Origin of the sequence: Streptomyces sp. NBC_01460 (assembly GCF_036227405.1) — a bacterium.
In the GTDB taxonomy this organism is placed as follows: domain Bacteria; phylum Actinomycetota; class Actinomycetes; order Streptomycetales; family Streptomycetaceae; genus Streptomyces.
This window is the reverse complement of sequence record NZ_CP109473.1, coordinates 3,324,346-4,237,679: the sequence shown is the minus strand read 5'-3', so window position 1 is coordinate 4,237,679 and position 913,334 is coordinate 3,324,346. Positions and strand designations below refer to the sequence as shown.

At 70.9% G+C, this 913,334-nt stretch carries 801 protein-coding genes, 10 tRNA genes, 6 rRNA genes, 6 pseudogenes and 2 riboswitches (1 of these 825 running past the window's edge); of the genes and pseudogenes, 474 read left to right on the top strand and 349 right to left on the bottom strand.

Annotation, left to right across the window (positions count from 1 at the left end; genetic code table 11):
- The first annotated feature begins 227 nt into the window (after positions 1-227).
- The 8 genes from dnaN (OG488_RS18835) (at position 228) to OG488_RS18800 (ending at position 10,157) form a co-directional block, all read left to right on the top strand.
- Complete coding sequence (gene dnaN, locus OG488_RS18835) at positions 228-1,358, top strand: DNA polymerase III subunit beta (RefSeq protein WP_073750679.1); 1,131 nt, start codon at positions 228-230, stop codon at positions 1,356-1,358.
- A 145-nt stretch (positions 1,359-1,503) separates the two neighbouring features.
- Positions 1,504-2,382, top strand: a complete 879-nt coding sequence (gene gnd, locus OG488_RS18830; protein WP_124277886.1) for a phosphogluconate dehydrogenase (NAD(+)-dependent, decarboxylating) — start codon at positions 1,504-1,506, stop codon at positions 2,380-2,382.
- An 82-nt stretch (positions 2,383-2,464) separates the two neighbouring features.
- Positions 2,465-3,595, top strand: coding sequence for a DNA replication/repair protein RecF (gene recF / locus OG488_RS18825; RefSeq protein WP_329230746.1), 1,131 nt, complete (start codon positions 2,465-2,467; stop codon positions 3,593-3,595).
- Positions 3,592-4,152, top strand: coding sequence for a DUF721 domain-containing protein (locus tag OG488_RS18820; RefSeq protein WP_329230744.1), 561 nt, complete (start codon positions 3,592-3,594; stop codon positions 4,150-4,152). Before recF ends, OG488_RS18820 begins: the two co-directional genes overlap by 4 nt.
- 401 nt (positions 4,153-4,553) lie before the next feature.
- Positions 4,554-6,623 carry a DNA topoisomerase (ATP-hydrolyzing) subunit B gene (gyrB, locus tag OG488_RS18815; RefSeq protein WP_329230742.1) on the top strand — a complete coding sequence of 690 codons (2,070 nt, stop codon included), beginning with the start codon at positions 4,554-4,556 and terminating at the stop codon, positions 6,621-6,623.
- 68 nt (positions 6,624-6,691) lie between these two features.
- Positions 6,692-9,319: a DNA gyrase subunit A gene (gene gyrA, locus OG488_RS18810; RefSeq protein WP_329230741.1), complete on the top strand. Its 2,628-nt coding sequence runs from the start codon at positions 6,692-6,694 to the stop codon at positions 9,317-9,319.
- 93 nt (positions 9,320-9,412) lie between these two features.
- Positions 9,413-10,009, top strand: coding sequence for a DUF3566 domain-containing protein (locus OG488_RS18805; protein WP_329230739.1), 597 nt, complete (start codon positions 9,413-9,415; stop codon positions 10,007-10,009).
- Between the two features lie 71 nt (positions 10,010-10,080).
- Positions 10,081-10,157 (top strand) — tRNA-Ile (locus tag OG488_RS18800).
- A gap of 334 nt (positions 10,158-10,491) precedes the next feature.
- Here OG488_RS18800 and OG488_RS18795 read toward each other — a convergent pair.
- Positions 10,492-10,851: a DUF6344 domain-containing protein gene (locus tag OG488_RS18795; RefSeq protein ID WP_329230738.1), complete on the bottom strand. Its 360-nt coding sequence runs from the start codon at positions 10,849-10,851 to the stop codon at positions 10,492-10,494.
- 281 nt (positions 10,852-11,132) lie between these two features.
- Between OG488_RS18795 and OG488_RS18790 the strand changes: the two genes are divergently transcribed.
- The 3 genes from OG488_RS18790 (at position 11,133) to OG488_RS18780 (ending at position 14,734) form a co-directional block, all read left to right on the top strand.
- Complete coding sequence (locus OG488_RS18790) at positions 11,133-11,267, top strand: DLW-39 family protein (protein WP_003958712.1); 135 nt, start codon at positions 11,133-11,135, stop codon at positions 11,265-11,267.
- A 249-nt stretch (positions 11,268-11,516) separates the two neighbouring features.
- Positions 11,517-13,397 (top strand): vWA domain-containing protein, encoded by a 1,881-nt coding sequence (locus OG488_RS18785; protein WP_406466301.1) that lies wholly within the window; start codon positions 11,517-11,519, stop codon positions 13,395-13,397.
- Positions 13,394-14,734 carry a hypothetical protein gene (locus OG488_RS18780; RefSeq protein WP_329230737.1) on the top strand — a complete coding sequence of 447 codons (1,341 nt, stop codon included), beginning with the start codon at positions 13,394-13,396 and terminating at the stop codon, positions 14,732-14,734. The genes OG488_RS18785 and OG488_RS18780 overlap by 4 nt, the downstream gene beginning before the upstream one ends.
- 19 nt (positions 14,735-14,753) lie before the next feature.
- Here the strand turns inward: OG488_RS18780 and OG488_RS18775 are convergent, their stop codons facing one another.
- Together OG488_RS18775 and OG488_RS18770 are read right to left on the bottom strand one after the other, a co-directional pair.
- On the bottom strand, positions 14,754-16,166 hold the full coding sequence (locus OG488_RS18775; protein WP_329230734.1) for a serine/threonine protein kinase: 1,413 nt from the start codon (positions 16,164-16,166) through the stop codon (positions 14,754-14,756).
- Between the two features lie 103 nt (positions 16,167-16,269).
- Positions 16,270-16,818 carry a helix-turn-helix domain-containing protein gene (locus OG488_RS18770; RefSeq protein WP_329230733.1) on the bottom strand — a complete coding sequence of 183 codons (549 nt, stop codon included), beginning with the start codon at positions 16,816-16,818 and terminating at the stop codon, positions 16,270-16,272.
- A 171-nt stretch (positions 16,819-16,989) separates the two neighbouring features.
- On the opposite strand from OG488_RS18770, the gene OG488_RS18765 reads away from it, so the two are divergent.
- Positions 16,990-17,062: transfer RNA gene (locus OG488_RS18765), tRNA-Ala, on the top strand.
- A gap of 103 nt (positions 17,063-17,165) precedes the next feature.
- On the opposite strand, the gene OG488_RS18760 is transcribed toward OG488_RS18765, so the two are convergent.
- The 8 genes from OG488_RS18760 to OG488_RS18725 all read right to left on the bottom strand — a co-directional run bounded on the left by OG488_RS18760 (position 17,166) and on the right by OG488_RS18725 (position 28,718).
- On the bottom strand, positions 17,166-18,491 hold the full coding sequence (locus OG488_RS18760; protein WP_329230731.1) for a metallophosphoesterase: 1,326 nt from the start codon (positions 18,489-18,491) through the stop codon (positions 17,166-17,168).
- Positions 18,491-20,722, bottom strand: a complete 2,232-nt coding sequence (locus OG488_RS18755; protein WP_329230730.1) for an MMPL family transporter — start codon at positions 20,720-20,722, stop codon at positions 18,491-18,493. Before OG488_RS18755 ends, OG488_RS18760 begins: the two co-directional genes overlap by 1 nt.
- A 181-nt stretch (positions 20,723-20,903) precedes the next feature.
- Positions 20,904-22,034 carry an alpha/beta hydrolase gene (locus OG488_RS18750; protein WP_329230728.1) on the bottom strand — a complete coding sequence of 377 codons (1,131 nt, stop codon included), beginning with the start codon at positions 22,032-22,034 and terminating at the stop codon, positions 20,904-20,906.
- A complete protein-coding gene (locus OG488_RS18745) occupies positions 22,031-23,107 on the bottom strand; it encodes an NAD-dependent epimerase/dehydratase family protein (RefSeq protein ID WP_329230726.1) in 1,077 nt (358 codons plus the stop codon). Before OG488_RS18745 ends, OG488_RS18750 begins: the two co-directional genes overlap by 4 nt.
- A complete protein-coding gene (locus tag OG488_RS18740) occupies positions 23,104-25,362 on the bottom strand; it encodes an MMPL family transporter (protein ID WP_443074227.1) in 2,259 nt (752 codons plus the stop codon). Before OG488_RS18740 ends, OG488_RS18745 begins: the two co-directional genes overlap by 4 nt.
- Entirely contained in the window at positions 25,331-26,977 is a 1,647-nt protein-coding gene (locus OG488_RS18735) for an FAD-dependent monooxygenase (RefSeq protein ID WP_329230724.1), read from the bottom strand. The genes OG488_RS18740 and OG488_RS18735 overlap by 32 nt, the downstream gene beginning before the upstream one ends.
- A complete protein-coding gene (locus OG488_RS18730) occupies positions 26,974-27,678 on the bottom strand; it encodes an HAD family hydrolase (RefSeq protein WP_329230722.1) in 705 nt (234 codons plus the stop codon). The genes OG488_RS18735 and OG488_RS18730 overlap by 4 nt, the downstream gene beginning before the upstream one ends.
- The gene (locus tag OG488_RS18725) at positions 27,675-28,718 is read right to left on the bottom strand and encodes a ScbA/BarX family gamma-butyrolactone biosynthesis protein (protein WP_329230721.1); all 1,044 of its coding nucleotides are present in this window, start codon (positions 28,716-28,718) and stop codon (positions 27,675-27,677) included. Before OG488_RS18725 ends, OG488_RS18730 begins: the two co-directional genes overlap by 4 nt.
- Before the next feature lie 246 nt (positions 28,719-28,964).
- On the opposite strand from OG488_RS18725, the gene OG488_RS18720 reads away from it, so the two are divergent.
- On the top strand, positions 28,965-31,832 hold the full coding sequence (locus OG488_RS18720; protein ID WP_329230719.1) for an AfsR/SARP family transcriptional regulator: 2,868 nt from the start codon (positions 28,965-28,967) through the stop codon (positions 31,830-31,832).
- Between the two features lie 90 nt (positions 31,833-31,922).
- Here the strand turns inward: OG488_RS18720 and OG488_RS18715 are convergent, their stop codons facing one another.
- Positions 31,923-32,648, bottom strand: a complete 726-nt coding sequence (locus tag OG488_RS18715) for a DUF5324 family protein (protein WP_329230717.1) — start codon at positions 32,646-32,648, stop codon at positions 31,923-31,925.
- A gap of 347 nt (positions 32,649-32,995) precedes the next feature.
- On the opposite strand from OG488_RS18715, the gene OG488_RS18710 reads away from it, so the two are divergent.
- On the top strand, positions 32,996-33,523 hold the full coding sequence (locus OG488_RS18710) for a peptidylprolyl isomerase (protein ID WP_329230715.1): 528 nt from the start codon (positions 32,996-32,998) through the stop codon (positions 33,521-33,523).
- Between the two features lie 180 nt (positions 33,524-33,703).
- The gene (locus tag OG488_RS18705) at positions 33,704-34,585 is read left to right on the top strand and encodes a rhomboid family intramembrane serine protease (protein ID WP_329230713.1); all 882 of its coding nucleotides are present in this window, start codon (positions 33,704-33,706) and stop codon (positions 34,583-34,585) included.
- Between the two features lie 243 nt (positions 34,586-34,828).
- Here OG488_RS18705 and crgA read toward each other — a convergent pair whose 3' ends face one another.
- Positions 34,829-35,083, bottom strand: a complete 255-nt coding sequence (gene crgA / locus OG488_RS18700; protein WP_031090433.1) for a cell division protein CrgA — start codon at positions 35,081-35,083, stop codon at positions 34,829-34,831.
- Positions 35,084-35,261: 178 nt separating this feature from the next.
- Here crgA and OG488_RS18695 point away from each other — a divergent pair, with 178 nt between their 5' ends.
- The 5 genes from OG488_RS18695 (at position 35,262) to OG488_RS18675 (ending at position 39,109) form a co-directional block, all read left to right on the top strand.
- The gene (locus OG488_RS18695) at positions 35,262-35,987 is read left to right on the top strand and encodes a DUF881 domain-containing protein (protein WP_329230712.1); all 726 of its coding nucleotides are present in this window, start codon (positions 35,262-35,264) and stop codon (positions 35,985-35,987) included.
- Between the two features lie 127 nt (positions 35,988-36,114).
- Entirely contained in the window at positions 36,115-36,303 is a 189-nt protein-coding gene (locus tag OG488_RS18690) for a hypothetical protein (RefSeq protein WP_031090437.1), read from the top strand.
- On the top strand, positions 36,300-36,938 hold the full coding sequence (locus OG488_RS18685) for an aminodeoxychorismate/anthranilate synthase component II (protein ID WP_329230709.1): 639 nt from the start codon (positions 36,300-36,302) through the stop codon (positions 36,936-36,938). The genes OG488_RS18690 and OG488_RS18685 overlap by 4 nt, the downstream gene beginning before the upstream one ends.
- Positions 36,935-38,344 carry a class E sortase gene (locus OG488_RS18680; protein WP_329230707.1) on the top strand — a complete coding sequence of 470 codons (1,410 nt, stop codon included), beginning with the start codon at positions 36,935-36,937 and terminating at the stop codon, positions 38,342-38,344. Before OG488_RS18685 ends, OG488_RS18680 begins: the two co-directional genes overlap by 4 nt.
- Before the next feature lie 36 nt (positions 38,345-38,380).
- Positions 38,381-39,109 (top strand): class E sortase, encoded by a 729-nt coding sequence (locus OG488_RS18675; RefSeq protein WP_329230704.1) that lies wholly within the window; start codon positions 38,381-38,383, stop codon positions 39,107-39,109.
- A gap of 78 nt (positions 39,110-39,187) precedes the next feature.
- Here the strand turns inward: OG488_RS18675 and pknB are convergent, their stop codons facing one another.
- The 6 genes from pknB to OG488_RS18645 form a co-directional block, all read right to left on the bottom strand.
- Positions 39,188-41,173, bottom strand: coding sequence for a Stk1 family PASTA domain-containing Ser/Thr kinase (gene pknB, locus OG488_RS18670; RefSeq protein WP_329230703.1), 1,986 nt, complete (start codon positions 41,171-41,173; stop codon positions 39,188-39,190).
- A gap of 171 nt (positions 41,174-41,344) precedes the next feature.
- Positions 41,345-42,799, bottom strand: a complete 1,455-nt coding sequence (locus tag OG488_RS18665; RefSeq protein WP_329230701.1) for a peptidoglycan D,D-transpeptidase FtsI family protein — start codon at positions 42,797-42,799, stop codon at positions 41,345-41,347.
- Positions 42,796-44,196 (bottom strand): FtsW/RodA/SpoVE family cell cycle protein, encoded by a 1,401-nt coding sequence (locus OG488_RS18660; RefSeq protein ID WP_329230699.1) that lies wholly within the window; start codon positions 44,194-44,196, stop codon positions 42,796-42,798. The genes OG488_RS18665 and OG488_RS18660 overlap by 4 nt, the downstream gene beginning before the upstream one ends.
- A gap of 21 nt (positions 44,197-44,217) precedes the next feature.
- Positions 44,218-45,705, bottom strand: a complete 1,488-nt coding sequence (locus OG488_RS18655; protein WP_329230697.1) for a Stp1/IreP family PP2C-type Ser/Thr phosphatase — start codon at positions 45,703-45,705, stop codon at positions 44,218-44,220.
- A 129-nt stretch (positions 45,706-45,834) separates the two neighbouring features.
- Positions 45,835-46,353 (bottom strand): FHA domain-containing protein FhaB/FipA, encoded by a 519-nt coding sequence (locus OG488_RS18650; RefSeq protein WP_329230695.1) that lies wholly within the window; start codon positions 46,351-46,353, stop codon positions 45,835-45,837.
- A 10-nt stretch (positions 46,354-46,363) separates the two neighbouring features.
- On the bottom strand, positions 46,364-47,221 hold the full coding sequence (locus tag OG488_RS18645; protein ID WP_329230693.1) for a DUF3662 and FHA domain-containing protein: 858 nt from the start codon (positions 47,219-47,221) through the stop codon (positions 46,364-46,366).
- Between the two features lie 314 nt (positions 47,222-47,535).
- Between OG488_RS18645 and OG488_RS18640 the strand changes: the two genes are divergently transcribed.
- A tRNA-Leu gene (locus OG488_RS18640) sits at positions 47,536-47,618 on the top strand.
- A 318-nt stretch (positions 47,619-47,936) separates the two neighbouring features.
- Here OG488_RS18640 and OG488_RS18635 read toward each other — a convergent pair.
- Positions 47,937-48,548 carry an FMN-dependent NADH-azoreductase gene (locus tag OG488_RS18635; RefSeq protein WP_329230690.1) on the bottom strand — a complete coding sequence of 204 codons (612 nt, stop codon included), beginning with the start codon at positions 48,546-48,548 and terminating at the stop codon, positions 47,937-47,939.
- Positions 48,549-48,707: 159 nt separating this feature from the next.
- On the opposite strand from OG488_RS18635, the gene OG488_RS18630 reads away from it, so the two are divergent.
- Entirely contained in the window at positions 48,708-49,052 is a 345-nt protein-coding gene (locus OG488_RS18630) for a winged helix-turn-helix transcriptional regulator (RefSeq protein WP_329230689.1), read from the top strand.
- Positions 49,053-49,124: 72 nt separating this feature from the next.
- Here OG488_RS18630 and OG488_RS18625 read toward each other — a convergent pair whose 3' ends face one another.
- On the bottom strand, positions 49,125-49,577 hold the full coding sequence (locus OG488_RS18625; protein ID WP_329230687.1) for a MarR family winged helix-turn-helix transcriptional regulator: 453 nt from the start codon (positions 49,575-49,577) through the stop codon (positions 49,125-49,127).
- Between the two features lie 82 nt (positions 49,578-49,659).
- Between OG488_RS18625 and OG488_RS18620 the strand changes: the two genes are divergently transcribed.
- The 4 genes from OG488_RS18620 to OG488_RS18605 all read left to right on the top strand — a co-directional run bounded on the left by OG488_RS18620 (position 49,660) and on the right by OG488_RS18605 (position 53,968).
- Positions 49,660-50,736 carry a hypothetical protein gene (locus OG488_RS18620; protein WP_329230686.1) on the top strand — a complete coding sequence of 359 codons (1,077 nt, stop codon included), beginning with the start codon at positions 49,660-49,662 and terminating at the stop codon, positions 50,734-50,736.
- A 320-nt stretch (positions 50,737-51,056) separates the two neighbouring features.
- A complete protein-coding gene (locus tag OG488_RS18615; protein WP_329230684.1) occupies positions 51,057-52,514 on the top strand; it encodes a DUF2252 domain-containing protein in 1,458 nt (485 codons plus the stop codon).
- Between the two features lie 59 nt (positions 52,515-52,573).
- On the top strand, positions 52,574-53,578 hold the full coding sequence (locus OG488_RS18610; RefSeq protein WP_329230683.1) for a J domain-containing protein: 1,005 nt from the start codon (positions 52,574-52,576) through the stop codon (positions 53,576-53,578).
- 45 nt (positions 53,579-53,623) lie between these two features.
- Positions 53,624-53,968, top strand: coding sequence for a rhodanese-like domain-containing protein (locus tag OG488_RS18605; RefSeq protein WP_329230681.1), 345 nt, complete (start codon positions 53,624-53,626; stop codon positions 53,966-53,968).
- A 297-nt stretch (positions 53,969-54,265) separates the two neighbouring features.
- On the opposite strand, the gene OG488_RS18600 is transcribed toward OG488_RS18605, so the two are convergent.
- From OG488_RS18600 to paaA, 5 genes are read right to left on the bottom strand one after another with little or no spacing between them, the layout of a single operon-like run.
- Positions 54,266-55,327, bottom strand: a complete 1,062-nt coding sequence (locus tag OG488_RS18600; RefSeq protein ID WP_329230679.1) for a 2Fe-2S iron-sulfur cluster-binding protein — start codon at positions 55,325-55,327, stop codon at positions 54,266-54,268.
- Positions 55,328-55,828, bottom strand: coding sequence for a 1,2-phenylacetyl-CoA epoxidase subunit PaaD (paaD, locus tag OG488_RS18595; RefSeq protein ID WP_405693443.1), 501 nt, complete (start codon positions 55,826-55,828; stop codon positions 55,328-55,330).
- Positions 55,822-56,523 (bottom strand): 1,2-phenylacetyl-CoA epoxidase subunit PaaC, encoded by a 702-nt coding sequence (paaC, locus tag OG488_RS18590; protein WP_329230678.1) that lies wholly within the window; start codon positions 56,521-56,523, stop codon positions 55,822-55,824. The genes paaD and paaC overlap by 7 nt, the downstream gene beginning before the upstream one ends.
- Positions 56,520-56,810 (bottom strand): 1,2-phenylacetyl-CoA epoxidase subunit PaaB, encoded by a 291-nt coding sequence (gene paaB / locus OG488_RS18585; protein ID WP_329230676.1) that lies wholly within the window; start codon positions 56,808-56,810, stop codon positions 56,520-56,522. The genes paaC and paaB overlap by 4 nt, the downstream gene beginning before the upstream one ends.
- A complete protein-coding gene (gene paaA, locus OG488_RS18580; RefSeq protein WP_329230675.1) occupies positions 56,807-57,835 on the bottom strand; it encodes a 1,2-phenylacetyl-CoA epoxidase subunit PaaA in 1,029 nt (342 codons plus the stop codon). Before paaA ends, paaB begins: the two co-directional genes overlap by 4 nt.
- Positions 57,836-57,950: 115 nt before the next feature.
- On the opposite strand from paaA, the gene OG488_RS18575 reads away from it, so the two are divergent.
- Genes OG488_RS18575 through OG488_RS18565 form a run of 3 tightly spaced genes read left to right on the top strand, consistent with a single transcriptional unit; the run spans position 57,951 to position 60,819 of the window.
- Positions 57,951-58,844 (top strand): DUF5819 family protein, encoded by an 894-nt coding sequence (locus OG488_RS18575; protein ID WP_329238783.1) that lies wholly within the window; start codon positions 57,951-57,953, stop codon positions 58,842-58,844.
- Entirely contained in the window at positions 58,841-60,112 is a 1,272-nt protein-coding gene (locus tag OG488_RS18570) for an HTTM domain-containing protein (protein ID WP_329230673.1), read from the top strand. The genes OG488_RS18575 and OG488_RS18570 overlap by 4 nt, the downstream gene beginning before the upstream one ends.
- Positions 60,109-60,819, top strand: coding sequence for a TrmH family RNA methyltransferase (locus OG488_RS18565; RefSeq protein WP_329230671.1), 711 nt, complete (start codon positions 60,109-60,111; stop codon positions 60,817-60,819). The genes OG488_RS18570 and OG488_RS18565 overlap by 4 nt, the downstream gene beginning before the upstream one ends.
- 133 nt (positions 60,820-60,952) lie before the next feature.
- Here OG488_RS18565 and paaN read toward each other — a convergent pair whose 3' ends face one another.
- On the bottom strand, positions 60,953-62,653 hold the full coding sequence (gene paaN, locus OG488_RS18560; RefSeq protein ID WP_329230670.1) for a phenylacetic acid degradation protein PaaN: 1,701 nt from the start codon (positions 62,651-62,653) through the stop codon (positions 60,953-60,955).
- A 123-nt stretch (positions 62,654-62,776) separates the two neighbouring features.
- Between paaN and OG488_RS18555 the strand changes: the two genes are divergently transcribed.
- Positions 62,777-63,367: a TetR/AcrR family transcriptional regulator gene (locus OG488_RS18555; protein WP_329230669.1), complete on the top strand. Its 591-nt coding sequence runs from the start codon at positions 62,777-62,779 to the stop codon at positions 63,365-63,367.
- 16 nt (positions 63,368-63,383) lie between these two features.
- On the opposite strand, the gene OG488_RS18550 is transcribed toward OG488_RS18555, so the two are convergent.
- Positions 63,384-63,890, bottom strand: a complete 507-nt coding sequence (locus OG488_RS18550) for an Lrp/AsnC family transcriptional regulator (RefSeq protein WP_403920734.1) — start codon at positions 63,888-63,890, stop codon at positions 63,384-63,386.
- A gap of 208 nt (positions 63,891-64,098) precedes the next feature.
- Between OG488_RS18550 and pdhA (OG488_RS18545) the strand changes: the two genes are divergently transcribed.
- The 7 genes from pdhA (OG488_RS18545) to OG488_RS18515 all read left to right on the top strand — a co-directional run bounded on the left by pdhA (OG488_RS18545) (position 64,099) and on the right by OG488_RS18515 (position 72,427).
- Positions 64,099-65,250 carry a pyruvate dehydrogenase (acetyl-transferring) E1 component subunit alpha gene (pdhA, locus tag OG488_RS18545; protein ID WP_329230665.1) on the top strand — a complete coding sequence of 384 codons (1,152 nt, stop codon included), beginning with the start codon at positions 64,099-64,101 and terminating at the stop codon, positions 65,248-65,250.
- Positions 65,247-66,278 (top strand): alpha-ketoacid dehydrogenase subunit beta, encoded by a 1,032-nt coding sequence (locus OG488_RS18540; RefSeq protein WP_329230663.1) that lies wholly within the window; start codon positions 65,247-65,249, stop codon positions 66,276-66,278. Before pdhA (OG488_RS18545) ends, OG488_RS18540 begins: the two co-directional genes overlap by 4 nt.
- On the top strand, positions 66,278-67,666 hold the full coding sequence (locus OG488_RS18535) for a dihydrolipoamide acetyltransferase family protein (RefSeq protein ID WP_329230661.1): 1,389 nt from the start codon (positions 66,278-66,280) through the stop codon (positions 67,664-67,666). The genes OG488_RS18540 and OG488_RS18535 overlap by 1 nt, the downstream gene beginning before the upstream one ends.
- Positions 67,667-67,763: 97 nt before the next feature.
- Positions 67,764-68,633, top strand: a complete 870-nt coding sequence (locus OG488_RS18530) for an NTP transferase domain-containing protein (RefSeq protein WP_329230660.1) — start codon at positions 67,764-67,766, stop codon at positions 68,631-68,633.
- Positions 68,630-70,270 (top strand): molybdopterin molybdotransferase MoeA, encoded by a 1,641-nt coding sequence (locus OG488_RS18525; RefSeq protein ID WP_329230658.1) that lies wholly within the window; start codon positions 68,630-68,632, stop codon positions 70,268-70,270. Before OG488_RS18530 ends, OG488_RS18525 begins: the two co-directional genes overlap by 4 nt.
- The gene (locus OG488_RS18520; protein WP_329230657.1) at positions 70,228-71,370 is read left to right on the top strand and encodes a potassium channel family protein; all 1,143 of its coding nucleotides are present in this window, start codon (positions 70,228-70,230) and stop codon (positions 71,368-71,370) included. Before OG488_RS18525 ends, OG488_RS18520 begins: the two co-directional genes overlap by 43 nt.
- 70 nt (positions 71,371-71,440) lie before the next feature.
- A complete protein-coding gene (locus OG488_RS18515; RefSeq protein WP_329230655.1) occupies positions 71,441-72,427 on the top strand; it encodes an NAD(P)H-quinone oxidoreductase in 987 nt (328 codons plus the stop codon).
- 199 nt (positions 72,428-72,626) lie between these two features.
- On the opposite strand, the gene OG488_RS18510 is transcribed toward OG488_RS18515, so the two are convergent.
- From OG488_RS18510 to OG488_RS18485, 6 genes are all read right to left on the bottom strand, one after another.
- Positions 72,627-73,175: a bacterial proteasome activator family protein gene (locus tag OG488_RS18510; protein ID WP_329230654.1), complete on the bottom strand. Its 549-nt coding sequence runs from the start codon at positions 73,173-73,175 to the stop codon at positions 72,627-72,629.
- Positions 73,176-73,292: 117 nt separating this feature from the next.
- Positions 73,293-76,154: an FtsX-like permease family protein gene (locus OG488_RS18505; RefSeq protein WP_329230652.1), complete on the bottom strand. Its 2,862-nt coding sequence runs from the start codon at positions 76,152-76,154 to the stop codon at positions 73,293-73,295.
- Positions 76,151-76,915: an ABC transporter ATP-binding protein gene (locus tag OG488_RS18500; protein WP_329230651.1), complete on the bottom strand. Its 765-nt coding sequence runs from the start codon at positions 76,913-76,915 to the stop codon at positions 76,151-76,153. Before OG488_RS18500 ends, OG488_RS18505 begins: the two co-directional genes overlap by 4 nt.
- A 70-nt stretch (positions 76,916-76,985) precedes the next feature.
- Positions 76,986-77,597 carry a PadR family transcriptional regulator gene (locus OG488_RS18495; RefSeq protein WP_329230649.1) on the bottom strand — a complete coding sequence of 204 codons (612 nt, stop codon included), beginning with the start codon at positions 77,595-77,597 and terminating at the stop codon, positions 76,986-76,988.
- 71 nt (positions 77,598-77,668) lie between these two features.
- Complete coding sequence (locus tag OG488_RS18490) at positions 77,669-78,226, bottom strand: hypothetical protein (RefSeq protein WP_329230648.1); 558 nt, start codon at positions 78,224-78,226, stop codon at positions 77,669-77,671.
- Between the two features lie 184 nt (positions 78,227-78,410).
- Complete coding sequence (locus OG488_RS18485) at positions 78,411-80,036, bottom strand: protein kinase domain-containing protein (protein ID WP_329230646.1); 1,626 nt, start codon at positions 80,034-80,036, stop codon at positions 78,411-78,413.
- Between the two features lie 294 nt (positions 80,037-80,330).
- Here OG488_RS18485 and OG488_RS18480 point away from each other — a divergent pair, with 294 nt between their 5' ends.
- A complete protein-coding gene (locus OG488_RS18480; RefSeq protein WP_329230645.1) occupies positions 80,331-81,932 on the top strand; it encodes a protein kinase domain-containing protein in 1,602 nt (533 codons plus the stop codon).
- 54 nt (positions 81,933-81,986) lie between these two features.
- Here the strand turns inward: OG488_RS18480 and OG488_RS18475 are convergent, their stop codons facing one another.
- The 3 genes from OG488_RS18475 to OG488_RS18465 all read right to left on the bottom strand — a co-directional run bounded on the left by OG488_RS18475 (position 81,987) and on the right by OG488_RS18465 (position 84,339).
- Positions 81,987-83,048: a phosphotransferase gene (locus OG488_RS18475; RefSeq protein ID WP_329230643.1), complete on the bottom strand. Its 1,062-nt coding sequence runs from the start codon at positions 83,046-83,048 to the stop codon at positions 81,987-81,989.
- Between the two features lies 1 nt (position 83,049).
- Complete coding sequence (locus OG488_RS18470) at positions 83,050-83,544, bottom strand: pyridoxamine 5'-phosphate oxidase family protein (protein WP_329230641.1); 495 nt, start codon at positions 83,542-83,544, stop codon at positions 83,050-83,052.
- 135 nt (positions 83,545-83,679) lie between these two features.
- Complete coding sequence (locus OG488_RS18465; RefSeq protein ID WP_329230640.1) at positions 83,680-84,339, bottom strand: response regulator transcription factor; 660 nt, start codon at positions 84,337-84,339, stop codon at positions 83,680-83,682.
- A 345-nt stretch (positions 84,340-84,684) separates the two neighbouring features.
- Here OG488_RS18465 and pdhA (OG488_RS18460) point away from each other — a divergent pair, with 345 nt between their 5' ends.
- From pdhA (OG488_RS18460) to OG488_RS18450, 3 genes are read left to right on the top strand one after another with little or no spacing between them, the layout of a single operon-like run.
- Positions 84,685-85,845: a pyruvate dehydrogenase (acetyl-transferring) E1 component subunit alpha gene (gene pdhA, locus OG488_RS18460; protein WP_329230638.1), complete on the top strand. Its 1,161-nt coding sequence runs from the start codon at positions 84,685-84,687 to the stop codon at positions 85,843-85,845.
- A 2-nt stretch (positions 85,846-85,847) separates the two neighbouring features.
- Positions 85,848-86,828: an alpha-ketoacid dehydrogenase subunit beta gene (locus tag OG488_RS18455; protein WP_329230637.1), complete on the top strand. Its 981-nt coding sequence runs from the start codon at positions 85,848-85,850 to the stop codon at positions 86,826-86,828.
- A gap of 10 nt (positions 86,829-86,838) precedes the next feature.
- Positions 86,839-88,239, top strand: coding sequence for a dihydrolipoamide acetyltransferase family protein (locus tag OG488_RS18450; protein WP_329230635.1), 1,401 nt, complete (start codon positions 86,839-86,841; stop codon positions 88,237-88,239).
- A gap of 66 nt (positions 88,240-88,305) precedes the next feature.
- Here OG488_RS18450 and OG488_RS18445 read toward each other — a convergent pair whose 3' ends face one another.
- A complete protein-coding gene (locus OG488_RS18445) occupies positions 88,306-89,205 on the bottom strand; it encodes a D-alanyl-D-alanine carboxypeptidase family protein (protein ID WP_329230633.1) in 900 nt (299 codons plus the stop codon).
- A 187-nt stretch (positions 89,206-89,392) separates the two neighbouring features.
- On the opposite strand from OG488_RS18445, the gene OG488_RS18440 reads away from it, so the two are divergent.
- Entirely contained in the window at positions 89,393-90,076 is a 684-nt protein-coding gene (locus OG488_RS18440) for a GntR family transcriptional regulator (protein WP_329230632.1), read from the top strand.
- Entirely contained in the window at positions 90,073-91,380 is a 1,308-nt protein-coding gene (locus OG488_RS18435; RefSeq protein ID WP_329230627.1) for an MFS transporter, read from the top strand. The genes OG488_RS18440 and OG488_RS18435 overlap by 4 nt, the downstream gene beginning before the upstream one ends.
- Positions 91,381-91,432: 52 nt before the next feature.
- On the opposite strand, the gene OG488_RS18430 is transcribed toward OG488_RS18435, so the two are convergent.
- Entirely contained in the window at positions 91,433-92,257 is an 825-nt protein-coding gene (locus OG488_RS18430) for a maleylpyruvate isomerase family mycothiol-dependent enzyme (protein WP_329230625.1), read from the bottom strand.
- A gap of 198 nt (positions 92,258-92,455) precedes the next feature.
- Here OG488_RS18430 and OG488_RS18425 point away from each other — a divergent pair, with 198 nt between their 5' ends.
- Positions 92,456-93,253, top strand: a complete 798-nt coding sequence (locus OG488_RS18425) for a carbon-nitrogen family hydrolase (RefSeq protein ID WP_329230623.1) — start codon at positions 92,456-92,458, stop codon at positions 93,251-93,253.
- 115 nt (positions 93,254-93,368) lie between these two features.
- Here the strand turns inward: OG488_RS18425 and OG488_RS18420 are convergent, their stop codons facing one another.
- On the bottom strand, positions 93,369-93,863 hold the full coding sequence (locus tag OG488_RS18420) for an LURP-one-related/scramblase family protein (RefSeq protein WP_329230622.1): 495 nt from the start codon (positions 93,861-93,863) through the stop codon (positions 93,369-93,371).
- Positions 93,864-93,927: 64 nt separating this feature from the next.
- Between OG488_RS18420 and OG488_RS18415 the strand changes: the two genes are divergently transcribed.
- Positions 93,928-95,739, top strand: coding sequence for an NHL domain-containing thioredoxin family protein (locus tag OG488_RS18415; protein ID WP_329230620.1), 1,812 nt, complete (start codon positions 93,928-93,930; stop codon positions 95,737-95,739).
- A 160-nt stretch (positions 95,740-95,899) separates the two neighbouring features.
- Here the strand turns inward: OG488_RS18415 and OG488_RS18410 are convergent, their stop codons facing one another.
- From OG488_RS18410 to OG488_RS18400, 3 genes are all read right to left on the bottom strand, one after another.
- Positions 95,900-96,121 (bottom strand): DUF6458 family protein, encoded by a 222-nt coding sequence (locus tag OG488_RS18410; RefSeq protein WP_031090542.1) that lies wholly within the window; start codon positions 96,119-96,121, stop codon positions 95,900-95,902.
- Between the two features lie 103 nt (positions 96,122-96,224).
- Entirely contained in the window at positions 96,225-97,523 is a 1,299-nt protein-coding gene (locus OG488_RS18405; protein ID WP_329230618.1) for a M18 family aminopeptidase, read from the bottom strand.
- A 141-nt stretch (positions 97,524-97,664) separates the two neighbouring features.
- On the bottom strand, positions 97,665-99,491 hold the full coding sequence (locus OG488_RS18400; RefSeq protein WP_329230616.1) for an acyl-CoA dehydrogenase: 1,827 nt from the start codon (positions 99,489-99,491) through the stop codon (positions 97,665-97,667).
- 171 nt (positions 99,492-99,662) lie between these two features.
- Here OG488_RS18400 and OG488_RS18395 point away from each other — a divergent pair, with 171 nt between their 5' ends.
- The 3 genes from OG488_RS18395 to OG488_RS18385 all read left to right on the top strand — a co-directional run bounded on the left by OG488_RS18395 (position 99,663) and on the right by OG488_RS18385 (position 102,378).
- Complete coding sequence (locus OG488_RS18395; protein ID WP_103760589.1) at positions 99,663-100,103, top strand: SseB family protein; 441 nt, start codon at positions 99,663-99,665, stop codon at positions 100,101-100,103.
- 152 nt (positions 100,104-100,255) lie between these two features.
- Positions 100,256-101,212, top strand: coding sequence for a pirin family protein (locus OG488_RS18390; RefSeq protein WP_329230614.1), 957 nt, complete (start codon positions 100,256-100,258; stop codon positions 101,210-101,212).
- 89 nt (positions 101,213-101,301) lie between these two features.
- Positions 101,302-102,378: an AI-2E family transporter gene (locus OG488_RS18385; protein ID WP_329230613.1), complete on the top strand. Its 1,077-nt coding sequence runs from the start codon at positions 101,302-101,304 to the stop codon at positions 102,376-102,378.
- Here OG488_RS18385 and OG488_RS18380 read toward each other — a convergent pair.
- Positions 102,373-104,496 carry an ATP-binding SpoIIE family protein phosphatase gene (locus OG488_RS18380; protein ID WP_329230611.1) on the bottom strand — a complete coding sequence of 708 codons (2,124 nt, stop codon included), beginning with the start codon at positions 104,494-104,496 and terminating at the stop codon, positions 102,373-102,375. The genes OG488_RS18385 and OG488_RS18380 overlap by 6 nt on opposite strands.
- A gap of 185 nt (positions 104,497-104,681) precedes the next feature.
- Between OG488_RS18380 and aspS the strand changes: the two genes are divergently transcribed.
- The 3 genes from aspS (at position 104,682) to OG488_RS18365 (ending at position 108,539) form a co-directional block, all read left to right on the top strand.
- Positions 104,682-106,499: an aspartate--tRNA ligase gene (aspS, locus tag OG488_RS18375; protein WP_329230610.1), complete on the top strand. Its 1,818-nt coding sequence runs from the start codon at positions 104,682-104,684 to the stop codon at positions 106,497-106,499.
- A gap of 144 nt (positions 106,500-106,643) precedes the next feature.
- Entirely contained in the window at positions 106,644-107,567 is a 924-nt protein-coding gene (locus OG488_RS18370; protein ID WP_329230608.1) for an intradiol ring-cleavage dioxygenase, read from the top strand.
- 210 nt (positions 107,568-107,777) lie between these two features.
- Complete coding sequence (locus OG488_RS18365; protein WP_329230607.1) at positions 107,778-108,539, top strand: hypothetical protein; 762 nt, start codon at positions 107,778-107,780, stop codon at positions 108,537-108,539.
- Between the two features lie 90 nt (positions 108,540-108,629).
- Here OG488_RS18365 and metG read toward each other — a convergent pair whose 3' ends face one another.
- Complete coding sequence (gene metG / locus OG488_RS18360; protein WP_329230605.1) at positions 108,630-110,234, bottom strand: methionine--tRNA ligase; 1,605 nt, start codon at positions 110,232-110,234, stop codon at positions 108,630-108,632.
- Between the two features lie 125 nt (positions 110,235-110,359).
- Here metG and OG488_RS18355 point away from each other — a divergent pair.
- Positions 110,360-110,551: pseudogene (locus OG488_RS18355) on the top strand (ATP-binding protein); the annotation flags it as partial.
- Here OG488_RS18355 and OG488_RS18350 read toward each other — a convergent pair.
- Positions 110,485-112,188, bottom strand: a complete 1,704-nt coding sequence (locus OG488_RS18350; RefSeq protein WP_329230603.1) for a VWA domain-containing protein — start codon at positions 112,186-112,188, stop codon at positions 110,485-110,487. The pseudogene OG488_RS18355 and the gene OG488_RS18350 overlap by 67 nt on opposite strands.
- Before the next feature lie 279 nt (positions 112,189-112,467).
- Here OG488_RS18350 and OG488_RS18345 point away from each other — a divergent pair, with 279 nt between their 5' ends.
- Positions 112,468-114,525, top strand: a complete 2,058-nt coding sequence (locus tag OG488_RS18345; protein ID WP_329230602.1) for a PhoX family protein — start codon at positions 112,468-112,470, stop codon at positions 114,523-114,525.
- Between the two features lie 138 nt (positions 114,526-114,663).
- Positions 114,664-115,068, top strand: coding sequence for an RNA-binding S4 domain-containing protein (locus tag OG488_RS18340; protein ID WP_329230600.1), 405 nt, complete (start codon positions 114,664-114,666; stop codon positions 115,066-115,068).
- A gap of 43 nt (positions 115,069-115,111) precedes the next feature.
- Here OG488_RS18340 and OG488_RS18335 read toward each other — a convergent pair whose 3' ends face one another.
- The 3 genes from OG488_RS18335 to OG488_RS18325 form a co-directional block, all read right to left on the bottom strand.
- A complete protein-coding gene (locus tag OG488_RS18335; protein ID WP_329230598.1) occupies positions 115,112-115,357 on the bottom strand; it encodes a DUF2630 family protein in 246 nt (81 codons plus the stop codon).
- Positions 115,358-115,390: 33 nt separating this feature from the next.
- Positions 115,391-116,332 (bottom strand): NADP-dependent oxidoreductase, encoded by a 942-nt coding sequence (locus OG488_RS18330; RefSeq protein WP_329230597.1) that lies wholly within the window; start codon positions 116,330-116,332, stop codon positions 115,391-115,393.
- Positions 116,333-116,497: 165 nt separating this feature from the next.
- On the bottom strand, positions 116,498-117,418 hold the full coding sequence (locus OG488_RS18325) for a hypothetical protein (protein ID WP_329230595.1): 921 nt from the start codon (positions 117,416-117,418) through the stop codon (positions 116,498-116,500).
- Between the two features lie 70 nt (positions 117,419-117,488).
- Between OG488_RS18325 and OG488_RS18320 the strand changes: the two genes are divergently transcribed.
- A complete protein-coding gene (locus OG488_RS18320) occupies positions 117,489-117,899 on the top strand; it encodes a hypothetical protein (protein WP_329230593.1) in 411 nt (136 codons plus the stop codon).
- 237 nt (positions 117,900-118,136) lie between these two features.
- The gene (locus tag OG488_RS18315) at positions 118,137-119,273 is read left to right on the top strand and encodes a MerR family transcriptional regulator (RefSeq protein WP_406463324.1); all 1,137 of its coding nucleotides are present in this window, start codon (positions 118,137-118,139) and stop codon (positions 119,271-119,273) included.
- A gap of 60 nt (positions 119,274-119,333) precedes the next feature.
- Here the strand turns inward: OG488_RS18315 and OG488_RS18310 are convergent, their stop codons facing one another.
- From OG488_RS18310 to OG488_RS18300, 3 genes are all read right to left on the bottom strand, one after another.
- A complete protein-coding gene (locus OG488_RS18310; RefSeq protein WP_329230590.1) occupies positions 119,334-119,756 on the bottom strand; it encodes a universal stress protein in 423 nt (140 codons plus the stop codon).
- A 94-nt stretch (positions 119,757-119,850) separates the two neighbouring features.
- Positions 119,851-120,510 (bottom strand): FMN reductase, encoded by a 660-nt coding sequence (locus OG488_RS18305; RefSeq protein WP_329230588.1) that lies wholly within the window; start codon positions 120,508-120,510, stop codon positions 119,851-119,853.
- A 5-nt stretch (positions 120,511-120,515) separates the two neighbouring features.
- On the bottom strand, positions 120,516-121,616 hold the full coding sequence (locus tag OG488_RS18300) for an LLM class flavin-dependent oxidoreductase (RefSeq protein ID WP_329230587.1): 1,101 nt from the start codon (positions 121,614-121,616) through the stop codon (positions 120,516-120,518).
- Positions 121,617-121,776: 160 nt separating this feature from the next.
- Here OG488_RS18300 and OG488_RS18295 point away from each other — a divergent pair, with 160 nt between their 5' ends.
- A complete protein-coding gene (locus OG488_RS18295) occupies positions 121,777-121,905 on the top strand; it encodes a DUF6126 family protein (RefSeq protein ID WP_267074804.1) in 129 nt (42 codons plus the stop codon).
- 264 nt (positions 121,906-122,169) lie between these two features.
- The gene (gene trpS, locus OG488_RS18290; protein WP_329230583.1) at positions 122,170-123,228 is read left to right on the top strand and encodes a tryptophan--tRNA ligase; all 1,059 of its coding nucleotides are present in this window, start codon (positions 122,170-122,172) and stop codon (positions 123,226-123,228) included.
- A gap of 45 nt (positions 123,229-123,273) precedes the next feature.
- Here the strand turns inward: trpS and OG488_RS18285 are convergent, their stop codons facing one another.
- From OG488_RS18285 to OG488_RS18270, 4 genes are all read right to left on the bottom strand, one after another.
- Positions 123,274-125,280, bottom strand: coding sequence for an NAD-binding protein (locus tag OG488_RS18285; protein ID WP_329230582.1), 2,007 nt, complete (start codon positions 125,278-125,280; stop codon positions 123,274-123,276).
- Positions 125,281-125,316: 36 nt separating this feature from the next.
- Positions 125,317-130,185 (bottom strand): DNA repair ATPase, encoded by a 4,869-nt coding sequence (locus OG488_RS18280; protein WP_329230579.1) that lies wholly within the window; start codon positions 130,183-130,185, stop codon positions 125,317-125,319.
- A 65-nt stretch (positions 130,186-130,250) separates the two neighbouring features.
- A complete protein-coding gene (locus tag OG488_RS18275; RefSeq protein ID WP_329230577.1) occupies positions 130,251-132,371 on the bottom strand; it encodes a flotillin family protein in 2,121 nt (706 codons plus the stop codon).
- A 112-nt stretch (positions 132,372-132,483) separates the two neighbouring features.
- Entirely contained in the window at positions 132,484-133,122 is a 639-nt protein-coding gene (locus OG488_RS18270; protein WP_329230575.1) for a hypothetical protein, read from the bottom strand.
- Between the two features lie 302 nt (positions 133,123-133,424).
- Between OG488_RS18270 and OG488_RS18265 the strand changes: the two genes are divergently transcribed.
- Positions 133,425-134,492 (top strand): PucR family transcriptional regulator, encoded by a 1,068-nt coding sequence (locus OG488_RS18265; RefSeq protein WP_329230573.1) that lies wholly within the window; start codon positions 133,425-133,427, stop codon positions 134,490-134,492.
- 69 nt (positions 134,493-134,561) lie between these two features.
- Here the strand turns inward: OG488_RS18265 and OG488_RS18260 are convergent, their stop codons facing one another.
- Positions 134,562-135,017, bottom strand: a complete 456-nt coding sequence (locus tag OG488_RS18260; RefSeq protein WP_329230571.1) for a tellurite resistance TerB family protein — start codon at positions 135,015-135,017, stop codon at positions 134,562-134,564.
- Positions 135,018-135,141: 124 nt separating this feature from the next.
- Between OG488_RS18260 and OG488_RS18255 the strand changes: the two genes are divergently transcribed.
- Together OG488_RS18255 and OG488_RS18250 are read left to right on the top strand one after the other, a co-directional pair.
- Positions 135,142-135,606, top strand: coding sequence for a BlaI/MecI/CopY family transcriptional regulator (locus OG488_RS18255; protein ID WP_329230569.1), 465 nt, complete (start codon positions 135,142-135,144; stop codon positions 135,604-135,606).
- An 11-nt stretch (positions 135,607-135,617) separates the two neighbouring features.
- Positions 135,618-136,571 (top strand): M56 family metallopeptidase, encoded by a 954-nt coding sequence (locus tag OG488_RS18250; RefSeq protein ID WP_329230567.1) that lies wholly within the window; start codon positions 135,618-135,620, stop codon positions 136,569-136,571.
- A 19-nt stretch (positions 136,572-136,590) separates the two neighbouring features.
- Here OG488_RS18250 and OG488_RS18245 read toward each other — a convergent pair whose 3' ends face one another.
- Both OG488_RS18245 and OG488_RS18240 read right to left on the bottom strand, forming a co-directional pair.
- The gene (locus tag OG488_RS18245) at positions 136,591-137,838 is read right to left on the bottom strand and encodes a cation:proton antiporter (protein ID WP_329230565.1); all 1,248 of its coding nucleotides are present in this window, start codon (positions 137,836-137,838) and stop codon (positions 136,591-136,593) included.
- A 2-nt stretch (positions 137,839-137,840) separates the two neighbouring features.
- A complete protein-coding gene (locus tag OG488_RS18240; RefSeq protein WP_327116989.1) occupies positions 137,841-138,311 on the bottom strand; it encodes a cation:proton antiporter regulatory subunit in 471 nt (156 codons plus the stop codon).
- A 206-nt stretch (positions 138,312-138,517) separates the two neighbouring features.
- Between OG488_RS18240 and OG488_RS18235 the strand changes: the two genes are divergently transcribed.
- On the top strand, positions 138,518-139,081 hold the full coding sequence (locus OG488_RS18235; RefSeq protein WP_329230562.1) for a Uma2 family endonuclease: 564 nt from the start codon (positions 138,518-138,520) through the stop codon (positions 139,079-139,081).
- A gap of 41 nt (positions 139,082-139,122) precedes the next feature.
- Here OG488_RS18235 and OG488_RS18230 read toward each other — a convergent pair whose 3' ends face one another.
- Complete coding sequence (locus tag OG488_RS18230; RefSeq protein ID WP_329230560.1) at positions 139,123-139,872, bottom strand: type 1 glutamine amidotransferase; 750 nt, start codon at positions 139,870-139,872, stop codon at positions 139,123-139,125.
- Between the two features lie 219 nt (positions 139,873-140,091).
- On the opposite strand from OG488_RS18230, the gene OG488_RS18225 reads away from it, so the two are divergent.
- The gene (locus OG488_RS18225; RefSeq protein ID WP_329230559.1) at positions 140,092-141,126 is read left to right on the top strand and encodes a hypothetical protein; all 1,035 of its coding nucleotides are present in this window, start codon (positions 140,092-140,094) and stop codon (positions 141,124-141,126) included.
- Positions 141,127-141,159: 33 nt separating this feature from the next.
- Here the strand turns inward: OG488_RS18225 and OG488_RS18220 are convergent, their stop codons facing one another.
- From OG488_RS18220 to OG488_RS18210, 3 genes are all read right to left on the bottom strand, one after another.
- Complete coding sequence (locus OG488_RS18220; protein ID WP_329230557.1) at positions 141,160-142,596, bottom strand: flotillin family protein; 1,437 nt, start codon at positions 142,594-142,596, stop codon at positions 141,160-141,162.
- An 84-nt stretch (positions 142,597-142,680) separates the two neighbouring features.
- A complete protein-coding gene (locus tag OG488_RS18215; RefSeq protein WP_329230555.1) occupies positions 142,681-143,202 on the bottom strand; it encodes a hypothetical protein in 522 nt (173 codons plus the stop codon).
- A 105-nt stretch (positions 143,203-143,307) separates the two neighbouring features.
- Positions 143,308-143,793 (bottom strand): peroxiredoxin family protein, encoded by a 486-nt coding sequence (locus OG488_RS18210; RefSeq protein WP_329230554.1) that lies wholly within the window; start codon positions 143,791-143,793, stop codon positions 143,308-143,310.
- A 160-nt stretch (positions 143,794-143,953) separates the two neighbouring features.
- Here OG488_RS18210 and OG488_RS18205 point away from each other — a divergent pair, with 160 nt between their 5' ends.
- The 3 genes from OG488_RS18205 (at position 143,954) to OG488_RS18195 (ending at position 146,921) form a co-directional block, all read left to right on the top strand.
- Positions 143,954-144,697 (top strand): alpha/beta hydrolase, encoded by a 744-nt coding sequence (locus tag OG488_RS18205; RefSeq protein WP_329230552.1) that lies wholly within the window; start codon positions 143,954-143,956, stop codon positions 144,695-144,697.
- A gap of 75 nt (positions 144,698-144,772) precedes the next feature.
- On the top strand, positions 144,773-146,467 hold the full coding sequence (locus tag OG488_RS18200) for a SpoIIE family protein phosphatase (RefSeq protein WP_329230550.1): 1,695 nt from the start codon (positions 144,773-144,775) through the stop codon (positions 146,465-146,467).
- 52 nt (positions 146,468-146,519) lie between these two features.
- Entirely contained in the window at positions 146,520-146,921 is a 402-nt protein-coding gene (locus OG488_RS18195) for a YunG family protein (protein WP_329230549.1), read from the top strand.
- Positions 146,922-146,961: 40 nt separating this feature from the next.
- Here OG488_RS18195 and OG488_RS18190 read toward each other — a convergent pair whose 3' ends face one another.
- Entirely contained in the window at positions 146,962-147,180 is a 219-nt protein-coding gene (locus OG488_RS18190) for a hypothetical protein (protein ID WP_329230547.1), read from the bottom strand.
- A gap of 98 nt (positions 147,181-147,278) precedes the next feature.
- Complete coding sequence (locus OG488_RS18185; RefSeq protein WP_329230545.1) at positions 147,279-147,863, bottom strand: hypothetical protein; 585 nt, start codon at positions 147,861-147,863, stop codon at positions 147,279-147,281.
- 343 nt (positions 147,864-148,206) lie between these two features.
- On the opposite strand from OG488_RS18185, the gene OG488_RS18180 reads away from it, so the two are divergent.
- The 5 genes from OG488_RS18180 to OG488_RS18160 all read left to right on the top strand — a co-directional run bounded on the left by OG488_RS18180 (position 148,207) and on the right by OG488_RS18160 (position 151,700).
- A complete protein-coding gene (locus OG488_RS18180) occupies positions 148,207-148,551 on the top strand; it encodes a MerR family transcriptional regulator (RefSeq protein ID WP_329230543.1) in 345 nt (114 codons plus the stop codon).
- Between the two features lie 305 nt (positions 148,552-148,856).
- Positions 148,857-149,060, top strand: coding sequence for a cold-shock protein (locus OG488_RS18175; protein WP_031090619.1), 204 nt, complete (start codon positions 148,857-148,859; stop codon positions 149,058-149,060).
- 299 nt (positions 149,061-149,359) lie between these two features.
- A complete protein-coding gene (locus OG488_RS18170; RefSeq protein ID WP_329230541.1) occupies positions 149,360-150,925 on the top strand; it encodes a DEAD/DEAH box helicase in 1,566 nt (521 codons plus the stop codon).
- A gap of 61 nt (positions 150,926-150,986) precedes the next feature.
- A complete protein-coding gene (locus tag OG488_RS18165; RefSeq protein WP_329230539.1) occupies positions 150,987-151,295 on the top strand; it encodes an SCO5918 family protein in 309 nt (102 codons plus the stop codon).
- Positions 151,296-151,499: 204 nt separating this feature from the next.
- On the top strand, positions 151,500-151,700 hold the full coding sequence (locus OG488_RS18160) for a hypothetical protein (RefSeq protein ID WP_329230537.1): 201 nt from the start codon (positions 151,500-151,502) through the stop codon (positions 151,698-151,700).
- A 115-nt stretch (positions 151,701-151,815) separates the two neighbouring features.
- Here OG488_RS18160 and OG488_RS18155 read toward each other — a convergent pair whose 3' ends face one another.
- The gene (locus tag OG488_RS18155) at positions 151,816-152,724 is read right to left on the bottom strand and encodes a quinone oxidoreductase family protein (protein WP_329230536.1); all 909 of its coding nucleotides are present in this window, start codon (positions 152,722-152,724) and stop codon (positions 151,816-151,818) included.
- A gap of 262 nt (positions 152,725-152,986) precedes the next feature.
- On the opposite strand from OG488_RS18155, the gene OG488_RS18150 reads away from it, so the two are divergent.
- On the top strand, positions 152,987-153,751 hold the full coding sequence (locus tag OG488_RS18150; protein WP_329230534.1) for an SDR family oxidoreductase: 765 nt from the start codon (positions 152,987-152,989) through the stop codon (positions 153,749-153,751).
- A gap of 6 nt (positions 153,752-153,757) precedes the next feature.
- Here OG488_RS18150 and OG488_RS18145 read toward each other — a convergent pair whose 3' ends face one another.
- Complete coding sequence (locus tag OG488_RS18145) at positions 153,758-154,684, bottom strand: ScbA/BarX family gamma-butyrolactone biosynthesis protein (RefSeq protein ID WP_329230532.1); 927 nt, start codon at positions 154,682-154,684, stop codon at positions 153,758-153,760.
- Between the two features lie 91 nt (positions 154,685-154,775).
- On the opposite strand from OG488_RS18145, the gene OG488_RS18140 reads away from it, so the two are divergent.
- Together OG488_RS18140 and OG488_RS18135 are read left to right on the top strand one after the other, a co-directional pair.
- Positions 154,776-155,420 (top strand): ScbR family autoregulator-binding transcription factor, encoded by a 645-nt coding sequence (locus OG488_RS18140; protein ID WP_329230530.1) that lies wholly within the window; start codon positions 154,776-154,778, stop codon positions 155,418-155,420.
- A 77-nt stretch (positions 155,421-155,497) separates the two neighbouring features.
- Positions 155,498-156,232 carry a peptidoglycan recognition protein family protein gene (locus OG488_RS18135; RefSeq protein WP_329230528.1) on the top strand — a complete coding sequence of 245 codons (735 nt, stop codon included), beginning with the start codon at positions 155,498-155,500 and terminating at the stop codon, positions 156,230-156,232.
- A gap of 3 nt (positions 156,233-156,235) precedes the next feature.
- On the opposite strand, the gene OG488_RS18130 is transcribed toward OG488_RS18135, so the two are convergent.
- Positions 156,236-156,601 (bottom strand): PH domain-containing protein, encoded by a 366-nt coding sequence (locus tag OG488_RS18130; protein ID WP_329230526.1) that lies wholly within the window; start codon positions 156,599-156,601, stop codon positions 156,236-156,238.
- A 123-nt stretch (positions 156,602-156,724) separates the two neighbouring features.
- On the opposite strand from OG488_RS18130, the gene OG488_RS18125 reads away from it, so the two are divergent.
- Complete coding sequence (locus OG488_RS18125) at positions 156,725-157,579, top strand: transglycosylase family protein (protein ID WP_329230525.1); 855 nt, start codon at positions 156,725-156,727, stop codon at positions 157,577-157,579.
- 690 nt (positions 157,580-158,269) lie between these two features.
- Here the strand turns inward: OG488_RS18125 and OG488_RS18120 are convergent.
- Complete coding sequence (locus tag OG488_RS18120; RefSeq protein WP_329230523.1) at positions 158,270-158,485, bottom strand: hypothetical protein; 216 nt, start codon at positions 158,483-158,485, stop codon at positions 158,270-158,272.
- A gap of 192 nt (positions 158,486-158,677) precedes the next feature.
- Between OG488_RS18120 and OG488_RS18115 the strand changes: the two genes are divergently transcribed.
- Together OG488_RS18115 and OG488_RS18110 are read left to right on the top strand one after the other, a co-directional pair.
- Complete coding sequence (locus OG488_RS18115) at positions 158,678-159,439, top strand: HAD family hydrolase (RefSeq protein ID WP_329230522.1); 762 nt, start codon at positions 158,678-158,680, stop codon at positions 159,437-159,439.
- Positions 159,439-161,868 (top strand): glycoside hydrolase family 65 protein, encoded by a 2,430-nt coding sequence (locus OG488_RS18110; protein WP_329230520.1) that lies wholly within the window; start codon positions 159,439-159,441, stop codon positions 161,866-161,868. The genes OG488_RS18115 and OG488_RS18110 overlap by 1 nt, the downstream gene beginning before the upstream one ends.
- A gap of 23 nt (positions 161,869-161,891) precedes the next feature.
- Here OG488_RS18110 and OG488_RS18105 read toward each other — a convergent pair whose 3' ends face one another.
- Positions 161,892-162,578 (bottom strand): class E sortase, encoded by a 687-nt coding sequence (locus tag OG488_RS18105; RefSeq protein WP_329230519.1) that lies wholly within the window; start codon positions 162,576-162,578, stop codon positions 161,892-161,894.
- Positions 162,579-162,653: 75 nt separating this feature from the next.
- A complete protein-coding gene (locus OG488_RS18100; RefSeq protein ID WP_329230517.1) occupies positions 162,654-164,318 on the bottom strand; it encodes an ABC-F family ATP-binding cassette domain-containing protein in 1,665 nt (554 codons plus the stop codon).
- A 391-nt stretch (positions 164,319-164,709) separates the two neighbouring features.
- Here OG488_RS18100 and OG488_RS18095 point away from each other — a divergent pair, with 391 nt between their 5' ends.
- Both OG488_RS18095 and OG488_RS18090 read left to right on the top strand, forming a co-directional pair.
- Positions 164,710-165,321: a TetR/AcrR family transcriptional regulator gene (locus OG488_RS18095; RefSeq protein ID WP_329230515.1), complete on the top strand. Its 612-nt coding sequence runs from the start codon at positions 164,710-164,712 to the stop codon at positions 165,319-165,321.
- 59 nt (positions 165,322-165,380) lie between these two features.
- On the top strand, positions 165,381-165,971 hold the full coding sequence (locus OG488_RS18090) for an SRPBCC domain-containing protein (RefSeq protein WP_329230514.1): 591 nt from the start codon (positions 165,381-165,383) through the stop codon (positions 165,969-165,971).
- A 101-nt stretch (positions 165,972-166,072) separates the two neighbouring features.
- On the opposite strand, the gene OG488_RS18085 is transcribed toward OG488_RS18090, so the two are convergent.
- Positions 166,073-167,191: an NADH:flavin oxidoreductase gene (locus OG488_RS18085; RefSeq protein WP_329230512.1), complete on the bottom strand. Its 1,119-nt coding sequence runs from the start codon at positions 167,189-167,191 to the stop codon at positions 166,073-166,075.
- A gap of 197 nt (positions 167,192-167,388) precedes the next feature.
- On the opposite strand from OG488_RS18085, the gene OG488_RS18080 reads away from it, so the two are divergent.
- Complete coding sequence (locus OG488_RS18080) at positions 167,389-168,345, top strand: SMP-30/gluconolactonase/LRE family protein (protein ID WP_329230510.1); 957 nt, start codon at positions 167,389-167,391, stop codon at positions 168,343-168,345.
- Positions 168,346-168,616: 271 nt separating this feature from the next.
- Positions 168,617-169,828 (top strand): S8 family peptidase, encoded by a 1,212-nt coding sequence (locus OG488_RS18075; RefSeq protein WP_329230508.1) that lies wholly within the window; start codon positions 168,617-168,619, stop codon positions 169,826-169,828.
- 103 nt (positions 169,829-169,931) lie between these two features.
- On the opposite strand, the gene OG488_RS18070 is transcribed toward OG488_RS18075, so the two are convergent.
- The 3 genes from OG488_RS18070 to OG488_RS18060 form a co-directional block, all read right to left on the bottom strand.
- Positions 169,932-170,651 (bottom strand): Fic family protein, encoded by a 720-nt coding sequence (locus OG488_RS18070; RefSeq protein ID WP_329230506.1) that lies wholly within the window; start codon positions 170,649-170,651, stop codon positions 169,932-169,934.
- On the bottom strand, positions 170,638-171,282 hold the full coding sequence (locus tag OG488_RS18065) for a hypothetical protein (RefSeq protein ID WP_329230505.1): 645 nt from the start codon (positions 171,280-171,282) through the stop codon (positions 170,638-170,640). The genes OG488_RS18070 and OG488_RS18065 overlap by 14 nt, the downstream gene beginning before the upstream one ends.
- A gap of 285 nt (positions 171,283-171,567) precedes the next feature.
- Positions 171,568-172,485, bottom strand: coding sequence for a DUF6891 domain-containing protein (locus tag OG488_RS18060; RefSeq protein WP_329230503.1), 918 nt, complete (start codon positions 172,483-172,485; stop codon positions 171,568-171,570).
- A gap of 788 nt (positions 172,486-173,273) precedes the next feature.
- Here OG488_RS18060 and OG488_RS18055 point away from each other — a divergent pair.
- The 3 genes from OG488_RS18055 (at position 173,274) to OG488_RS18045 (ending at position 175,910) form a co-directional block, all read left to right on the top strand.
- Positions 173,274-173,873 (top strand): hypothetical protein, encoded by a 600-nt coding sequence (locus OG488_RS18055; protein ID WP_329230502.1) that lies wholly within the window; start codon positions 173,274-173,276, stop codon positions 173,871-173,873.
- A 268-nt stretch (positions 173,874-174,141) separates the two neighbouring features.
- A complete protein-coding gene (locus OG488_RS18050) occupies positions 174,142-174,909 on the top strand; it encodes a polysaccharide deacetylase family protein (RefSeq protein ID WP_329230500.1) in 768 nt (255 codons plus the stop codon).
- 119 nt (positions 174,910-175,028) lie between these two features.
- Entirely contained in the window at positions 175,029-175,910 is an 882-nt protein-coding gene (locus OG488_RS18045) for an NAD(P)H-binding protein (RefSeq protein WP_329230499.1), read from the top strand.
- A 107-nt stretch (positions 175,911-176,017) separates the two neighbouring features.
- On the opposite strand, the gene OG488_RS18040 is transcribed toward OG488_RS18045, so the two are convergent.
- A complete protein-coding gene (locus tag OG488_RS18040; RefSeq protein ID WP_329230497.1) occupies positions 176,018-176,959 on the bottom strand; it encodes an AraC family transcriptional regulator in 942 nt (313 codons plus the stop codon).
- A 102-nt stretch (positions 176,960-177,061) separates the two neighbouring features.
- Here OG488_RS18040 and OG488_RS18035 point away from each other — a divergent pair, with 102 nt between their 5' ends.
- Positions 177,062-177,916, top strand: coding sequence for an NAD(P)H-binding protein (locus tag OG488_RS18035; RefSeq protein ID WP_329230496.1), 855 nt, complete (start codon positions 177,062-177,064; stop codon positions 177,914-177,916).
- Between the two features lie 70 nt (positions 177,917-177,986).
- Here OG488_RS18035 and OG488_RS18030 read toward each other — a convergent pair whose 3' ends face one another.
- Positions 177,987-178,298 carry an NIPSNAP family protein gene (locus tag OG488_RS18030; RefSeq protein WP_329230494.1) on the bottom strand — a complete coding sequence of 104 codons (312 nt, stop codon included), beginning with the start codon at positions 178,296-178,298 and terminating at the stop codon, positions 177,987-177,989.
- A gap of 616 nt (positions 178,299-178,914) precedes the next feature.
- On the opposite strand from OG488_RS18030, the gene OG488_RS18025 reads away from it, so the two are divergent.
- Positions 178,915-181,197, top strand: coding sequence for an ATP-binding protein (locus OG488_RS18025; protein ID WP_329230492.1), 2,283 nt, complete (start codon positions 178,915-178,917; stop codon positions 181,195-181,197).
- On the opposite strand, the gene OG488_RS18020 is transcribed toward OG488_RS18025, so the two are convergent.
- From OG488_RS18020 to OG488_RS18010, 3 genes are all read right to left on the bottom strand, one after another.
- Positions 181,182-181,646: a response regulator gene (locus OG488_RS18020; protein WP_329230490.1), complete on the bottom strand. Its 465-nt coding sequence runs from the start codon at positions 181,644-181,646 to the stop codon at positions 181,182-181,184. The two genes, OG488_RS18025 and OG488_RS18020, sit on opposite strands and share 16 nt — an antisense overlap.
- A complete protein-coding gene (locus OG488_RS18015; RefSeq protein ID WP_329230488.1) occupies positions 181,643-183,397 on the bottom strand; it encodes a PP2C family protein-serine/threonine phosphatase in 1,755 nt (584 codons plus the stop codon). Before OG488_RS18015 ends, OG488_RS18020 begins: the two co-directional genes overlap by 4 nt.
- Before the next feature lie 548 nt (positions 183,398-183,945).
- Positions 183,946-184,341, bottom strand: coding sequence for a winged helix-turn-helix transcriptional regulator (locus OG488_RS18010; RefSeq protein WP_329230486.1), 396 nt, complete (start codon positions 184,339-184,341; stop codon positions 183,946-183,948).
- Between the two features lie 157 nt (positions 184,342-184,498).
- Here OG488_RS18010 and OG488_RS18005 point away from each other — a divergent pair, with 157 nt between their 5' ends.
- Positions 184,499-185,230 carry an alpha/beta hydrolase gene (locus OG488_RS18005; protein WP_329230485.1) on the top strand — a complete coding sequence of 244 codons (732 nt, stop codon included), beginning with the start codon at positions 184,499-184,501 and terminating at the stop codon, positions 185,228-185,230.
- Positions 185,231-185,551: 321 nt separating this feature from the next.
- On the opposite strand, the gene OG488_RS18000 is transcribed toward OG488_RS18005, so the two are convergent.
- From OG488_RS18000 to OG488_RS17975, 6 genes and pseudogenes are all read right to left on the bottom strand, one after another.
- Positions 185,552-186,223: a nucleotidyl transferase AbiEii/AbiGii toxin family protein gene (locus OG488_RS18000; protein ID WP_329230483.1), complete on the bottom strand. Its 672-nt coding sequence runs from the start codon at positions 186,221-186,223 to the stop codon at positions 185,552-185,554.
- Positions 186,220-186,567, bottom strand: coding sequence for a transcriptional regulator (locus OG488_RS17995; RefSeq protein ID WP_329230481.1), 348 nt, complete (start codon positions 186,565-186,567; stop codon positions 186,220-186,222). The genes OG488_RS18000 and OG488_RS17995 overlap by 4 nt, the downstream gene beginning before the upstream one ends.
- A 310-nt stretch (positions 186,568-186,877) precedes the next feature.
- A complete protein-coding gene (locus OG488_RS17990) occupies positions 186,878-187,279 on the bottom strand; it encodes a DNA-binding protein (RefSeq protein ID WP_329230479.1) in 402 nt (133 codons plus the stop codon).
- The gene (locus OG488_RS17985) at positions 187,276-187,524 is read right to left on the bottom strand and encodes a type II toxin-antitoxin system CcdA family antitoxin (RefSeq protein ID WP_329230478.1); all 249 of its coding nucleotides are present in this window, start codon (positions 187,522-187,524) and stop codon (positions 187,276-187,278) included. Before OG488_RS17985 ends, OG488_RS17990 begins: the two co-directional genes overlap by 4 nt.
- A 351-nt stretch (positions 187,525-187,875) precedes the next feature.
- The gene (locus OG488_RS17980; RefSeq protein ID WP_329230476.1) at positions 187,876-188,625 is read right to left on the bottom strand and encodes an SDR family NAD(P)-dependent oxidoreductase; all 750 of its coding nucleotides are present in this window, start codon (positions 188,623-188,625) and stop codon (positions 187,876-187,878) included.
- Between the two features lie 194 nt (positions 188,626-188,819).
- Positions 188,820-188,990, bottom strand: a pseudogene (locus OG488_RS17975) (transcriptional regulator); the annotation flags it as partial.
- Between the two features lie 280 nt (positions 188,991-189,270).
- On the opposite strand from OG488_RS17975, the pseudogene OG488_RS39280 reads away from it, so the two are divergent.
- The 3 genes and pseudogenes from OG488_RS39280 to OG488_RS17965 form a co-directional block, all read left to right on the top strand.
- Positions 189,271-189,462, top strand: a pseudogene (locus OG488_RS39280) (hypothetical protein); the annotation flags it as partial.
- A gap of 250 nt (positions 189,463-189,712) precedes the next feature.
- The gene (locus tag OG488_RS17970) at positions 189,713-190,279 is read left to right on the top strand and encodes an RNA polymerase sigma factor (protein ID WP_329230475.1); all 567 of its coding nucleotides are present in this window, start codon (positions 189,713-189,715) and stop codon (positions 190,277-190,279) included.
- Positions 190,272-191,267 carry a hypothetical protein gene (locus tag OG488_RS17965; protein WP_329230473.1) on the top strand — a complete coding sequence of 332 codons (996 nt, stop codon included), beginning with the start codon at positions 190,272-190,274 and terminating at the stop codon, positions 191,265-191,267. The genes OG488_RS17970 and OG488_RS17965 overlap by 8 nt, the downstream gene beginning before the upstream one ends.
- A 65-nt stretch (positions 191,268-191,332) precedes the next feature.
- Here the strand turns inward: OG488_RS17965 and OG488_RS17960 are convergent, their stop codons facing one another.
- From OG488_RS17960 to OG488_RS17935, 6 genes are all read right to left on the bottom strand, one after another.
- Positions 191,333-192,004, bottom strand: coding sequence for a peptidase inhibitor family I36 protein (locus OG488_RS17960; protein ID WP_329230471.1), 672 nt, complete (start codon positions 192,002-192,004; stop codon positions 191,333-191,335).
- Positions 192,005-192,348: 344 nt separating this feature from the next.
- Positions 192,349-192,678, bottom strand: coding sequence for a MazG-like family protein (locus OG488_RS17955; protein ID WP_329230470.1), 330 nt, complete (start codon positions 192,676-192,678; stop codon positions 192,349-192,351).
- Positions 192,679-192,702: 24 nt separating this feature from the next.
- Entirely contained in the window at positions 192,703-194,025 is a 1,323-nt protein-coding gene (locus OG488_RS17950; RefSeq protein WP_329230468.1) for a UDP-glucose dehydrogenase family protein, read from the bottom strand.
- 107 nt (positions 194,026-194,132) lie between these two features.
- Entirely contained in the window at positions 194,133-195,365 is a 1,233-nt protein-coding gene (locus tag OG488_RS17945) for a hypothetical protein (protein ID WP_329230466.1), read from the bottom strand.
- 391 nt (positions 195,366-195,756) lie between these two features.
- Positions 195,757-196,080, bottom strand: a complete 324-nt coding sequence (locus tag OG488_RS17940; protein ID WP_244167327.1) for a hypothetical protein — start codon at positions 196,078-196,080, stop codon at positions 195,757-195,759.
- A 178-nt stretch (positions 196,081-196,258) separates the two neighbouring features.
- Positions 196,259-197,488 (bottom strand): helix-turn-helix domain-containing protein, encoded by a 1,230-nt coding sequence (locus tag OG488_RS17935; RefSeq protein WP_329230462.1) that lies wholly within the window; start codon positions 197,486-197,488, stop codon positions 196,259-196,261.
- 291 nt (positions 197,489-197,779) lie between these two features.
- On the opposite strand from OG488_RS17935, the gene OG488_RS17930 reads away from it, so the two are divergent.
- On the top strand, positions 197,780-198,622 hold the full coding sequence (locus tag OG488_RS17930) for an NAD(P)-dependent oxidoreductase (protein ID WP_329230460.1): 843 nt from the start codon (positions 197,780-197,782) through the stop codon (positions 198,620-198,622).
- Between the two features lie 35 nt (positions 198,623-198,657).
- Here OG488_RS17930 and OG488_RS17925 read toward each other — a convergent pair whose 3' ends face one another.
- From OG488_RS17925 to OG488_RS17910, 4 genes are all read right to left on the bottom strand, one after another.
- Positions 198,658-200,358 (bottom strand): relaxase/mobilization nuclease domain-containing protein, encoded by a 1,701-nt coding sequence (locus tag OG488_RS17925; protein WP_329230458.1) that lies wholly within the window; start codon positions 200,356-200,358, stop codon positions 198,658-198,660.
- On the bottom strand, positions 200,355-200,879 hold the full coding sequence (gene mobC, locus OG488_RS17920; protein ID WP_329230457.1) for a plasmid mobilization relaxosome protein MobC: 525 nt from the start codon (positions 200,877-200,879) through the stop codon (positions 200,355-200,357). Before mobC ends, OG488_RS17925 begins: the two co-directional genes overlap by 4 nt.
- Before the next feature lie 223 nt (positions 200,880-201,102).
- Positions 201,103-201,876, bottom strand: a complete 774-nt coding sequence (locus OG488_RS17915) for a DUF2637 domain-containing protein (RefSeq protein WP_329230455.1) — start codon at positions 201,874-201,876, stop codon at positions 201,103-201,105.
- A gap of 188 nt (positions 201,877-202,064) precedes the next feature.
- Positions 202,065-203,291 (bottom strand): DUF3631 domain-containing protein, encoded by a 1,227-nt coding sequence (locus OG488_RS17910; protein ID WP_329238780.1) that lies wholly within the window; start codon positions 203,289-203,291, stop codon positions 202,065-202,067.
- Positions 203,292-203,600: 309 nt separating this feature from the next.
- Between OG488_RS17910 and OG488_RS17905 the strand changes: the two genes are divergently transcribed.
- The 3 genes from OG488_RS17905 to OG488_RS17895 all read left to right on the top strand — a co-directional run bounded on the left by OG488_RS17905 (position 203,601) and on the right by OG488_RS17895 (position 205,644).
- Entirely contained in the window at positions 203,601-204,086 is a 486-nt protein-coding gene (locus OG488_RS17905; protein WP_030812713.1) for a helix-turn-helix domain-containing protein, read from the top strand.
- Between the two features lie 188 nt (positions 204,087-204,274).
- The gene (locus tag OG488_RS17900) at positions 204,275-204,493 is read left to right on the top strand and encodes a helix-turn-helix domain-containing protein (protein ID WP_014046958.1); all 219 of its coding nucleotides are present in this window, start codon (positions 204,275-204,277) and stop codon (positions 204,491-204,493) included.
- Positions 204,493-205,644, top strand: coding sequence for a tyrosine-type recombinase/integrase (locus OG488_RS17895; protein ID WP_329230452.1), 1,152 nt, complete (start codon positions 204,493-204,495; stop codon positions 205,642-205,644). The genes OG488_RS17900 and OG488_RS17895 overlap by 1 nt, the downstream gene beginning before the upstream one ends.
- Positions 205,645-205,910: 266 nt before the next feature.
- Here OG488_RS17895 and OG488_RS17890 read toward each other — a convergent pair whose 3' ends face one another.
- From OG488_RS17890 to OG488_RS17875, 4 genes are all read right to left on the bottom strand, one after another.
- Positions 205,911-206,669: a hypothetical protein gene (locus OG488_RS17890; protein WP_329230450.1), complete on the bottom strand. Its 759-nt coding sequence runs from the start codon at positions 206,667-206,669 to the stop codon at positions 205,911-205,913.
- Complete coding sequence (locus tag OG488_RS17885; protein ID WP_329230448.1) at positions 206,666-208,795, bottom strand: hypothetical protein; 2,130 nt, start codon at positions 208,793-208,795, stop codon at positions 206,666-206,668. Before OG488_RS17885 ends, OG488_RS17890 begins: the two co-directional genes overlap by 4 nt.
- 347 nt (positions 208,796-209,142) lie before the next feature.
- Positions 209,143-209,700 carry a hypothetical protein gene (locus OG488_RS17880; RefSeq protein ID WP_329230447.1) on the bottom strand — a complete coding sequence of 186 codons (558 nt, stop codon included), beginning with the start codon at positions 209,698-209,700 and terminating at the stop codon, positions 209,143-209,145.
- A gap of 494 nt (positions 209,701-210,194) precedes the next feature.
- Positions 210,195-210,268: transfer RNA gene (locus OG488_RS17875), tRNA-Gly, on the bottom strand.
- A 465-nt stretch (positions 210,269-210,733) separates the two neighbouring features.
- Here OG488_RS17875 and dcd point away from each other — a divergent pair.
- The gene (gene dcd, locus OG488_RS17870; RefSeq protein ID WP_103515797.1) at positions 210,734-211,309 is read left to right on the top strand and encodes a dCTP deaminase; all 576 of its coding nucleotides are present in this window, start codon (positions 210,734-210,736) and stop codon (positions 211,307-211,309) included.
- A gap of 6 nt (positions 211,310-211,315) precedes the next feature.
- The gene (locus OG488_RS17865) at positions 211,316-211,816 is read left to right on the top strand and encodes a phosphoribosyltransferase (RefSeq protein ID WP_329230444.1); all 501 of its coding nucleotides are present in this window, start codon (positions 211,316-211,318) and stop codon (positions 211,814-211,816) included.
- Between the two features lie 69 nt (positions 211,817-211,885).
- Here the strand turns inward: OG488_RS17865 and OG488_RS17860 are convergent, their stop codons facing one another.
- From OG488_RS17860 to OG488_RS17850, 3 genes are all read right to left on the bottom strand, one after another.
- Positions 211,886-212,815: a Yip1 family protein gene (locus tag OG488_RS17860; RefSeq protein ID WP_329230442.1), complete on the bottom strand. Its 930-nt coding sequence runs from the start codon at positions 212,813-212,815 to the stop codon at positions 211,886-211,888.
- A gap of 263 nt (positions 212,816-213,078) precedes the next feature.
- Positions 213,079-215,346 carry a (Fe-S)-binding protein gene (locus tag OG488_RS17855; protein ID WP_329230441.1) on the bottom strand — a complete coding sequence of 756 codons (2,268 nt, stop codon included), beginning with the start codon at positions 215,344-215,346 and terminating at the stop codon, positions 213,079-213,081.
- A gap of 92 nt (positions 215,347-215,438) precedes the next feature.
- Positions 215,439-216,089 carry a sugar transferase gene (locus OG488_RS17850; protein WP_329230439.1) on the bottom strand — a complete coding sequence of 217 codons (651 nt, stop codon included), beginning with the start codon at positions 216,087-216,089 and terminating at the stop codon, positions 215,439-215,441.
- Positions 216,090-216,463: 374 nt separating this feature from the next.
- On the opposite strand from OG488_RS17850, the gene dnaK reads away from it, so the two are divergent.
- The 4 genes from dnaK (at position 216,464) to OG488_RS17830 (ending at position 220,687) form a co-directional block, all read left to right on the top strand.
- Positions 216,464-218,314, top strand: coding sequence for a molecular chaperone DnaK (gene dnaK, locus OG488_RS17845; protein WP_329230438.1), 1,851 nt, complete (start codon positions 216,464-216,466; stop codon positions 218,312-218,314).
- On the top strand, positions 218,311-218,961 hold the full coding sequence (grpE, locus tag OG488_RS17840) for a nucleotide exchange factor GrpE (RefSeq protein ID WP_329230435.1): 651 nt from the start codon (positions 218,311-218,313) through the stop codon (positions 218,959-218,961). Before dnaK ends, grpE begins: the two co-directional genes overlap by 4 nt.
- Before the next feature lie 93 nt (positions 218,962-219,054).
- Complete coding sequence (gene dnaJ, locus OG488_RS17835) at positions 219,055-220,239, top strand: molecular chaperone DnaJ (protein WP_329230434.1); 1,185 nt, start codon at positions 219,055-219,057, stop codon at positions 220,237-220,239.
- A 1-nt stretch (position 220,240) separates the two neighbouring features.
- A complete protein-coding gene (locus OG488_RS17830) occupies positions 220,241-220,687 on the top strand; it encodes a heat shock protein transcriptional repressor HspR (RefSeq protein ID WP_014046944.1) in 447 nt (148 codons plus the stop codon).
- A gap of 28 nt (positions 220,688-220,715) precedes the next feature.
- Here the strand turns inward: OG488_RS17830 and OG488_RS17825 are convergent, their stop codons facing one another.
- Complete coding sequence (locus OG488_RS17825; RefSeq protein ID WP_329238778.1) at positions 220,716-221,720, bottom strand: helix-turn-helix transcriptional regulator; 1,005 nt, start codon at positions 221,718-221,720, stop codon at positions 220,716-220,718.
- 184 nt (positions 221,721-221,904) lie between these two features.
- Positions 221,905-222,915: a helix-turn-helix transcriptional regulator gene (locus OG488_RS17820; protein WP_329230431.1), complete on the bottom strand. Its 1,011-nt coding sequence runs from the start codon at positions 222,913-222,915 to the stop codon at positions 221,905-221,907.
- Positions 222,916-223,040: 125 nt separating this feature from the next.
- Between OG488_RS17820 and OG488_RS17815 the strand changes: the two genes are divergently transcribed.
- Positions 223,041-223,334: a hypothetical protein gene (locus OG488_RS17815; protein ID WP_329230428.1), complete on the top strand. Its 294-nt coding sequence runs from the start codon at positions 223,041-223,043 to the stop codon at positions 223,332-223,334.
- Positions 223,331-223,651: a (2Fe-2S)-binding protein gene (locus OG488_RS17810; protein ID WP_033296620.1), complete on the top strand. Its 321-nt coding sequence runs from the start codon at positions 223,331-223,333 to the stop codon at positions 223,649-223,651. Before OG488_RS17815 ends, OG488_RS17810 begins: the two co-directional genes overlap by 4 nt.
- 109 nt (positions 223,652-223,760) lie before the next feature.
- On the opposite strand, the gene OG488_RS17805 is transcribed toward OG488_RS17810, so the two are convergent.
- Positions 223,761-224,162, bottom strand: coding sequence for a pyridoxamine 5'-phosphate oxidase family protein (locus tag OG488_RS17805; protein WP_329230425.1), 402 nt, complete (start codon positions 224,160-224,162; stop codon positions 223,761-223,763).
- Between the two features lie 137 nt (positions 224,163-224,299).
- On the opposite strand from OG488_RS17805, the gene clpB reads away from it, so the two are divergent.
- The 3 genes from clpB to OG488_RS17790 all read left to right on the top strand — a co-directional run bounded on the left by clpB (position 224,300) and on the right by OG488_RS17790 (position 229,143).
- Positions 224,300-226,900: an ATP-dependent chaperone ClpB gene (gene clpB / locus OG488_RS17800; RefSeq protein WP_329238775.1), complete on the top strand. Its 2,601-nt coding sequence runs from the start codon at positions 224,300-224,302 to the stop codon at positions 226,898-226,900.
- Between the two features lie 346 nt (positions 226,901-227,246).
- A complete protein-coding gene (locus OG488_RS17795) occupies positions 227,247-228,515 on the top strand; it encodes an MFS transporter (RefSeq protein WP_329230423.1) in 1,269 nt (422 codons plus the stop codon).
- A gap of 70 nt (positions 228,516-228,585) precedes the next feature.
- Positions 228,586-229,143, top strand: a complete 558-nt coding sequence (locus OG488_RS17790) for a YbjN domain-containing protein (protein WP_329230421.1) — start codon at positions 228,586-228,588, stop codon at positions 229,141-229,143.
- Positions 229,144-229,227: 84 nt separating this feature from the next.
- On the opposite strand, the gene OG488_RS17785 is transcribed toward OG488_RS17790, so the two are convergent.
- Complete coding sequence (locus tag OG488_RS17785; protein WP_329230419.1) at positions 229,228-230,409, bottom strand: pyridoxal phosphate-dependent aminotransferase; 1,182 nt, start codon at positions 230,407-230,409, stop codon at positions 229,228-229,230.
- 126 nt (positions 230,410-230,535) lie between these two features.
- Here OG488_RS17785 and OG488_RS17780 point away from each other — a divergent pair, with 126 nt between their 5' ends.
- The 16 genes from OG488_RS17780 to OG488_RS17705 all read left to right on the top strand — a co-directional run bounded on the left by OG488_RS17780 (position 230,536) and on the right by OG488_RS17705 (position 246,750).
- Positions 230,536-230,805, top strand: a complete 270-nt coding sequence (locus OG488_RS17780) for a hypothetical protein (protein WP_329230418.1) — start codon at positions 230,536-230,538, stop codon at positions 230,803-230,805.
- 310 nt (positions 230,806-231,115) lie between these two features.
- Positions 231,116-231,637 carry a DUF2617 family protein gene (locus tag OG488_RS17775; RefSeq protein ID WP_329230416.1) on the top strand — a complete coding sequence of 174 codons (522 nt, stop codon included), beginning with the start codon at positions 231,116-231,118 and terminating at the stop codon, positions 231,635-231,637.
- Between the two features lie 119 nt (positions 231,638-231,756).
- Complete coding sequence (locus OG488_RS17770; RefSeq protein WP_329230415.1) at positions 231,757-233,367, top strand: polyamine aminopropyltransferase; 1,611 nt, start codon at positions 231,757-231,759, stop codon at positions 233,365-233,367.
- Positions 233,368-233,451: 84 nt separating this feature from the next.
- Positions 233,452-234,438 carry an SRPBCC domain-containing protein gene (locus OG488_RS17765; protein ID WP_329230414.1) on the top strand — a complete coding sequence of 329 codons (987 nt, stop codon included), beginning with the start codon at positions 233,452-233,454 and terminating at the stop codon, positions 234,436-234,438.
- A 30-nt stretch (positions 234,439-234,468) separates the two neighbouring features.
- On the top strand, positions 234,469-235,263 hold the full coding sequence (locus OG488_RS17760; protein WP_329230412.1) for an aldose epimerase family protein: 795 nt from the start codon (positions 234,469-234,471) through the stop codon (positions 235,261-235,263).
- A 30-nt stretch (positions 235,264-235,293) separates the two neighbouring features.
- Positions 235,294-235,833, top strand: a complete 540-nt coding sequence (pyrE, locus tag OG488_RS17755; protein ID WP_147958720.1) for an orotate phosphoribosyltransferase — start codon at positions 235,294-235,296, stop codon at positions 235,831-235,833.
- Between the two features lie 167 nt (positions 235,834-236,000).
- Positions 236,001-236,963: a class II fructose-bisphosphate aldolase gene (locus OG488_RS17750; RefSeq protein WP_329230409.1), complete on the top strand. Its 963-nt coding sequence runs from the start codon at positions 236,001-236,003 to the stop codon at positions 236,961-236,963.
- Between the two features lie 82 nt (positions 236,964-237,045).
- Positions 237,046-238,209: a MalY/PatB family protein gene (locus OG488_RS17745; RefSeq protein ID WP_329230407.1), complete on the top strand. Its 1,164-nt coding sequence runs from the start codon at positions 237,046-237,048 to the stop codon at positions 238,207-238,209.
- A gap of 187 nt (positions 238,210-238,396) precedes the next feature.
- Entirely contained in the window at positions 238,397-239,896 is a 1,500-nt protein-coding gene (locus OG488_RS17740; protein WP_329230406.1) for a DHA2 family efflux MFS transporter permease subunit, read from the top strand.
- Positions 239,897-239,899: 3 nt separating this feature from the next.
- Complete coding sequence (locus tag OG488_RS17735; RefSeq protein ID WP_329230404.1) at positions 239,900-240,313, top strand: DUF3151 domain-containing protein; 414 nt, start codon at positions 239,900-239,902, stop codon at positions 240,311-240,313.
- Between the two features lie 155 nt (positions 240,314-240,468).
- Positions 240,469-241,317 carry a tryptophan 2,3-dioxygenase family protein gene (locus OG488_RS17730; protein ID WP_329230402.1) on the top strand — a complete coding sequence of 283 codons (849 nt, stop codon included), beginning with the start codon at positions 240,469-240,471 and terminating at the stop codon, positions 241,315-241,317.
- Positions 241,310-242,497 (top strand): kynureninase, encoded by a 1,188-nt coding sequence (kynU, locus tag OG488_RS17725; protein ID WP_329230400.1) that lies wholly within the window; start codon positions 241,310-241,312, stop codon positions 242,495-242,497. Before OG488_RS17730 ends, kynU begins: the two co-directional genes overlap by 8 nt.
- Before the next feature lie 115 nt (positions 242,498-242,612).
- Positions 242,613-243,488, top strand: coding sequence for an alpha/beta hydrolase (locus OG488_RS17720; protein WP_329230399.1), 876 nt, complete (start codon positions 242,613-242,615; stop codon positions 243,486-243,488).
- A gap of 68 nt (positions 243,489-243,556) precedes the next feature.
- Positions 243,557-244,870, top strand: a complete 1,314-nt coding sequence (locus OG488_RS17715) for a sensor histidine kinase (RefSeq protein ID WP_329238772.1) — start codon at positions 243,557-243,559, stop codon at positions 244,868-244,870.
- Entirely contained in the window at positions 244,867-245,535 is a 669-nt protein-coding gene (locus OG488_RS17710) for a response regulator transcription factor (RefSeq protein ID WP_329230397.1), read from the top strand. Before OG488_RS17715 ends, OG488_RS17710 begins: the two co-directional genes overlap by 4 nt.
- Before the next feature lie 9 nt (positions 245,536-245,544).
- Positions 245,545-246,750, top strand: a complete 1,206-nt coding sequence (locus OG488_RS17705) for a cytochrome P450 (protein WP_329230395.1) — start codon at positions 245,545-245,547, stop codon at positions 246,748-246,750.
- Here OG488_RS17705 and OG488_RS17700 read toward each other — a convergent pair.
- Genes OG488_RS17700 through OG488_RS17690 form a run of 3 tightly spaced genes read right to left on the bottom strand, consistent with a single transcriptional unit; the run spans position 246,733 to position 249,745 of the window.
- On the bottom strand, positions 246,733-247,113 hold the full coding sequence (locus OG488_RS17700) for a hypothetical protein (protein ID WP_329230393.1): 381 nt from the start codon (positions 247,111-247,113) through the stop codon (positions 246,733-246,735). The genes OG488_RS17705 and OG488_RS17700 overlap by 18 nt on opposite strands.
- Positions 247,114-247,148: 35 nt before the next feature.
- On the bottom strand, positions 247,149-248,807 hold the full coding sequence (locus OG488_RS17695; protein WP_329230391.1) for an ABC transporter permease: 1,659 nt from the start codon (positions 248,805-248,807) through the stop codon (positions 247,149-247,151).
- Complete coding sequence (locus tag OG488_RS17690; protein ID WP_329230389.1) at positions 248,804-249,745, bottom strand: ABC transporter ATP-binding protein; 942 nt, start codon at positions 249,743-249,745, stop codon at positions 248,804-248,806. Before OG488_RS17690 ends, OG488_RS17695 begins: the two co-directional genes overlap by 4 nt.
- 92 nt (positions 249,746-249,837) lie before the next feature.
- On the opposite strand from OG488_RS17690, the gene OG488_RS17685 reads away from it, so the two are divergent.
- A complete protein-coding gene (locus OG488_RS17685) occupies positions 249,838-250,356 on the top strand; it encodes a GbsR/MarR family transcriptional regulator (RefSeq protein ID WP_329238769.1) in 519 nt (172 codons plus the stop codon).
- A gap of 9 nt (positions 250,357-250,365) precedes the next feature.
- Here OG488_RS17685 and OG488_RS17680 read toward each other — a convergent pair whose 3' ends face one another.
- Positions 250,366-251,205 (bottom strand): diacylglycerol kinase, encoded by an 840-nt coding sequence (locus OG488_RS17680; protein ID WP_329230387.1) that lies wholly within the window; start codon positions 251,203-251,205, stop codon positions 250,366-250,368.
- 186 nt (positions 251,206-251,391) lie between these two features.
- Here OG488_RS17680 and OG488_RS17675 point away from each other — a divergent pair, with 186 nt between their 5' ends.
- Positions 251,392-252,675, top strand: a complete 1,284-nt coding sequence (locus OG488_RS17675) for an adenylosuccinate synthase (RefSeq protein ID WP_329230385.1) — start codon at positions 251,392-251,394, stop codon at positions 252,673-252,675.
- Between the two features lie 134 nt (positions 252,676-252,809).
- Here OG488_RS17675 and OG488_RS17670 read toward each other — a convergent pair whose 3' ends face one another.
- On the bottom strand, positions 252,810-253,373 hold the full coding sequence (locus OG488_RS17670; protein WP_329230383.1) for an NUDIX hydrolase: 564 nt from the start codon (positions 253,371-253,373) through the stop codon (positions 252,810-252,812).
- Positions 253,374-253,436: 63 nt separating this feature from the next.
- Positions 253,437-254,990, bottom strand: coding sequence for a PstS family phosphate ABC transporter substrate-binding protein (locus OG488_RS17665; protein WP_329230381.1), 1,554 nt, complete (start codon positions 254,988-254,990; stop codon positions 253,437-253,439).
- A gap of 265 nt (positions 254,991-255,255) precedes the next feature.
- Between OG488_RS17665 and OG488_RS17660 the strand changes: the two genes are divergently transcribed.
- Together OG488_RS17660 and OG488_RS17655 are read left to right on the top strand one after the other, a co-directional pair.
- Positions 255,256-256,140: a glycoside hydrolase family 19 protein gene (locus tag OG488_RS17660; RefSeq protein WP_329230379.1), complete on the top strand. Its 885-nt coding sequence runs from the start codon at positions 255,256-255,258 to the stop codon at positions 256,138-256,140.
- Between the two features lie 98 nt (positions 256,141-256,238).
- Positions 256,239-256,724 carry a hypothetical protein gene (locus OG488_RS17655; RefSeq protein ID WP_329230377.1) on the top strand — a complete coding sequence of 162 codons (486 nt, stop codon included), beginning with the start codon at positions 256,239-256,241 and terminating at the stop codon, positions 256,722-256,724.
- 24 nt (positions 256,725-256,748) lie between these two features.
- Here OG488_RS17655 and dnaN (OG488_RS17650) read toward each other — a convergent pair whose 3' ends face one another.
- The gene (dnaN, locus tag OG488_RS17650) at positions 256,749-257,867 is read right to left on the bottom strand and encodes a DNA polymerase III subunit beta (RefSeq protein WP_329230375.1); all 1,119 of its coding nucleotides are present in this window, start codon (positions 257,865-257,867) and stop codon (positions 256,749-256,751) included.
- Between the two features lie 374 nt (positions 257,868-258,241).
- Here dnaN (OG488_RS17650) and OG488_RS17645 point away from each other — a divergent pair, with 374 nt between their 5' ends.
- On the top strand, positions 258,242-259,804 hold the full coding sequence (locus tag OG488_RS17645) for a helix-turn-helix domain-containing protein (protein WP_329238766.1): 1,563 nt from the start codon (positions 258,242-258,244) through the stop codon (positions 259,802-259,804).
- 5 nt (positions 259,805-259,809) lie between these two features.
- Here OG488_RS17645 and OG488_RS17640 read toward each other — a convergent pair whose 3' ends face one another.
- The 3 genes from OG488_RS17640 to OG488_RS17630 all read right to left on the bottom strand — a co-directional run bounded on the left by OG488_RS17640 (position 259,810) and on the right by OG488_RS17630 (position 262,866).
- Positions 259,810-261,579 carry a serine/threonine-protein kinase gene (locus OG488_RS17640; protein WP_329230373.1) on the bottom strand — a complete coding sequence of 590 codons (1,770 nt, stop codon included), beginning with the start codon at positions 261,577-261,579 and terminating at the stop codon, positions 259,810-259,812.
- A 73-nt stretch (positions 261,580-261,652) separates the two neighbouring features.
- Positions 261,653-262,258, bottom strand: a complete 606-nt coding sequence (locus tag OG488_RS17635) for a MarR family winged helix-turn-helix transcriptional regulator (protein ID WP_329230371.1) — start codon at positions 262,256-262,258, stop codon at positions 261,653-261,655.
- Positions 262,255-262,866 carry a DJ-1/PfpI family protein gene (locus OG488_RS17630; protein WP_329230369.1) on the bottom strand — a complete coding sequence of 204 codons (612 nt, stop codon included), beginning with the start codon at positions 262,864-262,866 and terminating at the stop codon, positions 262,255-262,257. Before OG488_RS17630 ends, OG488_RS17635 begins: the two co-directional genes overlap by 4 nt.
- A gap of 175 nt (positions 262,867-263,041) precedes the next feature.
- Here OG488_RS17630 and OG488_RS17625 point away from each other — a divergent pair, with 175 nt between their 5' ends.
- The 3 genes from OG488_RS17625 to OG488_RS17615 all read left to right on the top strand — a co-directional run bounded on the left by OG488_RS17625 (position 263,042) and on the right by OG488_RS17615 (position 265,962).
- Positions 263,042-264,415 (top strand): aspartate aminotransferase family protein, encoded by a 1,374-nt coding sequence (locus OG488_RS17625; RefSeq protein ID WP_329230368.1) that lies wholly within the window; start codon positions 263,042-263,044, stop codon positions 264,413-264,415.
- A 90-nt stretch (positions 264,416-264,505) separates the two neighbouring features.
- Positions 264,506-265,222 (top strand): GntR family transcriptional regulator, encoded by a 717-nt coding sequence (locus OG488_RS17620; RefSeq protein ID WP_329230367.1) that lies wholly within the window; start codon positions 264,506-264,508, stop codon positions 265,220-265,222.
- Positions 265,223-265,311: 89 nt separating this feature from the next.
- The gene (locus tag OG488_RS17615) at positions 265,312-265,962 is read left to right on the top strand and encodes a hypothetical protein (protein ID WP_329230363.1); all 651 of its coding nucleotides are present in this window, start codon (positions 265,312-265,314) and stop codon (positions 265,960-265,962) included.
- A 95-nt stretch (positions 265,963-266,057) separates the two neighbouring features.
- Here the strand turns inward: OG488_RS17615 and OG488_RS17610 are convergent, their stop codons facing one another.
- Complete coding sequence (locus OG488_RS17610; RefSeq protein WP_329230361.1) at positions 266,058-266,846, bottom strand: SLATT domain-containing protein; 789 nt, start codon at positions 266,844-266,846, stop codon at positions 266,058-266,060.
- Positions 266,847-267,205: 359 nt separating this feature from the next.
- Here OG488_RS17610 and OG488_RS17605 point away from each other — a divergent pair, with 359 nt between their 5' ends.
- From OG488_RS17605 to OG488_RS17575, 7 genes are all read left to right on the top strand, one after another.
- Positions 267,206-267,541: a YbaB/EbfC family nucleoid-associated protein gene (locus OG488_RS17605; RefSeq protein WP_329238763.1), complete on the top strand. Its 336-nt coding sequence runs from the start codon at positions 267,206-267,208 to the stop codon at positions 267,539-267,541.
- Positions 267,542-267,602: 61 nt separating this feature from the next.
- On the top strand, positions 267,603-268,202 hold the full coding sequence (gene recR, locus OG488_RS17600; protein ID WP_031090791.1) for a recombination mediator RecR: 600 nt from the start codon (positions 267,603-267,605) through the stop codon (positions 268,200-268,202).
- Positions 268,203-268,285: 83 nt separating this feature from the next.
- Positions 268,286-268,945, top strand: a complete 660-nt coding sequence (locus OG488_RS17595; RefSeq protein WP_073750343.1) for a DUF5063 domain-containing protein — start codon at positions 268,286-268,288, stop codon at positions 268,943-268,945.
- A gap of 334 nt (positions 268,946-269,279) precedes the next feature.
- Positions 269,280-270,551: an aspartate kinase gene (locus OG488_RS17590; RefSeq protein WP_329230358.1), complete on the top strand. Its 1,272-nt coding sequence runs from the start codon at positions 269,280-269,282 to the stop codon at positions 270,549-270,551.
- On the top strand, positions 270,548-271,612 hold the full coding sequence (locus OG488_RS17585; protein WP_329230356.1) for an aspartate-semialdehyde dehydrogenase: 1,065 nt from the start codon (positions 270,548-270,550) through the stop codon (positions 271,610-271,612). Before OG488_RS17590 ends, OG488_RS17585 begins: the two co-directional genes overlap by 4 nt.
- 359 nt (positions 271,613-271,971) lie before the next feature.
- Positions 271,972-272,547, top strand: a complete 576-nt coding sequence (locus OG488_RS17580) for a SigE family RNA polymerase sigma factor (protein WP_329230355.1) — start codon at positions 271,972-271,974, stop codon at positions 272,545-272,547.
- Entirely contained in the window at positions 272,544-273,914 is a 1,371-nt protein-coding gene (locus tag OG488_RS17575; RefSeq protein ID WP_329230352.1) for a hypothetical protein, read from the top strand. The genes OG488_RS17580 and OG488_RS17575 overlap by 4 nt, the downstream gene beginning before the upstream one ends.
- 378 nt (positions 273,915-274,292) lie before the next feature.
- Here the strand turns inward: OG488_RS17575 and OG488_RS17570 are convergent, their stop codons facing one another.
- Positions 274,293-275,078: an SURF1 family protein gene (locus OG488_RS17570; protein WP_329230350.1), complete on the bottom strand. Its 786-nt coding sequence runs from the start codon at positions 275,076-275,078 to the stop codon at positions 274,293-274,295.
- 62 nt (positions 275,079-275,140) lie between these two features.
- Positions 275,141-277,009, bottom strand: coding sequence for a S9 family peptidase (locus OG488_RS17565; protein WP_329230348.1), 1,869 nt, complete (start codon positions 277,007-277,009; stop codon positions 275,141-275,143).
- 89 nt (positions 277,010-277,098) lie between these two features.
- Here OG488_RS17565 and OG488_RS17560 point away from each other — a divergent pair, with 89 nt between their 5' ends.
- Together OG488_RS17560 and OG488_RS17555 are read left to right on the top strand one after the other, a co-directional pair.
- Positions 277,099-277,935, top strand: coding sequence for a class I SAM-dependent methyltransferase (locus OG488_RS17560; RefSeq protein ID WP_329230346.1), 837 nt, complete (start codon positions 277,099-277,101; stop codon positions 277,933-277,935).
- 59 nt (positions 277,936-277,994) lie between these two features.
- Positions 277,995-278,405, top strand: a complete 411-nt coding sequence (locus OG488_RS17555; protein WP_329238760.1) for a nuclear transport factor 2 family protein — start codon at positions 277,995-277,997, stop codon at positions 278,403-278,405.
- A gap of 130 nt (positions 278,406-278,535) precedes the next feature.
- Here OG488_RS17555 and OG488_RS17550 read toward each other — a convergent pair whose 3' ends face one another.
- The 4 genes from OG488_RS17550 to htpG all read right to left on the bottom strand — a co-directional run bounded on the left by OG488_RS17550 (position 278,536) and on the right by htpG (position 283,388).
- Positions 278,536-279,330: an SGNH/GDSL hydrolase family protein gene (locus OG488_RS17550; RefSeq protein WP_329230345.1), complete on the bottom strand. Its 795-nt coding sequence runs from the start codon at positions 279,328-279,330 to the stop codon at positions 278,536-278,538.
- Between the two features lie 300 nt (positions 279,331-279,630).
- Positions 279,631-280,890, bottom strand: a complete 1,260-nt coding sequence (locus tag OG488_RS17545; protein WP_329230343.1) for an RNA polymerase sigma factor — start codon at positions 280,888-280,890, stop codon at positions 279,631-279,633.
- Positions 280,887-281,249: a YciI family protein gene (locus tag OG488_RS17540; RefSeq protein ID WP_329230341.1), complete on the bottom strand. Its 363-nt coding sequence runs from the start codon at positions 281,247-281,249 to the stop codon at positions 280,887-280,889. Before OG488_RS17540 ends, OG488_RS17545 begins: the two co-directional genes overlap by 4 nt.
- A gap of 225 nt (positions 281,250-281,474) precedes the next feature.
- On the bottom strand, positions 281,475-283,388 hold the full coding sequence (gene htpG / locus OG488_RS17535) for a molecular chaperone HtpG (protein WP_329230339.1): 1,914 nt from the start codon (positions 283,386-283,388) through the stop codon (positions 281,475-281,477).
- Between the two features lie 176 nt (positions 283,389-283,564).
- On the opposite strand from htpG, the gene OG488_RS17530 reads away from it, so the two are divergent.
- Complete coding sequence (locus OG488_RS17530) at positions 283,565-284,767, top strand: damage-control phosphatase ARMT1 family protein (RefSeq protein ID WP_443074226.1); 1,203 nt, start codon at positions 283,565-283,567, stop codon at positions 284,765-284,767.
- 1 nt (position 284,768) lies between these two features.
- On the opposite strand, the gene OG488_RS17525 is transcribed toward OG488_RS17530, so the two are convergent.
- The gene (locus OG488_RS17525) at positions 284,769-285,422 is read right to left on the bottom strand and encodes a TetR/AcrR family transcriptional regulator (RefSeq protein ID WP_329230337.1); all 654 of its coding nucleotides are present in this window, start codon (positions 285,420-285,422) and stop codon (positions 284,769-284,771) included.
- 141 nt (positions 285,423-285,563) lie between these two features.
- On the opposite strand from OG488_RS17525, the gene OG488_RS17520 reads away from it, so the two are divergent.
- The 6 genes from OG488_RS17520 (at position 285,564) to OG488_RS17495 (ending at position 290,898) form a co-directional block, all read left to right on the top strand.
- Positions 285,564-286,121, top strand: a complete 558-nt coding sequence (locus OG488_RS17520; protein ID WP_329230336.1) for an NAD(P)H-dependent oxidoreductase — start codon at positions 285,564-285,566, stop codon at positions 286,119-286,121.
- 235 nt (positions 286,122-286,356) lie between these two features.
- Complete coding sequence (locus tag OG488_RS17515; protein WP_329230334.1) at positions 286,357-287,007, top strand: GntR family transcriptional regulator; 651 nt, start codon at positions 286,357-286,359, stop codon at positions 287,005-287,007.
- A gap of 120 nt (positions 287,008-287,127) precedes the next feature.
- Positions 287,128-287,250 (top strand): hypothetical protein, encoded by a 123-nt coding sequence (locus OG488_RS17510; protein WP_329230333.1) that lies wholly within the window; start codon positions 287,128-287,130, stop codon positions 287,248-287,250.
- Entirely contained in the window at positions 287,247-288,374 is a 1,128-nt protein-coding gene (locus OG488_RS17505) for a 4-oxalomesaconate tautomerase (RefSeq protein ID WP_329230332.1), read from the top strand. Before OG488_RS17510 ends, OG488_RS17505 begins: the two co-directional genes overlap by 4 nt.
- Positions 288,355-289,305 (top strand): catechol 2,3-dioxygenase, encoded by a 951-nt coding sequence (locus OG488_RS17500; RefSeq protein WP_329230331.1) that lies wholly within the window; start codon positions 288,355-288,357, stop codon positions 289,303-289,305. Before OG488_RS17505 ends, OG488_RS17500 begins: the two co-directional genes overlap by 20 nt.
- A 261-nt stretch (positions 289,306-289,566) precedes the next feature.
- The gene (locus OG488_RS17495; protein WP_329230329.1) at positions 289,567-290,898 is read left to right on the top strand and encodes an MFS transporter; all 1,332 of its coding nucleotides are present in this window, start codon (positions 289,567-289,569) and stop codon (positions 290,896-290,898) included.
- 307 nt (positions 290,899-291,205) lie between these two features.
- Here the strand turns inward: OG488_RS17495 and OG488_RS17490 are convergent, their stop codons facing one another.
- The 3 genes from OG488_RS17490 to OG488_RS17480 form a co-directional block, all read right to left on the bottom strand.
- Positions 291,206-291,361, bottom strand: coding sequence for a hypothetical protein (locus OG488_RS17490; RefSeq protein WP_329230327.1), 156 nt, complete (start codon positions 291,359-291,361; stop codon positions 291,206-291,208).
- A gap of 454 nt (positions 291,362-291,815) precedes the next feature.
- A tRNA-Pro gene (locus tag OG488_RS17485) sits at positions 291,816-291,889 on the bottom strand.
- An 87-nt stretch (positions 291,890-291,976) separates the two neighbouring features.
- Positions 291,977-292,915 carry a metallophosphoesterase gene (locus OG488_RS17480; protein ID WP_329230326.1) on the bottom strand — a complete coding sequence of 313 codons (939 nt, stop codon included), beginning with the start codon at positions 292,913-292,915 and terminating at the stop codon, positions 291,977-291,979.
- A gap of 79 nt (positions 292,916-292,994) precedes the next feature.
- Between OG488_RS17480 and OG488_RS17475 the strand changes: the two genes are divergently transcribed.
- On the top strand, positions 292,995-293,459 hold the full coding sequence (locus OG488_RS17475) for a GatB/YqeY domain-containing protein (protein ID WP_329230324.1): 465 nt from the start codon (positions 292,995-292,997) through the stop codon (positions 293,457-293,459).
- Positions 293,460-293,558: 99 nt separating this feature from the next.
- On the opposite strand, the gene OG488_RS17470 is transcribed toward OG488_RS17475, so the two are convergent.
- The 3 genes from OG488_RS17470 to OG488_RS17460 form a co-directional block, all read right to left on the bottom strand.
- On the bottom strand, positions 293,559-293,948 hold the full coding sequence (locus tag OG488_RS17470; RefSeq protein ID WP_329230322.1) for a hypothetical protein: 390 nt from the start codon (positions 293,946-293,948) through the stop codon (positions 293,559-293,561).
- Between the two features lie 82 nt (positions 293,949-294,030).
- On the bottom strand, positions 294,031-294,609 hold the full coding sequence (locus OG488_RS17465; protein ID WP_329230320.1) for a PASTA domain-containing protein: 579 nt from the start codon (positions 294,607-294,609) through the stop codon (positions 294,031-294,033).
- A gap of 497 nt (positions 294,610-295,106) precedes the next feature.
- Entirely contained in the window at positions 295,107-297,347 is a 2,241-nt protein-coding gene (locus tag OG488_RS17460; RefSeq protein WP_329230319.1) for a transglycosylase domain-containing protein, read from the bottom strand.
- A gap of 399 nt (positions 297,348-297,746) precedes the next feature.
- Here OG488_RS17460 and OG488_RS17455 point away from each other — a divergent pair, with 399 nt between their 5' ends.
- Complete coding sequence (locus tag OG488_RS17455) at positions 297,747-298,124, top strand: WhiB family transcriptional regulator (RefSeq protein WP_329230317.1); 378 nt, start codon at positions 297,747-297,749, stop codon at positions 298,122-298,124.
- Between the two features lie 38 nt (positions 298,125-298,162).
- Here OG488_RS17455 and OG488_RS17450 read toward each other — a convergent pair whose 3' ends face one another.
- Positions 298,163-299,596, bottom strand: coding sequence for an ArsA family ATPase (locus tag OG488_RS17450; protein ID WP_329230316.1), 1,434 nt, complete (start codon positions 299,594-299,596; stop codon positions 298,163-298,165).
- A complete protein-coding gene (locus OG488_RS17445) occupies positions 299,593-300,627 on the bottom strand; it encodes an ArsA family ATPase (RefSeq protein WP_329230314.1) in 1,035 nt (344 codons plus the stop codon). Before OG488_RS17445 ends, OG488_RS17450 begins: the two co-directional genes overlap by 4 nt.
- A 72-nt stretch (positions 300,628-300,699) precedes the next feature.
- On the opposite strand from OG488_RS17445, the gene OG488_RS17440 reads away from it, so the two are divergent.
- The 4 genes from OG488_RS17440 to OG488_RS17425 all read left to right on the top strand — a co-directional run bounded on the left by OG488_RS17440 (position 300,700) and on the right by OG488_RS17425 (position 303,235).
- Positions 300,700-300,858, top strand: a complete 159-nt coding sequence (locus OG488_RS17440; protein WP_019992579.1) for a DUF4177 domain-containing protein — start codon at positions 300,700-300,702, stop codon at positions 300,856-300,858.
- Positions 300,858-301,328 carry a RidA family protein gene (locus tag OG488_RS17435; RefSeq protein ID WP_329230312.1) on the top strand — a complete coding sequence of 157 codons (471 nt, stop codon included), beginning with the start codon at positions 300,858-300,860 and terminating at the stop codon, positions 301,326-301,328. Before OG488_RS17440 ends, OG488_RS17435 begins: the two co-directional genes overlap by 1 nt.
- 153 nt (positions 301,329-301,481) lie before the next feature.
- Positions 301,482-302,408, top strand: coding sequence for an NUDIX hydrolase (locus OG488_RS17430; RefSeq protein WP_329230310.1), 927 nt, complete (start codon positions 301,482-301,484; stop codon positions 302,406-302,408).
- Entirely contained in the window at positions 302,405-303,235 is an 831-nt protein-coding gene (locus tag OG488_RS17425; RefSeq protein WP_329230308.1) for an MBL fold metallo-hydrolase, read from the top strand. The genes OG488_RS17430 and OG488_RS17425 overlap by 4 nt, the downstream gene beginning before the upstream one ends.
- A 109-nt stretch (positions 303,236-303,344) precedes the next feature.
- Here the strand turns inward: OG488_RS17425 and OG488_RS17420 are convergent, their stop codons facing one another.
- Positions 303,345-304,019: a Crp/Fnr family transcriptional regulator gene (locus OG488_RS17420; RefSeq protein ID WP_031090867.1), complete on the bottom strand. Its 675-nt coding sequence runs from the start codon at positions 304,017-304,019 to the stop codon at positions 303,345-303,347.
- Positions 304,020-304,425: 406 nt separating this feature from the next.
- Here OG488_RS17420 and nth point away from each other — a divergent pair, with 406 nt between their 5' ends.
- From nth to OG488_RS17405, 3 genes are all read left to right on the top strand, one after another.
- On the top strand, positions 304,426-305,172 hold the full coding sequence (gene nth, locus OG488_RS17415) for an endonuclease III (protein ID WP_406466296.1): 747 nt from the start codon (positions 304,426-304,428) through the stop codon (positions 305,170-305,172).
- Between the two features lie 253 nt (positions 305,173-305,425).
- A complete protein-coding gene (locus tag OG488_RS17410) occupies positions 305,426-306,163 on the top strand; it encodes an NUDIX hydrolase (protein ID WP_329230305.1) in 738 nt (245 codons plus the stop codon).
- A 91-nt stretch (positions 306,164-306,254) separates the two neighbouring features.
- Positions 306,255-307,460 carry a MarP family serine protease gene (locus OG488_RS17405; RefSeq protein WP_329230303.1) on the top strand — a complete coding sequence of 402 codons (1,206 nt, stop codon included), beginning with the start codon at positions 306,255-306,257 and terminating at the stop codon, positions 307,458-307,460.
- Positions 307,461-307,554: 94 nt separating this feature from the next.
- On the opposite strand, the gene OG488_RS17400 is transcribed toward OG488_RS17405, so the two are convergent.
- The 6 genes and pseudogenes from OG488_RS17400 to OG488_RS17375 all read right to left on the bottom strand — a co-directional run bounded on the left by OG488_RS17400 (position 307,555) and on the right by OG488_RS17375 (position 316,001).
- The gene (locus OG488_RS17400; protein ID WP_329230301.1) at positions 307,555-307,758 is read right to left on the bottom strand and encodes a hypothetical protein; all 204 of its coding nucleotides are present in this window, start codon (positions 307,756-307,758) and stop codon (positions 307,555-307,557) included.
- A gap of 105 nt (positions 307,759-307,863) precedes the next feature.
- Positions 307,864-308,841, bottom strand: coding sequence for an alpha/beta fold hydrolase (locus tag OG488_RS17395; RefSeq protein WP_329230300.1), 978 nt, complete (start codon positions 308,839-308,841; stop codon positions 307,864-307,866).
- Positions 308,838-309,368, bottom strand: coding sequence for a phage holin family protein (locus OG488_RS17390; protein WP_329230298.1), 531 nt, complete (start codon positions 309,366-309,368; stop codon positions 308,838-308,840). Before OG488_RS17390 ends, OG488_RS17395 begins: the two co-directional genes overlap by 4 nt.
- Positions 309,369-309,407: 39 nt before the next feature.
- The gene (nhaA, locus tag OG488_RS17385; protein ID WP_443074225.1) at positions 309,408-310,847 is read right to left on the bottom strand and encodes a Na+/H+ antiporter NhaA; all 1,440 of its coding nucleotides are present in this window, start codon (positions 310,845-310,847) and stop codon (positions 309,408-309,410) included.
- Positions 310,848-311,289: 442 nt separating this feature from the next.
- Positions 311,290-313,307, bottom strand: a pseudogene (gene acs / locus OG488_RS17380) (acetate--CoA ligase).
- A 186-nt stretch (positions 313,308-313,493) separates the two neighbouring features.
- A complete protein-coding gene (locus tag OG488_RS17375) occupies positions 313,494-316,001 on the bottom strand; it encodes a SulP family inorganic anion transporter (RefSeq protein ID WP_329230297.1) in 2,508 nt (835 codons plus the stop codon).
- A gap of 299 nt (positions 316,002-316,300) precedes the next feature.
- Between OG488_RS17375 and OG488_RS17370 the strand changes: the two genes are divergently transcribed.
- Positions 316,301-317,662, top strand: coding sequence for a hypothetical protein (locus OG488_RS17370; RefSeq protein WP_329230295.1), 1,362 nt, complete (start codon positions 316,301-316,303; stop codon positions 317,660-317,662).
- Here OG488_RS17370 and OG488_RS17365 read toward each other — a convergent pair.
- Complete coding sequence (locus OG488_RS17365; RefSeq protein WP_329230293.1) at positions 317,650-318,645, bottom strand: ATP-binding protein; 996 nt, start codon at positions 318,643-318,645, stop codon at positions 317,650-317,652. The two genes, OG488_RS17370 and OG488_RS17365, sit on opposite strands and share 13 nt — an antisense overlap.
- Positions 318,646-318,747: 102 nt before the next feature.
- On the opposite strand from OG488_RS17365, the gene OG488_RS17360 reads away from it, so the two are divergent.
- Entirely contained in the window at positions 318,748-319,572 is an 825-nt protein-coding gene (locus OG488_RS17360; RefSeq protein ID WP_329230292.1) for an oxidoreductase, read from the top strand.
- Between the two features lie 497 nt (positions 319,573-320,069).
- On the opposite strand, the gene OG488_RS17355 is transcribed toward OG488_RS17360, so the two are convergent.
- The gene (locus OG488_RS17355) at positions 320,070-320,909 is read right to left on the bottom strand and encodes an HAD family hydrolase (protein WP_329230290.1); all 840 of its coding nucleotides are present in this window, start codon (positions 320,907-320,909) and stop codon (positions 320,070-320,072) included.
- Between the two features lie 502 nt (positions 320,910-321,411).
- On the opposite strand from OG488_RS17355, the gene ssd reads away from it, so the two are divergent.
- From ssd to OG488_RS17320, 7 genes are all read left to right on the top strand, one after another.
- A complete protein-coding gene (ssd, locus tag OG488_RS17350; RefSeq protein ID WP_329230288.1) occupies positions 321,412-322,551 on the top strand; it encodes a septum site-determining protein Ssd in 1,140 nt (379 codons plus the stop codon).
- A complete protein-coding gene (locus OG488_RS17345) occupies positions 322,548-323,696 on the top strand; it encodes a TadA family conjugal transfer-associated ATPase (protein WP_329230286.1) in 1,149 nt (382 codons plus the stop codon). The genes ssd and OG488_RS17345 overlap by 4 nt, the downstream gene beginning before the upstream one ends.
- 44 nt (positions 323,697-323,740) lie before the next feature.
- On the top strand, positions 323,741-324,559 hold the full coding sequence (locus OG488_RS17340; RefSeq protein ID WP_329238753.1) for a type II secretion system F family protein: 819 nt from the start codon (positions 323,741-323,743) through the stop codon (positions 324,557-324,559).
- Between the two features lie 5 nt (positions 324,560-324,564).
- Entirely contained in the window at positions 324,565-325,359 is a 795-nt protein-coding gene (locus tag OG488_RS17335; RefSeq protein WP_329230285.1) for a type II secretion system F family protein, read from the top strand.
- Positions 325,360-325,497: 138 nt separating this feature from the next.
- Positions 325,498-325,737: a DUF4244 domain-containing protein gene (locus OG488_RS17330; protein ID WP_406466295.1), complete on the top strand. Its 240-nt coding sequence runs from the start codon at positions 325,498-325,500 to the stop codon at positions 325,735-325,737.
- Positions 325,724-326,104 (top strand): TadE family type IV pilus minor pilin, encoded by a 381-nt coding sequence (locus OG488_RS17325; RefSeq protein ID WP_405693663.1) that lies wholly within the window; start codon positions 325,724-325,726, stop codon positions 326,102-326,104. Before OG488_RS17330 ends, OG488_RS17325 begins: the two co-directional genes overlap by 14 nt.
- Positions 326,101-326,502: an Rv3654c family TadE-like protein gene (locus tag OG488_RS17320; protein WP_329230280.1), complete on the top strand. Its 402-nt coding sequence runs from the start codon at positions 326,101-326,103 to the stop codon at positions 326,500-326,502. The genes OG488_RS17325 and OG488_RS17320 overlap by 4 nt, the downstream gene beginning before the upstream one ends.
- Before the next feature lie 10 nt (positions 326,503-326,512).
- On the opposite strand, the gene OG488_RS17315 is transcribed toward OG488_RS17320, so the two are convergent.
- A complete protein-coding gene (locus OG488_RS17315; protein WP_329230278.1) occupies positions 326,513-329,026 on the bottom strand; it encodes a DEAD/DEAH box helicase in 2,514 nt (837 codons plus the stop codon).
- 79 nt (positions 329,027-329,105) lie between these two features.
- Here OG488_RS17315 and bldG point away from each other — a divergent pair, with 79 nt between their 5' ends.
- From bldG to OG488_RS39275, 12 genes are all read left to right on the top strand, one after another.
- A complete protein-coding gene (bldG, locus tag OG488_RS17310; RefSeq protein ID WP_093799810.1) occupies positions 329,106-329,459 on the top strand; it encodes an anti-sigma factor antagonist BldG in 354 nt (117 codons plus the stop codon).
- A gap of 204 nt (positions 329,460-329,663) precedes the next feature.
- Positions 329,664-330,113, top strand: coding sequence for an ATP-binding protein (locus tag OG488_RS17305; protein ID WP_329230274.1), 450 nt, complete (start codon positions 329,664-329,666; stop codon positions 330,111-330,113).
- An 831-nt stretch (positions 330,114-330,944) separates the two neighbouring features.
- Positions 330,945-333,398: a sodium-translocating pyrophosphatase gene (locus OG488_RS17300; protein WP_329230272.1), complete on the top strand. Its 2,454-nt coding sequence runs from the start codon at positions 330,945-330,947 to the stop codon at positions 333,396-333,398.
- 268 nt (positions 333,399-333,666) lie between these two features.
- Positions 333,667-334,293 (top strand): small secreted protein, encoded by a 627-nt coding sequence (locus OG488_RS17295; protein ID WP_329230270.1) that lies wholly within the window; start codon positions 333,667-333,669, stop codon positions 334,291-334,293.
- A 252-nt stretch (positions 334,294-334,545) separates the two neighbouring features.
- Entirely contained in the window at positions 334,546-336,051 is a 1,506-nt protein-coding gene (locus tag OG488_RS17290) for a class I SAM-dependent methyltransferase (protein ID WP_329230268.1), read from the top strand.
- Between the two features lie 492 nt (positions 336,052-336,543).
- Positions 336,544-336,741, top strand: coding sequence for a hypothetical protein (locus OG488_RS17285; RefSeq protein ID WP_329230267.1), 198 nt, complete (start codon positions 336,544-336,546; stop codon positions 336,739-336,741).
- Positions 336,742-337,020: 279 nt separating this feature from the next.
- Positions 337,021-339,888 (top strand): type I DNA topoisomerase, encoded by a 2,868-nt coding sequence (gene topA, locus OG488_RS17280; RefSeq protein ID WP_329230265.1) that lies wholly within the window; start codon positions 337,021-337,023, stop codon positions 339,886-339,888.
- A 391-nt stretch (positions 339,889-340,279) separates the two neighbouring features.
- Positions 340,280-343,399, top strand: coding sequence for a dTMP kinase (tmk, locus tag OG488_RS17275; protein WP_329230263.1), 3,120 nt, complete (start codon positions 340,280-340,282; stop codon positions 343,397-343,399).
- A 119-nt stretch (positions 343,400-343,518) separates the two neighbouring features.
- Positions 343,519-344,724: a DNA polymerase III subunit delta' gene (locus tag OG488_RS17270; RefSeq protein WP_329230261.1), complete on the top strand. Its 1,206-nt coding sequence runs from the start codon at positions 343,519-343,521 to the stop codon at positions 344,722-344,724.
- Positions 344,725-344,892: 168 nt separating this feature from the next.
- Positions 344,893-346,422, top strand: coding sequence for an alpha/beta hydrolase (locus tag OG488_RS17265; protein ID WP_329230260.1), 1,530 nt, complete (start codon positions 344,893-344,895; stop codon positions 346,420-346,422).
- Positions 346,423-346,520: 98 nt separating this feature from the next.
- Positions 346,521-346,594: transfer RNA gene (locus OG488_RS17260), tRNA-Thr, on the top strand.
- Between the two features lie 488 nt (positions 346,595-347,082).
- Positions 347,083-348,057: a DUF6615 family protein gene (locus OG488_RS39275; protein ID WP_443074224.1), complete on the top strand. Its 975-nt coding sequence runs from the start codon at positions 347,083-347,085 to the stop codon at positions 348,055-348,057.
- A 55-nt stretch (positions 348,058-348,112) separates the two neighbouring features.
- Here the strand turns inward: OG488_RS39275 and OG488_RS17255 are convergent, their stop codons facing one another.
- Both OG488_RS17255 and OG488_RS17250 read right to left on the bottom strand, forming a co-directional pair.
- Positions 348,113-349,732 carry a tyrosine-type recombinase/integrase gene (locus OG488_RS17255; RefSeq protein WP_329230258.1) on the bottom strand — a complete coding sequence of 540 codons (1,620 nt, stop codon included), beginning with the start codon at positions 349,730-349,732 and terminating at the stop codon, positions 348,113-348,115.
- Positions 349,729-350,430, bottom strand: a complete 702-nt coding sequence (locus tag OG488_RS17250) for a helix-turn-helix domain-containing protein (protein WP_329230256.1) — start codon at positions 350,428-350,430, stop codon at positions 349,729-349,731. The genes OG488_RS17255 and OG488_RS17250 overlap by 4 nt, the downstream gene beginning before the upstream one ends.
- 94 nt (positions 350,431-350,524) lie before the next feature.
- Between OG488_RS17250 and OG488_RS17245 the strand changes: the two genes are divergently transcribed.
- The 6 genes from OG488_RS17245 to OG488_RS17220 all read left to right on the top strand — a co-directional run bounded on the left by OG488_RS17245 (position 350,525) and on the right by OG488_RS17220 (position 356,899).
- Entirely contained in the window at positions 350,525-350,755 is a 231-nt protein-coding gene (locus tag OG488_RS17245; RefSeq protein ID WP_329230254.1) for a hypothetical protein, read from the top strand.
- Between the two features lie 233 nt (positions 350,756-350,988).
- Positions 350,989-352,296, top strand: coding sequence for a DUF3631 domain-containing protein (locus OG488_RS17240; protein WP_329230252.1), 1,308 nt, complete (start codon positions 350,989-350,991; stop codon positions 352,294-352,296).
- Between the two features lie 419 nt (positions 352,297-352,715).
- Positions 352,716-353,570 (top strand): DUF2637 domain-containing protein, encoded by an 855-nt coding sequence (locus OG488_RS17235; RefSeq protein ID WP_329230250.1) that lies wholly within the window; start codon positions 352,716-352,718, stop codon positions 353,568-353,570.
- 477 nt (positions 353,571-354,047) lie between these two features.
- The gene (locus tag OG488_RS17230) at positions 354,048-354,455 is read left to right on the top strand and encodes a MobC family plasmid mobilization relaxosome protein (protein ID WP_329230248.1); all 408 of its coding nucleotides are present in this window, start codon (positions 354,048-354,050) and stop codon (positions 354,453-354,455) included.
- Positions 354,452-356,170: a relaxase/mobilization nuclease domain-containing protein gene (locus OG488_RS17225; RefSeq protein ID WP_329230247.1), complete on the top strand. Its 1,719-nt coding sequence runs from the start codon at positions 354,452-354,454 to the stop codon at positions 356,168-356,170. Before OG488_RS17230 ends, OG488_RS17225 begins: the two co-directional genes overlap by 4 nt.
- 357 nt (positions 356,171-356,527) lie before the next feature.
- Positions 356,528-356,899 (top strand): hypothetical protein, encoded by a 372-nt coding sequence (locus OG488_RS17220; protein ID WP_329230246.1) that lies wholly within the window; start codon positions 356,528-356,530, stop codon positions 356,897-356,899.
- Positions 356,900-357,961: 1,062 nt separating this feature from the next.
- Here OG488_RS17220 and OG488_RS17215 read toward each other — a convergent pair.
- From OG488_RS17215 to OG488_RS17185, 7 genes are all read right to left on the bottom strand, one after another.
- Entirely contained in the window at positions 357,962-358,375 is a 414-nt protein-coding gene (locus OG488_RS17215) for an NUDIX hydrolase (RefSeq protein ID WP_329230245.1), read from the bottom strand.
- A gap of 163 nt (positions 358,376-358,538) precedes the next feature.
- Positions 358,539-358,913, bottom strand: a complete 375-nt coding sequence (locus tag OG488_RS17210; protein ID WP_329230244.1) for a hypothetical protein — start codon at positions 358,911-358,913, stop codon at positions 358,539-358,541.
- 19 nt (positions 358,914-358,932) lie between these two features.
- Positions 358,933-359,520 (bottom strand): class IV adenylate cyclase, encoded by a 588-nt coding sequence (locus tag OG488_RS17205; RefSeq protein ID WP_329230243.1) that lies wholly within the window; start codon positions 359,518-359,520, stop codon positions 358,933-358,935.
- Positions 359,521-359,531: 11 nt separating this feature from the next.
- Positions 359,532-360,194 carry a class I SAM-dependent methyltransferase gene (locus OG488_RS17200; protein ID WP_329230242.1) on the bottom strand — a complete coding sequence of 221 codons (663 nt, stop codon included), beginning with the start codon at positions 360,192-360,194 and terminating at the stop codon, positions 359,532-359,534.
- Positions 360,112-360,753, bottom strand: a complete 642-nt coding sequence (locus tag OG488_RS17195) for an AAA family ATPase (protein ID WP_329230240.1) — start codon at positions 360,751-360,753, stop codon at positions 360,112-360,114. The genes OG488_RS17200 and OG488_RS17195 overlap by 83 nt, the downstream gene beginning before the upstream one ends.
- A complete protein-coding gene (locus tag OG488_RS17190) occupies positions 360,746-361,648 on the bottom strand; it encodes a radical SAM protein (protein WP_329230239.1) in 903 nt (300 codons plus the stop codon). Before OG488_RS17190 ends, OG488_RS17195 begins: the two co-directional genes overlap by 8 nt.
- 104 nt (positions 361,649-361,752) lie before the next feature.
- On the bottom strand, positions 361,753-362,445 hold the full coding sequence (locus OG488_RS17185; protein WP_329230237.1) for an HAD family hydrolase: 693 nt from the start codon (positions 362,443-362,445) through the stop codon (positions 361,753-361,755).
- Between the two features lie 95 nt (positions 362,446-362,540).
- Here OG488_RS17185 and OG488_RS17180 point away from each other — a divergent pair, with 95 nt between their 5' ends.
- The gene (locus tag OG488_RS17180) at positions 362,541-363,314 is read left to right on the top strand and encodes a helix-turn-helix transcriptional regulator (protein WP_329230235.1); all 774 of its coding nucleotides are present in this window, start codon (positions 362,541-362,543) and stop codon (positions 363,312-363,314) included.
- Entirely contained in the window at positions 363,301-363,768 is a 468-nt protein-coding gene (locus OG488_RS17175) for an NUDIX hydrolase (RefSeq protein ID WP_329230233.1), read from the top strand. The genes OG488_RS17180 and OG488_RS17175 overlap by 14 nt, the downstream gene beginning before the upstream one ends.
- On the opposite strand, the gene OG488_RS17170 is transcribed toward OG488_RS17175, so the two are convergent.
- Positions 363,756-364,319 (bottom strand): HD domain-containing protein, encoded by a 564-nt coding sequence (locus OG488_RS17170; RefSeq protein WP_329230230.1) that lies wholly within the window; start codon positions 364,317-364,319, stop codon positions 363,756-363,758. The genes OG488_RS17175 and OG488_RS17170 overlap by 13 nt on opposite strands.
- 235 nt (positions 364,320-364,554) lie before the next feature.
- Between OG488_RS17170 and OG488_RS17165 the strand changes: the two genes are divergently transcribed.
- From OG488_RS17165 to OG488_RS17145, 5 genes are all read left to right on the top strand, one after another.
- The gene (locus OG488_RS17165; RefSeq protein WP_329230229.1) at positions 364,555-367,725 is read left to right on the top strand and encodes a helicase-related protein; all 3,171 of its coding nucleotides are present in this window, start codon (positions 364,555-364,557) and stop codon (positions 367,723-367,725) included.
- Complete coding sequence (locus OG488_RS17160; protein WP_329230228.1) at positions 367,722-368,492, top strand: DUF4391 domain-containing protein; 771 nt, start codon at positions 367,722-367,724, stop codon at positions 368,490-368,492. Before OG488_RS17165 ends, OG488_RS17160 begins: the two co-directional genes overlap by 4 nt.
- Positions 368,493-368,631: 139 nt before the next feature.
- Positions 368,632-370,491, top strand: coding sequence for a site-specific DNA-methyltransferase (locus OG488_RS17155; protein ID WP_329230226.1), 1,860 nt, complete (start codon positions 368,632-368,634; stop codon positions 370,489-370,491).
- A 17-nt stretch (positions 370,492-370,508) separates the two neighbouring features.
- The gene (locus OG488_RS17150) at positions 370,509-373,490 is read left to right on the top strand and encodes a type III restriction-modification system endonuclease (protein WP_329230225.1); all 2,982 of its coding nucleotides are present in this window, start codon (positions 370,509-370,511) and stop codon (positions 373,488-373,490) included.
- Between the two features lie 419 nt (positions 373,491-373,909).
- Positions 373,910-374,806, top strand: coding sequence for a sulfurtransferase (locus OG488_RS17145; protein WP_329230224.1), 897 nt, complete (start codon positions 373,910-373,912; stop codon positions 374,804-374,806).
- An 88-nt stretch (positions 374,807-374,894) separates the two neighbouring features.
- On the opposite strand, the gene OG488_RS17140 is transcribed toward OG488_RS17145, so the two are convergent.
- Together OG488_RS17140 and OG488_RS17135 are read right to left on the bottom strand one after the other, a co-directional pair.
- Entirely contained in the window at positions 374,895-377,372 is a 2,478-nt protein-coding gene (locus tag OG488_RS17140) for an ABC transporter permease (RefSeq protein ID WP_329230223.1), read from the bottom strand.
- Positions 377,366-378,106, bottom strand: coding sequence for an ABC transporter ATP-binding protein (locus OG488_RS17135; protein ID WP_329230221.1), 741 nt, complete (start codon positions 378,104-378,106; stop codon positions 377,366-377,368). The genes OG488_RS17140 and OG488_RS17135 overlap by 7 nt, the downstream gene beginning before the upstream one ends.
- 134 nt (positions 378,107-378,240) lie before the next feature.
- Here OG488_RS17135 and OG488_RS17130 point away from each other — a divergent pair, with 134 nt between their 5' ends.
- Together OG488_RS17130 and OG488_RS17125 are read left to right on the top strand one after the other, a co-directional pair.
- Complete coding sequence (locus OG488_RS17130) at positions 378,241-379,530, top strand: sensor histidine kinase (RefSeq protein WP_329230219.1); 1,290 nt, start codon at positions 378,241-378,243, stop codon at positions 379,528-379,530.
- Positions 379,531-379,537: 7 nt separating this feature from the next.
- Positions 379,538-380,182, top strand: coding sequence for a response regulator transcription factor (locus OG488_RS17125; RefSeq protein WP_329230218.1), 645 nt, complete (start codon positions 379,538-379,540; stop codon positions 380,180-380,182).
- A gap of 91 nt (positions 380,183-380,273) precedes the next feature.
- Here OG488_RS17125 and OG488_RS17120 read toward each other — a convergent pair whose 3' ends face one another.
- Positions 380,274-380,954, bottom strand: coding sequence for a phosphotransferase (locus tag OG488_RS17120; protein ID WP_329230216.1), 681 nt, complete (start codon positions 380,952-380,954; stop codon positions 380,274-380,276).
- A gap of 38 nt (positions 380,955-380,992) precedes the next feature.
- A complete protein-coding gene (locus OG488_RS17115) occupies positions 380,993-382,048 on the bottom strand; it encodes a DUF2804 domain-containing protein (RefSeq protein WP_329230214.1) in 1,056 nt (351 codons plus the stop codon).
- Between the two features lie 241 nt (positions 382,049-382,289).
- Here OG488_RS17115 and OG488_RS17110 point away from each other — a divergent pair, with 241 nt between their 5' ends.
- Positions 382,290-383,657: a carbohydrate-binding protein gene (locus OG488_RS17110; RefSeq protein ID WP_329230212.1), complete on the top strand. Its 1,368-nt coding sequence runs from the start codon at positions 382,290-382,292 to the stop codon at positions 383,655-383,657.
- Positions 383,658-383,723: 66 nt separating this feature from the next.
- Here OG488_RS17110 and OG488_RS17105 read toward each other — a convergent pair whose 3' ends face one another.
- On the bottom strand, positions 383,724-385,430 hold the full coding sequence (locus tag OG488_RS17105; RefSeq protein ID WP_329230210.1) for a bifunctional 3'-5' exonuclease/DNA polymerase: 1,707 nt from the start codon (positions 385,428-385,430) through the stop codon (positions 383,724-383,726).
- A 121-nt stretch (positions 385,431-385,551) separates the two neighbouring features.
- On the opposite strand from OG488_RS17105, the gene OG488_RS17100 reads away from it, so the two are divergent.
- Genes OG488_RS17100 through OG488_RS17090 form a run of 3 tightly spaced genes read left to right on the top strand, consistent with a single transcriptional unit; the run spans position 385,552 to position 389,828 of the window.
- On the top strand, positions 385,552-386,481 hold the full coding sequence (locus OG488_RS17100) for an NADP-dependent oxidoreductase (protein ID WP_329238749.1): 930 nt from the start codon (positions 385,552-385,554) through the stop codon (positions 386,479-386,481).
- 28 nt (positions 386,482-386,509) lie between these two features.
- Complete coding sequence (locus tag OG488_RS17095) at positions 386,510-387,691, top strand: DUF2786 domain-containing protein (protein ID WP_329230209.1); 1,182 nt, start codon at positions 386,510-386,512, stop codon at positions 387,689-387,691.
- A 55-nt stretch (positions 387,692-387,746) separates the two neighbouring features.
- Positions 387,747-389,828, top strand: a complete 2,082-nt coding sequence (locus OG488_RS17090) for an FUSC family protein (RefSeq protein ID WP_329230207.1) — start codon at positions 387,747-387,749, stop codon at positions 389,826-389,828.
- 9 nt (positions 389,829-389,837) lie between these two features.
- Here OG488_RS17090 and OG488_RS17085 read toward each other — a convergent pair whose 3' ends face one another.
- Complete coding sequence (locus OG488_RS17085) at positions 389,838-390,317, bottom strand: hypothetical protein (RefSeq protein ID WP_329230206.1); 480 nt, start codon at positions 390,315-390,317, stop codon at positions 389,838-389,840.
- Between the two features lie 276 nt (positions 390,318-390,593).
- On the opposite strand from OG488_RS17085, the gene OG488_RS17080 reads away from it, so the two are divergent.
- Positions 390,594-390,836 (top strand): DUF397 domain-containing protein, encoded by a 243-nt coding sequence (locus OG488_RS17080; RefSeq protein WP_099173559.1) that lies wholly within the window; start codon positions 390,594-390,596, stop codon positions 390,834-390,836.
- Between the two features lie 89 nt (positions 390,837-390,925).
- On the opposite strand, the gene OG488_RS17075 is transcribed toward OG488_RS17080, so the two are convergent.
- Positions 390,926-391,462 (bottom strand): ATP-binding protein, encoded by a 537-nt coding sequence (locus OG488_RS17075; RefSeq protein WP_329238746.1) that lies wholly within the window; start codon positions 391,460-391,462, stop codon positions 390,926-390,928.
- A gap of 339 nt (positions 391,463-391,801) precedes the next feature.
- Between OG488_RS17075 and OG488_RS17070 the strand changes: the two genes are divergently transcribed.
- The 5 genes from OG488_RS17070 (at position 391,802) to OG488_RS17050 (ending at position 396,813) form a co-directional block, all read left to right on the top strand.
- Positions 391,802-392,686, top strand: a complete 885-nt coding sequence (locus tag OG488_RS17070; protein ID WP_329230204.1) for a helix-turn-helix domain-containing protein — start codon at positions 391,802-391,804, stop codon at positions 392,684-392,686.
- Between the two features lie 54 nt (positions 392,687-392,740).
- Positions 392,741-394,198, top strand: a complete 1,458-nt coding sequence (locus OG488_RS17065) for an aldehyde dehydrogenase family protein (RefSeq protein WP_329230202.1) — start codon at positions 392,741-392,743, stop codon at positions 394,196-394,198.
- Positions 394,199-394,325: 127 nt separating this feature from the next.
- Positions 394,326-394,967: a PadR family transcriptional regulator gene (locus OG488_RS17060; protein ID WP_329230200.1), complete on the top strand. Its 642-nt coding sequence runs from the start codon at positions 394,326-394,328 to the stop codon at positions 394,965-394,967.
- 86 nt (positions 394,968-395,053) lie between these two features.
- On the top strand, positions 395,054-396,010 hold the full coding sequence (locus OG488_RS17055; protein ID WP_329230198.1) for an ATP-binding cassette domain-containing protein: 957 nt from the start codon (positions 395,054-395,056) through the stop codon (positions 396,008-396,010).
- Positions 396,007-396,813, top strand: coding sequence for an ABC transporter permease (locus tag OG488_RS17050; RefSeq protein ID WP_329230196.1), 807 nt, complete (start codon positions 396,007-396,009; stop codon positions 396,811-396,813). Before OG488_RS17055 ends, OG488_RS17050 begins: the two co-directional genes overlap by 4 nt.
- 18 nt (positions 396,814-396,831) lie before the next feature.
- Here the strand turns inward: OG488_RS17050 and OG488_RS17045 are convergent, their stop codons facing one another.
- From OG488_RS17045 to OG488_RS17035, 3 genes are read right to left on the bottom strand one after another with little or no spacing between them, the layout of a single operon-like run.
- Positions 396,832-398,256, bottom strand: coding sequence for a glutamate decarboxylase (locus OG488_RS17045; protein WP_329230194.1), 1,425 nt, complete (start codon positions 398,254-398,256; stop codon positions 396,832-396,834).
- 15 nt (positions 398,257-398,271) lie between these two features.
- On the bottom strand, positions 398,272-398,895 hold the full coding sequence (wrbA, locus tag OG488_RS17040; RefSeq protein WP_329230192.1) for an NAD(P)H:quinone oxidoreductase: 624 nt from the start codon (positions 398,893-398,895) through the stop codon (positions 398,272-398,274).
- A 37-nt stretch (positions 398,896-398,932) separates the two neighbouring features.
- Positions 398,933-399,298, bottom strand: a complete 366-nt coding sequence (locus tag OG488_RS17035) for a YbjQ family protein (protein WP_329230190.1) — start codon at positions 399,296-399,298, stop codon at positions 398,933-398,935.
- A gap of 150 nt (positions 399,299-399,448) precedes the next feature.
- Between OG488_RS17035 and OG488_RS17030 the strand changes: the two genes are divergently transcribed.
- Positions 399,449-400,891 carry a DedA family protein gene (locus tag OG488_RS17030; RefSeq protein WP_329230188.1) on the top strand — a complete coding sequence of 481 codons (1,443 nt, stop codon included), beginning with the start codon at positions 399,449-399,451 and terminating at the stop codon, positions 400,889-400,891.
- A gap of 59 nt (positions 400,892-400,950) precedes the next feature.
- On the opposite strand, the gene OG488_RS17025 is transcribed toward OG488_RS17030, so the two are convergent.
- Entirely contained in the window at positions 400,951-402,666 is a 1,716-nt protein-coding gene (locus OG488_RS17025) for a threonine/serine ThrE exporter family protein (protein ID WP_329230186.1), read from the bottom strand.
- Between the two features lie 197 nt (positions 402,667-402,863).
- Positions 402,864-403,358, bottom strand: coding sequence for an inorganic diphosphatase (locus OG488_RS17020; RefSeq protein WP_104786950.1), 495 nt, complete (start codon positions 403,356-403,358; stop codon positions 402,864-402,866).
- A gap of 86 nt (positions 403,359-403,444) precedes the next feature.
- Here OG488_RS17020 and dacB point away from each other — a divergent pair, with 86 nt between their 5' ends.
- The 7 genes from dacB to OG488_RS16985 all read left to right on the top strand — a co-directional run bounded on the left by dacB (position 403,445) and on the right by OG488_RS16985 (position 411,535).
- Positions 403,445-404,929, top strand: a complete 1,485-nt coding sequence (gene dacB / locus OG488_RS17015) for a D-alanyl-D-alanine carboxypeptidase/D-alanyl-D-alanine endopeptidase (protein ID WP_329238743.1) — start codon at positions 403,445-403,447, stop codon at positions 404,927-404,929.
- A 48-nt stretch (positions 404,930-404,977) separates the two neighbouring features.
- A complete protein-coding gene (locus OG488_RS17010; protein ID WP_329230183.1) occupies positions 404,978-406,123 on the top strand; it encodes a zinc-dependent metalloprotease in 1,146 nt (381 codons plus the stop codon).
- A gap of 189 nt (positions 406,124-406,312) precedes the next feature.
- On the top strand, positions 406,313-407,386 hold the full coding sequence (gene tilS, locus OG488_RS17005) for a tRNA lysidine(34) synthetase TilS (RefSeq protein WP_329230181.1): 1,074 nt from the start codon (positions 406,313-406,315) through the stop codon (positions 407,384-407,386).
- Positions 407,387-407,484: 98 nt separating this feature from the next.
- Complete coding sequence (gene hpt / locus OG488_RS17000) at positions 407,485-408,024, top strand: hypoxanthine phosphoribosyltransferase (RefSeq protein ID WP_329238740.1); 540 nt, start codon at positions 407,485-407,487, stop codon at positions 408,022-408,024.
- Positions 408,025-408,235: 211 nt separating this feature from the next.
- Positions 408,236-410,287, top strand: coding sequence for an ATP-dependent zinc metalloprotease FtsH (gene ftsH / locus OG488_RS16995; RefSeq protein WP_329230179.1), 2,052 nt, complete (start codon positions 408,236-408,238; stop codon positions 410,285-410,287).
- A gap of 183 nt (positions 410,288-410,470) precedes the next feature.
- Complete coding sequence (gene folE / locus OG488_RS16990) at positions 410,471-411,076, top strand: GTP cyclohydrolase I FolE (protein ID WP_329230177.1); 606 nt, start codon at positions 410,471-410,473, stop codon at positions 411,074-411,076.
- A 108-nt stretch (positions 411,077-411,184) separates the two neighbouring features.
- Positions 411,185-411,535, top strand: a complete 351-nt coding sequence (locus OG488_RS16985) for a VOC family protein (protein WP_329230175.1) — start codon at positions 411,185-411,187, stop codon at positions 411,533-411,535.
- A 25-nt stretch (positions 411,536-411,560) separates the two neighbouring features.
- Here OG488_RS16985 and OG488_RS16980 read toward each other — a convergent pair whose 3' ends face one another.
- The 6 genes from OG488_RS16980 to OG488_RS16955 all read right to left on the bottom strand — a co-directional run bounded on the left by OG488_RS16980 (position 411,561) and on the right by OG488_RS16955 (position 415,978).
- On the bottom strand, positions 411,561-412,046 hold the full coding sequence (locus OG488_RS16980) for a DUF3180 domain-containing protein (RefSeq protein WP_329230173.1): 486 nt from the start codon (positions 412,044-412,046) through the stop codon (positions 411,561-411,563).
- A 69-nt stretch (positions 412,047-412,115) separates the two neighbouring features.
- Entirely contained in the window at positions 412,116-412,727 is a 612-nt protein-coding gene (gene folK / locus OG488_RS16975; protein WP_329230170.1) for a 2-amino-4-hydroxy-6-hydroxymethyldihydropteridine diphosphokinase, read from the bottom strand.
- Complete coding sequence (gene folB / locus OG488_RS16970) at positions 412,724-413,083, bottom strand: dihydroneopterin aldolase (protein ID WP_329230169.1); 360 nt, start codon at positions 413,081-413,083, stop codon at positions 412,724-412,726. The genes folK and folB overlap by 4 nt, the downstream gene beginning before the upstream one ends.
- 192 nt (positions 413,084-413,275) lie before the next feature.
- Positions 413,276-413,758, bottom strand: a complete 483-nt coding sequence (locus OG488_RS16965) for a nuclear transport factor 2 family protein (RefSeq protein WP_329230168.1) — start codon at positions 413,756-413,758, stop codon at positions 413,276-413,278.
- Entirely contained in the window at positions 413,755-414,615 is an 861-nt protein-coding gene (gene folP / locus OG488_RS16960; protein WP_329230166.1) for a dihydropteroate synthase, read from the bottom strand. Before folP ends, OG488_RS16965 begins: the two co-directional genes overlap by 4 nt.
- Positions 414,616-414,802: 187 nt before the next feature.
- On the bottom strand, positions 414,803-415,978 hold the full coding sequence (locus OG488_RS16955) for an ABC transporter ATP-binding protein (protein ID WP_329230164.1): 1,176 nt from the start codon (positions 415,976-415,978) through the stop codon (positions 414,803-414,805).
- Positions 415,979-416,119: 141 nt separating this feature from the next.
- Between OG488_RS16955 and OG488_RS16950 the strand changes: the two genes are divergently transcribed.
- The 4 genes from OG488_RS16950 (at position 416,120) to OG488_RS16935 (ending at position 419,696) form a co-directional block, all read left to right on the top strand.
- Positions 416,120-416,827: an ABC transporter permease gene (locus OG488_RS16950; protein WP_329230162.1), complete on the top strand. Its 708-nt coding sequence runs from the start codon at positions 416,120-416,122 to the stop codon at positions 416,825-416,827.
- Positions 416,828-416,830: 3 nt separating this feature from the next.
- Positions 416,831-417,505 carry an ABC transporter permease gene (locus OG488_RS16945; protein ID WP_329230160.1) on the top strand — a complete coding sequence of 225 codons (675 nt, stop codon included), beginning with the start codon at positions 416,831-416,833 and terminating at the stop codon, positions 417,503-417,505.
- 69 nt (positions 417,506-417,574) lie between these two features.
- Positions 417,575-418,552, top strand: a complete 978-nt coding sequence (locus OG488_RS16940; RefSeq protein WP_329230158.1) for an ABC transporter substrate-binding protein — start codon at positions 417,575-417,577, stop codon at positions 418,550-418,552.
- A 115-nt stretch (positions 418,553-418,667) separates the two neighbouring features.
- Entirely contained in the window at positions 418,668-419,696 is a 1,029-nt protein-coding gene (locus OG488_RS16935) for a hypothetical protein (RefSeq protein ID WP_329230156.1), read from the top strand.
- Between the two features lie 63 nt (positions 419,697-419,759).
- Here the strand turns inward: OG488_RS16935 and OG488_RS16930 are convergent, their stop codons facing one another.
- Both OG488_RS16930 and OG488_RS16925 read right to left on the bottom strand, forming a co-directional pair.
- A complete protein-coding gene (locus OG488_RS16930) occupies positions 419,760-420,902 on the bottom strand; it encodes an NADH-quinone oxidoreductase subunit D (protein WP_329230154.1) in 1,143 nt (380 codons plus the stop codon).
- Positions 420,899-421,900, bottom strand: coding sequence for an SAM-dependent methyltransferase (locus OG488_RS16925; RefSeq protein WP_329230153.1), 1,002 nt, complete (start codon positions 421,898-421,900; stop codon positions 420,899-420,901). Before OG488_RS16925 ends, OG488_RS16930 begins: the two co-directional genes overlap by 4 nt.
- A gap of 96 nt (positions 421,901-421,996) precedes the next feature.
- On the opposite strand from OG488_RS16925, the gene OG488_RS16920 reads away from it, so the two are divergent.
- A complete protein-coding gene (locus OG488_RS16920; protein WP_329230152.1) occupies positions 421,997-423,202 on the top strand; it encodes a sensor histidine kinase in 1,206 nt (401 codons plus the stop codon).
- A gap of 19 nt (positions 423,203-423,221) precedes the next feature.
- Positions 423,222-423,896, top strand: coding sequence for a response regulator transcription factor (locus OG488_RS16915; protein ID WP_329230150.1), 675 nt, complete (start codon positions 423,222-423,224; stop codon positions 423,894-423,896).
- 34 nt (positions 423,897-423,930) lie between these two features.
- Here the strand turns inward: OG488_RS16915 and OG488_RS16910 are convergent, their stop codons facing one another.
- Entirely contained in the window at positions 423,931-425,043 is a 1,113-nt protein-coding gene (locus OG488_RS16910; protein ID WP_329238737.1) for a DUF5937 family protein, read from the bottom strand.
- A 104-nt stretch (positions 425,044-425,147) separates the two neighbouring features.
- Between OG488_RS16910 and OG488_RS16905 the strand changes: the two genes are divergently transcribed.
- Positions 425,148-425,306: a hypothetical protein gene (locus tag OG488_RS16905; RefSeq protein ID WP_329230148.1), complete on the top strand. Its 159-nt coding sequence runs from the start codon at positions 425,148-425,150 to the stop codon at positions 425,304-425,306.
- 15 nt (positions 425,307-425,321) lie between these two features.
- Here the strand turns inward: OG488_RS16905 and OG488_RS16900 are convergent, their stop codons facing one another.
- A complete protein-coding gene (locus tag OG488_RS16900) occupies positions 425,322-426,467 on the bottom strand; it encodes a threonine aldolase family protein (RefSeq protein ID WP_329230146.1) in 1,146 nt (381 codons plus the stop codon).
- Positions 426,468-426,634: 167 nt separating this feature from the next.
- Here OG488_RS16900 and OG488_RS16895 point away from each other — a divergent pair, with 167 nt between their 5' ends.
- The 10 genes from OG488_RS16895 to OG488_RS16850 all read left to right on the top strand — a co-directional run bounded on the left by OG488_RS16895 (position 426,635) and on the right by OG488_RS16850 (position 434,905).
- Complete coding sequence (locus OG488_RS16895) at positions 426,635-427,609, top strand: Rossmann-like and DUF2520 domain-containing protein (protein ID WP_329230144.1); 975 nt, start codon at positions 426,635-426,637, stop codon at positions 427,607-427,609.
- The gene (gene panC / locus OG488_RS16890) at positions 427,606-428,619 is read left to right on the top strand and encodes a pantoate--beta-alanine ligase (protein ID WP_329230143.1); all 1,014 of its coding nucleotides are present in this window, start codon (positions 427,606-427,608) and stop codon (positions 428,617-428,619) included. The genes OG488_RS16895 and panC overlap by 4 nt, the downstream gene beginning before the upstream one ends.
- Complete coding sequence (locus tag OG488_RS16885; RefSeq protein ID WP_329230141.1) at positions 428,616-430,433, top strand: L-aspartate oxidase; 1,818 nt, start codon at positions 428,616-428,618, stop codon at positions 430,431-430,433. The genes panC and OG488_RS16885 overlap by 4 nt, the downstream gene beginning before the upstream one ends.
- A 2-nt stretch (positions 430,434-430,435) precedes the next feature.
- Complete coding sequence (nadC, locus tag OG488_RS16880) at positions 430,436-431,482, top strand: carboxylating nicotinate-nucleotide diphosphorylase (RefSeq protein ID WP_329230140.1); 1,047 nt, start codon at positions 430,436-430,438, stop codon at positions 431,480-431,482.
- Positions 431,482-432,279 carry a type III pantothenate kinase gene (locus OG488_RS16875; protein ID WP_329230139.1) on the top strand — a complete coding sequence of 266 codons (798 nt, stop codon included), beginning with the start codon at positions 431,482-431,484 and terminating at the stop codon, positions 432,277-432,279. The genes nadC and OG488_RS16875 overlap by 1 nt, the downstream gene beginning before the upstream one ends.
- 140 nt (positions 432,280-432,419) lie before the next feature.
- Entirely contained in the window at positions 432,420-433,016 is a 597-nt protein-coding gene (locus OG488_RS16870) for a hypothetical protein (RefSeq protein ID WP_329238735.1), read from the top strand.
- A 66-nt stretch (positions 433,017-433,082) separates the two neighbouring features.
- Positions 433,083-433,262: a hypothetical protein gene (locus tag OG488_RS16865; protein ID WP_329230137.1), complete on the top strand. Its 180-nt coding sequence runs from the start codon at positions 433,083-433,085 to the stop codon at positions 433,260-433,262.
- 100 nt (positions 433,263-433,362) lie between these two features.
- Positions 433,363-433,797, top strand: a complete 435-nt coding sequence (locus tag OG488_RS16860; protein WP_329230136.1) for a BlaI/MecI/CopY family transcriptional regulator — start codon at positions 433,363-433,365, stop codon at positions 433,795-433,797.
- 9 nt (positions 433,798-433,806) lie between these two features.
- Positions 433,807-434,424, top strand: a complete 618-nt coding sequence (locus tag OG488_RS16855; protein ID WP_329230134.1) for an amino-acid N-acetyltransferase — start codon at positions 433,807-433,809, stop codon at positions 434,422-434,424.
- A 145-nt stretch (positions 434,425-434,569) separates the two neighbouring features.
- On the top strand, positions 434,570-434,905 hold the full coding sequence (locus OG488_RS16850; RefSeq protein ID WP_073750230.1) for a histone-like nucleoid-structuring protein Lsr2: 336 nt from the start codon (positions 434,570-434,572) through the stop codon (positions 434,903-434,905).
- Here OG488_RS16850 and OG488_RS16845 read toward each other — a convergent pair.
- Complete coding sequence (locus OG488_RS16845; RefSeq protein ID WP_329230132.1) at positions 434,884-435,468, bottom strand: SCO3374 family protein; 585 nt, start codon at positions 435,466-435,468, stop codon at positions 434,884-434,886. The two genes, OG488_RS16850 and OG488_RS16845, sit on opposite strands and share 22 nt — an antisense overlap.
- A gap of 440 nt (positions 435,469-435,908) precedes the next feature.
- On the opposite strand from OG488_RS16845, the gene OG488_RS16840 reads away from it, so the two are divergent.
- Positions 435,909-438,434, top strand: coding sequence for an ATP-dependent Clp protease ATP-binding subunit (locus tag OG488_RS16840; protein WP_329230130.1), 2,526 nt, complete (start codon positions 435,909-435,911; stop codon positions 438,432-438,434).
- Positions 438,435-439,553: 1,119 nt separating this feature from the next.
- Entirely contained in the window at positions 439,554-440,276 is a 723-nt protein-coding gene (locus tag OG488_RS16835) for a M23 family metallopeptidase (RefSeq protein ID WP_329230128.1), read from the top strand.
- Between the two features lie 19 nt (positions 440,277-440,295).
- Here OG488_RS16835 and OG488_RS16830 read toward each other — a convergent pair whose 3' ends face one another.
- Positions 440,296-440,880, bottom strand: coding sequence for a TetR/AcrR family transcriptional regulator (locus OG488_RS16830; RefSeq protein WP_329230127.1), 585 nt, complete (start codon positions 440,878-440,880; stop codon positions 440,296-440,298).
- A 136-nt stretch (positions 440,881-441,016) separates the two neighbouring features.
- Between OG488_RS16830 and OG488_RS16825 the strand changes: the two genes are divergently transcribed.
- Positions 441,017-442,615, top strand: coding sequence for an MDR family MFS transporter (locus OG488_RS16825; protein ID WP_329230125.1), 1,599 nt, complete (start codon positions 441,017-441,019; stop codon positions 442,613-442,615).
- A 60-nt stretch (positions 442,616-442,675) separates the two neighbouring features.
- Here OG488_RS16825 and cseC read toward each other — a convergent pair whose 3' ends face one another.
- The 5 genes from cseC to OG488_RS16800 form a co-directional block, all read right to left on the bottom strand.
- Positions 442,676-444,001 carry a two-component system sensor histidine kinase CseC gene (gene cseC / locus OG488_RS16820; RefSeq protein ID WP_329230123.1) on the bottom strand — a complete coding sequence of 442 codons (1,326 nt, stop codon included), beginning with the start codon at positions 443,999-444,001 and terminating at the stop codon, positions 442,676-442,678.
- Positions 443,998-444,708, bottom strand: coding sequence for a two-component system response regulator CseB (cseB, locus tag OG488_RS16815; protein WP_329230121.1), 711 nt, complete (start codon positions 444,706-444,708; stop codon positions 443,998-444,000). The genes cseC and cseB overlap by 4 nt, the downstream gene beginning before the upstream one ends.
- 11 nt (positions 444,709-444,719) lie before the next feature.
- The gene (locus OG488_RS16810; RefSeq protein ID WP_405693722.1) at positions 444,720-445,361 is read right to left on the bottom strand and encodes a hypothetical protein; all 642 of its coding nucleotides are present in this window, start codon (positions 445,359-445,361) and stop codon (positions 444,720-444,722) included.
- Between the two features lie 41 nt (positions 445,362-445,402).
- Entirely contained in the window at positions 445,403-445,987 is a 585-nt protein-coding gene (locus OG488_RS16805) for a SigE family RNA polymerase sigma factor (RefSeq protein WP_329230119.1), read from the bottom strand.
- 182 nt (positions 445,988-446,169) lie between these two features.
- Complete coding sequence (locus tag OG488_RS16800) at positions 446,170-447,072, bottom strand: A/G-specific adenine glycosylase (protein ID WP_329230117.1); 903 nt, start codon at positions 447,070-447,072, stop codon at positions 446,170-446,172.
- A 261-nt stretch (positions 447,073-447,333) separates the two neighbouring features.
- Between OG488_RS16800 and OG488_RS16795 the strand changes: the two genes are divergently transcribed.
- Positions 447,334-448,170: a hypothetical protein gene (locus OG488_RS16795; RefSeq protein ID WP_329238731.1), complete on the top strand. Its 837-nt coding sequence runs from the start codon at positions 447,334-447,336 to the stop codon at positions 448,168-448,170.
- A gap of 135 nt (positions 448,171-448,305) precedes the next feature.
- On the opposite strand, the gene disA is transcribed toward OG488_RS16795, so the two are convergent.
- Both disA and radA read right to left on the bottom strand, forming a co-directional pair.
- Positions 448,306-449,430, bottom strand: a complete 1,125-nt coding sequence (disA, locus tag OG488_RS16790) for a DNA integrity scanning diadenylate cyclase DisA (protein ID WP_329230115.1) — start codon at positions 449,428-449,430, stop codon at positions 448,306-448,308.
- Between the two features lie 80 nt (positions 449,431-449,510).
- Positions 449,511-450,923: a DNA repair protein RadA gene (radA, locus tag OG488_RS16785; RefSeq protein WP_329230113.1), complete on the bottom strand. Its 1,413-nt coding sequence runs from the start codon at positions 450,921-450,923 to the stop codon at positions 449,511-449,513.
- A 186-nt stretch (positions 450,924-451,109) separates the two neighbouring features.
- Here radA and OG488_RS16780 point away from each other — a divergent pair, with 186 nt between their 5' ends.
- Positions 451,110-452,891: a BACON domain-containing protein gene (locus tag OG488_RS16780; protein WP_443074223.1), complete on the top strand. Its 1,782-nt coding sequence runs from the start codon at positions 451,110-451,112 to the stop codon at positions 452,889-452,891.
- A gap of 143 nt (positions 452,892-453,034) precedes the next feature.
- Here the strand turns inward: OG488_RS16780 and OG488_RS16775 are convergent, their stop codons facing one another.
- Positions 453,035-453,877 carry a hypothetical protein gene (locus OG488_RS16775; protein ID WP_329230110.1) on the bottom strand — a complete coding sequence of 281 codons (843 nt, stop codon included), beginning with the start codon at positions 453,875-453,877 and terminating at the stop codon, positions 453,035-453,037.
- Between the two features lie 32 nt (positions 453,878-453,909).
- Here OG488_RS16775 and OG488_RS16770 point away from each other — a divergent pair, with 32 nt between their 5' ends.
- From OG488_RS16770 to ilvD, 4 genes are all read left to right on the top strand, one after another.
- Entirely contained in the window at positions 453,910-454,857 is a 948-nt protein-coding gene (locus tag OG488_RS16770; RefSeq protein ID WP_329230108.1) for a Ppx/GppA phosphatase family protein, read from the top strand.
- Positions 454,858-455,065: 208 nt separating this feature from the next.
- Positions 455,066-455,890 carry a sugar phosphate isomerase/epimerase family protein gene (locus tag OG488_RS16765; protein WP_329230107.1) on the top strand — a complete coding sequence of 275 codons (825 nt, stop codon included), beginning with the start codon at positions 455,066-455,068 and terminating at the stop codon, positions 455,888-455,890.
- Complete coding sequence (locus tag OG488_RS16760) at positions 455,887-456,507, top strand: TetR/AcrR family transcriptional regulator (RefSeq protein WP_329230106.1); 621 nt, start codon at positions 455,887-455,889, stop codon at positions 456,505-456,507. Before OG488_RS16765 ends, OG488_RS16760 begins: the two co-directional genes overlap by 4 nt.
- Before the next feature lie 143 nt (positions 456,508-456,650).
- Positions 456,651-458,501 (top strand): dihydroxy-acid dehydratase, encoded by a 1,851-nt coding sequence (ilvD, locus tag OG488_RS16755; protein ID WP_329230104.1) that lies wholly within the window; start codon positions 456,651-456,653, stop codon positions 458,499-458,501.
- A 75-nt stretch (positions 458,502-458,576) separates the two neighbouring features.
- On the opposite strand, the gene OG488_RS16750 is transcribed toward ilvD, so the two are convergent.
- Complete coding sequence (locus tag OG488_RS16750) at positions 458,577-460,718, bottom strand: protein kinase domain-containing protein (RefSeq protein WP_329238728.1); 2,142 nt, start codon at positions 460,716-460,718, stop codon at positions 458,577-458,579.
- Between the two features lie 123 nt (positions 460,719-460,841).
- On the opposite strand from OG488_RS16750, the gene OG488_RS16745 reads away from it, so the two are divergent.
- The 6 genes from OG488_RS16745 (at position 460,842) to proC (ending at position 465,187) form a co-directional block, all read left to right on the top strand.
- Positions 460,842-461,177: an SH3 domain-containing protein gene (locus tag OG488_RS16745; RefSeq protein WP_329230102.1), complete on the top strand. Its 336-nt coding sequence runs from the start codon at positions 460,842-460,844 to the stop codon at positions 461,175-461,177.
- 75 nt (positions 461,178-461,252) lie between these two features.
- Complete coding sequence (locus tag OG488_RS16740) at positions 461,253-461,801, top strand: hypothetical protein (protein ID WP_329230101.1); 549 nt, start codon at positions 461,253-461,255, stop codon at positions 461,799-461,801.
- Between the two features lie 90 nt (positions 461,802-461,891).
- Positions 461,892-462,659 carry a class I SAM-dependent methyltransferase gene (locus OG488_RS16735; protein WP_329230099.1) on the top strand — a complete coding sequence of 256 codons (768 nt, stop codon included), beginning with the start codon at positions 461,892-461,894 and terminating at the stop codon, positions 462,657-462,659.
- Positions 462,660-462,723: 64 nt separating this feature from the next.
- Positions 462,724-463,551 carry an ABC transporter ATP-binding protein gene (locus OG488_RS16730; RefSeq protein WP_329230097.1) on the top strand — a complete coding sequence of 276 codons (828 nt, stop codon included), beginning with the start codon at positions 462,724-462,726 and terminating at the stop codon, positions 463,549-463,551.
- Complete coding sequence (locus OG488_RS16725; protein WP_329230095.1) at positions 463,548-464,306, top strand: ABC transporter permease; 759 nt, start codon at positions 463,548-463,550, stop codon at positions 464,304-464,306. The genes OG488_RS16730 and OG488_RS16725 overlap by 4 nt, the downstream gene beginning before the upstream one ends.
- A 71-nt stretch (positions 464,307-464,377) precedes the next feature.
- Positions 464,378-465,187 carry a pyrroline-5-carboxylate reductase gene (gene proC / locus OG488_RS16720; RefSeq protein ID WP_329230093.1) on the top strand — a complete coding sequence of 270 codons (810 nt, stop codon included), beginning with the start codon at positions 464,378-464,380 and terminating at the stop codon, positions 465,185-465,187.
- 24 nt (positions 465,188-465,211) lie between these two features.
- Here the strand turns inward: proC and OG488_RS16715 are convergent, their stop codons facing one another.
- A complete protein-coding gene (locus tag OG488_RS16715) occupies positions 465,212-465,796 on the bottom strand; it encodes a cysteine hydrolase family protein (RefSeq protein ID WP_329230091.1) in 585 nt (194 codons plus the stop codon).
- A gap of 74 nt (positions 465,797-465,870) precedes the next feature.
- Between OG488_RS16715 and OG488_RS16710 the strand changes: the two genes are divergently transcribed.
- The 12 genes from OG488_RS16710 to OG488_RS16655 all read left to right on the top strand — a co-directional run bounded on the left by OG488_RS16710 (position 465,871) and on the right by OG488_RS16655 (position 479,582).
- A complete protein-coding gene (locus OG488_RS16710; RefSeq protein ID WP_329230089.1) occupies positions 465,871-466,863 on the top strand; it encodes a GlxA family transcriptional regulator in 993 nt (330 codons plus the stop codon).
- A gap of 654 nt (positions 466,864-467,517) precedes the next feature.
- A 16S ribosomal RNA gene (locus tag OG488_RS16705) occupies positions 467,518-469,043 on the top strand.
- 303 nt (positions 469,044-469,346) lie between these two features.
- Positions 469,347-472,471, top strand: a 23S ribosomal RNA gene (locus OG488_RS16700).
- 79 nt (positions 472,472-472,550) lie between these two features.
- Positions 472,551-472,667 (top strand): 5S ribosomal RNA (gene rrf, locus OG488_RS16695).
- The 16S, 23S and 5S rRNA genes sit together here, the layout of an rRNA operon.
- A 72-nt stretch (positions 472,668-472,739) precedes the next feature.
- A complete protein-coding gene (locus OG488_RS16690) occupies positions 472,740-473,387 on the top strand; it encodes an HAD family hydrolase (RefSeq protein ID WP_329230088.1) in 648 nt (215 codons plus the stop codon).
- A 42-nt stretch (positions 473,388-473,429) separates the two neighbouring features.
- Entirely contained in the window at positions 473,430-474,632 is a 1,203-nt protein-coding gene (locus OG488_RS16685; protein ID WP_329230086.1) for an MFS transporter, read from the top strand.
- The gene (locus tag OG488_RS16680; protein ID WP_329230084.1) at positions 474,601-475,773 is read left to right on the top strand and encodes an acetoin utilization protein AcuC; all 1,173 of its coding nucleotides are present in this window, start codon (positions 474,601-474,603) and stop codon (positions 475,771-475,773) included. The genes OG488_RS16685 and OG488_RS16680 overlap by 32 nt, the downstream gene beginning before the upstream one ends.
- 74 nt (positions 475,774-475,847) lie before the next feature.
- Positions 475,848-476,663 (top strand): phosphatase, encoded by an 816-nt coding sequence (locus tag OG488_RS16675; RefSeq protein ID WP_329230082.1) that lies wholly within the window; start codon positions 475,848-475,850, stop codon positions 476,661-476,663.
- Between the two features lie 127 nt (positions 476,664-476,790).
- Positions 476,791-477,003, top strand: a complete 213-nt coding sequence (locus OG488_RS16670; RefSeq protein ID WP_014046653.1) for a helix-turn-helix domain-containing protein — start codon at positions 476,791-476,793, stop codon at positions 477,001-477,003.
- 110 nt (positions 477,004-477,113) lie between these two features.
- Positions 477,114-477,212: a 30S ribosomal protein bS22 gene (locus tag OG488_RS16665; RefSeq protein WP_003948845.1), complete on the top strand. Its 99-nt coding sequence runs from the start codon at positions 477,114-477,116 to the stop codon at positions 477,210-477,212.
- Positions 477,213-477,445: 233 nt separating this feature from the next.
- The gene (locus tag OG488_RS16660) at positions 477,446-478,516 is read left to right on the top strand and encodes an NAD-dependent epimerase/dehydratase family protein (RefSeq protein WP_329238725.1); all 1,071 of its coding nucleotides are present in this window, start codon (positions 477,446-477,448) and stop codon (positions 478,514-478,516) included.
- 16 nt (positions 478,517-478,532) lie between these two features.
- Positions 478,533-479,582, top strand: a complete 1,050-nt coding sequence (locus tag OG488_RS16655) for a lysophospholipid acyltransferase family protein (RefSeq protein ID WP_329230081.1) — start codon at positions 478,533-478,535, stop codon at positions 479,580-479,582.
- A gap of 101 nt (positions 479,583-479,683) precedes the next feature.
- Here the strand turns inward: OG488_RS16655 and OG488_RS16650 are convergent, their stop codons facing one another.
- From OG488_RS16650 to OG488_RS16640, 3 genes are all read right to left on the bottom strand, one after another.
- Positions 479,684-480,880: a DUF5667 domain-containing protein gene (locus tag OG488_RS16650; RefSeq protein WP_329230079.1), complete on the bottom strand. Its 1,197-nt coding sequence runs from the start codon at positions 480,878-480,880 to the stop codon at positions 479,684-479,686.
- A 209-nt stretch (positions 480,881-481,089) separates the two neighbouring features.
- Complete coding sequence (locus OG488_RS16645; RefSeq protein ID WP_329230077.1) at positions 481,090-481,875, bottom strand: ECF subfamily RNA polymerase sigma factor, BldN family; 786 nt, start codon at positions 481,873-481,875, stop codon at positions 481,090-481,092.
- 442 nt (positions 481,876-482,317) lie between these two features.
- A complete protein-coding gene (locus tag OG488_RS16640; RefSeq protein WP_329230075.1) occupies positions 482,318-483,259 on the bottom strand; it encodes an HAD family hydrolase in 942 nt (313 codons plus the stop codon).
- 133 nt (positions 483,260-483,392) lie between these two features.
- Here OG488_RS16640 and OG488_RS16635 point away from each other — a divergent pair, with 133 nt between their 5' ends.
- From OG488_RS16635 to OG488_RS16615, 5 genes are all read left to right on the top strand, one after another.
- Complete coding sequence (locus OG488_RS16635; RefSeq protein ID WP_329230073.1) at positions 483,393-483,668, top strand: glutaredoxin family protein; 276 nt, start codon at positions 483,393-483,395, stop codon at positions 483,666-483,668.
- A 284-nt stretch (positions 483,669-483,952) separates the two neighbouring features.
- On the top strand, positions 483,953-484,738 hold the full coding sequence (locus OG488_RS16630) for a redox-sensing transcriptional repressor Rex (protein ID WP_329230072.1): 786 nt from the start codon (positions 483,953-483,955) through the stop codon (positions 484,736-484,738).
- Positions 484,735-486,225 (top strand): glutamyl-tRNA reductase, encoded by a 1,491-nt coding sequence (locus OG488_RS16625; protein ID WP_329230069.1) that lies wholly within the window; start codon positions 484,735-484,737, stop codon positions 486,223-486,225. The genes OG488_RS16630 and OG488_RS16625 overlap by 4 nt, the downstream gene beginning before the upstream one ends.
- Complete coding sequence (hemC, locus tag OG488_RS16620; protein WP_329230067.1) at positions 486,222-487,211, top strand: hydroxymethylbilane synthase; 990 nt, start codon at positions 486,222-486,224, stop codon at positions 487,209-487,211. Before OG488_RS16625 ends, hemC begins: the two co-directional genes overlap by 4 nt.
- Positions 487,208-488,875, top strand: a complete 1,668-nt coding sequence (locus OG488_RS16615) for a bifunctional uroporphyrinogen-III C-methyltransferase/uroporphyrinogen-III synthase (protein WP_329230065.1) — start codon at positions 487,208-487,210, stop codon at positions 488,873-488,875. Before hemC ends, OG488_RS16615 begins: the two co-directional genes overlap by 4 nt.
- Positions 488,876-488,959: 84 nt before the next feature.
- On the opposite strand, the gene OG488_RS16610 is transcribed toward OG488_RS16615, so the two are convergent.
- Positions 488,960-489,385: a hypothetical protein gene (locus OG488_RS16610; protein WP_329230063.1), complete on the bottom strand. Its 426-nt coding sequence runs from the start codon at positions 489,383-489,385 to the stop codon at positions 488,960-488,962.
- A 239-nt stretch (positions 489,386-489,624) separates the two neighbouring features.
- Between OG488_RS16610 and hemB the strand changes: the two genes are divergently transcribed.
- Positions 489,625-490,620, top strand: a complete 996-nt coding sequence (gene hemB, locus OG488_RS16605; RefSeq protein WP_329230061.1) for a porphobilinogen synthase — start codon at positions 489,625-489,627, stop codon at positions 490,618-490,620.
- A 105-nt stretch (positions 490,621-490,725) separates the two neighbouring features.
- Here hemB and OG488_RS39270 read toward each other — a convergent pair whose 3' ends face one another.
- Positions 490,726-491,118 (bottom strand): hypothetical protein, encoded by a 393-nt coding sequence (locus OG488_RS39270; RefSeq protein WP_443074222.1) that lies wholly within the window; start codon positions 491,116-491,118, stop codon positions 490,726-490,728.
- On the opposite strand from OG488_RS39270, the gene OG488_RS39265 reads away from it, so the two are divergent.
- Positions 491,108-491,281 (top strand): hypothetical protein, encoded by a 174-nt coding sequence (locus OG488_RS39265; protein WP_443074221.1) that lies wholly within the window; start codon positions 491,108-491,110, stop codon positions 491,279-491,281. The genes OG488_RS39270 and OG488_RS39265 overlap by 11 nt on opposite strands.
- 18 nt (positions 491,282-491,299) lie before the next feature.
- Here OG488_RS39265 and OG488_RS16595 read toward each other — a convergent pair whose 3' ends face one another.
- From OG488_RS16595 to OG488_RS16585, 3 genes are all read right to left on the bottom strand, one after another.
- Complete coding sequence (locus OG488_RS16595; protein ID WP_329230059.1) at positions 491,300-492,061, bottom strand: hypothetical protein; 762 nt, start codon at positions 492,059-492,061, stop codon at positions 491,300-491,302.
- Positions 492,062-492,134: 73 nt separating this feature from the next.
- Positions 492,135-492,890, bottom strand: coding sequence for a DUF4253 domain-containing protein (locus OG488_RS16590; protein WP_329230057.1), 756 nt, complete (start codon positions 492,888-492,890; stop codon positions 492,135-492,137).
- Between the two features lie 115 nt (positions 492,891-493,005).
- Complete coding sequence (locus OG488_RS16585) at positions 493,006-493,413, bottom strand: SRPBCC family protein (protein ID WP_329230054.1); 408 nt, start codon at positions 493,411-493,413, stop codon at positions 493,006-493,008.
- Between the two features lie 307 nt (positions 493,414-493,720).
- Between OG488_RS16585 and OG488_RS16580 the strand changes: the two genes are divergently transcribed.
- Positions 493,721-494,938, top strand: coding sequence for a lipase (locus tag OG488_RS16580; protein ID WP_329230052.1), 1,218 nt, complete (start codon positions 493,721-493,723; stop codon positions 494,936-494,938).
- Positions 494,939-494,947: 9 nt separating this feature from the next.
- On the opposite strand, the gene OG488_RS16575 is transcribed toward OG488_RS16580, so the two are convergent.
- Positions 494,948-495,856, bottom strand: coding sequence for an alpha/beta hydrolase (locus OG488_RS16575; protein ID WP_329230051.1), 909 nt, complete (start codon positions 495,854-495,856; stop codon positions 494,948-494,950).
- Between the two features lie 56 nt (positions 495,857-495,912).
- Here OG488_RS16575 and OG488_RS16570 point away from each other — a divergent pair, with 56 nt between their 5' ends.
- Positions 495,913-496,461 carry a helix-turn-helix domain-containing protein gene (locus OG488_RS16570; protein WP_329230050.1) on the top strand — a complete coding sequence of 183 codons (549 nt, stop codon included), beginning with the start codon at positions 495,913-495,915 and terminating at the stop codon, positions 496,459-496,461.
- A gap of 40 nt (positions 496,462-496,501) precedes the next feature.
- Here the strand turns inward: OG488_RS16570 and OG488_RS16565 are convergent, their stop codons facing one another.
- The 5 genes from OG488_RS16565 to OG488_RS16545 form a co-directional block, all read right to left on the bottom strand.
- Positions 496,502-497,137, bottom strand: a complete 636-nt coding sequence (locus OG488_RS16565; RefSeq protein ID WP_329230048.1) for a LysE family translocator — start codon at positions 497,135-497,137, stop codon at positions 496,502-496,504.
- Between the two features lie 59 nt (positions 497,138-497,196).
- Positions 497,197-497,730, bottom strand: a complete 534-nt coding sequence (locus tag OG488_RS16560; protein WP_329230046.1) for a putative immunity protein — start codon at positions 497,728-497,730, stop codon at positions 497,197-497,199.
- Between the two features lie 11 nt (positions 497,731-497,741).
- Positions 497,742-497,984 (bottom strand): DUF397 domain-containing protein, encoded by a 243-nt coding sequence (locus OG488_RS16555; protein WP_329230044.1) that lies wholly within the window; start codon positions 497,982-497,984, stop codon positions 497,742-497,744.
- Between the two features lie 273 nt (positions 497,985-498,257).
- Positions 498,258-499,535, bottom strand: coding sequence for a peptidase (locus tag OG488_RS16550; RefSeq protein WP_329230042.1), 1,278 nt, complete (start codon positions 499,533-499,535; stop codon positions 498,258-498,260).
- Between the two features lie 284 nt (positions 499,536-499,819).
- Positions 499,820-500,563: a DUF4232 domain-containing protein gene (locus OG488_RS16545; protein WP_329230041.1), complete on the bottom strand. Its 744-nt coding sequence runs from the start codon at positions 500,561-500,563 to the stop codon at positions 499,820-499,822.
- Between the two features lie 396 nt (positions 500,564-500,959).
- Between OG488_RS16545 and OG488_RS16540 the strand changes: the two genes are divergently transcribed.
- Positions 500,960-502,387: a transcriptional regulator gene (locus OG488_RS16540; protein WP_329230039.1), complete on the top strand. Its 1,428-nt coding sequence runs from the start codon at positions 500,960-500,962 to the stop codon at positions 502,385-502,387.
- Positions 502,388-502,472: 85 nt separating this feature from the next.
- Here the strand turns inward: OG488_RS16540 and OG488_RS16535 are convergent, their stop codons facing one another.
- The gene (locus OG488_RS16535; protein WP_329238722.1) at positions 502,473-503,399 is read right to left on the bottom strand and encodes an RNA polymerase sigma-70 factor; all 927 of its coding nucleotides are present in this window, start codon (positions 503,397-503,399) and stop codon (positions 502,473-502,475) included.
- 210 nt (positions 503,400-503,609) lie between these two features.
- On the opposite strand from OG488_RS16535, the gene OG488_RS16530 reads away from it, so the two are divergent.
- On the top strand, positions 503,610-504,095 hold the full coding sequence (locus tag OG488_RS16530; protein ID WP_329230037.1) for a carboxymuconolactone decarboxylase family protein: 486 nt from the start codon (positions 503,610-503,612) through the stop codon (positions 504,093-504,095).
- A gap of 95 nt (positions 504,096-504,190) precedes the next feature.
- Here the strand turns inward: OG488_RS16530 and argS are convergent, their stop codons facing one another.
- On the bottom strand, positions 504,191-505,960 hold the full coding sequence (gene argS / locus OG488_RS16525) for an arginine--tRNA ligase (RefSeq protein ID WP_329230035.1): 1,770 nt from the start codon (positions 505,958-505,960) through the stop codon (positions 504,191-504,193).
- Positions 505,961-506,105: 145 nt separating this feature from the next.
- Between argS and lysS the strand changes: the two genes are divergently transcribed.
- Positions 506,106-507,866 carry a lysine--tRNA ligase gene (gene lysS, locus OG488_RS16520; protein WP_329230033.1) on the top strand — a complete coding sequence of 587 codons (1,761 nt, stop codon included), beginning with the start codon at positions 506,106-506,108 and terminating at the stop codon, positions 507,864-507,866.
- 65 nt (positions 507,867-507,931) lie between these two features.
- Here the strand turns inward: lysS and OG488_RS16515 are convergent, their stop codons facing one another.
- The 3 genes from OG488_RS16515 to OG488_RS16505 form a co-directional block, all read right to left on the bottom strand.
- Positions 507,932-509,302, bottom strand: a complete 1,371-nt coding sequence (locus tag OG488_RS16515) for a DUF2637 domain-containing protein (RefSeq protein ID WP_443074220.1) — start codon at positions 509,300-509,302, stop codon at positions 507,932-507,934.
- 191 nt (positions 509,303-509,493) lie between these two features.
- Positions 509,494-510,324, bottom strand: coding sequence for a DUF3558 domain-containing protein (locus OG488_RS16510; RefSeq protein ID WP_329230030.1), 831 nt, complete (start codon positions 510,322-510,324; stop codon positions 509,494-509,496).
- Positions 510,325-510,585: 261 nt separating this feature from the next.
- Positions 510,586-511,398, bottom strand: coding sequence for a DUF3558 domain-containing protein (locus tag OG488_RS16505; protein ID WP_329230028.1), 813 nt, complete (start codon positions 511,396-511,398; stop codon positions 510,586-510,588).
- A gap of 171 nt (positions 511,399-511,569) precedes the next feature.
- Here OG488_RS16505 and OG488_RS16500 point away from each other — a divergent pair, with 171 nt between their 5' ends.
- Positions 511,570-512,763, top strand: coding sequence for an RtcB family protein (locus OG488_RS16500; RefSeq protein ID WP_329230026.1), 1,194 nt, complete (start codon positions 511,570-511,572; stop codon positions 512,761-512,763).
- Between the two features lie 163 nt (positions 512,764-512,926).
- Here the strand turns inward: OG488_RS16500 and OG488_RS16495 are convergent, their stop codons facing one another.
- From OG488_RS16495 to OG488_RS16485, 3 genes are all read right to left on the bottom strand, one after another.
- A complete protein-coding gene (locus OG488_RS16495) occupies positions 512,927-514,549 on the bottom strand; it encodes an alpha/beta hydrolase (protein WP_329230025.1) in 1,623 nt (540 codons plus the stop codon).
- 386 nt (positions 514,550-514,935) lie between these two features.
- Positions 514,936-515,694: an SDR family NAD(P)-dependent oxidoreductase gene (locus OG488_RS16490; protein ID WP_329230023.1), complete on the bottom strand. Its 759-nt coding sequence runs from the start codon at positions 515,692-515,694 to the stop codon at positions 514,936-514,938.
- A 62-nt stretch (positions 515,695-515,756) separates the two neighbouring features.
- The gene (locus tag OG488_RS16485; RefSeq protein ID WP_329230022.1) at positions 515,757-516,092 is read right to left on the bottom strand and encodes a YnfA family protein; all 336 of its coding nucleotides are present in this window, start codon (positions 516,090-516,092) and stop codon (positions 515,757-515,759) included.
- A 176-nt stretch (positions 516,093-516,268) separates the two neighbouring features.
- On the opposite strand from OG488_RS16485, the gene OG488_RS16480 reads away from it, so the two are divergent.
- On the top strand, positions 516,269-516,769 hold the full coding sequence (locus tag OG488_RS16480) for a hypothetical protein (RefSeq protein WP_329230020.1): 501 nt from the start codon (positions 516,269-516,271) through the stop codon (positions 516,767-516,769).
- A gap of 35 nt (positions 516,770-516,804) precedes the next feature.
- Here OG488_RS16480 and OG488_RS16475 read toward each other — a convergent pair whose 3' ends face one another.
- On the bottom strand, positions 516,805-518,271 hold the full coding sequence (locus tag OG488_RS16475; RefSeq protein ID WP_329230019.1) for an FAD-dependent oxidoreductase: 1,467 nt from the start codon (positions 518,269-518,271) through the stop codon (positions 516,805-516,807).
- A gap of 106 nt (positions 518,272-518,377) precedes the next feature.
- On the opposite strand from OG488_RS16475, the gene OG488_RS16470 reads away from it, so the two are divergent.
- Complete coding sequence (locus tag OG488_RS16470) at positions 518,378-518,956, top strand: TetR/AcrR family transcriptional regulator (protein ID WP_329230017.1); 579 nt, start codon at positions 518,378-518,380, stop codon at positions 518,954-518,956.
- Positions 518,957-519,055: 99 nt separating this feature from the next.
- Here the strand turns inward: OG488_RS16470 and OG488_RS16465 are convergent, their stop codons facing one another.
- Positions 519,056-519,805 (bottom strand): Mut7-C RNAse domain-containing protein, encoded by a 750-nt coding sequence (locus OG488_RS16465; RefSeq protein ID WP_329230016.1) that lies wholly within the window; start codon positions 519,803-519,805, stop codon positions 519,056-519,058.
- Between the two features lie 58 nt (positions 519,806-519,863).
- Entirely contained in the window at positions 519,864-520,700 is an 837-nt protein-coding gene (locus OG488_RS16460) for a helix-turn-helix domain-containing protein (protein ID WP_329230014.1), read from the bottom strand.
- A gap of 82 nt (positions 520,701-520,782) precedes the next feature.
- On the opposite strand from OG488_RS16460, the gene OG488_RS16455 reads away from it, so the two are divergent.
- On the top strand, positions 520,783-521,355 hold the full coding sequence (locus OG488_RS16455) for a TIGR03086 family metal-binding protein (protein WP_329230012.1): 573 nt from the start codon (positions 520,783-520,785) through the stop codon (positions 521,353-521,355).
- A 355-nt stretch (positions 521,356-521,710) separates the two neighbouring features.
- On the opposite strand, the gene OG488_RS16450 is transcribed toward OG488_RS16455, so the two are convergent.
- Positions 521,711-522,130 (bottom strand): MerR family transcriptional regulator, encoded by a 420-nt coding sequence (locus OG488_RS16450; RefSeq protein WP_329230010.1) that lies wholly within the window; start codon positions 522,128-522,130, stop codon positions 521,711-521,713.
- 326 nt (positions 522,131-522,456) lie between these two features.
- Between OG488_RS16450 and OG488_RS16445 the strand changes: the two genes are divergently transcribed.
- The 4 genes from OG488_RS16445 (at position 522,457) to OG488_RS16430 (ending at position 527,558) form a co-directional block, all read left to right on the top strand.
- The gene (locus tag OG488_RS16445) at positions 522,457-523,959 is read left to right on the top strand and encodes a SulP family inorganic anion transporter (RefSeq protein WP_329230009.1); all 1,503 of its coding nucleotides are present in this window, start codon (positions 522,457-522,459) and stop codon (positions 523,957-523,959) included.
- A gap of 404 nt (positions 523,960-524,363) precedes the next feature.
- Positions 524,364-526,049 (top strand): PP2C family protein-serine/threonine phosphatase, encoded by a 1,686-nt coding sequence (locus OG488_RS16440; protein ID WP_329230007.1) that lies wholly within the window; start codon positions 524,364-524,366, stop codon positions 526,047-526,049.
- Complete coding sequence (locus OG488_RS16435; RefSeq protein WP_329230005.1) at positions 526,046-527,176, top strand: cobalamin B12-binding domain-containing protein; 1,131 nt, start codon at positions 526,046-526,048, stop codon at positions 527,174-527,176. The genes OG488_RS16440 and OG488_RS16435 overlap by 4 nt, the downstream gene beginning before the upstream one ends.
- Positions 527,136-527,558 carry an STAS domain-containing protein gene (locus OG488_RS16430; protein WP_329230003.1) on the top strand — a complete coding sequence of 141 codons (423 nt, stop codon included), beginning with the start codon at positions 527,136-527,138 and terminating at the stop codon, positions 527,556-527,558. Before OG488_RS16435 ends, OG488_RS16430 begins: the two co-directional genes overlap by 41 nt.
- A 25-nt stretch (positions 527,559-527,583) precedes the next feature.
- Here the strand turns inward: OG488_RS16430 and OG488_RS16425 are convergent, their stop codons facing one another.
- The 4 genes from OG488_RS16425 to OG488_RS16410 all read right to left on the bottom strand — a co-directional run bounded on the left by OG488_RS16425 (position 527,584) and on the right by OG488_RS16410 (position 529,660).
- Positions 527,584-527,955 (bottom strand): STAS domain-containing protein, encoded by a 372-nt coding sequence (locus OG488_RS16425; protein ID WP_329230001.1) that lies wholly within the window; start codon positions 527,953-527,955, stop codon positions 527,584-527,586.
- A 114-nt stretch (positions 527,956-528,069) separates the two neighbouring features.
- Positions 528,070-528,441, bottom strand: a complete 372-nt coding sequence (locus OG488_RS16420) for an ATP-binding protein (RefSeq protein WP_329230000.1) — start codon at positions 528,439-528,441, stop codon at positions 528,070-528,072.
- A gap of 197 nt (positions 528,442-528,638) precedes the next feature.
- A complete protein-coding gene (locus tag OG488_RS16415; protein ID WP_329229999.1) occupies positions 528,639-528,989 on the bottom strand; it encodes an STAS domain-containing protein in 351 nt (116 codons plus the stop codon).
- Between the two features lie 62 nt (positions 528,990-529,051).
- Positions 529,052-529,660 (bottom strand): hypothetical protein, encoded by a 609-nt coding sequence (locus OG488_RS16410; RefSeq protein ID WP_329229997.1) that lies wholly within the window; start codon positions 529,658-529,660, stop codon positions 529,052-529,054.
- A gap of 292 nt (positions 529,661-529,952) precedes the next feature.
- Between OG488_RS16410 and hemL the strand changes: the two genes are divergently transcribed.
- From hemL to ccsB, 7 genes are all read left to right on the top strand, one after another.
- Positions 529,953-531,260: a glutamate-1-semialdehyde 2,1-aminomutase gene (hemL, locus tag OG488_RS16405; RefSeq protein ID WP_329229995.1), complete on the top strand. Its 1,308-nt coding sequence runs from the start codon at positions 529,953-529,955 to the stop codon at positions 531,258-531,260.
- The gene (locus tag OG488_RS16400; RefSeq protein ID WP_329229993.1) at positions 531,257-531,946 is read left to right on the top strand and encodes a histidine phosphatase family protein; all 690 of its coding nucleotides are present in this window, start codon (positions 531,257-531,259) and stop codon (positions 531,944-531,946) included. The genes hemL and OG488_RS16400 overlap by 4 nt, the downstream gene beginning before the upstream one ends.
- A gap of 184 nt (positions 531,947-532,130) precedes the next feature.
- Complete coding sequence (locus OG488_RS16395) at positions 532,131-533,387, top strand: hypothetical protein (RefSeq protein ID WP_329229992.1); 1,257 nt, start codon at positions 532,131-532,133, stop codon at positions 533,385-533,387.
- Positions 533,388-533,454: 67 nt separating this feature from the next.
- Positions 533,455-534,060 carry a TlpA family protein disulfide reductase gene (locus OG488_RS16390; protein WP_329229989.1) on the top strand — a complete coding sequence of 202 codons (606 nt, stop codon included), beginning with the start codon at positions 533,455-533,457 and terminating at the stop codon, positions 534,058-534,060.
- A complete protein-coding gene (locus OG488_RS16385; protein WP_329229987.1) occupies positions 534,057-534,830 on the top strand; it encodes a cytochrome c biogenesis CcdA family protein in 774 nt (257 codons plus the stop codon). The genes OG488_RS16390 and OG488_RS16385 overlap by 4 nt, the downstream gene beginning before the upstream one ends.
- 4 nt (positions 534,831-534,834) lie before the next feature.
- Complete coding sequence (gene resB / locus OG488_RS16380; RefSeq protein ID WP_329229985.1) at positions 534,835-536,583, top strand: cytochrome c biogenesis protein ResB; 1,749 nt, start codon at positions 534,835-534,837, stop codon at positions 536,581-536,583.
- Positions 536,580-537,653 (top strand): c-type cytochrome biogenesis protein CcsB, encoded by a 1,074-nt coding sequence (gene ccsB / locus OG488_RS16375; RefSeq protein WP_329229982.1) that lies wholly within the window; start codon positions 536,580-536,582, stop codon positions 537,651-537,653. The genes resB and ccsB overlap by 4 nt, the downstream gene beginning before the upstream one ends.
- A gap of 69 nt (positions 537,654-537,722) precedes the next feature.
- Here the strand turns inward: ccsB and OG488_RS16370 are convergent, their stop codons facing one another.
- The gene (locus tag OG488_RS16370; RefSeq protein ID WP_329229980.1) at positions 537,723-539,048 is read right to left on the bottom strand and encodes an aldehyde dehydrogenase family protein; all 1,326 of its coding nucleotides are present in this window, start codon (positions 539,046-539,048) and stop codon (positions 537,723-537,725) included.
- A complete protein-coding gene (locus OG488_RS16365) occupies positions 539,045-539,740 on the bottom strand; it encodes a type 1 glutamine amidotransferase domain-containing protein (RefSeq protein WP_329229979.1) in 696 nt (231 codons plus the stop codon). Before OG488_RS16365 ends, OG488_RS16370 begins: the two co-directional genes overlap by 4 nt.
- Positions 539,741-539,916: 176 nt before the next feature.
- On the opposite strand from OG488_RS16365, the gene OG488_RS16360 reads away from it, so the two are divergent.
- Positions 539,917-540,357, top strand: a complete 441-nt coding sequence (locus OG488_RS16360) for a MarR family winged helix-turn-helix transcriptional regulator (RefSeq protein WP_329229977.1) — start codon at positions 539,917-539,919, stop codon at positions 540,355-540,357.
- 22 nt (positions 540,358-540,379) lie between these two features.
- On the opposite strand, the gene OG488_RS16355 is transcribed toward OG488_RS16360, so the two are convergent.
- Positions 540,380-540,787 carry a PLD nuclease N-terminal domain-containing protein gene (locus OG488_RS16355; protein WP_329229975.1) on the bottom strand — a complete coding sequence of 136 codons (408 nt, stop codon included), beginning with the start codon at positions 540,785-540,787 and terminating at the stop codon, positions 540,380-540,382.
- Positions 540,788-540,875: 88 nt separating this feature from the next.
- Between OG488_RS16355 and OG488_RS16350 the strand changes: the two genes are divergently transcribed.
- Positions 540,876-542,333 carry a menaquinone biosynthesis decarboxylase gene (locus OG488_RS16350; protein WP_329229973.1) on the top strand — a complete coding sequence of 486 codons (1,458 nt, stop codon included), beginning with the start codon at positions 540,876-540,878 and terminating at the stop codon, positions 542,331-542,333.
- Positions 542,330-543,241 (top strand): menaquinone biosynthesis prenyltransferase MqnP, encoded by a 912-nt coding sequence (mqnP, locus tag OG488_RS16345; protein WP_329229971.1) that lies wholly within the window; start codon positions 542,330-542,332, stop codon positions 543,239-543,241. The genes OG488_RS16350 and mqnP overlap by 4 nt, the downstream gene beginning before the upstream one ends.
- Here mqnP and OG488_RS16340 read toward each other — a convergent pair.
- On the bottom strand, positions 543,231-543,827 hold the full coding sequence (locus OG488_RS16340; protein ID WP_329229969.1) for a rhomboid family intramembrane serine protease: 597 nt from the start codon (positions 543,825-543,827) through the stop codon (positions 543,231-543,233). The two genes, mqnP and OG488_RS16340, sit on opposite strands and share 11 nt — an antisense overlap.
- Before the next feature lie 113 nt (positions 543,828-543,940).
- Here OG488_RS16340 and OG488_RS16335 point away from each other — a divergent pair, with 113 nt between their 5' ends.
- Positions 543,941-544,606, top strand: coding sequence for a UbiX family flavin prenyltransferase (locus OG488_RS16335; RefSeq protein WP_329238719.1), 666 nt, complete (start codon positions 543,941-543,943; stop codon positions 544,604-544,606).
- A gap of 10 nt (positions 544,607-544,616) precedes the next feature.
- Here the strand turns inward: OG488_RS16335 and OG488_RS16330 are convergent, their stop codons facing one another.
- Positions 544,617-544,766: a hypothetical protein gene (locus OG488_RS16330; RefSeq protein WP_329239328.1), complete on the bottom strand. Its 150-nt coding sequence runs from the start codon at positions 544,764-544,766 to the stop codon at positions 544,617-544,619.
- 121 nt (positions 544,767-544,887) lie between these two features.
- On the opposite strand from OG488_RS16330, the gene OG488_RS16325 reads away from it, so the two are divergent.
- The 5 genes from OG488_RS16325 (at position 544,888) to OG488_RS16305 (ending at position 549,473) form a co-directional block, all read left to right on the top strand.
- Positions 544,888-545,343, top strand: a complete 456-nt coding sequence (locus OG488_RS16325; RefSeq protein ID WP_329229967.1) for an Lrp/AsnC family transcriptional regulator — start codon at positions 544,888-544,890, stop codon at positions 545,341-545,343.
- A 91-nt stretch (positions 545,344-545,434) separates the two neighbouring features.
- Positions 545,435-546,598 carry an aminofutalosine synthase MqnE gene (mqnE, locus tag OG488_RS16320; protein WP_103760160.1) on the top strand — a complete coding sequence of 388 codons (1,164 nt, stop codon included), beginning with the start codon at positions 545,435-545,437 and terminating at the stop codon, positions 546,596-546,598.
- A gap of 149 nt (positions 546,599-546,747) precedes the next feature.
- Positions 546,748-547,275: a GNAT family N-acetyltransferase gene (locus tag OG488_RS16315; RefSeq protein ID WP_329229965.1), complete on the top strand. Its 528-nt coding sequence runs from the start codon at positions 546,748-546,750 to the stop codon at positions 547,273-547,275.
- A gap of 146 nt (positions 547,276-547,421) precedes the next feature.
- Positions 547,422-547,718, top strand: coding sequence for a DUF4229 domain-containing protein (locus tag OG488_RS16310; RefSeq protein ID WP_329229963.1), 297 nt, complete (start codon positions 547,422-547,424; stop codon positions 547,716-547,718).
- A 393-nt stretch (positions 547,719-548,111) separates the two neighbouring features.
- Positions 548,112-549,473 (top strand): dicarboxylate/amino acid:cation symporter, encoded by a 1,362-nt coding sequence (locus OG488_RS16305; RefSeq protein ID WP_329229960.1) that lies wholly within the window; start codon positions 548,112-548,114, stop codon positions 549,471-549,473.
- Positions 549,474-549,547: 74 nt separating this feature from the next.
- On the opposite strand, the gene OG488_RS16300 is transcribed toward OG488_RS16305, so the two are convergent.
- A complete protein-coding gene (locus OG488_RS16300; RefSeq protein WP_329238714.1) occupies positions 549,548-550,744 on the bottom strand; it encodes an alpha/beta hydrolase family protein in 1,197 nt (398 codons plus the stop codon).
- 240 nt (positions 550,745-550,984) lie between these two features.
- Between OG488_RS16300 and OG488_RS16295 the strand changes: the two genes are divergently transcribed.
- Positions 550,985-551,608 (top strand): TetR/AcrR family transcriptional regulator, encoded by a 624-nt coding sequence (locus tag OG488_RS16295; protein ID WP_329238712.1) that lies wholly within the window; start codon positions 550,985-550,987, stop codon positions 551,606-551,608.
- 10 nt (positions 551,609-551,618) lie between these two features.
- On the opposite strand, the gene OG488_RS16290 is transcribed toward OG488_RS16295, so the two are convergent.
- Together OG488_RS16290 and OG488_RS16285 are read right to left on the bottom strand one after the other, a co-directional pair.
- On the bottom strand, positions 551,619-552,449 hold the full coding sequence (locus OG488_RS16290; protein ID WP_329229958.1) for a MaoC/PaaZ C-terminal domain-containing protein: 831 nt from the start codon (positions 552,447-552,449) through the stop codon (positions 551,619-551,621).
- Between the two features lie 3 nt (positions 552,450-552,452).
- Positions 552,453-553,775, bottom strand: a complete 1,323-nt coding sequence (locus OG488_RS16285; protein ID WP_329229956.1) for a 3-oxoacyl-ACP reductase — start codon at positions 553,773-553,775, stop codon at positions 552,453-552,455.
- Positions 553,776-553,849: 74 nt separating this feature from the next.
- Here OG488_RS16285 and OG488_RS16280 point away from each other — a divergent pair, with 74 nt between their 5' ends.
- The 3 genes from OG488_RS16280 (at position 553,850) to OG488_RS16270 (ending at position 559,184) form a co-directional block, all read left to right on the top strand.
- Positions 553,850-555,127: an acetyl-CoA C-acetyltransferase gene (locus OG488_RS16280; protein ID WP_329238710.1), complete on the top strand. Its 1,278-nt coding sequence runs from the start codon at positions 553,850-553,852 to the stop codon at positions 555,125-555,127.
- Positions 555,128-555,437: 310 nt separating this feature from the next.
- Complete coding sequence (locus OG488_RS16275; RefSeq protein WP_329229954.1) at positions 555,438-557,351, top strand: AMP-dependent synthetase/ligase; 1,914 nt, start codon at positions 555,438-555,440, stop codon at positions 557,349-557,351.
- A 264-nt stretch (positions 557,352-557,615) separates the two neighbouring features.
- Entirely contained in the window at positions 557,616-559,184 is a 1,569-nt protein-coding gene (locus OG488_RS16270; RefSeq protein ID WP_329229952.1) for an APC family permease, read from the top strand.
- Between the two features lie 5 nt (positions 559,185-559,189).
- On the opposite strand, the gene OG488_RS16265 is transcribed toward OG488_RS16270, so the two are convergent.
- Complete coding sequence (locus tag OG488_RS16265) at positions 559,190-559,921, bottom strand: siderophore-interacting protein (protein WP_329229950.1); 732 nt, start codon at positions 559,919-559,921, stop codon at positions 559,190-559,192.
- Between the two features lie 181 nt (positions 559,922-560,102).
- Between OG488_RS16265 and OG488_RS16260 the strand changes: the two genes are divergently transcribed.
- A complete protein-coding gene (locus tag OG488_RS16260) occupies positions 560,103-560,948 on the top strand; it encodes an LLM class F420-dependent oxidoreductase (RefSeq protein WP_329229948.1) in 846 nt (281 codons plus the stop codon).
- Between the two features lie 136 nt (positions 560,949-561,084).
- On the top strand, positions 561,085-562,569 hold the full coding sequence (locus OG488_RS16255) for a peptidoglycan D,D-transpeptidase FtsI family protein (RefSeq protein WP_329229946.1): 1,485 nt from the start codon (positions 561,085-561,087) through the stop codon (positions 562,567-562,569).
- Between the two features lie 87 nt (positions 562,570-562,656).
- On the opposite strand, the gene OG488_RS16250 is transcribed toward OG488_RS16255, so the two are convergent.
- Together OG488_RS16250 and OG488_RS16245 are read right to left on the bottom strand one after the other, a co-directional pair.
- On the bottom strand, positions 562,657-563,886 hold the full coding sequence (locus OG488_RS16250) for a hypothetical protein (RefSeq protein ID WP_329229944.1): 1,230 nt from the start codon (positions 563,884-563,886) through the stop codon (positions 562,657-562,659).
- Positions 563,887-563,962: 76 nt separating this feature from the next.
- Complete coding sequence (locus OG488_RS16245) at positions 563,963-564,805, bottom strand: HAD family hydrolase (protein WP_329238707.1); 843 nt, start codon at positions 564,803-564,805, stop codon at positions 563,963-563,965.
- Between the two features lie 120 nt (positions 564,806-564,925).
- Between OG488_RS16245 and OG488_RS16240 the strand changes: the two genes are divergently transcribed.
- Together OG488_RS16240 and OG488_RS16235 are read left to right on the top strand one after the other, a co-directional pair.
- Positions 564,926-567,502: a bifunctional FO biosynthesis protein CofGH gene (locus tag OG488_RS16240; RefSeq protein ID WP_329229943.1), complete on the top strand. Its 2,577-nt coding sequence runs from the start codon at positions 564,926-564,928 to the stop codon at positions 567,500-567,502.
- A gap of 202 nt (positions 567,503-567,704) precedes the next feature.
- The gene (locus OG488_RS16235; RefSeq protein ID WP_329229941.1) at positions 567,705-568,589 is read left to right on the top strand and encodes a hypothetical protein; all 885 of its coding nucleotides are present in this window, start codon (positions 567,705-567,707) and stop codon (positions 568,587-568,589) included.
- Positions 568,590-568,703: 114 nt separating this feature from the next.
- On the opposite strand, the gene OG488_RS16230 is transcribed toward OG488_RS16235, so the two are convergent.
- The 3 genes from OG488_RS16230 to OG488_RS16220 form a co-directional block, all read right to left on the bottom strand.
- Positions 568,704-569,981 carry an MFS transporter gene (locus OG488_RS16230; RefSeq protein WP_329229939.1) on the bottom strand — a complete coding sequence of 426 codons (1,278 nt, stop codon included), beginning with the start codon at positions 569,979-569,981 and terminating at the stop codon, positions 568,704-568,706.
- A 79-nt stretch (positions 569,982-570,060) separates the two neighbouring features.
- Entirely contained in the window at positions 570,061-570,657 is a 597-nt protein-coding gene (locus OG488_RS16225; RefSeq protein WP_329229937.1) for a TetR/AcrR family transcriptional regulator, read from the bottom strand.
- A 54-nt stretch (positions 570,658-570,711) separates the two neighbouring features.
- On the bottom strand, positions 570,712-571,086 hold the full coding sequence (locus tag OG488_RS16220; protein ID WP_329229935.1) for a MerR family transcriptional regulator: 375 nt from the start codon (positions 571,084-571,086) through the stop codon (positions 570,712-570,714).
- 59 nt (positions 571,087-571,145) lie between these two features.
- Between OG488_RS16220 and OG488_RS16215 the strand changes: the two genes are divergently transcribed.
- Positions 571,146-572,252 carry an alkene reductase gene (locus OG488_RS16215; RefSeq protein WP_329229933.1) on the top strand — a complete coding sequence of 369 codons (1,107 nt, stop codon included), beginning with the start codon at positions 571,146-571,148 and terminating at the stop codon, positions 572,250-572,252.
- Here the strand turns inward: OG488_RS16215 and OG488_RS16210 are convergent.
- Positions 572,225-572,443, bottom strand: coding sequence for a DUF397 domain-containing protein (locus OG488_RS16210; RefSeq protein ID WP_329229932.1), 219 nt, complete (start codon positions 572,441-572,443; stop codon positions 572,225-572,227). The two genes, OG488_RS16215 and OG488_RS16210, sit on opposite strands and share 28 nt — an antisense overlap.
- Positions 572,443-573,267, bottom strand: coding sequence for a helix-turn-helix domain-containing protein (locus OG488_RS16205; RefSeq protein WP_329229931.1), 825 nt, complete (start codon positions 573,265-573,267; stop codon positions 572,443-572,445). The genes OG488_RS16210 and OG488_RS16205 overlap by 1 nt, the downstream gene beginning before the upstream one ends.
- Before the next feature lie 131 nt (positions 573,268-573,398).
- Between OG488_RS16205 and OG488_RS16200 the strand changes: the two genes are divergently transcribed.
- Positions 573,399-573,680, top strand: coding sequence for a hypothetical protein (locus OG488_RS16200; protein ID WP_329229930.1), 282 nt, complete (start codon positions 573,399-573,401; stop codon positions 573,678-573,680).
- Between the two features lie 108 nt (positions 573,681-573,788).
- On the opposite strand, the gene OG488_RS16195 is transcribed toward OG488_RS16200, so the two are convergent.
- The 3 genes from OG488_RS16195 to OG488_RS16185 form a co-directional block, all read right to left on the bottom strand.
- On the bottom strand, positions 573,789-575,294 hold the full coding sequence (locus tag OG488_RS16195; RefSeq protein ID WP_329229928.1) for an MFS transporter: 1,506 nt from the start codon (positions 575,292-575,294) through the stop codon (positions 573,789-573,791).
- Positions 575,295-575,578: 284 nt separating this feature from the next.
- Complete coding sequence (locus OG488_RS16190; RefSeq protein ID WP_329229926.1) at positions 575,579-576,466, bottom strand: sigma-70 family RNA polymerase sigma factor; 888 nt, start codon at positions 576,464-576,466, stop codon at positions 575,579-575,581.
- 142 nt (positions 576,467-576,608) lie between these two features.
- Positions 576,609-577,067, bottom strand: a complete 459-nt coding sequence (locus tag OG488_RS16185; protein ID WP_329229924.1) for a carboxymuconolactone decarboxylase family protein — start codon at positions 577,065-577,067, stop codon at positions 576,609-576,611.
- 398 nt (positions 577,068-577,465) lie between these two features.
- On the opposite strand from OG488_RS16185, the gene OG488_RS16180 reads away from it, so the two are divergent.
- Positions 577,466-578,605 carry an ADP-ribosylglycohydrolase family protein gene (locus OG488_RS16180; RefSeq protein ID WP_329229922.1) on the top strand — a complete coding sequence of 380 codons (1,140 nt, stop codon included), beginning with the start codon at positions 577,466-577,468 and terminating at the stop codon, positions 578,603-578,605.
- Positions 578,606-578,705: 100 nt separating this feature from the next.
- Here the strand turns inward: OG488_RS16180 and OG488_RS16175 are convergent, their stop codons facing one another.
- The 4 genes from OG488_RS16175 to OG488_RS16160 all read right to left on the bottom strand — a co-directional run bounded on the left by OG488_RS16175 (position 578,706) and on the right by OG488_RS16160 (position 583,140).
- The gene (locus OG488_RS16175) at positions 578,706-580,286 is read right to left on the bottom strand and encodes a sodium:solute symporter family protein (protein WP_329229920.1); all 1,581 of its coding nucleotides are present in this window, start codon (positions 580,284-580,286) and stop codon (positions 578,706-578,708) included.
- Between the two features lie 546 nt (positions 580,287-580,832).
- On the bottom strand, positions 580,833-581,039 hold the full coding sequence (locus OG488_RS16170) for a DUF397 domain-containing protein (RefSeq protein ID WP_329229919.1): 207 nt from the start codon (positions 581,037-581,039) through the stop codon (positions 580,833-580,835).
- Between the two features lie 291 nt (positions 581,040-581,330).
- Complete coding sequence (locus OG488_RS16165; RefSeq protein WP_329229918.1) at positions 581,331-582,188, bottom strand: helix-turn-helix domain-containing protein; 858 nt, start codon at positions 582,186-582,188, stop codon at positions 581,331-581,333.
- A 238-nt stretch (positions 582,189-582,426) separates the two neighbouring features.
- A complete protein-coding gene (locus OG488_RS16160; RefSeq protein WP_329229917.1) occupies positions 582,427-583,140 on the bottom strand; it encodes a GOLPH3/VPS74 family protein in 714 nt (237 codons plus the stop codon).
- Between the two features lie 195 nt (positions 583,141-583,335).
- On the opposite strand from OG488_RS16160, the gene OG488_RS16155 reads away from it, so the two are divergent.
- From OG488_RS16155 to OG488_RS16145, 3 genes are all read left to right on the top strand, one after another.
- Positions 583,336-586,029, top strand: a complete 2,694-nt coding sequence (locus OG488_RS16155) for a D-alanyl-D-alanine carboxypeptidase (RefSeq protein WP_329229916.1) — start codon at positions 583,336-583,338, stop codon at positions 586,027-586,029.
- Positions 586,030-586,277: 248 nt separating this feature from the next.
- Positions 586,278-588,140 carry an MFS transporter gene (locus OG488_RS16150; RefSeq protein WP_329229914.1) on the top strand — a complete coding sequence of 621 codons (1,863 nt, stop codon included), beginning with the start codon at positions 586,278-586,280 and terminating at the stop codon, positions 588,138-588,140.
- A 48-nt stretch (positions 588,141-588,188) separates the two neighbouring features.
- Entirely contained in the window at positions 588,189-589,109 is a 921-nt protein-coding gene (locus OG488_RS16145; RefSeq protein ID WP_329229912.1) for an adhesin, read from the top strand.
- A 39-nt stretch (positions 589,110-589,148) separates the two neighbouring features.
- On the opposite strand, the gene OG488_RS16140 is transcribed toward OG488_RS16145, so the two are convergent.
- Positions 589,149-589,898 carry an ATP-grasp domain-containing protein gene (locus OG488_RS16140; protein WP_329229910.1) on the bottom strand — a complete coding sequence of 250 codons (750 nt, stop codon included), beginning with the start codon at positions 589,896-589,898 and terminating at the stop codon, positions 589,149-589,151.
- A gap of 85 nt (positions 589,899-589,983) precedes the next feature.
- Here OG488_RS16140 and OG488_RS16135 point away from each other — a divergent pair, with 85 nt between their 5' ends.
- Entirely contained in the window at positions 589,984-590,850 is an 867-nt protein-coding gene (locus tag OG488_RS16135) for an aminoglycoside phosphotransferase family protein (protein ID WP_329229908.1), read from the top strand.
- Between the two features lie 514 nt (positions 590,851-591,364).
- Positions 591,365-591,754, top strand: a complete 390-nt coding sequence (locus OG488_RS16130; RefSeq protein ID WP_329229906.1) for an FKBP-type peptidyl-prolyl cis-trans isomerase — start codon at positions 591,365-591,367, stop codon at positions 591,752-591,754.
- 67 nt (positions 591,755-591,821) lie between these two features.
- Here the strand turns inward: OG488_RS16130 and OG488_RS16125 are convergent, their stop codons facing one another.
- On the bottom strand, positions 591,822-592,082 hold the full coding sequence (locus tag OG488_RS16125; RefSeq protein ID WP_329229904.1) for a cold shock domain-containing protein: 261 nt from the start codon (positions 592,080-592,082) through the stop codon (positions 591,822-591,824).
- A 453-nt stretch (positions 592,083-592,535) separates the two neighbouring features.
- On the bottom strand, positions 592,536-594,008 hold the full coding sequence (locus OG488_RS16120; protein ID WP_329229902.1) for an MFS transporter: 1,473 nt from the start codon (positions 594,006-594,008) through the stop codon (positions 592,536-592,538).
- Between the two features lie 148 nt (positions 594,009-594,156).
- On the opposite strand from OG488_RS16120, the gene OG488_RS16115 reads away from it, so the two are divergent.
- On the top strand, positions 594,157-594,723 hold the full coding sequence (locus OG488_RS16115; protein ID WP_329229900.1) for a TetR/AcrR family transcriptional regulator: 567 nt from the start codon (positions 594,157-594,159) through the stop codon (positions 594,721-594,723).
- Between the two features lie 1,719 nt (positions 594,724-596,442).
- Here the strand turns inward: OG488_RS16115 and OG488_RS16110 are convergent.
- Entirely contained in the window at positions 596,443-597,108 is a 666-nt protein-coding gene (locus OG488_RS16110; protein ID WP_329229898.1) for a YdcF family protein, read from the bottom strand.
- Positions 597,108-597,899 carry a GntR family transcriptional regulator gene (locus tag OG488_RS16105; RefSeq protein ID WP_329229896.1) on the bottom strand — a complete coding sequence of 264 codons (792 nt, stop codon included), beginning with the start codon at positions 597,897-597,899 and terminating at the stop codon, positions 597,108-597,110. Before OG488_RS16105 ends, OG488_RS16110 begins: the two co-directional genes overlap by 1 nt.
- 160 nt (positions 597,900-598,059) lie before the next feature.
- On the opposite strand from OG488_RS16105, the gene OG488_RS16100 reads away from it, so the two are divergent.
- The 10 genes from OG488_RS16100 to OG488_RS16055 all read left to right on the top strand — a co-directional run bounded on the left by OG488_RS16100 (position 598,060) and on the right by OG488_RS16055 (position 604,193).
- The gene (locus OG488_RS16100) at positions 598,060-598,389 is read left to right on the top strand and encodes an SCO3933 family regulatory protein (RefSeq protein ID WP_250287356.1); all 330 of its coding nucleotides are present in this window, start codon (positions 598,060-598,062) and stop codon (positions 598,387-598,389) included.
- A 2-nt stretch (positions 598,390-598,391) separates the two neighbouring features.
- Complete coding sequence (locus tag OG488_RS16095) at positions 598,392-599,738, top strand: FtsK/SpoIIIE domain-containing protein (RefSeq protein ID WP_329229894.1); 1,347 nt, start codon at positions 598,392-598,394, stop codon at positions 599,736-599,738.
- A gap of 34 nt (positions 599,739-599,772) precedes the next feature.
- Positions 599,773-600,441 carry a DUF2637 domain-containing protein gene (locus OG488_RS16090; protein WP_329229893.1) on the top strand — a complete coding sequence of 223 codons (669 nt, stop codon included), beginning with the start codon at positions 599,773-599,775 and terminating at the stop codon, positions 600,439-600,441.
- 20 nt (positions 600,442-600,461) lie between these two features.
- A complete protein-coding gene (locus tag OG488_RS16085) occupies positions 600,462-600,650 on the top strand; it encodes a mobile element transfer protein (protein WP_033249557.1) in 189 nt (62 codons plus the stop codon).
- A gap of 12 nt (positions 600,651-600,662) precedes the next feature.
- Positions 600,663-601,004, top strand: coding sequence for a SpdD protein (locus OG488_RS16080; protein WP_329229891.1), 342 nt, complete (start codon positions 600,663-600,665; stop codon positions 601,002-601,004).
- Positions 601,005-601,095: 91 nt separating this feature from the next.
- On the top strand, positions 601,096-601,278 hold the full coding sequence (locus OG488_RS16075; RefSeq protein WP_329229890.1) for a hypothetical protein: 183 nt from the start codon (positions 601,096-601,098) through the stop codon (positions 601,276-601,278).
- 5 nt (positions 601,279-601,283) lie between these two features.
- Positions 601,284-601,451 (top strand): hypothetical protein, encoded by a 168-nt coding sequence (locus tag OG488_RS16070; RefSeq protein WP_186819177.1) that lies wholly within the window; start codon positions 601,284-601,286, stop codon positions 601,449-601,451.
- Positions 601,448-602,854, top strand: coding sequence for a replication initiator protein RepSA (repSA, locus tag OG488_RS16065; protein WP_329229888.1), 1,407 nt, complete (start codon positions 601,448-601,450; stop codon positions 602,852-602,854). The genes OG488_RS16070 and repSA overlap by 4 nt, the downstream gene beginning before the upstream one ends.
- Positions 602,855-602,856: 2 nt before the next feature.
- Complete coding sequence (locus OG488_RS16060) at positions 602,857-603,066, top strand: excisionase family DNA-binding protein (protein ID WP_329229886.1); 210 nt, start codon at positions 602,857-602,859, stop codon at positions 603,064-603,066.
- Complete coding sequence (locus OG488_RS16055; RefSeq protein ID WP_329229884.1) at positions 603,066-604,193, top strand: tyrosine-type recombinase/integrase; 1,128 nt, start codon at positions 603,066-603,068, stop codon at positions 604,191-604,193. Before OG488_RS16060 ends, OG488_RS16055 begins: the two co-directional genes overlap by 1 nt.
- A gap of 81 nt (positions 604,194-604,274) precedes the next feature.
- Here the strand turns inward: OG488_RS16055 and OG488_RS16050 are convergent.
- Positions 604,275-604,347 (bottom strand) — tRNA-Arg (locus OG488_RS16050).
- Positions 604,348-604,590: 243 nt separating this feature from the next.
- On the opposite strand from OG488_RS16050, the gene OG488_RS16045 reads away from it, so the two are divergent.
- Together OG488_RS16045 and OG488_RS16040 are read left to right on the top strand one after the other, a co-directional pair.
- Positions 604,591-604,791, top strand: coding sequence for a hypothetical protein (locus tag OG488_RS16045; RefSeq protein WP_329229882.1), 201 nt, complete (start codon positions 604,591-604,593; stop codon positions 604,789-604,791).
- Between the two features lie 164 nt (positions 604,792-604,955).
- A complete protein-coding gene (locus OG488_RS16040) occupies positions 604,956-606,680 on the top strand; it encodes a class I adenylate-forming enzyme family protein (RefSeq protein WP_329229880.1) in 1,725 nt (574 codons plus the stop codon).
- Positions 606,681-606,793: 113 nt separating this feature from the next.
- On the opposite strand, the gene OG488_RS16035 is transcribed toward OG488_RS16040, so the two are convergent.
- Entirely contained in the window at positions 606,794-608,071 is a 1,278-nt protein-coding gene (locus OG488_RS16035) for a M6 family metalloprotease domain-containing protein (RefSeq protein ID WP_329229877.1), read from the bottom strand.
- Between the two features lie 263 nt (positions 608,072-608,334).
- Between OG488_RS16035 and OG488_RS16030 the strand changes: the two genes are divergently transcribed.
- On the top strand, positions 608,335-608,997 hold the full coding sequence (locus tag OG488_RS16030) for a TetR/AcrR family transcriptional regulator (protein WP_329238705.1): 663 nt from the start codon (positions 608,335-608,337) through the stop codon (positions 608,995-608,997).
- Positions 608,998-609,189: 192 nt separating this feature from the next.
- Complete coding sequence (locus OG488_RS16025) at positions 609,190-610,710, top strand: MFS transporter (protein WP_329229875.1); 1,521 nt, start codon at positions 609,190-609,192, stop codon at positions 610,708-610,710.
- A gap of 86 nt (positions 610,711-610,796) precedes the next feature.
- Here the strand turns inward: OG488_RS16025 and OG488_RS16020 are convergent, their stop codons facing one another.
- Positions 610,797-611,309, bottom strand: a complete 513-nt coding sequence (locus OG488_RS16020) for a MarR family winged helix-turn-helix transcriptional regulator (protein ID WP_329229873.1) — start codon at positions 611,307-611,309, stop codon at positions 610,797-610,799.
- A 183-nt stretch (positions 611,310-611,492) separates the two neighbouring features.
- On the opposite strand from OG488_RS16020, the gene OG488_RS16015 reads away from it, so the two are divergent.
- Entirely contained in the window at positions 611,493-612,275 is a 783-nt protein-coding gene (locus OG488_RS16015; RefSeq protein WP_329229871.1) for a dioxygenase family protein, read from the top strand.
- On the opposite strand, the gene OG488_RS16010 is transcribed toward OG488_RS16015, so the two are convergent.
- The gene (locus tag OG488_RS16010; protein WP_329229870.1) at positions 612,223-612,804 is read right to left on the bottom strand and encodes a GNAT family N-acetyltransferase; all 582 of its coding nucleotides are present in this window, start codon (positions 612,802-612,804) and stop codon (positions 612,223-612,225) included. The two genes, OG488_RS16015 and OG488_RS16010, sit on opposite strands and share 53 nt — an antisense overlap.
- Before the next feature lie 147 nt (positions 612,805-612,951).
- On the opposite strand from OG488_RS16010, the gene OG488_RS16005 reads away from it, so the two are divergent.
- Positions 612,952-613,953: a sigma-70 family RNA polymerase sigma factor gene (locus OG488_RS16005; RefSeq protein ID WP_329229869.1), complete on the top strand. Its 1,002-nt coding sequence runs from the start codon at positions 612,952-612,954 to the stop codon at positions 613,951-613,953.
- Between the two features lie 110 nt (positions 613,954-614,063).
- Here OG488_RS16005 and OG488_RS16000 read toward each other — a convergent pair whose 3' ends face one another.
- Positions 614,064-615,071 carry a helix-turn-helix transcriptional regulator gene (locus tag OG488_RS16000; RefSeq protein ID WP_329229867.1) on the bottom strand — a complete coding sequence of 336 codons (1,008 nt, stop codon included), beginning with the start codon at positions 615,069-615,071 and terminating at the stop codon, positions 614,064-614,066.
- A gap of 61 nt (positions 615,072-615,132) precedes the next feature.
- Between OG488_RS16000 and OG488_RS15995 the strand changes: the two genes are divergently transcribed.
- Positions 615,133-616,758 carry an MFS transporter gene (locus OG488_RS15995; protein WP_329229865.1) on the top strand — a complete coding sequence of 542 codons (1,626 nt, stop codon included), beginning with the start codon at positions 615,133-615,135 and terminating at the stop codon, positions 616,756-616,758.
- Positions 616,759-616,774: 16 nt separating this feature from the next.
- Here OG488_RS15995 and OG488_RS15990 read toward each other — a convergent pair whose 3' ends face one another.
- Positions 616,775-617,521, bottom strand: a complete 747-nt coding sequence (locus OG488_RS15990) for a DUF6227 family protein (RefSeq protein WP_329229863.1) — start codon at positions 617,519-617,521, stop codon at positions 616,775-616,777.
- A 131-nt stretch (positions 617,522-617,652) separates the two neighbouring features.
- Entirely contained in the window at positions 617,653-617,949 is a 297-nt protein-coding gene (locus OG488_RS39260) for a hypothetical protein (RefSeq protein ID WP_406462919.1), read from the bottom strand.
- A 234-nt stretch (positions 617,950-618,183) separates the two neighbouring features.
- Here OG488_RS39260 and OG488_RS15980 point away from each other — a divergent pair, with 234 nt between their 5' ends.
- From OG488_RS15980 to OG488_RS15955, 6 genes are read left to right on the top strand one after another with little or no spacing between them, the layout of a single operon-like run.
- Entirely contained in the window at positions 618,184-619,224 is a 1,041-nt protein-coding gene (locus tag OG488_RS15980) for an MFS transporter (RefSeq protein WP_329238703.1), read from the top strand.
- Positions 619,221-621,545, top strand: coding sequence for a molybdopterin oxidoreductase family protein (locus OG488_RS15975; protein WP_329229862.1), 2,325 nt, complete (start codon positions 619,221-619,223; stop codon positions 621,543-621,545). Before OG488_RS15980 ends, OG488_RS15975 begins: the two co-directional genes overlap by 4 nt.
- Positions 621,546-621,552: 7 nt before the next feature.
- Positions 621,553-622,155: a 4Fe-4S dicluster domain-containing protein gene (locus tag OG488_RS15970; protein ID WP_329229861.1), complete on the top strand. Its 603-nt coding sequence runs from the start codon at positions 621,553-621,555 to the stop codon at positions 622,153-622,155.
- On the top strand, positions 622,152-622,922 hold the full coding sequence (locus OG488_RS15965; RefSeq protein WP_329229859.1) for a QcrA and Rieske domain-containing protein: 771 nt from the start codon (positions 622,152-622,154) through the stop codon (positions 622,920-622,922). The genes OG488_RS15970 and OG488_RS15965 overlap by 4 nt, the downstream gene beginning before the upstream one ends.
- Positions 622,919-623,323, top strand: a complete 405-nt coding sequence (locus OG488_RS15960) for a hypothetical protein (RefSeq protein ID WP_329229858.1) — start codon at positions 622,919-622,921, stop codon at positions 623,321-623,323. The genes OG488_RS15965 and OG488_RS15960 overlap by 4 nt, the downstream gene beginning before the upstream one ends.
- A 21-nt stretch (positions 623,324-623,344) precedes the next feature.
- Positions 623,345-623,575, top strand: coding sequence for a hypothetical protein (locus OG488_RS15955; RefSeq protein WP_329229856.1), 231 nt, complete (start codon positions 623,345-623,347; stop codon positions 623,573-623,575).
- Positions 623,576-623,607: 32 nt separating this feature from the next.
- Here the strand turns inward: OG488_RS15955 and OG488_RS15950 are convergent, their stop codons facing one another.
- The 6 genes from OG488_RS15950 to OG488_RS15925 form a co-directional block, all read right to left on the bottom strand.
- On the bottom strand, positions 623,608-624,081 hold the full coding sequence (locus OG488_RS15950) for a large conductance mechanosensitive channel protein MscL (RefSeq protein WP_329229855.1): 474 nt from the start codon (positions 624,079-624,081) through the stop codon (positions 623,608-623,610).
- 119 nt (positions 624,082-624,200) lie between these two features.
- The gene (locus OG488_RS15945) at positions 624,201-624,761 is read right to left on the bottom strand and encodes an RcpC/CpaB family pilus assembly protein (RefSeq protein ID WP_329229853.1); all 561 of its coding nucleotides are present in this window, start codon (positions 624,759-624,761) and stop codon (positions 624,201-624,203) included.
- 314 nt (positions 624,762-625,075) lie between these two features.
- Positions 625,076-625,924, bottom strand: a complete 849-nt coding sequence (locus OG488_RS15940) for an S-methyl-5'-thioadenosine phosphorylase (RefSeq protein ID WP_329229851.1) — start codon at positions 625,922-625,924, stop codon at positions 625,076-625,078.
- 88 nt (positions 625,925-626,012) lie between these two features.
- Positions 626,013-626,351, bottom strand: a complete 339-nt coding sequence (locus tag OG488_RS15935) for an FmdB family zinc ribbon protein (RefSeq protein WP_329229850.1) — start codon at positions 626,349-626,351, stop codon at positions 626,013-626,015.
- Between the two features lie 66 nt (positions 626,352-626,417).
- Positions 626,418-627,698: an MFS transporter gene (locus tag OG488_RS15930; protein WP_329229849.1), complete on the bottom strand. Its 1,281-nt coding sequence runs from the start codon at positions 627,696-627,698 to the stop codon at positions 626,418-626,420.
- Positions 627,699-628,067: 369 nt separating this feature from the next.
- Positions 628,068-629,654: a potassium/proton antiporter gene (locus OG488_RS15925; protein ID WP_329238701.1), complete on the bottom strand. Its 1,587-nt coding sequence runs from the start codon at positions 629,652-629,654 to the stop codon at positions 628,068-628,070.
- Between the two features lie 244 nt (positions 629,655-629,898).
- Here OG488_RS15925 and OG488_RS15920 point away from each other — a divergent pair, with 244 nt between their 5' ends.
- Positions 629,899-632,643 (top strand): penicillin acylase family protein, encoded by a 2,745-nt coding sequence (locus tag OG488_RS15920; RefSeq protein WP_329229847.1) that lies wholly within the window; start codon positions 629,899-629,901, stop codon positions 632,641-632,643.
- On the opposite strand, the gene OG488_RS15915 is transcribed toward OG488_RS15920, so the two are convergent.
- Complete coding sequence (locus tag OG488_RS15915; RefSeq protein ID WP_329229846.1) at positions 632,640-633,236, bottom strand: 5-formyltetrahydrofolate cyclo-ligase; 597 nt, start codon at positions 633,234-633,236, stop codon at positions 632,640-632,642. The two genes, OG488_RS15920 and OG488_RS15915, sit on opposite strands and share 4 nt — an antisense overlap.
- A gap of 106 nt (positions 633,237-633,342) precedes the next feature.
- Here OG488_RS15915 and galU point away from each other — a divergent pair, with 106 nt between their 5' ends.
- From galU to OG488_RS15865, 10 genes are all read left to right on the top strand, one after another.
- On the top strand, positions 633,343-634,245 hold the full coding sequence (gene galU / locus OG488_RS15910) for a UTP--glucose-1-phosphate uridylyltransferase GalU (RefSeq protein ID WP_329229844.1): 903 nt from the start codon (positions 633,343-633,345) through the stop codon (positions 634,243-634,245).
- Between the two features lie 4 nt (positions 634,246-634,249).
- Positions 634,250-635,560: a molybdotransferase-like divisome protein Glp gene (glp, locus tag OG488_RS15905; RefSeq protein ID WP_329229842.1), complete on the top strand. Its 1,311-nt coding sequence runs from the start codon at positions 634,250-634,252 to the stop codon at positions 635,558-635,560.
- A 126-nt stretch (positions 635,561-635,686) separates the two neighbouring features.
- Positions 635,687-636,187, top strand: coding sequence for a cyclic pyranopterin monophosphate synthase MoaC (moaC, locus tag OG488_RS15900; RefSeq protein ID WP_329229841.1), 501 nt, complete (start codon positions 635,687-635,689; stop codon positions 636,185-636,187).
- Complete coding sequence (locus OG488_RS15895) at positions 636,184-636,696, top strand: MogA/MoaB family molybdenum cofactor biosynthesis protein (protein ID WP_329229840.1); 513 nt, start codon at positions 636,184-636,186, stop codon at positions 636,694-636,696. Before moaC ends, OG488_RS15895 begins: the two co-directional genes overlap by 4 nt.
- A 17-nt stretch (positions 636,697-636,713) precedes the next feature.
- Complete coding sequence (locus OG488_RS15890) at positions 636,714-637,343, top strand: GNAT family N-acetyltransferase (RefSeq protein WP_329229838.1); 630 nt, start codon at positions 636,714-636,716, stop codon at positions 637,341-637,343.
- Between the two features lie 157 nt (positions 637,344-637,500).
- Complete coding sequence (sepX, locus tag OG488_RS15885; protein WP_443074219.1) at positions 637,501-638,628, top strand: divisome protein SepX/GlpR; 1,128 nt, start codon at positions 637,501-637,503, stop codon at positions 638,626-638,628.
- Positions 638,629-638,715: 87 nt separating this feature from the next.
- Positions 638,716-638,789: transfer RNA gene (locus OG488_RS15880), tRNA-Ala, on the top strand.
- Positions 638,790-638,905: 116 nt separating this feature from the next.
- Positions 638,906-639,754 (top strand): hypothetical protein, encoded by an 849-nt coding sequence (locus OG488_RS15875; RefSeq protein ID WP_329229835.1) that lies wholly within the window; start codon positions 638,906-638,908, stop codon positions 639,752-639,754.
- Positions 639,755-639,810: 56 nt separating this feature from the next.
- Positions 639,811-639,898, top strand: a riboswitch (ZMP/ZTP riboswitch).
- 21 nt (positions 639,899-639,919) lie between these two features.
- A complete protein-coding gene (locus OG488_RS15870; RefSeq protein ID WP_329229833.1) occupies positions 639,920-640,774 on the top strand; it encodes a bifunctional 5,10-methylenetetrahydrofolate dehydrogenase/5,10-methenyltetrahydrofolate cyclohydrolase in 855 nt (284 codons plus the stop codon).
- A 372-nt stretch (positions 640,775-641,146) separates the two neighbouring features.
- Positions 641,147-642,121 carry a MarR family transcriptional regulator gene (locus OG488_RS15865; RefSeq protein WP_329229832.1) on the top strand — a complete coding sequence of 325 codons (975 nt, stop codon included), beginning with the start codon at positions 641,147-641,149 and terminating at the stop codon, positions 642,119-642,121.
- Between the two features lie 360 nt (positions 642,122-642,481).
- Here the strand turns inward: OG488_RS15865 and OG488_RS15860 are convergent, their stop codons facing one another.
- Complete coding sequence (locus OG488_RS15860; protein WP_329229831.1) at positions 642,482-643,423, bottom strand: oxidoreductase; 942 nt, start codon at positions 643,421-643,423, stop codon at positions 642,482-642,484.
- Between the two features lie 323 nt (positions 643,424-643,746).
- On the opposite strand from OG488_RS15860, the gene OG488_RS15855 reads away from it, so the two are divergent.
- On the top strand, positions 643,747-644,304 hold the full coding sequence (locus OG488_RS15855; protein ID WP_329229829.1) for a TetR/AcrR family transcriptional regulator: 558 nt from the start codon (positions 643,747-643,749) through the stop codon (positions 644,302-644,304).
- A 59-nt stretch (positions 644,305-644,363) separates the two neighbouring features.
- On the opposite strand, the gene OG488_RS15850 is transcribed toward OG488_RS15855, so the two are convergent.
- Positions 644,364-644,780: a hypothetical protein gene (locus tag OG488_RS15850; RefSeq protein WP_329229827.1), complete on the bottom strand. Its 417-nt coding sequence runs from the start codon at positions 644,778-644,780 to the stop codon at positions 644,364-644,366.
- A 12-nt stretch (positions 644,781-644,792) separates the two neighbouring features.
- Between OG488_RS15850 and OG488_RS15845 the strand changes: the two genes are divergently transcribed.
- Positions 644,793-645,578 (top strand): SAM-dependent methyltransferase, encoded by a 786-nt coding sequence (locus OG488_RS15845; protein ID WP_329229825.1) that lies wholly within the window; start codon positions 644,793-644,795, stop codon positions 645,576-645,578.
- 35 nt (positions 645,579-645,613) lie between these two features.
- Here the strand turns inward: OG488_RS15845 and OG488_RS15840 are convergent, their stop codons facing one another.
- Positions 645,614-646,102: a GNAT family N-acetyltransferase gene (locus OG488_RS15840; protein ID WP_329229822.1), complete on the bottom strand. Its 489-nt coding sequence runs from the start codon at positions 646,100-646,102 to the stop codon at positions 645,614-645,616.
- Positions 646,103-646,152: 50 nt separating this feature from the next.
- On the opposite strand from OG488_RS15840, the gene OG488_RS15835 reads away from it, so the two are divergent.
- Positions 646,153-646,968 carry an exodeoxyribonuclease III gene (locus OG488_RS15835; RefSeq protein WP_329229820.1) on the top strand — a complete coding sequence of 272 codons (816 nt, stop codon included), beginning with the start codon at positions 646,153-646,155 and terminating at the stop codon, positions 646,966-646,968.
- Here OG488_RS15835 and OG488_RS15830 read toward each other — a convergent pair.
- Complete coding sequence (locus tag OG488_RS15830) at positions 646,965-647,603, bottom strand: MerR family transcriptional regulator (RefSeq protein ID WP_329238698.1); 639 nt, start codon at positions 647,601-647,603, stop codon at positions 646,965-646,967. The genes OG488_RS15835 and OG488_RS15830 overlap by 4 nt on opposite strands.
- 169 nt (positions 647,604-647,772) lie before the next feature.
- Between OG488_RS15830 and OG488_RS15825 the strand changes: the two genes are divergently transcribed.
- The 4 genes from OG488_RS15825 (at position 647,773) to OG488_RS15810 (ending at position 651,465) form a co-directional block, all read left to right on the top strand.
- Positions 647,773-649,293: a flavin-containing monooxygenase gene (locus OG488_RS15825; protein ID WP_329229818.1), complete on the top strand. Its 1,521-nt coding sequence runs from the start codon at positions 647,773-647,775 to the stop codon at positions 649,291-649,293.
- Complete coding sequence (locus OG488_RS15820; RefSeq protein ID WP_329229816.1) at positions 649,290-650,246, top strand: alpha/beta fold hydrolase; 957 nt, start codon at positions 649,290-649,292, stop codon at positions 650,244-650,246. Before OG488_RS15825 ends, OG488_RS15820 begins: the two co-directional genes overlap by 4 nt.
- Entirely contained in the window at positions 650,243-651,127 is an 885-nt protein-coding gene (locus tag OG488_RS15815) for an SDR family oxidoreductase (protein ID WP_329229815.1), read from the top strand. Before OG488_RS15820 ends, OG488_RS15815 begins: the two co-directional genes overlap by 4 nt.
- An 86-nt stretch (positions 651,128-651,213) precedes the next feature.
- On the top strand, positions 651,214-651,465 hold the full coding sequence (locus tag OG488_RS15810) for a hypothetical protein (protein ID WP_329229813.1): 252 nt from the start codon (positions 651,214-651,216) through the stop codon (positions 651,463-651,465).
- Between the two features lie 296 nt (positions 651,466-651,761).
- Here the strand turns inward: OG488_RS15810 and OG488_RS15805 are convergent, their stop codons facing one another.
- Complete coding sequence (locus tag OG488_RS15805; protein ID WP_329229811.1) at positions 651,762-655,247, bottom strand: S41 family peptidase; 3,486 nt, start codon at positions 655,245-655,247, stop codon at positions 651,762-651,764.
- Between the two features lie 177 nt (positions 655,248-655,424).
- On the opposite strand from OG488_RS15805, the gene OG488_RS15800 reads away from it, so the two are divergent.
- Together OG488_RS15800 and OG488_RS15795 are read left to right on the top strand one after the other, a co-directional pair.
- A complete protein-coding gene (locus tag OG488_RS15800; RefSeq protein ID WP_329229810.1) occupies positions 655,425-655,997 on the top strand; it encodes a TetR/AcrR family transcriptional regulator in 573 nt (190 codons plus the stop codon).
- Between the two features lie 125 nt (positions 655,998-656,122).
- On the top strand, positions 656,123-658,336 hold the full coding sequence (locus tag OG488_RS15795; protein ID WP_329229809.1) for an MMPL family transporter: 2,214 nt from the start codon (positions 656,123-656,125) through the stop codon (positions 658,334-658,336).
- Between the two features lie 126 nt (positions 658,337-658,462).
- Here the strand turns inward: OG488_RS15795 and OG488_RS15790 are convergent, their stop codons facing one another.
- Positions 658,463-658,852, bottom strand: a complete 390-nt coding sequence (locus OG488_RS15790; RefSeq protein WP_329229807.1) for an SsgA family sporulation/cell division regulator — start codon at positions 658,850-658,852, stop codon at positions 658,463-658,465.
- A 177-nt stretch (positions 658,853-659,029) separates the two neighbouring features.
- Between OG488_RS15790 and OG488_RS15785 the strand changes: the two genes are divergently transcribed.
- The 5 genes from OG488_RS15785 to OG488_RS15765 all read left to right on the top strand — a co-directional run bounded on the left by OG488_RS15785 (position 659,030) and on the right by OG488_RS15765 (position 663,662).
- The gene (locus tag OG488_RS15785; RefSeq protein WP_329229805.1) at positions 659,030-660,079 is read left to right on the top strand and encodes an energy-coupling factor ABC transporter permease; all 1,050 of its coding nucleotides are present in this window, start codon (positions 659,030-659,032) and stop codon (positions 660,077-660,079) included.
- A 1-nt stretch (position 660,080) separates the two neighbouring features.
- A complete protein-coding gene (cbiQ, locus tag OG488_RS15780) occupies positions 660,081-660,842 on the top strand; it encodes a cobalt ECF transporter T component CbiQ (RefSeq protein ID WP_329229803.1) in 762 nt (253 codons plus the stop codon).
- Complete coding sequence (locus OG488_RS15775; protein ID WP_329229800.1) at positions 660,839-661,609, top strand: energy-coupling factor ABC transporter ATP-binding protein; 771 nt, start codon at positions 660,839-660,841, stop codon at positions 661,607-661,609. The genes cbiQ and OG488_RS15775 overlap by 4 nt, the downstream gene beginning before the upstream one ends.
- A 77-nt stretch (positions 661,610-661,686) precedes the next feature.
- Positions 661,687-662,847 (top strand): serine hydrolase domain-containing protein, encoded by a 1,161-nt coding sequence (locus OG488_RS15770; RefSeq protein ID WP_329238695.1) that lies wholly within the window; start codon positions 661,687-661,689, stop codon positions 662,845-662,847.
- A complete protein-coding gene (locus OG488_RS15765; protein ID WP_329229799.1) occupies positions 662,844-663,662 on the top strand; it encodes an SDR family NAD(P)-dependent oxidoreductase in 819 nt (272 codons plus the stop codon). The genes OG488_RS15770 and OG488_RS15765 overlap by 4 nt, the downstream gene beginning before the upstream one ends.
- Before the next feature lie 51 nt (positions 663,663-663,713).
- On the opposite strand, the gene OG488_RS15760 is transcribed toward OG488_RS15765, so the two are convergent.
- From OG488_RS15760 to map, 3 genes are read right to left on the bottom strand one after another with little or no spacing between them, the layout of a single operon-like run.
- Positions 663,714-664,565 (bottom strand): DMT family transporter, encoded by an 852-nt coding sequence (locus OG488_RS15760; RefSeq protein ID WP_329229797.1) that lies wholly within the window; start codon positions 664,563-664,565, stop codon positions 663,714-663,716.
- On the bottom strand, positions 664,562-665,071 hold the full coding sequence (locus OG488_RS15755; protein WP_329229795.1) for a YbaK/EbsC family protein: 510 nt from the start codon (positions 665,069-665,071) through the stop codon (positions 664,562-664,564). Before OG488_RS15755 ends, OG488_RS15760 begins: the two co-directional genes overlap by 4 nt.
- A 45-nt stretch (positions 665,072-665,116) precedes the next feature.
- Entirely contained in the window at positions 665,117-665,890 is a 774-nt protein-coding gene (gene map / locus OG488_RS15750; RefSeq protein ID WP_329229793.1) for a type I methionyl aminopeptidase, read from the bottom strand.
- A gap of 65 nt (positions 665,891-665,955) precedes the next feature.
- Between map and OG488_RS15745 the strand changes: the two genes are divergently transcribed.
- Complete coding sequence (locus tag OG488_RS15745) at positions 665,956-666,258, top strand: helix-turn-helix transcriptional regulator (protein WP_329229791.1); 303 nt, start codon at positions 665,956-665,958, stop codon at positions 666,256-666,258.
- A 68-nt stretch (positions 666,259-666,326) separates the two neighbouring features.
- Here OG488_RS15745 and OG488_RS15740 read toward each other — a convergent pair whose 3' ends face one another.
- The 5 genes from OG488_RS15740 to OG488_RS15720 form a co-directional block, all read right to left on the bottom strand.
- The gene (locus OG488_RS15740) at positions 666,327-667,322 is read right to left on the bottom strand and encodes an ornithine cyclodeaminase family protein (RefSeq protein ID WP_329229789.1); all 996 of its coding nucleotides are present in this window, start codon (positions 667,320-667,322) and stop codon (positions 666,327-666,329) included.
- 24 nt (positions 667,323-667,346) lie between these two features.
- Positions 667,347-668,270, bottom strand: a complete 924-nt coding sequence (locus OG488_RS15735) for an ABC transporter permease (protein ID WP_329229787.1) — start codon at positions 668,268-668,270, stop codon at positions 667,347-667,349.
- The gene (locus OG488_RS15730) at positions 668,267-669,397 is read right to left on the bottom strand and encodes an ABC transporter permease (RefSeq protein ID WP_329229785.1); all 1,131 of its coding nucleotides are present in this window, start codon (positions 669,395-669,397) and stop codon (positions 668,267-668,269) included. Before OG488_RS15730 ends, OG488_RS15735 begins: the two co-directional genes overlap by 4 nt.
- A gap of 79 nt (positions 669,398-669,476) precedes the next feature.
- Complete coding sequence (locus tag OG488_RS15725; protein ID WP_329229783.1) at positions 669,477-671,087, bottom strand: ABC transporter ATP-binding protein; 1,611 nt, start codon at positions 671,085-671,087, stop codon at positions 669,477-669,479.
- Positions 671,084-672,091, bottom strand: coding sequence for a BMP family ABC transporter substrate-binding protein (locus OG488_RS15720; RefSeq protein ID WP_329229781.1), 1,008 nt, complete (start codon positions 672,089-672,091; stop codon positions 671,084-671,086). The genes OG488_RS15725 and OG488_RS15720 overlap by 4 nt, the downstream gene beginning before the upstream one ends.
- Before the next feature lie 170 nt (positions 672,092-672,261).
- Between OG488_RS15720 and OG488_RS15715 the strand changes: the two genes are divergently transcribed.
- Positions 672,262-673,026: a GntR family transcriptional regulator gene (locus OG488_RS15715; RefSeq protein ID WP_329229780.1), complete on the top strand. Its 765-nt coding sequence runs from the start codon at positions 672,262-672,264 to the stop codon at positions 673,024-673,026.
- A 63-nt stretch (positions 673,027-673,089) separates the two neighbouring features.
- On the opposite strand, the gene OG488_RS15710 is transcribed toward OG488_RS15715, so the two are convergent.
- Entirely contained in the window at positions 673,090-674,724 is a 1,635-nt protein-coding gene (locus OG488_RS15710; RefSeq protein ID WP_329229778.1) for a penicillin-binding transpeptidase domain-containing protein, read from the bottom strand.
- A 278-nt stretch (positions 674,725-675,002) separates the two neighbouring features.
- Here OG488_RS15710 and OG488_RS15705 point away from each other — a divergent pair, with 278 nt between their 5' ends.
- A complete protein-coding gene (locus OG488_RS15705; RefSeq protein ID WP_329229776.1) occupies positions 675,003-675,713 on the top strand; it encodes a hypothetical protein in 711 nt (236 codons plus the stop codon).
- Between the two features lie 68 nt (positions 675,714-675,781).
- On the opposite strand, the gene OG488_RS15700 is transcribed toward OG488_RS15705, so the two are convergent.
- Entirely contained in the window at positions 675,782-677,548 is a 1,767-nt protein-coding gene (locus OG488_RS15700) for a dolichyl-phosphate-mannose--protein mannosyltransferase (RefSeq protein ID WP_329229775.1), read from the bottom strand.
- 53 nt (positions 677,549-677,601) lie between these two features.
- Here OG488_RS15700 and rsmI point away from each other — a divergent pair, with 53 nt between their 5' ends.
- The 7 genes from rsmI (at position 677,602) to OG488_RS15665 (ending at position 683,828) form a co-directional block, all read left to right on the top strand.
- Positions 677,602-678,495 carry a 16S rRNA (cytidine(1402)-2'-O)-methyltransferase gene (gene rsmI, locus OG488_RS15695; protein ID WP_329229773.1) on the top strand — a complete coding sequence of 298 codons (894 nt, stop codon included), beginning with the start codon at positions 677,602-677,604 and terminating at the stop codon, positions 678,493-678,495.
- Between the two features lie 172 nt (positions 678,496-678,667).
- Positions 678,668-679,045 carry a hypothetical protein gene (locus OG488_RS15690; protein ID WP_329229771.1) on the top strand — a complete coding sequence of 126 codons (378 nt, stop codon included), beginning with the start codon at positions 678,668-678,670 and terminating at the stop codon, positions 679,043-679,045.
- 73 nt (positions 679,046-679,118) lie between these two features.
- Positions 679,119-679,985 (top strand): TatD family hydrolase, encoded by an 867-nt coding sequence (locus OG488_RS15685; protein ID WP_329229769.1) that lies wholly within the window; start codon positions 679,119-679,121, stop codon positions 679,983-679,985.
- A 114-nt stretch (positions 679,986-680,099) separates the two neighbouring features.
- Entirely contained in the window at positions 680,100-680,663 is a 564-nt protein-coding gene (locus OG488_RS15680) for a ubiquitin-like domain-containing protein (RefSeq protein ID WP_329229766.1), read from the top strand.
- Between the two features lie 9 nt (positions 680,664-680,672).
- Positions 680,673-681,545: a 16S rRNA (adenine(1518)-N(6)/adenine(1519)-N(6))-dimethyltransferase RsmA gene (gene rsmA / locus OG488_RS15675; RefSeq protein ID WP_329229764.1), complete on the top strand. Its 873-nt coding sequence runs from the start codon at positions 680,673-680,675 to the stop codon at positions 681,543-681,545.
- Positions 681,542-682,441, top strand: coding sequence for a 4-(cytidine 5'-diphospho)-2-C-methyl-D-erythritol kinase (locus tag OG488_RS15670; protein WP_329229761.1), 900 nt, complete (start codon positions 681,542-681,544; stop codon positions 682,439-682,441). Before rsmA ends, OG488_RS15670 begins: the two co-directional genes overlap by 4 nt.
- 73 nt (positions 682,442-682,514) lie before the next feature.
- Complete coding sequence (locus OG488_RS15665; protein WP_329229760.1) at positions 682,515-683,828, top strand: acyltransferase family protein; 1,314 nt, start codon at positions 682,515-682,517, stop codon at positions 683,826-683,828.
- A 92-nt stretch (positions 683,829-683,920) separates the two neighbouring features.
- Here the strand turns inward: OG488_RS15665 and OG488_RS15660 are convergent, their stop codons facing one another.
- Positions 683,921-684,574: a lipoprotein gene (locus tag OG488_RS15660; protein WP_329238692.1), complete on the bottom strand. Its 654-nt coding sequence runs from the start codon at positions 684,572-684,574 to the stop codon at positions 683,921-683,923.
- Between the two features lie 148 nt (positions 684,575-684,722).
- On the opposite strand from OG488_RS15660, the gene OG488_RS15655 reads away from it, so the two are divergent.
- The 5 genes from OG488_RS15655 to OG488_RS15635 all read left to right on the top strand — a co-directional run bounded on the left by OG488_RS15655 (position 684,723) and on the right by OG488_RS15635 (position 693,379).
- Entirely contained in the window at positions 684,723-686,540 is a 1,818-nt protein-coding gene (locus OG488_RS15655) for an ABC-F family ATP-binding cassette domain-containing protein (RefSeq protein WP_329229758.1), read from the top strand.
- A gap of 86 nt (positions 686,541-686,626) precedes the next feature.
- Positions 686,627-688,294, top strand: a complete 1,668-nt coding sequence (locus tag OG488_RS15650) for an outer membrane protein assembly factor BamB family protein (RefSeq protein ID WP_329229756.1) — start codon at positions 686,627-686,629, stop codon at positions 688,292-688,294.
- A 335-nt stretch (positions 688,295-688,629) separates the two neighbouring features.
- Entirely contained in the window at positions 688,630-690,471 is a 1,842-nt protein-coding gene (locus tag OG488_RS15645; protein ID WP_329229754.1) for an outer membrane protein assembly factor BamB family protein, read from the top strand.
- A 61-nt stretch (positions 690,472-690,532) separates the two neighbouring features.
- Entirely contained in the window at positions 690,533-692,443 is a 1,911-nt protein-coding gene (locus tag OG488_RS15640) for an outer membrane protein assembly factor BamB family protein (RefSeq protein ID WP_329229753.1), read from the top strand.
- 246 nt (positions 692,444-692,689) lie between these two features.
- A complete protein-coding gene (locus OG488_RS15635; RefSeq protein ID WP_329238690.1) occupies positions 692,690-693,379 on the top strand; it encodes a helix-turn-helix transcriptional regulator in 690 nt (229 codons plus the stop codon).
- A 32-nt stretch (positions 693,380-693,411) separates the two neighbouring features.
- Here the strand turns inward: OG488_RS15635 and OG488_RS15630 are convergent, their stop codons facing one another.
- Together OG488_RS15630 and OG488_RS15625 are read right to left on the bottom strand one after the other, a co-directional pair.
- The gene (locus OG488_RS15630; protein ID WP_329229751.1) at positions 693,412-693,699 is read right to left on the bottom strand and encodes a hypothetical protein; all 288 of its coding nucleotides are present in this window, start codon (positions 693,697-693,699) and stop codon (positions 693,412-693,414) included.
- A gap of 15 nt (positions 693,700-693,714) precedes the next feature.
- Positions 693,715-695,385, bottom strand: coding sequence for a sodium:solute symporter family protein (locus OG488_RS15625; protein ID WP_329229749.1), 1,671 nt, complete (start codon positions 695,383-695,385; stop codon positions 693,715-693,717).
- Positions 695,386-695,623: 238 nt separating this feature from the next.
- Here OG488_RS15625 and galT point away from each other — a divergent pair, with 238 nt between their 5' ends.
- The 3 genes from galT to galK are packed head-to-tail and all read left to right on the top strand — an operon-like array spanning position 695,624 to position 698,816.
- Positions 695,624-696,667, top strand: coding sequence for a galactose-1-phosphate uridylyltransferase (gene galT, locus OG488_RS15620; protein WP_329229747.1), 1,044 nt, complete (start codon positions 695,624-695,626; stop codon positions 696,665-696,667).
- Positions 696,664-697,644 carry a UDP-glucose 4-epimerase GalE gene (gene galE / locus OG488_RS15615; RefSeq protein ID WP_329229746.1) on the top strand — a complete coding sequence of 327 codons (981 nt, stop codon included), beginning with the start codon at positions 696,664-696,666 and terminating at the stop codon, positions 697,642-697,644. The genes galT and galE overlap by 4 nt, the downstream gene beginning before the upstream one ends.
- Positions 697,641-698,816 carry a galactokinase gene (galK, locus tag OG488_RS15610; protein ID WP_329229745.1) on the top strand — a complete coding sequence of 392 codons (1,176 nt, stop codon included), beginning with the start codon at positions 697,641-697,643 and terminating at the stop codon, positions 698,814-698,816. The genes galE and galK overlap by 4 nt, the downstream gene beginning before the upstream one ends.
- On the opposite strand, the pseudogene OG488_RS15605 reads toward galK, so the two are convergent.
- Positions 698,806-699,243 (bottom strand): annotated as a pseudogene (locus OG488_RS15605) (GNAT family N-acetyltransferase); the annotation flags it as partial. The gene galK and the pseudogene OG488_RS15605 sit on opposite strands and share 11 nt — an antisense overlap.
- 270 nt (positions 699,244-699,513) lie before the next feature.
- On the opposite strand from OG488_RS15605, the gene OG488_RS15600 reads away from it, so the two are divergent.
- The gene (locus tag OG488_RS15600; protein WP_329229743.1) at positions 699,514-700,308 is read left to right on the top strand and encodes a response regulator transcription factor; all 795 of its coding nucleotides are present in this window, start codon (positions 699,514-699,516) and stop codon (positions 700,306-700,308) included.
- On the opposite strand, the gene OG488_RS15595 is transcribed toward OG488_RS15600, so the two are convergent.
- Positions 700,267-700,764 carry a MarR family winged helix-turn-helix transcriptional regulator gene (locus tag OG488_RS15595; RefSeq protein ID WP_329229742.1) on the bottom strand — a complete coding sequence of 166 codons (498 nt, stop codon included), beginning with the start codon at positions 700,762-700,764 and terminating at the stop codon, positions 700,267-700,269. The two genes, OG488_RS15600 and OG488_RS15595, sit on opposite strands and share 42 nt — an antisense overlap.
- 89 nt (positions 700,765-700,853) lie before the next feature.
- On the opposite strand from OG488_RS15595, the gene OG488_RS15590 reads away from it, so the two are divergent.
- The gene (locus OG488_RS15590; protein WP_329229741.1) at positions 700,854-701,651 is read left to right on the top strand and encodes a trans-aconitate 2-methyltransferase; all 798 of its coding nucleotides are present in this window, start codon (positions 700,854-700,856) and stop codon (positions 701,649-701,651) included.
- Between the two features lie 17 nt (positions 701,652-701,668).
- On the opposite strand, the gene OG488_RS15585 is transcribed toward OG488_RS15590, so the two are convergent.
- The 3 genes from OG488_RS15585 to OG488_RS15575 form a co-directional block, all read right to left on the bottom strand.
- Entirely contained in the window at positions 701,669-702,271 is a 603-nt protein-coding gene (locus OG488_RS15585; RefSeq protein WP_329229739.1) for a Uma2 family endonuclease, read from the bottom strand.
- A gap of 103 nt (positions 702,272-702,374) precedes the next feature.
- Positions 702,375-703,061 carry a TetR/AcrR family transcriptional regulator gene (locus tag OG488_RS15580; RefSeq protein ID WP_073753171.1) on the bottom strand — a complete coding sequence of 229 codons (687 nt, stop codon included), beginning with the start codon at positions 703,059-703,061 and terminating at the stop codon, positions 702,375-702,377.
- Positions 703,058-704,044: an acyl-CoA desaturase gene (locus OG488_RS15575; RefSeq protein ID WP_329229737.1), complete on the bottom strand. Its 987-nt coding sequence runs from the start codon at positions 704,042-704,044 to the stop codon at positions 703,058-703,060. Before OG488_RS15575 ends, OG488_RS15580 begins: the two co-directional genes overlap by 4 nt.
- A 327-nt stretch (positions 704,045-704,371) precedes the next feature.
- Between OG488_RS15575 and ppc the strand changes: the two genes are divergently transcribed.
- Positions 704,372-707,101, top strand: a complete 2,730-nt coding sequence (gene ppc / locus OG488_RS15570) for a phosphoenolpyruvate carboxylase (RefSeq protein ID WP_329229735.1) — start codon at positions 704,372-704,374, stop codon at positions 707,099-707,101.
- Between the two features lie 34 nt (positions 707,102-707,135).
- Here the strand turns inward: ppc and OG488_RS15565 are convergent, their stop codons facing one another.
- The 7 genes from OG488_RS15565 to OG488_RS15535 form a co-directional block, all read right to left on the bottom strand.
- Entirely contained in the window at positions 707,136-707,606 is a 471-nt protein-coding gene (locus OG488_RS15565) for a hypothetical protein (RefSeq protein WP_329229733.1), read from the bottom strand.
- Between the two features lie 75 nt (positions 707,607-707,681).
- Positions 707,682-708,275, bottom strand: a complete 594-nt coding sequence (gene pth, locus OG488_RS15560) for an aminoacyl-tRNA hydrolase (RefSeq protein WP_329229731.1) — start codon at positions 708,273-708,275, stop codon at positions 707,682-707,684.
- 123 nt (positions 708,276-708,398) lie between these two features.
- The gene (locus OG488_RS15555) at positions 708,399-708,977 is read right to left on the bottom strand and encodes a 50S ribosomal protein L25/general stress protein Ctc (protein ID WP_329229729.1); all 579 of its coding nucleotides are present in this window, start codon (positions 708,975-708,977) and stop codon (positions 708,399-708,401) included.
- A gap of 188 nt (positions 708,978-709,165) precedes the next feature.
- Positions 709,166-710,143: a ribose-phosphate diphosphokinase gene (locus tag OG488_RS15550; RefSeq protein ID WP_329229727.1), complete on the bottom strand. Its 978-nt coding sequence runs from the start codon at positions 710,141-710,143 to the stop codon at positions 709,166-709,168.
- A 119-nt stretch (positions 710,144-710,262) separates the two neighbouring features.
- The gene (gene glmU, locus OG488_RS15545) at positions 710,263-711,711 is read right to left on the bottom strand and encodes a bifunctional UDP-N-acetylglucosamine diphosphorylase/glucosamine-1-phosphate N-acetyltransferase GlmU (protein WP_329229725.1); all 1,449 of its coding nucleotides are present in this window, start codon (positions 711,709-711,711) and stop codon (positions 710,263-710,265) included.
- A gap of 108 nt (positions 711,712-711,819) precedes the next feature.
- Positions 711,820-711,890, bottom strand: a tRNA-Gln gene (locus tag OG488_RS15540).
- A 12-nt stretch (positions 711,891-711,902) separates the two neighbouring features.
- Positions 711,903-712,775, bottom strand: coding sequence for a hypothetical protein (locus tag OG488_RS15535; protein ID WP_329229723.1), 873 nt, complete (start codon positions 712,773-712,775; stop codon positions 711,903-711,905).
- A 155-nt stretch (positions 712,776-712,930) separates the two neighbouring features.
- Between OG488_RS15535 and OG488_RS15530 the strand changes: the two genes are divergently transcribed.
- Complete coding sequence (locus tag OG488_RS15530) at positions 712,931-714,250, top strand: sensor histidine kinase (RefSeq protein ID WP_329229721.1); 1,320 nt, start codon at positions 712,931-712,933, stop codon at positions 714,248-714,250.
- A 64-nt stretch (positions 714,251-714,314) separates the two neighbouring features.
- Here OG488_RS15530 and OG488_RS15525 read toward each other — a convergent pair whose 3' ends face one another.
- On the bottom strand, positions 714,315-714,833 hold the full coding sequence (locus tag OG488_RS15525; RefSeq protein WP_329229720.1) for an SUKH-3 domain-containing protein: 519 nt from the start codon (positions 714,831-714,833) through the stop codon (positions 714,315-714,317).
- Between the two features lie 10 nt (positions 714,834-714,843).
- Entirely contained in the window at positions 714,844-715,365 is a 522-nt protein-coding gene (locus tag OG488_RS15520) for a YwqJ-related putative deaminase (protein WP_329229719.1), read from the bottom strand.
- Between the two features lie 238 nt (positions 715,366-715,603).
- Here OG488_RS15520 and OG488_RS15515 point away from each other — a divergent pair, with 238 nt between their 5' ends.
- The 3 genes from OG488_RS15515 to OG488_RS15505 all read left to right on the top strand — a co-directional run bounded on the left by OG488_RS15515 (position 715,604) and on the right by OG488_RS15505 (position 720,173).
- Positions 715,604-716,581, top strand: a complete 978-nt coding sequence (locus OG488_RS15515; RefSeq protein WP_329238687.1) for an SMI1/KNR4 family protein — start codon at positions 715,604-715,606, stop codon at positions 716,579-716,581.
- 5 nt (positions 716,582-716,586) lie between these two features.
- Entirely contained in the window at positions 716,587-719,070 is a 2,484-nt protein-coding gene (locus OG488_RS15510; protein WP_443074280.1) for an SUKH-4 family immunity protein, read from the top strand.
- A gap of 206 nt (positions 719,071-719,276) precedes the next feature.
- Positions 719,277-720,173 (top strand): cellulose-binding protein, encoded by an 897-nt coding sequence (locus OG488_RS15505; protein ID WP_329229715.1) that lies wholly within the window; start codon positions 719,277-719,279, stop codon positions 720,171-720,173.
- Between the two features lie 81 nt (positions 720,174-720,254).
- Here the strand turns inward: OG488_RS15505 and OG488_RS15500 are convergent, their stop codons facing one another.
- The 6 genes from OG488_RS15500 to OG488_RS15475 form a co-directional block, all read right to left on the bottom strand.
- Positions 720,255-720,599, bottom strand: a complete 345-nt coding sequence (locus tag OG488_RS15500; protein WP_329229713.1) for an STAS domain-containing protein — start codon at positions 720,597-720,599, stop codon at positions 720,255-720,257.
- The gene (locus OG488_RS15495; RefSeq protein ID WP_329238685.1) at positions 720,596-721,900 is read right to left on the bottom strand and encodes a PP2C family protein-serine/threonine phosphatase; all 1,305 of its coding nucleotides are present in this window, start codon (positions 721,898-721,900) and stop codon (positions 720,596-720,598) included. The genes OG488_RS15500 and OG488_RS15495 overlap by 4 nt, the downstream gene beginning before the upstream one ends.
- Positions 721,900-722,703, bottom strand: a complete 804-nt coding sequence (locus OG488_RS15490; RefSeq protein ID WP_329229711.1) for an alpha/beta fold hydrolase — start codon at positions 722,701-722,703, stop codon at positions 721,900-721,902. The genes OG488_RS15495 and OG488_RS15490 overlap by 1 nt, the downstream gene beginning before the upstream one ends.
- A 41-nt stretch (positions 722,704-722,744) precedes the next feature.
- Entirely contained in the window at positions 722,745-724,322 is a 1,578-nt protein-coding gene (locus OG488_RS15485; RefSeq protein WP_329238682.1) for a sodium/solute symporter, read from the bottom strand.
- A gap of 26 nt (positions 724,323-724,348) precedes the next feature.
- Positions 724,349-724,855 (bottom strand): DUF485 domain-containing protein, encoded by a 507-nt coding sequence (locus tag OG488_RS15480; RefSeq protein ID WP_329229709.1) that lies wholly within the window; start codon positions 724,853-724,855, stop codon positions 724,349-724,351.
- A gap of 166 nt (positions 724,856-725,021) precedes the next feature.
- Positions 725,022-726,617, bottom strand: a complete 1,596-nt coding sequence (locus OG488_RS15475) for an MFS transporter (protein WP_405694134.1) — start codon at positions 726,615-726,617, stop codon at positions 725,022-725,024.
- Positions 726,618-726,979: 362 nt separating this feature from the next.
- Between OG488_RS15475 and OG488_RS15470 the strand changes: the two genes are divergently transcribed.
- Positions 726,980-727,768, top strand: a complete 789-nt coding sequence (locus tag OG488_RS15470) for an ABC transporter ATP-binding protein (protein WP_329229707.1) — start codon at positions 726,980-726,982, stop codon at positions 727,766-727,768.
- Entirely contained in the window at positions 727,765-730,347 is a 2,583-nt protein-coding gene (locus OG488_RS15465; RefSeq protein ID WP_329229705.1) for an ABC transporter permease, read from the top strand. Before OG488_RS15470 ends, OG488_RS15465 begins: the two co-directional genes overlap by 4 nt.
- A gap of 85 nt (positions 730,348-730,432) precedes the next feature.
- Here the strand turns inward: OG488_RS15465 and OG488_RS15460 are convergent, their stop codons facing one another.
- Together OG488_RS15460 and OG488_RS15455 are read right to left on the bottom strand one after the other, a co-directional pair.
- On the bottom strand, positions 730,433-730,807 hold the full coding sequence (locus tag OG488_RS15460) for a type II toxin-antitoxin system VapC family toxin (RefSeq protein ID WP_329238677.1): 375 nt from the start codon (positions 730,805-730,807) through the stop codon (positions 730,433-730,435).
- Entirely contained in the window at positions 730,804-731,049 is a 246-nt protein-coding gene (locus OG488_RS15455; protein ID WP_329229703.1) for a type II toxin-antitoxin system Phd/YefM family antitoxin, read from the bottom strand. Before OG488_RS15455 ends, OG488_RS15460 begins: the two co-directional genes overlap by 4 nt.
- A 184-nt stretch (positions 731,050-731,233) precedes the next feature.
- On the opposite strand from OG488_RS15455, the gene mfd reads away from it, so the two are divergent.
- The gene (gene mfd / locus OG488_RS15450) at positions 731,234-734,764 is read left to right on the top strand and encodes a transcription-repair coupling factor (protein ID WP_329229701.1); all 3,531 of its coding nucleotides are present in this window, start codon (positions 731,234-731,236) and stop codon (positions 734,762-734,764) included.
- On the opposite strand, the gene OG488_RS15445 is transcribed toward mfd, so the two are convergent.
- Positions 734,742-735,326, bottom strand: coding sequence for a TetR/AcrR family transcriptional regulator (locus OG488_RS15445; protein WP_329229700.1), 585 nt, complete (start codon positions 735,324-735,326; stop codon positions 734,742-734,744). The genes mfd and OG488_RS15445 overlap by 23 nt on opposite strands.
- A 103-nt stretch (positions 735,327-735,429) precedes the next feature.
- On the opposite strand from OG488_RS15445, the gene OG488_RS15440 reads away from it, so the two are divergent.
- The 3 genes from OG488_RS15440 (at position 735,430) to OG488_RS15430 (ending at position 737,623) form a co-directional block, all read left to right on the top strand.
- A complete protein-coding gene (locus tag OG488_RS15440; RefSeq protein WP_329229698.1) occupies positions 735,430-736,296 on the top strand; it encodes an SCO6745 family protein in 867 nt (288 codons plus the stop codon).
- 212 nt (positions 736,297-736,508) lie between these two features.
- Positions 736,509-737,246 (top strand): HNH endonuclease family protein, encoded by a 738-nt coding sequence (locus OG488_RS15435; protein ID WP_329229696.1) that lies wholly within the window; start codon positions 736,509-736,511, stop codon positions 737,244-737,246.
- On the top strand, positions 737,243-737,623 hold the full coding sequence (locus tag OG488_RS15430) for a hypothetical protein (protein WP_406462836.1): 381 nt from the start codon (positions 737,243-737,245) through the stop codon (positions 737,621-737,623). Before OG488_RS15435 ends, OG488_RS15430 begins: the two co-directional genes overlap by 4 nt.
- A gap of 148 nt (positions 737,624-737,771) precedes the next feature.
- Here OG488_RS15430 and OG488_RS15425 read toward each other — a convergent pair whose 3' ends face one another.
- Entirely contained in the window at positions 737,772-738,587 is an 816-nt protein-coding gene (locus OG488_RS15425; RefSeq protein ID WP_329229694.1) for a DUF4352 domain-containing protein, read from the bottom strand.
- Positions 738,588-738,788: 201 nt separating this feature from the next.
- Here OG488_RS15425 and OG488_RS15420 point away from each other — a divergent pair, with 201 nt between their 5' ends.
- The 5 genes from OG488_RS15420 to OG488_RS15400 all read left to right on the top strand — a co-directional run bounded on the left by OG488_RS15420 (position 738,789) and on the right by OG488_RS15400 (position 745,044).
- Positions 738,789-740,891 (top strand): N-6 DNA methylase, encoded by a 2,103-nt coding sequence (locus OG488_RS15420; RefSeq protein ID WP_329229692.1) that lies wholly within the window; start codon positions 738,789-738,791, stop codon positions 740,889-740,891.
- A gap of 98 nt (positions 740,892-740,989) precedes the next feature.
- The gene (locus OG488_RS15415) at positions 740,990-741,655 is read left to right on the top strand and encodes a hypothetical protein (protein WP_329229691.1); all 666 of its coding nucleotides are present in this window, start codon (positions 740,990-740,992) and stop codon (positions 741,653-741,655) included.
- Entirely contained in the window at positions 741,652-743,202 is a 1,551-nt protein-coding gene (locus OG488_RS15410) for a serine/threonine-protein kinase (protein WP_329229690.1), read from the top strand. Before OG488_RS15415 ends, OG488_RS15410 begins: the two co-directional genes overlap by 4 nt.
- Positions 743,203-743,371: 169 nt before the next feature.
- Complete coding sequence (locus tag OG488_RS15405) at positions 743,372-744,028, top strand: SurA N-terminal domain-containing protein (RefSeq protein ID WP_329229688.1); 657 nt, start codon at positions 743,372-743,374, stop codon at positions 744,026-744,028.
- A 29-nt stretch (positions 744,029-744,057) separates the two neighbouring features.
- Positions 744,058-745,044, top strand: coding sequence for a nucleoside triphosphate pyrophosphohydrolase (locus tag OG488_RS15400; RefSeq protein ID WP_329229687.1), 987 nt, complete (start codon positions 744,058-744,060; stop codon positions 745,042-745,044).
- A 43-nt stretch (positions 745,045-745,087) separates the two neighbouring features.
- On the opposite strand, the gene OG488_RS15395 is transcribed toward OG488_RS15400, so the two are convergent.
- On the bottom strand, positions 745,088-746,371 hold the full coding sequence (locus OG488_RS15395; protein ID WP_329229685.1) for a cytochrome P450 family protein: 1,284 nt from the start codon (positions 746,369-746,371) through the stop codon (positions 745,088-745,090).
- A gap of 171 nt (positions 746,372-746,542) precedes the next feature.
- On the opposite strand from OG488_RS15395, the pseudogene OG488_RS15390 reads away from it, so the two are divergent.
- The 9 genes and pseudogenes from OG488_RS15390 to OG488_RS15350 form a co-directional block, all read left to right on the top strand.
- Positions 746,543-746,800, top strand: a pseudogene (locus OG488_RS15390) (cytochrome P450); the annotation flags it as partial.
- 105 nt (positions 746,801-746,905) lie between these two features.
- On the top strand, positions 746,906-747,892 hold the full coding sequence (locus tag OG488_RS15385; RefSeq protein ID WP_329229683.1) for a transglycosylase family protein: 987 nt from the start codon (positions 746,906-746,908) through the stop codon (positions 747,890-747,892).
- Between the two features lie 290 nt (positions 747,893-748,182).
- Positions 748,183-748,354: riboswitch (cyclic di-AMP (ydaO/yuaA leader) on the top strand.
- The gene (locus OG488_RS15380) at positions 748,355-749,050 is read left to right on the top strand and encodes a transglycosylase family protein (protein ID WP_329229682.1); all 696 of its coding nucleotides are present in this window, start codon (positions 748,355-748,357) and stop codon (positions 749,048-749,050) included.
- A 317-nt stretch (positions 749,051-749,367) separates the two neighbouring features.
- Complete coding sequence (gene eno, locus OG488_RS15375) at positions 749,368-750,654, top strand: phosphopyruvate hydratase (protein ID WP_329229680.1); 1,287 nt, start codon at positions 749,368-749,370, stop codon at positions 750,652-750,654.
- 94 nt (positions 750,655-750,748) lie between these two features.
- Positions 750,749-751,219 (top strand): FtsB family cell division protein, encoded by a 471-nt coding sequence (locus OG488_RS15370; RefSeq protein WP_329229678.1) that lies wholly within the window; start codon positions 750,749-750,751, stop codon positions 751,217-751,219.
- A 70-nt stretch (positions 751,220-751,289) separates the two neighbouring features.
- Positions 751,290-751,832 (top strand): DUF501 domain-containing protein, encoded by a 543-nt coding sequence (locus tag OG488_RS15365; protein WP_329238671.1) that lies wholly within the window; start codon positions 751,290-751,292, stop codon positions 751,830-751,832.
- Positions 751,833-751,866: 34 nt separating this feature from the next.
- Positions 751,867-752,808 (top strand): Ppx/GppA phosphatase family protein, encoded by a 942-nt coding sequence (locus tag OG488_RS15360; RefSeq protein WP_329229676.1) that lies wholly within the window; start codon positions 751,867-751,869, stop codon positions 752,806-752,808.
- A 448-nt stretch (positions 752,809-753,256) separates the two neighbouring features.
- On the top strand, positions 753,257-754,660 hold the full coding sequence (locus tag OG488_RS15355; RefSeq protein WP_329229674.1) for an NAD(P)/FAD-dependent oxidoreductase: 1,404 nt from the start codon (positions 753,257-753,259) through the stop codon (positions 754,658-754,660).
- A 252-nt stretch (positions 754,661-754,912) separates the two neighbouring features.
- A complete protein-coding gene (locus OG488_RS15350; protein ID WP_329229673.1) occupies positions 754,913-756,217 on the top strand; it encodes a cyclopropane-fatty-acyl-phospholipid synthase family protein in 1,305 nt (434 codons plus the stop codon).
- A 60-nt stretch (positions 756,218-756,277) separates the two neighbouring features.
- Here OG488_RS15350 and OG488_RS15345 read toward each other — a convergent pair whose 3' ends face one another.
- The 3 genes from OG488_RS15345 to OG488_RS15335 form a co-directional block, all read right to left on the bottom strand.
- Positions 756,278-758,806 (bottom strand): ABC transporter permease, encoded by a 2,529-nt coding sequence (locus OG488_RS15345; RefSeq protein ID WP_329229671.1) that lies wholly within the window; start codon positions 758,804-758,806, stop codon positions 756,278-756,280.
- A gap of 57 nt (positions 758,807-758,863) precedes the next feature.
- The gene (locus tag OG488_RS15340; RefSeq protein WP_329229669.1) at positions 758,864-759,673 is read right to left on the bottom strand and encodes an ABC transporter ATP-binding protein; all 810 of its coding nucleotides are present in this window, start codon (positions 759,671-759,673) and stop codon (positions 758,864-758,866) included.
- A 126-nt stretch (positions 759,674-759,799) separates the two neighbouring features.
- Positions 759,800-760,819: a LacI family DNA-binding transcriptional regulator gene (locus tag OG488_RS15335; RefSeq protein ID WP_329229668.1), complete on the bottom strand. Its 1,020-nt coding sequence runs from the start codon at positions 760,817-760,819 to the stop codon at positions 759,800-759,802.
- Positions 760,820-761,042: 223 nt separating this feature from the next.
- Here OG488_RS15335 and OG488_RS15330 point away from each other — a divergent pair, with 223 nt between their 5' ends.
- The 8 genes from OG488_RS15330 to OG488_RS15295 all read left to right on the top strand — a co-directional run bounded on the left by OG488_RS15330 (position 761,043) and on the right by OG488_RS15295 (position 770,542).
- A complete protein-coding gene (locus OG488_RS15330) occupies positions 761,043-762,776 on the top strand; it encodes an ABC transporter substrate-binding protein (RefSeq protein WP_329229666.1) in 1,734 nt (577 codons plus the stop codon).
- Between the two features lie 89 nt (positions 762,777-762,865).
- Positions 762,866-763,861 (top strand): ABC transporter permease, encoded by a 996-nt coding sequence (locus tag OG488_RS15325; protein ID WP_329229664.1) that lies wholly within the window; start codon positions 762,866-762,868, stop codon positions 763,859-763,861.
- Positions 763,858-764,763, top strand: a complete 906-nt coding sequence (locus OG488_RS15320; RefSeq protein WP_329229662.1) for an ABC transporter permease — start codon at positions 763,858-763,860, stop codon at positions 764,761-764,763. Before OG488_RS15325 ends, OG488_RS15320 begins: the two co-directional genes overlap by 4 nt.
- Before the next feature lie 4 nt (positions 764,764-764,767).
- Positions 764,768-765,712 (top strand): ABC transporter ATP-binding protein, encoded by a 945-nt coding sequence (locus tag OG488_RS15315; RefSeq protein WP_329229660.1) that lies wholly within the window; start codon positions 764,768-764,770, stop codon positions 765,710-765,712.
- Positions 765,694-766,605, top strand: a complete 912-nt coding sequence (locus OG488_RS15310) for an ATP-binding cassette domain-containing protein (protein WP_329229658.1) — start codon at positions 765,694-765,696, stop codon at positions 766,603-766,605. Before OG488_RS15315 ends, OG488_RS15310 begins: the two co-directional genes overlap by 19 nt.
- A complete protein-coding gene (locus tag OG488_RS15305; RefSeq protein WP_329229656.1) occupies positions 766,602-769,007 on the top strand; it encodes a glycoside hydrolase family 2 protein in 2,406 nt (801 codons plus the stop codon). Before OG488_RS15310 ends, OG488_RS15305 begins: the two co-directional genes overlap by 4 nt.
- Positions 769,008-769,255: 248 nt before the next feature.
- Positions 769,256-769,339, top strand: a tRNA-Leu gene (locus OG488_RS15300).
- 315 nt (positions 769,340-769,654) lie between these two features.
- Positions 769,655-770,542, top strand: a complete 888-nt coding sequence (locus OG488_RS15295; protein WP_329229654.1) for a Bax inhibitor-1/YccA family protein — start codon at positions 769,655-769,657, stop codon at positions 770,540-770,542.
- Between the two features lie 83 nt (positions 770,543-770,625).
- Here OG488_RS15295 and OG488_RS15290 read toward each other — a convergent pair whose 3' ends face one another.
- Entirely contained in the window at positions 770,626-770,856 is a 231-nt protein-coding gene (locus tag OG488_RS15290) for a DUF4287 domain-containing protein (RefSeq protein ID WP_329229652.1), read from the bottom strand.
- Positions 770,857-770,956: 100 nt separating this feature from the next.
- Here OG488_RS15290 and OG488_RS15285 point away from each other — a divergent pair, with 100 nt between their 5' ends.
- Positions 770,957-771,286, top strand: a complete 330-nt coding sequence (locus tag OG488_RS15285) for a hypothetical protein (protein WP_329229650.1) — start codon at positions 770,957-770,959, stop codon at positions 771,284-771,286.
- Here the strand turns inward: OG488_RS15285 and OG488_RS15280 are convergent.
- The 3 genes from OG488_RS15280 to OG488_RS15270 form a co-directional block, all read right to left on the bottom strand.
- Entirely contained in the window at positions 771,283-772,137 is an 855-nt protein-coding gene (locus OG488_RS15280; protein ID WP_329229648.1) for a hypothetical protein, read from the bottom strand. The genes OG488_RS15285 and OG488_RS15280 overlap by 4 nt on opposite strands.
- A gap of 475 nt (positions 772,138-772,612) precedes the next feature.
- Positions 772,613-773,833, bottom strand: coding sequence for an acetyl-CoA C-acetyltransferase (locus OG488_RS15275; protein WP_329229646.1), 1,221 nt, complete (start codon positions 773,831-773,833; stop codon positions 772,613-772,615).
- A 160-nt stretch (positions 773,834-773,993) separates the two neighbouring features.
- Positions 773,994-775,037, bottom strand: coding sequence for an SGNH/GDSL hydrolase family protein (locus OG488_RS15270; protein ID WP_329238669.1), 1,044 nt, complete (start codon positions 775,035-775,037; stop codon positions 773,994-773,996).
- A 155-nt stretch (positions 775,038-775,192) separates the two neighbouring features.
- Between OG488_RS15270 and OG488_RS15265 the strand changes: the two genes are divergently transcribed.
- Positions 775,193-776,596 carry a cystathionine beta-synthase gene (locus OG488_RS15265; protein WP_329229644.1) on the top strand — a complete coding sequence of 468 codons (1,404 nt, stop codon included), beginning with the start codon at positions 775,193-775,195 and terminating at the stop codon, positions 776,594-776,596.
- 296 nt (positions 776,597-776,892) lie between these two features.
- Here OG488_RS15265 and OG488_RS15260 read toward each other — a convergent pair whose 3' ends face one another.
- Positions 776,893-777,312 (bottom strand): hypothetical protein, encoded by a 420-nt coding sequence (locus OG488_RS15260; RefSeq protein ID WP_329229643.1) that lies wholly within the window; start codon positions 777,310-777,312, stop codon positions 776,893-776,895.
- Positions 777,313-777,440: 128 nt separating this feature from the next.
- Here OG488_RS15260 and OG488_RS15255 point away from each other — a divergent pair, with 128 nt between their 5' ends.
- The gene (locus tag OG488_RS15255) at positions 777,441-778,244 is read left to right on the top strand and encodes a maleylpyruvate isomerase family mycothiol-dependent enzyme (RefSeq protein ID WP_329229641.1); all 804 of its coding nucleotides are present in this window, start codon (positions 777,441-777,443) and stop codon (positions 778,242-778,244) included.
- A 111-nt stretch (positions 778,245-778,355) separates the two neighbouring features.
- On the top strand, positions 778,356-779,153 hold the full coding sequence (locus OG488_RS15250) for an SAM-dependent methyltransferase (protein WP_329229639.1): 798 nt from the start codon (positions 778,356-778,358) through the stop codon (positions 779,151-779,153).
- A gap of 41 nt (positions 779,154-779,194) precedes the next feature.
- Here the strand turns inward: OG488_RS15250 and OG488_RS15245 are convergent, their stop codons facing one another.
- On the bottom strand, positions 779,195-779,776 hold the full coding sequence (locus tag OG488_RS15245; protein ID WP_329229637.1) for a thioredoxin domain-containing protein: 582 nt from the start codon (positions 779,774-779,776) through the stop codon (positions 779,195-779,197).
- Between the two features lie 185 nt (positions 779,777-779,961).
- Here OG488_RS15245 and OG488_RS15240 point away from each other — a divergent pair, with 185 nt between their 5' ends.
- Both OG488_RS15240 and OG488_RS15235 read left to right on the top strand, forming a co-directional pair.
- On the top strand, positions 779,962-780,807 hold the full coding sequence (locus OG488_RS15240; RefSeq protein WP_329229635.1) for a MurR/RpiR family transcriptional regulator: 846 nt from the start codon (positions 779,962-779,964) through the stop codon (positions 780,805-780,807).
- Positions 780,808-780,974: 167 nt separating this feature from the next.
- Positions 780,975-781,514 (top strand): hypothetical protein, encoded by a 540-nt coding sequence (locus OG488_RS15235; RefSeq protein ID WP_329238667.1) that lies wholly within the window; start codon positions 780,975-780,977, stop codon positions 781,512-781,514.
- A gap of 10 nt (positions 781,515-781,524) precedes the next feature.
- On the opposite strand, the gene OG488_RS15230 is transcribed toward OG488_RS15235, so the two are convergent.
- From OG488_RS15230 to OG488_RS15215, 4 genes are all read right to left on the bottom strand, one after another.
- Positions 781,525-781,899 carry a hypothetical protein gene (locus OG488_RS15230; protein WP_329229633.1) on the bottom strand — a complete coding sequence of 125 codons (375 nt, stop codon included), beginning with the start codon at positions 781,897-781,899 and terminating at the stop codon, positions 781,525-781,527.
- Positions 781,900-781,979: 80 nt separating this feature from the next.
- On the bottom strand, positions 781,980-782,447 hold the full coding sequence (locus tag OG488_RS15225; protein WP_329229631.1) for a roadblock/LC7 domain-containing protein: 468 nt from the start codon (positions 782,445-782,447) through the stop codon (positions 781,980-781,982).
- A 38-nt stretch (positions 782,448-782,485) separates the two neighbouring features.
- On the bottom strand, positions 782,486-783,292 hold the full coding sequence (locus OG488_RS15220) for a helix-turn-helix domain-containing protein (RefSeq protein WP_329229629.1): 807 nt from the start codon (positions 783,290-783,292) through the stop codon (positions 782,486-782,488).
- The gene (locus OG488_RS15215; protein WP_329229627.1) at positions 783,289-783,684 is read right to left on the bottom strand and encodes a hypothetical protein; all 396 of its coding nucleotides are present in this window, start codon (positions 783,682-783,684) and stop codon (positions 783,289-783,291) included. Before OG488_RS15215 ends, OG488_RS15220 begins: the two co-directional genes overlap by 4 nt.
- Positions 783,685-784,031: 347 nt before the next feature.
- Between OG488_RS15215 and hutU the strand changes: the two genes are divergently transcribed.
- From hutU to hutI, 4 genes are all read left to right on the top strand, one after another.
- The gene (gene hutU / locus OG488_RS15210; protein WP_329229625.1) at positions 784,032-785,696 is read left to right on the top strand and encodes a urocanate hydratase; all 1,665 of its coding nucleotides are present in this window, start codon (positions 784,032-784,034) and stop codon (positions 785,694-785,696) included.
- A gap of 17 nt (positions 785,697-785,713) precedes the next feature.
- The gene (locus OG488_RS15205; RefSeq protein WP_329238664.1) at positions 785,714-786,937 is read left to right on the top strand and encodes an allantoate amidohydrolase; all 1,224 of its coding nucleotides are present in this window, start codon (positions 785,714-785,716) and stop codon (positions 786,935-786,937) included.
- On the top strand, positions 786,928-788,298 hold the full coding sequence (locus tag OG488_RS15200) for a formimidoylglutamate deiminase (RefSeq protein ID WP_329229623.1): 1,371 nt from the start codon (positions 786,928-786,930) through the stop codon (positions 788,296-788,298). Before OG488_RS15205 ends, OG488_RS15200 begins: the two co-directional genes overlap by 10 nt.
- 83 nt (positions 788,299-788,381) lie before the next feature.
- Positions 788,382-789,554 (top strand): imidazolonepropionase, encoded by a 1,173-nt coding sequence (hutI, locus tag OG488_RS15195; protein ID WP_329229620.1) that lies wholly within the window; start codon positions 788,382-788,384, stop codon positions 789,552-789,554.
- Between the two features lie 93 nt (positions 789,555-789,647).
- Here hutI and OG488_RS15190 read toward each other — a convergent pair whose 3' ends face one another.
- Positions 789,648-790,628 carry an RNA polymerase sigma factor SigF gene (locus OG488_RS15190; protein WP_329229618.1) on the bottom strand — a complete coding sequence of 327 codons (981 nt, stop codon included), beginning with the start codon at positions 790,626-790,628 and terminating at the stop codon, positions 789,648-789,650.
- 292 nt (positions 790,629-790,920) lie between these two features.
- Between OG488_RS15190 and OG488_RS15185 the strand changes: the two genes are divergently transcribed.
- Both OG488_RS15185 and OG488_RS15180 read left to right on the top strand, forming a co-directional pair.
- Positions 790,921-791,289 (top strand): STAS domain-containing protein, encoded by a 369-nt coding sequence (locus tag OG488_RS15185; RefSeq protein ID WP_329229616.1) that lies wholly within the window; start codon positions 790,921-790,923, stop codon positions 791,287-791,289.
- A 201-nt stretch (positions 791,290-791,490) separates the two neighbouring features.
- Positions 791,491-791,982 carry an ATP-binding protein gene (locus OG488_RS15180; RefSeq protein WP_329229614.1) on the top strand — a complete coding sequence of 164 codons (492 nt, stop codon included), beginning with the start codon at positions 791,491-791,493 and terminating at the stop codon, positions 791,980-791,982.
- Positions 791,983-792,086: 104 nt separating this feature from the next.
- Here the strand turns inward: OG488_RS15180 and OG488_RS15175 are convergent, their stop codons facing one another.
- Positions 792,087-793,577: an oligopeptide:H+ symporter gene (locus OG488_RS15175; protein WP_329229612.1), complete on the bottom strand. Its 1,491-nt coding sequence runs from the start codon at positions 793,575-793,577 to the stop codon at positions 792,087-792,089.
- A gap of 487 nt (positions 793,578-794,064) precedes the next feature.
- Between OG488_RS15175 and OG488_RS15170 the strand changes: the two genes are divergently transcribed.
- On the top strand, positions 794,065-794,742 hold the full coding sequence (locus OG488_RS15170) for a response regulator transcription factor (protein WP_031098784.1): 678 nt from the start codon (positions 794,065-794,067) through the stop codon (positions 794,740-794,742).
- A 14-nt stretch (positions 794,743-794,756) separates the two neighbouring features.
- Complete coding sequence (locus tag OG488_RS15165) at positions 794,757-796,025, top strand: ATP-binding protein (protein ID WP_329229611.1); 1,269 nt, start codon at positions 794,757-794,759, stop codon at positions 796,023-796,025.
- Positions 796,026-796,048: 23 nt separating this feature from the next.
- On the opposite strand, the gene OG488_RS15160 is transcribed toward OG488_RS15165, so the two are convergent.
- Positions 796,049-796,567, bottom strand: a complete 519-nt coding sequence (locus OG488_RS15160; RefSeq protein WP_329229610.1) for a GtrA family protein — start codon at positions 796,565-796,567, stop codon at positions 796,049-796,051.
- A gap of 174 nt (positions 796,568-796,741) precedes the next feature.
- Here OG488_RS15160 and OG488_RS15155 point away from each other — a divergent pair, with 174 nt between their 5' ends.
- The 3 genes from OG488_RS15155 to OG488_RS15145 are packed head-to-tail and all read left to right on the top strand — an operon-like array spanning position 796,742 to position 799,636.
- Positions 796,742-797,893, top strand: coding sequence for a 5-(carboxyamino)imidazole ribonucleotide synthase (locus OG488_RS15155; RefSeq protein ID WP_329229607.1), 1,152 nt, complete (start codon positions 796,742-796,744; stop codon positions 797,891-797,893).
- Positions 797,890-798,426: a 5-(carboxyamino)imidazole ribonucleotide mutase gene (gene purE / locus OG488_RS15150; RefSeq protein ID WP_329229606.1), complete on the top strand. Its 537-nt coding sequence runs from the start codon at positions 797,890-797,892 to the stop codon at positions 798,424-798,426. Before OG488_RS15155 ends, purE begins: the two co-directional genes overlap by 4 nt.
- 7 nt (positions 798,427-798,433) lie before the next feature.
- The gene (locus OG488_RS15145) at positions 798,434-799,636 is read left to right on the top strand and encodes a dipeptidase (RefSeq protein WP_329229605.1); all 1,203 of its coding nucleotides are present in this window, start codon (positions 798,434-798,436) and stop codon (positions 799,634-799,636) included.
- Between the two features lie 69 nt (positions 799,637-799,705).
- Here the strand turns inward: OG488_RS15145 and OG488_RS15140 are convergent, their stop codons facing one another.
- Positions 799,706-801,049 (bottom strand): UDP-glucose dehydrogenase family protein, encoded by a 1,344-nt coding sequence (locus tag OG488_RS15140; protein ID WP_329229603.1) that lies wholly within the window; start codon positions 801,047-801,049, stop codon positions 799,706-799,708.
- 184 nt (positions 801,050-801,233) lie between these two features.
- Between OG488_RS15140 and OG488_RS15135 the strand changes: the two genes are divergently transcribed.
- Complete coding sequence (locus tag OG488_RS15135; RefSeq protein WP_329238661.1) at positions 801,234-802,391, top strand: acyl-CoA dehydrogenase; 1,158 nt, start codon at positions 801,234-801,236, stop codon at positions 802,389-802,391.
- Between the two features lie 259 nt (positions 802,392-802,650).
- On the opposite strand, the gene OG488_RS15130 is transcribed toward OG488_RS15135, so the two are convergent.
- Positions 802,651-803,934 carry an LCP family protein gene (locus OG488_RS15130; protein WP_329229600.1) on the bottom strand — a complete coding sequence of 428 codons (1,284 nt, stop codon included), beginning with the start codon at positions 803,932-803,934 and terminating at the stop codon, positions 802,651-802,653.
- Positions 803,935-804,053: 119 nt separating this feature from the next.
- On the opposite strand from OG488_RS15130, the gene OG488_RS15125 reads away from it, so the two are divergent.
- Positions 804,054-804,602, top strand: a complete 549-nt coding sequence (locus OG488_RS15125; RefSeq protein WP_329229598.1) for an acyl-CoA thioesterase — start codon at positions 804,054-804,056, stop codon at positions 804,600-804,602.
- Between the two features lie 20 nt (positions 804,603-804,622).
- On the opposite strand, the gene OG488_RS15120 is transcribed toward OG488_RS15125, so the two are convergent.
- Entirely contained in the window at positions 804,623-805,765 is a 1,143-nt protein-coding gene (locus OG488_RS15120) for an Lrp/AsnC family transcriptional regulator (RefSeq protein WP_329229597.1), read from the bottom strand.
- Between the two features lie 59 nt (positions 805,766-805,824).
- Between OG488_RS15120 and OG488_RS15115 the strand changes: the two genes are divergently transcribed.
- Positions 805,825-807,102 carry a M20 metallopeptidase family protein gene (locus tag OG488_RS15115; RefSeq protein WP_329229595.1) on the top strand — a complete coding sequence of 426 codons (1,278 nt, stop codon included), beginning with the start codon at positions 805,825-805,827 and terminating at the stop codon, positions 807,100-807,102.
- A gap of 4 nt (positions 807,103-807,106) precedes the next feature.
- Positions 807,107-808,531, top strand: coding sequence for an MFS transporter (locus OG488_RS15110; RefSeq protein WP_329229593.1), 1,425 nt, complete (start codon positions 807,107-807,109; stop codon positions 808,529-808,531).
- A 213-nt stretch (positions 808,532-808,744) separates the two neighbouring features.
- On the opposite strand, the gene OG488_RS15105 is transcribed toward OG488_RS15110, so the two are convergent.
- Positions 808,745-810,259 carry an LCP family protein gene (locus OG488_RS15105; protein ID WP_443074218.1) on the bottom strand — a complete coding sequence of 505 codons (1,515 nt, stop codon included), beginning with the start codon at positions 810,257-810,259 and terminating at the stop codon, positions 808,745-808,747.
- 188 nt (positions 810,260-810,447) lie between these two features.
- Here OG488_RS15105 and OG488_RS15100 point away from each other — a divergent pair, with 188 nt between their 5' ends.
- Positions 810,448-811,470: a glycosyltransferase family 2 protein gene (locus OG488_RS15100; protein WP_329229590.1), complete on the top strand. Its 1,023-nt coding sequence runs from the start codon at positions 810,448-810,450 to the stop codon at positions 811,468-811,470.
- A gap of 64 nt (positions 811,471-811,534) precedes the next feature.
- On the opposite strand, the gene OG488_RS15095 is transcribed toward OG488_RS15100, so the two are convergent.
- The 4 genes from OG488_RS15095 to OG488_RS15080 form a co-directional block, all read right to left on the bottom strand.
- Positions 811,535-813,181, bottom strand: coding sequence for an LCP family protein (locus OG488_RS15095; protein WP_329229588.1), 1,647 nt, complete (start codon positions 813,179-813,181; stop codon positions 811,535-811,537).
- A 48-nt stretch (positions 813,182-813,229) separates the two neighbouring features.
- Entirely contained in the window at positions 813,230-814,939 is a 1,710-nt protein-coding gene (locus OG488_RS15090; protein ID WP_329229586.1) for an LCP family protein, read from the bottom strand.
- 223 nt (positions 814,940-815,162) lie between these two features.
- Positions 815,163-816,542 (bottom strand): LCP family protein, encoded by a 1,380-nt coding sequence (locus OG488_RS15085; protein ID WP_329229584.1) that lies wholly within the window; start codon positions 816,540-816,542, stop codon positions 815,163-815,165.
- Between the two features lie 187 nt (positions 816,543-816,729).
- Entirely contained in the window at positions 816,730-817,482 is a 753-nt protein-coding gene (locus tag OG488_RS15080) for a TIGR03089 family protein (protein ID WP_329229582.1), read from the bottom strand.
- Between the two features lie 140 nt (positions 817,483-817,622).
- On the opposite strand from OG488_RS15080, the gene OG488_RS15075 reads away from it, so the two are divergent.
- The 3 genes from OG488_RS15075 to OG488_RS15065 all read left to right on the top strand — a co-directional run bounded on the left by OG488_RS15075 (position 817,623) and on the right by OG488_RS15065 (position 821,333).
- A complete protein-coding gene (locus OG488_RS15075; RefSeq protein WP_329229581.1) occupies positions 817,623-819,101 on the top strand; it encodes a peptidoglycan recognition protein family protein in 1,479 nt (492 codons plus the stop codon).
- A gap of 78 nt (positions 819,102-819,179) precedes the next feature.
- Positions 819,180-820,271 (top strand): NDP-sugar synthase, encoded by a 1,092-nt coding sequence (locus OG488_RS15070; RefSeq protein WP_329229579.1) that lies wholly within the window; start codon positions 819,180-819,182, stop codon positions 820,269-820,271.
- 57 nt (positions 820,272-820,328) lie between these two features.
- Positions 820,329-821,333, top strand: a complete 1,005-nt coding sequence (locus OG488_RS15065) for a DNA-3-methyladenine glycosylase family protein (protein ID WP_405694265.1) — start codon at positions 820,329-820,331, stop codon at positions 821,331-821,333.
- 33 nt (positions 821,334-821,366) lie between these two features.
- On the opposite strand, the gene OG488_RS15060 is transcribed toward OG488_RS15065, so the two are convergent.
- The 3 genes from OG488_RS15060 to OG488_RS15050 all read right to left on the bottom strand — a co-directional run bounded on the left by OG488_RS15060 (position 821,367) and on the right by OG488_RS15050 (position 824,230).
- Complete coding sequence (locus OG488_RS15060) at positions 821,367-822,692, bottom strand: coenzyme F420-0:L-glutamate ligase (protein WP_329229577.1); 1,326 nt, start codon at positions 822,690-822,692, stop codon at positions 821,367-821,369.
- Positions 822,689-823,645 carry a 2-phospho-L-lactate transferase gene (cofD, locus tag OG488_RS15055; protein ID WP_329229575.1) on the bottom strand — a complete coding sequence of 319 codons (957 nt, stop codon included), beginning with the start codon at positions 823,643-823,645 and terminating at the stop codon, positions 822,689-822,691. Before cofD ends, OG488_RS15060 begins: the two co-directional genes overlap by 4 nt.
- An 84-nt stretch (positions 823,646-823,729) precedes the next feature.
- Positions 823,730-824,230, bottom strand: a complete 501-nt coding sequence (locus OG488_RS15050; RefSeq protein ID WP_329229573.1) for a cysteine dioxygenase — start codon at positions 824,228-824,230, stop codon at positions 823,730-823,732.
- Positions 824,231-824,881: 651 nt separating this feature from the next.
- Here OG488_RS15050 and OG488_RS15045 point away from each other — a divergent pair.
- The 3 genes from OG488_RS15045 to OG488_RS15035 all read left to right on the top strand — a co-directional run bounded on the left by OG488_RS15045 (position 824,882) and on the right by OG488_RS15035 (position 830,832).
- Positions 824,882-825,145 (top strand): WhiB family transcriptional regulator, encoded by a 264-nt coding sequence (locus tag OG488_RS15045; protein ID WP_031093859.1) that lies wholly within the window; start codon positions 824,882-824,884, stop codon positions 825,143-825,145.
- 273 nt (positions 825,146-825,418) lie between these two features.
- Positions 825,419-829,294, top strand: a complete 3,876-nt coding sequence (locus OG488_RS15040; RefSeq protein ID WP_329229571.1) for a glycosyltransferase — start codon at positions 825,419-825,421, stop codon at positions 829,292-829,294.
- On the top strand, positions 829,291-830,832 hold the full coding sequence (locus tag OG488_RS15035; RefSeq protein WP_329229569.1) for a DUF5719 family protein: 1,542 nt from the start codon (positions 829,291-829,293) through the stop codon (positions 830,830-830,832). Before OG488_RS15040 ends, OG488_RS15035 begins: the two co-directional genes overlap by 4 nt.
- A 20-nt stretch (positions 830,833-830,852) precedes the next feature.
- On the opposite strand, the gene OG488_RS15030 is transcribed toward OG488_RS15035, so the two are convergent.
- Positions 830,853-831,281 (bottom strand): metallopeptidase family protein, encoded by a 429-nt coding sequence (locus OG488_RS15030; RefSeq protein ID WP_329229567.1) that lies wholly within the window; start codon positions 831,279-831,281, stop codon positions 830,853-830,855.
- A gap of 313 nt (positions 831,282-831,594) precedes the next feature.
- Between OG488_RS15030 and OG488_RS15025 the strand changes: the two genes are divergently transcribed.
- The 9 genes from OG488_RS15025 (at position 831,595) to OG488_RS14985 (ending at position 841,917) form a co-directional block, all read left to right on the top strand.
- Positions 831,595-831,966: a DUF3499 domain-containing protein gene (locus tag OG488_RS15025; protein ID WP_053929176.1), complete on the top strand. Its 372-nt coding sequence runs from the start codon at positions 831,595-831,597 to the stop codon at positions 831,964-831,966.
- A gap of 202 nt (positions 831,967-832,168) precedes the next feature.
- On the top strand, positions 832,169-833,785 hold the full coding sequence (locus OG488_RS15020; protein ID WP_329229566.1) for an L-lactate permease: 1,617 nt from the start codon (positions 832,169-832,171) through the stop codon (positions 833,783-833,785).
- 62 nt (positions 833,786-833,847) lie between these two features.
- Positions 833,848-835,215, top strand: a complete 1,368-nt coding sequence (locus OG488_RS15015; RefSeq protein WP_329229565.1) for a phosphomannomutase/phosphoglucomutase — start codon at positions 833,848-833,850, stop codon at positions 835,213-835,215.
- Between the two features lie 465 nt (positions 835,216-835,680).
- The gene (locus OG488_RS15010) at positions 835,681-835,863 is read left to right on the top strand and encodes a Trm112 family protein (protein ID WP_015577430.1); all 183 of its coding nucleotides are present in this window, start codon (positions 835,681-835,683) and stop codon (positions 835,861-835,863) included.
- Between the two features lie 39 nt (positions 835,864-835,902).
- A complete protein-coding gene (locus tag OG488_RS15005) occupies positions 835,903-837,039 on the top strand; it encodes an SIS domain-containing protein (RefSeq protein ID WP_329229563.1) in 1,137 nt (378 codons plus the stop codon).
- A gap of 55 nt (positions 837,040-837,094) precedes the next feature.
- On the top strand, positions 837,095-838,351 hold the full coding sequence (gene manA / locus OG488_RS15000; RefSeq protein ID WP_329229561.1) for a mannose-6-phosphate isomerase, class I: 1,257 nt from the start codon (positions 837,095-837,097) through the stop codon (positions 838,349-838,351).
- A 99-nt stretch (positions 838,352-838,450) separates the two neighbouring features.
- Positions 838,451-839,446, top strand: coding sequence for a cation diffusion facilitator family transporter (locus tag OG488_RS14995; protein ID WP_329229559.1), 996 nt, complete (start codon positions 838,451-838,453; stop codon positions 839,444-839,446).
- A 259-nt stretch (positions 839,447-839,705) separates the two neighbouring features.
- A complete protein-coding gene (gene ahcY / locus OG488_RS14990; protein WP_329229558.1) occupies positions 839,706-841,163 on the top strand; it encodes an adenosylhomocysteinase in 1,458 nt (485 codons plus the stop codon).
- Positions 841,164-841,284: 121 nt separating this feature from the next.
- A complete protein-coding gene (locus OG488_RS14985; RefSeq protein WP_329229557.1) occupies positions 841,285-841,917 on the top strand; it encodes a hypothetical protein in 633 nt (210 codons plus the stop codon).
- A gap of 52 nt (positions 841,918-841,969) precedes the next feature.
- Here OG488_RS14985 and OG488_RS14980 read toward each other — a convergent pair whose 3' ends face one another.
- Entirely contained in the window at positions 841,970-842,950 is a 981-nt protein-coding gene (locus OG488_RS14980) for an RDD family protein (RefSeq protein WP_329229555.1), read from the bottom strand.
- Positions 842,951-843,069: 119 nt separating this feature from the next.
- Between OG488_RS14980 and OG488_RS14975 the strand changes: the two genes are divergently transcribed.
- The 5 genes from OG488_RS14975 (at position 843,070) to OG488_RS14955 (ending at position 850,459) form a co-directional block, all read left to right on the top strand.
- Positions 843,070-844,077, top strand: a complete 1,008-nt coding sequence (locus OG488_RS14975; protein WP_329229553.1) for a stage II sporulation protein M — start codon at positions 843,070-843,072, stop codon at positions 844,075-844,077.
- A gap of 701 nt (positions 844,078-844,778) precedes the next feature.
- Positions 844,779-846,304: ribosomal RNA gene (locus OG488_RS14970) — 16S ribosomal RNA — on the top strand.
- 303 nt (positions 846,305-846,607) lie between these two features.
- Positions 846,608-849,732, top strand: a 23S ribosomal RNA gene (locus OG488_RS14965).
- A 79-nt stretch (positions 849,733-849,811) separates the two neighbouring features.
- Positions 849,812-849,928 (top strand): 5S ribosomal RNA (gene rrf, locus OG488_RS14960).
- A 99-nt stretch (positions 849,929-850,027) separates the two neighbouring features.
- Positions 850,028-850,459 carry a hypothetical protein gene (locus OG488_RS14955; protein WP_329229551.1) on the top strand — a complete coding sequence of 144 codons (432 nt, stop codon included), beginning with the start codon at positions 850,028-850,030 and terminating at the stop codon, positions 850,457-850,459.
- A gap of 89 nt (positions 850,460-850,548) precedes the next feature.
- Here OG488_RS14955 and OG488_RS14950 read toward each other — a convergent pair whose 3' ends face one another.
- The 5 genes from OG488_RS14950 to OG488_RS14930 are packed head-to-tail and all read right to left on the bottom strand — an operon-like array spanning position 850,549 to position 856,023.
- Complete coding sequence (locus OG488_RS14950; RefSeq protein ID WP_329229549.1) at positions 850,549-851,862, bottom strand: DUF58 domain-containing protein; 1,314 nt, start codon at positions 851,860-851,862, stop codon at positions 850,549-850,551.
- A 10-nt stretch (positions 851,863-851,872) separates the two neighbouring features.
- Positions 851,873-852,889 carry an AAA family ATPase gene (locus tag OG488_RS14945; RefSeq protein ID WP_329229548.1) on the bottom strand — a complete coding sequence of 339 codons (1,017 nt, stop codon included), beginning with the start codon at positions 852,887-852,889 and terminating at the stop codon, positions 851,873-851,875.
- Positions 852,886-854,121 carry a DUF4350 domain-containing protein gene (locus OG488_RS14940; protein WP_329229546.1) on the bottom strand — a complete coding sequence of 412 codons (1,236 nt, stop codon included), beginning with the start codon at positions 854,119-854,121 and terminating at the stop codon, positions 852,886-852,888. The genes OG488_RS14945 and OG488_RS14940 overlap by 4 nt, the downstream gene beginning before the upstream one ends.
- Positions 854,118-854,810, bottom strand: coding sequence for a DUF4129 domain-containing protein (locus OG488_RS14935; RefSeq protein ID WP_329229544.1), 693 nt, complete (start codon positions 854,808-854,810; stop codon positions 854,118-854,120). The genes OG488_RS14940 and OG488_RS14935 overlap by 4 nt, the downstream gene beginning before the upstream one ends.
- 4 nt (positions 854,811-854,814) lie before the next feature.
- Positions 854,815-856,023, bottom strand: a complete 1,209-nt coding sequence (locus OG488_RS14930; RefSeq protein ID WP_329229542.1) for a glycerophosphoryl diester phosphodiesterase membrane domain-containing protein — start codon at positions 856,021-856,023, stop codon at positions 854,815-854,817.
- 140 nt (positions 856,024-856,163) lie between these two features.
- Here OG488_RS14930 and mtnA point away from each other — a divergent pair, with 140 nt between their 5' ends.
- The 8 genes from mtnA (at position 856,164) to OG488_RS14890 (ending at position 865,360) form a co-directional block, all read left to right on the top strand.
- Positions 856,164-857,309, top strand: a complete 1,146-nt coding sequence (gene mtnA / locus OG488_RS14925) for an S-methyl-5-thioribose-1-phosphate isomerase (protein ID WP_329229541.1) — start codon at positions 856,164-856,166, stop codon at positions 857,307-857,309.
- Positions 857,310-857,313: 4 nt separating this feature from the next.
- Complete coding sequence (gene mtrA / locus OG488_RS14920) at positions 857,314-858,003, top strand: two-component system response regulator MtrA (RefSeq protein ID WP_187282414.1); 690 nt, start codon at positions 857,314-857,316, stop codon at positions 858,001-858,003.
- 1 nt (position 858,004) lies between these two features.
- On the top strand, positions 858,005-860,032 hold the full coding sequence (gene mtrB / locus OG488_RS14915) for an MtrAB system histidine kinase MtrB (RefSeq protein ID WP_329229538.1): 2,028 nt from the start codon (positions 858,005-858,007) through the stop codon (positions 860,030-860,032).
- Positions 860,022-861,887: an LpqB family beta-propeller domain-containing protein gene (locus OG488_RS14910; protein ID WP_329229536.1), complete on the top strand. Its 1,866-nt coding sequence runs from the start codon at positions 860,022-860,024 to the stop codon at positions 861,885-861,887. The genes mtrB and OG488_RS14910 overlap by 11 nt, the downstream gene beginning before the upstream one ends.
- Before the next feature lie 114 nt (positions 861,888-862,001).
- Positions 862,002-862,730, top strand: a complete 729-nt coding sequence (locus OG488_RS14905) for a ComF family protein (protein ID WP_329229534.1) — start codon at positions 862,002-862,004, stop codon at positions 862,728-862,730.
- A 329-nt stretch (positions 862,731-863,059) separates the two neighbouring features.
- A complete protein-coding gene (hpf, locus tag OG488_RS14900) occupies positions 863,060-863,749 on the top strand; it encodes a ribosome hibernation-promoting factor, HPF/YfiA family (RefSeq protein ID WP_329229532.1) in 690 nt (229 codons plus the stop codon).
- A gap of 194 nt (positions 863,750-863,943) precedes the next feature.
- Positions 863,944-864,696 carry a response regulator transcription factor gene (locus OG488_RS14895; RefSeq protein ID WP_329229530.1) on the top strand — a complete coding sequence of 251 codons (753 nt, stop codon included), beginning with the start codon at positions 863,944-863,946 and terminating at the stop codon, positions 864,694-864,696.
- Positions 864,697-864,760: 64 nt separating this feature from the next.
- On the top strand, positions 864,761-865,360 hold the full coding sequence (locus OG488_RS14890; protein WP_329229528.1) for a hypothetical protein: 600 nt from the start codon (positions 864,761-864,763) through the stop codon (positions 865,358-865,360).
- A 28-nt stretch (positions 865,361-865,388) separates the two neighbouring features.
- Here OG488_RS14890 and OG488_RS14885 read toward each other — a convergent pair whose 3' ends face one another.
- Complete coding sequence (locus OG488_RS14885) at positions 865,389-866,564, bottom strand: winged helix-turn-helix domain-containing protein (protein ID WP_329229526.1); 1,176 nt, start codon at positions 866,562-866,564, stop codon at positions 865,389-865,391.
- A 10-nt stretch (positions 866,565-866,574) separates the two neighbouring features.
- Positions 866,575-867,165 carry a GNAT family N-acetyltransferase gene (locus OG488_RS14880; protein WP_329229524.1) on the bottom strand — a complete coding sequence of 197 codons (591 nt, stop codon included), beginning with the start codon at positions 867,163-867,165 and terminating at the stop codon, positions 866,575-866,577.
- A 241-nt stretch (positions 867,166-867,406) separates the two neighbouring features.
- Between OG488_RS14880 and secA the strand changes: the two genes are divergently transcribed.
- Positions 867,407-870,220, top strand: coding sequence for a preprotein translocase subunit SecA (gene secA, locus OG488_RS14875; RefSeq protein WP_329229522.1), 2,814 nt, complete (start codon positions 867,407-867,409; stop codon positions 870,218-870,220).
- A gap of 243 nt (positions 870,221-870,463) precedes the next feature.
- Here secA and OG488_RS14870 read toward each other — a convergent pair whose 3' ends face one another.
- Complete coding sequence (locus OG488_RS14870; protein ID WP_329229520.1) at positions 870,464-870,880, bottom strand: Rv3235 family protein; 417 nt, start codon at positions 870,878-870,880, stop codon at positions 870,464-870,466.
- A gap of 279 nt (positions 870,881-871,159) precedes the next feature.
- Between OG488_RS14870 and OG488_RS14865 the strand changes: the two genes are divergently transcribed.
- The 3 genes from OG488_RS14865 to OG488_RS14855 all read left to right on the top strand — a co-directional run bounded on the left by OG488_RS14865 (position 871,160) and on the right by OG488_RS14855 (position 877,817).
- The gene (locus OG488_RS14865; protein WP_329229518.1) at positions 871,160-871,666 is read left to right on the top strand and encodes a DUF6912 family protein; all 507 of its coding nucleotides are present in this window, start codon (positions 871,160-871,162) and stop codon (positions 871,664-871,666) included.
- A 46-nt stretch (positions 871,667-871,712) separates the two neighbouring features.
- Positions 871,713-872,384, top strand: a complete 672-nt coding sequence (locus OG488_RS14860; protein ID WP_329229516.1) for an HAD family hydrolase — start codon at positions 871,713-871,715, stop codon at positions 872,382-872,384.
- 396 nt (positions 872,385-872,780) lie between these two features.
- Positions 872,781-877,817: an NAD-glutamate dehydrogenase gene (locus tag OG488_RS14855; protein WP_329229515.1), complete on the top strand. Its 5,037-nt coding sequence runs from the start codon at positions 872,781-872,783 to the stop codon at positions 877,815-877,817.
- Between the two features lie 121 nt (positions 877,818-877,938).
- On the opposite strand, the gene OG488_RS14850 is transcribed toward OG488_RS14855, so the two are convergent.
- The gene (locus OG488_RS14850; RefSeq protein WP_329229513.1) at positions 877,939-878,748 is read right to left on the bottom strand and encodes an ABC transporter ATP-binding protein; all 810 of its coding nucleotides are present in this window, start codon (positions 878,746-878,748) and stop codon (positions 877,939-877,941) included.
- Positions 878,741-879,682: an ABC transporter permease gene (locus tag OG488_RS14845; protein WP_329229512.1), complete on the bottom strand. Its 942-nt coding sequence runs from the start codon at positions 879,680-879,682 to the stop codon at positions 878,741-878,743. The genes OG488_RS14850 and OG488_RS14845 overlap by 8 nt, the downstream gene beginning before the upstream one ends.
- 141 nt (positions 879,683-879,823) lie before the next feature.
- On the opposite strand from OG488_RS14845, the gene OG488_RS14840 reads away from it, so the two are divergent.
- Positions 879,824-880,429: a TetR/AcrR family transcriptional regulator gene (locus OG488_RS14840; protein ID WP_329229510.1), complete on the top strand. Its 606-nt coding sequence runs from the start codon at positions 879,824-879,826 to the stop codon at positions 880,427-880,429.
- Here the strand turns inward: OG488_RS14840 and OG488_RS14835 are convergent.
- Positions 880,419-883,823, bottom strand: coding sequence for a CDP-glycerol glycerophosphotransferase family protein (locus OG488_RS14835; RefSeq protein WP_329229508.1), 3,405 nt, complete (start codon positions 883,821-883,823; stop codon positions 880,419-880,421). The two genes, OG488_RS14840 and OG488_RS14835, sit on opposite strands and share 11 nt — an antisense overlap.
- A 100-nt stretch (positions 883,824-883,923) precedes the next feature.
- On the opposite strand from OG488_RS14835, the gene OG488_RS14830 reads away from it, so the two are divergent.
- From OG488_RS14830 to OG488_RS14805, 6 genes are all read left to right on the top strand, one after another.
- A complete protein-coding gene (locus tag OG488_RS14830) occupies positions 883,924-886,020 on the top strand; it encodes a bifunctional glycosyltransferase/CDP-glycerol:glycerophosphate glycerophosphotransferase (RefSeq protein ID WP_329229506.1) in 2,097 nt (698 codons plus the stop codon).
- A 159-nt stretch (positions 886,021-886,179) separates the two neighbouring features.
- Entirely contained in the window at positions 886,180-886,914 is a 735-nt protein-coding gene (locus OG488_RS14825; RefSeq protein WP_329229504.1) for a methyltransferase domain-containing protein, read from the top strand.
- Positions 886,915-886,925: 11 nt separating this feature from the next.
- Positions 886,926-887,810, top strand: coding sequence for a TylF/MycF/NovP-related O-methyltransferase (locus tag OG488_RS14820; protein WP_329229502.1), 885 nt, complete (start codon positions 886,926-886,928; stop codon positions 887,808-887,810).
- A 128-nt stretch (positions 887,811-887,938) separates the two neighbouring features.
- Positions 887,939-891,394, top strand: a complete 3,456-nt coding sequence (locus OG488_RS14815) for a CDP-glycerol glycerophosphotransferase family protein (protein WP_329229500.1) — start codon at positions 887,939-887,941, stop codon at positions 891,392-891,394.
- Positions 891,391-894,237, top strand: coding sequence for a bifunctional glycosyltransferase/CDP-glycerol:glycerophosphate glycerophosphotransferase (locus OG488_RS14810; RefSeq protein WP_329229498.1), 2,847 nt, complete (start codon positions 891,391-891,393; stop codon positions 894,235-894,237). Before OG488_RS14815 ends, OG488_RS14810 begins: the two co-directional genes overlap by 4 nt.
- Complete coding sequence (locus OG488_RS14805) at positions 894,234-895,382, top strand: glycosyltransferase (RefSeq protein WP_329229496.1); 1,149 nt, start codon at positions 894,234-894,236, stop codon at positions 895,380-895,382. Before OG488_RS14810 ends, OG488_RS14805 begins: the two co-directional genes overlap by 4 nt.
- Before the next feature lie 78 nt (positions 895,383-895,460).
- On the opposite strand, the gene OG488_RS14800 is transcribed toward OG488_RS14805, so the two are convergent.
- From OG488_RS14800 to OG488_RS14780, 5 genes are all read right to left on the bottom strand, one after another.
- Complete coding sequence (locus OG488_RS14800) at positions 895,461-897,695, bottom strand: bifunctional glycosyltransferase/CDP-glycerol:glycerophosphate glycerophosphotransferase (protein ID WP_329229494.1); 2,235 nt, start codon at positions 897,693-897,695, stop codon at positions 895,461-895,463.
- 180 nt (positions 897,696-897,875) lie between these two features.
- Positions 897,876-898,793, bottom strand: a complete 918-nt coding sequence (locus OG488_RS14795; protein WP_403921539.1) for a carbohydrate ABC transporter permease — start codon at positions 898,791-898,793, stop codon at positions 897,876-897,878.
- Positions 898,790-900,163: a carbohydrate ABC transporter permease gene (locus tag OG488_RS14790; protein WP_329229493.1), complete on the bottom strand. Its 1,374-nt coding sequence runs from the start codon at positions 900,161-900,163 to the stop codon at positions 898,790-898,792. The genes OG488_RS14795 and OG488_RS14790 overlap by 4 nt, the downstream gene beginning before the upstream one ends.
- A gap of 4 nt (positions 900,164-900,167) precedes the next feature.
- Positions 900,168-901,532, bottom strand: a complete 1,365-nt coding sequence (locus tag OG488_RS14785) for an ABC transporter substrate-binding protein (protein ID WP_329229491.1) — start codon at positions 901,530-901,532, stop codon at positions 900,168-900,170.
- Between the two features lie 249 nt (positions 901,533-901,781).
- Positions 901,782-905,120, bottom strand: a complete 3,339-nt coding sequence (locus OG488_RS14780) for an FHA domain-containing protein (RefSeq protein ID WP_329229489.1) — start codon at positions 905,118-905,120, stop codon at positions 901,782-901,784.
- 478 nt (positions 905,121-905,598) lie between these two features.
- On the opposite strand from OG488_RS14780, the gene OG488_RS14775 reads away from it, so the two are divergent.
- From OG488_RS14775 to OG488_RS14760, 4 genes are all read left to right on the top strand, one after another.
- The gene (locus OG488_RS14775; RefSeq protein WP_329229487.1) at positions 905,599-907,224 is read left to right on the top strand and encodes a serine/threonine-protein kinase; all 1,626 of its coding nucleotides are present in this window, start codon (positions 905,599-905,601) and stop codon (positions 907,222-907,224) included.
- 146 nt (positions 907,225-907,370) lie between these two features.
- The gene (locus tag OG488_RS14770) at positions 907,371-908,609 is read left to right on the top strand and encodes a serine/threonine-protein kinase (RefSeq protein WP_329229485.1); all 1,239 of its coding nucleotides are present in this window, start codon (positions 907,371-907,373) and stop codon (positions 908,607-908,609) included.
- 93 nt (positions 908,610-908,702) lie between these two features.
- Entirely contained in the window at positions 908,703-909,809 is a 1,107-nt protein-coding gene (gene prfB / locus OG488_RS14765) for a peptide chain release factor 2 (protein WP_329229483.1), read from the top strand.
- A 358-nt stretch (positions 909,810-910,167) separates the two neighbouring features.
- On the top strand, positions 910,168-911,046 hold the full coding sequence (locus tag OG488_RS14760; RefSeq protein WP_329229481.1) for a hypothetical protein: 879 nt from the start codon (positions 910,168-910,170) through the stop codon (positions 911,044-911,046).
- 131 nt (positions 911,047-911,177) lie between these two features.
- On the opposite strand, the gene OG488_RS14755 is transcribed toward OG488_RS14760, so the two are convergent.
- The gene (locus OG488_RS14755; protein ID WP_329229479.1) at positions 911,178-911,369 is read right to left on the bottom strand and encodes a hypothetical protein; all 192 of its coding nucleotides are present in this window, start codon (positions 911,367-911,369) and stop codon (positions 911,178-911,180) included.
- A 258-nt stretch (positions 911,370-911,627) separates the two neighbouring features.
- Here OG488_RS14755 and ftsE point away from each other — a divergent pair, with 258 nt between their 5' ends.
- The 3 genes from ftsE to OG488_RS14740 form a co-directional block, all read left to right on the top strand.
- On the top strand, positions 911,628-912,317 hold the full coding sequence (gene ftsE / locus OG488_RS14750) for a cell division ATP-binding protein FtsE (RefSeq protein ID WP_014046319.1): 690 nt from the start codon (positions 911,628-911,630) through the stop codon (positions 912,315-912,317).
- Positions 912,318-912,340: 23 nt separating this feature from the next.
- Positions 912,341-913,261 carry a permease-like cell division protein FtsX gene (ftsX, locus tag OG488_RS14745; RefSeq protein ID WP_329229477.1) on the top strand — a complete coding sequence of 307 codons (921 nt, stop codon included), beginning with the start codon at positions 912,341-912,343 and terminating at the stop codon, positions 913,259-913,261.
- A 68-nt stretch (positions 913,262-913,329) separates the two neighbouring features.
- Positions 913,330-913,334, top strand: partial view of a S41 family peptidase gene (locus tag OG488_RS14740; RefSeq protein WP_329229475.1) — the beginning only. Its footprint extends 1,183 nt past the window's final position; only the first 5 of its 1,188 coding nucleotides appear in the window; it begins with the start codon at positions 913,330-913,332; the stop codon falls past the right edge of the window.

The following is a 913,334-nucleotide window of genomic DNA, read 5'->3' as shown; positions in this document are numbered from 1 at the left end:
CTACTACCACTCAGAGTTAGCCAGGAATCCGCTTCGAAGTGGGGCCTGTGCACAACTCGAGCGGCGAGCTCGGCCGACCACTTGGCGCGACTTGACCCCGAGCAGCAACGACTGTCGGCGCCGTACGTCAGACTGGACCCCGGTGGTCCCCCAGCCCCTCGGCGGGGAGCCCCGGTCAGACGACGAAGGCCAGCAGGGCGAGCGAGCAACAGCAGGAGGCGGTTCCGGTGAAGATCCGGGTGGAGCGCGATGTACTCGCGGAGGCGGTGGCCTGGGTGGCCCGCAGCCTCCCGGCCCGTCCGCCGGCGCCCGTTCTCGCGGGCCTTCTGCTGAAGGCTGAGGACGGAGCCCTCAGCTTCTCGAGCTTCGACTACGAGGTCTCGGCCAAGGTCTCGGTGGACGCGGAGATCGAGGAGGACGGCACGGTGCTCGTGTCCGGCCGCCTCCTCGCCGACATCTGCCGTGCCCTGCCGAACAGGCCGGTGGAGATCTCCACAGACGGTGTACGGGCGACGGTGGTCTGCGGCTCCTCGCGGTTCACCCTCCACACCCTGCCTGTGGAGGAGTACCCGGCACTGCCGCAGATGCCGACCGCGACGGGCACCGTCCCCGGTGAGGTCTTCGCCTCCGCCGCGGCCCAGGTCGCCATCGCTGCCGGCCGTGACGACACCCTCCCCGTCCTCACCGGCGTTCGGATCGAGATCGAGGGCGACACGGTCACCCTCGCGTCGACCGACCGCTACCGCTTCGCGGTCCGCGAGTTCCTGTGGAAGCCGGAGAACCCCGACGCCTCCGCCGTGGCCCTGGTGCCCGCCAAGACGCTTCTTGACACCGCCAAGGCGCTGACCAGCGGTGACACGGTGACGCTGGCGCTGTCGGGTTCCGGTGCGGGCGAAGGCCTCATCGGCTTCGAGGGCGCCGGCCGCCGTACGACCACGCGGCTGCTCGAGGGCGACCTCCCGAAGTACCGGACGCTCTTCCCCACCGAGTTCAATTCGGTCGCGGTGATCGAGACGGCCCCGTTCGTCGAGGCCGTCAAGCGCGTGGCGCTCGTCGCCGAGCGCAACACCCCGGTGCGGCTCAGCTTCGAGCAGGGCGTGCTGATCCTGGAGGCCGGTTCCAGCGACGACGCACAGGCTGTGGAGCGCGTCGACGCCGTGCTCGAGGGCGACGACATCTCGATCGCCTTCAACCCGACATTCCTGCTGGACGGGCTCAGCGCGATCGACTCCCCGGTCGCCCAGCTCTCCTTCACGACGTCGACCAAGCCGGCGCTGCTCAGCGGCCGCCCGGCCGTCGACGCCGAGGCGAACGACGCGTACAAGTACCTGATCATGCCGGTCCGCCTCTCCGGCTGATCCGGCGGTCGTTCCTGTCATGGCAGTTTCCGGCGGGCAGGCTCAGCGCAGAGCGGGCCCTCCGTGCTGCACCCCGCCGTGCTGTCCCGGCCGGGCGTAGGCTCGGTCCTGGGTACGAATCGGCACAACGCTTAAGGAATCTCTGATGGAGCTCGGTCTCGTCGGCCTCGGCAAGATGGGCGGCAACATGCGCGAGCGCATCCGCCGCGCAGGGCACACGGTCATCGGCTACGACCGCAACCCGGACGTCGCCGATGTCCACAGCCTCGAAGAGCTTGTGGGCAAGCTCAAGGGCCCGCGCGTCGTGTGGGTGATGGTCCCGGCCGGTGCCGCGACCCAGTCGACCATCGACGAGCTGGCCGATCTGCTGTCCCCGGGCGACGTCGTCGTGGACGGCGGCAACTCGCGCTGGACCGACGACGAGAAGCACGCCGTCGAGCTGGGCATCAAGGACATCGGGTTCGTCGACTGCGGCGTCTCCGGTGGTGTCTGGGGCCTGGAGAACGGCTACGCCCTGATGTACGGCGGTACCGAGGAGAACGTCGCCAAGGTCCAGCCGGTCTTCGACGCGCTGAAGCCCGAGGGCGACTTCGGTTCCGTCCACGCGGGCAAGGTCGGCGCCGGCCACTTCGCCAAGATGGTCCACAACGGCATCGAGTACGCCATGATGCAGGCCTACGCCGAGGGCTGGGAGCTCCTGGAGAAGGTCGACTCCGTCACCGACGTGCGCGAGGTCTTCCGCTCCTGGCAGGAGGGCACGGTCATCCGTTCCTGGCTGCTCGACCTCGCGGTCAACGCCCTGGACGACGACGAGCACCTCGACCAGCTCCGCGGGTTCGCCGCGGACTCCGGCGAGGGCCGGTGGACGGTCGAGGCCGCCATCGACAACGCGGTGCCGCTGCCCGCGATCACCGCATCCCTGTTCGCGCGGTTCGCCTCGCGACAGGACGACTCGCCCCAGATGAAGATGATCGCCGCGCTGCGCAACCAGTTCGGTGGCCACGCGGTCGAGAACAAGAAGTAGTCCGCAGGAGACGGCCGCGGGCAGCAGACGGCCCGCGGCACTCGCGGCACACAGCAGAGCACAGTCGGAAGGGTCGGCGACCATGCACGTCACGCATCTCTCGCTGGCCGACTTCCGCTCGTACGCCCGGGTCGAGGTTCCTCTCGAGCCGGGCGTCACCGCGTTCGTGGGGGCCAACGGCCAGGGCAAGACCAACCTGGTGGAGGCCGTCGGCTACCTCGCCACGCTCGGCAGCCACCGGGTGTCGTCCGATGCCCCCCTGGTACGGATGGGTGCGGAGCGCGCCGTCGTACGGGCCGCGGTCACCCAGGGCGAGCGCTCGCAGCTGATCGAGCTCGAGCTCAATCCGGGCCGCGCCAATCGGGCCCGTATCAACAGGTCGTCGCAGGTCAGGCCACGTGACGTCCTCGGGATCGTGCGGACGGTGCTGTTCGCACCGGAGGACCTGGCTCTGGTGAAGGGCGATCCGGGCGAGCGCCGGCGCTTCCTGGACGAGCTGATCACGGCGCGCTCCCCCCGCATGGCCGGGGTGCGCTCCGACTACGAGCGGGTGCTGAAGCAGCGCAACACCCTGCTGAAGTCCGCGGCGATGGCCCGCAGGCACGGCGGCCGCTCGATGGACCTGTCCACCCTGGACGTGTGGGACCAGCATCTGGGCCGGGTGGGGGCCGAGCTGCTGGCGCAGCGGCTGGATCTCATCGCGACCCTGCAACCACTGGCGGACAAGGCCTACGCGGACGTCGCCCCCGGCGGTGGACCCGTGACGCTGGAGTACCGCAGCTCCGTAGGCACCGACGTGGAGCCCGCGCGGACCCGCGAGGAGCTGTACGAGCAGGTGATGGCGGCACTGGTCGAGGCGCGCAAGCAGGAGATCGAGCGCGGGGTGACGCTGGTCGGTCCGCACCGCGACGACCTGGTGCTGGGCCTGCGCGGAATGCCGGCGAAGGGGTACGCGAGCCACGGTGAGTCCTGGTCGTACGCCCTGGCGCTGCGGCTGGCCTCCTACGATCTGCTCCGCACCGAGGGCAATGAACCGGTGCTGGTGCTCGACGACGTGTTCGCCGAGCTGGACGCACGGCGCCGCGAGCGGCTGGCGGAGCTGGTGGCCCCCGGAGAGCAGGTGCTGGTGACGGCCGCCGTGGACGACGACGTCCCGGGCGTGCTGGCCGGAGCGCGGTACGCGGTGTCCGCCGGGGAGGTGGAGCGGCTGTGAGCGGTTCCGAGGAACAGGACGGATCCACGCCCGGCCCGGCCAAGCAGCCGGAGGTGTCGGGTGTCGATCTGGCGCGTGTGGCCCTGCGCGCGGCCAAGGAGCAGGCCCGGGCCCGGGGCGCGGCGGCGCAGCAGAAGAACCAGGCACGGCGCGGCGGCGGCCTCAGATCGGGTGCCCGTTCCGACGGCAGGGATCCGCTGCCCCTGGGTTCGGCGGTCAGCCGGCTGATCACCGAGCGGGGCTGGGAGACCCCGGCGGCCGTCGGCGGTGTGATGGGCCGCTGGCCGCAGATCGTCGGTGACGATCTGGCCAATCACTGTGTGCCGGTGCGGTACGACGAGGACCCCGCCGAGCGGGTCCTGACCGTTCAGTGCGATTCGACGGCGTGGGCGACGCAGCTGCGCCTGCTGGCCCCGCAGCTGGTGGCCAGGCTGAACACGGATCTGGGCCATGGCACGGTGCGAATGATCAAGGTGCTCGCCCCGGGCGGTCCGCAGCGCAGATTCGGCCCTCTTCGGGCGCCCGGGAGCAAGGGCCCCGGCGACACCTACGGCTGAGCAGGGCTTTTCCTCGGTCGAAGCCCCGGTCCGCCGACCCGTACGGAGAAGGCCGAGGGGCGGCGGATCCGCTTCTGCCCTGGTTTGGCATCGACCCCGCCTTTCCGTTATGTACCGCTATGGGCGACTTCGCGTCATGCGGGGACCGCAGAGCGTCCCTCACCGTAGCCGGAGGTTGACAGGCCGAAGCGCGCAAAGCCCTCGTGAGCCCCTCGGGGGCCCTTCCTGAATATGGGGAGTCGTCAGCCGCCGGTTCAGGGCGGCACATGCGTACTCAGGCACCGGCAAACCCCCATTCATGTCGGCGCTACCGGTAGACTGGTGGACAATCCCGCTTCCTCGCGGGAGTCGTCGATACAAGCCGAACGACGCAGCCGCTCCCGCCTGCCGGAGAACGGCCTGTGCTGTGCCAGAAAGGGCGCTTCGTGGCCGATTCCGGCAACCCCAACGAGAACATTCCGTCCACAGCCGGTGAGCACGGCGAGGTGACCTCCTCGTACGACGCCAGCGCGATCACCGTGCTCGAAGGCCTGGACGCGGTCCGCAAGCGACCCGGCATGTACATCGGGTCCACCGGTGAGCGCGGTCTCCACCACCTCGTGCAAGAGGTTGTCGACAACTCGGTCGACGAGGCGATGGCCGGGCACGCGGACACCATCGACGTCACGATCCTCGCCGACGGTGGGGTGCGCGTGGTCGACAACGGCCGCGGTATCCCGGTCGGCATCGTGCCGTCCGAGGGCAAGCCGGCCGTCGAGGTCGTGCTCACCGTCCTGCACGCGGGCGGAAAGTTCGGCGGTGGCGGCTACGCCGTCTCCGGCGGCCTGCACGGCGTCGGCGTGTCCGTCGTCAACGCCCTGTCCACACGGGTGGGCGTGGAGGTCAAGACCGACGGCTACCGCTGGACCCAGGACTACAAGCTCGGTGTCCCGACGGCCCCGCTGGCCCGTCACGAGGCCACCGACGAGACGGGCACGACCGTCACCTTCTGGGCCGACGGCGACGTCTTCGAGACCACCGACTACTCGTTCGAGACCCTCTCGCGCCGCTTCCAGGAGATGGCGTTCCTCAACAAGGGCCTCACCCTCAAGCTCACCGACGAGCGGGAGTCGGCGAAGGCCACGGCGGGCGCGGACAGCGCCGAGGTGGTCGACGTCCCCGACGAGGAGACGACGCGCACGGTCACGTACCACTACGAGAACGGCATCGTCGACTTCGTCAAGTACCTCAACTCCCGCAAGGGCGAGCTCATTCACCAGTCGGTGATCGACATCGAGGCCGAGGACAAGGACAGGCTCCTCTCGGCCGAGATCGCCATGCAGTGGAACACGCAGTACAGCGAGGGCGTCTACTCCTTCGCCAACGCGATCCACACGCACGAGGGCGGCACGCACGAGGAGGGCTTCCGTGCGGCGCTGACCTCGCTGGTCAACCGCTACGCGCGCGACAAGAAGCTGCTGCGCGAGAAGGACGACAACCTGACCGGTGAGGACGTCCGTGAGGGTCTCACCGCGATCATCTCGGTGAAGCTCGGCGAGCCGCAGTTCGAGGGCCAGACGAAGACCAAGCTGGGCAACACCGAGGCGAAGACCTTCGTCCAGAAGGTCGTCCACGAGCAGTTGACGGACTGGTTCGACCGGAACCCCAACGAAGCCGCCGACATCATCCGCAAGGGCATCGCGGCGTCCACGGCTCGTGTCGCGGCCCGCAAGGCGCGTGACCTCACCCGGCGCAAGGGGCTCCTGGAGAGCGCCTCACTGCCCGGCAAGCTGAGCGACTGCCAGTCCAACGACCCGACGAAGTGCGAGATCTTCATCGTCGAGGGTGACTCCGCCGGTGGTTCGGCGAAGTCCGGCCGCAACCCGATGTACCAGGCCATCCTGCCGATCCGGGGCAAGATCCTGAACGTCGAGAAGGCCCGTATCGACAAGATCCTGCAGAACACCGAGGTCCAGGCGCTGATCTCGGCCTTCGGCACCGGGGTCCACGAGGACTTCGACATCGAGAAGCTCCGCTATCACAAGATCATTCTGATGGCGGACGCCGACGTCGACGGCCAGCACATCAACACCCTGCTGCTGACCTTCCTGTTCCGCTTCATGCGGCCGCTGGTCGAGTCCGGTCACGTCTACCTCTCCCGCCCGCCGCTCTACAAGATCAAGTGGGGCCGCGACGACTTCGAGTACGCGTACTCGGACCGCGAGCGCGACGCCCTGGTTGCGCTGGGCAAGCAGAACGGCAAGCGCATCAAGGAAGACTCGATCCAGCGCTTCAAGGGTCTCGGCGAGATGAACGCCGAGGAGCTGCGCGTCACCACGATGGACATCGACCACCGTGTGCTGGGCCAGGTCACGCTGGACGACGCGGCACAGGCCGACGACCTGTTCTCGGTGCTGATGGGTGAGGACGTCGAGGCACGGCGCTCGTTCATCCAGCGCAACGCCAAGGACGTCCGCTTCCTCGACATCTGAGTCGGCCGTACAAGGAGGAGGGTCCGGCGGACCCTCCAAGCCGCAGCGCGAAAGGACTTTGACCAGCAATGGCCGACGAGAACACCCCTGTGATGCCCGAAGAGGAGCCCGCCGTCCCGGGCGTGGGCATGCGTGTCGAGCCCGTCGGGCTCGAGACGGAGATGCAGCGCTCCTACCTCGACTACGCGATGTCCGTCATCGTGTCGCGTGCCCTGCCCGACGTGAGGGACGGTCTGAAGCCCGTCCACCGCCGCGTGCTCTACGCGATGTACGACGGCGGCTACCGGCCCGAGAAGGGCTTCTACAAGTGCGCCCGCGTCGTCGGTGACGTCATGGGTACGTACCACCCCCACGGCGACTCCTCGATCTACGACGCGCTCGTGCGACTGGCACAGCACTGGTCGATGCGCATGCCGCTGGTGGACTCCAACGGCAACTTCGGTTCCCCGGGCAACGACCCGGCCGCCGCCATGCGGTACACCGAGTGCAAGATGATGCCGCTGTCCATGGAGATGGTCCGGGACATCGACGAGGAGACCGTCGACTTCCAGGACAACTACGACGGCCGCAACCAGGAGCCGACGGTTCTGCCGGCGCGCTTCCCGAACCTCCTGGTGAACGGCTCCGCGGGCATCGCGGTCGGTATGGCGACCAACATCCCGCCGCACAACCTGCGTGAGGTCGCCGCCGGCGCCCAGTGGTACCTGGAGCACCCGGAGGCCTCGCACGAGGAGCTCCTGGACGCCCTCATCGAGCGGATCAAGGGCCCCGACTTCCCGACCGGCGCCCTCGTCGTGGGCCGCAAGGGCATCGAGGAGGCGTACCGCACCGGGCGTGGCTCGATCACGATGCGCGCGGTCGTGGCGGTGGAGGAGATCCAGAACAGGCAGTGCCTGGTCGTCACGGAGCTTCCGTACCAGACCAACCCCGACAACCTCGCGCAGAAGATCGCCGACCTGGTGAAGGACGGCAAGGTCGGCGGTATCGCGGACGTCCGTGACGAGACCTCCTCGCGCACGGGCCAGCGCCTGGTCGTCGTGCTGAAGCGCGACGCGGTCGCCAAGGTCGTGCTGAACAACCTCTACAAGCACACCGATCTGCAGTCGAACTTCGGCGCGAACATGCTGGCGCTCGTCGACGGTGTGCCGCGCACGCTGTCGATCGACGCGTTCATCCGGCACTGGGTGACGCACCAGATCGAGGTCATCGTCCGGCGGACCAAGTTCCGTCTGCGCAAGGCCGAGGAGCGGGCGCACATCCTGCGCGGCCTGCTCAAGGCGCTGAACGCGATCGAGGAGGTCATCGCGCTCATCCGCCGCAGCAACACCGTGGAGATCGCGCGTGAGGGCCTGATGGGCCTGCTGGAGATCGACGAGATCCAGGCCAACGCGATCCTGGAGATGCAGCTGCGTCGCCTGGCCGCTCTGGAGCACCAGAAGATCACCGCCGAGCACGACGAGCTCCAGGCGAAGATCAACGAGTACAACGAGATCCTGGCCTCCCCCGCGAAGCAGCGTCAGATCGTCAGCGAGGAGCTGGCGGCGATCGTCGACAAGTTCGGCGACGACCGGCGCTCGAAGCTGGTGCCCTTCGACGGCGACATGTCGATCGAGGACCTCATCGCCGAGGAAGACATCGTCGTCACGATCTCGCGCGGTGGTTACGTCAAGCGCACCAAGACGGACGACTACCGCTCGCAGAAGCGCGGCGGCAAGGGCGTGCGCGGCACGAAGCTCCGGGAAGACGACATCGTCGACCACTTCTTCGTGTCGACGACGCACCACTGGCTGCTGTTCTTCACGAACAAGGGCCGGGTCTACCGGGCCAAGGCGTACGAACTGCCGGACGCCGGCCGTGACGCCCGTGGCCAGCACGTGGCGAACCTCCTGGCCTTCCAGCCGGACGAGCAGATCGCCCAGATCCTGGCGATCCGTGACTACGAGGCGGCGCCCTACCTGATCCTCGCCACCAAGGGTGGCCTGGTGAAGAAGACGGCGCTCAAGGACTACGACTCCCCCCGCTCCGGCGGCGTCATCGCCATCAACCTGCGGGAGACGCAGGACGGCAGCGACGACGAGCTGATCGGCGCCGAACTGGTGTCGGCCGAGGACGACCTGCTGCTCGTCAGCAGGAAGGCCCAGTCGATCAGGTTCACCGCCACGGACGACGCGCTGCGCCCGATGGGCCGCGCCACCTCCGGCGTGAAGGGCATGAGTTTCCGCGAGGGCGACGAACTGCTCTCGATGAATGTGGTCCGGCCCGGTACGTTCGTGTTCACTGCCACCGACGGTGGGTACGCGAAGCGGACCGCTGTCGACGAGTACCGCGTCCAGGGCCGTGGCGGTCTGGGCATCAAGGCTGCCAAGATCGTCGAGGACCGCGGTTCGCTCGTCGGCGCGCTGGTGGTGGAGGAAGCGGACGAGATCCTCGCCATCACGCTCGGCGGTGGTGTGATTCGTACGCGAGTCAATGAAGTCAGGGAGACGGGCCGTGACACCATGGGCGTCCAACTGATCAATCTGGGCAAGCGCGATGCCGTCGTCGGTATCGCGCGCAACGCCGAGGCCGGTCGTGAGGCCGAAGAGGTCGACGGGACCGATGAAGCCGAAGGCGCCACGGTCGAGGCCCATGCCGAGAACGTGGTCGAGGGCACAGTCGAGGGCACGGCGCCTTCGGCCGGGGAGCACGAGGAGTAGAGCGTGAGTGGAGCCACGGGCGCCGGTTCGGCCGCTTCCGAAGCCGGCGCGAACGGCGCCCGTGGCCCTGCCACGGACTCCCAAGGGGGCACTGTGACGGACACTCGGGGACCTCAGCCGCAGTACGAGGGGTACGCGACCGGGCCGTTGCCCGGCGAGCGGGAGCCCGCGACGGGCCAGGCGGGGCCCTACCACCCGCCCCAGGCGTACCAGTCGCCCGCGGGCGGTACGCAGGGCGGAGGAACACAGGGCGGTGTGCAGGGTGCCGGGGGCGCGCAGGCGACCCGGCTGCCCCGCACGGGGGCGCGGACCACTCCGCGCACCAGGAAGGCGCGTCTGCGGGTGGCGAAGGCCGACCCGTGGTCGGTGATGAAGGTCAGCTTCCTGCTCTCCATCGCGCTCGGCATCTGCACGGTGGTCGCGGCCGCCGTCCTGTGGATGGTGATGGACGCGATGGGCGTCTTCTCCACCGTGGGCGGCACGATCAGCGAGGCCACCGGCTCCAACGAGAGCAACGGCTTCGATCTGCAGTCGTTCCTGTCGCTGCCGCGCGTGCTCATCTTCACGTCGGTCATCGCGGTGATCGACGTGGTGCTGGCCACCGCGCTGGCGACGCTGGGCGCGTTCATCTACAACCTGTCGGCAGGGTTCGTGGGCGGCGTGGAGCTGACTCTCGCCGAGGACGAGTAGGGCTGCGGGTATCGATTTTGGGACTGGCCCCGACGTGCGCTAATCTTCAGAAGTCAGCGCAACAGCGCGGCGGGGCTATAGCTCAGTTGGTTAGAGCGCATCCCTGATAAGGATGAGGCCACAGGTTCAAATCCTGTTAGCCCCACCAGTACGAAAGCCCCCCACCGGAGACTGTGGGGGGCTTTCGCGTTCCCGGTGGCGCCGGGGCACGGGTTGTGTGGCCAGGGCGGGACGTGGCCGAACGCCTTGGCGGGCTTTCGACCGCATCTCGTGTCCCTGCTGAGGCTCGTGTGGCGCGTTCACCGGCCGGTCGGACCGGCTGCTGAGGGTGGCGGGCGTACTCGTGGTGCCGAGTGGGGTCGTGGCCTGCGCCGGGAAGCCGGAGCGTGGTCCCTGGCCGTCGTCCGCGCGCCGTCCGGGCATGAAGAAGGCCCCCGCCGGTGTGAACCGGACCAGGGGCCTGGGGAGCGTGTGCGGCGCGCTCAGGGTGGCAGCGGGGAGGAGTCCCCGGCGGGTGTGGCGCCGTGGGTGGAGCGGGTGCCGTTCGTCGTGTGGACGGCCTCGGTGGTGTCGGCGGACAGGTGACGGGTGGCCGGGGAGGAGCCGTGCGCCTCGGCGCGGATGCGCTGCTTCATCGTGGGTGGCAGCGCCCTGTCACGCGGAAGGGTCCATCGCACCGACGGGGTCGTCGCGGTTGCCGGTGTCACGCCCGTGTGCTCGTGGCTCGTGACCGTCGGCTCTGCGGCCGTGGCCTGGGCGGTGGCGAGGCCCAGCGACGCGAGAAGCGCGAAGAAGGCGGTGACGAAGGCGGTCCAGATGCTCTTGGGCCGGAAGGTGCTCATGGCCCCTCACTTTCAGGTGGTCCGGTTTGCTTACCTTTCCGATGATGTGGATCCGGCCCGCCGAATCCGGGACCGACGCCCCCGGTGCGCCGATCTTCCGATGAACACCACTCTTATGGTTCAACCGGCTCGGAAAAGCTGCTCCGGGGGTGGCGAGGGGTGCCGAAAGGGCTCCGGAGCGGGTGGCGGCCCGGTTCCGGGGAGGTCACCGATCGGTATCGGCCGGTGTGTATAGTCGGGCGGCAGAAGTCCCTTACGTCAAGGAAAGACGAGGTCGCGCGGTGAAGAAGCTTCTCCTGGTCGCACTGGCCGCCATCGGCGGGCTCCTCGTGTACCGCCAGATCCAGGCGGATCGCGCCGAGCAGGATCTGTGGACGGAGGCGACCGACTCCGTGCCCGCAGGTTCAGGTGTGTGAGACGGAACAGTCTGCTACAAGCCCCGGCCGCCGAGCGGCCGGGGCTTCGTGCTGTCCGGGGTCCGCTGTTGCGTGACCGTGACAGCCGGACCCTTGAGTTCACCCAAGCAAATCACTAGATTGCGTGAGCAAAGCAATCGTGGAGTACGGGCGGCCGAGGGGGATTCGGTGAGTGCACGGACGAGGGTGGGGCCACACCGCCGAGGGGCCGGCGCGGGAACGCGCCGCCGTACGGCGAGAGCGGCGGTTCTGGCGGGTGGAGCGCTGTTCGCGCTGGTGGCAGGGGTGCTGCCCGCAGGAGCCCAGGTGCCGGCGGCTCCGAGCGACGCCCCGCAGGACGGGCCCGGTGGCGGCAGCCTCGTCATGGTGCTCGACTCCTCGGGCTCCATGGGTGACGACGACGGCACCGGCCGGACCCGGATGGAGAGCGCCCGCACGGCCGTGGGTGCCGTGGTCGACGCTCTCCCCGACGGACATCCGACCGGGCTGCGGGTGTACGGCGCGGACCGGCCGCACGGCTGCGCCGACACCCGGCTCGTCCGGCCGGTGAGCGCGCTGGACCGGGCGGCCGTGAAGGAGGCGGTCGCGGGCGCACGGCCCCGGGGGGACACTCCGATCGGGCTCTCCCTGCGAAAGGCCGCCGAGGACCTTCCGGCGCCGTCGGACGGGGCCCTCGGGACGCGGACGATCCTTCTGATCTCCGACGGGGAGGACAACTGCGGTACGCCGAGCCCTTGTGAGGTCGCCGAACAGCTCGGCAGGGACGGCGTCGGGCTGAGGATCGACACCGTGGGCTTCCAGGTCGAGGGCGCGGCCCGGCAGCAGCTGAAGTGCATCGCTCAGGCGGGCAACGGGCTTTACTACGACGCGCCGGACTCGGACGCGCTCGCCCGGCAGCTGCAGCGCTCCGCGCAACTCTCCGCCGGCGGCTACCGGTTGAAGGGCGCCGGGATCGAGGGAGGGGCCACCACGGACGGGGCTCCCCCGATGGCTCCCGGTCAGTATCTGGACAGCATCGGCCCCGGGGAGAAGCGGTACTACGCCGTCAGCCTCGACGCCGTCTCCACCGCGGACTTCGCGGCCACGGCGGTGCCGCAGCCCGGTGCGGCCGTCGACGGCCTCGATGCCCTGAGTACCGGTCTCGTCCGGGCCGACGGGGACACCACCTGTGAGTCGGACACCGCGCGCTTCCTCCAGCAGGAGGGCGCGACCCCGCTGACCTCGGCCGTGTCCCGGATCCGTTCGGAGGGCGGCGCCCGCACCTGTGACGAGGCGGGCCGCTACTGGCTGGTGGTCGAGCGGCAGAGCAAGAAGGGCTCCGACAGGGCCCGTTGGCCGCTCGAGCTCGTGTACGGCGTGGAGAAGCCGCTGGCCGCCGGAGTCACTCCGGCGCAGTCGCAACCGGAGTACGGGAAGGGCGGCGAGCAGGCCCTGCTGCCCACCGGGGATCCGCGTGACGTGCGGGGCGGTACCGGGTTCAACGACGCCGCGGAGCTCGGCCGGGGTGTGTGGCGGGACCGGATCCTCCCCTCGCAGACCCTCTGGTACAAGGTCCCGGCCGGCTGGGGCCAACAGGTCCGCTACGACGTCGAGTTCGCCAACGAGCCCACGGTGGACGGCGCGGCAGCCACCTACTCGTACGCCGGGACGCAGCTGTTCAGCCCGGCGCGCTTCCCGGTCGGCAGCGGAGGCGAGTTCCGTTCGACGGCGTCGTACGGGGGCAGGCCCGCGGCGCTGAGGATGGGGTCCGTCCCGGTCGCGTGGACCAACCGCTACGAGTCCGCCGCCGCGGTGCGGCCGGTGCATGCCGGGGGCGGCTTCTACATCGCGGTGACACTGGGGGCGAGGGCTGCCGAGATCGCCGAGAACCCGCGGATCGGAGTGGTGCTGCGGGTCGCGGTCCTCGGCGACGAGCTGACCGGTCCGCAGCACGGGGCTCCGGCACGGGCCGAGTCGGGCGATCACGGCAATACGGCGGGGGCCGCAGACAGCGGTGACGGAGGCGGGGCAGGATGGACCGGCATCGCGACGGTTGCCGGAGCGGGTGCCGTGGTCCTTTCGGCCGCCGGGCTCCTGCTCGTACGCAGCCGGCGCAGGGCAGGCAGGCAGACGACGAGGGGAAGCGCGTGAACAGGCAGCGCAACAGGGGCCGGGTGACGCTCGCGACCGTCGCGGCGGTGTGCGCGGTGGCGGCACTGCCGGGGCAGGCGCACGCGGCCGACGGCCCCCCGGCGTACACCTTCGACCCCGCGGCGACGTCGGTCCAGGGCGCGGAGACGAACGCCGATGCCGCGGAGCTGAAGCCCGGATCGGTCTACAGGAGCTCCATCAAGAGCGGGCAGAAGCTCTATTACCGCTTGGAGCTCGACGCCAAGACCGACGCGTACGTCTCCGCCGTGGCCGTGCCGAAAGCCGGTGGGAAGGTCGCCTACGGCGACGGCTTCACGATCAGCATGAGGGACCTCGACGACAACCGGTGCAGTTCCGAGGACGCCGCCTTCGAGTCGGCGGAGTTCCCGCGCCCGATCGCCGCGTACGCCCACCGGACCGTGGAGAAGGACAGCACCACCTGTGCGGCGCGCGGGACGTACAACGTCCTGATCGAGCGGGAGAGCAAGGCGACCTCGTCCCCGGAGGCATGGGACCTGGAGCTGCGCTACGAGGCCGAGCCGGCGCCGAAGGACGACGGCTCGCTGCCGACCGAGGCCCCGGAGGACTGGCCGTCCGCGTCACCGGTGCCGCCCACCGGCAGGCAGGAGCGGTCCGGCGGCAGCGGCTTCTACGATGCGACCGGCCTGGAGTCCGGCGAGTGGGTGGACAAGATCACGCCTGGCCAGACCCGCTTCTACCGGGTGCCGGTGGACTGGGGCCAGCAGATCTTCGCCACGGCCGCGCTGAGCAACAGCAACAAGTCCACCGAGTACCTCGGCAACGCCCTGGCGCTCGCGCTGGACAACCCGGCGCACGGCCACGTGGACGACGCGACCCTCTCGTACTCCGGGGCGTCCAACTCGGTGGCCCTGGACCCACTGCCTCCGGTGGCCTACGAGAACCGCCACGATTCGGCGGCGGACGTCAATGCCATGCGCTTCGCGGGCTGGTACTACCTGTCGGTGACGCTCTCACCGAAGGTCGCCGAGCACTACGGGGACGATCCCCTCGCGCTGACGCTCAGGGTGAAGGTCGTCAACGACAGCAAGCCGTCGCCCTATCAGGGGGACGCCGGGATCTTCGGGGTCACCGACGACGACAGGGACATGGCCAAGAACGGTCAGAGCGCGCCCGAGGCCGGCGCGAGCGCCACGATGAAGACGGTGGCCGCGGCCGGGATCGGCACGGGCTCCGTGCTGGTGCTCGGGCTCGGTGCGTGGACCCTGCTGGCACGGCGCCGGGCCGTTCCCGCCGCCGCGCCGCCGGGTGCCGCCGGCGGGCAGCCGCCGTTCGGGGGGCCGCCGCAGGCCTGGTAGGCGCATCAGGCCTGGGTGCTCAGGCCTGAGTGAGGGCCCAGATCCCCACAGCGAAGCAGATCAGCGCCACCAGCAGCACCGGGACCGCCACCTTCGGGGGCGGTCCCGGCCGCTGCGAGGCCGACGGCTGCGGTGCGTTGTCCGGGGGTGCCTGGAGGTGCTGGGCGGTGTAGGCACGGGTCTGCGCGGCCCCGTACGGCACGCCGGTCGTGGCGGCCTGGGCGAGGTCCGGGGCGGCACCTGAGGCATAGGGGTTCGCCGCGTGAGGGGTCGCCGCATGAGCGGGGTGCGGGGTGGAAGGCGTCTGCGGCTGGCCCGGAGGCGTCGTGCGCTGCGGCGGTGGTGCGAGATGGAAGCTGCCCGTCTCCGACATGGACGGGGGCGGCGCGTACGGCTGGTGCCCCGTGCCCTGCTGCGGGTTCGCGTCGTGGGGCGCCTGGGGCGCGTGGGGTTGCTGGGACGGCTGAGGCGCCGGAGGGGTGCCTCCGACGGCCTGTGAGGGGGTTCTAGGGCCCGAGCCAAGCGTTCCGGGACCCTCGGGGCCCACTGGGCCTACCGGACCCTCGGGGCCGAAGCCGGCGGGCAGAGGGCCGATCTGGTCGAAGACCTCGACCAGATCCTCGTCCGGGCCGGGGTCCTGCAGCATCTCGACGGCGGCCGTCAGCGCCTTGCGCGCTCCCGTGGCCGTACGGAAGCGGGTGTGCGGGTCCGGTTGCAGGAGCCCGGCGAGGACCTGCCACAACGGTTCCGGCACTCCCTGGGGTGCGCCCGGGGTGCCGTGCTCGGCGAAGTACTCGATCAGCGCCTTGGCGTCCGGCTTACGGCCCTGGAGCAGATAGAGCGCGACGAGACCGACGGCGAACAGGTCCGCCGGGAAGTCGGGTTCCGCTCCCATCATCTGCTCGGGCGCGAAGTAACCGGGCGTTCCCACCACGTAGTTGGTCTCGGTGAGGCGCGGCTCGCCCTTGCGCATGGAGATGCCGAAGTCGGAGAGCCGCAGGTGCGGCCGGCCGGTACCGGTGGCCTCCATCAGGATGTTGGCCGGTTTGATGTCGCGATGCACGACCCCCTCGGAGTGCACCGTGGACAGCCCGGACAGCAGCTGGTCGAGCAGGAGACAGACGAATCGCGGGGGGAGCGGCCCGTAGTCACCGATGACGTGGGCCAGCGAACCACCGCTGACCAGGTCCATCGTGAAGAGGACCTTGTCGTCGTCGGCGGCCCAGCTGGCCGGGGCGAGGACGTGCGGATGCTCGATCCGCAGCGCCTGCTCACGGACGAAGCGCAGCAGCGTGTGCGCGTCGCTCTGTTGCAGGACCTTGGCCGCCACGTACCGACGGCGCCGGTGGTCCCACGCGCGCCAGACCGCCCCGACCCCACCACGTCCGATCGGATCGATCAGCTCGTACCGACCAGCGAAGACCTCACCCATTGCGCTGCGCCCGCTCCCGTTCCCGTTTCGGTTCGTGCCCCGGCTGTCGGGATACTGCCACGGCCCGGGGGCCCCGGGGCCCCCCAGGCCCCGGGTGTCCGTCCTAGCTCTGGTGGCCTTCGTAGTGCGCGACCGCGTCGGCGGTGCGTCCCGCTCCGTACACCCTGAGGAACTCTGCCAGCTCGGGGTGGGCCGGGGCGAGGGAGTTCGCCGCATCGATGATGTCGCCGGCCGCGGCGACCGACCGCAGCAGCGACTGGATCTCGCGGACCACGCGCCGCACGGTGGGGGCACCACCGCTGGTGGAGGTCTGGCCGGTGTTGGTCAGGACCGAGCCGCCCTGCGACTTCTTGATCTCTTCCATCCGGTCGGTGGCCTCTCCCGCGCTGACGCTGCCGTCCGCCACCTGGCTGGCGAGCTCCTGAAGTGCCTGGACCCGCTGGACGACCGCAGGATTGCCGATCTTGGCCCGCTGCCCGCTCATCAGCTGCGAAAGCATGGGTGCGGACAGTCCGAGCACCGCCGCGAGGCGTGCCTGGTTGAGACCGAGATCATCGATCAGCCTGCGGAAGAGCGCCCCCAGCGGCTCTCCGTACCAGCTGCGCTGGAGCTCCCGGGCTCTAGCCGTCGCCTCTTGCTGCGCTGCGTCCATTGCGTCTCCCCTTCGCTGCGGCTTCGCTGCTGCGAACCTTGCCGTGCATCTTACGGAGAGCGGTTGCCGGTCGGGAGTCCCAATCCTTTTGCAGGATTCGGGGGGTCACCCGGTACTCTGTTCTGCGACGGACGGCGCGGCATGGATGTGGTCCACGGTGTCCGCTTTTTCGGGGCCTTAGCTCAGTTGGTAGAGCGCTGCCTTTGCAAGGCAGATGTCAGGAGTTCGAATCTCCTAGGCTCCACAGCAGAACGCCCCTGACCTGTGTTTCACCAGGTCAGGGGCGTTCTTGTGTCAGGGGGCGGACGGGGGCCGGGAGGATTCCCGGCCCAGGACCCTGACCGCTCTCAGGGGCGCAGCTCGATCACGGTGATCTCCGGGTCGGCGCCGACCCGCACCGGCGGGCCGAAGAACCCGGCGCCGCTGGTGACGTACAGCTGGGTGTTGTCGACCTTCCCGAGGCCGGCGACGACGGGGTTGGCCAGCTTGGTCAGCTCCGTGAGGGGAAACATCTGGCCGCCGTGGGTGTGACCCGACAGCTGGAGGTCGACCCCGTGCCGGGCGGCCTCCTCGATCATCACCGGCTGGTGCGCCATCAGGACGACCGGACGGCCGGTGTCCCGCCCGCCGAGCGCGCGCTCGTAATCCGGCCCGCGCCCGTGCTCGGTGGCGGACAGGTCCTCGACACCGGCGAGGTCGAGCACGGCGCCGTGGTGACGGATCTCCGTGCGCTCGTTGAGGAGCGTGGTGACCCCCAGGCCGTGCAGCTCGTCCACCCACGCGTCGGCGCCGTCGAACATGTACTCGTGGTTGCCCGTCACGAAGAAGGCGCCGTGCGTGGATTCCAGATGGCGCAGCGGGCGGGCGGCGGAGGCCAGCTGGGACGGCTTACCGTCCGCGAGGTCCCCGACGACCGTCACCACGTCGGCCTCCAAGCCGTTGATCATCCGGACGATGCGCTCGGTGTGGCCGCGGCCCAGGAGCGGGCCGAGGTGCAGGTCGCTGACGACCGCGATCCGCAGCCCTGAGAGCGGCTGTGCCAGACCGGCGATGCGGACGGGTACCCGCCTGATCACAGGGTCACCGAGCGCGGTCCGCATGCCGATACCGGTGGTGGCGACAGCGATCCCTCCCGCGGCGATGGCGCCGACGCGGCTCAGGAAGAGACGCCGGTCCGGATGGGCGGGCCCGGAGCCCCGCCTGTTTCCGATGGTGTCACCCCCCTCTCGGGGGGCCGGGTCGGCACCCGGAGGAGCTTGCCCTGTTTCACGTGAAACGGTCGTCGTTTCACGTGAAACGGTCGTCGCCGGGACCTTCACGGGCTCCGGGACCGCCACCGGGCGTTCCGTGCTGTTCCGTCGCCGCACGAGAGTCCTGGTCCCCACGAACGCACGCGGGATCTCCAGCACCAGCAGGACCAGGATCAGGTACAGCAGCACGCCCAGCCAGACGTAGCCCGTCCACGCCAGCGGCCGTCCCGTGTCCGGCCCGAGAGCCGGGACGAGGATGCGCGGGGCTGCCGCGAGAGCCGCGGAGGCGACCGTGGCGACGGTTCCCGCCCGGCGTGCCCTGCCGCCGGACCGCGTGGTGTCGCGCACCAGGCGGACCCACAGCCAGCGGTGGAGCAACACGGAGGCCACGACGATGAGCAGGTTCACCAGGGGGGCGAGCATTACGTGGCCTCGATCAGGTCCTGGCGGGGCTTCTCGGCGGCGGGCGCCTCACTGATTCCGTACCGGGCGTGCAGACGGCGCAGCGGGGCCGGTGCCCACCAGTTGGCCTTGCCCGCCAGCCCCATGAAGGCCGGGACGAGGAGGGTACGGATCAGCAGGGCGTCGACCAGGACCGCCAGGGCCATGCCGATGCCCAGCTCCTTCAGGAAGACCACGCCACCGGTGGCGTACGTCGCGAAGGTGAGGGCGAGGATCGCGGCGGCCGAGGTGACGAGTGGGGCGCTGCGCTGGATGCCCTCGGCGACCGCGCTCCTGTTGTCCCCGGTCCGGTCGTAGGCCTCCTTGACCCTGGCCATGATGAACACCTCGTAGTCCATGGACAGCCCGTAGGCGATGCAGAACATGAGGATGGGGATGCTCGGCTCCATACGGCCGCTCGCGGTGAAGCCGAGCAGCCCGGAGAGGTTGCCGTCCTGGAAGACCCAGACCAGGACGCCGAACATCACGCTGAGACTGAGGATGTTGGCGATCGTGGCCTTCGCCGGGATGAGCAGACTGCCCGTCATCAGGAAGAGGATGACGAAGGTGACCAGCAGGATCAACGCGACGACGTACGGCAGGCGGTCGAGGAGCTCACCACGGAAGTCCGTCATCGCGGCGGGGAATCCGCCGACCCGCACCTCGGTGTACGGGGCGTCCACAGCGCGTACCCGCTCCACGAACTGGGCCATGTCGCCGGCCAGCGCTTCCTGGTCGGGGACGACCGTCAGAAGGGTGTGCTCGCCGGCCTGGAAGCGGCCGGGATCAGCCGTGGCGCCCGCCCGGCCGCCGTCGCGGTACGTGCCGCTCCCGGTGTCCACCTGGAAGACGCCGGGCAGCTGGGACAGCCGCTCCGCGTAGTCCGAGCCGTCCTGCTCCGCCTCGCCGGTGGTGACGATCTGGAGCGCGTCGGTCTCCTCGGCCGCGAAGCCGGTGCGGATCTCCTCCTGCACGATGCGGCTGGAGGCGCTCGCGGGAAGCACGCGCTCGTCGGGCAGGCCGAACTGGGCACCGAGGAAGGGTGCGCCGAGGGCGAGCAGGGCGATCAGTACGGGAAGGCCGTACAGGAGCGGCCTGCGCATGATCTTCAGGGTGTTGCGGTACCAGCGGCCGGTCTCCACGGCGGGCTCGGTCCGGCCCGGCCGCAGGGTGCGGCGTCCGACGGCGGCCAGCGCCGCGGGCAGCAGGACGACCGCGCCGAACGCCGCGGACACAACCACCGCGATGCCGGCCCACGCGAAGGACTGGAGGAACGGGAAGGGGAAGAGGAAGAGCGCGGCGAGTGAGGCGGCGACCGTGAACCCGCTGAACAGGACGGTGCGCCCGGCGCTGGCGACGGTGCGCACGACCGCGGCGTGCCGGTCCGCGTCGCTGCCGCCCGGAGTGGCGGCCATCTCCTCACGGAAGCGGGAGATGACGAACAGGCTGTAGTCCAGGCCGAGTCCCAGGCCGAGCACGAGGGCCAGGTTGGCGGCGAAGGTGGAGACCTCGGTGAACGCGGTGACGCCGCGCACCATGGCGAGCGTGGCCAGTACCGAGAAGAAGCCGACGCCGAGCGTCAGGCCGGCCGCGGACCAGCGGCGGTACACCCACAGGAGCAGCAGGAACACGGCGGGGATGACGATGGCCTCCGCGCGGAGGAAGTCCCGCCGGGTCTCCTCGCCGACCTGGCGGAAGACCTCGTCCTGGCCGCCGGGGCGCACGGTGAGGAGCTCGGTGTCCTGGGTGAAGGCAGGGGTGATGTCGGCCAGTTCGGTCCGTACCTCGGTGGCTGTTCCCCGGAGCCAGGCCACCACGAGCGCCTGCGAACGGTCCTCGCTGACCAGGGCGCTGTTCGGGCCGCGTGACCAGTAGGAGCCGGCCGTGTCGACGCCGTCGCGCCCGGCCAGCTCCTCGGTCAGCTTCCTGCCTTCGGCGGCCACCTCCGGGTCGTCGACCGTGCCGCCCTTCTTGGCGGTGACCAGGAGCACGTAGTTGGGGGAGCCGTCCTTGAACTCCTGGTGCAGGATCTGCTCCGCGGTGTCCGACTCGGAGCCCGGTGCCTCGAAGCGCGACAGGGACAGGGCGGCCTGGGCCCCCGCGCCGAACGCCGCGGCGATCAGGAACAGGACCGCACCGGCGATCAGGACGATGCGCCGCCGGGCCGCGGCGAGGGCGCCGAGCCGGTGGAGCGGGGACGGTGTGGCTGACATGGGATGAACTCCCTGGGTTTCGGGGGTGGGAGGAAGGCAGAAGGGCTCCGTACGGTCGACGATGACCGTGTCCGCTGACCAGTCGCTGGAAGATCCGCTGAAGCCCGGCCGGGAGGGAACCTGGCCGGGCGGGTGCGGCCGGGGCGGCGGACGGGGACCGTACGGCGCCTCCCGGGCCGGTTCAGCGGCGGTCGAGCCAGTCGGCGAGGGTGTCGTGCACCAGGGGGGCCTGGCGGGCCATGCCCATGTAGTGGCCGGCGTCCGGGATCTCGACCAGTTGGGTGTTCTTCGCGCCGGTGAAGAGCGCGCGGTGTTCCTCGCCGCCCTCCACGCGGGCGTCCTTCTCCCCGTACATGAAGAGGACGGGCACGGTGATGGTCGGCAGCTCGCGCAGGTCGACGAGGACCGCGCCGAGCTGGGAGACCATGTCGCCGCAGGGGTGGCGGTTCTGGTGCGGCACGGCGAGGTCGAGGACGGCCGGGTCCGTGTCGTGGAAGTTGCCCGAACGGAATTCGGCGGGCCCCAGGTCGTAGTAGACGTATCCCTTCGTCCCGCCCCGGAGGCAGGTCTGGAGGGAGGAGAAGAAGCGGGCGTTGGCCTGGGGGGTGAGTCCGCGGTCCGTCCAGTCCATGAGGACGAGGCCGTCGATGTCGCGGAAGGAGTAGGCCGCGATCTGCGCTATCTGGCCGCCGTTGGACTGGCCGGCGAGGAAGACCTTGTCGAACGCGCCCGAGGTGCCGCCCTTCCCGGTGCCCCCGCTTCGGTACGTTCCTTCGCGCAGCTGTTGGACGATCTGGTGGGTGATGTCGGCCTGACCGCCGATGCAGGTGGCAAGGCCGTCGAGGGTGTCACTGGTGTCGTAACCGATGCGGTCGATGGTGAGCGAGGCGTGGCCCCGCGCGGCCAGTTCCTCCGCGTGGTGGTAGCCGTCGGCCTCGACCCGCCAGTACCACTCGCCCGCTGCGATGCCGTGCTGGTAGAGGGTGATGGCCCTCACCGCGCCCTTGCTCTCCAGGAGCCGGGTGGGAGCGGTGAGGTGCCCGCGGACGGTGTAGGTGAGGCCGTCGACCGGGCAGGAGGCCTTGGTCCGGTTGATGTTGCGGACGGTGAAGCTGACAGGGATGTCGGATATGCCCTTGTCGAGCGTCCATGTCTTCTTCCGCTGCTGGGTGTTCTCATCCGTCGCGCGGCCCGCGCTCGTCCCGGGCGACTCCGTGACGGCGTTCGCCCAGTAGACCGGGGTGACGGCGAGCAGCGCCGCCGCCGCACCGAGCAGGACGGTCCGCAGCCGGCTGATCCTGGCGGAATTCACGCGGCACTCTCCTCTGGGGTCACATGGTCGAGCAGGCCGGCGCGGTGGTACCAGGCGGCGGTGTCCGCGAGGGTCCGGGCCAGTGGGCGGAAGGTGACGCCGAGCTCCCGCTGGGCCCGTGCCGAAGTGATCCGTGTGCGGTTGCCGTCGAGCAGGGCCCGCACCCCCTCACGGGTGACGACGGGCGGAGTGCCGAGCAGCCTGGCCTTGGTCTCCAGGACGGTCGCGAACGCGATGGCCGCCCGGGCGGGGACCTCCTTGGGGGCCGGAGCCCCCGTGGCGCGGGCTATCGCCGCGCAGGTCCCCGAGAGGGACAGCCATCGGCCCGCGACGATGTAACGCCGCAGGTGCTCGCCCTGATCGGCCGCCCGGACCAGGGCGTACGCCACGTCGCGGGCATCCACCACGTGATTTCCCGCACGGGGCACGGCTTTGATGCCCCGCTGCGCGACGGCGAGGAAGAGCCGGCCCGCGGAGGTGGGGCCGGCGTCGGCCGGGCCCCACATCCAGCCGGGGAGGACGATCGGGACCCGGATCCGGCCCGCGTGCCCGGGCTCCCGAGCGAAGGCGCGGATGGCGGCCTCCGCACGGACCTTGCTGGCCCGGTAGGCGTTGCGCTCCCAGTCCGGTGGCGGGTCGGCCGACTCGCTCGCCGGGTCCTCCTCCGTCCCCGCACCGAGGGTGTTGACGGAGCTGGTCTGTACGAGGGCGGGCACACCCGCGGCGACCGCCTCCCGCAGGAGCGCGGTGACGGCGTCGACGTTGGTGGCGAAGAGCCGGGGCAGGTCGGCCTCGGGGAGGTAGTACTCGCGGAAGTAGGCGGCGGTGTGGATCACCGCGGCCGCGCCGGGCAGTGCCCCGCGGTACGTCTCCGGCTTCCGGATGTCCGCCGTGACGACGGTCAGCTTCGGGTGCGCGGGGAACTGGCGGGCGGCTTTGGTGGTGTCGCGTACCAGCGCCGTCACCTCCCTTCCCTCGCCTAGGAGCTGGTTGACGACGGCGGTTCCGAGGAGGCCGGTCGCGCCGGTCACCACCACACGGCCGTGCCGTGGGCCGGGATCGGGGGTGTTCATCTGACTGTCTCCAGTACGGGTTCGGTGGGTGTCCGCTGATCCGGGGCCGGGGTGGCGGAGAGATCCTCACGCAGGCCGAAACGCCGCTGGAAGCGCGCCAGAGGGGCAGGGGCCCACCAGGTGGCGCGCCCGCCGATCCGCATGACGGCAGGGACGAGGAGGCCCCGGACGACGGTGGCGTCCACGAGGACGGCGAGGGCGGCGCCCAGGCCGAGCATCTTGCTGTTGGTGATCTGCGAGGTGCCGATGGCGACGAAGACCACGGCGATGATCAGCGCGGCCGCGGTGATGACACCGCTGGTACGGCGCACGCCGGTGACGATGGCCAGCCGGGGGTCACCGGTGCGGTCGTACTCCTCCTTCATGCGGGACAGGAGGAAGACGCCGTAGTCCATGGAGAGGCCGAACGCGATGCAGAACATCAGCACCGGCAGGGTCGCCTCGATGGTGCCCGTGGGCGTGAATCCGAGCAGTCCGGACAGATGCCCGTCCTGGAACACCCACACCACCAGGCCGAACATGGCGGTGAGGCTGAGCGCCCCCGACGCCACGGAGAGAAGCGGGATCAGCAGACTCCCCGTGAGCAGGAAGACGAGCAGGAGGGAGGTACCGGCGATGAGCAGCCCGGCGGCGGGCAGGCCGTCGGCTATGGCCTGCTTGCTGTCCTCCAGGACCGCTGCCCGTCCGCCGGCGAGGGGTTCGAGTGCCTCGAATCCCGACGAGGCGGCCCGCACGCCCTCCACGAGGCGCCGGCTCTCCGGCGACACGTCCTCCACGCCCTTCTCCGGGACCACGGACAGATGCACCAGTCCGTCGGCCGCACGCGATGCGTCGGCCGGGGTGGCGGCGTCCTTCCTGCGGCCGTCGCGGTAGGTGCCGAGCGGGGTGTCCACCTCGGCGGCGTGCGGGAGCAGGGAGAGCGCCGCCGCGTAGCGGTCGAGTCCCTTCGCGTCCCGGGCGAGGATCTCCACCCCGCCGGTGGTGCTGGAGGTGAAGTCGTCCCGTATCGCCTCCTGGACCAGGCGGGACTCCGAGGCAGCGGGCAGCTGGCGGTCGTCGGCGGTACCGAACTCGACCTGGAGGAAGGGCACTCCGGCGGCGACCAGCAGGGCGGCGACGGTGACGGCGTACCGGTACGGGCGGCGCACCACCCGCTCGACCAGGCCGCCCTCCCGGCGGGTCCGCAGTGTCCTCCGGCGCAGGCGGAGGGCGTCCACCCGGTGTCCCAGCAGGAGCAGCACGGCCGGCAGCACGATGAGGGAAGCGGCTGCGGCGAGCAGGACGACGCTGAGGCCCGCGTAGGCGAAGGAACGCAGGAAGTACAGGGGGAAGACCAGCATCGCGGCCAGCGAGACCGCGACGGTCAGGGCGGAGAAGAGGACCGCGCGCCCCGCTGTGCGCAGCGTCGTGCGGACCGCCGTGCGGGGGTCCGCTCTCTGGTGCAGCTCCTCGCGGAAGCGCCGCACGATGAGCAGGGCGTAGTCGATGGCCAGGCCCAGGCCGAGCGCCGTGGTGAGGTTCTGCGCGAAGACGGAGACCTCGGTGACGGAGGTGAGCAGGCGCAGCACGGCGTTCGTGCCGAGGATGGCCAGCACGCCCACGCCGAGCGGCAGGAGCGCCGCGACGGCACCGCCGAAGACGAGGACCAGGATGATCAGGGTCAGTGGCAGGGCGATGAGTTCGGCGGTGAGCAGATCGGCCTCGATGGTCGTCTGGATCTCCTGCTGCACTGCCACGCCGCCGCCCAGGGAGACGTCCAGCGCGTCCGCGTCGGGCGGGCTGCCCCGGTAGAGCGGTGCCAGCCGGTCGTAGGTCCTGGTGGCCGTGTCGTCGTCGCCTTCGAGGTGCGCGAGGATCAGCGCCTCGGAGCGGTCGGCGGACCGCAGGCGCTCGGAGCCGGTCTGCCAGTACGAGACGACCCCGGAGACCCGCGGCTCGAAGGCGAGGCGCTCGGCCAGCCGGGCTCCCTGTGCGGCCACCTGCTCGCTGTCGACCCCGGCGCCGTCCTCGCCGCGGACCAGCAGCACCAGATCGGGGGCGCTCGACGGGAAATGGGCTTCCAGCAGGGCGCCCGCACGGGACGAGGCGGAGGACGGATCGTCGGTCCCGCCGCCGAGCAGCCGGTCGCCGACGTCCGCGCCGATGACGACGGCGTTTGCCGCGAGGAGCAGAGTGAAGAGGAGGACGAACCAGGGGCCCCGGCGACGGCCCGCGGAGCGGGTCTCACAAGATGTGCGGAACACGGTCCTGCTCACCGCCGACCGGGATTCCGGCGAGGAGCTCGGCGATGCGGCCCGGGCGGTCGAGGGAGACCCGCGCGCCGACGACCCCGTCGGGCCGGACGTACAGGGCCTGGGTGATGGTGCCGTACCGGCCGGCGGCGACATCGTGGGCGGGCAGTGCCGTGGGAACGGAGAAGGCGTCACTGCGGTCGGACGGCCGGATCAGCAGTACGTCGACGTTGCTGCCCGCCGTGCCCGCGTGACGCGCCGCCGCCGTCTCGGCCGCCCGCACCGCGACGGTGTCGGTGCCGGAGACGCCGAGCACGACGACGGTGTGCCGTCCGGCGGCAACGTAGCCGTGGAGGCTGTCGGCCTCCCGCCCGTAGACCATGGACAGCGCGGTGTCGGGGACGCGGCGGCCGGGCCGCACACCGTCCACAGGGGTTCCCGAGACGATCGGGCTGCCCGTCAGGTCCAGGTCGACCTGAGCGAGTTCGGGTACGAGCCGCTTCTCCAGCGCGCCGCTCGCCGAGAGCCTGCGGAGCAGTGTGTCCCGGAGGAAGCGGGAGACCACCGAGCGCAGGAGCCAGAGCTTCGTCTGCCGGTCCGCGTTGCCCACGGCCCGGACGGCGCTGGGCCGCCGCTCGGCCTCGTAGCTGTCGAGCAGGGCGGGGTCCGCGCCCGAGCACACCGCCGCGAGCTTCCAGCCCAGGTCGTAGCCGTCCTGCACCCCGGTGTTGAGGCCCTGGCCTCCGGCCGGGCTGTGGCAGTGCGCGGCGTCCCCGGCGAGGAGGACCGGACCCGACCTGAAGGCCGCGGCGACCTTGGTGTGCACCCGGAACCTGCTGGTCCACGCGGTGCTCGTCAGGGTCCAGCCCCCAGGTCCGCGGGCGTCGAGGAGCTGCTGGAGCTCGGCGTCGTCCGGGGGCCCCTCGCCGCTGCCGGCCGGCAGGTCGAAGAAGACCCGGTGGCCGCCCTCCGGGAGGGCGACGACGACGAGCACCCCGTCGGGGGTGAGGTGGTACTGCGCCTCGGCGGGGGGCAGCGGAGTGGCACCGGTGGCCTCCAGCAGCCCGTCACCGAGGAGGAAGTCACGGGCGTACGTGCTGCCTTCGAAGGGGATGCCCAGGGCCTCGCGGACCTTGCTGTGCGCGCCGTCGGCGGCGATCAGCCAAGGGGCGCGTGCGGTGCTGCGGTCCCCGTCGGGGCCGTTCAGCACGACGGCGGCCTCCTCGGCCTCCACCGTGACCGACTCGGCCTCCGTCGACCATTCGACGGTGCCGCCCAGCTGGATCAGACGCTCGTAGAGCAGCTCCTCCGTCACGGGCTGCGGCACGCACAACGGGCCGGGGAAGCGGGTGCCGCGCAGGGCCCCGAACCCCAGTCCGGCGATCCTCCTCCCGCGCGACCAGTACGAGGCGCCGGTGAGCGGCAGCGACCGCTCGCCGATCGCGACCGCCGTCTCCAGCCGGTCGAGCACCTCCAGGGCACCGCTCCACAGGATCAGGGCCTTGGGGGCGCCGGTGGGCCCGTGGCGGCGGTCCACGACCCTGACCTTCACACCGTGCCGCAGCAGGGTGCAGGCCGCGGTGAGACCGGTCGGCCCCGCGCCGACGATCAGCACCCGGGGGGTGGGCGAACGGGTCATGACGTACCTCCGGAAGGTTCCTTGTCGAAAGCGGGCAGGTCCATCAGGCGGCCCACGTCCCGGACGGCCTGGTCCGTCGTGTCGAAGCGGACCGCGTGCATGCCCTGCGCCCGTGCGGCGGCGCAGTTCTCCTCCAGGTCGTCCAGGAAGAGGACGGTGGCCGGGTCGGCTCCCAGCCGGGCGACGAGCCGGCGGTAGATCTCGGGGTCCGGCTTGCGCACGCCCTCCCGGGAGGAGTCGACGACGGTGTCGAACAGCTCCGCGACGGGGAGTGCCGCACGCCAGCGCGGCTCCCACTCCCGGACGTTGTTGGTGAGCAGCCCGACCCGGTGACCGGCCGCCCGGACGGTGCGGAGGAAGGCGGTCAGGTCCTCGTTGGTGCGCCGGCCGCGGAACCAGACCTCGCCGAACGGGAGGCCCCGGAGAACGTCGCCGGGCTCCCTGTCCAGCTCGGACAGCACGCGCCGTACGAGCTCGTCCTCGGAGATGGCGCCGATCTCCAGCTCCGCCATGGGGCTCACGCCGTACCGCCGGGTGGCCCGGCCGAAGGCCGCCACCAGGTCCTCGACCGGGATGCCGGTGCTGTCGGAGAAGGCCGCGTAGGTCTCGGCCAGGGGGTTCGTCAGGACACCCCCGTAGTCGCAGACCAGTGTCGTGATCGGTGGGGCGCCGGCTGCGGCGGTCCGGGTGCCGGGGGTCACGCCCACTGGGCCACCTCCAGATTGACCTCGCTCACGGAGCTGTCGCCCTGGCCGAGACGTACCTCGACGGGGACGGTCAGGGTTCCCAGGGCCTCCGCGTGCTGGACCCCGTCGACATGGGCGGTCACCGGGGTGCTGAGGCCGAGCTCGGCGAAGTCGGTGAAGCGGGCGCGCACGGACGTCACGACCAGGTCCACGGGGGACAGTCCGTGCAGCCGTGCCACCGAGGCCACCGCGAGCTGCCGGGCGGCTTCCAGCTGGAGGTTCCCCGGCACATGGTCCAGCTGGTGGTCGAACAGGTGCGGATGTGCGGTGTCGACGACCAGGAACGCGGAGGCGTCGCCTCCGACCCCGACGGCAGGCTCGGTCAGCACCACGTTCCGGACGTCCTTGCGTCCGACGGTGGTGGGAGCGGCGGGAGCCGGCCGGTGGGCGCGTGCGGCGGAAGCCGCCCGGGCCTTGCCGAGTCCCTGGGCGCGGAGCATCCCGTACGCCCGGCGGCTGACGAAGGTCAGACCGCCCGACGCCCGGAGCGTGGGTGTTCCGTCGAGATCCACGATGATGTCGAAGTCGAAGCCCAGGATCCGTCCGCCCCGGTTCGTCTCCGGCCGCACGGACAAGTGCAGCACCGTCTGTGCCGGGCGGGCGCCTATGCGCAGGGCTTCCAGGGACAGCACGTCGAAGTTGAGCGCGCTGAAGATGAACGCGCTGTCGATCGCCACGTCGAGATGCCGGTGCGCGACACACACCCCGGACTGCCGCAGGACCTCGACGAGCAGCAGGAAGTCGTATGCGGCCGGGTGCTCGCCGACGAGGTGGCCGCGCGGCAGCTGGGCGGCCACGTCGAAGGTGCGGGTGGTGGCGCCCGGCTCGGGCGAGCCGGTCTCCACCGAGTCCGTCACGAACACCTCGGCCACAGAGGCCCGGTGGACCAGTGAGCGGGGGAGGGTGGAGTCGAAGCTGAGCGGCACGGGTGCCGGTACGACGACGGGGACGGGGGCTGATTCGGATGCTGACGCGCGGCCGACGGGCAGTGTCATTCCGGAAGTCCTCCTGGACCTGTCTGCGGATGTCTCGTTCGGGTCGGTTCCTGGGGAGGACCTTCGCCGGAGGTGCTGACGGGGCGCTGGAAGGGACGCTGAACCGCTCCGGAAGGCACGACGGCCGCCGGAGGCAGGCGCAAAAACAGCGTGTTAATACCAAGAGATTCGACCGGCAGGAGGCTTACGCTCTCTTTACCGTTACCGGGGGGGAAAATGATTGACTCGCACGTACGTTTCGAAGTGATGGGCCCGTTAAGGGCGTTGGCCGGCAACCGGTCACTGCCGCTCGGGCCGCCCCGCCAGCGTGCCGTGCTGGTCGCTCTGCTGCTCGGCGGCCCACGACCCGTGCCCGCCGACCGCATCATCGCGATGGTCTGGGGTGACGACGCGCCGGCCCACGCCCTCAACCTCGTCCAGAAGTACGTATCGGGACTGCGGCGCTGTCTGCCGCCGTCCCTGCCGCTCACCCATTCCGATGCCGGCTACGTGCTCGGCACGCCCGGTGGGTTCGACTGCGATCTCCTGGAGTTCGAGGAACTGTTCGCCGCCTCACGCGCCCTGAGCGATTCGGGCCGGCCCGCGGACGCCGCCGAGACTCTGGCCAGGGCGACCGCCCTGGCCCGCGGCCCGCTCGCCGAGGGAACCGAGAGTCGCGGTATCGAACTGGAGCGCGATCGATTCCAGGAACGCCGGCTCTCCGCCCAGGAGGAGCTGTACGCCCTGGAGGTCTCGCTCGGGCAGGGGGAACGTCGCCTCCCCGAGCTCGTGCGCCTCATCGCCGTGCACCCGCTCCGAGAACGCCTGCACGCCTTCCTCATGCGGACGCTCGCCGACAGCGGCCGACAGGTGGAAGCGCTCGACGCCTACACGCGGATCCGCGAGCGGCTGGTCGAGGAGTACGGCGTGGAGCCGGGCGCCGAGCTCAGGGAGGCACACCAGTTCGTCCTGAGCGCGGTGCGTCCGGAGGAACGGTCTCCGGAAGCCCCTCTCACACCCCACCAGCTGCCCAACGCGGTAAGGGACTTCACCGGGCGGGCGGACGAGATCGCGCTGGTCACGGACCGGCTGCGTTCCGGGAAGATGCCGATCGTCTGTGTGGAGGGCACGGCGGGGGTCGGCAAGACGGCGCTGGCCGTGCACTGTGCCCATCAGGTCGCCGACGGCTTCCCCGACGGTCAGCTCTTCGTCGACCTGCGAGGCTTCGACCGCCTCGGTGCGGCGGATCCGTGCGAGATCCTCGGGTCGTTCCTGCGCGCGATGGGGGTGGCAGCCCAGCACGTTCCGACCGACTGCCTCGAACGAGGCACCCTGTTCCGCTCGGTCATCGCCACCCGTCGCATGCTGATCGTCCTGGACAACGCTGCCGACGCCGACCATGTGCGGTGCCTGCTTCCCAGCGCGCCCGGCTGCGCCGTCCTCGTCACCAGCAGGCGTGCCCTGGTCAGCCTGGCGGTGCACGAGGACGCGCAGCGCGTCGTGCTGCCCGTGCTGGGCCCCGACGAGTCGGCGGAGCTGTTGAGGAGTGCGCTGGGCCGCCCGCGGTCCACGGGGACGCCGGATCCCGCCGTCGCGGAGATCTCGCGGCTCTGCGGTCATCTCCCCCTGGCGCTGCGGGTGGTCGCGGCGGGATCCGTGGTCTCACCGCACTTCGACCTCGGGTCCGTTGCCCGGGAGCTCGCCGCGGCCGGCCCACTGGCCGGAGCCTCCGTCGCGGACGACGAACGGGCGTCCGTGGGTGCCTCGCTGGACCTGTCCTACCAGCGGCTCGACGACCGGGGCCGGCGCGCCCTGCGCATGCTCGGCCTGCTCCCCGGCCACGACCTGACCTACGCGGCGGCGGCGGCCCTCACCGGTACGGACGAGGCCGCCGTACGACCTGCCCTCAACGTGCTCGCCACCGCGAACCTCCTGGTCCAGCACGCTCCCGGCCGTTTCCGCTTCCCGCACGACCTGCTCCGGGAGTACGCCTGGAAGCGGGCCGGCGACGAGGAGCCGACCGAGTCCCGGAACGAGGCGCTCAACCGTCTTCTGGGCTGGTACACGCAGGTCGCGAGCGTCCTCGACGGCCGCGCGGGCCGGATCCACGTGGTGGGACAGGAGCCCCGCGCCACCGAGGGCGCACCGGTCTCCGGGGAGGAAGCCGAGGCCGAACTGCGCAATCTCACCGCCGCCGTGGAGCACACCGCCGAGCACGGCCCGTACGTCGCCGCCTGGACACTCGCGGGCATGCTGCGGGAGACCTGCAAACGCCGGTCACGGGTCCCCGAGTGGCTCGCCGTCGCGCGGGCGGGGCTGCGCGCCGCGCAACGGGGCATGAACCCGCGGGCGGAGACCGAGCTCTCCCTCAGCCTCGTCGACGCCTCCCTCACCGCGGGCCTCGTCGACGCCGCGGAGGAGCACGCCCAGCGCGCCCTGCGGCTGAGTGAGCTCCACGACTGGCCGGACCTGCTGGCCGCCTCCCGCGAGGAGCTGGGGCGTGCCCGCTGGACCACCGGCGCACTGGACGAGGCCCGCGGACACCTGACGGAGTCCATCCGGCTCTACTCGGAGGGAACCGATCATCTGCGGACCGCCCTCGCCTACGGAGCGCTCGCCCGCGTCGAGCTGGACTCCGGTGCGCCGGGCGCCGCGTACCGCCTCTACTCCCGCTGTCTCCGGCTGACCCGCTCGCAGTCACATCGCGGGGCCGAGGCGATGACCCTGGTGGAGCTGGGCCTGGTCCACGAGGCGCTGGGCCACCCGCACACCGCCGCGCTCTCCCTCGAAGCCGGTCTCGCCCTCAGCAGGGATCACCGCGGACTCCAGCGGCCCGAGGCCTTGGCCCAGTCCTATCTCGGTGCTCTGAAGGCGAGGACGGGCGACCGCGACGCCGCTCGTTCCCTGTGTCTGGCCGGAATCGAGGTGGCGGAGGAGCTGGGAGACCTCTGGGCCCAGGCGGAGTGCCGCAACGCGGCGGGACGCGCGATGTCCGCGCTCGGCTGTCCCCGCGAGTCGGCCGAGCACCACCGTGAGGCCCTGCGCATCGCACGCGGCCTCCACTTCCACCGGGCCGAACAGCATGCTCTGGCGGGCCTGGGCAGCACCGTCTTCGAGCCGTGCCGGGTCGGCTGAGGGCTCCCCACCCACGCACGGGAAGAGGGGCGCCGGAAGACCCTGAGGTCTTCCGGCGCCCCTCGCAGGCGTCGTTCCCGGTGGTCCCGGTCAGCGCTTGTCGTCGCGGTCGGTGCCGTCCACGGGGTCCGATCCGGATTCCGCCTCGTCCTGCTTGGCGCGCACCTCCGGGTCGAGCACCGTCCGGCCGCTGCCGTCGACCGAGGTCAGCGGGGTGCGGTCGTCGGCCACATCGGTGGGGGCGGGCGGCTCGACCAGCCAGTCCGGGTTGGCCTGCTTGTCCCACCACTTCCAGGCGGCGAAGGCCCCGCCAGCCAGGATGCCCAGCACGAGGAATCCCTTGGCCGCCCGGCCCGCCTTGGCCCGGCGCTCGTGCTTCCTGACGAGCTTCTGGATCTCCTTGGCCGTCACCTGCCCGCGCAGGGCGGCCAGTGCCGCCGTGCTGCGGGCCGTGGCCTCCTCGGCCATGGGGCGGCTCGCCGCCACCGCGTACTCGACGCGCGGCACGGTGTAGTCGGCCGCCGTGCGGGCGGCGCTGCGCGTCCGGACGGCGGCCTTGTGCGCGGCCTCGTCGACCTTGGGAGGCACATGGGTCAGGGCCTGTTCGATGCGCGGTGCGAGATGGGCGCCGTACTGGACGCGGGCCTGCGCGGCTGCCTTCGACACCTTGGGCGCGAGCCGGGCGCGAGCTTCCTGCGCGTAGTGCGCGGCCTGTTCCTTGGCCGTGTCGGCGTAGGGCGCCACCACTTCCGCGGCGTGCTGCGCGCTGTCCTTCGCCGAGTAGGTTGCGGCGCGCACGCTGTCGATGCGGGTCACGGGATCCTCCTCCTTGGTGGCGGGTAGGTACTCCGCCTATCCACCCAATTCGAAATCATGCCCGCTGGTGCCTTGTGCGCCATGCGGGACGGGCATCCGGGTCATGAGCGTCATTCTCGGTCACTACGGTGCAAGGGCAGCGTGTCGCCGACGATGCCACGGTTCGTGTCGGCGTGCCCCGCGCTGTCGGGCACTTGGACGCACCTGACGCGCGGTACGTGGGGAAAACGTGCGGGAAAGCGGGCAACAAGGTGAGCGGTGCCGAGCCCGGGCCGTGGCCGCGCTGCGGAGGAGTCCCCCCGTGCGAGGATCGGAGGTCATCAGCGAAGACTTACGGAAGGCAGATCGTGGCCGAGCAGCTTTACGCCACTTTGAAGACCAACCAGGGCGACATCGCGATCCGGCTCCTGCCGAACCACGCGCCCAAGACGGTCAGGAACTTCGTCGAGCTGGCCACGGGCGAGCGTGAGTGGACCGACCCGGCGACCGGCAGGAAGTCCACGGACAAGCTGTACGACGGCACTGTCTTCCACCGCGTCATCAGCGGTTTCATGATCCAGGGCGGTGACCCGCTGGGCAACGGTACGGGTGGCCCCGGGTACGAGTTCGGCGACGAGTTCCACCCCGACCTCGCCTTCACCAAGCCGTACCTGCTGGCGATGGCCAACGCCGGGCCGGGAACCAACGGTTCGCAGTTCTTCGTGACGGTCTCGCCCACCGCGTGGCTGACCGGCAAGCACACGATCTTCGGAGAGGTCGCCGACGAGGCGGGGAGGAAGGTCGTGGACGCCATCGCCGCGGCCCCGACCAATCCCCGCACGGACCGTCCGCTGCAGGACGTGGTGATCGAGTCGGTCGTCATCGAGAACCGCTGACCCGAAGCCCCGCGGACTCTCCGGCCCGCTGACCCGGCGGGCGTCCAGAGGCCCTGGTCCGACCGCCGCCACCCCTCCGGGAACCAACCGCCCTGCTCGTCCGTACTGCTACATAACGGGCGAGCGGGGCGGCCGCGTGTGTGCCGCCTCCACGGACGAGGACCGAAGGGGCCGTGACCGATGGACCAGCAGCCGCCGGAAGACCAGGACGGATCCGCGCCCGCGGGCGGTCCCCCCACGTGTTACCGGCATCCTGGCAGGGAGACGGGGATCCGCTGCACACGGTGCGAGCGGCCGATCTGTACGGACTGCATGATCGAGGCCTCGGTCGGGTTCCACTGCCCGGAGTGCGTCCGCGAAGGGGCGGGTACGGGGCGCCGGCCCGCCGCGCGACGGCCGCGGACCCTCGCGGGCGGACGTGTCGCCGCCGACCCGAGGCTCGTCACCAAGATCCTGATCGGCATCAATCTCGCCGTCTTCGTCGCGGTCCTGGCCGGGGGCCGCCCCCTGCTCGAAGACCTGTTGCTGTTCGGCCTCGCCGGCGGTGAGGGGGTGGCCGAAGGGCAGTGGTACCGCCTGGTGACGTCGATGTTCCTGCACCAGGAGGTCTTGCACATCGCGTTCAACATGCTGGGGCTGTGGTGGCTCGGCGGGCCGCTGGAAGCCGCGCTCGGCAGGGTCCGCTATCTGGCTCTCTACATGCTCTCGGGGCTCGCCGGCAGCGCGCTCACCTACTGGATCACCGACCCGGCGCAGGGGACGCTCGGCGCGTCGGGCGCTGTCTTCGGTCTGCTGGGGGCCACGGCTGTCCTGATGCGCCGGATGAACTACGACATGCGCCCGGTGATCGCCCTGCTCGTGGTGAACCTGGTCTTCACCTTCACCTGGGGCGGAATCGCCTGGCAGGCTCACGTCGGCGGCCTCGTCGCCGGAGCCCTGATCGCGATCGCCATGGTGCACACCCCGCGGGAGCGCCGGAACCTCGTGCAGTACGGCGCCTGCGCCCTGGTCCTCGCGGTGGTCGTGATGGCGGTCCTCATCAGGACAGCGGCGCTCACCTGAGCGGAATCGATTGCTCATGTGGTGTGGTTGTCCACAGAGGGTGCCGGATCTTGTGCACGACGTGGGGAACAGGTGTGCCCCTTGTCGCTGAACCGGGTTCTTCCAGTCAGGACAAGGGGCGTACCGTCTCGAGGTGCGTAAGTGTGTAGTCACACCGGCGTCAACTTCGAGGGAAGTTATCCACAGATCGTCTGACCTTTTCCCCCGCCTGTGGATAACTCTGTGGGTAACTTCAGGGCAGAGCTACTTCCACTGCGTGGAGACGCCGAATCCGCCGGCGATGAATCCGAAGCCGACGACGATGTTCCAGTTGCCGAGGGCGTCGATCGGCAGGTCGCCCTCGGTGACGTAGAAGACCACGATCCAGGCCAGGCCGATCAGGAAGAGCGCCAGCATGACCGGCGCCACCCAACTGCGGTTGGTCAGCTTTATGCTCGTCGACTGCTTGGCCGGCGGAGGCGTGAAGTCTGCCTTCTTGCGGATACGTGACTTCGGCACGAGGGACTCTCCTGTCGATGCGCTGCGTGACCGCGCAGGGATCTGTGGCTGGCGCCGGGGCGCGAGGGGGAATGCTGCCTCCCCGGGGCGTCCGTTAGCGTAGTGCTTCCGTGGCGCCTAAGGAGATAAGGGTACGTTGAGCAATTCTGCCGACTCTCCTCGAGGACCGGCCCGGCGCATGTCCCGATGGCCGGTCCAAGGCCTGACCGCTGCCGTTTTCGCCCTGGCAGGACTGATTTTCGTCACCAGCGCGAATGCTGCCAAAGGGACTGATATCCGGACCGACTCCTCCCTGCTGAAGCTCTCCGACCTCATTCAGCAGCGCAGTGAGAAGAACGCCGAGCTGGACGAATCGACCGCCTCCGTGCGGGCCGACATCGACGCCCTCGCCCGCCGCGACGACGGGAGCACCCGCGCCGAGGACGCCAAGCTCGACGCCTTGGAGAAGGCCGCGGGCACGTCGGCGGTCACCGGCGAGGCGCTTTCCGTCACGTTGAACGACGCCCCGCCGAACGCGACCGCCAACCCCGGCTACCCCGAGCCCCAGCCCAACGACCTGGTCATCCACCAGCAGGACCTGCAGGCCGTGGTCAACGCCCTCTGGGAGGGCGGGGCCCGCGGGATCCGGGTGATGGACCAGCGGCTGATTTCCACCAGCGCGGTGCGCTGCGTCGGCAACACGCTGATCCTGCAGGGCAGGGTCTACTCGCCTCCGTACAAGGTGACCGCGGTCGGTGACCGGGGGAAGCTCAGGCAGGCGCTCGACGACTCCACGGCGATCCAGAATTACCAGCTCTACGTCAAGGCGTACGGGCTGGGATGGAAGGTCGAAGAGGATGACAAGCTGACGCTTCCCGGCTATTCGGGCACCGTCGATGTCCATTACGCACAGCCTGTGAAGTAGCCCGCGAGAAGGGGGCCGACGGGCTGACGGCGTCCGTGACAGGCGGCGGACCGGCGGCTTTCCACAGCTGACCCACGCCTGTGCCCCGGCCGTTTAGTCTGGTGCCGTACCGAATGGAGGCAACAGCATGTACGGCTGGATCTGGCGGCATCTGCCGGGCAACGCATGGGTGCGGGGCTTCATCTCGCTCGTGCTGGCCCTGGCCGTTGTCTACGCGCTCTTCCAGTACGTCTTCCCCTGGGCGGAGCCGCTGCTCCCGTTCGGTGATGTGACGGTGGACGGCGAAGGCACCAGCGGAGCGGGAGCGGGTCAGTGAGCGCACGCATTCTCGTCGTCGACAACTACGACAGCTTCGTCTTCAACCTCGTCCAGTACCTCTACCAGCTCGGTGCCGAGTGCGAAGTGGTGCGCAACGACGAGGTGACCACGGCGCACGCGGACGACGGTTTCGACGGGGTCCTGTTGTCGCCCGGCCCCGGCACACCGGAGCACGCCGGCGTCTGCATCGAGATGGTGCACCACTGCGCGCGGAGCGGCGTCCCGGTCTTCGGCGTCTGCCTGGGGATGCAGTCGATGGCCGTCGCGTACGGCGGTGTGGTGGACCGGGCGCCGGAGCTGCTGCACGGCAAGACCTCCCCCGTGCTGCACGAGGGCAAGGGCGTGTTCGCCGGTCTGCCGTCCCCCTTCACCGCGACGCGCTACCACTCGCTCGCCGCCGAACCCACGACGGTTCCGGCCGAGCTGGAAGTCACCGCGCGCACTGCCGACGGCATCATCATGGGGCTGCGTCACCGTGAACACGCCGTGGAGGGCGTGCAGTTCCACCCCGAATCGGTGCTCACGGAACACGGCCACCTGATGCTCGCCAACTGGCTCGAGCAGTGCGGTGACACCGGCGCGGTCGGGAGATCGGCGGGGCTCGCCCCGGTGGTGGGCAAGGCCGCCGCGTGACCTCACTCCGTCCCGGCGCCGGGCAGGAAGGCCCGTACACGCAGGGAGCGTACGAGCCCGACGGCACGTTCGCCGAGGCGGTGGAGCAGCTGGCGGATCCGCTGAACGATCCGCTGCCGGGGCAGCACACCTCACCCTGGTTCCGGACGGAGACCGCACCGGCCGACGACGGTTCGCCGCAGACACCCCAGACACCCCGGGCACCTCAGACGCCCCAGGCGGCGGCTCAGGAGCCTGCGGAGACCCCGGGTGAGTGGTACGACCCGGAGGGGTACCGGCGGGACTGGTACGGGCAGCAGGGGCCTGGGACGGCACCCGCGGCGGGGACGGTCCAGGGGACCGCGGTGATACCCGATCCCATGGCGGGGGTTCCCGGCCCCAGGGCGGAAGAACCCGCCCGGCGGCCTGTGGCGCCCGCCCCGGATCCTGTGCGGCCCGTCGCCGAGGCCCGGGACACCGTGCCGACCGTCTCGGACGCCCCTCCGGTCCTGAGCGACGAGACCGTGGCCCTGCGGACGGCCGATACGCGGAAGGCGGCTCGGCCCGTCGGCCCCGGGGACTCGGAGGCCGAGCCTGACCCGCTGCCGACGGGGGGCAGGGCCGAGCGTCGGCGGGCGGCCAAGGGGCGGGGAAAACGGCGGGGCGAGGCCCGTCCGGCTGTGGAACCCCAGGCCGCGAAGCCCGCGGTTCCGATGTCACGGCTGGAGGCCCGGCGCGCGGCCCGTGCCGCCAAGGACAGCCCGGCGGTCGTGGCCAGCCGGGTCGTCGGCGAGGTGTTCATCACCTTCGGTGTGCTGATGCTCCTGTTCGTCACCTATCAGCTGTGGTGGACCAACATCCGCGCCGACCAGATCGCCGGCCGGGAGACGCACAAGATCCAGGACGACTGGGCGAGCGGCGAGCGCAGCCCGGGCGCCTTCGAGCCCGGCCAGGGCTTCGCGATCATGCACATCCCCAAACTGGACGTGGTCGCGCCGATCGCCGAGGGGATCAGCAAGGAGAAGGTCCTCGACCGCGGCATGGTCGGTCACTACGGCGAGGGCAAGCTGAAGACCGCGATGCCCTCGGCGGAACAGGGGAACTTCGCGGTGGCGGGACACCGCAACACCCACGGTGAGCCCTTCCGGTACATCAACAAGCTGAAGCCGGGCGATCCCATCGTGGTCGAGACGCAGGACGCCTACTACACGTACGAGATGACCAGCATCCTTCCGCAGACGTCTCCGTCGAACGTCGCCGTGATCGACGAAGTGCCCCCGGGCTCCGGATTCACGGGCCCGGGCAGGTACATCACGCTGACGACGTGCACGCCGGAATTCACGAGTACGTACCGAATGATCGTGTGGGGCAAAATGGTCGACGAACGGCCGCGCAGCAAGGGGAAGCCCGACGCGCTCGTCGGCTGACGCGGGCTGGACGACATCACGACAGGGACGGGTGCGGTGGCAGCGAGGACCGAGGACGAAGAGCGCACCGACGAGCCGTCGGCCCCGGTGCGCCGCAGGAGCCGGCATCCGGTCGCGACGGCGGTGAGTGTCTTCGGCGAACTGCTGATCACGGCAGGGCTGGTGCTGGGTCTGTTCGTCGTCTACTCACTGTGGTGGACGAACGTGCTCGCCGACCGCGAGGCCGACAAACAGGGCGACACCGTCCGCGACCGGTGGGCCGGCGGCCCGGGGGAGCTGGACACCAGGGACGGCATCGGCTTCCTCCACGTCCCCGCCATGAAGAACGGCGAGGTGCTGGTCAAGAAGGGCACCGACACCACGACCCTCAACAACGGCATCGCCGGCTACTACACGGACCCCGTGAAGTCGGCGCTCCCGTCGGCGGAGCAGGGCAACTTCGCGCTGGCCGCGCACCGTGACGGTCACGGCGCCAAGTTCCACAACATCGACAAGGTGAAGAAGGGCGACGCGGTCGTCTTCGAGACCAAGGACACCTGGTACGTCTACAAGGTCTTCGCGGAGCTTCCCGAGACGTCGAAGTTCAACGTCGAGGCGATCGCCCCGGTGCCCAAGGGATCGGGTGCGAAGAAGGCCGGCCGCTACATCACGCTGACCACGTGCACGCCGGTCTACACGTCGAAGTACCGCTACATCGTGTGGGGCGAGCTGGTGCGGACCGAGAAGGTGGACAGGGACCGCACGAAGCCGGCGGAGCTGCGGTAGCCGCCACGGACAAAGGACAGGGCCCCGGTCACCGTGGAGGTGACCGGGGCCCTGATTCGTTCGTGGGCGCTACGCGGGTCAGTCGGCCGCCGTGCCGGACGGGCCGCCGAAGATGTTGCCGTCCCCTTCGCCACCGAGGGTGGTGAGGGTGACCGTGGAGCCCTTGGCGACCTGCGAGTTGGCCCCCGGATCGGCCCGCATCACCAGGGCGTTGGGCTTGTCGGGCGAGTTGGGGGCGAGCGCCACCACCAGACCCATGCCTTCGAGCTGGCCCTTGGCGTCCTGGTACCGCTTCCCGACGATGTCACCCGGGATGGTGACCTGCTCGGGCTGCGCCGGTCCCTTGGAGACCTTCAGGACGATCTGGGCGTCCTTGGCCTGCTTGCTCGGGCCTTCCGGCGTCTGGCCGACGACCATGTCCTTCGGCTGCTCCGAGTCGACGTCCTGCCGCTGGATGTTGGTGAATCCGATGGCCCGCAGCTGGGCTTCCGCCTCGGCGTAGGTCCGGGTCAGCGCCGGCAGGTCGAGGAGCTTCTCCTTGGCCACGGTGATCGTGATCTCGGATTCCTTCTCCACCTCGGAGCCGCCCTTGGGGTCCTGCGAGATGACCGTGTCCGGGGTCTTGTCCGACTCCGCCGTCTCCACGTTCACCGTGAAGCCCTTGTCCTCCAGCGCCTTGCGGGCGTTGTCCTCGGACTTCTCCAGGACATCCGGCACCTCGACCTTGGGGGCGCCGGTGGAGACGACGACCGTCACGGTCTCGCCCGTCGCCATCCGTTCGTCGGGGGTCGGGGTCTGGCTGCAGATCTGACCCTTCTCCTGGGCCTCGCAGGGTTCCCTGGAGCCGATCTTCAGCGTGACCTCTGCGTTGTCCGCGAGTCTCTGGGCGTCCTTGACCGTGGAACCGATCATGTTCGGCACGTCGAACTTGTCACCGCCGCCACCGTTGTCGCTGAAGACCACGCGTCCGATGAGGATGGCGCCGATGAGGACGAGAACACCGGCGACGACCAGGAGGATCGTCGAGGTGTTGCTCTTCTTCTGGCGTCGCCGGTCCGGGCGGTCGTCGTAGCCGTAGCCGCCGTCGTCCGGATTGACCGGGGGCAGCATCGACGTCTGGCCGCCCGGGTCGGCCGCGCGAAGGGCGGTGGTGGGCTGGTCGTTGTTGTAGCCGTCGTATCCGCCGTAGCCCGCCGCGCCCATGGCCGCCGTGGCCGCGACCGGCTGGCCGTCGAGACAGGCCTCGATGTCGGCGCGCATCTCGTCGGCCGACTGGTAGCGGTAGTCGGGGTCCTTGGTCAGCGCCTTCAGGACGATGGCGTCCATCTCGGGCGTGATCTCGGGGTCGAAGTTGCTCGGAGGCTGCGGCTCCTCACGCACGTGCTGGTATGCGACCGCGACGGGCGAGTCCCCGACGAAGGGGGGCCGGACCGCGAGCAGCTCGTAGAGCAGGCAGCCCGTGGAGTACAGGTCGGAGCGTGCGTCGACCTGCTCACCCTTCGCCTGCTCCGGGGAGAGGTACTGGGCCGTTCCGATGACCGCCGCGGTCTGGGTCATCGTCATGCCGGAGTCGCCCATGGCGCGGGCGATGCCGAAGTCCATCACCTTGACCTGGCCGGTGCGCGTCAGCATGACGTTCGCCGGCTTGATGTCGCGGTGGACGATCTGGGCGCGGTGGGAGTACTCCAGTGCCTGGAGGATCCCGACCGTCATTTCGAGGGTCCGCTCCGGCAGCAGCTTGCGGCCGGAGTGCAGAAGCTCTCTGAGGGTCGACCCGTCGACGTACTCCATCACGATGTACGGGATGGAGACCCCGTCGACGTAGTCCTCGCCGGTGTCGTAGACGGCGACGATCGCAGGGTGGTTGAGCGAGGCGGCGGACTGGGCTTCACGGCGGAACCGTGCCTGGAAGGACGGGTCGCGGGCGAGATCGGCCCGCAGCGTCTTCACAGCGACGGTGCGGCCGAGCCGGGTGTCGTGGGCGAGGTAGACCTCGGCCATGCCACCACGGCCGAGCACCGAGCCCAGCTCGTACCGGCCGCCGAGGCGACGCGGCTCTTCCATAACTGATCCAGCCCTCTCCGTCAGTCCCGACCGCACCCGTGTGTGGTCCGGCGGTGCGCTGCTCGCGCATACGCTACCGGGCACCCCCGGCGTGATCGGCCCGCACCCGTCAGCTGATATCCGACCGGTATCCCAATGTGCTGGTGTGAACAGAAGTTGTGACGGGTGTCACTACTTTCCGTCGAGTACCGCCTTCATCACGTTCTTGGCGATCGGTGCTGCCAGGCCGCCACCGGAGATGTCGTCCCGGTTGGCGTTGCCGTCCTCGACGACCACGGCCACGGCGACCGGCGAGCCGCTGTCGGTCTTGGCGTACGAGATGAACCAGGCGTACGGCTTCTCGCTGTTGTTGAGGCCGTGCTGAGCGGTACCGGTCTTGCCACCGACGGTGACGCCGTCGATCTGCGCGTTGGTTCCCGTGCCCTCCTTGACCACGGTCTCCATCATCTGCTGCACCTTCTGGGCGTTCTCCGCCGAGAGCGGCTCGCTGAGCTGCTCCTTCTCGTGGGTGTAGATGACGTCCAGGTTCGGGGCCTGGCGCTGGGCGACCATGTACGGCTGCATGAGCTTGCCGTCGTTGGCGATCGCGGAGGCCACCATGGCCATCTGGAGCGGGGTGGCGCGGTTGGACGCCTGGCCGATGCCCGCCATGGCGTTCTGCGGCTTGTTGTCCTCGGGGTAGACACTGGCGTCGGCCCGGACAGGAGTGAAGACTTCCTCGTTGAAGCCGAACTTGCCGGCCTGTTCGATCATCTTCTTGTTGCCGAGGTCGTCGCTCATCTTGCCGAAGACGGTGTTGCAGGAGTAGCGGAGAGCCACCCGCAGCGAGGCGTCCTTGCAGGGGATGTTGCCCTCGTTCTGCAACAGGTTGGTCGACTGCGGGAGCCGCCAGGGCAGCGGGGAGTCGGTCTTCGCGTCGATGTCGGTGTAGAGGCCGTTCTCCAGCGCCGCGGAGGCGGTGACGACCTTGAACGTCGAGCCGGGCGGGTAGGTCTCCCGCAGGGCCCGGTTCAGCATCGGCTTGTCCTTGTCCTCAAGGAGCTTCTGCCGGGCGTCCGAGTCCTTCATCGAGTTGCCAGCGAAGACCGAGGGGTCGTACGAGGGCGTGCTGGCCAGCGCCAGGATGGCGCCGGTCTGCGGGTCGAGCGCGGCGACCGCGCCCTTCTTGTTGCCGAGCCCCTCGAAGGCGGCCTTCTGGGCGGCGCCGTTGAGCGTGGTGACGATGTTGCCGCCGGTCTTCTTCTCACCGGTGAACATCGACAGGGTGCGGTCGAAGAACAGCTGGTCGCTGTTGCCGGTCAGGATGCCGTCCTCGAGGCTCTCCAGCTGTGAGGAGTCGAACGCCTGCGACGAGTAGCCGGTGACGGGGGCCCACATGGGGCCGTTCTTCCAGACGCGCTTGTACCTGAAGTCGCTGTCCGTGGTCTCGACGGAGCCCGTGACGGGCTCGCCGTCCACGATGATGTTGCCGCGCTCGTGGGCGTAGCGCTCGATCTGGACGCGGCGGTTGTGCTCGTTCGCGTTGAGCTCGTCGGCGCGCACGTACTGGATGTAGTTGGTACGGATCAACAGGGCCAGTACGAGGATGCCGCAGAAGATCGCGATCCTGCGGAGCGGCTTGTTCATGGTCGGACCACCTGGGTCATTTCGGCGTCCGGGGACGGTGCGGGAGCAGGGGCTGGACGCCGGGCCGTGTCGCTGATTCTGACCAGGATCCCGATGAGGGCCCAGTTGGCGATGACGGACGAACCACCGGCCGCGAGGAACGGCATGGTCATACCGGTCAGCGGGATGAGCCCCATGACACCGCCGGCGACGACGAAGACCTGGATGGCGAAGGAGCCGGACAGGCCGATGGCCAGGAGCTTGCCGAAGGGATCACGGGCGGCGAGTGCCGTACGGACGCCGCGCTCGACGATCAAGCCGTAGATCAGCAGTACCCCCATCATTCCGGCCAGGCCGAGCTCCTCGCCGACGGTGGCGAGGATGAAGTCGGAGTTGGCGGCGAAGCCGATCAGGTCGGAGTTGCCCTGGCCGAGGCCGGTGCCGAGGGTGCCTCCGGAACCGAAGGCCATCAGGGACTTGGCCATCTGCTCGCTGGCGGCCAGCTTTCCCCACCCGGCGAACGGATCGAGCCAGGCGGTGACACGGTCCTGGACGTGCGGCTCGAAGGTGGCCACACCGACCGCGCCGGCCCCCGACATCAGCAGGCCGAAGACGATCCAGCTGGTGCGCTCGGTGGCGACGTACAGCATGACGACGAACATGCCGAAGAACAGGAGCGAGGATCCGAGGTCGGTCTCGAAGACCAGGATCAGGATCGAGAAGGCCCAGACCATGAGGATGGGGCCCAGGTCACGCCCACGGGGCAGATAGAGCCCCATGAAGCGTCGGCTGGCCAGGGCGAGGGCGTCTCGCTTGACCATCAGATAGCCGGCGAAGAACACCGCGATGATGATCTTCGCGAACTCTCCGGGCTGGATCGTGCCGACGCCGGGAATCTTGATCCAGATCTTGGCGCCGTTCACCGCCGGGAAGAACATGGGAAGGATCAGCAGGACCAGCGCGACCAGCATGGAAATGTAGGTGTAGCGCTGCAGGATGCGGTGGTCCTTGAGGGCGATCAGGACGCCGACCAGCAGGGCCACGCCCACGGCCGAGAACATCAGCTGCTTGGAGGCCGCGGCCACGAAGTTGTCGGTGGCCTGGAACCGCTCCGACTGGTCAAGGCGCCAGATGAAGGCCAGGCCCAGCCCGTTCAGCAGCGTCGCCAGCGGCAGGAGCAGCGGGTCCGCGTACGGGGCGAATCTCCGTACCGCGAGATGTGCCACACCGCCGAGCAGCGCGAGGCCCAGGCCGTAGCCGAGCATGCCTGCGGGCAGTTCGCCGTGTAGGGCGAGGCCCACGTTGGCGTACGCGAACACCGAGATCAGGACGGCGAAGGCGACCAGAACCAGTTCGGTGTTGCGGCGGCTCGGCGCGTCGATCGCGCCGATGGTGGTCGTGTTGGTGACAACGCTCATGTGCTGAAGGCCCCCTACGGCTTACTGCTTACCGCACTGCAGGGCCAGCTTCTTCTCTTCCTCCGAGAGGCTGGGGCCGGGAGTGGGAGTCGCGGTCTTGGTCCCCTTGGCGGGAGACGTGGCGGAAGTGCTGTCGGAGGCGGTGCCGGTCTCGCCCTTGTCCTTGGCGGCGTTGGTGTCGGCCTCGGCCGCCCGGCGCTGCGCGTCCTTCTTGCAGGCGGAGGCCTGTGCTTCGAGCTCGCCGAGCTTCTTGTGGGCGTCGGTGATGCTGCCCTGAGAGATCGTCGCCTCGACCTTCTTGCGCCAGTACGGCGGAAGGTACTTGAGTTCGATCTTGGTGTCCTCCTCGACCTTCGAGAGGGACACCCAGCCGAGGTCCTGGCTGATTCCGCGGTACAGCGCCACGTTGTCGTCCTTCGTACCCACGTAGAACTGCGTCTGGGTCCAGCGGTAGCCGCCGTAGACGCCACCGCCGATCACGGCCAGTGCGAGCACGATGTAGAACGAACGCTTCAGCCACCTGCGGCGGCCTCGGGGCTTGACGAAGTCCTCGTCGGTGTACGCGTCGAAGGCGCCGTCCGGACCGGAGCCGTAGCCCATGTCGTCGCCGCTGCCGGGAGGACCGAAGCCTCCGGTCTGCGGCGGCACGGGACGGCCGAGGCCGGCCGCGCGGCCCGCGGGCGTCTCCATGGCCCGGCCGTCGTTCGCCTGGGCGGCCTGGTTCTCGGCGACCGCCCCGACGATGACCGGGGTGTCGTTGAGCTGCCCGGCCAGGGTGTCGTTGCTGTCGACGTCCAGGACGTCGGCGACGATGCAGGTGATGTTGTCAGGGCCTCCGCCGCGCAGGGCGAGCTGGATGAGGTCCTGGATGGTCTCCTGCGGGCCCTGGTAGCTGGCCAGGGTCTCTTCCATCGTCTGGTGGGAGACGACGCCGGAGAGTCCGTCCGAGCAGATCAGATAGCGGTCACCGGCGCGGACCTCCCGGACGGAGAGGTCGGGCTCCACGTGGTCGCCACTGCCCAGGGCCCGCATCAGCAGGGAGCGCTGCGGGTGGGTGGTGGCTTCCTCCTCGGTGATCCTGCCCTCGTCGACGAGACGCTGCACCCAGGTGTGGTCCTGGGTGATCTGCGTCAGGACGCCGTCGCGCAGGAGGTACGCACGGGAGTCACCGACGTGGACGAGGCCGAGGCGCTGACCGGTCCAGAGCAGGGCGGTGAGCGTGGTGCCCATGCCCTCCAGCTGGGGGTCCTCCTCGACCATGACGCGCAGCTGGTCGTTGGCCCGCTGGACCGCCGTACCGAGCGAGGTGAGGATGTCGGAGCCGGGCACGTCGTCGTCGAGCTGGACGAGCGTGGAGATCACCTCGGAGCTGGCGACCTCTCCGGCCGCCTGGCCGCCCATGCCGTCGGCGATGGCGAGAAGGCGGGGTCCGGCGTAACCGGAGTCCTCGTTGCCTTCACGGATCATGCCCTTGTGCGATCCGGCGGCGAAGCGCAGGGACAAGCTCATGCGCACCTCGCCCGTCGGTTCGGGGTACAGCCGGTCTCGAGCCACACTGCCCACCCTCCGGTCGGGAGCCGGGCAGGGTCCGTGGTCAGGACCGCCGCGGCTCGCTCGCTCCGCTCGCTCATTGTCGTACTACTTCCGCAGCTCGATGACGGTCTTGCCGATGCGGATCGGCGCGCCCAGCGGAACAGGTGTCGGGGTGGTGAGCCGGGTCCGGTCGAGATAGGTGCCGTTGGTGGACCCGAGATCCTCGACGATCCACTGGCCGTCACGGTCCGGGTAGATCCTGGCATGCCTGCTGGACGCGTAGTCGTCGTCCAGCACGATCGTTGAATCGTGCGCCCGGCCCAGGGTGATGGTCTGGCCCTGGAGCGCGACCGTGGTGCCGGTGAGAGTGCCTTCGGAGACGACCAGCTTGGTGGGTGCCCCGCGGCGCTGGCGCCCGGACTGCTGGCGCTGCTGAGGCGGTGCTGCTTGTTGTTGTTGGCGCCCCTGCTGGGGGCGGGTGTCACCGGCAGTGCGGCGTGAGCCGCGCTGTGTGACACGCGTACCGAACAGGTCGCTGCGAATGACCTGTACGGCCACGATTACGAATAGCCACAGAACAGCCAGGAAACCTAGCCGCATGACCGTCAGGGTCAGCTCTGACATTGCCCCCGCTTCACCCTTCGGCTTGCCGGTAAACGATGGTGGTGCTGCCCACGACGATCCGCGAGCCGTCGCGGAGCGTAGCGCGGGTGGTGTGCTGCCCGTCTACCACGATGCCGTTGGTAGACCCGAGATCCTGGATCGTCGAGGGCGTTCCGGTCCGGATCTCACAGTGCCGGCGGGATACGCCGGGGTCGTCGATCCGCACGTCGGCGTCGGTGCTTCGTCCCATCACCAACGTCGGGCGGGAGATCTGATGGCGGGTGCCGTTGATCTCGATCCAGCGCCGTACCTGCGCGTCCGGCGCGGAGCCGGACGCGGCCGGCTGGCGCCAGTCGCTGGAAGGGCCTCCGGAGCGCCCGGCACCCGGCGGGGCCGGGGGCATGGGCGGGGCGGAAGCCGGCGGGTAGCCGTAGCCGCCCTGCCCCTGAGGGGCGGAGGGGCGGTTCGGCTGGGCCTGGGGGGCGGGGCCGCTCTGCTGGCCCTGCTGTGACGAACTCGACGCCAAGGTCCGGCTGCGTACGCGGTAGAGACCCGTGTCCAGGTCGTCGGCCTTCTCCAGGTGGACCTTGATCGGTCCCATGAAGGTGTACCGCTGCTGCTTGGCGTAGTCGCGTACGAGGCCGGCCAACTCGTCGCCGAGCTGTCCGGAGTACGGGCTGAGCCGCTCGTAGTCAGGCGTGCTGAGCTCGACGATGAAGTCGTTGGGCACGACTGTTCGCTCGCGGTTCCAGATCGTCGCGTTGTTGTCGCACTCGCGCTGGAGGGCTCCCGCGATCTCGACCGGCTGCACCTCGGACTTGAAGACCTTGGCGAAGGTGCCATTGACCAGACCTTCGAGACGCTGCTCGAAACGCTTCATGACTCCCATGGGGCACCTCCTCCGGTGTCGTCGTCCCTGTACTGCTTACTGATCGTATCCACGCGTGGGGAAATCGGCTGGTTCCCCTTGTCTGCACAGTGGATGAGTGTCACCTCTCACACGGATCGTAGAGGTGGTCTCCTGACAGTGTCCCGCACTCCGGGTGCACTCAGGAGGAGTGGGGCCGGGCTTCCCGCGTTCCCGGTTCCCCTCGTGGGTCCGGCGAAACAACGGATGTGAATCCACCCTGTCCAGCGTGCTAATCTTCCGTTGTCGCAAGGCGCTCGCACCACACGGTGGGAGAGCCCGAAAACACCACTCATGCGCGAGTGGCGGAACGGCAGACGCGCTGGCTTCAGGTGCCAGTGTCCTTAGGGACGTGGGGGTTCAAATCCCCCCTCGCGCACAACAGGGCAGTCGGTTGAGACTGTCGGGTTGGTTCGACAGAACCCCCGCACCGGAGAGATCCGGTGCGGGGGTTCTTCGTTGTGTGGATCTTTCCCGGCGGCCGGTGCGGGGCGATCCCTCGGGGGCACTCGCGGTACCCGCTGTCGGCCTCGGGGAGTCCTGCCGGACATGGCGGTCGATCGGCGTGGGCGTGGGCGTGGCGTGCTCTGTGATGAAGCACGCACCTCGGGTGGAGCCACTCCGGAGGGTGTTGTTTCACGTGAAACGTCGGATCCGCACCGAAGGGCCGGTTCGTGCGGCCGTTCGTAACGGGTAGTCAGGCTGCGAGGCGCGCCGCGAGGACCTTGGCCTTCTCCGTCGCGTCGGCGAGAGCCTGTGTACGGGACGCGTCGGCGAGAGGGATGAGCTCGGCCATTTCTGGCTTCGTGTGGGCCAGCGTCAGCTCCGGGACGATGAAGTCGACCTCGGCGCCGAGCATGCCCGTGAGCACCTTCTCCAGGTAGTTCTGGACGAACTCGAATTCCTCGCGCGGGGTGCCGGGGGCGTACGAACCGCCGCGACTGGCCACGACGGTGATGGGGGTGCCGGCGACGGGTCCGTCCGGTCCCGCGTTGTGGCCGACGATGATCACGTGGTCCAGCCACGCCTTCAGCGTGGACGGGATGGAGAAGTTGTACATGGGTGCGCCGATGATGACGGCGTCCGCGGTAGCCAGTTCCGCGGCCAGCTTTCCGCGCAGCGAGTCGTCGGCGCCGGCGACCACCGCAGAGGCATCCAGGTGGGGCAGGGGGTCTGCGGCGAGGTCGCGGTACACGACCTCGCCGTCGGGGTGCTGCTCACGCCAGGTCGCGACGAAGGTGGCGGTGACCTCGCGGGACGTGGAGCCCTGCGGGAAGGCGGCGGAGTCGATGTGGAGGAGCGTGGCCATGAGGATCTCCGTGGGAGTCGAGTGGGCGGCGCTGCACGTGCTCACGAGGGCAGGCCGGAGCGACGGGAAAGCAGGGCGTGGTTTTATCGTACGTACCTATTGATAACATAGTCACTTACTTTTAGTAAGTCGCCAACGCTGACGCAGTAGTCTGAGGGCATGGCGGATCACAGCGAGCAGACCTGTCGGCGGGTGGATGTGGGCATCACTCGCGTCTTCGAGCTGTTCGGGAAGCGCTGGACCGGCCCGATCGTCTCCGTGCTGATGCAGCAGCCGGTGCACTTCGCGGATCTGCGCCGGGCGATTCCGGGCATCAGCGAGCGCATGCTGTCGGACCGGCTGTCCGAGCTGGGCGCGGCCGGTCTTGTGGTGCGCGAGGTCGACGAAGGGCCCCCGCTGCGGGTCGCGTACCGGTTGACGGATGCCGGTGCCGCCATGGGGCCCGCGCTCAAGGAGCTCGGGAAGTGGGCGGACACGTATCTGGCGGAGTCGGGAGGCTGCTGACCCCTCCGCCGGGTGTGCCGACGGTGCGGATGGTGCTCTCCGGGTCCTCGGGAGCCGGTGCGGGGCGGTCGTCTAGCGGGGTGGGGCATCCTCGCCGGTCGCGTTGTAGCGCAACAGGTAGTCCGCGAACTGCTCGAGATCGTCCGACGTCCACGCGGCGAGCCGCTCGCGGTAGGCGGCGCGACGGCTGGCCTGGGTCGAGGCGAGGGCCTCGACTCCGGCGGTCGTGGGGTGCAGTACCTGAATGCGCTGGTCGTCCGGGTCCGGGTGCCGTTCGACCAGGCCCAGCTTCTCCAGTGCCGCGACCTGCCGGCTGACCGTCGACTTGTCCAGCATGTAGTGCGTGGCCAGATCGGTCGCACGGCAGCCGTGCCGGTGGTCGATGTGGGCGAGCAGTGTGTACGAGACCAGCGGCAGGTCCGGGTGGAGCCGTGCCGCAGCCGACCGTGCGCGGCGTGCGAACGCGGTCAGCTCGCGCTGGATGACATCCAGCGACTCCTCGCGTCCCCCGGGGTTGTCCGCCACGTGAATCACCTTCTCGAGATTTTAGTTGTATGCTACAACGAGTCTAAGGGTTGTAGAAGCCAACTATTGGAGGAACGGTCCGATGTCCACTGGCCCGAGCTCCGCCTCCGGCTCCACCGCCGGTGCGCTGCGTCATGTGCTCAGTCATCTCGTCACGCCGCTGCTGATGTGTATCGGCATGGGGCTTGCCTATCTGGGCGCCTTCCACGCCCCGGAGCCGCACGACCTGCGGGTGGACGTCGTCGGCTCGGGGGCAAGCGCGCAGGTGCTTGCGCAGACCTTGCAGGACAAGGGTGACGGCGCGTTGAGTGTGCGTACCGTAGCCGACCGCGACATCGCGGTGAACCACCTGAAGACGCAGCAGAGCTACGGCGCCTACGTTCCGGGCGGCAGCCCCGAACTGCTCGTGGCCACCGCGTCGTCGGACACCAGCGCGACGGTGGTGCAGAAGGTCTTCACCGAGGTCGCAGCCGGGCAGGGCTCGCCGTTGCAGGTGACGGACGTGTCACCCACGGCGGGCGGGGATCCGACCGGACAGGGGATCTTCTTCCTGCTGGTGGCGGTCAGTATCGGGTCCTACGCTTCGGTCGCGGTGATCGGTGGTGCGGGTGCGGTGCTGCCCCTGCGGATCAGGGCTGCGCTGGCCATCGGCACCTCGTTCCTGGTCAGTCTGATCGGAGCCGCGTTCGCGGGACCGGTGTTCGGCCTGGTGGACCACGGCCTCGGCGGGCTCTGGGCCATGGCATGGCTCTATTCCGCGGGGATCCTGCTGATCGGGGTCGGGCTGCACACCTTCCTCAAGCGGTGGACCACGCTCGGCGTGATGCTGCTCTTCGTCATGCTCAACTTCACGAGTTCCGGGGGCATCTTCCGGCCGGAGCTCCAGCCCGGCTTCTTCGGATCCCTGCACTCCTTCTGGAACGGTGCAGGCTTCGTCGAGGGAGTCCGCAGCCACGTGTACTTCGGTGGGCACGCGCTGGGCGGTCACCTGCTGGTGCTGGCGCTGTGGTTCGTGGCCGGCGTGGTCGTCATGGGAGTGGCGGGTACGGCCGAGGCGAAGCGGCGCCGCGAGGTCGCGGCGCGTGCGAGTGAGGCAGCCGCCGTTGTGCGGACGTCCGTCGGCGTCGAGGAGGAGATGGAAGAGGCCGTCGGGGTGTGAGGCGGCGAGGTGCCCTGGCTCGCGGTGGTCGTCGGCGGTGCGGTCGGGTTCGCGGTGGGTGCGCGGTGCGGTCCGGGCTCGCGGTGGTGGTCGGCGCTGCTGTGGCCTCCGTGGTCCGTCGCACACACGCAGGGGCCGGACGACGGGACGGCCGAGCATGGACGAGCCGTTCGGGATTCGGGCGTCGAAGTGGTTGTCCACAGTGCCGCTCCCAAGTTGTCCACAGGGGAGGACGGTTGTCGCGGACCGGCTGTACCGTCGTCCGCAGTTGATGTTGACCGGGCAGGACGGCTGAACGAGGGCGGGGGAGGCGGCGCTCCATGGGCGAAGTCGAGGCGACGGTGCCGGCACAGTCGGCGGTGGGGGACGGACGCATTCCCGTCGTTCCCGGTTTCGCGCGCCGCGTGGCCGGAGGGGTGCGCCCGGCGGGAGCCGGAGCGGTGTCCCCGAAGTCGGCCGGCAAGGCGCTGAGGCTCAAGGTGCCCCGCTCCGCCCACAGTTCCCTCGACCTGCCCGCAGGAAGGCCGGACGCGGTGCAGGCCGTCGAGGAATCGAACCGGGGCCGGGTGCCGGGCCTGACGCCCATACGGGTGGGGCGGATGGCGGCAACGCCGTTCGCGTTCCTGCGCGGCTCGGCCGGTCTGATGGCACACGACCTGATGGGCACGCCCGTGACGGGAGTGGGTGCCCAGCTCTGCGGTGACGCGCACGCGGCCAACTTCGGTCTGTACGGCGATGCGCGCGGCAATCTGGTCATCGATCTCAACGACTTCGACGAAACCGTCTTCGGACCGTGGGAGTGGGATCTCAAGCGGCTCGCCACATCGCTGGTGCTCGCGGGCCGGGAGGCAGGGGCGGACGAGGACACCTGCCGCCGTGGCGCGTACGACACGGTCGGCGCGTACCGGCGCACGATGCGGCTGCTGGCCGGGCTGCCCGCACTCGACGCGTGGAACGCCATCGCGGACGAGGAGCTCGTCTCCCACACGGACGCACGGGACCTGCTGGGGACCCTGGAGCGGGTCTCCGCCAAGGCGCGGAACAACACGAGTGCCCGCTTCGCCGCACGCTCCACCGAGGAGTGCGAGGACGGAGGCCGTCGCTTCGTCGACGCGCGGCCCGTCCTGCGCCGGGTGCCGGACGCGGAGGCCGCGGCTGTCGCGTCGGGCCTCGAGGACTATCTCGGGACGCTCTCGGAGGACAGGGTCCCGCTGCTCGCCCGCTATGCGATCCATGATGTGGCGTTCCGGGTGGTCGGCACGGGAAGTGTGGGGACGCGGTCCTACGTGGTGCTGTTGCTCGATCACCGTGGCGAGCCGCTGGTCCTCCAGGTGAAGGAAGCCCGTCCTTCGGCGCTCACGCCCTACCTCCCTCAGGTCGGCTTCGAGGTGCCGGACGTGGTGCACGAGGGACGCCGGGTGGTGCTCGGCCAGAAGCGGATGCAGGTGGTCAGCGACATACTCCTCGGCTGGGCCGAGGTGGACGGCAGGCCGTACCAGGTACGCCAGTTCAGGAATCGCAAGGGCAGCGTGGATCCCGCCGCCCTGGCCGCGGACCTGGTGGACGACTACGGGCGGATGACCGGGGCGTTGCTGGCCCGGGCCCATGCGCACAGCGCCGATCCCCGGCTGCTGTCGGGTTACTGCGGGAAGAACGCCGAGCTGGACACCGCGGTGGCCGACTTCGCCGTGACGTACGCGGACCGTACGGAGGCCGACCACGCGCAGCTCGTCAAGGGTGTCCGATCCGGGCGAATAGCCGCAGAGCTCGGCGTCTGAGCGGTTCGGGCGGTCACCAGGTGTCTTCGCGGCCCGGGCGGTGGCCATACGCTGGACGGGTGACCCACGAAGCCGCCGGGGTGCCGACCACCCGGAATGACGAAGACCGCCAGGACCCGGAGCGGCAGGACGAGCCCCGGCGCACCCAGGACGAGCCGCTGAGCGACGTGCGGCCGGATGCGGACGACGCGCCGCAGGCGGGTGCCGCCGCCGGTGAAGCGGAGCGTGATCCGGCCGCTTCCACGAGCGGTCAGGTGGGCGACGACGCGGCGGCGGGCGGGGCCGGTGCTCCTCGGCCCGAGGAGCGGCTCGCCAAGGCCGTGAGGGTGGCCGAGCAGGCGCTGATCGAGTTCGAGATCGCGGTGGAGACCTTCCGGGTCGAGGTGGAGAACTTCTCCCGGCTGCACCACCAGAAGCTCGGCCCGATGTACGCCCGCCTGGACGAGCTCGATGCGCAGATCGCGGAGGCGCGGGCCGCGAGGACCGGCGACCCGGAGGATCTCCGCAAGGCCCAGGAGGCACGGGCGATCGTCATGCCGATGCCTGGAGTGGACGAGCTCTTCCACGACTGGATGGACTCGGACGGTCTCTCGCCCGAGGCGTCCGCCATGCTCACCGAGCAGCCCGTCAGGCCGCCCAAGCGGGTCAGGCCCGGCGAGGAGGCACGCAAGCTCTACCGCGAGCTGGCCCGTCAGGCCCACCCGGATCTGGCACCCGACGAGACGGAGCGGACACGGCGGGACGAGTTCATCGCCCGTGTCAACGCGGCGTACGGACGAGGCGACGTGGCGTTGCTCAAGGAGCTGGCCGCCGAGTGGGCGGCGGGACCCGTGACGCCGGAGCTGCGTCTCAGCGAGAGCGAGGAGCTCTACGCGCGGCTGGAATGGCTCAGCCGCCGCAAGGAACTGCTGACGGTCCTGGCCCAGGAGCTGGAGGAGAGCGCGATCGGCTCGATGCTGCGGATGGCACCGGACGACCCCGACCGGCTGCTGGACGACATCGGCGAGAAGCTCCTGGCCGATGTGGCCCGGCGCGAGGACGAGCTGGCAGGGCTGGTGCAGTAGCGTTCCGGATGACTCTGGCGCGTACGTACGAGAGAAGGCATACCCATGAATTTCGCTCCGCTGCCCTCGGTGGACGTCGCGGCGGTCCCGTCGGACGGCTTCGTGCTGGACGTCCGGGAGGACGACGAGTGGGCGGCCGGGCATGTCGAGGGTGCGCTGCACATCCCCATGAGTGACTTCGTGGGCCGCTTCGGCGAGCTGACCGAGGCGGCCGACGACGGTCGGCGTGTGCACGTGATGTGCCGGGTCGGGGGCCGGTCCGCCCAGGTCACCCAGTACCTCGTGCAGCAGGGTATCGACGCGGTGAACATCGACGGCGGCATGCTGGCATGGGACGGCGCCGGGCGCCCGATGGTCGCGGACAACGGAAGCTCGGCCTTCGTGCTCTGACGGCTTCCACGGGCCGGTCTCTCCTAGGCGCCCCCGGCATCGCCTCGGGCCGCTCCCGGGAGCAGACCGGATTCCCGCGGGCTGATCCAGCTCCCGCGGGCTGATCCAGCTCCCGCGGGCTGATCCAGCTCCCGCAGGCTGATCCAGCTCCTGCAGGCGGATCCAGCTCCTGCGGGCTGAGGGCAGCGGGCGGACCCGGACCCGGTCGACGCAGGACGAGAGTGGTCGCCCCGGGCGCCCGGGGCGACGAGACCCGGGGCTCCTCGGGTGGGCCCTGAGCGGGCTGTCGGCGTCCCGTCAGCGGTCGAAGTCGACTTCGACTTCCGGGGTGACGGGGTGCGACTGGCAGGCCAGTACGAAGCCGGCCTCGGTCTCCTCCGGTTCCAGGGCGTAATTGCGGTCCATCCGCACCTCGCCCGAGACCAGGAAGGCACGGCAGGTCCCGCACACTCCCCCCTTGCAGGCATACGGGGCGTCCGAGCGGCTCCGCAGCACCGTGTCCAGCAGCGATTCGCCGTTCTGGACCGGCCAACTGCCCGCCCGCCCGTCGAGCGTCGCGGTGAGGGTGCTCTCCGACGGCACGGCCACCCGGGCGGCCGTCGTCGGAGCCGTCCCCTCGTCGGCGACGTGGAAGATCTCCTGATGGATGCGTGACCGGTCGGCGCCGAGCGAGCGCAGCGCGCTCTCCGCTCCTCGGACCAGGCCGAGCGGGCCGCACAGGAACCAGCCGTCCACATCGGGCACCGACAGCAGGGCGGGCAGCAAGGCGGTGAGCCGCTCGCGGTCCAGCCGGCCCGAGGGAAGCCCGGCGGCCTGCTCCTCGCGCGACAGCGCGGTCACCAGCTGGAAGCGGTCCGGGTAGCGGTCCTTGAGCTCCGCCACCTCGTCGAGGAACATCGTCGAGGCGGCGGAACGGTCGCTGCGGATCAGGCAGAAACGCGCCGACGGCTCCCGCGCCAGCAACGTCGCCGCCATCGACAGCACCGGTGTGATGCCGCTGCCGCCGACGATCGCGGCGAAGTGGCCCGGGCGCGGATCGAGGAGGAAGCGGCCCATCGGAGCCATCGCCTCCACCTGGTCCCCCACCGCCAGCTCCTTGAGGGCGTACGTCGAGAACGCGCCGCCGTCGACCATGCGGATGCCCACCCGGAGCACGGTATCGCCCGGCTGCTCGGTGGCAGGCGCGCAGATCGAGTACGACCGCCGGATCTCCTCGCCGTCGGCCCGGTAGCGCACATTCAGGTGCTGCCCGGGAGTGTGGCGGAAGGTCTCGCGCAGTTCCGGCGGCACGGCGAAGGTGACGGCCACGGCATCGTCCGTGATCCGTTCGATCGCGCTGACCCGGAGCGGATGGAACATCTACAACTCCTTGAAGTGATCGAACGGTTCGCGGCACGCCACACAGCGGCGCAGTGCCTTGCACGCCGTGGAGGAGAAGCGGCTCAGCAGTTCCGTGTCCGTGGAACCGCAGTGCGGACAGCGCACGGACAGCGTCAAGGGCACCGGGCCGCCCGGCCCGCTGCCGGGCCGTGGCGGCGCTATGCCGAACTCCTCGAGCTTGCGACGGCCTTCGTCGCTGATGTCGTCCGTCGACCAGGCCGGTGCGAGGACCGTGACCACGGACACCTCCGCCACGCCGTGGGCGTGCAGCACACGCTCGATGTCGTGGGACATGGCTTCGATGGCGGGGCAGCCGGTGTACGTCGGGGTGAGACGCACGGTGACCTTGTCCGGCCCGTCCACCCGCACACCGCGGAGGACGCCGAGCTCGTCCAGCGTCAGGACCGGGAGCTCGGGATCGGGCACGGAGCCCGCCAGCCGGTGGAGCTCCGCCTCCAGGGGGGTCTCGGTGGTCACCATGACGCCCCCGGGTGGCTGCGGTGCAGATGCTGCATCTCGGCGAGCATCCGCCCGAACGGCTCCGTGTGGAGCCCTTGCCGACCGGCGCCGGCCGCCCACGCGCCGGACTGCGGCCCCGAGGGGAGAGCCAGGGTGGCACGCTCCACCACGGAGGCGACGGCGGCCAGCCAGGAGTCGCGCAGGGCGTGGAAGTCGACGTCGACCCCCTCGACGGGCTCGAACAGTTCGCCGGTGAACCGCCACAGCGCGTCCAGGGCGAGCTGCATGCGCTCATGGCTCTCAGCGGTACCGTCGCCGAGGCGCAGGACCCATTGCTCCGCGTGGTCGCGGTGGTAGGCGACCTCCTTGACGGCCTTGGCGGCGAGATCCGTGAACTCTCCTTCTCCAGCGGCCAGCTCCGCGTACAGCAGGTGCTGGTAGACGGAGAAATAGAGCTGCCGGGCGATGGTGTGGGCGAAGTCGCCGTTCGGCTGTTCCACGAGCTGGACGTTGCGGAAGGCCCGCTCCTCACGGAGGTAGGCCAGCTCGTCCTCGTCCCCCACGAAGGAGAGGAGCATCCTGGCCTGTCCCAGCAGATCCAGCGCGATGTTGGCCAGGGCGACCTCCTCCTCCAGGACCGGGGCGTGGCCCGCCCACTCCCCCAGGCGGTGCGAGAGCACCAGCGCGTCGTCGCCGAGAGCGAGGGCGGCCGTCACAGGTGCTTCACCCCTTCCGGGATCTCGTAGAACGTGGGGTGGCGGTAGGGCTTGTCCCCGGCGGGTTCGAAGAAGGAGTCCTTCTCGTCCGGCGATGACGCGGTGATCGCGGTCGAGGGAACGACCCAGAGCGAGACGCCTTCCGATCGGCGTGTGTACAGATCGCGGGCGTTGCGCAGGGCCATCTCGGCGTCCGGTGCGTGCAGGCTGCCCGCGTGGGTGTGGGAAAGCCCGCGCCGGGAGCGCACGAACACCTCCCACAGGGGCCAGTCGGTCGGGCTGCTCATGCGGTCGCCTCCACGGGCTGGGCGGCCGGTCCGGTCGTGCCGGGACGTGCCGCGTGCTTGTCTGCGTAGGCCGCTGCCGCGTCGCGGACCCAGGCACCCTCTTCGTGGGCCGTACGCCGCTGGCTGAGCCGTTGTTCGTTGCAGGGGCCGTTGCCCTTGAGGACCTCCTGGAACTCCGTCCAGTCGATCGCTCCGAAGTCGTGCCGGCCGAGCTCCTCGTTCCACCGGATGTCGGGGTCGGGGAGGCTGAGACCCAGCGCCTGCGCCTGGGGGACGCAGATGTCCACGAACCGGCGGCGCAGCTCGTCGTTGGAGTGCCGTTTGATCTTCCAGGCCATCGACTGCTCCGAGTGCGCCGAGGAGTCGTCGGGCGGACCGAACATCATCAGGGACGGCCACCACCAGCGGTTCACCGCGTCCTGTGCCATTTCGTGCTGGGCGGGGGTGCCCCGGCTGAGGGCGAGCAGCAGCTCGTACCCCTGGCGCTGATGGAAGGACTCCTCCTTGCAGATCCGGACCATCGCCCGGGCGTACGGGCCGTAGGAGCAGCGGCAGAGCGGCACCTGGTTGGTGATCGCGGCGCCGTCCACCAGCCAGCCGATCGCGCCGACGTCGGCCCAGGTCAGGGTGGGGTAGTTGAAGATCGAGGAATAGCGCTGCCGGCCTGCGTGCAGTTTGTCGAGCAGCTCCTCGCGGCTGGTCCCCAGCGTCTCCGCCGCGCTGTACAGGTAGAGGCCGTGACCGGCCTCGTCCTGCACCTTCGCCATCAGGATCGCCTTGCGCCGCAGGGAGGGGGCGCGCGAGATCCAGTTGGCCTCGGGCTGCATGCCGATGATCTCGGAGTGGGCGTGCTGGGCCATCTGGCGGACCAGAGAGGCCCGGTACGCCTCGGGCATCCAGTCGCGCGGCTCGATCCGGTCGTCGGCGGCCACCGTGGCGTCGAACGCCGCCAGGCGCTCCGCGTCCGTCGCGTCCGCCCTGCCAGCCATCCCCTGCGTCGTCTGGTCCGCAGTCACTGCCGCCATCCCGGGCTCCCTACCGACCGATCGTTCGGTTCATTGACTTCAATGGTGGGTCGGAGGCCCGTAGGGTGTCAACCCTGTGGATAACTGAGTGGTGATCGACGGCGATCGGGGCGGGATGGAAGCGGACCACGGTGGGGGCACCGGAAACGAGAAGAAGCTCCCCTGGCCCGGGGTGAAGAGCCCTCCACCGACGGACCGGAACGCGGAGGCCGCATCCGAGGCGCTACCGGGGGGCGGGGCGGACGCCCTTCGGGGGCCGGTCGCCGCGGCGCCTCCCCCGGACGCCGCCTCCACGCCCGTACGCCCACCCGTGCCCGGGGCCGACGGACGCGGTCAGGGCGCAGGTATGGCCGCGTTGTCACTTCCGTACCAGGTCGTCGCGGCGTTGGCGCTGTCCGTCGTGGGAGTGGTGGCCTGCACCCACATCGCCATGATCTTTCTGCACGTCGCGCCCTCCAACACGCTGACGAAGCAGCACGGCGAGGTGGTCGACCGCTGGGTCTACCCCGAGTTCGAGCAGAACTGGAAGCTGTTCGCCCCCAACCCGCTCCAGCAGAACATCTCCGTACACGTACGGGCCGACGTGGCCGACAACGGCGCCGACGGCAGCAGAGTCACACCCTGGATGAACCTTTCGCGGGACGACGGCGAGGCGATACGCGGCAACCTCCTCCCCAGCCACGTCGACCAGAACGAGCTGCGCCGTGCCTGGGACTTCTACAGCGGGTCCCACGACAGCGAGAACCGCCCCAACGGGCTGCGCGGAGAGCTGTCCGAGCGCTACATCCGCCGCATCGTCATGCTGCGCCTCGACGAGCACGGCTACGGCGGAACGGTCGAGCGCATCCAGGTGCGGTCCGTGGTGCGCTCCGTCGGGGCTCCGCCCTGGAGCGACGAGAAGATCAGCACCCAGCCCGAGTACCGGGAGCTCCCGTGGTGGACCGTCAACCCGTCCGACCTCCGTACGGCGGACGATCCGGTGTCGCAGGCCGGGCAGGCGGAGAAATGAGCGCCTCCACCCCGGGCCGTGACGGTGCGGCGGCCCTCGGCCTCTCGCTCGCCCGGGCCGTCCAGCGCGTCACGGCTTCCCCCCTCGGCGCCTACCAGAGCGCCGTCGTCCGGATCGGTGTCTCAGCCACCTACCTGCTGTTCCTGCTGCGCGAGCTGCCCCACCGACACGAGCTGTACGGCCCCGACGGTCCGTGGGGCTGGGACATGGCGCACCGGCTCATCAGCAACAACGGCTCCTTCACCGTCCTGATGTGGTCGGACAGCACGCTCTGGTTCGAGACCGTGTACGCGCTCACGCTGGTGTCGGCCGCGCTGCTGATGATCGGCTGGCGTACCCGGTTCTCGTCCGTGCTGTTCATGGCCGGGGTGCTCTCCCTGCAGAACCGCAGCATCTTCATGGGCGACGGCGGCGACAACGTCATCCACCTGATGGCGATCTATCTGGTGGTGACGCGCTGTGCGCGGGTCTGGTCCCTGGACGCGCGTCGCGCGGCCCGGGACGCCACGCGCTCCGCGGAAGGGCGCGGACCCGCCCGTGACGTCGCGGGACCGGCCCTGTGGGCGGTGCTCGGCTGCGTCCTGCTGCCCGCCACCATCATGGTCGGATTCGGCGGCACCTGGTGGCTGCCGTCGCTCATGTGGCTGCTCTGGGTGGGCAACGGTGCCTGGTGGGCGCTGAACCGTTACGCGCCGGGCCATGAGCTGCGAGCGCTGTGCGACGTCCTGGCCAACCTCGCCCACAATGCCGCGCTCGCCGTGATCATGGCTGAGGTCTGCCTGATCTACGCGACGGCCGGCTGGTACAAGATCCAGGGCTCCCGCTGGCAGGACGGCACCGCGATCTACTACCCGCTCAAGCTGGACTACTTCGCACCGTGGCCCGAGCTCTCCGGGCTCGTCGCGTCCAGTGCCCTGGCCGTCATGGTGGTCACGTACCTCACGGTCATCGCGCAGGTCGCCTTCCCCTTCACGCTGTTCAACCGACGGGTCAAGAACGTCCTGCTGGTCCTCATGATCGGTGAGCACGCGGGGATCTCGGTCCTGTTGGGGCTTCCCTTCTTCTCCATGGCGATGATCTCCGCGGACGCCGTCTTCCTGCCGACGGTCTTCCTCCTGTGGCTGGGGAACAGGGTGACGCGCGGCCGGCAGAGGCTGTTCTCCCGCACGGCGGGCAGGATCCGTCTGCCCGGGCAGCGCCGGGAGGCGCCGGAGGGCGAGGAGGCCGTGCGCGGCGGCGCCGGCGGTGGCCATACGCTCGTCGGGTGACCAGCGAGACCGGCAGTACAGAAGAGCCCCGGGCGGCAGCGGCGCCCGATCCGTCCGCGGAACCGATCCAGTACGACGACGGGTTCGGTGCCGTGATCGGTGTCGGGCCGCACCCGCTGCCCTGGCCCGAGGGGGAGCGCTACGACCCCGAGCTGCTCGCCGACGGGGACCGGCGCAATGTGGGCGACGCCTATCGCTACTGGACGAGGGAGGCGATCGTCGCCGATCTCGACCTGCGGCGGCACGATTTCCATGTGGCGGTGGAGAACTGGGGCCACGACTTCAACATCGGCTCGGTGGTACGCACCGCCAACGCCTTCCTCGCGAAGGAGATCCACATCGTGGGGCGGCGGCGCTGGAACCGGCGGGGCGCGATGGTCACCGACCGCTACCAGCACGTGCGGCACCACCCGGACACGGCGGACCTGACGGCATGGGCGGCGGACGAGGGGCTGCCGATCATCGGGATCGACAATCTGCCCGGGGCCGTGCCGTTGGAGCGGACGGTCCTGCCGCGCCGGTGCGTGCTGCTGTTCGGGCAGGAGGGCCCGGGGCTGACCGAGGAGGCGCGCGAGCACGCCTCCATGGTGTGCTCGATCGCGCAGTTCGGCTCGACGCGGTCGATCAATGCCGGCGCGGCGGCCGCCATCGCCATGCATGCCTGGGTGCAGAGGTACGCGGACATCCCGGAACCGCTCGACGCGTGACATGTGAAGCGGGCGTGACCGACGGAGCGGATGCGACCGGTGGAGCGGGCGTGACCGGTGGGGTGGGCGTGACCGGTGGAGCGGATGCCCGCTCCACCGGTCACGCCCGGGAGGCCGTCGGCCAGGTGCTCGCTCAGGCCTGGCGGCGGACCTCCACGATCCGGAAGCGGTTGGACACGAAGGCTCCGTCGCAGAGCGCCGCGTTGGCCGCCGGGTTGCCCCCCGAGCCGTGGAAGTCGGAGAAGGCCGCCGTCTGGTTGACGTACACGCCGCCGGTGAGATTCAGCGAGAGCTGAGCGGATTCGTCGAAACAGACGTCTTCCACCGCCCGCTCCACCTCGGGATTGGTGGTGTACGCGCCTACGGTCATCGCCCCCTTCTCGCGGATCGTGCGGCGCAGCAGATCCAGGGCGTCCCCGGTGGAGTCGACGGCGACGGCGAACGAGACCGGACCGAAGCACTCCGACAGGTAGGCCGCCCCCTCGTCGGGCTTGGTGCCGTCGAGTTTCACGAGCACCGGGGTGCGGACCACGGCGTCGGGGAAGTCGGGGTTGACGACCGGACGCGAGGCGAGCGCGACGTCGCCCAGGGAGGACGCCCCTTCCAGCCGGGCCCTCACATCACCGTTCACCAGGGCGCCGAGCAGTCCGTTGGCCCGGGCGTCGTCGCCGAGGAGCCCGGTCACCGCTCCGGCGATGTCCGCCACCACCTCCTCGTAGGACTTGGCGCCCGCGTCGGTCCGGATGCCGTCCCGTGGGATGAGCAGGTTCTGCGGGGTGGTGCACATCTGGCCGCTGTAGAGGGAGAGCGAGAAGGCCAGGTTGGAGAGCATGCCCCGGTAGTCGTCGGTGGAGTCGAGGACGATCGTGTTGACGCCGGCCTTCTCCGTGTAGACCTGGGCCTGCCGGGCGTTGGTCTCCAGCCAGTCGCCGAAGGCGGTGGACCCCGTGTAGTCGATGATCTTGATTTCGGGCCGCACCGCCAAGGTCTTGGCGATGCCCTCGCCCGGCCGCTCGGCCGCCAGTGCGACGAGATTCGGGTCGAAGCCCGCCTCGGACAGCGCCTCGCGCGCCAGCTGGACGGTGAGTGCCAGCGGCAGGACCGCCCGCGGGTGCGGCTTGACCAGGACGGGATTGCCGGTGGCCAGGGAGGCGAAGAGGCCCGGGTAGCCGTTCCACGTGGGGAAGGTGTTGCAGCCGATCAGCAGGGAGACGCCGCGCCCGGCCGCCGTGTACGACTTGTGGAGCCGCAACGGGTCGCGCTTGCCCTGCGGCTTCGCCCAGTCGGCGCTGCGCGGCGTGCGTGTCTGTTCCTCGTACGCGTACGCCACGGCCTCCAGGCCGCGGTCCTGGGCGTGCGGGCCGCCGGCCTGGAAGGCCATGACGAAGGCCTGCCCGCTGGTGTGCATCACGGCGTGGGCCAGTTCGTGCGTTCGGGCGCTGATCCGGGCCAGGATCTCCAGACAGACCAGGGCCCTGGTCTCGGGGCCCGCAGCCCGCCAGGAGCCCATGGCGGCGCTCATCGCGGGGAGCAGGACATCCGGATCGGCGTGCGGGTACTCGACGCCGAGCTCCGGCCCGTACGGCGACACCTCTCCGCCGGTCCAGCCGTCGGTGCCGGGCTGGCCGAGATCCAGCCGGGTGTTGAGCACGGCGTCGAACGCGGCCTTGCCCTCGGCCGCGCCGAGGCTGCCGGGGAGACCTTCGTCGCCGTAGGCCTTCGGGTGCTCGGGGTGCGGGGACCAGTAGGCGCGCGTGCGGATCGCGTCGAGGGCCTTGTCGAGCGTCGGGCGGTGGATCTCGGACAGCTTCTCGGGGGAAAGCTCGGCGGCCATGACGGACCAACTCCTCGTCGAGCCGGGCAGGGATGTGCGGACGGAGTTAGAGTAACCGAACGATCGGTCGGGACAAGGGGGCCCGAAGGACCTGTGGACAACTCATGGGGGAGGATCGCGTTCATGACCACGGCCAAGCGGGACACGTACACCCCGGAGACACTCCTGACCGTTGCCGTCCGCGTTTTCAACGAGCGCGGCTACGACGGCACGTCCATGGAGCACCTCTCCAAGGCGGCGGGCATCTCCAAGTCGTCCATCTACCACCATGTGACGGGCAAGGAGGAGCTCCTGCGGCGTGCCGTGAGCCGGGCGCTCGACGGGCTCTTCGGCATCCTCGACGAGCCGGGGGCGATACAGGGGCGGGCGATCGCCCGGGTCGAGTACGTCACGCGCCGCACGGTCGAGGTGCTCCTGGGGGAGTTGCCCTACGTCACGTTGCTTCTGCGCGTACGCGGCAACACGAAGACGGAGCGCTGGGCCCTGGAGCGGCGGCGCGAGTTCGACCAGCGGGTCTCCGAGCTCCTCCAGGCCGCGGTGGCGGAGGGGGATCTGCGGGCCGACGTGGACATACGCCTGGCCACCCGGCTCCTCTTCGGCATGGTGAACTCGCTGGTCGAGTGGTATCGGCCGCAACCGGGAGGCTCCGCCGAGGCGGAGCAGCTCGCCGACACGGTCGTCCAGCTCGCCTTCGAGGGGATGCGGGCCGGCTGACCCCGGACGGGGAGCCCTAGGACAGCTCGGCCGGACGGTCCGGGCGCGGGCCCAGGTCGGTCTCCTCGAACACCAGCAGGGTGCGGGTCGACAGCACCTCCGGTATGGCCTGGATCCTGGTCAGGACCAGTTCGCGCAGTGCCTGGTTGTCCGGTGTGTGCACCAGCAGCAGGACGTCGAAGTCGCCGCTGACGAGCGCGATGTGCGTGGCGCCCGGAAGCGCCTGGAGCTGCTCCCGGACGGTGCGCCAGGAATTCTGGACGATCTTGAGCGTGATGTAGGCGGAGGCGCCCTCCCCGGCGCGCTCGTGGTTCACGCGTGCACTGAAACCCCGGATCACCCCGTCCTCGACGAGCCTGTTGATGCGGGCGTACGCGTTGGCCCGCGAGACGTGGACACGTTCGGCGACGGCCCGTATCGAGGCGCGGCCGTCCGTCTGGAGGATGCGCAGGATGGCTCGGTCCGTGGAGTCCAGGGGCCGCGCGGGCGGCAGGCGGCCCGGGTCCCCGGCTCTGTCGGCCATTCGTTCAGCTGCCATCTGCCCGCGCCTCCCTGTTGTGGACGACCTGCCCCTATCCCAGGCTGTGGAGAACCGTTTGTCCACAGGCTGGAGGTGCCTGTAGCCAAATTGCCCCCGCGACCGAACAATCGGTAGGTGAGGCAGGACACACCCACGCTCTGCTCACACCCCGACATTCCTGCAGATACCCCGATGCCAGGAGGTGCTTGTCATGACGGTCCAGGAGCTGCCCGGCGCTGCCGCCTACCGGCCCACGCCGCCCCCGGCCTGGAAGCCGCTCACCGACCCCGCGCCGCTGCTCCCGGACCCCGAGCCGTTCCGCGTGCTCGGTACGGACGCCGCGGCCGGCGTCGATCCCGAGCTGCTGCTGAGGCTCTACGCCGAGCTGGTGCGCGGGCGCCGGTACAACGCCCAGGCCACCGCACTGACCAAGCAGGGCAGGCTCGCCGTGTACCCGTCGAGCACCGGCCAGGAGGCCTGTGAGATCGCGGCGGCGCTGGTGCTGGAGGACCGTGACTGGCTCTTCCCCAGCTATCGCGACACCCTCGCCGCCGTCGCGCGCGGCCTGGATCCGGTCGAGGCGCTGACCCTGCTGCGCGGGGACCGGCACACCGGATACGACCCGCGTGAACACCGGATCGCGCCGCTCTGCACCCCGCTGGCGACCCAGTTGCCGCACGCGGTCGGATTGGCGCACGCGGCGCGCCTCAAGGGCGACGACGTGGTGGCGCTCGCGATGGTCGGCGACGGAGGGACGAGCGAGGGGGATTTCCACGAGGCGCTGAATTTCGCGGCCGTCTGGCGGGCCCCGGTCGTCTTCCTCGTGCAGAACAACGGCTTCGCGATCTCCGTGCCGCTGGCGAAGCAGACCGCGGCGCCGTCCCTCGCCCACAAGGCCGTGGGCTACGGGATGCCGGGGCGGCTGGTCGACGGCAACGACGCGGCAGCGGTGCACCAGGTGCTGAGCGAGGCGGTGGCACGGGCCAGGCGCGGCGAGGGGCCGACGCTGGTGGAGGCGGTCACGTACCGCATGGAAGCCCATACGAACGCCGACGACGCCACCCGCTACCGCGGCGACGGCGACGTGGAGGCGTGGCGTGCGCACGATCCGATCCGGCTGCTGGAACGGGAGCTGACCGGGCGCGGGCTGCTGGACGAGGACGGCATCGGGACCGTGCGGGAGGCGGCGGAGCGGATGGCCGAGGGCCTGCGCGAGCAGATGAACGCGGATCCGGTGCTCGACCCGATGGATCTCTTCGCCCACGTCTACGAGGAGCAGACCGGCCAGCTGCGGGAGCAGGCTGCACGGCTGCGCGGCGAGCTGGAGGCCGAGCAGGAGAGCGGCGCGGAGGAGGGGCGATGAGCACCGCTGCAGCGACGGCCGGGGTACGAACCGGCAGGGCCAGACCGGCCACCATGGCGCAGGCGCTCGGGCGGGCGCTGCGCGACTCGATGGCGGCCGATCCGACGGTGCACGTCCTCGGGGAGGACGTGGGCACGCTCGGAGGCGTCTTCCGTGTCACCGACGGCTTGGCCAAGGAGTTCGGCGACGACCGCTGCACGGACACCCCGCTGGCAGAGGCGGGAATCCTCGGCGCGGCCGTGGGCATGGCGATGTACGGGCTGCGGCCCGTGGTGGAGATGCAGTTCGACGCCTTCGCGTATCCGGCGTTCGAGCAGTTGATCAGCCATGTGGCCAAGATGCGGAACCGTACGGCGGGCGCCATGCCCCTGCCGATCACGGTGCGGGTGCCGTACGGCGGAGGGATCGGGGGCGTCGAGCACCATAGCGACTCGTCCGAGGCGTACTACATGGCCACCCCCGGCCTGCACGTCGTCATGCCGGCCACGGTCGAGGACGCGTACGGGCTGCTGAGGGAGTCGATCGCCTCCGACGATCCGGTGGTCTTCCTGGAACCGAAGAGGCTCTACTGGTCCAAGGCCGACTGGTCGCCGGACGCGCCGGCACCGGTGGAGCCGATCGGGCGGGCTGTCGTCCGGCGCCCCGGGCGCAGCGCGACCCTGATCACCTACGGGCCGTCCCTCCCCGTGTGTCTGGAGGCGGCCGAGGCGGCCACCGCCGAGGGATGGGACCTCGAGGTGGTCGACCTGCGGTCGCTGGTCCCCTTCGACGACGAGACCGTCGCCGCGTCCGTCCGGCGCACGGGCCGTGCGGTCGTCGTCCACGAGTCGTCCGGCTTCGGCGGCCCTGGCGGGGAGATCGCGGCTCGGGTCACCGAGCGGTGCTTCCACCACCTGGAGGCGCCGGTGCTGCGCGTCGCGGGGTTCGACATCCCTTATCCGCCGCCGATGCAGGAGCGGCACCATCTGCCGGGCGTGGACCGGGTCCTCGACGCGGTCGCCCGTCTTCAGTGGGAGGCCGAGAGCTGATGGCGCAGGTGCTCGAATTCAAGCTGCCCGACCTGGGCGAAGGCCTGACCGAGGCCGAGATCGTGCGCTGGCTGGTGGAGGTCGGCGACGTCGTCGCCATCGACCAGCCGGTCGTCGAGGTCGAGACGGCGAAGGCCATGGTGGAGGTCCCCTGCCCGTACGGGGGTGTGGTCACGGCGCGATTCGGCGAGGAGGGGGCGGAGCTCCCGGTCGGCGCACCGCTGCTGACGGTGGCGGTCGGTTCGGTGGAACCGGCGCCGGGGTCCGGCGTCTCCGGTGAGCCCGGCGGCGGCGGTGCCGAGAGCGGGGCGTCGGGCAATGTGCTGGTCGGTTACGGAACGGCGGCACCGGCGGCGCGGAGGCGCAGGATCAGCCCCGCTCCGGCTCCCGTCGCACCGACGCCCGCAGCTCCCGTCACACCGACGCCCGAGGGCGCGGCCCCTGTCACACCGACGCCCGCGGGCCCGGCGTCGGTTACGGTCCCGCCGGATGAGCACGGTCCTGTCGCCGTCGTCTCCCCCTTGGTCCGCAAGCTGGCGCGGCAGCACGGGCTCGATCTCCGGCAGGTCGCCGGCACGGGCCGCGACGGGCTGATCCTGCGTACGGACGTGGAGTCCGCGATCAGGACGGCGGACGAGGACCGCACCGCCGATGCGGCTCCGATGGCCCGCCCGGGGCCGGAGGCACCGGATGAGCGCGTCGCGCTGCGCGGAGTCCGGGGCGCGGTCGCCGAGAAGCTGTCCCGGAGTCGGCGGGAGATTCCCGACGCCACGTGCTGGGTCGACGCCGATGCCACCGCGCTGATGGCCGCCCGGGCCGCCATGAACGCTGCCGGTGGCTCCGCCGCCGGGCCCAAGGTGTCGGTGCTCGCTCTGCTGGCCCGCATCTGTGTCGCGGCGCTGGCACGCTTCCCCGAGCTCAACTCGACGGTGGACACGGACGCCAGGGAGATCGTGCGGCTGTCCGGGGTCCATCTCGGCTTCGCCGCCCAGACGGAGCGTGGTCTGGTCGTTCCGGTGGTGAGGGACGCGCACACACAGAACGCCGAGTCGATCGGTGCGGAGATCGGCCGGCTGACCGAGGCGGCCCGTGAGGGGAAGCTGACCCCGGCGCAGCTCACCGGAGGGACGTTCACCCTGAACAACTACGGGGTGTTCGGCGTCGATGGTTCGACGCCCATCATCAACCACCCCGAGGCGGCCATGCTCGGCGTCGGCCGTATCGTGCCCAAACCCTGGGTGCACGAGGGCGAGCTGGCTATCCGCCAGGTCGTGCAGCTCTCCCTCACCTTCGATCACCGGGTCTGCGACGGCGGCACAGCGGGCGGTTTCCTGCGCTACGTCGCGGACTGTGTGGAGCAACCGGCGGTGTTGTTGCGCACGCTGTAGTGGTGCCGGTCCGTGCACGGTCCCTCCTGCCCGGGCTTCTTGTGAGTTCGGTCCCTCGGGGGACCGTCGGGGGTGGGCGGCCCGCATACTCGGGGGCATGACCGCCTATGACGCCATCGTTCTTGCCGGCGGGGCCGCGAAGCGCCTCGGGGGAGCCGACAAGCCAGGGCTTCATGTGGGCGGCCGTGCGCTGCTCGACCGGGTTCTGGCCGTCTGCGGCGACGCGGGATCCACCGTGGTGGTGGGCGGGCGCAGGCCGACGGTGCGGCCGGTCACCTGGACGCGTGAAGTGCCCGAAGGGGGCGGACCGTTGGCCGCCCTCGGTGCCGGTGTACGGCACACGGACGCGGAGAGCGTCCTGGTGCTCTCCGCGGACCTTCCGTTTCTGGGGGAGGAGACCGTGCGTTCCCTGCTGGCCGCCGCGCGGACGGGAGCGCACGAAGGGGCCCTGTGCACCGACGGGGACGGCCGGGACCAGCCGTTGGTAGCGGTGTACCGGGGTGAACCGCTCCGTCGTGAGCTCGCCCTTCTGGCCACCGAACACGGCAGCCTCGCCGGTCTTCCACTGCGGCTGCTGACGGCCGAGCTGGATCTGGCCAGGGTCCAGGCCGGACCTCTCGCTTCGTTCGACTGCGACACCTGGGAAGACATTGCCGCCGCCAGGGCGCGGATCAGGGAGCATGGGACCGTGCTGGACGAATGGATCACCACAGTCAAGAACGAACTGGGCATCGAACTCGACGTCGACACCGGCGTCCTGCTCGATCTCGCCCGTGATGCCGCCCACGGTGTCGCCCGCCCCGCCGCCCCGTTGACCACCTTCCTCGTGGGGTACGCGGCGGCGATGGCGAGCAGCGGCAAGAGCCCGGAGGCGGCGGCCGAAGCGGTCGCGGAAGCATCGCGCAAGGCCACCGCCCTCGCGCTCCGGTGGGAGGAGGAGGCGGGCAGCGGGCCCGGAACGCCATGACCGCGCACGGAGGCGAGGCACGGACGTCCGACGAAGAGCGGGCGGCCGAGGAGGAGCGGGCCGTCCAGCAGGCGCTGGCGATCGTCGGCCATCAGCCGCAGACCGTCCACTCCCCGCCGGAGCGGTCCGGAGGAACGGCTCAGCCGGACCGATCCGGAGAGTGGTCACCGGCAGACCGAGCCGACGAGACGGACCGAGCCGACGCGACGGACCGAGCCGACGCGACGGACCGAGCCCCCGCGACGGATCGAGCCGCTGGGATGAATCGCGCCGACAAGACGGGCCGAGCAGGCGGCACGGGCCGAGCCAACGGGACAGGCCCTGCATCCTCGACGACATCCGCGAAGCCCGGCGTGCGCACAGGGCGCCCGGCCCAGGCCGCCCTCGCCCCGGACTCCCCTGCCTCTCCGCAGGCCCACCGGACCAGGGCCGCCGCCTGGGAGGGAGCGCGTTCCCTGGCCGAGCGCCTCGGCCGTTCCACTCCCCCGGCAGCCCACCGCCTCCCCCTCGACAGGGCTCTCGGGCATGTCCTGGCCGAGGCCGTGCTCGCGCTCACCGACCTCCCGCCGTTCGACACCTCGGCCATGGACGGCTGGGTCGTCGCGGGGCCAGGGCCCTGGACCGTAGGGGAGGGGGAAGGGCTGCTCGCCGGACGCGGATCCACGGATCCGCTGCCGGACGGCCACGCTCTGCGGATCGCGACCGGTGCACGCCTTCCTGCGGACGCCACCGCGGTGATCCGCAGCGAGCACGCCCACTGCGACGCGGCCAAAGGGCTGTTGCACCCCTCACGCGAAGTCGTCCCGGGCCAGGACATCCGGCCCCGGGGCCAGGAATGCCGGTCCGGCGACGAGCTCCTCCCCGTCGGAACCGTGGTGACCCCGCCCGTCCTCGGTCTGGCCGCTGCCGCCGGGTACGACGCCCTCGTGGCCGTACCCCGGCCTCGTGTCGAGGTCTTCGTCCTCGGCGATGAACTGCTCTCTGCCGGACTGCCGCGTGAAGGCCTGATCCGGGACGCGCTCGGGCCCATGATGGCCCCCTGGCTACGCGCTCTGGGCGCGGAGGTCGCGGAACCCCGGCGCCTCGGCGACGACGCCGAAGCCCTTCGCAACGCTCTCGTCTCCTCCGACGCCGATCTGATCCTCACCACCGGGGGGACGGCTGCCGGGCCGGTGGACCATGTCCATCCCGTCCTGGCCGAGATCGGTGCCGAGCTGCTGGTCGACGGGGTCGCCGTGCGCCCCGGTCATCCCATGCTGCTGGCGCGGCTTCCCGAGGGTGGCCCCTGTCTGGTGGGCCTGCCCGGCAACCCGCTCGCTGCGGTGTCCGGGCTGCTGACCCTGGCTGAACCCCTTCTGCGAGGGATGGCCGGCAGATACACCCAGGGTCGCTACCGTGCGCCCGTCCACGAAGAGGTACACGGGCATCCGCATGACACCCGGCTGATCCCTGTGGTCCACCGCGACGACAGCGTCATGCCCCTCCACTACAACGGACCGGCCATGCTCCGGGGGATCGCCGCCGCGGACGGGCTGGCCGTGGTGCCACCCGGCGGGGTACGGTCCGGCACCGAGGTGGAGATCCTCGATCTACCGTGGGCCTCGGCGTCGCCGTGGACGGAAGGGTGTTTCACGTGAAACTTCCCGGCCACGATGCGATGGCCAGGCGTGCGGACGAACACGTCGTCCCGACCCGGGTGCTCCTGCCCCGGCGCGTGGTCGACCGACCGCTGCGCCAGGTGGCCAAGCGGCTGGCGATGGCTCTCACCGTGCTGGCCACCACGGTCTTCATCGTCTGGGCCGACCGGGGCGGGTACCACGACAACGCCGACAACAAGGTCGACTTCCTCGACGCCGTCTACTACGCGACGGTGACGCTGTCGACCACCGGTTACGGCGACATCGTCCCGTACAGCGACCCGGCGCGGCTCGTCAACGTGGTGCTGGTGACGCCGTTGCGGGTGCTCTTCCTGATCATCCTGGTCGGCACCACCCTCGAGGTCCTGACGGAACGGACCCGGGAGGACTTCCGGCTGAACCGTTGGAGAACCAACTTGCGTGAACACACCGTCGTCGTCGGCTTCGGCACGAAGGGCCGCTCGGCGATCCAGACGCTCTGCGCCACGGGTCTGAAGAAGGACCAGATCGTCATCGTCGACCCGGCCGGCAAGGTGATCGAGGCAGCCAACGCCGAAGGGTTCGTCGGCGTGCTCGGCGACGCGACGCGCAGCGACGTGCTGCTGCGGGCCGAGGTGCAGAAGGCCCGTCAGATCATTATCGCCACCCAGCGGGACGACACGGCCGTCCTGGTCGCCCTGACCGCACGCCAGCTCAACAGGGGCGCGAAGATCGTGGCCGCCGTGCGTGAGGAGGAGAACGCGCCGTTGCTGCGGCAGTCCGGCGCCGACGCCGTGATCACCAGCGCGAGCGCGGCGGGCCGTCTGCTGGGCCTCTCCGTCCTCAGCCCCAGCGCGGGCACGGTGATGGAGGATCTCATCCAGCAGGGCAGCGGCCTCGATCTCGTCGAACGGCCGGTGATAAAGGCCGAGGTGGGCAAGAACGTCCGGGAGACCGACGATCTGGTGGTCAGCGTCCTGCGTGGCCATCGGCTGATCGGCTACGACGATCCGGCGGCCAGCCCCCTGCAACTGACGGACCGCGTGATCACGATTGTGCGGGCCTCACCGCTCCACACGTCGCCGATGCACCAGCCGCAGCAGCCCAACCAGCGGCCCTAGGAACCGGACCGGGCGCGGCGCGGGCAGGTCCGCCCCCGTCCGGGACTCCGCACGGAGTAGCCTCGCGGCCATGTATGCGATCACGATCCCCGAACCCGGCGGCCCCGAAGCGCTCGTATGGGCCGAGGTCCCCGATCCCGTACCAGGCGAGGGTGAAGTCCTCGTCGAGGTCGTGTCGAGTGCGGTCAACCGGGCTGATGTCCTGCAGAGGCAGGGCTTCTACAACCCGCCGCCCGGTGCCTCCCCCTACCCCGGCCTGGAGTGCTCGGGCCGCATTGCCGCGCTCGGCCCCGGGGTGACCGGATGGTCCGTGGGCGACGAGGTGTGCGGGCTGCTCGCCGGCGGCGGTTATGCGGAGAAGGTCGCCGTCCCGGCCGGACAGCTGCTGCCCGTGCCCGACGGTGTGGACCTCGCGCAGGCCGCCGCGCTGCCCGAGGTGGCGGCGACGGTCTGGTCCAACGTCTTCATGGTGGCCCACCTGCGCCCCGGCGAGACCCTCCTGGTCCATGGTGGGTCCAGCGGCATCGGCACGATGGCGATCCAGCTCGCCAAGGCCGTCGGCGCGCGCGTAGCGGTGACGGCGGGAGGCCCCGAGAAGCTGGCGCGCTGTCAGGAACTCGGCGCCGACATCCTCATCGACTACCGCGAGCAGGACTTCGTCGATGAGCTGCGCAAGGCGACGGACGGTGCCGGAGCCGATGTGATCCTGGACATCGTCGGGGCGAAATACCTGGACCGGAACGTGCGGGCGTTGGCGGTGAACGGCCGCCTCGCCATCATCGGCCTCCAGGGCGGAGCGAAGGGTGAGCTGAATCTGGGCGCCCTGCTGAGCAAGCGGGCCGCCGTCACGGCGACATCGCTGCGCGCCCGGCCGCTCGCGGAGAAGGCCGCGATCATCGCCGCAGTACGTGAGCACGTCTGGCCGCTGCTCGCCGACGGCGTGGTCCGGCCGGTCGTGGACCGCACGCTGCCCATGGCGGAAGCGGCGGAGGCACACCGGCTCATGGAGTCCAGCAGCCACATCGGCAAGATCCTCCTCGCCGCCCCGAAGGCCTGACACCGGCGGACCGAGGGCGTCAGTGGGCGAGGGCGTCGGCGGGCTGAGGTGGCACGCGGGCTGAGGTGCCACGCGGGCCGATGCCCGAGAACGCCGGGGCCCGGCAGAACAGCAGAACAGCAGGCCCGAGAACGCCGGGGCCCGGCACACGTGCTGTGTGCCGGGCCCCGTGCGTACCGCGTTCGGTGGACTCGGGTTTCTACAGGTACGGGCCGGAGCGAGCCGGTCCGTGTGGATCGGCTCCGCCTTCCTCGTCCTCGTGGCCGGCACCCGGCGGAAGGGCGCGACGCATGGACTCCAGCTGCGCACGGGCAGCCATCTGCTGGGCGAACAGCGCTGTCTGAATGCCGTGGAAGAGGCCCTCGAGCCAACCGACCAGCTGGGCCTGCGCGATGCGCAGCTCGGCCTCGGACGGGACGGACTCCTCGGTGAACGGCAGCGAGAGCCGTTCCAGCTCCTCCACGAGCTCCGGCGCCAGACCGTCCTCGAGCTCCTTCACCGAGCTCGCGTGGATCTCCTTCAGCCTGACCCGGCTCGCCTCGTCGAGAGGGGCCGCCCTGACCTCCTCCAGAAGCTGCTTGATCATGCTGCCGATGCGCATGACCTTCGCCGGCTGCTCGACCATCTCCGTCACCGGGATCTCGCGCGACTCGTCGCCACCGCCACCGCCGCCGATAGCCATTCCGTCCTGCCCCACAACGAGGACTTGGGGGTGCTCCTGCGACCGTTCATTCCTCGGCATCTCCATGGCGCCATTGTCTCGCACACGGGCATCGTCACATGGTGGTGCCCCCGGAACGGGTTGATCACTCCCTTCCGGGGACACGACGAGCCCCGAAAACCGCTCAGCGGCAGGTTGTCCGTGTCACCCCGCGCGCCGCGCCAGGGACAGCCGCGACCCGGCGAACGCGGCGGCCAGCAGTCCGGCCAGCACGGGGACGACCAAGGTCAGGAGCCCGATGGTCTCCCACGGCAGCACGACGGGCGTGTACGCGGAGTCCATGGGCTGCTCCCGCATGGCGGCCGTCGCCTCGCGCAGGTCGACGAGCCGCAGTGCCACCGCCGGGACGACCCCTGCCGCCGTGCCGAGCAGGACCCCGGTGAGCGCGACCACCAGGCACTGGAATCCGGAGAGCGAGCGTCGTACGCCGGGCGGGGCTCCCACCGCGCTGAGCGTGGTGAGGTCGGCCTCCGCGTCCGCCTTGGCGAGACCGGTGGTGATGGCGGCGGCGCCCAGGGTGACGACGCCCGCGAACAGCGCGAGGAACAGCAGGATCACGTCCTCGTCATTCCTCTCCATGGGGTTCTCGGTCTGCAGGTAGACCCCGTCACCGGCCCGGGTGAACGCGGCTGACACGGCTTGCGACTCGGCGTCCGTCGGCGTGTGCGCGACGGTGTAGACGGTCCCGTAGTCCGCCGTGTGCAGGCCGAGCCGGTCCGCTGTCCGCTGCGGGAGGATCATGCGGATCCCAGGGGTGGCGGCGTACTTCGCGGGCGCGACGTACACCTTCAGCCGGTCGGTGGTGGCCTCGGCCTTGCCCGGGTGGAGCCTGCGGTTCTCCTTGTCGCGCTCGTTGTACGTGTGGACGGCCTTGAGCGTGACCCGGCCGTCCTGCGCGTACGCCGAGTTGAGCAGCACGGGAGTCCCGGCAGCCAGGGCGTCGGCCGCCGCCGGGTCGTCGAGTCCCACGTACGACCTGAGCAGCGAGGCGTCCCCCACGGCGATGTCGCTGTCACCCGTGGTGAGGGCCTGCGCGGTCGTGTACTCGTCGACGCAGGCGGGGGAGCTCATCAGCTCCTTGTGTTCCTGGGCGGAGAGGCCCTCGGCGAGCTTCCTGGCACCCGCTCCCTGGAGGGGACAGCTGTGGCCCTTGCCGGTCGGCTTGACCAGTTCGAGGGTGCCGCAGCTGTTCTCGTCCTCGTAGTAGACGGTGCAGTCGGATCCGGCCCAGACGCGCCGGATGTCGGCGCGACCGCCGGTGACCGCGAGATTCCGTTCCGCGGCGGACCGGGCGAGGGGAAGCTGGTCGGCGGCGGCAGGCTCGGAGGCCACGAGCGCCACCGTGCCCGGGGTGAGGGAGCGCAGGCGGTCGTAGTCGTGTTCCGCCTGGACGCTGGTGGTGTACGTGGCGATGGCGACGGTGCCCGCCACCGCGGCCATGACGGCCGCGACCGCCGGTGCCGTACGCCCTCGGTTGCGGGCCGCGTCGCGCAGCGCCATGCGGGGGGAGAGGGGCAGCCGGGTGCCGAGCCGCCCGAGGAGGCCGACGATCACGGGGATGCAGGCGAGCACCCCGAGTTCGGCGACCACCGAACCGCCGGCGACGAACCGGGTGTCGCCGGTCGTGCCGCCGTACACGGCGACCGCGACACCGCCCGTCAGTGCCACGCCGCCCACGAGGGGCAGGACGCGTGAGCTCCGGCGTGTCCCGCGGCGTCCGGTGAGCGATTCGAGCACCGACTGCCTGCCGGCGACGACCGCCGGTGCCAGAGCCGCCAGGACGCCGGTGACGAGGCCGATGACGGCGATCCCCAGCAGCTCCCAGGGGCGGATGTCGAGCTCGCCGAAGCGGCTTCCGGTCCAGCCCTCGATCATCGGACGGAACAGCACGGTGAGGCCGATGCCGGCGGCGACACCGGTCACGGCGCCGACCGCGCCGAGTACCAGACCCCCCGCCAGCACGACAGCCCGTACCTGGCTCCGGTCGCCGCCGCAGGTGCCGACGAGGCCGAGCTGCCGCCGTGAGCGCCTCGCACCGACGGCGAACGCGGGGCCGGCCAGCAGGACGATCTCCAGGACCGCCATGGCGACGACGGTCACCACCGCCGCGCTGAGCTCCGCAGAGCTCTCCGTGAAGGACATGGCCTCGTGCGCGAGCAGCGGGACCTCGGAGTCCGGGGGCGGATCGAGAGCTACCTGGCGGGACAGCACCAGGACACCCTTCTCGTTGGCCCTGAGCACGTCCGGCCAGGAGATGCCGGCACCGGCGGGGCTCCTCACGAGCCAGGTCATGTCGCCGGGGTAGGGAGGGACGATCTTCTCGTCACGGCCGGCCGCCACCTTCCACGGGGCGATCACCGCTCCCGGGTCGGCGTACAAGGCGCTCTTGTCGAGGTCCCCGGGCAGTTCGACGCTGCCCGTGATCGTGTACGTCCGCCCGGGGCCGCTCAGTGTCGTGCGGGAGCCGACACCGAGTCCGGCGGACTCCAGGAAGTGCACGGTCGCGACGACCTCCCCCTCGCCGTGCGGATACGCCCCGTCGACCAGGCCGAGCTTGCCCCGGACCGCCGGATCGGAGGTGCGCAGTTCCACGATCTCGGTGTTGACGACCCCGTGCCGGGTGGTGACCACGGCGGGAACGGACTGCTCGGAGAGGTACCGCGCACCCTTCGGGAAGGTGGCCGGCACATCGACGGGTCTGCGCTCGTCCTCGCCCGGGATCTCGGGGGCGCCGTCAGGAGTGCCCCATGTGCCGGCGTCGGGCATCTGCTCCAGGGGGACGGCCCCGATGCCCGCCGAACTGAACACGGCGTCCGCCGACCCCATCCGTGCCGTCAGGTCCTCGGCGACGGTGGGCGAGGAACTGCGGTACGTGACGTCGGCCGCCGTCACACCGAGAACCGGCAGCGCGATCATCGAGAGGACGAGTGCGCTGCGGCCCTTCGCGCGGAGGGCGTCGCGCCGGGCGATCCGAAGGGCGGCGCGCCACCCGGTGAGGACGCTCACTCGGCACCTTCGGCGGCGAGCAGGGATTCGGCGGAGGTGGCCACCGTCTGGTCCACGATCGACCCGTCCCGGAGGAAGACCACCCGGTCCGCCCAGGCCGCGTACCGGGGTTCGTGCGTCACCATCACGCCGGCGGCGCCCTGGTCGCAGCGGTTCCGGAGCAGGGCGAGCACGGCTTCGCCCGTCTCCGAGTCGAGCGCTCCGGTCGGTTCGTCGGCGAGCACGAGGCGGCGGTCGCCCACGAGGGCGCGGGCGATGGCGACGCGCTGCTGCTGGCCACCGGACATCTCGTCCGGGAAGCGGTCGGCGACGTCAGCGAGGTGCATCTCCTCCAGGGAGGCCATGGCCTCCTTGCGGGCCTTGCGTACGGAGACGCCGTCGAGCTCGCGCGGCAGGGCGATGTTCTCCGCCGCGGTGAGGGCGGGGATCAGGTTGTAGTCCTGGAAGACGTAGCCGACGCTGCGCCGGCGCAGACGGGCGAGGCCCTTGCGGCCGAGCGTGGAGATGTCCTGGCCCTCGATGACGACCTGGCCGCCGGTCGCGGTGTCGAGGCCGCCCGCCAGCGTCAGGAGCGTGGACTTGCCCGAGCCGGAGGGGCCCATCACGGCGACGAGCTCACCGGTGTGGACGGACAGGCTGATGCCACGCAGGGCGTGCACCTCGGCGATACCGGAGCCGTGGGTGCGGGTCAGGTCCCTCAGCTCGAGGACGGGGGCGTCCACGGGGAGGCCGTGCGACGGTGCGGGAAAGGACGAGGACATGATGAGCTGTTCCCCCCTGAGAACGGTGGACGGGACGAGCCACGCCCGGAGCGGCGGGGCTCGACATGGGTCAGCGGCGGGTGGACGGACGCGAGGCGGCGGACCGCGTGCCCTCCCGGCCCGTGGAGGCGGCGGGCTCGGTCGCGGCGGCCGCGGCGAGGCGCACGAGGCGGGACTCGCAGTGGTCCAGCCAGCGGGCCTCCGCCTCGGCCTGGAAGATCAGCTGCTCCACCACGAGGAGCCAGGCGACGTCGTCACGGTCGGCCGGTACGTCGGCGAGAGCCTGGGCCTTCAGCCGGGTGTAGTCCTGCATCGCCTTCAACGTGTGGCTCCGCTGGGACTGGATGACGGCGCGGATGTCGACCCCGGGTGCGCCGACCGCCATCGCCAGCTTGATCGCCAGCTCGTCGCGGGGAGGGTTGCTGCGGTCGACGGGAGTCCCGAACCAGCTCCTCAGCTCGCCGCGTCCGTCCTCGGTGATCGCGTAGAGCGCGTGGCCCGCGTCGTCCTCGCCGTCCTGGGTGACCATGCCGTCGCGTTCCAGGCGGCTGAGGGTCGTGTAGACCTGACCGATGTTCAGCGGCCAGGTGGAGCCCGTGCGGGACTCGAATTCGGTGCGGAGCCGGGAGCCGTACCGCGGCCCCCGCTCCAGGAGGGCCAGCAGCCCGTGACGGATCGACATACTGAGTATGTATACCCGGTATGCCGCTGCCCGCAAGTGTCCCCGGCCGGAGCGCTGCGACGGGGTGGGCGTCAGCCGGTGCGGCGCATACGGAACGCCAGGAACGCCAGGCCCAGCCCCACCATGGCGATTCCGGTGCCGAGCGAGACGTCCCGCACCTGCCGCAGAGCCGGCTCGTCCAGTGCCTGTCGCTGCCGCCGCCGTTCGGTCTCCCCGGGCTCCGGGAACGCCCCGGGCGGCGGCGTGAACGCCGGAACCCCGACGGTGTCCGGATCCGGCGGCATCGCGTCCGCCGCGGCCTCGGACTCCGCGGCCTCCAGGGGGGAGAGGGCCCTGCCCGGCCGTGCCCGCCCCTCCGCTGCCTGCCGCCCGGCCAGAGGTGACTCCTGGGCGGAGCCGGGGCTGCTCGAAGGCGACGAGGAAGGCGAGGGTGAGGAAGAGGGCTTCGCGTGCGCCAGGTGCCCCGTACGGGACGAGGCGGCCCCGTGGTCGCCGCCGGCCCAGCCGTGAGCCCGGGCATCGGCCCCTGCGTCGTGGGCCCAGGAGGAGGGCCCGAGCGCCACGCCGACCGCCGTCACCAGGCAGGCGACGCACCGTGACGACCGTGAAGCCGTGAGTCCTCGAGGCATGGGATCAGCGTCACACGCACCGAAATGTCCGGCATCCCGAACGTCACCGGCGGCCGCATGCCGAACGCCACGTGCGGTCGCACGCCGGCCCGCACGCGACCGGCGGTGACACCCGGCGGAAGCCGCAGGACGTCACCGCAGGGCGAAGGACGTCACCGCAGGGCGAACCGGAAGAGGGTGCCGGTCAGGCAGGGTCGCCCGTCGCGATCCGCAGCTCGAAGTGGGCGCCCCGCTCGGGCACGGCCGTGCCCGTCGTCGGGAACTGGTCGATGACCTGGTCCTCGGCGTAGGTGTTGCCCTCCACCTTGATCTCCTTGATCGTCCAGCCTGCGGCCTGGGCGCACGCCTTCGCGGAGCGGATGTCCTTGTAGACGAAGTTCGGCGCCTGGACCTTCGCCGGGTCGTCCGAGTCCTCCATGGGGTCGGTGCAGTCCTCCTCGTCCATCGTCCGGTTCCGCTCCGGGGGCTTGTGCTCCCCGGCCACGGCGGACTCGCTGGAGCTGGGATCGCCACCCTTGCCGGACTCGTCGTCCTGCATGCTCAGGAAGGTGACCAGGCCGCCGATCGCGACCAGCGCGACCACGATCGCCCCGATCACGACGGGCATGTTCGACTTGGAGCCGCTGCCGCCGGACCCCGGCGACGTCTGCGGGGACATGGTGTACGGCGGCGGTGTCCGGTGTCCCAGGGGTCCCGGGGTGCCGTACGGCTGTGCGGCCTGCGGGTAGCCGTAGCCGGGCGTGGGAGCCGGGGTCGGGGCGCCGTAGGGGCCGGGCTGGTGCTGCTGGTGGGGGTGCGGCTGATACGGCGTCTGCACGCTGTGCGGTGCCGGTGTGGCCTGGTCGACGGGCGGGAAGACCGCCGACCCGACGCCCGAGCCGCTGTTCGCCGGGGAGCTCCCGCTGACGATCACGGGGGCGCCCGAGGTGGTGCTCGCGCCGAGAACGCGCGCGATCTCGTCCTGCATCGCGGCGGCGCTCGGGAAGCGCTCGTTCGGGTTCTTTTTCAGCGCGCGGGCGACGAGGGCGTCCATCGCGGGGGTGATCGACCGGTTGATGGTCGAGGGGGCGACCGGCTCCTCCTGCACGTGCGCGTACGCGATGGCCAGGGGCGAGTCCGCGTCGAACGGGATGCGTCCCGTGAGCAGCTGGAAGAGCATGATGCCGACCGAGTACAGGTCGGACCGCGCGTCGACGCCGCGGCCGAGCGCCTGCTCGGGCGAGAGGTACTGCGGTGTGCCGACGACCATGCCGGTCTGCGTCATCGAGGTGACGCCCGACTGCATGGCCCGGGCGATGCCGAAGTCCATGACCTTGACGACGCCGCGCCTGGTCATCATCACGTTGCCGGGCTTGATGTCGCGGTGGACCAGGCCCATCTCGTGGCTGGTCTCCAGGGCGGCGAGCACATCGGCCGTGACCTTGAGCGCCTTCTCGGCCGGCATCGCGCCGTACTGCTGGATGTCCGACTGGAGCACGGAGCCGAGCGGCTGCCCCTCGACGTACTCCATGACGATGTACGGCATCAGCGCGCCGCCGAGCTCGTCCTCGCCCGTGTCGAACACCGAGACGATGTTGGTGTGCTGGAGCTTGGCGACGGCCTGCGCCTCGCGCCGGAAGCGCTCGCGGAAGGACTGCTCGCGCCCCAGCTCGGTGTGCAGCGTCTTGATGGCGACCTGGCGGTCGAGGGCGGAGTCGTACGCGAGGTAGACGGACGCCATGCCGCCCTCGCCGAGCAGGTCGCGCAGCTGGTAGCGGCCGCCGGCCACGGAACCGCCCGCGTAGCGCCCCTGTGCGCCGTCGTGGCTCATGACTTGCATCCCCCTCGGCGCCCGACGGACGCGATCATCCTTATGACGGGCCAAGTCTGCCCGAGGGGTACGACACGTCAAGCCGGGTGCCCGTTCCGTGACCCTACGCACAAGAAGCGTCTCGGAAGCGTTACAGGAAGCGCATGGAATTTGCGCGGACGGCGCGCGAGCCGATTGGATGGCCCGTCACTCTGGAAACCGGTGTGTCGGGCAGAGCCTGTAGCGTGACGTGGCAATGCAGCAAGGCACCGTGAGAACCCGCGGACGCGCGGACAGAAACGACGGCGAGGACTGATGGCACCCGAATCCGAAGCAAACGGCGGCGGAGTTTCGGATGGCACCGACTCCTGGGGTGTCGGCGGTGTGGTCGGAGACGGCCGTTACCGCATGACCCACCGGCTCGGCCGCGGCGGCATGGCCGAGGTCTACGCCGCGGAGGACGTCCGTCTGGGACGCACGGTGGCGGTGAAACTGCTCCGTTCCGACCTTGCCGAGGACCCGGTCTCCAAGGCCCGCTTCACGCGAGAGGCACAGTCGGTCGCGGGGCTGAACCACCACGCGATCGTCGCCGTGTACGACTCCGGTGAGGACGTCGTGGGCGGGTCGACCGTCCCGTACATCGTGATGGAGCTCGTCGAGGGCAACACCATCCGCGACCTGCTGCTCGAGGCGGAGGCGCCGCCCCCCGAGCAGGCGCTGATCATCGTCTCGGGCGTCCTGGAGGCCCTGGCCTACTCCCACCAGCACGGCATCGTGCACCGTGACATCAAGCCGGCGAACGTGATCATCACGCACTCCGGCGCGGTCAAGGTGATGGACTTCGGCATCGCCCGCGCGCTGCACGGCGCCCAGTCGACGATGACCCAGACCGGCATGGTCATGGGCACGCCCCAGTACCTCTCCCCGGAGCAGGCGCTCGGCAAGGCGGTCGACCACCGCTCCGACCTGTACGCCACCGGCTGCCTGCTCTACGAACTGCTCGCCCTGCGGCCCCCGTTCACGGGTGAGACCCCCCTCTCGGTGGTCTACCAGCACGTCCAGGACATGCCGGTCCCGCCCTCCCGGACGGCCGGATCCGTCCCGCCGGAGCTGGACGGGCTCGTCATGCGGTCCCTGGCGAAGGACCCGGACGACCGGTTCCAGAGCGCCGAGGAGATGCGCGGCCTCGTCCAGTACAGCCTGCAGATGCTGCAGGTCCAGGGCGGGCACACGGGCACGTGGAACACCGGCCCGGTCAACGCGCACGACGCCGGCCACACGGCGGCGATGGGCATGGGCGGGGGCACGGCGGCCATGGGGTACCCCACGCACGGGGACACCTCGCAGGGCCCGATCCTGCCGCCCATGAACCCGGACGACGGGGCGTACGCCGGCGGCCATCACAACGGCGGCGGCCGCGGCAAGATGTGGCTGTTCGTCCTGCTCGCGCTGATCGCGATCGGCGCGGGTGTCGCGTTCGCCCTCAACGCGGCGGACGACAGCGGCAAAAAGAAGTCCCCGACGTCGCCCTCCACCTCGGTCTCCCCTTCGTCGACCCCTTCCTCGGCGGAGCCCACGGACGAGGAGACGGAGGAGACCGAGGAGCCGGACAGCTCCTCGGGCGGCCAGACGTGGGAGACGAAGGAGCCGACGTGGACTCCGACGAACGAACCGACGGAGCCGACGGAGAAGCCGACGGTGACGCCCACGTCACCTGACCCGGGTACGAGCGACGGCGGCAGCACGACGACGGACGGCGGCACGGGTGACGACGGTGGTGCCGCGGACGGCGGCACCGATGACGGCGGCACCGGCGACGACGCGGGTACGACGACGGAGGGCACCACGGCAGGGACCCCGGCCGGTACCGCGGCGGGTGCCGCCGCGGGAACGGCGGGCACCACCACCGGGGAGTGACGACGGCGGGCACACGGGACGAGGGCCCCGCTCACCGCGAGGTGGCGAGCGTCCTCACCCCGTGAAGGCCTCGTCCACCGCCTCGTACTCGCGTGTCCACCACACCGCCAGGGCCGACACCGCAGGGAACTGCGGGTCGGCCCTGCGGTCGTGGAGGCGGTAGCGCCAGCGAAGTATCCAGAAGTCGTTGAGGCGTTCCCACCACACCCGGTGCACCGCGGCCGCCAGCTCGGCCGCCCCGGCGCCCGCAGCACGCCGGTACGCGCGGGCGTACGCCCGCACCTTCTCCAGTGCCAGCTCCCCGTCCGGCCGGACGAAGAAGATCGCCGCGGCGCGTACGGCCTCCTCCGCGCGCGGCTGCACGCCGAGCCGGTCCCAGTCCACGATCGCCACCGGGTCGGCACCCCGGTAGAGCAGGTTCAGCGGGTGGAAGTCACCGTGCACCCATCCCCTGGCGGAACCCTCGGGCGTCGGCGGCCGGCGGTCGGCGTGCCGCTCCAGCAGGGCGCGGCGTTCGACGAGGCGGTGGACGGCGAGCTCGTCGAAGGCGTCCCGCGGGCCCGGGCGCCGCGCGGCCGTCAGCAGCTCGTCGATCAGCGTGAACGTGTCGGCGGGGTCGGGGCTCGTGCCCTGGCCCCGTGCCGGAGGCGGCGGGTCCGCCTCCATGACCTGTTCCAGGCCCATGTGTACGGCCCCGAGGAGCGCCCCGAGCCTGCGCGACTGGGCGGTCGTCAGCTGCGCGCCGTCACGGTGGAGGCCGTCCACCCACCGGTGCAGGGCGTAGTGCTCGCCCTCGATCACCGTGACCGTGTCACCGTGTGTGTCCGCGAGGGGAGGGGCCACCGGCACGCCGAGGGAGTGCAGCTGCTGGGTCGCCCGGTGCTGCCGGACGATCGTGGCGTGATCACCGGAGGCGTCGTCGAGGTGGTGCTTGTCGAGGTGGTGTTTGAGGAAGTACGAGCCCCGGGTGGTGGACACGCGGTAGCCGTGGTTGAGCAGGCCCTTGCTGAGAGGTTCGCAGGCCAGGGGCTCACCGGCGTCGGGGTAGCGGCGCAGGACCTCGCCGACCGGAGGGACAGGCGGAAGGGTCACAGATGAGCGCAGCACTCGCCACATGTTAGGTGACGCTGCGTGTCCGGCCTGACGGACTTGCGTCGAAGGTCAGAGTGTGCATATGGGCGAGGTGCGGATCGAGCCTGAGGTAGACCGGATCGAAGTGTTCGCCGTTCACGTCGGAGGGGCCGGTCCCGAAGCGCTCGCGCTGGTCGGAGGCCGGATGCACGCGCTCGACGGGGCCGGTGAACTGCACCGACCAGAGGTCCTCCCCGCCCTCGGGCGCCGGGGCGTTGAAGTTGTCCGCCCCGTAGGCGATGACGCTCCCGTCGCAGGACTCGTGGAAGCCGAGCCCCCGGTGCATCCGCAGGACCACGCTGCCCTCGATCACCAGGTGCCGGGCCACGGCCAGGAAGGGCAGGGCCCGGACACTCATGGCCAGCCGGCCGTAGCGGACGCTGCCGAGCAGTTCGATCGCGCGGAGCTTCTCCGCTGCGGAGGAGGCCGGGGTGCCGGAGCCTGTCACGGTTCCGGTGTCGGAGGGGCGGGAGGAGAGCATGCGTCCCACTCTCCGACACGCGTAGGAGCCGTGTAAGGGTCCGCCGCCCCCGACGGGCCGGGACCAAAGTCCCTGCCGGACCGGGCGGGGCCGCCCCTCGCAGGCCCGCTCAGCGCTTCTCCCCCGCCGGCCGGCTCAGCGCTTCTCGGCCTGGAGCCTCGCCACGTACGCCGCGGCCTGGGAGCGCCGCTCCATGCCCAGCTTGGACAGCAGGCTGGAGACGTAGTTCTTGATGGTCTTCTCGGCGAGGTGCAGACGTTCGCCGATCACCCGGTTCGTCAGCCCCTCGCCGATCAGGTCGAGGATCTTGCGCTCCTGGTCGGTCAGGCCCGCGAGCCGTTCGTCGCCCTTGCCGTCCTTGCCCTCGCGCAGCCGCTCCAGCACGCGTGCCGTGGCCGCGGGGTCCAGGAGGGACTTGCCGGCCGCCACGTCGCGCACGGCGCCGAGCAGCTCGTTGCCCCGGATGGCCTTCAGGACGTACCCCGAGGCGCCCGCCATGATCGCGTCGAAGAGGGCCTCGTCGTCGGCGTACGAGGTGAGCATCAGGCACTTGATGCTCTCGTCCCTCGAGCGGACCTCGCGGCAGACCTCCACCCCGCTGCCGTCCGGCAGCCGCACGTCCAGCACGGCGACGTCGGGCCGGGTCGCCGGGATGCGTGCGAGCGCGTCCGCCGCCGTTCCGGCCTCGCCGACGACCTCGATGTCCTCCTCGGACGACAGCAGCTCGTGGACGCCGCGCCGGACGACTTCGTGATCATCGAGCAGGAATACCGTGATTTTTCCTTCTTCGCGCACATTCGCAGTCTCACACACTCCTTTCCCGTCCGCCCTTCCCTGGGGCTTGCGGCCGGGATAACGTGCCGTTGTTCCGGCCGCCTGCCAGGCCGTTACCGGTGCTGTGACCAGCGGGAGTTCGGGTTTTTCGCGATTTACTTGGAAATCCAAGCAAAATTGCAGGTCACAGGGTGTTTCGCAGTTATGCGGTGCACTGGGTAACGTGCGTATGACAGGACGCTCGCCGGGGCACCTGTCACGCCTGTTCCGGCCGAGTGGCACCCACCCCGTGCACGGGTCCGGACACAGGCGAGCCGCACTGGTTCCCGGCCATCCCGGGGGCCGGACCGACGGAGGAGCACGCACGTGACCGTGGAGAGCACTGCCGCGCGCAAACCGCGACGCAGCAGCAAGCGGACCAGCGCCGCGAAGACGCCCGCGCAGACGCCGGAGGGCTCCGGCCCCCAGCTGGTGCAGCTGCTGACGCCCGAGGGCGAGCGCGTCGAACACCCGGACTACGAGATCGACCTGAGCGCGGACGAGCTCCGGGGCCTCTACCGGGACATGGTCCTGACCCGCCGCTTCGACGCCGAGGCCACCGCGCTGCAGCGGCAGGGCGAGCTGGGCCTGTGGGCGTCCCTGCTGGGCCAGGAGGCCGCGCAGATCGGCTCCGGCCGGGCGCTGCGCGACGACGACTACGTCTTCCCGACCTACCGCGAGCACGGTGTCGCCTGGTGCCGCGGCGTCGACCCGACCAATCTGCTCGGGATGTTCCGCGGTGTGAACCACGGTGGCTGGGACCCCAACACCAACAACTTCCACCTCTACACGATCGTCATCGGCTCGCAGACCCTGCACGCCACGGGCTACGCCATGGGCATCGCCAAGGACGGCGCGGACTCGGCGGTCGTCGCGTACTTCGGTGACGGCGCGTCCAGCCAGGGCGACGTGGCGGAGGCGTTCACCTTCTCCGCCGTCTACAACGCCCCCGTCGTGTTCTTCTGCCAGAACAACCAGTGGGCGATCTCCGAGCCGACCGAGAAGCAGACGCGCGTGCCGCTCTACCAGCGCGCGCAGGGCTTCGGTTTCCCCGGTGTCCGGGTCGACGGCAACGACGTACTGGCGTGCCTGGCCGTCACCAGGTCGGCGCTGGAGCGTGCCCGCCGGGGCGAGGGCCCGACCCTCGTCGAGGCGTTCACCTACCGGATGGGCGCCCACACCACCTCGGACGACCCGACCAAGTACCGGGCGGACGAGGAGCGGGCGGCCTGGGAGGCCAAGGACCCGATCCTGCGGCTGCGCACGTATCTGGAGAAGCAGGAGCTCGCCGACGCCGCGTACTTCACCGCGCTGGACGAGGAGAGCGAGACCCTCGGCAAGCGGGTGCGTGACGTGGTGCGGGCCATGCCCGACCCGGACCGGCTGGCGATCTTCGACCACGCCTACGCCGACGGCAACCCGCTCGTCGACGAGGAGCGCGCCCAGTTCGCCGCCTACCAGGCATCGTTCGCCGAGGAGGGCAACTAGCCATGGCCGCTGAGAAGATGTCCATCGCGAAGGCGCTCAACGAGTCGCTGCGCAAGGCTCTCGATACCGACCCCAAGGTCCTCATCATGGGTGAGGACGTCGGGAAGCTCGGCGGGGTCTTCCGCATCACGGACGGGCTCCAGAAGGACTTCGGCGAGGGCCGGGTCATCGACACCCCGCTCGCGGAGTCCGGCATCGTCGGTACGGCGATCGGCCTGGCCCTGAGGGGCTACCGCCCGGTCGTCGAGATCCAGTTCGACGGCTTCGTCTTCCCCGCGTACGACCAGATCGTCACGCAGCTCGCCAAGATGCACGCCCGGGCCCTCGGCAAGATCAAGATGCCGGTCGTCATCCGCATCCCCTACGGCGGTGGCATCGGCGCCGTCGAGCACCACAGCGAGTCGCCCGAGGCCCTGTTCGCGCACGTGGCGGGCCTGAAGGTCGTCTCGCCGTCCAACGCGAGCGACGCCTACTGGATGATGCAGCAGGCCGTCCAGAGTGACGACCCGATCATCTTCTTCGAGCCCAAGCGCCGCTACTGGGACAAGGGGGAGCTCGACACCGAGTCCATCCCCGGCCCGCTCCACAAGGCGGCCGTGGCCCGTGAGGGGTCCGACCTCACGCTCGTCGCCTACGGCCCGATGGTGAAGGTCTGCCTGGAGGCCGCCGCCGCGGCGCAGGAGGAGGGCAAGTCGATCGAGGTCCTGGACCTGCGGTCGATGTCCCCGATCGACTTCGACGCCGTGCAGACCTCGGTCGAGAAGACCGGCCGGCTCGTGGTGGTCCACGAGGCGCCGGTGTTCTACGGATCCGGGGCGGAGATCGCCGCGCGGATCACCGAGCGCTGCTTCTACCACCTCGAAGCGCCCGTGCTGAGGGTCGGCGGTTACCACGCCCCCTACCCGCCGGCCAGGCTCGAGGACGAGTACCTGCCGGGTCTCGACAGGGTGCTCGACGCCGTCGACCGCTCGCTGGCGTACTGAGGAGAGGGCCGTGACGACGATGACCGAAACGTCTGCTCGTTTCCGCGAGTTCAAGATGCCCGATGTGGGCGAGGGGCTGACCGAGGCGGAGATCCTCAAGTGGTTCGTCCAGCCCGGCGACACCGTCACCGACGGCCAGGTCGTGTGCGAGGTCGAGACGGCCAAGGCCGCGGTCGAGCTGCCGATCCCGTTCGACGGGGTGGTGCACGAGCTGCGCTTCCCCGAGGGCACGACCGTCGACGTCGGCGAGGTGATCATCTCGGTGGACGTGGCGCCCGGCAGCGGTGACGCCCCGGCCGCGCCGGAGGCCGCTGCCGAAACCGTTCAGCAGCCCGTGCCGGAAGCCGAACCGGAGGCGCCCAAGGGGCGGCAGCCGGTGCTGGTCGGCTACGGCGTGGCGGAGAGCTCCACCAAGCGCCGTGCCCGCAAGGGCGTCGAGATCCCCGGTCCGGCCGCCGCCGCGATCCAGGCGGAGATGAACGGCCACGGCACGAAGGTCCCGGAGAGCCGCCCGCTCGCCAAGCCGCCGGTGCGCAAGCTGGCGAAGGACCTGGGCATCGACCTCGCCGCGGTCACTCCGACCGGTGAGGGCGGGGTCATCACCCGCGAGGACGTCCACGCGGCTGCCGCGCCGGCTCCCGCCGAGGCCCCCGCTCCGCCCGTCGCCGCTCCGGCTCCCGCGCCCGTCGCCGTGTCCGCGGACCCGGCCGGGCGGGAGACACGCATCCCGGTCAAGGGTGTGCGCAAGGCCATCGCGCAGGCCATGGTCGGTAGCGCCTTCACCGCGCCGCACGTCACCGAGTTCGTCACCGTCGACGTGACGCGGACGATGAAGCTCGTGGCGGAGCTCAAGGAGGACAAGGACATGGCGGGGGTGCGGGTGAACCCACTCCTCGTGATCGCCAAGGCCCTCCTGGTCGCGATCAGGCGCAACCCGGAGGTCAACGCCGCCTGGGACGAGGCCAGCCAGGAGATCGTGCAGAAGCACTACGTCAACCTGGGCATCGCCGCCGCCACCCCGCGCGGTCTGATCGTGCCGAACATCAAGGACGCGCACGACAAGACGCTGCCCCAGCTGGGCGAGGCGCTGGGCGAGCTGGTCGCCACGGCCCGCGAGGGCAGGACCTCCCCGGCCGCGATGGCCGGCGGCACGGTGACCATCACGAACGTCGGCGTCTTCGGCGTCGACACGGGTACGCCGATCCTGAATCCGGGCGAGTCCGCGATCCTGGCGGTCGGGGCGATCAAGCTCCAGCCCTGGGTCCACAAGGGCAAGGTGAAGCCCCGTCAGGTGACGACGCTGGCGCTCTCCTTCGACCACCGGCTGGTCGACGGCGAGCTGGGCTCCAAGGTGCTCGCGGATGTCGCGGCGATCCTGGAGCAGCCGAAGCGCCTGATCACCTGGGCCTAGCGAGGCACGAGGAAGGGGGCCCACCGCGTGATGCGGTGGGCCCCCTTCCGTACGCGCGGCGCCGGGCTACTTCTTGAAGCCGTAGTCCAGGAGCTTCTTGGCGTCGGCGGTCCGGGTGGTCGCCGACGTCGAGGTGAGGACGGTCCCGATGACCGTCTTCCCGCTGCGCGTCGCGGCGAAGACCAGGCAGTACTTGGCCGTCGGGCCGGAGCCGGTCTTCACGCCGATCATGCCGGTGTAGCTGCCCAGCATGGCGTTGGTGTTGGACCACGACATGTAGCGGTAGCCGCCGGTCTTGGTCGTGACCTTCTGCTTCGTCGACTTCGTCTTCACGACCGTGCGGAACGTGGAGTTCTTCATCGCGCTGCTGGCGATCTTCGTCAGGTCGCGCGGCGTCGAGTAGTTCGAGCCGCTGCCGATGCCGTCGAAGGAGTCGAAGTGCGTGTTCTTCAGGCCCAGGCTCTTCGCGTCGGCGTTCATCTTGCCGATGAACGACTTCACCCGGGCCGCGCGCGTGGAGCCGGAGCCGAACTTGTCGGCGAGGGCGTACGCGGCGTCGCAGCCCGACGGCAGCATAAGGCCGTACAGCAGCTGGCGGACCGTGACCTTGTCGCCCACGATGAGCCGGGCCGACGAGGCGGTCTTCGAGACGATGTAGTCGCTGTACGCCTTCTGGATCGTGACCTTGGCGTCGAGGTTGAGGTTCTTCTGCGCCAGCACGACCTTGGCGGTCATTATCTTCGTTGTCGAGCCGGTGGAGCGGCGCGTGTCCGCCGCCTTGCCGTAGAGCGTCTTCGAGGTGCCGTTGTTCATCACGAAGCCGCCCTTGGCGGTGATCGTGGGAGTCGGCGGTGTCGCTGCCTGGGCCGCGGAGGCGAACGCGCTGCCCGCGAGGACGGCACCTGCTGTGAGAGCCACGGTGGCGGCAACAGATGCGCGGTTTATGCCCTTAAGACCGATTTTCAAGTCAAACGCTCCAAATACGCCTGCGTTGCGGCCACATGAGGGTGCCGCTCGATGGTGAGACGCACGAGATGGCCGGATGGATGTACCCCCTGAAAGGTGATTTCGGAACAGCCGGCCGGATCGCGGCCCGTGTCCCGGATCGCGGACGGCGCTGCGAACGTACGCATCTTGTATCTATGCTGTGCGCATGCCTGCTGCACCGTCCGTCTCCCCTCCTACCCGCAGGGGGGAATCCAAGCCCCCGCCCGCGGCCGAGCGCGTCTACACGCACATCAAGGAAGCCGTCCTCGACCGTCGCTACGAGGGCGGCACGCTCCTCACCGAGGGCGATCTCGCCGAGGCCGTCGGAGTGTCCCGGACGCCGGTCCGGGAGGCGCTGCTCCGCCTGGAGGTCGAAGGGCTCATCAAGCTCTACCCGAAGAAGGGCGCCCTCGTCCTCGCGGTCTCCGCCCAGGAGATCTCCGACGTGGTGGAGACCCGGCTGCTCGTCGAGGAGTTCGCCGCGCGCAAGGCCGTGCCCGCGTCGGCACAGCTGATCGCCCGGCTCGAACAGCTCCTGGAGGAGCAGCGGGAGCTCGCCGAGGCGGGCGATCTGGCCGCCGTGTCCGTCAAGGACCGCTGCTTCCACGCCGAGATCGTGAAGAACGCGGGCAACGAGATCCTCTCGCGCCTCTACGACCAGCTCCGCGACCGGCAGCTCCGGATGGGCGTCGCCGTGATGGAGGCGCATCCCGGCAGGATCGCCGCCAACATCACAGAGCACGGTGAGCTGCTGGACGCCATCAGGGCCGGTGACGCCGAGGAGGCCGCACAGGTCGTCCGCCGTCATGTCAGCCGGGTCAAGGTGCTGGTCCGGGGGGATGACCGATGAGCTCGGCCGCCCCCACCCTGTCGCTGCCCGGAGATCCGCCGGGCGGCCGGCGTGCCGCCTGGATCTGGGGCATCGGCGTCGCCGTCTACTTCGTCGCCATCATCTTCCGCACCAGCCTCGGGGTCGCCGGGCTGGACGCCGCCGACCGGTTCGACGTCAACGCCTCCGCCCTGTCGACGTTCTCCATCCTCCAGTTGCTCGTCTACGCCGGTATGCAGATACCCGTGGGCCTGATGGTCGACCGGCTCGGCACCAAGAAGGTCCTCACCCTCGGGGTCGTGCTCTTCACGCTGGGGCAGCTGGGCTTCGCGCTCTCCCCCTCGTACGGCATGGCGCTCGCCTCCCGCGCGCTCCTCGGCTGCGGCGACGCCATGACGTTCATCAGCGTGCTGCGGCTCGGCGCCAGGTGGTTCCCGGCCCGGCGCGGGCCGCTCATCGGGCAGGTGGCCGCGCTCTTCGGGATGGCGGGCAACCTCGTCTCGACGCTCTTCATCGCCCGCGCGCTGCACGGCTTCGGCTGGACCACGACCTTCGTCGGCAGCTCGCTGGCCGGTGTGGTGGTGCTCGTGCTGCTGCTCCTCTTCCTCAAGGACCACCCCGAGGGCCACGAGCCGCCGCCCGCGGAGCACGCCGGAGCGGCGTACGTGCGGAAGCAGATCGCCGCCTCCTGGAGGGAGCCGGGCACCCGTCTGGGCATGTGGGTGCACTTCACCACGCAGTTCCCCGCCATGGTCTTCCTGCTGCTGTGGGGCATGCCGTTCCTGGTCGAGGCACAGGGGCTGAGCCGGGGCACCGCCGGTGAGCTGCTCACCCTGGTGGTGCTCTCCAACATGGTGGTGGGGCTCGTCTACGGGCAGATCATCGCCCGCCACCACGCGGCCCGCGCCCCGCTGGCCCTCGGCACGGTCGCGATGACCGCGCTGCTCTGGGCGACCACGATCTTCTACCCCGGCGACCACGCGCCGATGTGGCTGCTGATCACCCTGTGCGTGGTGCTGGGGTCCTGCGGCCCGGCGTCCATGATCGGCTTCGACTTCGGCCGGCCCGCCAATCCCCCGGAGCGCCAGGGCACCGCTTCCGGGATCGTCAACATGGGCGGCTTCGTCGCCTCGATGACGACCCTCTTCGCGGTCGGGGTCCTGCTCGACGCGACCGGGGACAACTACCGCGTCGCGTTCGCCTCGGTCTTCGTCCTGGAGGCGCTCGGCGTCGTGCAGATCCTGCGGCTGCACGCCGTCGCCACGCACCGCGAACGCGACCACCACGTCGTCAGCCGGGTCGAAGCCGTGCACGTGCCCGCCTGAACGCGCCCCCGCCGGCGGGCCCGCCCGGGTCCGCCGGCGGCCGGGTGCCGCGCTACGGGGTCACGGCGAAGTGGCGCAGGATCTCGGCGCCCAGGTCCTGGTCGCCCTCGATCTTGACCAGGTCCTCCACGGCCTGGGCCCGGACCCTGCCGCAGGCCAGCCGGTAGTACGTCTCCCAGTCCATGGCGAGGGTCGCCGCGGGCCCCAGTGACGGAGCGCCGTCGACCGAGCCACGGCCCTCGCCGTCGACCCTGACCGTGCGCAGGAATTCCAGGGGGCCGTGCACATCGAAGACCACGGCCGAGTTGGGCGGCGCGCCCGCGTCCTTGGCGACGACCTTCGCCAGGCCGACCAGCAGGGTGTCCCGGACGATCAGGGCGCCGGGGGAGTCCAGGTTGCCGGGCTGCCCCAGCGTCGTACGCAGATCCTGCTCGTGCACCCAGACGTCGAAGGCGCGCATGCGCAGCGCCAGTTCCAGCGTCTGCTCGGCGCCGAGGGGCGCCCGCACCATGGTCTCGGGGTCGCGCGACTCGTTGCGCAGCTGGCGCATGCGCCGGATGAGCGTGTAGTCGAGCTCCGAGGTCATCTCGGGCGCCGTGTGGTGGCGCCGTACGTCGACCTGCATCTCCATGTAGCGCTGGTGGTCGTTCTGCACGTGGTAGAGGTCGCGCGGCAGCGTGTGGATCGGACGGGGGTCGCCGAGCTGCTCGCACTCCATGCCGATGACGTGCGAGACGATGTCGCGTATCGACCAGCCCGGGCAGGGCGTCCGGCGGTTCCACTCCCCCTCGGCAAGTGGCTTGACCAGCTCGGCTATCGACTCGACGGAGTGGGTCCAGGCATCGGCATAGGTCTGGAGGCTGGGATGGACGGTCACGGGACCCCTCGTGCGGTTCTGCGGTGCATGGGCTGGAGAGCAGGAGTGCCGGCGGGACGGCCGGCACCGACGGTGCTGTCGGCGGGCTGCGTGGGAGGTTCGCTCGCTAAGTTACGCTGCGAGCAGGCACCCCGGCAGTGCTTTCGTGTGACGATCGTAGGCCCGCGTTGACGGCTTCCATGCCAGGACGGTGGTAGTGTGCACGCCTCTCTCATCCAGATCGCTGTAAACCAGGATGAATCGGCCCATTCCCGTAGAGAGCGCGCGGCTTCACTGGTCGTGGCCCAGCGGGGTGCGGACCTCGTCGTCCTCCCCGAACTCTGGACGGTGGGCGCCTTCGCCTACACCACCTTCGCCGACGAGGCCGAGCCCCTGCAGGGGCCCACGCACGACATCATGGCGAAGGCCGCGGCCGAGGCCGGGGTCTGGCTGCACGCCGGCTCCTTCGTCGAGCGCGCCGAGGACGGCACTCTCTACAACACCTCGCTGGTGTTCTCTCCCGAGGGCGAGCGGGCCGCCTCGTACCGGAAGATCCACCGGTTCGGCTTCGACAAGGGCGAGGCGGTGATGATGGGCGCCGGTGAGGAGCTCGTCACCGTCGCCCTGCCGGAGACCACCCTCGGCCTCGCCACCTGCTACGACCTGCGCTTCCCCGAGCAGTTCCGGGGGCTCGTCGACGCGGGCGCCGAGACCATGGTCGTCTCCGCCGGCTGGCCGGAGCGCCGTCGCTCGCACTGGACGCTGCTGGCGCAGGCCCGGGCCGTGGAGAACCAGGCGTACGTCCTGGCCGTGGGGTCCTCGGGCACCCATGCGAGGGTCCAGCAGGCGGGGCACAGCATCGTCGTCGACCCCTGGGGCGAGGTGCTGGCCGAGGCCGGAGCGGGCGAGGAGGTGCTCACCGTGGAGTTCGACCCCGCGAAGGCGACCACCACCCGGGAGCAGTTCCCGGCGCTCAAGGACCGCCGCCTGGGCATCGCCCCACGGCGCCTGCCCTGAGCCGTACGCCTGCCCTGTTCCCTGCGCCCGTCCCGGCGTGGCCGTCTCCCGGTGCCGTACGTCAGTCTCCGGGCGGCCCGGTTTCACGTGAAACCGGGCCGTGGCGGGCCGGTCGTCAGTCCTCGTCGTGCTCCTTGTCCGCAAGGGCGATCACGCACACCGCCACCGCCACGAGCAGGGGCACATCGGCGTCCTCCCGCACGATGTCGAGGCCATAGGTGTCGCGGACGCTCAGCCACCGACGGGAGACCTGTGCCAGCAGTTCACCGTCGTAGTCGACGGCGAACTCCCGGTCCAGGATCTTGCCGCTGACGTCCAGCTCGGTGCCGTCCACCAGCGTCACCCGGTAGTGGTTGCGCAGGAGCGAGAGCCGCTTCCGCTTGACCTGGGCGAGCTTCTCGCCGCCCCGCTCGATGAGCATGGTGTCGCGCAGGCTGATCAGCTTCTGGCGGATCTCCACCAGCACCCGGCCGTCCGTGTCCTTCAGCTCGAAGGTGTCGCGGAGCCGCATGGCCTTGCCGTCGACGAGGAAGAGCTTGTGCCCGTCCGCGTCCTCGATCCAGTAGTCGTCGCCGATGCCGAGCAGCCGCTCACGTACGAGAAGTCTCATGGATCACAGGTTCCCCGACGCCCTGCCGGAATGCGCGCAGGCCATGGTGCTGTTGACTGGTGTCATGACAGCACGTGCACGTGTCCGCGCCCCCGAACTGATCGGCAAGGGCGGCTGGCTCAATACAGGCGACCGGCAGTACACCCTCGCTGACCTGCGGGGACGCATTGTCATCCTGGACTTCTGGACATTCTGCTGTGTGAACTGTCTGCATGTGCTCGACGAGCTGCGCGAGCTGGAGGAGAAGCACCGGGACACCGTGGTGATCATCGGCGTCCACTCGCCGAAGTTCGTCCACGAGGCGGAGCACCAGGCCGTGGTCGACGCCGTCGAGCGGTACGAGGTGCACCACCCCGTCCTCGACGATCCCGAGCTCGCCACCTGGAAGCAGTACGCCGTCCGCGCCTGGCCCACGCTCGTCGTGGTGGACCCCGAGGGGTACGTCGTCGCCCAGCACGCCGGTGAGGGGCACGCGCACGCCATCGAGAAGCTGGTCGAGGAGCTGGAGGCCGAGCACGGCGCGAAGGGCACCCTGCGCCGCGGTGACGGCCCGTACGTCGCCCCGGAGCCGGTCGCCACGCACCTGCGCTTCCCCGGCAAGGCGCTCGTCCTGCCCGACGGCGGCTTCCTGGTCTCGGACACCACCCGCCACCGTCTGGTCGAGCTGGACGCCGACGGCGAGACCGTGCGGGGCCACTTCGGCACCGGTGAGCGCGGATTCACGGACGGGGGCCCCGACGAGGCGCGGTTCAGCGAACCGCAGGGCCTCGCCGTCCTGCCCGACGGCCGCATCGCCGTCGCCGACACGGTCAACCACGCGATCAGGGCGCTGGACCCCGCGACGGGCGTCACGACGACACTCGCCGGCACCGGCCGCCAGTGGTGGCAGGGCTCCGCCACCAGCGGCCCGGCCACGGAGGTGGACCTGTCGTCGCCGTGGGACATCGCCTGGTTCGACGACCGGCTGTGGATCGCGATGGCCGGGGTGCACCAGCTGTGGACGTACGACCCCGAGCAGGGCACGGTGCGTGTCGCGGCGGGGACGACCAACGAGGGGCTGGTGGACGGGCCCGGCGACGAGGCGTGGTTCGCGCAGCCGTCCGGTCTGGCCGCGGCCGGCGACCGCCTCTGGGTCGCCGACTCGGAGACGTCCTCGCTGCGCTACGTGGACCTGGAGGGCGCCGTGCACACCGCCGTCGGTACCGGGCTCTTCGACTTCGGCCACCGTGACGGCCAGGCCGGGCAGGCGCTGTTCCAGCACCCGCTCGGTGTCACCGCCCTCCCGGACGGCTCCGTCGCCGTCAGCGACACCTACAACCACGCCCTGCGGCGCTTCGACCCGGAGAGCGGCGAGGTCACGACTCTGGCCACCGATCTGAGGGAGCCGAGCGACGCGGTGCTGGTCGACGGCGACCTGGTCGTCGTCGAGTCCGCACGGCACCGGCTGACCCGGCTGCGGCTCCCCGAGGAGGCCGTGCGCGTCGCGGGCCGGGCGCACCGCACCCGGCGGGCGGCCACCGAGGTCGCGGCCGGGACGCTGCGGCTGGACGTGGTCTTCCAGGCGCCGGCCGGGCAGAAGCTCGACACCCGTTACGGCCCCTCGACCCGGCTGCTGGTCTCCTCGACCCCGCCGGAACTCCTGGCCGAGGGTTCCGGGCCGGGTACGGACCTGAGCCGCGACCTGGTTCTCGCCGACGGGTTCACCGAGGGCGTCCTGCACGTTTCCGCGATGGCGGCGTCCTGCGACGACGACCCGGCGAACGAGTACCCGGCCTGCCACGTCCACCAGCAGGACTGGGGCGTGCCCGTCAGCGTCACCGACTCGGGCACGTCCAGGCTCCCCCTGGTGCTGGCCGGGTTGGACGAGCAGGGCTGACCACGCTGAGCGGGGCGGGCCGGAGGCCTGCCCCGCTCAGCACGCGAGAGGCGCCCCGGCGGATGATCCGCCGGGGCGCCTCGCTGCCACGGGAGACGGTGTGCCGATGGCCGGCCCGGGATCGCACCGGTCGGACGGCGGTGACTGCCTGCCCGTCAGGTCACTGGTAGCGGCGCTCGTCCTCCGTGACGACCGTGGTGGTCGGCGGCACGACCATGCGGCGGCGGCGCGCGATGCTCACGTAGACGAAGACCCCGACGAGGCCGACGAGCATCATGATCCAGCCGACCAGGTCGACATTGACGGTATCCATCTCCCAGTCGGTGGCGAACGCCAGAATCGCTCCGGCACCGATCAGGAGAATGCATCCTCCGAGTCCCATGACTTCCGCCTCCTCGACGGCCCGGTGACTCCGGGCCGGTGTACGGATCGCGTACCCGGCCCGGCAACAACCATGTCCGCGGGAGAGGTTGGGACCGTGAGGGTCAGCCGGCGAGGAACGCCGCGAGCGCGTTGGCCAGGAGGTACGGGTCGTCGGCGCCGCACAGCTCGCGTGCGCTGTGCATCGACAGGATCGCGACACCGATGTCGACGGTGCTGATGCCGTGCCGGGCCGCGGTGATCGGGCCGATCGTCGTGCCGCACGGCATCGAGTTGTTGGAGACGAACGTCTGCCAGGGCACGCCCGCCTTCTCACAGGCCGCCGCGAACACCGCGCGGCCGCCGCCGTCGGTGGCGTAGCGCATGTTGACGTTGACCTTGAGGATCGGCCCGCCGTTGGCCACCGGGTGGTGCGTCGGGTCGTGCCGCTCGGCGTAGTTGGGGTGGACGGCGTGGCCGGTGTCCGAGGAGAGGCAGACGGTCCCCGCGAAGGCCCGGGCGCGGTCCTCGTACGAACCGCCGCGGGCGAAGACGGAGCGCTCCAGGACGGTGCCGAGCAGCGGGCCGTCCGCGCCGGTGTCGGACTGGGAGCCGTTCTCCTCGTGGTCGAAGGCGGCCAGCACGGGGATGTACGGGAGCTCCGCGTCCGGCTGGGAGGCGACGGCGGCCAGCGCCGCCGTCGCGGCGTGCACGGAGAGCAGGTTGTCCATGCGCGGCCCGGCCAGCAGCTCGCGGTCCCGGCCGAGGTAGGCGGGCGCCTCGACGGGGTGCGGCATGAGGTCCCAGCCGGTGATCTCCGCGGCGTCGACGCCCGCCTCCTCGGCGACGAAGCGGATGAGGTCGCCCTCCTCGACGTCGCCGAGCCCCCAGATCGGCTGCATGTGCTTCTGGCGGTCGAGCTTGAGCCCGTCGGGGTTGGCGGACCGGTCCAGGTGCACGGCCAGCTGGGGAACCCGCAGCAGCGGCCGGTCGACGTTCACCAGCCGGTGCGTGCCGTCGCGCAGCGAGATGCGGCCGGCCAGGCCGAGGTCCCGGTCCAGCCAGGTGTTCAGGAGCGTCCCGCCGTAGATCTCGACGGCGACCTGGCGCCAGCCGTACGCGCCCGTGTCGGGCAGCGGCTTGACCCGCAGGTTGGGGGAGTCCGTGTGGGCCCCGACGATCCGGAAGGGGGTGTGGGCGCCGGCGCCCTCCGGCACGTACCAGGCCACGATCGCGCCGCCCCGCAGGACGTACTTCCCGCCCGTGGAGCCGTCCCAGGCGTCCGTCTCCTCGACCTGCCGGAATCCGGCCTTCTCCAGCCGCGCGGCCGCTGCGGCCACGGCGTGGTACGGGGAGGGGGCGGCCATCAGGAACGCCATCAGATCGTCGGTGTGCCCGCGGTCGAAGCGGAGGGGAGAGCTCATGTTCTTCACTGTAACGACGGCGGACCGGGACGCTTCACGGTGTACGCCGGCAGCCCGCGGCCGGTGTCCTGAACGCGACGGCGCCGCCACCCGGAGGATCCGGGTGGCGGCGCCGTGGACGGTCGGGCGGGGCGGCGAGGACTAGAACGCGGCCTCGTCCAGCTCCATCAGCGAGTTGTCGACGGTCTCGGCGAGCGCGCGCTCGGCGCCGACGCCGGGCAGGACGTTCGCGGCGAAGAACTTCGCCGCGGCGATCTTGCCCTGGTAGAAGGCGGCGTCCTTGGCGGAGGCGTTGCGCAGCTTCTCGGAGGCCACGACCGCGCCCTTGAGGAGCAGGTAGCCGACGACGACGTCACCGGAGGCCATCAGGAGGCGGGTGGTGTTGAGGCCCACCTTGTAGATGTTCTTGACGTCCTCGCCGGTTGCGGTGAGGTCGGTGATCATCGTGCCGACGATCGCCTCCAGGTCCACCGCCGCCTTGGCGAGGTGGTCCAGCGCGCCGGCCAGCTCCTCGTTGCCCTGGGCGCCCGCGAGGAACTTCTTGATCTCCTCGGAGAGGGTGTTCAGCGAGGCGCCCTGGTCGCGGACGATCTTCCGGAAGAAGAAGTCCTGTCCCTGGATCGCCGTCGTGCCCTCGTACAGGGTGTCGATCTTGGCGTCACGGATGTACTGCTCGACCGGGTACTCCTGGAGGTATCCGGAGCCGCCGAAGGTCTGGAGCGACTGCGCGAGCTGCTCGTAGGACTTCTCGGATCCGTAGCCCTTCACGATCGGGAGGAGCAGGTCGTTCAGGCCGTTGAGCGCCTTGGCGTCCTCGCCCGCGGCTTCCTTCACCTGGATCGCGTCCTGGACGGAGGCGGTGTACAGGACGAGGGAGCGCATGCCCTCGGCGTACGCCTTCTGCGTCATGAGGGAGCGGCGCACGTCGGGGTGGTGCGTGATGGTGACCTTGGGGGCCGTCTTGTCCATGAACTGCGACAGGTCGGTGCCCTGGACGCGCTCCTTGGCGTACTCCAGCGCGTTGAGGTAGCCCGCCGACAGGGCGGCGATGGCCTTCGTGCCGACCATCATGCGGGCGAACTCGATGATGCGGAACATCTGGCGGATGCCGTCGTGCTTGTCACCGATCAGCCAGCCCTTGGCGGGGTGCTGGTCGCCGAAGGTCATCTCGCAGGTGTTCGACGCCTTGAGGCCCATCTTGTGCTCGACGTTCGTCGCGTACACGCCGTTGCGCTCACCGAGCTCGCCGGTGGTCCAGTCGAAGTGGAACTTCGGGACGAGGAAGAGGGAGAGGCCCTTGGTGCCCGGGCCTGCGCCCTCGGGGCGCGCCAGCACGTAGTGGAGGATGTTCTCGGACATGTCGTGCTCGCCCGAGGTGATGAAGCGCTTCACACCCTCGATGTGCCAGGAGCCGTCCTCCTGCTCGACCGCCTTGGTGCGGCCGGCGCCCACGTCCGAACCGGCGTCCGGCTCGGTCAGCACCATCGTCGAGCCCCACTGCTTCTCGACGGCGATCTCGGCGACCTTCTTCTGCGCCTCGTTGCCCTCGTCGAAGAGGATGCCGGCGAAGGCCGGGCCGGAGGAGTACATCCAGACGGCCGGGTTGGAGCCGAGCAGGAGCTCCGCGTAACCCCAGATCAGGGAGCGCGGGGAGGTCGTGCCGCCGATCTCCTCGGGCAGGCCCAGGCGCCAGTACTCGGAGTCCATGAACGCCTGGTAGGACTTCTTGAAGGAGGCCGGGACGGGCGCGGTGTTCGTCTCGGGGTCGAAGACCGGCGGGTTGCGGTCGGCGTCGGCGTACGAGTCGGCCAGCTCGTTCTCCGCGAGGCGGGTGACCTCGTCCAGGATGCTCTTCGCGGTGTCGACGTCCATCTCCGCGAACGGGCCGGTGCCGTACAGCTTGTCGCGCCCGAGGACCTCGAAGAGGTTGAACTCGATGTCGCGGAGATTCGACTTGTAGTGCCCCATGGGAAGGCTCCGTAATCAATAGCAGTGGCGCGCAGCGCCCCGTGGAGGAGTGAGGATCGGGCGACGGACGGCCGGGCGTGGGTATATCACCTGACCCCTACGATGATGCTACCCGTCAGTAATAAGACGCAACCCCTCAAGGCACAGATGTGTCCGATTACTCTTTGCGGCATGTATGGCTACGACCAGAACCAGGGCGCGCAGCAGCAGATGGGCGGCGGCTACGGCGAGCAGCCGTTGTACCCCGAGCCCTCGCCGCCGTCCCTGGCCGACGCGGTACGGGCCTTCACGACCGGTTCGCTCTCCGCGGAGGACTTCCAGCAGATCTTCGCCACGGCGAAGGTCTACTGCCCGCGCGGCGACAACCCCGGCTTCCTCGCCCTCCACAACACCCAGCAGCCGGTGATCCCCATGTTCACCACGCTCAAGGAGCTGCGGAGCTACGCGGGCAAGGAGTCCAAGTACTTCGTGATCACCGGCGCCGAGGTGATCGACCTGCTGCCGACCGGCTACGGCTTCGTCCTGGACATGGAGGGCGACCACCGCATGGTCTTCGACGCCAAGGCGGTGGAGCAGATGGTCGACTTCGCGATGCGCCGTATGTACGGCTGAGCGGCACCCGCCGCACACCGGCAGCCCGAGGGCCCGCACCGGCACGGTGCGGGCCCTCGGTGCTGTCCGGGGGTGCCGGGAATGAATGCCGCCTTGCAGGATGTTCACCGTTCAACTAAATTGGGATCAGAAGACTCCCGGAGGTGGCTCCCATGCCCGCAGTGACCGTCGAAAACCCGCTGACCCTGCCGAAGGTCGCGGCCCAGGCCGAGGCCGTGGCCCGTCCCGTGCTGACCGTCACGACCGCCCCGAGCGGTTTCGAGGGTGAGGGCTTCCCTGTGCGGCGCGCCTTCGCCGGCATCAACTACCGGCACCTCGACCCGTTCATCATGATGGACCAGATGGGTGAGGTGGAGTACGCGGCGGGCGAGCCGAAGGGGACTCCCTGGCACCCGCACCGCGGCTTCGAGACCGTCACCTACATCATCGACGGCAGCTTCATCCACCAGGACAGCAACGGTGGCGGAGGTTCCATCGAGAACGGCGACACCCAGTGGATGACGGCCGGCTCCGGCCTCCTCCACATCGAGACGCCGCCGGAGTCCCTCGTCATGTCCGGCGGCCTCTTCCACGGCCTCCAGCTCTGGGTGAACCTGCCCAAGTCCGACAAGATGATGGCCCCGCGCTACCAGGACATCCGCGGTGGCCAGGTCCAGCTCCTCGCCTCCCCGGACGGCGGCGCGCTGCTCCGCGTCATCGCGGGTGACCTCGACGGTCACGAGGGTCCGGGCATCACGCACACCCCGATCACGATGGTCCACGCCACGGTCCGGCCGGGCGCCGAGGTCACGCTGCCCTGGCGCGAGGAGTTCAACGGCCTCGCCTACGTCCTCGCCGGCCGCGGGAGCGTCGGCGCGGAGCGCCGGCCCGTCCGCACCGGCCAGACCGCGGTCTTCGGCAAGGGGTCCTCGCTGACCGTCCGCGCCGACGAGACGCAGGACGGCAACACGCCGGACCTGGAGGTCGTGCTGCTCGGCGGGCGCCCGATCCGTGAGCCGATGGCGCACTACGGGCCGTTCGTCATGAACACCCAGGACGAGCTCAAGCAGGCCTTCGAGGACTTCCAGGCCGGCCGCCTCGGCAAGGTCCCGGCCGTCCACGGCATGTGACGGGCCCCGCCGGGCGTACGGGTGACGATCCGTCACCCGTACGCCCCTGAGGAAGGGACACCGCTCCGGGCCCGTGATCGGGTGGGAGGGTGCCTACCCGCAAGCCCCTCCTGCCCGACGTCGCGCGGCGGACGGCCGCCTGGTGCGGCGTCCTGCTCCTCGTCGCCGGTGTCGCGGGTGTGGCCGTCTGGCTGTGCGTGGTGCTCAAGACCGCGGTCACCCCGGTCCTGCTGGCGCTGCTCGGTACGGCACTGCTCGGTCCCGTCCACCGCTGGCTGGCCGCCCACAAGGTGAACAGGTCGGTGGCCGCAGGGCTCACCTGCGCCGCGCTGGTCGCGGTGGGCGGCGGCGCCGGCTACATCGTCGTCACCGTGCTCGTCGACACCGGCGGCCAGATCGTGGACTCGTTGAAGGACGCCGCGCAGTGGGTCATCGACCACTTCGAGATCGAGGGCGTCGCCGATGTCGACGATCTGGCGGACAACGCCAAGAACCTCGTCGAGAAGTTCGGGGCGAGCGCCGCCGGCGGACTGCTCACCGGGATCAGCGTCATCGGGTCACTCGTCACCACCGGCGTTCTGGCGCTGCTGCTGACCTTCTTCTTCCTGCGTGACTCCGACCGTGCCGTGGACCTGGCCCACAGCCTCGCGCCGCGCGGCACGGGCGACCTCGTGGAGGCCATGGGGCGCAGGGCCTTCGAGGCCGTCGAGGGGTTCATGCGCGGCACCACCTTCATCGCCCTGATCGACGCGCTGTGCATCACCGTGGGCCTGCTGATCCTCCGGGTGCCGGGGGCGGCGGGCCTGGGGGCGCTGGTCTTCGTCGGCGCCTACATCCCGTACCTCGGGGCCTTCATCTCCGGAGCGGTGGCGGTGCTGGTGGCGCTCGCCGACCGGGGGATCGTGATCGCGCTCTGGGCGCTGGGCGTGGTCGTGGCCGTCCAGGTGCTGGAGGGCCACGTGCTGCAGCCCGCCATCCAGAGCCGTACGGTCCAGATGCACCCCGCCATGATCATGATCTCGCTGACCGCCGGTGCGAGCGTGGCGGGCCTGCTGGGCATGCTGCTGGCGGTACCGGTGTGCGCCGCGGCGTTCGGGGTGATCGGCGAGCTGCGCAAGGAGTACGGGGCCGAGGACGGGGGAGGCGCGGTCACCGAGGGTTCATGAGCGGGCGGTGCCGCCCAGCTCCACCGGTTCCTCCGACTCGTACAGCTCGAACCAGATCGACTTGCCCTCCCCCCGGGGTTCCACCCCCCACGCGTCGGCGAGCATCTCCATCAGCACCAGGCCCCGGCCGCTGGACGCCATCTCGCCCGGCCTCCGCTTGTGCGGCAGCTCGTCGCTGGCGTCGGCCACCTCGACCCGGAGCCGCCGCTCGCCCCGCTCGCCCGTCACCTCCGCCACGAGCAGCGCGTCCCCGTCGGTGTGGACGAGCACGTTGGTGGACATCTCGGAGACCATCAGCTCCGCCGAGTCGACCTGTTCCGCGTCGGCCCAGTCGTGCAGCAGTTCCCGCAGCTGCTGCCGGGCCACCCCGACCCGTTCGGGCTCCGCCTGGGCGATGGTCATCGCCGAACGCCGCCCCGGGGCCCTGCGCGTCCGCGCCCCCTCGCGGCGCAGCACCAGGACCGCGATGTCGTCCTCGCGGCGGTCCACCAGCGGTCCGGTCGTGTAGTGCGAGCCCGGACCGTGCACCGCCTGCACGAGGGCGTCCGCCAGCTCGTCCAGATCCTCGACGGGCTTCTCCAGGACCGGCCTGAGCCTGGTCCACCCGGTGGCCATGTCGTGTCCGCCGGTCTCGATGAGGCCGTCCGTGCACAGCATGATCGTCTCGCCGGACCCCAGGACGACACGGGTCGTCGGGTAGTCGGCGTCCTTGTCGACCCCCAGGGGCAGCCCTCCCGCGGTCTGCCGGATCACCGCGGTGCCGTCGACGCTGATCACCACCGGGTCGGGATGGCCCGCACGGGCGATGTCGAGGGTGCCGTTCTCGGGGTCGGCCTCCGCGTACAGACAGGTCGCGAAGCGTGTGGCGTCGGACCGGTCCTCGCCGTCGGCGAGGTCGTACGTCTCGGTCAGCCCGGACAGGAAGCGTGAGGCGCGCGAGAGCACGGCGTCGGGGCGGTGGCCCTCGGCGGCGTACGCGCGCAGCGCGATCCGCAGCTGGCCCATCAGGCCCGCCGCCCGCACGTCGTGGCCCTGGACGTCACCGATGACGAGGGCGATGCGGCCGTTGGGGAGCGGGATCATGTCGTACCAGTCCCCGCCGACCTGGAGCCCCCCTCCCGTCGGGATGTAGCGCGCCGCCACCTCCAGGCCGGGCACACCGGGGCCGAGGGAGGGCCTCATGGCCTTCTGGAGGCCCACCGACAGCTCGCGCTCGGTCTCGGCGACCCCGGCGCGCGTCAGCGCCTGTGCCAGCATCCTGGCCACGGTCGACAGCACGGAGCGCTCGTCCGGCGAGAAGGCCACGTTGTGCCGGAAGCCGGCCATCCAGGCGCCCATCGTGTGTCCGGACGAGATCAGCGGCAGGAAGGCCCAGGACTGGCGCCCGAACTCCTCCGCGAGGGGCCAGGTGGCCGGGTAGCGCCGCCGGTACTCCTCGGGCGACTCCAGGTAGATCGCCTGGCCGGTCCGGACGACCTCGGCGGCCGGGTAGTCGGTCTCCAGGAGCATGTCGGTGAAGGGCTTCTCGTCGCCGACGTTGTGCCCGTGGTGTCCGATGACCGTCAGGTGCTCGCCCGACACCCCGAAGACGGCGAGTCCGTCCGGTGAGAAGCCCGGCATGGAGAGCGACCCCGCGACCCGCAGCACCTCCTCGGTGGAGCCGGCCTCGGCCAGGGCACGCCCCGCGTCCAGCAGGAACGCCTCGCGGGACCGCCGCCAGTCGCCCGTCAGCGGGGTGTGCGCCGCCGTGGCCTCCGAGGGCTGGGCGACCTCCTGGAGGATGCCCATCAGCACGTACGTATGACGGCCCGGGGTGTCCAGCGGGACCGGCTTGGACCGGGTGCGCACCGTACGCACGACCGTCCCCTGCTCGTCCACGATCCGAATCCTGGCCTCGGCGACCGTGCCCTCGGTGATCGCGAAGTTCACGATGCCGTCGATCTCGTTCCAGTCCGCCTGGTGGAAGCGGGGGCGCACCTCCTCGCCGGGGCGGACCGTGGCCTCGGCGGGCAGTCCCACCAGGCGTGCCGCCTCGGCGTCGAGCGTGACCGTGCCCGAGGAGCTGTCCCAGCTCCACAGACCGGTCCCGATCGCAGCCAGGATCTCCTCGGTGCGCATTGCCCCACTTTAGGAAGATGTTCCTGGCGGTCGCCACCGAGGGGCGGCCGCCCGGCGGCCCCCGGACCCCCCCGCCGGGCGCGTCTCGGACAGCCGTGCGGCGACAATGCCAATGAAGCGGCGGGTCCACGGGCGGTAGCCTGGGGTGTCAATCCACCCCGACCGCGAAGACTGGATGAACGACGATGCATCGGTACAGGTCCCACACCTGCGGCGAGCTCCGCGCCTCTGACGTCGGCACCGACGTCCGGCTGAGCGGCTGGCTGCACAATCGCCGAGACCTGGGTGGCATCCTCTTCATCGATCTGCGCGACCACTACGGTCTGGTGCAGCTCGTCGCGCGCCCCGGTACCCCCGGCAACGACGCCCTGGCGAAGCTGACCAAGGAGACCGTCGTCCGGATCGACGGCAAGGTCTCCGCGCGCGGCGCCGACAACGTCAACCCCGAGCTCTCGACCGGTGAGATCGAGATCGAGGTCACCGAGGTCGAGGTGCTGGGCGAGGCCGCTCCGCTGCCCTTCACGATCAACGCCGAGGACGGCGTCAACGAGGAGCGGCGCCTGGAGTACCGCTTCCTCGACCTGCGCCGCGAGCGCATGCACCGCAACATCATGCTGCGCTCGTCGGTGATCGCCTCCATCCGCTCCAAGATGGTGACCCTCGGCTTCAACGAGATGGCGACCCCGATCCTCGCCGCGACGTCCCCCGAGGGTGCCCGTGACTTCGTGGTCCCGTCCCGTCTGAACCCGGGCAAGTTCTACGCCCTCCCGCAGGCGCCGCAGCAGTTCAAGCAGCTGCTGATGATCTCCGGCTTCGACCGCTACTTCCAGATCGCGCCCTGTTTCCGCGACGAGGACGCGCGCGCCGACCGCTCGCCCGGCGAGTTCTACCAGCTCGACGTCGAGATGTCGTTCGTCGAGCAGGAGGACGTGTTCCAGCCGATCGAGAAGCTCATGACCGAGCTCTTCGAGGAGTACGGCAACGGCCGCCACGTGACCTCGCCGTTCCCGCGCATCCCGTTCCGCGAGTCGATGCTGAAGTACGGCAACGACAAGCCGGACCTGCGGGCCCAGCTGGAGCTCGCCGACATCTCCGACATCTTCGCGGACTCGGAGTTCAAGGCGTTCGCCGGCAAGCACGTCCGTGCCCTGCCGGTGCCGGACACCGCCGGCCAGTCCCGCAAGTTCTTCGACGGCCTCGGCGCGTACGCGGTCGAGCACGGCGCCAAGGGTCTCGCCTGGGTCCGCGTCGGCGAGGACGGCACGCTGGCGGGCCCGATCGCCAAGTTCCTCACCGAGGCCGACATCAAGAGCCTCACCGAGCGGCTGTCCCTCGTCCCCGGCCACGCGGTCTTCTTCGGCGCGGGCGAGTTCGACGAGGTCTCCAAGATCATGTCCGTCGTCCGCGTCGAGGCCGCCAAGCGCGCCGGTCACTTCGAGGAGGGCGTCTTCCGCTTCTGCTGGATCGTCGACTTCCCGATGTACGAGAAGGACGAGGAGACCGGCAAGATCGACTTCTCGCACAACCCGTTCTCCATGCCCCAGGGCGGCATGAAGGACCTGGAGGAGAAGGACCCGCTCGACATCCTGGCGTGGCAGTACGACATCGTCTGCAACGGCATCGAGCTGTCCTCCGGCGCCATCCGTAACCACGAGCCCGAGGTCATGCTGAAGGCCTTCGCGATCGCCGGTTACGAGGCGGAGACCGTCGAGAGGGAGTTCGCGGGCATGCTGCGCGCGTTCCGCCTCGGCGCCCCGCCGCACGGTGGCATCGCCCCGGGCGTCGACCGCATCGTGATGCTGCTGGCCGACGAGCCCAACATCCGCGAGACGATCGCCTTCCCGCTCAACGGCAACGCCCAGGACCTGATGATGGGCGCCCCGAGCGAGCTGGACGAGACCCGCCTGCGGGAGCTGAACATCCAGCTCCGCAAGCCCGTCGCTCCGGCGAAGGAGAAGGCGGAGGCCAAGGACTCCGTGGCGAGGGACACCGGCGCGAAGTAGGCGTCGGCGGTTCCGCTCCGGTTCCACGTGAAACAGTCCCCGGCCCCCGGCCGGGGACTGTTCCGTCTCTCCGTCCGGACCCGCACAGGTACACACAGCCGCCACCCATGTTCCTGCCAGGCGGGCTGCCTAGTCTCCCCGTTCATGACAGACAATCAGGGACCCGCGCACAAGAAGGACATGACCCGGCGACGGGTGATCCTCGCCGGTGGGGCGGTCTTCGCCGCCGCAGGGGTCGGGGCCGGCGTCGTCGCCACCGCGTCGGCCGACGAGGAGACGAGCGCCGCGGCGAAGGGCGGACAGGGCGATGCCTGCTACCGGCTCACCTCGGAGACCACCGAGGGTCCGTACTACATCGACGCCGACAGGATCCGGAAGGACATCACCGAGGACAAGGAGGGCATCCCGCTGACCCTCCGCCTGAAGGTGATCGACTCCGACACCTGCAAACCGCTGAAGAGGGCGGCCGTCGACATCTGGCACTGCGACGCACTGGGGATCTACTCCGGCTACGAGAGCATGAGCCAGGGCGGCCCCGGTGGTGGCACCCCGCCGAGCGGCGCCCCGACGGACATGCCCACGGACGCCCCGACGGGAACGCCCACAGGGACGCCCCCCTCCGGAGGCCCGGGCGGTGGCGGCGGGCACAGCGAACCCACCGACGACGAGCGCTATCTGCGGGGCACACAGCTCACCGACCAGCACGGCTACGTGGAGTTCACGACCGTCTTCCCGGGCTGGTACCAGGGCCGTGCCGTGCACATCCACACCAAGGTGCACGTCGGCGGGAAGATGACCGACGCCGGGTACGAGGGCGGGCACACCTGCCACACGGGCCAGTTCTTCTTCGCCGAGTCCGCGGTTCTCGACTCCGCGAAGGAGGAGCCGTACGCGAGCAGCACCACCACCCGCACGACCCTGACCGAGGACACCATCTACGACCGGAGCGGTGTGACCGGCGGTCTGCTGAAGCTCTCGTACCGCAAGGGCAGGATGGCGCGGGGCGTGACCGGCTCGATCACGATGGGCGTCGACCCCGACGAGACCCACGACGGCACGGACCTCTAGGAACCTTCGCGGGGATCCTTGCGAGGGGTCCGGAGCCGTCACGGCTCCGGACCCTTTTCCTGCGTACGGGTGAGAGGTGCGGAACTCGCCGTACGCGGGTACGCGGACCGGGTACATCCGGATGGCCCCGGTTCGGGTTCGGCGCCGACCGGCCCGGCAAGGACCGGCACCGGAAGTGCTCGCCCGCCCGCCATCGAGGAGTTCCGCACCGTGTCCGTGCCGCGTCGCCCGTATGTCCTTCTCGTCACCCTGTTCCTGCTGGTCATCGGCTGTTCCGCCGGGGCGGTGCAGACCTCCGACCCCTCGGCGCCCGGGGGTGCGGCCGGCCCCGGGGCCTCGTCGGCGCCGCCCCGCGTGGTGGAGCCCTTCGTCGCTCCCGCGGAGATCCCGGCACTCGGCCCGGAGACCCTGGCACAGATCCCGCCCACCGCACGGCAGGCCGTCGTGGTGACCGGGCAGGGGCCCGACTCCAACCGCTCGGCGGTCGCGCTCTACAGCCGCGACGATCCCGCGCGCGGCTGGAGACCCGGGGCCGGACCCTGGCCCGCCCACAACGGGATGGAGGGCTGGACGGACCACCATCTCGCCGACGACCTCCGGTCCCCGGTCGGGGTCTTCGGGCTCACCGACGCGGGCGGCCGGCTGCCCGACCCGGGCGCGCTGCTCCCGTACGACGAGCAGTCCCGCTTCGCGGTGAGCGGCGAGGGCTTCCTGGGGGAGCCCCTCGAAGGCTCCTTCGACTACGTCGTCGCCATCAACTACAACCGCGTCGCGGGCACCAGCCCGCTGGACCGCACCCGGCCGCTCGGCGGGGAGAGGGGCGGCGGCATCTGGATCCACGTCGACCACGGCGGGCCCACACAGGGCTGCGTCTCGCTGACGGAGGGCCGGATGCGGGAGCTCCTGCTCACCCTGGACCCCGCCAAGAACCCCGTGATCGTGATGGGGGACGCGGCGTCGCTGGCCCGCTGAATCCGGAGGGCGGACCCGCGCCGTACGAAGGAGCCCGGCCCCCGATGTAACGGGGGCCGGGCTCCTTCGCGCGCGTACGGTCCGCGGGTGTTACGCGGGCTTCTCCTCCAGGCGCGGGAACAGCACCGCGCCCTTCGTCACCGTCGCGCCGACGGGCAGCTGCCCCCAGCGGCCCGCGTCCTGCACCTGCTGGTCGGCCAGGGCGCCCAGGGACGCCTCGGCGCCGAGGGACTCCCACAGCTTCTGCGAGGTGTCCGGCATCACCGCGTTGAGCAGGACCGCGACACCACGCAGCGACTCGGCCGCCGTGTACAGGATCGTCGCGAGGCGGGCCTGGCCCTCCGGCGACGTGTCCTTGGCGACCTTCCAGGGCTCCTGCTCCGTGATGTAGCCGTTGACCTGCTTCACGAAGTCGAAGACGGCCAGGATGCCGGCCTGGAAGTCGAGCTCCTCGCCGATCTTCAGATCGGCGGTGGCGACGGCCTGTGCCAGGCCCTCCTGGACCGCGCGCTCGGCGTCACCGGGGGCCGTGGCCTCCGGGAGCGCACCGCCGAAGTACTTGCCGACCATGGCGGCGACGCGCGAGGCGAGGTTGCCGTAGTCGTTGGCGAGCTCGGAGGTGTAGCGGGCGCTGAAGTCCTCCCAGGAGAACGAGCCGTCGCTGCCGTACGCGATGGCCCGCAGGAAGTACCAGCGGTACGCGTCCACGCCGAAGTGCGAGGTCAGGTCCTGGGGCTTGATGCCGGTCAGGTTCGACTTCGACATCTTCTCGCCGCCGACCATCAGCCAGCCGTTGGCGACGACCTTGCCGGGCAGGGGCAGGCCCTGCGCCATCAGCATGGCCGGCCAGATGACCGAGTGGAAGCGCAGGATGTCCTTGCCGATCAGGTGCACGTCCGCCGGGAAGGTGGCGTCGAACTTCTCCTGGTTGGCGCCGTAGCCGACGGCCGTCGCGTAGTTGAGCAGCGCGTCGATCCACACGTAGATGACGTGCTTCGGGTCCCACGGGACCGGGACGCCCCAGTCGAAGGTCGAGCGGGAGATCGACAGGTCCTGCAGGCCCTGCTTGACGAAGTTCACGATCTCGTTGCGGGCGGACTCGGGCTGGATGAAGCCCGGGTTGGCCGCGTAGAACTCCATGAGCTTCGGGCCGTACTCGCTCAGCTTGAAGAAGTAGTTCTCCTCCTTGAGGAGCTCCACCGGCTTCTTGTGGATCGGGCACAGCTTCGTGCCGTCCTCGGCCTCGATCAGGTCACCGGGGAGCTTGTACTCCTCGCAGCCCACGCAGTACGGGCCTTCGTACCCGCCCTTGTAGATCTGATCCTTGTCGTACAGGTCCTGCACGAACTCCTGCACACGGTCCGTGTGCCGCTTCTCCGTCGTACGGATGAAGTCGTCGTTCGCGATGTTCAGGTGCTCCCAGAGGGGCTTCCACGCCTCTTCGACGAGCTTGTCGCACCAGGCCTGGGGCGTGACGTCGTTCGCCTCGGCCGTGCGCATGATCTTCTGACCGTGCTCGTCCGTGCCGGTGAGGTACCACACCTTCTCGCCGCGCTGGCGGTGCCAGCGGGTGAGCACGTCGCCTGCGACGGTCGTGTAGGCGTGGCCCAGGTGAGGAGCGTCGTTGACGTAGTAGATGGGGGTCGAGACGTAGTACGCCTTCGCCCCCTGCTTCTCGGATCCAGTGGCCGCCATGGTCGAAATCCTAACGGTCCGTGGGAGATCCACTCACATCGATAAGGGCGGAGCCGGTGGCGACCGGGCTGCGGCGGGCCGGTGTCGCCGTCGACGCCGTGTACAGCGGCGCGGTGAGGGGCGGGACGGGGCAGGGCTCGGGGCTCGGACTGTCGGTCGTCCGTTCCATCGCCGTCGCCCACAGCGGTACGGTCACGGCGGTACCCGGCCCGGAGGGCGGGCTCGCCGTGACCGTACGGCTTCCGGTGGATCAGTCCTCCGTGACGACTCCGCGGGCTGCGGCCCACGCGGGCAGCCCGGCGAGCACCTCCCGGTAGAAGGCCGCGTCGGGCACCTCGCGCGGGGCGGGGCCCGCGTGGAAGAACCCGGCGTTGCCGGCGCCCAGCCTGCGCAGGAAGTCGAAGCCCTTCGCGTCCTCGTCGCCGAAGGCGACGAACTGGAAGAACAGCGGCAGACGGGCCGCGTCCGACAGGGCCTGCTTGGCCGCGACCTTGGCGTCCGGGGCGCCGTCCGTCTGGAAGATCACCAGAGCGGGTCCGGTGGCCCCGGACTTCTCGTAGTGGGTGACGATCTCCTCGACGGCCCGGTGGTAGTTGGTGCGGCCCAGGCGGCCGAGTCCCGCGTGCAGCTCGTCGATCCGGCCCTCGTGGGACGTGAGGTCGATCGCGCCGGTGCCGTCGATGTCGGTCGAGAAGAAGACGACGGGCACGGTGGCGCTCGGGTCCAGCTGCGCGGCGAGCGCCAGGGTGCGGTCCCCCAGGTGCTGGGCGCTGCCGTCCTTGTAGAACGGCCGCATGGAGCCGGACCGGTCGAGCACCAGGTACACGGTGGCGCGCAGTCCGGTCAGGCCGTGGGCCTTGAGCGCGGCCTGTGCGGCCTTGTACGGGGCGACGAGCCCGGGTGCCGCGGCCTTGACCCGGGCGAGGGTGACGGCGGGCACGGCCTTGGCCACGGGCGCGGCGGCGGCGACGGGCTCGGGTGCGGCGACGGGCTCCGTCACGGGGGCGACCGGCTCGGGTGCGGCTACCGGCTCAGGTGTGGCGACCACCGGCGCGGGCTCGACGACCGGCGCGGGTGCCGCGACGGGTGCGGGCTCGACGGCGGCCTCGGGCGCCGCGACCGGCGCCGGCTCGACGACGGCCTCGGGCGCGGCGACGGGCGCGGGCTCGGTGACGGTCTCGGGCGCGGGCTCGACGACGGGTGCGGGCTCGACGACGGCCTCGGGCTCGACGACGGCCTCGGTGACGGGCTGGGCCGTTGCCTCGGCGACCGGCGCGGCGTGAGGCGCCTCGTCGGACTCGTCCGCGGCGGTCGGCCGGGCGGGCGCCTCGGCCTTCGCCTCGGCGGTGGAAGGCTCCTCGGCGGCGGGTGACGCCACGTCGGCTGCGGCGGGTCCGGCCGGTTCGGCGGCGACCTGGGCCTCAGGAGTGGCCTCGACCACGGCCTCCGGCTCCACCGCAGGTGCGGCGAGGGGCGTCTCGGCAGATACGACCACGGGCGTCGCCACGGCCTCCGGCTCCGGCTCCGGGTCCATGTCGATGGTGATCGGTGTCGCGACGACCGGCTCCGCCTCGGCGGCGGTCTCCGCGGGAGCGTCCGGTACGGCGTCCGGGCTGACCGCGGCCGCCTTCGCCTCCGGGGCCGACCCCTGGGCCGGTACCCGCGGCGCGGGCGCGGAGACCGGCGGGGTCGCCGACGTCGCGGCCGCCTTGTCGAAGGCCGCCGCCACCAGGTCCGACGCCTGTCCGCTGTCGTGCTCGGCACCGGCGGACCGGTCCGAGGAGGAGGCCGGGGCCGGTACCGGGACCGGCGCGGGCTCGGCCGCCGACGTGGCGGTCTCCTGCTCCGGCTCCGTGGGCTGGGTGCGCTCGGCCTGGGGCGGGACGGTGGCCGTGGTCGGCTCGTCCTGCTCCGTCCGGCCGAACACCTTGCGCAGCAAGCTCCGAATGCCCATGGGCGAGGCCTTTCGCATGAGTTGGGTGCGATAAATGTCCGTACTGCGGGAATTGATCCCTGGCCAGGGCGGATACGTAAGGTTAGCGGCCGGATCCGGCCGTTCGGCTGCGCGGCCCGCCCCTGCGTCAACCGAGCTCCAACCGAGTCGTAACCGAGCCCTGGAAGGCCGGGAGGGCAGGGGTGTCCCGGACTTCACCCTCCGTTCACCGGCAGTCCCACGTATGGCGTGGATGCGCACCTACCGTCACGCGTGACACACAGACGGAGGGACGAAAACGTGCGCGAACTGCTGCCGCTCATCGGCTCGCACCCGGGCGGGCGCTCAGCGTTGACCTGCCGCTACCGCTGCGGTGACGCCTGCTTCCAGGAGACGCCGAACACCAGCGACAACGAGTACGCCGGCGACATCATCGCCGGTGCCCTGTCCCGCCGGTCGATGATGCGGGCCGCCGCCGTGGTGACCGTCGCGGCCGCCGGAACCGCCGCGCTCGGTGGTCCGGCAGCCCCGCGCGCCGACGCCGCACCTCTCGCGGGACGCCCCGGGGGCAGGCCGAAGCCCACTCCTTCGGGTGCCCGGGGCCTGCGCTTCGCGGCCGTCGCCCCCAACAAGGACGACAAGGTCACGATCCCCGAGGGGTACGGCCAGAACGTGGTGATCCGCTGGGGCGAACCGATCCTGCGCGGTGCTCCCGCCTTCGACCCGGACAAGCAGTCGGCGAAGGCGCAGGCGAAGCAGTTCGGTTACAACAACGACTTCCTCTCCCTGCTCCCGCTCAAGGGTGAGCGCGGCCGTCAGGTGCTGGTCGCCAACCACGAGTACACGGACGAGATCCTGATGTTCCGCGGCTACGATCCGGCCAATCCGACGCGCGAGCAGGTCGAGATCGCCTGGGCGGCGCACGGACTCTCCGTGGTCGTCGTCCAGGAGGAGAACCGCACCGGCAGGCTGACCCCGGTCAACCGCCACCCGCTGAACCGCCGGCTGACCGCGACCAGCGAGTTCCGGGTGACCGGACCGGCCGCGGGCAGCCCGCTGCTGCGCACCTCCGCCGACCGCACCGGCAGCAGGGTCCTCGGCACCCTCAACAACTGTGCGGGGGGCACCACTCCGTGGGGCACCACGCTGCACGGCGAGGAGAACTTCAACCAGTACTTCGCCAACGGCTCCAGCGACACCGACAAGCGCTACGGCATCGGCACGGCCGGGACGGAGCGCAAGTGGGAGCGGTTCGACAAGCGCTTCGACCTGGCGCAGGAGCCCAACGAGGCGCACCGCTTCGGCTGGGTCGTCGAACTCGACCCTTACGACCCCGACTCCACGCCGCGCAAGCGGACCGCGCTCGGCCGCTTCAAGCACGAGGCGGCGCAGCCCCGGCTGACCGCGGACGGCCGCCCCGTGGTCTACATGGGGGACGACGAGAGGTTCGACTACTTCTACAAGTTCGTCTCCAGCAAGCGGATGAAGAAGGGCGACTCCCGGGCCGCCCGGGAGCACAACCTCACCCTGCTGGACGAGGGCACGCTGTACGTCGCCAAGCTGACGGGCGACTCCCCGGCAGCCGAGTTCGACGGCACGGGCAGGCTTCCCTCGGACGGGGAGTTCGACGGCAGCGGCGTCTGGATCCCGCTGGCCACCGGCGACACCTCGCACGTGCCGGGCATGACCGCCGACGAGGTCTACGTCTTCACCCGTCTGGCCGGTGACAAGGTCGGCGCCACGAAGATGGACCGTCCCGAGGACGTCGAGCCCTCGCCGCGCACCGGCCGCGTCTACATCGCCCTCACCAACAACACCGACCGCGGCAAGGCGGGCAAGGCCGGCGCGGACGAGGCCAACCCCCGCAACGCCAACAAGCACGGCCAGATACTGGAGTTGGCGGAGCACTGGGACGACCCGGCGGGCGACGGCTTCGCCTGGCGTCTCTTCCTCGTCGCGGGTGACCCGGAGGACCCGTCGACGTACTTCTCCGGCTTCCCGAAGGAGAAGGTCAGCCCCATCTCCTGCCCGGACAACGTCGCCTTCGACGACCACGGCAACCTGTGGATCTCCACCGACGGCAATCAGCTCGGTTCGCACGACGGGCTGTTCGGGGTCGCCACGCAGGGCGAGCGCCGCGGAGAGCTCAAGCAGTTCCTGACCGTGCCCACCGGGGCCGAGACCTGCGGACCCGTGATCCAGGACCGCCGCGTGCTGGTCGCCGTGCAGCACCCGGGCGAGGTCGACGGCGCGTCCGTGGAGAAGCCGGCGAGCGCCTGGCCGGACGGGCCGGGCAGGATCGTCCGGCCGTCGGTCGTGGCTGTGTGGCGCAAGGACGGCGGCGACGTCGGGGTCTGAAGCGGAAGCCCTCCTCCGGACGTGGGCAGGGAGCGCGGGTCCTGAAGTCCTCCGTCGGGGGCGGACGACTTCCGAGGTCATCGGCGACTTCGGTTCCTGACCCCGTCCGGGGCGCCTCACCGCATTAGAGTCGGACGCATGGTTTCCGGTGAGGCGCCGCAGGCGGAGGGAAGTGTCCGGGTCGATGCCTGGATCTGGGCGGTCCGGCTGACGAAGACCCGGTCGCAGGCGGCTGCCGCCTGCCGTGCGGGACACGTCCGGGTCAACGGCGAGCGCGCCAAGCCCGCCCAGGCCCTGCGTACGGGCGACGAGGTGCGGCTGCGGCACGCGGGCCGGGACCGGATCGTCGTCGTCTCCAAGATCGTGAAGAAGCGTGTCGGCCCGCCGGTCGCGGCGGAGTGCTTCGTCGACAACAGCCCGCCCCCGCCGCCCCGCGAGGCCGCGATCCAGGTCCCGGTCCGTGACCGGGGCACGGGGCGCCCGACCAAGCGGGACCGCCGCGAGATGGAACGCCTCCAGGGGCGGGGCCCCGACCCCGTCTAGACGGGGGTCGGGCGGGGTCGGGCGGCTCCGGCCGTCCCCGGCCCTAGCTCTGGTAGCCCTCCACCTCGGAGGCCGGGCGCACCCTGGCCTCCGAGGGGTCCTCGCCGTATTCGCCGAGCGCGCGCCGTTGACGCAGCAGGTCCCAGCACTGGTCCAGCCGCACCTCGATCTCGCGCAGCCGTGACTGCTCCTCGGAGGAGAGGCCCAGCTCCGCGGTGGAACGGGCGCGCAGGGTGCGCTCCTCGGCGATCAGCCGGTCGATGTTCTCGAAGATGTCCTGGTCGGCCATGAGCCTCTCCCGGTCCGGTGTCCTTCGCCCCTGTCAGATGACGAAGACGGTCTTGCCGCGCGCCCCGCCCGCACGGTTCTGGGCGAGCGCCTGCGGGGCCTTCTCCAGCGGGAGCTCCATGTCGACGGGGACGTCCAGTTCCCCGCGGGCCACCGCCGAGGCCAGTTCCTCCAGCAGCCCGGCGTTCGGGGCGAGCCGGAAGTCGGTCCAGGCGACCCCGGGGGGCGCGGGGGCGCCCCGGGTGGTGACCGTGACCCCGCCGTCGCGCACGAGCGAGGCGTACGAGGCGAACGACGCCGAGTCCGTGGAGACGAGGTCGACGAGCGCGTCGACGCCGTCCGGGTACAGGCCGCGCACCGCCGCTTCCAGCGCTTCGGCGCCGGCCGTGGTGTCGACGGTGGCGGTGGCGCCGAGCTCCCCCATCCGCCGGCTCTCGTCCCCCCGCACGGCGGCGACGACGCCGGTGCCGCGGGCCGCCGCGAGCTGCGTCAGGAAGCTGCCGACGCCGCCCGTCGCCCCGACGACCAGCAGGCTCAGCCCGCTGCGCACGGCGGTGCTCGACAGGATCTGCGCGGCGGTCGTCCCGGACGACGGGAGCGCCGCCGCGATCCGCAGCGGCATGTCGCGCGGGACCAGGGCGATCGGGGAGTCCTGGGGGACGCACACGTATTCCGCGTACGCCCCGCACCTCCCCAGGGGCGGGGCCGTGACCCGCCCGAAGACCGGGTCGCCGACCCGGAAGCTGTTGTCACCGCTGCCGATCATGTCCACGCGTCCCGCGAAGTCGGTGCCCAGGACGAGGGGGAACACATGCGGGCCGGCGCTGTCGGGCGGGCCGTCGGCGGTCTGCCAGTCGAGCGGGTTCAGCGCCGCGTACTCGACCTTCACCCGCACCTCGCCCGCCTCGGGGCCGGGCTTCGGCACCTCGACGAGACAGGGCTCCGCACGGAACGCGCTGACAGCGATGGCTCGCATACGGCAGACCTCTCAGTCGCCCCCGGCTCTCACGCATCCCACTGTCGCCCGGCCCCCGCACCCGCGCATGTCGGGCCGGGACGCGGGATCAGCCGCTGAGGAGGGCCCGCGGGACGCGCGGGGCGGCCCCGCCGCTTCGCGGGACGAGCGGGCCGGCCACGCCGCTCACACCGGGGCCCTGCCTCGGCGGACCGCCACGACCCGTGCCACGATGCCGCCGACCACCAGGACCGCGCCCACGAGCAGCACGATCCACGCCGTCGTCCGCAGCGAGGAGGTCAGGGCGTCGAAGACCGCGGCGGCCCCGTCCCGGTCGGTGCCCGGCACCTCGTCCAGCACCCGGTCGCGGCCGACGGCGACGGCGATCCGCAGCAGGGCCGCGCCGAGCACGAGACCCCCGCCCACCACGGCCGCGGTCGTCAGGAAGGCCCGCAGCCCGCCGCGTACGAGGGAGAGGCCCAGGACCAGGACGAGCAGCACCACCGTCCCGACGGCCGGCCAGACGCTGCAATACCTCAGCCACTGGAAGGAGGACCGCAGGTCGTCGGCGCGGTCGGCGGGCAGCACGGTGATCGAGGTCTCCCGGACCGGGATCTGATCGGCGAACGGCACCCCGCTGCCGACCAGCTCCTTCTTGACCTCTTCGATCACCGGTGCCAGGTCGATGGTGACGGCCTGCCCGTCGTCCCCGTGCAGCGAGTCGGTCACCGCCTGGTGCGCCGTGCGGTTCGCGCTGTCCCAGGCACGCTGGAAGGCCTCGGTCGTCGTGAACGACAGGGCGGTCTCGTGCAGGAACTTCTCGACGGTCTCCTGGAGCGGCCCGGCATCGATGTTCTTCATGGCCTCGTCGGTGACCAGCGTGGCCACGGTGTCCTGCACGTCCTCGTCGGAGGCCAGCGGGGAGACGGCGGCGAGATACCGGTCGGTGTCGTCGAGCTCCAGGTCGACCCAGGCGGAGAGCGCGCTCAGCGGCACCAGCACGGCCAGCAGGACGAGCAGTACCGCGGACAGGGACACCGAGAGACAGTTCCGCACAGGCACCAGCCAATCCCGTCCGGGGGCGCCGCGCTGCGGACCGTACGCCATTCGAGTTGCCGGGTGGCCCGGCCGGGTGTGCGCTGGAGGAACACGGGGGCGACGGAAGGAGCTGTGCGCCATGGCCACACACGCAACGATGCCGACGCGCCGACCAGCGCGTGCCCCCGCCCCCGCACGCCACGGCCACACCCCGCTCGCCTGGGCGACGCCCCTCGCGCTGGGCGTGATCCTCGGTTTCTGGGCCTTCTTCATCAAGCGGGACGGCGGAGCGACCACCGGCGGGCAGATCTGGCTCGGTGTCATCTCCGGGGTTGCCTTCGCGGTGCTCTGCTACGCCCTCGTGCAGATCCGGTGGGCCCTGCCGCGCGAGCTGCGCGCCGCCGGGTTCGGCGTGCTGGCCGGTGGTGCCGTCGGCTTCCTCTACAGCCTGAACGGCAACAGCGTGCTGGCGTCGGGCCTGCTCGGACTGGTGGTCGGCGCGGGGATGTTCTTCACGATGTTCTACGTCTACTACACGCGGGAGAACTGACCCGGCGGTCCCCGCCGGGGAGAGAGGCGCGGCCGCCGGATCCCGTCCGGCGGCCGCGCCCGGCCGTTCCGCCCCGCTTCGCGCGATTCGCCCCGCGACCGCCGCGCACCGTGCCATCGTGGCCGTGTCGTGTCCGCCCTCGACACCCCCGGCAAGGAAGATGGGCGGTTGACCTTCCCGGCGGGGGAAGCCCCAGCATCGGCGGTGCCGGGCGCATCCGTCCGGTACGAGGAGGCTGTGGTGCGAGACGGGGGCAGGGTGTCCGGGCGGGCGGAGCTGGTGACGATCGGGGAGTTCGCGCGGTTGTCCCGGCTCTCCGCGAAGGCCCTGCGCCGCTACGACGAGCTGGGGCTGCTCCGCCCCGTACTGGTCGACCCGGTGAACGGCTACCGGTACTACGACCGGACGCAGGCGGAGACGGCACGGCTGGTCGCGTGGCTGCGCCGGATCGGGATGCCGCTCGCCCGGATCGCCGAGGTGGTGGTGCTCGACGACGGCGCGGCCGCCGCGGAGGTCCGCGCCTACTGGGCGCGGGTGGAGGCCGAGACGGCCGCCCGCCGGGAGCTCGCGTCCTTCCTCGTCGGCCATCTGACAGCGAAGGAGAACGCCGGAATGTCGAACGGCAACGAGACCGGCCGGGGGCCGGTCACCCTGGGAATCCGTTACGCGGCGCTGGCCCACCCGGGTGCGGTGCGGACCTCCCAGCAGGACACGGCGTACGCCGGGGCGCGGCTGCTCGCCGTGGCCGACGGGTTCGGGGCGAGCGGTGCGGGCGCGAGTGTGGCCGCCGTCGACGCGCTGAAACCGGCCGCGCGCGGTGCGGTGGACGCGGCGGACCTGCTCGGTGTCCTGCACGAAGCGGCGGAGTCCGCCGCGCGGGCGGTGCGGGAGACGGTGGGTGGTGACGGCGCCCCGGCCGAGTCGGGGACCACGCTCACGGCCCTGCTGTGGACCGGGGAGCGGCTGGGTCTGGTGCACATCGGGGACTCCCGGGCCTATGTGCTCCGGGGCGGCGAGCTGTTTCGGATCACGCACGACCACACCCTGGTGCAGTCGATGATCGACGACGGCTCGCTGACCGAGGAGGAGGCGGCGTCGCACCCGCAGCGCGCGATGCTGCTCAGGGCCCTGACCGGCGGCCGGGAGGCGACGCCGGCCGGCCCGGACGTCCGGCTGCACGACACCCTGCCGGGCGATCGCTATCTGCTCTGCTCGGACGGGCTGTCGGCGGTCGTGGGCGCGGCGGACCTGACCCGCGCTGTCGTCGCGGCGGACGGTCCGGACGCGGCCGTACACGCCCTGGTCGCCCTGGCCGGTGAGGCGGGCGGCCCGGACAACGTGTCCTGCGTCGTGGCCGACGTCGTCGCCCTCTGACCTCGCGCCCCGCCCGGGTCCCGCACACGGGCCCCGGGCGGAAGGTTCTCCGTCCGGGGCTCAGTCGCGGACGACGGTGACCGGGCAGGTGGCGTGCTGGGCGACGTGGAGGCTGACCGAGCCGAGCAGTGTCGCCTTGAAGCCGCTGTAGCCGCGGGCGCCGACGACCAGCAGGTTCGCGCCCCGGGAGCGTTCCAGCAGGGTCTGGGCGGGGTTGCCGATCACGACGATCTTCTCGACCGCCGCCGCTCCCTCCCCGCCGAGGGCCTCCTCCAGTGCCTCGTTGAGGGCCACGGTCGCCACCGCCTGCGGGTCGAAGTCCTCCGGCATCCCCGGCATCATGGACGCCCAGCCGGTCGCGGGGTACTCCCAGCTGTTGACCGCCTCGACGGTGTCGCCGGTCAGCTCGGCCTGGCGTACGGCCCAGCGCAGCGCCTTGATCGAGGCGTCCGATCCGTCGACGCCCACGACGATCCTGCCCATGTCTGCCTCCAGTGCGTAGGAACATGTACGGCATACAGGGAGTAACTGTAATCAAGACGGACATCGGGGGCCGGGTCGACCCCCGACGGTGCGGTCAGCTGATCCGCAGATCCGCCAGCTGCTGGGCGAACGGGACGACCGCGTCCTCGCCGTCGTCGAGCGTGAGGGCCCGCGAGGCGCCGGAGACGGTCCGTCCCGTGACGGCGGAGGCGAGCTCGCCTCCCGCGCGCCGGATCCGGGCGGGCAGTCCCTCGGTGTACTCGTCGCCGTGCGAGCCCCAGTCCTCCGACGCCGCGTACACGGAGGTCGGGAGGACGACCGCCCGCAGGTAGGCGAAGAGCGGGCGCATCGCGTGCTCCAGGACCAGCGAGTGCCGGGGGGTCCCGCCGGTCGCCGCGATGACGACGGGCTTGCCGGTCAGCGCGGTGTTGTCGACCAGGTCGAAGAAGGACTTGAACAGCCCGCTGTACGAGGCGGTGAACACGGGCGTCACGGCGATCAGGCCGTCCGCCCCCGTCACCGCGTCCAAGGCCTTCTTCAGACCGGCCGGCGGGAAGCCGGTGACCAGGTGGTTGGCGATGTCGACGGCGAGATCGCGCAGCTCGACGACCTGGACCTCGACCCGGCGGTCCTGGTCGGCCGTGAGCCGCTCGCGGGCGGCCTCGGCGAGACGGTCGGCCAGCAGCCGGGTGGACGAGGGGCTGCTGAGCCCGGCCGCGACGGCGACGATCTTCAGGGGGGCGGTGGTCCGCACGGTGGTCAGAGCTCCTTCGGGTCCGCGGCGGCGGCCGCTCGGGCGGCGGCGACCGCGGGGTGGACGGGGGCGTCCGGCACTCCGGCCGGGCGCAGACGGGCGAACTCCTTGCGCAGGACGGGCACGACCTCTTCGCCCAGGATGTCGAGCTGCTCCAGGACCGTCTTGAGCGGCAGGCCCGCGTGGTCCATCAGGAACAGCTGGCGCTGGTAGTCGCCGACCTCGTCGCGGAAGGAGAGGGTCCGCTCGATGACCTCCTGCGGGGAGCCGACGGTCAGCGGGGTCTGCTGGGTGAAGTCCTCCAGGGAGGGTCCGTGCCCGTAGACCGGCGCGTTGTCGAAGTACGGGCGGAACTCCCGTACCGCGTCCTGCGAGTTCTTCCGCATGAACACCTGGCCGCCGAGGCCCACGATGGCCTGCTCGGCGGTGCCGTGGCCGTAGTGGGCGTAGCGGCGCCGGTAGAGGTCGACCATCTTCTTCGTGTGCTCCATGGGCCAGAAGATGTTGTTGTGGAAGAACCCGTCGCCGTAGTAGGCCGCCTGCTCGGCGATCTCCGGGGAGCGGATGGAGCCGTGCCAGACGAACGGCGGGACGCCGTCCAGCGGGCGCGGGGTCGCGGTGAAGGACTGCAGCGGGGTGCGGAACTTCCCCTCCCAGTCGACGACGTCCTCACGCCACAGCTTGTGCAGCAGCGCGTAGTTCTCGATCGCGAGCGGGATGCCCTGACGGATGTCCTTGCCGAACCACGGGTAGACCGGCCCGGTGTTCCCGCGGCCCATCATCAGGTCGACGCGGCCGTCGGCCAGGTGCTGGAGCGTGGCGTAGTCCTCGGCGATCTTCACCGGGTCGTTGGTGGTGATCAGCGTGGTGGAGGTGGAGAGGATCAGGTTCTCGGTGCGGGCGGCGACGTAGCCGAGCGTGGTCGTCGGGGAGGACGGGACGAACGGCGGGTTGTGGTGCTCGCCGGTCGCGAAGACGTCCAGGCCCACTTCCTCGGCCTTGAGCGCGATCGCGAGGGTCGCCTTGATCCGCTCGTTCTCGCTCGGTGTCGTCCCGGTCGTGGGGTCGGTGGTGACGTCCCCGACGGTGAAGATCCCGAACTGCATGGTGCCCGCCTCCAAAGTTTTGGTTGAACGTTGAACTATGTGAACACACCCTACAACGGAGCACCCCCCTTCCCTATTCCGCCCGCTCCGGACCGGCGCCCGGCAGGGCTGCGTACCCTGAGGAGGGCGCCCGTCGGGCCGCCGGACGAGGGAGTGGCCGATGAGCGAGAGCGAACGGTGGAAGGAGCGCGGCGTCCTGCTGCGCGTCTTCGTCTACGTCTTCGCGACGCACCTCTTCGCCGGCTTCGTCATGCTCCTGTTCTACGTGGGCGGCCACGCCGACCGGTAGCGGATGCGTGACCGGTCCTTGCCCCTGCGCGCACTGCTCCGGCGCACCGGTCCGAGCCGTCGTTCCCGGTCCCCGGGGGCCGGTGCGCGCTAGACTCACCGCATGACCTCCGTACCGTGCCGTGCCTGGTGGCGCTCCTCCTAGGAGCGGCCACCCCACCTGCGCGGAACCAGGGCCGTTCGATCGTCGGACGGCCCTTCCTGTTGCCCCGGTGCCCCACGGCGGGCCGTCCTCCACGCGTACACCACCAGCGAGGAGAGCCCCGTGACCACGACCACCGACCTGCCCGTCACTCCCGCCGCGCGCCGCAGCGCCGAACTGGAGCGGCAGCTCGCCGAGGACCCCGGCCGCTTCCGTGTCCTCACCGGCGACCGGCCCACCGGGGCCCTGCACCTCGGGCACTACTTCGGCACCCTCCACAACCGGGTACGGCTCCAGGACCTCGGCGTGGACGTCTTCGTCCTCGTCGCCGACTACCAGGTCCTCACCGACCGGGACGTCGCCGAGCGGCTCACCGAGCACGTGGAGGGGCTGCTCCTGGACTACCTCGCCATCGGGATCGACCCCGCCCGCAGCACCGTGTTCAACCACAGTGCCGTCCCGGCCCTCAACCAGCTGATGCTGCCGTTCCTCTCGCTGGTCTCCGTCGCGGAGCTCGGACGCAACCCCACCGTGAAGGACGAGATCGCGCACTCCCGGCAGTCCTCCGTCAGCGGTCTCATGTACACCTACCCGGTGCACCAGGCCGCCGACATCCTGTTCTGCAAGGGCAACCTCGTGCCCGTGGGGCAGGACCAGCTGCCGCACCTGGAGATCACCCGCACCGTCGCCCGGCGCTTCAACGAGCGGTACGGGCCCGTCTTCCCCGAACCCGACGCACTGCTCTCCGCCGCGCCCCTGCTGCTCGGCACCGACGCCACCAAGATGAGCAAGAGCCGGAACAACTCCATCGCCCTGGGCGCCGGTGCGGACGAGACCGCCCGGCTGATCAAGGGCGCGACCACCGACGGCGACCGCCGCATCACCTACGACCCCGAGCTGCGGCCCGGGGTGTCGAGCCTGGTCCTGCTCGCCGCGCTCTGCCTCGACCGCGATCCGCACGAGCTCGCCGACGAGATCGGGGACAGCGGCGCGGCCGGTCTCAAGCGGACCGTGACGGAGGCCGTCAACGCCCGCATGGCGCCGATCCGCGCCCGGCGGGCGGAGTACGCCCAGGACATGGGCTACGTGCGGGAGGTGCTGCGCGCCGGGAACGAGCGGGCGAACGCCGTGGCCGAGGCGACCCTCCAGGAGGTGCGGGAGGCGATGGGAACGCTCCGCTAGCCGGGGCCACCGGCCGGGCCCGGGGCGGCGGCCAGGCGCCGCCGCTCAGCGCCGGGTCATCGCCCGCTGCCCGCGCAGCAGTTCGGCCAGTCCGCGCCGGGTCGCGGCGATCACCACCCGGTCCTCGGGCCGCAGCACATAGCCCGGGTGCAGGTCCCACACCAGGCCGGAGGGCCGGTCCGGGGCCCCGGCCGACGTCGGGTCGAGCGGGTCGTACGGCGGTACGGCGGCGAGGTCCGGGCGGCGGTCGGCCGGCGGGGTGGCGTCCAGGGCCAGGACCCGCCAGGCGCCCGCCCGGAACGCCTGCTCGACGGTCCGGCCCTCCAGCTGGGGGTGGCCCGCCACCTCCAGGGCCGCGAAGAGCATCACCTTGCGTTCGACCGGGACGGCCCCCAGGATCTGCCGGCCCATCATGGCGACCGCGAACGCCGGGGCGGCCAGGTGGGACACCGAGCGGGAGCGGGTCAGGGCCTGGGGGTGGGCCGTGCGCAGGGTGCGGTAGACGGCGGTGGCGAACTCGTCGTCGTACAGGCGCAGTGCCACCCGGAGGTCCGGCTTCACCGAGCGGGCGTACAGCGCGGCTTCGAGGTTGGTCGTGTCGACGCTGGTCAGGGCGAGCAGCGCGTGGGCCCGGCGGATCTTGGCGGCCTCCAGGACGCCCTCCTGGGTGACGTCGCCCAGGACGGTCGGGACGTGCAGGCTGCGGGCCAGCGGGATACCGCGCGCCTCCGGGTCCTCCTCGACGACCACCACGGGGATGTCCAGCTCACGGAGGCGCACCAGGACCCTGGTGCCGATCTTGCCGAGTCCCAGCAGGACCACGTGGCCGGACAGGCCGCGCGGCGGGCGGCGCAGCGAGGACGCGGTGCGCAGGGAGCCGAACGCCTCCAGGACGGCGGCGACCAGCAGGGGCAGCAGGAGGAGTCCGGCCATGCCGGAGAGCAGCTGGATGACCTGGCGGGACGAGGAGTCCTTGTCCTCCACTGCGGGGTCGCCCATGGCCAGCAGGTCGAGCAGGGTCAGATAGGCGGCGTGCAGCGGGCTGTCCCCGGTGGTGATCACCGAGGCGACGGCCAGGGCGACCACGGCCGCCGCGACGCCCAGCGCCGACCAGCGCAGCCTCCGCGAGAAGACCTGGCCGAGCGGTGCGCCCCTGCCGCCCATGCGGGTGGGCGCCCGGTCGGGCCCGGCCTGGCTGATGGCCTCCAGGACGACCGTGCCCCGGCCCGTCGCGGCGTTCACCGTCGCCTGGTCGGGCAGCAGCTGGGGGCCCTCCTCGCCGCTGCTGTCGGAGCCCTCGGCGCCGGCCGGGTCCTGGCTGGTGGCCGAGAGCAGGGCCAGGGTGCACAGTCCGGGGTCGGCGAGCTCGCCCGGCCGGGGCGGGGTGCGTTCGACGGCGCGCAGGAGCAGGCCCTCGGCCTGGATGACCTTGCTGCTGCCGGTCAGCGCGGTGGCGGCCAGGGCGGGTGCGGCGGTGTCGGCGTCGGACAGGACGGTGGTGGAGGAGTCCAGCGCCGCCGGGTCGAGTCCGGGCATGGAGACGGCGGCGGCCTGGTCGAGCAGGGTCTCCAGATGCTGGCCGAGCTTGCGGTTGTAGAGCCTGATGACGAGGCGCAGGCGCGGATTGAGCCGCCGGGCCGTCAGGGCGGCGCGTATGTTGAGCTCGTCGTCGTCGTAGACGAGGGCGAGGGCGGCGGCGCGGTCGACGCCGGCCTCCTCCAGCACGTCGTCGGTGGGCTCGTGCGCCTCCATGATGCGGACGGCCTCGACCCCGGCGTTCGTGTCCCCGTTCCCGCCGGCCACCCCGTTGCGGTTCATCGCGGCGGACATCCGCCCGAACAGGGCTCCCGCACGGGCACGTTGGGTCAGCGGAAGCTCCGGGCGGCCGGTGTCACGGCCCGGCGGGACGAGCAGCGTGACCCGCTCCCCGTACACGTAGCGCAGCTCCACGGCGAGCCGGCGGGCGAGGGTGTCGTCGCCGCAGACCACCATGTGGCCGACGTTCGGGGGACGTTGGGGCTGCTGAGGGAATGAGGACACGGCACCCAGCATGCCTGGTGCTCCTTCCGTGCGGATCTTCCGGGGGCGTCAGATCTCCCTGCGCCGGGACGTGGGTGCGGCGAGGAGACGGCGCGGACCGGCCGCGCGCTCGATGGCCGTCTCGACGGCGGCGATGCGGTCGGCGAGCAGCCCCAGCGCCCCGACCGCGCGGGCGGCGGGACCGTCGTCCGGGCCGCCGAGGGCCTGTGTGCGCACGTACGAGGAGGTGACCGACGCCCAGCGGCCGGCCTGTTCCGGTGTGAGTGTGCCCCGCAGGGCCGCCAGTTTCAGCAGGTTCGACTCGGCGCCGGTGGTGAGCGTCTGGGCCTCGGCCGTGTAGTGGTCGGTGACGACGGCGGCGAGCTCGGCGTCGTTCATGACCGGCACGATCCGCTCCACGATCTTGTTCATGTCGCGGTACGAGCCCTGGAGGCGGAACGGCGGTTCGGTGCGCGTGGCGTCGGTCCGTGCCGCCGAGGCGATGTACGCCGCGTTCACCGCGAGGACGGTGTCCCGGGCGGTCAGCAGATGGCGCAGGACGGAGACGATCCGCTCCAGTTCCGCCGGCGAGTAGGGGTGTTCGAGCTGGTCCGCGCGGGCCGAGGGGTCCGTGCCGGATGCCAGGCGCACGAGCAGGTCGAGGTCGCTCCGGGACCGGCCGGCGAGCGGAGCCAGCACCGGGTTGGCGGTCAGCGCGTTCTCGACGAAGCTCAGCGCGAAGACCTCGTCCCGCCCGCTCAGGACCTCGCCCAGATTCCGGACGTCGGCCCGGTTGGCGAGCATGTCCGGGATGCGGAAGCGTGCGCCGGACTCGGTGTACGGATTGCCCGCCATGACCACGGCGAACCGCTTCCCCCGCAGGTCGTGGCTGCGCGGCTGCCCGTCCCGCACCCCCTCGACGCGCCGGGTGGCGTCGCAGAGCGGGATGAACTTCTGGAGCAGCTCGGGGGAGGTGTGCTGGATGTCGTCCAGGTGGAGCAGGGTGTTGTTGCCCGACTCGAAGGCGAAGTTGATCTTCTCGACCTCCCTGCGGGCCGTCGCGCCGGGTGCCAGGGCCGGGTCGAGCGAGGTCACGTCGTGACCGAGGTTCGGGCCGCTGACCTTGACCAGCATCATCCCGAGCCGCTCCGCGACGTACTCCATGAGCGTCGTCTTGCCGTAGCCCGGCGGCGACACGAGCAGCAGCAGGCCCTGGGAGTCGGTGCGCCGGTCCGCGTCGGCGGTGCCCAGCTGCTTGGCCAGGCTGTCGCCGATCAGCGGCAGGTACACCTCGTCCAGCAGCCGGCTGCGGACGAACGCCGGCATGGCACGCGGCCGGTGGTCGTCCAGCCGCAGCCGCGCGCGCTCGGCGGCGACCAGACCGGTGCGCAGCCGCTGGTAGGCGCGGAAACCCGGCACGGCGTGGGTGCGGAAGCCGGCGGTACGGGAGAGGAATTCGTCCAGCCGGACCGGAAGCCGCCCCCGCACCACGCGCGGGTGGTCACCCAGGAGCCCCTCCACGGTCGCGGTCAGCGGCGCGTCGCAGTCGTAGCGCTCCAGCTCCGGGCAGAGCTCCACGGCGACCGCCTCCGCGAGGTCCCCGGCGTCGGTGTCCGAGCCGCTCGCGGCGGCGTACGAGGAGAGCCAGCCCTCCACCAGCCGGCGCCGGGCGGGGAGGTCGTCGGAGAGTGCTGCCAGGTCGTCGTCGTACGCCGATGTGCCCACCGCACGGCGGAACGTGTCGAGGAACGTCACGGCTGCGGCGCTCGTGACGAACGCACCGGACCCGCCGGCCAGCTCCTCGAAGAGGTACTCGGCGACGGTGTCCTCCGCGTCCATCGCCACCGCCCACTCCTTCTGGAGGACGGCGACGGCGGGTGCGAGCCCGAACGTGTCACGCGCACGCGCCAGCGAGCCGGCCTGACGCGCCCAGGAGGCGCGCAGGGCGTCGTCGGCCCCGTGCGCCCAGAAGAGCTGGGCCGCCGCCCGCACCGAGGACGGGAAGCGGAGCAGGCCCGCTCCGGCGCGCAGCCGCAGCAGGACGGTCAGGACGGCTAGGGCGTCCTCGTCGTGGACGCCCCGCTGGTACCCCTCGTCGTACGCCGCCGCCGCGGCCTCCCGCACGAGCGGGGCGAGATCCGCCCCGGCCAGGGCGTCCGCGCCGTGCTCCTCCAGGAGCCGGGCGGCCAGGTGCTCCGCGCGGTAGACGTCCGCGGACTCCGAGGGCAGCGTCCGGTCCCAGTGGGCGCGGGCCGCCTCGAACTCCGGGGCGGTGACCGGCGCGCGGTAGTCGGTGCCGGTGAGCGCGAAGGCGACGCCCTCCCCGGAGGGGACGAGGGTCAGGTCGAAGGGCCTGGTGTTCACCGCGAAGCGGTGGCGGCCCAGCCGGATCACGGCGCCGCCGTCCGTGTACAGCTCGCTCCGGTCGCGCAGGGCGCGGCCCGCCTCCTGCCGGGCCGACTTCAGCCGCCCGTCGAGTTCCCCGGCGCGCACCGGGTCACCGAGGGCGCGGAGCTCGTCGGCGGTGCGGCGGACCTTGGCGACCATGGGGTCGGAAGCGAAGTAGGTGTGGACGGCGTCCAGGTCCTCCAGACCGGCCAGCCGCCGCGACACCGTCTCCAGGACCCGGACCGCCGACCCCGCGAGGCGCTCCGCACGCCGGGCCCGGCCGTCCTGGAGGGTCTGCTTCCGGCCCGAGAACGCCTCGTACACCTCCGTACGGCGCTCGCCGAGCCGTGCGAGGAAGTCGTCGGACTCCGCGAAGCGGGACTCCAGGTTCTCCAGCTGGAGCAGGATCCGGGCCAGCTGCTCGTCGCACGCCTCAGGGGAGTCGGCCGAGCCCAGCGCGCCCGTGACGGCCTGCCCGAGGAGCGCGAACTCGGCGGCGAACCCGGCCCGCCCCTCGTGGGACACCAGCTCCCCGCGCCGGGCGTCGAGGGTGGCGCGGGCGCGGTTCGCGCCGCCCATGACCTCGGCGATCCGCTCCAGGACCGACGTACGGACCGTGGCGTCGCCCATGTCCAGCCCGGCGACGACGTCAGTGACGTTCGCGAGGCCGTCCGTGATCTCCGTCAGCCGGTCCCCGACGGCCGAGGCCTCGGCGACGGTCTCCAGACCGGCGGCGTCGGCGGTGATGCGCGCGAGGTCCTGGTGGTAGCCGGTGAAGGCGTCCTTCCCGGCGAGGAAGGCGACCGCCCGCTGGGCGGCCGACTCCAGATCCCGTGCCGTCTCCTCCTCCAGCACGGCGATGCGGTCGGTGTCGGCGTACCGCGTCCCGGCGAGCGTCGACAGGTGGCCGTGCGCCTGCCGGAGCTCGGTGAGGCACCCCACCCAGGCGGCGGCCGAACGCGGGGCCTCGCCCCGGACGCGGCGGACGAGCGCGGTGAGCGAGGCGGACGCCTCGTCCAGGGCGAGGGAGGCCCGCCCGGTCAGCTCCTGGACCGTCTCGAGCTCGTCCAGGATCTGACGGGCGGTGGCCCGCAGCTCCTCCAGCGGCTCGGCCAACGAGCCCAGTTCGGGATCGGCGAGCCAGTGGTAGCGGTCGCCCGCCCGGGCGCAGTCCTCGACGAGCCTGCGGTGGACGGCGCCGGTCGGCGTCATGTCCCGTACGCCGTGCGCCAGGGCCAGGCAGTCGGAGATCCCGCGCACCAGGTCGGCGTTGCCGGTCCGGGCGAGCGGGCCCGTCCCGGCGGGACGGGAGGCGGCATGGATGTCGGAGACGTACGGGGTCTGCCAGCGCTGCAGCGGGTGCACCCGCCCCGGACCGTCCTCGCCGCCCTTGAGGAGGATCAGCGTCCCGTCGTCGAGCAGGGCGTGGCCCCGGCCGGCCAGCGGGGTCGCGACCTCCTGGCGGATCACGTTGTACGGCAGGAGCAGGGTGCGGCTCCCGTCCCGGGACCGGAAGACGTACAGCACGTCCTCGCCGTTCGGCGAGCGGACGGCGTCCTCGAAGACGGGGTCGGTGAGCTCCTCGGCGGTGTCGAAGGTCCTGGCGGTGCCGGTCGTCAGGTAGAAGCCGCCGGGGAAGATGATCCCCTGGTCCTCGGGGAGGCGGTGGCAGGACGGGCCGATCGCGTCGAGGCGCCGCACGTCGGACAGCAGCGTGTTGAAGACCAGGTGGCGCCAGGCGTCCTCCTTGTACGGGCGCACCCGCAGCAGGATCAGCGGTCCTGCCACGGCGTACTCGACGGCGGCGTCCGCGAGCGACTGCAGCGGCTCGTCGACCGGCTCCTCGTGGATCCCGCCAGGTGACTCGGTGTCGTCGACGGTCCTGACGGTGAGGGTGCCGCCGAGCGTGTCGACGAAGACCGTGTCCAGGACCGCGATGTGGGGGTGCCTGCCGGGCACGTGGGCGTCCCGCCCGGCAGGGATCCAGTCGAAGTCGTGCGAGGGCGGGAACACGTGGTCCCGGTCGCCGCGGGCGTCCAGGAAGCCGCCGGGCGCGCCGTCCGGGCCCAGCGCCCAGCGCAGGACACGGATGTCCTCGGCGGTCTCACCGGTGCGGAAGACTGCCAGCAGGCGGCCGTTGACCCGGCGCAGCCGGAGCAGCCGGGCGTCGCGGTAGTACCGGTGCAGGGAGACGAACTCCCGCACGAACGCCTCGTCGTCCAGGATCCCCTCGTCGGCCTCCTCCAGGCCGGGTCCGCGGAGTGCGAGCACCTCGCCCACCCCGGTGTCCCCGCGCGCACCCGGCCCCCGCTCGAACCCGAACAGCAGCCGCCCGCCCACGGCGACGAGGTCGCGGGCCACCGAGGCGTCCTCCGTGCGCACCTGCTCGGTGGCGAGCAGGCGCAGCCCGGCGGAGCCGAACTCCTCGGTCCGCCGGGTGTTGAGCGCTTCCGCCCGCCGGACGAGCTCGTCGGCCTGGTCCCGGAGCCGTCGCCGGAGCACCTCGTAGGCATCGGCGTCGGCTTCGGTCAGGGTGAGGTCGCGGTCCATGGGTGAGGCTCCCTGTGAGATGTCGTTCCACTGTCCGGGCCGGCTGCGGGCCAGGCACCTGCCGGCTAGACGACGGCCGTTCCGTTGTGCGGGGCCGTCCCGTTCGACGAAGGCGCTCCCGCGCCCGCCAGGGACGACACCGTCGTCCCCGCCAGTCCCAGCTCCTCCGCCGCGGCGAGCAGTTGCTGCAGCGGGCCCGAGGCCGCCCCCGGTGACCGCATCAGCCGGGTCAGCAGCGCCGACACCGTCAGGTTCTGGACGTCCCCGGTCGACAAGGACCCCAGCACCCGGGTCAGGTCGTCCGTGAACGAGGACGTGCCGTCCAGCCACGGACCGGCCAGTGCCCGCGCGGTCTTCGAGTTCTCCACGAACCCGTCCACGCTCCGGCCGAGCGAGATCGAGGACACGAGACGGTCGAAGAAGACGGAGTCGCCTCCCACGATGTCGATGTCCGCGTGCTCCAGTCCCGTCGCCAGGACCTTCGCCTGGGCCTCGGCCACCTGGCGCCGGACGTCGAACTCCGCGAGCCTGATTGCCTTCTCCGCGTCCAGCCGCAGCCGGTACTCCTCGTGTCCGCGTGACGCGTCGTCGAGTGCCGCCATCGCCGCGGCCTTCCGGCTCAGCCCCTCTGCCTCGGCCTTCAGCTTCCCGCCGATCACGGCCGCGTCCGCCGCGGCCTGGGCCTGCGTGCCCTCGGCGACCGCCAGGGCCTTGAGGCGCGCGCCTTCCGCCTCCGCCTTGAGCAGGGCCTCCGTCGCCAGTGCCTCCGCGCGGCCCGCCTTCTCCGTGACCTCGGCCTCGGCCTCCCGGACCCGGACGTCCGCGAGCCCCGCGGCGGCGGTCTCCGCCTGGACGCCTTCCGCGAGCCGCAGCTTCGCCCGTGCGTCGAGGTCGGCGGTCTTCAGCCGGGCGTCCGCGAGTGTCAGCTGCTCGGCGGCCAGGTGCACCGCCGCCGCCTCCGCGGCCTCCGCCGCCTTGATGTCCTTGACCAGCTTCTCCTGGGCCTCCGCCTCCGCCGCGATGATGACCGACCTGCGGGTGCGCTCCGACTCCTCGACGGACCGCAGGGTCAGGATCGACTCCTCCTGCTCGGCGACCGTGCGGTCCACGGCGATCCGCTCCCGGATCACGTCCGCGACCTCACGGCGTTCGGCCTCGACCTCCTTCGTCGCGGCGATCCGGTTCAGCTCGGTCTCGCGCTCCCGCCCGATGACCTCCAGCAGCCGGTCCTTCTCGATGCGCTCGTTCTCCACGGCGATGACCCGCTCGCGGTTCTTCTGGGCGACGGCGACCTCGCGGGCCTGGTTCTCCCGCTGGATGCCGAGCTGCTCCTCGGTGCGGATGAAGGCGCTCTGCGACCCGAGCCGCTCCTCCTCCTGCACCCGGGCGGTGGCCGCCTCCTCGCGGGCCCGCAGCGTCTCGACCTCGCGGCGCTGCTTGATCTCGGCCTCGGACTGCCGGCGCTCCAGCTCCAGGATGGTCTCCCGGGCGTCGACGTCCTGACGGGTGATCTCCTTCTGCTCGGTGCGCTGGAACTCGTTGGTCCGCACGTGCTCGATCGCCGTCAGCTCGGTGATCTTCCGGATGCCCTGCGCGTCCAGGATGTTGGCGCCGTCGAGCTGCGCCATAGGCGTCTGCTCCAGGAAGTCGATCGCGGCGTCGTCGAGGTGGTAGCCGTTCAGGTCGGTCCCGATGACCCGGATGATCCGGTCCCGGAACTCCTCGCGCTTGGTGTAGAGGTCGACGAAGTCGAGCTGCTTGCCGACGGTCTTGAGCGCCTCGGAGAACTTCGCGGCGAAGAATTCCTGGATGGCGGCCTTGTCGCTGGCGCGCTCCGTGCCGATGGCCTGCGCGACCTTGATGACGTCCTCGACGGTCTTGTTGACCCGGACGAAGAAGGTGATGTGGATGTCCGCGCGGATGTTGTCCTGGCAGATCAGGCCCTCGCGGCCGGTACGGCGGATCTCGATTGTCTTCACCGAGATGTCCATGGTCTCGGCCTTGTGCAGCACCGGGAGCACCACAGCGCCGGTGAAGGTGACGTCGACCTTCTTGGTCTTGGAGATGATCAGCGCCTTCCCCTGCTCGACCTTGCGGAAGAGCCGGGTGATGACGAAGCCCAGAGCGATGGTGATGAGCAGGACAACGGCGACGAGCACGCCGATGCCCCAGGAGATGGCATCCATGTCGGTCCTTGACGGCTGGTGGGACGTACGCGGGCGTACGAAGAGGGAGGAGGGCCCCGCTCGGCATGCGGAACCACGGGCCCGAGGGCCCGGAAAGGGGGAAGGAGGAGGGTCAGCCGGCGGTGCGGGGCAGCGGCCTCGGGGCGAGCGCCGCGTCGTACGGCGAGACCCAGAAGAACTCGCCGTCGGCGTCGTAGGCGTAGAGCAGCCCCGTACTGCCGGAGGTGAACACGTCGGCCGGTGCGGACGGCCGCAGCGGCTGGCGCACCTGCACGATGGCCGTCGAACCGTCGGCCGCCGCGACCTCGGCCTGCCCGAAGTCGGTGCTGACGGACCCCGTACGGATCGTGCAGACCTGGCCCAAGAAATCCTCCCGCGACGGAGGAGGTTCCGCGGGGAAGAACCGGCGGAATCGGCGTACGAGCATGCGGACCACCCCCCAGGCGATCAGAAGCGCACCCGCCAGGACGGCGAGGTGGAGTGCGGCCCGCGGGGTGCCGGTCGCTCCGCTGCGGAGGACCAGGACCGAGCCGGTGAGGCCGGTGAACCAGGCGAGGACGACGAACAGCGACACCGAGACGGAGACCGGCACCCCGCCGAAGCCGACCGCCTCGCTGTCGAGGTCGGTGTCGAAGGAGTCCGGCCCGGCGGCCCCGAACAGGACCAGCAGCCAGAAGCCGATGACGACGACCAGGGCGGCGCAGAAGACCACGGCCGGGAACGCGACTGCTGCGGAAAGGAATTCGGTCATCCGGCCCACCCCCTGCGACGCGACACGCTGTACGGTCCCGGGAGGCGGGGCGGCGGCGGGCGGCGCGGGGCACCGGTGCCGCAGCACCGCGAACGGCCCTGCGGCAACCGGTTCCTTCCCCCGTGTTCCCCCGCAACCCCCGTGTTTCCCCCGTGTGTTGCTGAAGTAATCGTGCCAGCCGGGGCCGTCCGGGCGCATTGCCGGAATCCGGCAGCCTTCACGGGCAGGGGCTGCCGGGCACCGGCACCCCTCCTCATGCGTTGACGGGGTGACAGTGCTGATCATGTACGGAGGAGTTCGCCGTGGCGGAGCCGGAGATCCCCGAGAGGTTCCTGGAGGGGTACGCCCGTGTCCTGGCCGAGGTGGCGGAGTCCGGCCGCCGGCTCACCCGGGACGAGCTGGAGGAGCGGCGGGCCCTCGGGCGTGAGGCCGCGGAGGCCGGGCACCAGCTGCGGGCCCTGGTGCACCGCCATCTCTCGGAGACCCGTGCCGCCTGGCCGCGCGCCGTGTCGGGGACCTCCGCCACCGATGCCGTGCTGGGGGCCGTGGAGCAGGCGGTCGACGCCTTCGCGGAGGGTTTCGAGCGCGCCCAGCGCCTCACCGTGCGGCGCGAGGAGGCCGCGCGGCGCGAGTTCATCGACGACCTGCTGTACGGGCGCAGCGACCTGGGCAGGCTCGCGGAGCGGGCCACCCGGTTCGGGCTGCGGCTCTCCCGGGCCCACGCCGTCGCGGTGGCGTCGGGCCCCGACGCGTACACCGAGTCCGATGCGGTGCCGCGCAGCGTGGAGGCGGCCCTGCTCGCCCGCTTCGGGGGCCGGAAGATCCTGCTCACGACGAAGGACGGACGTCTCGTGTGCATCGCCCCGGGCAGCCAGCCGGACGTCCTGCGGTACTTCGCGAAACAGGCCCATGCCGCGACGGACGGCGGCCAGGTCGCCATCGGCCGCCCGCACCGTGGGCCCGGCGGGGTGGTCCACTCGTACGACGAGGCGCTCGACGCCCTGGAGCTCGCGCAGCGGATGGGGCTCGACGACCCCGTGCTGTACGCCGCCGATCTGCTGGTCTATCCCGTGCTGACCAGGGACCGTCAGGCGATGGCCGATCTGGTGCGCAGTGAGCTCGGTCCGCTCAGAGAGGCGCGGGGCGGTGCGGAACCGCTGCTGCGGACGCTGTCCGTCTACTTCGACGCGGGCTGTGTCGCGGCCGAGACGGCCCGCCGGCTCTCGCTGAGCGTTCGCGCGCTGACGTACCGCCTGGAGCGGATACACCAGCTGACCGGCTCCGACCCGTCCGATCCGATGCACCGCTACACCCTGCAGACGGCGGTGATCGGCGCCCGGCTGCTGGACTGGCCGGCGAAGGAGCTCTGACCCCGCGCGGGAGGGAACCCCGGGGCGTACGGGCCGAGGGCCCGGCCCGTACGCCCCGGGCGGCCGGTCCTACAGGTCGAACTCGTGCGGCGGCAGGTCCAGCGTGAAGCAGGCCTCCCGGACGACGGCCTGCTCGGACTTGTCGAAGTCGCCGTCGGCGCCGCCGATGACGATGCCGATCTGGATGACGGCCCGCGCCTCGGTGGGCTTCTTCTTCGCCTTGGCGATCTCCTGGAGCACGCTGACCTTGCCGAAGGCGAAGTCCGCGGTCAGCTTGTCCACGTACGCGTTGAACCGGCGCTGGAGGTCGTCCGCCGGGAAGTTCCGCAGGACGTCGTTGGTGGCGATCAGGGAGGCGACGCGCTGCCGCTCGGACGGGTCGATGGTGCCGTCGGCGGCGGAGACCAGGGCGCACATGGCCATGCTCGCGTCCCGGAACGCCCCGCTTTTGAGGTCGTTCTTCTTCGCCTCCAGCTGCGTCTGCATCGTCGACGCGGATTCCTTGATCCGATCCCAAAGGGCCATGACGTCTCCATACGTTGCGTTGCCTGTGGTGCGGGAACCACTGGAACTCTACAGCGGTGTAGAAGAACGACGGATGGACGGCGGCCGACAGGCAGTTCTACGGCCCCTCAGTAGGATGCGGCGGATGAACAGGCCCACAGGTACGGACGGCGACGGCACCCAGGACGGCCCCCGGCTGCCCCGGCGCGGCCAGGGGCAGCTCGAGTCCCAGGTCCTGACCGTGCTGCGCTCGGCGGGCGGCCCCGCGACGGCCGGCTGGGTCCAGGAGCACCTCGACGGCGACCTCGCCTACACCACGGTGATCACGATCCTCTCCCGCCTCCACGCGAAGAAGGCGGTCACCCGCACCCGGCAGGGCCGCTCCTACGTCTGGACCCCGGCGTCCGACGTGGCGGGTCTCGCCGCCCTGCGGATGCGCCGCGTCCTGGACGGGGAGAGCGACCGGGAGGCCGTGCTGGCGCGCTTCGTCTCCGCGCTCTCCCCGGGCGACGAGGCACGGCTCCGCGCGCTGCTCTCCCGCGCGGCCGAGGACGCCGACGCCGAGGAGGGTCCCGGCGGGCCCGACGACTCCGCCGCGCCGGAAGGCTGAGAGCCACCACGATGGGCGTCTTCGTCTACCTGCCACTCGTCCTGCCCCTGACCGCACTGCCCATGGCGCGTCTCGCCGAACAGCATCTGCACCCCAGGAGCGCCACCCGCCTGCTGGCCGTCGTGGGCTCGACCCTGGCCCTGTGCAGCACGCTGTGCCTGGCCCTGCTCATGGTCGTGGGCACGGCCCAGCTCCCCGGCAACCCGCTGCCCGACGGCTGGTCGGACCCCGAGGTGCGCGCCGCGCTGCCGTACGAGGAGAAGACCGGACCGATCGCCATCGTCGTCCTGGGAGCGGTGCTGGTGGCCTGCGGCTCCACCCTGCTGCGGCACACCAGGACCCGGGCGCGCGCGGCCCGCGCCCTGCCGCCGCCGGCCGGACCGGGGGACGGCGGGGACCTCGCGGTGGTCCCGTCGCCCGACCCGTACGCGTACGCCCTCCCGGGCGGGCGCGGGCGCGGCGGCCGGGTCGTCGTCTCCACGGCGATGCTGGAGTGCCTCGGCGCCCGCGAACGGCGGGCGCTCGTCGCCCACGAGCGCGCGCACCTGACAGGCCGCCACCACCGCTATCTGCTGGTGACGCAGCTGGCGGCACGCGCCAACCCGTTCCTCCTGCCCCTGCGCACGGCCGTGGCGTACAGCACCGAACGCTGGGCGGACGAGGAGGCGGCGCACGCGGTCGGCAGCCGCCGGGCCGTCGCCACGGCGGTCGGCACGGCGGCCCTGGTCTCGCACCGGCCGCCGGGCCCCGCCGTGCTCCCCGCCTTCGCGGCGGCGGGCCCCGTACCCCGCCGGGTGGCTGCGCTGCTCGACCCGGAGCCCCCGGCCGGACTCTGGCCCCCGGCCTCGGCGCATCTGGCCCTCGCGGCGGTGACCGCGACGGCGGGGACGGCTGCCTCGGCGCTGTCGTCGCTCAACGCGACGGTCACGCTCGTCTCCGTCCTCCACGCGGCCACCCCGCTCTGAGCGGGCGCCTCAGGCCGCCTCAGTCGGAGTCGCGCCCCGCGTGCTCCGGTGTGAGGTCGTCGTGCGAGGGCATCGGCTGGTCCCCCGCGGGGGCCGGCTTCTTCCGCTTCCCGGCCAGTGCGGCCTGGAGCTTCGTGGCGACCGGTTCCGTCCACCGGGCGGTGAGCGGCCCGGCGATCACCAGGATCAGCACGTACGCGGTCGCGATGGGCCCGATCCGCGGTTCCGTGGCCACGGCCAGACCGGCGATGACGATCGAGAACTCCCCGCGCGCGACCAGCGTGCCGCCCGCGCGCCAGCGGCCCCGGGGTCCGATCCCGGCGCGCCGGGAGGCGTACCAGCCGGTGCCGATCTTCGTGAAGACGGTGACGATCGCCAGCAGCGCCGCCGGGAGCAGCACGGGCGGGATCTCCGCCGGGTCGGTGGACAGCCCGAAGAAGACGAAGAAGACGGCCGCGAACAGGTCGCGCAGCGGCGTCAGCAGCTTGCGCGCGCCCTCGGCGACCTCGCCGGAGAGGGCGATGCCCACGAGGAACGCGCCGACGGCGGCGGACACCTGGAGCTGCTGGGCCACCCCGGCCACCAGGACGGTGAGCCCGAGGACGACGAGCAGCAGCATCTCCGGGTTGTCGGAGGACACCGCACGGCTGATGAGCCGGCCGTGTCGCAGCGCCAGGTACAGCACGAACCCGACGGTCCCGAGGGCGATCAGCAGCGCGATGCTGCCACCGGCCAGGCCGACACCGGCGAGCATCGCGGTGAGCAGCGGCAGGTAGACGGCCATGGCGAGGTCCTCGATGACGAGGACACCGAGGATCACGGGCGTCTCGCGGTTGCCGAGCCGTCCCATGTCGGTCATCACCTTGGCGATCACGCCGGACGACGAGATCCAGGTGACCCCGGCCAGGGCGACGGCCCCCACGGGCCCCCACCCGAGCACCAGGCCGGCGATCGCACCGGGCGTCGCGTTGAGCACGAAGTCGACGACCCCGGACGGATACTGCGTCTTGAGGCTGGTGACCAGCTCCGAGGCGCTGTACTCCAGGCCGAGCAGGAGCAGCAGCAGGATGACGCCGATCTCCGCCCCGATGGCGGTGAACTCCTCGCTGGCCCCGAGCGGCAGCAGACCGCCCACACCGAACGCGAGTCCGGCGAGCAGGTACAGCGGGATCGGCGAGAGGCCTATTCGGCCGGCGAACCTCCCGATGATGCCGAGCCCCAGGATGACGGAGCCCAGCTCCACGAGCAGCGCGGTCGTGTCGTGCATGGTCACCCCTCCGCAATGATCTCGGAGAGCGTGTCGACGCCCTCACGTGTTCCCACGACGACGAGCGTGTCCCCGATGGCCAGCCGGAAGTCCGGCCCCGGCGACGGGTGCGCGCTGTGCGTGCGCAGCACGGCCACGATCGAGGCGCCCGTCCGCGTCCGCGCCCGGGTGTCGCCGAGCAGCCGCCCGCCGTACGGGGAGCGGGTCCCGAGCGGGATGTGCTCGGTGACCAGGTCTATCCCCTCGGTCCGTACGGCATCGATCGGCGCCGCGTCGATGAGGTGCGCGAGCCCGGTGGCCTCGGCGGTCGTCAGGGGTACGGAGAGCACGCACGAATCCGGGTCGTCCTGCTCGTAGAACCCCAGGAACCGCCGTCCGTCGTGGTGCACGACGACGGAGATGTGCTGCCCCGACTCGGTGGTGTAGTCGTACTGGACGCCGACTCCTGGCAGCGACGTGCGGTGGGTTCCCATGGCTTCCTCCCGAGGAGCGCGCGGCGGCGGGGCGCGCTTTTGATCATCTCTTTAGCTGCTCATTACCCTAACCGGAGGGCGCTTCCGGGCGTCGGGCAGCGCGGGGACACCGGGGCGGGCGCACCGGCGACGGCGTCAGGGGCGGGTGCCGGACGGGCATGATGCCGGGTAGCCACAGTCGTGGACACGGACGGGAGCGGAGCCCCATGACGAGCGCGCCTGACTACAGCCAGGGTGTCGACGCCGAGCGCGCCCTCAAGTTCGCCGTGCAGCACGTGCGGGGCGATCGCGTCCAGATCATCGAGGGGATCATCGAGCCGGTGTCACCGACCTGGGACCACGAGCGTGCCGCCCGACTCGTCCGCCGCCGGATCGAGGGCCGGGTCGATGAGCTGGGGTGTGTCGAAGGGTCGGGGAACCTCGACCTGCCGGGCTCGTCCAACTGGTACGCCCCCGACATCGCCGTGGTGCCCGAGGAGCTCGCGAAGGGCGGGGGCGCGCTGCTCCCGGACCAGACCCTGCTGGTCGTGGAGGTCACCTCGGAGTCCAACGCGGAGACCGACCGTGTGGTCAAGCGCCGCCGGTACGCGGAGTACGGGGCGCCCCTCTATCTCCTCGTCGACCGGATGGAGGGCAGTGCGACGCTGTTCTCCGAGCCGGGCCGGCTGGGATACACCCGTGTGGACGGGCCGCACCCCTTCGGGGCGGTGCTGCGCCTGCCCGCCCCCTTCGAGGTGGACATCGACACGAGCGCCCTGTCGTCCGTCTGACCGCTCGCGCCGGTCCGATGCCTCCCCGTGAGCGCGGTACTTCAGTGGGGCCGGGAGCCCGGGGGCCGGACGGTCGCGGTCACGACGTCGGCGAAGCGGTGGGCGACGGTGCGCCAGGTGTCGGTGGCCGTCGGTTCGTCGCGCAGGGCCAGGGCGTGCAGCGTCTCCGGGGCAGGGGCGCCGTGCCGGTCCAGCCGGTCGCGGTTCCAGCCGCGGATGTGCTCGGCCGAAGCCTCCGGGTGGAACTGCACGCCCCACGCCGCGGGACCGACGCGGAAGCCCTGGTAGGGGCAGTGTTCGCTGCGGACCAGCCAGCGGGCCCCGGCGGGCAGCGCGGTGATGGCGTCGACGTGGTTCTCGATGGCCGCGGGGTGCGCGGGCAGACCCCGGAACACCGGGTCCGTGGCGGCCTCGGGGCGCAGGCTGAGCCGGGTGCTCCCGAATTCGGGCGTCCCGTGGTTCCCGCGTACGTCCCCTCCGGCGACCTGGGCGAGCATCTGGCCGCCGAGACAGATGCCGAACATCGGTGTCTCCTCGGCGAGGGCCTGGCGCACGAGCTCCCGGGTCGCGGGCAGCCAGGGCGCGTCGACGTCGTCGTCGGGCAGGTGGGCGCCGCCGAGGACGATGAGCGCGGGGTGTTCCAGCCGGTCCGGGACGGGTTCGCCCTCGTACGCGTGGACCACGCGCGGAGTCACCCCCCGCTCCGCCAGCCACTCCGTCCACCGGCCCAGCCCTTCCCCGGGCTGGTGCTGGACGACCAGCGCCGTGGCTGTCGCGCCGCTGACGGTCATGGGGTGCTCCTGCCCTCGTCCATGACAGGAATATGCCCCGGTCACCCCCAGGTGTGAACGTCAGGCCGGAGGTCGGGCGCAGGGTTTCGACTGCGGTAGCGTAATCGCGTCATCACGCTGTGTGTGCAGGTGCATACATGGCGCGGTCCCCGGACGTGTGTAGGAGCACAGCCCGAGGACCTTCACCGCCAGTGGAATCGGATGCAGGAGTCCACCAGGATGCTTTGGCATGCTATCTCGCCGTCCCGCGGCTACACGAAGGCCGCGAACGAGCTGATCCGTAGTCAGCGTCTGAGCAGTGACGCGAAAATCCTCCTCCTCTACGTGCAGGGGCTCCCCGCCGACCGGCGTGGCGTGGCCCTCAGCGAGCACGCGCGGACCCTCGGGATCACCGGACGGGCCTACCAGAAGGCCAAACACCTGCTGATCGCACACGGATACCTCCATGAATGGCGCCGACAGGGCGGGCGGGGGTTCTGGGCGACCGAGCAGCTGCTCGCCAACGTCGTCCTGACCCCGGAAGAGGCGAGGGGTGCCCGGGACGGGGGCCCGGTGGCGCCGGTCCCGCTTCCGGGTGCGCGGAAGCCGATGGTCGGTCAACCGGGGGGTCGCTCCGTCGGTGGTCAAGAACCGGTGGAGGAAGAACGGGAGAAGAACTCTTCCCACCCACCCACCGAACCGGCTGAGCCGAGCCAGGAGTCGGCCTGCGACGAACCGGAGGCGGCGGAGGCCGAGCGGGTGCTGCTGTCCCTGCGGCACACGCACCGGTCGCTGCATCTGGGGGTCGCCGAGGCCCGCAAGCTGGTGAAGCTCGCCGTGGTGTGGCTGCGGCGCGGTGTCACGGCCGGTGAGATGCGCCAGGTGCTGACCGGAGACCTGCCCGCCGACGGGGTGCGGTCGGCCGTCGGGTTCCTGCGGCACAGGCTCGTGCAGAAACTGCCCGAGGAACCGCCTCCCGCGCCCCGGCCCGAACCGGCCCCTCCCGTAGCGCCGTTGGTCGTCTGCGCGGGTCCGGGGGAGGAGCACCTCTTCCGGCCGCATCCGGATGACGACGACGGGACGCGGTGCGGGGCGTGCCGCCGGGCGGCGGCGCGGGCCGTGTGGGCCGAGGCCGAGCGAGCCCGGATCGCGGCTGATGAAGCCGGACTGGTGGACGCCGACGGTGATTCCCGCGCCCGTACGCCGTGGCGGGAGAGGTTCGCCGCCGTCCGTGGAGCCGGGGCGGACGCGGACATGGGTGTGCCCGGCCGGTGAACCTCCACCGGCCGGGCACCTCGGGACCTCCGGTCAGTCCTTGATCTCGATCTTCTCGCCGTTGGCCGTGGCGGCGGGCACGGCGGGCGTGGTGCTGCCGCCCGCCTTGCCCTGGAGGTTCCGGAGCAGCGCGCCCAGGTCGACGCCCGTCGTGGAGTTGAGGAGCTCCAGCCCCTGGGCCACGTTGTCGGTGACCGTGCGGGACAGCTGGCTCGCGCCGTCCGTCGAGATGACGGTCAGCTTGTCGATGGCACTGAGCGGCTCGGCCGCCTTGGCGACGACCTGGGGGAGCACCTCGACGAGCATCTGGAGGACGGCCGCGTCGCCGTACTGCGCGAAGGCGTCCGCCTTCTTCTGCATGGCCTCGGCCTCGGCGGCGCCCTTCGCGGCGATGGCGGCGGCCTCGGACTCGCCCTCGATGCGTACGGCGTCGGCGAGGGCCGAGCGGTGGAGCTTCTCGCCCTGACCGGTCAGGCGGGAGCGCTCCGCGTCGGCCTCGGCCTCCTTGACCTGGGCGATGCGGCGGGCCTCGGCCTCCTGCTCGGCCCGGTAGCGGGCGGCGTCGGCGGGCTTGCGGACCTTGGTGTCGAGCTCACGGTCGGTCAGGGCCGCCTGGCGTTGGGCGACCTTCTCCTGCTCGGCGAGGACCTCCTGCTGACGGGCCGCCTCGGCGAGGGGGCCCGCGGCGTTGGCCTTGGCCGCGGCGGCCTCGGTCTCCGCCTTGATCTCGGCCTGCTTGAGGTAGAACGTCCGCTCGGCGATGGCGATCTCCTCGGCCGCCTTCAGCCGGGCCTGCTCGGAGGCACGCCGGGCGATCGCCTCGGCGATGTCGGCCTCCTGCTTGGCGCGCGCCGCCTCGGGCCGTCCGAGGTCCTCGAGGTAGGAGCCCTCGGTGGTGATGTCCTGGATCTGGAAGGCGTCCAGGATGAGGCCCTGGCCGGAGAGGCTGGCCTCCGCCTCCTCGGCCACCTGCCCGGCGAACGCCGCGCGGTCGCGGATGATGTCCTCGACCGACATGCGGCCGACGATGGCGCGGAGCGCCCCGGAGAGCACTTCCTGGGTGAAGCCGACGATGCCGTTCTGCTGCTGGAGGAAGCGCTGGGCCGCGGCGCGGATCGCGTCCTCGCTGCCGCCGACCTTGACGATCGCGACGCCCTCCAGGTTGGACTTCACACCGCGCAGGGTGACGGCGCCGCGTACGGCGACGGGGATGTGCCGGCTGGAGAGGTCCAGGGTGAACTTCTGCTGGACGAACGGCACCACGAAGACGCCGCCGCCGACGACGACCTTCTGGCCGCTGTTGTCGATGCTGGTGCGGCCGGTCACCGGATCGGTGGACTTCTTGCCGCGGCGGCCCGTGATGATGAAGGCCTGGCTGGGCCCCGCGACCTTGTACCGGGTGATCACGGCGAGGCCGAGGAGCACGAGAAGGACGACGATGCCGATGACGGCGATGACTACTGGACTCATGAGTGGTGTCCCCCCTGCCCTCCCGACGGGACGGCAGTGTGTTCGCTGTACGGGTTACGGACAGGCGTGTGGCTCGCTGGTGGGTCAGCGCTCGACGGGGCGGACGGTGACCGAGGTGGTCGAGAGGGTGGCCTCCACCCAGATCTCCGCGCCGCGTTCGACCGGGGCGGCGCTCTTCGCCGCGTACTTCACGGTCTGTCCCGCGAGCCGCAGCAGGACCTCGCCGTAACCGTCGGCCGGGATCGGTGTGACCACGGATCCCGAGGTGCCGACGAGGTCGTCGCCGCGCGGTGTGGCCGTGGTCTGATCCCGCATCAGGGCCTGGCTGAACTTCCAGGTCAGCCAGGCCGCGACGAGGCCCGCGAGGGCGCCCGCCGCGATCGCCACCGGGACGCCGGCCTCGGTGGTGCCGAGGACGATCGCTCCCCCGAAGCCGAGCATGGAGAGGAAGCCGGCGATGACGGGCAGCGAGAGCAGGCCGTCGAAGAAACCGTTCAGCAGCCCGCCCAGCGCGTCTCCGAGGAGTCCTTCGAGGATCCCGTCGAAGATGAGGGAGAGCGTGAGCAGTGCGATCCCCGCCATGCCGAGACCGAGAAGAACGGTCACGTGATCACTCCCCCGGTGTGCGGTGTCCCCCGACACGTTTCCGTCGAACTGACTGAATGGTCCCATGCGGGACCTTGCGGGGGTACTGCCGGAGTCCGGCAGTTTTCAGGGAGTTCCGATGCCGGAAAGCTGCGCGGCGAGCGTGTCGAGCGACTGGAACGTCGCGCCCAGCAGCGCGACGTGCTTCCACCGCAGCACCCCGTCCGGTCCGATCAGGAAGACGGAGCGGCGTACGCCGATGCCGGGCGCGGCGACCCCGTAGGCCCGGGTGGTCTCCCGCCCGGTGTCGGCCAGCAGGGGCATGCGCAGGTCGTGGCCCCGGGCGAAGGACTCGTGGCTGTCCACACCCTGTGGACTGATTCCCCAGACCTCGGCGTCGAGGCCCTCGAAGGTCTCCAGGCCCGAGGAGTAGGAGCAGAGCTGCTTCGTGCAGACGGCCGTGTTGTCACCGGGGTAGAAGGCGAGTACGACCGCCCGGCCGCGCGCGGCGGAGAGCGTGTAGTCACGCCGCTCGAAGGTGTCGTCGGAGAGCACGCCACCGGGGAGGGTGAAATCCGGTGCCAGCTGGCCGATTTGGGGTCCTGACGCCATGTCGGGGGCTCCTTGGGTCGCGTACGGGAACGGTTCGTGCCTCGTACAGTGAACGGCACTTTCCACGCATCGACACGTTCGACCCATCCGTACACCGTCCGGCACCGAATATGGGGTGAGTGCGCGGGCGTCGGCCCCGCACCTCGATCGGGAGGTACGTGTGGCCGGAAGACCGCCGTCGGCAGCGGTACTCATCCTCCACGGCGGCTACGAGACGGGGCTGGCGGCACCGGCGCCGGGCGCGATGAACCTGCCCGGTCTGCGGATGCTGCCGGTCGCCCGGGTCGTGGCCCGCGCGGTGCGCGGTGACTCCGGGGTGCGCGTGCAGCGGATCCGCTACACGCACCGCGGCTGGAACGGGCCCCGCGAGGACCCGCTGCACGACACACTCCGGGCGCTGGACGCCCTGGAGCGCGAGGCGGGCGACATCCCCGTGGTCCTCCTCGGCCACTCCATGGGCGCCCGCGCCGCCCTCCACGCCGCCGGGCACCCCCTGGTCCGCTCGGTGGTGGGCCTCGCCCCGTGGTGTCCGCCCGGCGACCCGGTGACCCAGCTGGCGGGGCGCGACGTCGTCCTGCTGCACAGCACCCGCGACCGGGTGACGAGCCCCCTGGCGTCCCAGTCGCTCACGGCGAGGGCCCGCCGCGCGGGCGCCCGCACCTGCCTGGTGACGATCCCGGGCAGCGACCACGCGATGATCCGCCGGGCCCCGGCCTGGCACCACCTCGCCGGCCTGCTGGTGAGCGGGCTGCTGGGGCTCTCCCCGGTGCCGAAGCGGGTCGAGGCCGCCTTCGGTCTGCCGCCGGGTGCGGCGGCCTCGGAGGGAACCCTGCCGCTGGACGGACTCGACGCCGGGGCCCCGCTCCCGCGGAGATGCGGGGCGGTACGGGGCGGCAGAGGATGAAGGGCCGGGTACTCGCCGGCCCGTGAGGGGCGGCGGCCCGGCATCCGCCGGGACGTATCTCCCCTGGAGGCTCCGTTGCAGGCCGAAGAGCACGCCGACCCGCCGCGCCCGGACGTGGCGGAGCTGGCCGCGCTGATCGGCGGCAGCCCGGCCGGCGTGGCCGTCCTCGACGCGGATCTCCGCTACGTCTACGTCAACCAGGCATTCGAACGGCTCAACGGCATGCCGGCCGCCGCCCACCTGGGCAGGACGGCGGACGACGTCCTGGCGGAGGTCGACGTCCGGACCGACGTGGTGCACCGGGTGCTGGGCGACGGCAGGGCCCGCGCGGTCACCGTCGGCGCGCGGACCCGGACGGATCCCGCCGTGGTGCGGCGCTCCTGGCGCATCTCCTACCACCGTGTCGAGGAGGGCGGGCGGGTGCTCGGCCTGGTCGGCATCGCCCAGGAGATCACGTCCACCCAGGACGACCGGGAGGAGCTCGAACGGGCGAGGAGCTATGTGGCCCTCCTGGACAGCGCGGCCGCCAGCATCGGTACGAGCCTCGACGCGGATGCCACCTGCCAGGAACTGGCGGAGTTCGTGGTGCCCGTCATGGCCGACATCGCCGTCGTCGAGGTGCTTCCCGAGTCCGGGGGGCAGGGCAGACGTGAGCCGGCGCCCGGGGCGCTGCGCGTGCGGCGCGCGGGGCTGGCGGTCGTCCCCGAGCTGGCCGAGGGCATCGCGCGGTTCGGCGGAGCGGGTGCGGACATCGACTATCCGCCGGACGCCGCGGTGGCCCGGTGCATGACGACCGGCGAACCCGTGATCGAGAACCTGGCCGACGACGTCTGGTTCGCCCGCTCGGCCCCTGCCCCCGAACGCGTCGCCGCCTACCGTGCCATCGGCCTGCACTCGGTGGTCGCCGTGCCGCTCACCGCGGCCGGCCGTCCGCTTGGTGTGCTGAGCCTGGTCCGGGCCGGCGACTCGCCGCCCTTCACCGAGGGCCTCGACGTCGTCGTCGCCCGCACGCTCGCGGGCCGGGCCGCCGTCGACGTGGACCACGCCTACCGCTACGCGCACGAGCACCGCGTCGCCCTGGAGCTCCAGCGCTCCCTGCTCTCCGACCCGCGGGTGCCGAACCGGGGCATCGAGATCGCCTCCCTCTACCTCCCCGCGGGGGAGGAGGCGGTGGTCGGCGGTGACTGGTTCGACGCCATCCCGCTCAACGGCGGACGCCACATGAAGGTGATGGGCGACGTGATGGGCCACGGCGTGGAGGCGGCCGTCGCCATGAGCAACTACCGCTCGATGCTCCGCCTCATGGCGGAGGACGACCTCCCGCCGCACCGCGTCCTGGAGCGCCTCGACAAGGCGGTCGAACGGTCCGGCCTCGACCGGGCCGCGACCTGTCTGATCGCGGTCGTCGACCGGCGGGAGGGGGTCTGCGAGGTGGCCAGCGCCGGCCACCCGCCGCCGGTGTTCATCGATCCCGGGGCACCCCGCGCCCGGGTGGCGCGGATCCCCGTGGGGCCGCCGCTGGGGACGGGCTTCGGCGGGTACAGCACGACGGTGCTGCCGTGCGGACCCGGGACGGTGCTGTTCATGTACACCGACGGCCTGGTGGAGCGCAGGGGCGAGGACATCGACGTGTCGATCGAGCGGCTCGGCGGGCTCACGATGCCGACGGGCGGACGGCTGGAGGACCTGCTCGACCGGGTCGTGGACCGGTACGCGGACACGGCCGAGGACGACATCGCCGTGCTCGTCTCCCGCAGCCGGGGCTACTGAACGTCCCCGTGGACAGCCGCCGTTGTCAGTGGTGGCTGAGAGGCTCCGGGGCATGGAACCTCTGCTCCTGACCGACATCGAAGCAGCCGTCCGCAGCAGCTGGGGCGCGGACACCACCACGCCCGCGCACCGGCCGCTGTGGGATCCCGGCAACCCGGCCCGGGACCAGTGCGGCGTCACGGCCCTCGTGGTCAACGACCTGCTGGGCGGCGACCTGATCCGGGGCGAGGTGCGGGTCGACGGCGAGCGCGTCGACTTCCACTGGTGGAACCGGCTGGGCAGGGGCGTGGAGATCGACCTCACGCGGGAGCAGTTCGGCGCGCACGAGATCGTGTCCGGGGGCGTGGTCGTCGAGCGCCCGGCGGAGATCGTCCGCCTCCGTGAGGAGTACGAGGTGCTGAGCGCCAGGGTGCTGGAGAGGCTGCGGGCGCGGACACGGGCGGAGGCGGCCTGAGCGGGGAGCCGGGCCCGTCACCCGGCCCAGCCCCGGCCCGTCACCCGGCGGGCTGCTGCTGGGAGCGTCCTCGCAGCCTGCGGGCCACGAGCAGGGCGGACGTGATCAGGGGCAGCAGCCCGGCCACGGCGTTCGCCGTCTCCAGGCGGTCCTGGTCGCCCCGCGTCCTGCGCATCCGTTTGACCGAGCGGACCACCGCGATCACGCTGCTGCCCAGACTCAGGACCAGACCGACCTTCGAGTTCGCTTTCCTGGCCATCGGCGTGCCTCCAGGTGACATCGCGGCGCGGCCCCCGCTTCCACGTAACCGGCTCGCGGGCAGGTCCGCAATCGGGGCCGGGCGGCGCACCGCATGGCTCAGACGAAGAGGAACCCGGCCGCCGTCGAGGCGCCCGCGGCCGCCCCGGCGGCGGTCTGGGCCACCGAGTGGTAGCCGAGCGCCACCCGTGACCAGCACACGGCCAGGGCCGGCACGGCCGCGCACAGCCACCACGGGGAGTGGGTGACGCAGAGAAGGGCGACCACGGCGGACGCGACCGCCGAGTCCACCGAGATCTTCCAGAGCGTGTTGACCGCCAGGAGCACCGTCGTCATGACCCACAGGGAGACCATCGCGACCAGGATGCCGAGCGGCGCACCGCCCAGGACCATGATCAGCGCACCGGTGCCGAGCGAGGCCAGGATCACCAGGAAGATGGGCGCCCGCTGCGTCCGGTCCACGACGTGCCGGTCCCCCCAGGTCCCGCGCCCGCGCTCCCACTCGATGTAACCGGCGGGGACGAGGCCCGCGCACAGGGCGCCGAGGAGACCCCAGGGGAGGCCGGTCCAGTCACCCGCGGAAGCCGCCCCGACGGCGAGCATGCCGACGAGCAGTACGTTGCGGGGCTGCAGGACGTCCGTGACCGTGCGGGCCACCGCGGTGGCCCTGACCGTGCCGTTCATGGTGTCTGTGCTCCGGGTCGCGCGGGCGCGCCGGCCAGGGAGGAACCGCTGTCCGCGCGTGAACGTAGCCCTTCACGACGGGGGATGCGTGAAGGGCTACGTGAGCAGTATGACCGTTCGCCGGTCTGCCGACAACTGACCGGTCGGTCAGCGCTGTTGGGGTACCCGGGCGGCCGCGGAGGGCTCCGTCCGGACTGCCCGCGGCACACGGCCGCGTGCGGGCGACGCCGGGGACGGAGGAAACCTGCCCCGGCGGCGATAGACATGACCTACCTCTATGCCTAGGGTTTCTTGTGCAGCCAGGCCAAATCGGTTGGTCGGGTGCGCAGCAGAAGAGGTGCAGATGCCCCCGGAATCCCCGTCGCAAGCCACGGGCCGTCTCGACGACGACGACTACCCCGCGTACACGATGGGGCGAGCCGCGGAGATGATCGGCGCGACACCGGGCTTTCTCAGGGCCATCGGTGAGGCCCGTCTCATCGCGCCTCTGCGTTCCGAGGGGGGCCATCGCAGGTACTCGCGGTACCAGCTGCGCATCGCGGCCCGCGCCCGTGAGCTGGTGGACGGCGGCACGCCGATCGATGCCGCCTGCCGCATCGTCATTCTGGAGGACCAGCTCGAGGAGGCCCTGCGCCTCAACGAGGAGCTGCGGCGGCCCGCGCCGGGCCGGAGCGGCGTCGATTCCTGACCGGTGCGCGGGTGTATATCTGTTTCGGTGGGCACAGAAATACGCGCAATGAGCGGTGAGAGTTTATGCCGTGCGCGGTGGAGCGGCGCCACAGTGATATGGCCTACAGCTCGCTTGTGCCCGAATCGTGCTACTGTTGATCTCAGTTGCAGTTGTGGTTCCCAAAACTTCAAGTGCCCTCGCCGTTTTCACTCCGGTGGGTGCGCTTTTGTATTTCCGGTCTTTTCCGGTCGGGGCAATCATTTGCGGCGACGTAGGACTCACACAGTGTGGGTCCACGGGCAACGCCCCGAAGGAGATATGACATGGCTACTGGCACCGTGAAGTGGTTCAACGCGGAAAAGGGTTTCGGCTTCATCGAGCAGGAGGGTGGCGGCGCTGACGTCTTCGCCCACTACTCGAACATCGCCGCCCAGGGCTTCCGCGAGCTGCAGGAAGGCCAGAAGGTGAACTTCGACGTCACGCAGGGCCAGAAGGGCCCGCAGGCGGAGAACATCACCCCCGCCTGATCGCTCAGGCGTACGGCGCAGCTGGGGCCCGCACCTTGGGGTGCGGGCCCCAGCTCGTTGCGTTTTCCCGGCCGCCGCCGCGCCGGTGCACCGACGGAATGATTCCCGGTGCGCGCGTGCCGCGGCACGGCGGTTATATGCAGTCATATGGAGTGCCGAATCCGGCCGGTTCATCCGGCGGACGGGCTTCGTTTTTCGTTAATTCACCGGCTCGTTCTTGCGATTCTTGGCGCCGTACATGGCTGCAGCCGCCCGGAAAGAATCCCTCGATACGTGCCATTCGAGGGAAGGGTTCTCCATTGAACCGCGATCGCACAGCTCGCACGAACGACCGATTTTCCCGGACACGGTCCGGCGGATCCGCAGGCAGTCGTACCGCCAACGGATTCCGCTCGTCGGGGTCCGGCCGACAGGGCGCGCCCGGCTCGCAGGGCCGCTCCGGCGGACCGAAGCGCTCCGGTGGCTACGGCCGCCGCTCCTCCGCCGTCTCGGGTGAATTCGCCCTGCCGGTGACCATCACCCCTGCCCTCCCGGCCGCCGAGGCCTTCGCGGACCTGGACATGCCCGAGCCGCTGCTCGCGGCGCTGGGCGCCGAGGGTGTCACCGTGCCGTTCCCGATCCAGGCGGCCACCCTGCCGAACTCGCTCGCCGGACGTGACGTCCTGGGCCGTGGCCGCACCGGGTCGGGCAAGACGCTCGCCTTCGGCCTGGCCCTGCTCGCCCGCACCGCGGGCAACCGTGCGGACGCGCGCCGTCCGCTGGCCCTGGTCCTCGTCCCCACCCGGGAGCTGGCCCAGCAGGTCACCGACGCGCTCACCCCGTACGCCCGGTCGCTGCGGCTCCGGCTGGCCACGGTCGTCGGCGGTATGTCGATCGGCCGCCAGGCCAGCGCGCTGCGCGGCGGCGCCGAAGTCGTGGTCGCCACGCCGGGCCGGCTCAAGGACCTCATCGAGCGCGGCGACTGCAAGCTCGACCGGGTCGCCATCACCGTCCTCGACGAAGCCGACCAGATGGCCGACATGGGCTTCATGCCCCAGGTCACCGAGCTGCTGGACCAGGTCAACCCCGAGGGCCAGCGCATGCTGTTCTCGGCCACGCTGGACCGCAACGTCGACCTGCTGGTCCGCCGCTACCTGCACGACCCGGTCGTCCACTCCGTGGACCCCGCGGCCGGTGCGGTGACGACGATGGAGCACCACGTGCTCTACGTCCAGGGCGCCGACAAGTACGCGACGACCACCGAGATCGCCGCCCGTGACGGCCGGGTGATCATGTTCCTGGACACGAAGCACGCGGTGGACAAGCTCACCGACCACCTGCTGCACAGCGGTGTCCGGGCCGCCGCGCTGCACGGCGGCAAGTCGCAGCCGCAGCGCACCCGCACCCTGGACCGCTTCAAGACCGGGCACGTCACGGTGCTGGTCGCCACGAACGTCGCGGCCCGCGGCATCCACGTCGACAACCTCGACCTCGTCGTCAACGTCGATCCGCCCAGCGACCACAAGGACTACCTGCACCGCGGCGGCCGTACCGCCCGCGCCGGGGAGTCCGGCAGCGTCGTCACGCTCGTGCTGCCCAACCAGCGCCGCGAGATGACCCGGCTGATGGCCGACGCCGGGATCACGCCCCAGATCGCCCAGGTCCGCTCCGGCGAGGCCGAGCTCAGCCGCATCACCGGGGCCCAGGCTCCGTCGGGTGTGCCCGTCACGATCACCTCCCCGGTGACGGAGCGCAAGGGCGGCGGTTCCGGTCCTCGTGGCCGACGCGGCGCGCGTCCCGGCCAGGGGCGTCGCTCCAACGCCAACACGGCGACGCCGCAGGCGCGTGCCGCGGCGGCGCAGCGCCGGTCCAACAAGGCCGCGTAGCCACCCGGCCGGCCCTCCGGCCGACCCTGTCCGGCATTCTCTTCGACCTTGTTGAGGCACCATGCGCTGTGTCATCGCCCGTTTCCCCTTCGATCTGTTCAAGAACGAGGTGGAGGACTCGATGAAGGGCATCAAGCCCGAGCCCGTCACGGGTGACGCTGTGGTCATCAGCCGCCGCGTCTACCCCGTCAAGCAGGTGGGCGAGATCATCACCCGCCAGGACCGCCGGGACTTCACCGCCGGCGAGGTGACCAGGGCGCTGACGCGTCTCGGCTTCACCTGCCGCCCCGCGGAGGTGCCCGCTCCCGCGGTGCCCCTCACCCCGCTGGAGAACGCGTCCGCGATGCTCGGGACGCCCGGCGACGTCTGAGCCGCGGTCCCGCGCCGCGCATCCGCACCCCCGAGGCCCTTCCGGCCCGGGGGTGCGGTGCGTCGGGGCCTCCCGGCTGTCCGCCGAAGCGGGGACGTCTGTAACAGTCCACGGGCACGCGCCTCGTGTCCGCGCCTCGGTCCCGCCCGGGACGCGAAGATCGTTCCGGGTCGCACGGACGGCCCGGCGAGGGGACGGGACGACATGAAGAGCAAGCTGACGGTGTTCGGGGCGGCCGTGCTGGCGTCTGTGCTTCCGGCCGGAGCGGCCCAGGCCGACGAGACCCACACCGACGCGCACAACGGGCCCCAGGTGGCGCTGATCGCGACGGGGCAGATCGACGATCCGCTGGAGGACGTCCTGGAGCACGCCACGCTCCTCGGCACGACGTACGTCATCGGCTGAGACCGTCCGGGGCGGCACCGCGCGGCCTCGGTTCTCCGGCACCGGTGGCGGCCGGGCCCGGGGGCGCGAGGTCAGGGAGGGCACAATCCGGCCCCCCTGATCCCGCCGGATCCGCTCAGGGAGTCAGGACGACCTTCCCGGTGGTCCGGCGCGCGAGCAGGTCCTCATGGGCGCGCCGTGCCTCGGCGAGCGGGTAGCTGCCGCCGGTCACGGGCCGGAGGCGGCCCTCGGCGACCAGGCCGAAGAGCTCCCTGAGGGGGCCTTCGACCGCACCGGGCGCGGCGAGGGCGGGGCGCAGCCAGAATCCGGTGACGGAGGCGTTGAGGCGGCCGAGCCGGGCCGGGTCGACCGGCGTGAAGCCGCTGCGGGCGGCGTTTCCGTAGGTCACCAGCCGGCCGAAGGAGGCCAGGGAGTCCAGAGCCCGGTCGAAGAGGTCTCCGCCGACGGCGTCCAGGACGACGTCCGCCTTCTCGGCGAGCGGGTAGGTGATCACGGCGTCCGCCCCGAGGTCCAGGACGAGCCGCTCCTTGGCCGGGGTGGAGACCTGGGCGAGGACCCGGCCCGCGCCGAACTCCCGGGCCAGCTGGACGGCGAGGCTGCCGACTCCGCCCGCGGCGGAGTGCACGACGACGCTCTCGCCGGGCCGCACCCGCGCCGCCGAACGCAGCAGGTGCCAGGCGGTCAGCCCCTGCACCATCAGGGCGAGGGCCTGGGCCGCGCCGAGATCCTCGGGGATCCGCACGAGGCCCGACACCTTCGCGGTCACCTGCTCCGCGTAGCCGTGCGAGACCCTGGCCAGCACCCGCCTGCCGTCCGGGGTGCGGCCGACGACCTCGCTGCCCGGGACGTACGGCAGGGCGTCGGCGGCGAGGTAGGAGCCGTCCACCTGGTGGGTGTCCGCGAAGTTCACCCCGGCGGCCTCGACGGTGACGAGCACCTCTCCGGGGCCGGCCACGGGTGCGGCCACTTCCACGGGGCGGAGCACTTCCGGACCACCGAAGCGGTCGAACTGGATGGCGAGCATGCCGCACGGTACCGCGGGTCCCTCGGACGGGCGTAGGGTCTGCGGTCGGCCGTCGGTCTTCGGTGCAAAGAAGGACGTAAAACGGGACATCCGGTCTGTTTTTGTGATGGTCCGGCCCTGCGCATGCCGACGGCCTGGAACGGACAGATGTCCCCGTGACGCCCGCCGCCCCCACGCACCGGAGAGGCCGCGGAGCCGGGCCGGACCGAGTGTTACGCGAACAGCCATGGTCGTGGTGCGAGCGGCCTGCCAGACTGCGGCCATGAGCGATCTTCTCCACGACAGAGTCGTCCTGATCACCGGGGCGAGCAGCGGTATCGGCGCGGCGGCGGCGCGCGTGTTCTCCGAGGAAGGTGCGACGGTCGTCCTGGCTGCACGCAGGGAGGACCGACTGGCCTCGCTGGTGGCCGAGTTGAAGGACAAGGGGGCACAAGCCTCCTACGTCGTCTGTGACGTCACGGTGGCCGAGGACGCCGCGCGCGCCGTCGGCTTCGCCGTCGACACCTACGGCCGCCTGGACTCCGCCTTCAACAACGCGGGGCTCGGCGGCGACCGAACGCCCCTGCACCTCATGGGCGATGACGTCTACGACGCGGTCATGGACACGAACGTGCGCGGCGTCTGGAACTGCCTCCGGCACGAGATCACGGCCATGCTGCAGAACCCGGGCACTTGCTCCATCGTCAACAACAGCAGTGTGGGCGGGCTGGTGGCCATACCGGCCGCCGCGCCCTACATAGCCGCCAAGCATGCGGTCGTCGGCCTCACCAGGGCGGCCGCCGACGAGTACGCCCAACAGGGCATCAGGGTCAACGCGGTCGCGCCCGGCACCACGCGCAGCGAGATCACCGCCGACTGGTTCGGGCGCAATCCCGGGCTGGAGGAGATGGTCAACGGCCTCACCCCACAGGGGCGTACGGCCGAGCCGGAGGAGATCGCCAACGCCGCCGCCTGGCTGCTCAGCGACCGCTGCCCCTTCCTCACGGGCACGGTCATGCCGGTGGACGGCGGTTTCGTCAACCAGTGAGCCGCGTCAGCGGCAGAGGCCGGTCAGCCGGCTCCGGAAGACCGTCTCTCCGTCCTGTGTCGCCGTGACCAGTACCGAGGTCTCTCCGGGGTCGGCGGGCAGGACCTCGGCTGCGATCCAGCAGGGGCGGTCGAACTCGGCGTACCGCTCGAACGTGCTGGTGACGGTGGTCGGTTCGAAGCGCGCGGGGTGAAGGGCGCCGCGTGCGGCCTGGTCGGCCGCCTCCACCAGGGCGAGCCCCGGGACGTGGTCGACGGGGTGGTCGTACAGCACGGTGTTGTCCACGTCGTGGCGCAACTGCCAGTGGCCGGGGCGGGTTCCGGCTGCCAGGACCACGTCGGCCGGGGCGTACCGGCCCACGGTGCGGGGATCGACCGGAGCGGGCAGCGGCCAGGTGTTCCAGTCGACCGTGAAGTGGTCGCCGCGCAGCCGTCGGTAGACAGGAGTGGAGAGCCAGCCGAACTCGGCGTCCGCGCGGACCATCACGCTGCCACCCTGGAGGATGCGGAACTCCATGTCGAGTGAAGTGACCTTTCTGCCCCGCTCCTTGGCACTCTTGACGGTGACCTCGACACCGAGGTCGCAGGGCTCACCGGACGGCACCTCGAACCCGGGAGCGACGATGAAGTCGAAGTAGTGCAGCAAGGTGTGATCGGAGAGGGGCGCGCCGTACGCGGCGTGCGCGATGGTCAGGCCGCTCTGCCGGACGGTCTGCGTGAGCATCCTCGGGTCGTAAGGGAGGCCGGCAGCGGGGGCCGGCCACGTCGCGGACAGCGAGAACTCGCCATCTTCCCTGCGCCGCCAGGAGGTGAGGAGCACCATGTCGGAACGTCCGAGGTGGAGGTACTCCTTGCGGACGCCGTTCCATCCCTCGCCCGCGGGGAGCGGCGGGCACGGAACTGCGGGTATGTCGGGCACGGTCCTCCCGGACATGGCGCAAAATGGTCATAACGGCGCTGATATGATACCGGTTCACCGGTACTTTTTGAAGTAGCGTCCTGCAACGTTCAAAGGGGAGCGCGAGTTGGCACGACAGCAACGGGCGATCCGCACGCGCCGGATCTTCCTGGAGGCGGCCGCCGAGGTCTTCGACGAGCACGGATACGACGCCGCCACCATCGCCGCGATCCTCGACCGGGCAGGGCTCACGCGGGGCGCCCTCTACTTCCACTTCACGTCGAAGGAGGAGCTGGCCCGTGGTGTCCTCCTGGAGGCCGTGACGTCGGACGGCGTCACCCCGCAGACCTTCAAGCTGCAGGAGTGGGTGGACATGGCGCTCCTGCTCGCCTACCGGCTGCCACGGGAACCCCTGCTCAGTGCCTCGATCCGGCTGTCCGTGGACCCGCGTGCGCGCGGGCTCTTCGGCACCCGCTGGCCGGACTGGATCGCCCTCGGGACGGAGATCCTGACCGAGGCCAAGGAGCGCGGTGAGCTCCTTCCGCACGTCGATCCGGAGGTCACGTCCCGGCTGGTCGTCGGGGCGTGGACCGGGGTGCAGCTGGTGACGGAGTCCATGGCCGAGCCGCCGGACCTGGTCGCCGAGATATCCGCACTCTTCGAGCTCATCCTGCCCAACAACGCGGTCCCGGGTGTGCTGGCCCGGCTCGACACCTCCCCGCACCGCGCGGCACGCATCATCGAACAGCATCGGGCGGTCGCCGTCCCCTGACCGTAGGCCGCCGGCACCCGTCACCCGATCGGGTGCGGGTGCCTGCGAAGTGGCTGGTCAGCGCGCATGGTGGCTCTATGTGGCTTCGCCGAACAGCCGTGTGCGCCATGGCCGTGCCGCTGGCTTTCCTGGTCTTCCGGGATGCGCCGGTCCGGCTCGCCGCGCCCGATTCGGCCACCGCGAAGCCGGCGGATCCGGCCGCGGCGCAGCGTCCCGCGATCGTCAGCCGGGCGCAGTGGCACGCGGACGAGAGCCTGGTGCGGGAGGACGCGAAGTACACGGGGACGGTCAGGGCCGTCTTCGTCCACCACACCGGGCACACCAACGGATACGACTGCGCCGACGCGCCCAGGATGCTCCGGGCGATGGAGGAGGCACACGTCCGGGGCGAGGGCTGGGACGACATCGGCTACAACTTCGTCGTCGACCGCTGCGGGACCGTGTACGAGGGCAGGGCGGGCGGTGTCGGGCGCTCCGTCCGCGGGGCCCACACCACCGGGTTCAACGCGCACAGCGTGGGGATCGCGGCCCTCGGCACCTTCGGCCCCGGCGTGCCGGTGCCGAAGGCGCTCCTCGAGGGGATCGCGAAGGTGGGCGCGTGGAAGCTTGACCGGTCCGTCGACCCGCGGGGCATCGTGCGGATGGTCTCGACGAACGACGACAGTCTGTACAGGCGCGGTGAGGTCGTCTACCTCCACGCCGTGGCCGGCCACCGGGACACCTTCTCGACGTACTGCCCGGGCGAGGCCCTCTACGCCCAACTGCCCGCGATACGGGCCGAGATGGCCCGGCTCCGGGCCCGGGACCGATAGGGCCTACGCGGCGACGTACTGGGTGAGGACGGCCTGGACCTCGTAGATGTCGACGCCCTTGGTGAAGGTCTTCTGGATCGGGGTGGCGGAGCCGGATATCCAGATCTTGAGCTCGGCGTCCAGATCGAAGGTTCCCGCCGTCTCCACCGCGAAGTGCGTGATGCTCCGGTACGGGACGGAGTGGTACTCGACCTTCTTGCCGGTGATCCCCTGCTTGTCGACGAGGACGAGCCTGCGGTCGGTGAACAGGATCGTGTCGCGGATCAGCAGGTACGCGGCCTGCACCTGCTCACCCGGCCCGAGGAGCCGGGCGTAGTCGCGCTGCGCGGAAGCCGGATCGACGGTGTGCGCGTTACCGAACAGTGCCATGGGAGACCCTCCACCCGAGTGAATGTGCGGACGTTGAACGCGTCAAAGCCCACTGAAAAGAATATCGGCGGCTTATCTGTTCGTGCCCTCACACCTTCCGGAGCACAGCGGAGGAATACCGTCATGCCGGCATCACCCCTCGCCAAGCGGCCCGTCGAATCGGTGCTCGCCCTTCTGCTCGTCCTTCTGAGCGTGCTGGGCCTCTCCGGCCGCAGCGCCGCGGCCGCCCCGGCCCAGGTTCCCGCTCAGGCCCCCGCCCAGGCGGCACCGGCTCAGGCCCCCGCCCGGGCCGCCGTCGCCCCGACCGTCACCGCCGTCGTGGCCGGTACGGACTGGGACCGCATCGCCCAGTGCGAGAGCAGCGGCCGCTGGAACACCAACACCGGCAACGGCTACCACGGTGGCCTTCAGTTCGCCCCCTCCACCTGGCGGGCCTACGGCGGCGGGAAGTACGCACCCCGCGCCGACCTCGCCAGCCGCTCCGAGCAGATCGCCGTCGGCGAACGTGTCGCCCGCTCCCAGGGAATGGGCGCCTGGCCCACCTGCGGACGCCTCGGTGGAAGCGGCTCGTCGAGTTCCTCCTCCTCGTCCGCCGGTTCCGACCGGAGCGACACGGCACAGTCGGCACCCCAGCGTCAGTCGTCCGGCAGTTCGAACAGCGGATCGTCCCAGAACTCGTGGTCCCCGAGCCCGTCCTCCGGCGGTTCCTCTTCCGGCAGCTCGGCTTCCGGCAGTTCCGCGGGGAACTCGGACGACAGCGGTGACAGCAGCTCGGCCGGCAACGGCGCGACGCGCTACTCCGAGGACCTGGCCGACGAGGAGACGTACGTCGTCGAGCGGGGTGACGTCCTCTCGTCGATCGCCGAGCGGGCGGACGTGTCCGGTGGCTGGCCCGCGCTCTACGAGCTGAACCGCGAGGTCCTGGACCAGGGGCCGCACCTCATCTTCCCCGGTCAGCGTCTGCGCCTGAACGCCTGAACGCCTGAACGCCTGAGTCGTGACGGACGCGGTGATGCGGTGCCCCGGCGGATGGTCGTGACATCGAGGATCTGCCGTGAACGAAGTGCGCGCGTTGCCGAGCGAGTCGTCACAGGGAAGTGCGTCCCCACAGATGTGAACAGCCTTGAACGTGTGGCCCGGTCAGTCGTGCCGCACGCGAGAAACGTCAGGCGAGGCCGGGTCGGAGCGACGAACAGCACACCACCCAGGCCGCTTTCGAAGACTTCCAGGTGAGCCGCGCAGTGTGGCCGGCGTATCCCGCCGGGCCCGCGCGAGCCACCTCGACCGACCGCCCCCACCGGGGCAGTACCCCAGAGAGCACAGGAGCCCCGCACGAGGCGGGCCGGAGCCGGGAGAGAAGTGTGACGGAGTCCGACGCATCACCGGCGGGTCCGGCGGGGAACCGCATCCGCAGGCAGGAACACCGGGAGGGCGGCGAGCACCCCGGCCGACGCCGAAGGAGGCGTGACGGGTCACGGACGTGCAGCGCGCGGCGAGGGCTTCGGGCGCGCGTGGTCCACAGCGGGGGACCGGTCCCCGCGCGGATGCCCGTCAACCGTCACCAGTTTCTCGCCCAGGCGCCCGGCGACCGTCACCAGGTCCCCACGCATGCGCCCGGCGACCGTCACCAGGTCCTCGACCAGGCGGTCCGCCGGTCGGTGGGACCCGTCACCGGTGTGCGGAACGCCCACCCCGGGCGGCGTCCGCCGCCTCCCCTGGCTCCACGGATCTGTGGCACTCGGGGTTGTGACACGGCCCCGGTCCCCAGTGCGGGACGAAGATGCCCAGGGTCTTGTGCCGCGCCAGTTCGGTCGCGACGGGCTGCTTGCAGGCCGGACACGCGTACTCCGCCTGCCGGTCGGTCTGACGCTCGGTTCTGGCCATGCCTTCACGGTAGTCCCGAAGCGGACATCGGGAAACTTTTCCGACTTTTTACCCGGGTGGATCTCCGGGCGGCGCCCAGAGGCGGGCCCCGACGGTGCCCGGCGGCGGGCTCCGGAACCCACGAAGGGCGTCCTCGTCCGGAACCTGGTGCCATGGAACCGGGGGACGCCTCGACGAAGGGACCACCCGGTCATGGCACGCGCACCGTCACCGGCCTCAGTCCTGCTCTCGGTACACGCCGTCGTGTTCGACACGGACGGGGTGATCACCGACTCCGCCCCGGCGCACGCCGCCGCCTGGAAGGAGGCGTTCGACGCCTGCCTGGCCTCCCACGAGGGACAGCGGCCCTTCGACGAGGCGGAGGACTACCGGCGCCACGTCGACGGCAGGTCGCGGATGGACGGTGCCGCCGCCTTCCTCGCGTCCAGGGGCCTCGACCTCCCCGAAGGCAGCCCGGACGACCCCCCGGGCACCGGGACGGTGTGGGCCGTCGCCGCACGCAAGGACGAGGCGTTCACCCGGAGCCTCCGTACCGACCCGATCGCTGTCTGGCCGGGGACGGTCCGTCTCCTGCACGTGCTGCACGACGCGCGTGTGCCCTTCGCCGCCGCGTCCGCGTCCCGGCACGCGACCGAGCTCCTGGCCGGGGCCGGTCTCCTGGAGCTGTTCACGGCGGTGGTCGACGGCAACGAGGCGCGCCGCCTGGAACTGCCCGGCAAACCGGACCCCGCGCTGTTCACCGAGGCGGCACGCCGCCTGGGGGTCCCGCCCGGGGAGACCGCGGTCCTGGAGGACGCCCTGGCCGGAGTGGAAGCCGGGCGGCGGGGCGGCTTCGGGCTGGTCATCGGCGTGGACCGGACGGACAGCCCGGAGGGAGCCGGTGACCTGCGCCGCCACGGCGCGGACCTCGTGGTGGCCGATCCGGGAGACCTGCTGATCACCGGGGAGGACTGATGGCGCGCGGCTGGACCTGGGCCTACGAGGGATACGACCCCGCGAAGGAGCGGCTGCGCGAGGCGCTCTGCACCCTCGGCAACGGGTACTTCGCGACCCGCGGTGCCGCGCCCGAGACGCCGGCGGGCGACGCGCACTACCCGGGTACCTATGTCGCGGGCTGCTACAACCGGCTGACCTCTTCCGTCGACGGCCGGCAGGTCGAGAACGAGGACGTGGTCAACCTCCCCGACTGGCTCCCGCTGCGCTACCGCATCCGCCCCGCCGGGGCCCGCCCGGGCCCGTGGCTGAACCCCGACCACGCCTACCTGGCGGACCACCGGCAGTCGCTCGACCTGCGCGGCGGAATGCTGACGCGCCGCTCGGTGTACGAGGACACGGCAGGCCGCCGGCTGACGGTGGAGCAGGAACGCCTGGTGCACATGGGCGACCCCCATCTCGCCGCGCTGCACACGGTGTTCACCGCCGAGGGGTGGTCGGGCGAGGTCGAGGTGGAGGCCGGGATCGACGGCGACATCCGCAACAGCGGCGTCGCGCGCTACCGCGCACTGGCCGACCGCCACCTCACCGGCTGGGAGACCGGTACGGAGCCGGGCTCCATGGTGTGGCTGCGCTGCCGCACGGTGGAGTCGGACATCGGCGTCGCCCTCGCCGCCCGCACCGTGGCCTCCTGCGGGCCGGAGCGCAACGGCGACCACCGCGCCGAACCGGAGCAGCAGCCCCGCGCCGTCCACCAGCGGCTGCTGCTTCCGCTCACCCCGGAGTCCGGTGCCGTCGTCGACAAGACGGTCGGCCTGTACACGTCCCGGGACCCGGCGATCGGCAGCCCGCTGAAGGCCGCCGTGTCCGCGGTGGGAGACGCTCCGGCGTACGCGCGGCTGCGGTCCTCGCACCGCAGGGCCTGGGCGGATCTGTGGCAACAGGTGAAGCTGGAGGTGCCGGGTGAGCCCGGGCGCATCCTGCGGCTGCACCTCTTCCACGTGCTCCAGACGCTCTCGCCCCACACCGCGGAGCTCGACGTCGGCGTGCCGGCCCGAGGGCTGCACGGCGAGGCGTACCGGGGGCACGTCTTCTGGGACGAGCTGTTCGTCCTGCCCTTCCTGAACATGCATCTCCCGGAGGTCTCCCGGGGGCTGCTCGACTACCGCCACCGTCGCCTTCCCGCGGCCTGCGCGGCGGCGGAGGCGGTGGGCAGACGCGGAGCGATGTATCCGTGGCAGAGCGCCGCCGAGGGGCGCGAGGAGACCCAGGAGCTCCACCTGAACCCGCGCTCGGGGCGCTGGCTCCCCGACCGTTCACGGCTGCAGCACCACGTCGGCTCGGCCGTCGCCTACAACGTGTGGCAGTACTGCCAGGCCACCGGCGACACCGAGTACCTCTACTCCAAGGGCGCCGAGACGATCCTGCAGATCGCCCGCTTCTGGGCGGACAGCTCCGAGTGGGACGACTCCCTCGGGCGGTACCGCATCCGCGGGGTCGTCGGGCCCGACGAGTACCACGACGCCTATCCGGACTCCGACGCCGCGGGGCTCGACGACAACACGTACACCAACATGACGGCGGCCTGGGTGCTCGAACGGGCCGGCGAGCTCTGCCGCACCCTGCCCCCGAGCCGGTGCCGGCAGCTGCTCGACAAGATCAGGATCGATCCCTCCGAGCTCGACCGCTGGGAGGACGTCTCACGACGGCTGCGGGTCCCCTACCACCGGGGTGTGATCAGCCAGTTCGCCGGTTACGGGGAGCTGGCGGAGCTGGACTGGGCGGCCTACCGGCAGCGTTACGGCGACATCAGGCGCCTCGACCGGATCCTGGAGGCGGAGGGCGACACGGTCAACCGGTACCAGGCGTCCAAGCAGGCCGATGTGCTGATGCTCGGTTACCTGTTCTCCCCCAAGGAGCTCGCCGCGCTCTTCCGGCGGCTCGGCCACGAACTAGACGACGAGACCTGGCGGACCACCGTCGACTACTACACGGGGCGCACGAGCCACGGCTCCACCCTCAGCTCCCTCGTCCACGCCTGGGTGCTCGCCCGGGTGCACCGCGACGACGCCTGGGCGTACTGCGAGGAGGCGCTGATCGGCGACGTCGCCGACATCCAGGGCGGGACGACGGAGGAGGGCATCCACCTGGGGGCGATGGCCGGCACCCTCGACTTCGTCCAGCGTGGCATGACCGGCCTGGAGACCCGCGACGACGCCCTGTGGCTCGCGCCCGCCACCCTGCCCCAGCTCTCGAAGTTCCGTGTGCGGCTGCGCTTCCGGCGGCACTGGGACGTGGACCTGCGCCTGCGTGCCGAGCGCCTCAGGATCGCGGTACCGGACTCGGAGCGGCCGGGCGTTCGGGTCAGGCTGGACGGCAGCGCGTACGTCGTCGAACCGGGTACGGCGCGGTGGCTGGAGCTGCCGACCGACATGCCCGGAGGCTCATGAGGGCCGGCTGACGGCGGCCGGGGTCAGGCGGGGCGGGAGGAGACGAGCACGCCGATCCTGTCGATGCGGTGCTCCGGGTTGTGGTGCGCGTCGCGCCAGTGGTTCCCGGCCGCGTCGTCCTCCGGGGTCGCGCAGGTGGAGAGGGTGATCATCGCCCGGGTCGGCTTCTCACCCGGTTCGCCGGGGACCTCGGCCCGCTGCTCGGCCAGGGAGCGTTCGGACCGGAAGGACGTCAGCCGGGTCTCCGTGATCCGGTACTCGTACACGGTGCCGCCCTCCGTGACGAGGACCGTGTCGCCCTTCCCGAGCGCCGGCAGGTCGCGGAGCGGGCCACCGGCGGAGAGCCGGTGGGCCGTCACCAGGTAGTTCCCTACCTCGCCCGGTCCGACGCCGCCGTCCTCGCCGTACGGGCTGGCGGCCACCCCGCGGTCCTGGACGCGCGTCCCCGGGGTGTCGTCCGTCGTCCCCTCGTACGGGACGACGCGCAGGTCCTGCACGCCGATCGACGGGATGGTGAGCTCCGCCGTCGCCGTGCGGGGGTCGGTCCGGTCCGAGGGGGCCGCGGCGGACGGGCCGGCGGTGGCGGGTGCGGCCGCCGGGGCGGCGGGGGGCCCGGGCGCGGCCGCCGCCACCGGGCCCCCGGCCGCCATCAGGACGACGCCGGCGCCGGCGAGGGCCCGGGATACGCCACGGAATCGATGAGGGTGCATGACCAGATCCGGATCGTCGGCCGGTGGTGCCGGTGCGGGCCCCGTAAGCGCCCGCACCTTCCAGTAGACCACCGGTCACCCGAGCGCGTCGGGTGCGCCGAGCAGCGCGCGCACCTCCTCGGCGTCCAGCTCCGTGAGCTCCTCGCCCACGAGCAGCCAGCGGGTGATGCCGACCGACTCCAGGAACGCCAGATCGTGGCCGGCGACGACCAGCGCGCCCTCGTAGGAGTCGAGCGCGCTCGTCAGCTGCCGCACGCTCGCCAGATCCAGGTTGTTGGTCGGCTCGTCCAGCATCAGCAGCTGAGGGGCCGGCGTGGCGAGCATCGTCGCTGCGAGCGCGGCACGGAAGCGTTCACCGCCCGAGAGGGTGCCCGCAGGCTGCTCGGCGCGCGCCCCCTTGAAGAGGAAGCGGGCGAGCTGGGCGCGGATCTCGTTGTCGGTGGTCCCGGGCGCCAGGCGGGCCACGTTCGCCGCGACGCCCAGGGCGTCGTCCAGCACGTCCAGGCGCTGCGGCAGGAAGCGCAGCGGAACGAAGGTCCTGGCCTCGCCGCTCGTGGGCGCGAGCTCCCCGGTGAGGGTGCGCAGCAAGGTCGTCTTGCCGGCACCGTTGCGCCCGATCAGCGCGATGCGTTCGGGCCCCTGGACATGGAGCTCACCGTCGCGCAGGGCGCCGAAGCGGGGGCGCAACCCGTGCAGGCTCAGGACCGTACGGCCCGCGGGTACGGCGGTGTGGGGGAGCCGCACCCGGATCTCGGCGTCCTCACGGATCGCCTCCGACGCCGTGTCGAGCCGCTCCCGCGCCTCCTGGAGCCGGTCCTCGTGGAGGCCGCGGAGCTTGCCCGCCGCCTCCTGGGAGGACCGCTTGTGCGCGCCCGCGACGATCCTCGGCGCGCGCCTCTCGGCGTCCATCTTCTTGTTGTGCCGCTGACGGCGGGCGACCTTGACCCGGGCCTCCTCCAGCTCCCGCTTCTGACGGCGGACGTCGGACTCGGCGGCCCGCACCATGCGTCCGGCCGCCTCCTGCCGGGTGGCCAGCGCCTCCTCGTAGGCCGACCAGCCACCGCCGTACCAGCTCACCTCACCGGCCCGCAGATCGGCGATGCGGTCGACCCGTTCCAGCAGGTCACGGTCGTGGCTGACCACGACGAGCACACCGGAACGCCAGGACTCGACGGCCTCGTACAGCCGGCGGCGCGCGAACACGTCGAGGTTGTTGGTCGGTTCGTCGAGCAGCAGGACGTCGGGGCGCTCCAGCAGCAGCGCGGCCAGCCGCAGCAGCACGGTCTCGCCGCCGGACAACTGCCCGACGGTACGGTCGAGTCCGACGTCGCCGAGGCCGAGCGACCCCAGGGTCGCGAGAGCCCGCTCCTCGACGTCCCAGTCGTCGCCGACCGTCTCGAAGTGGCGCTCGGCGACGTCGCCGGCCTCGATCGCCCGCAGCGCCGTACGCCGCTCGGCGATGCCGAGGGCGTCCTCGACGCGGAGGTCCGTGTCGAGGGTCAGGTTCTGCGGGAGGTGGGCGAGGTGTCCGCCGACGGTGACCGAGCCTGCGGAGGGCTTCAGCCGGCCGGCCAGCAGCCGCAGCAGGGTGGACTTGCCGGAACCGTTGGTCCCGACGAGACCGGTGCGGCCCCGTCCGACGCTGAGGGAGAGCCCGTCGAAGACCTCCGTGCCGTCCGGCCACCGGAAGGAGAGGGAGGAGCAGCTGAGGGACGCGGCGGGCGTAGTGGGATGAGACATGTGGTCCTCGCAGTCGCAAGCATGTGAACAGGGGCTTCGTGTGCGAGCACCACGCGGCGACCGGCCGGGAGAGAGGGGGGTGCGGTCCTCCGGACGTACGGGGGACGGCTCATGCACCGAGGTCGCATCCACGCGGTGGGTCACGGGGCGGCGGAAAGGCCGACAGGGCGTGACGGGCTACGGCAGGGGCCGTACCGCGCGATGATCGCGGACCTCAGATGCGCAACGTCCACCTCTATCGGAGACGACAGGACTCAAAAACTGTACACCGGGCGGGGTCCGGGCGGCTCGGAATGGCCCCCCTCCTCATTTTCGCTACGACCGTTGCGCAAAGGGAGGAGTCTCGCTATCTTTTTTCGCAACGGCCGTAGCGAAAATGAGGAGACCAGCCATGGAACCCGCCCCCCGACGTGGCCGTCCGCGCAGCGAGGACGCGGACGCCCGCATCATCGAAGCCGCCCTGGAGTCGCTGCTCGACCGCGGATACGACCGCTTCTCGGTCGACGAGGTGGCGGTCGCTGCCGGCGTCGCGAAGACCACGCTCTACCGGCGGTGGCCCACCAAGGATCATCTGATCGTCGCCGTGGTGGCGCGCCTGCAGGAACAGGTGCCGGTCGGGTACAGCGGTGACGTCCGGGCGGACCTCACGCAGTACCTCGGCGCGATCGTGGACGGGCTCGACCGCATGCGGCGGGCGGGCCGGCCCGCCACGTCGGGCGACGCGTCCGCCGGCCTGGTGGCGGAGGTCGCCGCCGCGGCGGCCCGCCACGCCGACGTCGGAGCGGCGGTGCAGGAGATGTTCGCCCGGCGTAACTCCCTGGCGCTGGCGCTGCTCGAACAGGCGCGTGAGCAGGGTGAGTTGCGGGCCACCGCCGACCCGGAAGTCATCTTCGACCAGCTTGCCGGAGCGCTCTACTACCGGCTGCTCGTCACGGGGCAGCCCATCGACGCGGCGTACGTCGCCCGCCTCGTCGCCGGGGTGCTGGACGGCTCCTCGGCCTGATCCACGCCCCACAGCACGGCCGCGTCTCCCTCTCCCACTCAGAGCGAAAGAGGCCTCCGATGACCAGCACCTCCCCGACCACCGCACTCACCGCGACGCCTCGCCCACGGCCCGCAGGGCGTCGTCGCCGTCCGCTCGCAGCGCTGCTGGGCCTCGTGGTCCTCCTCGCCGGATACACCGCCTGGACCCAGGCCCGCCCGGTGCGGCTGACGGCCGCCGTGGAGATCGAGGCGACGCCCGAGGAGGTGTGGCAGGTGCTGACGGACTTCGCCGCGTACCCGGAGTGGAATCCGTTCATGACGTCGGCGGAGGTGACCTCGAAGGGCGGCCGGCTCGAGAAGGGCGCACGGATGCGCAACGTCCTGCACTCCGGGACCGGCGACACCACGTTCACCCCGGAGATCCTCGCCGCCGAGCCGGACCGGGAGCTGCGCTGGCTCGGCAGGATGGGGCCGGGCTGGATCGCGGACGGGGAGCACCGCTTCCTCATCGAGCGGACCGGTCCGGGCCGGGTCCGGCTGACCCAGAGCGAGGAGTTCACCGGCGTCGCCGTGCCGTTCTTCGCGGGACAGCTGAAGTCCGACACCCTGCCGCAGTTCCGGGCCATGAACCAGGCACTCGCACAGCGGGCCGGGGAGCTCAGCCGCTGAGACTCCGTCAGACCCGGATGCCGGACCGGTCCCAAGGGTGCGCCGGTGGGACCGGTCGGGCATGCGGGCGGTACCCGATACGTGGACGGGGCGCGGCCGGGTCAGCGCAGGGTCTTGAGCATCTCCGCCCCGAACGGCGTGATGTCCTCGGTACGCCCCAGCAGGGTCTTCGCGGCCCACTCGGGGTCGGCGATGAGCGCCCGGCCCACGGCGACCATGTCGAACTCGTCGCGCTCGATCCGGTCCAGCAACTGGTCGACACCGGTGACCGAGGAGCCGTTGCCCTGGAAGGCGCTGAAGAAGTCACCGTCGAGGCCGACCGAGCCGACGGTGACCGTCGGCCTGCCGCTGATCTTCTTGACCCACCCGGCGAGGTTCAGGTCGGAGTCGTCGAACTCGGGCAGCCAGTAGCGGCGGGTGGACGCGTGGAAGACGTCGACGCCGGCGTCGGCCAGCGGCGTGAGGATGGCCTCCAGCTCCTCGGGCGTCTGCGCGAGCTTCGCCTCGTAGGCGTCCATCTTCCACTGGGACATGCGGAAGAAGAGGGGGAAGGCGTCGGACACGGCCGCGCGGCAGGCGGCCACGATCTCGGCGGCGAAACGGGTCCGGGCGACGAGGTCACCGCCGTACGCGTCGGTGCGCCGGTTGCTGCCCTCCCACAGGAACTGGTCGATCAGGTAGCCGTGCGCGCCGTGCAGTTCGGCCCCGTCGAAGCCGAGGCGCTCGGCCGCCGCAGCCGCGTCGGCGAACGCGCCGATGACGTCGTCGAGGTCCTTCTGCGTCATGGCCCGCCCCTTGGGCTCGCCCGACAGGGACACGCCCGACGGACCGATCGGCTCCGCGTCCACCACGGGCGGGGCGCCCTCGGCCCGGGTGACACCCACGTGCCACAGCTGCGGGATGATCGCGCCGCCCTCCCGGTGCACGGCGTCCGCGACACCCGCCCAGCCGGCGAACGCGTCCTCGCCGTGGAACACCGGGATCCGGTCGCTGGTGCCCGCGGAGTCGTGGTCGACGTAGGTGCCCTCGGTGATGATCAGGCCCACACCTCCGGCTGCCCGGCGGGCGTAGTAGTCCGCCACGTCCTGGCCGGGAACGCCGTTCGGAGAGAACTGCCGGGTCATCGGCGCCATGGCGATCCGGTTGCGGGAGGTCAGTCCGCGGACCGCGAAGGGGCGCGAGAGGGCGTCTGCTGCACGGCGGGCATTCTCGTCAGTCACTGCATGTCCTGTTCATCGGGTGGGGCGGGTCCACCCGTGGGCAACAGCCGAGAGGCGCGCCGGCATCCCCGCGCCGGACCGGTGTGGCCAAGGTCTCCCGTGCGGAGCCGTCCCAGGTCTCTTGATCTCTGTCCGGGGATCCAGCAATCTTCGGCGGACGCCGAGGTGTTCGGCGCCCGCCGATGGGACGGATGGCCATGACCAGCGAGAACCCCGGGCTGTACGAGAGCTTCGACGACCGCTTCCGTACGGGGCGGTGCATGAACGGCGACGACGGTCTCGAGGTCCTGCACACGGGCTGCCGCTGGGCCGAGGGCCCCGTCTACGTGCCCGCCTGGCGGCAGCTGGTCTGGAGCGACATCCCGAACGACCGGCTGCTGCGCTGGGACGAGGAGACCGGCGCGGTAAGCGTCTTCCGGCGCACCGCGGGACACACGAACGGCAACACCCTGGACCGCGAGGGGCGGCTCATCTCCTGCGAACAGGGCAACCGCCGGGTGACGCGGACCGAGCACGACGGCACGGTGACGGTGCTGGCCGACCGCTGGCAGGGCAAGCGCCTGAACAGCCCGAACGACGCGACGGTGAAGTCCGACGGCTCGGTCTGGTTCTCCGACCCGGACTTCGGCATCACCAGCGACTACGAGGGCTACCGCGCCGAGAGCGAGATCGGCTCCAACAACGTCTACCGCGTCGACCCGTCCACGGGTGACGTGCGTCTGGTCGCCGACTGCTTCGGCGCGCCGAACGGGCTGGTCTTCTCGGCGGACGAGCGGCAGCTGTTCGTGTCCGACACCAAGGCGGGCTACGTCCGCGCCTTCGACGTACGGGAGGACGGCACGCTGTCGGACGGCAAGGTCTTCGCCGAGTCCGCGGCCCGCGGGGCGGCCCGGTTCGACAACCTCCGCTTCGACGACGGCGGGCGGCTCTGGGTCGCCGCCATGGGAGACGGGGTGCACTGCTACGACCCGGACGGCACGCTGATCGGCCGGCTCGTCGTCCCGGAGGCGGTGGCCAACATCTCCTGGGGCGGCGCCAAGCGCAACCGTCTCTTCCTCACCGCGGAGACCAGCCTCTACTCGGTGGTCATGGGCGTCACGGGGACCCATCCGACGGGCCCGGGCCGCAGGCCCTGGCTGGACGCGGCGCGGTGAACCACGTGTCCGGGGCCTGACGTCGACCCGGCCCGGCGGTGCCGTCCGCGCACCGCCGGGATCGTGTACCTCGTACGAAGTCCGTGTTGCCTTGTGTGACGCCGGATGGACGCGCGGTCACCACTGTGGCGCGACCATGACACCTTCCCGGGATTCCTTGCTCCGGCCGGACGTGCCCGGCCATCGTCGGATGCGGCGTACGAACCCCCGTACGCCCCACCCGTCGGTGCGTCGAACCCCTGGCGCGCCCTCGTTCGAGGAGGACCTCTCGATGTCAGCAGTGCGCACCACCAGGCGACGGATCGCCGCAGCGATCGCGACCGCGACGACCGTGGCGCTGGCCGTCGGCGCCGGGGCGGCCTTACCCGCCCAGGCGGCGCAGCCCGAGGGCAGAGTCCTGCACGCGGGGGCAGCCGAAGCGGTGCCCGGGAGCTACATCGTCGCGCTCCGGCAGACGGCCGGATTCAAGGCGTCGGCGGCCCGTGGCAAGCAGTTGATATCCGACCACGGCGGCACGGTCCGGCGCACCTTCACCTCGGCGCTCAACGGCTACGCCGCCACGCTGACCAGCACCGAGGCCAAGCGGCTCGCCGCCGACCCGGCGGTCGCCTCGGTCGAGCAGGACCAGAAGGTCCACTCGACCGCGACCCAGAGCAACGCGCCCTGGGGCCTCGACCGGATCGACCAGACCAACCTCCCGCTGAGCGGCACCTACACCTACCCGGACACGGGCGGCAACGGCGCGACCGTGTACGTCCTCGACACCGGCGTACGCATCACCCACCAGGAGATCAGCGGGCGGGCCTCGTACGGCTACGACTTCGTCGACAACGACGCCACCGCCCAGGACGGCGCCGGGCACGGCACCCACGTCGCCACTACCGTCGCGGGCACCACCTACGGCGTGGCGAAGAAGGCGAAGATCGTCGCGGTCCGGGTGCTCGGCAACGACGGCTCCGGCACCACCGCCGGAGTGATCGCCGGCGTCGACTGGATCACCGCCAACCACGTGGCCAACTCCGTCGCCAACGTCTCGCTCGGCGGCGGGGCCAGCACCACGCTGGACAACGCGGTGCGCCGCTCCATCGCGTCCGGGGTGACCTACTCCATCGCCGCGGGCAACTCGGGAGCCCTGGCCTCCGGTTACTCCCCGGCCAGGGTCGACACCGCGATCACCGTCGGCGCCACGACGCGGACCGACGCACGGGCCAGCTACTCCAACTACGGCCCCGTCGTGGACATCTTCGCTCCGGGCTCGGCCATCACCGCGGGCTGGAACACGTCGGACAGCGCGACCTACACCGGCAACGGCACCTCCTTCGCCGCCCCGCACGTCTCCGGTGCCGCGGCGGTCTACCTGACGAGCCACCCCGGCGCCTCCCCGGCGGCCGTGGCCTCGGCCCTCGTGAACGGCGCGACGAACAACGTCCTCACCGGCGTCGGCACGGGCTCCCCGAACAAGCTCCTCAGGCTCGTCCCGTAACCACGAGCCCCGCACCACTCGTCCGGTGACACAGGACAGTCGGTGACACAGGACAGGCCGGGGACACGTACGGGGCGACCCCCGTACGTGTCCCCGGCTCACGTCATGGCGCCCCGGCGTGCCGCACGCGGCGAGCCGACGCCCGTACGAGGATCCCGACCAGGAGCGCGAGGTCCGCGGCCCCCTCGGCGTCGTCCGCGTAGCGCGTGGTCTGCAGGGGTCCCACGTCCCGCAGGACCACCTGCTCCCGGGCGAGTACGAAGGTGAGCGCGAGCAGGGCGGCGCGGCCGTTGCCGTCGTCGAAGGGATGGAAGAACGCCACGTCCAGGTAGGCCCGGGCGGCGCGGGCCTCCAGCGGCACCGACCGGTCACCGCTCTCGCGCAGACAGGCCGCGAAGTCCAGCCGGGTGCGGGCCGTCAGGCCGTACCGCTCGCGCCCCCGCTTCGCGTAGGCGTCCCCCCTGCGGAACGGCGCGTCACGCGTACCGAGCACCACACGCTGCCATCCCGACAGCAGAGCGAAGGTCAGCGGCCGGACGTCGCTGGAGCCATCGGTACGTTCGGCCACGGCATGGGCGGCCTCGGCACGTTCGGCCGTGGCATGGGCGGCATCGGTACGGACGGCCTCGTACGCGGCCAGCAGACGTCGGGCGCGTACGGGATCGCGGCGGCTGACCGGCCCCGCGCACCAGGCGGTGACCCCGTCGGTGTCCGGAAACACCGGCCCGGTGACGCCCCCCGTGCCGAGCCCTTCCCAGCCGACCTCCCGTCTGACCCCGCACCAGTCGGCCAGGGAGTCCGGACCCTCCTCAGCCGCGGTCACGCCGCCCCCGGTCGTGCAGCTCCTCCAGGTGGCCGTACTCCCGGTGGTCGAGGTAGGGCGGCTGCCCGGTCACCCCGACGGCCAGATCCTCGCCGACCGACTCGATGAGCGTCCGCCCCGGCGCGACCCAGCTCTCGAAGCGTCCGCCTATCGCATCGCCGACGGCCGCCCTGGCCTCGGCGCGCCCCATGCCGCAGGACGTGAGGAACCACTCCAGCACCAGGTAACAGGCCCCGTACCAGCCGCTGTCAGCACCGCCCCGGTCCAGCACGCGCGTCACCAGCCGCACCGCGGCGCGCTCCAGGTGCCAGCTGCGCTGCTCGGGCCCCGCGTCCTGCGCCGGAGCCAGCTCGGCGAACACCGAGGCGAGACCCTCCAGCCAGGCGCGCCATTCCACCAGGGCGGCCACAGCCTTGGCCGCGGTCTCCTCCGGCGCCCCCACCGAGTGCCCCGAGCAGCACCAGCTGCCGACCACCCCGCCGTCCTTGTCCCCCTCTCCGATGCTCCAGTTCCAGTCGGCCGCCCAGGGCCCGTACCGCTCGACGAAGAGCGCGGTCACCCGGTCCACGCAGCGGTACTTGGCCCACCGGTCGGCGTCCGGCCCGGACATCCCCGGCGGTACGAGGGCCACGACGAGGGCGGTGACCCGGACCTCCTCGTCGAGGTCCCAGTCGAACGGATGGAGCGCCGGGTCCAGCCGGTCCCAGGTGAGGACGTCCTGGCGGGAGCCGGCTGCGGGCTGATCGGCTGACGTGGTGACCTCCGGAGTCGGGGGAGGGACGGCGGCGACGGGGGAACAACCGCGCCATTGTGCCGAGTTGTCCGCTCCACCGCATCCGATTACGCCGGAGTCCGGGGAGCCCGCATACCGTGCAAGGCCTCGTGGAGGCCGCCCTCACCGCCGTCGGTACCTGCCCTAGCCGACCAGCCGGCGGCGCCAGTCGAGAGGGGTGACGGTGACGGCCCGGCCGGGGTCCTGGTCCCACTCGGTGCGCAGACCGGCCGCTTCGAGGGCGGCCACGACCTCGTGGCCGATGAGTGCGTCGGTCTCGGACGAGCCGTCGAAGCCACCGTAGAGAAGCATCAGCCCGTGGCCGGACGCTGCGGAGTCCGTGCACTGGGAGTGGAAGTAGACGAAGCCGCGTGCGTCGGGGCCGCCTTGGCCGCCGATTTCTGCCTGGCCGCAGGTGCGGCAGCAGCTGAAGTCCTCGCGGGCGGTGATGCCGGCCTCCTGGAGGGCGGCGAACGCGCGGGTGAGCCGCTCGGGGTCTGTCTCGCCCTCCCACCGGGCCTGCTCCGCCACACGTTCCAGCCACATCCGGTCGGCCAGCGCCTCCGCCTGTTGGCGTGAGACCGGGCGCCGGCCCTCCGTGACCAGATACGACTCGGCGAGCTCGGCCAGCTCGGCCCGGGAGGCGTAGCCGCCGACCAGTACCTCGCGTACGCGTCTCTCCAACTCCCCGTGCTCGTCCTCGTCGAGGTCCAGCGGCGGGACCTCACGGGAAGGGCCCATGTCCAGGAGGGACCAGGCCTGACCGGCGTCCCATCCGTCCTCCTGGCGGGCCCAGCCGGTGAGCGCCGCGATCACGGCCTCGGGACCGTCCACCCTCACCTGGAAGTGCCGGTCGGCGGCGCCGTCACGGTGCTCCAGCGTGTAGTCACCACCGGCCTCGTGCCAGACCTGGGCGAAGACGTCCGGCAGATCGGGTATCCGCTGGAGGATGACGAACCGGTCGCGGACCTCGCCCAGCCGCCGGACCAGCCCGGCCAGCTCCCCTGCGGACACACGGACGTGCCGCTCCGAGTTCTCGGTCCTCACCACGATCTCAAGCATGTGCGGACTCTGTCACGCCCCTCTGACAGCGGTCCCGGTAGGACGGGTGACCGCGCCTCCGGGCAGGGGTCGTGCGGCCCTTGCGCCGGGTGGTCACCCGTTTCGTCGGCACGCGGCCCGATCACCACTATTCAGTCGCCGCATATTATTCTTCGGAGGTGATTCTCTGCTGTGGAGGTGCGGAGTGGTCGGGATTCGACGGCGCCGCATCGAGCCGGTCGGGCGTAAGAATGTCTGAATGTTCGGAAGGTCGTCACGTCCGTTTTCCTGCTCGCGCGGGACGCCTCTCTCTCGCCATTTCCCAATGCCCTTCAGTTCGTGGAGTGGAAGGCCGTGCCGGCTGTCGTGAGATACTCATGAGGACGTCAATCCATTGGAGGGAGTGTCGGTCTCTTTCCTCCGGATCTGACCGGTCTGTGCAATGAAGAGATCGACGGGTCCGCCACGGCATCGCTGGTGAAAAGCGGCGGAGTGCCTGATCAGGGAGGGGTTTTGATGTGCTGCGGTGCGCCCGGCGGGGGTGTCGGCGCTCCGGACTTCCGAGGTTTTGGCGGTCGGCCATGGGCTGAATCGTTTAGTGGGCTCGGCGCCGATCGCATCGATTCCGCATTTCATCCGTGGTTCGACCCGGTTGCGAAACGTCTTTCCCTGGCGTCTTGTGGAGGAAATGTCCAGAGAGGGCGTCGTGTTTGCGCATGGGGCGAAGCCGCGCGTAGGTCCTGAGGCTGTTTGTTTTCGTGATATAGTCCTAATGAATTTACAGGACGCCACGAAAAAAGGGGAATGGCGTGAACACCGAGAAGGTTACGGCTCGACGTCTTACGGCCGGAGACGTTGCGGAATTGGGCCCCCAGGACGCCATCTTCGTCTCCGCGGAGACGGATGGCCTTCCTCTCGACTGCTATGCACCGGCATTCCTCACGGAGCCGGGAAAGAACTTCGAGGGAGGATCCTTCGTCGCGAGGACGGTCTTCGGTAACGACATCCATGTCCTCCCGGACAACGCCGAGGAGCCCGGGATCTGGATCGCCGACAATTCCGGTGAAGAGATCGAGGTCCTGAAGAGCGCCGGCGTCCTTCTGAACCTCGCCCTCTTCGTGCCCGGTGGCAACCAGGAATCCCTGGACGCGCTCTACTCCGCCGCACGGGATGCCTTCGGCGCGGGGATCGTCCAGCGCTGGAGCGAGGACACCGTCGAGGTGCCGGACGTCAAGGTCGACCTGTACGAGGAGCCGGCCCGGGCGCGGAAGGGCACGAACAATCAGAACCGCGACCGTCGCGCGCTCGACATCTACCCGACCCGCGTGCGGTTCCTGGAGCCCAGCGACGGCTGGAAGTTCGTCGTCGAGCCGCACAAGGAGATCGTCGACGACACCCCGACGATCTGACCTGATGGCAGGTTAGGCCTTCACCCTTCGCGAGAGCCCGTCAGCATGCTGGCGGGCTCTTCCGTCTGCCCGGGCGTGGTGCAGGAGAGTTGGGCGATGGCGATGGCGATGGCGGCCTTCGGCTCCTCTTTCTGTCGCGGAACCCCCGCGTATGTCGTGGGCCCCCTGCGGGTTCGTCCGCGATCGGTAACAGGGGGTTCTGGCCAGGGCGTTCCTGTGAATTCATGGGGACACGGCATCGGCGCAGGCGACCAAGGGGCGGGCAGACATGGCAAAGCACAAGGGAAAGGGATGGCACGGCCGACTCCTCGCCGCAGGACTCGGGGTGACGGCGCTCGCCGCTGCCACCTCCATGTGGACCGCGCAGGCCGACCCCGCCGGTGGGCGGCAGCCGCAGGATCAGGTCGCGGCCGACGCCCGGCCCGTGGCCGAGGTGGCGGCGGACATCGCGCACGCCTCCGACCGAGGTGCCCAGGGCGTCAACATCACCATCGACGACGGCCCGGACCCCGTCTGGACGCCGCAGGTGCTGCAACTGCTCAAGGACAACGGCGTCAAGGCCACGTTCTGCATGGTGGGTACGCAGGCCAAGGCGTACCCCGACCTGGTCAAGAAGGTCGTGGCGGACGGGCACCGGCTGTGCAACCACACGGTCTCGCACGACACCGCCATGGACAAGAAGTCCGAGGCGTACCAGTCCCAGCAGATCCTGGATGCCGAACGCATGATCACCGAGGCGTCCGGAGGAGTCCGGCCGCAGTACTACCGCGCCCCCGGCGGTGCCTTCACCCCGTTCAGCCGGCAGCTCGCCGCGTCCAGGGGCATGCGGCCGCTGGGCTGGAACGTCGACACCAAGGACTTCGAGCACCCCGGAGCGGAGGCCATGGTCGCCACCGTCAAGAGCGAGATCTCCAACGGGCCGACCGTCCTCTTCCACGACGCGGGAGGCGAGCGCTCCCAGACCGTGGCGGCTCTGGGCGAGGTGCTGCCCTGGCTGAGGGAGCAGGGCTACTCCTTCGGCTTCCCCGTGCGGTAGGCGAGCACCGACCCCTCCCGGACGCCCGGCCGACCGGGCGCCGACAGGACGGACGCGCGGACATCCCTGCCGGACGACGAGCCATGGCCGCGGGCACCCCGCGCCGCCAGGCTTGCGGTATGACACAGACCGACGAAACGCCTACGGACACGACGAGCACCCGGAGGACCGTCCTGGTGACGGGCGGCACCGGCAAGACGGGCCGCAGGGCGGTGGCCCTGCTCCGCGAACGGGGAGTGGAGACCCGAGCGGCCTCACGGTCCGGGGACACCCTCTTCGACTGGACGGACCGGACGACCTGGCAGGCGGCCCTCGACGGGGTCGACGCCGTCTACATCGTCCCGCTGGACACGTCGCCCTCCCCCACACCCGCCTTCGTCGAGCAGGCCGTCGCGAGCGGAGTCCGACGGCTGGTGCTGCTCTCGGCCCGGGGTGTGGACGTGCCCGGCTACTTCGGCTGCTCGTCCGAGGTGGGTGGCCCCCACACGGAGGGCGAGGCGGCCGTCCGATCCTCCGGTGTCACCTGGACGATCCTGCGGCCCGGCTGGTTCGCACAGAACTTCAGCGAGGGCGTCTTCCTCGACGGAGTACGCGCCGGTGAACTGGCCCTGCCCACCGGCGACGGGACCGCCGCGTTCATCGACGCCGACGACATCGCGGCGGTCGCCGTCGCGGCCCTGACCGAGGACGGTCACGACGGCGAGCTGTACGAACTCTCCGGGCCCCGCGCGCTCGGCATCGCCGAGGTGCTCGACGAGATCGCCGAGGTGACAGGCGCGCACGCCGTCTACGTCCCGGTGGAGGAGTCCGCCTACCGGGCCGGGCTGGTGGCCCAGGGGCTGCCCGAGGAGGAGGCCGCGCTCTGGACCGACGCGATGACGCCGATCCGCACGAGCCAGGAGGCTCCGGTCACGGACGGCGTACGGAGAGCGCTCGGCCGCCCTCCGCGCGACATCGGCGACTTCGCCCGTGACGCGGCGGCGGAAGGCGTGTGGAGCTGAGGGACCCGAGTACGGTGCGGGCGGTGCTGGTGGTCCGGGCGGTGCGCCCGCGGTGCGGAGTCCTTGAGGGCTCCGGCGCCCCACGCCCCGCCCGGCGCCGGACTGGATCAGCCCGCCGGCACGGTCCGGTCCGGTACGCGGGTGGTGGCCGCCTCCTGGCGGTACGCGCTCGGGCTCTCGCCCCGGACCCGCTTGAAGGCCGCGCTGAAGCCGAACGCATCGGCGTAGCCGACCCGCCGGGCCACCGCCGCCACCGTCAGCTCCGGGCGGGTCAGCAGATCGGCGGCGAGGGTCATCCGCCACTCCGTCAGATACGCCACCGGCCCGTCCCCGACCAGCTCGGTGAAGCGTTTGGCCAGGGTCGTTCTCGACACTCCCGCCCGCCCCGCCAGCTCCGCCGTCGTCCACGGGTGCGCCGGGTCCTCGTGGATGGCACGCAGGGCGGGCCCCGCCACCTCGTCACCGAGTGCGCCGTACCACCCCGGCGGCTCGGCCTCCGGACGGTCGAACCAATCCCGCAGGGTGCACACCAGCAGCCAGTCGAGAAGCCGGTCGAGCACGGTCTGGTGCCCCGGCCGGCTGCCGACGATCTGGGCCTCCAGGTAGTCGCGCATCGGTGAGCAGTCGTGTTCGTCGGGCACCACCAGGACCGGCGGCAGAGCGCGCAGGAGCCGCTGCGGGACCTGGGTCCGTACGTCGAACGCGGCGGCCAGCAGCACGGTGTGGCCGCCGAATTCGAGATCCCGGGCCACCGGGTCCGACGCGCCGTCGCCCCAGCGCACCTCGCGCACGCCCGACGCCGTCCCCTCCGCCGGGTCGTCGGTGAAGGAGAACGGCGCGGGTCCCCGTACGACCGCGGCCTCGCCGAGCGCCACGTGCCGTGCCTCCCCGGCCTCCGGCACGATCCACCCGGCGCCACGCAGCGGGAGGCACAGAGTGAGGTACGCGCCGTCCGTGAAGCGCAGCGACCAGGGCGGCCGGAGCACCGAACGGCCGAACACCGCGCCCTTGCCCCGCACGCCCCGCAGCAACTCGTCGAAGACGTCCATGGCGTCAACGATAGGCAGGACGAGGGCGCCCCCGGACGATTACCTATGCATCGCAGACGGACGGCCATGTTTCCGGCTCCGTCGGCGCGATGGACTTGGCGCATGACAGCGCAGAGCACACACGGCACCTCGTCCGACATCCTCGTCCTCGGCGCCACCGGCAAGACCGGCCGCCGTCTCACCGCGCGGCTGCGTGACACGGGCACCGCCCGTGTCCGGGCCGCCTCCCGCTCCGGTGAGGTCGTCTTCGACTGGTCCCTGCCCCACACCTGGGGACCCGCGCTCGCCGGAGCGGGCGCGGTCTACCTCGTCGCACCCGATGACCCCTCACCTGTGCGGGAGTTCGTGCGGCAGGCGGAAGCAGCCGGGGTCCATCGCTTCGTGGCCCTCTCCGGCCACGGCATCGAGAAGGCGGGCGACGACTTCGGCCGGGGCATGGCCGCCGGTGAGGAGGCTGTCCGCGAGTCCGCTGCCGAGTGGACCGTCCTGCGGCCCAACAACTTCTTCCAGAACTTCGACGAGGACCTGTGGCTGGCGCCGCTCCGGGCGGGACGCCTCGGCCTGCCGATCGGAGAGATGCCGGAACCGTTCGTCGATGCCGACGACGTGGCGGCTGTCGCGGCGAGGGTGCTCACCGAGGAGGGCCACGCGGGCCGCACGTACGAACTGTCCGGCCCCCGGGCGATCACCTTCGCCGAGGCCACCCGGACGATCGCCGAGGCGGCCGGCCGGCCCATCCGCTTCGAGGAGCTCACCCCCGCCGCCCACCGGGCCGAACTCCTCGCCGAGGGCTGGCCGGAGGCCGCCGCGGACGCGCTCGGCGCCATGTTCGCCCTGCACCGGGCGGGCCACACGGCCGAGGTGACCGACGACGTCCGCCGGGTGCTGGGTCGCGAGCCCGCCGACCTGGAGCCGTGGGCACACCGCGTCGCCGCCCGGGGCACCTGGGCGCCGTAAGAGGCGCGGCCGTCATCGTCGTGTCGGGCTCGGATGCCCGGCGGGCTCCGGCCGCATGCCTCCCGCCGGCCTAGGACAGGTCGTCGAGCGGCCTGAGGAACCGTCGCTCGTAGCGCTTGATGCAGCGGGTCTCACGAGCCAGGTCGAACGCTTGCCGGCACTCCGGGTCGGACATGCTGTCCGAGCGGTACTGCTCGTACACGGCCAGACTGGGGAAGGAGAACAAGGCGTAGGCAATGTCGCTGTCGCCCTCACTCGGCAGGAAGTAGCCGTGGTGCGTCCCGCCGAACCGGTTGACGAGCCGGACCCAGCGGCGACCGTACTCCTCGAAGTCCTCAAGCTTGTCGGCGTCGATCTCGTACTTCAGGTGAATGGTGATCATGCTTGCATGATGCCGTGTCACGGACGGGTGCACCGTCCAGCATCCCGGGAGGCCGCTGGGGGCGGACCGGACGGTGACAAGGTGCTGCGTACAAAGAAGCACCCGGCCGCCGGCCTGGGGCTTTTTCATGGAGCGGGTGACCAAAATCGAACTCGCGCTCCAGGCTTGGGAATATCCCGGCATCTGATCGTCAGTTATGACGCTGAGCAGCTGAAATCCCGCCCCAGCAACGCTTTGCCGATGCCAGCGCACCACTCGAAGTGACCGTTCTTCACCCCTGTGCCTGGCACGTAGTAGCACGGGGCCCCGGCGAGGAATCCGTGCCCTGCCCTCCGCTGTCCCCACCTCCGTCCGCACCTCGGATCCGGACAAGGATGGTTCCTAATCCAGGACTTGTACGTGGCCCCGCAACCGGCCGCTCCGAGGCGCAGGGGCGGGGCACGGGTGCAGGGGGACGCGTGGTCGCGCACGCGCTGATCACCCACGGCAGGCGGCTGCCGCCGGGAGCGACGACACACACCCGCGGCAGCTCCTCCGCCGCAGGGCACCATGGAAGGATCGCGGCAAACCGGACATCGATCAGGCCGGTTCGAGAACTCTGTGCGGGGGAGAAGAGATGTCCCTACCGGAACCGGAACGCGAGGCCGAAGCGGCGGCGGCCATCGGCTTCGACCTGAGCGAATGCGTCCGGGAGCCCATTCACCGGCTGGGCATGATCCAGTCCCACGGCACCCTGCTCGCGGCGGAGGCCGACACCGGCACCGTGGACACGGCAGCACTGAACACGCTTCTCCTGCTGGGGATTGCTGCCGAGGAGTTGGTCGGAGGGCCCATCACGCGGGTCCTGTCCCCCGAGCACTGGGACGAGGCGCTCCAGGTCTGCGCTCAGCACGATGCGGCAAGCCTGGTCCTCCCCGTCTCCGTCGATGTGGCGGGCACCCCCCGGATGTTCGACGTGACCGCGCACCGGCACGGGTCTCTGGTCGTTCTGGAGTACGAGTCGCGCACCGTCGCGGCGCCACACTTCCCGCACTTCTACCAGGGGGTCCGGCGAGCTCTGACGCGTCTGCGGTCCTCGACGGCTGTAGTCGAGTGCTGCCAGGCGGCCGCCCGTGAGATCCGGGCTCTCACAGGCTTCGACCGCGTGGTCGCCTACCGCTTCGACGGGGAGAACGGGCCGGGAGAGGTGGTCGCCGAGGACGTCGCCGAGGGCCGCGAGCCCTGGCTCGGACTCTGGTTCCCCGCCAGCGACATCCCGCCCCAGGCGAGGAGGCTCTACCGCGACAACTGGATCCGGGTCATCGCCGACGTGGACGACACCAGCGTGGGTCTGCACCCTCCGCTCCGAGCGGATTCGGGCCTGCCACTGGACCTGTCGAACTCCGTGCTGCGCACGGTGTCCGGCTTCCACCTGGAGTACCTGCGGAACATCGGTGTGAAGTCGTCGATGTCGGTGAGCGTCCTCCGGGAAGGCGAGCTCTGGGGGCTGATCGCCTGCCACGGCCACGCTGCTGTCACCATCCCCCCGGAAATGCGGGCGGCGTGCGAGTTCTTCGGCGTGGCCTTCTCCCTCCAACTCGGCGTCATCGAGGAACGGGAGCAGGCCAAGGCACTCACCGCATCCCGCGAGCGCCTCGAACGGATCATCTTTCGGGTCACATCGGACTTGGAGGACTCACTCCTGGCAGGTGACGGCGCCCTCAGAGAGCTGCTGCACGCCGACGGCGCGGTGCTCTGCCGCGGTGGCCGGAGCACCATCAGCGGGATGAGCGTTCCTCCCGCACTGCTGGAGGCCCTTCGGGCACGCGCAGCAGGGCCGGCACCCGGCACGGTCTGGAGTACGGACCGCCTGTCGGAGGAGTCGGGTGATCAGGACGACCTGGTGGAAGACGGCCCGGCAGGGGCCCTGATGGTGACGCTGAGCCGCTCGGGCGACTACCTCGCCTGGTTCCGCAAGGCCCGCCCGACCACCCGCCAATGGGCCGCCGACCCCTCCAGGCCCGTCCAGGTCGGGCCACGGGGCGAACGGCTCACCCCTCGCGGCTCAGGTGCCGTATTCCGCGCGGTGGTACATGGACAGTGCCTGCCCTGGACGCCCACCGACCGTGCCACCGCACAGGAGCTCTGGCGCGTGCTGACAGGACTCGTACTGCGGCACGAGGCGGAGCTGGCAGCGTTGAACGAAGAGCTGCGCATCATCAACTCCGACCTCGACTCATTCGCTCACGTGGCAGCTCACGACCTGAAGGAGCCGCTACGAGGCATCTCCAACGCCGCGACCTTCGTCATCGAGGACGCCGCCGCGGAGCTCGATGCGACTACCGTCCGCCGGATGCACACCGTGCGACGACTGGCCGGCCGGATGGACGACCTGCTCGACTCACTGCTGCACTTCGCCCGACTGGGCCGAGGCGGGCTTCACCGCACCACCGTCCCACTGGACCGCGTACTGGATTCCGCGCTCGACGTGGCCGGCGAACGCCTGGCCGAAGCCCACGTGCGGGTCGTCCGACATGACCTGCCCGAGGTGTACGCCGATGAGAGCCGGCTCTACGAAGTGCTGGTCAACCTCCTGGTGAATGCGGCCAAGTACGCCGCTGACCAGGGTGACCGTACGGTCGAGGTCCTGGTCGACACGCTTCGCCCACCGTCCGGCGGGCCTCCACAGCAGACCGTCGTGGTCCGGGACAACGGCATCGGCATCCCGCCCGGCCAGCAGCACCAGGTCTTCGAGCTCTTCCGCAGACTGCACGGGCAGGGCGAGCGCGGGGGCGGCACGGGCGTGGGGCTCGCGATCGTCAGGCGGATCGTCGAGCGCCACGGCGGCGAGCTGTGGCTCGACAGCGAACCAGCCCGTGGGACGACGTTCTTCTTCACCCTGGGTCAGGAGGGAGGCTGAGCGGAAGGGCCCTCCTCCCCACCTCTCGCCTTTCTCTGCCAGTAGTCGACAGCCCTCTTCAGCACCGCGCTGAAGAGTTCGAAGTTGACCGGCTTGTAGATGTAGCTGTCGGCGCCTGCCGCATAGGTCGTGTCCACCTCGTCCGGCCCGGTGGACGAGGTGAAGGCGACGACGGCCACGCCGTCCAGTTCCGGCCGGGACCGGATCGACCGCAGCACTTCGGCCCCGCTGGGACCGGGCAGCTTCAGGTCCAGAAGGACGAGCCCCGGCCGACGAGGAGCTTCCAGCAACCGCTCGACGAATCCCGTCCCCCGGTCGGTGAAGTCCAGTTCCAGATCCGGATGGGTGCGACGGAGCGCCCGTGCGATGGCCTCGGCGTCCTCCGCCGAATCCTCCACCACCCAGACGAGGTCGTGATCGATCCTCTGCTCCCCGGCAGGCCCGCTCATCCGATGGACTCCGCCCGTGCGACGAGTACGGCGATGTCGTCGGCACCCGTCGCCCGGAAGTCCACAACAGCCTCTGCCAGCCGCTCGGCGAACCGCTGAGCCCCACCGGCACCCTGCCGCACGACCTCGTCCCGCAGACGCGATTCGAAGAACATCCCGTCGGCCGCTCTTGCCTCGGTCACTCCGTCGGTGAACATCACCAGCGCGTCCCCCGGCGCCAGGCGCACCGACCCGGATCCGTACTCGATGTCCTCCAGCACGCCCAGCAGATCCCCGTGGGCGAGGAGTTCCTCCACGGTGCCGTCCGCACGTCGCATCAGAGGGGCCGGATGCCCCGCACTCCAGTAGCGCGCACGGAACCCCCACCCGTGCGGTACCAGCACCGCTACGAGCGCCGTCACGAAGCGGGACGTGCCCTCCCTGACCAGGGCCTGGTTCAGCCGTTCCAGCGCGTGCTCGGGCGTACTGCCGTCCTCGAGAAGGGTGCGCAGGGTGTGGCGGGCCAGACCTGTCAGCGCCGCCGCCTCCGCCCCGCGACCGCAGACGTCACCGAGGAGGAGGGTCACACCACCCTGCGGCCTCGGGACGGCGTCGTAGAAGTCACCGCCCACGTCGAGCGAGACGTCACCCACTTCGTACGCGGCACTCAGCGTGATCCCCGGAACGAGCGGCAGCTCTCTCGGGAGCAGATGCCGCTGGAGAGAGACCACGTGGCGGCGCCGCTGTTCGTACAGGGTGCTGCTGTCGATGGCCAACGCCGCCCGGTCGGCCAGACCGGCAAGGAACTGTGAGGCCCCCTCGGCCACGACCGCCCGATGGTAGAGAAACGTCAGGGTACCCAGGACCCGGCCTCGGGCCTTGAGCGGGTTCACACTGATCGCCCGCACGGCGCGGCCCGCCCCGGACGAGGCGGGCCCGAAGGGCCCCCCGCGCAACCCCTCACCCTTCAGCGCCAGTGCCTGCCCGCTGCCGAGTACCTGCCGTAGTGACTCCGTCAGCCAGGCGTCCTCGGCCGCGACCTTGCCGAGCCATTGCTGGTCACCGGCGTCCATGTGCGCGAAGGACACGGATTTCAGTCCTTCGGGAAGAGAAAGATGTAGAACACACCCCTCGGCGATGGCGGGAACGGCCGTCCGAGCCACCCGCTCCAAGGTGCTTTTCACATCAAGGCTCGAATCCATCTGCAACGACGCCTCCGCCAGAAAGGCGTCACTCACCTGACGCACCTCGTCGGCGCGCCGCGCCGTGATGCGCCTGTCCGAGACCATGGCGACCTCGGCCACCTGCTTCAACCGGGTCCGCAGCGTCACATCGATGGCGTCCCTGTCCGCGGTACCGACCATGAACGAGGCCCAGCCGTCCTGCCCCAGGGGCACGGCACACTCGGCCAGGCTCCGCGTGCCGACTGCCGCCAGCACCTGGACGTGCGGCATGGCCCCGTCGAGCTCCGACACTTCGTGAACCGTGACAGCCGGATCACCGGCCGGAGCCCCGGCTGCGCCGGATTCGCCGTAATTCCGTTCGATTTCCACGAGCGATGACGTCGGCTCCGCCACGGTGACACTCCGCAGATAGTGGAGCAGCCCGCCACTCCAGCGGGTACCCACGACGGCCAGTACGCCGGGCATGCGGAGCAGCATGTCGTAGAGAGAGTCGGCCAGCCCCGTCACGTCCTGCGCATTCTCGGCGACGCGCCAGAGCTCATGCAGACGGCCTGACCACCATCCGTCATCCGCCTGACGTGAAGCCATGCCCTCGTGCTGCTCCACCGCTGATCCGCCGTCCCGTATCACCACTGTCGGCCCCGGCCCGTCATGGGAAACGCTATGCCACCCCGCCACTGAGCGCCTCCAGGCGCGGTCTTGGTGGCGCTCGGAGGAAGACGCGAGAGGCCGACCGCCACAGCCGTCACCCCTGCCGTCCTCGCAGGTCACGCTGCCCGTTCCGTCCGCCCGGACCGCGCGTCCGCGGCGGTGACCGACCCGCCCCTGCGCCCGGAGCCGTGCCTACGGCCGCCGGGCGCCTCCGAGCCGTGATCGTTCAGTTCGTCGGCGAGGTCTCCGGGTGCTGTACCTGACCGCTGCTGTCCGCGCCGCTGGGCACGGATGGGGCACGGCCGACCGAGGGGCGGGCAGCCCCTGTCGTGAACTGCATCCTGCCGAGCGGTCGGCATCCGTCAGGCCCTCAGTCCTCTTCGAGGCTGGCCGGGTCGGTCACGATCAGGCGTGCGGACAGCAGGTCTCGGTCCGGGCTGCGTGGCCGATGGTGATCGCCGGGTGGTGTGCAGCCGGGGCCGGGGTCAGGCGGGCGGGGTGTCGGGGCGGGCGTCGTACGCGGCGCGGGCGGCGTCGATGTGCGTCAGGTGGGTGATGCTCCACTCCAACAGGGGCGCAGTGGCTTCGCGGAGGGTCCTGCCCATCGGAGTGAGTTCGTAACTGACGTGCGGTGGCATGACATTGCGGACGGTCCGTGTGAGGATCCCATCGCGTTCCAGGCCGCGAAGGGTGACGGTGAGCATGCGCTGGCTGATCCCGTCGACGGCCCGCTTGAGTTCGGTGAAGCGGCGTGGTCCCTGGCTGAGGTTGCGCACGACCAGCAGCGACCACTTGTCGCCGACGATGCCGAGCACTTGACGGGCCTGGCACGGGTCCTCCGCCCGTGCCGCCCATGACTCGCCGCCCGCTGTGCCGTTCATGGTTACCTCCAGAGAACCAGGGCACGTAAATGTGCCTTATTGATCGGGGTGTGGCAGGTGCAGCACGATGATGGCGGTTCCCGAAGAGTACCGAGGCACAAACAGGAACCATCATGTCCCCGTGCCGTCACGCCCCGAAGCGGAAGAGAACTCCCTCATGGCAACCTTTCTGCTGGTACACGGCGCCTGGCACAGCGGCCGGTGCTGGGAGCGGGTGGTCCCACTGCTGGAGACGGCCGGACACCGCGTGTTCGCGCCCTCGTTGACCGGCTACGGCGACAAGGCACACCTGCTCGGCCCCGAGGTGGGGCTCGACACGCACGTCCAGGACGTCGTAGAGCTGATCCACGAGGAGGACCTGAGCGAGGTGGTGCTCGTGGGGCACAGCTACGCGGGGCTGGTCGTCTCGTCCGTGGCCAACGAGGTGCCGGAACGGATCGCGCATCTGGTGTACCTGGACGCGATGGTCCCGGAGCACGGCGAGACCGCCGTCGACGTGCAGCCCATCACCCAGAACCTGATCGACCTGGCCGCCAAGTCCGACAACGACTGGCGCATCCCGCCGCCGCCCGAGATGCCTCCGCCCCTCGGGCTGTTCGGGGTCACCGACCCGGCGGACATCGCATGGCTGCGTGCGACGCTCTCCGACCAGCCAGTGCGGTGCCTGCGGCAACCGGTCCGGCTGGACAACCCCGCCTTGGACTCGGTTCCGCGTACGCACATCCACTGTGTCGGCGCCGAGCCGGAAGGCATCGTGCGGCGGCCTGTCCCCGCGACACAGCCCAACGGCTCCCCGGCACGGATACGGGAACTGCCGACCGGACACGACTGCATGATCACCATGCCGGGGAACCTGAGCGAACTGCTGCTTGAATCCACTCTTCGTTAGCAGCCTTCTGATGCGGGTCTGGTGCGGGTCCCCTGAACGGTCTGGACAAGAAGGAAGCCCCCGGCCGCTGGCCTGGGGCATTCTCATGGAGCGGGTGCCGAGAATCGAACTCGCGCTCTGAGATTGGGAATCAACGGTTCTTGAACGAGTGTAGCGGCTCTGACCTGCATGTTTGCCTGGATCGGTCGAGGCTTACGTGGTCTATGGGCGCTGTGCTTGACCGCTGTTGTCCGCTCCGAAGGGCACGAGTGGGGCACGGTCGTTGTGGGCTGAGCAGCATGAGGTGCATCCTGCCGAGCACGTCCGGTCTGTCTGCGGCCCTCAGTCTTCGTGCGGAGCCTCCTGCTCCTGGAGTCGTTCGCCGATGTCGCCGGCCCATGTCTGTGCCCACTGCCGAAGCCTGGTGATTGCTTGCTCGTTGAGTCCGTAGGCGGCGAATTCCGTGTCGTCGATCCAGTCGGCCCCGCCCAGTCGAGCTTGCAGCTCGCTCAGGTCGAAGGAGTCGCGGGCATGGCGCCGTCCGAGCTCTTCGAGTCCGATGTGACTCCAGTGGTTCGCTGCGGCCTGAACGTCGATCAGGTCTCTGGCGAGCCCGCGGTCGGACAGCGCGCGGACCTTGGTGCCGACGACATCTTCGAGTGACAGCACCAAGCCGTGCTCGGTGTGCACAGGCGGTCGCCAGAGGGCTTCCTTGAGGATGTCGACTTCGCACTCTTCACGGCTGGTGGGATCGGTGACGATCAGGCGCGCGGACAGCGGGTCTGTTTCCAGAGCGCTGACCTGCCACCCGCGCTGCTCCAAGCCGATGCGCACGGCAGTCGCAATGTCCTCCATGCGCTCGGGGTTCTCGGTCGCGACGTCGAGGTCCTGGCTGAGCCGGTCGACCAGGCCGTGCGCTTGGACCGCGTAGCCACCGGTAAGCGCCAGAGGGTATGCACCGCCTACGGCAAGCACGTCTGCGAGCAAGCGACGGTGCAGGTCGGTGAGGTTCACGCCGAGGCCTGGGCGCCGTGAGCCAACTCGTCGAAGGCGCGTTCCCAGACTTCACGGACATCACGGCTGATCAGTGTGCGCAGTGTGGGCCACAACCTGACGAGGAGGCCGCGATTGAGATACCGGACCAGATCATCGTGCTGGCCCTCGGCCAGCACGATGCGGTAGTAGCTCATCCGCAGCCGGGGCTGATCGAGGTCGAAAGTGGTCAGTCCCGACCACGCCAGGTGGAGTGGCAGGCTCACTGTGCCGTGCTCGGGGCCGGCGAGCTCGGAGAGCGCAGCGGGTGCGCGCCGGGCAAACTTGGCACGGCGGAGATCGGAAAGGCTGGGCTGTGATGCCATACCCCGATTATCCAGGGGGGAGTCGCCGGGGGCCGACCGGACGGTGACAAGGTGCTGCATACAAAGAAGCCCCGGCCGTTGGCCTGGGGCTTTTTCGTGGAGCGGGTGACGAGAATCGAACTCGCGCTCTGAGCTTGGGAATCAACGGTTCTTGGGCTGCCAGAGGGGACCTGAACTGGGGTTTTGCAGCGGGCAGGTGGATGGGCCCCTGTCTCTGAGAGCCGTATCTGACCGCTGTTGTCCGCTCTGCTGGGCACGGATGGGGCTCGAGAACTGGCAGTGCGACGCGTGTTTCGGGCGGGCTGGCTGGTCAGAGGGGGATGACGCGGACCTGGTTGCCGCAGAGCGTGGTCATGTCATCGCTGTCGGACGTCAGCAGGGCGACGGGTTTCGGTTGGCGGAGCGCGACCTCGGCGACAGTGGCGTCGATGGCGTACTTGTGTCCGTGCAGTCCTGCGCCCTTGAGGAGCGCCGCCGCAGTCTTGGCCGTCTGTTCAGTGACCGGTTCTACCTTGACCCGGGACAGGGCCCAGTTCAAGCGAGGGATGTTAATACGGGAGTGGCTGACTTCCACGATGGTGTTCGCCCCGATCACGAGGTCGGTTCCCATGTCGTGGAAGACCTGCAGCATCGCGAGCAGCTTGCGATCCTGCTCGACCCAGGCGGAGAGCCCTTCCGAGTCCAGGACGACGGTTTCGATGCGCTCGCTCACGCGGCGTCCGCGTCCTTGGAAGAGCCGACGGAGCCAAAGATCCTCGCGCGGGCCTCGGCGAGCTCCTCGTCGCTGAAGCCTCCATGCTCTTCCTCGTGGCGGCGGAGGTCGTCGCCGAGCAGCTGGTGCCGGATCTGGCGGGCCACGGCTTCCGCTACATAGCCGGAGACGTTGTCCGTGAGCTTGCGGAGCTCCGCCACCTGGTCGCTGGGGAGCGTGACGGTGATGCGAGTCGTTGAGGACATACGCCAAGCATACTGGAGTATGCGCGCGATGACCTGTGAAATACGGACCATCGCCACTCTCCGTGATGTCGCCCGTGCAATATGGAGGGGACGCCACACGCCTTCGGCCACGTGAAAAGCTGGCGAATCCTCACCAAGCTCCGCCTCGACACCTGCTACGCCACCACGCTGCTGCGGGCACTGCTCGTACTCACGAGCCACGAAGTCCCTCGCTGACAGACGATTCACCATCGGCCCCCCGCCAGCGACTTCCAGGTTAACGATCTTCAATGGCGAGATCCCCATGCCGGCGCAGCGAGTGCGGAGTCGGGCTGGTCGCGCGCGTGGCGGCAGCGTTCCGGTAACGGACCGTCATCGCCCCAGCGCTGCACCCCCGTTCACATGCACGATCTGCGCCGTCATGTACGCCGCTTCAGGTGACGCCACATAGTGCACCGCGGCGGCGATGTCCGAGGGTCGGCCCGCCTGGCCCGTCAGCGACTGCTCGGTCCGGGCGGCGACGAACTCGGGCGTGGCCCGGTCGCCGAAGAACTCGGTGTCGGCGACGAAGCCTGGGGCGACCGCGTTGACGGTGATGCCCTGCGGGCCGAGCTTCTGCGCCAGGTCGACGGTGTAGGTGTTGACGGTGGCCTTGGAGCCGCCGTACGAACCGGGGCCGCGCAGCGCGGCGATGGACGACATCTGGATGATTCGGCCGCCGGGCCGGGTGAGGTGCGGCAGCAGCCCTTCGGTGAGCAGCACGGCGGTGAGGACGTTGGCCTCGAAGTTGCGGCGGAAGCTGTCCGCGACGCCTTCGAGGGTGCCGTCGTGGGCCGGTGCGACGTTGCCGCCGGCGTTGGCGACGACCACGTCGACCTGTGCGCCGCCCGCGCTGCAGAATTCCACGGCTCTGCGGACCTGGCCGGGATCGCTCAGATCGGCGGCGACCCAGGAGGCCGTTCCCGCACCATGCGCGGCGTCGAGCTCTCCGGCGGCCTTCTCCAGGGGCCCCTCGCGCCGCCCGATGAGGACGACGTGGTCGCCGTCCGCCGCAAAGACCTCGGCCACCGCCCGCCCGATCCCCGTACCGCCACCCGACACCACGACCCTGCGCTGCCCCACGACCCCACCCCATGTCCTCGGTTGTGAACGACGGTCACATCTCTGCCCGCCGCACGGTACGACCGCCGATCGTCGGAGTCAACGGGCAGGTGCCGCAGGCTCCTCACCCGGATGGCGGAGCCGCGAACCGATCCAACGTGCCCGACATCCGCCCCTTCGCCTCAGGTCACCCGATCCGGAACGGACCGTATCCACTGGCCCTCGGTCAGCACGATGCGGTAGTAGCTCATCCGCAGCCGGGGCTGATCGAGATCGAACGTAGTCAGTCCCGACCACGCCAGGTGAAGCGGCAAGCTCACTGTGCCGTGCTCGAGGCCGGCAAGCTCGGAGAGCGCTGTGGGCAGGCGCCGGGCGGGCAGCGGCAAGGTGCCGCATACAAAGAAGCCCCCGGCCGTTGGCCTGGGGCTTTTTCATGGAGCGGGTGACGAGAATCGAACTCGCGCTCTGAGCTTGGGAATCACCGGTGCTTGGGCAATTGAAATGCCTCTGACCTGCTTGTTCGGCCCGCTGAGGCGTGGTTGATGTGGTCTCTGGGGACCGTGCTTGACCGCTGTTGACCGGTGTGAAGGGCACGGATGGGGCACGACTGCTCGGAAGTACGCGGACATGGCGGGGTCGACGGTCCCTACGGCGTGCGTGCCGTCTATCGGCAACCTGGCCGCCGCCGACCTTGGCCAGGTCACCCGCGCTGTGAAGCGCAAGCTCAAGATGCTGCAGTACAGGCCGGAGGTAATCGATGGATGTCCGGCCGGCACCGGCCTGACCCTGCCGGCTTGGTCAGGCTGCAACAGTGAGGGGGCGTCCGCACTAGCGGATGCCTTTCCGCCCAGTAGATAGCCCCCGACCTGGGCTACGAGTGGACAGCAACACACTCTTGCTTCCCTCGGGATCCGTGGTGGGCATCGACGGGCTGCCAAGGGAAGGCGGTAGCAACCGCACGCTACCTCTGATACGTGTCCATACTTCTCAGGCAGGGAGACCGCTGGGCGGCCGAGCCGCACCCCATGACGCAGAGCTTTCAGCAGAAAATCTTCAGTAACGCCTGTAAGACCTGGCCGTAGTTGGACATACACAGGGAGGAGGGGATGTGGACACTACAGACGAGCAGCGCTTCACGGATCTGTACCGGCAGCACTACTCGGCACTTGACGCATACGTGCGTCGCCGGATCCACGCCGATCAAGTATCGGATGTGCTGGCGGAGGTCTTTCTCGTTGCATGGCGACGGCTCGACGAACTACCCGAGCCCACGGCTCTGCCTTGGCTGTATGGGGTAGCGAGACACACGCTGTCGAACGCCTACAGGTCCGAGGAACGTCGCTTCCGAATATTTGAGGCATTGGCCTCTCAGCCGATACGGAACTCCTGTGACCATGGCGAAGCGATAGTGCAGACGGCGAGTCTGGCAGTCGCTTTCGGCACACTCAGTGATGCAGATCAGGAGGTTCTGCGCCTGACGCTTTGGGAGGATTTGCCAGCCTCCCAGGCAGCAAAGGTCCTGGGCTGCAATGTGGGGACCTTTCAGGTCCGTTTGCACCGTTCTCGTAAGCGGCTCCGGAAAGCATTGGCATCAACATCAGTAGATGAATCTGACGTGCGGTTTACCACCGCGCCGCAAACAGGTGGGAGGTCGTGGGGTGGTGCAGATGCGTGAGATCGTCGAAAGGTTCCGCTCGTTGAACCCGGCGCAAGACAATGTCAAGCAGCCGGACGAAGCAGCCCTGAATCGGATCTTGGCCACTCCTCGTCGTACAGGAACGGAAAGGCGACACGTGCACTCTTCGACTCGCAGGTGGGTTCTGGCCTCTGCTGTAGCCGTGACTGCTATTGCACTCGGCTTGGTGGCCACTGACATCTTCGGCACTTCCCCGCAGCCAGCGTACGCGGTAACGCCAGCACCTTTGAAATATCAAGACAGTGATAGGTCCGCAACGGAGGTTCTGGAAGACATCGCGCATCGGGTCGAGGAGCTTCCTGATGGTCCTTCTCCCGTCAGCCCGGAGCGATTCACAAGAGAGAGTTGGTCGCTATCGACGCGAATCGACGGGATTCAGGTGACTTCGGCTGTTATTCCGGAGCGCAGGGAAACGTTGAAGTACCAAGACGGGTCCGAGAAATGGACCGTCCGAACTCAGACGCCAGAGTTTCAGTCGCAAAATCAGCGAGATGCTTGGAAGGATTCCGGAGCTATCGGTGAGGAACCGGAGAAGTATTCGGATTCGTCGGGGCCTGTGGACATGTCAGATGAAAGAAATCAGGAGGCGCCCATAACGCCTGAAGGTATGCGCCGTTGGCTCGCGTTGGGATACGAGTCCTCCGGTCCCGGTGAGCTGTTTGACTCGATTTCTGAGCGCTCATTGGACCGATCCTTCACGCCTCGCCAGCGAGCGGCCTTGCTTCGCTCGCTCAAGGGGACGCCCGGAATCCTCTACGAGGGAGTGGGTAGGGATCGAAGCGGGCGAGCTGGGAAAGCGTTTTCTGTGCAGTCGACCTATGGGGGCTTGCCCACAAAACACACGCTGATTTTCGATGAATCTACGGGGGCGCTTTTCGCTTATGAAGAAGAGCTGACCAGTGACGCTGGGGCGCTGAATGTGAAGCCGCCTGCGGTGGTGTTGTATGTAACCTATCTTGAGTCATGAATCGACGGAAGTCGACTGTTCCGGCTCTACTAATCGTGAGCCGGAACGGTCAACTCCATATCGAACTAGGATGTCCAAAAGCAGTCTGCCTTATTGTCATACCCGGAACCTACGTTACTGGATCGACTATGGGCGGCCTCTGTCCACAAGAAGAGACCATTTCCATGTGCGCTGCAACTGGGGTCGCTTCCGGTCACTGAGCGGTTCCTCACTTGAATGGTCTTTCCGCCCTTATTGGACCAGGATGAAGTCTTGTTCTCAAATCCGTAGTCGGAGAAGAAGACCGGATTGAAGAGGTCATGCGTGCCGTTCCACTGCAGGCGTCTGCCGCCGTAATTTGTGTACTGATAGAAGCAGTACCAGTCATTACCGAACGCTTCGGTGGGGCAGGCGTCAGCAGCTGCTACCGAGGCGCTGGGTTCCGGATCGTCACCCGCAGGTTCTTCCGTTGTGGCGAGGTTTCCCAGAGCGGCCACCTCGGCCTGAAGCGTCTGAGCGGCTGGGCTGCTCACCGGCGCCGTGGTCTCGCCAGGCAGAGGGAAGACCAGAATGGCTTCTCCGCCATTCCAGGCGATTTCGTTTCTGCTTATTTGAACGCCCCCTTGAGTGGTGGCGAGCACTTCGTTGATCTCCTGCTGTAGTGAGTCGGATCCGTCTGCTGCCTGCGCCTCACCAAGCGTCGCGAGGCTGAGCAGCGATGCGATGGCAACCCCAGCCATCCGTGTTCGTCGAGACATGAGACCCCTCCCCATTATTTCGCACTGAAGTTCCCCTGTGACAGGTAGATCTTGCCTCAGCGCGGTGCATTGCCGAGGAAGTGTGTACGGCCTTCACCTAGAATCCCCAAATGGAGTTCAATAGTCCGAGTTCGTCGAGGGAGTGCTGCACTGGGGTCATCGGAGGTGAAGTCGACGGGCAGCGTGGAGGCCGGGCGGCTCGATGCCACCCACTCCTTGGGGCGCCAGCCACACCGGCCTTACGCGGGAACGGGTCGAGCCCACCGCGGCGCCTACCCCTGAGGACGACCGTCGACCGTCGGCCGCGCCTCATGGGCGCCGCCGACGGTGGGTTCGGAGGGTCGTCAGGCTGCAGCAGCGGCTTCGCGTCCCCTGCGGGTACGGCGGTGGAGAATCTCGTCGAAGGTGTCGCGGGCCCCTCTTGGGTCGATGTAGTGCATCGCCAGGAGGGCGGCGATGACGGCACCGACCAGGTCGTTCTGGACCTCGGACCAGGCGTGGTCGTCGCCGCAGGTGGTGAGGCCCTTCAGGCCGTGGAGGGCGTGCATGGCCTCGCCGGCTTCCTCTGCGACCTTGCCGACCTGGAGGGCTTTGAGCTCCTCGTCTGGCAGGTGGGCGCCGGCCGTTCGGCAGACGGCGGAAAGCTTCTCAATGTTGTCCCACAGGGTGTCCACGTCGGACCTCCATCGATGGTTCGGCTATTCCTGTGCGGGTCGTCCGAGCTGGCGTACGGTCCATCCGGCCATGCGCCAGGCGTCGGCGTCGATGAGGTTGCGGAGGTCGACGAGGACCTGTTCCACGACCAGTGGGGCGAGGGCCTTGGGGTCGGCCTCTCGGAAGTGGGGCCATTCGGTGGCCAGGACGATCAGTTGGGCGCCCTGGACGGAGTCGTCGAGGGCTTCGGCGTAGTCGAGCTCCGGGTGCCGGCGCAGTGCCGTGGGCACGGCGTGCGGGTCGTGGACGGTGACGGTCGCGCCGCGCTGGTGCATGAGCGCGGCGATCGCCAGGGCCGGGGATTCGCGGACGTCGTCGGTTCCGGCCTTGAAGGAAGCGCCCCAGACGGTGATGCGTACGCCGTCGACGGGGTGGCCGAGGGTCTGCTCAATGAGCTTCAGCGCAGCGGTGGGGCGGGATTCGTTGACCTGCTCTGCCGCCCGCAGGAGGGTTGCTGCCTCGATGGCCCCGAGGGTGCTGGCTGAGGCTGTGAAGGCGCGGACGTCCTTCGGGAGGCAGCCGCCACCGTAACCGGGGCCAGCGTTAAGGCCGCCGCGTCCGATACGGGGGTCCAGGCCGATGGCCTCGGTGAGTTGCTGGACGTCGGCTCCGGCAGCGGTACACATGTCGGCGACGCCGTTGATGAAGGAGATCTTCATGCCGAGGTAGGCGTTGGCGGCGCCCTTGATGAGTTCGGCGGTGGCGGGGTCGGTGACGAACAGCGGGATCCCGTTTGCCAGGAGAGGTGCGTAGACCTGGCGTACGGCGTCCTCTGCGCGGGCCGAGGGGACGCCGACGACGATTCGGTCGGGTCGCAGGGTGTCGTCGATGGCGTGGCCCTCGCGGAGGAACTCCGGGTTCCAGACGACCTCCACGTCCTCACCGGCCGGGGAGAGACGCGCGAGGAGTGCGCCGAGGTCGCGTGAGGTGCCGACGGTGACTGTGGACTTGCCGATGATCACCGTCGGCCGAGACAGGTGCGGGGCGAGGGCGCGGGCGGCGCCGAAGACCTGTCCGGTGTCGTAGCTGCGTCCGTCCGCGTCGATCGGCGTGCCCACGGCGAGGAAGTGGACGTCCGCGAACTCGGCCGCCTCTTCGAGGCTGGTGGTGAACCGCAGTCGTCCGGTGGCGGTGTGGGTGGTGAGGAGTTCGGGCAGGCCGTCCTCGTAGATGGGGCACTCGCCGGCGTTGAGGCGGTCGATCTTCGCCTGGTCCAGGTCTACGCCGATGACCTCGTGGCCGATCTCGGCCATGGCAGCGGCGTGGGGGATGCCCAGGTGACCGCAGCCGATGACGGATACGCGCATGGGGTCGACGCTCCTTTCCTTGCCTCTCGCCCGCCCGGTGAGTCCGGGCCGGCCGGGTGCGTCACGCTAGCGTCACCACCCGGCGCGGCCCTCTTCGTGCAGGTAAATCAACCAGCGTGCTGCTTCAGGAGATTGACCAGTGCGGGCAACGCCCCAGCGGCGGTTGCCCGGCACACCAAGTCACCGTCCTGGGGCCCCTCCAGCGGGTACGGCATGAACTGGCCGTCGTGCCAGAAGCCCTCCGGGTCGAGGTAGACGATCTGCATGCCGCGAGCACGGGCGCGAGCCTGGACCTTGCGTCGGTCGGCGTGCAGGCCGACGACGAGGAGTGCCTTGGCGCCGTCGACCCACTCGACGTCGGGTACGGCTTGGTCGTAGCGGCGCATGAAGCACTCGTCGAGCCCGGCCCGCGCGGCGAGCACGTCGAAGTTGTTGGTGATGACCGGACCGACGAGGTGCCCGGCGTCCTTCAGTTCCTTCAGTGCCCACATGGCTGGGGTCGGCTCGGCCAGGAAGCAGGCACGGAACATCTCCACGAATTCCGCCGTCTTCTCCTCCGGCTCCGTCAGCACCTCATGGAGGAGTGTGTCCGCTGTCGGGGAGAGGGTGAAGCGGTGCTCCCGCGGCTCGTGGCCCTGGCGGTCGGTGACCCGGTAGATCTCGTGGAGCCGGTGCAGGGGCGGGATGCCCGCCTCGACCGACGTACCGCATCCCATCTCCACCTGGAACGGTCGCAGGTTCGCGAGGACAGATAGGTCCGGCACGCGGGTCGGCGTGCCGGGGCGGTCTTTGAACCGGATTCCGGTGGAGAGCACGTTCCACGGCAGTTGCCGGACAGCGGGCGGCGGCGCGTAGGCCACGGAGGCGATCTGCACGTCCAGGCTCCGGTAGCCGGCTGGGAGGGTGCGGCCCGCAGAGGCGTCCTGAGGGTGGACGTCGTACTCGGTGATCCGGCACTTCAGATCCCGTCGGGTCCATAAGAATCCACCAGGAGCCTCCTTCCAGCCGCCAGCGGCGAGCGAATCCCACAGGGCGTCGTGGTGCGCGGCGACCTCGTCGGCCGGGGCGGACGCGGAGTGATAGAGGTACAGGTCGGTCAAGCCGATGGCCGGCGCAGCCGTGGTGGGCACCAGGCCGTACCGGTAGCGGTAGTGGATGATCCGCCGCCGTGCGTCGTCGGAGGCCGCCCAGCCGGACTGGCCGGCGGTGGCCTTCTCCTGGGTGCGGCGCCAGATGCCTTCTTCGATGTAGCGGGGGCGGTCGGCGTCGCCGAAGTACGTCTTCCAGACCTGCTGCTGGTCGGGGACGAGCTGGTCGATGACGATGTACGGGATGTCCATGATCCCTCCCTGGGGAATCACGCGTGGATGTTCCAGATGGCTGACGAGGTGCAGGCCGTCCCGCCCCGGGCAGCCGAAGCCGCGCTGAGCGGGGCGGTTCTTCAGCGCCGCTCGACGAGAGAGCAGCGTGGGAGGCTCCGGCGGTCGAGCGCGGGCAGACGGCGGCGGTGCCGGGAAGGGCCTCAGCGGTCGGAGGGCAGGCTCGCGTCCGGTGCGACGGCGGTGGGGCGATGGCCGGCTCCTTCAAGGAGCGGGGCGGCGTGCTCACGCAGTGCCCAGGCCGGGCCGACCAGGCCGGCGACGGCCAGGAACGTGAGCGCGATTCGACCTCCGTGGTCGGCCCGTGCGGTTGTGGACGCGGCGATTCGGGCATGGCGGCGCCGTGCCCCGGTCACGAGGTGCCGCCGAGGGCGCGTTCGTGTGCATCCAAGAGGCGGCTGGTCTGCGCGTACAACCGCTCCAGCTCCGCCGTGGTGAGGATGAGGGCGCCATTGAGGGTCGAGCCGTCATCGAAGTGGAACTCGACGGGAACTGACCCTTGCCGGGCCCTCGGATCGTAGACCGCGTCCCGGCCTGCCAGCAGCGTGGCGTGGGTGGCCTTCACCGGCACGGGCCTGAGCGTCGTCCCGTCGGCGGGCGCGGACCACTGGGTCCCGCCCCCAGGCGGGCGCAGGTGGTAGGTCGTGGCGGAGCCCTCACCGGGGAGAGCGACCACGACCCCCACACGGTCCTCGCGGGCGCTGTCGGTGGCGAGGTCGCCAAGCTGGGGAACGAAGGGAGCTGCGGTACCTAACCCGGATCCCTGCGAGGGAAGGTGGGGAGAACGTCGTCGCGTCATGCCCTGAAGTTAGGGACAGGGCAACCCTCGAATATGAGCCGGAGGAATACGACCCCTATCCGTCCAGGTGAAAGCGGTCGGACATGCGCCGCAGCTTCTCTCGCGTGGCTGCTCGTTCCGCGTAGACGATGCTGCGAAGCGTCGAACGGGCGATGGGGTGGTTCCGTACGAGCTGGGGCGCGATCCGCTCGGCTGTCTCCAGTTCGGCCAGGGCCTTTCCCCGGTTCCCGTCCCACAACCAGGCTCGCGCGACATCCATGTGGTGGTGTCCCTGACGGGAGTTGGGCAGCGACCCGACCAGGTCTGGGCTGGTACGACGGTTTATCTCCAGCGCCTTGCCCTGCTTGCCCATCTCCAGGGCCACGCTGATCGCGTGGATCTGCACGTTCCCGGCGGAGAACGTCAGCGAATGCCGGTCGTACACCGGTGCCCCGACATACGCGTCCATGCGCTCGGCAGCGGCCCTCGCGTGTCCGATCCGGTCCTCGGCCTCCGAGGCTCGGCCGGCTCGGGCGGCGGAGACCGCAGCCCGTAGCTGCAGCGTGCCCCAGGCCCGCACGGCCAGCGGCTCACCACGGTCGTACTCCTGCTCCACCGAGGTGATCGCCTTGTCCGAGAGCGTCAGAGCGTCGGCCCAGTCAGCCGTTGCCCACATGTCCCAGACCCTCATCCAGTCGGCGACAGCGGGCAGCACCGGATCTCCCGACAACCTGGCTGACCATGCGGCCCGCTCGCAGGCCATGGCGACCAGTTCGGGGTGCCCGAGGGAGTGGGCGGCGGTGTGTGCGAACTTGCAGCACACGGCGTAGATGGCATACGCCTCCTCCCGCTCGTGCCCCTCCGACTCCTCAGCCAGGGCGCGCGCCTCGCGGAACAGGTCCGGGAGAACGCGGAGAATCGCCACGTTGGAAGCGGTGTCCCGCAAGCGGTGTAGCCGGGTCACCTCACGCCACAGCTGTGATGCGGGCCGCGGAGCCCCGTCGAAGACGGGGACGAGGTCGTAGCGGCGCAGCTCGCGCAGGATCGACGAGGCGGCAACCTGCCACTGGTTGTCGTCCGGGGAACTGCTGTACGGCCGCCCGATCAGGTCGTTCGGATGGACATGCAGCTCCGCGGCCACTTGGTTGAGTAGCCCGACCCGGTCGAGCTCGATCAGGCCACGTTCCATCTTCGAGACCCAGCCCTGCGACTTCCCCAGGGCCGTCGCCAGGTCGGCCTGCGGCATACCCAACCGCAGCCTCGCCCTGCGGACGCGCTTGCCGATCTCCTCGGCTTCCTCCAGCATCAGGACACCTCCCGGCCGCCGGACGATCCGGCGCGATCGCCGGTCTGTCCGTACAGAGTTCGTCTCCAGCACGGTACCCATGACGCGGCTTGCGCGTGAGTCCCGCTGTCGGGACAGGGATGCCACAGCCGCGTTCCCTGCTTCGCCATGAAGTGCCGACACGAGGCAAGGGGACTTGTGCCCTATCGGCGGCCGGCCCGTCCGAGCCAGGTGCCCAGTCCTCCGCCGTTCCACGGCAGCGGATCATGTTGATGAGGAACACACCACGTTGCATTTCGCCGGAGGCAGCCAGTGACCGTCGTGACCGTCTTGCACCCGGGATCCATGGGCGCGGCGGTCATCGCTGAGTTAGTCGCCGGCGGCCATGAGGTGCTGTGGGTGCCCAAGGAGCGCAGCGAGAACACGTGGCGCCGAGCGAGGGAGGCCCGCGCCACACCTTGCGACTCGCTCGCGGAAGCGCTGTCCCGTAGCGCGGTGGTTCTCTCGGTCTGCCCACCGCAGGCGGCGGAGGACGTGGCAGCGGCCGTGGCTCCGCACGCCTTCGCGGGGGTGTACGTCGATGTCAATGCCATCAGTCCCCAGCGCGTGCGGCGCATCGCCGACGAGATCCGTCCCGGCTCCGAGGTCGTCGACGGCGCCGTCTTCGGTCCGCCGCCAGGTGAAGGGCGTACGGCACGGCTCTATCTCGCAGGGGCTGGCCCCGCCGTCGACCTGGTGGAGCCGCTGTTCGCGAACTCTTCGCTGGATGTGCGCCGGGCAGGCGAGGCCATGGGTTCCGCTTCCGCCCTGAAGATGGCCTTCGCCAGTTACCAGAAGGCCGCTCGTACTCTCGCAGGCGTCTCCCACGCGCTCGCACACGCCCATGGAGTCGGCGACCAGCTCACGGCTGAAGCCGAGATCATGGTCTCGGCGATCCTCTCCGATCCGGGATTCCTGCCGAGCGTGGCTGCCAGGGCCTGGCGCTGGGCGCCCGAGATGGAAGAGGTCGCCGATACCCTCCGGGCGGCCGACCTGCCCGCCGACATGGCCGAGGCCACGGCTCGGGCCCTTTCGTTCTGGGAGCAGGACAAGGACCAGTACGACTTGCCGGTCGCGCAGGTCCTCTCTCAGCTCCGGTCGGGAAGAACTGCTTGACCTTGCTCCCGCTGAGAGCGCCTGCCCAGGGCTGATCACCTACGCCGAGGCCGAGAGGTAGCGTTGGGTGCGGCCGGTGCCGCAGGCTGCGGGAGAGCTACGGGGCGTAGGACGCTGCTGCGTGCCTGTGCCGCCTGAGCTTGCCGGCTTGGAGCGGGCCTCTGCGAGAGCCGTTGCACGCGCCAGGCCAGTGTGCGTGCTGGGGAGCGGGCGTCGTCGAGGGCGCGTTTGTCTGCCGCCTGCTGCAACAGGCGTCCGGGATCGTGGCCTGCGGTCTCCGCGGCGGCCAAGGCGGTAGTCAGCGCATCGGTGGCGGGGTCGGCGAGGATTTGGTCAGCGTGTGCGGGGGCGGTCTGGCGGATGAGCTGGGCGTACCGGACTGCGACCTTCTGAGGCGGTCGGTGCTGGCCGGCGGCGAGCAGGTGCCCGGATGAGGTTCGTTCGTAGGCGGCCTGGAGGTGGAGCAGAGTCTGGTGGGCGGCTGCGGCCTGCTGGTTGTGCTGTTGTTGGTCGTGCCAGCGGGCGGCGGCGATGACGGCCAGGAGCGCGGCATCGAGGAACATCGCCAGGAGAGCTCCGTCCTTGGGTGATGGCTCGCGGAGCATAGATTTCACTGCCCCGCGCAGGGCACGGGCGTGGTGGTGTTCGGCATGAATACGTGAACGGGTTGCCCGTTCGAAGGCAGAGGCTGCCGCCCGAAGTTCACTACGGATGTCCGGTGGTGCGGTGAGGGCCACGGCGTCGAGTGCTTCGCCGAGGGCGGCCAGGTGGGCCTGGGCGGCTTCGGTGGCCGGTCGGCCGAGGTGGTGAGGGATGCGCTCCGTGGCTGCGGTGGCTTGGTGCCACGGGTGCGGCCGTAGATGCCCGTTGGGATTGCCGGCAGGGATGTCTGCTGCGGTGAGACGGCTCTGGATCTTGGGGAGGGAGAGGTCCGGTGACAGCGTCGAGCCGGAGAACCACACCGGTTTTCCTTCGGTGTTCGTGTCAAGTTCCAGGGCGACTTTGTAGCCGCGGGGTTCTCCGGAGGGGAAGTGCAGGACCTCGACGAGGACGCCGTTGGTGCGGGTGAGTAGAGCGAGGAACTCCTCGGTGTTGGTGGCGGCAGCCGCTGCTGTGCGGACAAGGGTGCGCAGGCGTATGCGGGCGGGCTTGTCGTGGCCGGTGCGGCGGGCCTTCTCCTGCTCGGCGCGGGTGGGCCGTTTCGCGGCGGTGCGGTCTCCGCGTACAACTTGGAAGAGGCCGTATTCCTTCTCGATGGCTGCGAGTTCGCGGTCGGCGGTGAGGTAGTCGTTCCAGTGGCGCGCGGTGCGCAGGTCGCCTCGGATCTTGGTGGCGGCGATGTGGATATGGTCGTCGGCATGCCGGACGGCGACCCATCGGCAGCCGTCCGGATCGTCTGTCGGTGCGATGCCGGTCGCTGTGACGACACGGCGGGCGATGTCCGCCCATTCGGCGTCGTCGAGGATGCGGTCGCCGGGTGCGGCGCGGACGGAGCAGTGCCACACGTGCTGCTTCGGGGCCCGGCCGAGTCGCCTGGCCTGCTGGACGCGTAGGTCGAGGTCGGCCACGAGGAGCTTCTTCGTGGCGGCGGTGTCGTCGGTGCGGCCGGGGTCGGGTGCGAAGCCGTCCCAGGAGGCGACGAGGTGCGGGTCGGTGTGCTCGTTGGCCCGGCCGGGGCCGTAGAGGTAGCGGATGAGGCCGGCTGTGCTCTTGCCGCTGCTGATCTTCGCGATCACCGTGGCCCCTTTGTGGCGGCAACCTGATTGGTGGTTGCTGCGATGTGGCGGACGGCGGTGCCGGCCGTGTCGAGGACGCGTTCCGCATGGTCGAGGAGTGCGGTGTCCCAAGGGTGTGGACGGTCGCCGGAGTTGAGCTTCTTGGCGATCTGGTTGACGTTGTGGCCGATCTTGGCGACTTCACCTCGGAGGGCTGTGAGTTCGTCGATGTAGTCGTCGAGCTGAGTGCGCTGACCAGGCAGCGTGAGGTCTCCCTGGATGTGGGCCATGACGACGGCGCCGACGTAGTGGGCGGCGGCGATGTTCAGCGAACGGGCCACGGTGAGGATGGCTGTTTTCTCGTCGGTGCTGTAGCGGACGTCCACGCGTTCCTTGCGCTGGGTCTCTTTGCGCTGACGGCGGCGGGCGACTCGGTGCAGTGCGGCGGCTTCGGCGGCACGCTGCGGCAGCACGGTGCGGGTGGCGGTGTCGATGGGCTTGTTCTGGTCGCACGCCCCCTGGCGCCCGAGCTCCTCCGCCACCCCCGGGGCGGAGGCATCTGCGTTGGACCGGCCCGTGGACGGTCCAATGCCATACCTTGCTCCGCCTGATGCCGGGGTGGAGGTGGTCTGCTGCTGCGCCGACGAGGGCTCGCGGACGGGCCTGTGCATGAGGGCTCCTGCAAGCGGTGGTGGAGGGAGAGGGCCCGTTCCTCCGGTGCTGATTCATGGGAGGAACGGGCTGGGGTGATGTGGGGTGCGAGGTTCAGTCGGTGCTTGTGGTGACGGCGTCGAGTTCGGCCTGCAGCAGGTCCTTGACCTTGTCCAGGCGGGCGCGTGACATGCCGAATCCGTTGTCCCGGATCGCCTTCTCGACGTTGCGGCGAGAAACGCTGTCGCCTCGTCCGAGGGGAGCCGTGCGGCCGATGGTCACGGCCTGCTCCAGGGAAACGCTCGACTGCTTGCCTCCCGGCTTACTGGGTTGCTGCGGCACATCCGTGTCCGTGTCCGTGATGTGTGGTGGCGCGAGCTCACCGATGGTGTGTTCCGCGCCGGGTTCGTGGCGGTCGCCGCTGTTGTGGCGGTCGGTGGCTGTGGGGCGTCGGGCGACGAGGAGGTAGAAGTGGACGGCTCCGGCCAGGGCGAGCGGGGCGATGGCGGAGATGACTCCGACGGTGATGTCGTCGAGGGCGAGGCTGGTGTGGCGGGTCTGCTGGTTGAGGCGGACGGCGTGCAGGACGTTGGCCCAGATGCTTGTGGCGGTGGCGACGCCGACCAGGGCGGAGACGTAGAGGCGGGCGGACAGGGGTGCGGTCCGCAGGATGAGCAAGGCGCCGATCCCGATGGCGATGAACCCGTCAATGACGAGCGGGAAGGCATAGGTGAGCGCTCGGTGGATGTGGCTGGCGGCGGCCATCTGACGCAGCGCGTCGTAGGACAGTGCGAAGGCGGCCACGGCCAGCAGCGACACGCCCGTGCGGATCGCGGTGGCCAGCGGCAGCGGGGCAGACGGTGCCGCGGTGATGGCGGGGGAGGACAAAGGGAAAGGCTCCAGAGTGCGGGGTGCGGCTGAGGTGGCCCTGAGGGTGGGGGACCCGTCACGACTTGTCGCGTGCCTGGTCAGGGCTGGTACGAGTGCGGCGGTAGTGATGAGTCGACTCGTCACAGGGCCGCGACTCGTCACCGCGCTGACCTGCGCGGAGACGGGTCGTGACGGGTCGTGCCGGGTCAGGCCCCGGTTGCCGTTTCGGGGGTGGGCTCGGGGCAGTAGCGCGCCCAGGAGTCGGCGAACTGCAGGCGGGTGAAGCCCCTGGCCTGGACGTTGCCGTGGAAGCGGCGGGTGACCGAGCTGATGTCGTACTCCTTGAGCAGGAGTTGCAGGCCCCGAGGGGTCAGTCCGTGGGTGGTGTACTCCGCCCAGGGCATTTCGTCGTCCTGGTTGAGGATGTCGAGGAGCCGGCTGGTGCGGAGTGCCGGCGGGTTGCCTTCGGTGGTGAAGGCGCGGCGGATGTCGGCCAGGAGGCGGATGCTCAGGCTGCTGCGGTCCTGGTCGTGCTCGGCTTCGTGCTTGGCCATGATCTGGCAGGCGGTGCGAGCGAGGTTCGGCCATGCTCCGCCGGCGAGATCGGCGACGCTCACCAGCGGCTGCCATGTGTCGGCCGCGCGGTCTTCGACCGGCATGGCCGGTGTCAGCTCCATCGCCTCGGCGTGCAGGGGAGTCAGCCAGGCGACGAGCCGGTCACGTAGCGCGTGGAGGGGCGGGGTGTCACGGAAGGTACGGAACTCCGCCACCTTCTCGCCCGGCCTGCGGCGGCGCATCCGGATGACGATCGACCGGTCCATGATCGTGTCCGGCAGGTCGCCGATGCCGGCGAGGGCCGCCATGGCGAAGGTGGGGAACTTCGAGACCTCATGGTTGGGTCCGGAAACCCGCAGGGTGGGGCGGTTGCGCTGGTGCCCCGCGTTGAGCAGGCCGCGCATCTCCTCGTTCTTCTCCGCGACCTTCGCGGAGCCGAAGAGAGTGTCGGCCTCGTCGACCAGCAGGGTGGGCGGTGTGGCGGTGATCGACCGGAACACCGCAGCGGCCGACGCGTTGACCGTGATCAGCGGATCGTGGACGCTCTCGGTGATCACGTCCAGCAGCCGCGACTTGCCGCACCGCTTCGCCGGCCCCACGACGGCCAGCCGCGGAGCGTGCTGCCACGCCGTCTGCAAGTGCGTAGCCGCAACCCACAGGGTCACGGCCGTGAACGCCTCCCCACTCGGCAGTACGACGTAGCGGCGAATCTGCTCCCGCAGCTCCGCGAGCACCGCCTCGCCCTCGGACGGCGGAGCAGATTCGGGCTCCTCTGCCGGCGGCGGTACGGGCTCGGCGGGGCGGCCGGGTATGGCCACCGGCGGCCATAGGGCGGCGGTGTTCGGAAGGGATGGCGTGCTCTGGGCGGGATCGTCCATACTGGACATGTAGCTCCTCCGCTTGCGGGCCAATGGGACGGCAATCCCGGCCTCGCAGGTCAGTCGTTCAGGGATGGGCGGCATGAGGTTTGCGCTCTGAGCCCCTCGGTGTTGGGTCACCGGGGGGCTTTTTGTATGTCGGGGGCTGGTTGAAGGCATGCCTCAGCGGATCGGTGCGGTCTGCTGGGGTGCTCTACAGTACCACGCGCTATGCGGATCGCATAGCGCTATGCGATCCGCAGAACGGATGCTACTCTTGTTCCATGCCGCACAACCGGCGGTACACGCAGCGAACGGGAGGAGGGGGCGATGCCGGATGACGAGGGAAACCCTGAGGGCGTACTCCTCAGCGGTGAGGAGAACGCCGCTGTGCGGGTCAAACTGGAGCGCGAGAAACGCGGCTGGAGCACCACCACGCTGTCCGACCGCATGAACGACGTCGGCTTCGACATGAACCCGTCTGCGGTCTGGCGCATCGAGAACCGCAAGCGCCGGATCAACCTCGATGAGGCCATCGGCTTCGCCGAGATCTTCGGCGTCCCGCTCAGCAACTTCGTCGGGCCGCCCAGCCTGGCGACCATGGGCCGGGCCATGGAGCTGATCGACAACGTCGTTGCCGCCTACAGAGCCTCCAACCGTGCCAACCACGAGGCAAGGAAGGCCCGCGACCAGCTCGACGCCTATCTTGCCGACCACCCGGACATCCGTAAGGAGGCTGACGTGATGGTCTCCAACGCCATCGCCACCGAACTGATGAAGAGCAACGAAGAGTACGGGCCTGCCTCCGACGCATAGCGGCCCACTCCACCTGGCGCAGCGGGAACGCAAACCCTCGCTGTGGCCGTCCTGCCCATCCCATCCCTGAACGACACGAGGCCAGGCGCGGGGTTGCCGCCCCATCCGCCGGCCGGAACCGGAGTACTCACTTGCGCCCTTCGGCGATACCGCACGCCCCCGTTCAGCCCCCGCGACCGCAGGGGGAGGTGACCACTACCGACACCCTCCTCACCGTGGAGCAGGCAGCCGAGCGCCTCGGCACCGGCGTGCGCTTCATCCGGCGACTCATCCAGGAGCGCCGCATCCGCTATGTCAAGCTCGGCAAGCCCGTACGGATCCCTGAGAGCGCCATCGCCGCGTACATCGAGGAGCGCACCGTTCCGACTCTCGGCGACGCGCGTTCCCGCTTCGGGAAGGCCGCCTGATGGCCGCCCGCAAGCCGCAGCGGCGGCGTGAATTCGGCACCGTTCGTCAGCTTCCGTCGGGGCGGTGGCAGACGCGCTACTGGGCTCCGGACGGCAGCCGTCGCACCGCCCCGGAGACCTTCGAGACGCGTACCGAGGCCCAGACCTGGCTCACGCTCACCCAGGCCGACATCGAGCGCAAGCACTGGGTTGATCCCGACGCCGGCTCGATCAACTTCGAGACGTACGCCATGAAGTGGGTCGAGGAACGCGGGCTCTCCGCCACCACGGAGGAGCTGTACCGAAGGCTCCTGCGCCTGCACCTGCTGCCCGCATTCGCTTCGGTGAATCTGGATGACATCACGCCGCCGGGCGTGCGCACCTGGCGGGTCGAGCGGCTGGGGGCTACCGGTGCGACTACTGTCGCCAAGTCCTACCGCCTTCTCAAGGCCATCATGGAGACGGCGGCCGACGACGAGCTGATCCGCCGCAACCCCTGCCGGATCAGGGGCGCCGGCAGCGAGAAGGCCAAAGAACGCCCGACGGCCACCGTCGAACAGGTCGACGCGCTCGCCGACGCCATGGGGCCGAGGTGGCGGCTGATGGTCTACTTCGGTGCCTACGGGCCCATGCGCCCGGAGGAGCAGGCCGCCCTTCGACGGCCCGACGTCACCCTCGAATCCCTCGCGGTCAAGATCCGCGACGCCGCACCCGAGCTGACTACCGGGCGTCGCGTCGAAGGTGACACCAAGTCGGCCGCGGGAAGGCGAACCGTCTTCCTGCCCGCCTTCCTGTACATCGAGGTGAAGCGTCACCTCGACTGGTACGCCGAGAAGGAACCCGACGGGCTCCTGTTCATCGGGGAGAGGGGCGCCCCCTTCCGCCGGTCCACTTTCGGCCGCAAGTGGCGCAGGGCTCGGACCAAGGTCGGCCTGCCGGAGGGCTTCCGCTTCTACGACCTCCGCCACACCGGCCATACCCTGTCCACCCAGTCGGGCGCAACGCTCAAGGACACGATGGTCCGTGCCGGCCAGTCCTCGGAGAAGGCTGCGCTGATTTACCAGCACTCCGACGACGAACGTCAGCAGGAGGTCGCTGGCGGCATCGACTTGAGGGTTCGTGCAGTCAGGAGGGCAACTAGCCAAGCGTCGTCCGCTGCTTTGGAAGTCTGAAGTCGGATGGCCGGGGCGCCGTCGCTACACGCCCCGGCCATCCGGTGTTCTTCGGCTAGGGCCTTCCGGCTGTTGAAGGGTTTCGGCTCGGTGACCCTGAAGCCGATACGGGGCCTCATCAGGATGTTCGCGCAGCCGTGCGTGCCGCCACGCAGCATCGAAGGTCAGCGGGGCCCGGCTTCGCCGTATCGCCGTGCAAGCGTGCCAGCTGGTACGAGGGGACAGGAGCACGCGGACTATGGTCAGCCGGATCTCTTTCCCCCGGCTCACGCCGGTCGCTCCGAGTTCCGCTGGCCCGGTTCCATTGGGAGTTGTTCGGCGAGTTCCTTTTGTCCGTACTCCAGGAACAGCACGTGCAGGGTGCGTAGAAGGTCGCCTGCGTCCTTGTCGGTCAGTTTGCCTAGGAAGGTGTGCAGGAGCTGGGCGACGGCGACCCACTGCGCTTTTGGGTGCCACTGCTGGACATCCCGCACGATCTGATCGGCATCGACGCCTGGCGGCAGGTAGCCGTGGTGCGCAGTCTGCTCCAGCAACAGGTATAGGCGTGCCGTGGCCGGGGTACGCAGAATCTCGTCCTGCATGAACCGGACGCGTGCTGCGGTTTGGCGGCGTGCGAGTTCTTCCAGTGTCTCTTCACGCTTGAGTTGAGCGATGCGCTGGGCGGTGGCGTGAGTGTGATCGTCGACGTGGAGGGTGACCTGCGCTCTCAGGATCTCAATGCCTTCGGTGCACCATGGCAGGAGGCGTCTGAGGTCGTGGTTGATGTCCTGTTCCGTAGCTTCCCAGCGCAAAACGCTGCGCTGGGAAGCGAGACTCTCCGCGATATGCCGTACCGCCCGTCCGGCATCTTCGTAGGCAGTAGTGCTGCCCGGCCCGCCTTCCTGCCAGCGCCACTCGACTCGGATGGTGGCGTCGAATGTGAGGCCGGGTTCGTTGCTGTCGAGGAGGTCGCGGAATTCTCGCACCCAGTTGGCCTGTGCGGTGCCCGCGCTGCGCGAGGAGTCTTTGCGTATCAGCGGGCTCACGTGGTCTCCGTGGAACGGCCGACGACACGGGGGTGGTACTTGGCGACGGCCCGGCTCCGATCATGGGCGAGGAGGTCGGCCAGTTCGTGTCGCAGTCGTACGCGTGTGGCGTCGGCGTGCGGTGCCGGGTAGGGCTGCCAGGCGTACAACAGGTCGTTCAGGCGGTTGCGGAGCCTGCGGGCAAGGTCCGGGTCTGGTGCGTCCAGGGCCTCTCTGAGGACGCTGAACACGAGGGGGCTCAGGTTCGGACGCTGGTGGGCGGCGTCCATCCAAAGGCGGAGCGCTTCTGCGGGCACCGTGTCGTCGTCAGTGGGTGTCAACAACGTCTGCCAGCCGACGGCCAGGTCTTTCAGCGCGGGCTGGAACTCGTCCTCCTCGCTACCTTCCTGGAGTAGCACCGGCTCGGGGACGGCCTCACCCTCTCGGCCAGCCGTCAGAGTGGCCAAGGCCGCAAAGGAACGGCGGCCTGAGGCAAGACGGTTCGTATCAGAAGCGCACCAGTCGATGATTGAGTTGAACAGGGCTTTGCGAGCAGTCGGGTTAGACCAGATGGCGCGGACTGCGGCATGCAGCGACTTTTGTACCCCGGAGTCCTCCGAGCCTGCTGCGTATCCAAGGCGCAGCAGCGCCTTGGTGGTGTAGAGGCGACCAAACTCGCCAGCGCACACATCGACAGCCAACCTGGGCAGTGCTGCGTCCTCCCTGTTCTTGGACCAGCGCAGCAACAGCTCGTGGATGAACCGCCCCATGGTCGGATGAAGAGAGGCAGCCGAGATCAGCTCGGTGGCTGTTTTCCACAGGACCGGGTCCCCATGCCAGGCTGAGATGATTTTTTCAAGGGGATCCGGCTTCCTGTGACGGGTGGCCCAGCGCACAGCGAAGGTGCCGACCCTGTTCGCCAAGAGGAGCCGGTCGTCCGTCGTGAACGATTCCAGGAACTCGTTGGTCTTCTTCTTCTTGGTCGTCGGCGCCTCGGCCATCCACGCCAGGAAAGTCTTCCGTACCGCTGGTCGGTCGATCCAGAAGTAGCTCAGGACGGCGTCGTCCCATCCTGGTCGGCCGAAATCGAGCGTGTCGTCCGCCGGATCGAGGTCGGCATCGATCTCATCCACCAGCTCAACGACGCCTGGCGAGACCTGTCCTTTTAGCGACAGCGGTGTCTTGAAGTGGCCGCAGAGATCGGCGGCCTTCACGTACACATGCGCGACAGTCGCGCTCCGGAAGAGTGCGGCGACCAGAAGGAAGTTCCGCTGGAAGTCGGTCCTGCCCGGCTTCTTGTGCCACTTGAGCAATTCCTCGCGCCAGTCGGTGCGTGCCTCGACAACACTCAGCACCCTGGCATTGAAGCCGTCCGGGTCTGCTTCGACCTGTTCCTGGGTTGCGGACTCCTTGGCCCAGTGGATTTGCTTGGTCTGCTCGGACTTGAGGATGAGGCCGACGGTGTGGAGAACGTCGGAGGGTGGCTGCCCGAGTAACAGTTCCAGAATGCGTCCGTCGGTGAGCCAGCGCGTGGTGTCAAGTTCGGGAGCCTCGGCCGAGAGCCAGGTGCGGGCCACCTTCACGGGGTCTGGCTTGCCCAGTTGGGGGACGACCCCTTCCGGGGCGCCCCCTCGGATCCGCAGCCACTGCTCCGGTGTGGTCAGCACGATCAGCCGTGAGGAGCGGTTCTTCAACGTCTGCTGGATGTCGTGGAGCAGCGCCCCGAAGTCGCTGCTGACCGCCACGGTCTCGTCCTCGTCGGCCGGGAGATCCAGTAGATAGCCAGCGTTCTGCTCCCGAGGGAGAAGCCGCAGAGGAAACCGTGCGGTGCCTCCGAAGCTCAAGGGTCCTACTCTGGCCCCGGTACGAAGGTGCAGATCAGCCAGGAGGGCGTGGGCGGTGAACGTCCGACCCGCACCAGGCTCCCGGGGCAGGACCAACACCGCGCCCGGCCCCTCAAGTGCTTTATATGCCGTCCGGTAACCGACCGGCTCGGCGAACACCGCGCGGACGGTCTCCAGGTAGCGGCGGGGCAGCTCCGAGTGCTCCAGCAACTGTCCCAGGACCGCCGTGAGTTTCACCGCCGTCATCTCACCGAAGTTGAACAGGGCCTCCTGCCGCAGTTCGGCGACCGCAGCCCGCAGCATCCGCTGAGCCTCACGTACGCCGGGATCATCGTCATGGCTGGCTGGGCCTGTACCGCTAGCAAAGCCGTTCGCTCCAGACCCGACAGCACCGTCCCGACCATCATCGGAGCGGTGGTCCCCACGTCCGTCCCGCAACTGTGGGTCGGTTGGCGTGCCGCCGTCAGCATCGTCCTGCCTGGCCCGCTCAACCCGGGGACCTTCCTTACCGAAGCCGTCGTAGCCATTTCCGCTCCGAAAGGTTCCGCCGAGTGGATTTTCGGGCGCAGGAAATCCCATGCTTGCTCTCCCCGTTGCTGGTCTTGCGGTCTGTGATTTTTGCTTGTGCGGCGAGGCGTTAAGGACGCAACTCACATAAGTTCGTCAATCTCGACGCTGATCATTTCCCCGCCGGGATGGACAACCTCAGCGGTGTGGAGGATGTCGGCGTTCGCGCTGCTGGATACCCGTCGAGCCTTCAATGCACGCGAGACACCGCGGACGTCTCGGGCCCTGTTGACGATGCGCATGCCGCTTGCAGGCCGCTGCGCTTCGCCGGCGAAGGTGATGTGACGTCCGTACACGTCCTCAAGGAGGGCCCGAAGCCGACCCAGGGTGCGGCGCAGTCGTTCATCCTGCCCCTCGGCCAGGTGCCCGTTCTCGGCGTACAGCCCGAGCGCCTCCACCAACGTCTCCAGCCGTTCCGTTCGCTCGTCGGTCACCTCGGCCGGGTCGAAGTCCAGCGCGTGGCCAGGGTCCCCGACCACCACGTCTGGTACTTCCTCCACTTCCTCCGGCGGGAGCGGAGCGCTCGTATCCCTTCGCTGTGCACGGCGGTCGAGGACTACCTCGGCACGGTGGAGGAGGAACCCGATGGCCTGGGGGAGAGCCGAGGCGGCCAGTGCGGGAAACGCCAATGCATCACTCATTGCAACCCCCGTTTTTGCCTGTCGCGCGCGAATGGCGCAATGCGCGAGAATTCAACTGCATGATGCGGTGAGCGTGGGTAGTAAAGTTCGCTATTGATCAGGAAATGGCATCAAGGGAACGTTCAGTTCGTAATTCGGCATTTTCTGTGTCGCAACTTGCGGCTTCGGTCGTTGCGTGTGCGTCTACTGCTTTGCTCTTGGGTGGTTACTCCGGTGCGGGAGAGCTGGGCTGGGGATGCCGCCCGAGCGGACCCGTCCTTGTTGGTGTAGGGGGTGCTGCCGGGACGGGGTGGCGCCAGCCTTTGGCTGGCGACCGTTGCCTCGTGGAGGGGGTGGCGGTTGCCTGGCCCAGCGGACTGGCGCGGATGCCGCGAGGTGTGCCCTGGGCCTTTCCGTGGCGCATTCGCGCGACTTGGGGCACGTGGAGGGCACGCCGCCCCTAAAGAGGTCTAGACAACAAGAGAGGCCCTGGTCTCCGACCAGGGCCTTCATCATGGAGCGGGTGACGAGAATCGAACTCGCGCTCTGAGCTTGGGAAGCTCATGTTCTACCATTAAACTACACCCGCGAGGCACGCTGATGATCGGCTGTGCATCGTCCCACACTGTACCCCATCGCAGACCCCCGGCGTGTTCGCCGTGGGGTCTGCGTGGCGTTCCGGGGTGTGGATGCGGGTGCGGGTGCGGGGAGTTGAGGGCGTAGCGTGGGTGGGCGGAGTGCCGCCTGGAGTGGCGTCCCGTTCATCCCCTAATGTGGCGGTCTCGTCCATGGCTGGTTGGGGAAGGGACTTGATGGAGTCGATGGAGCGCACCGTCGTCCGCTGTGCCGAAGGGCACGTTTTTGCTGCCTCGTCGTTCCCGATGCAGCAGCTCGGGTCCGAGCGGATCGGCCCCGGGCGGCTCATCCGCTGCCCGCGCTGTGCGCGGTTGAGGCAGGCCGTTCCTGTGGCGTTCGAGGAGCGCTAGAGGGGTGAGGCAGGCGCGCGGGACGGTCCGGTTGGGGTCGGCTCGCGCGTTCTGCGTATCCTCGGTGCGTGCTTCTCTCAGATAAGGACCTCCGGGCCGAGATCGATGCCGGGCGGGTTCGCATTGACCCGTTCGACGCCTCGATGGTGCAGCCCTCGAGCATCGATGTGCGGCTGGACCGCTACTTCCGGGTGTTCGAGAACCACCGCTATCCGCATATCGATCCCGCCGTCGAGCAGGTGGACCTGACCCGTCAGGTCGAGCCCGAGGGCGACGAGGCGTTCATCCTCCACCCCGGAGAGTTCGTCCTGGCCTCGACGTACGAGGTCATCTCGCTCCCCGACGACCTCGCGTCGCGGCTGGAGGGCAAGAGCTCGCTCGGGCGGCTCGGGCTGGTGACGCATTCCACGGCAGGTTTCATCGACCCCGGGTTTTCGGGCCACGTGACCCTTGAGCTGTCGAATCTCGCGACCCTCCCGATAAAGCTCTGGCCGGGAATGAAGATCGGCCAGCTGTGCATGTTCCGGCTGACGTCGTCGTCCGAGTTCCCGTACGGATCCGAGCGGTACGGATCGCGTTATCAGGGCCAGCGAGGGCCTACCGCCTCGCGTTCTTACATGAATTTCCATCGGACTCAGGTGTGATACGGCATGGCTGGTGAAGCTCGGGAGAATCTGACGTACGAGGCCTTCGGGCACGCCGTACGTGAGCTGGCGCAGGCGGTGGCCGACGACGGTTACGAGCCGGATGTCGTGCTGAGCATCGCGCGGGGCGGGGTGTTCGTCGCCGGCGGTCTGGCGTACGCCCTGGACTGCAAGAACATTCATCTGGTGAACGTCGAGTTCTACACCGGGGTCGGGACCACGCTGGAGATGCCGGTCATGCTGGCACCCGTCCCGAACGCCATCGACTTCTCGCAGAAGAAGGTCCTCATCGCCGACGACGTCGCCGACACAGGGAAGACGCTGAAGCTGGTCCGTGACTTCTGCATCGACCATGTGGCCGAGGTGCGCAGCGCGGTGATCTACGAGAAGCCGCATTCGCTCGTGAAGTGCGAGTACGTGTGGAAGAAGACCGATCAGTGGATCAACTTCCCGTGGAGCGTGGAGAAGCCCGTCGTGCGCCGTGAGGGTCAGGTTCTCGACTCCTAGGCACGCGCGCGCCGGAGACGACAGGAGGGGCCCCGGTGCCGTGCACCGGGGCCCCTCCTGCGCGTCGGGTCAGATCGTGCCGAGCTTGATGATCGAGAGCAGCGCGATCAGCTGGATGGCCGAGGCGCCCAGGGCCTTCGGCCACGGCAGGTCGTGGGACTTGCTCACCATGGAGGTGAACAGCGCTCCGGCGGCCAGCCAGGTGATCCAGCCGAGGATCTGCACCAGGGAGTTCTCGCCGCCGAGGAACAGGGCGAAGATCAGCCGGGGTGCGTCCGTGATCGACATGATGAGCATCGACAGGCCCACGGTCGGCTGCCAGGAGCCCGTGCCGCCGAGCTGGCGGGCCAGGGTGTGGGTGACCGCGCCGAGGACCAGGCCACCGACGACGAAGCCGAGGCCCGTGAAGATCACGTACGGGGCGGCCGTCGAGACCTCCGCGTGGATCGCCTCGTCGCGTGCCTGGTCGAAGCCGAAGAGCGCGAGCAGGCCGTAGACGAACGTGACGACGATCGCGGGGCCCCAGACGGGGTAGTCGCGCATCTGCCAGAACGTCGGTCCCGGCCGCATCACGATGCCGCTCAGCAGCTGCTTCCAGTGGAGCCGCGGCCCGGAGGGCTGCGCCGGGGCGTTGCCGGCCTGGTAGGTGCTGCCGTCGCCGTACGGGTCCTCGTTGATGCTGAACGCCTGGGTGTGACCCGGGGCGTTGGCGTACGGGTCCTGCTGCGACGGCTGGTGGTGCGGTTCGCCGAAGTACTCCGGTTCGCCGTGCCCGCCTCTGTGTCCCTGCCCACCCCCGTGTCCGTTGCCGCCGTGCCCGCCGCTGTACGGGGCGCCCTGAGGGCCGCCGTACGGTGCGCCGTTGCCTCCTGCCGGGGGCCACGGCTGCCCGCCGTGCGGCGGCGGTGATGCCTGCGCGCCGTACGGCTGTTGCTGCTGCTGCGGGTGTTGTTGCGGTGTGCGGTTGTCCCGGCCGCGTCCGATCCTGAATCCAGCCACACATCGAACGTACCTGGTCCGCGCGGGTGCGGTGTGGGGGCCAGGGGAACACGGGCCCCATTGCGGCCTAGCTGTGACATCCCCTAGGGGTACCCCGGGGGGTCTGCCCCATCCCGGAGCGCCTCCGCGAGCGCCTCCCGAGCGCCTCATGGAGCACGCCCCCGGGGGCCTCCCGGAGCACGTCACGGAGGGGCGGGACAGACCGAAGCGGCCGGTCCTGCCCCCGAGGCAGGTCCGGCCGCTTCCGTGGGTGGAGACGACGGTTACTGGACGGGCTCCGGTTCCGGCTGGTCGGCCGTCTCCGCGTCGTCCGCCGGGTCGGCGGGTGTCTTCACCGACTCCAGGAGCAGCTGCGAGACGTCGACGACCTGTACCGACTCCTTCGCCTGACCGTCGTTCTTCTTGCCGTTGACCGAGTCGGTCAGCATGACGAGGCAGAACGGGCACGCGGTGGAGACGATGTCCGGGTTGAGCGAGAGGGCTTCGTCGACACGCTCGTTGTTGATGCGCTTGCCGATCCGCTCCTCCATCCACATCCGGGCACCACCGGCGCCGCAGCAGAAGCCGCGCTCCTTGTGGCGGTGCATCTCCTCGTTCCGCAGACCCGGGACCTTCGCGATGATCTCGCGCGGGGGCGTGTAGATCTTGTTGTGACGGCCCAGGTAGCAGGGGTCGTGGTACGTGATCAGACCCTCGACCGGCGTCACGGGGATCAGCTTGCCCTCGTCCACCAGGTGCTGGAGCAGCTGCGTGTGGTGGATGACCTCGTACTCGCCGCCGAGCTGCGGGTACTCGTTCGCGATGGTGTTGAAGCAGTGCGGGCAGGTCGCGACGATCTTCTTCGAGGCCTTCGACTTCTTGGTGGAGTCGTCCTCGTCGTCCTCGCCGAACGCCATGTTGAGCATCGCGACGTTCTCCTGGCCGAGCTGCTGGAACAGCGGCTCGTTGCCGAGGCGGCGGGCGGAGTCACCGGTGCACTTCTCGTCGCCGCCCATGATCGCGAACTTGACGCCCGCGATGTGGAGGAGCTCCGCGAAGGCCTTCGTCGTCTTCTTGGCGCGGTCCTCGAGGGCGCCCGCGCAGCCGACCCAGTACAGGTAGTCGATCTCGCTGAGGTCCTCGACGTCCTTGCCGACGATCGGGACCTCGAAGTCGACCTCCTTGGTCCACTCGACGCGCTGCTTCTTGGCGAGCCCCCAGGGGTTGCCCTTCTTCTCCAGGTTCTTGAGCATCGTGCCCGCCTCGGACGGGAACGCGGACTCGATCATCACCTGGTAGCGGCGCATGTCGACGATGTGGTCGATGTGCTCGATGTCGACCGGGCACTGCTCCACGCACGCACCGCAGGTGGTGCAGGACCACAGCACGTCGGGGTCGATGACGCCGTTCTCCTCGGCGGTGCCGATGAGGGGGCGCTCGGCCTCCGCGAGCGCGGCCGCGGGGACGTCCTTGAGCTGCTCCGCGGTGGCCTTCTCGTTGCCCTCCATGTCCTTGCCGCCGCCGGCCAGCAGGTACGGCGCCTTGGCGTGCGCGTGGTCGCGCAGGGACATGATCAGGAGCTTCGGGGAGAGCGGCTTGCCGGTGTTCCAGGCGGGGCACTGCGACTGGCAGCGGCCGCACTCGGTGCAGGTCGAGAAGTCGAGGATGCCCTTCCAGGAGAACTGCTCGACCTGGGAGACACCGAAGGTGTCGTCCTCGCCCGGGTCCTCCCAGTCGATCTCCTTGCCGCCCGAGGTCATCGGCAGCAGGGCGCCGAGCGAGACCGCGCCGTCGGCGTTCCGCTTGAACCAGATGTTCGGGAAGGCGAGGAAGCGGTGCCAGGCGACACCCATGTCGGTCTTCAGGGCGACCGTGATCATCCAGATGAAGGACGTCGCGATCTTCAGGCCGGCGAAGAAGTACGTGAGGTTCTGGAGCGTGGAGAGGTCCATGCCCCTGAACCAGGAGACCACCGGGTACGAGATGAAGAACGACGCCTCGTAGCTGTTCACGTGGTGCTGGGCGCCTTCGAGGGCGTGCAGCATGAAGATGCAGACGCCGACGATGAGGATGACGGCCTCGACGAAGTACGCCTGGCCGAAGTTGGATCCCGCGAAGCGGGACTTGCGGCCCGGCTTGTCCGGCCTGCTGAGCTGGCGGATCACGATCAGGACCGCGATGCCGAGCACCGTCATCGTCCCGATGAACTCGACGAAGACGTTGTACGGCGCCCACTCGCCGACGATCGGCAGCAGCCAGTCGGCCTGGAACAGCTGGCCGATGGCGTTGACGATCGTCAGCAGCAGCGAGAAGAAGCCCACCGCCACGAACCAGTGCGCGACACCGACGATGCCCCAGCGGTTCATCCGGGTGTGGCCGAGGAACTCCTTGGCCACGGTGACGGTGCGCTGCACGGGTTCATCGGTGCGGGTGCCTGCGGGCACGTTCTGGCCGAGCCGCATGAAGGTGTAGATCTGCAGGAGGGCGCGGGCGAAAAGTGCCACGCCGACCACGATCAGAACCAGCGACACGATGATCGCGGCGAGTTGCATTTGGGGGCTCCTCGGGCCTGCGAGGGTGGGATCGAGCGCGTACAAGTGATTACTAAGCAGTAACTTAATCAGTCTGTGCTGACACTATCCACTTATTCCGCCACGCTGTAGCCGGGCAGGCGGTGATCTGTGTCGCTCAGGTGAGCCTTCCCCCGGCTCCGTCGTCGGCGTACGGCCGCACGTAGGGGGATGCGTACGGATTGCGCCAGGATCGCCAGGTCGAGCCCTGTTCCATGATGCTCTGCGTAGTGCGCGTCCAGGAGGGCGGGTTCGTCCCAGGGCATTCCGGAGCGGGCGCGTACCTGGGCCAGACCGGTCAGGCCGGGGCGGAGGTTCTGCCGCCAGTGCCCCGCGGCGGGTCCGAGCAGGGCGGTTTCGTCCGGTGTGAGGGGCGTCGGGCCGACCAGGGACAGCTCCCCCCTCACGACGTGGGGCAGCCGGGACAGGGCGCCGAGCCCGAGCCGCCGGGTGCGCAGTGAGCGCAGTTCGAAGGGGTGGCCGCCCAGGCCGACCCGGGTCTCGCGCGTCAGAACATCTCCCCGGCCGCACGGTGGCCGCAGGGAGAGGGTGAGGGCGGCGAGGGTGAGTGCGGGGGACGCGAGGAGCAGCAGCACCGAGCCGAGCGCGATGTCCAGGCTCCTCTTGAGGGTGACGGCCGCCAGGGCGCCGGTGACGCGCTCCGCCGACGCGATCGCCGCGGCGGCACGGGGGGAGCGGCCGACGGCGCGCACCGCCCTGGTCATGGCGGACCTGGCGGACCTGGCGGACCTGGCGGGACGGCGAGTCCGCCGTGCCGCAGCCTGCTTCGCGTACCGCATGGCACCTGCCCGAAGTCGGTGACGTGTGTGACGGTATGACCGTCTCGCTGCATTTTGTGACAGAACGATCCCATGGTGCGAGGGTGGGACGTGGTGTGTGTGACGTGCCGCGCATCCGGGTGTCGCGGATCGCGTCCGCCCCGACGCGTCCAGATCAGTTCCGGTGGGCGGAAAACACCAGGTCAGTGGGCGTGTGAGCACATAAGTTGAGCGTAAGTGGCTCAGGTCCTTTGACTCCGGGGTGGGTGTCATGCATCCTTGAGTCAGATCCACTCAAGTAGTCAGTTGGAGGAATTGAAATGGCACGTGCGGTCGGCATCGACCTGGGCACGACTAACTCCGTCGTCAGCGTTCTCGAAGGCGGCGAGCCCACCGTCATCACCAACGCCGAAGGCGCCAGGACCACGCCGTCCGTCGTCGCCTTCGCCAAGAACGGCGAGGTGCTCGTCGGCGAGGTCGCCAAGCGCCAGGCGGTCACCAACGTCGACAGGACGATCCGTTCGGTCAAGCGCCACATGGGCACTGACTGGAAGATCGAGATCGACGGCAAGAACTTCAACCCGCAGCAGATGAGCGCCTTCATCCTGCAGAAGCTGAAGCGCGACGCCGAGTCCTACCTGGGCGAGAAGGTCGCCGACGCGGTGATCACCGTCCCGGCGTACTTCAACGACTCCGAGCGTCAGGCGACGAAGGAGGCCGGTGAGATCGCGGGCCTGAACGTCCTGCGCATCGTCAACGAGCCGACCGCCGCCGCCCTGGCGTACGGCCTCGACAAGGACGACCAGACGATCCTCGTCTTCGACCTCGGTGGCGGCACCTTCGACGTGTCCCTCCTGGAGATCGGCGACGGCGTCGTCGAGGTGAAGGCCACCAACGGTGACAACCACCTCGGTGGTGACGACTGGGACCAGCGGGTCGTCGACTACCTGGTGAAGCAGTTCGCCAACGGGCACGGCGTGGACCTCTCCAAGGACAAGATGGCTCTCCAGCGTCTCCGCGAGGCCGCGGAGAAGGCGAAGATCGAGCTCTCGTCCTCGACCGAGACCACCATCAACCTGCCCTACATCACGGCGTCCGCCGAGGGCCCGCTGCACCTGGACGAGAAGCTCACGCGCTCGCAGTTCCAGCAGCTGACCGCGGACCTCCTGGACCGCTGCAAGAGCCCCTTCCACAACGTCATCAAGGACGCGGGCATCCAGCTCTCCGAGATCGACCACGTCGTTCTCGTCGGTGGCTCGACCCGTATGCCGGCCGTCGCCGAGCTCGTCAAGGAGCTCACGGGCGGCCAGGACGCCAACAAGGGTGTGAACCCGGACGAGGTCGTCGCCATCGGCGCCTCGCTCCAGGCCGGCGTCCTCAAGGGTGAGGTCAAGGACGTCCTGCTCCTCGACGTGACCCCGCTGTCCCTCGGCATCGAGACCAAGGGAGGGATCATGACCAAGCTCATCGAGCGCAACACCACGATCCCGACCAAGCGTTCCGAGATCTTCACGACGGCCGAGGACAACCAGCCGTCCGTGCAGATCCAGGTCTACCAGGGCGAGCGCGAGATCGCGGCGTACAACAAGAAGCTCGGGATGTTCGAGCTCACCGGCCTGCCGCCGGCCCCGCGTGGCGTGCCGCAGATCGAGGTCGCCTTCGACATCGACGCCAACGGCATCATGCACGTCGCCGCCAAGGACCTCGGCACCGGCAAGGAGCAGAAGATGACCGTCACCGGTGGCTCCTCGCTGCCGAAGGACGAGGTCAACCGGATGCGCGAAGAGGCCGAGCAGTACGCCGACGAGGACCACCGCCGTCGTGAGGCCGCCGAGTCGCGCAACCAGGGCGAGCAGCTCGTCTACCAGACGGAGAAGTTCCTCAAGGACAACGAGGACAAGGTCCCCGGTGACGTGAAGACGGAGGTGGAGACCGCGCTCACCGAGCTGAAGGAGAAGCTCAAGGGCGAGGACACCGCCGAGATCCGTACCGCCACCGAGAAGGTCGCGGCCGTCTCCCAGAAGCTGGGCCAGGCGATGTACGCCAACGCCCAGTCCGAGGGCGCCGAGCCGGGTGCCGAGGCGCCGGGCGACGGTCAGGCCAAGGACGACGACGTCGTCGACGCCGAGATCGTGGACGACGAGAAGGACCAGAAGGGCGGTGCGGCGTGACCGAGGAGACTCCGGGCTTCGACGAGAAGCCTGACGTCCCCTCCGGCGCCAACTCCGACGACGTCGAGTCGAAGGCCGCCACCCCCTCCGAGGAGGAGGCGGCGGCCCCGGCCGGGGACGTACAGCAGACAGCGGCCCTGACGGCCCAGCTGGACCAGGTCCGTACCGCGCTCAGTGAGCGGACGGCCGACCTCCAGCGGCTCCAGGCCGAGTACCAGAACTACCGTCGCCGCGTCGAGCGCGACCGGGTGACGGTCAAGGAGGTCGCGGCGGCGGGTCTGCTGACCGAGCTCCTGCCCGTCCTCGACGACGTCGGGCGGGCCCGGGAGCACGGCGAGCTCGTGGGCGGCTTCAAGTCGGTGGCCGAATCCCTGGAGACGGTCGTCGCGAAGCTGGGCCTCCAGCAGTTCGGCAAGGAGGGCGAGCCCTTCGACCCGACGATCCACGAGGCCCTGATGCACTCGTACGCGCCGGACGTCACCGAGACGACCTGCGTGGCGATCCTGCAGCCTGGGTACCGCATCGGGGAGCGCACCATCCGCCCCGCGCGGGTGGCCGTGGCCGAGCCGCAGCCGGGCGCCACGCCCGCGGCGGCGAAGGAAGAGAAGGCAGACGACGAGGAGAGCGGTGGCACCGAAGAGGTCTGACATTCCGTCCGACCACTGCGGTGAACACCGACGGGGCGTGCGGCCGGCCACGGGGCCGGCCGCACGGCCGATCGTCCGGAAGGAGGGACGTCGATGAGCACGAAGGACTTCGTCGAGAAGGACTACTACAAGGTTCTCGGCGTCCCCAAGGACGCCACCGACGCCGAGGTCAAGAAGGCGTACCGGAAGCTCGCCCGCGAGTACCACCCGGACGCCAACAAGGGTGACGCCAAGGCCGAGGAGCGCTTCAAGGAGATCTCCGAGGCGAACGACGTCCTCGGCGACCCGAAGAAGCGCAAGGAGTACGACGAGGCGCGCGCCCTCTTCGGCAACGGAGGCTTCCGGGCGGGTCCCGGCGGCGCGGGCGGCAACTTCAACTTCGACCTGGGCGACCTCTTCGGGGGTGCCCCGGGCGGCGGCCAGACCGCCGGCGCCGGAGGGTTCGGCGGTGGCGGCATCGGCGACGTCTTCGGCGGGCTGTTCAACCGGGGCGGCGGCGGCACACGTGTCCAGCCGCGCCGCGGCCAGGACATCGAGTCCGAGGTGACGCTCAGCTTCACCGAGGCGGTCGACGGGGCCACGGTCCCGCTGCGGATGTCCAGCCAGGCCCCGTGCAAGGCGTGTTCGGGCACCGGCGACAAGAACGGCACCCCGAGGGTCTGCCCGACCTGTGTCGGCACCGGACAGGTGTCGCGCGGCACCGGCGGCGGGTTCTCGCTGACCGATCCCTGCGTGGACTGCAAGGGCCGGGGCCTCATCGCCCAGGACCCCTGCGAGGTCTGCAAGGGCAGCGGCCGCGCGAAGTCGGCCCGCACGATGCAGGTCAGGATCCCCGCGGGGGTGCTGGACGGCCAGCGGATCCGGCTGCGCGGCAAGGGCAGCCCGGGCGAGCGCGGCGGCCCGGCCGGCGACCTGTACGTCGTCGTCCACGTCGACGCCCACCCGGTCTTCGGACGCAAGGGCGACAACCTCACCGTCACGGTGCCCGTCACCTTCCCGGAGGCGGCGCTCGGCGGCGAGGTGAAGGTCCCGACGCTCGGAGGGCCTCCGGTCACCCTGAAACTCCCGGCCGGCACGCCCAACGGACGTACCATGCGGGCCCGGGGCAAGGGCGCCGTGCGCAAGGACGGCACCCGGGGCGACCTCCTGGTCACCGTGGAGGTGTCCGTCCCCACGGACCTCGGCGCGGACGCCCAGGACGCGCTGGAGGCCTACCGGAAGGCGACCGCGGGGGAGGACCCGCGGGCGGAGCTGTTCCAGGCTGCGAAGGGAGCTTGAGATGGACGGCCGTCGACGCAATCCGTACCAGCTGACCGACGAATCGCCGGTCTACGTGATCTCGATCGCGGCCCAGCTCTCGGGCCTGCACCCGCAGACACTGCGCCAGTACGACCGTCTCGGCCTGGTCTCGCCGGACCGTACGGCCGGGCGTGGCCGGCGCTACTCGGCCCGTGACATCGAGCTGCTGCGCACCGTGCAGCAGCTGTCGCAGGACGAGGGCATCAACCTCGCCGGCATCAAGCGCATCATCGAGCTGGAGAACCAGGTCGCCGCGCTCCAGCAGCGCGTCGCCGAGCTCTCGGCGGCGGTGGACGGCGCGGCCGTGGCCATGCAGCAGCGTGAGGCCCAGGTGCACGCCTCCTACCGGCGCGACCTGGTGCCGTACCAGGACGTGCAGCAGACCGGCGCCCTGGTGGTCTGGCGGCCGAAGAGGCCGAAGGACTGAGCAGGCCGGACAGGGCCCGCCCGGAGTCTCAGGACTCGGTGGCGGGCCCTTCGCGTGTGCCGGGGGCCTCCACGATGCCGGCGTGCACGATGAGGACCCCGAGATGGGTGCGGCTCGTGGCCCCGAGAGCCTGCATGAGCCGGGCGATGTGGGAGCGGCAGGTGCGGACGCTGATGCCCAGCTTGCGCGCCACGACGTCGTCGACGTGTCCCTCGGCGAGCAGGCGGGCGACGCTCTGCTGGACGGCTGTGACCTGGACGCCCGGGGCGGAGGACGGCAGTTGCTGGGCGAAGGGCGTGGCCCCGGCCCAGAGGACCTCGTAGACCTGGATCAGGTAGTCGACGAGCGAGGGGTGCCGGATGCGGAGGGCGGTCCGGCGGTCGGGCGCCGCGGGGATGAAGGCGACGCTGCGGTCGAAGATGATCAGCCGTTCCACGGTCAGCTCCGTGGTCCGCACCCGCAGGTCCTCGGGGGAGATCTGGGCGAGGTAGTCCCGGACGGTGGTGCTGTAGCGCGCCGGGTGCTGGTAGATGTGCCGGAGCCGGGCTCCGCGCCCGATGGCCGTCCTGGCGTTGTCGATTCCCCCCTGGATCCCCTTCCGGGGCCGGTCGCTGCCGGGCTGGGCCGTGAGGACCTGTTCGCTGACGGCGGCGCTGGCCTCCCGCAGGGCCGCCTCGATCGCCGGGTTCCCTTCCAGGAGCGTGATCGCCAGGTCGGGATCGGCGCTCGCGACCGATGCCAGGGGGGTCAGCGAGCGACTGAGCGCGGCGGCCAGCTGGACGCGTTCGTCCAGTTCGCGGGTGATCGGCTGGAGCAGGTGGGCCAGGGCGGCGGACGGTGGCACGGGGCGCATCCACGCGGCGTCGCCCGGCTGGGACCGGACGAGTCCCATGTCGATCAGGCAGGGAGCGTCCGTGAGCCCGGCGCGGAGGATGCGCCCCGCGGCCAACGCCTCCTCGTACAGGCGCAGGCCGGTGGCACAGAGCTCCGCCGGTCCGTGCGAATGGGCCGGGTTTGCCTCGTCGGTCGTGATGTGACCACCCCTCACTTCCTGCACTGCAACAACATGACCGTGGTGCACGCGCGGCTCAGGGGGGAGTGTGGAGCTGCCGGGAGTGCAGGGGACTCTCCCGGCACATCCGTGCGCCACCGTGCTCTCCCCCGGTGCGCGGTCGCGCCCTCGGTCCGGGGTGGGGATGTTCCGGGTGGGCGCACGGTCAGGATTCCTGGTCCAGAATTCCTGACCGCGCGATCAGGTACCCGAGCTGGGCGCGGCTCGTGCTGCCCAGGGTGGCGGACAGCTTCGCCACGTGGGCCCTGCAGGTGCGTACGTTCATGCCGAGCCGGCGGGCTATGGAATCGTCCACATGCCCTTCGACGAGGAGCTGCGCTATGGAACGCTGGACACCGCTGATCCCCTTGGTCGGCGGGTCGTAGCGGGCTTCCCCGAGCAGCGGGGACGCTCGGCTCCACAGCTGTTCGAAAACCTTCACCAGGTAGTTGACGAGGCCGGGGTGGCGGAGTTCCAGGGCGACCTGGTCGTCGTTCTGGGCGGGTATGAAGGCGACCGTCCGGTCGAAGACGAGGAGACGCTCGATGAGTTCCTCCAGCGTGCGTATCTCCACCTTGTCCTGGGCGAGGCGGGCGGCGTAGGCCAGCGTGCCCTGACTGTGGCGGACGGTGTGCTGGTAGAGCGTGCGCATGCTGACGCCCCGGTTGACCACCGAGAGGGCCCGCTCCAGGCCCTCGCTGAGCCGGTCCTCGCCCCGGTCCCCGCCGGGCTGGACGGTGAGCACCTCCGTGTGGCACTCGGCCGTGGCGAGGTCCAGCGCCGCGTTGATCCTGTTGCCGCCCTCGAGCACCGTGATGGCGTGGGTCGTCGGGGGGTCCTGGGCGCTGATGTCCATGAACATCTCGAAGGACTCCGCCAGTTCGACGGAGCGCCGCCGGCGCTCCTTGATCTCGCGTTCCAAGGGGTGCAGGCGCTGGGCGAGGGCGGCGGACGGCGGAACGGGCCGGAGCCATGTCGTATCGTCCGGGTCCGGGTGCAGGAGTGCGAAGTCCATCAGGCAGGGTGCGGGACTCACCTCCGAGCGGGAGATCCGCCCCGAGCGCAACGCGCTGGCGTAAAGACGCTTTCCCTCTTCGCATAGTTCGGTGACCCCGTGAGGATGTGTCTGTGTTGTGTCACTTGTGGTCATATCTCCACCCCCCAGGTTCCTGAACATGCAGGAACATGATGCATCGTCCCAGTGGCGTTGGGGGGCTCGGGTGAGACATCGTCGTGGAGGCGGGGGAGAAGAATCCACAAGTGAGGACGAAGCCGACTATGTATAAGCGAATGCTTCGCTCGGTGCTTGCCGCCGCTTTCGTCGCGGCCCTGGGCCTCGGCGTGGCGGGCGGGGCGGCCGGAACCGGCGAGATCAGTTGGTCCGAGCAGGCGGCGACGCCTGGCGAGATCAGCTGGTCCGTCCAGGCGGCGTCGGCGCCTGGCGAGATCAGCTGGGGGACGCCCGCGGCTGCTCCCGGTGAGATCAGCTGGTCCGTACAGGCCGCGCCTGCTCCCGGTGAGATCAGCTGGGGCATGCCCGCCGCCGCTCCCGGTGAGATCAGCTGGAGTGCGCCGGCCGGCGCAGCGGCCGCATGACCACCCCACCGGACGACCGCACCTTCCGGCGGGAGATGGCCACGGCGTATCGCTCAGGGTGGCATTTCATCGATCTGCTCACGGCACTTACCCGCCAGGGCGATTCGTTGATGGTCACCCTGTTCGGAGAGCCGATCGTCGTCGTGATGGAAACGGATGACGACATCCGCGCCTATCGCTGTCTTCGCCGGCCCCGCGGCGCGCCGCAACCGGTTCGTTGTGCCGTGAGATACGGCATGATCTTCGTGAATCTCGATCAGCGCGACCACGAGCTGTTCGAACAAGAAGCCATTTCCGCCACCCCCCGCAGTGCCTGAACGATTCCCCCGTCGTTCCAAATCGTTCCGGCACTTCCCCCACACAGCGGCGCCATCGTGACCTGAACACGATGGCGCCGTTGTGCTGCCCGGAATTCCTCCGAATTCCTCAGGCGTTTCCGAGAGCCCTGTCGACGGCGATCTCGATGACGATCCGCTCGGGATTGTGCCGCGGGGTGCGCTCGTAGCGCTCCGCGTAGCGGCGTACCGCGTCCTCGATCTCCCCGGGCTCCGTGCGCACGACCGCCCGGCCCTCCAGAGTGGCCCAGCGGCGCCCCTGCATCTGGCAGACCGCGACCCGCGCGCCCTCGGGGCCCGCCGCCAGGACGTGGGCCGCCTTCCTCGTGTTCCCGCCGGTGATGACGCGGGCGAGCCGTGTCTCCGGGTCGTACGTCACCCCCACGGGCACGACATGGGGTGTGCCGTCCGGGCGGAGCGTGGTCAAGGTGCACACGTGGCGTTCCCGCCAGAAGTCGAGGTACTCGGCGCCGAGGTTGCGTACGTCAGGCATGGGGTCAGCCTAGAGAAGGAGGGAACCGGCGGCCCCGGGAGTACTCCTATCAGCCTTGAGTGGAATAGACTCAACTTTGTACCCGTTGTGCGAGTCATGGTTCCGTGAAGTACCAGCACGAGGAGGAGACAGAGCCCGTGGACGCCGAGCTGACCAACAAGAGCCGGGACGCCCTCAACGCGGCCACCAGCAGGGCCGTCAAGGACGGTCATCCCGATCTGACCCCCGGGCATCTGCTGCTTGCGCTGCTCGCGGGCGAGGACAACGCGAACATCACCGACCTGCTGGCCGCCGTCGACGCCGACCAGGTGGCCGTGCGCGAGGAGACGGAACGGCTCCTCGGCTCGCTGCCCAGCGTCACCGGATCGACCGTCGCCCCGCCGCAGCCGAGCCGCGAGCTGCTCGCCGTCATCGCCGACGCCGACCAGCGGGCCAAGGAGCTCGGCGACGACTACCTCTCCACCGAGCACCTGCTGATCGCCCTCGCGGCGAAGGGCGGCCGCGCCGGTGAGATCCTCGACGGGCAGGGAGCACGTGCGAAGAAGCTGCTGGACGCATTCGAGAAGAGCAGGGGAGGACGCCGGGTGACCACTCCCGACCCCGAGGGCCAGTACAAGGCGCTGGAGAAGTTCGGCACCGACTTCACGGCCGCCGCGCGCGAGGGCAAGCTGGACCCGGTCATCGGCCGCGACCAGGAGATCCGCCGCGTCGTGCAGGTGCTGTCGCGCCGCACGAAGAACAACCCCGTGCTCATCGGTGAGCCCGGCGTCGGCAAGACGGCCGTCGTCGAGGGGCTCGCCCAGCGCATCGTCAAGGGCGACGTCCCGGAGTCCCTGCGCAACAAGCGGCTCGTCTCCCTGGACCTCGGCGCGATGGTCGCGGGCGCCAAGTACCGCGGCGAGTTCGAGGAACGCCTCAAGACCGTCCTCTCCGAGATCAAGGAGAGCGACGGCCAGGTCATCACCTTCATCGACGAGCTGCACACCGTCGTCGGCGCGGGCGCGGGCGGCGACTCCGCGATGGACGCGGGCAACATGCTCAAGCCGATGCTCGCCCGCGGTGAGCTCCGCATGGTCGGTGCCACCACGCTGGACGAGTACCGCGAGCGGATCGAGAAGGACCCCGCCCTGGAGCGCCGCTTCCAGCAGGTCCTGGTCGCCGAGCCGTCCGTCGAGGACACCATCGCCATCCTGCGGGGCCTCAAGGGCCGCTACGAGGCCCACCACAAGGTCCAGATCGCGGACTCCTCGCTGGTGGCCGCCGCGACCCTGTCCGACCGCTACATCACCTCCCGCTTCCTCCCCGACAAGGCCATCGACCTCGTCGACGAGGCGGCCTCGCGGCTCCGCATGGAGATCGACTCCTCGCCGCTGGAGATCGACGAGCTCCAGCGGTCCGTCGACCGCCTGCACATGGAGGAGCTGGCCCTCAAGAACGAGAGCGACGAGGGCTCCAAGCAGCGCCTGGACAAGATCCGCCGGGACCTCGCCGACAAGGAGGAGGAGCTGCGCGGTCTCACCGCCCGCTGGGAGAAGGAGAAGGAGGGCCTGAACCGCGTCGGTGAGCTCAAGGAGCGCCTCGACGAGCTGCGCGGCCAGGCCGAGCGCGCCCAGCGCGACGGCGACTTCGACACCGCGTCCAAGCTGCTGTACGGGGAGATCCCCGGCCTGGAGCGCGAGCTGGCCGAGGCGGACGAGGCGGAGCAGGAGGCCGCCCAGGACACCATGGTCAAGGAGGAGGTGGGCCCGGACGACATCGCCGACGTCGTCGGTGCCTGGACCGGCATCCCGGCCGGACGGCTCCTGGAGGGCGAGACCCAGAAGCTGCTGCGGATGGAGTCCGAACTGGGCAGGCGGCTGATCGGCCAGGCCGAGGCCGTCCGGGCCGTGTCGGACGCCGTGCGCCGTACCCGGGCCGGCATCGCCGACCCCGACCGGCCCACCGGCTCGTTCCTCTTCCTCGGTCCGACCGGGGTCGGCAAGACGGAGCTGGCGAAGGCCCTCGCGGACTTCCTGTTCGACGACGAGCGGGCCATGATCCGCATCGACATGAGCGAGTACAGCGAGAAGCACAGCGTCGCCCGGCTCGTCGGTGCCCCGCCCGGCTACGTCGGCTACGAGGAGGGCGGCCAGCTCACCGAGGCGGTCCGCCGGCGTCCGTACAGCGTCGTGCTGCTGGACGAGGTCGAGAAGGCCCACCCCGAGGTCTTCGACATCCTGCTCCAGGTGCTCGACGACGGCAGGCTCACCGACGGGCAGGGCAGGACGGTGGACTTCCGCAACACCATCCTGATCCTCACGTCGAACCTGGGCAGCCAGTACCTGGTCGATCCGCTCACCGAGCCCGAGGTGAAGAAGGAGCGGGTCCTGGAGGTCGTGCGGGCCTCGTTCAAGCCGGAGTTCCTCAACCGGCTCGACGACCTGGTCGTCTTCTCGGCGCTGTCCGGCGACGAGCTCGCCCACATCGCGGGGCTCCAGGTGGGCCGGCTGGCCGACCGGCTGGCCGACCGCAGGATCCGGCTCGACGTCACGCCGGAGGCCCTGGCCTGGCTCGCCGAGGAGGGCAACGACCCGGCCTACGGCGCCCGGCCGCTGCGCCGGCTCATCCAGACGGCGATCGGCGACCGGCTCGCGAAGGAGATCCTCGCGGGTGAGGTCAGGGACGGCGACACGGTCCGGGTGGACCGGGCCGGTGACGGGCTGATCGTGGGGACCGCGGCGGCGGCCAAGACCCTGTAGACCGCTCCCCCGATGTCCCCGGCCGAGGCTTCGTGCCCCGGCCGGGGACATCGGTGTGAGCGACCCGCGCATTGATGTGTGCATCCGGCACGCATCCTCGGCGGAACCTCCCGCGAACCGCCCGCCAAATTGAGCCGAAAATTTCCATTCCGTGGCCGAATGGCGGGCGCGGCACCGCCCGGACCGTCGTTTTTTGTATCGGGCCGATACATATCCGCACCCTCGACCGAAGTCGTATCGATGTTTGTGCCCGTGATCGCGTACGGCGCAATATCGGCCACTACGGGCGCTTTTCTTTTCCCCGAAGGGCGGCAGTGAGTAATTAGGAAACCGGTAGGGTACGCGCATGACGGAGCGGATACCCGGCGAGGCGAGTGCGGAGCCGAAGGATTGCAGAAGTGAAAGCCTCATTCGCCAGAGAGAATTTCGTACCCTGTGGGCGGCTTACGCGCAGTCGGTCCTGGGCGACCAGCTGGCGCGGGTGGCACTGTCCCTGCTGGTGTTCGAACGCACCGAGTCGGCCGGCTGGACCGCGGCGACCTACGCCCTGACCACCCTGCCCGCCCTCCTCTCCGGCGTGCTCCTGACCGGGCTCGCGGACCGGTTCCCCCGTCGTACGGTCATGATCGGCTGCGACCTGGTGCGCGCCGTCCTCGTCGGGCTGATGGCTCTGCCCGGCACGCCGCTGCCCCTGCTGGCCGGACTGCTCGTGCTGGCGCAGCTCTGTGAGGCCCCGTTCGGTGCCTCACAGGGCGCCCTGATGCCGTCCGTGCTCGGCGACCGCCTGTACGAGCACGGGCAGCGGGCCATCGTGATCACGCACCAGGCCGGCCAGCTGGTCGGCTTCGCCGCCGGCGGTGTGCTGGTCGTGTGGCTGGGCAGCCACCTCTCGCTGGGACTGAACGCGGCGACGTTCCTGATCTCCGCCGTCCTGATCCGGCTGGGTGTGAAGGCCCGGCCCGTGGAGGAGGGCGCCGACGCGATGCCGAAGCGGATGCACGTCCAGGTGAGGAGCGCGGCCGCGCTGATCTGGTCGGACCCCCGGCTGCGGTCGCTCGTCGCGCTCGGCTGGCTGGCCGGCTTCATCGTGCTCCCGGAGGGCCTCGCCGCGCCCTTCGCGGAGGAGGCCGGCGGGAGCGCCGCGTCGGTGGGACTCCTGCTCGCCGCGCACCCCGCGGGCATGGTCCTGGGCGCCGCCCTCCTGGGGAGGCCGGGTGTCGGGGTGGAGCGCCGCCGCAGGCTGCTCGGCCCGCTGGCCGTGGGCGCGAATCTCCCGCTGCTCGTCTACTGGGCGGGCCCGGGTGTGGCGGTGGCCCTCCTGGTACTGCTCGTGTCGGGGATCTGTTCGGCCTACCAGATCACCGCGGGGGCGACCTTCGTCATGCTCACCCCGGCCGGCCAGCGAGGGCAGGCGCTCGGGCTGGCCAGGTCGGGACTGACCGCGATGCAGGGGATCGGCGTCGCCGCGGGAGGCCTGGTGACGGAACTGTCCGGGTCGTCGGCCCGGACCATCGGCGGGGCGGGACTCGTCGGGACGCTCTGCGCGGTCGTGGTCGCGGTTTCCTGGGCGCGCGCCCGTCGGACGGGCGCCGGGACGATTCCCCTGAGCGCGTAGGACTACGGGCCGCGATCGCGGCTAGGGTCGAAGCCAGGAAACCACGTGCGATCCACAGGAGTACCCAGCGATGTCTATCGACCCGTCCTCGATCCCCAACTTCGGGGGCCAGCCCGAACCGCAGGCGTCAGGACCCGAGGGCCCCGTGGTCCCGGACCAGGACCTCGTCAAGCAGCTTCTCGAGCAGATGGAGCTGAAGTTCGTCGTCGACGACGAGGGCGACCTCGCCGCGCCGTGGGAAGACTTCCGGACGTACTTCATGTTCCGCGGCGAGGAGGAGCAGCAGGTCTTCTCGGTCCGGACCTTCTACGACCGTCCCCACGCCCTGGACCAGCGCGCCGTTCTGCTCGACGCGATCGACGACTGGAACCGCCGCACCCTGTGGCCCAAGGTCTACACGCACGCCCATGAGGGCGAGGAGGGCGCCGCGTCCTCCGTGCGCCTGGTCGGTGAGGCCCAGATGCTCATCGGTACCGGCGTCAGCCTGGAGCACTTCGTCTCCTCGACGGTCAGCTGGGTGCGGGCCTCGATCGAGTTCGACAAGTGGCTCGTGGAGCGCCTGGGCCTGGCGCCCGAGGAGAAGGCGGACGAGGGCGACACCGGCACGGAGCAGGCCCCGGAGGCCTGATCCGGCGGATGCGGCACCGGGAGGCCCGGTCCGGAGCAAGGCCGTCGCGGCCGGTGCCCCGGACCGGGCCTCCCGCATGCGCGGTCAGGACACGCGGAGGCTCTTCAGCCGGGTGACCGCCTCGGTGAGCACGTCCGTGCGCTTGCAGAACGCGAAGCGGACGAAGGGCGCGCCCTGCTCCCGGTGGTCGTAGAAGACCGCGTTCGGGACGGCGACGACCCCGCAGCGCTCCGGGAGTGCCCGGCAGAAGGCGAAGCCGTCGCCGCCCTCGCCCAGCGGGCGGATGTCGGTGGTGACGAAATACGTCCCGGCGGGCTTGTAGACGTCGAAACCGGCCTCGGCGAGGCCCGCGCTCAGCAGGTCGCGTTTGGCGCGCAGGTCCGAGCGCAGCTCGTCGAAGTAGCTGTCGGGCAGGCGCAGGGCGTCGGCGACGGCGTACTGGAAGGGGCCGCCGGAGACGTACGTCAGGAACTGCTTGGCGGAGCGGACCGCGGTGACCAGCTCCGGGCTCGCCGTGATCCAGCCGATCTTCCAGCCCGTCAGCGAGAACGTCTTGCCGGCGCTGCTGATGGTGACCGTGCGCTCCCGCATGCCGGGGAAGGACGCGAGGGGGATGTGCTCGCCCTCGAAGACGAGGTGCTCGTAGACCTCGTCGGTCACGACCAGGAGGTCGCGTTCGCACGCGAGCGCGGCGACGGCCGCCAGCTCGTCCCGGGTGAGCACGGTGCCGGTCGGGTTGTGCGGGGTGTTGAGCAGGATCAGCCGGGTGCGGGGCGTCACGGCGGCGCGCAGCTCGTCGAGGTCGAGCCGGTAGGCGCCCTCGTGGGGCCGGAGGGTGACGGGGACGCGGGTGCCGCCCGCCAGGGCGATGCAGGCGGCGTACGAGTCGTAGTACGGCTCCAGGGCGACGACCTCGTCGCCGGGCTCCAGGAGGGCCAGCAGGGAGGCGGCGACCGCCTCCGTGGCGCCGGTGGTGACCAGGACCTCGGCGTCGGGGTCGTACTCCAGTCCGTAGTGCCGCCGCTGGTGGTCCGCGACCGCGGAGCGCAGCTCGGGGACGCCGGGGCCCGGTGGGTACTGGTTGCCGTGGCCGGCGCGCAGGGCCCGGACGGCGGCCTCGCGGATCTCCTCGGGGCCGTCGGTGTCGGGGAACCCCTGGCCGAGATTGATCGATCCGGTCCGCACGGCGAGCGCCGACATCTCCGCGAAGATCGTCGTGCCGAACTCGCTGAGGCGGCGGTTGAGCAACGGTCGTCCCTGTGTCATGGACGCCATCCTGCGCCGAAGCTCTGGAGTTGCTCAAGTCTGCTTTGGCCCGGGCGGGGCGTGGGAATCCACCGGTCAGTCGAGAAGCGGGGATCTCGCTTCGGGGGACAGAAGGATGTGAGGTCGATGGAGTTGTTCGTCTTCATCGTGTTCCTGGTGATCGTGGTGGTGGGGATCGTCTCCCTCGCCTCGGGGTCGGGTGGCCGGAAGAAGCCGATGGCGGGTCGCTCCAGGCGCCAGGGGCGCCGTGGCTCGGACAGTGGCGGGGGAGGTGCCTCCGACGGGGGCAGTTGGTGGTCCGGGAGCGGCGACAGCGGCCACTCCTGCGGGGGAGGGCACTCCGGCGGGCACTCCTGCGGGGGCGGCGGCGGCTGCGGCGGGGGCGGCGGCGACTGAGACGGGTCCGCCGGCCCGTACGGGGGCGGGACGGGCGGGGCCGAGATGTCCGGCGGGAGCGAACTCCCTCCGGGCATCTTTTCGTTGGGGTCGTCGGGAACAGGTGAACCGTACTGCCCCCTGAGGGATGGAAACCACGGCAAGTTGGGTAAAAACGCTGTGAGCGCGACCTACTTCGTGATTGCATCGATGTAGACAACATTCAGCCCCCGGGCCCCAGTTGGGCAGGATCGGGCTCCCCTCCCCCACGGTGCGCCGCACGGGGGTACCTCCTGTTCATGTGTCCCTGTGCGTTTTGCGGAGCCGATCCATGCTCACGACCCTCCAGACCGCCTACTCCGATACCCGAGCCGCCGACCTCGCATGGACGCTCGGGCGGGAGCCGCTACCCGCCCTCGCCGTACTCGACCTCGAACTTGCAGGCGCGAAGGTGCAGTTGAGGCTTCTCGGTGCCTCCCATCAGGTCCTGTTGGAGGAGGGGCGCCGGACGTGCTCCGAGACCGTCGCCTGTCTGCCGGGCAGCAGCACACCGCTGCCGCTGGGGGTCGCCGAGTGCCTGGGTGACTGGGACTACGAATTCGCTGCGCGCGTCGAGACGCTCTCCGAGGGATCGTTCGCGGGGCGCGCGCAGGAGTTGCTCGCGCTGGTGGCCGACCATCCGCACGGCCTGGCGGGGACGTTCCCCGGCAGTCCCCACGCCTTCACGGCGATGCTCGCGCAGCGCACGGAGGGGCAGGTGCGCTGGCGGACCTGGCACGCGTATCCGCAGGAGGGGCAGTTGGTCGTGACCCGGACCAAGGTGGGCGTGCGGGTGCCCGTGGCGGCCGTGTGAGGGGTGCGCGCCCGTCGCCGCCGGGCGGTGCGCGTCCGGTGGGGCGCGCTTCCCGCGTGCCCCACTTACACCCGTGTGGGTGACAAGCCGCGACCTTCCCGTCACGTAGCGTTCGTTTCATGATCGACCAGCAGATGCCGCTGCGAGGGGGCGCGACGCGGCTTCCCGTCCGGCCGGGGACCGGCCGCTTCCTCGTGCTGGCCGCTGTGTTCATCTGTGCCGCGTGCGGTCTGGTGTACGAGCTGGAGCTGGTCGCGCTCGCCTCGTACCTGATCGGTGACTCGGTCACCCAGGCCTCGGTCGTGCTGTCCGTGATGGTGTTCGCGATGGGCATCGGGTCGTTGCTCGCGAAACGTTTACGCACCCGCGCCGCCGTGGGGTTCGGGCTGATCGAGGCCGCCCTGGCGCTGGTCGGCGGCACCTCCGCGCTCATCCTGTACGCCTCGTTCGCCTGGCTCGGGGAGTCCCGGTACGCCCTGGTGGGCTTCTCGCTCGCGATCGGGATCCTGATCGGCGCGGAGATCCCGCTGCTGATGACCCTGATCCAGCGGGTCGACCGGCAGGACGCGGGCGGCGCGGTCGCGGACCTCTTCGCCGCCGACTACGTGGGCGCGCTGGTCGGCGGGCTCGCCTTCCCGTTCCTGCTGCTGCCGATGATGGGCCAGCTGACCGGGGCGCTGTTCACCGGCACGGTCAACGCGGTGGCGGGCGGGGCGCTGGTGCTGTGGGTGTTCCGGCGCGATCTGGGCCCCCGGTCACGCTGCTTGCTGATCGTCGTCAACGTCGCGGTGATCGCCCTGCTGGCCACCGCCTCGGTCCTCGTCGACGACTTCGAGCGGGCGGCGCGGCGCGCGGTGTACGGGGACGAGGTGCGGGTCGCGGTGCAGACCGGAGTGCAGGAGATCGTTCTCACCGGCCCCGGCAGCGGCCCCGGTGGCGGCTCGCTCGACCTGTACCTCGACGGCCGGCTCCGGGTCAGTTCCCGGGACGAGCACCGCTACCACGAGGCCCTCGTGCACCCGGCGATGAACGGGGCCCACCGGCGGGTGCTGGTCCTCGGAGGGGGCGACGGGCTGGCCGCCCGTGAGGTGCTGCGCTATCCGGGCGTGGAGTCCGTCGTGGTGGTCGAGCTCGACCCGGCCGTCACCCGGTTGGCCCGCACGGACCCGGCGCTGTCCGCGCTGAACGGGCACGCGTACGGGGACCCCCGGCTGACCGCGGTCTCCGGAGACGCCTTCACCTGGCTGCGGGCCACCCGCGACCGCTACGACGTGGTGATCTCGGACCTTCCCGATCCGGGGATCACGGCCAGCACGAAGCTCTACGCCGCGGAGTTCTACGGGCTGGTCGCCGGCGCGCTGGAGCCGGGCGGCCGGCTGGTGGTGCACGCGGGGCCGCCGAGCAGCAGACCGGCGACGTTCTGGACGGTGGACGCGTCGATACGGGCGGGCGGCCTGTCGACCCGGCCGTACCGCGTCGACGGGCGCCTCACCGGCTTCGCGGCGGGCCCGGACCGGGCCGCGGGCGGGGCGGGGGCGCCGCGGGACTGGGGATTCGTGCTGGCCGCCCGGCACGCCGTGGGCCGGCCCGGCATCGACCCCGGGGCGCCCGCCCTGCGGACACTGGGGGAGCGGCAGCTGCTGGCAGGCCTGCGTTCGGTGGAGCGGGTCCGGCGGCACGGGCTCGCGCCGTCGACGCTGGTCCACCCCCGGTACCAGGAGGAACGGTGAGTACGGCGGTGCGGTGCGGTCCCCACGGCGTACGGGGTGCCGAAGCGCTGACGGGACGGCCGGGGCTGAGTAGGCTCGGTCGGTATGGAGCATGAGGTGTTCGTTCCGGTTCCGGTCCCGGCCCTGCGGAGGACGCTGGGCGATCCCGCGCGGGTCGCGCGCTGCGTGCCGGGACTCCAGCAGGATGCCGACGCGGCGGCCGGCCCGCTGGCCGGCCGGCTGAGATTCCGGGCCGACGGCCACACGATCACGTACCGAGGGGCGCTCACGCTGCGGCCCTCCGCCGGGGGTGATTCCTTCTCCGTGGCGGGGGAGGGCGTGGAGGCGCGGGGCGCGGGATCGGCGAAGCTGGCCCTGACGATCGCTCTCAGAGGGACCGACGGAGGGACGGCGATCGGATTCACCGGCACGGCGAGCGGTGACGGCCGCATCGTGGAGCTGGACGAGGCGGCGGCGCTCGCCGCGGCGCAGCGGCTGCTGGACCGCTTCACGCAGCAGCTGGTGACGGAGTCCCTGGCATCGGAGCCCCTGGGATCGGAGCCCCCGGCGACCGAGTCCTCCCCCGACGCGACGGCCGGGGCGCCGGAAGCCGAAGGGGCGGACGTCGAGGCGCCGGACGCGGAGGTGCCGGACGCGGAGGTGCCGGACACCGACGAGGTGCCGGACGCCGACGAACCCGCCGCCGAGGTGCCGGACGCCGACGAACCCGCCGCCGAGCCGCAGTCCGGGGCGTCCGCGTCCGCCCCGCAGCCGTCCGCCGAGCCGCCCTCGCCGGACAAGGAGTCGGTGTTCGACGCGCCCGTCCCGCCGCCGGCGCTCGACCCGTCCGCGGAGCTGGAGTTCACCGTGCCGGACGAGCCTCCCGCCGAGGCCGCGCACGCGCGCCGCACCATGATCGGCCGCAGCACGGAGGAGGTCGACCACGCACCCCCGCGCGGCCGGTACGCCCCCGTGCCGTCCCCCGAGGCGGGAGCCGCGGGCATCACGCTGCGCTGGGCCGCCCCGGCGGCCGCCCTGGCGATCGCCTCGGCCGTGGTGGTGGGCCGCGCGCTTCGGCGCAGAAGGCCGTAGCCGGGCGCCCCGCGCCAGTAGTGTCGGGGGGTGAGCAGAGTTGCGAAGAACGTCCGGCTGAGCGCCGGCGACGTCGAATTGACCGTTGACCCCGAGAACGGCTGCCGGATCGGCAGCCTGCGGATCGGGGGCACCGAACTGCTGCGCCAGGGCGAGCGGTACGGCTGCTTCCCGATGGTGCCGTGGTGCGGACGCACCGAGAACGGCCTGTTCCGCAACGGCGGCGAGCCGCATCAGCTGCCGCTGAACTCCCCTCCGCACGCCATCCACGGCACCGGCCGCGACACCTCCTGGCAGCTCGCCCGGCAGAGCGACACGGACGTGGCCTTCTTCTACGACCTGGCCGACCCATGGCCGTACGAGGGCCGGGTCACGCAGTCCTTCGAGCTGACCGAGGAGTCGCTGACGCTGAGCCTCGGCGTCGAGACGTACGGGGACTCCTTCCCGGCGCAGGCCGGGTGGCATCCGTGGTTCCTCCGGAACCTCGGAGGCCAGGACGCGCGGATCGCCTTCGAGGCGGCCTGGCAGGAGGAACGGGGCGACAACCACCTGCCGACCGGCCGCCGGATCGACCCCCTGCCCGGCCCGTGGGACGACTGCTTCGGGATGCCCGAGGGTGTCGACGTGAAGCTCACCTGGCCCGAGCAGCTGGAGCTGACGGTCAGGAGCCGGGACGAGTGGGTGGTGATCTACGACGAGCAGGCCGAGGCCGTCTGCGTGGAGCCCCAGTCCGGGCCGCCGAACGGACTGAACACGGCCCCCCGGCTGGTGACCCCGATCGAGCCCCTGGAGATCGCGACGACCTGGAGCTGGGTCCGGCTCTGACCTCCCGCGTCAGCCCTTACCCTCGTTGACATGACTGACGTACGCGCTGAGCTGCTCCAGCAGATCAAGGACAAGGCCGTGGTACACGGCAAGGTGACCCTCTCCTCGGGTCTGGAAGCCGACTGGTACATCGACCTGCGCCGGATCACGCTGGACGGCAAGGCCGCGCCGCTGGTCGGCCAGGTGATGCTCGACGCCACCGCCGAGCTGGACTACGACTGCGTCGGCGGTCTGACGCTGGGTGCCGACCCGGTGGCCACCTCGATGCTGCACGCCTCGGCGGCGCGCGGGAAGAGCCTGGACGCCTTCGTCGTCCGCAAGGCGCAGAAGGCCCACGGGATGCAGCGCCGCATCGAGGGCACAGACGTCAAGGGGCGCCGCTGCCTCGTCGTCGAGGACACCTCGACGACCGGCGGTTCGCCGCTGACCGCCGTCGAAGCCGTGCGTGAGGCCGGCGGCGAGGTCGTGGCCGTCGCCGTGATCGTGGAGCGCGGCGCCGCTCCGGCGATCGCCGAGGCCGGTCTGCCCTACGTCCACGTCTACTCCGTGGCCGACCTCGACCTGGCCTGACCTGCGGCTTCATCGAGGCGCTCCCCGTTTCACGTGAAACGGGGAGCGTTACTCCCACGGGCAGCGTGGAGCCGGCGCGAGAGTCTGGGAAGATGAGGGCGACGATGACGTCGCCCCCAGGTCAGGGACCAAGCACTGCACACCCGCACATCCCAAGGAGCGGACAGATGCCCATCGCAACCCCCGAGGTCTACGCCGAGATGCTCGACCGGGCGAAGGCAGGCAAGTTCGCCTACCCGGCCATCAATGTGACGTCGACCCAGACCCTGCACGCTGCACTGCGCGGCTTCGCGGAGGCGGAGAGCGACGGCATCGTCCAGATCTCCACCGGTGGTGCCGAATTCCTGGGCGGCCAGTACAACAAGGACATGGTGACGGGCGCCGTCGCCCTGGCCGAGTTCGCGCACATCGTCGCCGCCAAGTACGACATCACCGTCGCGCTGCACACCGACCACTGCCCCAAGGACAAGCTGGACGCCTACGTGCGCCCGCTGCTCGACGTGTCCGCGGAGCGTGTCGCCAAGGGCCTGAACCCGCTGTTCCAGTCGCACATGTGGGACGGCTCGGCCGAGACCCTCGCCGACAACCTGTCCATCGGTCAGGAGCTGCGCGTCACGCACGAGATCAACGACGAGCTGTACACGACCGTCGACGACGCGCTGCGTACGGCCGAGGCGCTCGGCCTGGGCGAGAAGGGCCGCTACCTGCTGGCAGCGTCCTTCGGCAACGTGCACGGCGTCTACAAGCCGGGCAACGTCGTCCTGCGTCCGGAGCTCCTCAAGGACCTCCAGCAGGGCGTCTCGGCGAAGTACGGCAAGCCCGCCGGAAGCCAGCCCTTCGACTTCGTCTTCCACGGCGGCTCGGGCTCCACCGCCGAGGAGATCGCCACCGCGCTGGAGAACGGTGTCGTGAAGATGAACCTCGACACCGACACCCAGTACGCCTTCACCCGCCCGGTCGCGGACCACATGTTCCGCAACTACGACGGTGTCCTGAAGGTCGACGGCGAGGTCGGCAACAAGAAGACCTACGACCCGCGCACGTGGGGCAAGGCCGCCGAGGCGGGCATGGCCGTGCGTGTCACCGAGGCGTGCGCCAACCTGCGCTCCTCGGGCACCAAGCTGAAGTAAGTACGTCACGGACGCAGGTGCGGGCCCGGTCTCCCCTCGGGGGGCCGGGCCCGCTCCGTGTCCGAGGAGTGAGGGATCCGCCGTGAGCACGCCCGCGCGCTACGACTTCGACACCGTCATCGACCGCCGGGGCACCTGGTGCGTCCAGTGGGACGGCGTCGCCGACCGCTTCGGGGTGGACGGCCTGCTGCCCTTCACCATCTCGGACATGGACTTCGAGACCGCTCCCGAGGTGCTGGCCGCGCTGCGGTCCCGTCTGGAGCACGGGGTCCTCGGATACACCACCTGGCAACAGGACGACTTCCTGTCGGCGGTCGCGCACTGGTACGCGACCCGGTACGGGACCCGCATCGACACGGGCCGGCTGGTCTACGGCCCGTCCGTGCTCAACCAGCTCTCGCAACTGCTCCGGATGTGGACCGCCGAGGGCGAGGGCGTCGTCGTCCACACCCCGACGTACGACGGCTTCCGCAAGGCGGTCGTCGGGCTCGGGCGGGAACTGCGGGGTGTGCCGGTGGGGGACGCCGCCGCCCTCGAACGGGAGCTGGCGCGCGCCGACGCGAAGGTCCTGGTGCTGTGCTCGCCGCACAACCCCACGGGGCGGGTGTGGACCGAGGCCGAGCTGCGGGCGACGGCGGCCCTGGCCCGTCGGCACGGGGTCGCGGTGATCAGCGACGAGATCCACGCGGACTTCGTGCACGAGGGGTACACGCATGTCCCGTACGCCCGGGTGGCCGGTGACGAGCGCTGGGCCGTCATCACGTCCGCGTCGAAGTCCTTCAACTTTCCGGCACTGACCGGTTCCTACGGGCTCATCGGGGACCCGGCGGACCACGCGGAGTATCTGCGGCGCATGGAGACCGCCGAGGGACTCGCCTCGCCCGCCGTGCTGTCGCTGACCGCGCACATCGCTGCCTACCGCGAGGGCGTGGCGTGGCTGGACGAGGTCCGTGCGTACACCGCGGGGAACCTGGCGATGGTCGGCGAGCGGCTGGACACGGACTTTCCCGAGCTGGGGTGGGTGCCGCCGCAGGCCGGCTATCTGGCCTGGATCGATCTCCGTCCTCTGGGCGTGGACGACGAGGCGCTGCAGCGGGTGCTGATCGAGCGGGAGAAGGTCGCGATCATGCCGGGGGCGGTGTACGGGGCGCCGGGGTTCGTGCGCCTGAACGTCGGGTGCGCGCGGAGCAAGGCGGAGGCGGGGGTGTCGGCGCTGGTCCGGGGGATCCGGGCGGTGCGGGCATGACGCCTTCCGCCCGAGGCCGGCCGGAACAGACGTGAGGCGCCGGCCGGAGCGGGTGCGGCGCGTCCGAGGCCGGCGGATCAGACGTGAGGCGTACGGCCGGCCGGGCCGGGCGTAAGCCCCCCTCGGTGCCGGCCGGAACAGGCGTTCATGAATGGCCTCCCGGCCGGCCGGCGGCGATGCTGCTTCCATGACTGATGCGGACGCCGCGGACGGCGAAGGGATCCGGGTCGCCTCGCCCGTGGGGCGCTGGGTCGTCCTCACCACCGTGCTGGGCTCCAGCATGGCCCTGCTCGACTCGACGGTCATCAACGTGGCCCTCCCCCGCATCGGCGAGGACCTCGGCACCGATCTGGCCGCGCTGCAGTGGACGGTCAACGCCTACATGCTCACCCTGGCCGGGCTGATCCTGCTGGGCGGGGCGCTCGGGGACCGCTTCGGGCGGCGGCGGGTGTTCGTCCTCGGGGTGATCTGGTTCGCCGTGGCCTCGCTGCTCTGCGGGATCGCGCCGAACGCGGAGGTGCTGATCGCCGCGAGGGCGTTGCAGGGGGTCGGGGGAGCGCTGCTCACCCCCGGGTCGCTGGCGATCATCCAGGCGAGCTTCCACCCCGACGACCGGGCCCGCGCCGTGGGGCTCTGGTCCGGGCTCGGCGGGGTCGGCGCGGCCGTCGGGCCGTTCCTCGGCGGGTGGCTGGTGGACGGGCCGGGCTGGCGGTGGGTGTTCCTGCTCAATCTGCCGCTGGCCGCCGTCTGCGTGCCCGTGGCCCTGCGTCACGTGCCGGAGTCCCGGGACCCGGACGCCCACGGCCGGTTCGACGTGCTCGGGGCCGCTCTCGCCGCGCTGGCGCTCGCCCTGGTCACCTACGCCCTGATCGAGGTGCCGGAGCAGGGTGCCTCCGTCATGGTGATCGGCGCGGCCCTCGGCGGTGTGGTCCTCGGAGCGGCCTTCGTGCAGGTGGAGCGGCGCCGGGCCGACCCCATGGTGCCGCCGTCGATCTTCGCGTCCAGGCAGTTCACGGCCGTCAACGTCGTGACGTTCTGTGTGTACGCGGCGCTCGGAGGGTTCTTCTTCCTGTCCGCGATCCAGCTCCAGGTGGTCGCCGGCTACTCGGCGCTCGGGGCGGGCACCGCGCTCCTGCCCACGACGGTGCTGATGCTGCTCTTCTCTGCGTCCGCCGGTGACCTCGGGCGGCGTATCGGGCCCCGCGTCCCGCTCACCGTCGGCCCGCTGCTGGCGGCCACCGGGATGCTCCTGATGCTGAGGGTCGGCCCCGGCGCCTCCTACCCGAAGGACGTCCTGCCCGCCGTCATGGTGCTGGGCCTCGGCATGGTCACCCTGGTGGCCCCGCTCACCGCGACCGTCCTGGCCGCCGTGGAGACCGGCCGGGCCGGACTCGCCAGCGGCATCAACAACGCCGCCGCGCGGGCCGCCGGGCTGCTCGCGGTGGCCGCCCTCCCGCTGCTGGCGGGGATGGGCCCGGAGGCGTACCGCGACGCGGGGGAGTTCGCCTCGACGTTCCGGCGGGCGATGCCGATGTGCGCCGGTCTGCTGGTGGCGGGTTCCGTGATCGCCTTCTGGTCCCTGCGGACGGTTCCCGCGGCCCGGGCGGAGGCCCGTCCGGTGTGCTCGACGCACTGCGGGGTGTCGGCCCCGCCCTTGGAGCCGGAGCCCCGGCCCAGGCACACTTGACCCATGTCCATCCACGAGAACCTGCTCGGGGGCCCCGCCCCGACCCACCTGCCCGACGACCCGGAGCCGCGTGAGCTGCTCGCCGCCGGCACGGCGCCCGCCGACGTCGCCGCGAAGTACCCCACGTCCTCGCTGGCCTGGGCGCAGCTCGCCGACGAGGCGTACGAGGGCGGCCGGGTCATCGAGTCGTACGCCTACGCGCGCACCGGCTACCACCGCGGCCTCGACGCCCTGCGCCGCGCGGGCTGGAAGGGCCACGGCCCCGTCCCGTTCGAGCACGAGCCGAACCGCGGCTTCCTGCGGGCCCTGCACGCCCTCGCGCGCGCCGCGCAGGCCATCGGCGAGCAGGAGGAGTACGAGCGCTGCTCGTCGTTCCTGCGTGACTCCTCACAGACCGCCGCCGACACCCTGGGCTGAGACGGCCCCCGGCCTCCGGGCCCCGCGGGCCTCGGCCCGCGGGGCCCGACGCGTCTCCGGGAAGGCCGTTAGGATGCCGAGCAGGGGACCGGAGCTCCACCACCTCAGAGGAAGGGGCGGACCGCTACCCGGAAGCTCGTGTCGAGGAGACAGAAATGTCGACGAACCACCCCGACCCCGAAGCCACCGGTGCGGAGACCCCGCACCTGGACTTCGAGGGAACGACGCCGTACGAGGACTATGTCCAGGCGGATGTCCTGACCCACCTCCAGCACCTGCGCTCGGACGACCCCGGCGAGATGGTCTTCCTGGTCACCACCCAGGTCATGGAGCTGTGGTTCACGGTCATCGTCCATGAGTGGGAGACCGCCGCGCACGCCCTGCGCGAGGACCGGATCCCGGTCGCCCGGGACGCCCTGAAGCGCTCGCTGCGGGAGCTGGAGGCGCTGAACGCCTCCTGGAAGCCGCTGGCCGGCCTCACCCCCGCCCAGTTCAACTCCTACCGCGGCTCGCTCGGCGAGGGGTCCGGCTTCCAGTCGGCGATGTACCGCCGGATGGAGTTCCTGCTGGGCGACAAGTCCGCGTCCATGCTCGTGCCGCACCGGGGCGCGCCCCGCGTCCACGCCGAGCTGGAGAAGGCGCTCCACGAGCCCGGTCTGTACGACGAGACGCTCGCGCTGCTGGCCCGCCGCGGTTACCCCGTACCGCAGTCGGTGCTCGGGCGCGACCTGTCGCAGAAGTACGAGCCGTCCCCCGCGGTCGAGGCCGTCTGGGCGGAGATATACGCGGCCCCGGACCAGAACGACGAGCTCGTGCGCCTCGGTGAGGTGCTGACCGACGTCGGTGAGCTGGTGTGGCGCTGGCGCAACGACCACCTGACCGCCACCCGGCGGGCGATGGGGTCGAAGACCGGGACCGGCGGATCGGCCGGGGTCGCCTGGCTGGAGAAGCGGGCCACCAAGAGCGTGTTCCCCGAGCTGTGGACGGCGCGTAGCCATGTCTGACTTCAAGGAGCGCGCCGGGGCGCTCGACACCGCCGACGGACTGGCCGCGCTGCGCGAGCTGTTCACCCTCGACGACACCGTCTACCTCGACGGGAACTCGCTGGGCGCGCTGCCCCGGCACGTGCCCGCGCGCATGCAGGACGTCCTCACCCGTGAGTGGGGCGCGCTGCGCATCCGCTCCTGGGACGAGAGCGGCTGGTGGACCGCGCCCGAGCGGATCGGCGACCGGATCGCCCCGCTGGTCGGGGCGGCCCCCGGGCAGATCGTCGTGGGCGACTCCACCAGCGTGAACGTCTTCAAGGCCGTCGTCGCCGCGACCCGCCTGGCGGGCGACGGGCGCGACGAGATCCTCGTCGACGCGACGACCTTCCCCACGGACGGGTACATCGCCGGGTCGGCGGCCCGCATGACGGGCCACCGTGTCGTCCCGGTCGCCCCGTCCGACGTACCGGCCGCGCTCGGGCCGCGTACGGCGGCGGTCCTGCTGAACCACGTCGACTACCGCACGGGCAGGCTCCACGACCTGCCCGGCCTCACCGCCGCCGCCCACGCGGCGGGCGCGCTCGCCGTCTGGGACCTGTGCCACAGCGCGGGCGCCCTGCCGGTGGGCCTCGACGCGCACGGTGTCGACCTGGCCGTCGGCTGCACGTACAAGTACCTGAACGGCGGCCCCGGTTCGCCGGCCTACCTGTACGTCGCCGAGCGCCACCAGGAGGCCTTCGACTCGCCCCTGCCCGGGTGGACCTCGCACGCCGACCCGTTCGCGATGACCCCCGGGTACGCCCCCGCGGAGGGTTCCGTACGGGGCCGGGTCGGCACTCCGGACATCCTGTCCATGCTGGCCCTGGAGTCGGCGCTGGACGTGTGGGACGGCGTGGCGGTGGAGGCCGTACGGGCCAAGTCCCTGGCGCTGACGGACTTCTTCCTGGAGTGCGTCGCCGCCTACGTCCCCGAGGGCCGGGTCACGTCCGTCACGCCGGGCTCCCACGCGGAGCGCGGCAGCCAGGTCTCGCTGCGGTGCGACGGCGCCGGGGACGTGATGCGTGTGCTGATCGAGCGCGGCGTGGTCGGCGACCTGCGCCGCCCGGACATCCTGCGCTTCGGTTTCACCCCGCTGTACGTCGGTTTCGCCGACGCGGAGCGGGCGGCGCGGATCCTCGGTGAGGTGCTCGCGGCCTGAGCCCCGGCGGCCGTACGGGTCCACACTCCGGGCCCGTACGGCCGCGGCCCGTCGTACTGGTACCGTCCCCGCAGGTCAGTCCAGTTGGGCACAGGCGTAGGACGGTTGGAGCAGCATGTCGGATTCTGCCGCGCGTGATCGCGAAGCCGCCGAGACCGAGTCGGCGCTCGCCCGTCCGGCGGTCGCCCCCGACGGGTCCGCGGCCTATGGAAGCCACCCCGACCAGGTGATCGACTTCTTCGCGCCGCGGGACGGCCGCGCCGGGGCTCCGCTCGTCGTGCTCCTGCACGGCGGGGCCTGGCGGGCGCCGTACGACCGGCAGCACGTCTCGCCGTTCGCGGACTTCCTCGCGCGGCGCGGCTTCGCCGTGGCCAGCGTCGAGTACCGGCGCGGCGGGGAGATCCCGCAGCAGGGCGCGGCGGGCCCGGTCGCCGGGCGCTGGCCCGAGACCTTCGACGACGTGGCGGCCGCGATGGACGCCCTGCCGGCGCTGGCCGCCCGGGAGCTGCCCGGAGCCGATCCGCGCAAGACCGTGGTCACCGGGCACTCGGCCGGCGGGCAGCTCGCCCTGTGGGCCGCCGCGCGGCATGTGCTCCCGGAGGGCTCGCCGTGGCGGCTGCCCGCCGCGCCGCCGCTGCGCGGCGTGGTCGCGCTGGCGCCCATCGGGGACTTCGCGAGCGCGGTGGAGCTGGACGTCTGCTCAGGCGCCCTCCACCAACTCCTGGGCGGGAAGGGCGACTTCGAGGCGCGGAGCGCCCACGTGGATCCGGCCCTGCTGCTGCCGACCGGGATCGCGACGGCCGTCGTCCAGGGGGTGGAGGACCTGACCGTGCCGCAGGCCGTCACCGAGGCGTTCGTGGACGCCGCGGCGAAGGCCGGCGAGATGGTGGGGCTGACCCTGCTGGACGGAGTGGGGCACTTTCCGCTGATCGACCCGTCCGCGGACGCCTGCGCGGTGGTGGCCGAGGAGATCGCCCAGCTGGCCTGGTAGTACTTGCGACGGACGGCCAGGGATCCGCATCACTGGTGACGACCGGGGTACGGCGCGCGGCCTACCGTGTGAGCGTGACCGAGACCAAGACCCGAAGCCCGGAACACCGGGCGGCCGCCGGGGCGATAGCCGGCCTGCGCCAGGACCTGTTCCAGAACGTACTCGACTACCGTCCGTTGAGCCCGCTCGGCCCGGACGGGCCCGTGATCCGGCGACTGCCGGGGACCGTCCGGAAGGGAGCCGTCTGGTTCCCGCACGCGGTGGTGGGTCTGGTCGCGCTGTTCGCGGGGATGGACGGCGTCTTCACCGCGAACACCTACTCCCCGTTCGGCATGGTGACAGGCCTCACCGCGTTCGTGCCGCCCGCCGTGCTGATGATGACGCTGGTCCGCCCCGTACTCGCGTTCTGGGTGTCGATCGGCTCCATTCCCCTGGTGGCCGGCCTGAGCAGCGGGGCCTGGCCGTGGGGCGGGAGTGCCTTCGCCTGTCATCTGGGCGTGCTGATCGTCGTGGCGGCGAGGACCCGGCCGCGCACCGCCGTCTGGATGTGGCTGATCACCCTGCTCGTCGGATCCGTCCTGGGGAACTTCGCCGGGCCCTACTCCTCCAGCACCCAGCCCATGGCCGTGGCCTCGGCGCTCGCCCTGCTCCTCGTCGCCATGGTGCAGGTACGCCGCGAGGCCCAGCGCGAGGTGACCGTGCAGCGCACCGTCACCGCCGTCGAGCGGGACCGGCGCACCCTCCTGGAGGAGCGCACCACCATCGCCCGCGAGCTGCACGACGTCGTCGCCCACCACATGTCGGTGGTCGCCATTCAGGCCGAGGCCGCCCCGTACCGGGTGGAGAACCCGCCGCCCGAGCTGGAACAGGCCTTCGTCACCATCCGGGAGAACGCCGTGGCCGCGCTCACCGAGCTGCGCCGGGTGCTCGGCGTCGTACGGGCGGAGGACTACGAGGCGCCGGACGCCCCGCAGCCCACCCTCGCCGAGCTCGACCGGCTGCTGGACAACGTCCGGGAGACCGGGCTGGAGACGGAGAAGACCGTCACCGGCGCGGTGCGGGAGCTTCCGCAGGGAGTCGAGCTGTCGGCGTACCGGATCGTCCAGGAGGCGCTGAGCAACACGCTCCGGCACGCCCCGGGTGCCGTCGCCACGGTGGAGATCGGCTATGTGCTCGGCGGGCTCGGGGTGCGCGTCGTCAACGGTCCCGCGCGGGGGCTGGTCAAGCCGTCGCCGGGGGCGGGTCACGGGATCACGGGGATGCGGGAGCGGGTCGCGATGCTGAACGGGGAGATGACCGCCGGGGCGACGGAGGACGGCGGCTACGAGGTCGCGGTGTTCCTGCCCGTTCCGGTTCAGCGCGACGGCGGTGAGGGCGCGTGACCGAATCACCGATCCGGGTACTGATCGTCGACGACCAGATGATGGTCCGCGAGGGCTTCTCCGTGCTGCTCAACGCGATGCCCGGCATCGAGGTCGTGGGCGAGGCCGTCGACGGGCGGCAGGCCGTCTCGCAGGTCGCCGCCCTGCGGCCCGACGTGGTGCTGATGGACATCCGGATGCCGGAGCTCAACGGCATCGAGGCGACCCGTGAGATCGTCGCCGCCGACGCGGACGCGAAGGTGCTCGTCCTGACCACCTTCGACCTCGACGAGTACGTGTACCAGGCCCTGCGGGCCGGCGCCTCGGGCTTCCTCCTGAAGGACGCCTCGGCGCGGCAGCTCGCCGAGGGCGTGCGGGTGGTGGCGTCCGGCGAGGCGCTGCTCGCCCCGACGGTGACCCGGCGCCTGATCACCGAGTTCTCGAAGATCGCCGAGGCGCCGAGGCCGCCCGCCATGGCCCGGATCGGCGACCTCACCGAGCGGGAGACGGAGGTGCTGGTGCTGATCGCCCAGGGGCTGTCGAACCTGGAGATCGCCTCCCACCTGGTGGTCGCCGAGTCGACGATCAAGACGCATGTCAGCCGCGTCCTGGTGAAGCTGGGGCTGCGGGACCGGACCCAGGCGGCCGTGTTCGCCTACGAGGCGCGGCTGGTCACGCCCGGATAGCGTCGGCCCATGCACGTGTCCTTCGACCCCTGGTCCCCGGCGTTCGTCGCCGACCCGTACCCCGCCTACGCCGCGCTGCGCGCCACCGGCCGGGCGCACTACTTCGAGCCGACGCGGCAGTGGCTCGTCCCGCACTACTCCGACGTGTCCGGGCTGCTGCGCGACCGGCGGCTGGGGCGGACGTTCCTGCACCGCTTCAGCCACGACGAGTTCGGAGTCGACGCGCCGCCCCCGGCCCACGAGCCCTTCCACACGCTCAACGGGAACGGGATCCTCGATCTGGAGGCACCCGACCACACCCGGATCCGGCGGCTGGTCGCCAAGGCGTTCACGCCCCGCAGGGTCGAGGCGCTCGCCCCGGTGGTGGAGCGGCTGGCCGCCGGGCTCGTCGACGACTTCGTCGAGGCGGGGGGCGGAGATCTGCTGAGCGCGGTCGCGGAGCCGCTCCCGGTGGCCGTCATCGCCGAGATGCTCGGTGTGCCGGAGGCCGACCGGGGGCTGCTGCGGCCGTGGTCGGCGGCGATCTGCGGGATGTTCGAGCTGAACCCGCCGGAGGAGACGGCACGGGCCGCCGTCCTGGCCTCCGTCGAGTTCTCCGCGTATCTGCGCGGACTGATCGAGGTGCGGCGCGCGGATCCGGGGGCGGACCTGATCTCCGGTCTCATCGCCGCCCACGACGACGAGGACCGGCTGACCGAGCAGGAGATCATCTCCACCTGTGTGCTGCTGCTCAACGCCGGTCACGAGGCGACCGTCAACGCCACCGTCAACAGCTGGTGGATGCTCTTCCGGCACCCGGAGCAACTGGCCGCCCTGCGCGCGGACCACGGCATGCTGCCGACCGCGGTGGAGGAGCTGCTGCGCTACGACACCCCCGTGCCCATGTTCGCGCGGTGGGTCCTGGACGACATCGAGATCGACGGCACCGTCATCCCGCGTGGTTCGCAGGTCGCGCTGCTCTTCGCGTCGGCCAACCGGGACCCGGAACGTTTCGCCGACGCGGAGACGCTGGACCTGTCCCGTCAGGACAACCCGCACATCTCCTTCGGTGCGGGCATCCACTACTGCCTGGGTGCGCCGCTGGCACGCCTCGAACTGAACGCTTCCTTCGGTGAGTTGCTGCGCAAGGCGCCGGGGATGCGGTTGGCGGCCGAGCCGGAGTGGAACCCCGGGTACGTGATCCGGGGGCTGCGGGAGCTACGGGTCGAGATCTGAGACGACGGTGCCGGAGAGCCGTACGCGGTCCGGGTCGTGAGGGTTCGACCAGGCGTGCAGGCCCCATGCGGACAGGGCCAGGACTCCCGCCGTGCACACGGCCGCGACGAGGACCCGGCACCGGGGCCGCCCGCCGAGCAGACGCAGGGTCAGCAGCCAGGAGACCGGCGGGACCAGGGTCCCGGCGAGGAGGACGAGGGGCAGCTCCGTCCACAGGACGGAGAGGTCCCTGCCCTGCCCCTCGAAGCCCGTGCCCAGGTGTATGCCGGTGCGGTGGGACGAGCCCCAGACGTACAGGGCGGTGACCGCGCCGAGAGCCGCCGCCGCACATCCTCCGTACCCCGCCGCGTCCCTCTGCTCCATACGCGTCAGGACGTCCGGCTCCCTCGGCCGGTTCCCTACGTGGTCCGCAGGTCCCGCCGCCGGAACCCCGCCAGGCCGAGCAGGACCAGGGCCGCGGCGACCAGGGTGAGGACGGCCAAGGGGGTCCACTCCATGGGGGCCGCGGGCAGCTGTGGCACATGGCCGAAGGGGGACAGGTCGTTCATCCGGTCCGGGAACCGGAGCAGCGGTCCCAGGTAGCCGGTCACGAACGCGTACACCGGCACCGCCCATGCTGCCGGCGCCGCCCGGGGCAGCCAGCCGAACAGGACCGCGGCCACCCCGCCGGTGACCCACAGCGCCGGCGCGTAGGCGAGTGCCGCACCCGTGAGGGAGAGGACCAGTCCGGGGTCGCCGGCGGACGCCGCCCCCAGGACGCCGATCCCGAGGCCCGCCGACCCCAGGAGCGCCGTGCCGCCCGCGAGGGCGACCGCGATGTGGCTCCCCGCCCACCGGGCACGGGACAGGCCGGTCGCCAGGAGGGGTTCGGCGCGGCCCGCGCTCTCCTCGGCCCGGGGGCGCAGCGACGCCATGACGACGTACACGGAGGCCACGACGGCGAGGATCACCATGATCATCGAGGCGAACGACTCGACCGTGCTCGTGCCGCCGATCCTCCGGAGCGCGTCCTGGACCTGGTCGATGTTCTTCAGCATGTCGTCGGCCTCGCCGAGGATCGACCCGTACATCGCGCCCATCACGAAGAGCCCCGCGGCGAACCCGGCGACCACGGAGCGGTGGAGCCGCAGTGCGCATCCCAGCGGGTGGACCAGCGCGCCGGACGCCGTCGGGCTGCCGGGCCGGCCGGCGCGGAGCCCCGCGCCCACGTCGCGGCGCGTCGACAGGACGAATCCGGTGCCGGCGCAGAGCGCGGCGAGGGCCACGCAGAGCAGCAGCGGCCACCAGCGGTTGTCCACGTAGGGGTAGGTGCGCTGGACCCAGCCGATCGGGGAGAGCCAGGAGAGCGTGTCGTCGCCGCCCGCGTCGCCCGCCGCGCGCAGGGCGTAGGCGAGCCCGATGACGGCGAGTGCCATGCCGGACGCGCCCCGGGTGTGGGCGGTGACCTGTGTGGTGATCGCGGCGACGCCCGCGAAGACGAGGCCGACGGCCGCGTGCGCGAGGCCGTAGAGCAGCGCGCCCCCGGCGCCGCCCGGGGCCAGGTCCATGGCCCCGAGTCCTGCGGCCAGCAGAAGGGCGAGTGCGAGGTCGGCGATCACCGCGACCCAGAGGGCGGCGGCCAGGTGCGCGTGGCGTCCGACGACGGTGGAGCGGACCAGCTCGGCGCGGTTGGTCTCCTCCTCGGCGCGGGTGTGACGGGTGATGACCAGGACGCTCATGAGTCCGACCAGCACGGCGACGAAGCCGAGCATCTGATGGCCCAGCATCGAGCCGAAGGTGTAGTCGTCCAGGTAGTGCCGGGGCCCTGTCATGGCGAGTCCGGCGGGGCTGTCCAGTGTGGTGACGACGGAGGCGCGGGCCTCGGGGCCGGCGTAGAGCGTCCTGAACTTGTCCGCCGTGGACAGTGTGCCGACGAGGAGCGCGAGGAGCCACGCCGGAAGCCGGACGCGGTCCCTGCGCAGGTTGAACCGGACCAGGGCGCCGGTGCCCACCAGCGCCTCCGGCCCGGCGAAGGCCCGGACGGTCGCGGGGGTGCGGGTGGCGGTCGCGGCGCTCATCGCGCGCCCTCGCGGGAGGGGCCGTGGCCGTTGGCGGCGAGCTCGTCGCCGTAGTGGTGGAGCATGAGCTCCTCCAGGGTCGGCGGATGGCTGGTCAGACCGCGTACACCGAACGCGGCGAGCGTGCTCACGGCCCGGTCGAGGTGTCCGCCGTCCACGGCGAACCGCACCCGGCTCCCGCCTCCGGCGTCGTCGGTGATCTCCACGGAGTGCACGCCGGGCAGCGCGTCGAGCCCGGCGGCCGGCCGGGCCGTCTCGGCCTCGATCGTCGTGCGCGTCAGATGCCGCATCTCGCTCAGCGACCCGGTCTGCACGGTCCTGCCGAGCCGGACGATGCTGACCCGGTCGGCCAGCCTCTCGACCTGGGCGAGGATGTGGCTGGAGAGCAGCACGGTCCTGCCGGCGGCCTTCGCCTCCAGGATGACGTCCTGGAAGACCACCTCCATGAGGGGGTCGAGTCCGGCCGTCGGCTCGTCCAGGAGCAGCAGCTCCGCGTCGGAGGCCAGAGCGGCCACGATGGCCACCTTCTGACGGTTGCCCTTGGAGTAGGCCCGGCCCTTCTTCGTCGGGTCGAGGTCGAAGCGCTCGATCAGCTCGTCGCGGCGCCGCTCGTCGGCCCCGCCGCGCAGGTGGGAGAGGAGGCCGATGGCCTCGCCACCGGTGAGGCCCGGCCACAGCTCCACGTCGCCGGGCACGTAGGCCAGGCGCCGGTGCAGCTCGACGGCGTCGTGCCACGGATCCTTCCCGAGCAGCTGGGCCGCGCCCGAATCGGGGCGCAGCAGCCCCAGCAGGACCCGGATCGTCGTGGACTTCCCGGCGCCGTTGGGACCGAGGAAGCCATGGACCTCGCCCGTCTCGACCGCGAGGTCGAGGCCGTCCAGCGCGTGCGTCCGGCCGAACGTCTTGTGCAGTCCGGCGACGCTGATTGCCTTCGTCATGTTTTTGAAAGTACGCAGATTTCACAAAGTTGTGAAGTTAAGGAAGCGTATAAAGTTGGGCCGTGATCGAAGCGGAGGAGGCGGCGGAGGCCATGGCCGGCGGGACCGGGGAACCCGGAACGACGGGGGAGAGCGCAGGGGGCGGGCGCGACGAGGACGCGGTGTCACGCTTCGTCGAGCGCTTCGCGGCGGAGATGACCGAGGCAGGGATGCAGCGGATGGCCGCGCGCGTCTTCGCGGCGCTCCTCGCGGACGACGACGCCTCCATGACCTCGGCGGACCTCGGCAGGCAGCTGCAGATCAGTCCGGCCGCCGTGTCGGGTGCGATCAACTACCTCACCCAGGTCAGCATGGTCGGCCGCGAGCGGGATCCCGGCTCACGCCGTGACCGCTACCGCCTGCACGACGAGATCTGGTACGCCACCTTCGCCAGCCGCGACCAGGTGCTGACCCGCTGGGAGCGCACGCTGAAGGACGGCGCACGCTCCCTCGGCGAGGACACCCCGGCCGGTGCACGCCTCCTGGAGACTGCGGAGTTCTTCGCGTTCATGCAGACGGAGCTGATGGGGCTCCTGGACCGGTGGCGCGAGAGCCGCAGGACGTCCGGGTGAGCGGAGGGCCTACGCGATGTCCGCCGCGGGGAGCACCAGGCCCCAGGCGCCCGCCCGCACGGTCCAGGTGCGGGTCCTGACGGGGCCCCCGACCTGTATGTCCGCGCGGTAGCGGAAGTCGGGGCCGGAGACCGTGACCGCCTTGGCCTCGGCCGTGTGCGTCTCGCCGGACGCCGTGCGGATCACCACGTCGGCCAGACCGCCGTCGCCCTGGCAGGTCACCGAGACGGCCTCGACCGGCCGGTCCAGGTCGTTCAGCAGGACACCGTCCGCCTCGACCCGCAGCCGGTGGGTGCGGGCGGGGCCGGAGGGTGAGGGCGGGGCGGGGCGGACCAGGGAGGCCACGAGCGTGCGGCAGGTGTCCCAGACCGTGTGGGGCGGGCCCGGGGAGGGCCGGGCCGCCGGTATGCGCAGCTCACCCAGGACCACGCCGTCGCTGTCGTCGACGAGCAGGTCCAGCCGGCGCGCGGTCCCGTCGAGCGCCGTGCGCGCGGCCGCCACCGCACCCCGGGGCACGCCCAGCGCGTAGCTGAGTTCCAGCGTGTGCACCGCGCCGACCGGGATCAGGGAGAGCGCGCTCTCCGAGAGCTCCCGCTCGCGGTGGAGCTGGGAGACCGCGCGCAGCAGCGCGTGGTCGTCGCCGACGACCACCGGGCGCCTGGAACCCCGTCTCGACAGGGCCCTGGCGAACTCGTCGGGGCCGTCCGGAAGGCAGATCTTGGTGTGCGCGCCCGCGCTCAGCACGTCCTTCGCGATGCGCACGGACTCGCCGTCGTAGCGGCGGGCAAGGGGGTCGATGAGCACGAGTAGCTGGTGGTCGCCGTCGCCGGGGGGCTCTGCAGCCGACACCTCGGTCCTTCCTCGGGTAGCATCTTGGTGCAAGAGCCCCTTGCGCTATTGCGCCAGGGGCTTCGTCTATTCCGGGGCACCCGGTTCGACGGCTCAGGCTTTGCCGTACATCGTCGTGCGGCAGGTACGACCTTTACGTACGCCCCCTGACCTTGGACATGCCCCGCCCGGAAGGGGTGTACGCCTGTGCCCGCACTTGTGCTGCTCGGTGCTCAGTGGGGTGACGAGGGCAAGGGGAAGGCCACCGACCTCCTCGGTGGATCCGTTGACTATGTGGTGCGTTACCAGGGCGGCAACAATGCCGGCCACACGGTCGTCGTAGGCGACCAGAAGTACGCACTGCATCTCCTCCCCTCCGGAATCCTGTCGCCGGGGTGTACCCCGGTCATCGGGAACGGTGTCGTCGTCGACCCGGCGGTCCTGCTCTCCGAGCTGAGCGGTCTGAACGAGCGAGGCGTCGACACGTCCAAGCTCCTGATCAGCGGCAACGCTCATTTGATCACTCCGTACAACGTCACCGTCGACAAGGTGACGGAACGCTTCCTCGGTAAGCGCAAGATCGGCACGACCGGGCGCGGCATCGGCCCGACCTACGCGGACAAGATCAACCGCGTGGGCATCCGCGTCCAGGACCTCTACGACGAGTCGATCCTGGAGCAGAAGGTCGAAGCGGCGCTGGAGCAGAAGAACCAGCTCCTGGCCAAGGTCTTCAACCGGCGCGCGATCGAGTCGGAGAAGATCGTCGAGGAGATGCTCCAGTACGCGGAGCAGATCAAGCCGTACGTCGCCGACACGACGCTGATCCTGAACAACGCCATCGACGAGGGCAAGGTCGTCCTCTTCGAGGGCGGCCAGGGCACTCTGCTGGACGTCGACCACGGCACGTACCCCTTCGTCACCTCGTCGAACCCGACCGCGGGCGGCGCCTGCACCGGAGCCGGCGTGGGCCCGACGAAGATCAGCCGGGTCATCGGCATCCTCAAGGCCTACACCACCCGTGTCGGTGCCGGCCCCTTCCCGACGGAACTTCTCGACGAGGACGGCGAGGCGCTGCGCAGGATCGGCGGCGAGCGCGGTGTCACCACCGGCCGTGACCGGCGCTGCGGCTGGTTCGACGCCCCGATCGCGCGGTACGCGACCCGGGTCAACGGCCTCACCGACTTCTTCCTCACCAAGCTGGACGTGCTGACCGGCTGGGAGCAGATCCCGGTGTGCGTGGCGTACGAGATCGACGGCAAGCGTGTCGAGGAGCTCCCGTACAACCAGACCGACTTCCACCACGCGAAGCCGATCTACGAGAACCTGCCGGGCTGGTCCGAGGACATCACCAAGGCCAAGACCTTCGATGATCTGCCGAAGAACGCGCAGGCGTACGTGAAGGCGCTGGAGGAGATGTCCGGCGCCCCGATCTCCGCGATCGGTGTCGGCCCCGGCCGGACCGAGACGATCGAGATCAACTCCTTCCTCTAGGAGACCGCGCGACGGCGGCCGGACCTTCCACGGGGAGGGTCCGGCCGCCGTCGTTCATCCCGGTCAGGGGCCGGGCGCGGGAGGAGCAGCCGCCAGAGCGTCGCGTCAGGGGAGCTGCTTCAGGGGCGCCCCCGTCAGGGGAGCTGTCGGAGGAACGCGAACACGAACAGGGACCCGGCGGCGCAGCACACCAGCACCGCCGGCGGCACCCAGCGGGCCCTGCGCTCTCCGCGCAGGGGCGCCGTCAGCCGGTGCTGGAGCCCGGCGACGCCCCACAGCGCGGCGATCGCGGCGAGGGAGCTGGGGACGGAGACCGCGAAGTGGGCGAGCCACGCGCCCGCCTTGCCCGGGCCGCCCCAGGAGTGGTCGTAGGGGCCCTGGTCCACGAATCCGTAGAACGGCCCCCGGGCCACCGCCATCAGCAGCAGGCCGGCGAGGACCAGGGAGAGCGCGCCCAGCAGCACGGTCGCCGCGGCGTGGGCGGCCACCCGCACCGCTCCGGGACGCGGGGCCGGCGGGCCCGCCCCCAGGAGAACGCGCGCGGGACCACCACGGCCCGCGACCGCCAGGGCGAGGGCGGCGACGCCGCGGGGCAGCAGGGTGACCGCGTCCCGCACGCGCCGCACGCAGCGGAGTGCGGCGTGGGTGCGCGGGGCGGCGGACCGGGGGCGGGAGGGGAGCGTCCGTGGGGTGTCCATGGGTGCGGAGGCTAGGAGCAGGTGCGGGCCACGGACGAGACGCCAGGGTGCTGTTCCCACCCCCTACTCCGGTAGGGCCTGTTCCTCTCCGCAGAGCCGCATCCCGTTCGGCGTCGCGCAGGGCAGGTGGCCGTTGGTGCGCATGATCTCCTCGCCGTAGTTGTCCAGGTAGTTCAGGAAGCCGGCCACCAGCGAGTTCGCGGGCGGCGACCCGTAGGTGTACGCGTACTCGATCTCGCGGTACGGGTAGCCGCTGGTGCCGATGGTGTCGACGGACGGGGCGACGCCGTCGATGGTGGTCCGGTGCGCCCCGTCGGGCACGGCACCCCCGCGCAGCTCGGAGTAGCCGATCGCTCCGTCGAGTTCGGCCACCTCGGTGAGGACCTGGTCCGTGCCGTCGAGCTCGCACCGCAGGACGGGGGCCTCGTCGTAGTCCTTGGTGGTGCAGTCACGTGAGGACGTGGCGAGCTCGTTGGCGTCCAGGACCCGTCGCTGGAACACCTCGCGCGTACCGGAGTTGGCGTCCCGGCTGACGAGCCTGATCTCCAGGTCGGGGCCGTTCCCCGTGATCTCGTTCCAGTTGCGGATCTCGCCGCGGTAGATCCGCCGGATCTGGTCGGTGGAGAGGTTCTCCACCGGCACCGTGTCGTTGACGACCAGGGAGAACAGCGAGATCGCGACACGTTTCCCGTGCAATTCGGTGAGGGCGGCCGGCCGGGGGCCGTCGGACAGGGCGATCATGGACGGGGAACCGGCTGATCCGGCCTTGCCGCCCGCGGCGTCGAGTTTCCGCACGCCGGCGTTGCTGCCGTGGATGTCCAGGGTGATGACGGCGCCCTCGCACTCGTCCTCGTACGTCCGCTTCAGCTCCTCCATGACCGGCCTGAAGGCGGTGGAGCCGGTGACCGTGAGGGCGCCTCGGGCACAGTCCATCGGGGGCGGGGAATCGTCCCGTACGACGATGATGGCGGCGAGCGTGACGACGCAGGCGGTGAGGGCGACGGTGATGATCCTGGACGCCCGGCCGAACAGCGGGGGCTTCTCGTCGGGGCGGGCCGCCGTGTTCCGCGCCACGACACCGTCCCGGATGCCCCCGGTGACCTTGATCGGGCCGCCCACGTGCGAACCGGTGAGCAGGACCAGGAGCTTGAAGTGCTCGTTGCGGTTGAGCGGGACGCGCGGCAGCCGGATGACCGAGCCGTCGTGCCGCAGGCCTGCGGCCGGGGTGAAGTGATCCATCAGGTGGTCGGCGTCCGGTGAATGGGTCACGGCGATCCCGCGCACCGTCCGCCCGGTGAACTCAGCCGTGAGGCCGTTGAGTTCACCCCGCCCGGTGTAGTCCTCGTCGCCGATCGACTGCGAGCCGTCGTTCTCGATGCGCAGCAGGACGAGCGTGGCGTCAGCCATGTCCGGGGTCTCGCTGAAGAGCCCGAGCCGTACGTTCGCCCGGCCCTGGCTGACTTCGCTGCCTATGGGGGTGTCCATCTGCACGCGGTAGCCGATGCGCTTGCGGCGCGGGACGCGGCGCTCGTACCAGAGCACACCGGCCGAGGTCGCGACGCCCAGGAGGGCGGTGAGCGTGGCGATGACGTTCTCGGGGGTGAACAGCCCGTCCATGGTGGTCGCGGCCCCTCGTGGGTGCGGTGTGCCGGATGGCGTCACCGTACGACCGCGCACCGTGCGGTGGGGGAGGCTCCGGTTTCCTTCCGGGGAAGTTCGTCTCGCGTTCAACGGGCCTATGGGAAGGCGGGGTTGGGCATGGATGCGGAGGGGGCGAGTTCTGGTCTAGACCTTGACAGGTCCAGACCATCGAGGCTTGAGTGGCCGTACCCCCCATGGCGGCGCACGCTCATCGCGAGCGCCGCGCCGAAGGAGTGATCGCGTGTTCAAACGTGTCATGAGCCTGATCGCCGCGCTGGGCGCGGTCGTCGCGACGCTCGTCATTCTTCCCGCCACCACGGCGGCGGCCGCCGCCTGCGCCCCGGCCTGGAGCGCCTCCGCCGTCTACTGGGGCGGCGGCTCCGCCTCGTACAACGGGCACAACTGGTCCGCGAAGTGGTGGACGCAGAACGAGCGCCCCGGCACGGCCGACGTCTGGGCCGACCAGGGCACCTGCGGGTCCGGCGGCACGGAGGAGCCGGACCCCTCCGGATTCGTCGTCAGCGAGTCGCAGTTCAACCAGATGTTCCCGAGCCGGAACTCCTTCTACACCTACAGCGGCCTCACCGCTGCCCTGAGCGCCTACCCCGGCTTCGCCAAGACCGGCAGCGACACGGTGAAGAAGCAGGAAGCGGCGGCGTTCCTCGCCAACGTGAGCCACGAGACCGGCGGTCTGGTGCACATCGTCGAGCAGAACACCGCGAACTACCCGCACTACTGCGACACCAGCCAGTCGTACGGCTGCCCGGCCGGCCAGGCCGCCTACTACGGCCGCGGCCCGATCCAGCTCAGCTGGAACTTCAACTACAAGGCCGCCGGTGACGCGCTCGGCATCGACCTGCTCGGCAACCCCTGGCAGGTGGAGCAGAACGCGGCCGTGGCCTGGAAGACCGGTCTCTGGTACTGGAACACGCAGTCCGGCCCCGGCACCATGACGCCGCACAACGCCATCGTCAACGGCGCCGGCTTCGGTGAGACCATCCGCTCGATCAACGGCAGCATCGAGTGCAACGGCGGCAACCCCGCCCAGGTGCAGAGCCGCGTCGACAAGTACAAGGCGTTCGTCCAGATCCTCGGCACCACCCCCGGCTCGAACCTGAGCTGCTGAGCCCGGCCCCACCCCGGGGAACGGGGGCGCATCCGGCCGTGAGCCGGATGCGCCCCCGATTCGTGTTCCGGGGCGGCCGGTTGGCAGGATCACGCACCATGAGCACGGACAGCGACAGCACACCGCCCGCGACCACCGAGGACCGCCTCGCCCTGATCGACGACGTCCTCGCCCTGCCCTTCCCCGCGGGTGAGGAGAGCGAGGACAGCGGCGGGCGGAGCAGCGGACCCGGCCACCACCTGTTGATCCTGCGGGCGAGCCAGGACTTCTGGGACGACCGGTCCCCCGAGCTCGTCGAACCCGCCGAGCAGGAGATCGAGGCCGAATTCAGCGTCCTGGCGACCGCACTGAGCGAGCGGTGGGGCGAGCCGGAGACCGTGGAGCTCTGGCCGTACCTGGAGCGGGAGGACACGGACACGGCTCCCGAGCCGATGGGCCAGCTCAGCAACCTGGCGGGCAGCATGCAGGTCTGGCGCGTGCCCGGAAGCACGCGGTGGCTCGGCCTGGCCGTCGGGCAGGCCGACCCGGAATTCCCCATCTGGCTGCTCGGCGCCGTCGGGGAGACGGCGACGCTGCCCGGCTGAGCGCGGGCGCCGGGCCCGGAACGGTCAGAGCAGCGCCGGCTTCACGGACATCAGCAGGTGCTGGTGGGAGGGTGTCCCGGCACCCTCCCCGCCGGTGATCATGGCGCGCTGACCCGGGCCCATCAGCTCCATCCGGACCGTCGCGTCCTCGAAGGAGGCCAGGGCCTCCAGCAGGTACGCGGGATTGAACGCCACCGTCATCTCCTCGGTGCCCTCCGAGGCCGCCGGAAGCCGCTGCGCGGCCACGTCGTCCCCGAATCCCGCCTGCAGCAGCACAGAGCCGTCCGGCCCGGGGGCGAAGGCCAGCTGGAGCGGGCTGCCGCCGTCCGCCACGACGGAGACCCGCTTCACGGCCTCCACCAGCCGGGCCCGGTCCAGCACCACGACCGCGGGGTCCTTCAGGGCGAACAGCTTGTCGTGCCGGGGCAGCCGGCCGTCCAGGAGGCGCACCGTCGTACGCGTCCCGGCGTGCTCGAACCCCGCCGACCCTCCGTCCACCGCGACGTCGACCCGACCCGCCCTGCCGAGCGACCGGGCGATCTCCGCCAGCCTGCGGGCCGGCACCAGGACATCGGCCGCCACGTCGGACGCGGTTCCCTCGAACGGCAGGGTGCGCACCGCGAAGCGGTACCGGTCCGTCGCCGCCAGCGTCATCATGGAGCCGTCGAGCCCCAGACGGATGCCGGTGAGCACGGGCAGGCTGTCGTCCCGCCCCGCGGCCACCGCCACCTGACCGACCGCCGCAGCGAACTCCCCGGCGTCCACCGCTCCGCGGAGCTCCGGCAGCGGCGGCGGCGTGGGGTAGTCGTCGAGGGGGAGGAGGGAGAGACCGAAGCGCGAGCCGTCTCCCGTGACCGTGAGGCGGGAGCCCTCCACCGCGCACTCCACGGGCCCCTCGGGCAGCACCTTGCAGATGTCGAGCAACCGGCGCCCCATGACCAGGGCCCTCCCGGTCCGGACGGTGTGCGCCTCCGCGTCGACACGGGCGGACGCCTCGAAGTCCAGCCCGGACACACGGAGCCGGCCGGCGTCGGCCTCGAGGAGGAGACCGCCGAGGACGGGGACGGGCGAACGGGCGGGCAGCACCCGGGCCGCCCGGGACACGGCATCGGTCAGTGCGCCACGCTCCATGCGGAATTCCACTGCGGGGGCCTCTCGTCCGGCGTACGACACGGTCGAGAACCACGCTAGGCGGCGCCACTGACAGCGGCCGCGGGGCGACGACAGCGACCACCCCCGTGAGCCGCTGCCGCCGTGCCGTCGGACGCCCCCCGACGTCTTCGAGCCCCCGGGCCCAGGATGTCCTGACGTCCCCGGCGTCCCCCGACGCCCCCGGAACGTCCCGGAACACGCTGGGGACTCTAGGGGCACGGGGCCGGTGACGGGGAGATTCAATTCGCACTGTGTGGCCCCCGACGGGTATCAAACCGCACAGCCGGACCGGTACTCTGCACTCCGGTTCGGCGGAGATCGGAGGACACGTGCGCGCTCGGGAACGGGCCGACGACGTGCTGCTGATGTACCGGCTGGCGCGGACCGGAGGATCTCCCGAACTGCTCCGCCGACTGGCCCGGCGGGCCGAGGGCTGGGCCGGGATCGTGGACGGGGACGGAACGGTTCTCCAGGCCGTGGCCGGCGGTGTGCGGTGGCCGGCCCACGAGGCGGCGGACCTCGCCTCGGTGGCGGCAAGGGAACTGGCGGCGCGTGGGACCGGCTCGTACTCCCTCGACACCGACGAGCGTGCCGCCCTGCTGCTTCCCCTCGAACGACCCTCCCCCGACAGGGCCTTCCCCGATCCGGCCTCCCACGACCGGTCCCACCTCGACCGCACGTCCCTCGACGGCACGTCCCTCGACCGGGCCCACCTCGACCGCACGTCCGGGAGCCGTGGCCCCGTCCTCGCCGTCGTCGCGCCCAAGCCGCTGCCCGTCGGGCTCGCCACACTGATGGCCGACGCGGTGATGCCCCTGGCGCTGTCCTGGGCGTCGGAGAGCGTCGAACGCAAGCGGCGGCGGGTGGACCTCGCGGAGTCCCGGGGACGCGAGGCCGTCCTGCACCTCCTGATGACGGGCCAGCTCTCCATCGCCCATCAGGTGGCGGGCGCCCTGCGGCCGAGACTCCCCGACCCCGTACGCGTCTGCGTCGTGGAATGCTCCGGCGGACAGCGCGACGAGGTGGCCCGGATCTGCGCGGACGCCTCCGGCGGCCGGACGTGGATCGTGCGCTGCCCCGTCTACGCGCGCCACCTGATCCTGATCGTGCCGGCGGCCGAGGAGGCCCGGGAACAGGAGGCGGGGGACGGCCGCACGCTCGGCCTGGCCGTCGCCGGGCTCGTGGACGACTGCGTCGTGGGAGTCAGCGAGGAAGTGCGGCTGCCCGACACCGCGACGGCCTACCGGCAGGCCTTCCACGCCCTCGCCGTCGCCCGCGGACTCCCCGGGCGCCACGCCCGGTTCGGGGCCGCCCCGGAACCCGCGCTGGTCGTCGGCGCCGCCGGGGCGCGGTGGGCCGATGCCCTGCTCGCGCCCCTCCACGCCCATCTGCCGCGCCGCTCGCAGGACCCGGGCAGCCAGGAGCTCTCGGCGACCGTCGCGTCGTGGCTGGCGTTCTCCTCGCACGCCACCCAGCACCTGAAGATCCACCGCAACACCCTGGCCGCCCGGCTGAGGCTGGTCGGCGAACTCCTCGGCCTGGACCTGAACCGGGTCGCCGACCAGGCGGCCGTCGACCTCGCCCTCAGGATCCGGGCCACCCCGACGCTGCCCCGCTCCCGCTCCGGGGGCGGCGCGGCGAGCGAGGACCTGGACACGGTCCTGCGCGCCCCCGGCGTGCGGGACTGGGCCGCCCAGCAGCTGCGGCTCCTCGCCGGGGCCGGCCCCATGGGCGAGGAGACCCTGCGGACGTGGCTGAGCTGCGAGGCCCAACTGGCCCCGACGGCAGCCGCCCTGGGCGTGTCCGTGCCGGGGGCGCGCAAGCGCCTCACCCGGCTGGAGGCCGTGCTCCGCCGCTCACTGCTCCGGACGCCTAGCGCGCGGTACGACCTGTGGCTCGCGTTCCGTGCGGTGGACCTCGCGGCCTGAGCCGCTCAGCCGGCTCTCGTGTACGTCAGGCTCTTCCCGGTGGCGGGGATCTCGCGGCGCAGGGTGCCGTCGGGCAGCAGCGTCAGGACGGTGGCCTCGCCAGGGCTGCACGACGACATCGGTTCGCCCTCCGTGACCCGGGAGGGACCGATGCGCACGGGCCCGCCCGAGGACGGTTCGTTCTCCAGGTCGGCCCGGAACACACAGCGGTAGGAGCCGCCACCGGCGAGCGGGCCCTCGGCGGTCAAGGACAGCACGGAGTCGCCGACCTCGCCCTGCTGGACGACGAGTTGACGGGTGGAGGCGCCCGCGCCGCCTTCGACGGCGCCGGTCCAGGTGCCCAGGAAGGGGGTGGGGACCGTGCCGTCGGAGCTCTTGTCGTCCGGGCCGGCGTCGTCGGAGTTCGTGCCGTCGGAGTTCGTGCCTCCTCCGGAGGAGCCGCCGCGGGAGGGGGACACGCTTCCTGTCGGGGACGCCGTGGGGTCGCCGTCCCCGCCCCGCACGAAGGCGTACACCCCCCAGGCCGCCCCCACCGCGACGAGCAGCGCGACGGCGGTCAGCAGCAGGGTGGAGCCGGCCCCGCGGCGGCGCTGCGGAGGGGGCGCGACGAAGTGGCCCGGGGGCGGGCCGTACGGGGGAGCGGTCCCGTACCCGTAGGCGGGAGGAGCCTGTCGGGGGTAGCCGTACGCGCGCGGGGGCTGCGGCACGGGAGCGGGTGGGCGGGCCGGCGCGGGGAGCGTGTGCGCGGCGGAGGGACGCCCCGGTGTGGGAGGTACCGGTCGTGCCGGCGCCGGCGGCGGGGGGACGGGCCGCACCCGCCGGGTGACCTCGGCGGGGCCGGGCTCCGGGTCCTCGGAGTCCAGGAGCTCCACGGCGTGCCGGCCCAGCTGCGCGATCAGCGCGCCCGGGAGCCAGGGCTCGGCCGTGTCCGTGTCGCCCAGCCGCTCCAGGACGGTGTCCGTGGAGGGCCGCGCGGCCGGGTCCTTCGCCAGGCAGTCCCGGATCAGTTCGACGAGGTCGACGGGTACGCCGGTGAGGTCCGGGTCCTCCTGGGCGACCCGGAACATCTGCGCGTGGACCCCGCTGTCCGCCGAACCGAACGGCAGCCGGCCGGTCGCCGCGTAGGCCAGCACGGAGCCCAGGCAGAACACGTCGCACGCGGGCGTCACCCGCTCGCCCCGTACCTGCTCCGGCGCCATGAACCCGGGAGAGCCGATCATCGCGCCGGTGCGGGTGAGGCCGCCGTCCGCGACGGTGTCCAGGGCTCGGGCGATACCGAAGTCGATGACGCGGGGGCCGTCGATCGTCATCAGGACGTTGGACGGCTTCAGGTCGCGGTGGATCAGACCGGCGCGGTGGATGTCCTGGAGGGCCCCCGCGAGCCCGGCGCCCAGGATGCGGACGGAGCGCTCGGGGAGGGGGCCGTACGCCCCGGAGTCGGCCACCGGAACGCCGGGACGCCCCGAGACGATGCGGTGGAGCGAGGGGCCGGCGACGTAGCCCGTGGCCACCCACGGCACCACGGCGTCCACTCCGGCGTCCAGCACCGGCGCGGTCCAGGTGCCGCCCACGCGCCGGGCGGCCTGGACCTCCGCCCGGAAGCGGTCGCGGAAATGCTGCTGTTGGGCGAGCTCGGGGCGCACCAGCTTGATGGCGACGGTGCGGCCCCGGTCCGAGCGGGCCAGGAACACCTGCCCCATCCCGCCGGCGCCGAGGCGTCCCAGCAGGCGGTAGCTGCCGATGCGTTGCGGATCGCCGGAGCCCAGTTTCTCCATGGTGCGCTTCCTCCCCCGTACGGCCATGGCGGACCGTGGATCGAGAATAGCGGCGGGCGCCCCGGGGCCGCCCTCATCCCCGTCCTGATCCCCCGGAGGATGCGCGCGGCGGGCCGGCCGCGGACGTCAGGGTGTCCATGGCGGCCGACAGCCGCTCCAGCACCTGGACGGTCAGTGCGAACTGCTCCTCGCCCAGCTCCCCGGCCAGCCGCGCCGCGAACTCCGCGTGGGCGGGGGTGATCCGGTTCACCGCCGTCCGGCCGTCCGCGGTGGGCCGGAGGAGTTTGGCCCGCCGGTGGGCGGGGTTCGCCACGTATTCGCCGAGGCCCTGTTCCACCAGCAGGTCGGCGATCCGCTGCACGCTCTGCCGGGTGATGCCCATCGAGCGGGCGATCCCCGACACGGGGAGCGGCTCGCCCAGGACCGCTCCGAGGACCTGCCAGCGGGCGGCCGTCAGCCCGGCGGGGCCTGCCAGCTCCTCGGCGACGGACAGGAAACGGCCGTTGAGCCGGAACACCCCGATCGCGGTGCGGCTCAACCGGTCACCGTTCTCGGTGGCTTCGGTGGCTTCGGTGGCTTCGGTGGGCTCCGAGGGCCGGGCGGGCGCGGTGGGCCGGACGGACCCGTCGGACCCGGTGGGACCGCCGGGTCCGGTGGGCCGGGCGTTCGTTTCGCTCATCCTTCGAGCACCTCGTAGGCGCTCGCGTCCGAGTCGTGGAAGAGCCGGTACCAGGCGTCCAGCTTCTTCGGCTCGAAGACCCCGAGCAGACGCAAGATCTCGCGGGCGAAGGCGACCGGCTCGGTCGGGCCCGCCGTGACGAGGGCGCCCTTCGGCGACCCGCCCGGGTCCGTCACCGCGTCGGCCTCCACGTAACGCGCGCCGCCCGCGTACCCCGTGGCGGCGAGGTAGAAGGAGACCGCACTCGTGTGGGCGCGGTCGTCGAGCAGGCCTTCGCGGGCCAGCCCCGCGGTCGCCCCGCAGATGGCCGCCACGGGCACACCCGCCTCCAGGAAGGTCCGCGCCGTACGGGCGAACGGGGCGAGGGCGTCGCCGGTGTCCCAGAGGGACGCGCCGGTGAGGATGAGCAGCGTGCTGTCGCCGGGATCCAGCTCGTCGAGCGCCAGATCGGGCCGGATGCTCACCCCGCCCATCGTGGTGACGGGCCCGGTGGTGAGGCCGACGGTGCGCACGGTGTGCCCGTGCTGGGTGAGCTGGGCCGTGGCGAAGCCCGGCTCCCAGTCGGCGAAGGTGTCGTAGACGGCCAGGTGAACGGTCGTGCCGGTCATGGTGACCTCCGGTGGCGAAACACGGGACCTTATGACAGAAGGCTGTCATGATGACAGCTTTCTGTCAATCGATCCCCGGTTTCCGGCCGTGAACCCGACAGCTTGCCGAGCCGGGCGGCCCCTGCCGTACACAGTGGTCATGGAGGACGGCGGCAGCGCCGCATACGCTCGCCGCATGAACTCCGATGCCCCTCGTGCCCCGTACGTCGACTCCGCAGCGGGCGCGGCCGTCAAGGCCGCCGACCGCGCGCACGTGTTCCACTCCTGGTCCGCCCAGGGCCTGATCGACCCGCTCGCCGTCGCGGGGGCCGAGGGGGCGTACTTCTGGGACTACGACGGCAACCGCTACCTGGACTTCACCAGCGGCCTCGTCTTCACCAACATCGGCTACCAGCACCCCGCCGTCGTCGCCGCGATCCAGGAGCAGGCGGGCAGGCTGACGACGTTCGCCCCCGCCTTCGCCGTCGAGGCGCGCTCGGAGGCGGCGCGCCTCATCGCCGAACGCACCCCCGGCGACCTGGACAAGATCTTCTTCACCAACGGCGGTGCCGAGGCCGTCGAGAACGCCGTGCGCATGGCCCGGCTGCACACCGGACGTGCCAAAGTGCTCTCCGCCTACCGCTCGTACCACGGTGCCACCGCGACCGCGATCAACCTCACCGGCGATCCGCGCCGCTGGGCCTCCGACAACGGTTCGGCGGGCGTCGTCCGCTTCTGGGCGCCGTTCCTCTACCGCTCGCCGTTCTACGCGCGGACCGAGGCCGAGGAGTGCGCCCGCGCGCTCCAGCACCTCGAGGACACGCTCGCCTTCGAGGGCCCGTCGACCGTCGCCGCCGTCGTCCTGGAGACGATTCCCGGGACGGCGGGCATCATGACGCCGCCGCCCGGCTATCTCGCCGGTGTCCGCGAGCTCTGCGACAGGTACGGGATCGTCTTCGTGCTGGACGAGGTGATGGCCGGCTTCGGGCGCACCGGGAAGTGGTTCGCCGCCGACCACGACGAGGTCGTGCCGGACCTGATGACCTTCGCCAAGGGCGTCAACTCCGGTTACGTGCCGCTCGGCGGCGTCGCCATCAGCGCCGAGATCGCCGCCACCTTCGAGACCCGCCCCTACCCGGGCGGACTCACCTACTCCGGTCACCCGCTCGCCTGCGCCGCCGCCGTCGCCACGATCAAGGTCATGGAGGAGGAGCGGATCGTCGAAGGCGCCGCGACCCTCGGGGAGCGCGTGCTCGGCCCCGGACTGCGCGAGCTCGCCGAGCGCCACCCCTCCGTCGGCGAGGTGCGGGGGCTCGGCGCGTTCTGGGCGCTGGAGCTGGTCCGTGACAGGGAGACCCGTGAGCCCCTGGTCCCGTACAACGCGACCGGGGAGGCCAACGCGCCGATGGCGGCCTTCGGCGCGGCCTGCAAGCGGAACGGCCTCTGGCCCTTCATCAACATGAACCGCACCCACGTCGTCCCCGCCTGCAACATCACCGAGGCGGAGGCGAAGGAGGGGCTCGCGGCCCTGGACGCGGCTCTCTCCGTCGCCGACGAACACACCGTGTAGACGGCACGGGACATGACGCCCTCCCCCGTGCCCGGAACCGGGCACACCCCTGGCTTAAGGTGACCCAAGCCGAGAACGGGAGGGGGCGTCATGGGTGCGAGCGGAGGTGTGACCCGCAGTACGCTGCGGCAGCAGATCGCCGACGCACTGCGTGACGAGGTGCTCGCCGGGCGTCTGCAGCCGCGGGTGGAGTTCACCGTCAAGCAGATCGCCGAGCAGTACGGCGTGTCCGCGACACCCGTCCGCGAGGCGCTCTTCGATCTTTCCGCGCAGGGGCTGCTCGAATCGGACCAGCACCGCGGCTTCCGGGTGCGTGAGTTCAGCGTCGCCGACTACCGGTCGATGGTGGAGGCGCGCGCCCTGGTCATAGACGGGGTGTTCCGGGGCATCTTCGACGGCACCGGATCCGCGTCCGCCGTGATCGACGCCCACCGGACCGCCCTCGTCTCCGTACGCCGCCGGGCGGAGGAGGCGGCACGGGCGGCGCGCGGCGGCGACCTCGACATCCTGATCGGCTACGACCTCAGGTTCTGGCGGGAGCTCGGCGCCGTCATCGGCAACACCTACATCAACGACTTCCTGCAACGGCTGCGGATGCAGGCCTGGGCCTTCGCCGTCCCCTACCTGCGCGGTGACGGCGACGACGTGCGTGACTGGCTCTGGAACGGCCACCAGGAACTGGTGGAGGCGATCACGGCCGTCGACGGGCCCGCCGTGCGCGCGGTGCTGGACGCCTACTTCGAGCACGGGCTGAACTGGGCGGACCGGCTGGCGGCCGGAGATCCCCCGCGCCCGGACCACGGCTGAGCGCGTACCGGCCCGCACCCTGTGCGCGGGGTGCTGCCCGCATTACGCTGTCCCGACCATCGCACGAACCCGTTGGAGAGCGAGACTTCGTGGCCTGTGACCTGTGGCTGGTCCCCCTCGTCGATGTGCTGTGCCACAGCCCCGACAACCCGTTCGCCGAAGAGATCGCCGTCTACGACAAGGCGCTGACCGAGGCGGGGCTGCCGCCCGTGCCCGTCTACGCCTACATGCCCGGCCTCACCGGGGACGTCGCCCCGGTCGCCGGCTTCGACTACGACGCCCTGCACTTCCTGCGCCGTGCCTACCTGCTCCAGCTGAGCGGGCTCGCCGTCACCCCGGTCGACGAACTGGGCGGGGATTACGAGCAGTTGCTGGAGATGTTCGAGCAGAGCGCGCAGGCGTCGCACCTCGTGTGGCACTACGACCACGCCGGGGCGTACGTCCCCCTGGACTTCCCTCATCCGCTCTCCGACGACCAGCTGCTGGAGGGCGGCGGCCCGCTGGGCTCCTCCCACGGGCTGCTGCGGGAGCTGGAGTTCGTCGCCCCGTCCATCGGCATCGACCCGGCCAACCCGCCGGCCGCCCCGCTTCCCCCCGCCGGTCCGACCTCGCTGGAGGAGCCGGCCGCGCCTGTCCCGTACGACGAGAACCCCTTCGCCCGGGAGAGGCACGTCTGGCTCGGCCTCCACGCGGCGGCGACCCGCAGCCTCGCGCAGGGCTCGATGATCATCTTCAGCTGACGACGCGCGCCACGGCCGGCGCGGCCGCCACGGGCCCCGCGCCCGCCACGGCCCGGGTGTCCGTCACGGCCTCCGTGCCCGGCCCCGCCCCGGTCTCACCGGGGCGGCTCCGGCGGCCGCTGGCGAGGCATGTTCGGCCGGGCCACCGAGGGCATGGTGAGCCGGCCGGGCAGGGCGCCCGGCTCGGGACGCCCGCCGGGCCCGCCCGAGACCAGCGACTGCATGCCCATGGGCGCGGGCCCGGCCCGGAACTCCACCATCCAGTCGGCCGTCTCCATGCGGACCAGCTCGGTGATGTCCTCCGAGAAGCGGCGCAGCACCCCGAGGCAGCGCTCCGCGGCCTCGCTGGCGGTGCCCTCGGTCGGCCCCAGCACCTCCCGGACGGACTCGGACGACCAGTCGAACTGCAGCACCTGCAGACGCCTCTGCACGGCCTGTGCCGTCGCGAGGTTCCTTATCCAGCCCGAGGTCAGTCCGAAGTACCGGTCGCACGCCATGCAGGCGGCGCCCAGCAGGAGCGCGAGGTAGCCCCAGCCCGCCGAGCCGTGCAGCTCACCGGTGAGGTCCAGCAGGGGGAGCGCGGCGCCGGAGACCACCCCCGCCGCCGTGCCGAGGCGGAGCATCCTGGCCGTGCGCCGCTTGCGGACCCGGTCGCGCAGATACCACTCGGCGGTCTCCAGGGCGCCGGCCTCGACCCAGCGGTAGAGCTCGTCGAGCCGCTCGGCGGGTTCGCCCCAGTCGCCGAGGGGGAAGGCGCGGCCGGTCAGGTCCCGGGGGCTCGAACCGTAGCGCGGACCGGACCGATCAGTTCCGGTGCCCGCACCGGATCCCGCGCCGGGCTCCTTGCGGGGCGGCCCTTCGGGCTGCATCTCCGGCTGACTCACCGGGGCACTCCTCTGCACTCTGCGTTCGGCGCGTATCGACGCGGATCGGCACGGCTCTCGGTCACGGGAGGGCTGGACCGGCATATGACCGGGGCCTTCATCCGTGTAACTCTGCGTTACCTTCATTGTGCGTATGGGTACGGATACGCATGCTCTTCCTACCGCCGAATGGTGGGCCGCGGGGTCGAAATCGCGGGATTCCCGGGTGGGCACGGGCTCTGGTCAGGTATAGGAGCACGGCAGACGGTTTTCAGAACTCACTCGAAAGAGTTGGTCCGCAGTGGGTGGGGCGCGGCGTCCGGTGAACACGTAGGCTCGGCATACCGAAACAATCCGTCGTCGAGATGCCAGGAGTGACCGTGATTCCCGGTGGTGGCCAGCCCAACATGCAGCAGCTGCTCCAGCAGGCCCAGAAGATGCAGCAGGATCTTGCCGCGGCCCAGGAGGAGCTGGCCAGGACCGAGGTCGAGGGGCAGGCGGGCGGCGGTCTCGTGAAGGCCACCGTGACCGGGTCCGGCGAGCTCCGCGGTCTGGTCATCGACCCGGGCGCCGTGGACCCGGAGGACACGGAGACGCTGGCCGACCTCGTGGTCGCGGCCGTCCAGGCGGCGAACGAGAACGCCCAGCAGCTCCAGCAGCAGAAGCTCGGCCCGCTGGCGCAGGGCCTGGGCGGCATGCCGGGTCTCCCGTTCTGACCCCTGTGCCCACCCGGGCGTACCGGCTACGGTACGAGCAGGAAACAAGAGAGGCGTTCCGTTGTACGAAGGCGTGGTCCAGGAACTGATCGACGAGCTGGGCAGGCTGCCCGGCGTCGGTCCCAAGAGCGCGCAGCGGATCGCCTTCCACATCCTGCAGGCCGAGCCCACCGACGTACGCCGTCTGGCCCATGCCCTCCTCGAGGTCAAGGACAAGGTCCGCTTCTGCGAGATCTGCGGCAACGTCGCCCAGCAGGAGCAGTGCGGCATCTGCCGGGACGCCCGCCGCGACCGCACGGTCATCTGTGTGGTCGAGGAGCCCAAGGACGTCGTCGCGATCGAGCGGACCCGTGAGTTCCGGGGCCGCTACCACGTGCTCGGCGGCGCGATCAGCCCGATCGAGGGCGTCGGGCCCGACGATCTGCGCATCAGGGAGCTGCTGGCCCGGCTCGCGGACGGCTCCATCACGGAGCTGATCCTCGCGACGGACCCCAACCTGGAGGGCGAGGCCACCGCGACGTACCTCGCCCGGATGGTCAAGCCGATGGGCCTGCGCGTCACCCGGCTGGCCAGCGGGCTTCCGGTGGGCGGCGACCTGGAGTACGCGGACGAGGTCACCCTCGGCCGCGCCTTCGAGGGGAGGCGGCTGCTCGATGTGTGATCCGGCGTCTGACGGCGGCTTTACGTTCGGCGGCGCTATGTTCTACCCACCGTTCGCGACCGTGCCCACGGGAGGTCTCCTCGATGTCTGACGCCACGCTGAACTCCGTCACGCAGGACCCGGACGACTTCGCCGTCCAGATCGCGGACCAGATCAAGACGTTCATCGTCGCGGTCGGCGAGGTGTCCAAGGCCGAGGAGCCCGAGGAGGCCGTTCCGGTCCTGCTCCTCCAGGTCTCCCAGCTCCTCCTGGCCGGCGGCCGGCTGGGGGCGTACGAGGACATCCTCCCGGACGAGCGCTACGAGCCGGACCTGGGTCCCGAGCCGGACGCCGACGGCCTGCGCGAGCGCTTCGCGGAGCTCCTGGAGCCCATCGACGTCTACTCCGAGGTCTTCGACCCGTACGAGCCCCGCAAGCCCCCCGTGCCGCACCGCATCTCCGACGACCTGGCCGACCTGGTCACGGACCTCGGACACGGCCTGGCGCACTACGAGGCGGACCGCACGGCGGAGGCCATGTGGTGGTGGCAGTTCTCGTACTTCTCCAACTGGGGCTCCACCGCGTCGGCCGCCCTGCGCGCCCTCCAGTCCCTGATCGCCCACATCCGGCTGAACCAGCCGCTCCAGGAGCTCGACGGCCTGGACACGGACCAGGACCCGGGTGACGGGGACCTGGCGGAGGAGGCGGGGCGCGTGATGGCCGAGGAGATCGCCGGCCCGCTGGGCCTCCGTCCCGTCCTGTAGGGCCCGTCCTCCCGGTGCCCCTCCTGCCGGTGCCCGTCCTGCCGGGGCGGTCCTGTCAGGGCCGCCCGCGCAGGCGGCGGCCTGAGGCCGCCCACTGGGTTCCCGTGCCCTCTGGGGCCTCCGCACCGCCTGTGACCTGCTGCGTCTGCTGTGGCCTGGGACACAAAGAGGCGTGGGGCGGCGAGGAACCGGGCAGCAGCCCGGTACGAGCAGTTCGGAGCGGCGCGCCGTACCAGGTGGTGGGCGGGACATCTCACCATCCGGTACCGACGGGTCGATTCCGGACTGCTCGTTAAACTGAGCCGACCGCACCATTATTGAGCGAGGAGCGCACGTGGGCCTTGTCGTGCAGAAGTACGGAGGCTCCTCCGTAGCCGATGCCGAAGGCATCAAGCGTGTCGCCAAGCGAGTCGTGGACGCCAAGAAGAACGGCAACCAGGTGGTTGTCGTGGTGTCCGCGATGGGCGACACGACGGACGAGTTGATCGATCTCGCAGAGCAGGTGTCCCCGATGCCTGCCGGTCGGGAGTTCGACATGCTGCTGACCGCCGGAGAGCGGATCTCCATGGCCCTCCTGGCGATGGCGATCAAAAACCTGGGCCACGAGGCCCAGTCGTTCACGGGCAGCCAGGCCGGTGTCATCACCGACTCGGTCCACAACAAAGCGCGCATCATCGACGTCACGCCCGGCCGCATCCGGACCTCGATCGACGAGGGCAACATCGCCATCGTCGCCGGGTTCCAGGGCGTGAGCCAGGAGGGCAAGAACATCACGACCCTCGGCCGCGGCGGGTCGGACACGACCGCTGTCGCGCTGGCCGCCGCGCTGGACGCGGAGGTCTGTGAGATCTACACCGATGTGGACGGTGTCTTCACCGCCGACCCCCGGGTCGTGAAGAAGGCCCGGAAGATCGACTGGATCTCCTTCGAGGACATGCTGGAGCTGGCGGCCTCCGGCTCCAAGGTGCTGCTGCACCGCTGCGTCGAGTACGCACGCCGTTACAACATCCCGATCCACGTCCGCTCGTCCTTCTCCGGACTGCGCGGCACCTGGGTCAGCAACGAGCCGCAAGGGGACCAGCAGGTGGAGCACGCCATCATCTCCGGAGTCGCCCACGACGTCTCCGAGGCCAAGGTCACGGTCGTCGGTGTCCCCGACAAGCCGGGCGAGGCCGCCGCGATCTTCCGCGCCATCGCGGACGCCGAGATCAACATGGACATGGTGGTGCAGAACGTCTCCGCCGCGTCGACCGGGCTGACGGACATCACGTTCACCCTGCCCAAGGCGGAGGGCCGCAAGGCCATCGACGCCCTGGAGCGCGCACGTGCCGGCATAGGGTTCGACTCGCTGCGCTACGACGACCAGATCGCCAAGATCTCGCTCGTCGGCGCGGGCATGAAGACCAACCCCGGCGTCACCGCGGGCTTCTTCGAGGCCCTGTCCAACGTCGGCGTGAACATCGAGCTGATCTCGACGTCGGAGATCCGTATCTCGGTGGTCACCCGTGCCGACGACGTCAACGAGGCCGTGCGCGCCGTGCACACCGCCTTCGGTCTCGACAGCGACTCCGACGAGGCCGTCGTCTACGGAGGCACCGGCCGATGACCGGACGCCGCCCTTCGCTCGCGGTCGTCGGCGCGACCGGGGTGATCGGCGGCGTCATGCTCCAGATCCTCTCGCAGCACGAGGACGTCTGGGGCGAGGTCAGGCTCGTCGCCTCGCCGCGCGCGGCCGGCACCAAGCTGGTCGTGCGCGGTGAGGAGACCGAGGTCCTCGCGCTCACCGAGGACGTGTTCGACGGGGTGGACGTCGCCCTGTTCCTGGTGCCGGACGAGGTGTCCGCGCAGTGGGCGCCGGTGGCCGTCGCCCGGGGTGCCGTGGTCGTGGACGACTCGGGCGCCTTCCGGACGGACGACGACGTGCCCCTGGTCGTCCCGGAGATCAATCCCCATGCCGCGCGGCTCAGGCCTCGCGGCATCGTCGCGTCCCCGGCCTGTACGACGCTCTCGCTGATCGTCGCGGTCGGTGCGCTGCACGCCGAATTCGGGCTGCGGGAGCTGATCGTCTCGTCCTACCAGGCGGTGTCCGGTGCGGGCCGGGACGGGGTCGTCGCGCTCCGGGAGCAGCTCGCCCTGGTCGCGGGCACGGAACTGGGCACACGCCCCGGGGACGTGCGGAGGGCGCTGGGCGACGGTGACAGGAGCCCCTTCGCCGCCCCGGTGGCGCTGAACGTCGTGCCATGGGCCGGTACCGATGCCGGGGACGGCTGGTCGTCCGAGGAACTGGCGATCCGCGCGGAGTGCCGGAAGGTCCTGGGCCTGCCGGCCCTGAAGGTGACGGCGACCTGCGTGTACGTCCCCGTCGTGGCGACGCACTCCATGTCCGTGCACGCGCGCTTCGAGAACGAGGTGCCCGTGGACCGGGCGCACGAGGTCCTGGCGACCGCTCCCGGAGTGGTGCTCTTCGACAGCCCGGCGAACGGTGACTTCCCCACCCCGTCCGATGTCGTGGGAACCGACCCGACCTGGGTGGGCAGGGTGCGGCAGTCGATGGACGATCCCCACGCCGTCGACATGTTCATCTGCGGCGATAATCTGCGAAAAGGTGCGGCCCTCAACGTGGCGCAGATCGCGGAGTCGGTGGCCGGAGAATTTCTTCGCACCTGATCGAATCTGTTTTGTAGGATCTGTGTGCGCCCTGTGGGTAACTCGCTGGTCTGAACCTCTTGAGCTGGGGCGTTGTCATGTCCGACGATGATCTCCTGGCTCCCCGCAACCGCTGAGCGGATGCGATGCGTCTACGTCGTCACTTCTTGCGTGGCTGGATGTGTTTTCGGGGCATTTGGGGAAGAGCGGGTACGAATGAGGGCATGTCGCACAGCATCGAACGCGGTGCCGTTGGCGTACAACCCTGACGGGGGGAAGCGTGTCCAACTGGCGTGGCAGAGGTTCTCGACATCACAGTGGTGGGCCCGTTGCGAGGCGCTTCGGTGCGTCCGCTCCGGAGGCCCCGCGCAGCCGGCGGTATGCCGGTGATTGCGCCCATGCCGGCTGCGCGTCCCACCCGGCTGCCGTCGCAGCGCGAGGGCGCTGAGGAGACGGTGGCGGCGGGAACGACGGTCGACCATCTCACCGAGACCTATCGCGCTCACTACCGCTCGCTGCTGGGTCTCGCCGCGCTCCTGCTGGACGACACCGCGTCCTGCGAGGACGTGGTGCAGGAGGCGTTCATCCGGGTGCACTCGGCTCGGAACCGGGTGCGCGATCCGCAGAAGACCCTCGCGTACCTCCGCCAGACCGTGGTCAACCTGTCCCGCTCCGCGCTGCGACGGCGCATCCTCGGGCTGAAGCTGCTCTCCAAGCCGATGCCCGACATGGCGAGCGCGGAGGAGGGCGCGTACGACCAGCTCGAACGGGACGCGCTGATCAAGGCGATGAAGGGTCTGCAGCGCCGCCAGCGCGAGGTGCTGGTGCTGCGCTACTTCTCGGACATGACGGAGGCCCAGGTCGCGGAGACGCTGGGGATATCGCTCGGTTCGGTGAAGGCGTACGGCTCCCGGGGCATTGCGGCACTGCGCGTGGTGATGGAGGCGCAGGCATGAGCAGGCCCGAGCACAGGCACGACGATGACCGGACTGGAAACGGAATTGTGAACCACGGGCCGGAGAACACCCCGAACACCGATCCCGATCAGGACGGTGAACGGAAGCAGGATCAGGACGCGGCCGACGGCGCGGACTCCGCTTCAGGGCCCGCCGCTCCGTGTGCGGACTCCGACGGCCGCGGCTCGGGCGGTCCCGGCTCGGGCGGGTCTTCCGGCCGGGACGGGTCTTCCGGCCGGGACGGCGGCGGGACGCTGACCGAACTCTTCGCGGGCAGGAGCGGCGGCCTCTTCGGGGCCGGCGCCGGCGGGTCCGGGGGCTCTGCGGGCGCCGGAGGTGACTCCGGCGGCGGGGGCATGGACGAGGTCGCGCTGCGCCGCATGCTGCAAGGCGCGGTCCAGGGTCTCGAGCCCTCCGACGGCACACTCGACCATCTGCACCGCGCGGTGCCCGCCCGGCGTGCCAGGCGCCGTCAGGGCGTGGTGGGCGCGGCGGCGGCGGCGCTGCTGATCGGTACGGCGGTACCCGCCTTCGTCCACGTGGCGAATTCGGAGGGCTCCGCCACCGCCAACCCGGCCATCGCCGGTCACGGCGAGCAGGCACAGGGAGGCAGCGGCGAGGACGCGGGCGCCGATGCCGGCGGCGGAAGGCCGGCGGGTCCTGAGGAACGTCGGAGCGAGGGCGCCGAAAGCGGGGACGGCGGCTCCACGGCCCCGTCCGAGGGATCGGAACCGGGTGCCGAGGGCAGCGGGTCCGAAGGGCTGGGCGACGACGACGCCGCCGGGGCCGCGGCCACCACGGCGTGCGACCCCGACCAGCTCAGGGTGGCCTCCGCCGACGCGGGCGCCGCCGACGCGCAAGGCACGGTGTACGGGACCTTCAGGATCGCCAACGCGTCCGGCGCCGCCTGCTCGGTGACCAGCAACGGCACGGTCGGCTTCCAGGCGGCGGGCGCCGCCGACCCGTTGAAGATCACGGTGGTGCAGCACACCGCCGGTGACCCCGCGGCCGGGCTGCCCGATCCCTCCCTGGAACCGGGGACGGTCCTCCTGAAGCCGACGATGGCGTACGAGGTGCGCTTCGCCTGGGTGCCGTCGGACACCTGCCCGACCACCGGCGGTTCGCCCAGCCCGACGCCCACGGACGGCGACGGGGGCGGCGGCGGAGGCGGCGGAGACGCGGCCGGGACCGCCGCGGGGGCGTCCGACACCACCGCGGTGCAGTTGGGCAGTGCGGACGAGGGTCCGGCGGACGGCAGCATCGCGGTCACGCACACCCCGGAGGTGGGGGCGCCGACGGCGGCGACCACCATCGACAACGCCTGCGCCGGCACGATCTACCGCACGGGCGTACTGGACGCCTCGTAGCCGTACGCCGGCGCCGGTCGGCCGGGCCGACCCGGACCTGATCCGTGAGCCGTCCCGGGCGGCGGGGACGGACCTGATCCATGGCCGTCCCCGGCGGCGGGGACGGACCTGATCCGTGGGCCGTCCCGTGCGGGGACGTGGGCCGCCCCGGTCGGTGCATGGCGCGTCTCGGGCCCGGACGCGGGTTCACCTGGGGGTCGCGGTCCGGTCGTGGACGGCTGGACGCAGTCGTGGATACGGGCAGGGGGCCCGCCGGAACTCACTGGTCCGGCGGGCCCCCTGCCCGTATCGCATGTTCGTGCCGATGCCGATGCCGATGCCGATGCCGATGCCGATGCCGATGCCGATGTCGGCACCGGTGCCGGATGCCGGTTCGTGTCAGTCGGCGTCGGCTGCGAGTCCCAGCCGCACGTCGCGCGCGGCCTCCGCCTCGCGGCGCAGCAGGCGGAACCACATGAAGAGCACGAAGCCGCCGAAGACGAACCACTCGCCGGTGTAGCCGAGGTTCTGGAAGGCCTTCAGGTCCAGCCCGCTGCCCTGCGCCACCGCCGCGGGCACGGGCTTCATCCCGTCCGCGCCCGCGTCCTTCCCTGCCGAGGCCGAGGGCAGAGTCACCCAGGCGTCGTACACGTCGTACGGGACGAGGTTCACCAGGGACGCCGCGCTGATCATGCCCAGCTGGCCTTCGGGAAGCCCGCCGCTGACGTCGACGCCGGTCGTCCCGCTGTTCTCGGAAGCCTGCAGATCGCCGGTCACGGTGACCTCACCCGTCGGCGCAGGGGGAACCTCTGCCCTGCCCGGCGTACCCGCCAGCCAGCCGCGTACGACGGGCAGTGCCTTGCCGCTGTCGGTACGCAGCAGATCCAGCACGTAGAAGCCGTCACGGTCGTCCAGCTTGCGGCCGGGCACCAGGAACTGGTCGGCGTACGTCCCCGTCGCCACGGCCGGACGGCCGGACGTGTCCATGTTCACGGGCAGCAGCGCGTCGAGCGGTTTCGGGGAGCGGGTGCCCGGATCGGGACGCGCCTCGGCCTTCTCGTGGGTCTGCACGCGGTCCTCGAAACGACCGAGCTGCCACGTGCCCATCAACACGCAGAACGGGATGGCCAGCACGACGAAGAGGTTGATCCCCCACCACCGCGGGGTCAGCAGGAACCGGTACACCCCTCCACGGTACGGTTCCCCGCTCCGGGCGCCCGGAGCGGGGTGCACCATTTATCCGGACCTTATGCCGTCGGCCTCCCCGTCTCCGGGCTCCCCTCCGCCACCTCGGCCCGTGCCGGACCGAGGTGGCGGAGCGTGAACTCCAGCTCCAGCCGCACCTGTTTGATCCGCTCCTCCACCACGAGCGAGCCATGGCCCGCGTCGTAGCGGTACACCTCGTGGACCGCGCCGCGGTCGGCGAGGCGCTCCACGTAGTTCTCCACCTGCCGGATGGGGCAGCGCGGGTCGTTGACGCCGGCGGAGATGTAGACCGGGGCACGCACGGCGTCCACGTAGGTCAGCGGGGACGAGGCCTCGAAGCGCTCGGGGACCTCCTCCGGAGTCCCGCCGAGCAGCGTGCGGTCCATCGCCTTCAGGGCTTCCATCTCGTCGTGATAGGCGGTGACGTAGTCGGCGACGGGGACCGCCGCCAACCCGAGGGCCCACGCGTCGGGCTGGGTGCCGAGCCCGAGCAGGGTCAGATAGCCGCCCCACGACCCGCCGGCCAGCACCAGACGCTCCGGGTCCGCCAGACCCGACTTCACCGCCCACTCCCGGACGGCCGCGATGTCCTCCAGCTCGATCAGCCCGACCCGGTGCTTGAGCGCGTCCGTCCAGGCGCGGCCGTACCCGGTCGACCCGCGGTAGTTGACCCGTACGACGGCGAAGCCGTGGTCGATCCATGCGGCGGGACCCGACGCGAAGGCGTCGCTGTCGTGCCAGGTGGGTCCACCGTGTATCTCGAAGACCGTGGGAAACGGGCCGTCGCCGGTGGCCGGCGCCTGCACGAGGGCGTGGATGCGGCCTCCGGGGCCGTCCACCCAGGCGTCCCGCACCGGCACCGAGGCCGGTGCCTTCGCCCCGGGCGGGTCGAGGACGACGGAGCCCGTCGTGGACCGCACGACGGGCGGCTGGGCGGCCGACGACCACAGGTACTCCACCGTGCCGTCCGGACGCGCCGTGGCGCCCGAAACCGTCCCGGCCGGGGTCTCGACCCGAATGGGCTCCGCAGCACCCGGCTCGTACCGCCAGAGCTCGCTGCGGGCCTCGAAGCTGTGCTCGATCAGCAGCGCGGATCCGTCCGGATACCACTCGGCGCCGGCGTCACCGGGCAGATCGACGTGGAGGTCCGTCTGCGTCCCCGCCACCGGGTCCCAGATCATCGGTTCCCACCGACCGCGCCGCTGATGCGCGACCAGCAGCCGGGTGTCACCGGCCAGCGGGGCGAACCCCAGCACCGACAGGCCGAGCTCCTTCGTGCCGCCCTCGGTGTCGTCCAGCTCCGCGACCGTCGACCCGTCGGGGCGGACCACGCGCAGCGCGGAGTGCATCGCGTCGCCGTGCTCCGTGTGTTCCAGGGCGATCAGCGTCCCGTCGTGGGAGAGGTCCCCCACTCCCGCGGACTCCCGGTGCCGGTAGATCTCGACCGGCTCCGCCCCCACGCGCACCAGGTGGACCGTCGTGCCGTCCTCGTCCGTCGAGCGGCCGACCACCGCCGTGCCGTCGCGCCCGATCACGAGCCCGGCCGGGTACGACGCTTCCAGGCCGGGCGCGGCCGGCTCGTCGGCGCCGCCGTCGAAGGGCTGCCGCATCCACACGCCGAACTCGTCACCGTCGGTGTCGGCGAACCACCAGACGGCCCGGCCGTCCGGCGTCAGCACTCCGTCGGTCGTCCCGTTGGGCCGGTCCGTGATCTGGCGCTGCTTCCCGGTCGCCCGGTCCCAGGCGTACAGCTCGTACGTGCCGGTCGCGTTGGAGACGAAGAGCGCGCGGTCGGGGGCCTCCTCCGCCCAGTCGGGCAGGGACACCCGCGGGGCACGGAAGCGCTGCTCCCACTGCGGGGGCTCCTGCTCCCGCTCCGGGACGGACGGGTTGTTCTGTGTGTCGCTCATGACCCCATCCAACCCGATGTGGCCACACAACCGGGCGGCCTGTGGATAACTGTTCGCACGCACCCCCGCCCTGTGGGTAACTTTCCGGCATGTACTCATCGGCCCCCGAGGACTGGCACGCGGTCAATCGCGCGCGCTGGGACGAGCGCGTCGCGATCCACGCCGCCAGTGACTTCTACGACCTGGACGCCTTCCTGGCGGGCAAGGACGCCCTGCGCGGCTTCGAGCTCGCGGAGGTCGGTGACGTGACGGGCCGGACCCTGCTGCACCTTCAGTGCCACATAGGCCTCGACACCCTCTCGTGGGCGCGCCACGGCGCCTCCCAGGTCGTCGGCCTCGACTTCTCCGAGCCCGCCGTCGAGACCGCCCGCGGCCTGGCGCGTTCACTGGATCTCCCGCCGGAGCAGGCCGCGTTCGTCGCCTCCGACGTGTACGACGCCGCCGAGGCGGTGCCGGACACCGCGTACGACATCGTCTACACCGGGCTCGGAGCGCTGAACTGGCTCCCGGACATCCGCCGTTGGGCGGAGACCGCCGCCTCGCTGGTCGCACCGGGCGGGTTCCTCTACCTGGCGGAGTTCCACCCCCTGACCGGCTGCCTGGACGACGAGACCGGATCGACGCTCACCTACGACTACTTCAGCCCCGACCCCTGGGTGGACGAGTCGCCGGGCACGTACGCCGACTTCGGTGCGGCCACGGTCCACAACCGCAGCGTCGAGTGGCAGCACCCCGTGGGCGAGGTCGTCTCGGCGCTGGCGGGGGCCGGGCTGCGGATCGAGTTCCTGCACGAGCACGACGCCTCGCTGTTCGCCCGCTACCCGGCGCTGGTGCGGCATGCGGACGGGTACTTCCGCTTCCCGGCCGGCCGTCCGCGTGTCCCGCTGATGTACTCGGTCAAGGCATCCCGGCCGGCCGACGGCTGACCGGGCCGTCGTCCGGCCGATTGTCAGTGGCGGGCGCCACAATCGGGAGCATGACCGAGATGGCCGGCGGAGCCGGTGCCACAGGGGAGGCGGCCGACGTGCGGGCCGCCTGCGAGGCGTACTGGGCGGCGGTGGACGCCCGTGACTGGGGCGCGTTCGCCGCCACCCTCGCCGACGGCCTGGTGTACGACCTGCCGCAGAGCCGTGAGCGCATCCTGGGCAAGGAGCGCTACGTCCGGTTCAACCAGGAGTGTCCAGGCGATCGGCACATCCGGATCGAGCGCATCGTGGCCGACGGGGAAGGCCTTCAGGCGGCCGTCCGGACGCTCTTCACCGTCGGGGCGGAGGAGGTGCACGGCGTTCACTTCTTCACCTTCGACGCGGACGGACGGATCGTCGGTGTCACGGACTTCTGGCCCGAGTCCTACGAGCCTCCGACGGGCCGTGAGCACCTGGTCGAGCGGTACTGAGCCCGGAGCTCACGGTGCGGGTTGCCGACGGGCGCGCCCCGTCGCCCCGCTCCCGCCCTCGGCAGGGCGGCGGCGCCTCCGACAGGTCCGGTGACGCCGCCGCCTGATCCGGCGGTTTGCTCTGCGCGCGTTACGCCGCAGATCTGAAGGCGGGCAGGTATCCGTTCGACTGCCCGATCGCCTTCGGGTGGTACGAGTTGGTGACGGGGATGGACACGCTGTGGATCCACGCGTCACCCGAGCAGAGCTCGTGCCCGGTGAACTCGTCCGCCACACCGGAGAAGGTGAACCCCGCGTCCGCCGACCGCTTGGCGAGCACCCCGTTGAGCACGTCCGAGGCGTTGTTGATCGCCCCGCGCTCGGTCTCCGTCAGGCCGGCGATGCAGGTCCCCGACAGCTTGTAGAAGCGCGGATACCCCAGGACCACCACGTGGGCCTGCGGCGCACGCGATCGGATGCCCGCGTAGAGGGAGTCGAGCCGGCCCGGCAGCGAGCTCTGGATCTGGGAGACCGCCGTGTTCACCCGGCTCACACACGTGGCCTCGCTCTGCAGGACACATGTCTGCATGACGTCGGCGAACCCGACGTCGTTGCCGCCGGCTGTGAGGCTGACGAGCGTGGTCGACGCACTCAGTGCCCCCAGCTGACCGCTGGAGACTGATGCCGTCGTGGCGCCCGAGCAGGCGACGAACGTGAACGACGACGGGCTGTTCGCGTTCGCCCAGAGGTACGGGTAGGCGTTGGTGCTGCGCTTGCAGTCGCCGCTCTCGGAGGTGTAACTCCCGGCGCCGACACCGGAGGAGTAGGAGTCACCGAGAGCGACGTAGTTGCCGCCGGCGGCGGATGCTGGTTGTGCGACGCCGAGTGCGGCCACGGCGGCGATCGCGAGGGTGAAGACGGACGCCCGGAAGGTTCGTACTGACATGGCTGCCAGCCCTTCGAAGTGTGGGGGACGAGTGGGGAGTTCGTGGGGCGAGCACGTTTTTAGCAGCTCGCGGTACTCGGCGGTAATGGGCGCGGGGAAAGTCGTCTGATATGCCCGAAGGATCGTTCGGTAGACGATGCTCCGCGCGTAGATAAACCCTCGATGGGCCCTCGAAATGGTGAAGTTCTGGGCCCTTCCGCCACCCCTCCCGACTCCGCTGAGTCACATTGAGGGGAGCGTCAGATGTTCGAATGACCTCGGGAGGGTTCGGTGCACCCGTCCTGCCGCCGCCGCGGCGCGTTACGCGTCGGCCTCCAGGCGGTGTGCCATGGCGCCGAGATGGCGGCGTTCGGGGGCGCTGGTCGTGCGGCGGGCGGCTTCGCGGTAGGAGGCGGCTGCGGCCTCGTGTTCACCGAGCAGTTCCAGGAGATGGGCGCGGGTGGCCAGGAGGCGGTGGTGGCGGGCCGTACGGTTGTCGGCCTCCAGGGTGGTGATCAGGTCGAGTCCCGCGGCCGGGCCGTGCACCATCGCGACGGCGACCGCGCGGTTGAGGGAGACCATCGGGTTCGGCCCGAACTGCTCCAGGAGCTCGTACAGGGCGAGGATCTGAGGCCAGTCGGTGGCGCCGATGTCCTCGGCCTCGTCGTGCACGGCCGCGATGGCCGCCTGCAGTTGGTACGGGCCGACCCGGCCGAGTGGCAGGGTCCGGCTGATCAGGTCGACCCCTTCCGCGACGGCACGGTGGTCCCACCGGCCGCGGTCCTGGTCCGCCAGTGGCACCAGTTCCCCGGACGGGCCGGTGCGGGCGGGACGTCGCGCGTCGGTGAGCAGCATCAGCGCGAGGAGGCCCGCCGTCTCGGTGTCGTCGGGGACCGAGCGGTGCAGCATCCGGGTGAGCCGGATCGCCTCCGCGGACAGTTCCGGCACGGTCAGGCCGGTGTCGTCGGAACCGGTGGTGGCGTACCCCTCGTTGAAGATGAGGTAGACCACGTGCCGCACGTCGGCCAGCCGCTCGGTGAGATCGGCACCCTCCGGCACGGCCAGGGGAGTGCCGGACGCCTTGACGGTCTGCTTGGCCCGGCTGATGCGCTGAGCCATGGTCGGCTCGGGCACCAGGAAGGCCGCGGCGATCTGCGCGGTGGTCAGGCCGCCGACCGCGCGCAAGGTCAGCGCGATCCTGCTGGCCGGCGACAGCGACGGATGGCAGCACAGGAACAACAACGCCAGCGAGTCGTCCCGTTCCGCGTCGGACGCGGTGTCGGCGGCAGCGCCGAGCAGTTCGGCCTGCGGAGTGGCCAGGGCGAGGGTGTCCTCACGGCGCCGGCGCGCGCTGTCGCTGCGGATCCGGTCGACCAGCCTTCGGGAGGCGACGGTGACCAGCCAGCCCCGTGGATTGTCCGGTACGCCGGCTCCGGGCCACTGCAGGGCGGCCGCGAGGAGTGCTTCCTGGACCGCGTCCTCGCAGAGGTCGAAGGCGTCGTACCGGCGTACGAGCACGCCGAGGACCTGCGGCGCCAGCTCGCGCAGCAGGTCCTCGGCGGCGTGGCGCCCGTCGGTCACACGTCCGCCGCGGACTCGTGCAGCACCGGCCACAGCTCGACCGGGTCCACGTCGGCGAACGGCATGTCCGCGGCGATCGCCTGGGCCCGCTCCGGACTGTCGCAGTCGAGCAGGTAGAAGCTGGCGATGTACTCCTTGGTCTCCAGGTACGGGCCGTCGGTGACCGCCGGGACGCCGTCCTCGCGGCGCACGAGCTGGGCGTTGGCCGCGTCCGCCAAGCCGTAGGCGCCGAGGAGCTCACCGCTCTCGCGGTACTTCTTGTTGAACGCCTCCTGCTCGGCGATCGCACGGGGCCACTCCTCGGCCGGGAAGGAGTCCCACTTGGCCTGGTTGCCGTAGATCATCGCGATGTACTTCATCTCGGACGTCCTCTGCCTCTCGCGCGCCCCGTCGGCGCGCTGTCACCCTTCGGTCGGAGCGGGAGGCGGGCCCTCGACATCCGACGACGACTTTCCTAGGAATCTTTTTCACCTGGGTGAGGAGTCGGGTTCAGCCGCGGCCCCATCTTCACCCCCGCCCCTTCACCGCAGACGAACGCGGCCGCCGGGAGATCCGGCGGCCGCGGTGCGTGGGAGTGGTCCGCTCTACAGCGTGCGCTCCAGACGGTCCGCCATCAGCCTGCTGAAGCGCGAGGGATCACTCAGCTCGCCACCGTCCGAGAGGAGCGCCAGGCCGTGGACGAGCTCCGCCGTCTCGGCCAGTTCGGTGCCGGCGCCCTCTTCGCCGCTCTGCGCGGCGTGGGCCTTCTTCAGTCCGCTGATCAGTGCGTGCGACGGGTTGAGTTCGAGGATGCGCTTGATCTGCGGCACCTCCTGGCCCATGGCGCGGTACATGTTCTCCAGGGCCGGGGTGACATCGTGCGTGTCCGAGACGATGCAGGCGGGCGAGACGGTGAGGCGGGAGGAGAGACGAACCTCCTTCACCGTGTCACCGAGCTGCTCCGTCATCCAGGTCAGCAGGCCGGCGTAGTCCTGCTGCTGCTTCTCGCGCTCGGCCTCGACCTCCTTCTTCTCCTCGTCGGTGTCCAGGTCGACCTCGCCCTTGGAGATGGACTGGAGCGGCTTGCCGTCGAACTCGGGAACGGACTGGACCCAGACCTCGTCGACGGGGTCGGTCAGCAGGAGGACCTCGAACCCCTTGGCGCGGAAGGCCTCCATGTGGGGGGAGCTCTCCATGGCCGCGCGCGATTCGCCGGTCATGTAGTAGATCTGCTCCTGCCCCTCCTTCATCCGTTCCACGTACGCGCGCAGGGTGGTGAGCCCTTCGTCGTCCTGGGTCGAGGCGAACGAGGAGATCTCCAGGATGGCGTCACGGTTCTCGAAGTCCTGGAACAGCCCTTCCTTGAGGACCCGGCCGAACTCCTTCCAGAGCGTCTCGTACTTCTCGGGGGCCTTGGACCTGAGGTCCTTGACCGTCGAGAGCACCTTCTTGACCAGGCGGCGCCGCATCATCTCGATCTGGCGGTCCTGCTGGAGGATCTCGCGCGACACGTTCAGCGAGAGGTCCTGGGCGTCGACCACGCCCTTCACGAAGCGGAGGTAGGTCGGCATGAGCGCTTCGCAGTCATCCATGATGAACACGCGCTTCACGTAGAGCTGGACCCCACGCTTGTGGTCCTGCATGAACAGGTCCTGCGGCGCGTGGGCCGGGAGGAAGAGCAGGGCCTGGTATTCGAAGGTCCCCTCCGCCTGCATGCGGATGGTCTCCAGCGGGTCCGTCCAGTCGTGACTGATGTGCTTGTAGAGCTCGCTGTACTCCTCGTCGGTCACGGAGTCCTTGGACCGTGCCCACAGGGCCTTCATCGAGTTGACCGTCTCGACCTCGGGCTCGGCGCCCTCCTCGCCCGTGACCGCCTTCATGCGGATGGGCCAGGTGATGAAGTCCGAGTAGCGCTTGACGATTTCCCTGATCTTCCAGGGCGAGGTGTAGTCGAAGAGCTTGTCCTCGGCGTCCTCCGGCTTGAGCCGCAGGACGACCGAGGTGCCCTGCGGGGCGTCGTCGACGGTCTCGACGGTGTAGGTGCCCTCGCCGCTCGACTGCCAGCGGGTCCCCGTGTCCTCGCCCGCACGCCGGGTCAGCAGGGTGACCTCGTCGGCGACCATGAAGCTGGAATAGAAACCGACACCGAACTGTCCGATCAGCTCCTCGGAAGCGGCGGCGTCCTTGGCCTCCTTGAGCTCCTGGAGGAACTTCGCGGTACCGGAATTGGCGATCGTCCCGATGAGCTGCACGACCTCGTCGTGCGACATCCCGATGCCGTTGTCGCGCACCGTAAGGGTGCGCTCCTCCTGGTCGGCCTCGATGGCGATGTGCAGGTCGGACGTGTCCGCCTGGATCTTTTCGTCGCGGAGAGTTTCCAGTCGCAGCTTGTCCAGCGCGTCCGAGGAATTGGAGATGAGCTCACGCAGGAATACATCCTTGTTCGAGTAAATCGAATGGATCATCATCTGCAGGAGCTGGCGCGCTTCTACCTGAAACTCGAACGTCTCGGCCGACATGGGTACGGGATCCCTTTCCTGGGGTGAGCAGCTGAACCGCTGGATATCGTAACCAGGCTCCGTTCGTCCATGTGCCCGTCCGGCCGGGGCCGTTGGCCGGGGGCACCCCCGCGAGCGGTGGACACGCACGGCCCGGGCGGGGATCCGGTCCTCCTCCACCGGGCAGACTGGGGCGCATGGGCGATACGCGAGCGACAGCCGGGGCCGTGCCGGACCCCGGCCTTCCCCCGGTGATCACGTGCCGGGAGCCGGGCAGTTTCGCCCGTGGCGTCATGGCCGAGCGCCATCCGGCGCTGATCGAACAGGTGCGGGAGGCCTTCCCGTACGGCCCCGGGCAGCACCGGGCCCTGGACGCCCTGCTGCGGGAGACCCTCCACGGCGTCGTCGAGCCGCTCGGCCCCGGCAGCGCGGACCGCGCGCTCTGGCTGGAGTGGGGAGAGGAGTACGTCGGCCGCCCCTGGTTCGACGCCCCGTTCCTCTGGGCCGAGAGCTACTTCTACCGCAGGCTCCTGGGTGCGGTCGGCTACTTCGACGAGGGGCCGTGGCAGGGCGTCGACCCCTTCGCCCCCTTCAAGCGCGCCGAGCTCCGCGGCGACACGGTCGAGGAGGAACTCCGCTCCCTGGACGATCTCGCCGCCGTCCCCGCGGACGAACGGGCCACGGCCCTCCTCCAGGCCTCGCTCTGGGGCAACCGGGCCGACCTCGGTTTCCGTGGCCCCTCGGGCGAATCCGTCCCCGGCGAGGCCGACACCCGCCTGGTCGCCGACGACAGCGCGGCGCTGTGGTCCCTCCTGCCGCCCGGGTCCCCGGCCACCGTCGCCTTCGTCGCGGACAACACCGGACGCGAACTGATCCCCGACCTCGTTCTCATCGACCACCTGCTCCAACACGGCCACGCGGACCGGGTGGTGCTCCACGTCAAGCCGTGTCCGTACTACGTCTCCGACGCGATGACGGCCGACGTCGTCGACTGCCTGCGCCGGCTGTGCGGAGCTCCCGGCGAGGCGGGTGCGATCGGCGCACGGGTCTGGGCGGCCATGGGGTCGGGCCGGCTCGACGTGCGTACCCACGCGTTCTTCCGCGCCCCGTTCCCGTACGAGCGGATGCCCGAGGACCTCCGGGCGGAGCTGGCCGCCGCCACGGTGACGATCCTGAAGGGCGACCTCAACTACCGCCGTCTGGTGGGGGACCGGCTCTGGCCGGCGACCACCCCGTTCGCCGGCCCCACGGCGTACTTCCCGGGGCCCGTGGCCGCGCTGCGCACCCTGAAGTCCGACGTGGTCGTGGGGCTGGAAGCGCGCACCCTGGAACGGCTGGAGTCCTCGGGCCGGGCATGGCGCACCAGCGGCACGCACGCCCTGGTCCAGGTGCGCGCCTAGCTCAGCGTGCCACCCCGTACCGGGTGAGCAGGTCGTGCCAGCCCTCATCGAGCCGGTCGACGGCGATGCCCCGTTCGCACGTCAGATGGTGGACGAGGGGGGCGTCGATCGACCCGAGCAGGGTGTGCGCGAGCAGTTCGGGCTCGCCCTCCGCGTGGGCCTGGCGCAGCAGCAGGGCGACATGGCTGAGCCTCAGCCGCTGTGCGGGCACGGTGTAGGTGCGCTGCGGATCGGTGCGGGAGGCCAGGATCAGCTCGTGGTGGTCGCGTTCGTGACGGATCACCGCGGGGCCGAAGGCGTGCAGCCGCTCGGCCGCGGGGGCGTCCGGGCCCATGGGCGGAGGCCCGGACAGGAACGCGGCCTGCAGGAGGGCTTCGCGGTGGTCGAGGAGCGCGATGAGCAGTCCGGTGCGGTCCTTGAAGCGGCGGAAGACGGTCCCCTTGCCGACTCCGGCGGCGGCGGCGACCGACTCCATGGTGAGGTCCGCCGCCCCGCAGCGGGCGAGGAGGCGGGAGGCGGCGTCCAGCAGCAGCGCCCGGTTGCGTGCCGCGTCCGCCCTCAGCGGCTCCGGTCCGCCGACGGCCGCGAGCGCGAGGCCCGTCCGCCCCTCTCCGGGGTCGGGTGGCCCGGGCAGCGGGAGCAGGGGAGCGGTCATGACTTCAGGGTAGCGCCGGAAGACCGTAAGTGGACCGCGGTCCGTTTAGGTGGTACAACTTTAAACGGACCCTGGTCCGCTTACTTCCGCGGGAGCTTGGTCCGCTCACTTCTGCAGTCTCCGTCTTCCGGGAGCTCCCCCATGTCTGTACGCATCCTCGCCCTCGTCGGCAGCCTCCGCGCCGGCTCCCACAACCGTCAGCTCGCCGAGGCGGCCGTCAGGCACGCGCCCGAGGGTGTCGAGGTCGAGCTGTACGAGGGCCTCGTCGACGTCCCCTTCTACAACGAGGACCTCGACGTCGAGGGTGGCGTCCCGGCGGCCGCCGCCGCGCTGCGTGAGGCGGCCGGCCGGGCCGACGCGTTCCTGCTGTTCTCGCCCGAGTACAACGGCACCATGCCGGCCGTGCTGAAGAACGCCATCGACTGGCTGTCCCGCCCTTACGGTGCCGGCGCCCTGACCGCCAAGCCGGTCGCCGTGGTCGGTACCGCCTTCGGCCAGTTCGGCGGCGTGTGGGCCCAGGACGAGGCCCGCAAGGCGGCCGGCCTCGCGGGCGGAGCGGTCCTGGCGGACGTCAAGCTCTCCATCCCCGGCTCCGTGACCCGCTTCGCCGAGCTCCACCCGGCGGACGACGCCGAGGTCGTCACCTCGCTGACCGAGGTGCTCCGCCAGGTCGCCGAGGGCGCCGCGGCGACTGTCTGATCCTCCCGGCGGCACGCCGAGCATCTCTCGCCGCCACCCTCGCGCCACCGGCGCGGCCAAGGGCCTGTCCCCTCTCCCAGGAGAGGGGACAGGCCCTTCTGTCGTGGTGCGGGCGGGCGCCGCACGGATGTCCGGCAGGCCGGTGCCACGGCTACCGCAATATGGCAAACAGAATCGTTGACAATCCTGTTGGCCTAGATTTAGGTTCGACAGGCACTCACTCAGGGGGGCAACGATGCCGAAGGAAGCCGGTCCGACCAGTGGGGAGCAGGCCAGGCAGCTGGCTCTCACCCACCTGCGGCAGGCGATTCTGCGCGGCGAGATGGCACCGGCCCAGCGGCTGGTGGAGAACGAACTCGCCGAGCAGTTCGGTGTGACACGGGCCAGTGTCAGGGCGGCACTGATCGAGCTGGAGTCGGAGGGGCTGGTCGAGCGGATCCGTAACCGCGGATCGCGGGTGCGCGTGGTGAGCGTCGACGAAGCCGTCGCCATCACCGAGTGCCGCATGGCCCTGGAAGGGCTCTGTGCCGCCAAGGCCGCCGTCGCGGCCAGCGACGAGCAGCTTGACCGGCTCACGGTGGTCGGCGAGGCGATGACCAAGGCGGTCGCCGGTGGCGAGCCCATGCTCTATTCCGACCTGAATCATGAACTGCACGCCCTGGTCAGGGAGTTCTCCGGCCAGCAGACAGCCGTATCGCTCCTGGAGCGGCTGAACGGCCAGTTGGTACGCCACAGGTTCCAGCTCGCCCTGCGGCCGGGGCGCCCCCAGCAGTCCCTGAGTGAGCACCTGGCCATGATCGACGCGATCAGGGCCAGGGAACCGCAGGCGGCCGAGGCGGCCGTCCGCTCCCACCTGGCGAGCGTGATCGAGGCACTGCGCGTGTGACGCGCGGCGCCTGATCGACGTACCGCGCGCATGGCGCGCCTCGCTGGTGGGCCGAGCCCTGTCCAGCAAGGAGAGTTCAGCCATGACGACCGAGACGGCGTGGACCGCGGGGGTGCCGGGATGAGCGGCACCCTCGTCACCGGCCCGCCCAGGACGGACGTGCGGGATGCCGACGCGCTCTCACGCGCGGGGCGCCGCGAGGGCCTCGCCCGGGAGCGCCTCGCCCGGGAGGCCGCGGCATGACCGGGGAACCGGCGGAGGTCCGGTGCCTCCTGATGCGGGGAGGCACGTCCAAGGGTGCCTATTTCCTGGCCGACGACCTGCCGCGGGATCCGGCCGCCCGCGACGACCTGCTGCTGCGGATCATGGGCAGCCCCGACCCCCGCCAGATCGACGGTCTGGGCGGGGCACAGCCCCTCACCAGCAAGGTCGCGGTCGTCTCCGTACCGGAGGACCCCGACGTCGACGTGGACTACCTCTTCCTCCAGGTCGCCGTCGACACCGCCGACGTGTCCGACCGCCAGAACTGCGGGAACCTGCTCGCCGGTATCGGGCCCTTCGCGGTGGAGCGCGGCCTGGTCGCCGCGGAGGACGGACGGACGTCCGTACGGATCCGGATGGTCAACACCGGCGACCTGGCCACGGCGACCTTCCCCACCCCCGGCGGCCGCGTGGACTACACGGGGACGGCGCGGATCTCCGGGGTACCCGGCTCCGCCGCTCCGGTGGTGATCGAGTTCGCTCGGGGCGCGAGCCCTCTGCTGCCCACGGGCCGGGCCCGTGAGATCGTCGCGGGCACGCCGGTGACCTGCGTGGACAACGGGATGCCGACGGTGCTCATCGCGGCGGAGTCGCTGGACATCACCGGTTACGAGACCCCTCAGGAGCTCGAGGAGAACGCGGCCCTGCGGGACCGGATCGAGAGGATCCGTCTCGAAGCGGGCCCGCTGATGGGCCTCGGCGACGTCCGCGACACGACGGTGCCCAAGATCGGTCTGCTGGCTCCTCCCGCCCACGACGGAGCGGTGACGACCCGTACCTTCATCCCGCACCGTTGCCACACGTCGATCGGCGTACTCGGCGCCGCCGGTGTCGCCGCCGGCCTGCGCATCGCCGGAGGCGTCGCCGAGCCGGTCGCCCGGCTGCCCTCGGAGGGCGACGTGCTGCGCATCGAGCACCCCACCGGGTTCCTCGACATCGAGGCCGCTGTCGTGACGGAGCCGGACGGCACCCCCGCGGTCGTGCGCACCGCGGTGGTGCGCACGGCACGCAAGATCCTCGACGGCACGGTCTTCCCCGGGCCCGCCCGGACTCCGATATCCCCACTCTCCCCGCAAGGAGCCGCAGATGACTCCCCCTCTCGGTGACATCGCCCATGTCGGTCACGCCGAACTGCTCACCCCGGACCTGGACGCCAGCGTCCGGTTCTTCACGGACTACCTCGGCCTGACGGTCAACGGGCGGTCCGGCGACTCCGTGTACCTGCGCACCTTCGACGACTACGAGCACCACAGCCTGGTGCTGACCGCCGCGGAGAAGCCGGGCCTGCGCCGTACCGCCCTGCGTACCTCCAGCGAGGAGGCCCTGCGGCGCAGGGTCGCCGCACTCGAGGAGACGGGCCACGCGGGGCGCTGGGTGGAGGACGAGCCGGGCATCGGCAAGCTCTACCTGACCACCGATCCCGACGGTCACGAGATCGCGCTCTACTGGGAGACCGAGTACTACGAGGCGCCCCCGGAGCTCCGGCCCGCGCTGAAGAACCAGCCGCAGGCCAAGCCGAACCGCGGTGTGGGGGTGCGCCGCCTGGACCACATCAACTTCCTCGCCGCCGACGTCGCCGCCAACGCCGACTTCCAGCAGCAGGTCCTCGGCGCCAGGCCCACCGAGCAGATCCGGCTCGACACCGGCAGGATCGGCGCCAAGTGGCTGACGTTCAACAACAAGTCGTACGACGTCGTGTACACCGCCGACTGGACGGGTTCCGCCGGACGCCTGCACCACATCGCGTTCGCCACCGACACCCGTGAGGACATCCTGCGCGCGGCCGATCTCGCCATCGACAGCGGTGTGTTCATCGAGACCGGACCGCACAAGCACGCCATCCAGCAGACGTTCTTCCTGTACGTCTACGAGCCCGGCGGCAACCGCATCGAGCTCTGCAACCCGCTCACCCGCCTGGTGCTCGCCCCGGACTGGCCGCTGGTCACCTGGACCGAGGCCGAGCGCGCCAAGGGCCAGGCGTGGGGCCTGCAGACGATCGAGTCCTTCCACACGCACGGCACCCCGCCGCTGGACTGACGGGACCGCGTGACGGGCAGGGGCGAGAGGGCTCACACGCCTGTGGGCCGCCCGCACCTGCCCGTGTGACGGGTCCACGACAGTGACTCGAGGGGGCGCGGCTAGATTGCTCCTGAGATTGTTGACAAAAGCGTTGACGTTAATTGCCGGGGTCCTTAACGTCATCCGCACACTCGGGTCCGCCGCGATCGCGCCGCACCGACCCGCCCCTCCCGAAGCTCCTTCAGGGACAGAGCTGTCCCGGACGAGAGGAATACCCCGATGTCCTCCCCAACCCCCGCCACCGGCGTCCGCAGCAGCCGGCTCGCCCTCCTGGCCGTCGGTCTGTGCTGGCTGGTCGTCCTCTTCGACGGCCTCGACATGTTCATCTACGGCTCCGTCCTGCCGCACATGCTGGAGGCCAAGGCGCTCGGTATCGACCCGGGCAAGGCCGGTGACATCGGCTCGTACGCCACCTTCGGCATGCTGATCGGCGCCCTGTCCTCCGGCACGATCAGCGACTGGGCGGGCCGGAAGAAGACGATCGTCGTCTCCACCGCCGTCTTCTCGCTGGCCTCCGCGGTCTGTGCCGTCGCCGGCAGCCTCGAGGTCTTCGGCCTCGGCCGCTTCCTGGCGGGGCTCGGCCTCGGCGGACTCCTGCCGAGTGCCATCACCCTGGTCAGCGAGTACGCCCCGCGCGGCCGCGGCGCACTGATAGTGGGCTCGCTCATGACCGCCCACCAGGCCGGGGGCATCGTGGCGGGCTTCGTGGCGCTGTGGACCGGGGACTGGCGTGTGTCCTTCTGGATCTGCGTGATCCCGCTCTTCATCGGCGTCCCGCTGGCCATCATGTACCTGCCCGAGTCGCTGACCTTCCTGAGGGCCAAGGGACGCACCGAGGAGGCCATGGCACTCGCCGAGCGCTACGGCGTCGAGCCCCCGGTCGCGGCTCCCGCAGCGAAGCGGCCTGCCGGCACCGAGCGCTGGAGCGCTGTCGCCGCCCTGTTCCGGGGAGGCCTCTGGGTGCAGACCCTGTTCTTCTGGCTGGCGTCCTTCGGCGGACTCCTGCTGGTCTACGGCGTCTCCCAGTGGCTGCCCTCGATGATGCGCGCCGCCGGTTACGACCTCGGCTCCTCGCTCGGCTTCGTCATCGTCATCAACCTCGGCGGCATCGTCGGCATGCTCGTCGGCGGCCGGCTCACCGACCGCTTCGGAGGCGCGCGGATCGGCGCGATCTGGTTCGGGGCCACGGCCGTCGGCGTCTACACGCTCAGCGTCCACATGCCGCTGGCCGTCACCTATGCCGTCGTCTTCCTGACCGGCCTGTTCCTCTTCAGCGCCCAAGCGATGATCTACGCCACGGTGGCCGCCCGCTCGGACGACGGCAATCGCGCCACCGCGGTCGGCTGGACCTCCGGCATGGGCCGCTTCGGCGCGGTCTTCGGCCCCTGGCTCGGCGGCCAGCTCCTCGCCACCGGCTCGACCACCACGGGCTTCACCGTCTTCGCGGCCGCGGGCGTCTTCTCGCTGATCTTCATCGGTCTGACCGGGCTGCCGTCCGTGAAGGGCTCCACCGACGAGGACCTCGCCCGCCCGGTCTCCGCGACGGGTTGACCCCTGCGCACGGCCGCGCGATGACGGAGGGCGGGTACCGGACTCGGTACCCGCCCTCCGTCATCGCCCCTGCGCCGCGCTTCACGGCGTCGGAACGCAGGAAGGGCCTGGTCTCCCAGCTGTCGGGGTGGCGGGATGTGAACCCACGACCTCTTTGTACCGAAGCAACTCGGGAAGCTCGTCGCCCTTGGGTCGACGCGCCGTTCACCTGCGCTGATGGTCCGCGGTCGTTCGCGGTTGTACGTCGTGGCTGTCACGCAGTCAGACACTCAATGCGCCATCCACCGGAGCCGTGGCGCAAGAGCTCCTACAGGCCGCGTAGCGCCTCGTACAGGCTGCCGTAGGGGGTCCAGCAGTCGATGCTGCCGTCGTCGTACAGGCTGCCCATGTACCAGTCGTCGTCATCAACAGGCTTCACCAGGCACAGGCCGCGGAATCCGAGGACGATCTCTGGGCGTGACATCTCGTGGGTTTCACCGACGCTGACCCACTTCACCGGCCGATCGAGATCCAAGGCGACAGCCTCTCGGTCTCCCGATACATCGCGGATCTGCTGAAGGGTCCATCCCTGGGGTAGTCGCGCGTCCGCCATGTGCGGATGCTCTCATGCGCCAGGCGTAGATCACCGCTTCAGGAGCGAGGTGAGGGAATCGGGGCCTGACCTGCGCGATCCCGACGTCGCCATCTGTCTGTCATTGCCCCCGCCGGCGCCCGCAGTTCCCCGCGAGTCCCCGCATCTGGCGCGGTCGTGGCACGGGGAACTTCCGATCCATAGCTCCAGCCGGATCGATCGCCGTTGTCATGGATGGCATCTTCAAGGGCGGTCACGAGCGGTAGTCACGCAGAACTACATGCAGCAACGTCAGAGGGCCCAGTGCAACTTACACACTGGGCCCTCTGACCTGCTACTTCAGCTGTCGGGGTGGCGGGATTTGAACCCACGACCTCTTCGTCCCGAACGAAGCGCGCTGCCAAGCTGCGCTACACCCCGATGTCCACCGGTTGTCCCGGCGACATCGATAACCTTAGCCCACCCGCGCCCGGAGGCGAAATCCGGTTTGTGTGCCAGGGCGGGGGCTCAGTCCCGGGGCGTCAGGGTCAGCAGGGTCGCCTCGGGCGGGCAGGCGAAGCGGATCGGGGTGTAGCGGTTCGTGCCGCAGCCCGCCGAGACGTGGAGGTAGGCACGCCGCTCGCCGACCGTGTGGCCGGAGAGGCCCTTGACCCGGTCCGTGTCCAGGTCGCAGTTGGTGACGAGGGCGCCGTAGAAGGGGATGCAGAGCTGCCCGCCGTGGGTGTGGCCCGCCAGGATCAGGGGGTAGCCGTCCGCCGTGAAGGCGTCCAGGGAGCGCAGGTACGGGGCGTGGACGACGCCGATCGAGAGGTCCGCGCCCGTCTCGGGGCCGCCGGCGACCTCGGCGTAACGGTCCCGCTTGATGTGGGGGTCGTCCAGCCCGGTGAAGGCGATCTCCAGCCCGTCGGCCTTGATCCGGCCCCGCGTGTTCGAGAGGTTCTGCCAGCCGGCCACGTCGAAGGCGTCCCGCATGGGCTCCCACGGGTTGTGGACGACGTTGACCGCCGGTGCGTTTCCGTTGAGCCCGTGCTTGCCCTGCGTCTTCTCCAGGAGGTAGCGCACCGGGTTCCGGAGCTTCGGGCCGTAGTAGTCGTTGGAGCCGAAGACGTAGACCCCGGGGAACTCCATCAGCGGGCCGAGCGCGTCGAGCAGCTCCGGCACGGCCTCCGGGTCCGAGAGGTTGTCCCCGGTGTTCACCACGAAGTCCGGACGCAGGCCCGCCAGTGACTGCAGCCAGGCGCGCTTCTTGCGCTGGCCGCTCACCATGTGGATGTCGGAGACCTGCAGTACGCGCAACGGGCGTGCTCCGTGCGGGAGTACGGGAATCGTGATCCGGCGGAGGCGGAACGAGCGGGCCTCGAACCCGGCCGCGTACGCGAGGCCGGCGGCACCGACCGCTGCGCCGACTGCCGTGACTTTCAGGGGTACTCCGTAGCGTGCGCGCATGGGCCCATCGTCGCAGAAACGGTGCGGTGCGACGAAAACAGGCGGGCGGCAGGTGCCCCGTACCTGTCACAATCGCCGCATGACCACGCTCAAGTCCAAGCTCAAGGAAGACCTCACCACGGCCATGAAGGCGCGTGACGAGCTCACCTCGTCCACCCTCCGGCTCACCCTCACCGCGATCACCAAGGAAGAGGTCAGCGGCAAGACGTCGCGCGAGCTCTCCGACGACGAGGTGCAGAAGGTGATCGCCAAGGAGGCGAAGAAGCGCCGCGAGGCGGCCGAGGCCTTCGCGCAGGGCGGCCGGACGGAGCAGGCCGAGCGGGAGAAGGCGGAGGGCGAACTGCTCGACGCGTACCTGCCCAAGCAGCTCACCGACGACGAGCTGAACGCGATCGTCGCGCAGGCCGTCGCGGAGGCGAAGGCCGCCGGCGCCGAGGGGCCGCGGGCCATGGGCGCCGTCATGAAGATCGTCAACCCCAAGGTCGCGGGGCTGGCCGAGGGCGGCCGGGTCGCCACCACGGTGAAGAAGCTGCTCGCCGGCTGATCACCGGGTCGCGAATCCCGCGGACCGACGCGCTCGAAGCTCGCCGGTCCGCGGGCGACCTGGATCAACCGGGGGTCGTGACCCTGCGGGCGACCTGGATCAGCTGAACGTCGTCACGTGCTCCAGCATGTGGTCGTAGCTGTCCCAGTGGATGCCGCCGGTCGTGGTTCCGTCCCAGACGCCCGTGTACGCCACCAGGGTGATGTGGCGGTCCTCGGGGAGGGACATGTCCACGTGGCGGGTGGAGCCGGCCTTGGTCCGGTTCCAGTAGTAGTACGTGGTGTCGCCCTGCACGATGAGCCGGGCGACGGTCGACTTGCCGTCGGAGACCAGGTCCGTCACGTAGAGGTGCTCGCCGTACGGTTCGAACTTGGCCTGCCCCAGCTTGGACGTGGTGTAGATGCTCACGGCGGGGTCGTCGGCCTGTGCCGAGGACGTCGTGATTCCTCCTGCCAGTGCGATTGCGGAGGCGATGGTTATGGCACGCATGACGTTACGCATGTGGACGTCTTCCCGTTGGGCATCGGAGATGCGGATAAGAGAATGATGAATTCTGCGATGTCCTGCTTCTTCACCGTTCGGATTGAGATTTCTCAGTGGTGCGGCAGTTCGCCGAGATGCGCATCAGGACTTTCTCATCAGCCCTGAAGGGCTTTCCCGCGACAGGGGACTGGGAGCACACCCGCCAATTCCTTGCCGCTTTGGAGTCGAGCGGTTCGGAGGGGGCTCCCTGGTCCAGGGCCGTCATTCGGTCGGGCGCGAAGCCGGTCGACGCCATCAGCGCGGCGGCCTCGGCGGTGGTCCTGCCCGTGACGTCGGGGACCGGAGGTCGCGGCACGACAGCGCCCTTCTTCGTGGGGCAGTCCTCCGCCGAGGGCACCACGAACAGGTCGATCGCACCGTAGTCCGGCTTGTCCTCCGTGAAGCAGACCGCGTACTCCCGAGTCATCTCCGGAGGTATGTATCTGCTCAGGAAGGTGGCGTCACGGAGGGACAGGCCCAGCCCTGCGGCTGTCACCTCGTCCACGACCTCCAAGAGCGGAGTTCCCGGCTTCACGTCCCGGAATTCGACCTCGGCCCCCGTGCGCGAATCCTGGGAGGATCCGCAGCCTGTGGCAAGTAGGGAAGTCGCTATCAGGAGTGAGACCACTCTTGCTCTGTCAATGACTCGCAACCGTCTTTACACCCTTGCTCTGTGCGGTCCCGCAGGTAGGCGAATATCATCCGCACCCTTTGTTCGATCGATCATAGATCTCCTTGATGCGTTTGCGCATGCATTATTCTCGAAGCGACCGGAACGAGATGGTCCAGTACTGCGCTGGGTGAAATGCAGTGGTCGCAAAGTCTTCTGTGAGTGGAATTTTCGGATTCGCGACCGAGGTGAAGTCTCGTTTCTTTCACCATGAGTCACGTGAGGTACGTCACGCTGTGCCCTCGGTGCGGTGCGGTGCGGTGCGGTGCGGGGCCGTGAGTACGGCGCCCGTGGGGAAGGTGGCGGCGAGGGCGCATGCCCCTGCCGACTCGCCCCGTCGCAAGCGCGTACGGCGTGGCGCACGAAGGAGGGCGCCTCCCCGGTGGGGGAGGCGCCCTCCTTCGTGCTGTGGTCGCTGGCCCGGACGGCTGGAGGGCCGTCACACGGGCCGGGGGTCAGGGACCGTTCCCGCCGCGCCCGCCGCCGTCGTTCCCGCCGATGATGCCGGGCGGCAGGGTGATGCCGCCGATGGGATCGGAGGTGCCGGGCTTGCCGTTGTCGTTCCCGCCGCCGTTGCCCTCGCCGCGGCCGTCGCCCTTCTCCTTGTCCTCTTCCTTCTCCTTGGCGCGCGGCACCGAGACCGGGTTGAAGGCCGGGGTCTCCGAGGCGTTCAGGGCGCCGGTCATCGCGGTCTTCCAGATGGGGCCGGGGAGGCAGCCGCCACAGACCTTGTCGTAGTACTGGCCGCCGATGGTGATGTTGTACATCGGCACCTTCTTGCCGACGTCCGCACCCACCCACACCGCCGTGGAGAGGTTCGGCGTGTAACCGACGAACCAGGCGTCCACGCGGTCGTTGGTGGTACCGGTCTTGCCCGCGTTGTCGCGGTCCGTCAGGCCGGCCTGGGTGCCGGTGCCGTCCTCGACGACGCCCTTGAGCATCTGGTTGATGGTGTCGGCCGTCTTCTCGCTCATCGCCCGCGAGCACGAGGACTTGGGCACGTCGAGCTTCTTGCCGTTGGCGTCCGTGATGGCCTCGATGGCGATCGGCGTGCAGTACGTGCCGCGGTTGGCGAACGCCGCGTACGTGGAGGCCATGCCGAGCGGCGTGCTCTCCGTGCCGCCCAGCGTGATCGACGGGTGGCTGTCCGAGACGGGCTTGCCGTCACCCCGCTCGTAGCCGAGCTTCTTCGCCATGGTGACCGTCTCGCACAGTCCGGCCTGCTGCTCCAGTTTGGCGAAGTAGGTGTTGATCGACTTGCCGAGCGCGCTCGTCATGTCGAAGGCGCCCTTCTCGGACTCCAACTCGTTCTGGAGGTCCCAGTTGCCGCTCCCGACCGGCGATCCCGCGCAGTTCCGGTAGGAGTCCATCGGCACCGAGATCTTCCAGTCGGAGCTGTAGCTCTGCGCCGGGTTGATGCCCTTCTCCAGGGCCGCGGCGGCCGTGATCGGCTTGAAGGTGGACCCGACCTGGAAGCCGTAGGTGCTGCCGCCCATGGCGCTGCTGACGGCGAGGTTGAGCATCGTCTGGTGCTTCTTCTGGTCCAGGCCGTACGGCCTGGACTGGCCCATCGAAAGGATCTTTCCGGTGCCGGGCTGGACCTGCACCACCGACGCGGCGACCTTGTCGCCCTTGTTGACCTTCGAGGTCGCGGCCTCGTTGGCGGCCTGCTGCGCGCGCGGCGAGAGAGTCGTCCTGATGGTCAGCCCGCCGAGGTTCCAGAGCTTGGTGCGCTCCTCGTGGGTCTTGCCGAAGGCGGGGTCGTTCAGGACGGTCTTGCGTACGTAGTCGCAGAAGAAGCCGGCGCCGCTGACGGCCGTGATGCATCCGCTGTTCGGCTTGCTGACCTTCAGCTCGACCGGGACGGCGATGGCCTTCGCGGCCTCGTCCTGGGAGATGTCGCCGACGGCGGCCATGCGCAGCAGCACGGTGTTGCGACGCTTGGTCGCCTCCTCCGTGTCGTTGACCGGGTCGTAGCGCGTCGGCGACTGGACGAGGCCGGCCAGCATCGCCGCCTCCTCCAGCTTCAGGTCCTTGGCGTGCTTGGAGAAGTAGCGCTGGGAGGCCGCCTCGATCCCGTAGGCCTGCTGCCCGAAGAACGTGATGTTGAGGTAGTTCTCCAGGATCTTCTTCTTGCCGAGTTCCTCCTCGACCTGGATCGCGTACTTGAGCTCACGCACCTTGCGGCCCAGGGTCTGCTGGGTGGCCTCGGCGACCTTCTCCGGGTCGTCGCCCGCCTCCTCGACGAAGACGTTCTTCACGTACTGCTGGGTGAGGGTCGAGGCGCCCTGCGCGGCGCCGCCCTCCTGCACGTTGCGGTTCATCGCGCGCAGGATGCCCTTGAGGTCCACCGCGCCGTGCTCGTAGAAGCGCGAGTCCTCGATCGCGATGATCGCGTCCTGCATGTACGGGGAGATGTCCTTGAGCGGGACGACGGTGCGGTCACGCGAGTAGTCCGTCGCGATGAGCCCGCCCTCGTTGTCCAGGATCGTGATCCGCTGGCTCAGCGGCGGGGTCTTGAGGTTGGAAGGGATCTCGTCGAATCCCTCGACCGTCCCCTTGGCCGCGAGCCCGAGTGCGCCGGCGGCCGGCAGCGCGATGCCCGCCAGCACAGCTCCGGAGAGCGCGGCGACACCGAGGAACTTGGCGGCCTGCTGGGTCGTCGTCAGACCCCCGCCTGAGCGCTTCTTTGGCATGGGGGCAGCCTACGTTCTCATTCGCCGGACATACGTATAGGCCTTGGCCTAAGCTGCTCCCAACTGTCACAGCAGTCCGGTTTTGTATCAACCCCCCTGCACGGCCCTCACCGGAATTCAGCCACCTGTCGAGGCGTTCCCGAAATCGCCCCATGTGTTGCTGAATGTCCGTAGCGACTTGGGGGTTCCTGTCCCGATTCGGTCGGGATGGTCGCGCATGTCCTCGCATCACTCCCCTGGGTGATCTGCCGCGTACGCATAGTCCGTTCGGGCCATTCAAGATTGGGCCCGAAGGGGGTGTTGTGCTGTCGCCACCTTCCGTAACGTCCTCAACTGGCAGCGGTGAATATGCCGCTACCGCCGTGGGGGAGCCTCGATTCGGGAGAGGACGGCGCCGGCATGGGCTGGGTAACCGACTGGAGTGCGCAGGCAGCCTGCCGCACTACCGATCCGGATGAACTGTTCGTACAAGGGGCAGCGCAGAACAGGGCCAAGGCGGTGTGCACCGGATGCCCGGTGCGGACCGAGTGCCTGGCCGATGCGCTGGACAATCGCGTCGAGTTCGGCGTGTGGGGTGGAATGACGGAGCGGGAGCGCCGCGCACTGCTGAGGCGACGGCCCACCGTGACCTCCTGGCGCCGCCTGCTGGAGACCGCGCGCAGTGAGTACGAGCGGTCCACGGGCATGCTGCCCGCAGCGGTGGGCCTGGACGACGATCTGCATGAAGACGACCTGCACGACGACGAGCTGCACGAGACGTTCGCCGCCGTGGGGTAGTGCCACGGGCTCCCGCGAGGGAGGCCCGGTGGTGGGTCCTACGCAGCTCCGGCCGGGGTGGAACCGGTCGCGAGCCGTTCCCCGATGGCCCTGAGGCCTGAGAGGTCGTGCACGTCACCGGGCAGTGCGGCCACCTCGGTCACCGGGACCTCGGGGTGGAGTGTGGTGAAGCGCTCGCGTGTGTGCTGTTCGCGCGCGACCACCTGCATTCGCTCGGCGTGCAGCCGCAACAGGCCTGCGGTCAGCTGCTCGACGGACGCGACGTCCGCGTCGGCTCCGTCGTGCCCGTCCACCTCCGCGATCGCGGGTGGTCCGGACGGGTCAGTCGACTTTCGGCCACGGCTCTGCGGCTCAGGGGTGCGCGACGTGTGGTCGTGCCGGGGCGGCTCCTGCTGTAGCGGCTCGTGCGGGGAGGACTCGTCGTCGTGCTCGGGGGAGAGTGGCGACTCCGGGGCTTCGGGAGAGGTGGCGGCCGCCGGGTCCGCCGGGTCACCAAGGCCAGCCTTCCCGGCCGCCTGATCCACAATGCCGGCGTCTTCAAGATTTTCCGCGGCGGCCAGTGCCCGCTCCGCGGAGAGCCGGGAGGCCTCGCTGCCGTGCACCCGGTTGAGGACGAGGCCGGCCAGCGGCATCTCCTCCGCGGCCAGCCGTTCCACGAAGTAGGCGGCCTCACGCAGCGCGTCGCGCTCCGGCGTCGCCACCACGAGGAACGCCGTGCCGGGCGCCTGGAGCAGCTTGTACGTCGCGTCGGCCCGGGTACGGAATCCGCCGAACATGGAGTCCATCGCCGCGACGAAGGTCTGTACGTCGCGCAGGAACTGGCCGCCGAGCAGTTTGCCGAGCGTCCCCGTCATCATCGACATGCCGACGTTGAGGAACTTCATCCCGGCCCGCCCGCCGATCTTCGCCGGAGCGATCAGCAGCCGGATGAACTTCCCGTCCAGGAACGAGCCGAGACGTTTCGGCGCGTCCAGGAAGTCCAGCGCGGAACGGGACGGCGGGGTGTCGACGATGATCAGGTCCCACTCGTCGCGCGCCCTCAGCTGCCCCAGCTTCTCCATCGCCATGTACTCCTGCGTGCCCGCGAACCCGGCCGACAGCGACTGGTAGAAGGGGTTCTCCAGGATCGCGCGGGCCCGCTCGGCGTCCGTGTGCGCCTCGACGGTCTCGTCGAAGGTGCGCTTCATGTCGAGCATCATGGCGTGCAGCTCGCCCTTGCCCGCGATGTCCTCGACCCGGCGCGGGACGTTGTCCAGCTGGTCGATGCCCATGGACTGGGCGAGCCGGCGAGCCGGGTCGATGGTGAGGACGACGACCTTGCGTCCGCGCTCGGCCGCCCGTACGCCGAGCGCCGCCGCGGTCGTGGTCTTGCCCACGCCGCCGGATCCGCAGCACACGATGATGCGGATCTCCGGGTCGTCCAGGAGCGCGTCCGTCCTCAGTCCCGGTGCGATGTCCGTCTCCGGCGTCATGACCCCACCCCTCGTCCGGAGCCGCGTCGCTTCCCGCCCGGGGACGTCTGCCCCGCCGCGTCCGCGGTCTCGTCGCCGACACCCTGTTTGCGGAACTCCTCCGCCAGCTCGTGCAACGCCGGCAGGCTCACTCCCTCGCCCATCAGCGGGAGCTCGGCCATGGGCAGCCCGAGCCCGGCCAGCACCGCGCGCTGCTCACGCTCCAGGCCGACCCGCTGTGCATGCTCGGCCGCCTGCTCGACCAGCGGCTTGACCAGCGCCGCGGAACCCGTCACGCCGGCCCGGGTGAGCGTCTTCGCGATCTCCTTGCGGCGGCCCCCCGACGCCGTGCGCAGCGTCTCCTCGTCCAGCAGGTGGGGCCGCACCATGTTCACCACGACCCGGCCCACGGGCAGTTCGGCGGCCCGCAGCTCGGCGATGCCGTCCGCGGTCTCCTGGACCGGCATCTCCTCCAGGAGCGTCACCAGGTGGACGGCGGTCTCGGGGGACTTCAGCACTCTCATCACGGCCTGCGCCTGATTGTGTATCGGGCCGATCCGCGCCAGCCCCGCCACCTCGTCGTTCACGTTGAGGAAGCGGGTGATGCGACCGGTGGGCGGCGCGTCCATGATCACGTAGTCGTAGACGAACCGGCCCTGCTTGTCCTTGCGGCGTACGGCCTCGCAGGCCTTGCCGGTCAGCAGGACGTCCCGGACTCCCGGCGCGATGGTGGTGGCGAAGTCGATCGCCCCGAGCTTCTTCAGCGCCCGGCCCGCGCTGCCGAGCTTGTAGAACATCTGGAGGTAGTCGAGGAGTGCGCGCTCGGCGTCGATCGCCAGGGCGTGGACCTCGCCGCCGCCCGGCGCGACGGCGATCCGGCGTTCCTCGTAGGGGAGGGCCTCGGACTCGAAGAGCTGGGCGATGCCCTGCCTGCCCTCGACCTCGACGAGGAGAGTGCGCCTGCCCTCGGTCGCGAGGGCGAGCGCGAGTGCGGCGGCGACCGTGGTCTTACCGGTCCCGCCCTTGCCGCTGACGACCTGGAACCTGCTCACGTCTTCGAGCCTAACCAGTCGGCAGGCAGGCTACGCACGAGGCCGCGTGTGCCAGGCATTACAGTCGGCTGCATGACCAAGTGGGAATACGCGACCGTGCCCCTTCTCGTGCACGCGACCAAGCAGATTCTGGACACCTGGGGCGAGGACGGCTGGGAGCTGGTCCAGGTCGTTCCCGGCCCGAACAACCCCGAGCAGCTCGTGGCCTACCTGAAGCGGGAGAAGCCGTAGTGGCGGGCGCCGTCGAGGCGAAGCTCACCGAACTCGGCCTGACGCTCCCCGACGTCGTGCCGCCGCTGGCCTCCTACCAGCCGGCCGTGCGGTCCGGGGTGTACGTCTACACCTCCGGCCAGCTCCCGATGGTGGACGGCAAGCTCGCCGTCACCGGCAAGGTCGGCGCCGAGGTGACGGCGGACGAGGCCAAGGAGCTCGCGAAGACCTGCGCGCTGAACGCCCTGGCGGCCGTGAAGTCGGTCGCCGGTGACCTGGACCGGATCGCCCGTGTCGTGAAGGTCGTGGGCTTCGTCGCCTCGGCCTCGGACTTCACCGGGCAGCCGGGCGTGATCAACGGCGCGAGCGAGTTGCTGGGCGCCGTGCTGGGCGACAAGGGTGTACACGCCCGCAGCGCCGTGGGCGTCGCGGTGCTGCCGCTGGACGCGCCGGTGGAGGTCGAGGTCCAGGTCGAGCTCGTCGACGCCTGATCCGTACCGCCCGATCCCGCACTTTCGATCCCGTCCGGTCCCCGACCGGGCGGGATCGCCCGTGTCATGACCTGGCGGAGTCATGTGTGTAAGGGGCATGCATCGATCTGCGGACCCCTCGAACATCGGCGCGGTTCCGGATAGCCTCCGGCCATGTCGAACGGTCAGTGGTACCCACCGGAATGGCCCGCCCGGATCCGGGCCCTCGCCAGCGGCGAGCTGACAGCTGTGCCCCCCAGGCGCGCGGCCACGGTGATGCTGCTCCGGGACGACACCTCGGGACCGGGCACCGCCGGTCCGTCCGTCCACATGCTGCGCCGGCGCACCAGCATGGCCTTCGCCGGGGGCGCGTACGCCTATCCGGGTGGCGGGGTCGATCCGCGGGACGACGACCACCTCGTCGGCTGGGCCGGGCCGTCCCTGGAGACCTGGGCCGTGCGGCTGGGCGTCGGCTCGGCGGCGGAGGCCCAGGCCGTGGTCTGCGCCGCGGTCCGGGAGACGTACGAGGAGGCGGGTGTCCTGCTGGCCGGGCCGACCGCCGGCACCGTCGTCAGTGACACCACGGGCGCCGACTGGGAGGCCGACCGCCAGGCCCTCGTCGACCGTGAGCTGTCCTTCGCCGGCTTCCTGGACCGCCGGGGCCTGGTGCTCCGCTCCGATCTGCTGGCCGCGTGGGCACGCTGGATCACCCCGGCCTTCGAACCGCGGCGCTACGACACCTGGTTCTTCGTGGCCGCGCTCCCGGAGGGCCAGCGCACCCGGAACGCCTCCACCGAGGCCGACCGGACGGTGTGGATCCGCCCTGGGGACGCCGCCGACGGCTACGACAAGGGCGAACTGCTGATGATGCCGCCCACCGTGGCCACCCTGCGGGCGCTGAGGCCGTACGGGACGGCCGCGGAGGCGCTGAAGGCAGCGGATGCCCAGAACCTCGCTCCGGTGCTGGCAGAGGCCCGTATGGAGGGTGACGAGCTGGTGCTGAGCTGGCCGGGGCACGACGAGTTCACCAAACACGTCCCGACAGCGGGCGGGCCCGCCTCGCCTCCCGCGGGCACCGGCACGGACGGAAACCCCTCATGAGCGATGCGGCCGCCCTGCCCGGACAGCCCCGCGGCGGGGTCCTCTCCGGACCCGCCACGACCCGTACGGTCAACGTCCTGGCCCCCAACGCCTCGGCGATGACCCTGGACGGGACCAACACCTGGATCGTCGCGGAGCCGGACTCCGACCTCGCGGTCGTGATCGACCCCGGCCCGCTCGACGACGTACATCTGCGCGCCGTCGTCGCCGCCGCGGAGGGGTCGGGGAAGCGCGTCGGCCTCACCCTGCTCACCCACGGCCACCCCGACCACGCGGAGGGCGCGGCCCGGTTCGCCGAGCTCACACGCACGAAGGTGCGGGCCCTGGACGTGGCGCTGCGCCTGGGCGACGAGGGCCTCACGGCCGGCGACGTGATCACCACGGGAGGGCTCGAACTCCGGGTCGTCCCCACCCCGGGGCACACCGCGGACTCGCTCTCCTTCCATCTGCCCGCCGACCGGGCGGTGCTGACGGGCGACACGATCCTCGGGCGCGGGACCACGGTCGTCGCCCACCCGGACGGCAGGCTCGGCGACTACCTGGACACCCTGCGGCGACTGCGCTCGCTGACGGTCGACGACGGGGTGCACACCGTGCTGCCGGGGCACGGACCGGTGCTGGAGGACGCGCAGGGTGCCGTGGAGTTCTACCTCGCCCACCGGGCGAACCGCCTGGCCCAGGTCGAGACGGCCGTGGAGGCGGGACACCGGACGCCTGCCGAGGTCGTGGCGGCGGTGTACGCGGACGTGGACCGTTCCCTCTGGCCGGCGGCGGAGCTGTCGGTGCGGGCCCAGATGGAGTACCTGACCGAGCACGGTCTGATCTGAACCGGTCCGGGTGCGCACGCGAAAGGCCCCACCGGGTGGTGGGGCCTTTTCGGTGACGGTGCCGTGCCCGGTCCGTCTTCCGGCCACCGCGTGAGGGCGGGCGGAGGCGTCAGCGGGAGCGCTTCGCGAGCCGCTCCACGTCCAGCAGGATCACGGCGCGCGCCTCGAGCCGGAGCCAGCCGCGGCCCGCGAAGTCCGCGAGCGCCTTGTTGACCGTCTCGCGGGAGGCGCCGACCAGCTGGGCCAGCTCCTCCTGCGTCAGGTCGTGCACGACGTGGATGCCCTCCTCCGACTGCACACCGAAGCGGCGCGACAGGTCGAGGAGCGCACGGGCGACGCGCCCCGGTACGTCGGAGAAGACCAGGTCGGACATCTGGTCGTTGGTCTTGCGCAGGCGGCGGGCGACGGCGCGCAGCAGCGCGGTGGCCACCTCGGGGCGGGCGTTCAGCCAGGGCTGGAGGTCTCCGTGGCCCAGGCCGAGGAGCTTGACCTCGGTGAGCGCGGAGGCGGTCGCGGTGCGCGGACCCGGGTCGAAGAGCGACAGCTCACCGATCAGCTCACCGGGGCCGAGGACGGCCAGCATGTTCTCCCGGCCGTCGGGGGAGGTGCGGTGGAGCTTCACCTTGCCCTCGGTGACCACGTACAGGCGGTCGCCCGGGTCGCCCTCGTGGAACAGCGCGTCGCCGCGCGCGAGGGTCACCTCACTCATCGAGGCGCGGAGCTCCGCGGCCTGCTCGTCATCGAGCGCCGCGAAAAGCGGGGCGCGCCGCAGAACGTCGTCCACGAGTTCTCTCCTTGTCGGCCTGTTCAGGGAAGCGTGGTTTCCATGATGCCGGACGGTAAAACAGTGCGATCGATCACAAACCAGTTTGACGCACGGGCGTGCCGGACCCTACGGCAGGGGGCCGATTGGGCGTGGATACGCGGTGACCGGGGCGGATGTCAGCCCCTGGCTCTAGGCTGGCCGGGTGTCCGGAACGCCGGTGAGAGCGCAGGCCAAGGGGGCTGATGGGGTGTCGGGAGACAGGAATTCCGCTGTGGGCGAACAAGGTGGTCGAAGTGGTAAAAGAGCCGCAAATCGCCCAACGGGAGCAACTGCGTCGGCGAAGTCCGCGCAGTCGTCGGGCAAGCCCGTGAAGGCGTCGTCCGCGCCCGCGGCCAAGCCCGCGAAGCCGGAGTCGCACCTCGCCATGGTCCGCCGCGCCCGCCGGATCAACCGCGAGCTCGCCGAGGTCTATCCGTACGCCCATCCCGAGCTGGACTTCCGTAACCCCTTCGAGCTCTTGGTGGCGACGGTCCTCTCCGCGCAGACCACCGACCTGAGGGTCAACCAGACGACTCCCGCGCTCTTCGCCGCGTATCCGACGCCGGAGGACATGGCCGCCGCCGTCCCCGAGAAGCTGGAGGAGATCATCCGGCCGACCGGCTTCTTCCGGGCCAAGGCCCGGTCCCTGATGGGCCTGTCGGCCGCTCTGAGGGACGACTTCGGGGGAGAGGTCCCCGGCAGGCTGGCAGATCTCGTGAAGCTGCCCGGAGTCGGGCGCAAGACGGCCAACGTCGTCCTCGGCAACGCCTTCGGCGTACCCGGCATCACGGTGGACACCCACTTCGGCCGGCTGGTCCGCCGCTGGAAGTGGACCGAGCAGGAGGACCCGGAGAAGGTCGAGGCGGAGGTCGCGGCGATCTTCCCGAAGAGCGAGTGGACGATGCTCTCGCACCGCGTGGTCTTCCACGGCCGCCGCATCTGCCACTCCCGCAAGCCCGCCTGCGGTGCCTGTCCGATCGCTCCCCTCTGCCCCTCCTACGGAGAGGGCGAGACGGATCCCGAGAAGGCGAAGAAGCTCCTGAAGTACGAGATGGGCGGATATCCGGGCCAGCGCCTCAGCCCGCCTCCGGACTACCCGGGCATCCCCGCCCCGCCTCTGGGAGCCGGGTGAGCGGCCGTTCCTCCCGGTCTCCACGGGCGAGGTGCGAGCGGCCTGCGGGCGAGGGCGAACGGTGGCCCGGTGTCCGGCGGACGGGGGAGCGGTGCCCCGTGGTGGGCGGACCGGATCCGTTCGGAACGAGGCGACGCCCCTCCTCCGGGCGGACCGGATCCGTACGGGGCGAGGCGATGCCCCTCCTCCGGGCGGACCGGATCCGTTCGGAACGAATTGGCCGACGACAGGCGTTGCAACGACGGGGGTGCCCATGACGCACACACAGAGCAAACGGGCCGCGGCCGCCGCGGCCCCCACGGGGACGGGCGGGCAGCACGACGGCGCGCTCACCGTCTCCACCGACGGCCTGCCCGCCTGGCTCGAGCCCGTCGCGCGGGCGGCGCGGACCGTGCGGGCCGGGCAGCTCAGCCGCTTCCTGCCGCCGGAGAGCGGTGCGGGGCGCCAGTCGGCCGTGCTGATCCTCTTCGGCGAAGGGGAGCGTGGTCCTGAGCTGCTCCTGATGGAGCGCTCGGGGACCCTCCGCTCCCACGCCGGCCAGCCGTCGTTCCCGGGCGGCTCCCTCGACCCCGAGGACGGCGACCACACGACCACCGGGCCGCTCAGGGCCGCGCTGCGGGAGGCCGAGGAGGAGACGGGCCTCGATCCGAACGGGGTCCAGCTCTTCGGCGTGCTCCCCCGGCTCTACATCCCGGTGAGCAGCTTTGTCGTCACGCCCGTCCTCGGGTGGTGGCGGAAGCCGAGTCCGGTGGGTGCCGTCGACCCCGCCGAGACGGCACGGGTCTTCACCGCTACCGTGGCGGATCTCACGGACCCCGCCAATCGCGTCACCGTCGTCCATCCGAGCGGCCACCCGGGCCCCGCGTTCTTCGTCGAATCCGCACTGGTCTGGGGATTCACGGCCGGTGTGATCGACAGGATTGTCCACTACGCGGGGTGGGAACGCCCCTGGGACAGGACCAGGCAGGTGCCGCTCGACTGGCGCGCATGACAGGCTGACTCCCGTGCTGCGCTGTTCCGGGCCTGGCCCGGACCCCGTCGAACCGGACGGGCCAGGTGACGAATCTGCGAGGCTATAGACGGTGAACGTGCTGGACATCCTGCTGCTGGTCGGCGCCGTGTGGTTCGCGGTCATCGGCTACCGCCAGGGTTTCGTCGTCGGGATCCTGTCCGTGGTCGGCTTCCTGGGCGGCGGTCTCGTGGCCGTCTACCTGCTGCCGGTCATCTGGGACCAGGCGACCGACGGGTCGGAAGTCTCCTCCACCGCCGCCATCGTCGCGGTCGTGATCGTGATCGTGTGCGCCTCGGTGGGCCAGGCGTTCACCACGCACCTCGGCAACAGACTCCGCCGGTACATCACGTGGTCCCCGGCGCGCGCCCTGGACGCCACGGGCGGGTCCCTGGTCAACGTGGTGGCCATGCTCCTGGTCGCCTGGCTGATCGGCTCCGCACTGGCCGGTACGTCCCTGCCGACCCTGGGCAAGGAGGTCCGCAGCTCCTCGGTCCTGCTCGGGGTGTCCCGGGTGATGCCCGATCAGGCCTCGACCTGGTTCACCGACTTCTCCTCCGTCCTGGCGCAGAACGGCTTCCCGCAGGTCTTCAGCCCCTTCGCCAACGAGCCCATCACCGAGGTGGAGCCCCCCGACCCGGCGCTCGTCGGCAGCCCCGTCGCCGCCCGCGCCAAGAAGTCCATCGTCAAGGTCGTCGGCATGGCGCCGGGCTGCGGCAAGGTGCTCGAAGGTACCGGTTTCGTCTTCTCCGACCGCCGCGTGATGACCAACGCCCATGTGGTCGGCGGCGTCGACGAACCGACGGTCCAGATCGGCGGTGAGGGCCGGCTGTACGACGCCAAGGTCGTCCTCTACGACTGGCAGCGGGACATCGCCGTACTGGACGTCCCGGACCTGGACGCCGAGCCGCTGCGCTTCACCGGCACCGACGACGACGCGGGGAGCGGCGACAGCGCCATCGTCGCCGGATTCCCGGAGAACGGCGCCTACGACGTGCGCTCCGCCCGCATCCGGGGCCGTATCGACGCCAACGGCCCGGACATCTACCACCGGGGCACCGTGCGGCGCGATGTCTACTCGCTCTACGCGACGGTGCGCCAGGGCAACTCCGGTGGCCCGCTGCTCACTCCGGACGGCAAGGTGTACGGAGTGGTGTTCGCCAAGTCCCTCGACGACCCGGACACGGGCTACGCCCTCACGGCCGACGAGATCCGTGAGGACATCGAGATCGGCAAGTCGTCGGCCCAGGAGGTCGACAGCCAGGGCTGTGCGCTCTGAGGCCCTGACGTACGGGGGTCACGCACGGGCCCCGGACCTCAAGATCTCCGAGGCCCGGGGCGTGCGTACGGCATGACGTCCTGCGGCCCCTACGTCATCCGCGGGGGTGGCGCAGGCGTGCCGACACCCAGCGTGCCCGGCGGTGGAGAATGCGCGGAATTCCCAGCCGCAGATCATGGAAATCGCTCACATCGTGCACCCGGCTCAGCGAGCCGTCCCCCTCGTGAATGCTCGGACCGGCAAGAGCGGTCGAGCGGTGGTTGCGTGCTGCGTCATCGAAGTCGCGCGTCCAGCCCATACCCCGACGTCTGCCCGTGACCCAAGGTCGGTAATCGTGCGCAAGTCAGCCAATTGGCTTATGCGGCAGGCACGTGGCTGTGCGTCGGACACCTGTGCGTTTCGACTACCGGTCGGGCTCAGGGTCCTTGAGCCAGTTGATGAGTTCGGTCGAGAACCCGGCCGGATCCTCCTCGTGGGGGAAGTGCCCCAGACCGTCGAAAAGCCGCCACCGGTAGGGCGCCTCTACGTACTCGCCGGACCCCGCTGAACTACGGGTCCGGATCGCCGGGTCGAGAGATCCGTGAAGGTGCAGCGTGGGCACGCGCACCGGACGCTTCATCCGCCGGTTGAACTGCACGCCGTCCGGGCGGGCCAGGGAGCGCACCATCCAGCGGTACGGCTCGATCGAGCAGTGCGCCGTCGACGGGATGCACATCGCCCGCCGGTAGACGTCCACCGTCTTGTCGTCGGGGAAGTCCGAGGTGCGGGGTCCCGACCAGTCGCGGATCATCCGGGCGACCAACGCGGCGTCGTCCGCCACGAGCTGACGCTCCGGGACCCAGGGCCGCTGGAAGCCCCAGATGTGCGAGCCGGCCCGGGACTGCGCGAGGTCCGAGAGCATCGACGAACGCCAGCGGCGCGGATGCGGCATCGACGACACCACGAGCCGCCGCACCAGCTTCGGACGCATCACGGCGGCCGTCCAGGCGAGGTAGCCGCCCATGTCGTGGCCCACGAGCGCCGCGTCCGGCTCGCCGAGCGAGCGGATCACGCCGGTGACGTCGAGCGCCAGGTTCGCCGGGTCGTAGCCCCGGGGCGTGCGGTCGCTGCCGCCGACTCCACGCAGGTCCATGGCGACCGCGCGGTACCCGGCGTCGGCCAGGGCCGTCAGCTGATGGCGCCAGGTCCACCAGAACTGCGGGAACCCGTGGAGCAACAGCACCAGCGGGCCGTCACCGAGCTCGGCGATGTGGAAGCGCGCGCCGTTGGCCGCCACGTCACGGTGGGTCCAGGGCCCGTCGATGCGGACGGGGCCGCCGGAACCGGGAGCGGGCCCCAGCGGGCCCACCGGACCGGATGCGCTGAAATCGGGGTCGGTCATGTGGACGAGCGTGTCACAGGGAGAGCCTTGTCCTGGACAGGGCGGCTCTCGATGGCCTTGTCCGCGAGCGTGCTGCCCTGCGCCTGTTCGATCGCGCGTGCGGTGACGACAGGGCGGGGGTGCGGCTTGACGCCCTGCAGGACGGCCGCGGTCTGCTTGGCCGACGCGATGGACTTCTCCGGGGGCTTGACCTTCTTGAACTTGGCGAGTCCGAAGAGGGCGAGCAGGATGCCCAGAAGGATGAAGGCCCCGCCGACGATCAGGAACGACCAGGCGAGACCGAGCCCGAGATTGTGGATCCCGTACGCCGCGGCGAAGCTCAGCACGGGGATCGAGAACAGGATCAGCACACCCGTGACGATGAACGCCACACTGCCGATCACGCCGCGCTTGACGTCCTGACGGACCTCGGCCTTGGCAAGGGCGATCTCGTCGTGCACCAGCGCGGACATCTCAGCGGTGGCCGAAGCGAACAGCTGTCCGAGACTACGGTCGGTGCTGCCCGCGTAGTTGCCGGGGTCGCTCATCCCTGACTCCCTCTTCTCTTTGGTACATCCGATGTCAGATCATGCCGGACTGTCCGGCTTGCTGCTCGCTGCCCCCGCCCGTTCGGCAAGGCGGCGGTGCTCGGCAGCCTTCCTCTCGTGGATCGCGGCCATGCGCAGGTGGTACTCGGGATCGTCCTGCTCGTAGACGTCGGGCACCCCCGATTCGTCCTCGTCGCGCTCCTCCGCCTCGTACAGCGTCCTGTATCTGCGTACCCGCAGTTTCAGCAGTACACCGGAGAGTACGGCGGCGATGAGGGAACCGATGAGGACCGCGGCCTTGACCTCGTTGATCATGTCCTCGTCGCCGGCGAAGGCGAGCTCTCCGATGAGCAGCGAAACGGTGAATCCGATACCGGCCAGCGTGGCAACGGCGAAGACGTCCGCCCAGGCCAGGTCCTTGTTCAGTTCGGCCCGGGTGAAGCGGGTGACGAGCCAGGTGCCACCGAAGATGCCGATGGTCTTGCCGACGACCAGACCGAGGACCACTCCGAGCGTTTCGGGCCGGGTGAAGACGCCGGCCAGGGCATCGCCCTTGAGGGTGACGCCGGCCGAGAACAGGGCGAAGAGCGGGACCGCGACACCGGCCGACACCGGGCGCACGAGATGTTCGATGTGCTCACCCGGGGAGTGCGCCTCCCCCTCGCGGCGGGTGCAGCGCAGCATGAGGCCCATGGCGACGCCGGCGATCGTGGCGTGGACACCGCTGTTGTACATCAGCCCCCAGATGACGAGGGCGAGCGGGAGGTAGATGTACCAGCCCCGTACTTCTGTGCGCAGCAGGACGTAGAACACGAGCAGACCGGCGAAGGCGCCGCCGAGCGCCAGGAAGTTGATGTTCTCGGTGAAGAAGACCGCGATGATGAGGATCGCGAAGAGGTCGTCGACGACGGCGAGCGTCAGCAGGAAGGCACGCAGCGCGGCCGGCAGCGAGGTGCCGATGACCGCGAGCACGGCGAGGGCGAACGCGATGTCGGTGGCGGTGGGGACGGCCCAGCCGGAGAAGGAACCTCCACCCAGGGCTGCGGTCAGCGTATAGACGACGGCGGGGACCGCCATGCCGCAGAGGGCCGCGGCGACCGGTAGGGCCGCCGCCCGTGGGTCTCGCAGTTCACCGGCGACCAGCTCACGCTTGAGCTCCACGCCCGCGACGAAGAAGAAGACGGCGAGGAGCCCGTCGGCCGCCCAGTGGGCGACCGAGAGGTTCAGCCCCAGTGCTCCCGGGCCGAAGTGGAAGTGGCTCGCGGACGCGTAGCCGGAACCGAAGGTGTTCGCCCAGATCAGCGCGGCGACGGCCGCGACCAGCAGGAGGACTCCGCCGACCGTCTCGGTGCGCAGGGCCTCGGCGACGTAATTGCGCTCGGGGAGGGAGAGCCGGCCCAGCAGGGTGCGGCGGCCGGGCGGGGGTACGGGCGGGGCCACGAGGGAGACCTCCGGGTCGGATTGCGGCAGTGGTGGCATGGCGGATTCACATGCCGACCAGACTTCCCGGCGCCCCTGTGGAGATTTTCTTGTGAAGTTGTCGCGGTGCGCTTCTCGCGGCGTACTCGTGTCGGCCTGTCGGCGCGGATGTACAACGCACCTGACGTGCTCGCGTACACGCTAAGCGCACCCGATGTGCTCGGCCGACGCGTTCCGCTGACGAAGAACCACTCTACCTGGGCTGTCGGAAACCTATCCGGATTCGTCGGCCGCCGCCTGACGGCGTGTACCGACACCGACTGCTTCCTGGGCGTTGCGGGCACGGGGCCTGCGCCGGCCTGAACGTGCCTGAGCCGCACCTTGCGCTCCGGGACACAGGATCCAGGGCACGGGAAAGGGCACCCGGACAGCTTCCGGGTGCCCTCGACGGCGTGCGGACGGACCTGCTCCAGAAGGAGGTACGCCTGCCGTCCCCTGTGCCCTAGTCCTCCGAGGAAGCGGAGGGCAGTTGTGTCTGGATGAGGGACATGACGGAGGAGTCGGTGAGGGTGGTGACGTCGCCGAGTTCGCGGTTTTCGGCGACGTCGCGCAGGAGGCGGCGCATGATCTTGCCGGAGCGGGTCTTGGGGAGTTCGGCGACCGGGAGGACCCGCTTGGGCTTCGCGATGGGTCCGAGGGTGGTGCCGACGTGGTTGCGGAGCTCTGCGACGAGTTCCTCGGAGGCGGTGGCGGTGCCGCGCAGGATGACGAAGGCGACGATGGCTTGGCCGGTCGTCTCGTCGTTGGCGCCTACGACGGCGGCCTCGGCGACCGAGGGGTGGGAGACGAGGGCGGACTCGACCTCGGTGGTGGAGATGTTGTGGCCGGAGACGAGCATGACGTCGTCCACCCGGCCCAGCAGCCAGATGTCGCCGTCCTCGTCCTTCTTGGCACCGTCGCCGGCGAAGTACTTGCCTTCGAAGCGTGACCAGTAGGTGTCGATGAACCGCTGGTCGTCGCCCCAGATGGTGCGCAGCATCGAGGGCCAGGGCTGGGTCAGGACGAGGTAGCCGCCTCCGCCGTCGGGTACCTCGCGGGCCTCGTCGTCCACGACGGTGGCGCAGATGCCGGGCAGGGCGCGCTGGGCGGAGCCGGGCTTGGTCTCGGTGACCCCGGGGAGCGGTGAGATCATCATGGCGCCGGTCTCGGTCTGCCACCAGGTGTCCACGATCGGGCAGGTGTCGGCGCCGATGTGCTTGCGGTACCAGATCCACGCCTCGGGGTTGATCGGCTCACCGACCGAGCCGAGGACCCGCAGGGAGGTGAGGTCGTACTTCGCGGGGATGTCGTCGCCCCACTTCATGAACGTGCGGATCGCGGTCGGCGCGGTGTAGAGGATCGTCACGCCGTACTTCTGGACGATCTCCCAGAAGCGCCCCTGGTGCGGGGTGTCGGGAGTCCCCTCGTACATGACCTGGGTCGCGCCGTTGGCCAGCGGGCCGTAGACGATGTAGGAGTGCCCGGTCACCCAGCCGATGTCGGCGGTGCACCAGTACACATCGGACTCGGGCTTGAGGTCGAACACCGCGTGATGCGTGTACGCCGCCTGGGTGAGGTATCCGCCCGAGGTGTGCAGGATGCCCTTCGGCTTGCCTGTCGTCCCCGACGTGTAGAGCACGAACAGCGGCTGCTCGGCGTCGAAGGCCTGCGGGGTGTGCTCGGCCGGCTGCCGTGCGGTGATCTCGTGCCACCACACGTCCCGGCCCTCGACCCAGGCGGTGTCCTGCCCGGTACGCCGGACCACCAGGACGTGCTCGACGCTGTCGATGCGCGAGACGGCGTCGTCCACCGCGGGCTTGAGGGCGGAGGGCTTGCCGCGGCGGTAGCCGCCGTCGGCGGTGATGACGACCTTGGCGTCCGCGTCCTGGATACGGGCGGCGATCGCGTCGGCGGAGAAGCCGCCGAAGACCACCGAGTGCGCCGCGCCGATGCGGGCGCAGGCCAGCATCGCGACGGCGGCCTCGGGGATCATCGGCAGGTAGACGGCGACCCGGTCGCCCCGGGTGACACCGAGCTCGGTCAGCGCGTTCGCGGCGCGGGAGACCTCGTCCTTCAGCTGCGCGTAGGTGATCGCGCGGCTGTCGCCGGGCTCGCCCTCGAAGTGGATGGCGACCCGGTCGCCGTTACCCGCCTCGACGTGCCGGTCCACACAGTTGTACGCGACGTTGAGCTTCCCGTCCGCGAACCACTTCGCGAAGGGCGGATTGCTCCAGTCCAGGGTCTCGGTCGGCTCCGTGGCCCAGGACAGGCGGCGGGCCTGCTCGGCCCAGAAGCCCAGCCTGTCCGCCTCGGCCCGCTCGTACGCCTCCGCCGTCACATTGGCGTTCGCGGCCAGATCGGCAGGCGGCGCGAACCGCCGCTCCTCCTTGAGCAGATTGGAGAGAGAGGAAGGCTCGCTCATGCTGCGGTCTCCTCCTCGAGCAGATTGGCCAGGCTTTCGTTACTCACGACATCTCCCATTCCCAGGGTGTCCGTTGTGTCCCGGAGGACAGCTCATCAGGCCGCGGGCCAGGTGACAAGTGCCTGCCGGGAATTGGTTTAGACCTGTGTCCCGTGTTGAGGAGTCAGAGGTCCCGCTTCCACGAGCAGCGCTCTGCGTCGCGAAAGCGGGACCACAAGGTCTCACGGACCGGGTAGGGGAGTGGTTCAGGCGCCGACGGTGGTGCCGGGGGCGGCGTGCAGCGCTTCGGCGCCGGACTCCGCACTCCATTCCGCGCCCGGGGCGACCCGGACGAAGACCTCATCGGGCCCGGTTCCGGAGCTGGCGCCCTCCGTCAGCAGATAGGCCTGCGCCTCACCGACATGGAAGTACATGCCGTGCAGTTGCAGGGTGCCGGCCGCCAGCCTGCGTGCCACCGACTCGTGCGCACGCAGGTGCTCGAGTTGCTGGACCACGTTGGTCAGACAGAGCTGCTCGATCGCGTCGGTAGGCAGCCGTCCGGCGATGCGCGCCCAGGAGTGATGGCGCGAGCGCATGCGTTCCAGGCTCGGCAGGCCGTGCCGCAGCCAGCGCCACAGCGGTGTCCGGGGAGTGTCCGGCGCCGCGCCCAACAAGGCTTGCATCGCCCCGCATCCGGAGTGGCCGCACACGGTGATGGACTCGACCTCCAGCACGTCCACGGCGTACTCGATGGCGGCAGCCACGGAATCGTCGTTGCTCGACTCGTCACCGGTGCCCGGCGGTGGCACCAGATTGCCGACGTTCCGCACGGTGAAGAGGTCTCCCGGGCCGCTCGCCGTGATCATGCTGGTGACCAGACGGGAGTCGGCACAGGTGAGGAACAGCTGCGAAGGCCGCTGTCCTTCGGCAGCCAGTCTGGCCAGCTCTTCCCGGACCAGCGGGGCCGTGGTCCGCTGGAACGAACTGAGGCCGCTGAGGAGGCGATGGGCGCCGTGCCGATGGCGGGAGGACGCGGCCCGGTCCGTGGGAGGGGTCTCCGGGGCGGTCTGCGTAGCGGCCACGGCGGTGGTCGGCCTGGCGTCCTGCGCACGGTCGTGACAGTGGTGGTTACGCCACGGGGTCCATGGTCGGCAGCAGGAGTGGGCCGCCGATGCGGGCTCGGCGATCCGGCCGCCGGAACGCCCGGTGAACTCGATCCGGCCGCCCATCGCTGTCTGCGCCGCGTACCAGTCCTGGATCGTCTCGTACGCGGCGTGGTCCATGAAGAAGCCGTCCAGCTCGACCACGGCGTCGACCCCGTGCGGGAGTCGTCCGAGCAGGCGGCTGAGGCGGGGTACGGCCAGGAAGGTCAGCTGACCGCGGGCGGACACGAGGTAGCGGCCGTCCTGCTCCGTCACGGTGATCCTCGTCCGGGCAAGCCGGTGCAGGGCGACGGCCACTGCCACGACGATGCCGATCGCCACACCCTCGAGGACCCCGGCGAGGATCACGCCGCTGATCGTCGCGCCGTAGACCAGGAACTCCCGATGTCTGTGGACCTTGCGGATGTGGGCGAAGCTGACCATCTGGATACCCACCACCATGACGAGGGCGGCGAGCGCCGCCAGGGGAATCCACTCGAGCGCGGTGACCAGCAGAACGGCCGCCAGGAGCACCCAGACGCCGTGCATCACGGTGGAGGCGCGGCTCTCCGCGCCCGCCCGCACATTCGCGGAGCTGCGTACAGCGCCCCCGGATACAGCGAGTCCTCCTGCCAGCCCCGAGAGCGCGTTGGCGACACCCTGGGCCCGCAACTCGCGGTCGAGATCGGATCGCTCGACCGGCGGGGGCGGCGTGGATCCGTTCTTCGGCGTGGTGGTCGATCGGTCCGCTGCCAGCTTGTCCACGGAGACCGCGGCGAGCAGGGATTCGAGGCTGGCCACCAGCATGACCGTGAACACCGCTGCCGCCAGACCGGCAACCGGGCCCTGCGGCAGCTCGGGCAGTGCGTGCGAGCGCCATGACGGCAGGTCCACCCTGGCGATCCCGGGGGTTGCCACGGCGGCCACCGCGGTGGCAACGACCACGGCGGCGAGTGCGGCAGGGATTCTGCCGAGCGAGGCTCCGAGTCGTCCGGGCAGACGCGGCCAGACGACGAGGAGGGCGATCGTGAGCGCTCCGATGAGAGGCGCCGCCGGCTCGAACTGCGCCAAGTGGGCCGGTAGCGCGAGCACGTTGTCGAGGGCGGAGCTCTGCGGCGCCTCGCCGAGCACGATGTGCAGCTGAGCGAGAGCGATGGCCACGCCGATACCCGCGAGTGTGCCGTGGACGATGGCGGGGCTGACGGCGAGAGCGCTGCGGGCCGCTCTCAGCGAACCCAGCAGGATCTGCAGGAGCCCCGCCCCGACGGTGATCGCGCAGGTGGTGCGCCAGCCGTAGATCTGGATCAACTCGGCTGTCACCACGGTCAGTCCGGCGGAGGGCCCACTGACTTGGAGAGGGGTGCCGCCCAGAAGCCCGGCGACGATGCCGCCGATCGCGGCCGAGACCAGACCGGCGGCGAGGGGGGCGTCCATGGCTACGGCGAGACCGAGCGACATGGGAACGGCGATCAGGAAGACAGTGATCGATGCGGACAGATCGGCGCCCGAGACGCGGAAGCGTCCGCGACGGGGCGGTGGCGGCGGACTGTGTGGACGCTTGAATCCCGAGGCGCGGGAAGGGCGCGCCTTGCGGGATGAGTGGTCGTCGCGGGTAGGGACGCAGGCAGACATGTTCCCGTCTCCTCCGGGGCAGCGCGGTCGCGGTAAATGAGTGACAGCGGCCGTGGGTCACGGCGTGCAGCGGTGGGGTACAGCGGCGGGATTTCTCAACTCTCCGTAAATGAATCGTAATGGAGAGTAAAGAAGGGTGTCCATGTTTTCGAGCAGATAGCCCAATGAGCCACTCGTTCAAGTGAATAAGCAGCTTTTCATTCGGCTTGTCGTACTGATTCCAGCAGGGCTGCGTGTGAGGTTGGCCGCGCCGCATCGGCACTTGACCGCACGAATCCTGCAAGGAAGAGGGTGGACGGATGATGGCCGCCACGAAGCGGATCGCCCTGGGTGCCGTGGTCACGGCCCTGGTCGCCGGTCTCGCCGGCTGTTCGGGCCCCGGCACGGGGGCTGCCGGCCCCGGAGCCGGGAGGGGAGCGGCTGAGGGGAACTCGCCGGCGGCGGCGCCGAAGGCGGCGGTCGACCTCATCGGTGACGGTTCCACGGCCTTCACGGGAGCCCAGCCGAAACTTCCCGCGGTCAAGCGTCTCGTGCCAGGCCGAAAGCCTCCGCAATTCGTGGTGTTCTCCTGGGACGGTGCGGGCGAGGACAGCCAGAAGCTGTTCTCACATTTCCGGGAGGTCGCGAAGAAGTACGACGCGAGGATGACGTATTTCCTGAGCGGCGTGTACCTCCTGCCGGAGGAGAGGAAGGCTCTCTACGACCCGCCCCAGCACGCGGCGGGCCGCTCCGACATCGGGTTCAACGACACCGAGGGAATTCGGCACACGCTGACGGAGCTGCGTGCCGCGTGGCTGGACGGAAACGAGATCGGTACCCACTTCAACGGGCACTTCTGTGGGCCGGACGGGGGTGTGGGCACCTGGTCGGTGGAGGAGTGGAAGAGCGAGATCAGCCAGGCGAAGGCGTTCGTGAAGGGGTGGAAGACCAACACCCCGGCTCTCAAGGGCGAGGCCCCTTTGCCCTTCGACTACGACAAGGAGCTCATCGGCGCACGCACCCCGTGTCTGGAGGGCCAGAAGAACATGGTCGCCGCCGCACGGACCATGGGATTCCGCTACGACTCCAGCGGCGTCGGCAATCAGGTCTGGCCGGCGAAGAAGGACGGGCTCTGGGACCTCCCGCTGCAGCTCGTCCCCGTACCGGGCCGCGCGTTCGAGACGCTGTCGATGGACTACAACTTCATGTTCAACCAGTCCGGCACGACGACACAGGGCGACCCGGACAAGCACGAGTACTGGGGAAACCAGATGCGGGACGGCCTGCTCCAGGCGTTCGACCGCGCCTACAACGGCAACCGTGCGCCACTGATCATCGGTAACCACTTCGAATCCTGGAACGGCGGCAGCTACATGCGCGCGGTCGAGGAGACGATCAAGACGGTGTGCACTCAGCAGGACGTGCGATGTGTGTCCTTCCGCCAGCTCGCCGACTGGCTGGACGCGCAGGATCCCGCGGTGCTCGCGAAGCTGGGAACACTGAAGGTGGGGCAGGAGCCCGAGCCGGGCTGGACGGCCTTCCTCGCGGGAACGGCTCCGGGGAAGCCTGCGGCCAGCCCCGTGCCTGCCAGGCCGGCGGACGAGCCGGCAGGCAAGGGGGTCGGTGGGAGCGCGGACCAGGAGGTCGGTCCCGGCGCCACTCCGCCCGGTCAGACCGGCTGAGCGGCACCCGTTTCCGCGCAGTGCTCGTGAAGGACGAAGGCGGGGTCGACCTGGGCAGCCAGGTCGGCGCCCGTCTTCTCGTTGCCCCAGCTCTCCGCGTTCTTCAGATGGAAGTGCACCATCTGCCGTGTGTAGCGCTCCCAGTCACGCAGCTCGTACGAATCCTCCGCGGCGTTCTGCAGGGCCTGCAGGGCCATCCGGTTGTCCGCCTCCAGCAGATCGAACGGGGCGGGGCGGCCCTTCTCCATCGTCCGTACCCAGTCGGACTGGCCGATGCCGACCAGCAGGTCGTCGCCGACCTCGTCACGCAGGAAGTCGAGATCGTCCGCGCTCTGCACCTTGTTGCCCACCACCTTCAGCGCGATGCCGAAGTCCCGCGCGTACTCCTTGTACTGGCGGTAGACGGAGACTCCCTTCCGGGTCGGTTCGGCGACGAGGAAGGTCAGGTCGAAACGGGTGAACATTCCCGACGCGAACGAATCCGACCCCGCGGTCATGTCGACCACCACGTACTCGTCCGGGCCGTCGACCAGGTGGTTCAGGCAGAGCTCGACCGCCCCGACCTTGGAGTGGTAGCAGGCGACACCGAGGTCGGACTCGGTGAACGGGCCGGTGGCCATCAGCCGGATGTCCCCGTCGTCGAGACGGACCGTACGGGCGCAGGCGTCGTAGACCGGGTTCTCCTCGCGGACACGGAGGAGCCGGGACCCTTCCCCCGGGGGCGTCGTCTTGATCATCGTCGCCGCGGAGGCGATGCGGGGGTTACTTCCTCGGAGGTAGTCCTTGATGAGGGGCAGCTGTGCGCCCATGGCGGGCAGCGCGGCCGCCTCCGTCTCGTCCAGGCCGAGGGCGGCTCCGAGGTGCTGGTTGATGTCGGCGTCCACCGCGACGACATGGGCTTCATTGGCAGCGAGGTGGCGGATGAAGAGCGAGGACAGCGTGGTCTTGCCGCTGCCGCCCTTCCCCACGAAAGCGATCTTCATGTTCACCTAGGGTAGCGGTGCCATCGCTCAGTGCTGTCACTCTTCGTGAAGAAGGCCACTCCTGGGCGGCATCCGGACGTGGGACGCGTAGCCTCCCTACTTATGAGTACGACTTCCTCGGACCCGCTTGCCGCCCTCGCCGACCTCCCGGGCGTGGCCGACGCGGTGGACTCCGTGCGCAAGGCGGTGGACAGGGTCTACGGGCACCGCGTCATGCGGCGCCGCAGCAACGAGGTCACTGCGGAGGCGGCCCTGCGGGGCTCTCGTGGTTCGGCGGCGCTCTCGGGGGCCGACTGGAATCTCGAGGAGGTCCGTCGGCGTACGGACTTCAGCGGTGAGGCCGAGGCGCGCGTCGTCGGTGCGGCCCTCAGGCTCACGGCGGAGGCCGGGCAACTGCTCTCGATCTGGCGGCAGTCACCCCTGCGTGTTCTGGCCCGGCTGCATCTGGTGGCGGCGGGCGGCGCGACTCCCGATGACACGGTCGGCCGGCCCCGCCTGGCAGGTGAGCCGGTCGACGAGCCATTGATCGAGGCTCCGGTCCCGGACGCGGGCGAGGTGTCCGGGCGGCTCGAAGGGCTGTCCGGGCTGGTCATCGCCGGTAGCTCGGCGCCCGCCCTGGTGACATCGTCGGTGGTGCACGGCGAGTTGCTGGCATTGCGCCCCTTCGGGTCGCACAACGGACTGGTCGCCCGTACGGCCGAGCGGATCGTGCTGATCGGAAGTGGGCTCGACCCCAAGTCGATCTGCCCTGCCGAGGTCGGGCACGCGGAGCAGGGGCGTGCGGCCTATGTGGCGGCGTTCGAGGGCTATCTCTCCGGCAGGCCGGAGGGTATGGCCGCCTGGATCGCCCACTGCGGCCGTTCGGTGGGTCTCGGCGTAAGGGAATCCACGGCGGTGTGTGAGGCGCTGCAGCGCGGCGCGGCCTGAACCGGTCGAGCGCGCGAGTGTGGTGGCTGAGCGGTGGCGCTGGATCCCGGTGCGGCGGGTGATGCGGCGAGTGGCGCCGGCTGCGGGTGCGCGGCGTGATACCCCCGAAAGGGTTGCGGCGGTACCGTCTCCGGTACCGCCGCTGGCACGTCCGCCCAGTTACCAAGCGTCCTCGATATGTGCCCATCAGGTCGGGTTCTTTGCCCGTCCCTGGTGCGGCTGGCCCGTAATCGACGGGTCGACGTCGCGTGGGTACCCGGCTTCCGTACTCGGTCCGTGGGGCCATCTCTGCGTGAAAAGGTGATCCTCTCGGATGTCCTTCGGTCTCGCGGGCCGTTGAATCCTTTGTACTCCTGGACCAGGGTGAGCGGAAGTCCTGGCCACGCTTCTTTACTTTTGCCTTCAAATGCTGTCGAGACAGGCATTCCGGGTGTACGTCGTGGGTGGGCTGTGGCGCGGGGTGCGGGGAAGCGGGGCCCCTTGAGTGCTGTGTCAGGTCAGGTGGCGAGTGCGGCGGCGCGGCGGCGGTTGGCGTACCAGACCACGCCCGCCGTCACGGCTGCCGCGCCCAGTGCGGCGGCGGCCACCAGGGCCGGTCGAGGCGGCATCGAGAACGCGGGCAGGCGCTGCTTGAGCCGGACCGGTCGGTCGAAGACGAGAATCGGCCATTCCCGCAGGGTGGCCTCGCGCCGCAGCGCCCGGTCCGGATTGACGGCGTGCGGATGACCTACCGACTCCAGCATGGGTACGTCGGTGGCGGAGTCGCTGTACGCGTAGCAGCGCGAGAGGTCGTAGCCCTCCGATTCGGCGAGCGCCCTGACCGCCTCCGCCTTGGTGGGGCCGTAGGCGTAGTACTCGATCTCGCCGGTGAAGCAGCCGTCATCCCCCACGACCATCCGGGTGGCGACCACCCGGTCGGCGCCGAGCAGTTCCCCGATCGGTTCCACGACTTCGGCGCCGGAGGTCGAAACGATGACCACGTCGCGGCCGGCGGTGTGGTGCTCCTCGATGAGGGTTGCCGCCTCGTCGTAGATGATCGGGTCGATCAGCTCGTGCAGGGTCTCGGCGACGAGGTCCTTGACCTGCTGGACGTTCCACCCCTTGCAGAGCGCCGAGAGGTAGTCGCGCATCCGCTCCATCTGATCGTGGTCCGCGCCCCCGGCAAGGAAGACGAACTGTGTGTATGCGGTGCGCAGTACGGCGCGGCGGTTGATCAGCCCGCCTTGGTAGAAGGACTTGCTGAAGGTCAGCGTCGATGACTTCGCAATGACCGTCTTGTCCAGGTCAAAGAAGGCTGCTGAGCGCGGTGAGAAGCAGTTTTCCACAAAGCTGAGCATAGGGGCCCGCCATTCGGCGTAAAGCTCCGGCGGGTGGGTTTGCCTGAGAAGGGGCTCGGGTACACCATGGAAGTCACGGATCGTTCGCGACCGTGCTAACCCGGTCCGACTCCTCCCCCCCCGAGTCGGCCGTGGGGACGACCCCCGCTCTCCCCCCCGGCGGGGGTCGTCGCATGTCCGGATGCGTTTTCGGCAGGGGGTCGGGCTCGCCTTCCCGCAGTGCCCTTGACGCTCCCACTCCTCTTCCGGTGATCCACCCGATCATGCACCGTCACTGTGCGTAGTGGAAGAGGTGCGCTCCGAAAGTCCCCTGTTCGAGCTATGGAGTTATTCACAGCGCTGGAGTTCTCCACAGTTCTTGAGCAAGATCCACAAGTTTTTCCGAGCGGCTGCATGGTGATTCCACCCGCGAAGTCCGTGGGTTCCGGAATCGCGCATCTCGGAAGCGTTCGAGATCCCCGCGAAACCGCACTGAAGGGACAGGGAGAAGGGGGCGGAGATCGTGGCTGGATCTATCGCAGGGGAGGACCTGCCGAGCGCCGAAGGGCAGCGGGGCGGGCCGTTGATCGTGACCGAGGACGCGGATCTGCTCGATGATCTGCTCCGGCTGTGTGCTGCGGCCGGAGCGGTACCCGAGGTGCACCACGGGCCTCCGGGGGAGAGGGGTGGCTGGGAGCGGGCTCCGATCGTCCTGGTGGGTGACGACGCGGTGCAGCGGTGCCGGGGAGTGTCCCGCCGGCCCGGCGTCATGCTCGTCGGGAGGGACCAGGACGACCCTGATGTATGGCGCCGCGCGGTCGAGGTCGGGGCCGATTACGTGCTGAGGCTGCCCGATTCCGAGAGCTGGCTCGTCGACCAGATCGCCAACGCGGTGGAAGGTGTGGGCAGGACCGCGCTCACAGTGGGAGTGATCGGGGGGCGTGGCGGCGCCGGCGCGTCCACGCTGGCCTGTGCGCTGGCGGTGTCGGCGGCGCGATCGGGTCGGCGGACGATGCTGGTCGATGGTGACCCCTTGGGCGGTGGCATCGACGTGTTGCTCGGTGGTGAGGAATCCGAAGGCTTGCGCTGGCCGGATTTCGCCCGTTCGAAGGGAAGGGTGGGCGGAGGGGCGCTGGAGGAGTCACTGCCTGCGTTGCACGGGCTGCGTGTGCTCAGTTGGGGTCGGGGCGACGAGGTGGTCGTGCCGCCACAGGCCATGCGGTCGGTACTCGCCGCAGCGCGTCGGCTCGGCGGGGTCGTCGTCGTGGATCTGCCGCGTCGGGTCGACGAAGGCGTGGCCGAGGCTCTCGCGCAGCTGGATGTCGGGCTGCTCGTCGTGCCCGGTGAGCTGAGAGCGGTCGCGGCGGCGCAACGCGTGGCCTCGGCGGTCGGCATGGTCCTGGAAGACCTGCGGGTCGTCACCAGGGGGCCCTACACGACAGGTCTGGACGAGCAGTGGGTGGCGCAGGCACTGGCGCTTCCTCTCGTCGGTGAACTGCCCATGGAGGCGGGGTTGCCCGCGGACCAGGACAACGGCGTGCCCCCCGGCGGCAGTTCCCGTGGCGCACTGGCTCGCTTCTGCGCGGCTTTCTGGGACCTGGCGGATCCACCGGGTCGCTTCGACGCTGCCCCGGCGTGGGCGTCCGGGGGCGGGACATCATGACTGACGCGTTGCTCGACGCCGTACGCCAACGGCTGGCCCGGAGCGGTGCGGCGCCCACTCCGGCCGGGGTGGCCGCAGCCCTGAGGGAACAGGGACGCCTGCTCGGCGACGCGGAAGTCCTCGGTGCGGCCGAGGAGCTGCGGGGCGAACTGGTCGGCACCGGAGTGCTCGAGTGCCTGCTGGCCGATCCGGCGGTGACCGATGTGCTGGTTTCCGCTCCGGACCGCGTGTGGGTGGACCGCGGCGGTGGACTCGAGCTGACGCAGGTCACCTTTCGGGATGCGGCGGCCGTCCGGAGGCTGGCTCAGAGGCTTGCCGCGGTAGCGGGCCGCCGGCTGGACGACGCCAGGCCATGGGTGGACGCCCGCCTGCCGGACGGGACGCGTATGCATGCGGTTATGCCGCCGGTGTCCGTCGGTTCGACGTGCCTGTCGCTGCGGGTGGTGCGGCCCAGGGCCTTCACGCTGGCGGAGCTGGTGGCAGCGGGGACGGTCCCGCCCGGTGGTGACCGGTTCCTGGCCGCGCTGGTCGAGGCCCGGGTCTCCTATCTGATCAGTGGAGGGACGGGGGCGGGGAAGACGACTCTCCTCTCGAGCCTGCTGGGAGCGGTGGGGCGGCGGGAGCGCATCGTGCTGGCCGAGGATTCGGCGGAGTTGCGCCCGGACCACCCGCACGTGGTCCGCCTGGAGTCGCGTCCCGCCAACCAGGAAGGCGCCGGGCAGGTGACGCTGCGGGACCTCGTGCGCCAGGCACTGCGTATGCGGCCCGACCGGCTTGTGGTGGGAGAGGTCCGAGGCGCGGAGGTGACAGAGCTCCTGGCCGCGCTCAACACCGGACACGAAGGTGGGTGCGGCACGGTCCACGCCAACGCGGCCGAGCATGTTCCGGCGCGCCTGGAGGCCTTGGGTACTGCTGCTGGTCTCGATCGGGCGGCCCTGCACAGCCAGGTCGCGGCGGCGCTGTCCGTGGTCCTTCACCTGGTACGGGACAGGGACGGGCAGCGGAGGCTTGCCGAAGTGCATGTGCTCGAGCGGGATTCCGCAGGTCTGGTCGTCACGGTGCCCGCGCTTCGCTGGGGCGCGGAGGGATTCGAGCCCGAGCCGGGCCGGGATCGGCTCGGCGCGCTGCTCGGGGAGCGAGCGTGACGGGGGCGGGCTCCGGCTGCCTGACGCAGATCCCCGGCTGGGTCATGGCGGGTTGCACGGGACTGGCAGGGGGTTTGGCTGTGGCGCGGGACCCGGGGGCACGACGAGCGCGGGCTCTGATGCGACAAGGACGGGATGCGCGGTGGGTCCCTGCGGCCGGGGGGATGCTGCGCACGCTCTTCGAGGGGCGGAAGGAATGGCTGTGTGCCCCTGTGGCGGCCCTTCTCGCTGCGCTGGGCGACTCGGTGCTCCCCCTTCTCGCGGGAGCCGTGGCGATCCCGCTAGTGAGGCGGTGGCGGCGACGGAGAGCACGGCGGCGTGGGCGTGAGCAGGCGACCGACGCGGTGATGTCACTCTGTGGCGCCGTGGTGGGCGAGCTGCGCGCGGGGCGTGAGCCCGGAGAGGCCTTGCTCGCCGCCGCACGGGGCGCCGGAGCGCTGGGAGCGGCCGAGTCCGCTGTACTGGCCGCTGCGCGGTTCGGCGGCGACGTGCCCGGCGCGCTGCGTCAGGCGGCGAGCGGCCCCGGTCTCGACGGTCTGGCGGGGATGGCGGCCTGCTGGCGTGTGGCCGTGGATGGCGGAGCGGGGCTCGCGGCAGGTCTGGCGCGTCTGGAGAGTGCGCTGCGGGGCGAGAGGCGCCGACGGGAGGAGCTGCGGGCGCAATTGGCAGGGGCGTGGTCGACGGTCGCGGTCCTGGCGTTGCTTCCCGTGATGGGGATGGGGCTGGGGGCGGCGCTCGGGGCGGACCCCCTGCGGGTTCTGCTGCACAGCCCGGGCGGACTCGTCTGTTTGGCGGCGGGAGGCCTCCTGGAGGCCGCGGGCCTCGTCTGGGCCGCGCGGATCGTACGGGCGGCGGAGGCGTGAACGGGATGCCTGGTCCGGCGGAGAGCCTGGGAACTGCCGGCACGGTGCTGGGCACAGCCGCGTATCTCGCCCTGCTGATCACCACCCGACGGCGTGAGCGGGCCGTGCGGAGGCGGGGTGCGCTGCTGACCGACTGCCGCCCGAGCGCGAGGAAGCGGGGGTGGCCCGGCCTGACGGCGTCGGGCGGAAGCAGCGCCCGGCGGTGGATGGTCTTCCTGACGGCCTGGGCGACCGGTTGGATCCTCGTCGGCGGACCGGCCGGTTGCGTGGTCGGCCTCGTGGTGGCGTTCGGAGTGCGGTGGTGGCACGACACCAGGAGAGGGCGGCAGGCCGTCGCCCGGGACGCGGAGGCTGCCTCGGTCGCTCGGCAGCTGCCCCTCGCAGCGGATCTGTTGGCGTCCTGCATCTCGGCGGGTGCCGGACCGAGGGACGCGGCGGAGGCGGTCGGTGAATCCATGGCCGGCCCGGTCGGCGAACAGCTGGCCCGTACGGCGGCCGAGCTCCTGCTCGGCGGTGAACCGGCCGAGGCGTGGGGGCGGTTCGGGGAGATACCCGGCGCCGCGCCCTTGGCCCGCTGCCTGGAGCGCGCCGCGACTACGGGAGCGCCTGCGGCGGAGCCCGTGTCCCGGATCGCCGATGAGATGCGTGCCGAGCGGGCGAGTGCGGCCGTGGCACGGGCGCAGCGGGCGGGTGTGCTGATCACCGCGCCGGTGGGGCTCTGCTTTCTGCCCGCCTTTCTGGCGGTGGGTGTGGCACCGGTGGTGATCGGACTTGCGACGGGGCTGCTGCACGGCAACTGAACGGGCGGAAGCTCCCGAAGCTCCCCCCGGACCGTGGCCCGGCCTGTTCGTAGTGCTCGACCTCGACCTCGACCTTGACCGAAGTTCCGAACGAGACGACGCGAGATCTGACCATGAGATCTGACCATGGGGGTTGGAATGAAAGCGGTGTGGCTGTTTCAACGTGGGCTGCGTGGGCTGCGCCGAATCTGGGAGGCGAGGTTCGGCAGGAGTGCCCGGCGCGTCTGCCTCGACCGGGGGATGACGACCTCCGAGTACGCGGTGGGGACCATCGCCGCCTGCGCCTTCGCGGCGGTCCTCTACAAGGTGGTGACCAGCGGAGCGGTGTTGTCGGCGCTCCAGTCGCTGATCAAGGACGCCCTCGATGCGAAGTTCTGAGGTGCGGCGGAGGGGCCGGTGCCGTGACGGCGGCGCGGTGACGGCGGAGGCCGCCATGGCTCTCCCTGTGCTGGTGGCCTTCGTGCTCGCTCTCGTCTGGGCGCTGGCGGCGGCCGCGGATCAGATTCGCTGTGTGGACGCCGCACGGGCAGGAGCGCGGGCTGCGGCCCGGTCTGAGCCGGAACACGCGGTACGGACCGCGGCGCGGGAAGCGGCGCCTGGCAGGGCCCGGGTCGCGGTGGAGCGGGTCGGGGAGTTGTGGCGGGTACGGGTGGAGGCGCCGACGCCGGGGCCCGGCCCACTGGCCCTGACTCTGAGCGCCGAGGCGGTCGCTCTGGCCGAGGAGACGGTGGGAGCCGACCTGTGAGGAGGCCGAGGGGTGGCACGGGGGACCAAGGGCTGGCGACGGTCTGGGCCGCCGTCACGACGGCGACGCTCTGCGCGGTGTTCGCCGTGGTGCTCGCTCTCGGCCAGGCTGTGGCCGTGCGGCACAGAGCCGGTGGTGCGGCGGATCTGGCGGCGCTCGCCGCAGCCGACCAGGCGCTGCGAGGCGCGGGAACGGCGTGCCGGGCGGCGAGAGAGGTCGCTGAGGCCCAGGGAGCGGAGATCGTGCGCTGCGGGGTCCGGGGCGAGATCGCCGACGTGACGGCCCGTGCGCGCTTCGGTCCGTACGCACCGGCGGTCCGGTCGAGGGCGGGGCCGGCGGAGATCCCCGTGCCGGCGCTGCGCGCGGCGGTGGCGTTGTCCGCCGCGGACCGTGGGTAGGCGGATGCCCTCAGCCCTCAGCTCCTTCCGGGCCGGGCTCCTGGGAGGTCTGCGGCCGGGGCCTTTCCCCGAGATCCGGTGGCGCGGTTCTGAGCAGTTCGGTGAGGAGGCGAACAGCGCCTCGTTTGTGCAGGGGCTCGTTGCCGTTCCCGCACTTGGGGGACTGGATGCAGGAAGGGCAGCCCGCCTCGCACTCGCAGGACGCGATGGCCTGACGTGTGGCCGTGAGCCACGTACGGGCGGTGTGGAAGGCGCGCTCCGCGAAGCCGGCACCTCCCGGGTGGCCGTCGTAGACGAACACCGTGGGAAGGAGCGTGTCGGGGTGCAGCGGGACGGAGACACCACCGATGTCCCAGCGGTCACAGGTGGCGAAGAGGGGCAGCATCCCGATGGAGGCGTGTTCGGCGGCGTGGAGGGCACCTCCGAGGATCTCGGGGCCGATCCGGGCCGCATCGAGCTGGTCCTCGGTGATCGTCCACCACACGGCACGGGTGCGCAGGGTGCGGGGCGGCAGGTCGAGCTTGGTCTCGCCCAGGACCTCTCCGGTGATCAGCCGGCGGCGCAGGAAGGAGACGACCTGGTTGGTGACCTCGACGGAGCCGAAGCAGAGCCGCCCGGAGCCCCAGGGGATCTCGGTGTCGGTCTCCAGCACGGCGATCGCGGTCGTGTCGCGGGCGTTGGTCGAATACGGAGGGGCAGCTTCCTCCACCAGCGCCACCGAATCCTCCAGATCCAGCTTTCGGACCAGGTACGTCCGGCCCTGATGGAGGTGGACGGCGCCCTCGTGCACGGCGGTGTGTGCGGCTGCTTCGTCAACGGTTCCGAGCAGACGGCCGGTGCCCTCCTCGACGATCTGGATCGGGCGACCGCCGCCGCCGCGGATGTCGGTGAGGTCGGCGGCGCGCTCGCGACGTGTCCAGTGCCAGCCTGTCGTCCGCCTCCGCAGCAGCTTCGCGGCTTCGAGCTGCGGCAGGAGTTCGGGCACAGCCGGACCGAAGAGCGCGATGTCGTCTTCGGTGAGAGGCATTTCCGCCGCCGCGGCACACAGGTGCGGGGCGAGGACGTACGGGTTGTCCGGATCCAGGACGGTCGACTCCACGGGCTGCTGGAAGAGCGCCTCGGGGTGGTGGACGAGGAAGGTGTCCAGCGGGTCGTCACGGGCGACGAGGACGGCGAGGGCGCCCTGACCCGCGCGCCCGGCACGCCCGGCCTGCTGCCAGAGGGAGGCCCGGGTGCCCGGGTAGCCGGCGATGACGACGGCGTCGAGCCCCGAGACGTCGATGCCGAGCTCCAGGGCGGTTGTCGCGGCCAGTCCGAGCAGTTCCCCGGAGTGCAGGGCTCGTTCCAGGGCCCGGCGCTCCTCGGGCAGGTAACCGCCGCGATAGGCGGCGACACGCCCGGGCAACGAGCGGTCCACCTCTGCCAGCCGTTCCTTGGCGATGACGGAGATGAGTTCGGCGCCGCGCCGCGAGCGCACGAAGGCGACCGACCGCACGCCCTGGAGGGTCAGGTCGGTCAGGAGATCGGCGGTCTCGGCTGTGGCGGTACGGCGTACGGGAGCCCCCTTCTCGCCGTGCAGCTCGGTCAGCGGCGGTTCCCAGAGGGCGAAGACCATCTCGCCCCGGGGCGAGGCGTCGTCGGAGACCTCCTTGACGGGCAGGCCCGTCAGGCGGCCGGCGGCGACCGAGGGCTGCGCCGCGGTGGCCGAGGCGAGCAGGAAGACGGGATCGGAGCCGTAGCGGGCGCATAGGCGGCGGAGACGGCGCAGCACCTGGGCGACGTGGGAGCCGAAGACGCCTCGGTAGGTGTGGCACTCGTCGATGACGACGAAGCGCAGGGAGCGGAGGAAGGAGGCCCAGCGGGGGTGGGACGGGAGGATGCCCCGATGGAGCATGTCGGGGTTGGTCAGGACGTAATTGGCGTACTGACGCACCCATTCGCGTTCTTCGACCGGCGTGTCTCCGTCGTAGACCGCCGGCCGGACGGCGGAGCCGAGGGGCGCCGCCAGCGCCTTCACCGCGCGACGCTGGTCGGCGGCCAGTGCCTTGGTGGGGGCGAGGTACAGGGCGGTCGTGCCTCGGCCGTTCGGGGCATGCGAGCCGTCGAGGAGGGTACTCAGTACCGGAGCGAGGTAGGCGAGCGACTTGCCGGACGCCGTCCCTGTGGCGATGACGACGGACTCGCCGTCAAGTGCGTGTTCGGCGGCGGCGGCCTGGTGGGTCCACGGATGGTCGATTCCGGCCCGGCTGATTGCCGAGATCACTTCTGGCCGGATGCGATCCGGCCAGATGGCATGGGTTCCCGCACGCGGGGGCAAGTGCTCCGTATGAGTGATGCGCGCTGCCCGGCCCGCCGCTGCGGCGAGCCGGTCGAGAACCACCGTGGGAGAGGGGCGCGAGCCCGCGTTCTCGGGTGGTCGACTGGGGCGGTGATTCTTGGCCATCGGCACCGAGTGTGTCACTGGCGTGACGGACAATGGTCCCAAGGCGTCGTGCATGGCTGCTGGTAAGTGATTGAATGCCATCGCGGCTGGCGATCCGTCCCCTGGCCTCCGTCGGGGAGACCGAGGGGCGACCGCTCGATAGCAAGGTGCTGGAGGATCCGTGGACCTGTCCCTGTCGACTCGCAATGTGTCCGGCCCTGGTGGCGACCGTACGGTCGTCGAGGTCGGTGGCGAGATTGATGTGTATACCGCGCCCAAGCTGCGCGAGCAGTTGGTCGAGTTGGTGAATGACGGCAGCTACCACTTGGTTGTCGACATGGAAGGCGTCGACTTCCTCGACTCCACCGGCCTCGGCGTGCTCGTGGGCGGCTTGAAGCGTGTCCGGGCCCATGAGGGCTCGCTGCGCCTGGTCTGCAACCAGGAGCGCATTCTCAAGATCTTCCGGATCACAGGTCTGACCAAGGTGTTTCCCATTCACACCTCGGTCGACGAGGCTGTCGCGGCTACCGACTGACGGTCGGGTGCAGGCCGGCAGCTCCCAGGCCGACAGGCACGCAGTGACGGACCGGCAGGCGGCAGCAGGCGGGCCGCCAGGGGCAGGTGGTCGACCATGTGGTCGGCTGCCGGCTTCGTCGGTTCCTGGAGGAGAATGAGCAGGGGTACCGGGCGCCACGCCCGGGCCCCTGAGACGCACGCCCATACGTTCGAGGGGGATGGCATGCCAACCGTTGAACTCCGCTTCAGCGCTCAGCCTGAACACGTCAGGACGGCCCGCCTCGTGGCAGCCGCCGTGGCGCGCCGGGCCGGCGTCGACGAGGCGGTGCTCGACGAGGTCAGACTTGCGGTCGGCGAGGCGTGCAGCCGTGCCGTCGGGCTGCATCGGAGCCATGACATCGCCGCCCCCGTCACGGTCGTTCTGACCGAGGACGAGAAGGCCTTCTCCATCGAGGTCGGCGACGGGCTCGTCGCTTCGGGAAGCGGCTCCTCCCTCCCGGGAACGCCTGGTGGAGGTGGCCCGGACGATCCGGAGACGGATGCCGACAGCGAGGACGAGATGGGTCTCGCCGTCATCAGCGGCTTGGTCGACGACGTGGAAGTCCTCACGGGGGCAGACGGCGGAGTGATCCGTATGACCTGGCCGACGACTCCCGCCGTGGTGCTTCCCTGACCCACCCCGCCTCGCGCGGTCCTGCTCCGGCTCGAAGCGGTTCACCCCGCCTCGCGTGATCCGGTGCGCCTTTCGCGGCCCCCGCCTGGTGCGGTGCCGTTCGGCCTTTCACGACTCACTTCCGCTTTGTGCCGGCCCTCCAGCCTCATGCTGGCCTCCCGCCTTGTGCCGCCGCCCGCCGCCTCGCGCTGCCGCCCACCCCCGCCTCGTGCCGCCGCCCCCCCCGCCTCGTGTCGGCCACCCCCGCCTCGTGCCGCCGCCCCCCCGCCTCGTGTCGGCCACCCCCGCCTCGTGCCGCCGCCCCCCCCCGCCTCGTGCCGCCCACCCCCGCCTTGCGCCGGCCCTCCCGCCTCGTGCTGCCGCCCACCGCCTTGTGTCGGCATCGGGCCTCGTCGGACCGTCACGGCCGACTGTCCCGTTCTGCCTGGCGCCTCCCCCGGTTCCTGCTCCCGTCGGCCGGGGCATCCGTAGAGCGCGCTCCTGGCACGCGTGGACCCGCGGAGCCGTACGTCCCGCCGTTCGCCCGACTTTTCGTTCCGGCTTCCGGGGGCCGCCTTGTCGGCACAGCCTTCGAGGCGATCGTGTGATCACGTGTGATCACGTTCTGTGGCCCTGCTGAGCAGGGCCCTTTGCCTTGTTGCTGATCAGTGGTATCCGGAAATTCCATGCGGCCATGCTCCTGTCCCATTACTGCATTCGGGTCCGATCGCGTCCGAGATCATTTGTCATTGGGCGGACGAAAGTCGATTTCATTGACCACCCACTGTTTTGATCAGGCTCTGCTCCCTACAATCCGTCCACGTCTTGAGCGCTCAGCGTCAAGGAGGACGTATGGCGGAGTTCTTCAACACCCCACTCGCAGAACTGGCGCATGTTTCCGTACCTTCCGGCCGCTCCACCCCACTCGCGGCCGCAGTGCTGACCGATGGCAACCGGCTGATCGTCGTCGTCATCGCGGTCGTCGCCCTCGCCGCACTGGTCGTCGCCCAGCTGCTGACACGCCAGGTGCTGGCGGCCGGCGAAGGCACCGAACGCATGAAAGAGATCGCGGCAGCGGTCCAGGAAGGCGCGAATGCCTATCTGGCCCGGCAACTGCGTACTGTCGGCGTCTTCGCAGTCGTCGTGTTCTTCCTGCTCCTTCTGCTCCCCGCCGACAACTGGTCGCAGCGCGCCGGACGCTCGCTGTTCTTCCTGGTGGGTGCGCTTTTCTCGGCAGCCACCGGATACATCGGCATGCGGCTCGCCGTGCGCAGTAATGTGCGCGTGGCCGCCGCCGCCCGTGAGGCGACTCCGGGGGAGGGGGAACCGGAAAAGGATCTCACCGCCGTTTCGCACAAAGCGATGAAGATCGCTTTTCGCACAGGTGGAGTGGTCGGAATGATCACGGTGGGTCTCGGCCTGCTGGGAGCCTCCTGCGTGGTGCTCGTCTACGCCGCCGACGCGCCCAAGGTGCTGGAGGGTTTCGGCCTCGGCGCCGCGCTGATCGCCATGTTCATGAGGGTCGGGGGTGGCATCTTCACCAAGGCCGCCGATGTGGGTGCCGACCTGGTGGGCAAGGTGGAGCAGGGCATCCCCGAGGACGATCCGCGCAACGCCGCCACCATCGCCGACAACGTGGGCGACAACGTCGGTGACTGCGCGGGCATGGCCGCCGACCTCTTCGAGTCGTACGCCGTGACGCTGGTGGCCGCGCTCATCCTGGGGAAGGCCGCCTTCGGGGACTCCGGGCTGGCCTTTCCGCTGATCGTCCCGGCGATCGGGGTGGTCACCGCGATGATCGGCATCTTCGCCGTCGCTCCCCGGCGCGCCGACCGCAGCGGGATGAGTGCCATCAACCGTGGATTCTTCGTGTCCGCCGTGGTCTCGCTCGTCCTCGTGGCGGTGGCCGTCTTCGTCTACCTGCCCTCCTCCTACGCCGAACTGGACGGGGTCACCGATGCGGCCATCACGTCGCACGGTGGGGATCCGCGCGTCTTCGCCCTGGTCGCCGTAGCCATCGGCATCGTGCTCGCGGCCCTGATCCAGCAGCTCACCGGCTACTTCACCGAGACCAGCCGGCGCCCCGTCCGGGACATCGGGAAGTCGTCTCTGACCGGCCCGGCGACGGTCGTGCTCGCGGGCATCTCCATCGGCCTGGAGTCCGCCGTCTACACCGCGCTCCTGATCGGTCTCGGCGTCTACGGGGCGTTCCTGCTCGGCGGTACGTCGATCATGCTGGCCCTTTTCGCGGTGGCCCTGGCGGGGACAGGCTTGCTCACCACCGTCGGTGTCATCGTCGCCATGGACACCTTCGGTCCGGTGTCCGACAACGCCCAGGGCATCGCCGAGATGTCCGGGGACGTCACGGGTGCGGGAGCCCAGGTGCTCACGGACCTGGACGCCGTCGGCAACACCACCAAGGCCATCACCAAGGGCATCGCGATCGCCACAGCGGTCCTGGCGGCCGCCGCGCTCTTCGGCTCGTACCGGGACGCCATCGCCACCGCGGTGGACGACGTGGGGGCCCGGGCCGGGGAGCTCGGGCTGAGCCTGGACATCTCGCAACCGAACAACCTGGTCGGCCTGATCCTCGGAGCGGCTGTCGTCTTCCTCTTCTCCGGGCTGGCCATCAGCGCGGTCTCGCGCTCGGCCGGGGCCGTGGTCCACGAGGTGCGCCGGCAGTTCCGGGAGCACCCCGGGATCATGGACCGCACGGAGAAGCCGGAGTACGGACGAGTCGTCGACATCTGCACCAAGGACGCGCTGCGCGAGCTGGCCACCCCGGGGCTGCTCGCCGTCCTGGCGCCCATCGCGGTGGGGTTCACCCTGGGGGTCGGGGCCCTCGGTTCGTATCTCGCGGGTGCGATCGCCACGGGCACCCTGATGGCGGTCTTCCTCGCCAACTCCGGTGGCGCGTGGGACAACGCCAAGAAGCTCGTCGAGGACGGCCACCACGGGGGAAAGGGCAGCGAGGCGCATGCGGCCACGGTCATCGGCGACACCGTGGGCGACCCGTTCAAGGACACGGCGGGCCCGGCCATCAACCCCCTCCTCAAGGTGATGAATCTCGTCGCACTGCTCATCGCGCCCGCGGTGGTGCAGTTCAGTTACGGCGATGACGCGAGCGCAGGGGTGCGGGCCCTGGTGGCCGTCGTCGCGATCGTCGTCATCGTCGGCGCGGTCTACGTGTCCAAGCGGCGGGGAATCGCCGTGGGCGACGGCAGTGAGGGCCCGGGCGACGGTGGGGGTGGAGACGGGGGTGGAGGCGGCCCCGCCAAGTCCACCGGTCCTGCGGCGGTTTCGTGAGGCGGCAGGGCGACAGAGCACGTGACAGCTGATCAGTGACACGGCGGACGGCGCATGCTGATGCGCCGTCCGCCGTTTCCGTGCCCCACGGCTTCTGCCGAAGAGCGGGAGCCGCATGTGTGTCCGAGCGCGCAGGTGAGTTGTATCTCCCTCACTCCCCTTGGTGCAAATGGCTGCAAAAGAATATATATCGGATGCACGGCGCCTGATTGTCGCCCACTTGGCGTGTAAGTTCCGGGGCCGAGAGCCTTGGAAGGGACCCAATCCGGTGAACAAGAAGCTTGCAGCCGCACTGTCCGGCGGTGCGGTACTCGTACTGACGCTGTCGGGCTGTAGCGACGACAGCGACAACAAGGTGAATGACTGGGCGAAGAAGGTCTGCGACCAGGTTCAGCCGCAGTTGCAGAAGATCGCGAACGCCAACGCCGCGATCCAGCAGCAGACGGCCGACAACAGCAAGCCCGCTGACGTCCAGAAGACCGACTCGGCCGCCTTCCAGCAGATCTCGCAGGCCTACAAGGCGCTGGGCACGGCCGTGCAGTCGGCGGGCGCGCCGCCCGTGGACGGCGGGGAGACCACGCAGAAGGAGGCCGTGAAGGAGCTCAACGCCTCCTCGGTGGCCTACGCGGGCCTGAAGACCAAGGTCGACGACCTCGACACGAAGGACCAGGCGAAGTTCGCCGACGGTCTCAAGGGGATTGCCGACGAGCTGAACAAGATCAGCACCAACGGTGACCAGGCGCTGAAGAAGCTGCAGTCCGGCGAGGTCGGCTCCGCGATGGCGAAGCAGAAGGGCTGCCAGAAGCCGACGGCCTCGGCTCCGCCTGCCTCCGCTCCGTCCGCCCCGGCGTCGAAGTCCGCATCGCCCTCGGCCTCGGCGAGCGAGAAGGCGTAAGGGCGGGCCGCCGCGAACCGCGTCGGCGGAGTGCCGGAAGCCGCAACGGCCGGGCGCCGAAAGCCGTGACGGCCGGGCGCGAAACGTCGTGACGGCCGGGTGTGGGCAGCCGGGGCGGCGGGGTGCTCGCACCTGTCGGGAGCCGTGAACGACGCGCAGTCGTAGCGGAGAAGACCCGCAGACAGCGGCCCGGCCCTCCTTCGTGGGCGCCGGGCCGCTGCCGTTGTCGGCGGGAGCGGCCACAATGGGCGGGTGAGTACGACCAGCCTTCCCGCATCCGACCACGCCCCCCGGCTCCGCGAAGCCCTGATCCGTGCGGCATTCACCGCCGACGGCCTCCTCGAACGGCTCGGCGCGCCCGCGTACGCCGCGCTCGCCCGCAGCGAGACCGTCCCCGCGCTCCGGGCCACCCGGGGGGATTCACCGCTCGACACGCTGGTGCGGCTGTTCCTTCTGCAGCGCTCCGTCCCGGCCGCTGCTGCCGCCGCCGCTCTCCCGCTGGAGGAATGCGTGGAGGACGGCTGGGCCGTCATCGAGGGGGACCTGGTCAGGGCCACCGTCGACATCCGGCCCTACGGAGGGCCCGAGGGCCAGGACTGGTTCATCGTGTCCGACCTGGGGTGCGCCGTCGGCGGGGCGGGTGGCATCGGCTCGCACGAGGAGGGCGTCGTCCTGGGGGTCGGCGGGGCCTCCACCACGCTCGCCGGCATCACGGTGCGAAGGCCCGTCACCTCCGCGCTCGACCTCGGTACGGGCTCAGGCATCCAGGCCCTGCACACCGCGCAGCACGCCACCCGGGTCACGGCCACGGACGTCAACCCGCGCGCTCTGGCTTTCACCCGCCTCACCCTCGCGCTGTCCGGAACGACCCCCGCCGAGCTGCTGGAGGGGTCCCTCTTCGAGCCGGTCGGCAGCGAGACGTACGACCTGATCGTGTCCAACCCGCCCTTCGTGATCTCGCCCGGTGCCCGGCTGACGTACCGCGACGGTGGCATGGGCGGCGACGATCTGTGCCGGACGCTCGTGCAGCAGGCCGGGGACCGGCTCAACGAAGGCGGGTACGCGCAGTTCCTCGCCAACTGGCAGCACGTGGAGGGCGAGGAGTGGCAGGACAGGGTGCGCTCCTGGGTGCCCGCCGGCTGTGACGCCTGGATCGTGCAGCGTGAGGTGCAGGACATCACCCAGTACGCCGAGCTGTGGCTGCGCGACAGCGGCGACCACCGCACCGATCCCGCCCTCTACACCGAGCGGTACGAGGCCTGGCTGGACGAGTTCGAGGCGCGGAGCACCAAGGCCGTCGGCTTCGGCTGGATCACGCTTCGCAAATCCGCGGCGGCCGCCGCCGGGAGTCCCTCGCTCGTGGCCGAGGAGTGGCCGCACGCGGTGGAACAGCCCTTGGGGTCCGCCGTCGAGGCCCACTTCGCGCGGCAGGACTATCTGCGGGAGCACGACGACGCGGCCCTGCTCGCCGCCCACTTCACCCTGGCCGAGGAGATCGTCCAGGAGCAGGTCGGGCTGCCGGGCGCCGAGGACCCGGAGCATGTGGTGCTGCGTCAGCACCGCGGGATGCGGCGGGCGACCAAGGTCGACGCGGTCGGCGCCGGATTCGCGGGCGTGTGCGACGGGTCACTCCCCGCGGGCAGGATCCTGGACGCCATCGCCCAGCTGATGGCCGAGGACCCGGTGCTGCTGCGCGACCGCACTCCGCAGGCGATCCGGCTGCTGGTGGAGGAAGGCTTTCTGGACCCCGTGCGCTGACCGGCGGCGCGCCACTCCGAGGCGGGCAGGCCTCCTCCGCGTGGGGCCGGCCTTCCCGGCACACGGACGCGTCCCGCTCCCGAGCACGTCCCCACGCCCCGCTCCCGGTCTCAACCGGTCCGGCGGTTCGTGCCCGGGCATCGTCCCTGTGCTCCGTCCCCTTGCTCACGCACCGCTCCGACGCTCCCCTCCCGTGCATCGTCCCCGCGCTCCGGTCCCGTGGGCCAGGGGGCGTCTTCCGGCGCTCAACACCGTCCTGAGCAGCGACTTCGTGACCGCTCGACGACCCCGTCGGTGCGGTCGACGGGTTCCGCTCATGGTCGTTCCCCGGGCGGCCGCACGGTGTTCATCCGGGATTCGCGCCGAGGACGCCCCGGCGTGGCAGCCTCCCTCTGCCGAGCCGCCCGCCGGGTGCGGGGCTCGGGGGGCCACGGCCGGTACGGCGGCGCACGAGCGCCACGGCAGCCGGGAAAAGAGCAGAGGGGTTCGGACATGGAGAGTGCCGCCGCGGTCTTCGCCGGTGTCGCGTTCGCGCTGTTCGGTGCCGCCCTCCTCGTCTGGACGGGGGCGCGCAGCATCCAGCGCGCGCCGGTGGCGCTCGGTGTGAGCCCCGTCGCCTCCACCGCTCTTGCGACGCTCTTCGGCGTACTCTTCCTCGTCCTCGGCGTGTGGTGCTTCACCCGCATCTGATCCACTTCTCCGGCACGGACGGCGGCCCCCGGGCAGCGGTCGCGGGGGTTCCCGGACAGGGGCGCCAAACCCGCAGGCGACAGGACCGCGAGGAGCGGACCGGTCGGTCCGGGCGGCAGGAATGGCGGAAGTCGGGTTACCGTTCGAGTGGCCGTTGCGGGCTTTTGCCGTTTGACACGGGGGCGGGTTGTACCGTCACACTCCGCAGCGACAGCACCGCGAGCAGCGCCCTACCGCTGCCCGGATGCCCACGAGTGCCGACCGGAGAGAAGAGCGAAGTTGTCCCCGACCAGCGAGACCGCAGGCCGCCGACTCGTCATTGTCGAGTCGCCTGCCAAGGCGAAGACGATCAAGGGCTACCTCGGCCCCGGATACGTCGTCGAGGCGAGCGTCGGGCACATCCGCGACCTGCCGAACGGCGCCGCCGAGGTGCCGGACGAGTACACCGGTGAGGTACGCCGCCTCGGTGTGGACGTCGAAAACGACTTCCAGCCGATCTACGTCGTCAACGCAGACAAGAAAGCCCAGGTCAGGAAGCTCAAGCAGCTTCTTGCCGAATCCGACGAACTCTTCCTCGCCACCGATGAGGACCGCGAGGGCGAAGCCATCGCGTGGCACCTGCAGGAAGTCCTCAGGCCCAAGGTCCCGGTCCACCGGATGGTCTTCCACGAGATCACCAAGGACGCGATCAGGGCCGCCGTCGCCAACCCGCGCGAGCTCAACCAGCGCATGGTCGACGCCCAGGAGACCCGCCGCATCCTCGACCGTCTCTACGGCTACGAGGTCTCGCCGGTCCTGTGGAAGAAGGTCATGCCGCGGCTGTCCGCGGGCCGTGTCCAGTCCGTCGCGACCCGCCTCGTCGTCGAGCGGGAGCGCGAGCGCATCGCCTTCCGCTCCGCCGAGTACTGGGATCTGACGGGCACCTTCGCCACCGGACGCACCGGCGACGCCTCCGACCCCTCGACGCTCACCGCCCGCCTCAGCGCGGTCGACGGGCGCCGCATCGCCCAGGGCCGTGACTTCGGCCCGGACGGACAGCTCAAGCAGGGCTCCGCCCAGACGCTGCACCTCGACGAGACGAACGCCCGCGCCCTGGCGGCGGCGCTCGCCGACTCGACGTTCGCGGTCCGCTCGGTCGAGTCGAAGCCGTACCGCCGCTCGCCGTACGCGCCCTTCCGCACGACGACCCTCCAGCAGGAGGCGAGCCGGAAGCTGGGCTTCGGGGCCAAGGCCACGATGCAGGTGGCGCAGAAGCTGTACGAGAACGGCTTCATCACCTACATGCGTACGGACTCCACGACGCTCTCGGACACCGCGGTCTCCGCGGCCCGGGCGCAGGTCACGCAGCTGTACGGGGCGAACTACCTGCCCGACAAGCCGCGGACGTACGCCGGCAAGGTCAAGAACGCGCAGGAGGCGCACGAGGCGATCCGCCCCTCCGGCGACCGCTTCCGCACTCCGGCGGAGACGGGCCTCACCGGTGACCAGTTCCGGCTCTACGAGCTGATCTGGAAGCGGACCGTCGCCTCTCAGATGAAGGACGCCGTCGGCAACTCCGTCACCGTGAAGATCGGTGGACGGGCGAGCGACGGCCGCGACGCCGAGTTCTCCGCGTCCGGCAAGACGATCACCTTCCACGGCTTCATGAAGGCGTACGTCGAAGGCGCGGACGACCCGAACGCCGAGCTGGACGACCGTGAGCGCCGTCTGCCGCAGGTCGCCGAGGGCGACGCGCTGACCGCCGACCAGGTCACGGTCGACGGCCACGCCACCAAGCCGCCGGCCCGGTACACCGAGGCCTCGCTGGTCAAGGAGCTCGAAGAGCGCGAGATCGGCCGTCCGTCGACCTACGCCTCGATCATCGGGACCATCCTCGACCGCGGATACGTGTTCAAGAAGGGGACGGCGCTCGTCCCGTCGTTCCTCTCCTTCGCCGTGGTCAACCTGCTGGAGAAGCACTTCGGCCGGCTGGTCGACTACGACTTCACCGCCCGCATGGAGGACGACCTCGACCGCATCGCGCGGGGTGAGGCCCAGTCCGTGCCGTGGCTGCGGCGCTTCTACTTCGGCGCGGGCGACGACACGGCCGGTGCCGGCGCGGCCTCCGACGCGGGCAACGGCGACGGGGACCACCTCGGCGGTCTGAAGGAGCTCGTGACCGACCTGGGCGCCATCGACGCCCGGGAGATCTCCTCGTTCCCCGTCGGCAACGACATCAAGCTCCGCGTCGGCCGCTACGGCCCGTACATCGAGCGCGGCGAGAAGGACTCCGAGGGCCACCAGCGCGCCGACGTGCCCGAGGACCTGGCACCCGACGAGCTGGACGTGACCCTGGCGGAGGAGCTGCTGGCCAAGCCGAGCGGTGACTTCGAGCTCGGTGCGGACCCGGTCAGCGGCAACCAGATCATTGCCAAGGACGGGCGCTACGGCCCGTACGTCACCGAGGTGCTGCCCGAGGGCACGCCGAAGACGGGGAAGAACGCGGTGAAGCCGCGGACGGCCTCGCTCTTCAAGTCGATGTCCCTCGACACGGTGACCCTGGCGGACGCGCTCAAGCTGATGTCGCTGCCGCGCGTGGTCGGCGAGGACGCCGAGGGCGTCGAGATCACCGCGCAGAACGGCCGCTACGGCCCGTACCTGAAGAAGGGCACGGACTCGCGGTCGCTCACCTCGGAGGACCAGCTCTTCGACATCACGCTCGACGAGGCCCTCGCGATCTACGCCCAGCCGAAGCAGCGCGGGCGGGCCGCGGCCAAGCCGCCGCTGAAGGAGCTGGGCACGGACCCCGTGAGCGGGGCGCCGGTGGTCGTGAAGGACGGGCGCTTCGGCGCGTACGTCACCGACGGCGAGACGAACGCGACGCTGCGGACCGACGACAGCGTCGAGGACATCACTCCGGAGCGCGGCTACGAGCTGCTCGCCGAGAAGCGGGCCAAGGGGCCGGCGAAGAAGAAGACCGCCAAGAAGGCTCCGGCCAAGAAGGCGCCGGCGAAGAAGGCCACCACGGCCAAGAAGGCGACCGCGAAGAAGACGACCGCCACCAAGACGACAGCCGCCAAGAAGACGACCGCCGCCAAGAAGGCACCTGCGAAGAAGGCGACGGCCGCGGCGAGGAAGACGGCCACGTCCTCCTCCGAGGAGAGCTGAAACCCGATCCGGCTGTAGGGCCGCCCGGAGCGGTGAGCCGATCGCCGTCCGGGCGGGGCGGATCACCCGCGCGGTAGGCGGCGTCGATCCGCCGGTCGGCCCGATGGCTTGTCGGCCCGTCGGCCCGTCGGCCCGTCGGCCCGTCGGCCCGGTGGCGCGGATCACGGATCACCCACCGTCGGATCACCCGCCGTCGTCCGTGCAGGCGTGGGACAACGGCTGTCGGGCACACACGGAACGGTCGGGCACACACGGAACGCCGGAAGGGCTGGGGCCTCGCTGGGCCCTTCAGCCCTTCCGGCGTGTCTCCCGGCGTGCGGTCCGTGTGCCTGTGGGGCATATGTTCGGACGCGGCCCCCGGGCACCGCACCGCTGCCGATAGGCTGGGCGGATGACGCGAGCCGAGCAGCCATTGGTCGTGAGCCCCACCTCCGACCCACTTGCCGCAGACTCACGCGAGCGCGCCGTACGAGCCCTGTTGCGTGTTCCCCCGCTCCGGCGGTTGTGGAGCGCCCAGCTCGTCGGCAGTATCGGCGATTCACTCGCCCTTCTCGTGCTTGTGCTGTTGTCGCTGCAGGCGGCGGTCCTCGAGGGCTCATTCGGGGCCGGATACCGCGGGGCGGCCTTCGCCGTCGCCGCCGTGTTCGGCGCCCGGATCCTTTCCACCGTGCTCTTCGGAGCCGTACTCCTGGGGCCTCTGACCGCGCTCACCGCGCCCGCTGGTCCGGTCGACCGCCGCTGGCTGATGATCGGGGCGGACGGGCTTCGGCTCGCGCTCCTGATCGTCGCGCCCCTGTGGATCGACTGGATGCCGGACAAGGCACTCATGATGATCCTGATCACCGTCTTCGTGGCCGGTGTCGGCGAGCGGCTGTGGGCGGTGGCCAAGGAGAGCGCGGCCCCCGCGCTGCTGCCCGCCCCGCCGCCGGAGGGCGCCGCCGTGCGCCCGCTGCCGGACCACCTCGACGCCCTGCGCAGGCTCTCCCTGCGGACGAACTTCCTCGCCGTTCCCGCGGCCGCGGCCGTACTGGTCGTCGCCGCGCTCGTCGGTGAACTGCTCGGCACCGGTTTCGACTGGTTCTCCGTGCACCAGGCCGCTCTCGGGTCGTACATCGCGGCGGGACTCTTCTCCGCCTCCGTCTCGACCCTGTACTTCCTCGAACTGCCGGCCACCCGGACCCCTCGTCCGCGTTCGCCCCTGGAGGGGCTGCGCAGGCCGGCCACGGGCGCGGGCTCCGACAAGGGCCGCACCGGCAGCATCCCGCTGGTCGTCGCCGCGTGCGCCGCGGTCGCCGGGGCGATCGCCGCCGCCGCGTCCGTCTCCGTGCTGCACGCCTCCGACCTCGATGGCGGTCCCGCCACCTTCGCCCTGCTGATCCTGGTCCTGACCGGCGGCACCGCGCTCGGTATCCGCACGGCGCCCAAGGTGCTGCCCGCCCTGTCGCGGCGCCGTCTGCTGGCGCTGGCGGTCGCCCTCACGGGTGTGTCGCTCCTCGCGCTCGGTCTGGTGCCCGACACCGCGACCGGGCTGCTGATCGCCCTGCTCGCCGGTTACTCGGCGGGCGTCGCGGCCCACATCGGCCACGCGGTCATCGACCAGGAGACCGAAGCGGCTCACCAGGCGCGGGTCACCGAGCACCTCCAGGCCGTCGTCCGGGTGCTCGTCGCGCTCGGCGCGGTGGGTGGCCCGCTGCTCGCGGCCGCCATCGGCCGGCACCGTCTCGGGTCCGGCGACTTCGTCTTCGCGCACGGCGGTGCGGCCTTCGCGCTGATGCTCATCGGCGCGCTGCTGCTGCCGGTCGCGGTCATCGTCCTCGCCAGGACCGACGACCGGGCCGGTGTGCCGCTGCGCCGTGACCTGCGCGAGGCACTGCGGGGCGGAGACCCCGCGGTCGCGCCCGCGGCGAACGGTTTCTTCCTCGCCCTGGAGGGCGGCGACGGAGCCGGCAAGTCCACCCAGGTCGAGGCGCTCGCCGAATGGATCCGTGCCAAGGGCCATGAGGTCGTCGTGACCCGCGAGCCGGGGGCCACCCCGGTCGGCAAGCGGCTGCGTTCGATCCTGCTCGACGTCTCGTCGGCCGGCCTGTCCAACCGGGCCGAGGCCCTGCTGTACGCCGCCGACCGGGCCGAGCACGTGGACTCCGTGGTCCGTCCCGCCCTGGAGCGCGGCGCGATCGTCATCTCGGACCGCTACATCGACTCGTCCGTCGCCTACCAGGGCGCGGGCCGGGACCTCGCCCCGACGGAGATCGCCCGTATCTCGCGCTGGGCGACGAGCGGGCTCGTACCGCATCTGACGGTGCTGTTGGACGTCGACCCGGAGACCGCGCGGGAACGCTTCACCGAGGCACCCGACCGGCTGGAGTCCGAGCCGGCGGAATTCCACACCCGGGTGCGGTCGGGCTTCCTCACCCTCGCGGCGGCCGACCCGGCCCGCTACCTGGTGGTGGACGCCGGGCAGGAACCGGAAGCGATCACCACCGTCGTACGCCACCGGCTCGACCGGGTCCTCCCGCTCTCCGAGGCCGAGATCAAGGCCCGGGAAGAGGCGCGCAAGGCCGCCGAGGAGGAGATCAGGCGCCAGGCCGAGGAAGAGGCCGCCCGCAAGGCGGAGGAGGAGCGGCTGGAGGCCGAGCGGCAGGCCCAGCTCGCCAAGCTCCGTGCCGAGGAGGAGGAGCGCAGGCGCCGCGAGGAGGAAGAGGCGCGGCAGCGCGAGGCCGAACGGCAGGCGGAGGAGGCGCGGCAGCGCGCCGAGGAGGCCCGTCGCCGTGCGGAGGAGGAGCGCGCCCGGCTCGAGGCCGAGGAGCGGGTGCGCGAGGCCGAGCAGGAGCGGCTCCGCCAGCAGGCGCAGGAGGAGGCGCGGCTGCGCAAGGAGGCGGAGGAACTGCGCCTGGAGAAGCAGCGCAGGGCGGAGGAGGCGCTGATCCGTTCCGAGGAGGCGCGCCGCCGCGCCGAGGCCGAGGCGGCCGCCCGGGCCGAGGAAGCAGCGGCAGCCGCCGCAGCCGAGCGTTCCAGGGAATCGGGCCGGCCCGGCTCCGGGGCCTCCGGGCCGTCCGTGCAGGACAACGAGCTCACCGTCCCGACCCCGGTCGTCAATCCGAACGAGATCACGCAGCCCGTGCCGGTCGCCCGGCCGGACCGGCCTGACCGCGACGCGGACGAGACGACCGTGCTGCCGTCCGTGCGCGACGCGGACGAGACGGCCGTCCTGCGGCCCGTGCGCGACGAGGACCCCTCGGACCGGGTGCCGCCGGGTGTGTTCCGCGACGAGCGCCGGGCTCCCGCCGCCGAGAGCGAGAACGAGCGCACGCGTGAGCTGCCCCAGGTCAGCGACGATCCGCAGGCCGGACGGGCGGCCAAGGGGACGTCCGGCCGCCAGAAGCGGCCGCGTTCCGACTGGGCCGAGGAGACTCCGCTCGACGATCTGCCGTCCCTGGCCGACGAACTGCTCGGCGACAAGGACGAGGACCAGGGCGGCTCCGGCCGCGGCGGGCGCCGCCCCCGCCGCTGACGGGCGGTAGGCCGGAGGGACCGCGCACGGAACGCCGGGATTGTCGGACCCTTCCCGCACAATGGGGAAGCGCCGGGAGTCCCGGCGTTCCCGCAGCACACCACGGAAGGGCGGTGACCATGACCGTATGGGACGACCTGGTCGGACAGGACCGGGTGCAGGAGCAGCTCGGTGGCGCCGCCCGGGACGCCGACACGCTGGTCACCGCTCAGTCCGAGGGCAAGCCGGTCCCGCCCGGCTCGAAGATGACCCACGCCTGGCTGTTCACGGGCCCGCCCGGGTCCGGCCGGTCCACCGCCGCCCGCGCCTTCGCTGCGGCGCTCCAGTGCACCAGCCCTGACCGGGCCCTGGGCGGGGCGCCGGGCTGCGGCTTCTGCGACGGCTGCCACACGGCCCTGATCGGCACCCACGCGGACGTCGAGGTGATCCGCACGGATCTGCTCTCGATCGGCGTGAAGGAGACCCGCGAGCTGGTCCGCCGGGCCCAGCTGTCCCCCGCCGTGGGGCGCTGGCAGGTCATCGTCATGGAGGACGCGGACCGTCTCACCGAGGGCGCGGGCAACGTCCTGCTCAAGGCCGTGGAGGAGCCCGCGCCCCGCACGGTGTGGCTGCTCTGCGCCCCGTCCCTCGAGGACGTGCTGCCGACGATCCGCTCCCGCTGCCGCCATCTCACGCTGCGCACCCCGCCCGTGGACGCCGTGGCCGACGTCCTGATCCGGCGCGACGGCATCGACCCCGAGCGAGCCGCGTCCGCCGCCCGTGCCACGCAGGGGCACATCGGCCGGGCGCGCCGCCTGGCCACGGACGAGCGGGCGCGCGCCCGCCGCGCCGCCGTGCTCAAGCTCCCGCTGCGCGTCCACGACGTGGGCGGCTGCCTCAAGGCGGCGCAGGAGCTGATCGACACGGCGACGGACGACGCCAAGCAGGTCGCCGAGGAGGTCGACGTCAAGGAGACGGACGACATGAAGGCGGCGCTCGGCGGCGTGGCGGGGGGCCGGATGCCGCGCGGGACCGCCGGTGCGATGAAGGAGCTCGAGGACCGGCAGAAGCGCCGGAGGACGCGTACGCAGCGCGACAGCCTCGATCTCGCGCTGAGCGAGCTCACCGGCTTCTACCGTGACGTCCTGGCGCTCCAGCTCGGCTCCCGGATCGCCCTCGCCAACACCGACGTACGGGACGCCCTCGACCGGATCGCCGAGGAGTCCACCCCCGAGCGCACCCTGCGCCGGATCGAGGCCGTGATCGCCTGCCGTCGCGCGCTCGACCGGAACGTCGCGCCCCTGCTCGCCGTGGAGGCGATGGCGGTGGCGCTCCGGGCGGGCTGACGCCCCGTCCTCCCCGCTCGACACACGCCGTGCGTCACAGCCCCCACGGCGACGTCTCGCGCGCGTCACCGCCCCGGGGGCAGGGCCCCGTCCGTCGTCGGAGCGTGCGAATTCACCCGTATGAGCAGGGAATCGGTCGAGTCGTCAGGTGGCGGCTACGCTCCGGGGATGGACACCAGGCGCCTGCTCCGAATCTTCGCCACCGGGCTCGGCACTGCCGGCCTCCTCGTCTCCGGCTGCAGCACCGGCGGTTCGGCGCCCAGCGCGTCGGCGACGGGATCGGCCGTCGCCGAGGAGCTGGAGCCGTACTACGGGCAGACGCTGCGCTGGCGGGACTGCGGCGTGGAGGGCTTCCAGTGCACCACGATGAAGGCGCCGCTGGACTACGGGAAGCCCGACGGAGGGGACGCCAGGCTGGCCGTCTCCCGCAAGAAGGCCACGGGACCGGGCAAGCGCATCGGCTCGCTCCTGGTGAATCCCGGCGGTCCCGGCGGTTCCGCCGTCGACTACCTCCAGGGGTACGCGGCCATCGGTTACCCCGCCCCCGTCCGCGCCCGGTACGACATGGTGGCGATCGACCCGCGCGGGGTCGCCCGCAGCGAACCCGTGGAGTGCCTCACCGGCAAGGAGATGGACACCTACACACAGGTGGACCAGACCCCCGACGACCGCGCGGAGGTCGAAGCGCTGAACACGTCCTTCGAGAAGTTCGCGAAGGGCTGCGAGAAGCGCTCCGGGAAGATCCTCCCGCACGTCTCCACGATCGAGACGGCACGCGACATGGACATCCTGCGCTCCCTGCTCGGTGACGAGAAGCTGCACTACGTCGGAGCGTCGTACGGCACGTTCCTCGGCGCGACCTACGCCGACCTCTTCCCCGCCCGGGTGGGCCGGCTCGTCCTGGACGGAGCGATGGACCCCTCGCTCCCCGCGATCGACATCAACCGCGATCAGACCGCCGGATTCGAGGCCGCGTTCCAGTCCTTCGCCGCGGACTGCGTGAAGCAGAAGGACTGCCCGCTCGGCACCACGTCCACCGCCGACGCGGCGACCGCCCTGAAGAAGCTCTTCGACGATCTGGACTCCGCGCCCGTGCCGACCGGCGAGACCCGGAAGCTGACCGAGTCCCTGGCGACCACGGGTGTGATCGCGGCGATGTACGACGAGGCCGCCTGGCCCCAGCTCCGCGAAGCCGTCGCCGGCGCCCGGCGTGGTGACGGTTCCGGCCTGCTGTCCCTGGCCGACAGCTACTACGAGCGCCAGCCCAACGGTGAGTACGCCAATCTGATGTTCGCCAACGCGGCCGTGAACTGCCTGGACCTGCCCCCCGCCTTCTCCGGCCCCGCAGCGGTGGAGAAGGCCCTCCCGGAGTTCGAGGAGGCCTCCCCGGTCTTCGGTAGGGGCTTCGCCTGGGCGGCCCTGAACTGCGACTCCTGGCCCGTCGAGCCCACCGGCACCCCGAACCGCACGGAGGCGGAGGGTGCCGCGCCGATCGTCGTGGTCGGCACCACGCGCGACCCCGCCACCCCGTACAAGTGGGCCGAGTCCCTGGCGGACCAGCTCTCGTCCGGCTCCCTGCTCACCTACGAGGGCGACGGACACACGGCCTACGGCCGGGGCAGCGACTGCATCGACACGGCGATCAACACCTACCTGCTGGACGGCACACCGCCCAAGGACGGCAAGAAGTGCAGCTGACCTGCGGATACGTCTTCGGAGGCGGGCGGTACGGAGCACTCCTCGAAACTGTGTAGACTTGGCGTCGCTGCTGACCGCACCATGGTGCGACAGAGCGTGCCGCCTTAGCTCAGTTGGCCAGAGCAACGCACTCGTAATGCGTAGGTCTCGGGTTCGAATCCCGAAGGCGGCTCGGAATTACCCCAGGACTCACTCGCCGTGACCTGGGGTTTTTTCATGCCCAGGGCATGTCGAACCGCGCGACGGGGATGCCGTGGAAGTGCTTGCGTGAGCGATGCGTGAGCGGAGCGGCCCAGTAGGGGCCGACCAGAGCACGCTGGCGGCGCAAACAATGCGATTCGCTGAGCGATAAAGCATCACTTTCGATCCGTCTGCCGCATCGCTGAGTATCCTCGGGCGCGCGCTTCACGCTTGATGTGTATGCCCGTGGTGAGGAGTCCTGGGACGGCGAGTGCCGCCGAGCGGAAGGGGCGCGATCGGATGCTCGAAGATCCAATCTGCAGTGCTTTGATGGGGCTCACGCAAGGCCGCAGCAGCCTAGAGTGACGAAGCTGGGCAGGTGAAACGTGGAGGGGTGAAGGTGCATTGGCGCGTTGCAATTGCGGGCAGCAGGTTGGTGAGAATGACACATTTTGTCGGGCCTGTGGTGTGCGCACATCTATGGTCGGCTCACTGTGCGGAACTCTGGCTCGGCGGGCCGAACTAACCTTCGCAGCTCTGGCTGCCGAACACCGTAGGGGCTGGCCATCGAGCGAAGTGACGCACACCGAGGAAAATCTCCGGGCCATCGATCGGGCCCATGGAGACCGGGTGGCGATCCGTCCGTTCGCGAGCGACGAGGAGCGCTCGAATGGGGCGGACTGGGAGTGGTGGTTTCATTCTGGGGCCGTGGGGTTCGGCATGCGAGTCCAAGCGAAGCGTGCCAATCGGAATGGCGGATACGACCTGCGGTATCGACCCGACGGCGACAGGTATCAGAATGATCTTCTGATCGAAGACGCCATGAAGGCAGGCTGCATCCCTGCCTACGTCTTCTACAACCACCTCAACTGGCCACAGATTCGACCAGGCAAGCCGTGGGTGGGCTGCGACCATGGCCCCTTCACCGAGGGGCAGCTGGGATGCACCATAGCGTCGGCCCTGGTTGTCAAGCAGACCCTTCGCGGAGAGCGCGTGAGCACGCGATATGTGAAGCATCGCAGTCGTCCGTGGAATCGCATCCTTTGTGATGGGAGTGAATCCCATGCGCCGAGCCTGGAAGTTGCTTACGGGAGGGTGCTGAGTCTGCACCAAACAGCTCTTGCGGAGCTTGAGGAGGAGGCAGAACTTTCGAAAGCTCCTTCAGGAGTGGCTAGGCTTCCGATCAGGTCCTCCAGCTCAAACGAGTTGGGCCGGGTTGATCGTCATCAGCACGACGGCGAGGAGGACCGCTGGTGGTCCGATCACGAGACGACGCGTATTGCAGCGCCGCTTAGTCGTACCGAACGTGCCCTTCGCGTACAGCTACGGGAGATGGCGGACCGTCCAGTGCGCCGGCTTCCTCAGCGGGTGCGAGCCATGATCCGTGGTGCTGAGGGGGAACCGGCCGATAAGCGAGTTGCAGGTGCGGTGCTAGTGAACCTTGGCCCCGCATAGACCTGATAGGTCTGTCCGGCTCCTGAGGCAGGCGGCCGTCCGGAAAAGGCTCTCACTACTGAGAGCCCTCCTTCTTGGGCTTCTTGACCTTGTCTTTCTTCTTGCGCTTGGCCTGGTTCTCCGTCTTGGCCTTCTTGGCGGCCTTCGCGGTCTTGCGCGCGGCCTTCTCGGCCTCGGTCTTGCGCTGGAGGGGGACGAGCTTCGCGGTGGCCTCGGCTGCGCTCTTGCCGACGTGGGGGAGGACGCTCTGGTAGATATCCCGCGTGATTCGGGTGTCGCTGTGCCCGAGCGTGTCCGAGACGATCTTGATGTCGATGCCAGCGGCGAGCATGAGGGTGGCCGCGCCGTGCCGCAGGTCGTGCAGGCGGATCGGCGGGAGGCCGGAGGCGGCGACGAGGCGCTCGAAGAGGTCGGTCACCTTGCCGGGGTGGAGCCAGGAGCCGTCTTCCTGTGTGAAGACGTGGCCGGTCTCGATCCAGGCTGTACCCCACTCTTCGCGGGCCTTGTCCTGCCGTTCTCGGTGGTGCTTCAGGACATCGACGGTGTCGTCGTCAAGGGCGACCACGCGGGAACCGCTGTCGGTCTTAGGATCGGACGCCTCCACTTCCCAACCGTCCTGCACGAGTTGAGAGGAGACGGTGAGGAAGTGGGTGTCGAGATTCGTCTCCGACCACGGCTGCCCGCATGCCTCGCCACGGCGCAGGCCCCGGAAGGCGATCAGGTGCCACATCGCGTACAGCCGGTCCTCGGCGACGAAGTCGAGGAAGGCACCGGTTTGCTGAGGAGTCCAGACCATCACGGGTGACGGCTTCTCGCCCGTCTGCTCCCACTTGGCGACCCGCTCATCGGTCCACACGAGCGCCTTCGGCTTGCGTACAGGGTCGATCTCGACGTGGGCGGCCGGGTTGAACGTAATGATCTGCTGCCCGATCGCGTCATTCAGGGCGGCCCGGAGGGTGGCTTTCACGTGCAGGCGCGTGGCCGGTCCGGTGACACGCCTGAAGGGCGGCATCTCGTCGATCGCGGCCTTCATGGCCTTGCGGCGGGCGCGGTTCCCGACGCCCTTCCACGGCACCGTCGCCAGGTTGTCGAGTGCGGTCCGTCGCTGGGCGTTGTCCTCCAAGATCTGGGCGTTGGCCTCACGGATGTCGGTGAACATCTCGCTGAGGTGGCTGACGCGCAGCCGGTCCAGGCGCCGGTTGCCGATGCGCGGCTTCAGATGGACGCGGATATCGGTCTCGTAGCGGTTGAGGCCGGACTTGCGTATGCGCTTGCCGGCCAGCCACCGGTCGAGCCATTCGGCGACGGTCAGGCTGCCGATGAGGTCCTGGCCGGCGTTGAGGCGCCGCTTGGTCTCCTCGACCTCGGGCAGGGGCGAGCGTTCGCGGCTGACCTCGGCCAGCATCTCGGCGATGAGTTCGGTGCCCTCGGGGTCGTCCGAATCGGCGAGCCCGAGGAGGGCGCGTACGTGGTCGAGGTCGGCCTGGGCGGCTTTGAGGCTGGCGTACCCGCCCCGGGCGAAGGAGCGGCGGCTGCCGTCCTCGCGGGGTGAGAGCTCCTGGCGTACGGAGTAGGTGCAGTGGTTCCTGCTGTTGCGCTTGGGGCAGGAGGAGCCGAGTTCCTTGCCGGTGTTCGAGTCGCGGCAGGAGCAGCGGCGGTAGGTGGAGCCCTTCAAAGATTATTCTCCTCGGTGGTGTCGGGTCCGGTGGCGGTGGATTCGATGGCGCTGATGACGTCGGGCCACAGGTGTGGGGGTGTGACGCCTTCTTCCTCGATGAAGGCGCGGACTCGGTGCAGGCGCCTGTTGGCCTTCTCAGCGGCTACGGCGGCCTGCGCCTGGGCTCTGAGGGCCTCAGCCTTTCGATCCGCGTTGTGGGCGGTTTTGGCCAGGTAGCGGGCGTGCTCCTCGTCTTGCTGCGCGCGGCGCATCTGCTCCTGGGCGGCGTGGTGGGCCCGGAAGTAGCGGAGCATGTCGTCGTCCGCGCCGAGGTCGGTCTCCTCCCCGGTGAACCTGCGCAGCGCGTCCAGCGCCGTGATGGGGTGCTGGAGCGGGAGCCGCTGTACGTCCTCGACGTAGCCGACGGGATAGAGGAGGCAGATGGGCGGGGTGTTCAGCGCCTCGGCCAGCACCATGACGTCGACCAGGGGCAGGTTAGAGCGGCGCCCGGACTCCATGTTGGCGATGACGTTGCGGGGGATCGAATGGCCGATCTCCGCGCATCTGTCGGCCAAGTCTTGTGCGCTCCAACCCAGTTCCCTCCGCCGTCTGCGGACCTCGCCGGCCACGGTGGACATGACCTGGTCCACCCACTCCGGGACGTCGTCCCCCTCGTTGGCCTTCTTCTCTTCAGGATGGGTACGGCGTTGTGTCATGAAGACACATTAGCTCGCTTAGCGTTGATTCCAAGACCTGGAGACGGGCGCGGAGGTCGCGTTCGCCGTGGGCTCAGTCATGGATGGAGTGCGCATGCGCGAGAACGAGGAAGCCGGGCGAGCGAAGGGGATGAGCCGCGGGGAACTTCTGGACCTCCCTGCAGCCATTGACCTGGAGACAGGTAACCGAGCGCTGGGGCTCGGCCGGAGCAAGGGGTACGAGCTGGCCAAGCGCGGTCAGTACCCGTGCAAGGTGCTCCGGCTCGGGAACGCCTACCGGGTGGTGACCGCAGACCTGTTGGCCCTGCTTGGGCTGGCCGCGTGAGGCGCTTGGCGCACCACAGGCCCTTTTGCGCTGAGCTGACACAGAAACGCTGGACTCCGGCACGGCGTGGACGTACTGTCCGTGGTCGCTCGCGGTACCGAAACCCCCGCGAGCAAAGGGAGAGCCTCCGGCGGTGCAACGCCGGAGGCCCCGAAACTCCCCAGCAATCCCGTGAGATCCGACCCGGCGGCAGGGGCGTGCAAGCCCGATACCGCCAGACGAGGAGCCGCCCAGTGCAACCCGAGAACCCCGACTCCTATTCCGCCTCCGCCTCCGCCCGAGCGGCCTGGCCTGCCACAGCCATCCCCGGCCAGCCCGGCGCTCACCTGCGCCCCTCCCAGGCCGACGGTGCCACGGCGGAGGCATACGACGGCCCGGCCGACGGCAGCAGCGAGCCGGACCCTGCGAAGGGCCTGGAGGCCATCCCCGACGGGGAGCCGACGCCGGGCTCGGAACTATTGGATGAACTGCGCTCCCAGATAGCCCAGTTCGTGATCCCGCCTTCTTCCGAAGCGCTGGACGCGATCACTCTGTGGGTGGCGGCGACGCAGCTCCAGCCCGCGTGGCAGCACGCGCCACGGCTGGCAGTGGTGGGTCCTGCGAAGCGGTGCGGGAAGTCGCGGCTCCTGGACGTGCTGACTGAGACGGTCCACGGGCCGATGCTCACCATCAACACCACACCAGCGGCCATCTTCCGCTCGATCAACGAAGAGGAGCCGCCGACGCTGTTGGTGGACGAGGCCGACACCATCTTCGGCCCGAAGGTCGCGGAGAAGAACGAGGAGACACGCGGCCTCCTCAATGCTGGCCATCAGCGCGGCCGGTACGTCACCCGGGTCGTCGGCAACGACCACACCCCGCACAAGTTCGCCACCTTCGCGATGGCGGCCATCGCGGGTATCGGTGATCTGCCGGACACCGTCATGGATCGATCGGTCGTCATCCGTATGCGTCGCAGGGCCGAGGGGGAGAAGGTCAAACCCTTCCGCTCGCGACGCGACATCCCGGCCCTGCACGAACTGCGCGACCGAATCCGTGCCTGGGCCCTCCCGCTACTGGAGGACGCTGCGAGCCTGGAGCCGGAGATGCCGGTCGAGGATCGAGCCGCCGACACCTGGGAGCCTCTTGTGATCGTCGCGGACCTGGCCGACGGCCGCTGGCCACGGCTCGCGCGGATCGCGTGCGCACGGATGGTCGCGGCCGAGGTGGCGGCCGAGGAGGACCACCCGAGCGGGGCGCGAATCCTCGCTGACATCCGACGGGTCTTCTTCGCGCAGCGGGAGGCGGACAGCCTCTCCACCGAAGACCTCCTGCACCACCTGAACGCGGACGCCGAAGCCCCGTGGGGAGAGCGTGGACGCTACGGCCTGACCTCCCGGCAGCTCAGCAGGATGCTGCGCGACTACGACATCCGGCCCGGCAACGTGCGCATGGCCGACCGGACTCAGCGCAAGGGCTACACGCGCAACAAGCTCCTGGACGCCTGGCGGCGCTACTGCCCGACCGTCCACCCGGTCGACGATCCTCGCGGCGAAGGCTGACCCCACATCCCTGGTTGCCGTACTTGCCGTCCCTGCCGTGATCGTGCAGGTCAGGGCACACATCAGCAAGACGGCAGTCGAAGGCAAGACGGCAGCGCACGCGCCTGAGCGCGTGCAGCCAGCATTGGGACGGCGTCCAGATCCGTCTTGCCCCGTCCCAGGCGTCCTCGCCGTATCGCCGCAGGTCACAGCCCTGCTCGCTGGGACGGCTGCCGAAGCACGTTCGTCCCAGCAGGTGCAGGCGTTCGGACACAAGCCGGGGTGGACTACGCCTCACGTCTTGTTCCGAGTCGGAACAAGACGTGAGCGCTCCCTGCCAAGACGGCACATCCGGCGCGCTGCCGTACCGCGCTGACCTGCACGTGCAACGCACAAGACGGCAAAGACGCACCTCACCACTACCCCAAGGAGATTCCCGCTTGACCGCCCCGCACCTCATCACGTCATCGCCGCATACACGAGATGACGTCCCAGCCGCAGAGCAGCGACCGAAGCATGCCGACGCAGAGCAGCTCGCGCTCGGCGCGGCCGGCGTCGTCATCGTGGCCCTGACTGCCGGAGCGTTCTGGCTGTCCTACGCGCACCTCGCCGATGTCGCAGGCCAGCACGGGCTCGGCGCATCCCCCATCCGCCGGTGGGCCTGGCCCGCCACCCTGGACGCGTTCATCGTCGCGGGTGAACTGCTCATGCTGCGCGCCGCGCTTCGGCGTACGACCGACCTCTGGGCGATCGCCGTAACCGCTACCGGATCGGTCGGCTCCATCGCGCTGAACGTCGCCGGGGTCGGCGGCACGGACAACGAACGCAGCGTCCCCCTCCTCGACTACGTGGTCGCTGCCGTCCCTCCGGCCGCCGCGATGGTCGCCTTCGGCGTGCTGATGCGACAGATCCACCAACTCGTCGTCCCGGCCGATGCCTCCTCCGGTATCGGTTCCGTAGCCGGGCGGAACCGGCCGGTCGGTGAACAGGGTGAGGGTCTATGGCAGGACGCTTCCGCCAATGATTCGCAAGTGTCTGGCGACGAGCGGACGGAATCTACGTCCCTGGTGCCAAAGGCCAAACCAGTCGGCGGCCGTCCGCCGAAGGCCACCATCGCGGAACTGGTGGACATCGGCCGAACCACCGGTCATCAGCACGGCAAACTCACGCGTGACCTGCTGCGAGCTGCCGTGAAGGATCGGAACCTGACGATCGGCAGCGCGCGGCAGACCGAAGTCATGGGATCGCTCCGGCCGGAACTCGAAGCCGCTGGCATCAAGGTCTCCGGCGGCTGACGTCTCGGGTGCTCGGGTGACCGGAACCCTTCCGGTCAGCCGAGCACCCGCCGGTCGCGCCGCGGATTTCCACACCTGTGGACAACACGCGGGCCCATGCCAGTGGGGCGCCCAGGTCAATTTCGCCGAGCCGTATCAGGAGCATCTTCCATGCAGCACAGCCAGCACCTACCTGACGACACCCCCGCTGAGCCGCCTGCCTCAGCACAGTCCCCTACGCTGCTGTCCCGCCTGCGTCGGGCATTTGGGAGGACGGCCCCGGGCGGAGCCAGTAGTACTCCGAGTCCGACTCAAGGCCGGTCTTCGGGGATCTCCGCCCCGGGGGTGGCGGAGACGGCCCAGCGCCAAGGGGCGCCTGGCCGGGAGGTCGGGACCGAGGGCAGCCCCGACCAGGAGGAGCTTTACGCCGTTCAGCAGCAGATCCTTCGCCCCGCACATGCCACTGAACCCACCGCCGGCGAACGAGCATCGCAGAGCGTGCAGCCGACGATTCGCCGCTTCACCGGCACCAAGCGGACCGTCCGTGTCGGACCCCTGCTCTTCACCGGCGACGAGCACGCCGCGCTCCAGGAGGCCGCAGCCGAGCACGGCTACAAAGGGGTATCCGGCTTCACCGCAGACGTCACCCTCGCCTTCGTCGCCGGTCGGTTCACGGCGAACCTGCCGCTGTCCGAGGACCGTCGTCGCACCCACATGTTCCGCGCCCAGGTGCTGCGTGAACTCAACCGGATCGGCGTCAACGTCAACCAGATCGCCCGAGCCCTCAACAGCGACTCCACCCCGCCCGACGTACGTCACCGTCTCGACGAGCTCCACCACCTGCTGGACCTGATCGCCCAGGCCCTGCGTGAACCCGCCGAGGCGGAGAAAGAGCAGGCCGCGTGATAGCCGCCATCAAACCGGCCGGAGCCAACACCCGCGGTCTGCTTGCCTACCTCTACGGGCCCGGCCGCCACGACGAGCACCTCGACCCGCACATCGTCGCTGGCTTCGCGATGTTCGGCATGCCCGACCCTGGACGAAACCCGGACGCCTCCCTCACCCAGCTCGCCCACCACCTCGACGAGCCGGTGCACATCCGGAACAGCGAGTTCGGGAAGAAGATCACCGACCACGTCTGGCACTGCCCCGTCCGTGCGGCCCCCGGGGACCGGCACCTCTCCGATGCCGAGTGGGCCGACATCGCCCAGCGCATCGTCGAGGCCGCCGGCATCGCCCCGCCCGGCGACGACCTCGGCTGCCGGTGGATCGCCGTGCGCCACGCGGACGACCACATCCACATTCTTGCCACCACCGTGCGCGAGGACGGGCGCCGCCCGAAGCTCCACGGCAGTGGCGTCCGCGTCGGCGACGCCTGCCGCAAGATCGAGACCGACTACAGCCTGCGCCAACTGAAGAAGGGCGACCGCACCGCCGGAAAGCGCCCCACGCAGGCCGAGATGCACAAGGCCCAGCGCCTCGGCTGGGAACAGACCAGCCGCGACTGGCTCCAGAACCGCATCCGCGCCGCCATCCCCCATGCCAGCAAAACGGAAGAACTCCTCGCCTACCTCGAAGCCGACGGCATCGCGATCAAACCCCGCCGCGGACCGTCCGGAGACCTCCTCGGCTACGCCGCCGGCCGCCCCGGAGACCTCAACAAGAACGGCGAACAGATCTTCCACCCCGGCGGAAAGATCGCCCCCGACCTCACCCTGCCCAAGCTCAAGGCCCGCCTGGAAAACACTGCACCCGAGGAACACCCCACCGCACGCCGACAGCGCCCCACCACTCCCTGGCACCACGCCACCGACGCCCTCGACACCCTTCACCAGGGCATGGCGGACGACACCTACGCCCAGGCCCACATCACGGCGCTCGGCGAACTCATCGAGGCCACCGCCCAGAGGGCGCCTGATCACTTCCGAGCCGAACTTCGAACCGCGGTAGGGACATTCGGCCGCGCCCAGCGCTCCCAGATCCGAGCCGAGGACGAGGCCGCCCACACCCTGCGCCGCGCGGCCCGCGACATCGCCCACACCGCCGTCGGCCCCGACGGCAGCGCCTTCGCCGCCTTCCTCGCCGCCCTCGTCTGGGCCACGATCGTCGCCGCCCGCTGGCACGAGGCGAAGAACCACGCCAACCAGGCCGAAGCCGCCCGTCAGGCACTGCACCATCTACACGCCGCCGCCGACCACGCCCTCGTCCCGGTCATCGACACCCTCGCCGCTCGCCAGCCGAGCGACCAGGCCAGCCGAACTCTGGCCCATGACGTCCGGGCTGCCATCCCCGACCACGCCGACCGCGTGCTCACCGACCCCGTCTGGCCGGCCCTCGCCACCGTCCTGGCTGATGCTGAAGCCGGCGGTCACAAGCCCCACCAGCTCCTCAAGGAAGCCGCTGCTCAGCGCGAACTCACGAGCGCTCGCCAGCCCGCCCGCGTCCTGATCACCCGCATCCAGCACACCAGCCACAGCTCTGCCCCCAACCCCCGCGCTGAAGCCGCCCGCCGCTGCTCGACGCTCTCAGGGATCCAGAGGCATGGCCACGGGGAACACATGGCCATGCCGGTAGGGCCGGCCGTCGTTCCGGGGGAGAGCAACCGTCGTCGGCAGCTGTAGTGGTGCACAGGGCAGAGCAGATCAGTCTTCCCTTCTGAGACATGGTGCCCACGGTGTGTGAGGGGAGGTGTATCTCCATGAGGAGACCTGCCAAGTAGCCGACTCGCGCGTGTCCGAAATAACTCGCCCTCGAATAATGTTCATGAATATTTCTCGGAAATCGCGAGCCTTAATTGTCTCGAAGGGTTTGAGGTCGATTTAATTTGGGCGCTGAGAGGTTGAGCGTGGCCTCTGGCCTGGGCTTATCTGGGTCTGCAGGTTTCTCGGGCGTTCGGGTTGACGGTTAGGTGAGGTGTGCTCTCTAATTAGGTGAGTCTTTCGATCTCGACCCCAGTTCCTAATTTGTTAAGGGGAGTCATGTCTGTTGATGGTCGCATCTCTCGATTTACAGACTTGATCCGTGAACGCCTTTCGGATATCGAATCGATCACCCTGACCCGCCGCGACCTGACGAAGACTTGGCGCGCAGTCGAGATGGCATGCCTCCTCGAGGGGTGGAAGGTCGATCCGCACGACTCGGGGGCAGCTGCACCGCTGAGCGGGGAGGAAATGATGGCGGGACTGATGAAGACGCAGCGCACGCGCCTAAGTAAGGGGAACGCGATGGAGGTCCAACTGTCTCTTGAAGATGCTGGAATCCACTGCGAGCCTGCCCTGGGGCGCCTGGGTTCCGGCGCCTCTATCGTTCGTATCTACCGGAAATGGCGTCCTGTGAATGGCGTGGCGTAAAGCTCCAGCGACCGCTGTACCGACTGGTCAAACTGGCCTAGCCGTCCGGCAAGTACGGTCCCCACAACCCCGGCGGCCGCCGACGTGCTGCCGGACCCCCAGGGCTTCGGCGTAGTCGGCCCCGGTCCGATTTATGACGCTTCGTTGGCTGCTGGACGTCCCGGAGGCAGGGCAGGCACGGATTTCCGAGATCATGGAGCCCTCTACGCCCGTGACCTACCGGGGAGATCGTGCTTGCCGACGTGCCATCGCCGATTCCGCCTGCCTGTGACCAGCTCCGCGAGCAGTCCGGCGACGGGCTCGGGGAGGTGGCGGGCAGGATGCCAAGAACGTGGCCGCCGGACTCCATCGCAATGAACGCAACGTCTGCCGCCCCTCGCGCTCCTCGGCCTCGCATGATCGCAAGCCGGACGTCATCCAGTCTTTGCCGAAGTCTTGGGTCCGACGGCTGAGGTTCATCTACTCTGTCGTCATGGCATGCAGGGTGTGCGGGCTCGATGGGCACAACAATCGCACATGTTCGGGTGAACACCCCACGTGTCCGAACTGCGGTAAGGCGACAGCCAACATGAGCGACTACTCCGAACGACACGACAGTGATTACTGCTCTCCGTTTACCTCCTCCGATTGCTGGGGTGAAGCGAGGTGACAGCGCTTGTCTGTACAGGGTGCGACGATCCCGTCGAGAACGCGACAGACTGGGACGACGAGTCTCAGATGTGCACCTCTTGTTATGAAGTCAGCGGCGGCCCCACGTACTGCTGCGGCGTTATGTACGACGATGGCGAAGATACCTGTATGAGTTGCGGCGACCCGCTTTAAGAGACCGTTGCGCTTCAACGTTGCGTCGCGGGTCTGCACGCAACGCTCGCGATTCCTGATGCCCCCTCGCGCTCCTCGGCCTCGGTTGATCAAAAACGGACGCAACGCGACTACGCCGGGCCCTGGCCGGGCATCTGCTCGGCGATCACGTACACCGGAGCCCCGATCTCGGCGAGAACGATGGCTGTGGTGAGTCCAGCCGCCCCAGCCCCGACACGGTGCTCCCTTGCTCCGGGCCGTTCAGGAAGACAGAGCCAAGTCAAGGTAGGCATGCACCGGCTCGAACAGCCCGTACGGCACGTACTCCGGGAGGTCGCCGTGGGAAACCCACGCCATCTCGGCCAGCTCCTCTGTATCGGCGACGTGAGCTGTGCCGCTCAGGATTCGGCAGGCGGTGTACGACATCAGTCGGCCCGTCTTCGGGTGCACGCGCTCGCCGAGCAGCTGGATCGCCTCCACGGTCAGCCCTGTCTCCTCCTGGGTCTCCCGTACGGCAGCGGCCTCACGTGCCTCGCCGGGCTCGACCTCGCCAGCGGGGAACTGCCAGGAGAGCTGCCCCTCGCTCACCCGGCGGCGGACCATGAGAACGCGGCCCTCGTGAACGACGATGGCGGCGGCGATGCCCGGCCGCTCGTCCGTGGTCTGCTGTGTCATGTCTGCTCCTCCCGGACAGTCAGGATGGGTGGAAGTTGGTGTCGGCGGGTCGAGTGGTGCGGCCCGCCTCGAAAGCGTTTGTTGAAGGCGCGCCAAGACCCGCCCTGGTCACGGGCTCATGCCGCAGGGGACGGCGGACGACCCACGTAACCAGGACGGGAGCTCAGCGGCGGTGCAGGAACCTGCTCGGGCCCCGGTGCTCTCCGGCCCTCCCGGTGGAGGTTGGGGCTGCCACTGCGGTGGCTGTGCCCGACTGGACGGAGTGGACCGGCCGGTCCTCACAGAGAAGGGACTGCCAGACCCGTTCCTGCAGCTCGCGGATGCACGGGCCGCAGGCGTACATCGGCGCCTGAGCGCCGGCGACCGTGGCGGGGCCAACCCACAGGACACGAGTCCACTGCTGCCCGCAGTAGAGCCAGCACATTCCGTCGACCCACTCGTTGCCGTCGTCGGTGTACGCGGGCGTGGGCAGCCCTCCGCGGGCGAATTCGATGATTCCGGGGATCACTCTGTGCTGCCAGGAGGGTTCCGTCAGCATTCGCTCGTCCGCCCCGGACTCACAGGCTCTGGGGCGTCGCGGCAGCGTCCTCGTGCTTTTCGGCGTCAGAGAACAGGAGGGTGGGTTCGGCGAGGATGTCACGGCCGGACTCGCTCTTGTAGATCTCGTCGACGCTGCCGAACCGGGCCTCGGAGTAGTCGAGATCCAGCAGGGCGGCGGCCTGACGGACCGATGTCTCATCGGGCCCTTCGATCTCCAGGAAGGTGGGGAGGTCAGGCCAGGTGTCGAAGTCGAAGGCGACTTCACCCAGGCGCCACTCCTCGCGGTAGTTCTCCTGGTACCGGACTTCCGTGAGGCCGACCTGGCGCAGGATGTCGGCCATGGCGTGCAGGTCGGACACCTCGGTCTCGATCTCCTTGGTGCCGTCGATCGTCGTAGCGTCGGTGACCTGCTTGAGCGTGAGCGTCGAGCGGGTGCCCTCGTCACGCAGCCGGATCCAGGCCCCGCCGTCCAGAGAGTCGTTCTCGAAGATCTTGCGGGTGAGGAGTGTGCGGGGGAGCGCCCGGTCGGCGCCGAGGGCGGCCAGCTTCGCCTGGAGGCCGTCGGCGTCGACGGCCAGGAACTTCGCCTCGTACTCGTGCTTCATGTGTCCTTCTCTCAGAAGTGGTCAGTGAGGGTGGACGTACGGGCTGCCATGAGCAGGCCCATGCGGTGGGTGTGGTCGTTCGGCTGGCCGACGTGGGGCCGTTCCGTGAACTCGTTCGTGCGCAGGGTGAGCAGGACTTCCCAGTCGCTGAGGAAGCGAGGGAGCAGGCGCTCGGGTGAGGTGTAGTGCTCGGTCATGTGGTGGCGTCTTTCGACGGGCATCATGAACTCCGCACCGAACACACCGCCCGGACGGACCAGGCGCTGCATGCGGTCGACGAACTCGGCGAGCGGGCGGTGGTGGTTGGCACTGTAGTGCCAGGAGCAGCTCGTCCAGACCGCCGCGCACTGCCGGCCCAGGGGGGTGTTTTCGAGGAAGTCCCCCTCAACAACCTCTACGCGTTCGTGGAGTTCTTCGAGCTTCAGTCGGTCGATCAGGCCCAGCGCGTGCGCCTGGCTGTCACCCGGGAGATGCACATCGCCCCCGTGGAGGGCGACCGCATCGCGTTCGACTGCGATGACGTGGTATCCGGCGGCGGCGAGGGGCAGGACGAACTTGCCGTCACTCGCGCCGATTACCGCGACCGTGGCGTCAGGGGCGACGCGTTCCCGCAAGGCTGCGAGGAACTGGGGGAAGAAGGTGAGGGTGTGCTCCCACAGGCTCTGTGTCTGCATGGGAGTGCGCTCCTTGTCTATCGGTGTCCATGATCACGCGCAGGACCTCGTCGGGCCCCCGCCCGGTCGTGTCGACGTGATGCATCGGGAATGAGACGTAGGCGTCCATCACTCGGTCCGAAGCGGACTCGACCAGCACGTCCCATCGCGAGGCGGGTTTGTTCCGTCCGGCGAGGCGGCGCTGTCTTTCGGCGTCTTGGCAGACCAGGTGGTACGTGACGGGTGTCGGCAGCAGGTTCGGCAGGGTGACACCGAGCCGGGCACCCAGACCTCGGTGGGTGGCGAGGCACCGGGCGAAGTAGCTCTCGACGACGACCGAGGTGCCGGCGTCGAGATGGTGCTGGATCTCCTCGGCCGCGGTGAACAGCGCGGAGAGGTAGAGGCACATCCGCGCCTCTACGTTGGTCCGTTCATCGACCGCGTGTCTGAGGGGCTGGTAGAGGGATGGGACGGTGGGGACGAGGACGGCCTGTCGGGCAGCGGCGAGCATCGGTGCCAGGGTGGACTTGCCGGTGCCGCGTAATCCCTCCAGGCTCTCGAAGCGCGGGCGCTCAGGCACGGGAGTACACCACGTCCGGTACCGCGAGAGTGAGTTCGTCGGATTCCGAGGGCTTGTGGACTATGCGTCCGGCGGCCTTCTCGTACCAGAAGGCGTGCGAGTCCTTGCCGACCGCCTTGCAGGACATGGTCAGCGCACCCCGTGGGTCGGCCTCGATGCGGTCGATCTCGCGAGGTCCGTCGGACGGCGTGCACACCTGCGGGGCGCCGTGCTCGGAGAGGTCCTCGTCGACGATCACCTCCAGGGGCAGATCGGCAGACGCGAGCTCTTCGCGGAGCCGGCCGTACGCGGAGGAGGCGGTGACCAGCAGCTCGGGGTGGTCAGCGGCGTTGCCGACCGGCCGCAGGTGGTGGAGCTTGAGTTGTCGGACCCCGAGCCGCGCCAGCACGCCGGCGAGAGTGAGGACCTCGTCGATGTTCCGCGAAGTGATGGTCATGGTGGCGCCCGTCGGAACGCCGAGGTCCCGGGCAAGGCTGAGCGAGTTCAAGGCGCTCTGGTAGCTGCCTTGCCTGCGGATGCCGTCGTTGGTCGATCCGACTCCCTCCAGCGAGACCCTGAGCATGTCCAGGTACGGAGCGATCTCGGTCAGGCGCCGCTCGATCCGGTACCCGTTGGTGCAGATCTCGACCCGCTGGCCCAGCTCCACATTGGCGTGGAGGACGACCTGCGCGAGGTGGCGGTGAACGAACGGCTCCCCACCGAGCAGGGTCACTGCCTCCGTGCCGTACTCGTCCCGCATCAGGGTGAGAAGGCTTGTCGCTTCGTCGACGGTGAACACGTCGGCGTACTGGAGCCGCTTGCCGTGGAAACAGTGCAGGCACGTGAAGTTGCAGCGGTAGAGCAGCTGCAGGTACAGCATTCGGATCTTCCTGATCCCGGTGACTTCCCCGATCACATCGGCTCCTTCGGCTGACTGCCTGTTGGGAGCCTGATAGTGGCCTTCTGCCCCGGGACCTCGGCACCGCGTTCAGGGACGGACCGAGGACGTCCTGGGACGTTTCAGCGGCCTGCGAAAGACCCCAGGATGCCGAGGAGACGCTTCGTGTCCGACAGGTCGGGCAGGACTTCGGCTGCGCCGGCAGCGGTCAGCTCCTGCGGAGCATGGATGCCGGAGGCGACCGCGAGGATCCGGGACCCCGTCGTGAGAGCCGCCTCCACATCACGAGGGGTGTCTCCGACGAGGACGGTGGGAACGTCGGCAGAAACGCCACGAAGCCGGAGCACGCGCTCGCGGGCGACAGCGACCAGATCGGGGCGGAGTTCGGCGTCCGCCCCGTATGCCCCCACTGACAGATCCAGCAGGGAATCCAGGCCGAACGCGGCAAGCTTCACTCGGGCGTTGGCGGCGATGTTGCCGGTGAGGACGGAGGAGGTCCACCCGCTCTGGGTGGAAGCGGCCTTCAACGCCTCATGGACACCGGGCAGGGCGGTCCCGCGCCTGCTCAGTTCATCCAGGCGCACTTCCCCCGCCCGGGCGAGTGCGGTCTCGACGAAGTGCCAGTCGGGTACGGGGAGCTCTTCGCGGATGAACATGTCGCTCATGATCAGTCGATCCGTACGCCCCTCAGTTCGCGCCGGCCCCGCTGGCTCGCGGCCCGAAAGGGCGGCGAAGGCGGCGGCGTAGATTTCTTTGCTCACCCCCGCGTTCTCGATGAGGGTGTGGTCGATGTCCCACAGGACGAAGAGCTCCATGCCGCCAGCGTAGACAGACTCAGGGGGCGCGTTTCAGCCGTAGCGTCCCAAAACGTTCTTGCGCGATCACGCTGTGTGGCGATTCGATTGGCTCTGTGAACGACCGACTGCGCACTGTGCTCGGCCAACGTGGCGTATCGCCCGACTCGCTGGCCGAGGTCTGCGAGGTAGACCCCAAAACCGTGAGCCGGTGGCTCGGCGGGCGCATCCCCCACGCCCGGCATCGATTCCGCGTCGCGCGACACCTGCGTGTGGAGGAGACCTTCCTGTGGCCTGAACCATCCAACAGACTCGGTCGGCCACAGGACGGCTCAGGTTCCGAGCTCGTCGGCACCCACCCGAACCGGGCCAGTGTGCCCAGGGACGTCTGGCTCACACTGCTGCGAGAGGCCCGGAAGGAGATCGCCGTCCTGGTCTTCTCCGGCACCTTCTTCGCTCAGTCCAACCCCCATGTCGCCAAGATGCTTTCCGAGCGTGCGGCAGAAGGGGTGCGGGTACGCCTGTGCTTCGGCGACCCGGACGGGCAGGCAGTCGCGCTCCGGGGCCGCGAGGAGGGAATCGGCGACACCCTCGCCGCGAAGATCCGCGCCTCACTGACGTATTACCGCCCGCTGCTCGGCGAGACAGGGTGTGCCGTGCGGCTCCACGACACCACGCTCTACACGTCCATGTTCCGTTACGACGACAACCTGCTCGTCAACCCCCACGTCTGGGGCCAACCGGCCAGCGCCAACCCTCTCTTCCACCTCAAGAGGACTGACGGCACTGGCTGGTTCGACAACTACGCTCAGAGCTTCGACGCCGTCTGGGCCGCAGCGCGGTCGTGGGCACCTGACCAGGAGAGGACTGCCGGCCATGGGCAGGACTGAGTACTACAACGACCCCACCGCCCCGAAGGCGAACACCCTCATCCCGGCGAGCAACCTGCTCGTCGTCGACGAGACCGGCGCCATACTCCTCCAGCGCCGCCGCGATACAGGCCAGTGGGCGCTTCCCGGCGGAGCCCAGGACATCGGCGAGACCGCGGCCGAATGCGCGGTGCGTGAGTGCCTGGAGGAGACCGGCATCATCGCGGAGATCACCGGCTTCCTCGGCGTCTACACCAACCCCAACCACATCGTCGCCTACACCGACGGCGAGATTCGCCAGCAGTACGAGAACAGCTACATCGGCCGCCCGGTCGGCGGAGCACCCACGATCAACGACGAGGCCGACGGCGTCCGCTACGTCCAGCCGGCCGACCTGGACCAGTACGACATCCACCCGAGCATGCGCCAGCAGATCGGGGACTACCTCGCCGGCACCTACCCCTATCTCGGGTGAGCTGCCAGGGCGGCTTCCACTCGCTCCACGGAGGCAAAGATCTCCGGTGCCGCCCGGCGGATGAACCGCCCGACCATGCTGTCGTCCCCGTAGCGGCTGCGGATCTCCGCGACCCGGTCCTGCGCGGTGGTTCGGTCGCCGTCGGGCGTGGTGGTCATGTCGCAGTACACGAGGGCGTCCACCAGCAGCGGCTCATCCAGCAAGGGGAACTCGGCCGCGAGCTCCTCCCGCAGGCCCCGCTCCTCGGCCTCCAACAGTGCGAACGAGTGGTTTGCGACCAGCCGCACCAGCCGCTCGTCGGCGCCATGCTTGTCACGAAGGAACCGGGCTCCGTCCAGCGGATGGAACCCCGTCACCGCCAGGCGAGGCGCATACCCAATGTCATGCAGCGTGGCGGCGGCTACAAGAAGGCCAGCGTCTAGGTTGAGGGCCGGGCCTACTTCGGCGGCGCGGAATGCCACTCCCTGCGTATGCGCCCACCTCCGTGGAAGTGCGTAGCCGAGCTTAGCCCTCGTGATGTGCGTCGCCCAGTCCCCGATGAGATCGCCCATGTATGGCTCCCTGCCCGGGGTGCACTCGGTCCAAGCCACCGCATTCGATGACAGCTGCACAAGGTTTCCGCCAGCGTCCCATACGCAGTGACGGTGTTAGTAGGCTGACTAGACGTGCCTCAGCGAGGCGGTGGTTCGGACCGACGTCATGGGGGATGCGTTGAAGGTCGTAAGTAACAAAGGAAGCGACCGCTTGATTGACGCGGTACGTCCGAGTTTGAGACCAGGCGGGGCTGTGGACCTCGCCTCGTCGACCTTCTCTGTGTACGCATTCGAGGAGCTCCGCGACGAGCTGGCCAAGCTGGAACAGGCTCGACTTCTGCTTCCGGGCGCAGGCGCCGATCTGCACCTGCTGGGCGGCGAACTTGATCGCGCTGCCCGCAACCGCCTGTCGAGCCGCTACCTTGCTGCGTCGTGCGCCGAGTGGCTGGCTCGGCGGGCCGAGATGCGGCATGCGGCGTTCCACGCTCTTCCCCAGGGTGTTCTGGTTGCCCGCGCGGGTTCGGGTGAAGTGATTTCGCTGGCCCAGGGCTCTTTCGGCTTCGATCGTGCCGGCCTCGGCCTGGCCCCTGGTAATCCGTACACGTCGATCCTGCGCTCCGACAACGAGAGCGAGGCGGCCGCTCTCGCTCCTGCACTCTTCGAGGCGATGTGGGAGAGCACGCCCGCTTCTCTTGAAGCGGGCCCGCTGCTGGAGCAGATGCGTGCCCTCGGGCGCTATCGCGACCCGGAGCGCATTTACCACCTCATGCTCCACCATCTGTTTAGCGCTGCTGGCGGGGAGCTGGACGAGGACACGGTCATCGATGCGAAGACCGGCATCCACGACACCGTGGTGTGGGGAAAGCTGTACAAGTTCCAGCGGGACGGCGTCATCGGTGCGATCGACAAGCTGGATCGCTACGGCGGCTGCATCATTGCGGACAGCGTCGGCCTGGGGAAAACCTTCGAGGCGCTCGCCGTGATCAAGTACCACGAGCTGCGCAACGACCGGGTGCTAGTACTCTGCCCGAAGCGGCTGCGAGACAACTGGACGATGTACACGGCGAACGACCGCCGAAACCTCCTCGCTGCAGATCGCTTCAATTACGACGTGCTCAACCACACCGATCTGTCCCGTGAGTCCGGCAGCTCGGGCGACATCGACCTTGCGCACGTCAACTGGGGTAACTACGACCTGGTGGTCATCGATGAGTCGCACAACTTCCGCAACGCCAACTCTCCGAAGCAGAACGGCGAGACTCGCTACGACCGCCTGATGCGCCAGATCATTCAGGAGGGCGTGAAGACCCGCATCCTGATGCTCTCGGCCACCCCGGTCAACAACCGGCTTGCGGACTTGCGCAACCAGATCGCCTTCGCTACCGAGAACGACGACACGGCCTTGGCGCCGTACGGTATCGCCAGCATCGCCGAGACCGTACGCGTCGCGCAGCGCCAGTTCAAGCGGTGGCAGGAACTTGGCCCAGAGGGGCGTACCCCAGCCCTACTCGTGGACATGCTGGGCTTCGACTATTTCACGCTGCTCGACATGCTGACCATCGCCCGCTCGCGCAAGCACATCGAGAAGTACTACGGCACTGCCGAGACTGGATCCTTCCCCGAGCGCCTCGCGCCGCTCAACGTGAAGTCGGATATCGACACACAGGGTGACTTCGGTGCCATCGGGGAACTCAACGACCAGATCCGCAAGCTCAATCTGGCCGCGTACTCGCCCATGCACTACCTGCGACCGGACAAACGGGCCGAGTACGCCGATAAGTACGCGACTCGCCTGAAGAGTGGCAAGGGTAGTTTCCAGCAGGCCGACCGAGAGCAGAGCCTGGTCAACCTGATGAGGGTGAACATCCTCAAGCGGCTGGAGAGTTCCGTCCACTCCTTCCGGTTGACGGTGAGCCGGCAGCTGGAGCGCATCGACGCGCACCTGGGTGCGATCGACCGCCACGAGACCTACTACCGCTCTGACTCTCTCGACGAGGAGGAGCGCGACGACCTGCGCTCGGACGAGCTGGCGATCGGTGGTGGCAAGATCAGGGTTCTCATCGCGGACATGGACTTGATCCGCTGGCGCCAGGACCTCCTGGAGGACCATGAGCGCCTCTCCGCGATGCTGTACCGGGCCGAGCAGGTGATACCAGAGCGTGACGCGAAACTAGGCCACCTTAAGCAGCTGATCGCGGACAAGGTTCGCAACCCCGTCAACCCGGGCAATCGCAAGGCCATCGTGTTCACTGCTTTCGCGGACACCGCCGCCTATCTGTATGAAGAGCTCGCCGAATGGGCGCGGGCCGAACTCGGCGTCGAGGCTGGCTTGGTGACGGGATCCGGGAATAACCGCACCACGCTCAAGCTGCGCCGCGATCTTCCCGGCATCCTCTCTGCGTTCTCCCCGCGCTCGAAGCAACGCCCGGACGACCTGGCTGGAGAAGGCGAGCTCGACCTGCTCATTGCCACGGACTGCATCTCCGAGGGCCAAAATCTGCAGGACTGCGACTGGCTCGCGAACTACGACATCCACTGGAACCCGGTGCGTATCATCCAGCGGTTCGGCCGCATCGACCGCCTCGGTTCGCGCAGCGCTCGGATCCAGCTCGTCAACTTCTGGCCGCAGATGGACCTGGAGGAATACATCGGCCTCGAGCAGCGAGTCACGGGCCGCATGGTGCTCCTCGACATCTCCGCCACCGGCGAAGAGAACGTCATCGAGACCAGTGTCGGCGACCCGATGAACGATCTCGAATACCGGCGCGCACAACTCCTCAAGCTCCAGGACTCCGTCCTCGACCTTGAGGACCTGTCGACCGGTGTGTCCATCGCTGACCTCACCCTCACCGATCTGCGCATCGACCTCGCCGATTACGCTAAGCGACACCCCGGCGAGCTGGATGCGGAGCCACTCGGAGTTCACGCGGTCGCGGACGCCGATGGTGACGTCCCACCCGGACTGATCTTCTGCCTACGTGCCGAAGGCCAGGCTGCCGATCGGGCCGTGCAGGCCGGCGACCCACTTGCCCCTCACTACCTCATCCACGTCGGGGAGGAGGGGGTGGTGCAGCTCAGCCATACCCAGACCAAGCGCATCCTCGACCGGGTGCGCAGGGTCAGTGCCGAGCAGGGCCAGGTTGACCCGGGGCTCACCGCGCTGTTCGACGCCCGGACCCGGCGCGGCGCCGACATGGGGGTAGCCCGGAAGGCCCTTGCTGCCGCTGTACGCTCCATCACTGGCAAGGAGGAAGAGCGCGCGGTTGCCAGCCTGTTCAGCCTGGACGGCACCCAGGCCGCTGCCGCAGGAGGCTTCGCCGGGACCAATGACTTCGAAGTACTCGCCTTTCTCGCCGTTTTGCCCAGTGTCGACGCCGAACTTGTCGGACCCGCCACACACGACGACCAAGAAGCCCAGCGATGACTCCGGACGACGTGGTCGACGCTCTTGGGCTGCCTGCCGACTGCGCTGTGGATGTCCGGGTGCCCAAGACTCAGTTGCAGGCGCACTCCGACTTCAGCGCCGCTGATCGGCGGTTGCTGCAGGATGGCATCGACACCCTGCGCTGGGCCGCCGCGATACGCCCTGATGCCGTGGGAATCCCTGCGTACACGGCCCCGGATGGCAGTCGGCGCATTCCAGAGCTCCACGTCATGACTCTGCGGGCCCGGACCGGAACCAAGCTCACTCGCATGGAAGAACTCCTCCATCGAGCCGTGCCATACCCGATCCTGCTCGTTAGCGAACAGGAGTCCGGACCCCGTGTTTCGGTTGCACTCAAGCGCATGTCACATGGTCGGAACGATGAGGTCACATTGGACAGTCCGCCTGTGACCGCTTCCGTCGGAGACGTCCCCGCGCCGGTGGGCGATGCTTTCCTGAGCGCGCTGCCGCTCGACCGACAACCGCGCAGCGACCTCAGCACGGTCTACGAGGGTTGGCTGGCCTCCACGGTTGCCTTGCGTGTCGCTGCGGCGATCGGAGAGTTTGCGCTCGCGGGCACCTTGGATGCGTCACAGACCCAGCTGACTGCCCTGACGGAGAGCAGCCGACTCGAGGCAGAGATCAACAAGCTGGTCACCCAGATCAAGAAAGAGAAGCAGATCCCTCGCAGGATCGAGCTACAGGATCAGATCAAGGTGAAGAGGATCGCTTTGTCAGCGGCGCACGATAAGTTGCGTCTGGCGTAGTAACGCAGCAGGTACGAAGAGCACGGTCAAGAAGAGGGCACCGGGTGAGCCGGACGGTGCCGTAGTGAAGCAGGGGACGATCAGGGTGACGATGCACACGGTTGAGCCGGGGGACCCGGAGACCCACTCCAAGGACCTCGTGGCGGAGAACCTCGAACAGCTCCGGAAGATCTTCCCGTCTGCCTTCACAGAGGGCAAGGTTGACTTTGAAGCGCTGCGCGAGCTGCTTGGCGACGCCGCCGATGACGGCGACGAGAAGTTCGGGCTGACCTGGTTCGGCAAGCGCAACGCCCGCCGCATTGCCCTCAAGCCGAGCACAGCGACCCTCATGCCGCGCCCGGATGAATCGTTGAGCTGGGACAGCACCCAGAATGTCATGATCGAGGGCGATAATCTTGAGGTCCTGAAGCTCCTGCAAAAGAGCTATGCAAACCAGGTCAAGCTCATCGTCATTGACCCGCCATACAACACCGGAAAGGATTTCATCTACCCGGATAGCTTCCAGGACGGCGTCCAGAACTACCTTGAGCTCACAGGCCAGACTGGCGTAGATGGAACACGGCTGAGCAGCAACTCCGAGACCTCTGGGCGTTACCACAGCGCCTGGCTGGACATGATGTATCCCCGCCTTTTCCTCGCTCGACAGCTCCTAAGCGAAGACGGTGCAATTTTCATCTTTATCGATTCCACCGAGGTGGCCAACCTTCGCCTTATTTGCGATGAGATCTTCGGTGGCGATTGCTTTGTCATCGACCTGATCTGGCGGAAGCGTGATGGGGCCCCCAACGATCGAACTGTCGGCTCCGTGCACGATCATATCCTGGTGTATGGGAAGGGGTTGGCGCCTAATTCAACACGAACACTAGCCGAAGAGCGTTTCAACCTCATGCCGCGCACGGCCAAGGCAGATGCGCAGTATCAGGTTTTTCGTGAGCCGGGTGGCCCGGATCCGCGAGGCGCCTTCCGTAAAATTGACACGACGGCTAATGCCAAAGGGGGACGCGACGTTGCTTCACTCCACTATGGCCTAACTAACCCGCATACGGGAGAGGTGGTCTACCCTCGCGAAGGCACTTGTTGGCGCCATTCGCAGGAAGAAATGGAGCGACTGCAGGCTGATGGGCGACTTTATTGGGGTGTTAATGGCACAGCCACCACCCCTATGCGGAAACTGTACCGCTCTGAGGCTAAAGATGGTATGACAACCCCCTCAATCCTCCCGGACATGCCATTTAATCAGCATGCCGCCCGAGAATTGGAGGTGCTATTTGGGAGAAAGTCCATCTTTGATACACCCAAGCCTGTGGATCTCCTGCGTCTACTGATCCGCATCGGTAGCAATCCGGGAGATATTGTCATGGATTTCTTTGCGGGATCTGGATCGACGGGTGAGGCGGTACTGAAGTCCAACTCTGAGGGTGCTGGAGACCGCCGCTTTATTCTTGCCCAGCTTCCGGAGCCGACGGGGTTCGGTGACTTCGCCACGATTGCGGACATCACGCGTGCTCGTTTGCGGTCGTCCTCTCAAGCGGCCGCCAGCACTTCGAGTACGGCGGACACCGGTTTTCGGTCATTCTCGCTGGGTGCAGGAAATATTGTTCGTTGGGATACCTCCCGGCAAGATTTTGAGCAGCAAGCGTTCGAGCAGATCGATAACATCCGTGAAGACCGTGCGGAATGGGACGTGCTTTTCGAGCTGCTGCTGAGTCAAGGACTCGATCTCGCTTCGTCCGTGGAATCGCGCGTGTTTGCCGGCACCCAGGTATTCGCGACTGGCGGGGGCCTACTCTTCGCCTGCCTTCCCCCCTCCGGTTCAATTAATGCAGGTAATTCGGAGGAGATTGCCAAGGGCATCATTTCTTGGCGTGACGAGCTGCAACCTGAGGCGGACGTGACTGTCTTCCTTAAGGACGCAGCCTTCGGCGACGACATTGCCAAGGCGAACCTCGTGGCGATCCTCGAACAGCACGAGTCCCCCTTCGTCGTGAAGAGCCTGTGAGCCGAGGGGACGTCAAGATGAAAAAGCCCAAGCTTCATTTCGATTCCGAGCTGCCGCATCAGAAGGCGGCCGTGGATGCGGTGTGCGATCTATTCCACGGGCAGGAGAGCGGACACAGCCTGTTCACGGTCAGCGGAGACAACGACGACCTGTTCACGCCCGTGGCCGGCGTCGGGAACCGGCTGCGAATTCTTCCTGATCAGGTGCATGCGAACCTGAACGAGGTCCAGGAGCGTAATGGTCTGCCGCTCTCCCCGTTGTCTGATCTGGCGGACGAGCGCGACCTGAACTTCACGATCGAGATGGAGACTGGCACCGGCAAGACGTATGTCTACCTGCGCACGGTCTACGAGCTGAACAAGCGTTACGGCTTCACGAAGTTCATTGTTGTCGTGCCGTCCGTGGCGATCAGGGAGGGTGTCTACAAGTCGTTGCAGATCATGGAGGACCACTTCAAGGCCCTCTACGACGGCACCCCGCTGCACTACTTCCCCTACGACTCGGCGCAGCTGGGCCAGGTGAGGAACTTCGCCTATAGCTCCAGCATCGAGCTGATGATTGTGACGGCCGCCGCGATCAACAAGCAGGCGACCGCGAAGATCTATCAGCCCAGTGAGCGGACCGGTGGAGAGGCGCCGATCGAACTGATCAAGCAGGTGCGGCCGATCCTCATCGTGGACGAGCCGCAGAGCGTGGACGGCGGTCCCCAGGGCCGGGGTCGGCAGGCGCTGCGCACGATGGCCCCGCTGTTCAGCCTGCGCTATTCGGCGACGCATGTCGACGTGTTCAACATGGTCTACAAGTTGGACGCCATTGACGCCTACCAGGCGGGATTGGTCAAGCAGATCGAGGTGGCCGGCGGTACCGTGGAGCACGCGCACGGCCGACCCTACATCCGCCTTGAGAAGGTCAGCACGCGCAAGAACGACTACACGGCGACCGTGGAAGTCGACGTGATGAGGTCCGGGCGCGTCGTGCGCCAGACGCAGAGAGTCAACCCCGGAAGTGACCTTGGGGCGATCACCGACAACCGTGTTTACGAGGGCCTGTTGGTCGGCGACGTCACGAAGAACCGTGGGAGGAGTGAGCCGGGGTTCATCCAGATCCATGGCGGCGGAATCGACGAGTACCTCAGGGAAGGCGAGGCTTACGGCGACATCCCGGTGCTCGAGCGGGCACGGCATCTGATCAACAAGACCATCCGAGTGCACCTTGATCGGGAACTGGAGCTTCGTTCCAGGGACATCAAGGTGCTGAGCTTGTTCTTCATCGACCGGGTGGACCGCTACCGCGCCGAGGATTCGGATGGCGCTCCGGTCCCGGGCGAGTACGCGAAGATCTTCGAAGAGGAGTATGCGCGGCTCCAGCGCAACCCCCGCTACTCGACCCTCTTCGGCGGGGTGGATCTCGACTCCGAGCCGAGCGCCGTCCACGAGGGCTATTTCGCTCGCGACGCCAAGGGCAGGCCCAAGGACATCAAGGAGGGAGCGGCCCAGGACGGTGCGGACGCCGAGCGCGCGTATGACCTGATCATGCGGGACAAGGAGCGCCTGCTTAGCCTTGACGAGCCGGTGAAGTTCATCTTTTCCCACTCGGCACTTCGAGAGGGCTGGGACAACCCGAACGTCTTCCAGATTTGCAGCCTGCGTGAGATGGGCACCGAGCGGCAGCGTCGGCAGACCATCGGTCGCGGTCTACGTCTCGCTGTGAATCAGGAGGGTCAGCGGCTCCACGGCTTCGACGTAAACACCCTTACGGTCGTTGCGACTGAGAGCCTGGAGCAGTTCGCCACCTCTCTGCAGACCGAGTACGAGCAGGACGCCAAGGTCAGCTTCGGTCGAATCGAGCCGCATCAGTTCTCCAGCCTCCTCCTTCCCGACGGTGACGGAAAGCGCCTGGGCAGCGAGGGCTCGCAGCGGCTCTTCGCTGCTTTGCAGGAGGCCGGTTACATCCAGAGCAACGGCAAGATCGACATGCAGCTGCTCCAACAGGCTCTCGCAGAAGACACGTTCACGCTGCCTGAAGAGTTCGTCGGCCTGGAGACTGCAGTGGTGGAACGGCTCCAGCAGCGCGCCAAGGGTGTCACAATCAACGACCGGGATGAACGACGCACGGTCAAGGTCCGTAAGCAGGTCTTCGAGAACCCGCAGTTCCACGAACTGTGGAACCGCATCAAGCAGAGGACCACCTACCGGGTGGACTTTGACACGGAGAAGCTGATCGCGGACGCAGCGGGGGCTCTAAAGGAGGCCCGTCAGATTCTGCCTGCTCGAATGGTGTGGACATCAACGACGCTGGCCATAAGCGAGCGTGGCATCGAAACCGGCGCTGCAGCGACCTCGGCTCCGCAACTGGTCGACCAGGGAGACATCCCGCTGCCAGATATCCTCGGCGAACTGGCTGAGCAGACCAAGCTGACCCGACGCACCATCCATCGGATCCTTTCTGAGAGTGGCCGCTTCCGGGATTTCCAGCGCAACCCGCAGGAGTTTGTGTCCCTCGCCGTCGAGAAAATCACGGAGGCTCGGCGTGCGGCGCTTGTCGACGGGATCAAGTACGTCAAGCTCGGAGAGAGCGACGTCTACGCCCAGGAGCTCTTCCTTACCGAGGAGCTGCACGGCTATCTCGGCAAGAACCTGACCCCTGCGGCGAAGAGTGTCTACGAGGAAGTTCGCTACGATTCCGAGACCGAGCGGAAGTTCGTCGAGGATCTGGAGTCGGCGAGCGACGTCGAGGTGTACGCCAAGCTCCCGTCCTGGTTCAAAGTCCCCACCCCGCTCGGCACATACAATCCGGACTGGGCTATCGTGCGTCGCCTTCCCGACGGTGAGCAACGCCTCTACCTGGTGATAGAGACCAAGGGCACCCAGCAGGAGAGCCTTCTCCGACCGGAAGAGCTGGGAAAGATCAAGTGTGGGCGCAAACACTTCGAGGCCCTGGGTACCAATGTCACCTTCGAGCAGACGGATGTCTGGGGCCACGTGACGTTCACCGCATGAGAGATGCCCTGTGGTGGGACGGGCGTCCGTCCCGCCACAGGCACCTCAGCTTGCAGCGCGCCACAAGGATTTGCGGGAGCGCTGCGTGAGCGGATGGGGTGGCACAGGATGGATCGGACGGCACGCAGGTCTTGGCCGCACGCTTCTGACCAGCGAAAACGAGAGCGCGTGGCACGGTCCAGCACCACCCGGGACGATCATGCAAGCCCTCGTAATGCGTAGGTCTCGGGTTCGAATCCCGAAGGCGGCTCTGTGGAAGCCTCAGGACTCACTCGCCGTGACCTGGGGCTTTTGCTTTTGGCCGACAGGCGGTGGCAGCGCGTCCGTCGGCCTCGTGGGGAGCGTCGGACGGGGCGTGTGCGGTGAGGCGCCGGCCGGGGCAGGGGCACGTGGAACACATCGACACGGGGGATGCCGGTATGACCACCGAGCACGGGGGACACACCACAGCCGACGCGGGGGGCCTGCCCGGCCCGCTCGTCGGCGCGGACCTGCTCGCCGAGTGGCTCACGAGGCCGGGGACCGTGGTCCTCGACGCCTCGGTGGGCGCGCACCGCGCGGCCGGCCGGCGCATCCCGGGGGCCCGGCGCTTCGACATCGACGGCGCGCTGTCCGACCACTCCGTACCGCTGCCGCACACGATGCCGGGGGCGGCGGAGTTCGAGGAGCGGATGCGGGCCCTGGGCGTGGACGGCACGGACACCGTCGTCGTCTACGACACCGCGGGGATCTACTCCAGCGCCCGCGCCTGGTGGATGCTCCGCGCGATGGGCTTCGACCGCGTCGCGGTGCTCGACGGAGGACTGCCCGCCTGGGAGGCGGGCGGGTACCCGGTGGAGGAGCGTGAGCCGGGAGACGCCGGGCGGGCCGGTGACTTCACGGCCCGCCCGCGCCCCGGGGCTCTGGTCGGCAGCGACGCGGTCGTGGAGGCCCTGGCCGACCCGCGCGCGGCCGTTCTCGACGCGCGCTCCCGTGAACGGTTCGCCGGTACGGCGGCCGAGCCCCGGCCGGGGCTCCGCGGCGGCCACATGCCGGGGGCGGTGAACCTTCCCTTCGGCGCGCTCCAGAGCGACGGCCGGATGCTCCCGGCGGAGCAACTCCGCGCCGTGTTCCAGGCGTCGGCGGGGAGCCGGGAGCGGCTGGTCGTCAGCTGCGGGTCGGGCGTCACGGCGTGCGTCCTGGCGCTGGGGGCCGAACTCGCCGGGTACGGCGAGGTGTCCGTGTACGACGGGTCCTGGAGCGAATGGGGCCTGCCCTCGGAACTCCCGGTCGAGACGGGCCCGCAGCCGGTTCTGGGTCACGAGACGAGCCCGTAGCCCGTAGCCCGTGACCGTTCGGCGTCATGAGTCCGGCCCGTGGAGGGCCGGGGGTCGAGGGCACGAGCCCGGCCCATGACCCGCCGTCTCACTCGCGGGTGCCCGCCAGCTCGACGGGCCGCGTGCGCAGGGCGGCGAGCGCGGGGAGCACCGCGGAGAGCGCTGCCGCCGCGGCACACGCGGCCAGGACCGCGCCGACGCCCGCCCAGGGGACGGACACCGGGGAGCTCACCGCGAGGAGCTCCAGGGCGCCCTTCACCCCCAGCAGGTTCACTCCGGCCACCGCTCCTCCCAGGACCGCTCCCACCGCGACCACCAGCAGCGCCTCGACCGCCACCAGCCGGAGCACCTGGGCCTTCGTTGCACCGGTGAGCCGGAGCACCGCCAGGTCGCGGACCCGGTCCGAGGTGGCCATGACCAGGGTGTTCGCCAGGGCGATCCCCGTGTACAGCAGGGCGATGCCGAGGATGAGCAGCAGGCCCGCCCGGGTGTTGCCGCCGGTGCTCGGGTGGTGCGCCTCGACCCAGGCCTCCCTCGTCATCACCGGGGTGTCCGTGTCGCGTCCCGCCTTCTCCAGGAGGGCGCGGACGGCCGAAGGATCCGCTCCGTCGAGGAGTTTCACGTCGACACGGTCGATCTCGGCGCCGGCCGCGTTCGACGGGGTCACGTAGACCCCGTTGCTCCCGGTGCCGGTCCGCATCACGGCCGCGACGCGGAGCGACACCGTGCGGCCGTCGCCCAGCCAGACGCTCACGCGGCGGCCCACCGCCCGCGTCTCCCACTCCTCGTTGACGATGACGGAATCGTCGTCCAGGTCGCTGATCCGGCCGGCGACGAGGGGCAGACGGGCGGTCGCCGCCAGGGCCGCGGGCTCGGCCGCCCGTGCCTCCGAGGAGATGAGCGCGGTGCCCTCTTCGAGGACGGTGACCCCGGTGGAGCGGGAGGCACTGGTCACCGTTCCGGGAACGCTCCGCACGCGCTCCACGAAGCGGGGGTCCAGCGGGCCGTCCCCGCCGGCCACGTAGTCCACGCCCGAGACGGTGGCCGCCGCCTCGGCGGCCTTGCCCTCGTTGATCGTGGCCACCGTGCCGAGCAGCGAGCCCGCCAGCGCGACGGTGATCAGGACCGGGGCGGCGACCGCGGCGGTACGGCCGGTGCTCGTGGACGCGTTCTGCCGGGCCAGCAGGCCGGTGGCGCCGGGGAGCCGGGCGGGCAGCCAGGTGAGCAGCCGTGTCAGCGGCCGTGCCAGGAGCGGTGCGAGCAGCGCGACGCCGACGATGATCCACATGGGCTGGAGGATGTACGTCTTCCGCTTCAGCACGTCCCCGGGGTCGGTCGCCAGGGACCAGCCCAGCAGCCCCAGCCCGGTCAGCAGGACGGCGGCGCCCGTCAGGAGGCGGCTCAGCGGGATCCCTCCGGTGTCGACGGCGGCGTCACGGAGCGCCTCCACGGGCCGGATCCGGCCCGCCCGGTGGGAGGAGACGGCGACCCCGGCGAGGGCGACGAAGAGCCCGGCCCAGAAGGCGGTGTGCAGCGGCCAGGTCGCGTCGCCGACGGCGAACCAGGCCGGGGCGAACCCCTCGTCGACCAGCCGGCGGGCCAGCAGGGGTGCCGCGGCCCGGCCGAGCAGGCAGCCGGCGGCCGATGCGAGGGCACCGATCACGAGGGCCTCGACGACGACGGTGCGCCGCACCTGGCCCGGTGTGGCGCCCGCCGTGCGGAGCAGCCCGAACTCCCTTCGGCGCTGGGACACCGCGAAGGAGAACGTCGAGGCGACGACGAAGACCGAGACGAAGCCGGTGATGCCGGCCGCCGTGCCGAGCAGGGCGTTGACGGCCGTCAACGCCTCGCTGTCCCGGTCGGGATCGGGGTCGGCCCGGTGCCGGGCGTCGCCGGTGAGCACGCTCATGCCCGGGAACCGCCCGGTCAGCTGCCGCACGGCGTCCGCTCCGGCGTGCACGGCCACCGCGTCGACGGCCGGGTGGAGGCGGGCGGCCTCGGCGTCGTCGAAGAACACCGCCGTCTCCGACCCCGTGCCCGCCACGGTGCCGACGACCGTCCGGGTGCCCGTTCCCCCGGCGGTGCCCGGGGTGGTGATGCGGATGCGGGCACCGGCCCGGAGGCCCGCCGCGGCGTCCTCCGTCACGACGACCTCACCGGCCGCGCCCGGAGCACGGCCCGAGGTGAGGCGGTACGGGGCTTCGCCGGCGACGGACCAGGGATGTCCGACGGCCTCCGTGCCGGCCAGGCCGACGGCGAAGGAGCGGTCCTCGGCCGTGCGTCCCAGCGCGGAGAGCCCGTCGGCCAGGGCTTCCGGGACCGGGCGGGGATCGGTGAGCCGGGCCGTCCGCTCCCCGACGGGGGTGGTGACCCGGAGGGTGTCCGACGGCGCCACCACGACCGGCGCCCCGGCGAAGCGTTCCGGTGCGTGCTCCGGTGCGTCGAAGGTCGCGGCCAGGGCCAGGCCGGTCATGGCGATGAGCCCGACACCCAGGGCGAGGGCGACGAAGGAGCCGATGAAGGTGACCCAGCGGGTCCGCATGGAGCGCAGGGCCGTAGTCAGCACGGGACCACCGCCAGGGCGGTCATGCGCGCGGCGACCTGCTCGGCGACCGGGTCGCACAGCTCGTCCCGTACCGCTCCGTCGGCCAGGAACACCACACGGTCCGCGTACGAGGCGGCCACCGGATCGTGCGTCACCATGATCACGGTCTGGCCGGCGTCGGCCATCGACCGCAGCAGGGCCAGGATCTCCCGCCCCGTACGGGAATCGAGTGCGCCGGTCGGCTCGTCACCGAAGAGCACCTCGGGGCGGGTGACCAAGGCCCGTGCCAGGGCGACGCGTTGCTGCTGGCCGCCCGAGAGCTCGGTGGGCCGGTGCCGGGCCCGGGAGCCCAGGCCGACCCGCTCCAGCACCTCGCGCACCTCGGCGCGCCGGGGTCTGCGGCCCGCGAGCCGGAGGGGGAGCGCCACGTTCTGCTCGGCGGTGAGGGCGGGCAGCAGGTTGAAGGCCTGGAAGACGAATCCGATCCGCTCGCGGCGCAACAGGGTCAGCTTCCGCTCGCTCAGCCCGGTCATCTCCGTGTCCCCGAGGAAGACCCGGCCGGACGTGGGCCGGTCGAGGCCGGCCGTGCACTGGAGGAGGGTCGACTTCCCCGAACCGGACGGCCCCATGATCGCGGTGAAGGAGCCGCGGGGGAGGGAGAGGCTGACTCCGGCCAGCGCGGTGACCGCGTCGGCGGCCTTGCCGAAGGACCTCGTGACGGCGTCGAGCCGGATGGCTGCGGGGTGCTGATTCATGGGTTCCAGCCAACCCTCGGCGTGCGGCGCCCACATCGCAGCGAGGAGGAGTCCTCGGGGTGGAGCCGGCTCCACCTCCGTCCCCCCGCTCGCCGGGTGGTGGCGGACGGCCCTCGCTGTCTACCGTGCGGCCCATGAGCTCACTCACCCTCCGGCAGGCCCTCGTGGGGCGCCGTTACCTCCTCGGCGGCTGGCCGTGGCGCGCGGCCCTGTACCTGCTGAGCGGCGTCCCGGCCGGGATGGTCCTCCTCGTCTCCGTCCTGCTGCTGGCGGCGGTGGGCGGCGCCCTCGCCCTCGTGCTCGTCGGCCTTCCCCTCCTGCTGGTGCTCGCCCTCATCGGCATACCGGTGGCCGCCGTGGAGCGGCGCAGGCTGCGGCTGGTCGACCCCGTGCCGCTCGGTGATCCGCACCGGGCCCCGGCGCGCGCCGGTCTGGGGGCTTGGCTGCGGACCCGGCTGCGGGAGCGGGCCACCTGGCGGGAGCTGGGGTACGCCCTGCTCTTCGCCGGGGTGCTCTGGCCCCTGGAGGCCCTGGTCGTCGGGGGCGTACTGGCGGTCTGCGGGGCCCTGCTGGCGACGCCGGTCGTCATGGCGGCCGTCACCGGCGGCGAGGAGGTGCGGGTGCTCAAGCTGTACCTCGCGGACTCGTATCCGCAGGCCTTCGCCCTGGCCCTGCTCGGACTGGTGCTGCTGCCGGTCCTCGCCCATCCGCTCGGGTGGGCCGCGGTGGCGCGCGGGGCCCTGACACGGGCGATGCTGTCGGGGGGTGCCGACGGACTCGACGCCCGGATCGAGGAGTTGGGACGCTCACGGATGCGGCTGGTGGACGCCTTCGAGGCGGAGCGCCGCCGCATCGAGCGCGATCTGCACGACGGGGCGCAGCAGAGGCTGGTCGCCCTGTCGATGACGCTCGGGCTGGCCAGGCTGGAGAGCCCCGCCGAGCCGCTGGGCGGACTGCTGGCCAAGGCGCACGAGGAGGCGGGGGAGGCGCTGGTGGAGATCAGGGAGCTCATCCGGGGCATCCACCCGCGGGTCCTCACCGACCGCGGTCTGGCCGCGGCGGTCGAGGACGTCGCCGACCGCTCGGCCGTACCCGTCGAGGTGGACCTCGACCTGCCGGAGCGGCTCCCGCGGCCGGTGGAGACCGCCGTGTACTTCGCGCTCTGCGAGGCGCTGGCCAACGTGGCCAGGCACAGCGGGGCGAGCCGGGCGTGGGTGACGGGACGGGACGACGGGGAGCGGCTGACCGTCGAGGTGCGGGACGACGGTGCCGGGGGTGCGGCGACGACCGGGGGCACCGGGCTGCAGGGGGTCGCCGACCGGCTCTCCGTGCTGGACGGCAGGCTGCTACTGTCCAGCCCGGCCGGGGGGCCGACCGTGTTCCGGCTGGATGTTCCCCGGGCCCCCGCTCACCTGGTCGAATGAGGGTTGGATGCTGCGCATCGTGCTGGCCGAGGACAGCGTGCTCCTGAGGGAGGGCCTCGTCGGCCTGCTGGAGAGGTTCGGCCACCAGGTGGTGGCCGGCGTCGGCACCGCCGGTGACCTCACCGCCGCCGTCGCCGAACACGGCCCGGACATCGTCGTGACGGACGTGCGGATGCCGCCCGGCTTCTCCGACGAGGGGCTCAGGGCCGCCGTGGCCCTGCGGGAGACCCGGCCCGGGCTGCCCGTGCTGGTCCTCAGCCAGTACGTCCAGCGCGCGTACGCCGAGGAGCTGCTCGACTCCTGCGACGGGACGGGCGTGGGCTACCTCCTCAAGGAACGCGTCGGAAAGGTGGAGGAGTTCGTCGACGCGCTCCACCGGGTCGCCGAGGGCGGGACCGTCGTCGACCCGGAAGTGGTGCGTCAGCTGCTGAGGCACCGCCGCGACCCTCTGTCGCGGCTGACGGCACGGGAGCAGGAGGTGCTGGCCCTGATGGCGGAGGGCCGGTCGAACGCCTCGGTCGCCAAGGCGCTGACGGTGAGTGAGGGCACGGTCAGCAAGCACTTCGGCTCGATCCTCACCAAGCTCGACCTCTCCCTCACCGACGCGACGAACCGCCGGGTCCTGGCCGTGCTCGCCTACCTGCGGAAGTGAGCCCCGCCCGGCCGGGAGCGCTCCGCGACAAGGGCGCGGAGCGATCTGCCGGCCCGTCGGCGGGCCGACCGGTCCCGCCGGAAGCCGAGGGTCAGCCCGTCAGCGAGGTGACCAGTCCCGCGGCCTCGTCCAGCACCGCCGTCTCGTGTGCGGTGAGCCCAGGGTCCGCGGCCCGCAGGGCGGTCGCGCGGGCGAGCGCCGCCGCGGGGACACCGCCGTCGTCGGCGAAGCGGGAGAGCAGCGTCGCCAGCAGGTCCCGCAGCTGATCACCCGCGGGGAACGAGGGGGCGAGGGCCACCTGGGCCAGGATCAGCGCGGTCATGGCCCGGTCCAGCGCCGGCGGCCCCTCGGAGGCCGTCATCCAGTCGATCACCATGGCGCCCTCCGGAGCCATGATCACGTTCTCCGGGTGCAGGTCCAGGTGCAGGATCCGGTCCGCGGGGTCCTGGGAGAGCCGCGGGGGGATCGCGTGCAGTTCCCGCAGGAGCCGGGCCAGCAGCTCCGCGCCGTCGTCCCCGGTCACCGTGCCCGCCAGCAGCGCCTCGGCCAGCGTCGGGCCGGTCAGCCGCTGCACCACGAGGTCGGTGGGGAGCGCGGCCTCGGCCGGTGGCCCGATGCGCGGGACCGGGAAGCCCGAGGCCGAGAGGTACGACATCACGGCCAGTTCGCCGGTGGTGTCGATGCCGTTGCGGTAGCGGCGCAGGACCCAGGAGTCGTCGAGTGCGTACACGTCGGCGGTGCGTCCCGAGCCCAGGAGTGGGCCTATATGCATGGGGGGAAACCTACCCGTGACCGTCCCGCCCGGGGGAGTCACCAGCGCATGTGGACGTCCTCGGCCCAGCCCAGGAGCTGTTCCACGGCGATCTCGCCACCGTGGTCCGTGCGGATCCGGCCGTTGTAGTGGCCGAAGCGCTGGTCGGTGCGGTTGGCGATCAGACCGACGTCGGTGTGCACGGCCCGGTTGTGGAACGGGGTGAACGTCAGATCGACCTGGCCCGACGAGGGCGTGCGGAGGGTCCACGGAGCCAGCGGCTCCGAGACGGACCACTGCCAGTCGAGCTCCTCACCGATCTTGGTGAGCCGGCCGTCCACACAGAGGCCGTTCTCGGTGGAGCCGGTGCCCTCCGTCCAGCGGCCGCCGAACTGGAGGCCGACGGTGTGCCCGTCCGTACGGCCCGACGCGGCGCCCCAGTTCCAGTCGACGGTGCGTGGCCAGCGGCCGCGGCCGTGGTCCAGGACGGCCCAGGTCTCGTTGCCCTCGCCGCCGAACGTCAGGATCTCCCTGCCGACGCGCACCCGGCCGGAGGCGGGGAGCGCGGTGTGCTTCGAGGTGTACTGGAAGCGCTGCTCGCTCCAGGGCACGACCACCGAGAGCGACTCGTGTCCTTCCGGCCGTGCCACCAGGAGGTCGACCTCCAGCGGCAGCCGTTCCGGGGTCAGGCAGCGGGCCCGTAGCCGCGTCCCGGCGTTCTCGTCGCGGATCTCGACACGGACCTTGCCGCCGGTCGGCCGCGCCGGGCCGACGACCACGTCCTCGGACCCCGGCGCCCCGGCGATGGTGTCCGGGAGACGGACGCCCCGGCCGGCGGGAACGATCGACGAGCACTCGAACTCGCGCCCGCCCGGGCCGAATTCCAGCACGTAGACCGTGTTCAGGGCCAGGAAGTCGAGGTCGCTCACGGTCAGGGCCACCAGGTGGGTGGGCGTGGTCACGCACCAGTGCTCCCACCGCTTCGTCCGGCCCCAGCCCCGCAGGTTGGCCCGGTGCAGCGGAGTCCGGGACCAGCCGACCGCCGCCGGATTCAGGCCCCCGTCGGGCAGGCAGAGGTCGACGGGCTCGGTGATCTCGTGCTCGTGCGTCGCCATGGCCGGAGCCTATAGCGGCACGGTGCGCTGCCCGGGTACGGCTCGGGGCGCGCCGGGTACGTCCACCCGGCCCCGGTGCGGACGGTCCTGGACCCCGTTGCCGGAGCACCCCATAACGCGGCGGTAGGGGGCGGACGGGAGCTCCTGCGGCGGGGAGCGCGCGGCTACGTTCTCGACTGTTCCGCCACCTGCGAGCCCCGCTCCCCCGGAGCTCGACACCCCCGAACGCAAGGAGAGTGACGTGGAGACAACCACGCTCCGCAGACGCGCGTACGCCGCGGGAACCGCCGTCGTGGCGGTGGGCGCGCTCGCCCTCGCCGGTCTGACCGGTGTCGCCTCGGCCGGACAGGCGGGCGGGGCCGCGCCCGCCGCCGACGGGCTCTCGCCCGGACTGATCGAGGCCATGGGGCGCGACCTAGGCCTCGACGCCGGCGAGGCCAGGGCCCGAATAGCGGACGAGTACCGGGCGGCTGCCGTGGCGGCGGCGCTGGAGAAGTCCCTCGGCGCGGACTTCGCCGGAGCCCGGCTGAGCGGTGGGACGGCCGTCCTCACCGTCGCCACCACCGACCGGGCCGACGTCGCCCGGATCACCGCCGCGGGAGCCCGCGCCGAGGTCGTCGGTCACCGCCTGGACCGCCTCGAAGCGGCCAAGGGGGCGCTGGACGCGGTGGCGCTGGAGAAGGCGCCGAAGGACGTGCCCTCCTGGTACGTGGACATCCGCACGAACCGCCTGGTGGTGAACGCCGCCCGTACGGGGGCGGCGGAGGGCTTCCTCGCCGCCGCGGGTGTCCCGCGTGACCTCGTGCGGGTCGTCCGCTCGGCCGAACAGCCCCGCGCCTACGCGGATCTGCGCGGTGGCGACGCGTACTACATGAACGGCTCGGGCCGGTGCTCGAGCGGTTTCCCGGTCAGGCGAGGCACGCAGAACGGCTTCGTCACCGCCGGCCACTGCGGCACGCCCGGCGTCACCACCACCGGCTTCGACCAGCGGGCCCAGGGGTCCTTCCAGGGCTCCACCTTCCCCGGCCGTGACTACGCCTGGGTCGCGACCAACGCGAACTGGACCCCGCGCGCCCTGGTGAACGGCTACGGCAACGGCGACGTGACCGTCACCGGATCGACCCAGGCCGTGGTGGGCTCCTCGGTCTGCCGCTCGGGCTCCACGACCGGATGGCACTGCGGGACGATCCAGCAGCACGGCAGCAGCGTCACCTACCCGGAGGGCACCATCTCCGGCGTGACCCGCACCAGCGTCTGCGCCGAACCCGGCGACTCCGGAGGCTCGTTCCTCTCCGGAAGCCAGGCGCAGGGCGTCACCTCCGGGGGCTCCGGGAACTGCTCCCAGGGCGGTACGACGTACTACCAGCCGGTCAACCCGGCGCTGGCCGCCTACGGACTGACCCTCGTCACCAGCGGTACGCCGACCGACCCGCCGACCGATCCCACCGACCCGCCGACCGAGCCGGGCGGCACCTGGGCGGCGGGCACGACGTACGCGACCGGCGCGGTGGTGACGTACGGCGGCGCGAGCTACCGCTGCCTCCAGGGGCATCAGGCGCAGGCGGGCTGGCAGCCGCCGAACGTGCCCGCGCTCTGGCAGCGGATCTGACACCGCGTCACACGGGGCGCTCACCGGTCCGGGCGCCCCGCTCCCGCACGCGCCCTGTCCCGGGGACTACTTGGCGTCCGAGTAGCGCTCGACGACGGCCGTGCTGAACGGGAAGCGCACCGGCGTCTCCCCGAACGCGACCCGTCCGGCGAGCTCCCCGGCCTCGCGGATCGCCGCCACCACGGCGGGTGCCTCGTCGGCGGGGCAGTGCACGATCACCTCGTCGTGCTGGAAGAACACCAGCTCGGCCCGCATCCCCTCGGCGGCGAGCGTCCGCCGCAGCGCCGCCAGGAGCAGCAGGGCCCAGTCCGCGGCACTCCCCTGGACCACGAAGTTGCGGGTGAAGCGTCCTCGCGCGCGGGCGTTCGACGAGGCGTAGCCCGGGGTGAAGCCGTAGGTCCCCTCGCTCTCCCCGGCCGGCGGTACCTCGCTCTCCTGGGGGATGCCCGCCTCCTCGTCCTCGCCCGCCCCGGCGGCGGGCGGGCTCGTGCGGCCCAGCCAGGTGCGGACGAGGCGGCCCTCCTCGCCGGCCCTCGCCGCGTCGTCGACGTAGGCCACGGCCTGGGGGAAGCGGCGCCGGAGGGCCGCCAGGTTCTTCAGGCCGTCGCCCGAGGTCTGGCCGTAGACCGCGCCCAGCAGCGCGATCTTGGCGTGGTCGCGGTCGCCGTGGAAGGCCCGGTCGGACAGGGCCTTGTAGAGGTCGCCCTCATGACCGGCCACCTCCATCAGCCCCCGGTCGCGGGAGATCGCGGCCAGCACGCGCGGCTCCATCTGGTCGGCGTCGGCCACGACCAGCCGCCAGCCGTCGTCGGCGACGACCGCCTGGCGTATCACCTTGGGGATCTGCAGGGCACCGCCGCCGTTGGTCGTCCAGCGCCCGCTGACCGTGCCGCCCGGCTGGTACTCGGGGCGGAAACGGCCCTCGCGCACCCAGTCCTGGAGCCAGCTCCAGCCGTGCGCCGTCCAGACGCGGTACAGCTTCTTGTAGCGGATCAGCGGCTCCACCGCCGGGTGGTCGATCTCCTCCAGCTCCCAGCGCCGGGTCGATCTCACCTTGATCCCGGCCTGCGCGAACGCCTTCACGACATCGGCCGGCAGGTCGGGGCGGACCCGCCTGCCGAACGCCGCCGAGACCTCGTCGGCGGCCTCGGCCAGCCTGCGGGGCTCGCCGCCGCCCGCGTACCGCTCGCCGAGCAGGCCGTTCAGCACCTCGCGGTGCACGTCGGCGCGCCAGGGGAGCCCGGCCGCGTTCATCTCGGCGGCGACCAGCGTGCCCGCCGACTCCGCCGCCGTGAGCAGCAGCATCCTGCCGGGGTGCTCCGTCCCCTCGTGGCGGCGCAGCTGCTCCGCGTAGACCTCCAGGAGCGCCTCGAAGGGCAGGTCGGTGCCGGAGCGGGGCTCGAAGAGGGAGGACTGGGAGCCGGGCTCCGCCGAGCGGGCCGGCGGATCGGGCGGGACCGGGGCGTCGCGCAGCCGGGCCCAGGCCGCAGCGGCGGAGCGGGGCTCCCCGAGCCGCCCCGCGTGGCCGAGCAGCAGCAGCTCGGCGCACTCGATGTCGTAGCACCGCTCGACCCGCACGCCCGCCGCGAGCAGCCGTGGGTAGATCCCGGCGGTCGACCGCCAGACCCAGCGGTGCACCTCGGGGCGGGAGCGGACGGACTCGACGAGGTCGGGCTCGGCCAGGACGGGGCCTGCGGGCAGACCGTCGCGCGTCAGTGGCACGAGGAGTGCGCCGCCCCCCTCCGCGGTGGCCAGAGCCCAACGTTCGGTCATGAAACGAGTCTTGCACCCGTCACTGACAGCGGCCCGGCTCGCCGGGCGGGAGCGCCCGACTGGCGCGAGGATCGGGGGTGCGGCGCGTGCTGCGCGCGACGAGGACGCGGAGGAGACGCAGGTGGAAGCGATCGTGTACGAGGAGTTCGGCGGTCCCGAGGTGCTGCGCCTGGCCAGGGTCGACGACGTCCACGCCGGTCCCGGGGAGATCCGGGTGGCGGTCAGGGCCGCGGGGGTCAATCCGGTCGACCACAAGATCCGCAACGGCTGGATGGAGGCGGCGTTCCCCACCCCGCTGCCCGCCACACCCGGCAGCGAGTTCGCCGGGGTCGTCGACGGGACGGGGGAGGGCGTCACGGAGTTCGCGGTCGGCGACGAGGTCCTGGGCCGGAGCACCACGGGGGCGTACGCGGAGTACGTGCTGGCCGACGTGGGCGCCGTCGCCCGCAAGCCGGAGGTCCTGGGCTGGGCGGAGGCCGCCGCGCTGCCGGTCGCCACGGCGACCGCCACCCGGGTGCTGGACGAACTCGGGGTGGCCGACGGCGAGACGCTCCTGGTGCACGGGGCGTCCGGCGCGGTCGGCTCCGCCGCGGTCCAGCTGGCCGTGGCCCGGGGCGCCACCGTCGTCGGGACCGCCTCACCGGCCAACCACGACTACCTGAGGGTGCTCGGCGCGATCCCCGTGGCGTACGGGGAGGGGCTGGTGGCCCGGGTCCGGGAGGCCGCGCCCCAGGGTGTGGACGCGGTGTTCGACGTCGCCGGCAAGGGCGCGCTGGCGGACTCGGTGGAGCTGCGCGGCGGGACACCCGACCGGATCTCCACCATCGCCGACCCGGACGCGGCCCGCTTCGGTGTGGCCTTCTCGTCGGGCGGCGGGTACGACCCCGACGAGAGCAGGCGGCTCGGCGCGTACGCGCAGGCGGCGGCGGTCGGCGGCCTGCGGATCCCGGTCGAACGGACCTTCGCGCTCGGTGAGGCGGCACGGGCCCAGGAGCTGAGCGAGGCCGGGCACGCGCGCGGCAAGCTCGTCCTGCTCCCCGGGGGCCACTGAGCGGCGGGCCGCCGCCTACCCTTGCCGCATGGAATCGGTGATCGACCGGGCGTGTGCCGCGGCCCTGTACTCGGACGGTGACGCGGGTCTGGACACCGGCGCCTCCCTCCTCGCCGCGGACCCCTCCGCCGACGACGAGCTGCACCGCCGGGGCGAGGAGTTCGTCCGGCGGGCCTGGGCGCGCGGCTGGCAGCCCGCCGACGTCGTACGGACCGTCCGGCGCGAGCTGGACGACTCCGGTGCCGCGCTCGTCTCCGCCCTGGTCGCGGCGGAGACGGCGGGATACGGGCAGCTCCCCCCGCGCTGGGCGGACCAGCTCGCCGCGATGCCCGCCCCGGCACCGCGCAACCGGCCCGACCGCTTCACCTACGCCTCCGCGCTCCTGGAGCTGTACCGGCTGCTGCTGCGGCTGCCGGTCATCGAGCCGGCCGGACCGCGGCCCGGCACGTCCCCCGCCGACGCTCCGGCGGGTCCGCCCGCGCACGGCGAGCCCCGCATGCTGACGAGGATCCGGGCCCTGCTCGCCAAGGCGGAGGCGACCGGCTTCCCGGAGGAGGCCGAGGCGCTCACCACCAAGGCGCAGGAGCTGATGGCCCGGCACAGCATCGACGAGGCGCTCCTCGCCGCCCGTACGCACAGCGCCGACGCGCCGGGCGCCCTGCGGATCGGGGTCGACGCGCCGTACGAGAGCGCGAAGGCGGTCCTGCTCGACGCGGTCGCGTCGGCGAACCGCTGCCGGGCCGTGTGGAACAGCGATCTCGGCTTCACCACGGTCGTCGGCTTCGAGCCGGACCTGGAGGCCGTGGAGCTGCTCTTCACCTCGCTGCTGGTGCAGGGCAACGCGGCGATGACGAAGGCGGAGGCCGGCCAGCGGGCCGGCGGACGCAAGCGGACCAAGACCTTCCGTCAGTCCTTCCTGATGGCGTACGCCCAGCGGCTGGGGAGCCGCCTGGCGGCGGACACCGCGCGGGTCACCGCCGCGGCCGGCTCCGAGGGCTCCGGCTCCGACGGCTCCGACCGTGGCCCCGGAGCCCTGCTGCCGGTCCTGGCCGCCCGGGACGTCGCCGTCACCGACACCGCGGAGCGGATGTTCCCCCGGACCACCACGACGCGGCTGCGCGGGGCGACGGACGTCGAGGGCTGGACGCACGGCACGGCGGCGGCCGACCGGGCCCGGATGGGCGGAGGAGAGCCGGAAATCCGCCGCTAGGTCAAGAGGAGTGGCATAAGTCGGGGTTGTCGGAGAATCCGGTTAGGCTCGGTCCATGAGCTGGCTCCGGGCGCTGAGGGAGACCGCCCGCTCGGGGCTGACGATCGAGCGGCGGCGTCTCGAACCGCTCATCGCGGTGCGCGGCGCCGCGGGCCTCGCGCTCGTGGTCGGGGTGAGCCTGGAGCTCTTCGGGCCGGCGATCGCCGCCGGGTCCGCCTTCGGGGCCTTCCAGGCGGCCATCGCCACCTTCCAGCGCAGCTGGCGCCCCCGGCCGGTGCTCGCCCTGGTCTCCGGTGCCAGCCTCGCCGTGTCGACGTTCGTCGGCTACCTCACCGTGTCCCACACCCTGCTGTTCCTGGCCCTGCTGGTCGTCTGGACGTTCGCCGCCGGGATGGCCTGGGCGACCGGCCCGACGGGCGGCATCATCGCCGGCTCCAACGTCGCGATCATGCTGGTCACGATCACCCTGCCGACCTCCGTGGCCGACGCCGCCGCGCACGCCGCGATGATGGCGTTGGGCGGGCTCGTCCAGGCGGCGCTGATCGTGCTGTTCCCGGTACGCCGATGGGGCGCCCAGCGCGACGCGCTCGCCGACGCCCTCGCCGGCGAGGCCGACTACGCCCGCAGGCTGCGCCACGACCCGGTCGCGCCCTTCGACCCCGTACCGCTGATGGCCGCGCGCAACGCCGCCGCCGTGACCCCCCGCCAGGCCCGGCGGCGCCCCGCCGACCTGCACGGCGCGCGCGGGGTCGCCGAGCGGCTGCGGCCGGTCCTCGCCTCCCTCGCCGATCCCGCCCTGGGGGTCCCGGCCGAGGGCCCGGAACGCTACTGGGCGCGGGAGATCCTCGGCGCCGCAGGCTCCCTGCTCGACTCCGCGGCCCGCGCCGTGCGCCACGGCGACCCCGTACGCCTGGACGAGACGGCGCTGTCGGTGCTGAAGTCCCCCGACACCGAGGTCATCCTGACCGGCCCGCCCCGCCGGGCCGCCGACCGGCTCGCCTCCCTGCTCGCCGACGTCATCGAGATCGCCGAGGGCACCGGTACGGACGACAGGACACCGGGCGAGCCGCTCGTCCCGCACCGCCGCCGGCCCACCCTGCTGAAACTGGTCCCGGTCATCTACCGCTCCATGCGCCGGGAGATGCGGCGCGGGTCGATGATCCTGCGGCACGCGGAGCGCGTGTCGGCGGTGGCGGCCTCGGGCTATCTCCTGGGGGCGGTGCTGCCGTTCGGGCACGGCTACTGGGCGCCGATGACCGCCGTGATGGTGATGCGCCCGGAGTTCACCCAGACCTATTCGCGCGCCGTGGCCCGCTTCATGGGCACGGTGCTCGGCGTCGCCGTCGCCACCGGGATCGTGCAGGCCGCCCACCCGAACGCGGAGTTCTCCGCCCTGCTCGCCGTGGTGTGCGCCGGCCTGATGTACCTCCTGATGCGGACGGGCTACGCGGTCAGCCAGGTCTGTGTCTCCGCCTACGTCGTCTTCCTGCTCGGCATGGCGGGCGACGACTGGTCGCAGACCGTCCCCGAGCGGGTCGTCCTGACCCTCATCGGCGGACTCCTCGCGATGGTGGCGTACGCCGTCTATCCCGCCTGGGAGACCCCGCGGCTGCGCGACCGGCTCGCCGGCTGGGTGATCACGGACGGGCGGTACGCCGCCACGGTCCTCGACCGGTACGCCGACCCCGCGTCCAGGAGCCTGGAGGAGGTGCGCACTGCCCTGCTCACCACCCGGGAGGCCCGAGTCGCCTGGCAGGAGGCGCTGGAGAGGGCCCGGCACGAGCCGGTCCGCCACCGGGGCATCGCCCGGACCTCCGCCGCGGACGCCCAGGACGCGCTCGCCCAGTTCGGCCGGGTCGCGATGCTGATGGAGGCGCATCTGCCCGCCGCGTCGGCCACGCCCGTGCCCGAGGCGGCCGGCCTGGCCGACGCGCTGCGCCGGGCCACCGAGGAGGGTGCGAAGGCGGTGCGGGAGCGCCGGGTCCCGGACTGGGAGCCGGTGAGACAGGCGCTGGCCCGGCGGGACGCCGACGAGGGGCCGCCGCCCGACTCCTTCGTACGCAACGGGGCCACGCTGCTGCTCCGGGCCCTGGAGGACTTCTCGCGGGCGCTGGAGATCAGCAGCGGGCGGGCCTGAGGAGGCGGGTCAGGCCTCGGGCGCCTCCGGCGGGCCCGTCGGCAGCTCGTCGGCCTCGGTCCTGGTCAGGGTGTCCTCGGGGCCGTCGTCCCAGGAGACGACGAGCTTCTCGCCGCCGTCGGAGTCGACGGCGCCCATGGTCCGCTCGGTGTTCCCGTCGAGGCACTTCAGCACGAGCATCGTCCCGCCCATGTCCTTCACCTCGCCCTGGCACACGTGCTGGCCGGCGACGAGCGCCGCCTTGCCCGAGGCGACCGACAGGACGACGGGCGAGCCGTCGGCCGTGCCCGCCCAGGTGCCCTCCAGTGCCGCGACGTCCGCGTGCTCCGGCGCGGCGTCCTCGCCGCCCGCGGCGGACGGGGTGCTCCGTCCGGGGCCCCGCCCGCCGTCCGGGGCCGCGGCGGGACCGTCACTTCCGCAGGCGGTCAGCGAGAAGGCGGCGGCGAGACCGGCTGCGAGAAGGGCGCCGGAGCGCGGAAGCCTGCCCATGTGGAGTTCCCCCGTGTGGATTCGCGGCCGAAAGTCCGCGCCAAGCTACCAGGAGCGAAGAGAACAACTCCGTGAAGTGGGAGCCAAATTGGCGTTCCGTTCGTCTCTTCCTCATAGAGGTGGGGGAAGGGTGAACGGGCGGGTGGGCGGATCAGGGGAAAACTGTAATCACGTGCGCACCGCCCGTGCACGTGCATCTGCTCATGCATTGGCATATGAACACAGCTATGATCCGAGCTAGTTGACACTTGCACCTTGCAACTCGGGGAGCGTCCTGTGCACCACGTGTACAACGGCATGGCGGCCACAGAGCTTCGCGGGGTCGTCTGGCAGAAGAGCAGACACAGCAACTCCCAGGGATCTTGCGTGGAGTTCGCGAAACTGCCCGGAGGGAATGTGGCCATGCGGAACTCGCGCCACCCCGACGGGCCCGCACTCGTCTATACGCCGGCCGAGATCGAGGCGCTGCTGCTGGGCGTCAAGGACGGGGAGTTCGACCACCTGGCCGCCGGCGCCTGACCGCGCGTCCGTCCGGCGGCCCGGGGCACACGTATGCCCGCAGGGCCCTTCGTGCGCGATGTGCGCCCCCTGTGCCCGGGGGGCGCCGACTACAGGCTGTCGGGAAATGCCTCGGCCGGGACGGGCTCGGGCACCGTGTGGTCGGTCAGCCGGAACAGCGCCCAGACCACCTTGCCGAACCCTCCGTCGGGTGACGGGCTCCCGGCCGGTACGGGCGAGGGGTGCCAGCCCCAGCAGTCGCTGAACGACTCCACCAGGAACAGGCCCCGGCCGGACTCGGCCGAATCGGGCGCCTCGCCCGCGACCGGACCCTTCTCGCTGGGATCGCGCACCGCGCACACCAGGCGCGAGGCCCAGCGCATCAGGTGCAGCCGCACGGTGGTGTCCTGGCGATCCCGCGCGGGATCGGCCGGCAGGGCGTGCCGCAGCGCGTTGGTGACCAGCTCGGACACGACCAGGGCGACGTCGTCGAAGTGGTCGCCCAGGTCCCAGGAGGCCAGTGTCGTACGGGTGAACCTCCGTGCCCCGCCCACCGCTTCGAACCGGGCCGGAAGCGTGCAGGTGGCCGAGCCCGCGACCGCCGAGGGGTCGACGGGTGGAGGCCCCTGCCGTAACGGCTCGAGCATCGTCGATCCATTCGTCCCCATGCGAGGCACTCCCGGGATTCGCGGCTGTAGCGGCACTGCTTCTAGCGGGCACTGCGGGTACAGCGGCACAACACGAACGAGCATGCAGGTGCGCGAGGACCATGGTTCCCAATGCGCAGGGCAGATGCAAGGGCAGATGCACGTGCACGCGGCGCGTTCTGCCCGTAGCGTGCCGGTTCGGACTCATTTCTTCCGCTTCACAGTTTTGGAGCTTTCGGAAAGTCTTGCCATTTCTGTAATCGAATGAGTACGGGCTGAAGCGTTTTGGTGGCAGAATCCGCCTCCGGGGTTCGGGGGAGCCCCGGAGTACGGGAAGCGATGGGGAGGGTCGGTAAGCCGGTGTCGGCAGGCGAGTCGAGTGGTTCTGTGGTGCGGCGCATCCTGCTGGGCTCACAGCTCAGGCGCCTGCGTGAGTCGCGCGGCATCACCCGTGAGGCGGCCGGCTACTCCATCCGCGCCTCCGAATCGAAGATCAGCCGCATGGAGTTGGGACGGGTGAGCTTCAAGGCCAGGGACGTCGAGGACCTGCTCACGCTGTACGGAGTCACGGACGAGGCGGAGCGGGACTCCCTCCTCGGTCTGGCCCGTGAGGCCAACGTGGCGGGCTGGTGGCACAGTTACGGCGATGTGCTGCCCGGCTGGTTCCAGACGTATATCGGTCTGGAGGGGGCGGCATCGCTCATCCGGATCTACGAAGTCCAGTTCGTGCACGGGCTGCTGCAGACCGAGGCGTACGCGCACGCGGTGGTGGCGCGCGGGATGCCGGGTGCGCCGCCGGCCGAGATCGACCGCAGGGTCGCGCTGAGGCTGGCGCGGCAGAAGGCGCTCGTCTCCGAACGCGCACCGCGCTTCCACGCGGTGCTCGACGAGGCCGCGCTGCGCCGTCCGTACGGCGGGCGGGACGTGATGCGCGCGCAGTTGCGGCACCTGATCGACATGTCGGAGCAGCCGAATATCACGCTCCAGGTGATGCCCTTCAGCTTCGGCGGGCACGCCGGTGAAAGCGGGGCGTTCACCATGCTGCGCTTCCCGGAATCCGATCTGTCGGACATCGTCTATCTGGAGCAGCTGACAAGTGCGCTCTATCTGGACAAGGCAGAAGAAGTCGCCCAGTACGAAAAGGCCATGATCCGGCTCCACGAGGACAGTCCGGGCCCCGAGGAGAGCCGGGATCTTCTTCGCGGACTCCTTCAACTGACCTGATTTCCACGTACGATGACTGACCGACAGGAGTCTGCGCCTGCAGTAAGGGATTGCATGTCCTTCCTCAATGAACTGGCCCACCAGTACATCGACGGCGAGTGGCTGACCGGCAACGGTGAGTGGGACATCATTGATTTCAATCCCTACAACGGCGAAAAACTCTGCTCCATCACCGTGGCCACCGCGGCGGAGGTCGACCGGGCCTATCGGGCGGCCGAACGCGCGCAGCGGGAATGGGAGGCCGTCGGCCCCTATGCGCGCAGGGGCGTCCTGGAGAACGCCGCACGGCTCGTCGGGGAACGCGCCGAGGAAATCGCCGAGCTGATCGTCGACGAGCTCGGCGGCACCCGGCCGAGGGCCGCGTACGAGGTGCGTGCCGCGCGGGAATTCCTGCGTGAGGCCGCCGGTCAGGCGACCCGCCCGATGGCCGGACTGCTTCCCTCGGTCACCGACGGCAAGGAGAACCGGGTCTACCGGCTGCCCGTCGGGGTCGTCGGGGTGATCAGTGCCTTCAACTTCCCCTTCCTGGTGACGGTGAAGACCGTCGCACCCGCGCTCGCGCTCGGGAACGCGGTCGTGGTGAAGCCCCATCAGAACGCGCCGATCGCCGGCGGGGGGCTGGTCGCCCGGATCTTCGAGGACGCGGGGCTGCCCGCCGGGCTCCTCAACGTCGTGGTCACCGACAGCGCCGAGATAGGTGACAGCTTCATCGAGCACCCTGTGCCCAAGGTGATCTCGTTCACCGGCTCGGACCGGGTCGGCCGTCATGTGGCCGCCGTCGCCGCCGGACTGTTCAAGCGGACCATCCTCGAACTGAGCGGCAACAGCGCCCTGGTCGTCCTGGAGGACGCCGACCTCGACCACGCCGTCCGGGCCGCGGTCTACAGCCGCTTCGTGTTCCAGGGGCAGGTCAGCATGGCCGCCAACCGCATCCTGGTGGACCGTTCCGTGGAGAGGGAGTTCACCGAGCGGTTCACGGCGGCGGTGTCCGCCCTCACCTCGGGGGATCCGCGGGACCCGGACACCCGCATCGGGCCGGTCATCAGCGCCCTTCAGGCCGAGGCGCTCACCGCGCTGGTCGACGGGGCGATCGAGGCCGGCGCCACCCCGCTCGTCCGGGGCCGCACGCGCGGCAACCTCGTCGAGCCGACCGTGCTGGCCGGACTGCCGGAGGGGTCACCGCTCCTGGAGCAGGAGATCTTCGGCCCCGTGGCGCTCCTGCTGCCGTTCGACGGGGAGGACGACGCCGTGCGCATCGTCAACGACAGCCCGTACGGGCTGAGCGGCGCCGTCCACACGGCGGACGCCGAGCGCGGTGTGCGGTTCGCCCGGCGGATCTCGGGCGGGATGTTCCACGTCAACGGCGCGACCGTGCAGGACGATCCGGCGGTCGCGTTCGGGGGCGAGAAGAGTTCCGGAATGGGACGGCTGAACGGCGAGGCCGCTGTGGAGGCCTTCACCACCCGGAAGTGGATCTCGGTGCAGCACGGGCGGACGGTCTTTCCCTTCTGATTCCGACGCGGTCCCGGAGGCGGCGAGCACCCGGGCCGCTCGGACGTCGGTCGCCGGGGTGGCCCTCGATCCGGGCGCCGAAGAGGCGGGCTACCCTGGTCAAAGTTGACTACAGAGGGTGGGTGCGATGTCGGCGATCCGTCTCCTGGTCCTGGGGGCCGTGCGACAGCACGGCCGTGCGCACGGCTACCAGGTGCGCAACGACCTGGAGTACTGGGGCGCCCACGAGTGGTCCAGCGCCAAGCCCGGGTCGATCTACCACGCGCTGAAGCAGATGGCGAAGCAAGGGCTGCTGCTCGCCCACGAGATCGCCCCGTCCACGGCCGGCGGCCCGCCCCGCACCGAGTACGAGATCACCGACCGGGGTACGGAGGAGTTCTTCGCCCTGCTGCGGTCCTCGCTGACCTCGTACGACCAGAGCGTGGACGTGCTCTCGGCCGGCATCGGCTTCATCGTCGATCTGGAGCGGGCCGAGGCGGTCTCGCTCCTGAGGGAGCGCGTCGCCGCCATCGAGGGGTGGAGGGCGGCGGTCACGGAGCACTACACCCCGTCCGAGGGCCCGGAGGTGCTCGGGCACATCGGCGAGATCATGAACATGTGGGTCCACTCCGCGGATGCCGGTGCCGAGTGGACCCGGGGTCTGATCGCCCGTGTCGAGGCGGGGGCGTACACCTTCGCGGGTGAGGGGGAGCCCTTCGTCGGAGTGCTCTCCGAGGGGCAGGAGAACCCTTACGCGACGGGCGTCCCCGACGCCGGGGATACGCGCTGATCAAGTTTGACTAATGAGGTCGGCGGGTTTACCTTCGGCCTGGTAGTCAAGTTTGACTACGCGAGTGGGAGGGGCTGGTGGGCACCGTGAGCGACGCGATCGTCGTCGAAGGAGTGCACAAGCGGTACGGAGGGAAGCGCGCCCTGAACGGCCTGGACCTCGCCGTCCGCGGCGGTTCGGTCCATGGGGTCCTCGGTCCGAACGGGGCGGGCAAGACCACCGCCGTGCGCGTGCTGACGACCCTGCTGCGGCACGACGAGGGCCGGGTGGAGGTGGCGGGGTTCGACGTGTGGTCCGAGCCCGCCGAGGTCAGGCGGCGGATCGGGCTGCTCGGGCAGCACGCGGCGGTGGACGAGGAGCTCGGCGGCCGGCAGAACCTGGAGATGTTCGGCCGCCTGTACCACCTGGGCGCACGCCGGGCGGGGCGGCGGGCCGACGAACTGCTGGAGCGGTTCGGGCTGGCCGACACCGGCCGCAAGGCGGTCAAGCAGTACAGCGGGGGCATGCGGCGCCGCCTCGACCTGGCCGCGTCGCTGATCACCGACCCGGAGGTGCTCTTCCTCGACGAGCCCACCACGGGGCTCGACCCGCGGGGCAGGGCCGAGGTGTGGGCCGCGGTCCGCTCCCTCGCGGTCGGCGGCACCACCGTGCTGCTGACCACGCAGTACCTGGAGGAGGCGGACCAGCTGGCCGACCGGATCTCGGTGATCGACGACGGCCGGGTCATCGCGGAGGGCACGGCCGACCGGCTCAAGGCGATGGTCGGCGGCGACCGCGTCGACGTGGTCGTCCGCGACGCGGACCGCCTGGGGGAAGCGGCCGGACTGCTGGGCGAAGGGGTCACCGTGGACGCGGACAGACGGCTGCTCCGCGCGCCCGCCCCGGACCGCATGGCGGCCCTGACCCGGACCGTACGGGCGCTGGAGGAGGCGGGCATCGAGGCGGAGGACATCGCGGTGCGCCGCCCGACGCTGGACGAGGTGTTCCTCTCGCTCACCGGGGGCGGGACCCCCGCACCCATCGACACGGAGGTGGCGGCATGAGTACGGCGACGGCGGGCCCGGGGCGCGTCGGCTGGGCGCTGACCGACTCCTGGACGATGACCCGGCGCGAACTGGCGCACTGGGCACGGCAGCCCGTCCAGGTGGTCGTCGGCCTGGTCTTCCCGGTGATGCTGCTCCTGATGTTCAACTACCTGGTGGGCGGCGGTTCCGGGGTCGACGGGGACAACACCGACTTCCTGGTGCCCGGCATGCTCGCGCTGACCATGGCCTTCGGCCTGGAGGGCACGATGCTGGCGGTCACCCAGGACCTGAACAAGGGCGTCATCGACCGGTTCCGTTCCATGCCGATGGCCTCGGGCGCGGTCCTGGCCGGGCGGAGTGCCGCCGACATGCTCCAGTCGGTGGCCGCGCTGGCCGTGATGACCGGAGTGGGGTACGCCCTCGGCTGGCGCTGGCACAAGGGCACGGCCGCGGCCCTGGCGGCGCTGGGGCTGCTCCTCCTGCTGCGGTTCGCGATGCTGTGGATCGGCATCCACCTCGCGATGGTGGCCGGCCGGCCCGAGATGGTGCAGGCCGTGCAGATCCTGGTCTGGCCGGTCGGCTTCCTCTCCAACGTCTTCGCCTCGCCGGAGTCGATGCCTGGATGGCTGGGCGCGGTGGTCGAGTGGAACCCGATGTCGGCCACGGCGACAGCGGTACGCGGCCTGTTCGGCAACCCGGGAGGAGCCTCGGGCTCCTGGGCCGCCGAACACGCCGGACTCCTCGCCGTGGCCTGGCCGGTGGCGCTGCTCGTCCTGTTCCTCCCCCTGGCCGTGAGGAGGTTCGCACGGATCGACCGATGACCACCGCCCCGCGGGGCCTCAGTGGTGGAAGGCCGTCTGGGCCTGCCGGTCCCGGTGCAACGGGTGCGCCTGCCCGCGCAGTTCGGGCAGCAGTCTGCGCAGGTCGTCCAGCAGCAGCTCCGCGAGGTCCGAGGAGAATCCGTTGCGGCACACGACGCGCAGCACCGAGAGGTCCTGGCGGTTGGCGGGGAAGGTGTACGCCGGCACCAGCCAGCCGCGCTCCCGGAGCCGCCTCGACACGTCGAACACGTCGTACGCCTTCACCTCAGGTTTCGTCGTCACGGCGAACACCGGGAGGTCGTCGCCCCGGGTCAGCAGTCTGAAGTCGTCCAGGGCCTCGAACTCTCCGGCGAGCCGCCCCGCGATGTCCCGGGACGTCTGCTGGACGGCCCGGTAGCCCTCCCGGCCCAGCCGCACGAACGTGTAGTACTGCGCCACCACCTGCGCGCCGGGCCGGGAGAAGTTCAGGGCGAAGGTCGGCATGTCACCGCCCAGGTAGTTCACCCGGAAGACCAGTTCCTCCGGCAGCTCGGCCGGCGAGCGCCACAGCGCCCACCCCACCCCCGGGTAGACCAGGCCGTACTTGTGCCCGGAGGTGTTGATCGAGGACACCCGGGGGAGCCGGAAGTCCCACACCAGGTCCGGGTCGAGGAACGGTGCGACCATCGCCCCCGAGGCCCCGTCGACATGGACCGGGATGTCGAGCCCGGTGCGCTCCTGGAGGTCGTCCAGAGCGGCACACAGCTCCGCGATCGGCTCGTAGGAACCGTCGAAGGTGGAGCCGAGGATCCCGACCACGCCGATGGTGTTCTCGTCGCACAGCTCGGCTGCCGCCTGCGGGTCCAGATGGAAGCGCTCCCCCTCCATGGGGACCTGGCGTGCCTCGACCTCCCAGAAGTTGCAGAACTTGTCCCAGCAGACCTGCACGTTGACGCCCATCACCAGATTGGGCCGGGCGGTCCCCGGGTACCGGTCGGCGTTCCTGGCCGCCCAGCGCCGCTTGAGCGCCAGCCCCGCCAGCATGCAGGCCTCGCTCGACCCCGTCGTCGAGCAGCCCACCGCGGTCGACGGGTCGGGGGCGTTCCAGAGGTCGGCGAGCATCGCCACACAGCGCCGTTCCAGCTCGGCGGTGCGCGGGTACTCGTCCTTGTCGATCATGTTCTTGTCCCGGCACTCGGCCATCAGCACACCGGCCTGGGGCTCCATCCAGGTGGTGACGAAGGTCGCGAGGTTGAGCCGGGAGTTCCCGTCGAGCATCAGCTCGTCGTGGACGAGCCGGTACGCGGTCGACGGGGGCAGCGGGCCGTCCGGGAGGACGTGCGTCGGCGGCGCCGCGATCATGGGGGCGGTCGGGTCGGCCTCCCCGAAGAACGGGTTGAGCGCCAGTCTGCGGTGCTCCTCGGACGGAGCGGGCTTGCCGTGAGAACCCTGGTGGAGTGGCATCGGCGGACGGTCCCCTCAGTCCTCGGCCGCGAGTCCGGCCTTGATGGCCCGGGTGAACTTCACGACGCGCTCGGCCTGGACGCGCGCGGCGGTCAGGGTCTGCTCGGCGACCGGGATGTCGCCCTGGCCCGAGACGTGGGAGGTGCCGTACGGATTGCCGTCGACGAACTTCGAGGGGTCCGTGTAGCCCGGAGGGACCAGGATGCCGCCGAAGTGGTGGATCGTGTTGTACAGCGCCAGCAGGGTCGACTCCTGACCCCCGTGGGCGGTGCTGCTCGCGGTGAAACCGCTGTAGACCTTGTCGGCGAGCTTCCCCGCCTGCCAGAGGCCTCCCAGTGTGTCGAGGAACTGCTTGAGCTGGGCCGTGACGTTGCCGTACCGGGTGGGCGTACCGAAGATCACCGCGTCCGCCCAGACCATGTCGTCCGGCGAGACCTCGGGGATGCCGGCGGTCGCCTTGGCGTGCTCGGCCCAGGCCGGATTGGAGTCGATGGCGGCCTGCGGGGCGAGCTCGGCGACCTTGCGCAGCCGCACGTGCGCACCGGCGTGCTCGGCGTCCCCGGCGATGGCCTTGGCGATCGTGGAGACGGTGCCGGTGGAGGAGTAGTAGACGACGGCGATGTTGACGGACGTGGGCATGCGGGAACCTCCGGTGGTGGGGAAAGGGGGTGTGCGGTCAGGACCTGCTGATCACGGCGGCCGTTCCGTAGGCGCACACCTCGGTGCCCACGTCGGCGGCCTCGCTGACGTCGAACCGCATCATCAGCACCGCGTTCGCGCCACGCGCCCTGGCCTGGTCGACGAGCCGCTCCATCGCCTGGTTGCGGGTCTCGACGAGGGTCTTGGTGAGCCCTTTCAGCTCGCCGCCGATCATCGACTTCAGGCCGGCGCCGATCTGGCTACCGAGGTGGCGGGAGCGGACCGTGAGTCCGAACACCTCGCCGATGACCTGCGTCACCTGGTGGCCGGGAACGTCGTTCGTGGTGACGACCAGGACGTCCGCCTGGGGTGTCTGTCCGCCACCGAAGTCCTCAATGCCCATGATGTGGCACCTCCTGCGGACAGCTTTCCCCTGGTCCGGGCCGTGCGCATCCGCGCGTACGCCGGTGGAACCCTGGCGTCCTCCCCGGCGTTGATAGCTTGGGACGGCCACGCAGCCGCCGCACATCGACCCACCCTGGAGCCCGGACCCTTGAATACGCTTGCGCTCGGCCCGAGCTGGCTGGACCCGGATTACCTGCTCAACACCTTCGGGCTCCCCGGCCTCCTGCTCATCGTGTTCGCCGAGTCGGGGCTGCTCATCGGCTTCTTCCTCCCCGGTGACTCCCTGCTGTTCACCACGGGCCTCCTGGTCACGACCGGCGACCTGAAGTACCCCCTGTGGCTCGTCTGCCTCCTGGTCGCGCTGGCGGCGATCATCGGCGACCAGGTCGGCTATCTCTTCGGACGCAAGGTGGGCCCGTCCCTCTTCAAGCGCCCGGACTCCCGGCTCTTCAAGCAGGAGAACGTCGAGAAGGCGCACGAGTTCTTCGAGAAGTACGGCCCGAAGTCGCTGGTGCTGGCCCGCTTCGTGCCCGTCGTCCGGACCTTCACGCCGATCATCGCCGGTGTGAGCCGGATGGACTACCGCTCGTTCATCACGTTCAACATCATCGGCGGCGTGCTCTGGGGCGTCGGGGTGACGCTGCTGGGCGCGGCCCTCGGCAACGTCGCGTTCGTGCACGAGAACATCGAGATGATCCTCATCCTGATCGTGCTGATCTCCGTGGTGCCGATCCTGATCGAGTTCCTGCGGGCGCGCGGCAAGTCGAAGAAGGAAGGCACCGCACAGCGGGGCGACGGCCAGGACCCCTCCGACGGAGGCCCGGGCGAGGGCCCGTACGGCGGAGCGGGCGACGGCGGCCAGGGCCCCGCGGCCCACCGGTACGCCGACGACCAGCCCGCCCCGTACGACGGCGGCGGCCGGTACGAGGGCCAGGCGGGTCAGTACGGCCAGGCGGGTCAGTACGACCAGGGCGCCCAGTACGGCGGCGGCCAGTACGGCAACGGCCAGGGCGGTCAGCAGTACGGCGGCCAGGCGGGCCAGTATGGCGCGCCCCAGGGCGGCGGCCAGTACGGCGCGCCCCAGGGCGGCGGCCAGTACGGCGCGCCCCAGGGCGGCGGCCAGTACGGCAACGGCCAGGGCGGTCAGCAGTACGGCGGCCAGGGGCAGTACGGCGCCGATCAGGGCGGCCAGTACGCCGGTGGCCAGTACGCCGGTGGCCAGTACGGCGACGGTCAGTACGACCAGGGCGGCCAGTACGGCGGCGGCCAGTACGACCAGGGCGGCCAGTACGGCGCGCCCCAGGCCGGTCAGCAGTACAACAGCGGCCCGGCCGGCCAGCAGTACGGACAGGGCGCGCCGTACGGACAGGCCGGTCAGTACGGACAGGCCGGTCAGTACGACCAGGGCGGTCAGTACGGCAGCGGCCAGGGCGCTCCGTACCAGGCCGGACACGACGGCCGGTACGGCGCCGCCCGGCCCGGTCCGTACGCCGACGGTGGCCGCGGCCACCAGGGCGACGGTTCCGCGCCCGGCCACGGTGAGGACCAGGACGGCGAGCCGGGTCAGTACGGGTGGCAGAACAGGCGCTGAGCCTTCCCGCGTACGCACGACGGCGCCCGGTCCCCCGAGGGACCGGGCGCCGTCGTCCGTCAGAAGCCCCTGGTCCGCTTGGCGGCCCGGCGGGCACCGCCCTCGACCGCGCCCGGCACCCGCATGAAGAGCCGGGAGATCTCGCTTCCCAGGTTGACCCCGATGGCGATCGCCAGGGCCGTCGCCACAGCGGTGAAGAGCGACGCCAGTCCGTCGTCCACCTCGTTCTGCGCGACGCCCAGCAGACCGAAGTAGGTCGCCGAGCCGGGCAGCAGCGGGCCGATCGCCGCAGTGATGTAGGGCAGGGACGAGGTGTAGCGGTAGCGCGACAGGAGCTGGCCGAACAGCCCGACCAGACCGGCCGCGACCGCTGTCGCCGCCACCGGCGAGATGCCCCCGGTACGGGCCATCGCCCCGTAGATGATCCAGGCCACGCCCCCGTTGAGGGTCACGGCGAGCACCGTGGAGCGCTCCTGCTGGAGCAGGATGGCGAAGGCCAGGGTGAGGGCCATCGAGGCCAGGATCTGGAGCACCGGCCGGTCGTTGGGCTCGAACCGTGCCTCCGGGTTGAGCGCGGCGCCGAGCTGGACCCCCAGGTAGAGCATCAGCAGCACGCCCCCCACGATGCCGATGAAGAAGTACATGACCTCCAGGAGCCGGGCCCCCGCGGTGATGTAGTAGCCGGTCAGGCCGTCCTGCACCCCGGCCACGAGGGCCCGCCCGGGCAGCAGCGCGAAGAGCCCACCGGTGATGACCGCGGAGGGCCGGATATCCGTCGAATGGGTGAGGGTCAGCGCGATGCCCATCGCGGCCGGAGGCATGGCCGCCACCATGAACTGGTAGAACTCGGGCAGCCCGCGCCCGGCGCAGAGCCAGGCCAGCCGGTCGCCGAGCATCGCGCCCGCCGCCGCCACGAGGAAGACCAGCACACCACCGCCGACCAGCACCGATGCCGAGCCGGCGAGCAGTCCGGCGGCGGACGTCAGCACCCAGCCCGGGTAGGGGTGCCGGTTACGGCGGATCTCGGCGAGGCGCCGGTAGGCCTCCTCCAGCGAGACCTCCACGTGCTCCGCCGTGGTGATGTCGTCGATCAGCTGGAACACGGCGGCCAGCCGGGTGTAGTCGGTGCCCCGGCGGCGTACCGTCCGGCTCGCCGTCACGGGGTCGTCGACGAGGGACGGCTGGTGCGAGATGGACAGCAGGGTGAAGGTGACCGTCGGCTCGCAGCGGTCGAGCCCGTAGGAACGGGACACCGCGAACATGGCCGCCTCGACGTCCTCGGCACCCTCGCCGCCCGCGAGCAGCAGCTCCCCGATACGCAGCGTCAGGTCGAGGACGCGCGGTACCGCCGGCCCCGAGTCGTCGGTCTTCTGCACGCTCTCGGGCGCCGGACGCTCGAACACGGGCATCCGCAGCATCGTGCGCATCCGGTCCTGCCAAGGGGCCTCCTTGGTGAGCCGGACCATCGGGATGCCGTGCGCCGGGGTGAAGGCGGGCGGCGGATGCTGCGCGGTGTACCCGGACGGCGGAACGAAGGCGGACGACAGCGTGTCGGAGCCCGAACCGCCTCCCGTCCCGGAAGCGGAACCCTGCCCGGAGCCGGACGGCGCCGAGGGATCGGTGTGCAGCCCGACCGGAAGGGCGAATTCCGATGTGGGGTGGTCGTCCTCGGACGGAGCCGTCGGCTGCCCCACACCGGCCGGTGGGACGAAGGCGCTGTGCGCCTCGTCGGACTGGGGCTTCTGGTCCTCGGGACCGCCCTGTTCCGCCACCACTCGACCTCGTTCCTCCTCGACCGCCCGTTCCGGGAGCGCTTCTGCCCAGTATGAGCACGGTCATGAGCCGCCACACGCAACGGGCGGCGCACCGGTGAAGGTGCGCCGCCCGTTGTCCGTACGCCTCGCTGGGCCGCTCGGCCCCGTGCGCCGCGATCCACGTCCCCCGCCCGTAAGCGGAAGCCGGAGGGATTACGTCAGTGCTTGCCGCCCTGCGCCTCGAGGCGCTTGTAGGAGGCCTCGATCTCGGCCTCGGCCTCGGTGCGGCCGACCCAGTCGGCGCCCTCGACGGACTTGCCGGGCTCCAGGTCCTTGTAGACCTCGAAGAAGTGCTGGATCTCCAGGCGGTCGAACTCCGACACGTGGTGGATGTCGCGCAGGTGCTCCACCCGGGGGTCGGACGCCGGGACGCACAGCAGCTTGTCGTCGCCGCCGGCCTCGTCGGTCATCCGGAACATGCCGATGGCGCGGCACTTGATGAGGCAGCCCGGGAAGGTCGGCTCCTCCAGGATGACGAGCGCGTCCAGCGGGTCGCCGTCCTCGCCGAGGGTGTTCTCGACGAAACCGTAGTCCGCCGGGTAGCTGGTCGAGGTGAAGAGTCGACGGTCCAGGCGGATCCGGCCGGTCTCGTGATCCACCTCGTACTTGTTCCGCGAACCCTTCGGGATCTCGATAACGACGTCGAACTCCACGGGTGGCTCCTCCATGATCAACACATACGACTGGTGGTTAAGTGTCCCTCACGCAGATGAGTGCTCGCGAAAGGGGCTGGTCGACGGTGGCCGAGCCGGTGCAGAGACCGACGGACGAACCGTTGACCAGGTGGGGCAAGTGGAAAGCCCCGAAGTACCTGAAGCGCGGGAGCGGACCTCACGACCTCCGGCTCGTCGCAGGCTCCGCGGTGCTCGGCCTGGTCGTCGCCGCCGGTGCCGCCCTGGCCGCCGGTCCCTGGGACTCCGGTCAGCGTAAGGCCGAGCGGGACCGGGTGGCCGTCCGGCAGAGCGCAGGTGGCGCACATCACGAAGGGACCGCGCCCGGCGGGCCGAAGCCCGCACCGAGCGCGCCCGCCGTCCTGAAGGCCCTCGACGCCGCCTCCGGGAGCACGTCCCCGGTGGGCGCGAGCGGTCTGGAGGCCGTCCTCACGCCCCTGTTGGACACGCCCGCCCTCGGCTCCGTACGCACCGCCGTGGTCATCGACGCCACCACGGGCAAGCAGCTGTACGCGCGGGGCGCCGCCACCCCGATGACCCCGGCGTCCACGGTGAAGATCGCCACCACCGCCGCCGCGCTCTCCGCGCTCGGCCCCACCCACCGCATCGCGACGACCGTCACGCTGTCCCCGGACTCCCGCACGCTCACCCTCGTCGGCGGCGGCGACCCCACCCTGGACAAGGGAGCGCTGCGCTCCCTCGCGGCCGACGCGGCGCGCTCCCTGCGCGACGGCGGAGCCGGGCCGGTGCGGCTGAGGTACGACACCTCGCGGTACTCGGGTCCGGCCCTCCACCCCATCGGCCCCAACGAGAACATCGCGCCCGTCAGCGCCCTCATGGCCGACGAGGGCCGGCTCGACACGAGCGACAAGGGGCCGGCGCCCCGTGCCTCCGACCCCGCGGGCGACGCCGCGCGCCTCTTCGCCGGCCTCCTCGGCCAGGCCGGTGTGGACACCCGGTCCGTCCCGGCGTCCGGGCGGGCCCCCGCCGGCTCCCGCACGGTGGCGACACACCTCTCGGAGCCGCTCTCCGACCTGGTCGAACGGGCCCTGACCAACAGTGACAACGACATCGCCGAGGCCCTGGCCCGGCAGACCGCGCTGAAGGCGGGCGAGCCCGCATCCTTCGCCGGGAGCCGCCGCGCCGTCACCGCCCGGCTGAAGGCGCTCGGCCTGCCGCTGACCGGTGCCCGGCTCTCCGACGGCAGCGGCCTCGACCGGGCGGACAAGGTGACGGCGGGGCTCCTGGCCCGGCTGCTCGCGCTCGCCGCGGGGCCGGACCACCCCGAGCTGCGCCCCGTCCTCACCGGGCTGCCGATCGCCGGATTCAGCGGCACGCTCGGCGACCGCTACGCCGCCACATCGCCCGCGACCGGCCTGATCAGGGCCAAGACGGGCACCCTCACCGGGGTGAACAGCCTCTCCGGGACCGCTGTCGACGCGCGGGGCCGGCTGCTCGCCTTCGCCTTCCTGGCCTCCGGCACCACCTCACCGGACGAAGCGGAAGCCTCACTGGACGCCCTGGCCACCACCCTCACCAAAGGCACCCGTTGAGCGGCTGACACCCCACCACGGAGCGACCACCTCACGTACGGTTGACGCATGACGAGCATCGGTGGTGCCGAGATGGTCGACTGGAATCTCGCGGTCGCGACCGCGACCCGGTTCGTGCGGCCTGGTCCCGAGATCAGCCGCGAGGAGGCCCGTGCCGTCGTCGCGGAGCTCCGCCGGCATGCCAAGGCCTCCGAGGAGCACGTCCGTTCCTTCACCCGGATGATCCCGGAGGGCCACGAACCCGAGGACACGCCCGTCCTGGTCGTCGACCGGGCGGGCTGGATCAGGGCCAACGTCGCGGGCTTCCGTGAGCTGCTGCGTCCCCTCCTCGGGAAGATGCAGGAACGCCGCGGCAGCGGCCCGGGCAACGCGGTGCTCGGCGCGGTCGGCGGCAAGGTGACCGGGGTCGAGCTGGGCATGCTCCTGTCGTTCCTGGCCTCCCGCGTCCTCGGGCAGTACGAGACCTTCGCCCCCGCCACGCGGGAGTTCCCGGCGTCGTCGAAGGGGGGCGGCAGGCTGCTGCTGGTCGCACCCAACATCGTCCATGTCGAACGCGAACTCGACGTCGATCCCCACGACTTCAGGCTCTGGGTGGCCCTCCACGAGGAGACGCACCGAACCCAGTTCACCGGAGTCCCCTGGCTCCGTGACCATCTCCAGGGCGAAATCCAGTCGTTCCTCGACGAGACCGACGTCGACCCGATGACCGTGCTCGAACGCCTCCGCGAGGCCGCGCAGGCGTTCTCCGGGGGCAGCCGTCCCGAGGGGGAGCAGGGTGAGGAGGGCGACGACGGCGGGCGCAGCCTCGTCGAAATCGTCCAGACGCCCGCCCAGCGCGAGATCCTGGGACGTCTCACCGCCGTGATGTCCCTGCTCGAAGGGCACGCGGACTTCGTGATGGACGGGGTGGGCCCCGATGTGGTGGCCTCCGTCGCCGAGATCCGGGAGAAGTTCCAGCAGCGCAGGGCGCGCGGCGCGAGCCGGCTGGACCTGGCCCTGCGCAAGCTGCTGGGCCTCGACGCGAAGCTGCGGCAGTACCGCGACGGCGAGAAGTTCGTCCGGGCCGTGGTCGACGAGGTCGGGATGGACGGGTTCAACCGGGTGTGGACCTCCCCCAACACCCTTCCCACGAAGGCCGAGATCGCCGCACCGGCGGACTGGGTGGCGCGGGTGCACCGTAAGGCAGATTCGTGATCCTGGCGGCTCCGGCGGCAGAAGATTGCCTCTCCAATCACCCATCCGAGGGACCATAGAGGCATGGGAAGGCGTGCAATGCTCGGTGGGCAGCTTGTCTCTGTCACCATCGACGCACTCTGAGTGACGGGGCTCCGTCCCGCGCACCCCGAGGCACCCCCCAAAACTTCACCCCGAAGGGCACCGGACATGGGTCCCCATCCTGCGGTCGCGGCGATACGCCTGGCGGTCCGCCGCGTACTCCACGACGTCGTCACCGAACACCACCGTCACACCGAACAGGCCGGACGCGCCGAGTTCGCCGAAGCCGGGGCGGGCGGGCGGTGTTCGGCGCTTCCGGAACGGCCTGACACCCCGCTGGTGCTCGTCGCGTGCTCCGGTGGCGCCGACTCCATGGCCCTCGCCTCCGCCCTCGCCTTCGAGGCGCGCAAGCTTCCCGTCCGCGCCGGCGGCATCACCGTCGACCACAATCTCCAGCCCGGCTCCGGGCTCCGCGCCGACGAGGTCGTCGCCCGCCTCGCCGAGATGCGGCTCGACCCGGTCGAGGCCGTCGCCGTGCACGTCGGCCGGGACGGCGGGCCCGAGGCCGCCGCCCGTGACGCCCGCTACGCCGCTCTGGACGCCGCCGCCGAGCGCCACGGCGCCGCCGCCGTCCTCCTCGGCCACACCCGCGACGACCAGGCGGAGACCGTCCTGCTGGGGCTCGCCCGGGGTTCGGGCATCCGCTCCCTCTCCGGAATGGCCGCCGCCTCCGGCCCCGCCGGCCGCTACCGCCGCCCCTTCCTCCAGCTCGACCGGCAGACCGCCCGCAAGGCCTGTCTGGTCCAGTCGATCCCCGTCTGGGACGACCCCCACAACGTCGACCCCGCCTACACCCGCTCCCGGCTCCGCCACGAGGGTCTGCCCGCGCTGGAGAAGGCCCTCGGCAAAGGTGTGGTGGAAGCCCTCGCGCGCACGGCGCAGCTCTCCCGCGACGATGCCGACGCCCTGGACACCTGGGCCGCCGAGGCCGCCCGCTCGGTCCGCGACGACGACGGACGGCTGGAGTGCTCCAAGCTCTCCGTCCTGCCGCCCGCGGTACGCCGCCGGGTGCTGCGCCGGGCCGTGATCGACGCCGGATCCCCCGCGGGTTCGCTCTTCGCCCGGCACATCGAGGAAGTCGACCGGCTCATCACCGGCTGGCGGGGTCAGGGCGCCATCAACCTCCCCGGCCGCGTCGAGGTCCGGCGCCAGGGTGGCAGACTGGTGATTCGGCAGAGCTGAAGCGCAAGCGGCTGAAGTGCAGGCGAAACGCCGGTCCGGCCCGGGAAGCACTCCGGTCCGGCAGGGCAGAGAAAGAGACGCGGGTGAACGAGAAGGACATGGGCACCGACCTTCAGTCGGTGCTCATCACCAAGGAAGAGATCGACGCGAAGCTCGTCGAGCTGGCAGCGAAGATCGACGCGGAGTACGCGGGCAAGGACCTGCTCATCGTCGGCGTGCTCAAGGGCGCGGTGATGGTGATGGCGGACCTGGCCCGCGCGCTGTCCACCCCCGTCACCATGGACTGGATGGCCGTCTCGTCGTACGGCGCCGGCACCCAGTCCTCGGGCGTCGTCCGGATCCTCAAGGACCTCGACACGGACATCAAGGGCAAGCACGTCCTGATCGTCGAGGACATCATCGACTCCGGGCTGACGCTGTCCTGGCTGCTGACCAACCTCGGTTCGCGCGAGCCCGCGAGCCTGGAGGTCTGCACGCTGCTCCGCAAGCCGGACGCCGCGAAGGTCGCGATCGACGTGAAGTGGGTCGGCTTCGACATCCCCAACGAGTTCGTCGTCGGCTACGGGCTGGACTACGCGGAGAAGTACCGCAACCTCCCCTTCGTCGGTACGCTCGCCCCTCACGTCTACGGAGGCTGAGGCAGCCGCCCCGACAGGTACCCGGCCGAACCCGGCCGGACCGCCGGGAACCCTTGTGGCGTTCGGGCCGTTGGAGCCTTCGAAGACGGGTTTGCCGGACCTCCCCTGCGGTCACGGGTGACAATGCTGGGGTACCGTCCGAAGAACAGTCTTTTCTCACAGCAGCATTTACCTACGGGCAGGAGGGACGGGGCGTCTTCGCTCCGTATGGATGGACGTGAAGCGATACTTCCGTGGGCCGGTCATGTGGATCGTGCTGGCCGTCCTCGCCGTGGTCGTGTTGATGCAGGTCGTCGGCTCGTCCGGCGGCTACAAGACGGTGGACACCGGCAAGGTGATCCAGGCGATCAGCAAGAACCAGGTGGAGCAGGCCAAGCTGACCACCGGTGACGAACAGATCCTGAAGATCGAGCTGAAGGACAAGCAGAAGCTCGAGGGCGAGTCCGGCAGCAAGTTCCAGGCGAGTTACATCGGCAACCAGGGTGTCGAGCTCGCCGACACGCTGCAGAAGAAGTTCGAGAGCGGTGACATCGAGAAGGGTTACACCGTCTCGCCGTCGAAGCAGTCCCCGTTCGTCTCGATCCTTCTCTCCCTGCTGCCCTTCGTCCTGATCGTGGTCGTGTTCCTGTTTCTGATGAATCAGATGCAGGGCGGCGGCTCCAAGGTCATGCAGTTCGGCAAGTCCAAGGCCAAGCTCATCACCAAGGACACGCCGAAGACGACGTTCGCCGATGTGGCGGGGTCGGACGAGGCCGTCGAGGAACTGTACGAGATCAAGGAATTCCTCCAGGAGCCGGCGAAGTTCCAGGCCGTCGGCGCCAAGATCCCCAAGGGCGTCCTGCTGTACGGGCCGCCCGGTACGGGCAAGACCCTGCTCGCACGCGCCGTCGCGGGCGAGGCGGGCGTCCCGTTCTACTCGATCTCCGGTTCCGACTTCGTCGAGATGTTCGTCGGTGTCGGTGCCTCCCGTGTCCGTGACCTCTTCGAGCAGGCCAAGGCGAACGCTCCGGCGATCGTCTTCGTCGACGAGATCGACGCCGTGGGCCGGCACCGCGGTGCCGGTATGGGCGGCGGTCACGACGAGCGCGAGCAGACGCTCAACCAGCTGCTCGTCGAGATGGACGGCTTCGACGTGAAGGGCGGCGTCATCCTGATCGCCGCCACGAACCGGCCGGACATCCTGGACCCGGCGCTGCTGCGTCCCGGGCGTTTCGACCGGCAGATCGCCGTCGACCGGCCGGACATGCAGGGCCGCCTCGAGATCCTCAAGGTGCACCAGAAGGGCAAGCCGGTCGCGGAGGACGTCGACCTCAACGCGGTCGCCCGTCGTACGCCCGGCTTCACCGGTGCCGACCTGTCGAACGTGCTGAACGAGGCCGCGCTCCTCACGGCGCGCAGCAACAAGAAGCTGATCGACAACCACATGCTCGACGAGGCCATCGACCGCGTCGTGGCGGGACCGCAGAAGCGGACCCGGATCATGTCCGAGAAGGAAAAGAAGATCACCGCGTACCACGAGGGCGGACACGCCCTGGTCGCGGCGGCCTCACCCCAGTCGGACCCGGTCCACAAGATCACGATTCTCTCCCGCGGCCGTGCCCTCGGTTACACGATGGTGCTCCCGGAAGAGGACAAGTACTCCACGACGCGCAACGAGATGCTCGACCAGTTGGCGTACATGCTGGGCGGGCGCGCGGCCGAGGAGCTGGTCTTCCACGACCCGACGACCGGTGCTGCGAACGACATCGAGAAGGCCACCGCCACGGCCCGCGCGATGGTCACGCAGTACGGCATGACCGAGCGGCTCGGCGCGATCAAGTTCGGTGGAGACAACACCGAGCCGTTCGTGGGCCGGGAGATGGGCCATCAGCGCGACTACTCGGAAGAGGTCGCGGCGCTCGTCGACGAAGAGGTCAAGAAGCTCATCGAGACCGCGCACAACGACGCGTGGGAAATTCTCGTCGAGAACCGCGACATCCTCGACGCCCTGGTCCTCGAGCTCCTCGAGAAGGAGACGCTCGGCAAGGAGCAGATCGCCGAGATCTTCGCCCCGATCGTGAAGCGCCCGGCTCGCCCGGCGTGGACCGGTTCCTCGCGGCGTACCCCGTCGACGCGTCCGCCCGTGCTGTCTCCCAAGGAGCTGGCCCTCACCAACGGCACCGCCAATGGTTCGGGTACTCCGGAGATCGCCCCGACGGACATCACGTCGAAGAACACCGGCACCTCCAGCGAGGCGCTCCCCGAGGATCGCCCCGAGAGCTAGCCCCTGCCCGACCGGTGTGGCCCCTGTCACGGGGCTTCCACCAGGCCCGGAATGGATGCCGCGCCCCCCAGGTTCTAGCCTGTGGGGGCGCGGCTTTTTCGTATGCCGGCGCTGTGCCTGCTGTATTCCGCGAAGTCCTGGCGGGCCCGCGCGTGGTGACTGCACAGAGGAACGAGGCACAGGATGACGGACCCGGTGACGCTGGACGGGCAGGGCTCGATCGGCGTGTTCGACGAGAAGCGGGCCGAGGCCGCCGTACGGGAGCTTCTCATCGCGGTCGGGGAGGACCCGGACCGCGAGGGGCTGCGTGAGACCCCGGGCCGGGTGGCGCGCGCGTACAAGGAGATATTCGCGGGCCTCCACCAGGAGCCGGAGGACGTCCTGACGACGACGTTCGACCTCGGCCACGACGAGATGGTGCTGGTCAAGGACATCGAGGTGTTCAGCACGTGTGAACATCACCTGGTGCCGTTCCGTGGTGTCGCGCACGTCGGGTACATCCCGGCGACCTCGGGCAAGATCACGGGACTGTCGAAGCTGGCCCGGCTGGTCGACGTCTACGCCCGCCGCCCCCAGGTCCAGGAGAGGCTCACGACGCAGATCGCCGAGTCCCTGATGGCGATCCTGGAGCCGCGCGGGGTCATCGTGGTCGTCGAGTGCGAGCACATGTGCATGTCGATGCGAGGAATCCGCAAGCCGGGGGCGAAGACGATCACGTCCGCCGTCCGTGGGCAACTGCGCGACCCGGCCACGCGGGCCGAGGCGATGAGCCTCGTCATGGCGCGCTGAGCACCGGACGGGCGGGGCCGGCGCGGTAGCGCCGCGTGCGTGGGGCGGGGAGAGTCGACCCGGTGGGAGAGGCCGGACGGCCGGATCCATGAGGAGAGGAACTTCCTGATGTCATTCACCCATGTGCTCGCCGTAGCGCCCGTGATGGCCATCGAACCGGCGGTCGAGTGGTACGAACGGCTTCTCGGCCGCCCCGCCGACGTGAGGCCCATGGACGGGCTGGCCGACTGGCACATCTCCCCGTACGCCTGGCTCCAGGTGTTCCAGTCGCCCGAGCAGGCCGGGGGGTCGCTGGTGAATCTGGTGGTCGACGACCTGGACCGGACCCTCTCGGACCTCGCCGGGAGGGGGATCACCGCCGGGGAGACCCAGCCTGGGTCGCGTGGGGTGCGGTTCGCCGCCGTCCACGACCCCGACGGCAACCGGGTCACTCTGATCGAGAACCCGATCGCCGACTGAGAGCGCCGGACGGGCGCCGGACGGTTCAGGCGGCCTGGGCCGTGTTCCTGTCGTCCTCGCCGTCCCCCGGGAGGCGGCACACGCGCTCCAGGAACAGGGCGGCCGCGATGACGCCGATGCCCGCCAGAACCGCCGCACCCGCGTAGATGGCCTGGTCGCGGCGGGGCGGGATGTCGAGGAAGCTGAGCAGGAAGACGCCCGTGCCGCCGTACATCCCGGCGACGAGAGCGGCCACCAGGGCGCTCGCCTGGCCGAAGACCACGGCACGCGCCGCCATCATCGGCTCCACGCCCTTCGCTCCGGGACGCCGCTCCCGCTGGGCGCGCAGCCGTGCCCGGATCGACAGGGCCGTGGCCAGCAGGACGACGGCGATCACGGCGAGGACGACGGAGGCGGCGAGCGGCACGCTCGGCAGTGTCCCCAGGGAGTCCCAGAGGCGGGCCGCGCCCCAGGACAGCACCCCGGCTCCGGCGAAGAGTCCGGCGAGGAGCCCGAGCCGTAGTTGCTTCACCGAGAGTGCCGCCCTTCGTCGCCTTTGACCGTGTCGTTCGCCCGTGGTCGGGGTCCTTGAGCCTAACGACTACTCGGGGAGGCGGAGTTCCAGGTCGGGCCGGGGAAGCACTCCGTCGCGGCCCACACCGGCCAGCAGGTCGGCGACCGGGCCGGCGCCGGGCAGCTGGGCCTCCGGGTCCACGTCGTGCCAGGGGGCGAGCACGAAGGCGCGGTCGCGGGCGCGCGGGTGCGGGAGGGTCAGCAGCGGGTCGTCGGAGACCACGTCGGCGTACGACACGATGTCGACGTCGATGGTGCGCGGACCCCAGCGCTCCTCGCGGACCCGGTCGAACGCCTCCTCGATGGCCTGGCCGCGCTCCAGCAGGGAGGACGGGGGCAGGGTCGTCTTCACGACGATCACCGCGTTGAAGTACGACGGCTGGGTGCCCGGGTCGACGCCCCAGGGCTCCGTCTCGTAGACCGGGGAGACGGCCTTGACCCGGAGGCCGGGGGTGTCCTCCAGGGCGTCGATGGCGCCCTGGAGCGTCTCCAGGCGGTTGCCGAGGTTCGAGCCGAGGGAGATCACGGCGCGTTTGGGGTTGGAGAGGGTGACGTCCGCGGCGTCGACCTGCTCGACCACTGCTGCGGGAACCGGCTGTACGGTCGGGTCGCTCTGCCCCTCGGTGGAAAATGCAGTCATGCTCGGCTCCGGGTGATGGTGATGGTCACGTCGTCGAAGGGGACGGTGATCGGGGCGTCCGGCTTGTGGACGACGACCTCGACCTCCTGGACCCCGTCGTGCTTGAGGCACCGCTGCGCGATGCGTTCCGCGAGGGTCTCGATCAGGTCCACCGGCTCACCCTTGACGACATCGACGACCTCCTCCGCGACCACGCCGTAGTGAACGGTCTGCGACAGGTCGTCGGCGGCTGCCGCGGGGCGGGTGTCGAGGCCGAGCACCAGGTCCACGATGAAGGTCTGGCCCTCTTCCCGTTCCTTGGGGAAGACACCGTGGTGCCCACGGGCCTTGAGGCCGCGCAGCGCGACACGATCCACGCGAATCACTCCTGCTGTTCGTCGTCTCTGGAGGCACCCGGCCGCGTGCGGGCGGCGAAGTGCCGTCTTTCGAATCTACCCGCGAGCACCGACAGCTTCCGCCCGCGGGGGCGCGGACCGACCCGGCGGGGGGTTGGTAGCCGCGTATACCCCGTGATCGGGGGGCCCAATCCCCACGACCGCACGCTCCGCTCAGACAGTCGGTTCCTCGTCCTCTTCCTCACCGGTCTCGGCCAGTACGGGGGAGCCGTGGTGGGACCAGAGCTTCCAGCCCTCCGGTGTGCGCCGGAACACGTTGGTGGCGACGACGAGCTGGCCGACGAGCGGGCCGAGGGCGTTCCCGTCCTCGGCGGGGCCGCCGCTGAGGATGTTCTCGGTACAGGTCACCAGGGCGGTGTCACCGGTCATCGCGACCCCGACGTCGGTCAGGAAGAACTGGATGTACTCGGTGTTGGCCATGATCAGTGCGTAGCTCCGCAGGACCTCGCCACGGCCGGTGAGGACGGGCCAGCCGGGGTGGACGCAGGAGACGGTGAGGTCCTCGCCGGGCAGCCACAGGCCGGAGAGCTCGTCCAGGTCGCCGCGTTCCATCGCCTCGTAGAAGGCGGTGTTGGCCTGCTCGACCGCCGCGATGTCGGCGGCGGCCTCCTCGTGCTCGTCGCGCGGGGCGCTCATGCGGCTCCCTCGACGGCGCGGGCGACGCGCACGGCGTCCGCCGTGGGCCGTACCGCGTGCACCCGGACCGCCCAGGTGCCGGCGGCGGCGGAGAGGGCGGAGATCGCGGCCGTCGCGGCGTCACGTTCACGGGCCGGCGGCGGGGTCGTGTCCCCGCCCGCCAGGACGTGCCCGAGGAACCGCTTGCGGGAGGCGGCGACGAGCAGCGGCCTGCCCAGCTCGCGCAGCCGGTCGAGGTGCGCGACGAGTGCGAGGTCCTGGGCGGCGTTCTTGGCGAAGCCGAGGCCCGGGTCGATCACCAGCCTCTCCGGGTCCACGCCGCCGTCGATCACGGCCTCCATGCGTTCCCGGAGCTCCGTGACGACCTCGCCGACGACGTCCGCGTAGACCGCGCGGCTGTTCATCGACTCGCTGAAACCGCGCCAGTGCATGACGACGAACGGCACCCCCGCATCGGCGACGACAGGGATCATCGCCGGGTCGGCGAGGCCACCGCTCACGTCGTTGACCAGGGCGGCACCTGCGGCGACGGACTGTGCGGCGACCTCGGCGCGCATGGTGTCCACGGAGACGGTGACGCCCTCCGAGGCCAGCCCCCGCACGACGGGGATCACCCGGCGCAGCTCCTCGGCCTCGTCCACCCTGCTCGCGCCCGGGCGGGTCGACTCACCGCCGACGTCGATCAGATCCGCACCTTCGGCCACCAGTTCGAGGCCGTGCTTGATCGCCGCCGTGGTGTCGAACCAGTGGCCCCCGTCGGAGAAGGAGTCGGGCGTCACATTGACGACGCCCATGACCGCACAGCGGTCCCACTCCGGCAGACCCCGCACCGTTCCCCGTCCTCGCAACGTACTCATGCGACCAGCCTAGGCCCGGGAAGGGGGAGGCCGGGCCGCGCCGGCGCGGTGGCCACCGCCGCACCCGGCGCCCGGGAGCGGCCCGCCCCCGAGGGGGCTGCCGTCCGGAGACAGCCGCCGCGGATCCGCCGGGCCCGGATCCGCTCGTGTCGCGTTCAGCCGGACGGACGGTGGGGGCGGCAGCCCCTCACGGGGAGCCGACGCCCGCCACGGTCTCCACAGCCACCTCGGCCCGCGGTACGTCCTGCGCGTCCGCGTCGATCGAGCGGCGCAGTGCCTCGTGGAGCCGGGCCGGGGTGAGCACGCCGAGGAAGCGGCCGGTGCCCTCCTCGTCCGTGACGGCGATCCAGCCCGCGTCGTGCTGGAGCATCGTGGCGAAGGCCTGCTTGAGCGGTGCGCCGAGCGGGAGCCAGGCCTCCATGCGACGGGCGTGTTCACGGACCGTGCCCGTGGCCGCCGGCCTGTCGACCGCCGGGATCCAGCCGTGCAGCTTGTCCTGGCCGTCGAGGACGACCGCCCAGCGCGCGCCGTCGGCCCGCAGCCGCTCGGTCGCCCCCGCCAGCGGATCGTCGAGGTGGACGACCGGCGGCTGGTCGAGGTCGCTCTCCTCGATGGGGGTCACCGAGAGCCGCTTCAGGCCGCGGTCCGCCCCGACGAAGTCGGCGACGTACGGTGTGGCCGGAGCCCCGAGCACCGTGGCGGGGGTGTCGAACTGCTCGATGCGGCCCTGGCCGTACACGGCGATCCGGTCACCGAGCCGGACGGCTTCCTCGATGTCGTGGGTGACGAAGAGCACGGTCTTGCGCACCTGCGCCTGCAGTTTCAGGAATTCGTTCTGCAGCCTTTCCCGTACGACCGGGTCCACCGCGCCGAAAGGCTCGTCCATCAGCAGGACCGGGGGATCGGCGGCCAGGGCGCGGGCCACACCGACCCGTTGGCGCTGACCGCCCGAAAGCTGCTCGGGATAGCGGCCGCCATAAACGGAAGGATCCAGTCCGACGAGGTCGAGCAGTTCGGCCGCCCGCTTCCTGCCCTTTTCCCGTCCCCAGCCGAGGAGATGGGGAACGGTCGCCGTGTTCTCCAGGACCGTTCTGTGGGGGAAGAGGCCGACCTGCTGGATCACATAGCCGATACGGCGCCGGAGCCGGACCGGGTCGATGGCGGATATGTCGTCCCCGTCGAGGAATATCCGGCCGTCGGTCGGTTCGATGAGGCGGTTCACCATTTTCATGGTGGTCGTCTTGCCGCATCCGGAAGGCCCGACGAGCGTGACCAGTTCACCCTCGGCGACCTCGAAGGAAAGGTCGTCGACGGCGGTGGTGCCGTCCGCGTACCGCTTGGTGACGTGCTCGAAACGGATCATGATTCCCCATTGTGACGCGGGTTCTGTGAAGGCCATGTTGCCGGAATACGACAGCCTCGGCGATTGTCGGTGGTCGAGGATAGGGTCACCCAGGACCGGACCCGGGGCGGCGTCGCGAGGGCAAACAGGAGGTGGGGGCGGGTGGCCGAGCAGAACTGCCTGGTGGCGAACGACTGGATCTGCGGAGAGTATCTGCGCTCCCGCAGCCATGAGTTGACCGAAGCGACCGTCCAGCACATCTGGATCACGGCGGTCTCGGTGCTGATAGGGCTCGCGGTGGCGTTTCCGCTCGCGCTGCTCGCGCGCCGCGGCCGGCGTTTCGCGGGGCCGGTGCTGGGCCTGACCACCGTGCTGTACACCGTGCCGTCGCTCGCGATGTTCTCGCTGCTGCTGCCCCTCTTCGGGCTGTCGGCGGCACTCGTCGTGACCGGACTGGTGCTGTACTCGCTGACCATCCTCGTACGCAACATCCTGGCGGGCCTGGAAGCGGTCCCGCAGGAGGCCAGGGAGGCCGCGCGGGGCATGGGCTACGGGCCCGTGCGGCTGCTCTGGGAGGTCGAACTCCCCCTCGCGCTGCCCGCGCTGATGGCCGGGCTGCGCATCGCGACGGTGTCGACGGTCGCGCTGACCACGGTCGGCTCCCTCGTCGGCAAGGGCGGGCTCGGCAACCTCATCGAGGACGCCCTGCCCAGCTTCTTCAAGGCGCAGGTGCTCACCGCGTCCGTGCTCTGCGTGCTCCTCGCGGTGGCCGCGGACCTGCTGCTGCTCGGCGTGCAACGCCTGCTCACGCCCTGGACCCGGATACGGACGCCCGCCGGGGCGGGCATCGCGAAGACGGAGGCCGGCTGATCCATGGGAGTCGTCGAAGAGGCATGGGTCTGGCTCACCACCGGCTCCAACTGGTCGGGGGACGGCGGGGCGGCGCACCGGCTGGCCGAGCACCTGTACGTCAGCGGGATCGCCCTCGCGGTGGCCTGCCTGATCGCCCTGCCGGTCGCGCTGTACCTGGGGCACGTGGGGAAGGGGGGCGGGCTCGCCGTCAACATCTCCAACGTGGGCCGGGCGGTCCCGGTGTTCGCTGTGCTGGCCCTCTTCATGATGACGCCCCTGCGGAACTCCGGCTACCTGCCCACGGTCGTCGCGCTGGTGCTGTTCGCCGTGCCGCCGCTGCTGACCAACGCCTACGTCGGGATGACGGAGGTGGACCGGTCGGTGCTGGAGGCCGCGCGCGGCATGGGGATGTCCGGCGGCCAGCTCTTCGTCCGGGTCGAGCTCCCGCTCGCCTACCCGATGATCATGACCGGCCTCCGGTCCGCCGCCGTCCAGGTGATCGCGACCGCCTCGATCGCGGCCATGGTCGGCCTCGGCGGCCTGGGCCGGATCATCACCGCCGGATTCAACACCTACGACACCGCGCAGGTCTTCGCGGGCGCCGTGCTGGTCGCCCTGCTGGCCCTGGTGGTGGAGGGCGTCCTCGTGGCGCTGGACCGGCTGCTGTCACCCCTGCGCCGCCGCCGGACCGTATGAGCGGGCGTACTCCATGAGCGGGCGGACTTTTCGGACTGTGCACACCATTTTTCGCGGACGGAGAACAACATGAGCAGGACCTCGCGCATAGCGGGTGCGGTCATCGGCGCGGTCGCGCTGGCAGGGTCGCTCGCCGCCTGCGGCGGCGACAGCCTGGAGAAGGAGGGCGGTTCGGACACGGGCGCCGGTGCCGACTCCAAGAAGGGCTCGCTCGTCGTGGGCGCCGCCGGATTCACCGAGTCCAAGGTGCTCGCCGAGCTGTACGCCCAGATCCTGGGGGACGCCGGATACGACACCTCGGTCACCACGGTGAAGAACCGCGAACTGTACGAGCCCTCCCTCGAGAAGGGGGAGATCGACATCGTCCCGGAATACGCGGCGACGCTCGCGGAATTCCTCAACGCCAAGGTCAACGGTGCGGCGGAGGCGGAGAAGAAGCCGGTCGCCTCGGGTGACGTGGCGGCCACCGTCACCGCTCTGGAGAAGCTCGCCGGCCCGCTCGGGCTGAAGGTCCTCCCGGCGGGTGAGGCCGTCGACCAGAACGCCTTCGCGGTGTCGAAGGAATTCGCCGAGAAGAACAGCCTCACGACGCTTTCCGATCTCGGCAGCTCGAAGATCAAGGTGAAGATCGCGGCGGGCGACGAGTGCGAGGTGCGCCCCTTCTGCGCGCCCGGACTGAAGAAGACGTACGGCATCGACGTCACGGGGATCGATCCCAAGGGTGTCGGAACCCCGCAGTCCAAGCAGGCCGTCAAGGACGGCAAGGACCAGCTCGTCCTCACGACCACCACGGACGCGGTGCTCGACACCTACGGGCTGGTGTTCCTGGAGGACGACAAGAAGCTCCAGAACGCGGACAACGTCCTTCCGGTTCTGAATGCCGAGGACGCGGGCGCCCCGGAGATCGCCGAGGCACTCGGGAAGCTCACCGAAGCACTCACCACCGAGGATCTCGCGGAACTGAACCGCAAGGTCGACGCGGAGCGTGCGAAGCCCGCGGACGCGGCCGGGGACTATCTCCGGTCGAAGGGGCTGATCAAGAAGTAAAAAGGCGTCCGGAAGGGGCACTTGAGAGGCTTCCCGGGCCCGGCCAGGTAACCGGCGGGGAACAGATTGCCGGGCGGCCTCCCAAGTGACTCGTGCGCACGGTAAATTTCGGGCCATGCCACGAGGACGCCACCGCCATTCGCCGCCCCTCCACAGAATCCTGCCTCCCGCCGTGGTGGCCGGAGCGCCGGTCGTCTGTGCCGCCGGAGCCTGGCTCCTGGCGGAACCTCTGGCCCTGCGCGCCCTGGTGGCCGTGACGGCGGCCGCCGCCGTCACCGGCGCCTGCATGATGCGGAGCTGGGACCGGGCCGCGGGTCTGCGCGTGGCGGAGCTGACCCGCGCCCGGGCCGGTGACGAGTGGAGGACCGAGGAGCGCATAGCCGAACTCGAGGCGGACCTCGAGGAATCACGGGAACTGCGCACCCGGCTGGAGACCAAGGTGCGTCGCAAGCGCGTGGAGCTCGCCGGTCTGCGGGGCGAACACGCCGCGCTGCTGCGCCGGTACGCCAACGCCGAGACGGAGCGGGCCGGTGCGCTGGAAGGCCGCAGGCAGCTCGCCATCGAGGCGTCCGCGCCGCGCGAGCTCCCGCCCGCCCGGTCCACACCGACCCCGGGCGCCTATCTGCGGGCCGCGCAGGCCCTGAAGGACCTGCCGCGCAACGCCGCACTCCAGGAGGCCCGCCGCACGGCCGAGCTGGCCAGGAAGCGCGACATCGCCGAGCGGTCGGCGGAGCGGGACACGGAGAGCGGCGGCTCCCAGGGGAAGCACGCGGCGGTCGGCGGAGCGGGTGACCTCCAGCACCGTCGCCCCCAGTCAGCCCTCCCCGCACCGCGGCTGTCCCCCGCGTCGGTACGTCCGCCCCGTGCGGTGCCGGCCGCGTCCACGGTCGTCCCGTACGCCGCGGCGCGCCGCCACCTCGTGCCGCAGGGAAGCTTCGACTTCTTCGGCACGCAGAAGGCGGACGCCGCGATCGAGTCCGTGCAGAACGAGGACCTCGCGGACGTCGTGGGCGAGGAGGCGCTGGCGGCGCACCGGACGAGCACGGCCGAGAACCGCGCCGTGGGCAAGGTCATCGACCTCACGGCGCACGACGAGACCGAGCAGCTGGACGTCGTCGAGCTGCGGAGCGCGATCTCCTCGTAGCGGCGGCTCGTGGCGGCGGCTCGTGGCGGGAGGCCGTCCGAGGACTTCCTCGGCCGGGCCCGGCTACTTGTCGATGTCCCCGACGACGAAGAAGAGCGAGCCCAGGATCGCCACCATGTCGGCGACGAGCGTGCCCGGCAGCAGCTCGGTGAGCGCCTGGATGTTGTTGAACGACGCCGAGCGCAGCTTCAGCCGGTACGGGGTCTTCTCGCCCGTGGACACCAGGTAGTAGCCGTTGATGCCCAGCGGGTTCTCGGTCCACGCGTAGGTGTGGCCCTCCGGTGCCTTCAGCACCTTGGGCAGCCGCTGGTTGATGGGACCGGGAGGCAGGTCCGCCATCCGGTCCAGGCACGCGTCGGCCAGGTCCAGCGCGTTGTGCGTCTGCTCCAGGAGGCATTCGAAACGGGCCAGGCAGTCGCCTTCGGTCCGGGTGACGACCTCGAGGGTGTCCCGCAGTTCGCCGTAGGCGAGATACGGCTCGTCGCGCCGCAGGTCGAAGTCGACCCCGGAGGCGCGGGCGATCGGCCCGGACACCCCGTACGCGTGCACCGCCTCGGCCGACAGCACGCCCACGCCGCGGGTGCGGCCCCGGAAGATCTCGTTGCCGAGGACCAGCCGGTCGTACACGTCCATCCGGGAACGCACGGACGCCACGGTGTCCCTGGCCCGGCCGAGCCAGCCCGCGGGCAGGTCCTCCTTGAGGCCGCCGACCCGGTTGAACATGTAGTGCATCCGGCCGCCGGAGACCTCCTCCATCACGGCCTGGAGCTCCTCGCGCTCCCGGAACGCGTGGAACACCGGGGTGATCCCGCCGAGTTCGAGGGGGTAGGAGCCGAGGAACATCAGATGGTTGAGGACCCGGTTCAGCTCCGCCAGCAGCGTCCTCGTCCAGACGGCGCGCTCCGGGACCTCCATGCCGAGCATCCGCTCGACGGCCATGACGACCCCGAGCTCGTTGGAGAACGCCGACAGCCAGTCGTGCCGGTTGGCGAGCATGATGATCTGCCGGTAGTCCCGGGCCTCGAAGAGCTTCTCCGCGCCCCGGTGCATGTAGCCGATGACGGGCTCGGCCTGCTGGATCCGCTCACCGTCCAGGACGAGCCGGAGCCGGAGCACACCGTGGGTGGAGGGGTGTTGCGGACCGATGTTCAGCACCATGTCGGTGCTCTCCGCCGCGCCGCCGATGCCGATCGTCGTCTCCGTCATGCCGGACAGTATCCCTCCTCGCGGTCCGGGACCCGATGCCGCAGCCAGCCGAAGTCGCCCAGCCCGCCGCGCGCCGTGAGCTCCGCCGCCTCACCGGCCGACGCGAGGGCCCGCACATAGCCGGCCGGGTCGGCCGACGCACGTGCCAGGGAGGGGCGTTCGCCACTGATGCCCAGCTTCCGCAGCGCGGTCCGCTGGTCCAGGAGCCGGGCCTCGCCACCCGCCGCGGCCGCGCACGCGTCCAGCGCGACGTGGGAGGTCAGGTCGCAGCTCCCGTCGGGCACGGGCGGCACCTCGCGGCCTTCCCGGAAGCCGGTCAGTGTCCCGAACGGAGGTCTCGCCGCACGGACATGGGCGTAGTCCACCGCCACCGCGGTCCCGCCGGCGAGCGAGGCGACGGCATCGGCCCAGGCCTCGTCGCGCGGCCGGCCGATCTCCGCACGGTCCCCGGGCCGGGACAGCGGCCACCAGCGGCCGAGCCACCGGGCGTCCTCGCCGGTCACCGGTTCCCCGAGCCGCTCCGTGCCGTCGTCCCTCCGCACGAGGACGTAGCGGGGCACCCCGTCCGCGTCGGCCTCGGCGATGTCCGTCGGGACGTTGTCCAGCCACTCGTTGGCGAACAGCAGCCCGCGCACGCCCTGCGGGGGTTCGGAGCACCACTCGACGGCCGGGTCCAGGCCCGGCGGGCGCGGGGCGATCTCCACGGCGTACGCCCGCACGGTGAGGCCGGGAGCCAGGGACCCGGCCCGCAGGGCGGCCAGCACCCCGGTCAGCAGCTCTCCGCGGCCCGCTCCCACATCCACCAGGCCCACGGAGTCCGTCCCCAGCTCCCGTGCCGTCGCGGCCAGCAGCCGGGCGACAGCGGTGGCGAAGAGGGGGGAGGCGTGCACCGACGTGCGGAAATGGCCCGCGGGGCCCTCCGGACGCCGGTAGAACCCCTCTTCCCCGTACAAAGCGGTCTCGGCGGCTTCCCGCCAGCGGCACCAGTCATACGTCACGTAGGCAAGTCTCCACCTTGGGGAGTACGGTCCCAGGACCCGGATCGGCCCTTCGGCTGACCCGGGCACCGATCTGCTGTCCCTACGCTGGGTAACGTGCAGCGCTTCTACGATTTCATCCGCAGACACCCGACGGGCGTCGACACCTTCTGGGCTGTCCTCCTCCTCGGGTTCTCCGGCGTGTCCATCGTGGCCGAGCAGGTCGGTGGCGGCCGGGAGCGCGTCGCCGCCGTGCCGATCGCCCTCGGGCTGTGCGCCGTGGTCGCGCTGCGCCGCCGGGCGCCGGAGAAGATGCTGCTGCTCGCGATCCTGATGGGGCTCGCCCAACTGCTGTTCGGGGTGCGGCCGGGCGTGGCCGACTTCGCCATGCTGGTGATCACGTACACCGTGGCCACGGTGGGGGACCGCTGGGCGTCCCGGCTCGCCCTCGGATGCAGCCTGACCGCGGCCGGCCTGTCGCGGCTGCGCTGGCCCGACGAGGCCCCTGAGGGCGGCTGGGTGCAGACGGCCGGCTACGTCGTCATCATGACCGTGCCGTTCGTCCTGGCCTGGGTGCTCGGCGACTCGATGCGCACCCGGCGGGCCTACTTCAGCCAGCTGGAGGAGCGGGCCGCCCGGCTGGAGCGGGAGCGCGAGGCGCAGTCGAAGGTCGCCGTGGCCGCCGAACGGGCCCGTATCGCCCGCGAACTGCACGACGTCGTCGCGCACAACGTCTCGGTGATGGTGGTCCAGGCCGACGGCGCCGCATATGTCATGGACGCGTCCCCGGATCAGGCCCGGCAGGCGCTGGAGACGATCTCCGCCACCGGCCGCCAGGCGCTCGCGGAGATGCGGCGGCTGCTCGGAGTGCTCAGGACCGGCGATTCCCCGGAGAGCGGGGAGTACGTCCCCCAGCCCGACGTCGAGCAGATCGAGGAGCTCGTCGGCAAGGTCAGGGAGACCGGCCTCGCGGTGGACTTCAAGATCGAGGGCACCCCGCGTCCCCTGCCCAGCGGGGTCGAACTGACCGCGTACCGCATCGTGCAGGAGGCGCTCACCAACACCCGCAAGCACGGCGGCCCGGACGCCGGGGCGAGCGTACGGCTGGTCTACTTCGACGACGGGCTCGGCCTGCTGGTCGAGGACGACGGCCGCGGCGCCCCCCACGAGCTGTACGAGGACGGCGGGGCCGACGGCGCGGGCCAGGGAATGATCGGCATGCGTGAGCGGGTCGGCATGGTCGGCGGCACGCTGGACGCGGGGCCGCGTCAGGGCGGCGGCTTCCGGATCAGCGCCCTGCTTCCGCTCAAGCCGGCTCAGTGACAGAAGGACAGGACACCTCATGGCCATCCGCGTGATGCTCGTCGACGACCAGGTGCTGCTGCGCACCGGTTTCCGGATGGTGCTCGCCGCCCAGCCGGACATGGAGGTCGTCGCGGAGGCGGGCGACGGTGCCGAGGCGATCGAGGTCCTGGGGGCGACCGAGGTCGACGTGGTGCTGATGGACGTGCGCATGCCCCGGCTGGACGGCGTCGAGGCGACCCGGCGCATCTGCGCGCGGACCGATCCGCCCAAGGTGCTGATCCTGACCACGTTCGATCTCGACGAGTACGCGTTCTCCGGCCTGAAGGCGGGGGCCAGCGGCTTCATGCTCAAGGACGTGCCGCCCGGCGAACTGCTCTCGGCCATCCGGTCCGTGCACAGCGGGGACGCCGTCGTGGCCCCGTCCACGACCCGCAGGCTGCTCGACCGGTTCTCGCCGATGCTGCCGAGCGGCAGGAAGGACCCGCACCACAAGCACGTCGAGAAACTGACCGAGCGCGAGCGCGAGGTGATGCTGCTCGTCGCCCAGGGGCTGTCGAACGGCGAGATCGCGGGCCGGCTGGTGCTGTCCGAGGCGACCGTCAAGACCCACGTCGGGCGCATCCTCACCAAGCTGGGCCTGCGCGACCGCGTCCAGGTCGTCGTCCTCGCCTACGAGACGGGGCTGGTCAGGGCGGGTGGCGGAGCGGGCTGAGGCGCTCCTCGGCAGCGTTTCTCTGCCGCTCCGGTCACCGCAGGACCCCCTCCAGGAAGTCGCTGCCCAGGCGGGCCACGACCGTCAGGTCCAGGGAGTGCAGGACGTAACGGCCCCGCCGGCGGGTGGTGACCAGGCCGGCCTTCTTGAGCAGCGCCAGGTGGCGGGAGACCTCGGGGGGCGTGATGCCGTGCGAGTCGGCGAGCTCGCCCGTGGTGTACGGGGAGCGGGCCAGGTTGCGGCAGATCCGCATCCGCATGGGGTGGGCCAGCGCCTCCATCCGGAGCTGGAGCAGCTCGACGGAGGCGGGGGAGGGCAGTTCGGGGCGGTGCACCGGGTAGTGGATCACCGGACGCCAGCCCGGGGCGTGCAGCACCATCAGGTGCGGCCAGCCGAAGCTCGTCGGGATGAGGGTGAGACCGGTGCCCGCGGCCGAGCCCGTGGCCTCGGTCCGGCCCGTGGTCAGCTTGTCGACGCTGATCCTGCCGGTCTCCTCGTCCAGCGACAGGGCGGCGGAGACCGCGCCCAGTGCCGCGCCGACACCCCTGCGCCGCAGTATCTCGGCCTTGTGGCGGGCGTCGGCGGTCAGCTGGACCTGGGCGCGCCGCCAGGTGTCGGCGAAGAAGGCCTGGTCGCAGTCCTCGAAGAGGCGCCGTACCCAGCCGCGCACGGAGCCCGGATCGGCCAGGAGCTGCCGGGTGAAGTCCAGCTGCTTCGGTCCCCTGGCCGACGCCATGTCCAGGGCGCGTGTCCGCATCGTCGCGTCGGTGAGCGGCGAGGGCGCCCCCGTCGCGTAGAGGTTCGTGTAGCTGAACTCCAGTGCGGCCGACACGAACCGCTCGTCGTCGAGCCGGTCCAGGATGTGCAGGTCCTCGGCGAGGGTCGCGCCCGCCCTGCCGTCCCCGCCGCGGACTCCGGCGAACGGCATGAAGATGTCGGAGAAGGTGTTCCGCCACAGGAACTCCGCCTCGTGCAGCCGGTCCGCCAGGTCCGGCTCCAGCCCCGCGGCCGTCGCGGTCGCCCAGCCGTGCAGCCCGGGGTGGTGTCCGGGCTCGGAGAGCGCGTGCAGGGCGAGCCCCAGCTCGGCGAGGGGGGAGGTCTCGAAGACTATGCGCTCGGGGGGCAGGCCCGCGATGTCGATGTGCACGCTCACCCCTCCATGGTGCGGGGTGCGGGTGCGGGCCGCGCCGCCGCTTGACCGCAGTCGTCAATCCACGGGCGGTCCGGACGGGACGGGGCCACGCTGGACGCATGGACACCGTTCAGCAGCACATGCTCGACAGCTACCGCGCCGCGCGGACCGGTGAGGTGCCGCCCCCGCTGCCCGGCACCCACGACCGGGAGGTCCTGCGCGGGATCCGCAGGCGCGTCCGCGCCTGGACGGCCGCCCACCGGCCGCCCCTCGCCTGATCCGCACCGCACCGGCTATGCGAGGCGCGCGACGAACTCAGCCACCGCCTCCTTCACGTCCCGGGCGGTCCACTCGAGCCCCGGCGCCGCGACCGTGACCTCGGTGTACGAGAGTCCGGGCGGGCCCGCGGGAGCCGCGAACCAGCGGCGGAACAGGGTCACGCCCGTCTCCTCGGACTGCCGCACCGACGCCTCGTCCAGCACCTGGGGCGTGTAAGGCAGCCAGACCTGGAACTGGTGGGTGTGCGGCGGCTCGGGGTGCACCCGGAACCAGGGCACCGCGGAGTCGGTGAAGCCCTCCGCCAGCGCCTCCGCGACCACCTTCGCGTGTGCCACGTACGACGGCAGCCTCGGCAGCTCGCGCTCCAGGCCCAGCAGGACGGAGAGGGCCGCCGGGTACTGCTGGAAGACCTGCCCGCCGTACCGGTGGCGCCAGGTCCGCGCCTCCTCGACCAGCGACTCGGAGCCCGCCAGCACCGCCCCGGACAGCCCGTCCAGGGACTTGTAGAACGACACGTACACACTGTCGGCGAGCGCCGCGATCTCCGGCAGTCCGCGCCCGAAGTGCGACGTGCACTCCCACAGCCGCGCCCCGTCCAGATGCACCACCGCGTCCCGCTCCCGGGCGGCGGCCACAGCGGCCTCCAGCTCCTCCCAGAGGGGCAGGACGAAGCCGGCGTCGCGCAGCGGCAGCTCCACCATCAGCGTGCCGAACGGCTCGGGGAAGTCCCGGATCTCGTCCGCCGTCGCCTGCCGGGGCGCGCGCGTGGGGTGCACCGTGCGCAGTCCGCTCACCGAGGTCAGCGCGCCGCCTTCGTGCACCTCGGGGTGGGAGAGCGGGTGCAGCGCCACGGTCGGATTTCCCGTGCGCCCGGCCCAGCACCGCAGGGCGACCTGCTGGGCCATCGTCCCGGTGGGGAAGAACGCGGCGGCCTCCATGCCGAGCAGCTCCGCGGTGCGCCGCTCCACCTCGGCGACGACCCCGTCGCCGTACACGTCCGTCCACTCGCCCAGGTCGTGGACCGTGCCGGCGTCGGCGGCCAGCGCGGCCAGCCGCTCGGCCAGGGTGTGGTCCGCGGAGGCCCGTGCCAGCACCTTTCCGGACCGCTGCCACGCGGTCAGCCTGCGGTGCCGCTGCTTCTGCTCATCGGTGACTCCCATGGGACGATCATCACCCGGACCGCTGACACCACCCACCCGGGGTTCCCCCTGTCGCCGGAAGTTATCCACAGGCTGTGGACAGTTGGGGGGTGGGGCGAAACGCTGGCGTAGCATGCAGAGAAATCGTCCGGTACCCCCCGCGGACTGGAACGGAAGGCCATCGCCGCGTGAACGCATCAGTTTCGAAGGAAACCCTCGACGCGAGGGACCGCCCCGCCCGCCTCACCGTCGGCGTCGTCGGGGCGGGACGGGTCGGCCCCGCCCTCGCCGCCTCGCTGCAGCTCGCCGGGCACCGCCCGGTCGCGGTGTCGGGCGTCTCCGACGCATCCGTGCGCCGGGCCGCCGCACTGCTCCCCGACGTCCCCCTGGTCACCCCCGCCGAGGTCCTCGCACGCGCCGAGCTCGTGCTGCTGACCGTCCCCGACGACGCGCTGCCCGGTCTGGTCGAGGGCCTCGCCGAGACCCGCGCCGTGCGACCGGGCCAGCTCCTCGTCCACACCTCCGGCCGTTACGGGACGAAGGTGCTCGATCCCGCGCTGCGGGCCGGCGCCCTCCCGCTCGCCCTGCACCCGGCGATGACCTTCACCGGCAGCTCGGTCGACGTCCAGAGGCTGGCGGGCTGTTCCTTCGGGGTCACCGCCCCCGAGGAGCTGAGACTCGCGGCGGAGGCGCTCGTCATCGAGATGGGCGGCGAGCCCGAGTGGATCGCCGAGGAGTCCCGCCCGCTCTACCACGCGGCTCTCGCCCTCGGCGCGAACCACCTGGTCACGCTGGTCGCCCAGTCCATGGAGCTGCTCCGCACGGCGGGTGTCGGCGCCCCCGACCGGATGCTCGGGCCCCTGCTCGGGGCCGCGCTCGACAACGCCCTGCGCTCCGGTGACGCGGCCCTGACCGGCCCCGTCGCCCGGGGCGACGCGGGTACGGTGTCCGCGCACATCCGGGAGCTGCGCGCGCACGCTCCGCAGACGGTGGCCGGATACCTCGCCATGGCCCGCGCCACGGCCGACCGGGCGCTGGACCACGGCCTGCTCAAGCCGGAGTCGGCGGAGGCCCTCCTCGGCGTCCTGTCGGGCACCGACGCCGTGAACGGCACCAACGGAACACACGGTCCGGGCGAGTCCGGACCGGGGGAGAAGCGATGACCACCGCACCCGCCACCCTGCTGCGCTCCGCCGCGGAGCTGGACGCCCTCGGCCGGGCGGCCGGGGCACGCCGCGCCGTCGTGATGACGATGGGCGCCCTCCACGACGGCCACGCCACCCTGATCCGCGCGGCGCGGGCCGCCGCGGGGCCCGGGGGCCAGGTCGTGGTCACCGTCTTCGTCAACCCGCTCCAGTTCGGCGAGGCCGCCGACCTCGACCGCTACCCCCGCACCCTGGAGGCCGACCTGGCGGTCGCCTCCGAGGCCGGTGCGGACGCGGTCTTCGCCCCGCCGGTCGAGGAGGTCTACCCCGGCGGCGAGCCCCAGGTCAGGATCACCGCGGGCCCCATGGGCGAGCGGCTGGAGGGCTCCTCCCGCCCCGGACACTTCGACGGCATGCTCACCGTCGTCGCCAAGCTCCTCCACCTCACCCGGCCGGACGCCGCGTTCTTCGGGCAGAAGGACGCCCAGCAGCTGGCCCTGGTCCGCCGCATGGTGCGCGACCTCAACTTCGGCATCGACATCGTCGCGGTGCCGACCGTCCGCGACCCGGACGGGCTCGCGCTCTCCAGCCGCAACCGCTTCCTCTCCGCCGAGGAGCGCCGCACCGCGCTGGCCCTGCCCAGGGCCCTGTTCGCCGCCCGCGACCGGCTGGTCGCCCAGCAGACGCTCCACGCCCGCGCCCGGACGGTCCCGGAGCGCGAGGGCCGGGCCGCCGGGCTCACCCGGCTCGGAGAGGCCCGCGCGGCCGCCGACACCGAAGCCGTCGCGCTGGCCCGGCCGACCGTCGCGCCCTCCGCGGTGCTGGCCGCCGCCCGGGCCGTCCTGGACGAGGCGGCCGGGGAAGAGGTGCCGCTCACCCTGGACTACGTGGCGCTCGTGGACCCGGCGGACTTCACCGCGGTCCCCGACGACCGCGTCAGCGGCGAGGCGGTCCTCGCCGTCGCGGCGCGGGTGGGGGCCACCCGCCTGATCGACAACATCCCGCTGACCCTCGGAGCCACCACGTGACCGGAATACGGCTGACCGCCCCCGCCCCCGGCTGGGCCATCGACGCCGACGTCGTCGTGGTCGGCTCGGGCGTGGCCGGTCTCACCACCGCGCTGCGCTGCGCCGCGGCCGGCCTCGCGACCGTGGTCGTGACGAAGGCCCGCCTCGACGACGGCTCCACCCGCTGGGCGCAGGGCGGCATCGCCGCCGCGCTCGGCGAGGGCGACACCCCCGAACAGCACCTCGACGACACCCTGGTCGCCGGGGCCGGGCTGTGCGACGAGACAGCGGTGCGCGCCCTGGTCACCGAGGGGCCCGACGCCGTACGCCGTCTGATCGACACCGGCGCCCACTTCGACACCACCGAGACAGGCGCCATCGCCCTGACCCGTGAGGGCGGCCACCACCGCCGCCGCATCGCGCACGCCGGGGGCGATGCGACGGGCGCCGAGATCTCCCGCGCCCTGGTCGACGCGGTCCGCTCGGCAGCCCTGCACACCATCGAGAACGCCCTGGTCCTTGACCTGCTCACCGACGCCGAGGGCCGTACCGAGGGCGTCACCCTGCACGTCATGGGCGAGGGCCAGCACGACGGCGTCGGCGCCGTCCACGCCCCCGCGGTGGTGCTCGCCACCGGCGGCATGGGCCAGGTCTTCTCCGCCACCACCAACCCGCCGGTCTCCACGGGCGACGGAGTCGCTCTCGCGCTGCGGGCGGGCGCGGAGGTGTCCGACCTCGAGTTCGTCCAGTTCCACCCGACCGTCCTGTTCCTCGGGGCCGACTCCGAGGGACAGCAGCCGCTGGTCTCCGAAGCGGTCCGGGGTGAGGGCGCGCACCTCGTCGACGCGTCCGGCACCCGCTTCATGCTGGGGCAGCACGAACTGGCCGAGCTGGCGCCCCGGGACATCGTCGCCAAGGCCATCACGCGCCAGATGCAGCTCCAGGGCACCGAGCACATGTATCTCGACGCCCGGCACTTCGGCGCCACGATGTGGGAGCAGCGCTTCCCGACGATCCTCGCGGCCTGCCGGACCCACGGCATCGACCCCGTCACGCAGCCGATCCCGGTGGCCCCCGCCGCGCACTACGCCTCCGGCGGCGTGCGTACGGACCTCCGGGGCCGTACCACGGTGCCCGGCCTGTACGCCTGCGGAGAGGTCGCCTGCACGGGGGTCCACGGCGCGAACCGCCTGGCGTCGAACTCCCTCCTGGAGGGCCTGGTCTTCGCCGAGCGCATCGCGGCCGACATCACCGGCGCGGCCGACCTCACGGACGGTCCCCGGAGCGGTTCAGGGGCCGGATCCGGGGCCGGTTCGGGGGCCGCCCCCCGCCGTACCCCGGTGGCGGCCCCCGCCGGAGCCCGCACCGTCCCGCTGCTCACCGCGGAGTCCCGGACCCCGATCCAGCGGATCATGACCAGGGGCGCCGGAGTCATCCGCTCCGCCGGCAGCCTCGCCACGGCGGCCGACGCGCTGGACGCGCTCCGGCGGGACGCGGCCGCCACGGAGGAGGGCGGTCCCAAGGACGCCGTACCCGGGGTCGAGGCATGGGAGGCCACGAACCTCCTCCTCGTCTCGAGGGTCCTGGTCGCCGCCGCCCGGGAGCGGGAGGAGACCCGGGGCTGCCACTGGCGCGAGGACCGGCCCGACCGCGACGACACCGCCTGGCGCCGCCACCTCGTCGTACGCGTCACCGCGGACGGGCAGCCCGTGGTCCGCGCGACGGACGGTGCCGCCTTCCCGCCCGTATGCCCGGGGGACACCGAGGACCCCACCGGCACAGCACCGCACACCAGCCTTCGCACCGACCCCGCCGACGCCCCCGAGGAGCCGTAACCGTGAGCACGCCCGAAGAGAATCCGCGCCCCACACCCGTGGACGTACCGCTGATCCACATCGGCGCACCCGCCGAGTCCGGGGGCTGCGGCGACGGCTGCGGCTGCGGTGACGGCTACGACCCCGACGGCCTGGAGTGCGGCCTCGACCCCGCGCTGGCCCAGCTCCTGGCCGAGGCCGGACTGGACCCGGTCCAGGTCGAGGACATCGCCCACGTCGCGATCGAGGAGGACCTCGACGGGGGCGAGGACGTCACCACCGTGGCGACCGTCCCGGAGGACTCCGTCGCCACCGGCGACTTCACCGCGCGCGAGGCGGGCGTCGTCGCCGGTCTGCGGGTCGCGGAGGCGGTCCTCTCCATCGTCTGCACCGACGAGTTCGAGGTCGAGCGCCACGTCGAGGACGGCGACCGTGTCGCCGCCGGCCAGAAGCTCCTCACCGTCACCACCCGCACGCGCGACCTGCTCACCGGCGAGCGCAGCGCGCTCAACCTGCTCTGCAGGCTCTCCGGGATCGCGACCGCGACCCGTGCCTGGGCCGATGTGCTGGAAGGCACGAAGGCGTCGGTCCGCGACACCCGCAAGACCACTCCGGGGCTGCGCGCACTGGAGAAGTACGCGGTGCGCTGCGGCGGCGGGGTCAACCACCGGATGTCGCTCGTGGACGCGGCGCTCGTCAAGGACAACCACGTGATCGCGGCAGGTGGCGTGGCCGAGGCGTTCCAGCGGGTCAGGAAGGCCTTCCCGGAGCTCGCGATCGAGGTCGAGGTCGACACCCTGGAGCAGGTCCGCGAGGTGCTCGACGCCGGCGCCGACCTCATCCTCCTGGACAACTTCACCCCGGCGGCGACCGCCGAGGCGGTCGCCCTCGTCGGCGGTCGCGCGGTGCTGGAGTCCTCGGGCCGTCTCACCCTCGACTCCGCCCGCGCCTACGCCGAGGCCGGCGTCGACTACCTGGCCGTCGGCGCGCTCACGCACTCCTCGCCGATCCTCGACATCGGCCTGGACTTCCGCGAAGCGGCGGCGCCGGCCGACGGGGCCGGCGCCTGATGCTGCTCACCATCGACGTCGGCAACTCGCACACCGTCCTCGGTCTCTTCGACGGTGAGGAGATCGTCGAGCACTGGCGGATCTCCACCGACTCCCGCCGCACCGCCGACGAGCTCGCCGTGCTGCTCCAGGGCCTGATGGGCATGCACCCGCTGCTCGGCGTCGAGCTCGGCGACGGCATCGAGGGCATCGCGATCTGCTCGACCGTCCCGGCCGTCCTGCACGAGCTCCGCGAGGTGACCCGCCGCTACTACGGCGACGTGCCCGCGGTCCTGGTGGAGCCGGGCGTCAAGACGGGTGTGCCGGTCCTGATGGACAACCCGAAGGAGGTCGGCGCGGACCGCATCGTCAACGCGGTCGCCGCCGTCGAGCTCTACGGCGGTCCGGCGATCGTCGTCGACCTGGGCACGGCCACCACGTTCGACGCGGTGTCGGCGCGCGGCGAGTACGCGGGCGGCGTGATCGCGCCCGGTATCGAGATCTCGGTGGAGGCCCTCGGCGCGAAGGGGGCCCAGCTCCGCAAGATCGAGCTCGCGAGGCCCCGGAGCGTGATCGGCAAGAACACCGTCGAGGCCATGCAGTCCGGCATCGTGTACGGCTTCGCGGGCCAGATCGACGGCGTGGTCGAGCGCATGAAGAAGGAACTGGCGGCCGACCCCGACGAGGTGACCGTCATCGCGACCGGCGGCCTTGCTCCGATGGTGTTGAAGGACTCCTCCGTCATCGATGAGCACGAGCCCTGGCTGACGCTCATCGGACTGCGCCTCGTCTACGAGCGCAACATCGCGCGGATGTAGGACGCCCCCGCGACCACCTGCGGGAACGGCCCGGCGGCGCGGCGTGGGACGCCGCGCCGCCGAGCGGTTAGTTAAGAGGATTTTGTCCCTTTAGCACGTAATGTCACACCATGCCCACGCCCTACGGATCACGCGGCGGCATGGCGTTCAGCGCGGACGAGCTCCGGGTGCTCCGACGCGCTCTCGCCAACGCCCTCCACCCCACGCCCCTGCCGGAAGAGGATGTCCAGGACTGCCTGCGGCTCGCGGGCGCGGTGGACGAGGTGGTGAGCGAGGCGGGCCGGCTGCGCGCCTTCCTCCTCGCCGACCTCGCCCGCTACCGCGATGCCCTCCCCGGCTCGCTCAGCGGCTATCTGGAACTCCTCCAGGACGCCCTCGCGGCCGGGTACGACCCCCGGCCCGACGACCTCGCCGCCCTGCGCGCCCTCCGGGGCGGGCCGGTCGCGGCGGCCCTCCTGGAGCGCTGCCAGGTGGTCGCCGAGCGCTCGGTGCGGGCACGCCTCGCCGGCCGCGCGGTGCCCGCCGTGGCGCCCGCGCCGCGCAGCCGGCTGCTGGCCCTGCCCGGCGGCCTCGCGGCGGCCAAGGAGCCGGAGCGGCCCCGGACCCCGTCGAAGCCTGCCGTGCCGGCCCGTCCGGCCGCCCCCGGCGAGCGCCCGATGCCCAAACCGTCCGAGGTCTTCCCTCCGCGCCGGCGTCCCGCGCCGACGCCCCCGCAGGAGGAGCGGGCCGTGTCCTGAGGGGGCCGACGCGCCTGCGGGGTGCCCGGGAGTGGGCGGAATGCCGGGCTCGCTACCCTGGACGGCATGGACTACGTATCCGCGCTCGTTCCCCCCGTGGTGATGGCCGTCTTCTTCATCGGCCTCGTCAGGACGATCATCAAGAGCCAGGGTGGCCCGAACAAGGCCAAGGAGGACGCCGCCGTGGACGCGGCGCTCGCCCGGGCCGAGGCGGCCAAGCAGGCTCCGAGGCCCGGGAGCGCCTGACCCGCACCTCAGGACGAAGGGCGCACGGCTCGACGAGCCGTGCGCCCTTTTGCCGTTCCGGAATTATCCCATTCCAGACATCTAGCACTAAGGTGATGCTGTGCCTCGCCAATTGGGAGAGCTGGAAGACACCGTGATGACGCGGGTCTGGCAATGGAACCGCCCGGTCACCGTGCGGGAAGTTCTCGAGGACCTTCAACAGGAACGGTCCATCGCGTACACGACCGTCATGACGGTAATGGACAATCTCCATCAGAAGGGCTGGGTCCGCCGGGAAGTGGACGGCCGGGCATATCGCTATACGGCGGTCTCCACCCGCGCCGCATACGCGGCCGCACTGATGAACGAAGCCTGGTCGCAGAGCGACAACCCGGCGGCCGCGCTGGTCGCCTTCTTCGGCATGATGTCCGTGGAGCAACGCGAAGCTCTCAGGGATGCGATCCGTGTCGTGGCACCCACCTTCCCCGAACCGTCCGAGAGCCGGCCCGATGACGGGGCGGCGGCCGATGAAGCGTCGCCGGAGAGCGGGCGATAGCGTCGGGGGATGTCCTCAGAGCAGTCGAAAGCCGAGCACGGCACCGCGTCGCAAACCCGGGCCCATACCGGGCCGGAAACCGGATCTCGCGCAGATCTTCATACCGGCCCGTCGGTAAATAAGCCGGCCATCACCGTCCGTCGTGCCAGGACCAGTGATGTGGCGTCCGTCCGCGGACTCCTTGACGGCTACGTCTCCCAAGGCATCCTGCTCGACAAAGCGACGGTGACGCTTTACGAGGACATCCAGGAGTTCTGGGTCGCCGAACGCGACGAGGACGGCCGTGTCATCGGCTGCGGAGCGCTCCACGTGATGTGGGAGGACCTCGCCGAAGTCCGTACTCTCGCCGTCGACCTCGCCATCAAGGGAGCGGGAGTCGGGCACCAGGTCCTGGACAAGCTCTTGCAGACGGCGCGCTGGCTGGGCGTACGCCGCGTTTTCTGCCTCACCTTCGAAGTGGACTTCTTCGCGGCGCACGGCTTCACCGAGATCGGAGAGACGCCGGTCGACGGAGATGTGTACAGCGAGCTGCTCCGTTCCTATGACGAGGGCGTGGCTGAGTTCCTGGGTCTCGAACGAGTGAAGCCGAACACCTTGGGCAACAGCCGGATGCTTCTGCACCTGTGAACGGCGGAACGCGCCGGAACCCTATGTCCGAATCGCGCATGTTTCCCGTGTTCTTGCGCTCCTGAACCTCTCCCGGGGGTTTGTGTTTTCCGGGGAAAAGCGGTTTCCTTTCCGCGTACTCCATTTTTCGATGAAAGGAAATCCGGTGGCACAGAAGGTTCAGGTCCTTCTTGTTGATGACCTCGACGGTGGCGAGGCGGACGAGACCGTCACGTTCGCTCTGGATGGCAAGACGTACGAGATCGACCTCACGACGACCAACGCGGACAAGCTTCGTGGTCTTCTCGAGCCGTACACCAAGAGCGGACGTCGCACCGGTGGCCGCGCCGCGACCGGCCGCGGCAAGGGCCGTGCCGTTACCGGTGGCAACAAGGACACGGCCGAGATCCGTCGGTGGGCGCGCGAGAACGGCCACAACGTGAATGACCGCGGCCGCGTTCCCGCCGAGATCCGTGAGGCTTACGAGAAGGCCAACGGCTGACCTGTCGGCCGATGGGCCCACAGGTTTTTCCGGGCACGCACGAGCCTGGCCCGGTGGCATTCCGTCGCCGCCGCGTCCACGAGTCGTACGAGATCGGGAGTATCCCCACCCCTGCTCCCGAGGCCGCCGAGGGCAGGGAGCGAGAGTTCCACCTCCTGGCGCGATCCGGGGGGCCGCAGCCAGCAGGCGGCCCCCGGCGAGCCCGTCGCCCCGCCCGGCGGCGCGGGGGCCGGGATGTGCCCGCCGACGCCGACGGCGGACAGGTCGAGAGCGATCCCGCCCCACTCCAGCCAGTCGAGCAGTCCGGGCAGCTCGTCCGCGGTGCCCGCGGCCACCAGCAGCCACATGCGCTCCGCCGCCACCACCACGGGGCCGGTGCGCCCGACCCTGCGCAGTGCCGCGTGACCTGCCGCCGCCGGCAGCTCCAGGACGTCGAAGCGCGGCCCCGTCAGCAGCCGCACCGGCGAGGTGCCCGTCGTGGCCCACCCCAGTTCGCGGGTGTACCACCGTGCCCATGCGTCGGTTCCCGGCGACGAGCGGGGAGGCGGGACGAGGATTGCCATGTCCGATGAACCCCCGGACGCGTCCCGGAGTTACGCCCCGTTCATGATCGATCGCCCAGTGTGTCCGCGCTGGGGGCGTGCGGGAGCACTCGACGGCACGAAGTTGTTCGCCCGTAGCGGAGGAAACGGGGGTGCGCCGCATGGACTGTCAGTGAGTGCGGGTAAGACATCCCTAGTGGGAAGGGGCGACACGCGGGCAAAAGCGTCTCACGTTCGCCATCGGCGTACTGGCGAAAGGGCTATCTGCCTGGCCTGCGGGAACATCGTCTCGCACCATCGGGTTGGAGCAGTTGTCGGCGTTCGGGGCGGGGGATCCGCCAGGCAGCAGGGCCGGGTGTCGGCAGTTGAAATGAGCGGTCCCCGCTTGCGGGACTAAGCTGCGGAAGGACAGGGAGGGGACCGACCCCTTACTGCCTGACCGCTCTGAGGAGCGATTAACGATGTTCGAGAGGTTCACCGACCGCGCGCGGCGGGTTGTCGTCCTGGCTCAGGAAGAAGCCCGGATGCTCAACCACAACTACATCGGCACCGAGCACATCCTCCTGGGCCTGATCCACGAGGGTGAGGGTGTCGCCGCTAAGGCCCTGGAGAGCCTCGGGATTTCGCTCGAGGCGGTCCGCCAGCAGGTGGAGGAGATCATCGGTCAGGGCCAGCAGGCCCCGTCCGGGCACATCCCCTTCACTCCCCGGGCCAAGAAGGTCCTGGAGCTGTCGCTCCGGGAGGCCCTTCAGCTCGGCCACAACTACATCGGCACCGAGCACATCCTGCTCGGCCTGATCCGCGAGGGCGAGGGCGTCGCAGCCCAGGTCCTCGTGAAGCTGGGCGCCGACCTGAACCGGGTGCGGCAGCAGGTCATCCAGCTGCTCTCCGGGTACTCGGGAGGCAAGGAGTCGGCCACTGCGGGCGGCCCCGCGGAGGGCACGCCCTCCACGTCCCTGGTGCTCGACCAGTTCGGCCGGAATCTCACTCAGGCCGCTCGTGAGTCCAAGCTCGACCCGGTCATCGGGCGCGAGAAGGAGATCGAGCGGGTCATGCAGGTGCTGTCCCGCCGGACCAAGAACAACCCGGTCCTCATCGGCGAGCCCGGCGTCGGCAAGACGGCGGTCGTCGAGGGCCTGGCGCAGGCCATCGTCAAGGGCGAGGTGCCCGAGACCCTCAAGGACAAGCACCTCTACACCCTGGACCTCGGCGCCCTGGTGGCGGGCTCCCGCTACCGAGGTGACTTCGAGGAGCGCCTGAAGAAGGTCCTCAAGGAGATCCGCACCCGCGGCGACATCATCCTGTTCATCGACGAGCTCCACACCCTGGTGGGTGCGGGCGCCGCCGAGGGCGCGATCGACGCGGCCAGCATCCTCAAGCCCATGCTGGCGCGGGGCGAGCTCCAGACCATCGGTGCCACGACGCTCGACGAGTACCGCAAGCACCTGGAGAAGGACGCCGCGCTCGAGCGCCGCTTCCAGCCCATCCAGGTCGCGGAGCCGTCGCTGCCGCACACCATCGAGATCCTCAAGGGTCTGCGCGACCGTTACGAGGCCCACCACAGGGTCTCCATCACGGACGAGGCGCTGGTCCAGGCCGCGACCCTGGCCGACCGGTACATCTCGGACCGCTTCCTGCCGGACAAGGCGATCGACCTGATCGACGAGGCCGGTTCCCGGATGCGCATCCGCCGGATGACCGCGCCGCCGGACCTCCGCGAGTTCGACGAGAAGATCGCCGGTGTCCGCCGCGACAAGGAGTCGGCCATCGACTCCCAGGACTTCGAGAAGGCAGCTTCGCTCCGCGACAAGGAGAAGCAGCTGCTGGCGGCGAAGGCCAAGCGGGAGAAGGAGTGGAAGGCCGGCGACATGGACGTCGTCGCCGAGGTCGACGGCGAGCTCATCGCCGAGGTCCTGGCCACCGCCACCGGTATCCCGGTCTTCAAGCTGACCGAGGAGGAGTCCTCGCGTCTGCTGCGCATGGAGGACGAGCTCCACAAGCGCGTCATCGGCCAGAAGGACGCCATCAAGGCCCTCTCGCAGGCGATCCGCCGTACGCGAGCCGGTCTGAAGGACCCGAAGCGCCCCGGTGGCTCGTTCATCTTCGCCGGCCCGTCCGGTGTCGGTAAGACGGAGCTCTCCAAGACGCTCGCCGAATTCCTCTTCGGCGACGAGGACGCGCTGATCTCCCTCGACATGTCGGAGTTCAGCGAGAAGCACACGGTTTCCCGCCTCTTCGGTTCGCCCCCCGGCTACGTGGGCTACGAAGAGGGCGGCCAGCTCACCGAGAAGGTGCGCCGCAAGCCGTTCTCCGTCGTCCTCTTCGACGAGGTCGAGAAGGCCCACCCCGATATCTTCAATTCCCTGCTCCAGATTCTGGAAGACGGTCGTCTGACCGACTCCCAGGGCCGGGTCGTGGACTTCAAGAACACGGTCATCATCATGACGACCAACCTCGGGACCCGGGACATCTCGAAGGGCTTCAACCTGGGCTTCGCCGCCCAGGGCGACGTCAAGACGAACTACGAGCGGATGAAGGTCAAGGTCAACGAAGAGCTCAAGCAGCACTTCCGGCCCGAGTTCCTCAACCGTGTCGACGACACGGTCGTCTTCCACCAGCTGACCGAGGAAGACATCATCCAGATCGTCGACCTCATGGTCGCCAAGGTGGACGAGCGCCTCAAGGACCGCGACATGGGCATCGAGCTCAGTGCCGAGGCCAAGTCGCTCCTGGCGAAGAAGGGCTACGACCCCGTGATGGGCGCCCGGCCGCTGCGCCGGACGATCCAGCGCGAGATCGAGGACATCCTCTCGGAGAAGATCCTCTTCGGTGAGCTGCGTCCCGGTCACATCGTGGTCGTGGGCACCGAGGGCGAAGGGGACGAGAAGAAGTTCTCGTTCCGTGGCGAGGAGAAGTCGGCCCTGCCCGACGTCCCGCCGATCGAGCAGGCAGCGGGCGGCGGCCCGAACCTGACGAAGGACGCGTAGGGCGCATAGCGCCTGAGCATCGAAGGGGCTGCCCCGGACCGCTAACGGTCCGGGGCAGCCCCTTCTCTCGTCCGCGGGCCCGGTGCGGCACGGCCGTCGCCCGGGGGGAGGTATCGGCGGGAGGTGGGTGAGCGAGGGGCACAGCCTGCGCGGGGAGGTCCGCGTGGCCCAGGCCGGCGAGGGACTTCCGCACGCCACAGCGAGCGAGGTGGTCCTCTCGCGGTCCTCTTCCTCCTCGGCCGTCCGTGCCGCCGGGGCCGGGACGCCACAAAGGACTGGACGTCCTTGTTCCGCATCGGCGGAAGCCGTAGTTCTTCGCATCCCCCGGACCGGAGCCGGTCCGGGGGCGACGGCCGACGGGCGGACCGTGGCGACACAGCGCGTGTCCGGGCGGCACGTCGACGCGCCGGGGACCGACGAGGGGCGTGACGGGGGGCGTGACGGGGGGCGTGACGGGGCTGGGACTGTGCCCCCAGGTCCGGACAGGCCGTGCCCAGACGTCACTCCGCATCCTGCCGCCCCAGCCCGGCCAGGCGGAAGATCTTCGTATGCCGGTACGCCGCTACGCCGCTACGCGGCGCCGATGGAGGTCGCGGAGTCCTCCTCGCGCTCCAGCGCCGGCCGCCGCGCTGCCGCGGAACCTGGCGGGCGTACCGAGCAGCACGCCCCCGGCAGGCGCGGATGGACGCCGGTGCGGCCGGGCCTCAGGGGCGCAGGGTCGAAGGTCCCGAAACGGGCAGGCTTCGGGCCCACCGGCGGTGACAAGGCGCACAGGCCATTTCGGGCCTACTAGGCACGCTAGGAGCGGCTGGGGTGACCGGCGAAGGGACCTTCGGCCCGCTCCGGGTGAGACTTTCGGTTTTTAGGTTGTTATGTCCGCAATGCAAGGCTGTGTGCTGGAAGGATGCGTTTCGAGCTGGTGCTAAACGCGCTTCGCGAAGAATGTTCGGAAGATCGTCCCGGCGACGCCCGGGCGGTTGTCCGCAGGCGATTCCCACTCCCTCACCTACGGCTTTTGGTCGTAGATGGGGTGTTTGAGTGTTGTGGGGGGCGCGGGTTACCAAGGTGGAGCAAGCCCGGTCGAGCACCGGGTCCAGTCACCCCGGAGGTACTCACCGCATGTCGAAGCGCGTTACGTTCCAGCACTCCCGCCGCCCGTCCGTGTCCCGCGTCAGTGGCGCCGTCGTGGCCGCCGGCCTGGGTGCATCGATGGTGTTCGGCGCGGGCGCGGCGTTCGCGTCCGGCACGACGGGCACCGCGGACACCGCGGCCCTCGCCGGCGCGGCCACCGCCAGCTCCGTCTCCCAGCAGGCGACTGCGCAGAGCAAGGCCGCCGCCCAGGCGAAGGCCGACAAGGCCGAGAAGGCCGACGCGAAGAAGGAGGCGGCCGCGAAGAAGAAGGCCGCTGCCAAGAAGAAGGCCGCCTCGTGGGAGGCCCCGGTCAGCCACTACGAGCTGAGCGCCACCTACGGCACCGGCGGCGACCGCTGGGCCCACAAGCACTCCGGCCAGGACTTCGCGGTGCCGATCGGCACCAAGGTCGAGGCCGCGCACACCGGCCGGGTCGTCAAGGCCGGCCCGAATGGTGGCGGCGACGGCCCCGCGTACGGCAACGCCATCGTGATCAAGCACGCCAACGGCAAGTACTCGCAGTACGCGCACCTGTCGAAGATCGAGGTCAACGTCGGCGACCGCGTGAAGACGGGCGACAAGATCGCCCTGTCCGGCAACACCGGTAACTCCAGCGGTCCGCACCTGCACTTCGAGATCCGGACCTCGCCGAACTACGGTTCCGCGCTGGACCCGGTCTCGTACCTGAAGACCGTGCACGTCAAGGTCTGACGCGCACACCCCGTAGCCGCTAGGCGGCGGGCCCCGGGTCATGGGCCTTGGTCACCAGTTCGACGGCGACCTCGAGAGCAGCCTTGCGCTTCTCCTCGGGGTCGCCTTCGGCGTCCTTGAGGGCCATCATCCCGGCGTGCATCGTGAAGAGGGCGCTGAAGCACCGCACCTGGTCGGTGAGCGGGGCGTCGGGATCCTTGATCAGGTCGACCAGGGCGATGATCCGGTGCTTGATGGTGTGGCCGATGCTCAGCTCCCGCACCGTCGCCTGGTTCTCCTGCATGAAGACGAAGAGCGGCTCGGCGGCCTTGAGCGCCTCGCTGTAACGGACGAGGATCTCCACCTTCGTCTCCAGGGTGCGCGGCTGCTGCTCGCCCCACTCCAGAAGGGCCTCCACGGGCCTGTTCAGATCCTCGAAGATGCTGACGAGGATGTCTTCCTTGGTCTTGAAGTGGTAGTACAGCGCCGCCTTGGTGACCTGCAACTGCTCGGCGATCTCGCGGAGCGAGGTCTTCTCGTACCCCTGCTCGGCGAAGAGACCCAGGGCGACGTCCTGAATGCGCTGGCGGGTGTTGCCCCGGCGCGGCTGCGGCGTGCTGCCCATGCGACTCTCCCAAGAACTTACTTGACGCCCGGCTAGTTACGGGTCTACTTTCCTCAGTGTAGCCAACTAGCCGGGCGGCAAGTAAGTGTCTGTCCGGTGGCGGACCGGACATCAGGGGATCAGGGGAGCGGACGGCATGGCAGACCTCAGGAAAGCGACGGCGGGCGGCAAAGCGGAACCACAGCAGCGCAGCGTCCGGGTGGTGGTCCTCGCGCTGATGATCGCGATGCTGCTGGCCATGCTCGACAACCTGATCGTGGGTACCGCGATGCCGACGATCGTCGGCGATCTGGGCGGGATGGAACATCTGTCCTGGGTGGTCACCGCCTACACCCTGGCCACCGCGGCCTCCACGCCCATCTGGGGCAAGCTCGGCGACATGTACGGACGCAAGGGCATCTTCCTCACGTCCATCGTGATCTTCCTGATCGGCTCCGTGCTGAGCGGAATGTCCCAGGACATGAGCCAGCTGATCGGATTCCGGGCCGTCCAGGGCCTCGGAGCGGGCGGCCTCATGGTGGGCGTCATGGCCATCATCGGAGATCTCGTACCGCCCCGGGAGCGCGGCAAGTACCAGGGCATGATGGCCGGCGTCATGGCGATCGCCATGATCGGCGGTCCGCTGGTCGGCGGCACCATCACCGACCACCTGGGCTGGCGCTGGAGCTTCTACATCAATCTGCCGCTCGGCGCCGTCGCGCTGGCCATGGTCACCGCCGTGCTGCACCTGCCCCGCAAGGAGCGCCGGAAGGCGAAGGTCGACTACCTGGGCGCCGCGCTCCTCACCGTCGGCATCACCGCGATCGTGCTGGTCACCACCTGGGGCGGTACGGAGTACGCCTGGGGCTCGGCCGTGATCATGGAGCTCATCGCGCTGGGCGTCGCCTCCCTCGTCGGCTTCCTCTTCGTCGAGACGAAGGCCGCCGAACCGATCATGCCGCTGCACATCTTCCGCAGCCGCAACTTCAGCCTCATGTCCTTGATCGGCTTCATGGCCGGCTTCGTGATGTTCGGAGCGGTGCTCTTCCTCCCGCTGTACCAGCAGTCGGTCCAGGGGGCGTCCGCGACCAACTCCGGACTGCTGCTCCTGCCCATGCTGCTCGCGATGATGATCGTCTCGCTGGTCGCCGGGCGGATCACCACGAGCACCGGCAAGTACAAGATCTTCCCGATCGTGGGCAGTCTCCTGATGGTCGTGGGCCTGTTCCTCCTCTCCACCATGGACACCGGCACCACGCGCCTGACCTCCGGCATCTACATGGCGGTGCTCGGCGCGGGCATGGGCTTCTTGATGCAGATCACGATGCTCGTCGCCCAGAACAGCGTCGAGCTCGAGGACATGGGCGTCGCCTCGTCCACGACCACGCTCTTCCGCACGCTCGGCAGCTCCTTCGGCGTCGCGATCATGGGCGCCCTGTTCACCGGCCGTGTGCAGGACGAGATGACGGCACGCGGCGGCGGGGGAGCCACCGAGAAGTCCGCACAGCTGGACGCGGCGAGCCTGGCGAAGCTGCCGGACGCGATGCGCGAGGCGTACGAGTACGCGGTGGCCTCCGGCACCCACATCGCCTTCCTGGTGGGCGGCTCGGTCGCGGTGGTGGCCCTGCTGGCGGCACTGTTCGTCAAGGAGGTCCCGCTGCGCGGCACGGCCAAGCCGGAGGCCGCCTCCGACGGCTCCGACACGAGCGCGTCCGCCGTCACCCCCGGAGCGGCCAAGGCGTCGCAGACCGTCTGAGCGAGCACCCGACGCGAGTGGGCCCCGGAGACAGGACGTCTCCGGGGCCCACCCCTTTCCTCAGTCCGTTCCCGCCTGCCGCAGCACCGGGAAGCTTCCGGTGCTCGTCGGCGCGTGCTCGGGCAGCCACAGCACCGCGACCGCCCCGCCCGTGCCGTCGGGGCCCCCTGCGGGCCCCGCGTTGCGGAACGTCAGCCGGGCCCCGAGGACCCGCGCCTGTCCCGCAGCGATGGTCAGCCCCAGGCCGTGGCCCCGGCCGGACCTGTCGCTGCTCCCGGTACGGAAACGGCTCGGCCCCTCCCGCAGCAGCGCCTCGGGGAAGCCGGGCCCGTGGTCGCGGACCCGCACCACCCTGCCCTCGACCGTGACCTCGACCGGGCCCGCCCCGTGCTTGGCGGCGTTCCCCAGCAGATTGCCCAGGATGCGCTCCAGCCGTCGCGGATCGGTGGAGACCCAGGACTCGTGCACCACCCGCACCGTGATCTCCGGATCCAGCAGCCGGACCCGACGCCCGACGAATTCGCCCAGCGGCAGCTCCTGCAGCTCGGCCCGCTCCGACGCGCTGTCCAGCCGGGCCACCTCCAGGACGTCCTCGACCAGCGTCCGCATCGCCTGCGCCCGGTCCCGTACGAGCTCCGTGGGGCGCCCCGGGGGCAGCAGCTCGGCCGCGGTGAGCAACCCGGTCACCGGGGTGCGCAGCTCGTGGGCGATGTCCGCGGTGACCCGGCGCTCCGCCTCGATCCGCTCGTTCAGCGCGTCCGTGAGGGCGTCCACGGCCCGGGCGAGCTCGTCGGTCTCGTCCCGTACGACACCGCCGACGGCCTCCCGTACGCGTACGTCCGTGTTGCCCTGGGCGACCTTGCCGGCGGCGGCCGCCGCCTTGCGCAGCCTCCGGGACAGCTGGCCGCCGATCAGCACCCCCAGCGCGCAGCCGCCGAAGACGACCGAGACCGATCCGATGACCAGGGCACGGTCGAGGTCGCCCATGATCGTGGCGCTGCGGTCGGCGAAGCGGGTGTGCAGGGACAGGACGTCGCCGTTGGCCAGCGGCACGGCCGCCCAGACGTCGGGCACCCCGTCGTCGTACTCGTCGACATGGGTGGCCCGCCGGTTGTCCCGTATCTGGTCCCGCAGGCTCTTGGGCAGCGACGGGTCGTTGATCTTGGAGCCGAACTTCGGAGAGGGCTTCTGGGTGTTCGTCGCCTCGTACAGCCGCTGGGCGAACAGCAGCCGCTCCAGCTGCACCTCGCGCGCGTTCTCCAGCATCGAGACGCGGGCGGCGTTGTGGACGACGAGGCTCAGCGCCAGCGCGATGAGCGCGCCGACGGCGGCGATCGCGATGCTGATCTTCCAGCGGACCCCGGTCCGCAGCGCCAGCCGCCTCATGCCCGGAGCTTGTAGCCGAAGCCGCGGACCGTCTCGATCCGGTCCTGCCCGATCTTGGTGCGCAGCCGCTGCACATGGACGTCGACGACCCGGGTGTCCCCGCCCCAGCCGTAGTCCCAGACCCGCTCCAGGAGCCTGTCGCGCGAGAGCACCGTGCCGGGCGCCGCGGAGAACTCCAGCAGCAGCCGCATCTCCGTCGGTGTCAGACCCACGTGCGAGCCCTTCCGGCGCACCTCCATGCCCTCGGTGTCGATCTCCACGTCACCGAAGACCAGCACTCCGCCCGCCTCGTCCGGTGTCCCGTCTGCGCCGGGGGGCGTACCGCCCGCACCGGCGGCGTGCCCGAAGCGCCGCAGCACGGCGCGGATCCGGGCGACGAGGACCGCGCCGTCGAACGGCTTCGTGACGTAGTCGTCGGCCCCGGCCTCCAGGCCGAGCACCACGTCGATCGAGTCGGCCCGCGCCGACAACATGATCACGGGCACGGTCGACTCGTCGCGGATGCGCCGGCACAGACTGACCCCGTCCAGGCCGGGCACCATCACGTCGAGCAGCGCGATGTCCGGGCGGTCCGCCCGGAAGGCCTCCAGGCCCAGCAGGCCGTCGGGTACCGCCGTGACCGTGAAGCCGACCCGCTCCAGTGCGAGCTGGGTGGCCTCACGGATGACGTCGTCGTCCTCGACGAAGAGGACATGGGTATCAGCCATGCGAGCGGCTCTCAGTTCTGCGTCGTCTGCGGTGCGGGGAGGTCGCCCTCCCCGCTGCCGACGGCCCGGTTGAAATCGTTGTGCACCCGGTCGGTCTCGGTGAAACGGCCGGCGGTCCAGTGGTAGGTGACGACGTCCTCGCCGGAGGGGTAGGCGACCGAGTCCCTGGACCCGTACACCTGGGTCGTCACCACCAGATCGCCCCGGTCGATGGTGCCGTAGACCGCGGGCACCTCGGCGGCGAAGACGTTCTCGTACGAGCCGTCGCCGCGCTGCCGGTAGGTGTAGGTGCCGACCCCCACCGAATCGCCGCAGGTCATCACGTTGACCACGACGTCGGCCGCCGCACCGTCGGTGAGCGAGCCGTAGGAGGTGTCGACCGGGTACTCGTCGCCGGTGCAGGGCTTCAGGTCGTCCTTGAGCTGACGGCTCACCTTCGGGTCGCTCTTCACGAGCATCACGGCGTTGACCCGCGGGGAGGGCTTGGCCGACTCCGTGGACGAGGCGCTCGACGGTGCGGCACGGGCGACCTGCTGGGTGGCGGCGGGGCCCTCGTCGCGGGTGCCCGTGCCCCCGGTGGAACACCCCGCGCAGAACAGCCCGAAGGCGGCGAGCCCGGCCGCCGCCGCGCTCCCCGCCACCGGACCGGCCACGGGTCTCCCGCGGCCGGCGGTCGTGCTCCTCCTGCTGCCGGTCAGGCCGCGCACCGCTCCCGCCCCCGCTCGTCGTGACGCCTGTCCGGCTGTGCCGGCACGCGCGCCGGTGCCACCTCGGCCTCACGGCTCCGGGCCGCACGGTCCTCCAGCTCCTGACGCAGGCGTGCCAGGGCGCGGTGCAGCGTGCTCTTCACCGTACCGGCGGACATGCCGAGCGCAGCCGCCGTCTCCTCCGTGCTCATCTGCTCCCAGTGTCGCAGCACGACGACGCTGCGCTGCTTCGGAGCCAGCACTCCGAGGACGTCCATGAGCAGGGCGCGGTCGGCGCGCTGCTCGGTGCCGTCGTCGACGCTCGCGTCGGGGAGCTGCTCGGTGGGGACCTCGTCGAGCTTGCGGGCCCGCCACCACTCCGTACGCGTGTTGATCATGACGCGGCGCAGATAGGCGTCGGCGAGGGACTTGTCGGCGATGCCGTCCCAGCGGCCGAGAGTCCGGACCAGAGCGGTCTGCAGCAGGTCCTGCGCGTCCACCGGATCGGGCACGAGCCGGCGGGCACTGCGCAGCAGCGCGTCCTGCCGGGTCCGTACGTACTCCTCGAATCCGAGCACCTCGCCCTGCGCCATGACAACCGCCTCCGAACCCCGTGAATCCCCGTGTACCGCCGTCGGCGGGATGGTCCCGTTCGCCGACGTCGGTGACGTTACGGAGGCGTTGTCACGAGGATGTGCGGAGCAGCCGTACGCGGACGCACGGCTGTCCATCGGTTGTGTAACAGCCGTGGACAGCCCGGTCCGCCGGTGGGCCGTCAGGTCAGAGGCAGCCGGTACCGGCCGTTCGCCAACGGCTCGACCAGGCCGTCGGAGACGAGCCCGTCCAAGGCGCGCGCCCGCTGCACGGGCTCCTCCCACACCGAGTCCAGCGCGGACTGCGGCACCGGTGTGACGGCGTCGCGCAGCACCGCCAGCAGCCGCCCCCGCACCTGCCGGTCCGTACCGGCATAGGTCTGGCCGCGGCGGGGCGGTCCCTGGTGGGCGGGCTTCCCCGCCAGCCGCCACGCGCACTGTCCGGCGATCGGGCAGCGCGTGCAGTCCTCGTTCTTCGCGGTGCACACGAGTGCGCCGAGTTCCATCGTGGCCGCCGCCCAGCGGGCGGCGCGCTCGTCCTCCTCGGGGAGCAGGGCGCGGGCGAGCTTGCGCTCGGCGGCGGTGGTCGCGTTCGGCGGGTACTGGATGCCGGTGGCGGCCCGGGCGAAGACCCTGCGGACGTTCGTGTCCAGCACGGCATGGCGCTGCCCGTACGCGAACGAGGCCACGGCCGCGGCCGTGTACTCCCCGATCCCGGGCAGTGCGAGCAACTGGCCGTGCTCGCTCGGCACGTCGCCCCCGTGGCGTTCCGTTATCGCCTGCGCGGCCCCGTGCAACCGGAGGGCGCGCCGCGGGTAGCCGAGCCGGCCCCAGGCACGGACGGCTTCGCCCGGCGCGTCGGCGGCCAGGTCCGCGGGACGGGGCCAGCGGGCCATCCACTGTTCGTAGACCGGGAGGACTCGGTTCACCGGGGTCTGCTGCAGCATGAACTCGCTCACCATCACACCCCAGGCACCCGCTTCGGGGCGGCGCCAGGGCAGATCGCGGGCGTGCTGCTCGAACCACCCGATGACGGGGGTATGGAGGGAGGCGGGGGGCGTCTGTGTCGAAGTCGTGGCAGTCATCGCACTTACGATCCTGGCACGGAAGAGGGGGCGTCGCGCACGGTTGCGGGGGTGTCGGCCCCGCCGAGGGCTCTGGGGGTGATAACGCCACCCGTTCTGTCCCTTCGTACGGGGCGGACGATGTCCGATCCGGTGCAAAGCGGCTGGAAGCACCCGTGAACGGCCGCCCCGTGATGATGATCCGGAAAACTTGTGGATCAGAGCGGCGGTTGGGGGCCGGAGTTGGCCTTGATCTCTCGTAGAGTTCGGGCCGTGGGATCTATGCGCAATCCGGTCGGGCCGCTTCCCTCCAGCATCTACTGGCGTCGGAGATCAGTGGCGGTGCTGGTGATCGCGCTGCTCGCGGCCGTGATCGCGTGGGCCGTCACCTCCGGGGGCGGCAGCGGCGGCGGGAAGGACGACGGGAAGCCCGGGGAATCCGCTCCCCCTCCGTCCATCACCCCCGGACCGTCGAGCTCCGGCCCGGTCGTCGGCCAACCCCCCGGCGGACGCGACGAGTCGGACGACTCCGGCACGGACGGCGGCTCCGAGGGGAGCGGCGGCGACACCGGGACGGGCGGCGCCGCGGGATCGGCGGGATCAGCCGGTTCCTCCGGATCGGGCGCCGCGGGATCGGGTGGCTCCGCGGCGGCGGGTACGGGCGCGGGCAGCGGCGGCGGCGGAACGAGCGGCCAGCAGGTGCCGGCCGGCTCCTCGCTCCCCAACTGCACGCCCGCCGTCCTCCAGTTGAGCCTGAAGACGGATCTCAGCTTCGGACTCGACGACAAGCCGGCGTTCCGGCTGAGCGCCAGGAACACCTCGGCGGCCGACTGCAAGGCCGACTTCGGCCCCAAGAGCGCCGTGCTCACGATCACCGAGGCCGGTGAGGAGGACGACCAGGTGTGGTCCTCGAAGGACTGCCCGAAGAACGGCGCCTTCTTCCTGAGGGTCCCGGCGGGAGCGACGATCGTCCACACCGTGAAGTGGGACCGCAAGGGGAGCGCGCCCCGGTGCGCGACACCGCCCACCGGCACCGCCGCCCCGGGCACCTACCTGCTGGAGGCCAAGGTCCCGGGCGAGACCGTCCAGCGGGCCTCGTTCGTCCTGGCCAAGGACTGACCTGTCGGAGCCGGCCACAGGGAGCTGGCCCCCCGGGGTGTCCTCGGAAGCCGGCCCCCGGAGTGTCCTCGGAAGCGCAGGGATGCCCCCGGGAGCGCCCTCACGGGGCCCGGACGGGCATCCCCGGCACCGCTCTCAGACGTACCGCTCGAGGATCGACGACTCCGCCAGCCGCGAGAGCCCCTCGCGCACGCTCCGGGCCCGCGCCTCGCCGACCCCGTCCACGGCCTGGAGGTCGTCCACGCTCGCGGCGAGCAGCTTCTGCAGGCCGCCGAAGTGCTCCACCAGCCGCTCGATGATCGCCCCGGGCAGCCGGGGCACCTTCGCCAGCAGCCGGAAGCCCCGGGGGGAGACCGCGGAGTCCAGCGTCTCGGGTGAGCCGCTGTATCCCAGCGCCCGTGCCACCACGGGAAGTTCGAGCAGCTCGGTGTGGGTGAGCGTGTCCAGCTCGGCCAGCGCCTCGGCCACCGTGCGGGAACGCTTCGCGGTCGGCTCGGGCACGTAGTCGCGTACGACCAGCTCCCGCTCCGGCTCGACACCGGCGATCAGCTCGTCCAGCTGGAGCGACAGGAGCCGGCCGTCGGTACCCAGCTCCACCACGTACTCGGCGATCTCGGTCGCGATCCTGCGCACCATCTCCAGCCGCTGGGAGACCGCCGTCACGTCCCGGACCGTCACCAGGTCCTCGATCTCCAGCGCGGAGAGGGTGCCGGCGACCTCGTCCAGCCTGAGCTTGTACCGCTCCAGGGTGGCGAGCGCCTGATTGGCGCGGGACAGGATCGCGGAGGACTCCTCCAGGACCCGCCGCTCCCCGTGCACGTACAGCGCGATCAGCCGCATCGACTGGGAGACCGAGACCACCGGGAAGCCGCAGGCCTTGGACACCCGGTCCGCCGTGCGGTGACGGGTGCCCGTCTCCTCGGTGGGGATGGAGGCGTCCGGGACCAGCTGCACGCCGGCCCGGAGGATCTTGGTCATGTCCTTGTCGAGGATCATCGCGCCGTCCAGCTTGCACAGTTCGCGCAGGCGCGTCGCGGTGAACTCCACGTCGAGGACGAAACCGCCGGTACACATGGATTCGACGGTCCTGTCCATGCCGAGGACGATCAGGCCGCCGGTGTTGCCGCGGAGGATGCGCTCCAGTCCGTCGCGGAGGGCCGTTCCGGGCGCGACCGCGCTCAACGAGGCGCGCATCAGCGCCTCGTTACCGGTGCCTTGGCCGGACTTTCCGGGCGATGCTGCCCGGTCGTTGGCTGCCACTGCACTCCTCCGGTCACAGGTTTGCGGTGCCCTTGCGTCCCTCATACCGTTCGTACGGGCGGGCGAGACCAGGGCAAAGTCTACCGGCGTGCGCCGTCCTCCTGTGGTCCGTCCGGCCGAGACCGGCGGGGGAGGACTCTCAGGGCGTCGCCCATGTCGGCCACTTCCGTGACCTTCATACCGGCCGGGACCTGTCCCGGGTCCCTCGGGACCAGGGCGTGCTTGAACCCGAGACGGTACGCCTCCGCGAGCCTCCTCTGGACACCCGTCACCCTTCTGACCTCCCCGGCGAGGCCCACTTCGCCGATCGCGACCAGGTTTTTCGGGAGCGGTGTGTCGCTGGCCGCACTGGCCAGGGCCAGGGCGATCGCGAGGTCCGCGGCCGGTTCGGTGAGCTTCACACCGCCCACCGTCGCGCTGTAGATGTCCCGCTTGCCGAGCGCGCTGATCCGGCCGCGCTGCTCGAGAACGGCCAGCATCATCGAGACCCGGGAGGTCTCCAGGCCCGAGGTGGTGCGCCGGGGGGAGGGGATCTGGGAGTCGACCGTCAGCGCCTGGACCTCGGCGACGAGCGGGCGCTTGCCCTCCAGGGTGACCGTCAGGCAGGTGCCGGGGACGGGCTCGTCGCGGCGGGTGAGGAACAGCCCGGAAGGGTCGGCCAGGCCGGTGATGCCCTCGTCGTGCAGCTCGAAGCAGCCGACCTCGTCCGTGGCGCCGTAGCGGTTCTTGACGCCCCGTACGAGCCGGAGGCGGGCGTGCCGGTCGCCCTCGAAGGACAGCACCACGTCGACGAGGTGCTCCAGGAGCCGCGGTCCGGCGATCGCGCCGTCCTTGGTCACGTGGCCCACCAGGAGGGTCGACATGCCGCGCTCCTTCGAAGCGCGGATGAGCGCTCCCGCGACCTCGCGGACCTGCGCCATGCCGCCGGGCGCGCCGTCGATCTCCGGGGAGGCGACGGTCTGCACGGAGTCGAGGACGAGGAGGGACGGCTTGACCGCGTCCAGATGTCCCAGGACGGCGGAGAGGTCCGTCTCGGCGGCCAGGTACAGGTGGTCGTTGATCGCGTTGATCCGGTCGGCGCGCATCCGCACCTGGCTGGCGGATTCCTCCGCCGTGACGTAGAGGGTGCGGTGGTCGTCGCTCGCGGCCTTGGCCGCCACGTCCAGCAGGAGGGTCGACTTGCCGACGCCGGGCTCCCCGGCGAGCAGCACCACGGCGCCGGGTACGAGCCCGCCGCCGAGCACCCGGTCCAGCTCGCCGACCCCGGTCGAGCGCGCGGTGGCCTGCCGGCTGTCGACCTGGCCGATCGGCACCGCGGCGGTGGAGACGCGGCCCGCCGCCGTCGTACGGACCGCGGGGGCGCCGCCGAACTCCTCGACCGTCCCCCAGGCCTGGCACTCCGGGCAGCGGCCGAGCCATTTGGCGGTCGTCCAGCCGCACTCGGTGCAGCGGTAGGACGGCCTGTCCTTCGCGGATTTCGTACGGGCAGCCATGGCGTCACCGTATAGGTGAGGTCTGACAGCACCGGCCGTGGGCACGGGGATCGAACGTGCGGGCGATGCGGTATTTCCGGGGGAATGCGGGATTCCCGTCCCCTTTGGAGGGAGACCGTCACTCGTAAGGATTAAATGGAGGAAAGTACTGTCAGGGTTCCACCCGTATCTGCCTACGGTCGCCACGTGACGAGCAGCAGGATGGGGACCCCTACGCACACCACCGGCGCACACCGGGCGCACCGCCGCGAGGCCCGGCCTTCGGCGCCGCGTTCGCCCGCACGTGACGAGCCGTATCTCGACGGCCTGTTCACCTACTGCCTCTCCGTGCTCTGCGACCACGAGGCGGCCACCGACGCGCTCGGCTCGGTCCTGGCGATCGCCGAACGGCAGGACGGCCGGTGCCCCCAGGCCGAGGAGGAACGTAAATCCTGGCTGTACGCCCTGGCCAGGTGGGCGTGCCTGCGGGCGCTCACCGAGCAGCGGCGCGGCCGCCGGGCGCACCGTCGCCCGTCCGCCCCGCGGGGTGCCACCCCGGTCGGGGGGACCTGGCCGGCCGGCGGCCGGGGGGCCCACGGCACGCCGGAGGAGGCCGCCGGATCCGGCGGTCCACCGGAGTCCCCGGCGGCCGAGGCGCGCCGGCGTGAGCTCGCGCAGTTGGCGTGGCCCGAGGCCGCCGGCACCACCCCCGAGCAGCGCGAGGCGCTGGAGCTCGCCGTACGCCACGGGCTCACGCCGCGTGCCGTCGCCGCCGTCCTCGGCCTCGACCCCGCCGGCGCCCGGGAGCTCCTGGCGGGCGCTGCCTGCGAGGTGGAGCGGACCCGCGCCGCCCTCGCCGTCGTGGAGAAGGGGGACTGCCCCACCGTCGCCCGGCTCACCGGCGCCCCCCAGGTACTGCTCTCGGTGACCCTGCGCCGGGAGCTCGTCCGGCACGTCGACGACTGTCCCCGCTGCCGCCGCGCCGCCGAGCGGGCCGGCGCCTCCGGGCCCTGGCCCGGCGCGACCGTCGCCCCGGCCGCCGCCCTGCCGGTCGTCGAGGCGCCCCGCCCCTCCGTGCGCGTCGCCCTGACCCACGCCAGGCGGTCGCGGTCCGGTGTCCCGCGCTTCGGCCGGAGCGGCTTCCCGCTGGATCCCAAGGACCATGCCGCGCGCCGGGACAGGCTGCGGTCCCGGGTGGTGACGACGACGCTCGTGGCGACGGTCGTGGCGGCCCCGGTGATCGCGCTGTGGGCCGCCTACCGGGGCGCGCCGCTGACCGGCGAAGGCCGGGACACCGCGGTCACCGCCACGGACGTGGACGGCGAGGCCGGCCCCGACGGCGATCCGTACGGCCCCTACGAGAACGCGGGCAACGCACGCCCGGAGGACGACGGCGGTTTCACGGACGGTGTCCGGACCCCGGACGTGTCGGCCGAGGTCGTCAGTGTCGGGCCCGGCCCCGACAGGGGCGCGCTCTCGGTCGCGGTCCGTCCGGGCCCGTCGCACGGCCGTACGACGATCGTCCTGACCGCGACCGGGGACGAAGCCGTCGCCTGGTCGGCCCGGGTGGACGCCCCGTGGCTGCGCCTCAGCCGTTCGTCCGGCACGCTCGCCCCCGGCCGGAGCGCCACCCTCCATGTGTTCGTGAACCCGTCGGCCGAGCCGCGGGGGCCGTGGAGCGCCCGCGTCGTGCTCTCCCCGTCGGGGTCGGCGGTCGCGATCACCGGCTCCGGATCCACGGCTCCGCGCCCCGGGAGCCCTGATCCGTCGTCCGGCCCTCCGCGCCCCACGCCGTCCTCCCCGGCCCCGTCGACGGACCCGACCCCCGAGCCCACGGAGTCCACCGCCCCGCCGGACCCGACCCCCACGCCGACGGATCCGCCGACGGAGCCACCGGGCTCTCCCGGCCCCACACCCTCGCCGACGGACGAGACCACCGAACCCGCCCCGTCGACGGCTCCGGGCGAGCCGCCCGGACCGGCAGGCTGATGCGGAACGGCGGCCCCGGTGTGCTCACGGCACGACGGCGGCCCGGTCCTCACGGCACGACGGCGGCCCGGTGCGCACGCCGGAACGTCCGTCCGCCGCGCGCACCGGGCCGCCGTCGTCGAGTGCGGGGGCCGGACCCCGCCTCAGGCCGGGTCGGCCGGGTGGGGCGCCATCGGGAGCAGCGACGCCAGCCGCTGCTCGCAGAGCTCGGCCAGCCTGTCGTACGCCTCCTTGCCCATCATCTCGGTGAGCTCGGGGCGGTAGGACACGTAGACCGGGTCGCCGGCCCCGTGCGCGGAGGTCGCCGACGTGCACCACCAGTGCAGGTCGTGACCGCCGGGGCCCCAGCCGCGCCGGTCGTACTCCCCGATGGAGATCTGGAGCACGCGCGTGTCGTCGGGCCGTTCGATCCAGTCGTACGTACGGCGGACCGGCAGCTGCCAGCACACGTCGGGCTTGGTCTCCAGCGGCTCCTTGCCCTCCTGGAGGGCGAGGATGTGCAGCGAGCAGCCCATGCCGCCGGCGAACCCGGGCCGGTTCTGGAAGATGCAGGAGCCCTCCCAGCGGCGCGTCTGGCGCTCACCGTCCTCGTCGACACCGACCCAGCCGGTGTCCGTGCCGACGTCGTGGAACTGCCAGATCTCCGGTGTGAGCCGCGCGACGTGCCCGGCCACCCGCTTCTCGTCGTCCTTGTCCGAGAAGTGCGCGCCCAGGGTGCAGCAGCCGTCGTCGGCGCGGCCGGCCTGGATGCCCTGGCAGCCGCTGCCGAAGATGCAGTTCCACCTGGACGTGAGCCAGGTCAGGTCGCAGCGGTAGATCTGCTCGTCGTCGGCCGGGTCGGGGAATTCGACCCAGGCCCGCGCGAAGTCGAGCTCCTGCTCGTCGGGCCCGCCCGGCCCCGTTGCTTCCGGCTGCTGCATCTCCTGCTTCGTCTTCTGCTGCTTCTTCGTGGCTTTGTCCGGCTTCGCCTTTTTCGTCTTTGGCACCTGCCCAGAGTAAGCCGCAGTAGCGTTCCGGTATGAGACTCGGAGTCCTCGACGTGGGGTCGAACACGGTGCATCTGCTGGTCGTCGACGCGCACCCCGGTGCGCGCCCGCTGCCCGCGCACTCGCACAAGGCGGAGCTGCGGCTCGCCGAACTCCTCGACAAGGACGGGGCGATCGGACCCGACGGCGTCGACCGTCTCGTGACGACGATCGCCGACGCCCTCCAGGCCGCCGAGGACAAGGGCTGCGAGGACGTGCTGGCCTTCGCCACCTCGGCCGTGCGCGAGGCGGGCAACGCGGACCAGGTGCTGGCGCGCGTGCGGGACGAGACCGGTGTGGCCCTGGCCGTCCTCAGCGGTGAGGAGGAGGCCCGGCTGACCTTCCTGGCGGCCCGTCGCTGGTTCGGCTGGTCGGCGGGGAAGCTGCTGGTCCTGGACATCGGCGGGGGTTCGCTGGAGGTCGGGTACGGGATGGACGAGGAGCCCGACGCCGCGGTGTCGCTGCCGTTCGGAGCGGGCCGGCTCACCGCCGGCTGGCTCCCGGGCGACCCGCCCGACCCGACGGACGTGCGGGCGCTCCGCCGCCACGTCCGCGCGGGCATCGCCCGTACGGTCGGGGAGTTCACCCGGCTGGGGCCGCCCGACCACGTCGTCGGGACCTCCAAGACGTTCCGGCAGCTCGCCAGGATCTCGGGAGCCGCCCGTTCCGCCGAGGGGCTGTACGTCCAGCGCGTCCTCACCCGCAAGGCGCTGGAGGAATGGGTGCCGAAGCTGACGACGATGACGGTCGAGCAGCGGGGGAACCTGCCGGGGGTGACCGAGGGGCGTGCCGCGCAGCTGCTCGCGGGGGCGCTCGTGGCGGAGGGCGCGATGGACCTGTTCGGGGTGGAGGAGCTGGAGATCTGTCCCTGGGCGCTGCGGGAGGGAGTCATCCTGCGCCGCCTCGACCACCTGCCGACGGAGCAGGCGGCCCTGGCCTGAGGACGGGGCCCGTGAGCACGCGGCCCCGGCCTGATCGCGGTCCCGTGAGCGCGGCCCAGGCCTGATCGCGGCCCCCGCGAGCAGGCGCCCCCGGTCCGGTCGCGGTGCCGGCGGCCCCGGTCCGGTCGCGGCGTCCGCCCCTCATGGTCCTTCTCACTTTCAGCCGGGCTCCCTCGGCCGGGCGCCGCGCTGCCCGTACCCTGTCCACGTGGCAGAACCAGTGGTGCGCATCCCGGATGCGAAGGTCGCCCTGTCGACGGCCTCCGTCTATCCGGAGTCCACGGCGACGGCCTTCGAGATCGCTGCGCGCCTGGGCTACGACGGTGTCGAGGTCATGGTCTGGACCGACCCCGTCAGCCAGGACATCGAGGCGCTGAAGCGGCTGTCGGACTACCACCAGGTGCCGATCCTGGCCGTGCACGCGCCCTGTCTGCTGATCACCCAGCGGGTCTGGTCCACCGACCCGTGGGTGAAGCTCCAGCGGGCCAGGGCCGCCGCGGAGAAACTCGGCGCGTCGGCGGTGGTCGTCCATCCGCCGTTCCGTTGGCAGCGCAACTACGCGCGCGACTTCGTCTCCGGTATCTGGCGCATGGCCGACGAGACCGATGTGCGCTTCGCGGTGGAGAACATGTACCCGTGGCGCTACCGGGACCGCGAGATGCTCGCCTACGCCCCCGCCTGGGACGTCAGCAACGACGACTACCGGCACTTCACCGTGGACCTCTCGCACACCTCGACCGCGCGCACCGACAGCCTCGCCATGGTGGACCGGATGGGCGACCGGCTCGCCCACGTCCACCTCGCGGACGGGAAGGGCTCCGGCAAGGACGAGCACCTGGTGCCCGGCCGGGGCGACCAGCCCTGCGCGGAGCTGCTGGAGCGGCTGGCCCGCACCGGCTTCGACGGCCACGTGGTCATCGAGGTCAACACCCGCCGTGCGATGTCGTCGGCCGAGCGTGAGGCCGATCTCGCGGAGGCGCTCGCCTACACCCGTCTCCACCTGGCGTCCCCGGCGCGGGCGCCCCGCCCGTGACCCCCGGCGCCGACGGCCCCGCCCCCCGGCGCAGGGGCCGGCCCTCCCGTGCGTCCGGTGCCACCGGCCCCGACGCGAGGACCCGCATCCTGGAGGCGGCCCGCACGGAGTTCGCCCGGCGCGGCTACGACAAGACGTCGATCCGGGGCATCGCCAAGGAGGCGGACGTCGACGCCGCCCTGGTCCACCACTACTTCGGTACGAAGGACGACGTCTTCGCCGCCGCGGTCGAGGTCTCCTTCGAGCCGGCCCTGGTCCTCCCCGAGATCCTCGACGGGCCCGTGGACGACATGGGGGAGCGGCTGGCCCGCTACTTCATCGGCGTGTGGGAGAACCCGGTGTCACGGGCGCCCCTGCTGGCGATCGTCCGCTCGGCGCTCACGCACGAGGCGGCGGCGAAGGTACTGCGCGGCTTCGTGCTGCGCCGGCTGCTGGAGCGGATCGCGGCGGAGCTGGACGTGCCCGAACCGACCTTCCGCGCCGAGCTCGCGGCCTCGCACATGATCGGCATCGCGATCCTGCGGTACGTGATCCAGGCGGAGCCGCTGGCGTCCGCGGATCCCGAGAAGATCATCGCGATGGTGGCACCCACACTTCAGCGCTATCTGACGGAGTAGCCGGTTCCGCCCGCGCCCCGGCGCGAGCCGCGGGAACGACCACCCACCGGTCGCTTTGTCCCGCATTCCGGACGGAGTGTCCAGATCGTGGAGCCGGGGCGTACGCTCGGGGAGAGTCTTTTCTGTCGAAGGAGCGAGAGACGATGCCCCAGCTGAGGTCCCGCACTGTCACCCACGGCCGCAACATGGCGGGCGCCCGCGCCCTTATGCGGGCGTCCGGCGTAGCCAGCGAGGACATCGGCAAGCCGATCATCGCGGTGGCCAACTCCTTCACCGAGTTCGTGCCCGGGCACACCCACCTCGCCCCCGTCGGCCGGATCGTCTCCGAGGCGATCAAGGCCGCGGGCGCGGTGCCCCGTGAGTTCAACACCATCGCGGTGGACGACGGCATCGCCATGGGGCACGGCGGCATGCTCTACAGCCTGCCCTCCCGCGACCTCATCGCGGACAGCGTCGAGTACATGGTGGAGGCCCACTGTGCCGACGCCCTGATCTGCATCTCCAACTGCGACAAGATCACCCCGGGCATGCTGATGGCCGCGATGCGCCTCAACATCCCCACGGTGTTCGTGTCCGGCGGTCCCATGGAGGCGGGCAAGACCACCCTGGTCGACGGCACGGTCCGCACCCTCGACCTCGTCGACGCGATCTCGGACGCCGTCAACGACAAGATCTCCGACGCGGACATCCTCCGTATCGAGGAGAACGCCTGCCCGACCTGCGGCAGCTGTTCGGGCATGTTCACCGCCAACTCGATGAACTGCCTCGCCGAGGCGATCGGCCTGGCCCTGCCGGGCAACGGCTCCGTCCTCGCCACCCACACCGCACGCAAGGCGCTGTACGAGAACGCCGGCCGCACGATCGTCGACATCACCAAGCGCCACTACGAGGAGGACGACCACTCCGTCCTGCCCCGCAGCATCGCCACCCGCGAGGCGTTCGAGAACGCCATGGCCCTCGACATCGCGATGGGCGGCTCCACCAACACGATCCTCCACCTGCTGGCCGCGGCCCAGGAGGCCGAGCTCGCCTTCGGCCTCCCGGAGATGGACGAGATCTCCCGGCGGGTCCCCTGCCTCGCGAAGGTCGCCCCCAATGTGGCGCCCGGCGGGACGTACTACATGGAGGACGTGCACAGGGCCGGCGGCATCCCCGCCCTCCTCGGCGAGCTGCACCGCGGCGGGCTGCTCAACGCAGGTGTGCACGCGGTCCACTCCGGCAGCCTCGACGAGTGGCTGAAGAACTGGGACGTCCGCGGCGGCTCCCCGTCCCCCGAGGCCGTGGAGCTCTGGTACGCCGCCCCGGGCTGCGTCCGCAGCGCGACCGCCTTCTCGCAGTCCGAGCGCTGGGACAGCCTCGACACGGACGCTGCCGGAGGCTGCATCCGGGACATGGAGCACGCCTACTCCAAGGACGGCGGCCTGGCGGTCCTCAAGGGGAACCTCGCCGTGGACGGCTGCGTCGTGAAGACGGCGGGCGTCGACGAGTCGATCTGGACCTTCGAGGGACCGGCCGTCGTCTGCGAGTCGCAGGAGGACGCCGTCGACAAGATCCTCCGCAAGGAGATCACGCACGGCGACGTCATCGTCATCCGCTACGAGGGCCCCAAGGGCGGTCCCGGCATGCAGGAGATGCTCTACCCGACGTCGTTCCTCAAGGGCCGCGGCCTCGGCAAGAGCTGCGCGCTCGTCACCGACGGCCGCTTCTCCGGCGGCACGTCGGGCCTGTCCATCGGGCACGCCTCGCCCGAGGCGGCGTCCGGCGGCACGATCGCTCTCGTCGAGGACGGCGACCGGATCCGGATCGACATCCCGAACCGCTCGATCGAGCTCCTCGTCGCCGACGAGGACCTCGCCGCCCGCCGTGAGGCGCTGAACGGCGTCTACGCGCCGAAGAACCGCGAGCGCAAGGTCTCCCAGGCGCTGCGCGCGTACGCGGCCATGGCGACCAGCGCGGACAAGGGTGCCGTCCGCGACGTCTCCAAGCTCGGCTGACCCCCAACGGGCCCCGGCCCGGCTCCGAGGAGCCCGGCCGCCCCGCGTTCGTTCCGTCCGGCCCCGTCCCTGGTCCTACCAGGCGGCGGGGTCGTCCGCGTCCACGGCGAAGACGGATCCGTCCGGGGCGGTGCCGACGACGCTCCGGCCCAGTACGACGGGAGCCGGCAGGGACGAGGCGTGGCTGAGCCTGCCGTCCTTCAGCCGCGGGCGCGTCTGGCCCAGCAGCGTTCCGCGCTCGGTGTCGACGGCGAGCAGCCGCCCGTCGGCGGCCGAGAAGTACAGCCGGCCGCCCGCTCCGAGGACCGGCGCCGAGGTCATCCCCACCGCCGTCTCCAGCCGCCACCGCTCGGCCCGTCCGCCGCCCGGACCGACGTCGACGGCCAGCAGCGTCCCGCCGCGCTCCAGCAGCAGCGCGGTGTCCCCGTCCACGACGGTCTCCGGTCCGTTCATCCGGAAGGGCAGCGCGATGCGGGCCGTGCTCCGCGACGCCGGGTCGTAGCGGACGAGCCCGGTGGTCTGTGCCTTCTCGTTCATGGAGGTCAGCAGGAGAGCCCCGCCCGACGTCCCGGCCGGGGTGAGCATCCCGTCCAGCCTGCGCTGCCAGGCCGTGGCGCCGGTCCTCGCCTCGACGGCGGTGACCAGGGTGCTGGACCCCTGCGCCGAGCTCTCGAAGGCGTACGCGAGCCCGGTCCCGGCGTCGTACAGGCCGTAGCCCGGACGTTCGTGCCCCGGCAGGGCACGCCTCCAACGGGATGCGCCGGTCTCCGCGTCCAGCGCCTGCGACGTCCCGTCCTGGCGGACCGTCAAAAGGACGTCGCCCGCCGGCACGGGGGTGTCGAGATACGCGGAGAGGTCCGTACGCCAGAGCCGCGCGCCCGCGTCGGCGGAGTACGCGCGGAGCTCCTCGCCGGCCACGACGGTCCAGGCCGGGCCCCCGGGAGCCGCGTCCCCGGCGGCCTTCGACGAGGTGTCCCCGTGCGACCAGAGGACCCGGCCGTCCGACGGATCCAGCCGCGCCGCGGAGGAAGCGGCGGAGACGCAGTACAGCGCCGGCTCCGTCCCTGTCCCCGCGGTGCACGACGGAGTGGAGCCGCTCCGCGACGGCAGGGGTTTCTCCCACGGCACGAACGCCGCCGTGTGCTCCTCGCCGGCCTTCCTCCCGGGCGCGCCGGAGCCGCCGCGGGCCGCGGCCGCCCAGAGTGCCCCGGCCACCAGCACCAGCACCACGGCCGGAACCGCGATCCGGAGCAGCGTCCGGCGTCCCTTCGCCGCCCCCGGCCCGGACGGCAGCCCGTCCGCCGCCCGCACGTGTGTGGTCCCCTCGGCCGTCTCCACCGACTCGGCGGCGACCGGTCTCCGCTGCACCGGGATGAAGGCGGCGGCCTCGTACGACGGAGGGTGCAGCGCGTCCATGATCTCGTCCGGGGTGGGACGCTCCCCGGGGTCCTTGGCCAGGCACCGCCCGACCAGAGGCGCCAGGCTCGCGGGCACCCCGGCCAGATCGGCCTCGTCGTGCACCACCTGGTAGGCCACGAGGTACGGGCTGTCCGAGTCGAAGGGCCCCCGGCCCGTCGCCGCGTGGACCAGCACCGCCCCGAGCGCGAACACGTCGGCGGCCGGACCGACCTCGCGGGGACGCTGGAACTGCTCGGGCGCCATGTACGGCGGCGAGCCGATCAGCTTGCCGGTCTCGGTGCGCAGATCGCTGTCGTACGGCCGGGAGATCCCGAAGTCGATGACCTTCGGCCCGGAGTCGGGGAGCAGCACGTTGCTCGGCTTGAGATCCCGGTGGATGACACCGGCCCGGTGGATGTCGCGCAGCGCCTCGGCGAGCCCGGCCGTGAGCCTGCGCAGCTCGGCGGGGCTCATCGGCCCGTTCCGCTTCACCTGCGCGGAGAGCGTGGGGCCGGGGACGTACAGGGTGGCCATCCAGGGCAGGGCGGCCGTCGGATCGGCGTCCACCACCGGCGCGGTGAACGCGCCGCTGACCCTCCGGGCGGCGGCGACCTCCTGCCGGAAACGCGCCCTGAACTCGGGGTCCGCCGCGTGCTGGCGGTGCACCACCTTCACCGCGAGCTGAAGCCCGGAGGCGGAGCGCGCCAGGTGGACGACACCCATCCCGCCCGCTCCGAGACATGCCTCGAGCCGGTACTGCCCGGCGTACTCAGGATGCTCCGCTTCCGGATGTGATCCGGTCCCTCGCAGCGGCGGCATCGCCCACCCCCGTGTGTTCGTGCGCAAGCGCGACGCACGGAGCCTAGTCGATGGTGCGTGCGAGAACCGTGGGGCTTGTTAGCCTGCGCGTCACACGCATCGCTTTCAACGGGGGAGGCCCTCATGGGTGTTGAAGAGAACGCCGTAGGCACGGTCACCGCGGACACCGCCACGGTCGCCGCGGAGGAGGTGACGACGCTCGCCGCGGACACCGTCGTCTACCCGATCGCTCCGGGCTACCGCGTCAACGTCCGGCGGGGACCGGGCACGCAGTACGGGATCGTCCGCACGCTGCCGTACGGGATGAGCGTCCCGGTGTACTGCCAGAAGCCGGGCGAGCGGGTGTCCGGCCCGTACGGCACGACGAATCTCTGGGACAACATCGCCAACGGCCAGTTCGTCTCGGACGCCTACGTCAAGACGGGCAGCGACGGTTACATCGCGCCGCGCTGCGACTGACGGTTCCGCGGCGGCGGCCGGCCCTGCCGTGCCGCCGCCGACGGCACCGGCCCGCGTCCTGGGACAATCGATTCCGTGAGCGAGAACAGCGAAGCCCCAGGAACCTCCTCGGCCGCGCCTTCGGGCGGCACCACCACGCCGGGGCCGCAGCCCGAACCCCTCCGTTTCTTCGGCACGACCTGGGTCGACCACGACGGCGGGTACGGGCTGCGGCGCGCGGCCGTCACCGTCGGCTCGCTGGTCGCCGCCGTCGCCTCCTGCTTCGTCCTGCGCTTCGCCTACCAGGGCCTGGAGATCGCCGAGGTCGGCAGCCTGGTCGGCATGCTCGTCGTGCTGATGTTCGCGGTCTGCAGCGCCATCGCCTTCCGCAAGACCTGGGAGGGCTTCACACGCCGCCCCGCCGACCCGGCCGGTGACGACAGGCTGCGCGGGCTCAAGTCGATCGGCTTCATCGGCTCGCTCCTCGCCTACTTCCTCCGTTCCTTCCGGGAGGCACCGGGCGAGAAGCTGCGGCGTACCGAGTACGAGGCGGCGCTCGCACGCTTCGTGAAGCGACGCTCGTCCCGCACCGGCAACCCCGCGGCCCGCAAGGCCCCCAAGGGCAAGCGCCCCGGGCGCCGATAACACCCTCCGGGCCCGGTCGGCCGCCCCGGGCGGCGGTGAAGCTGTCGCGATCCTCGCCCGCACCGGCCGTTCCGGATGCAGCATGAACCCATGTCTGCCACCACGCCCCGTGCCCTGTCGTTCGACACCGCAGCGGCCCAGTACGCCGCCTACCGTCCCAGCTACCCGCCCGCGCTCCTGGACGCCGTCGAGGAGCTGGCCGCCCGCCCGCTGCACGGCGCCCGCACCGTCGACGTCGGTGCAGGGACGGGCATCGCCACCCGGCTGCTGCTCGCCCGCGGCGCCCGCGTCACAGCCGTCGAGCCGGGGCCCGGCATGGCGGGGGAGCTGCACCGGTCGCTGCCGTCCGTCCTCGTGGTCCGGGGTGACGGCAACCACCTTCCGCTGGCCACCGCCTCGGCCGACCTGATCACCTACGCCCAGTCCTGGCACTGGACCGACCCCGCGCTGTCCCTGCCCGAGGCGCGCCGCGTCCTGCGGCCGGGCGGCTCCCTGGCGCTCTGGTGGAACGTCTCCGACGACTCCGCGGGCTGGATCGCCGATCAGGACCTCCGGCTGCGCCGTCACCTCGGCGCCGGCGACGGGGCCCACGGCACGCCGGGGGGCTCCGGTTCGCGGAACCTCGGGACCCTGCCCGGGGACTTCGCGCGACAGCTGCTCCCCTGGTCCCGGACGGTCCCGGTCGACACACACCTCGCCAACCTCGCCACCCACTCCGCCTTCCTCGTGCGCGGCGGTGCCGACGGCGAGTCCACCCGCCGGTTCCTGGACGAGGAGCGCGGGCACCTCGCCGCCGTGTTCCCCGACGGCACGGTCGAGGAGCGCTACGTGGTCGAACTCGCGGTGCTGAGGGGCTGACCACCCGACGCCGGGCCCACCGCCTCCCTTGACGCGGCCCTGCGACGGGATCAATATTCATCACATGATGAATTTGCCGCGCACCGCGGGCGCGAGCGCCGTCGACGCCCGCGCCCTCACCGTCGTACGGGGAGGCCGCACGGTCCTGCGCGGCCTCGACTTCACCGTCGAGCCGGGCAGGATCACCGGCCTCCTCGGCCCCTCCGGCTGCGGGAAGTCCACGCTCATGCGGGCCGTCGTGGGCACCCAGGCCCAGGTCACCGGAGCGCTCGACGTCCTCGGGCGCCCCGCGGGCCACCCGTCCCTGCGGCCGCGCGTCGGCTACGTCACCCAGGCCCCGTCCGTCTACACCGACCTCACGGTCCGCCAGAACCTCGACTACTTCGCGGCCGTGCTCCGGCCGGGCCGCGCCCACCGCACCGCACGCGAGGAAGCCGTCGTCCGCGCCATCGGCGACGTCGACCTCACCAGCCACGCCGACGCCCTCGCGGGCACCCTCTCAGGCGGCCAGCTCAGCCGGGTCTCCCTCGCCGTCGCGCTGCTCGGCACCCCCGAACTCCTGGTCCTCGACGAGCCCACCGTCGGCCTCGACCCCGTGCTCCGACGTGATCTGTGGAACCTCTTCCACACCCTCGCCACCGACCGGGGCACCACGATCCTCGTCTCCTCGCACGTCATGGACGAGGCCGAGCGCTGCGACCGGCTGCTGCTCATGCGCGAGGGCACCATCCTCGCCGACGACACCCCCGACGCCCTCCGCACCCGTACCGGATCCGCCACCGTCGAAGAGGCCTTCCTCCACCTCGTGGACGAGGCCACGGAGGACGAGGCCACGGAGAACGAGGCCACGGAGAGCGAAGCCGCCGCCACCCGCCAGGAGACCAGCCGATGAGCACCGACGCCCCCGCACTCTCCCCGGCCAGGACCCTGGTCACCTGCGGACGCGTCCTGCGCCAGCTCCGCCACGACCCCCGCACCATCGCGCTGCTGCTGGTCGTCCCGGTCCTGATGATCACGCTGCTGCGCTACGTCTTCGACGGCGACCCGCGCACCTTCGACTCCATCGGCGCCTCGCTGCTCGGCATCTTCCCGCTCATCACGATGTTCCTGGTGACCTCGATCGCCACCCTCCGCGAACGCACCTCCGGCACCCTCGAACGCCTGCTCGCGATGCCCCTGGGCAAGGGCGACCTGATCGCCGGATACGCGCTGGCCTTCGGCACCGTCGCCGCCGTCCAGTCCGTCCTGGCCACCGCGCTGTCCGTCTGGGTCCTCGGCCTGGACGTCGTCGGGTCGCCCTGGCTGCTGCTCCTCGTGGCCCTGCTCGACGCGCTCCTCGGCACGGCGCTCGGCCTGTTCGTCTCGGCCTTCGCCGCCTCCGAGTTCCAGGCGGTCCAGTTCATGCCCGCCGTGATCTTCCCGCAGCTGCTGCTCTGCGGGCTGTTCACCCCGCGCGACCAGATGCACCCGGTCCTGGAGGCCGTCTCCGACGTCCTGCCGATGTCGTACGCCGTCGACGGGATGAACCAGGTCCTCGCGCACACCGACATCACCGCCGACTTCTACCGGGACGTCCTGGTCGTCGCCGGCTGCGCCCTGCTCGTCCTCTGTCTGGGCGCCGCCACCCTCCGCCGCCGCACCACCTGACGACGCGGTGCGAGGATGGCGGCCACGACACGTACCGAGTACCGCGCAGCGCCACCCGGAGGATGAACCGCATGACCCAGACAGTCGCCGTCCTCGGCACCGGAAAGATCGGCGAAGCCCTCCTCAGCGGCATGATCCGGGCGGGCTGGCGGGCCGCCGACCTGCTGGTGACCACACGCCGCCCCGAGCGCGCCGAGGAGCTCCGCACCCGCTACGGCGTCCAGACCGTCACCAACGCGGAGGCGGCCAAGAGCGCCGACATCCTCATCCTCGCGGTCAAGCCCCAGGACATGGGCACGCTCCTCGACGAACTCGCCCCCCACATCGCCGCCGACCGCCTGGTCATCAGCGCCGCCGCGGGCATCACGACCGGCTTCATCGAGGAGCGGCTGGCCGAGGGCACCCCGGTCGTCCGTGTCATGCCGAACACCCCGGTCCTCGTCGACGAGGGCATGTCCGTCATCTCGGCGGGCGGCCACGCCACCGCCGAGCACCTCGACCACGCCGAGGCGATCTTCGGAGGCGTCGGCAAGACCGCCCGCCTCCCCGAGTCCCAGCAGGACGCGGCCACCGCACTCTCCGGCTCGGGACCCGCCTACTTCTACTTCCTCGTCGAGGCCATGACCGACGCGGGCATCCTGCTCGGCCTGCCCCGCGCCAGGGCCCACGACCTCATCGTCCAGGCCGCCATCGGCGCCGCCGTCATGCTCCGCGACAGCGGCGAGCACCCCGTCAAGCTCCGCGAGGCCGTCACCAGCCCGGCCGGCACGACCATCAGCGCCATCCGCGAGCTGGAGAACCACGGCGTGCGGGCCGCGCTCATCGCCGCCCTCGAAGCCGCCCGCGACCGCAGCCGCGAGCTGGCCACCGGCAACGGCTGACCGCCCCCACCCGCCACACCCGGCTCACTTCACCGCGGCCACCAGCTCCTCGCTGCGCACCACCGTCGCGAACCCACCGCCGTGCAACGTCACGGCGGTGGCCCGGGCCAGCTCCTCCGCGCTCAGCTTCCAGCCCCAGGGGCCGACCTGGTCGAAGGTGTACGTCGCGTCGAAGGCGAAGAACACCTCGTAGCCGAGATTGCCGCCCATGCGCGCCGTCGTCTCCGCGCACATGTTGGTCTGGATCCCCGCCACGACGAACTGCCGCACCCCGGACTCCCGCAGCCAGGCATCCAGATCGGGTGACCCGTAGAAGGCGGAGTTCACCGACTTCGTCAGGAACAGCTCCGGCCCCCGGCCCTTCCCTCGCCGTTCCTCGACGTACTCCTTGAACGCGTTCCCCGGGTACCCCTCCCGCAGGGGCGAATCCGGCTTCGGCGAGTCGTGCCGCACGAAGACGACGGGCCTGCCGCTCTCCTGCCAGGCATCGATCAGACCGGCGATGTTCCGATCGGCCTCCGGGTTGTTGCGCGGACCCCAGTACGCCTCCTCCTCGAATCCCTGCTGTACGTCGACGACCACCAGCGCTGCGTTCTCCGCGATCTCCATGCGCACCACTCTCCTCGCGGTGGCCGCCCGTTCCCAGGACCGGGAAAGTCATCGATCGATGCTTTACTGCCACGATGACCGTGCCCCTGCACCGCCCCGGCCGTATCGCCCTGGTCGCGTTCCCCGGCGTCCGCGCCTTCGACGTCTCGGTCATCACGGAGGTCTGGGGGGTGGACCGCACCGACCGCGGCGTACCGGCCTTCGAGCTGCGCCGCGTGGCGAGCGAGCCGGCCGCCGTCCCCCTCCGTGGAGGCCTGTCCCTCACACCCGACCGGACGCTGTCCTGGCTCACCCGCGCGGACCTGATCGTGGTCCCCGGCCTCGACGACCATGTGACACCCGCGCCAGAGCCGGTGCTCGACGCCCTGCGCCGCGCCCACGACCGGGGCACGCCGCTCGCCGCGCTCTGCGGCGGGGCCTTCACCCTCGCCCAGGCCGGGCTCCTGGACGGCAGAAGGGCCGTCACGCACTGGAACCTCACCGAGCTGCTCCGGACCCGGCATCCACGGGTGACCGTGATGCGCGACGCGCTCTTCCTCCATGAGGACAACATCTGGACCTCGGCCGGCACGGCGGCGGGGATCGACCTCTGCCTCCATCTGGTGAGGACGACCCACGGTGCCGAAGCGGCGGCGACGATCGCGCGTTCGATGGTCACGGCTCCGTTCCGTACGGGGACCCAGGCACAGTTCATCGAGCACCCCACGCCTCGCGCCGACCGGGACGCGGACGCACTGGCGGAAGCCCGCGCCTATGCGCTGACCCGTCTGGCCGAACCGCACACGGTGCCGGCGCTGGCCGCCCGGGCCGGGATGTCCGCCCGCACCTTCGCCCGCCGTTTCCAGGCCACCACGGGTACGACGCCGATGCGCTGGCTCATCACCCAGCGCGTCGCCGCAGCCCAGAAGCTCCTGGAGAGAACCGACCTGCCCCTGCCGGAGGTGGCGCGACGCGCAGGGTTCGGCAGCGAGGTCACCATGCGCCAGCACTTCGCGACCCACCTGGCCACGAGCCCGCGCGACTACAGGCTGGCCTTCCACGACAGGGGCGGACCGGAGGGGGGTTGACACGCCCTGCCCCGGTCCGTAGTGTGCTCCGAGTTGTCCGACGTGAGCGCCGACCCCGGTCGGTCCCCGGACAGCCATGCCGCAGGAACCACTCGAATCGACCGACATCTGTCGCGTCCTTTTGCGTGCGCACGTGCGAAATGAGGAATCAGTGTTCGAGGGTGACCCGATTAGCGTCGGGGCCGGGGATTCCGCTAAAGTCTCACTCGTCGGAACGGCCCAAGGGCCGGGAAGACGAACCCCGCTGACTGGGAATCAGGCCCGAAAGGATCTGATAGAGTCGGACTCGCCGGAAAGGGAAACGCGAAAGCGAAGAACTGGAAAGCGAAACAGCAGGAACCCGCTTCGGCCGGGAATCGGACACGAAAGAGTCTGATAGAGTCGGAAACGCAAGAACGAAGGGAAGCGCCCGGAGGGCCCCGGTGAAACGGGACCGAAGGAAGCGTCCGTTCCTTGAGAACTCAACAGCGTGCCAAAAATCAACGCCAAATTTGTTGATACCCCGGCCCACTTCGGTGGGTTGGTGGTTCCTTTGAAGTCCTACCGGCCCATGTGGCGGGTAGGCAACATCAGCGAGGACGCTGTGGACGACCATCCCTATTCCGGATCGGTCGTCCCGCTCTTCTATGGTGCTCTCCCGATTACGGGAAAACATTCATGGAGAGTTTGATCCTGGCTCAGGACGAACGCTGGCGGCGTGCTTAACACATGCAAGTCGAACGATGAAGCCCTTCGGGGTGGATTAGTGGCGAACGGGTGAGTAACACGTGGGCAATCTGCCCTTCACTCTGGGACAAGCCCTGGAAACGGGGTCTAATACCGGATAACACTCTGTCCCTCATGGGGCGGGGTTAAAAGCTCCGGCGGTGAAGGATGAGCCCGCGGCCTATCAGCTTGTTGGTGGGGTAATGGCCTACCAAGGCGACGACGGGTAGCCGGCCTGAGAGGGCGACCGGCCACACTGGGACTGAGACACGGCCCAGACTCCTACGGGAGGCAGCAGTGGGGAATATTGCACAATGGGCGAAAGCCTGATGCAGCGACGCCGCGTGAGGGATGACGGCCTTCGGGTTGTAAACCTCTTTCAGCAGGGAAGAAGCGAAAGTGACGGTACCTGCAGAAGAAGCGCCGGCTAACTACGTGCCAGCAGCCGCGGTAATACGTAGGGCGCAAGCGTTGTCCGGAATTATTGGGCGTAAAGAGCTCGTAGGCGGCTTGTCACGTCGGATGTGAAAGCTCGGGGCTTAACCCCGAGTCTGCATTCGATACGGGCTAGCTAGAGTGTGGTAGGGGAGATCGGAATTCCTGGTGTAGCGGTGAAATGCGCAGATATCAGGAGGAACACCGGTGGCGAAGGCGGATCTCTGGGCCATTACTGACGCTGAGGAGCGAAAGCGTGGGGAGCGAACAGGATTAGATACCCTGGTAGTCCACGCCGTAAACGTTGGGAACTAGGTGTTGGCGACATTCCACGTCGTCGGTGCCGCAGCTAACGCATTAAGTTCCCCGCCTGGGGAGTACGGCCGCAAGGCTAAAACTCAAAGGAATTGACGGGGGCCCGCACAAGCAGCGGAGCATGTGGCTTAATTCGACGCAACGCGAAGAACCTTACCAAGGCTTGACATATACCGGAAAGCATCAGAGATGGTGCCCCCCTTGTGGTCGGTATACAGGTGGTGCATGGCTGTCGTCAGCTCGTGTCGTGAGATGTTGGGTTAAGTCCCGCAACGAGCGCAACCCTTGTTCTGTGTTGCCAGCATGCCCTTCGGGGTGATGGGGACTCACAGGAGACTGCCGGGGTCAACTCGGAGGAAGGTGGGGACGACGTCAAGTCATCATGCCCCTTATGTCTTGGGCTGCACACGTGCTACAATGGCCGGTACAATGAGCTGCGATGCCGCGAGGCGGAGCGAATCTCAAAAAGCCGGTCTCAGTTCGGATTGGGGTCTGCAACTCGACCCCATGAAGTCGGAGTTGCTAGTAATCGCAGATCAGCATTGCTGCGGTGAATACGTTCCCGGGCCTTGTACACACCGCCCGTCACGTCACGAAAGTCGGTAACACCCGAAGCCGGTGGCCCAACCCCTTGTGGGAGGGAGCTGTCGAAGGTGGGACTGGCGATTGGGACGAAGTCGTAACAAGGTAGCCGTACCGGAAGGTGCGGCTGGATCACCTCCTTTCTAAGGAGCATCTAGGTTTCCTTCGGGGAATCCAGAGACCATTACGTCGGCAAATGTTCGACGGTGGTTGCTCATGGGTGGAACGTTGATTATTCGGCACGATGAGCACGGTTCTGTGAGTACTGCTTCGGCGTGGAAAACAGGATCGGGTTGGTCGGGTCGGGCACGCTGTTGGGTATCTGAAGGTACGGGCTCGTTGAGTCTGGATCTTCGGTTGCCGGCCCCAGTGAACTCGCCTGTTTGGGCGGGGTGATGGGTGGCTGGTCGTTGTTTGAGAACTGCACAGTGGACGCGAGCATCTGTGGCCAAGTTTTTAAGGGCGCACGGTGGATGCCTTGGCACCAGGAACCGATGAAGGACGTGGGAGGCCACGATAGTCCCCGGGGAGCTGTCAACCAAGCTTTGATCCGGGGGTTTCCGAATGGGGAAACCCGGCAGTCGTCATGGGCTGTCACCCGCTGCTGAACACATAGGCAGTGTGGAGGGAACGAGGGGAAGTGAAACATCTCAGTACCCTCAGGAAGAGAAAACAACCGTGATTCCGGGAGTAGTGGCGAGCGAAACTGGATGAGGCCAAACCGTATGCGTGTGATACCCGGCAGGGGTTGCGCATGCGGGGTTGTGGGAGTTCTCTTGATCAATCTGCCGATTGGTCGGCAAGTCAGAAACCGTTGGTGTAGGCGAAGGACATGCGAAAGGTCCGGCGTAGAGGGTAAGACCCCCGTAGCTGAAACATCAACGGCTTGCTTGAGAACCACCCAAGTAGCACGGGGCCCGAGAAATCCCGTGTGAATCTGGCGGGACCACCCGCTAAGCCTAAATATTCCCTGGTGACCGATAGCGGATAGTACCGTGAGGGAATGGTGAAAAGTACCGCGGGAGCGGAGTGAAATAGTACCTGAAACCGTGTGCCTACAAGCCGTGGGAGCGTCGCTGGCAGCACTTGTGCTGTCAGTCGTGACTGCGTGCCTTTTGAAGAATGAGCCTGCGAGTTAGCGGTGTGTAGCGAGGTTAACCCGTGTGGGGAAGCCGTAGCGAAAGCGAGTCCGAATAGGGCGATTGAGTTGCACGCTCTAGACCCGAAGCGGAGTGATCTAGCCATGGGCAGGTTGAAGCGGAGGTAAGACTTCGTGGAGGACCGAACCCACCAGGGTTGAAAACCTGGGGGATGACCTGTGGTTAGGGGTGAAAGGCCAATCAAACTCCGTGATAGCTGGTTCTCCCCGAAATGCATTTAGGTGCAGCGTCGTGTGTTTCTTGCCGGAGGTAGAGCACTGGATAGGCGATGGGCCCTACCGGGTTACTGACCTTAGCCAAACTCCGAATGCCGGTAAGTGAGAGCACGGCAGTGAGACTGTGGGGGATAAGCTCCATGGTCGAGAGGGAAACAGCCCAGAGCATCGACTAAGGCCCCTAAGCGTACGCTAAGTGGGAAAGGATGTGGAGTCGCAGAGACAACCAGGAGGTTGGCTTAGAAGCAGCCACCCTTGAAAGAGTGCGTAATAGCTCACTGGTCAAGTGATTCCGCGCCGACAATGTAGCGGGGCTCAAGCGTACCGCCGAAGTCGTGTCATTCACACATATAGGGCCAACGCCTGTGTGGATGGGTAGGGGAGCGTCGTGTGCCGGGTGAAGCAGCCGCGGAAGCGAGTTGTGGACGGTTCACGAGTGAGAATGCAGGCATGAGTAGCGATACACACGTGAGAAACGTGTGCGCCGATTGACTAAGGGTTCCTGGGTCAAGCTGATCTGCCCAGGGTAAGTCGGGACCTAAGGCGAGGCCGACAGGCGTAGTCGATGGACAACCGGTTGATATTCCGGTACCCGCTTTGAAACGCCCAATACTGAATCAGGCGATGCTAAGTCCGTGAAGCCGGCCCGATCTCTTCGGAGTTGAGGGTAGTGGTGGAGCCGACGAACCAGACTTGTACTAGGTAAGCGATGGGGTGACGCAGGAAGGTAGTCCAGCCCGGGCGGTGGTTGTCCCGGGGTAAGGGTGTAGGCCGTGTGGTAGGCAAATCCGTCACACATTAAGGCTGAGACCTGATGCCGAGCCGATTGTGGTGAAGTGGATGATCCTATGCTGTCGAGAAAAGCCTCTAGCGAGTTTCATGGCGGCCCGTACCCTAAACCGACTCAGGTAGTCAGGTAGAGAATACCGAGGCGTTCGGGTGAACTATGGTTAAGGAACTCGGCAAAATGCCCCCGTAACTTCGGGAGAAGGGGGGCCATCACTGGTGATCCGATTTACTCGGTGAGCTGGGGGTGGCCGCAGAGACCAGCGAGAAGCGACTGTTTACTAAAAACACAGGTCCGTGCGAAGCCGTAAGGCGATGTATACGGACTGACGCCTGCCCGGTGCTGGAACGTTAAGGGGACCGGTTAGTGCACTTTCGGGTGTGCGAAGCTGAGAACTTAAGCGCCAGTAAACGGCGGTGGTAACTATAACCATCCTAAGGTAGCGAAATTCCTTGTCGGGTAAGTTCCGACCTGCACGAATGGCGTAACGACTTCTCGACTGTCTCAACCATAGGCCCGGTGAAATTGCACTACGAGTAAAGATGCTCGTTTCGCGCAGCAGGACGGAAAGACCCCGGGACCTTTACTATAGTTTGATATTGGTGTTCGGTTCGGCTTGTGTAGGATAGGTGGGAGACTTTGAAGCAGCCACGCCAGTGGTTGTGGAGTCGCCGTTGAAATACCACTCTGGTCGTGCTGGATGTCTAACCTGGGTCCGTGATCCGGATCAGGGACAGTGTCTGATGGGTAGTTTAACTGGGGCGGTTGCCTCCTAAAGAGTAACGGAGGCGCCCAAAGGTTCCCTCAGCCTGGTTGGCAATCAGGTGTTGAGTGTAAGTGCACAAGGGAGCTTGACTGTGAGACCGACGGGTCGAGCAGGGACGAAAGTCGGGACTAGTGATCCGGCAGTGGCTTGTGGAAGCGCTGTCGCTCAACGGATAAAAGGTACCCCGGGGATAACAGGCTGATCTTCCCCAAGAGTCCATATCGACGGGATGGTTTGGCACCTCGATGTCGGCTCGTCGCATCCTGGGGCTGGAGTCGGTCCCAAGGGTTGGGCTGTTCGCCCATTAAAGCGGTACGCGAGCTGGGTTTAGAACGTCGTGAGACAGTTCGGTCCCTATCCGCTGTGCGCGTAGGAATATTGAGAAGGGCTGTCCCTAGTACGAGAGGACCGGGACGGACGAACCTCTGGTGTGCCAGTTGTCCTGCCAAGGGCATGGCTGGTTGGCTACGTTCGGAAAGGATAACCGCTGAAAGCATCTAAGCGGGAAGCCTGCTTCGAGATGAGTATTCCCACCACCTTGAGTGGTTAAGGCTCCCAGTAGACGACTGGGTTGATAGGCCAGATGTGGAAGCCCGGTAACGGGTGGAGCTGACTGGTACTAATAGGCCGAGGGCTTGTCCTCAGTTGCTCGCGTCCACTGTGTTAGTTCTGAAATAACGAACGGCCGTGTTTTTGCCCGGTGTTGGTTAATTTCATAGTGTTTCGGTGGTCATTGCGTTAGGGAAACGCCCGGTTACATTCCGAACCCGGAAGCTAAGCCTTTCAGCGCCGATGGTACTGCAGGGGGGACCCTGTGGGAGAGTAGGACGCCGCCGAACAATTATTCCGGGAAAGCCCCGTGCCCTTGTGGCACGGGGCTTTTCTGCGTTCTGAGCGTCTAGGGTCGAACCATGCGCTACGAACTGGTCATCTTCGACAACGACGGCGTGCTCGTCGACAGTGAGCCGATCTCCAACACCGTCCTGGCCGGCTACCTCACCGAGCTCGGCCACCCCACCTCGTACGAGGAGTCCCTCCGCGACTACATGGGGGCCGCGATCCACCGGGTCCACGACCTGGTGGAGGAGCGGACCGGCCAGAAGCTCCCCTCGGACTTCGACGAGGAGCTCCACCGTCGTACCCTCTCGGCGTTCCAGCAGGAGCGGCTGGCGGCGGTGGACGGGGTCCACGACCTGCTCGGCGAGCTCGTCGCCGACGGGGTCGCGTACTGCGTCGCCTCGTCCGGAAGCCACCAGAAGATCGCGGCCGGACACCTGAACACCGGGCTCGACCAGTGGTTCGAGGACGAGTGGATCTTCAGCTCCGAGGACGTCGGTCAGGGAAAACCGGCGCCGGACCTGTTCCTCCACGCCGCCGATCGGATGGGCATCGCCCCCGAGCGGTGCGTCGTGATCGAGGACAGCCCGCTCGGCGTCGAGGCGGCCCGGGCCGCGGGGATGGACGTGTACGGCTTCACCTCGATGATGCCGGCGGACCGGCTCGTCGGCGTCACCGGGCACTTCTCCGACATGTCCCAGCTCCCCAAACTTCTCGGCTGATCGATCTACCCAGCGGTAGACCGGGGCTCTACGCTCGCGGCCATGACGGATGCGCGGTTGCGGTACGGCAGAGCCTCGCTGGCCCTGAGCTTTCTGGTGCAGGGAGTGGCCTTCGCGCTGCTCGTGACGCGCATCCCCGCCATTCAGGACCGCTACGGGATATCCGACGGGCTCCTGCCCGCCTTCCTGGCCGCGGTTCCTGTCCTGGCGGGGGTCGCCAGCGTGGCGACCGAGAAGCTGGTCGCCCGGGTGCGGCCCGGGGTCGTGCTGCGGTGGGCGCAGCCCGTCGTGATGCTGGCGCTGCTCGGTGTGGGCGCCGGAGGCGAGATGTGGCACGTGGCCCTCGCCCTGGGCGTGTTCGGGCTGGCCGTGGGTGCCCTGGACGCCTCGATGAACATGATGGGCGTCAGTCTCCAGCGGGCGTACGGGCGCAGCATCATGCTCGGGTTCCACGCCGCTTACAGTCTGGGCGGGATAGCCGGGGCGTCGATGGCGTGGGCGGGGGCCCACTGGGATCTGTCGCTGCTGGTGTCCTATCTGCCTGCGGTGGCCGTCCTGCTGCCCGCGGCCCTGATCGGGAGCCGGTGGTACACGGAGGGCAAGGCCGGCGACGGTGTGACGGCGGTTGGAGGAGGCCAGGGGGCGTCCGTGCCGTTCAGGCTGTTGCTGCCGCTCTGCCTGGTGATGGCGTTCGCGTACATCGGGGACTCGACGGTCTCCAACTGGAGTGCGAAGTACCTGCAGGACGTGCTGGGCAGTTCGGAGCAGCTGGCGACGGTTCCGTACAACGTCTACATGGTGACGACGCTGCTGGGGCGGGCCGTCGGCGACCTGGGGGTGCGGAGGTTCGGTGCGGTGGCGGTCGTGCGGGGCGGCAGTGTGCTGGCCGCGGCGGGGTTCGCGGTGGTGGCGGTGTCGCCCGGTGCCTGGTGGGGGATGCTCGGCTTCACGCTGCTGGGGCTCGGCCTGTGTGTGATCGTGCCGCAGACCTTCGCGGCCGCGGGGAGGATGTTCCCGGGGGCGAGCGATGTGGCGGTCGCCCGGCTGAACGTCTTCAACTACGTGGGCTTCCTCGTCGGGTCGCCGCTCGTGGGGGCGCTCGGGGACGCGTGGAGCTACCGCGGCGCGATGCTCGTGCCCATGGTGCTGGTCCTCGCGACGCTGGTGTACGCCCGGTCGTTCGGTGCGGAACCCGCCCGATACGGTGGCGGGCATGAGCGGGCGCGCGCAGCTGATGTGGGATGAGGCAGTAACGGGATACGACTTCGGGTCCGGTCACCCCATGGATCCGGTGAGACTCGCCCTGACGATGGGGCTGGTGCGGGCGTACGGGCTGGACGGGGCGGTGGACGTCAGGTCGGCCAAGTCCGCCGGGGACTCCACGCTGCGGCTCGTGCACCGTGAGGACTACGTGGCGGCCGTCCGTGCGGCGTCGGCGGATCCGGGGTCCGCCGACCAGGCGTACGGGCTCGGGACCGTCGACGATCCGGCCTTCGGGGGGATGCACGAGGCGTCGGCGCTCATCGCCGGGCTCTCGGTCGGGGCCGCGGAGGCGGTCTGGCGCGGGGAGAGCGGGCACGCGGTGAACTTCACCGGCGGACTGCACCACGCGATGCCCGGGGGTGCTTCGGGCTTCTGCGTGTACAACGACCCGGCGCTCGCCATCGCCCGCCTGCTGGAGCTGGGCGCTCGGCGCGTGGCGTACGTGGATGTGGACGTCCACCACGGGGACGGGGTGCAGGCGGCGTTCTGGGAGGACCCCCGGGTGCTGACCGTGTCCCTGCACGAGCACCCGCGCACGCTGTTCCCGCAGACCGGGTGGCCCGAGGAGACGGGTTCCGGGGCGGGTGAGGGCGGTGCGGTGAATGTGGCGCTGCCGGCCGGTACGGGCGACGCGGGGTGGCTGCGGGCGTTCCACGCGGTGGTGCCGGAGCTGCTGGAGGACTTCCGGCCGCAGGTGCTGGTGACCCAGCACGGTGCCGATACGCATGTCGAGGATCCGCTGGCCCATCTCGCCGTGTCGCTGGACGCGCAGAGGTCCGTCATGGAGGCCTGTCACGAGCTCGCCCACACCTGTGTGGAGGACGGGCGCTGGGTGGCGCTGGGCGGAGGGGGGTACGCGGTGGTGGATGTGGTGCCGCGCTCGTGGACCCATCTCGTGGGGATCGCCGCCCATGCCCCGGTTGACCCGGAGTCGGTGATTCCTGCTTCGTGGCGGGACGAGGTCTACGCCCGTACGCGGCAGTTGGGTCCTGCGCGGATGACGGACGGCCGTACGCCGACGTGGAAGCCGTGGGAGGACGGGTACGACCCGGCCGACCGGCTGGACCAGGCGGTGCTGGCGACCCGGCGGTCGGCGTTCCCGTTGCGGGGGCTGCTGGCCTGAGGCGGTTACGCCAACGGTGGGGCGGTATCCGGGTTCCGGCCCGGGGGTGTCCCCGGTGCGGGAGCATCGGGAGGGTGTTGAGCACCGGAGCGCTGCGCGCTCATCTGCTGGCGGCCCGGCTCGCCGGCCCTGTGGCCACGCCCCGGGAGACCAGCCTGCGGAGTTACCGGCTGTTCGCGGCGCGGGACCCCCGGGTGATGCTCGGGCTCGATCCGGACCGGGTCTGGGGCGAGCGTGACCTGCTGCGGCTGATGGCCGACAAGTGCGGGGTGTCGGCCGATCCTGATCATGTGTCAGGGCTGGACGTGATCGATCCGGAGCGGACCCTGGCCGCGTTGGACGCCTTCGCGGAACGGCTCGCCGGGGTTGCGGAGAGGCGGGCTCCGGTGCTGTTCGGCACCGGGCATCCGCACCGGCTGCTCGGGTTCTACGCCGGTCTGGCAGACGCTTTGTCGGCGGCGGGGTGCGCGGTGCTCACCCCCGCGCAGGGGCGATGTGTCGACATGACGACCCGGTTCGGCGTACGCACGTACAACCTTGATTACGTACGGGGTGTCGCGCTGGTGCGCGAACCGGGCGTGCGGGCTCCGGGGAGTGCCACCGGCGCACACACCCACTCCCCGCTGCCGGTCAGGGCCGTGCTGGAGGCGGCGGTGGACGCGCGGGGGGTGGTGCCCGAGCTGGTGGTCGGGGACCACGGGTGGGTCTGCGGGGCAGGTCAGCTGGGTATCGAGGCCATCGGGCTGGCGGACACGGACGACCCCGCGCTGTTCGTGGGTGAGGCGGAGGGGCGGGTGTCCGTAGCCGTTCCGCTGGATGACGGGGTGCAGGCGGACCACTACCGGCCTCTCGCTCGGTATGTGCTCAATCGGGCGTGTCTGTCACAGTAGGCGGCCGATCGCCTCACCTCTTCCCCACTGCATCACCCGCCCCTAATCTGGGGAGTGAGCGCACAACGACGAAGAGTCACCGGAGGGGAAGCCGGTGCGCGTCTCGTGCGGAAGGTACAGGTGGGTCATGGCTGCTGGCAGCGAGAGGCCTCTCAACGAGGTCAAGTTTCTGACCGTGGCGGAAGTCGCCTCTGTCATGAGGGTGTCGAAGATGACCGTGTACCGCTTGGTGCACAGTGGTCATCTGCCGGCGATCCGGGTGGGAAGGTCCTTCCGGGTCCCGGAGCAAGCGGTTCACGAGTATCTCCGTGAGTCCTTCGTGGGGGTGGAGTCGGCCTGACGTCGCCCTCGGATTACGTCCCTCACCCGGTGGCGGGTAGGCTAGGCCGACGTAGGTCGTGTGGGCCCAGACGCCCCGCACCAGTGAAGAAGAAGTGAGCGAGGGTAGTCGTGGGCTCTGTTATCAAGAAGCGGCGTAAGCGGATGGCCAAGAAGAAGCACCGCAAGCTGCTCAAGCGCACGCGCGTTCAGCGTCGCAACAAGAAGTAAGCGAACGCGGTTCGTGAGACCGAGGCCCTCCCGCCGTCCTGGCGGGAGGGCCTCGGCGCGTTCGGGGACCGGTGGTGGGGGTTCCTGGCTCCGGCTCCGTGCGGCGGTCCGGTGGATTCCCGCCATCGGTTCGGTAAAGCCCGCCTGGGGTCATCACAGGGCAACATCCACCGACTACGGTGACGGCCAGGGGAAGACCCCGCTCGGTGAACGATCGACGGAAGGCGCTGATCTTGGGGAAGATCGTGCTCGTCACAGGCGCGGCCCGGCAGCTGGGAGGCCGTTTCGTGCGGCGTGTCCAGCGCGATCCCGGTGTGGACCGGGTGATCGCCCTGGACGCCGTCGCGCCCGCGCACCAGCTGGGCGACGCCGAGTTCGTCCTGGCGGACATCCGGCAGTCGGCGATCGCCAGGATCCTCGCCGAGTACTCCGTCGACACGGTCGTCCACCTGGACGTGTCCGCGAAGGCGCTCGGCACGGGCGGCCGGACGACGGTCAAGGAGACCAACGTCATCGGCACGATGCAACTGCTCGGCGCCTGCCAGAAGTCCCCGTCCGTCCAGCGGCTGGTGGTCAAGTCCAGCACGAACGTCTACGGCTCCGCCCCGCGTGACCCCGCGGTCTTCACCGAGACGACGCCGCCCAAGTCCCTGCCCAGCGGTGGCTTCGCCAAGGACGCGGTGGAGGTCGAGGGGTACGTCCGCGGGTTCGCGCGCCGCAGGCCGGACGTGGCCGTGTGCGTGCTGAGGTTCGCGAACATCCTGGGCCCCGAGCCCGACTCGCCGCTCGCCGACTACCTGGCCCTGCCGGTCCTGCCGACGGTCCTCGGGTACGACCCCCGTCTGCAGTTCGTGCACGAGGACGACGTCGTCGACGTACTGGAGATCGCCGCGCGTGAACCCCGGCGCGGCACGCTGAACAGCGGCACGTTCAACATCGCCGGTGACGGTGTGCTGCTGCTCTCGCAGTGCTCGCGGAGGCTCGGGCGGCCGACCGTCCCGGTGCTGCTGCCGGCGGTCACCTGGGTGGGGTCGGCGCTCCGTACGATCGGTATGACGGACTTCTCGCCGGAGCAGATCCGGCTGCTCACCCACGGCAGGGTGGTCTCGACGGTGCAGATGCGCGAGACGCTGGGGTTCCGTCCGAAGTTCACCACGGCCGAGACCTTCGCGGAGTTCGCGCGGAGCAGGGGGCCGGGGCTGCTGCCTCCCGAGCGGGTGGGCAGGGCGGTCGGGAGGCTGGCCGAGCTGCCGCTCGGCGGGGGACCGGCCGGCAGGACACATTCGACTCACGGCGCCAGGTAGAGGAGCGCGACCGACGATGGCGGACGCCAAGGTCATTCCCTTCGACGACGACCGCTCGCGCTCCGGCGCGGGACGGCGCAGAGGTCTGGTGCCGGGCGGTGGCCGGGTGCAGACGCCCGCGTCGGCCGTCCCCGCGCCCGTGAGCGCCCTTCCGGGCGGTCAGGTGCCGGAAGGGGCCGCTGAGGCCGCCGGGGCCCCCTCAGGGGACGACAGGGAGGTTCCCGCGAACGGCTGGGACCGGCGGATCGCGGGCGGGCTCGCTTTTCTGCGGCGGAGACTGACGGGCGATTACGAGGTCGACGAGTTCGGTTACGACGAGGAGCTGACCGACCAGGTCCTCATGTCGGTGCTGAGGCCGCTCGCGGACACGTACTTCCGGGTCGAGGTCAAGGGCATCGAGAACATCCCGTCCGACGGCGGGGCTCTCATCGTGGCCAACCACTCCGGGACGCTGCCGCTGGACGGGCTGATGCTCCAGGTCGCGGTGCACGACAACCACCCGGCCGGGCGGCATCTGCGGCTGCTCGCCGCCGACCTGGTGTTCATGCTCCCGGTCGTCAACGAGCTGGCGAGGAAGGCCGGGCACACCCTGGCGTGCGCGGAGGACGCCGAGCGGCTGCTGCAGTCCGGTGAGGTCGTCGGGGTGATGCCGGAGGGCTTCAAGGGGATCGGGAAGCCGTTCGGCGAGCGGTACAAGCTGCAGCGCTTCGGGCGGGGCGGTTTCGTGTCGACGGCGCTGCGGGCCGGGGTGCCGATCGTGCCGTGCTCGATCGTGGGCGCGGAGGAGATCTATCCGATGATCGGCAACTCGAAGACGCTGGCGCGGATCCTGGGAGTCCCGTACTTCCCGATCACGCCGACGTTCCCGTGGCTGGGACCGCTGGGGGCCCTGCCGCTGCCGACGAAGTGGACCATCCAGTTCGGGGAGCCGATCCCCACGGACGGGTATCCGCCGGAGGCGGCGGAGGACCCGATGCTGATGTTCAACCTGACGGACCAGGTGCGCGAACAGATCCAGCACACGCTGTACAAGCTGCTGGTGCAGCGCCGGTCGGTCTTCTTCTGAGGCCGGTCCCTTCCGGCACCACACGGCTGTGCCGCACTCGGGCGTACGGGGAGGGGGCCGTCCGGTCGGGACGGCCCCCTCCCCGTATGCGGTCGTCACCGCTACGGCTCGATGTCCTCGCCGTCGATGCCCAGGCCGGGCAGCAGGCCCGGGAGCAGCGGAGGCAGGGTGACGTCCGGCGCGGGGGAGTCGCCGGAGGTGCCGCCCGGGGACGACGGGGTGGTGCCGTCCGTCGGGAGGTCGTCGAGCAGGCCGTCCGTGCCGCCGTCGAGCAGGTCGCCGGCAGGACCGCTGTCGGAGCCGGAGGGCTTCGGCGGGGCGCTGGTGGACGCGCTGTCGTCCGGGGCGGCGGACGAGGAAGGCGCCTTGCGGTCCGGGGCCGAGGAGCCCTGGTCCTCCTGCGGGGAGCCGGCCGGTGGTGTGTCCCGGCCGGTGCCCGGTGTGCGGGGCAGCAGGGACTTCAGCGGCGCGACTTCCTGGTCCATGGCCTCGAAGACGGAGCTGACCTTGTCGCCGATGTCGGTCAGCTGGACGGGCAGTCGGTCGCGGAGGCTGCTCCAGCTCGCGCGGTGCGAGCGGGTGAAGGAGTCCAGCGTCTGGATGGGGCCGATGGATCCGTCGCGCTGGTAGGCGCTGTGGAGCAGGCGGTGGCCCTCGGTGGCGTCGTGCGTCATACCGTCGAGCGCGCGTCTGACCTCGCCGATCGCTTCGTGGTCCATCCCTCCCCCACGGCCCCGCTCCATGAGCCGGCGCGCTTCGCTGAGGCGGGTCGACGCCTGGTCGAGGTAGGCCTCGCCGCGGTCGGCGTCGCCGTCGGCCATGCCGAGGTTGATGTCCTCCATCCCGCGCTTGAGCGGGTAGAGGGAGTCACCCGGCAGGGCGTCGGAACTGGCAGCGGCCACTCCGCCGAACGCTCCCGCGGCCACACCGACCGTGAGCCCGCCCGCGGTGAGGCCCTTCGCCCAGCGGGAGCGGGGACGCAGCCTCCGGATCGGGGAGGCCCGGTGGGCTCCCTTGCTCCGCTGTTCGGGCACCGTAGGGCCCGTGGACGCACCGCCTTCGGCGAACATGGTCTCCATGGCGGCGACGAGCTGTGCTCGCTGCACCACTTTGACCTCGGGATCGAATTGCGGCGCCGGTAGCTCACCGAGGCCGTTCGCCAGGGCCAACAGCGTTCCGTGGTCGGCCGGTTGGGCCGGGTCCTCGGGCTGTACGGCCGCCGCACCCTGGGGGGACTGGTCCTCCAGGGCCTGGGCGAAGGCGTTCGCCCGCCGGTGTGCCGAAACGTTTGCGATCACTGGCGGCACCTCCTCTCGTCATGACGGTCGACTCCCCTGAGGGTCCGGAAGGTTGCCCACCGGAGTCGTTTCCACACGATCGAGCGAGTGGAAACGGTCTGGCGAGGCGACAGGGGGCCTGCATCCGGCACAACGAGTGGCGCGGCAGTTGGGTTACGGACGAAAGATGATCCGATCGGTGTGTCACGAACACGTCACGGATGGTGATGTCAGCGGGCGTCGTCCGGCAGGAGTCGTGCGAGCGTCCGCACGGCCCGGTACTGCAAGGTTTTGATCGCGCCCTCGTTCTTTCCCATGACCCGGGCGGTCTCGGCGACCGAGAGGCCCTGCAGGAATCTCAGGGTCACGCACTCCTGCTGCTGCGGGTTGAGCCGGCGTACGGCTTGCAGCAGCGCGGCGTTGGAGAGGGACTCCAGGACGGAGTCCTCCGGGCTCCGCGCGACCTCGTTGGCGTCGAGCATTTCGCCGGTGGTCACTTCCAGCCGGAATCGACTGGATTTGAAGTGGTCGGCGACCAGGTTACGAGCGATCGTGACCAGCCAGGCACCGAAATCGCGGCCCTGCCAGGTGAAGGTGGAGATGCGGCGCAGTGCGCGCAGGAACGTCTCGCTCGTCAGGTCCTCCGCTGTCGCCTTCCCTCCCACGCGGTAGTAGATGTACCGGTACACGGTGTCGCTGTACTGGTCGTACAGGCGGCCGAAGGCCTCGGCCTCACCGGCCTGCGCGCGCTCGACGAGATCCATCATGCGCGCGCTGTCGCTGTCGGCCGCCGGCCGACGGGCCGGGGCCGACGACGCGGCGGTCGCGGCGACGCGGTTGCTCCGTCTTCCGACGGCCGCGCTGCGTTCGGCCAGCGCATAGCAAGGGCCGGCAGGTACAGGGGTGGCAAATTGGGGGACGGCGTACGCGGTGGGGACGAAGCCGCGCAAGTGGTCGAGGACCGTTGCGCGCAGCGTAGCCAGGCCCGAGGTGTCAACCCCGACGTGTGGGTACACGGGACTCCCAGAGGCAGAGCTTCCATCACGTGCAGTTCGAAAACCGTCACTCGTGGTAGCGGGTGGCGGGCTCCTTGTGCGTCTGAGGAGAATAACGCTTCGTACAGGCAGTGCTACACCCAGTTGCTCAAATCACCGGTTCCGTCGCTTCCGTGACCTCTAAGTGACGGTTCAAGTGGCACATCGTGACCGGTTATTGATCGAATGGCTTCGTGATCTGCCTGCGGTGGCGACGGGTTGTGGTCGCCCGCACGCAACGCGACTGGCCGGAGCGATGGGTGTCCGTGCCCGGTGTTCCGCTCCCGATTGGCCGTACGTCTCCGGGCGTGCCGCTCTCCGCCCGCCCGGGACGGCGGACGTGCGGCGGGACGGAGGGAGGGGTGACGTCACGACGCCCGGCGGGACGGGGTCCGGCCGGGCGTCGTGGAAGCGGGGTGGAGGATCAGCGGCGGCGGCGGTGGAGCGCCACGGCGGCCGCGGTGCCGCCGGCCAGCGCGCCGACGCCGGCCGCTGCCGGGATGCCGACCTTGGCCGCCTTGCGGCCGGTGCGGTAGTCGCGCAGTCGCCAGTCCAGGGCGCGGGCGTGCTTGCGCAGCTTGGCGTCCGGGTTGATCGCGTACGGATGACCGACCAGGGACAGCATCGGGATGTCGTTGTGCGAGTCGCTGTAGGCGGCGCAGCGCTCGAGGTCCAGCCCCTCGGCCGACGCCAGCGCGCGGACCGCCTCGGCCTTCGCCGGGCCGTGGAGGGGTTCGCCGACGAGCCGGCCGGTGTAGACGCCGTCGACCGATTCGGCGACCGTGCCCAGGGCGCCGGTGAGGCCGAGCCGGCGGGCGATGATCGTGGCGGTCTCCACCGGGGCGGCGGTGACCAGCCAGACCTTCTGGCCCGCGTCGAGGTGGGCCTGCGCCAGGGCGCGGGTGCCGGGCCAGATGCGGTCGGCCATGTACTCGTCGTAGATCTCCTCGCCGATGGACATCAGCTCGGAGACGCGGTGGCCCTTGACGATGGACAGGGCGCTGTCGCGGGCGTCCTGCATGTGCTCGGGGTCCTCGACCCCGGCCAGCCTGAACCACGCCTGCTGCCAGGCGAACCTGGTCAGTTCGCGGCGCTCGAAGAACTTCCGCTTGTACAGGCCGCGGCCGAAGTGGAAGATCGCGGCGCCCTGCATCACGGTGTTGTCGAGATCGAAGAAGGCGGCGGCCCGGGTGTCCCCGGCCACCGGGAAGGGGGGCTCCCCGGCCTCGGCGGAGACGGCCGACAGCTCTTCGGTGCCGGAGGGGAGGGCCGACTTCCGCGCGGCCTCGGCTGCGGCCTCGCCTGCGAGCACGCTGCGTGCCGTGGCGGGGCGCCTGCGGGGGGTGAGCCATCCAAGAGCGGCCATGTCGTGAGCATAGCCATTCTGTTCGGCTCTTCCCGACCCGGCGGGATGCGGCGCTGTGAACTCTCCGGGACCGGGGCGTTAAACGGGTGATTCCGCGCCTCCGGCCGCCCGGCCGGGGGCGCAGAATGAAGGTATGAGTGCACTGCTGCGTCGTACGAAGAGGAAGCCCGCGGACCGGGTGGTGACCCTGGTGGGGAAGCCGGGGTGTCATCTCTGCGACGACGCGCGACGGGTGGTGAGCGCGGTCTGCGAGGAGACCGGCGCGTCCTGGGTGGAGAAGGACATCACGCAGGACGAGGCCCTTTACAAGGAGTACTGGGAGCAGATCCCGGTGGTCCTCATCGACGACGAGCAGCACACCTTCTGGCGCGTGGATCCGGTCAGGCTGCGCACGGCCCTGCGTACGTGAGGGGGCTTCCTTGGCGAAACCCGGTAACATCATGGGCGTTTTGAGTGGTCTCGGGGGCGTGGACATGAGGAGTGTGTACCGTCTTGCCCCCTTCGGGCCCGCAACGGGCTGATGGCGTCCCGGGTTCCGGGATCGCGCAGGGAATACGCGTGACCCCGGTCACTTTGACCAGACAAAACGGACACCATCTTTGTGCACGCGTTCACAAAGACATAGCCTGCTGTCGACGGGGCGGTCATAGGACATACGGCCGCCTGCAGCCCCGCTCATCCCGCAGGAGCACCGTGGCAACTGGCCGAACTCACCGACCGGCGACCCGTAGCCGAGGAATTCCCGAGGCCACCGTCGCCCGGCTTCCGCTGTATCTCCGCGCACTGACGGCGCTCTCCGAGCGCTCGGTTCCCACGGTGTCGTCCGAGGAACTCGCCGCGGCGGCGGGAGTCAATTCCGCGAAGCTGCGCAAGGACTTCAGCTACCTGGGCTCCTACGGCACGCGTGGTGTCGGGTACGACGTCGAGTATCTCGTCTACCAGATCTCCCGTGAGCTCGGGCTCACCCAGGACTGGCCGGTCGCGATCGTCGGCATCGGTAATCTCGGCGCCGCCCTCGCCAACTACGGAGGCTTCGCCTCCCGTGGCTTCCGGGTCGCCGCCCTGATCGACGCCGACCCCGCCATGGCGGGCACGCCCGTGGCCGGGATCGCCGTGCAGCACACCGACGACCTCGACCGGATCATCAGCGACAACGGCGTGTCGATCGGTGTCATCACCACCCCGCCCGGCGCGGCCCAGCAGGTCTGCGACCGGCTCGTCGCCGCCGGGGTGACCTCCATCCTGAACTTCGCGCCGACGGTGCTCTCCGTGCCCGACGGTGTCGACGTGCGCAAGGTCGACCTCTCGATCGAGCTGCAGATCCTCGCCTTCCACGAGCAGCGCAAGGCCGGCGAGGAAGCAGCCGCCGACGGCAGGGCCGTCCTGGACGCCGACGAGGACGAGGCGCCTCCGATGCGCGCCACCCCCACCGGCCGGAAGGGACCTGACGGGGACATGCCCGCCGTGATGCCGGCATGAGTCTCCTGGTCGTCGGACTGAGCCACCGCAGCGCCCCCGTCTCCGTGCTGGAGCGGGCGTCGCTGGCGGCCGAGGCGCAGACGAAGCTGCTTCAGGACACCCTCGCCGCGGAGCCCGCGACCGAGGCCGCCGTCCTGGCCACCTGCAACCGCATCGAGCTGTACGCGGACGTGGACAAGTTCCACGCGGGTGTCGCCGAGCTGTCCACCCTGCTCGCCCAGCACAGCGGGGTCGGGCTGGACGAGCTCACTCCGTATCTCTATGTGCACTACGAGGACCGTGCCGTCCACCACCTCTTCTCGGTGGCGTGCGGGCTGGACTCGATGGTCGTCGGCGAGGGCCAGATCCTCGGCCAGATCAAGGACGCGCTGGCGCTGGGGCAGGAGCTCCACACCGCGGGCCGGCTGTTGAACGACCTCTTCCAGCAGGCCCTGCGGGTCGGCAAGCGCGCCCACAGCGAGACCGGGATCGACCGGGCCGGGCAGTCGCTCGTCACCTTCGGTCTCGAGCAGCTGGCCGACGGCGCCGAGGTCACCGAGTGGGCCGCCGGGAAGCGTGCCCTGGTGATCGGCGCGGGCTCGATGTCCTCGCTCGCCGCCGCCACCCTGGCCCGTGCGGGCGTCGAGGAGATCGTCGTCGCCAACCGGACCCGGGCCCGTGCGGACCGGCTCGTCGAGATCCTCGGCCAGGCCGGCGTGCCGACGGCGCGCGCCGTGGAGATGGCCCGGGTGACGGACGAACTGACACGTGCCGACATCGTGGTGTCCTGTACCGGCGCGACCGGGCTCGTCCTGAGCGCGGAGGCCGTCGCCGACGCGCTCGGCGTCGACTTCGACAGCGCCGCGCAGGCGCCCACGGCCCCCGCGGTCCCCGCGCCCGACGAGCTGGACCAGCACGCCGCCTGGGTGGAGAACGGCTCGGCCGCCGCCGCGCAGGACCGGGCCGTGCGCCGGGTCGTGCCGCGCCCGGCCGGCAGCGGACCCGCCCGGATCCACCTGCTCGACCTCGCGATGCCGCGTGACATCGACGGAGCGGCCCACCGCGTCGCCGGTGTGCGCCTCGTCGACATCGAGTCGCTCGCCGAGGCGTCCGCGGACGCCCCGATGGCCGCCGATGTGGACCAGGTGCGCACCATCGTCGCCGACGAGGTCGCCGCCTTCGGAGCCGCGCAGCGCGCCGCCCACATCACCCCGACCGTGGTCGCCCTGCGCACCATGGCCGCCGATGTGGTGGCCGGCGAGATCGCGCGGCTCGACGGGCGCCTCCCCGACCTGGACGAGAAGCAGCGCGCCGAGATCACGCAGACCGTGCGCCGCGTCGTCGACAAGCTCCTGCACGCGCCCACCGTGCGGGTCAAGCAGCTCGCCAGCGAGCCCGGCGGCGCCGGGTACGCCGATGCGCTGCGGGAACTCTTCGACCTCGACCCGCAGACGGTGGCCGCCGTCTCACGGGCAGACCTGAACGACCCGAATAGAGGGCGGTCATGACCGACAACACATCCCTGGGCGGGGAGACCACACCACCACCGCTCCGGCTAGGCACCCGGCGCAGCAAGCTCGCCATGGCGCAGTCCGGCATGGTCGCCGACGCGGTCCGTGAGGTGACCGGGCGTGCCGTGGAGCTCGTGGAGATCACCACGTACGGAGACGTCTCCCGGGAGAACCTGGCGCAGATCGGCGGGACCGGTGTGTTCGTCGCGGCGCTGCGCGAGGCGCTGCTGAGCGGCGAGGTGGACTTCGCGGTCCACTCGCTCAAGGACCTGCCGACCGTGCAGCCCGAGGGTCTCGTCCTGGCCGCCGTGCCGGTGCGCGAGGACCCGCGTGACGCACTGGTGGCGCGGGACGGGCTGACCTTCGAGCAGCTGCCGCCCGGTGCCCGCATCGGCACCGGTTCGCCGCGCCGCATGGCGCAGCTCAACGCGTACGCCCGCTCGCACGGCCTCGAGATAGAGACCGTCGCGATCCGCGGCAATGTCGATACGCGCATCGGATTCGTGCGGAGCGGGGAGCTGGACGCGGTGGTACTCGCCGCTGCCGGGCTCAGCCGCCTCGGACGCACGGACGAGGTCACCGACTTCCTGCCGGCCGACACCGTCCTGCCCGCTCCCGGCCAGGGAGCACTGGCGATCGAATGTGCTGAAAGCAGCACGGACCTCGCCGCGGCGCTCGCCGAGCTCGACGACCCGTACACCCGGGTCGCCGTCACCGCCGAGCGCGCCCTGCTCAACGCCCTGGAGGCCGGCTGTTCCGCACCTGTGGGTGCGCTGGCCGACCTCCTGGCCGACGCGCAGGTTGTCAACGAACTGCGCCTGCGCGGTGTCGTCGGTTCGACCGACGGCACTTCCCTGGTGCAGCTGTCCATCACCGGTCCCGTCCCCACGTCGCACGACGACGCGGCGGCCCTCGGTCGCGAGCTCGCGGCCGAGATGCTCGCCAAGGGTGCGGCCGGTCTTATGGGGGAGCGAGCACTTTGAGCCCCACCGGCCCTGTCGTATCCGACTTCCCTGTCCTGGCTTCAGGGCATGTCACCTTCCTCGGCGCCGGTCCCGGCGACCCGGGACTGCTGACTCTGCGCGCTGTCGAAGCGCTTGCGAGCGCGGACGTCCTTGTAGCCGAACCGGACGTTCTCGACGTCGTTCGCTGCCATGCGCGGGCAGGGGTAAGCACGCCTGAGCTGGCGGTTGTTGACGCGGCGTCAACACCCGCCGGAGTACCCGTTCTCAGGGATGCCGCCAATCTTTGCATGGAGGCGGCGAAGGGCGGCAGGCGGGTGGTGCGTGCCGTCTCGGGCGACCCCGGCCTGGACGGCAACACCGGTGCCGAGATGCTCGCCTGCGCCGCCGCGGGTGTGCCGTTCGAGGTCGTGCCCGGCATCGCCAACGCCGTCGGTGTCCCCGCCTACGCCGGTGTGCCGCTGCGCGACGCGCAGGGTGCCGACGTGCGCTTCGTCGACGCGCGTACGGCGTCGGACCGCTGCTGGTCCGAGGTCGGCGCGAGCGACGCGACGGCCGTCGTGTCGGCGTCGCTGGACTCGGTGGCCGCGGCCGCCGGTGAGCTGGTCTCGGCGGGCCGCAAGCCCGACACCCCGCTCACGGTCACGATCGCCGGGACGACGACCCGCCAGCGCACCTGGACGGCGACCCTCGGGACGATCGCCCAGGTCCTGAAGCAGGCGAAGGTCCTCCCGTCGCCCGACGGGCACCTGCCCGTCATAGCCGTGGTCGGGGAGCGCAGCTCCGCCGCCCAGCGCGACCAGCTCGCGTGGTTCGAGTCCAAGCCGCTGTTCGGCTGGAAGGTGCTCGTGCCGCGGACCAAGGAGCAGGCGGCGTCGCTCTCCGACCAACTGCGCTCCTACGGCGCCGTGCCGCACGAGGTCCCGACGATCGCCGTCGAGCCGCCGCGCACGCCCCAGCAGATGGAGCGGGCGGTCAAGGGCCTGGTCACGGGCCGGTACGAGTGGATCGCCTTCACCTCGGTGAACGCGGTGAAGGCCGTGCGGGAGAAGTTCGAGGAGTACGGGCTCGACGCCCGTGCCTTCGCCGGGATCAAGGTCGCGGCCGTCGGTGAGCAGACCGCCGCCGCGCTCGTCGACTTCGGTGTGAAGCCGGACCTGGTGCCGTCCGGCGAGCAGTCGGCCGCGGGTCTGCTTGAGGACTGGCCGCCGTACGACCCGGTCTTCGACCCGATCGACCGGGTGTTCCTGCCGCGGGCGGACATCGCCACGGAGACCCTGGTGGCCGGGCTCATCGAGCTGGGCTGGGAGGTCGACGACGTCACCGCGTACCGCACGGTCCGCGCTTCGCCGCCGCCGGCCGACACCCGCGAGGCGATCAAGGGCGGTGGCTTCGACGCGGTGCTCTTCACCTCGTCCTCGACCGTCCGCAACCTGGTCGGTATCGCGGGCAAGCCGCACAACGTGACGGTGATCGCGTGCATCGGTCCCGCCACGGCGAAGACCGCCGAGGAGCACGGCCTGCGGGTCGACGTCCTGTCCCCGGAGCCTTCGGTGCACAAGCTGGCCCAGGCGCTGGCGGACTTCGGCGCGCAGCGCCGGGACGCGGCGAAGGAGGCCGGCGACCCGGTGACCCGGCCGAGCGAGCGGCGCCCGGGCGCCCGGCGCCGCCGGACGACCACCTGAGGCCGACGGTGTGAGTGTGGGCCCGGTCGCTTCCTTACGGGAGGCGGCCGGGCCCGCTGCTGTCCTGGGCAGGTCCCCTCATCGTCAGGCGACGCCGTGGCGCTGGGCGGCCGGCCGGACCTCGGTCACCGCGCCCGGTTGTTCCAGCAGCATCGTTCCGGCTTCCTGCCCCAGGTGGTGGATGCGCAGGCGGGGACCGTCGACGATCACGCGGAGCTCGGGCCAGGGGTGCTTCCGGAGCAGCTCGGCGCGTTCCCACAGCTCCACGCCGCGTGAGGTGAGGCGGAGGTGGTACCGGGCGCCCTCGTGGGGCGACGGTGGGGTGTGCTCGGTGTACGGGGGCCGCACCGCGTAGGTGCCGAGCACGCGTTCCCCTGGTTCCAGGCGGGCGGCGCGGATGCCGTCGATACGGCCGATCCGCGATCCGGCCCAGCCCGCGAGCCCGGTCGCGGGCAGGGCGAGTGCCAGCACCTGCCACCAGGGCAGCGCCCCCGCGCCGATGCCGATCACCGTCGCGCCCGCGGATGCCCGCGGACACGGTGGCTCTGACTGTCCTGGTACGCCGTACGACGGTGTTGTCCTCGCCCATCCCCGTTCCCCCTGTTTCCTGGCCTTCCCGCAGGTCGGCTCAGGGTGTCGTCCGCTGTCACCCTATGCGGGCGGAATGGCGGTCCGGCCGGTCGCCCGGGGCCGTTTTTCCGGCTCGGGTGTCGGTAAATCGGTGATCTGTGCGGGTCTAGTCTCGAAGGATGACCGATTACGGAAACTTCCCCGGCTCGCGGCCCCGCCGGCTGCGGACGACCCCCGTCATGCGGCGCATGGTCGCCGAGACCCGGCTCGACCCGGCGAATCTGATCCTGCCCGCGTTCGTGCGCGAGGGCGTCGACGCCCCGGTCGCCATCTCGGCCATGCCCGGCGTCCAGCAGCACACCCTGGACACGCTGCGGAAGGCCGCCGTCGACGCGGTCGCGGCGGGTGTCTCGGGGCTCATGCTCTTCGGCGTCCCGCTGGACGAGAAGAAGGACGGCCGGGGCACGGCGGGGACCGACCCGGACGGCATCCTCCAGGTGGGGCTGCGCGCGGTGCGGGAGGAGGTCGGCGACGACCTGGTGATCATGTCCGACCTCTGTCTGGACGAGTACACCGACCACGGGCACTGCGGGGTGCTGACGGCGGACGGCCGCGTCGACAACGACGCCACGCTGGAGCGGTACGCCGAGATGGCCCAGGTCCAGGCCGACGCGGGCGCGCACGTGGTGGGCCCCAGCGGCATGATGGACGGCCAGGTCGGTGTGATCCGCGACGCGCTGGACCAGACGGGCCACGAGGACGTGTCGATCCTCGCCTACACCGTGAAGTACTCCTCCGCCTTCTACGGGCCGTTCCGCGAGGCGGTGGGCTCCTCGCTCCAGGGCGACCGCAAGACGTACCAGCAGGACCCGGCGAACGTCCGCGAGTCGCTGCGGGAGCTGGCGCTGGACCTGGAGGAGGGCGCCGACATGGTCATGGTCAAGCCGGCCGGCCCGTACCTGGACGTCCTGGCCAAGGTCGCCGACGCGGTGGACGTGCCGGTCGCGGCGTACCAGATCAGCGGTGAGTACGCGATGATCGAGGCCGCCGCGGAGAAGGGCTGGATCGACCGGGACGCGGCGATCCTGGAGAGCCTGACGGGCATCCGTCGCGCGGGCGCGCAGATGATCCTGACGTACTGGGCGACGGAGGTCGCGCAGAAGCTCGGGCGCTGAACGCCGGTACGTCCGAGGCGGGTCACGGGGAGCCGTGGCCCGCTTCCCCCTCTCGATCGTCGGGTATCTGCGCCGCGTGCGGTGCCTGGTCGGGGGTGAGGGCGGTCAAGTGCGGTGGGTGTTCCGCAGCAGCGGACGCAGGACCGGGCGCAGGAGCCCGCGTCGGAGCAGCAGGCCCAGGATTCCGCCCCGCCCGCGCCGCAGGGCCCTTCGCCCGCGTACGCCGCGCTGGCTCAACTCGGCCGTACGGATGCCCGTCTGGCGCTCTCCGCCGCCGACTGCACGGTGCTGGAGCCGCTGGCCGCCGAGTGGCTCGCGCGTGGCGTGGACGCCGACTACCTCAAGCAGGCCCTGGCAGCGGGGCTCCCTCCGCAGGTCGACTCGCCGGTCGGCTTCGTCCGCCGCCGTCTCATGAGCAAGATCCCGCCGCAGGTGCCCGCCGCCCCGGAGCCGCCCGCGTTCCGGCACGCCCGTACGCCGGGCGATGATGGAATGCACCGAGTGCGGCGCCCCCGGCCGCCCCGGTGCCCTCACCGACGGGCTCTGCCGGAACTGCCGCCGGTCAGGACGCGAAGCGGACCCGGCTCCCGAGGTCCTGCCCGCCGAGCGGGATGTCCGTACGTACGTCGCCGGGCTTCGCGACCTGCTCAAGGCGCCCTGAGCCCTTGAGGGCGCTGCCTCAGTAGCGGCGTTCGGGCCAGTGCGGGTCCTCCCAGCGGGCGGGGCCGGTGAGCCCGATGAGCCGTATCCGGTGCAGCAGTTCCTCGGGAGCGCCGTGGGCCCGGAGCCGCGCGGGCGCGTGGCGGACCAGCCAGGCCGCGAGCTCGATGCGCAGGGCGTCCTCGTCGGTGTCCCACCCGTCCCACGGAAGCCCGTCCCCCAGCAGTTCGTACTCCCAGTGGTCAGCCGCTTCGGCCAGGTGCCGGTCGGCGACGGGATGGTCGAGTGCCTCCCAGGTGTCGAGCCACGGAGTGAGCGTGCAGGAGGCCTCGACGCACAGCGCGAGGAGCTCATGGGCGGGGACCGCGGGCTCCGGCTCGACGAGGGTGTGGGCCCACCAGGCGTCCAGGAATTCCTGGACCGCCAGGCTCTGGGGCTCCGGCCACTGCTGCCAGTGGCCTCGGACGAACGACTTGCCGACCTCGTACATGCCGAACATGGGTTTCACGTCGCCGCTGGTCAGCGCCCTGGCGAACTGGGGCAGGATGCGGCGCAGCACGGAGTCGTGGTCGGTCCAGTCGGGGGCGTCCCAGGTGCGGCGCAGGAGGTCCGGGTCGAGTTCCACCCCCGGGACCTTCAACAGGGCGAGCTCTTCCTCGCTGCCCCAGTGGCAGGTGCACTGGGGCTCGTCGGGGCGAGCCGTCATGCCTCGGAAGGTGACGGTCAACCGGTCCAGGGCCCGGTCGAGCCGGAGGCGGGCGGGAGTGGCTTCGTAATTCATCGGTGGCAGCACGACCTCGGGGACTCCGGTGGCTTCCGCCGGCCGAAGATCGCGACCTTACCGGTCGTGCTGCTCAATCCCACCAGAAGGACCATGTCTCCTGGCCCAGGAGGTGCTTCTCGGCGTAGAGGTCCAGGCCGTTCGGAGGGACCGCCTCGATGGTGTCCGGGCAGAACGCGAAGTGCTCGGCCGCCAGGGCCCGGGCCTCCGCCGCGGTGGTGGGAGGCCGTCCCACGGACACCGTCAGGGTGTCGAAGCCGAGCGCGACGACCCGGATGTCGAAGCGGTCCTCCCACGAGCGCAGTACGGCGCAGAGCCGGGCCACGTCGTTCTCGTGGTTGAGCGGGCCCGACCAGCCGATGGCCGCCGGGATGTCCGCACTGCGCCGGGCGGGCACGAGGGCCGCGCGCACGGTGGCGGTGAGCATGTCGGCGATCTCGGCTGCCAGTTCGTCCGGGTTCTCCGGGGTGCTCACGGAGGGGGCGGGGGCCAGGCCCGGCCACCGGTCGGCCTCCTCCAGCTCGTCCGAGGCGTAGGCGTCCCAGGCCTCGGCGAGGACCTCCTCGGCGTCGTGGGCGCCGGGGTAGGTGGTGTCGGCCGGGCTGAGCTCCCACTCCTGGGGGCCCTCGTCGCGCCGACCGGTGTCGATCAGCACCGGGAGCAGGCCGAGCGGGCGGCCGGTGGCCCGCAGCCGGGCCCAGTCGCCGGGTCGCGCGGGCGCGTCCGCGTACCAGAGCAGGGGCTCGTGCCACGGTCCGTCGCAGGTGGTGTCCACGAGCGTGCCCCCAGGAAGGGCGAGCGCGGGCAGTTGGTTGGGAAGGGTCGCCATGACGGGTCACCCTAGGGTCAGCCACTGACAGTGCTCCTGACGGGGCGCAAGGCACGGGCCCGTGCGGTCGCCGGGGCCGGAGTCCGAGGCCTGTCCGGTCGCCGGGGCCGGAGCCTCAGGCCTGTTCGGCGATCCGCTTGAGCGTCGCGAGGTCGGCGGACACCGCGGCCTCGTCGCGGCGGAACTCCTCGGCGCTCACGCCCGGTCGGCGGCGCAGCGTGAACACGACCTCGCAGCCGGGGCCGTCCGCGATCACGCGCACCGGGTTGTAGACGGTCTCGCCCGACGGCAGGGTGACGTGGTGGTCGAGGACGCCGAAGTCGTTCCTGGGCGCGAAGTCGACCACGACGCGTCCCATGGGGGAGTCGGCGATCCACTGCCCGTCGGTCTCCTCGATCGACGCCCCGAGCCCCGCAGCCCATGCGGGCAGGTGGGACGGTTCCGAGGCATAGGCGTAGACCTGGCCGGCGGGCCGGTCGATGTGGATGCTGAGGTGGCGGGTTCCGGCATCGGAGGGGGTCATGGCAGCGACGCTACCCAGCCTGCGGTGTCATCGTCTTGAACGGATCGGACACCGGTGCGTCGGGACCGACCGGGCCGGCCAGCGCATGAGGCGCCGACGGGCCGCGGGGGCAAGCCCCCACGACGGCCCGGGGGGCCGCACCAGTGCGTGGGACGACGCTGCTTGTGAGGCTTGGCAGACCGTCATCCCGACGCATCCTGGGGGGATCATGACCGTCTCTGTGTCCACGTCGTCGAGCACCCGGGCTCGTACCCGCACCCGGCACCGGCGGCTGAGGGCGTCAGTGGCCGCCGTCTGCTGCGCGCTCATGTCGAGTTGGCCGGTCGCCGCAGCGGCGGCAGCTCCGTCGTCCGGACATGTGCGACCGCTCCACGAGGAGAGGAAAACGCAGGTCAGAGGTTCGCTGATCTCCGCGGAGAAGCTGTACACGCTCGCCACCCCGGAGGACGTGGTCACCGAACTGGCCGCGGCGGGCTTCGGGGGTGATACCGCCCGGCACGGTGTGGTCGCGTACCGGCTGGTCCACCGGACGGTCGATGTGTACGGACGGCCCACGAAGGCGAGCGGGCTGCTCGTGCTGCCGCTCGCCTCGGAGCGGCGTCTGCATGCCGTCTCCTTCGCGCACGGTACGGGCGTCCACAAGGACGACTCCCCGTCCATGCGGCGTGCCGCGTTCCTGTCGGCACCGGTCGTCGCGCACGCGGCGGCGGGTGCGGCCGGGGTGGCCCCCGATTATCTGGGGATGGGCAAGGGGCCAGGTCCGCACCCATGGATGGACATCGGCTCGGAGACCACGGCTTCCCTGGACATGCTGCGTGCCGCCCGCGCGTTCGTACCCCGCACCGGTCACGTCCTGGAGCGAGATGTCCTGCTCACCGGCTTCTCGCAGGGAGCTTCCGCAGCCCTGGGGCTCGGGCGGGCCCTCGATGCGGGGGAGGACCGGTGGTTCAGGCTGGGCGCTCTGGCGCCGGTCAGCGGCGCGTACGACTTCGGCGGTACGGAGCTGCCCGCGCTGTTCGGCGGGGACGTGGACCCGAAGTCCGGTGCGGTCTACGCGGCGTACACGCTGGTGGCGTTCAATCGTCTCCACCCGGTCTACGACAGCCCCCATGACGTCTTCGAGGAGGCCTACGCCGACGGCATCGAGGAGCTTTTCGACGGTGCGCACACAGGGCCGCAGCTGATGGGAGGCACCCCCGGGACCGTGGGCGATCTGCTGACCGACCACGGCCGGGAGCTGTTGGAGCATCCGAGGGGCGCGCTGGCGGACGCACTGCGCACGACGGACGCCGTGTGCACCGACTGGGTGCCGGATGCCCCGGTGCGCCTGTACATGGCGACCGGGGACGAGCAGGCCGTCACCGCCAACACCGAACAGTGCCGGTCGGCCCTGCGGAGGAACGGCGTGAACGCCCCGGTCGTCGACGTCGGCGCCATCGACCACCAAGGGTCGCGCCACGCGGGGTCCAACGTCGCGGCCACACCGGACATCATCCGCTGGTTCGACACCCTGCGAGGGCGGTGACCGGCGGCGCTACGGCCGGGCGAGAAGAGTCAGGACCGCCTGGAGCACGTCGTCCTGGCTCTCCTCGTGCAGCCAGCCGTGGCCCGCGTCGGGCAGGGTCCGGTGCTCACCGCGCGGTACCGAGGACGCCAGCCGGCCGTGGAGGTCCGACTTGGTGGCGTTGATCCACCGGAGCACGTCGTCCGACCACAGCTGGGCCTGGGCGTCGTCGTGGCCCTGGGCGGTGACCACGATCAGGGGGATGTCGGGCAGTGCCTGTGCGGTCCTGAGCTCCTCGGCGACCTCGTCGTAGAGGTTGCGGTCCTCGTACAGCCCGGCCTTCCAGGCCGCGGTGGCGTGGTGCTCGACGAGTGCCTCGCGCACGGAGTCGGGCCACTGGGCGAAGAGGGGAGCGGCCTGGCTGCGCGCCTGGTCCAGCTGATGCGGCGTCAGGTCGGGGATGTCCATGCGGTGGAGCTCCGTGAGCCGCTCGCGTGCTTCCTGCGGGGCGAGCCCGTGGAGGTCCTCGTGGAAGGGGTCCAGCAGGAGTAGCCCCGCCACGTCCGCGGGGTGGCGGTGGGCGAAGTGGCGTGCGTACGCGCCGCCCAGGGAGTGGCCGACGAGCACGTACGGGCCCGGTACGCCCGCTGCGCGGAGGAGGGCGTGGAGCTCGGCGGTGACGTCGGCGGCGGGGCGGGGCAGTGCGGCGGCGTCGCTCCAGCCGGTGCCGGCACGGTCGTAGAGCACGCTGGTGGTCGCTTCGGCCACCCGGTTGTGGATGTTCAGGTAGTCCAGCCCCACCAGGCCGGCCCCCGGGAGGAACACCACCGCGGGGCCGCCCTCTCCGGAGCGGTGAAGCATCAGGCGGCGGCCGGAGACCCCGTACAGGTGGCCCAGCGGGGGGTGGGGGCGAGTCGCTCCGGGTGTGGGGCGCGGCATGGGTGCGCCTCCTTTCTCAAGTTTGAGAAAGGTATCGAAGATGAGAACATGCGTCCATGGAAACGGTTGATCTGCTCCTGCACCCGGTACGGATGCGCCTCGTGCACGCCATGCACGACGGGCGGACCCGCACGACGACCGAACTCTGCGCTCTGCTGCCCGACGTCTCGAAGGCCACCGTCTACCGGCACGTCGGTCTCCTGGCGGAGGGCGGTCTCCTGGCCGTCGAGGAGGAGCAGCGGGTGCGCGGCGCCGTCGAGCGGCGCTACCGGCTGCTACGGGACCGCGCGGTGATCGACGCCGCGACGGCGGCGTCCCTGTCGCCCGAGGACTACCGCCGGGCCTTCGCTGTCGCCATGGCCACCCTGACGGCGGAGTTCCACGCCTACCTCGACGGCGAGTGGGCCGACCCGGCCGCCGACCTGGTCGGATTCCGCCAGCATGCGCTGTGGCTCGACCCGGACGAACTCCAGGAGCTGATCGCCGAGTTGCGTGCCGTGATCGTCCCCCGCCTGGCCTTCGGCCCGGCGCCGGAGCGCACACGGCATCTGCTCAGCCCTGTGCTCTTCCCGGCGCGGACCCGGCCCGAGCCCGCCGCCGACTGACCCGGACAGCGCCCGGCCACGGGCTTCGCCGCGCTGTCCGTCAGTCGGTCAGGGCCAGCCGCACCGCGAAGCCCGCGATGACCGCACCGGTGATCCGGTCGAGCAGCGCGCGGGCGCGCGGCTTGCGCAGCCAGGTGCCCAGAACGGTGGCGAAGGCGATGAGGAGGGCGGACCAGACCACGCCCAGAGCGATGTGGACGCCGGTCAGCACCAGCCCCGTGGAGAAGTGGTCGGCGCCGGCCGGAACGAACTGCGGCAGCACGGCCACGTAGAAGGCGCCCATCTTCGGGTTGAGCAGGTTGGTCAGGGCGCCCTGCCGCCAGCCGGCGGAGAGGGTGTCCGCGCCGGTCGTGAGCGCGGCCGGGGTCTCGGCGGTGGCCCGGTCGCGGAAGGTGTCGCGGACCATCCGGAACGCCATCCAGAGCAGATACGCGGCGCCCGCCCAGCGCAGGACCTCGTAGGCGATGTGGGACGCGGTGAAGAGAGCGGTCACGCCGAGCGAGGTGAGCGCGCCCCAGGCGAGGGTGCCGGACTGGATGCCGAGGACGACTCCCCAGGCGCGGGCCCGTCGGCCGAGGGCCGCGGTGCGCAGGACGAGGGCCGTGTCCAGGCCGGGTGTGAGAGTGAGGAGCCCTACGACGAGGGCGAAGGACCAAAGCGATGTGCCTGTTGCCATGGAACTCCAGCCTAAGGGAGAAACCGCTGGTCACAGACGTGTGAGGGCTGTGCCGTGCGTCACCGGCGCAGGCCGTCGTCCAGCATGCGGATCAGCTCCCCGACGCGTCCGCCGCCGGTCGGCGCCGCCGGATAGCGCGCGAGTACGTCCACGACGCCCGGTGTCGCGCGTCCCACCGCTCGCTCGACGTGAGCGGCGCCCACGGCTGGATCGTCGCCGGCGAGCAGCTCGGCCGTCCTGGCCGCGTGGGCGGCTGCTCCGAGGATGTGCTTGACCTGGGTGGCCTTGGGCAGCGGATGCAGATAGGCGGAACCCGCGGCTGCCATCGCCGCCCGGGCGGCCTCGCGGCCGGCCGGGGTGTCCGCGCACTTCGCCGCCTTGAGCGCCGCCCATGCCGTGTCGCGCAGAGCCTTTCCGCGCTCGCCGCCCCGCGCGAACTCCCAGGCGGCGCCGATCGCTTCACGAGGGCGCGTGTCGTCGGGCTGCTCGGCCTCGAAGGCCTCCAGCGCGCTGTCCGCGCAGGCTGAGGCGAACGCCGTCACCTCACGCAGGTCCTGCGTGCTCAGCTCGATCTCGCCCGCTTCGTCCGCCACGGCTTCGAGGCTCAACGCCCCGCGGCGTACGCGGTGAAGGACGACCAGGCTGCGGGGGCGACGGTGAAGGTGGGGCCGTCAGGGTTCTTGGAGTCGCGGACGTGGATCGCGGAGGGATGCGCGGCGACTTCGAGGCAGTTGCCGCCGTCGCTACCGCTGTAGCTGGACTTGCGCCAGTCGTAGGCGACTTCGAGGCACTCGCCGCCCTCACTACCGCTGTAGCTCGACTTGAACCACGTACGTGCGGTGCTCATTGCTCTCCTCGCAGCCGGTCCAACAGGCCCTTCGTGGCGTCGGTGTCGAGGGCCTGCGTCCGCAGCATCGCATATCGGTCGTGCGGTGCGTTCTCCGGGACCGGGCCGGTGTGAGGACGGCGCCGAAGTGAGGACCGCGCCCATGTGCGGGTCGCGCCGGCGGCCGGCGCGGGTCGTGACACAGCGGCGGGCCCGGCACCGTTGTCCGGTGCCGGGCCCGCCTATTGGTCATCGCCCGGGGTGGGGTGCCTGGCCGGCATCCCGCCTCAGGGGTCAGGCGTGGGTGCCGGCCTTGCGGCGGCGTACGACGAACACCGCGCCCGCGCCGATCGCCAGGGCCGCGCCGCTCGCGAGGGCGAGCTGCGACGTCGCGTCGGACGCGCCCGTGGCGGCGAGGGTGCCGCTCGCCGGTGTGGCCGACGCGCCGGTCTGCGGCGTGAGGTTGGAGTTGGGCTTGGTGCTGGGCTCGGCGTCCGGGACCTTGCCGGGGTTGCTGCCCGCCGCGGCGATCATGAACTCGTAGCCCTCGAGGTCGGGGCTCCCGCCGCAGGTGCCGTTGTCGTTCCAGTAGTCACCGGCGACGAAGGTGACGCCGTTGCCCGCGGGGGCCTTGGCGTCGATGGAGAGGCGCATCTTGATGTCGGCGTGGGCACCGGCCTTCAGCGGGCTGATGCGGTCCATGTAGTTCTCGTTGTCCACGTTCTTCCACGTGGTGGACGAGGCGGAGGACCACTGCAGGTGCACCAGGTGGTCGAGGTCCTTCAGGCCGGTCTTGTCGGTCGCGTGGACGTAGGCGAAGGGGTACACCTCGTCCATCGTCTTCTTGGTGCCGTTGGTCACCCGGAGCTTGAAGTCGGTCTTGGTACCGGCGACGACGGTGGACGGCAGACCGGTGACGACCGTGGTGAGCTTGGCTTCGGGGACGCAGGTCTCGTCCTCGCCGTCGCCCTCGGCCTCCTCCTCCTTCGCCTTGGCCAGGGCCTCGTCGGCGGCCTTCTTGTCGGCGAGCGCCTGCTCGAGCGCCTTCCGGGTCCTGTGCAGCTCGGTCGAGGCGGCGACCCGGTAGTCGTCGAGCGCGGTCCCGGCCTTCTCGGCCTCGGCGTCGGCGGCGACCTTGGCCTCATCAGCGGCCTTGGCGGCGGCCTTCGCGTCGGTGAGCGCGGTCTCCGCCGCGCTCCTCTCCTCGTCGGTGGCCGTGTCCGAGAGGTCGTCGAACGCGGCCTGCGCGTCGAGGACGGCCTGGTCGGCGGTGGTCTTCGCGGTGGCGGCCGCCACTGCGGTGTCCTGGGCGGCCTTGGCGGCCACGGCCAGGGGGGCGGTGTCGGACGCAGCCGCCTCCATGGCCGCCTCGGCGGCGTCCACGGCCGCCGAGGCGTCGTCGTACAGCGCCTGTGCCGCGGCGGCGGCCTTCTCCAGCTCCGCGACGGACGGCTTGCTCTGCGTCTGCGCAGCCGGCTTGTCGTCTGCGAACGCGGGGGTGACCGACAGCAGGACCACCGGCGTGGTGACGGCGGCGGCAACAGCGGTGGCAAGAATGCGGCGAATCTTCACAAGGACCCTTCGGGGTACGGAACAAGAAAAAGAAGAAGGGGTCGCAGCGGAAATGGGGCACGCAGATGCGACGTGAGCTGATCGTATGACCGGAAAGGCAATCGAGCGTCACGCTTTCTTCACACGCTCCCGCTCATACCACATCCTTGCGGCGGACAGAAAAGGCGAAAGGGTGCAGTTGCCTTCCCTGCCTGTGGTTTCGCTGTGATCAATGCCACAGGGGCAGGGTCGCGGCGTTCCGGGAGCCCGTCGCGGCCCTGCCCTGCACTGCCCGTTCGAGCTGGTCAGTACATGAGGGCGTCGTCCATGTCGGTCTGCCAGTACGTCACGGCCAGCGTGCTGTCGACGTAGACCTTCTTGCCGAGGGGGACGTTCACCATCGGGCCCGCCGAGCCGCCGTCGCGCCCCTGGAAGCCGACGGTCAGGTCCTTGGCCGAGTAGCCGCCCGTGCCGCTGCCGTCGGCGGACGAGGTCATGACGCCGGTGTACGCGGACTCGCCGGGGGCGAGGACGACGACGGACTGCGGCACGCTGTCCTCTACGACCTGGGGCACGGACTGCGCCTCGCCGAACCGGAGGAACGGGTAGGAGTAGGCGGAGCAGGACGTCGAGCCGGTGTTGGTCACCGTGAGCAGCATGTGGTTGACGGGGCGCGGGACGCTCGTGATCGTGAGCTTCGTGTCGGCGCCGGTGCAGGTGGCCGGGGACGTACCGGTGCCGCCCTTGCCGCTGCTGTCCGCCGGCTCGGCCGCAGGCTTCGCGGCAGGCCGTACGGCGGAGGAACCGGAATCCTTTCCGTCACCCGAACCGGAGTCGGTGGTGCCCGGCTTTCCGGTCGTCTCCGTGCCCGTGTCCGCCACCGGGGCCGCGGAGGTGCCCGCGGCCGGCGCCTGGGCCGCAGGGTCGCCGGAGCCGCCCGCGGGCTCCGTGCTCCCGCTCTGGCAGGCCGTCAGGGACAGGGCGGCGATCAGTGCGGCGGTGCCCAGGGTGGTGGTGCGGGCGGCGTGGCGGAAGCGAAGGTCACGCATGAGTGGTTCTCCCCGTTCGATGGTGATGAGTTGCCCGGAGCGCCGAGTTGGCGCCCTGAGGTGCGGGCGGGTGTACTGAGCGGTGACGCATGATCAGAGGCGTTACAGGAGTGCGATGACAACCGCGACGCAGGCGATCAGCACTCCCACGGCGACCACGTCGGTCAGGCTCAGCTCAGGTCGATTGCGCACGGCGGCTCCCGGGACGGGTGAGGGTGGGATGTACGGGTCGCGGGGAACGCCGCGGTGTGTCCACATCCTTTCCAGCCCCGGAATCCGGTCGCAACGGCTGCCGGGGCATGCGGGACGCCGGAACGCGTTCGCACCCTCTGACCTGCGCGGACATCACCTCCCTGGAATGCCTTTCCGGGAAGGAACGGAAGGGGAACGGTCGGGGTGGGCACAGAGATCCAGGATTTCGCGGAGCTGCTCAGGGGGCTGAAGACGCGGTCCGGGCTCAGCTACGGGGCGCTCGCCCAGAAGCTGCACATGAGCACCTCGACCGTGCACCGGTACTGCAACGGGGATGCCGTCCCTCATGACTACGCGCCCGTCGAGCGCTTCGCGCGCGTGTGCCGGGCGTCCGGCGACGAGTTGGTGGCGCTGCACCGTAAGTGGATCCTCGCCGACGAGGCGAAGCGGCGCGGGGCGAGGAAGCCGGAGGCGGGCGCTGCCGCCGGCGGTTCCGGCACCCCTGCCGCTGCCCTGCCCACCCTCGCCGGCTCTGGTCCCGCCGTGCCGCCACCGGCCGAAGCCGAGCCGGCCACGCCGGTGCCCGAGGCTGCGGCTCCCGTCGGTGCGGAACCTCAAGCGGAATCAAGCTATCGACCAGAAGCGGAATCCGTACCGGAGGACGTGACACCCGAGGGACCCCGCCCGGGAGCCGTCCCCGATCCGCGCCGCCGTACCACCCGGAGACTGCGGGTCCTGCTCACCGCGGTGGCGGTCGTGGCGCTCACCGTGCCGGTGGCCCTCGTCGTACGAGGACTCGGCAACGACGCGCCGGCTGACGGCAAGCAGTCGGACGCGGCGTTCAGCCACGTCCCCGTGGGGCCGAGCGGCCGTGCGGGCGCGAGCACGAGCGGGAAGCCGAGCACCAGCGGCAGTCCGTCCGCGACGCCCGGTACGAGCACGTCCTCGCCCGGTGGCGCGCGCGGTGGCCGGGCGACGCCCTCGCCCTCCTCACGCGGGCCGCAGAGCGACGGGGTCCCCGTCCACGCCACCATCAGCTCGTACAACTGGGAGTCGCCCTGCGGGCAGTACTACATGCTCGACCAGGAGCCCGACGACGTCCCCCCGCCGCCCCCGCCGCAGGACACCCGTGGCTGGGCGCGGGCTCTCGGGGGTGTGGACGGGGGTGACATGAAGCTCGAACTCACCGTCCAGGGAACGTCCGGCGAGGCGGTCGTGCTGAACGGGCTGCACGTGCGGGTGCTGGGGCGCGACGCGGCGCTCGCCCGGTCCGCGTACTCGATGGGCAACGGCTGCGGGAGCGGGATCACGCCGCAGTCCTTCGAGATCGACCTGGACGACAGCCGGCCACGCTCGAAGCCCGTCGCGGGGACCGAAGGGGACACGGTCGTCCCCGCGAAGGACTTCCCGTACCGGGTGAGCTCCACCGACGTCGAGGTCTTCAACCTCGACGCGCACGTGGAGGGGCACGACGTGACCTGGTACCTGGAGCTGGAGTGGACCAGCGGAGGCCGGAGCGGCGTTCTGCGCGTCGACGACGGGGGCAAGCCGTTCCGTACGAGCGGCCTCACCGCCCGGCCGGAGTACTACTACCGCTCGGACACGGCTCAGTGGGTGCCGGCCGAGCAGTGACCAGGGCGCCGGGGCGTTCGGACGCGCGCCCCGGCGGCCGGGGCGCGGGACCTTCGGCCCTGTCCGCCCCGGAGGCGTGTCCGGCTCAGCGGTGCAGGGAGGTCTCCCGCTCCATGCGGGACAGCTTCTCGGGGTTGCGCACGGCGTAGAGGCCGGTGATGCGGCCGTCGTGGACATGCGCCGCCACGACGGTGTCGAGTACGCCGTCGAGCCGGAGGACCAGGGCCGGTGAGCCGTTGACCTGCGCCGGCCGGATCGTCAGCCCGACCGCCCTGCCGAGTCCGTTGGCCAGCAGCCGGGCCACCTTGTCGGCCCCGACGACGGGGCGGAGGACGGACTGCCTGATCCCGCCGCCGTCGCCGAGGAGGACGACGTCCGGGGCGAGGACGTCGAGCAGGCCCTGCAGGTCGCCCGTCTCGGTCGCCTGGCGGAACGCGTCGAGCGCGTCCCGGGTCTCGGCCCGGGAGACGGTCCCGCGCGGCCGGCGCGCCGCGACGTGCGCCCGTGCGCGGTGGGCGGTCTGGCGGACGGCGGCCGGGCTCTTGCCGACGGCGTCGGCGATCTCCTCGTACCCGAGGTCGAACACCTCGCGCAGTACGAACACCGCACGCTCGCCCGGCGCGAGTGTCTCCATCACCAGCAGCATCGCCATGGAGACGCTGTCGGCCAGCTCGACGTCGTCGGCCACGTCCGGCGCGGTGAGCAGCGGTTCGGGCAGCCAGGTGCCGACGTAGGACTCCTTGCGGCGGCCGAGCGTGCGCAGGCGGCCGAGCGACTGCCGGGTGGTGATCCGCACCAGGTAGGCACGCCGGTCGCGGACCGTGCCGAGATCGACGCCCGCCCACCGCAGCCACGTCTCCTGCAGGACGTCCTCGGCGTCGGCCGCCGAGCCGAGCATCTCGTAGGCGACGGTGAAGAGCAGGTTGCGATGGGCGACGAACGCCTCGGTGGCGGGATCGGCGCGTCCCTCGTCGGTGAGCTGCTGCTCCGCGCGTGTGTGTTCGCTCTCCACCGGCTGCTGCTCCGTGCCTGTGTGTTCGCTCTCCACCGGATGCTCCTGCCTGTCGGCTCTCGACGGTCTCCCGTGCACAGGACACCGCGCCCCGCCGATCTGTGACAGCCGGGCGCGGTGGTGCTCGTCACACGGGCGGCCTGTCACACCGTGCGTGCCGTCGGCATCTCTTGTTCATCCGGTGCAGGACACACGAGTGAGGACGACACGATGAACGCACGGTTCAACCTGTTCGAGAACGAGGTCGGCAGCCGGTTCGCCAAGCGGTTCGCCGGCATGGCCCTGGTGCTCCAGCAGTCGCCGCTGCCGCGGTCCACGCAGGAGCTGGTGGCGCTGCGCGCCAGCCAGATCAACGGATGCGGCCACTGCGTCGACATGCACGTCAAGGAAGCGACCGCCGCGGGCGAGACCGCGGCCAGGCTCCACCTGGTCGCCGCCTGGCGCGAGTCCACGGTCTTCACCGGGGCCGAGCGGGCCGCGCTGGCGCTCGCCGAGGAGGGCACCCGGCTGGCCGACGCCCACCAGGGCGTGTCGGACGAGACGTGGGCCCAGGTGCGCGAGCACTACGACGACGACGCCACCGCCGCACTGATCGCGACGGTCGCCCTGATCAACGCGGCCAACCGGCTCGCCGTGATCACACACCAGAAGGGCGGCTCCTACGAGCCGGGCGCCTTCGCCGCCGCGCTCGACTGACCGGGTCCCGAAAGGAATCGCCCGTGCGGGACGGTGTCCCGCACGGGCGATTCCCGTGGTGCGCCCGGCTGCCGCAGCGGCTGCCGGGGGCGGAGTCAGAGGCGCTCGGGCGTCCTGATGCCGAGCAGCTTCATGCCCTGGTGGAGGGTGCGGGCGGTGAGCTCGACGAGGAACAGCCGGTTCTCGACGACCTCCGCCGGGTTCTCGTCGCTCAGCACCTGGCACTGGTCGTAGAACGTGGTGAGGTGCGAGGCCAGCTGGTAGAGGTACGCGGCCAGCTTGTGCGGCTCGTACCCCGTGGCCACCTCCTCCAGGACCGCGCCGAACTGGTCCAGGTGCAGGCCCAGCGCGCGCTCGGCCGGGGCCAGCTCCAGCTCCGGGTGCGCGGCGGGCTTCGCGTCGCCCGCCTTGCGGAGGATGGAGCGGATCCGGGCGTAGGCGTACTGGAGGTACACCGACGTGTCGCCGTTCAGCGACACCATCTGGTCCAGGTCGAACTTGTAGTCCCGCACGGCGGAGGTCGACAGGTCGGCGTACTTCACGGCGCCCACACCGACGTACCGGCCGTTCTCGACGATCTCGTCCTCGGAGAGGCCCACCTTCTCGGCCTTCTCCCGGACCACGGCGGTAGCCCGCTCGACGGCCTCGTCGAGGAGGTCCTCCAGCCGGACGGTGACGCCCTCACGGGTCTTGAAGGGCTTGCCGTCCTTGCCGAGGACCGTGCCGAAGGCCAGCTGGTGCGCCGTGACGCCCTCGTCGAGCCAGCCGGCGCGGCGGGCCGTCTCGAAGACCATCTTGAAGTGCAGGGACTGCCGGGCGTCCACGACGTAGACCAGGGTGTCGGCCTTGAGCTGCTGGACCCGGTCGCGGATGGCGGAGAGGTCGGTGGCCGCGTAGCCGTAGCCGCCGTTGGACTTCTTCACGATGAGCGGGACCGGGTTGCCGTCCGGGCCCTTCACGTCGTCGAAGAACACGCACAGGGCGCCCTCGGAGCGGACGGCGACGCCCGTCTCCTCCAGGATCCGGCAGGTCTCCTCGAGCATGTCGTTGTAGCCGGACTCACCGACGATGTCGGGGTCGTCGATGACCATGTCGAGCTTGTCGAAGACGGAGTAGAAGTAGATCTTCGACTCGTCGACGAAGCGCTGCCAGTGCGCCAGGGTCTCCGGATCGCCGGCCTGGAGGGCCACCACCCGGTCGCGGGAGCGCGCCTTGAACTCCTCGTCGGAGTCGAAGAGGACCCGCGACGCCTTGTAGACGCGGTTCAGCGACGACATCGCCGCCTCGCCGTCGGCCTGGTCGTCCTCGTGCTTCAGCTCGTCCGGGTGCTCGAAGAGGTACTGGATGAGCATGCCGAACTGCGTGCCCCAGTCGCCGATGTGGTGGCGCCGGACGACGTTCTCGCCGGTGAACTCGAGGATCTGGACCACGGCGTCGCCGATGACCGCCGACCGCAGGTGGCCGACGTGCATCTCCTTGGCCACGTTCGGCTGGGCGTAGTCGACGACGGTCGTGCCCGCGGAGGACTTCAGCGGGACGCCGAGCCGGTCGCCGTCGGCCGCACGCGCGGCGAGCGTCTCGACGATCGCCCGGTCGGTGAGGGTGATGTTCAGGAAGCCGGGGCCGGAGACCTCGATGTCCTTGATCAGCTCACCCGCCGGAAGGGCCGCCGTGACCTGGGACGCCAGCTCACGCGGGTTGCCCTTGAGCTTCTTGGCGAGCGCGAGGATGCCGTTGGCCTGGAAGTCGGCCCGGTCGCTTCGGCGCAGCAGCGGGTCCGCGGCGCCGGCATCCGGCAGTGCTGCCGTCAGGGCGTCCGCGAGCTGCTGCTCGAGCGTGGAAGCGAGGGAAGGGACCGAAGCCATGAGACGGCTGCCGTTTCCGTAGGAGACAAAGGATCACCCCAGTATCCCACGGGGTGCAAAGCCGTTTTCGCGCTACGGGCGGCACCTGGGAGAATGGGGGTGCCCTTCGTGGGCGTCCCCTACGAGTCCTACACGAGAGAAGGACGTGCCGACCGTGGCTTCGAGTCAGAGCAGCACCGAGACCGACTGGGTCTCCCGCTTCGCGGACGATGTCATCGCCGAATCGGAGCGACGTGCGCCTGGCAAACCGGTCGTCGTCGCGTCCGGCCTCTCCCCGTCGGGCCCGATCCACCTGGGCAACCTCCGCGAGGTCATGACCCCGCACCTCGTCGCCGACGAGATCCGCCGCCGCGGGTACACCGTGCGTCACCTGATCTCCTGGGACGACTACGACCGCTACCGCAAGGTGCCGAACGGCGTCGAGGGCGTCGACGACTCCTGGCAGGCCCACATCGGCAAGCCGCTGACCTCGGTGCCCGCCCCGGCCGGGTCGGCGTACCCGAACTGGGCCGAGCACTTCAAGGCCGCGATGACCCGGGCGCTGGACGAGCTGGGCGTCGAGTACGACGGCATCAGCCAGACCGAGCAGTACCTGGCGGGCACCTACCGCGAGCAGGTCCTGCACGCGATGAGGCACCGGGCGGACATCGACGCCGTCCTGGACCGCTACCGCACCAAGAAGGACGGTGCGGCGGGGGCCAAGGGCGGCAAGAAGCCGCAGCAGAAGAAGGTCGACGAGGCCGAGCTGGAAGCGGCCGAGGGCTCGGGCGCGGCGGACGAGGACGACGGCGGCTCCGGCTCCGCCGGCTACTTCCCGTACAAGCCGTACTGCGGCAACTGCGAGAAGGACCTCACGGTCGTCACGTCCTACGACGACGACACGACCGAGCTGAACTACACCTGCTCGGCCTGCGGCTTCGCCGAGACGGTCCGGCTCAACGAGTTCAACCGCGGCAAGCTGGTCTGGAAGGTCGACTGGCCGATGCGCTGGGCCTACGAGGGCGTGATCTTCGAGCCCAGCGGCGTGGACCACTCCTCGCCCGGCTCGTCGTTCGTCGTCGGCGGCCAGATCGTGCGCGAGGTCTTCGACGGCGTCCAGCCGATCGGGCCGATGTACGCGTTCGTCGGGATCTCCGGCATGGCGAAGATGTCCTCCAGCAAGGGCGGGGTGCCGACCCCGGCCGACGCCCTGAAGATCATGGAGGCGCCGCTGCTGCGCTGGCTGTACGCGCGCCGCAGGCCGAACCAGTCCTTCAAGATCGCCTTCGACCAGGAGATCCAGCGGCTCTACGACGAGTGGGACTCGCTGGCCCGCAAGGTGGCCGACGGCACGGTGCTGCCCGCCGACGCCGCCGCCTACGCCCGGGCCGTCGGCACGGCCGCGGGGGAGCTGCCCAGCACCCCCCGCCCGCTGCCGTACCGCACGCTGGCCTCGGTCGCCGACATCACCGCCGGAGCCGAGGACCAGACGCTGCGCATCCTCAGCGAGCTCGACCCGGAGAACCCGCTGACCTCGCTCGACGAGGCGCGCCCCCGGCTCGACCGCGCCGAGAACTGGATCACCACCCAGGTCCCGGCGGAGGCCCGCACGATCGTCCGTGACGAGCCGGACAAGGAGCTGCTCGGCTCCCTGGACGAGCAGGGCCGCGAGTCGCTGCGGCTGCTGCTGGAGGGGCTCGACACGCACTGGTCGCTGGACGGCCTGACCACCCTCGTCTACGGGGTGCCGAAGGTCATGGAGGGCCTGGCGCCGGACGCCAAGCCGACGCCCGAGCTGAAGACGGCCCAGCGCTCGTTCTTCGCTCTGCTGTACCGGCTGCTCGTCGGCCGTGACACCGGGCCGCGCCTGCCCACGCTGCTCCTCGCGGTCGGGGCGGACCGGGTGCGGACCCTGCTCGGCGCGTAGCACCACGGACATGAGGACGGGCGGGCCGCTGAGCGGCTCGCCCGTCCTCATGTCCGTCGCCGTCCCTACGCGATGTGGTCGGCGGCCATCTCGTTGTCGAAGCGCTGCTTGAAGCCGGGCAGCAGCTTGCGGAGGAGTGCGGCGCTGTGCGGGTGGCGGACGTTGTGGCCGTCCGAGAGGTGGATGTCGAGCACCTCGGCGCTCGGGTAGTCCTGGTGCTGATGCGTGTACGCCGTGAACACGTCGTACGCGATCTCGCCGAACTCGATCTCGGTCTGGGCCCATTCGGCCGGGTCGGCCTCCTGCCGGTCCGGGTCCTGCCGGTCCGCGTCCTGGCGCATCGGCTGGGGCTGCTCCTGGAGCGGTCCTGCCTCCGGCTCCGGGGCGCGCGGGTGCGGGAAGGCGCCGATCGTGCCGACGTTGCCGAGCGGGCGGGTCCGGCCCGGGCCCGAGGGGATCATCACGGGGCTGGAGCCCGTGCCCTCGTCGTACTCGGGGTCGTACCCGCCTTCGTACACCTCGTCCTTGGGTGCCGCGAACCACGGGCTGTTGTGCGAGCCGGGGCCCTCGTGCGGGTACTGCTGCTCGAACTCGTCCTGCTGGACGAACCGGTCCTGCTGGTCGTACTCGTCCTGGCGGTACCGGTGGTCCTGCCGGGAACCGTGCTCCGGCTCGCCCTGCGTCTCAGGGGCGTAGGGAAGTTGGGGGTGCTGCTGCGCGGTCTCCACGGCGGCGGGGGCCGGCGGCAGGAGCGCCGGCTCGATGCCTGCGGCGGCGAGGCCGGCCGGGGCGGTCTCGGCGAGCGGGACACCGTACTTCGCCAGACGCAGGGGCATCAGCGACTCGATGGGTGCCTTGCGGCGCCAGTTGCGGCCGAAGCGTGCCTGGAGGCGGGCCTGGTAGATCAGCCGGTCCTGTTCGAGCTTGATGACCTGCTCGTAACTCCGCAGCTCCCACAGCTTCATCCGGCGCCACAGCTTGAACGTGGGGACGGGGGAGAGCAGCCAGCGGGTGAGGCGGACGCCCTCCATGTGCTTGTCGGCCGTGATGTCCGCGATACGGCCCACCGCGTGCCGTGCGGCCTCGACGGCGACGACGAACAGGATCGGGATCACCGCGTGCATGCCGGTGCCCAGCGGGTCGGGCCAGGCGGCGGCGCCGTTGAAGGCGATCGTCGCCGCGGTCAGCAGCCACGCGGTCTGGCGCAGCAGCGGGAAGGGTATGCGCATCCACGTCAGCAGCAGGTCCAGCGCGAGCAGGACGCAGATGCCCGCGTCGATGCCGATCGGGAAGACCAGGGAGAACTTCCCGAAGCCCTTCTCCTCGGCGAGTTCACGCACGGCGGCGTACGAGCCCGCGAAACCGATCGCTGCGATGAGCACGGCGCCGGCGACGACGACCCCGATGAGTACGCGGTGCGTGCGTGTCAGCTGCATGGCGGCCACCCGCGATCCCCTCCCGACTTCGATGAACCCGGCTCCACTTCGGCATCCGGGGCGGGCACAGCCTGGCACATGCCTGGCGGGCGTGCTGCGTGGGGAGGGGCCGAAGCCCGGTGCTCGCGGGAGCACCGGGCTTCGTCAAGGCACCGCTGGGCAGGGGAGTTCGTGCTCCTGCCCGGGCGCCGTCAGGTCTTCGAGGTCGCCCTGGCCTTCGCCTTCGCGGACGTCTTGGACGTCTTGGGAGATGCCTTGGCCGGAGCCTTGGAGGACGTCTTCGGGGACGGGGAGGCCGTGGACTTGTCCGGGGCGTCGGCGCCGTCGGCACCCACGGCCGCGACGGCCTCCTTGGCGGCCTTCTGCGCGTCCTTGAGGATGTCGGCCGCGGACGGGGTCTTGGCCCCCGCGAAGCCTGCTCCGTTGAAGGTGACGCTGACGACGACGTTGCCGGTGCGGGCGAGGACCGTCGCGTACTCGAAGTCCTCGTCGGACTTGCTGAGGCCGTACGTCACGGCGGTGGCCTGCTCACCGAGCCCGGCGACGGGCTTGGCCGCGGGCTTCTCGGCGCCCTCGGTCGCCTGGGCCTTGGCGACCTGCTTGGTGTACTCGTCCGTCGCGCGCTTGGCGCCGCTGCCCAGCGACTGGTCGGAGTCGAAGCGGGTGAAGCCGACGTCGAGCCAGCGGTACTGCGAGCCCTTGACGCCGTTGTCGTCCAGGCCGTTCCAGGAGCAGCTGCCGCGGGAGGCGGTGTCGCTGGACGTGCCCGGGGTGCCGCCCTTGGTCTTGGCCTTCGGGACCAGGTCCTCGATCGTCTTCTTCGCGATCGACGTGCAGGCGTCGGGCAGCGCGGCGTACTTCGCGGGCTCGACGGTCGGCTCGGACTTCTTCGCGCTGGGAGCGGACGAGGAGCCCGATTCCTTCGCGTCGCCGGAGTCCGACGAGCAGCCGGCGACGACGAGCATCACCGGAACGGCGGCGCAGGCGAGTATGCGGGACAGTCGCGGGGCTGATCGGTGCATGGTTCCTTCACTCGGACGGCACGGCGGTGTCGGTCGTGCGGGCGGGCAGTCGTGCGGGCGGTACAGCGGTCGGACGGTACAGCGGTCGGGCGGTCGCGTCGGCCGGGACGCCCGGTCGTACGTCGCGGCGGCACGCCGCTCGGCACGTCGGCCGGTGCGACGGCCGGGGGCCACGGTACGACGGACCGCGCGCGGATGCCGCCTTCGGCCGGACGCCCGGGGATGCTCCGGGGGCCCCGGTGGGGGCCTGCCGGAGGCCGGTCACTCGCTGAGGGTCTCGGCCAGTTTCCGGGCCAGGGCCTGGGCCTTCTCCTGCAGTTCCTTGCTGTCGGGAACCTCGGTCATGCGGGCGGGCTGCTCGGTGTACTCGACGGTCACGATGACGTTCGATGTGCGGAATACCACGCTCACGGTGCGGTGCTGTGCGGCGGAACCCGCCCGGGTGAGCGCGTCGTCCAGGAACGCGGCATCCCCGAGCTCGTCGAGCAGCCGCGGACGGAGGTCCTCGCCGGGGCCGATGGTGCTGCCCGACGGGTCGGCGGAGGGCGTGGCGGGAGCGGTGCCGGTCGGGGAGCCGGACGGTGTGCTGTCCGGAGACGCGGAACCCGATCCGTCGGGCGTCTCGCTGGGGGTGGCACCGCCCGGTGCCGGGAGGTCTGCCGCCTCCTGCTTCTTCGCGTACACGTCCCGGGCGCGGTCGTCGTCGCTCACCGAGGGGTCGTACGACACGACGCGCTCGAAGTCGATGGAGAGATTCCGGGCGGCGTCAGGGGCGTCCGACTTCCAGCGGCAGCCGACCTTGCGGTCGGTGTCGTAGGTGACGGTGGCCGTGCCCTCGTACACCTTCTCCTGCTGCTCCTCCGGCAGCTCGGCGGCGCCCGGCAGCAGGTCCTTGAGGGTGGAACGCGGTACGGCACGGCAGGATTCGGGCAGCGTCCGGTACTTCCCGGGAGGCGCGGCCGTGACCGTGGGGCTGCCGGGCTTGCTGTCGGCGTCGGGGTCGTCGGCGTCGGAGCCGGCGCTGCAGCCGGCGACGAGCGCTGCGAGAAGCGCGACGCCGGGTACGTACGCCATGTGTCGCACGGTCCCAGGCTCCCTTCGGTACGAAAACGGGTTGCCGCTCGATGGCGGCCGGTGGACACAATGTGTATCGCACGCGCCGCTGTGAATGCCGGTCGGCCGACCTTTATGCCGACCTCGGCACCGGTTTTGCGCTTTCAGTCTTTTCGGGGGAATCGAGGGGTTATGTCGTATGTAGAGGTACCGGGTGTGCAGGTTCCCATCCGTATGTGGGCGGATCCGGCGTCCGTCGAGGACGGCGCCATGCAGCAGCTGCGGAACGTGTCCACGCTGCCCTGGATCAAGGGCTTGGCCGTCATGCCGGACGTCCACTACGGCAAGGGCGCGACGGTCGGCTCGGTGATCGCGATGCACGGCGCGGTCTGCCCGGCCGCAGTGGGCGTCGACATCGGCTGCGGGATGTCGGCGGTGAGGACGTCGCTCACGGCCAACGACCTGCCGGGGGACCTCTCGCGACTCCGGTCGAAGATCGAGCAGGCCATTCCGGTGGGCCGGGGGATGCACGACGAAACGGTGGATCCGGGGAAGCTCCACGGCTTCCCGACCGGTGGCTGGGACGACTTCTGGTCGCGCTTCGACGGGATCGCCGAGGCGGTCAAATTCCGTCAGGAGCGGGCCGCCAAGCAGATGGGGACGCTCGGAAGCGGAAACCACTTCATCGAGTTCTGTCTCGACGAGGCCGGTTCGGTCTGGCTGATGCTGCACTCCGGGTCCCGGAACATCGGCAAGGAACTCGCCGACTTCCACATCGGACAGGCCCAGAAGCTTCCGCACAACCAGGGCCTCGTCGACCGTGACCTGGCGGTCTTCATCGCCGACACCCCGCAGATGGCGGCGTACCGCAACGACCTGTTCTGGGCGCAGGAGTACGCCAAGTACAACCGCTCGATCATGATGGGCCTCTTCCAGGACGTGGTCCGGAAGGAGTTCAAGAAGGCCCGGGTCACGTTCGAGCCCGTCATCTCCTGCCACCACAACTACGTGGCGGAGGAGCGGTACGACGGCATGGATCTGCTCGTCACCCGAAAGGGTGCGATCCGGGCGGGCTCCGGGGAGTTCGGCATCATCCCCGGGTCCATGGGGACGGGGTCGTACATCGTGAAGGGGCTCGGGAACACGAAGTCCTTCAACTCCGCCTCGCACGGCGCGGGCCGGCGGATGAGCAGGAACGCGGCCAAGCGGAGGTTCTCGACGCAGGACCTGGAGGACCAGACGCGGGGCGTGGAGTGCCGCAAGGACTCCGGTGTGGTGGACGAGATCCCGGCGGCGTACAAGCCGATCGAGCAGGTCATCGAGCAGCAGCGCGACCTGGTCGAGGTCGTCGCGAAGCTCAAGCAGCTCGTGTGCGTGAAGGGCTGAGGGCCGCCTCCCGGGGCTGAGGGCCGCTCCGGCGGTCATGGCCCGCCGCCCGGGGCTGGGGCCCGCCACCTCATGGGAGCGGCAGGCGCCGGACCGATCGCGGTCCGGCGCCTGCCGGTGTCCACCCCGTCTCCGCTCCGTGCCGCGGTGGACGGACGTGGGGTCAGGAGACGACGGCAGCCATGCCGCCACCGCCGGTGGCGACCCCGCCGCTGGGCTCGGGCGCGGAGAAGGGCGGCGTGTCCTGTCGGCAGGTCGTGCCGACCGGGGGGAGCGTGCCGTCGACGAAGTAGCGGCTCTCGTACTCCTGGACGCAGGTGCTCGGGTTCAGCAGTGCGGTGTGTCCGTATCCCTCGTTGGTGAGCAGGCGGGCGTCGGCGAGCTCCTCGACCATGGCCCGCGAGTTCGGGTATGCGGTGGACGGGTCGTAGGCGGTGCCGACCACCAGGACCGGGTTGGCGGTCCGTCTGTCCCACGGGCCGGTGTAGCGATCGGGGGAGGTGGGCCAGGCGGTGCACCCCGCGGTCGCCCAGGTCCAGAAGCGCCCGGCGTCGCCCGCGCGGGCGGCCGAGGCCTCTTCCAGGGCGGGGTAGGCACCGGCGTCACGCGGATTGGGGCTGTCGCCGCAGAGCACGGCCGCCGCCTGCTCCTCGCCCAGGTAGGGGCTCGGATCGGGGACCGGCGGTGCGGGCGGGAAGGGTGCGGGTTCCGGTGCGCGGCCCTGCCACAGCTCCTGCAGCCGGCCGGCGAGGTCGGCCCATCCGCTGACCAGGTAGAGGCTGTTCACCGTGTCGGCGACGGTACGGGCATACGTCCACGTGTCCACGGGCTCCTTCCGCAGCCGCTCGGTCAGCCGGTCGAACTTGTCCCGGGTCGCCTCCGGGGTACCGGCGGAGAAGGCGCAGCGGGCGGTGGTGGTGGAACCGCACAGGTCGAGGAACGTGTCCAGGGTCGCTGCCGCGCTGCGGTCCGATCCGACGCGCAGGAACGTCGTGAGACGGGCGTCGTCGGACGCGTCGTTCGTCCAGGCCCCCGGGCCGATGTTGCTGTCGAGGGTCATGGCGCGGACCTTGCCGGGGAAGAGATTGGCATAGGTGGCGCCCAGGATCGTGCCGTAGGAGATTCCGTAGTAGGTGAGCTGTGGATCGCCCACGGACCGGCGGAGCTGGTCGAGGTCGCGAGCGGTGTCGGCGGTCGACACGTGGCTCAGGAGCTCGGGGTCGCGCTGTCTGCAGCGCCGGACGAGGTCCTCGTACGCCGCGATGAACGTCGCCCGCTCCTTCTCGCCCACCGGGAAGCCGGCCGGTTTGCCCGCGGCCCAGTCGGCGGCCGCCTCGGGGTTCTCGAAGCAGTTCACCGCGGTGCTGCTGCCGATGCCGCGGGGGTCCCAGCTGACGATGTCGAACCGCTCCCGCACCTCGCGCGGGAAGGACTCGTAGTTCTGCGGCATCTGAACCGTCCCCGGGCCACCGGGGCCCCCGGGGTTGAAGAAGAGGGTGCCGACGCGGCGTCCGGGGCCGGTGGCCTTCCGCTTGACGACCGCCAGCTCGATGGAGCGGCCGCCCGGGTTCCCGTAGTCGAGTGGCACCTCGGCGGTCGCGCAGTCGTACGGGCTGTCCTGGACGCAGGGACTCCAGTGCAGCTGTGGGGCCGGGACCGAGGGCGCACCGCCGGCCACGGCGCCGTCCTGCCCGGTCACTGCCGTCGAGCAGATCATGACGGCGGCGACGACCGCGGCGTGACGTCGGCGGCTCGCTATGAATCCGCGCAGGGGGTGTGGGGGCATGCTCCGGCCTCTCTTGGCGACTGTGCGCCCGAGACCTCCGACGACCCGACCTGGACCTCTGGACCTCGGCACGCATCCGTGTCCACCCCACAGCGGTCCGGTAGCGGGCGCGAGGCAACAGCGGCCGAATGGCCGACGTGCGGTGCCAGGCGGAGCGCGCGGTCCCGACACCGGTCCGTGCGGGGCGACTTCGGCCCCGGACACGGCCACGCACGGGAGCCCCGGGCCCTTGGTGGCGGTTTCTGGGGATCCGGGGCTCGCACGAGCCGTCGGCGGGCGGCAGGCGACCGTCAGCAGGAGACAGTCAGCAGGTGGCCGGGCCGCCGGGCAGCCGGGCAGTCGTCAGCGGGCAGCCGGGCAGCCGGGCAGTCGTCAGCTGCCTGCCGTCACAGCGTGCGGTGGACCTTGGTGTTGGAGGCCTGGGCGCGGGGGCGGACGACCAGGAGGTCGATGTTGACGTGGCTGGGGCGGGTGACGGCCCAGGTGATCGTCTCGGCCACGTCGTCGGCGGTGAGAGGCGCGTCGACCCCCGCGTAGACCTTGGCGGCCTTCTCGGAGTCGCCGCGGAATCGGGTGGTGGCGAACTCCTCGGTCTTGACCATGCCGGGCGCGACCTCGATCACACGGACCGGGGTGCCGACGATCTCCAGCCGGAGGGTCTCCGCGAGCACGTGCTCGCCGTGCTTCGCGGCGACGTATCCGCCACCGCCCTCGTACGTGGAGAAGCCGGCCGTCGAGGAGAGGATCACGACCGTGCCGTCCCCGCTCGCGGTGAGGGCGGGGAGCAGGGCCTGGGTGACATTGAGCGTGCCGATGACATTGGTCTCGTACATCTGGCGCCAGTCGGCGGGGTCGCCCGTGGCGACGGGGTCGGCGCCCAGCGCGCCGCCCGCGTTGTTGACGAGGACGGCCAGGGACCGGAACGCGGTGGCGAACTCGTCGACGGCCGCACGGTCGGTGACGTCCAGGGCGTACGCCGTCGCCTGGTGACCCGCTTCGGTGAGCTCGGCGGCCAGGTCCTCTATCCGGTCCTTGCGGCGTGCGGTGAGCACCACGCGGTATCCGGCGGCGGCCAGCTGCCTGGCGGTCGCGGCGCCGATGCCGCTGCTCGCGCCGGTGATGACGGCGATGGGGGTGGCGGCCATGCGAACTCCTCGGGCAGCTGATCGGTACGGGGCCAGGATAGGCGGGCGGTCCGGGCCCGGGTTCAGTGGTCGCGGGGGGCGTACATGATCAACGCCATGCCGGCCAGGCAGACCAGCGCGCCGGTCACGTCCCACCGGTCCGGGCGGTAGCCGTCGGCCACCATCCCCCAGGCGATCGACCCGGCGACGAACACCCCGCCGTAGGCCGCGAGGATGCGGCCGAAGTCCCCGTCCGACTGGAGCGTGGCCACGAATCCGTAGGCGCCGAGGGCGATGACACCCGCGCCGATCCAGATCCAGCCCCGGTGCTCACGGACGCCCTGCCAGACGAGCCACGCGCCCCCGATCTCGAAGAGCGCGGCGACCACGAAGAGGGCGACGGAACGGGCGACGAGCATGGGGCCAGCGTGTCATGCGGGGCGGGACGCGGGCGCCGGGGACGGGCGGGCGGGGGCGCCGTCGGCAGTGGGCCGTGCGAGTGGGGGAATCGTGGCGAACCGGTCATCACATAGGGATAATTGGGTGCTATCGGTATCTTCTGCGCATGCGAGTGACGTGTGGAGCAGTGCTGAGGGTGCCTGTCGTGACGGCGCTGATGACGGTCGTGGTCCTGGGCCCGGGGCTGTCCGCCGTGGCCGAGCCGGCACCGCGGGGGATCGCACCGGAGGAGAGCGCGCCGCGGGGGATCGCGCCGGAGGCGGACGTGTCCCACCACGGGCGTGTCTCGCTCGCGGAGGAGCGGATCGGGATCCAGCTGCGGACCGGGAACCGGGGGCCGTCGGCGCTCGCCGACGCCACCGTGCGTCTGCGCTTCTCCGCGCCGCTGGCGACCTGGCAGCGGCTGCCCGAGGGCTGTATGCGCGGCGGCACCAGCACGGTCCTGTGCGAGACCGGTCCGCTGCGCGTGGCCGGGGACGCCCGGCGCACGGCCCTCGGCCTGCGCCTCGCGGGCCGGCCGGCCGAGGTGGTGGTCCGGGTGGACACCGTCTGGAACGGCGGCGCGAGCGACCGGAACCGGCGGAACGACACGCATGAGGTGCTGGCCCTCTCCACGGGTGACGCATACGTCTTCTGAGGTGGTCCCGGGCGGTGCCGGCCCCGGTCGGGCGGTCAGCCGCCGAGGGCCTGCCGCAGCGCGGCCGGGTCGGCGTGCTCGCCCGCCCAGGCGATGTAGCCGTCGGGGCGTATGAGCAGGGTGGTCGTGCGGTCGCCCGTCCAGTGTGCGTGGACGAGCGGTGCCGGCCCGGTGAAGCCGGGGGTGTCCGGCGGTGTGACCAGGACGAAGGCGCCCTCACGCAGGAGCTCCAGGAGGCGGCCTTCCGCGAGTCGCAGGTCGGGGGCGCGGGTGCCCGTGAGCCGGTGGCTGCCCCTCGGTGCGGGGTACGAGATCCCCACCCCGGAGATCCTTCCGATGACCTTGTCCGAGGCCGGACGGACGAGGGACAACGCGTGGGTGACGACCGTCCTGGCGAGCCGCTGCGACGGTGTCCTGGCCATGGCCAGGCGGATGAGGGTGCCGCTGGCACGCAGGACCTGGGAGCCGACCGGATGCCTCTCGGCGTGGTAGCTGTCGAGCAGCGCTTCCGGGTCGGCCGCGTGTCCGCGCAGGACGGCGGCGAGCTTCCAGGAGAGGTTCGCCGCGTCCTGGAGGCCGGTGTTCATGCCCTGGCCGCCCGCCGGGGAGTGGACATGGGCGGCGTCCCCGGCGAGGAAGACACGGCCGGTGCGGTAGGCGGGCACCTGGCGTTCGTCGCTGTGGAAGCGCGAGATCCAGCGGGCGTCGTGCATGCCGTGGTCCGTACCGAGCGCGGTACGGGCGATCTCGCGCAACTCGTCGAGCTCGACCGGGTCGCCGTCCCCGGCCTGATGGGTGCGGTTCCAGCCCATGACGCGGTACCAGCCGTCGCCGAAGGGGGCGATGAAGGCGAAGGCGTCCCCCGCGCCGTTGACCGTGAGGAGCGCGGAGGGCTTCTCGGTGAGCCGGACGTCGGCCAGGACGATGGACTTGATCACGGACCGGCCGGGGAAGGGCAGTCCGAGTGCCTCACGGACGGAGCTGCGCACCCCGTCCGTCCCCACGAGGTACCGGGCCTCGACGGTGGACACGGCCCCTTCGGCGTCGCGTATCGAGGCGGTGACCGTGCCGCCGTCGGCGGACTGGCTCAGGCCGGTCAGCTCGGCCCCGTACCGGATGTCCACGCCGGCTTCGAGCGCGCGGTCCCTCAGCAGGTGCTCGACCTCGTACTGCGGGGTGATGAGGAGGAGCGGAAAGCGGCTCCGCAGCCGGGTCAGGTCGAGCGAGAGCCGCCCGAAGAGGCGCATCCGGGTGAGCGGGGTGCCGGTCTCGATCAGGGCGTCGGCGAGGCCCCGGGTGTCGAGCATCTCCAGGGTCCGCGCGTGCACGGCGAAGGCCCGGGTGAGGCTGCCCGCCTCGTGCGGGCGGCGCTCGACGAGGGTGACCGACAGGCCCTGGGCGGCGAGGTCGCCCGCCAGGAGCAGGCCGGTGGGGCCCGCGCCCACGACGACGACATCGGTGGTGGCGGAGTAGCTGGTTCCGGTGCTGGACGTGCCGGTCATGACGGCCTCCGAGTGGCAAATGCCAACGCTTGTTGGTCAACGCTTGTTGGCAACGGTAGGCGGGCGCCTCTGGCTTGTCAACGGTTGTTGGCCTACACTTGTTGGCATGACAGCGCGCGCCGCCTCCTCCGCCCCCCGCCGCTCGGACGCCACCAGGGCGGCGATCCTCGAAGCCGCCCGTGAGCGGTTCGCCGCCGACGGGTACGAGCGCGCCACCATCAGGGCCATCGCCCGTGACGCCCGGATCGACCCGTCCATGGTCATGCGTTACTACGGCTCCAAGGAGGGGCTGTTCGCCGCCGCCTCCGCGTTCGATCTGCGGCTTCCCGCCCTGGGGGCGCTCCCCGGCAAGCACGTCGGCGCGGTGCTCGTCGGGCATTTCCTGGACCGCTGGGAGCAGGACGACGTGCTGACGGGCCTGCTCAAGGTCGGCGTCACCAACGAGGCGGGGGCCGACCGGATGCGGGCCGTCTTCGCCGAGCAGCTCGGGCCGATCACTGCCGGCGTCTGCCCCGATCCCGCCGACGCCCCCCGCCGTGCGGCGCTCGTGGCGTCGCAGATCCTGGGTATGGCGCTCGCGCGGTACGTCCTGCGGTTCGAGCCCGCCGTCACGATGTCCCGGGAGGAGGTCGTCGGCTGGCTCGCGCCCACCGTCCAGCGCTATCTGACGGCCGAACAGCCCTGAGGGCGGGCGGCAGCCGCCCCTCGCCGGACCGCCGGCGCCCAACCTCTGCGGAACCGCCGGCGTCCAACGTCTGCGGAACCGACGGCGGCCCGCGTCTTCTCAGGCGGTCGGCGTCCGGCTCCCCGCCCCGCCGAATTCACGTACCGCTTCGGCCACGACGGCTTCCAGGCGGGCGTGGTGGGCGCCCCGCCAGTACACCCGGCCGCAGGTGGTGCACTGGGCGAACACGTCGTAGGACGCCTGCGTGCCCTGCTCCAGGCGGTCGCTCACGGATTCCTTGTCCGCCTCCGTGAGCTGCCCGTTGCAGGCGGTGCAGCGGGTCCACGGTGCGAGTGCGGGGGCGAAGCGGCCCAGGATGTCGCGGAGCTGCTCCTCGGGCCGGTCGCTGTAGACGTACGCCCCCGCCCAGATCTCCCTGCGTCGGAGCAGCCCCCGGTCCCGGGAGAGCATGACGCGCCGCTGCTCCGCCGAGAGCGTGGCCAGCGCGGGGTCGCCGATGTCCTCGCTCTCGTACGCGGCGTCCACACCCAGGAGCCGCAACCGCCGTGCGAGCGTGCCCAGATGGACGTCGAGCAGGAAGCGCAGCGGGGCCCCCGGGACCTGCTGGGGGCGTCGCACCGCCCGCACCTCGACCACTTCGCCCGCGCCGGGGATGTGGGACACGGGCACGGGACGGCCGTCGACGAGGAGCTGTCCGGCCTCGGTGAGCGGGACGCCGAGCGACTCCACGACGTGTCCGAGGGTCGATGAGCCGTCCGTGGTGACGGCCGTGCGTCCCCGGCGGCGGTCGTGGGCGACGAAGAGCCGCAGTTCCGGGGCTACTTCGAGGCTGATCTCGGGTCCGTTCACCTGGTCAGGATGCCATTGTGCGGGGCGCGGCGGCGAGAGGTTTCCGCCCGGCGTGGGGTCAGCGCTGCGTGAAGGCGGCAGGGGGGACGCCCACCGTCGCCGTGAAGTCCCTGACCAGGTGCGCCTGATCGCTGTAGCCGAGATCGGCGGCGAGCTCCGCCCAGTCGGGGTCCGGGTCCGTCCCGGCGCGTTGCAGGGCCTCGTGGATGCGGTGGCGGAGGATGACCCACTTGGGCCCCACCCCCACGTAGGCGGAGAACAGGCGCTGCAGCGAGCGCACGGACATGCCTCCCGCACGGGCGAGGGCGTCCACGCGCAGCAGTGAGCGGTCCGTGCGCACGAGCTCGGCGAGCGCCGTCGCGAGCTCCGCCTGCGGGTCCGGCGGGGGCACGAGCGGGAGCAGGTACGAGTCCAGTGCCGCGACCCGGGCGTCCTCGTCGGCCGGGCCGAGCACGGACCGCGCGGTCCCCGAGGCCGGAGGGCCGTCCGTGGGGGCGGCCAGAGCCTCGTCGGCGGGGACCCGGCGCCCGGTCCATTCCGACACGGGCCGGCCAGGGGCGAACGGCCGGAAGGCGCCCGGCCGGAACTTCACGCCGCACACCCGTCCCCGGCCCTCCAGCCGCTGGCTGAACAGGCCCTGCACGACGCCGTAGACCTCGGCGAAGCCGGCCCGCTCCGCCTCGCTGCCGGAATCCGTGCGCTGGAAGACCAGATGGACGCTCGGGTGCGGCACCACCTGCGAGATGTAGGGCTCCGCGAGGTCCCAGTCGATCAGCCAGTAGTGCTCCAGATGTGTCCGGAGAGCGGGGGCGGGGTCGCGGAGGCGGAAACGGACGTGGGTGAACAGGTCGGAGGCGTCGACGATGCCCCGTGTCTCGCGTCCTGGTCCGGCCATGGTCGGATCCTAGGGCGGGCGGCCGGGTGCGCTGTCGTGTTTCTTCAAGACGTCGCGCCCGGCCGGAGGCATCGTCGGAGACATGAAGACGATCAGCGAACTCCTCGAGAAAGCCGCCGCGCGGGCGGTCCCCGTCGTACGGGGCATCGACGACGCCCAGTTGTCCGGGCCCACGCCGTGCAGCGACTACGACGTCCGGGCCCTGCTGAACCATCTCTTCGTCGTGATCGAGAACTTCCAGGCACTCGCGGTCAAGGGATCGACCGACTTCAGCCGGACGGATGATGTCGTCACGGGGGACTGGCGCGGCCGGTTCGGCGACGTGTCGGCGCTGTTGGCGAAGGCGTGGGCCGAGCCGGGGGCGGAGGAAGGAACGCCGGGACGCATGGGGATCCCGGCCAGAACGGTCGGGCTCATGGTGCTGGGGGACATGACCGTGCACGCCTGGGACCTGGCCCGGGCGACGGGCCAGGACTTCGAGCCCGACGCCTCCGTGGTGGCGGAACTGGAGCCCGGTCTGGAGGCGATGGCCCCGCAGGCGCGGGAGATGAAGGTGTTCGGTGAGCCGTTCCCCGTATCGCCCGGGGCTACGGCCTTCGAGCGGGCGCTGGCCGTGACGGGCCGCGATCCGGGCTGGAGTCCGGTGCGCCGCTGACGGCCGGGTGGGGGGTCGCCGGGTCGGCGTAGAGCCTGCCGAGGGCCGTGCACGCGCTGTCGACGACGGCCTCCGCCAGGATCACCGCCTCGCGTGCGGCGAGGCGGGACGCCCGCCGGGTGAAGGGCGGTGGCGGGTTCCGCCGCCGGCGTCGGCAGTCGCAGACGGCGTACAACCCGCTCGCCACGACCACGGCCGGAACGGTCAGGGTCAGCAGCAGGTCATCCATGCCGGGGCTTCAATGAATGGCCGAAGAATCATCTCGGCGGCCGGTGCGTCCCGCACCCGGGCGCGATGCATCCCCCGGGCCCCGGAGCACACAACCGGAGCACACCCCCGAGGAGCAGCTCCGGAGTCAGGCCTCCGGCGATCCGCCCCGTTCCAGGCGCGTGCGCAGGGTCAGGGCGAACTCCTCGGCCCGCGCCAGCTGGACCCGCACCTTGGCGACCTGCTCGGACGCGGCCCGCTCGTACGTGCGGACCCGCTCCAGGAGTTCGTCGCGCTCGTCCGTCGACAGCTCCGTGCCCGCGTCGAGGCGGTCGACCGCCTCCAGCAGGTCCCGCATCTCGTCCAGGGTGAAGCCCAGGGGCTTCATCCGGCGGATGACCATCAGCCGGGCCACGTCCGCCTCGGTGTACAGCCGGAACCCGCCGCGGGAGCGGGCGGAGGGGGCCACGAGCCCGGTCTCCTCGTAGTGCCGGATGGTGCGCAGCGACAGCTCGGTGCGCGCGGCGACCTCGCCGATCTGCATGTGCTCGCTGCTCACGGTGGACATGCGACCTCTCGACTCACGCCGTGACCAGGGGCGGACGGCGTTCCCGTCTCTACCCTAACGTTAGGGTAGAGTTGCCCGTCGCCAGTATGCCGGGACCGATGACGCCTCCGGCGCACCGCGGTGCCGGCGGACTCGGTCACCCGGCGCGACCTGCTCCCCGGTGGAGCGCGCGCCTCGCCGCCGCCCACCACCCCGGTGACAGTCGTGCGCTGTCCCCCATGCCTCCGTCCGCCGACGCGGACGATCCGCGGGACGCCGCCAGGCCTCCGCCCCCCGCACGCCCCGGTCCGCCGGGCCTGCCCGAGCAACGTCAGGTCACGCTTCCCTTGTCCACATCCGTACTGTCCCGGGCCGGCCTGCCGCGCGGCTTCCGCCCGTCCTGGCTGTCCCCGAAGGTCTTCCGCACGGAGGCCCTGGCGGGTCTCGTCGTGGGGCTGGCGCTGATCCCCGAGGCGATCTCGTTCTCGATCATCGCCGGGGTCGACCCGGCGGTCGGCCTCTTCGCCGCCTTCACGATGGCCGTCGTCATCTCCGTCGTCGGCGGCAGGCCCGCGATGATCTCCGCCGCGACGGGCGCGGTCGCCCTCGTCATCGCCCCGCTCAACCGGGAGCACGGCTTCGGCTACCTGATCGCGGGAGTCATCCTGGGCGGGGTCTTCCAGGTCGTCCTCGGCGCGCTCGGCGTCGCCAGGCTGATGCGGTTCGTGCCCCGCAGCGTGATGGTCGGCTTCGTCAACGCCCTGGCGATCCTGGTCTTCCTGGGCCAGGTCCCCGAACTGAGCGACGTCCCCTGGCCCGTGTACCCGCTGGTCATCGGCGGCCTGGCCCTGATGGTGCTCTTCCCGAGGATCACCCGGGCGGTCCCCGCCCCGCTGGTCTCCATCGTCATCCTGACCGCGATCACCGTGGCCGCGGGCATCGCCGTACCGACCGTCGGCGACAAGGGCGAACTGCCCTCGTCCCTGCCGGTGCCCGGCCTGCCGGACGTGCCCTTCACGCTGGACACCCTGACCACCGTCGCGCCGTACGCGCTGGCCATGGCGCTGGTCGGCCTGATGGAGTCGCTGATGACGGCCAAGCTGGTCGACGAGATCACCGACACCCACTCCAGCAAGACCCGTGAGTCGGTCGGCCAGGGCATCGCCAACATCGTGACCGGCTTCCTGGGAGGCATGGGCGGCTGCGCCATGATCGGCCAGACCATGATCAACGTGAAGGTCTCCGGCGCCCGCACCCGGTTGTCCACGTTCCTCGCGGGTGTCTTCCTGATGGTGCTGTGCATCGCGTTCGGGCCGCTCGTCTCCCGGATCCCCATGGCGGCCCTCGTCGCGGTCATGGTCATGGTGTGCTTCGCCACCTTCGACTGGCACTCCGTCGCCCCGAGGACCCTGAAGCGGATGCCCGCCGGGGAGATCGTCGTGATGATCGTCACGGTGGTCTGTGTCGTGCTGACCGAGAACCTCGCCGTCGGCGTCGTCGTCGGATCGGTCACGGCCATGGTCATCTTCGCCCGCCGGGTCGCCCACCTCGCCGACGTCACGTCCGTCGTCGACCGGGACGGCGGCCGGGTCGTCTACTCCGTCTTCGGAGAGCTCTTCTTCGCGTCGTCCAACGACCTCGTCGGCCGGTTCGACTACGCCGGCGATCCGGAGGAGGTGGTCATCGACCTGTCCGCCGCGCACATCTGGGACGCGTCGGCGGTGGCCACCCTGGACGCCGTCACCACGAAGTACGAACAGCGCGGGAAGAGCGTCGAGATCACGGGTCTCAACGAGCGGAGCGCCGACCTCCACGGCTCCCTCAGCGGCCGGCTCACCGGCGGCGGCTGAGACGCCCGGAGTGATGACCGACACAGGGGCCGGTGTCGGCGGCACCTGTGTCGAAAGCCCTCCCGAAGGCGCCTCCCGGGCATCGCGGACGGGTCTCGCCGGGGACGACGCGCCGGGCGGCAGATGACCGGCTCGGCCGCCGACGGGCCCGCCGGAGCACCGGTCCACCGGGTCCGCCGGTGCGGCGGGAGGCGCCGGCCGGCACCTGTCCGGGCAGTTCGCGCGAGGTGTGTGCTTCTCGTGAAGGCGGGCAGGAGGGATGGTGCGCAAGGTGCTCCAGGTCGTCCCCCGCACGAGGGGGGTGGGTTGCCAAGCGCTCCTCGGCTGGGCAATGGTTGCCGAAGGGAAAGCAAGTTTCGTCCAGTTGGAAGGTGGTGCGACTCGCCGCAGGCGGGTCCCCCCTCATGGCACCTCTGAAGGAACACATCGCGACGAGATCTGAGCAGCAGTCACCGTCCGACCTGTGGGGCACGGCCCCGTACGCCGCCGTCGTCGTCGACAGGGCCGGAACAGTCATCGACCTCAACCCGGCAGCCGCCTCTCTCCTCGACGGCGCGGCCCGGGGCATCGCCCTCTCGGAGGCGGCGCCGTCCTGGCTGACGGACGCCCACCGGGAGACGGCGGTCCCCACCGGCCGCACCGCCGGAGACGACCCGGCCCCGGCGCCGCCCCGCCCCGCCTACCGCGGCAGGATCGGTGCGCGGAGCTTCGAGGCACATCCGGCCCCGGACCCTGACGGCGACGTGGTGTGGTGGCTGGTCGACGACACCGGCCGGCAGCTCGTCGAGGAGGAACTGGCCACGGAGCGGGAGCGCACCGCCTTCCTGGCCGAGGCGTCGAACGTCCTGCTGGCATCGCTGAACACCGACCGCTGCATGCAGGTCACCGCCCAACTCGCTTCCCAGCACCTCGCCGAGGCCGCCGTGGTCATCGTTCCCGCCGCCGGGCGGAAGCTGCCCATGGCGTACGCGGTCGGAGGCGGGACCGCGGAACGCGGCACGGTGACGGCGGACCCCGCCGAGGTCCCCGGCCTGAGCGAGGCCTTGCAGGGCTTCCCGCCCGTTCCCTCCCGCTGGATAGACCCGGCGGCACTGCCCGGCTGGCTCATCCCGGAGGACTTCTCCGGCACCGTCGGGTCGGCCGCCGTCACCCCGCTGCCGGGTCACGGGGTCCCGGCGGGCGTCCTGGTCCTGCTGCGCGGCACGGGTGCCACCGAGTTCAACGAGAGCGAAGAGATCTTCGCCCGGCTGTTCGCCGCGCGGGCCGGCGCCGCCCTGTCCGCCGCCCGGCTGTACGCCGAGCAGAGCGACATCACGCGCACCCTGATGCGGGATCTGCTGCCGCCCCGGCTGAACCGGGTGAACGGAGTCGAGTTCGCCGGCGGCTACCAGCCCTCCGCCGCGCGCGACCGGGTGGGCGGCGACTTCTACGACGTACACCCCGGCAGCACACCCGACGACGCGTCCCTGGCCGTCCTCGGCGACGTGTGCGGAAAGGGTCTGGACGCGGCCGTACTCACCGGCAAGATCCGCAACACGCTGCAGGCCCTGACGCCGATGGCGGGCGACCACGAACAGATGCTGCGCCTGCTCAACGGGGCGCTCCTCAACTCGCACCACACCCGCTTCGCGACCCTCGTGCTGGCTTCGGTCCGGCGCGAGGAGAACCGGGTGCGCCTGCGCCTCACGTCGGCGGGCCACCCCGCCCCCCTGGTGATCCGCAACGACGGCCGCGTCGAGGAGATCGAGACCCGGGGAACCCTCGTCGGGGCGCTGCCCCACATCGAGGCCCGCACCGTGGAGACCTACCTCCGTCCGGGCGAGACGTGTCTGCTCTACACCGACGGCGTGACCGAGGCGCGCGGCGGCCCCCTCGGCGACGAACTCTTCGGCGAGGAGCGGCTGAAGCGGGCCATGGGGGAGTGCGGGGGCATGCCGGGCACCGCCGTGGTCGAGCACGTCCAGATGCTCGCGTCCCAGTGGCTGCACGACGGCAGGCACGACGACATGGCGCTCGTCGCGATCACCGCCCCGCCGACCACCCACCTGAGCGCGGTGGACGGCCACACCCGGGGCAGGTACACGGCATGAGTACGCACACACATGCCGCGCCAGGAGTGCGCGGCCTTCAGGACCGGTTGTGGGCCGCGGTCACCGACCGGGACGAACACGCGGCCGCCTCGGTGGTCTTCGCCGCCCTGGACGACGGGACCGACGCGGAGACCGTCCTGCTCGACGTCATCGCCCCGGTGCAGGCACGGGTCGGCACCGAGTGGGCGGCCAACCGGATCGGCGTGGCGCAGGAGCACGCGGCCAGCGCCATCGCCGAGAGGATCGTCGCCGCCCTCGCCCACCACCCGGCCGTGCGCACCACGCCGAGGCTGGGCCGGGTCACCGTGGCCTGTGTGGACCAGGAATGGCACGTGCTGCCGGCCCGTCTGCTGGCCGAGGTCCTGACGCTGCGCGGATGGCAGGTCGACTTCCTCGGGGCCCAGGTGCCCACGCCGCACCTCATCGGGCACCTGCACGACCACGGTGCGGACGTGGTCGCACTGTCCTCCTCGATCCCCACCCGGCTGCCCACCGCGCACGCAGCGATCACCGCCTGCCAGGCCGTGGGCGTGCCCGTGCTGGCCGGCGGAGCGGCGTTCGGGCCCGACGGACGGCACGCGCGCCGGCTGGGCGCCGACGCCTGGGAGCCCGACGCACGCTCCGCGGCACGCCGTATCGCGGACGGCATCCCGGTGCCGGTGCCGCCCCCCGGCAGGCAGCAGATCGACGATCTGCCGCACCTCGGCGACCAGGAGTACACCCTCGTCGTGCGCAGCAGGCCGCAGCTCGTGCGGGAGGTGCTGGCCCAGCTGGAGAGCCGCTTCCCCGCGGCGGCTGCCTACACGGAACAGCAACGCGAGCACACGGCGCAGGACATCGCCCACATCGTCGACCATCTGGGCGTCGCCCTCTACATGGACGACGACGAGCTCTTCACCGGCTTCCTGGAGTGGACCGCGGGCATCCTCGAGGCCCGGCGGGTCCCGGCCCTGTCCTTGAGGCCGGTCCTCGACGTCCTGGGGACGGAGCTCAAGGACTTCCCCCGATCCACCCGGCTGCTCGGCCAGGCGCGCACCGTCCTGGACGCCTTCCTGGCAACCGCCGGCCACAACCACGGAGCCTCGGATGACCGAACTTCCCTGTCCGCCCTTCACCCTGGCAGTTGAGGCCGGTCCGGGCGCCGTACGTCTGTGTCTCGCCGGTGACCTGGACTACGACAGCACCGAGGAGCTCGTGGAGCGCGCCCAGGCCTGCCTCGTGGCCGACCCCGGCCTGCGCGACCTCTTCCTGGACTGCTCCGGGCTCCGGCTGTGCGACTCGACGGGCGTCTCCGGTCTGCTGCTGATCCACCGCGGCACGACGTCGCGCGGTGTGGCGCTGCACCTGGAGAACGCGCCGGCCTTCCTCCGCAGGATCCTGGACGTCACCGGGACCCGCCGGCTCTTCGTCCTCGACGGGGGCGGGGGCCAGGCCGAACAGGCGGAGGAGGACCCGCCGCCCGCCGACGCCAGGTACCAGGCCGTCCCGCCGCCCGCCCCCTCCGGCTGACACGACTGCCGGGCCGGCGTCCCGGTCAGGACGCGATCGGCGGCGCGCCGAGGGCCGCGTCGAGCGACGGATAGCTGCGGAGCACCTGGTCGACCCCCGCGGTCCGCAGGAGCCGCTCCAGGGCCGGCCCCGGTGCGGCGATGCGCAGGTCCGTCCGCTGGTGCACCTCGATGAGGAGACTCAGGAACGAGGAGTCCGCGAAGGTGACGGCGGACGTGTCCAGCACGACGACCGGGTGCCCGGCCACGGCCTGCCACACGGCGATGAAGAGGGGATCGATGCTGTCCGAGTCGAGATCGCCCTGGGCCCGGACGACCCAGTGACCGCCGATCTCTCCTTCGGCCGCCACCACGGGCGGGCCGGCCGGCGCGGAGTTGTCGAGAGGCTCGCTGACCATGCGGGGATTATGCCAACTGTCCACGCCCGGCCGCACGGACGCCTCTGCCCCGGAAGGGGTTCACGGGCGGGCGGTCCGGCCGCGCGGACGGGCGCCCCGTGGACGACGTGCCGTTCAGGAGAGGGCGACCAGCGCGACGATGTGCTTGCCCCCGGGGAAGTACGTGACGGAGACCCGCGTCGCCAGCCGCCGCACCAGCAGCCAACCGTAGCCGCCGACGGAGGCGACCCCGGGGTCGCGCTTCTCGGTGACCGGCGCCCGCGTGCTGGCGTCGGCGACGGTGAGGAGGAGGCCGTCGTCGGTGATCTCCGCGGCGAATCCGGTGAGTCCGCCGCCGTGCCTGACCGCGTTGGTCACGAGCTCCGAGGTCACCAGCAGGGCGTCGGCCACCACGACATCGGCCGGGCCTTCGCCGCCCAGCGCACAGAACTGCGTCTCCAGGAGCCGGGTGACGACGTCACGCGCGGCCGCCGCGTTCCGCGGCACTCCGGGCGGAGGCGCGGTGCCCGCCGGCCTTTCCCGGGCGGCCGGGAGAACGGCCTCCCCCGGCCCATCGGCCGGATCGGTACCGTTCCGCAGTGCTTCTCGTTCCCCGTCCATTACCTTCTGCGCCTGCCCGACGGGGCTCAGGTCACACTCCCCGGAAGGGGGGCCGATCGCCGGGGGGTGTGGCCCGGGGCCGGTCAGCATGCCAGCGCCGCGTCCACCGTGTCGGCGAACGTGAAGGCGTCGAGCGTGCCCGAGACCTCGAAGAGCCGCCGTACGCCCGCCCCGAGCGGTCCGGCCAGGACCAGCCGCACCCCGGCCTCGTCGTGGCGGCGCTGGGCGTTCAGCAGGGCGTGCAGCCCGGTCGAGTCGGCGAACTCCAGCCGGGACAGATCGGCCACGGTCAGCCGCCCGCCGCGCCCGGCGGCCTCCTCCAGGGCCCCGGCCAGTCCCGGGTCCGACCATCCGTCCAGGCTTCCCCGGACACGGACCAGGACGACACCGTCGTCCGCGGCCTCCACGACCACACGCAGTTCATCCGCCGTCATGCGTCATATGTTCCTACACCGGGGGGAGCCGGAGGAAGCGGCACCCTTCCTCGGTCCCCGGGTCAGGGCCACACCAGGCAGTACGCCTGGTGTCCGGCGTCGTGCAGCCGGTGGGAGAAGTCCTGCCACTCGTGGAGCAGCTGGTAGACGTTGAAGGCGTCGCGGGGGCCTCCGCGGTCCGGGACCGTGGACCAGATGAAGGCCGCGGCGCCGACCGATTCCTCGCCGACGTCCCGCAGGGGGTCGACCACGGTCATCGGCAGCTTGACCACCGCGTAGTCGGGATGGAGCACGACCAGCTCCAGCGGGGGGACCTTGTGCAGGGGTATGCCCTGTATGCCGGTGAGGACCATGGCCGCCACCGTCTCGGGCTTGATCTTGCTGAACATGCCGCCCATGCCCAGCTCGTCGCCGCCCAGCTCCTCGGGACGCATGGAGATGGGCACACGTGCGGCGGTGGCCCCGTCAGGGGCACCGAAGTATTTGTAGGTCACCCCCACCCGTCCACTGCTCCTGCTCCCCGAACTGTCGACGCCGCCCGCCTGGGCGTCCCGTACGCCCTCGGCCCGAGCGTCCCGTACGCGCTCGGCCTCGCGCCGGTGCCGCCCTCGCCGGGCAGGCTCGGGCCCCAGGTCGTCGGTCCCTTCGCCCACTCCGCCACCGCGATGCATATCTCATCCACCCGACTACTTCTTAGGAGACACAGCCCCGCCGCGCAACCCGATCATCATCAGTGACCTCCCCCACGGGCGTGCGGTGAAACACCTGTCCGCAAGACCGTCGACGCCTCTGACACCATGGCATGTGTGAGCTTTCCCTATGACGACTCAGTTTCGCAGACGCGAGGAGACTGACGCCCTTTCGTTGTACGAGCCTCATACGGGGAGAGCGCGCTCCCTGCTCACCGGCTGCCGGGAATTCCGGCCAGGCCCCCCGAATCCCGAATCGCAGATCAGGACCAAAGTGGCGTATTCATACGAAGCCCCAGTTTCACAGACGCTTTTCGACCGCGCGTCCCTCGTGACGCCCGGCGGCGTGAACTCCCCCGTGCGTGCCTTCCGGGCCGTGGGCGGTACGCCCCGGTTCATGGTGTCCGGTACGGGTCCGTACCTCACCGACGCCGACGGCCGTGAGTACGTCGACCTCGTGTGTTCGTGGGGGCCGATGATCCTCGGCCACGCGCACCCCGAGGTCATCGCGGCCGTCCAGGACGCGGTGGCCCGGGGTACCTCCTTCGGTACGCCCGGTGAGGGCGAGGTCGCGCTCGCCGAGGAGATCGTGGCCCGGATCGAGCCCGTGGAGCAGGTGCGGCTCGTGTCCTCGGGTACCGAGGCGACCATGTCCGCGATCCGGCTCGCCCGCGGATTCACCGGGCGCGCCAAGGTCGTGAAGTTCGCCGGGTGCTACCACGGCCACGTCGACGCGCTGCTGGCCGCGGCCGGCTCCGGGGTCGCCACCTTCGGCCTGCCCGACACGCCCGGCGTGACCGGTGCCCAGGCGGGCGACACGATCGTGCTGCCGTACAACGACCTGGAGGCCGTGCGCGCCGCCTTCGCCGCGCAGCCGGGTGAGATCGCCTGTGTGATCACCGAGGCCTCGCCGGGCAACATGGGCGTCGTGCCGCCGCTGGACGGCTTCAACGCCGGGCTGAAGGAGATCTGCGCGGCCGACGGCGCGCTGTACATCTCCGACGAGGTGATGACCGGCTTCCGTACGTCGAAGGCCGGCTGGTACGGCGTCGACGGGGTGCGGCCCGACCTGATGACGTTCGGCAAGGTGATGGGCGGCGGCTTCCCGGCCGCGGCCTTCGGCGGCCGTGCCGACGTGATGGCCCACCTGGCCCCCGCCGGCCCCGTCTACCAGGCCGGCACCCTCTCCGGGAACCCGGTCGCCACCGCGGCGGGCCTCGCCCAGCTGCGGCTGCTCGACGACGCGGCCTACGCGAAGGTCGACGCGGTCTCCGCGGAGCTGCGCTCCCTGGTCGGCGAGGCGTTCACCAAGGCGGGCGTGGCCCACACGGTGTCGGCGGCGAGCAACATGTTCTCCGTCTTCTTCACCGACGAGCCCGTCCGGAACTACGAGGACGCGAAGAAGCAGGAAGCTTTCCGCTTCACCGCGTTCTTCCACTCGATGCTGGAGCAGGGTGTGTATCTGCCGCCGTCCGCCTTCGAGTCCTGGTTCGTCTCCACCGCCCACGACGCGCGGGCCCTCGAGCGGGTCGCCGCCGCGCTGCCCGCCGCCGCCCGCGCCGCATCGGAGGCCACCGCATGAGCGAGCACACGGACAAGGACATCACCGTCGTCCACCTGATGCGCCACGGTGAGGTGCACAACCCCGACGGCGTGCTCTACGGGCGCCGGGCCGGCTACAGCCTCTCGGACCTCGGCCGCCGGATGGCCGACCGGGTCGCGGAGCACCTGGAGAAGCGCGACATCACCCATGTCGTCGCCTCCCCGCTGGAGCGCGCCCAGGAGACGGCCACGCCGATCGCGAAGTCGCACAGCGTGGAACTGGCCACCGACGGGCGCCTCATCGAGGCCGCCAACGTCTTCGAGGGCAAGACCTTCGGGGTCGGCGACGGCGCGCTGCGCAAGCCCGAGAACTGGAAGCACCTCACCAACCCCTTCAAGCCGTCCTGGGGCGAGCCGTACATCGAGCAGGTCGTCCGGATGATGGGCGCCCTCGACGCGGCGCGTGACGCCGCCCGTGGGCACGAGGCGGTCTGCGTCAGCCACCAGCTGCCGATCTGGATCGTGCGGAGCTTCGTGGAGCGGCGCAGGCTGTGGCACGACCCGCGCAAGCGGCAGTGCACCCTGGCCTCGCTGACGAGCTTCACCTACCAGGGCGACACGATCGTCTCCGTCGGGTACACGGAGCCGGCCCGGGACCTGGTGCCTGCGCATCTGCTCGCGGGTGCGAAGCCGGTCAAGGGGAAGTCCAAGGCGTTCGGGGCGTAGCCGCCCGTACGCCGCGCGGCGAGCCCCGCACGCCGCCGCCCTGTATGCCATGTGCAGCACCTGTAAGGGTCTGTTCACGTGACAACTTTTATGATTATCGGCGGAACCGTCGTGTTGCTTTCCTCATCTAAGCCATCGCCAGTTTGTATGGCCTTGAGGTAATACGACCGCAGATGGGGACGCTATGCGTGAAATCAAGCGAAGGGGCCTGCTCGGGGCCGGACTCGGAGCCGCAGCCGCACTGTCGATGACGGGCTGCGGCTCCCTCGGTTCTTCCGGCGACGGCCCGCACGATCCCGAGAAGGGCCCCAAGGGCGGTAAAGGAACCCACGGGAATGGCGGAGGCCCTCCCGGAAAACAGGTCAGGCTGATCGGTGACGGCTCCACCTCTGACACCGGAAAGCAGCCGAATCAGCCCACCGCCCCCGTCCCCCTCGAAGCCGGCCAGACGCCCCCGCAGTTCGTGATCTTTTCCTGGGACGGGGCGGGGGAGGTCGGCAACGGGCTCTTCCCGCGCTTTCTCGAACTGGCCAGGGAACACGACGCGGCGATGACCTTCTTCCTCTCCGGGCTCTATGTGCTGCCCGAGTCGAAGAAGTCCCTCTACCGCCCGCCCAACAACCCCCGGGGCGCCTCCGACATCGGCTATCTCACCGACGACCACGTCAGGCAGACCCTGAAGTACGTCCGTGACGCATGGCTCGACGGGCACGAGATCGGAACCCACTTCAACGGGCATTTCTGCGGTGGCTCCGGATCGGTCGGCGACTGGACGCCCGCACAATGGCAGAGTGAGATCGACCAGGCGATCTCGTTCGTCACCGAATGGCGGACGAACACCGGCTGGACGGACGTCGACCCGCTCCCGTTCGACTACCGCAAGGAACTGGTCGGGGCCCGCACGCCCTGCCTGCTCGGCCAGGACAACCTCCTCCCCACCGCGAAGCAGCTGGGCTGGCGCTACGACGCGAGCTCGCCCGGCGGCACCCAGATGTGGCCCGAGAAGCGCCAGGGCGTCTGGGACCTTCCGCTCCAGGGCATTCCGTTCCCCGGCCACACCTTCGAAGTCCTCTCCATGGACTACAACATCCTCGCCAACCAGTCGAAGAATTCGACCAACGGCATGCCCTCGCGCTATCCGGGGTGGCGCACCCAGGCCACCCAGGCGTACATCGCCGGATTCGACCGCGCCTACGAGACGAATCGCGCGCCCTTCTACATCGGCAACCACTTCGAGGAGTGGAACGGCGGTATCTACATGGACGCCGTGGAGGACGCGCTGAAACACATCGCGGGGAAGCCGGATGTGCGCCTCGTCTCCTTCCGGCAGTTCGCCGACTGGCTCGACGTACAGGATCCCGCGGTGCTCGCGAAGCTCCGTACGCTCCAGGTCGGGCAGTCGCCCGACGGCGGCTGGAACGCCTTCTTTAAACAGTCCTGACAAGGGGCTTTACGGGCACGGAGGGGGGTGGGCAAGATCCCCGGAACTGCCATGCGAAACTTTTCACATGAGCTCTGGCCGCGCACTCCGACGCCGCTTCACCCTGCTGGCCGCCACCGTTGCGGCCGGCGCGCTCACCCTGTCCGCGTGCAGTGGTGACGGCACCAGGGCGGGCGGCGGCGGCAACACGAACTTCGTGACCGGCAGCGGTGGCGTCTCCACCGTCGCCAAGGGCGAACGCACCGAAGCGCCGAAGCTCGACGGCACCACGCTGGACGGCAAGGCCCTCGACGTCGCCGACTACAAGGGCAAGGTCGTCGTCCTCAACTTCTGGGGATCGTGGTGCGGCCCCTGCCGCGCCGAGGCCAAGCACTTCGAGAAGGTGGCGAAGGCGACCGCGGACCAGGGCGTCCAGTTCGTCGGGGTCAACACCCGGGACCCCCAGAAGTCCCTCGCGGCCAGCTTCGAGGAGGACTTCGGGATCACCTACCCGAGCCTCTACGACCCGACCGGGAAGCTGCTCCTGCGCTTCCCGAAGGGCACGCTGAACCCGCAGGCCATCCCGTCGACCGTGGTCGTCGACCGGGAGGGGAAGCTCGCCGCCCGCTCGCTCGCCGCCCTCGACGCCACCAAGCTGCGCGAGATGATCGACCCGCTGGTCGCCGAGAAGTGACCCCGGTGCTCGAGCTGGCCGCGGTCGCCGGCGGAAACGCGACGGTCGCCGACGGCGCCCTCATAGTGGCGCTGCCCATCGCGCTGCTCGGCGGTCTCGTCTCCTTCTTCTCGCCGTGCGTCCTGCCGCTGGTGCCCGGCTACCTCAGCTACGTCACCGGGGTCAGCGGCGCGGACCTCGCCGAGCGGCGACGGGGCAGGACCGTCGCCGGTGCCTCGCTCTTCGTCCTCGGCTTCACCGTCGTGTTCGTGTCCGGGGGTGCGCTCTTCGGCTTCTTCGGCCAGACGCTCCAGGGGTACAGCGGGACGCTCTCCAAGGTCCTCGGCGTGCTGATGATCCTCATGGGGATCTTCTTCATGGGGCTCATGCCCTGGATGACGCAGCGCGAGTTCCGCATCCACAGGAGGCCGGTGACCGGCCTGACGGGCGCACCACTGCTCGGCGCCCTCTTCGGGATCGGCTGGACCCCGTGCCTCGGCCCGACGCTGGCCTCCGTCAACGCCCTCGCGTTCGACCAGGCGACCGCGGGACGCGGGGCCGTCCTGTCCGTCGCGTACTGTCTCGGGCTCGGTGTCCCCTTCGTCCTGGCGGCGCTCGCCTTCCGCCGGGCACTCGGCGCGTTCGGCTGGGTCAAGCGCCACTACGCCTGGGTGATGCGGATCGGCGGCGGCATGATGATCGTGACCGGGCTGCTCCTGCTGACGGGCGCCTGGGACGCGCTCATCCAGGAGACGCAGAGCTGGTCCAACGGCTTCACTGTAGGGATCTGAGTCCATGAGCAACACGCACACCACGGACGAACGCGACCTCGGCCGGGCCGGGGAGCAGCTCTCCACCGCCCCGCGCGAGGAGCTCGCCTCCTCCGTACCCGCCATGGGTGTCATCGGCTGGGCCCGGTGGTTCTGGCGGCAGCTCACCTCCATGCGGGTCGCCCTGATCCTGCTCCTCCTGCTGTCGCTCGGCGCCATCCCCGGCTCGCTGATCCCGCAGAACAGCGTGGACGAGGTGAAGGTGCAGACCTTCAAGGAGGCCCACACCGCGGTCTCCCCGGTCTACGAGAAGCTGCAGTTCTTCGACGTCTACAGCTCGGTGTGGTTCTCCGCGATCTACATCCTGCTGTTCGTCTCGCTGATCGGCTGCATCGTCCCGCGCACCGGCCAGTTCGTCGGCCAGCTGCGCAGCCGCCCGCCAGGCGCCCCGAAGACGCTGACCCGGCTGCCCGCCTACACGACGTGGCGCACCGACGCCGACCCCGAGCAGGTCCGCGAGGCCGCGCTGCGCATCCTGCGCGGGCGGCGCTTCCGCTCGCACGAGGCCGGGGACGCGGTGGCCGCCGAGAAGGGCTATCTGCGCGAGACCGGCAACCTGCTCTTCCACATCGCGCTGATCGTCATGCTGGTCGCGTTCGCCGGAGGGCAGCTCTTCAAGTCCGAAGGCGGCAAGCTGGTCGTCGAGGGCGACGGCTTCGCCAACACGATCACCCAGTACGACGACTTCAAGTCCGGCTCGCTCTTCGACAACGACGACCTCGCCCCGTTCAGCTTCGACCTGCAGGACTTCATCGGCACGTACGAGCGCAACGGACCGCAGCGCGGCACGCCCCGGACCTACGAGGCCCGCGTCACGTACTCCGAGGGCGCGGACGGTGAGCCGAAGAAGAAGGTCATCGAGGTCAACAAGCCGCTCGTCGTCGACGGCACGAAGGTCTACCTCAACGCGCACGGCTACGCGCCGGTCATCTCCGTCAAGGACGGCAGGGGCAAGGAGGTCTACCGGAGCGCCGTACCCCTGCTGCCCATCGACAACAACGTCACCTCGACCGGAGCGATCAAGGTGATGGACGGGTACAAGGACGCCTCCGGCGCGAAGGAACAGCTCGGGTTCCAGGCCTTCTTCGTCCCGACGTTCGCCGGTGACGGCCAGGGCACGATGTTCTCGCAGTACCCCGGCGCCGACTACCCGGTCCTCGCGCTCAACGGCTACTACGGCAGCCTCGGCGTCAACTCCGGACTGCCGCAGAACGTCTACCAGCTCGACACGTCCAAGATGAAGGAATTCAAGGACAGCAACGGCGACAAGCTCAAGAAGCGGCTGCGCCCCGGCGAGACCATGAAGCTTCCCGACGGCGCGGGCTCGATCACCTTCGAGAGCGTCGAGGAGTGGGCGAGCTTCCAGATCACCCGTCAGCCCGCCGCGGGCTGGGCCCTCGGCGGAGCCGTCGCCGCCATCCTCGGCCTCGCCGGTTCCCTCTTCATCCAGCGCCGCCGGGTGTGGGTGCGGGCCGTGCGGGGAGCGGACGGCGTCACCGTCGTCGAGATGGCGGGCCTGGGCCGCAGCGAGTCCGCGAAGCTCCCCGAGGAGCTGGGCGACCTCGCGGTCGCCCTCCACACCGAGGCGCCTGCCGCGCCCGACCCCACACCCGGTCCCACGCCCGGTCCCACGCCCGGTCCCACGCCCGGTCCCACGCCAGGGACCGAGCCCGGACAATCTGCCGAAGCACCTGCCGAAGGGGCTGAGAAGTGAATCTCGCCGCCGCAACCAACGAGAATCTGGCGAACATCAGCAACACGCTGATCTATTCCTCGATGGCCGTCTACACCCTGGCCTTCTTCGCGCACATCGCCGAGTGGGTGTTCGGCAGCCGCAGCAAGGTCGGCCGCACCGCCGCCGCGCTGACCACCGACGGCTCCGCGGTGGAGGTGGGGGGCGCGCAGAAGGACGGCGGCACCGCCGTGCTGGAGCGCCCGACGGTCGTCACGCGCTCGGCGGCGGGGACCCGGGACGTCCCCGACGGCCCCGGTGCCGCCGGCGGCACCTTCAAGGGTGACCTCTGGGGACGGATCGCGGTCTCCCTGACCGTCGTCGCCTTCGCCGTCCAGGCGGGCGGGGTCGTCGCGCGCGCCCTGTCGGTGCAGCGGGCCCCCTGGGGCAACATGTACGAGTTCTCGATCACCTTCTCCACCGTGGCGGTCGGGGCCTACCTGATCCTCCTGGCGCTGAGGAAGAACGTCCGCTGGATCGGTCTGCTCCTGGTCACCACGGTCCTGCTGGACCTCGGCATCGCCACCACCACGCTGTACACCGACAGCGACCAGCTGGTCCCGGCGCTGCACTCCTACTGGCTGTGGATCCACGTCTCCACCGCCATCATCTGCGGCGCGGTCTTCTACCTCGGCGCCGTCGGCACGCTGCTCTACCTGTTCCGCGACAGCTACGAGAACAAGATCGCGAACGGTGGCACGCCCGGGAAGTTCGCCGCCTCCGTCCTGGAGCGGCTGCCCGCCGCGAAGACGCTGGACACCTTCTCGTACCGCATCAACGCCGCCGTCTTCCCGCTGTGGACGTTCACGATCATCGCGGGAGCGATCTGGGCGGGCGACGCCTGGGGCCGCTACTGGGGCTGGGACCCCAAGGAGGTCTGGTCCTTCATCACCTGGGTCGCCTACGCCTGCTACCTGCACGCGCGCGCGACGGCCGGCTGGAAGGGACGCAAGGCGGCCTACCTGGCGCTGATCGCCTTCGGCTGCTGGCTCTTCAACTACTACGGCGTCAACATCTTCGTCACCGGCAAGCACTCCTACGCCGGAGTCTGACCGGCACACCCGCGTACGACGGGAGGGCGCGACCGCAGATGGTCGCGCCCTCCCGTCGTCGGCGCGCGGTCAGCCCAGCGGGGTGTCCAGGACCGCCTTGCGGTGGCTGAACGTCTCCAGGGAGTACCGGCCGTGGTAGTTGCCCATGCCGCTCTCGCCGACCCCGCCGAACGGCAGGTCCGACACGGTCAGGTGGGCGAGCGGCAGGCCGAGGCCCACCCCGCCGGACGAGGTCTCGGCCAGCAGCCGTTCCCGTACGGCGGGGTTCTGCGTGAAGGCGTAGAGCGCCAGCGGCTTGTCCCGGTCGTTGATGAAGGCGATGGCCTCGTCGAGGCCGCCGACCGTCACGATCGGCAGGACGGGGCCGAAGATCTCCTCGCCCATCACGGGGGCGTCGGGTGCCACGTCGGCCAGCACGGTCGGCGCGATGTACTTCGTGGCGCGGTCGTGGACCCCGCCCGTCACCGTACGGCCGGAGCCGAGGAGGCCCACGAGCCGGTCGAAGTGCCGCTCGTTCACGATCCGGCCGTACTCCGGGTGGGCCGAGGCGTCCGGGCCGAAGAGGGACTCGACCGCCGCGGCGAGGGCGTCGGCCAGGGCGGGTGCCGTCTCCGGGTCGGTCAGGACGTAGTCGGGGGCGACGCACGTCTGGCCGGCGTTGAGGAACTTCCCCGCGGCGAGCCGCGCGGCCACCGTCCTCAGGTCCGTGTCGCGGTCGACGAACACGGGCGATTTGCCGCCCAGTTCCAGGGTGACCGGCGTGAGGTGCCGGGCGGCGGCCGTCATCACGATGCGGCCGACCGTGCCGTTGCCGGTGTAGAAGATGTGGTCGAACCGCTCGGCCAGCAGCGCGGTGGTCTCCGGGATCCCGCCCTCCACCACGGTGACCGTGTCGCCGTCCAGGTACTCGGGCAGCAGCCGGGCCAGGGCCGCGGAGGTGGCGGGCGCCAGCTCGCTCGGCTTCGCGACCACGGTGTTGCCCGCGGCGAGTGCTCCGGCGACCGGCGCGAGCAGCAGCTGCACCGGGTAGTTCCAGGGCGCGATGACGAGGACGACGCCGAGCGGGTCCTGCACGGTGCTCGCGGTGGCCTTGGCGAGGGCCGCGGGGACGGGGGCCGGCTCGGGGCGCAGCCACTCCGCGAGGTGCTCCAGGGTGTGGTCGATCTCGCGGACCGTGAAGTCGATCTCGGTCCGGTAGGCCTCCTTGCGGCTCTTGCCCAGGTCGGCGCGGAGCGCCTCGGCCAGGTCGTCACCCCGCTCGGTGAGCAGGGCGCGGAGCCGGGTCAGCCGGTCCGTGCGCCAGGCGAGGTCCCGTGTGCGTCCGGTGCGGAAGGCCGCGCGGAGGCGCGCGACGACATCGGCGGGGGCTTCCCGCACGGGCGCGGCGGCGCTCACAGGGCCGCCATGATCTCGCGGGCCAGCTGCTCGGAGGAGGCGGGGTTCTGGCCGGTGTGCAGATTGCGGTCGTGCACGGTGTGCACCGCCCACGGCTCGGCCGCGGTGTAGTCGGCACCGAGCTCGGTGAGGCGGTTCTCCAGCAGCCAGGGCGCCTTGGCGGCGAAACCGGCCTGGGTCTCCTCGGCGTTGCTGAAGCCCGTCATGCGGTAGCCGGCGAACGGCCAGCTGCCGTCCTCGCGGCGGGCGGGCAGCAGGGCGGCGGGCGCGTGGCACAGGACGCCCACCTGGGTGCCGGAGTCCAGCGCGGCGGTGAGCAGCCGTCCGGACACCTCGTTGACGGCCAGGTCCTCCATGGGGCCGTGGCCGCCGGGGTAGAAGACGATGTCGTACGAGGTGGGCACGACATCCTCGAGCCGGGCGGGGATGCGGAGCGTCTCGTCGATCGAGGCGAGGTACGAGGCCACGGCGTCGGCCTGCTCCTGGCCCCCGTTGGCCTCGGCTGCGAGGCTGCCGGCGTCCACGGTGGGCGCGACTCCGCCCGGGGTGGCGATGGTGATGTCGAAGCCGGCCTGGGTGAAGACGCGGTGCGGTGCGGCGAGTTCCTCGGCCCAGAAACCGGTGGGGTGGGCGGTGCCGTCGCTGAGGGTCCAGTGGTCGGCACCGGTGAGGACGAAGAGTACGGAGGGCATGGGGGGTGCTCCCTACGAGACGCGAGACGTAAGACGCGTGAAACATGAAGCTTGATATGCTCAAGCAATACCCTTCATGTAACGGGTCAAAGTTGAGCATGTCAAATGAATGCGGGTGCGTGGCGGACCGGTTCCGGGCCTCCGGACCGCGTGTACCGATCGAAGGATGACCGACCATGACGAAGGAACCGGCACCCCGCGCCGTCCCTACGCCGGACGAACTTCTGGAACCCCTCGCCGTGGTCGTCCGCGGTCACCACGACGACCTCACCGCCGTCGCGGGCCGGCACGGTCTCAGCACCTCGCAGGCCCGGGCGCTGATCGCCCTCAACCAGCCCATGCCCATGAGCGCGCTGGCCGGTCATCTGGTGTGCGACGCGTCCAACGCGACCGGTCTCATCGGCCGCATGGAGGCCCGCGGCCTGGTGACCCGCACCCCGGCGCCCGGTGACCGCCGCTCCAAGGTGGCCGCCCGCACGGAGGAGGGCACCGAGCTGGCCCGTCGCATCCGCGCCGAGATGCGCGTGGTGCACGGCGCCCTGGAGGCGCTCACCCCCGAGGAGCGCACGGCGCTGCTCCCCCTGCTCGACCGGCTGGGACGACTGCTGTCCTCATGAGCGGCGGCTCATGAGGAGGGCGTCATGAACCGGCAGGCGGAGCCGTGTCCTCGGGGCCGGCACCGCTCTCCCGGCGCTTGATCTCCTCCTCGCGGCGGCGCAGGTCCGCCTCCCAGTCCTTGAGGAGCGACTCGTCCTTCTTCTTCTCGTCCTTCAGCGACTTGAGGAAGTCCGGGTTGTCGTCGGGCGCCACCCAGGTGGTGCGGTGCCTGCGGTGCCACTCGGACGGGGTGCGGCCACCCTCGGGCACGTCGCGCACCTTGCCCGCCGCGAGCCAGACGATCGGGCCGACGATCCAGAACAGCAGGATGATGAAGACCCAGGCCACCTTCGGCAGGTGCTTGGCCTCGTCCTCAGGGGTGTTCAGGCAGTCGATGAACGCGAAGATCGTCAGCGCCAGCGGCAGGAGGTAGATCAGGGCCCTGAGCATCGTGCAACATCCCCCGGGGTGAGGTGAGGGGCGCACGGACCGCCCCCGCTGTCGGGCCCAGGGTAGCGGGTGTCCGATACTTGACCGTATGGCTTACGACGATCTTCGCTCCCTGCTCCGAGCTCTGGAGCGCGAGGGCGATCTCAAGCGCATCAAGGCCGAGGTCGACCCGTATCTGGAGGTCGGCGAGATCGTCGACCGGGTGAACAAGGCCGGCGGGCCGGCCCTGCTCTTCGAGAACGTCAAGGGGGCGTCCATGCCCCTGGCCATGAACGTCTTCGGGACCGACCGGCGGCTGCTCAAGGCGCTCGGGCTGAAGTCCTACGCGGAGATCAGCGACAAGATCGGCGGCCTCCTCAAGCCGGAGCTCCCGCAGGGGTTCGTCGGGATCCGCGAGGCGTTCGGCAAGCTCGGCGCGGTGACCCACCTCCCGCCGAAGAAGGTGAAGTCCGAGAGTGCCCCCGTCCAGGAGGTCGTGCTCACCGGCGACGACGTGGACCTCGACCAGCTCCCCGCGCTCTTCACCTGGCCCGAGGACGGCGGTTCCTTCTTCAACCTGGGCCTCACGCACACCAAGGACCCCGAGACGGGGATCCGCAACCTCGGGCTCTACCGGCTGCAGCGCCACGACAAGCGCACCATCGGGATGCACTGGCAGATCCACAAGGACAGCCGCAACCACTACCAGGTCGCCGCCAGGCGCGGGGAGAAGCTGCCCGTCGCCATCGCGTTCGGCGCACCCCCCGCGGTCACCTACGCCTCCACCGCGCCCCTGCCCGGGGACATCGACGAGTACCTCTTCGCCGGCTTCGTCCAGGGCAAGCGGATCGAGATGGTCGACTGCAGGACGGTCCCGCTCCAGGTCCCGGCCCAGGCCGAGGTCGTCATCGAGGGCTGGCTGGAGCCGGGCGAGATGCTGCCCGAGGGCCCCTTCGGCGACCACACCGGCTTCTACACCCCGCAGGAGCCGTTCCCCGCGCTGAAGATCGACTGCGTGACGATGCGGAAGCGCCCGCTGCTGCAATCCATCGTCGTCGGCCGGCCGCCCACCGAGGACGGTCCGCTGGGCCGGGCCACCGAGCGGTTCTTCCTGCCGCTCCTCAAGATCATCGTGCCGGACATCGTGGACTACCACCTCCCCGAGGCGGGCGGCTTCCACAACTGCGCGATCGTCTCGATCGACAAGAAGTACCCCAAGCACGCCCAGAAGGTCATGAGCGCCATCTGGGGAGCGCACATGATGTCGCTGACCAAGCTCATCGTCGTCGTGGACTCCGACTGCGACGTCCACGACCTGCACGAGGTCGCCTGGCGGGCGCTCGGGAACACCGACTACGCCCGGGACCTGACGGTCACCGAGGGCCCGGTCGACCACCTCGACCACGCCTCCTACCAGCAGTTCTGGGGTGGGAAGGCGGGCATCGACGCGACGCGCAAGCTCCCCGAGGAGGGGTACACACGGGACGGGGGCTGGCCGGAGATGGTCGAGTCCGACCCGGAGACGGCGGCGAAGGTCGACCGCCGGTGGAAGGAGTACGGCCTGTGAGCGCCTCAGCATCGGCCGCCGCTGTCCCGCAGCCGCGCAGCAAGCCCCGCGCGTTCCTGCGACTGGTGATGATCGAGCACTCGGTCTTCGCGCTGCCCTTCGCCTACATCGGCGCGCTCACCGCGATGTTCCAGCTGGACGAGAACATCCACTGGGGCACGCTGCTGCTCGTGACCCTCGCGATGGTCGGGCTGCGGACGTTCGCGATGGCCGCCAACCGGATCATCGACCGGGAGATCGACGCCCGCAACCCGCGGACCGAGGGCCGGGAGCTGGTCACCGGCGCGGTCACGGTGAAGTCGGCGTGGACCGGCGCGCTGGTCGCCCTCGTCGTCTTCCTGGGCGCCGCGGCCCTGCTCAACCCGCTCTGCCTGGCCCTGGCACCGGTCGCGGTCGTCCCGATGATCGTCTACCCGTACGGCAAGCGGTTCACGAACTTCCCGCACGCGATCCTGGGCCTCGCCCAGGCCATCGGACCGATCGGCGCCTGGCTGGCGGTGACCGGGAGCTGGTCGTGGGACGCGGTGATCCTCGGGCTGGCCGTCGGCATCTGGATCGGCGGCTTCGACCTGATCTTCGCCTGCCAGGACGTGCAGGCAGACCGGGCCCACGGTGTGCTCTCCTTCCCCGCCCGCTTCGGCATCCCGGCCGCCCTGTGGGGCGCGCGCGTCTGCCACGTGGTGACGACCGGACTGCTGGTGTGGTTCGGGCTGGCGACGGACGCGGAGATCTTCTACTGGATCGGCATGGTGATCGTCGCCGTGGCGTTCGTGTACGAGCACCGGGTCGTGCGGCCGCACGACCTGTCCCGCCTGAACCGGGCCTTCTTCTCGGTCAACGGCTTCATCGGGATCGCGCTCTTCGCCTGCGCGCTCCTCGACCTGCTGGTGCGGGGCCTCACACCGTGACGTAGCCGCGCGGCTCCCGGGGGCGGCGGAAGACGAACGCCGCCGCCACCCCGCCGATCAGGCCGAAGAGATGGCCCTGCCAGCTGATGCCCGAGTCGGTCGGCAGCACGCCCCAGAGCAGGGAGCCGTAGACCGCGGCGACGAGCACGCCGAGGACGATGTCCAGGGGGCGCCGGTCCACGAAGCCGCGGACGAGCAGATAGCCGAAGAGGCCGAAGACCACACCGGACGCGCCGAGCGTCACCGTGTCCGGCGGTGCGGTGAGCCAGACGCCGAGGCCTGACGTCACGATCACCACGAGGACCACGGCGGCGAACCTGCGTATCCCGCCGAGGGCGGCGATGAAGCCGAGGACCAGCAGCGGGACGCTGTTGGACGCCACGTGCTCCCAGCCGCTGTGCAGGAACGCCGACGGCACGACGTCCGCCAGCTCGGCGGGCTCACGCGGGCTGACGCCGTAGGTGTCGAGGGAGTGGCCCGTCGCCGTGTCGACGCCTTCCAGCAGCCACAGCAGCGCGACCCAGGCGACCATGACCCCGCCGGCCGTGACGGCCCGTGCGGTGGCGCTCGTGCGTGTGACCGTCATGGTCGTCCCCTGTCCACGGCTGTTCCCTCATCCGGTGCAACGTGCGGAGCCCCTGGCTCGGTTCCTGGAGCAGGGCGCCGGATAGGCTCGGCGGTGTGAAAGCCGGGACTTCGATGAGTCAGCAGCAGCGCAGGCCTTGGATTGTCGGGGTGTCGGGCGCATCGGGCACACCCTTCGCGGCTTCCGTGCTGCGAGGGCTGCTGGCCGCCGGGGAGAGCGTCGACCTGGTCGTCAGCCGCGCCTCGCGGCTGACGCTCCTGGACGAGACGGGAATCGCCTTCCGCGACGCCCACTGGCAGGAGGACCTGCGGAGCTGGCTCGCGCGGGGCGCGGACGGGAAGCCGGACACCTTCCGGCCGGACGTCGACGGCGTACGCCACTGGGCGGCAGGCGACCTGGCCGCGGGGCCGTCCTCGGGGTCGTACCCGGCGAAGGGGATGCTCATCGTCCCGGCGTCGACGGCGTGTGTCGCCGGAGTGGCGCTCGGGCTCTCGAAGGACCTGCTCCAGCGGGCGGCGAGCGTGACGCTCAAGGAGCGGCGGAAGCTGGTCGTGGCCGTGCGCGAGACACCGCTCAGCGGCTCGACGCTGAAGCAGATGGTCGCGCTCGACGAGGCGGGCGCCGTGGTGCTGCCCGCCTCTCCGGCGTTCTACGCGGGGGCGACGCACATCCAGGACCTGGTGGACTTCGTCGCGGGGCGGGTGCTGGACGCGGCGGGGGTGCCGCACCAGCTGTACCGCCGGTGGGAGGGGGAGCTCGGTGGCGCCTCCCGGGGCTGACCCGGTGGGTTCAGCGCTTCTTCCTGCTCATGCGGGGGGTGCGGGTCCGGTCGACGCGGTGGGCGGCGGCGGGCTGGTGGGCACGCGAGCGGTTGGCCAGGTCCTGCAGCTCGCGCATCCGGGCGTAGGCCATCTCGATCGAGTACACGGTGACGTTCACTCCTGAAGATTCGAATGCTTTTCTTGGATGATGAGGAAGATTTGCAGGGCTTGACCCTGTTGCGCCTTAGATTCTACACGTAAGCTCGCGGTACTGCTGAACAATGGAAGGTTTCAGTCATATGGACGCGGTGGACAGGCAGCTCATCCAGGCCCTCAGAGAGAACGGCAGGGCGTCGTACGCCGAGCTGGGGCGGCTCGTCGGGCTCTCCGGGCCCAGCGTCACCGACCGCATCAACCGGCTGGAAACCGCCGGTGTCATCACCGGCTACCGCGCGACCGTCGACTCCGCGTCGCTGGGACTCGGCGTCACCGCGCTGATCGGCATCTCGCTGTCGGACGCCGCCGACCACCAGGACGTCGCCCACCGCCTGAAGGACCTCGCCGAGATCGAGGACTGCTGGTTCATCGCCGGCGACGACTCCTACATGCTCAAGGTGCGGGTCGGCGACGTCGACGGGCTGGAGAAGACCATCCGCAGGCTCAGCGGCACCAAGGGCGTCTCCCGGACCCGTACGACGGTCGTCCTCTCCACCAAGTGGGAGAACCGGGTCGGGGAGCTCCCCGAGGAGGAGTGACGCGGAGCGGCGACGGGGTGCCGTGACCAGGAAGGCGGGGGAGTACCGTGGGCTGCCGGATCCGTTGCACAGAGACATGGGAGGCGCCCTAGTGGACGCGGGACTCAAGCGCGAGCTGGAGGAGAAGGTCCGGGCCGGCGAGCGGCTGACCCGCGAGGACGGGATCGCGCTCTACGAGTCCGACGACCTGGCCTGGCTCGGCGGGCTGGCCCACGAGGTGCGCACGCGGAAGAACGGCGACGTCGTCCACTTCAACGTCAACCGCCACCTCAACATGACCAACGTGTGCACCGCGTCCTGCGCGTACTGCTCGTTCCAGCGCAAGCCGGGCGAGAAGGACGCGTACACGATGCGCATCGAGGAGGCCGTCCGCCTCGCCCAGGCGATGCGCGGCGAGAACCTCACCGAGCTGCACATCGTCAACGGGCTGCACCCCACCCTTCCGTGGCGCTACTACCCGCGCTCGCTCAGCGCGCTCAAGGAAGCCCTGCCGGAGGTGGCGCTCAAGGCGTTCACGGCGACGGAGATCCACCACTTCGAGACGATCTCGGGGCTCTCGGCCTCCGAGATCCTCGACGAGCTGATCGAGGCCGGTCTGGAGTCGCTGACCGGCGGCGGCGCGGAGATCTTCGACTGGGAGGTCCGCCAGCACATCGTCGACCACAACACCCACTGGGAGGACTGGTCGCGCATCCACCGGCTCGCGCACGAGAAGGGTCTCAAGACCCCGGCGACGATGCTGTACGGGCACATCGAGGAGCCCCGTCACCGCGTCGACCACGTGCTGCGGCTGCGGGAGATGCAGGACGAGACCGGCGGCTTCCAGGTCTTCATCCCGCTGCGCTACCAGCACGACTTCGTCGACATGAAGGACGGCAAGGTCCGCAACACCCTCCAGGCGCGGACGTCGATGGCGACCGGCGCGGAGGCGCTCAAGACCTTCGCGGTCTCCCGGCTGCTCTTCGACAACGTCCCGCACGTCAAGGTGTTCTGGGTGATGCACGGCGTGCAGACGGCGCAGCTCGCCCTCCAGCACGGCGCCGACGACATGGACGGCTCGGTCGTCGAGTACAAGATCACGCACGACGCGGACGACTACGGCACCCCGAACAAGCTCGGCCGTGAGGACCTGCTGGACCTCATCCGCGACGCGGGCTTCCGGCCCGTGGAGCGCAACACCCGGTACGAGATCCTGCGCGAGTACCCCGGCCCGGACGCGGGGCGCCGTGAGACGCCGCAGCCGATGCGCGTCTGAGGCCTCCTGTCCGCCCGGCGCCCGTGCCCCTCGTGGGCGCTCCGGGTGCCCGCCGTACGAAAGCCCCGGCCCACCGTCCCCCGGCCGGGGCTTTCTCGCGTGGTGGACGCGGTTTGAAGCCCGCCCTACGTAATAGTTAATCTGCGCGTATGGCGCTTACATTCGAAGTGGATCCCGCGTTCGACCGAGCTCTGCGGGACGGCATCACCGCGCTCTGGGTCGACGTCAGCAACGCCGGCGGAGCCGTCGGCTTCGTCCCGCCCGTCACCGGCGACGTGATCCGGCCGGAGCTGGTCAAGCACCTCGCCGGGATCGTCGAGGGCCGCACCCACCTGATCGTCGGCCGGGACGAGGACGGCGAGGTGGCCGCCACCGCCTTCCTCACCCACAACACCCACCGGCTCATGCGCCACTGGATCGGCGTCTACACGGTGATGGTCCACCCGCGCCACCAGGGCAAGGGCTACGGCCGCGACCTGATGGCGGCCACGGCCGACGCCGCCCGGGGGATCGAGGGCATCGGCGCCGTCCGGCTCACCTGCCGTGGCGGCACCGGCGCCGACCGCTTCTACGCCTCCTGCGGATACAAGGAGGTGGGCCGGGTGCCGGACGCCATCCGGGTCGCCGAGGACGACTACCGCGACGACATCATCATGCTGCTCCCGCTGCACCGGTAGGAGGGGCGGTGGGCCTCCTGGTGGAAGTCCCGGCGGAACCGTGGCGGGGAACCCCTGCGAACTGATCGAATTCGGGGCATGCTTCACTGGTCGGGCAGGAGTCATGCCCCGCCGCAGGAACGTCGGACGTAGAGAGAAGGCCAGTCGTGTCCGCTGCCAAGCCGAGCGCAACGATCCGGTACACCGCCATGCGCGTGCTGATTTTCGTCGGCTGCTTCTTCGTCGCCGGGGTGGCGGTCCACTTCGGCGTGCTCCCCTCCGGCGTCGGCGGCTCCAACGTCGTCTGGGTCATCCTCCTCGGCCTGCTGCTCTCCGCGCCCCTCAGCTTCATCCTGCTGCGGAAGCAGCGCGACGAGATGTCCGAGCAGATCATCTCCTCGGTCGACCGCACCAAGGCCAGGATCGAGGCGAACCGGTCCCGCGAGGACAGCGTCGCCTCGTAGGCGCCGCGTAAGGTTCCTCACACCCTCAGCCCGTCCAGACGAAGCCCCGGACCGGAGCAGCCGCTCCCGTACCGGGGTTTCGGCGTGTCCGGGGTCCGGCCCGGCAAAGATGATCAAGAAGCGGACCTTTGAGGTTCTCAAAGTTGCAGTGTTAACGTATTCGACATGAAGACAGCTGTGCGCACCCACCACGCCCTGGGCGTCCCGCTCGTGGTGCGCCTGCATGTCGATCTCTGCCGCTGTATGTCCGCGGTCTGTTGCCGCAACGTCTGAACCGGCATCATGCAGCGGCGCCGTCCCTGACGCGGGCGCCGCACCCCCGTCCCCCTGTTCGACCGCACGACCGTACGTCTGTCCGAGTACGTCCCGATGCGTCACATCTGGAGTGTGTCCGTGTCCGCGAATCCCGCGCCCCCCGCAGAGACCGAAGCCGGTAAGCCGTCCGGTTCCGGCTTCCGCCTGCCCAGCATCCCGTTCTGGGTGCAGATAGTCGCCGGTCTCGTCCTCGGTGTCCTGCTCGGCTGGATCACCCGCAGCTACGAGATCAGCTGGCTCTACACCACGCTCGACCAGGTCGGCCACATCTTCGTCCAGCTCCTGAAGCTGGCCGTCGCGCCCCTCGTCTTCTTCGCGATCCTGGTGTCGATCACCAACCTGCGCAAGGTCAACAACGCCGCCAGGCTCGCCACCCGCACGCTGCTCTGGTTCATGATCACCTCCCTGATCGCGGTCGCCATCGGCCTCGCGATCGGCCTGATCACCAACCCGGGCTCCGGCACCGGCCTCACCCCGAAGGACGGCGCCAAGCCCGAGAGCGCGGGCTCCTGGCTGGACTTCCTCACCGGCATCATCCCCACCGACGTCATCACGCCCTTCACCGAGCTGAACGTCCTCCAGATCGTCTTCATGGCGGCCGTCGCCGGCATCGCCGCGCTCCAGCTCGGCGAGAAGGCCAAGCCGATCCTCACCCTCAGCGAGTCGATCCTGGAGCTCCTCCAGAAGGCCCTGTGGTGGGTCATCCGCCTCGCCCCGCTCGGCACCGTCGGCCTCATCGGCTACGCCATCGCCGACTACGGCTGGGACCTGATCGGCAAGTACGCGACGTTCACCGCCGACGTCTACATCGGCTGCGCCCTGGTGCTCTTCGGCGTCTACCCGCTGCTGCTCGCCACGGTCGCCAAGGTCAGTCCGCTGCAGTTCTTCAAGGGCGCCTGGCCGGCGATCCAGCTGGCCTTCGTCTCCCGCTCCTCGGTCGGCACGATGCCGGTCACCCAGCAGGTCACCGAGCGCCTCGGCGTCCCGAAGGAGTACGCCTCCTTCGCCGTCCCCTTCGGCGCCACGACCAAGATGGACGGCTGCGCCGCGATCTACCCGGCGCTGGCGGCGATCTTCATCGCGCAGATCTTCGACGTCCAGCTGGGCATCGGTGACTACATCCTGATCGCGTTCGTCTCGGTCATCGGCTCGGCGGCCACCGCCGGCCTCACCGGCGCCACGGTCATGCTGACCCTCACCCTGTCGACCCTGGGCCTCCCGCTGGAGGGCGTGGGCCTGCTGCTGGCCATCGACCCGATCCTGGACATGATGAGGACGGCGACGAACGTCGCGGGACAGGCTCTGGTGCCGGTGATCGTCGCGGCCCGCGAGAAGATCCTCGACCACGACATGTACAACTCGGCGGGCGCCTCCCCGGTCTCGGAGCCCGAGCCCGAGCCCGAGGACGCGAAGACGACGGGCGTGCCCGTCACCGTCTAGCGAACCCGTACGCACGAGAGTGCCCCCGGCCCGTACGAGGCCGGGGGCACTTCCGTGTCTTCGGGCAGCGCCCGTCAGGGGCGGTTGAAGACGACCTCCGGGTTGCCGGCGGTCGGGCCGTCCAGCAGGGGCTGGTGCCGGCCGCGCAGGTGCTGGTCGAGGAAGGCGCTGACGTAGTCGCGGGTGATCCGGACCTGCCGGGCGGTGGAGAGCGTGACCTTGGGGTCCAGCGTGACGCCCATCCGGTCCTCCAGGACGGGGACGTCCGTGAAGCTGGAGTGGCCGGAGCCCTCGACGCCGAGCCAGCGCTTCCAGCCGTCCAGCGCCTGGTAGCCCTGGTCCCACGAGTGGTCCCGGCCGCCGGGGGAGTGGTCGAACGTGGTGCCCAGCATCAGGAAGGGGCGCTTGCCGAGGCCGGAGGCGGGGATGTCCTCGAAGAAGGTGCCGTCCATGTTGATCCCGGCGTCCACCCGGGGATCGGCGAGCATCGTGGAGGCCGCGGCGCTGCCGCCGATGGAGTGTCCGGCCGCGGCGACCCGTCGGGCGTCGATCATCCGGGAGTGGCGCCATGCGGGGCGGGGGCCGGTCAGCCGGTCCAGCACGAAGGAGAGGTCCGCGGCCCGTCCCGTGGAGACGAGCCGGCCCAGCTCCTCCCGGGCCTCCTCGCTGGGCGCGGACTCCATCGTGTCGCAGGCCACGCAGGTCAGGAGCCGGCCGTCGGGCAGTTCGGTCCCGACCGACTCGTAGGCGTGGTCGACGCTCGCCACCACGTAACCCCGGCTCGCCAGGTCCTCCGCGAGCGAGGTCACCGTCGCCCGGGGGTTGCCGAAGCCGGGGGAGAGCAGCACCAGGGGGAAGCGTCCATGGGCCGTCCGCGCGCCGGTGCGGGCGTGGGTGCCGAGTGCGCTGAGCGCCGTCGGCTGCACGGTGCCTTCCAGCCCGATGCCTGCCAGCACGAGCCGCGCCTCCCCGGTGCTCATGTACGGAGCGGTGGCGGACGGGCGCCCGGACCGGGCCGGGTAGTACAGCGACACCATCAGTTCGCGGTCCCCGGCCTCGGGGACCCAGGGGTCGGTGCGGTCGTGGTCGGTGAGGTGCAGGACCTCCGTGCCGACGGCGTACGGGCCGGTGGGGCGGGGCAGTTCGACGGTGGCGGCGGAGGTGGCCGCGGCGGGCGCCGGGCCCGCCAAGGCATGGGCGGTGGCGGTGGGCGCGGCCAGCAGGGCCATGGTGGCGAGGGCGGCGACGGCCGTCCGTCTGCGGAGTCTCATCGTCATGCCCTGGACGCTAGGCGGCGGAACCGGTCGGACACATCGCCCCCGGGGGCCATCCCATGGGGGACCGGAGTCGTACGGGGTACCCGCCCAGGGGTTGAGGTGACTACCGGCCATCGTGGCCGGGTCCCGTCAGTTCCGTACGACGGGGGGCAGGGCCGAGCCGTACTCTTACCGAGGAGTAGCGCAGTGGGGGCGGGAGGGAAGTCTGACGTGAGTGCAGTGAAGAGCAAACGGATGCCGCGCGCGGTGCGTGAGCAGCAGATGATGGACGCCGCCGTGCGGACGTTCGCTCAGCGCGGTTACCGGGCCGCCTCGATGGACGAGATCGCGGAACTGGCCGGTGTCTCCAAGCCCTTGGTCTATCTGTACCTGAACTCCAAGGAGGAGCTCTTCACCGCGTGCATCCGCCGTGAGGCGAAGGCGCTGGTGGAGGCCGTCCAGGCGGGTGTGGAGCCTGGGATTCCGGCTGACCGGCAACTGTGGTCGGGGCTGCGGGCGTTCTTCACGCACACTGCGGAGCATCCTGACGGCTGGGCGGTGCTGCACCAGCAGGCGAGCTCGCACGGGGAGCCGTTCGTCAGCGAGGTGGGGGCGCTGCGGAAGGAGATCGTTGCGTTCGTGACGGGTCTGATCGGGGCTGCGGCGCGTGAGGCGCACAGTGACCCGGCGCTCCCCGACCGGGACGTGGCGGGGCTCGCGCAGGCGTTGGTGGGGGCGGCGGAAGCGCTCGCGGGGTGGGCCAACGTCACTCCCGGTGTCTCGGCGAAGGAGGCTGCCTCCACGCTGATGAACTTCTCGTGGGCGGGTCTGGAGAACCTCATGCAGGGGCGTGGCTGGCAGTCCCCTCGGGGGGAGTGAGCGGGCGCGCTCAGACGTCCCGGGTCACGCTGCCGGTGAGGTGGACGCGGCTGCCGCCGCGCACCTCGAAGGCGGTGTCGTCCGCCGCGTAGGTGACGGTGGAGGGCAGCAGGACGGGAGCCTTGAAGTCCGCCCGTACGGTGCGGACGCGGCCCTGTGCTCCGGTGGTGTCCCCGGTCTCCGCGAGGCAGCGCGCGACGGTCCACATGCCGTGTGCGATGTGCCGGGGGAAGCCGAAGAGGCGGGCCGTCAGCGGGTGGAGGTGGATCGGGTTCCGGTCGCCCGAGGCGGCGCCGTAGCGGCGTCCGAGGTCGGTGGGCAGCCGCCACTCGGCCACGGCGGGCAGCTCCCGGTGGTGGGCCCGTTCGGGCGGGGGAGTGGTCGCCGCGGTCGCGTGCCGGGACAGGTAGCCGCTGCGGGACTCCCAGACGAGCTCGCCCGCGCGGCGCGCCTCGGTCACCATCGTGACCTCGGTTCCGCGCCGGTGGGGCGTCAGTCCGGCGGCGTGGACCGTGATGCCGAGTTCGTCGGTGGGCTGCGGGGCCCGGTGCGCGGTGATCTCGATCCAGGTGTGGACCAGTCCCAGGACCGGCAGCGGGAAGTCCCGTCCGGTCATCAGCCGCATGGCCAGGGGGAAGCCCAGGACGTGCGGGTAGGTGAGCGGCAGGGGGCCGGTCTCGGCGAAGCCGCAGATCCTGCTGTACGCGGCGAGGGGGCCGGGGGCGATGCGGGTGGGCGGGAGTTCCTCACGGCCGGTGGGCAGTGCGGCGCCCGGGCGGCCGGCGCGCTTGAACGGGGAGGTGACGGCTCCGCGGACGAGGGAGAGGCTGAGGTCTGACATGGCTCAGGCTCCCAGCAGGCTCTGGCCACAGACCCGGACGACCTGGCCGTTGACGGCGCCGGAGGCGGGCTGGGCGAACCAGGCGGTGGTCTCGGCGACGTCGACCGGGAGGCCGCCCTGGGACAGGGAGTTCATGCGGCGGCCCGCCTCCCGGATGAAGAGGGGTACGGCGGCCGTCATCTTCGTCTCGATGAAGCCGGGTGCGACGGCGTTGACGGTGATGCCGTGGTCGGCGGCGGCGCGCGGGGCCAGGGAGCGGACCAGGCCGATGATGCCCGCCTTGCTGGCCGCGTAGTTGGTCTGGCCGTCGTTGCCCGCGATCCCGGCGATGGACGCGGTGGCGATGATCCGGCCGCCGCGGCGCAGGGTGCCGGACCCGATGAGGGCGTCCGTGGTGCGCAGGACGCTGTCCAGGTTGACGTCGATGACGGAGGACCAGCGGTCGGCGGGCATGTTGGCGAGCCGGCGGTCGCGGGTGATGCCCGCGTTGTGGACCAGGATGTCGAGGCCGTCGGGGGCGGCCGCGGCGATCCGGTCCGCGGCGTCGGGTCCGGTGATGTCCAGCGGCAGGGCGGTGGCGCCGAGGCGGGCGGCGGTACGGGCGAGCTCCTCCTCGGCCTGCGGGACGTCCAGGCAGATCACCTGGGCGCCGTCCCTGGCGAGGACGGAGGCGACGGAGGCGCCGATGCCGCGTGCGGCCCCGGTGACGAGGGCGGTGCGTCCGGACAGGGGTGCGTCCCAGTCGGCCACGACGCCGGGTTCTCCGGCGGTGAGTTCGACGACCTGGCCGCTGACGTAGGCGGAGCGGGGGGACAGCAGGAAGCGGAGCGTGGACTCGGCCGAGGCGGCGCTCGCGCCGGGGGCGAGCCGCAGCAGCTGCGCGGTGGCGCCCTTGCCGATCTCCTTGCCGAGCGAGCGTACGAAGCCTTCGAGGGCTTGCTGGGCCGCCGCCTGGTGGTGGTCGTCGGGGGAGGGGGTGGTGCCGAGGACGACGATGCGGCCACCGGCGGCCAGGGACCGTACGACGGGGTGGAGTGCGGCGTGCACGTCGGCGAGTCCGGCCGCCGTGGTGATGCCGGTGGCGTCCAGGACGACGGCGGCGGGGTGTGCGGCCTGGTGGGTGACCTTCAGGCCGGTCGCGGCGAGTACCGGGCCGAGCGTGCCGGTGTGTGCGGAGTCGCCTGCGGTGAGGTGGAGCAACGGTCCGTCGAGGGAGGGGGTTTCGAGTGTCCAGCGGCGGAGCGGTGCGGGCTGCGGCAGGCCGAGCCTGCGGGTCAGGAAGCGGCCGGGTGCCGTGCCGGTGAAGTGCAGATAGCGGTCGGCCATTGTCTGGACTCCTGCTCGGTCGTAGATTTACTCCAGAGTAAGGTTACTCAAGGGTCAGGAGTTGTCGAGATGAGCTGGTCGAGTTGATTCCCCTCGCACTTCCGCAGCCGCGCCGGGTCGCGGTCATCGGTGGCAGTCGCATTCCCTTCGCCCGCTCCGACGGCCCCTACGCGCAGGCGTCGAACCAGGACCTGCTCACCGCCGCGCTGGACGGGCTCGTCGACCGCTTCGGTCTGCGGGGACAGCGGGTCGGTGAGTTCGTCGCCGGGGCGGTCCTCAAGCACAGCCGGGACTTCAACCTGGCACGCGAGACCGTCCTGGGCTCCGCCCTGGACCCGCGCACGCCCGCCTACGACATCCAGCAGGCGTGCGGCACCGGTCTCCAGGCCGTCGTCGCCGCGGCCAACAAGATCGCGCTCGGTGCGGTCGACTCGGCGATCGCGGGCGGGGCGGACACCACGTCCGACGCGCCGCTCGGCGTCAACGACCGGCTGCGCAGGATCCTGCTGGAGGCGCGCCGCGCGAAGTCGGCGGGCGCGCGGGTCAAGGCGCTGGCCGCCGTCCGGCCCCGCCACCTCGTCCCCGACATCCCGCGCAACGCCGAGCCCCGTACCGGCCTCTCGATGGGCGAGCACGCGGCGGTCACCGCCCGGAAGTGGGGGGTGACCCGCGAGGAGCAGGACCTGCTGGCTGCCACCAGCCACCAGCGGCTGGCCGCCGCGTACGACCGGGGCTTCCTGGAGGACCTGGTCGTCCCGTACCTCGGCCTGGACCGCGACCAGAACCTGCGCCCCGGATCCACGGTGGAGAAACTCGCCACGCTGAAGCCGGTGTTCGGCGCCGGACACCCCGACGCGACGATGACGGCGGGCAATTCGACGCCGCTCACCGACGGCGCGGCCACCGTGCTGCTGGCGAGCGAGGAGTGGGCCGAGGCCCACGGTCTGGAGCCCCTGGCCTACCTGTCGTTGTACGAGACGGCCGCCGTGGACTACGTGGGCGGTGAGGACGGGCTGCTGATGGCGCCCGCGTACGCCGTGCCGCGGATGCTGGAGCGTGCCGGGCTGGGCATCGGCGACTTCGACCTCGTCGAGATCCACGAGGCCTTCGCCTCCCAGGTGCTCGCCACCCTGGCCGCCTGGGAGGAGCAGGGGCTCGCCCCCGTCGACCGGGACAGGCTGAACGTGGCCGGGTCGTCCCTCGCCACCGGTCACCCCTTCGCCGCGACGGGCGCCCGGATCGTGGCGACCCTGGCCGAGCTGCTCGCGGAGCGGGACGCGCCCGGCCGGGGCCTGATCTCGGTCTGCGCCGCGGGCGGACAAGGGGTCACCGCCATCCTGGAGCGCCCCTGACCCCCGCGGGGATCCGCATGCGGGGCGCCCCTGATGCACCGGGGACCCGCATGCGGGAGCGCCCCCGGTCCATCCAGGGCCTGCATGCGGATGCACCGTCGACCCACACAGGACCTGCATGCGGGAGCGCCCCGACCTCCACAGGGGCCCTGCATCCTGGAACGCCCCCGGGCCGCACCGGATCCGCTCCGCGGCCACCGCCGCATCCCCTGCCCGTCCGTACGTGAACGACCCCGCGCACCCAACTGCCGCCTCGGCGCCGGACCCCAGGGACGGGGCCGGCGCCGGACCCCACGTCGAGGAGCCGCTCGTGTCCACGCCCGCCGCCGTATCCGCCGCGCCCACCGTTCCCGTCCTGGTCGAGCCGACCAAGGTCAGGGCGGCCGACGGCGCCGTACGGGAGGTCTCCGTACCGCCGCTCGCGCCGACCGTGCGGCGCGGCTCGCTCGCGGAGATCCCCTTCGACAACGCCGACCAGGCCCCGGCCGAGGCGGTCCTCAGCCGCAAGCAGGCGGACGGCGGCTGGCAGGACGTGACCGCCGCCGCGTTCGCCGACGAGGTCAGGGCGGTCGCCAAGGGCCTGATCGCGGAGGGGCTCCAGAGCGGGGACCGGATCGCGATCATGGCCCGTACGACCTACGAGTGGACGCTGCTCGACTTCGCGTCCTGGGCGGCCGGGCTGGTCACCGTGCCCGTCTACCCCACATCCTCGGCCTTCCAGACGCGCTGGATCCTCCAGGACTCCGGAGCCGTCGCCTGCGCCGTGGAGACGAAGGAGCAGGGCCGGCTGGTCAGCCAGGAGCGACAGCAGCTCGGGGACCTCGCGCATCTCTGGCAGTTCGACACGGGCGCGATCGGCCGGCTGAAGTCGCTCGGCAGGGACGTGCCCGACGCGGTCGTCACCGCCCGCCGCGCCGCCCTGGACCCGGACAGCCCGGCCACCCTCATCTACACCTCGGGCACCACGGGCAGGCCCAAGGGCTGCGTCCTGACGCACGGCAACTTCTTCGCCGAGGTCGACAACGCCATCGAGCTGCTCCACCCGGTCTTCAAGTCGGTGTCGAAGGAGCCCGCTTCCACCCTCCTGTTCCTGCCGCTGTCGCACGTCTTCGGCAGGATGGTGGCGATCGGCTGCCTGCGCGCCCGGGTGCGGCTGGGGCACGCGCCGTCCATCCGGACCGAGGACCTGCTCGCGGACCTGGCGGGCTTCAAGCCGTCGTTCCTGCTGGCGATCCCGTACGTCCTGGAGAAGGTCTACAACACCGGCCGGGCCACCGCCGAGAAGATGGGCCGCGCCTCGTCCTTCGACCGCGCGGCCCGGATCGCGCGACGTTACGGGGAGGCGGTCGAGGCCGCCGAGCACGGCACGGGCCCCGGCCCGGGCCTCGGGCTGCGCGCCGCCCGCGCCCTGTACGACCCGCTGGTCTACCGCCGTATCCGTGCGGCACTGGGCGGCCACGTGAAGTACGCGATCTGCGGCGGTTCCCCGCTGGGGCGCCGGCTCGCCGCGTTCTACGCGGGTGCGGGCATCGAGATCTTCGAGGGCTACGGCCTGACCGAGACCACCGCCGCCGCCACGGTCACCCCGCCCCTCAAGCCCCGTCTGGGCACGGTGGGCTGGCCGCTGCCGGGCACCGCCGTGCGGATCGCCGACGACGGGGAGGTGCTGCTCAGCGGCGGGCAGGTCTTCCGGGGCTACTGGGACACCGAGCGCGGCGCGGCCGTGCCGTACCTGGAGGGCGACTGGTTCCCCACGGGCGACCTGGGGGCCCTGGACGAGGACGGCTACCTCACGATCACCGGCCGCAAGAAGGACATCATCATCACGTCCGGCGGCAAGAACGTCACCCCCGCCCCGCTGGAGGACTGGCTGCGCGCCCATCCGCTGGTCAGTCAGTGCATGGTCGTCGGGGACAACCGGTCGTTCATCAGCGCCCTGATCACGCTCGAGGAGGACGGGCTCGCCCACTGGCGCCGGATGCGGAAGAAGGAGGGCGTCCCGCTGCGGGAGCTGGTCCACGACGAGGAGCTGCGCACGGCGCTGCAGCGCGCGGTCGACGAGGCCAACAGGCTCGTCTCGCGTGCCGAGTCCATACGCAAGTTCACCGTCCTGCCGGTCGACTTCACGGAGGAGAGCGGCCATCTCACCCCGTCGCTCAAGCTGAAGCGGGACGCGATCACGCGGGACTTCGACGCGGAGATCGAGGAGCTGTACCGGAAGTAGCCGGACCCGGCGGACCGCCGGACCCGCGGCCCGGACCGACCTCGTGATCCGGGCCGCGGGAAATTTTTGAACTGCCATAAAACGGACAGTGGTGCGGTTCTCGTATGTGTTTCAGTCTCGTTCCGGAGCATCGATTGCAAGGTTCTGTTCATCCGGAGCCTTGGATGCGTTTGCTCAACTCGATCCGTACTGGGGTGAGTCAAGGGTGAGACGTTGGAGTCTCACCCTCCGGATATGGAAACCGCAGCGCATAGCGTCCTCTCCATGACTCAGCTGGACGCGCGGCCACAGGCCGGAGACACGGTACGGGGAAGCACCCCGGCCGACGGCGGCGTACGCGAGAAGGGCCTCGGCGGGAACTCCGTCGGCCTGATGGGCAGCGCGGTCCTCGGCATCTCCACCGTCGCCCCGGTGTACTGCCTCACCTCGACCCTCGGATCGACCGCGGGCGAGGTCGGTGTGCAGATGCCGGCCGTGTTCCTGGCCGGGTTCCTCCCGATGCTGCTCGTCGCCTTCGCGTACCGGGAGCTCAACAAGGCCGTGCCGGACTGCGGCACCTCGTTCACCTGGACGGTGAAGGCCTTCGGCCCGCGCCTCGGGTGGATGTGCGGCTGGGGGCTGGTGATCGCCACGATCATCGTCCTGTCGAACCTCGCCGGTGTCGCCACCTCCTACTTCTGGCTGCTGGCCGGCGAGGTCACCGGGAGCGACTCCGTCGCCGCCCTGGACGACAGCAAGCCCGTCCACATCCTCACGTGCCTTCTCCTGATCGCCGTCGCGACGGCGATCAGCTACCGGGGGATGACGGCCACCAAGGGCATCCAGTACACCCTCGTCGCACTCCAGCTCGTGGTGCTCGCCCTGTTCGTGACGATGGCCGTGCAGAAGGCCGGCAGCGGGGACTTCGCCGCGACGTCGACGGAGTTCTCCTGGTCCTGGCTGAACCCCTTCGCCGTCCGGTCCTTCGCGGCGTTCACGGCCGGGCTCTCCCTCTCGATCTTCATGTTCTGGGGCTGGGACACCTGTCTCACCGCCAACGAGGAGACCACCGGGGCCGAGAAGACCCCCGGCCGCGCCGCCCTCATCGCGATGGTCGTCCTGGTCGCCTCCTACCTCGCCACGGGCATCGCCGCGCAGATGGCCGTCGGCACCGGCGACTCGGGGCGGGGCCTCGCCAACCCGGACACCTCCGACAACGTCTTCGCCGCCCTCGCGGGCCCGGTCATGGGCCCCGGCCTGGGTGTCCTCCTCTTCCTGGCGGTGCTGGCCTCCGCCGCCGCGAGCCTGCAGACCACCTTCATCCCGGTGGCGCGCACGGTCCTGGCGATGGCGTCCTACGAGGCGCTGCCCGCCTCCTACGCCCGGGTCCACCCGCGCTTCCGGACGCCGGGCCGGGCCACGGTCGTGGCGGGGGTCGCGACCGGGGTGTTCTACACGGTCATGACCCTGGTCAGCGAGCACGTCCTGGTCGACACGATCTACGCGCTCGGCCTGATGATCTGCTTCTACTACGCGCTGACGGCTTTCGCCTGCGCCTGGTACTTCCGCGCCGACCTCACCCGGTCCGCCCGCGACCTCGTCTTCAAGGGTCTTTTCCCCGTCGTCGGCGGCGTCCTGCTCGCGGCGGTCTTCGGCAAGACCCTGTACGACATGTGGGACCCGGCCTACGGCTCCGGATCCTCCGTCCTCGGCGTCGGCTCCGTCTTCGTCATCGGTGTCGGGCTGCTGCTGCTCGGGGTGGTGCTGATGGAGGCGATGCGGCGGCGCAGCCCCGCGTTCTTCCGCGGCGAGGTGCTCACGAAGGAGTCCCCGGCGCTCGTGGCCGAGGACTGAGCGGTTCAGCCGGCGCGCCAGTAGCCCAGCGCGTTCACCCGGTCCTTGGGGAGGGCCAGTTCCCTGCGGGCCCAGGAGCCCAGGGTCCGGGTGGTCGCGGTGTCGCAGGCGATCCAGACGTACGCGTCCGAGCTGTCCTCGCCGAGCAGGCCGGGCAGTGAGGACTTCACCTCGGAGACCAGGTGCGCGCCCGCGTCGCGGCGTGGGACGGTGCGCAGGGTGTGGTGGGCCGGGTCCAGCCGGAACGGCAGCTTCTCGTCCGAGGCGTGGACGGTCTCGCACCAGATCGTCGCCGGGGTGCCGGGGAGCGCATCCAGCAGCGAGTTGACGGCCGGCAGCGATGCCGCGTCCCCGACGACGAAGAGCCGTGCGGGCCGCGGCTCGGGCAGGGTGAAGCGGGTGCCCTGGAGGGTGGCGTCGATCGTGTCGCCGGGCCGCGCGGAGCGGGCCCAGTCGCTCGCGGTGCCGTCGTGAAGGGCGAATTCCAGACTGAACGTCCCGGTGGCGGGGTCGGGGTCGACGAGGGTGTAGCCCCGCTGGTGCGGCTTGCCGTCCCGCTCGAACCAGAGCCTGACCCACATGGTCGGGTGCGCGCCGCCCGTCGCCGCGAGCAGGCCGCCGTCGGTCACCGTCACCCGCCGGAAGTCCTCGGTGACCTGTTCCGCTCCGGTGACGGTGAACGTGAAGTCCTGCCCCCGGAAGAGCTTGAGGACGACGCCTTCCCAGCCGTGACCCATGGGAGCTCTCCTTCGAACGACTGGCCGAAATTGAGCTTAGGGTAGCCTAAGTTTCTCCATTCCGGCGGAAACCGGCGGGAGTTGCGGCCGGAATCGAGCGGCCTGCCTCGCGGAGTGAGGACGTCGGCGCGCTCCACCGCATACCGTGGAGCTGTCACGGACGACGACGGAGGTGCCTCGCATGCGGATCGCCACAACGATCTTCCTCACCGACGAGACGATCACGCCGGTCCGGCTCGCGCGCGAGCTGGAGCAGCGCGGATTCGACGGGCTGTATCTGCCGGAGCACACGCACATCCCCGTCAGCAGGGACACGCCCTACCCGGCGGGCGGGGAGCTGCCCGCCGAGTACGGCCGTACCCTCGACCCGTTCGTCGCCCTGGGGCAGGCCGCGGCCGTCACCGAGCGGCTGGCCCTCGGCACCGGCATCACGCTGATCGCCCAGCACGACCCCATCGACCTGGCGAAGCAGGCCGCCACGCTCGACCACCTCTCCGGCGGCCGTCTCACGCTCGGCATCGGCTTCGGCTGGAACGTGGAGGAGGCCGCCGACCACGGTGTGGAGTGGGCGACCCGGCGGGCGCTCGGCAGCGACCGGCTGGCCCTGATGCGTGCCCTGTGGGCCGAGGAACCGACGGCGTACGAAGGCGAGTTCGGCTCGGTCCGGGCGAGTCACGCCCATCCGAAGCCGGTGCAGAAGGCGCGGGGCCCGGTGAACGGCCCGCGCACCCTGATCGGCGGGGCGGCCGGGCCGAAGCTGTTCGCGCAGATCGCCCGGGACGCGGACGGCTGGCTGCCCATCGGCGGGCGGGGCCTGTCGGAGTCCGTGCCCAAGCTGCGTACGGCGTGGGAGGAGGCGGGGCGCGACCCGGAGCAGCTCCAGGTGGTGCCCTACGCCGTCCGGCCCGACCCCGGGAAGCTGGCGTACTACGCGGACCTGGGCGTCGAGGAGGTCGTCCTCCAACTGCCCCCGGCCGGCGAGGCCGAGGTGCTGCGCGCGCTGGACGCGTACGCGGCGTACCTGTGAGGGGCATGTGGCCGGAAAGCCCTCCGCGGTGATCGGCCGGTGCAACCGCCGGCGCTAAAATCGCATCTATCACCTCCGGACATCAATGGTGCGGCCCGCGTGCGTGTGTACCCGGCTGCCTGGGAGCGGGAGCACGATGAACAGGCCGTTGCGGCACATAGCCATCTTCTGTGGGCTGCTGATGCTGGCTCTGCTGATCAGGACCAACTGGCTTCAGTACGCCAAGAGTGAAGAACTGGCCACCCACGAGCACAACCGCCGGGTGAAGATCACCCAGTTCGCCACCCCTCGGGGCGACATCATCGTGGGGGGCGAGGCGGTCACGGGGTCGAAGGAGGTCAAGGGGACCGACTTCAAGTACCAGCGCACCTTCAAGCAGGGCCCGATGTACGCCCCCGTCACCGGCTACGCCTCCCAGGCGCAGGGCATGTCCCTCCTGGAGAAGACGTACGACAGCGTCCTCAGCGGTCAGGACGAGCGCTTCGCCTTCCGCCACGCCAGGGACATCCTCACGGGCGAGGAGCGCAGGGGCGGCGATGTCGTCACCACGATCGACCGGAAGGCGCAGGAGGTGGCCTACAAGGGCCTGACCGACCTCGACGCCCGCGGTGCCGTGGTCGCCCTCGAACCGTCGACCGGCAAGGTCCTCGCCCTGGTCTCGACCCCTTCGTACGACCCCTCGGTCTTCGCCGGCAACTCCTTCAAGGAGGGCGACAAGTTCCAGTCGCTGGTCGACGAGAAGAGCAAGCCGCTGGCCAACCGCGCGCTGCGCGAGACCTTCCCGCCCGGCTCCACCTTCAAGATCCTCACGGCCGCCGCGGCCCTGGAGCACGGGGTCGTCACGGACGTCGACGCCCCGTCGGACGCGGCCTCCCCGTACAAGCTGCCGCTGTCGTCGAGCAAGATCAGCAGTGAGGCGGGCGACGCGACGTGCAACAAGGCGTCCTTGAAGACGGCCATGCAGTACTCCTGCAACAACGTCTTCCTGGACGCCGCCCTCAAGGTGGGTGACGAGGGGATGCGCGAGACGGCCGAGAAGTTCGGCTTCAACGAGGACGTCTACTCCGAGGCCTTCGGCGACATGCTCGCCACGAAGAGCCTCTACCCCGAGGAGCTCGACAAGCCCGGCACCGCCCTCACCGGCATGGGCCAGGGCAGCCTCACCAGCACCCCGATGCAGATGGCGATGGTCACGGCGGCGCTCGCCAACGACGGCAAGCTGATGCAGCCGTACATCGTGGACAAGCTGCAGGGCCCGGACGTGTCCGTCCTGGAGGAGAACGAGCCGCAGCTCATGAGCCAGGCCGTCTCGGAGGAGACGGCGAAGAAGGTCCAGGAGATGATGGAGTTCACCGCCAGGGAGGGCAGCGCCAAGCGCGCCCTGATCGACGGTGTGACGGTGGGCGGCAAGACGGGTACGGCTCAGCGCGGCAACGACGTGCGCAAGGAGGTCCCGTACGGCTGGTTCGTCTCCTACGGCAAGGACTCCGACGGGCGGGCGGTGGCGGTCGCGGTCTTCATCGACCCGACGGCCATGGACATCTCCCGCTCGGACATCTCGGGTGGCGGCCTCGGCGGCCCGATCGCGAGGAAGGTGATGGAGGCGGTGCTGGGGAAGTAGCCCGGCACCGGCATCCACCAGAACCCACCGGTCACCTCAGCCCCCGTCCGACGTCGACGCTTCGTCGACTCCGGACGGGGGCTGCGGTCATCCGACGGGCCGGTCCGGCCGGTCGGCGTTCGCCGGTGCGACGGGCGGGGCGGGCGGGACAGGCGGAAGAGGTGGGCCAGGCGGGGCGGGGGTACCGGTGCCGGCCGCCTCCGCGTGCCCCCCGGCCAGGCGCAGCACCGTGCCGGTGATGAGGCCCGCCAGGAGGCCCCAGGTGAGAGCGGCCGGCACGTGGCCGCCGAGAGCGCCCTGGAGGTACTGCCAGGCCCACCGCCCGCCCGTGTCCGCCCCGATGACCACGGACTGGAACAGCTGGGAGGCCAACAGCCCGATCACGGTCGCGCAGAACCCGCCGACCGCCATCGCCGGCAGGCTCGCCCGGGTCAGGCGGGCCGGCAGGAGCCGCAGCGCCCACCACACGACCACGAGCACCAGTGCGTCGGCGAGGCGGTAGAGGGCCCACTGACCGACCGATCCGCCGACCGCCCCACCGGGCGGGGACGACCAGCCGCCCAGCAGGAGCCAGGCGCGCAGGAGGTCGCCCGGTTCGGCGAGGAGCCCGCCCGACACCCAGGCCGTCTGGATGGACGCGGCCACCGACTCGTAGGAGAGGACCACCAGGGACAGCGCGACCACCGCGGTACCGACGGTCGCGGCGAGGCGGGCCGCCCGCCGGGAGACGGTCGCCAGGGGCGGTGTGCCCGCACCCTCGGTGGTGATCCGTGCCACGAGCACGATGACCACCGCCGTGACGAACGAGACCGGCACGGTGATCTGCTGCCCGGAGGACGCCATGCCCGCCAACTGGGGCAGGACCCGGTAGCTCCCCCGCCCGTGCGAGGCGATCAGCCAGGGCGCGGAGACGGTTGCCGCCAGAGCTCCGGCGGCCATGCCCCAGGCCCAGAGCGCCGGCAGCAGGACGGACGTCCGGCCGTTGACCGGAGGCAGCCTGCGTACGAGGAGCAGCGCCCCCGGTACGAAGAAGGCGAAGAGCGCGGCGAACCGGATCTGCATCGCCGTGGCGTGCAGGGTGCGGTAGCGCGAGGCGTCCGCACCGCCCGGCTCTCCCGGCCCGAACGCGGCGGAGCCGGGCGGGTCGTACGACCAGGGGGAGAGCCAGTACTGCAGATCGGCGACCAGCCGGCCGCCGAGCGTGTCGGTGGCGCCCTGCAGGTGCAGGACGCTCACGCTGGCCCCCGCCCACCACAGCAGCGCCGTGAGCAGCAGCCCCCCGGCCACCGCTGGTATCGCCGCGCGTCTGTACGTCATGTGCCGCCCCCGCCTCGCTCGCACCCGTGGAATCCCTCTGGCGGGAGGAGGTTACGGGGCGGTGATCACACGGGGGTCACGCCCGGCCGGAATTCTCCGCCGACTCGGGCCCGGCCGCGCCCGACCGACCGGGCGGCGCGGGTGAGGCGTGCGGCGCGGGCTGCTCGGGGAGCACGGGCTCTCCGGGGCCGGGGGGCACGGACTGCTCGGGGAGCACGAACAAGTGGTGCGGGGCGGGTGCCTCGCGCAGGACCGCGTACGGCTTCCGCCGCCCGGCGGGGGTTCCGCCCAGCAGCGCCGGGAGTTCGGTCAGGCTGCTGACGCGCCAGTCCGCCGTCTCCATGACGTCCGGGTGGTCCGCCCACCAATGCCCGTACGGGCCCCGGCGGATGTGGGCCGTACGCAGGCCCGAGGACTTCGCGGGGAACAGGTCGTCGGCCGGGTGGTCGCCCACGTAGAGAGTGGCCTCCGGTGCGGCGCCCGACACCTCCAGCACGCGGGCGAAGAACTCCCGGTCCGGCTTGGAGACGCCCCACTCCTCCGAGGTGACGACCAGGTCCGCCGGCAGGTCCAGAGCGCGCAGCAGCTCCCCGGCCCGGGCCGTCCGGTCGCCCGCGACGACGACCCGCAGGCCGAGCGCGCGCAGTTCGGCCAGGGCGGGGCGGACGTCGGGGTAGAGGTCGGTCTCGTCCAGGTGCTCCCTGCGGCCCGCCGCCGCCCGGGCCTGGGACGCCTCCGCGACGTCCATGCCGGGGCGCAGGATGCGCAGCGCGTCGGCACTGTCACGGCCCTGGGCGACCGCCGCGCCGACCAGGGCGCTGACCGTGTGCGGCGGGACCCCGAGCCAGTCGGCCCACGAGGCCCAGTGGCGGTCGTCGCGGACGAGGGTTTCTCCGATGTCGAAGACGATCGTTTCCATCACCTCTCCGAGCCTACGGGGCAACCGGGACATAACGGCCAAGGCGCCAGTGCGGAAGGGGTGGTCGGGCCGGGCGGAGGCCCTGCTCCGGAAGGAGTGACACGCTCGTATGCTCGGATCATGACCGATCCTCAGCGCCCCACGACCAACGCCATGCGGCGCGCCCTCCGGCGGGCCCGCGACGGTGTCGCACTCGACGTGGCCGAGGCCGCCGTCCTGCTCCAGGCGCGGGGGGACGACCTGACCGACCTCACGGCGTCGGCCGCCCGGGTGCGGGACGCGGGGCTCGATGCCGTGGGCCGGCCTGGAGTGATCACGTACTCCCGCAAGGTCTTCATCCCGCTGACCCGGCTCTGCCGTGACACCTGCCACTACTGCACCTTCGTCACCGTGCCGGGGAAGCTCCGCAAGGCGGGGCACGGGATGTTCATGTCGCCGGACGAGATCCTCGACGTCGCCCGCAAGGGCGCCGAAATGGGCTGCAAGGAGGCCCTGTTCACGCTCGGCGACCGGCCCGAGGACCGGTGGCCCGAGGCGCGGGAGTGGCTGGAGGCGGAGGGCTACGACGACACCCTCGCGTACGTGCGCGCCATGGCGATCCGCGTCCTGGAGGAGACGGGGCTGCTGCCGCACCTGAACCCGGGTGTGATGACGTGGACGGACCTGCAGCGGCTGAAGCCCGTCGCCCCGTCGATGGGCATGATGCTGGAGACGACGGCCACCCGGCTCTGGTCGGAGAAGGGCGGACCGCACTACGGCTCCCCGGACAAGGAGCCGGCGGTCCGGCTGCGGGTGCTGGAGGACGCGGGCCGGTCCAACGTGCCGTTCACCACCGGCATCCTGATCGGGATCGGCGAGTCGTACGAGGAGCGGGCCGACTCCCTCTTCGAGCTCCGCAGGATCTCCCGCGCCTACCACGGCGTCCAGGAGGTCATCGTCCAGAACTTCCGCGCCAAGCCCGACACCGCGATGCGCGGGATGCCGGACGCCGAGCTGGAGGAGCTGGCCGCCGCGATCGCCGTCGCCCGTCACATCCTCGGCCCCTCCGCCCGCATCCAGGCGCCGCCCAACCTCGTCGACGCCGAGTACGCCCTGCTGATCGGCGCGGGCATCGACGACTGGGGCGGCGTCTCGCCCCTCACCCCGGACCATGTGAATCCCGAGCGCCCCTGGCCGCACATCGACGAACTCGCGGCCCGCACGGCCGAGTCCGGCTTCGAGCTGCGTGAACGCCTCACCATCTACCCGGAGTTCATCCAGCGCGGCGAGCCCTGGCTCGACCCGCGCCTCCTCCCGCACGTGCGGGCCCTCGCCGACCCCGGGACGGGCATGGCGAAGGAGGGCGCGATCCCGGCCGGGCTGCCCTGGCAGGAGCCCGACGAGGGGTTCACCGCCTCCGGCCGCACCGACCTGCACCGCACGATCGACACGGACGGCCGCACCGGCGACCGGCGCGACGACTTCGACGAGGTCTACGGCGACTGGGAGGCCCTGCGCGAGGCCGCCGCCCCCGGCATGGTCCCCTCCAGGATCGACGCCGACGTGCGGCAGGCCCTGAGCCAGGCCGCCGACGACCCCACGAAGCTCACCGACGACCAGGCCCTCGCCCTGCTCCACGCCGACGGGCCGGCGCTCGACGAGCTGTGCCGGATCGCGGACACCCTGCGCCGCGACGTGGTCGGTGACGACGTCACCTACATCGTCACGAGGAACATCAACTTCACCAACGTCTGCTACACCGGCTGCCGCTTCTGCGCCTTCGCGCAACGACGTACGGACGCCGACGCCTACACCCTCTCCCTGGACCAGGTCGCCGACCGCGCGGCGCAGGCCTGGGACGTCGGCGCGGTCGAGGTCTGCATGCAGGGCGGCATCCACCCGGATCTGCCCGGCACCGCCTACTTCGACATCGCGCGGGCCGTGAAGGAACGCGTCCCCGGCATGCACGTCCACGCCTTCTCACCGATGGAGGTCGTCAACGGAGCGAGCCGCACGGGGATGTCCATCCGCGACTGGCTGACCTCGGCCAAGGAGGCCGGTCTCGACTCGATCCCGGGCACGGCGGCGGAGATCCTCGACGACGAGGTCCGCTGGATCCTCACCAAGGGCAAGCTGCCGACGGCCGACTGGCTGGAGGTCATCAGGACGGCCCACGAGACGGGCCTGCGGTCCTCGTCCACGATGATGTACGGCCATGTCGACCAGCCCCGTCACTGGCTCGGCCACTTCAGGACGCTGTCCCGGCTCCAGCAGGAGACCGGTGGCTTCACGGAGTTCGTCACCCTCCCCTTCATCCACACCAACGCCCCGGTCTACCTGGCGGGCATCGCCCGCCCCGGCCCGACCGACCGCGACAACCGGGCCGTCACCGCGATGGCCCGCCTGCTGCTCCACCCGCACATCACCAACATCCAGACCAGCTGGGTCAAGCTCGGTGCGGAGGGTGCGGCCGAGATGCTCCGCTCGGGCGCCAACGACCTCGGCGGGACCCTGATGGAGGAGACCATCTCCCGCATGGCCGGGTCGAGTTACGGCTCGTACCGCTCCATCCAGGACCTCGTCGCCATCGCCGACCTCGCGGGCCGCCCCGCGAAGCCCCGTACGACGCTCTACGGCGAGGTGCCCGAGGAGCGCGTCACGGCAGCGGCGGCGTCGGACGGCCACCTGCCGGAGCTGCTGCCGGTGCTGCCGCAGTAGCGGAACACGGGCCGCTTCCGGAGCCGCACGGCCGGGCTCCGGAAGCGGCTGCTCGCAACTGCCGCTCTGCATATGTCACTCACATGGGTGGTCTAACCCTTTCGGCCGGGGATGGGCGACACTGCAGACATATGCTCCAGGCAAGATCGGACCTGATGCTCGGGGGTGCTTCGAGCGTCAAAGCCACTCGCAGGAGCCCCGCATGGTCAGTTCGCCCCATGAGGCGATGCACCGCATCTTCCAGGAGCACCCGGGCCTGTTCTCCCGTGTCTCGGAAGTGCTGGGGATCACGATCGCCCCACCCGTCTCGGTCACTGTGATGCCTACCGACCTGACCGAGAACCGTCCACTCGAACGGCGTGTGGACACGCTGCTGCGGCTGGACACGGAGAACGACGAGCCGCTCCTCCTGGCCATCGAGGCCCAAGGGAAGAAGGACACGGACAAGCCGGCGAGCTGGGCCTACTACCTGTCCTACCTGTACACGAAATACCGGCTTCCGCCGCTGCTGCTGGTCGTCTGCCAGGACCGTGCCACCGCGGAATGGGCCTCCTGCCCTGTCTCCATCGGCCCCCGTCAGTGGCCCGCACTCACCTTGCGCCCACTCGTCGCGGGCCCGCACAACATGCCGCTGATCACCGATGTCGCCGAGGCTCGCAAGGACCTGGCGCTCACTACTCTGGCTGCGATCACACATGCCGCCGATCCGGACATCGGTGCCATACTGAAAACGCTGTCCACCGCTCTGCGGGACGTACCGGAAATCATCGCCGACCCCCTTGTCGAACTCACCGCACAAGGCCTGGGCAACCGCCCGGCCGCACAACAGTGGAGGAACCTGGTGGCCGTGGACCTCTCTTTCTACAAGTCCTTCATGGCTGAGGAAATCCGGGACGAGGGCCGGACGGAAGGCCGGACGGAAGGCATCGCCCAGGGCATCCTGCTCTTCCTCGCGCGAGCGGGCGTCGACGTATCGGACGAGGCGCGCGGACGGATCACCACCTGCGGCGACCTCGAGACCCTGAACCGCTGGCTCCTGCGGGCCCCCACCGCCCGGTCGGCCGAGGACGTCTTCGCCGAGGAGTAGGGCTCCTCAACCGAAGCGACGCACCGAACGGCCCTACCTGACCGTCAGCGGTACCCCGTCGCGTCGGCCGGCTCGTCGGTGCCCTCGACCTCGACCAGGTGGCGCCGGCCGGGCCTACCCGGTTGTTCGACCCCTCCCATGAATGTCATCGCCGACGACCGGTGGAACCATGCTCGACGCCGTACCCGACATCCTGTGTCCCCTTTCTTCGGCGGGCTCGCGGCCCGGACCGTCGGCGAGGGCGACCACGGGAACGCCACGCCGAGCGGCTCGTGGCAGGAGTGAGACGAGCCCCAGGACGGCAAGGGCGGCGCCGAGCCACAGGGGCGCGCGCAGGCCGAAGTGGCCGACGAGGGCGCCTCCTGCCGAGGAGCCGATGATGATGCCGAGGGTGATGAAGGAGGAGTGCACCGTGTTCACGAGCGGCCCGGCGTTGCCGGTTCGCTGGACGCGGGTGGCCATGGCGGGGTTCATCGTGACGCCGACGAGGCCGATGCCGACCATGAGGGTCACGGCGGCGGCGCCGACATCGGCCAGGAGGGCGAAGCCGGCCAGGAACAGGGCGTTGAGAGCGAGCCCGGCGACCTGGACGCCGACCGTCCGGCGGTCGGCGAGGCGGCCGACGACGTTGTTCCCGACCACCGTTGCGGCGCCGTAGGCGATGAGCAGAGCGGGCACGGTGGCCTCGTCGAACCCGCTGACCTCGGTGAGGATCGGGTTGAAGTAGCTGAAGGCGGAGAACGTCGCGCCGGTGATGAGTGTGCTCGTCAGGAGAGCCAGCCACAGCCTGGGCGCCCGGAAGACCCGCACCTCGTCGCGGAAGATGCCGGAGCCGGTACCGGGGCGGTCCAGCCGGGGGACCAGCGCCAGGGTGACCGCGGCGGCGACCAGAGTGAGCGCGGCGATGGCCCAGAACGCCGCGCGCCACCCTGCCCTGCCGCCGACGAAGGTGGCCATCGGCAGGCCGAGCAGCGTCCCGAGCATGAGGCCGTTCATGACCACGGAGATGGCCCGGCCGCGGATCTCCTCGCGGGTCAGCGAGGAACTCACGGAGACGGCGAGGCCGAAGAACGCCTGGGAGGCGACGCCGGTGATGACACGGGCTGCCACCATGACGCCGTAGCCGGTCGCCGTCGCGGCCATGAGGTTGCCCGCCAGGAAGACCGCGAAGAGCAGGAGGAGCGCGGGCCTGGGACGCAGCCATATCAGGGCGACGGTCAGTAAGGGGCCGCCGACCGCCATGGCGACGGCGAAGACGGTGATCAGGTAGCCGATCTCCGGGATGGTCGCATCGAGCCCTTCGGCCATCTGCGGCATCAGCCCGGCGACGACGAACTCGCTGGTCACCATGGCGAAGATGCCCAGGGCCAGCACGTATACGGCACGCGGCACGAGTATCACGTCCTCATTGTTTTGTAACGAACAGTTCAAAACTTGGCTGTGCGTCATCCCCGTGTCGGGGGTGCGTGGGTCAGGGGGTGAGTGAGTCCATGGCGCCGGCGGCGATGGCTTCCAGCGTGGTGCGGTCGGCGCCGTTCTGGGCGGAGACGCGCATGCCCGCCATGACGGCGTTCAGGAAGCGCGCGAGGTCGTCGGGGCGGCGCCTGCGGGAGATCTCCCCGGCGTGCTGCCCCGCTGTGATGGAGTCACCGAGGGAGGCGATCCGGAGTTCCAGATCGCGACGGAGGAGCTCGGCCACCTCGGGGTCGCGCCCCGAGAGTTCGGTGCTGGTGTTGACGCCGAGGCATCCGATGCCGCGCCCGTCCCGGCGGTTGGACTCCTCGGTGTCGATGACGGAGGTGAACAGGGCCCGCAGGCGCGCGGGGACCGGGAGTTCCGTGTCCGCGAGGAGGGCGTGCTGACCGGCGGTCATGGAGTCGAGGTATCGCGTCAGCGACCGGACGAAGAGGGTGTGCTTGCTCGAGAAGGTGTTGTAGATGCTGCTGCGGCCGAGGCCGGTCACCTCGCACAGGTCCTGCGTGGAAGTGGCCTCGTAGCCCTGCAGCCAGAAGAGCCGCAGGGCGGCGTCGAGCGCGCGCTCCTCGTCGAACAACCTCGGTCGGGCCATGAGGATCACGCTAGCACGTTTTGTACTGATCGATTCAAAACGTGGTGCGCGGGCTCAGCTCCCGCTCGGGGTCTCGCCCGCCGCCGTGGCGATCACCTCGTCCAGCACCTCCCGGGAGCGGCGCAGCTCCTCGATCTTCCGGTCGATGCGGTCACGCTCCCCCGAGAGGTCGCTGACCAGGCGCGGGGTGGCGATCGCGGAGGGGCCGCCGTCCGCGTCCCGTACGCAGGGCAGCAGCTCGGCGATCTTCGAGCTGTGCAGCCCGGCCGCGTAGAACTCCTGGACACGGATCACCCGGTCGACCGCGCCCTCGGGGTAGTCGCGGTGGCCGCCGGGGGTACGGTCGGCCGCCAACAGCCCCTGGGCCTCGTAGTAGCGCAGGGACCGCTCACTCACGGCCGTACGCCGGGCCAGTTCACCGATCCGCATGGAATTCCTCGCCTCCGGGACTTGAACCTGACACCGGTGTCAATTCTTACCGTTCCGGCATGACGAACGCAGCCACTTCCCCCCAGAAGCTGTTCGAGCCCGTCGCGCTCGGCCCCCTCACCCTTCCCCACCGCCTCGTGATGGCGCCGCTGACCCGGAACCGTGCCACGCCCGAGGGCGTACCGACCCCGCTCATGGCCGCCTACTACGCCCAGCGGGCCTCGGCCGCGCTGATCATCGCCGAGGCGTCCACGCCGAACGCCGTGGGGCAGACCTACCCGAACATCACGGCCATCCACAGCCCGGCCCACGTCGCCGGATGGCGCCGGGTGACCGAGGCCGTCCGCGCTGAGGGCGGGCAGATGTTCCTCCAGATCCAGCACGGCGGACGCGCCGGCCACCCCGACACCAGCGGACTGACGCCCGTCGCCCCCTCCCCGATCGCACTGCCCGAGACCATCCACACCCCGGCCGGGCGCGTGCCCCCGGTCGTCCCCCGCGAGATGACCGCCGAGGACATCAGGACCACCGTGGCGGACTTCGCCTCCGCCGCGCGCAACGCGATCGAGGCGGGCTTCGAAGGGGTCGAGGTGCACAGCGCCAACGGCCACCTGCTCCACCAGTTCCTGGGCCAGGGGACCAACCGGCGGACCGACGCCTACGGCGGGCCGGTCGCGCACCGCATCCGCTTCGTCGTGGAGGTCACCGAGGCCGTGGCGGCGGAGATCGGACCGGAGCGGGTGGGCCTGCGCATCTCGCCGTGGAGCACCGTCAACGGCATGGAGGAGGGCGACACCGAGGAGATCTATCCGGCGCTCCTCGGGGCGTTGACCGGGGCCGGCCTGGCCTACCTCCACGTGGGGTACGCCGACCCGGAGGACCCCGTCTTCCAGCGCATCCGTAAGGACTGGCCCGGGACTCTGATCGCCAACCCCGTCCTGCCGAAGGACCGCATCCCGGACGACGGCGGCATCGCCCACGCCGAGCGGCTGCTGGACGCCGGAGCCGACGTGATCGCGCTCGGCCGCCCCTTCCTCGCCAACCCCGACCTGATCCGCCGCCTGCGCACGGGCGCTCCGGTGAACCAGGTCCGGGACGCGTACATGATGTACGTGGGCGGGGAGACGGGCTACACGGACTACCCGGCGCTGGATGCCGTGGGGTGAGCCGCGTGGGCGACGAAGGCGGCCCAGGCGGGAGCGGCGATGACGAGGCAGGGGCCGTCGGCGATCTTGCTGTCCCGGACGGGGACGAAACCCGGGAAGCCGTCGGCGACTTCGAGGCAGTTGTTCGCCCCGCCGTCGCTGTAGCTGGACTTGCGCCAGGTCGCGGGTCCGAGGTCGGAAGTACGGCTCATCATGTCTGCTCCTCAAGGACGCCCCTGATGAAACCGGCGGACTCCGGCGGGGGCAGCGCACGGTCCCGGAGGCGACCGTGGGACAGCCGGTAGCGCGTCACCGCTGCCGGATCCTCGATCAGCTCGGCGCAGCCGTTGCCTTCCGTGTAGGCAACCGCCGTGCCGTCCTCCTGCCAGAGCAGGGTGAGGGAGCCGTCCATGAGGTGATGTGAGCCCACCGAGAACGGCAGCACCTGGAGGACGATCGACGGCACCTCCGCCGTGTCGATCAGATGCGTCAACTGCTCCCGCCACACCTTCGCGTCCGGGACGGGGCGGCGCAGGGCGTACTCGTCGATGATGATGCGGACCGACGGGGCGGGCCTGCGGTACAGCAGCTGCTGGCGGCCCACCCGTGCGACCACCTGTTCCTCCACCGACTCGGCGTCCTCCTGCGATTCCTGGGCACCGGACAGCGATTCCCGGGCAACATCCTCCGTCTGCAAGAGGCCCGGAATGCCGAGGGTGAGGAGGTGCATGACCGTGGCCGTCGGCTCCAGCCGCATGAACTCCTTGTACGTGTCCTTGAAGACCTCCCTGCGGGCCACCTTCCACAGCTGCACCAGCAGGCCCCCGGACTCGTAGTACCGGTCCAGGTCCTCCATCACCGCCAGCTTGGACAGCCGTTGGCCGGCTTCCAGCCGGTACAGGTAACTCTTTTCGTACCGCGTCTCCGCGGCGAGCTCGCTCAACGACTTCCCCGACCGCTCCCGGAGATACCGCAGGGCCCGCCCCAACGCCGCGCGCCCCGATCCCTCGTCCACGTCGGCCGGTTGTGCGGTCATCGCGGGCCCTCCCGTTGTCCTGTCCGCCGACAACCGGGCGCCTCTACCGAGGCTACGGGCGGACGGTGATCATCGGTGTACCAACGGTGAGCATCACCCGATGGAAGACACCGACCCCTGCGAGGCACCCCGTGATCGAGTCCTCTCTCCGCCTGCTCCCGTGGAACTCCCCCGAAGGGAGGCCCTGTTATCTGAGCACGGACGACCCCGACAGCAGGATGTCGCTCCTGGCCGACGAGGTCGAGGCCGAGCTGGTCGTGTGCGGCGCCGCCGTGCTGGCCGGGGCGGAGGCGGTTCTGGCGGACCCGGCGGCGGGGGAGTCGGCGGTGCGTTTCGCCCTGACGCGGACGACCGAGTCGCTCAGGGACGTGCTGCGGGTCGCGGAGTGCAGGCAGGGGCGAGCGCCCGCCTGAGACGTCGATCACGCGGCCTCGACGGCGCAGCCGGTACAGCGACGTCAGCGGTTCGGACGGGGTGAGGCGGTGGCCCCGCTCGGACCGAGCGGGGCCACCGCCTCCGGGTCACTTCTCGGCCGGGACGGCGGGGCCGGGGGCGTCCTGAGCCGGTCCGCCGGGTGCGGCCGTCTGCCGCGTGCCGCGCGGCATCTGCACCGCGACCACCAGGAGCGCGATCAGACCGCCGGCCGCGGCTGCCAGGAAGGCGTCCTGGTTGGCTGCGGCCTGGACCTCGGTGATCAGCTCGGGGCTGCCGCCGGTGGCAGCCATCTCGGAGGTCATGCCGTTGTAGGCGATGGTCGAGATGACCGCGAGACCGAGTGCGCCACCCGCCTCCTGGCTGGTGTTGATGAGACCGGCGCCGACGCCCGCGTGCTCTTCGCCGACACCGGCGAAGGCGGCGATCTGCAGTGTCACGAAGACCATGCCGCAGCCCAGGCCGAGGAGGAGGAACGCGGGCAGCAGGTTCAGTGCGTAGCCGCCGTCGACGGGGGCCTGCCACAGCAGCAGCAGACCCGTGACCGCCAGCACCAGTCCGGCCATCACCAGGACGCGGGCGGTGAACCTGGCGGTCAGGCCGGAGGCGACGCCGGCCCCGGCAGCCACGGCGCAGGCGAGCGGCACGTAGGCGAAGCCCGCCTTCAGCGGCGTGTAGCCGTAGACCTGTTGCATGAAGAGGCTGGCGAAGAAGAACAGCGCGGTGAAGGTGCCGAAGACCAGCACGGCGGAGATGTTGGCCACGCGCATCGTCTTCAGGAGGAAGACGCGCGGTGGCATCATCGGCGCCTTCACCCGGGTCTCGATGAGGACGAAAGCGGCGAGCAGGGCGGCGGAGCCGGTCAGGCCGCCGACCGTACGGAAGGAGCCCCAGCCCTGGTGGGTCGCCTCGCCCAGGGTGAAGATCAGGAGCAGCAGGGCGGAGGTGAGGGTGACGGCACCTGGGGTGTCGAAGCGGCCCCGCTGCTCGGCACGGCTCTCCGGCAGCAGGCGCGGAGCCAGCAGCACCGCACCCACGCCGATGGGTACGTTGATCCAGAAGATCCACTCCCAGCCGGGCCCGTCGGCGAGCACGCCGCCCAGGATGACGCCGACGATCGAGGCGATTCCGGCCAGCGAGCCCCAGATGCCGAGCGCCTTGTTGCGCTCCGCCCCCTCGGGGAAGGTGTTCGTCAGGATCGACAGGGCTGCCGGCGTGATCATCGACGCGCCGAAGCCCTGTACGGCTCGGGAGGCGATCAGCAGGGTGGCGTCGTCGGCCAGGCCCGACGCCAGTGACGCCAGGGCGAAGACGGCGAAGCCGATCTGCAGCATCCGGCGGCGGCCGAACGTGTCGGCGAGGCGTCCGCCGAGCAGCAGGAACCCGCCGATCACGGTCGCGTACGCCGTGATGACGTAGCCGAGGCTCACGTCGGACATGCCGAGGCTGTCCTGGATGGACGGCAGGGCGAGGTTCACGACCGACACGTCGGTGAAGACCATGAACTGGCCCATGCAGACGAAAGCCAGGATCGATCCGGGGCTGGAGCCCGCGGCCGGTCCTGACCGTTTCGTAGGGGTGGCGGGGGCAGCCATCGCGTACTCCTCAGCTCTCCTGATGCACATGGATGAGAACGGCCGCGGCGTGGGTTCCGGGGATGCGCCCGGCTGAGACACCGCCCTCCCCCGGCCGTGTCGGCCGGGGGAGGATGCTCACTGCCATGACGGACGGGATCCAGGAGATGTGACCGGTCCGCGCCTACGCGTTTCGGCCCGGCGGCCACACCGTCCGGCCCGGCGCGCCGAGGCGGTGTGCCGGAGGCCGTCCCGGCCCGTCGAGCCGGTGTGCCGGAGGCCGTCCGGCCCGTTCCGCTCCGGGCTCAGGCATGGGGTACGACGAGGTCGAGGAGCCGGATCCGGTCGGGGTCGGTGATGATCTCGATCTCCGTGATCAGGTCCTGTTCGATCCGGAAGGTCATGACACGGCGGTCGTGTTCGTTCTGCGCCGCCAGCACCCCGGGGAGGCCGTCGACCAGGACGGGCTGCGCGGACAGGGCGATCCGGCCGAACACCACCGCCCCGCTCGCCACCGCCTGCGCACCACGGACGAGCGGTGTCACATCGACACCGCGCGCGTCCGTGCGGGCGATGACATCGGGGGCGAGTACGGCGATGAGGGCGTCGAAGTCGCCCCCGCGGGCCGCGGTCAGGAACGCGTCGACGACCTCACGCCGACGGGTGAGATCCGAGTCCGACGCCGGATGCGCGCCCCGGACCCGGCGCCGGGCCCGGCTCGCGAGCTGCCGGGCCGCAGCAGGAGTCCGCTCCACGAGGGGAGCGATCTCGTCGAACGGCACCCCGAACGTGTCATGCAGCACGAACGCCAGCCGTTCCGCGGGATCAAGTGTCTCCAGCACCACCAGCAGAGCCAGCCCCACCGAATCAGCCAGTACCGCCTGCTGCTCCGGATCGCCCTCCTGCCCCCCGGCACCACCCGCCATCACCTCGTCACCCGGCACCAGACCCAGTGGGTTCTCACGACGCGACACCCGCGACCGCAACATGTCCAGGCACACCCGGCCCACCACCGTGGTCAGCCACCCGCCCAGATTCGTCACCCGGCCCGCATCGGTCCGGCTGAGCCGCAACCACGCCTCCTGAACCGCGTCCTCGGCCTCCGCCGTCGAACCCAGCATCCGGTAGGCCACCGCTCTCAGATGCCCGCGATTCTCCTCGAACCGCTTCCCCAGCCACTCACGTTCGTCCATCAGCCAGCACACCCTTCGTTCTCGTCCGTCACTGAACTGACGCGGGGGCCCCGCCACATGTGACGGGGCCCGGCGGTCGTGCCGCGGTGATGGCGAGGGCCGGGGCGGCAGGAGGGGGAAGGCCGCTGCCCGGCACCGCGCGTCAGCTGGTGGGGTCCGCCTGCTGCCGGATCGCGACATGGAGACGGTTCCACAGGTTGACCGTGCCGACCGAGAGCAGGATGGCGCCGAGTTCCTGGTCCTTGAAGTGCTTCGTGGCTTCGGCCCAGACCTCGTCCGGCACCGGATCCTTCTCGTTGCCGATGAGGGTGACGGCCTCGGTCAGTGCCAGCGCGGCACGCTCGGCCTCGGTGAAGTAGGGCGTGTTCCGCCAGGAGGCCACGGCGAGCAGCCGTTCCTCGGAGTCCTCGCCCGCGGCCCTGGCCAGTCGCGGGTGCCGGTCGACGTTGGCGCTGTCCCCGTTGATCTGGCTGGCTCGCAGATGGAGCAGCTCGAGCAGCCTGACCGGCACGCCGGCCTCCTTGGACGCCTTGCCCAGAGCCACCAGGGCGTCTATGGCGCCGGGGACGACGAAGGCCGGGTGGTTCATGCGAGTGGTCATGCTGGGTCTCCTCGGATGGTGTGCGCGATGGTCCCGGGGGCGGAGGACGAGCCTCGGCCGACGGCGCCGACCGTGCGGCAGCCCGCCGGACCGGGCCGTCACCACACTGACGAAGCGTGTGCGGAGAATGTGACCGGCGAAGCGGACGACTTCCGCGCCCGGTCTCCTGCCGGCTGCTCCGGGCCACGGCCCCGGAGACGTGCGTCGGCGGCGTCGGTCCGGTGCGCGGAACAGCGGGCGGACGGACGCTCCGCGCGCCCGGCAGTTCACCGGAAATGGGTCGGTCACGTGCCAGGAGGCGAAACTCCGTACATTCCGTTCCGCCCCTGAACCGCTGCTTCCCGTTCGATTACAGTGCTTGCGCAGTCGCACACGGAGGGTCGGGCGGAAGGGGCACGGTGAGCACTGGGACCACAGCTGTCTGGGGCCGTGTCCAGCAGCAGGACTTCCGCGGCCGGGTACGGGGATCCCTGCTCGGCGGCGCCATCGGCGACGCGCTCGGGGCCGGCGTCTCGGGGCTCACCCTGGAGGCGATACGCGCCGCCCACGGGGCCGACGGGGTGGCCGACTTCACTCCTGCGCAGGGCCCCGTGCAAGGCCCCGTGCAGGGCCGACGGGGTGCCGTCACCGCCGTCACCCAGCTCACGCTCTTCACCGTCGACGGGCTGATCAGGGCCCAGGTCCGCCGCGACACCGGTGCGTGGCACCCGCCCACCGACGTGCACCGCGCCCATCTGCGCTGGGCGGCGACCCAGAGCGCCTGGGGGCCCGACGAACGCCGTAAGGACAACGGCTGGCTGGCCAGGGAGGAGTGGCTGTACGCCCGCCGCGCCCCCACCAGGGAGTGCCTCGCCGGCTTCGGCGACGCCACGATGGGCACCCTCGCCGTGCCCAAGAACCCGGCCGCACGGGACTCGGCCGCCCTCACCCGCTCCGCGCCCTTCGGGCTGCTCGTGGGCTGGGAGCCGCAGCTCGTGCTCCAGCTGGCCGTCGAGTGCGCCGCCCACACCCATGGGCACGCCACCGCCCAACTCGCGGCCGGGGCCTTCGCCGTCATGGTGCACGGACTGGCCCGCGGCGAGACCCTGGACGGCTCGGTCCAGCACGCCCTCGCCCTGCTCGCCGAACGTCCGGGCAGCGAGCAGGTCACCGAGGCGCTCCGGCAGGCCCTCGGCTCCGTACGGCAGGGGATCCCCGGTCCCGCTCTCATCGAGGCGCTCGGCGACACCGACTCGGCGGAGGAGGTCCTCGCGGTGGCGCTGTACTGCGCGCTGGTCGGTGAGGACGTACGCCACGGGCTGCGGCTCGCCGTGAACCACTCCGGGCCGTCCGCGGCGACAGGGGCCGTCTGCGGGGCCCTTCTCGGCGCCCTGCACGGCGAGACGGCGCTGCCGCCGGCCTGGCTGGCGGAACTGGAGGGGCGCTCGACCCTCCTCGAACTCTCCGACGACTTCGCGATGGAGATGACCCAAGGCCCGGCCCTGCACAGCCCGACGGCCGTCGCGCCCGGCTGGCTGGCCCGCTATCCGAGGGACTGAGCGGCGCCCGGCCGTATGCTGCCGGGCCGTCCCGGAAGCGAGAGGTGGGCGGACGCCGCCGCGCCCGCCCACCGTCCATGTGCCCCCACGCGTGGGACGGTCAGTCCTTCACGCTTTCCGGTACCCCGGTGTTCTCGGGGCCGGGCTTCTGCTGGGGAACGGCCGCCGCGGCGGCGCCGACAGGCCCTTCGCCGTCCGTGTTGATCTTCTCGATCAGGGCGTCGCGCTCCGGTGTGTCCTCGGGCTTGATGAAGCCGATGACGATGTAGAGCACCAGCGAGATCGCCAGCGGCAGCGCCACCTGGTACTGCAGGGCGACGTCCGTCTTCACCGAACCGTCGAAGTTGTAGTTGGTGAAGTAGAACGCGAGCAGCCCGGCCGCCCAGCTGGTGAGCGCCGCCGTCGGCCCGGACCGGCGGAACCTGCGCAGCAGGCCCAGCATGAACGGGATCGCGATCGGGCCCATCAGACCGGCCACCCACTTGATGACGACCGAGATGATGTCCTTGAACGTCGGCGAGTTGATCTGGGTCGCCAGCGCCATCGACAGACCGAGGAAGGCGAGCGTGGACAGCCGCGCGGCCAGCAGACCGCTGCGGTTGCTCCAGGTGCGGGCCGCCTTGGAGAAGACCGGGGCGATGTCCCGGGTGAAGACGGCCGAGATGGCGTTGGCGTCGGAGGAGCACATGGCCATCGTGTGCGAGAAGAACCCGACGACGACCAGACCCAGCAGACCGTGCGGCAGCAGCTGCTCGGTCATCAGCGCGTAGCTGTCCGAGGCGTCCGGCTTCTTCGCCTCGACGAGCAGCGGGGCGACCCACATCGGGAAGAAGAGCACCGTCGGCCAGACCAGCCACAGGATGGCCGAGAGCCGGGCCGAACGGGTCGCGGAACGGGCGGAGTCCGTGGCCATGTAGCGCTGGGCCTGGTTCCACATACCGCCGTTGTACTCGAAGGTCTTGATGAAGAGGTACGCCAGCAGGAAGGTCACGGTGTACGGTCCGGCCGTCGGGTCCGTGTGGCCCTCGGGCAGCTTGTCCCAGACCGTCCACAGCGAGCTGAAGCCGCCGAGCTTGCTCATCGCGATGACCAGCATGGCGAGACCGGCGAAGAGCTGGATGATGAACTGCCCGAGCTCGGTGAGCGCGTCGGCCCACAGCCCGCCGACCGTGCAGTAGACGGCCGTGATGGCGCCGGTGATGAAGATGCCCTGCGTCAGGGTGATGCCCGTGAAGACGGAGAGCAGCGTGGCGATGGCGGCCCACTTGGCACCGACGTCCACGATCTTCAGCAGCAGCCCGGACCAGGCCAGGGCCTGCTGGGTCTGGATGTTGTAGCGGTTCTTGAGGTATTCGAGCGGCGAGGCGACGTGCAGCCGCGAACGCAGCCGGTTGAGCCGGGGGGCGAAGAGCTTCGCGCCGATGCCGATGCCGATCGCGATCGGCAGGGACCAGGTCACGAAGGACGTGACCCCGTACTGGTACGCGATCCCCGCGTAGCCGGTGAACATCACCGCGCTGTAACCGGACATGTGGTGCGAGATGCCCGAGAGCCACCACGGCATCTTGCCGCCGGCGGTGAAGAAGTCGCTGACATTGTCCACGCGCTTGTGCGACCAGAGACCGATCGCGACCATCACACCGAAGTATCCGATGAGCACGGCCCAGTCGAGACTGTTCATGTGCCCCCTCCAGGGGTCCGCCTTGTGAACGGGAACGCGCTTCGTCAGTACGGCCGTTCAGCGGTGGCCCCGTGCGGGAACGGGGACTTCGGGGATTGAACCGCCTGTTCGGGTTCTCGGTCAAGCTTTTCTCGGTCAGAAATGTGAACGCCGATCAGTGAGTCGAACGATTTTACTGGTTCTTGACCTTGTGAGGCGTTGTCGTGAACGTGACTGCGGCCACACGATGAGCGGGCACTTCGTCAGGCTGTGCAGAGATCGACGCAAAGCAGGAACGCCCGAGAACGCAGAACGGCCGCACGGGATGCGGGTCCCGTGCGGCCGGAGAAGGGGGAACGCTGAACATGCGAGGCCGCGCACCGACAGCGCTTCGCGCTGCCCGTGCGGGCTGGTGAGGTTCTGATGTGTGCGGTGCGCCGGTCGGCGGCGCTGTGTCCGGTGGTGGGCCGAGCCCTCTCGGCCAGGACGGCGGGCCAGTCGAGAGGGCTCCTGGCGGTCGTGCGCGAAGACCGGACGCGGTGCGGCGCGTGGTGACCGGCGTGCGGGTCAGGCGTTGATCGAACCCGACGCGACATCGCGCACGAAGGTGTTCCACGCTCCGGAGACGAAGGAGAGCGAGGGGCCCTCGGGAGCCTTCGAGTCACGCACGGCGATGGCCTGCGTGACGGGCGACTTCACTTCGACGCACGCCCCGTTGCCGCCGGAGTACGACGACTTCGTCCAGTTATCCGTAGCACCCTGAAGAATAGCCATGTTCACTCCGGTTCAGAGAGTTGATGTGAGTGGCACCAACTTCGTTCCTGTTGGCGTGATCGACGCTACTCGCCAACATCGCCTGGTGGTGGGGCCGTTCACTCGACCGGATGGCATATACCGTGCGGGTCTTCCGCCGTGAGGTGGTGGCGGTGTATCGTCCTGCCCCCACCTCACTCGCATCGTGGCATTTCCCGCATATCAGTCCTTGTCGGGCCGTCCTGTTCCTGTGGGTGCCCGGGGCGCCTTCCACACCCGCCGTGAGAGCTCCCGGCGGGTGCGCGACGAGTTTCAGCGGGTGTAGCTCTTGGTGATGTCGCTGATGAACTGGCGGGTCTGGTCCACGTTCAGTGCCTGTGCCCGCAGGTGCTCGTACATGACGCTGTACCGCTGCACGTCGTTCGCCTTCTCCAGGTAGAGGTCGCTGGTGACCCCTTCGATGTACACGACGCTGGAGTCCGCGGCGTCGGGGAACTCCAGGATCGCGTACTGGCCGTTGATGCCGGGGTGCGCCCCCATGTCGAAGGGCAGCACCTGCACGGTCACATGGGGCAGCTGGGACTGCTCGACGAGGTGCTCCAGCTGTTCGATCATGACCTGCTTGCCGCCGACGAGCCGGCGCAGGGCGGACTCGTCGATGACGGCCCACAGGCGCAGGGGGTGCTCGGAGGCGTTGACCCTGTCCTGGCGGCGGGCCCGGACGTTGACCCGCTTCTCGATGTCCGACGGCGGCGCCTCGGGCAGCGCCCCGTTGATCAGGGCCTCCGCGTAACTCCGGGTCTGCAGGAGCCCGGGGACGATCTGGGGCTCGTACACCCGGAGGGACTCGGCGTCGGTCTCCAGCCCGATGTACACGCTGTACGGGATGTCGCCGAAGGCGTGCCACCAGCCCTGCTGGCGGGAGTCCTTCGCCATCTGCATCAGGGAGTCGACGACGCGGTGGTCCTCGACCTCGTACACCCCGCAGAGATCGCGCACGTCGCGCTGGCTGATGGAGCGGCGGCCGTTCTCCAGGCGGCTGATCTTCGACTGCGAGACCAGCAGCCTCTCCGCCACCTCCTCCGCCGTCATGCCCTTGATCTCGCGGAGTCGGCGCAATTCCTGGCCCAACCGGCGTCGCCTGACGGTGGGATTGACGTTGGTCGGCACGGGAACGGCACCTCCGGCTATGCAGCTGATGTAGCTGTGTGTGTCTACTGCTCAGCAGATTGCCACCCGTGCCCCCGGCCGCGCTGGGAAATCGCCACACGCACTGAGCGCACGCAAGAGCGCGGGGCAGCCGGTGGATCCGGCTGCCCCGCGCCTGGTGCGGCTCCCGAACCGGGTCATGGGGACATCGGTGCGGCGGTATTCGGTACTCCGCGCAAGTGTCCGCGCGGTCGTGCTGTCAGTGGACGGAGGTGTGCGCCATGCCGCCGCGGTGCGCTTGCGGCTGCAACGGCACGCTCGCCGTCTGCTGATTGCGGCGTGGCTGGACGGCCACGCCGTTCTGGACGTCCATCACGGCATGCGCCACGAGACCGCCCATCGGGTCGTGTCTGATCAGGTCCCGGAGCCGGGAGCGCGATGAGCGCCCCTCGTTCCCGGGGTACAGGTGCTTGCCGAGTCCGACCGCGTGGGCCAGTGCGGCGAGCGCCGCGGTCCGCGGGTCCGGCGGTACGCCGGTGCGGATCGCACTGTCCAGCCGGGTTCTGATGTCCCGGCTGATCGCCGTGTCCGTCGCCTGGTAGCGAGTCGTCGGCAGCACTCCGCACATCTGGCCCGCCACGGCATGAACCATGCCGCACCGCTCCAGATGAGCGAGGTAGATCTGGCGAAGTCCCAGTCGGGGCCCGCCGATCCAGTGGACCGCCCGAACCGGACTGCCACGACGGCGCAGCAGCTCCAGTGCGGAGTCCAGAGTCGGATCTCCTGTCGGCCGTGGCATCACCACGGCGATACGATCCCCGTCAGGGGCTATCCGTCCTGCCAGAGCCAGCTCCACTAGCTGTGCCCCGGCCAGGCCGAGGTCGAGCGACTGCGGCTGCGCTGTGGTACCCGTGGTCGGGTCCAGAGCGAGCAGCAGAAGCTCCTCCGGAATTGTTCTGCGGCTCCTGCCCATCCATGCCTCCCCGCGTGGATGAGTGACAGGGTGACCCCTCTCACATTGGTCTGTCGAGGGTGCCTGGGTGCTTTGTGAGGGAACCGTTAGGTATGTCGTTCTCGTCTAGCGGCTCGGCCAGGGGTTCACACAGGACACTGGTGAATGGTTCGGACAGTGCGGGCGTGACCCCGCGGCGCATCAAGGAGGTAATCGGTGGCGGGCGAGTCCCCCGACAAGTCGGAGCAGCGGAAGTCGTCGGGGACGACTGGGGAACGCGATCCGCGTCTCGCCGTGTTCCGTGAACCCGGCGCCGGGTCCGACGGGAGTCCGGCGGGCGGTACGGCCGGCCCCGAGACGGACAGCAGGACGGCGGTGTTCCGCCTCCCGGCCTCCGGCAAGACCGGCGCGGCCGAGGGGGCAGTGGCCCCCGCCGAGGGCACGGAGGGCCCTGAGGGGGCCTCTGAGCCCCGCGAGGGCGCCGACGGGACCCCGGACGCGCAGGACGTGGCCGGGGCGGCCAGGAAGGCGCCTGAGGCGTCCGTGGACGCGGACGAGGCCTCCGGGGGTGCTGACGAAGCCTCCGCGGACGCGGACGAGGCTTCTGGGGCCGGGTCCGGGGCGGAGTCGGACGACGAGTCCGGGGCCCGGACGGAACCTGCGGCCGACGCCGAGGGTGACGGCGACGCACAGTCCGAGGCCGACGCCGAGGACGGGACCGGTCCTGCCGAGGACAAGACCCCTCCGGAAACCGCGGCCGACACCGGATCCTCCGATGCCGCGTCGACGCCCACCGATGCCCGGCTCCGCGCCGCCGTCGCGGCGTGGGTGGCGACCGATGCAGACGAGGAAGCCGCAGCTCGTAGCGGTGCTTCCGAGGGCGAGAACGAGAACGGGAACAAGGGCGAGGCCGAGAGCGAGGACGGATCGGCCGACAGCGCCGACGCCACGTCCGTCGCCGAGGCGAAGGCGGCGGACGCCGACGCCGAAACGCCGGCGGACAGCGACGGCGGTGCTCGGTCCGCCGATGCCGATGCCGATGCCGGTGCTGACTCGGACACCGAGGTCTCGGCGGAGAGCGACGCCGACGCCGAGCCTGACGCAGAGCCCGAGAACGGCGCAGAGACCGAGGCCGGCGCAGAGACCGGGTCCGAACCCGACGCCGAGACCTCCACCGACACCGAGACCTCTGCCGAGGCTCCGGCTGTCAGCGCCTCCGAGGACGCGCCCCGCGTCCCGAGGACCCGCAAGGAGGCGACCCCGGCCGAGGACGCGGAACCCGTGTCCGACGGGCGAGGAATCGATCATCCGACCGCCGTCTTCAAGGCGCTGCGGACGGATCAGGTCGACCAGCCGACGACCGCGCTGAAGCTTCCTCGGAAGGCGACGGAGGCTCCCCGGAAGCCCGCGTCCTGGGCCGCCAAGGCCTCCGGCGCCTCTGAGGCGCCTGCCGAGGCCCCCGCCGAGCGGACCAGCAAGTTCGTGCCGCTGCGCTCGGACGACGTACGCCCCGCCGCCGTGGTCGGCCCCACCATCACCCCGGACGTCGCGGCGGGCCCCGGCACCCCCGCGAGCCCCGGGGCCGGCCTGACCGAGGCCGAGCGGACCAGGCAGCAGCCCATGCCGCCGAAGCCCCCGCTCGACCTGCTGGCCGAGCTCACGAACACCCCGCCGCCCCGGGAGACCCCGGTGCGCACGGCGGTCCGCCGGGTCAAGATCTGGACGCCGCTGGTCCTGCTCGCCCTGATCGTCTTTGCGATCGCGCAGGCGGTGCGCCCGCTTCCCGACCCCGCGCTGACGCTGTCCGCCTCTCCGACGTACACCTTCGGCGGCGAGAAGCTGGACATGCCGTGGCCGGCGGAGGGCCAGGGCGCCGTGGAGGTCGAGGGCGTCGGCGCCATCGGCTCGTACGGCAAGGAGAAGTCCGCGCCGATCGCGAGCATGGCGAAGGTGATGACCGCCTACGTGATCCTGCAGGGGCACCCGATCACCGGCGAGCAGACCGGTGACCAGATCGAGGTCGACAAGCAGGCCGGTGACGAGGCGAGTCTCGAGGACGAGTCGCGGGTGGCGATCAAGGAGGGGGACAAGTACACCGAGCGCCAGATGCTCGAGATGCTGATGATCCCTTCGGGCAACAACGTGGCCCGGCTGCTGGCCCGCTGGGACGCCGGCACGGAGAAGGCGTTCATCGAGAAGATGAACGCGGCGGCCGAGGACCTCGGCATGACCAACTCGACGTACACGGACCCGAGTGGCCTCAAGTCCTCCACGATGTCCACGCCCGCCGACCAGATCGCGCTGGGCAAGGCGGTCATGCAGAACGACGTCTTCCGGAAGATCGTGAACCTCCCGCAGGCCGACATCCCGGGTGTCGGCAGGATCTACAACAACAACTACATCCTGCTGGAACCCGGTGTCAGCGGTATCAAGACCGGTTCGTCGACCCCGGCGGGCGGCAACCTGCTCTGGACGGCCGAGACCGTTGTCGACGGCAAGAGCCGCCGCATCATCGGTGCCGTCATGGGGGCGAACCTCGAAGGCACGCTCGACGCGAAGCTGGAGCGCGCCCGGCAGAACAGCCTCAAGCTGATCAGGGCCGCGCAGAAGGGCGTCGATTCCGCCACCGTCGTCAAGAAGGGCCAGGTCGTCGGATACGTCGACAACGGTCTGGGCGGACAGACCCCGGTGGTCGCCACGAAGGACCTGAAGGCGGTCGGCTGGGGCGGGCTGGAGGTCGACCTCAAGATGACCGACGGCGGCAAGGCGCCGGCGCACCAGGCCGCGGCGGGCACCGTCGTCGGCGAGGTCACGGTCGGCACCGGCACGGGCAAGGTCTCGGTCCCCGTCGCCCTGCAGGGCGAGATGACGGAGCCGACCTTCGGCGACAAGCTCACCCGCATCACCTGAGCGGACCGGCTCCGCGTCTCCCTCGCGGGACGCGGAGCCGCCCGCCTCGCGGGAGCGCGCCGGGCCGCCGGCCGACGGGCCCGGGTCGCGGAGGCATCGGCGGCCGATGGACCGGCGCGGAGAAAACGCCGCGTGCTAGCGTCCCGAGGCAACGGTCGGGCGCCGGGACGCGTCCCTCCATGTACGGATGAGGCCCGTGCAGTACATCGACGGTTCGGCAGGCCCGGGCAAGGACGGGGAGAGTCGCAGTGACCACCGCTGAGCCGACACGGGCGAACGACAGCCCGCCCGCGCCGACCGCCGCGAGCCCGACCCCCGCGAGTCCGGGAGCCACGAGCCCGGCCGTCCGGATCCCGGCCCAGTCCGTCGGGGACAGCGACGGTGCGGACGGTTCGATACGGAGCCGCCTCCTCCGCCACCCGGTCCTGCTGACGACCGCGATCGCCGCGGCCGTGCACCTGCTCTGGTTCTTCTTCTTCGCGAACAGCGGCGGTGACATCGCCGCCCAGGACGCCTGGGCCGAGTTCGTCGGCCGCCACCCCGGCACCGCGTACAACCTCGCCTGGTACGGGGGCATGCACCCCGTCTCGTACAGCGTGGTGTCGCCCTATCTGATGTCCGTGCTCGGCGTGCGTACGACGATGATGATCGTCGGCACGGTGTCCTCGGCGCTCACCGCCCTGATCCTGGTGCGGGTCCCCGCCGTCCGTAACCCTCTGGCGTGCGCGCTCGCCGGAGTCTTCGCGTACCTGTGCAACGCCCTGTCCGGACGGGTGACGTTCGGGCTCGGCATGATGTTCGCGCTCGGCGCCGTCGCCGCCGTCTTCTGCTGGCCGCACCGCTGGCGGTACAAGCGGTGGGCGAAGGCCGTCGTCGCGGCGCCGCTGGCCGGTCTCGCGACGGCGGGCAGCCCGGTCGCGGGGCTCTTCCTCGGCGTGGTCGCCGCGGCCCTGTTCCTGAACAAACGGCGCCCCGGGGCGTACGCGCTCGGCCTGGCACCCGTCGTGGTGGTGGTCCTCTCCGCGTGGCTCTTCCCCTTCTCGGGTACGCAGCCGATGGCGCTCGGGACCCTGTCGCTGCCGTTCCTGTACGCCGTCTTCGTCTTCTTCCTGGTGCCCGGCGACTGGCACACCGTGCGCACGGCCGCCGCGGTCTACGGGGCGGGGACGCTGCTGACGTACGTGGTGGACTCGCAGATCGGCTCGAACGTGTCGCGCATGGCGATGCTGTTCGCCGGCGTCGTCCTGCTGGCCGCGCTGCCGTACACGGCGCCGCGCACCCGCCGCTGGTACGCCCTGGTCATCGTCTTCGCGGGCCTGAACTTCTGGATCGGCTTCAAAGGGGTCGACGACATCGTGCGGACCGCCCCCACCGCGTCCTGGACGCGTGAGCTGGCGCCGCTGGTCAACCAGCTCCAGACGGCCGGCGCGGAGAAGGGCCGGGTCGAGGTGGTCCCCGCCAGCAGCCACCGGGAGGCCTCGGCGCTCGCCCCGTACGTGAACCTGGCCCGCGGCTGGAACCGGCAGGCCGACATGAAGCGCAACCCGCTCTTCTACGACGACACGCTCGACCCCGTGAACTACCGCGCGTGGCTGGACCGCTGGGCCGTGCACTACGTGGTGCTGCCGACCGGGGAGCCGGACTCCGGGGGCGAGCAGGAGGCGGCGCTCGTCGAGAAGGGGCAGCCCTACCTGAAGGCGGTCTGGAGCGACGCCAACTGGAAGCTCTTCCGGGTCCTGGCCCCCGTGCCGCTCGCCGATCCGCCCGCGACCGTGGAGCACGCCGGCGACGACAAGCTGACGATCCGCGTGCGGTCGGCGGGCCGGGTCCTGATCCGGATCCCGTACTCCCGCTGGCTCGCCGTCGTGGACGACGAGGGCAAGAGCGTGGAGCGTCCGCAGGAGACGGAGGCCTCCAAGAAGCGCTCCGAGGCGGACGGGGACGCCCCCAAGGACTACACCAACGCCCATGGCTGCCTGATCAAGGTGGACGAGGACGGGGACGGCGACGAGTGGACCGAGCTCCTCGCCCCGCGGGCGGGTGTCTACCGCCTCGCGGCCCCGTACCAGCTGCAGCCGGGCACGCCGTGTCCTGAGGAACTGCGCCAATAGTGCGGGAACTCTCCCTCCGGGCGGGCAGCACTGGCAAGGTGTCCTGCCATGAAGTGCCAACATTGCGGCGGCGAACGCATCGGCCCGCTGCCGGGCATGGCCTGCCCCGGGTGCGGTTCCGCGGAGCGCGCCCCCCGCGGTAGCGGGTCCTGGATCGCCCACGAGACGCTGACGGGCCGGGTCTCCACGCTGCCCCGGCGGCGGAAGGTCCTGCTGGCGGCGGGGGTGGCGGTGGCCGTGGGCGGTCTCGCCACCGCGGTCTCCCTGCTCGCGGCGGGGGCCGGAGGCACGCGTCCGGAGGCCACGGGCCGGGCCGGCGCCGTACCGGCACCGATCGGCGGCGGGGCACCCACCCGGATCGGGTCCGAGGACGGCGAGCCGGCCGGTGGGAGCACCCCGGGACCGGAGCCTGAACCGGCAACCGGACCGGAGCCGGAGCCTTCCGCCGACACCGGCCGCTACCGCTTCTCCGCGTGGGCCGGGCCAGGCTGTACGACCGGCGTGTACATGGAGAACGGACGCTTCGAGAACGGCGACGCGGGCTGGTACACCGTCGAGTCGGGCGGCTTCGCGGGCGGTTCGTGCGACGGCCGGTTCAGTGCCGTCCCGATGTCGGGGAGCCCGGGTCAGGACCGGGGGAGCAACGCCGTCTGGTCCTGGCACCTCGGTGACGGATTCAGCGAGTGCGCGCTGACGGTCTTCGTCCCCCGAAGCGTCCGCGACCGGGACGTGGCGGGAGACCCCACCGTCTACCGGGTCCTCTCCGACCCGCGGAACGCGGACTCCGCCTACACGGGCTTCGCCGTGGACCAGCCCGAGCACCGGGGGACCGCCGTCGACGTACGCACCTATCCGGTCAAGGGGGACACCTTCGCCGTGCAGATGGTCGACCGGGGCCGGGACTGGGGCGACGCGGAGCTGGTGGGCGCGCACCACGCGGCGGCGCAGCTGAAGGCCTCCTGCCGCTGACCTGCCCGCCCTGGGACCCCGGTCACACCCACCCGCCGGTCACCGGACGAAGGGGCTGTCCCGTTCCGTCAGGTGTGCGGCGGGGCCGGCGGCCCTGAGCACCACGTCCAGGGCGCGGTCCGGGTCGGAGGCGTAACAACCGCTGGCCCATGCCGCGTTGGCCTCGACGACCGCCCAGCGCCCCGTGTCCGTGACTCCCACGTCGACGACGATCGCGGACGGCAGGGTGTGCCCGACGGCGTCGAGCAGCTCCGTGCCGAACGCCCGCGCATCGGCGGACAGGGGAGCCAGGCGCAGCTGCCCCGACGCCGCGTACCGGCTGCCGGTGTGCACCCGGCCGTCGAGCACGTACAGCCGGTACTCCGCCTCGAAGACGACGATCTCGCTCACCAGCACCACGGTGTCCGGATCGACCGCGTCCGGCCCGGGCAGCCGCGACCCGTCCGTGTAGACCAGGGCCGGAACGCCCTTGTCGTTCGGCGACTTCACGAAGACCGGACGGCGGAGCCCGTACGCCTCACGGAGGGGCACGGCACGGATCTCGCGCCCGAGGAACGCGACGGGCAGCCGGGCCAGCCAGTCGGCGGGAGCTTCGAGCGGTGCGACACCCAGGGCGGGGGCCACGGCGTCGGCGAAGGACGGACCGGCGTGCAGATACGCGTCCCCGTCGCGCAGCTCCCCGGGCACGTCCGGAGCCGTGAGCTGCACGGTTTCCAGACCCCGTCGCCGGGCGGTGTCGCGGAGGGACCGGGCGGACGCGGTGAGACGGGGCGGGAGTACGAGGGGCATGGTTCCGGATCCTGCCGCAGTGGGGACGCGGGTCCCACCGGATTTCGGTCGACAGCGCGGGCCGGGGTCGGCTTGCATGGGCCGGATGCACAGCAACGGAACGACGACCGACATCGCGCTCGTACGGCGGCTGCTCACCGCTCAGTTCCCCGTCTGGGCGGAGCTTCCCCTCGAACCCGTCGGCTCCCACGGAACGGTCAACACCGTCTACCGGCTGGGGGCGGACCTGGCCGTGCGGATGCCTCGCGTCGAGGGCGGTTCCGAGGACGTGGCGACGGAGCACCGCTGGCTGCCCCGTCTCGCAGCACACCTCCCTGCCGCCGTCCCCCTCCCGGTGGCCGAGGGCGTGCCCGGCGAGGGGTACCCCTGGTCCTGGTCGGTGTGCCGCTGGATCGACGGTGACAATCCGGGCCCCGGCTCGGGCGGCCCCGAATTCGCCTCCGACGTGGCGGAGTTCGTCCTCGCACTGCGCCGCGTCGACACCACCGACGGGCCGCCCGCCTACCGGGGAGAGCCGCTCGCCGCACGGGACACGGCCACCCGCGATGCCCTGGACGAGCTGCACGGCGTCGTCGACACCGAGGCCTCGGCAGCCGTCTGGTCCGACGCCCTGTGCGTCCCCGGTCCCCGGGCGACCGTCTGGGTCCACGGGGACCTCCAGCCCGGCAACGTCCTGGTCGCCGACGGCCGGCTCGGCGGGGTCATCGACTTCGGTTGCATGGGCCTGGCCGACCCGGCGGTCGACCTGATCGCGGCCTGGTACCTGCTGCCGTCCGGGCCGAGGCGGGTCTTCCGCACGAGGGTCGGCGCGGACGCGGCCGAGTGGGCCCGGGGCCGCGGCTGGGCGCTGTCGATCGCGCTCATGGAGCTCTCGTCCTACCGGACGACGAACCCGGTGATGGCGGCGACGGCCCGACACGTGATCGGGGAGATCCTGGCGGACGCCCATTGAGCCGCCCGGCGCCCGGGCCGGACTCCGGCGCCCGGAGCAGCGACGGCGCCGGAGCGTACTCCTCGACGTACTTCCCGCTTCCCGGTGCGGCAGACGGGGACGATCGGCCGGGGAGCATCGACACGCGAGGTCACGCAGACGTACTCACCGCCCAACTGCCACTCAGGCACGATGCCGTTGTCAGTGCCTGCCTCTAGGGTCTCAAGCACGCGCGGTCGGCTTCCGGGGGCTCCAGCTCTGAAAAGAATGGTTGCATCCCCGGCCTGTCCGGGGGCGGCCCGGAGAATCGTCCGGGACCTAACCGACGGTCGGGCTTCGTCGATGGCCAGCGGATGACCTGCCAGAGCCGACCGCGCACCAACTTCGCCTCTTGGCGCCCGCGGGGGTGTGGCCGCGGCACGGGGCGGACCTCGGAGCAGGGGCACTGCCGATAGCGTGATCGTCCTGCCGCATGGAAGGTCCATGTGTCCGGCCGGCCCGCGCGAGGGTTCCGGTGGCGAGCGAAGGGACCGTGATGAGCGAACTGGAGAAGCCCGGAGTCGAGGTTCCGGAGGGTGATGCGCCCACGGAGCTGACGATCCGGGACCTCGTGGTCGGGGACGGGCCCGAGGCGCAGCCGGGCAGGGTCGTCCAGGTTCACTACGTAGGGGTCACGTTCGCGTCCGGAAGGGAGTTCGACTCCTCCTGGGAGCGGGGCCGGCCGTTCAAGTTCGCCGTGGGCGGCGGCAAGGTCATCAAGGGCTGGGACCGCGGAGTGAGGGGGATGAAGGCCGGCGGCCGACGAGAGATCATCGTTCCCCCGCGTCTCGGATACGGCAAGCAGTCCCCCTCCTCGTTGATCCCGGCGGGCTCGACACTGATCTTCGTCGTCGACCTGCTCACGGTTGTGGGCGGGCCCACCTGACGTGCATGCCGAAGGCCCCGGACCACGGCGAGGCGGGGCATTCTCGCTTCTTCCTCTTCAGCGGAGGTCAGACAGGCCTGGGGACGATGCTCACCGCGCGGTAGTCGTACCCGTCCTGCTTGAAGCCGGGTGCCTCCCAGACGAGATCGACCTGCTGTCCCGGTGACAGTGTGCGAAAGCCGGGCGCCTGGATGTCGGCGTAGTGACCGAAGCACCCTCCAGGAGTCTCAGGCGAGTCGAGGACACCCCAACCTTCCTCGTCGCGCCACTCACGCACCGTTGCTGTCACGGCTGCGGCGACGGTACGGGTCTTCTTGCGGCGGCTCATCGTCGCTCCCTTCGTCCATCGTCAAGATCACACAGGGCCTGAATCGCTCAGATTGGCACGGTCCTCCGTGGGAAGCGAAGTGACGCCGGCGGGGCCAGGCGTACGGCGAAGGCCATTGAGGAACGTTCCTGGGTGGCCTTCCCTGCTGCCCCGGCGGGATTCGAATCTGCGACAGCCGCTTCTGGCGCGAGGCGTGGCGAGTTGGCGGCTGTCCTGCGGGGAAGCCGACTCCGGCTGCTGCTGGCTGTGGTCCCTGCCGCCGCATTAGCAAACCTTTCTGGCAGCGGTGTCACCGTGGGTTCAGATCCCACACCCACCGCAGGTGACGGCCCCTGACCAGGTGATTCGGTCGGGAGCCGTCCTTGTGGGCGCTGTCCATCGATCACGTGGTTCCCTGTCGGTCACCGCTCGATCGGTCACGGGAGGGGCACGGGCACCTTCCGATCCGTAGTTCTAGTTCGAACTGCCCACGGACGCCTTACCCGAGGCGACGATCGCATCTTGTTCGGTGGCACGACGCGGCACCGCGAAGCCCTCTGCGGGCTTCGACCTGGCGAGCCACAGGCCGGTGAACACGGCAGTGGCCGAGGCGACGGCGCCGGCGGCGAGGAAGGCGCTGTTGAGGCCGCTCTCGAGGGAGGCGCCGCCCGATTGCCGACTGCGGACGACGGCTCCGAGTACCGCCACGCCGAGCACCGCGCCGATCTGCCGGGTGGTGCTGCTGATGCCTGAAGCGAGGCCGCCCTCCTGCGGGCTGACCGCTTGGATGGCGGCGCCCGTCAGCGGGGACATGGTCAGGGCGAAGCCGATGCCGGCGAGTCCCAGCCGCCACCACACGTTCCCGTAGCCGGTGTCGGCGTGGACCATGCCCAGCCCCAGCAGTCCCAGGCCGGCCAGGGCCAGGCCGGCGGTGACCACGATCCGGAAGCCGTACCGGGCGGCGAGCCGCCCCGCGTACGGGCTGACGATCACCATGGCGAGGGAGAGCGGCAAGGTCTGGAGGCCGGCGCGCAGGATCGAGCTGCCCTGGACGTACACGAAGAACTGGGAGAAGAAGAACGACGAACCCATGAGCGCGAACCCCACCACAGTCATGGCCGTGTTGGAGACGGTGAACAGGCGTTGCCGGAACAGGCCCAGGGGCAGCATCGGTGCGGAGCGACGCGATTCGACGGCGATGAAGGCGGCGAGGAGGATCACCGCAGCGGTGAAGCTGCCCAGGATGACCGGTGAGCTCCAGCCGCGGGCACCGCCCTCGATCAGCCCGTAGGTCGCTACCCCCACCGCCAGCACGGACAGCACAGTGCCCGGGACGTCGATCGCGGGGGCGCTCGGATTGCGGGACTCGCCGAGATGACGCAGGCCGACCACGAGCAGGACCGCCCCGATGGGCAGATTCACCAGGAAAATGGCGGGCCAGCCGAAGGCGTCCGTCAGCACGCCGCCGGCCACGGGGCCCGCGGCCAGACCGATTCCGCTGAATCCGGCCCACATCCCGATGGCCTTCATTCGTTCCTGCGGCACGGGATGGGCGGCGGCGAGCAGGGCGAGCGAGGCAGGGGCCAGCGCCGCGGCCCCGATGCCCTGCAGCACCCGGCCGGCGATCAGCCAGCCGACCGAGGGCGCGAGGCTGCAGACCAGTGACGCGGCGGTGAACACCGCGACGCCGGTCAGGTACACCCGCTTGCGACCGAACCGGTCGGCGAAGACACCGCCGGACAGCAGCAGCATGGCGACCAGGAGTACGTACGCGTCGACGATCCATTGCAGACCGGTCAGTTGAGTGTGCAGCCGGTGCTGCATATCGGGCAGCGCCGCTCCAACGATCGTGTTGTCGAGCAGGACCATGAATTGGCCCAGGCAGGTCACCGTGAGCAGCACGGCCCGGTTTGATCGACTGCCCACGGTCGCATGTGATGCAGACATCGGATCCCCCTCAGTCGTTGGTAGTGCCTCACCACGGTCGACGCGGGTGGCGATAGCCCCACACCGTAAAGCAGTCCGTGGCTGCGTTAGGTGACCATAGGGCGCATCGGCCACAAACGCAAGCATCAGCTGCGTTAAGGTGGATGGTATGAACGAGCGACAGCAGACCCGGCGGCCCGGCGGGCGCAGCGCCCGAGTCGGCGCGCAGGTGCACCAGGCCGTCACCGACCTGATCAGCGAGCGTGGCTACGGGAACTTCACCGTCGGTGAGGTCGCGGCCCGCGCGGGCGTGGCCGACAGCAGCATCTACCGCCGGTGGGGCAGCCTGGAAACCCTGCTCACCGACGTGGCCCTCACACGCCTCAACGCGCAGTCACCGATGCCCGACACCGGGAGCGTGGCCGGCGACCTGCGCGCCTACGCGGCCCAAGTGGCCCGCGAGATCACCGGACCCGATGGGCCCGCGGTGCTGCATCTGGCCGTGGCCCTGTCCAGCACCGGTCAGCAGGGCCTGCAGGCCGGCGACATCCTCCGCACCGAACGCATGCGGCAACTGCAGTCCATGCTCGATCGCGCCCGCGACCGGGGCGAAGCCGCACCCGACGCGCTCGATGTCCTGGACCACATCCTGGCCCCGATGTACATCCGCGTCCTGTTCGGCATCGTCCCGCTCGCCCCTGAGTACATCGACGGGCTGGTCGACCGGTTGCTGTGACGACAACCCCACTGGGCACGTGGAGAGGGATATGGACCGCACACACGCGCGCCAGCTGTGGATGTCAGAAGGGCACCACCTCCGGAAATCCGGAGGTGGTGCCCTTCTGAACTTGTGCCCCCGGCAGGATTCGAACCTGCGACACCCGCTTTAGGAGCGAGGTGGGGCGAGTTGGGCTGTGACCTGCGGGTTATCCACTTCGGTATCTGTCCGCTGTCGTTCCCGCCAGCAGCCGCAGTTCCCCGTGAGTCCCCGCCCTATCTGGCGCGGTTGTGGCACGGGCAACGCCGTTGGGCTCAGCTCGGCGCTGCTCCTCCCGCGTAGCCAACCATCAGGTCTGCGATGACATCGAGGGTCTTTGACGCCCAACTCTTCATCGTGCTTTTGGTTGTGCTCATGCGGTCTCCCTCCGAGTTGGTCTCTTCGATTGCGGAGCCAGATAGAACGGCTGCCACGTACTTGAGTCCTACGGCGGCGGAGAGGAACAGGACGAGACTCGGCAGAGCCGAGCTCAACCCAACGGCGTTACAGCGTCAAAGTACACCGCTGCTCCAACTGGTGCGGCGGTAAAGGGTCATACCGCCGGACCACTTTGGAAGACCTCGTACGTGGGCCTGGTGTGACCTGGCGAAACGGTGACCTGCGAGTTTCGGCCCTTTCAGCCTGGTTCCCCGTCGCGTGCCTCTCTGACGGGCACGCGACGGGCATGCTGCGAGGCTAGAGATGGTCCAGCAGTACGACGGCGACACCCGTCAGTGCTGTGATGAGGCTGGCCCAGGCCGAGACCAGCAGCGCCGTGTGGGGGTTCTTGGGGCCCTCATCCGGTCTCATTGCTGTATTATTCTGTGCACTGGTTAGTGCATTAGGTTGGCAGCGTGCCCCGTCTGGGACGGGATCGTGCTCTGACACGACGTACTCCTAGTTGCTCAAATATCGAGTGCCCCGTACGGCGAACGTTGTCTAGGCAGACGCCATACGGGGCTTCGGTGTGTGCGGATTTTAGCAGGCGTGATACCTCAAGTGATCCGATCCCTTGAGGAGTTGCGACCACACTCGGTGGTTCTGAGCGGAGACCGTAGCAACGGTTGCGCTCTGACCCAATGCAGTCAGCTGCGGGCCGTCCACTTCCAGCAACGAAGCGCTTGGCCTGAGACTCACTGAGGCTCACTCAGACCTATGCAGGCTCGTGCTGGCACACGTATTGAGGTTGGCTCGAAAGATGCGGGCACGCCCGTTCGTTGAGCAGCGCACTGGGGTGTCCTCCTCAACCCACCACTTACCCCGGCTCCCATCCCGTCCGCCTTCGACCCACACACCGTGGAGCGGTCGTGGTTCAGGGCGTCAAGGTGGAGCGCGCCACTGTACGAACGACCTTGACGCCCTGGGCCGCGACTGCTCGGCTCTGCCTGGGTCGAAGGTGGTCGGGATGGGAGCCACCACGACGCTCACCACGAATCCGCCGGCACCCGCGAACGGCGCCCCTCCCATCCCGGAGTCTGAGCGCCCCCGCCGGAGGCATCATCTTGAAGCCGCGGGCTTGGTTCTCGTCTCATGCCCTACGGGCCTATCCACTGCGGGCGCGCGTCGGCGGCGGCAGCGCCGAGCGGGCCGAAGGCAGGAGCGCGGGCGCAGCCAGAGCCGGGAAGCGCGCCCGGCGGAGCGGAGCGCAGCCGGGTGCCTTGATGAGGTAGAGAAACCTGTAACAGCTCTCGGCGGCGGTCAAGCAGAATGCGAATCGTTCGGCAGGAGGCGGCTGGTGAAACCGGCTTGGCGGAGTCGCTGATACGCCTCGGCTACGTCGGCAGGTACGGGCTGGCGGATCATGAATCCCTGATCCGGATAGATCATCAGACGCTGTAGTGCGCCCGTAAGCATGTCGATCACCAGACGTGCGTCACCGATGAAGTCGACGTACTCGTCCAGAGTCATAGGTGTCGAAGCGCTGACGATCTCCACCTCGGGCCACAGCTTGCGGGCAGTGGCGTATGCCCGCCGCTCCTCGTACGGCTTACTGATCAGCAGGACAGAAGCCACCTCGACGCCCCCCTCCTCCAGCACCTCCCGCGAGAAACGGATGTTCTCACCCGTGTTGCGCGCCTTCGGCTCCACAAGAACCGCGGAGCTGGGCACACCCAATTCGATTGCCCGCTCCCGGTAGTGGACGGCCTCCCCGCGAGGCATCCGTTCTCGGGTCGTGGGGCTCGTGGCTCCGGAAAAGAGCAGGAGCGGCACCAATCCCCGCTGATACAGGTCTGCCGAGGTGTCCGCCACTCCCAGATCATGGCTGCCGAGCCCGATGGCAACGGAGCAGGGCTGAAGGGCATGGCCCATCTGGTGGTAGTCCCAAATGCGCCGAGCGTCGGCCCAGTCCTGTGCAGAGATCACTACGAGCCTTCCTTGTCCCTCGCGGAATCAGGCACCTTGAAGTCGTATTCCCAGGCGAAACGTGATGCCGCGTGCACCCCGATGGCGAACTCCACCACCGTGCCATCGGCTGTGAACGTCGTCCGGTGCAGTTCAACAACTGGCTCTCCGGGCGGCAGCTGGAGAAGCCTCAACTCGTCAGGGGTCGCGGCCCGAGCGAAGATCCGCTCTCTCATGTGATCGATCTCGTAACCGGCGTCGTAGAGCACGCGAAACCCTCCACCCCGGCCGGCAGGCCCGGGAGTCGGGTCAACGATGCGGGTCCCCTCGACATGTTCGGGCCGGTAATAGCTCGTCAAGGTGTGGGTGGGCTGCTCGCCTTCCTTCACAAGCCGCGCCCGCGCGTACACCTCAGCACCTTCGGGCAGGCCGTGAGCTGCCGATACAGCGGGGGGAGCCTCCACACGGCTGACAGTCTGCGTCTGCTCGTTCCGGCGGTAGGCACGTCCACTCGCCACACGGTCCGCGATGAACGCCACTTCGTCGCCATCGCGCCACTTGGCCTTGTCATATCGAGCAATACCGAGTCGCTTGAGAGGAACTTGCTGGCGTACGACTGTGCCGTGACCGCGGGATGAAGTGACCAGACCCTCTGCTTCAAGAGCCTTGTAGGCGGCGTGGACGGTGGACTTTGAACCCTCGCCCGCCTCTACAAGCTCCCGGATGTGCGGAAGCTGCGCGCCCGGAGCGTAGTCACCGCCCCTGATCTGTTCGGCCAGCTTGTCTGCTAGCTCTCGCCACTTGGGCGCCATCCCGAACCCCTCTCGTCGAAACCAAGTCAAACACAGTCCCAGGACTGTTGACAGTCCCAGGACTGCGGGCCATCATCTTGCCTAGCGGTTCGCAGTCCCAGGACAGCGGGCCCTGAGGGTCCTTATTTGGGCTGCTCCACATCAATCCAGGGAGTATCAGATGCCGTCGTTCAAGATCGATGTTTCGACCGCTGTCGTGTTCGTTGCGACGCCTCCGACGCCGAAGCTCGTGAGCAAGCAGACCGGCGAGATCGCGATGGACCGGGAGACCGGTGCCCCGCTCGCGACGGTCGGTCTGCTGATCTCGGATGACGGGGAGGGCAACCTCTACCAGGTGACGGTGCCGAGCACGGGGGTCCCGGAGAACCTGACCCCGGGAACGCCGGTCACGGTCATCGGCCTCAAGGCCCGTGACTGGGAGAACACGTTCAACGGGCAGACCCGGCACGGGATCAGCTTCCGCGCGGTGGCCATCACGGCGGGTGCCTGATCATGTCGGACCTGACCACGGTGTTCGAGGTGGCGGGGGCCTTATCGGCTGCCGGTGGGCTCGGCTATGCGAAGGTGCGCGCTCCTCGCGTGTTCTGGTCGCTGGCCGGTCTGCCGGTCGCCCGGGTCCGCTTCACCGCCACGTACCGCTCCACGATGGATGTGTGCGGACTGACGGTCCAGCCGTCCCGTCTGCGGGCGTTCATGGTCCGCAACGTGGCCCGCCGCCCCGACGTCCAGCCGGTCCCTCCGAAGGTTCGCCGGGTCCGCGGCTCCTCCACCGGCATGCGGGTCACCCTCCGTCTCCCCGCCGGTCTGGAGCCCGCCGACGTGGCAGCCGCTTCGGAACGGCTCCGGCATGCCTGGGGCGTCCACTCGGTGCACGTCGTGGAGACCAAGCCCGGTTTCGTCGAACTCCGCATGACCGGCTATGACGTGCTGCGGCGGGTGAAGATGCCGCGCCGCTTGCCTCGCAAGGCCACTGCGGGGCCGTTGGTGGTGCCGGTGGCGCTGCGGGAGGACGGGACCGCGTTCGTCCGCGACTACCAGAAGATCCCGCACAGCCTGACCCTGGGCGCGAACCAGTCGGGCAAGTCGATGTTTCAGCGCAACCTGATCACCGGCCTCGCGAAGCTCCCGGTCGGCCTGGTCGGCATCGACTGCAAGCGCGGGGTTGAACACCGCGGATACGCACCCCGCCTCTCCGCCCTCGCCGTCACCCCGGACGAAGCCTCACAACTCCTCGAAGCCCTGGTCCAGGAGATGGAGGACCGCTTCGACACCCTGAGCGCCCACGGCGTCTCGGACCTCTGGGGCCTGCCGGCCGAAGCGCGACCGGTGCCGTTGGTGGTGCTGGTGGACGAGGTGGCCGAACTCTTCCTCGTCGCCGTGAAGAAGGACGAGGAACGCCGGGACCGCATGGTCATGCACCTGGTGCGCCTCGCACAGATGGCCCGGGCGGTCGGGATCTATCTGGAGATCTGCGGGCAGCGCTTCGGCTCCGAACTCGGCAAGGGCGCCACCATGCTCCGTGCCCAGCTCACCGGCCGCGTCGTCCACCGCGTCAACGACAAGCAGACCGCCGACATGGGCCTTGGCGACATCGCCCCCGATGCCGTCTTCGCCGTGACCACGATTGCGCCGGACCGTCCCGGTGTGGCCGTTGCGGGCGACTCCTCGGGCGGCTGGTCCCGCATCCGCACCCCCGAACTGTCCGCCGCCGACGCCGTGGCCATATGCCGTGAATACGCGCACCTGACGCCCGACGTCCCGGCCCTCGCCCCGTTCCGCCCGGTCGTCCGCACCGCCCCCGGCTCGGCTTCGCCGCTGGGCGCCCCGGTCACCGCGTAGCACCGCACTTCTCCCCCGGAAAGGAGGTGCCCTGATGTCCCGCAGCATCCGCCTGGACGCCGTGCTCGTCCAGGCCGTCATTGCCGGTGCGCTGTCCTTCGCCCACCTGCATGACCTTGCCGAAGCGGCCGGGCAGGACGGCTGGAAAGCCTGGGCCTACCCGATCAGCGTGGACCTGCTCCTCGTCGCCGCCTGGCGTCGCATGCGCACCCACTCCGACAACCGTGCCGCCTGGGTCTGGTTCGTCATCGCCTTGGCCGCGTCGCTCGGCGCGAACATCGCCACCGCCGGGCTCCTCGACCTCGAAGAGGTGCCCGCCTGGCTCCGCATCCTCGTCGCAGGGTGGCCTGCCCTCGCCTTCCTCGGCGGAACCCTCCTCGCCCACGCCCCCACCACAACAGAGCCCACGGCCCCGGACACTGCACCGCTGGCCGCTCCAGAACCCGAAGAAGCCCCGGGCCTCACCGTGGAACGGGCCCCCGACCCGGCCCCGGAACTTCTGCCGGCACCCGCCCCTGTGCCCAAGCCTGCCCCGGTGTCCGCACCGACTGTGGCTGTTCCTCCGGCCCTGCTCGATCACGCACAGAAGGTCGCCGACACGCATCACGCGACGACCGGCGGGCGGATCGACTCAGCCACCCTCCGCGCTCGCCTCAACGTTCCCGCACCGCTCGCTGACGCCATCACCGCCCAACTCGCTTGAGCAGAAGAGGAGGTACCGCCATGCCGCGCCCGAACCGCTTCACCAACGTGATCCGCATAGGCCCCGTACAGGTCGGCACGCACTACGACGGCCGAGGCCGCACCAAGCACACCGCCGCCTGTACGGCTCCCGGCTGCAACTTCTCCGCCGACTACCACGGCCGTCCCGCCGCCGAACTCGCCGCCCGCACCCACCGCTGCAACCCCTGAGAGGAGAAACCCATGTTCACCCCGAAGTACCCGGCCCCGGACACCGCGCCCACCGCAGACACGTCCCTCGTCCGGCCCCTCACCGGCCTCGTGCACCCCCCGGCCTGCGACTGCCACCACACACCGACCAGCCCGGCCCCCGCGCACGTGTCCGCTCCGGTCCCGGCGGGTCGGCCCTCGGTGCAGTTCACCCCCGGCGCCCTGGTCGTCGCCGCCGCGGGCGGGACCGCTCTGGTCCTCGTGGTGGGAACGGTCCTGGTCTCGATGCTCCTCGCGGTCGCCATCACCGCCGCGTCCGTCGCGATCTGCGCCGTCGTCCTGCGCTCGCTCCTGAACCACCAGCACAACCGCTGACAGCCCCCGGGGCGGCCTCAACCGCCAAGTTTCCGCCGCCCCGGGCGCCCAACCCAATCCAGATCCAACGGACCCGAAAGGGAGCTCCATCATGCCCCAGCACACCCGCCCCCGGCCGATCTGCGCCCACTGCGACGGCTTCCCCACCGTGGCCGTCACCACCGGCCAGACCACCCCCACCGGGCACCGGCACACCATCACCGCAGCCTGCCCCGCCTGCCACGGCACCGGCCACACCCTCCCCGCCCGCTCCCGCACCCGCGTCGGGGTGTGAGCCCCATGGCCCTCCTGGACTGGAGCGACAAGAAGCACTTCGACCCCACCGGCGACAAGCCCTGCGTGCTCTGCGACAAGCCCACCCCGCTGCGCTCCGACCGGGGCAAGCCCGTCCACAAGGTGTGCGCCGAGGACTGGATCGACAACCACCCGCCCAAGGAGAACCAGTGACGGACACCGCCACTGCGGCGGGCCTGGACCCGGCCACCCTCGCCGATGTGCTGAGGGTGGCCGGGTCCACCGGCTTCGACCGTTGGGAAGAGCAGATCCGCCGCACCCAAGGGTGCGCACAGCCCATCCACCTCACCGGCGCCACCAAGACCACCGACCGGGCAACCGGGACCCTCCTGCACCACTACACGACCGACACCGAGCCCGGGGGCCGGTTACGGATTGCCTGCGGCAACCGCCGTGCCTCCCGCTGCCCTGCCTGCGCCTGGACCTACGCGGGCGACACGTACCACCTCATCCGGGCAGGGCTCACCGGAGATCCGGACAAGGGCACCCCGCACACCATCCGCAACCACCCGCGGGTCTTCGCCACCCTCACCGCCCCCTCGTTCGGCCCGGTCCACAACCGGCCCGGAAACCGGCCCTGCCGCTGCGGCACCCACCACCCCGAAACGGCTGCGGAGCTCGGCACCCCGCTCGACCCAGCCACCTACGACTACGCCGGAGCAGTGCTGTGGAACAACCACGCCTCCGATCTCTGGCGCTACTTCACGATCTACCTGCGCCGCGAGATCGCCCGCCGAGCTGGCCTCACCCAGAAAGCCGCCCGGGAACAGTCCCGGCTGTCCTTCGGGAAGGTCGCTGAGTATCAGAAGCGCGGAGCGGTTCACTTCCACGCGGTGATCCGCTTCGACGGTCCGGACGGGCCGGACTCGCCGCCCCCGGCCTGGGCCACCCTCGATCTGCTCGACGACGCCATCCGCGCGGCTGCCGCCCGGGTCGAAGTCACTGTGCCGGCCAATCCGGCTGCCGGGATTGTCAACGAGTGGGTGCTTCGTTGGGGCACGCAGCTCGACGTCCAGCCCATTGGCGCCTTCGGTAACGGTGAAGACCTCACCGAACAGGCCGTTGCCTCCTACGTCGCCAAGTACGCCACCAAAGCAGCCGAGACCACCGGCACTGTGGACCACCGCATCGGCAACAAAGAAGCCCTGATCCTCCTCGGCGTACCGGACCACCCTCGGCGGCTGATCGAAGCGTGCCTCGACCTCCACCACGCCTACCCGGACCGCAAGCTCCGCGACTGGGCCCACATGCTCGGCTTCCGCGGCCACTTCTCCACCAAGTCGCGCCGGTACTCCACCACCCTCGGGGCCCTTCGACAGGTCCGCGCCGACTACCGCGCCGCACAGCAGCGAGAAGCCCTCGGCCTGCCCGATCCGGACGACCACCCCGAAGCCACCACGCTCACCCTCGCGCACTGGGCCTACGCCGGCCACGGCCACACCCCCGGCGAATCCTGGCTCGCCGCCAACATTCATCGCGACATCCAACACAACCGCGACACCGCCCGCGAACACCGCGCCGAACTCCAAGCGCTCGACACCACAGGGGAGTGGTGAGCATGGAACGACTGCTCAGCGTTGACCAGGTCGCCGAACTCCTCGGCACGACCGTCCGGTTCCCCCGGCGGCTGATCGAGGAACGCCGGATCACCTTCGTCAAGGTCGGTCGACACGTCCGCATCCCCGAGACGGCCGTAGCGGCCTTTGTCACGGCCAACACGGTGGAGCCTTTGACGATCCGGCGAGCCGGACTCCGGAGGGCTGCCTGATGGCCAACAAGAAGGGCATTCGTCGGCGCTTCGGCTCCGTTCGGCAGCTGCGGTCTGGTCGTTGGCAGGCTCGATATCGTGACCCTGCGACGGGGCAGCTCCGCAGTGCCGAGCAGACCTACGCGACCAAGACAGACGCAGACGTCGCGCTGACCCACATCGAGGCGGACATCTCGCGTGGCCAGTGGGAAGACCCGGACAAGGGCGTCGTCCCTTTCGCCGCGTACGCCGATGCCTGGCTTCGGGACCGCAAGCTCGCCGACCGCAGCAGGGAACGGAACGAGGCAGTCATCCGGCTGCACATCACGCCGACGTTCGGATCCGGATCTCTGGCCGATGTGACCACGTCCCGCGTCCGGGCCTGGCGCGGAAAGCTGCTCGCGGCTGGAGTGGGGGAGCCGACCGTCGTCAAGGCTTATCAGGTCCTCCGAGCGATCATGAACACGGCGGTTGATGACGAACTGATCCGTCGTAACCCCTGCCGGGTCAAGGGCGCAGACCGCTACGACGTGCCCGAGCGGCCTGTGTTGACCGTGGCTGAGGTGTACGCCGCTGCCGACGCCATCGCTCCCCGGTACCGGCTGCTCGTCTTGCTCGCCGCGTTCACCACGCTGCGCTTCGGTGAGCTGGCCTCTCTACGCCGCCGCGACATCGATACCGCCGGGCGCGTGGTCCTGGTGCAGCGCGCTCAGGCCGAGATGCAGAACGGCAAGCTCTTCGACAAGGCTCCGAAGTCGGCGGCCGGCGTCCGCCCCGTCGCCTTCCCGGACGAAATCCTGCCCGACGTCATCGAGCACCTGGAGCGCTACGCGGGTGCCGGTCGCGACGGCCACATCTTCCTCGGCCCCCAGGGCGGACAGCTGCGGCGCAGCAACTTCCGGGACGACTGGATCAAGGCGCGTAAGGCCGCGGGCATCTCTGCGGACGTCCACTTCCACGATCTGCGGCACACGGGGAACAACCTCGTCGCTGCGACGGCGAGCACGCGTGAGCTGATGACGCGCATGGGCCACAGCACGGCGCGTGCGGCACTGATCTATCAGCACATGACAGCCGACCGGGACCGCGCGATCGCCGATCGGCTGGGGGCGATGATCCGTAAGCAGCAGGGAGACGCCGGGACGTAGTGGCACGTCTGTGGCACGAGCGTGCTCATGCGAAAGGGCCAGTTCGAGAGGATCAAGCCTCCGAACTGGCCCTTTGTGCTGTGCCCCCGGCAGGATTCGAACCTGCGACACCCGCTTTAGGAGAGCGGTGCTCTATCCCCTGAGCTACGAAGGCGGGGTCTGCCGATAAGCGTGTCCCCGAGCCCCGCCCGGGTGGGCGACGGGCAGCAGGTCGGCTTGCCGACAGGTGCGTGGCGGTCCGGCTGGTGAGGTCCGGGCCACCGCCGACAGTGTAGCGGGTGGGGCGGTGGACGCACGGTCGCGGTGGTGTCACGCCCCGCCGGTTCAGTGACGGCGGCCGGAGGCCGCCTCCCCCACGTCGTCGAACGTCCGGCGCGCCTGCTCGACGCGCGCCAGGTTGTCCACCCAGCTGGCGAGGTGGGCGAAGAGCGGCGCCAGGCCGCGCCGAGTTCGTGCCTTCGTCGACGGGACGCCGGACGTCCTGGGTCTGCCCCTTCCCGCCGGACAGCGGGTCAGCCCGGACATCGAGAAGGTCCTGGGACACCCCGCCGCCCCCTTCGCCGCCTGGGCGGAGCGTGTTCTGCCCGCGTTCCGGTAGGAGCGGCCGTCCCCTCACGGCCGGGGGCCGAGCCCGGACGGGCTGCCGCCACCGGCCGTCGCCGGGGCCGTCCCCCGGCCGGGCGGAGCTGGTTGACGGGGGCACGGTGCGGGCATAGCGTCGCCGGGCCGCTGAGTCAGTCCGCAGTAACTGAGAGGCCGTTCGTGCCGCATGCCGACCGCAGCAGTTCTCCGTCGTCCGCCCCCGCCGACGATCCGGCCGCCCGCATCGAGGCGTCGCTGACCGGGCCCGGGGCCCCGTTCGCCGTCGAGCGCGCGGAGCACGGACCGCTCGTCTACGCGCACGGCCCGCGCACCCTGCGGGAGTTCGTCGAGGCCACCTGGGCGTTCGGGGACGAGCCTTTCCTGATCGCGGGTGAACGGGTCTGCTCGTACGGTGAGTTCTTCGCCGCGGCGTCGTCGCTGGCCCGGCGGCTCACCGAGACGTACGGGCTGCGCCCCGGTGACCGGGCCGTCGTGGCGATGCGCAACCACCCCGAGTGGCAGGTCGCCTTCTGGGCGGCGCAGCTGGCCGGTCTCGTCGCCGTACCGCTCAACGCCTGGTGGACCGAGGGGGAGTTCTGCCACGCCCTCGACGACTGCGAGCCGAAGGTGCTGCTGGTCGACGGGGAGCAACTGCCCAAGACCGCGGCCTGGGGCGTGAGGGCCGGGGCGCGCTTCGTCGTCTTCCACCACGGGGGAGAGGTGCCGGAGGGGGCCGAGCGGTACGCCGATCTGCCGGAGCCCGATCCGGCGGCCCCACCGCCCGACGTGGAGGTCCGGCCCGAGGACGACGCCACGATCATCTACACCTCGGGCACCACCGGGCGGCCCAAGGGCGCCGTGGCCACCCACCTCGCGCAGGCGGGCGCGGCCCTCAACCCGCGTTACCAGGCGGCCGCCTCGGCGCTCGGCCGCGGGGTCATCCCGGGGCAGGGGGCGCCGCCGATCACTCTGATGACGTTCCCGTTCTTCCACGTCGCGGCGTTCACCAGCCTCTACGCGGCCATGGCGGTGGGCGGCACCCTCGTCCTGATGCCCAAATGGGACGCCGACGATGCCCTGCGGTTGATCCGCAGCCACGGGGTCACCGTGTTCGCGGGCGTTCCGGCCACGGCGCTCCAGCTGCTCGCGGCGGCGGACCGCGCGGGAGACGGTCTGGACGGTCTGAGGATGCTGAACACGGGCGGCGCGGCGGCTCCGCCCGATCTGGTCGCGCGGCTCACCGCCCGGCACGGGGAGCGGATCGAGCCGCGCAACGGCTACGGCCTGACGGAGACCAGCGGCGGGGTGCTGGCCAACTTCGGAGCCGCCTACCGGGCGCACCCGGATTCCGTCGGCACCCCGACGCCGGTCACCGAGGTGCGGATCGCGGGTCCCGCTGGGGAGGCGCTGCCCGACGGTGAGGCCGGCGAGCTGTGGCTGCGCGGCCAGTCCCTGGTCCGCGGATACTGGCGCGACGAGGCGGCCACCGCTGCGGCGTTCACCGAGGGCTGGTTCCGTACGGGGGATCTCGCGGTCCGCCGGGACGGGCGGGTGGCGGTCGTCGACCGGATCAAGGACATGGTGATCCGGGGCGGTGAGAACGTGTACTGCGTGGAGGTCGAGGCCGCTCTGCACGACCATCCCGACGTCGAGGACGCGGCCGTGCTCGGCGTTCCGCATCCGGTGCTCGGTGAGGAGGTCGCGGCGGTCGTCCGGCTGCGCCGGGGTGCCACCGTCACGGCGGACGCGCTGCGCGCACACGTCGGCCGGAGTCTGGCCGCGTTCAAGGTGCCGGCCCATGTGCTGGTGACGCCGGATCCGCTGCCGCGGAACGCCACGGGGAAGGTCCTGAAGAGGGAGCTGCGCGGGGTGGTACAAGGCCACGCGGGCGCGGGCGAGGACTGAGCGGGGTGGTCAGGAGGCACGCGGGCGGGGGCTGAGCGGGGTGGTCCAGGGGCACGCGGGCGGGGGCTGAGCGGTGGTCCCGGAGCACGCGGGCACGGGCGAGGGCTGGGCGCTCACGGCCGGGTGATCCGCACCCGGTAGTTTCCGTCGCCGTCCTTCTCCAGCACGGATATGCGTATGCCGTTGGCCCGGTCGGTGAAGGTCTCGCCGGGCTGGAAGGGGGCGTCGGAGAGCTCGGCGTGGACGTTCGGCCGGCGGGTGCAGCCGCCGCTGTCCTCGGTGCTGTCCTCGACGGACACCGGCCCCTGGCCGGTGTCCACGTCGGAGCTGACCTTGTAGACGAGGACGCCGGGGCGGCAGACGGCTTCGTCGTTGCCCTCCGGGGTCCGTACCTCGACCGCGTAGCCGGACTGCGCGCTCACCGGCACGAAGGCCAGCTTCGGGCCGCCCGTCGTGGCCAGCGGCCCGAGGAGGTGCTCGCTGGTGCCGGGCATGGCGGCGCAGCTCACCTGGTCGCCGTCCAGCCACCCGAGCTTCCACTTGTGCCAGGCCAGGAGGTCGTTGTTGGCCCCCCAGTCCTCGGACATGATGTCCCAGTGCCCCACGGAGCCGCCGCCCTCCAGCGTGTAGAGGTCGGGCAGTCCGAAGACGTGGCCGTTCTCGTGGGGCAGGACGCGGTAGCCGGTCTCCGCGTACGAGCCCGAGCCGTCGTCCTGGCGGCTGTAGACGAAGGACGTGTTGGCGAGCGGGATGCCGTCGGCGAACGGGGCGTCGTCGTTGCCGGAGAAGGTCACCGACAGGACGGTGTCCAGCGCGGAGGGGCCGGCGTTCGGGGTGACCAGCACGTTGACCAGGTCGTACGCCGAGAAGTCGACCCGCGGGTCGGCGACGGACACCAGGTCCTTGACCATCTTGCGGTAGCCCGGTTCGTAGGGTGAGCCGCGCTCGATCCCGTACTCGGAGAACGGGAGGGGCATGCGCAGCCAGTCCTTCACGGGCGCTTCGGGCAGGTAGGTGAGCCGCCCGTAGGAGCTGGTGCGGAACCAGTCGGAGGTCTGCGGGAAGAATTCCGCGAGCCGGTCCGCCGCCGGTTCCGTCGCCTGCGCGTCGGGGAAGTCGATCATCAGGTTGAGGGCCTTGATCTGCCCGGTCGAGCGGGCGTAGCCGGGCGGTGTCGGCATTCCCTCCGACATCTGTACGCCCATGGCCGTGGGTATCCGGCACGGTGCGAGGCCGGTCCCCCGTGGTGCGGCCACCGGCCCCGCGGAGGCGCGGCTGGCGACGGGGAGGGTGGAGCTCGCCGAGGCCATCGTGGCGATGACCAGGGCTGATGCTCCGGCGAGTGCGAGGGGGCGGCGGTAGGCGCGTATCCGGTGGCGGGGCTGCTGCATAGGGCGTCGCCTTCGGTCCGCGGCAGCCGGCCGGCCCTGACTGCGCTCTGGCGATCAGCCTGTTCCGGGTGCCGGGGGACCGCTCGCTGGGTGCGCCGATGGAGGGGTTCTGTCCCGGATGATCTGTGACGCAGGTCACATTGAGGCGGGAAATAACCGGGGATCCTCTCCCCGTTTACACCTGTGTCCCCCGCGAAACGGGGACACGGTCCCCGGTTCTTCCCCGGAGGCCGGACAGACACCTGAAGGGAAGGACCGTGGCCGTGGAGTCCGCCGCCGGAACCGCCCCCTGTGCCGTGGAGCGCCGTACGTCCCGTCCGCGGGCCGACGCGCTGCGCAACCGGGAGCGGATCGTGACGGCCGCGCGCGAGATGTTCGTCGAGTTCGGGCCGGATGTGCCGCTCGACGAGGTCGCGCGACGGGCCGGGGTCGGCAACGCCACGCTCTACCGGAACTTCCCCGACCGGGCGGCTCTGACCCACGAGGTCGTGCTCGCCGTCACCTCCCGCACCACCGACCGGTTGGAGGAGGCCGTGGCGGCCGAGTCCGACCCCTTCGCCGCGCTCAGCCGCTTCGTGCACGCGGCGGCCGACGAGCGGATCGGCGCCCTGTGCCCGATGCTCTCCGGTGGCTTCGACAAGGACCACCCCGAACTGCTCAGCGAGCGCCGTCGCCTCGAAGAGGCCGTCGAAGGCCTCGTGGAGCGCGCCAAGTCCGCAGGGAGGCTGCGCACCGACATCGGCGTCGGTGACGTGCTCGTCGCCCTCTCCCAGCTCACCCGACCGCTGCCCGGTATCGCCTGCCCGGCCATCGACCGGTTCACCCACCGTCATCTGCAGCTCCTCCTGGACGGCCTGGAAGCCCCGGCCCGCTCCGAGCTGCCCGGATCGGCGGCGACCTTGGAGGTCCTGCGCAGCGGGCGCTGACGTCCGCGCACCGGAGAACCGACACCCTCAGACCTCAGGCCCTCGACGGGCCGCACCAGCCCTGGAACCGGACCGGACCTGACAGGCCCGGCCGCCGGTACCTCCCGCCCTTTTGCGGTCACGCACCCGGGTCCGCCCGCGCGGCCCGGTCGCCGACCCAGCAACTCCTCGCGCCCTTAGGTGGCTACTCCCATGTCGAAAACAGCCGGTACCCTCCCGGATCCCAGCCGCTGGAAAGCGCTGGCCTTCATCGCCCTCGCCCAGCTGATGGTCGTGCTCGACGCGACCATCGTGAACATCGCTCTGCCCTCGGCCCAGACGGACCTGGGCATCTCCGACGGCAACAAGCAGTGGGTCATCACGGCCTACGCCCTCGCCTTCGGCGGGCTCCTGCTCTTCGGCGGACGCATCGCCGACCTCTGGGGCCGCAAGCGCACCTTCGTCGTGGGCCTGATCGGCTTCGCCGCCGCCTCGGCGCTGGGCGGCGCCGCCCAGGGTGAGGCGATGATGTTCGGCTCCCGTGCCCTGCAGGGCGTCTTCGGCGCACTGCTCGCACCGGCGGCCCTCTCCCTGCTCGCCGTGATGTTCACCGATGCCAAGGAGCGCGCCAAGGCGTTCGGCATCTACGGAGCCATCGCCGGTGGCGGTGGCGCGGTCGGCCTGATCCTGGGCGGCTTCCTGACCGAGTACCTGAACTGGCGCTGGACCTTCTTCGTCAACATCCCGTTCGCGATCGTCGCCGCCGTCGGCGCCTACCTCGTCATCCGTGAGCCGGCCGGCGGCCGCAACCGCTCGCCGCTCGACATCCCCGGCGTCGTCCTGTCCACGCTGGGTCTCGTCTCGCTGGTCTACGGCTTCACCCGCGCCGAGTCGGCCGGCTGGTCGGACTCGCTGACCATCGGCATGTTCGTGGCCGCAGCCGTGCTGCTGCTGGCCTTCGTCGTCACCGAGTCGCGCGTGAAGTCGCCGCTGCTGCCGCTGCGCGTCGTGACCGACCGCAATCGCGGGGGCGTCTACCTCTCGCTGGGCCTCGCCATCATCGCGATGTTCGGGCTGTTCCTCTTCCTGACCTACTACCTCCAGGTGGTCAAGGGCTACACCCCGGTCAAGACCGGCTTCGCGTTCATGCCGATGATCGTGGGCATGATCACCGGATCCACGCAGATCGGCGCCCGGCTCATGACCCGGGTCCCGCCGCGGCTGCTCATGGGCCCCGGTTTCCTGGTGGCGGCCGTCGGCATGCTGCTGCTGACCCAGCTGGACATCGACACCTCGTACGCGGCCGTCATCCTGCCCGGCCAGCTGCTGCTCGGCCTGGGCATGGGTACGGCGTTCATGCCGGCGATGTCCCTGGCCACGCACGGCATCGAGCCGCGTGACGCGGGTGTCGCCTCCGCGATGGTGAACACCTCGCAGCAGGTCGGCGGCGCCATCGGTACGGCGCTGCTCAACACCATCGCCGCCAGTGCCACCACGGCCTACGTCGTCGATCACGCCGCCGGCGCGAGCGATCCCAAGCTGCTCCAGCTGCAGGCCATGGTCAGCGGCTTCGCCGCGGCGATCTGGTGGGCGGTCGGCATCCTGGTCGGCGCCTCGGCGATCGCGGTGACCCTGATCAACACCGGCCGCCCCGGTACCGGCGCGGTCGGCGGTTCGGGGGACCTGGCGGACGGGATCGAGGACGAGTTCAAGATCCCGGTCGTCGCACACTGAGCACGGCGCCGGGCCCGGGCCGGGGGCCCGGCCGCCCGGCGTGACGCCTGACGGCCTCCGGCCCCTGTGATCTGCCCTGGTTCCGCTCAGCGGAGCCAGGGCAGATCCGCGTCGGTGCCCTCGGGCTGCAGACCGGCGGCGATGACCTGCATGATCTCGCCCAGGTTCTGCACCTGCTCCGGGCTGAGGCGGGCGAACATCGCCTGACGCACCGCCTCGACGTGTCCCGGTGCGGACCGCTCCAGCATGGCGTAGCCCTCGTCGGTCAGGACGGCGTTCTGGCCGCGCTTGTCCGAGGGGCAGTCCTCGCGGCGCACCCAGCCGTTCTTCTCCAGCCGGGCGACGGCGTGCGAGAGGCGGGAGCGGGTGATCTTGGCGTCCTTGGCCAGCTCGGTCATGCGCTTCTGCCGCCGGGGGGCCCGGGAGAGGTGGACGAGCAGTCCGTAGTAGATGTGCGGCATGCCCGCGTCGCGCTGCAACTGGCGGTCGAGGTGGTCCTCCATGAGCGTGGTGGCGTGGAGGTAGGCGCGCCACACGCCCTGCTCTTCGTCGGTGAGCCACCGGGGCCCGCCGGGGGATGCCGTGGTCATGTACTCCACTGTACGACCTTTTCTTGAAAGTTGAACTAGATAGAGCTAAGGTCTCCGGTAGTTTGAACTTGAAGATTCAAAGACTTGGCCCCGAAGGGCCGATCTGCCGGATCCCGGTGCTTGCGCAGGTGCCTGTTCCCGGTACCTGTAGAGAACACACATACCTTGATCGGCAGAGGAATGGGGAGTGTCATGACAGTCACCGCGGAACGCATGCCCGCCCTCTACCTGTCCCACGGAGCCCCGCCGCTCGCCGACGACCCGGTCTGGCCGGGCGAGCTGGCCGCCTGGTCGGAGGGGCTGCCGCGCCCCAAGGCGATCCTGATGGTCTCCGCGCACTGGGAGGAGGCGCCCCTCGCCCTCGGTGCCACCGAGACCGTGCCGCTCGTCTACGACTTCTGGGGATTCCCCGAGCACTACTACGCGGTGCGGTACGGCGCCCCGGGAGCCCCCAAGCTCGCGGACGACGTCCGTAAACTGCTGCGCGGCGCCGGGACCCCGGTCCAGGACATCCCGGACCGCGGCCTCGACCACGGTGCGTACGTCCCGCTGGTCGAGATGTTCCCGGCCGCGGACATCCCCGTCCTCCAGATCTCCCTGCCGACCCTCGACCCGCAGAAGCTGATGGCCATCGGGCGCAAGCTCGCCCCGCTGCGCGACGAGGGGGTGCTGATCGTGGGGAGCGGCTTCTTCACGCACAACCTGGCGGCCCTGCGGCACACCGGCGGCGGCACGCCCGGCTGGTCGGCGGAGTTCGACGACTGGGGGCACCGGGCCCTCCAGGCGCAGGACGTCGACTCCCTGCTGGACTTCGAGCACGCCTCACCGGCGGGCCGCCTCGCCCATCCCCGCACCGAGCACTTCGCGCCGCTGTTCGTCACTCTCGGCGCTGCCGAGGGGGACCTCGATCAGGGGCGCAGTGTCATCGACGGCTTCTGGATGGGCCTGGCGAAGCGCTCGGTGCAGTTCGGCTGAGCAGCGGCTTCTCGTACCAGGACACGTCCCAGTAGCGGTCGAACTTCCTGCCCACCTCCGTGTACGTCCCGACGTGGCGGAACCCGAACGCGTCGTGCAGCCGGGCGGACGGCTCGTTCGGCTGTGCGATCGCGGCGTACGCGCGGTGGATGTCCTCGCCGGCCAGCGCCTCGAACAGGGCCTTGTAGAGGAGGGTGCCGATGCCGCGGCCCGTGGCACCGGGGGCGCAGTACACGCTCACCTCGACGGAGGTGCCGTAGGCCGGCTTGGGGCGGTACGGACTGCTGGTGGCGTAGCCGAGGACATGCGGCGCGTCGTCCCGGGTACGCGGCTCCAGAGCAACCAGGAGCCGGTGGGGGCCGTCTTCCGGGTGGGAGTGCAGCCACGGCAGGCGCTGGTCCGGGGTGAAGGCGACCGTGTCGAACGTGAGCGCCGTCTCACGGACGTAGTGGTTGTAGATGTCGGTGAGGGCCTCCAGGTCCGCCTCGACGCCGGGCCTGACCTGCACTTCTGTGGGTATCTGCACCATGTGTCCTCCGGCTGGGGGCGACAGGGTACTGCATGATCTCGAAAGTGAATGGCCTCCGTGGGAATTCTGTCCGGATTCCAGTCGTTGTTTCCATCGGATGCAGGGCACCCGAGAGGGTGTCGCGACCTACTCAACAAGGGAGCACGCATGGCAACCCGTGCCGTCGCCCGTCGTTCGTCCGCCAGCACCGGCGGGACCGACCGGGCAAGCAGTGTTCGCGCCGTGGGCGGGGAGATCGCCGATCGCGACCTGGTCGGCATGTACCTGGACGAGATCGCTCGCACACCGCTGCTCGACGCCGCCAAGGAGGTCGAGCTCTCACAGACGATCGAGGCGGGTGTCTTCGCCCAGCAGATCCTGTCGGGCGAGGTGGAGAGCGACGCCGGCGGAGCGAAGCGCGAGGAGCTGGAGGCGCTGGTCGCCGAGAGCGAGCGCGCCAAGGACATATTCATCCGCTCCAACCTCCGGCTCGTCGTTGCTGTGGCCAGGCGCTACCCGAGGGCGGGTCTGCCCCTGCTCGACCTGATCCAGGAGGGCAACGCCGGCCTGGTGCGCGCGGTCGAGAAGTTCGACTACGCCAAGGGCTTCAAGTTCTCCACGTACGCCACGTGGTGGATCCGGCAGGCCATCACCCGCTCCATCGCCGACCAGTCCCGCACGATCCGGCTCCCCGTCCACCTGGTGGAGGAGCTCGGCAGGATCCGGCGCGTGCAGCGTGAGTTCAACCGTGAGCACGGGCGCGACCCGGAGCACGCGGAGATCGCCGCCGAGCTCGACTCCAACGCCGAGCGCGTCGGCAACGTCCTGGACTGGGCCCGCGACCCGGTCAGCCTGAACATGTCCGTGGACGACGACGGGGACACGCAGTTCGGTGACCTGCTGGAGGACACCTCCGCCATCTCGCCCGAGCAGTCCGTGATGACGCTGCTGCGCAGCGAGGAGCTCGAGGAGCTGATCGGCAAGCTCGACCACCGCACCGCCTCCATCATCAAGATGCGGTACGGGATCGAGGACGGCCGCGAGCGGACCCTCACCGAAGTGGGCAAGCAGCACGGTCTGACGCGGGAGCGGATCCGCCAGATCGAGAAGCACGCACTACTCGAATTGAAGCGAATGGCTCACGACACGGGCTTTGACGCTGCGGCGTGAGCCGATAACCCGTAATCTCCCCATCAAGCCGGTTCGCACCGGCCCGACGACCGGTCTCCTTCCGGTCCCCTGAGCTGAGTCCCGGCGCCCACCCCCCCCGGCGCCGGGGCTCATTCATGTCCGGCCCGCCGTGGTCCGCCCGCCGCCGGTCCGCCCGTCGCAGCGCGTGTCAGGCGGGCGCCCAGGCCGCGGAGATGCTCCACCAGGTGCGCGGGACCGTGCACCTCGAACTCGCAGTCCACCAGCGCGAGCCGCAGAGCCACCCACTCCAAGGAGTCGCCGGAGACCGTGCGCAGCCGGCAGCTCCCTTCACCCGTCGGCTCCACCGCCCCGAGCGTCGCGGGCAGCCGGGCCGTCACGAAGGCCGCCGGTGCCCGGAAGGTCACGTCGAGGTGCAGCTCGGGCTGCGTGCGCGACATGGACGCGGCGAAGAACTCCGCGGCGTCCCCGCTGTCGGTGGGCAGCTCGCGCGGGGTGAAACGGGATCCGGTGGCGAACGGCTCGCTCACCCGGTCCACCCGGAAGGTGCGCCAGTCCTCGCGCTCCAGGTCGTACGCGACGAGGTACCAGCGGCTGCCGGTACTCACCAGCCGGTACGGCTCGGTCTGCCGCCTGGACGCGGTGCCGTCCCCCGAGCGGTACGCGAAGCGCAGCCGTTCCCGCCCGGTGACCGCCGAGGCGATCGCCGTGAGCGTGCGGGGGTCGATGGTCGACCCGTCGCCTCGGGTGAGCGGCACGGTGGCGTTCTGGAGGGAGGAGACCCGGTGCCGCAGCCGCGACGGAAGAACCTGCTCCAGCTTGGCCAGAGCACGTACGGACGCCTCGTCGACGCCTTCGATGGCGTGACCGGCCCCCGCCCGCAGGCCCACCGCGATGGCCACCGCCTCCTCGTCGTCCAGGAGCAGCGGCGGCAGGGCCGAGCCCGCGACCAGGCGGTAACCGCCGACGGAACCGCGCGACGCCTCGACCGGGTAGCCGAGGTCGCGGAGCCGGTCGATGTCGCGGCGGATGGTGCGCGGGGTGACGTCGAGCCGGTCGGCGAGCTCGCTGCCCGGCCACTCGCGCGGCGTCTGCAGGAGCGACAGCAGTTTCAGCAGTCGTGCCGGGGTATCGGTCATGGGGCCAGGATGCCCGCCCATTAGGTCACAACCTGACCTGTTGGGCCTCTAGATTCCTCCCATGACTTCATCCGACACCCTGCCGACCCTGGCAGCCGCCGGTACGGCGCAACCGAAGCCGGCCATACCGCAGGACCCGGCGGACCGGCGCCGCTGGTTCGCGCTCGCGATCGTGATGACCGCGGCCTTCATGGACCTGGTCGACGTCACCATCGTCAACATCGCCATCCCGAGCATCACGCGGGACACCGGCGCCTCGTTCACCTCGATCCAGTGGATCACCGCCGGTTACGCGCTGGCCTTCGCGGCGGGCCTGATCACGGGCGGACGGCTCGGTGACATCCACGGCCGCAAGCGCCTCTTCCTCATCGGTATCGGCGGCTTCACGATCGCGTCCGCGCTCTGCGGCTTCGCCGTGAACCCGGAGATGCTGGTCGCCTCCCGCATCCTGCAGGGCGGCATGGCCGCGCTGATGGTGCCGCAGGTGCTGTCGATCGTGCACGCCACGTTCCCGGCACACGAGCGCGGCAAGGTCTTCGGGCTCTTCGGCGCGATCGTCGGGCTGGGCGCGGTGTCCGGGCCCCTGCTGGGCGCACTGCTCACCGAGTGGAACCTCTTCGGCCTCGAGTGGCGGCCGATCTTCCTGATCAACCTGCCGGTCGGCATCGCGGGACTGGTGCTCGGACGGAAGTTCATCACCGAGTCCAGGGCGCCGAGGGCACTCAGGCTGGACCTGACGGGCGTGGCCCTGGTGACCCTCGGCCTCCTCATGCTGCTCTACCCGCTGACCCGGGGACGCGAGCTGGGCTGGCCGCTGTGGGGCCACCTGTCGATGGCCGCCAGTCTCCTGGTGTTCGCGGTGCTCGTCGTGTTCGAGCGCGGGAAGGCCTCCCGCGACGGTTCGCCGCTCATCGAGCTGTCGCTGTTCCGTGTGAAGAGCTTCGCGGCGGGCACCGTCGTGCAGCTGACCTTCGGTATCGCCCTGGGCATCTTCTTCCTGGTCTGGACGCTCTACCTCCAGATGGGGCTCGGCTGGAGCGCGCTGAAGGCCGGTACGACGGGGATCCCGTTCTCGGTCGCCGTCTCGTGCGCCGCCGGGATCTCCGTGCAGAAGCTGGTGCCCCGCTTCGGCCGCAAGGTGCTGCAGGCGGGTGCGCTGCTGATGGTCGCCGGACTGCTGCTCTACATCGGGGAGGCCGGCCGCTACGGACAGGGCATCAGTCCCTGGCAGATGGCGCTTCCGCTGGTGGTCATGGGCGTGGGCATGGGGCTGATCGTGGCTCCGCTGACGGACACCGTGCTCTCCGGGGTGCCGAAGGAGCACTCCGGTTCGGCGTCCGGGCTGATCAACACCTTCCAGCAGATGGGCACGGCGCTGGGGCTCGGCCTCGTCTCGGTCGTCTTCTTCGGTGCCGTCGGCGACCGGCTGCCGCCGGAGGAGATGCGCGCGGCGTTCGTGGACGCGTTCCAGCAGTCGCTGTGGTGGGTGGCCGGGGTGCTCACGGTGATCTTCCTCGTGATGTTCGCCCTCCCCGCGCGGCCCCAGACGCATCCGCAGGGCGGCGAGGACGCCACGGTCCCTACGCGGGCCGGGGGCGACGCTTCCCCTGCACGGGCTCAGAGCGACATGGCCCCTGCACGGGCCCAGGGAGACGCGTCCCCGAAGGAGCCCGTGCAGGCGGGCTGAGCCGGTCCTCCGGGCGTCAGCAGATGCGGGTGCGGTTCTCCATGGCCAGGCGGGCGGTCCGCTCCTCGTCGTAGACCTCGCACATGTGGCGGCCGTCGGGCGTGGCTGTGTGCTCGACCTCCCACAGGCTCGTCTCGGTGCCGTCCATGAGGAGGAAGGCGTGCTCGTAGAGCGTGAAACCGGCGTCCCGTCCGTCGACGCGGTACTGCCGGCCGAAGACCTGGGTGATGTGGTGGGCGAAGGCCGCGCGGAGCAGACGGGCCGTCCCGTCGCCCGGCCGGTCGCCGTTCTCCGCGCGGCGCAGGACGCGGCGGGCGTGGTCTGCGGAGTTGTCCGGGGCGTACATCCGGGGCATGGGGGCCGGGGGCACGCTCATGAGCAGGGTGAGGGCCTCCAGGTCCTCCCGGAGGCTGTCGTCACCGAAGGCGGGGGTGTCCCAGAAGCTGCCGGCGAGGCGGGCGGCTGCGACCTGCGCGTCGCCCTCGTCGTCGTACAGCTCGTGCCGACGGGGTGCGGGGACGTCCCGGCCGCCGCCGTGCACCAGCTCCCACAGGGTGAGCGTGGTGCCGTCGGAGAGCAGGTAGGTGTGCCGGTAGGTCTCACGGTGCAGCACGGCGCTGTGGTGGGACGAGTACAGGGCGCTGCTGTGCGCCAGCGCCGTCCCGAGCCGGTCGACCGTGGCGTCGGAGAGATCGAAGGAGTTGAGGGCGCATCGCAGGAGTCGCTCGAGGTGCTGCTCGGTTGTCTCGTACGGATCGCTCAAGGTGCTGTCTCCAGGCCGTTGCCGCGTGTTACCCGATGCGTGCATAACGTAGTCCCTGGGTCTGACATCGTGACCGGGGTTCGCAAAAAACGTACCGCGCACGCAGAAAGTTCCCGGCCTGCGTCGCACTCTCACGCAAGAGGTTCCCGGCTGTCCCGGGTTGTGCCGTAGAGCTCGCTGTACGAGGGGAAGGTGCCCCCGGGGCCCTCGACCCCGCGGGCCGCCCCGGCGGCCTTCACGACGGCGCGGATCGGGGCGTCGGCCCCGGCCGCCAGGATGTCGTCGAGCGCGGCGACGGGCTCCGGGGGCAGAGGGTACCGGCGAACGTACAGGCGGCGGCCCGGGGGAGCGGGGGCGTCCGGCCACCCCGGTCGTCCGCCGTCCGGGCGCTCCGGCCGGCACGCGGGCCACCTGGGCGACGCGGTCACACGATAAGTGCCTATAACGGGACCAAAAGCTCATCGCGGCCCTACGGTGGCCGGGTGACCGAGCCACCAGAACCGCCCGCCGCAGCCGAGCAGCCCGATTCCGGTGTCCACACCGGCACGTCCGGTGGGGCGTCAGGCGAGACGTCCGGCAGAGCGTCCGGCGGGACGTCAGGCGGGACGTCAGGCGGGGCGGGCACCCCGCCGCCCGGACCGGGGCCCTCCGTGGCGGCGAGAGTGGCCGGGACACTGCCGCGGTCGGTCTCCGGCCGCGCGACCCTGGCCGGCGCGGTCGTCTCCGGACTCCTGATCCTCGCGATCGTGTTCGGAAGCCGCCTGCTGCACGACTTCGACTCGGCGCTGCTGCCGTACGCCGTCGCCAGCGTGTTCCTGGCCTTCGGGGTGGCCTACCGCTACACGGTCTGGGTCTCGGCCCCCGGAGCCCGACGGCTCTTCAGGAACGGCTGGCGCAGCCTGTTCTCGGCCGAGAACTTCCGCAGGACCCCCACGGCCCTGCCGAAGATGATCGCGACCTATCTGGGCTTCCAGAAATTCCTCGGCGCCCGCTCCCACCCGCGGTGGATCGCGCACCAGCTGATCTTCTGGGGGTGCGTCCTCGCCGCGCTGATCACCTTCCCGCTGACCTGGGGCTGGTTCACCTTCACCTCCGGCAGCGGCTCGGGGCCCGGCTACGAGATGCGCATCTGGGGCATCAAGATCATCGGCTTCGACTCGCTGAACATCATCGGCTGGCTGATGTTCCACGGCCTGGACATCGCCGCGGTGCTCGTCATCCCCGGCGCCGGGTACTTCCTCTGGCGCCGCATGAAGGACCGCGGCGCGATCACGGGACAGCGGTTCGCCTACGACATGGTGCCGCTGCTCGCCCTGATCATCATCTCCGTGACGGGCCTGCTGCTCACCTTCTCGTCGATCTTCCTGCACGGCGGAGGCTACGAGTTCCTGGCGATCCTCCACATGGTGGCGGTGGTCTTCACCCTCATCTACATCCCGTTCGGGAAGTTCTTCCACATCGTGCAGCGCCCGGCGGCGGTCGGCATGCAGCTCTTCAAGTACACCGGGCGCCAGGACGACGAGGTCTTCGCCTGCCGCCGCTGCGGGGAAGCCATCGACACCGGCCCGTACGTCGAGAACCTGCGCGGCACCATGCGCGACCTCGAACTCGGCTTCGACGCATGGGCCGAGTACTGCCCGCGTTGCAAGCGGGTACTGCGCGGCAACGCCTATCTCACCCAGGTCAAGAAGGGCTTCAAGTGACCGCGGACCCACGCGCGGCCGACGGCCGTACCGTCCTCCCCCTCGACCCCTCCCTGGCTCCGCCGGGCACCCGCGGCTTCCGGGACGCGGGCGGCATCCCGGCCGACCAGTGGCACGCCGACCAGAACGGCGAGACGCTCGTGCCCACCCACTGCTGCTTCTGCGGCGTGCAGTGCGGGATGTATCTCCGGGTGGACCGCGGAGGCAAGGTCTTCGGTGTGGAGCCCCGCAACCACGACATCAACCGCATGCGGCTCTGTCCCAAGGGCATCAACGCCTACCAGCAGGTCAACCACCCGGACCGACTGACCGCCCCCCTCATGCGCCGCTCGCGCGACGAGGAACTGCGGGAGGTCTCCTGGGACGAGGCACTCGACTTCACCGTCTCCGAGATCAGGCGCATCCAGCAGGAGCACGGGAGGGACGCCTTCGGCGTACTCGGCGGGGCGAGCCTCTTCTCCGAGAAGACCTACCTGGTCGGCAAGTTCGCCCGGGTGGCGCTGAAGACCAGGCACGTCGACTACAACGGCCGGCTCTGCATGGTCAGTGCCGCCGGGGCCAACAAGCTCGCCTTCAACATCGACAGGGCGGGCAACCCCTTCTCCGACATCCTGCTCACCGACTGCCTCCTGCTCGCGGGAGCCAACGTCGGCGAGTGCTTCCCCGTGCTGACCCAGTACGTCTGGGGGGCCCGGGACCGCGGTGCCACCCTCATCGTCGTCGATCCGCGGGAGACGGCGGTCGCGCGCACCGCCGACATCCACGTCGCGCTCAAGTCGGGCACCGACTCGGCCTTCTTCAACGCCGTGCTCCACGTGGTCGTCGAGGAAGGACTCACCGACGAGGCCTACCTCGCGGACCACGTCACCGGCTGGGAGGAGGTGAAGGCGAACGTCGCCCAGTACCCGCCGTCCCGCGCCGCCGAGATCTGCGGGATCCCCGCGGAGCAGGTGGTCCAGGTCGCCCGTGCCTTCGCCCGTGCCCCCAAGGCCATGGCCTTCCACGCCCGGGGCATCGAACACCACACGCAGGGCGTCGAGAACTGCCTCAGCGTGATCAACCTCTGCGCCGCCACCGGCCACATCGGCAAGCCCGGAGCGGGCTACGGCACCCTCACGGGGCAGGGGAACGGCCAGGGAGGCCGTGAACACGGCCAGAAGGCCGACCTCCTTCCCGGCGGCCGCTCGATCCTCAACGAGGAGCACCGCCGGCAGATCTGCGAGATCTGGGGCATCGAGGAGTCCGAACTCCCGGCGGCCGGGACCTCGATGATGGAGATGGTCTGGCAGATGCAGCGCCGTGAGATCCGCGGCCTGATCGGCATCTGCAACAACCCCTTCGTCTCGCTCCCGAACTACGCCGTGGTCAAGGAGGGGTACGACACCACCGAATTCCACGCGCAGTTCGACTTCTTCCTCTCCGAGACCGCCGCCAACGCGCACGTCGTCTTCCCCGTCACCATCTGGGCCGAGGACGAAGGGGTGATGGCCAACGCCGAGGCGCGCGTCGTCAAGCACAACAAGGCACAGGAACCGCCTGCCGGTGTGCGGACCGACACCTGGGTGATGTGCGAGCTCGCCCGGCGCCTGGGCGCCGGGGAAAAATTCGCCTTCGACGGCTCCCGCGAGGTCTTCGACGAGCTGCGCAGGGCCTCCGCGGGCACCATCATCGACTACTCCGGCATCACCTACGAGCGGCTCGAGGAGACCGGCGGGATCGCCTGGCCCTGCCCCTCCACGGACCACCCCGGCACCCCCCGGCTGTTCGAGGACGGCAGGACCTACCACGCCGACGGCAAGATCCACATGCAGGTCGTCGAGTGGCATCCCCCGGCGGACCCGTACGACGACGCGCACCCCATGACGCTGACCACCGGACGCACCGTCGCCCACTTCCTCTCGGGCAACCAGACCCGCCGGCTGGGGGCCCTCGTCGAGCAGACCCCGCGGCCCTGGGCGGAGGTCCACCCCTCCCACGGCTTCCGCAACGGCGAACCCGTGCGCGTCGTCACCCGGCGCGGCAGCGAGGTCTTCCCCGCCCTGGTCACCGAGGCGATCCGGCCCGACACGGTGTTCATCCCCTACCACTGGCCCGTCCCGACAGCGGCCAACGCACTCACCATCGACGCCCTCGATCCCCGCTCCAAGATCCCCGAGTACAAGGTCTGCGCCTGCCGCATCGAGCACGCCGGCGCGATCGACGAGGTCCCCGCGCCCCCCGTCGCCCCCGGCCACGTCGCCTATCCCGAGACCCAGGTCTCCCGTACCGACCCGCTGCCGCCCACGGCCCCGCAGGGCCGCGGCACCTCGGAAAGGAGCTGATGCCCCGATGATGGGCAGAACGATGTTCATCGACCCGGGGCGCTGCATCGGCTGCCAGGCCTGTGTATCCGCCTGCCGGGAATGCGACTCGCACCGCGGCAAGTCGATGATCCACCTCGACTACACCGACGAGGGCTCCTCCGTCGCCTCCCTTCCCACGGTCTGCATGCACTGCGAGGACCCGGTGGCCCCCTGCGCCGAGGTCTGCCCGGCCGACGCGATCCTGGTCACCGCCGACGGCGTCGTTCAGCAGGCCGACACCACCCGCTGCATCGGCTGCGCCAACTGCGTCAACGCCTGCCCCTTCGGTGTCCCGAAGATCGACCTCCAGGCGAAGCTGCAGATGAAGTGCAACCTCTGCTACGACCGCACCGCCTACGGGCTCGCCCCCATGTGCGCCACCGTCTGCCCCACGGGCGCGCTCTTCTACGGCACCGTCGAGGAGCTCCAGGCGGAGCGCCCCGGTGTGCAGGTCGCCGACACCTTCGTCTTCGGCGAGAGCGAGGTCCGTACGGGAGTGGCCATGGTGGTGCCCGCGGAGCGGGTCCAGTGGCCGGTGCCCGGCGGTCTTCCCGTCGTCGAGATCAACGGGAAGGACGTGCGCCGATGAGCGTCACCGAACAGCAGCAGCCGGGCCCCGACCGCGGCTCCGGCAGCGACCCGCGTGAGGCGCTGCACGACAGGATCGCCGCCGACTCGCTGACCACCAGGCGCGACTACCTCCGGATCGTCGCCACCGTGTCCGGTGGTCTCGCCGTGGGCGGTCTGGCCGTGGCGGGCGGCATCCTCCACCGGCACGGGGAGACGGCGGACGGGAAGGCGCCGGCCCCGAAGCGGATCGCCGCACAGCTGCTACCCGGAGAGTCCCTCGCCTTCCGCTACCCGGGCGACGAGGACCGGGCGGTCGCGGTGCGGATGGACGACGGCACCCTCGTCGGCTACTCCGCCGTCTGCACCCACCTGGCCTGCGCCGTGCTCTGGCGCAAGGACCGGGGCACGGAGGGCGAGCTGTACTGCCCGTGCCACGAGGGGGTCTTCGACGCCCGCACCGGTGAGGTGACAGCCGGTCCGCCGCCCCGAGGACTGCCCAAGGTGGCGCTGACCGAGCTGGAGGACGGCAGTATCTGGGCCGTCGGCACGACCCGCTCGGGGGAGAGCGTCGAGGAGGGGCTGTGCCGCCAGCTCGGCCAGGACCGCCCGGATCTCGCCGAACGGATCGGCTGCCCGGGCACCGGAGGCGGCGCGGAGGCCCCGTCCCGGCAGGCCCCGCCCGCGCAGGCTCCGGCCGCCCCGCTCCCGCCCGCGCAGGCTCCGGGCGCCCCGCTCCCGTCCGGGCAGGCCGCGTCCGGTGCCGCGAGCGCGGGGGCCCGGACATGACCGAGCCCCTGGACCCGGTCGAGCCGCCGAGGCCTCCCCTCCCCGCCGGATCGGCCTATCCCGAATACACCCCCGGCAGCGCGCGTGCCGAGCTGAACCGTCCCGTGCACGAGCGCTATCCCCAGATCCGGCCGACCAGTGGGTACGCCGATCCGCGGGTGCGCCACACCGGTCCGGGGCCCGGGGCGGGCTCGGAGCAGGAACCCGAGCGGTCCGCGAAGCTGACGGCCCGCCTGGTGCTGGCGCTGAGCGTCGTCGTCGGGCAGCTGTGGGCGCTGACGGAGGTCGTCAACGTGTGGATGGAGGGCGACACGAGCACGGCCTGGTGGGGTGCGGGCTTCCTGTGCCTGTCGTTCCTCGTCGTGCTGGGGCTGTGGCTGCTCGATCCGAAGGATCGCTGAGCCCGGCCGTACCCTGGACGTATGAGTACCGCCCCCGCCCCCGGACCGCGAGAGTCGAAGCCGCAGCAGGAGCCGCGGCCGGAGCAGCCTCGGCCGGAGTCCAGGCCCAGGCCGCCGGCCCTCGTCTTCGACGATCCGCTGGACCGGCAGTCCTCGGACGACACGGACCAGGGATGGGGCGAGCGGTCTCCGGGCGGCGGCGCGGGCGACCTGGCACGCTTCCTCGACGAGAAGCCGCCCCACCACATCTGATTTCCGCCGACGGGGGCGCGCTTTTGGGCACCCTAGGCCGGGCCCCCAGTGTCGCCCCGCGGTGCGACCAGTGCGTCGCGGATCTCCTTCAGCACTTCCAGCTCCGTCACTTCCAAGGTCTCCCGGACGCCCTCCTTCGCCGCCTGGGCGGCCGCGCGCCGGGCGAGGTACTTCGCCATCGGCAGCACCATCAGGAAGTAGACGACGGCGCCCGTGATCAGGAAGCTGAGGGTGGCGCTGAGCACCGATCCCCAGAGGATCTCGATGCCGTCCGTCCTGCCGGTGTCCGGGTCCACCACGCAGGGGCCACGGAGACAGGACCGGTACTTCTCCAGGTCCTGGGTGCCGAAGGCGCCCACCACCGGATTGATGATTCCCTTCACGACGGCGTTCACCACGTTCGTGAAGGCCGCGCCGATGACGACGGCCACCGCGAGGTCGATCACATTGCCGCGCGTCAGAAAGGCTTTGAACCCGTCCAGCAGGCCGATCTTCTTCTCGCTCACAGGGGAGCCCTTCTCCGCGCGTGCCGTCGGGGGAGCGAACTGCCCCGCCACATAAGGCGGCAGAAGGGTGCACTGTCCAATCGGGTACGCCCCACGGGTGAGTTGACGCGATATCCGTTCTATTCGGCATGGGAGACCGCCACCGCGAGCCGCCCCGATGCGCCGGCACCGGCCAGGGCCGCCGCCGTGTCCCGCCGCACCGACAGGACCACCAGGGCGCCGCTTCCCGAGCCCGCCCCATTGTCCGCTGCTGGGAACGACGCCTCTCCGGCGCCCGGTCCGCGCGGGATCTCCGTCACCCGTACGTCGCGCGCGACCACCCTTGCGTCGGCGTTCCCGTCGACCGAGGCGATCACATCGACGCGGTCACCGGGCCGCAGCAGACCGACCGTCGCCGCGTCGGCGATCCGCACCGGAGCGGCGACCAGCCCCACAGGCCTTCGCTCGGGGTCCGGTGGCGCGCCCCCGTGGACGGCTACCGCTCCCTTCTCACCGCCCAGCCCCGAAACGGCGAGCACGGCGGAGGTCAGGGCGAAGCCCGCGGCCAGCGCGCGGCGCCGGCCGCGCAGCGCCCGCCGGATCCGCCGTCCTCCACCGCCCCGCACACGCAGGGGCCCGAAGGCCGGGACCCCGCATGGTGCGGGAGGCAGGGGACGTGTTTCGGGCGCGGAAGGGAACATGGCCAACACCACCTGGCGTGTGGGAGATCCGCGAGGGACATCCGGGCGAGGGAACGAGGGGTCCCGCGGGATGTGACGCCCGCCGGACTCCCCTCACGATCCACCGTCCGCACCGATCGCGCTCCGCCCTGTGGACAGTCCACACGATGTGGACAACCCGGTCACCCGGAAGGGGCGAAGGCGCCCGGCCCGAGGTGACCGGCCCCGCGCGACCCGCCCGGCGCAACCGGCCCCGCGTGACCGGCTTCCCGCGCCCAGCCCCGCACAGCCGCCCCCGCGCCCGCGGCCCGAAAGAACCCCCAGCCGCCGCGGCCCTACGGCAGTTCGAAGCCCGGATCGAGCCCGTCCAGCGCGTGTGAGCAGACGCAGTGGCGGTCCTTGCTCGCGGGCAGTGCCGCCACCGCGTCGAAGAGCACCGACCGAAGCCGGTCCACGTTGGCCGCGAACACCTCCAGGACCTCCGCGTGGCTGACGCCCTCGCCGGCCTCGGCCCCCGCGTCGAGGTCCGTGACCAGGGTCAGCGTCGTGTAGCAGAGCTCCAGTTCACGGGCGAGGACCGCTTCCGGGTGCCCCGTCATCCCGACGACCGACCAGCCCATCGCCGCGTGCCAGCGCGACTCCGCGCGGGTCGAGAAGCGCGGCCCCTCGACGACGACCAGGGTTCCGCCGTCCACCGGTTCCCAGTCGCGCCCGCGTGCCGCGGCCAGGGCCGCCTTGCGGCCCTCGGGGCAGTACGGGTCGGCGAAGCCGAGGTGCACCACGTTCGGCTCGGTCCCGTCGGCCCGCGGCTCGCCGTCGTAGAAGGTCTGCGTACGCGTCTTGGTCCGGTCCACCATCTGGTCCGGTACGAGCAGGGTGCCCGGGCCGTACTCGGGGCGCAGGCCGCCGACGGCGCACGGGCCGAGGACCTGGCGTACGCCGACGGAGCGCAGGGCCCAGAGGTTGGCGCGGTAGTTGATCCGGTGCGGCGGGAGGTGGTGCCCGCGGCCGTGGCGCGGGAGGAAGGCCACCCGGCGACCGGCGAGTTCACCGAGGAAGACGGAGTCGCTCGGTGCCCCGTAGGGGGTGTCCACCTGGATCTCGGTCACGTCCTCCAGGAAGGAGTAGAAGCCCGATCCGCCGATGACACCGATTTCCGCTGTACCCGTTTCTGCGTTGACCATGCGGTCACACTAACCGGGCACGCACGACCGGGACCCCGCCGAGTCGATCAGCGGGGTCCGGGTGAAACGTATCGGGTACGGGGTGGCCTCAGGCGGCCGACGTACCGCTCGACGACGTGGAGGAAGCCGAGGAGGAGGTCGAGGACGACGCCGAAGCGGCAGGCTTCGACTCCGGCTTCGAGGAGGACGAACCGGCGGACGAGTCCGACGCCTTGGTGGTCGACGTGGCCGGCGTGCTGCTCGACGAGGAGCCGCGGCTGTCGTTCCGGTAGAAACCGGATCCCTTGAAGACGATGCCGACCGCCGAGAACACCTTCTTGAGGCGTCCCTCGCAGTTCGGGCACACGGTCAGGGCATCATCGGTGAACTTCTGCACCGCTTCGAGGCCCTCGCCGCACTCGGTGCACTGGTACTGGTAAGTCGGCACTTGCTCCTCCTGGCACTCTCACTCAGTGAGTGCTAACGACGATCCATACTGACGTATTCCGAGCTCTCAGTCCACCGTGACCGGCTCGCGGTGACCGATCCCACGTGCCACGGTGCGTCCGGCGGGCCGCGGTGTCAGCCGTGAACGCAGGGCCAGCAGGGTCGCCAGGGCCAGTGCGGTACCGGCCAGCGGGACCACGAATCCGGTGCTCGCGCCATGGGCGTCCGCGAGCTGTCCGGACACCGTGACGGCCGCGGCCTGGCCGAGCGCCACCGCGCCCGTGAGCCAGGTGAAGGCCTCGGTCCTTGCGGACGCGGGGACGAGCGCGTCGACCAGGGTGTAGCCGCTGATCAGCGCGGGAGCGATGCACAGCCCGACCAGCAGTCCCAGACCCGCCAGCAGCGGGACGGAGTGCACGGCCCAGAGCCCGGACGCGGTCAGCGTCAGAGCCACGTACCCGATGATCAGCCGGCGGCGCGGGCCGCTCTTCCAGGCGATGGCCCCGCAGGCGACGCCGGCCAGCATGTTGCCGGCGGCGAAGATCCCGTACAGCAGTCCGTTGACGCCTGGGCGGCCGATCTCCTCGGCGAACGCCGTGAGGGAGACCTGCATGCCGCCGAAGACGGAGCCGATGCCCAGGAAGGTGATCGCCAGCACCCGCACGCCGGGCACGGAGAGCGCCGAGCGGTGCGGCTCGGCCTCCGTGGCGGCGCCCCGGGGGGCCGGCTGGGTGGAGCGCTGAGCGGCGAACAGGACGCCGCCCAGCAGCGTCAGCGCCGCCTCGGTGATCAGTCCCGCCGCAGGGTGCACGCCGGTGCACAGCGCCGTCGCGAGCACCGGGCCGACGACGAAGGTGAACTCGTCCGTCACGGACTCGAAGGCGGCCGCCGTCGTCATCAGGGGGGAGGCGGGGCGCCCCGGGGCCGCGCCGAGCCGGGCCGCCCACCGGGCGCGCACCATCGGGCCGACCTGCGGGATGGAGGCACCGGTGGGCACCGCGGCGAGGAACAGCGCCCACAGGGGGGCGTCGGCCAGCGCGAGCGCCGTGAGGGCGCCGACGGAGGCGGCGTGCACCAGGACGCCGGGCAGCAGCACGGCACGCTGGCCGAACCGGTCGGCGAGCCTGCCGCTCTGCGGCGCGAACAGGGCCATCGAGACACCGGAGGCGGCCGCCACGGCACCCGCGCTGCCGTAGGAGCCGGTGGTGTGCTGGACCAGGAGGACGATGCCGATGGTCAGCATCGCGAAGGGCTGCCGGGCGGCGAAGCCCGGGAGAAGGAAGGTCCACGCACCCGGGGTGCGCAGCAACTGCCCGTAACCGGGGCGGTCGGAGACCGTGGACGCCACGGTCCATGCCTTTCTGCCGCCTGGTGGCCGTGCTCCCCGGAGCCTCGCACCGGGGTGCTGGGGCGTGCGGGAGCTGCCGAGAGCTGTCCTCTTCGCGCGGAACTGCGGTAGATGCCGGGCGCTCGCTCCAGAGGCGAAAGGACGCCACGACCGCCATACGGTCGCGCCAGCTCTGCATCAGACAGAGTTGGTCGATCAGGTTCACATCGAGTGGATCAAGAGATCCAGTCCTTCATCTTACAGGTCCTGGCGTCGGCGAACCTGCGATTGTGCGCAGACACACGTCCCCGCACCGGGTCGGTGGCGGGTCCCCCACCGGCACCGGCCGGGTCGGTGGGGGACCCGCAGCCGACCGCCCCGCCGCTCCCGTCAGTGGTGGGCCCGGCTGCCGCCCGTCCTGTCCCCGGGACGGTCCTCGCCGCCTTTGCCCAGCCTCTTGGCGAGCCTCGCGAGGTGAGGGGTGTCGGCGGCGCCGTCGCCCCGGCGGGCCGCCCCGCCCGTCCCGAGCCAGCCGGCCAGCTTGCCGCCCTCGCCGACGGCCCGCAGCCGTGCCTCCGTCGCGTCGCGGACCGGATCGGTCGCGACGACCAGCAGCTCGTCCCCGCGCCGCAGCACGGTCGAGGGCGCCGGGACGAAGCTCTTGTCGTCCCGCACGACGAGGGTGACGGCCGCCCCGGCGGGCAGCCGCAGCTCCCCGACCTCCACGCCGTGCATCTTGGACCTGCCGGGCACCTCCACGGAGAGCAGGTGGCCGCGCAGCCGCTCCAGCGGTGCCGACTCGATCCCGAGGTCCGCCGTCTCGGACGGGTCGTCGCTGATCTTGAGGGCCTTGGCCACCCACGGCAGGGTCGGACCCTGGATCAGTGTGTAGACGATGACGAGCACGAAGACGATGTTGAAGACCCGGGTGCTGCCCTCGATCCCGGACACCATCGGGATGGTCGCCAGGATGATGGGCACGGCGCCGCGCAGCCCCGCCCACGACATCAGGGCCTTCTCACGGTGCGGCAGCCGGAACGGCGCGAGGCTGATGAAGACCGACAACGGGCGTGCGACGGCGGTCAGTACCAGGCCCACGACCACGGCCGGCCAGAAGTCGGCGATCAGGTCGTGCGGGGTGACCAGAAGGCCGAGCAGGACGAACATGCCGATCTGCGCCAGCCAGCCGAGCCCGTCCGCGAAGCCCCGGGTGGCCGGCCAGTGCGGGAGCTTGGAGTTGCCGAGGACCATCGCGGCCAGGTAGACGGCCAGGAAGCCGCTCCCGTGGACCATGGCACCCGCCGCGTACGCGGACACGGCGATGGCCATCACGGCGATCGGGTAGAGCCCGGACGCGGGCAGCGCCACGTGGCGGAGCCCGAAGGACCCGAGCCAGCCCACCGCGAGGCCGACGGCCGCGCCGATGGCGAGCTCCAGGGCTATCTCGCCCACCAGCACGTACCAGTGCTCCACGGGGCCGACGGCGGAGAACGCCACCACCAGGATGACCACGGGGGCGTCGTTGAAGCCTGATTCGGCCTCCAGGACACCGGTGATCCGGGAGGGGAGGGGGACCTTGCGCAGGACGGAGAAGACGGCTGCTGCGTCGGTGGACGACACGACGGCGCCGATGATCAGGGCCTGTCGCCAGTCGAGGCCGACGAGGTAGTGCGCCGCGCTCGCGGTGACGCCCACGCTGATGCCCACACCTGCGGTCGACAGGACGGCCGCCGCCGGCAGGGCGGGTCTCACTTCTTTCCACTTCGTGCCCAGACCGCCCTCGGCCAGGATGACGACCAGGGCGGCGTAGCCGATCACCTGGGTCAGCTCGGCGTTGTCGAACTTGACGTCGAAGATGCCGTCCTGACCCATGGCGATCCCGATGCCGAGGTACAGGAGCAGGCTGGGGAGCCCGCTGCGGGACGAGATGCGTACGGCCGCGACGGCGACCAGCAGGACGACTGAGCAGACGAGCAGAAGTTCGTTGAGCGCGTGGACAGTCAGGGTCCGTTCCTTCCCTGCGTACGCCTTCCGGATCGGCCTCCGGTGGCCAGTACTTCGTTACCTTACCTAATCTTTAACGTTTTCTTGACGCCTTCGAGTGTTCGTGCGAACCGGTGCGCAAATGGCTGCATCTCCATACCGCGTCCGAGTGGCTTCGGCGGGGCGCCTATGGTTGCTCCTGCACTCCCAGGACCACCCTGCCCCTCGAAGGACAGCGATGCCCGCCAACACAACCGCCCCTTCCGGGTCTTCCGCTGCGAAGAAGGCCGGCAGGAAGAAGGGGCGACGCGCCCGCCTGTTCGTGATCGTCCTGGTGCTGGCGCTTGTCGCGGGTGTCGGGTTCGGCGCGTACTGGTCCGTCTCCACGGTCCGGGCCTCGTACCCGCAGACCACCGGTTCGACCGAGCTCAAGGGTCTCTCCGGCGACGTCGACGTCAGACGTGACAGCTACGGGATCCCGCAGATCTACGCGGACACCGACAGCGACCTCTTCCGCGCCCAGGGCTTCGTCCAGGCCCAGGACCGCTTCTGGGAGATGGACGTACGCCGTCACATGACGTCGGGACGTCTCTCCGAGATGTTCGGCTCCGGTCAGGTCGAGACCGACTCCTTCCTGCGCACGCTCGGCTGGCGCAAGGTGGCCCAGGAGGAGTACGACAAGGTCCTCGACGAGGAGACGAAGAAGAACCTCCAGGCCTACGCGGACGGGGTGAACGCGTATCTGGCCGGCAAGGACGGCAAGGACATCTCAGTCGAGTACGCGGCGCTCGGTCTGACCAACGACTACAAGCCCACCGAGTGGACCCCGGTCGACTCGGTGGCCTGGCTCAAGGCGATGGCCTGGGACCTGCGCGGCAACATGCAGGACGAGATCGACCGCTCGCTGATGACCAGCAGGCTCAGCTCGAAGCAGATCGCGGATCTCTACCCGGACTACCCGTACGACAAGAACAAGCCGATCGTCGACCAGGGCGCGGTCTCCCCGGTCACCGGAAAGTTCGACCCGGACGCCGAACCGACGGACAGCATCGGGACGCCGACGCCCGAGGGAGCCACCGCCGGCCTGAACACCCAGCTCTCCGCGCTCTCCGACACCCTCGACCAGATCCCGGCGCTGCTCGGCCCGAACGGCAACGGCATCGGGTCGAACTCCTGGGTCGTCTCCGGCGACCACACGACGACCGGCAAGCCGCTGCTGGCCAACGACCCGCACCTGGCGCCCCAGCTCCCCTCGCTCTGGTACCAGATGGGACTGCACTGCCGTCAGGTCTCGGCGTCCTGCCAGTACGACACGGCGGGCTACACGTTCTCCGGGATGCCCGGTGTGGTCATCGGCCACAACCAGGACATCGCCTGGGGCTTCACCAACCTCGGGGCCGACGTCACCGACCTCTTCCTGGAGAAGGTCTCCGGCGACGGCTACCAGTACGACGGGAAGACCGAACCCTTCATCAGCCGCGAGGAGACCATCAAGGTCGCGGGTGGCAGGGACCGGAAGATCACCGTCCGGGAGACCAACAACGGTCCGCTGGTCTCCGACCGCAGCGGCGAGCTGGAGAAGGTCGGCAAGAAGGCCCCCGTCACCAACTCCGCGCCCGACCGCGGCGACGGTTACGCGGTCTCCCTGAAGTGGACGGCGCTGCAGCCGGGCAAGTCCATGGACGCGGTCTTCGAGCTCAACAAGGCGAAGGACTTCACCACCTTCCGCAAGGCCGCCGCACACTTCGAGGTGCCCTCGCAGAACCTCATCTACGCGGACACCAAGGGCCACATCGGCTACCAGGCGCCCGGCACGATCCCGGTCCGCAAGCAGGGTGACGGCACCCTGCCGAGCCCCGGCTGGAACCCGAAGTACGGCTGGGAGAAGGACCCCATCCCCTTCGACGAGCTGCCGTACGAGTACGACCCCGACCGTGGCTACATCGTCACCGCCAACCAGGCGGTCATCGGCGAGGGCTACGACCACATGCTGACCAAGGACTGGGGCTACGGCACCCGCAGTCAGCGGATCAACGACCTGATCCAGAAGAAGATCGACGGCGGGGAGAAGATCTCCACCGACGACATGCAGACGATGCAGATGGACAACCAGAGCGCGATCGCCGCGAAGCTGGTGCCGAAGCTCAAGAACATCGCCATCTCCGACAAGAGTGTCCGCGAGGCGCAGAAGCTGCTCGAGGGCTGGGACTACACCCAGGAGCCCGATTCGGCCGCCGCCGCGTACTTCAACGGCGTCTGGCGCAACATCCTCCTCCTGGCCTTCGGCAACAAGCTCCCCAAGGAGATGCGCGCCAAGGGCGACTGCGTCTACGTGGAGCCGGCCGCAGGCGCCGGGCCGGTGGACGAGCAGGACAAGCTCGTACGCGAATGCGGCCAGCGTGCCCCGGACGCGGCACAGCCGGACGGCGGCGACCGCTGGTACGAGGTGGTCGAGAGCATCCTGGACGACCAGGACAACGACTGGTGGAAGGTCCCGGCCAAGGGGCGCGAGGCTGCCATCGACAGCCGTGACGAGCTCTTCGCCCGCGCCATGGAGGACGCGCGCTGGGAGCTGACCGCCGAGCTCGGCAAGGACATCACCACCTGGAGCTGGGGCCGGCTGCACCAGCTGACCCTGCGCAACCAGACGCTCGGCACCGAGGGCCCCGACCTTCTGCAGCGGGCCCTCAACCGGGGCCCCTGGGACCTCGGCGGCGGCGAGGCGGCGGTGAACGCCACCGGCTGGAACGCGGCGGGCGGCTACGAGGTCATCTGGGTGCCGTCGATGCGGATGGTCGTCAACGTCGGCGACTGGGACAAGTCCCGCTGGATCAACCTCACCGGCGCCTCCGGGCACGCGTTCAGCGCCCACTACACCGACCAGACCGACAAGTGGGTCGACGGCGAACTGCTCGACTGGTCCTACGGGGAGAACGCCGTGGAGCGGTCCACGGTCGACACCCTGACGCTCAAGAAACCCTAGGGCCGCCGGCCGGAGCGCGGAAAGCGTCGCGCTCCGGCCGGTGTGACCACGGCGTCCACGGGGTGGTCGTGCGGTTCCTCGGGAACCCGCGCGACCACCTCGTCGTCGTACAGCAGGACGACGAGGGCGGGGTGGGCCCCGGCCGCCGCCAGCCGGGCCAGCACCCGGTCGTAGCTGCCCCCGCCGCGTCCCAGCCGCATCCCGCGCCCGTCCACGGCGAGTCCCGGCAGCAGGACCGCGTCCGCGTCCAGGACCGCCTGCGGTCCCAGGCGCGCGCCGTCCGGTTCCAGCAGGCCCCGGCCGGCGGGCACGAGGTGCTCCGCGCCGTCGAACACGGCCCAGTCCAGGTCGTTGTCCGCCATGAGCACCGGCAGCAGCACGCGTACGCCCCGTGCGCGCAGGGCGTCCAGGAGGGCGTGCGTCCCCGGTTCGCGGCCCACGGACACGTAGGCCGCCACGGTCCGCGCGCCGGCCAGCTCGGGAAGATCCCCGGCGGCCGAGGCGAGAACCGCGGCGGCCGTTTCCACGTCCTCCGAGGTGAGGAGCCGTCGTGCGGCGAGCAGTTCACGCCGTAGTGGCGACTTTCGGCACATATCATCGTTCAACGGGTGCTCACATCATTCGTTTATGTGGATATATGAGAACGAAGTTAACCGGACGCTCATCTTCCGCCCATTGGCACCGGTTAGAGTGCAGCGCATGACTCAGTCGCACCCCAGGATCAGCAAAGCTGTCATCCCAGCTGCAGGTCTCGGCACCCGGTTCCTGCCGGCCACCAAGGCCACTCCCAAAGAGATGCTGCCTGTCGTCGACAAGCCCGCCATCCAGTATGTCGTCGAGGAAGCGGTCGCCGCGGGTCTTTCCGACGTACTGATGATCACCGGTCGCAACAAGCGTCCTCTGGAGGACCACTTCGACCGGAACTACGAGCTGGAGTCCGCGCTGACCCGTAAGGGAGACGCCGACCGGCTCTCCAAGGTCCAGGAGTCCAGCGACCTGGCCACGATGCACTACGTACGCCAGGGCGACCCGCGCGGGCTCGGCCACGCCGTCCTGTGTGCCGCGCCGCACGTCGGTGACCAGCCCTTCGCCGTGCTCCTCGGCGACGACCTGATCGACCCGCGCGACCCGCTGCTCGCCCGGATGGTCGAGATCCAGGAGCGCGAGGGCGGCAGTGTGGTCGCGCTGATGGAGGTGGACCCCGCGCAGATCCACATGTACGGCTGCGCGGCCACCGAGGCCACCGCGGACGGCGACGTCGTGCGGGTCACCGGCCTCGTGGAGAAGCCCGACGCGGCCGAGGCGCCCAGCAATCTCGCCGTCATCGGACGCTATGTCCTGGACCCCGCGGTCTTCGGCATACTGAGCAGGACCGAGCCCGGCCGCGGCGGCGAGATCCAGCTCACCGACGCGCTCCAACTGCTCGCCGAGGACGAGAAGATCGGCGGCCCGGTGCACGGCGTGGTCTTCAAGGGCCGCCGCTACGACACCGGTGACCGCGGTGACTATCTGCGTGCCATTGTCAGACTCGCGTGCGAACGTGAGGACCTGGGACCGGACTTCCGGACCTGGCTCCGCAGTTACGTCACCGAGGAGTTGTAACAGCTTGAGCAGCACGATCTGGTCGGTCGACGAACACCTGGACGACATCCTCGCCGCGGTGAAGCCGCTCGAGCCCATCGAGCTGCAACTGCCCGACGCCCAGGGCTGTGTCCTGGTCGAGGACGTCGTGGTGGAGGTCGCACTGCCGCCCTTCGACAACAGCTCGATGGACGGATACGCCGTCCGGATCTCCGACGTCGAGGGCGCCAGCGAGGAGTTCCCCGCCGTCCTCACCGTCGTCGGCGACGTCGCGGCGGGTGACGGAGGCCTGCCGGACGGCCGGTCCGTCGGACCCGGCGAGGCCGCCCGCATCATGACCGGCGCGCCGCTGCCCGCCGGCGCCGAGGCGGTCGTCCCGGTCGAATGGACCGACGGCGGTACGGGCGGCGGTCCGGCCGCCACCATGCGGGCCCACAGCGACGCCCCGGAGGGGGCGAGCGGTGAGGTCCGTGTCCACCGCCCGGTCAAGCCCCGCGCCCATGTCCGGGCCAAGGGCAGCGACGTACAGCCCGGTGACGTCGCGCTGCGCGCGGGTTCGGTCGTCGGGCCGCCCCAGATCGGGCTGCTCGCGGCGATCGGCCGGTCCACGGTGCGGGTGCGGCCCCGCCCGCGCGTCGTCGTGCTGTCCACCGGCAGCGAGCTGGTCCAGCCCGGTGAGGAGCTGACCGCCGGCCGGATCTACGACTCCAACAGCTTCGCGCTGACGGCCGCCGCCCGGGACGCGGGCGCCATCGCCTACCGCGTCCCCGCGGTCGCCGACGACGCGGAGACGCTCCGGGCCACGATCGAGGACCAGCTGATCCGGGCCGACATCGTCGTCACCACCGGTGGTGTCAGCGTCGGCGCGTACGACGTGGTCAAGGAGGCCCTGTCCTCCGTGGGCGACGAGGACGAGGCCGGCAGCGGCATCGACTTCCGCAAGCTCGCCATGCAGCCGGGCAAGCCCCAGGGGTTCGGCTCGATCGGCCCCGACCACACGCCGCTGCTGGCACTGCCCGGTAATCCGGTCTCCTCGTACGTCTCCTTCGAGCTCTTCGTCCGGCCGGCGATCCTGACGCTGATGGGTCTGGACGACGTCCACCGCCCGACGGTCCGGGCCACGCTCAGCACCGGCGCGGCGCTCTCCTCGCCCCCCGGCAAGCGACAGTTCCTGCGCGGGACGTACGACGCCGAGGCGGGCACCGTGACCCCCGTCGGGGGAGCCGGATCCCATCTGATCGCCGCCCTCGCGCAGGCGGACGCGCTGATCGTGCTGCCCGAGGACGTCACCACCGCGGAGCCCGGCACGGAGACCGAGGTGATCCTCCTCCGCTGACTCCGGCGCGGTGGCGGTACGGTATCTGGCGCTGTGCCTTACCGGGGGAAGCCCCCCGGGCCCCTCGGTCCGCGCCCCGGTGCGGGACGGGCGGGCAACCGGCGCCCTACCGCTAGGCGGAGTGAGTTGAGTACGCAGAACAGGCTGACGCACATCGACGAGGCGGGCGCGGCCCGCATGGTCGACGTGTCGGAGAAGGACGTCACGACACGGGTCGCCCGGGCGAGCGGCCGGGTCCTCGTGTCACCGCGTGTCGTCGAACTCCTCAGGGGGGAGGGCGTCCCCAAGGGCGACGCCCTTGCCACCGCGCGCATCGCCGGGATCATGGGGGCCAAGCGCACCCCGGACCTGATCCCGCTCTGCCACCCGCTCGCCGTCTCGGGCGTGAAGGTCGACCTGAGCGTGGCGGACGACGCGGTGGAGATCCTGGCCACCGTGAAGACGACGGACCGCACCGGGGTCGAGATGGAGGCCCTGACCGCGGTCTCGGTCGCCGCGCTCACGGTGATCGACATGATCAAGGCCGTGGACAAGAGCGCGGTGATCACGGACGTGCGGGTCGAGGCGAAGTCGGGTGGCAAGTCCGGCGACTACCGGCGCCCCACGCCGGAGGGGGCGGACGCATGACCACGTCCGGCACCGGCGTGTACCGCGCCCTGGTCGTGACCGCCTCCAACCGTGCCTCGGCCGGCGTGTACGCCGACAAGGGCGGCCCTCTCATCGCCGAGGCCCTCACCGGTCTCGGGTTCGCCGTCGACGGCCCCCAGGTCGTGCCCGACGGCGATCCGGTGGAAGCCGCCCTGCGGGCCGGTGCGGCAGCGGGTTACGACGTGATCGTCACCACCGGCGGTACGGGCATCTCGCCCACCGACCGCACCCCCGAGGCCACCCGCCGCGTCCTGGACCGGGAGATCCCGGGCATCCCCGAGGCGATCCGTGCCGAGGGCCTGGACAAGGTCCCCACCGCCGCGCTCTCCCGGGGCCTCGCGGGCATCGCGGACCGCACCCTCGTCGTGAACCTGCCCGGCTCGACCGGCGGCGTGCGCGACGGACTCGCGGTCCTGAGCAGGCTTCTGGTGCACGCCGTCGACCAGCTGCGCGGCGGAGACCACCCCCGACCGGGGAGCCCGAGCTGAACGTCCGGACCTGGCCGGTGATCCTGACCGACGGCGCCGTCACCCTCCGCCCGATAAAGCTCCGCGACCAGAGCATCTGGCGCGAGGTCAACCGGCGTAACCGCGACTGGCTGCGCCCCTGGGAGGCGACCGTCCCGCCGCCGGCCCCCGGCGGTCCGGTGGCCCAGCGCCCGACCTACCGTCAGATGATCCGGCACCTGCGCGCCGAGGCGCACGCCGGGCGGATGCTGCCCTTCGCCATCGAGTACGAGGGGCGTCTCGTCGGCCAGTTGACGGTGGCGGGCATCACCTGGGGCTCGATGTGCTCGGGTCACGTCGGCTACTGGGTCGACCGGGGCGTCGCGGGCCGCGGGGTGATGCCGACCGCGGTGGCGCTCGCCGTCGACCACTGTTTCGGCACGGTCGGGCTGCACCGGATCGAGGTGTGCATTCGGCCCGAGAACACCCCCAGCCGGAGAGTCGTGGAGAAACTCGGATTCCGGTCGGAAGGACTGCGCCCGCGCTATCTGCACATCGACGGCGCGTGGCGGGACCACCTGATCTTCGCCCTCACCGCCGAGGAGGTGCCCGACGGGTTGCTGCGGCGTTGGCGCAGGGTGCGGCCGGGTACTCCGGGTACGTCGAGCGCGCCCGGGGAAATGAAATAGGTGTTCGAATTTGATCGCTCCCTGATGGTAATGGGCCTCACTTTCGTCGACTGTTGACCCGAACAATCACAAAAAAAGTCCGTCATATGAGCCTGATCGTGCGACACACCGGGCCAATTGGCGGATGCTGCCGTGCAAACCCCTCTACGGTGTGAGCGTGAGCAGCAGCGGCCTGATCTACGCAGTCATTGTCGGGGCCTGGGCCGCCTACTTGGTGCCGATGTGGCTCCGCAGGCAGGACGAGCTCAATGAAGCCCGCCCGACGGAACGCTTCAGCACCGCCATCCGGTTGCTGTCCGGACGGGCGGCCATGGAGCGCCGTTACGCCAAGGAGCTGCGGGAGCGGGATGCCGAGGAGGCGCCTGGCCGCGCGGACCCGGATGCCGTCACGGACCGATTGGAGTCCGTCGACGTCCGGGCCTTCGCCGCGCCCCCGGCCCATACGGAAGCGCGGTTGCGCGACCCCGCGCCCGACCGGCCGGACCCGGAGCGGCCACGCGACCGGCCGGCCCGGCCCGCGCCCGTCCGGCGGGAGGGCCGGCGGCCTTCCGGCGCGGAGTCGGAGCGCGAGCGGCGACAGCGCTCGCAGGTCCTGGCGCGCCGTCGGCGTACGACCACGGTCCTCTTCATGGCGTTCACGCTCGGCGCGGTCGTCGCCGCGGTCGGCGGACTCCGCTTCCTGTGGGCACCGGCCGTCCCGGCCGTGCTGCTGAGCAGCTACATCGTGCATCTGCGGGGCCAGGAGCGCCGTCGGTTCGTCTTCACCATGGACCGGCGCCGTGCCGAGGTGGCCGCTCAGCGGCTGCGCGAGAACCGCCCCCGCAGGCACCAGCCCGCGTCCTCGGCCCCCGCCGAGCCCGACGAGGAGCCCGAAGCGGCCGTGCCCGCCCCCACGGTCTCCCCCCAGGAGGCCGGCCGCCGCGCGCTCGTCGAGCAGACGGACCACGCGGAGTGGGTCGACCAGCAGCGTGAGCGCGGCCCCGCCCAGGGGGACAGCTGGGAGCCCGTACCGGTCCCGCTGCCGACCTATGTCACCGCGCCCGTCGCCCCGCGCGCCACGGGCGGGGTCGAGGTCGGCGACCCGGAGACCTGGAGTGCGGCCCGCTCCAGCCCCGCCGAGCCCACCCGCACGGGGACCCGCGACGCCCAGGACGCGGCCACGCCCGACGCCGACCCGGCCCCGCGCCGCCGCGGGAACCCGCCGAAGCGCACCCGCGACCGCGGCCGGACCCCCCTCTTCGACCAGTACGACGACGAGGACCGGCCGCGCGCGGCCAACGAGTGACACCGGCGGTGGACCCGACTCGGTGACCTGCCGGGATACGGATTTCCGAGCACCCCGACGAGGGTGCTAGAGTTTCACTCGTTGCAAGGGCCTGTGGCGCAGTCTGGTAGCGCACCTCGTTCGCATCGAGGGGGTCTGGGGTTCAAATCCCCACAGGTCCACCGCACACACGAGATCCCGCCCGATCGCAAGATCGGGCGGGATCTCGTCGTTTCCGCCTCCGTCGTGTCCGGACCGGGCCGAGTCGGCCGGAGCCCGCTCGGTAGGGTCGGCCGGTATGTCCGAGGAACCCGGTGGCGCGCCCTTCCGTATCCCCGCGGAGTTCGTCCGCTACGCCGCGGCGCTGGAGCCGGCCGAGGTCGCGCGCGGTCATGTGGCCGGTTGGCTGACGGGGGAGGACGCCGTCCGCCTCGCCTTCCTGAGGCGGTGCGACCTGCGGGAGCGAGCGGGAGACTTCGAGTTGATCGCGGGGCTGGAGCCCTCTGCGCCGGATCTCGCCGTCCTGTGCCGTCGGCTGTCGGACGAGTCCGCCGACGCCGGGCGGGTCTGGGCGTATCTGGTTCTGTGCTGGGCCGGTTCGCGCACCGACGGGCAACTCGGCGAGCCGGCGGCGCGCGGGGACGCCGACGCCTCACATCCGGCGTCCGGCCCCGACGGTGAGGGGCTGCGCCGGTCGGCCGCCGGGCGGGAGGAGTTCCTCATCGGCCGCGCCGCCTCCGGGCAGGGCATGAACTGGCAGAGCGTCTCCGCACTGATGGGGACCGACCGGCCCGAAGAGGTCGACGCGGCGTTCGACCGGGGCGAGGAACTTGTCGGCGTCGCGCTGATCGGCCTGGCCTTGCAGCACCCCGACCCGGAGGCGATCCTGCCGAGGGTGGCCCGGGCGCTGGGATCGACGGACGCCCGACTGCGCCCCCAGAGCCGTGTCGCGCTCGCCCATGTCGCCCGGCTGCACGGCACCGTGGACCGCCGCTGCCTGGAGCTCCTGAGGTCCCATCCCCGGGGCAACGAGGCCGACGACGACCTGTGGGGCTACGTCCCGCACCGCCGACTGCCGTGGTGGCTCTGGCGTCACCATCTCGGCGAGCGGCTGGCCTGGCACCTCCGCGACCGGTGGCGCGCCTGAGGCGAGAGCCGGTCCCGGAAGTCGAGCCCTCGTCGCTTCCGTGTCGACTACAGTGCCTCGCGGGTCGTGACTGGCGCTGAGGTGGAGCACCACCGGGGAGCGGCCTGACGCATACGTCGGATGCCGTGCGCCTGGGCGAGTGGTCAATCACGCCTGGAGGCGACCATGCCCGCGACACGGACCGCACAGCTCATGGACGGAACCGGGCTTGCCCGTCGGCTCGTCGAGGAGACCGCCACGAGGGCGGCGGGACTCGCAGGGCGGGGGATCGAGCCCTGCCTCGCCACGGTGCTCGTGGGCGAGGATCCCGCATCGGTCACGTACGTGCGCATGAAGCAGGCCCGTTGCGCGAAGGCCGGCATCACCTCCCGCAGCGTCGTCCTGCCCGCCACCACCACGACCGCCGAACTGGTCGACACGCTCACCGGGCTGTCCGAGGACCCGCAGGTCCACGGCATCCTCCTGCAGCACCCGGTCGGTCCGCACATCGACGAGCGCGCCGCGTTCGAAGCCATCGCCCCGGAGAAGGACGTCGACGGTGTCACGACGCACTCCTTCAGCGCGATGAGCTGCGGGCTGCCCGGCTTCGTGTCGTGCACCCCCGGCGGCATCATGCGGCTGCTGGACGCGTACGACGTCGAGCTCTCCGGCAAGCACGCGGTCGTGGTGGGCCGCAGCGCGATCCTCGGCAAGCCGGCCGGGATGCTGCTCCTCGCACGGGACGCCACGGTGACGTACTGCCACTCGCGTACGACGGACCTGTCGGCGATCGTCCGGGAGGCGGACGTCGTGGTGGCGGCCGTGGGGCGCCCCCGGCTGATCCGGGGCGAGGACATCAAGCCGGGGGCGGTGGTGATGGACGCCGGGTACAACGCGGGCAACGTCGGCGACGTGGACTTCGACGGCGCCGCCGCCCGTGCCCGCCTGATCACTCCGGTCCCCGGCGGCGTGGGGCCGATGACCATCGCCGTCCTGCTGGCACAGACCGTGGACGCCGCCGCGCGCGGACTCGGTGGGTGACGGACCCACCGCCCCGAATCCCGGGTCCCGAAGCCCGGGTCCCGGGATGCGAGACCCGAGACCCGGGGTGCCGGATTCGCCCGTTCGGGGGACACCAGGAATGCCGCCGTCCGGCGCTCGAGCTTCGGGATTCGAGGGCCGGGATCCGGGGGCCGGGATTCGAGCGGTGTTGTTCATCCGGTAGGGAAAAGAAGGGGGTTGAAGAAACCCTCCCACCCTCCCCACCCCGTCACGGCCAGCAAGTATGACTAATCGTGAGCGAGTTGCGGCGCAGAGTCGCGACTGCTTACGGTGCCCTCGACGCATCGACCCCGACGCGGTGTTAGAGCACCGGCCGGGGTCTCACCTCAAGATCAGAGACAGGCCGATCCCTTGGCTATCCAGCAGAGTAGCTCCGCCCCGAGCGCGCCCGCATCCTCGCGGCCCTACCGCCGCGCCCGCACCGGCTACGGCAAGCGGTCCGCGCCCGGGCAACGCCCCTCCGCACCGACCGACTTCGCTCTGCTCCCGGCCCGCGAGCGCTACGTCGCCGGGTACGTCGACCACCTGCCCGACGGCGCCGCCATGGACATCAAGTCCCTGGCCAAGGACCTTCCCCTGTACGGGCAGATGGCCATCGGCACCGCGCTGAGGGCGCTGGCCGTGGCCGGGCATCTCCGCCATGTGCGCTGTCGCGTCGAGAGCCTCGGCCAGAGCCGCTGGGTCACCCTCACCTTCTGGTCCCGCACCGCTCGCGACAACGAGTGGTGGGCCCTTCAGCTCGCGGGCGGTGCGGATGTCGGCGAGTCCGAGCCCGAGCCCGAAGCCGCGAAGGAGGAGCCCGTCGCTCCCGTCGTGCCCCAGCAGCGGGTCCCGGAGGCCTCGGAGGCCGTGCCCGCCGGTCCGTCCCCCGCCTATCTCGCCCTCGCCCGACTCGGCCGCGTGGAGCCGCGCCTGGCTCTCTCCGCCGCCGACTGTGCCGCTCTGGAGAGCCTGGCCGCGACCTGGTTCGCCCGTGGGGTGGACGCCGACTACCTCACCCGGGCGCTGACATCCGGGCTCCCGGAGCAGGTCGGCTCACCCGTGGGCCTCGTACGCCGCCGCCTCACCGACAAGGCCCCGGCGCGGCTGCCGGACGCCGCCCCCGCGCCGGACGCACCCGTGCGCGCCCTGCTGGTCGAATGCACCGAATGCGGGCGGCCCGGACCGCCCGGAGCACTGCCCGACGGCCTCTGCCGCCCCTGCCGTCAGTCGCCTCCCGCCGGACCCGTCGAGCCCGTCGAGCCCGTCGAGCCGGACGGACCGGCTGCCGAGCGCGACATCGAGGCCCACATGCGCCTCCTCCGCGAGAAGCTCCGGATGCCCTGAGCGGGGTATCGCCGAGATGCGGGAGGAAGGGGAGAAGACAGGATCACAGCCCGCCTCCTTCAGGGCGTCGAGCCGGCTCCGGAGCTCCTGCTGGGCGGTACCGCACCGGGCGTACCCGACTCCCGTGGGTTTCGTGGTGGCCTCGGGCGCGGCGGCGTCGACGGCCGGGCGGCCCCTCTCCCACACACGGCCGGGGCTGCGGTCGGCGGGGGTGCGGCGGCCGGTTCGGGGGCTCCGGCATGTCGCAGAACCTACCGTGAGGGGCCTTGTGCGAAAGCTGTTCTGCGCGAGGTCGTGAGAACGAAGGTCATGGACAAACCGGACGCGGTCCGGCGGAGGGCCGCGATCTCTCAGGACTGCTCACTTCTGAGGGGGCGGCTCAGCGGGCAATGAGTAGCGCACGTCGGTGAGCTGTTCCGAGAGCACCCACAACTGGCGGGCCGTGGCTGAGTCCTGGATCGCACGCTCCCGGCTGCGAAGGACCGGCTCACCGCGGAGCTGGAACGGCCCATCGGGTGCGACGTAACTCCCCCCAGGCAGGTTGGGGACGGTTGAGGCGTACAGGGAGGTTCTTGCGCCGTCCGGTGTGGGGCTGAAGGCAACGCGCAGGAGTAGGCGCGTGAGGATTCCGTAGGCGCGGCCCCGGGCGCTGTGGGCGCCACCGGTGAGCACGTTGGAGCGGGTGAGTCCGGGGGCGACGGCCATGCTGCGCAGCCTCAGTCCGGCGGCGTCGGCCCTTCGCTGCAGCTCCATGGCGAAGTAGAGATTGGCCCGCTTGGACTGCACGTAGGCGAAGGCCGCCCGGTAGTGGTGCTCCGCGTTCAGGTTGGCCATGTCGAACCGGGCGAAACGCTGGCCCTCGCTGCTGACGGTCACCACGCGCGGGTCGGCGGCGGCCAGCAGGTGGGGCATGAGGAGGCCGGTGAGCGCGAACGTGCCGAGGTGGTTGATGCCGAACTGCGATTCGAAGCCGTCGATGGTCCGGGAGAACGGCACCATGGCGACGCCGGCGTTGTTGACCAGGAGGTCGAGCCGGTCGTGGTCCCAGCCCGCGGCGAAACCGCGGATGGACTTCAGGTCGGCGAGGTCGAGCCCGCGCAGTTCGGCACGGGCGCCGGGCACTTCCCTGCGCAGCCGCTCCAGCGCGGCCCGCCCGCGTTCACGGCTGCGGCAGGCCAGGACGACATGGGCGCCGCGGCGGGCGAGTTCGCGAGCGGTGATGTAGCCGATACCGCTGTTGGCGCCGGTGACAACGGCCAGTCGCCCCGACTGGGCAGGGATGGAATCCGGCGTCCAGGTCATGTGCGGAACCCTTTGCGGTATCGAGCTCGCGAACGATGGTCGACCAGGTGAGGGTGGTGCTCAACGCCCCGCGCGGCTACGCGGCCATGTTCGTGCAGTGAGTGCAGTGAGGCTCGGGCGGCTGCCCGGCGGTCATGGGTCATGGGTGACTCGATCCGTGGGTCAGGAGTGCCTGCGGCATCGAAGAGCGCAGCCGCATTGCAACTCAAAGTTGCGATATCCTGATCCTGTCGCACGTTCCACCATTAACGCAACCAGGAGTTGCAATGGAGTCTGCCGAGTCGCCCTCAAGGCGTGTCCCCGCTGTCGGGCGAGGCGACAAGATGCGCGTCGCCGTACTGAAGGCGACCATCACCGAGCTGACGACGACGGGGTATGCGGCGCTGACCGTCGAAGGCGTCGCCCGGCGGGCCGGCGTCCACAAGACGACGATCTACCGGAACTGGGGAGACGCTGACGGCCTTGTCGCCGAGGCGCTGGCCAGCCATTTCGCCACAGACATCCCGATACCCGACACCGGGTCGGTGGAGGGCGACTTGCGCGCGCTGGCCTGCTCCCTCGTTGCCACCATGACCACGCAGGCAGGCCGGGCCTTGCTGGCCACCGTCCTCTCGGACGCCGTACGCCTCCCCCAGCTCGCCGAGGTCAAGCACGCGCTCTTCGTCGACCGGTTCCAGCGGGCGGAACCCGTTGTCGCCCGAGCCGTCGAGCGCGGCGAACTACCCGCGGACACCGACCCCGCCGAACTCCTCAAGGCCCTTGCCGCGCCGATCTACTTCCGGCTCGTGTTCACCGGCGAGCCGGTCGACGAGGCGACCGCGGACCGGGCGGTGCGCGTGGCCCTGGCCGCCGCGCACGCCCGCGTGCTGCCGGCGGTTTGAGCGCGGCCAGGGAACGCGGGCCGACCTGTCACCCTTCACCGACCGGCTGGGGGCGGCCCTCACGCGGCCCGTTGCGCCAGGCTCGCGCTGCCCGGGCCCTCCGTGGCCTTCTCCAGCGCGATGTCGATGGGATCCGCCGGCCGGTTCTTCGCGGCGGCCTCCCCGCGGATCGACCGCTCGGCGATCCGCAGGGCCTCGCCCTGGTCGCACTTCACGCCGACCTTCCTGCGGACCGGGCCCCGGTGGTGCTCGGCGGTCCGCTCCGCCCGGTACGGCGGCAGCGTGTCCTCCGGCAGCTCCACCAGGCGACGCACGCCCACGGCCCACTTGGTCCGGCCCGACCGTCGGGACCGGGCCGCTCCGGTCGTGGCGACCACCCGGTAACCTGGGCCGTCCTCGCTCACCCGCCGTGCCGGTGACCGCTGTTGAGGGTCGCGCAGGTCAGGTGCGGGGTGTGCCAGTTCGTGGTTCCGCATGGAGGGCGCCCTGTGACAGCCGGTATACCCAGCTCCCGTATCGACACCAGCAAGCCGCACCCGGCCCGGGTCTACGACTGGCTGCTCGGCGGGAAGGACAACTACCCGGTCGACCAGGAGGTCGCCGAGAAGCTTCCCGCCGAGGCGCGGGCCAACGCGGCGCGGAACCGGGCGTTCATGCACCGCGCCTCCGCCTGGCTCGCCCGCCAGGGTGTCGATCAGTTCCTGGACATCGGTACCGGCATTCCCACCGCCCCCAACCTCCACCAGATCGTCCAGGCCGTCACCCCGCGCGCCAGGGTCGTCTACGCGGACAACGACCCCATCGTCCTGCGCCACGCGGAAGCGCTGCTGGTGAGCCGTCCCGAGGGCGCGACCGACTACATCCACGCGGATGTGCGGCAGCCCGAGGCGATCCTCGAAACGGCCGCGAAGCTCCTGGACTTCGAGCGGCCCGTGGCCCTGTCCCTCATCGCGCTGATGCACTTCCTGCCCGATGAGCAGGATCCGTACGGGATCACCCGCAGGCTGGTCGGGGCGCTCCCGACGGGGAGTTACCTGGTCCTGTCGCACGGGACCGCCGACCAGCACCCGGAGCTGAGGCGGGAGACGGAGTCCGCGTACAAGAAGGGTGCGATCTCCCTGCGGATGCGTACGCGCGCGGAGGTCGAGCCCTTCTTCGAGGGACTGGAGCTCGTCGAGCCGGGGCTCGTGACGGCGCCCGAGTGGTACAGGGAGGAGCCTGCCCCGGTGTACGAGCGGAGCGGCTTCCACGTCGGAGTGGCGCGGGTGCGCTGAGCGGTGCCGACGCCGACGGGGCACGGGCGGTGCGGTCAGGAGGGGTCGGTGAGCGGCTTGGCCATGCAGATGCTGCTGTCGTAGGTGCGGTAGTGGCCGAACTTCGCGCAGGGCGTGTAGCCGCTCGACGTGTACAGCGCTATGGCCTCGGGCTGCTGGTCGCCGGTCTCCAGGACCATGCGCGTGCGGCCCGCCGCACGGGCGTCGGCCTCCAGGGCCGCGAGGATGCGGCGGGCGAGGCCCCGGCCACGGCCCTCGGCGATGACGAACATCCGCTTGATCTCGGCGTCGCCGTCGGAGTAACCCGTGTCGTTCGTCTCCTGGCTGCGCCAGCCGCCGGTGGCCAGAGGGCGGCCCTCTTCGTCGTAGGCGAGCAGATACAGTCCGTGAGGCGGATCGAACATGGTCGGGTCGAGCGGTGTGACATCGCCCCCGTCCCCGTAGCGCTCGGCGTATTCGAGCTGCACCAGGTCGTTGAGTTTCACGGCGTCGGGGTGGTCGAAAGGCCGGGGGTGGATATTCATGCGAGTCATGGTACAGGTATGCATAGGGTCTCCGTAGGTACTGTACCGGCATGCTGACTGTTACCTCCGTGAACGTGAACGGGCTCCGTGCCGCCGCCAAGAAGGGCTTCGTCGAGTGGCTGGGGCGGACCGAGGCCGATGTGATCTGCCTCCAGGAAGTCCGTGCCGAGGTGGAGCAGCTCCCCGAAGAGCTCCGTGAGCCCGCGGGCTGGCACGTCGTGTACGCCCCGGCTGCGGCCAAGGGGCGCGCGGGGGTCGCCGTCTACACGCGGCACGCGCCGGAGCGCGTCCAGATCGGGTTCGGCGGGTTCGGGGTCCCGGGCGGTGAGGAGTTCGACACCTCCGGGCGGTACGCCGAGGTGGACCTGCCGGGTGTGACGGTCGCCAGCCTCTATCTGCCCTCGGGCGAGGTCGGCACCGAGAAGCAGGAGGAGAAGGAGCGCTTCATGGCGGCCTTCCTCCCCTACCTCCAGGGGCTCAGGACGCGGGCCGCCGCCGAGGGGCGCGAGGTCGTCGTCTGCGGCGACTGGAACATCGCCCACCAGGAGGCGGACCTCAAGAACTGGAAGGCCAACAAGAAGAACTCGGGCTTCCTCCCCGAGGAGCGGGAGTGGCTGACCCGGGTCTTCGAGGAGGCGGCGTACGTGGACGTGGTCCGGGCCATGCACCCGGAGCAGGAGGGCCCGTACTCCTGGTGGTCCTACCGTGGCCGCGCCTTCGACAACGACGCGGGCTGGCGCATCGACTACCAGGTGGCGACCCCGGGGCTCGCCGGGCGCGCGGTCAAGGCATGGGTGGAGCGCGCCGCCACGCACGGCGAGCGGTGGAGCGACCACGCGCCGGTGACGGCGGTGTACGCACGCTAGTCGCCGTCCTCCGCGCCCTTGTCGTCCCTCAGCCGGCGGTCCAGGGCCATGGAGAGCTCGGCGTCCACCACCGCGTGGGCCAGCGTGCGCAGTTGGTCCGGCTCGGTCTGTGAGGTGTGGGCGCGCAGGACCCGTACGAAGAGGTCCGCGAGGGCGTCCGCGTGCTCGCGGACCTGGCGGCCGGCGGAGAGCACCGCGTCGAGCGGGACGCCGGCGCGCACCAGCTCGGACGACGCCTCCAGGAGGCGCCGGCTGATGTGGACGATCTCGTCGCCGTCGACGCCGAGGTAGCCCAGCTCCATGGACGCGGCGAGATTCTCCGCCGTGGCCTGGTCCTGGAAGTAGTCCGCCAGCTGCTCGGGGGTGAGCCGGACCGGGGTCTCCTCGGTCGGTTCGCCCAGGCCCAGTACCTCGGCGACATCGCGTCCGCTGTCGAACGTGGCGGCGAGGTCGGCGATCCCGTTGAGGGTGTGGCCCCGCTCCAGGAGGCCCGTGATGGTGCGCAGCCGGGCCAGATGGTGGTCGTCGTACCAGGCGATACGGCCCTCGCGGCGGGGTGGGTGGATCAGGCCGCGTTCCCGGTAGAAGCGCAGGGTGCGCACGGTGATGCCGGCCTCCTCGGCCAGCTCCTCCATGCGGTACTCACGGTGCTCGCGTCCTTCAGCCACCCCCGCACCCTATGTTGTACCGCCGGTAACTTTCCTCGTCCCGCCCCCTACCCATCGGTACGGAGCTGCTCTACCCTCCCAACCATGCCAGTGATTGCTGGCAGAGTCGTGGCACGTACCGCGGGGAGGCGGCAGCATGGCCCAGCACGAGCACGTACGAGTGGCGGTGATCGGATCCGGATTCGGGGGCCTCGGAGCCGCGGTCCGGCTCCGTCGTGAAGGCATCACCGACTTCCTGGTCCTCGAACGGGCGGACGCCGTCGGCGGCACCTGGCGGGACAACAGCTACCCGGGCTGCGCCTGCGACGTACCGTCCCACCTGTACTCGTTCTCGTTCGCGCCCAACCCCGACTGGCCGCGCACCTTCTCCGGGCAGCAGCACATACGCGCCTACCTGGAGCACGTCGCCGACACCTTCGGGCTGCGCCCGCACCTCAGGCTCGGCCACGAGGTCTCGGTCATGCGCTGGGACAACGACGAGCTGCACTGGGTGATCGAGGCGACGAACGGCTCCACGATCACCGCCGACGCCGTCGTCTCCGCCACAGGCCCGCTCTCCGACCCGAAGCTGCCGGACATCCCGGGGCTCGCCGACTTCTCCGGCAAGGTCTTCCACTCCGCGCAGTGGGACCACGACTACGACCTGACCGGCAAGCGCGTCGCCGTGATCGGCACGGGCGCCTCCGCGATCCAGATCGTCCCGGAGATCCAGCCCAAGGCCGGCCGCCTCACCCTCTTCCAGCGGACCCCGCCCTGGGTGATGCCGCGCATGGACCGCGCCATCAGCGGGGCCGAGAAGTGGCTGCACCGCGCGCTGCCCTTCACGGCCACCGCGCGCCGCGGACTCCTCTGGGGGATCAGGGAGTTGCAGGTCGGCGCCTTCACCAAGCACCCGAACCAGCTCGGGCTCGTCGAGACGATAGCCAAGTCGAACATGGCACGGGCGATCAAGGACCCCGCGCTGCGGGCCAAGCTGACCCCCTCGTACCGCATCGGCTGCAAGCGCATCCTGCTCTCCAACGCCTACTACCCGGCGCTCGCCCAGCCGAATGTGGACGTGGTCGCCTCCGGCCTGTCCGAGGTCCGTGGCTCCACCCTGGTCGGGTCGGACGGCTCGGAGACCGAGGCCGACGTGATCATCCTCGGCACCGGCTTCCACGTGACGGACATGCCGATCGCGACCCGGGTCGTCGGTGCGGAGGGCATCACCCTCGCCGAGTCCTGGAAGGGCGAGATGCGGGCGCTGCGCGGCGCGACGGCGGCCGGCTTCCCCAACTGGATGACGATCATCGGCCCCAACACGGGGCTCGGGAACTCCTCCATGATCCTCATGATCGAGTCCCAGCTGAACTACATGGCCGACTTCATGCGCCAGCTGGACGTCCTGGGCGGGCGGGCGGCGCTCGACGCGCGGCCCTCCGCCGTGGACGCCTGGAACCACCGGGTCCAGGAACGGATGAAGCGGACCGTCTGGAACACCGGCGGCTGCACCAGCTGGTACCTCGACGCCAACGGGCGCAACACCACCGTCTGGCCCGGGACGACCGCCGAGTTCCGGCGGGCCACGCGCGCGGTCGACCTCGGTGAGTACGACGTCATCCGTCCCCCCGTCACCCACTCCGCGGCGCAGGCCGTGGCCGAGGAGGCCGCACGATGAGCAGGCTGACGCAGACGGCGGCCATCGCGTCCGTCCCCGTGCCCGTACGCGAACTGAGCGTCGTCTCCGCGGACGGCTCGCGCGTCCACGTCGAACTGCACGGCCCCGAGGGCGCGCCCGCCGTGGTCCTGGCGCACGGCTGGACCTGCAACACCCGCTTCTGGGACGCCCAGGTGCGCGACCTGGCGGTGGACCACCGGGTCGTCGTCTACGACCAGCGGGGCCACGGCCGTTCCCCCGCGGCGGGCCCCGACGGATACAGCACGCGCGCACTGGCCGACGACCTCGAAGCGGTCCTGAGGGCGACGCTCGAACCCGGGCAGAAGGCGGTGCTCGGCGGGCACTCCATGGGCGGGATGACGATCATGGCGGCCGCCGGGCGCGACGCCGTGCGGGAGCACGGGGTGGCCGTGCTGCTGTGCAGCACCGGCAGCTCGCGCCTGACGGCCGAGTCGCTGGTGCTCCCGCTGCGGGCCGGCGCGCTCCGTACGCGGATGACGGCGGCGGTCCTCGCCGCACGCGCACCGCTCGGACCCGTCAACGGGGTGTCGAAGGTGATCCTCAGGTACGTCACGATGGGCCGCGGTTCGGCCCCTGACCGCGTGGATGCCTGTGCCAGGATCGTCCACGCGTGTCCCCGCGGGGCACGTGTGGCCTGGGGGCGCGTGCTCGCGGAGCTCGACCTCGAGGCACGGGTGAGGGAGTTGCGGCTGCCGACCGCGGTGATCGCGGGCACGCAGGACCGGCTCACGCCGCCCGTGCACGCGAGGGCCATCGCCGCGGCGCTGCCGAACGGCCTCGGTCTCACCGAGCTGGAGGGCATGGGGCACATGACACCGGTCGAGGCGCCCGAAGTGGTCACGGCGAAGCTCCGCGAACTGGTGGCCGCGTACGTCACTGTGGGCAGTGCGGACAGCACGGCGACAGCCGTGAGCGAGGAGGAGGTCGCATGAGCGGCAGGCGGAGTCTCGAAGGACAGGTCGTCGTCGTCACGGGTGCGGCGCGGGGGGTGGGTGAGCTCCTGGCCCGCAAACTGTCGGCGCGCGGTGCCACGCTGGCGCTGGTCGGCCTGGAGCCGGACGAGTTGAAGAAGGTCTCGGAGCGGCTGCACTCGGAGAGCGACCACTGGCACGCGGACGTCACCGACCACGTGGCGATGAGCCGGGTCGCCGAAGAGGTCAAGGCGCGCTTCGGGAAGATCGACATCGTCGTCGCCAACGCGGGGGTCGCCGCCGGCGGGCCGCTCGTGGACTCCGATCCGGAGGCATGGCGCCGGGTCGTGGAAGTGAACCTGATAGGCGGGGCGGTGACCGCGCGGGCGTTCCTGCCGGTGCTCATCGAGAGCCGCGGGTACTTCCTCCAGATAGCGTCGCTGGCCGCGATCACCCCGGCGCCGATGATGAGCGCGTACTGCGCGTCGAAGTCGGGGGTGGAGGCGTTCGCGCACTGCCTGCGCGGCGAGGTCGGCTACCGGGGCGTGAAGGTCGGCGTCGGCTACCTGTCCTGGACCGACACGGACATGGTGCGCGGCGCCGACGAGGACGACGTCATGCGGGAGTTGAGGCAGCGGCTGCCGTGGCCGACGAACCGCACCTACCCCCTGGGCCCGGCGGTCGACCGCATCGTGGCGGGGATCGAGCGGCGCTCCGCGCACGTGTACGCGCAGTGGTGGCTGCGGGGGATGCAGTCGATCCGGGGCTATCTGCCGATGGTGATAGGGGCCGTCGGACAGCGGGAGATGAAGCGGTTCGGACCCCGCCTGGAGGGCGTGGGCAAGGGGCTCGTGGGTGCCGGTGGTGAGGCGGACCGGGAGGCGCGTACACAGCGTCATTGATCGAAATGCGGCGAATGTCCGGGTGTGTAAGTCTGAGCGAGGCCCCACCGGGGCCGACCCCACGCACCCACATAGGAGTGAACAGCATGGGCATCGCAGACCAGTTCAAGGACAAGGCGCAGGAGCTCGCCGACCAGGCCAAGCAGCAGAAGGCGGGTGGCAAGCAGGGTGAGGCGCGCGAGCGCTCCGCCGATGCGCCGCGTCGCGCCGGTGGTCAGGGCCAGGCCCAGGGCCAGCGCCCGGGCCAGGGTCAGGGCCAGGCCCAGGGCCGTCGGCCCGAGCCGCGGGACCGCGCGCAGGACGCCGCGGACCGTACGCGTGAGCGTTCCGAGCGCTGACGGCCGACGCCTCTGAGCGTCTGTGGTCTGTTGGGGCGTACCCGGTTGCCGGGTACGCCCCTTCTTGTGCGGGGTGGGCTGCCGTTCGGCGGGTGCGGGTGCGGGTGCGGGTGGAGCGCGGTGCGGGACCTCGGGGCTCCGCCCCGGACCCCCGAGGAGCGCGGTGCGGGACCTCGGGGCTCCGCCCCGGACCCCCGAGGAGCGCGGTGCGGGACCTCGGGGCTCCGCCCCGGACCCCGCTCCTCAATCGCCGGAGGGGCTTGATGTGGCCGGACTCGGACTCCCGCCGTTCCGGGTCACCTCGGAGGGAGTGGGGGCCTGCGGAGGTCGGGAGCCGTGTCGTAGCCGGGGGGTGTCGAGGCCGGGTGGGCGGCCAGGAGGTCCAGGGCGATCCTGACGGCGTCGTCCAGGACCGCGTGGCGGCCCTCCGCCCAGTCCAGCGGGGTGCGCAGCGCCTCCAGGTCGGGCTCGACGCCGCGGTTCTCGACGGACCAGCCGTACGTGTCGAACCAGGCCGCGTTCATCGGCACCGTGATCACCGTGCCGTCGCCCAGCCGGTGCCGGCCGGTCATGCCGACCACACCGCCCCAGGTGCGCTGGCCGACCACGGGCCCCAGCTTCAGCAGCCGGAAGGCCGCCGTGATCATGTCGCCGTCGGAGGACGTCGCCTCGTCGGCGAGGGCAACGACCGGCCCCCGGGGCGCGTTGGAGGCGTACGAGACGGCCTGGGCGTTACGGGTCAGGTCCCAGCCGAGGATCGTGCGGGTGAGCTTCTCGACGACCAGCTCGCTGATGTGGCCGCCCGCGTTGCCCCGTACGTCCACGATCAGGGCCGGGCGGGACACCTCCAGCCGCAGGTCACGGTTGAACTGGGCCCAGCCGGAGCCGCCCATGTCGGGGATGTGCAGATAGCCGCACTTGCCGTGGCTCAGTTCCCGTACGACCTCACGGCGCTTGGCCACCCAGTCCTGGTAGCGCAGGGGCCGTTCGTCGACGAGGGGGACGAGAGCGATGCGGCGGGAGCGGCCGCCGCACTCGCCCCCGGCGGGGCGGAACGTCAGCTCCACCGTGGTGCCGCCCGCCGCCGTCAGCAGCGGGTACGGCCCGGCCACCGGGTCGACGGGGCGCCCGTCGACATGGGTGAGGACGGCGCCCTCCCTGATCCCCGTACCGGCCAGTGGTGAGCGGGCCTTGGAGTCGGAGGAGTCGCCGGGCAGGATGCGCTGCACGGTCCAGTCGCCGTCCCGGCACACGAGGTTGGCGCCCAGCAGCCCGATCGCCCGCTGGTAGTGCGGGGGCCCCTCGTTGCGGCGGGCGGGCGAGACGTAGGCGTGGGAGGTGCCCAGTTCGCCGAGGACCTCGCGGAGCAGGTCGGCGAACTCGTCGGGGGAGGCGACCCGTTCGACCAGCGGGCGGTACTGGTCGAGTACGCCGTCCCAGTCGATGCCGCACATGTCCGGTTCCCAGAAGTACGCGCGGGTGATGCGTCCCGCCTCCCCGTACGCCTGGCGCCACTCGGCCGCCGGGTCGACGTCGTGCAGGATGCGGCGCAGGTCGAGGAAGACCGTCGTGTCGTTGTCGCCGGGCTCGTTGGACGGCACGGCGCGCAGTTCGCCGTCGTCCATGACGACCAGCCGGCTCGCGTCGCCGCTCACCGCGAACCAGTCGAGGTGGCCGACCAGTTCCGTCCTGCGGGCCTTGGCGATGTTGAAGTGCTCCAGGGTGGGGCGGCCGGACATGTCCGCCGGGTTGGCGAACGTCTCGCCCAGCGCGCCGGAGATCGGCCAGCGCAGCCAGACGAGGCCGCCGCCGGCGACCGGCTGCAGCGCGGAGTACTTCGAGGCCGAGACCGGGAACGGCGTCACCCTGTTCTGCAGCCCCTCGAACTCCACCATGACCGTCGGCCCCTCGACCGGGCCCTCGGGGATGTCCACCGGGTCCAGTCCGCCTGCCGCGGGCCTGCCGTCCGGGAGCAGGGCGAAGGGGGAGGGGGTGGCCGAGGAGAGCGGGACCAGATAGGGGCGGCAGCCCAGCGGGAAGGAGAGATCGCCGGTGTGGACGTCGTAGACGGGGTCGAACCCGCGCCAGGACAGGAAGGCGAGATAACGGCCGTCGCCCGTGAAGACGGGGTTCTCGTCCTCGAAGCGCCCGTTCGTGACATCCACTATCACCGGGGCGTCCGGGCCGGTGATCCGCGCCAGTTTGATCTGCCGCAGCGAACGTCCGACGCCGGGGTGCGACCAGGTCAGCCAGTGGCCGTCCGGGGAGAACGCCAGATCGCGGACCGGTCCGTTGACGGAGCGGATGAGCTCGGTGACCCCGTCCCCGAGGTTCCCCTCCACGGCAGGTCCGTCCTCGTCGGACCCGTCTTCCGTCGCCTCCCTCTCCGTGGCCCCTTCCGTGGTCTCGGCCGCGGTGAGGATGCCCGGCGGGGCGAGGGTCCTCGGCGGGGCGACTCCCTCGGAGGGCTCCGGCGGGTCGGCGTCGCCCGGACCGGCGGCGGCCGGGACGTCCCCGCCCAGCTCCTCGGGCTCCTCCCCGGTGTCCAGCAGCAGGAGCCTGCCGTCGTTCGACGCGATGGCCAGCCGCTCGCCCTCCGGGTCGGAGATCAGCTCGTGGACCCGGCCCAGCCGTCCGGCGGCCAGCCGGCGGGGCGGGCGGTCACCGCTGGCGCGGGGGAGGTAGGCGATCTCGACGGCGTCCTCGCCCTCGGCGTCCGTCACGTACGCGACCTGCCCGCTGCTGCCGAGCATCTCCGGCAGCCGGACCCGCACGCCCGGGGTGTCCGCGATCGTGCGGGCGGGGCCGTCGCGGTGGGTGAGCCAGTACAGGCTGCCGCGTACGGAGACGGCGCTCGCCCTGCCCGTCTCGTCCACGGCCAGCGAGTCGACGTTGCTGGACGCCGGCACCTGGTACGTACGCCGTCCGGTCCGCGGACCGCCGAGCCGCACCTCCAGCTTCCGGGGCACCGCGTCGGGCGACTCCAGGTCCTCGACCAGCCACAGATCACCGGCGCACTGGTAGACGACCCTGTTCCCGTCACTGGAGGCGTGCCGGGCGTAGAACGCGTCGTGGTCCGTGTGCCGGCGCAGATCGGTGCCGTCCATCAGACAGGAGTACAGATTGCCGACACCCTGGTGGTCGGAGAGGAAGGCGATCCGGCGCCCGACGAACATCGGCGCCTCCAGGTGGCCGTCGATGTCCGGCAGCAGCCGTTCGCCGTGCAGCCACAGCCGGCCCATCGCCCCGCCCCGGTACCGCTTCCAGGCGGCCGGCTCGTGCGGGGGCTTCCCGGTGAGGAGCAGGGTGCGCCGGGCGCCGTCGATGTCGGCGACGGCGATGTCGGATACGGGTCCCCAGGGGAGCTTGCCGCCGGGGCTGCCGTCGGTGGGGACGCTGTAGGCCCAGGAGAAGTAGGAGAACGGCTGGTTGTGCGAGGACACCGCGAGGATCTGGGAGGAGTCGCCGGGGTCGGGGCTCCAGCCGCAGACCCGGGCGTCGGTCGAGCCCCAGTGGGTGAGCCTGCGGGCGGGACCGCCGTCGACGGGGGCGAGATGGATCTCTGGATCGAGGGTGCGCCAGGTCGTGTAGGCGATACGGCTGCCGTCGGGCGAGAAGCGCGGATGGCCGACCCTGGTCCGGTCGACGGTCAGCCGCCACGCCCGGCCGGGCCGCTGCCCTGCCGGGGCCAGCGGGGCGACCCAGAGATCGTCCTCCGCCGCGAAGCAGAGCAAGTCCTCGTGGAGGTGCGGGAAACGGAGATACGCGACGTCGTCACTCACCCTCCAATGCTTCCGGTGGGAAGGTCCCGCGGCAACTTGTGGTGCAGGACACAAGCGAAACCGCGTCGTTTCGCTGAGCAGGGGAGTAGATTCGAAGTGTACGAAACAGTTTCGTTCCGTTAGTTGATCTTCGGCTGACGTACGATCCAGCAGGCGCGAGGAAGAGGAGGTCGACCCATGGCACGCAGCCGGCTCACGCCCGAACGCGAGAGCGAGCTGTACACTGCCGTGCTCGACCTGCTCGGCGAGGTCGGCTACGAAGCCCTGACCATGGACGCCGTCGCCGCCCGCACCCGTTCCAGCAAGGCCACCCTCTACCGCCAGTGGGGGAGCAAGGCCGAGCTGGTCGTCAAGGCACTCCGGAACGACAAGCCGGTCCACCTGGCCGATGTCGACACCGGTTCGCTCCGCGGCGACTTCCTCGCCGTGCTGCACCGCACCGACGACTGCCAGATGGAGCGGAACTCCGCGCTGATGCGGGGTCTGACCCATGCCGTCCACAACAACCCCGACCTCCTCCAGGCGCTGCGGGAGCTGATGATCGAGCCGGAGATGACCGGTCTCGGCGCTCTGCTCCAGCGAGCCGTGGACAGGGGGGAAGTGCGTGCGGACAATCCTGCGCTTCCCTTCGTGCCGCACATGATGATCGGCGCCTTCGCCGCTCGTGAGCTGGTGGAGGAGAAGCCTGTCGACCAGGCGTTCCTCACCGACTACGCAGAAGCCGTGGTGTTCCCCGCCCTCGGCGTCTGACGTCCCCTTTCTTCTTTCCCGTACGACCTGACTCCCCGACGCTCCACCTGACACGCCGCTCTCGTCGTCGGGCTGGTTCCTCACGCCCAATTCCACTCAACGACCTGACCGGGAGTAACCCCTCCGTGGCTACATTCCTGTACAAACTCGGACGGCTCGCCTTCCGGCGCCGCCGTTACGTCGCCCTCATCTGGGTGGCGCTGCTGGCGCTGGCCGGCTTCGGCGCCTCCTCGGCGGCCACCGCCACCTCCAGCTCCTTCTCGATCCCCGGCACGGAGGCCCAGAAGGCCTTCGACCTGCTGGACGAGCGCTTCCCCGGCGGCAGCGCCGACGGCGCGTCCGCCCGGATCGTCTTCCAGGCCCCTGGCGGCGAGAAGGTCACCGCGGCCGCCAACAAGGCCGAGATCCAGCACATCGTGGGCGAGCTGAGGTCCGGCTCGGACCAGGTCGCCTCGGTCGCCGACCCGTACAAGACGAACGCCGTCAGCAAGAACGGCTCGACCGCCTACATCTCGGTGTCCTACAAGGTCAGCTCCATGGAGCTGACCGACGCGACGCGCGAGGCCCTGGAGGACGTCGGCCACGACGCCCGGAGCAGTGGGATGAAGGTGGAGATCGGCGGTGACGCGCTCCAGGTGATGCCGGAGACGGGGGCCACCGAGATCATCGGCGTCGCCATGGCCGCCGTCGTCCTGGTCATCACCTTCGGTTCGCTGATCGCCGCCGGGCTCCCGCTGCTGACCGCCCTCATCGGGGTGGGCATCGGGGTCTCCACGATCACCGCGCTCGCCAACGTCCTGGACCTGGGCTCCACCACCTCGACGCTCGCGATGATGATCGGCCTCGCCGTCGGCATCGACTACGCGCTCTTCATCGTCTCCCGCTACCGCGCAGAGCTGGCCGAGGGCCGGGAGCGGGAGGAAGCCGCCGGGCGGGCCGTGGGCACGGCCGGATCCGCGGTCGTCTTCGCCGGTCTGACCGTGGTCATCGCGCTGGTGGGCCTCGCCGTCGTCAACATCCCGATGCTGTCGAAGATGGGCTTCGCCGCCGCCGGCACCGTCGCCATCGCCGTGCTCATCGCGCTCACCCTCGTCCCGGCACTCCTGGGCTTCGCGGGCAAGCGGGTCATGGGACGCAAGGCGCGCAAGGCCGCCGAGGCGGAGAACAAGCCCGAGGCGAAGCCGAACATGGGCACCCGCTGGGCGCGGTTCGTGCTGCGCAGGCCGGTGTGGGTGCTGCTGGTGGGTGTCCTCGGCCTCGGCGCGATCGCCGTACCGGCCGCCTCGCTGGAGATGGGCCTGCCGGACGACGGCGCCCAGCCGAAGTCGACCACGCAGCGCCAGGCGTACGACATGCTCTCCGACGGCTTCGGCCCCGGGTTCAACGGTCCGCTGGTCGTGGTCGTCGACACCGCGAAGAGCTCCGACGGCAAGGCCGCGGTGACCAGGGTCTCCGACGAGATCGAGGGCTCCGGCGGTGTCGCCGCCGTCGCCCCGGCCACCTTCAACAAGGCCGGCGACACCGCGACCATCACGGTCATCCCCAAGGACCGGCCGAGCTCCGTCGCGACGGAGAACGTGGTCCACGCCATCCGTGACGCGGGTGCGGACATCAAGAGCGAGACCGGTGCCGAGGTGCTGGTCACCGGTGCCACGGCGATGAACATCGACTTCTCGCAGAAGATGAACGACGCGCTGCTGCCGTATCTGGCGCTCGTCGTCGGCCTGGCGTTCCTGCTGCTGATGGTGGTCTTCCGCTCGGTCCTCGTCCCCCTGAAGGCGGCCCTCGGCTTCCTGCTCTCGGTGGTCGCGGCCCTCGGTGCGGTCGTCGCGGTCTTCCAGTGGGGCTGGCTCGGCTCGCTCTTCGGGGTCGAGCAGACTGGTCCGATCATGAGCATGATGCCGATCTTCATGGTCGGCGTGGTCTTCGGCCTCGCGATGGACTACGAGGTCTTCCTGGTCACCCGGATGCGCGAGGCGTACGTCCACGGCGAGTCCTCCGGCCAGGCGATCGTCACCGGCTTCAAGCACGGGGCGCGCGTGGTCACGGCAGCCGCGGTGATCATGATGGCCGTCTTCTCGGGCTTCATCGGCTCCTCCGAGCAGATGATCAAGATGATCGGCTTCTCGCTGGCCATCGCCGTCTTCTTCGACGCCTTCGTGGTCCGCATGGCCATCGTGCCCGCGGTGCTCGCCCTGCTCGGCAAGCGTGCCTGGTGGCTGCCGCGCTGGCTGGACCGTGTGCTGCCCAACGTGGACGTGGAGGGGGAGGGCCTGCGCAAGGAGCTCTCCGACGGTCCGGCCGAGGGCGGCGGCGAGCGGGAGCTCGTCCGCGTGTGACCCACCCGTACCCCGGGGTCCGCGTCTGAGCGGAGCGCGACCCCGGAGCGCCGGTTACCTGTGGGGACGGGGGGCCGGAGCGCTGAAGAGCCCTCGTGCACGCGGCACGAGGGCTCTTCGTCGTGTTCAGGCGCGGGTGGCGGGCGCGGTGGGGGGCGTGGAGGCGGGGGCGGTGGGTGCCGGGCGCTTCACCGTCTTCGGGCGGGTGCGCGCCAGGAAACGGACCATGGGGCCGATGTCGAACTGGAGGACGGCCACCCCGTCCGGCGAGTGCAGCTCCACCACCAGCTGGGCCCGGCCGCAGGGCCATATCCGTACGTCGCCGCGCGTGGCGGGGGAGCGCAGACCGCGTTCCAGGAGGTCGAGACCGAAGGCCCAGTCGACGCCTCCGGGCAGCCGGACGTGGACCGTGCCCGGCTCCTCGGCGTCGTAGCGCAGTTCGACGGGGACCAGTCGGGGGTCGGGGCCGTCGGTGATGAGCCGGGCTCGGGCGTGTTCTTGGATCACGAGGGACATGGCCGGCTCCTCCTGTGTGAAATCTCTTCCCCTAATGTCCCATATATTCCCATGTGGGCATTTTGGGGTTGGTGTAATTGTCATCCCTACGCTCTTGCGAGCTGTTCGCAACAGGGCTCTATCATTGAGCGTTTCCCGACCCCGCCCTGCCCTGACGCCCGAAAGCGGAGCCACTCCATGCATGTACCCGACGGTTTCATCAACGCACCCGTCTCCGCCGTCGCGGGTGTCGTCGCCGCAGGCGCGGTCGCCGTCAGTCTCCGGGGTGCGCGCCGGGAGCTGGACGAGCGGACCGCCCCGCTGGCCGGGCTCGTCGCCGCGTTCATCTTCGCCGTGCAGATGCTGAACTTCCCGGTCGCCGCCGGCACCAGCGGGCACCTCCTGGGCGGGGCGCTGGCGGCGATCCTGGTCGGGCCCTTCACCGGGGTGCTCTGCATAGCGGTCGTCCTGCTGATGCAGGGCATCCTCTTCGCCGACGGCGGCCTCACCGCCCTCGGCGTGAACATCACGGTGATGGGGGTCGTCACCGTCGTCGTCGCCTACGCGCTCTTCCGCGGGCTGATCCGGGTGCTGCCCCGAGGCCGCCGCTCGACGACCGCCGCGGCCTTCGTGGCCGCACTGGTCTCCGTGCCGGCCGCCGCCGTCGCCTTCACCCTGATCTACGCCGTCGGCGGGACCACCGACGTCCCCATCGGCAAGGTCCTCACCGCGATGGTCGGCGTCCACGTCCTGATCGGCATCGGGGAAGCCGCGATCACCGCGCTCACCGTCGGCGCCGTGATCGCCGTACGCCCCGACCTGGTGCACGGGGCCCTCGGACTCGCCGCCCCGCTGAAGCTCCGCGTCGGCGGTGAACTCGTCGACGCCCCCGCCGCCACGCCCGCCCCCGTGGCCGCCCGCTCCACCCGCACGGTCTGGGCCACCGGCCTGATCGCGGCCCTCGTCCTCGCCGGCTTCGTCTCCTTCTACGCCTCCGCGAACCCCGACGGCCTGGAGAAGGTCGCCGCCGACAAGGGCATCGACGAGAAGGTCCAGGAACACGGCGCGGCCGACTCCCCGCTCGCCGACTACGGCGTCAAGGACGTCGGCAACGCCCGCGTCTCCGGGGGCCTCGCCGGAGTGATCGGAGTCGGCGTCACCGTCGCCGTCGGCAGCGGGGTGTTCTGGGCGGTCCGCAAGCGCCGTACGCCTCAGACGCCCGCGGCCCGCACCGCCGAGTCCGTCTGACATGGGTGCCGGCCACGCGCACACGCTCTACCGGCACGGGCACTCGCCCGTCCACACCCTGCCCCCGCACTGCAAGCTCGCCGCCGTCCTCTGCTTCGTCGTGGTCGTGGTCTCCACCCCGCGCGAGGCCGTCTGGGCCTTCGCGCTGTACGCGGTGCTGCTCGCCGCCGTCGCCGCCGTGGCCCGGCTCTCGCCCGGCTTCCTGCTGAAGCGCCTGGTCATCGAGGTGCCGTTCGTCGCCTTCGCGCTGCTCATGCCGTTCGTGGTGCCCGGCGACCAGACCGAGGTGCTCGGCGTCTCCCTCAGCGTCCCCGGCCTCTGGGGCGCCTGGAACGTCCTCGCGAAGGGCACCCTCGGCGTGGCCGCCTCGGTGATCCTCGCCTCCACCACGGAGCTGCGGGCCCTGCTGCTCGGTCTCCAGCGGCTCAGGCTGCCCCCGCTGCTCGTCCAGATCGCGTCCTTCATGATCCGCTACGGCGACGTCATCACCGATGAGCTGCGCCGCATGTCGATCGCCCGCCGCTCCCGAGGCTTCGAGGCGCGGGGGGTCCGGCAGTGGGGTGTCCTCGCCAAGACGGCGGGCGCCCTCTTCATCCGGTCCTACGAGCGCGGCGAGCGCGTCCACCTCGCGATGGTCAGCCGCGGCTACACGGGCACCATGCCGGTGATCGACGAGGTCACCGCCTCCCGCGCCCAGTGGGCGCACGCGGCGGCACTCCCCGTGCTCGCCCTCGTCGTATGTCTGCTGGGATGGACCGTATGAGCCTGCCCACCGCACCCGCGCCCTCCCTCGAGGTCAGCGGCCTCGCCTACGCCTACCCCGACGGCCACCAGGCCCTCTTCGGCGTCGACCTCACCGTGGCCCGCGGCGAACGCGTCGCGCTCCTCGGGCCCAACGGGGCGGGCAAGACCACGCTGGTCCTCCACCTCAACGGCATCCTCGACGCGGGAGCCGGCACCGTCCGGGTCGCCGGGCTGCCCGTGGAGAAGCGGAACCTCGCCGAGATCCGCCGCCGCGTCGGCATCGTCTTCCAGGACCCCGACGACCAGCTCTTCATGCCGACCGTCCGCGAGGACGTCGCCTTCGGACCCGCCGCGGCCGGACTGCGCGGCGCCGAACTGGAGGACCGGATCGTCACCGCGCTCCGACGGGTCGGCATGGAGGAGTTCGCGGCACGGCCCCCGCACCACCTCTCCTTCGGCCAGCGCCGCCGGGTCGCCGTGGCCACCGTCCTGGCCATGGAGCCGGAGATCCTCGTCCTGGACGAGCCCTCCTCCAACCTGGACCCCGCCTCCCGACGCGAACTCGCCGACATCCTGCGCTCCCTGGACGTCACCGTGCTGATGGTCACCCACGACCTGCCGTACGCCCTCGAACTCTGCCCCCGCGCGGTCATCCTCAGCGACGGGGTGATCGCCGCCGACGACCGCACGCAGGACCTGCTGTGCGACGACGAACTCATGCGCGCGCACCGGCTGGAGCTGCCCTTCGGCTTCGATCCGCGTTCCGTGTCCGTTCCGCGTCCGTGAACAGATGGTGACCCGCCCCCCGTTCCACCTGCGGCGGGATGCACCATGGGGGGATGAGCGGGAGCGCGGGAGCAGGCGTGGACGTACGAGGCACGGTGGCACCGGGATTCGAGGCGGTACGGGACGCTTTCGTCCGTAACTTCGAACAGCGCGGGGAACGGGGAGCGGCCGTCGCCCTCTACCGGCACGGCCGCAAGGTCGTGGACCTGTGGGCCGGCACGAGGGACGTCGACGGTGCCGAACCCTGGGCCGTGGACACCGTGCAGATCGTGCGCTCGGCGGGCAAGGGCATCGCCGCCGCCGTCCCGCTCCTGCTGCACCAGCGCGGTCAGGTCGACCTGGACGCCCCCGTCGGCACGTACTGGCCGGAGTTCAAGGCGAACGGCAAGGAACGCGTCCTCGTACGCCATCTCCTCGCCCACCGCGCGGGGGTGGCCGCCCTCGACACGGCGCTGACCCCCGAGGAGGCCGCCGACCAGATCTCCGGGCCGGGGGCCGTGGCCGCCCAACGTCCGCAGTGGGAGCCCGGAACCGACCACGGCTACCACGCCCAGACGTACAGCTGGCTCGTCGGCGAGCTGGTGCGCAGGGTCACCGGGCGCACCATCGGACGCTGGGTCGCCGAGGAGATCGCCCGCCCGCTCGGCCTGGACTTCTGGTTCGGGCTCCCCGAGGACGAGGCGCACCGGATCGGGCGGATCGGGCCCGTCGAACCCCCGCCGGCCGAGAACGGCGGCACCCTGCGGATGCGCCCCAAGCGCTCCGTCGTCGAGGCATACGGCGACCCGGCCTCGCTGACCCGCCGCGCCTTCGGGGCCATCGACCCCTTCCCCGACGAGAACGCACCGGCCTACCGTGCGGCCGAACTCCCCGCGTCCAACGGCGTCGCCACCGCGCGTGGCCTCGCCCGCTGCTACGCGGCGATGATCGGCGAGGTCGACGGGCACCGGCTGTTCGCCCCCGCCACCCTCACCCTGGCCCGCACCGAGGAATCGGCGGGCCCGGACCGGGTGCTGGTCGTCAGCACCCGCTTCGGCCTCGGCTACATGCTGCACGGTCCGGCCGCCCCGCTGCTCGGACCCGGCTCGTTCGGGCACCCCGGCCGGGGCGGTTCGCTGGGGTTCGCCGACCCCGAATCGGGTATCGCGCTCGGCTATGTGACGAACGGTCTGCAGAAGGGAGTCACCGCCGATCCCCGTGCCCAGGCCCTGGTCAGGGCAGTACGGTCGGCGCTATGACTTCACCACGCTTCCACGGGTACGCCGCGCTCCTCACCGGAGCCGGACAGGGCATCGGGGCGGCCACCGCCCGCCGGCTGGCCTCGGAGGGCGCGGCCGTCCTGGTCACCGACCTGGACGCCGGCCGCGCCGCCCGTACGGCCGCGGGGATACGCGAGGCGGGCGGCACCGCCGAATCCCTGGCCTGCGACGTCGGCGACCGGGACGCGGTCGACGCGGCGGTCGCCCACGCGGCCGACACCTTCGGCCGGCTCGACGTCCTGGTCAACAACGCCTACGCGAACCACGACGACGCGGCGCTCTTCGAGGATGAGGACGACGCGTCCTGGGAACACACCCTGGACATCACCCTGAGCGGCCCCTACCGCTGCTCCCGGGCCGCGCTGCCGCACCTCGTGAAATCCGGCCGGGGAGCGATCGTCACCATCGGATCGGTCAACGGGGAACAGGACTTCGGCGGCCACGCCTACAGCGCGGCCAAGGCCGGCCTGGCGAGTCTGACCCGTACGCTCGCGGGCCACGCCGGACCGCGTGGTGTCCGGGTCAACCTCGTCGCGCCGGGCACGATCCGCACCGATGCCTGGGCCGGCCGGGACGCGGCGCTGGAGCGGGCGAGCGCCCTCTACCCGCTCGGCCGGATCGGCGAACCGGAGGACATCGCCTCGGCCGTCGCCTTCCTCGCCTCCCGGGACGCGGCGTGGATCACCGGTACGACGCTGCGCGTGGACGGTGGCCTCCTCGGGGTCAACACGGGCTTCCGCGCGGCGATGACCGAGGAGCGCACGCCTGAGGAGCACGCGCCCGAGCAGCGTTGAAACCTCTGGGGCACCGACGCTCCCAGCCGCAGCCGCAGCCGCAGCCGCCGCTCAGCTCGTGTGCAGCATCAGCCCGATGCCGACCACCATCAGTCCGGCCGCCGCGATCCGTGGGGCGCCGAACCGCTCCTTGAAGAACACCGTGCCTATCGCGGCGCCCACGATGATCGACGACTCGCGGAGCGCGGCGATCGGAGCGAGCGGGGCCTTCGTCTGCGCCCACAGGACGAGACCGTACGCGGAGACCGACAGGGCGGCGCCCAGGAGCCCGCGCACGGCGAACGGCCTGAGCTGTTCCACCAGTTCACCCCGTCTGCGCCAGTAGGCGTAGGCGGGGATGGCGAAGCCCTGCACGGCCATCAGCCAGCCGATGTAGCCGAGTGGCGTGCCCGAGGCGCGCACCCCGGCCCCGTCCACCGTGGTGTAGCCCGCGATGGCCAGGCCCGTGGCGAGGGCCGCGAGGATCGCCGGCCAGTGCGGGCGCTTGCCTGAGCCGCGGATGCCCCACAGGGCCAGCCCGACGAGTCCCGCCGAGGCCACCGCCACGCCCGCGGTCGCCCAGCCGTCCGGGCGCTCGCCGAGGAACACGGCGGCCAGGACCGTCACGACGAGGGGAGCGGTGCCCCGGGCGATGGGATACATCTGGCCGAAGTCGCCCAGGGTGAACGACCGCATCAGCAACAGCATGTACGCCACGTGCAGGCCCGCCGAGACGAGCAGGTAGGGCCAGGCGCCGGCCGCCGGGAGCGGTGCGACACAGGCCAGCAGGAGGCCGAACAGCACCCCGCCGCCGGAGATCAGGGTGAAGGACAGCAACTGGTCGCGGATGGCGTGCGCGATCGCGTTCCAGCTGGCGTGCGTGATCGCGGCGGCCAGGACGGCCGCCGCCACCAGCGGGGTCACGCGGTCCGCTCGCGCACGTCCACGAGAGTGCCGCCCGCGAGCTCGATCAGGGTGGCGGGGTCGAGCCGGAACACGGCGTGCGGGTGGCCCGCGGCGGCCCACACCACCTGGTGGGCGAGCAGGCCGCGGTCGGCCAGCACCCGGGTCTTCGTACGGTGGCCGAAGGGCGGCACCCCGCCGATCGCGTAACCGGTGGTCTCCCGCACCAGGTCGGCCCGGGCCCGCCCGACCTTCCCGGCGCCCAGCTCGCTCCGCACGAGCTCCACGTCCACCCGCGAGGAACCGTCCATCAGGACCAGGACGGGCACGCCGTCCGCCTCGAAGATCAGGGACTTGACGATCTGGCTGAGGTCGCAGCCGATCGCCGCGGCGGCCTCGACCGCGGTACGGGTGGCGTCGGGGAAGCGGCGTACCTCGACCTGGAGGCCCAGCTCCTGGAGGGCCTCCGCGAACCGGGGATGGGCGTCCGAGGAGGACGCGACGGGTGTGGCGTCGGAAGTGCTCATACCCCGCACGCTACTGAACGGGCCGCGTGCACACCACAACGATTCCTAGGGCTTCGGCAGTGTGAGGATCTCGGCTCCGTCCTCGGTGATGGCGATGGTGTGCTCGCTGTGTGCCGTCCGGCAGCCCGTCGCGCTCCGGAGGGTCCACCCGTCGGCGTCGGTGACGAGCTCGGCGGTGTCCGCCATCACCCACGGCTCCAGCGCCAGCAGCAGGCCGGGGCGCAGCTTGTAGCCGCGGCCGGGCCGCCCGGTGTTCGGGACGTGCGGGTCCTGGTGCATCGTCGAGCCGATGCCGTGCCCGCCGAACTCGGTGTTGATCTCGTATCCGGCCTGGCCGAGGGAGGTGCCGATGGCGTGGGAGAGGTCGCCGATCCGGGCCCCCGGTCCGGCGGCGGCGATCCCCGCGGCCAGTGCGCGCTCGGTCGCCTCGATCATCGCGACGCTCTCCGCGGGCCGCGCCGTGCCGACGACGAAGCTGATCGCGGCGTCCGCGGCGACTCCGCGCTTGGAGACGGCGAGGTCGAGCGTGAGCAGATCGCCGTCGGCGAGCGTGTGGTCACGGGGCCGCCCGTGGAGCACGGCGTCGTTGACGGCGGTGCAGATGTAGTGGCCGAACGGGCCGCGCCCGAAGGAGGGCGCGTAGTCGACGTAGCAGGACTCCGCCCCCGCTTCGGCGATCATGGCCTTGGTCCACCGGTCGATGTCCAGGAGGTTCGTGCCGACCGTGCTCCGGCTCTTCATCGTCTGCAGGATCTCCGCGACGAGGGCGCCCGTGTCTCTCGCCCGGTCCAGCAGGGCGGGGTTCAGGATCTCGATCATGTGCCACTTTCCTCAGGGACCAACAACTATACCGGTCAAACTATACCGGTACTAGAATCGGTCCCATGGTCAGACTGCCGCTCACCCCCGCAGAGGTCGCACGCGGCCAACACCTCGGAGCCCTTCTGCGCCGGGCCCGGGGAGAACGCTCGATGCTGGAGGTCGCGCTCGCCGCGCGGGTCTCACCGGAGACGCTCAGGAAGATCGAGTCGGGCCGTGTGGCCACCCCCGCGTTCCCGACGATCGCGGTGATCGCCGATGTCCTCGGCCTCTCCCTCGACGCGGTGTGGGCGGAGATCAGCCGGTGCGACCACGGCGTCGGACCGGCGGACGCAGATCTCCGCGCACCTGAGCAACTGAGCGCGTAGGCCCGGCTCCCCGCGGCGGTGCCGGGGAGCCGGCCGTCAACCCGTTCCGGGGACACCGGCCTTCGGGGTCAGCCGCCGAGGTCGATACGGGTGCCCCTGCCCCGTTCGTGGGCGGCGTCGATCAGCAGCCGGGCCACCGCCAGGTCCTGGAGGCCGACCCCCACCGAGTCGAAGAGCGTGACGTCGGCCTCGGAGGTCCGGCCGGGCTTCGACCCGGCGAGGACCTCGCCGAGTTCGCAGCGGAAGTCGTCCTCGGTGAGCGCGCCCTCGGCGAGCGGTATCAGCACCTCGCCGGACTTCGCGCGGGCCGTGGTCCAGGCGTCGACGACGATCCGGCTGCGTACGACGCCCTCCGTGTCGATCTCCCGGTGGTCGGGACGCGGCGGGGCGCCCACGGCGTTGACGTGCTGGCCGGGGGAGAACCACGCGCCCCGGATCAGCGGTTCCCGCGACGGCGTCAGCGTGCACAGGACGTCCGAGGCCTCCGTGACGGCCCGCGGTCCGGCCAGCACCGCCGCGTCCACGCCGAGCTCCGTGCCGATCCAGGCCGCCAGCTCGCGGCTCCGGCCGGGGTCGCGCCCCCACAGCACGATCCGGTCGTAGGAGCGGCCGGGGAGCAGGGCACGGGCATGGGCGCGGGCCAGCGGGCCCGTGCCGACGAGCCCGAGGACCCGCGCGTCCTTCCTGGCCAGGGCGCGGGTGGCGACGGCGGTGGCGGCGGCCGTCCGCGCGCGGGTGACCTCGGCGCCGTCCAGGAGCGCCTCGCACGCACCCGTGTCCGCGGAGACGGCCAGCACGGCCGAGCGCTGCACGGGCAGGCCCCGTTCGCGGTTGGCGGGGAGGTCCGCCAGGAGCTTCACGGTCGCGAGGCCGGCCGGGGCGGAGGCCGACGCCATCGCGAGGAACGTCCCGTCCGACCCCGGGAGCGGCATCGCCGGCGGGGGAGGCAGGACCGCCCGGCCCAGCGCCAGATCCAGATGGCAGTCCGCCACCGCCTTCTCGACGTCCTCCCGTACGTCCACGAGCAGCGCCGCGATGTCGGAGCGGGTCAGGATCAGTGTCATGTCTCTACGTCCTCAGGAGAGTGGTCAGGTGCCGCGCAGGAAGGGGACGGTCAGCCCGGACGGGGCCCGGCTCCGGCCGACCAGCCCGCTCACCGCGAGCAGCGCGATCACGTACGGGAGCGTGGTCAGGAGCGGGGCGGACAGGTGCAGCCCGAGCGCGGGCGCCGCGAACTGCAGCGCCTGCGCCACCCCGAAGAAGAGGCAGGCCACGATCGTGGGCCAGGCACGCCAGCGGCCCGCGATCACCGCGACGACCGCGAGGTATCCGATGCCGCCGGTGATGTTGTCGCTGAAGGCGTGCACCTCGGACAGGGCCAGCTGCGCGCCCGCCAGGCCCGAGACGGCCCCGGTGAGCAGCACGGCGCCGAACCGTACGGCCCGTACGGGAAGACCGCAGCGGTCCGCGGTGGTCGCGTCCTCCCCGATCGCGTCGACCGCCAGACCCCACCCCGTACGCCTGCTGAAGCCCAGCGCCAGGACGGCGGCGATGACGAACGCCGCGTAGCCGAGGGCGGTCTGCTCGAAGAGAGCGGGCCCCAGCACCGGGATGCGGTGCAGGACAGGAACGGCGACCGGGTCGAAGCCGGGCACCGAGTCCGCCGCCCCGTCGCCGAAGAAGACACGGGAGCCGTACGTCGTCGCTCCGAGCGCGAGGGCGTTCGCGGTGATGCCCGTGACGATCTGGTCGGCGCGCAGGACCACGCTGAGCAGGGCCTGGAGGGCCGCGAAGAGCAGCCCCGCGGCGAGGGCCGCCAGCACACCCACTCCCGCGTTCCCCGAGGCCAGGGCCCCCGCGGCGCCCGCGAAGGCCCCGGTCAGCATCATGCCTTCGACGGAGAGGTTGAGCACGCCCGCGCGTTCGCTCAGCAGCTCTCCCGAGGAGGCGAGCAGGAGCGGCACCGCGAGGCGCACCCCACCGGAGGCGAGCTCCTCGACCACCGCGCTCATGAGGCCCTCCCGTTGCGTGTGGTCCCGAACATGGCCGCGGCGACGAACAGGACGAGCAGGCTCTGCACGATCTGTACGGAGGAGGCGGGGACCCCGGCCGCGAGCTGGAGGTTGATGCCGCCGTTGGTGAGGAAGCCGAAGAGGAGCGACACGGCCACCACGGCGGTGAGCGAGCCGCGGGCGAGCAGGCCCACCACCAGCCCGGAGAAGCCGTAGCCGGACGAGAAGTGCTCGGCCAGCACGTACGGGGCGATGGCGACAAGGGCCGCGCCGGCGAGACCCGCCGCGGCCCCGGCGAAGGCCAGACCGCCCGTCTCCAGGCGGGCCACGGGAAGCCCCAGCCGGGCCGAGGCCGCCGGGGAGTGGCCGACGGAGCGCAGCCGCAGTCCGACGGCCGTGTGACGCAGCACCACACCGGTGACCAGGGCGGCGACGGCCGCGACGACGACGATCGCGGTCGCGGGCGACTCCATGGAGCCGATCAGCGGCAGCCGGGCGCCCTCGGGCAGCGGCGCGGACTGGGGCAGGGTCTCGGAGGAGGTCACCGGCTGGCGCAGCAGCGCCTCCTCGTGGACGGCCACCGAGACGAGTCCCACGCCGATGAAGTTGAGCAGCAGCGTGGTGATGACCTCGCTGGTGCCCCGCTTCGCCCGCAGCCAGCCGGCGATCCCCGCCCACGCGCCGCCCGCCACGCATCCCGCGACGAGGACCAGCGGCACACCGAGCGCGGCCGGGACACCCGCGGGCAGCGCCACCCCCACGGCCGCGGCGGCCAGTCCGCCCGCACAGAGCTGCCCCTCGCCGCCCACGTTCACCAGCCCCGCGCGGTGGGCGACGGTGAACCCGGTGGCGATGAGGGCCAGCACGGCGGCCGAGTTGAGCGAACTCCCGACGGCGTACGGCGACCCGAACATGCCCTCGACGAGGGCGTCCCAGGCGACCGCCGGGTCCGTCCCGGCGCCCTTCACGAGCCCGAGCCCGGCCGCACCCGCGAGGACGACCGCGAGGAGGCCGACGGCGACCGGGTGCCTCAGGACCGGGCCGACGCGGGTGCGCGCCGTGCGGAGCGGGTGGACGGGGGCGGGGGCGGGGGCGGGGGCGGACAGGGGAAGCGGTGGGGGTGACATGGCGGCTCCTTGAGGTGGCGGTGTGCGCGCGTCCGGGCCGGGTGGGCGGCGACCGGGACACGGGTGGTGCGAGGGCTTCTCAGCGCACGGCTCCGGCGGGGCGGGCCCCGTCCTCGCCGGGCCGCGGGGTGGGCGCGCCGAGCATCAGGGCGCCGATCCGCTCCCGGGCGCCGGGCTCCGAAGGGTCGACGGGGCCCAGCAGCTCGCCCCGGTAGGCCACGACGATCCGGTCGCACAGGGCGAGGAGTTCGGACAGCTCGCTGGAGACCACCAGGACGCCCGTCCCGGCGGCTGCCGCGTCGCGGATACGGGAGTGCACGGCGGCCACCGCTCCGATGTCCAGACCGCGGGTGGGCTGGGCGGCTGCCAGGCAGATCAGCGGGTCGAGGGCCAACTCCCGTGCCAGCACGACCTTCTGCTGGTTGCCGCCGGACAGGGACGACATGAGCGCCCCCGGGCCGTCCGCCCGGACGCCGTGCTCCGTGAGCACAGCGTCGGCGGCACGGGCCATGGCGCGCCGGTCGAGGAGGGCCCCGTACCGGCGGAACCCCTGGAGGCGGCCGAGGAACAGGTTGTCGGCGACCGGCAGATGCGGCACGCACCCTTCGTGGAGCCGGTCCTCGGGCACCACACCCAGCCCCGCCCGGCTCCGCTCGCGCGGCCCGGCACGGGTGACGTCCCTCCCGTCGAGCTCCACGCGACCCTCGCCGGGAGTGAGTGAGCCGCCGAGCAGCGCCATGAGCTCGCTCTGGCCGTTGCCCTCGACCCCGGCGATCCCGACGATCTCCCCGAACTCGACGTCCAGGCGGATCCCGTCCAGGGCGGAGGTCCCGTCGGGGCGCCGTACGCCGACGTCACGCAGGCGCAGTGCCGCTCCCGTACGTCCGTGGGCGGTGGCGGCGTCCGGCGGCGGGTCCCCGTCCGCCGGTGAACTCCCCTCGGTGGCCAGCCCGATCGTCCCGGCGAGCCCCGCGTCCAGCGCGTCGGCGGGGCGACCGATCATCAGCGGGACCAGCCGCTCCGGCGGCAGTTCGGTGAGGGGCCCGCCGCCGGAGACCCGCCCGCCGCGCAGCACGGTCGCGGTGTCCCCGGCCCGTGCCACCTCGCCGAGCTTGTGCGTCACCAGGACCACGGCGTGCCCCGCCCCGGCGATGCGGCGGCAGGTGGCGAGCAGGGCGTCCGTCTCGGACGGACCGAGGACACCCGTGGGCTCGTCCAGGACGAGGAGCCGGGGCTCCCGCAGCAACGCCTTGACGATCTCGGCGCGCTGGCGCACGCCGACGGGCAGCTCGTCCACCCGTGCGTCCAGGTCCAGTTCGAGCCCGTACTCCTCGCGCACCCGCGCCACCCGCCGCGGCAGGTCCCGCAGGCGCAGCAGGCGCAGGTTCTCGCCGACGGTCAGGGTCGGTACGAGGCTGAAGTGCTGGTGGACCATGGCGATCCCGGCGGCCAGCGCGTCGGCGGGCCTGCGGGGCGAGTAGGGCGTGCCGTACAGGCGCAGTCCGCCCTCGTCCGGCGTCAGGGAGCCGCCCACGACGTGGCAGAGGGTCGACTTGCCGGCGCCGTTCTCCCCGAGTACGCAGTGCACGGTGCCGGCCTCGACGACGAGGTCCACCGCGTCCAGGGCCCTCGTCGTTCCGAAGGACTTGGTGAGTCCGGAGATCTCCAGTGCGGGAGCGGCCGTGCTCATCGGGTGGTGATCTCGCCGGCCGTGATCTTCCGCTTCAGCTCGTCGAGCTTCCCGGCGACCGCCGGGTCGGTGGTGTCGCAGAGCACGATGTCGTTGTGCGGCTCCTCGAAGGTCAGCCCGAAGTGGACGGCTTCGGCCTTCCAGTCCCCGGCGACCAGGTGGTCCACCGCGTACTCGATCTCCGCGCCGATGTCCGTCTCCACGTACCCGGCGTACGCGGGGTCGCTGCCGCACTCGTGGGCGATCGGACCACCGATGAGCGACCCGTCCCGCTGGCCGGCCGCCTGCGCGACCCCCTTGTGGCCGAGGTTGAGGACCTGGCCCAGGACGTCCGCGCCGGCGCCGAAGTCGGCGAGGGCGGACTGCTTGGCCTTGGCCACGTCGTTGAAGTCACCGACGTACTGCGGGGCGAGGACCTTCACCTTCGGATCGGCCGCGGCGGCGCCCTTGTCGAACTCCTCGGCGGCGTTCACGATGGCCGGGAGTTCCGCGCCGCCGATGAAGCCGACCGTCCCGCTCCCGGTGAGCAGGGCGGAGGCCGCCCCCGCGAGGAACGCGGCCTCGGCCTGCTGCGGGTCGTACAGCGAGAGGTTCGCCAGGGGCTTGCCGTCGGCGGGCCCGCCGATCTCGGCGAACTTCACGTTCGGGAAGCGCGCCGCCACGTTGCGCACGTCGGCGTCGGTCTGCCCGCCGAGGGAGATCACGAGGTCGGAGTCGGTGGCGAAGCGGACCAGCGCCTTCTCGTAGTCGGCCGTCGCCACCTGCTCGACCTTGCTGAACTCCACCGCGCCGGCGTGCTTCTTCGCCGCCCGCTGGTAACCGAGGTACGCCGAGCCCATGAAGCCGTCGTCGGAGAGCGAACCGGGGAAGAGGACGCCGACCTTGAGCGTGCCGCCGTCGTCCTCGGCCGCCGTGGACCCTCCGCAGGCGGTCAGGAGGAGCAGCCCCGAGAGGACGGACGCGGCGACGGCGACGGGAGAGAGGAGCGTTCGGGATGGTGCCACTGGGATGCCTCCAGGAGACGGGGCCCGCGAGCCGGTTAGTGGTATACCGCTATGGCGCACCAGTTTCCGGGTCGTTTGTTGCCGTCGTGTCACCGAGCGGTTAGCAGTGGCGGACCCGCCGCGCGATCCGCATACGGTGGGACCGTCCCGATCCCGGAGGAAAAGCCTTGGTGACAGCAGCCCGACCGTCCGACGCGGGACGTCCCTCGCTGCGCGACCTTGCGTACGAGACCCTGCGGCGGCGCATCATCGAGGTCGAACTCCAGCCGGGCGAGCGGCTCGTGGAGCGCGACCTCGCCACGGAACTGGAGGTCTCGCGCATCCCGCTGCGCGAGGCGCTGCGCCTCCTGGCGGCCGAGGGGCTCGTGGTGCTCGTGCCGCACCGGGGCGCACTGGTCGCGCCCTTCACCCCGGGCGACGTGCGCGACCTCTTCGACGTACGTGAATCGCTGGAGTCCCTTGCGGCCCGGCTGGCGGCGGAGCGGGCGGACGAGGACGGGCTGGCCCGTCTCGCGGCCGGTCTCGACGCCGCCCGTGAGGCGACCCGCGCGCACGACCGCGCGGCGATCGCCGCCGCCAACGCGTCCTTCCACACCGACATCGTCGAGCTCGCGTCCAACGCACTGCTCAGCGGGGTGATGCGGCCGCTGGAGGCACGCATGCACTGGCTCTTCCGCCTGACGGCCCAGCGGGACCCGGACCGGCAGTGCGTGGAGCACGAGCGGATGTACGAGGCCATCGCGGCCCGTGACGCGGACCTGGCGGCGCGCCTGGCGCACGAGCACGTGGCGGACGGCCGCGCGACCAGCCTCGCCCTGGCGGAGCGGTGGTCGCGGCCGGACATCGACCCCGAGGCCGTCGCGGCGCGCCGGCGGCGCGGCCGGGGCGACGGCGGTCGGGGCGACGCGGGAAAGCAGGCCGGGCCGGAGGCGTGATCCGCCTCCGGCCCGGCCGGACGTGCTCGTGACCGTTCAGGCGCGTCAGTCCGTTCAGTCCGTTCAGGACCCCGCGCGCAGCACCGCCGCCACCACCGGGCCCGCCGCGTCGCCGCCGTGGCCGCCGGACTGGACGACCGCCGCTGCCGCGAGGTCGTTGCTGAAGCCGGTGAACCAGCTGTTGGACGTGCCCTGTCCGTCGACCTCGGCCGACCCCGTCTTGGCACCCTTGTCGCCGCCGACCGAGGCCATGGCGGCCTTGCCGGTGCCCCACGAGGCCGTGGCCCGCATCATGTCGTTCAGCTGCCCGGTGACGCTCGGCGACAGCGAGCGCGAGGCGGTGGCGAGCGGGCGGTCGTCCAGGGTCTGCGGGACGATCACGGGCTGACGGAACGTCCCGTTGCGGGCGGTCGCCGTGATGGACGCGATGTTGAGCGCGTTCATCTGCACGGTGCCCTGGCCGATGTACTGGGCGGCCGCCTCACCGCCGGCCTCCTCGGGCACGCTCCCGTCGAACGAGACGACACCGGTCTTCCAGTCCAGGCCGATCCCGAAGACGTCCCGTGCCTCCTTGGCGAGCGCGGTGTCGTCCTTGGTGTCGTCGATCAGTTTGATGAAGGCGGTGTTGCACGAGCGGGCGAAGCTCGTGGTGAACGTGTCGGTGGGCGGGAGCTCGAAGTACTTGAGGTTGTGGAACGTCCGGCTCTGCCAGGTGGCTTCCTTCGGGCACTCGACCGGGCTGTTCGCCGAGACTAGTCCCTTGTCCATCAGCATCGCCGCGGTCATGATCTTCAGCGTGGAGCCGGGCGCCTGCTTGCCCTGCATCGCCGCGTTGAAGCCGGTCGCCGGGTTGTTGGCGACGGCGCGGATCGACCCGGTGGACGGCCTCACGGCGACCACCGACGCCCCGCTGAACTGCTTGACCGCCTTCTCGGCCGCCGCCTGGGCGCCCGCGTCGAGCGTGGTCTGCAGCTTGCCGGGCTTCCCCTTGGCGAGTGTCAGCAGCGTGGTGTCCGGAAGCTGTTCGTCGGCGGGCTCGATCCAGGTCTCGATCCCGGGGGAACCGCCGGTGGTGTCGCCGTACTTCTCCCGCAGGCTGTCCAGGATCGGCCCGAGCGAAGGGTATGTCTCCTTGTCGAGCACTTTGCCGTTGTGGTCCAAGGCCTCGATCGCCGCCGTGGAGGACTCGCCGGTCTTCAGCGTGGCGCCCTCGGTCAGCTCCGGGTGGATCACCGTGGGCTGCCAGTCGACGAGTGCCTTCCCCGTCGTCAGGCCGCGCACCACGGTCAGCTCGGAGGAGTACGACCAGGGCTTGGTCTTCCCCTCGTACGACACCGTCGCCTTCACCGTGTACGGCACCTTCGTGCCGACGGCCGGACCCGGCGTGATCACCGCCTTGGTGACGTGGGCCTCCGCGGCGTAGCCGGCCAGCAGGGGCTCGGCACCGGACTCGTTGTTCGTGAGCTGGGCGGCGGCCGGAGCGTCGCCGGATGCCCACGCTTCGAGGAAGCCCTTGGCGGTCTCCTCGATCTCCTCCTTGCCCGGCGGCCCGGTCTTCACCTCCGACGACGCGGAGGCGGTCTCCGTGCCCCCGCCGTCGCCGCCCCCCAGCACCACGTCGTACACGCCGTAGCCGAGCCCTCCGGCCACCAGTACGAACGCTCCGCCGACTATCGCTACCTTCGCTCCACTGCGCATCTGCGCTGTCCCCTCCCCGTGGACCTTCTTGAACACGTTCAAGAAGGCTTGCCGTTCGGCACTTTACGGGACGGCGGGGGATTCCGAGGAGGTTGTTACCGGACCGCTACGCATTCTGAGAGAGCGCTTTCCGTGGCGGTGGGTGCCGTGGGGCAGGTGGCAAAAAACAAGGGCCCCCTGGCCTGGTGCGCCAGCGGACCCTTGATGATCATGAACCTACCAGCTTGCATGCAGAGGCCAGAGAGGTCTTCGCTCATAAGACTACGATGTTCCGCACCATGACACAACCTTCGATGGAGAGGGTTCTCCGGCAGCGCTTGGCGCCGGAACGCCTCCAGCCGTACATCGTGGCCGCAGGATCACCCCGGGCGGCCATCCGTCTCTACCAGTGGAACGTCGAGGTCTCGGGGGCGTCGTACGAGGCGCTCCACGTGGTGGAGGTGGTGCTGCGCAACTCTCTGCACGATCAGCTGTCCCTGCTCCACGCCAAGCGGAACGGGGTCGGGAGCTGGCTCGACAGCCCTTTCGCCGAGCTGACGGACCGGGCCAGGGCGGACATCGTCACGGCACGGCAGCGGGCTCGTGAAGGGCTGGCGAGAAAGCAGTCCCCGCCGGCTCGCGGAGCCGCCCTTCGTGCGATCAAGCCGACGGACGGAGATGTCGTCGCGCAGCTCGGGTTCGGCTTCTGGCGGTACCTGCTCGCCACGCGCTACACCCACACGCTCTGGCTCGACGCGCTGCGGCACGCCTTCCCGCATCTGACACCACAGGCGGTGAGTCATGTCGAGGGCCCGGTGCAGCGCCTGCATCTGCTCCGTAACCGGATCGCGCATCTGGAGCCCGTGTTCGGATCGAACCTCGCGCTGAGCCTCCAGGACATGACCACACTGCTCGGATACGCGTGCCCACGCACGCAGGCGTGGTTCGGGGCGACCCGGGCGCCGCGCCTCAAAGCGGCCTTGGCGGCCCGGCCCGCGCCAAAACGCTGAGGAACCCACGGAGTTCACGAGCCCGGTGCGCGGACGTCCGACGCGCCGGGCTCGGCCGCCTCACCCCGCTACACCCAGGTGTCCAGCCACATCCGGTCGCGCCAGGACGTGTCCGGGATCGACGTGCCCGTGTAGAGCGGCCAGAAGTAGACGAAGTTCCAGACGATCAGCAGCACCAGCACACCCGCCGCGATCGCGCCCAGGGTGCGTCTGCGTTCGCCCGTGGGGTCGGTCTTCTCCAGGCCCAGGCCGTGTCCGGTGCTCGTGCCGGAGGCCGGGCCCAGGAGGGCGCCGATCATCATCGTGACCGCCAGGCAGAGGAACGGCACGAACACGACCGCGTAGAAGAGGAAGATCGTCCGCTCCTGGTAGAAGAACCAGGGCACCCAGCCCGCCGCCACCCCGCACACGATCGCGCCCGCCCGCCAGTCGCGGCGGAAGAACCAGCGCCACAGGACGTACAGCAGGGCCACGCACGCCGCCCACCACAGGAGGGGGGTGCCGAGGGCCAGGACCTCGCGGGCGCACTTGCTCGTCCCGGAGGTGAGGCAGCCGGTCTGCTCCTCGTAGAAGTACGAGACGGGCCGGCCCAGGACGATCCAGCTCCACGGGTTGGACTGGTAGGTGTGGCCGGAGGTCAGGCCGACGTGGAACTCGTACACCTGGTACTCGTAGTGCCACAGGCTCCGCAGCCAGTCCGGGAGCCAGGTCCAGCTGCCGCCCTTGCCCTCGGTGGCCGCCCAGTTGCGGTAGTAGCCCTTGTCCGTGACGATCCACCCGGTCCACGAGACGAGGTACGTGCCGATCGCGACCGGCACGGTGGAGACGAACGCGGGCAGCAGGTCCCGCAGGAGCACCGCCCGGTAGGGCTGCACGGCGCCCGCCGTGCGGCGTGCGCCGACGTCCCAGAGCACCGCCATCACGCCGAACGCCGCCAGGATGTAGAGCCCGTTCCACTTCGTGGCGAAGGCCAGGCCGAGCATCAGGCCGGCCGCGATCCGCCACGGGCGCCACCCGAGGCGGAGCGTCTCGGCGACGTGCGCGTCCGGGCGCAGCAGCCCCTCCTCGTCGACGGGGAGCGCGGCGGCCAGCTTGCGGCGGGACCGGTCGCGGTCGGCGAGGAGACAGCCGAAGGCCGCCAGCACGAAGAACATCAGCACCAGGTCGAGCAGCGCGGTGCGGCTCATCACGAAGTGCAGCCCGTCCACGGCCAGCAGGGTGCCCGCCAGGCAGCCCAGGAACGTCGAGCGGAACAGCCTGCGGCCGATCCGGCAGAGCATCAGGACCGAGACGGTGCCGAGTACCGCCACCATGAAGCGCCAGCCGAACGGGGTGAAGCCGAAGAGCTGTTCACCGATCCCGATGATCCACTTGCCGACCGGCGGATGGACGACATAGCCCGGGTCCACCGGGATGTCCACCGACGACGGGTCCGAGAGGATCTGCTTGTCGATGTCCTTGGGCCAGGAACCCTCGTACCCCTGGTTGATCAGCGCCCAGGCGTCCTTGGCGTAGTACGTCTCGTCGAATATCACCGCCTTCGGGCTGCCCAGGTTCCAGAACCGCAGCACCCCGGCCACCAGGGCGACCAGCAGCGGCCCGCCCCAGGCGGACCAGCGCACCAGGTGGCCGGCGAGGGCCGGCGGCACGGCGAGCACGTCCCAGAACTGGCGGCCGGGGCGGGTGTAGGGCGGGACCAGGCGCTCGCGCAGCCCCGTCTCCGGCCGCGGGGCATGGCCGAAGCGGCGCAGCCGCTGTTGCCAGGAAGGCGGCTGGTCACCGGTCTGGTCCCCGGCGTCGTTGCCCTGCTGGGCCTCGGGCGCAGTACTCGTCACCGCGCCATCGTAGGGAACGCATCTGTGCGAGTGGTGCCGCCCGTGCTGGGAGGATGGCCCATGTGACTGGAACGACTGGAACGCTCGTACTCGCAGGGACCCCCATCGGCGACGTGGCGGACGCCCCGCCACGGCTCGCCGCCGAGCTGGAGACGGCCGACGTCGTGGCCGCCGAGGACACCCGGCGGCTGCGCCGGCTCACCCAGGCGCTGGGCATCCACACGACGGGGCGTGTCGTGTCCTACTTCGAGGGCAACGAGTCGGCGCGCACCCCCGAGCTCGTCGAGGCGCTGGCCGGCGGGGCGCGCGTCCTGCTCGTCACCGACGCCGGGATGCCGTCCGTCTCCGACCCCGGGTACCGGCTCGTCGCCGCCGCCGTGGAGCAGGACATCAAGGTCACCGCCGTGCCCGGCCCGTCGGCCGTGCTCACCGCGCTCGCGCTGTCCGCGCTGCCCGTGGACCGCTTCTGCTTCGAGGGCTTCCTGCCGCGCAAGGCGGGCGAGCGGCTCGGGAAGCTGCGCGAGGTCGCGGACGAGCGCCGCACGATGGTCTTCTTCGAGGCCCCGCACCGGCTGGACGACACCCTGGCCGCGATGGCCGAGGTCTTCGGGGCCGACCGCAGGGCCGCCGTCTGCCGCGAGCTGACCAAGACGTACGAGGAAGTGAAGCGCGGCCCGCTCGGCGACCTGGCGGTCTGGGCGGCCGAGGGCGTGCGCGGGGAGATCACCGTCGTGGTCGAGGGCGCCACGGAATCCGGCGAGGAACTGGACGCCGAGGAGCTGGTGCGCAGGGTGCAGGTGCGCGAGGAGGCGGGGGAGCGGCGCAAGGAGGCGATCGCGGCCGTCGCCGCCGAGGCCGGGCTGCCCAAGCGCGAGGTGTTCGATGCGGTGGTCGCGGCAAAGAACGCGGCTCGGACCGGCCAGGAGCAGGGCAAAGGACTAGCCTGAAATGTAAAGCGCGAGCCGCGTAACGGGCCCTTTGCCCACGGATCGGCCAAAACCGTTCCAACACTCGGCAGACCTGGTGCGCCGCCCCCGGGTGAAGGCGTCCACTTGATGTGGGACGCATCATCCGGAGTGCTTGTCCGGAGTGCTTGTCCATCGGACAAGAGGAGCAGGCATGAGTGACATCGCAGCAACCACCGTGCACGAGGCGTACGCCTTCGCCTGCATGCGGTGTGGACACGGCTGGGAACAGGCCTACGAGATAGAGCACCACGTCGACGGCTCGGGCAACGCCTTCGTCGTGTACAAGGCGGACGGGGAGCGGGTCCCCTCACCGCTGTCCACCCCGACCTGCACCAACTGCGGCGGCCATGTGGTCCGGATCATGCGCGCCGGCCGGGTCTCCTCCGTCCAGCGGCTGCTCCAGCCCCAGAAGGCCGCGCCCCCGGAGGCCGCGGCGGACAGGATCGCCGCCACCGCCGTGGCGCCCGCGGGGCCCGACGCGCACCACTGGCAGCTGTCCGACCTGCTGCGCCCCTTCCACCGGCGGTGAGCGCGCCTACCTGCGGTGAGCGTCTCACCTGCCGGCGGTGAGCAAGGGCTCGTGCCCTCGTAGAGTCGTGGGCATGAGCCGTACCGACGCCCCTCCGCTCCCCGAACCCCTCAGGGTTCCGGTCGCCGATTCGCACACCCACCTGGACATGCAGGACGGAACCGTCGAGGAGGGCCTGGCCCGCGCCGCGGCGGTCAACGTGACCGCCGTCGTCCAGGTGGGCTGCGACGTGAAGGGCTCGCGCTGGGCCGCCGAGACCGCGGCCGCCCACCCGTCCGTGCACGCCGCCGTGGCGCTGCACCCCAACGAGGCACCGCGCATCGTGCACGGGGACCCGGAAGGCTGGTCCCGCCAGGAGGCCCGTGAGGCGGGCGGCAGGGCGGCGCTCGACGAGGCGCTCGCCGAGATCGACGCGCTGGCCGCCCTCCCCCACGTACGCGCGGTCGGCGAGACCGGCCTCGACTTCTTCCGTACGGGCCCCGAGGGCGTCGCCGCCCAGGAGGAGTCCTTCCGCGCCCACATCGAGATCGCCAAGCGGCACGGCAAGGCCCTGGTCATCCACGACCGCGAGGCCCACGAGGACGTGCTGCGGATCCTCGCCGAGGTGGGCGCACCCGAGCGGACCGTCTTCCACTGCTACTCCGGCGACGCCGGGATGGCACGGGTCTGCGCGGCAGCCGGCTACTTCATGTCCTTCGCGGGCAACGTCACCTTCAAGAACGCGCAGCCCCTCCGTGACGCCCTGGCCGTCGCCCCCGCCGAGCTGGTGCTCGTCGAGACGGACGCCCCCTTCCTCACCCCCGCCCCGTACCGCGGACGGCCCAACGCGCCCTACCTCATCCCCGTCACGCTCCGTGCGATGGCCGAGGTGCGGGGCGTCGACGAGGACACTCTCGCCGCGGCCGTCTACGACAACACCGCCAGGGCGTTCGACTTCTGACCTTCCCGGCCCGCCCGCCCGACACGGTGGGTGATCGTACGACTTGGGACGGTGACGGAACCTCGGCTATCGTGCCCGCGCATCGGGGTCGGCAGCCGGAGTTCCTGGAGCGTCGTGGGCCATACGCAGGGCAGTCACCGCGCACCGCGCGGCGGAGGGTGGACCGGTCGGGCCCCGGCGCGGGTGCCCGCCCCGGCTCCGCCGCGCTCCCTCCACGAGGAGCGGACGATCGTCGCGCGGCTGTGGGCCGGTCCGCTCCCGGTCTACGACCCGACCGTGCTGGACACCCCGCTGGTGCCCCCGCCGCCGGCGGTGCGCGGACGGCCCGCCGGGCACCGCGCGGTCCGGCGGCACCGGGGTGCGCCGGAGGGCCTGCGGCGGCTCGTCCCCCGCGCCCTGGTCCTCGCCGTCCTGGCGGGCGGCACCGCCGCCTTCCTCGCCCAGGACAAGGCCGTCCAGGTCGACGTCGACGGGACCTCGCACACGCTGCACACCTTCGCCGACGACGTGGGCGAACTCCTGGACACGGAGGGCGTCACGGTCGGCGCCCGTGACACCGTCGCCCCCGCACCCGCCACGGGGCTGGACGACGGCGACGAGGTCGTCGTCCGCCGGGACACACGCGGCACAGGGCCCGTGCCGGACAGGGGCGGGCCCGGCGCCCCGCGGCGGCCGTAGGCTTGACGGGTGAGCACCACAGAGCCCGACGCCCTCCTGGGCCCCGCAGACATCCGCGAGCTGGCCGCAGCGCTGGGCGTACGCCCCACCAAGCAGCGCGGCCAGAACTTCGTCATCGACGCCAACACGGTCCGCAGGATCGTACGGACCGCCGAGGTGCGGCCCGACGACGTGGTGGTCGAGGTGGGGCCCGGCCTCGGGTCACTGACCCTGGCCCTGCTGGAGGCGGCCGACCGGGTCGTCGCCGTGGAGATCGACGACGTGCTCGCCGGCGCCCTGCCGGCCACGGTCGCCGCCCGGCTGCCCGGGCGCGCGGACCGCTTCGCCCTGGTCCACTCGGACGCGATGCTGGTCACCGAGCTGCCCGGCCCGGCGCCGACCGCGCTCGTCGCCAACCTTCCGTACAACGTCGCCGTGCCGGTCCTGCTCACCATGCTGGAGCGCTTCCCCACCATCGAGCGGACGCTCGTGATGGTGCAGTCCGAGGTCGCCGACCGGCTGGCCGCCCGCCCCGGCAACAAGGTCTACGGCGTGCCGTCCGTCAAGGCCAACTGGTACGCCGACGTCAAGCGCGCCGGATCGATCGGCCGCACCGTGTTCTGGCCCGCCCCCAACGTCGACTCCGGCCTGGTCTCGCTGGTGCGGCGTGCGGAGCCGGTCCGGACCACCGCGAGCAGGGCCGAGGTCTTCGCCGTCGTCGACGCCGCCTTCGCCCAGCGCCGCAAGACGCTGCGCGCGGCCCTCGCCGGCTGGGCGGGTTCCGCACCGGCCGCCGAGGCCGCCCTGACCGCCGCGGGGATCTCGCCGCAGGCGCGCGGCGAGGCCCTGACCGTCGAGGAGTTCGCCGCCGTCGCCGAGAACAAGCCGGAGCCCTCCGCATGACCCGCAGCGTCACCGTCCGCGTCCCCGCCAAGGTCAACGCGCAGCTCGCGGTGGGCGCCGCCCGCCCCGACGGCTTCCACGACCTGGCCAACGTCTTCCTCGCCGTCGGCCTGTACGACGAGGTCACCGTCACCCCCGCCGAGGCCCTGCGCGTCACCTGCTCCGGACCGGACGCCGGGCAGGTCCCGCTGGACGCCACCAACCTCGCGGCCCGCGCGGCGATCGCCCTGGCCGCCCGCCACGGCATCGCCCCCGACGTGCACATCCACATCGCCAAGGACATCCCCGTCGCCGGCGGCATGGCGGGCGGCAGCGCCGACGGGGCTGCCGCCCTGCTGGCCTGCGACACCCTGTGGTCCACCGGCGCGAGCCAGGAGGAACTCCTGGAGATCTGCGCCGAGCTGGGCAGCGACGTGCCGTTCAGCCTGGTCGGCGGGGCGGCGCTCGGCGTCGGGCGCGGTGAGCGGCTGACCCCCGTCGAGGTCGGCGGCACCTTCCACTGGGTCTTCGCCGTCGCCGACGGCGGGCTCTCCACACCGGCCGTGTACGGCGAGTTCGACCGCCTGACCGCCGGCACCGACGTCCCGGAGCCGGCCGCGTCCCCCGCGCTCCTGAACGCCCTGCGCAAGGGCGACGCCACCGCGCTGGCCGACGCCCTCGGCAACGACCTCCAGGCCGCGGCGCTCTCCCTGCGCCCCTCGCTGGCCGACACCCTCGCGGCGGGCACCGACGCGGGCGCCCTGGCCGCGCTCGTCTCCGGATCCGGGCCGACCACGGCGTTCCTGACCGCCGACGAGGAGTCCGCGCGCAAGGTCGCCGACGCCCTGCTCGCGTCGGGCACCTGCCGCGGCGCACGCGTGGCACCCGCACCCGCCCCGGGCGCCACCGTCGTCTGACTGCCGCTACTCAGACGGGAATTGAGTACGGTCGCGCTGCCGCACCCCCGGTGTCCGGCGCGACCGTGGGCGCATGGGATCACACCTGCGCGAACAGGCCGAAGCCACACCCGTCACCCGTGACCGCTACATCGACCTGCTGCGCGTCGCCTCGCTCGGCACGGTCGTCCTCGGCCACTGGCTGATGGCCGCCGTCACCACCGACGGGGTGGGCAACCTCCTCGCCGTCGTGCCCGGGCTCCAGCTGCTCACCTGGTTCCTCCAGGTCATGCCGGTGTTCTTCTTCGTCGGCGGCTTCTCCCACGCCCTGTCCTACCGGTCCCTGCTGCGCAGGCGGCCGGAGGACTCCACGGCCTCCGTGTACCCGTCCTTCCTGCGGGCCCGGCTGCAGCGGCTCCTGAGGCCGACCATGGTCTTCGTCCTCGTGTGGGGCGCCGCCGCGCTCGTCGTCCAGCTCGCGGGCGGTGGCGGCGGACTGACCGGTGTGACCCTGAGGCTGGTGACCCAGCCCCTCTGGTTCATCGGGATCTACCTGGCGATGGTCGCCTTCACCCCCGGCCTCCTCACGCTCCACGACCGGTACGGCTGGGGCGCGTTCGCCGCGCTCGCGGGAGCCGCCGCCGCGGTGGACCTCCTGCGCTTCGCGGCGGGCGTCCCGTACGTCGAGTTCCTCAACTTCGCCTTCGTCTGGCTCGCCGTGCACCAGCTCGGCTTCCTGCGCGCCGACGGCCGCATCCGCCGCCCCGCACTCCTCGCCGGCGCCGGGCTCGCCGCCGCCGTCGCGCTGGTGGCCCTCGGCCCGTATCCGCTGTCCATGGTCGGCATGCCCGGCGAGCGGATCAGCAACATGGCGCCGCCCACGCTCGCCCTGCTCGGCCACGGCCTCTGGCTGGTCGGGGCCGTCGAGCTGCTGCGCGCCCACGGAGCCCGGCTGGCCGCCCGGCCCCGCGTCTGGCGTGCCGTCGTGGCCGCCAACGGCGTCGCGATGACCGCGTTCCTCTGGCACCTCACGGCGATGCTCGGCGTGTACGGGGCGATGCTCGCCCTGGGACTCCCGCTGCCCGAGCCGGCCACCGGCGCCTGGTGGGCGCAGGTCCCGCTGCGGATCGCCGCCGCCGTCGCGGTCACCGCGGTCCTGGTCGCGGCCTTCCGTACGTTCGAACGCCCCGTCCGCCTCACCCCCGGCGGGGGAGCGGCGGGCGCGGGAGCCCTCTCGGCGATCGGCGTGACCCTCGCCCTGCTGGGTGTCCTCGGCCTGTCCATGGTCGGCTACGCGGGCCTGCTGGAAGGGCACACGGCGCTGCTGATCGCCGTCCACGTCAGCGCACCGGCGGCCGTGGCGATGGCACTCGGCGGCTGGCTCCTGGTCGAGCGCGCGGGGCGGTAGGGCGAACGGGCGGCCCGGGCGTGGTCCGTAGGGGCGGGGCGGCCCGGGCGGCAGGCCGAAGGGGCGGCCCGGGCAGCGGACCGCTCCGCCCCTCAGCCCAGCTTCAGGGTCTTCTTCGCCAGCTCGTACGCCGGGAGCATCTCCTCGTGCTCCTGCGAGTCCAGCCCGCCCAGATGGACCACGACCGGGCCCTTCGGGGTGGCGACCGCGAAGGCGCGCTCGGTCTTCGGCTCGTCCAGCAGCTCGCCGCTCACCGTGTAGACGACCTCGGCGGCCGGCACCGGACCCGCCCCGGTCTCCTCGTACGCGGCCTTCGACGCGTTCGGGTCGCCGGCCACGAAGTCCTCCAGCGCCGCGCGCGCCGTCGTGGAGGCACCCTCGCCCTGCCAGACCCGGAGGTAGCCGATGTTCCCGGCCGGCTTGGCGTCGATCTCGCAGACCATCGTGGCCGAGCCCTGCTCGCCCAGCGCGGCGAGGTCGGAACCCGGCTCCACCGTGACCGCCTCCGGCTGCCAGTCCGCCGCCAGGTCGAAGGTCACCGGAAGCTCGCAGGCCGACTCCGCACCCCCCAGCGAGGCGCCCTTCTCGGCCGCGGTGCTCTCCGCCGCCCTCGCGGGGGCGGTGTCCCCGTTCTTCCCCGCGTCGGTGCCGGTGCCGGAGTCCGTGCCCGCGGACGACGAACAGCCGGCCAGCACCGCCGTCGCCAGGACCGCCGGAATCAGTGCCCGTATCGCGCCACGCATCATGAAGTCCCCCACCCCGGAGATGTTCCGAACCGCTCCGACCTGGGGTTACTCCCCATGATCGATCGCCGCACGCTATCGCACCCCGCACGGCGACTACTCTGGGACGTCGAGCGGTCCCCGACGCAGGGATCCCCGAGGCAGGAGTGAAATGGCCGTCAATCTGGTCAATGTCGAGCAGGTCAGCAAGGTGTACGGCACCCGTGCCCTGCTCGACGGTGTATCCCTCGGGGTGTCCGAGGGCGACCGGATCGGCGTCGTCGGCCGTAACGGCGACGGCAAGACGACGCTCATCCGGATGCTCGCCAAGCTGGAGGACGCGGACAGCGGCCGCGTCACCCACAACGGCGGACTGCGCCTCGGTGTCCTCACCCAGCACGACTCGCTGGACCCGGAGGCCACCATCCGGCACGAGGTGATCGGCGACCTCGCCGACCACGAGTGGGCGGGCAGCGCCAAGATCCGCGACGTGCTGACCGGGCTCTTCGGCGGCCTCGCCCTCCCCGGCTTCGAGCACGGCCTGGACACCGTCATCGCCCCGCTCTCCGGCGGCGAGCGGCGCCGGATCGCCCTGGCGAAGCTGCTCATCGCCGAACAGGACCTGATCGTCCTCGACGAGCCGACCAACCACCTCGACGTCGAGGGCATCTCCTGGCTGGCCGGACACCTGCGGACCCGGCGCTCCGCGCTGGTCTGCGTCACCCACGACCGGTGGTTCCTGGACCAGGTCTGCACCCGCATGTGGGACGTCCAGCGGGGCAGCGTCCACGAGTACGAGGGCGGCTACAGCGACTACGTGTTCGCGCGGGCCGAGCGGGAGCGGATCGCCGCGACCGAGGAGTCCAAGCGGCAGAACCTGATGCGCAAGGAGCTGGCCTGGCTGCGGCGCGGCGCCCCCGCCCGTACGTCCAAGCCGCGCTACCGCATCGAGGCGGCCAACGAGCTGATCGCCGACGTGCCGCCCCCGCGCGACACCAGCGAGCTGATGAAGTTCGCCAACGCCCGCCTCGGCAAGACCGTCTTCGACCTGGAGGACGTGACCGTCCAGGCCGGGCCCAAGACCCTGCTCACCCACCTCACCTGGCAGCTCGGTCCGGGCGACCGCATCGGCCTGGTCGGGGTCAACGGCGCGGGCAAGACCTCGCTGCTGCGGGCGCTCGCCGAGGCGTCCCGCAGCCAGGGCGACGTGCAGCCAGCCGCGGGGAAGGTCGTCGTCGGCAAGACGGTCAAGCTCGCCTACCTCTCCCAGGAGGTCGCGGAGCTCAACCCCAACCTGCGGGTGCTCGAAGCCGTCCAGCAGGTACGTGACCGGGTCGATCTCGGCAAGGGCCGCGAGATGACGGCCGGGCAGCTCTGCGAGCAGTTCGGCTTCGTCAAGGAGAAGCAGTGGACGCCCGTCGGCGACCTGTCCGGTGGTGAGCGGCGGCGGCTGCAGATCCTGCGTCTGCTGATGGACGAGCCCAACGTCCTCTTCCTCGACGAGCCCACCAACGACCTGGACATCGAGACCCTGACCCAGCTGGAGGACCTCCTCGACGGCTGGCCCGGATCGATGATCGTGATCTCCCATGACCGGTTCTTCATCGAGCGGACCACGGACAAGGTGATGGCGCTCCTGGGCGACCGGGCGCTGCGGATGCTCCCGCGCGGCATCGACGAGTACATCGAGCGCCGGCAGCGCATGGAGGAGACGGCCACGCCCGCCTCCGCCGCCGCTGCCTCCGCACCCAGGGCGGCGTCCGCCGAGGCCGCCTCTCCGCAGGCGACGCGCGCCGCGAAGAAGGAGCTGCAGAAGGTCGAGCGGCAGCTCGACAAGATGTCGACCAGGGAGACCACGCTGCACGCGCAGATCGCCGACAACGCCACCGACTTCGAGAAGGTCGCCAAGCTCGACGCCGAGCTGCGTGAACTGGTCGCGGAGCGGGACGTGCTGGAGATGCGCTGGCTGGAGCTGGCCGAGGACGCCTGAGGGACCGTCACGGAGCGGGTGGTAGAAAGTAGGACCGCTCCGCAGGTCTGACCTCGCGGAGCCATCCGTACGAGGGGGATCCACCGATGACTCAGCCTTCCGGCCGGCCACCGCAGGAAGGCTTCGGGGCTCCGTACGACCCCCCGCCGGTGACAGCTCCGGGACCGTACGCCCACCAGGCCGGTCCGTACGGGCAGCCCCCGCAGGGCGGTTACGGATTCCCGCCGCAGCCCGGCCCGTACCCGCCGCAGCCCGGCCCGTACGGGCAGCCGCCGACCGCCATCGCGCCGGGCGGGCCGGGTGGCGGGGGCCGCTCCGGGGGCAGGACCCGCGTGGTCGTCGGTGCCGTGCTCGCGCTGCTGCTCCTGACCGGCGGAGGGATCTGGCTCGCCACGGGCGGCGACGAGGGCGGGCAGGAGAAGCCCGTCGTCGGACCCACGCACGACAACGGGAAGCCGTCCCCCTCGCCCACGGGCGGCCAGGACGGCAGGAGTGTCGCCGGGCCGACCGCAGCCGAACTCAACGCCGGGCGCGAGCCGGGCGAGGCGAAGGTGGAGTGGCTGACGGAGAACGGGGCCGACCTCCCGCCGTACGGGGAGAAGACCCACGGCCCGTGGTTCGCCGGGGACATCGTCGCCAAGGGCATGTACCGCACGGTGACCGGCTACGCGGTCGCCGACGGGACGGAGAAGTGGAGCCTGCGGCTGCGCACCGACCTGTGCGCCGCGCCCTCCGCCCCCACCGCTGACGGAAAGGTCGTCGTCGGCGTCGAGGACAACGTCGCGGAGACGGAGGCCACCTGCTCCGTCCTGCAGATGATCGACCTGCGCACCGGCAAGGCGGGGTGGAAGAAGACGGTCGACAGGTCCGCGATGCAGGACGGTCTGTCGCACGTCGCCATGTCGATCAGCGGGGACACCGTGACGTTCGGACGGGACACCGCCTCGGACGCCTTCCGGGTCAGTGACGGCAAGGAACTGTTCGGCAGGCGGAAGGAAGGCGTCTGCCAGCCCTTCGCGTTCACCGGAGGCACCCGCATGCTCGCGGCCGTCAGCTGCCGGCCGGAGCCCGCCGACCCCGTCCGCCAGCAGGTCCAGGAGGTCGACCCGGTCACCGGGACGCCGAAATGGACCTACGCCGTGGAGGCGGGCTGGTCGGTGACACACATCTTCACCGTGAGCCCGCCCGTCCTCTCGATCGCCAAGGACGACGAGTGGGCCGTCCTCGTCCTCGACGAGAACGGCACCTACCGCTCCCGGATGGCGGGTGGCGACGAGGACTACGGCTTCCGGTGCGGCGAGGACTCCGTGCAGGAGGGCGGCAACCTGGACGGCTGTGCAGGGGTCACGGCGGACGCGAGCAGGTTCTACTTCTCGACGCAGCCCGACTCCACGGCGGAGGTGAAGACCAACAAGGTCGTCGCCTTCGACCTGGCCACCGGCAAGCCGGTGTGGAAGACACCCTCGCCGGGCGGGCGTTTCATGATGCCGCTGCGCCTGGAGAGCGGAAAGGTCGTGGTCCACGTACAGGCCGCGTACCGCGAGAGCGGTGAGATCGGCGCGCTGGACCCCTCGACCGGGGCGTACACGACCCTGCTGAAGCATCCGGAATCGGCGGAGGACACCGAGAACTCCCTCTTCCTTCCGAAAGTCACCTACCGCGACGGGCGTTCCTTCCTCCTCCCGCAGCGAATCAGCGCGGAGGAGGACGAGGAGGAGAAGGCGGCGACGGCCGTGCTGGTCTACGGCGAGTAAGGACCGGCCCGTGGGGATCCCGTGAAATCGGCCCCTTCCGGAACGAGTTGACGCAGCATCGGGAATCGGGCGCCGCACGGGCCCCGACGGGCGCATAACGGAGGCATCACAGCCCGGTTCTCCCTTGGGAACAGGGGGTGGACCGATCCGGTACCCGGCGTGGTGCGGGTGGTACAAAGAAGCCCCGCTCGACTGTCGCAACACCGCGGAAGCCATGCCCGATTCGCTCCTTTCCGGGGGGAATTCAGAGATCTCCTGCACCTGATCCTCTGAGCCCAGCGGAATCGCGGGGGAGACCGGAACGGGCACCGGCCCGCACGAAGGGGGACGTGCTGATGACCCAGCCGCCCAGCCAGCAACCGCCGCAGGGGGGCTTCGGGGCTCCGCAGGAACCGCAGGGCACTCCTCAGCCGCCGCCCCAGCCGCAGTCACCACCGCCGGCCCCACCGCAGATGCCGCCCGCGCCTCCGCAGACACCTCCTCCCGCGCAGCCGGGCTACGGCTACCCGGCCCCCGGGGCGCAGCCCGGTCAGGGCTACCCCCAGGCGCCCGGACAGCAGGCGCCCGGCCCGTACACCCAGCAGCCCGGCCCCTACGGCGCGCCGGCCGGCCCGTACGCGCAGCAGCCCGGTCCGTACGGCCAGCAGCCGGGCCCGTACGGTCAGCAGCCCGGTTACGGCTACCCGCAGCCGCAGTACCCGGGCGCGCCCGTGCCCGGCGGCTCCGGCGGCGGTCCCTTCAAGGGCAAGCCCGCCGTCATCATCGGTGCGGCGCTCGCCGCGCTCCTCGTCGTCGGCGGCGGCATCTTCCTCCTGGCGAGCGGTGACGACGGCGAGAAGAAGCCCGTCTCCAAGTCCAGCAGCGACGCCGTGGACCCGAGCACCTCGCCCAGCGTCGACCAGGGCGACGGCAAGGGCGACGGCCGTGAGGCCGACGACGACCTGAACGCCGGGCGCAAGGCGGGCGAGGCGAAGGTCCTCTGGCTGACGAAGAACGACATCGATCTGCCGCGCAACGGCGCCGGGGTGCACGGACCGTGGGTCGTCGGCGACACCCTCGTCAAGGGCATGTACCGCACGGTGACCGGTTACTCGGTGGCCGACGGCAAGAAGAAGTGGGACGTGCCCCTGCCCGCGGACATCTGCTCGGCACCCGGGACGCCCACGGCCGACGGCAAGATCGTCATCGGCGTGAAGAACGGCACCACCGACCGGGCCGACTGCTCCGACCTCCAGATGATCGACCTCAACACCGGCAAGGCCGGCTGGAAGAAGTCGGTCAAGAAGAACGGCACCTGGGACCTGATGACGGACATCGGTCTCGCCATCAGCGGCGACACCGTCACCGTCGGCCGCACCGGCAACTCCAGCGCCTACCGGGTCAGCGACGGCAAGGACCTGTTCGGCAAGCCGTCGGGCAACTGCCAGCCCTTCGCCTTCGCGGGCGGACCCAAGCTGATCGCGGCGGCCAGTTGCCGCACCGACGACGTGGACAACCCGCAGCACCAGATCCAGGAGATCGACCCGGCCACGGGGAAGGCCAAGTGGACCTACCAGCCCAAGCGCGGCTGGGAGGTCCAGAAGGTCTACTCGGTGAGCCCGCTCGTCGTCTCGCTGACCCAGCGCGAGGAGAAGAAGTGGGGCATCATCGCGCTCAAGGAGAACGGGACGCTCCGCTCCCAGCTGATCAGTGACAAGGGGGACAACCCCGCCGTCGACTGCGGCAGCGACTTCGGCATCTTCGGCGAGAAGCTCGAAGGCTGCACCGGCGTCGCCGCCGACGCCAACACCCTCTACATGATGACCGCGGACGACACCAGCGGCACCTCCCGTACCAACAAGGTCCTCGCGTTCGACCTGAACACCGGCAAGACCAAGTGGAAGTCCGCGGCCCCCGCCGAGCGCACCATGAAGCCGCTGCGCATGGAGGGCGGCAACGTCCTGGTCTACCTGGAGCCCACCTACGACAAGGGCGGGGCGGTCGCGACGATCGCGGCCACCGGAGGAGCGCCCAAGGTGCTGCTCCAGCACCCGGCCTCGACGAGCGGGATCGAGAACTTCTTCTCGTCCAGGACCGTCTACGTGGGGGGCCGCTCCTTCGTCGTCAGCGACCGCGTCACCGCGAGCAACGACGAGGAGGAGAAGGAGCAGACGACCATGATGGCCTTCGGCAAGTGACGGCCGACGACGGCCACCGCAGCTCCCCCTCCTTCCCAGACCCCCCAGAGGTACGTACGCCATGAGCCAGCCGCCCCAGCCGCCCCAGCCCCCCAACGAACCGCCGCAGGGCGGGTTCGGCGCCCCGCAGGACCCGCCGCCCGGCGGATTCGGTGCGCCCACCCCGCCGCCCGCAGACCCGTTCGCCAAGCAGCCCCCGGCCGCACCGTCCACCCCGCCGGCCGACGGGTACGGCAGCCCGCCGCCGCCTCCGGCCGGTGGGTACGGCAGCCCGCCGCCCCCGCCCGCCGGTGGTTTCGGCGCCCCGCAGGGGCCCCCGCCCGGCCAGCCGCCGCAGAACCCCGCGTACGGCTACCCGCAGGCGCCGCCGCCCGGGCAGCCGCCGACCCAGCCCGGCTACGGCTTCCCGCAGGGGCCGCCCGGACAGCCCGGCATGCCCCCGCAGCAGGGGTACGGCTACCCGACCGCCCCGATGCACCCGCAGTACGCCGCACCCCAGCCGGGCGGCGGCAAGAAGTTCAGCACCCAGATGCAGATCATCGTCGCCGCGGTCGTCGCCGTGCTGCTGATCGTCGGCGGCGGGATCGTCTACTCCTCCAGCAGCGGTGACGACGGCGGCAAGCAGGACGAAGCCGCCTCGGCCGGAACCGACGGCGGCGAGGGCAAGGGCGGAGAGGGCGGCGGCCTGGCCGGCGGCACCGAGAAGGCACCGGCCGACACCAAGTCGAAGGTCGGCTTCCAGCTCCCCCACCCGAAGGTCACCGACACCACGGTCGTCGACGGGTCCTGGGTCACCGACAAGGCGTACGTGAAGACCGGCGTCAACGAGATCGTCGGCTACGACCTCGCCAAGGGCACCAAGCTCTGGTCGATCCCGCTCGCGGGCCAGGTCTGCGCCGCGTCCCGGCACATGAGCAAGGACTACAGGACGGCCATCGCCTTCCAGGAGGGCAAGCCGAGCGCCGCGGACAAGTACCCGTCCTGCAACCAGGTCGGCGCGCTCGACCTGGCCACCGGCAAGCTGCTGTGGAGCAAGTCCGTCACCTCGGCGTCCAACGGTGACGAGCCCGTCAGGTTCAACGAGGTCACCCTCAGCGGCTCCACGGTCGCCGCGGGCGGCACCAGCGGCGGAGCCGCCTTCAACCTGGCGAACGGCGCCGAGCTCTGGAAGCCGAAGACGGACACCAACAACTGCTACGACATGGGCTACGGCGGCGGCGACGCCCTCGCGGTCGTCCGCAAGTGCGGCAGCTACGACGAACCGCAGCTCACCATCCAGGCGCTGAACCCGGCCACGGGCGCACCGCTCTCCTCGTACAACATGCCGGCCGGCGTCGAGTACGCGAGCATCGTGTCCACCAAGCCGCTCGTCGTCGCGGCCGACGTCGGCGACACCGCCGGCGACGGCAGCAGCATCTCGGACTTCTTCTCCATCGACGCCGCCACCGGCAAGCTCATCGTCAGGATCTCGGCCGACGCGGACAAGTACGCCGCGGACTGCGGCTCCACCGAGGTCGAGAAGTGCACCTCCCTGGCGGTCGGCAACAACAGGATCTACGTGCCGACCGAGGAGCACGAGGGCGGTGGCGAGTACGGCGACACCAACGAGATCGTCGCCTTCGACCTCACCACCGGCAAGCTCGTCGGCGGCAGGGCGGACGCGGGCGACCGCTACACGCTGACCCCGCTGCGCATGGACGGCTCCAACCTCATCGCGTACAAGCGGCCCCCGTACGACAAGGGCGGCCAGATCGTCTCCATCGACGGCTCGACCTTCAAGGAGACCGTCCTGATGGTCAACCCGGACGACGAGTCGGTGCGCGAGGCGGAGACCAGCTTCTCCACCAACTACGCCGAGTTCATCTACGAGAAGGGCCGGCTGTTCATCTCCGAGCAGATGGTCAGCGAGCCCAGCAAGTCCAGTTCGCTGGACGACAAGCAGTTCCTCGTCGTCTCCTTCAGCACCGTCTGACCACCCGGGCCCCGGGCCCGGGTGAACCGTCACGGCCCTGCCGGTCGATCATCTGACCGGCAGGGCCGGTCGTTTTCCGACGGGCAAGTAGCCCTGAATGACGCAGAATTCGGCATTCTGGGGGGCTTCTGCCCGGTAGGGGGCGCGCCGCGTCGAACAAGCGTGTAACTTGCCGGGTCAGAGGGGCCGGGGGGCCTGTTCAGGGTTACGCAGCGGCACACCGCTGTACACATGGGGGCATTTCCGATGGGCGTGCGGCTCATGGTGGTCGATGACCACCGTCTGCTCGCCGAGGCACTCGCCTCGGCACTGAAACTGCGGGGGCACCGCGTGCTCGCGGCAGCCGCGCCGACGTCCGGGGCAGCGGAACTGGTCGTCAGCAGGGCGCCCGAGGTCTGCCTGTTCGGCACGGCGGCACCCGCCGAACCCGGCGTGTTCGACCCGATCGTGCGGATCGGGCGCGAACGCCCGCAGGTGGCCGTGGTGGTGCTCGGCCCGGTGCCGAGCCCGCGTGGCATCGCGGCGGCCTTCGCCGCGGGAGCGGCCGGCTACGTCCGTCACGACGAACGCATCGAGGGCGTCGAACGCGCGATGATCAAAGCGCGCGCGGGCGAGGCCGCGATAGCCCCGCAGCTGCTGCGGGGTGCCTTCGCCGAGCTCCTGCATCCGGTGGCCCAGCCGGACGACGAGGGGCAGCGGCTGCTGCGCATGCTGACCCCGCGCGAGGTCGAGGTGCTGGTGCGGGTCGCCGAGGGCGAGGACACCCGGCTGATCGCGGCCGGCATGGCGATCGCGCCGAGCACCGCCCGCACGCATGTGCAGCGGGTGCTGATGAAGCTCGGCGTCGGCTCCCGGCTGGAGGCCGCGGCGCTCGCCGCCCGCACGGGTCTGCTGGACCGGGCGGGAACGCCGCGGGGGCCGGACGGGCCCGCGTGAACGCGTGATCGTCCGGCCCCCGCGGGGCGCCGTCAGCTCTCCGGCGTGCCGGGGGACTCGTGGGGCACCTGGACGGGGCGCAGCTTCATCCAGATCAGGAAGAAGAGCCCGAGCGCCAGCATGGCCAGGCCGGTCCAGAGATTTATGTGGACCCCCTGGGCCTTCTTCAGGTCGGCGTCCGACGGATCGATGCCGGCGATGGTGACGATCACTCCGTAGACCACGAAGAGACCGCCGATGATCCGCCGGATGTCGAAGAGCCGGGCCGCGGTCGCGGACGTGCGCTCCAGTTCGGAGACTTCCTTGTGCAGGTCGGACATGGTGAGTGCCTCCGATCAGAGCGAGTAGGGCAGGTAGCAGAGGGCGGCGAGGACGATGGCGCCCCAGCCGAGCAGTGCGGGCTTGCGGTACCAGGCGCTGTCGCCCTCGTCCGGCGCCTCGTCGGCGTCCGGGGACTCCGTCCCGTAGACCAGACCGGCCAGTTCGGCGTCGGGCTTGGGAGCGGTGAAGAGGGTGACGGCGACCATGACGACCGCGCCGGCCACGAATCCGACGATGGCGGAGACGAAGTTGGCGCCCTGGTCGGACGGGATGTCGATGATGCCCTGCTCGTAGAAGACGAAGTAGTTCACCATCGCGGCCGTGGTACCGGCGACGAGGCCCCAGACACCGGACTTCATCGAGGCGCGCTTCCAGAACATGCCGATGATGAAGACGACGAACATCGGGACGTTGAAGAACGAGAACAGCGTCTGCAGGTACGTCATGATGTTGGAGAAGCTGGCGGCGATGAAGGCCGTGCCGATCGACGCCAGTACACCTACCGCGGTGATCACCCGGCCGAAGCGCAGGTAGTACGCGTCCGACTGGTCCTTCTTCACGTACCGCTGCCAGATGTCCGTGGTGAACACCGTGTTGAAGGACGACACGTTCGCCGCCATACCGGCCATGAACGCGGCCAGCAGACCGGTCACCGCGATACCGAGCACGCCGTTGGGCAGCAGTTCCCGCATCAGCAGCGGGATGGCGTCGTTGTACGTGAGGCCGGACTCCTTCGACCCGATGTTCGGCACGACGACGGCGGCGACCAGGCCCGGGATCATCACCACGAAGACGATGAAGATCTTCGGGAAGGCGGCGATCAGCGGGGTGCGCTGGGCGGCCGAGAGGTTCTTCGCGGACAGGGCGCGCTGCACCTCGGCGAAGTTGGTGGTCCAGTAGCCGAAGGAGAGGACGAAGCCCAGGCCGAGGATGATCGTCAGCCAGTTGGCGCCGAGCGGGTTGGCGTCACCGATGCCGGTGCCGCCCCAGGCGGACATGAAGTCCGCGCCGTGCTGCTTCTCCAGCGAGCCGCTGAGACCGTCCCAGCCGCCGACCCGCTTGAGGCCCAGGATGGTGAGGGGGATCAGCGCGGCGAGGATGACGAAGAACTGCAGCACCTCGTTGTAGATCGCGGAGGAGAGTCCGCCGATGGTGATGTAGAGCAGGACGAACACGCCGGCGACGACGATCGCGACCCAGCGATCCCAGCCCAGCAGCGCCTCCACGACGATCGACAGGGCGTAGAGGTTCACGCCCGCGATCAGGATCGCCGCGAAGGCGAAGAGTATGGAGCTCAGCAGGTGGGCCGACCTGTCGAAGCGCTGGAGCAGGAACTCCGGTACGGAGCGGACCTTCGACCGGTAGTAGAACGGCATCATCACCAGGCCGAGGAAGACCATGGCGGGGATGGCGCCGATCCAGTACCAGTGGACGACCGCGACGCCGTACTGCGCGCCGGTCGCCGCCATGCCGAGGATCTCGGTCGCGCCGAGGTTCGCCGCGACGAAGGCCAGACCGGTCACCCAGGCGGGCAGTGAACGTCCGGAGAGGAAGAAGTCGAGACTCGTCTTCACACTGGCCCGGGCGGCGAAGCCGATGCCGAGCACCACGACGAAATAGATCGCCAGGATTGTGTAATCGAGCCCGTTCGTGGGGAGCCGGAGCCCTTCGGCCAGATATTGCATGGGGGGTACTCGCTTCGTTGCGCGAACTGAACCTGTCGGAACCTACGCCTTTGTGTTCAGAAAATGAACAGCTTGAATGGCGTTCTTTGTTTGATCGTGATCGCACGGGGTGGAATGTCCGGTTCTGGCGACCCTCGGTCACCGGGTGGGCACAGGATTCGACGGCATTGACGGGCGTGTTGAGTTGTGATTTGTTATGTGCGGTTATGTTTGGGAGGGCGTCACATGGAGGAGCCTGGTGAAGAAGACGGTTACGACCCTCGCCGACGGCCGTGAGCTGATCTACTACGACTCCGCGGACGACACCGTCCGCGACGCCGTCGACATACGGCCGCTGGACGCCGTGTCGACGTCCTCGGAGATCCGCCACGACCCTCTGCTCGGCGACTCGGTGGCCATCGCCTCGCACCGGCAGGGGCGCACCTACCACCCGCCGGCCGACGAGTGCCCCCTCTGCCCCTCGCAGGAGGGCCGGCTCAGCGAGATCCCCGACACCGGCTACGACGTCGCCGTGTTCGAGAACCGCTTCCCCTCCCTCGCCGGCGACTCCGGCCGCTGCGAGGTCGTCTGCTTCACCTCCGACCACGACGTGTCCTTCGCCGGCCTCACCGAGGACCAGGCCGCCCTGGTCCTGGAGGCCTGGACCGACCGCACCGCCGACCTCGCCGAACTCCCGCAGGTCACCCAGGTCTTCTGCTTCGAGAACCGGGGCGCCGAGATCGGCGTCACCCTCGGACACCCGCACGGGCAGATCTACGGCTACCCCTTCGTCACGCCGCGCACCGGGCAGATGCTCCGCTCCATGGAGGCCCACCGCGCGGAGACCGGCCGCAACCTCTTCGACGACGTCGTCGCCCGCGAGCTGGCCGACGGGGACCGGATCGTCCTGGAGGGCGAGCACTGGGTCGCCTTCGTGCCGTATGCGGCGCACTGGCCCTACGAGGTCCACCTCCACCCGCGCCGCCGCGTCCCCGACCTCCGGGAGCTCGACGCGGGCGCGCGGACAGAGTTCCCACAGATCTATCTGGAACTCTTGAGGCGATTCGACCGGATCTTCGGCCCCGGCGAGCCGCCGACCCCGTACATCTCCGCCTGGCACCAGGCCCCGTTCCGGGTCCCCGGACGGGAGGAGTTCGGGCTGCACCTCGAGCTCTTCACCATCAGGCGGACCACCGGCAAGCTGAAGTTCCTCGCGGGCTCCGAGTCCGGCATGGGCGTCTTCATCAACGACGTGCCGCCGGAGGCCGCGGCCCAGCGACTGCGAGAGGTAGCGAGCGAGTGAGCAACACGGGCAAGAAGTACCTGGTGACGGGCGGCGCGGGATACGTCGGCAGTGTCGTCGCGGCACACCTGCTGGAGGCCGGTCACACCGTGACCGTCCTCGACGACCTGTCGACCGGCTTCCGGGAAGGCGTCCCCCAGGGCGCCGAGTTCATCGAGGGCCGCATCCAGGACGCCGCCACCTGGCTGGACCCCTCCTACGACGGGGTGCTGCACTTCGCGGCGTTCTCCCAGGTCGGCGAGTCCGTCGTCGACCCCGAGAAGTACTGGGTGAACAACGTCGGCGGCACCACCGCCCTCCTCGCCGCCATGCGCGACGCGGGCGTGCGCACCCTCGTGTTCTCCTCCACCGCGGCGACCTACGGCGAGCCGGTCTCCAGCCCCATCACGGAGGCCGACCCCACCGCGCCCACCAGCCCCTACGGCGCCTCCAAGCTCGCCGTCGACCACATGATCACCGGTGAGGCCACCGCGCACGGCCTGGCCGCCGTCTCCCTGCGCTACTTCAACGTCGCCGGCGCCTACGGCAGCTGCGGCGAGCGCCACAGCCCCGAGTCCCACCTCATCCCCCTGGTCCTCCAGGTCGCCCTCGGGCAGCGCGAGTCGATCTCCGTCTACGGCGACGACTACCCGACCCCGGACGGCACCTGCGTACGCGACTACATCCACGTCGCCGACCTCGCCGAGGCCCACCTGCTGGCCCTGGAGTCGGCCACCGCGGGCGAGCACCTCATCTGCAACCTCGGCAACGGCAACGGCTTCTCGGTGCGCGAGGTCATCGAGACCGTCCGCCAGGTCACCGGCCACCCCGTCCCCGAGACCGCGGCCCCCCGGCGCGGCGGCGACCCGGCCGTCCTCGTCGCCTCCGCCGCCACCGCCAGGGAGCGGCTCGGCTGGAAGCCGTCCCGTGCCGACCTGGCCGCCATCGTCGCCGACGCCTGGACGTTCGCCCGCCGAGAGGAGCCCACCGCACCATGACCGACAACGCCGAGCTCACCGCCTCCTTCACCGAGCTCTACGGGAACGCACCCGAAGGGATCTGGGCGGCACCCGGACGAGTGAACCTGATCGGTGAGTACACCGACTTCAACGGCGGCTTCGTCATGCCGCTCGCCCTCCCGCACCACGCCCGCGCCGCCGTCGCCCGCCGCACCGACGGACAGCTGCGCCTGCACTCCACCGACGTACCGGGCGGCGTCGTCTCCCTGCGCGTCGACGAGCTGACCCCGCACTCCGGCCACGGCTGGGCCGCCTACCCGGCCGGTGTCGTCTGGGCGCTCCGCGAGGCCGGACACGCGGTCCCCGGCGCCGACATCCAGCTCACCTCCACCGTCCCCGTCGGCGCCGGACTCTCCTCGTCGGCCGCACTCGAAGTCGTCACCGCGCTCGCGCTGAACGACCTCTTCGACCTGGGCCTCGACGCCCCGGAGATCGCCGTGGTGGGCCAGCGGGCCGAGAACGCGTTCGTCGGTGTGCCCTGCGGCGTCATGGACCAGATGGCCTCCGCCTGCTCCACCGAGGGGCACGCCCTGTACCTCGACACCCGCGACCTCACCCTGCGCCAGGTCCCCTTCGACCTGGCCGCGCACGGACTGCGGCTGCTCGTCGTGGACACCCGGGTCAAGCACGCCCTGGGCGACGGCGCGTACGCCGAGCGCCGGGCGGGCTGCGAGGCGGGAGCCCGGGCCCTCGGCATCGGCACCCTCCGCGACCTTCCGTACGAGGGCCTGGACACCGCGCTGGAGACCCTCGCGGCGGCGGGCGAGGACGAGTCCGTCGTGCGCTACGTCCGCCACGTGGTGAGCGACAACCACCGGGTGGAGCAGGTCATCGCGCTGCTCGACGCGGGCGACGTGCGCGCGGCGGGCCCGGTGCTGAACGAGGGCCACCGCTCGCTCCGCGACGACCTGCGGGTCTCGTGCCCGGAGCTGGACCTCGTGGTCTCGACGGCGAACACCGCCGGGGCGCTCGGGGCCAGGATGACCGGCGGCGGCTTCGGCGGCTCGGCGATCGTCCTGGTGGAGGAGGCGATGGCGGACACCGTCGCCAAGGCGGTCTCGGAGGCCTTCACCTCGGCCGGCTACGCCGCCCCAGGAGTCTTCCCCGCGGTTCCTTCGGCGGGGGCCCGCCGGCTCGCTCCAACCGCTTGACCAGGATCAGCTCCGCGACGCCGGGCGGGTAGTCCTCGACCGCGCCGACCACCTCGTACCCCTGCTTCCGGTAGAAGTCCGGGGCCTGGAAGTCCCAGGTCTCCAGCCGGGAGCGGGTGCACGCCCGGTCGTCGCGGGCGAGGCGCTCCGCCTCGGCGAGGAGCCGCGAGCCGAGGCCGAGGCCGCGGTGCCGGGCGTCGACCCAGAGCAGGTCCACATGGAGCCAGTAGGCCCAGGTCCGTCCGCTCAGCCCGCCGGCCAGCGCTCCCTCGCCGTCCAGGAGCCAGACCTCCAGCGGCACCTCGTGCTCGGCGGAGGTGGAATGCAGGGCGCGCAGCTCCGGTGATCCGTCCCAGTTGTCGTCGTGCAGCCGACGGCCCAGCAGAATACGACGTTCCTTGTCTACTTCTGTCTCAAGACGGAACATGAACAACACCCTAAACACCTTGAGCGGTCAGTTCCGCGAATCGCCTTCCGGCGCTCACCGCCCCCCGTACGCTGATGCTCAGCACCGGTGGGGGCCGGTGCCGTTTCAGGGGACGAGACAGTCGGATGCGACGCCCGGAGCGGGTGGCGGCCGGCACACGGCGGCGGCCGTGCGCGGGCGGACCACCGGAGTGCTCCGGGCGTCGTGTCCGCAGGGTCCGTCCCCGTCGGGGCAGGTTCGTGAACGGGGCGCCCCAGGAGTTCACACAGCATGGGGGTGTCTGTGGCTCGTATCCGGGTTCTGGTGGTCGACGACCACCGCATCTTTGCCGAGTCCCTCGCCGCGGCCCTCGCGGCCGAACCGGACGTCGACGTGTCCGCGGCGGGCAGCGGCCCCGCCGCGCTGCGCTGTCTGGAACGCGCGGCCGCCGAGGGGCGCCGTTACGACGTGATGCTGGTCGACGCCGAGCTCGGCGTCCTCACCACGGGCGGCACCCGGCCGGTTCCCGCGCAGCGCGGCGCACCGGACGACGGGACCGACGGCGGCGCGGTGGACGGCATCTCGCTGGTGGCCGGGGTCCGTTCGGGACGGCCGCACATCCGCACGGTGGTGCTCGCCGAGAAGGACGACCCGCGCCGGGCGGCGATGGCGCTCCAGGCCGGTGCCTCGGGCTGGGTCGCCAAGGACTGCTCCCTGCAACGGCTGCTGACCGTCATACGGGGTGTGCTGCGCGACGAGACGCATCTGCCGCCCGCCCTGCTGACCGGCGTGCTGCGGGAGCTGACGGCGGCCCGCAAGCACCGCACCGAGAGCGAGCAGCTCGTGGAGTCGCTGACGCCGCGCGAGCGTGAGGTGCTGCGCTGCATGGTGGCGGGGCTGGGCCGCAAGGCGGTCGCCGAGCGCCTCTTCCTGTCCCCGCACACGGTGCGTACGCACATGCAGAACGTCCTGGGGAAGCTGGGCGTGCACTCGACCCTGGCGGCCGTGGCGCTGGCCCGGCGGGCCGGGGTGGGCCCGGCCCCGCTATCCGGGGACGTTGTCGAACGGGGCGGTCAACTGGCGTAGCAGTCCCGCCAGTTCGGAACGCTGCTGGCGGGAGAGCTCACCCAGGATGGCCCGCTCCTGGTCGAGCAGGCCGGCGAGTGACTGGTCCGCCTTGTCGCGGCCCAGGTCGGTCAGCCGCACGAGGACACCGCGCCGGTCGCTCGGATCGGGAAGCCGCTCCACCAGGTGCTTCTTGGTCAGCCGGTCGATGCGGTTCGTCATCGTGCCCGAGGTGACCAGCGTCTGCGTGAGGAGCTGGCCGGGGGAGAGCTGGTACGGGGCGCCCGCGCGGCGCAGCGACGTCAGGACGTCGAACTCCCAGGGCTCCAGCTGGTGCTCCGCGAAGGCGATCCTGCGCGCCCGGTCGAGATGCCGGGCCAGGCGGGAGACGCGGCTCAGGACCTCGAGTGGTTCCACGTCGAGGTCAGGGCGCTCGCGGCGCCACGCAGCGACCAGTCGGTCGACCTCGTCCTCCATGTCGATCAGTGTAGAGGGTCCCTCGACATGAAGTCTCTTGAATTCAAGTGTCTTGACATCAAGAGACTTACGTGGTGATCCTGGACAGCATGACAGCACCCGTCTGGGACCCCGGCCAGTACCTCCGCCACGCCGACCACCGCACCCGCCCCTTCCACGACCTCCTGGCCCGGATCGGACCCCTCCCGCACGAACCCGCACCCCGGATCGCCGACCTCGGCTGCGGCGCCGGCAACGTCACCACCGTCCTCGCCGAACGCTGGCCCGCCGCCCGCGTCACCGGCTACGACACCTCCCCCCAGATGCTGGAGCGCGCCCGCACCCACGCCGGGCCCCTCCTCGACTTCACCGAGGCCGACGCCGCGACCTGGACGCCCACCGAGACGTACGACCTCATCGTCTCCAACGCCCTGCTCCAGTGGGTCCCCGGCCACACCGCCCGCCTCCCCCACTGGCTGGACGCCCTCACCCCCGGCGGCACCCTCGCCTTCCAGGTCCCCGGCAACTTCGACGCACCCAGCCACACCCTCATGCGCGAACTCGCCGAATCCCCCCGCTGGCGGACACACCTCGGCGGCCTCCTGCGCCACGGCGACGCCGTGCACACCCCCGCCGGCTACCTCGAACACCTCACCGCGCCCGGACGCACCGTCGACGTCTGGGAGACCACCTACCTGCACCTGCTCCACGGGGAGGACGCCGTCCTGGACTGGGTCAAGGGCACCGGCCTGCGCCCCCTCCTCGACGCCCTCGCCGACGACCCGGAGGCCCGCGACGCCTTCCTCGGCGAGTACCGCGACCTGCTCCGCACCGCCTATCCGGCGGGCCCGCACGGCACGGTCTTCCCGTTCCGCCGGATCTTCGCGGTGGCCCGCACGGCGGGCTGAACGCCCGCCCCGGGCGGTCACAGCGCTGCGAGCGCCTCCGCCGAGATGTCGATGTCGACGGGGAAGGGCACACCCGTCTTGAGTCGATCGTGATGGATTCCGGTCAGCGCGTACGCCTTCGTCACCGGATCCAGTTCGTAGACCCGCACCACCGGGTGCTGGTCCGTGCCGGTCATCTCGACCAGCCAGAAGTGCTCGATCCCGGCGGCCGCGTACTTGTGCGGCTTGGTTTCGCGGTCGCGGGCCTCGGAGTCCGGGGAGACCACCTCGACGGCGAGACGGACGTCGGCGGCCTGAAAACGGGTCTGCTCCAGATCGACGACGGCCGCGGCGCGCACAACGGACACGTCGGGTTCCGGGCCGTTTCGCCGGTCCAGCACCACGGTCATCTCGCGCTCGACCTTCAGATCCACCGGGACGCTGCTGCGCAGGCCATTCATCAGCAAGTCAATGGTCTTGGAATGGAAACGTCGCTGCGGACTCGCAAAAACCAGGCTCCCGTCGAGCAACTCCGTGTGCGGCGGGAGATCAGGCAAGGTGAACAGATCGTCCACCGTGTATCCGTCCTGGGGCGGCACCGGCCAGCGGCTGCTGTGCCCGGTGATCGGCTCGGCGGTCATGGTTCCTCCCATGGACGGGATTCTGGTCCTGCACCACCACAGTAGGGTCCGGTTCGCGGCTCCGTCATCACAACGAGTGATCACCCGCCCACGGCGGCCGGGCTCAGCTCTTCCGGTGGCCTATCAGCCGAGGCTTCGACTCCAGGTTCTCCAGCCCGTGCCACGCCAGATTCACCAGATGGGCGGCGACCTCCGCCTTCTTCGGCTTCCGTACGTCCAGCCACCACTGCCCCGTCAGCGCCACCATCCCGACCAGCGCCTGGGCGTACAGCGGGGCCAGCTTCGGGTCGAAGCCCCTCGCCTTGAACTCCAGGCCCAGGATGTCCTCGACCTGCGTGGCGATGTCACTGATCAGCGAGGCGAACGTGCCCGTGGACTGCGCGACCGGCGAATCACGGACCAGGATCCGGAACCCGTCCGTGTACGTCTCGATGTAGTCGAGCAGCGCGAACGCCGCCTGTTCCAGCAGCTCACGGGGGTGCCCCGCGGTGAGCGCCCCCGTCACCAGATCCAGCAGCTGGCGCATCTCGCGGTCCACGACGACGGCGTACAGCCCCTCCTTGCCGCCGAAGTGCTCGTAGACCACCGGCTTGGAGACCCCGGCACGCGCCGCGATCTCCTCCACCGAGGTGCCCTCGAAGCCCTTGTCGGCGAACAGGGTGCGGCCGATGTCCAGGAGCTGCTCGCGGCGCTCCTTGCCCGTCATGCGGACCCGCCGGGCCCTTCGCGTGGGGGCAGGCATGCTCTTCTCGCCGCTGGTGCTTCCGTCGGTCGCCACGTCGTCAATCATGCCGGGTCGGCGGCCGCGGGCTTGCGCCGGGAGGCGATACGCGACGCGTCGGGCCACCGCACGTCGTGCGCCCAGCCCAGCTTCTCGAACCAGCGGATCAGCCGGGCACTCGAATCGATCTGCCCCTTCATCACCCCGTGCCGCGCGCTCGTCGGGTCCGCGTGGTGCAGGTTGTGCCACGACTCGCCGCACGAGAGGACCGCCAGCCACCACACGTTCCCGGAGCGGTCACGCGACTTGAAGGGCCGCTTGCCGACCGCGTGGCAGATCGAGTTGATCGACCACGTCACGTGGTGCAGGAGCGCGACCCGGACCAGCGAACCCCAGAAGAAACCGGTGAACGCACCCCACCACGACCACGTCACCAGACCGCCGACCAGCGGCGGAATCGCCAGCGACAGGATCGTGAAACTGAGGAAGTGACGCGAGATCGCACGGATCGCCGGGTCCCTGACCAGGTCCGGGGCGTACTTCTGCTGCGGGGTCTGCTCCTCGTTGAACATCCAGCCGATGTGGGCCCACCACAGGCCCTTCATCAGCGACGGCAGGTTCTCACCGAACCGCCACGGCGAATGCGGGTCGCCCTCGGCGTCCGAGAACCGGTGGTGCTTGCGGTGGTCGGCGACCCACCGCACGAGGGGACCCTCCACCGCCATCGAGCCGGCGACCGCCAGAGCGATACGGAGCGGACGCTTCGCCTTGAACGAGCCGTGCGTGAAGTAGCGGTGGAAACCGATCGTCACGCCGTGGCAGCCCCAGTAGTACATGAAGACCAGCAGACCCAGATCGAGCCAGCTGACACCACGGCCCCAGGCCAGCGGCACCGCCGCGACCAGGGCGGCGAACGGCACCACGATGAACAGCAGCAGTGCGATCTGTTCGATCGAACGCTTCTTGTCTCCGCCGAGCGTGGCGGATCCGGCTGGGGAGTCGCCTGCCGCCGTCGGCAGGCCGTCGTCGATCACATCGGGGCTGGTGGGCATTGGGGAGTCCCCCGTGAGGTGAGGAAATATGACGGTATGAGCGGGCTACGCCTCCGTAACCTACGGCAACGTAAGTATGGCAGCGAAGAGGCCCGCGACACGTGAACACCGACGGGGCAACCCGTGTGCGACCGGCCCTCCAGCCTTCGTCTACCCCGGATCGGGCCCACCCCGCAGGGCAACGAGCACGCCCGTCGCCAGGACACCTATCCTGGGTGCGTCGGACAGCGCGGTCCGCACTCTGCATATCCGGGGTGCCCCGTCAGCACCGCGAGCGCCCCGGCCCCCCTGACAGACGTGCTCAACCACTGCAAGGAGCCGCACACTGTGAGCAGTGCCGACCAGACCCCTGCCGCCACCACCGAACTGCGGGCCGACATCCGCCGCCTCGGCGACCTGCTGGGCGAGACCCTCGTACGCCAGGAGGGCCAGGACCTCCTCGACCTCGTCGAGCGCGTCCGCGCCCTGACCCGCGAGGACGGCGAGGCAGCAGCCGAGCTCCTCGGCGACACGGACCTGGAGACCGCCGCGCAGCTCGTGCGCGCCTTCTCCACCTACTTCCACCTCGCCAACGTCACCGAGCAGGTCCACCGCGCCCACGAGATGCGCGACCGCCGGTCCGCCGAGGGCGGGCTCCTCGCCCGCACCGCCGACCGCCTCAAGGACGCAGATCCCGAACACCTGCGCGAGACGGTCAAGAACCTCAACGTCAGGCCCGTCTTCACCGCACACCCCACCGAGGCCGCACGGCGCTCCGTACTCAACAAGCTCCGCCGCATCGCCGAGCTCCTCGAAACCCCGGTCATCGAGGCCGACCGCCGACGCCAGGACATCCGCCTGGCCGAGAACATCGACCTCATCTGGCAGACCGACGAACTCCGCGTCGTCCGCCCGGAGCCCGCCGACGAGGCCCGCAACGCCATCTACTACCTCGACGAACTCCACGCCAACGCGGTGGGCGACGTCCTGGAGGACCTGGCAGCGGAACTGGAACGCGTCGGCGTCGAACTGCCCGCCGACACCCGCCCCCTCACCTTCGGCACCTGGATCGGAGGCGACCGCGACGGCAACCCCAACGTCACGCCCACCGTCACCTGGGACGTGCTCATCCTCCAGCACGAGCACGGCATCACCGACGCCCTCGAACTCGTCGACCAGCTGCGCGGACTGCTCTCCAACTCCATCCGCTACACCGGAGCCACCGACGAGCTCCTCACCTCACTCCAGACCGACCTGGAGCTGCTCCCCGAGATCAGCCCCCGCTACAAGCGGCTGAACGCCGAGGAGCCCTACCGGCTCAAGGCCACCTGCATCCGCCAGAAGCTCGTCAACACCCGCGAGCGCCTCGCCTCCGGCACCCCCCACCGCCCCGGCTGCGACTACCTCGGCACCGCCGAACTCATCGCCGACCTGGCCCTCATCCAGACCTCCCTGCGCGAACACCGCGGCGGACTCTTCGCCGACGGCCGCATGAACCGCACCATCCGCACGCTCACCGCGTTCGGCCTCCAGCTCGCCACCATGGACGTCCGCGAACACGCCGACGCCCACCACCACGCGCTCGGCCAGCTCTTCGACCGCCTCGGCGAGGAGTCCTGGCGCTACTCCGACATGCCGCGCGACTACCGGCAGAAGCTCCTCGCCAAGGAACTCCGCTCCCGCCGCCCCCTCGCCCCCACCCCGGCTCCGCTCGACGCCGCCGGCGAGAAGACACTCGGCGTCTTCCACACCATCAAGCAGGCCTTCGAGCGCTTCGGCCCCGAGGTCATCGAGTCCTACATCATCTCGATGTGCCAGGGCGCCGACGACGTCTTCGCCGCCGCGGTCCTCGCCCGCGAGGCCGGCCTCATCGACCTCCACGGCGGCTGGGCCAAGATCGGCATCGTCCCGCTCCTGGAGACCACCGACGAGCTCAAGGCCGCCGACGTCATCCTCGACGAGATGCTCGCCGACCCCTCCTACCGCCGCCTCGTCTCACTCCGCGGCGACGTCCAGGAGGTCATGCTCGGCTACTCCGACTCCTCCAAGTTCGGCGGCATCACCACCTCCCAGTGGGAGATCCACCGCGCCCAGCGCCGGCTCCGCGACGTCGCCCACCGCTACGGCGTACGCCTGCGCCTCTTCCACGGCCGCGGCGGCACCGTCGGCCGCGGCGGCGGCCCCTCGCACGACGCGATCCTCGCGCAGCCCTGGGGCACCCTCGAGGGCGAGATCAAGGTGACCGAACAGGGCGAGGTCATCTCCGACAAGTACCTCATCCCCGCCCTCGCCCGCGAGAACCTCGAACTCACCGTCGCGGCCACCCTCCAGGCCTCCGCACTCCACACCGCACCCCGCCAGTCCGACGAGGCCCTGGCCCGCTGGGACGCGGCCATGGACACCGTCTCGGACGCCGCCCACGCCGCCTACCGCAAGCTGGTCGAGGACCCCGACCTGCCGACGTACTTCCTCGCCTCCACCCCGGTGGACCAGCTCGCCGACCTGCACCTCGGCTCGCGGCCCTCCCGCCGACCCGGCTCGGGCGTCTCGCTCGACGGACTCCGCGCCATCCCGTGGGTCTTCGGCTGGACCCAGTCGCGGCAGATCGTCCCCGGCTGGTTCGGCGTCGGCTCCGGCCTCAAGGCACTGCGCGAAGCCGGCCTCGACACCGTCCTCGAAGAGATGCACGAGCAGTGGCACTTCTTCCAGAACTTCATCTCCAACGTCGAGATGACCCTGGCCAAGACCGACCTGCGCATCGCCCAGCACTACGTCGACACACTCGTCCCCGACGAGCTCAAGCACGTCTTCGACGACATCCGCGCCGAACACGAGCTCACCGTCCAGGAAGTCCTCAAGGTCACCGGCGGCAAGGAACTCCTCGGCACCAGCCCGGTGCTCCAGCAGACCTTCGCCATCCGCGACGCCTACCTGGACCCGATCAGCTACCTCCAGGTCTCCCTGCTCGCCCGCCAGCGACAGGCGGCCGAACGCGGCGAGGAGCCCGACCCGCTGCTCGCACGAGCCCTGCTGCTCACCGTCAACGGTGTGGCCGCCGGCCTCCGCAACACGGGCTGACCCCCCGCGGGACCACCCCGCGGGTGCGGCCCTGTCAGAGGGCGACGAACGTCGCCGTCAGCAGGGCCGCACCCGCGATCCCCGCCCCCCACGCCGTCCGCGTCAGCCGCATCCCGCCACCGATCACCAGAGCGGCCAGCAGCAGCGCACCACCCAACGGCACCCAGGCATGCAGAAAGCCCGGCGTCCCGGTACGCACCACGTCACCGGTCCCGGGCTTCACCACGACGGGGAAACGCGCCCCCTTCTTCACCGCGACGGACCGCTCGATCGTCACCGCGGACCGCTCCTCCGCGTCCGCGTCCGGAGCGAACGACCCCGTGCAGGCATCCTCACCGCACGCCGTCACCACCATCGTGCCGTGCTCACGCCCCTTGGCCAGGACTATGTGGTGCGCCGTGTCCCACGACGACCACACACCCGCGACCAGCAGCAACACGACGACACAGCCGGCGGCGAACGTACGGCCATGAGCCACCAGCCGGTGGGAGGAACTCCGCTTCATGGGGGCAGATCCTTGGGCAGAGCCCTGCCACCGGTCAACCTGTGGCCGAAAAACACCCAGGAACCAGCAGGAATGTCAGGAGTTGTACGCGGACTGAGCCCGCTCCAGCCCCTCCGCCAGCAACGACTCCACCGCATCCGCCGACCGGTCCACCAGATACCCGAGCTCCTTGCGCTCCGTACCCGAGAAATCCTTCAGAACGAAGTCGGCGACCTGCATCCGCCCCGGCGGCCGCCCGATCCCGAACCGCACCCGGTGGTAGTCCGGACCCATCGCCTTCGTCATCGACTTCAACCCGTTGTGCCCGTTGTCCCCACCGCCCAGCTTCAGCCGCAGCATGCCGAAATCGACGTCCAGCTCGTCGTGCACCGCCACCACGTGATCCAGCGGCACCTTGTAGAAATCACGCAGCGCCGTCACCGGACCACCCGACAGATTCATGTACGACATCGGCTTCGCCAGCACCACCCGACGGCTCAGCGGCCCCGGCGGACCGATCCGCCCCTCCACCACCTGAGCCTGCGCCTTCTGCGCCCGCTTGAACTTCCCGCCGATCCGCTCCGCCAGCAGATCCGCCACCATGAAACCCACGTTGTGCCGGTTCGCCGCGTAGTCGGGGCCGGGATTGCCGAGGCCCACGATCAGCCAGGGGTCGTTGACGTCGGACATCGCGCGGGGTCTCCTCGGATACGGGCGAGCGGCTGAGCACACGGCTGTGGACACAGGGAAACGGGGCGGCGGAACCCCCGGAAGGGAACCGCCACCCCGTCAGTGAAGCAGGTGGGGCGAGGATCAGGCCTCGGCGGGAGCCTCCTCGGCGGGGGCCTCCTCGACCTGCGCCGCCACGACCTGGAGCACGACCGCGTCCTCGTCACCGGCGAGCACGGAGCCCTTGGGCAGCGGGATGTCCTTCGCCAGGATCGAGTCGCCCGCGTCCAGACCCGCGACCGAGACCGTGACGGACTCGGGGATGTGGGTGGCCTCGGCCTCGACGAGCAGCGTGTTCTGCACGTACTCCAGCAGGTTGCCGCCCGGGGCCAGGTCGCCCTCGACGTGCACCGCGATCTCGACCTCGACCTTCTCGCCGCGCTTCACGGTGAGGAGGTCGACGTGCTCGATGTTGCCCTTGATGGCGTTGCGCTGCACGGCCTTCGGGATGACCAGGGCGTCCTTGCCGTCGATCTCGAGACCGATGAGGACGTTGGCGGTACGGAGCGCGAGCTGCAGCTCGTGGCCCGGCAGGTTGATGTGAACCGGCTCAGCACCGTGGCCGTAGACGACCCCGGGAACCAGGTTGGCACGGCGGGTGCGACGGGCAGCGCCCTTGCCGAACTCCGAACGGACCGTTGCGTCGAGCTTGATCTCAGCCATGCTGCACTCCTCGTAAGGTGACGAAAAACCGATGGTCACCCGGCCCACGACAGGCCTGCTACGAAGAGCGCGTCGATAACGGACCACCGATCCCCATGACCACGCATGAGAACGGCCTCCCTCGCCGAGCAACTCGCTGAGTCTACCCGGCGGGGAGGCCGCACCCAAAGTCGATCACCCGCAGGTGGTCACTCCTGCTCCTCGAACAGGCTCGTCACCGAACCGTCCTCGAAGACCTCACGGACCGCACGCGCGATCGTCGGCGCGATGGACAGCACCGTGATCTTGTCGATCTCCAGCTCACCCGGCGTCGGCAGCGTGTCCGTGAACACGAACTCGCTCACCTTCGAATTCTTCAGCCGGTCCGCGGCGGGGCCGGAGAGCACCCCGTGCGTCGCCGTCACTATGACGTCCTCCGCGCCGTGCGCGAACAGGGCGTCCGCGGCCGCACAGATCGTGCCACCCGTGTCGATCATGTCGTCGACCAGGACACACACCCGGCCCTCGACGTTACCGACGACCTCGTGCACGCTCACCTGGTTCGGAACGTCCTTGTCACGACGCTTGTGGACGATCGCCAGCGGCGCGTCCAGACGGTCGCACCAGCGGTCGGCGACGCGCACACGGCCGGCGTCCGGCGACACGATCGTCAGCTTCGACCGGTCCACCTTCGCACCGACGTAGTCCGCCAGGATCGGCAGCGCGAACAGGTGGTCCACCGGGCCGTCGAAGAAGCCCTGGATCTGGTCCGTGTGCAGATCGACGGTGAGGATGCGGTCCGCACCCGCCGTCTTCATCAGGTCCGCGACCAGACGCGCCGAGATCGGCTCACGGCCACGGTGCTTCTTGTCCTGGCGCGCGTAACCGTAGAACGGCACGATCACCGTGATCGACCGTGCCGAGGCGCGCTTCAGCGCGTCCAGCATGATCAGCTGCTCCATGATCCACTTGTTGATCGGAGCCGTGTGGCTCTGGATCAGGAAGCAGTCGGCGCCACGTGCGGACTCCTGGAAACGCACGTAGATCTCACCGTTGGCGAAATCGAAGGCCTTCGTCGGCACGAGACCGACACCCAGTTGATGTGCGACCTCCTCGGCCAGCTCGGGGTGGGCGCGGCCGGAGAAGAACATCAGTTTCTTCTCGCCGGTCGTCTTGATCCCGGTCACAGCACAGTCTCCTCAGACGTGTATCTGGCACCGCGCGCATAGGTCCCGATGTGCGACGAGCCAGCCGAAATGGGTGAGCATCTATCACGGTACGCCGCCTTCGGCGCACCTGTTTCCGGTCAGCTTTCGCCGTCGGGCTCCTGAGCGGCAGCCAGGGCGGCCTGCGCCGCAGCGCTTCCGGGACGCTTCCGAGCGACCCAGCCCTCGATATTCCGCTGCTGGCCCCGGGCGACGGCCAGTGAGCCGGACGGTACGTCCTTGGTGATGACCGAACCCGCGGCCGTGTAAACGCCGTCCCCGACCGTGACAGGCGCCACAAACATATTGTCCGACCCGGTCCGGCAGTGCGAACCGATCGTGGTGTGGTGCTTGGCCACCCCGTCGTAGTTCACGAACACGCTCGCCGCACCGATGTTGGTGTGATCGCCGATCGTCGCGTCCCCGACATAACTCAGGTGCGGCACCTTCGTGCCCTCGCCGATCGTCGCGTTCTTCATCTCGACGTACGTACCCGCCTTGGCCTTCGCACCCAGCCGCGTACCCGGGCGCAGATACGCGAACGGACCCACGGTCGCCCCCGGGCCCACCTCCGCGCCGTCCGCGACCGAGTTGTCCACCCGCGCGCCCGCGCCGACGGCAGTGTCCTTCAGACGGGAGTTCGGGCCCACCTCGGAGTCCTCCGCGAGATGCGTCGTCCCCAGCAGCTGCGTCCCCGGGTGCACGACCGCGTCGCGCTCGTACGTCACCGTCGCGTCGATCAGCGTCGACGCCGGGTCCACGACCGTCACACCGGCGAGCATCGCGCGCTCCAGCAGCCGCTCGTTGAGCAGACGCCGGGCCTCCGCCAGCTGGAGACGGTTGTTGATCCCCAGGATCTCCCGGTGGTCGGCCGCGACCGAGGCGCCGACACGGTGCCCCGCCTCACGCAGGATCGACAGCACGTCGGTGAGGTACTCCTCGCCCTGACTGTTGTCCGTACGCACCTTGCCGAGCGCCTCGCCGAGCAGCCGGCCGTCGAAGGCGAACACCCCGGAGTTGATCTCACGGATCGCGCGCTGCGCCTCGGTGGCGTCCTTGTGCTCGACGATCTGGGTGACCGCCCCGGTGCCCGCGGCACGGACGATCCGGCCGTAGCCGGTCGAGTCCGGGACCTCGGCGGTCAGCACGGTGACGGCGTTCGCGTCGGTGGCGTGGGTGGAGGCCAGCGCGGAGAGCGTCCCGCCGGAGAGCAGCGGGGTGTCGCCGCAGACCACGATGACGGTGCCGTCCACGGTGCCGCCGAGCTCCTCGAGCGCCATCCGGACGGCGTGGCCGGTGCCGTTCTGCTCGGCCTGGTAGGCGGTGCGCACGGGGGCGTCCCCGGCGGAGAGGTGTGCGGTGACCTGCTCACTGGCGTGGCCGACGACCACGACGAGGTGCTCGGGGTCCAGCTCACGGGAGGCGGCGACGACATGTCCGACGAGCGAGCGCCCGGAGATCTCGTGCAGGACCTTGGGGGTCTTCGACTTCATGCGGGTGCCCTCACCCGCTGCGAGGACGACGACGGCTGCCGGGCTGATGGCGCTCACGGATGTGCCCTTCGGCTTCGGGTGGTGGACATCCGCAGGATACCGGGGGCGTTTACGCCCGAAACGAGCGCGGGCCCCGACCGGTGAGGTCGGGGCCCGCGCTCGGAGCTCCCGGGGAAGGAATCGAACCCTCATTCAATGGACCAAAACCATTTGTCCTGCCATTAGACGACCCGGGATGGTCTATGGCGCTATGTCCGATTCTCTTGATCGGTGCATTTCGCAGCCCCTACTATGCCGCACCACCAGCCCTCGATGCGACGGTACAGGTCCGCACTTTTCAGAACTCGGACCACAAGGCAACCTCGGTAACCCTCACCTGTGTTCTTCCGATTCGTCTTCGGGGTGTGCCTTTTGAGCGTGGTCTTGCCGAACGCGGAGGCCGTGGCGCCCGTGAGGTCGGCCCAGTAGCGCTCCGCCGCTGTGACGTCGGCCGTCTCGTGGATGTGGACGTGGAACCGGAGGTGCTCCGGAGATACGCCCAGGAGGCGTAGCCACGCGAGGTAGACGGAGATCATGTCGGGATCGCTGTTGATGAAGGTGACCCTCTCCTGTGAACGGTAGGGCTTCGACTTGCTCCCCTCCGCCCAATAGAGGCCCACGCCGACCAGGAACAGTTCGCGCGGGCTGAGTGAGCTGATCTCGGCCGCCGCCGCCTTCTTCGTCCGTACACGTTCGGTAGCGCGGCGTTGAAGAGTCGCTTCCCAGCCGCGACGGGCGATCGCGGATGCCTGCTCAGCGGTGCGTCTGCGTTCCGGCTTCGGCAGATCCCGCACCCATAGCGAGATCGACCCCTTGGAACACCCCAGCTCCACCTGGATCTGGTCGTAGGTCATGCCCTGGAGCCGCAGCTCCCGGGCCTTCGTGCGCAGGTCGTCCTTGGCGTTCGGGCGCTTCGTCCACTCCGGGGCCGGCTCGCCCTCCAGGAGGCGATTGAGGATGTCGTTGTTGTCGACGAACAGCCGGTCGCGGATCTGGCGACGGCTCAGCCCCTCCCTCCGCAGTGCGACCGCCTTCTCGCGCAGCCCTTCGAAGTCCGCGTACTTGCCGCTGGCATGTGTCATACGGACAGCGTCGTCCGGAATGCGGACGTCCGGGTCGAAAGAGTGCTCGTATCACCGGATCGTGCGATCTGCCTGTGTTTGGCGTACGACCGGTTACTTTCCGTGCTGATGGAGTCTCCGGAAAAACAGATGCGCCCGCCCGTACGCTGGATGCCATGACCGCAACGGGGGCAGACCAGGAAGCGGCGGGGCCGACCACCCGCGGTTACTGGTGGTGGGAGCGGCGGCGCGGTGTCGCCCTGGACGTGGGGCTGGCGCTGGTCTCGGCGCTGGAGTGTGCGCTGGAGGGGGTGGAGTTCGCCGGGGACACCGGGCTGCCGGTGCCGCTGGGGGTGCTCTTCGGGCTGTTCGCGGGGTCGGTCCTGGTACTGCGGAGGCGGTGGCCGATCGCCGTGGTGCTGGTGTCGATCGCGACGACGCCGGCCGAGATGGGCTTCCTGATGGGGATCGTCGGGCTGTACACCCTGGCGGCCTCCGAGGTGCCGCGCAGGATCACGGTGGTGCTGACGGGGATGACGCTGGTCGGCACGTTCATCGTGTCGTACGTGCGGCTCCGGCAGAGTGTGGACGCCCATGCGGATTTCGGGCCGGGGGTCTGGTACGTCCCGGTGGTGTCCCTCTTCATGTCGTTGGGGCTGACGGCGCCCTCGGCGATCTTCGGCCTCTACATCGGTGCCAGGCGCCGTCTGATGGAGAGCCTGCGGGAGCGTGCGGATTCGCTGGAGCGGGAGCTGTCGCTGCTGGCGGACCGGGCGGAGGAGCGGGCCGAGTGGGCGCGTACGGAGGAGCGGACCCGGATCGCCCGGGAGATGCACGACGTGGTGGCCCACCGGGTGAGTCTGATGGTGGTGCACGCGGCGGCGTTGCAGGCGGTGGCTCCGAAGGATCCGGCGAAGGCGGTGCGTAACGCGGCGCTGGTGGGGGACATGGGCCGGCAGGCGCTGACGGAGTTGCGGGAGATGCTCGGGGTGCTGCGGAGCGGGGATGCCCTGGTGGCGCCGCGGACGGGGCGGGTGCCGCTCGCGTCGGTGGGGCGGGTGGCCGCCGTCGCCGCGGTTGTCGCCGCGGTGGAGGACGGGCCTCGGTTGTGCGAGGTGGAGGCGCTGGTGGCGCAGTCCCGTGAGGCGGGGATGACGGTGGAGCTGTCGGTGGAGGGGGAGCTGAGGTCGTATCCCCCGGAGGTGGAGCAGACGGCGTACCGGGTGGTGCAGGAGGCGTTGACGAACGTCCACAAGCATGCGGCGGGTGCGAAGACGTGGGTGCGGCTCGCGCATCGGGGGGCGGAGGTGGCGATGCAGGTGGAGAACGGTCCGATGGACGGTGTGACGGCGGACGCGGGGCTGCCGAGCGGTGGCAACGGTCTGGTGGGGATGCGGGAGCGGGTGCTGGGGCTCGGGGGTGTGTTCGTGTCGGGGCCGACGGACGCGGGGGGTTTCCGGGTGTCGGCGGTGCTGCCGGAAGGCGGGGCGGCGTAGGGCGCTCTTCCGGCCGGGGTCTCCGGGCCGGGTCCGCTCAGCCGTGTTGGTACGGCCTTGTCGCTCAGCCGGAGGTGAGGCGGGCGGGCTGTGCTCCGGTCATGAGGGTCTCGAGGGCGCGGTCGATGTCGGAGCCGAGGTACCAGTCGCCGGTGTGGTCGATGGAGTAGACGCGTCCTTCGTTGTCGATGGCGAGGACGGCCTGCCCGTCGCCTTCCTCTCCGAGGGGTGCGACCTCGGTCTCCAGGGCGCGTCCGAGGTCGCCGAGCGTGCGGGCGAGGTGGAGTCCGCTGAGGGGGTCGATGTGCACGGTGGTGGTGGCGATCTGGCGGCCGGGTGCGGACGAGGTGATGCTCAGTCCGCCGAATTCGGCCCAGGCCTCGACCGCGGCGGGGAAGACGGCGTGCTGGTGTCCGGCGGGGGAGGCGTGGGAGCGGAGGGCGTCGGCCCATTCCTCGGCCTGGCGGATGTCCCAGCGTCCGGGCTGCCAGCCGGCGTCGCGGAGGGCCGCGTCCACGGCGACGGGGAAGCGGGTGGTGGAGGTGCGGTTCTGCTGGGCGGGTACGTCGGTCCGGTCGCGCATGGTGGTGTGCTCAGCCCTTCTCGGCGGTGGTCGCCGCACCTGTGGTGAGGTCGACGGGGCGTACGCCGAAGTGGGCGAGCATCACCGTGCAGGAGCGGCAGGGGGGTGCGTAGCTGCCGTGGAGGGGGTCGCCGTCCTCGCGGATGCGGCGGGCGGTGAGGCGGGCGTGTTTGAGTGCGCGGCGGGCTTCACCGCTGGTGAGGGGTTTGCGCTGGGCCCGTTTGGAGCGGCTGTCGTCGGCGGCGGTGAGCTGCCGGGACAGGAGTATGGCTTCGGGGCAGCGTCCGGTGAAGCGTTCGCGCTGGTTGCTGGGGAGGGTGTCGAGGAAGTCCTGTACGAGTGGGTGGAGGACCGGCGGCTGGTCGCCCTTGCCGGCGGTGCAGGTGAGTGTCTCCCCGCGTACGGACAGGGCTGCGGCCACCGCGGGCAGGATGCCGTCGCGGCGGTGGTGGAGGCGGGGCGCTCGGTGGGGCTCTGTGGTGCTCCAACTGAGTCGCGGATCTCCGGATGTGACTGTTTGTGCTGTGCGCATGGTGCTGGTTTCCCTCCCTGCAATCCCCCGAGTTGCGGGGGACAGCCTGCCAAATATGCAGGGTGCTGCGGAAGCTGGGTCGGTGAAACGTGTCTGCGTGTCGCGGTTCGGTGGCCCGGTTGTCGCGTGTCCGTCACGCGGTGGTGACGTTCGGTGAGTGGGTGCGGGGGCCAGGGGGGCGTTGTTGCGTCACGGCATAGGCTGTGCGGAACACCGGACGCAGCAGGGGGCAACCGCCATGACGACAGGTCGGCTCGGGCAGCAAGCCGCGCCACCGAACGCGGCCTATGCCGGGCAGGTCGTTCATTTCCCGGATCCTGTCCGGGCGTCCCGCCACCCTAGAGGTGTGCGTGTGGACGGGAACGGCTATCCGGTTCTTTCGCCGTACGCGCGGGCGGCGGCGGAGATCGCGGATCCGCCTCCGGGGTTCGGTGTGGACGAGTTGCGGCTGACGGATTACGTGTCGGCGAACGCGGCGCTCGCGGCGAGCGGTCATGAGCTGTGGGACACGATTCCCGCGGTGGCGACCCCGCACGGCTGGACGTGGCATCACGTGGCGGGTGGCCGGCGTATGGAGCTGGTGCCGGTCGAGGTGAAGGCCCTGCTCCGTCATCACGGTGGTCTGGCGACGACGGATGTGGACCAGGACCGTCGGGGGACGCGGCCGTTGCAGGAGACGAGGCCGGCGCATTTCCGGTTGCCGAAGGGTTCTGTGGCGGTGGGCGAGCAGCAGGTCCTGGGTGTCGAGGAGGATCTGGGGTACCGGCTTCCGGGGGCGTACCGGTCGTTCCTGAAGGCGGCCGGTGGTTCGGCTCCGGTGGGTGCGGCGTTGGACGCGGAGCTGGGTCTGCTGGTGGACCAGCCGTTCTTCACGGTGCGTGAGGAAGCGGCGATGAACGACCTGGTGTATGTGAACAAGTGTCTGCGGGATCACTTCACGAAGGATTTCCTGGGTGTGGGTTTCGTCCAGGGCGGCATCCTGGCGGTGAAGGTGCGTGGTGACGCCGTGGGGTCGGTGTGGTTCTGTGCGTACGACGACGCGCGGGATCAGGACGGCTGGGGTGTGCAGGAGCGGGTGGACCGGCTCCTGCTGCCGTGCGGTGAGGATTTCGATGCTTTCCTCCAGCGGCTCGCGGGTAATCCGCCGGAGCTGGAGACGGTGGCGAACCTGATGGTGGACGGTGGCTTCGCGCGGGCCGTCCCGGTGGAGGGGTGAGCGCGGTGGTGACCTTCGCGCAGGCGCAGGAGCGGGCGGACGAGTGGGTCAACGGTGACGTGCCCGCGTATCAGCACCGTGAGGTCCGGGTCCGTGAGTTCGAGCTGGGTTTCGTGGTGTGGGCGGAGGACCGGGCGGAGGGGCCTGTCTCGGACGGTGGGCGTCAGCGGCTGGTGATCGCCCGGGACAGTGGTGAGGCCACGTTGTGGCCGGGGCTGCCGGTGGGCGAGGTGATACGGCGTTACGAGGAGGATTACGGGGCGCCGGCGGAGGTGGGGTCCGCTCCGGAGCCGCCGCAGCGCATCGATCTGAATCAGACGTCGTTCCTGCTGACTCCGCCGGAGTGGTTGCAGGAGGCGGCGGACAAGCTGGGCATTCCGGACCGGCGTGCGGAGGCGGACGCGGACGCGTCGCCTGCCGATGCTGTGCCGTCGTCCCCTTCTTCTCCTTCTTCCGCTCCGGTTCCGGGCGTGTCCTCTCCGTCCGTTCCGGCGCCGGCCGGTGCCGATTCGGGGGCCGGGTGGCCTGCTGCCGGTGGGCAGGTGGATCACGAGCCGACGGCGAACGACGGGGTGCCGGCCGGGGCGACTCCCTGGGCGGGTACGGACACGAACGCGGCCGGGGACGTGGGCGGTGTGCCGTTGCCCGCGACGGTGTTCGCGCCGCCGCTCTCGGGGTCGGACGACGACGGGACTCCGCCGCCGGTCGTTCCGGCGGAGGCTCCTACGGCGTTGATGTCGGGTGGCAGTCAGCTGCCGCGGACGGCGGTCGTTCCTGGTCTGGATCCGCAGGCGCCGCCTCCGGGGACCGCCGCTCCGGCTCCTGGGGCTCCGGTTCCCCCTGGTCGGGTGGCGCCCGGTGCGGGTGACATCGCGGATGCGGCGACGAGCAAGGCCGTCGTCCCGCCGCGGGGTGCGCGCGGGTCGGCTCCGACGACTCCGCCGCCTCCGGGTGCGCCCGGTACGCCGGGGGTGCGGCCGGGCACTGCTCCGCCGCCGTCGGGGCCGGGTGCGCCGGGTGCGCCGGCGGGGGGCTACGTGCCGACGCAGATGGTCTCCCAGCTGGGTCCTCCGGGGGCTCCGGCTCCCGGGGCGACGCCGCCTCCGGGTGCGCCGCAGCCGCCTGCTCCTCCAGGGCCTCCCGGTCCTCCCGGCCCGCCGCCGGGTGCGACGCCGCCTCCGGGTGGCGGGGTGCATCACGCCGCGACGATGTTCGCCGACGCGAGCATCGGTGGACCGAACGCGCCGCGTCCCCCGGGTCCTCCTGGTCCGCCCGGTGCGCCGGGTGCGGTGCCGCCGCCTCCGCCCGGTGCCACGCCGCCGGGTCCTCCCGGTCCCCCCGGGCCTCCGGGTGGCGGGGTGCACCATGCCGCGACGATGCTGGCGGGTCCGGGCCAGGCCGGTCCGGGTGCGCCGCAGCCGCCCGGCCCTCCGGGTCCGCCCGGTGCTCCCGGGATGCAGGGTCCGCCCACCCCGCCGCCTCCGGGGGCGTACGGATATCCGCAGCAGCCGACGGGGCAGCCGACGGTCGGTCCGGGCTATCAGGCCGTGCTGCGCTTCCGTGCGGCCGACGGCAGTGAGCAGCAGCTGATCCGGCGTTCGGCGCCGGGTACGCCGCATCCTGAGTGGCAGATGCTGCACGAGCTGCGTGCGATGGGTGTGCCTCCGCAGCAGGTCATCGAGTTGCACACGGAGCTGGAGTCGTGCGAGCTGCCGGGTGGTTACTGCGCGCGGATGATCCGGGAGACCTGGCCGCAGGTCCGGATCACGAGTGTGGCGCCGTACGGCACGGATCACGCGAGCCGGCAGCAGGGGATGCAGCATCTGCTGACGCATCAGGGTGAGCTGCACCAGGTGGCCGACGGTCCGGCGCGGCCCGCTCCGGTGCGGGCGCCGTTGCCGCAGATGCCGCCTGCCGTGGCGGTGCCTCCGGAGGCGCTGGCGGAGGAGTTGCACGGGGCGTTCGGTCCGGGTGTGCTGCGCTTCGACCAGCGGGCGGTGTCCCGTCAGGGTGTGCCCGAGGTGGTGGCGCGGACGCTGGTGTGGGCGGGGCTGCCCGCTGATTTCGGGCCGTTCTTCTGGGCGCAGCCGGGGCATCCCGTGGTGCCGACGCTGGCGGAGCTGGCGGCGCAGCGTCAGGTGCAGCCGGCGTCGGACGCGGGTTCGTATCTGGTGATGGGTTCGGACTTCGGCCGGGCGATCTGTGTGCAGTACGGCACGGCGAACATCGTGGCCGTGCCGGTGGAGGCGGGTCCGGGTGGCCGGCCGGTGCCGCCGCAGTTCGTGAACACGGGGCTGCCGGAGTTCGTGCGGTCGATGGCGTTGCTGGGCCGGATGTGGCGGCTGCGGTACGGGCTGAATCCGGAGCAGGCGGGCCGTTGGACGGTCGATTTCCAGGCGCAGCTGGTGGCGGTGGATCCGGCGGCGCTGGCGTCGCCGGAGGGCTGGTGGTCGGTCCTGCTGGAGCAGATGTGGGACGGGCTGCTGTGATCCGTTCCGGTCGGTTCTGATCGGTCGTGTGGTGTGAGGCGCTCGTCCCCTGGTGGGGGCGGGCGCCTTTTGTGTGGGGTTCTGTGACGCGGGTCGCTTCCGTCCTGAATGCAGCTGATCGATTCCGACTTCCGGGCCAATTACCGCATCCTTGACGTATTGCTGAACGGTCGGGGCGTCGGAGAGCGGGAAAGAGGGCTTCAGGGATGAGTGGTGGACCGGTGTCCGCGCACGGTTTCGTCGGTGTTCGGGGGCGTGGTTACCGTCCTGAACAGGTGGACCGCATGGTGGCCTCGCTGTCCGCGGAGCGGGACGGCGCCCTGGACCGGCTGTCGCGGCTGACGGCGCTGGCGGAGGAGCTGGCGGCGGAGTCGGCGCGGCTGGGTGAGGTGGTGGCCTCGCTCGCGCCGCAGACGTATCAGTCGCTGGGGGAGCGGGCGCGGCAGATCCTGGCGTTGGCCGAGGCCGAGGCGGAGGCGGCCGGGGTCGCGGCGCAGGAGGAGGCGCAGGCGCTGCGGGACGCGGCGGACGTGGCGGGCCGGGAGGCGCGTGAGGCGGCCCGTGAGGCGGCGGGCGCGGTGCGTGCCGCGGCGGACGCCCGTGCGGAGGAGGTGCTGGCCGCGGCGGGGGAGGCCGCCGGGGTGCTGGTGGAGGAGGCGCGCCGGGAGGCGGGTGAGGTGCGGGGGGCCGCGGAGTCGGAGATGGCGGAGACGCGTCGCCGTACGGCGGGTGTGCTGTCGCACCAGGACCAGGAGCACGGCGAGCGGGGCAAGGCGGCGGATGCGGAGATCGCCGGGGCCGAGGCCGCCGCGTCGGAGCGCGAGTCGGAGCTGACGGCCCGTGGGGAGGCGTTGCTGGCTGCGGCCCGGCGGGAGCTGGCGGAGGCGGAGGAGGCGGCCCGGCACGGGCAGGAGGACGCGGACGCCCGGGCCGCGGAGCTGTTGTCGGGGGCCAGGGTGGCGGAGGAGCGTGTGGTGCGGGAGACGGAGCGGGTCCTGCGGGAGCACGAGGAGGGCCGTGAGGAGGTGCAGGCCCACATGACGCACGTGCGCAATTCGCTGGCGGCGCTGACGGGGCGTGTGGCGGCCGGGCCGGCGGAGTAGCCACGCCCCGGGCTCCGGGTGTGCCCCACCCGGGTTCCGGGTGTGCCACGCCCCGGGTCAGGAGTGCGCGGGCCGTGCGGGTCAGTCGGCGCCGGCCCGGTGCGTGTCCTGACGCGGGGCGACGGAGAAGACCTGGTCGAGCCCGGTGACGCGCAGGATGCGGAGCACGGAACCGGGGACGGAGACCAGCGCGATGTCGGCGCGGGCGGCGAGGGCGTGGTTGCGGGCGACGATGAAGGCGGTGATGCCGCTCGAGTCGCAGAAGTCGAGGCCTTCGAGGTCGAGTACGAGGCGCTGGCCCGGTGCGAGGGCGAGGCCTGTGACCACGTGGCGGAGTTCGTCGGCTGTACCGAAGTCGAGTTCTCCCGTGACGGTGAGCACGGGGCCGGTCTCGGTGGCGCGGACGGTTGTCGTGAGTGGTCTCATGTCAGGGTGTCGCTCACAGGGTCGGGCCGGTCGGCGGGTATGCCGAGGGCGAGGAGGGCGGTGTCGTCGTCGAGGCCGTCGCCGAAGCTGTTGAGCAGGCCGGTCAGCGCCGTGATGACCTGCTGCGCTCCGGTGTGGGGGAGGTCTGCCGCGAAGTCGCGCAGTGCCTCGTCCCCGAACAGTTCGCGCTTCTCGCCGATCCGGGCCTCGGTGAGTCCGTCCGTGTAGAGCAGGAGGGTGTCGCCCGCCGCCAGCGTGGTCCGGGCGGAGGCGAATCGGGCGGTGGGCAGGATGCCGACGAGGAGACCTCCGGGGGTGGGGAGGTAGTCGGCCCGGCCGTCCCGGCGCAGGACGAGGGCAGGGGGGTGGCCGCCCGAGGCGAGCTCGACCGTGACGGTGTCGCCGTCGGGTTCGAGGATGCCGAAGATCGCGGTGCAGTAGCGCGGATCGCCGGTGGCGTACCGCTCGTGGAGCACGGTGTTGAGGGTGGTGAGCGCCGCCACGGGGTCCGGGTCGTGGAGGGCGGCGGCCCGCAGGGTGTAGCGGGTCAGTGAGGTCACGGCGGCGGCCTGCGGGCCTTTGCCGCAGACGTCGCCGAGGAAGAAGGCCCAGCGTTCGCCGTCCAGGGGGAAGAGGTCGTAGAAGTCTCCGCCGAGACGGTCCGGTGACGCCGTGTGGTAGGAGGAGGCGGCTTCCATGCCGGGCACCGGGGGAAGGGCCACCGGGAGGAGGCTGCTCTGCAGCACCGCGAGGGCTTCCTGCAGTCGTTCGCGGTCCTCCTCCGCCTGCCTGCGGTCCTCCTCGGCCTGCCTGCGGGCTTCTTCGGCGACCTGGCGTTCGCGGAGCAGTTCGCGTTCGTAGGAGCGCCGGTCGCTGGCGTCGGACACCGTCGTACGGATCAGGAGGGGCCGGCCGTCGCTGTCGGTCTTCGTCAGGGAGCTGATGAGCACGGGGAGCCGGCTGCCGTCGGCGTTCCTGAGGTCGAGGGTGACGCCGCTGACGCTGCCCTGCATGCTCAGGAGGGGCGCGAGGTGGGTGTCGTGGTAGATCCTGCCGCCGACGGTCAGCAGGTCGGTGAAGCGCATGCGGCCCACGACCTCGTCGCGGGAACGGCCGAGCCAGGTCAGCAGCGTGGTGTTGATCTTCGCGACGGTCCCGTCCATGAGGGTGGACAGGTAGCCGCAGGGAGCGGAGTCGTAGAGCTCCTCGGCGCTGTCCTCCAGCAGGGCGGTGAACGCCGCGTCGGTGGAGGTGGTGTCCTCGCCGTCCGGCCGGTCGGGGTCCGTCCCGGTGCGGCACATCACGACTGGTCGCCCAGGAAGTCGGTGATGGCGGCCACCGTCGCCTCGGGGGCGCTCAGCTGGGGGCAGTGGCCGGTCGCGTCCAGGGTGACGAGGCGGCTGCCCGGGATGGCGGCGTGGACGTAGGCGCCCACTTCCCGGGGGGCTATGACGTCCTGCGAACACTCCAGGACGAGCGTGGGGACGCTCACCTTCCTCAGGTCGTCGCGGCTGTCGCTCAGGAAGGTGGTGCGGGCGAAGACGCGGGCGATCGCCGGGTCGGTGGCGCAGAAGCTGTTGGTCAGCTCTTCACCGAGTTCGGGGCGGTCGGGGTTGCCCATGATGACCGGCGCCATGGCCGCCGACCAGCCGAGGTAGTTGGACTCCAGGGATTCCAGGAGCTCGTCGATGTCCTCGGCGCTGAATCCGCCCTGGTATCCGGGGCCGTCGACGTAGCACGGGGAGGGGCCGATCATGGTCAGTGAGGCGAAGAGGCCGGGTGCCGTCGCCGCCGCGAGCACGCCGGCCATGGAGCTGACCGAGTGCCCGACGAAGTGGACGTCGCGCAGGTCGAGCGCTTCGCAGATCTCCACCACGTCGCGGGCGTAGCCGTCCAGTGAGCCGTAGCGGGCCTCGCTCCATGCCGAGAGGTCCGAGCGGCCCGATCCGACGTAGTCGAACATCACGACGCGGAAGCTCTCGGCCAGGGCGGGTGCCACGAGCCGCCACATGTTCTGGTCACAGCCGAACCCGTGCGCCAGGAGGAGGACGGGTGCGTCCTCGGGTCCTGTCACGGTGATGTTGTTCCTGCTGACTATGTCCATGCGCGCATCCTCGCACCTCGGTGAGGGCCGGCCCCGCCGCGTCACTGCCGTCCGGCGGGCGGGGCTCCGGCGAGGATCCAGGGTTCGGCGGCCTCGTACCGGCGGCGTTGTCCGGTGGTGTCGGTGTCCCGGCCGTACACGGTGCCGAGCCAGCCGGCCAGGAAGCCGAAGGGGATGGAGACGAGGCCGGTCGTGGTGAGCGGGAACCAGTTGACGTCGTGGTGGGGGAAGACGGATCCGGGGGATCCGGACACGAGGTCGGTGCCGGTGATGAGGACGAGCACGCAGACGGTGCCGCCGATGAGGGTGCAGAGCAGGCCGGTGCGGGTGAAGCGGCGCCAGAACATGCTGTAGACGAGTGCCGGTGCGATGGCGGACGCCCCGATGCAGAAGGACAGGGTCACCAGGGCCTGGACGTTCCAGTGGCGGGCGAGGACGGCGAGGGTGACGGCGAGCGCTCCGACGCCGACGGCCGCGCCCTGGGCGGTGGCCATCTCGGCGCGGTTCCGCATCGGTGTGCCGGTCCGCAGGCCGTGGGCGAACAGGTCGTGGGCGAGGGAGTTGGCGCAGGCCAGGATCATTCCGGCGACGGAGGCGAGCAGGGTCAGGAAGATCGCGCTGGTCATGGTGGTGACGACGAGCGTCCCGATCCCGCCCCCGCCGGCGACGGCGCCGGTGACCTGGAGGATCGCGCTGTTGCCCTGGGCTCCGGCGGCGGTGATGCGGGCGTGTCCGACGAGGGCGGCGGCTCCGAAGCCGATGACGGCGAGGAGGAGGCAGAGGCCGACGACGACGGAGACGGCCCACGACAGGGAGCGGCGGACGGCCCGGGCGTCGCGGACACCGGTCATCCGCATGGTGATGTGGGGCAGGCAGGCGGCGCCGAGGACGACGGTCAGTTCGGAGCTGATCATGTCGAGGTCGCTGCCCCCGAACTGGAGACCGGAGTGCAGGTAGGCGGTGCCCGCCCCGCTGCCGCTCGCGGCGGCGTGGAGGAGGGCGCCGGTGTCCCAGTCGAAGCGGTCGAGGACGAGTACGGAGACGAGGAGTCCCGCGCCGAGGAGGACGACGGTCTTGATGATCTGGATCAGGGCGGTGCCCTTCATCCCGCCGATGGCCGCGTAGCCGATCATGACGACGCCGAGGGCGATGATGGATCCGGTGCGGAATCCGGAGCTGTCGAAGCCGAGGATGAAGGCGAGCAGGTCGCCGCTGCCGGCGAGCTGGACGACCATCAGCGGCAGCAGCGCGGCGAGGGTGACGGCGCAGGAGGCGATGCGCGCGGCCCGGCCGGGGGCGCGGCGGGTGAGCATGTCGCCCATGGTGAACCGGCCCGCGTTGCGCAGGGGTTCGGCGAGCAGGAACATCAGCAGGACCAGGGACAGGGCCGTGCTGAGGGCGAGTACGAGGCCGTCGTGCCCGGTGAGGGCGATGACTCCGGTGGTGCCGAGGACGGTGGCGGCGGAGAGGTAGTCGCCGGCGACGGCGAGGCCGTTGCGCAGGGGTGAGAGCGAGCGGTAGCCGGTGTAGAAGGCGTCGAGGTCGTCGCGGTCGGGTCCGGTCATGACGCAGAGCAGCAGGGTGACGGTGGCGACGGCGATGAACGCGGTGAGGGACATCGTCTGGGCGGACTCGTCGAATCCGTTCACCGGCCCGCTCCCGTCCCGTGGTGCCCGCCGGGTGTGCGGGCGGTGTCGTCGCGGGGGGTGCCGGCCCTGTCGCGGAGTCCGGCGCTGAGCGGGTCGACGGTGCGGTGGGCGGTCCACTCGTAGACGGCGACCGCGGCGAGTGTGACGGGGAGCTGGCACAGGCCGAGGAGGAGGCCGGTGGTGAGTCCGCCGTCGCCGACGGGGCGGGTCATCAGGGCGGGGGCGTAGCCGGACAGCAGGAGGAACAGGGTGAAGTAGCCGAGTGCGGTGAGGGTCGAGACGCGGCGCAGCCGGCGGTAGGCGGTGCGCAGCCGTCGCAGGTCGCTGTGGTGTCCGGGAGCGGGGGCGGAGCCTGCCGCGGGTGCCGGTGGGCGGGGTGGCGGCGGGGGCGGGGAGCTCTGCCAGGGCATGAGGTAGTCGCCGGGGTACGGGGGTGGTGCGGGGCGGTGGGGGTGCGGTGACCGCCCGGGTGGGGGAGGGGGTGGCTGTGGGGGGTGCGGCATGGCGGTGCTCCTTGCATGGCTCGGGTCCGGGGACGGACTGCAAGGCGGGTGCGCGGGTGCGCGTCGGGAGCAGCGCGGGGGCGCTGTCGGGAGCGCGTACGTTACTCGCGGGTATCGCGGAGGGGGAGGGTTACGGGTGAACTACCGCTGGTAACGCATCAGTTGTCTAGTCCCTCGGCGTACGGGAAGCGCTCTCGTGCTCGTCCAGGACCGGGAAGCGGCGCGGCGCCAGGGCGACGAGCACCAGCAGGGCGAGAGCGGCGGCGGCCGCGGCGCCGGTGAACACGTGGTCGACGGCCGTGTCGACGGCCCGCCGCAGCTGGTCCGTCGCTGCCGCGGAGAGGGCGGCCGGGTCCTCCAGGGCGTGCGAGACCGCGTCCAGGTCGCCGGGCAGCCCCGGGACGGGGGAGGCGGCGAGCCGGGACGTCAGCACACCGTTGGCGACGGCGCCGAAGACCGCGGCGCCCAGGCTCTGGCCCACCTGGCGGCAGAAGAGGACGGACGCCGTCGTCGTCCCCCGCTCGGCCCACCCCACCGTCGACTGGACCCCGACGATCAGCGGGAGTTGGAAGAGGCCGAGCGTCGCGCCGAGCAGCAGCATGAGCAGGGCGGGCTGCCAGGCGGCGCCGGGATAGGGCAGCAGCGGGAAGCAGAGCAGGACCAGCAGGGAGCCGGACATGCCGATGATCGCGGTGCGGCGGAAGCCGATGCGGTTGTAGACCCGGTCGGAGAGCGCGGCGGAGACGGGCCAGCTCAGGGTCATCACCGACAGGACGAACCCGGCGGCGATCGGGCCCAGTCCGAGGACGGACTGGGCGTACGTCGGCAGGAAGACCGTCGGCGCGACCATGAGCAGGCCCATGGCACCGAGGGCGAGATTGACCGACGCGATCGTGCGGCGCCTCCAGACCCAGCCCGGGATGACGGGCTCCGCGGCCCGCCGCTCGATGAGGACCGTGAGTCCGGCCAGTGCCGCGCTCGCCCCGAACAGCCCGAGCGAGGGGGCGGAGAGCCAGGGCCAGGCGACGCCGCCCTGGACGAGCGCCGTCAGCAGGAGCGCGCCCGTGGCGAACACCGCGAGGGCGCCCGCCCAGTCGACGCGGGGGCGGGCCGAGGGGCGCGGGCGGGCGGGTTCGTGGAGGTGGCGGACCACCAGCCAGAGGGCGACGGCACCGACGGGCAGGTTGATCAGGAAGATCCAGCGCCAGTCGGCGTACGCGGCGAGCAGCCCGCCGACCGCGGGGCCCGCCACCGCCGAAGTCGCCCAGACCGTGGACAGCTTGGCCTGGATCTTCGGGCGTTCCTTCAGCGGGTACAGGTCCGCGGCGATGGTCTGCACCGTGCCCTGGAGGGCGCCGCCGCCGAGGCCCTGGACGACGCGGAAGGCGATGAGGGCGGCCATGTTCCAGGCGGCGGCGCACAGGACGGAGCCCGCCAGGAAGAGGATGATGCCGGCGATCAGGACGGGCTTGCGGCCGAAGGTGTCGGAGAGCTTCCCGTACACCGGCAGGGTGACGGTGACGGCGAGCAGATAGCCGGAGAAGAGCCAGGAGAAGACGGCGAATCCACCGAGGTCGCCGACGATCTGGGGGACGGCGGTCGCGACGATCGTGCCGTCGATCGCGGCGAGGCCCATGCCGAGCATGAGGGCCGCGGCGACCGGGCGGCGGTCGCGAGCGCTGTCCTGTGCCGTGTCCCGGGAGGCCTCCCCGAGCACCGCTTCCGGGCTGTCCGTGCCGCCGGTGCCGTCCGTGCCGCCCACAGGGGGTCCCTTCCCTATGCATCTATTTACCCGGGTGACACTGTCTCACCGTCCCCGGCCCGGCGGGAGTCGCAGGCCGAGGGATGAGACCCCTACTCAGGTCCTGCTCCGCCGGCGCGAACCCCTAGGGGGAGCTCCGTAGCAGGGACCGGGGAGCGTTCCTCCCGGCGGAGGACGAGGCGGCGGTGCCCCCTTCCTTACCGTGGTCCTACACCGGGGGATGCGGTCGGCAGCAGGGGGCGGGGTGGGGAAAACCCCCCGTGAAGACTGCGCCGGGCACCACTGCGCTCGACCCCCTTCGCCACCGAGACTCGGAACGTACACAGGGACGTCCGTGCATCGACCGACATAGGAGAAAAACCGTGACAACGGCTGTAACCATTCCCAGGCACGGGGACACTGGAGGGCGTACGGCCGTCGCTGCGCGGGCGCGGCAGGTCGTCAAGGCGTACGGGGCGGGCGAGACCCGGGTCGTGGCGCTCGACCACGTCGACGTGGACATCGTCCGCGGACAGTTCACGGCGATCATGGGGCCGTCCGGATCCGGCAAGTCGACCCTGATGCACTGCCTCGCGGGTCTGGACACGGTGACCTCGGGCACGATCCACCTCGCCGACACCGAGATCACCGGTCTCAAGGACAAGAAGCTGACGCAGCTGCGCCGGGACCGGATCGGTTTCATCTTCCAGGCGTTCAACCTGCTCCCGACGCTCAACGCGCTCGAGAACATCACGCTGCCGATGGACATCGCCGGCCGCAGGGCCGACGCGGACTGGCTGCGGCAGGTCGTGGAGACCGTCGGCCTCGCCGAGCGGCTGAAGCACCGGCCCACACAGCTCTCCGGGGGCCAGCAGCAGCGCGTCGCGGTGGCCCGGGCGCTCGCCGCCCGCCCCGAGATCATCTTCGGTGACGAGCCCACCGGGAACCTGGACTCGCGGGCCGGTGCCGAGGTGCTGTCCTTCCTGCGCAGGTCCGTCGACGAGCTCGGCCAGACCATCGTCATGGTCACCCACGACCCCGTGGCCGCCTCGTACGCGGACCGGGTCCTCTACCTCGCCGACGGATCCATCGTCGACGAGATGAAGAACCCGACGGCCGAGCAGGTCCTGGACCGGATGAAGGACTTCGACGCACGCGGGCGGACCTCATGACCGTCTGGAAGACCTCGATGCGCAACTTCCTCGCGCACAAGGGGCGGATGGCGCTCTCCGCCGTCGCCGTCCTGCTGTCGGTGGCGTTCGTCTGCGGCACGCTCGTGTTCACCGACACCATGAACACCACCTTCGACAAGCTCTTCGCGGCGACGTCCGCCGACGTCACGGTCAGCCCGAAGAAGGCGGCCGGCGCCGACGACCTCCCGGAGAACGGCAAGCCCGAGGCGCTCCCCGCGTCCGTCGTGACCGAGGTCGCGGGCGCCGACGGGGTGAAGAAGGCCGAGGGCGCGGTCACCAGCATGTCCGTCACCCTCGTCGACAGTCGTGACAAGAACCTCGGGTCGGACACCGGAGCCCCGACCATCGCGGGCAACTGGACCACCAACGACCTGCGTTCCATGGAGATCACCTCCGGCCACGCCCCGCGCGGCCCGACCGAGGCGATGATCGACGCCGACACCGCGGAGAAGCACCATCTGAAGCTCGGTGACGAGGTGCGCACCATCGCCGTCACCGGTGACATCGAGGCGCGGATCAGCGGGATCGCGTCGTTCACCGTGACCAACCCCGGCGCGGCCGTCGTCTACCTCGACACCGCCACCGCGCAGCAGAAGCTGCTGGGCGCCCCCGGTGTCTTCACCCACATCTCGGTCACCGCCGAACCCGGCATCGGCGACACCGAGTTGAAGAGGAACGTCGCCGCCGCCCTGGGCGGCACCGCCGCGTACAAACTGCAGACCCAGGAGGAGGCCGCAGCCGCCGGCAAGGACTCCATGGGCTCCTTCCTGGACGTCATGAAGTACGCGATGCTCGGGTTCGCCGGGATCGCGTTCCTCGTCGGCATCTTCCTGATCGTCAACACCTTCTCGATGCTGGTCGCCCAGCGCACCCGCGAGATCGGCCTCATGCGGGCCATCGGTTCCAGCCGCAAGCAGGTCAACCGGTCGGTGCTGGTCGAGGCGGTGCTCCTGGGCATCGTCGGATCGGTCCTGGGGGTCGGCGCCGGCATCGGTCTCGCCGTCGGGCTGATGAAGCTCATGGGCGCCGTGGGCATGGAGCTGTCCACCAAGGACCTCACCGTCGCCTGGACCACGCCGGTGATCGGACTGGTGCTCGGCATCGTCGTCACCGTCCTCGCCGCCTACGTCCCGGCCCGCCGCGCCGGCAAGGTCTCCCCGATGGCCGCCCTGCGCGACGCGGGGACCCCGGCGGACGCCAGGTCCGGGTGGATCAGGGCCGGTCTGGGCCTGGTCCTCACCGGGGCCGGCGTCGCGGGCCTGTGGGCGACGACCCGCGTGGACGAGGCGAGCGAGGGTTCGCTCTACCTCGGCCTGGGCGTGGTCCTCACCCTCATCGGTTTCATCGTGATCGGCCCGCTGCTGGCCGGTGCGGTCGTGCGGGTGCTCGGCATCGTCGTCCTGCGGCTGTTCGGCCCGGTCGGGCGGCTGGCGGAGCGCAACGCGCTGCGCAACCCCCGGCGTACGGGAGCGACCGGCGCGGCCCTGATGATCGGCCTCGCCCTGGTGGCGTGCCTCTCGGTCGTCGGCTCCTCCATGGTCGCCTCGGCCACCGAGGAGCTCGACAGGTCGGTCGGTACGGACTTCATCGTCCAGTCGAACACCGGTCAGCTCCTCGTGCCGCAGGCAGCTGAGGCCATCAGGAAGGTGCCCGGCATCGAACGCGTCACGGACTACAAGGTCCTCGCGGCGAAGCTCACCAACCCCGACGGCTCGACCGCGGACGAGCAGGTCACCGCCGCCGACCCGACGTACCGGCAGGACCTGCGGCGCGAGACCGTCGCCGGTGACCTGGCGAAGGCGTACGGCGAGAACGCCATGTCGGTCGGATCGGACTACGCCACCCTGCACAAGATCGAGGTCGGGGACGAGCTGACCGTCGCCTTCAAGGCCGGCGACACCGCGAAGCTGAAGGTCGCCGCGATCACCTCCGACGAGACGAACGTCGACCGGGGCGCGAAGTACATCAACGTCACCACCGCCGAGCGTCACGTCACCGCCGACCGGATGCCCGGGAACATGATCATGTTCGCCTCGGCGGAGGGCGGCAAGGAGAAGGAGGCGTACGCCTCCCTCAAGAGCGCGCTCGCCGCGTACCCGCAGTACAAGGTGCAGAACCAGGCCGACTTCAAGGAGGACCTGAAGGACCAGATCGGCCAGCTGCTGAACATCGTGTACGGCCTGCTCGCCCTGGCGATCATCGTCGCGGTGCTCGGTGTGGTGAACACCCTGGCCCTGTCGGTGGTCGAACGGACCCGTGAGATCGGCCTGATGCGGGCGATCGGCCTCTCCCGCCGCCAGTTGCGGCGCATGATCCGTCTGGAGTCCGTCGTCATCGCCCTGTTCGGCGCGCTCCTCGGACTCGGCCTGGGCATGGGTTGGGGCACCTCCGCCCAGAAACTGCTGGCGCTGGAGGGACTCGAGGTCCTGGAGATCCCGTGGCCGACGATCCTCACCGTCTTCGTCGCCTCGGCCTTCGTCGGACTGTTCGCCGCCCTGGTCCCGGCCTTCCGGGCGGGCCGGATGAACGTCCTGAACGCGATCGCCACGGACGGGTGACAGTGCCCGCCGTAGGATGACTGCTCCGGCCCCGGGACGTTCCTCCAGACGTCCCGGGGCCGGATCGCGTCGTGCGACGTACCGGTCAGGCGTGCAGGACCGGTACGTCGTACTGGGGGATCCACTTGTCGCGGGTGACGATCGTCAGCCCTTCGGTCTGGGCCTGGGCGACGAGGACGCGGTCGAAGGGGTCACGGTGGAGCGGGGGGAGACGGCCGGCGCGTACGCCGTGCTCGGCGGTGATCGGGAAGGGCCTGAACTGCATGTCTCTGGCGCGCCCGGCGAGGTCCGGGGTGCCTGACAGCTTTCCGAGGCTTTGCTTGACCGCGATCTCCCACGGCGTGGCGGCGCTGACGTATACCTCGGACTCGGTGCGCAGGAGCTCCCTCGTCTCCTCGGAGAGCTCCGGCGAGGCATTGAGCCACCACAGGACGACGTGGGTGTCGAGAAGGAGCCTCAGCCACGCATCCCTAAGGCTTCCGCGATGTCGTCGGGGAGTTCGTCGAAGTCCTCAGGGATGTGAATCTGTCCCCTGAGTGTCCCGTAGTCGGTCCGGTTGACCGTGGACCGAAGGGGTACCACCTTCGCGATGGGCTCCCCGGCCCGGCTGTTCACGACTTCCTCGCCGGTCTCGACCTGTTGCAGTATGCGCGAGAAGTGGGTCTCCGCCTCGTGCACGTTGTACTGCCGGGCTGCTGCCATGAACTGCCTCACAGGGCCACAGGCGGACTGGCTGCCGGACCAAGGCTAGCCCCGCTGCCGCCGTCCGGACAACGGCGTTCCCTCGCGCGGGTGACACACCGGCGTCGTACGCTGGACACCCCGGCCCGTCCCACGTGTCGGGTCCTTCGCGTTGCTCACTCGCCACACCGGACGGAATCCCTTCATGAGCCTGCACGGTCTGCTGGATGTCGTCGTCACCGACCCGGCGCTCTCCGAAGCGGTGAAGGCCGCCTCCGACGGCCGCCGGGCCCATGTCGAGCTGGTCGGCCCGCCCGCCGCCCGCCCCTTCGCCGTGGCCGCCCTGGCCCGTGAGGCCGGGCGGACGGTGCTCGCCGTCACCGCGACGGGCAGGGAGGCCGAGGACCTGGCGGCCGCCCTGCGGACGCTGCTGCCCCCGGACACCGTGGCGGAGTTCCCGTCCTGGGAGACGCTGCCCCACGAGCGCCTCTCACCCCGTTCGGACACCGTGGGCCGCCGTCTCGCGGTGCTGCGCCGCCTCGCGCACCCCCGGCAGGACGACCCGGAGACCGGTCCGGTCAGCGTGGTCGTCGCGCCGGTCCGTTCCGTGCTCCAGCCGCAGGTCAAGGGCCTCGGCGACCTGGAGCCCGTCGCGCTGAGCAGCGGGCGGACCGCGGATCTGGGCGAGGTCGTGGACGCGCTCGCGGCAGCGGCGTACGCCCGCGTGGAGCTGGTCGAGAAGCGTGGCGAGTTCGCTGTGCGCGGCGGCATCCTGGACGTCTTCCCGCCGACCGAGGAGCACCCCCTGCGGGTGGAGTTCTGGGGCGACGACGTCGAGGAGATCCGCTACTTCAAGATCGCCGACCAGCGGTCCCTGGAGGTCGCCGAGCACGGGCTGTGGGCCCCGCCCTGCCGTGAGCTGCTGCTCACCGAGGACGTGCGGTCGAGGGCGGCGGCCCTCGCGGAGGAACACCCCGAGCTGGGGGAGCTGCTCGGGAAGATCGCGGAGGGCATCGCGGTCGAGGGCATGGAATCCCTGGCCCCGGTGCTCGTCGACGAGATGGAGCTGCTGCTCGACGTCCTGCCGAAGGGCTCGATGGCGCTGGTCTGCGACCCGGAGCGGGTACGGACCAGGGCGGCCGACCTCGTCGCGACCAGCCAGGAGTTCCTCCAGGCCTCCTGGGCGGCCACGGCGGGCGGCGGCGAGGCCCCGATCGATGTCGGCGCGGCGTCCCTGTGGGGCATCGCCGACGTCCGGGACCGGGCCCGCGAGCTGGGCATGATGTGGTGGTCGGTGGCCCCCTTCGCCGCCGACGACGAGGCAGGTGACGACACCCTGAAGCTGGGGATGCGCGCCCCCGAGACGTACCGCGGGGACACCGCCAGGGCGCTCGCCGACACCAAGGGCTGGCTGGCCGACGGCTGGCGGACGGTGTACGTCACCGAGGGCCAGGGGCCCGCCTCCCGCACGGTGGAGGTGCTCGGCGGAGAGGGCATCGCCGCCCGCCTCGACCAGGACCTGGCCGAGATCACGCCGTCGCTCGTGCACGTCTCCTGCGGCGCCATCGACAACGGCTTCGTCGACCCGGCCCTGAGGCTGGCCGTGCTGACCGAGACGGATCTGACCGGCCAGCGCACCGCCAGCAAGGACCTGGGGCGGATGCCGGCCCGGCGCCGCAAGTCCATCGACCCGCTGACCCTCCAGGCGGGGGACTACATCGTCCACGAGCAGCACGGCGTGGGCCGCTACATCGAGATGGTGCAGCGCACCGTGCAGGGCGCGACCCGCGAGTACCTCCTCGTCGAGTACGCCCCCGCCAAGCGCGGCCAGCCGGGGGACCGCCTCTACATCCCCACCGACCAGCTGGAGCAGGTCACCAAGTACGTCGGCGGTGAGGCGCCCACCCTGCACCGGCTCGGCGGCGCCGACTGGACGAAGACGAAGCAGCGGGCCAAGAAGGCGGTCAAGGAGATCGCCGCCGACCTGATCAAGCTGTACTCGGCGCGGATGGCGGCCCCCGGTCACGCCTTCGGCCCGGACACCCCGTGGCAGCGCGAGCTGGAGGACGCGTTCCCGTACGCGGAGACGCCCGACCAGCTGTCCACGATCGCCGAGGTCAAGGAGGACATGGAGAAGTCCGTCCCGATGGACCGGCTGATCTGTGGCGACGTCGGCTACGGCAAGACGGAGATCGCGGTGCGCGCGGCCTTCAAGGCCGTCCAGGACGGCAAGCAGGTCGCCGTCCTGGTGCCCACGACGCTGCTGGTCCAGCAGCACTTCGGCACGTTCACCGAGCGGTACGCCCAGTTCCCCGTCAACGTACGGGCGCTGAGCCGCTTCCAGTCGGACACCGAGTCGAAGGCGACGCTTGAGGGGCTCAAGGACGGTTCGGTCGACCTGGTCATCGGCACGCACCGGCTGTTCTCGTCGGAGACGAAGTTCAAGGACCTGGGCCTGGTCATCGTCGACGAGGAGCAGCGCTTCGGCGTCGAGCACAAGGAGCAGCTGAAGAAGCTCCGGGCCAACGTCGACGTGCTCACCATGTCGGCGACGCCCATCCCCCGTACGCTCGAAATGGCGGTGACGGGCATCCGCGAGATGTCGACGATCACGACGCCCCCGGAGGAGCGGCACCCGGTCCTGACCTTCGTCGGTCCGTACGAGGAGAAGCAGATCGGCGCGGCCGTGCGCCGTGAACTCCTGCGCGAGGGGCAGGTGTTCTACATCCACAACCGGGTGGAGTCGATCGACAGGGCGGCGGCGCGGCTGCGCGAGATCGTGCCCGAGGCGCGGATCGCCACGGCGCACGGGCAGATGGGCGAGAGCCAGCTGGAGCAGGTGGTCGTCGACTTCTGGGAGAAGAGGTTCGACGTGCTGGTCTCGACGACGATCGTCGAGTCCGGGATCGACATCTCCAACGCCAACACGCTGATCGTGGAGCGCGGCGACAACTTCGGCCTCTCCCAGCTGCACCAGCTGCGCGGCCGTGTGGGCCGCGGCCGGGACCGGGGCTACTCCTACTTCCTGTACCCGCCGGAGAAGCCGCTGACCGAGACCGCGCACGAGCGGCTGGCCACGATCGCCCAGCACACCGAGATGGGCGCGGGCATGTACGTGGCGATGAAGGACCTGGAGATCCGCGGCGCCGGGAACCTGCTGGGTGGCGAGCAGTCCGGCCACATCGCGGGCGTCGGCTTCGACCTGTACATCCGGATGGTCGGCGAGGCGGTGGCGGACTACCGGGCGGCGGTGGACGGTTCCGTCGAGGAGGAGCCGCCGCTGGAGGTCAAGATCGAGCTCCCGGTCGACGCACACGTCCCGCACGACTACGCCCCGGGTGAGCGGCTGCGCCTCCAGGCGTACCGCGCGATCGCCTCCGCGAATTCCGAGGAGGACATCAGGGCGGTGCGCGAGGAGCTCATCGACCGCTACGGCAAGCTGCCGGAGCCGGTGGAGAACCTCCTGCTGGTCGCGGGCCTGCGGATGCTGGCCCGGGCCTGCGGGGTGGGCGAGGTCGTGCTCCAGGGGCCGAACATCCGCTTCGCGCCGGTGGAGCTGCGGGAGTCGCAGGAGCTGCGCCTCAAGCGGCTGCACCCCAAGACGATCTTCAAGCCGGCCACGCGTCAGATCCTGGTGCCCCGTCCGACCGCGGGGCGGATCGGCGGGAAGCCGGTGGTGGGGCGCGAACTCCTCTCGTGGACCGGGGAGTTCCTCACGACGATCCTGGGTTCGTAGGCCCGGTGAAGAGGAGCCCGGCGAGGGTGCGGAACACCTCGCCGGGCTCCCGGCCGTCGACGGGCCCGTCCAGGTTGCCGCTGAGCAGCAGGGTGGCGAAGCCGTGGGCGAGGGACCAGGCGGCGATGCCCGCGAGCCGGGCGTCGTCGCCGCGATCGGCGTCGGGGAGGCCGCTGACGCCGGCGCGCAGGGCCTCGGTGGCGCGTGCCTTCGCGGCGCGCAGGTCCGGGTCGTCGGCGCGGTGGAGCTCGGGGCGGAACATCACCTGGAAGTGCGCTGGGTGCCCGGTCGCGAAGCGCACGTAGGCGACGCCTCGCTCCCGTAGGTCCGGTGCGTCCGCGAGGGCGTCGGCGAAGAGCGCGTAGCCCTCGGCGGCGACGGCGGTGAGCAGGCCGGTGCGGTCCTTGAAGTGGTGCGCCGGTGCGGCGTGCGAGACGCCCGCGCGGCGTGCCAGGTCACGCAGGGACAGGGCGTCGGGGCCGTCGGTCCCGATGACGTCGAGGGCGGCGGTGAGGACGGCGCGCCGCAGGTCGCCGTGGTGGTAGGTCCGTTCACTGGTCATGAGCCGTACGGTACGCGGAATCTAGTCGTTGACAAGTTCACCGTTCCGGCGCACTCTGGTTATCTAGTCACTGACAAGATGTTGTCGTACGGGAGGTCGGGACATGTCCGTCGATCCGGGATTCGCCCGCCGCGTCTGGCACCTGCTGGAGCCGCTGCACGCCGTCTTCTACTACGCGCCCGAGGTGTTCGAGGAGGCCGCCGCACTGGGCTACGCGACGGAGGAGCGCTGGCCGAGCTACTTCGCGTGGCGGGCGGCGCCGCTGGGCGCCGCCGACGCGGAGCGGGTGGCCGCCGTGTTCCACAGCTTCAGTCCGGCGACGGTCGGCCGCCACGTCCCGGCGGGGTGGGACGTGGCGGATCCGGAGAAGGTCCTCGCTGCCCGTACGCGGGCGGTCGACCGCGCCTACCGGACGCTGTTCGGCGACCTGGCCGACGGCCCGGGGCTCGCCGAGGCCGCCGCCCTGACGCGGAGGGCCGCCGAGGCGGCGGACGTCACCGGCCGCCCGCTCGCGGCGGCCAACGCCGCCCTCCCCTGGCCCGACGCCCCCCGTCTCGTGCTCTGGCAGGCCGCCACGATCCTGCGGGAGCACCGCGGGGACGGCCATGTGGCGGCGCTCGTCGAGGCGGGCCTCGACCCGGTGGAGTCGCTGGTCTCCTTCGCGGCCGTCGGCGCCGCCCGCCCCGAGGTCTTCGCGAGCCGGGGATGGAGCGCCGAGGAGTGGGAGTCGGCCCGCGCCCGGCTGGCCGCGAGGGGCCTGCTGGAGGAGGACGGGACGGCCACGGCGGCCGGACGTGCCCTGCGCGCGGAGGTGGAACGGCGTACGGACGAGAGGGCGGCGCAGCCCTGGCGGGCGCTCGGTCCCGAGGAGCGGGAGCGGCTGGTGGAACTGCTGGGACCGCTGTGGGTGGAGGCGATCGGCTCGGGACTGCTCCCGTCCGAGACGACCTTGGGGATCGGGAAGGTGTGAGCGGGCGGCGCTCCGGTCCTCCCGTGCGCGCCGGACCGGGAAGGTGTGGGCGGTCCTCCGGTCCTCCCGGACGCGCCGACCGGGAAGGCGTGGGCGGGCGGCTCTTCCGGACGCTCCGGACCGGGAAGGCGCGGGCCGGCCGGTGACGCGTGGGGAGCGGAGGGCACCTGCCCCGTGCCGTGAAGTCGGCCTGACGCCTAATCTGGTTCGCTGTGAAGCCCTCTGACGCAGCGAGCCCCCGAACCCGTTTCCTCGCCCTGGTGACCGTGGCCCTGACGGGGTCCTTGGCCCTGGCCGGGTGCGAATCCCTCGACGAACTGCCGGACCCAGCCCGCTCCGAGGCGGCGCCGGCGCCCGGCGGCAGCGCCCTCCAGGCGGCCGAAGGGCTGACCGTCAAGGGTCGGGCACCGAAGACCGGTTACGACCGCGACGCGTTCGGATCGGCCTGGGCCGACACCGATCGCAACGGCTGCGGTACGCGCGACGACATCCTGGCCGACCAGCTCGACGACGTGTCCCGGGACGCCGACGGCTGCAAGGTGCTCAGCGGTGTGCTGGACCCCGACCCGTACACCGGGACCCGCATCACGTTTCAACGCGGACGCAGCAAGGTGGACATAGACCACCTCGTCGCCCTCTCCGACGCCTGGCAGAAGGGCGCCCAGCAGTGGAGCGACGAGAAGAGGCGGGCGTTCGCCAACGACCCGCTGAACCTGGTGGCCGCCGACTCGTCCACCAACCGCCGCAAGGGGGACGGCGACACCGCGACCTGGCTGCCTCCCAACAAGGACTACCGCTGTGCCTACGTCGCGGGGCAGGTCTCGGTGAAGAAGAAGTACGGGCTGTGGGTGACGCGGGCGGAACAGGACGCCATGCAGGAGGTGCTGACCACCTGCCCGCGGCAGAAGGTCCTCGCGGGCGGCAACCCGACGGAAGCGCCGTCTCGTTGAGCCACGACGTGTCGGAAGAGGTGCTCACGCGCGGAGTGGGCGCGGCACGAAGATGGGGATGGCGGCTGACGGCCGCGGGGGTCAACGTGGCGCTCGGCGTGCCCGGGATCATTCCGCTGTGGCTGATCTGGTACGTCCTGGCGAACGGTCCGCTCGCGGAGGGCGGATGGACGCAGCGGGAGCCGACGGAGAACGACGGCATGATGCTGTGGCTGGTCATCGTCGTACCGGTGGTCGCGGTCTTCGGCATCCTCTGGTGGCTCGCCAACGACGCCGTGTCCCGCAGGGCGGCGCTGGACCCGCGCCTGTACTGGACGGCGGGCGCACTGCTGACGCTCGTGCCGACGGCGGCGCTGATCGCCAACACCTACGTGTGAGTCCGGGCCCCGGCAGGGGCGGCGGGAGCCGGCCGGTGCGCCGGACGGGATGCCCGTAGGGCCTCCGGCCCGGACCGTGCGGTGGTCCGGAGGGGAGGCCCTGTGAGGAACGTCGCGGAGCTCGCGGTGCGGGAGGCGCGGGGGCCCGTCAGAGCTTCAGCTCCCACTGGCTCGCGTCCCACTCGAAGCCCGGGGCGACCTCGACCGTGAGGTTCTCGGCGTCGGCCGGGGTGTCGAAGGCGTACGTCGCCGTGACCTTCTTGCCCGGCAGGACCGTGCCGGTGAAGCCCTCGCCGGTCTTGTCGTCGAAGATCTGCTCGGCGTCCACGCCGTCCTCGCCGGCACGGGCGTCCACGGTGACGAGCGCCCCGTCGAACTTCTCCTTGCCCTTGTTCTCGATGACGACCGAGACCGTGTAGGCGCTGTTGCCCTTGGTGTGGCCGACCGCGAACTCACCGGGGGTGTACGAGGACGGGGTGCCGACCGTGATCTCCAGGCCGTCGTCGTACGCGGCGGAGTCGCCGCCTCTCAGGACGTCGTCCTTGCCCTCGGTGCCCCCGGCCGCTCCGCCGCCGTCGGCGGCCGGCTTCGCGGAGGCCGAACTCTCCGTCAGGGCCTTGTCGAAGTCGCTCACCGCGTCGTCCACGGCCTTGAACGTCAGGACGGCTCCGACCACCGACAGGATCAGCGCGACCAGTCCGAGCACCGCCCCGAACGTCGTCACCCCCTTGTTCGTGGCCTCTCCGCGCTTCGCGCGGCCCCGCCCGGCCAGGCCGAGGATCAGAGCGATGAGCCCGAGGATGCCCGCGAGCCAGAAGAGCAGCGGGACCAGCCCCGAGACCGTCCCGATGATGCCGAGCACGAGGGCGGAGATACCGAGGCCGTTGCGGGCGGGGCGCGTGCCCGGCGGCTGCGCCGGGACGTACGGCTGCTGGGGCTGGTGCGGCTGCGTGTACTGGGACATGGCTGTGCCCTTCCGGTGAAGACGAAGGCTGTGAGCGGGAGAATCCGCCGGGCCGGTGTGCGGTGGGTCAATAAGAACACTCGGTGTGAACCGAGTCAACACGTTAATCCGTGTGAACCGACTGTGGGGCGGGGTCGGTATGCTCACCCCCACACAGCAGGCGACGGCGACACCGACGTGCGCGGAACGGGAGACAGGCCAGTGCCGGACGACTCGACAGAGGTGACCGCGGCCGGAATCGCCAGGCTCGCGGGCGTGGGCCGCGCGGCCGTCAGCAACTGGCGTCGCCGCCACGCGGATTTCCCGAAACCTGTCGGGGGCACCGAGACCAGCCCCTCCTTCGCGCTTCCCGAGGTCGAGCAGTGGCTGCGCGACCAGGGCAAGCTCGCCGAGGTGTCGCTGCGGGAGCGGGTCTGGCAGCAGCTGGCGGGCCACCCCGACGGCACCGTCACCGCGCTCGTCCACGCGGGGTGCGCCCTCCTGCTCGTCCGGGACCGGCCCACCGCCTGGCTGGAGATCACCGCGGTGTCGGACGCCCGGATGGCCGGTGTCCTGCCGGCGGCCCTCGACCACGTGCTCGACGACCGCTTCGGCCCGGGGCGTGCGGTCCCCACACCCACGGCGGCCGCGCTCCTGCCGTCCGTCCCCCTGCTGCGCGCCGCCGCCGACCTGGCGGCGGAGGCCGGGGCCCGGCAGGCCTTCGACTTCCTCTTCGGCCGCCAGGTGGACGCCAATCCGCGTCAGTACACGCTCACACCCCCCGGTCTCGCCGAGCTGATGGCCGACCTCGCGGAACCGGCGAGGGACGCCGCCCGCAGGAGCGGCAGGCGCGGCTCACGCACGGTCCTCGACCCCGCCGCCGGGACCGGCGCCCTGCTGTGCGCCGTCGGCCGCCCGACGGCCCTGTACGCGCAGGAGGCCGACCCCGACCTGGCGGCGCTCACCGCCCTCCGCCTCGCCCTGCACCCGACGGGGAGCGGGACCGACCGGCCCACGCTCGCCGTCAGGACCGGCGACACCCTGCGCGCCGACGCGTTCCCCGGGCTCACCGTGGACACGGTCCTCTGCCATCCGCCGTTCAACGAGCGCAACTGGGGCCACGACGAACTGGCCTACGACCCGCGCTGGGAGTACGGCTTCCCCGCCCGCACCGAGTCCGAGCTCGCCTGGGTCCAGCACGCCCTCGCCCACCTCCGCGAGGGCGGCACCGCCGTCGTGCTGATGCCCCCGGCCGCCGCCTCCCGCCGCTCGGGGCGGCGGATCCGCGCCGACCTGCTGCGTCGCGGCGCCCTCCGCGCCGTCGTCGCGCTCCCGGCCGGCGCCGCGCCCCCGTACGGCATCCCGCTCCACATCTGGGTGCTGCGCAAGCCGGACGCCGAACAGCCCCCGGCGCCGGAACTGCTCCTCGTCGACACGTCGGACCCCGAGGCCGCGGGCGCGCCGTCGGGCCGCGACCGGCTGGACTGGCCGGCGGTGCGGCGCGCGGTGCTCGACGCGTGGGCCCCCTTCGACGTGCCGGGGCGCCGTGAGCCCGTCGAGGAGCGTCCCGGGACCAGCCGGGCCGTCCCCGTCATCGAACTCCTCGACGACGACGTGGACCTTGCTCCCGCCCGCCACCTCCCGCCCCCTGCCGCCGGCGGGGGCGCGGCCGAGCTGGCCCGGGTGCGGGAGCGGCTGGACGACACCCTGAAGCTGGCCGCCCGGCTCGCCCCGCCGCCCGCCGCCCCCGGCGCACCCGCACGGCGTCCCTTCACCACGGTCGCCGAACTGGCCCGCGCCGGCGCCCTGCACCTGCGCACGGGCACCGGCACCGGCACCGGGCCGGTGCTCACCGAGCACGACGTCCTCGCCGGGACGGCGCCCAGCGGTACGCCCGCCCCGCCCGCCGCGTCCCCGGAGGGCGAACCGCTCCTCCTGGAGGCGGGCGACGTCATCGTGCCCGTCCTGGGGGGCGGTTCGGTCGCCAGGGTCGTCGACGAGGCCACCGCCGGCGCCGTGCTCGGACGCAACCTCCAGCTGCTGCGCCCCGATCCGGCCGCCCTGGACCCCTGGTTCCTCGCGGGGTTCCTGCGCGGCACCGCCAACCACCGCCAGGCCAGCAGCTACGCCTCCACCGCGACGCGGCTCGACGCCCGCCGCCTCCAGGTGCCGCGGCTGCCCCTCACGGAACAGCGGCGGTACGGCGAGCAGTTCAGCGCCCTCGCCGCGTTCGAGGAGGCCCTGCGCACGGCGGGACGGCTCGGCGGACAGCTGGTGCAGGGGATGTACGACGGGCTCACGGACGGCACGGTCGCCCCGAAGTGACGTGAAGCACAACGGTTGTGCACAACCCGGGACCGGTTGTCCGTGTCGGTGTATACGCTCACTGCACACGTCCGATCCACGCCCTCCGGGAGCAGCACATGCACGGCTACGGCTATCCGCCGGAGCAGCAGCAGCCGACGCGTCGTCCGTCCTCGGCCACGCTGGTCACCCTGCGCGTGGTCTTCGTGGCGCTCGCCCTGCTGAGCTGCGGCCTCCTCGCCTGGGCGGCCATGCTGCGTCTGGCGATCGTCACCCGTAAGGCGCGCGACTGGTGGCTGTTCGGCCTCGTCATCGCCCTGAACATCGGGCTCATCGCCTACCTCGGCTCGCTGCCGGAGGAGGAAGAGGTGATGACGGACGGGCAGGCGGTCATCACCCTGTCCTGGATGCTGGTCGTCTTCGTCGGCACGGTCACCTACTACCTGTACACGGAGATACGGCACTTCGGGCCGTACGGCGGAGCGCAGGCGGGCCCGCGGGCGGGCTCCTACGCCGGCGCCGGGCCCTACGGCGGTCCGTACGGGGGGCACCCGGGGGTGTCCTCGTCCGGCGGGTACGCGTCGCGGCCGACCGTGCCCGCCCCGCCCACGGCACCCGTCCCGCCCGCCCCGTCCTACGGCTACCCGCCCGCGCCCGGGCCGGGCCCCGTCCCCGTGGCGCCGTCCGACGCGCCGAGGACCGCCCCGCCCCAGCGCCTCGACCAGGTGCGCGCCGAACTCGACGAGCTGAGCGACTACCTCCGCAAGGAGGGCGACGGACGGTGAACGGGCGTGTCATCGCCGGGCGTTACGAGCTGGCGACCATTCTCGGCCAGGGCGGCATGGGCCAGGTCTGGACGGCGTACGACCAGCGCCTGGACCGCAGGGTCGCGGTGAAACTCCTGCGCCCCGACCGGGTCGCGGGTCCCTCCGGCAGCGAGGCCGCCGACGACCTGCGCCGCCGGTTCGTCCGCGAGTGCCGGGTCACCGCGCAGGTCGACCACCCGGGCCTCGTCACCGTCCACGACGCCGGGAGCGACGGCGAGGACCTCTACCTCGTCATGCAGTACGTCGAGGGCGCCGACCTCGCCGACCACCTCGCCGAGCACGACCCCTATCCGTGGCCCTGGGCCGTGGCCGTCGCCGCCCAGCTGTGCGCGGTGCTCTCCGCCGTGCACGCCGTGCCGATCGTCCACCGGGACCTCAAGCCCCGCAACGCCATGGTGCGGCCCGACGGCACGGTCACGGTCCTCGACCTGGGCATCGCCTCCGTCATGGACACCGACACGACCCGTCTGACGCACACGGGCTCACCGATCGGCTCCCCGGCCTACATGGCCCCCGAGCAGGCGATGGGCGGCGCGGTGGGCCCGTACACCGACCTGTACGCCCTCGGTGTGCTCCTGCACGAACTCCTCAGCGGCGACGTGCCGTTCGCCGGGTCCACGGCCCTGGGCGTCCTGCACCGCCACCTCTACGAGCCGCCCCTCCCGGTCCGCCACCTCAGGCCCGAGGTCCCCGAGGCGCTGGAGGCGCTCGTCCTGCGGCTGCTCTCCAAGGACCCGCAGCACCGCCCCGCCTCCGCCCAGGAGGTCTACGAGTCCCTGCGCCCCCTGCTGCCGGCCGGCGGCGCGCCGTCCGGGCCGCTCGACCCGACCCGCCCCTTCCTCCGCCCGCACGCGCCCTGGCCCGACCGGGCGGCAGTCCCGGCGCCCGCGCCCGTCCCGCCCGTTCCCCCCGTGCCCCAGGCGCCGCCCGCGCGGCCGGACGTGGCGCGGGCCGTCGACGACGTGAAGCGGCTGCTCGGCGAGGGCCGCATCACCCAGGCCGTCGACATCCTCGGGGGGATCCTGCCGGCCGCCGCCGCGGAGCACGGCGAGCACTCGCCGGTGGTGCGGATCCTGCGCAAGCAGTACGCCGCCACGCTGATGGACGACGGCCAGTACCGCCGCGCCCTCCCCGAGCTCCGCCGCCTCGCCGACGACCGCGCCGCGGAAGCGGGTCCGGCCGACTCCCAGACCCTGCAGTTCCGTTACGACGCCGCCCAGTGCCTGGAACAGCTCGGCGAGGCGGCCTCCGCGCTCGCCGAGTACCGGGCGGTCCTCCCGTACTACGAGAACGGCTACGCGACCTCCACCGGTCCCGGCCGGGCGTTCGACATCCGGCACCGGATCGGCCACCTCCTGCTCGGGGTGGGCGACCACACGGCGGGCCGCGCCCAGCTGCAGGCCCTCCTGTACGACACGGAGCGCGCCTACGGTCCCCACCACGCCCTGCCCACGGAGCTCCGCCGCCAGCTGACCCACCACCGGGACGTACGCGGCTCGATGTGAGCCGAGGGCGGCCGAAAAGGGTGGGACGGACGGGATTTCGTCCGCGACCCCACACAGACCGGTCCGGAAATCGTTGGTCGAAGCAGTGGCCCGAATCACGTCCACTGCCTAACATCGATCACCGCAAGGCTTTGTGCACTGATGCACAAACTCTCCCCGGGAGGCTCCTTTGCACCGCCGTCGTCGCACCGCGCTCGCCCTGTCCGCCGCCACGCTCGTCGCGGCGCCGCTCCTGACCGCCTGCGGCAGCGAGGCCCATCCCGGTGCCGCGGCCGTGGTCGGCGGCGACCGGATCGACGTGGCCACGGTCCAGTCGCGGGCGGCCGACGTGCGCGACGCGCAGCAGGCGCCGGGGCAGTCCGCGGAGCTGGTGAAGAAGTCCGGGCAGCTGACGCGCGCCAAGCTGCACGGCCTGATCTTCGGGCGGGTCCTGGACCGGGCGGCGGAGGACGCGGGCGTGAGCGTCAGCCGCAAGGAGATCCAGCAGATCCGGGCGGCGGCCGCCGCGCAGTCCGGCGGTGACAAGGGCCTGCGGACGGTCATGCTGGAGCAGCGCTGGGTCGCCCCCGGCCAGATCGAGGAGGACCTGCGCCAGGAGGTCCAGCTCCCGAAGCTCGCGCAGGCCCTCGGCGCCGACCTGCAGTCCCCGGCCGGCCAGCAGGCCGTCCAGGAGGCCCTCACCAAGGCGTCGAAGTCGCTGCACATCGACGTCAACCCGCGCTACGGCAGCTGGGACGACCAGAAGGTCCAGCTCAGCACCTACGCGGCGCCGTGGATCAACCAGGTCACCCGCGCGCAGGGCCAGGAGCCCGAGCCCGGCGCCTGACCCCGGACGGCCGGGGGTAGGTTCGGGGCGTGAACGCTGAAGACCCCGGTCGTATCGTCCTGCTCACCGCCAGCCACCGGGTCGCCCCCGGTCTGCTGTCCTGGCCCGCCTGGCAGACGCTGCGGGCCGCGGACCGGGTGCTGTGCGCCGGGCGGGACCACCCGCAGCTGCCGTACCTGCGGGAGGCGGAGGTCGCCGTGGAGCACTCCGCGCCCTCGGCCGAGGAGCTCGTGGACGACTGCGCGGGCGGCCGGACCGTGGTGGTCCTGGTGGGCGGCGAGGGCGACCAGCGGCTCACCGACGGCCTGGCCCGGCTCGGCGGCTCCGGCCGGGTGCGGATGCCCGACCTGGAGCTGCTGCCCGGGTCGTACGACCTGCCCGGCGCACGCCTCCTGGATCTGGTCCAGGTCATGGACCGGATCCGGCTCACCTGCCCGTGGACCTCGCAGAAGACGCACGAGGGTCTCGCGAAGTACGCCATCGAGGAGGCGTACGAACTCGTCGAGGCCATCGAGGACGGCGACCGCGAGGAACTGCGCGAGGAGCTCGGCGACGTACTGCTCCAGGTCGTCTTCCACGCGCGCATCGCGCAGGAGGACCAGGAGGAGCCGTTCGGCATCGACGACGTCGCGGCCACCATCGTCGAGAAGCTGATCCACCGTCACCCGCACGTCTTCGGCGACGAGACCGCCGAGACCCCGGAGGACGTCCGCGCCCACTGGCTGCGGACGAAGGCGATCGAGAAGCAGCGGGAGTCGGTCACCGACGGGGTCCCGCCCGGGCAGCCCGCTCTGGCGCTCGCGGCCAAGCTCGGAAACAGGGTCCGCACGGCCGGTCTCGACGTGGAGCTCCCCGCGGGCGACGGGATCGGCCACCGGCTGCTCGCCCTCGCCGTGCGGGCCGAACAGGACGGCGTCGACCCGGAGGCCGCCCTGCGGGCCGCCGCCCGCGCCTACCGGGACGCCGTCCGGGCGGCCGAGGGGCTCGGCGGCACGGCGGATGGCGTCGAGGAGTGAAGGACAGCCCCGAAACGGCCTCCGCGCCCGACGCAGCGCCTCTTCACCGGGGAGTCGCGCCGGGGGCTCCAGGAGGCGCGCCTCCGGTCCGTCGCCCAGGAGTGAACTCCACCGGCAGCGTGCGCAGGCCGCGCATGATGAGGCCACCCCGCCATCGCAGTTCGTCGGGGCTCGTGGCCGGCTGAAGATCCGGCAGGCGATGGAACAGGGTCGCCAGCGCGGTGCGGCCCTCCAGCCGGGCGAGCGGAGCTCCGAGGCAGTAGTGGATGCCGTGCCCGTATCCGAGGTGCTGGTTGTCGCGGCGGGAGAGGTCGAGGGTGTCGGGCTCCTCGAAGCGGGCCGGATCACGGTCGGCCGCAGCGAGTACGACCAGGACCGGATCGCCCTCGCGAATGTGCTGCTCCCCGATCACCAGTGCCTCGGTGGCGTAGCGCCAGGTGGCGATCTCCACGGGGCCGTCGAAACGCAGCAGCTCCTCGACGGCGGTATCCAGGAGGGCGTGGTCGTTCAGGTCGACAGCGTTCTGGAAGACGGAGCGCTGTGCCGGGTTGCGGAAGAGCGCGTGGGCGCCGTTTCCGATCAGGTTGATGGTGGTCTCGAAACCCGCGAAGAGGATGACGAAGCACATGGCAGCGACCTCGTTCTCGCTGAGGTGCTCGCCGTGGTCGCTCGCCCGGATCAGGTCGGAGATCAGATCGTCGCCGGGGTTCTCTCTCTTGCGGTGGATCAGGTCGGCGAGATAGCTGCGGATCCTCTTCACCGACCGGGCCACGCCACCGCGAGGGCCGCCACCGTGCCGGATCATCATGCCTGCCCAGTCCCTGAAGTCGTCCTGGTCCTCGCTCGGGACTCCGAGCAGGTCGCAGATCGCGTAGATGGGCAGCGGGAACGCGAAATCGTGGATGAGGTCGGCCGTTCCCCGGTCCGCGAAGCCATCGATGAGGTGGTCTGTCAGCTCCTGTACACGCGGTGCGAACTCGGCGACCCGGCGCGGGGTGAACGCCTTGGACACGAGGCGACGCAGTCGCGTGTGATCGGGCGGGTCGATGTTCAGCAGGTGCGTCATGAGGTTGGCGCTGCGCTCCCCGGGGATGCCGGTTCTGCTCTTCCCGTGTGCGTCTTCCGCGTGGTGCGCCGGGTTCTTGGAAAGGCGGCTGTCGGCGAGGGCCTGCCGGGCATCCGCGTAGCGGGTCACCAACCAGGCCTCGACACCGCTGGGCAGCGTGGTGCGGTGCACGGGGCTGTGCTCGCGGAGCGAGGCGTACGCGGGATACGGGTCGGTGGCGAACTCCCAGGTGAAGAGTTCCGGCGACGGGGTGTGGTTCACCGGACGACGGTATCCGGCGGGCGCCTGTTGCCACCTCTCGCCCCGGCTCCGCCCGACCGGAGGGGCGGCCGCCCCGGCGGGCCCTGCTGTTCGTCACGCTGCGCCGTACCCGCCTTGCCTTGGCACGGTGCCTTTCGCGCGGCTCTTTTCGGAGATCGAGGCATCGCGCGGGATCTCGCACGGAGTGACAATCAGCACCTCGGACACGGGCACGGCATCCACTACTGCCTGGGGGCTCCGCCGGCCCGTCCGGCGGGGCGGGTGGCACTGGCGACACTGCTGCGCCGCCTTCCCGACCTGCGGCTCACCGCAGATCCTGCCGATTTGCGGTGGAGGGGCGGACTCATCATGCGTGGACTGCGCACGCTTCCGGTGGAGTTCGGACCCGGGCCCTCCGCCGAAAAAAGTGACAGCCTGTCAACTCTGTGACTTTCACGTGATCTCCGCTGCATCGACTTGTGACACACGTTCGAGTAGGGCTAGGTTCACCCCTCGACCCACCCGTCACATGTCAGTCACACGGAAGGCAATCGCATGGGCTCCGCGACCGGCAGACACCGTCGCCCTCGTCAGGCACCCGCCATCGTCGTCGCCGCAGGCGTCACAGGATCGGCCATCGCCATTCCGCTGCTCGGTGCGGGCGGCGCGCAGGCGGCCGACGCGACGACCTGGGACCGGGTCGCCGAATGCGAGAGCGGCGGCATGTGGAGTGCCGACCTCGGCAACGGCTACTACGGCGGTCTGCAGTTCTCGCAGGACACCTGGTCGGCCTACGGCGGCACGTCGTACGCGCCCCGCGCCGACCTGGCGAGCCGCTCGCAGCAGATAGCGGTGGCGGAGAAGGTGCTGGACGACAAGGGCCCGCAGGCGTGGCCCAGCTGCGCGGTGATCTCCGGTCTCGCCCTGGACGGGACGCTGCCCGGCGTCGACCCGGGCGGCGAGCCGTCCGCCGAGCCCTCGGACACCGCGACGCCGTCCGAGACCCCCTCCTCCGAGGCGAAGGACCCGGCGGACACCGCCGACGAGAAGGACACCTCGGACTCGGACGCGAAGGGCAAGGCGAGCGGGAACACGTCCGACGACACGTCCGGCAGGAGCGACGAGGCCGTCGAGTCCTCGGACACCGCGACGCCGTCCGGGACCCCCTCCGCCGAGGCCCCCGGGTCGTCCGGCGCATCGAAGGGTGACGGGACGACGAGCGGGAAGCACCGCGGCACGCCGGCTCCCGAGGCCGGTACGGAGACGGGGGCCGACGACGGGCGCGAGTCCGGCCGCCACGCCTCCCGCGGCGACTCCGACGCGCGGCAGGGCGCGGAGGGCACGTACACCGTCCGCGAGGGCGACAACCTCTGGGCCATCGCCGACGCGCAGGAGCTGACCGGTGGCTGGACCGCGCTCTACGAGGCCAACAAGGACGAGCTGGGCTCCGACCCGGACCTGATCCTTCCCGGCCAGAACCTGGACCTCGGCCTCGGGGCGGACGCGCAGGACGCTCCGGCGGAGACCGCCGCCGCCAACTGATCAAAAGCGGGAAAACACCCCGAAAACAGGGGCAGTTAAGAGACCTATGTCCACTTATGCGTAAGTGAGACATGGGTCTCTTTGCGTCAACTGCTGCGCCCCGTCCGTCCGGTCCGTCCATATTGCGTCCGACCTGCGGAAACGATCCTCGCCGCCGGGACGATACGGGCTGATTGGTCGTTATGTCCATCTTTGAATGTGGGGGTTGCGTGTGTCTACGGTCGGAGCCGCTCGCACCGCGGGCACCCTCGACCGTCACGCCGAATCCTGCCGTCGGCCGAGGGGTACCGACGCGTAAAGCGCCGTAGGCAGGAGCGGGGGAACCAGGTAGGCGCCGGACCCGGCCGTCGGAAGACGGGCGAAGGGACGGCTAGGGGTGGAGCCGCCCGCGGAAGCGGACGGCCGGGCAACTCACAGGCCCGAACCCGACAGCTCACCTCGTAGGCGTCGGTGAGGAGAACCATGCTGCTTTCCAGCAAGGGCAAGCACCGTCGCCCGTCCAAGGCCGTCCGTATCGCGACCCTGGCCGGTGTCACCGGTGCGGCCGTCGCCGTGCCGCTCATGGGCGCGACCGGTGCCTCCGCCGCCTCCGTCGACACCTGGGACGCCGTCGCCCAGTGCGAGTCCGGTGGCAACTGGTCCATCAACACCGGCAACGGTTACTACGGCGGTCTGCAGTTCTCGCAGTCCAGCTGGGCGGCCGCCGGTGGCACGCAGTACGCCGCCCGCGCCGACCTGGCCACCAAGGGCCAGCAGATAGCCGCGGCCGAGAAGCTCCTCGCCCTCCAGGGCCCGGGCGCCTGGGGCTGCGCCGGTGCCGGCGGCCTGACGAACGACGGTGTGGACCCGGGTGTCGACACCGGTTCCGGCCAGAGCGCCGACAAGGCCGAGACGAAGGCCCAGCCCGAGCGCAAGGCCGAGCAGCCCACCACGCGCAGCGAGAAGCGCACGGCCCCCGGGAAGACCGTCACCACCCCGACCGGCAAGAAGGTCGAGAAGGGTGACGGCGAGTACAAGGTGAAGGCCGGCGACACCCTCAGCAAGATCGCCGACGCGAAGAAGGTCAAGGGCGGCTGGGAGAAGCTGTTCAAGCTGAACGACGACATCGTCGACCAGGCCGACATGATCTTCCCGGGTCAGCAGCTCCACCTGAAGTAGTCGGAAACGGCCCGGGGTCCCCCTCCTGCCCCGGTGGCCCGGCCCGGCGCGCAGACCCCCCGCGCGCCGGGCCGCGGCCGTGTCCGGCACCCGTCGAAGGAGTGCCGGCGCGCGCTCACCCAGAGGTGAGCGTTCAACAGTTGTGGTTACTGGCCAGTAGAATTCTGGAGCTTTGCCCGTAATGCAGACCCTTGGGTCCTTTTTCGTCCCAGGGGACGGGCGGACGGCCGACGGAGCGGGCCGAGCCGGTTAGGCTCGTGACGCAAGGCCACAGTGACCCTGCACAACCAGTGTCAGATCCCAGAAGGAGATGCCTCGTGCCGTCCATCGACGTCGTCGTAGCCAGGGAAATCCTCGACTCCCGGGGTAACCCCACGGTCGAGGTCGAGGTTGGCCTCGACGACGGCAGCACGGGACGTGCTGCTGTTCCGTCCGGCGCCTCCACCGGCGCGTTCGAGGCCATTGAGCTTCGCGACGGTGACCCGAACCGTTACCAGGGCAAGGGCGTCGAGAAGGCCGTCCTCGCCGTGATCGAGCAGATCGGCCCGGAGCTCGTCGGCTACGACGCCACCGAGCAGCGCCTCATCGACCAGGCGATGTTCGACCTGGACGCCACCGAGAACAAGGGCTCCCTCGGCGCCAACGCCATCCTCGGTGTCTCGCTGGCCGTGGCGCACGCCGCGTCCGAGGCCTCCGACCTCCCGCTCTTCCGCTACCTCGGCGGCCCGAACGCGCACCTGCTGCCCGTTCCGATGATGAACATCCTGAACGGCGGCTCGCACGCCGACTCCAACGTGGACATCCAGGAGTTCATGATCGCGCCGATCGGCGCCGAGTCCTTCTCCGAGGCCCTTCGCTGGGGTGCGGAGATCTACCACACGCTGAAGAAGGTCCTGAAGACCAAGGGCCTGTCGACCGGTCTCGGTGACGAGGGCGGCTTCGCCCCCAACCTCGAGTCCAACCGCGCCGCCCTCGACCTCATCCTCGAGGCGGTCAAGGAGGCCGGTTACGTCCCCGGCCGCGACATCGCGCTCGCGCTCGACGTCGCCGCGTCCGAGTTCTACAAGGACGGCGTCTACGAGTTCGAGGGCAAGTCCCGCTCGGCCGCCGAGATGACCGAGTACTACGAGGAGCTCGTCTCCGCGTACCCGCTGGTCTCCATCGAGGACCCGCTGTACGAGGACGACTGGGCCGGCTGGAAGGTCATCACCGACAAGCTCGGCTCCAAGGTGCAGATCGTCGGTGACGACCTGTTCGTCACCAACCCCGAGCGCCTCGCCCGCGGTATCGAGGAGGGCTCGGCCAACGCCCTGCTCGTCAAGGTCAACCAGATCGGTTCGCTGACCGAGACCCTGGACGCCGTGGAGCTGGCCCAGCGCAACGGCTTCAAGTGCATGATGTCGCACCGTTCCGGTGAGACCGAGGACGTCACCATCGCCGACCTCGCCGTCGCCGTGAACTGCGGCCAGATCAAGACCGGCGCCCCGGCCCGCTCGGACCGTGTCGCCAAGTACAACCAGCTGCTGCGCATCGAGGAGATCCTCGACGACGCCGCGGTGTACGCCGGACGTTCGGCGTTCCCGCGCTTCCGCTTCGACGGCTGACAGCCCGAGTCCGGAGCACCAGCCTCCGTCCGTCCCCGCATCCGGTCCCGTACCGTGTGCGGGGACGGACGTGCGTAACGGGGAGGCGTGAGACATGGCCGGGAAGGACCGCGACCGGTTCTCCACCGCGACCAGGCTGCGGCTGCTCGGGGAGCAGACGGCGGCCCGCGTCTACCGGTCCCAGAACCGCCGCCAGGCCCGCCGCTCGCGGCTCACGGGCCGGGCCGCGTTCCTCGCGCTGATCGTCTGCTCGCTGGTGGTCGCGCTCGCCTACCCCATGCGGCAGTACGTCTCCCAGCGTGACCAGATCGCCGACCAGGAGAGGCTCTCCCGCGAGGCCCACCAGCGGACCGAGGAGCTGCGCGACGAGAAGGCGCGGCTCAAGGACGACGCGTACATCCGCCGTCTCGCGCGCCAGCACCTCCACTACGTGATGCCCGGCGAGACCGCCTACACGGTGGTCGACCCGGACGCGGCGGAGGTGCGCCGGGGCGAGCCGGGGGCGACGGGGCGGCCCTGGCACTCGAACCTCTGGGACGGCGTCGACAGCGCGGACCGCGAATGACCTCGCGCCCGCGCGGAGCCCCCGCCCCGCACCGATTCATACAGTCCGACCGATGACATTCAAGGCAGGCATGGACACGCCCCCTCCGCAGACCGAATCCACCACGCCCACCGACGCGGACATCGCCGCGTTCGGGCTCCAGCTCGGCCGGCCGCCGCGCGGGCTGCGCGCCATCGCGCACCGCTGCCCGTGCGGCAACCCGGACGTGGTCGAGACGCAGCCCCGTCTGGAGGACGGCACGCCGTTCCCGACGACGTACTACCTGACGTGCCCGCGTGCCGCGTCCGCGATCGGCACGCTGGAGGCCAACGGGGTCATGAGGGAGATGACCGAGCGGCTCACGACGGACCCGGAGCTGGCCGCCGCCTACCGTGCCGCGCACGAGGACTACCTCGCCCGGCGCGACGCCATCGAGGTCCTGGAGGGCTTCCCGAGCGCGGGCGGCATGCCGGACCGGGTGAAGTGCCTGCACGTCCTGGTGGGCCACTCGCTGGCCGCGGGGCCGGGGGTGAACCCGCTGGGCGACGAGGCGATCGCGATGCTGCCGGAGTGGTGGGCCAAGGGTCCGTGCGTCACACCGTGCGGCCCCGACGCCGGATCCGACGCGTCCTGACCCGGCGCGGTACCCGTACGACCACAGGAGCCCCATGACCCGCGTTGCCGCCATCGACTGCGGTACCAACTCCATCCGCCTGCTCGTCGCGGACGTGGACCCCGCCACCGGTGACTTCACCGAGCTCGACCGCCGGATGGAGATCGTCCGGCTCGGCCAGGGGGTCGACCGGACCGGCCGCCTGGCCCCCGAGGCGCTGGAGCGGACCTTCGGCGCCTGTCGCGCGTACGCGGCGGTGATCAAGGAGCTGGGCGCCGAGCGCGTCCGGTTCGTCGCCACCTCGGCCTCCCGCGACGCGGAGAACAGTGACACGTTCGTCCGCGGCGTCCTGGACATCCTGGGCGTCGAGCCCGAGGTCGTCACGGGTGCCCAGGAGGCGCAGCTCTCGTTCGACGGAGCCACGAAGGAACTGGCGGGCGGCGACCACCTGGAGAAGCCGTACCTGGTGGTGGACATCGGCGGCGGCTCCACGGAGTTCGTCGTCGGTGACGACCGTGTCCGCGCCGCGCGCTCCGTGGACATCGGCTGCGTCCGTATGACGGAGCGTCATCTCGTCCTCGACGGGGCCGCCGTGGATCCGCCCACGCCCGACCGGGTCGCCGCGATCCGCGCGGACATCGGCTCCGCGCTGGATCTGGCCGAGGAGACCGTGCCGCTCGCCTCGGCGGCGACGCTCGTCGGCCTGGCCGGGACGGTCACCACCGTGGCCGCGATCGCGCTCGGGCTCGAGGAGTACGACTCCGAGGCGATCCACCACTCCCGCGTCTCCCTGGAGCGGGTCAGGGAGATCACCGAGCGGCTGCTGGCCTCGACGCACGAGGAGCGCGCGGCGATCCCCGCGATGCACCCGGGGCGGGTCGACGTGATCGCCTCGGGCGCGCTCGTCCTGCTCGCCGTGATGGAGCGGAGCGGAGCCCGGGAGGTCGTGGTCAGCGAGCACGACATTCTGGACGGGATCGCCTGGTCCGCCGCCTGATCACAGGGCGCCGACGGGCGCGGTGAGATGCTGCTCAAACGCATTCCGGCCTGCACCTTTGAGCTCGGCGAGACCCCTCCGGACCTGTCCGGAGGGGTCTTTCGCGAGGCGCCGCGGGAAACTTCGTGAACTTCTTCACAAGGAATTCGGTCCCTCCGGGCGAAGTTCTTCGCCCAAGGGGCCGTGCGGGCGGTCCACGGCTCCGCGCGGGGGTGATGCGGGGGCGTTTCGGGGGTGTGGCGGAGACGTGTCCCGGGCAGGTGGTTCACCCCGGACGAAGGCTCAAGGGCCAGCTCACAAGTGGTGAACAACGTTCGCCGGGACGGCGTGGTTCCCCATCCTCGCCATGACCTGGGTCACGTGGGCGGCGGAGTGTAGCAGAGGGTCGCGCATACCTTGTGAAGGGGCTCACGAGCATGCCCCCCGAGTGGGGTGGATACTCGATGGCATGAGCACCACGGAGCGTCCCAGGATCCTCGTTGTAGGCGGTGGGTACGTAGGCCTGTACGCAGCTCGTCGCATTCTGAAGAAGATGCGGTATGGAGAGGCGACCGTCACGGTCGTCGACCCGCGCTCGTACATGACGTACCAGCCCTTCCTCCCCGAAGCTGCTGCCGGCAGCATCTCGCCTCGGCATGTCGTCGTCCCGCTGCGACGCGTGCTGCCCAAGGCAGAGGTTCTCACCGGCCGTGTCACGACCATCGATCAGGACCGCAAGGTCGCCACGGTCGCGCCGCTCGTCGGCGAGGCCTACGAGCTGCCCTTCGACTACCTGGTCATCGCGATGGGCGCGGTCTCCCGCACCTTCCCGATCCCCGGCCTCGCCGAGCAGGGCATCGGCATGAAGGGCATCGAGGAGTCCATCGGTCTGCGCAACCACGTCCTCGAGCAGCTGGACAAGGCCGACTCGACGACCGACGAGGACGTCCGCCGCAAGGCGCTGACGTTCGTCTTCGTGGGCGGCGGGTTCGCCGGCGCGGAGACCATCGGCGAGGTCGAGGACATGGCTCGCGACGCGGCGAAGTACTACTCGAGCGTGAAGCGCGAGGACATGCGCTTCATCCTGGTCGACGCCGCCGACAAGATCCTTCCCGAGGTCGGCCCGAAGCTGGGCGCGTACGGCAAGGAGCACCTGGAGAGCCGCGGTGTCGAGGTCTACCTCTCGACGTCCATGGACTCCTGCGTCGACGGCCACGTGGTGCTGAAGAACGGCCTCGAGGTCGACTCCAGCACGATCGTGTGGACCGCCGGTGTGAAGCCGAACCCGGCGCTGGCCCGCTTCGGCCTGCCGCTCGGCCCCCGCGGCCACGTGGACACCTCCGAGAAGCTCCAGGTGCAGGGCACCGACTACATCTGGGCCGCGGGTGACAACGCCCAGGTCCCGGACATGGTCGGCCGCCGTGCGGGCAACCCGAACGCCTGGTGCCCGCCGAACGCCCAGCACGCGCTGCGTCAGGCGAAGGTCCTCGGTGACAACGTCATCTCCGGCATGCGGGGCTTCCCGCAGAAGGAGTACAGCCACGCCAACAAGGGTGCGGTCGCCGGACTGGGCCTGCACAAGGGCGTCGCGATGATCGTCATGGGCAAGGTGAAGATCAAGGTCAAGGGCCGTCTCGCCTGGTACATGCACCGCGGCTACCACGGCATGGCCATGCCGACCTGGAACCGCAAGATCCGGATCTTCGCCGACTGGACGCTGGCGATGTTCCTCAAGCGCGAGGTCGTCTCGCTCGGCGCCATGGAGACTCCGCGCGAGGAGTTCTACGAGGCCGCGAAGCCGAGCCCGGCCCCGGTCGCGGCCAAGGCCGACGACGACAAGAGCAAGACCGGCGAGAAGGCCAAGGCCTCCTAGCGCCAGTACGTCACCGAAGGGGTCGTCCGCCATCCGTGGTGCGGACGGCCCCTTCGGCGTTCCCGGGCGGCGTCAACTAGATGGTCGGTGCAGGTATTTTGCCGTTCCGTTGCCCAGGGGCGGGATGGCGTGGGTGCCGGGCGGCGTTGACGCTGGTGTACCTCGCCGCGGCCCCGAGGTGTCGCGGCCCGGTTCGGGTGCGTATATGCGAATTTAGGCACGTTCGGAAACACCACCACGGAGGTGTGCGCCATGGCCGACGCCGCATCGCGGCTGACCGCTCTCGCCGAAGAGTTGCTGGGAGAACCCCTGCCGGTCCGGATCCGGGCCTGGGACGGCAGCGAAGCCGGGCCGCCGGGTGCCCCCGCCCTCGTGCTGCGCCACCGCCGCGCCCTGCGCAGGCTGCTCTGGAAGCCCGGCGAGCTGGGGCTCGCCCGCGCCTGGGTGGCCGGCGAGATCGACGTCGACGGCGATCTGTACGTGGTCCTGGACGCCGTGGCCTCCCTGCTCTGGGAGCGTGGCGCCGACGCGAAGGACGCCGTCCACCCCGTCCGCGACCCGAAGGTGCGGGCCTTCGCCCGCGGCCTCGTCGAACTGGCCGGACCGTGGCCGCCACCGCCACCGCCCGCCGAAGAGGTCCGCCGCCGCACCGGGCCGCTGCACACCAGGCGCCGCGACAAGGAAGCGATCAGCCACCACTACGACGTGGGCAACGACTTCTACGCCATGGTCCTCGGCCCGTCCATGGTGTACTCCTGCGCCTACTGGCAGGACGGCGCCACCCTCGAGGAGGCCCAGCACGACAAGCTCGACCTCGTCTGCCGCAAGCTCGCCCTCCGGGAGGGCGACCGCCTCCTCGACGTCGGCTGCGGATGGGGCTCCATGGCCATCCACGCCGCCCGTGAGTACGGCGCCCGGGTCACCGGGGTGACCCTCTCCACCGAACAGGCCGCCTTCGCCCGCAAGCGCATCGCCGAGGAGGGCCTCACCGACCGGATCGAGATCCGCGTCCAGGACTACCGTGACGTCAGGGACGGCCCGTACGACGCGGTCTCCTCGATCGGCATGGCCGAGCACGTCGGCTCGGTCCGCTTCCGTGAGTACGCCGACGACCTCTACGCCCTGCTCAAGCCCGGCGGCCGGCTGCTCAACCACCAGATCGCCCGCCGCCCCGAGCGGAACGAAGCGGCGTACCACGTGGACGAGTTCATCGACGCCTACGTCTTCCCCGACGGCGAACTCGCCCCGGTGGGCCGCACCGTCGCCACGCTGGAGGAGGCCGGATTCGAGACCCGTGACGTCGAGGCGATCCGCGAGCACTACGCGCTGACCCTGCGGCGTTGGGTGGCCAACCTGGAGGAGAACTGGAGAGAGGCCGTACGGGCCACCTCGCCCGGCCGGGCCAGGGTGTGGCGGCTCTACATGGCCGCCTCCGCCCTCTCCTTCGAGCACAACAAGATCGGCGTCAACCAGATCCTCGCGGTGCGTCCCCGGGAGGGCGGACCGTCCGGCATGCCGCTCCGGGCCCGTGACTGGACGGCGTCGGCGAAGGGCTGACCCGGGAAGGCCGAAGGGGCGGTACCCGCACCGCGGGTACCGCCCCTCATCCGTTCGCGACTACTCCGTCTTGATCGCTGTCAGCATGTTCAGCCTGGCGCCGCTGCGGGCCGGCCACAGGGAGGCGAGGACGCCCACCAGGCCTGCGAGCACCAGGAAAAGGCCCAGCCGGTCCCACGGGATGACGAGGGCGTAGCCCGGGATGTCGGCGGACAGGCTCTTCCCGATTGCCCAGCCGAGGAACGTCCCGAGACCCACTCCGACCACCGCTCCGAAGAGCGAGATGACGACGGCCTCCAGGCGGATCATGCGCTTGACCCTGCGCCGGTCCAGGCCGATCGCCCGCAGCATGCCGATCTCCTGCTGACGCTCGAAGACCGACATGGCCAGCGTGTTGACTACCCCGAGGACCGCGATGACCAGGGCCATCGCCAGCAGCCCGTACATGATGTTCAGCGCCGTGTTGATGAACCCGCCGAACATGTCCCGGATGCCCTGGCGGTCCATGACGCTCATCGCCGGGTTGTCGCCGAGCGCGTCGACCACGGCCTTCTCGTTGGCGTCGCTCTGGCCGCCGTCCATGGTCAGCCAGACCTCGCGGATGTCCGAGAGGCTCTCGTGCGGGGCGACGAGGTCCTCGGGGATCAGCACCGGGGAGAGGAACTCGTTGCCCTCGTAGAGCGCGCCGACCTTCAGGGTCTGCTTCTTGTCGTCCTGGTAGGTCACGGGCACGCTGTCGCCCGTCTTCCAGCCGTGCGACTTCGCGGTCTTGCGGTCGACGGCGATCTCGCCGTCCCCCAGCGAGGAGAGCGAGCCGGAGACCGTCTTCAGGTCGAAGGTCTTCTCGACGTCCCCGGGGGTGACTCCGGAGGCCGAGACGCCCTCCTTCCCGACGGTGAGCCAGACGGCGCGCTGGGGGGTGGCCGCGGCGACGCCGTCGGCCTTGCGCAGGGCGGTGAGCGCCGACTCGTCGAGCGGTTGCCCGCTGGCCATCGAGACCATGTAGTCGGCCCGGATGTTGTCCGTCGTCATCTTGTCGATGGCCTGGCCGAGCGTGACGCCGAGCACGGAGATGCCGGTGACCAGGGTGAGCCCGATCGCGAGGGCGGACGCGGTGGCTCCGGTGCGGCGCGGGTTGCGGACCGCGTTCTGCGCGGCCAGCTTGCCGGAGACCCCGAACAGCTTCGCCAGCAGCGGGCGGGCCAGGGCGATCACCGGCCGCGAGAGCAGCGGGATGAGCACGATGACGCCGATCAGGGCCAGGAAGGCCCCCGCGCCCAGGATCCACCGTCCGTCCTCGCCGCCCTGGGCGGCACCGGCGACGATCGCGGCCGACCCGAGGAGGGTGAGCACCCCGCCGATCGAGTTCCGTACGACCAGGGACTTGGTGGTGGCCACCGCGTGCACGCTGCCCATCGCGGCCACCGGGGGGATCTTGGCGGCGCGACGGGCGGGCAGCCAGGCGGCGAACACGGTGATCAGCACACCGACGCCGAAGGCGGAGGCCACCGCTGTCGGGGAGACGACCAGCGGTCCGGCCGGGATCTTCCCGCCGAACGCGCCCATCGCGGAGCGGAGCCCCGTGGCGAGGCCGAGACCGAGCAGGAAGCCGGCCACCGAGGCGATCAGCCCGACGACACCGGCCTCCAGCAGGACGGCCCGCTTGACCTGCCGGCGGGAGGCGCCGACGGCGCGCATCAGGGCGAGTTCCTTGGTGCGCTGGGCGATGAGCATGGTGAACGTGTTGGCGATCAGGAACACGCCGACGAAGAGCGCGATGGCCGCGAAGGCCAGCAGCATCGAGTTCAGGCTCTTGAGGCCGGACTCGGTCGTCTCGGCCTCCTCGTCCGCGAGGGCCGCGCCGGTCTTGGCCTCGGCGTCCTCGGGGAGGAGGGGCTTCACCGCCGCCAGCAGCGCGGTGTCGGACGCGCCGGGCTCGGCGACGACGTTGACGTCCTTGAACTCGCCGGGCCGCAGGTAGAGCCGCTGGGCCACGTCGGTGTCGAAGAGGACGAGGCTGCCGCCCGCGTTCACGGCGCCGTCCTCGGTGGTGAAGACGCCGGAGAGGGTGTACTCCTTCACCGGCCCGTTCGTGGCGACCCGCACCGGGGAGCCCACGCGGTACTCGCCCTTCTTCGCGGTCTCCTCGTCGAGGGCGATCTGGCCGGCCTTCACCGGGCCCGTCCCCTCGGTGAACGTGTACTGCGCGTCCTTGCCGCCGGCGCCGGGGGCGAAGTTGGAGCCGGTGTTGGACCAGCCGTTGCCGATGAGCTTGCCGTCCGGGTCGGCGACCCCGGCGAAGCCGGAGACCCGCCCGGTGGCCTCCGCCACGCCGTCGAGGTGCCGGATCTTCTCGAGCGTGGCCTCGTCGACGGCCGCGGTCTCCTCGTCGCCGCGTTCGGCCCAGGTCGTGACGGCGACCGCGACCTTGTCGTAGCTCTTGGCGGACTGGTTGCGGAAGGCGTTGCCGAGGGTGTCGGTGAAGACCAGGGTGCCGGAGACGAAGGCCACGCCGAGCATCACGGCGAGCACGGTCATCAGCAGCCTGGCCTTGTGCGCAAGCACGTTGCGCACGGCGGTACGGAGCATGTCGTCAGTTCCTGGGGGAGTTCGGGATACGGAGGGGAGGGGACAGCAGCCGTCGCGTCAGCTGGTGCGGCCCTTCGCGTCGAACGCCTTCATGCGGTCGAGGACCCCGTCGGCGGTGGGGTGCATCATCTGGTCGACGACCGCGCCGTCCGCGAGGAAGACCACGCGGTCCGCGTAGGAGGCGGCCACCGGGTCGTGGGTCACCATCACCACGGTCTGGCCGAGCTCGCGCACCGAGTTGCGCAGGAAGCCGAGGACCTCGGCGCCGGAGCGGGAGTCGAGGTTGCCGGTCGGCTCGTCGCCGAAGATGATCTCCGGCCGGGAGGCCAGGGCGCGGGCGACCGCCACGCGCTGCTGCTGGCCGCCGGAGAGCTCGGTGGGCCGGTGCTTCAGCCGCTCCGAGAGCCCCACCATGTCGATCACCTTCTGCAGCCACGCGGCATCGGGCTTACGGCCGGCGATGTCCATCGGCAGGGTGATGTTCTCCAGGGCGGTCAGGGTGGGCAGCAGGTTGAACGCCTGGAAGATGAAGCCGATCTTGTCCCGGCGCAGCTGCGTGAGCTGCTTGTCCTTCAGCGCCCCCAGCTCGGTCTCGCCGATGCGCACCGAGCCGCTGCTGAAGCTGTCGAGCCCGGCCACGCAGTGCATCAGCGTGGACTTGCCGGACCCCGAGGGGCCCATGATGGCGGTGAATTCGCCCTGCGGGAAGTCCACGGTCACCCGGTCCAGGGCGACCACCTGGGTCTCACCCTGGCCGTAGACCTTCGACAGCTCCGTGGCTCGGGCGGCGACCGCGGTGGTGCGGTGGGCGGTGGTGGTGGTCACAGGGGTACTCCAGGTTCGGACGGCTCGAGGGGACCCCTCCATCGTCACCGCCGTACCGCGCCGGGGCGTCAGTCCCCGTGCCCGTTCCCGGGGCCCTCTTGAGTCGCACCCGCGGGGCGGCGGCGTAGTCCTGAGGTAGGAGAGCGACCCCGAGACCCCGGTCCGTGCTCAGCGGGGCGGCGCGGTGGACCCGCGCGGCACCAGGCGGGCCGCGGCGTCCTCGAACCCGGGGGCGGAGCCGTCGTCGACCACCGCCAGCAGGGTGCGGGCCGCGTGGGTCCCGTACGCGGGGATGTCCCTGCTCAGCGCGGTCAGCGGTGGCCGGACGACGCGGGAGAGCTGGGAGTCGTCCCAGGCGACGAGCGAGAGGTCGGCGGGCACGTCCAGCCCCATCTCCTGGGCGACCGAGAGCCCCGCCACGGCCATGATGTCGTTGTCGTAGACGACCGCGGTCGGCCGCGCGGCCGAGCTGATCAGCCGCCGGGTGGCGTGCGCGCCCTCCTCGCCGGAGTAGTCGGTGTGCACCACCAGCGGCTCGTCCAGACCGAGTTCCGCGCTGATCTCACGCTGGGCGCGGTCGCGCAGCCGGGTGTGGGTCAGCTCGGGCAGCCCGGCGACCCGGGCCACGGAGCGGTGCCCGAGCGCGCTCAGATACGTCAGGGTGTCGCGCAGCGCCGCCCGCTCGTCGGACCACACGGGCGTGAGCGGTCCGGCGGCGGCCGGGTCGCCGATCACGACGGCGGGCATGCCCAGCTCGGCGACGCCCTCGACGCGCGGGTCGGGGGAGCGCACGTCGGCGAGGAACACCCCGTCCACCCGGCCCTCGCCCCACCAGCGCCGGTACATCTCCAGCTCCTGCTCCGGGTCGGTGACGACCTGGAGGAGCAGGGCGCAGCCGCGGGCGGAGAGCTCGGTCTCGATGCCGCTGATCAGCTCCATGAAGAAGGGCTCGACCCCGAGCATCCGGGCCGGCCGGGACAGGGCGAGCCCCACGGTGTCGGCCCGGGCGCGGGTCAGGGCGCGGGCCGCGCTGTTGGGGCGCCAGCCGATCTCCTGGGCGATGGCCTTGATGGAGGCGCGGGTCGCGGGTGAGACCCCGGGGCGGTCGTTCAGGGCGTAGGACACCGCGACCTTGGAGACCCCGGCGCGGCGCGCGATGTCGGCGATCGTGGGGCGGTGCTGGGACATGCGACCTCGCTTAACCGGTTCGTGTTCAGGGCGCATCCTAGCCGCAGGTCCCTGACCTCCGCCTTCCCCCGGGCGGTCCAGACCTCTCCGAAAACCCTGGAGAAATATGGAATGGGAGCGCTCCCGCTCCCTTGACACGGCACCGGGGCGCCCCTACCTTCACGGTCACTTACCCGGTTCAGTAACTCCGCTCGGCAGGGACGGCGGGGGAAAAGGAGGGGCTATGGGTACGCGTACCCGGCTTCGGGTCACCACCGCGCTCGCCGTGTTCACACTCGCCGCGACCGCGTGCACGGGAGGCGGTTCGGGGACGGGCACCGCCGGCGGCCCGGTCGGCAAGGGGGGCTCGCTGCCGCGTGACGAGACGCTCTACACGACCGGCACCCAGTGGGGGCCTCCGGCCAACTACAACCCGCTGCGCAACTGGGACCACGCCACCGGCACCAAGGGGCTGGTCTACGAGACCCTGTTCCACTTCGACCCGAACGAGGGCGAGCTGACGCCCTGGCTCGCGGAGTCGGGCGGCTGGACCGACGACACGACCTACGAGGTGAAGCTGCGCCCCGGCATCACCTGGGCCGACGGCACACCGCTGACCGCGAAGGACGTGGCGTACTCCTACGGCCTCGGCAAGATCGAGGCCTCCGCCTTCCACTCGCTGTGGAGCTGGCTGTCCGACGCGAAGGCGGTGGACGACACCACGGTCCGCTTCACCTTCAAGGAGGCCCGCTACCAGGAGTGGGACTCCACCCTCTACGGCCAGCCGGTCGTCCCCGAGCACGTCTGGAGCTCGCGCACCGACGAGGACGTCCTCAACGGCGTCAACGACAAGCCGGTGGGCACCGGGGCGTACAAGCTCAGGAGCAAGACCCAGGACCGGGTCGTCTGGGAGCGGCGTGACGACTGGTGGGGCACGAAGGCGCTGAAGATGACGCCCGCTCCCCGCTACATCGTCGACGTCTCCAACCCGAGCAACGAAGTCGTCATCGGTCAGCTGGGCCAGGGCCAGCTGGACCTCAGCAACAACTTCCTGCCGGGCGCCTCCTCGCTGGTCAAGAGCAAGAAGGTCGTGTCGTACTACGACGAGGCCCCCTACATGCTCTCGGCCAACACCGCCTGGCTGGTGCCCAACACCACCAGGAAGCCGATGGACGACGCCGCCTTCCGCAGGGCGCTCGCCGCGTCCGTCGACACCGGGAAGATCGTCAAGGGCGTCTACGGCGACCTGGTCAAGCCGGCCTCCCCGACCGGTCTGCTGCCGCAGTGGGAGCAGTTCGACGACAAGGCCCTCATCGCCGAGAAGGGCTTCACGCACGACGCGGCCGCGGCGAGGAAGGAGCTCGCGGACGCCGGCTACAAGGACAAGGACGGCGACGGCTTCGTCGAGAACAAGGACGGTTCCGCCCTCGGCCTGAAGCTGGCCGTGCCCTCCGGCTGGACCGACTGGATGGAGGCGGCCAAGGTCATCGCCGCCGGCGCCAAGGACGCGGGCATCAAGGTCAGCACCGAGTTCCCCGACCAGAACGCCCTCAACGAGCAGCGGGGCAAGGGTGACTTCGACCTCGTGATCAACAACGAGCGCCAGCTGTCGAACACCCCCTGGACGTACTACGAGTACATGTTCCAGATGCCCGTGCAGAAGCAGCAGAACACGGTCAACTTCGGGCGTTACGAGAACGAGGAGGCCTGGAAGCTGGTGCAGGAGCTCGGCGGGGTGAAGACCGACGACACCGCGGGCATGAAGGCCGCCGTGTCGAAGATCCAGGACATCCAGCTGACCGAGATGCCCATCATCCCGCTCTGGTACAACGGCCTCTGGTCGCAGTCCACCACCGGTTCCTGGACGAACTGGCCGTCGGACGCCGAGGGAGCCCCGAAGACGGCACCGGCCCTGTGGCGCAACTGGCTGGAGATGGGCGGCTTCGAGACGCTCACGCAGCTGAAGCCCGCCAAGTAGCACGGCCGTCGCCGACTCCATGACCGCCCCGTCGTGCGCGCGCCCCTGACCGCGCGCGCACGGCGGGGCTCTCCACCAGGGGAGCACCCTTGCGCCGCTATTTCGCCCGCAAACTTCTGATCTACGCGCTGACGTTCGTCGTCGCCGTCACCGTCAACTGGATGATCCCGCGCTTCATGCCCGGCGACCCGGTCTCCGCCATGGTCGCCCGCGCCCGCGTCTCGCAGCCCGAGGCGGCCGAGGCGATGCGCACGTACTACAACAACCTGTTCGGCTTCGACGAGCCCCTGTGGCAGCAGTACCTGCACTTCTGGGGCGCCCTGCTCCAGGGCGACTTCGGGATCTCCATCTTCGTCTTCCCCACGCCCGTCGGCGACGTCCTGCTCGACGCGCTCCCGTACACGCTCGGCCTGATGATCCCGGCCGTCCTGCTCAGCTGGTTCGTGGGCAACTGGATCGGCGCGCTGTCCGCACGCCGCAAGGTCCTCGACAACACCGTGCTGCCGGCCGGCTATCTGCTGACCGCCATGCCGTACATGTGGATCGCCGTCATCCTCGCCTGGGCGCTGGGTGCCAAGGCCGGCTGGTTCCCCATATCCGGGGGCTACAGCCTCGACATCCAGCCCGGCCCGAGCGCCGACTTCGCGCTGGACGCGCTGCACCACTGGGTGCTGCCGTTCCTCTCGCTGTTCCTCGTCGCGCTCGGCGGCTGGGCCATCGGCATGCGCAACATGATCATCTACGAGCTGGAGTCCGACTACGCGTCCTACCTGTCGGCCCTCGGAGCGCCCCAGCGGCTCATCCGCCGGTACGCCTTCCGCAACGCGGTGCTGCCCCAGGTCACCGGCCTGGCACTCCAGCTGGGTGTGCTGGTCGCCGGAGCCCTCGTCACCGAGATCGTCTTCGCCTATCCGGGGCTCGGCTCACTGATCCTGGCCGCGATCCAGAACCAGGACTTCTTCCTGCTCCAGGGGGCGTTCCTGTTCATCGTCATCGGCGTGCTGATCGCCAACTTCCTCATCGACATCGTGTACGTCGTCGTCGACCCCCGCACCCGTACGGGCATGGCAGGAGGCACGTCATGAGCACACTGCCCGACCCGGCGCCCGAGGCACCCACCGCCGGGGCCCCCGTCGCGAAGCCCGGCCGCGAGTCGCTGCACTACGCGGTACGCAACCCCAAGCTGATCATCGGCGTCAGCCTGGTCGCCGTGCTGCTCGCCGTCGGTGTCATCGGCCCGATGCTGCTCGACAACGGCAACCCCAACGAATACGTCGGCCCGCAGGCGTCCGCGCCCGACGGCACGTACTGGATGGGCACCACCACCTTCGGCCAGGACGTGTACGCGCAGTTCGTGCACGGGCTGCGCGCCACCTTCCTGGTGGGCGTCGTGGGCGGTGCCATCGCCGCCGTCATCGCCATGCTCGTCGGCTTCCTCGCCGGCTACCGGGGAGGAGTCACCGACGAGATCCTCAACATGCTCACCAACGTCGTCCTGGTGATCCCCGCCCTCGCCGTCCTGCTGATCATCAACGCCTACATGGGGGTGCGGAGCGTCGCCGTGCAGGGCCTGTTCATCGGACTGACCTCGTGGCCCTGGGCGGCCCGTGCCATCCGCGCGCAGACGTTCTCGCTGCGCACCCGGGAGTTCGTGGACCTGGCCCGGCTCAGCGGGAGCGGCACCTGGCGGATCGTCTTCCGCGAGATCGCGCCCAACATGAGCTCGTACCTCTTCATGATGTTCATCCTGCTCTTCGGCGGGTCCATCCTCATCGCCTCCTCGCTCGACTTCATCGGGCTCGGCCCGACCGAAGGGGTCTCGCTCGGTCTGATGCTGCAGAGCGCCCAGCAGTGGAGCGCGCTCCAGCTCGGCATGTGGTGGTGGTTCGTCCCGCCGGGCGCCGGGATCACCGCGATCGTCGGCGCGCTCTACGTCGCCAACGTGGGCCTCGACGAGGTCTTCAACCCGAAGCTGAGGGAGTCCTGAGCACATGACCCTGACCGTCAACGATCTGCGGGTCCACTACCGCACGCTGCGTGGCGAGGTCCGGGCCCTGGACGGCGTCGGCTTCGACCTGGCGGACGGCGAGATCCTGGGCCTGGCCGGCGAGTCCGGCTGCGGCAAGACCACCCTGGGCAAGGCCCTCATCCGGCTCGACGGCCGGATGCGGCACGTGGGCGGCACGGTGACGCTGGACGGCGACGAACTGCCGCTCTCCGACGACCGGGCCATGAACGCCTACCGCTTCCACAGGATCTCGCTCGTCCCCCAGTACTCGATGAGCGCGCTCAACCCGACCCGGCGCATCGGCCGCATGATCCGCGAACTCCTCGCCTCGCGCGGCGTCACCGTGGACACCGGCGAACTGCACCGCCGTCTCGCCCTGGTCGGCCTCGGACCCGAGGTCCTGGACCGCTATCCCATCGAACTGTCCGGGGGCATGAAGCAGCGCGCCGTCATGGTCATCTCCACGCTGCTCGACCCGTCCGTCCTCATCGCCGACGAGGTCACCTCGGCGCTGGACGTCTCCAGCCAGCAGGCCGTCGTGGGCGCCCTCACGGGGCTCCGCGACAAGGGCCTGGTCACCAGCATGATCTTCGTGACCCACGACCTCGGGCTGACCTCCCACATCGCCGACTCGATCATGGTGATGTACGCGGGCAAGCTCGCGGAGAAGGCGCCCACCAAGGTGCTGACGACCGAGCCGCGCCACCCGTACACGAAGATGCTGATCGGCTCGCTGCCCCAGGTGGGCGCCCGCCACAAGGACAAGCCGCTCAGCGGCATCGAGGGCTCCCCGCCCTCCCTGCTGAACCCGCCGGCCGGCTGCCGCTTCCGCGACCGCTGCCCGCTCGCCGACAGCCGGTGCGCCGAGGAGCCGCCGGTCGTCGAGGTAGCCCCCCGTCACTCCGTCGCATGCTGGAAGGCGGCCTGATGCTGACGCTCGACCGTGTCACCAAGACCTTCCGGGCCGGCGCCTTCGGCGGTGGTTCGGTCACCGCCGTGGACCGGGTCTCCTTCGAGGCGGCACCCGGCGAACTGGTCTCGCTCATCGGCGAGAGCGGCAGCGGCAAGTCGACCATCGGCCGCATGGTCCTGGGCCTCACCCGGGTCAGCGCGGGCAGCCTCACCCTCGACGGTGAACAGGTCCGCCCCGGCAAGGACTTCTACCGTCGCGTCCAGGGCGTCTTCCAGGACCCCTTCAGCTGCTACAACCCCGTCTTCAAGGCAGACCGCGTCTTCGCCCTGATCCGCCGCGCCTACCACCCGGGCGTCTCGGACAAGGAGTGGGCCGACCGCGTGGAGAAGGCCGTACGGGACGTACGCCTGGACCCCGGGCAGGTCCTCGGCCGCTACCCGCACCAGCTCAGCGGCGGCCAGCTCCAGCGCCTGCTGATCGCCAGGGCGCTCCTGCTCGACCTGCGCTTCCTGGTCGCCGACGAGATCACCAGCATGCTCGACGCCTCCACCCGCATCGACGTGCTCAACCTCCTCGCCGGGCTCAAGGAGCGCGGGCTCGGTGTCCTCTACATCACCCACGACCTCTCCCTCGGCACCTATCTCGCCGAGAAGACGGTGGTCCTGAGGAACGGCCGGGTCGTCGAACGCGGCGACACGCAGAAGGTCTTCGGCAACCCCCTCCACCCCTACACGCGCACCCTCCTGGCAGCGGTCCCTCGGATCAACGAACCCTGGACACCCGCCCGGCCGGTGGAGGCCTGCGCCTACCACGAGGGCGGCGCCCGCGACACCGACCTCCACGAGACCGAGCCGGACCACCTCGTCGCCTGTGCCGGACTCCCCGACTGCGGAAGGACCTCCGCGTGACCCCTCGCCACCTGCCCCTGCACGACGGCTGGACGCTCACCGCCGACGGCTCCGTCCCGGTGGAGATCCCGGCCGAGGGCGTCCCGGCGGCCGTCCCCGGCTGCGTGCACACCGACCTGCTGGCCGCCGGACTGATCGACGACCCCTACCTCGACGACAACGAGAAGCGGCTCGGCTGGATCGGACGCACCGACTGGACGTACCGCACCGCCTTCGCCTGGTCCGACGACGGGCACGCGTTCACCGACCTGTGCTTCGACGGCCTCGACACCGTCGCCACCGTCCTCCTCAACGGCACCGAGGTGGGCTCCACCGCCAACCAGCACCGCAGCCATCGCTTCCCCGTGCGCCCCCTGCTGCGCGAGGGGCCCAACACCCTCGTCGTACGCTTCACCGCTCCGTACACGTACGCCGAGGCGCTGCGCGACAAGCTCGGCGACCGGCCCGGTGCGTACGCGGAGCCGTACGCCTTCATCCGCAAGATGGCCTGCAACTTCGGCTGGGACTGGGGACCGACCCTGGTGACCTCGGGCATCTGGCGGCCGGTCGCCCTGGAGTCCTGGACCGGCCCGCGCATCGCCGAGGTGAAGGTGCTCGCCGACCTCGACGGGGACGGGGTGCCGCGCCTCGCCGTGACCCTCGACGTCGACCCGGCCGGGGGCGGCGCCCTGGAGGCGTCGGTGGAGGTGGCCGGCGAGCGGGCGGTGTTCACCGTCCCGGACGGGGAGCACCGCGCGGCCGTCACCCTCGCCGTCCCCGGGGCCGCGCGCTGGTGGCCGCACAGCCACGGCGAGCAGCCGCTGTACGACGTCACCGTCCGTCTGGGGGAGGACGCGTGGACCGGCAGGACCGGCTTCCGGGGTGTCGGTCTGGAGCGCGAGGCGTTCCGGATCTCGGTCAACGACGAGCCCGTCTTCGTACGCGGAGTGAACTGGATCCCCGACGACTGCTTCCCGTCCCGGCTCACCCGTCAGCGCGTCTCGGACCGCCTCGACCAGGCGGTCGCCGCCAACGTCAACCTGATCAGGGTCTGGGGCGGCGGCCTCTACGAGAGCGACGACTTCTACGAACTGTGCGACGAGAAGGGACTGCTGGTCTGGCAGGACTTCCCGTTCGCCTGCGCCGCGTATCCGGAGGAGCAGCCGCTGTACGACGAGGTCGCCGCGGAGGTCCGCGAGAACCTCGTCCGGCTCGCCCCGCACGCCTCGCTGGTCCTGTGGTGCGGCAACAACGAGAACCTGGAGGGGCACGCCGACTGGGGGTGGCAGGAGCAGCTGGAGGGCCGCACCTGGGGCCACGGCTACTACCACGAGCTGCTGCCCGCGCTCTGCGCCGAGACGGACCCCTCCCGCCCGTACTGGCCGGGCTCGCCCTACTCCGGCTCCCCGGAGCTGCCCCCGCAGGATCCCGCCCGGGGCACGGTCCACCTCTGGGACGTCTGGAACCGGGTCGACTACCGCCACTACGCCGACACAGCCCACCGCTTCGTCGCGGAGTTCGGGTTCCAGGGGCCGCCGACGTATGCCACCCTGCGCCGCGCGGTCGGCGGTCCCCTGGTGACGGGCGCTCCGCTGATCGCCCATCACCAGAAGGCGGAGGACGGTGACGCCAAACTGCTGCGGGGGCTGGGCGACCACCTCCCGCAGCCCGGTTCCTTCGACGACTGGCACTGGCTCACCCAGCTGAACCAGGCACGCGCGGTCGCCTTCGGGATCCGCCACTTCCGCTCGCACAGCCCGTACTGCATGGGCTCGATCGTCTGGCAGCTCAACGACTGCTGGCCGGTCGTGTCCTGGGCCGCCGTGGACGGCGACGGCCGCCGCAAGCCCCTCTGGTACGCCCTGCGCGAGGCGTACGCGGACCGGCTCATGGCCGTACGCGACGGAGCCCTGCACCTCGTCAACGACTCCGCCCGTCCCTGGGAGGGCACGCTGCGGCTGACCCGGCGCTCCCTGGACGGCGCGGTCCTGGCCGAGGAGACGGTCGTGGTGGGCACGGCGGCCCGCGGCGTCACCCGGGTGGCCCTGCCGGAGACGGTCGCCGAACCGGACGAGGCCGCCCGTGAGGTGCTGGTGGCGGAGCTGGGCGGGATGCGGACGGTCGAGTTCTACGAGGAGGACACCCGGGTCGCGCTGCCGCCGGCCCGCTACGACGTCGAGGTCACCCAGGGTGACGAATCAGGTATCGGCTACCGGGTCACGGTGACGGCGAGGACGCTGCTGCGGGACCTCGCGCTCTTCCCCGACCGGCTGGATCCGGCGGCCGAGGTGGATGCCGTCCTGGTCACCCTGCTGCCCGGCGAGAGCGCCGTCTTCCACGTCACGGGCGCCGTGCTGAAGGACCCTTCGGCCCTGGGGGCGAGGCCGGTTCTCCGGTGCGTCAACGACACCGTCGACGGGTGACGTGGCGGACCCTGGCGAATGGTGGCGCGGCCCATGGCGTATGGGCCGTACGAGTGCGGCGAGTTTCCGTCATTCCCGTTTGCCGGGGTTCGTCCCCACCGGCCGGTCCGGGCGTGTGCTGATGCGGTGCGGGGTGTCTGACGGACCCTCACACGATCAATAAAATAAGACAACATCGAGCGCATGTTCCGCTGTTCGAGGGATGCCCCCGGATAGGGTCTTTGCCACACGCGAAGCCGCGCGCCCACGCCCGGGTGGTGGAATGCAGACACGGCGAGCTTAAACCTCGCTGCCTCCTCGGGGGCGTGCCGGTTCGAGTCCGGCTCCGGGCACTCGCTCGCCGAGGCGTGGGTGCCCGCGGAACGGCCGCGTCGCGCGACGGACGGCGTCCCGCGCGTGAAGGCGCTGCGAAGACACCCGGTCACCCTGCGTATGCGATTCCCGCTCGTCGCCCGGTGCGGGAAGGGTGCGGAGGGACGGGCTGGACCCGCAGGCCTCGTGCCCGGATCCGGACAGGTCATGCGCGGAGCGGAGCCGCTCGCCCGGTGCGACTTCTCTCAAAGATCCTCCTCTGGCACTAGGGTGATTGTTTTGCCTACCCATTACTCTTGTGGCAAGGCCACGCACGGTGGCCATGGAGGAGTGAAATGAGGAGCAGCAACCCGGTCTTCTCGCGACGGGGGTTCAGCCGCGACAACGGCTACGCGGGCTTCAACGCGGCGCCGCAGGCCGGGGCCCCCGCAGCGGGTGCCAACCCGTACGCGCAGGGCACCGCCGCCAACCCGTACGCCACGAACCCCTACGCCCAGCAGGACACCCAGTACGGCGCCCCGCAGGCGCCGGCGCACTCCGGCGCGATGACGATCGACGACGTCGTCACGCGTACGGCCATGACGCTGGGCACCGTGGTGCTCACCGCCGCGCTCTCCTGGGCCCTGCTCCCCGTCGACGAGGCCAATCTCGGCAAGTCCTACGGCATCGCCATCGGCGCGGCCCTGGTGGCGTTCGTCTTCGCGATCATCCAGTCCTTCAAGCGCAAGGCCTCGCCCGCGCTGATCCTGGCCTACGCGGCCTTCGAGGGTGTCTTCCTCGGGGTGATCTCCAGCACGGTCAGCACCTACATCAGCCCCGGCACGGTGATGCAGGCGGTGATGGGCACCATGTGTGTCTTCGCCGGTGTCCTCATCGCGTACAAGATGCGCTGGATCCGCGTCACCCGCCGTTTCTACGGCTTCGTGATGGCCGCGGCCATGGGCTTCGTGCTCCTGATGATGGTCAACCTGCTGTTCAGCGTCTTCGGTGGCGGTGACGGCCTCGGCTTCCGCAGCGGTGGCCTCGGCATCCTCTTCGGAGTCATCGGCATCATCCTCGGTGCGTGCTTCCTGGCCCTGGACTTCAAGCAGGTCGAGGACGGCATCAACTACGGCGCACCGCGCGAGGAGTCATGGCTGGCGGCCTTCGGCCTCACCCTGACCCTGGTGTGGATCTACCTGGAGATGCTGCGTCTGCTCTCCATCCTCAACGGGGACGACTGACCCCGTAGGCACGACGACGACGGAACGGCCCGCAGGCACCGCCTGCGGGCCGTTCCGTCGTCCGCGGGGAGTCGCGGGTGCGGTCAGAGCAGCTTGCGCGCGGCTCTGCGCAGGTCGTACTCGTGGATGATCGCCTTGGCGTGGCCGTAGGTGAGGTCGTGCTCGCTCCGCAGCCAGCTGACCTTCTCCTCGAAGCGGAGGAGGGAGGGTCCGTCGTCGACGGTGCGGAGCCAGTCGGCGATGTCGCGACCGGTGCAGTGCGGGATCCGGGAGAGCAGGTTGCGATGGGTTTCTTCGGAGAAGACTTGAGACATCGGCGCCTCCGACGCAGTACGCGTTGCTGTTCCTTCCCGACACCGTGCCCGAGCGTCGGCGCGTTGGCAACCATCCTGCGGGGGCGCGTAGGGTCACGGCGTGCTCGATACGACCCCTCTGATCACTGCCGTGGACCGATTCGCCGACCGGCTGCGGAGCACTCCGCAGAGCCGGCTCCAGCAGGGCGTGGCCGCCGAGGCCCTGGCGACGGCCAGGGAGCTGTCCACGCGCGCCCAGCGGGCCGAGGAGCGGGACCGGGAGCCGAGGACGATGCCGGACGTCGGGATATTCGCCGTCGGTGACCAGCTCGCCGTCGCGGGCCGTGACCTGGCCGTGGCACTGGAAACGGCCTCGTCCCAGGAGCTGGACGAGGCCGTGCGGCGTGTCGAGGAGGCGGCGGCGCGGGCGTTCGCACCCGGGCCGCGCTAGAACGAGGCGATGACGCGGTCGGCGAGGATGTAGACGTTCTCCTTGCCGCACGAGAACGTCAGCGCGTAGGCCCCGGAGACGCCGGAACCACCCAGCAGCACCGGCTGCTCACCGGAGCGCAGCGAGGCGGCGAGCCGCTCGGCGGTCTCGCGGTGGCCCGGGGTCATGCAGAGCGTGGTGCCGTCGGCGAAGACGTACACGTCGAGGGTCCCCAGGGGGCCGGGGCGCACGTCGGTGAGCTCCGTGGCCGTATCGGCGAGCCGCTCCAGCCTGTTCACGGTACGCTCATGGTCGGTGACCACCGGTGTCTGCACCGGGATGAAGTCCGGGTGGGACGGGTGGCGGCGACGGGCCGCGGCCAGCTCGGGGGAGTCCTCGGGGAACTCCGCGTACTCGGCGGCCTCGGGAAGGTCGGTGAGCTCCGCCAGCCCCACCAGCTCGTCCAAGGCGTCGCCGGCTTCGAGATCCATCGCCTCCAGGCCCACGAAGTCGGTCTGCCGCGGCATGAAGAACGGGACGTCCTCGCCGAACCCGCCCAGCAGCGACGGCGCGTCGGCGGCGTCGCGGGCCTCCTGCGCGGCCCAGAAGGCGCGGGCCTCGGCGAGCTCGCGCTCGCGCTCCTCGGCGAGGGCCTCGGCGACCGCCGCGCGTATCTCCTCGACGGGGGTGCTGGTGCTCCGGTTCTGCTGCTCGGGCACGGACGCCCGCGGGCTCCGTCCCTCCGCCAGCTCCGTGCGCAGGGCTGTGACCTGCTTGCGCAGCCCGTGAGCAGCGTGCAGAGCGGCGGCGCCGACAGCCGTGGCAGCGGCGGTGGTCAGCAACAGGGCAAACGGCATGGCGCTCACTGACATACTCCCGGTTTCAATCGACACCCCCGACTTCCTACATCAGCTTGTCCTGTACCGGTGCCTGCTGTCAGTGCATTACGTCACGAATTGGACAGGTCTTTGTGCCCGGTGTTTAGCCTTGTGTCCGGTGTGACCTGGGGAAACGACTCTCCCCCGGGACGCAGATCACATCCTGGGGGAGATTCGGTCACGATCGGAGCTCGGCCTGATTCGAAACGGCCCCCGCGCGGGACGGGCGGAGCGCCGGAGGCCCGGAAGCCCGGCCTCCGCTGCGGCTCAGCTCAGCCGCTCCGTGTCCGTGGTCGCGCTGAGCTTCGCCTCCGCTGCGGGCCGGTGCCGCCCTCGTACCTCGGACGCCCCCGACCCTCCGCTGCGACTCAGCTCAGCCGCTCCGTGTCCGTGGTCGCGCTGAGCTTCGCCTCCGCTGCGGGCCGGTGCCGCCCTCGTACCTCGGACGCCCCCGACCCTCCGCTGCGGCTCAGCTCAGCCGCTCGATGACCATCGCCATGCCCTGGCCGCCGCCGACGCACATCGTCTCCAGGCCGAACTGCTTGTCGTGGAACTGCAGGCTGTTGATCAGCGTGCCGGTGATGCGCGCGCCGGTCATGCCGAACGGGTGGCCGACGGCGATCGCGCCACCGTTGACGTTGACCTTGTCCAGCGGGAGGCCGAGGTCCCGGTAGGACGGGATGACCTGGGCGGCGAACGCCTCGTTGATCTCGGCCAGGTCGATGTCGTCGATGGTCAGGCCGGCGCGCTTCAGCGCCTGCTTGCTGGCCTCGACCGGTCCGTAGCCCATGATCTCGGGGGACAGGCCGGAGACGCCGGTCGACACGATGCGGGCCAGCGGGGTCAGGCCCAGCTCGCGCGCCTTGGTGTCGGACATGATCACGAGCGCGGCGGCGCCGTCGTTGAGCGGGCAGCAGTTGGCCGCGGTGACGAGTCCGTCGGGGCGGAACACGGGCTTGAGGCCCTGCACGCCCTCCAGGGTGACGCCGGCGCGGGGGCCGTCGTCCTTCGAGACGACCGTGCCGTCCGGCGTGGTCACGGGGGTGATCTCGCGCTCCCAGAAGCCGTTCTTGATGGCTTCCTCGGCGAGGTTCTGCGAGCGGACGCCGAACTCGTCCATGTCCTGGCGGGTGACGCCCTTGATCCGGGCAAGGTTCTCGGCGGTCTGCCCCATGGCGATGTACGCGTCCGGGACGAGGCCCTCCTCGCGCGGGTCGGTCCAGCTCGTGCCCTCCTGCTCGGCGCGGGCGGCGGTGCGGGCCTCCGCCTCGGCGAAGAGCGGGTTGCGCGTGTCCGGAAGGCTGTCGGAGTTGCCCTTCGCGAAGCGGGACACCATCTCGACGCCGGCGGAGATGAAGACGTCGCCCTCGCCGGCCTTGATGGCGTGCAGCGCCATGCGGCTGGTCTGGAGGGAGGACGAGCAGTAGCGGGTGACCGTGCAGCCGGGGAGGTGGTCCATCCCCATCTGTACGGCGATGATGCGGCCCAGGTTGTTGCCCTGCTCGCCGCCGGGGAGGCCGCAGCCGAGCATCAGGTCGTCGATGTCCCTCGGGTCCAGCTCGGGGACCTTGGCCAGCGCGGTCTGGATGATGGTCGCGGTCAGGTCGTCCGCGCGCAGGTCCTTGAGGGACCCCTTGAAGGCCCGGCCGATCGGGGAACGGGCAGCAGAGACGATCACGGCTTCGGGCATCACGCGGCTCCATGAGGGCTGGAAGGCAGGAAGGCTGGGCTGCCTTGGAAGTTACCCGGACGTATAGCTGAGGTCACCCGACAGGCGATGTGATGCGGACCTCTTTTCTAAGCAACCGCTCAGTCGCCCGCATTGTTCCGCCCGCGCGGGGGAGCCGCGCTCAGGCCCGCCGCCACGTCGCCCCCGACCCGTGTCCGGGGACCGGCCCGCCGTCCGTGTCCGTCCCCGTGTCCTTGTGGGGCACCGGCTCGGTGTGGGCGGGCAGGCGCCGCCGCCTGCGGTGCTTCAGCAGGGCCCAGGGCGCCCGCGCACCCGTCACCTCCGTGCCGGCCTCCCGCGCGGCGCGGGAGGCGGCCTTGGCGACCGGCAGCATGCCCTCGCGGCGCGAGCCGTCCAGATGGTCGGACTCCGGCCACAGGCCCAGGACGGCGCACAGGGTGGGCAGCATCGCCATCGCGGCGGTCGCGTACCCCTCGGCCGAGGGATGGTAGTTGTCGGGGCCGAAGAGCTCCCGGGGATTCGCCTCGAACTCCGGCCCCAGCAGGTCCCCCAGCGAGACCGTGCGGCCGCCCTGCTCCACCGCGCCGATCGTCTGGGCCGCCGCCAGCTGGCGGCTCACCCGCCGGGCCAGCCAGCGCAGCGGCTGGTAGACCGGCTCGATCGTGCCCAGGTCCGGGCAGGTGCCCACGACCACCTCCGCACCGGCGGTACGCAGCCTCCGCACCGCCGTGCCGAGGCAGCGCACCGACTGCGTCGCGGGCATCCGGTGGGTCACGTCGTTCGCGCCGATCATGATCACGCAGACGTCCGGCACTCCTGAGGGGTCCGCGAGCACCAGGGAGACCTGGCGCTCCAGGTCGTCCGACCGGGCGCCCGGCAGGGCCACGTTCCGGAGGTCCACCGGCTGTTCGGCCACGGCCGCGAGCCCGGACGCCAGCAGGGCCCCCGGGGTCTGCCCGGCCCTGCGCACGCCCTGCCCCGCCGCCGTCGAGTCACCCAGCATGACGAAGCGCAACGGGTCGGCGGGGCCGGCGAACGCCACCCCGTACCGTCCGTCCGCACTCGGCGGGACCGGAGCCTTGCCCCCGCCCACGGCCCTCTTCGCCAGCTGTACCTCGGCCAGCACCACGCCCACCGTCGCCGCACCGATCAGCCCGACGCTGCCGCCCCCGTAGGCCGCACCCGCTGCGATCCGCCGTGCCACCCTCGCTCTCGACACAGTCCGGTCCACCTCCTCCGTGCCGTACAGCCGTACACAGCACTACCTGCCCCGTGGAGGGCGTAGCTCAATCGCTTCGTCCAATCTCCTGCCCGTACGCATACTCTTGGCGGACCATCACGGAGATCCCGGAGTACACGGTGCAATTCCACGATTCGATGATCAGTCTTGTCGGCAACACCCCGCTCGTCAGACTGCGCAATGTGTCGGCAGGCATTCAGGCGACGGTCCTGGCCAAGGTCGAGTACTTCAACCCCGGCGGGTCGGTGAAGGACCGCATCGCGCTGCGCATGATCGAGGCGGCCGAGCAGAGCGGGGAGCTGAAGCCCGGCGGCACGATCGTCGAGCCGACCAGTGGCAACACGGGTGTCGGTCTGGCCATCGTCGCCCAGCAGAAGGGCTACAAGTGCATCTTCGTCTGCCCTGACAAGGTGTCCACGGACAAGATCAACGTCCTGCGCGCGTACGGCGCCGAGGTCGTCGTCTGCCCGACCGCCGTCGACCCCGAGCACCCGGACTCGTACTACAACGTCTCGGACCGCCTGGTCCGCGAGACGCCGGGGGCCTGGAAGCCCGACCAGTACTCCAACCCCAACAACCCGCGCTCGCACTACGAGACCACGGGTCCCGAGCTCTGGGAGCAGACGGAGGGGAGGATCACCCACTTCGTCGCGGGCGTCGGAACCGGCGGCACGATCACCGGTACGGGCCGCTATCTCAAGGAGATCAGCGAGAACCGGGTACGGGTCGTCGGCGCGGACCCGGAGGGCTCCGTCTACTCCGGCGGCTCCGGGCGCCCCTACCTGGTGGAGGGGGTCGGTGAGGACTTCTGGCCGAGCGCCTACGACCGTACGGTCACGGACGAGATCGTCGCGGTCTCGGACAAGGACTCCTTCCAGATGACCCGCCGCCTCGCCAAGGAGGAGGGGCTGCTCGTCGGCGGCTCCTGCGGCATGGCGGTCGTCGCGGCCCTGGAGGTCGCCCGGAGCCTCGGCCCCGAGGACGTGGTGGTCGTCCTGCTGCCGGACAGCGGCCGCGGATACATGAGCAAGATCTTCAACGACGAGTGGATGGCCGACTACGGCTTCCTGGAGGACACCGGTCCCTCGGCCAGGGTCGGCGCGGTGCTCGACTTCAAGGACGGCCCGCTCCCCTCGCTCGTGCACATGCACCCCGAGGAGACGGTCGGCCAGGCCATCGACGTCCTCCGGGAGTACGGCGTCTCGCAGATGCCGATCGTGAAGCCGGGCGCGGGACACCCGGACGTGATGGCCGCCGAGGTCATCGGCTCCGTCGTGGAGCGTCAGCTCCTGGACGCGCTGTTCACCCAGCGGGCGACGCTGTCGGACCCGTTGGAGAAGCACATGTCGGCCCCGCTGCCGCAGGTCGGCTCGGGGGAACCGGTCGAGGACCTGATGGCCGTGCTCGGTGGGGCGGACGGTGCCGATGCGGCGATCGTGCTCGTCGAGGGCAAGCCGACAGGGGTCGTGAGCAGGCAGGACCTGCTGGCCTTCCTCGCGAAGGACGCCTCGCCCAAGTCGTAGCGGGCAGGTTTCCGGGGTTCGCGAAATCGGTACGAGCGCGACACGTCCACGCAGCACCGGCTTAACACGGCACCGGCACAGTAAGGGGTGTCGGCAGGGAAACCCGCCGGCCCACCTACGGCGACACGGACTACGGAGCGGCTCCCGGACCTCCACCGTCGCCAGGACGCGGCGCCCGGCCCTGACCCGGGACCGCGTCCCTCGCGGGGACCGCCGTCGTCCCGCCCCCCGGCAACGGGGGTGCGGCGGTCCCCGCGACTATCCACGCGCGTGGACCCCGTGCGGCGCGGGAGGGCTCAGACGTCCCACTCGGAAGCGGTCCGCCGCTTCTCCCTGGTCCACGGCCACGCGCGAGCGGCATGGACGGCGTTCACGCCGAAGATCCCCAGCCAGGCCACGACGAGCCCCTTGATCCCGGCGTTGGCGACGCCGATCGCGGACAGCGGGACGGCGAGGACCAGCGAGACGACCCCGAGACCGAACCGCTCCCCGAAGGTCCCGAGCGGTCCGGCGGGCCGCGGGACGCTCCGGGCCGCGGCCATCCGCTGCTCGGCGAGCTGGCGCCGCGTCCGCTGGTCGTGCGTGCCGGCGAACCGTTGCTCCACCTTCTCCAGGAACGAGTCGATCAGCACGGACTCGTACTCCGGCCCCAGCTCGCCGCGGGCCTGCAGGGTGGCGTCGAGCTCTCGCCTGAGCTCAGGGTCACGGGCTTCCATGCGCCCTACGGTACGAAGCCGGGCCGTCCGGGTCAGTGGGGTTAGCCCCCCTGTTTCGGGGCCGGTCGCGCAGGGCGGGGCGTGGCGCGTCGGCGTAGCGTTGACCGAGCGAGACGGGAGGCGCGCCCATGGCCACCACGACATCGTCCGCCCGTGCCATCCCCCGTACCTCGGGAACGCGGGCCCGCCTGGTCAACGAGGCCGAGCTGCGGGCGACGCTCTCCACGTTCCGTGAGCTCTCCGACGAGGACTGGCGGCGTCCCACGGTCTGCGAGCGCTGGACGGTCCGGGACATGCTCGCCCACACCGTCGGCCAGTACGAGGAGCTGCCGCGCCCCTGGGTCGCGGTCCGCCGGATCCGGCAGGCGGGGCGGACCCATCCCCACCTCGGCCGGCTGGACGGGCACAACGAGGTCCAGATCGAGGACCGGCGGGCCGTCCCGGGGCGCGAGCTGATCGGCGCCCTCGCCCACTTCGCCCCCCAGGCACTCATCGCCCTGCGCCGCATCCCGGTGGCCGTCCGCCGCAGGGTCCGGCCGAGCCTGCTCTACCCGGAGGCGAAGGCCCTGCCCGACGACTCGATGGACTACCTCGGCAACGTCCTCATCGCCCGCGACACCTGGATGCACCGGGTGGACCTCGCCGACGCCGTCGGGGCGGAACCGGTCCTCGACGGGCACGACCGGGAGATCGTGGACCAGGTCGTGCTGGATCTGGCCCTGGCCTGGACGGGCCCCGCCGTGGAGATCGACCTCCGGGGTCCTGCGGGAGGCAGCCGTCTGCTGGGCATCGGCACCCCGGCGGCCACACTCCGCGCGGAAGCGGTCGACTTCGCCCGGCACGTGTCGGGGCGCCCGGTGCGCGGCCGGCTGGAGGTGGAGGGGGACCCCGGGGCGCGGGAGGCGCTGGTGGCGGCCCGCGTCGTGTTCTGACGCCGCCGCCCACGTCCGGTCGGGCGTTCCGGCCCGCCTCCTGGGCATCAACAGGCCTCTGTAGGCTGCGTGTTGACGACGCTCCCAGACCGACTCCCTCCAGGAGGACACGTGCCCGAGCCGGCGGACCGGATCAACACCACGCAGCCCCACACCGCCCGGATCTGGAACTACTGGCTGGGCGGCAAGGACAACTACCCCGTCGACCAGGCAGCCGGTGACCACATCCGCACCCTGCACCCGGGCATCGGCGACTACGCCCAGGCGGACCGGCTGTTCCTCGGGCGGGCGGTGCGTCACCTCGTCGCCGATCAGGGGATCCGCCAGTTCCTCGACATCGGCACCGGTCTGCCCACCGCCGACAACACCCACGAGGTCGCCCAGCGGCTGGCGCCGGAGTCCCGCATCGTCTACGTCGACAACGACCCGCTGGTGCTCGCCCACGCGCGCGCCCTGCTCACCAGCACGCCCGAGGGCAGCACCGACTACCTCGACGAGGACCTGCGCAACGTCGACGTGATCCTGGAGCACGCGGCGAAGAGCCTGGACCTCAGTCGGCCGGTCGCTCTCGTCCTGCTGGGCGTGGTCATCTTCATCGAGGACGACGACGAGGCGTACGGCCTCGTCCGCCGGCTCATGGACGCCCTGCCGTCCGGGAGCCACCTCGTCCTCTCCCACACGATCACCGACCCGTCGATGCCCGACGTGGACGCGGCGGTCGCGTTCTGGAACGAGAACGGCACGCCGAAGCTGACCCAGCGGACACCCGGTGACGTCACCCGGTTCTTCGACGGTCTGGAGCTCCTCGAACCCGGCGTGGTGTCGTGCAGCCGGTGGCGCCCCGAGCCGGGTGGCGAGGGCCTGCCGGACGAGGTGGCCATGTTCAGCGGGGTCGCACGCAAGCCCTGAGAGGGACCGGCCGGGTGCTCACGGCGGGGTACGGGCCGGCGTCACGGGGGAGTGACCTCGGCGAGGAAGGCCTCGGGCGTGACGGCGTACCCCAGGGAGTTGATGACGGCGACGGGAGTGCGGTCGATCAGGACCGTGGGGGTCGACCGGACACCGCTCGTCCCGAAGGCCGCCGACACCTGGGCCGCCCAGGGCAGGTAGGTGCGCTCCATGACCTTCTGCCGGAAGGCGTCGGTGTGCAGCGCCTCCACCTCGTCGGCCAGCCGCAGCAGGGTGGCCCGGTCGGAGAAGGCGTCCACCTCCTCGCTGGGCTGATCGGCGTACAGCGCGCGCAGGTAGTGCATGAACGGCTTCTGGCCCTCGTCCGCCGCGGCTCCCAGCGCGGCCAGCGCCTCCAGGGACCCGCTTCCGCCCGCGGCGTCGTCGATGAACGTGGCGAAATGGTGGTCGATCGCGAATCTGCCCTCGTCCGCGGCCCGCTCCATCACGGCCCCGAGGTCCAGCTCCATGCGCTTGCAGTAGGGGCAGCGGAGATCGGCGTAGACGCTCAGCACGTGTGCGGCGTCGGCGTCGCCGTAGCGGACGACGTGGCCGCCGGGCCCTCTCGTATTGGCTGGAATCATGATCCCAGGGTCGGCAGGGCGGGGCGGTCCCGCAATGCGAGCGGCCGGACCGGCGCTTACGGCCGGGGCGTCCGTGGCCGGAGCGGAGGGCGGGGCCGGGGCTGTATATGGACATGCAGAGCGCTTGCTGGCTGAATGGATCCCTCGGCGCCGGACCGGTGCGACGGAACCCTGGAGGGGACAGCATGAGCGGGAGCAGCCCGGCTGCGCGGTTGCAGCGGCTCTTCGAGGGGCAGCGGCTGACCCCCACCCAGCGGCGGATCGCGCACTCCATGGTGCGGCGGGCCGCCGACGCCCCGTTCCTGTCGAGTGTGGAGCTGGCCGAGCTGGCGGGGGTCAGCCAGCCGTCCGTCACCCGCTTCGCCGTGGCGCTCGGGTTCGACGGGTACCCCGCGCTGCGCAAGCACCTGAGGGACGTCCCCGCCGGTCCGGCCGGCGAGGGGGGCGTGGAGGAGCGCTTCAACGAGTACCAGCAGGCGGTGCTGGCCGAGATCGAGAATCTGCGGCAGCTCTCCGCACTGCTCGCCGATCCGGCTCCGGTGGAACGTGCGGGGCGCCTGCTCGCTGCGTCCAGGCCGCTGCTCGTGCTGGGACTGCGGGCCGCCTCCTCGCAGGCGCGGGGGTTCGGTTACTTCGCCTCGAAGGTGCACCCGGACGTACGGGTGCTCGACGAGGGCGGCAGCATGCTGCACGACCGCGTCGACGCCGCCAGGCGGGCGGGTGCGAGCGCGCTGATGTGCTTCGCGCTGCCGAGGCATCCGCGGGAGGTCGTGGACGCGCTGGCGTACGCCAGGGAGCAGGGGCTGACCGTCGTGACCGTGGCCGATTCGGCGTTCGCGCCGGTGGCCGCCCACAGCGACCTGCTGATTCCGGGCGCCGTGGGCACGGGGCTGGCCTTCGACACCGCGTGCGCCCCGATGCTGCTGGGGCGGGTGCTGCTGGAGGCCATGTGTGACGCGCTGCCCGAGGCGCAGGCGCGGCTGGAGGAGTTCGACGCGAGGGCCGCGTCCCGGGGGCTCTTCGTCGAGTAGCCGGCGTTCCGGGGCATCGGGGGGATGGGGCGGTCCGGCCTCCGCCGATTCTCAGACGTCGCTCATGTGTGCCTATTAATCTCCGCGCCCAGAGGGTCCAGAGGGTCCACAGGGAACCGTGGGAGAGGGAGGCGGACGTGGGGCGCGGAGCGCAGTCGTTGGCGAGGGTGGCCGTGATCGTTCGGGCCGGGGCCGCGCCGTTGTGGTGGCCGGGGCTGCTGGCGGCGGCCGTCGGGGCGTTCGTCCCGGGGCTCACCGGCCGGCGGATCGGCCTGCTGGCGGGAGCGGCACTGTTCCTGGTGGTCCTGGCCGTCGTGGCGTCCACGCGGACGGGGCGTTACGCGGAGCTCGCGAGGGGTGCCGCACGGGCCGGGCGCAGCGACTTCCTCCAGGACCGGGACGTGACCGTACGGAACTGGCGGCGCGCCCACCGCTGGTGGCTGGTGGCCGCGTTCCTGGTGGCGGTCGCGAGCGCGTACGCACTGCCGGGTGCCGGCGGGCTGGTGCTGGCCGGGGCGGGCGCCGGGCTCTGGCTGAAGGCCGCGCGGTTCGGGCGCAGGGAGCGGCGGGACGACGTCCTGTACTGGGTGCGCACCGACTGGGTGTCGCGCGGACGGCCCGCGGGCAAGCAGGTGCGGGCCTACCGCACGACCGGACCGGTGGCGGGGGACGCCGCGCCCGGTGGGGCGCGGCGTCGCCGCCGGTGAGGATGCCGGGTCAGACCTCCAGTTCCGCTTCGATCTTCTTCAGCTGGTGGCGGGCCATCGCCAGGTTGGCCCGTGACCCGTCCAGCACGAGGTAGAGGAACAGGCCGTTCCCCCCACGGGCCTTGAGCAGGCGGATCAGGTGGTACTGGGTGCCGAGGGTGATCAGGATGTCCTCGATCTCGTCCTTGATGCCCAGGTGCTCCATGGTCCGGAGCTTCGCGCGGACGACGTCCGTGTTGCCGGCGGCGGCGACGTCGAGGTTGAAGTCCTTGCCACCGCCCAGGGTGCCCAGGGCCATGCCGCTGGTGTAGTCGACGAGAGCGACACCGGTGGCCCCCTCGATCGACGCCATCGCGTCCTTCAGTGCCGTTTCGCTGTTGGCCATAGTGCTCGTTTCCTTTCCCTGGCCGGCCCGTTGGCCGGTCCGGTTTCTGGCTGATGCGACTGATGCGACTGGTGCGGGTGTCACGGGGAGTCCGGCGCGGTACCGCGCCGGGGGAGCGTCCTGGACTGCGGCGGGCGCGGGGACGGCACCGGGCGGTCCACGCGGTCCTGTGCGGCGTCGACGACCTCACCGATGCGCGCACCGGCGCGGCGGCCTTCGAGGTGGAGCCGGCCGACGTTGATGCGGTCCTCGGCCAGCAGGGTCAGGACGGCGGAGGTCCCCGCCGCGTAGGTGGCGATGTAGCCGTTCTCGCCGCGGATCAGGAGCTCGCGGAAGCCGCCGCGGCCGGTGGCGTCGGTCATCCGGACCGAGACGCCGAGCGCGGCGGCGGTCAGCGCGGCGACGCCCTCGGCCTCGATGCCGGGGGTGTCCTGGGCGACGATCAGGCCGTCGGTGCTGGCGGCCAGTGCGCCGGTCAGGAGCGGGACCCGGGCGCGTAACCGCTGGAGCTCGTCGAGGACATCCTTCAGTTCGGCCTCGGGCACCATCAGCTGTCTCCTCCCGGCACGCTGTCTGAGCGCGCGAATCACAGGGCCTCCAATGCGTCTCTGAGCCGGCGCAACAGGGCGACGTCGGGGTCGGTCGTGACCTCGGGCAGTGAGATGCGGCTGGGCCCGGACACCGGTGCGGACCCGGGTGCGGCCGGGCGGACCGCCTCCACCAGTCCGGCGGCGGCGAGCCGGCGCAGGTCGACCAGGATGTGGAAGGCGGAGCGGCCCAGCGCCTGGGCGATGTCCGTGGCCGTGCGCTCGCCGTTCACCAGGGCCAGGACGCGACGCTGGCGTGGAGGGACCGGGGCGTCGACCGGGTGGGGCGAGGGGGTGAGCGGGGCGCTGTCGGTCAGCGCGTCCGGCCAGATCCTGTCCAGGAGTTCCCGGCGCCTGAGCGTCTCGCGCTGCACGGCGTGCACGGGCACGGGCCGGACGGGACCGATCCAGTGGGAGACGCCGTAGCGGAAGCGGGCGGGGGTGTTCGTGGGGGCCAGGGCGAAGAAGGCCGCGTCGTACAGCGCCCCCAGGTGGCAGAGCTCCAGTGCTCCGCCGGGCACCCGGCCGCTGTCGACGAGGTAGCGCCCGACCCGCTGTCCGGCACCCGCCTGGGCGACCGCGTCCCACCAGCCCTCGGAGCGCAGGGCGCCGCCCGTGGTGAGCAGGACGTCGATCCCGGGCGTCGCGGGGCTCTCGGCGTGGACGACCTCGCCGTCGGCGAGATACAGGGTCCCGCGGTCGCGCATCAGTGCGCCGGTTGCGCGCTCCGCCGCGAGCCGCTGCAGCATCGGGGAGGGCGCGGAGCGTTCGGGGACGTCGGGCCGGTCGGTGACGGTGGGGCTCATGCCAGGACCAGCCGCTGTGCTATCTCGCCGAGCCGCATGCGGGCGAGGGCGAGATTGCCTTCCGCGCGGTCCAGCCAGAGGTGGAGGAAGACGCTGCTGTCGAAGGCCGTCTCGACGAAACGGAGGATGTGGTAGCCGGGTGTCGTGGTGACGATGACGTCCTCGACGGCCGGGGCCGACTGCCCCGCGGGCACGTCCGTCCGCGCGAAGACCGGTTGTTCGGCGGCCATTCTCGCCACCTCCGCCGTCTCGGCGGCCGTGGCCTCGTGGTCGCCGTTGGGTGACTCGCCGATGGTGCCGAGGGCCAGACCACTGGTCCAGTCGACCACCGCGGCGCCCCGTGCACCGGGCAGCCTCATGACCTCGATCAGGCACTCGTCGATTCCGGGCAACGCGAACTCCCTCCCGACGTGGTGTGCGGATGTAATGGAGAGGCTACGCAACGTGTGCGTGGCTGGTGGGAGTTCTGGCATTTTCCACAGGTACATGCGCGGGGCCGTGTAAAGGGCCCCAGGTGAGCGGGTGGAGGGCTGTCGGAATGTGTCCGTCAGGCTGTCGCAACCATGGCCGATACGGATCGCAGCTGTCCGATTTCCGACCCCTTCGGGATCTCCGGTCACATGGCGTGAAGCCTGTCCCGGGGCTTGCCCCGAGGGGATGTGGGCCCCGTCTGTTGACTAGGAGTATTCAGGAAGTCAGGATGTGAATAGAAGAATCACATTCGCGAGGAGGCACCGCCATGTCAGGACCCCGCCCCGTACGGGCACCGCGCGGTACGGAACTGAGCGCCCTGGGATGGCAGCAGGAAGCCGCTCTGCGCATGCTGCAGAACAACCTCGACCCCGAGGTCGCCGAACACCCGGACAAGCTCGTCGTGTACGGCGGCACCGGCAAGGCGGCCCGCGACTGGCGGTCCTTCGACGCCATGGTCCGTACGCTGCGGACGCTCAAGCAGGACGAGACGATGCTCGTCCAGTCCGGGCGGCCGGTCGGCGTCATGCAGACCCACGAATGGGCGCCCCGGGTCCTCATCGCCAACTCCAACCTGGTGGGCGACTGGGCCAACTGGGAGGAGTTCCGCCGGCTGGAGGCCCTCGGGCTCACCATGTACGGCCAGATGACCGCCGGTTCCTGGATCTACATCGGGACGCAGGGCATCCTCCAGGGCACGTACGAGACCTTCGCCGCCGTCGCCGCCAAGCGGTTCGGCGGGACGCTCGCCGGGACGATCACGCTGACGGCCGGACTCGGCGGCATGGGCGGGGCCCAGCCCCTGGCCGTCACGATGAACGACGGTGTCGCGATCTGTGTCGACGTCGACCCGCGCGCCATCGAGCGCCGCATCGAGCACCGCTTCCTGGACGTACGGGCCGACTCGCTCGAACACGCCCTCCAGCTGGCCGTCGAGGCCCGCGACGCGCGGCGCCCGCTCTCCATCGGCCTGCTCGGCAACGCGGCGGAGCTGCTGCCCCGGATGCTGGCCGAGGGCGCTCCGGTGGACATCGTCACCGACCAGACCAGCGCACACGACCCGCTCGCCTACCTGCCCGTCGGCGTCGACTTCGACGACATGGCCTCGTACGCCGCCGAGAAGCCCGCCGACTTCACCCTGCGCGCCCGGGAGTCGATGGCCGCCCACGTCGAGGCCATGGTCGGCTTCATGGACGCGGGGGCCGAGGTCTTCGACTACGGCAACTCGATCCGGGGCGAGGCCCAGCTCGCCGGGTACGCCCGGGCGTTCGACTTCCCCGGCTTCGTGCCCGCGTACATCCGGCCCCTCTTCTGCGAGGGCAAGGGCCCCTTCCGGTGGGCGGCCCTGTCGGGCGAGGCGTCGGACATCCACAAGACGGACAAGGCGCTGCTCGACCTCTTCCCGGAGAACGAGTCGCTGCACCGCTGGATCAGGATGGCCGGCGAGCGCGTCCACTTCCAGGGGCTGCCGGCCCGGATCTGCTGGCTCGGCCAGGGCGAACGCGACAAGGCGGGCGACATGTTCAACGACATGGTCGGCAACGGCACCCTCGCCGCCCCGCTCGCGATCGGCCGCGACCACCTGGACTGCGGTTCGGTGGCCTCCCCCTACCGTGAGACGGAGGCCATGCTCGACGGCTCCGACGCGATCGCCGACTGGCCGCTCCTGAACGCCATGGTGAACGTCGCCTCGGGCGCCTCCTGGGTCTCCATCCACCACGGCGGCGGCGTCGGCATGGGCCGCTCCCTCCACGCCGGCCAGGTCTCGGTCGCCGACGGCACGAAGCTGGCCGGCGAGAAGATCCGCCGCGTCCTCACCAACGACCCCGGGATGGGCGTGATCCGGCACGTGGACGCCGGCTACGACATCGCGGAGTCGGTGGCGGACGAGCGCGGCGTGCGCATCCCGATGCGGGAGGGGGACACCGCGTGAGCGACACCTTCCACGCCATGTGGCGCTCGCTGCTGCCCATCGGCCGCAGCGACGCCTCCGGCGGCTACCGCCGCTACGCCTGGACCGGGGCGGACGCCGACTGCCGGCTGTGGTTCCGGGCGCAGGCCGAGGCGCGCGGCCTCGTCACGGAGACCGACCGCAACGGCAACCAGTGGGCCTGGCTCGGCGATCCGCTCGCCGGCGACGCCGTGGTCACCGGGTCCCACCTCGACTCCGTGCCCGACGGCGGCGCCTTCGACGGTCCGCTCGGAGTGGTGTCCTCCTTCGCCGCCCTGGACGAACTCCGCCGCAGGGGAGCGGTGTTCACCAAGCCCTTCGCCGTCACCAACTTCGGCGACGAGGAGGGCGCGCGCTTCGGCCTCGCCTGCGTCGGCTCCCGGCTGGCGGCAGGACAGCTGAGCGTCGAGGACGCGCACCGGCTGCGCGACGGGGACGGCGTCCCGCTGCCGCGGGCCATGGAGGCCGCCGGCTACGACCCCGACGCCATCGGGCCCGACCCCGAACGCCTCGCCCGGATCGGCGCGTTCGTCGAGCTCCATGTGGAGCAGGGGCGCGCCCTCGACCTGACCGGGGACCCGGTCGGGGTCGCCTCCGCCATCTGGCCGCACGGCCGCTGGCGGTTCGACTTCCGGGGCGAGGCCAACCACGCCGGCACCACACGCCTCGCCGACCGGCGCGACCCGATGCTCACGTACGCGGAGACCGTGCTCGCGGCGCGCCGCGAGGCGGAGCTCGCCGGCGGCCTGGCGACCTTCGGCAAGATCGCCGTCGAACCGAACGGGGTCAACGCGATCCCCTCCCTGGTCAGGGGATGGCTCGACTCACGGGCCGCCGACCAGGACACGCTCGACGCCGTCGTCAGCGGGGTGGAGCGGGCCGCGCGGGAGCACGCCGAGCGGGCCGGCATCGAACTCGACGTCGTACGCGAGTCGTTCACGCCCGTGGTGGACTTCCAGCACGCCCTGCGGGACGAGATGCGCCGGGTGCTGGAGAAGCGGCAGGCGGAGAGCACCGGGGGCGGAGGGCGCCCCGTGCCCGTGCTCGGTACGGGGGCGGGACACGACGCGGGTATTTTGTCCGCTTCCGTGCCGACCGCCATGCTGTTCGTACGGAACCCCACCGGGATCTCGCACTCGCCCGCCGAACACGCCTCGGAGGACGACTGCGTGGCCGGGGTGAAAGCACTCGCCGACGTACTGGAAGGTCTCGCGTGCAGCTGACTACGCAACCGACGGGCACACCGGTCACCACGACGTACTGGATGTCGCACGCCTGGCTCGGCACCCATGTCGAGCCGGGCGTCGTCCTGGAGGTGGCCGGAGGGCGCATCGCCGGTGTCCGGACGGGCATCGCCACACCGCCACCCGGTGCCACCGTGCTGGACGGTCTGACCGTCCCGGGGCTGGCCAACACCCACTCGCACGCCTTCCACCGCGCTCTGCGCTCCACCGTCCAGGTGGGCTCCGGCACCTTCTGGACCTGGCGCGAGACGATGTACCGGACGGCCGCCAGGCTCACGCCCGACACCTACTTCGACCTGGCCCGTGCCACGTACGCCGAGATGGCGCTGGCCGGGATCACCGCCGTGGGCGAGTTCCACTACCTGCACCACGCGCCCGGCGGCACGCCCTACGACGACCCGAACGCCATGGGCGAGGCGCTCATCGCGGCGGCCGCCGAGGCGGGCATCCGCATCACCCTGCTCGACACCGCCTACCTCGCCGCCGGATTCGGCGAGAAGCCGAGCCGGCACCAGCTGCGCTTCTCCGACACCACCGCCGACGCCTGGGCCGAGCGTGCCTCCCTCCTCAAGGGCGACGACGACCTGGTGGTGATCGGAGCCGCGATCCACTCCGTACGGGCCGTGCCCGAGGGGCAGTTGTCCACCGTCGCCGAGTGGGCCCGGGAGCGGTCGGCCCCGCTGCACGTCCACCTCTCCGAGCAGACCGCGGAGAACGACGCCTGCCTCGCCGCCCACGGCCGCACCCCCGCACGGCTCCTCGCCGACCACGGGGTCCTCGGACCCCACACCACCGGCATCCACAACACCCACCTCACCGCCGAGGACATCGAGCTGCTGGGTACCTCCCGGACGGGCACCTGCATGTGCCCCACCACCGAACGCGACCTCGCGGACGGCATCGGCCCCGCCACCGCCCTCCAGCGCGCGGGCTCCCCCCTCTCGCTGGGCAGCGACAGCCACGCCGTGATCGACCTCTTCGAGGAGGCCCGGGCGATGGAGCTGAACGAACGCCTGCGCACCCATGTGCGGGGGCACTGGACGGCGGCCGCCCTGCTGAGGGCCGCCTCCGCCGACGGGCACGCCGCGCTCGGCCGCCCGGACGCGGGCACGCTCGAACCGGGCGCGCCCGCCGATCTCACGACCGTGGCCCTGGACTCCGTCAGAACGGCGGGGCCGGTGCCCCGGCTGGCCGCCGAGGCCGCCGTGTTCGCCGCCACCGCCGCCGATGTGCGGCACACCGTGGTGGCGGGGCGGCACATCGTCAAGGACGGCCGGCACACCCGGATCGAGGACGTACCCGGAGCGCTCGCCTCGGCCGTCGCCGCCCTGCACGGCTGACCACCCGGAGCCGCACCCCCGGCCGGCACCCGGCCGCACCCCCGGCCGACCGGCCGGGCCGACCCGACGAAAGCTGTACGCGGATGACGACGACCGCCCTCACCCACATCGCGAACCTGGTCACCAACGACCCCTCCCTCGGCGACGGCACCCCCCTGGGCCTGATCCGCGACGCGGCCGTCGTCATCGACGGCGACCGCGTCGTCTGGACCGGTGGGTCCGGCGCGGCACCCGCCGCCGACACCGCCGTCGACGTGGGCGGCCGGGCGGTGATCCCCGGCTTCGTCGACTCCCACTCGCACCTCGTGTTCGCGGGGGACCGCACCGCCGAGTTCAACGCCCGCATGTCCGGCCGCGCCTACTCCGCGGGCGGTATCCGCACCACGGTGGCCGCCACCCGCGCCGCCTCCGACGACGAGCTCTCCGCCAACGTCGCGCGCTATCTGGCCGAGGCCCTGCGACAGGGCACCACCACCTTCGAGACCAAGTCCGGCTACGGCCTGACCGTCGAGGACGAGGCACGGTCCCTGCGCATCGCCGCCCGTCACACGGACGAGGTCACCTTCCTCGGCGCCCACATCGTGTCGCCCGACTTCGCCGACGACCCCGCCGGTTACGTGGACCTCGTCACCGGGCCGATGCTGGACGCCTGCGCCCCGTACGCCCGCTGGATCGACGTCTTCTGCGAGCGCGGTGCCTTCGACGAGGACCAGGCGCGCACGATCCTCACGGCGGGGGCGGCCAGGGGACTGCACCCCCGCGTCCACGCCAACCAGCTCGGTCACGGCCCCGGCGTCCGCCTCGCCGTCGAGCTGGGTGCCGCGTCCGCCGACCACTGCACCCACCTCGACGACGCCGACCTCGACGCACTCGGCCAGGGCGACACCGTCGCCACCCTGCTCCCCGGCGCCGAGTTCTCCACCCGGGCGGCCTGGCCCGACGCCCGCCGCATCCTCGGCGCGGGCGCCACCGTGGCGCTGTCCACGGACTGCAACCCGGGTTCCTCGTTCACCTCGTCGATGCCCTTCTGCGTCGCCCTCGCCGTACGGGACATGGGCATGACCCCCGATGAGGCGGTCTGGTCCGCCACCGCCGGCGGCGCCGCCGCACTGCGCCGCACCGACATCGGCCGCATCACTCCCGGCGCCCGCGCCGATCTCGTGGTCCTGGACGCGCCGAGCCACGTCCACCTCGCCTACCGGCCTGGTGTCCCGCTGGTCGCAGAGGTGTGGCGGGGCGGGAAGAGGGCCGTGTGACGCCCCCGCGCCCTTCGTGACAACGCGGAAGGACCCGCCCGTCGGGGGCAGGTCCTTCCGCGTCGACGTACCGGTGGTGCGGGTGGCGCCGGGTCACTCCTCGACGGTCAGGCCCTTCCTGAGCTTGACCAGAGTCCGCGAGAGCAGCCGCGACACGTGCATCTGCGAGATGCCGAGCTCCTCGCCGATCTCCGACTGCGTCATGTTGGAGACGAACCGCATGGAGAGGATGGTGCGGTCGCGCAGCGGCAGCGAGGCGATGAGCGGCTTGAGGGACTCGACGTACTCGATGCCCTCGATGCCGTGGTCCTCGTAGCCGAGGCGGTCCGCGAGGGCGGCCTCGTTGCCGTCGCCGCCGTCGTCGGGCTTGGCGTCGAGCGAGCTCGCGGTGTACGCGTTGCTCGCGGCCATGCCCTCGACGACCTCGTCCCGGCTGAGACCGAGGCGCTCCGCGAGCTCGGCGACCGTCGGCGCGCGGTCCAGCTTCTGGGCCAGCTCGTCGCCCGCCTTGGCCAGGTCCAGCCGCAGCTCCTGCAGCCGGCGCGGGACGCGCACGGACCAGCTGGTGTCACGGAAGAAGCGCTTGATCTCGCCGACGATGGTCGGCATCGCGAAGGTCGGGAACTCCACGCCGCGGCTGAGCTCGAAGCGGTCGATCGCCTTGATCAGGCCGATCGTGCCGACCTGGACGATGTCCTCCATGGGTTCGCTGCGGGAGCGGAACCGGGAGGCGGCGAACTTGACCAGGGCCAGATTGAGCTCGACGAGGGTGTTGCGGACGTACGCGTACTCGTGGGTGCCCTCCTCGAGGGCTTCGAGCCGCGCGAAGAGCGTCTTCGACAGGGCCCTGGCGTCCAGCGCCCCCACTTCGGCGTAGGGCGGGATCTCGGGAAGTCCCTCGAGGCCCTCGAACCCCTCGACCGGAAGGTGGTCGTCGGTGGTCGGGTCGGTGCTGCTGGTGCCGGCGCGCGGGCCGGGTACGGCGCTCGCGGCAGCGGAGTCGGAATCGGTCGGTCCCTGAGGACATGCCGACGTCGCGATGTGGGTACGCGATACGTCGAGCCGGGGTGACATGGTTCTCCTCCATCGTTCTCGGCATATGGCTGCCGATGCCCATACGTCTTCCTGCGGTGAAGCGGCGCCTCCGAAGCCGATCGAGATTGCTCGTGCAGATGTCCCTCCTACCCATACCTGCTTCCAGCGGTGAGTTACAAGCGCCAAATACGCCTCTATGTCTGGTTTGTGGAGTTCTCCGACTACCGTGTGGCGAGGGAAACGCGTAATGTTTCCCGCACGTCGGGGGCAGCCACGATGAAGCCGTGCCCACAGGGGCACGGGTAGTGACGGACGGCGAAGAGGGACGGGCATGGACCGCGGGACGGTCGGCAGCGCGAACCGGGGTCGGCTACAGGTCGACGTCCGGACCGAGGGCCGCAGTGAAGTCGTGACGCCGGTGGGTGAGCTCGATCACCACACCGCCGATCTGCTGCGGGAGCCTCTGGAGAGCGCTGTCGAGGAAGGGCGGACACGCCTGGTGGTCGACTGCTCACGGCTCGACTTCTGTGATTCCACCGGGCTCAACGTGCTGCTCGGCGCGCGCCTGAAGGCCGAAGCGGCCGGGGGAGCGGTCCACCTGGCCGGAATGCAGCCCGTGGTGGCTCGTGTCTTCGAGATCACGGGGGCGGAGGCGGTCTTCACCGTCCACGCTTCCCTCGCAGACGCTCTGAGCAGCTGACAGCGGCGTCCTCCATGCGAATCCCCGGCCTCGGGACCCCCGACTATCGCGCGAGTCACGCTCATGGCGTAGTCGAAGTGGGTGTCGTCACCATTCGGCCGGGCAGGAGACACCGCGTCGGGGTCATGGAGCCCGACACTCTGTACCTGATCAGTATCTGTTCGATGGCAACACACGGTGAATCGGTGAGGTGAAGCGCTGATGAGCACCACCCGGCAGCATCCGCCGGGCGGCCTCGGCCGCGAGCCGGACGGCACGGGCACGCCCGCTGCCGTACCCGCTGACCGGCAGTGGCGCACCCTCTCGCTGAGACAGGCCACCGGCATCGTGCCGATGGCCCGGGACTTCGCCCGGCAGGCGCTCCACGACTGGGGCTGGCTCCCCGCGGCGAGCGCGGACCGCCGGGCCGCCGCCGAGGACGTCCTGCTGGTCGTCTCCGAGCTCGTGACGAACGCCTGCCTGCACGCGGAGGGCCCCGAGGAACTCCGTATCGCCTGCTCCCCCAAGGTGCTCCGCGTCGAGGTCGTCGACGGCGGCGCGGGACAGCCCGCGCCGCGCACCCCGCACCGCGCGGGACGGCCCGGCGGGCACGGCATGTTCATCGTGCAGCGCCTCTGCCTCGACTGGGGCGTGACGCGTACACCGGACCAGCCGGGCAAGACCGTATGGGCGGAGCTCGCCGCTCCGGCGTGAGACCGGCTCCGCCGCTCCCTCTCGACGCCGCACGGACCTCCGTGCGGACGACTCAGGCCCCGCACCGATCGGTGCGGGGCCTGAGTCGTCCGGGCGGGTCCGTGTCAGCGGACGTCGCCCATGAGGGCCTTGACCTTGCCGCGGTACATGAAGACCGCGAGGCCGGCGGCGACCGCGAGCGCGGCCTGGAGCGCCACGATCCCGGTGCCGTTCAGATCGACACCCGCGATGGAGAGCAGGCCCGTGGTGCAGTCGCCCGCGGTCACGGCCAGGAACCAGACACCCATCATCTGGCTGGCGTACTTGGCCGGGGCCATCTTCGTGGTGACCGAGAGGCCGACCGGCGACAGCGTCAGCTCACCGACGGTCTGCACGAAGTAGATCGCGACCAGCCACATCGCGGCGGCCTTGTGGCCGTCGCCCGCGATCGTCAGCGGCGCCAGGAAGAGGAAGAACGACGCGCCGACCAGCACCAGACCGGAGCTGAACTTCACGACCGTGCTGGGCTCCTTGCCCCGCCGGTTCAGCGCGAGCCAGAAGGCGGCGAAGACCGGAGCCAGCGCCATGATCAGGATCGGGTTGACCGACTGGTACCAGGAGACCGGGAAGGCCCAGCCCAGGACCGAGTTCTCGGCCGAGGAGTCGGCGAAGATCGCCAGGGTCGAACCGCCCTGGTCGTAGATCATCCAGAAGATGGCGGCGGCCACGAAGAACCAGATGTAGCCGGACATCTTCTTCTGCTCGGTCTCGCTGAGCTCCTTGTCGCGCTTGATGCGCGCCAGGACCATCACGGGGATGACCAGGCCGGCGATCGTGATCGGGACCAGCAGCCAGTTCAGCGTGTAGACGCCGGTCACGACCGTGCCGATGTAGAAGACGGCCGCGATGCCGAGCCAGATCATCGACTTGCGCAGCGTGGAGGCGCGCTCGTCCGCGGAGAGCGGCTTGGGCACGACGAGGCTGCGCTCGTTCAGGTGGCGGGTGCCGAGCAGGAACTGGGCGACGCCGAGTCCCATGCCGAGCGCGGCCAGGGCGAAGCCCAGGTGCCAGTTGACGTTCTCGCCGACGGTGCCGATCACCAGCGGGGCGGCGAAGGCGCCCACGTTGATGCCCATGTAGAAGATCGTGAAGCCACCGTCACGGCGCGGGTCGTCCGGGCCGTCGTAGAGGTGGCCGACCATCGTGGAGATGTTGGACTTCAGCAGACCGGAGCCGATGGCGACCAGGCCGAGCCCGGCGAAGAAGGTGCCCTCGGAGGGCAGTGCCAGCACCAGGTGGCCGAGCATGATCACGCCGCCCGCGATGGCGACGGTCTTGCGCGGCCCCCAGACGCGGTCGCCGAACCAGCCGCCGGGCATGGCGAGCAGGTACACCAGCGACAGGTAGACCGAGTAGATCGCGGTGGCCGTGGCGGGGTTCATGTGAAGCCCGTTGGGAGCGATCAGGTACAGCGGGAGGAGGGCGCGCATGCCGTAATAGCTGAAGCGCTCCCACATCTCCGTCATGAAGAGAGTGGCCAGGCCGCGGGGGTGGCCGAAGAAGGTCTTCTCCGAACCGGCGGTGCCGGCGGAGTCCTTCGTCAGGCTGGACGCCATGGTCGATCCTTGCTGGTCGGGACGCGTCGCCTCGTGAGCGGTACGCGCCCGGTGGGGGGTGGCCGGCACCGGGACGGATGCGCCCACCCCCGACGCCTCGAGGGGATTCGGTCCGGCCACCTCTCCAGGGGGAGTGCGGGGGCGGGACCGTGGGACCGACCGCTCCGGGATCCACGCCCGGCACGCTTCCTCGCGCTCCGGGCCCGGCCCACAGGTCATTCACTGGTCGGGGCCGGTGAGAACCGGCCCGTACACAAAAACGACCCTTGGCGCGAAAAGCTGCCCAAAGGTCCTTCGGTGGTGCAACAGGCGTCGAGCCACCATACGACATGACACACGGCGATATGGAAGGACTTGAGAGATGGATCACAGGTTGTGATGGAACCACGGTCCCATATTCAAAGGTGGATGCCCGATTCGTGGCCCTGACCCGCAGGGCCTGTCGAGCGCCTCACCCCAGCGGTCCCGCGCGGACTACCATCACTGCATGACCCGTGTACTGCTCGCCGAGGACGACGCATCCATCTCGGAGCCACTGGCCCGCGCCCTGCGTCGTGAGGGTTACGAGGTCGAGGTCCGCGAGGACGGTCCGACCGCACTCGACGCCGGACTCCAGGGAGGCGTCGACCTGGTCGTGCTCGACCTGGGGCTCCCGGGGATGGACGGCCTGGAGGTCGCCAGGCGGCTGCGGGCGGACGGCCACGCCGTGCCGATCCTGGTGCTGACCGCCCGGGCCGACGAGGTGGACACCGTGGTCGGCCTCGACGCCGGCGCCGACGACTACGTCACCAAGCCCTTCCGCCTCGCCGAGCTCCTCGCCCGGGTCCGCGCCCTGCTGCGCCGCGGCGCCACCGAGCCCGCCCCGCAGCCCGCCACGCACGGCGTCAGGATCGACGTCGAGTCCCACCGGGCCTGGATGGGCGACGAGGAACTCCAGCTCACCGCCAAGGAGTTCGATCTCCTGCGGGTCCTCGTGCGGGACGCCGGCCGGGTCGTCACCCGCGACCAGCTGATGCGCGAGGTCTGGGACACCACCTGGTGGTCGTCGACCAAGACCCTCGACATGCACATCTCCTGGCTCCGCAAGAAGCTCGGCGACGACGCGGCCAATCCGCGCTACATCGCCACCGTCCGGGGCGTCGGCTTCCGGTTCGAGAAGAGCTGACGTACAGAACAGTCATGCGCCGCCGACTGATCAACTCCACGCTCGCCGTGGTGCTCGTCGTGATCGCCGTCTTCGGCGTGTCCCTCGTCATCGTCGAGACCCGGACCATCAGCAACAGCGCCCAGGAGAGCGTCGACTCCGAGGCCTTCCGCCTGATCAGTGTGGTCGAGAGCAGGCTGCTCGGAGCCGAGCGGATCACCCCCGACGTCCTCGCCGAGCAGGTGGACCCCAGCCGCTACGCCCGCGTCGAGATCCCCGGGCGGGCGCCGATCGAGGTCGGCGAGCGCTCCACGGACGGCGGCGTCATCCGCTCCACGGAGACGGGGGAGCAGGGCGAGAAGGTCACCGTCGAGGAGTCCCGCTCCGCCGTGACCCGCGAGGTGGGCCGGACCCTGCTGATCATCGGGGCGGTGGCGCTGCTCGCGATCATCTCCGCCGTGCTCCTCGCCGTACGCCAGGCCGACCGGCTGACCTCCCCCCTCACCGACCTCGCCGAGACCGCCGAGCGCCTCGGGTCGGGCGACCCGCGCCCGCGTCACAAGCGGTACGGGGTGACGGAGCTGGACCGCGTCGCCGACGTCCTGGACTCCTCCGCCGAGCGCATCGCCCGGATGCTGACCGCGGAGCGGCGCCTCGCCGCGGACGCCTCCCACCAGCTCCGTACGCCGCTGACCGCTCTCTCCATGCGGATCGAGGAGATCTCCGTCACCGACGACCCGGACACGGTGAAGGAGGAGGCGAACATCGCGCTCACCCAGGTCGAGCGGCTCACCGACGTGGTGCAGAGGCTGCTGACCAACGCCCGTGACCCGCGCACCGGCTCCGCCGTCGTCTTCGACCTCGACGAGATCGTCAAGCAGCAGATCGAGGAGTGGCGCCCGGCCTACCGCAGCGCCGGCCGCGCCGTCGTCTGCTCGGGCAAGCACGGGCTGGAGGCCGTCGGCACCCCCGGCGCCGTCGCCCAGGTCCTCGCCGCGCTGATCGAGAACTCGCTGATGCACGGTGGCGGCACGGTCGCGCTGCGTACCCGCGTCACCGGCAACCAGGTCGTCGTCGAGGTCACGGACGAGGGCCCCGGTGTCCCCGCCGATCTCGGGGCGCGGATCTTCGAGCGCACCATCTCCGGCCGCAACTCCACCGGAATCGGTCTCGCCGTGGCCCGGGACCTCGCCGAGGCCGACGGCGGCCGGCTCGAACTGCTCCAGCAGCAGCCGCCGGTCTTCGCGCTCTTCCTCAGCAGGGTCGCGCCGAACCGCAAGGAATCCGTCCGCCCCGTGCGCTGAGCGGCCCCCTGGACCTCAGCGGTTCAGTGGGGGACCGGGCCGGGTGCTACCTCGTCGGAGGGCCGCCGCTGTTCCAGAAATCGTTCCGTGTCGAGCACGGCCTCCTCGGCGGGCAGCGCCTTGAACACCCAGGTGCGGTAGGACCAGAAGCGGAACAACGTGGCGATCCCGATGCCGAGGATCTTGAAGACGTTGCTCTGGACCGGGCTGTTCCACCCGAAGCCGTACGTCGCGGCGTAGAGCACGCCCGTCTCGATCACCGCGCCGACGGCGCTGAACAGCAGGAAGAGCATCAGCTCACGGGTCCGGCCGGTCTTGTCGCGGTCCCGGTAGGTCCAGTAGCGGAAGCCGACGTAGTTGAAGAGGATGGCCACGACCGTCCCCATCAGCCCGGCCCGCACCACCGGAATGTCCGTCGTGCGCCAGATCAGGTTGGAGACGGCGATGTTGACGACCAGCCCGAGTGCGCCGACCGCGCCGAACTTGGCGACCTCCCGGGCCAGCAGATCAAGCCGGGCCCGCAGTGCGCCCCGTTCGCTCATGGTGATCGCTCAGCCCCGTCCGGTCGGTTTCGTCAACCCGGCCATGCTAACCAGCCCTCCCGTGTGATGCGGGTGAGCCGGCGGGCCCGCCCGACGGGGCCGGCTTCCAGGACCGGCCGGCGCCCCGGCCGGAGAGGGTGAGGGGTGCTCCCGTGCGCCCGATACCCTGGACACGTGACGTTCCCTGTAGTCGGCATGGTCGGCGGCGGCCAGCTCGCCCGAATGACCCACGAGGCGGGTATCCCCCTCGGCCTGAAATTCAAGCTCCTGAGTGACACCCCCCAGGAATCGGCCGCCCAGGTGGTCGGCGAGGTCGTCGTCGGCGACTACCGCGACCTGGAGACACTGCGGGCCTTCGCGCGCGGCTGCGACGTGATCACCTTCGATCACGAGCATGTGCCGACCGAACACCTGCGGGCCCTGGAGGCGGACGGCATCCCCGTGCGCCCCGGCCCCGACGCCCTGGTGCACGCCCAGGACAAGGGGGTGATGCGCGCCAGGCTCGCGGAGATCGGAGCGCCCTGCCCCCGCAACCGGATCGTGGCGGACCCGGCGGACGCCGCCGCCTTCGCCGACGAGGTGGGCGGCTTCCCCGTCATCCTCAAGACGGTCCGCGGCGGCTACGACGGCAAGGGCGTGTGGGTGGTCCGCTCCGAGGCGGACGCCGCCGAGCCCTTCCGGGCCGGCGTCCCCGTCCTCGCGGAGGAGAAGGTCGACTTCACGCGGGAGCTGGCGGCCAACATCGTCCGCTCGCCGCACGGCCAGGCCGTCGCCTACCCCGTCGTCGAGTCCGTCCAGGTGGACGGGGTCTGCGACACCGTCATCGCCCCGGCGCCCGACCTGGACGAACGCCTCGCGGGCGAGGCCCAGCAGCTCGCCCTGCGGATCGCCGCCGAGCTCGGCGTGGTGGGCCACCTCGCTGTCGAGCTCTTCGAGACGCGCAGCGACGACGGGACCCCCGGGATCCTCGTGAACGAGCTCGCGATGCGCCCGCACAACTCCGGGCACTGGACCCAGGACGGTGCGGTCACCTCGCAGTTCGCCAACCATGTGCGGGCCGTCCTGGACCTCCCGCTCGGCGACCCCCGGCCGCGCGCCACCTGGACGGTCATGTGCAACGTCCTCGGCGGCGACTACCCGGACATGTACCAGGCGTACCTGCACTGCATGGCCCGTGACCCCGGGCTCAAGATCCACATGTACGGCAAGGACGTGAAGCCCGGCCGCAAGGTGGGCCACGTCAACACCTACGGCGACGATCTGGCGGACGTGCGGGAGCGCGCCCGGCACGCGGCCGACTACCTGCGAGGAACGATCACCGAATGACCGCACCAGGCTCCGCACCCGTCGTCGGCATCGTCATGGGATCGGACTCCGACTGGCCCGTGATGGAAGCGGCCGCCCAGGCCCTCGGCGAGTTCGAGATCCCCTACGAGGTCGACGTCGTCTCCGCCCACCGCATGCCGCACGAGATGATCGCGTACGGCGAGAACGCCGCGGACCGCGGCCTCAAGGCGATCATCGCGGGTGCGGGGGGCGCGGCCCACCTGCCCGGCATGCTGGCCTCCGTCACCCCGCTGCCGGTGATCGGCGTCCCGGTCCCGCTGAAGTACCTCGACGGCATGGACAGCCTGCTCTCCATCGTCCAGATGCCGGCCGGCGTCCCCGTCGCCACCGTCTCCGTCGGCGGCGCCCGCAACGCGGGCCTGCTCGCGGCCCGCATCCTCGCCGCCCACGACAGCGCGCTGCTGGAGCGGATGAAGGACTTCCAGCAGGAGCTCAAGGACCAGGCGACGGAGAAGGGCAAGCGGCTGCGCGCCAAGGCCCTGGGCGCGGACTCCTTCGGCTTCGGGAAGTAGGCGGCCCATGAGCACCTCGGACTATCTGGCCCGGGCCCGTGTCCTGCTCGACGGCCACCCCGTCGTCGACGGCCACAACGACCTCCCCTGGGCCCTGCGCGAGCAGGTCGGCTACGACCTCGACGCCCGTGACCTCTCCCGGGACCAGACCGGCACCCTGCACACCGACATCCCCCGGCTGCGGGCCGGCGGGGTCGGCGCGCAGTTCTGGTCCGTCTACGTCCCGCCGAGCCGGGCCGGGGACGACGCGGTCAGCGCCACGCTGGAGCAGATCGACGTGGTCGCCGAGATGCTGGCGCGCTACCCCGACGACCTCGGGCGAGCCCTGACCGCCGACGACATGGAGAAGGCCCGCGCCGAGGGCCGTATCGCCTCCCTGATGGGGGCCGAGGGCGGCCACTCCATCAACAACTCGCTGGGCACCCTGCGCGCCCTGCACACCCTCGGCGTCCGCTACATGACGCTCACGCACAACGACAACACCGACTGGGCGGACTCGGCGACCGACTCCCCGCGCGTCGGCGGCCTGTCGGAGTTCGGGCGTGAGGTCGTACGCGAGATGAACCGCATCGGGATGCTGGTCGACCTCTCCCATGTGGCGGCCACCACGATGCGTGACGCGCTGGCCACCTCGGTGGCGCCGGTGATCTTCTCGCACTCCTCCGCACGGGCGGTCTGCGACCACCCGCGCAACATCCCCGACGACGTGCTGCGGATGCTCGCGGCCAACGGCGGTGTGGCCATGGCGACCTTCGTCCCGAAGTTCGTCCTGCCGGCGGCGGTGGAGTGGACCCTGGCGGCCGACCGCAACATGCGGGAGCACGGTCTGCACCACCTGGACACCACGCCGGCCGCCATGCGGATCCACGCGGACTTCGAGGCGCTCAACCCGCGCCCGATGGCCACGGTGGGCACGATCGCCGACCACCTCGACCACATGCGCGAGATCGCCGGGATCGACCACATCGGCATCGGCGGCGACTACGACGGCACGGCCTTCCTCCCGCTGGACCTGGAAGACGTGTCGGGCTACCCGTACCTGATCGCGGAGCTGCTCACGCGCGGCTGGTCGGAGCGCGACGTGGCGAAGCTGACGTGGCGGAACGCGGTGCGGGTCCTGCACGACGCGGAAGCCGTGTCCCGCGACCTGAGCGCCCGGGTCGGCCCGTCCCACGCGACGATCGCCGAGCTGGACGGCCCCGCTCGCTGACCGCGCACGACCGGTGCGAGGAGGCGGCGGCCCCGACAGGGCCGCCGCCTCCTCGCATCACGCTTCGGGTCAGGCCTTCGGGCGGCCCATCGCCCGGTACGTCCAGCCGGCCTCGCGCCATACCGCGGGGTCCAGCGCGTTGCGGCCGTCCAGGATGATCCGCCGCCCGGCCACCTCGCCCAGAGCCGCCACGTCCAGCTCCCGGAACTCACGCCACTCCGTCAGGTGCAGCACGACGTCCGCCCCGCGCACGGCGTCCAGCGCCGTGTCCGCGTAGCCGAGCGTCGGGAAGAGCCGGCGGGCGTTGTCCATGCCCTTCGGGTCGAAGACCGTGACCTGGCCGCCCTGCAGATGGATCTGCCCGGCCACGTTCAGCGCCGGAGAGTCGCGTACGTCGTCGGAGTCCGGCTTGAAGGTGGCGCCGAGCACCGCGACGCGCGTGCCGAGGAAGGAGCCCCCGCCCACCGCCTCACGGGCCAGCTCCACCATGTGGCCGCGCCGGCGCATGTTGATGGAGTCGACCTCCCGCAGGAAGGTCAGCGCCTGGTCGGCGCCCAGCTCACCGGCGCGTGCCATGAAGGCGCGGATGTCCTTGGGCAGGCAGCCCCCGCCGAAGCCGATCCCGGCCCGCAGGAACTTCTTCCCGATGCGCTCGTCGTGGCCGATCGCCTCGGCGAGCTTCACCACGTCTCCGTCGGCGGCCTCGCAGACCTCGGCCATCGCGTTGATGAAGGAGATCTTGGTCGCGAGGAAGGAGTTGGCGGAGGTCTTCACCAGCTCGGCGGTCGGGAAGTCCGTCACCACGAAGGGGGAGCCCTCGGCGATCGGCCCCGCGTACACCTCGCGCAGCAACTTCTCGGCCCGCTCGCTCTCCACCCCGATCACGACCCGGTCCGGGTGCAGGGTGTCCTTCACCGCGAAGCCCTCGCGCAGGAACTCCGGGTTCCAGGCCAGCTCCGCGTCCGTACCCACCGGTGCCAGCTCGGCCAGCCGCGCCGACAGCCGGGCGGCGGAGCCCACCGGGACGGTGGACTTGCCCACGACCAGGGCGGGACGGGTCAGCTGCGGGGCCAACGACTCGAAGGCGCTGTCCACGTAGCTCATGTCGCAGGCGTACTCGCCGTGCTTCTGGGGAGTGTTCACGCAGACGAAGTGCACATCGCCGAACGCGCCGATCTCCTCCCAGGAGGTGGTGAACCGCAGCCGTCCCGTGGATCCCTCGATCCCGGCCACGTGCTTCTGCAGGATCTCCTCGAGCCCCGGCTCGTACATCGGAACCCTGCCCGCCGAGAGCATCTCGATCTTCTCGGGCACGACGTCGAGCCCGAGGACTTCGAAGCCCAGCTCCGCCATGGCCGCGGCATGGGTGGCGCCGAGGTAGCCGGTGCCGATCACGGTGATCCTGAGGGCCATGGGTGCTCCTGAACGATGCGGACAGACGTGCGGAGCCGAGCATAACCGTGCGTGCGGAACGCTGTTTTCCGACCGTCGCCGGTCTGTCGGATAGCTCACGTGCCCCGCCCGTATGCCTCCGCTCGGCCGGACCACTAAAATTGGGTTACTTAACGGTAGTTAGCATCCTTGGGGAGTGAACATCTTGGCGGGTTCGACCGATTTCGACCTGTACCGTCCGGCCGAGGAGCACGACATGCTCCGCGAGACGATCCGTTCGCTCGCCGAGGCGAAGATCGCCCCGCACGCCGCCGCGGTGGACGAGGAGGCGCGCTTCCCGCGGGAGGCGCTGGACGCGCTGGTCGCCTCGGACCTGCACGCGGTCCACGTCCCGGAGGAGTACGGCGGCGCGGGAGCCGACGCGCTCGCCACGGTCATCGTGATCGAGGAGGTGGCCCGTGTCTGCGCGTCCTCGTCCCTGATCCCGGCCGTGAACAAGCTGGGCTCGCTCCCGGTGATCCTCTCCGGCTCCGAGGACCTGAAGAAGAAGTACCTGGGCCCGCTCGCCAAGGGCGACGCGATGTTCTCGTACGCCCTGTCCGAGCCGGACGCCGGCTCCGACGCGGCGGGCATGAAGACCAAGGCCGTGCGCGACGGCGACTTCTGGGTCCTCAACGGCGTCAAGCGCTGGATCACCAACGCGGGCGAGTCCGAGTACTACACGGTCATGGCCGTCACCGACCCGACGAAGCGCTCCAAGGGCATCTCGGCGTTCGTCGTCGAGAAGTCCGACGAGGGCGTCTCCTTCGGCGCCCCGGAGAAGAAGCTCGGCATCAAGGGCTCTCCGACGCGCGAGGTCTACCTCGACAACGTCCGCATCCCCGCCGACCGCATGATCGGCGAGGAGGGCACCGGCTTCGCCACCGCGATGAAGACCCTGGACCACACCCGCATCACGATCGCGGCCCAGGCACTCGGCATCGCCCAGGGCGCCCTGGACTACGCCAAGGGCTACGTCCAGGAGCGCAAGCAGTTCGGCAAGCCGATCGGCGACTTCCAGGGCATCCAGTTCATGCTCGCCGACATGGCGATGAAGCTGGAGGCCGCCCGCCAGCTCACCTACAGCGCCGCCGCCAAGTCCGAGCGCCTCGACGGCGACCTGACCTTCTTCGGCGCCGCGGCCAAGTGCTTCGCCTCCGACGTCGCCATGGAGGTCACCACCGACGCCGTCCAGCTCCTCGGCGGCTACGGCTACACCCGCGACTACCCGGTCGAGCGCATGATGCGCGACGCCAAGATCACCCAGATCTACGAGGGCACGAACCAGGTCCAGCGCATCGTCATGGCCCGCAACCTGCCGTAGTTCCCCGCACGTCGGACGAGGGAGCCCTTGCTTCGGCGAGGGCTCCCTTTTCTCACGTCCACGGGCGGTCGGCTGCCCGGAGGCGAGCCGTCCCGCAGTGGAGATCTCGTCGGCGGAGGTCGCGGTGGCGGCCCGGCGGAGCCACTGGCGCAGGACTTCGAGGTCGCGGCGGCCGGTGAGGGCCGGGGCGGTGGGCGGAACAGGCAGAGGCCCCCTCACCCGCGGTGGGTGAGGGGGCCTCGTGCAGGCCGGGTGCCGGTCAGCTGCCCTTGACCGTGACCTTCTCGTCGTTCTTCAGCTGCTCCACGAGCTGCTTGACCTTGTCCTTGTCCCAGACCAGGTTGCCGTTCACGCTCTGGCCCGAGAGCGGGATGTTCATCGACGTGCCCTCACCGCCCGTCACGCCCTTCATCGCGAAGAACATGTTGCCGAGCGACCAGAGCGACATGTCCTTGTCCACGACCAGGGTGTCCAGGCCCGCGCCCATCGTCGGGTAGAGCCTGAACGGGTTGAGGATCGTCGACGGGGTCGCCGTCTGGGAGGCCAGCGCCGCGAGGAACTTCTGCTGGTTCTTCGTGCGGTCCAGGTCGCTGCCCGCGAACGCGTAACGGGTGCGGACGAAGGCGAGGGACTGTTCACCGTTCAGCGTCTGCTTGCCGGCCTGGAAGTCGGCGCCGGACTTCTTGTCCTTGAAGGCCTTGGGGATGTCCATCTCGACGCCGCCGATGGCGTCCACGATGTTGGCGAAGCCGCCGAAGCCGATCTCGACGTAGTGGTCGATGTGCAGGCCGGTGTTGAACTCGACCGTGCGGACGAGCAGCTCCGGGCCGTCCTCGGCGTACGCGGCGTTCAGCTTCACCTGGCGGCCGGTGCCTGCGAACGTCTTCCCGGACTCGGACCCCTTGAAGGACGGGATCTCGACGTTGGAGTCGCGGGGGAGCGAGATCAGCGTCGGGCCGTTGGAACCGTCGTGCAGGATCATCATCGAGTCGGTCCGCTTGCCCTCGGCGGAACCGGTGTGCAGCTTCTTCTTGTCCTCGGCCGTCATGCCCTCGCGGCTGTCGGAGCCCACGACCAGGTAGTTCGTGCCGTCGCCCTCGGAGGGACGGTCGATGACCTTGGAGAGGTCGACCTCGCGCTTCAGCTTGCCGTCGGCCCAGAAGTACGTGCCGACGGAGACGGCGAGCACCACGACGACCAGGGTCAGCGCGCCCACCTTGATCCGCCGGCCCCAGTTGGGGGCGGGGCGGGTCTGTACGTAGCCGCTGTCACCGCCGCGACCGCCGCCGCCGCCGTGCTGGCCGCCGCCCTGTCCGCCGCCGTAGACCTGGCCCGTGTTGTAGCCGCTGTCGTAACCGGGGGTCTCGCCGTAACCGTCGTACCCCTGTCCCTGCTGCGGGGGGATCCGGGGCGGGGACTGCGGCGGCGTCGGGCGCCGCCGGACGTGCGGCATGGCGCGGGCACCCTCGGGCTGCGGGCTTCCGCTGCCCCGCCCGTAGCGCTCGTCGGGTCCGCCGTTCCGTCCTTCGGGCCAATCGCTCATGCGGACCAGTGTGCCGTCTCGCCCTGCGGCTCTTACAGGGTGTACGGAGGATCGGGTCACGGCTGTTGCCAAGCTGATGCAATGCAACCGGGTGCAAGCCCCCGCATAAGGTGGAGGGCATGACAGATCAGCCCCAGCAACCGGAGGGCGATATTCCGGTCAAGCCGACCTCGGCCTCCCGGACCACCCTCAGCCACATCATGACCGGCAACGACACCAACCTCCTGGGTACGGTGCACGGCGGCGTGATCATGAAGCTGGTCGACGACGCGGCAGGGGCGGTCGCTGGCCGGCACTCCGGCGGTCCGGCCGTGACGGCCTCGATGGACGAGATGGTCTTCCTGGAGCCGGTCCGCGTCGGTGACCTCGTTCACGTCCGCGCCCAGGTGAACTGGACCGGCCGCTCCTCGATGGAGGTCGGCGTCCGCGTCATGGCCGAGCGGTGGAACGAGTCGACCCCCGCCCAGCAGGTCGGCAGCGCCTACCTGGTGTTCGCCGCCGTCGACGAGGAGGGCAAGCCGCGCCGCGTGCCGCAGGTGGCCCCGGAGACGGAGCGCGACAAGCGGCGCTACCAGGAGGCGCAGATCCGGCGTACGCACCGCCTCGCCCGCCGTCGCGCGATCAAGGAACTGCGGGAGCAGCGGGCCGCCGAGGGCATCGACGACTGACCTCCGGCCGTACGTCCCGGTCAGCGGGGCACGCGCAGGCGGTCCACCAGCGCGTCCTCGGCCCGCTCCGCCCCGGGCTCCTCCCAGAAGGTCACGGGTACGCCCCTGATGTGACGGCCCCGGGGGTCCAGGAGGTGGCCGGCGATCTTGAGCTGCCACAGGGCCACCGCCCGGTCCACGACGGCGAGCTCGGGGAAGCGGTCCGCCAGCCGGGCCTCGAACGCGCCGATGTCCTCGGCCGAGCGCAGCCACACCGTGAGCATCAGGTTGTGCGGGCCCGTCAGGGAGGCACAGAGCCGGGTCTCACGCATCCGGATGAGCTGGGAGGCGATGCGCGCGGTCTCGCCGGCCGGGGCGATGCCCCAGAGGGTGACCGAGATCGGCCAGCCGGAGAGATGGCGGGCCACCTCGCAGCGGTAGACGAGGGCGTCCTGCCGGTGCATGCGGTCCAGCCTGCGGCGCACGGTGGAGGGGCTGACGCCGAGGAGTTCGGCGAGGCGGGCCGCGGGCTGCCGGAAGTCCTCGCTCAGCAGCAGGTAGAGCCGGGTGTCCAGCGCGTCCGGGGCGGGCAGCCCGCGCCGGGGCATGGCCGGTCCCCGGTCCTTCGCCAGCAGGTCCTGGCTGTCGGGGTCCAGCCGGTCCAGCCGCCAGCGGCTGCCCTCGGTGTGGACGGCGGTCGCCGTCTGGGACCGGGTGGCCGACACCCCGGGCAGCCGGCCGAGCCGGAAGCTGAGGTAGCGCGTGAGCGCCGCCAGATCCGGGAAGGCCGCGGTGAGCACCAGGTCCCGGGCCCCGGTGAGGTGCTCGATGGTGATCAGGTGCGGATCGTCGGCGATCTCGGCCGCCACCTCGTGCAGGGTTCCGGCGGCGCAGTCGACCTCGATGAACGCGATGATCGGCACCGTGGGCCCCACCGCCACCGTGTAACAGCTGAGCCAGGCGTGTCCTGCCTCCGTGAGCCGGTTCCAGCGGCGCGCCGCCGTCGAGGCGTCCACCCCGAGCACCTTCCCGATCTGCGCCCACTCCGCCCGGGGGGAGGTCTGGAGCGCGGTGATGAGGAGGTAGTCCAGCTCGTCCAGCGGTTCCGGCTGCTCCGCGCGCAGCAGACGCTCGGAGTGACCGGCCGCTGTGGGGCTGGTGGATTCATGCGTCGATCGGCTCATGAGGAGCGCTTTCCTGCGGACGATCATGGATGAGGGGTTCTGTTCCGCACGATACGCCCATGTCCCTGCTCCACGAGGCCCGTGACCTCGCCCCCGCCCTGACCGAACTCCGCCACGCCCTGCACCGGGAGCCCGAGCTCGGCCTCGACCTGCCCCTGACCCAGGCGAAGATCCTCGCCGCCCTGGACGGCCTCGGCCTGGAGATACGCACCGGCACGGCGCTGAGCTCCGTCACCGCCGTACTCCGCGGCGGCCGTCCAGGACCCGCCGTGCTGCTCCGCGGCGACATGGACGCGCTCCCGGTCCAGGAGGACACGGGACTCCCGTACGCCTCGGTCCTCGACGGCCGGATGCACGCCTGCGGCCACGACCTGCACGTCACCGGGCTCGTCGGCGCCGCCCGGCTGCTGGCCGCCCGGCGTGAGGAGCTCGCCGGGGACGTGGTCCTCATGTTCCAGCCGGGAGAGGAGGGCCAGGGCGGCGCGCAGATCATGATCGACGAGGGTGTCCTCGACGCGGCCGGGGAACGGGTCGTCGCCGCCTACGCGCTGCACGTCATCTCCACCGGCGCGCCCACCGGCTTCGCGGCGACCCGGCCCGGCCCCATGCTCGCCGCCTCCGACGCCGTCGAGGTCACGGTGCGGGGGCGCGGCGGCCACGGCTCCTCGCCGCACTCCGCGGCCGACCCGGTCCCCGCGCTCTGCGCGATGGTGACCGCGCTCCAGACGGCCGTCACCCGCGAGATCGACGTCTTCGACCCGGCCGTCGTCACGGTCGGGAGGATCGAGGCGGGCACCGCCGCCAACGTCATCCCGGAGACCGCCCGCTTCGCCGCCACGGTGCGGACCTTCTCCGACGCCTCCCACGCCCGGGTGCGCGCCGCCTTCGAGCGGACCGTGCGGGGCGTGGCCGCCGCCCACGGGGTCACCGCCGACATCGACTACGTCGAGCAGTACCCGCCGACCGTCAACGACGCGGGCGAGGCCGCGTTCGCCCTGGAGACCGCCCGGCAGGTCCTGGGCGAGGCACACGTCTTCGAGGCGCCCAAGCCGATGGCGGGCGCCGAGGACTTCTCCTTCGTCCTGAGGCAGGTGCCCGGCGCCTTCGTCGGCCTCGGCGCCTGCCCGCCCGGCACCGACCCGGCCACCGCCCCCATGAACCACTCCCCGCAGGCCGTCTACGACGACGCCGCCCTGCCGCACGCCGCCGCCCTCCTCGCCGGACTGGCGCTGCGCCGGCTCGGCACCCCGCTCACCGGGGAGGGCGGAGCCTCCGCCGAGACCGCACCCACGCCCGTCCCCGCCGACGAGGCCACACCCGCCTCCCCGCAGGAGTAGCCGCATGACCGCCACATCGACCCCGCCGCCGGCCGCTCCTCCCGAGCCGCCGCTGTCCGCGTCCGTCACCGCCGTCGTCGGACTCCTCGTCCTCTTCGAAGTGACCAGCGGATTCCTGCAGGTCGGCATCGCCCCGCTGCTCCCCGACCTGGCCCACCACCTCGGAATCGGCTCGGCCGCCCTGAACTGGGTCGTCTCCGTGCAGCTGCTGGCCGCGGCCGTCTGCGTCCCGCTCTTCGGCCGGCTCGGCGACCTGCACGGCCACCGGCGGATGCTCCGTATCGCCCTGGCCCTGATCGCGGTGGGCAGCGTCGTGGTCGCGCTCGCCCCCGACTACGCGACGCTCCTCGCAGGCCGCGTGCTCCAGGGTCCGATCGCCGCCCTGCTGCCCCTGGAGATCGCCCTCGTACGGGACCGGCTCCCGGTCGCCGACGCGCGGCGGGCGATCGCCCGGCTGGTGGGTGCGCTGACGGTGGGCGCGATGGCGGGAGGCGTGGTGATGGGCCTCGTGGACTCCGCCTTCGGTGATCTGCGGCTGACCCTGCTGGTGCCGGCCGCGCTCGCCGTGATCTGCGTGCCCGTCTCCTTCGTCGCGGTGCCGGAGTCGCGGAACAGGGCCGGCGGCCGGGTGGACCGGGCCGGGGTGGTGCTCCTCGGCGGCGCCATGGTGGCCCTGCTCGGCGGGGTGTCAGGGGCGGAGGGCGGCTCCTGGGCCTCCCTGCGGGTCCTGGGGCCCGTGGTGCTGGGCATCGCGCTGCTCGCGGTGTGGGTGCGGGTGGAACTGCGCTGCTCCGAGCCCCTGGTCGACGTACGCGCGCTGGCGGACAGGACCACCGCACCGTTCTACTGTGCGGCCTTCCTGTTCGGTGTCTTCTACTTCGGCAGCCAGGCACCCAACTCGACCTTCTACGCGGCCGATCCGGAGACCGCCGGGTACGGGTTCGGACTGAGCGCGCTGTCCATCTCGCTCGTCCTGCTGCCGGGTGCCGTCGGCAGCGTCGTCGGCTCGCTGGGCACGGCGGCCCTCGCCCGGCGGATCGGCTACCGGCCCACGCTGATGGCGGCTTTCGGGCTGGTCGCCCTGACCTTCCTCCAGTTCGCCTTCGTGCACGAGGAGGTCTGGCAGATGGCGGCCGGGTCCGCGTTCACCGGTCTGGGCATAGGGCTGGCCCTGGGAGCGATGCCGACGGTGATCGTCGAGGCGTCCGACCCGGCCAGGACCGGGATCTCCGCCGCGCTCTACAACAACGTGAAGACGCTGGGCGGGGCCGTGGCGGGCGGTGTCTTCGCCACGCTGCTCGGCGCGTTCCACTCGCCCTCCACCGGCGAACCGGGCGAGGGCGGCTACACGGCACTCTGGCTGGCCGCCTCGGCCGCGGCGGTCGTCGCCCTCGCGGCGACCGCGTTCGCACGGCGCCGTGAAGGGTGACCTGGTGCGCACGGCGGCGTGAGGGGTGACCTGGTGCGCACGGCGGCGTGAGGGGTGACCTGGTGCGTACGGCGGCGTGAGGGGTGACCTGGTGCGTACGGCGGCGTGAGGGGTGACCCGGTGTGTACGGCGGCGTGAGGGGTGACCTGGTGCGTACGGCGCCGTGCGTGCGACCCGCCGGAGGCCGTCGGGGCTGCCGGGGGCCCGGCACGGTCAGGGGCAGACCACCTGGTCGCCCGTGACCGTGCCGAACTCGCCGCGCTGCGGGTCCTCCGCCTTCACCCGCTTCACCTTGGTGAAGTCCGAGCCCGCCGTGACCTCCATCGTGGCGCCCTGCCCCTTCACCGCCCTCAGCTCGCAGCCCGGCAGTGCCGCGGCCAGGGACTTCGCCGACCGGTCCCACCTCGGGTCGTAGGTGACCTGCGTGCGGGTCAGGTTGCTCGGACCGCCGTTCAGCGGGGTACGGGTGGTGCGGAAGCCGGTGGCGCGCAGTCCCGCGTCGACCTCCTGGCCGAGCCCGTCCCTGGGCGTCCCGTTGTAGACCTGCACCCGGATCTGCTCCGGGGCCACATCGACGAGCGTCGCCCTGGGCTGCTTCGGCAGCTGCGGAGCGAGCGGCCGGTCCTCGCGCAGGGCTTGGAACATCTTCTTCGACTTCGCGGCGTCCCACTTCACCGTGGAGCCGATGCCCTTGACCGGGAAGCCCTTCTCCTCCAGGGGGACGGAGGCGAATTCGGACGAGGCCGGGGTGAAGCCGCGCATGGCCTTGCCGAGCTCCAGCAGCTGCTCCGTACCGAAGCCCTTGTCGGCGCGTACCGATGCGAGCATCGAGGCGGCGACCCGCTGGAACTTCACCGGGTTCATCAGCACACCGCTGCTGGTCGTCCGCTTGATCAGCGCAGCCATGAACTTCTGCTGGCGCTGCATCCTGCCCAGGTCCGCCGCCCCGTCGAGATGGCGGGAGCGTACGTACTGGAGGGCCTGCCCGCCGTCGAGCTCGTGGGTGCCGGCGGCCAGGTCCAGGCCGGTGTAGGCGTCCTTGAGCGGCTTGGCGGTGCAGATCTCCACCCCGCCCAGGGTGTCGACCGTCTTCATGAAACTGGTGAAGTCGGCCTCCAGGTAGTGGTCGATCTTGACGCCGGTCATCTGCTCGACGGTCCGCACCGTGAGGTGGGGCCCTCCCTCGGCGTACGCGGCGTTCAGCTTCACCGGATGGGGGGAGTGCTCCTTGCCCGTGGTGGCGTCGGTGTGCGCCGGGAGCTCGGCGTAGCTGTCGCGCGGAAGGCTGACGACGCTGGCCCGCCGCTTGTCGGCCGAGACGTGGACGAGCATGAGGGTGTCGGTGCAGTGGCAGGGCGCGCCGCCCAGCTTGTACTTCTTCCTCTCCGCCGCGGTGATCTTGTCGCGTCCATCGGTGCCGACGAGCAGGAAGTTCATTCCGTGGCCCCCCTGGGGGCGGTTCTTCATGTCCTTGAACGGGTCGACCCGGTCGATCCCCGTCTCCAGACCGCTCACCACGGCATGGCCGATCCCGCCGGCGCCGAGCACCAGCACGGAGAGCCCGGTGGCGACCCGCATGCCCCACCGGGGTGGCGGCTTCCGGCCGCCCGCCCGGTTCCGCGGCGCGGCACGGCCGCCGGTGCCGGTGCCTGGCTGCCGTGGGGTCCTGCGGTGCGGGGGAGCGGTGCGGGGGTGCGGTGGACGGGGCGATCGGTGCGGCGTGGGCACGAGGGACACCTCCGCGGTGCGAGTGGGACTTTCGCACGGTAGGCCCATACGATCTGCAGACCGGGAGGAGACATGGCGGCGCGCGCCGCTGTCCCCCGTTCGCGGTAACGTGGCGGCCGAATCACGCCGCCTCCTGGGGTGCGAAACCCCCGGAACCCTGGCACCCCCGAGGACCCCCCGAGGACCACATGTCTGCCGCGCAGTACCCCGCCGTCTCCGTGATCATGCCGGTGCTCAACGAGGAACGCCATCTCAGGAACTCGGTCCGGCACATCCTGGAGCAGGAGTACGCCGGTGAGATGGAGGTCGTGATCGCGCTCGGCCCCTCGAGCGACCGTACGGACGAGATCGCCGCCGAGCTGGTCCGGGAGGACTCCCGGGTCCACACCGTCCCCAACCCGACCGGCCGCACCCCGGCCGCGCTCAACGCCGCGATCAAGGCGTCGCATCACCCGATCGTGGTACGGGTGGACGGCCACGGCATGCTCTCGCCGAACTACATCGCGACGGCCGTCCGGCTCCTCGAGGAGACCGGCGCGCAGAACGTCGGCGGCATCATGCACGCCGAGGGCGAGAACGCCTGGGAGGACGCCGTCGCCGCCGCGATGACCTCGAAGATCGGCGTCGGCAACGCGGCCTTCCACACCGGAGGGAAGGCCGGCCAGGCCGAGACCGTGTATCTGGGGGTCTTCCGCCGTGAGGCGCTGGAGCGGGCCGACGGCTACAACGTGGAGTTCATCCGCGCCCAGGACTGGGAGCTGAACTTCCGCATCCGCGAGGCGGGCGGCCTGATCTGGTTCTCGCCCGAGCTGAAGGTGCAGTACCGCCCGAGGCCCAGCGTGCGGGCGCTCGCCAAGCAGTACAAGGAGTACGGCCGCTGGCGCCACGTCGTGGCCCGCTACCACTCCGGTTCGATCAACCTGCGCTACCTGGCCCCGCCGGCCGCCGTCTGCGCCATCGCGGCGGGCGTCGTGGTGGGCGCCGCCGTCACCCCGTGGGCGTTCGTCGTGCCGGCCGGGTACGTCGCGGCGATCGTCGCCGGGTCGCTGCCCGCCGGGAAGGGCCTGCCGCTGAAGGCACGGGCGCAGATCCCGGTGGCGCTGGCCACCATGCACATGTCGTGGGGGTACGGCTTCCTGACCAGCCCCCGCTCGCTGGCGAAGAAGGTCATCGCCAGCCGCCGCCCGGCCGTCCGGGAGCAGACGGTCTGACCGCGGGAGAACAGCAGTGAAGGGCCCCGCCGATGCCGGCGGGGCCCTTCACGCACCTACGACGTCACCAGGTGTAGTTCGGGTTGACGTGCATGCACGCCTTCTCGTCCGCGCCGTTGAGCGGGTTCGCCGAGTCCGGGGTCTTCTCCTCGGCCGCCTTCGCCGGGTACGCCTCGTCCTTGCGCCAGTCCGCTCCCACGGCCAGCACGATGCCCGAGACGTCGGTCGACTTCTTCACCTGGGACACCGGGATGCCGAGCGCCTCGGCGACCGCCTGGGCGTCACCCTCCATGTCCGCGCTGGGGTAGAGCACACCGGTCGTGGCGGCCGGCTCGACGTTCGACGAGTCCACCGCGGACTTGGTGAAGCCCGCGTCCGTGAGCAGGTCCTTGACCGTGGTCGCGCGGCCCCGGGCGGGACCGAGGGCGTCCGTGGCGGAGGCGTTGCGCACACTGACCGCGATCTCGTCGTCGGGGGCCGCGGCGTCCTCGGTGACCGGCGTCTTGCGCTTGGACGCCTTTCCGTCCAGCGGGATGTCCTCACGGATCATCCTGAACACCTGCTCGGCCTCCTCGTCCTTCGGGTACACGCGACCGGCGTGGGTCCCCGTGCCGTAGACGTTGGGCATGGTCGTCATCGTGATGCGGCCCGTCGGGGCCTTCTTGAGCTCCTCCGCCAGGTCGTACAGCTTCTTGACCGTGTCCAGCCCCTTGTCGACCGTCAGCGCGCTGGTGGCCGCCTCGGCGAGGTTCATCAGCTTTCCGGGGTCGGTGAGTTTGGTGCCCTTGCGCAGCTCACGGACCATCGAGTTCAGGTACTGGTGCTGGGCCTTGGTCCGGCCGAGGTCCGTGTTGTCCTCGAAGCCGTACCGCGTGCGCAGCCACTGGAGGGCCTGCTCGCCCTTGACGGAGGTCGTGCCCTCCTCCAGCTTCAGCCCCGACCCCTTCCCGCCGCTCCGCGACAGGATGTTGGCGTCGACGCAGACCGGGACACCGCCGACGGCGTCGGCCATGGAGACCACGCCCGCGAAGTCGATCATCATGAAGTGGTCGATCGTGATGCCGGTGAGCTCGTACCAGGCGGCCACGGTGCACCCGGGGCCGCCGCGGCCCAGGCTCTCGTTGGTCTGCACGTCGACCGTGCTGGCCGCGTACACCTTGCCGGTATCGGGATCGGTGCACTTGGGCATCTTCAGCATGGTGTCGCGCGGCATGCTGAGGACCGAGATGTTGCTGCGGTCCGCGGAGAGGTGGAGCAGCATCTGCACGTCGGCGAGCGGCGTGCCGCCGAAGGTCTCCTTGGCGCCGCCCAGCTTCTGGTTCGCCTTGGAGTCCCGGGCGTCCGATCCGATGAGCAGGATGTTCAGCGGCGTCTGTCCGGCGGAGTTGGCCTTGTGGTCGGCCATCTGCTTGTCACCGAGCGTCAGGTCCTCTTTGCGTATGTTCCCGTTGAGGTGCTTGTAGTACACGTAACCGGCGCCGCCGGTGCCGAGTATCAGCAGCGCGAGAACGGACGCGCCCCAGCGCAGCACGCGGCGCTTACCCCCTTTGGGGGCCCGGCGGTCGGGCCGGCCCTGTTCCGGCCCCGCCGACCGGCCGCGCCGGCTGTGACCGCTCCGTCCGGTGGGGGCGTCCGGCCCACCGGAACCGGCCGGCCCGTCGTGCCGGCCGCGCGGCCGTGTCCCCTCCCCGCGTACGCTGCTCCGTCCCACCAGGACCCCCCTGTTCCTCAGAATTCCGTTGTGGCGCGACGACTCTCGTCACTTCGCGCATTCCGCCGTGTCGGCACTGGCCCGCTGGATGTCTTCCGGCGCCTTTGCCGGACCGCCGACGGGGATTCCCGCGCCCTTGAAATCGGCGCCGAGGGTCAGCACCATCGCCTGAAGACCCTCGGCGTCCGCCGTTCCCTGCTTGAGCGCGGTGGCGGGCAGGCCCATCATGTCCGCGAGCGCGCGGGCCTGGTCCGCCTGGTCCGGCGCGTACGCCAGCGTCGTCCTGGCGATCTGCGCCGGGGCGTTCGCCTTGTTCGTGGAGTTCGGTACGCCCTGTTCGTTCTGCAGCCAGGCGACGGTCGCCCCCGCGGCTCCGGCGACGCGGCCGCCGTTGAGGACGTCGACGCGGATACCGGCCGGCTCGGCCCTGCTGCCCTTGAGGACCGCTTCCTGCTTGCTCTTCGCCGCCCGCTCCTTCTTCTTCACCTCGGTGAGGGAGGTGTCGGAGCGCATCATCGAGAAGAGCTGCTCGGCCTTCTCCGGTTCCACGACCACGGTGACGGGCTCGGGCTCGGCCGGGTTGTCCTTCACCGGCATCGTGACGAAGGTGATGTTCTTCGTGTCGATCGCGCCGAGCTCCCGGGCGAGCGAGGTCAGTTTCTTGATGGACCCGATCCCGGAGTCGACGGTGAGCGCCTTGGTCGCCGCGTCCGCGAGCGTGTAGAGCTTGCCCGGGTCGGTGAGGGTGTCGTCGGACTTCATCTGCCGGATCATGGAGCCGATGAACTGCTGCTGGGCCTTGATCCGGTCGAGGTCGCTCTGGTTCTGGAAGGCGTGCCGGGTACGGACGAAGGCGAGCGCGTCCTCCCCCTCGATCGTGGACTCGCCCGCCGGCAGGTCGAGGTGCGAGTCGGGGTCCTCGACGGCCCGGGCGACGCAGACCTTGACCCCGCCGACGGCGGTGGAGAGCGTCTTGACCGCGTTGAAGTCGACCATCATGAAGTGGTCGACCGGGAGGCCGGTGATCTCCTTGACGGTGCGCATCGTGCAGCCGGGGTCCCGCCCGTCCTGGCCGAGGCTGACGTTGAAGCGCACGCCCCGCGTGCCGGGTATGGCCTTCTCCGAACCGTCCGCCTGCTTGGTGGTGCAGTCGGGGATGTCGGTCATCAGGTCCCGGGGGATGCTCATCGCCGTCGCGTTGCTGCGGTCCGCGGAGACGTGGAAGAGGATGTTGGTGTCGGCGTGGCCCTCACTGCCCTTGTCGCCGTACCCCTCGTTCCCCTCGCCGGTCCGCTTGTCCGTGCCGATGACCAGGATGTCGAGCGGCCCGTCGCCGGCGACGTTCTTGCTGCCCGCGTCACCGATGTCGACGGTGTCGAGGTTGCCGTCGAACTTCTGGTAGAGGGCGTAGGCCCCGGCCGATCCGGCGACGACGACGAAGGCCATGACTCCGCCGGTCCACAGCAGGGCCTTCCTCCGCCGTGACGTCGAGGGCCTGCGGGTGCGGCGGCCGGCCGGGGGCTCCTGGCCGCGGGAGCGCTCCGCCGCACGCCGGCTCCGCCGGGAGGGCACTTCGCGGGAAGCCGCGGATGTACGCCGGCCCCCGGACCGGTCGGACGTACGGGAACGGCCGTGAGGCCCGGACGACTCTCTTCCGGAGTTGTTCGGTCGCAATTCGTCAGCGCCCGTGTGCGGGTCGGGCACCCGACGGTCTGCGGGATCGATATCGTCCGCCCGCCCACGGCCATGCGCATCCACGGTTGCCTGAATCCTCCGTCGGTGCCACGCGGGACGCTTCCCCCGACAGGGTGCCCGGTCGCTCGCTCCGGCCGTGCGCGGTCTGATGACCGCGAGTACCGGATCGCGTCACACTATCCGGCGGAATCGGCCACAGGGGACGCGCGTGACACATTCCACGCTCCTTATAACCGGGCATTCCGCCTATTCCCCTCCGATTGGCGCCCATCGTTTGAGAATTGCTTTACGTACCGCATGGGTCGTCCGCGGCATTCGACCCCGAATAGGTGGGAGCAGGTGTCGGGCTCCCGTCGGTATCGCCGGGCTTTTCGCCGGACGGGTCCTTCCCGGAGCTGTGATCCGCCTGTGAATCCCCGGAATTGGCCTTTTCGGCGGGGACCACGGCGACGGGTTCGTCCTTGCGCAGCTGTGCGAACAGCCGGTCCGCGTCCGGCTGTACGAGCTCGTCGCGGTTCCGGTCGGCGCGGTACTCCCGCCGGGGCACCGTCAGGAACTGCACCTTCTCCGTCGGCACGTTCCGCATCCCGCGCACCAGGTCGTACAGGTCCCTCAGGGAGTCGAGGCCGGGGTCCGTGGTGAGTGACTTGGTCGCCGCGTCCAGCACCGGGTAGAGCCGCGTCGGGTTCAGCAGGACGCCGTTGCTCTGCATCTTGTTGACGAGGGCGCCCAGGAACTTCTGCTGGCGGTCCATGCGCTCGGTGTCGCTGCCGTTGCCGATCGACTTGCGGGCCCGTACGTATCCCAGCGCCGCTTCGCCGTCGAGATCCTGGCGCCCCGCGGGGAGTTTGAGATGGGCGTCCTTGTCGTCGACCGGCTCCTTGAGGCAGACCTCGACACCGTCGACCGCGTCGACCATGTCCTTGAAGCCGTTGAAGTCGATGACCATGTGGTGGTCGACGCGGATGCCCGTCATCTTCTCGACCGTGCGGATCGTGCAGGCCGTGCCACCCAGCTCGAAGGCCCAGTTGAACTGGGCGAACTGCTCCTTGGTCGTCTTGCCGTCCGCCGTGTGGCAGCTGGGGATCTCGGACATCAGGTCACGCGGGATCGACACGGCCGTCGCGCTCCTGCGGTCGGCCGCGAGGTGCAGCAGGATCGTCGTGTCCGAGCGCTGGCTGCCGCCGTCGTCCCGCCCGTAGGCGCTGTTCTCGCCGGAGCGGGTGTCGGAGCCGATGAGCAGGATGTTCTGGGCGTCCCGCGCGATCGGCAGCGGGCGGTCCTTCTCGTACGCCTTGAGCTCGGCGGCCGCGCCGGTGTCGGTCGTGATGTTGCCGTCGAGCTTCCGGTACAGCCACCAGCCGACCCCGGCGCCGACCAGGACGAGGAACGAGACGGCGAGGGCGGTCCAGCGGAGCCAGTGGCGCCTGCCCTCCCGCGCGGGGCGTTCGGACCAGGTGCCGTCGGCGGCCCCGCCGTCCGCCTCGTCCGACGCCGGTGCGCTTCCGCCGGCCGTCCGCTCCTGGGGGTCCTCGGCGGGGGTGTCGTCCCGCGGGGCCGCCCCGGACGCGTCCGGCGACCCGCCGGCCGACCCGCCCCCGGCCGAATCGTCCGGGCGGTCCGGTTCGGCCGGGGTGGGGGGGCTGTCGCTCACGTCTGCGTCCATCCTTCATGTTCGGCGGCGCGATGAGCCGCCGGTCGCAGAAGTAGACGGCTGAACCTCACGCTTGGTTGTGCATTCAGGGGGCGTTCCCTGGCGGTAACCCGTACCGCCCGATCATGTACCGCCGTCGGTGCTCAGTCCCGGGGGCTCGGCCCGCCCTGGGCCGGACGAGTGGCCTTCAGGGCGCTTGTCATACCGCAGTGTTGGTGATCCGCTCGCTTTCGACGCGCTTGGCCAGCGCGTCCGCGTCCAGCCGGCCGAGGTGGCGGCACAGGACCACGGAGCCCCCGGCGGCCAGCGGCGCGAAGAGACCGGAGGAGAGCCCCTCCCACGTGTCGTACGAGCCTCCCGTCAGCAGCCTGCCCCCCGGGCCGAGCCCCAGTTCCGCCGCGTCCTCGCGGGCCCGGGCGACCAGCTGGTCCGCCGTCAGGCCCACGCCGCCCACGGTCAGCGCGGGGGCAGCCGGGTCCACCGGGGCGAACGGAGCGAAGCGGTCGCCCTGGCCCGGCACCTCCACCGCGTAGTCGGCGAACCCCTCGGGCGGCTGCGGGAACCGGCCGCCCATCGGGCGCAGGGCCAGCGCGACCCGCTCGCCCCGGCAGGCGCGGGCCCGGTCGAGCGAGTCCGGTCCGGTGACGACCAGATCGGCGGAGGCCGGGTCGCCCTGGACCTCGGCGACCACGCCCACCGACGAGCAGGCGAGCAGCCAGACGGCCGACTGCCAGTGCGCGGGGAGCAGCAGGGCGAGCCGGTCGCCCGGCTCGGCGGCCAGGTCGCCCTGGAGCAGATTGGCGGTCTTGGCCACCCAATTGGCGAAGGTGGCCACCGACAGTTCGACGCGCTCTCCGGTTGCGTCGTCGTAGAAGGTGACGAGGGGGCGGGCCGGGTCCGCGGCGAGCGCGGATCGCAGCAGGTCGGCGGGGGTGCGATCACTGGCGTTCATCCGCGCAAGGGTACGCGGCGGGCGCGGGCCCGACCGGGTGTGACGGGTGCCCCGTACACCGGTTCGGCAGACGGTGTGTCAAGTGGACACGACGGCACTCCAGTAGCCGGGAATGCCGGATTCCGTAAAGGATTTCCTGTATGCGTGCACTTCTTGCAACCTCGATCGGCGTCACCTGCGCCACGGCACTCACCCTTCCGCTCGCCGCGCCGGCACCCGCTGCCCCTGCCCGGACCCCGGTCGCACAGGCGCCCGCCGCCCCCGTCGAACCCGCGGGCTCGACCCAGTCACTGCCCCTGCGACCGCTCACCGACGCGGTCCCGCGGACCACCGGTGAACCCACCGAATCCCTCGACCCCGAGGCCGCGCGGGGGCTGCTCCGGCGCGACGCGCACCGCTTCTCCCTCGTCGGCGTGATCTGGGACGACGCCGACACCGAACTGCACGGGAACGTCCAGGTCCGTACCCGCGCGACCGGCACCACCAGGTGGTCCGGCTGGCAGTCCCTGGAGACCCACAACACCGACCACGCCGCCGACTCGGGCAGCCCCGAGCGTGAATCCGGCACGGTGCGGGGCTCGACCGCCCCGCTCTGGGTCGGCGACTCGGACGGCGTCGAGGTGCGGGTCCGTTCCGAGAGCGCCGGACCGCGGAGCGGCGCCGCCCCCCTCCCCGCGGGCCTGCGGGTCGAACTCGTCGACCCGGGCGACGACGCGGAGGAGCCGCACGCCGACGACACCGTCACCCCGTCGGCGGCGGCCCCCTCGGCGGGCACCGCGACGCCCGCGACGGCCACCCAGCCCGCCACCGCCGCCGCGACACCCGCGACGGCCACCGAGCCCTCCACGGCCGCCCAGCCCGGCGCGCTCCCCGCGTCCGCGGGCCTCACCATGGCCGCGGCGGAGAGCTCCGCGGTCAACGCCGACCTCGCCCCGCTGGGTGCCACCGAGATCTCCGCCCTGAGCAAGGCCGAGTCGGAGGAGCAGGCGGTCGTCGGAGCGGGCGCCAAGCCGTTCATCGGGCCGCGCCCGCGCATCGTCACCCGCAAGGGCTGGGGCGCCGACGAGAGCCTGCGGGAGCGGGCCTTCGCGTACACCTCGACCGTCAAGGCCGCCTTCGTCCACCACAGCGCCACCGGCAACAACTACACCTGCGCACAGGCGCCCTCCGTCCTGCGCGGCATCTACCGCTACCACGTCAAGAGCAGCGGCTGGCGCGACTTCGGCTACAACTTCGCCGTCGACAAGTGCGGGAACATCTACGAGGGACGCGCCGGTGGCGTGTCCAAGGCGGTTCTCGGCGCCCACACCCTCGGTTTCAACACGAACAGCATGGGCATCGCCGTCCTGGGGACGTACAGCTCGAAGAACCCGCCCGCCGCCGCCGTCACCGCGATCGCGAAGCTCACCGCCTGGAAGCTCGGTCTGTTCGGCCGCAACCCCAAGGGCAAGGTGACCCTCGTCTCCGGCGGCAGCGGCAAGTACAAGAAGGGTGCCAAGGCCAAACTGAACGTCATCTCCGGGCACCGCGACGGCTTCGCAACCGAATGCCCGGGAATCCGTCTCTACAAGAAGCTCGGCACGGCCCGGACCAGTTCGGCGAAGCTGCAGGGCCGCTGACCGGACGGCTCCGGACGGTCTGCATACACTGGCCAGCCGAAACGAGGCCCGGCCCCAGCAGGAAGCAGAGACGGTGCTGTGACAGAGGCAAGAGAAGCGATCCTCCTGGTCGGTGGCAAGGGCACCCGACTGCGTCCGCTCACGGTGCACACCCCGAAGCCGATGGTCCCGGCGGCGGGGGTGCCCTTCCTCACGCACCAGCTGGCGCGTGCCAGGGCGGCCGGGGTCGAGCACATCGTGCTCGCGACGTCCTACCTGGCGGAGGTGTTCGAACCGTACTTCGGTGACGGTTCGTCGCTCGGCCTCTCCATCGAGTACGTCACCGAGGACGAACCCCTCGGCACCGGCGGAGCCATCCGCAACGTGGCGTCGCGGCTGACCGCGGGCCCGGACGAGCCCGTCATCGTGTTCAACGGGGACATCCTCACCGGCCTCGACATCCGGGCCCTCGTCGCGGCGCACGCCACCTCCGGGGCGGACGTCTCCCTGCACCTCACCAGGGTGGAGGACCCGCGCGCCTTCGGCCTCGTGCCGACGGACGCCACGGGCAGGGTGACGGCCTTCCTGGAGAAGCCGCAGACCCCCGAGGAGATAGTCACGGACCAGATCAACGCGGGGGCGTACGTCTTCCGCCGGTCGGTCATCGACACGATCCCGGCGGGCCGGCCGGTCTCCGTGGAGCGCGAGACCTTCCCCGGGCTCCTCGACTCCGGCGCCCACCTCCAGGGCATGGTCGACTCCACCTACTGGCTGGACCTCGGCACCCCGCAGGCCTTCGTACGCGGCTCCGCCGACCTGGTCATGGGCCGCGCCCCGTCCCCGGCGGTCCCCGGCCGCTGCGGTGACCGGCTCGTCCTGCCCACGGCCTCCGTGGCCTCCGACGCCAAGCTCACCGGCGGTACGGTCGTCGGCGAGGGCGCCCTGATCGGCGAGGGCGCCAGGATCAGCGGCTCCACCGTGCTGGAGGGCGCCGTCGTCGAACCCGGCGCGGTGATCACCGACTCGCTGATCGGGGCCGGCGCCCGGATCGGCAGCCGTACGGTCCTCACGGGGGCGGTGATCGGTGACGGCGCCCAGGTCGGCGCCGACAACGAACTGCGCGACGGAATCCGTGTGTGGTGCGGCGCGGTCCTCCCGGACGCCTCGGTCCGCTTCTCGTCCGACCAGTGAACGCTCCCCGTCGGCCGTACCCTCGACAGGTACCCCCGACGACCTAGGACCTCACCCGTGGCAGGACGCTTCGTACCCCGCACCACCCCCGTGCCCCGGCAGGAGCCGGAGGCCGGGCCCGGCGACGCGTCCGCCCCGCCGCTGACCCGGACCTGGACGCCGCCCGGCCCGCTCGACCTGCGGCTGGTCCTGAGCCCGCTGCGGCGCGGCCCGGCGGATCCCGCCTACCGCGCGCTGCCCGACGGGACCTTCTGGCGGGCGACGCGTACCCCGGCCGGCCCCGGCACCCTGCGCGTCGCGGCGTCCCACGACGGCCGGATCGCCGCGGCGGCCTGGGGACCGGGCGCGCAGTGGCTCCTGGACGGGCTCCCGGCGCTGCTCGGCGCGGACGACACCCCGGACGCCTTCCGGCCGCGCCACCGGCTGCTCGCCCTGACCCAGCACCGCAGGCCGGGCCTGCGCCTGCTGCGCACCGGGCTGGTCATGGAGTCCCTGATCCCGTCGGTCCTGGAACAGAAGGTCACCACCGACGAGGCCTACCGCGCCTGGCGGCTGCTGCTCCGCACCTACGGCACCCCCGCCCCCGGACCGGCCGGCGTGACGTTCGGCACCTACGGTCTGTACGTCATGCCGGACGCGAGGACCTGGTCGCTGATCCCGTCCTGGGAGTGGCACCGCGCGGGCGTGGACGCCAAACGCTCCGCCACGATCCTGCGCGCGGTCCGGGTGGCCCGGCGGATGGAGGAGGCGGCCGCGATGGACCTCCCCGAAGCCATGGCCCGGCTGCAGCTGATCCCGGGCATCGGCCCCTGGACCGCCGCGGAGACCCTGCAGCGCGCGAACGGCGCGGCCGACGCGGTGACGGTCGGCGATCTCCACCTGCCGGGCATCGTCGGTCACGCGCTCGCGGACAACAGGAACGCCGACGACGAGGAGATGCTGGCGCTCCTCGCCCCGTACGCGGGGCAGCGCCACCGCGCGACCCGCCTGATCATGCTCTCGGGCCGCACGCCGGCCCGCCGGGCGCCCAAGATGACGCCGCGCGACATCGCCCGGCTGTAGCCGCCCGGTGCCCGGCGCATCGTGACGAGCGCCTCAGCGCACCGTGACGAAGGCCTCCGCGTCCCGGGTGGCCCGCACGGGCGGTGTCCCCTTCGCGTGTCCCACGGCCACCGCGCCCAGCGGATCCCACGAGTCCGGCAGGTCCAGCACCTCACGCACGACGTCCCGGCAGAACATCGTCGAGGACACCCACGCCGAACCGAGCCGTTCACCCGCGAGCGCCACCAGGAAGTTCTGCACACCCGCACCGGCGGCGACCACGAACATCTCGCGTTCCGCGGTGTCCCGGCGTTCGTCGCCGTAGGCGTGCGACCCGTCCGTCACGAGGCACGGCACCGCCAGATACGGCGCGTCGCGCAGGACGTCGCCCCGGCGCACCCGCTTCGCGACCGCGTCCTCGCTGCGTCCGTCGCGCCGCAGGTCCGCGATCCACGCGTCCCGCATGGCGTCCAGCAGCCGGTGACGCGACTCCTCCGACTCCAGCAGGACGAACCGCCAGGGCGTCGTGTGGTGGGGCGCCGGAGCCGTCACCGCCGCCGCCACCGCGCGCCGTACGGCCCCGGGGTCGACCGGCTCGTCGGTGAACTCCCGCACCGTGCGCCGCAGATTCAGCGCCTCCCGCACCGCCTCGGACGTCCCCAGCCGGAACATGTCGTCGGCCGCGACCCGCACCATCGCGCGGGCGCCCCCGTCGGGTGCGTCCGGGCCCGCCACGACGTGGGGGAGCCCCCGCACCACCGCCACCGGCAGTCCGGACGCCTTGCCCTTCACGAGATCGCCGGCCGAGGCCAGTTCGTCGGCCGTGGCCACGACGGTGGCGCTCAGCGGGTTGCCGTGTCCGTCGGTGCCGCCCCTGAGGTCGTCGAGCACCCTGACGCCCGCCGCTCCGATCGCCACGTCCGTCAGCCCGTTCCGCCAGGGACGGCCGAAGGTGTCCGTGACGACGACACCGACCTCGACACCGAGCGCGTCCCTCAGGCCGTCCCGGATGAGCCGGGCCGAGGCATCCGGGTCCTCGGGCAGCAGCAGCACCGTCCCGGCCGGGGTGTTCGACGCGTCGACCCCGGCGGCGGCCATGACGAGGCCCTGCCGGTTCTCCACGATCCTGAGCGTCCCGCGCCTGGCGACCACCCGGACCGTCTCGGCGTCGATCGCCGCCTCCCGGTCCGCGGCCTCGACGATCCTGCCCTCGGCCTTGGAGACGATCTTCGAGGTGACGAGGAGGACGTCGCCGTCCACCAGGCCGGGTTCCGTAGAGGCGATCAGCTTCGCGAGGTCGTCCCCCTCCCGTACCTCCGGGATCCCGGGCAGGGCCCAGACCCGGTACGAGGGCGTCCCGTCCGCCGGTCCGCCGCTCACGCCCGTACCTCCTCGGCCAGCGCCAGGGCCTGCCGGGCCATCTCGGCGGTGGCGTCCACGTCCGTCATCATCAGCGGGACGGCGCGGCAGCGGATCCCGGCCGCCTCGACCTCGCCGACGACCCCGGCGTCCACGCTGTCGACGAGCCAGCCGTCGAGCAGTCCCGATCCGTAGTGCTGGGCGACGGCCGCGGCGGTGGACTCGACGCCCACCGCGGCCAGCACCTTGTCGGCCATGCCGCGCACGGGCGCGTCCCCGACGATGGGGGAGAGTCCGACGACGGGGACCCCGGCCTCGGCGATCGCCTCCCGGATCCCGGGCACGGCGAGGATGGTGCCCACCGAAACGACGGGGTTCGACGGGGGGAAGACGATGACGTCGGCCCCGGCGATGGCCTCCAGGACGCCCGGCGCGGGCTTCGCCTGGTCCGCGCCGACCGGCACGACGGCCTGTGCGGGCACGGAGGCGCGCATCTTCACCCAGTACTCCTGGAAGTGGACGGCCCTGCTCTCACCGTCGACGTCCACCGCCACGTGGGTCTCGACGCGGTCGTCGGTCATCGGGATCAGCCGCACGCCCGGCTTCCACCGCGCGCAGAGCGCCTCGGTGACGGCGCTCAGGGGGTAGCCCGCGCCGAGCATCTGCGTACGCACGATGTGGGTCGCGAAGTCGCGGTCGCCGAGGCCGAACCACTCGGGTCCCACCCCGTACTCCGCGAGTTCGTCCTTGACCCGGAAGCTCTCGTCGGTACGCCCCCAGCCCTGCTCCTCGTCGATGCCACCGCCGAGGGTGTACATCACGGTGTCGAGGTCGGGGCAGACCTTCAGTCCGAACAGATGGATGTCGTCGCCGGTGTTGCCGATCACCGTGATGTCCGCGTCGGGCGCGGCCTGTCTGAGGCCACGCAGGAAACGAGCACCACCGATACCGCCGGCCAGAACCACAATGCGCATGAAGAGCAGTCTGTCAGGCGCAGCCTGATCGATGTGGGGGTGGTGGGAGACGGGGGCCGGCCGGGGTGAGGGGCCGGCGGTCCGTCAGGCGGGGACGATGTCCTCGGCCGCGGCGGCGCAGCGTGCGGAGTGCATCGGCATCTCGGTCAGGCCCGGGAAGTAGACGTGCAGGCTGACGGCGGGCTCCAGGGCGTCGTTGACGACCTCGTGGACGTAGCCGGGGGCGAAGACGCGCTGCGCGCCGGAGCCCAGCGACTGCGCGCCGCGTGCCGTGTGCTCGGTCAACTCCCCCTCCAGGACGGTGAGTACGCCGGAGGAGAGGCCGTGGTCGTGGCGGCCGCTGCCCTGGCCGGGGACCCAGCTCAGCAGCCACACCTCGTAGCCGGGGCCCTGTTGCAGCCGGTGGTACCAACGGGTGGCGGTGTCGTACCGGACCAGCGGGGCCCACCGGTCGCGGTCGGCGGCGATGGAGCGGGCCAGGCCGACGAAGCCGGCCACGGTGGAGGGGTGGGGGCTGGCCGGCTGGAGGAGATGCTGGACCTCGAGGATGTCGCCGGCGATCGAGAGGTCGCTGTCGCTGTTCATGGGTGCGGTGGTTCCTCGGCATGTGGATGCGCGTGCGGGGGGTGTCGCGGAGACCGGAATGCGGTGGGGCGAAGCTGGATCAGAGCTGGAGCGCTACGGCTTCAACAGCTGTGACAGCTGGAACAGCAACAGCGGGCCTGGACAGCGGTACGGAACCCACGGACGTGGGTCGTGTACATCACTGCGGTCGCTTGCATGCAGTCAAGGAGACCGGCTGGGTCTGCCCTCTGTCAACTCAATGACCGAATTGGCGGCAATGTTTCACCCCATCCGGTTGCAGGGGGTGGAGAAAGGTTTTAGCACCCCCTGGAGAGGCAAGGTGGCGCATCAACCGTGTCCGTAAACACGGTTGATGCGCCGTGACCCTACTGTGATCTTGGTCGCTTCGGTGATCAAATCGAAACATCAGGACGGCCGGACTCGTCTCACTCGGTGAGAAGCGCGACGGAACGACGCCGGTGGCATATGTCAGGTTTTTGGTGATTTGAACACTTTCCGCATAGGCTTGGTTCCGCAGAGTGAATACCGAGGCCAATAGCAGATCTTCGCTTGACTGGCCCGAAGCTACACACTTGTAATTTCACTCGTGTCGTTCGGCCGCATCGATAACGGCCGCATCACGGGGACGCAAGAGACAGACGAGGGGCGCACATGACCGAGCTGTTCCAGCAACTGCTGGTCGAGGACGCGGACGAGGAACTCGGCTGGCAGGAGCGCGCGCTGTGCGCCCAGACCGACCCCGAGTCCTTCTTTCCCGAGAAGGGCGGATCCACCCGCGAGGCGAAGAAGGTCTGCCTCGCCTGCGAAGTGCGTTCCGAATGCCTTGAGTACGCCCTCAACAACGACGAGCGGTTCGGTATCTGGGGCGGCCTCTCCGAGCGTGAGCGCCGGCGCCTGAAGAAGGCGGCCATCTGACACGGCGCACACGAGCGCCTGAACGGCGATGGCCTGGGGGCCGCACCCGTCCGCGGGTGCGGCCCCCAGGCCATCGCCATGTCCGGCCATCTCCGGCATCTCCGGCCGTCCCGCGTTCCCGCCGGTCAACCGCTCGGCGCGGGGCGCACGGCCGTACCGTTAGTGTGGGGCCCCGTCCGAGAGACGCGCCAACGCCCCGCCGGGGCGCGCGTGTACACGATGCAGCCCCCGGGGGGACCCCCCTCCGGACCCGGCCGGAGGGCCCGTACCCCGATGTCCGTGCACAGCCACTCGGCGGCGCCGAACGCGGCCGCCGCCGCCCCAGAGTTCCCCCGCCACGTCGTCACCGCCGTGCTCGTCTCGCACGACGGCGAGCGCTGGCTGCCTCGCGTGCTCGGCGGACTGCTCGGGCAGGAACGCCCCGTACAGAACGTCGTCGCCGCCGACACCGGCAGCGCCGACGACTCCGCCCGCCTGGTCACCGAGGCGCTCGGCGCCGAGCGCGTCCTCCACCTGGCGCGGCGTACGAGCTTCGGCACCGCCGTCGACGAGGCGACCCGCACGGCCGGCGTCCTCACCCCCGACGACCTGCCGTACCTGAAGCGCCCCAGCGGCTGGGACCCGGTCACCCGGAGCTGGCGCGACGACGCGTACGAGCTCCCGGAACTCCCGCACGGTGAACCGGTCCAGTGGCTCTGGCTGCTGCACGACGACAGCGCCCCCGAGCCGGACGCGCTCGCCGAGATGCTCCGCGTCGTCGACAACGACCAGCACGCCGCGATCGTCGGGCCCAAACTGCGTGGCTGGTACGACCGCAAGCAGCTCCTCGAGGTCGGCGTCTCCATCGCCAACAGCGGACGCCGCTGGACCGGACTGGACCGCCGTGAGCAGGACCAGGGCCAGCACGACCAGGTCCGTACCGTGCTCTCCGTCTCCTCCGCGGGCATGCTGGTGCGCCGTGACGTCTGGGAGGAACTCGGCGGCTTCGACCGCAGGCTCCCGCTGATGCGCGACGACGTCGACCTCTGCTGGCGCGCCCACATGGCCGGCCACCGGGTCCTCGTCGCCCCGGACGCCGTCCTGCGGCACGCCGAGGCCTCGGCCAGGGAACGCCGCCCCATCGACTGCGCCGGGCGCTCCGTCTCCAGCCCGCACCGCGTCGACAAGGCGGGCGCCGTCTACACGATGCTGGTCAACGCCCGCGGCAAACAGCTGCCGTGGGCCCTGCTCCGCCTCGTCGTCGGCACCCTGCTCCGCACCCTCGCCTACCTCGTCGGCAAGGTCCCGGGACAGGCCCTCGACGAGGTCGCCGGGCTCTTCGGCACCCTGCTGCGCCCCGGGCGGATCCTCGCCGCGCGCCGCTCGCGCGGACGGGGAGCGGTGGACGCGGCCGAACTGCGGTCCCTGTTCCCGCCGCCCGGTGCCACGGTCCGCGCCACCGTCGAACAGATCGCGGGCAACTTCGGCAACCGCACCGACTCCGACTCCGGCGGCTCACGGCACGGAGTGGTCGAGTCCGGCCCCGGCGGCGACGACGCCGACTTCCTGGAGATCGAGCAGTTCGCGCGGCTCAAGAAGGTCGGCCGCAAGCCCGGCCCCGTGCTCTTCCTGCTCCTCCTCCTGGTCTCGCTGGTGGCCTGCCGGGGCCTGCTCGGCAGCGGCGCCCTCGCGGGCGGCGCACTGCTGCCCGCCCCGGCCGACGTCTCCGACCTCTGGGCGCGCTACGCCGACGGCTGGCATCCGGTCGGCACCGGCGGAACACAGTCCGCACCGCCCTACCTCGGCCTGATCGCGGCCCTGTCGGCGCTCTTCCTCGGCTCCACGGGCTTCGCCCTCACCCTGCTGCTCGTCTGCTCGGTCCCGCTCGCCGGGCTCACCGCGTACTTCGCCTCCCGGCCGCTGATCGAGTCCCGGCTCCTGCGGGCCTGGGCGAGCGTCGCGTACGCCTTCCTGCCCGCCGCGACCGGAGCGCTGGCGACCGGCCGCCTCGGCACGGCCGTCCTGGCCGTCCTCCTCCCGCTGATCGCGCGTGCGGCCGTCGCCGCGCACGGGCTGCGCGGTGACGGGGCCGCCACCCGCGGCAGCTGGCGCGCCACATGGGCGTACACCCTGCTGCTCACCTTCACGACGGCCTTCACGCCGATCGTCTGGCCGCTCGCGGTGGTCCTCGGCATCGGGGTGCTCGTGCTGCGGCGGAAGGACACCGTCGCGTACGGGCTGCGCTTCCTGGCCGTGGCCGTCACCCCCCTGCTGGTCCTCGCGCCCTGGTCGCTCTCGCTGCTGACCGGCCCGTCCGGATTCCTGAAGGAAGCCGGACTCGACATCGGTACGGGCACCGCGTCCGCCCTCGACCTGCTCGGCATCAGCCCCGGCGGCCCCAAGGCCGCGGGCGGCGTCCTGCTGCTGGGCATCGTGCTGGCGGCGCTGGCCGCCCTGATGCGCGGGGAGCGGCAGTTCGCGATCCGTGCCGCCTGGGCCGTCGTGCTCGTCGCCCTGGTCTTCGCCGCGCTCTCCAACGGCTCGACCTGGGCCGGCCCGGCCACCCTCGTCTACGGCATCGCGCTGCTCGCCGCGGCCCTGCTCGGCGCGGACGGCGCCCGGATCCGCGTCGCCGCCCTGAGCTTCGGCTGGCGTCAGCCGGCCGCCGCGCTGATCGCGCTGGCGGCCGGGATCGCCCCGGCCATCGCCGCGGTGGGCTGGATGATCGGGGGCGCGGCCGGTCCCGTGGAGCGCCGCGACCCCGTGCAGGTGCCCGCCTTCGTCGCGGAGGAGAGCACGACGCGCGACCAGGCACGCACCCTGGTGCTCGGGGGCTCGTCACCGGACACCGTCTCCTACAGCCTGGTCCGCGGTTCGGGCGCCCGGCTCGGCGACGCCGAGCTCACCGAGGCGGGCGGCAGCAACACCCACCTCGACAAGGTCGTCGCCAACCTGGTCGCGGGCTCCGGCGCGGACCAGGGGAGCCAGCTCAGCGGCTTCGCCGTGCGCTACGTCCTCGTACGGGACGGGGCGCCGCGGCAGATGAGCCGGGTGCTGGACTCGACGCCCGGCCTGAGCCGGCTCAGCCAGCTGGACGGCAGCGCCCTGTGGCGGGTCGACCGGCAGGTCTCCCGGCTCGCGATCGTCCCCGCCGGCGCGGACAGCGAGCCCGTACCCGTCGGTTCGCTGTCCGTCGAGGCGCACTCCACGATCCCCGAAGGCGACTCCGGCCGTGTGCTGCGGATCGCCGACGCGGCCGATCCGGGCTGGCAGGCCACCCTGAACGGCCGGACCCTCACCCCGAAGACCGTGGACGGCTGGGCCCAGGGCTTCGAGCTGCCCACCGAGGGCGGCAGGCTCGACCTCACGTACGAGGCCCCCTTCACGCACACCGTCTGGGTCTGGACGCAGATGGCGCTCGGCCTCGTCCTGGTGGTCATGGCCCTGCCGGGCCGCCGCCGGGAGATCGACGACGATCTGCCCGAGGAGACCGAGACCGTCCCCGCCGAGCCGGTCGCCGGGGAGGGACGCCGCGCCCGCAGGCTGCGCGCTGCCGCCCAGGCGGAAGCGCCGGAAGCGGGCGACGACGCCGCCGGCGCGGTGGCGTACGCGGAGGAGGGCGTGGAGACCGGCGTGGAGGCCGGATACGGCGCGCCGGCCCCGAGCCTGCCGGACCAGGTGCCGGACGAGTACATCCCGGCGCAGCAGAACACCGATCCGTACGCGGCGGTCCCCGGGGACCAGGACGGCACCGGAACGTACGCGGCTCTGCCGGACCAGGACGGCACGGGCACCTACACCGCCGTCCCCGGCGACCAGGACGGCACGGGCACGTACGCCGCCGTCCCGCAGCAGGGCTACGGCGAGTGGGACGCGCAGCAGTACCAGGGCGCCGACTACGGCCAGTACCAGGGCGGGCAGGACGCCGGCCAGTACTACCAGGCAGACCCCTACCAGCAGGACCCGTACCAGCAGCAGGGCGCCTACGACCCGTACGGCTATGCCCAGCAGCAGCCCTACGCCCCGGAGACGGGCGAGGCCGCCCCGTACGACGGGCGTGACAGGCAGGACGGGAACGACGAGAACACAGCCCCGGGCCACAACCCCTGGCAGACCGGCAACGGCAACGGCAACGGCAACGGCAACGCATCGCGAGGCGAGTCCGAGTGAAGTCCACCTCCCTGTCCCTGATCGTGGGCGCCGTCGCCCTCGCCGCCGTCACCGGTTTCGCCGCGCTCACCGCGCCGGGCGACGGGGGCACGGCGGAGGCCGGGGCGGCCGCCCGGCTTCCCGTCGAGCGTTCCAGCCTGCTGTGCCCGGCGCCGAGCATGTCCGACCTGGCGGAGACGACGTACTCCTCCTTCACGCCGGCGGGGGAGAACGGCGGTGAGGCCGGTGCCGCCGACCTCGAGCCGGCCGAGCCCCTTCCCACGGACGAGGACGCCCCGGCCGGCGAGGACGCGGACGAGAAGGACGCGGACAAGAAGGCGGACAAGGAGAAGGCGGCCGCGAGCAAGCCCGTCATCTCCCTGAAGGACCTCGGCAAACCGGGCACCGCCGAGACCGCCAAGTCCGACGCCCCCGCGCTGGTCGGCACCGCGACCGGGAAGTTCGCCCCCGGCTGGACCACCCAGCAGACCACCACGACCGCCGCGGGCGGCGCCCGCGGCCTGCTCGGCGTCAGCTGCACCGCCCCGGACACGGACTTCTGGTTCCCGGGTGCGAGCACCGGGGCGAGCCGCCAGGACTACGTCCACCTGACGAACCCCGACGACACCGCCGCCGTCGCCGACATCGAGCTGTACGGGGCGGACGGCCCCCTCAAGTCCGATGTGGGGGAGGGCATCACCGTCCCGGCGAGGTCGAGCGTCCCGATGCTGATCTCGACCCTCACCGGCGAGGCCGCCGAGAACGTGACCGTCCACGTCACCACCAGGACCGGACGTGTCGGCGCGGTCGTGAGCGCGGCCGAGGACGAGGTGGGCAGCGACTGGCTGGCCGCCTCCGCCGACCCCGCGGGCACCCAGGTCATGCCGGGCATCCCCGCCGACGCCACCTCCGTGCGCCTGGTGGCCTTCGCGCCGGGCGAGGACGACGCCGATGTGAAGATCCAGCTCCTCGGCAAGAACGCGGCGTTCTCACCGGCCGGGAACGCCACCCTGCACATCAAGTCGCGGATGACCGCGAGCGTCGACCTCAAGGACGTCACGCGCGGGGAGCCGGGCTCGCTCAAGCTGTCCCCGGCCGACGGCAGCACGACCCCGGTGGTCGCCGCGCTGCGCGTGGTGCGCGGCACCGGCGCCAAGCAGGAGGTCGCGTTCATCCCCGCGACCGAGGCGGTGGGTGAGCGGGCGAGCGTCGCCGACAACCGGGCGAAGGGCTCGGTGCTCTCCCTGACCGCCCCGGAGGCCACGGCCGAGGTCAAGGTCACGGCGTCGGCGGGCAGCGAGGCCGGCGAGGCGACCGTCAAGACGTACACGGTCAAGGGCGGTACGACGCTCGAGGTGACCCCCGAGGCACCGGCCGGCCTCAAGGGCGGTTACGCCCTGACGGTGGAGACCGAGTCGGGCGGCCCGGTGCACGCGGCCCGCACGCTCACGATCCCGGAGGGCGGCGTCGACATGTTCACCGTGCAGACGCTGCCGGACGACGGGGGCACGGTCGAGGTGCCCGCGGCGGAGCAGGACCTGTCGGTCCTGGACGACTGAGGTCCGTGCCGCGGGCGGGCTCAGTCCTGCCCGTAGCGCGGGTCCACCGATTCGGGCGAGAGACCCAGCAGCTCGGCGACCTGCTCCACGACGACCTCGTGCACGAGCAGGGCGCGCTCGTCACGGCTCTTGGTGCGGATCTCCACGGGGCGCCGGTAGACGACGATCTGCGCGGGCCGGCCCTTCGCGGCGGAGACCGCACGCCCCAGCGGCACGGTGTCCTCGAGCGAACCGGGCACGTCGAGGACCTGGAAGTCGACATCCGTCAGCTGCGGCCAGCGCCGCTCCAGCCGCTCCACCGAATCCTGGACGAGATCCCGGAAACTCTCGGCCCTGCTGACGGAGAGTGGTACCTGGGGCGGCGCGACCGGTCCGCGCATGCCACGGCCGTGGCGGTCGCGGCGGCGGGGCCGCGGCTCGGACGGCTGGGGCGGTACGGGGCTGTCCATCACCGACGCAGCGTAACTCTCCTGGGGCGGGGCGCGATCACTGCTTCCCGGCGGGCCCGCCGGGATGTCCCTGGATGAACATTCCGGCCACGGTTGCGTGCGGTTCCGGTCCTTGCTCCGATCGCGGGCCCGCCGTCGTGCGACCGCTCCTGCTCTCCCCGGCGAACCGGACGGGCCCGCGCGCACCGGCTGCCGTGCAGGTGGGACGAGCCGCGCCGGAGCCGTGCGGGGCCCGGTCCACAGGGCGACACGAGGGGGTGAGCTGACGGACAGTCGTCGCAGCCCGCTCAAGAGTGCGGTACCGTCCAACATCGTGAGCCCTGTACGTCGCTGTTCGCGAACCGCGTGCGGCCGTCCCGCCGTCGCGACACTGACGTACGTCTATGCCGACTCGACCGCGGTCCTCGGCCCGCTCGCCACCTATGCCGAGCCCCACTGCTACGACCTCTGTGCCGAGCACGGCGAGCGGCTCACCGCGCCGCGCGGCTGGGAAGTCGTCCGGCTCTCCGACCCCTCGGCCCCCACCCGCCCCAGTGGTGACGACCTGGAAGCGCTCGCCAACGCCGTCCGTGAGGCGGCCCGGCCCCAGGACAGGCAGCAGGGCGGCAGGGGCCCGCGAGCGGCCGACCCGGTCGAGGTCGCGCGCCGGGGCCATCTCCGGGTGCTGCGCTCCCCGGACTCCTGACGCTCCTTCCGCTCCCCGCCGGTCCCGGAACCCTTCGGTTCGTGGCCTCCCACGTACCTCACGCCCCACGAGTCCCGTCCGTCACGTCTCGGCCCGCGAGAACTTTTCCGGTACGGAGCATTGACGCTGGCTTGTCGCGGACACGACCATTCCCCCACCCGTGAGAGATCGCTTCCGCATCACGGAATCCGGGGAGGTCTGTGTGTTTGTCCAGCAACTCGAACCCGTAGCCGATTCGCTCGGTCTGTCCGCCCTTGTCGCCGCCTTGCCGCTGGTGACCGTCCTGGTCCTGCTCGGTGCCGTCCGTATGAAGGCCCACCGCGCCGGGCTCATCGGTCTCGCCGTCGCCGTGCTCGTCGGATGGCTGGCGTTCGGCATGCCCGTCGGGCAGACCCTGTCCGCAGGGGCGCAAGGCGTCCTCTTCGGGCTCTTCCCCATCATGTGGATCGTCGTCAACGCCCTCTGGGTGTACCGGATGACCGTCCGCACCCAGCACTTCGACATCCTGCGGCGCTCCTTCGGCAGGGTCTCCGACGACCCCCGCATCCAGGCCCTCGTCATCGCCTTCTGCTTCGGCGCCCTCCTGGAGGCGCTGGCCGGGTTCGGCGCACCCGTCGCGATCTGCTCGGTCATGCTCGTCGCGCTCGGCTTCGACCCGGTGAAGGCAGCCGTCGTGTCCCTGGTCGCCAACACCGCCCCCGTCGCCTTCGGCGCCATGGGGACGCCCGTGGTGACGCTCGCCCAGGTCACCGGCCTTCCGCTGGACGACGTCGCGACGGTCGTCGGCCGGCAGACACCTCTCCTCGCGCTCGTCGTCCCGCTCATCCTGGTCTTCCTCGTCGACGGCAAGCGAGGGCTCCGCGAGACCTGGGCGCCCGCGCTCGTCTGCGGAGTCGCCTTCGCCGTCGCGCAGTTCGCCGCGTCCAACTTCTTCTCGGCCCAGCTCGCCGACATCGCCGCGGCGCTGGTGGGCGCGGCCGCGCTGATCGCCGTACCCGGAGCCCGCAGGCCCGCCGACGAACCCGTACGCGCGGCCGTGCTGACGGGCGCGCGCAGCGAGGACCTGGACCAGGAGGACCCGCGCCGGGAGGTGCTGCGGGCCTACGCCCCGTACGCGCTGATCGTCGCGGTGTTCTCCCTCGCCCAGATCCCTCCGATCAAGGAACTGCTGGCCCGGGCGACCCGCGTCTTCGACTGGCCGTTCCTCGATGTCGCGGGACCCGACGGCGAACCGGTGGGAGCGAACGTGTTCACCCTCCCGCTCCTCGGTACCGGCGGCACCCTCGTCCTGCTCGCCGGACTGATCACCGCCGTCGTGCTCGGTGTACGGGCCGGCACCGCGGTGCGGGAGTGGGCGGCCACCGTGCACGAACTGCGGTACGCGATCCTCACCGTGACGTCCGTGCTCGCCCTGGCCTACGTCATGAACCTCTCCGGACAGGCCGCCACCATCGGCCGGTCCGTCGCCGCGGCCGGCGCCGGACTCGCCTTCCTCTCCCCGGTGCTCGGCTGGTTCGGTGTCGCCGTGTCCGGCTCCGACACCTCGGCCAACGCCCTCTTCGGCGCGCTCCAGGTCTCCGCCGCACGGGAGTCCGGCCTCTCGCCGGAGCTCCTCGCCGCCGCCAACAGCTCCGGGGGAGTGCTCGGCAAGATGATCTCCCCGCAGAACCTGACGATCGCCTGCGCGGCCGTCGGCCTCGCCGGACGGGAGGGCGATCTGCTGCGCAAGGTCCTGCCGTGGAGTCTCGGCCTGCTGCTGGTGATGTGCCTGGTCGTGATGGCGCAGAGCACGGCGCTGCTGGGCTGGATGCTCCCCTGAACGGAGGCCCGGGACCGCCGGGTAGTTTGGGCGGTCCGCACAGACCCCCAGGAGGACCGGCCGTGGTTGCTGACCTGTCGCAGCTCGTGAAGGCGTACGACGTGCGCGGAGTCGTGCCCGACCAGTGGGACGAGCCGCTCGCCGAACTGTTCGGCGCCGCCTTCGTCCAGGTCACCGACGCGGACGCGATCGTGATCGGCCACGACATGCGGCCGTCCTCCCCGGGGCTGGCCGCCGCCTTCGCCCGCGGCGCCACGGCGCGCGGGGCCGACGTGACCCTCATCGGGCTCTGCTCGACGGACCAGCTCTACTACGCGTCCGGGGCGCTGGACCTGCCCGGAGCGATGTTCACGGCCTCGCACAACCCCGCGCGGTACAACGGCATCAAGCTGTGCCGCGCCGGGGCCGCACCGGTGGGCCAGGACACCGGGCTGACCGAGATCCGCACCCTGGTCGAGCGGTGGTCGGAGGAGGGCACGCCCGCCGCGGCGGCCGTCACCCCGGGCACGGTGACCGAGCGCGACATCCTCTCCGACTACGCCGCGCACCTGCTGGGCCTCGTCGGCCTGGACGGGATCCGGCCGCTCAAGGTCGTCGTGGACGCGGGCAACGGCATGGGCGGCCACACCGTCCCCACCGTCTTCGCCGGGCTCCCCCTCGACCTCGTACCCATGTACTTCGAGCTCGACGGCACCTTCCCCAACCACGAGGCCAACCCCCTCGACCCGAAGAACATCGTCGACCTCCGCGCCCGCGTCCTCGCGGAGGGCGCCGACCTCGGTCTCGCCTTCGACGGGGACGCCGACCGCTGCTTCGTCGTCGACGAGCGCGGCGAGGGTGTCTCCCCGTCCGCGATCACGGCCCTGGTCGCCGCCCGCGAGCTCGCCCGCAACGGCGGCGAGGGCACCGTCATCCACAACCTGATCACCTCCTGGTCGGTCCCCGAGGTCGTCCGGGAGAACGGCGGGACCCCCGTCCGTACCCGGGTCGGCCACTCCTTCATCAAGGCCGAGATGGCCGAGCACGGTGCGATCTTCGGCGGCGAGCACTCCGCGCACTACTACTTCCGCGACTTCTGGAACGCCGACACGGGCATGCTCGCCGCCCTGCACGTCCTGGCCGCTCTCGGAAGCCAGGAGGGCCCGCTCTCCGGGCTCCTCGACAGCTACGACCGCTACACGGGCTCCGGCGAGATCAACTCCACCGTCGACGACCAGGCCAGCCGGCTGAAGGCGATCAGGACGGCGTACGAAGGCCGGGACGGCGTCGGGTTCGACGATCTCGACGGGCTCACGGTGACCGGCGCCGACTGGTGGTTCAACCTCCGCGCCTCCAACACCGAGCCGCTGCTGCGCCTGAACGTCGAGGCACGGGACGAGCGGACGATGACGGCCGTACGCGACGAGGTCCTCGCCCTCGTCCGGGCGTGACCGGTACGCATCGCGGGCAGACGCACCGTGGGCACGGCGGACACGAGGTGCCCGTGAGTCGTGAGGTGCCCCACGAGCTGTGAGGCGCCGGCCGAGACCCGGGAGGTGCCTGTGCCGATCGAGAATCACGGCGTGCCTGTGTCGACCGAGAATCACGGCGTGCCTGTGTCGACCGAGAATCACGGCGTGCCCGTGCCGATCCAAGCCGGGGAGGTGCCTGTGCCGATCCAAGCCGGGGAGGTGCCTGTGCCGATCGAGAGCCGTGAGGTGCCGATGAGGGGCGTGAGGGGCCGACGGGACCCGCACCGCCCGTCCCGGGCTCGCGGCCGACGCATGCCCTGCTGGGAGGGGCCTGCCGGGCCGCGACCCTCCCTGCCCGGCGGTAGGCTGACCATGCCCCAAGCTCCGCCGGCCCCGACCCGGGTCCGACCGGTTCCGCACCACATGCCTGAAGGGACCCACCCCATGCCGCTCGAAGCCGGCCTCCTGGAGATCCTCGCCTGCCCGGCCTGCCACGCCGGGCTGGACGACCGCTCCGCGGCCGAGAGCCCCGAGCTGGTCTGCACCGGCACGGACTGCGGTCTCGCCTATCCGGTACGCGACGGCATCCCGGTGCTCCTCGTCGACGAGGCCCGCCGCCCCGCGTAACCCGCACCCTGATCAGCACGGTGATCGGAGGCCCACCACATGCTCGACGAGTCGTTGCTCGACGCACCGGAAGCCCTGGCACGAGCCGACCGGCGAGGTCTGCTCCGCGGTGCCGCCGAGGCCGGAGCCCGCGTCCGCACCGCCGCGCGGCACGCCGCCGAGGCAGGAATCGGCACGCTGGCACCCGAGGGCAGGCCCCGGGCCGTCCTCGTCGCCGGCCCCGGCACCGCCGCGACCGGTGTCGCCGACCTGATCGGCGCCCTCGCGGGTGCCTCCGCGCCCGTCACGGCGATCCGGCCCACCGGGGTCGCGGCAGCCGCGGGCGCGCTGCGCTGGACACTGCCGGGCTGGGCCGGATCCGTGGACCTGCTGCTCATCGCCACGGCCGACGGTTCGGAACCCGGCCTCGCGCTGCTCGCCGAGCAGGCGTACCGCCGCGGCTGCACGGTCGTCGCCGTCGCCCCCGTCCGGTCCCCGCTGCGCGAAGCGGTCGACGGGGTCCACGGACTCGTCGTGCCGATGGCGGCCGCCCCGCACGGGGAGTACGACGCCGAGACCTCGGCGGCGGGCCCCGGCACGCTCTGGGCCCTCCTCACCCCGCTGCTCGCGCTGCTGGACCGGGTGGGTCTGATCGACGCGCCCCCGGAGACCCTGCAGAAGGTCGCCGACCGTCTCGACCGCACCGCCGAGCGCTGCGGTCCGGCCATCGCCACCTACAGCAACCCGGCCAAGACCCTCGCCTCGGAGCTCGCCGACAGCCTGCCCCTCGTCTGGACGGAGGGCGAGGCCGCCGGCCCTGTCGGGCGCCGGTTCGCCGCCGTCCTGGCCGAGCTCGCCGGACGCCCGGCGCTCGTCGCCGAGCTGCCGCAGGCGCTGCCCTCCCACGGGGGCCTGCTCGCCGGAGCGTTCGCCGCGGGGGCCGACCCCGACGACTTCTTCCGGGACCGGGTGGACGAGCCCGAGGCCATGCGGGCCCGGGTCGTCCTTCTCCGTGACCGGCCCACCGGCGGTCTGACCGCGAGCCCCGCCGCCCGCGAGCTGGCCCTGAGCCACGACACGGCCATCAGCGAACTGGAACCGGAGGAGGGCAGCGAGCTCGAAGCCCTCGCCGAGCTCCTCGCGGTCACCGATTTCGCCGCCGTCTACGCCTCCCTGGCCTCCGACAACCGGGCCTGACGGCCCACACCCCCGGGCACCCACGCCCCCGCGCTTCCCACGAGGACGAATCTCCATGGACCGGCTCTCCAACACCGTGCGCCCCTACGCCTGGGGGTCCACCACGGCCATCCCCGAGCTGCTGGGCACAGCCCCGACCGGCGAACCGCAGGCCGAGATGTGGATGGGGGCCCACCCGGGAGCCCCCTCGCGCCTCAGCCGTTCCCCGGGACCGGACGGCGCCGGCTCCGGCCGTTCCCCGGGACCGGACGGCGCCGGCTCCGGCCGTTCCCCGGGACCGGACGGCGCCGGCTCCGGAACGGGCGAGCAGTCCCTCACGGACGTCATCGCGGCGGACCCCGAACGCGAACTCGGCGCCGCCGGCGTCCGCGCCTTCGGCCCCCGGCTCCCCTTCCTGCTCAAGCTGCTCGCGGCCGGCGCCCCCCTCTCGCTCCAGGTCCACCCCGACCTCGCACAGGCGCAGCAGGGGTACGCGGACGAGGAGCGCCGGGGCGTCCCCGTCGACGCCCCTCACCGCACCTACAAGGACGCCAACCACAAGCCCGAACTGATCTGCGCGCTCACGCCCTTCGACGGGCTGTGCGGCTTCCGCAGGCCCGCCGAGGCCGCCGACCTGATAGCGGCTCTCGGCGTCGACTCCCTCAAGCCCTATGTGGACCTGCTCCTCGCCCACCCGGAGGACGGGGCCCTGCGCGAGGTCCTCACGGCGATCCTCACCGCCGACCCCGCGGAGATGGCGCACTCGGTCGCCGAGGCGGCCGAGGCCGCCGAGCGGCTCGGCGGCGCCCACGCCCCGTACGTCCAGATCGCCCACCACTACCCCGGCGACCCGGGCGTCATCGCGGCCATGCTGCTGAACTACGTACAACTCCAGCCCGGCGAGGCCATGTTCCTCGGTGCGGGTGTGCCGCACGCCTACCTCGGCGGCCTGGGTGTCGAGATCATGGCCAACTCCGACAACGTGCTGCGTTGCGGTCTGACCCCCAAGCACGTCGACGTCCCCGAACTCCTGCGCATCGTCCGCTTCGAGGCCACGGAGCCCGGCATCCTGCGCCCCGAGGCGTCGCCCTCCGGCGAGGAGCTGTACGTGACCCCGGTCGACGAGTTCCGGCTGTCGCGCTACGTCCTGCCCTCCGGCGGTGCCCCCGTCGACCTCACGGCGCCCACCCCGCAGATCCTGCTCTGCACCGCGGGTGCCCCGACGGCCGGGGAGGTCACCCTCGCCCCCGGTGAATCGGTCTTCGTCCCGGCGGACGAAACGGTCGAAGCGGCCGGTACGGGAACACTCTTCCGCGCGACCGTGGTGGTCTGACGTACCGTCCGCACCAGCGGCCGCACCGAGCGGCTGCAACAATGTCCGGCCGTACCGCGGCGCCGTGCCGCAGCACCGAGGAAGGGACACCACGCACCCATGAGCGCGTCAGGCGGAACCAAGGCGATCGTGGCGGCACTCGCCGCCAACCTCGCGATCGCAGTGGCCAAATTCGTGGCGTTCCTCTTCAGTGGTTCGTCGTCGATGCTGGCGGAGAGCGTCCACTCGCTGGCGGACTCGGGCAACCAGGGCCTCCTGCTGCTCGGCGGCAAGAAGGCCCAGCGGGAGGCGACTCCCCAACACCCCTTCGGTTACGGGCGCGAGCGCTACATCTACGCCTTCCTCGTGTCGATCGTGCTCTTCTCGGTCGGTGGCATGTTCGCCATCTACGAGGGCTACGAGAAGATCAAGCACCCTCACGAGATCGAGGCCTGGTACTGGCCGGTCGGTGTGCTGGTCTTCGCGATCATCGCCGAGAGCTTCTCCTTCCGTACGGCCATCGCGGAGTCCAACCAGACCCGCGGCAAGCTGACCTGGACGCAGTTCGTCCGCCGCGCCAAGGCGCCTGAGCTCCCCGTCGTCCTCCTCGAGGACCTCGGCGCGCTCGTGGGCCTGGTCCTGGCCCTCGGCGGTGTCGGTCTGGCGCTGGCCACCGGTGACGGCGTCTGGGACGGCATCGGCACCCTGTGCATCGGCATCCTGCTGATCGTCATCGCGATCATCCTCGCCGCCGAGACGAAGTCGCTGCTGCTCGGCGAGGCGGCCGGTGTCGAGGACGTCGAGAAGATCCACGCCTCCGTGGTCGACGGCGACACCGTCACCCGCGTCATCCACATGCGCACGCTCCACCTCGGTCCGGAGGAGCTGCTGGTGGCCGCCAAGATCGCGGTGCGGGCGGAGGAGACCGCAGCCGAGGTCGCGGAGGCGATCAACGCCGCGGAGACCCGGATCCGCGAGGCCGTCCCGATCGCCCGGGTCATCTACCTCGAGCCCGACATCTACGACGAGTCGGCGGCCGCGGCCGGGACCAACCCCGGCAAGGCCCCGGGTGGTCCCACGCCTCCCGGCGACGCGCCGACGGAATCCGGCCACTGACCTGCCCTGTACCAGCCCCGAACGGCCCGTGACCCCTACCGCCCCTCAGGCGGACTGGGGCTCACTGGGCCGTTCGGTGTAGATTCGGGGGAGTACCAGACGTCGCTGCTGATGGCGGTCGATCGGTTCGCCCAGGCGGACCGGCCGAGGGAGAGAGGGCCTCCGACGGACTGCACTGCGGATCGCCCGGGCATTCGTGTGCCCGTGGCCGCCGCAGAGCCAGCCAGTCCACCCTCGACCCACTGAGGAGCAGCCCGTTATGACGACGGCCGCCAACCGCCAGGACTTCAAGGTCGCCGACCTCTCCCTCGCCGCCTTCGGGCGCAAGGAGATCACCCTCGCCGAGCACGAGATGCCCGGCCTGATGTCGATCCGCAAGGAGTACGCCGCCGCGCAGCCGCTGGCCGGCGCCCGGATCACCGGCTCGCTGCACATGACCGTGCAGACCGCGGTGCTCATCGAGACCCTCGTCGCCCTGGGCGCCGAGGTCCGCTGGGCCTCCTGCAACATCTTCTCCACCCAGGACCACGCCGCCGCCGCCATCGCGGTCGGCCCGGAGGGCACCCCTGACGCCCCCGCGGGCGTCCCGGTCTTCGCCTGGAAGGGCGAGAGCCTGGAGGAGTACTGGTGGTGCACGGAGCAGGCCCTGACCTGGCCCAACACCCCCACCGGCGGCCCGAACATGATCCTGGACGACGGTGGCGACGCCACCCTCCTCGTCCACAAGGGCGTCGAGTTCGAGAAGGCCGGCGAGGCCCCGGACCCGTCGACCGCGGACAGCGAGGAGTACGCCTACATCCTCACCCTGCTGAACCGCACCCTCGGTGAGTCCCCGCAGAAGTGGACCCAGCTGGCGTCCGAGATCCGCGGCGTGACCGAGGAGACCACGACCGGTGTGCACCGCCTGTACGAGATGCACCGCGACGGCACCCTCCTGTTCCCGGCGATCAACGTCAACGACGCGGTCACCAAGTCGAAGTTCGACAACAAGTACGGCTGCCGCCACTCGCTGATCGACGGCATCAACCGCGCCACCGACGTCCTGATCGGCGGCAAGACCGCCGTCGTCTGTGGCTACGGCGACGTGGGCAAGGGCTGCGCGGAGTCCCTCCGCGGCCAGGGCGCCCGGGTGATCATCACGGAGATCGACCCGATCTGCGCCCTGCAGGCGGCGATGGACGGCTACCAGGTCACGACGCTGGACGACGTGGTGGAGACCGCGGACATCTTCGTCACGACGACGGGCAACAAGGACATCATCATGGCCTCCGACATGGCCCGGATGAAGCACCAGGCCATCGTCGGCAACATCGGCCACTTCGACAACGAGATCGACATGGCCGGCCTGGCCAGGATCGACGGCGTCGTCAAGGACGAGGTCAAGCCGCAGGTCCACACCTGGACGTTCGCCGACGGCAAGGTCCTGATCGTGCTGTCCGAGGGCCGCCTGCTGAACCTCGGCAACGCCACCGGTCACCCCTCGTTCGTCATGTCCAACTCGTTCGCGGACCAGACCCTGGCCCAGATCGAGCTGTTCACGAAGCCCGAGGCGTACCCGACCGATGTCTACGTGCTGCCGAAGCACCTGGACGAGAAGGTCGCCCGCCTCCACCTCGACGCGCTGGGCGTGAAGCTCACGACCCTGCGCCAGGAGCAGGCCGACTACATCGGCGTCCCGGTCGAAGGACCGTTCAAGTCCGACCTCTACCGCTACTGAGCCGGCCGTCGGCCGACGGCCGGCGCAGCTCTCAGCAGGTCCGAGCGCAGGCCCCCGCACCCCCGTGTCGGGGGCCTGCCCCGTACCGCACCCGCACAGCCCGAGGAACCCGAAGGACCCCATGCCCCGCGGCCGTTATTCGCTCCACGATCCGCACGACCACACCCCCCTCGGCGAAGAACACTTCCACTGCGCGCCCGGCCCCTCCGGTTGGCGCTACGTCTCCCAGACGACCGCACCCTCGGGCGCCCACCTGGGTTCCGTCGATCTGGCACTGGACGAGCTCGGCCGCCCCATCCGCCTCGAACTGCATGCCGCGAGCTGGCAGATCCGCGGTGCCGCCCTCGACGGGGTCACCTGGGTACGGACCGACCCCACCGGTACCCACGCCACCGAAGGCAACGTCCGCGCCCACAGCTTCTCCGGCACATCCCCCGCTTTCCTCGTCGCCACGGCCCGGCTCCTGCGCCTCACCCCCGATTCCCCCGCGACCCGCGTCCGTCTGGTCACCTTCACGGACCCGGTTCTCGCCCCTCGCACCGTCGACCAGTCCTGGTCCCTGCTGAACAGTGAAGCGCACGCCACTGACAACGGGCCGTTGATCGTGGACGAGTACCAGGTCAACGCGCTGGACACCGGTGATCAGCACGCGGTCCACATCGCGGGCGACGTGGTGCTGGCGGCGCCCGGGCTGGAGCTCGAGCACCTCGAGTCCCCGCCCTCGCCCATGCCCCGCCGGGCGGACGAGGCCTGAGGGCGGAGGCCGGGCCGTTCCCGCCCGGAGAGGGCGGGGCAGGCAGGGGAGGTCAGGCCGGAGGGGCGAACCCCGTCCTGGCGGGCCCTTCGCCGTGGTTCCTGCCCGTGGGAGCCTCCATGGCCCTGCCTCCGTCCGGCCGGACGCCCGCAGGGCGGGAGCCGGAGAACCCTCCGTCCACGGGCACAGACACGGATACGTCTGCCGAGATGTTTGCGGATGCGGGCATGGTCAGGGGGACGGGTGCGGCTGTGGCCACCGGTGCGTGGCCGGCCTCCCGGCCCGCCGCTGCCGCCACCCGCCGCACATCGCGCGCCTGCCGCTCGTTCACCACGGCCGCGAGGTAGGCGGCAGCAGGAACTTCCCGAGGTACGGGGACTCCCGTGCGCGCGGCGAGGTCGGAGGCGAGCCGCTCGGCCAGCGCCCCGCCGACCGCGGCGTCGAGCTGGTGCATCCGCGTCAGGTACTGGCGTATCGCCAGCCAGAGCCCGTCCGGGACGCCCGAGAGGTCCAGCTGCGTGAAGCGGCCCACGAGCCAGGGCGGAGGCGGCGGCACGGTGCGGGTCCGTCCGGCCGGCACCCGCTCACGTACGACAAGGGTCCCGGCGAAGACGTCGCCGAGCCGGCGGCCGCGGGCGGACACCAGGGAGGCGATGCACCCCACCACTCCGAAGGTCCCCAGGATCTCGACCATGCCCATCGCCCCGCGCACGAGCGCGTGCCGGAACCGGATGGGCCCGCCGTCGTCCCGTACGACACGGAGCCCGCAGGCGAGCTTCCCGAGCGAACGCCCGTGGCTCAGCGTCTCGACCGCCACCGGTCCGCCCACCAGCACGAGAAGAAAGGTGGCGACGGCGATCGCGGCGACGGCCGCGTCGTCGAGCGTCACCGTCGCGACGGCCAGGCCGATGGACAACAACACGAACACGGTCAGGAGAACCGTGAGGTCGATGGCGATCGCCAGCGCCCGGCTCGGCAGCCTCGCCGGCCGCAATCCCAGTACGACCGCGTCCCCGGTCACGAGCTCATTCATCGCCACCCCACCCCTCGCCGCCCATCCCTGCCCCTCGGGACCACAGTCTGCCAAGCTGACCCGCAGCGCACCGCCGTAGTACGGACCCGTACGCACCACGCCTGGAGCAGCAGCCGACCATGGACCTCGACGTCTTCGTGACCGCCCACCGCATCGAGTGGGACCGCCTGGACCATCTTCTGCACCGAGGGCGCAGCCTGACAGGGGAGGAGGCGGACGAACTCGTCTCCCTGTACCAGCGCACCGCCACCCACCTGTCCCTGATCCAGTCCAGTGCCCCGGATCCCCAGCTGACCGCCCGGCTCACCCAGCTCGTGGCCCGCGCTCGTTCGACGGTGACGGGCACCCGCCGCGCTTCGTGGCGCGACGCCGCCCGATTCCTGACCACGGGCTTTCCCGCAGCTGTCTACCGCTCGCGGCACTGGTGGATACCCACGGCCGTGCTCTCCGTACTTCTGGCCGCCGTCATCGGCTGGTGGATCGGCACGCACCCGGAGGTCCAGGCGTCGATCGCCGCCCCGGACGACCTGCGTGCGCTGACTCGCCCCGGCGGTGAGTACGAGACCTACTACTCCAGCCACCCGGCGGCCTCCTTCGCCGCCCAGGTCTGGACGAACAACGCTCAGGCGGCGGCCATGTGCCTGGTGCTGGGGGCCTTCCTCGGCATCCTGGTGATCTGGATCCTCTTCGTCAACGTGCTCAACCTCGCTGTCGGTATCGGCCTCATGTCCTCCGCCGGCCGTCTGGACACCTTCCTCGGACTCGTCCTGCCGCACGGTCTGCTGGAGCTCACCGCTGTCTTCGTCGCAGCAGGCACGGGCCTGCGTCTCGGCTGGACGGTCATCGACCCCGGCCCGCGCACCCGGCGCTCGGCTCTGGCCGAGCGGGGCCGCGCCGCGATCGGCATGGCCATCGGGCTGGCGCTGGTCCTTTTCGTCTCCGGTCTGATCGAAGGCTTCGTCACCCCCTCGGGCCTTCCCACCTGGGCCCGCATCACCATCGGCATCGCCGCTGAGCTGGCCTTTCTCCTCTACGTCTATGTCCTCGGAGGCCGCGCCGCGCGTGCCGGAGAGACAGGAGATCTCGAAGGGGCGGAGCGGAGCGCGGAGCTGCCCTCCGCGGCATGAGAGCCGATGTGCGTCTGGCGCCGCTGACCTGCTAGTCTCCTCTTCGCCCACAAAAAACCGTTGACACGGTCGGCGTGGGGAGGTAGATTTGAACAGTTACGACGAGCTGGACAGGCTCGGTTGGAACCTACTAAGGTTCATCTCGCCCATGCAGGGGACGTGATCTCCGCAGGGCCGATCGATTCTTCTCTTTCACGCAGTCAAGCCGGATTCGCTTCGGCCGAATTGCTTCTGATAAAGTCGAGTCAGCCGAAAGGCAAAGGCCACTCCGCAGGCCGCCGGATTCAGATTCGGACCGGAAACGGAACGGAAAAGAGTCTGGTAAAGTCGGACTCGCCGGAAAGGGAAACGCGAAAGCGAAGAACTGGAAAGCGAAACAGCAGGAACCCGCTTCGGCCGGGAATCGGACACGAAAGAGTCTGATAGAGTCGGAAACGCAAGAACGAAGGGAAGCGCCCGGAGGGCCCCGGTGAAACGGGACCGAAGGAAGCGTCCGTTCCTTGAGAACTCAACAGCGTGCCAAAAATCAACGCCAAATTTGTTGATACCCCGGCCCACTTCGGTGGGTTGGTGGTTCCTTTGAAGTCCTACCGGCCCATGTGGCGGGTAGGCAACATCAGCGAGGACGCTGTGGACGACCATCCCTATTCCGGATCGGTCGTCCCGCTCTTCTATGGTGCTCTCCCGATTACGGGAAAACATTCATGGAGAGTTTGATCCTGGCTCAGGACGAACGCTGGCGGCGTGCTTAACACATGCAAGTCGAACGATGAAGCCCTTCGGGGTGGATTAGTGGCGAACGGGTGAGTAACACGTGGGCAATCTGCCCTTCACTCTGGGACAAGCCCTGGAAACGGGGTCTAATACCGGATAACACTCTGTCCCTCATGGGGCGGGGTTAAAAGCTCCGGCGGTGAAGGATGAGCCCGCGGCCTATCAGCTTGTTGGTGGGGTAATGGCCTACCAAGGCGACGACGGGTAGCCGGCCTGAGAGGGCGACCGGCCACACTGGGACTGAGACACGGCCCAGACTCCTACGGGAGGCAGCAGTGGGGAATATTGCACAATGGGCGAAAGCCTGATGCAGCGACGCCGCGTGAGGGATGACGGCCTTCGGGTTGTAAACCTCTTTCAGCAGGGAAGAAGCGAAAGTGACGGTACCTGCAGAAGAAGCGCCGGCTAACTACGTGCCAGCAGCCGCGGTAATACGTAGGGCGCAAGCGTTGTCCGGAATTATTGGGCGTAAAGAGCTCGTAGGCGGCTTGTCACGTCGGATGTGAAAGCTCGGGGCTTAACCCCGAGTCTGCATTCGATACGGGCTAGCTAGAGTGTGGTAGGGGAGATCGGAATTCCTGGTGTAGCGGTGAAATGCGCAGATATCAGGAGGAACACCGGTGGCGAAGGCGGATCTCTGGGCCATTACTGACGCTGAGGAGCGAAAGCGTGGGGAGCGAACAGGATTAGATACCCTGGTAGTCCACGCCGTAAACGTTGGGAACTAGGTGTTGGCGACATTCCACGTCGTCGGTGCCGCAGCTAACGCATTAAGTTCCCCGCCTGGGGAGTACGGCCGCAAGGCTAAAACTCAAAGGAATTGACGGGGGCCCGCACAAGCAGCGGAGCATGTGGCTTAATTCGACGCAACGCGAAGAACCTTACCAAGGCTTGACATATACCGGAAAGCATCAGAGATGGTGCCCCCCTTGTGGTCGGTATACAGGTGGTGCATGGCTGTCGTCAGCTCGTGTCGTGAGATGTTGGGTTAAGTCCCGCAACGAGCGCAACCCTTGTTCTGTGTTGCCAGCATGCCCTTCGGGGTGATGGGGACTCACAGGAGACTGCCGGGGTCAACTCGGAGGAAGGTGGGGACGACGTCAAGTCATCATGCCCCTTATGTCTTGGGCTGCACACGTGCTACAATGGCCGGTACAATGAGCTGCGATGCCGCGAGGCGGAGCGAATCTCAAAAAGCCGGTCTCAGTTCGGATTGGGGTCTGCAACTCGACCCCATGAAGTCGGAGTTGCTAGTAATCGCAGATCAGCATTGCTGCGGTGAATACGTTCCCGGGCCTTGTACACACCGCCCGTCACGTCACGAAAGTCGGTAACACCCGAAGCCGGTGGCCCAACCCCTTGTGGGAGGGAGCTGTCGAAGGTGGGACTGGCGATTGGGACGAAGTCGTAACAAGGTAGCCGTACCGGAAGGTGCGGCTGGATCACCTCCTTTCTAAGGAGCATCTAGGTTTCCTTCGGGGAATCCAGAGACCATTACGTCGGCAAATGTTCGACGGTGGTTGCTCATGGGTGGAACGTTGATTATTCGGCACGATGAGCACGGTTCTGTGAGTACTGCTTCGGCGTGGAAAACAGGATCGGGTTGGTCGGGTCGGGCACGCTGTTGGGTATCTGAAGGTACGGGCTCGTTGAGTCTGGATCTTCGGTTGCCGGCCCCAGTGAACTCGCCTGTTTGGGCGGGGTGATGGGTGGCTGGTCGTTGTTTGAGAACTGCACAGTGGACGCGAGCATCTGTGGCCAAGTTTTTAAGGGCGCACGGTGGATGCCTTGGCACCAGGAACCGATGAAGGACGTGGGAGGCCACGATAGTCCCCGGGGAGCTGTCAACCAAGCTTTGATCCGGGGGTTTCCGAATGGGGAAACCCGGCAGTCGTCATGGGCTGTCACCCGCTGCTGAACACATAGGCAGTGTGGAGGGAACGAGGGGAAGTGAAACATCTCAGTACCCTCAGGAAGAGAAAACAACCGTGATTCCGGGAGTAGTGGCGAGCGAAACTGGATGAGGCCAAACCGTATGCGTGTGATACCCGGCAGGGGTTGCGCATGCGGGGTTGTGGGAGTTCTCTTGATCAATCTGCCGATTGGTCGGCAAGTCAGAAACCGTTGGTGTAGGCGAAGGACATGCGAAAGGTCCGGCGTAGAGGGTAAGACCCCCGTAGCTGAAACATCAACGGCTTGCTTGAGAACCACCCAAGTAGCACGGGGCCCGAGAAATCCCGTGTGAATCTGGCGGGACCACCCGCTAAGCCTAAATATTCCCTGGTGACCGATAGCGGATAGTACCGTGAGGGAATGGTGAAAAGTACCGCGGGAGCGGAGTGAAATAGTACCTGAAACCGTGTGCCTACAAGCCGTGGGAGCGTCGCTGGCAGCACTTGTGCTGTCAGTCGTGACTGCGTGCCTTTTGAAGAATGAGCCTGCGAGTTAGCGGTGTGTAGCGAGGTTAACCCGTGTGGGGAAGCCGTAGCGAAAGCGAGTCCGAATAGGGCGATTGAGTTGCACGCTCTAGACCCGAAGCGGAGTGATCTAGCCATGGGCAGGTTGAAGCGGAGGTAAGACTTCGTGGAGGACCGAACCCACCAGGGTTGAAAACCTGGGGGATGACCTGTGGTTAGGGGTGAAAGGCCAATCAAACTCCGTGATAGCTGGTTCTCCCCGAAATGCATTTAGGTGCAGCGTCGTGTGTTTCTTGCCGGAGGTAGAGCACTGGATAGGCGATGGGCCCTACCGGGTTACTGACCTTAGCCAAACTCCGAATGCCGGTAAGTGAGAGCACGGCAGTGAGACTGTGGGGGATAAGCTCCATGGTCGAGAGGGAAACAGCCCAGAGCATCGACTAAGGCCCCTAAGCGTACGCTAAGTGGGAAAGGATGTGGAGTCGCAGAGACAACCAGGAGGTTGGCTTAGAAGCAGCCACCCTTGAAAGAGTGCGTAATAGCTCACTGGTCAAGTGATTCCGCGCCGACAATGTAGCGGGGCTCAAGCGTACCGCCGAAGTCGTGTCATTCACACATATAGGGCCAACGCCTGTGTGGATGGGTAGGGGAGCGTCGTGTGCCGGGTGAAGCAGCCGCGGAAGCGAGTTGTGGACGGTTCACGAGTGAGAATGCAGGCATGAGTAGCGATACACACGTGAGAAACGTGTGCGCCGATTGACTAAGGGTTCCTGGGTCAAGCTGATCTGCCCAGGGTAAGTCGGGACCTAAGGCGAGGCCGACAGGCGTAGTCGATGGACAACCGGTTGATATTCCGGTACCCGCTTTGAAACGCCCAATACTGAATCAGGCGATGCTAAGTCCGTGAAGCCGGCCCGATCTCTTCGGAGTTGAGGGTAGTGGTGGAGCCGACGAACCAGACTTGTACTAGGTAAGCGATGGGGTGACGCAGGAAGGTAGTCCAGCCCGGGCGGTGGTTGTCCCGGGGTAAGGGTGTAGGCCGTGTGGTAGGCAAATCCGTCACACATTAAGGCTGAGACCTGATGCCGAGCCGATTGTGGTGAAGTGGATGATCCTATGCTGTCGAGAAAAGCCTCTAGCGAGTTTCATGGCGGCCCGTACCCTAAACCGACTCAGGTAGTCAGGTAGAGAATACCGAGGCGTTCGGGTGAACTATGGTTAAGGAACTCGGCAAAATGCCCCCGTAACTTCGGGAGAAGGGGGGCCATCACTGGTGATCCGATTTACTCGGTGAGCTGGGGGTGGCCGCAGAGACCAGCGAGAAGCGACTGTTTACTAAAAACACAGGTCCGTGCGAAGCCGTAAGGCGATGTATACGGACTGACGCCTGCCCGGTGCTGGAACGTTAAGGGGACCGGTTAGTGCACTTTCGGGTGTGCGAAGCTGAGAACTTAAGCGCCAGTAAACGGCGGTGGTAACTATAACCATCCTAAGGTAGCGAAATTCCTTGTCGGGTAAGTTCCGACCTGCACGAATGGCGTAACGACTTCTCGACTGTCTCAACCATAGGCCCGGTGAAATTGCACTACGAGTAAAGATGCTCGTTTCGCGCAGCAGGACGGAAAGACCCCGGGACCTTTACTATAGTTTGATATTGGTGTTCGGTTCGGCTTGTGTAGGATAGGTGGGAGACTTTGAAGCAGCCACGCCAGTGGTTGTGGAGTCGCCGTTGAAATACCACTCTGGTCGTGCTGGATGTCTAACCTGGGTCCGTGATCCGGATCAGGGACAGTGTCTGATGGGTAGTTTAACTGGGGCGGTTGCCTCCTAAAGAGTAACGGAGGCGCCCAAAGGTTCCCTCAGCCTGGTTGGCAATCAGGTGTTGAGTGTAAGTGCACAAGGGAGCTTGACTGTGAGACCGACGGGTCGAGCAGGGACGAAAGTCGGGACTAGTGATCCGGCAGTGGCTTGTGGAAGCGCTGTCGCTCAACGGATAAAAGGTACCCCGGGGATAACAGGCTGATCTTCCCCAAGAGTCCATATCGACGGGATGGTTTGGCACCTCGATGTCGGCTCGTCGCATCCTGGGGCTGGAGTCGGTCCCAAGGGTTGGGCTGTTCGCCCATTAAAGCGGTACGCGAGCTGGGTTTAGAACGTCGTGAGACAGTTCGGTCCCTATCCGCTGTGCGCGTAGGAATATTGAGAAGGGCTGTCCCTAGTACGAGAGGACCGGGACGGACGAACCTCTGGTGTGCCAGTTGTCCTGCCAAGGGCATGGCTGGTTGGCTACGTTCGGAAAGGATAACCGCTGAAAGCATCTAAGCGGGAAGCCTGCTTCGAGATGAGTATTCCCACCACCTTGAGTGGTTAAGGCTCCCAGTAGACGACTGGGTTGATAGGCCAGATGTGGAAGCCCGGTAACGGGTGGAGCTGACTGGTACTAATAGGCCGAGGGCTTGTCCTCAGTTGCTCGCGTCCACTGTGTTAGTTCTGAAATAACGAACGGCTGTGTTTTTGCCCGGTGTTGGTTAATTTCATAGTGTTTCGGTGGTCATTGCGTTAGGGAAACGCCCGGTTACATTCCGAACCCGGAAGCTAAGCCTTTCAGCGCCGATGGTACTGCAGGGGGGACCCTGTGGGAGAGTAGGACGCCGCCGAACAATTATTCCGGGAAAGCCCCGTGCCCTTGTGGCACGGGGCTTTTCTGCGTTCCGGGCCCGTTTGTCCCGAGCGGACCTTGCGCACCATAGGGTGACTTCATGTCGCTGAGTCACATAGTCCTCTCCGGTGGGCGTGCGATAGAGCTCACCGAGCTGCGGATGTCTTCGACCTATGGCGGGATGCTGGAGGGTTATCCCTGCCGGCTCGTCAACGACATGAAGTTCCGTGGACTCCAGGGCGAGGCCCGACGCGCCTATCCGTCGGCGCCGGTCCATGTCGTTCCGCCCGTCCGTGAGTATCCGGACCGGACTGCCGGCGCCTTCGGTCCCGTCGAGGTGCTGCCTTCCGTGGCCTGCATCGGCCGCTTCCGCTCTGCAGTGGTCGCTCCCGAGCTCGACCCGGTGCTGCACAGGTCCACACTCGTGGTGGTCTGGTTCCAGCCGGTTGCGGATGTTCCGTCGGGCGAGGACGTCGATCCCGCGCTTCGTGGCATGTGCTGGGAGGAACTCGCCCAGGACCACGAGCTGTAGCGGCGTGCTCCGGTCACAGCCATCCGTTCACGGCTGTTGCGAGGACCTGGCCCCCGTAAAGGACCGCGATGCCGTTGCGGATGCACGGCTCAGAGCCGGCCGGCCGCCTTGAGCGCGAGGTAGGCGTCAGCCAGTGCGGGCGCGAGCTGTTCCGGTCCCGCATCGACGACGGTGACTCCATGGCGGCGGAGCTGGTCCGCGGTGCGACGGCGCTGGACCTGTGTCTGCGTGCCGGCCGCAGCCTCGTAAACCGCGTCCACTGTGCCCCGCGCGCGTGCCATCGTCTCGACCTGGGGGTCGGCGACCGCCGCCACCAGGACCGTGTGGCGCTGGGTGAGCTGAGGAAGCACCGGCAGGAGGCCTTCCTCGATCGGAGCGGTATCCAGACTCGTGAGCAGCACGATCAGTGAACGCTTGGGGGCGTTGGCCAGTGCAGCTGTGCTGAGGCCGCGGGCGTCGGTCTCCACGAGTTCGGGCTCCAGGGTGGCCAACGTGCTGACAAGGGTCGACAGCACGTCCCCCCGTGCCGTTCTGCCCTGGATCTGGGCCCGGACACGACGGTCGTACGCGAGCAGGTTCACACGGTCGCCCGCGCGGGTGGCGAGTGCGGTGAGCAGGAGGGTCGCGTCCATGGCGGCGTCGAGCCGCGGCACGTCGCCCACCCTCCCCGCCGACGTGCGGCCGGTGTCGAGGACGACGAGGATGTGGCGGTCGCGCTCGGGGCGCCATGTGCGGACAGCGACCGCGGACTGGCGCGCGGTCGCCCGCCAGTCGATGGAACGGGTGTCGTCTCCCGGTACATAGGCGCGCAGGCTGTCGAACTCCGTTCCTTCGCCCCGCGTGAGCACGCTGGTGCGGCCGTCGAGTTCGCGCAGTCTCGCGAGTCGCGACGGCAGATGCTTCCGGCTCGTGAAGGGCGGCAGCACCCGGACCGTCCAGGGCACCCGGTGGTAGCCCTGGCGGGCCGCGAGACCCAGTGGCCCGAACGACCTGATGGAGACGCGGTCGGCTTGGCGGTCTCCCCGTCGTGAGGGGCGCAGCAGGGTCGTGAGGCGACGTCGTTCACCGGGGGGCAGGGCGAATGCGTGGCGGGACGCGGCTTGTTCTGCTTCCGAGGTCCAACTGCTGGGGGGCCAGGCGTCGCGCAGGTGCGCGCGGAACCGACGGCGGGACGGGTTGGTCACGGTGAGTTGCACAGCGGCGGTGTCGCCGAGTCGAACGGATGTATCACCGGATCGGGTGAACTGCAGCGTACGCACTGGCGCGGCCAGGGCGTAGTCGCACAGAATTGCCAGTGAGAGCGGGACATTGACCGCGAGCATGCCCGTCCAGCTCGGGGCCAGGATGCCTACGGGGAGTGACCCCAGGGCCGCCACCAGGGCGGCCCTACCGGTGAGGGCCATGGTCACCGCCTCACCGGGGGACGGGGACGTGGGCGAGGACAGCGGTGATGACGGAGTCGGCGGTGACTCCCTCCATCTCCGCTTCGGGGCGCAGCTGTAGGCGATGACGGAGTGTGGGTAGAGCCAGGGCCTTCACGTCGTCCGGGATGACGTAGTCCCGGCCTGTGAGCCAGGCCCATGCCCGTGCGGTGGAGAGCAGTGCGGTGGCTCCTCGGGGGGAGGCGCCGAGGGTGAGCGAGGGGGATTCGCGCGTGGCACGGCAGATATCCACGACGTAGGCGGCGATCTCGGGTGAGACCGAGGTCTTGGCGACGGCGGCGCGGGCCGCTTCGAGGTCGGCGGGGCCGGCCACGGGCCGTATGCCCGCTGCCGCGAGATCGCGGGGGTTGAACCCGTCCGCGTGACGGGTGAGCACGTTGATCTCGTCCTCGCGTGAAGGGAGAGGCACCGTCAGCTTGAGCAGGAAGCGGTCCAGTTGGGCCTCGGGCAGCGGGTAGGTGCCCTCGTATTCGACCGGGTTCTGGGTGGCCGCTACCAGGAAGGGATCAGGCAGGGGCCGGGGGGACCCGTCGACGGTGACCTGGCGTTCCTCCATGGCCTCCAGGAGGGAGGACTGCGTCTTGGGAGGGGTGCGGTTGATCTCGTCGGCCAGCAGGAGGTTGGTGAAGACCGGCCCGGGCTGGAAGGAGAACTCGGCGGTGCGGGCGTCGTAGACGAGGGAGCCCGTCACATCGCTGGGCATCAGATCGGGGGTGAACTGAACGCGCTTGGTGTCGAGTTCGAGTGAGGCGGCGAGGGCGCGGACCAGGAGGGTCTTCGCGACTCCGGGGACGCCTTCGAGGAGGACATGGCCCCGGCAGAGGAGAGCGACGACCAGTCCGGTGACGGCTGGATCCTGGCCGACCACGGCCTTGGCGATCTCGGAACGCAGAGCTTCCAGGGATGCGCGGGCGCTGTCGGAGTGGGCGGGGATCACGGTCCCTGCGTCTGCCGCGGTCTCGGCGGTCTCCGGGGTCGGGGCGCTCATGACGTGCGTACCTCTCTTTCGAGGGCGTCGAGTTGATCGGTCAGAAGGACAAGTGCGGCGTCGTCGGCCGGGGCCGGGCCGAAGAGGAGAGCTCCGGGGTCGCCGCCAGAGGTGCTGAGGCGTGAGGCGACGGCGGGCAGGAGGATCGCGGGGGAGTGGGCGTCGCGGGGGGACACCCCGAGGAGGGGAGAGATGCGGGTCCGTGTGGCGGAGCGCAGTGCCGAGGCGGCGCGGTCACGGGCGTCGGCCTTGCGGTAGAGGCGGGCGCGTCCCTCGGTGGATTCGGAGGCGCGGATGGCCACCGGGAGCCGTTCGGTGACCAGGGGGCCGAGTCGGCGGGCGCGCCAGATGGCGGCAAGGACGGCTGCCAGTGCGAGTTGGGCGGTGCCCCAGAGCCAGCCCGAGGGGATGAGGCCGATGAAGTCGCTCTCTCCTCCGGCTTCGTCGTCACCGCTGCCGGCCCCGTTGTCCGTCCCCGTGCCGCCTTCGGCTGCGGAGGGATCGTCGAGCGAGGGGAGGTACCAGAGGAGATGCGGGTGGGAACCGAGGAGTTGCAGGCCCAGCGAGGCATTGCCCTGCTGGTCGAGGCGGTTGTTGTAGAGGAGGTCGGGGGAGCCGAGCAGCACGGTGTCAGCGCCGCGGCGGCCCGGCAGGACGAGGAGAGGGGCAAGCTCGTCGTCCTGGTAGCACGCGGTGGCGCCGGGCTCGGACGTGGCGTAGTGGATGCCGCCGAGGTCGCTGGCTCCCGCGGCGCGGGCCGCGGGGAGTACGCAGCGTGGAGGGCGGGCGGTCACGGGTCTGTGCGAGGCCTGGCGTACGCCGGGTGCGAGCCGGGGCACGGAGGTGCCGGCGGGTGCGATCAGGACGGTACGGCCCGCGGAGGTGGCGGTTGCCGCGTGGAGGCGGTGCTGTTGATGAGCCGTGAGGACGTTGGGGCCCGCGACGAGCAGGGTGGTGTCCGGTCCGATCGCCCCCGTGGCTTCGTCGAGGGTGGTGACGACGTCGACCGACACTCCGCGGTCCTCGAGGAGTTCGGCGACGGCCCTGCTGCCGTAGGGGTCCGCGGAGCGGGGGTCCAGCCTGCCGTGCTGCCCACCGGAGCGGACAGCGGCGAAGGCCACCCCTGCGACGACGAGGACGAGGGCGGCGAGCAGCAGCCCTCGGACGCGAAGCCAGACCTGGTGGGGGGTGCGGGCATCGGCCGTGGTGGGAGCGGCCGTGGTGGTGGTCATCCGGTGGCCTCCCGGTCCGTTCCGGTGGCCGGCAGGGGCCTGGCGGCCCCGAGGTCCAGGTCGAGCGTGGTCAGAGCGGCGTACGCGGCCTCGTCGGCGGTGCGGCCGCCGTATGTGACGTCGTCGAAGACGCGGGCGGCGGCGCGGAGCCGTCCGGCGTGTGCGGGCAGCAGCCGGCCTGCCTCGGCGGCAGCCTCGTCCGCGGTGCGGCCGGGGCGCGGGTCGAGGACGGCCCGGTCCTCGAGGGAGCGTACGAGGGCACGCATCCGTTCCTGGACGGCCTCCGTCCAGCGCCGGGCCTCGGCATGCGCGGTGGCCGCGGCGCGGTGGTCGGACGCGTTGCGGGTGGTGCTGTCGAAGAGCGTCTCCGGCGAACGGAGGGCGCGCTGCGGTGTGCCGAGTCTCCACCAGAGTGCGGCGAGCAGGCCGACGGCGGCCAGGACGAGCACGACGAGCCCGAGCGGGCCGCCGGGGGCTGCCCCGGCGGCCCCGGAGAAGAGGTCGCCGATCCAGTCCCAGAAGCGGTCGAGGCCGCGTTCGAGGAGGTTCGGATCGTGCTCGTGGTACATCGGGTCCGACAGTTCGTCCCGAGCCGCTTCACGTGCGGGGAGCCGTGGGGTGTCCACGGGTATGTCCTCGCTCGCCCGGATGAGCCGTACCGCAGCGGTGGTGCCCCCCACCCCCGTCACCGCATCAGCTCCTGGGGTTGTCGTAGCCGGGTACGCCCGCGGCCCGTGCGAGGTCGAGGTCGAGTGCCTCGCGGCGGATGCGCTGGTCGACGTAGAGCAGGGCCATCACTCCCGCGGTGAAGGGGTAGGCCAGCGTCGAGATGACCACTTCACCGATGCCCGTGATGATCAGGAACGGCCAGCCGAACTCCGTCGAGCTGCTGTTCAGGAACTCGCTCAGGCCGTCGCTGTCCACGGTCATGGCGATGATGCCGAACGGGATCGCGATGATCAAGGTCAGGATGATGACCAGCAGGTAGGTGAGCGCGAGGATGCCGAAGGTCCGCCACCAGCTGCCCTTGACCAGTTTGGCGGACCGGCGGAGTGCGGTCAGCACGGACTGTCGTTCCAGCATCAGCGCCGGTGCCGCGAGCATGAAGCGGATCATCAGCCAGAGAGCGACGCCGCAGGAGGCGAGGAAGCCGAGGACGGTCAACGCGAGCCCGCCGGCCCCGTCGCCCAGGGCCAGGCCCGGTACCAGTCCGGCCGCCATGATCGCGGCACTCATCAGGCTCAGCAGAAGGGTCAGGCCGAGCAGGGGCAGGAGCCGGGGGCGTGCCTCGGACCAGGCCTCGGAGAGCGTCACACCGCGGCCCAGGACGGAGCGGCTGATCACCACGGTGAGGACCGAGGTGGTGATCAAGGTGGCGATCATCGTGATGAGCGTGCTCGGGGCGCTGTTGAGCAGCTGCGACTGAGCGGAGTCGGTCGCCTGGCGGAGTGCCTCCGTGCCGGTCGCGTTCGGATCGATCGACTTCTGCTGGGGCAGGAGGTAGCGCTGCACGAGAATGATCGCGATCTCGGCGATCACGGACACGGTGAGGCTGATGCCGAGCACCGTGCGCCAGTGGGTGCGCATGGTGGACACCGCGCCGTCCAGGATTTCGCCGACTCCCAGGGGGCGGAGCGGGATCACGCCGGGCTTCGCGGCCATCGGTGCGTGGCCCCATCCGGGCCCCTGTGGCATGCCACCCCAGCCAGGAGCGGGCGGAGGTGCGCCCGGGCCGTTGCCGGGGGCGCTCGGCGGGGACCACTGCCCCGGAGGAGGCTGTGCAGGAGACCACTGTCCGGCTGCGCCGCCTCCGTCAACGGGCGAGGAGGGCCTGGGAATGCCCGTCTCCTGGCCGTCGGAGGGGGCGGATCCGGGCGAAGCCCAGCCCGGAGAGTCGTTCATCGTTGCTCCTTCACCGTCCTGTCCGCTCATCGGGGCGGCAGGTTGCCAGCCATCGTGCCACGCGCGGGTCCGGTGCGGACCGGGCGCTGTATCTCCTTCTTGCCTTCGTGCGCGAGCCGTTCAGCGGGCAGACTGGGCAGATGGCTGATCAGGACGCGCGAACGCCGGTGCATACCGGCCCTCCGGCTCTCTCCGTAATCCGCTGGGACGACCCGCCGGGGGGACCCGCGGTGGTGCTCCTCGACCAGACGCGGCTGCCCGCCGAGGAGGCGGAGCTGGTGTGCGGCGATGTGCCGGCTCTGGTGCGTGCGATCCAGGCACTGGCCGTGCGGGGTGCGCCTCTGCTGGGCATCGCCGGGGCGTACGGGGTGGCGCTGGCCGCCGCCCGGGGCGAGGACGTGGCCAGGGCCGCCGAGCTGCTGGAGCGGGCGCGGCCCACCGCGGTGAATCTCGGGTACGGGGCGCGGCGGGTGGCAGCCAGGTACCGGGCGGCGGTGGGGGGCGGCTCCGGCCCGGAGGCGGCTGCCGCGGCGGCCCTCGCCGAGGCGCGGGCTCTCCACGAGGAGGACGCGGCGGCCAGCGAGCGGATGGCGCAGTACGGTCTGGAGCTGCTGGCCGAACTCCTGCCCGGAGGCGGCCATCGGCTGCTCACCCACTGCAACACCGGCGCGCTGGTGTCCGGCGGTGCCGGGACGGCCTTCGCGGTGGCTCTGAGGGCACACCGGGAGGGGAGCCTGCGGCAGCTGTGGGTGGACGAGACCCGGCCGCTCCTCCAGGGCGCCCGTCTGACGGCGTTCGAGGCGCGGCGGCACGGGATGCCGTACACCCTGCTCACGGACAGCGCGGCGGGTTCGCTGTTTGCGGCGGGGGAGGTGGATGCCGTACTCATCGGGGCGGACCGCATCGCGGCGGACGGCTCGGTGGCCAACAAGGTGGGGAGCTATCCGCTGGCGGTGCTCGCGAAGTACCACCACGTGCCGTTCGTCGTCGTGGCGCCGACCACCACGGTCGATCCGAAAACGGTGGACGGTACATCCATCGTCGTGGAGCAGCGTTCCGCGGCGGAAGTGACGGAGCTCACATTCAGGCCGGGTGCTCCGGCCGGGGATGAGGGGGGCGGGACGGCTGTCGCACCCCCGGGAACCCAGGCGTACAACCCCGCATTCGACATCACGCCGCCCGAACTGGTCACGGCGATCGTCACGGAGGAGGGTGTGATTTCCCCGGTCACGGGGGTCGGACTGGCAGAGCTGTGTGCCAGGTCATCGCAGGTAACGATTAGCTAATGGGATGATGTCGTTTATGAAGGGACGCGTCCTTGTCGTCGACGACGACACCGCACTGGCCGAGATGCTCGGCATCGTGTTGCGTGGAGAAGGTTTCGAGCCGTCGTTCGTAGCGGACGGCGACAAGGCACTGGCCGCATTTCGTGAGGCCAAGCCGGACCTGGTGCTGCTGGACCTCATGCTGCCCGGACGGGACGGCATCGAGGTCTGCCGGCTGATCAGGGCCGAGTCAGGTGTGCCGATCGTCATGCTCACTGCCAAGAGCGACACGGTGGATGTGGTGGTGGGCCTGGAATCCGGGGCCGACGACTACATCGTCAAGCCGTTCAAACCGAAGGAGTTGGTCGCCCGGATCAGGGCACGTCTGCGGAGGTCCGAAGAGCCCGCGCCGGAGCAGCTGACCATCGGTGACCTGGTCATCGACGTGGCGGGCCACTCCGTGAAGCGGGAGGGGCAGTCGATCGCCCTCACCCCGCTGGAGTTCGACCTGCTGGTCGCTCTCGCCCGCAAGCCGTGGCAGGTGTTCACCCGCGAGGTGCTGCTCGAGCAGGTGTGGGGCTACCGCCACGCCGCGGACACCCGCCTGGTGAACGTCCACGTCCAGCGGCTTCGCTCGAAGGTGGAGAAGGACCCGGAGCGGCCGGAGATCGTCGTGACCGTCCGCGGTGTCGGTTACAAGGCCGGACCGAGCTGACATGACCCTGGGCAGCGCTGCTCCGCCACCCGGGGGGTCCGGGGTCCGTCCGGAGCGGGCTGCCGGTCCTGCACGGAGGGCCTCCCGGCTCGGCCGTGTGCTGCGGGGCGGCCGGTTGTTCCACGACCGGACGCCCGGCGGTCCCGTGCCTCGGCTCCTGATGCGGTGGATCCGTGGGCCGTTGCTGCCCGCTGTCCGGCTGTGGCGGCGGAACCTGCAGCTGCGCGTCGTGGCGGGAACGCTGTTGATGTCGATCGGCGTGGTGCTGCTCCTGGGCTTCGTCGTGATCGGGCAGGTGCGGAACGGCCTGCTCGAGGCGAAGGGGAAGGCCGCCCAGACACAGGCGGCCGGCGGCTTCGCGGCGGCCCAGGCGAACGCGAACGCGCCGCTGGTCCCCGGTGACCAGACCGAGGAGGGCGCCGACGGCATGACGGCCAACACCTCCTGGCGCACCGAGCTCGTCGACCAGCTCGCCAGCGGTGGGGCGAACGCCTTCAACGTGGTGGCGCTCAGTGACGACTCCATGGGGCAGGGCACCAGCCGGGCCCCGCGGGGCTCGGGCAGCGTGGAGGCATCGAGCATCCCGCAGAGGCTGAGGGACGACGTCGGCGAGGGCGCCGGCGCCTTCCAGACGTACTCGTTGATCCGGTACTCGTACGGCAAGGATCCCGAACCCGGGCTGGTCGTCGGCAAGCGGCTGTACGACGTGGACCACAATCCGTACGAGCTGTACTACCTCTTCCCGCTCACGCAGGAGGAGAAGTCGCTCACCCTGGTCACGACGACCCTGGCCACGGCGGGTCTGTTCGTGGTCGTGCTGCTCGGTGCCATCGCCTGGTTCGTGGTGCGTCAGGTCGTCACGCCCGTACGGATGGCGGCGGGGATCGCCGAGAGGCTCTCGGCGGGCCGTCTCCAGGAGCGGATGAAGGTCACCGGTGAGGACGACATCGCCCGCCTGGGCGAGGCCTTCAACAAGATGGCGCAGAACCTGCAGCTGAAGATCCAGCAGCTGGAGGAGCTCTCCCGCATGCAGCGGCGTTTCGTCTCGGACGTCAGCCATGAGCTGCGCACCCCGCTGACGACCGTGCGGATGGCGGCCGACGTCATCCACGAGGCCCGCGTCGACTTCGACCCCGTCACGGCCCGTTCCGCGGAGCTGCTGGGCGACCAGCTCGACCGCTTCGAGTCGCTGCTGTCCGACCTGCTGGAGATCAGCAGGTTCGACGCGGGGGCCGCGGCGCTGGAGGCCGAGCCGATAGATCTGCGCACGGTCGTCCGGCGGGTGATCGGCGGTGCCGAGCCCCTCGCGGAGCGCAAGGGCACCCGGATCCGGGTGGTGGGTGACGAACAGCCCGTGGTCGCGGAGGCAGACGCGCGCCGTGTCGAGCGGGTCCTGCGCAATCTCGTCGTCAACGCCGTCGAGCACGGCGAGGGCCGGGACGTCATCGTGTACATGGGCGTCGCCCAGGGCGCGGTGGCCGTCGCGGTCAGGGACTACGGAGTGGGACTCAAGCCGGGCGAGGCGACCCGGGTCTTCAACCGCTTCTGGCGGGCGGATCCGGCCCGCGCCCGTACCACCGGTGGCACCGGCCTCGGGCTGTCGATCGCCGTCGAGGACGCCCGGCTGCACGGCGGCTGGCTGCAGGCCTGGGGCGAGCCCGGTGGCGGCTCGCAGTTCCGGCTGACACTGCCGCGTACGGCTGACGAGCCGCTGCGCGGGTCGCCGATACCGCTGGAGCCGGAGGACTCCCGGCGCAACCGGGAGGACCGCGAGCGTGCCGAGGCGGCGCCGGCGGCCGACAGCCGGCGGACGTCCGTGCCGAACCAGGGCGGTTCCACGGCGCGCCCGCACCTGACGGTGCCGGCCCACGGCCATGCGGCGGCGCGTACACCGGCATCGGTCCATCCGGCGGCGCTGCCGGGCAACGGAGCACGTGTGGTGTCGCGTCCGGCCGGGGACCGGCCCGGCGGGGGCGCCGAACCGGAGACGCAGGATCCACAGCAGGAGGACACGACTCGTGGACACTGAACGCCGTCGGGGCGGCCATGGCCGGGCGGTGCGGTTGTCCGCGCTGATCGGCTGCGGCGCCGTGGTGCTCGCCGGGTGCGGTGCGATGCCGGTCACCGGCGACGTGAAGCCGGTCGACGCCTCGCAGCCGGGTGATTCGCAGGTGCAGGTGTACGCCGTTCCTCCGAGGGAGGGCGCCGCTCCCATCGAGGTCGTCGACGGGTTCCTGGAGTCCATGACGAGCGACGACCCCGACTTCCGGACGACGCGTAAGTATCTGACCGCGGAGGCCGCGCGCACCTGGCAGCCGAGCGAGGGCACCACGGTGCTCGCGAAGGCGCCCAACCGCAACGGACCCACGATCCACGACAAGGAACGCAGGTCCGCGGAGACCACCTACACGCTGACCGGGGAACAGGTGGCGGCGGTCGACGCGCAGAGCTCCTACCGGCCGCTGGCTCCGGCGGAGTACTCCCAGTCGCTTCACCTGGTCAAGGAGAAGGGGGCGGACGGCAAGCCGGAGTGGCGCATCGACATCGTGCCGGACGGGCTGGTGCTCGGACAGTCAGACTTCAAGCGTCTCTACCGCCCCGTGAACAAGTACTACTTCGCCGCGGGGCGCGCGGGCGACGCTGCCGCGCTGGTCACCGACCCCGTCTACGTCCGGAACCGCACGGATCCCGTGACGCGGATGGACACGGCCACCCAGACGGTACGGACGCTGCTGGAGGGCCCGTCGGACTGGCTGCGGCCGGTGGTGGATTCGCGCTTCCCCGCCGGTACGGCGCTGAGGCGAGGGGTCACCTCCCTGGCGACGGACGACCAGAACGTCCTGAAGGTGCCGCTCAACAAGAAGGCCGACCAGGTGGGGCAGGACGCCTGCCGGATGATGGCGGCCCAGGTGCTCTTCACCTTGCGGGACCTGACGTCCGCCCGGGTGGGACAGGTCGAGCTGCAGGGCGCGCACGGCCCGCTGTGCTCGCTCGGGGCCGACGAGGCCGAGGAGTTCGCCTCGGACAACGGTTCCGCCGGTCCCGACAGCCAGTACTTCGTCGACGACAAGGGGCATGTGCAGCGCCTCTCCGGCAGCGGCAAGGGCAGCTGGGAACCGGAACCGGTGATCGGCCCGCTGGGCGGTGGGGCGGTGGCCATGAGCGCCGTGGGAGTGGCCCGGGACGAAACGCAGGCCGCCGCGGTCTCGGCGAACCAGCAGCAGCTGTACGTCTCCTCCCTCACCGAGGAGAGCGAGCTGGCCCCGCCCGTGGTGACCAGCCGCGCGAAGAAGGCCTCGGACCGGCTGTCCACGCCGAGCTGGGACGGCAGGGGCGATCTGTGGGTCGCCGACCGTGACCCGGCGGATCCCAGGCTGCTGCGTCTCGTGGGCGGGGCGGGGGAGCCGCAGGAGGTCGCGGTACCCGGTCTGGACGGCGGGCGGATCGAGGGGCTGCGGATGTCGGCCGACGGGGTCCGGATCGCCCTGCAGGTGTTCAAGGACGGGCACACGACGCTGAACATCGGCCGGGTCGAGCGTCACGGCTCGGGCGAGGCCGAGCAGGTCTCCGTCGAGGATCTGCGCCAGGCCGCACCGCAGCTCGCCGATGTGACCGCTGTGTCCTGGTCCGGCCGCAGCCGGCTCGTGGTGGTCGGCAAGGAGGAGGGCGGTGTGCAGCAGGTGCGTTACGTGCAGGCCGACGGATCGACGTCGTCCTCCGGAGTCCTGCCGGGTGTGAACCAGGTGACGGCGGTCGCGGCCGCCGATGACGAGCAACTGCCGCTGATGGCGGACACCGAGAGCGACGGGATAGTGAAGCTGTCGCCGGGGGACAACTGGCAGACGGTCCTCAAGGAGGGCTCCTCCCTGGTCTACCCGGGCTGAGCGGGGCTTCCGCGCGGATGCCGCCAGGGGGTCCGCCGCGGGGCGTGCCCGGTTGTCCACAGGGTGTTTTCCACAGGGGTGGCCGAGTGTCCGCGGCCCCGGCACAGTGGGGCTGTGCGGAGTTGGTGGCAGGAGATCGTGGGACTGGTGCTGCCGGTGGCCTGCGGAGGCTGCGGCAGGCCGCGGACGGAGCTGTGCGAGGAGTGCGCCGCCGCGCTGGCGGCCGTGCCGCGGAGAGTGAGACCGGCGCCCGAGCCGGCGGGCCTCCCTGTGGTCCACGCGGCGGCCCCGTACGAGAACGCCGTACGCGCGACGCTGCTGGCCCACAAGGAACGAGGGGTACTCGGCCTGGCCGGGGCGCTCGGCGGGGCGCTGGCGGCCGCTGTGCGGGCCGGAGCGGGGCATGAGGGGGACGAGGGGCCGCTGCTGCTGGTTCCCGTCCCGTCGTCACGGCGGGCCACGGCGGGACGCGGCCACGACCCGGCGCGCAGGATCGCGGTCGCGGCCACGGCCGAGCTCCGGCGCGGGGGCACGGCGGCCAGGGTGTTCGCGGTGCTGGGGCAGCGGCGTGCCGTGGCCGATCAGGCAGGGCTGAAGGCCGGGGAACGCCACGCGAACCTCGCGGGCGCGCTGGCCGTGGCCGACGGTGGCCGGAGGCTGCTCCGGGGTGCCCGGGTGGTGCTGGTGGACGACGTGCTGACGACCGGGTCCTCGCTGGCGGAGGCGGCCCGCGCGGTGCGCGCCGTGCGTGCCTCGGGCCGTGCCGACAGCGGCACGGCGGAGCCTCTTCGCGCAGCGGTTGTCGCAGCTTCTCCGTCTGCTTTCGAAATAAACCGGAACTGACAGAAAACTTGCATCGTTGCAGGTAGTGAGTGGGTAAAGCGTCCCGATCGGAGGTACGCGTGAGTAGCGGGTGCCGACACAGTGGTGGGCAGGCTATGTTCGGTTGTGAGGGACGGTGAATTCCGTACCTCGACGAATGCGCCACCAGGTTTCGGGCAGGTAACTCACCAGTACGCCAGAAGCATGGAAATCGGTGGGATGGAGACCCTGCCGACGGGGGAGGAGGAGGTGACAGCCACCGAGTCCGCGGCTCCGGCGATCACCGGAGCCTGGTGCAAAAGGGAGATGCTCCGCCGCCGAAGCGGAGCGATCCGGGAACGGAGTTCTGCGTGGACATCGTCGTCAAGGGCCGCAAGACCGAGGTGCCCGAGCGGTTCCGCAAGCACGTGGCCGAGAAGCTGAAGCTGGACAAGATCCAGAAGTTCGACGGCAAGGTGATCAGCCTCGACGTCGAGGTGTCCAAGGAGCCGAATCCCCGTCAGGCCGACCGTGCGGCAAGGGTGGAGATCACGCTCCGCTCGCGTGGGCCGGTCATCCGGGCGGAAGCGGCGGCAGGCGACCCGTACGCAGCGCTGGACCTGGCCACCGACAAGCTCGACACGCAGCTGCGCAAGGAGCACGACAAGCGCTACAGCAGGCGTGGCAGCGGCCGGCTGTCCGCGGCCGAGGTCGGGGAGGTCGTGCCGGACGCGGCCTCGTTCAACGGGGACGGCGAACTGATCCCCGACGAGCCGGCGCCCGCCGTGCCCACCACGAAGATCGGCTCGCTCGAGGTACAGGGCGAAGGACCGCTCGTGATGCGCGAGAAGACGCACGTCGCCGCACCGATGACGCTCGACCAGGCGCTCTACGAGATGGAGCTGGTCGGTCACGACTTCTATCTGTTCGTCGACTCCGAGACCAAGGAGCCCAGTGTCGTCTACCGGCGGCACGCCTACGACTACGGTGTCATCCACCTGAGGACCGACCCGCTGGCCTCCGACGAGGCGGGCGGCGCGGGCGGTGCGCTCGGCGGCTGACACCACCACTCACAGCCGATACGTGGTGCCCCCGGACGCGCGCGGACGCGTCCGGGGGCACCACGTGCGACCGCGGGGGCACCGCTTCGGCGGCCAGGCATGAAAGCATGGCGTCCCAGGCCAATCGGTGCTCTGTGCACTGGCGTTGGCGGACCGCCTGTGACCGCAGGCAGTGGCCTTCAGGGGGAGGAACGATGGCGGACACCTTCGGACCCGTGCGCGGGACGAACGATGCCGACAGCGCTCGCGGTGCGGATTCCGTTGCGGACGACGGTGGTTCCCGCAAGGAGCCCATCAGGGTTCTCGTGGTGGACGACCACGCGCTCTTTCGCAGAGGCCTGGAGATCGTCCTCGCGCAGGAGGAGGACATCCTGGTCGTCGGGGAGGCGGGGGACGGGGCGGAGGCGGTCGACAAGGCCGCCGATCTGCTGCCCGACATCGTGCTGATGGACGTGCGGATGCCCAAGCGCGGCGGAATCGAGGCCTGCACCTCCATCAAGGAGGTGGCCCCCAGCGCGAAGATCATCATGCTGACGATCAGCGACGAGGAGGCCGACCTCTACGAGGCGATCAAGGCGGGCGCCACCGGCTACCTCCTCAAGGAGATCTCCACCGACGAGGTGGCCACCGCCATTCGCGCCGTCGCGGACGGACAGTCCCAGATCAGCCCGTCGATGGCCTCCAAACTGCTCACCGAGTTCAAGTCGATGATCCAGCGCACCGACGAGCGCCGGCTCGTCCCCGCGCCGCGACTCACCGAACGGGAGCTGGAAGTGCTCAAGCTCGTGGCCACCGGCATGAACAACCGCGATATCGCCAAGGAATTGTTCATCTCCGAGAACACGGTGAAGAACCACGTCCGCAATATCCTGGAGAAGCTCCAGCTGCACTCCCGGATGGAAGCCGTGGTCTATGCCATGCGGGAGAAGATCCTCGAGATCCGGTAGCGCGGCGGACGTCGGCATCCTGCCTGAAGAGCTGGGACGACCTGACCGGAAAGGGCGGGGGCCGGTGGGGGCGACCACGATCAGCAGCGGGGAGCGTGCCCGTGCGGTGGTGCGGGCACGCAGGGGATCGGGCCTGGTGGTGGCGTTCCTTCTGCTGCCGTGCGGCGGCTACGCCTTGGCCAGGGCGGGGATGCTCCCCGAAGGCACACCCCTTGCGCTCGGTCTGCTGTCCTTGATCGGCTTCGTGCTTCTGCCCGCACTGTGCGAGGAGCTGGCCCCGTTCCGGCACTCGTCGTCGCACCTGACCGCGCGCACCCTGACCGGAGAGCGGTCCGTCGACCTCGACCGGCTCACCACCGTCCGGCTGGTGACGACCTTCTCGTACGGCGGTGCGCACCGGTTGCTGCTGGTGCGTGACGCCCATGGCGTACGCCTGGGGGTCACGACCCGGAGGAGCGTCAAGAAGCTGCGCCGGGCGGTCGAGAAGGCGGAAGTGAACGCCGCCCGAGGGATCCCCGCGCCCCGGGTGAGCCGGGCGGCCCGGGTGCATCTGGGCCTCGCCCCGGGGCACGGGCTGATCGGGCACACGGTCCTCGGCTTCCTGCTGCAGGCGGTGTCCGTGAGCCTGTACGTGAGTGCCGTACTCCGGCTCAGCGGGCAGTAGGCCCGGCCGGACCGGAGCGCGGGGTGCCTCAGGTGAGGGCGTGGGCGATCTCCGCCATCAGCGGCTCGCGCAGCTCCGGTGCGTCGACCCGCTCCAGCCGCACATCGGTGCAGCCGACCCAGGAGGCCGCCTCCACGAGGGCCCCGGCCATCGGAGCCACCGCCGTCGCGCCGTCGAGCGACACCTGGCGGGCGACCAGAGTGGTCCCCTCCCTGCCCGGGTCGACCCGGCCCCGCAGCCTGCCGCCCGCCAGCAGGGGCATCGCGAAGTAGCCGTGGATCCGCTTGGGCCGGGGCACGTACGCCTCCAGGCGATGGGTGAAGCCGAAGATCCGCTCCGTGCGCGCCCGCTCCCAGATCAGTGAGTCGAACGGTGACAACAGCGTCGTGCGGTGTCGCCCGCGCGGCTCCGAGGCCAGGGCCTCGGGGTCTGCCCACGCCTGCTTCGCCCAGCCCCGGACCGACACCGGAACGAGCCCGGAGTCCGCCACGACGGCGTCGAACTGCTCGCCCTTGAGCCGGTGGTAGTCGGCGATGTCCGCCCGGGTGCCGACTCCCAGTGACCTCCCCGCCAGGGCGACCAGCCGGCGCAGGCACTCCGCGTCGTCCAGGTCGTCGTGGAGCAGGGCGTCAGGGATCGCCCGCTCGGCCAGGTCGTAGACCCGCTTCCAGCCGCGCCGCTCGGTGCACACCACCTCGCCGTACATCAGGGCCCGCTCGACGGCGACCTTGGAGGCGGACCAGTCCCACCACTCGCCGCCGTTCTTCGCGCCGCCCAGCTCGGTGGCCGTCAGCGGGCCCTCGGTGCGCAGCTGCTTGATCACCGTCTCGTACGCCCCGTCGGGCAGGTCGTGGTGCCAGTGCGGCCGGGAGCGGTAGGCGCGGCGGCGGAACGCGAAGTGCGGCCACTCCTCGACCGGGAGGATGCAGGCGGCATGCGACCAGTACTCGAACGAGCGGCCGCCCGACCAGTAGGCCTCGTCGACCGTGCGGCGGCCGAGCGCGCCGAGACGCGCGTACGGCACGAGCTCGTGGGACCTGGCCAGGACGGAGATGGTGTCGAGCTGGACCGCGCCGAGGCGGCGCAGCACTCCGTGGACCCCGCCCCGGCGGTCCGGGGCGCCCAGGAGGCCCTGGGCGCGCAGGGCGATCCGGCGTGCCTGGTCGGCGGAGAGTTCCAGAACGGGCTGCGGCACAGACGTCATGCGTCGAACCCTAGAGCGCGCCACTGACATCGGGGGCCGGCCGATGGGGGTGGGTGCCGGGCAGACCCAGGTCGGCCGGGAGCAGCGCGCCGCTCCAGCTGTCACGCCGTATCCCCTTGTTGAACAGCGCCGACCGCTGCTCACCCTCCATGCGGAAGCCGGCACGCAGGGCGACCGCCCGGGACGGCGTGTTGCCGATCTCCGCCCGCCACTCCAGGCGGTCCGCGGCGAGGCCGGTGAACGCCCAGTGGGCGGCCGAGAGCACCGCCTCCGTCGTGTAGCCCGAGCCGCGGTGCTCCTTCGCCGTCCAGAAGCCGATCTCGTAGGTGCCGGGAAGTGCGCAGCGGTTGACGCCGAGGGCGCCGACGAGCGGTCCGCCGTCGCGCAGCAGCACCGCGAAGTTGTACATCGTGTCGTCCTGCCAGCCCGAGGGTGACAGCTTCGCGGTGAAGAGCTCCGCGTCGGCACGGGTGTACGGGGACGGGACAACTGTCCAGCGCTGGATCTCGGGATCCTGGCAGGCGGTGTAGGCCGCCTCGGCGTCCTCGGGCGCGAAGGGCCGCATGAGCAGGCGTTCCGTGGTCAGGGTGGCGGGTTCCATGGGGGAATTCTGGTGATGCGGAGCGTGGGATGCGAGCACTTTTCGGTGCTTCCCGGCACCTTCCGTCCCTCCCGGCCGTTGTCCTGGAAGGGTGCGGCGGGGAGAACGCGGCAGCAGCCCTCCCGGCGTGGCGGGGTCCTCGCTTACGATGGCCGTTGCGGTGGGGCCCACCTGCCGTGCCCGCGCCAGAGTCCATCACACGACCCAGTGCCAGGCCCGACCGGCAAGGAGACCAGCCTCAGTGTCCGTCTTCAACAAGCTCATGCGTGCAGGCGAAGGCAAGATCCTGCGCAAACTGCACCGCATCGCGGACCAGGTCAGCTCCATCGAAGAGGACTTCGTCAACCTCTCCGACGCCGAGCTGCGGGCGCTCACCGACGAGTACAAGGAACGGTACGCGGACGGCGAGAGCCTGGACGACCTGCTTCCCGAAGCATTCGCGACCGTCCGTGAGGCCGCGAAGCGCGTCCTCGGACAGCGCCACTACGACGTCCAGATGATGGGCGGTGCCGCCCTGCACCTCGGCTACGTCGCCGAGATGAAGACCGGCGAGGGCAAGACGCTCGTCGGCACCCTGCCCGCGTATCTCAACGCGCTCTCCGGCAAGGGTGTGCACCTGATCACGGTCAACGACTACCTGGCCGAGCGCGACTCCGAGATGATGGGCCGGGTGCACAAGTTCCTCGGCCTCGAGGTCGGCTGCATCATCGCCAACATGACTCCGGCCCAGCGCCGTGAGCAGTACGCCTGCGACATCACGTACGGCACGAACAACGAGTTCGGGTTCGACTACCTCCGCGACAACATGGCGTGGTCCCAGGAGGAGCTCGTCCAGCGCGGCCACAACTTCGCCATCGTCGACGAGGTCGACTCGATCCTCGTCGACGAGGCCCGTACGCCGCTGATCATCTCCGGTCCGGCGGACCAGGCCACCAAGTGGTACGGCGACTTCGCCAAGCTGGTCACGCGTCTCACCAGGGGTGAGGCGGGCAACCCGCTGAAGGGCATCGAGGAGACCGGCGACTACGAGGTCGACGAGAAGAAGCGGACCGTGGCCATCCACGAGCCCGGTGTCGCCAAGGTCGAGGACTGGCTGGGGATCGACAACCTCTACGAGTCGGTGAACACCCCGCTCGTCGGTTACCTCAACAACGCGATCAAGGCCAAGGAACTCTTCAAGAAGGACAAGGACTACGTCGTCATCGACGGCGAAGTCATGATCGTCGACGAGCACACCGGCCGTATCCTCGCCGGCCGCCGTTACAACGAGGGCATGCACCAGGCCATCGAGGCGAAGGAAGGGGTGGACATCAAGGACGAGAACCAGACGCTCGCCACGATCACCCTGCAGAACTTCTTCCGCCTGTACGGCAAGCTCTCCGGCATGACCGGTACGGCGATGACCGAGGCGGCGGAGTTCCACCAGATCTACAAGCTCGGCGTCGTGCCGATCCCGACGAACCGGCCGATGGTCCGCGCCGACCAGTCGGACCTGATCTACCGCACCGAGGTCGCGAAGTTCGCCGCGGTCGTCGACGACATCGCCGAGAAGCACGAGAAGGGGCAGCCGATCCTGGTCGGCACGACCTCCGTCGAGAAGTCCGAGTACCTCTCGCAGCAGCTCTCGAAGCGCGGTGTCCAGCACGAGGTCCTCAACGCCAAGCAGCACGACCGTGAGGCGACGATCGTCGCCCAGGCCGGGCGCAAGGGCGCGGTCACGGTCGCCACGAACATGGCCGGCCGAGGCACGGACATCAAGCTCGGCGGCAACCCGGACGACCTCGCCGAGGCGGAGCTGCGCCAGCGCGGTCTCGACCCCGTGGAGCACGTCGAGCAGTGGGCAGCCGCCCTGCCCGCCGCGCTGGAGAAGGCCGAGCACGCCGTGAAGGCGGAGTTCGAAGAGGTCAAGGAGCTCGGCGGGCTGTACGTGCTGGGCACCGAGCGGCACGAGTCGCGGCGCATCGACAACCAGCTGCGCGGTCGTTCCGGCCGCCAGGGCGACCCGGGCGAGTCCCGGTTCTACCTGTCGCTGGGTGACGACCTGATGCGCCTGTTCAAGGCCCAGATGGTCGAGCGCGTCATGTCGATGGCGAACGTCCCCGACGACGTCCCCATCGAGAACAAGATGGTGACCCGGGCGATCGCCTCCGCGCAGTCGCAGGTGGAGCAGCAGAACTTCGAGACGCGTAAGAACGTCCTGAAGTACGACGAGGTGCTCAACCGGCAGCGTGAGGTCATCTACGGCGAGCGCCGCCGCGTCCTGGAGGGCGAGGACCTCCAGGACCAGATCCGCCACTTCATGGACGACACGATCGACGACTACATCCGCCAGGAGACGGCGGAGGGCTTCGCCGAGGAGTGGGACCTCGACCGGCTGTGGGGCGCGTTCAAGCAGCTCTACCCGGTGAAGGTCACGGTCGAGGAGCTCGAGGAGGCCGCGGGCGACCTGGCCGGTGTGACCGCGGACTTCATCGCCGAGTCGGTCAAGGACGACATCCACGAGCAGTACGCGGAGCGTGAGAAGACGCTCGGCTCGGACATCATGCGTGAGCTGGAGCGGCGCGTGGTGCTGTCCGTCCTGGACCGCAAGTGGCGTGAGCACCTCTACGAGATGGACTACCTCCAGGAAGGCATCGGCCTGCGGGCCATGGCGCAGAAGGACCCGCTGGTCGAGTACCAGCGCGAGGGCTTCGACATGTTCAACGCCATGATGGAGGGCATCAAGGAGGAGTCCGTCGGCTACCTGTTCAACCTGGAGGTCCAGGTCGAGCAGCAGGTCGAGGAGGTCCCGGTGCAGGAGGGCACGTCCCTCGAGAAGCAGGACGCGCCGGTGGCCGCCGGTGCGGGCCGGCCCGAGATCCGCGCCAAGGGCCTGGACGCGCCGCAGCGTCCGGACCGGCTGCACTTCTCCGCTCCCACGGTGGACGGCGAGGGCGGCGTCGTCGAGGGCGACTTCGCCAACGACGACGGTGCCCGGTCCGAGGGCGACGGGATGACGCGTGCGGAGCGCCGTAAGGCGCAGAAGAGCACGGGTGGCCGCCGCCGCAAGAAGTAGCGCGAGGCAGAAGGACGGTCGGCCTGGCCCGGACACCGCTCGGTGTCCGGGCCAGGCCGTTTTGCCGGGCCCCTCCGGGCCCGCGGCGGGGCGGCGGGCACCGAGGGACGGGCAGGGTGTCCGCGGGCCGCTGGAGCCTCTGTGCGGCTTCGGCGGCCATGCCCTCGATCGCCGCCGCGCGTTCCGGCGGGACCGGCAGTGGCCCCGCCGCGTTCCTGTGGGACCGGCAGCGGCGCGGCCCCGCTATCTGACCGCGGTGAGGCGTTCGCCTCCCAGATCGATCGCGGCGCACCGCCAGCGGAGGTCGGGGCCCTGTTCCAGGCGGAAGGCCATGGCGCGGACCTGCTCGCCCGTGGCGATGCTGGCGAAGGCCTCGACCACGCCGGTGGCCGGCCGGCTGCCGTGGCAGGTGCGTACGACCGGGCGCCTGGAGCCCGCGCCGAGAGGGGTGTCCGGGGCGAGTTCGGCGAGCTGGTCGTAGGCCTCGCCGATCGTGTGGCCGAGCATCCAGTGCACCGGGCGCTGGCCGCTGAGCACCGCGAGCAGGCGTTCGGCGAACCACTGGTGCGGCCGCAGCGGCCTCCGGGGCCGTTGCGGCGGTACGGTGCCCGGCCTGGTGCGGTCGCGTCGGCCGGCCGGCCTCGTCCTGTCCGTGCTCATGCTCATAGCCCCCGTGGCTGATGTCCGGAGCCCGGCGAGTACCGGGCGGTAACTTCTGCTGGGGATCTTCTACGGGGCCGGTCGCGGGCCCCGCAAGCGGCGGGCGGGTCCGGCCGGGCGGCGGGCGAGATCACCTATCCGGGTGGCGGGCCCCGTGCCGCAAGGGAGGGGCGGGGGTGACGGCCGTCGCGGGGTGGACGGCCGGGGGCGGATCGTCGACCCCGATGGGGGACGTCGCACGTATCCTGAGGGCGTCATCGACTACGAAAGCGGTCAGCCATGCGTGTGTACGTCCCTCTGACCCTCTCCGGTCTCGCCGCGGTGCACGCGGCGGGCGAGGTCGGACCGGGGCCGCTCACCGCCTACGCCGTCACGCCCGGCCTGCGTGAGTGGTACGTCTCCGACGACATCGAGGAGCTGGAGTACGCGGCGCTCAACCGGGCGGCCTCCGCGTCGCTGAGGCTGATCGCGGGCAGGCCGGACGAGACGCGCCGCCGGGTCGTCGTCGCCCTCGACGTGCCGGACGGGGCGGCCGTCGCCGATCCGGACCGGATCCTGGACGCGTCCTCACTCGGCGAGGTGCGGATCACTGACGCGGTGGCGCTCGCGAAGGCCGCGGCCGTGCACGTGGACGCGGACGACGCCGAGAAGGACGTCACCGAGGCGGCGGCCGCGCTGGGGGCGGCGGACGCCGGTGACGACGACGCCCAGTTCACCGTGGACGGCGCGGAGGACCACGAGCTCCTGTGGTTCGGCATCCAGGAGATCCCGGGCCTGATCGGCTGAACCCGTGCCCGGGTGACTGTCGTACCGGACGGGTATTTTTCTCTCCATGGCGACATCGGGGAAGCACCGCACCCATCTGGTCTGGGACTGGAACGGCACACTGCTCGACGACATCTCCGCGGTCCTCGGCGCGACGAACGCCGCCTTCGCGGAGGTCGACCTGGCGCCGCTCACGCTGGAGCAGTACCGCGAGACGTACTGCGTGCCGATACCCAAGTTCTACGAGCGGCTCATGGGCAGGCTCCCCACGCCCGCCGAGTGGGAGCGGATGGACGGCCTCTTCCACCGCCACTACACCGAACAGCGGGCGGCCTGCGGACTGACCGAGGGCGTCGAGGAACTGCTGGGCCGGTGGAGCACCGGCGGCCGCAGTCAGTCGATCCTGAGCATGTACGGCCACGAGCACCTGGTCCCGGTGGTGCGCGGATACGGCATCGAGCGCCATTTCGTCCGGGTCGACGGGCGTACCGGCCCCTCCGGCGGCAGCAAGGCGCAGCACATGGCGCGCCACTTCGAGGTGCTCGGAGGCATCGCCCCCGAATCCGCGGTGGTCATCGGTGACGCGGTGGACGACGCCGTGGCGGCCGCCCACGTGGGTGCGCGCGCCGTGCTCTACACCGGTGGTTCGCACAGCCGCGGCAGCCTGGAGGCGGCGGGTGTGCCCGTGGTCGACACCCTGGCCGAAGCGGTCGCGCTGGCCGAACTGATGGCTGACTGACTCCTGGGCCGGGCGGCCGCCGAGTGCCTCTGCCCGGGTGTGTGTCCTTACGTGCGGGAACGATCCTGTGCGATGTCCAGAGTGTCAAAGTTCGAGGCCTTCTTTTGTACATATGCGGCTCATGACGGTTGTGGGTGCAGGGGGGATAGCCTGGTGCGGTGATCAGCGCGATACGCCTCGGGGGCAGCGAAGCCCCCGGCCTGCGCCCGGAGTGCCACAGCACCCGGGCGATGCGTGATCTCCGCATCCCGGGCCGTCTGCCGAAAATGGCCGATATGGCCCCGGGTATCTCCCCAGGCGGCATAGCGTCGACCCAGACCGGAAACCCCGCGTCGTGGCGTTACGTCGCCTTTTACACCTACGTCACGCAACGGCGCGCGACAGGAGCCAGAGGACATGCAGACCAAGCTGGACGAAGCCAAGGCCGAGCTGCTCGCACGGGCGGCCCGGGTAGCTGACAACAGTCCGGGCGGTGGTGTCGGCGGCCCGGGTGGCGGTCTCCGGGTTCACCTCGCCGAAGGCGCCGGCGCCGGAGCGGAGGACGGCGCCGAGGCCGGCCGGGACGGGCGGCCGGGCCACGACATGCTCCTCGCCTATCTCCAGCGCTACTACCTGCACACGGCTCCGGAGGACGTGAAGGACCGTGACCCGGTCGACGTCTTCGGGACCGCCTCCTCCCACTACCGGCTGGCCGAGAACCGTCCGCAGGGCACCGCGAACGTCCGGGTGCACACCCCGACCGTCGAGGAGAACGGCTGGACCAGCAGCCACTCCGTCGTCGAGGTCGTCACCGACGACATGCCCTTCCTCGTGGACTCGGTCACCAACGAGCTGTCCCGGCAGGGCCGCGGCATCCACCTCGTGATCCACCCGCAGGTCATCGTCCGCCGCGACGTCGCCGGCAAGCTGATCGAGGTGTTCGGTGACGACCCGGCCAGGAGTGACGGCGCGAAGCGGGGCGACGGCCGCAAGGACGCCCGGGCGGAGCTGCCGCACGACGCGCTCGTCGAGTCCTGGATCCACGTCGAGATCGACCGGGAGACGGACCGCGCGGACCTGAAGCAGATCACCGCCGACCTGCTCCGTGTCCTGTCCGACGTACGGGAGACCGTCGAGGACTGGGACAAGATGCACGACGCCGCCCTGCGGATCGCCGACGACCTCGGCGGGGAGCCGCTCGACGAGCTGGGCGACGAGGAGATCGAGGAGGCCCGTGAGCTGCTGCGCTGGCTCGCCGCCGACCACTTCACCTTCCTCGGGTACCGGGAGTACGAGCTCCGCGACTCCGACGCGCTGACGGCCGTCCCCGGCACCGGACTCGGCATCCTGCGCTCCGACCCGAAGCACAGCGAGGACGAGGCGCACCCGGTGAGCCCCTCCTTCGACCGGCTGCCCGCCGACGCCCGGGCCAAGGCGCGTGAGCACCGGCTGCTCGTCCTGACGAAGGCCAACAGCAGGGCGACGGTGCACCGCCCCAGCTACCTGGACTACGTCGGGGTGAAGAAGTTCGACGCCGAGGGCAACGTCGTCGGTGAGCGCCGCTTCCTCGGCCTGTTCTCCTCCGCCGCGTACACCGAGTCGGTGCGCCGGGTGCCCGTGGTGCGCCGCAAGGTCGCCGAGGTGCTGGAGGGCGCGGGCTTCACGCCCAACAGCCACGACGGCCGCGACCTGCTCCAGATCCTGGAGACGTACCCGCGCGACGAGCTCTTCCAGACGCCCGTCGACCAGCTGCGTTCCATCGTCACCTCCGTGCTGTACCTCCAGGAGCGCCGCCGGCTCCGGCTCTACCTGCGACAGGACGAGTACGGGCGCTACTACTCCGCCCTCGTCTACCTGCCGCGCGACCGCTACACCACCGGTGTGCGGCTCCGCCTGATCGACATCCTCAAGGAGGAACTGGGCGGCACCAGCGTCGACTTCACGGCCTGGAACACGGAGTCGATCCTCTCCCGGCTGCACTTCGTCGTCCGGGTCCCGCCGGGCACCGAGCTCCCGCACCTCACCGACGCGGACGCCGACCGCATCGAGGCGCGCCTCGTCGAGGCCGCCCGCTCCTGGGCCGACGGCTTCCAGGAGGCGCTGAACGCCGAGTGCGGCGAGGAGCGCGCCGCCGAGCTGCTGCGCCGCTACGGCCAGTCCTTCCCGGAGGGCTACAAGGCGGACCACTCGCCGCGTGCCGCCGTGGCCGACCTGGTCCACCTGGAGGCGCTCAAGAGTGAGCGCAAGGACTTCGCGCTCAGCCTGTACGAGCCGGTCGGCGCCGCTCCCGACGAGCGCCGCTTCAAGATCTACCGGACCGGCGAACAGGTCTCGCTCTCCGCCGTCCTCCCCGCGCTCCAGCGGCTCGGGGTCGAGGTCGTGGACGAACGCCCGTACGAGCTGCGCTGTGCCGACCGCACGCACGCCTGGATCTACGACTTCGGGCTGCGCCTGCCGAAGAAGGCCACGGGCAACGGGGACTACCTCGCGGACGACGCGCGGGCCCGCTTCCAGGAGGCGTTCGCCGCCATCTGGACCGGCGAGGCGGAGAACGACGGCTTCAACTCCCTTGTCCTGGGCGCCGGGCTCGACTGGCGCCAGGCCATGGTGCTGCGCGCCTACGCGAAGTACCTGCGCCAGGCGGGTTCGACCTTCAGCCAGGACTACATGGAGGACACCCTCCGCAACAACGTCCACACCACCCGCCTCCTGGTGTCCCTCTTCGAGGCGCGGATGTCCCCGACCCGCCAGAAGGCCGGCACGGAGCTGACGGACGGTCTGCTGGAGGAGCTGGACGGGGCCCTCGACCAGGTCGCGTCGCTGGACGAGGACCGGATCCTGCGGTCGTTCCTCACGGTCATCAAGGCCACGCTGCGAACCAACTACTTCCAGCTGGCCGACGACCACGAGCCGCACAACTACGTCTCGATGAAGTTCGACCCGCAGGCCATCCCGGACCTGCCGGCGCCGCGGCCGGCGTACGAGATCTGGGTCTACTCGCCGCGCGTCGAGGGTGTCCACCTGCGCTTCGGCAAGGTCGCCCGCGGCGGGCTCCGCTGGTCGGACCGCCGGGAGGACTTCCGTACGGAGATCCTCGGCCTGGTCAAGGCGCAGATGGTCAAGAACACCGTGATCGTGCCCGTGGGCGCGAAGGGCGGGTTCGTCGCCAAGCAGCTGCCGGACCCGGGCGTGGACCGTGACGCCTGGCTTGCCGAGGGCATCGCCTGCTACAAGATCTTCATCTCGGCCCTGCTCGACATCACCGACAACATGGTCACCGGTGAGGTCGTGCACCCCGCGGAGGTCGTGCGCCACGACGAGGACGACACCTACCTCGTCGTCGCCGCCGACAAGGGGACCGCGAGCTTCTCCGACATCGCCAACGACGTCGCCGTCGCGTACGGCTTCTGGCTCGGGGACGCCTTCGCCTCCGGAGGTTCGGCCGGTTACGACCACAAGGGCATGGGCATCACCGCCCGCGGCGCCTGGGAGTCCGTGAAGCGGCACTTCCGCGAGCTGGGCCACGACACCCAGACCGAGGACTTCACCGTCGTCGGCGTCGGTGACATGTCCGGTGACGTGTTCGGCAACGGGATGCTGCTCTCCGAGCACATCCGGCTGGTCGCGGCCTTCGACCACCGGCACATCTTCATCGACCCGGACCCGGACGCCGCCACCTCGTACGCCGAGCGGCGCCGGCTCTTCGACCTGCCGCGCAGCTCCTGGGCGGACTACGACAAGGAACTGCTGTCCGCGGGCGGTGGCATCCACCCGCGGTCCGCCAAGTCGATCCCGGTCAACGCGCACATCCGCGCGGCGCTCGGCATCGACTCCAAGGTCACCAAGATGACGCCGGCCGAGCTGATGCAGAACATCCTCAAGGCCTCCGTCGACCTGGTGTGGAACGGCGGCATCGGCACGTACATCAAGTCGACGGCCGAATCGAACGCCGACGTGGGCGACAAGGCCAACGACTCGATCCGCGTCGACGGGGCGGACCTGCGGGCCCGTGTCGTCGGTGAGGGCGGCAACCTCGGGGCCACCCAGCTCGGACGGATCGAGTTCGCCCGGGCCGGCGGCCGGATCAACACCGACGCGATCGACAACAGCGCCGGTGTGGACACCTCCGACCACGAGGTGAACATCAAGATCCTGCTCAACGGTCTCGTCCGGGACGGCGACATGACCGTGAAGCAGCGCAACAAGGTGCTCGCGGAGATGACCGACGAGGTCGGACAGCTCGTGCTGCGCAACAACTACGCGCAGAACACCGCGCTCGCCAACGCCTGCGCCCAGGCACCGTCACTCCTCCACGCCCACCAGCGCTTCATGCGCCGGCTCGGCCGCGAGGGGCACCTGGACCGGGGGCTGGAGTTCCTGCCGAACGACCGGCAGATCCGCGAACTGCTGAACCACGGAAAGGGCCTGAGCCAGCCGGAACTGGCCGTGCTCCTCGCCTACACCAAGATCACGGCGGCCGACGAGCTGATCTCCACCAGCCTCCCGGACGACGCGCATCTGCAGGAACTGGTGCACGCCTACTTCCCGAAGCAGCTGAGCGAGAAGTTCCCCGAGGCGGTCGACGGGCACGCCCTGCGCCGCGAGATCATCACGACGGTGCTGGTCAACGACACGGTGAACACCGGCGGTTCGACGTTCCTGCACCGGCTGCGGGAGGAGACCGGGGCATCGCTCGAGGAGATCGTGCGGGCCCAGTTCGCGGCCCGCGAGATCTTCGGCCTCTCCGCCGTGTGGGACGCCGTGGAGGCGCTCGACAACACGGTGGCCGCCGACGTGCAGACCCGGATCCGGCTGCACTCGCGCCGGCTCGTCGAGCGCGGATCCCGCTGGCTCCTCGGCAACCGGCCCCAGCCGGTGGAGATCGCGGAGACGATCGGTTTCTTCCGCGAGGGTGTCGAACGCGTCTGGAACGAGCTGCCCAAGCTGCTCAGGGGCGCCGACATCGAGTGGTACGGGTCGATCCTCGACGAGCTCACCTCGGTGGGCGTCCCGGAGGAGCTCGCGGTGCGGGTGGCCGGCTTCTCCTCGGCCTTCCCGGCGCTGGACATCGTGGCGATCGCCGACCGTACGGACAAGGACCCGCTGGCCGTCGCCGAGGTGTACTACGACCTCGCCGACCGGCTGGGGATCACGCAGCTGATGGACCGGATCATCGAGCTGCCGCGGGCCGACCGCTGGCAGTCCATGGCCCGCGCCTCCATCCGCGAGGACCTCTACGCCGCGCACGCCGCGCTCACGGCGGACGTGCTGGCCGTCGGCAACGGCACGTCGTCGCCGGAGCAGCGGTTCAAGGCCTGGGAGGAGAAGAACGCCGCGATCCTGGCGCGTTCGCGGGCCACCCTGGAGGAGATCCGGTCGTCGGAGTCCTTCGACCTGGCGAACCTGTCGGTGGCGATGAGGACGATGCGGACCCTGCTGCGTACGCACGCGTGATCCGGAGCGGCCGGCCGGGCCGCTGACGAAGCCGTCCGCCGGGCGGGCCCCTGTGGCCCGTCCGGCGGACGGCTTCATGGCTTCACTGCTTCATGGCTTCACGGCGTAGGGGTTCCCGCCGTCACTTCTTGGGCTTCCCGGCCTTCCCCGGCTTCACGGGCCCGGTGAACTCCTCGTAGGCGGCCACGACCTCCTTGGCCGGGCCGTCCATCCGCAGGGTGCCCGCCTCGAGCCAGATCGCCCGGTCGCAGGTCTCGGTGATCGACCTGTTGCTGTGGCTGACGAGGAACACCGTGCCGGCCTCCTCGCGGAGTTCCTTGATCCGGTCCTTGCTCCGCCGCTGGAACTTCGCGTCGCCGGTGGAGAGCGCCTCGTCGATCAGCAGCACGTCGTGGCTCTTGGCGGCCGCGATGGAGAAGCGCAGCCTGGCGCCCATGCCCGAGGAGTAGGTCCGCATGGGCAGGGTGATGAAGTCTCCCTTCTCGTTGATGCCGGAGAAGTCGACGATGTCCTGGTAGCGCTCGCGGATCTGTTCTCGGGTCATGCCCATGGCCAGACCGCCGAGCACGACGTTCCGTTCCCCGGTCAGGTCGCTCATCAGGGCGGCGTTCACACCGAGCAGCGAGGGCTGGCCCTGGGTGTGGACCCGTCCCTGCGACGGGGGGAGCAGTCCCGCGATCGCCTTGAGGAGCGTGGACTTGCCGGAGCCGTTGGAGCCGATCAGGCCGATGGCCTCGCCCTTGTACGCGGCGAAACTGACGCCCTTCACCGCTTGCACCTGGCGTGCGCCCCGCGGCTGCCCGCGGGAGACGATCCGGTTCAGGGCGGAGGTGGCGCTGCCCTTTCCGGTGCGGGCGCCGTTGACCGTGTAGGTGATGTGGACGTCGTCGACGACGACGGTGGGGACACGGGTGTCGAGGGTGTCAGCCACGTCCGTACCTCTCCTCGGCCTTCCAGAAGTAGACGAATCCGCCGATGCCGCAGAACAGGGCCCAGCCCACGGCGATGGCCCAGACGTGCGGGGGCAGCTGCGTGCCGCTGAAGCTGTCGATCAGGGCGTAGCGCATCAGGTCGATGTAGACGGCCGCCGGGTTGCACTCCAGGGCGAGCAGCACGAGGCGCGGTACCCGGTCGGCGGTGAGCAGGGTGTCGAGGCTCCACATGACGCCGGACGCGTACATCCAGGTGCGCAGGAGGAAGGGCGTCAGCTGGGCGATGTCGGGGGTCTTCGCGGCCAGCCGGGCCATGACCATCGAGAGGCCGGTGTTGAACAGGGCCTGCAGGGTGAGCGCGGGGATCGCCAGCAGCCACGACGGCTGCGGGTACTGGCCGAACATCAGCAGGATCAGGAACAGCGCGCCCAGGGAGAACATCAGCTGCTGGAGCTGCTGGATGGCCAGGGCGATCGGCAGGGACGCGCGGGGGAAGTGGAGGGCCCTGACGAGTCCGGTGTTGCCGCTGATGGCCCGGGTGCCGGCCGTGATCGAGCTGGCCGTGAAGGTCCAGATGAAGACCCCGGTGACGAGGAAGGGCACGTAGTCGGGGACCCCGTGCTTGGTGTTCATCAGGATGCCGAAGATGAAGTAGTAGACCGTCGCGTTGAGCAACGGGGTCATGATCTGCCAGATCTGGCCGAGCTTCGCCTGGCTGTACTGGGCGGTCAGCTTGGCTGTGGCGAAGGCGGTGATGAAGTGCCTGCGCCCCCAGAGCTGCCGGACGTACTCACCGAGCCCCGGCCGGGCCCCGCTGACGGTCAGCCCGTGCCGCATGGCGAGCGCGGCCAGCTCACCGGGCGCGTACACGGGGAGATGGGTGGGGGGTGCGGTGTCCACCGGGGCCGGCGGGGCTGCTGTCTGGCTCACCACGGTCGCTTTCGACGAGGGGCGGGGGGAACACGGCGATCGGCCCCGATGGATGGGACGGCACCGTATCGTCGCAACGCTGACAGTAGGACGTTTGTACGTCGCAACGCAACCGTTTCGTCGTTACGGTCTATCATTCGGGCCATGACCACCGAACGGCGAACCGGGCGCCGCACCCCGGCAGGTGCCGCGGTGCTGCGGGAGGACGTGACCGACGCGATCCGCGGCGCCGTCTTCGAGGAGCTGGCCGCCGTGGGGTTCGCGCGGATGTCGATCGAGGGCATCGCCCGGCGCGCGGGCGTGGGCAAGACCGCCGTCTACCGCCGCTGGAAGTCCAAGCTGCACCTCGTCCTGGACCTCGTCGCGGCCGTGGCCGCGCAGGGCATGCCGGCGCCGGCGACCGGTTCGCTCCACGGAGACGTGCGCGCCGTGCTGGAACTGGCCGCGTACGCCCTGCGTCACCCGGTGGCCTCGCAGGTGATCCCGGACCTGCTGGTCGAGGCGGCCCGCAACCCGGAGATCTCCGACGCCATCAAGGCCGCGCTGCTCGACCCGCAGAAGGGCGTGGCCGCCGTGGTCGTCCGGGCCGCGGTGGCGCGCGGCGAGCTCCCGGAGGGCAGTGATCCCGACCGGGCCCTGGATCTCATCGTCGGACCGCTGTACTGGCGCCTCGTCGTGGTCCGCGGCGATCTGCCGAAGGGGTATCTGGACGACCTCGCGGTGTCCGCGGTACGGGCGCTCAAGGGCTGACCGGGTGCGGGGATCCCGAGCCCCCGCCGAGCGGCCGGTCCACGCCGAGCAGCCGGTCGGCGACGCGGCGGGCCGCGCCGCCGTCGGCGGGGCCGCAGTGGTCCTGCCGGAAGCTCTCGTACGCGTCGGCGTGGAGGTCCGCCGAGGCCGGCGTGGCCCGCAGCGCCTGGGCCACCTCCTGGGTGGTGACGAGGAGCGGCCCGGGGGCCCGCGTCTCGAAGTCCAGACAGAAGCCCCGCACGGTGTCCCGGTAGTGCTCCAGGTCGTAGGTGTGGAAGAGCATCGGGCGGCCGGTGTGCGCGAACCCGAACACCAGCCCCGAGTAGTCGGTGACCAGCACGTCCGCGATCAGCAGGAGCTCGGAGGCGTCCGGGTGCGCGGAGACGTCACGCAGGGCCGGGTCCGCCGGCACGCTGCCCGTCACCCGCGGATGCCTGCGGACCAGCACGGTGGTGCGGCCGTCCAGCGACCGTGCCAGCGCGGACAGGTCGAGCGCCGGGTCCCAGCGGTACTGCGGGGCGCACCCGCCGGCCGGCGGGTGCGCGAGATGGTCGCGGTACGTCGGCGCGTACAGCACCACCCGGTGGCCGGCCGGGATGCCCAGCGTGCGGCGCACCCGCTCGGCCGCCTTGTCCCGGCCCGGTGAGCAGAGAAGGTCGTCGGCCGGGGACCCCGCCTCCAGCACCTCCCCGCCGAAGGCCAGGGCACGGCGGAGGTGCGGGGTGGCGTAGGCGCTGGGGGAGACCAGGACCGACCACTGGGCGGAGCGGTGCGCCAGCGTGGCGAGGTCCTGGTGGTCGGCGTACAGACTGTCCGTGAGGTCCAGGCCGAACCGGCCGAGCGGCGGACCGTGCCAGGTCTGGACGACCGTCTGGTCCGGCCGGCGCTCGAACCATGCGGGCAGCTGGCCGGCCGCGACGATCCGGCGGGCCCGCGCCAGCGCCTCGTACCAGGCGGTGCTGTGGGCCACGACGGGGACGGCGGTGGCCGGGACGCGGGCGGCGTCGCCGGCGGACCCGTCGGTCACCCAGAGGTGCTCGGCGTCGGTGCCCCGGCGCACGAGCTCGGCGTGCACGGCGCGCGGGGAGCCCTCGCCGACGTAGAGCACGGCGTCCCGCAGCGGCAGCGTGCGCTGCGCCGGGTAGTGCGCCGACCGCAGGCGGCCCTGGCGGTACGCGCTCCGCTCCGCCTCGCCGAGCGGAGGCGCGCCGTGCACGGTCAGCCGGTCGCCGTGACGGCGGTCGAGGCGGAAGCGTGCGCCGGCGGCACCCATCGGCAGGACGGCGGCGAGCGCCGCCCCCACCCGCACGGGCCGGCCGTCCAGCAGCACCTCCCAGTCGCCCTCACCCGGAGGCGCCGCGAGGACGGCCGAGAAGCGGCCCTCCCGCCGCTCCACGGGGACGGACACCGTCCCTCCGAGTGCACCGTGCCGCAGGACGAGCGCCCCGGCCCCGGTCCCCTCGATGCACAGCCCGCCGTCCGGCGCGGGCCCGGCGTGGTCCACGAACGGTTCGCGGGCCACCTCCACCACCAGGTTCCCCGACGCGTCCGCGAAGGCGGGCGGCGCCAGGCCGGGGGCCGCGGCGAGCGGGACGCGGACGCCGTCGGTGAGGAGGAAGGCCCGCCACCGGCCTCCATCGTCCGGGCCGGGCCCTCCGGCCGCGCCGGACACCGGGGCGGGCTCGGCGGCGAGGGCCGCGAGCGGGATCCGGGCGCTGAAGGCGTCCCCGTCACCGCACCTCACCGGGCACGTGTGCGCGGCGGCCTCCTCACGGGTCAGGACGAGCGCGGTGGGCCGGGCGCCCCCGTGCAGCCGGCCCGTCAGCTCCAGTGCGCCCGGGCGGCCGTCGTGGCCCGAGGCCACCGCGGGCAGCCGGGTCACGGTCAGTTCCAGCCGGCCGTCCCGGTAGGCGAGCACCGCGCGGCGGCCCCCGCCCAGGTCGTGGACCATCGGCTGCGCCGCCGCCGCCCCCACGGCGCGCAGCGCGGCCCGCCGGACGACGCCGTGCCCGGCCACCACCACGCCGACCAGCCAGGTGCCCGCCCCCAGCCGCTCCGGGTCGAGGGTCATCTCGAAGCCCGCGTAGTCGTAACGGTGCAGCTCCTGGCCCGAGTCGGCGGTGGCCCGGTCCGTCCGGACCGTACGCACCGGCACGGCCCGCAGCCGCCTGCCTCCCGCCTCCCGCACGAGGGCCACCTTCAGCGAGTGCCGGGCGGACTCGGCCGGGATGTTGCGGATGTACGCGTACCCGCGCAGCCGCAGCCTGCCGTCCTCGCCCCACGACGACTCCACCAGGCGGGCCACGGCGGGCAGATCGCCCCTGCCGAGGCGCGCGGGGACACCGCCGCCGCTCACGAGCCCCGGGTGCGCCGCGCGCCGCCGCCCCGGAAGGCCCGCCACGGTGAACGTGCCGGTCCCGTTGGCCCGTTCGAACTGCAGGACGGCCAGCAGCTCGTCGGCCCTGCGCTCCCGCACCAGCCGCCAGCGGATGCGCGCCTCGGCCGGGAGCCCCGCCAGGGCCGCGTCGCCCGCCCGGTCGAGGAAGGCGCCCGCGTCCTCCATGAACGCCGAGCGGTAGGCCGGACCGCCCATCGGCAGCCCCTCCAGGAAGTAGACGAAGTCGTCGCGCAGGCACGAGGTGTCGTAGCGCAGCCGCTGTGCGGCGTCACGGGACCCCAGGAACGCGCTGACCTGTTCGCAGGCCGCGATCCGGTCCCGCACGCCCCGTACGTCCGTGCGCCGCCGGGTGATCGATCCCTCCCGCACCCGCCAGAGGTAGACGTGCTCGTGCAGCACGTCCACCGACCCGGCGAGGTGGTGCGCCGGGATCATCACCGGGGTGTCCTCGTAGAGCCTGCCGACCGGGAAGGTGAAGGCGTGCCGGTCCCAGAAGGAGCGCCGGAACACCTTGTTCCACGCGACGCGGTCGGCCAGCAGCCGGGCATCGCGGGTGATGTGCGTACGGAGGCGGTCGGAGGTGAGCCAGCGGTACTGCCAGGCCTGCTGCCTCCCCTGCGCGGTGAGCCGCCACACGTTGCCGGTCGCCAGGTCCGATCCGGTCGCCTCCAGGGACGCCAGCATCCGTTCGTACGCGTCGGGGACGACGATGTCGTCGCTGTCGGCGAACGCGAGGTACGGAACACCGGCCGTGGTGTGAGCGACCCCCGTGTTGCGGGCGGCGCTCAGCCCCGCGTTGGGCTGGTGGACGCAGCGGAAGCGGTCGTCGCGGGCGGCGAACTCCTCGGCGACGCGGCGGCTCCCGTCCGTCGAACCGTCGTCGACGAGCACGAACTCGATGTCCCTCAGGGACTGTCCGGCCAGCGAGGTGAGGCACTCCTCCAGGTAGTCCTCGACGTTGTGCACCGGGACGACGACGCTGAGGAGTGGCTTCATGCACGGCTCAACCCGGGGGAGCGCCCCGAGTCACGCGGCTGACCCGAACGGGTGAAGATCGCTGGGGCGGTCGGCGCGGTCCCCGTTACGCTCGGCTCCCATGCTCCTCAGTGTCGTCGTGCCCGCCCACCGCGTTCAGGGGTACCTGAGGGCCGCCCTGGAGTCCGTGACCGGGCAGACGCCGGGGGAGGACGGGCCGGAGATCGAGCTGATCGTCGTCGGTGCGCCCGGCGGCGGACCCGACCTCGCCATCGCCCGGGAGGTAGCCGGGCAGGACCCCCGGGTGCGTGTGCTGGTCCCGGACGGCCCGGACGGCCCGGACGGCCCCCGGAGCCCAGGCGGCCCCAGGGACACCGGCGGCCCCTTCGACCCCGGCCCCTTCGACGCCGACGCCGCCCCCTTCGACGCCGGCGCCGCCCGCGACGCCGGTGCGGCGGCCGCCCGGGGGGCGTATCTGCTCTTCCTCGACGGGGACGACCTGCTCCTCCCCGGAGCCGTGGCGGAGATCTCCGCACGGCTGGCGCGGGACCGCCCCGACGTGCTGTGCCTCGGGCACGACACCGTCGACTGGTGGGGGGCGGTGCGGCCCGGTGACGCCCTCCCGGCCGCCCGCAACCAGCTCTTCCGGCGCGCCTTCTGGGAGACGCACGGGCTCCGCTTCACCGAGGGCCCGTACGGCGACGTCGTGCCCGTCCACCGCGCCGTCCTCCTCGCCTCGGACGCGGGCACCCTCGCCTCCCTCGACCGGATCTGCGTACGCCACCGCCTGCGCCGCACCGGCACGTCCTCGACGACGCCGGGCCGCGCGCACTTCGCGGTCATCGCCGCCTACGCGCGCCTGACCGCCGGGACCGGCGACGATCCGCGGCTCACGGCCGCCCGCACCGCCCATCTGACGGCCGTGCTCGGCGACCCGGGCCGGATCGCCCCGCAGGACCGTGCCGCCTTCTTCCGGGCGGCGGGGCTCCCCGGCCGGTACGCGGCACACCGTGCCCGGGAAGCGGTCCGCGCCGGGCGCACCCGGGCACGGGCCGCCGCGCGCGCGGGCAGGAAGTCGCTGCGCGCCCGCGTGATGGCGGCCGTCTACCGCGCCGACCTGCGCCGTCCGCTGGACCCCCGCCTCGCCGTCTACGGGGCGTACTGGAACAGGGGGGTCGCCTGCAATCCGGCCGCGGTCTACGCCAAGGCGCGCGAACTGGTCCCGCACATCCGGGGCGTCTGGGTCGTCTCCTCCCGCCACCGCGACCGGATGCCGCCCGGCGTGCCGTACGTCATCGAGGGCTCCCGGGCGTACTGGCGGACCATGGCCACCGCGACGTACCTCGTCAACAACTCCAGCTTCCCCGGGGGCTTCACCAAGCGGCCCGGCCAGATCTATCTCCAGACCCATCACGGGACCCCGCTGAAGACGATGGGCCTGGACCAGCTCCCCTACCCTGCCCTCACCAACGGCGTCAGCTTCGAACGGATCGTCGCCCACACCGACCAGTGGGACTTCAGCCTCTCCGCCAACCCGCACAGCACCGAGACCTGGGACCGGGTCTACCCCTCCTCGTACGAGCAGCTGGCCTACGGCTATCCGCGCAACGACGTGCTGTGCACGGCGACTCCGGAGCTGTCCGACAGGATCCGGGCGGGCCTCGGCATCGCGCCCGGATCGACCGTGCTGCTGTACGCGCCGACCCACCGCGACTACCGCAAGGGCTTCGTCCCCCGTCTCGACCCGGAGCGGCTCACCCGTGATCTCGGGCCCGGCTGTGTGCTGCTGGTGCGCGCCCACTACTTCTACGGGCGGACGGCCGGGACGGCCCCGGGGGCCCGGGTCGTCGACGTCACCGGGCACCCGAGCGTCGAGGAGCTCTGTCTGGCCGCCGACGCGCTGATCACCGACTACTCGTCCCTGATGTTCGACTACGCCTGCCTGGACCGGCCGATCATCACCTACGCGCCCGACTGGGACGCCTACCGCGCCGCCCGCGGCACCTACATCGACCTGCTGTCGGGCCGCCCCGGCGACACCCCGGGGGCCGTCGCCACCACCGAGGACGAGCTCCGCGAGGTGCTGCGGAGCGGGGCCTGGAAGTCACCGGAGGCCGACGCGCTGCGCGCCGCCTTCCGCAGCCGCTTCTGCCCCTACGACGACGGGCGAGCGGCGGAGCGCGTCGTGCGCCGGGTCTTCCCGGTGCCCTCGGACTGAACGCCGGGGGATCCGGGCGCGCGGACCCGTCGGTGGCGCCCCGGCGTGCGCCCGGGCACCCGGCCCGTGCGCCGGGTCACCCGTACGTGGCGATCCCTCCGCACCCCTCCGTCGTTGTGCTCAACAGTGCGCGCACACCGCAACGTTGGGAGAAGGCTCATGCACCGGTCCGCCTACGAGCAGATGCGGCTCTGCGTCGAGGAGTATCTGCCCAAGGACCGCAGGCACCGCGTCGTGGACCTCGGATCACGGATCTCCGGCAAGCAGACCCGCACCCACCGCGGCCTCCTGGCCGGCCACGACATCGACTACTTCGGGGTCGACGTCCTCGACGGCCCCAACGTCGACGCGGTCATGACCCGGCCCTACCGGATCCCCGCGAAGTCACGCAGCGCGGACGTGGTGCTGTCCGGCCAGGCCTTCGAGCACATCCCGTTCTTCTGGGTGTCGATGATGGAGATCGCCCGGGTGCTCAGGCCCGGTGGCCACGCCTTCATCACCGCGCCCTCGCGCGGCCACGCCCACGACGCGCAGGACTGCTGGCGCTACTACCCGGACGGGTTCCGGGCGATGGCGGCCCACTCCCGCCTCGAACTCCGCGAGGCGTACACGGACTTCCCGCCGGCCAGGGGCATCTGGCACGACTACTCCTCCATCGATGCCGCGGCCGCCTACTGGGGCGACTCGGTGGGCGTCTTCCGCAGGCCGCAGCCCCACCGGCGGCCGGTCACCCGGCTGAAGAACACCCTCGCCGACCTGGTGGTGCGGGAGACGGCGGTGTGGTGGGCGAACCGGGCCGGCGGGGTGGACCGGGTGCCCCTGCCGCGCCCGCTGGACGGCAGGGAGCGGTGCGGGCGCCCGGACAGCCGGACGGCCCCATCAACGACAGGTTGACGAAAGGTGACATGAGCCGCAAAACGCGCGTACTGTCCCGCCCCATGGCTTGGCGCAACGCCGTCAACGGCGTCCTTCAGCAACTCACCGGGTACCAGCTCAGGCGTGCGACCCTGCCCGCTCCCCGCTCCGCCCCCGGGGAGCCGTCGGCGGTGCCGAAGCAGGCGGATCAGCCGGCCCCGAAGCCCGCGGCGGCCACGAAGGCGGCCAAGAAGGCGCCGCAGCTCCCCGCGGACTACGACGACGAGGCGAAGGACATCATCCGTGCGGTCAAGCCGTACACGATGACCTCCCCGGAGCGGCTCAACGCCTTCGTCCTCGCGACCCGGCACGTCGTCAAGCACGGCATCCCCGGAGACATCGTCGAGTGCGGTGTCTGGCGCGGCGGTTCCATGCAGGCGTGCGCCAGGACGCTGCTCTCGCTCGGTGAGACGGACCGCGGCCTCTACCTCTTCGACACGTACGAGGGCATGACCCCGCCCACGGCCGAGGACCTGCGGCGGGACGGCAGGCCGGCCCAGGAGCTGCTGGAGGCCCAGGGCAAGGACCGCCCCATCTGGGCCGTGGCCTCCCTGGAGGACGTGCGGGCCGGGTTCGAGCAGGTCCCGTACCCGAAGGACCGCGTCCACTACGTGCAGGGCAAGGTCGAGGACACCGTCCCGGAGCGGGCGCCGGAGCAGATCTCCATCCTCCGGCTGGACACCGACTGGTACGCGTCCACGAAGCACGAGCTGGCGCACCTGTACGGCCGCCTGGTGAGCGGCGGGGTGCTGCTGATCGACGACTACGGCTACTGGCAGGGATCACGCCAGGCCGTGGACGAGTTCCTGGAGGAGACCGGCGAGCAGCTCCTGCTGCTGCGCATGGACGAGGGCCGCATCGCCGTCAAACCCTGAGCGCGCGGGTCCCGTCCGGACCCCGGGCGGCCAGTGCCCCCTTGACGAGCCCCGTGCCTCCCCGGCACGGGGCTCGTTGCCTACAGAGGAAGTCCGTTCGTCCGTCCGGAAGGATCGTGCGCAGCGCCATGGCACCCCGTCTCACCGTCGTCGTCCCTCTCTACAACGTCGAGGAGTACCTCGGAGCCTGCCTGGACTCGCTCGCCGGGCAGACCATGGCCGACCTGGAGGTCGTCATGATCGACGACGGCTCGACGGACGGCGGTGCCGACGTGGCACGGGAGTTCACCCGGCGGGACCCGCGCTTCCGGCTGGTCCAGCAGGAGAACGCGGGGCTCGGGGCGGCGCGCAACGCGGGGGCCGGACAGGCCCATCCGGACGCCGAGTTCCTCACGTTCGTCGACAGCGACGACGTCGTCCCGCCGGGGGCCTTCGCCAGGATGCTGGCCGAACTCGACGCGTCCGGGTCGGACTTCGCGACCGGCAACGTCCTCAGGCTCCGGGCGAACGGGGCGCTCGAACAGTCCCCGATGTTCCGCAGGCCGATGGAGACGCCCCGCCGCGCCACCCACGTCACCCGGGACTGGATCCTGCTCGGCGACCGCATCGCGTGCAACAAGGTCTTCCGCAGGGCCTTCTGGGACCGGCACGCCTTCGCCTTCCCGAGCGGGGTCCTGTACGAGGACATCGCCGTGGTCCTGCCGGCCCACTTCCTGGCCCGGAGCGTCGACGTCGTGGAGGAGCCGGTCTACCACTGGCGGGACCGCGACGGCTCCATCACCACCCGGCGCGCGGTGGCCCGGGGCATCCGGGACCGGGTCACGGCGGTCTCCACCGTCAGCCGGTTCCTCGCGGACCGGGGCATGACGGAGGCGAAGCGGCGCTACGACGAGCACGCGCTCTCCGGCGACCTGTGGCTCTTCATCGAGGCCCTCCCGGACGGCGACGAGAGCTTCCACGAGGCCTTCCTGACCCACGCCAACGTCTTCGCCGACACGGTCGACCCCGCCGTCCTCGGCGCCCTTCCCCTGCACCTGCGGGTCAAGTGGCAGCTCATCCGGGAGCGCAGGATCGCGGAGCTCCTCGCCCTCCTGGCCCACGAGTCCACCGACCGTGACACCTTCCACGTCCGGGGGCGGCTGCGGCCGCGGGCCCAGTACCCGGGTGTCGAGGGCCCGCTCCCGCGCGCGGTCACCGCTCTGTCCGCCGAGGACCTCCCCGTCCACGCGCATCTGACCGAGGCCGTGTGGCGGGACGGGCTGCTGCACCTCAAGGGGTACGCGTACGTCCGCAACGCCCCGGGCGGAACGGCCGGGGCGGGGTGGCTGCGCTCGGGCCGCCGGCTGGTCCCGCTCCGGCTGCGCAGGACGGTGACGGACGAGGCGGCGGCCGGATCGGGGCGCTCGCTGCACCGCTACGAGCGGTCCGGGTTCGAGACCGTCGTCGACCCCCGCAGGCTCGTCACCCGGGCCACCGCGCGAGGCACCCGGACCGTCTGGAAGCTGGAATCCGTCGTGGCCGGCGCCGGACGGCCCCGCCGGGGTCCGATGCGGCTCCTCGCCAATCCGGCGCCCCCCGCCGTGCGCTACGTGGACGAGCGCACCCGCGTCGTCCCGCTCCTCTCCGGCAACAAGCTGGAGCTGCGCACCGAACAGGTCGACGCCGTGCTCGCCGGACACGGCCCCACGGAGACCGGCGACGGGATCCGGATCGCGGTGCGCGTGCTCGGCGGGGAGGAGGTCCCCCCGGTCCTGCGGATGCGGGAGTGGCGCACCAAGGAGACCCGCGAGTTCCCCCTGGTGGCGCGGGAGGGCACGGACGGCCGCACGGTCCTCGCCGAGGTGCCGCTGGAGACGTTCGCCGGGTCCGACGGCGACTGGGGCGTCGAGCTGGCGGGCGGGAAGCGCCGGCTGACGGTCGCCGCCCGTCCGGAGACCGACGCCGTGCGGTACGCGCTGCCCGGCGGCCGGGAGGTCTGGGCCGCCGCCAACCCCTCCGGAGACCTGGTGCTCACCGACAGGGAGGTGCGGCCCGTCGTCACGCGCGCGGCATGGACGGACGACGCCGGGCTGGCCCTGGAGGGGGCCTTCCCCGCCCTGCGGGAGCGCCCCGTCGAGCTCGTCCTGCGCCACAGCGGCCACCAGGAGGAGAACACCTTCGCGGTGGAGCGCACGGACACCGGCTTCCGCGCGACGCTGTCCCCCGGGGCCGTCGAGGGGGCCGCAGGCGCGCTGCCGCTCGCCGAGGGCCGGTGGTACCCCTTCCTCCGGGAGCCGGGCGAGACGGATCCGGAGCGGTACCTGCCGCTGCGGGTGGTGCCCCAGCTGCACGCGGGGCTCCCCCTCGACCGCGAGTGGGGCGGGCGACGCTTCACCCTGGAGCGCCGCTTCCACGACCGGCTCTCCCTGAACTCGGGCAGCGCCCTGCCGCCGGCGGAGCGGGGGGCGTACGGGCAGCGCCGGCTGCGCGAGCGGTACGCGGACGCGCGCGGCGGCGAACTGCGGGACGCCGTGCTGTACTCCAGCTTCGACGGGCGCCAGTACTCGGACTCACCCCGGGCCGTCCACGAGGAGCTGGTCCGGCGCGGCACCGGCGCGGAGCACCTCTGGGTGGTGCGGGACCAGCAGGCCGCCGTGCCTCCCGGGGCACGCGCCGTGGCCCTGCACAGCGCCGAGTGGCACGAGGCACTGGCCCGCAGCCGGTGGATCGTCACCAACACGCAGCTCCCCGAGTGGTTCGAGCGGGCCGACGGACAGTTCGTCGTCCAGACCTGGCACGGCACCCCGCTCAAGCGCATCGGCCGTGACCTGGCGGGCACGGCCTTCGCGGACACCGCGTACATGGAGTCCATGCCGCGGCGTGCCGCCCAGTGGAGCGTGCTCGTCTCCCCGAACAGCTTCTCCACGCCGGTCCTGCGCCGGGCGTTCGGGTACACGGGCGAGGTGCTGGAGTGCGGCTACCCCCGCAACGACCTGCTGTACGCCGCCGACCGGGCCAAGGTCGCCGACACCGTCCGGCAGTCGCTCGGTGTGCCCGAGGGCAAGCGGGTCGTCCTGTACGCCCCCACCTGGCGCGAGGACAGGCCCAGGCACGGCGGCCGGTACGGGCTCGACCTCCACCTGGACCTGGAGCAGGCGCGGGCGGCGCTCGGTGAGGACCACGTCCTGCTGGTGCGCCGCCACTACCTGGTGGGCGGGAGCGTCCCCGGGAGCGACTTCGTCCGCGACGTCTCGCGCCATCCCGACGTCACCGAGCTGATGCTGATCAGCGATGTGCTGGTCACGGACTACTCGTCGCTGATGTTCGACTTCGCGCAGACAGGCCGCCCGATGCTCTTCCACACCTACGACCTGGAGCACTACCGCGACACCCTGCGCGGCTTCTGCTTCGACTTCGAGAACCGGGCGCCCGGCCCGCTGATCACGGACTCCGCGGAGGTCGTCGAGGCGCTGCGCGACCCGGACGCCGCGACGGCGGGTCACCGTGAGACCTACGCCCGCTTCCGTGAGTCGTTCTGCGATCTCGACGACGGTACGGCCGCGGCCCGGGTCGTGGACCGGATGATGAAGGGGGCGCAGGCATGAGCTCGCCCGACTTCAGCTGCGTGATCACCGCCGCGGAGGGCGGCCAGGAGGCGCTGACGGCGTCCGTGGAGTCCGTGCTGGACCAGAGCCTGCGCGCCGTGGAGGCCCTCGTCGTCCTGCCCGCCGGCGCTCCCGCGGCCGTGCGGACGGCGGCCGAGGCGCTCATCCGGCGCTCCCCGGACCGGGTCCGGGTGCTCGACCCCGGCACGGAGTCCGTCGCCTCCCTGCGCAATGCCGGCCTGGACGCGGCGCGGGGCACGTACGTCCTCGTCCTCGACGTCGGCGAACGCCTCCAGCACCACGCCTGCCGCAACCTCTGGGAGGCCGGGGCGCGCACCCGCGCCGACCTGGTCGCCGGGCGCTGGAGCCGTTTCACCGGGGAGGGGACGAAGGAGCGGGAACCCTCCTGGCAGCAGTCCCTGTTCACCCGCTCCCGCACCGTCGGCCGGTTCACCGAGGCTCCCGAACTCGCGGTGCACGACGCCCTGGTGACGGGATTCTGCCTGCGGCGCGCGGCGTTGGAGCGGCACGCGCTGCGCTACGACGAGGACCTCGGCCACAGCGCGGTCCTGTTCGGCCCCCTGGCGGCGGCCGTCGTCGGCCGGATCGCGCTCGTACGCCGCCGGATCGTCTCGGGGAGGGCCCTGCCCGACGCCGGACGGGACCTCGCCGGGCTGGTGGAGGCGCACCGGCGGGTGTGCCACGTGCTGGTGGCCCAGGGGCTGACGGAACTGCGCGAGGAGCGGGACCGCGCCTTCCTGCGGGACCACCTCGTGCCGCTGGTGCGCACCTTCCCGGAGCTGCCCGCCGAGGGACGCGAACGCCTCGCGGCGACGGCGGCCCGGGTGCTGCCCGGCAGTGTCCCGGAGCCGGCCCTGCTCACCCTCCCGCCCGTCGAACGCGTCGGCGTCCGGCTGCTGGAGCGCGGTCAGGCCGACGGCGTGCTCACCGCGGCGTACGCGCTGCGCAGGAGGGGCGTCGTGGCCGCGCCCCTCTCCGTGGCGGACGACGGCCGGGTGTACTGGCCGGGCGGACCCGACCCCGTGCTGGACGTCACCGGACTCGGCCACCAGTACCGCCCGTTCGGCGAGCTGAAGCTGATGAACAGGCTCACCCGCTACGAGGCGGACGGCCGACGGGTCCTGCTGGCGGGCCGGCTCGTGCTGCCCTCGCACACCGGACCCGACCCGGACGGCACGCTCACGGCCCACCTGGAATTCCGCGTACGGGACGGCTCCCGCGCCTTCCGCGCCCCGGTCGGCTCGCTGCGGCCCGACGCCACCGGGATCAGCTGGTCCACCCGCGCCGACCTCACCCGCCTCCTGCGGCCCCTCGGCCCCCGAGACACGGTGTGGGACGTGCGGATGGTGGTGGACGACGGCGGGACCCGCTCGGTGAGCGACCTCTTCGCCGCCCACGACCTCGTCGGCCCGGCGGACCGGTCGCCCGCCCTTCCCCGGCTGGGCAGGGTGACGGGGGACACCTGGCAGCCCTACGTCACGCTCCGGAACCATCTCGCGCTCCGGCTGGAGGCCCGCCGGCGGCCCGCCCGCACGGCCCGCCGGCTGGTCCACTACGCCACGCACTTCCGCCCGGCCCGGCGGGCCAGGCTCCTGGCGCGGGCCCTCGGCAGGCGCCGTGACCGGCTCCGTTCCAGGGGCTTCAAGGCCTCCTTCTACCGCTCCTGGCTCCTCCGGCTGCCCGTGCGCAAGGGTTCCGTGGTCTTCGAGAGCCACATGGGCACCTGCTACGGCGACAGCCCCCGGGCCGTCCACGAGGAGGTGCGCGCCCGCGGACTCCCGCTGCGCTGCGTCTGGTCGTACGCCGACACCCCGGCGGGTTTCCCGGCGGACGCGAAGCTGGTGCGCCGCTGGTCCTGGCGCTACCTGTGGGCCCTGGCCCGGGCCGAGTACTGGGTCGACAACCAAGGGTTCCCGCTTCCCCTCGACAAGCCCTCCGGCACCACCTACCTCCAGACCTGGCACGGCTCGGCGTACAAGCGCATGGGGTTCGACGAGACCCGGGTGCGCCTGCAGAACACCCCGCAGCGCGAACGGCTCCAGGAGGCCGTGGGCCGCTTCGACCACTTCCTCGTGCGCTCCGAGCACGACGAGCGCACGCTGGCGCGCGCCTACCGGCTGCCCGGGAGCACGCTGCTGCGCACCGGCTACCCCCGCAACGACGTCCTGCTCGCGGCGCGTTCCCGGGACGAGGCCGAGGGCCGGCTGCCCCGCCCGGCGCTCGCGGCCGAGCTCGGACTGCCCGACCACCGCAAGGTCGTCCTGTACGCGCCGACGTTCCGGGGCGGGCCGGGCAAGCGCAGGCGGCAGCGGCTCCTGCTGGACGCGGCGGCCTTCGCGGAACGCTTCGGCGACACGTACACGCTGCTGGTGCGCGCCCACTACCTGGAGGCGGCGAGCCTGCCCGCCTGCCCGCCGGGGACCGTCGTGGACGTCTCGCGCCACCACGACGTCAGCGAACTGCTCGCGCTCAGCGACGTCCTGATCACGGACTACTCGTCGATCATGTTCGACTACGCCCTGCTGGACCGCCCGATCGTCCTGTTCACCCCCGACCTCGACACGTACGCCGCCGAGCGCGGCAGCTACTTCGACCTGCGGGAGAAGGCACCGGGACCGGTGGTGGCGACCGAGGAGGAGCTGTTCGCCGTGCTGGCCCGGCTGAAGACCACGGACACCGGCTTCCAGGAGCGACGCGCCGCCTTCGCGGCGGAGTTCGGCGCGTACGACCGCGGGGACGCGGCACGCTCGGTCGTCGACACCGTGTTCGCCCGGCACCTCGTCCCGTCCCGCACCACGCCCACCGGGGAGGCCGGCCGATGAGCCCCAGCCGTGACGTCTTCATCGTCTCCAACAGCACCGACGAACTCGGCGGTGTCACCGGCTGGATGCACCGCACCGCCCAGCTGTTCCAGGAGGCGGGGCACCGGGTGCACACCATCGGCATCCACGCGGCCGAGCGGAAGATGGCCCTGCCCGACCCGCCCGGCTACCCCGTCACCGCCCTCTACCCGGAGCACCCCCCGACACCCTGGACGCCCAAGGGGCTCCGCGACCGCTTCCGGCTCCCCGCCCGGCGTGCGGAGGCCGCGCGCGCCGCGCGGAAGCGGCGTGCCGTGGAGCAGCTCTCGGAGATCTTCCGCGGCGCCCGGCCCGGCGGGGTGGTGATCGTCAGCCAGGTCTGGGCGATGGAGTGGGTCGGCGAGGCGGACACCGGCGGCCTGCGGGTCATCGGGATGAGCCACGAGTCCTACGACTACTCGCGGGCGAGCCACCGCTACCGCTGGATCAGGAACCACTACCCGCCGCTCGACCGCTGGCTCGTCCTCACGGAGGAGGACGCCGACAAGTGGGCGGGCGACGGGATGAACAACGTCGGCTTCATGCCCAACGCCCTGGCCGCCCTGCCGGAGGTGCCCTCGCCACGCAGTGAGAAGTCGGTCGCGAGCATCGGCCGGCTCACCGACCAGAAGGGCATCGACATGCTCCTGGACGCCTGGGCACGCGTCGCCCCGGAGCGCCCGGACTGGCGGCTGGACGTGTACGGCACGGGCGAGGACGAGGCGGACCTGAAGGCACGGTGCACCGGTCTGGGGCTCGACTCCTCGGTCGGCTGGCGGGGACGCACCGACGACGTCCCCGGCGCGCTCGCCGCCTCCTCCGTCTTCGTCCAGTCCTCACGCGGCGAGGGCTTCCCGCTGGCGCTGCTGGAGGCCATGGCCAGCGGGGTGCCGTGCGCGGCGTTCGACTGCGCGCCGGGCGTCCGGGAGATCGTGCGCGACGGCGAGGACGGGCTGCTGGCGCCCGCCGGCGACATCGGCGCGCTCGCCGACCGGCTGCTCCGGCTCACCGGGAACCCCCGGATGCGGGACGCGATGGGGGACCGGGCGCGGACCAACGTCCAGCGGTTCTCCGAGGCGGAGATCATGGGCCGCTGGGAAGAGCTGTTCGCGTTCCTGGAGCGCTGAAGCGGCCCGGGGCCGGCCGGGCGGGTCCCGGGGACGACCGGTGGCCCTCGGGCCTACCGACGGCCCCAGGGCCCGCTCTCACCCGTTCGTGTACTCCCGCACGGGCACCTGCCGCGGTACCCCCGTGGGCCCCCGGCCCGTCAGCGGGGCGGGCAGGGGCAGGCCCGAGGTGTCGCCGAGGAAGACCCGGCGCACCACCCGCTCCGCCGCGTGCCCGTCGTCGTACGGGCAGAACCGCGCCCGGAAGGCCGCCCGGCGCTGTGCGGAGCGGGGGCCGCGCCAGTGGTCCGTGGCGAAGATCTCGTGCAGCTCCTCCTGGTCCCGGGCCACGGCCCCGGGAGGGAACGCCGCCGGGTCGAAGTAGGTGCCGCGGGACGCCTCGTAGGCCTGTGCGTCCTCGAGGTGCAGGACGACGGGGCGGTCCAGATTGACGTAGTCGAACATCAGCGACGAGTAGTCCGTGATCAGCCCGTCGGAGGCGATACAGAGTTCCTCCACGGACGGGTGGGCGCTGACGTCGATGATCCGCGGGTGCCGGGTGTGCCCTGAGGTGGCCCGTGCCGTCTCGTCCAGGTAGTGGGAGCGGGCCAGGATGACGAAGCGTGGGCCCAGGACGCGGACCAGCTGCTCCAGGTCGAGGGAGTGCTGCTGGGCGCGCCGGTAGTCGCGGTGGGTCGGCGCGTACAGCAGGGCGGTACTGCCGTCCGGGACGCCGAGGAGCTCGCGCAGCCGGGCGGTCTCGGCGTGGTCCGCGCGGTGGAGGACGTCGTTGCGCGGGCTGCCGTACTCCAGCGTGGTGTAGCCGGAGGGGTAGGTGCGCTCCCACACGAGGGTGGAGTGCTGGTTGGCGGAGAGCGAGAAGTCCCACTTGTCGACGCTGCGCAGCAGCTGTCCGAAGTCCATGGCGCCGGCTGCGGCCGGACGGTGCACGAGGTCGGTCCCCATGGTCTTCAGCGGCGTCCCGTGATGGGTCTGCAGCAGCACCTGGCCGCGCCTCTTCACCAGTCTGCGGTCGAAGTTGACGTTGTTCACCAGGTACTTGGAGCGGGCCAGCGCCGTCCAGTACGCGGCCGTCCCCGGGTGCAGCACGCGGGTCGCGTCCGGCACGGTGTGCGCGTCCTCGGGGCGGCAGATCCAGGAGGTGCGGAGCCCGGGGACGAGGGCTCTCGCCGTGGCCTCCAGGGCGGCGGGGCTGCAGGTGTAGCCGCGGTGCCAGTAGGCGGCGAAGACCGCGTCCGTACGCCGGACGGGCAGGCGGAGCTGGACGCGGTAGTGCAGCTGGAGGGCGGCCCCGCGCGCCGCGCGGCGTGCTGCCGAGGCCGCGCTCCCGAGGCGGCCGCGCAGCCGCTGGGCGGCCCAGAGCGCGCGGTAGGTGCGGTGCGCGCCCAGGTGGAACAGCGCGTGCCGCAGCCGGGTGCGGCGGGGCACGGGGGCGCCGGGGGTGCGGTAGCGGCGGCAGTGGGCGCGGGCGCGGCGGAAGAACTGGGCGCGGGTGCCGCGGGGCAGCCGGCCTCGGGAGGTGTAGAGGGTCGAGAAGTGGTCGAGCATCCGGCGGAACATCACCGGGCGCCAGACGGAGAGTCCGGGGCGGGAGTCGATGAAGGCGAAGACGCGGTCGTACTGGTCGAAGACGTCGAAGTGGCGGTGGGTGGTGGTCGAGAGGATGTTGCCCCGGCGCCGCTGGCGGTATCCGACGCAGACCGTGTCCAGGACGGCGATCGACCCGGCGGCCATCAGCACCGGGTAGGTCCAGGGGGTGTCCTCGTAGTAGCCGGGAGGGAAGGTGAAGCCCTCGGCCTCGATGAACTCCCGCCGGTACGCCTTGTTCCAGACGACCATGAGCACCTTGAGCAGCTCGGGCCGGTCCGCGAGCCGGAAGGAGGCGGGACCGGTCTCGGCGAGGTGCTCGGAGAAGGTGTTGCGCACGCTCTCGCCCGACCAGTACGTACGGGCGTAGTCGTAGACCAGGACGTCGGGGCGGCCGGTGGCGTCGAGCCGGTCGGCGATGGTCTGGAGCGCCTCGGGGGCGAAGGTGTCGTCGCCGTCGAGGAAGAGCAGGTACTCTCCGGTCGCCCGGGCCACCCCGGCGTTGCGGGCGGGCCCCAGGCCGGAGTTGTGCGGCAGGTGGACCACGCCGACCCGGGGGTCGCGGACGGCGTACTCGTCGGCGATCGGGCCGCAGGCGTCCGGTGAGCAGTCGTCGACCACGATGATCTCGTGGTCCTTGAACGACTGGTTCAGCACGGAGTCGAGACACGCGTGCAGATACGCCTGGACCCGGTACGCGGGCACGATGACACTGAACCGGGGCACAACACATCCAGGGGTCGTTCGCGGGAGGGCAGGTGGCCCGCAAACGGCCGATGGAGTGACATGGTTACGCCGGATGTGGCATTCGGGGGAAGTACGAGGTAGGGCGGCCCGATCGGGAGTGAACGGGCCGCCCTCATGTTGACGAACGTATGTGCTGTCGTACCGCTCGGTCCCCGCGCTCTACTTGACGGCGCCCGCCATCACACCGGACACGAACTGCCTCTGGAAGGCGAAGAACACCGCCAGCGGGATCACCATCGACACGAAGGCGCCGGGCGCCAGTACGTCGATGTTGTTGCCGAACTGCCGGACCTGCTGCTGCAGGGCGACGGTGATCGGCGGGGACTCCGAGTCCGCGAAGATCAGCGCGACCAGCATGTCGTTCCACACCCAGAGGAACTGGAAGATCCCGAGCGAGGCGATCGCGGGCCCGCCGAGGGGCATCACGACCCGGGTGAACAGCCGGATCTCACCGGCGCCGTCCAGCCGTGCGGCCTCCAGCAGTTCGCGCGGGATCTCCGCGAAGAAGTTCCGCAGCAGGAAGATGGCGAACGGCAGGCCGAACGCCGTGTGGAAGATGATCACGCCGAAGGTCGTCTCGAAGATCCCGATGGTGCCGAAGAGCTCGGACACCGGGATCAGGGCGACCTGGACGGGGACCACGAGCAGTCCCACGACCAGCAGGAACCACCAGTCGCGGCCGGGGAACTCCATCCAGGCGAAGGCGTACCCGGCGAGCGAGCCGATGACGACCACCAGCACCGTGGACGGCACGGTGATCATGACCGTGCTGAAGAGGGAGTCCGTGATCGTCGAGTTGTCGAGCAGTCGCTGGTAGTTGTCGAAGGTCAGCTCGGAGGGCGCGGTGAAGACCTTCCACCAGCCGGTCGCCGCGATGTCCTCCGCCCCGCGCAGCGAGGAGAGCAGCAGCCCGATGGTCGGCATCAGCCAGAACAGGGCGACCAGGACGAGGAAGACCCGCATGGCCCCGCCGCCCGCCCGTGCGGCGATCCGCGCACCGAGGCCCTGCCGGGCCTCCGCCGCCGGTTCGGCCCGTGTGCCGCGCCCGGCCTGTGCGGCCTCGGTCGATGTCGTCACCGGCGTCCCTCCTTCCGCATCCGGCGGATGTTGAACAGCATCACCGGGATCACCAGCAGCAACAGGAGTACGGCGATGGCGCTGCCGACCCCGAGATCCGCGTCCGTGCCGAACGAGGAGCGGTAGAGCTGGAGGGCCAGGACGTTCGCGTCGTCCTGGGAGGAACCCGGCGCGATGATGAAGACCAGGTCGAAGATCTTCAGGACGTTGATCATCAGGGTGACCAGGACCACCGCGAGCACCGGTGCCAGCATCGGCACCGTGATCCGGCGGAACACCTGCCACTCGTTGGCGCCGTCCACCCGCGCCGCTTCCAGGAGTTCGCGCGGCAGACCAGCCAGGCCCGCGGCGATCAGCACCATCGCGAACCCGGCCCACATCCAGACGTAGCTGCCGATGATCCCGGGTGTCACGAGGGACGGCCCGAGCCAGTCGACCCCGTTGTACGGCTCCCGGAAGTTGTCCGCCGGGAGGCGGAGCAGCGAACCGTCGGCCGAGGCGGGCAGGGTGAACACCCCGTCCGCTCCTGCCGTCGCCGTGGCGACGACCTTGCCGTCCTTGACCGCTTCGACGGTGATGCCCTTGAGGCCGAGCTCCTTCGGATCGACGACGTTCGGCTTGCCGCCGCCGCCCTTGGTGAAGTCGAGCCAGGCCGTCCCGGTGATGCCCTCGCCGGACGCGGTGGCCGCCTTCGCGGGTTCCGCGTCGCCGGGCATCTTCGCCGGCACCACACCGACCAGCGGGAGGCTCACCGGTTCACCGGCCCGCACGGTCTCCTTCGTCACGAAGGAGCCGCCACCGCCCGCCTTCAGCGGATGGACGGGCAGCGGATGCGCCTTCGGGAAGCCCGAGGACCGAGCGAACGTGTCGTGGACGCCCACCGCCACGGCGTTGGCGACACCGCGCTCGGGCGCCTGCTCGTACACCAGCCGGAAGATGATCCCGGCGGCCAGCATCGAGATCGCCATCGGCATGAAGACGATCAGCTTGAACGCAGTGCCCCACCGGATCCTTTCCGTGAGCACGGCGAAGATCAGCCCCAGCACGGTGGCGACCGTCGGTGCGAACACGACCCAGACCGCGTTGTTCTCGACGGCCGTCCGGATGGTGTCGTCCGTGAACAGGGCCTCGTAGTTGTCCAGGCCCACGAATCCGGTGCCGGACCGGTCGAGGAACGAGCGGTAGACGGAGTACACGATGGGATAGACGACGAGTGCGCCGAGCAGCACGAGGGCCGGCAGCAGGAACGCCGCCGCGACCGCTCTGCGGGTGCCGGTCACGCTTCCCCGTGGGCGCTTCCCCGTGCCCGGGACAGGTTGCTTGTCGGCGGGGGGCGCGCTGCCGGCGCCCCCCGCGGTCGCTGTGGTCATCCCGTCAGCTCGTGTACGCCTTGGCCGCGTCGGACTCCAGTTTCGCCTGGGTCCCCGCGATGTCCTTCGGGTTCTTCAGGAAGTCCTGGAGCGTCTTCCACTCACCCTTGCCGGGCGTCCCGCCGAACGACTGCGGGGCCTGGTCGGACATGTCGAACCGGACGTCGTCACCGGCGTCGATCAGCGCCTCGGCCATCGTGCGCTGCACGTCGTTCGGGTACGCGGCCGTGTCCAGCGACTTGTTGGGCGAGATGAACCCGCCGGCCTCGGCCCAGATCTTCGCCGAGTCCTTGGAGGCCAGCCAGGTCAGCAGGGCCTGGGCGCCCTTGGTGTCCTTGAGCGCCACGGCCGCGTCCCCGCCCGTCACCACGGGGGAGTCCGCGCCGACCGCGGGGAACGGGAACACCTTGGCGTCGGTACCGATCTTCGCCTTGGTCTGCGCGATGTTGATGGAGACGAAGTCGCCCTCGAAGACCATCGCGCCCTTGGGCTGGTCGCCGCCCGTGAAGGTCTGGGTGACGGATGCCGGGAACTCGGTCTGCAGCGCGCCGTCCGCGCCGCCGGAGATCAGGCTCGGCTTGCCGAACAGCTCGGCGAGCGTGGTCAGGGCGTCCTTGACGGACGGGTCCGTCCACTTGATCTCGTGCTTGGCCAACTGGTCGTACTTCTCCGGACCGGCCTGGGAGAGGTAGACGTTCTCGAACCAGTCGGTGAGCGTCCAGCCGTCCGCCCCGCCGACCGAGACCGGGGTGACACCGGAGGCGGAGACCGTCTCGGCGGTGGCCAGGAAGTCCTTCCAGGTCTTCGGCTCGCTCGCGCCCGCGTTCTCGAACGCCTTGGCGTTGTACCAGATCAGGGACTTGTTGGCGGCCTTGAAGTAGACGCCGTACTGGGTGCCGTCGACCGCGCCGAGGTCCTGCCAGACCTGCGCGTAGTTCTGGCCCAGCTGCGCCCGTGCCTCGTTGCCGACCGGCTTGGCCCACTTCTTGGCCACGGCCTGCTGGATCGCGCCGACCTGCGGGATCATCGCCACGTCCGGCGGCTGGCCGCCCGCGATCTTCGTGCCGAGGAAGTTGACGATCGGGTCCTGCGCCGGGACGAAGGTGACCGTGGCCCCCGTGCGCTTCTCGAACTCGTCCAGCACCTTGGTGAAGTTGGCCTGCTCGGGCCCCGTCCAGACCGCGGCCACCGATATCTTCTCGCCGTCCAGCTTCGGCAGGGTGACGCTCGACGGGCTGTCCTCGCCCTTGCCGGGGCCCTCGCCCGCCTTGTCCTTGCCGTCGCCGTCGCCACCGCATCCGGTGAGGGCCAGTGCCCCGATCGCGGTGAACACCAGTGCGGCCCTACGCATTCGAAGGGTTCTGCGCATCCCTGCCCCGTCTCTCCTGCGCGCGCATGTGCGCGGACCGGCACCAACGGTCGGACCCTGCGGTGCCGCTCACGTCTCACATCGTGCGGTTCACGTCGTCCGTGCGCACAGTCCTATGCCCGGCGCACCGGAGCCGCAATACCGCTGTCCGCGCCAACTCCGTGATCGTGATCGGCTCGTGACGTCGCGTCGGCCGGCCGGATCGCCGTGACCGCTGTCGGTACCGGCACCTGATCCGCGCCCGGGGGGTCAGGGGATCAGCGGGGGGAGCGGCTCCGCGTTCACCGAACGGGCGGCCCTCTCCAGGGCACTGGCGAGCAGGGCCAGGTCGGTGGGCCCGTTGCCCAGCTCGCGGACCGGCCGACGGGCCGGCGGATCGCCCATCCGCTCCCACTCCAGCGGTACGACGGTGGGGCGCAGGGTCGCCGTGCGCGGGATGCGGCCGGTGACCCGGCCGCCCTGGAACGGGGTCACCCGGCCGTCCGGATGCCCCAGCCGCCCCCGGCCCGGAGCGGGCTCGTCGGGGGAGGGCGGGACGACGGGCGGGTCGAGCACGATGCGCAGCCGCGCGCCCCGGGCCAGCTCGGTGTCCTCGGTGCGGTCCGGGCGGGCGGAGGAGGCCACCAGGTGGACGCCGAGGCGCCCCCCGTCCCTGGCCACGGCCTCCAGCACCCGGACGACCGACCCGGCGGAGGGACGGCCGGGGCTGCCGAGCGCCGGGGCGACCAGGGCGTCGAAGTCGTCGGCCAGGACGACGAGCCGGGGAAGCGGCGAGGGGCCGGGATCCACGGGACGCGCCGAGGCGGGCCGCAGACGCAGGGTGCCGCTGGCGGGCGACTCGATGTCACCACGCTGCTCGGCGGCTCCGGCGGGGCGACGTCCGCCGAGGGTCCGCGCCTCCTCGTACCGCGCGTGCCAGGCCGTGAAGTCCAGCGGACCGAGCAGCTCCGCCCGGCGCTTCAGCTCGCCGCCCAGCGCCTGGGCGAACTCACGCATCCGTACGGGGTCGGAGGCCACCAGGTGCGAGAAGACGTGCGGCAGCTCCGTGCAGGGGCCCAGCCCCTCGCCGCGCTCCCCGTGCTCGCCGCCGGCCCCGTCGATGACGAGGATGCCGAGCCGGTCGGGGCGGGCGGCGGCGGACAGGGAGGCCGCGACGGCGCGCAGCAGCTCCGTACGGCCGCTGCCCGCGGGCCCTTCGACCAGCAGGTGCGGTCCTTCCTCGGCCAGGTCGACGGAGAGCGGGCCGCGGGGGCCCGCGCCGAGCACGATCACGGGCCGCCCCGCGTGACCGGAGGGGACCGCGGGCGCGGGGGTCCCGCTGTCCCGGCGCTGGGTGCCGATCCGGGGGGAGCCCGTGCCCGCGGGGGTGTACGCGGAGGAGCCCGAGCCCGAACTGGTCGGCCCGCCGCTGCGGAACGGGGTGTGCCCGGAGTCGGGGGAGTCGCGCTGCGCGCCCACCCGGGGGCCCGTGCTCAGCGTGCGGCCCGAGCTCGTCGTGTCCAGGTCCGCGCCGGGCACGGGCGCCGCGCGCACCGTCGCCCCCGGCTGGTCCTCGGCCGTGGACGCCCACCGCGCCATCAGGGAGGCCGGGGTGGCCCTGGCGAGCCCCAGCTCGTCCAGCAGCCGGGCGGACGGCGGCAGGGCCGCCGCCATGGGCCGGCCGGGCAGGGTGGCCGTCCCCTCGTCCCGCAGGGGGGCGAGGGCACGCCCGAACCGCTCGGCCCAGGCCGCCGACACGGCGTCCACCGAGGCGACGGTGCCGTGGCCCGCAGCCTGGCCGCCCGAGGTGCGCAGCAGCCGCAGCGCGGTCGCCACATCGCCGCTCAGCATGGCGACCGCGCCGCACTCGCGGAACGCGATCGAGGCCCGGCAGGCGGTGTCGTAGGTCGCGGCGACCGGAGAGGTCGGGGAGGCGGCCGGGGCCTCGGCCAGACAGATCAGATGGATCCCGGCTGCCGCTCCGGCACCGGCCAGCCCCGCCGTGGTCTCGCGCAGGGCCGCGGAACCGGGATCGCCGTCCACGATGACCACGGTGCTGGGCCCCGTGTGGTCGCGGGCCGCCTCCGCCACGGCCGACCGGTCGGCGCTCGCCCAGCCGGACCCCAGCGGCCCGTCCTCCATGCGGCGCACCAGCTCCGCCGCGCGGGCGGCCGCCTGCTCGCGGTCGTAGGCGAGGAGCAGACGGCAGTCCTGGCCGTGCATGGGGCGCAGATGGGGCAGCCAGCCGAGCCAGGACCACTCGCGCCGCCGCTCCTCCAGGCTCCGGGACCGGTCCGTGCTGATCAGCACGATCTCCAGGTCGAAGGGTGAGTGGAGCGCGGCGAGCTGCGCCACCGTCGAGCGGGCGAGGCCCGAGAGCCGCTCGCGCGGTCCCGCGAGACCCAGCGAGCCCGCCTCCCGCAGCCCGACGGTGACCGGCACGGCGGGAAGGTCGGCCCGCTCCGTCGTCCCGAGCCGTACGACCAGGGCCTCGGGGTGCGCGGTGTCGCGCTCCCACAGGCGGGGGCCGGGGCCGAGCGCCGTGAGGAGCACGGTCGCGGGGTCCGGCCAGGTACCGGCCGGGGCGGAGGGGGAGCCGTGGGGCAGGGAGGGGGAGCGCGGGCCGGACGTGCGGCCGGGTCCGCCGGCCGCCGGCCGGTCACCGGCCCGGGCCTCGTGGGACTGCTCGCCCTTGCCGGTCTTGAGCCGCCTCGCCCAGGCGCCTATGCCGCCCCGCCTGGGGGGCTCGTCCGGGGTCAGCGAGGAGCCGCGGCCATGGGTGGCCTGCGGGGAGGGCTCGCCCAGGTACGCGTCGTGGCCCGCCGGTCCGTCCTCGTCGTACGCGTCGTGGCCGGCGGGGGCGGAGCTGTAGGTGTGGCCGTGTCCCTCGGGGGCGGTCACGTCCGCTCCGGGCTCGCCATCCGCTCCCGCGGAGCCGTCCGCCCGCAGGCCGCCGGCCTCCGCGCGGGCCACCCGCAGGTGGCCCTCACCGTCGGGCGCCGTCGTGAGCGTGGGGGTGCGTGAGCCGGGCGTGAGCCGGAGCGTGGACTCGCCGAGCCGCAGCAGGGCGCCCGGGGCGAGCCGGACCGGGCGGTCGTGGACGTCCACGCCGTCCAGCGAGGTGCCGTTGGTGGAGCCCAGGTCGGCGACGGAGACCCGGCCGTCGTCGGAGACCGTCACCGCGCAGTGCAGCCGCGACACGTCGGGGTCGTCGAGCGGGACGTCCGCCTCGGCCGAGCGGCCGATCCGGATCTGTCCGCCGTGCAGCAGGTGGACCCCGCCGGCGTCGGGCCCCGCGATCACGTGCAGCCGCGCCGGTACGGCGTCGTCCGCGGCCTCGTCCTCGCCGGGGACCTGGAGCGAGAGCACCGTCCCGTCCACGAGGGGCGGCTCGCCGAGGGCGCAGCGCTGCGGGTCGAGCCGCTCGCGCCCGGCGTACAGCACGGTGGCGCCGCCGCCCAGGGATCCCTCGGGGCCGGACACGGCCGCGGCGAGGGCGGAGGCGACGGCGGCGAGTGCCGTCCCGGCGGGGGCGGTCACGAGCACGTCGCAGGCGCGCGCCGGGGTCTGGCCGCTGCGCGGCGCGAGGACGGTCAGCCGGATCTGCATCGCCGTCAGCGGTCCCTTCTGCGCGGGGTGCCCGGCAGGGGAAATGCCCTGTGATTCCCCCCACCCGGACACGGACGCGTCGTCCGGTACAGGTCGTCACGGAGGGTGAGGCTCCCGACCTCACGGTTCCGTGCTGGAGGCATCCTCGCACCTGCCACCGACAACACGCCCGGGGGTGGCCGCTCAGTGATCTTGAATGGCCGAGTGTGGGTGCAAAAGTGCCTGCTTGGTCTTGCCGAAGACGTGCTGCACACTCGTTCGGCAACCAACTCTTCCGTGTCTGCGTCTCGTCCGGTGGATTGCCGGTGGATTGCCGGTGGATTGCCGGGGTGGATTGCCGGTGGATTCCCCCGGCACAGCGGTGACACGACCGGAGGACGACCCGCCGGTACCCCGTACGGCGGCACTAGAGTGGGCCGGAACATCCGGGCGGGCCCCGGGGGACCGCGAGCACAACGATCAGCAGGGAGCGCGTGACGTGCGGCCAGTCGGCAGCAAGTACCTGCTCGAGGAGCCGCTCGGACGCGGCGCCACGGGCACCGTCTGGCGAGCCCGCCAGCGGGAGACCGCGGGCGCCGAGGCGGCCGTCGCCGGGCAGCCCGGCGAAACCGTCGCGATCAAGGTGCTCAAGGAGGAGCTCGCCAACGACGCGGATGTCGTGATGCGGTTCCTGCGTGAGCGCTCGGTGCTGCTGCGGCTCACCCACGCGAACATCGTGCGCACCCGGGACCTCGTCGTCGAGGGCGATCTCCTCGCCCTGGTGATGGACCTGATCGACGGTCCCGACCTGCACCGCTACCTCCGCGAGAACGGCCCGCTCAGCCCGGTCGCCGCCTCGCTGCTCACCGCCCAGATCGCGGACGCGCTGGCCGCCAGCCACGCCGACGGCGTCGTGCACCGGGACCTCAAGCCGGCCAACGTGCTGCTCGACGAGCGCAACGGCGAGATGCGCCCGATGCTCACCGACTTCGGCATCGCGCGCCTCGCGGACTCCCCGGGCCTGACCAGGACCCACGAGTTCGTCGGCACGCCCGCCTATGTGGCGCCCGAGTCCGCCGAGGGCCGTCCGCAGACCTCCGCCGTGGACGTCTACGGCGCGGGCATCCTGCTGTACGAGCTGGTCACCGGCCGTCCCCCGTTCGCCGGGGGCACCGCGCTCGAGGTCCTGCACCGGCACCTCAGCGAGGAGCCCCGGCGCCCCAGCACTGTCCCCGAACCGCTGTGGACGGTCATCGAGCGCTGCCTGCGCAAGGACCCGGACCAGCGGCCCAGCGCCGTGAACCTCGCCCGTGCCCTGCGCACCGTCGGCGCGGGCATCGGCGTGCACGCGAACTCGGCGCAGATCGCCGCCGCCGAGGGCGTGGGTGCCCTGCTCGCCCCCGACCCGGCGCCCGCCGCCGTACCGGAGACCCCGGGCGCGGCCGACCCGACGCAGGTGCTGCCGAGCAACGCGGGTTCGTACGACCCCGCGGCCCCGACCAGCGTGATGCGGCAGACCCCGGGCGGGGGCGGCCAGGCCGACCCGACCGCGATGATGCCTCCCGTGCCGTCGGGCCCCCCGCGGCCCGACGAACCGCACCCCTGGCAGTCCCAGCTCAGGGCGGCCCGTGACCGCAACGAGCAGACGCAGGTCCAGTACCTCGACCCCGACCAGGACCCGCTGCGCCGCCGGCCGCAGCGCCAGCAGCCGCCGCAGGACCAGCGCCCGCAGCCCCAGCAGCAGCGCGGCCGGCAGTACCCGCAGCAGCAGCCCCAGCGCTACCAGCCGCAGCCCCAGCAGCAACAGCGGCCCCAGCAGCCGCAGCGGCAGCAGTACGCGCCTCCGCAGCAGCCGCCGCCCCAGCAGCCGGCCCCGCGCCAGCCGAGGCAGCGCAGCGCCAATCCGATGCGCATCCCCGGCCTCGGCTGCCTCAAGGGATGCCTGTTCTCGGTGGTGCTCCTGGTCGTCGCGGCCTGGCTCATCTGGGAGCTGACGCCGCTTCAGGACTGGGTCGCCCAGGGCAAGAGCTTCTGGGACGCCATAGGGGACGGCATCACCAAGGTCACCGACTGGTTCGAGGAGATCGGCGGGAGCGGTGGCTCCGGGGGCACGACCGGTCAGTAACCTCACCCACTCTGTGCCTTTGTCGACTTCTGCGGGCCCAATTCGCCCGCAGAAGTGAAGGTTGGCGCCATCCAGGGCACGCAGCACCCCGTTCGCCGCGTAACTTTGTCGACCGGGGGTCAACGCCAGCCGCTGAGGGAGCAGTCTTGGCACGGAATATCGGCAGCCGGTACACCGCGCACCAGATCCTGGGGCGCGGCAGCGCCGGCACGGTGTGGCTCGGCGAAGGGCCCGAGGGCCCGGTCGCCATCAAGCTGCTCCGCGAGGACCTCGCGTCCGACCAGGAGCTCGTGGGCCGCTTCGTGCAGGAACGCACCGCGCTGCTCGGGCTCGGGCATCCGCACGTCGTCGCCGTCCGCGACCTCGTGGTGGACGGCACCGATCTGGCCCTGGTCATGGACCTGGTGCGGGGCACCGACCTGCGCACCCGTCTCGACCGCGAACGCCGCCTCGCCCCGGAGGCCGCCGCCGCGATCATCGCGGACGTCGCCGACGGACTCGCCGCCGCGCACCGGGCCGGTGTGGTGCACCGTGACGTCAAGCCGGAGAACATCCTGCTCGACATGGAGGGCCCGCTCGGCCCCGGCGGCTCGCACCCCGCGCTGCTGACCGACTTCGGCGTCGCCAAGCTGATCGACACCCCGCGCCGCACCAAGGCCACCAAGATCATCGGTACGCCGGACTACCTGGCGCCCGAGATCGTCGAGGGCCTCCCGCCGCGCGCCGCCGTGGACATCTACGCCCTGGCCACCGTGCTCTACGAGCTCCTCGCCGGCTTCACCCCCTTCGGAGGCGGTCACCCCGGCGCCGTCCTGCGGCGCCATGTGACCGAGACGGTCGTCCCGCTCCCGGGCATCCCCGAGGAGCTCTGGCAGCTCCTGGTCCAGTGCCTCGCCAAGGCCCCGGCGTCCCGGCTCCGTGCCTCCGAGCTCGCGACCCGGCTGCGCGAGCTGCTCCCGCTCCTGTCCGGGATACCCCCGCTCGACGTCGACGAGCCGGACAACGAGTCCGAACCGCAGGCGTACGACGAGCAGCAGTACACCCCGGCCCCGGAGGAGCCCCGCCGCCGAGGCGCGGTGCCGCTGGTGCCCGGCTCCTCCCCTGACTCCAACCGGGACACCCACACGAGCATGAGGGTGCCCGGCCCCGACGAACTCTCCGGCGGCCCCCTCGGCACGGCCCGCGCCCCGCGCGCCCCCGGCCGGCCACGCCCCGGCTCGGCGCGGAACAAGTCGGCGGCCGTCCGCAAGCGCAGGATCACCCTGGGCGTGGCGGCGGTGGCCCTGTGTGCGGCGGTCGGGGTGGGCGGCTGGCTCGCCACGAGCGGCGACGACCCGGGCTCGGCCCCCGGGGACACGCGGAATTCCGCCCCGACGGCCCCCTGAGGGCCGTCCCGGGAGGGCCGGGATCCGGGGCCCCGGGAGGCCCGTGATCCGGGGGAGGGACAGGTTCACTCGCCCAGCCGTTACGCTGGACCCGTGGCAGTCGTCGATATTTCCGAAGAGCTGAAGTCCCTCTCCTCGACCATGGGGTCGATCGAGGCCGTCCTGGACCTGGATGCGCTGAGGGCCGACATCGCCGCGCTCGAGGAGCAGGCGGCGGCCCCGTCCCTCTGGGACGACCCGGACGCGGCGCAGAAGATCACCAGCAAGCTTTCGCACCTCCAGGCCGAGGTCCGCAAGACCGAGGCCCTGCGGAGCCGTATCGACGATCTCGGAGTCCTCTTCGAGCTCGCCGAGGACGAGGGTGACGCCGACACGCAGGCCGAGGCCGAGGCGGAGCTCGAGTCCGTCCGCAAGGCGCTCGACGAGATGGAGGTCCGCACCCTCCTCTCCGGCGAGTACGACGCGCGCGAGGCCCTGGTCACCATCCGGGCCGAGGCGGGCGGCGTCGACGCGGCGGACTTCGCGGAGAAGCTCCAGCGCATGTACCTCCGCTGGGCGGAGCGGCACAACTACAAGACCGAGGTCTACGAGACGGCGTACGCCGAAGAGGCCGGCATCAAGTCGACCACCTTCGCGGTGGAGGTGCCCTACGCCTACGGCACCCTCTCCGTGGAGCAGGGCACCCACCGCCTCGTCCGCATCTCGCCCTTCGACAACCAGGGCCGTCGCCAGACGTCCTTCGCGGGTGTCGAGGTGCTGCCGGTCGTCGAGCAGACCGACCACGTCGAGATCGACGAGTCCGAGCTGCGCGTGGACGTGTACCGCTCGTCGGGCCCCGGCGGTCAGGGCGTCAACACCACGGACTCCGCGGTGCGCCTGACCCACCTGCCGACCGGCATCGTCGTCTCCTGCCAGAACGAGCGCTCGCAGATCCAGAACAAGGCGTCCGCGATGAACGTCCTCCAGGCGAAGCTCCTCGAGCGCCGCCGCCAGGAGGAGCAGGCGAAGATGAACGCGCTCAAGGGGGACGGCGGCAACTCCTGGGGCAACCAGATGCGTTCGTACGTCCTGCACCCGTACCAGATGGTCAAGGACCTGCGTACGGAGTTCGAGATGGGCAACCCCGAAGCGGTCTTCAACGGCGAGATCGACGGCTTCGTCGAGGCCGGCATCCGCTGGCGCAAGCAGAGCGAGAAGTAACTCCAGCCGTACGGCTGCGGGGCCCGGACGGGATTCACCGTCCGGGCCCTTCGCGTTCCCATCCCGTCGGATGCACAGGGGAGTTGAGGGGGACGTGTGGCGAACGCGTCACAGTCGTGCTTCCTATTAGCAGTCAAGAACCCCTATAGCAGCTCTTATCCCCCCGGAACGGCCTTGACGTACTCCTTATCTCTGGACAGGGTGCAGAAGCAGCACGCGTATGTCTGGGACAGGTGTGATCGGGGGCGGGCGGGATGACCACGGTACGGCGTGGCCCTGCAGGAGGAGTGACCCCGCAGGGCCGAGGACCGCATATGGCTGCTCCATCGACGAGATCAGCTACTGGGGGTAGCAACAGATGACGAAGAAGACGCGCATCCGCGTCGCGCGGATAGCCGCTGGTGCGGTTATTGCCGCGGGTGCCTCGCTCACGGCAGCGGGCGCCGCACAGGCGGTCGGCATCGGCCTGGGACTCGAGATCGACGGTGCGGACGCCAGCGTCAGCGCCCAGGTCGGCACGGGCGACGACGGTGACAGTGGCGCCGGCGGCGTTGACGGCGGCGGCGACAGCGGCGCCGGTGGTGTCGACGGTGGCGCGACCGATGGTGGCGCGACCGATGGCGGCGCGACCGATGGTGGTGCCACGGACGGTGGCGCCACGGACGGTGGCGCGACTGACGGTGGTGCCACGGATGGTGGCGCGACCGACGGCGGTGCGACCGATGGCGGTGCGACCGATGGTGGTGCCACGGATGGTGGCGCGACCGACGGCGGTGCGACCGATGGCGGTGCGACCGATGGTGGTGCCACGGATGGTGGCGCGACCGACGGCGGTGCGACCGATGGCGGTGCGACCGATGGTGGTGCCACGGATGGTGGCGCGACCGACGGTGGCACGACCGACGGCGGGTCCACGGATGGTGGCTCCACGGACGGCGGCTCCACCGACGGCGGCTCCACGGATGGTGGGTCCACGGACGGCGGCTCCACGGATGGTGGGTCCACGGACGGCGGTTCCACCGGGACGCCCGACCCGTCCTACCCGGACGCCGGTGACAACACCGACACGGACAGTGTCGGCAACCAGCCGGTCGAGCAGGGCAAGGGCAAGGACGAGCTCGCCGAGACCGGTGCGGCCGAGACCACGTTCCTGCTGCTCGGTGCCGCGACGATGATCGCCGGTGGCATCGGCTTCCGCATCCTGCCGCGCCTGGCCGGCGGTCGCACGACCGCCTGAGCCTCACGCGCACGCTGAAGGGCCCGGGAGAGCCTTCAAGGCCTCCCGGGCCCTTTCGTGTACCGGAGCCGCTCCTGCGGCCGTACGCGCACGCCTCAGCCCCGCCGGGCGGACGCGAGGCGCCTTCCCGCTCAGACGGCCTGGTGCGCCAGCAGGGCCAGGGCGGCCACCAGGATCACCATCAGCGCTATCAGCATCGCGGGATTGAGCCCCGCGAACGGCCCCTGCTCCTGCATGCGCTCCCGGCTCGCCCGACAGACACGGCAGCGGCCCTCGCTCACGGGCGCCGCGCAGTTCGCGCACACCAGTCGGTCATAGGTCATGCGCACTCCTCCTCCCGCGCGGCGGAGCCGCATTCACGTTCTCTCCGCACAACGCTCAGGGAAACGCAACCGTTCCCCCTTCCACTGTGCCAGCTCGCGGCGGTTTCGGCGCGGCCCGCCGGACAAGGTCCGGCACGCCCCGTTTCGTTCCGTACCGCGTTCCGTCACAAATCCCTCATTGCCGGACGCCGACTGCACGCGCTCACCCGGTTCGCGTATGGTCACGCTCACCTACCCCCGGCCGACCGTGGTGCATCCGTGATCCGATTCGACAACGTCTCCAAGACCTACCCGAAGCAGAGCCGCCCAGCTCTCCGGGACGTCTCACTCGACATCGAGAAGGGCGAGTTCGTCTTCCTGGTGGGCTCCTCCGGCTCCGGCAAGTCCACCTTCATGCGGCTCATCCTCCGGGAGGAGCGCGCCAGTCAGGGCATGGTCCATGTCCTCGGCAAGGACCTCGCGCGGCTGTCCAACTGGAAGGTGCCGCAGATGCGCCGCCAGCTGGGCACGGTGTTCCAGGACTTCCGGCTCCTCCCCAACAAGACCGTCGCCGAGAACGTGGCCTTCGCGCAGGAGGTCATCGGCAAGCCCCGCGGTGAGATCCGCAAGGCGGTGCCGCAGGTTCTCGACCTCGTGGGTCTCGGGGGCAAGGAGGACCGGATGCCCGGTGAGCTCTCCGGCGGTGAGCAGCAACGTGTCGCCATCGCGCGGGCGTTCGTCAACCGCCCCATGCTGCTGATCGCGGACGAGCCGACCGGCAACCTCGACCCGCAGACCTCCGTGGGCATCATGAAGCTGCTGGACCGGATCAACCGGACCGGCACCACCGTGATCATGGCGACCCACGACCAGAACATCGTCGACCAGATGCGCAAGCGCGTCATCGAGCTCGAGCAGGGCCGTCTCGTCCGTGACCAGGCGCGTGGCGTCTACGGCTACCAGCACTGAGCATCGAGTACTGAAAGGACGCCATGCGCGCCCAGTTCGTCCTGTCGGAGATCGGCGTCGGTCTTCGTCGCAACCTCACGATGACCTTCGCGGTCGTGGTCTCCGTCGCCCTCTCGCTCGCCCTGTTCGGCGGTGCGCTGTTGATGCGCGAGCAGGTCAGCTCGATGAAGACCTACTGGTACGACAAGGTCAACGTCTCGATCTTCCTCTGCAACAAGAACGACGCCAAGGACGTCCCCAAGTGCGCCAAGGGGGCCGTCACCGCGGAGCAGAAGAAGGAGATCAAGGCCGACCTCGAGAAGATGGAGGCCGTCGAGAAGCCGGTCCTCTTCGAGAACGTCGACGACGCGTACAAGCACTACCAGGAGCAGTTCGGCGACTCGCCGATGGCCGGCAACATCACGCCGGACCAGATGCAGGAGTCGTTCCGGGTCAAGCTCAAGGACCCGCAGAAGTACAAGGTGGTCGCGACGGCCTTCGCGGGCCGTGACGGGGTGCAGTCCGTCCAGGACCAGCGCAGCATCCTCGACAACCTCTTCGGGCTGATGAACGGCATGAACGTGGCCGCGATCTTCCTGATGGGGCTGATGCTGGTCATCGCGCTGATGCTCATCGTGAACACCGTCCGCGTCTCGGCGTTCAGCCGGAGACGGGAGACGGGCATCATGCGGCTGGTGGGGGCCTCGGGCTTCTACATCCAGATGCCGTTCATCATGGAGGCCGCCTTCGCCGGTCTGATCGGCGGACTGCTCGCCTGCGTGATCCTGATAGCGGCCCGGTACTTCCTGATCGACGGCGGTCTCGCGCTCCAGGAGAAGCTGAACCTGATCGACTTCATCGGATGGGAAGCGGTGCTCACGAAGCTTCCGCTGGTCCTCGCGATCGGTCTGCTGATGCCCGCCGTCGCCGCCCTCTTCGCGTTGCGCAAGTACCTCAAGGTGTGACGAGCGCCCCGTCCCGCATGCGGCCAACGCGCCGTGGGCGGACGGGGCGTTGTCCTACACTCGGCCCCATGCC

Excerpts from the sequence above, each read along its gene's own strand:
- gnd (WP_124277886.1), top strand. The coding sequence starts at position 1,504 with ATGGAGCTCGGTCTCGTCGGCCTCGGCAAGATGGGCGGCAACATGCGC.
- recF (WP_329230746.1), top strand. The coding sequence starts at position 2,465 with ATGCACGTCACGCATCTCTCGCTGGCCGACTTCCGCTCGTACGCCCGG.
- gyrA (WP_329230741.1), top strand. The coding sequence starts at position 6,692 with ATGGCCGACGAGAACACCCCTGTGATGCCCGAAGAGGAGCCCGCCGTC.
- OG488_RS18795 (WP_329230738.1), bottom strand. The coding sequence starts at position 10,851 with ATGAGCACCTTCCGGCCCAAGAGCATCTGGACCGCCTTCGTCACCGCC.
- OG488_RS18775 (WP_329230734.1), bottom strand. The coding sequence starts at position 16,166 with ATGGGTGAGGTCTTCGCTGGTCGGTACGAGCTGATCGATCCGATCGGA.
- OG488_RS18770 (WP_329230733.1), bottom strand. The coding sequence starts at position 16,818 with ATGGACGCAGCGCAGCAAGAGGCGACGGCTAGAGCCCGGGAGCTCCAG.
- OG488_RS18760 (WP_329230731.1), bottom strand. The coding sequence starts at position 18,491 with ATGCTCGCCCCCCTGGTGAACCTGCTCATCGTCGTGGCCTCCGTGTTG.
- OG488_RS18755 (WP_329230730.1), bottom strand. The coding sequence starts at position 20,722 with ATGTCAGCCACACCGTCCCCGCTCCACCGGCTCGGCGCCCTCGCCGCG.
- OG488_RS18745 (WP_329230726.1), bottom strand. The coding sequence starts at position 23,107 with ATGAACACCCCCGATCCCGGCCCACGGCACGGCCGTGTGGTGGTGACC.
- OG488_RS18735 (WP_329230724.1), bottom strand. The coding sequence starts at position 26,977 with ATGACCCGTTCGCCCACCCCCCGGGTGCTGATCGTCGGCGCGGGGCCG.
- OG488_RS18725 (WP_329230721.1), bottom strand. The coding sequence starts at position 28,718 with ATGACACTGCCCGTCGGCCGCGCGTCAGCATCCGAATCAGCCCCCGTC.
- OG488_RS18720 (WP_329230719.1), top strand. The coding sequence starts at position 28,965 with ATGGGCCCGTTAAGGGCGTTGGCCGGCAACCGGTCACTGCCGCTCGGG.
- OG488_RS18705 (WP_329230713.1), top strand. The coding sequence starts at position 33,704 with ATGGACCAGCAGCCGCCGGAAGACCAGGACGGATCCGCGCCCGCGGGC.
- OG488_RS18695 (WP_329230712.1), top strand. The coding sequence starts at position 35,262 with ATGTCCCGATGGCCGGTCCAAGGCCTGACCGCTGCCGTTTTCGCCCTG.
- OG488_RS18690 (WP_031090437.1), top strand. The coding sequence starts at position 36,115 with ATGTACGGCTGGATCTGGCGGCATCTGCCGGGCAACGCATGGGTGCGG.
- pknB (WP_329230703.1), bottom strand. The coding sequence starts at position 41,173 with ATGGAAGAGCCGCGTCGCCTCGGCGGCCGGTACGAGCTGGGCTCGGTG.
- OG488_RS18665 (WP_329230701.1), bottom strand. The coding sequence starts at position 42,799 with ATGAACAAGCCGCTCCGCAGGATCGCGATCTTCTGCGGCATCCTCGTA.
- OG488_RS18660 (WP_329230699.1), bottom strand. The coding sequence starts at position 44,196 with ATGAGCGTTGTCACCAACACGACCACCATCGGCGCGATCGACGCGCCG.
- OG488_RS18655 (WP_329230697.1), bottom strand. The coding sequence starts at position 45,705 with ATGAGCTTGTCCCTGCGCTTCGCCGCCGGATCGCACAAGGGCATGATC.
- OG488_RS18650 (WP_329230695.1), bottom strand. The coding sequence starts at position 46,353 with ATGTCAGAGCTGACCCTGACGGTCATGCGGCTAGGTTTCCTGGCTGTT.
- OG488_RS18645 (WP_329230693.1), bottom strand. The coding sequence starts at position 47,221 with ATGGGAGTCATGAAGCGTTTCGAGCAGCGTCTCGAAGGTCTGGTCAAT.
- OG488_RS18635 (WP_329230690.1), bottom strand. The coding sequence starts at position 48,548 with ATGGCCACGCTCCTCCACATCGACTCCGCCGCCTTCCCGCAGGGCTCC.
- OG488_RS18630 (WP_329230689.1), top strand. The coding sequence starts at position 48,708 with ATGGCGGATCACAGCGAGCAGACCTGTCGGCGGGTGGATGTGGGCATC.
- OG488_RS18620 (WP_329230686.1), top strand. The coding sequence starts at position 49,660 with ATGTCCACTGGCCCGAGCTCCGCCTCCGGCTCCACCGCCGGTGCGCTG.
- OG488_RS18615 (WP_329230684.1), top strand. The coding sequence starts at position 51,057 with ATGGGCGAAGTCGAGGCGACGGTGCCGGCACAGTCGGCGGTGGGGGAC.
- OG488_RS18605 (WP_329230681.1), top strand. The coding sequence starts at position 53,624 with ATGAATTTCGCTCCGCTGCCCTCGGTGGACGTCGCGGCGGTCCCGTCG.
- OG488_RS18600 (WP_329230679.1), bottom strand. The coding sequence starts at position 55,327 with ATGTTCCATCCGCTCCGGGTCAGCGCGATCGAACGGATCACGGACGAT.
- paaD (WP_405693443.1), bottom strand. The coding sequence starts at position 55,828 with ATGGTGACCACCGAGACCCCCCTGGAGGCGGAGCTCCACCGGCTGGCG.
- paaB (WP_329230676.1), bottom strand. The coding sequence starts at position 56,810 with ATGAGCAGCCCGACCGACTGGCCCCTGTGGGAGGTGTTCGTGCGCTCC.
- paaA (WP_329230675.1), bottom strand. The coding sequence starts at position 57,835 with ATGGCGGCAGTGACTGCGGACCAGACGACGCAGGGGATGGCTGGCAGG.
- OG488_RS18575 (WP_329238783.1), top strand. The coding sequence starts at position 57,951 with ATGGAAGCGGACCACGGTGGGGGCACCGGAAACGAGAAGAAGCTCCCC.
- OG488_RS18570 (WP_329230673.1), top strand. The coding sequence starts at position 58,841 with ATGAGCGCCTCCACCCCGGGCCGTGACGGTGCGGCGGCCCTCGGCCTC.
- paaN (WP_329230670.1), bottom strand. The coding sequence starts at position 62,653 with ATGGCCGCCGAGCTTTCCCCCGAGAAGCTGTCCGAGATCCACCGCCCG.
- OG488_RS18555 (WP_329230669.1), top strand. The coding sequence starts at position 62,777 with ATGACCACGGCCAAGCGGGACACGTACACCCCGGAGACACTCCTGACC.
- OG488_RS18550 (WP_403920734.1), bottom strand. The coding sequence starts at position 63,890 with ATGGCCGACAGAGCCGGGGACCCGGGCCGCCTGCCGCCCGCGCGGCCC.
- pdhA (WP_329230665.1), top strand. The coding sequence starts at position 64,099 with ATGACGGTCCAGGAGCTGCCCGGCGCTGCCGCCTACCGGCCCACGCCG.
- OG488_RS18540 (WP_329230663.1), top strand. The coding sequence starts at position 65,247 with ATGAGCACCGCTGCAGCGACGGCCGGGGTACGAACCGGCAGGGCCAGA.
- OG488_RS18535 (WP_329230661.1), top strand. The coding sequence starts at position 66,278 with ATGGCGCAGGTGCTCGAATTCAAGCTGCCCGACCTGGGCGAAGGCCTG.
- OG488_RS18530 (WP_329230660.1), top strand. The coding sequence starts at position 67,764 with ATGACCGCCTATGACGCCATCGTTCTTGCCGGCGGGGCCGCGAAGCGC.
- OG488_RS18525 (WP_329230658.1), top strand. The coding sequence starts at position 68,630 with ATGACCGCGCACGGAGGCGAGGCACGGACGTCCGACGAAGAGCGGGCG.
- OG488_RS18515 (WP_329230655.1), top strand. The coding sequence starts at position 71,441 with ATGTATGCGATCACGATCCCCGAACCCGGCGGCCCCGAAGCGCTCGTA.
- OG488_RS18510 (WP_329230654.1), bottom strand. The coding sequence starts at position 73,175 with ATGGAGATGCCGAGGAATGAACGGTCGCAGGAGCACCCCCAAGTCCTC.
- OG488_RS18500 (WP_329230651.1), bottom strand. The coding sequence starts at position 76,915 with ATGTCCTCGTCCTTTCCCGCACCGTCGCACGGCCTCCCCGTGGACGCC.
- OG488_RS18495 (WP_329230649.1), bottom strand. The coding sequence starts at position 77,597 with ATGTCGATCCGTCACGGGCTGCTGGCCCTCCTGGAGCGGGGGCCGCGG.
- OG488_RS18490 (WP_329230648.1), bottom strand. The coding sequence starts at position 78,226 with ATGCCTCGAGGACTCACGGCTTCACGGTCGTCACGGTGCGTCGCCTGC.
- OG488_RS18485 (WP_329230646.1), bottom strand. The coding sequence starts at position 80,036 with ATGAGCCACGACGGCGCACAGGGGCGCTACGCGGGCGGTTCCGTGGCC.
- OG488_RS18480 (WP_329230645.1), top strand. The coding sequence starts at position 80,331 with ATGGCACCCGAATCCGAAGCAAACGGCGGCGGAGTTTCGGATGGCACC.
- OG488_RS18475 (WP_329230643.1), bottom strand. The coding sequence starts at position 83,048 with ATGTGGCGAGTGCTGCGCTCATCTGTGACCCTTCCGCCTGTCCCTCCG.
- OG488_RS18470 (WP_329230641.1), bottom strand. The coding sequence starts at position 83,544 with ATGCTCTCCTCCCGCCCCTCCGACACCGGAACCGTGACAGGCTCCGGC.
- OG488_RS18455 (WP_329230637.1), top strand. The coding sequence starts at position 85,848 with ATGGCCGCTGAGAAGATGTCCATCGCGAAGGCGCTCAACGAGTCGCTG.
- OG488_RS18440 (WP_329230632.1), top strand. The coding sequence starts at position 89,393 with ATGCCTGCTGCACCGTCCGTCTCCCCTCCTACCCGCAGGGGGGAATCC.
- OG488_RS18435 (WP_329230627.1), top strand. The coding sequence starts at position 90,073 with ATGAGCTCGGCCGCCCCCACCCTGTCGCTGCCCGGAGATCCGCCGGGC.
- OG488_RS18420 (WP_329230622.1), bottom strand. The coding sequence starts at position 93,863 with ATGAGACTTCTCGTACGTGAGCGGCTGCTCGGCATCGGCGACGACTAC.
- OG488_RS18415 (WP_329230620.1), top strand. The coding sequence starts at position 93,928 with ATGACAGCACGTGCACGTGTCCGCGCCCCCGAACTGATCGGCAAGGGC.
- OG488_RS18410 (WP_031090542.1), bottom strand. The coding sequence starts at position 96,121 with ATGGGACTCGGAGGATGCATTCTCCTGATCGGTGCCGGAGCGATTCTG.
- OG488_RS18405 (WP_329230618.1), bottom strand. The coding sequence starts at position 97,523 with ATGAGCTCTCCCCTCCGCTTCGACCGCGGGCACACCGACGATCTGATG.
- OG488_RS18400 (WP_329230616.1), bottom strand. The coding sequence starts at position 99,491 with ATGGGGCACTACAAGTCGAATCTCCGCGACATCGAGTTCAACCTCTTC.
- OG488_RS18395 (WP_103760589.1), top strand. The coding sequence starts at position 99,663 with ATGTATGGCTACGACCAGAACCAGGGCGCGCAGCAGCAGATGGGCGGC.
- OG488_RS18390 (WP_329230614.1), top strand. The coding sequence starts at position 100,256 with ATGCCCGCAGTGACCGTCGAAAACCCGCTGACCCTGCCGAAGGTCGCG.
- OG488_RS18380 (WP_329230611.1), bottom strand. The coding sequence starts at position 104,496 with ATGCGCACCGAGGAGATCCTGGCTGCGATCGGGACCGGTCTGTGGAGC.
- aspS (WP_329230610.1), top strand. The coding sequence starts at position 104,682 with ATGCATCGGTACAGGTCCCACACCTGCGGCGAGCTCCGCGCCTCTGAC.
- OG488_RS18370 (WP_329230608.1), top strand. The coding sequence starts at position 106,644 with ATGACAGACAATCAGGGACCCGCGCACAAGAAGGACATGACCCGGCGA.
- metG (WP_329230605.1), bottom strand. The coding sequence starts at position 110,234 with ATGGCGGCCACTGGATCCGAGAAGCAGGGGGCGAAGGCGTACTACGTC.
- OG488_RS18350 (WP_329230603.1), bottom strand. The coding sequence starts at position 112,188 with ATGGGCATTCGGAGCTTGCTGCGCAAGGTGTTCGGCCGGACGGAGCAG.
- OG488_RS18340 (WP_329230600.1), top strand. The coding sequence starts at position 114,664 with ATGGTTTCCGGTGAGGCGCCGCAGGCGGAGGGAAGTGTCCGGGTCGAT.
- OG488_RS18335 (WP_329230598.1), bottom strand. The coding sequence starts at position 115,357 with ATGGCCGACCAGGACATCTTCGAGAACATCGACCGGCTGATCGCCGAG.
- OG488_RS18330 (WP_329230597.1), bottom strand. The coding sequence starts at position 116,332 with ATGCGAGCCATCGCTGTCAGCGCGTTCCGTGCGGAGCCCTGTCTCGTC.
- OG488_RS18325 (WP_329230595.1), bottom strand. The coding sequence starts at position 117,418 with ATGGCGTACGGTCCGCAGCGCGGCGCCCCCGGACGGGATTGGCTGGTG.
- OG488_RS18320 (WP_329230593.1), top strand. The coding sequence starts at position 117,489 with ATGGCCACACACGCAACGATGCCGACGCGCCGACCAGCGCGTGCCCCC.
- OG488_RS18310 (WP_329230590.1), bottom strand. The coding sequence starts at position 119,756 with ATGGGCAGGATCGTCGTGGGCGTCGACGGATCGGACGCCTCGATCAAG.
- OG488_RS18300 (WP_329230587.1), bottom strand. The coding sequence starts at position 121,616 with ATGCAGTTCGGGATCTTCACCGTCGGGGACGTCACCACCGACCCCACG.
- OG488_RS18295 (WP_267074804.1), top strand. The coding sequence starts at position 121,777 with ATGAGCGAGAGCGAACGGTGGAAGGAGCGCGGCGTCCTGCTGCGCGTC.
- OG488_RS18285 (WP_329230582.1), bottom strand. The coding sequence starts at position 125,280 with ATGCTGGGTGCCGTGTCCTCATTCCCTCAGCAGCCCCAACGTCCCCCG.
- OG488_RS18280 (WP_329230579.1), bottom strand. The coding sequence starts at position 130,185 with ATGGACCGCGACCTCACCCTGACCGAAGCCGACGCCGATGCCTACGAG.
- OG488_RS18275 (WP_329230577.1), bottom strand. The coding sequence starts at position 132,371 with ATGGATGCCATCTCCTGGGGCATCGGCGTGCTCGTCGCCGTTGTCCTG.
- OG488_RS18270 (WP_329230575.1), bottom strand. The coding sequence starts at position 133,122 with ATGACCGAATTCCTTTCCGCAGCAGTCGCGTTCCCGGCCGTGGTCTTC.
- OG488_RS18260 (WP_329230571.1), bottom strand. The coding sequence starts at position 135,017 with ATGGCCCTTTGGGATCGGATCAAGGAATCCGCGTCGACGATGCAGACG.
- OG488_RS18255 (WP_329230569.1), top strand. The coding sequence starts at position 135,142 with ATGAACAGGCCCACAGGTACGGACGGCGACGGCACCCAGGACGGCCCC.
- OG488_RS18250 (WP_329230567.1), top strand. The coding sequence starts at position 135,618 with ATGGGCGTCTTCGTCTACCTGCCACTCGTCCTGCCCCTGACCGCACTG.
- OG488_RS18245 (WP_329230565.1), bottom strand. The coding sequence starts at position 137,838 with ATGCACGACACGACCGCGCTGCTCGTGGAGCTGGGCTCCGTCATCCTG.
- OG488_RS18240 (WP_327116989.1), bottom strand. The coding sequence starts at position 138,311 with ATGGGAACCCACCGCACGTCGCTGCCAGGAGTCGGCGTCCAGTACGAC.
- OG488_RS18235 (WP_329230562.1), top strand. The coding sequence starts at position 138,518 with ATGACGAGCGCGCCTGACTACAGCCAGGGTGTCGACGCCGAGCGCGCC.
- OG488_RS18230 (WP_329230560.1), bottom strand. The coding sequence starts at position 139,872 with ATGACCGTCAGCGGCGCGACAGCCACGGCGCTGGTCGTCCAGCACCAG.
- OG488_RS18225 (WP_329230559.1), top strand. The coding sequence starts at position 140,092 with ATGCTTTGGCATGCTATCTCGCCGTCCCGCGGCTACACGAAGGCCGCG.
- OG488_RS18220 (WP_329230557.1), bottom strand. The coding sequence starts at position 142,596 with ATGAGTCCAGTAGTCATCGCCGTCATCGGCATCGTCGTCCTTCTCGTG.
- OG488_RS18210 (WP_329230554.1), bottom strand. The coding sequence starts at position 143,793 with ATGGCGTCAGGACCCCAAATCGGCCAGCTGGCACCGGATTTCACCCTC.
- OG488_RS18195 (WP_329230549.1), top strand. The coding sequence starts at position 146,520 with ATGGAACCTCTGCTCCTGACCGACATCGAAGCAGCCGTCCGCAGCAGC.
- OG488_RS18190 (WP_329230547.1), bottom strand. The coding sequence starts at position 147,180 with ATGGCCAGGAAAGCGAACTCGAAGGTCGGTCTGGTCCTGAGTCTGGGC.
- OG488_RS18185 (WP_329230545.1), bottom strand. The coding sequence starts at position 147,863 with ATGAACGGCACGGTCAGGGCCACCGCGGTGGCCCGCACGGTCACGGAC.
- OG488_RS18180 (WP_329230543.1), top strand. The coding sequence starts at position 148,207 with ATGCCCCCGGAATCCCCGTCGCAAGCCACGGGCCGTCTCGACGACGAC.
- OG488_RS18175 (WP_031090619.1), top strand. The coding sequence starts at position 148,857 with ATGGCTACTGGCACCGTGAAGTGGTTCAACGCGGAAAAGGGTTTCGGC.
- OG488_RS18165 (WP_329230539.1), top strand. The coding sequence starts at position 150,987 with ATGCGCTGTGTCATCGCCCGTTTCCCCTTCGATCTGTTCAAGAACGAG.
- OG488_RS18160 (WP_329230537.1), top strand. The coding sequence starts at position 151,500 with ATGAAGAGCAAGCTGACGGTGTTCGGGGCGGCCGTGCTGGCGTCTGTG.
- OG488_RS18155 (WP_329230536.1), bottom strand. The coding sequence starts at position 152,724 with ATGCTCGCCATCCAGTTCGACCGCTTCGGTGGTCCGGAAGTGCTCCGC.
- OG488_RS18150 (WP_329230534.1), top strand. The coding sequence starts at position 152,987 with ATGAGCGATCTTCTCCACGACAGAGTCGTCCTGATCACCGGGGCGAGC.
- OG488_RS18145 (WP_329230532.1), bottom strand. The coding sequence starts at position 154,684 with ATGTCCGGGAGGACCGTGCCCGACATACCCGCAGTTCCGTGCCCGCCG.
- OG488_RS18135 (WP_329230528.1), top strand. The coding sequence starts at position 155,498 with ATGTGGCTTCGCCGAACAGCCGTGTGCGCCATGGCCGTGCCGCTGGCT.
- OG488_RS18130 (WP_329230526.1), bottom strand. The coding sequence starts at position 156,601 with ATGGCACTGTTCGGTAACGCGCACACCGTCGATCCGGCTTCCGCGCAG.
- OG488_RS18125 (WP_329230525.1), top strand. The coding sequence starts at position 156,725 with ATGCCGGCATCACCCCTCGCCAAGCGGCCCGTCGAATCGGTGCTCGCC.
- OG488_RS18120 (WP_329230523.1), bottom strand. The coding sequence starts at position 158,485 with ATGGCCAGAACCGAGCGTCAGACCGACCGGCAGGCGGAGTACGCGTGT.
- OG488_RS18115 (WP_329230522.1), top strand. The coding sequence starts at position 158,678 with ATGGCACGCGCACCGTCACCGGCCTCAGTCCTGCTCTCGGTACACGCC.
- OG488_RS18110 (WP_329230520.1), top strand. The coding sequence starts at position 159,439 with ATGGCGCGCGGCTGGACCTGGGCCTACGAGGGATACGACCCCGCGAAG.
- OG488_RS18105 (WP_329230519.1), bottom strand. The coding sequence starts at position 162,578 with ATGCACCCTCATCGATTCCGTGGCGTATCCCGGGCCCTCGCCGGCGCC.
- OG488_RS18100 (WP_329230517.1), bottom strand. The coding sequence starts at position 164,318 with ATGTCTCATCCCACTACGCCCGCCGCGTCCCTCAGCTGCTCCTCCCTC.
- OG488_RS18095 (WP_329230515.1), top strand. The coding sequence starts at position 164,710 with ATGGAACCCGCCCCCCGACGTGGCCGTCCGCGCAGCGAGGACGCGGAC.
- OG488_RS18090 (WP_329230514.1), top strand. The coding sequence starts at position 165,381 with ATGACCAGCACCTCCCCGACCACCGCACTCACCGCGACGCCTCGCCCA.
- OG488_RS18080 (WP_329230510.1), top strand. The coding sequence starts at position 167,389 with ATGACCAGCGAGAACCCCGGGCTGTACGAGAGCTTCGACGACCGCTTC.
- OG488_RS18075 (WP_329230508.1), top strand. The coding sequence starts at position 168,617 with ATGTCAGCAGTGCGCACCACCAGGCGACGGATCGCCGCAGCGATCGCG.
- OG488_RS18060 (WP_329230503.1), bottom strand. The coding sequence starts at position 172,485 with ATGCTTGAGATCGTGGTGAGGACCGAGAACTCGGAGCGGCACGTCCGT.
- OG488_RS18050 (WP_329230500.1), top strand. The coding sequence starts at position 174,142 with ATGGCAAAGCACAAGGGAAAGGGATGGCACGGCCGACTCCTCGCCGCA.
- OG488_RS18045 (WP_329230499.1), top strand. The coding sequence starts at position 175,029 with ATGACACAGACCGACGAAACGCCTACGGACACGACGAGCACCCGGAGG.
- OG488_RS18040 (WP_329230497.1), bottom strand. The coding sequence starts at position 176,959 with ATGGACGTCTTCGACGAGTTGCTGCGGGGCGTGCGGGGCAAGGGCGCG.
- OG488_RS18035 (WP_329230496.1), top strand. The coding sequence starts at position 177,062 with ATGACAGCGCAGAGCACACACGGCACCTCGTCCGACATCCTCGTCCTC.
- OG488_RS18030 (WP_329230494.1), bottom strand. The coding sequence starts at position 178,298 with ATGATCACCATTCACCTGAAGTACGAGATCGACGCCGACAAGCTTGAG.
- OG488_RS18025 (WP_329230492.1), top strand. The coding sequence starts at position 178,915 with ATGTCCCTACCGGAACCGGAACGCGAGGCCGAAGCGGCGGCGGCCATC.
- OG488_RS18020 (WP_329230490.1), bottom strand. The coding sequence starts at position 181,646 with ATGAGCGGGCCTGCCGGGGAGCAGAGGATCGATCACGACCTCGTCTGG.
- OG488_RS18015 (WP_329230488.1), bottom strand. The coding sequence starts at position 183,397 with ATGGCTTCACGTCAGGCGGATGACGGATGGTGGTCAGGCCGTCTGCAT.
- OG488_RS18010 (WP_329230486.1), bottom strand. The coding sequence starts at position 184,341 with ATGAACGGCACAGCGGGCGGCGAGTCATGGGCGGCACGGGCGGAGGAC.
- OG488_RS18005 (WP_329230485.1), top strand. The coding sequence starts at position 184,499 with ATGGCAACCTTTCTGCTGGTACACGGCGCCTGGCACAGCGGCCGGTGC.
- OG488_RS17995 (WP_329230481.1), bottom strand. The coding sequence starts at position 186,567 with ATGGCATCACAGCCCAGCCTTTCCGATCTCCGCCGTGCCAAGTTTGCC.
- OG488_RS17985 (WP_329230478.1), bottom strand. The coding sequence starts at position 187,524 with ATGTCCTCAACGACTCGCATCACCGTCACGCTCCCCAGCGACCAGGTG.
- OG488_RS17965 (WP_329230473.1), top strand. The coding sequence starts at position 190,272 with ATGCGTGAGATCGTCGAAAGGTTCCGCTCGTTGAACCCGGCGCAAGAC.
- OG488_RS17960 (WP_329230471.1), bottom strand. The coding sequence starts at position 192,004 with ATGTCTCGACGAACACGGATGGCTGGGGTTGCCATCGCATCGCTGCTC.
- OG488_RS17950 (WP_329230468.1), bottom strand. The coding sequence starts at position 194,025 with ATGCGCGTATCCGTCATCGGCTGCGGTCACCTGGGCATCCCCCACGCC.
- OG488_RS17945 (WP_329230466.1), bottom strand. The coding sequence starts at position 195,365 with ATGGACATCCCGTACATCGTCATCGACCAGCTCGTCCCCGACCAGCAG.
- OG488_RS17935 (WP_329230462.1), bottom strand. The coding sequence starts at position 197,488 with ATGCTGGAGGAAGCCGAGGAGATCGGCAAGCGCGTCCGCAGGGCGAGG.
- OG488_RS17910 (WP_329238780.1), bottom strand. The coding sequence starts at position 203,291 with ATGGACGATCCCGCCCAGAGCACGCCATCCCTTCCGAACACCGCCGCC.
- OG488_RS17905 (WP_030812713.1), top strand. The coding sequence starts at position 203,601 with ATGCCGGATGACGAGGGAAACCCTGAGGGCGTACTCCTCAGCGGTGAG.
- OG488_RS17895 (WP_329230452.1), top strand. The coding sequence starts at position 204,493 with ATGGCCGCCCGCAAGCCGCAGCGGCGGCGTGAATTCGGCACCGTTCGT.
- OG488_RS17885 (WP_329230448.1), bottom strand. The coding sequence starts at position 208,795 with ATGCTGCGGGCTGCGGTCGCCGAACTGCGGCAGGAGGCCCTGTTCAAC.
- OG488_RS17880 (WP_329230447.1), bottom strand. The coding sequence starts at position 209,700 with ATGAGTGATGCATTGGCGTTTCCCGCACTGGCCGCCTCGGCTCTCCCC.
- OG488_RS17865 (WP_329230444.1), top strand. The coding sequence starts at position 211,316 with ATGGCTGGTGAAGCTCGGGAGAATCTGACGTACGAGGCCTTCGGGCAC.
- OG488_RS17855 (WP_329230441.1), bottom strand. The coding sequence starts at position 215,346 with ATGCAACTCGCCGCGATCATCGTGTCGCTGGTTCTGATCGTGGTCGGC.
- OG488_RS17850 (WP_329230439.1), bottom strand. The coding sequence starts at position 216,089 with ATGACCAGGGCGGTGCGCGCCGTCGGCCGCTCCCCCCGTGCCGCCGCG.
- dnaK (WP_329230438.1), top strand. The coding sequence starts at position 216,464 with ATGGCACGTGCGGTCGGCATCGACCTGGGCACGACTAACTCCGTCGTC.
- dnaJ (WP_329230434.1), top strand. The coding sequence starts at position 219,055 with ATGAGCACGAAGGACTTCGTCGAGAAGGACTACTACAAGGTTCTCGGC.
- OG488_RS17830 (WP_014046944.1), top strand. The coding sequence starts at position 220,241 with ATGGACGGCCGTCGACGCAATCCGTACCAGCTGACCGACGAATCGCCG.
- OG488_RS17820 (WP_329230431.1), bottom strand. The coding sequence starts at position 222,915 with ATGTTCAGGAACCTGGGGGGTGGAGATATGACCACAAGTGACACAACA.
- OG488_RS17810 (WP_033296620.1), top strand. The coding sequence starts at position 223,331 with ATGACCACCCCACCGGACGACCGCACCTTCCGGCGGGAGATGGCCACG.
- OG488_RS17805 (WP_329230425.1), bottom strand. The coding sequence starts at position 224,162 with ATGCCTGACGTACGCAACCTCGGCGCCGAGTACCTCGACTTCTGGCGG.
- OG488_RS17795 (WP_329230423.1), top strand. The coding sequence starts at position 227,247 with ATGACGGAGCGGATACCCGGCGAGGCGAGTGCGGAGCCGAAGGATTGC.
- OG488_RS17790 (WP_329230421.1), top strand. The coding sequence starts at position 228,586 with ATGTCTATCGACCCGTCCTCGATCCCCAACTTCGGGGGCCAGCCCGAA.
- OG488_RS17785 (WP_329230419.1), bottom strand. The coding sequence starts at position 230,409 with ATGACACAGGGACGACCGTTGCTCAACCGCCGCCTCAGCGAGTTCGGC.
- OG488_RS17780 (WP_329230418.1), top strand. The coding sequence starts at position 230,536 with ATGGAGTTGTTCGTCTTCATCGTGTTCCTGGTGATCGTGGTGGTGGGG.
- OG488_RS17775 (WP_329230416.1), top strand. The coding sequence starts at position 231,116 with ATGCTCACGACCCTCCAGACCGCCTACTCCGATACCCGAGCCGCCGAC.
- OG488_RS17770 (WP_329230415.1), top strand. The coding sequence starts at position 231,757 with ATGATCGACCAGCAGATGCCGCTGCGAGGGGGCGCGACGCGGCTTCCC.
- OG488_RS17765 (WP_329230414.1), top strand. The coding sequence starts at position 233,452 with ATGGAGCATGAGGTGTTCGTTCCGGTTCCGGTCCCGGCCCTGCGGAGG.
- pyrE (WP_147958720.1), top strand. The coding sequence starts at position 235,294 with ATGACTGACGTACGCGCTGAGCTGCTCCAGCAGATCAAGGACAAGGCC.
- OG488_RS17750 (WP_329230409.1), top strand. The coding sequence starts at position 236,001 with ATGCCCATCGCAACCCCCGAGGTCTACGCCGAGATGCTCGACCGGGCG.
- OG488_RS17740 (WP_329230406.1), top strand. The coding sequence starts at position 238,397 with ATGACTGATGCGGACGCCGCGGACGGCGAAGGGATCCGGGTCGCCTCG.
- OG488_RS17735 (WP_329230404.1), top strand. The coding sequence starts at position 239,900 with ATGTCCATCCACGAGAACCTGCTCGGGGGCCCCGCCCCGACCCACCTG.
- OG488_RS17730 (WP_329230402.1), top strand. The coding sequence starts at position 240,469 with ATGTCGACGAACCACCCCGACCCCGAAGCCACCGGTGCGGAGACCCCG.
- kynU (WP_329230400.1), top strand. The coding sequence starts at position 241,310 with ATGTCTGACTTCAAGGAGCGCGCCGGGGCGCTCGACACCGCCGACGGA.
- OG488_RS17720 (WP_329230399.1), top strand. The coding sequence starts at position 242,613 with ATGTCGGATTCTGCCGCGCGTGATCGCGAAGCCGCCGAGACCGAGTCG.
- OG488_RS17705 (WP_329230395.1), top strand. The coding sequence starts at position 245,545 with ATGCACGTGTCCTTCGACCCCTGGTCCCCGGCGTTCGTCGCCGACCCG.
- OG488_RS17700 (WP_329230393.1), bottom strand. The coding sequence starts at position 247,113 with ATGGAGCAGAGGGACGCGGCGGGGTACGGAGGATGTGCGGCGGCGGCT.
- OG488_RS17695 (WP_329230391.1), bottom strand. The coding sequence starts at position 248,807 with ATGAGCGCCGCGACCGCCACCCGCACCCCCGCGACCGTCCGGGCCTTC.
- OG488_RS17690 (WP_329230389.1), bottom strand. The coding sequence starts at position 249,745 with ATGACGAAGGCAATCAGCGTCGCCGGACTGCACAAGACGTTCGGCCGG.
- OG488_RS17685 (WP_329238769.1), top strand. The coding sequence starts at position 249,838 with ATGGCCGGCGGGACCGGGGAACCCGGAACGACGGGGGAGAGCGCAGGG.
- OG488_RS17670 (WP_329230383.1), bottom strand. The coding sequence starts at position 253,373 with ATGGACACCCCACGGACGCTCCCCTCCCGCCCCCGGTCCGCCGCCCCG.
- OG488_RS17665 (WP_329230381.1), bottom strand. The coding sequence starts at position 254,990 with ATGGACGGGCTGTTCACCCCCGAGAACGTCATCGCCACGCTCACCGCC.
- OG488_RS17655 (WP_329230377.1), top strand. The coding sequence starts at position 256,239 with ATGAGCACGGACAGCGACAGCACACCGCCCGCGACCACCGAGGACCGC.
- OG488_RS17645 (WP_329238766.1), top strand. The coding sequence starts at position 258,242 with ATGTACCGGCTGGCGCGGACCGGAGGATCTCCCGAACTGCTCCGCCGA.
- OG488_RS17640 (WP_329230373.1), bottom strand. The coding sequence starts at position 261,579 with ATGGAGAAACTGGGCTCCGGCGATCCGCAACGCATCGGCAGCTACCGC.
- OG488_RS17635 (WP_329230371.1), bottom strand. The coding sequence starts at position 262,258 with ATGAGCGAAACGAACGCCCGGCCCACCGGACCCGGCGGTCCCACCGGG.
- OG488_RS17630 (WP_329230369.1), bottom strand. The coding sequence starts at position 262,866 with ATGACCGGCACGACCGTTCACCTGGCCGTCTACGACACCTTCGCCGAC.
- OG488_RS17625 (WP_329230368.1), top strand. The coding sequence starts at position 263,042 with ATGAACTCCGATGCCCCTCGTGCCCCGTACGTCGACTCCGCAGCGGGC.
- OG488_RS17620 (WP_329230367.1), top strand. The coding sequence starts at position 264,506 with ATGGGTGCGAGCGGAGGTGTGACCCGCAGTACGCTGCGGCAGCAGATC.
- OG488_RS17595 (WP_073750343.1), top strand. The coding sequence starts at position 268,286 with ATGTCTGACGCCACGCTGAACTCCGTCACGCAGGACCCGGACGACTTC.
- OG488_RS17585 (WP_329230356.1), top strand. The coding sequence starts at position 270,548 with ATGACCGGACGCCGCCCTTCGCTCGCGGTCGTCGGCGCGACCGGGGTG.
- OG488_RS17580 (WP_329230355.1), top strand. The coding sequence starts at position 271,972 with ATGCCGGTGATTGCGCCCATGCCGGCTGCGCGTCCCACCCGGCTGCCG.
- OG488_RS17575 (WP_329230352.1), top strand. The coding sequence starts at position 272,544 with ATGAGCAGGCCCGAGCACAGGCACGACGATGACCGGACTGGAAACGGA.
- OG488_RS17565 (WP_329230348.1), bottom strand. The coding sequence starts at position 277,009 with ATGAGCGACACACAGAACAACCCGTCCGTCCCGGAGCGGGAGCAGGAG.
- OG488_RS17560 (WP_329230346.1), top strand. The coding sequence starts at position 277,099 with ATGTACTCATCGGCCCCCGAGGACTGGCACGCGGTCAATCGCGCGCGC.
- OG488_RS17555 (WP_329238760.1), top strand. The coding sequence starts at position 277,995 with ATGGCCGGCGGAGCCGGTGCCACAGGGGAGGCGGCCGACGTGCGGGCC.
- OG488_RS17550 (WP_329230345.1), bottom strand. The coding sequence starts at position 279,330 with ATGTCAGTACGAACCTTCCGGGCGTCCGTCTTCACCCTCGCGATCGCC.
- OG488_RS17540 (WP_329230341.1), bottom strand. The coding sequence starts at position 281,249 with ATGAAGTACATCGCGATGATCTACGGCAACCAGGCCAAGTGGGACTCC.
- htpG (WP_329230339.1), bottom strand. The coding sequence starts at position 283,388 with ATGTCGGCCGAGACGTTCGAGTTTCAGGTAGAAGCGCGCCAGCTCCTG.
- OG488_RS17530 (WP_443074226.1), top strand. The coding sequence starts at position 283,565 with ATGGGCGATACGCGAGCGACAGCCGGGGCCGTGCCGGACCCCGGCCTT.
- OG488_RS17525 (WP_329230337.1), bottom strand. The coding sequence starts at position 285,422 with ATGACCGCTCCCCTGCTCCCGCTGCCCGGGCCACCCGACCCCGGAGAG.
- OG488_RS17520 (WP_329230336.1), top strand. The coding sequence starts at position 285,564 with ATGTCTGTACGCATCCTCGCCCTCGTCGGCAGCCTCCGCGCCGGCTCC.
- OG488_RS17515 (WP_329230334.1), top strand. The coding sequence starts at position 286,357 with ATGCCGAAGGAAGCCGGTCCGACCAGTGGGGAGCAGGCCAGGCAGCTG.
- OG488_RS17510 (WP_329230333.1), top strand. The coding sequence starts at position 287,128 with ATGAGCGGCACCCTCGTCACCGGCCCGCCCAGGACGGACGTGCGGGAT.
- OG488_RS17505 (WP_329230332.1), top strand. The coding sequence starts at position 287,247 with ATGACCGGGGAACCGGCGGAGGTCCGGTGCCTCCTGATGCGGGGAGGC.
- OG488_RS17500 (WP_329230331.1), top strand. The coding sequence starts at position 288,355 with ATGACTCCCCCTCTCGGTGACATCGCCCATGTCGGTCACGCCGAACTG.
- OG488_RS17495 (WP_329230329.1), top strand. The coding sequence starts at position 289,567 with ATGTCCTCCCCAACCCCCGCCACCGGCGTCCGCAGCAGCCGGCTCGCC.
- OG488_RS17490 (WP_329230327.1), bottom strand. The coding sequence starts at position 291,361 with ATGTCACGCCCAGAGATCGTCCTCGGATTCCGCGGCCTGTGCCTGGTG.
- OG488_RS17480 (WP_329230326.1), bottom strand. The coding sequence starts at position 292,915 with ATGCGCGCACGCTACGGAGTACCCCTGAAAGTCACGGCAGTCGGCGCA.
- OG488_RS17475 (WP_329230324.1), top strand. The coding sequence starts at position 292,995 with ATGACCACGCTCAAGTCCAAGCTCAAGGAAGACCTCACCACGGCCATG.
- OG488_RS17470 (WP_329230322.1), bottom strand. The coding sequence starts at position 293,948 with ATGCGTGCCATAACCATCGCCTCCGCAATCGCACTGGCAGGAGGAATC.
- OG488_RS17460 (WP_329230319.1), bottom strand. The coding sequence starts at position 297,347 with ATGCCAAAGAAGCGCTCAGGCGGGGGTCTGACGACGACCCAGCAGGCC.
- OG488_RS17455 (WP_329230317.1), top strand. The coding sequence starts at position 297,747 with ATGGGCTGGGTAACCGACTGGAGTGCGCAGGCAGCCTGCCGCACTACC.
- OG488_RS17450 (WP_329230316.1), bottom strand. The coding sequence starts at position 299,596 with ATGACGCCGGAGACGGACATCGCACCGGGACTGAGGACGGACGCGCTC.
- OG488_RS17440 (WP_019992579.1), top strand. The coding sequence starts at position 300,700 with ATGACCAAGTGGGAATACGCGACCGTGCCCCTTCTCGTGCACGCGACC.
- OG488_RS17430 (WP_329230310.1), top strand. The coding sequence starts at position 301,482 with ATGTCGAACGGTCAGTGGTACCCACCGGAATGGCCCGCCCGGATCCGG.
- OG488_RS17425 (WP_329230308.1), top strand. The coding sequence starts at position 302,405 with ATGAGCGATGCGGCCGCCCTGCCCGGACAGCCCCGCGGCGGGGTCCTC.
- nth (WP_406466296.1), top strand. The coding sequence starts at position 304,426 with ATGGTCCGCCGCGCCCGCCGGATCAACCGCGAGCTCGCCGAGGTCTAT.
- OG488_RS17410 (WP_329230305.1), top strand. The coding sequence starts at position 305,426 with ATGACGCACACACAGAGCAAACGGGCCGCGGCCGCCGCGGCCCCCACG.
- OG488_RS17400 (WP_329230301.1), bottom strand. The coding sequence starts at position 307,758 with ATGGGCTGGACGCGCGACTTCGATGACGCAGCACGCAACCACCGCTCG.
- OG488_RS17395 (WP_329230300.1), bottom strand. The coding sequence starts at position 308,841 with ATGACCGACCCCGATTTCAGCGCATCCGGTCCGGTGGGCCCGCTGGGG.
- OG488_RS17390 (WP_329230298.1), bottom strand. The coding sequence starts at position 309,368 with ATGAGCGACCCCGGCAACTACGCGGGCAGCACCGACCGTAGTCTCGGA.
- nhaA (WP_443074225.1), bottom strand. The coding sequence starts at position 310,847 with ATGCCACCACTGCCGCAATCCGACCCGGAGGTCTCCCTCGTGGCCCCG.
- OG488_RS17375 (WP_329230297.1), bottom strand. The coding sequence starts at position 316,001 with ATGTCTGCCTGCGTCCCTACCCGCGACGACCACTCATCCCGCAAGGCG.
- OG488_RS17370 (WP_329230295.1), top strand. The coding sequence starts at position 316,301 with ATGATGGCCGCCACGAAGCGGATCGCCCTGGGTGCCGTGGTCACGGCC.
- OG488_RS17365 (WP_329230293.1), bottom strand. The coding sequence starts at position 318,645 with ATGAAGATCGCTTTCGTGGGGAAGGGCGGCAGCGGCAAGACCACGCTG.
- OG488_RS17360 (WP_329230292.1), top strand. The coding sequence starts at position 318,748 with ATGAGTACGACTTCCTCGGACCCGCTTGCCGCCCTCGCCGACCTCCCG.
- OG488_RS17355 (WP_329230290.1), bottom strand. The coding sequence starts at position 320,909 with ATGCTCAGCTTTGTGGAAAACTGCTTCTCACCGCGCTCAGCAGCCTTC.
- OG488_RS17345 (WP_329230286.1), top strand. The coding sequence starts at position 322,548 with ATGACTGACGCGTTGCTCGACGCCGTACGCCAACGGCTGGCCCGGAGC.
- OG488_RS17340 (WP_329238753.1), top strand. The coding sequence starts at position 323,741 with ATGGCGGGTTGCACGGGACTGGCAGGGGGTTTGGCTGTGGCGCGGGAC.
- OG488_RS17335 (WP_329230285.1), top strand. The coding sequence starts at position 324,565 with ATGCCTGGTCCGGCGGAGAGCCTGGGAACTGCCGGCACGGTGCTGGGC.
- OG488_RS17330 (WP_406466295.1), top strand. The coding sequence starts at position 325,498 with ATGAAAGCGGTGTGGCTGTTTCAACGTGGGCTGCGTGGGCTGCGCCGA.
- OG488_RS17325 (WP_405693663.1), top strand. The coding sequence starts at position 325,724 with ATGCGAAGTTCTGAGGTGCGGCGGAGGGGCCGGTGCCGTGACGGCGGC.
- OG488_RS17315 (WP_329230278.1), bottom strand. The coding sequence starts at position 329,026 with ATGGCATTCAATCACTTACCAGCAGCCATGCACGACGCCTTGGGACCA.
- OG488_RS17305 (WP_329230274.1), top strand. The coding sequence starts at position 329,664 with ATGCCAACCGTTGAACTCCGCTTCAGCGCTCAGCCTGAACACGTCAGG.
- OG488_RS17300 (WP_329230272.1), top strand. The coding sequence starts at position 330,945 with ATGGCGGAGTTCTTCAACACCCCACTCGCAGAACTGGCGCATGTTTCC.
- OG488_RS17285 (WP_329230267.1), top strand. The coding sequence starts at position 336,544 with ATGGAGAGTGCCGCCGCGGTCTTCGCCGGTGTCGCGTTCGCGCTGTTC.
- tmk (WP_329230263.1), top strand. The coding sequence starts at position 340,280 with ATGACGCGAGCCGAGCAGCCATTGGTCGTGAGCCCCACCTCCGACCCA.
- OG488_RS17270 (WP_329230261.1), top strand. The coding sequence starts at position 343,519 with ATGACCGTATGGGACGACCTGGTCGGACAGGACCGGGTGCAGGAGCAG.
- OG488_RS17265 (WP_329230260.1), top strand. The coding sequence starts at position 344,893 with ATGGACACCAGGCGCCTGCTCCGAATCTTCGCCACCGGGCTCGGCACT.
- OG488_RS39275 (WP_443074224.1), top strand. The coding sequence starts at position 347,083 with ATGGTCGGCTCACTGTGCGGAACTCTGGCTCGGCGGGCCGAACTAACC.
- OG488_RS17250 (WP_329230256.1), bottom strand. The coding sequence starts at position 350,430 with ATGACACAACGCCGTACCCATCCTGAAGAGAAGAAGGCCAACGAGGGG.
- OG488_RS17245 (WP_329230254.1), top strand. The coding sequence starts at position 350,525 with ATGCGCGAGAACGAGGAAGCCGGGCGAGCGAAGGGGATGAGCCGCGGG.
- OG488_RS17220 (WP_329230246.1), top strand. The coding sequence starts at position 356,528 with ATGTCTGTTGATGGTCGCATCTCTCGATTTACAGACTTGATCCGTGAA.
- OG488_RS17215 (WP_329230245.1), bottom strand. The coding sequence starts at position 358,375 with ATGACACAGCAGACCACGGACGAGCGGCCGGGCATCGCCGCCGCCATC.
- OG488_RS17210 (WP_329230244.1), bottom strand. The coding sequence starts at position 358,913 with ATGCTGACGGAACCCTCCTGGCAGCACAGAGTGATCCCCGGAATCATC.
- OG488_RS17205 (WP_329230243.1), bottom strand. The coding sequence starts at position 359,520 with ATGAAGCACGAGTACGAGGCGAAGTTCCTGGCCGTCGACGCCGACGGC.
- OG488_RS17200 (WP_329230242.1), bottom strand. The coding sequence starts at position 360,194 with ATGCAGACACAGAGCCTGTGGGAGCACACCCTCACCTTCTTCCCCCAG.
- OG488_RS17185 (WP_329230237.1), bottom strand. The coding sequence starts at position 362,445 with ATGGAGCTCTTCGTCCTGTGGGACATCGACCACACCCTCATCGAGAAC.
- OG488_RS17175 (WP_329230233.1), top strand. The coding sequence starts at position 363,301 with ATGGGCAGGACTGAGTACTACAACGACCCCACCGCCCCGAAGGCGAAC.
- OG488_RS17170 (WP_329230230.1), bottom strand. The coding sequence starts at position 364,319 with ATGGGCGATCTCATCGGGGACTGGGCGACGCACATCACGAGGGCTAAG.
- OG488_RS17160 (WP_329230228.1), top strand. The coding sequence starts at position 367,722 with ATGACTCCGGACGACGTGGTCGACGCTCTTGGGCTGCCTGCCGACTGC.
- OG488_RS17150 (WP_329230225.1), top strand. The coding sequence starts at position 370,509 with ATGAAAAAGCCCAAGCTTCATTTCGATTCCGAGCTGCCGCATCAGAAG.
- OG488_RS17145 (WP_329230224.1), top strand. The coding sequence starts at position 373,910 with ATGACCACCGAGCACGGGGGACACACCACAGCCGACGCGGGGGGCCTG.
- OG488_RS17135 (WP_329230221.1), bottom strand. The coding sequence starts at position 378,106 with ATGAATCAGCACCCCGCAGCCATCCGGCTCGACGCCGTCACGAGGTCC.
- OG488_RS17130 (WP_329230219.1), top strand. The coding sequence starts at position 378,241 with ATGAGCTCACTCACCCTCCGGCAGGCCCTCGTGGGGCGCCGTTACCTC.
- OG488_RS17125 (WP_329230218.1), top strand. The coding sequence starts at position 379,538 with ATGCTGCGCATCGTGCTGGCCGAGGACAGCGTGCTCCTGAGGGAGGGC.
- OG488_RS17120 (WP_329230216.1), bottom strand. The coding sequence starts at position 380,954 with ATGCATATAGGCCCACTCCTGGGCTCGGGACGCACCGCCGACGTGTAC.
- OG488_RS17115 (WP_329230214.1), bottom strand. The coding sequence starts at position 382,048 with ATGGCGACGCACGAGCACGAGATCACCGAGCCCGTCGACCTCTGCCTG.
- OG488_RS17105 (WP_329230210.1), bottom strand. The coding sequence starts at position 385,430 with ATGACCGAACGTTGGGCTCTGGCCACCGCGGAGGGGGGCGGCGCACTC.
- OG488_RS17095 (WP_329230209.1), top strand. The coding sequence starts at position 386,510 with ATGGAATCGGTGATCGACCGGGCGTGTGCCGCGGCCCTGTACTCGGAC.
- OG488_RS17090 (WP_329230207.1), top strand. The coding sequence starts at position 387,747 with ATGAGCTGGCTCCGGGCGCTGAGGGAGACCGCCCGCTCGGGGCTGACG.
- OG488_RS17085 (WP_329230206.1), bottom strand. The coding sequence starts at position 390,317 with ATGGGCAGGCTTCCGCGCTCCGGCGCCCTTCTCGCAGCCGGTCTCGCC.
- OG488_RS17075 (WP_329238746.1), bottom strand. The coding sequence starts at position 391,462 with ATGCTCGAGCCGTTACGGCAGGGGCCTCCACCCGTCGACCCCTCGGCG.
- OG488_RS17070 (WP_329230204.1), top strand. The coding sequence starts at position 391,802 with ATGGGGAGGGTCGGTAAGCCGGTGTCGGCAGGCGAGTCGAGTGGTTCT.
- OG488_RS17065 (WP_329230202.1), top strand. The coding sequence starts at position 392,741 with ATGTCCTTCCTCAATGAACTGGCCCACCAGTACATCGACGGCGAGTGG.
- OG488_RS17060 (WP_329230200.1), top strand. The coding sequence starts at position 394,326 with ATGTCGGCGATCCGTCTCCTGGTCCTGGGGGCCGTGCGACAGCACGGC.
- OG488_RS17050 (WP_329230196.1), top strand. The coding sequence starts at position 396,007 with ATGAGTACGGCGACGGCGGGCCCGGGGCGCGTCGGCTGGGCGCTGACC.
- OG488_RS17045 (WP_329230194.1), bottom strand. The coding sequence starts at position 398,256 with ATGCCACTCCACCAGGGTTCTCACGGCAAGCCCGCTCCGTCCGAGGAG.
- wrbA (WP_329230192.1), bottom strand. The coding sequence starts at position 398,895 with ATGCCCACGTCCGTCAACATCGCCGTCGTCTACTACTCCTCCACCGGC.
- OG488_RS17035 (WP_329230190.1), bottom strand. The coding sequence starts at position 399,298 with ATGGGCATTGAGGACTTCGGTGGCGGACAGACACCCCAGGCGGACGTC.
- OG488_RS17010 (WP_329230183.1), top strand. The coding sequence starts at position 404,978 with ATGACGAGCATCGGTGGTGCCGAGATGGTCGACTGGAATCTCGCGGTC.
- tilS (WP_329230181.1), top strand. The coding sequence starts at position 406,313 with ATGGGTCCCCATCCTGCGGTCGCGGCGATACGCCTGGCGGTCCGCCGC.
- hpt (WP_329238740.1), top strand. The coding sequence starts at position 407,485 with ATGGGCACCGACCTTCAGTCGGTGCTCATCACCAAGGAAGAGATCGAC.
- ftsH (WP_329230179.1), top strand. The coding sequence starts at position 408,236 with ATGGACGTGAAGCGATACTTCCGTGGGCCGGTCATGTGGATCGTGCTG.
- folE (WP_329230177.1), top strand. The coding sequence starts at position 410,471 with ATGACGGACCCGGTGACGCTGGACGGGCAGGGCTCGATCGGCGTGTTC.
- OG488_RS16985 (WP_329230175.1), top strand. The coding sequence starts at position 411,185 with ATGTCATTCACCCATGTGCTCGCCGTAGCGCCCGTGATGGCCATCGAA.
- folK (WP_329230170.1), bottom strand. The coding sequence starts at position 412,727 with ATGACTGCATTTTCCACCGAGGGGCAGAGCGACCCGACCGTACAGCCG.
- OG488_RS16965 (WP_329230168.1), bottom strand. The coding sequence starts at position 413,758 with ATGAGCGCCCCGCGCGACGAGCACGAGGAGGCCGCCGCCGACATCGCG.
- folP (WP_329230166.1), bottom strand. The coding sequence starts at position 414,615 with ATGAGTACGTTGCGAGGACGGGGAACGGTGCGGGGTCTGCCGGAGTGG.
- OG488_RS16955 (WP_329230164.1), bottom strand. The coding sequence starts at position 415,978 with ATGATCCGTTTCGAGCACGTCACCAAGCGGTACGCGGACGGCACCACC.
- OG488_RS16945 (WP_329230160.1), top strand. The coding sequence starts at position 416,831 with ATGGGAGTCGTCGAAGAGGCATGGGTCTGGCTCACCACCGGCTCCAAC.
- OG488_RS16940 (WP_329230158.1), top strand. The coding sequence starts at position 417,575 with ATGAGCAGGACCTCGCGCATAGCGGGTGCGGTCATCGGCGCGGTCGCG.
- OG488_RS16935 (WP_329230156.1), top strand. The coding sequence starts at position 418,668 with ATGCCACGAGGACGCCACCGCCATTCGCCGCCCCTCCACAGAATCCTG.
- OG488_RS16930 (WP_329230154.1), bottom strand. The coding sequence starts at position 420,902 with ATGACGGAGACGACGATCGGCATCGGCGGCGCGGCGGAGAGCACCGAC.
- OG488_RS16915 (WP_329230150.1), top strand. The coding sequence starts at position 423,222 with ATGGCCATCCGCGTGATGCTCGTCGACGACCAGGTGCTGCTGCGCACC.
- OG488_RS16905 (WP_329230148.1), top strand. The coding sequence starts at position 425,148 with ATGGACACCGTTCAGCAGCACATGCTCGACAGCTACCGCGCCGCGCGG.
- OG488_RS16900 (WP_329230146.1), bottom strand. The coding sequence starts at position 426,467 with ATGGGAGTCACCGATGAGCAGAAGCAGCGGCACCGCAGGCTGACCGCG.
- panC (WP_329230143.1), top strand. The coding sequence starts at position 427,606 with ATGACCACCGCACCCGCCACCCTGCTGCGCTCCGCCGCGGAGCTGGAC.
- OG488_RS16875 (WP_329230139.1), top strand. The coding sequence starts at position 431,482 with ATGCTGCTCACCATCGACGTCGGCAACTCGCACACCGTCCTCGGTCTC.
- OG488_RS16870 (WP_329238735.1), top strand. The coding sequence starts at position 432,420 with ATGGCGTTCAGCGCGGACGAGCTCCGGGTGCTCCGACGCGCTCTCGCC.
- OG488_RS16865 (WP_329230137.1), top strand. The coding sequence starts at position 433,083 with ATGGACTACGTATCCGCGCTCGTTCCCCCCGTGGTGATGGCCGTCTTC.
- OG488_RS16855 (WP_329230134.1), top strand. The coding sequence starts at position 433,807 with ATGTCCTCAGAGCAGTCGAAAGCCGAGCACGGCACCGCGTCGCAAACC.
- OG488_RS16845 (WP_329230132.1), bottom strand. The coding sequence starts at position 435,468 with ATGGCAATCCTCGTCCCGCCTCCCCGCTCGTCGCCGGGAACCGACGCA.
- OG488_RS16840 (WP_329230130.1), top strand. The coding sequence starts at position 435,909 with ATGTTCGAGAGGTTCACCGACCGCGCGCGGCGGGTTGTCGTCCTGGCT.
- OG488_RS16835 (WP_329230128.1), top strand. The coding sequence starts at position 439,554 with ATGTCGAAGCGCGTTACGTTCCAGCACTCCCGCCGCCCGTCCGTGTCC.
- OG488_RS16830 (WP_329230127.1), bottom strand. The coding sequence starts at position 440,880 with ATGGGCAGCACGCCGCAGCCGCGCCGGGGCAACACCCGCCAGCGCATT.
- OG488_RS16825 (WP_329230125.1), top strand. The coding sequence starts at position 441,017 with ATGGCAGACCTCAGGAAAGCGACGGCGGGCGGCAAAGCGGAACCACAG.
- cseC (WP_329230123.1), bottom strand. The coding sequence starts at position 444,001 with ATGAGGCGGCTGGCGCTGCGGACCGGGGTCCGCTGGAAGATCAGCATC.
- cseB (WP_329230121.1), bottom strand. The coding sequence starts at position 444,708 with ATGGCTGATACCCATGTCCTCTTCGTCGAGGACGACGACGTCATCCGT.
- OG488_RS16805 (WP_329230119.1), bottom strand. The coding sequence starts at position 445,987 with ATGGCGCAGGGCGAGGTGCTCGGATTCGAGGAGTACGTACGGACCCGG.
- OG488_RS16800 (WP_329230117.1), bottom strand. The coding sequence starts at position 447,072 with ATGACTGCCACGACTTCGACACAGACGCCCCCCGCCTCCCTCCATACC.
- OG488_RS16795 (WP_329238731.1), top strand. The coding sequence starts at position 447,334 with ATGCGCAATCCGGTCGGGCCGCTTCCCTCCAGCATCTACTGGCGTCGG.
- radA (WP_329230113.1), bottom strand. The coding sequence starts at position 450,923 with ATGGCTGCCCGTACGAAATCCGCGAAGGACAGGCCGTCCTACCGCTGC.
- OG488_RS16770 (WP_329230108.1), top strand. The coding sequence starts at position 453,910 with ATGAGACTCGGAGTCCTCGACGTGGGGTCGAACACGGTGCATCTGCTG.
- ilvD (WP_329230104.1), top strand. The coding sequence starts at position 456,651 with ATGCCCCAGCTGAGGTCCCGCACTGTCACCCACGGCCGCAACATGGCG.
- OG488_RS16750 (WP_329238728.1), bottom strand. The coding sequence starts at position 460,718 with ATGCCGCCGCTGCGAGGGACCGGATCACATCCGGAAGCGGAGCATCCT.
- OG488_RS16745 (WP_329230102.1), top strand. The coding sequence starts at position 460,842 with ATGGGTGTTGAAGAGAACGCCGTAGGCACGGTCACCGCGGACACCGCC.
- OG488_RS16735 (WP_329230099.1), top strand. The coding sequence starts at position 461,892 with ATGTCTGCCACCACGCCCCGTGCCCTGTCGTTCGACACCGCAGCGGCC.
- OG488_RS16730 (WP_329230097.1), top strand. The coding sequence starts at position 462,724 with ATGATGAATTTGCCGCGCACCGCGGGCGCGAGCGCCGTCGACGCCCGC.
- OG488_RS16725 (WP_329230095.1), top strand. The coding sequence starts at position 463,548 with ATGAGCACCGACGCCCCCGCACTCTCCCCGGCCAGGACCCTGGTCACC.
- proC (WP_329230093.1), top strand. The coding sequence starts at position 464,378 with ATGACCCAGACAGTCGCCGTCCTCGGCACCGGAAAGATCGGCGAAGCC.
- OG488_RS16715 (WP_329230091.1), bottom strand. The coding sequence starts at position 465,796 with ATGGAGATCGCGGAGAACGCAGCGCTGGTGGTCGTCGACGTACAGCAG.
- OG488_RS16710 (WP_329230089.1), top strand. The coding sequence starts at position 465,871 with ATGACCGTGCCCCTGCACCGCCCCGGCCGTATCGCCCTGGTCGCGTTC.
- OG488_RS16690 (WP_329230088.1), top strand. The coding sequence starts at position 472,740 with ATGCGCTACGAACTGGTCATCTTCGACAACGACGGCGTGCTCGTCGAC.
- OG488_RS16685 (WP_329230086.1), top strand. The coding sequence starts at position 473,430 with ATGACGGATGCGCGGTTGCGGTACGGCAGAGCCTCGCTGGCCCTGAGC.
- OG488_RS16680 (WP_329230084.1), top strand. The coding sequence starts at position 474,601 with ATGAGCGGGCGCGCGCAGCTGATGTGGGATGAGGCAGTAACGGGATAC.
- OG488_RS16670 (WP_014046653.1), top strand. The coding sequence starts at position 476,791 with ATGGCTGCTGGCAGCGAGAGGCCTCTCAACGAGGTCAAGTTTCTGACC.
- OG488_RS16655 (WP_329230081.1), top strand. The coding sequence starts at position 478,533 with ATGGCGGACGCCAAGGTCATTCCCTTCGACGACGACCGCTCGCGCTCC.
- OG488_RS16640 (WP_329230075.1), bottom strand. The coding sequence starts at position 483,259 with ATGGCCGCTCTTGGATGGCTCACCCCCCGCAGGCGCCCCGCCACGGCA.
- OG488_RS16635 (WP_329230073.1), top strand. The coding sequence starts at position 483,393 with ATGAGTGCACTGCTGCGTCGTACGAAGAGGAAGCCCGCGGACCGGGTG.
- OG488_RS16625 (WP_329230069.1), top strand. The coding sequence starts at position 484,735 with ATGAGTCTCCTGGTCGTCGGACTGAGCCACCGCAGCGCCCCCGTCTCC.
- hemC (WP_329230067.1), top strand. The coding sequence starts at position 486,222 with ATGACCGACAACACATCCCTGGGCGGGGAGACCACACCACCACCGCTC.
- hemB (WP_329230061.1), top strand. The coding sequence starts at position 489,625 with ATGACCGATTACGGAAACTTCCCCGGCTCGCGGCCCCGCCGGCTGCGG.
- OG488_RS39265 (WP_443074221.1), top strand. The coding sequence starts at position 491,108 with ATGGAATGCACCGAGTGCGGCGCCCCCGGCCGCCCCGGTGCCCTCACC.
- OG488_RS16595 (WP_329230059.1), bottom strand. The coding sequence starts at position 492,061 with ATGAATTACGAAGCCACTCCCGCCCGCCTCCGGCTCGACCGGGCCCTG.
- OG488_RS16590 (WP_329230057.1), bottom strand. The coding sequence starts at position 492,890 with ATGGCGACCCTTCCCAACCAACTGCCCGCGCTCGCCCTTCCTGGGGGC.
- OG488_RS16585 (WP_329230054.1), bottom strand. The coding sequence starts at position 493,413 with ATGACCCCCTCCGATGCCGGAACCCGCCACCTCAGCATCCACATCGAC.
- OG488_RS16580 (WP_329230052.1), top strand. The coding sequence starts at position 493,721 with ATGTCGAGTTGGCCGGTCGCCGCAGCGGCGGCAGCTCCGTCGTCCGGA.
- OG488_RS16575 (WP_329230051.1), bottom strand. The coding sequence starts at position 495,856 with ATGCCGCGCCCCACACCCGGAGCGACTCGCCCCCACCCCCCGCTGGGC.
- OG488_RS16570 (WP_329230050.1), top strand. The coding sequence starts at position 495,913 with ATGGAAACGGTTGATCTGCTCCTGCACCCGGTACGGATGCGCCTCGTG.
- OG488_RS16565 (WP_329230048.1), bottom strand. The coding sequence starts at position 497,137 with ATGGCAACAGGCACATCGCTTTGGTCCTTCGCCCTCGTCGTAGGGCTC.
- OG488_RS16555 (WP_329230044.1), bottom strand. The coding sequence starts at position 497,984 with ATGAGCACCGCACGTACGTGGTTCAAGTCGAGCTACAGCGGTAGTGAG.
- OG488_RS16545 (WP_329230041.1), bottom strand. The coding sequence starts at position 500,563 with ATGCGTGACCTTCGCTTCCGCCACGCCGCCCGCACCACCACCCTGGGC.
- OG488_RS16530 (WP_329230037.1), top strand. The coding sequence starts at position 503,610 with ATGAACGCACGGTTCAACCTGTTCGAGAACGAGGTCGGCAGCCGGTTC.
- argS (WP_329230035.1), bottom strand. The coding sequence starts at position 505,960 with ATGGCTTCGGTCCCTTCCCTCGCTTCCACGCTCGAGCAGCAGCTCGCG.
- OG488_RS16515 (WP_443074220.1), bottom strand. The coding sequence starts at position 509,302 with ATGCAGCTGACACGCACGCACCGCGTACTCATCGGGGTCGTCGTCGCC.
- OG488_RS16510 (WP_329230030.1), bottom strand. The coding sequence starts at position 510,324 with ATGCACCGATCAGCCCCGCGACTGTCCCGCATACTCGCCTGCGCCGCC.
- OG488_RS16505 (WP_329230028.1), bottom strand. The coding sequence starts at position 511,398 with ATGGCGTACGTACCCGGCGTCGCGCTTCTCGCAGCGCTCGTCGCCGGC.
- OG488_RS16500 (WP_329230026.1), top strand. The coding sequence starts at position 511,570 with ATGTCGTATGTAGAGGTACCGGGTGTGCAGGTTCCCATCCGTATGTGG.
- OG488_RS16495 (WP_329230025.1), bottom strand. The coding sequence starts at position 514,549 with ATGCCCCCACACCCCCTGCGCGGATTCATAGCGAGCCGCCGACGTCAC.
- OG488_RS16490 (WP_329230023.1), bottom strand. The coding sequence starts at position 515,694 with ATGGCCGCCACCCCCATCGCCGTCATCACCGGCGCGAGCAGCGGCATC.
- OG488_RS16485 (WP_329230022.1), bottom strand. The coding sequence starts at position 516,092 with ATGCTCGTCGCCCGTTCCGTCGCCCTCTTCGTGGTCGCCGCGCTCTTC.
- OG488_RS16475 (WP_329230019.1), bottom strand. The coding sequence starts at position 518,271 with ATGACCGGCACGTCCAGCACCGGAACCAGCTACTCCGCCACCACCGAT.
- OG488_RS16470 (WP_329230017.1), top strand. The coding sequence starts at position 518,378 with ATGACAGCGCGCGCCGCCTCCTCCGCCCCCCGCCGCTCGGACGCCACC.
- OG488_RS16460 (WP_329230014.1), bottom strand. The coding sequence starts at position 520,700 with ATGGCCGGACCAGGACGCGAGACACGGGGCATCGTCGACGCCTCCGAC.
- OG488_RS16455 (WP_329230012.1), top strand. The coding sequence starts at position 520,783 with ATGAAGACGATCAGCGAACTCCTCGAGAAAGCCGCCGCGCGGGCGGTC.
- OG488_RS16450 (WP_329230010.1), bottom strand. The coding sequence starts at position 522,130 with ATGTCCACCGTGAGCAGCGAGCACATGCAGATCGGCGAGGTCGCCGCG.
- OG488_RS16440 (WP_329230007.1), top strand. The coding sequence starts at position 524,364 with ATGGCACCTCTGAAGGAACACATCGCGACGAGATCTGAGCAGCAGTCA.
- OG488_RS16435 (WP_329230005.1), top strand. The coding sequence starts at position 526,046 with ATGAGTACGCACACACATGCCGCGCCAGGAGTGCGCGGCCTTCAGGAC.
- OG488_RS16430 (WP_329230003.1), top strand. The coding sequence starts at position 527,136 with ATGACCGAACTTCCCTGTCCGCCCTTCACCCTGGCAGTTGAGGCCGGT.
- OG488_RS16425 (WP_329230001.1), bottom strand. The coding sequence starts at position 527,955 with ATGGTCAGCGAGCCTCTCGACAACTCCGCGCCGGCCGGCCCGCCCGTG.
- OG488_RS16415 (WP_329229999.1), bottom strand. The coding sequence starts at position 528,989 with ATGACGGCGGATGAACTGCGTGTGGTCGTGGAGGCCGCGGACGACGGT.
- OG488_RS16410 (WP_329229997.1), bottom strand. The coding sequence starts at position 529,660 with ATGCATCGCGGTGGCGGAGTGGGCGAAGGGACCGACGACCTGGGGCCC.
- OG488_RS16400 (WP_329229993.1), top strand. The coding sequence starts at position 531,257 with ATGAGCGAGCACACGGACAAGGACATCACCGTCGTCCACCTGATGCGC.
- OG488_RS16395 (WP_329229992.1), top strand. The coding sequence starts at position 532,131 with ATGCGTGAAATCAAGCGAAGGGGCCTGCTCGGGGCCGGACTCGGAGCC.
- OG488_RS16390 (WP_329229989.1), top strand. The coding sequence starts at position 533,455 with ATGAGCTCTGGCCGCGCACTCCGACGCCGCTTCACCCTGCTGGCCGCC.
- resB (WP_329229985.1), top strand. The coding sequence starts at position 534,835 with ATGAGCAACACGCACACCACGGACGAACGCGACCTCGGCCGGGCCGGG.
- OG488_RS16365 (WP_329229979.1), bottom strand. The coding sequence starts at position 539,740 with ATGCCCTCCGTACTCTTCGTCCTCACCGGTGCCGACCACTGGACCCTC.
- OG488_RS16360 (WP_329229977.1), top strand. The coding sequence starts at position 539,917 with ATGACGAAGGAACCGGCACCCCGCGCCGTCCCTACGCCGGACGAACTT.
- OG488_RS16355 (WP_329229975.1), bottom strand. The coding sequence starts at position 540,787 with ATGCTCAGGGCCCTGATCTACCTCCTGCCGCTGGCGCTGACGATCTTC.
- OG488_RS16350 (WP_329229973.1), top strand. The coding sequence starts at position 540,876 with ATGGCTTACGACGATCTTCGCTCCCTGCTCCGAGCTCTGGAGCGCGAG.
- OG488_RS16340 (WP_329229969.1), bottom strand. The coding sequence starts at position 543,827 with ATGACGGTCACACGCACGAGCGCCACCGCACGGGCCGTCACGGCCGGC.
- OG488_RS16335 (WP_329238719.1), top strand. The coding sequence starts at position 543,941 with ATGAGTCAGCAGCAGCGCAGGCCTTGGATTGTCGGGGTGTCGGGCGCA.
- OG488_RS16325 (WP_329229967.1), top strand. The coding sequence starts at position 544,888 with ATGGACGCGGTGGACAGGCAGCTCATCCAGGCCCTCAGAGAGAACGGC.
- OG488_RS16315 (WP_329229965.1), top strand. The coding sequence starts at position 546,748 with ATGGCGCTTACATTCGAAGTGGATCCCGCGTTCGACCGAGCTCTGCGG.
- OG488_RS16300 (WP_329238714.1), bottom strand. The coding sequence starts at position 550,744 with ATGAGACTCCGCAGACGGACGGCCGTCGCCGCCCTCGCCACCATGGCC.
- OG488_RS16295 (WP_329238712.1), top strand. The coding sequence starts at position 550,985 with ATGCCGCGCGCGGTGCGTGAGCAGCAGATGATGGACGCCGCCGTGCGG.
- OG488_RS16290 (WP_329229958.1), bottom strand. The coding sequence starts at position 552,449 with ATGTCAGACCTCAGCCTCTCCCTCGTCCGCGGAGCCGTCACCTCCCCG.
- OG488_RS16285 (WP_329229956.1), bottom strand. The coding sequence starts at position 553,775 with ATGGCCGACCGCTATCTGCACTTCACCGGCACGGCACCCGGCCGCTTC.
- OG488_RS16270 (WP_329229952.1), top strand. The coding sequence starts at position 557,616 with ATGACTCAGCTGGACGCGCGGCCACAGGCCGGAGACACGGTACGGGGA.
- OG488_RS16265 (WP_329229950.1), bottom strand. The coding sequence starts at position 559,921 with ATGGGTCACGGCTGGGAAGGCGTCGTCCTCAAGCTCTTCCGGGGGCAG.
- OG488_RS16260 (WP_329229948.1), top strand. The coding sequence starts at position 560,103 with ATGCGGATCGCCACAACGATCTTCCTCACCGACGAGACGATCACGCCG.
- OG488_RS16255 (WP_329229946.1), top strand. The coding sequence starts at position 561,085 with ATGAACAGGCCGTTGCGGCACATAGCCATCTTCTGTGGGCTGCTGATG.
- OG488_RS16250 (WP_329229944.1), bottom strand. The coding sequence starts at position 563,886 with ATGACGTACAGACGCGCGGCGATACCAGCGGTGGCCGGGGGGCTGCTG.
- OG488_RS16245 (WP_329238707.1), bottom strand. The coding sequence starts at position 564,805 with ATGGAAACGATCGTCTTCGACATCGGAGAAACCCTCGTCCGCGACGAC.
- OG488_RS16240 (WP_329229943.1), top strand. The coding sequence starts at position 564,926 with ATGACCGATCCTCAGCGCCCCACGACCAACGCCATGCGGCGCGCCCTC.
- OG488_RS16235 (WP_329229941.1), top strand. The coding sequence starts at position 567,705 with ATGGTCAGTTCGCCCCATGAGGCGATGCACCGCATCTTCCAGGAGCAC.
- OG488_RS16225 (WP_329229937.1), bottom strand. The coding sequence starts at position 570,657 with ATGGCCCGACCGAGGTTGTTCGACGAGGAGCGCGCGCTCGACGCCGCC.
- OG488_RS16220 (WP_329229935.1), bottom strand. The coding sequence starts at position 571,086 with ATGCGGATCGGTGAACTGGCCCGGCGTACGGCCGTGAGTGAGCGGTCC.
- OG488_RS16215 (WP_329229933.1), top strand. The coding sequence starts at position 571,146 with ATGACGAACGCAGCCACTTCCCCCCAGAAGCTGTTCGAGCCCGTCGCG.
- OG488_RS16210 (WP_329229932.1), bottom strand. The coding sequence starts at position 572,443 with ATGAGCCGTACTTCCGACCTCGGACCCGCGACCTGGCGCAAGTCCAGC.
- OG488_RS16205 (WP_329229931.1), bottom strand. The coding sequence starts at position 573,267 with ATGACCGCACAACCGGCCGACGTGGACGAGGGATCGGGGCGCGCGGCG.
- OG488_RS16195 (WP_329229928.1), bottom strand. The coding sequence starts at position 575,294 with ATGGCTGCCCCCGCCACCCCTACGAAACGGTCAGGACCGGCCGCGGGC.
- OG488_RS16190 (WP_329229926.1), bottom strand. The coding sequence starts at position 576,466 with ATGGACGAACGTGAGTGGCTGGGGAAGCGGTTCGAGGAGAATCGCGGG.
- OG488_RS16185 (WP_329229924.1), bottom strand. The coding sequence starts at position 577,067 with ATGACCACTCGCATGAACCACCCGGCCTTCGTCGTCCCCGGCGCCATA.
- OG488_RS16175 (WP_329229920.1), bottom strand. The coding sequence starts at position 580,286 with ATGAACAGTCTCGACTGGGCCGTGCTCATCGGATACTTCGGTGTGATG.
- OG488_RS16170 (WP_329229919.1), bottom strand. The coding sequence starts at position 581,039 with ATGGCTATTCTTCAGGGTGCTACGGATAACTGGACGAAGTCGTCGTAC.
- OG488_RS16160 (WP_329229917.1), bottom strand. The coding sequence starts at position 583,140 with ATGGGCAGGAGCCGCAGAACAATTCCGGAGGAGCTTCTGCTGCTCGCT.
- OG488_RS16145 (WP_329229912.1), top strand. The coding sequence starts at position 588,189 with ATGAAGTGCCAACATTGCGGCGGCGAACGCATCGGCCCGCTGCCGGGC.
- OG488_RS16140 (WP_329229910.1), bottom strand. The coding sequence starts at position 589,898 with ATGCCCCTCGTACTCCCGCCCCGTCTCACCGCGTCCGCCCGGTCCCTC.
- OG488_RS16135 (WP_329229908.1), top strand. The coding sequence starts at position 589,984 with ATGCACAGCAACGGAACGACGACCGACATCGCGCTCGTACGGCGGCTG.
- OG488_RS16130 (WP_329229906.1), top strand. The coding sequence starts at position 591,365 with ATGAGCGAACTGGAGAAGCCCGGAGTCGAGGTTCCGGAGGGTGATGCG.
- OG488_RS16125 (WP_329229904.1), bottom strand. The coding sequence starts at position 592,082 with ATGAGCCGCCGCAAGAAGACCCGTACCGTCGCCGCAGCCGTGACAGCA.
- OG488_RS16120 (WP_329229902.1), bottom strand. The coding sequence starts at position 594,008 with ATGTCTGCATCACATGCGACCGTGGGCAGTCGATCAAACCGGGCCGTG.
- OG488_RS16115 (WP_329229900.1), top strand. The coding sequence starts at position 594,157 with ATGAACGAGCGACAGCAGACCCGGCGGCCCGGCGGGCGCAGCGCCCGA.
- OG488_RS16105 (WP_329229896.1), bottom strand. The coding sequence starts at position 597,899 with ATGGCGCCCAAGTGGCGAGAGCTAGCAGACAAGCTGGCCGAACAGATC.
- OG488_RS16100 (WP_250287356.1), top strand. The coding sequence starts at position 598,060 with ATGCCGTCGTTCAAGATCGATGTTTCGACCGCTGTCGTGTTCGTTGCG.
- OG488_RS16095 (WP_329229894.1), top strand. The coding sequence starts at position 598,392 with ATGTCGGACCTGACCACGGTGTTCGAGGTGGCGGGGGCCTTATCGGCT.
- OG488_RS16090 (WP_329229893.1), top strand. The coding sequence starts at position 599,773 with ATGTCCCGCAGCATCCGCCTGGACGCCGTGCTCGTCCAGGCCGTCATT.
- OG488_RS16085 (WP_033249557.1), top strand. The coding sequence starts at position 600,462 with ATGCCGCGCCCGAACCGCTTCACCAACGTGATCCGCATAGGCCCCGTA.
- OG488_RS16080 (WP_329229891.1), top strand. The coding sequence starts at position 600,663 with ATGTTCACCCCGAAGTACCCGGCCCCGGACACCGCGCCCACCGCAGAC.
- OG488_RS16075 (WP_329229890.1), top strand. The coding sequence starts at position 601,096 with ATGCCCCAGCACACCCGCCCCCGGCCGATCTGCGCCCACTGCGACGGC.
- OG488_RS16070 (WP_186819177.1), top strand. The coding sequence starts at position 601,284 with ATGGCCCTCCTGGACTGGAGCGACAAGAAGCACTTCGACCCCACCGGC.
- OG488_RS16060 (WP_329229886.1), top strand. The coding sequence starts at position 602,857 with ATGGAACGACTGCTCAGCGTTGACCAGGTCGCCGAACTCCTCGGCACG.
- OG488_RS16055 (WP_329229884.1), top strand. The coding sequence starts at position 603,066 with ATGGCCAACAAGAAGGGCATTCGTCGGCGCTTCGGCTCCGTTCGGCAG.
- OG488_RS16035 (WP_329229877.1), bottom strand. The coding sequence starts at position 608,071 with ATGCAGCAGCCCCGCCACCGGATACGCGCCTACCGCCGCCCCCTCGCA.
- OG488_RS16025 (WP_329229875.1), top strand. The coding sequence starts at position 609,190 with ATGTCGAAAACAGCCGGTACCCTCCCGGATCCCAGCCGCTGGAAAGCG.
- OG488_RS16015 (WP_329229871.1), top strand. The coding sequence starts at position 611,493 with ATGACAGTCACCGCGGAACGCATGCCCGCCCTCTACCTGTCCCACGGA.
- OG488_RS16010 (WP_329229870.1), bottom strand. The coding sequence starts at position 612,804 with ATGGTGCAGATACCCACAGAAGTGCAGGTCAGGCCCGGCGTCGAGGCG.
- OG488_RS16005 (WP_329229869.1), top strand. The coding sequence starts at position 612,952 with ATGGCAACCCGTGCCGTCGCCCGTCGTTCGTCCGCCAGCACCGGCGGG.
- OG488_RS16000 (WP_329229867.1), bottom strand. The coding sequence starts at position 615,071 with ATGACCGATACCCCGGCACGACTGCTGAAACTGCTGTCGCTCCTGCAG.
- OG488_RS15995 (WP_329229865.1), top strand. The coding sequence starts at position 615,133 with ATGACTTCATCCGACACCCTGCCGACCCTGGCAGCCGCCGGTACGGCG.
- OG488_RS15970 (WP_329229861.1), top strand. The coding sequence starts at position 621,553 with ATGATGGGCAGAACGATGTTCATCGACCCGGGGCGCTGCATCGGCTGC.
- OG488_RS15965 (WP_329229859.1), top strand. The coding sequence starts at position 622,152 with ATGAGCGTCACCGAACAGCAGCAGCCGGGCCCCGACCGCGGCTCCGGC.
- OG488_RS15960 (WP_329229858.1), top strand. The coding sequence starts at position 622,919 with ATGACCGAGCCCCTGGACCCGGTCGAGCCGCCGAGGCCTCCCCTCCCC.
- OG488_RS15955 (WP_329229856.1), top strand. The coding sequence starts at position 623,345 with ATGAGTACCGCCCCCGCCCCCGGACCGCGAGAGTCGAAGCCGCAGCAG.
- OG488_RS15945 (WP_329229853.1), bottom strand. The coding sequence starts at position 624,761 with ATGTTCCCTTCCGCGCCCGAAACACGTCCCCTGCCTCCCGCACCATGC.
- OG488_RS15940 (WP_329229851.1), bottom strand. The coding sequence starts at position 625,924 with ATGGTCAACGCAGAAACGGGTACAGCGGAAATCGGTGTCATCGGCGGA.
- OG488_RS15920 (WP_329229847.1), top strand. The coding sequence starts at position 629,899 with ATGCCCGCCAACACAACCGCCCCTTCCGGGTCTTCCGCTGCGAAGAAG.
- OG488_RS15915 (WP_329229846.1), bottom strand. The coding sequence starts at position 633,236 with ATGTGCCGAAAGTCGCCACTACGGCGTGAACTGCTCGCCGCACGACGG.
- galU (WP_329229844.1), top strand. The coding sequence starts at position 633,343 with ATGACTCAGTCGCACCCCAGGATCAGCAAAGCTGTCATCCCAGCTGCA.
- OG488_RS15895 (WP_329229840.1), top strand. The coding sequence starts at position 636,184 with ATGACCACGTCCGGCACCGGCGTGTACCGCGCCCTGGTCGTGACCGCC.
- OG488_RS15875 (WP_329229835.1), top strand. The coding sequence starts at position 638,906 with ATGTCCGAGGAACCCGGTGGCGCGCCCTTCCGTATCCCCGCGGAGTTC.
- OG488_RS15870 (WP_329229833.1), top strand. The coding sequence starts at position 639,920 with ATGCCCGCGACACGGACCGCACAGCTCATGGACGGAACCGGGCTTGCC.
- OG488_RS15860 (WP_329229831.1), bottom strand. The coding sequence starts at position 643,423 with ATGACCTGGACGCCGGATTCCATCCCTGCCCAGTCGGGGCGACTGGCC.
- OG488_RS15855 (WP_329229829.1), top strand. The coding sequence starts at position 643,747 with ATGCGCGTCGCCGTACTGAAGGCGACCATCACCGAGCTGACGACGACG.
- OG488_RS15850 (WP_329229827.1), bottom strand. The coding sequence starts at position 644,780 with ATGCGGAACCACGAACTGGCACACCCCGCACCTGACCTGCGCGACCCT.
- OG488_RS15840 (WP_329229822.1), bottom strand. The coding sequence starts at position 646,102 with ATGAATATCCACCCCCGGCCTTTCGACCACCCCGACGCCGTGAAACTC.
- OG488_RS15835 (WP_329229820.1), top strand. The coding sequence starts at position 646,153 with ATGCTGACTGTTACCTCCGTGAACGTGAACGGGCTCCGTGCCGCCGCC.
- OG488_RS15830 (WP_329238698.1), bottom strand. The coding sequence starts at position 647,603 with ATGGAGGAGCTGGCCGAGGAGGCCGGCATCACCGTGCGCACCCTGCGC.
- OG488_RS15825 (WP_329229818.1), top strand. The coding sequence starts at position 647,773 with ATGGCCCAGCACGAGCACGTACGAGTGGCGGTGATCGGATCCGGATTC.
- OG488_RS15820 (WP_329229816.1), top strand. The coding sequence starts at position 649,290 with ATGAGCAGGCTGACGCAGACGGCGGCCATCGCGTCCGTCCCCGTGCCC.
- OG488_RS15815 (WP_329229815.1), top strand. The coding sequence starts at position 650,243 with ATGAGCGGCAGGCGGAGTCTCGAAGGACAGGTCGTCGTCGTCACGGGT.
- OG488_RS15810 (WP_329229813.1), top strand. The coding sequence starts at position 651,214 with ATGGGCATCGCAGACCAGTTCAAGGACAAGGCGCAGGAGCTCGCCGAC.
- OG488_RS15800 (WP_329229810.1), top strand. The coding sequence starts at position 655,425 with ATGGCACGCAGCCGGCTCACGCCCGAACGCGAGAGCGAGCTGTACACT.
- OG488_RS15790 (WP_329229807.1), bottom strand. The coding sequence starts at position 658,852 with ATGTCCCTCGTGATCCAAGAACACGCCCGAGCCCGGCTCATCACCGAC.
- OG488_RS15785 (WP_329229805.1), top strand. The coding sequence starts at position 659,030 with ATGCATGTACCCGACGGTTTCATCAACGCACCCGTCTCCGCCGTCGCG.
- cbiQ (WP_329229803.1), top strand. The coding sequence starts at position 660,081 with ATGGGTGCCGGCCACGCGCACACGCTCTACCGGCACGGGCACTCGCCC.
- OG488_RS15775 (WP_329229800.1), top strand. The coding sequence starts at position 660,839 with ATGAGCCTGCCCACCGCACCCGCGCCCTCCCTCGAGGTCAGCGGCCTC.
- OG488_RS15765 (WP_329229799.1), top strand. The coding sequence starts at position 662,844 with ATGACTTCACCACGCTTCCACGGGTACGCCGCGCTCCTCACCGGAGCC.
- OG488_RS15755 (WP_329229795.1), bottom strand. The coding sequence starts at position 665,071 with ATGAGCACTTCCGACGCCACACCCGTCGCGTCCTCCTCGGACGCCCAT.
- map (WP_329229793.1), bottom strand. The coding sequence starts at position 665,890 with ATGATCGAGATCCTGAACCCCGCCCTGCTGGACCGGGCGAGAGACACG.
- OG488_RS15745 (WP_329229791.1), top strand. The coding sequence starts at position 665,956 with ATGGTCAGACTGCCGCTCACCCCCGCAGAGGTCGCACGCGGCCAACAC.
- OG488_RS15740 (WP_329229789.1), bottom strand. The coding sequence starts at position 667,322 with ATGACACTGATCCTGACCCGCTCCGACATCGCGGCGCTGCTCGTGGAC.
- OG488_RS15735 (WP_329229787.1), bottom strand. The coding sequence starts at position 668,270 with ATGAGCGCGGTGGTCGAGGAGCTCGCCTCCGGTGGGGTGCGCCTCGCG.
- OG488_RS15730 (WP_329229785.1), bottom strand. The coding sequence starts at position 669,397 with ATGTCACCCCCACCGCTTCCCCTGTCCGCCCCCGCCCCCGCCCCCGCC.
- OG488_RS15725 (WP_329229783.1), bottom strand. The coding sequence starts at position 671,087 with ATGAGCACGGCCGCTCCCGCACTGGAGATCTCCGGACTCACCAAGTCC.
- OG488_RS15710 (WP_329229778.1), bottom strand. The coding sequence starts at position 674,724 with ATGCGCAGTGGAGCGAAGGTAGCGATAGTCGGCGGAGCGTTCGTACTG.
- OG488_RS15705 (WP_329229776.1), top strand. The coding sequence starts at position 675,003 with ATGACACAACCTTCGATGGAGAGGGTTCTCCGGCAGCGCTTGGCGCCG.
- rsmI (WP_329229773.1), top strand. The coding sequence starts at position 677,602 with ATGGCCCATGTGACTGGAACGACTGGAACGCTCGTACTCGCAGGGACC.
- OG488_RS15690 (WP_329229771.1), top strand. The coding sequence starts at position 678,668 with ATGAGTGACATCGCAGCAACCACCGTGCACGAGGCGTACGCCTTCGCC.
- OG488_RS15685 (WP_329229769.1), top strand. The coding sequence starts at position 679,119 with ATGAGCCGTACCGACGCCCCTCCGCTCCCCGAACCCCTCAGGGTTCCG.
- OG488_RS15670 (WP_329229761.1), top strand. The coding sequence starts at position 681,542 with ATGACCCGCAGCGTCACCGTCCGCGTCCCCGCCAAGGTCAACGCGCAG.
- OG488_RS15665 (WP_329229760.1), top strand. The coding sequence starts at position 682,515 with ATGGGATCACACCTGCGCGAACAGGCCGAAGCCACACCCGTCACCCGT.
- OG488_RS15660 (WP_329238692.1), bottom strand. The coding sequence starts at position 684,574 with ATGATGCGTGGCGCGATACGGGCACTGATTCCGGCGGTCCTGGCGACG.
- OG488_RS15655 (WP_329229758.1), top strand. The coding sequence starts at position 684,723 with ATGGCCGTCAATCTGGTCAATGTCGAGCAGGTCAGCAAGGTGTACGGC.
- OG488_RS15650 (WP_329229756.1), top strand. The coding sequence starts at position 686,627 with ATGACTCAGCCTTCCGGCCGGCCACCGCAGGAAGGCTTCGGGGCTCCG.
- OG488_RS15645 (WP_329229754.1), top strand. The coding sequence starts at position 688,630 with ATGACCCAGCCGCCCAGCCAGCAACCGCCGCAGGGGGGCTTCGGGGCT.
- OG488_RS15640 (WP_329229753.1), top strand. The coding sequence starts at position 690,533 with ATGAGCCAGCCGCCCCAGCCGCCCCAGCCCCCCAACGAACCGCCGCAG.
- OG488_RS15635 (WP_329238690.1), top strand. The coding sequence starts at position 692,690 with ATGGGCGTGCGGCTCATGGTGGTCGATGACCACCGTCTGCTCGCCGAG.
- OG488_RS15630 (WP_329229751.1), bottom strand. The coding sequence starts at position 693,699 with ATGTCCGACCTGCACAAGGAAGTCTCCGAACTGGAGCGCACGTCCGCG.
- OG488_RS15625 (WP_329229749.1), bottom strand. The coding sequence starts at position 695,385 with ATGCAATATCTGGCCGAAGGGCTCCGGCTCCCCACGAACGGGCTCGAT.
- galK (WP_329229745.1), top strand. The coding sequence starts at position 697,641 with ATGACCGACAACGCCGAGCTCACCGCCTCCTTCACCGAGCTCTACGGG.
- OG488_RS15600 (WP_329229743.1), top strand. The coding sequence starts at position 699,514 with ATGGGGGTGTCTGTGGCTCGTATCCGGGTTCTGGTGGTCGACGACCAC.
- OG488_RS15595 (WP_329229742.1), bottom strand. The coding sequence starts at position 700,764 with ATGGAGGACGAGGTCGACCGACTGGTCGCTGCGTGGCGCCGCGAGCGC.
- OG488_RS15590 (WP_329229741.1), top strand. The coding sequence starts at position 700,854 with ATGACAGCACCCGTCTGGGACCCCGGCCAGTACCTCCGCCACGCCGAC.
- OG488_RS15585 (WP_329229739.1), bottom strand. The coding sequence starts at position 702,271 with ATGACCGCCGAGCCGATCACCGGGCACAGCAGCCGCTGGCCGGTGCCG.
- OG488_RS15580 (WP_073753171.1), bottom strand. The coding sequence starts at position 703,061 with ATGATTGACGACGTGGCGACCGACGGAAGCACCAGCGGCGAGAAGAGC.
- OG488_RS15575 (WP_329229737.1), bottom strand. The coding sequence starts at position 704,044 with ATGCCCACCAGCCCCGATGTGATCGACGACGGCCTGCCGACGGCGGCA.
- OG488_RS15565 (WP_329229733.1), bottom strand. The coding sequence starts at position 707,606 with ATGAAGCGGAGTTCCTCCCACCGGCTGGTGGCTCATGGCCGTACGTTC.
- pth (WP_329229731.1), bottom strand. The coding sequence starts at position 708,275 with ATGTCCGACGTCAACGACCCCTGGCTGATCGTGGGCCTCGGCAATCCC.
- OG488_RS15555 (WP_329229729.1), bottom strand. The coding sequence starts at position 708,977 with ATGGCTGAGATCAAGCTCGACGCAACGGTCCGTTCGGAGTTCGGCAAG.
- OG488_RS15535 (WP_329229723.1), bottom strand. The coding sequence starts at position 712,775 with ATGACACATGCCAGCGGCAAGTACGCGGACTTCGAAGGGCTGCGCGAG.
- OG488_RS15530 (WP_329229721.1), top strand. The coding sequence starts at position 712,931 with ATGACCGCAACGGGGGCAGACCAGGAAGCGGCGGGGCCGACCACCCGC.
- OG488_RS15525 (WP_329229720.1), bottom strand. The coding sequence starts at position 714,833 with ATGCGCGACCGGACCGACGTACCCGCCCAGCAGAACCGCACCTCCACC.
- OG488_RS15520 (WP_329229719.1), bottom strand. The coding sequence starts at position 715,365 with ATGCGCACAGCACAAACAGTCACATCCGGAGATCCGCGACTCAGTTGG.
- OG488_RS15515 (WP_329238687.1), top strand. The coding sequence starts at position 715,604 with ATGACGACAGGTCGGCTCGGGCAGCAAGCCGCGCCACCGAACGCGGCC.
- OG488_RS15505 (WP_329229715.1), top strand. The coding sequence starts at position 719,277 with ATGAGTGGTGGACCGGTGTCCGCGCACGGTTTCGTCGGTGTTCGGGGG.
- OG488_RS15500 (WP_329229713.1), bottom strand. The coding sequence starts at position 720,599 with ATGAGACCACTCACGACAACCGTCCGCGCCACCGAGACCGGCCCCGTG.
- OG488_RS15495 (WP_329238685.1), bottom strand. The coding sequence starts at position 721,900 with ATGTGCCGCACCGGGACGGACCCCGACCGGCCGGACGGCGAGGACACC.
- OG488_RS15490 (WP_329229711.1), bottom strand. The coding sequence starts at position 722,703 with ATGGACATAGTCAGCAGGAACAACATCACCGTGACAGGACCCGAGGAC.
- OG488_RS15485 (WP_329238682.1), bottom strand. The coding sequence starts at position 724,322 with ATGTCCCTCACCGCGTTCATCGCCGTCGCCACCGTCACCCTGCTGCTC.
- OG488_RS15480 (WP_329229709.1), bottom strand. The coding sequence starts at position 724,855 with ATGCCGCACCCCCCACAGCCACCCCCTCCCCCACCCGGGCGGTCACCG.
- OG488_RS15465 (WP_329229705.1), top strand. The coding sequence starts at position 727,765 with ATGACCGTCTGGAAGACCTCGATGCGCAACTTCCTCGCGCACAAGGGG.
- OG488_RS15455 (WP_329229703.1), bottom strand. The coding sequence starts at position 731,049 with ATGGCAGCAGCCCGGCAGTACAACGTGCACGAGGCGGAGACCCACTTC.
- mfd (WP_329229701.1), top strand. The coding sequence starts at position 731,234 with ATGAGCCTGCACGGTCTGCTGGATGTCGTCGTCACCGACCCGGCGCTC.
- OG488_RS15445 (WP_329229700.1), bottom strand. The coding sequence starts at position 735,326 with ATGACCAGTGAACGGACCTACCACCACGGCGACCTGCGGCGCGCCGTC.
- OG488_RS15440 (WP_329229698.1), top strand. The coding sequence starts at position 735,430 with ATGTCCGTCGATCCGGGATTCGCCCGCCGCGTCTGGCACCTGCTGGAG.
- OG488_RS15425 (WP_329229694.1), bottom strand. The coding sequence starts at position 738,587 with ATGTCCCAGTACACGCAGCCGCACCAGCCCCAGCAGCCGTACGTCCCG.
- OG488_RS15415 (WP_329229691.1), top strand. The coding sequence starts at position 740,990 with ATGCACGGCTACGGCTATCCGCCGGAGCAGCAGCAGCCGACGCGTCGT.
- OG488_RS15385 (WP_329229683.1), top strand. The coding sequence starts at position 746,906 with ATGGGCTCCGCGACCGGCAGACACCGTCGCCCTCGTCAGGCACCCGCC.
- OG488_RS15380 (WP_329229682.1), top strand. The coding sequence starts at position 748,355 with ATGCTGCTTTCCAGCAAGGGCAAGCACCGTCGCCCGTCCAAGGCCGTC.
- OG488_RS15370 (WP_329229678.1), top strand. The coding sequence starts at position 750,749 with ATGGCCGGGAAGGACCGCGACCGGTTCTCCACCGCGACCAGGCTGCGG.
- OG488_RS15365 (WP_329238671.1), top strand. The coding sequence starts at position 751,290 with ATGGACACGCCCCCTCCGCAGACCGAATCCACCACGCCCACCGACGCG.
- OG488_RS15360 (WP_329229676.1), top strand. The coding sequence starts at position 751,867 with ATGACCCGCGTTGCCGCCATCGACTGCGGTACCAACTCCATCCGCCTG.
- OG488_RS15355 (WP_329229674.1), top strand. The coding sequence starts at position 753,257 with ATGAGCACCACGGAGCGTCCCAGGATCCTCGTTGTAGGCGGTGGGTAC.
- OG488_RS15350 (WP_329229673.1), top strand. The coding sequence starts at position 754,913 with ATGGCCGACGCCGCATCGCGGCTGACCGCTCTCGCCGAAGAGTTGCTG.
- OG488_RS15345 (WP_329229671.1), bottom strand. The coding sequence starts at position 758,806 with ATGCTCCGTACCGCCGTGCGCAACGTGCTTGCGCACAAGGCCAGGCTG.
- OG488_RS15340 (WP_329229669.1), bottom strand. The coding sequence starts at position 759,673 with ATGGAGGGGTCCCCTCGAGCCGTCCGAACCTGGAGTACCCCTGTGACC.
- OG488_RS15335 (WP_329229668.1), bottom strand. The coding sequence starts at position 760,819 with ATGTCCCAGCACCGCCCCACGATCGCCGACATCGCGCGCCGCGCCGGG.
- OG488_RS15330 (WP_329229666.1), top strand. The coding sequence starts at position 761,043 with ATGGGTACGCGTACCCGGCTTCGGGTCACCACCGCGCTCGCCGTGTTC.
- OG488_RS15320 (WP_329229662.1), top strand. The coding sequence starts at position 763,858 with ATGAGCACACTGCCCGACCCGGCGCCCGAGGCACCCACCGCCGGGGCC.
- OG488_RS15315 (WP_329229660.1), top strand. The coding sequence starts at position 764,768 with ATGACCCTGACCGTCAACGATCTGCGGGTCCACTACCGCACGCTGCGT.
- OG488_RS15310 (WP_329229658.1), top strand. The coding sequence starts at position 765,694 with ATGCTGGAAGGCGGCCTGATGCTGACGCTCGACCGTGTCACCAAGACC.
- OG488_RS15295 (WP_329229654.1), top strand. The coding sequence starts at position 769,655 with ATGAGGAGCAGCAACCCGGTCTTCTCGCGACGGGGGTTCAGCCGCGAC.
- OG488_RS15290 (WP_329229652.1), bottom strand. The coding sequence starts at position 770,856 with ATGTCTCAAGTCTTCTCCGAAGAAACCCATCGCAACCTGCTCTCCCGG.
- OG488_RS15280 (WP_329229648.1), bottom strand. The coding sequence starts at position 772,137 with ATGTCAGTGAGCGCCATGCCGTTTGCCCTGTTGCTGACCACCGCCGCT.
- OG488_RS15275 (WP_329229646.1), bottom strand. The coding sequence starts at position 773,833 with ATGCCCGAAGCCGTGATCGTCTCTGCTGCCCGTTCCCCGATCGGCCGG.
- OG488_RS15260 (WP_329229643.1), bottom strand. The coding sequence starts at position 777,312 with ATGGAAGCCCGTGACCCTGAGCTCAGGCGAGAGCTCGACGCCACCCTG.
- OG488_RS15255 (WP_329229641.1), top strand. The coding sequence starts at position 777,441 with ATGGCCACCACGACATCGTCCGCCCGTGCCATCCCCCGTACCTCGGGA.
- OG488_RS15245 (WP_329229637.1), bottom strand. The coding sequence starts at position 779,776 with ATGATTCCAGCCAATACGAGAGGGCCCGGCGGCCACGTCGTCCGCTAC.
- OG488_RS15240 (WP_329229635.1), top strand. The coding sequence starts at position 779,962 with ATGAGCGGGAGCAGCCCGGCTGCGCGGTTGCAGCGGCTCTTCGAGGGG.
- OG488_RS15230 (WP_329229633.1), bottom strand. The coding sequence starts at position 781,899 with ATGGCCAACAGCGAAACGGCACTGAAGGACGCGATGGCGTCGATCGAG.
- OG488_RS15225 (WP_329229631.1), bottom strand. The coding sequence starts at position 782,447 with ATGGTGCCCGAGGCCGAACTGAAGGATGTCCTCGACGAGCTCCAGCGG.
- OG488_RS15220 (WP_329229629.1), bottom strand. The coding sequence starts at position 783,292 with ATGAGCCCCACCGTCACCGACCGGCCCGACGTCCCCGAACGCTCCGCG.
- hutU (WP_329229625.1), top strand. The coding sequence starts at position 784,032 with ATGTCAGGACCCCGCCCCGTACGGGCACCGCGCGGTACGGAACTGAGC.
- OG488_RS15205 (WP_329238664.1), top strand. The coding sequence starts at position 785,714 with ATGTGGCGCTCGCTGCTGCCCATCGGCCGCAGCGACGCCTCCGGCGGC.
- hutI (WP_329229620.1), top strand. The coding sequence starts at position 788,382 with ATGACGACGACCGCCCTCACCCACATCGCGAACCTGGTCACCAACGAC.
- OG488_RS15190 (WP_329229618.1), bottom strand. The coding sequence starts at position 790,628 with ATGTCACCCCGGCTCGACGTATCGCGTACCCACATCGCGACGTCGGCA.
- OG488_RS15185 (WP_329229616.1), top strand. The coding sequence starts at position 790,921 with ATGGACCGCGGGACGGTCGGCAGCGCGAACCGGGGTCGGCTACAGGTC.
- OG488_RS15180 (WP_329229614.1), top strand. The coding sequence starts at position 791,491 with ATGAGCACCACCCGGCAGCATCCGCCGGGCGGCCTCGGCCGCGAGCCG.
- OG488_RS15175 (WP_329229612.1), bottom strand. The coding sequence starts at position 793,577 with ATGGCGTCCAGCCTGACGAAGGACTCCGCCGGCACCGCCGGTTCGGAG.
- OG488_RS15170 (WP_031098784.1), top strand. The coding sequence starts at position 794,065 with ATGACCCGTGTACTGCTCGCCGAGGACGACGCATCCATCTCGGAGCCA.
- OG488_RS15165 (WP_329229611.1), top strand. The coding sequence starts at position 794,757 with ATGCGCCGCCGACTGATCAACTCCACGCTCGCCGTGGTGCTCGTCGTG.
- OG488_RS15160 (WP_329229610.1), bottom strand. The coding sequence starts at position 796,567 with ATGAGCGAACGGGGCGCACTGCGGGCCCGGCTTGATCTGCTGGCCCGG.
- purE (WP_329229606.1), top strand. The coding sequence starts at position 797,890 with ATGACCGCACCAGGCTCCGCACCCGTCGTCGGCATCGTCATGGGATCG.
- OG488_RS15145 (WP_329229605.1), top strand. The coding sequence starts at position 798,434 with ATGAGCACCTCGGACTATCTGGCCCGGGCCCGTGTCCTGCTCGACGGC.
- OG488_RS15140 (WP_329229603.1), bottom strand. The coding sequence starts at position 801,049 with ATGGCCCTCAGGATCACCGTGATCGGCACCGGCTACCTCGGCGCCACC.
- OG488_RS15130 (WP_329229600.1), bottom strand. The coding sequence starts at position 803,934 with ATGAGCGATTGGCCCGAAGGACGGAACGGCGGACCCGACGAGCGCTAC.
- OG488_RS15125 (WP_329229598.1), top strand. The coding sequence starts at position 804,054 with ATGACAGATCAGCCCCAGCAACCGGAGGGCGATATTCCGGTCAAGCCG.
- OG488_RS15120 (WP_329229597.1), bottom strand. The coding sequence starts at position 805,765 with ATGAGCCGATCGACGCATGAATCCACCAGCCCCACAGCGGCCGGTCAC.
- OG488_RS15115 (WP_329229595.1), top strand. The coding sequence starts at position 805,825 with ATGTCCCTGCTCCACGAGGCCCGTGACCTCGCCCCCGCCCTGACCGAA.
- OG488_RS15110 (WP_329229593.1), top strand. The coding sequence starts at position 807,107 with ATGACCGCCACATCGACCCCGCCGCCGGCCGCTCCTCCCGAGCCGCCG.
- OG488_RS15100 (WP_329229590.1), top strand. The coding sequence starts at position 810,448 with ATGTCTGCCGCGCAGTACCCCGCCGTCTCCGTGATCATGCCGGTGCTC.
- OG488_RS15085 (WP_329229584.1), bottom strand. The coding sequence starts at position 816,542 with ATGGACGCAGACGTGAGCGACAGCCCCCCCACCCCGGCCGAACCGGAC.
- OG488_RS15080 (WP_329229582.1), bottom strand. The coding sequence starts at position 817,482 with ATGAACGCCAGTGATCGCACCCCCGCCGACCTGCTGCGATCCGCGCTC.
- OG488_RS15075 (WP_329229581.1), top strand. The coding sequence starts at position 817,623 with ATGCGTGCACTTCTTGCAACCTCGATCGGCGTCACCTGCGCCACGGCA.
- cofD (WP_329229575.1), bottom strand. The coding sequence starts at position 823,645 with ATGCGCATTGTGGTTCTGGCCGGCGGTATCGGTGGTGCTCGTTTCCTG.
- OG488_RS15050 (WP_329229573.1), bottom strand. The coding sequence starts at position 824,230 with ATGAACAGCGACAGCGACCTCTCGATCGCCGGCGACATCCTCGAGGTC.
- OG488_RS15045 (WP_031093859.1), top strand. The coding sequence starts at position 824,882 with ATGACCGAGCTGTTCCAGCAACTGCTGGTCGAGGACGCGGACGAGGAA.
- OG488_RS15040 (WP_329229571.1), top strand. The coding sequence starts at position 825,419 with ATGTCCGTGCACAGCCACTCGGCGGCGCCGAACGCGGCCGCCGCCGCC.
- OG488_RS15030 (WP_329229567.1), bottom strand. The coding sequence starts at position 831,281 with ATGGACAGCCCCGTACCGCCCCAGCCGTCCGAGCCGCGGCCCCGCCGC.
- OG488_RS15010 (WP_015577430.1), top strand. The coding sequence starts at position 835,681 with ATGCCGCTCGAAGCCGGCCTCCTGGAGATCCTCGCCTGCCCGGCCTGC.
- OG488_RS15005 (WP_329229563.1), top strand. The coding sequence starts at position 835,903 with ATGCTCGACGAGTCGTTGCTCGACGCACCGGAAGCCCTGGCACGAGCC.
- manA (WP_329229561.1), top strand. The coding sequence starts at position 837,095 with ATGGACCGGCTCTCCAACACCGTGCGCCCCTACGCCTGGGGGTCCACC.
- OG488_RS14995 (WP_329229559.1), top strand. The coding sequence starts at position 838,451 with ATGAGCGCGTCAGGCGGAACCAAGGCGATCGTGGCGGCACTCGCCGCC.
- ahcY (WP_329229558.1), top strand. The coding sequence starts at position 839,706 with ATGACGACGGCCGCCAACCGCCAGGACTTCAAGGTCGCCGACCTCTCC.
- OG488_RS14985 (WP_329229557.1), top strand. The coding sequence starts at position 841,285 with ATGCCCCGCGGCCGTTATTCGCTCCACGATCCGCACGACCACACCCCC.
- OG488_RS14980 (WP_329229555.1), bottom strand. The coding sequence starts at position 842,950 with ATGAATGAGCTCGTGACCGGGGACGCGGTCGTACTGGGATTGCGGCCG.
- OG488_RS14975 (WP_329229553.1), top strand. The coding sequence starts at position 843,070 with ATGGACCTCGACGTCTTCGTGACCGCCCACCGCATCGAGTGGGACCGC.
- OG488_RS14955 (WP_329229551.1), top strand. The coding sequence starts at position 850,028 with ATGTCGCTGAGTCACATAGTCCTCTCCGGTGGGCGTGCGATAGAGCTC.
- OG488_RS14950 (WP_329229549.1), bottom strand. The coding sequence starts at position 851,862 with ATGGCCCTCACCGGTAGGGCCGCCCTGGTGGCGGCCCTGGGGTCACTC.
- OG488_RS14945 (WP_329229548.1), bottom strand. The coding sequence starts at position 852,889 with ATGAGCGCCCCGACCCCGGAGACCGCCGAGACCGCGGCAGACGCAGGG.
- OG488_RS14940 (WP_329229546.1), bottom strand. The coding sequence starts at position 854,121 with ATGACCACCACCACGGCCGCTCCCACCACGGCCGATGCCCGCACCCCC.
- OG488_RS14930 (WP_329229542.1), bottom strand. The coding sequence starts at position 856,023 with ATGAACGACTCTCCGGGCTGGGCTTCGCCCGGATCCGCCCCCTCCGAC.
- mtnA (WP_329229541.1), top strand. The coding sequence starts at position 856,164 with ATGGCTGATCAGGACGCGCGAACGCCGGTGCATACCGGCCCTCCGGCT.
- mtrA (WP_187282414.1), top strand. The coding sequence starts at position 857,314 with ATGATGTCGTTTATGAAGGGACGCGTCCTTGTCGTCGACGACGACACC.
- mtrB (WP_329229538.1), top strand. The coding sequence starts at position 858,005 with ATGACCCTGGGCAGCGCTGCTCCGCCACCCGGGGGGTCCGGGGTCCGT.
- OG488_RS14895 (WP_329229530.1), top strand. The coding sequence starts at position 863,944 with ATGGCGGACACCTTCGGACCCGTGCGCGGGACGAACGATGCCGACAGC.
- OG488_RS14885 (WP_329229526.1), bottom strand. The coding sequence starts at position 866,564 with ATGACGTCTGTGCCGCAGCCCGTTCTGGAACTCTCCGCCGACCAGGCA.
- OG488_RS14880 (WP_329229524.1), bottom strand. The coding sequence starts at position 867,165 with ATGGAACCCGCCACCCTGACCACGGAACGCCTGCTCATGCGGCCCTTC.
- OG488_RS14870 (WP_329229520.1), bottom strand. The coding sequence starts at position 870,880 with ATGAGCACGGACAGGACGAGGCCGGCCGGCCGACGCGACCGCACCAGG.
- OG488_RS14865 (WP_329229518.1), top strand. The coding sequence starts at position 871,160 with ATGCGTGTGTACGTCCCTCTGACCCTCTCCGGTCTCGCCGCGGTGCAC.
- OG488_RS14860 (WP_329229516.1), top strand. The coding sequence starts at position 871,713 with ATGGCGACATCGGGGAAGCACCGCACCCATCTGGTCTGGGACTGGAAC.
- OG488_RS14855 (WP_329229515.1), top strand. The coding sequence starts at position 872,781 with ATGCAGACCAAGCTGGACGAAGCCAAGGCCGAGCTGCTCGCACGGGCG.
- OG488_RS14840 (WP_329229510.1), top strand. The coding sequence starts at position 879,824 with ATGACCACCGAACGGCGAACCGGGCGCCGCACCCCGGCAGGTGCCGCG.
- OG488_RS14835 (WP_329229508.1), bottom strand. The coding sequence starts at position 883,823 with ATGAAGCCACTCCTCAGCGTCGTCGTCCCGGTGCACAACGTCGAGGAC.
- OG488_RS14830 (WP_329229506.1), top strand. The coding sequence starts at position 883,924 with ATGCTCCTCAGTGTCGTCGTGCCCGCCCACCGCGTTCAGGGGTACCTG.
- OG488_RS14825 (WP_329229504.1), top strand. The coding sequence starts at position 886,180 with ATGCACCGGTCCGCCTACGAGCAGATGCGGCTCTGCGTCGAGGAGTAT.
- OG488_RS14820 (WP_329229502.1), top strand. The coding sequence starts at position 886,926 with ATGAGCCGCAAAACGCGCGTACTGTCCCGCCCCATGGCTTGGCGCAAC.
- OG488_RS14815 (WP_329229500.1), top strand. The coding sequence starts at position 887,939 with ATGGCACCCCGTCTCACCGTCGTCGTCCCTCTCTACAACGTCGAGGAG.
- OG488_RS14810 (WP_329229498.1), top strand. The coding sequence starts at position 891,391 with ATGAGCTCGCCCGACTTCAGCTGCGTGATCACCGCCGCGGAGGGCGGC.
- OG488_RS14805 (WP_329229496.1), top strand. The coding sequence starts at position 894,234 with ATGAGCCCCAGCCGTGACGTCTTCATCGTCTCCAACAGCACCGACGAA.
- OG488_RS14790 (WP_329229493.1), bottom strand. The coding sequence starts at position 900,163 with ATGACCACAGCGACCGCGGGGGGCGCCGGCAGCGCGCCCCCCGCCGAC.
- OG488_RS14785 (WP_329229491.1), bottom strand. The coding sequence starts at position 901,532 with ATGCGCAGAACCCTTCGAATGCGTAGGGCCGCACTGGTGTTCACCGCG.
- OG488_RS14780 (WP_329229489.1), bottom strand. The coding sequence starts at position 905,120 with ATGCAGATCCGGCTGACCGTCCTCGCGCCGCGCAGCGGCCAGACCCCG.
- OG488_RS14760 (WP_329229481.1), top strand. The coding sequence starts at position 910,168 with ATGACGAAGAAGACGCGCATCCGCGTCGCGCGGATAGCCGCTGGTGCG.
- OG488_RS14755 (WP_329229479.1), bottom strand. The coding sequence starts at position 911,369 with ATGACCTATGACCGACTGGTGTGCGCGAACTGCGCGGCGCCCGTGAGC.
- ftsX (WP_329229477.1), top strand. The coding sequence starts at position 912,341 with ATGCGCGCCCAGTTCGTCCTGTCGGAGATCGGCGTCGGTCTTCGTCGC.